Annotated in this window: 714 protein-coding genes, 11 tRNA genes, 1 other RNA gene and 21 pseudogenes (2 of these 747 cut by a window edge); 341 read left to right on the top strand and 406 right to left on the bottom strand. The window is 71.6% G+C overall.

Annotated elements, in window-relative coordinates; genetic code table 11:
- The 4 genes from lipB to N7925_RS27310 all read left to right on the top strand — a co-directional run.
- Nucleotides 1-547: the 3' portion of a lipoyl(octanoyl) transferase LipB gene (lipB, locus tag N7925_RS27325; RefSeq protein ID WP_274345468.1), read on the top strand. 287 nt of this gene lie to the left of the window's left edge; only the last 547 of its 834 coding nucleotides appear in the window; its start codon lies beyond the left edge, outside the window; it ends in the stop codon at nt 545-547.
- Between the two features lie 235 nt (nt 548-782).
- The gene (lipA, locus tag N7925_RS27320; RefSeq protein ID WP_274345467.1) at nt 783-1763 is read left to right on the top strand and encodes a lipoyl synthase; all 981 of its coding nucleotides are present in this window, start codon (nt 783-785) and stop codon (nt 1761-1763) included.
- A gap of 272 nt (nt 1764-2035) precedes the next feature.
- Complete coding sequence (locus N7925_RS27315) at nt 2036-2236, top strand: SCO2195 family GlnR-regulated protein (protein WP_003969591.1); 201 nt, start codon at nt 2036-2038, stop codon at nt 2234-2236.
- A gap of 30 nt (nt 2237-2266) precedes the next feature.
- Nucleotides 2267-2974, top strand: coding sequence for a DUF4191 domain-containing protein (locus N7925_RS27310; RefSeq protein ID WP_274345466.1), 708 nt, complete (start codon nt 2267-2269; stop codon nt 2972-2974).
- Between the two features lie 153 nt (nt 2975-3127).
- On the opposite strand, the gene N7925_RS27305 is transcribed toward N7925_RS27310, so the two are convergent.
- Entirely contained in the window at nt 3128-3535 is a 408-nt protein-coding gene (locus N7925_RS27305; protein ID WP_265604024.1) for an RDD family protein, read from the bottom strand.
- 281 nt (nt 3536-3816) lie between these two features.
- Here N7925_RS27305 and glnA (N7925_RS27300) point away from each other — a divergent pair, with 281 nt between their 5' ends.
- Both glnA (N7925_RS27300) and N7925_RS27295 read left to right on the top strand, forming a co-directional pair.
- Nucleotides 3817-5226 carry a type I glutamate--ammonia ligase gene (gene glnA, locus N7925_RS27300; protein WP_069757482.1) on the top strand — a complete coding sequence of 470 codons (1410 nt, stop codon included), beginning with the start codon at nt 3817-3819 and terminating at the stop codon, nt 5224-5226.
- A 139-nt stretch (nt 5227-5365) separates the two neighbouring features.
- Nucleotides 5366-5833 carry a GNAT family N-acetyltransferase gene (locus tag N7925_RS27295; protein WP_274345465.1) on the top strand — a complete coding sequence of 156 codons (468 nt, stop codon included), beginning with the start codon at nt 5366-5368 and terminating at the stop codon, nt 5831-5833.
- 177 nt (nt 5834-6010) lie between these two features.
- On the opposite strand, the gene N7925_RS27290 is transcribed toward N7925_RS27295, so the two are convergent.
- From N7925_RS27290 to N7925_RS27275, 4 genes are all read right to left on the bottom strand, one after another.
- The gene (locus tag N7925_RS27290; RefSeq protein ID WP_274345464.1) at nt 6011-6577 is read right to left on the bottom strand and encodes a GNAT family N-acetyltransferase; all 567 of its coding nucleotides are present in this window, start codon (nt 6575-6577) and stop codon (nt 6011-6013) included.
- A gap of 66 nt (nt 6578-6643) precedes the next feature.
- Entirely contained in the window at nt 6644-7177 is a 534-nt protein-coding gene (gene cpt / locus N7925_RS27285; RefSeq protein ID WP_274345463.1) for a chloramphenicol phosphotransferase CPT, read from the bottom strand.
- 60 nt (nt 7178-7237) lie between these two features.
- Nucleotides 7238-8068 carry a M55 family metallopeptidase gene (locus N7925_RS27280; RefSeq protein ID WP_274345462.1) on the bottom strand — a complete coding sequence of 277 codons (831 nt, stop codon included), beginning with the start codon at nt 8066-8068 and terminating at the stop codon, nt 7238-7240.
- Between the two features lie 113 nt (nt 8069-8181).
- Nucleotides 8182-8487 (bottom strand): hypothetical protein, encoded by a 306-nt coding sequence (locus N7925_RS27275; RefSeq protein ID WP_265602060.1) that lies wholly within the window; start codon nt 8485-8487, stop codon nt 8182-8184.
- A gap of 121 nt (nt 8488-8608) precedes the next feature.
- Between N7925_RS27275 and N7925_RS27270 the strand changes: the two genes are divergently transcribed.
- On the top strand, nt 8609-8968 hold the full coding sequence (locus N7925_RS27270; RefSeq protein ID WP_265602059.1) for an arsenate reductase family protein: 360 nt from the start codon (nt 8609-8611) through the stop codon (nt 8966-8968).
- 56 nt (nt 8969-9024) lie between these two features.
- On the opposite strand, the gene N7925_RS27265 is transcribed toward N7925_RS27270, so the two are convergent.
- On the bottom strand, nt 9025-9543 hold the full coding sequence (locus N7925_RS27265) for a carboxymuconolactone decarboxylase family protein (protein WP_274345461.1): 519 nt from the start codon (nt 9541-9543) through the stop codon (nt 9025-9027).
- A 47-nt stretch (nt 9544-9590) separates the two neighbouring features.
- On the opposite strand from N7925_RS27265, the gene pdxR reads away from it, so the two are divergent.
- On the top strand, nt 9591-11009 hold the full coding sequence (gene pdxR / locus N7925_RS27260) for a MocR-like pyridoxine biosynthesis transcription factor PdxR (RefSeq protein WP_265602057.1): 1419 nt from the start codon (nt 9591-9593) through the stop codon (nt 11007-11009).
- An 82-nt stretch (nt 11010-11091) separates the two neighbouring features.
- Here pdxR and N7925_RS27255 read toward each other — a convergent pair whose 3' ends face one another.
- Nucleotides 11092-12012 (bottom strand): Gfo/Idh/MocA family protein, encoded by a 921-nt coding sequence (locus N7925_RS27255; RefSeq protein WP_265602056.1) that lies wholly within the window; start codon nt 12010-12012, stop codon nt 11092-11094.
- 266 nt (nt 12013-12278) lie between these two features.
- On the opposite strand from N7925_RS27255, the gene glnII reads away from it, so the two are divergent.
- Entirely contained in the window at nt 12279-13313 is a 1035-nt protein-coding gene (gene glnII, locus N7925_RS27250) for a glutamine synthetase (RefSeq protein WP_274345460.1), read from the top strand.
- Nucleotides 13314-13699: 386 nt separating this feature from the next.
- Nucleotides 13700-14362: a winged helix-turn-helix domain-containing protein gene (locus N7925_RS27245; RefSeq protein WP_274345459.1), complete on the top strand. Its 663-nt coding sequence runs from the start codon at nt 13700-13702 to the stop codon at nt 14360-14362.
- Nucleotides 14363-14441: 79 nt separating this feature from the next.
- Here the strand turns inward: N7925_RS27245 and N7925_RS27240 are convergent, their stop codons facing one another.
- Nucleotides 14442-16589, bottom strand: coding sequence for an MMPL family transporter (locus N7925_RS27240; protein WP_274345458.1), 2148 nt, complete (start codon nt 16587-16589; stop codon nt 14442-14444).
- Between the two features lie 281 nt (nt 16590-16870).
- Between N7925_RS27240 and N7925_RS27235 the strand changes: the two genes are divergently transcribed.
- The 3 genes and pseudogenes from N7925_RS27235 to N7925_RS27225 all read left to right on the top strand — a co-directional run.
- On the top strand, nt 16871-18139 hold the full coding sequence (locus tag N7925_RS27235) for a sensor histidine kinase (protein WP_274345457.1): 1269 nt from the start codon (nt 16871-16873) through the stop codon (nt 18137-18139).
- A complete protein-coding gene (locus tag N7925_RS27230; protein ID WP_265602051.1) occupies nt 18124-18771 on the top strand; it encodes a LuxR C-terminal-related transcriptional regulator in 648 nt (215 codons plus the stop codon). Before N7925_RS27235 ends, N7925_RS27230 begins: the two co-directional genes overlap by 16 nt.
- A gap of 88 nt (nt 18772-18859) precedes the next feature.
- Nucleotides 18860-19270 (top strand): annotated as a pseudogene (locus tag N7925_RS27225) (carboxymuconolactone decarboxylase family protein); the annotation flags it as partial.
- Nucleotides 19271-19304: 34 nt separating this feature from the next.
- Here N7925_RS27225 and N7925_RS27220 read toward each other — a convergent pair.
- Nucleotides 19305-20057 carry a class I SAM-dependent methyltransferase gene (locus N7925_RS27220; protein ID WP_274345456.1) on the bottom strand — a complete coding sequence of 251 codons (753 nt, stop codon included), beginning with the start codon at nt 20055-20057 and terminating at the stop codon, nt 19305-19307.
- A gap of 89 nt (nt 20058-20146) precedes the next feature.
- Here N7925_RS27220 and N7925_RS27215 point away from each other — a divergent pair, with 89 nt between their 5' ends.
- The 4 genes and pseudogenes from N7925_RS27215 (at nt 20147) to N7925_RS27200 (ending at nt 23425) form a co-directional block, all read left to right on the top strand.
- On the top strand, nt 20147-21052 hold the full coding sequence (locus N7925_RS27215) for a metal-dependent hydrolase (RefSeq protein ID WP_274345455.1): 906 nt from the start codon (nt 20147-20149) through the stop codon (nt 21050-21052).
- 3 nt (nt 21053-21055) lie between these two features.
- Entirely contained in the window at nt 21056-22138 is a 1083-nt protein-coding gene (locus tag N7925_RS27210) for a PDR/VanB family oxidoreductase (protein WP_274345454.1), read from the top strand.
- Between the two features lie 298 nt (nt 22139-22436).
- Nucleotides 22437-22640, top strand: a pseudogene (locus N7925_RS27205) (helix-turn-helix domain-containing protein); the annotation flags it as partial.
- 41 nt (nt 22641-22681) lie between these two features.
- Entirely contained in the window at nt 22682-23425 is a 744-nt protein-coding gene (locus N7925_RS27200; protein ID WP_274345453.1) for a TetR/AcrR family transcriptional regulator, read from the top strand.
- A 15-nt stretch (nt 23426-23440) separates the two neighbouring features.
- On the opposite strand, the gene N7925_RS27195 is transcribed toward N7925_RS27200, so the two are convergent.
- The 9 genes from N7925_RS27195 to N7925_RS27155 form a co-directional block, all read right to left on the bottom strand.
- Nucleotides 23441-24145 (bottom strand): DUF2470 domain-containing protein, encoded by a 705-nt coding sequence (locus tag N7925_RS27195; protein WP_274345452.1) that lies wholly within the window; start codon nt 24143-24145, stop codon nt 23441-23443.
- A gap of 126 nt (nt 24146-24271) precedes the next feature.
- Nucleotides 24272-26500 carry an ATP-binding protein gene (locus N7925_RS27190; RefSeq protein WP_274345451.1) on the bottom strand — a complete coding sequence of 743 codons (2229 nt, stop codon included), beginning with the start codon at nt 26498-26500 and terminating at the stop codon, nt 24272-24274.
- Nucleotides 26501-26680: 180 nt separating this feature from the next.
- Complete coding sequence (gene pulA / locus N7925_RS27185; protein WP_274345450.1) at nt 26681-31999, bottom strand: pullulanase-type alpha-1,6-glucosidase; 5319 nt, start codon at nt 31997-31999, stop codon at nt 26681-26683.
- 136 nt (nt 32000-32135) lie between these two features.
- Nucleotides 32136-33866 (bottom strand): carbohydrate-binding module family 20 domain-containing protein, encoded by a 1731-nt coding sequence (locus tag N7925_RS27180; RefSeq protein ID WP_274345449.1) that lies wholly within the window; start codon nt 33864-33866, stop codon nt 32136-32138.
- A gap of 545 nt (nt 33867-34411) precedes the next feature.
- Nucleotides 34412-35470 (bottom strand): LacI family DNA-binding transcriptional regulator, encoded by a 1059-nt coding sequence (locus N7925_RS27175; RefSeq protein WP_265602040.1) that lies wholly within the window; start codon nt 35468-35470, stop codon nt 34412-34414.
- On the bottom strand, nt 35455-37131 hold the full coding sequence (locus tag N7925_RS27170) for a glycoside hydrolase family 13 protein (protein ID WP_265602039.1): 1677 nt from the start codon (nt 37129-37131) through the stop codon (nt 35455-35457). Before N7925_RS27170 ends, N7925_RS27175 begins: the two co-directional genes overlap by 16 nt.
- Before the next feature lie 115 nt (nt 37132-37246).
- The gene (locus N7925_RS27165; RefSeq protein WP_265602038.1) at nt 37247-38125 is read right to left on the bottom strand and encodes a sugar ABC transporter permease; all 879 of its coding nucleotides are present in this window, start codon (nt 38123-38125) and stop codon (nt 37247-37249) included.
- On the bottom strand, nt 38122-39141 hold the full coding sequence (locus N7925_RS27160; RefSeq protein ID WP_265602037.1) for a carbohydrate ABC transporter permease: 1020 nt from the start codon (nt 39139-39141) through the stop codon (nt 38122-38124). The genes N7925_RS27165 and N7925_RS27160 overlap by 4 nt, the downstream gene beginning before the upstream one ends.
- Nucleotides 39142-39160: 19 nt before the next feature.
- On the bottom strand, nt 39161-40432 hold the full coding sequence (locus N7925_RS27155; protein WP_274345448.1) for an extracellular solute-binding protein: 1272 nt from the start codon (nt 40430-40432) through the stop codon (nt 39161-39163).
- A 346-nt stretch (nt 40433-40778) separates the two neighbouring features.
- Here N7925_RS27155 and N7925_RS27150 point away from each other — a divergent pair, with 346 nt between their 5' ends.
- Nucleotides 40779-41822 (top strand): LacI family DNA-binding transcriptional regulator, encoded by a 1044-nt coding sequence (locus tag N7925_RS27150; protein ID WP_215105362.1) that lies wholly within the window; start codon nt 40779-40781, stop codon nt 41820-41822.
- Between the two features lie 76 nt (nt 41823-41898).
- Nucleotides 41899-42879 carry a phosphatase PAP2 family protein gene (locus N7925_RS27145; RefSeq protein ID WP_274345447.1) on the top strand — a complete coding sequence of 327 codons (981 nt, stop codon included), beginning with the start codon at nt 41899-41901 and terminating at the stop codon, nt 42877-42879.
- Nucleotides 42880-43125: 246 nt separating this feature from the next.
- On the opposite strand, the gene N7925_RS27140 is transcribed toward N7925_RS27145, so the two are convergent.
- The 3 genes from N7925_RS27140 to N7925_RS27130 form a co-directional block, all read right to left on the bottom strand.
- On the bottom strand, nt 43126-46122 hold the full coding sequence (locus N7925_RS27140) for a bifunctional [glutamine synthetase] adenylyltransferase/[glutamine synthetase]-adenylyl-L-tyrosine phosphorylase (protein ID WP_274345446.1): 2997 nt from the start codon (nt 46120-46122) through the stop codon (nt 43126-43128).
- 86 nt (nt 46123-46208) lie between these two features.
- The gene (locus N7925_RS27135) at nt 46209-47066 is read right to left on the bottom strand and encodes a putative protein N(5)-glutamine methyltransferase (protein WP_265602033.1); all 858 of its coding nucleotides are present in this window, start codon (nt 47064-47066) and stop codon (nt 46209-46211) included.
- Between the two features lie 268 nt (nt 47067-47334).
- Nucleotides 47335-48834, bottom strand: coding sequence for an MFS transporter (locus tag N7925_RS27130; RefSeq protein ID WP_265604023.1), 1500 nt, complete (start codon nt 48832-48834; stop codon nt 47335-47337).
- A 216-nt stretch (nt 48835-49050) separates the two neighbouring features.
- Between N7925_RS27130 and N7925_RS27125 the strand changes: the two genes are divergently transcribed.
- Entirely contained in the window at nt 49051-49662 is a 612-nt protein-coding gene (locus N7925_RS27125; protein WP_274345445.1) for an acyl-CoA-like ligand-binding transcription factor, read from the top strand.
- A 30-nt stretch (nt 49663-49692) separates the two neighbouring features.
- On the opposite strand, the gene N7925_RS27120 is transcribed toward N7925_RS27125, so the two are convergent.
- Nucleotides 49693-50970, bottom strand: coding sequence for a helix-turn-helix domain-containing protein (locus tag N7925_RS27120; protein ID WP_274345444.1), 1278 nt, complete (start codon nt 50968-50970; stop codon nt 49693-49695).
- A 227-nt stretch (nt 50971-51197) separates the two neighbouring features.
- On the opposite strand from N7925_RS27120, the gene N7925_RS27115 reads away from it, so the two are divergent.
- Nucleotides 51198-51719 carry an ATP-binding protein gene (locus tag N7925_RS27115; protein WP_274345443.1) on the top strand — a complete coding sequence of 174 codons (522 nt, stop codon included), beginning with the start codon at nt 51198-51200 and terminating at the stop codon, nt 51717-51719.
- 79 nt (nt 51720-51798) lie between these two features.
- A complete protein-coding gene (locus N7925_RS27110; RefSeq protein ID WP_274345442.1) occupies nt 51799-51933 on the top strand; it encodes an albusnodin family lasso peptide in 135 nt (44 codons plus the stop codon).
- Between the two features lie 212 nt (nt 51934-52145).
- Here N7925_RS27110 and N7925_RS27105 read toward each other — a convergent pair whose 3' ends face one another.
- Nucleotides 52146-52925, bottom strand: coding sequence for a GntR family transcriptional regulator (locus N7925_RS27105; RefSeq protein ID WP_274345441.1), 780 nt, complete (start codon nt 52923-52925; stop codon nt 52146-52148).
- 160 nt (nt 52926-53085) lie between these two features.
- Here N7925_RS27105 and N7925_RS27100 point away from each other — a divergent pair, with 160 nt between their 5' ends.
- On the top strand, nt 53086-53424 hold the full coding sequence (locus N7925_RS27100) for a hypothetical protein (RefSeq protein ID WP_331618208.1): 339 nt from the start codon (nt 53086-53088) through the stop codon (nt 53422-53424).
- Between the two features lie 215 nt (nt 53425-53639).
- Nucleotides 53640-53936: a hypothetical protein gene (locus N7925_RS27095; protein ID WP_274345439.1), complete on the top strand. Its 297-nt coding sequence runs from the start codon at nt 53640-53642 to the stop codon at nt 53934-53936.
- Nucleotides 53937-54093: 157 nt separating this feature from the next.
- Here N7925_RS27095 and N7925_RS27090 read toward each other — a convergent pair whose 3' ends face one another.
- Both N7925_RS27090 and glnA (N7925_RS27085) read right to left on the bottom strand, forming a co-directional pair.
- Nucleotides 54094-54390, bottom strand: a complete 297-nt coding sequence (locus N7925_RS27090) for a hypothetical protein (protein ID WP_274345438.1) — start codon at nt 54388-54390, stop codon at nt 54094-54096.
- 336 nt (nt 54391-54726) lie between these two features.
- Nucleotides 54727-56088 carry a type I glutamate--ammonia ligase gene (gene glnA / locus N7925_RS27085; protein WP_003969536.1) on the bottom strand — a complete coding sequence of 454 codons (1362 nt, stop codon included), beginning with the start codon at nt 56086-56088 and terminating at the stop codon, nt 54727-54729.
- Between the two features lie 324 nt (nt 56089-56412).
- On the opposite strand from glnA (N7925_RS27085), the gene N7925_RS27080 reads away from it, so the two are divergent.
- The 6 genes from N7925_RS27080 (at nt 56413) to N7925_RS27055 (ending at nt 62851) form a co-directional block, all read left to right on the top strand.
- Entirely contained in the window at nt 56413-57105 is a 693-nt protein-coding gene (locus N7925_RS27080) for a DUF3105 domain-containing protein (RefSeq protein WP_274345437.1), read from the top strand.
- The gene (locus N7925_RS27075) at nt 57102-57848 is read left to right on the top strand and encodes a DUF305 domain-containing protein (protein ID WP_274345436.1); all 747 of its coding nucleotides are present in this window, start codon (nt 57102-57104) and stop codon (nt 57846-57848) included. The genes N7925_RS27080 and N7925_RS27075 overlap by 4 nt, the downstream gene beginning before the upstream one ends.
- A 391-nt stretch (nt 57849-58239) precedes the next feature.
- Nucleotides 58240-58665, top strand: a complete 426-nt coding sequence (locus tag N7925_RS27070) for a CBS domain-containing protein (protein ID WP_050357946.1) — start codon at nt 58240-58242, stop codon at nt 58663-58665.
- A 121-nt stretch (nt 58666-58786) separates the two neighbouring features.
- Entirely contained in the window at nt 58787-59272 is a 486-nt protein-coding gene (locus N7925_RS27065; RefSeq protein WP_274345435.1) for a hypothetical protein, read from the top strand.
- Nucleotides 59273-59352: 80 nt separating this feature from the next.
- On the top strand, nt 59353-60975 hold the full coding sequence (locus N7925_RS27060; protein WP_274345434.1) for a multicopper oxidase family protein: 1623 nt from the start codon (nt 59353-59355) through the stop codon (nt 60973-60975).
- Nucleotides 60976-61096: 121 nt separating this feature from the next.
- On the top strand, nt 61097-62851 hold the full coding sequence (locus N7925_RS27055; protein WP_274345433.1) for an NAD+ synthase: 1755 nt from the start codon (nt 61097-61099) through the stop codon (nt 62849-62851).
- Nucleotides 62852-63034: 183 nt separating this feature from the next.
- Here the strand turns inward: N7925_RS27055 and N7925_RS27050 are convergent, their stop codons facing one another.
- Complete coding sequence (locus tag N7925_RS27050) at nt 63035-64120, bottom strand: 3-oxoacyl-ACP synthase III family protein (RefSeq protein ID WP_331618166.1); 1086 nt, start codon at nt 64118-64120, stop codon at nt 63035-63037.
- A 590-nt stretch (nt 64121-64710) separates the two neighbouring features.
- Between N7925_RS27050 and N7925_RS27045 the strand changes: the two genes are divergently transcribed.
- Nucleotides 64711-66033 carry an acyltransferase domain-containing protein gene (locus N7925_RS27045; protein WP_274345432.1) on the top strand — a complete coding sequence of 441 codons (1323 nt, stop codon included), beginning with the start codon at nt 64711-64713 and terminating at the stop codon, nt 66031-66033.
- Between the two features lie 251 nt (nt 66034-66284).
- Here N7925_RS27045 and msrA read toward each other — a convergent pair whose 3' ends face one another.
- Together msrA and N7925_RS27035 are read right to left on the bottom strand one after the other, a co-directional pair.
- Nucleotides 66285-66815 carry a peptide-methionine (S)-S-oxide reductase MsrA gene (msrA, locus tag N7925_RS27040; protein WP_265602018.1) on the bottom strand — a complete coding sequence of 177 codons (531 nt, stop codon included), beginning with the start codon at nt 66813-66815 and terminating at the stop codon, nt 66285-66287.
- Nucleotides 66816-66965: 150 nt separating this feature from the next.
- Nucleotides 66966-67730: an SDR family oxidoreductase gene (locus N7925_RS27035; protein WP_274345431.1), complete on the bottom strand. Its 765-nt coding sequence runs from the start codon at nt 67728-67730 to the stop codon at nt 66966-66968.
- A gap of 158 nt (nt 67731-67888) precedes the next feature.
- Between N7925_RS27035 and N7925_RS27030 the strand changes: the two genes are divergently transcribed.
- The 4 genes and pseudogenes from N7925_RS27030 to N7925_RS27015 form a co-directional block, all read left to right on the top strand.
- Nucleotides 67889-68497 (top strand): TetR/AcrR family transcriptional regulator, encoded by a 609-nt coding sequence (locus N7925_RS27030; RefSeq protein WP_274345430.1) that lies wholly within the window; start codon nt 67889-67891, stop codon nt 68495-68497.
- Nucleotides 68498-69513: 1016 nt separating this feature from the next.
- Nucleotides 69514-70278 (top strand): thioesterase II family protein, encoded by a 765-nt coding sequence (locus N7925_RS27025; protein ID WP_265602015.1) that lies wholly within the window; start codon nt 69514-69516, stop codon nt 70276-70278.
- 603 nt (nt 70279-70881) lie between these two features.
- Nucleotides 70882-72072 carry a PucR family transcriptional regulator gene (locus N7925_RS27020; RefSeq protein WP_274345429.1) on the top strand — a complete coding sequence of 397 codons (1191 nt, stop codon included), beginning with the start codon at nt 70882-70884 and terminating at the stop codon, nt 72070-72072.
- A 23-nt stretch (nt 72073-72095) separates the two neighbouring features.
- Nucleotides 72096-78491: pseudogene (locus tag N7925_RS27015) on the top strand (type I polyketide synthase); the annotation flags it as partial.
- Between the two features lie 405 nt (nt 78492-78896).
- Here N7925_RS27015 and N7925_RS27010 read toward each other — a convergent pair.
- The 15 genes from N7925_RS27010 to N7925_RS26940 form a co-directional block, all read right to left on the bottom strand.
- Nucleotides 78897-84371: an SDR family NAD(P)-dependent oxidoreductase gene (locus N7925_RS27010; protein WP_443032248.1), complete on the bottom strand. Its 5475-nt coding sequence runs from the start codon at nt 84369-84371 to the stop codon at nt 78897-78899.
- Complete coding sequence (locus N7925_RS27005) at nt 84358-92676, bottom strand: type I polyketide synthase (protein WP_274345426.1); 8319 nt, start codon at nt 92674-92676, stop codon at nt 84358-84360. The genes N7925_RS27010 and N7925_RS27005 overlap by 14 nt, the downstream gene beginning before the upstream one ends.
- Before the next feature lie 225 nt (nt 92677-92901).
- Entirely contained in the window at nt 92902-94104 is a 1203-nt protein-coding gene (locus N7925_RS27000; protein ID WP_265602010.1) for an acyl-CoA dehydrogenase family protein, read from the bottom strand.
- 245 nt (nt 94105-94349) lie between these two features.
- On the bottom strand, nt 94350-95855 hold the full coding sequence (locus N7925_RS26995) for an MFS transporter (protein ID WP_265602009.1): 1506 nt from the start codon (nt 95853-95855) through the stop codon (nt 94350-94352).
- 70 nt (nt 95856-95925) lie between these two features.
- Entirely contained in the window at nt 95926-98787 is a 2862-nt protein-coding gene (locus N7925_RS26990; protein WP_274345425.1) for an aminotransferase class III-fold pyridoxal phosphate-dependent enzyme, read from the bottom strand.
- 19 nt (nt 98788-98806) lie between these two features.
- Entirely contained in the window at nt 98807-109183 is a 10377-nt protein-coding gene (locus tag N7925_RS26985; RefSeq protein WP_274345424.1) for a type I polyketide synthase, read from the bottom strand.
- A 34-nt stretch (nt 109184-109217) separates the two neighbouring features.
- A complete protein-coding gene (locus N7925_RS26980; protein ID WP_274345423.1) occupies nt 109218-115523 on the bottom strand; it encodes a type I polyketide synthase in 6306 nt (2101 codons plus the stop codon).
- A 130-nt stretch (nt 115524-115653) separates the two neighbouring features.
- Complete coding sequence (locus N7925_RS26975) at nt 115654-117558, bottom strand: BTAD domain-containing putative transcriptional regulator (RefSeq protein WP_265602006.1); 1905 nt, start codon at nt 117556-117558, stop codon at nt 115654-115656.
- A gap of 58 nt (nt 117559-117616) precedes the next feature.
- Nucleotides 117617-118708: an HAD-IIIC family phosphatase gene (locus N7925_RS26970; RefSeq protein WP_274345422.1), complete on the bottom strand. Its 1092-nt coding sequence runs from the start codon at nt 118706-118708 to the stop codon at nt 117617-117619.
- 25 nt (nt 118709-118733) lie between these two features.
- Nucleotides 118734-119843, bottom strand: coding sequence for an acyl-CoA dehydrogenase family protein (locus tag N7925_RS26965; RefSeq protein ID WP_443032247.1), 1110 nt, complete (start codon nt 119841-119843; stop codon nt 118734-118736).
- On the bottom strand, nt 119827-120102 hold the full coding sequence (locus N7925_RS26960) for an acyl carrier protein (RefSeq protein ID WP_265602003.1): 276 nt from the start codon (nt 120100-120102) through the stop codon (nt 119827-119829). Before N7925_RS26960 ends, N7925_RS26965 begins: the two co-directional genes overlap by 17 nt.
- Nucleotides 120099-120788, bottom strand: coding sequence for an O-methyltransferase (locus N7925_RS26955; protein WP_265602002.1), 690 nt, complete (start codon nt 120786-120788; stop codon nt 120099-120101). Before N7925_RS26955 ends, N7925_RS26960 begins: the two co-directional genes overlap by 4 nt.
- Complete coding sequence (locus N7925_RS26950; protein WP_274345420.1) at nt 120788-121648, bottom strand: 3-hydroxyacyl-CoA dehydrogenase family protein; 861 nt, start codon at nt 121646-121648, stop codon at nt 120788-120790. Before N7925_RS26950 ends, N7925_RS26955 begins: the two co-directional genes overlap by 1 nt.
- Before the next feature lie 682 nt (nt 121649-122330).
- Nucleotides 122331-123323: a helix-turn-helix transcriptional regulator gene (locus N7925_RS26945; RefSeq protein WP_274345419.1), complete on the bottom strand. Its 993-nt coding sequence runs from the start codon at nt 123321-123323 to the stop codon at nt 122331-122333.
- Between the two features lie 181 nt (nt 123324-123504).
- A complete protein-coding gene (locus tag N7925_RS26940) occupies nt 123505-124083 on the bottom strand; it encodes a flavin reductase family protein (RefSeq protein ID WP_274345418.1) in 579 nt (192 codons plus the stop codon).
- 723 nt (nt 124084-124806) lie between these two features.
- Here N7925_RS26940 and ccrA point away from each other — a divergent pair.
- Both ccrA and N7925_RS26930 read left to right on the top strand, forming a co-directional pair.
- Nucleotides 124807-126189 (top strand): crotonyl-CoA carboxylase/reductase, encoded by a 1383-nt coding sequence (gene ccrA, locus N7925_RS26935; RefSeq protein ID WP_265601998.1) that lies wholly within the window; start codon nt 124807-124809, stop codon nt 126187-126189.
- 132 nt (nt 126190-126321) lie between these two features.
- A complete protein-coding gene (locus N7925_RS26930) occupies nt 126322-127998 on the top strand; it encodes a 3-hydroxyacyl-CoA dehydrogenase family protein (RefSeq protein ID WP_274345417.1) in 1677 nt (558 codons plus the stop codon).
- A 122-nt stretch (nt 127999-128120) separates the two neighbouring features.
- On the opposite strand, the gene N7925_RS26925 is transcribed toward N7925_RS26930, so the two are convergent.
- Together N7925_RS26925 and N7925_RS26920 are read right to left on the bottom strand one after the other, a co-directional pair.
- Entirely contained in the window at nt 128121-129392 is a 1272-nt protein-coding gene (locus N7925_RS26925; RefSeq protein ID WP_274345416.1) for an MFS transporter, read from the bottom strand.
- 163 nt (nt 129393-129555) lie between these two features.
- Nucleotides 129556-130581: an endonuclease/exonuclease/phosphatase family protein gene (locus tag N7925_RS26920; protein WP_274345415.1), complete on the bottom strand. Its 1026-nt coding sequence runs from the start codon at nt 130579-130581 to the stop codon at nt 129556-129558.
- Nucleotides 130582-130966: 385 nt separating this feature from the next.
- On the opposite strand from N7925_RS26920, the gene panB reads away from it, so the two are divergent.
- The 3 genes from panB (at nt 130967) to N7925_RS26905 (ending at nt 133951) form a co-directional block, all read left to right on the top strand.
- The gene (gene panB, locus N7925_RS26915; RefSeq protein WP_274345414.1) at nt 130967-131887 is read left to right on the top strand and encodes a 3-methyl-2-oxobutanoate hydroxymethyltransferase; all 921 of its coding nucleotides are present in this window, start codon (nt 130967-130969) and stop codon (nt 131885-131887) included.
- A 193-nt stretch (nt 131888-132080) separates the two neighbouring features.
- Nucleotides 132081-133094 (top strand): ATP-binding cassette domain-containing protein, encoded by a 1014-nt coding sequence (locus tag N7925_RS26910; RefSeq protein ID WP_265601993.1) that lies wholly within the window; start codon nt 132081-132083, stop codon nt 133092-133094.
- Nucleotides 133091-133951, top strand: coding sequence for an ABC transporter permease (locus tag N7925_RS26905; protein ID WP_265601992.1), 861 nt, complete (start codon nt 133091-133093; stop codon nt 133949-133951). Before N7925_RS26910 ends, N7925_RS26905 begins: the two co-directional genes overlap by 4 nt.
- A gap of 93 nt (nt 133952-134044) precedes the next feature.
- On the opposite strand, the gene N7925_RS26900 is transcribed toward N7925_RS26905, so the two are convergent.
- Nucleotides 134045-137446, bottom strand: coding sequence for an AfsR/SARP family transcriptional regulator (locus tag N7925_RS26900; protein ID WP_265601991.1), 3402 nt, complete (start codon nt 137444-137446; stop codon nt 134045-134047).
- Nucleotides 137447-137620: 174 nt separating this feature from the next.
- Between N7925_RS26900 and N7925_RS26895 the strand changes: the two genes are divergently transcribed.
- Complete coding sequence (locus N7925_RS26895) at nt 137621-138427, top strand: site-2 protease family protein (RefSeq protein WP_274345413.1); 807 nt, start codon at nt 137621-137623, stop codon at nt 138425-138427.
- Between the two features lie 101 nt (nt 138428-138528).
- On the opposite strand, the gene N7925_RS26890 is transcribed toward N7925_RS26895, so the two are convergent.
- Both N7925_RS26890 and npdG read right to left on the bottom strand, forming a co-directional pair.
- Complete coding sequence (locus N7925_RS26890; RefSeq protein WP_265601989.1) at nt 138529-138711, bottom strand: hypothetical protein; 183 nt, start codon at nt 138709-138711, stop codon at nt 138529-138531.
- 88 nt (nt 138712-138799) lie between these two features.
- Entirely contained in the window at nt 138800-139510 is a 711-nt protein-coding gene (gene npdG, locus N7925_RS26885) for an NADPH-dependent F420 reductase (protein ID WP_265601988.1), read from the bottom strand.
- 121 nt (nt 139511-139631) lie between these two features.
- On the opposite strand from npdG, the gene N7925_RS26880 reads away from it, so the two are divergent.
- The gene (locus tag N7925_RS26880) at nt 139632-140945 is read left to right on the top strand and encodes an MFS transporter (protein WP_274345412.1); all 1314 of its coding nucleotides are present in this window, start codon (nt 139632-139634) and stop codon (nt 140943-140945) included.
- A gap of 204 nt (nt 140946-141149) precedes the next feature.
- On the opposite strand, the gene N7925_RS26875 is transcribed toward N7925_RS26880, so the two are convergent.
- A complete protein-coding gene (locus tag N7925_RS26875; RefSeq protein WP_265601986.1) occupies nt 141150-141407 on the bottom strand; it encodes a hypothetical protein in 258 nt (85 codons plus the stop codon).
- Nucleotides 141408-141465: 58 nt separating this feature from the next.
- Between N7925_RS26875 and map the strand changes: the two genes are divergently transcribed.
- Nucleotides 141466-142323 carry a type I methionyl aminopeptidase gene (gene map / locus N7925_RS26870; RefSeq protein ID WP_274345411.1) on the top strand — a complete coding sequence of 286 codons (858 nt, stop codon included), beginning with the start codon at nt 141466-141468 and terminating at the stop codon, nt 142321-142323.
- 208 nt (nt 142324-142531) lie between these two features.
- Nucleotides 142532-143197, top strand: coding sequence for a biliverdin-producing heme oxygenase (locus N7925_RS26865; RefSeq protein ID WP_274345410.1), 666 nt, complete (start codon nt 142532-142534; stop codon nt 143195-143197).
- Nucleotides 143198-143328: 131 nt separating this feature from the next.
- Here N7925_RS26865 and N7925_RS26860 read toward each other — a convergent pair whose 3' ends face one another.
- From N7925_RS26860 to N7925_RS26850, 3 genes are all read right to left on the bottom strand, one after another.
- The gene (locus N7925_RS26860; RefSeq protein WP_265601983.1) at nt 143329-144000 is read right to left on the bottom strand and encodes a PhzF family phenazine biosynthesis protein; all 672 of its coding nucleotides are present in this window, start codon (nt 143998-144000) and stop codon (nt 143329-143331) included.
- 123 nt (nt 144001-144123) lie between these two features.
- The gene (locus tag N7925_RS26855; RefSeq protein WP_274345409.1) at nt 144124-145740 is read right to left on the bottom strand and encodes an HtaA domain-containing protein; all 1617 of its coding nucleotides are present in this window, start codon (nt 145738-145740) and stop codon (nt 144124-144126) included.
- Nucleotides 145741-145830: 90 nt separating this feature from the next.
- Nucleotides 145831-147303: an HtaA domain-containing protein gene (locus N7925_RS26850; protein ID WP_274345408.1), complete on the bottom strand. Its 1473-nt coding sequence runs from the start codon at nt 147301-147303 to the stop codon at nt 145831-145833.
- 133 nt (nt 147304-147436) lie between these two features.
- On the opposite strand from N7925_RS26850, the gene N7925_RS26845 reads away from it, so the two are divergent.
- The 4 genes from N7925_RS26845 to N7925_RS26830 all read left to right on the top strand — a co-directional run bounded on the left by N7925_RS26845 (nt 147437) and on the right by N7925_RS26830 (nt 151696).
- Nucleotides 147437-148543 carry a heme/hemin ABC transporter substrate-binding protein gene (locus N7925_RS26845; protein ID WP_274345407.1) on the top strand — a complete coding sequence of 369 codons (1107 nt, stop codon included), beginning with the start codon at nt 147437-147439 and terminating at the stop codon, nt 148541-148543.
- Entirely contained in the window at nt 148540-149652 is a 1113-nt protein-coding gene (locus tag N7925_RS26840) for a FecCD family ABC transporter permease (protein WP_274345406.1), read from the top strand. The genes N7925_RS26845 and N7925_RS26840 overlap by 4 nt, the downstream gene beginning before the upstream one ends.
- On the top strand, nt 149649-150488 hold the full coding sequence (locus N7925_RS26835) for a heme ABC transporter ATP-binding protein (RefSeq protein WP_265601978.1): 840 nt from the start codon (nt 149649-149651) through the stop codon (nt 150486-150488). Before N7925_RS26840 ends, N7925_RS26835 begins: the two co-directional genes overlap by 4 nt.
- Before the next feature lie 185 nt (nt 150489-150673).
- Entirely contained in the window at nt 150674-151696 is a 1023-nt protein-coding gene (locus tag N7925_RS26830; protein ID WP_274345405.1) for a hypothetical protein, read from the top strand.
- Nucleotides 151697-151801: 105 nt separating this feature from the next.
- On the opposite strand, the gene N7925_RS26825 is transcribed toward N7925_RS26830, so the two are convergent.
- A complete protein-coding gene (locus N7925_RS26825; RefSeq protein WP_265601976.1) occupies nt 151802-152548 on the bottom strand; it encodes a bifunctional DNA primase/polymerase in 747 nt (248 codons plus the stop codon).
- A gap of 196 nt (nt 152549-152744) precedes the next feature.
- Complete coding sequence (locus N7925_RS26820) at nt 152745-153374, bottom strand: TetR/AcrR family transcriptional regulator (RefSeq protein ID WP_265601975.1); 630 nt, start codon at nt 153372-153374, stop codon at nt 152745-152747.
- 162 nt (nt 153375-153536) lie between these two features.
- Here N7925_RS26820 and ddaH point away from each other — a divergent pair, with 162 nt between their 5' ends.
- Nucleotides 153537-154466: a dimethylargininase gene (ddaH, locus tag N7925_RS26815; RefSeq protein WP_416223010.1), complete on the top strand. Its 930-nt coding sequence runs from the start codon at nt 153537-153539 to the stop codon at nt 154464-154466.
- Here ddaH and N7925_RS26810 read toward each other — a convergent pair.
- Entirely contained in the window at nt 154463-155455 is a 993-nt protein-coding gene (locus tag N7925_RS26810) for a small ribosomal subunit Rsm22 family protein (RefSeq protein WP_274345404.1), read from the bottom strand. The genes ddaH and N7925_RS26810 overlap by 4 nt on opposite strands.
- Nucleotides 155456-155684: 229 nt before the next feature.
- On the opposite strand from N7925_RS26810, the gene N7925_RS26805 reads away from it, so the two are divergent.
- Complete coding sequence (locus tag N7925_RS26805; RefSeq protein ID WP_265601972.1) at nt 155685-157007, top strand: hypothetical protein; 1323 nt, start codon at nt 155685-155687, stop codon at nt 157005-157007.
- A 40-nt stretch (nt 157008-157047) separates the two neighbouring features.
- Here the strand turns inward: N7925_RS26805 and N7925_RS26800 are convergent, their stop codons facing one another.
- The gene (locus tag N7925_RS26800) at nt 157048-158433 is read right to left on the bottom strand and encodes a multidrug effflux MFS transporter (RefSeq protein ID WP_265601971.1); all 1386 of its coding nucleotides are present in this window, start codon (nt 158431-158433) and stop codon (nt 157048-157050) included.
- A gap of 89 nt (nt 158434-158522) precedes the next feature.
- Between N7925_RS26800 and N7925_RS26795 the strand changes: the two genes are divergently transcribed.
- A complete protein-coding gene (locus tag N7925_RS26795) occupies nt 158523-159518 on the top strand; it encodes a Gfo/Idh/MocA family protein (RefSeq protein ID WP_265601970.1) in 996 nt (331 codons plus the stop codon).
- Between the two features lie 25 nt (nt 159519-159543).
- Here N7925_RS26795 and N7925_RS26790 read toward each other — a convergent pair whose 3' ends face one another.
- On the bottom strand, nt 159544-161211 hold the full coding sequence (locus N7925_RS26790) for an alkaline phosphatase D family protein (RefSeq protein WP_274345403.1): 1668 nt from the start codon (nt 161209-161211) through the stop codon (nt 159544-159546).
- A gap of 144 nt (nt 161212-161355) precedes the next feature.
- Between N7925_RS26790 and N7925_RS26785 the strand changes: the two genes are divergently transcribed.
- The 3 genes from N7925_RS26785 (at nt 161356) to N7925_RS26775 (ending at nt 163736) form a co-directional block, all read left to right on the top strand.
- Nucleotides 161356-162120, top strand: a complete 765-nt coding sequence (locus N7925_RS26785) for an SDR family oxidoreductase (RefSeq protein ID WP_274345402.1) — start codon at nt 161356-161358, stop codon at nt 162118-162120.
- 144 nt (nt 162121-162264) lie between these two features.
- Nucleotides 162265-162744 (top strand): lamin tail domain-containing protein, encoded by a 480-nt coding sequence (locus N7925_RS26780; protein ID WP_265601967.1) that lies wholly within the window; start codon nt 162265-162267, stop codon nt 162742-162744.
- Nucleotides 162745-162881: 137 nt separating this feature from the next.
- Nucleotides 162882-163736, top strand: a complete 855-nt coding sequence (locus tag N7925_RS26775; protein WP_265601966.1) for a PhzF family phenazine biosynthesis protein — start codon at nt 162882-162884, stop codon at nt 163734-163736.
- A gap of 109 nt (nt 163737-163845) precedes the next feature.
- Here the strand turns inward: N7925_RS26775 and N7925_RS26770 are convergent, their stop codons facing one another.
- On the bottom strand, nt 163846-164868 hold the full coding sequence (locus N7925_RS26770) for a hypothetical protein (RefSeq protein ID WP_274345401.1): 1023 nt from the start codon (nt 164866-164868) through the stop codon (nt 163846-163848).
- An 86-nt stretch (nt 164869-164954) separates the two neighbouring features.
- A complete protein-coding gene (locus N7925_RS26765) occupies nt 164955-165554 on the bottom strand; it encodes a TetR/AcrR family transcriptional regulator (RefSeq protein ID WP_274345400.1) in 600 nt (199 codons plus the stop codon).
- Nucleotides 165555-165862: 308 nt separating this feature from the next.
- On the opposite strand from N7925_RS26765, the gene N7925_RS26760 reads away from it, so the two are divergent.
- From N7925_RS26760 to N7925_RS26750, 3 genes are all read left to right on the top strand, one after another.
- Entirely contained in the window at nt 165863-167254 is a 1392-nt protein-coding gene (locus N7925_RS26760) for an MFS transporter (protein WP_322784803.1), read from the top strand.
- Nucleotides 167255-167367: 113 nt separating this feature from the next.
- Nucleotides 167368-167955: a GNAT family N-acetyltransferase gene (locus N7925_RS26755; protein ID WP_274345399.1), complete on the top strand. Its 588-nt coding sequence runs from the start codon at nt 167368-167370 to the stop codon at nt 167953-167955.
- Nucleotides 167956-168030: 75 nt separating this feature from the next.
- Nucleotides 168031-168933, top strand: coding sequence for a glycosyltransferase family 2 protein (locus N7925_RS26750; protein ID WP_018958206.1), 903 nt, complete (start codon nt 168031-168033; stop codon nt 168931-168933).
- A 33-nt stretch (nt 168934-168966) separates the two neighbouring features.
- On the opposite strand, the gene N7925_RS26745 is transcribed toward N7925_RS26750, so the two are convergent.
- From N7925_RS26745 to N7925_RS26735, 3 genes are all read right to left on the bottom strand, one after another.
- Entirely contained in the window at nt 168967-169497 is a 531-nt protein-coding gene (locus N7925_RS26745; RefSeq protein ID WP_274345398.1) for a GNAT family N-acetyltransferase, read from the bottom strand.
- 176 nt (nt 169498-169673) lie between these two features.
- Nucleotides 169674-170083, bottom strand: an RNA gene (rnpB, locus tag N7925_RS26740) — RNase P RNA component class A.
- Between the two features lie 58 nt (nt 170084-170141).
- Nucleotides 170142-170711, bottom strand: a complete 570-nt coding sequence (locus tag N7925_RS26735) for a Uma2 family endonuclease (protein WP_265604020.1) — start codon at nt 170709-170711, stop codon at nt 170142-170144.
- Nucleotides 170712-170891: 180 nt separating this feature from the next.
- Between N7925_RS26735 and N7925_RS26730 the strand changes: the two genes are divergently transcribed.
- The 4 genes from N7925_RS26730 (at nt 170892) to eda (ending at nt 174424) form a co-directional block, all read left to right on the top strand.
- The gene (locus N7925_RS26730; RefSeq protein WP_265601961.1) at nt 170892-171638 is read left to right on the top strand and encodes a MerR family transcriptional regulator; all 747 of its coding nucleotides are present in this window, start codon (nt 170892-170894) and stop codon (nt 171636-171638) included.
- 20 nt (nt 171639-171658) lie between these two features.
- The gene (locus tag N7925_RS26725; protein ID WP_274346564.1) at nt 171659-172567 is read left to right on the top strand and encodes a hypothetical protein; all 909 of its coding nucleotides are present in this window, start codon (nt 171659-171661) and stop codon (nt 172565-172567) included.
- A 253-nt stretch (nt 172568-172820) separates the two neighbouring features.
- Entirely contained in the window at nt 172821-173621 is an 801-nt protein-coding gene (gene yaaA / locus N7925_RS26720; protein ID WP_274345397.1) for a peroxide stress protein YaaA, read from the top strand.
- Between the two features lie 152 nt (nt 173622-173773).
- Nucleotides 173774-174424, top strand: a complete 651-nt coding sequence (gene eda, locus N7925_RS26715; protein ID WP_265601959.1) for a bifunctional 4-hydroxy-2-oxoglutarate aldolase/2-dehydro-3-deoxy-phosphogluconate aldolase — start codon at nt 173774-173776, stop codon at nt 174422-174424.
- An 85-nt stretch (nt 174425-174509) separates the two neighbouring features.
- On the opposite strand, the gene N7925_RS26710 is transcribed toward eda, so the two are convergent.
- The 5 genes from N7925_RS26710 to N7925_RS26690 all read right to left on the bottom strand — a co-directional run bounded on the left by N7925_RS26710 (nt 174510) and on the right by N7925_RS26690 (nt 179496).
- The gene (locus N7925_RS26710) at nt 174510-175295 is read right to left on the bottom strand and encodes a sulfite exporter TauE/SafE family protein (protein WP_274345396.1); all 786 of its coding nucleotides are present in this window, start codon (nt 175293-175295) and stop codon (nt 174510-174512) included.
- 13 nt (nt 175296-175308) lie between these two features.
- The gene (locus N7925_RS26705; protein WP_274345395.1) at nt 175309-176727 is read right to left on the bottom strand and encodes a bifunctional RNase H/acid phosphatase; all 1419 of its coding nucleotides are present in this window, start codon (nt 176725-176727) and stop codon (nt 175309-175311) included.
- Nucleotides 176727-177470 (bottom strand): zinc ribbon domain-containing protein, encoded by a 744-nt coding sequence (locus N7925_RS26700; protein ID WP_265604018.1) that lies wholly within the window; start codon nt 177468-177470, stop codon nt 176727-176729. Before N7925_RS26700 ends, N7925_RS26705 begins: the two co-directional genes overlap by 1 nt.
- A complete protein-coding gene (locus N7925_RS26695) occupies nt 177467-178303 on the bottom strand; it encodes a Nif3-like dinuclear metal center hexameric protein (RefSeq protein ID WP_265601956.1) in 837 nt (278 codons plus the stop codon). The genes N7925_RS26700 and N7925_RS26695 overlap by 4 nt, the downstream gene beginning before the upstream one ends.
- A gap of 155 nt (nt 178304-178458) precedes the next feature.
- A complete protein-coding gene (locus tag N7925_RS26690; RefSeq protein ID WP_265601955.1) occupies nt 178459-179496 on the bottom strand; it encodes an ABC transporter substrate-binding protein in 1038 nt (345 codons plus the stop codon).
- 214 nt (nt 179497-179710) lie between these two features.
- Here N7925_RS26690 and N7925_RS26685 point away from each other — a divergent pair, with 214 nt between their 5' ends.
- A complete protein-coding gene (locus N7925_RS26685; protein ID WP_274345394.1) occupies nt 179711-181102 on the top strand; it encodes a hypothetical protein in 1392 nt (463 codons plus the stop codon).
- Between the two features lie 391 nt (nt 181103-181493).
- Here the strand turns inward: N7925_RS26685 and N7925_RS26680 are convergent, their stop codons facing one another.
- The 4 genes from N7925_RS26680 to N7925_RS26665 all read right to left on the bottom strand — a co-directional run bounded on the left by N7925_RS26680 (nt 181494) and on the right by N7925_RS26665 (nt 186235).
- Nucleotides 181494-182441 (bottom strand): 3-oxoacyl-ACP reductase, encoded by a 948-nt coding sequence (locus N7925_RS26680; RefSeq protein ID WP_265601953.1) that lies wholly within the window; start codon nt 182439-182441, stop codon nt 181494-181496.
- A gap of 34 nt (nt 182442-182475) precedes the next feature.
- Nucleotides 182476-183552, bottom strand: coding sequence for a Zn-dependent alcohol dehydrogenase (locus N7925_RS26675; RefSeq protein WP_274345393.1), 1077 nt, complete (start codon nt 183550-183552; stop codon nt 182476-182478).
- A gap of 100 nt (nt 183553-183652) precedes the next feature.
- The gene (locus N7925_RS26670; RefSeq protein ID WP_274345392.1) at nt 183653-184507 is read right to left on the bottom strand and encodes a MaoC/PaaZ C-terminal domain-containing protein; all 855 of its coding nucleotides are present in this window, start codon (nt 184505-184507) and stop codon (nt 183653-183655) included.
- Between the two features lie 252 nt (nt 184508-184759).
- Entirely contained in the window at nt 184760-186235 is a 1476-nt protein-coding gene (locus N7925_RS26665) for an MFS transporter (RefSeq protein WP_274345391.1), read from the bottom strand.
- A 140-nt stretch (nt 186236-186375) separates the two neighbouring features.
- On the opposite strand from N7925_RS26665, the gene N7925_RS26660 reads away from it, so the two are divergent.
- On the top strand, nt 186376-188139 hold the full coding sequence (locus tag N7925_RS26660) for a BCCT family transporter (RefSeq protein ID WP_274345390.1): 1764 nt from the start codon (nt 186376-186378) through the stop codon (nt 188137-188139).
- Nucleotides 188140-188273: 134 nt separating this feature from the next.
- Here N7925_RS26660 and N7925_RS26655 read toward each other — a convergent pair whose 3' ends face one another.
- Both N7925_RS26655 and N7925_RS26650 read right to left on the bottom strand, forming a co-directional pair.
- Entirely contained in the window at nt 188274-189467 is a 1194-nt protein-coding gene (locus tag N7925_RS26655; RefSeq protein ID WP_331618138.1) for a lipid-transfer protein, read from the bottom strand.
- An 81-nt stretch (nt 189468-189548) separates the two neighbouring features.
- Nucleotides 189549-191918, bottom strand: coding sequence for an acyl-CoA dehydrogenase (locus tag N7925_RS26650; RefSeq protein ID WP_274345389.1), 2370 nt, complete (start codon nt 191916-191918; stop codon nt 189549-189551).
- A 195-nt stretch (nt 191919-192113) separates the two neighbouring features.
- Between N7925_RS26650 and N7925_RS26645 the strand changes: the two genes are divergently transcribed.
- Nucleotides 192114-193697: an MFS transporter gene (locus N7925_RS26645; RefSeq protein WP_274345388.1), complete on the top strand. Its 1584-nt coding sequence runs from the start codon at nt 192114-192116 to the stop codon at nt 193695-193697.
- Here N7925_RS26645 and pepE read toward each other — a convergent pair.
- Both pepE and N7925_RS26635 read right to left on the bottom strand, forming a co-directional pair.
- A complete protein-coding gene (pepE, locus tag N7925_RS26640; RefSeq protein WP_274345387.1) occupies nt 193622-194350 on the bottom strand; it encodes a dipeptidase PepE in 729 nt (242 codons plus the stop codon). The two genes, N7925_RS26645 and pepE, sit on opposite strands and share 76 nt — an antisense overlap.
- A gap of 44 nt (nt 194351-194394) precedes the next feature.
- Nucleotides 194395-195222: an IclR family transcriptional regulator gene (locus N7925_RS26635; RefSeq protein WP_003969470.1), complete on the bottom strand. Its 828-nt coding sequence runs from the start codon at nt 195220-195222 to the stop codon at nt 194395-194397.
- A 148-nt stretch (nt 195223-195370) separates the two neighbouring features.
- Here N7925_RS26635 and N7925_RS26630 point away from each other — a divergent pair, with 148 nt between their 5' ends.
- From N7925_RS26630 to N7925_RS26600, 7 genes are all read left to right on the top strand, one after another.
- Nucleotides 195371-196324 carry a DUF1177 domain-containing protein gene (locus N7925_RS26630; RefSeq protein WP_274345386.1) on the top strand — a complete coding sequence of 318 codons (954 nt, stop codon included), beginning with the start codon at nt 195371-195373 and terminating at the stop codon, nt 196322-196324.
- A complete protein-coding gene (locus N7925_RS26625; protein WP_265601944.1) occupies nt 196324-197718 on the top strand; it encodes a cytosine permease in 1395 nt (464 codons plus the stop codon). The genes N7925_RS26630 and N7925_RS26625 overlap by 1 nt, the downstream gene beginning before the upstream one ends.
- The gene (locus N7925_RS26620; RefSeq protein ID WP_274345385.1) at nt 197715-199022 is read left to right on the top strand and encodes a M20/M25/M40 family metallo-hydrolase; all 1308 of its coding nucleotides are present in this window, start codon (nt 197715-197717) and stop codon (nt 199020-199022) included. The genes N7925_RS26625 and N7925_RS26620 overlap by 4 nt, the downstream gene beginning before the upstream one ends.
- 247 nt (nt 199023-199269) lie before the next feature.
- Complete coding sequence (locus tag N7925_RS26615; protein ID WP_274346563.1) at nt 199270-199857, top strand: class I SAM-dependent methyltransferase; 588 nt, start codon at nt 199270-199272, stop codon at nt 199855-199857.
- Between the two features lie 89 nt (nt 199858-199946).
- Nucleotides 199947-200867 carry an N-acetylmuramoyl-L-alanine amidase gene (locus N7925_RS26610; RefSeq protein WP_274345384.1) on the top strand — a complete coding sequence of 307 codons (921 nt, stop codon included), beginning with the start codon at nt 199947-199949 and terminating at the stop codon, nt 200865-200867.
- Between the two features lie 167 nt (nt 200868-201034).
- The gene (locus N7925_RS26605; RefSeq protein WP_274345383.1) at nt 201035-201904 is read left to right on the top strand and encodes a DUF5336 domain-containing protein; all 870 of its coding nucleotides are present in this window, start codon (nt 201035-201037) and stop codon (nt 201902-201904) included.
- Nucleotides 201905-202016: 112 nt separating this feature from the next.
- Complete coding sequence (locus N7925_RS26600) at nt 202017-203027, top strand: LLM class F420-dependent oxidoreductase (protein WP_274345382.1); 1011 nt, start codon at nt 202017-202019, stop codon at nt 203025-203027.
- A 36-nt stretch (nt 203028-203063) separates the two neighbouring features.
- On the opposite strand, the gene N7925_RS26595 is transcribed toward N7925_RS26600, so the two are convergent.
- Nucleotides 203064-203843, bottom strand: coding sequence for a maleylpyruvate isomerase family mycothiol-dependent enzyme (locus N7925_RS26595; RefSeq protein ID WP_274345381.1), 780 nt, complete (start codon nt 203841-203843; stop codon nt 203064-203066).
- A gap of 225 nt (nt 203844-204068) precedes the next feature.
- Between N7925_RS26595 and N7925_RS26590 the strand changes: the two genes are divergently transcribed.
- Nucleotides 204069-204362, top strand: coding sequence for a hypothetical protein (locus N7925_RS26590; RefSeq protein ID WP_265601938.1), 294 nt, complete (start codon nt 204069-204071; stop codon nt 204360-204362).
- 23 nt (nt 204363-204385) lie between these two features.
- Here N7925_RS26590 and N7925_RS26585 read toward each other — a convergent pair whose 3' ends face one another.
- The 3 genes from N7925_RS26585 to N7925_RS26575 form a co-directional block, all read right to left on the bottom strand.
- Nucleotides 204386-205459 carry a prenyltransferase gene (locus tag N7925_RS26585; protein ID WP_265601937.1) on the bottom strand — a complete coding sequence of 358 codons (1074 nt, stop codon included), beginning with the start codon at nt 205457-205459 and terminating at the stop codon, nt 204386-204388.
- The gene (locus tag N7925_RS26580) at nt 205456-206187 is read right to left on the bottom strand and encodes a class I SAM-dependent methyltransferase (RefSeq protein ID WP_274345380.1); all 732 of its coding nucleotides are present in this window, start codon (nt 206185-206187) and stop codon (nt 205456-205458) included. Before N7925_RS26580 ends, N7925_RS26585 begins: the two co-directional genes overlap by 4 nt.
- 70 nt (nt 206188-206257) lie before the next feature.
- Nucleotides 206258-207571: a glycosyltransferase family 4 protein gene (locus N7925_RS26575; protein ID WP_265601935.1), complete on the bottom strand. Its 1314-nt coding sequence runs from the start codon at nt 207569-207571 to the stop codon at nt 206258-206260.
- Nucleotides 207572-207837: 266 nt separating this feature from the next.
- Between N7925_RS26575 and N7925_RS26570 the strand changes: the two genes are divergently transcribed.
- Complete coding sequence (locus tag N7925_RS26570; RefSeq protein ID WP_265604015.1) at nt 207838-208449, top strand: TetR family transcriptional regulator; 612 nt, start codon at nt 207838-207840, stop codon at nt 208447-208449.
- Here the strand turns inward: N7925_RS26570 and N7925_RS26565 are convergent.
- The 3 genes from N7925_RS26565 to N7925_RS26555 all read right to left on the bottom strand — a co-directional run bounded on the left by N7925_RS26565 (nt 208415) and on the right by N7925_RS26555 (nt 210449).
- The gene (locus N7925_RS26565) at nt 208415-209164 is read right to left on the bottom strand and encodes a 4'-phosphopantetheinyl transferase family protein (protein WP_443032246.1); all 750 of its coding nucleotides are present in this window, start codon (nt 209162-209164) and stop codon (nt 208415-208417) included. The genes N7925_RS26570 and N7925_RS26565 overlap by 35 nt on opposite strands.
- A gap of 10 nt (nt 209165-209174) precedes the next feature.
- Nucleotides 209175-209426: an acyl carrier protein gene (locus N7925_RS26560; RefSeq protein WP_265601934.1), complete on the bottom strand. Its 252-nt coding sequence runs from the start codon at nt 209424-209426 to the stop codon at nt 209175-209177.
- Between the two features lie 165 nt (nt 209427-209591).
- Complete coding sequence (locus N7925_RS26555; protein ID WP_265601933.1) at nt 209592-210449, bottom strand: hypothetical protein; 858 nt, start codon at nt 210447-210449, stop codon at nt 209592-209594.
- Nucleotides 210450-210877: 428 nt separating this feature from the next.
- On the opposite strand from N7925_RS26555, the gene N7925_RS26550 reads away from it, so the two are divergent.
- The 4 genes from N7925_RS26550 to N7925_RS26535 are packed head-to-tail and all read left to right on the top strand — an operon-like array spanning nt 210878 to nt 216333.
- Nucleotides 210878-211966, top strand: coding sequence for a phytanoyl-CoA dioxygenase family protein (locus N7925_RS26550; protein WP_274345379.1), 1089 nt, complete (start codon nt 210878-210880; stop codon nt 211964-211966).
- Nucleotides 211948-213258: a DUF6271 family protein gene (locus N7925_RS26545; RefSeq protein ID WP_274345378.1), complete on the top strand. Its 1311-nt coding sequence runs from the start codon at nt 211948-211950 to the stop codon at nt 213256-213258. Before N7925_RS26550 ends, N7925_RS26545 begins: the two co-directional genes overlap by 19 nt.
- A 20-nt stretch (nt 213259-213278) precedes the next feature.
- A complete protein-coding gene (locus N7925_RS26540) occupies nt 213279-215066 on the top strand; it encodes a condensation domain-containing protein (RefSeq protein ID WP_443032245.1) in 1788 nt (595 codons plus the stop codon).
- Complete coding sequence (locus N7925_RS26535; RefSeq protein ID WP_265601929.1) at nt 215056-216333, top strand: MFS transporter; 1278 nt, start codon at nt 215056-215058, stop codon at nt 216331-216333. The genes N7925_RS26540 and N7925_RS26535 overlap by 11 nt, the downstream gene beginning before the upstream one ends.
- A gap of 290 nt (nt 216334-216623) precedes the next feature.
- On the opposite strand, the gene N7925_RS26530 is transcribed toward N7925_RS26535, so the two are convergent.
- Nucleotides 216624-216815: a hypothetical protein gene (locus tag N7925_RS26530; RefSeq protein WP_265601928.1), complete on the bottom strand. Its 192-nt coding sequence runs from the start codon at nt 216813-216815 to the stop codon at nt 216624-216626.
- Nucleotides 216816-217012: 197 nt separating this feature from the next.
- Nucleotides 217013-217534, bottom strand: a complete 522-nt coding sequence (locus N7925_RS26525) for a hypothetical protein (protein ID WP_274345376.1) — start codon at nt 217532-217534, stop codon at nt 217013-217015.
- A gap of 726 nt (nt 217535-218260) precedes the next feature.
- Here N7925_RS26525 and N7925_RS26520 point away from each other — a divergent pair.
- A complete protein-coding gene (locus tag N7925_RS26520; RefSeq protein ID WP_274345375.1) occupies nt 218261-221773 on the top strand; it encodes an ALF repeat-containing protein in 3513 nt (1170 codons plus the stop codon).
- Nucleotides 221774-221881: 108 nt separating this feature from the next.
- Nucleotides 221882-222412 carry a hypothetical protein gene (locus N7925_RS26515; RefSeq protein ID WP_265601925.1) on the top strand — a complete coding sequence of 177 codons (531 nt, stop codon included), beginning with the start codon at nt 221882-221884 and terminating at the stop codon, nt 222410-222412.
- A gap of 68 nt (nt 222413-222480) precedes the next feature.
- Here N7925_RS26515 and N7925_RS26510 read toward each other — a convergent pair whose 3' ends face one another.
- Together N7925_RS26510 and N7925_RS26505 are read right to left on the bottom strand one after the other, a co-directional pair.
- Nucleotides 222481-222714, bottom strand: coding sequence for a ferredoxin (locus N7925_RS26510; protein ID WP_265601924.1), 234 nt, complete (start codon nt 222712-222714; stop codon nt 222481-222483).
- A complete protein-coding gene (locus tag N7925_RS26505) occupies nt 222714-224183 on the bottom strand; it encodes an aldehyde dehydrogenase (protein WP_274345374.1) in 1470 nt (489 codons plus the stop codon). The genes N7925_RS26510 and N7925_RS26505 overlap by 1 nt, the downstream gene beginning before the upstream one ends.
- A 172-nt stretch (nt 224184-224355) precedes the next feature.
- On the opposite strand from N7925_RS26505, the gene N7925_RS26500 reads away from it, so the two are divergent.
- The 6 genes from N7925_RS26500 to N7925_RS26475 all read left to right on the top strand — a co-directional run bounded on the left by N7925_RS26500 (nt 224356) and on the right by N7925_RS26475 (nt 231660).
- Nucleotides 224356-225393, top strand: coding sequence for an MBL fold metallo-hydrolase (locus N7925_RS26500; protein WP_274345373.1), 1038 nt, complete (start codon nt 224356-224358; stop codon nt 225391-225393).
- Nucleotides 225394-225763: 370 nt separating this feature from the next.
- Nucleotides 225764-227014 (top strand): prenyltransferase/squalene oxidase repeat-containing protein, encoded by a 1251-nt coding sequence (locus N7925_RS26495; RefSeq protein ID WP_274345372.1) that lies wholly within the window; start codon nt 225764-225766, stop codon nt 227012-227014.
- A gap of 95 nt (nt 227015-227109) precedes the next feature.
- Nucleotides 227110-227823, top strand: a complete 714-nt coding sequence (locus N7925_RS26490; protein ID WP_274346561.1) for an SCO2322 family protein — start codon at nt 227110-227112, stop codon at nt 227821-227823.
- Nucleotides 227820-229019 (top strand): energy-coupling factor transporter transmembrane component T, encoded by a 1200-nt coding sequence (locus tag N7925_RS26485; protein ID WP_274345371.1) that lies wholly within the window; start codon nt 227820-227822, stop codon nt 229017-229019. The genes N7925_RS26490 and N7925_RS26485 overlap by 4 nt, the downstream gene beginning before the upstream one ends.
- Entirely contained in the window at nt 229016-230749 is a 1734-nt protein-coding gene (locus tag N7925_RS26480; RefSeq protein WP_265601919.1) for an ABC transporter ATP-binding protein, read from the top strand. The genes N7925_RS26485 and N7925_RS26480 overlap by 4 nt, the downstream gene beginning before the upstream one ends.
- The gene (locus tag N7925_RS26475) at nt 230746-231660 is read left to right on the top strand and encodes an ECF transporter S component (protein WP_274345370.1); all 915 of its coding nucleotides are present in this window, start codon (nt 230746-230748) and stop codon (nt 231658-231660) included. The genes N7925_RS26480 and N7925_RS26475 overlap by 4 nt, the downstream gene beginning before the upstream one ends.
- A gap of 15 nt (nt 231661-231675) precedes the next feature.
- On the opposite strand, the gene N7925_RS26470 is transcribed toward N7925_RS26475, so the two are convergent.
- Complete coding sequence (locus N7925_RS26470; protein WP_265601917.1) at nt 231676-232854, bottom strand: steroid 3-ketoacyl-CoA thiolase; 1179 nt, start codon at nt 232852-232854, stop codon at nt 231676-231678.
- Nucleotides 232855-233158: 304 nt separating this feature from the next.
- Here N7925_RS26470 and N7925_RS26465 point away from each other — a divergent pair, with 304 nt between their 5' ends.
- Nucleotides 233159-234418: a cytochrome P450 gene (locus N7925_RS26465; protein ID WP_265601916.1), complete on the top strand. Its 1260-nt coding sequence runs from the start codon at nt 233159-233161 to the stop codon at nt 234416-234418.
- 166 nt (nt 234419-234584) lie between these two features.
- Here the strand turns inward: N7925_RS26465 and N7925_RS26460 are convergent, their stop codons facing one another.
- Together N7925_RS26460 and N7925_RS26455 are read right to left on the bottom strand one after the other, a co-directional pair.
- Entirely contained in the window at nt 234585-236759 is a 2175-nt protein-coding gene (locus N7925_RS26460; protein WP_274345369.1) for a bifunctional glycosyltransferase 87/phosphatase PAP2 family protein, read from the bottom strand.
- A 149-nt stretch (nt 236760-236908) separates the two neighbouring features.
- Nucleotides 236909-238093 carry a serpin family protein gene (locus N7925_RS26455; protein ID WP_274345368.1) on the bottom strand — a complete coding sequence of 395 codons (1185 nt, stop codon included), beginning with the start codon at nt 238091-238093 and terminating at the stop codon, nt 236909-236911.
- Nucleotides 238094-238154: 61 nt separating this feature from the next.
- Here N7925_RS26455 and N7925_RS26450 point away from each other — a divergent pair, with 61 nt between their 5' ends.
- A complete protein-coding gene (locus tag N7925_RS26450) occupies nt 238155-238643 on the top strand; it encodes a GNAT family N-acetyltransferase (protein ID WP_265601913.1) in 489 nt (162 codons plus the stop codon).
- A 139-nt stretch (nt 238644-238782) separates the two neighbouring features.
- On the opposite strand, the gene N7925_RS26445 is transcribed toward N7925_RS26450, so the two are convergent.
- Nucleotides 238783-240930 (bottom strand): MDR family MFS transporter, encoded by a 2148-nt coding sequence (locus N7925_RS26445; RefSeq protein ID WP_274346560.1) that lies wholly within the window; start codon nt 240928-240930, stop codon nt 238783-238785.
- Between the two features lie 270 nt (nt 240931-241200).
- Between N7925_RS26445 and N7925_RS26440 the strand changes: the two genes are divergently transcribed.
- Nucleotides 241201-242388, top strand: a complete 1188-nt coding sequence (locus N7925_RS26440) for a peptidoglycan-binding domain-containing protein (protein WP_274346559.1) — start codon at nt 241201-241203, stop codon at nt 242386-242388.
- A 255-nt stretch (nt 242389-242643) separates the two neighbouring features.
- Nucleotides 242644-243306, top strand: a complete 663-nt coding sequence (locus N7925_RS26435; protein WP_265601912.1) for an HAD-IA family hydrolase — start codon at nt 242644-242646, stop codon at nt 243304-243306.
- 140 nt (nt 243307-243446) lie between these two features.
- Here N7925_RS26435 and N7925_RS26430 read toward each other — a convergent pair whose 3' ends face one another.
- Nucleotides 243447-244181, bottom strand: a complete 735-nt coding sequence (locus tag N7925_RS26430) for an ABC transporter permease (protein ID WP_265601911.1) — start codon at nt 244179-244181, stop codon at nt 243447-243449.
- 279 nt (nt 244182-244460) lie between these two features.
- Between N7925_RS26430 and N7925_RS26425 the strand changes: the two genes are divergently transcribed.
- From N7925_RS26425 to N7925_RS26415, 3 genes are all read left to right on the top strand, one after another.
- Nucleotides 244461-245105: an HNH endonuclease family protein gene (locus tag N7925_RS26425; RefSeq protein WP_274345367.1), complete on the top strand. Its 645-nt coding sequence runs from the start codon at nt 244461-244463 to the stop codon at nt 245103-245105.
- Nucleotides 245106-245262: 157 nt separating this feature from the next.
- Nucleotides 245263-246990, top strand: coding sequence for an alkaline phosphatase D family protein (locus N7925_RS26420; RefSeq protein ID WP_274345366.1), 1728 nt, complete (start codon nt 245263-245265; stop codon nt 246988-246990).
- A gap of 116 nt (nt 246991-247106) precedes the next feature.
- Nucleotides 247107-247556, top strand: coding sequence for a DoxX family protein (locus N7925_RS26415; protein ID WP_274345365.1), 450 nt, complete (start codon nt 247107-247109; stop codon nt 247554-247556).
- 232 nt (nt 247557-247788) lie between these two features.
- Here the strand turns inward: N7925_RS26415 and N7925_RS26410 are convergent, their stop codons facing one another.
- Complete coding sequence (locus N7925_RS26410; RefSeq protein ID WP_274345364.1) at nt 247789-248559, bottom strand: superoxide dismutase family protein; 771 nt, start codon at nt 248557-248559, stop codon at nt 247789-247791.
- A gap of 197 nt (nt 248560-248756) precedes the next feature.
- On the opposite strand from N7925_RS26410, the gene N7925_RS26405 reads away from it, so the two are divergent.
- A complete protein-coding gene (locus N7925_RS26405) occupies nt 248757-249662 on the top strand; it encodes a DedA family protein (RefSeq protein WP_274345363.1) in 906 nt (301 codons plus the stop codon).
- A 43-nt stretch (nt 249663-249705) separates the two neighbouring features.
- Here the strand turns inward: N7925_RS26405 and N7925_RS26400 are convergent, their stop codons facing one another.
- The 4 genes from N7925_RS26400 to N7925_RS26385 form a co-directional block, all read right to left on the bottom strand.
- Nucleotides 249706-249927 (bottom strand): DUF2277 domain-containing protein, encoded by a 222-nt coding sequence (locus N7925_RS26400; RefSeq protein WP_265601905.1) that lies wholly within the window; start codon nt 249925-249927, stop codon nt 249706-249708.
- Nucleotides 249928-250020: 93 nt separating this feature from the next.
- The gene (locus N7925_RS26395; protein ID WP_265601904.1) at nt 250021-250485 is read right to left on the bottom strand and encodes a DUF7144 family membrane protein; all 465 of its coding nucleotides are present in this window, start codon (nt 250483-250485) and stop codon (nt 250021-250023) included.
- A gap of 133 nt (nt 250486-250618) precedes the next feature.
- On the bottom strand, nt 250619-250963 hold the full coding sequence (locus N7925_RS26390) for a hypothetical protein (RefSeq protein WP_274345362.1): 345 nt from the start codon (nt 250961-250963) through the stop codon (nt 250619-250621).
- A gap of 107 nt (nt 250964-251070) precedes the next feature.
- The gene (locus N7925_RS26385; protein ID WP_228923307.1) at nt 251071-251289 is read right to left on the bottom strand and encodes a hypothetical protein; all 219 of its coding nucleotides are present in this window, start codon (nt 251287-251289) and stop codon (nt 251071-251073) included.
- Between the two features lie 152 nt (nt 251290-251441).
- Between N7925_RS26385 and N7925_RS26380 the strand changes: the two genes are divergently transcribed.
- Nucleotides 251442-252065 carry a histidine phosphatase family protein gene (locus tag N7925_RS26380; RefSeq protein WP_274345361.1) on the top strand — a complete coding sequence of 208 codons (624 nt, stop codon included), beginning with the start codon at nt 251442-251444 and terminating at the stop codon, nt 252063-252065.
- Between the two features lie 54 nt (nt 252066-252119).
- Here the strand turns inward: N7925_RS26380 and N7925_RS26375 are convergent, their stop codons facing one another.
- Genes N7925_RS26375 through N7925_RS26365 form a run of 3 tightly spaced genes read right to left on the bottom strand, consistent with a single transcriptional unit; the run spans nt 252120 to nt 253788 of the window.
- Complete coding sequence (locus N7925_RS26375; protein ID WP_274345360.1) at nt 252120-252821, bottom strand: inositol monophosphatase family protein; 702 nt, start codon at nt 252819-252821, stop codon at nt 252120-252122.
- Between the two features lie 30 nt (nt 252822-252851).
- Nucleotides 252852-253064, bottom strand: coding sequence for a hypothetical protein (locus N7925_RS26370; RefSeq protein WP_274345359.1), 213 nt, complete (start codon nt 253062-253064; stop codon nt 252852-252854).
- Nucleotides 253065-253119: 55 nt separating this feature from the next.
- Nucleotides 253120-253788 carry a GNAT family N-acetyltransferase gene (locus N7925_RS26365; protein ID WP_274345358.1) on the bottom strand — a complete coding sequence of 223 codons (669 nt, stop codon included), beginning with the start codon at nt 253786-253788 and terminating at the stop codon, nt 253120-253122.
- Between the two features lie 351 nt (nt 253789-254139).
- Between N7925_RS26365 and N7925_RS26360 the strand changes: the two genes are divergently transcribed.
- Entirely contained in the window at nt 254140-254607 is a 468-nt protein-coding gene (locus N7925_RS26360; protein ID WP_265601900.1) for a nuclear transport factor 2 family protein, read from the top strand.
- A 48-nt stretch (nt 254608-254655) separates the two neighbouring features.
- Nucleotides 254656-254943, top strand: a complete 288-nt coding sequence (locus tag N7925_RS26355) for a hypothetical protein (protein ID WP_274345357.1) — start codon at nt 254656-254658, stop codon at nt 254941-254943.
- A gap of 441 nt (nt 254944-255384) precedes the next feature.
- Here N7925_RS26355 and N7925_RS26350 read toward each other — a convergent pair whose 3' ends face one another.
- The 3 genes from N7925_RS26350 to N7925_RS26340 form a co-directional block, all read right to left on the bottom strand.
- On the bottom strand, nt 255385-256239 hold the full coding sequence (locus N7925_RS26350) for an HNH endonuclease (RefSeq protein WP_443032244.1): 855 nt from the start codon (nt 256237-256239) through the stop codon (nt 255385-255387).
- Nucleotides 256240-256272: 33 nt separating this feature from the next.
- Entirely contained in the window at nt 256273-256692 is a 420-nt protein-coding gene (locus N7925_RS26345) for a hypothetical protein (protein WP_274345356.1), read from the bottom strand.
- A 283-nt stretch (nt 256693-256975) separates the two neighbouring features.
- A tRNA-Val gene (locus N7925_RS26340) sits at nt 256976-257047 on the bottom strand.
- A 329-nt stretch (nt 257048-257376) separates the two neighbouring features.
- Here N7925_RS26340 and N7925_RS26335 point away from each other — a divergent pair.
- From N7925_RS26335 to N7925_RS26325, 3 genes are all read left to right on the top strand, one after another.
- On the top strand, nt 257377-258177 hold the full coding sequence (locus N7925_RS26335) for a DUF4097 family beta strand repeat-containing protein (RefSeq protein ID WP_265601896.1): 801 nt from the start codon (nt 257377-257379) through the stop codon (nt 258175-258177).
- 71 nt (nt 258178-258248) lie between these two features.
- Nucleotides 258249-259694, top strand: a complete 1446-nt coding sequence (locus N7925_RS26330) for a hypothetical protein (RefSeq protein ID WP_416222934.1) — start codon at nt 258249-258251, stop codon at nt 259692-259694.
- A 53-nt stretch (nt 259695-259747) separates the two neighbouring features.
- The gene (locus N7925_RS26325) at nt 259748-259960 is read left to right on the top strand and encodes an FmdB family zinc ribbon protein (RefSeq protein ID WP_274345355.1); all 213 of its coding nucleotides are present in this window, start codon (nt 259748-259750) and stop codon (nt 259958-259960) included.
- A gap of 42 nt (nt 259961-260002) precedes the next feature.
- On the opposite strand, the gene N7925_RS26320 is transcribed toward N7925_RS26325, so the two are convergent.
- The 4 genes from N7925_RS26320 to N7925_RS26305 are packed head-to-tail and all read right to left on the bottom strand — an operon-like array spanning nt 260003 to nt 265389.
- Nucleotides 260003-260662, bottom strand: a complete 660-nt coding sequence (locus N7925_RS26320; RefSeq protein WP_265601893.1) for an O-methyltransferase — start codon at nt 260660-260662, stop codon at nt 260003-260005.
- Nucleotides 260663-260703: 41 nt separating this feature from the next.
- Nucleotides 260704-261597, bottom strand: coding sequence for an HAD family hydrolase (locus N7925_RS26315; RefSeq protein WP_274345354.1), 894 nt, complete (start codon nt 261595-261597; stop codon nt 260704-260706).
- Complete coding sequence (locus N7925_RS26310) at nt 261594-264140, bottom strand: phosphoribosyltransferase (RefSeq protein ID WP_274345353.1); 2547 nt, start codon at nt 264138-264140, stop codon at nt 261594-261596. The genes N7925_RS26315 and N7925_RS26310 overlap by 4 nt, the downstream gene beginning before the upstream one ends.
- 10 nt (nt 264141-264150) lie before the next feature.
- On the bottom strand, nt 264151-265389 hold the full coding sequence (locus N7925_RS26305) for an HpcH/HpaI aldolase/citrate lyase family protein (RefSeq protein ID WP_265601891.1): 1239 nt from the start codon (nt 265387-265389) through the stop codon (nt 264151-264153).
- A gap of 221 nt (nt 265390-265610) precedes the next feature.
- Here N7925_RS26305 and N7925_RS26300 point away from each other — a divergent pair, with 221 nt between their 5' ends.
- Nucleotides 265611-266498: a TerD family protein gene (locus N7925_RS26300; RefSeq protein ID WP_274345352.1), complete on the top strand. Its 888-nt coding sequence runs from the start codon at nt 265611-265613 to the stop codon at nt 266496-266498.
- Between the two features lie 126 nt (nt 266499-266624).
- Here the strand turns inward: N7925_RS26300 and N7925_RS26295 are convergent, their stop codons facing one another.
- From N7925_RS26295 to N7925_RS26270, 6 genes are all read right to left on the bottom strand, one after another.
- A complete protein-coding gene (locus N7925_RS26295) occupies nt 266625-267359 on the bottom strand; it encodes a TerD family protein (protein ID WP_265601889.1) in 735 nt (244 codons plus the stop codon).
- A 129-nt stretch (nt 267360-267488) separates the two neighbouring features.
- The gene (locus N7925_RS26290) at nt 267489-268640 is read right to left on the bottom strand and encodes a DUF475 domain-containing protein (RefSeq protein WP_274345351.1); all 1152 of its coding nucleotides are present in this window, start codon (nt 268638-268640) and stop codon (nt 267489-267491) included.
- A 133-nt stretch (nt 268641-268773) separates the two neighbouring features.
- A complete protein-coding gene (locus N7925_RS26285; protein ID WP_265601888.1) occupies nt 268774-269349 on the bottom strand; it encodes a TerD family protein in 576 nt (191 codons plus the stop codon).
- 188 nt (nt 269350-269537) lie between these two features.
- Nucleotides 269538-270113: a TerD family protein gene (locus tag N7925_RS26280; protein WP_265601887.1), complete on the bottom strand. Its 576-nt coding sequence runs from the start codon at nt 270111-270113 to the stop codon at nt 269538-269540.
- 138 nt (nt 270114-270251) lie between these two features.
- Nucleotides 270252-270710, bottom strand: a complete 459-nt coding sequence (locus N7925_RS26275) for a peroxiredoxin (RefSeq protein WP_003969401.1) — start codon at nt 270708-270710, stop codon at nt 270252-270254.
- 220 nt (nt 270711-270930) lie between these two features.
- Complete coding sequence (locus N7925_RS26270) at nt 270931-271368, bottom strand: DUF3052 domain-containing protein (RefSeq protein ID WP_030585952.1); 438 nt, start codon at nt 271366-271368, stop codon at nt 270931-270933.
- 495 nt (nt 271369-271863) lie between these two features.
- Between N7925_RS26270 and aceE the strand changes: the two genes are divergently transcribed.
- On the top strand, nt 271864-274596 hold the full coding sequence (aceE, locus tag N7925_RS26265) for a pyruvate dehydrogenase (acetyl-transferring), homodimeric type (protein ID WP_265601886.1): 2733 nt from the start codon (nt 271864-271866) through the stop codon (nt 274594-274596).
- Between the two features lie 73 nt (nt 274597-274669).
- Here the strand turns inward: aceE and N7925_RS26260 are convergent, their stop codons facing one another.
- Together N7925_RS26260 and N7925_RS26255 are read right to left on the bottom strand one after the other, a co-directional pair.
- Complete coding sequence (locus tag N7925_RS26260; protein ID WP_265601885.1) at nt 274670-275062, bottom strand: peptidase inhibitor family I36 protein; 393 nt, start codon at nt 275060-275062, stop codon at nt 274670-274672.
- A gap of 195 nt (nt 275063-275257) precedes the next feature.
- Entirely contained in the window at nt 275258-276754 is a 1497-nt protein-coding gene (locus N7925_RS26255) for an MFS transporter (RefSeq protein ID WP_416223008.1), read from the bottom strand.
- Nucleotides 276755-277004: 250 nt separating this feature from the next.
- On the opposite strand from N7925_RS26255, the gene N7925_RS26250 reads away from it, so the two are divergent.
- The 7 genes from N7925_RS26250 to N7925_RS26220 all read left to right on the top strand — a co-directional run bounded on the left by N7925_RS26250 (nt 277005) and on the right by N7925_RS26220 (nt 284872).
- On the top strand, nt 277005-277658 hold the full coding sequence (locus N7925_RS26250; protein ID WP_265601883.1) for a TetR family transcriptional regulator: 654 nt from the start codon (nt 277005-277007) through the stop codon (nt 277656-277658).
- 207 nt (nt 277659-277865) lie between these two features.
- Nucleotides 277866-279074 carry an alpha/beta hydrolase gene (locus N7925_RS26245; RefSeq protein WP_274345350.1) on the top strand — a complete coding sequence of 403 codons (1209 nt, stop codon included), beginning with the start codon at nt 277866-277868 and terminating at the stop codon, nt 279072-279074.
- An 86-nt stretch (nt 279075-279160) separates the two neighbouring features.
- A complete protein-coding gene (locus N7925_RS26240) occupies nt 279161-280126 on the top strand; it encodes a DUF4429 domain-containing protein (protein WP_274345349.1) in 966 nt (321 codons plus the stop codon).
- 181 nt (nt 280127-280307) lie between these two features.
- On the top strand, nt 280308-281645 hold the full coding sequence (locus N7925_RS26235) for a sensor histidine kinase (RefSeq protein WP_274345348.1): 1338 nt from the start codon (nt 280308-280310) through the stop codon (nt 281643-281645).
- Complete coding sequence (locus N7925_RS26230; protein ID WP_274345347.1) at nt 281642-282331, top strand: response regulator; 690 nt, start codon at nt 281642-281644, stop codon at nt 282329-282331. The genes N7925_RS26235 and N7925_RS26230 overlap by 4 nt, the downstream gene beginning before the upstream one ends.
- Before the next feature lie 148 nt (nt 282332-282479).
- Entirely contained in the window at nt 282480-283646 is a 1167-nt protein-coding gene (locus tag N7925_RS26225; RefSeq protein WP_274345346.1) for an alpha/beta hydrolase, read from the top strand.
- Nucleotides 283643-284872, top strand: coding sequence for an acyltransferase family protein (locus N7925_RS26220; RefSeq protein WP_274345345.1), 1230 nt, complete (start codon nt 283643-283645; stop codon nt 284870-284872). Before N7925_RS26225 ends, N7925_RS26220 begins: the two co-directional genes overlap by 4 nt.
- A gap of 71 nt (nt 284873-284943) precedes the next feature.
- Here N7925_RS26220 and N7925_RS26215 read toward each other — a convergent pair whose 3' ends face one another.
- Nucleotides 284944-285969, bottom strand: coding sequence for an aldo/keto reductase (locus N7925_RS26215; RefSeq protein WP_274345344.1), 1026 nt, complete (start codon nt 285967-285969; stop codon nt 284944-284946).
- Nucleotides 285969-286469 carry a MerR family transcriptional regulator gene (locus N7925_RS26210; protein ID WP_274345343.1) on the bottom strand — a complete coding sequence of 167 codons (501 nt, stop codon included), beginning with the start codon at nt 286467-286469 and terminating at the stop codon, nt 285969-285971. Before N7925_RS26210 ends, N7925_RS26215 begins: the two co-directional genes overlap by 1 nt.
- 212 nt (nt 286470-286681) lie before the next feature.
- Here N7925_RS26210 and N7925_RS26205 point away from each other — a divergent pair, with 212 nt between their 5' ends.
- The 6 genes from N7925_RS26205 to N7925_RS26180 all read left to right on the top strand — a co-directional run bounded on the left by N7925_RS26205 (nt 286682) and on the right by N7925_RS26180 (nt 292930).
- A complete protein-coding gene (locus N7925_RS26205) occupies nt 286682-286975 on the top strand; it encodes a small hydrophilic protein (RefSeq protein WP_265601874.1) in 294 nt (97 codons plus the stop codon).
- Nucleotides 286965-288389, top strand: coding sequence for a sensor histidine kinase (locus N7925_RS26200; protein WP_274345342.1), 1425 nt, complete (start codon nt 286965-286967; stop codon nt 288387-288389). Before N7925_RS26205 ends, N7925_RS26200 begins: the two co-directional genes overlap by 11 nt.
- Nucleotides 288386-289045, top strand: a complete 660-nt coding sequence (locus N7925_RS26195; RefSeq protein WP_265601872.1) for a response regulator transcription factor — start codon at nt 288386-288388, stop codon at nt 289043-289045. Before N7925_RS26200 ends, N7925_RS26195 begins: the two co-directional genes overlap by 4 nt.
- 256 nt (nt 289046-289301) lie before the next feature.
- Complete coding sequence (locus tag N7925_RS26190; protein ID WP_274345341.1) at nt 289302-290735, top strand: SLC13 family permease; 1434 nt, start codon at nt 289302-289304, stop codon at nt 290733-290735.
- Entirely contained in the window at nt 290732-291961 is a 1230-nt protein-coding gene (locus N7925_RS26185; protein WP_274345340.1) for a glycerate kinase family protein, read from the top strand. Before N7925_RS26190 ends, N7925_RS26185 begins: the two co-directional genes overlap by 4 nt.
- A gap of 156 nt (nt 291962-292117) precedes the next feature.
- Nucleotides 292118-292930 (top strand): serine hydrolase domain-containing protein, encoded by an 813-nt coding sequence (locus N7925_RS26180; protein WP_274345339.1) that lies wholly within the window; start codon nt 292118-292120, stop codon nt 292928-292930.
- 119 nt (nt 292931-293049) lie between these two features.
- Here N7925_RS26180 and N7925_RS26175 read toward each other — a convergent pair whose 3' ends face one another.
- The 14 genes from N7925_RS26175 to eccD form a co-directional block, all read right to left on the bottom strand.
- Nucleotides 293050-294342, bottom strand: coding sequence for an RICIN domain-containing protein (locus tag N7925_RS26175; RefSeq protein ID WP_274345338.1), 1293 nt, complete (start codon nt 294340-294342; stop codon nt 293050-293052).
- A 162-nt stretch (nt 294343-294504) separates the two neighbouring features.
- On the bottom strand, nt 294505-298365 hold the full coding sequence (locus N7925_RS26170) for a hypothetical protein (RefSeq protein WP_274345337.1): 3861 nt from the start codon (nt 298363-298365) through the stop codon (nt 294505-294507).
- Nucleotides 298362-299288, bottom strand: coding sequence for a type VII secretion system-associated protein (locus tag N7925_RS26165; protein ID WP_274345336.1), 927 nt, complete (start codon nt 299286-299288; stop codon nt 298362-298364). Before N7925_RS26165 ends, N7925_RS26170 begins: the two co-directional genes overlap by 4 nt.
- A gap of 306 nt (nt 299289-299594) precedes the next feature.
- Nucleotides 299595-300392: a type VII secretion system-associated protein gene (locus N7925_RS26160; RefSeq protein WP_274345335.1), complete on the bottom strand. Its 798-nt coding sequence runs from the start codon at nt 300390-300392 to the stop codon at nt 299595-299597.
- Between the two features lie 45 nt (nt 300393-300437).
- Nucleotides 300438-301199, bottom strand: a complete 762-nt coding sequence (locus N7925_RS26155) for a type VII secretion system-associated protein (protein ID WP_274345334.1) — start codon at nt 301197-301199, stop codon at nt 300438-300440.
- A gap of 16 nt (nt 301200-301215) precedes the next feature.
- On the bottom strand, nt 301216-337095 hold the full coding sequence (locus N7925_RS26150) for a lonely Cys domain-containing protein (RefSeq protein WP_274345333.1): 35880 nt from the start codon (nt 337093-337095) through the stop codon (nt 301216-301218).
- Complete coding sequence (locus N7925_RS26145) at nt 337096-337461, bottom strand: hypothetical protein (RefSeq protein WP_265601862.1); 366 nt, start codon at nt 337459-337461, stop codon at nt 337096-337098.
- Nucleotides 337462-337493: 32 nt separating this feature from the next.
- Nucleotides 337494-337928, bottom strand: coding sequence for a YbaB/EbfC family nucleoid-associated protein (locus N7925_RS26140; RefSeq protein ID WP_265601861.1), 435 nt, complete (start codon nt 337926-337928; stop codon nt 337494-337496).
- Between the two features lie 144 nt (nt 337929-338072).
- The gene (locus N7925_RS26135) at nt 338073-341738 is read right to left on the bottom strand and encodes an AAWKG family protein (protein ID WP_274345332.1); all 3666 of its coding nucleotides are present in this window, start codon (nt 341736-341738) and stop codon (nt 338073-338075) included.
- Between the two features lie 109 nt (nt 341739-341847).
- On the bottom strand, nt 341848-342351 hold the full coding sequence (locus N7925_RS26130; protein ID WP_265601859.1) for a type VII secretion system-associated protein: 504 nt from the start codon (nt 342349-342351) through the stop codon (nt 341848-341850).
- A 179-nt stretch (nt 342352-342530) separates the two neighbouring features.
- Nucleotides 342531-342860 (bottom strand): WXG100 family type VII secretion target, encoded by a 330-nt coding sequence (locus N7925_RS26125; RefSeq protein ID WP_265601858.1) that lies wholly within the window; start codon nt 342858-342860, stop codon nt 342531-342533.
- Nucleotides 342861-342947: 87 nt separating this feature from the next.
- Nucleotides 342948-343304, bottom strand: a complete 357-nt coding sequence (locus N7925_RS26120) for a hypothetical protein (protein WP_265601857.1) — start codon at nt 343302-343304, stop codon at nt 342948-342950.
- Between the two features lie 417 nt (nt 343305-343721).
- A complete protein-coding gene (eccB, locus tag N7925_RS26115; RefSeq protein ID WP_265601856.1) occupies nt 343722-345170 on the bottom strand; it encodes a type VII secretion protein EccB in 1449 nt (482 codons plus the stop codon).
- Between the two features lie 21 nt (nt 345171-345191).
- Nucleotides 345192-346592, bottom strand: coding sequence for a type VII secretion integral membrane protein EccD (gene eccD, locus N7925_RS26110; protein WP_265601855.1), 1401 nt, complete (start codon nt 346590-346592; stop codon nt 345192-345194).
- 559 nt (nt 346593-347151) lie between these two features.
- Between eccD and eccCa the strand changes: the two genes are divergently transcribed.
- Nucleotides 347152-351117 carry a type VII secretion protein EccCa gene (gene eccCa, locus N7925_RS26105; protein ID WP_265604009.1) on the top strand — a complete coding sequence of 1322 codons (3966 nt, stop codon included), beginning with the start codon at nt 347152-347154 and terminating at the stop codon, nt 351115-351117.
- A gap of 208 nt (nt 351118-351325) precedes the next feature.
- On the opposite strand, the gene N7925_RS26100 is transcribed toward eccCa, so the two are convergent.
- Nucleotides 351326-352513 carry a S8 family serine peptidase gene (locus N7925_RS26100; RefSeq protein WP_274345331.1) on the bottom strand — a complete coding sequence of 396 codons (1188 nt, stop codon included), beginning with the start codon at nt 352511-352513 and terminating at the stop codon, nt 351326-351328.
- Between the two features lie 225 nt (nt 352514-352738).
- Between N7925_RS26100 and N7925_RS26095 the strand changes: the two genes are divergently transcribed.
- Nucleotides 352739-356047, top strand: a complete 3309-nt coding sequence (locus N7925_RS26095) for a right-handed parallel beta-helix repeat-containing protein (protein WP_274345330.1) — start codon at nt 352739-352741, stop codon at nt 356045-356047.
- A gap of 44 nt (nt 356048-356091) precedes the next feature.
- Here the strand turns inward: N7925_RS26095 and N7925_RS26090 are convergent, their stop codons facing one another.
- The gene (locus tag N7925_RS26090) at nt 356092-356592 is read right to left on the bottom strand and encodes an ATP-binding protein (RefSeq protein WP_274345329.1); all 501 of its coding nucleotides are present in this window, start codon (nt 356590-356592) and stop codon (nt 356092-356094) included.
- A gap of 82 nt (nt 356593-356674) precedes the next feature.
- On the opposite strand from N7925_RS26090, the gene N7925_RS26085 reads away from it, so the two are divergent.
- From N7925_RS26085 to N7925_RS26070, 4 genes are all read left to right on the top strand, one after another.
- A complete protein-coding gene (locus N7925_RS26085; protein WP_274345328.1) occupies nt 356675-357499 on the top strand; it encodes a helix-turn-helix domain-containing protein in 825 nt (274 codons plus the stop codon).
- The gene (locus N7925_RS26080) at nt 357483-357752 is read left to right on the top strand and encodes a DUF397 domain-containing protein (protein ID WP_274345327.1); all 270 of its coding nucleotides are present in this window, start codon (nt 357483-357485) and stop codon (nt 357750-357752) included. The genes N7925_RS26085 and N7925_RS26080 overlap by 17 nt, the downstream gene beginning before the upstream one ends.
- A 121-nt stretch (nt 357753-357873) precedes the next feature.
- On the top strand, nt 357874-358152 hold the full coding sequence (locus tag N7925_RS26075; RefSeq protein ID WP_274345326.1) for a hypothetical protein: 279 nt from the start codon (nt 357874-357876) through the stop codon (nt 358150-358152).
- 147 nt (nt 358153-358299) lie between these two features.
- Complete coding sequence (locus N7925_RS26070; RefSeq protein ID WP_274345325.1) at nt 358300-359733, top strand: MFS transporter; 1434 nt, start codon at nt 358300-358302, stop codon at nt 359731-359733.
- Nucleotides 359734-359886: 153 nt separating this feature from the next.
- On the opposite strand, the gene N7925_RS26065 is transcribed toward N7925_RS26070, so the two are convergent.
- On the bottom strand, nt 359887-360282 hold the full coding sequence (locus tag N7925_RS26065) for a cupin domain-containing protein (protein WP_265601848.1): 396 nt from the start codon (nt 360280-360282) through the stop codon (nt 359887-359889).
- A gap of 246 nt (nt 360283-360528) precedes the next feature.
- Between N7925_RS26065 and N7925_RS26060 the strand changes: the two genes are divergently transcribed.
- The 3 genes and pseudogenes from N7925_RS26060 to N7925_RS26050 all read left to right on the top strand — a co-directional run bounded on the left by N7925_RS26060 (nt 360529) and on the right by N7925_RS26050 (nt 362142).
- Nucleotides 360529-361032, top strand: a complete 504-nt coding sequence (locus N7925_RS26060; RefSeq protein ID WP_274345324.1) for a GNAT family N-acetyltransferase — start codon at nt 360529-360531, stop codon at nt 361030-361032.
- Between the two features lie 86 nt (nt 361033-361118).
- Nucleotides 361119-361310: pseudogene (locus N7925_RS26055) on the top strand (hypothetical protein); the annotation flags it as partial.
- 115 nt (nt 361311-361425) lie between these two features.
- Nucleotides 361426-362142, top strand: a complete 717-nt coding sequence (locus tag N7925_RS26050; RefSeq protein WP_274345323.1) for a DinB family protein — start codon at nt 361426-361428, stop codon at nt 362140-362142.
- A 4-nt stretch (nt 362143-362146) separates the two neighbouring features.
- Here the strand turns inward: N7925_RS26050 and N7925_RS26045 are convergent, their stop codons facing one another.
- Nucleotides 362147-362803 (bottom strand): pirin family protein, encoded by a 657-nt coding sequence (locus N7925_RS26045; RefSeq protein ID WP_274345322.1) that lies wholly within the window; start codon nt 362801-362803, stop codon nt 362147-362149.
- A gap of 151 nt (nt 362804-362954) precedes the next feature.
- Here N7925_RS26045 and N7925_RS26040 point away from each other — a divergent pair, with 151 nt between their 5' ends.
- The 5 genes from N7925_RS26040 (at nt 362955) to fabF (ending at nt 367850) form a co-directional block, all read left to right on the top strand.
- Nucleotides 362955-364154, top strand: coding sequence for a PucR family transcriptional regulator (locus N7925_RS26040; RefSeq protein ID WP_265601844.1), 1200 nt, complete (start codon nt 362955-362957; stop codon nt 364152-364154).
- 89 nt (nt 364155-364243) lie between these two features.
- Entirely contained in the window at nt 364244-365158 is a 915-nt protein-coding gene (locus N7925_RS26035) for an ACP S-malonyltransferase (RefSeq protein ID WP_265601843.1), read from the top strand.
- 9 nt (nt 365159-365167) lie between these two features.
- Nucleotides 365168-366199, top strand: a complete 1032-nt coding sequence (locus N7925_RS26030) for a ketoacyl-ACP synthase III (RefSeq protein WP_265601842.1) — start codon at nt 365168-365170, stop codon at nt 366197-366199.
- 63 nt (nt 366200-366262) lie between these two features.
- A complete protein-coding gene (locus N7925_RS26025) occupies nt 366263-366511 on the top strand; it encodes an acyl carrier protein (RefSeq protein WP_018958341.1) in 249 nt (82 codons plus the stop codon).
- 76 nt (nt 366512-366587) lie between these two features.
- Entirely contained in the window at nt 366588-367850 is a 1263-nt protein-coding gene (gene fabF / locus N7925_RS26020) for a beta-ketoacyl-ACP synthase II (protein ID WP_265601841.1), read from the top strand.
- A 166-nt stretch (nt 367851-368016) separates the two neighbouring features.
- Here fabF and N7925_RS26015 read toward each other — a convergent pair whose 3' ends face one another.
- On the bottom strand, nt 368017-368511 hold the full coding sequence (locus tag N7925_RS26015; protein WP_026290580.1) for a DUF3145 domain-containing protein: 495 nt from the start codon (nt 368509-368511) through the stop codon (nt 368017-368019).
- 400 nt (nt 368512-368911) lie between these two features.
- Here N7925_RS26015 and N7925_RS26010 point away from each other — a divergent pair, with 400 nt between their 5' ends.
- Both N7925_RS26010 and N7925_RS26005 read left to right on the top strand, forming a co-directional pair.
- Nucleotides 368912-369814, top strand: a complete 903-nt coding sequence (locus tag N7925_RS26010; protein WP_274345321.1) for an SGNH/GDSL hydrolase family protein — start codon at nt 368912-368914, stop codon at nt 369812-369814.
- 11 nt (nt 369815-369825) lie between these two features.
- On the top strand, nt 369826-370842 hold the full coding sequence (locus N7925_RS26005) for an aldose epimerase family protein (RefSeq protein ID WP_265601839.1): 1017 nt from the start codon (nt 369826-369828) through the stop codon (nt 370840-370842).
- A 52-nt stretch (nt 370843-370894) separates the two neighbouring features.
- Here the strand turns inward: N7925_RS26005 and N7925_RS26000 are convergent, their stop codons facing one another.
- The 4 genes from N7925_RS26000 to N7925_RS25985 all read right to left on the bottom strand — a co-directional run bounded on the left by N7925_RS26000 (nt 370895) and on the right by N7925_RS25985 (nt 374087).
- Complete coding sequence (locus tag N7925_RS26000; RefSeq protein ID WP_274345320.1) at nt 370895-371503, bottom strand: LysE family translocator; 609 nt, start codon at nt 371501-371503, stop codon at nt 370895-370897.
- Nucleotides 371500-372315: an EI24 domain-containing protein gene (locus N7925_RS25995; RefSeq protein ID WP_265601837.1), complete on the bottom strand. Its 816-nt coding sequence runs from the start codon at nt 372313-372315 to the stop codon at nt 371500-371502. Before N7925_RS25995 ends, N7925_RS26000 begins: the two co-directional genes overlap by 4 nt.
- 153 nt (nt 372316-372468) lie before the next feature.
- Nucleotides 372469-372897: an organic hydroperoxide resistance protein gene (locus N7925_RS25990; RefSeq protein ID WP_069754619.1), complete on the bottom strand. Its 429-nt coding sequence runs from the start codon at nt 372895-372897 to the stop codon at nt 372469-372471.
- 170 nt (nt 372898-373067) lie between these two features.
- On the bottom strand, nt 373068-374087 hold the full coding sequence (locus tag N7925_RS25985) for an NADP-dependent oxidoreductase (RefSeq protein ID WP_274345319.1): 1020 nt from the start codon (nt 374085-374087) through the stop codon (nt 373068-373070).
- 132 nt (nt 374088-374219) lie between these two features.
- On the opposite strand from N7925_RS25985, the gene N7925_RS25980 reads away from it, so the two are divergent.
- On the top strand, nt 374220-374651 hold the full coding sequence (locus tag N7925_RS25980) for a MarR family winged helix-turn-helix transcriptional regulator (RefSeq protein ID WP_274345318.1): 432 nt from the start codon (nt 374220-374222) through the stop codon (nt 374649-374651).
- A 19-nt stretch (nt 374652-374670) separates the two neighbouring features.
- On the opposite strand, the gene N7925_RS25975 is transcribed toward N7925_RS25980, so the two are convergent.
- A complete protein-coding gene (locus N7925_RS25975; RefSeq protein WP_274345317.1) occupies nt 374671-375507 on the bottom strand; it encodes an SCO2400 family protein in 837 nt (278 codons plus the stop codon).
- Between the two features lie 124 nt (nt 375508-375631).
- On the opposite strand from N7925_RS25975, the gene N7925_RS25970 reads away from it, so the two are divergent.
- The 3 genes from N7925_RS25970 (at nt 375632) to N7925_RS25960 (ending at nt 379024) form a co-directional block, all read left to right on the top strand.
- Nucleotides 375632-376201, top strand: coding sequence for a hypothetical protein (locus tag N7925_RS25970; protein WP_265601833.1), 570 nt, complete (start codon nt 375632-375634; stop codon nt 376199-376201).
- A gap of 137 nt (nt 376202-376338) precedes the next feature.
- Nucleotides 376339-377376 (top strand): rod shape-determining protein, encoded by a 1038-nt coding sequence (locus tag N7925_RS25965; RefSeq protein ID WP_265601832.1) that lies wholly within the window; start codon nt 376339-376341, stop codon nt 377374-377376.
- A 49-nt stretch (nt 377377-377425) separates the two neighbouring features.
- Entirely contained in the window at nt 377426-379024 is a 1599-nt protein-coding gene (locus N7925_RS25960) for a GAF domain-containing sensor histidine kinase (RefSeq protein WP_274345316.1), read from the top strand.
- A gap of 22 nt (nt 379025-379046) precedes the next feature.
- Here the strand turns inward: N7925_RS25960 and N7925_RS25955 are convergent, their stop codons facing one another.
- Nucleotides 379047-379478, bottom strand: a complete 432-nt coding sequence (locus N7925_RS25955) for an Lrp/AsnC family transcriptional regulator (RefSeq protein ID WP_030078115.1) — start codon at nt 379476-379478, stop codon at nt 379047-379049.
- 147 nt (nt 379479-379625) lie between these two features.
- On the opposite strand from N7925_RS25955, the gene N7925_RS25950 reads away from it, so the two are divergent.
- The 3 genes from N7925_RS25950 (at nt 379626) to N7925_RS25940 (ending at nt 383943) form a co-directional block, all read left to right on the top strand.
- On the top strand, nt 379626-380849 hold the full coding sequence (locus tag N7925_RS25950; RefSeq protein ID WP_274345315.1) for a nitrate/nitrite transporter: 1224 nt from the start codon (nt 379626-379628) through the stop codon (nt 380847-380849).
- A 174-nt stretch (nt 380850-381023) separates the two neighbouring features.
- Complete coding sequence (locus N7925_RS25945; protein ID WP_274345314.1) at nt 381024-382604, top strand: acyl-CoA synthetase; 1581 nt, start codon at nt 381024-381026, stop codon at nt 382602-382604.
- Entirely contained in the window at nt 382594-383943 is a 1350-nt protein-coding gene (locus N7925_RS25940) for a carboxyl transferase domain-containing protein (RefSeq protein ID WP_274345313.1), read from the top strand. Before N7925_RS25945 ends, N7925_RS25940 begins: the two co-directional genes overlap by 11 nt.
- A 126-nt stretch (nt 383944-384069) precedes the next feature.
- On the opposite strand, the gene N7925_RS25935 is transcribed toward N7925_RS25940, so the two are convergent.
- On the bottom strand, nt 384070-385335 hold the full coding sequence (locus N7925_RS25935; protein WP_274345312.1) for an MFS transporter: 1266 nt from the start codon (nt 385333-385335) through the stop codon (nt 384070-384072).
- A 114-nt stretch (nt 385336-385449) separates the two neighbouring features.
- On the bottom strand, nt 385450-386685 hold the full coding sequence (locus tag N7925_RS25930; RefSeq protein ID WP_265601826.1) for an RNA-guided endonuclease InsQ/TnpB family protein: 1236 nt from the start codon (nt 386683-386685) through the stop codon (nt 385450-385452).
- Nucleotides 386686-387087: 402 nt separating this feature from the next.
- Here N7925_RS25930 and N7925_RS25925 point away from each other — a divergent pair, with 402 nt between their 5' ends.
- From N7925_RS25925 to N7925_RS25900, 6 genes and pseudogenes are all read left to right on the top strand, one after another.
- Nucleotides 387088-387240: a hypothetical protein gene (locus N7925_RS25925; protein WP_265601825.1), complete on the top strand. Its 153-nt coding sequence runs from the start codon at nt 387088-387090 to the stop codon at nt 387238-387240.
- Entirely contained in the window at nt 387191-387781 is a 591-nt protein-coding gene (locus N7925_RS25920; protein WP_322784842.1) for a GNAT family N-acetyltransferase, read from the top strand. The genes N7925_RS25925 and N7925_RS25920 overlap by 50 nt, the downstream gene beginning before the upstream one ends.
- A 175-nt stretch (nt 387782-387956) precedes the next feature.
- Nucleotides 387957-388453, top strand: a pseudogene (locus N7925_RS25915) (hypothetical protein).
- Between the two features lie 37 nt (nt 388454-388490).
- Nucleotides 388491-390793: pseudogene (locus N7925_RS25910) on the top strand (hypothetical protein).
- Between the two features lie 62 nt (nt 390794-390855).
- Nucleotides 390856-391416: a hypothetical protein gene (locus N7925_RS25905; protein WP_265601824.1), complete on the top strand. Its 561-nt coding sequence runs from the start codon at nt 390856-390858 to the stop codon at nt 391414-391416.
- A 190-nt stretch (nt 391417-391606) separates the two neighbouring features.
- Nucleotides 391607-392167: a hypothetical protein gene (locus N7925_RS25900; RefSeq protein WP_274345311.1), complete on the top strand. Its 561-nt coding sequence runs from the start codon at nt 391607-391609 to the stop codon at nt 392165-392167.
- A 51-nt stretch (nt 392168-392218) separates the two neighbouring features.
- On the opposite strand, the gene N7925_RS25895 is transcribed toward N7925_RS25900, so the two are convergent.
- Nucleotides 392219-392839 carry a TetR/AcrR family transcriptional regulator gene (locus N7925_RS25895; RefSeq protein ID WP_265601822.1) on the bottom strand — a complete coding sequence of 207 codons (621 nt, stop codon included), beginning with the start codon at nt 392837-392839 and terminating at the stop codon, nt 392219-392221.
- A 100-nt stretch (nt 392840-392939) separates the two neighbouring features.
- Between N7925_RS25895 and N7925_RS25890 the strand changes: the two genes are divergently transcribed.
- Nucleotides 392940-393680 (top strand): SDR family NAD(P)-dependent oxidoreductase, encoded by a 741-nt coding sequence (locus N7925_RS25890; protein WP_265601821.1) that lies wholly within the window; start codon nt 392940-392942, stop codon nt 393678-393680.
- A gap of 191 nt (nt 393681-393871) precedes the next feature.
- Nucleotides 393872-394915 (top strand): LacI family DNA-binding transcriptional regulator, encoded by a 1044-nt coding sequence (locus N7925_RS25885; RefSeq protein WP_274345310.1) that lies wholly within the window; start codon nt 393872-393874, stop codon nt 394913-394915.
- Here N7925_RS25885 and N7925_RS25880 read toward each other — a convergent pair.
- The 3 genes from N7925_RS25880 to N7925_RS25870 are packed head-to-tail and all read right to left on the bottom strand — an operon-like array spanning nt 394899 to nt 398550.
- Nucleotides 394899-395609: a sulfite exporter TauE/SafE family protein gene (locus N7925_RS25880; protein WP_265601819.1), complete on the bottom strand. Its 711-nt coding sequence runs from the start codon at nt 395607-395609 to the stop codon at nt 394899-394901. The two genes, N7925_RS25885 and N7925_RS25880, sit on opposite strands and share 17 nt — an antisense overlap.
- Nucleotides 395606-397084: an amidohydrolase family protein gene (locus tag N7925_RS25875; RefSeq protein WP_274345309.1), complete on the bottom strand. Its 1479-nt coding sequence runs from the start codon at nt 397082-397084 to the stop codon at nt 395606-395608. The genes N7925_RS25880 and N7925_RS25875 overlap by 4 nt, the downstream gene beginning before the upstream one ends.
- Nucleotides 397081-398550: a uracil-xanthine permease family protein gene (locus N7925_RS25870; protein ID WP_274345308.1), complete on the bottom strand. Its 1470-nt coding sequence runs from the start codon at nt 398548-398550 to the stop codon at nt 397081-397083. Before N7925_RS25870 ends, N7925_RS25875 begins: the two co-directional genes overlap by 4 nt.
- Before the next feature lie 750 nt (nt 398551-399300).
- On the opposite strand from N7925_RS25870, the gene N7925_RS25865 reads away from it, so the two are divergent.
- From N7925_RS25865 to xdhC, 3 genes are read left to right on the top strand one after another with little or no spacing between them, the layout of a single operon-like run.
- The gene (locus tag N7925_RS25865) at nt 399301-400764 is read left to right on the top strand and encodes a xanthine dehydrogenase small subunit (RefSeq protein ID WP_274345307.1); all 1464 of its coding nucleotides are present in this window, start codon (nt 399301-399303) and stop codon (nt 400762-400764) included.
- Complete coding sequence (xdhB, locus tag N7925_RS25860) at nt 400761-403178, top strand: xanthine dehydrogenase molybdopterin binding subunit (RefSeq protein ID WP_274345306.1); 2418 nt, start codon at nt 400761-400763, stop codon at nt 403176-403178. Before N7925_RS25865 ends, xdhB begins: the two co-directional genes overlap by 4 nt.
- A gap of 1 nt (nt 403179) precedes the next feature.
- A complete protein-coding gene (gene xdhC / locus N7925_RS25855; protein ID WP_265601815.1) occupies nt 403180-404061 on the top strand; it encodes a xanthine dehydrogenase accessory protein XdhC in 882 nt (293 codons plus the stop codon).
- A gap of 14 nt (nt 404062-404075) precedes the next feature.
- Here xdhC and N7925_RS25850 read toward each other — a convergent pair whose 3' ends face one another.
- The 3 genes from N7925_RS25850 to N7925_RS25840 are packed head-to-tail and all read right to left on the bottom strand — an operon-like array spanning nt 404076 to nt 405440.
- Nucleotides 404076-404231, bottom strand: a complete 156-nt coding sequence (locus tag N7925_RS25850) for an MFS transporter (RefSeq protein ID WP_274345305.1) — start codon at nt 404229-404231, stop codon at nt 404076-404078.
- Nucleotides 404228-404596 carry an MFS transporter gene (locus tag N7925_RS25845; RefSeq protein WP_274345304.1) on the bottom strand — a complete coding sequence of 123 codons (369 nt, stop codon included), beginning with the start codon at nt 404594-404596 and terminating at the stop codon, nt 404228-404230. Before N7925_RS25845 ends, N7925_RS25850 begins: the two co-directional genes overlap by 4 nt.
- A complete protein-coding gene (locus N7925_RS25840; protein WP_274345303.1) occupies nt 404589-405440 on the bottom strand; it encodes a phytanoyl-CoA dioxygenase family protein in 852 nt (283 codons plus the stop codon). The genes N7925_RS25845 and N7925_RS25840 overlap by 8 nt, the downstream gene beginning before the upstream one ends.
- Before the next feature lie 115 nt (nt 405441-405555).
- On the opposite strand from N7925_RS25840, the gene N7925_RS25835 reads away from it, so the two are divergent.
- Complete coding sequence (locus tag N7925_RS25835) at nt 405556-406614, top strand: LacI family DNA-binding transcriptional regulator (RefSeq protein ID WP_274345302.1); 1059 nt, start codon at nt 405556-405558, stop codon at nt 406612-406614.
- A 328-nt stretch (nt 406615-406942) separates the two neighbouring features.
- On the opposite strand, the gene N7925_RS25830 is transcribed toward N7925_RS25835, so the two are convergent.
- Nucleotides 406943-407917 carry a helix-turn-helix transcriptional regulator gene (locus tag N7925_RS25830; protein ID WP_274345301.1) on the bottom strand — a complete coding sequence of 325 codons (975 nt, stop codon included), beginning with the start codon at nt 407915-407917 and terminating at the stop codon, nt 406943-406945.
- A 136-nt stretch (nt 407918-408053) separates the two neighbouring features.
- Between N7925_RS25830 and N7925_RS25825 the strand changes: the two genes are divergently transcribed.
- Nucleotides 408054-408449 (top strand): RidA family protein, encoded by a 396-nt coding sequence (locus N7925_RS25825; protein WP_265601810.1) that lies wholly within the window; start codon nt 408054-408056, stop codon nt 408447-408449.
- A gap of 301 nt (nt 408450-408750) precedes the next feature.
- On the opposite strand, the pseudogene N7925_RS25820 reads toward N7925_RS25825, so the two are convergent.
- Nucleotides 408751-409029: pseudogene (locus N7925_RS25820) on the bottom strand (CNNM domain-containing protein); the annotation flags it as partial.
- 64 nt (nt 409030-409093) lie between these two features.
- Nucleotides 409094-409312, bottom strand: coding sequence for a hypothetical protein (locus N7925_RS25810; RefSeq protein ID WP_265601809.1), 219 nt, complete (start codon nt 409310-409312; stop codon nt 409094-409096).
- Nucleotides 409313-409522: 210 nt separating this feature from the next.
- Between N7925_RS25810 and N7925_RS25805 the strand changes: the two genes are divergently transcribed.
- Together N7925_RS25805 and N7925_RS25800 are read left to right on the top strand one after the other, a co-directional pair.
- Entirely contained in the window at nt 409523-409744 is a 222-nt protein-coding gene (locus tag N7925_RS25805; RefSeq protein ID WP_274345300.1) for a hypothetical protein, read from the top strand.
- Between the two features lie 84 nt (nt 409745-409828).
- Nucleotides 409829-410839: a sporulation protein gene (locus N7925_RS25800; protein ID WP_274345299.1), complete on the top strand. Its 1011-nt coding sequence runs from the start codon at nt 409829-409831 to the stop codon at nt 410837-410839.
- Nucleotides 410840-411029: 190 nt separating this feature from the next.
- On the opposite strand, the gene N7925_RS25795 is transcribed toward N7925_RS25800, so the two are convergent.
- Nucleotides 411030-411431 carry a BlaI/MecI/CopY family transcriptional regulator gene (locus tag N7925_RS25795; protein ID WP_274345298.1) on the bottom strand — a complete coding sequence of 134 codons (402 nt, stop codon included), beginning with the start codon at nt 411429-411431 and terminating at the stop codon, nt 411030-411032.
- 242 nt (nt 411432-411673) lie between these two features.
- Between N7925_RS25795 and N7925_RS25790 the strand changes: the two genes are divergently transcribed.
- Both N7925_RS25790 and N7925_RS25785 read left to right on the top strand, forming a co-directional pair.
- On the top strand, nt 411674-412249 hold the full coding sequence (locus tag N7925_RS25790) for a TerD family protein (RefSeq protein ID WP_215175468.1): 576 nt from the start codon (nt 411674-411676) through the stop codon (nt 412247-412249).
- Nucleotides 412250-412325: 76 nt separating this feature from the next.
- Entirely contained in the window at nt 412326-412571 is a 246-nt protein-coding gene (locus tag N7925_RS25785) for a twin-arginine translocase TatA/TatE family subunit (protein ID WP_274345297.1), read from the top strand.
- 353 nt (nt 412572-412924) lie between these two features.
- On the opposite strand, the gene N7925_RS25780 is transcribed toward N7925_RS25785, so the two are convergent.
- The gene (locus N7925_RS25780; protein ID WP_274345296.1) at nt 412925-413452 is read right to left on the bottom strand and encodes an SRPBCC family protein; all 528 of its coding nucleotides are present in this window, start codon (nt 413450-413452) and stop codon (nt 412925-412927) included.
- Nucleotides 413453-413589: 137 nt separating this feature from the next.
- Between N7925_RS25780 and N7925_RS25775 the strand changes: the two genes are divergently transcribed.
- From N7925_RS25775 to N7925_RS25760, 3 genes are all read left to right on the top strand, one after another.
- Complete coding sequence (locus N7925_RS25775) at nt 413590-414495, top strand: helix-turn-helix domain-containing protein (RefSeq protein ID WP_274345295.1); 906 nt, start codon at nt 413590-413592, stop codon at nt 414493-414495.
- Nucleotides 414496-414587: 92 nt separating this feature from the next.
- On the top strand, nt 414588-415634 hold the full coding sequence (locus N7925_RS25770; protein WP_274345294.1) for a hypothetical protein: 1047 nt from the start codon (nt 414588-414590) through the stop codon (nt 415632-415634).
- Nucleotides 415635-416186: 552 nt separating this feature from the next.
- Entirely contained in the window at nt 416187-416432 is a 246-nt protein-coding gene (locus tag N7925_RS25760; RefSeq protein WP_265601802.1) for a hypothetical protein, read from the top strand.
- A 609-nt stretch (nt 416433-417041) separates the two neighbouring features.
- Here the strand turns inward: N7925_RS25760 and N7925_RS25750 are convergent.
- Nucleotides 417042-417527 (bottom strand): LIC_13387 family protein, encoded by a 486-nt coding sequence (locus tag N7925_RS25750; RefSeq protein ID WP_274345293.1) that lies wholly within the window; start codon nt 417525-417527, stop codon nt 417042-417044.
- Complete coding sequence (locus N7925_RS25745) at nt 417524-418738, bottom strand: FAD-dependent monooxygenase (RefSeq protein ID WP_274345292.1); 1215 nt, start codon at nt 418736-418738, stop codon at nt 417524-417526. The genes N7925_RS25750 and N7925_RS25745 overlap by 4 nt, the downstream gene beginning before the upstream one ends.
- A gap of 87 nt (nt 418739-418825) precedes the next feature.
- Between N7925_RS25745 and N7925_RS25740 the strand changes: the two genes are divergently transcribed.
- Complete coding sequence (locus N7925_RS25740; RefSeq protein ID WP_265601799.1) at nt 418826-419410, top strand: TetR/AcrR family transcriptional regulator; 585 nt, start codon at nt 418826-418828, stop codon at nt 419408-419410.
- Between the two features lie 1029 nt (nt 419411-420439).
- On the opposite strand, the gene gap is transcribed toward N7925_RS25740, so the two are convergent.
- The gene (gap, locus tag N7925_RS25730) at nt 420440-421444 is read right to left on the bottom strand and encodes a type I glyceraldehyde-3-phosphate dehydrogenase (RefSeq protein ID WP_265601798.1); all 1005 of its coding nucleotides are present in this window, start codon (nt 421442-421444) and stop codon (nt 420440-420442) included.
- 139 nt (nt 421445-421583) lie between these two features.
- Here gap and N7925_RS25725 point away from each other — a divergent pair, with 139 nt between their 5' ends.
- Nucleotides 421584-422063 (top strand): MarR family winged helix-turn-helix transcriptional regulator, encoded by a 480-nt coding sequence (locus N7925_RS25725; RefSeq protein WP_265601797.1) that lies wholly within the window; start codon nt 421584-421586, stop codon nt 422061-422063.
- Between the two features lie 1423 nt (nt 422064-423486).
- Here the strand turns inward: N7925_RS25725 and N7925_RS25720 are convergent.
- Together N7925_RS25720 and N7925_RS25715 are read right to left on the bottom strand one after the other, a co-directional pair.
- Nucleotides 423487-424431 (bottom strand): hypothetical protein, encoded by a 945-nt coding sequence (locus tag N7925_RS25720; protein ID WP_274345291.1) that lies wholly within the window; start codon nt 424429-424431, stop codon nt 423487-423489.
- Nucleotides 424416-428234, bottom strand: a complete 3819-nt coding sequence (locus N7925_RS25715) for a polymorphic toxin-type HINT domain-containing protein (RefSeq protein ID WP_274345290.1) — start codon at nt 428232-428234, stop codon at nt 424416-424418. Before N7925_RS25715 ends, N7925_RS25720 begins: the two co-directional genes overlap by 16 nt.
- Between N7925_RS25715 and N7925_RS25710 the strand changes: the two genes are divergently transcribed.
- Nucleotides 428218-428676, top strand: coding sequence for an FG-GAP repeat domain-containing protein (locus N7925_RS25710; protein WP_265601793.1), 459 nt, complete (start codon nt 428218-428220; stop codon nt 428674-428676). The two genes, N7925_RS25715 and N7925_RS25710, sit on opposite strands and share 17 nt — an antisense overlap.
- 509 nt (nt 428677-429185) lie before the next feature.
- On the opposite strand, the gene N7925_RS25705 is transcribed toward N7925_RS25710, so the two are convergent.
- Nucleotides 429186-429383, bottom strand: a complete 198-nt coding sequence (locus tag N7925_RS25705; protein WP_274345289.1) for a hypothetical protein — start codon at nt 429381-429383, stop codon at nt 429186-429188.
- Between the two features lie 327 nt (nt 429384-429710).
- On the opposite strand from N7925_RS25705, the pseudogene N7925_RS25700 reads away from it, so the two are divergent.
- Nucleotides 429711-429998, top strand: a pseudogene (locus tag N7925_RS25700) (tyrosine-type recombinase/integrase); the annotation flags it as partial.
- Between the two features lie 95 nt (nt 429999-430093).
- On the opposite strand, the gene N7925_RS25695 reads toward N7925_RS25700, so the two are convergent.
- The 7 genes from N7925_RS25695 to N7925_RS25670 form a co-directional block, all read right to left on the bottom strand.
- Nucleotides 430094-430606: a hypothetical protein gene (locus tag N7925_RS25695; protein ID WP_265601791.1), complete on the bottom strand. Its 513-nt coding sequence runs from the start codon at nt 430604-430606 to the stop codon at nt 430094-430096.
- Nucleotides 430607-430820: 214 nt separating this feature from the next.
- The gene (locus tag N7925_RS36235; RefSeq protein ID WP_416222933.1) at nt 430821-431057 is read right to left on the bottom strand and encodes a hypothetical protein; all 237 of its coding nucleotides are present in this window, start codon (nt 431055-431057) and stop codon (nt 430821-430823) included.
- 348 nt (nt 431058-431405) lie between these two features.
- Nucleotides 431406-432332 carry a carbohydrate ABC transporter permease gene (locus N7925_RS25690; RefSeq protein ID WP_265601790.1) on the bottom strand — a complete coding sequence of 309 codons (927 nt, stop codon included), beginning with the start codon at nt 432330-432332 and terminating at the stop codon, nt 431406-431408.
- Between the two features lie 2 nt (nt 432333-432334).
- Nucleotides 432335-433228 carry a carbohydrate ABC transporter permease gene (locus tag N7925_RS25685; RefSeq protein WP_265601789.1) on the bottom strand — a complete coding sequence of 298 codons (894 nt, stop codon included), beginning with the start codon at nt 433226-433228 and terminating at the stop codon, nt 432335-432337.
- Nucleotides 433229-433317: 89 nt separating this feature from the next.
- Complete coding sequence (locus N7925_RS25680; protein ID WP_274345288.1) at nt 433318-434640, bottom strand: ABC transporter substrate-binding protein; 1323 nt, start codon at nt 434638-434640, stop codon at nt 433318-433320.
- Nucleotides 434641-434712: 72 nt separating this feature from the next.
- Complete coding sequence (locus N7925_RS25675; protein ID WP_274345287.1) at nt 434713-436446, bottom strand: alpha-glucosidase; 1734 nt, start codon at nt 436444-436446, stop codon at nt 434713-434715.
- 83 nt (nt 436447-436529) lie between these two features.
- Nucleotides 436530-437711 carry an ROK family transcriptional regulator gene (locus N7925_RS25670; RefSeq protein ID WP_274345286.1) on the bottom strand — a complete coding sequence of 394 codons (1182 nt, stop codon included), beginning with the start codon at nt 437709-437711 and terminating at the stop codon, nt 436530-436532.
- A 744-nt stretch (nt 437712-438455) separates the two neighbouring features.
- Here N7925_RS25670 and N7925_RS25665 point away from each other — a divergent pair.
- The 6 genes and pseudogenes from N7925_RS25665 to N7925_RS25640 form a co-directional block, all read left to right on the top strand.
- A complete protein-coding gene (locus N7925_RS25665; protein ID WP_265601785.1) occupies nt 438456-440837 on the top strand; it encodes a family 49 glycosyl hydrolase in 2382 nt (793 codons plus the stop codon).
- A 90-nt stretch (nt 440838-440927) separates the two neighbouring features.
- A complete protein-coding gene (locus tag N7925_RS25660) occupies nt 440928-441371 on the top strand; it encodes a DoxX family protein (protein ID WP_265604006.1) in 444 nt (147 codons plus the stop codon).
- Between the two features lie 81 nt (nt 441372-441452).
- A complete protein-coding gene (locus N7925_RS25655; protein ID WP_265601784.1) occupies nt 441453-442106 on the top strand; it encodes a lytic polysaccharide monooxygenase auxiliary activity family 9 protein in 654 nt (217 codons plus the stop codon).
- 149 nt (nt 442107-442255) lie between these two features.
- The gene (locus tag N7925_RS25650; RefSeq protein WP_274345285.1) at nt 442256-442780 is read left to right on the top strand and encodes a DoxX family protein; all 525 of its coding nucleotides are present in this window, start codon (nt 442256-442258) and stop codon (nt 442778-442780) included.
- Nucleotides 442781-442828: 48 nt separating this feature from the next.
- Nucleotides 442829-444145 carry an ABC transporter ATP-binding protein gene (locus N7925_RS25645; protein WP_265601782.1) on the top strand — a complete coding sequence of 439 codons (1317 nt, stop codon included), beginning with the start codon at nt 442829-442831 and terminating at the stop codon, nt 444143-444145.
- A gap of 640 nt (nt 444146-444785) precedes the next feature.
- Nucleotides 444786-445511, top strand: a pseudogene (locus N7925_RS25640) (IS5 family transposase); the annotation flags it as partial.
- Nucleotides 445512-445780: 269 nt separating this feature from the next.
- On the opposite strand, the gene N7925_RS25635 reads toward N7925_RS25640, so the two are convergent.
- From N7925_RS25635 to N7925_RS25615, 5 genes are all read right to left on the bottom strand, one after another.
- Complete coding sequence (locus N7925_RS25635) at nt 445781-447262, bottom strand: carboxylesterase/lipase family protein (RefSeq protein WP_265601781.1); 1482 nt, start codon at nt 447260-447262, stop codon at nt 445781-445783.
- Between the two features lie 172 nt (nt 447263-447434).
- Complete coding sequence (locus N7925_RS25630; protein WP_265601780.1) at nt 447435-447953, bottom strand: SRPBCC family protein; 519 nt, start codon at nt 447951-447953, stop codon at nt 447435-447437.
- A 32-nt stretch (nt 447954-447985) separates the two neighbouring features.
- Nucleotides 447986-448933 (bottom strand): MBL fold metallo-hydrolase, encoded by a 948-nt coding sequence (locus N7925_RS25625; protein WP_416222932.1) that lies wholly within the window; start codon nt 448931-448933, stop codon nt 447986-447988.
- Nucleotides 448819-449691, bottom strand: a complete 873-nt coding sequence (locus tag N7925_RS25620; protein WP_265601778.1) for an MFS transporter — start codon at nt 449689-449691, stop codon at nt 448819-448821. Before N7925_RS25620 ends, N7925_RS25625 begins: the two co-directional genes overlap by 115 nt.
- Nucleotides 449685-450113, bottom strand: coding sequence for an MFS transporter (locus N7925_RS25615; RefSeq protein ID WP_331618207.1), 429 nt, complete (start codon nt 450111-450113; stop codon nt 449685-449687). Before N7925_RS25615 ends, N7925_RS25620 begins: the two co-directional genes overlap by 7 nt.
- Nucleotides 450114-450241: 128 nt before the next feature.
- Between N7925_RS25615 and N7925_RS25610 the strand changes: the two are divergent.
- Together N7925_RS25610 and N7925_RS25605 are read left to right on the top strand one after the other, a co-directional pair.
- A pseudogene (locus tag N7925_RS25610) lies at nt 450242-450715 on the top strand (LysR substrate-binding domain-containing protein); the annotation flags it as partial.
- A gap of 156 nt (nt 450716-450871) precedes the next feature.
- Nucleotides 450872-453685 (top strand): ATP-binding protein, encoded by a 2814-nt coding sequence (locus N7925_RS25605; protein ID WP_274345284.1) that lies wholly within the window; start codon nt 450872-450874, stop codon nt 453683-453685.
- A gap of 248 nt (nt 453686-453933) precedes the next feature.
- On the opposite strand, the pseudogene N7925_RS36230 reads toward N7925_RS25605, so the two are convergent.
- Nucleotides 453934-454206 (bottom strand): annotated as a pseudogene (locus N7925_RS36230) (IS630 family transposase); the annotation flags it as partial.
- Nucleotides 454207-454224: 18 nt separating this feature from the next.
- The gene (locus N7925_RS25595; protein ID WP_265601776.1) at nt 454225-454659 is read right to left on the bottom strand and encodes an Rrf2 family transcriptional regulator; all 435 of its coding nucleotides are present in this window, start codon (nt 454657-454659) and stop codon (nt 454225-454227) included.
- 132 nt (nt 454660-454791) lie between these two features.
- Here N7925_RS25595 and N7925_RS25590 point away from each other — a divergent pair, with 132 nt between their 5' ends.
- The 4 genes from N7925_RS25590 to N7925_RS25575 all read left to right on the top strand — a co-directional run bounded on the left by N7925_RS25590 (nt 454792) and on the right by N7925_RS25575 (nt 459002).
- Entirely contained in the window at nt 454792-455541 is a 750-nt protein-coding gene (locus tag N7925_RS25590; RefSeq protein WP_265601775.1) for an SDR family NAD(P)-dependent oxidoreductase, read from the top strand.
- Between the two features lie 1026 nt (nt 455542-456567).
- The gene (locus N7925_RS25585; protein WP_274345283.1) at nt 456568-457002 is read left to right on the top strand and encodes a hypothetical protein; all 435 of its coding nucleotides are present in this window, start codon (nt 456568-456570) and stop codon (nt 457000-457002) included.
- A gap of 48 nt (nt 457003-457050) precedes the next feature.
- Entirely contained in the window at nt 457051-458490 is a 1440-nt protein-coding gene (locus N7925_RS25580; protein WP_274345282.1) for a hypothetical protein, read from the top strand.
- The gene (locus tag N7925_RS25575) at nt 458487-459002 is read left to right on the top strand and encodes a hypothetical protein (protein WP_274345281.1); all 516 of its coding nucleotides are present in this window, start codon (nt 458487-458489) and stop codon (nt 459000-459002) included. Before N7925_RS25580 ends, N7925_RS25575 begins: the two co-directional genes overlap by 4 nt.
- Before the next feature lie 1120 nt (nt 459003-460122).
- Here N7925_RS25575 and N7925_RS25570 read toward each other — a convergent pair.
- The 7 genes from N7925_RS25570 to N7925_RS25540 form a co-directional block, all read right to left on the bottom strand.
- Nucleotides 460123-460779, bottom strand: a complete 657-nt coding sequence (locus N7925_RS25570) for a transposase (protein WP_274345280.1) — start codon at nt 460777-460779, stop codon at nt 460123-460125.
- Between the two features lie 304 nt (nt 460780-461083).
- Nucleotides 461084-461359: a hypothetical protein gene (locus N7925_RS25565; protein WP_274345279.1), complete on the bottom strand. Its 276-nt coding sequence runs from the start codon at nt 461357-461359 to the stop codon at nt 461084-461086.
- On the bottom strand, nt 461359-468291 hold the full coding sequence (locus N7925_RS25560) for a polymorphic toxin-type HINT domain-containing protein (protein WP_274345278.1): 6933 nt from the start codon (nt 468289-468291) through the stop codon (nt 461359-461361). The genes N7925_RS25565 and N7925_RS25560 overlap by 1 nt, the downstream gene beginning before the upstream one ends.
- A gap of 135 nt (nt 468292-468426) precedes the next feature.
- The gene (locus tag N7925_RS25555; RefSeq protein WP_331618024.1) at nt 468427-472191 is read right to left on the bottom strand and encodes a LamG domain-containing protein; all 3765 of its coding nucleotides are present in this window, start codon (nt 472189-472191) and stop codon (nt 468427-468429) included.
- 1167 nt (nt 472192-473358) lie between these two features.
- Nucleotides 473359-473435, bottom strand: a tRNA-Ile gene (locus tag N7925_RS25550).
- Between the two features lie 234 nt (nt 473436-473669).
- Nucleotides 473670-473742: transfer RNA gene (locus N7925_RS25545), tRNA-Asn, on the bottom strand.
- 5 nt (nt 473743-473747) lie between these two features.
- A tRNA-Asn gene (locus N7925_RS25540) sits at nt 473748-473820 on the bottom strand.
- A 181-nt stretch (nt 473821-474001) separates the two neighbouring features.
- Here N7925_RS25540 and N7925_RS25535 point away from each other — a divergent pair.
- The 4 genes from N7925_RS25535 (at nt 474002) to N7925_RS25520 (ending at nt 479719) form a co-directional block, all read left to right on the top strand.
- Nucleotides 474002-474307, top strand: coding sequence for a YtxH domain-containing protein (locus tag N7925_RS25535; RefSeq protein WP_018961645.1), 306 nt, complete (start codon nt 474002-474004; stop codon nt 474305-474307).
- Between the two features lie 66 nt (nt 474308-474373).
- Complete coding sequence (locus tag N7925_RS25530) at nt 474374-475825, top strand: FGGY family carbohydrate kinase (protein ID WP_274345277.1); 1452 nt, start codon at nt 474374-474376, stop codon at nt 475823-475825.
- A gap of 232 nt (nt 475826-476057) precedes the next feature.
- A complete protein-coding gene (locus tag N7925_RS25525; RefSeq protein ID WP_274345276.1) occupies nt 476058-477791 on the top strand; it encodes an ABC transporter ATP-binding protein in 1734 nt (577 codons plus the stop codon).
- Nucleotides 477791-479719: an ABC transporter ATP-binding protein gene (locus N7925_RS25520; protein WP_265601767.1), complete on the top strand. Its 1929-nt coding sequence runs from the start codon at nt 477791-477793 to the stop codon at nt 479717-479719. The genes N7925_RS25525 and N7925_RS25520 overlap by 1 nt, the downstream gene beginning before the upstream one ends.
- Nucleotides 479720-479735: 16 nt before the next feature.
- Here N7925_RS25520 and N7925_RS25515 read toward each other — a convergent pair whose 3' ends face one another.
- The 5 genes from N7925_RS25515 to N7925_RS25495 all read right to left on the bottom strand — a co-directional run bounded on the left by N7925_RS25515 (nt 479736) and on the right by N7925_RS25495 (nt 486807).
- On the bottom strand, nt 479736-480827 hold the full coding sequence (locus N7925_RS25515) for an RNA polymerase sigma factor (protein WP_331618020.1): 1092 nt from the start codon (nt 480825-480827) through the stop codon (nt 479736-479738).
- Nucleotides 480828-481046: 219 nt separating this feature from the next.
- A complete protein-coding gene (dnaG, locus tag N7925_RS25510; RefSeq protein ID WP_274345274.1) occupies nt 481047-482969 on the bottom strand; it encodes a DNA primase in 1923 nt (640 codons plus the stop codon).
- A gap of 94 nt (nt 482970-483063) precedes the next feature.
- Nucleotides 483064-484323, bottom strand: a complete 1260-nt coding sequence (locus tag N7925_RS25505) for an NAD(P)/FAD-dependent oxidoreductase (protein WP_265601765.1) — start codon at nt 484321-484323, stop codon at nt 483064-483066.
- A gap of 136 nt (nt 484324-484459) precedes the next feature.
- Nucleotides 484460-485812, bottom strand: coding sequence for a deoxyguanosinetriphosphate triphosphohydrolase (locus tag N7925_RS25500; protein ID WP_274345273.1), 1353 nt, complete (start codon nt 485810-485812; stop codon nt 484460-484462).
- A gap of 53 nt (nt 485813-485865) precedes the next feature.
- The gene (locus N7925_RS25495) at nt 485866-486807 is read right to left on the bottom strand and encodes a sirohydrochlorin chelatase (protein ID WP_274345272.1); all 942 of its coding nucleotides are present in this window, start codon (nt 486805-486807) and stop codon (nt 485866-485868) included.
- A gap of 503 nt (nt 486808-487310) precedes the next feature.
- On the opposite strand from N7925_RS25495, the gene N7925_RS25490 reads away from it, so the two are divergent.
- Nucleotides 487311-488030: a SanA/YdcF family protein gene (locus N7925_RS25490; RefSeq protein ID WP_274346555.1), complete on the top strand. Its 720-nt coding sequence runs from the start codon at nt 487311-487313 to the stop codon at nt 488028-488030.
- A gap of 160 nt (nt 488031-488190) precedes the next feature.
- Here the strand turns inward: N7925_RS25490 and N7925_RS25485 are convergent, their stop codons facing one another.
- The 3 genes from N7925_RS25485 to N7925_RS25475 all read right to left on the bottom strand — a co-directional run bounded on the left by N7925_RS25485 (nt 488191) and on the right by N7925_RS25475 (nt 489832).
- The gene (locus tag N7925_RS25485) at nt 488191-488718 is read right to left on the bottom strand and encodes a gamma-glutamylcyclotransferase family protein (RefSeq protein WP_274345271.1); all 528 of its coding nucleotides are present in this window, start codon (nt 488716-488718) and stop codon (nt 488191-488193) included.
- 8 nt (nt 488719-488726) lie between these two features.
- Nucleotides 488727-489068, bottom strand: coding sequence for a divalent-cation tolerance protein CutA (cutA, locus tag N7925_RS25480; protein ID WP_265601761.1), 342 nt, complete (start codon nt 489066-489068; stop codon nt 488727-488729).
- Between the two features lie 71 nt (nt 489069-489139).
- The gene (locus N7925_RS25475) at nt 489140-489832 is read right to left on the bottom strand and encodes an NADPH-dependent FMN reductase (protein ID WP_274345270.1); all 693 of its coding nucleotides are present in this window, start codon (nt 489830-489832) and stop codon (nt 489140-489142) included.
- Between the two features lie 96 nt (nt 489833-489928).
- On the opposite strand from N7925_RS25475, the gene N7925_RS25470 reads away from it, so the two are divergent.
- The 4 genes from N7925_RS25470 to N7925_RS25455 all read left to right on the top strand — a co-directional run bounded on the left by N7925_RS25470 (nt 489929) and on the right by N7925_RS25455 (nt 493020).
- The gene (locus N7925_RS25470; protein WP_274345269.1) at nt 489929-490741 is read left to right on the top strand and encodes an aminotransferase class IV family protein; all 813 of its coding nucleotides are present in this window, start codon (nt 489929-489931) and stop codon (nt 490739-490741) included.
- 123 nt (nt 490742-490864) lie between these two features.
- Entirely contained in the window at nt 490865-491326 is a 462-nt protein-coding gene (locus N7925_RS25465) for a DUF5990 family protein (protein WP_274345268.1), read from the top strand.
- 433 nt (nt 491327-491759) lie between these two features.
- Nucleotides 491760-492305, top strand: a complete 546-nt coding sequence (locus tag N7925_RS25460) for a hypothetical protein (RefSeq protein ID WP_265601757.1) — start codon at nt 491760-491762, stop codon at nt 492303-492305.
- Between the two features lie 82 nt (nt 492306-492387).
- Nucleotides 492388-493020: a class F sortase gene (locus N7925_RS25455; RefSeq protein WP_265601756.1), complete on the top strand. Its 633-nt coding sequence runs from the start codon at nt 492388-492390 to the stop codon at nt 493018-493020.
- Nucleotides 493021-493039: 19 nt separating this feature from the next.
- On the opposite strand, the gene N7925_RS25450 is transcribed toward N7925_RS25455, so the two are convergent.
- Nucleotides 493040-493831, bottom strand: coding sequence for a TSUP family transporter (locus N7925_RS25450; protein WP_274345267.1), 792 nt, complete (start codon nt 493829-493831; stop codon nt 493040-493042).
- Between the two features lie 174 nt (nt 493832-494005).
- Here N7925_RS25450 and nirB point away from each other — a divergent pair, with 174 nt between their 5' ends.
- From nirB to N7925_RS25435, 3 genes are all read left to right on the top strand, one after another.
- Nucleotides 494006-496618, top strand: coding sequence for a nitrite reductase large subunit NirB (gene nirB, locus N7925_RS25445; RefSeq protein WP_274345266.1), 2613 nt, complete (start codon nt 494006-494008; stop codon nt 496616-496618).
- Nucleotides 496618-496977: a nitrite reductase small subunit NirD gene (nirD, locus tag N7925_RS25440; protein ID WP_265601754.1), complete on the top strand. Its 360-nt coding sequence runs from the start codon at nt 496618-496620 to the stop codon at nt 496975-496977. Before nirB ends, nirD begins: the two co-directional genes overlap by 1 nt.
- A 187-nt stretch (nt 496978-497164) precedes the next feature.
- Nucleotides 497165-498331 carry an alkaline phosphatase PhoX gene (locus N7925_RS25435; RefSeq protein ID WP_274345265.1) on the top strand — a complete coding sequence of 389 codons (1167 nt, stop codon included), beginning with the start codon at nt 497165-497167 and terminating at the stop codon, nt 498329-498331.
- Between the two features lie 57 nt (nt 498332-498388).
- Here the strand turns inward: N7925_RS25435 and N7925_RS25430 are convergent, their stop codons facing one another.
- The 7 genes from N7925_RS25430 to N7925_RS25400 all read right to left on the bottom strand — a co-directional run bounded on the left by N7925_RS25430 (nt 498389) and on the right by N7925_RS25400 (nt 508674).
- Nucleotides 498389-498802: a VOC family protein gene (locus tag N7925_RS25430; protein WP_265601752.1), complete on the bottom strand. Its 414-nt coding sequence runs from the start codon at nt 498800-498802 to the stop codon at nt 498389-498391.
- 159 nt (nt 498803-498961) lie between these two features.
- Nucleotides 498962-500005 (bottom strand): ArsR/SmtB family transcription factor, encoded by a 1044-nt coding sequence (locus tag N7925_RS25425; protein ID WP_265601751.1) that lies wholly within the window; start codon nt 500003-500005, stop codon nt 498962-498964.
- 680 nt (nt 500006-500685) lie between these two features.
- Nucleotides 500686-503397: a pyruvate, phosphate dikinase gene (gene ppdK / locus N7925_RS25420; RefSeq protein WP_265601750.1), complete on the bottom strand. Its 2712-nt coding sequence runs from the start codon at nt 503395-503397 to the stop codon at nt 500686-500688.
- Between the two features lie 711 nt (nt 503398-504108).
- Nucleotides 504109-505257 carry a tRNA dihydrouridine synthase DusB gene (gene dusB / locus N7925_RS25415; protein ID WP_274345264.1) on the bottom strand — a complete coding sequence of 383 codons (1149 nt, stop codon included), beginning with the start codon at nt 505255-505257 and terminating at the stop codon, nt 504109-504111.
- Nucleotides 505258-505379: 122 nt separating this feature from the next.
- A complete protein-coding gene (locus N7925_RS25410; RefSeq protein ID WP_265601748.1) occupies nt 505380-505652 on the bottom strand; it encodes a hypothetical protein in 273 nt (90 codons plus the stop codon).
- 154 nt (nt 505653-505806) lie between these two features.
- Complete coding sequence (locus N7925_RS25405) at nt 505807-507063, bottom strand: arginine deiminase (RefSeq protein ID WP_265601747.1); 1257 nt, start codon at nt 507061-507063, stop codon at nt 505807-505809.
- Between the two features lie 165 nt (nt 507064-507228).
- On the bottom strand, nt 507229-508674 hold the full coding sequence (locus N7925_RS25400; protein WP_274345263.1) for a basic amino acid/polyamine antiporter: 1446 nt from the start codon (nt 508672-508674) through the stop codon (nt 507229-507231).
- Nucleotides 508675-508938: 264 nt separating this feature from the next.
- Between N7925_RS25400 and N7925_RS25395 the strand changes: the two genes are divergently transcribed.
- Nucleotides 508939-510144: a PP2C family protein-serine/threonine phosphatase gene (locus N7925_RS25395; protein WP_274345262.1), complete on the top strand. Its 1206-nt coding sequence runs from the start codon at nt 508939-508941 to the stop codon at nt 510142-510144.
- 51 nt (nt 510145-510195) lie between these two features.
- On the opposite strand, the gene N7925_RS25390 is transcribed toward N7925_RS25395, so the two are convergent.
- Nucleotides 510196-510774, bottom strand: a complete 579-nt coding sequence (locus tag N7925_RS25390) for a TetR/AcrR family transcriptional regulator (protein WP_274345261.1) — start codon at nt 510772-510774, stop codon at nt 510196-510198.
- Nucleotides 510775-510861: 87 nt separating this feature from the next.
- On the opposite strand from N7925_RS25390, the gene N7925_RS25385 reads away from it, so the two are divergent.
- Together N7925_RS25385 and N7925_RS25380 are read left to right on the top strand one after the other, a co-directional pair.
- The gene (locus N7925_RS25385) at nt 510862-511755 is read left to right on the top strand and encodes an NADP-dependent oxidoreductase (RefSeq protein WP_265604000.1); all 894 of its coding nucleotides are present in this window, start codon (nt 510862-510864) and stop codon (nt 511753-511755) included.
- A gap of 79 nt (nt 511756-511834) precedes the next feature.
- Complete coding sequence (locus N7925_RS25380; protein ID WP_274345260.1) at nt 511835-512572, top strand: class I SAM-dependent methyltransferase; 738 nt, start codon at nt 511835-511837, stop codon at nt 512570-512572.
- 77 nt (nt 512573-512649) lie between these two features.
- On the opposite strand, the gene N7925_RS25375 is transcribed toward N7925_RS25380, so the two are convergent.
- The 3 genes from N7925_RS25375 to N7925_RS25365 form a co-directional block, all read right to left on the bottom strand.
- Entirely contained in the window at nt 512650-513645 is a 996-nt protein-coding gene (locus N7925_RS25375; protein ID WP_265601742.1) for a glutaminase, read from the bottom strand.
- Between the two features lie 120 nt (nt 513646-513765).
- Nucleotides 513766-514419, bottom strand: a complete 654-nt coding sequence (locus N7925_RS25370) for an HAD family hydrolase (RefSeq protein ID WP_265601741.1) — start codon at nt 514417-514419, stop codon at nt 513766-513768.
- An 89-nt stretch (nt 514420-514508) separates the two neighbouring features.
- Complete coding sequence (locus tag N7925_RS25365; protein WP_274345259.1) at nt 514509-514952, bottom strand: nuclear transport factor 2 family protein; 444 nt, start codon at nt 514950-514952, stop codon at nt 514509-514511.
- A 129-nt stretch (nt 514953-515081) separates the two neighbouring features.
- Here N7925_RS25365 and N7925_RS25360 point away from each other — a divergent pair, with 129 nt between their 5' ends.
- Both N7925_RS25360 and N7925_RS25355 read left to right on the top strand, forming a co-directional pair.
- On the top strand, nt 515082-515216 hold the full coding sequence (locus tag N7925_RS25360; RefSeq protein WP_274345258.1) for a hypothetical protein: 135 nt from the start codon (nt 515082-515084) through the stop codon (nt 515214-515216).
- 144 nt (nt 515217-515360) lie between these two features.
- Nucleotides 515361-516248 carry a S1 family peptidase gene (locus N7925_RS25355; protein ID WP_274345257.1) on the top strand — a complete coding sequence of 296 codons (888 nt, stop codon included), beginning with the start codon at nt 515361-515363 and terminating at the stop codon, nt 516246-516248.
- Nucleotides 516249-516309: 61 nt separating this feature from the next.
- Here N7925_RS25355 and N7925_RS25350 read toward each other — a convergent pair whose 3' ends face one another.
- The 3 genes from N7925_RS25350 to N7925_RS25340 all read right to left on the bottom strand — a co-directional run bounded on the left by N7925_RS25350 (nt 516310) and on the right by N7925_RS25340 (nt 517696).
- Entirely contained in the window at nt 516310-516900 is a 591-nt protein-coding gene (locus N7925_RS25350) for a hypothetical protein (RefSeq protein ID WP_265601737.1), read from the bottom strand.
- A gap of 36 nt (nt 516901-516936) precedes the next feature.
- Entirely contained in the window at nt 516937-517197 is a 261-nt protein-coding gene (locus tag N7925_RS25345) for a hypothetical protein (RefSeq protein ID WP_265601736.1), read from the bottom strand.
- 142 nt (nt 517198-517339) lie between these two features.
- Entirely contained in the window at nt 517340-517696 is a 357-nt protein-coding gene (locus N7925_RS25340; protein WP_265603999.1) for a DoxX family protein, read from the bottom strand.
- 106 nt (nt 517697-517802) lie between these two features.
- Here N7925_RS25340 and N7925_RS25335 point away from each other — a divergent pair, with 106 nt between their 5' ends.
- Nucleotides 517803-518669 carry a sigma-70 family RNA polymerase sigma factor gene (locus tag N7925_RS25335; RefSeq protein ID WP_274345256.1) on the top strand — a complete coding sequence of 289 codons (867 nt, stop codon included), beginning with the start codon at nt 517803-517805 and terminating at the stop codon, nt 518667-518669.
- 141 nt (nt 518670-518810) lie between these two features.
- On the opposite strand, the gene N7925_RS25330 is transcribed toward N7925_RS25335, so the two are convergent.
- Together N7925_RS25330 and N7925_RS25325 are read right to left on the bottom strand one after the other, a co-directional pair.
- On the bottom strand, nt 518811-519392 hold the full coding sequence (locus tag N7925_RS25330) for an HD domain-containing protein (protein ID WP_274345255.1): 582 nt from the start codon (nt 519390-519392) through the stop codon (nt 518811-518813).
- Between the two features lie 20 nt (nt 519393-519412).
- Nucleotides 519413-520516: an XRE family transcriptional regulator gene (locus tag N7925_RS25325; protein WP_274345254.1), complete on the bottom strand. Its 1104-nt coding sequence runs from the start codon at nt 520514-520516 to the stop codon at nt 519413-519415.
- Nucleotides 520517-520631: 115 nt separating this feature from the next.
- On the opposite strand from N7925_RS25325, the gene tgmA (N7925_RS25320) reads away from it, so the two are divergent.
- From tgmA (N7925_RS25320) to tgmC (N7925_RS25310), 3 genes are read left to right on the top strand one after another with little or no spacing between them, the layout of a single operon-like run.
- A complete protein-coding gene (gene tgmA, locus N7925_RS25320) occupies nt 520632-520886 on the top strand; it encodes a putative ATP-grasp-modified RiPP (RefSeq protein ID WP_265601732.1) in 255 nt (84 codons plus the stop codon).
- 3 nt (nt 520887-520889) lie between these two features.
- The gene (gene tgmB, locus N7925_RS25315; RefSeq protein ID WP_274345253.1) at nt 520890-521849 is read left to right on the top strand and encodes an ATP-grasp ribosomal peptide maturase; all 960 of its coding nucleotides are present in this window, start codon (nt 520890-520892) and stop codon (nt 521847-521849) included.
- Complete coding sequence (gene tgmC / locus N7925_RS25310; protein ID WP_265601730.1) at nt 521846-523015, top strand: ATP-grasp peptide maturase system methyltransferase; 1170 nt, start codon at nt 521846-521848, stop codon at nt 523013-523015. Before tgmB (N7925_RS25315) ends, tgmC (N7925_RS25310) begins: the two co-directional genes overlap by 4 nt.
- Nucleotides 523016-523083: 68 nt before the next feature.
- On the opposite strand, the gene N7925_RS25305 is transcribed toward tgmC (N7925_RS25310), so the two are convergent.
- From N7925_RS25305 to N7925_RS25290, 4 genes and pseudogenes are all read right to left on the bottom strand, one after another.
- Nucleotides 523084-523293: a DUF397 domain-containing protein gene (locus N7925_RS25305; protein ID WP_274345252.1), complete on the bottom strand. Its 210-nt coding sequence runs from the start codon at nt 523291-523293 to the stop codon at nt 523084-523086.
- Between the two features lie 73 nt (nt 523294-523366).
- A pseudogene (locus N7925_RS25300) lies at nt 523367-523767 on the bottom strand (UTRA domain-containing protein); the annotation flags it as partial.
- A 119-nt stretch (nt 523768-523886) separates the two neighbouring features.
- Nucleotides 523887-524096: a DUF397 domain-containing protein gene (locus tag N7925_RS25295; RefSeq protein WP_274345250.1), complete on the bottom strand. Its 210-nt coding sequence runs from the start codon at nt 524094-524096 to the stop codon at nt 523887-523889.
- A complete protein-coding gene (locus N7925_RS25290; RefSeq protein ID WP_274346554.1) occupies nt 524093-524932 on the bottom strand; it encodes a helix-turn-helix domain-containing protein in 840 nt (279 codons plus the stop codon). The genes N7925_RS25295 and N7925_RS25290 overlap by 4 nt, the downstream gene beginning before the upstream one ends.
- A gap of 93 nt (nt 524933-525025) precedes the next feature.
- On the opposite strand from N7925_RS25290, the gene N7925_RS25285 reads away from it, so the two are divergent.
- The 5 genes from N7925_RS25285 to N7925_RS25265 are packed head-to-tail and all read left to right on the top strand — an operon-like array spanning nt 525026 to nt 526733.
- Nucleotides 525026-525298, top strand: a complete 273-nt coding sequence (locus N7925_RS25285) for a hypothetical protein (RefSeq protein WP_274345249.1) — start codon at nt 525026-525028, stop codon at nt 525296-525298.
- Nucleotides 525295-525543 (top strand): hypothetical protein, encoded by a 249-nt coding sequence (locus tag N7925_RS25280; RefSeq protein ID WP_265601726.1) that lies wholly within the window; start codon nt 525295-525297, stop codon nt 525541-525543. The genes N7925_RS25285 and N7925_RS25280 overlap by 4 nt, the downstream gene beginning before the upstream one ends.
- Nucleotides 525540-525920: a hypothetical protein gene (locus N7925_RS25275; protein WP_274345248.1), complete on the top strand. Its 381-nt coding sequence runs from the start codon at nt 525540-525542 to the stop codon at nt 525918-525920. Before N7925_RS25280 ends, N7925_RS25275 begins: the two co-directional genes overlap by 4 nt.
- Before the next feature lie 29 nt (nt 525921-525949).
- Nucleotides 525950-526348 carry a hypothetical protein gene (locus N7925_RS25270; RefSeq protein ID WP_274345247.1) on the top strand — a complete coding sequence of 133 codons (399 nt, stop codon included), beginning with the start codon at nt 525950-525952 and terminating at the stop codon, nt 526346-526348.
- A 10-nt stretch (nt 526349-526358) separates the two neighbouring features.
- Complete coding sequence (locus N7925_RS25265; protein WP_274345246.1) at nt 526359-526733, top strand: hypothetical protein; 375 nt, start codon at nt 526359-526361, stop codon at nt 526731-526733.
- Between the two features lie 123 nt (nt 526734-526856).
- Here the strand turns inward: N7925_RS25265 and N7925_RS25260 are convergent, their stop codons facing one another.
- From N7925_RS25260 to N7925_RS25245, 4 genes are all read right to left on the bottom strand, one after another.
- The gene (locus tag N7925_RS25260) at nt 526857-527738 is read right to left on the bottom strand and encodes an NAD(P)-dependent oxidoreductase (RefSeq protein WP_274345245.1); all 882 of its coding nucleotides are present in this window, start codon (nt 527736-527738) and stop codon (nt 526857-526859) included.
- Between the two features lie 255 nt (nt 527739-527993).
- Nucleotides 527994-528212: a DUF6243 family protein gene (locus tag N7925_RS25255; protein WP_274345244.1), complete on the bottom strand. Its 219-nt coding sequence runs from the start codon at nt 528210-528212 to the stop codon at nt 527994-527996.
- Nucleotides 528213-528437: 225 nt separating this feature from the next.
- Nucleotides 528438-528641 carry a hypothetical protein gene (locus tag N7925_RS25250; RefSeq protein WP_265601721.1) on the bottom strand — a complete coding sequence of 68 codons (204 nt, stop codon included), beginning with the start codon at nt 528639-528641 and terminating at the stop codon, nt 528438-528440.
- Nucleotides 528642-528741: 100 nt separating this feature from the next.
- Nucleotides 528742-530124, bottom strand: coding sequence for a glycine--tRNA ligase (locus N7925_RS25245; RefSeq protein WP_265601720.1), 1383 nt, complete (start codon nt 530122-530124; stop codon nt 528742-528744).
- 188 nt (nt 530125-530312) lie between these two features.
- On the opposite strand from N7925_RS25245, the gene N7925_RS25240 reads away from it, so the two are divergent.
- The 4 genes from N7925_RS25240 to N7925_RS25225 all read left to right on the top strand — a co-directional run bounded on the left by N7925_RS25240 (nt 530313) and on the right by N7925_RS25225 (nt 533693).
- Nucleotides 530313-531350, top strand: coding sequence for a metal ABC transporter substrate-binding protein (locus tag N7925_RS25240; protein ID WP_274345243.1), 1038 nt, complete (start codon nt 530313-530315; stop codon nt 531348-531350).
- A gap of 101 nt (nt 531351-531451) precedes the next feature.
- Nucleotides 531452-532255, top strand: a complete 804-nt coding sequence (locus tag N7925_RS25235; protein WP_265601718.1) for a metal ABC transporter ATP-binding protein — start codon at nt 531452-531454, stop codon at nt 532253-532255.
- Entirely contained in the window at nt 532255-533154 is a 900-nt protein-coding gene (locus tag N7925_RS25230) for a metal ABC transporter permease (protein ID WP_265601717.1), read from the top strand. The genes N7925_RS25235 and N7925_RS25230 overlap by 1 nt, the downstream gene beginning before the upstream one ends.
- A gap of 104 nt (nt 533155-533258) precedes the next feature.
- Nucleotides 533259-533693, top strand: a complete 435-nt coding sequence (locus N7925_RS25225) for a Fur family transcriptional regulator (RefSeq protein ID WP_003969280.1) — start codon at nt 533259-533261, stop codon at nt 533691-533693.
- A 92-nt stretch (nt 533694-533785) separates the two neighbouring features.
- On the opposite strand, the gene N7925_RS25220 is transcribed toward N7925_RS25225, so the two are convergent.
- From N7925_RS25220 to leuA, 4 genes are all read right to left on the bottom strand, one after another.
- Nucleotides 533786-534640: an isoprenyl transferase gene (locus tag N7925_RS25220; protein ID WP_265601716.1), complete on the bottom strand. Its 855-nt coding sequence runs from the start codon at nt 534638-534640 to the stop codon at nt 533786-533788.
- A 223-nt stretch (nt 534641-534863) separates the two neighbouring features.
- Nucleotides 534864-535610, bottom strand: a complete 747-nt coding sequence (gene recO, locus N7925_RS25215) for a DNA repair protein RecO (protein WP_265601715.1) — start codon at nt 535608-535610, stop codon at nt 534864-534866.
- 67 nt (nt 535611-535677) lie between these two features.
- Entirely contained in the window at nt 535678-536382 is a 705-nt protein-coding gene (locus N7925_RS25210) for a TerB family tellurite resistance protein (RefSeq protein ID WP_265601714.1), read from the bottom strand.
- Between the two features lie 224 nt (nt 536383-536606).
- The gene (leuA, locus tag N7925_RS25205; protein WP_274345242.1) at nt 536607-538412 is read right to left on the bottom strand and encodes a 2-isopropylmalate synthase; all 1806 of its coding nucleotides are present in this window, start codon (nt 538410-538412) and stop codon (nt 536607-536609) included.
- Nucleotides 538413-538701: 289 nt separating this feature from the next.
- On the opposite strand from leuA, the gene N7925_RS25200 reads away from it, so the two are divergent.
- Both N7925_RS25200 and N7925_RS25195 read left to right on the top strand, forming a co-directional pair.
- Nucleotides 538702-539778, top strand: a complete 1077-nt coding sequence (locus tag N7925_RS25200; protein WP_265601712.1) for a M4 family metallopeptidase — start codon at nt 538702-538704, stop codon at nt 539776-539778.
- A gap of 59 nt (nt 539779-539837) precedes the next feature.
- Nucleotides 539838-540104, top strand: coding sequence for a protealysin inhibitor emfourin (locus N7925_RS25195; protein ID WP_274345241.1), 267 nt, complete (start codon nt 539838-539840; stop codon nt 540102-540104).
- 79 nt (nt 540105-540183) lie between these two features.
- Here N7925_RS25195 and era read toward each other — a convergent pair whose 3' ends face one another.
- The 9 genes from era to N7925_RS25150 form a co-directional block, all read right to left on the bottom strand.
- The gene (gene era, locus N7925_RS25190; protein WP_265601710.1) at nt 540184-541158 is read right to left on the bottom strand and encodes a GTPase Era; all 975 of its coding nucleotides are present in this window, start codon (nt 541156-541158) and stop codon (nt 540184-540186) included.
- A gap of 83 nt (nt 541159-541241) precedes the next feature.
- Nucleotides 541242-542186 (bottom strand): WxL protein peptidoglycan domain-containing protein, encoded by a 945-nt coding sequence (locus N7925_RS25185; RefSeq protein ID WP_274345240.1) that lies wholly within the window; start codon nt 542184-542186, stop codon nt 541242-541244.
- A 100-nt stretch (nt 542187-542286) separates the two neighbouring features.
- Nucleotides 542287-543621 (bottom strand): beta-xylosidase, encoded by a 1335-nt coding sequence (locus N7925_RS25180; RefSeq protein WP_274345239.1) that lies wholly within the window; start codon nt 543619-543621, stop codon nt 542287-542289.
- 242 nt (nt 543622-543863) lie between these two features.
- Nucleotides 543864-544217: a cytidine deaminase gene (locus N7925_RS25175; protein ID WP_265601707.1), complete on the bottom strand. Its 354-nt coding sequence runs from the start codon at nt 544215-544217 to the stop codon at nt 543864-543866.
- 109 nt (nt 544218-544326) lie between these two features.
- The gene (locus tag N7925_RS25170) at nt 544327-544680 is read right to left on the bottom strand and encodes an MmcQ/YjbR family DNA-binding protein (protein ID WP_274345238.1); all 354 of its coding nucleotides are present in this window, start codon (nt 544678-544680) and stop codon (nt 544327-544329) included.
- Nucleotides 544677-545975 carry a hemolysin family protein gene (locus N7925_RS25165; protein WP_265601705.1) on the bottom strand — a complete coding sequence of 433 codons (1299 nt, stop codon included), beginning with the start codon at nt 545973-545975 and terminating at the stop codon, nt 544677-544679. The genes N7925_RS25170 and N7925_RS25165 overlap by 4 nt, the downstream gene beginning before the upstream one ends.
- On the bottom strand, nt 545972-546469 hold the full coding sequence (gene ybeY, locus N7925_RS25160) for an rRNA maturation RNase YbeY (RefSeq protein WP_265601704.1): 498 nt from the start codon (nt 546467-546469) through the stop codon (nt 545972-545974). The genes N7925_RS25165 and ybeY overlap by 4 nt, the downstream gene beginning before the upstream one ends.
- Before the next feature lie 12 nt (nt 546470-546481).
- The gene (locus tag N7925_RS25155) at nt 546482-547546 is read right to left on the bottom strand and encodes a PhoH family protein (protein ID WP_274345237.1); all 1065 of its coding nucleotides are present in this window, start codon (nt 547544-547546) and stop codon (nt 546482-546484) included.
- A 142-nt stretch (nt 547547-547688) separates the two neighbouring features.
- Complete coding sequence (locus tag N7925_RS25150) at nt 547689-548831, bottom strand: carbohydrate kinase family protein (RefSeq protein ID WP_274345236.1); 1143 nt, start codon at nt 548829-548831, stop codon at nt 547689-547691.
- A 410-nt stretch (nt 548832-549241) separates the two neighbouring features.
- On the opposite strand from N7925_RS25150, the gene N7925_RS25145 reads away from it, so the two are divergent.
- Complete coding sequence (locus tag N7925_RS25145; protein WP_274345235.1) at nt 549242-550603, top strand: MFS transporter; 1362 nt, start codon at nt 549242-549244, stop codon at nt 550601-550603.
- On the opposite strand, the gene N7925_RS25140 is transcribed toward N7925_RS25145, so the two are convergent.
- The 7 genes from N7925_RS25140 to hrcA form a co-directional block, all read right to left on the bottom strand.
- Nucleotides 550567-551559 (bottom strand): adenosine deaminase, encoded by a 993-nt coding sequence (locus N7925_RS25140; protein WP_274345234.1) that lies wholly within the window; start codon nt 551557-551559, stop codon nt 550567-550569. The genes N7925_RS25145 and N7925_RS25140 overlap by 37 nt on opposite strands.
- A 57-nt stretch (nt 551560-551616) precedes the next feature.
- Nucleotides 551617-552531 carry a ribonuclease Z gene (locus N7925_RS25135; RefSeq protein ID WP_274345233.1) on the bottom strand — a complete coding sequence of 305 codons (915 nt, stop codon included), beginning with the start codon at nt 552529-552531 and terminating at the stop codon, nt 551617-551619.
- 14 nt (nt 552532-552545) lie between these two features.
- Nucleotides 552546-552905 carry a histidine triad nucleotide-binding protein gene (locus N7925_RS25130; protein ID WP_265601699.1) on the bottom strand — a complete coding sequence of 120 codons (360 nt, stop codon included), beginning with the start codon at nt 552903-552905 and terminating at the stop codon, nt 552546-552548.
- Between the two features lie 91 nt (nt 552906-552996).
- Nucleotides 552997-553743, bottom strand: coding sequence for a 16S rRNA (uracil(1498)-N(3))-methyltransferase (locus tag N7925_RS25125; protein WP_274345232.1), 747 nt, complete (start codon nt 553741-553743; stop codon nt 552997-552999).
- Nucleotides 553740-554813 (bottom strand): nitronate monooxygenase, encoded by a 1074-nt coding sequence (locus N7925_RS25120; RefSeq protein ID WP_274345231.1) that lies wholly within the window; start codon nt 554811-554813, stop codon nt 553740-553742. The genes N7925_RS25125 and N7925_RS25120 overlap by 4 nt, the downstream gene beginning before the upstream one ends.
- Before the next feature lie 133 nt (nt 554814-554946).
- Nucleotides 554947-556086 carry a molecular chaperone DnaJ gene (gene dnaJ, locus N7925_RS25115; protein WP_069754761.1) on the bottom strand — a complete coding sequence of 380 codons (1140 nt, stop codon included), beginning with the start codon at nt 556084-556086 and terminating at the stop codon, nt 554947-554949.
- A complete protein-coding gene (hrcA, locus tag N7925_RS25110; RefSeq protein WP_018961217.1) occupies nt 556087-557103 on the bottom strand; it encodes a heat-inducible transcriptional repressor HrcA in 1017 nt (338 codons plus the stop codon).
- A 164-nt stretch (nt 557104-557267) separates the two neighbouring features.
- Here hrcA and N7925_RS25105 point away from each other — a divergent pair, with 164 nt between their 5' ends.
- From N7925_RS25105 to N7925_RS25095, 3 genes are all read left to right on the top strand, one after another.
- On the top strand, nt 557268-558011 hold the full coding sequence (locus N7925_RS25105; RefSeq protein ID WP_265601696.1) for an MBL fold metallo-hydrolase: 744 nt from the start codon (nt 557268-557270) through the stop codon (nt 558009-558011).
- 127 nt (nt 558012-558138) lie between these two features.
- A complete protein-coding gene (locus N7925_RS25100) occupies nt 558139-558957 on the top strand; it encodes a DUF3097 domain-containing protein (RefSeq protein ID WP_274345230.1) in 819 nt (272 codons plus the stop codon).
- A 160-nt stretch (nt 558958-559117) separates the two neighbouring features.
- Nucleotides 559118-561994, top strand: a complete 2877-nt coding sequence (locus tag N7925_RS25095) for an ABC transporter substrate-binding protein (protein ID WP_274345229.1) — start codon at nt 559118-559120, stop codon at nt 561992-561994.
- A 15-nt stretch (nt 561995-562009) separates the two neighbouring features.
- Here N7925_RS25095 and hemW read toward each other — a convergent pair whose 3' ends face one another.
- The 3 genes from hemW to N7925_RS25080 all read right to left on the bottom strand — a co-directional run bounded on the left by hemW (nt 562010) and on the right by N7925_RS25080 (nt 566060).
- Nucleotides 562010-563251: a radical SAM family heme chaperone HemW gene (gene hemW, locus N7925_RS25090; RefSeq protein ID WP_018961221.1), complete on the bottom strand. Its 1242-nt coding sequence runs from the start codon at nt 563249-563251 to the stop codon at nt 562010-562012.
- 95 nt (nt 563252-563346) lie between these two features.
- The gene (locus N7925_RS25085; RefSeq protein WP_274345228.1) at nt 563347-565401 is read right to left on the bottom strand and encodes an ATP-binding SpoIIE family protein phosphatase; all 2055 of its coding nucleotides are present in this window, start codon (nt 565399-565401) and stop codon (nt 563347-563349) included.
- Between the two features lie 176 nt (nt 565402-565577).
- On the bottom strand, nt 565578-566060 hold the full coding sequence (locus N7925_RS25080) for a DedA family protein (protein WP_265601691.1): 483 nt from the start codon (nt 566058-566060) through the stop codon (nt 565578-565580).
- Nucleotides 566061-566406: 346 nt separating this feature from the next.
- On the opposite strand from N7925_RS25080, the gene N7925_RS25075 reads away from it, so the two are divergent.
- Nucleotides 566407-567603 (top strand): MFS transporter, encoded by a 1197-nt coding sequence (locus tag N7925_RS25075; RefSeq protein WP_274345227.1) that lies wholly within the window; start codon nt 566407-566409, stop codon nt 567601-567603.
- 277 nt (nt 567604-567880) lie between these two features.
- On the opposite strand, the gene N7925_RS25070 is transcribed toward N7925_RS25075, so the two are convergent.
- The gene (locus N7925_RS25070; protein ID WP_274345226.1) at nt 567881-569770 is read right to left on the bottom strand and encodes an AMP-dependent synthetase/ligase; all 1890 of its coding nucleotides are present in this window, start codon (nt 569768-569770) and stop codon (nt 567881-567883) included.
- Nucleotides 569771-570032: 262 nt separating this feature from the next.
- Nucleotides 570033-571907 carry a translation elongation factor 4 gene (gene lepA, locus N7925_RS25065; protein WP_265601688.1) on the bottom strand — a complete coding sequence of 625 codons (1875 nt, stop codon included), beginning with the start codon at nt 571905-571907 and terminating at the stop codon, nt 570033-570035.
- Nucleotides 571908-572123: 216 nt separating this feature from the next.
- On the opposite strand from lepA, the gene rpsT reads away from it, so the two are divergent.
- Nucleotides 572124-572390: a 30S ribosomal protein S20 gene (gene rpsT, locus N7925_RS25060; protein WP_097866786.1), complete on the top strand. Its 267-nt coding sequence runs from the start codon at nt 572124-572126 to the stop codon at nt 572388-572390.
- Between the two features lie 447 nt (nt 572391-572837).
- Here rpsT and holA read toward each other — a convergent pair whose 3' ends face one another.
- Nucleotides 572838-573824, bottom strand: a complete 987-nt coding sequence (holA, locus tag N7925_RS25055) for a DNA polymerase III subunit delta (RefSeq protein ID WP_265601687.1) — start codon at nt 573822-573824, stop codon at nt 572838-572840.
- 134 nt (nt 573825-573958) lie between these two features.
- Between holA and N7925_RS25050 the strand changes: the two genes are divergently transcribed.
- Nucleotides 573959-574204: a hypothetical protein gene (locus N7925_RS25050; RefSeq protein WP_032791316.1), complete on the top strand. Its 246-nt coding sequence runs from the start codon at nt 573959-573961 to the stop codon at nt 574202-574204.
- A 63-nt stretch (nt 574205-574267) separates the two neighbouring features.
- Here the strand turns inward: N7925_RS25050 and N7925_RS25045 are convergent, their stop codons facing one another.
- Nucleotides 574268-575149, bottom strand: a complete 882-nt coding sequence (locus tag N7925_RS25045; RefSeq protein WP_265603998.1) for a YceI family protein — start codon at nt 575147-575149, stop codon at nt 574268-574270.
- A gap of 308 nt (nt 575150-575457) precedes the next feature.
- Nucleotides 575458-576336, bottom strand: coding sequence for an arylamine N-acetyltransferase family protein (locus N7925_RS25040; protein ID WP_274345225.1), 879 nt, complete (start codon nt 576334-576336; stop codon nt 575458-575460).
- 133 nt (nt 576337-576469) lie between these two features.
- On the opposite strand from N7925_RS25040, the gene N7925_RS25035 reads away from it, so the two are divergent.
- Nucleotides 576470-576928 (top strand): pyridoxamine 5'-phosphate oxidase family protein, encoded by a 459-nt coding sequence (locus N7925_RS25035; protein WP_274345224.1) that lies wholly within the window; start codon nt 576470-576472, stop codon nt 576926-576928.
- Between the two features lie 11 nt (nt 576929-576939).
- On the opposite strand, the gene N7925_RS25030 is transcribed toward N7925_RS25035, so the two are convergent.
- The 15 genes from N7925_RS25030 to N7925_RS24960 all read right to left on the bottom strand — a co-directional run bounded on the left by N7925_RS25030 (nt 576940) and on the right by N7925_RS24960 (nt 591515).
- A complete protein-coding gene (locus N7925_RS25030) occupies nt 576940-579525 on the bottom strand; it encodes a ComEC/Rec2 family competence protein (protein ID WP_443032243.1) in 2586 nt (861 codons plus the stop codon).
- Nucleotides 579522-580211: a helix-hairpin-helix domain-containing protein gene (locus N7925_RS36225; RefSeq protein ID WP_443032356.1), complete on the bottom strand. Its 690-nt coding sequence runs from the start codon at nt 580209-580211 to the stop codon at nt 579522-579524. Before N7925_RS36225 ends, N7925_RS25030 begins: the two co-directional genes overlap by 4 nt.
- 775 nt (nt 580212-580986) lie before the next feature.
- Entirely contained in the window at nt 580987-581832 is an 846-nt protein-coding gene (locus tag N7925_RS25020) for a DegV family protein (protein ID WP_265601683.1), read from the bottom strand.
- A 122-nt stretch (nt 581833-581954) separates the two neighbouring features.
- A complete protein-coding gene (locus tag N7925_RS25015) occupies nt 581955-582740 on the bottom strand; it encodes a hypothetical protein (protein WP_274345223.1) in 786 nt (261 codons plus the stop codon).
- Between the two features lie 147 nt (nt 582741-582887).
- A complete protein-coding gene (gene leuS / locus N7925_RS25010) occupies nt 582888-585761 on the bottom strand; it encodes a leucine--tRNA ligase (RefSeq protein WP_274345222.1) in 2874 nt (957 codons plus the stop codon).
- A 621-nt stretch (nt 585762-586382) separates the two neighbouring features.
- Nucleotides 586383-586455: transfer RNA gene (locus tag N7925_RS25005), tRNA-Ala, on the bottom strand.
- Between the two features lie 132 nt (nt 586456-586587).
- On the bottom strand, nt 586588-586821 hold the full coding sequence (locus N7925_RS25000; RefSeq protein ID WP_003969224.1) for a hypothetical protein: 234 nt from the start codon (nt 586819-586821) through the stop codon (nt 586588-586590).
- Between the two features lie 3 nt (nt 586822-586824).
- Complete coding sequence (locus tag N7925_RS24995; RefSeq protein WP_265601680.1) at nt 586825-587013, bottom strand: hypothetical protein; 189 nt, start codon at nt 587011-587013, stop codon at nt 586825-586827.
- A gap of 132 nt (nt 587014-587145) precedes the next feature.
- Nucleotides 587146-587218, bottom strand: a tRNA-Ala gene (locus N7925_RS24990).
- A gap of 139 nt (nt 587219-587357) precedes the next feature.
- Nucleotides 587358-588011 carry a histidine phosphatase family protein gene (locus tag N7925_RS24985; RefSeq protein ID WP_265603996.1) on the bottom strand — a complete coding sequence of 218 codons (654 nt, stop codon included), beginning with the start codon at nt 588009-588011 and terminating at the stop codon, nt 587358-587360.
- Nucleotides 588008-588439, bottom strand: a complete 432-nt coding sequence (rsfS, locus tag N7925_RS24980; protein WP_018961239.1) for a ribosome silencing factor — start codon at nt 588437-588439, stop codon at nt 588008-588010. The genes N7925_RS24985 and rsfS overlap by 4 nt, the downstream gene beginning before the upstream one ends.
- A 184-nt stretch (nt 588440-588623) precedes the next feature.
- On the bottom strand, nt 588624-590441 hold the full coding sequence (locus N7925_RS24975; RefSeq protein WP_274345221.1) for an LCP family protein: 1818 nt from the start codon (nt 590439-590441) through the stop codon (nt 588624-588626).
- A 19-nt stretch (nt 590442-590460) separates the two neighbouring features.
- A complete protein-coding gene (gene nadD / locus N7925_RS24970; protein WP_026291102.1) occupies nt 590461-591078 on the bottom strand; it encodes a nicotinate-nucleotide adenylyltransferase in 618 nt (205 codons plus the stop codon).
- A gap of 38 nt (nt 591079-591116) precedes the next feature.
- Nucleotides 591117-591278 carry a hypothetical protein gene (locus N7925_RS24965; protein ID WP_265601678.1) on the bottom strand — a complete coding sequence of 54 codons (162 nt, stop codon included), beginning with the start codon at nt 591276-591278 and terminating at the stop codon, nt 591117-591119.
- 84 nt (nt 591279-591362) lie between these two features.
- A complete protein-coding gene (locus N7925_RS24960; protein ID WP_003969217.1) occupies nt 591363-591515 on the bottom strand; it encodes a hypothetical protein in 153 nt (50 codons plus the stop codon).
- 111 nt (nt 591516-591626) lie between these two features.
- Between N7925_RS24960 and N7925_RS24955 the strand changes: the two genes are divergently transcribed.
- The gene (locus tag N7925_RS24955; RefSeq protein WP_265601677.1) at nt 591627-592775 is read left to right on the top strand and encodes a M48 family metallopeptidase; all 1149 of its coding nucleotides are present in this window, start codon (nt 591627-591629) and stop codon (nt 592773-592775) included.
- On the opposite strand, the gene N7925_RS24950 is transcribed toward N7925_RS24955, so the two are convergent.
- The 12 genes from N7925_RS24950 to rplU form a co-directional block, all read right to left on the bottom strand.
- Nucleotides 592690-593835: an SCO2583 family membrane protein gene (locus tag N7925_RS24950; protein WP_274345220.1), complete on the bottom strand. Its 1146-nt coding sequence runs from the start codon at nt 593833-593835 to the stop codon at nt 592690-592692. The genes N7925_RS24955 and N7925_RS24950 overlap by 86 nt on opposite strands.
- 207 nt (nt 593836-594042) lie before the next feature.
- Nucleotides 594043-594630 carry an SCO2584 family spore wall biosynthesis protein gene (locus N7925_RS24945; RefSeq protein WP_274345219.1) on the bottom strand — a complete coding sequence of 196 codons (588 nt, stop codon included), beginning with the start codon at nt 594628-594630 and terminating at the stop codon, nt 594043-594045.
- A 152-nt stretch (nt 594631-594782) separates the two neighbouring features.
- Nucleotides 594783-596066 carry a glutamate-5-semialdehyde dehydrogenase gene (locus N7925_RS24940; RefSeq protein WP_274345218.1) on the bottom strand — a complete coding sequence of 428 codons (1284 nt, stop codon included), beginning with the start codon at nt 596064-596066 and terminating at the stop codon, nt 594783-594785.
- Between the two features lie 112 nt (nt 596067-596178).
- A complete protein-coding gene (locus tag N7925_RS24935) occupies nt 596179-596670 on the bottom strand; it encodes a hypothetical protein (protein WP_265601673.1) in 492 nt (163 codons plus the stop codon).
- 128 nt (nt 596671-596798) lie between these two features.
- A complete protein-coding gene (proB, locus tag N7925_RS24930; protein ID WP_265601672.1) occupies nt 596799-597953 on the bottom strand; it encodes a glutamate 5-kinase in 1155 nt (384 codons plus the stop codon).
- Between the two features lie 173 nt (nt 597954-598126).
- Nucleotides 598127-600895 (bottom strand): CDP-glycerol glycerophosphotransferase family protein, encoded by a 2769-nt coding sequence (locus tag N7925_RS24925; protein WP_274345217.1) that lies wholly within the window; start codon nt 600893-600895, stop codon nt 598127-598129.
- A gap of 184 nt (nt 600896-601079) precedes the next feature.
- Nucleotides 601080-602318 carry a glycosyltransferase family 2 protein gene (locus N7925_RS24920; RefSeq protein WP_274345216.1) on the bottom strand — a complete coding sequence of 413 codons (1239 nt, stop codon included), beginning with the start codon at nt 602316-602318 and terminating at the stop codon, nt 601080-601082.
- 213 nt (nt 602319-602531) lie between these two features.
- Nucleotides 602532-604637: a hypothetical protein gene (locus N7925_RS24915; protein ID WP_274345215.1), complete on the bottom strand. Its 2106-nt coding sequence runs from the start codon at nt 604635-604637 to the stop codon at nt 602532-602534.
- Between the two features lie 225 nt (nt 604638-604862).
- Entirely contained in the window at nt 604863-606362 is a 1500-nt protein-coding gene (locus tag N7925_RS24910) for a bifunctional cytidylyltransferase/SDR family oxidoreductase (RefSeq protein WP_265601668.1), read from the bottom strand.
- Nucleotides 606363-606696: 334 nt separating this feature from the next.
- Entirely contained in the window at nt 606697-608133 is a 1437-nt protein-coding gene (obgE, locus tag N7925_RS24905; protein WP_265601667.1) for a GTPase ObgE, read from the bottom strand.
- A gap of 145 nt (nt 608134-608278) precedes the next feature.
- Nucleotides 608279-608536: a 50S ribosomal protein L27 gene (gene rpmA, locus N7925_RS24900; RefSeq protein WP_026291105.1), complete on the bottom strand. Its 258-nt coding sequence runs from the start codon at nt 608534-608536 to the stop codon at nt 608279-608281.
- A 14-nt stretch (nt 608537-608550) separates the two neighbouring features.
- Nucleotides 608551-608871, bottom strand: a complete 321-nt coding sequence (rplU, locus tag N7925_RS24895) for a 50S ribosomal protein L21 (RefSeq protein ID WP_097869286.1) — start codon at nt 608869-608871, stop codon at nt 608551-608553.
- Nucleotides 608872-609108: 237 nt separating this feature from the next.
- Here rplU and N7925_RS36220 point away from each other — a divergent pair.
- The 8 genes and pseudogenes from N7925_RS36220 to N7925_RS24855 all read left to right on the top strand — a co-directional run.
- A pseudogene (locus N7925_RS36220) lies at nt 609109-609796 on the top strand (transposase); the annotation flags it as partial.
- Between the two features lie 141 nt (nt 609797-609937).
- Entirely contained in the window at nt 609938-613321 is a 3384-nt protein-coding gene (locus tag N7925_RS24885; protein ID WP_274345214.1) for an ALF repeat-containing protein, read from the top strand.
- A 156-nt stretch (nt 613322-613477) separates the two neighbouring features.
- Complete coding sequence (locus N7925_RS24880) at nt 613478-613786, top strand: hypothetical protein (protein WP_274345213.1); 309 nt, start codon at nt 613478-613480, stop codon at nt 613784-613786.
- A 159-nt stretch (nt 613787-613945) separates the two neighbouring features.
- Complete coding sequence (locus N7925_RS24875; RefSeq protein WP_265601664.1) at nt 613946-614449, top strand: hypothetical protein; 504 nt, start codon at nt 613946-613948, stop codon at nt 614447-614449.
- Between the two features lie 193 nt (nt 614450-614642).
- Nucleotides 614643-616469 carry an FG-GAP-like repeat-containing protein gene (locus N7925_RS24870; RefSeq protein ID WP_274345212.1) on the top strand — a complete coding sequence of 609 codons (1827 nt, stop codon included), beginning with the start codon at nt 614643-614645 and terminating at the stop codon, nt 616467-616469.
- A gap of 111 nt (nt 616470-616580) precedes the next feature.
- Complete coding sequence (locus N7925_RS24865) at nt 616581-617177, top strand: acyltransferase (RefSeq protein ID WP_274345211.1); 597 nt, start codon at nt 616581-616583, stop codon at nt 617175-617177.
- A gap of 194 nt (nt 617178-617371) precedes the next feature.
- Nucleotides 617372-618706: a glycosyltransferase gene (locus N7925_RS24860; protein ID WP_265601661.1), complete on the top strand. Its 1335-nt coding sequence runs from the start codon at nt 617372-617374 to the stop codon at nt 618704-618706.
- Nucleotides 618703-620952, top strand: a complete 2250-nt coding sequence (locus tag N7925_RS24855; protein WP_265601660.1) for a glycosyltransferase family 4 protein — start codon at nt 618703-618705, stop codon at nt 620950-620952. The genes N7925_RS24860 and N7925_RS24855 overlap by 4 nt, the downstream gene beginning before the upstream one ends.
- A gap of 87 nt (nt 620953-621039) precedes the next feature.
- Here N7925_RS24855 and N7925_RS24850 read toward each other — a convergent pair whose 3' ends face one another.
- From N7925_RS24850 to N7925_RS24765, 18 genes are all read right to left on the bottom strand, one after another.
- Nucleotides 621040-622326: a nucleotide sugar dehydrogenase gene (locus N7925_RS24850; RefSeq protein WP_265601659.1), complete on the bottom strand. Its 1287-nt coding sequence runs from the start codon at nt 622324-622326 to the stop codon at nt 621040-621042.
- Nucleotides 622327-622330: 4 nt separating this feature from the next.
- Nucleotides 622331-623944: a glycosyltransferase family 2 protein gene (locus N7925_RS24845; protein WP_265601658.1), complete on the bottom strand. Its 1614-nt coding sequence runs from the start codon at nt 623942-623944 to the stop codon at nt 622331-622333.
- Nucleotides 623941-624960: a Gfo/Idh/MocA family protein gene (locus tag N7925_RS24840; protein ID WP_265601657.1), complete on the bottom strand. Its 1020-nt coding sequence runs from the start codon at nt 624958-624960 to the stop codon at nt 623941-623943. Before N7925_RS24840 ends, N7925_RS24845 begins: the two co-directional genes overlap by 4 nt.
- A complete protein-coding gene (locus N7925_RS24835) occupies nt 624957-626075 on the bottom strand; it encodes a DegT/DnrJ/EryC1/StrS family aminotransferase (RefSeq protein ID WP_274345210.1) in 1119 nt (372 codons plus the stop codon). The genes N7925_RS24840 and N7925_RS24835 overlap by 4 nt, the downstream gene beginning before the upstream one ends.
- A 335-nt stretch (nt 626076-626410) precedes the next feature.
- Nucleotides 626411-630730: an Rne/Rng family ribonuclease gene (locus N7925_RS24830; protein ID WP_274345209.1), complete on the bottom strand. Its 4320-nt coding sequence runs from the start codon at nt 630728-630730 to the stop codon at nt 626411-626413.
- 228 nt (nt 630731-630958) lie between these two features.
- Entirely contained in the window at nt 630959-631741 is a 783-nt protein-coding gene (locus N7925_RS24825) for a TIGR03936 family radical SAM-associated protein (RefSeq protein ID WP_274345208.1), read from the bottom strand.
- A gap of 122 nt (nt 631742-631863) precedes the next feature.
- Nucleotides 631864-633033 carry a hypothetical protein gene (locus N7925_RS24820; RefSeq protein ID WP_265601653.1) on the bottom strand — a complete coding sequence of 390 codons (1170 nt, stop codon included), beginning with the start codon at nt 633031-633033 and terminating at the stop codon, nt 631864-631866.
- Nucleotides 633034-633101: 68 nt separating this feature from the next.
- A complete protein-coding gene (locus tag N7925_RS24815) occupies nt 633102-635030 on the bottom strand; it encodes a TIGR03960 family B12-binding radical SAM protein (RefSeq protein ID WP_032790980.1) in 1929 nt (642 codons plus the stop codon).
- A 51-nt stretch (nt 635031-635081) separates the two neighbouring features.
- Entirely contained in the window at nt 635082-636608 is a 1527-nt protein-coding gene (locus N7925_RS24810) for a CYTH and CHAD domain-containing protein (protein ID WP_274345207.1), read from the bottom strand.
- Nucleotides 636609-636638: 30 nt separating this feature from the next.
- Nucleotides 636639-637832 (bottom strand): rod shape-determining protein RodA, encoded by a 1194-nt coding sequence (gene rodA, locus N7925_RS24805; RefSeq protein ID WP_265601652.1) that lies wholly within the window; start codon nt 637830-637832, stop codon nt 636639-636641.
- The gene (gene mrdA / locus N7925_RS24800) at nt 637832-640054 is read right to left on the bottom strand and encodes a penicillin-binding protein 2 (RefSeq protein ID WP_274345206.1); all 2223 of its coding nucleotides are present in this window, start codon (nt 640052-640054) and stop codon (nt 637832-637834) included. The genes rodA and mrdA overlap by 1 nt, the downstream gene beginning before the upstream one ends.
- A gap of 58 nt (nt 640055-640112) precedes the next feature.
- Nucleotides 640113-640778, bottom strand: a complete 666-nt coding sequence (gene mreD / locus N7925_RS24795; protein ID WP_265601650.1) for a rod shape-determining protein MreD — start codon at nt 640776-640778, stop codon at nt 640113-640115.
- An 11-nt stretch (nt 640779-640789) separates the two neighbouring features.
- On the bottom strand, nt 640790-641836 hold the full coding sequence (gene mreC, locus N7925_RS24790) for a rod shape-determining protein MreC (protein ID WP_265601649.1): 1047 nt from the start codon (nt 641834-641836) through the stop codon (nt 640790-640792).
- Nucleotides 641837-642034: 198 nt separating this feature from the next.
- On the bottom strand, nt 642035-643054 hold the full coding sequence (locus N7925_RS24785) for a rod shape-determining protein (protein ID WP_018959187.1): 1020 nt from the start codon (nt 643052-643054) through the stop codon (nt 642035-642037).
- A gap of 288 nt (nt 643055-643342) precedes the next feature.
- Complete coding sequence (gene ndk, locus N7925_RS24780) at nt 643343-643756, bottom strand: nucleoside-diphosphate kinase (protein ID WP_018959188.1); 414 nt, start codon at nt 643754-643756, stop codon at nt 643343-643345.
- 282 nt (nt 643757-644038) lie between these two features.
- Complete coding sequence (locus N7925_RS24775) at nt 644039-644392, bottom strand: DUF4233 domain-containing protein (protein WP_265601648.1); 354 nt, start codon at nt 644390-644392, stop codon at nt 644039-644041.
- 8 nt (nt 644393-644400) lie between these two features.
- Nucleotides 644401-645933 carry a bifunctional tetrahydrofolate synthase/dihydrofolate synthase gene (folC, locus tag N7925_RS24770; protein ID WP_265601647.1) on the bottom strand — a complete coding sequence of 511 codons (1533 nt, stop codon included), beginning with the start codon at nt 645931-645933 and terminating at the stop codon, nt 644401-644403.
- 136 nt (nt 645934-646069) lie between these two features.
- Nucleotides 646070-648691 (bottom strand): valine--tRNA ligase, encoded by a 2622-nt coding sequence (locus tag N7925_RS24765; RefSeq protein WP_274345205.1) that lies wholly within the window; start codon nt 648689-648691, stop codon nt 646070-646072.
- A 138-nt stretch (nt 648692-648829) separates the two neighbouring features.
- On the opposite strand from N7925_RS24765, the gene N7925_RS24760 reads away from it, so the two are divergent.
- Nucleotides 648830-649858, top strand: coding sequence for a hypothetical protein (locus N7925_RS24760; protein WP_265601645.1), 1029 nt, complete (start codon nt 648830-648832; stop codon nt 649856-649858).
- 84 nt (nt 649859-649942) lie between these two features.
- Here N7925_RS24760 and clpX read toward each other — a convergent pair whose 3' ends face one another.
- The 5 genes from clpX to N7925_RS24735 form a co-directional block, all read right to left on the bottom strand.
- Nucleotides 649943-651238, bottom strand: a complete 1296-nt coding sequence (gene clpX, locus N7925_RS24755) for an ATP-dependent Clp protease ATP-binding subunit ClpX (RefSeq protein WP_018959193.1) — start codon at nt 651236-651238, stop codon at nt 649943-649945.
- A gap of 156 nt (nt 651239-651394) precedes the next feature.
- The gene (locus tag N7925_RS24750; RefSeq protein ID WP_274345204.1) at nt 651395-652078 is read right to left on the bottom strand and encodes an ATP-dependent Clp protease proteolytic subunit; all 684 of its coding nucleotides are present in this window, start codon (nt 652076-652078) and stop codon (nt 651395-651397) included.
- 82 nt (nt 652079-652160) lie between these two features.
- On the bottom strand, nt 652161-652766 hold the full coding sequence (locus tag N7925_RS24745; RefSeq protein WP_169808568.1) for an ATP-dependent Clp protease proteolytic subunit: 606 nt from the start codon (nt 652764-652766) through the stop codon (nt 652161-652163).
- A gap of 311 nt (nt 652767-653077) precedes the next feature.
- The gene (tig, locus tag N7925_RS24740; RefSeq protein ID WP_274345203.1) at nt 653078-654490 is read right to left on the bottom strand and encodes a trigger factor; all 1413 of its coding nucleotides are present in this window, start codon (nt 654488-654490) and stop codon (nt 653078-653080) included.
- A 150-nt stretch (nt 654491-654640) separates the two neighbouring features.
- Nucleotides 654641-654717, bottom strand: a tRNA-Pro gene (locus tag N7925_RS24735).
- A 177-nt stretch (nt 654718-654894) separates the two neighbouring features.
- Here N7925_RS24735 and N7925_RS24730 point away from each other — a divergent pair.
- Nucleotides 654895-654968, top strand: a tRNA-Gly gene (locus tag N7925_RS24730).
- A 100-nt stretch (nt 654969-655068) separates the two neighbouring features.
- On the opposite strand, the gene N7925_RS24725 is transcribed toward N7925_RS24730, so the two are convergent.
- Nucleotides 655069-655263, bottom strand: coding sequence for a hypothetical protein (locus N7925_RS24725; protein WP_265601643.1), 195 nt, complete (start codon nt 655261-655263; stop codon nt 655069-655071).
- A gap of 500 nt (nt 655264-655763) precedes the next feature.
- On the opposite strand from N7925_RS24725, the gene N7925_RS24720 reads away from it, so the two are divergent.
- The gene (locus N7925_RS24720; protein WP_274345202.1) at nt 655764-656939 is read left to right on the top strand and encodes an acyltransferase family protein; all 1176 of its coding nucleotides are present in this window, start codon (nt 655764-655766) and stop codon (nt 656937-656939) included.
- Nucleotides 656940-657029: 90 nt separating this feature from the next.
- On the opposite strand, the gene N7925_RS24715 is transcribed toward N7925_RS24720, so the two are convergent.
- A complete protein-coding gene (locus N7925_RS24715; RefSeq protein WP_265601641.1) occupies nt 657030-657530 on the bottom strand; it encodes an HD domain-containing protein in 501 nt (166 codons plus the stop codon).
- A 285-nt stretch (nt 657531-657815) separates the two neighbouring features.
- Between N7925_RS24715 and N7925_RS24710 the strand changes: the two genes are divergently transcribed.
- Complete coding sequence (locus tag N7925_RS24710) at nt 657816-659000, top strand: cation:proton antiporter (protein WP_274345201.1); 1185 nt, start codon at nt 657816-657818, stop codon at nt 658998-659000.
- 89 nt (nt 659001-659089) lie between these two features.
- On the opposite strand, the gene N7925_RS24705 is transcribed toward N7925_RS24710, so the two are convergent.
- The 3 genes from N7925_RS24705 to N7925_RS24695 all read right to left on the bottom strand — a co-directional run bounded on the left by N7925_RS24705 (nt 659090) and on the right by N7925_RS24695 (nt 661811).
- Complete coding sequence (locus N7925_RS24705) at nt 659090-660235, bottom strand: PP2C family protein-serine/threonine phosphatase (protein WP_274345200.1); 1146 nt, start codon at nt 660233-660235, stop codon at nt 659090-659092.
- 132 nt (nt 660236-660367) lie between these two features.
- Nucleotides 660368-661192, bottom strand: a complete 825-nt coding sequence (locus tag N7925_RS24700; protein ID WP_265601638.1) for an Fpg/Nei family DNA glycosylase — start codon at nt 661190-661192, stop codon at nt 660368-660370.
- A gap of 130 nt (nt 661193-661322) precedes the next feature.
- Nucleotides 661323-661811: a ribose-5-phosphate isomerase gene (locus N7925_RS24695; RefSeq protein ID WP_265601637.1), complete on the bottom strand. Its 489-nt coding sequence runs from the start codon at nt 661809-661811 to the stop codon at nt 661323-661325.
- A 225-nt stretch (nt 661812-662036) separates the two neighbouring features.
- Between N7925_RS24695 and N7925_RS24690 the strand changes: the two genes are divergently transcribed.
- Together N7925_RS24690 and N7925_RS24685 are read left to right on the top strand one after the other, a co-directional pair.
- Nucleotides 662037-663470 carry an amino acid permease gene (locus N7925_RS24690; RefSeq protein WP_265601636.1) on the top strand — a complete coding sequence of 478 codons (1434 nt, stop codon included), beginning with the start codon at nt 662037-662039 and terminating at the stop codon, nt 663468-663470.
- Nucleotides 663471-663590: 120 nt separating this feature from the next.
- Nucleotides 663591-664883, top strand: coding sequence for an FAD-binding oxidoreductase (locus N7925_RS24685; protein ID WP_274345199.1), 1293 nt, complete (start codon nt 663591-663593; stop codon nt 664881-664883).
- A 7-nt stretch (nt 664884-664890) separates the two neighbouring features.
- On the opposite strand, the gene N7925_RS24680 is transcribed toward N7925_RS24685, so the two are convergent.
- Entirely contained in the window at nt 664891-665484 is a 594-nt protein-coding gene (locus N7925_RS24680; protein ID WP_007448903.1) for a biotin transporter BioY, read from the bottom strand.
- Between the two features lie 403 nt (nt 665485-665887).
- Between N7925_RS24680 and N7925_RS24675 the strand changes: the two genes are divergently transcribed.
- The 4 genes and pseudogenes from N7925_RS24675 to N7925_RS24660 form a co-directional block, all read left to right on the top strand.
- Nucleotides 665888-667327: an amino acid permease gene (locus N7925_RS24675; RefSeq protein ID WP_265601634.1), complete on the top strand. Its 1440-nt coding sequence runs from the start codon at nt 665888-665890 to the stop codon at nt 667325-667327.
- 120 nt (nt 667328-667447) lie between these two features.
- A complete protein-coding gene (locus N7925_RS24670; RefSeq protein WP_274345198.1) occupies nt 667448-668932 on the top strand; it encodes an amino acid permease in 1485 nt (494 codons plus the stop codon).
- A 282-nt stretch (nt 668933-669214) separates the two neighbouring features.
- A complete protein-coding gene (locus N7925_RS24665; RefSeq protein WP_274345197.1) occupies nt 669215-670282 on the top strand; it encodes a glycerophosphodiester phosphodiesterase family protein in 1068 nt (355 codons plus the stop codon).
- A gap of 172 nt (nt 670283-670454) precedes the next feature.
- A pseudogene (locus N7925_RS24660) lies at nt 670455-670615 on the top strand (epoxide hydrolase); the annotation flags it as partial.
- Between the two features lie 29 nt (nt 670616-670644).
- Here the strand turns inward: N7925_RS24660 and N7925_RS24655 are convergent.
- Both N7925_RS24655 and tkt read right to left on the bottom strand, forming a co-directional pair.
- Entirely contained in the window at nt 670645-671316 is a 672-nt protein-coding gene (locus N7925_RS24655) for a Dps family protein (protein ID WP_274345196.1), read from the bottom strand.
- Between the two features lie 100 nt (nt 671317-671416).
- Entirely contained in the window at nt 671417-673636 is a 2220-nt protein-coding gene (tkt, locus tag N7925_RS24650; RefSeq protein WP_274345195.1) for a transketolase, read from the bottom strand.
- Between the two features lie 312 nt (nt 673637-673948).
- On the opposite strand from tkt, the gene N7925_RS24645 reads away from it, so the two are divergent.
- From N7925_RS24645 to N7925_RS24640, 3 genes and pseudogenes are all read left to right on the top strand, one after another.
- The gene (locus N7925_RS24645) at nt 673949-674590 is read left to right on the top strand and encodes a superoxide dismutase (RefSeq protein ID WP_265601629.1); all 642 of its coding nucleotides are present in this window, start codon (nt 673949-673951) and stop codon (nt 674588-674590) included.
- Between the two features lie 146 nt (nt 674591-674736).
- A pseudogene (locus N7925_RS36215) lies at nt 674737-674914 on the top strand (DUF2071 domain-containing protein); the annotation flags it as partial.
- A gap of 179 nt (nt 674915-675093) precedes the next feature.
- On the top strand, nt 675094-675753 hold the full coding sequence (locus tag N7925_RS24640; protein WP_274345194.1) for a CatB-related O-acetyltransferase: 660 nt from the start codon (nt 675094-675096) through the stop codon (nt 675751-675753).
- A 68-nt stretch (nt 675754-675821) separates the two neighbouring features.
- Here N7925_RS24640 and N7925_RS24635 read toward each other — a convergent pair whose 3' ends face one another.
- The 5 genes from N7925_RS24635 to N7925_RS36210 are packed head-to-tail and all read right to left on the bottom strand — an operon-like array spanning nt 675822 to nt 679521.
- Nucleotides 675822-676775, bottom strand: coding sequence for an SUKH-3 domain-containing protein (locus N7925_RS24635; protein WP_274345193.1), 954 nt, complete (start codon nt 676773-676775; stop codon nt 675822-675824).
- The gene (locus N7925_RS24630; protein ID WP_274345192.1) at nt 676772-677161 is read right to left on the bottom strand and encodes a YwqJ-related putative deaminase; all 390 of its coding nucleotides are present in this window, start codon (nt 677159-677161) and stop codon (nt 676772-676774) included. Before N7925_RS24630 ends, N7925_RS24635 begins: the two co-directional genes overlap by 4 nt.
- Nucleotides 677154-677627: an SUKH-3 domain-containing protein gene (locus N7925_RS24625; protein WP_274345191.1), complete on the bottom strand. Its 474-nt coding sequence runs from the start codon at nt 677625-677627 to the stop codon at nt 677154-677156. The genes N7925_RS24630 and N7925_RS24625 overlap by 8 nt, the downstream gene beginning before the upstream one ends.
- Nucleotides 677628-677640: 13 nt before the next feature.
- On the bottom strand, nt 677641-679332 hold the full coding sequence (locus N7925_RS24620; RefSeq protein ID WP_274345190.1) for a YwqJ-related putative deaminase: 1692 nt from the start codon (nt 679330-679332) through the stop codon (nt 677641-677643).
- A 51-nt stretch (nt 679333-679383) separates the two neighbouring features.
- Nucleotides 679384-679521 (bottom strand): hypothetical protein, encoded by a 138-nt coding sequence (locus N7925_RS36210; RefSeq protein ID WP_443032364.1) that lies wholly within the window; start codon nt 679519-679521, stop codon nt 679384-679386.
- A 72-nt stretch (nt 679522-679593) separates the two neighbouring features.
- On the opposite strand from N7925_RS36210, the pseudogene N7925_RS36205 reads away from it, so the two are divergent.
- Nucleotides 679594-679716 (top strand): annotated as a pseudogene (locus N7925_RS36205) (antibiotic acetyltransferase); the annotation flags it as partial.
- A 524-nt stretch (nt 679717-680240) separates the two neighbouring features.
- On the opposite strand, the gene N7925_RS24610 reads toward N7925_RS36205, so the two are convergent.
- From N7925_RS24610 to N7925_RS24600, 3 genes are all read right to left on the bottom strand, one after another.
- Entirely contained in the window at nt 680241-680552 is a 312-nt protein-coding gene (locus N7925_RS24610) for a hypothetical protein (protein ID WP_274346551.1), read from the bottom strand.
- A gap of 111 nt (nt 680553-680663) precedes the next feature.
- A complete protein-coding gene (locus tag N7925_RS24605) occupies nt 680664-680873 on the bottom strand; it encodes a DUF397 domain-containing protein (protein WP_274345189.1) in 210 nt (69 codons plus the stop codon).
- Nucleotides 680870-681712 (bottom strand): helix-turn-helix domain-containing protein, encoded by an 843-nt coding sequence (locus N7925_RS24600; RefSeq protein WP_274345188.1) that lies wholly within the window; start codon nt 681710-681712, stop codon nt 680870-680872. The genes N7925_RS24605 and N7925_RS24600 overlap by 4 nt, the downstream gene beginning before the upstream one ends.
- A 246-nt stretch (nt 681713-681958) precedes the next feature.
- On the opposite strand from N7925_RS24600, the gene N7925_RS24595 reads away from it, so the two are divergent.
- From N7925_RS24595 to N7925_RS24570, 6 genes are all read left to right on the top strand, one after another.
- Nucleotides 681959-682360, top strand: a complete 402-nt coding sequence (locus tag N7925_RS24595; RefSeq protein ID WP_274345187.1) for an ATP-binding protein — start codon at nt 681959-681961, stop codon at nt 682358-682360.
- A 268-nt stretch (nt 682361-682628) separates the two neighbouring features.
- Nucleotides 682629-682907 carry a putative ATP-grasp-modified RiPP gene (gene tgmA / locus N7925_RS24590; protein ID WP_274345186.1) on the top strand — a complete coding sequence of 93 codons (279 nt, stop codon included), beginning with the start codon at nt 682629-682631 and terminating at the stop codon, nt 682905-682907.
- The gene (gene tgmB / locus N7925_RS24585) at nt 682907-683872 is read left to right on the top strand and encodes an ATP-grasp ribosomal peptide maturase (RefSeq protein ID WP_274345185.1); all 966 of its coding nucleotides are present in this window, start codon (nt 682907-682909) and stop codon (nt 683870-683872) included. Before tgmA (N7925_RS24590) ends, tgmB (N7925_RS24585) begins: the two co-directional genes overlap by 1 nt.
- The gene (gene tgmC, locus N7925_RS24580) at nt 683869-685017 is read left to right on the top strand and encodes an ATP-grasp peptide maturase system methyltransferase (protein WP_274345184.1); all 1149 of its coding nucleotides are present in this window, start codon (nt 683869-683871) and stop codon (nt 685015-685017) included. The genes tgmB (N7925_RS24585) and tgmC (N7925_RS24580) overlap by 4 nt, the downstream gene beginning before the upstream one ends.
- 92 nt (nt 685018-685109) lie before the next feature.
- On the top strand, nt 685110-685562 hold the full coding sequence (locus N7925_RS24575; RefSeq protein ID WP_274345183.1) for a hypothetical protein: 453 nt from the start codon (nt 685110-685112) through the stop codon (nt 685560-685562).
- A 100-nt stretch (nt 685563-685662) separates the two neighbouring features.
- Nucleotides 685663-686442, top strand: coding sequence for an SDR family NAD(P)-dependent oxidoreductase (locus N7925_RS24570; RefSeq protein WP_274345182.1), 780 nt, complete (start codon nt 685663-685665; stop codon nt 686440-686442).
- Here the strand turns inward: N7925_RS24570 and N7925_RS24565 are convergent.
- Nucleotides 686415-686849: a MerR family transcriptional regulator gene (locus N7925_RS24565; RefSeq protein WP_274345181.1), complete on the bottom strand. Its 435-nt coding sequence runs from the start codon at nt 686847-686849 to the stop codon at nt 686415-686417. The two genes, N7925_RS24570 and N7925_RS24565, sit on opposite strands and share 28 nt — an antisense overlap.
- A 59-nt stretch (nt 686850-686908) precedes the next feature.
- On the opposite strand from N7925_RS24565, the gene N7925_RS24560 reads away from it, so the two are divergent.
- Complete coding sequence (locus N7925_RS24560) at nt 686909-687823, top strand: NAD(P)-dependent oxidoreductase (RefSeq protein WP_274345180.1); 915 nt, start codon at nt 686909-686911, stop codon at nt 687821-687823.
- Nucleotides 687824-687896: 73 nt separating this feature from the next.
- Here N7925_RS24560 and N7925_RS24555 read toward each other — a convergent pair whose 3' ends face one another.
- The 3 genes from N7925_RS24555 to N7925_RS24545 all read right to left on the bottom strand — a co-directional run bounded on the left by N7925_RS24555 (nt 687897) and on the right by N7925_RS24545 (nt 689541).
- The gene (locus tag N7925_RS24555) at nt 687897-688244 is read right to left on the bottom strand and encodes a VOC family protein (RefSeq protein WP_265601615.1); all 348 of its coding nucleotides are present in this window, start codon (nt 688242-688244) and stop codon (nt 687897-687899) included.
- 91 nt (nt 688245-688335) lie between these two features.
- The gene (locus N7925_RS24550) at nt 688336-688788 is read right to left on the bottom strand and encodes a GNAT family N-acetyltransferase (protein ID WP_018959226.1); all 453 of its coding nucleotides are present in this window, start codon (nt 688786-688788) and stop codon (nt 688336-688338) included.
- A gap of 102 nt (nt 688789-688890) precedes the next feature.
- Nucleotides 688891-689541 carry a mycothiol-dependent nitroreductase Rv2466c family protein gene (locus N7925_RS24545; protein ID WP_265601613.1) on the bottom strand — a complete coding sequence of 217 codons (651 nt, stop codon included), beginning with the start codon at nt 689539-689541 and terminating at the stop codon, nt 688891-688893.
- 146 nt (nt 689542-689687) lie between these two features.
- Here N7925_RS24545 and pepN (N7925_RS24540) point away from each other — a divergent pair, with 146 nt between their 5' ends.
- The 4 genes from pepN (N7925_RS24540) (at nt 689688) to N7925_RS24525 (ending at nt 698733) form a co-directional block, all read left to right on the top strand.
- A complete protein-coding gene (pepN, locus tag N7925_RS24540) occupies nt 689688-692291 on the top strand; it encodes an aminopeptidase N (protein ID WP_274345179.1) in 2604 nt (867 codons plus the stop codon).
- A 211-nt stretch (nt 692292-692502) separates the two neighbouring features.
- Nucleotides 692503-693576, top strand: coding sequence for a hypothetical protein (locus tag N7925_RS24535; RefSeq protein ID WP_274345178.1), 1074 nt, complete (start codon nt 692503-692505; stop codon nt 693574-693576).
- 515 nt (nt 693577-694091) lie between these two features.
- On the top strand, nt 694092-697400 hold the full coding sequence (locus N7925_RS24530; protein WP_265601610.1) for a S8 family serine peptidase: 3309 nt from the start codon (nt 694092-694094) through the stop codon (nt 697398-697400).
- A 304-nt stretch (nt 697401-697704) separates the two neighbouring features.
- Complete coding sequence (locus N7925_RS24525; protein WP_265601609.1) at nt 697705-698733, top strand: aspartate-semialdehyde dehydrogenase; 1029 nt, start codon at nt 697705-697707, stop codon at nt 698731-698733.
- Between the two features lie 72 nt (nt 698734-698805).
- Here the strand turns inward: N7925_RS24525 and N7925_RS24520 are convergent, their stop codons facing one another.
- Nucleotides 698806-699153: a type II toxin-antitoxin system PemK/MazF family toxin gene (locus N7925_RS24520; RefSeq protein ID WP_265601608.1), complete on the bottom strand. Its 348-nt coding sequence runs from the start codon at nt 699151-699153 to the stop codon at nt 698806-698808.
- Entirely contained in the window at nt 699140-699370 is a 231-nt protein-coding gene (locus N7925_RS24515) for a ribbon-helix-helix domain-containing protein (protein WP_228182779.1), read from the bottom strand. Before N7925_RS24515 ends, N7925_RS24520 begins: the two co-directional genes overlap by 14 nt.
- A 103-nt stretch (nt 699371-699473) precedes the next feature.
- Here N7925_RS24515 and pepN (N7925_RS24510) point away from each other — a divergent pair, with 103 nt between their 5' ends.
- Complete coding sequence (gene pepN, locus N7925_RS24510; RefSeq protein ID WP_265601607.1) at nt 699474-702050, top strand: aminopeptidase N; 2577 nt, start codon at nt 699474-699476, stop codon at nt 702048-702050.
- A gap of 150 nt (nt 702051-702200) precedes the next feature.
- Here pepN (N7925_RS24510) and alc read toward each other — a convergent pair whose 3' ends face one another.
- The 5 genes from alc to N7925_RS24485 form a co-directional block, all read right to left on the bottom strand.
- Nucleotides 702201-703355, bottom strand: coding sequence for an allantoicase (alc, locus tag N7925_RS24505; RefSeq protein ID WP_274345177.1), 1155 nt, complete (start codon nt 703353-703355; stop codon nt 702201-702203).
- Nucleotides 703356-703420: 65 nt separating this feature from the next.
- Nucleotides 703421-704329 (bottom strand): LysR family transcriptional regulator, encoded by a 909-nt coding sequence (locus N7925_RS24500; RefSeq protein ID WP_274345176.1) that lies wholly within the window; start codon nt 704327-704329, stop codon nt 703421-703423.
- A 190-nt stretch (nt 704330-704519) separates the two neighbouring features.
- Complete coding sequence (locus N7925_RS24495) at nt 704520-704732, bottom strand: hypothetical protein (RefSeq protein ID WP_018959242.1); 213 nt, start codon at nt 704730-704732, stop codon at nt 704520-704522.
- 5 nt (nt 704733-704737) lie between these two features.
- Complete coding sequence (gene malQ / locus N7925_RS24490) at nt 704738-707098, bottom strand: 4-alpha-glucanotransferase (protein WP_274345175.1); 2361 nt, start codon at nt 707096-707098, stop codon at nt 704738-704740.
- Nucleotides 707099-707410 carry a hypothetical protein gene (locus N7925_RS24485; RefSeq protein WP_265601603.1) on the bottom strand — a complete coding sequence of 104 codons (312 nt, stop codon included), beginning with the start codon at nt 707408-707410 and terminating at the stop codon, nt 707099-707101.
- A 355-nt stretch (nt 707411-707765) separates the two neighbouring features.
- Here N7925_RS24485 and N7925_RS24480 point away from each other — a divergent pair, with 355 nt between their 5' ends.
- Nucleotides 707766-710756, top strand: a complete 2991-nt coding sequence (locus tag N7925_RS24480) for a beta-N-acetylglucosaminidase domain-containing protein (RefSeq protein ID WP_274345174.1) — start codon at nt 707766-707768, stop codon at nt 710754-710756.
- 98 nt (nt 710757-710854) lie between these two features.
- On the opposite strand, the gene N7925_RS24475 is transcribed toward N7925_RS24480, so the two are convergent.
- Nucleotides 710855-711391, bottom strand: coding sequence for an HNH endonuclease (locus N7925_RS24475; protein ID WP_003969129.1), 537 nt, complete (start codon nt 711389-711391; stop codon nt 710855-710857).
- A gap of 313 nt (nt 711392-711704) precedes the next feature.
- On the opposite strand from N7925_RS24475, the gene N7925_RS24470 reads away from it, so the two are divergent.
- The 14 genes from N7925_RS24470 to N7925_RS24405 all read left to right on the top strand — a co-directional run bounded on the left by N7925_RS24470 (nt 711705) and on the right by N7925_RS24405 (nt 731480).
- Nucleotides 711705-712772: a mechanosensitive ion channel family protein gene (locus tag N7925_RS24470; RefSeq protein ID WP_274345173.1), complete on the top strand. Its 1068-nt coding sequence runs from the start codon at nt 711705-711707 to the stop codon at nt 712770-712772.
- 237 nt (nt 712773-713009) lie between these two features.
- On the top strand, nt 713010-714233 hold the full coding sequence (locus tag N7925_RS24465; RefSeq protein ID WP_265601600.1) for an ROK family transcriptional regulator: 1224 nt from the start codon (nt 713010-713012) through the stop codon (nt 714231-714233).
- A 66-nt stretch (nt 714234-714299) separates the two neighbouring features.
- The gene (locus tag N7925_RS24460; protein ID WP_274345172.1) at nt 714300-715631 is read left to right on the top strand and encodes an ABC transporter substrate-binding protein; all 1332 of its coding nucleotides are present in this window, start codon (nt 714300-714302) and stop codon (nt 715629-715631) included.
- Nucleotides 715632-715638: 7 nt separating this feature from the next.
- Nucleotides 715639-716580 carry a carbohydrate ABC transporter permease gene (locus N7925_RS24455; protein ID WP_274345171.1) on the top strand — a complete coding sequence of 314 codons (942 nt, stop codon included), beginning with the start codon at nt 715639-715641 and terminating at the stop codon, nt 716578-716580.
- 3 nt (nt 716581-716583) lie between these two features.
- Nucleotides 716584-717495, top strand: a complete 912-nt coding sequence (locus N7925_RS24450) for a carbohydrate ABC transporter permease (protein ID WP_274345170.1) — start codon at nt 716584-716586, stop codon at nt 717493-717495.
- Between the two features lie 2 nt (nt 717496-717497).
- Nucleotides 717498-718763 (top strand): 6-phospho-beta-glucosidase, encoded by a 1266-nt coding sequence (locus N7925_RS24445; RefSeq protein ID WP_274345169.1) that lies wholly within the window; start codon nt 717498-717500, stop codon nt 718761-718763.
- On the top strand, nt 718754-719737 hold the full coding sequence (locus N7925_RS24440) for an N-acetylglucosamine kinase (protein WP_274345168.1): 984 nt from the start codon (nt 718754-718756) through the stop codon (nt 719735-719737). Before N7925_RS24445 ends, N7925_RS24440 begins: the two co-directional genes overlap by 10 nt.
- Before the next feature lie 403 nt (nt 719738-720140).
- Complete coding sequence (locus tag N7925_RS24435) at nt 720141-721529, top strand: hypothetical protein (RefSeq protein ID WP_274345167.1); 1389 nt, start codon at nt 720141-720143, stop codon at nt 721527-721529.
- A gap of 11 nt (nt 721530-721540) precedes the next feature.
- Entirely contained in the window at nt 721541-722578 is a 1038-nt protein-coding gene (locus tag N7925_RS24430; RefSeq protein WP_265601593.1) for a glutamate ABC transporter substrate-binding protein, read from the top strand.
- A 118-nt stretch (nt 722579-722696) separates the two neighbouring features.
- Nucleotides 722697-724067 (top strand): hypothetical protein, encoded by a 1371-nt coding sequence (locus N7925_RS24425; RefSeq protein ID WP_274345166.1) that lies wholly within the window; start codon nt 722697-722699, stop codon nt 724065-724067.
- Nucleotides 724064-726907: a serine/threonine-protein kinase gene (locus N7925_RS24420; RefSeq protein WP_274345165.1), complete on the top strand. Its 2844-nt coding sequence runs from the start codon at nt 724064-724066 to the stop codon at nt 726905-726907. Before N7925_RS24425 ends, N7925_RS24420 begins: the two co-directional genes overlap by 4 nt.
- A gap of 2 nt (nt 726908-726909) precedes the next feature.
- Nucleotides 726910-728340, top strand: a complete 1431-nt coding sequence (locus N7925_RS24415) for a PP2C family protein-serine/threonine phosphatase (RefSeq protein WP_274345164.1) — start codon at nt 726910-726912, stop codon at nt 728338-728340.
- A 90-nt stretch (nt 728341-728430) separates the two neighbouring features.
- Complete coding sequence (locus tag N7925_RS24410) at nt 728431-729792, top strand: vWA domain-containing protein (RefSeq protein ID WP_274345163.1); 1362 nt, start codon at nt 728431-728433, stop codon at nt 729790-729792.
- 131 nt (nt 729793-729923) lie between these two features.
- The gene (locus N7925_RS24405) at nt 729924-731480 is read left to right on the top strand and encodes an FHA domain-containing protein (RefSeq protein ID WP_274345162.1); all 1557 of its coding nucleotides are present in this window, start codon (nt 729924-729926) and stop codon (nt 731478-731480) included.
- A gap of 15 nt (nt 731481-731495) precedes the next feature.
- Here the strand turns inward: N7925_RS24405 and N7925_RS24400 are convergent, their stop codons facing one another.
- Nucleotides 731496-732491: a methyltransferase domain-containing protein gene (locus N7925_RS24400; protein WP_274345161.1), complete on the bottom strand. Its 996-nt coding sequence runs from the start codon at nt 732489-732491 to the stop codon at nt 731496-731498.
- A gap of 109 nt (nt 732492-732600) precedes the next feature.
- Between N7925_RS24400 and N7925_RS24395 the strand changes: the two genes are divergently transcribed.
- The 4 genes from N7925_RS24395 (at nt 732601) to N7925_RS24380 (ending at nt 740386) form a co-directional block, all read left to right on the top strand.
- Nucleotides 732601-733005, top strand: a complete 405-nt coding sequence (locus N7925_RS24395; RefSeq protein ID WP_274345160.1) for a globin — start codon at nt 732601-732603, stop codon at nt 733003-733005.
- A 226-nt stretch (nt 733006-733231) separates the two neighbouring features.
- Nucleotides 733232-736522, top strand: a complete 3291-nt coding sequence (locus N7925_RS24390) for an ABC transporter permease (RefSeq protein WP_274345159.1) — start codon at nt 733232-733234, stop codon at nt 736520-736522.
- Nucleotide 736523: 1 nt separating this feature from the next.
- A complete protein-coding gene (locus tag N7925_RS24385; RefSeq protein WP_274345158.1) occupies nt 736524-739385 on the top strand; it encodes an ABC transporter permease in 2862 nt (953 codons plus the stop codon).
- A complete protein-coding gene (locus N7925_RS24380) occupies nt 739382-740386 on the top strand; it encodes an ABC transporter ATP-binding protein (protein WP_274345157.1) in 1005 nt (334 codons plus the stop codon). Before N7925_RS24385 ends, N7925_RS24380 begins: the two co-directional genes overlap by 4 nt.
- A gap of 102 nt (nt 740387-740488) precedes the next feature.
- Here the strand turns inward: N7925_RS24380 and N7925_RS24375 are convergent, their stop codons facing one another.
- The 7 genes from N7925_RS24375 to N7925_RS24345 all read right to left on the bottom strand — a co-directional run bounded on the left by N7925_RS24375 (nt 740489) and on the right by N7925_RS24345 (nt 749267).
- The gene (locus tag N7925_RS24375) at nt 740489-741205 is read right to left on the bottom strand and encodes a hypothetical protein (protein WP_274345156.1); all 717 of its coding nucleotides are present in this window, start codon (nt 741203-741205) and stop codon (nt 740489-740491) included.
- Nucleotides 741202-741624: an acyl-CoA thioesterase gene (locus tag N7925_RS24370; RefSeq protein WP_265601583.1), complete on the bottom strand. Its 423-nt coding sequence runs from the start codon at nt 741622-741624 to the stop codon at nt 741202-741204. The genes N7925_RS24375 and N7925_RS24370 overlap by 4 nt, the downstream gene beginning before the upstream one ends.
- A gap of 5 nt (nt 741625-741629) precedes the next feature.
- Nucleotides 741630-743294, bottom strand: a complete 1665-nt coding sequence (gene ettA / locus N7925_RS24365; RefSeq protein ID WP_265601582.1) for an energy-dependent translational throttle protein EttA — start codon at nt 743292-743294, stop codon at nt 741630-741632.
- Nucleotides 743295-743419: 125 nt separating this feature from the next.
- Nucleotides 743420-744907: a Cys-Gln thioester bond-forming surface protein gene (locus N7925_RS24360; RefSeq protein WP_274345155.1), complete on the bottom strand. Its 1488-nt coding sequence runs from the start codon at nt 744905-744907 to the stop codon at nt 743420-743422.
- Nucleotides 744908-745106: 199 nt separating this feature from the next.
- Nucleotides 745107-745568, bottom strand: a complete 462-nt coding sequence (locus tag N7925_RS24355) for a single-stranded DNA-binding protein (protein WP_265601580.1) — start codon at nt 745566-745568, stop codon at nt 745107-745109.
- A 154-nt stretch (nt 745569-745722) separates the two neighbouring features.
- Complete coding sequence (locus N7925_RS24350; RefSeq protein WP_274345154.1) at nt 745723-747627, bottom strand: YfjP family GTPase; 1905 nt, start codon at nt 747625-747627, stop codon at nt 745723-745725.
- Nucleotides 747624-749267, bottom strand: a complete 1644-nt coding sequence (locus N7925_RS24345; protein WP_274345153.1) for an ATP-binding protein — start codon at nt 749265-749267, stop codon at nt 747624-747626. Before N7925_RS24345 ends, N7925_RS24350 begins: the two co-directional genes overlap by 4 nt.
- A gap of 306 nt (nt 749268-749573) precedes the next feature.
- Between N7925_RS24345 and N7925_RS24340 the strand changes: the two genes are divergently transcribed.
- A tRNA-Arg gene (locus N7925_RS24340) sits at nt 749574-749646 on the top strand.
- 220 nt (nt 749647-749866) lie between these two features.
- Here N7925_RS24340 and N7925_RS24335 read toward each other — a convergent pair.
- The 4 genes from N7925_RS24335 to N7925_RS24320 all read right to left on the bottom strand — a co-directional run bounded on the left by N7925_RS24335 (nt 749867) and on the right by N7925_RS24320 (nt 753709).
- Entirely contained in the window at nt 749867-750655 is a 789-nt protein-coding gene (locus N7925_RS24335) for an ABC transporter permease subunit (protein WP_274345152.1), read from the bottom strand.
- Complete coding sequence (locus N7925_RS24330) at nt 750652-751596, bottom strand: ABC transporter ATP-binding protein (RefSeq protein ID WP_274345151.1); 945 nt, start codon at nt 751594-751596, stop codon at nt 750652-750654. The genes N7925_RS24335 and N7925_RS24330 overlap by 4 nt, the downstream gene beginning before the upstream one ends.
- A 162-nt stretch (nt 751597-751758) precedes the next feature.
- A complete protein-coding gene (locus N7925_RS24325; protein ID WP_274345150.1) occupies nt 751759-752463 on the bottom strand; it encodes a response regulator in 705 nt (234 codons plus the stop codon).
- Between the two features lie 70 nt (nt 752464-752533).
- On the bottom strand, nt 752534-753709 hold the full coding sequence (locus N7925_RS24320) for a sensor histidine kinase (protein WP_274345149.1): 1176 nt from the start codon (nt 753707-753709) through the stop codon (nt 752534-752536).
- A 409-nt stretch (nt 753710-754118) separates the two neighbouring features.
- On the opposite strand from N7925_RS24320, the gene N7925_RS24315 reads away from it, so the two are divergent.
- On the top strand, nt 754119-754994 hold the full coding sequence (locus N7925_RS24315; protein ID WP_265601564.1) for a peptidoglycan-binding protein: 876 nt from the start codon (nt 754119-754121) through the stop codon (nt 754992-754994).
- Nucleotides 754995-755148: 154 nt separating this feature from the next.
- Nucleotides 755149-755724: a GNAT family N-acetyltransferase gene (locus tag N7925_RS24310; RefSeq protein WP_265601563.1), complete on the top strand. Its 576-nt coding sequence runs from the start codon at nt 755149-755151 to the stop codon at nt 755722-755724.
- Nucleotides 755725-755939: 215 nt separating this feature from the next.
- Here the strand turns inward: N7925_RS24310 and N7925_RS24305 are convergent, their stop codons facing one another.
- The 3 genes from N7925_RS24305 to N7925_RS24295 form a co-directional block, all read right to left on the bottom strand.
- Entirely contained in the window at nt 755940-757631 is a 1692-nt protein-coding gene (locus N7925_RS24305) for a YfbK domain-containing protein (RefSeq protein ID WP_443032241.1), read from the bottom strand.
- A gap of 147 nt (nt 757632-757778) precedes the next feature.
- On the bottom strand, nt 757779-758693 hold the full coding sequence (locus N7925_RS24300) for an ABC transporter permease (RefSeq protein ID WP_215102488.1): 915 nt from the start codon (nt 758691-758693) through the stop codon (nt 757779-757781).
- Nucleotides 758690-761344, bottom strand: a complete 2655-nt coding sequence (locus tag N7925_RS24295) for an alpha/beta fold hydrolase (protein ID WP_274345148.1) — start codon at nt 761342-761344, stop codon at nt 758690-758692. The genes N7925_RS24300 and N7925_RS24295 overlap by 4 nt, the downstream gene beginning before the upstream one ends.
- 143 nt (nt 761345-761487) lie before the next feature.
- Here N7925_RS24295 and N7925_RS24290 point away from each other — a divergent pair, with 143 nt between their 5' ends.
- Complete coding sequence (locus tag N7925_RS24290) at nt 761488-761913, top strand: GNAT family N-acetyltransferase (RefSeq protein WP_265601560.1); 426 nt, start codon at nt 761488-761490, stop codon at nt 761911-761913.
- Between the two features lie 101 nt (nt 761914-762014).
- Nucleotides 762015-762701: pseudogene (locus N7925_RS36200) on the top strand (phosphatase PAP2 family protein); the annotation flags it as partial.
- Here N7925_RS36200 and N7925_RS24275 read toward each other — a convergent pair.
- From N7925_RS24275 to N7925_RS24265, 3 genes are all read right to left on the bottom strand, one after another.
- Nucleotides 762693-763376: a response regulator gene (locus N7925_RS24275; RefSeq protein ID WP_274346549.1), complete on the bottom strand. Its 684-nt coding sequence runs from the start codon at nt 763374-763376 to the stop codon at nt 762693-762695. The pseudogene N7925_RS36200 and the gene N7925_RS24275 sit on opposite strands and share 9 nt — an antisense overlap.
- A gap of 208 nt (nt 763377-763584) precedes the next feature.
- Nucleotides 763585-765189, bottom strand: a complete 1605-nt coding sequence (locus N7925_RS24270; RefSeq protein WP_274345147.1) for a sensor histidine kinase — start codon at nt 765187-765189, stop codon at nt 763585-763587.
- Nucleotides 765190-765235: 46 nt separating this feature from the next.
- Nucleotides 765236-765856: a DUF4291 domain-containing protein gene (locus N7925_RS24265; protein WP_274345146.1), complete on the bottom strand. Its 621-nt coding sequence runs from the start codon at nt 765854-765856 to the stop codon at nt 765236-765238.
- A gap of 247 nt (nt 765857-766103) precedes the next feature.
- Between N7925_RS24265 and N7925_RS24260 the strand changes: the two genes are divergently transcribed.
- Nucleotides 766104-767048: a DUF4258 domain-containing protein gene (locus tag N7925_RS24260; protein ID WP_274345145.1), complete on the top strand. Its 945-nt coding sequence runs from the start codon at nt 766104-766106 to the stop codon at nt 767046-767048.
- 35 nt (nt 767049-767083) lie between these two features.
- On the top strand, nt 767084-767311 hold the full coding sequence (locus tag N7925_RS24255; protein WP_265601556.1) for a DUF2283 domain-containing protein: 228 nt from the start codon (nt 767084-767086) through the stop codon (nt 767309-767311).
- A 126-nt stretch (nt 767312-767437) separates the two neighbouring features.
- On the opposite strand, the gene N7925_RS24250 is transcribed toward N7925_RS24255, so the two are convergent.
- The 7 genes from N7925_RS24250 to iolC all read right to left on the bottom strand — a co-directional run bounded on the left by N7925_RS24250 (nt 767438) and on the right by iolC (nt 776098).
- Nucleotides 767438-768733: a sensor histidine kinase gene (locus tag N7925_RS24250; RefSeq protein WP_274345144.1), complete on the bottom strand. Its 1296-nt coding sequence runs from the start codon at nt 768731-768733 to the stop codon at nt 767438-767440.
- Nucleotides 768730-769389, bottom strand: coding sequence for a response regulator (locus tag N7925_RS24245; RefSeq protein ID WP_274345143.1), 660 nt, complete (start codon nt 769387-769389; stop codon nt 768730-768732). Before N7925_RS24245 ends, N7925_RS24250 begins: the two co-directional genes overlap by 4 nt.
- 112 nt (nt 769390-769501) lie before the next feature.
- Complete coding sequence (locus N7925_RS24240; RefSeq protein WP_265601553.1) at nt 769502-771004, bottom strand: CoA-acylating methylmalonate-semialdehyde dehydrogenase; 1503 nt, start codon at nt 771002-771004, stop codon at nt 769502-769504.
- Between the two features lie 75 nt (nt 771005-771079).
- Nucleotides 771080-773095: a 3D-(3,5/4)-trihydroxycyclohexane-1,2-dione acylhydrolase (decyclizing) gene (gene iolD / locus N7925_RS24235; protein ID WP_274345142.1), complete on the bottom strand. Its 2016-nt coding sequence runs from the start codon at nt 773093-773095 to the stop codon at nt 771080-771082.
- Entirely contained in the window at nt 773092-774003 is a 912-nt protein-coding gene (gene iolB / locus N7925_RS24230; protein WP_274345141.1) for a 5-deoxy-glucuronate isomerase, read from the bottom strand. Before iolB ends, iolD begins: the two co-directional genes overlap by 4 nt.
- Entirely contained in the window at nt 774000-774911 is a 912-nt protein-coding gene (locus N7925_RS24225; RefSeq protein ID WP_274345140.1) for a Cgl0159 family (beta/alpha)8-fold protein, read from the bottom strand. The genes iolB and N7925_RS24225 overlap by 4 nt, the downstream gene beginning before the upstream one ends.
- Nucleotides 774908-776098, bottom strand: a complete 1191-nt coding sequence (gene iolC / locus N7925_RS24220) for a 5-dehydro-2-deoxygluconokinase (RefSeq protein ID WP_274345139.1) — start codon at nt 776096-776098, stop codon at nt 774908-774910. The genes N7925_RS24225 and iolC overlap by 4 nt, the downstream gene beginning before the upstream one ends.
- 133 nt (nt 776099-776231) lie before the next feature.
- On the opposite strand from iolC, the gene N7925_RS24215 reads away from it, so the two are divergent.
- The gene (locus tag N7925_RS24215; protein ID WP_274345138.1) at nt 776232-777158 is read left to right on the top strand and encodes a sugar phosphate isomerase/epimerase family protein; all 927 of its coding nucleotides are present in this window, start codon (nt 776232-776234) and stop codon (nt 777156-777158) included.
- 70 nt (nt 777159-777228) lie between these two features.
- Here N7925_RS24215 and N7925_RS24210 read toward each other — a convergent pair whose 3' ends face one another.
- Nucleotides 777229-777753 (bottom strand): DinB family protein, encoded by a 525-nt coding sequence (locus N7925_RS24210; protein ID WP_274345137.1) that lies wholly within the window; start codon nt 777751-777753, stop codon nt 777229-777231.
- Between the two features lie 257 nt (nt 777754-778010).
- Here N7925_RS24210 and N7925_RS24205 point away from each other — a divergent pair, with 257 nt between their 5' ends.
- Nucleotides 778011-778202: a helix-turn-helix transcriptional regulator gene (locus tag N7925_RS24205; protein ID WP_215111240.1), complete on the top strand. Its 192-nt coding sequence runs from the start codon at nt 778011-778013 to the stop codon at nt 778200-778202.
- A gap of 67 nt (nt 778203-778269) precedes the next feature.
- On the opposite strand, the gene N7925_RS24200 is transcribed toward N7925_RS24205, so the two are convergent.
- Nucleotides 778270-779022, bottom strand: a complete 753-nt coding sequence (locus N7925_RS24200) for a class I SAM-dependent methyltransferase (RefSeq protein ID WP_274345136.1) — start codon at nt 779020-779022, stop codon at nt 778270-778272.
- Nucleotides 779023-779078: 56 nt separating this feature from the next.
- A complete protein-coding gene (locus N7925_RS24195) occupies nt 779079-781412 on the bottom strand; it encodes an MMPL family transporter (protein WP_274345135.1) in 2334 nt (777 codons plus the stop codon).
- Nucleotides 781413-781570: 158 nt separating this feature from the next.
- On the opposite strand from N7925_RS24195, the gene N7925_RS24190 reads away from it, so the two are divergent.
- From N7925_RS24190 to N7925_RS24180, 3 genes and pseudogenes are all read left to right on the top strand, one after another.
- On the top strand, nt 781571-782293 hold the full coding sequence (locus tag N7925_RS24190) for a TetR/AcrR family transcriptional regulator (RefSeq protein WP_274345134.1): 723 nt from the start codon (nt 781571-781573) through the stop codon (nt 782291-782293).
- 171 nt (nt 782294-782464) lie between these two features.
- Entirely contained in the window at nt 782465-782782 is a 318-nt protein-coding gene (locus N7925_RS24185) for a heavy-metal-associated domain-containing protein (RefSeq protein ID WP_265601543.1), read from the top strand.
- A gap of 142 nt (nt 782783-782924) precedes the next feature.
- A pseudogene (locus N7925_RS24180) lies at nt 782925-783193 on the top strand (heavy metal translocating P-type ATPase); the annotation flags it as partial.
- Nucleotides 783194-783785: 592 nt separating this feature from the next.
- On the opposite strand, the gene N7925_RS24175 reads toward N7925_RS24180, so the two are convergent.
- From N7925_RS24175 to N7925_RS24165, 3 genes are all read right to left on the bottom strand, one after another.
- Entirely contained in the window at nt 783786-785084 is a 1299-nt protein-coding gene (locus N7925_RS24175) for a citrate synthase (protein WP_265601542.1), read from the bottom strand.
- A gap of 214 nt (nt 785085-785298) precedes the next feature.
- A complete protein-coding gene (gene recD2 / locus N7925_RS24170) occupies nt 785299-787524 on the bottom strand; it encodes an SF1B family DNA helicase RecD2 (RefSeq protein WP_274345133.1) in 2226 nt (741 codons plus the stop codon).
- 53 nt (nt 787525-787577) lie between these two features.
- The gene (locus tag N7925_RS24165) at nt 787578-788186 is read right to left on the bottom strand and encodes a MarR family winged helix-turn-helix transcriptional regulator (RefSeq protein ID WP_443032240.1); all 609 of its coding nucleotides are present in this window, start codon (nt 788184-788186) and stop codon (nt 787578-787580) included.
- A 158-nt stretch (nt 788187-788344) separates the two neighbouring features.
- On the opposite strand from N7925_RS24165, the gene N7925_RS24160 reads away from it, so the two are divergent.
- Both N7925_RS24160 and N7925_RS24155 read left to right on the top strand, forming a co-directional pair.
- Complete coding sequence (locus N7925_RS24160) at nt 788345-789988, top strand: MFS transporter (protein WP_274345132.1); 1644 nt, start codon at nt 788345-788347, stop codon at nt 789986-789988.
- A gap of 45 nt (nt 789989-790033) precedes the next feature.
- Nucleotides 790034-790324, top strand: a pseudogene (locus N7925_RS24155) (DUF6584 family protein); the annotation flags it as partial.
- Nucleotides 790325-790328: 4 nt separating this feature from the next.
- Here N7925_RS24155 and N7925_RS24150 read toward each other — a convergent pair.
- Nucleotides 790329-790892, bottom strand: coding sequence for a CGNR zinc finger domain-containing protein (locus tag N7925_RS24150; RefSeq protein ID WP_265601539.1), 564 nt, complete (start codon nt 790890-790892; stop codon nt 790329-790331).
- 149 nt (nt 790893-791041) lie between these two features.
- Between N7925_RS24150 and N7925_RS24145 the strand changes: the two genes are divergently transcribed.
- Nucleotides 791042-792214, top strand: a complete 1173-nt coding sequence (locus N7925_RS24145; RefSeq protein ID WP_274345131.1) for an epoxide hydrolase family protein — start codon at nt 791042-791044, stop codon at nt 792212-792214.
- Nucleotides 792215-792226: 12 nt separating this feature from the next.
- On the opposite strand, the gene N7925_RS24140 is transcribed toward N7925_RS24145, so the two are convergent.
- Entirely contained in the window at nt 792227-792598 is a 372-nt protein-coding gene (locus N7925_RS24140) for a hypothetical protein (protein ID WP_274345130.1), read from the bottom strand.
- The gene (locus N7925_RS24135) at nt 792595-792912 is read right to left on the bottom strand and encodes a hypothetical protein (protein WP_274345129.1); all 318 of its coding nucleotides are present in this window, start codon (nt 792910-792912) and stop codon (nt 792595-792597) included. Before N7925_RS24135 ends, N7925_RS24140 begins: the two co-directional genes overlap by 4 nt.
- 143 nt (nt 792913-793055) lie before the next feature.
- On the opposite strand from N7925_RS24135, the gene N7925_RS24130 reads away from it, so the two are divergent.
- Nucleotides 793056-793895 carry a helix-turn-helix domain-containing protein gene (locus tag N7925_RS24130; protein WP_274345128.1) on the top strand — a complete coding sequence of 280 codons (840 nt, stop codon included), beginning with the start codon at nt 793056-793058 and terminating at the stop codon, nt 793893-793895.
- On the top strand, nt 793867-794091 hold the full coding sequence (locus tag N7925_RS24125) for a DUF397 domain-containing protein (protein ID WP_274345127.1): 225 nt from the start codon (nt 793867-793869) through the stop codon (nt 794089-794091). Before N7925_RS24130 ends, N7925_RS24125 begins: the two co-directional genes overlap by 29 nt.
- A gap of 57 nt (nt 794092-794148) precedes the next feature.
- Here N7925_RS24125 and N7925_RS24120 read toward each other — a convergent pair whose 3' ends face one another.
- The 4 genes from N7925_RS24120 to N7925_RS24105 all read right to left on the bottom strand — a co-directional run bounded on the left by N7925_RS24120 (nt 794149) and on the right by N7925_RS24105 (nt 798109).
- Entirely contained in the window at nt 794149-794907 is a 759-nt protein-coding gene (locus tag N7925_RS24120; protein ID WP_274345126.1) for an HNH endonuclease, read from the bottom strand.
- Nucleotides 794904-796307: an AAA family ATPase gene (locus N7925_RS24115; protein ID WP_265601532.1), complete on the bottom strand. Its 1404-nt coding sequence runs from the start codon at nt 796305-796307 to the stop codon at nt 794904-794906. The genes N7925_RS24120 and N7925_RS24115 overlap by 4 nt, the downstream gene beginning before the upstream one ends.
- A 155-nt stretch (nt 796308-796462) precedes the next feature.
- The gene (locus N7925_RS24110; RefSeq protein WP_274345125.1) at nt 796463-797110 is read right to left on the bottom strand and encodes a peptidoglycan recognition protein family protein; all 648 of its coding nucleotides are present in this window, start codon (nt 797108-797110) and stop codon (nt 796463-796465) included.
- Between the two features lie 117 nt (nt 797111-797227).
- Complete coding sequence (locus N7925_RS24105; RefSeq protein ID WP_265601530.1) at nt 797228-798109, bottom strand: lysozyme; 882 nt, start codon at nt 798107-798109, stop codon at nt 797228-797230.
- A 302-nt stretch (nt 798110-798411) separates the two neighbouring features.
- Between N7925_RS24105 and N7925_RS36195 the strand changes: the two are divergent.
- Nucleotides 798412-798549: pseudogene (locus N7925_RS36195) on the top strand (VOC family protein); the annotation flags it as partial.
- 217 nt (nt 798550-798766) lie between these two features.
- On the opposite strand, the gene N7925_RS24100 reads toward N7925_RS36195, so the two are convergent.
- From N7925_RS24100 to N7925_RS24085, 4 genes are all read right to left on the bottom strand, one after another.
- Nucleotides 798767-799321, bottom strand: a complete 555-nt coding sequence (locus tag N7925_RS24100; RefSeq protein ID WP_274346548.1) for a DinB family protein — start codon at nt 799319-799321, stop codon at nt 798767-798769.
- 249 nt (nt 799322-799570) lie between these two features.
- Nucleotides 799571-800407: a sugar phosphate isomerase/epimerase family protein gene (locus tag N7925_RS24095; protein WP_265601528.1), complete on the bottom strand. Its 837-nt coding sequence runs from the start codon at nt 800405-800407 to the stop codon at nt 799571-799573.
- Nucleotides 800404-801555 carry a dihydrodipicolinate synthase family protein gene (locus tag N7925_RS24090; RefSeq protein WP_274345124.1) on the bottom strand — a complete coding sequence of 384 codons (1152 nt, stop codon included), beginning with the start codon at nt 801553-801555 and terminating at the stop codon, nt 800404-800406. The genes N7925_RS24095 and N7925_RS24090 overlap by 4 nt, the downstream gene beginning before the upstream one ends.
- 40 nt (nt 801556-801595) lie before the next feature.
- A complete protein-coding gene (locus N7925_RS24085) occupies nt 801596-802747 on the bottom strand; it encodes a Gfo/Idh/MocA family protein (protein ID WP_274345123.1) in 1152 nt (383 codons plus the stop codon).
- A 109-nt stretch (nt 802748-802856) separates the two neighbouring features.
- Here N7925_RS24085 and N7925_RS24080 point away from each other — a divergent pair, with 109 nt between their 5' ends.
- Nucleotides 802857-803957 carry a LacI family DNA-binding transcriptional regulator gene (locus tag N7925_RS24080; RefSeq protein WP_265601525.1) on the top strand — a complete coding sequence of 367 codons (1101 nt, stop codon included), beginning with the start codon at nt 802857-802859 and terminating at the stop codon, nt 803955-803957.
- 122 nt (nt 803958-804079) lie between these two features.
- On the opposite strand, the gene N7925_RS24075 is transcribed toward N7925_RS24080, so the two are convergent.
- Both N7925_RS24075 and N7925_RS24070 read right to left on the bottom strand, forming a co-directional pair.
- On the bottom strand, nt 804080-804424 hold the full coding sequence (locus tag N7925_RS24075; protein ID WP_274345122.1) for a hypothetical protein: 345 nt from the start codon (nt 804422-804424) through the stop codon (nt 804080-804082).
- Complete coding sequence (locus tag N7925_RS24070) at nt 804421-804855, bottom strand: DUF6232 family protein (protein ID WP_274346547.1); 435 nt, start codon at nt 804853-804855, stop codon at nt 804421-804423. The genes N7925_RS24075 and N7925_RS24070 overlap by 4 nt, the downstream gene beginning before the upstream one ends.
- 371 nt (nt 804856-805226) lie before the next feature.
- On the opposite strand from N7925_RS24070, the gene N7925_RS24065 reads away from it, so the two are divergent.
- From N7925_RS24065 to N7925_RS24050, 4 genes are all read left to right on the top strand, one after another.
- A complete protein-coding gene (locus N7925_RS24065; protein WP_443032355.1) occupies nt 805227-808520 on the top strand; it encodes a type 2 lanthipeptide synthetase LanM family protein in 3294 nt (1097 codons plus the stop codon).
- A 94-nt stretch (nt 808521-808614) separates the two neighbouring features.
- The gene (locus N7925_RS24060; RefSeq protein WP_003969056.1) at nt 808615-808812 is read left to right on the top strand and encodes a hypothetical protein; all 198 of its coding nucleotides are present in this window, start codon (nt 808615-808617) and stop codon (nt 808810-808812) included.
- Between the two features lie 79 nt (nt 808813-808891).
- Nucleotides 808892-811813 (top strand): helix-turn-helix transcriptional regulator, encoded by a 2922-nt coding sequence (locus N7925_RS24055; RefSeq protein WP_274345120.1) that lies wholly within the window; start codon nt 808892-808894, stop codon nt 811811-811813.
- Nucleotides 811814-812068: 255 nt separating this feature from the next.
- Nucleotides 812069-814048, top strand: coding sequence for an AfsR/SARP family transcriptional regulator (locus N7925_RS24050; protein WP_274345119.1), 1980 nt, complete (start codon nt 812069-812071; stop codon nt 814046-814048).
- Here the strand turns inward: N7925_RS24050 and lanKC are convergent.
- From lanKC to N7925_RS24030, 4 genes are all read right to left on the bottom strand, one after another.
- Complete coding sequence (lanKC, locus tag N7925_RS24045; protein WP_265601521.1) at nt 814035-816632, bottom strand: class III lanthionine synthetase LanKC; 2598 nt, start codon at nt 816630-816632, stop codon at nt 814035-814037. The genes N7925_RS24050 and lanKC overlap by 14 nt on opposite strands.
- Before the next feature lie 11 nt (nt 816633-816643).
- A complete protein-coding gene (locus tag N7925_RS24040; protein WP_274345118.1) occupies nt 816644-818029 on the bottom strand; it encodes an MFS transporter in 1386 nt (461 codons plus the stop codon).
- A gap of 339 nt (nt 818030-818368) precedes the next feature.
- Complete coding sequence (locus N7925_RS24035) at nt 818369-818518, bottom strand: hypothetical protein (RefSeq protein WP_265601519.1); 150 nt, start codon at nt 818516-818518, stop codon at nt 818369-818371.
- Between the two features lie 93 nt (nt 818519-818611).
- Nucleotides 818612-818773 carry a hypothetical protein gene (locus N7925_RS24030; RefSeq protein WP_265601518.1) on the bottom strand — a complete coding sequence of 54 codons (162 nt, stop codon included), beginning with the start codon at nt 818771-818773 and terminating at the stop codon, nt 818612-818614.
- A gap of 320 nt (nt 818774-819093) precedes the next feature.
- Between N7925_RS24030 and N7925_RS24025 the strand changes: the two genes are divergently transcribed.
- The 8 genes from N7925_RS24025 (at nt 819094) to N7925_RS23990 (ending at nt 829367) form a co-directional block, all read left to right on the top strand.
- Complete coding sequence (locus tag N7925_RS24025; protein ID WP_274345117.1) at nt 819094-820218, top strand: radical SAM protein; 1125 nt, start codon at nt 819094-819096, stop codon at nt 820216-820218.
- The gene (locus N7925_RS24020; RefSeq protein WP_274345116.1) at nt 820215-820970 is read left to right on the top strand and encodes an iron-containing redox enzyme family protein; all 756 of its coding nucleotides are present in this window, start codon (nt 820215-820217) and stop codon (nt 820968-820970) included. The genes N7925_RS24025 and N7925_RS24020 overlap by 4 nt, the downstream gene beginning before the upstream one ends.
- Nucleotides 820967-821185, top strand: a complete 219-nt coding sequence (locus N7925_RS24015; RefSeq protein ID WP_003969047.1) for an aroma-sacti cluster domain-containing protein — start codon at nt 820967-820969, stop codon at nt 821183-821185. Before N7925_RS24020 ends, N7925_RS24015 begins: the two co-directional genes overlap by 4 nt.
- A 215-nt stretch (nt 821186-821400) precedes the next feature.
- Nucleotides 821401-824784 carry an adenylate/guanylate cyclase domain-containing protein gene (locus tag N7925_RS24010; protein ID WP_274345115.1) on the top strand — a complete coding sequence of 1128 codons (3384 nt, stop codon included), beginning with the start codon at nt 821401-821403 and terminating at the stop codon, nt 824782-824784.
- A gap of 201 nt (nt 824785-824985) precedes the next feature.
- Nucleotides 824986-825789, top strand: a complete 804-nt coding sequence (locus N7925_RS24005) for a S8 family peptidase (RefSeq protein WP_265601514.1) — start codon at nt 824986-824988, stop codon at nt 825787-825789.
- Nucleotides 825773-826414 (top strand): GAF domain-containing protein, encoded by a 642-nt coding sequence (locus N7925_RS24000; protein ID WP_274345114.1) that lies wholly within the window; start codon nt 825773-825775, stop codon nt 826412-826414. The genes N7925_RS24005 and N7925_RS24000 overlap by 17 nt, the downstream gene beginning before the upstream one ends.
- Before the next feature lie 93 nt (nt 826415-826507).
- Nucleotides 826508-827299, top strand: a complete 792-nt coding sequence (locus N7925_RS23995; RefSeq protein WP_265601512.1) for a sugar phosphate isomerase/epimerase family protein — start codon at nt 826508-826510, stop codon at nt 827297-827299.
- 235 nt (nt 827300-827534) lie between these two features.
- Nucleotides 827535-829367, top strand: a complete 1833-nt coding sequence (locus tag N7925_RS23990) for a glycoside hydrolase family 3 protein (RefSeq protein WP_274345113.1) — start codon at nt 827535-827537, stop codon at nt 829365-829367.
- A 149-nt stretch (nt 829368-829516) separates the two neighbouring features.
- Here the strand turns inward: N7925_RS23990 and N7925_RS23985 are convergent, their stop codons facing one another.
- From N7925_RS23985 to N7925_RS23975, 3 genes are all read right to left on the bottom strand, one after another.
- Nucleotides 829517-831001 carry a S28 family serine protease gene (locus N7925_RS23985; protein WP_274345112.1) on the bottom strand — a complete coding sequence of 495 codons (1485 nt, stop codon included), beginning with the start codon at nt 830999-831001 and terminating at the stop codon, nt 829517-829519.
- Between the two features lie 152 nt (nt 831002-831153).
- Entirely contained in the window at nt 831154-831612 is a 459-nt protein-coding gene (locus tag N7925_RS23980; protein WP_443032239.1) for a hypothetical protein, read from the bottom strand.
- A 127-nt stretch (nt 831613-831739) separates the two neighbouring features.
- Entirely contained in the window at nt 831740-835471 is a 3732-nt protein-coding gene (locus N7925_RS23975) for an ABC transporter ATP-binding protein (RefSeq protein WP_265601508.1), read from the bottom strand.
- Nucleotides 835472-835758: 287 nt separating this feature from the next.
- Here N7925_RS23975 and N7925_RS23970 point away from each other — a divergent pair, with 287 nt between their 5' ends.
- Nucleotides 835759-836124 (top strand): hypothetical protein, encoded by a 366-nt coding sequence (locus tag N7925_RS23970; RefSeq protein WP_274345110.1) that lies wholly within the window; start codon nt 835759-835761, stop codon nt 836122-836124.
- Between the two features lie 161 nt (nt 836125-836285).
- Here the strand turns inward: N7925_RS23970 and N7925_RS23965 are convergent, their stop codons facing one another.
- Together N7925_RS23965 and speB are read right to left on the bottom strand one after the other, a co-directional pair.
- Entirely contained in the window at nt 836286-837977 is a 1692-nt protein-coding gene (locus N7925_RS23965) for a thiamine pyrophosphate-binding protein (RefSeq protein ID WP_265601506.1), read from the bottom strand.
- Nucleotides 837974-838957 carry an agmatinase gene (speB, locus tag N7925_RS23960; protein WP_265601505.1) on the bottom strand — a complete coding sequence of 328 codons (984 nt, stop codon included), beginning with the start codon at nt 838955-838957 and terminating at the stop codon, nt 837974-837976. The genes N7925_RS23965 and speB overlap by 4 nt, the downstream gene beginning before the upstream one ends.
- A 137-nt stretch (nt 838958-839094) precedes the next feature.
- Between speB and N7925_RS23955 the strand changes: the two genes are divergently transcribed.
- The 3 genes from N7925_RS23955 (at nt 839095) to N7925_RS23945 (ending at nt 842908) form a co-directional block, all read left to right on the top strand.
- Nucleotides 839095-840684, top strand: a complete 1590-nt coding sequence (locus N7925_RS23955; RefSeq protein ID WP_274345109.1) for a PucR family transcriptional regulator — start codon at nt 839095-839097, stop codon at nt 840682-840684.
- A gap of 130 nt (nt 840685-840814) precedes the next feature.
- On the top strand, nt 840815-841690 hold the full coding sequence (locus N7925_RS23950; RefSeq protein ID WP_274345108.1) for a GNAT family N-acetyltransferase: 876 nt from the start codon (nt 840815-840817) through the stop codon (nt 841688-841690).
- A gap of 345 nt (nt 841691-842035) precedes the next feature.
- Nucleotides 842036-842908: a class I SAM-dependent methyltransferase gene (locus tag N7925_RS23945; RefSeq protein ID WP_274345107.1), complete on the top strand. Its 873-nt coding sequence runs from the start codon at nt 842036-842038 to the stop codon at nt 842906-842908.
- A 51-nt stretch (nt 842909-842959) separates the two neighbouring features.
- Here N7925_RS23945 and N7925_RS23940 read toward each other — a convergent pair whose 3' ends face one another.
- Entirely contained in the window at nt 842960-843646 is a 687-nt protein-coding gene (locus tag N7925_RS23940; RefSeq protein WP_274345106.1) for a GOLPH3/VPS74 family protein, read from the bottom strand.
- Nucleotides 843647-843888: 242 nt separating this feature from the next.
- Between N7925_RS23940 and N7925_RS23935 the strand changes: the two genes are divergently transcribed.
- Together N7925_RS23935 and N7925_RS23930 are read left to right on the top strand one after the other, a co-directional pair.
- Complete coding sequence (locus N7925_RS23935) at nt 843889-844167, top strand: DUF1905 domain-containing protein (RefSeq protein WP_265603989.1); 279 nt, start codon at nt 843889-843891, stop codon at nt 844165-844167.
- Nucleotides 844168-844296: 129 nt separating this feature from the next.
- The gene (locus N7925_RS23930) at nt 844297-845214 is read left to right on the top strand and encodes an alpha/beta hydrolase (protein WP_265601500.1); all 918 of its coding nucleotides are present in this window, start codon (nt 844297-844299) and stop codon (nt 845212-845214) included.
- On the opposite strand, the gene N7925_RS23925 is transcribed toward N7925_RS23930, so the two are convergent.
- The 3 genes from N7925_RS23925 to N7925_RS23915 form a co-directional block, all read right to left on the bottom strand.
- Nucleotides 845201-845791, bottom strand: coding sequence for a GNAT family N-acetyltransferase (locus N7925_RS23925; RefSeq protein ID WP_265601499.1), 591 nt, complete (start codon nt 845789-845791; stop codon nt 845201-845203). The two genes, N7925_RS23930 and N7925_RS23925, sit on opposite strands and share 14 nt — an antisense overlap.
- Before the next feature lie 94 nt (nt 845792-845885).
- Nucleotides 845886-846452 (bottom strand): YciI family protein, encoded by a 567-nt coding sequence (locus tag N7925_RS23920; RefSeq protein WP_265601498.1) that lies wholly within the window; start codon nt 846450-846452, stop codon nt 845886-845888.
- Nucleotides 846453-846503: 51 nt separating this feature from the next.
- Nucleotides 846504-846848: a hypothetical protein gene (locus tag N7925_RS23915; RefSeq protein ID WP_274345105.1), complete on the bottom strand. Its 345-nt coding sequence runs from the start codon at nt 846846-846848 to the stop codon at nt 846504-846506.
- 133 nt (nt 846849-846981) lie between these two features.
- Between N7925_RS23915 and N7925_RS23910 the strand changes: the two genes are divergently transcribed.
- Both N7925_RS23910 and N7925_RS23905 read left to right on the top strand, forming a co-directional pair.
- Entirely contained in the window at nt 846982-847842 is an 861-nt protein-coding gene (locus N7925_RS23910) for a helix-turn-helix domain-containing protein (protein WP_274345104.1), read from the top strand.
- Nucleotides 847775-847996: a DUF397 domain-containing protein gene (locus tag N7925_RS23905; RefSeq protein WP_274345103.1), complete on the top strand. Its 222-nt coding sequence runs from the start codon at nt 847775-847777 to the stop codon at nt 847994-847996. Before N7925_RS23910 ends, N7925_RS23905 begins: the two co-directional genes overlap by 68 nt.
- 30 nt (nt 847997-848026) lie before the next feature.
- Here the strand turns inward: N7925_RS23905 and N7925_RS23900 are convergent, their stop codons facing one another.
- The 4 genes from N7925_RS23900 to N7925_RS23885 form a co-directional block, all read right to left on the bottom strand.
- Nucleotides 848027-850423 (bottom strand): excinuclease ABC subunit UvrA, encoded by a 2397-nt coding sequence (locus tag N7925_RS23900; RefSeq protein WP_265601494.1) that lies wholly within the window; start codon nt 850421-850423, stop codon nt 848027-848029.
- A gap of 271 nt (nt 850424-850694) precedes the next feature.
- Nucleotides 850695-851108, bottom strand: a complete 414-nt coding sequence (locus N7925_RS23895) for a VOC family protein (RefSeq protein ID WP_026290780.1) — start codon at nt 851106-851108, stop codon at nt 850695-850697.
- Between the two features lie 10 nt (nt 851109-851118).
- On the bottom strand, nt 851119-851538 hold the full coding sequence (locus tag N7925_RS23890; protein ID WP_097867123.1) for a helix-turn-helix transcriptional regulator: 420 nt from the start codon (nt 851536-851538) through the stop codon (nt 851119-851121).
- A gap of 82 nt (nt 851539-851620) precedes the next feature.
- On the bottom strand, nt 851621-851962 hold the full coding sequence (locus tag N7925_RS23885; protein ID WP_265601493.1) for a DUF5713 family protein: 342 nt from the start codon (nt 851960-851962) through the stop codon (nt 851621-851623).
- A 235-nt stretch (nt 851963-852197) separates the two neighbouring features.
- On the opposite strand from N7925_RS23885, the gene N7925_RS23880 reads away from it, so the two are divergent.
- The 3 genes from N7925_RS23880 to N7925_RS23870 all read left to right on the top strand — a co-directional run bounded on the left by N7925_RS23880 (nt 852198) and on the right by N7925_RS23870 (nt 855334).
- Complete coding sequence (locus N7925_RS23880; RefSeq protein ID WP_274345102.1) at nt 852198-853355, top strand: acyl-CoA dehydrogenase family protein; 1158 nt, start codon at nt 852198-852200, stop codon at nt 853353-853355.
- Nucleotides 853356-853374: 19 nt separating this feature from the next.
- Nucleotides 853375-854256, top strand: a complete 882-nt coding sequence (locus tag N7925_RS23875) for an acyl-CoA thioesterase (protein WP_265601492.1) — start codon at nt 853375-853377, stop codon at nt 854254-854256.
- Between the two features lie 103 nt (nt 854257-854359).
- A complete protein-coding gene (locus N7925_RS23870) occupies nt 854360-855334 on the top strand; it encodes a cation diffusion facilitator family transporter (RefSeq protein ID WP_265601491.1) in 975 nt (324 codons plus the stop codon).
- Between the two features lie 232 nt (nt 855335-855566).
- On the opposite strand, the gene N7925_RS23865 is transcribed toward N7925_RS23870, so the two are convergent.
- From N7925_RS23865 to N7925_RS23855, 3 genes are all read right to left on the bottom strand, one after another.
- Nucleotides 855567-856106, bottom strand: coding sequence for a DUF6461 domain-containing protein (locus N7925_RS23865; protein ID WP_265603988.1), 540 nt, complete (start codon nt 856104-856106; stop codon nt 855567-855569).
- Nucleotides 856107-856316: 210 nt separating this feature from the next.
- Nucleotides 856317-856751, bottom strand: a complete 435-nt coding sequence (locus N7925_RS23860) for a YdeI/OmpD-associated family protein (RefSeq protein WP_265601490.1) — start codon at nt 856749-856751, stop codon at nt 856317-856319.
- Nucleotides 856752-856834: 83 nt separating this feature from the next.
- Nucleotides 856835-857683 (bottom strand): phosphatase, encoded by an 849-nt coding sequence (locus tag N7925_RS23855; RefSeq protein ID WP_265601489.1) that lies wholly within the window; start codon nt 857681-857683, stop codon nt 856835-856837.
- A 369-nt stretch (nt 857684-858052) separates the two neighbouring features.
- Here N7925_RS23855 and N7925_RS23850 point away from each other — a divergent pair, with 369 nt between their 5' ends.
- Nucleotides 858053-859786, top strand: coding sequence for a glycosyltransferase family 2 protein (locus tag N7925_RS23850; RefSeq protein WP_274345101.1), 1734 nt, complete (start codon nt 858053-858055; stop codon nt 859784-859786).
- Nucleotides 859787-859809: 23 nt separating this feature from the next.
- Nucleotides 859810-862893, top strand: a complete 3084-nt coding sequence (locus tag N7925_RS23845) for an acyltransferase family protein (RefSeq protein ID WP_274346546.1) — start codon at nt 859810-859812, stop codon at nt 862891-862893.
- Nucleotides 862894-862943: 50 nt separating this feature from the next.
- On the opposite strand, the gene N7925_RS23840 is transcribed toward N7925_RS23845, so the two are convergent.
- Both N7925_RS23840 and N7925_RS23835 read right to left on the bottom strand, forming a co-directional pair.
- Nucleotides 862944-863609 (bottom strand): GOLPH3/VPS74 family protein, encoded by a 666-nt coding sequence (locus tag N7925_RS23840; RefSeq protein ID WP_265601487.1) that lies wholly within the window; start codon nt 863607-863609, stop codon nt 862944-862946.
- Between the two features lie 83 nt (nt 863610-863692).
- On the bottom strand, nt 863693-864310 hold the full coding sequence (locus N7925_RS23835) for an SACE_7040 family transcriptional regulator (protein ID WP_265601486.1): 618 nt from the start codon (nt 864308-864310) through the stop codon (nt 863693-863695).
- Nucleotides 864311-864458: 148 nt separating this feature from the next.
- On the opposite strand from N7925_RS23835, the gene N7925_RS23830 reads away from it, so the two are divergent.
- From N7925_RS23830 to N7925_RS23810, 5 genes are all read left to right on the top strand, one after another.
- Complete coding sequence (locus tag N7925_RS23830) at nt 864459-866081, top strand: carboxyl transferase domain-containing protein (protein ID WP_265601485.1); 1623 nt, start codon at nt 864459-864461, stop codon at nt 866079-866081.
- 7 nt (nt 866082-866088) lie between these two features.
- Nucleotides 866089-868050, top strand: a complete 1962-nt coding sequence (locus N7925_RS23825) for an acetyl-CoA carboxylase biotin carboxylase subunit (protein ID WP_265601484.1) — start codon at nt 866089-866091, stop codon at nt 868048-868050.
- 20 nt (nt 868051-868070) lie between these two features.
- Nucleotides 868071-869021 carry a hydroxymethylglutaryl-CoA lyase gene (locus N7925_RS23820; RefSeq protein ID WP_274346545.1) on the top strand — a complete coding sequence of 317 codons (951 nt, stop codon included), beginning with the start codon at nt 868071-868073 and terminating at the stop codon, nt 869019-869021.
- A 7-nt stretch (nt 869022-869028) separates the two neighbouring features.
- Nucleotides 869029-870195, top strand: a complete 1167-nt coding sequence (locus tag N7925_RS23815; RefSeq protein WP_274345100.1) for an acyl-CoA dehydrogenase family protein — start codon at nt 869029-869031, stop codon at nt 870193-870195.
- Nucleotides 870196-870440: 245 nt separating this feature from the next.
- A complete protein-coding gene (locus N7925_RS23810; RefSeq protein WP_274345099.1) occupies nt 870441-871118 on the top strand; it encodes a YdcF family protein in 678 nt (225 codons plus the stop codon).
- On the opposite strand, the gene N7925_RS23805 is transcribed toward N7925_RS23810, so the two are convergent.
- The 3 genes from N7925_RS23805 to N7925_RS23795 are packed head-to-tail and all read right to left on the bottom strand — an operon-like array spanning nt 871108 to nt 872582.
- Nucleotides 871108-871539, bottom strand: coding sequence for an alpha/beta hydrolase (locus N7925_RS23805; RefSeq protein WP_443032238.1), 432 nt, complete (start codon nt 871537-871539; stop codon nt 871108-871110). The two genes, N7925_RS23810 and N7925_RS23805, sit on opposite strands and share 11 nt — an antisense overlap.
- 3 nt (nt 871540-871542) lie before the next feature.
- Nucleotides 871543-872085 carry a DUF1707 SHOCT-like domain-containing protein gene (locus tag N7925_RS23800; RefSeq protein WP_265601477.1) on the bottom strand — a complete coding sequence of 181 codons (543 nt, stop codon included), beginning with the start codon at nt 872083-872085 and terminating at the stop codon, nt 871543-871545.
- Nucleotides 872086-872138: 53 nt separating this feature from the next.
- Entirely contained in the window at nt 872139-872582 is a 444-nt protein-coding gene (locus N7925_RS23795) for a winged helix-turn-helix transcriptional regulator (protein WP_265601476.1), read from the bottom strand.
- Nucleotides 872583-872813: 231 nt separating this feature from the next.
- Here N7925_RS23795 and N7925_RS23790 point away from each other — a divergent pair, with 231 nt between their 5' ends.
- The 9 genes from N7925_RS23790 (at nt 872814) to glmS (ending at nt 884205) form a co-directional block, all read left to right on the top strand.
- Entirely contained in the window at nt 872814-874286 is a 1473-nt protein-coding gene (locus N7925_RS23790; protein WP_274345098.1) for an MFS transporter, read from the top strand.
- Nucleotides 874287-874925: 639 nt separating this feature from the next.
- Nucleotides 874926-875558, top strand: a complete 633-nt coding sequence (locus N7925_RS23785; RefSeq protein WP_274345097.1) for a hypothetical protein — start codon at nt 874926-874928, stop codon at nt 875556-875558.
- 310 nt (nt 875559-875868) lie between these two features.
- Nucleotides 875869-877317, top strand: coding sequence for a pyridoxal phosphate-dependent decarboxylase family protein (locus N7925_RS23780; RefSeq protein WP_274345096.1), 1449 nt, complete (start codon nt 875869-875871; stop codon nt 877315-877317).
- Nucleotides 877301-878578: a lysine N(6)-hydroxylase/L-ornithine N(5)-oxygenase family protein gene (locus N7925_RS23775; RefSeq protein ID WP_274345095.1), complete on the top strand. Its 1278-nt coding sequence runs from the start codon at nt 877301-877303 to the stop codon at nt 878576-878578. The genes N7925_RS23780 and N7925_RS23775 overlap by 17 nt, the downstream gene beginning before the upstream one ends.
- Complete coding sequence (locus N7925_RS23770; RefSeq protein WP_265601471.1) at nt 878575-879159, top strand: GNAT family N-acetyltransferase; 585 nt, start codon at nt 878575-878577, stop codon at nt 879157-879159. The genes N7925_RS23775 and N7925_RS23770 overlap by 4 nt, the downstream gene beginning before the upstream one ends.
- Nucleotides 879156-880934 (top strand): IucA/IucC family protein, encoded by a 1779-nt coding sequence (locus N7925_RS23765; protein WP_274345094.1) that lies wholly within the window; start codon nt 879156-879158, stop codon nt 880932-880934. Before N7925_RS23770 ends, N7925_RS23765 begins: the two co-directional genes overlap by 4 nt.
- Before the next feature lie 111 nt (nt 880935-881045).
- Nucleotides 881046-881933 carry a DUF4429 domain-containing protein gene (locus N7925_RS23760; protein ID WP_265601469.1) on the top strand — a complete coding sequence of 296 codons (888 nt, stop codon included), beginning with the start codon at nt 881046-881048 and terminating at the stop codon, nt 881931-881933.
- Between the two features lie 86 nt (nt 881934-882019).
- Entirely contained in the window at nt 882020-882295 is a 276-nt protein-coding gene (locus N7925_RS23755; protein ID WP_003968990.1) for a hypothetical protein, read from the top strand.
- A gap of 80 nt (nt 882296-882375) precedes the next feature.
- Nucleotides 882376-884205 (top strand): glutamine--fructose-6-phosphate transaminase (isomerizing), encoded by a 1830-nt coding sequence (gene glmS / locus N7925_RS23750; RefSeq protein ID WP_265601468.1) that lies wholly within the window; start codon nt 882376-882378, stop codon nt 884203-884205.
- Nucleotides 884206-884340: 135 nt separating this feature from the next.
- On the opposite strand, the gene N7925_RS23745 is transcribed toward glmS, so the two are convergent.
- Nucleotides 884341-884862, bottom strand: a complete 522-nt coding sequence (locus N7925_RS23745; protein WP_026290787.1) for a universal stress protein — start codon at nt 884860-884862, stop codon at nt 884341-884343.
- Between the two features lie 1027 nt (nt 884863-885889).
- On the opposite strand from N7925_RS23745, the gene N7925_RS23740 reads away from it, so the two are divergent.
- The 3 genes from N7925_RS23740 to N7925_RS23730 all read left to right on the top strand — a co-directional run bounded on the left by N7925_RS23740 (nt 885890) and on the right by N7925_RS23730 (nt 887916).
- Complete coding sequence (locus N7925_RS23740; protein WP_265601466.1) at nt 885890-887107, top strand: helix-turn-helix domain-containing protein; 1218 nt, start codon at nt 885890-885892, stop codon at nt 887105-887107.
- 10 nt (nt 887108-887117) lie between these two features.
- Nucleotides 887118-887723 (top strand): oligoribonuclease, encoded by a 606-nt coding sequence (orn, locus tag N7925_RS23735; RefSeq protein ID WP_265601465.1) that lies wholly within the window; start codon nt 887118-887120, stop codon nt 887721-887723.
- 120 nt (nt 887724-887843) lie between these two features.
- Nucleotides 887844-887916: transfer RNA gene (locus tag N7925_RS23730), tRNA-His, on the top strand.
- Nucleotides 887917-887997: 81 nt separating this feature from the next.
- Here the strand turns inward: N7925_RS23730 and N7925_RS23725 are convergent.
- The 7 genes and pseudogenes from N7925_RS23725 to N7925_RS23695 form a co-directional block, all read right to left on the bottom strand.
- Nucleotides 887998-888589: pseudogene (locus N7925_RS23725) on the bottom strand (lytic polysaccharide monooxygenase auxiliary activity family 9 protein).
- Nucleotides 888590-888763: 174 nt separating this feature from the next.
- Nucleotides 888764-890869 (bottom strand): TerD family protein, encoded by a 2106-nt coding sequence (locus tag N7925_RS23720; protein ID WP_274346544.1) that lies wholly within the window; start codon nt 890867-890869, stop codon nt 888764-888766.
- A gap of 159 nt (nt 890870-891028) precedes the next feature.
- A complete protein-coding gene (locus N7925_RS23715) occupies nt 891029-892066 on the bottom strand; it encodes a LacI family DNA-binding transcriptional regulator (RefSeq protein WP_265601463.1) in 1038 nt (345 codons plus the stop codon).
- Nucleotides 892067-892234: 168 nt separating this feature from the next.
- Nucleotides 892235-893704, bottom strand: a complete 1470-nt coding sequence (locus tag N7925_RS23710; RefSeq protein ID WP_274345093.1) for a GH1 family beta-glucosidase — start codon at nt 893702-893704, stop codon at nt 892235-892237.
- 84 nt (nt 893705-893788) lie between these two features.
- Nucleotides 893789-894709 carry a carbohydrate ABC transporter permease gene (locus N7925_RS23705; RefSeq protein ID WP_265601461.1) on the bottom strand — a complete coding sequence of 307 codons (921 nt, stop codon included), beginning with the start codon at nt 894707-894709 and terminating at the stop codon, nt 893789-893791.
- 14 nt (nt 894710-894723) lie between these two features.
- The gene (locus tag N7925_RS23700; protein WP_265601460.1) at nt 894724-895722 is read right to left on the bottom strand and encodes a carbohydrate ABC transporter permease; all 999 of its coding nucleotides are present in this window, start codon (nt 895720-895722) and stop codon (nt 894724-894726) included.
- A gap of 198 nt (nt 895723-895920) precedes the next feature.
- A complete protein-coding gene (locus N7925_RS23695; protein ID WP_265601459.1) occupies nt 895921-897243 on the bottom strand; it encodes an ABC transporter substrate-binding protein in 1323 nt (440 codons plus the stop codon).
- A 307-nt stretch (nt 897244-897550) separates the two neighbouring features.
- Between N7925_RS23695 and aspT (N7925_RS23690) the strand changes: the two genes are divergently transcribed.
- From aspT (N7925_RS23690) to N7925_RS23680, 3 genes are read left to right on the top strand one after another with little or no spacing between them, the layout of a single operon-like run.
- Complete coding sequence (gene aspT, locus N7925_RS23690; protein ID WP_274345092.1) at nt 897551-899227, top strand: aspartate-alanine antiporter; 1677 nt, start codon at nt 897551-897553, stop codon at nt 899225-899227.
- A 1-nt stretch (nt 899228) separates the two neighbouring features.
- Nucleotides 899229-900932: an aspartate-alanine antiporter gene (aspT, locus tag N7925_RS23685; protein WP_274345090.1), complete on the top strand. Its 1704-nt coding sequence runs from the start codon at nt 899229-899231 to the stop codon at nt 900930-900932.
- A 20-nt stretch (nt 900933-900952) separates the two neighbouring features.
- Nucleotides 900953-902605, top strand: coding sequence for a bifunctional aspartate transaminase/aspartate 4-decarboxylase (locus N7925_RS23680; RefSeq protein WP_274345089.1), 1653 nt, complete (start codon nt 900953-900955; stop codon nt 902603-902605).
- A gap of 276 nt (nt 902606-902881) precedes the next feature.
- Here N7925_RS23680 and N7925_RS23675 read toward each other — a convergent pair whose 3' ends face one another.
- On the bottom strand, nt 902882-904315 hold the full coding sequence (locus tag N7925_RS23675) for a sensor histidine kinase (RefSeq protein WP_265601455.1): 1434 nt from the start codon (nt 904313-904315) through the stop codon (nt 902882-902884).
- Nucleotides 904312-905073, bottom strand: coding sequence for a response regulator transcription factor (locus N7925_RS23670; RefSeq protein ID WP_265601454.1), 762 nt, complete (start codon nt 905071-905073; stop codon nt 904312-904314). Before N7925_RS23670 ends, N7925_RS23675 begins: the two co-directional genes overlap by 4 nt.
- A gap of 142 nt (nt 905074-905215) precedes the next feature.
- Between N7925_RS23670 and N7925_RS23665 the strand changes: the two genes are divergently transcribed.
- Nucleotides 905216-905776 carry a hypothetical protein gene (locus N7925_RS23665; RefSeq protein WP_274345088.1) on the top strand — a complete coding sequence of 187 codons (561 nt, stop codon included), beginning with the start codon at nt 905216-905218 and terminating at the stop codon, nt 905774-905776.
- Nucleotides 905777-905797: 21 nt separating this feature from the next.
- Here the strand turns inward: N7925_RS23665 and N7925_RS23660 are convergent, their stop codons facing one another.
- The gene (locus N7925_RS23660) at nt 905798-906781 is read right to left on the bottom strand and encodes a spermidine synthase (protein WP_274345087.1); all 984 of its coding nucleotides are present in this window, start codon (nt 906779-906781) and stop codon (nt 905798-905800) included.
- Between the two features lie 76 nt (nt 906782-906857).
- Complete coding sequence (locus tag N7925_RS23655) at nt 906858-907226, bottom strand: hypothetical protein (protein WP_274346543.1); 369 nt, start codon at nt 907224-907226, stop codon at nt 906858-906860.
- A 293-nt stretch (nt 907227-907519) separates the two neighbouring features.
- On the opposite strand from N7925_RS23655, the gene N7925_RS23650 reads away from it, so the two are divergent.
- A complete protein-coding gene (locus tag N7925_RS23650; RefSeq protein ID WP_274345086.1) occupies nt 907520-909001 on the top strand; it encodes a tetratricopeptide repeat protein in 1482 nt (493 codons plus the stop codon).
- A 402-nt stretch (nt 909002-909403) separates the two neighbouring features.
- Here N7925_RS23650 and N7925_RS23645 read toward each other — a convergent pair whose 3' ends face one another.
- Entirely contained in the window at nt 909404-910000 is a 597-nt protein-coding gene (locus N7925_RS23645) for a histidine phosphatase family protein (protein ID WP_274345085.1), read from the bottom strand.
- A 245-nt stretch (nt 910001-910245) separates the two neighbouring features.
- Between N7925_RS23645 and N7925_RS23640 the strand changes: the two genes are divergently transcribed.
- From N7925_RS23640 to N7925_RS23610, 7 genes are all read left to right on the top strand, one after another.
- A complete protein-coding gene (locus N7925_RS23640) occupies nt 910246-911259 on the top strand; it encodes a phosphatase PAP2 family protein (protein WP_274345084.1) in 1014 nt (337 codons plus the stop codon).
- A gap of 106 nt (nt 911260-911365) precedes the next feature.
- Nucleotides 911366-912400 (top strand): hypothetical protein, encoded by a 1035-nt coding sequence (locus N7925_RS23635; protein ID WP_274346542.1) that lies wholly within the window; start codon nt 911366-911368, stop codon nt 912398-912400.
- Nucleotides 912391-914010: a hypothetical protein gene (locus N7925_RS23630; protein ID WP_274345083.1), complete on the top strand. Its 1620-nt coding sequence runs from the start codon at nt 912391-912393 to the stop codon at nt 914008-914010. Before N7925_RS23635 ends, N7925_RS23630 begins: the two co-directional genes overlap by 10 nt.
- Nucleotides 914007-915341, top strand: coding sequence for an AAA domain-containing protein (locus tag N7925_RS23625; protein ID WP_265601449.1), 1335 nt, complete (start codon nt 914007-914009; stop codon nt 915339-915341). Before N7925_RS23630 ends, N7925_RS23625 begins: the two co-directional genes overlap by 4 nt.
- Before the next feature lie 145 nt (nt 915342-915486).
- Entirely contained in the window at nt 915487-915828 is a 342-nt protein-coding gene (locus N7925_RS23620; protein WP_097867676.1) for a hypothetical protein, read from the top strand.
- Between the two features lie 240 nt (nt 915829-916068).
- Nucleotides 916069-916764 carry a bifunctional DNA primase/polymerase gene (locus tag N7925_RS23615; RefSeq protein WP_274345082.1) on the top strand — a complete coding sequence of 232 codons (696 nt, stop codon included), beginning with the start codon at nt 916069-916071 and terminating at the stop codon, nt 916762-916764.
- Nucleotides 916755-916828, top strand: a tRNA-Lys gene (locus N7925_RS23610). The genes N7925_RS23615 and N7925_RS23610 overlap by 10 nt, the downstream gene beginning before the upstream one ends.
- A 42-nt stretch (nt 916829-916870) precedes the next feature.
- Here N7925_RS23610 and N7925_RS23605 read toward each other — a convergent pair.
- Nucleotides 916871-918160 (bottom strand): M6 family metalloprotease domain-containing protein, encoded by a 1290-nt coding sequence (locus N7925_RS23605; RefSeq protein ID WP_274346541.1) that lies wholly within the window; start codon nt 918158-918160, stop codon nt 916871-916873.
- A 386-nt stretch (nt 918161-918546) separates the two neighbouring features.
- Between N7925_RS23605 and N7925_RS23600 the strand changes: the two genes are divergently transcribed.
- Nucleotides 918547-920628 carry an EAL domain-containing protein gene (locus N7925_RS23600; RefSeq protein ID WP_443032237.1) on the top strand — a complete coding sequence of 694 codons (2082 nt, stop codon included), beginning with the start codon at nt 918547-918549 and terminating at the stop codon, nt 920626-920628.
- A 94-nt stretch (nt 920629-920722) separates the two neighbouring features.
- Here the strand turns inward: N7925_RS23600 and N7925_RS23595 are convergent, their stop codons facing one another.
- Together N7925_RS23595 and N7925_RS23590 are read right to left on the bottom strand one after the other, a co-directional pair.
- Entirely contained in the window at nt 920723-921889 is a 1167-nt protein-coding gene (locus tag N7925_RS23595; protein ID WP_265601446.1) for an LLM class flavin-dependent oxidoreductase, read from the bottom strand.
- Nucleotides 921890-922108: 219 nt separating this feature from the next.
- Nucleotides 922109-922746 carry the 3' portion of a maleate cis-trans isomerase family protein gene (locus tag N7925_RS23590; protein WP_274345080.1) on the bottom strand. Its footprint extends 127 nt past the window's final position, so only the last 638 of its 765 coding nucleotides appear in the window; its start codon lies beyond the right edge, outside the window — the gene reads right to left on this strand; its stop codon occupies nt 922109-922111.

Raw genomic sequence — 922746 nt, 5'->3', positions numbered from 1 at the left:
GGTCGACGTCGTCGCGCACATCCGCCGGCTGGAGGACGCGCTGATCCGCACGGCCGCCGACTTCGGCGTGGAGACCTCCCGGGTCGAGGGCCGCAGCGGCGTCTGGGTGCTCGGCGACCCGGTCGCCCGGCGCCAGGCGCTGGGCGGCCTCTCGCTGGACTTCGACCCGAGGCTCCAGGACGAGGAGTTCGACCCGCGGCTGAACGGCCCCGAGTACGCCCCGTCCAACGCCGGCCAGCGCCGCGAGGACCGCAAGCTGGCCGCGATCGGGATCCGGGTCGCCAAGGGCGTCACGATGCACGGCTTCGCCCTCAACGTGAACCCGGACAACACCTGGTTCGACCGGATCGTGCCGTGCGGCATCCGCGACGCGGGTGTCACGTCCCTCTCCAACGAGCTGGGCCGGGAGGTCACCATCGAGGAGGTGCTGCCGGTCGCGGAGAAGCACCTGCGGGACGTCCTGGAGAACGCGGAACTCGCGCCGCGCGTGATCGAGCGGCCGGAGACCACGGCCACGACCACGGCTCCGACTCCGGCCCCCGCCTAGGCGTGCACAGGCCGTATCGGCCCTACCGGCCCTACCGGCCAGTAGCCCCGACCGTCGCCACCGGCCGGGGAATAGGCCCCGTCGGCCGCAGGTTGGGCAGGCGTAAGGCCGTTTGATGTACGGGCGTACCCTGGTGTTCGCCAAAGAATCCCAAGCGATTCCCTCGCGCATCGCTCGCGCATCCCACGCGAACCCGACGCGAATCCAATGCAGCAGAGAGCAAAGGGGAGCCGGAGTGTCCGCTGTCGCACCCGACGGGCGCAAGATGCTGCGCCTGGAGGTCCGGAACAGCCAGACCCCCATCGAGCGCAAGCCCGAGTGGATCAAAACGCGGGCGAAGATGGGCCCCGAGTACAAGCAGCTGCAGCAGCTGGTGAAGGGCGAAGGGCTGCACACGGTCTGCCAGGAGGCGGGCTGCCCCAACATCTTCGAGTGCTGGGAGGACCGCGAGGCCACCTTCCTCATCGGCGGCGACCAGTGCACCCGGCGCTGCGACTTCTGCCAGATCGACACGGGCAAGCCCCAGGCGCTGGACCGTGACGAGCCCCGCCGCGTCGGCGAGTCGGTCGTCAAGATGGACCTGAACTACGCCACCATCACCGGCGTCGCCCGCGACGACCTGGAGGACGGCGGTGCCTGGCTGTACGCCGAGACCGTCCGCCAGATCCACACGCTCACCGCGGAGCGGGAGGCGGGCGCGACCAAGGTCGAGCTGCTGATCCCCGACTTCAACGCCGAGCCCGAGCAGCTCGCCGAGGTCTTCTCCTCGCGCCCCGAGGTGCTCGCGCACAACGTGGAGACGGTGCCGCGGATCTTCAAGCGGATCCGCCCCGGCTTCCGTTACGAGCGCTCCCTGGAGGTCATCACCCGGGCCCGCGAGGCCGGTCTGATCACCAAGTCGAACCTGATCCTCGGCATGGGCGAGACCCGCGAGGAAGTCAGCGAGGCGCTCCAGGACCTGCACGACGCAGGTTGCGAGCTCATCACGATTACGCAGTACCTGCGCCCCTCGGTACGGCACCACCCGGTCGAGCGCTGGGTGAAGCCGCACGAGTTCGTCGAGCTGAAGGACGAGGCCGACGCGATCGGCTACTCCGGCGTGATGTCGGGCCCGCTGGTGCGGTCCTCGTACCGCGCGGGACGTCTCTTCCAGCAGGCGATGGAGGCGCGCGGCGTAGCCGCCGCCGGGAGCGCTCAGGCCGCACAGGCCGTGTGAATCCGCTCACGAGCGCACCCCGCGCAGTAACCGCACCGTCGAAGCGGTCCGGACGCTCCCCGCAGGTCGGGGACGCGTACGGACCGCTTCGGCGTGCGCGGCACCGGAATCAAGGCTTCATTGGTGTTTGACCGCCCGGTCATGCGCTGGTAACACCAAGCAGTGACCCTGAGTACACGTGCGGCGGCGACTCCAGCAGCCGCCGCCGACACCCGCTTCCCACACTCATCCGCGCCCCCGATGGCGCATCCGTTCCGAGGGGGAACACCACGATGCAGGCCGCACCGGTCCGCGCCCACGCCCTTCCGTCCGTCACCACCGCCCTGCGCGCCGTCGAGTCGCTGCTGCTGAGCAGCGGCCAGCGCACCGCCCGCCGCAACGCCTGGACGGCCGTCCTGGAGGACCGCCGCCGCGCCAAGGACCGGGTGGAGGCCCAGCACGTGCTGGAAGCCGTGGCCGACCACCGTTCCTAGGTCGCTCCCACGCCACGTAAACTTCAGAACATGGCGAGGAAGGCAAAAACTGAAGGCGCGGACAGCGCCGAGAACGCAGGGCGGCTCAAGCAGATCGCCCTGACCTACAAGATGACCAGGCGGACCGACAGCAAGATCGGTCTTGTCGTCGCGGGTGTCGGAATCGTCACGTTCGGTGTCCTCCTCGGCATCGGCTTCGCGATCGGACACCCGGTCTATCTGGGCATCCTGGGCTTCGTCCTGGCCATCCTCGCGATGGCGATCATCTTCGGCCGGCGCGCCGAGCGGGCGGCCTTCGGACAGATGGAGGGCCAGCCCGGAGCGGCGGCCGCCGTCCTGGACCGGGTCGGGCGCGGCTGGACCACCACGCCCGCGGTGGCGATGAACCGCAGCCAGGACGTCGTCCACCGGGCGGTCGGCAAGGCCGGCATCGTCCTGGTGGCCGAGGGCAACCCGAACCGGGTGAAGAGCCTGCTGGCGGCCGAGAAGAAGAAGATGGCCCGCATCGTGGTGGACGTGCCGGTGCACGACATCATCGTCGGCAACGGCGAGGGCCAGGTGCCGCTGAAGAAGGTCCGCACCAAGATGCTGAAGCTCCCCCGCGTCCTGACCGGCCCGCAGGTGACCTCCACCAACGACCGGCTGCGCGCCATGGGCGACCTGATGAGCAACATGCCGCTGCCGAAGGGCCCGATGCCCAAGGGCATGCGGATGCCGCGCGGCGGGAAGATGCGCTGACCACGGCGACAGACGTGAAACGGGGCGGCCCCGGACCGGTGAACGGTCCCGGGGCCGCCCCGTTTCTCACGTCCGTACCGGGGGCGTCATATCCGGTTCTCAGGCTCGTACTGGGGATGTCCCATCCGGCCCCTCATGCCTGTACCGGGGATGTCACATCCGGACCTGCACGGCACGCGACAGCCGGTCGTGCAGTCCGCGCCCGTCGCGGTCCCAGACCAGCGCGGGGATGACGAGCAGGAGCAGGACGGTCCGCACGACGACCCGCACGAACCCGAGCCGTCCACCGTCGTCGGCGACCACCCGGACGCCCAGGAGTCGCTTCCCGGGCGTGCAGCCGATGGTGCCGAGGGTCAGCAGGCTCATCACGAGGAAGACCCCGAGCGCCCAGTTCCCCGCCGCCTGCTGGTCACCGCGAGCGAGCAGCCCGTATGCGATCACCATGCAGAGCGACCAGTCGATGAAGAGGGCCCCGAAGCGCCGTCCGAGCGGAGCGACCGAGCCGGGCCCCTCCTCGGGCAGCCCCAGTCCCTTGCCCCGGTAGCCGAAGTCGGCGCCCATCTCCTCGGCGGCCGCGCGGGGCCCCGAGAGCCACGATCCGATTGCTTGCCTGTTGTCCACCCGTCCACGGTACTGCGCCCGCGTTTACCTCCGGCCGGGCGGGGCATCGGAAACAGTCGCGGAGATGCCGCCCGCCACCGCCCCGGTTAACTTGGGCGAAACAAATGGGTCACGCTTGAGAAATCACGCCTGCCTATGGTCGGGTCCAGCGTGTGCCACCGCACTGGCCGCACCACGAGGTTCAACCCCGTCCCTCCCGGGCCGGGAGTAGGAGGAGTTGGATGTTCCAGAACGCCGACGAAGTGCAGAAGTACGTAGCGGACAACGACGTCAAGTTCATCGATGTCCGGTTCTGCGACCTGCCCGGGGTGATGCAGCACTTCACGATCCCGGCAGCGACCTTCGACCCGGCCGAGGAACTGGCCTTCGACGGTTCGTCGATCCGCGGCTTCCAGGCCATCCACGAGTCGGACATGGCGCTGCGCGCGGACCTGTCGACGGCTCGGGTGGACCCCTTCCGCCGTGACAAGACCGTCAACATCAACTTCTTCATCCACGACCCGATCACGGGCGAGCAGTACAGCCGTGACCCGCGCAACATCGCCAAGAAGGCCGAGGCCTACCTCGCCTCGACCGGCTTCGCGGACACCGCGTACTTCGGCCCGGAGGCCGAGTTCTACGTCTTCGACAACGTCCGCTTCCAGACGTCGGCGAACGAGAGCTTCTACCACATCGACTCCGAGGCCGGCGCCTGGAACACCGGGTCGGAGGAGAACAACCGCGGCTACAAGGTCCGTTACAAGGGCGGCTACTTCCCGACCCCGCCGGTCGACCACTTCGCCGACCTGCGTGCCGAGATCTCCCTGGAGCTGGACAAGAACGGCCTCCAGGTCGAGCGCCAGCACCACGAGGTCGGCACGGCCGGCCAGGCCGAGATCAACTACAAGTTCAACACGCTGCTCGCCGCGGCCGACGACCTGATGCTCTTCAAGTACATCGTGAAGAACGTCGCCTGGCGCAACGGCAAGACCGCGACCTTCATGCCGAAGCCGATCTTCGGCGACAACGGCTCGGGCATGCACGTGCACCAGTCGCTGTGGCAGGGCGGCGTCCCGCTCTTCTACGACGAGCAGGGTTACGCCGGCCTCTCCGACATGGCCCGCTACTACATCGGCGGCATCCTGAAGCACGCCCCGTCGCTGCTGGCCTTCACCAACCCGACGGTGAACTCCTACCACCGCCTGGTCCCCGGCTTCGAGGCCCCGGTCAACATGGTGTACTCGCAGCGCAACCGCTCCGCCGCGATGCGCATCCCGATCACCGGCTCGAACCCGAAGGCCAAGCGCGTCGAGTTCCGCGCCCCGGACCCGTCCTCGAACCCGTACCTCGCGTTCTCGGCCCTGCTGATGGCGGGCCTGGACGGCGTGAAGAACAAGATCGAGCCGGCCGAGCCGATCGACAAGGACCTCTACGAGCTGGCTCCCGAGGAGCACGCCAACGTCCAGCAGGTCCCGACGTCCCTCCCGGCCGTGCTCGACGCCCTGGAGGCGGACAACGAGTACCTCCAGGCGGGCGGCGTCTTCACGTCGGACCTGATCGAGACGTGGATCGACTACAAGCGCACCCACGAGATCGCCCCGATCCAGCTGCGGCCGCACCCGCACGAGTTCGAGCTGTACTTCGACATCTAGGAACACCACGGGCCGGACTCACCCGCGCCCGAGACGCCGAGGGCCGCTGCCTCCTTCCGGGGGTGGCGGCCCTCGCTCGTCCCGCAGAGTTCCTCGGAAAGTCTTTGACTGGAGGCAGCGCTTGGGCAAGGGTGGCGCGATGTCCGAGCCTGTCGCCCTCCGTGCCATCACCGACCTCAACCGGCCTGCCGTGCTGAACCTGCGGGTGGCTGCCGGGCAGGAGGGCTTCGTCGACGGTGTGGCCCGCTCGTTGCGCGATGCCGCCGAGCACCCGGAACTCGCGCCCTGGCCGCGCGCAGTCTACGCCGGCGAGCAGCCGGTCGGGTTCGTGCTCCTCGCTGACGGCGTGGCGAACGGCAATCCGGACATTCCCTGGCCGTTCTACCTGTGGCGCATGCTGATCGACGGCCGGTTCCAGGGCCTTGGATACGGGCGGGCGGCGTTGGACTCGGTGACCGCGTACGTGCGGTCCCGACCGGACGCGCGGGAGCTGGTGACCAGCGTCGTGCCGGGCGAGGGTTCCCCGTTGGGCTTCTACCTGCGGTGCGGCTTCGTCGAGACCGGGGAGATGTACGACCACGAGCGGGTGCTACGCCTGGCCCTTTGAGGGGGTGCTACGCCTGCCCTTTGAGGGGGTGCTACGCCTGCCCTTTGAGGGGGTGCTACGCCTGGCCCCATCGGTCGGTGCACTGAAGGCATCGTCGGGTGCAGGCAGGCGCCGTGTCCGTCACTCCGCGCGTCTCGGCTGATTCCAGGCCTCGATCGACCGGAAGCCGACTCGGCTTCACCGCAGCGAAGGCCGCGCCCGTCCCGCCCAGTACTCGTCCGCCGTGATGCCCAGCAGGACCACGTCGTGGTACGCGCCGGCGAAGAACTCGTGCTGGCGCAGGCGGCCCTCCTCCACGAAGCCGAGTCTGCGGTAGAGGGCCAGGGAGGCGTCGTTGAAGGCGTAGACCTCCACCTCGCACTTGTGGCTGCGCTGTTCGGCGAACATGTAGGTGAGGACCAGTTCGGAGGCCTCGGCGGCGTAACCCTGGCGGCGGTGTTCCCGGGTCACCTCGATGCCCGTACGGAACCGGCCTGCCCGGGCGTCCGTCTCGCCGACCGAGACCGCGCCGACGAAGGCGTGCTCGAAGCGGGTCTCGATGGCCAGTTGGTAGGCGGCCGGGTCCGGCGTGCGGCCGGCGCGCTCGGTGGCCCAGGCGCGGAAGCTCTCGTCCGAGCGGGGTGGCTCGACCACGTCGGCGTTGCGGGCGTCCACCGTGTGCAGGGCCAGGGCCCGGAAGCCCTCCCAGTCCTGCGGTTCGATGCCCCGCAGGCGTATCCTCTCGCCGGTCCACAGGTCGGTCATCGCTCTCCACTGTTTCGGCGGCCCGTGCGGGGGCCGGGTTTGGGGTGATGGGGTGGTGCGGTGCGGTTACGTGAGGTGGGCGGCGATGGTTCTCGCGCAGGTCAGGGACTCCGTGTGGGTCGTGTCGACCTCCAGGTCGTACGCCACGCCCCGGTGGACCGTCTCCGCCTGTGCTGCCGCCATGCCCCTCGGGCGGTCGCCCCGGGCGATCTCGCGGGCCTCCGCGGCCGTGCCCTCGCAACGGACGCCCACCCAGAGGACGTCCAGGTCCGTCAGCGCCTTCCGCCATGATTCCTGGGAGGCCGGGCCGCCGAGGAACACGTCGTCGACGATGACCCGGGCGCCCGCCCGTACCATCGCGGCGACGCCCTCGCGCCAGGCCGCCTCCAGCCTGCGGAACTCCGGGCCGACCGTCACGCCGCCGTCCTCGGCGAACTCGATACCCGCGTTCGAGGCGCGCAGGGACGCGGGCAGCGCATCGACGAAAGCGTCGATCGCGGCGACCGGCCACGGGTCCGGCAGCTCCGCCTGGAGGCAGCGGACGATGCCCGACTTGCCGGAGCTGGAGCCGCCGTTCAGCACGATCACCTGGGTTGCCACCCGGTCACAGTAGAGGCAACCGGTGCGGTGTTCGACGCCTTTTCGGGCGACGCCGGCCGGTCAGCCGGGCTTGATCGTGGCCAGTTGCGCGAGGAGCAGGATCAGCCGGTACGCCGTCGCGAAATCGGGGGACGTAAAGGTGACCGTACGGGCGCCCCCGGCGCGTGAGACGCCGGGTACGAGGGTCGCCAGGTCGATGGTGTGCGGGGTCGCGAGGTCGACCTCCACGTCCAGCGGGGCGGGGGCGAGCGTCAGGGGCTCGATGGACGCGCGGCGGGTCACCGCGTCCGCCGCCGCCCGGCGCAGCCGGTCCCGGGCCTCCTCCGGATGCAGCGTCACGGCGGACGCCATGCCCAGGGCCTCCTTGACCGCGACGGTGACCGTCCCGGCAACCAGGTCGGTCATCTCGGCGCAGGCCGCGTCGTCGCCGCTGAGCAGGACGACCGGTACGCCGAGGTGGCCGGCCATGGCGGCGTTGAGGCCGATCTCGCCCAGGGAGCGGCCGGCCACCCGTACGTCGAGGATCTCGCCGTTCATGGTGTGCGCCAGCACGCCCGGCCCCTCGCCCGCGCGGACGTGGTAGCCGACGAACAGCGCCGCGTCGGTCTCCTCGTCGAGCCCGGCGAGCATGTGCAGCGCGCGCGGCTTGCCCCGGACCAGGCGGGCCCGGCGGTCGAGCTGTTCCGGCAGGAGATTACGGAAGGTGCCGTGCGCGTCGGCGACCAGCACCTCGGCCGTGGGGTCGGCGTCCAGGACGCCCGCGACGACCGCGTTCGCGTCGGCCGTCATCAGCTCCCGGCCGCGCTGGTAGTCGTAGCGCTCGGGGTTCGTCTCGCTGGGATGGACGATTCCCGAGACGCCTTCCATGTCGACCGAGATGAGTAGCTTCATGGGTTCGGGAGCCTACCGGGCCGGGTGGTGGGGGCGGGCCGGTGCCCCCGGCCGGACGAGCGGGCCGGGGGCACCGGGCGATCGGCAGTGCGGTGCGGTGCGGTGCGGTGCGGTCAGCGGCCGTAGCGGATCAGGGCGCGGACCATGCGGCAGGTGGTGTCGGACGGCGGGTGGATGCCGAGACGCTCGGCGGTGATCCGTATCCGGTGGTTGCCTGCGCTGGAGGGCTGGTAGACCCCGCTGTCGAGCAGGGCGATGGCCAGGCGCATGGCCTTGAGGCGGCGGTTGTGGGAGACGTACCACTCGCGGGGGCGGCCCGCGGGCAGTCGCTTCTTCGTCGGCGGGGTGGGAAGCGGCGGGTGGAAGGGCATCGGGAGCTGTCGGTCGAGCGGCTCGGCGGTGACTGTGGCAACAGCCATTCGGCATCCTCCTGGCAGCGTGGTGGAACCCTCACGAACTCCCTCCATTTTACTGCCCCCCACTGACAATCGCCCCTGGCCAGAGCCGCTTTCGAGCAGTCCCTCGCGTAACCTCGGCCCCATGGAGATCTGGATCAATCCGGCCTGTTCGAAGTGTCGCGGCGCGCTCACCCTGCTCGACGCGGAAGGGGCCGAATACACCGTCCGCCGCTACCTGGAGGACGTGCCCTCGCCCGAGGAGATCCGGGCCGTGCTGGACCGGCTCGGGCTGGAGCCGTGGGACATCACGCGGACGCAGGAGGCGGCGGCGAAGGAGCTGGGGCTGAAGGACTGGCCGCGGGAGGCCGGTTCGCGGGAGCGGTGGATCGTCGCGCTGTCGGAGCACCCGAAGCTGATCCAGCGGCCGATCATCACCGCCGAGGACGGTACGGCCGTGGTGGCGCGGAGCGAGGAAGCGGTGCGGGACGCGTTGGGGCGGTAGCGGTCCCCGGCTCCGATCCGAGCCCGGCCGCCCGGGTCGGCCCCCGGCGGGATCCCTCAGCGTTCGTCCGTGCCCGCGCGCTTGGCGGTGGACAGGGCGATGCGGTTCCAGGTGTTGATCGTGAGGATCAGGGCCAGCAGGTGGGCCAGTTCCTCCTCGTCGAAGTGGGCCGCCGCCCGGTCGTAGACCTCGTCCGGGACGCCGGCGTCCCCGATCCGGGTGACCGCGTCCGTCAGGGCCAGGGCGGCCTGTTCCCGCTCGGTGAAGAAGTGGTCCGCCTCGTGCCACACCGCGACCATGTGCAGGCGCTCCTCGCTCTCGCCCGCCTTCCGCGCGTCCGTGGTGTGCATGTGCAGGCAGTACGCGCAGCGGTTCAGGTGCGAGGCGCGGATCTGGACCAGTTCGACCAGCGTCGGGTCCAGGCCCGCACGGGCCGCCGCGTCCAGGCCGATCACGGCCCGGAAGACCTTCGGGGCGCTCTTCGCGAAGTCGAGCCTGCCTGGGGAGCTGTTGCTCCGGACGGTGGTGGCCGGGGTGGTGGTGCGGTCGTTCGTCTTGATCTCCGTCGTCGTCATGGGTACGAATCTAGAGCGACGGGCGACTGGGTGTGGGGTGCATTTCTATGGTGGATTCATGGGTCAATTCCGCGGAGATCCTGGGCAGCGATCTGCCGCTGGAACTCTCCGGCACGGGCAACCGCCGCGCCCTGCTGATGGCGGCGCTGCGCGAGGCCGTGCGCAGCGGACGGCTCGCCCCCGGCACCCGGCTGCCGCCCTACCGTTCCCTCGCCGCCGATCTCGGCCTGGCCCGCAACACCGTGGCCGACGCGTACGCCGAGCTGGTCGCGGAGGGGTGGCTGGCCGCCCGGCAGGGCTCGGGGACGCGGGTCGCCGAGCGGGCCGTCCCGGTCACCCCCGTTCACCGGCCGCGCACCCCCGAGCGCGCCGCCCGCCCGGTCCACGACCTGGTCCAGGGGCAGCCCGACCCCTCGGTCTTCCCGCGCACCGCCTGGCTGGCCTCGGCGCGGCGTGCGCTCGCCGCCGCCCCCGACGACGCGTTCGGGCCCGGCGATCCGCACGGGCGGCCCGAGTTGCGGCGGGCCCTGGCCGGCTATCTGGCCCGGGTGCGCGGGGTGCGGGCCGCGCCGGAGCGGATCGTGCTGTGCTCGGGGGCCGCGCACGGGCTGCGGCTGCTGGCGGAGGTGGTGGGCGGTCCGTGGGCGGCGGAGGAGTACGGCCTGCCCTTCCACCGTTCGCTGCTCGCCTCCCACGGGGTCGGTACCCGGCCGCTCGGCGTGGACGCGGACGGCGCCCGGGTCGACGGGCTCACCCGCCACGACCGTGCCGTACTCCTCACGCCCGCCCACCAGTTCCCCACCGGCGGACCGCTGCACCCCGCGCGGCGGGCGGCCGTCGTCGACTGGGCCCGGGCCACCGGCGGGCTCGTCGTGGAGGACGACTACGACGGGGAGTTCCGCTACGACCGGCAGCCCGTGGGTGCTGTCCAAGGGCTCGATCCCGAGCATGTGGTGCTGGTCGGGTCGGTGAGCAAGAGTCTGTCCCCCACCCTCCGGATCGGGTGGATGGTGCTGCCCCAGCGGCTCGTCGGCCCCGTCGTCGCGGCGAAGGGCGAGCGGGAGCAGTTCTCCAGCGCCACCGAGCAGCTGACGCTCGCGGACTTCGTCGAGTCGGGGGCGTACGACCGGCAGGTCCGCCGGATGCGGCAGCGCCACCGCCGCCGCCGGGACCAACTGGTGGCGGCCCTGGAGCGGCGGGCCCCGCACGTCCGGGTCACCGGGATCGCCGCCGGCCTGCACGCGCTGCTGGAGCTGCCGCCCGGCACCGAGCGTTCGGCGGTCCGGGCCGCGGCCTGGCAGGGGCTGGCGGTCGAGGGCCTCGCCGACTACGCGCATCCGGGCGCGGGGCGGGCGGAGCGGGCGGAGGGCTCCCGGGACGGGCTCGTCGTGGGGTACGCGACACCTGCCGAATCCGCCTACCCGGAGGCGTTGGAGGCCCTGTGCCGGGCCCTGCCGCCGGGGTGAGCCGGAGGCAGGGCGCCGCGGGGGAGGGCGCGGGGGGCGCGGGGCTCGCGCACGCCCGCCCACGCCCCCTCGCTCCCGCCGGTCAGCCCGCCTGCGCCTGGGTCTCCGCCGCCACGAGCAGCTCCGTGAGGTGGAGGCCGAAGCGCGCGTCGCAGGCGTGCGGCACCCCCGTGCGTACCGCTTCGGCCAGGGCGTCCACCGCGCCCCGGAACGCGGTCTCCGCGCCGTCCCAGCCGGGGACCGACACGGTGCCCCGCTCGCCCCGGAACTCGATCTCGACGCCCGCCGCGCCGGGCGGGGCGCTGAGCCCGAGGGTCACCGTGCTGGACGCGCCGGAGGTGTGGCGCAGGATCAGGTGTGTGGTGTCGGCAGGGCCCCGGGCGGCGGTCAGGTGCTCCACGTCGCCGAGGACCGGGATCAGTACGGAGAGCGCGTGCGGGCCGACGTCCCACAGGCCGCCCTTCTCGCGCCGCCACGGGGAGTCCGCGTACGCGCTGGTCGAACCCGCCGCGTAGAGCGATCCCAGCCACTGGGCGCGAGCCGTGAACCAGCCGTCGACCGCGGCCTGTTCGGCGATCCACGCGGAGGTCTCGGGCGCGAACCGGAGCGTGCAGAAGACGACCGAGGCCACCCCCGCCTTCTCCGCCGCCCCGGCCACGGCACGGGCCCCCTCCACCGTCGTGGCCACCGGCTTGTCCATCAGGAGGTGGCAGCCCGCCTCGGCGGCGCGGACCGCGAGCGGGGCCTGCACGTCCGGCGGCAGCGCGAAGGCCACCGCGTCGCTCGCCTCGAGAAGCGCGTCGATGCCCGCCTCGCCGGTGTACGCGCGGGTCCCGTGAGCGGCGGCGAGGGCCTCCGCCGCCTCGGCCCTGCGGCCCCACACCCCGCTCAGTTCGACGCCGGGATGAGCGGCCAGCGCGGGGGCCTGGGTGTTGCGCGCCCAGGGGCCGGTGCCGAGGAGGCCGATCCGGAGAGGGGGCGTGGTGGCGGCAGGTGAGTCCATGGGACCAGTCTGCCGGGTGCGCCGGCCGGCCGTGCGGGGACCGGCCCCGCTGCGGGCGGCCGGGTTCTCGGCCCTGCGCAAGGACGGTGTCCGAGCGTCCTCCGTTCACCGCCGGGTCATGGGTGACGGGCCTGGACGCGGGCCCCCGTAACGCAGGAAGCCTCGGTAACACGGGGTTCACATCCGGGCAACGGACGGGAAATCGCGTCTTGCCAAGCTGCGGCGCATAGACCGCTGCACCGCTGCACCCGCGAAGGATGGCGTCCGTGACGTTCAAGGCTGAGTACATCTGGATAGACGGCACCGAGCCGACCGCCAAGCTTCGTTCCAAGACGAAGATCATGGACGGCGCGCCGTCGGGGGACGTGGCGGATCTGCCCATCTGGGGATTTGACGGCTCCAGCACCAACCAGGCCGAGGGCCACGCGTCCGACCGGGTGCTGAAGCCCGTCTTCACCTGTCCTGACCCGATCCGCGGCGGCGCGGACATCCTCGTCCTGTGCGAGGTCTTCAATATCGACATGACGCCGCACGAGTCCAACACCCGCGCCGCGCTGCGTCCGGTCGCCGAGCTGTTCGCGGGGCAGTCCCCGATCTTCGGAATCGAGCAGGAGTACACCTTCTTCGACGGCCACCGGCCGCTCGGCTTCCCCGAGGGCGGTTTCCCGGCCGCGCAGGGCGGCTACTACTGCGGTGTCGGCGCGGACGAGATCTTCGGCCGTGACATCGTGGAGAAGCACCTCGACAACTGCCTGGCGGCGGGGCTCGGCATCTCCGGCATCAACGCCGAGGTCATGCCCGGCCAGTGGGAGTTCCAGGTGGGCCCGCTCTCCCCGCTGGAGGTCTCCGACCAGCTGTGGGTGGCCCGTTGGCTGCTCTACCGCACCGCCGAGGACTTCCAGGTCTCCGCCACCCTGGACCCGAAGCCGGTCAAGGGCGACTGGAACGGCGCGGGCGCGCACACCAACTTCTCCACCGGGGCGATGCGCGAGGGCTATGACGCGATCATCACCGCGTGCGAGTCGCTGGGTGAGGGCTCCAAGCCGATGGACCACGTGAAGAACTACGGCGCGGGCATCGACGACCGGCTCACCGGCCTGCACGAGACCGCCCCGTGGAACGAGTACAGCTACGGCGTCTCCGACGGCGGCGCCTCGGTCCGCATCCCGTGGCAGGTCGAGCAGGACCGGAAGGGCTACATCGAGGACCGCCGCCCCAACGCCAACGTCGACCCGTACGTCGTCACACGGCTGATCGTCGACACCTGCTGCACCGCGCTGGAGAAGGCCGGCCAGGTCTGATCCCGACGCCGGTCGCGCAAGGAGGGGTCCGCCGGTTCGCCGGCGGGCCCCTCCCCCGTGTTCGGTGACGGGCCCCTCCCCCGTGTTCGGTGGCGCCCGGGCGTGAGGAACGTTACGCAAAGGGCCCGTATCGACGGGTGGGAGGAGTCTGATGCGCGGCCGCGATGTCTGCTTCAATGGAGCACATGGCCAGCTACCAGAACATCGCGTCGGGTCGCAGCGACCTCGAACCGTTCTGGCCTTCCCGTCAGCACCATGATTTCGACCGGGTGTGTTGCCGCGCGTGGAACGCGCAGGCCCACTAAAGCCGCTCACCCCGGCCTTCGGTCCGCGCGCACGACGCAAGTCCGTCCCTGACGACTCCTCGCGCGAAAGAGCTGACCCCCATGGCGAACACCCGTACCTTCTCCGCCGCGTCCGCCGCCACCGCGGCGTCCCCGGCGCCCGCTGCGGCCCGTCCCACCGCCCGCTCCCTCCCCGCCCACCCGAACCGGCACCGGCTGCGCGCGGTCGACCGTGACGAGGTCGCCGGGCCGCCGGCCGACGTGGCGGACTTCCTCCCGCCCGGGGCCACCTGGCTGCCCGCCCCGCAGCACACCCTGCCCACCCTTCCCGGTCAGCCGCCGATGATCGGTTACCTGGTGCTCGTGCCGGCCGATCAGCAGCCGGCGCTCCCGGGGGCCGTAGCGGCCTCCCGCCTCCGGCCGGGCGGCTCGCCCCTCCCCCAGCAGCCGGAGCCCGACCGGACGGCCGGCGAGGGGGTCCATGGCGGTCCGGTCCGGATCGACACCACCCGGCGTACGGCTTCGGTCGACGGCGTCGCCCTCGACCTCACGTACCTGGAGTTCGAGCTGCTGTCGCATCTGGTGGCGCACCCACACCGGGTGCACACCCGCGACCAGTTGGTGACGACGGTGTGGGGTTACGGGCATGTCGGCGACGGGCGCACCGTGGACGTCCACGTCGCGCGGCTGCGCCGCAAGCTCGGTGCCCAGTACCGCCGTTCGATCCAGACGGTCCGGCGGGTCGGGTACAAGTACACGCCCTGACCCGCTCGGTCCACCCGGAACGTCCGGCGGCCCCGCACCACGGTTCCTCCTCACCGCGGTCCGGGGCCGTCCGGACGTCTCAGAGCTGTCGGCCCGCCGGGGCGGGGGTGCTCACCGGGCCGGCCGGCTCGTCGTATCCCTCAGGGTTCTCCTCCTCCAGGCTCGGCAGGCGCGAGAGGAGGCGCGGCGTACGCCAGTTGCGCTCGCCCAGGAGCAGCATCACGGAGGGCAGCAGCACCATCCGTACGACGGTGGCGTCCAGCAGCACCGCGACGGCGAGGCCGACGCCCATCTGCTGCATGTCCTGCATGGACAGGGTGCCGAACACCGCGAACACCGCGACCATGATGGCCGCCGCTCCGGTGACCGCCCCGGCCGTGCGCCGGATGCCGGTCTCGATCGCGGCCCGGTTGTCCAGGCCGCCGCCGCGCGCCTCCCGGATGCGGGAGACGACGAACACGTGGTAGTCCATCGACAGGCCGAACAGGACGACGAGGACGAACAGCGGCATCCACGCCTCGATCGCGCCGACCCCCTCCGAGCCGATGAGCGACGCGCCCCAGCCGTGCTGGAAGACGGCGGTCATCACGCCGTAGGTGGCGGCCACCGAGAGCAGGTTGAGGGCGATGGACGTCACGGCGATGACGTAGCTGCGGAAGCAGAGCAGCATCAGCAGGAAGGTGACCGCCGTGATGAAGGCGAAGACCGGGACGATGCCGCGTCGGAGTTGATCGTTGAAGTCGACCGATCCGGCGGTCTCCCCGGTGACGTGGGCCTTGGCCCCGGTGCCGTCGAACGCGGCGGGCAGGCGCTGTTCGCGCAGTTCGGTGAGGTCGGCCGTGCCGCCCGGGAGGGGGATCTCGATCTCGGCGACGTTCTCGGCGCGGTGGACGGTGACGTCCTTGAAACCATCGAGGGCCTTGGTGACGTCCGGGGCGCTGATGTCGGGCGCGGTGACGACGACGAGGGCGGGGGCGGGGCCGCCGGGGAAGCTCTCGGTGATGCGGCTGTGGGCGATGGAGAGCTGCGAGTCGGAGCCGAACTGCTTCTCCAGGCCGAGGGATTCGGTCTTCATGCCGAGGGCGGGGGCGGCGAGCGCGAGGAGCAGGACGACGGCGGCGACGGCGAAGGCGCGGGGCCGGGCGAGTACGGGGCCCAGCACCCGGCCGACGATCCGCCCGCTGCCCGCCTGGCCGTGCTTGGCGCGGCGGTTGAGCAGCGGGACGCGGCCGGCGTCGATCCGGTCGCCGAGCCAGGAGAGCAGGGCGGGCAGGACGGTGACCGAGCCGAGCATGGCGATGAAGACGACGATGATCGTGGCGAGCGCGAACCCCTTGAAGAGCATGAGCCCGGAGAGGAACATGCCGCCCATCGCGACCATCACGGTGAGGCCGGAGACGAGCACCGCCCGGCCGCTGGTGGCCGCCGCGATGCGCAGGGCGGTCTCGGCGTCCCGTCCGGCGGCGCGTTCGTCGCGTTCGCGGCGCAGGTAGAAGAGGCAGTAGTCGACGCCGACGGCGAAGCCCATCAGGAACATCACCGAGTACGTGGTCTGGAACAGGTGCAGCTGGTGGCTGGCGATCGACAGGAGGCCGAAGGCTGCCATGCACGCGGTGAGGGCGAGCCCGACCGGGAGCAGGGCGGCGACGACCGCGCCGAAGGCGACGAGGAGGATGCCGAGGGCTAGCGGTACGGCGGTGAACTCGGCCTTCTTGAAGTCCTCGGCCAACAGGTCGCCGAGCCACTTGCCCGCGCTGGCCTCGCCGAACTGGTGGATCCCGGTGTCCGGGTGCTCCTCGCCCACGGCGGCGACCGCGTCCAGGACGGGTTGGACCCGGTCGGAGGAGGTGGCTGCCTCGCCCTTCATCTCGAAGGCGATCAGGGCCTCCTTGCCGTCCTCGGAGGCGACGGGCGGGGCGATGTTCTGCGCTTCTCCGGTCTGCCGTACGGCGTCGGCGAGGGCTTCGGCGGCCGGCTTCCAGTCGCCCGCGGCGGGGGCGGAGACCATGACGAGTTCACCCGCGGGCTTGTCGAGTCCGGCGTCGAGGAGGATCTGCTCGGCGCGGGCGGACTCGCCCGCGCCGTTCTCCGCGTTGGTCATCTCGACCATGCCGGTGGCCCCGCCGATGCCCGCGGCGAGCACGACGAAGATCAGCCAGCCGAATACGGCCGTCTTGCGATGGTGGGTGCTCCACACGCCGATGCGTGCGGCGAGATTGCGCCTCATGCGGCTTCTCCCCCGGAGGTAAGCGTCAGGTAGGTGATCGGGACGCTTCGAATCTAGGAATCGGACGCGGTCCGCCCCAGCCGTCGAAGCCCCCGGTCGCGGAGGCGTAGGAGGCGGATGCGGGGGTGGTGCCAGGTACACCCCCTCCGGGTGGCGGACCGGCTGACGCGGCGGTGCGGGGCCGGGTGAGACTGGCACCCGGACCGGGGACCGCCCGGCTCCGACGGGGAGTCGGACCCGGGAGAAGCCGTCCTGGTTCCGGTGAGGGGAGAGGGATCGCGATGAAGGTGTTCTCGGGGCGGCTACGGTCGTCGACGCTGGCGGCGGGGCGGGGGCTGTTCCTGTCGGTGGTCGGTCCGGTGGGGTCCATCACCCTGTTCGTGCTCGCGGTGCTCTCGATCGCCTTCATCCTGCTGGGCATCGGCGTGTTCACCACCCCGGTGGTGCTGGAGGCGGTCCGCAAGCACGCCAACCAGCGGCGGCTGTGGGCGGCGACCTGGTCGTACGTGCGGATTCCGGTCCCGTACCGGCCGTTCCCGAAGGAGCTGGGGCCGGGCGTCACCGGTCAGGTGGAGCGCACCACGCTGCTGCTGAAGGACCCGGCGACCTGGCGGGACCTGCTGTGGCTGCTGGTGGACATGACGGCCGGCACGGTGCTGGCCGTGGTGGCCGCCGGGCTGATGCTCTACCCGATCGAATCGGTGGTCCTGGCGGCGGGACTGTGGCGGGTGTTCCAGGACGAGCCGTACATGTACATGTTCGTGCCGGTGAGCAGCCAGCTGACCGGTCTGGCCGCCATGGCGCTGGGCATCGTGCTCTTCCACTTCGGCCTGCGTGGCACCGAGCCGGTGCTCCGGGCGCACTTCCTGCTCGCCCGTACGCTGCTGGGGCCGAGCCGGGACGAGAAGCTGGAGCAGCGCGTCCAGCGGCTGACCGTGACCCGGCACGAGGCCGTGGACACCGCCGCGTCCGAGCTGCGCCGCATCGAGCGGGACCTGCACGACGGGGCGCAGGCCCGGCTGGTCGCGATGGGGATGAACCTGGGCACGATCGAGGCGCTGATCGAGAAGGATCCGGCGCAGGCGAAGAAGATGCTGGCGATGGCCCGGGAGTCGTCCGCGGAGGCCCTGACCGAACTGCGGGACCTGGTCCGGGGCATCCACCCGCCGGTCCTCGCGGAGCGGGGTCTCGGCGACGCGGTCCGGGCGCTGGCCCTGCGGCTGCCGGTCGTCTCCGAGGTGACGGTGGAGCTGCCGGGGCGGGCAGAGGCCCCGGTGGAGTCGGCGGCGTACTTCGCGGTCAGCGAGGCCCTGACGAACACGGTGAAGCACGCGGAGGCGGAGCGGATCTATGTGGACCTGCACCATGCGGAGGGGATGCTCCGGATCTCCGTGACGGACGACGGCAGGGGCGGTGCGGTCGTCGGATCGGGCTCGGGGCTGAGCGGAATCGAACGGCGACTGGGTACATTCGACGGCGTCCTGGCCGTCAGCAGTCCCGCGGGCGGTCCCACCATGGTGACCATGGAGATTCCTTGCGAGTTGTCCTAGCCGAAGATCTCTTCCTGCTGCGTGACGGCCTGGTGCGCATGCTGGAGGCGTACGACTTCGAGATCGCCGCGGCTGTGGAGACCGGGCCGGAACTGACCAAGGCCCTGGCCGAGTTGGAGCCGGACGTCGCCGTCGTCGACGTCCGGCTCCCGCCGTCCCACACGGACGAGGGCCTTCAGTGCGCCCTGGCCGCCCGCCGGGCGCGGCCGGGGCTTCCGGTGCTGGTGCTCTCGCAGCACGTGGAGCAGTTGTACGCACGGGAGTTGCTGGCGGACGGCAACGGCGGCATCGGCTATCTGCTGAAGGACCGGGTCTTCGACGCGGACCAGTTCATCGACGCGGTACGGCGGGTGGCGGCGGGTGGCACGGCGATGGACCCGCAGGTCATCTCCCAGCTCCTGTCGCGCCGTTCGCAGGACAGGCCGATGGGCGGCCTCACCCCGCGCGAGCGGGAGGTGATGGAGCTGGTGGCCCAGGGCCGCTCCAACGCCGCCATCGCCTCGCAGTTGGTGATCACGGAGCGGGCGGTGGCCAAGCACACGTCGAACATCTTCAGCAAGCTCGACCTGCCCCCGTCGGACGACGACAACCGCCGGGTGCTGGCGGTGCTGGCCTATCTGGACCACGGCTGATCCGTCGTACGCGGCCGGAGTGCGGGGGGGGATCAGCCTAGGGTGCGCCGGCCGTCGGCGGGGTCCGGGGCGCGCTCCACGTAACCGCGGCTTCCTGAAGATCAGCGCGATCTTCGAGGCCTGCACCCTGGGCCCGCTCTCCCGCGAGGTCCTGATCATGGCGATGGCCACCCGCAACGGCTGTCACCTCTGCGTCGCGATGCACACCGCGAAGCTGACCTCCCTGGACGCCGATCCGGCGCTCGTCACCGCCCTGCGCGACCGCGACGGGACCCCGCTTCCGGACGAACGCCTGGAAGCCGTGCGGCGGTTCACCCTGGGGGTGCTCGATTCGGCGGGTGCGGTGGACGACGCGACCCCGCGGGACTTCCTGGCGCACGGCTACACCGAGCAGAACGCCCTCGAAGTGGTCCTGGGAATCGGCGCGTACACCCTGTCGACCCTGGCCAACCGGCTCACCGGAGCCCCCGTGGACGCCCCCTTGGCCGCCTTCGCCTGAGAGTCGGCGGCCCATCCCGCACCCGGAAACGGCCTCAGGGGTGAGCTACGGCAAGACTCACGACGTAGGCATCCTCGACCTCGCCGTCCGGGAACAGTGCGGTGAGCAGGGCCCGTTCGCGGTCGAAGAAGCTGCGGACCTCGACCGGGTCGCCGATCAGGAAGTCGGAGTGGGTGGCCAGGCAGGCGACATGGGCGTCGATCGGCACGCGCCTGCTCCACGCCACCTGCCGGGTGCGAAAGTCGAGCCCGTCGGGCAGCGCGGCCCGGAAGCGGGCCTCGTGGGACGGGACGGCGGGGACCTCCACCCCGAAGAAGACCCGCATCCGGTTCTCCTGGTCGACGAGCCATTCCACGGCGGGGTCGCAGTCGTTCCACCAGAGCGCCAGCGCCCCGCCCGGGCGCAGCACCCGGCGGGCCTCGGGTATCGAGCGTGCCGGGTCGGTCCAGTGCCAGGCCTGGGCGTACGTGATCAGGTCCATGGAGCCGGTACGCAACGGCAGGTTGTTCCCGTCGCCCCGGACCAGCGGCACGTCGGGAAGCCCCCGGCGGAACTGCTCGGCCATTCCGTCACCCGGCTCCACCGCCGTGACCCGGGCCCCGCGCTCGTACAGCCGCGCCGTACCGAGTCCCGTCCCCGCTCCGACGTCCGCGACGCGGGCTCCGGCGAGCGGCAGTCCGGCCAGCTCCTCGACGGCGTCGAACAGGGCGGGCGGGTAGGAGGGGCGGTGCGCGTCGTAGGCGGCGGCGATGGCGTCGAAGGACCGGGCCTGCACAGGTTTCGTCATACGTCCATCATCGCGCGGGGCTTCGAGAACGGCACGGAACTCTCCGCACGCCTCTGGCCCCACCCCATACCCGTCAGTACATTGACACCATGTCTAACACGCAGCCAGCGGCGGTCGCGTCGGAGCGGACGCCCCTCAAGGCCCGCAAGGTGTCCTTCGCCTGGGAGAAGACCCCCCTGCACTGGGTGCCGGGCGATCCGTTCACCACGCACACCATCAACGTGCTCCACCTGCTGCTCCCGGCCGGGGAGCGCTGGTTCATCCACGTCTACCGGCAGATACTCCCGTACATACACGACGACCGACTGCGCGAGGACGTCATCGGGTTCATCGGCCAGGAGGCCGTGCACGCGCAGGCCCACGACGATGTGCTGCCGCACCTGAGGGAGTTGGGCCTCGACCCGACCCCGTACACCGCGCAGGTCGACTGGTTCTTCGAGAAGCTGCTCGGGGACCGGACACTGCCGCCGGGGCGGGCCTCGAAGTGGTGGCTGATGGAGCGGGTGGCGACGATCGCGGCGATCGAGCACTACACCGCGTTCCTCGGCGACTGGATCCTCAACGCCGACGCCCTGGACCGCCGGGGCGCGGATCCGACCATGCTCGATCTGCTGCGCTGGCACGGTGCGGAGGAGGTCGAGCACCGGTCGGTGGCCTTCGACGTCTTCATGCACGTGGACGGCGGTTACCGGCGGCGGGTGCGCACCTGGGCGACGGCGTTCTCCGCGCTGGTGTTCCTCTGGCAGCGCGGCACCCGCTTCTTCATGGAGAACGACCCCACGCTGCTGGGCGGCAAGGCCTCGTTCAAGGCGTTCCACGCGAGCGGGAAGCAGGGCACGCTGCCCAGCACAAGCGCGATCCTGCGATCCGTGCCGAGCTATCTCAGCCGGTCCTACCACCCCTCCCAGGAGGGCAGTACGGCCCAGGCCGTGGACTACCTCACCCACTCCCCCGCCGCGCTCGCCGCCGAGACCGCCACGATGGGAAGGTCCTGAACCATGGCCCTGCCCCGTCTGCGTACCGTCGTGCTCGTCTCCGGTGCCGCCCTGCTCACCCGGCGCGCCCTGAAACGCCGCATCGCCCGGTCCCCGCTGTGGCCGCTGCCCGCCCTGCCCGAGCCGATATCGGGCCACTCGAAGCGGCGCGCGACCTCGGCCCGCCGGCTGCTGATCACCGGTCGGAGCGAGGTGGCCGACGGTGTCGTGCAGCTCCGGCTGGAGGGAACCGGTCTGCCGCGCTGGGAGCCGGGGGCCCATCTGGACCTGGTGCTGCCGTCCGGTCTGGTGCGGCAGTACTCGCTCTGCGGCGACCCGGAGGACACCGGTGCGTACACGGTGGCGACCCGGTTGGTGGAGGACGGCCGGGGCGGTTCGCGGGAGGTGCACGAGCAGCTCCGGGAGGGCCTGGAGATCGAGGTGCGCGGGCCGCGCAACCGCTTCCCGCTGACCGGGGCCAGGGCTTACGTCTTCGTCGTCGGCGGCATCGGGATCACCCCGGTGTGGCCGATGCTGCGGTCGCTGGCCGCGTCGGGGGCCGACTGGCGGCTGCTGTACGGGGGCCGGTCGCGGGGGGCGATGCCGTTCCTGGAGGAGATCGAGAAGCTCGGCGCGGACGGGAGCCGGGTCACGGTCGTCGCCCAGGACGAGGCGGGCCACCCGGACGTCGCGGCGGCGCTGAGCGGTCTCGCCCCGGGCACGGCGGTCTACTGCTGCGGGCCCGGGCCGCTGATGGATGCCGTGGCCGCCGCGCTCCCGGAGGGGCTCCCGCTGCATCTGGAGCGGTTCTCGGCCGCGCCGGGGGACACGGCGGGCCCCGGTTCCGGGGCGTTCGAGGTGGAGTTGCGGCGCAGCGGGCGCACGGTGCCGGTCGCGGCCGGGCAGTCGGTGCTGGCCGCTGTCCGCACAGCGGCGCCCCATGTCGCGTACTCCTGCGAGCAGGGGTTCTGCGGGACCTGCCAACAGCGGGTCCTGGAGGGCGAGATCGATCACCGGGACGATCTGCTGACCGACGACGAGCGGGGCGATTCGATGCTGATCTGCGTCTCGCGCTGCCGGGGCGAACGCCTCGTCCTGGACCTCTGAACAGCTACGGCGAAGTCACGTACTGATCGCTGTCCGGGCGATCCTTTTCCGACTGATCGCTCTCCGGCTGATCGCTCTCCTGCACCGCCGGCGCCCCTCGCACGAAGGCCCGAGGTCAACGTCTGCTTGCCGCTACAGCGACGGTGCCACCCAGGGAGGCGAGTGCCACACACAACGGCGAGTACAGGACGGTGTTCCACTGCTGGAATTCGCTCGCGGCCCCGGAGTTCATGAAGTATCCGCCCACTCCACGGGCGAACAGCACAGCCGTCAGGCCGTACATGCCCGTCAACCGACCATGGCGGTGGCTCGCACCCCGCGTCACAAGTGGATCGACGAAGGGTTGCGTGCGCTCGCGGCGGGTGGCCCGGATGCCGTCCAGATCGAGACGCTGGCGAAGGCTCTCGGCGTGTCCAAGGGCGGCTTCTACGGATACTTCGCCGGCCGGCGCGCCCTGCTGGAGGAGATGCTCGACCGCTGGGAGCGCGAGATCACCGACGACGGGAGAGGGAGGGGCGTGCGCACCCCGGATAGGCTGTCCGTATGACGACCGGGGTGCGGCGCAGGATGGGCGTCGACGAGCGCAGACAGCAACTCATCGGCGTCGCGCTGGACTTGTTCAGCCGCCGCTCGCCCGAGGACGTGTCGATCGACGAGATCGCCGCGGCCGCGGGCATCTCCCGTCCGCTGGTGTACCACTACTTCCCCGGCAAGCAGAGCCTGTACGAGGCGGCGCTGCGGCGGGCCGCGGACGAGTTGGCGGCCCGCTTCCTGGAACCCCCGGAGGGGCCCCTGGGCGCGCGGCTGCTCCGGGTGATGGGGCGGTTCTTCGACTTCGTCGACGAGCACGGCCCCGGCTTCTCGGCGCTGATGCGGGGTGGGCCGGCGGTCGGTTCCTCGACGGCGAACGCCATGATCGACGGGGTGCGGCAGGCCGCGTACGAGCAGATCATCACGCACCTCGGAGTGACCGAACCACCGGCCCGGCTGGAGCTGGTGGTCCGCTCCTGGGTCTCGCTCGCCGAGTCGACGGCGCTGATCTGGCTGGACGGGCGGCGCATCCCGCGCGCCGAGCTGGAGACGCAGCTGGTGCACGACTTCGCGGCGCTCGCGGCGGTCAGCGCGGCGTACGACCAGGAGATGGCGGGCATCGTGCTGCGGGTACTGTCCCAGGAGCCGGCGGACGGCCCGTTCGGTGACCTGCTCGCCCGGCTCTCCGCGCTCTCCACGCTCGCCCCGGACGTGCCCGCCGGGCCCGTCGTGCCCGCGCAGCGCCTGCCGCGCTGATTCCCGGGACAGCCCTCAGGCCGGCAGGCCGTTGCGGTGGGAGACGCGGCGGGCGGCGGCCAGCAGGGCGTGGATCTGCGGGCCCGCCTGGTCGATCTCGGTGACCGGGCGCGGGAACGGCAGCCGCACGTCCTCGTGGATGCTGGGGTATTCGAGCCGCAGGGTCACCCCGAAGCGGTCCATCGCCAGCGGCACGGCCCGTGTCATGCCGCGCTCCGGGCGGGGGTGGACGAGGCGCAGGAGCAGCGGGACGAGTTCGGCGTGGTCGTCCACGAGATGGGTGAGCATGCCCGCCTCGCAGGCGGCGATCGGGTCGGTCTCCACCTCTTCGAGCTCCTCCAGGGTGATGAAGGTGCGTCCCTCGGCGTCCTCCAGGACGGCCTGCCCGAACTCCATGCAGGTGCTCTGCTCGGTGTCGGTGGCGTACGGGGCGGCGAGCAGTCCGGTGACCGTGACGCGGGCGCGCAGCCGGTCGCGTACGGGGGTGGCGGCGATGTCCGTGAACTCCAGGCGGGCCGGCACGCGTTCGGCGCTCGGCGCGTGGCCGCCGTCGTTCGGGGCGTGCAGGTGGATGTGGCCCATCGCGCCCGTGCCGTCGAGGCGGCGGATTTCGGTGTGCAGTCCGTCGCTGACCACCGTCATGGAGTGGGCGACGGTCAGGATCGACCGGACGCGCTCGGCGCGGGTCGGCTGCGTGGCGCGGGGGCGGGAAAGGCGCATCCGAGTTCTCCAGGAGGGGTCAGCGGAACCCAAGCGGCTACTTAGGTATGCCTAACCTTACCCAGATGGTCCGGGTGTGGGTAGCCCGGGGCTCCATCCGTGTACCGGTCCCCACGTGCGCCCGGGTCAGAGCTGTAGCTCGGTGCGGAGCGCGGCGGCGAGACCGACCTCCGCGTTGTCCGACTGGCCGCGCTCGAAGGCGCGCTGGTAGGCCTCGTCGCCGACGGCTGCCCGCGCCTGGAGCTCGCACCTCTCGCGGACCGGCCCCAGCTCGGGCGTGCCGCGCTGGGGATGACCGACCATGCGCCAGTACGCGTGTCCGGTGCCGTAGACCCGGGCGGCCTGCGCGCCCGCGCCCTGGGCGGCGATGGCGGCGGCCAGGAGGTCCAGCCCCAGCGCGATGCCGAAGCTGTCGCGGAGCCGGTGCTTGCCCGCGAGCATCGACCGGGCGTGCGCGGCGGAGGCGGCCGGGCGGTCCTGGAGCAGGGCGATCAGGGCGAGTTGGTAGTCCGCGTAGGAGCGGGTCCAGTGTTCGCCGCCGCGTTCGCAGGCCCGGCGCAGTGCGGTGGCCGCCGCCTCGGACTCGGTGAGCCGGCCGAGCGCGGTGAGCGCGAAGACGGTGATGAGGTGGCACCGCAGCCGGTGGGCCGAGTCCACTGGCACGCCCTCGGTCATCCGCAGGACCCGCCCGGCCGCTTCCAGCGCCGCCTCGGGCTCCCCGGTCATCAGCTGGGTGAGGCCCGAGAGGTAGGCCGCGCCGAGCATGCCCTCGTCGTCCCGGTCGTACAGCGCGCCGGCCGTGCAGAGCGCGCCGTGCTTCTCGGCGGTCGCGAAGTCGCCCTGGAGCAGGGCCGCGACGCCGAGGACCCATTGCAGCCTGGTCCGCGGGGGTCCGTCGACGGGGCCCGCGTCCAGGGCGCGCCGGGCGTAGCTCCGGGCCTCGGAGAGGTGGCCGCAGCAGGCCCAGAAGAAGCCGACCCGGCCCGCCATCTCCTGGGCCCCGCCGACGTCGTGGACGAGCAGGTGCTCCAGGGCGGCGCACAGGTCGAGGTGGGTGTCGGACACCTTGTGGTACCAGGACACCTGGTCCGGGCCGGTCCAGCCGTCGTGGGCGCGGCGGGCGAGGCCGAGGAAGCTTCTCGCGTGCCGGTCGGCGGCGGCGCGGGCCTCGCCCAGCTCGGTGAGCCACATCCGGCCGTACTCGCGGAGGGTGTCGAGCATCCGGTAGCGGTCGCCGTCGCGCTGGACGACACACTGGGCGACGAGGCCCTGGAGCGCCCGGCCCACCTCGTCCGGGGTGAGCGGGCCGCCCGCGCAGACCTCGCGGGCGACCTCCTCGTCGAAGTCGGTGCGCAGCGGGGTGAGACGGGCCCACAGGAGGCGCTCCAGCGGGGTGCACAGCTCGTGTGACCAGCCGATGGCGGTGCGCAGGGTGCGGTGGCGGCGGGGCCACACCGTCGCGTCGGCGAGGAGGTCGAGGCGGGCCGTGTCCGGGCTGTCGCCGGCCCCGTCCGCCCCGATCCCGTCCGGTGCGCCGGGGCCGGGCGCTCCGAGACCGGGCGCTCCGAGACCGGAGGCTCCGGAACCGGGGGCTCGGAAGCCGGGGGCGAGGGCGAGGCCGCCGCCCCGGCCGGACCCGCCGAAGCCGGTGCTCCGGGCGTCGAAGCGGCTGCCGATCCGGTGGGCGAGCTGGGCCACGCTGTGCCGACCGATGCCCGCGGCGGCCAGCTCGATGGCGAGCGGAATGCCTTCGAGACGGCGGCAGATCTCGGTGGCCGCCGCCTCGTCGCCCGGGTCGTCCAGGCCGGCCCCGGGGTCGGTGGCGCGCAGCCGGTCGGCGAAGAGCTGGAGGGCGTCGGGCGCGCCGTCGACCGGGAGCGGCGGCACCTCGACGACGTACTCGCCCCGGGTGCCGAGCGGCTGCCTGCTGGTGACCAGGACGGTCAGGCCCGACGAGGTGGTCAGGATCTCGGCCAGCAGATGGGAGCAGGCGGCTCGGAGGTGTTCGGCGGAGTCGAGGACCAGCAGGAGGTACTTGTCGCCGAGCCATTCGCAGATCGCCTCGACGGGCATCCGCAGGGTGTGGTCGGCGAGTCCGACCGCGTCCGAGACGGTGGGGAGCAGCAGCCTGTCGTCGGGGAGCGGGGAGAGGTCGGCCCACCAGGCGCCGTCCGGGTAGCGGTCGGCGGCGGCGCGGGCGGCCCGGAGCGCGAGCCGGGTCTTGCCGACGCCGCCGGGGCCGATCAGGGTGGTCATCCGCCGGGTGGTCAACGCGGTTCCCAGCCGGGCCAGTTCGGCCCGCCTCCCGACGAAGCTGCTCGTCTCGTCGGGAAGGTATCCCACGTTGGTCATCATCACCGTCCGGGCGCTGGGGCAGGGTGCGCCGGCGAGCCGACCGCCCCGGGTGGGGCTCCTGCCGCGCACACCGGGCCGGTCCCGCCTCCCCGAGAGGGAGAGCGGGACCGGCCCGGTGAACCAGGACGGCTGCGGCGGCTCCCTTGCCGACGTCTGCCGTCACCGTAGTGCTGTCGGAGGTCAGCGCAGCGTGAAGACGGCCGCCGTGCGTCCCGGGACGGTGAAAGTGGCCGATTTCCCGTCGTACCTGGCTCGTTTGACCGTAGGATCCGCCCCCTTGGCCTGGACGGGGTGCAGCGCGTACGTCTTCCCCGCCGGGGCGGCGAGCCGCTGGTCGGCGGTGGTCGGCGCGGCGTTGAGGACGACGACCAGTTCACCGAGGCGCATGGTGATCACGCCCGGGGTCTCGGCCGTGCCGGAGAGCGGGAAGGACAGGGCGGACTGCACCTGGCCGGCGGTGCGCAGGGAGAACTCCTTCTCGGTGGAGCGGATGGTGAGCAGGTCGCGGTAGGCGGCCGAGGCCCCGTCGATCTGCGCGCAGTTCGGCGCGATGGTGCCGGTGGCGGCCAGGAGCGGCTTCGCGTACGCCCACTTGTCCTGGTTGTCGGCGGCGGGCGGCAGACCCCGGCCGAAGCCGTTGCCGTCGCGGCAGTCCCAGTGCAGGGCGTTGAACCAGTCGCCGCTGTCGTAGGAGTTGCGGTCCAGGGACTTGGAGCGCAGCAGGTCGGTGCCGGCCTGGGAGAGCGAGGGCCCCTGGGAGAGGACGGAGGCGGCCATGGCCACCACCTGGGCCCTGGCCCGTTCGGCTGCCGTGGAGGAGGCCGGGAGCTTGAAGGCGAGGGTGTCGAAGAGGGTCTCGTTGTCGTGGGCGTCGGAGTAGGCGAGGGCGTCGCCGGGTGCGGCCGCGTATCCGGCGGGCGCCCCGTTGTAGTCGACCTCGGAGCCCTTGACCGTGCGGCCGGAGGTGTCGGTGAAGGTGTAGTCGGCGAGATTGCCGGTGAGACCGACCTTGATCAGGTCCTGGTAGTGCAGCAGCCGGGCCCTCTGCTCGGCGCGGGTGCCGTTGGCCGGGGAGGAGTTGGGGTCGGTGTAGAGGCCGGTGGCGAAGCCCTGGACGCCGGGGTCCTCGTCGAAGGGGCCGCCGCCGCGCACGGCGTCGCGGGCCCGGTCGGAGAAGGTGGCGATGCCGGTGCCGGCCATGTTCTTCTGGGTGGCCTGGACGAAGCGGGCGTCGTCCGCGATCTCGCCGAAGTTCCAGCCCTCGCCGTACAGGATGATCTTCTTGCCGTCGACGCCGTCCTTCGCGAGGGTCAGCTCGTCCAGCGCCGCGCGGACGGCGAGGATGTTGTCCTTGGGGTGGTGGCCCATCAGGTCGAAGCGGAAGCCGTCGACCTTGTACTCCTTGGCCCAGGTGACGATCGAGTCGACGACGAGCTTGCCCATCATGGTGTTCTCGGGGGCGGTGTTGGCGCAGCAGGTGGAGGTGGCGACGCTGCCGTCCTCCAGGAGCCGCTGGTAGTAGCCGGGCACGACCTTGTCGAGGACCGACTTGTCGTCCTGCCCCGAGGCGACGGTGTGGTTGTAGACGACGTCCATGACGGTGCGCAGTCCGGCCTGGTTGAGGCCCTGCACCATCTGCCGGAACTCGACCGTGCGCCGGGTGCCGTCCGGGTCGGAGGCGTAGGAGCCCTCGGGGACGGTGTAGTGCAGCGGGTCGTACCCCCAGTTGAAGCCGTCCTTGGCGGCGGCCTCGGCGACGCAGGCCTGCTGCTCCTCGGAGTCGGGGGCGTAGACGTGGAGATCGCAGGCGGGCCTGTGCTGGTCCTTCTTCTTCTCCGGGATCGTGCCGATGTCGAAGACGGGCAGCAGGTGCACGTAGCTGGTGCCGGAGTCGGCGAGCTTCCTTAGGTGCTTCATGCCCCGGGAGCGGGTGTCGGTGAAGGCGAGGTACTCACCGGGGTGCCGCGCCGTGCGGTCCGTGACGGAGAAGTCGCGGACGTGCAGTTCCTGGATCTGGGCGTCCCGCAGCGGGGTCGCGGCGGGCTTCCTCAGACCGGACCAGCCGCGCGGGGCGAGCTTCGGGTCGGTGAGGTCGACGACGAGGCTGCGGGCGGAGTCGGCGGTGAGGGCGGTGGAGTAGGGGTCGGTGACCTTGTTGGTGACCATCTTCTGGACGGTGGGGGCCCAGACGGTCACGGCGTACCGGTAGGGCTTGCCCCGCCAGCTCTTCTTCCCGGTGACCGACCAGACGCCGGTGCGGTCGTCGCGCTTCATCGGGTGGGTACGCCCGTCGAGTTCGAGCGAGACGGTCCGGGCGGTGGGGGCCCATACGGAGAGTGTGGGCGTCGACTGGCGGAAGACCGGGCCGAGTTCGGCGGAGGCCGCCTTCTTCCCGTACAGGTCGTCCAGGATGCCGGCGGTCTGTACGCCGGTGGCGGCGAGCAGGGCCCCGTTGGCGGCGCGCTGGGTGGCGACGATCTGGCCGCGCAGGGATTCCCGGACCCGGTCCCGGTCGCGGGCGTCCACGGTGAACGCCGGGTAGTCCTCGAGGTGCGGGTACTTCGCCTTCTGCGCGTCACTCAGCGCGGACCGGGTGAGCCGCAACCACCGGCCCTCGTCGGAGAGCGCCCCGTCGACGACGGAGATGCCGCCCTCGGGCGCGTACACGAGCTGCTGGCTGGTGGCGTCGGTGGCCTTCACCTTCCAGACGACGGTGTCCTTGTCGATCCACTGCGCCTCGGCCTTCGACAGGTCGGGGGCCGCGCCGCCGCCGGTCTGCGGGAGGAGGTAGCCGGGCTTGGAGCCGAGCATCCAGACCTCGTGGCCGTAGGTGGCGAGGTCCAGGGACTGGTCGGTGGGCAGGTCCTTCTCGTCGCCCTTGTGCAGGATGTAGCTGAGGGTGGTGGCCCCGTCCACGAGCGGCACCTCGAAGGTGACCCCGTAGGCGTCCTTCTTCACCGGCATCAGCGGCTTGGACCAGTCGGTGGGCTCCTTGGCCCCGGCCCAGGTGTGCAGCCCCCAGCCGTCGTAGTTCCCGTCCGGGCGGTGGTAGTTGAGGACCGCCTTGCCGGTGTCCTGCGGCGGGGCCTCGGGGGCTTCGACCGCCTGTCCGTCCTTGCCCTGCTCGATCCAGACCTGACCGGACACGCCGAGGTCGAGAGTCCGCTGCGGGCCGTCGGCCGTGCCGTTCTTCTCGACGGTGTACGGGACGGAGTCGGCGCCCTCCTCCAGGTCGATCCAGGCGAACGCGCCGTAGGCGTCCCGCCCGACGAACTCGGCGGTCTTGCCGCCGGACTTCAGCTGCCAGCCCTCGTAGTCGCCGTCGGGGCGCTGGTAGTGGACGACCGCCCGGTCGCGCTCGACGGCGACGGGCTTCGGCTTCGGCGGGGTCTGACCGGCGGTGGTCGCGGCGAGGGCACTGGAGGTGCGGCCCGTGCGGTCGACGACGACGGCCTTGTAGCGCAGCGGCGTTCCCGCCTTCACGGTCCCGTCGAGGTACTGGGTGACCTGGTACGGGGCGTGGTCGGCCGAACCGAGCGTCTTCCACTTCCCGTTGCCCACCTGGGCGGCGAAGACGACCCGGTTGAGCTGTCCGCCGTCCACGTCGGCGGTGATCCCGACGGTGCCGGTGGCGCCGGCGGCCGGGGCCTTCAGCGCGATCGTGGGCTCGGCGGCGGGAGCGCCCACGGCCCGGTCCGCCTTCAGCACGATGCTGGAGAGGGCGGGCACGGTGACGGTGACCTTCTTGTCCTCGCCGCTGCGGACGACACCGGAACCGCCGTACAGCGTGCGGAAGTTCATGCCGGCCGTCTCGGTGGCGAGCCGGACCTCCCGCGGGCTCGTGCCGTTGTTGTAGGCGACGAGGTATTCGTGGGGCCGCTCGGTGTCGATGCGCGAGGTGGCGTACACCGAGCCTTCCGCGAACCGCTCGATCTGGGTGCCGTCGCGCAGTGCCGGGTGGGCCTTGGTGAGCCCCGAGAGGGCGGCGATGGAGCGGTAGACCGGGTGCTCCGTGTCGTACGCGTCCGAGGCGTGCGTGCGGTCGGTGCCGAGCTGGTCGTCGTCGAGGTAGTCGGCGGTCTTCGAGGCGAAGAGCGTCTGGCGGGAGTCCTTGTCGCCGCCGGCTCCGGTGAAGCCCTGCTCGTCGCCGTAGTAGATCACCGGGTTGCCGCGGCCGAGGAACATCAGCTCGTTGGCGAGCCGGGCCCGCTTCAGCAGCTCGGCGTCGTCGGCCTTCGGGTTGTCCTGCTTCAGGAAGGTCCCGATGCGGCCCATGTCGTGGTTGCCGAGGAAGGTGACCTGCTCGTAGGCGTTGGCCTTGTCCGTGGTGTAGCGGTAGTCGTTCCCGTACACGGAGGCGAGCCGGTCGGCGGGCGCGCCCTGGGAGGCGAACTGCCGGGCGGCGTCCTGGAACGGGAAGTCCAGCGTGGAGTCGAGGCGGCCCCGCGTGACGTACGGCGAGGTCACCTCGGTGTCGGCGGAGTAGATCTCGCCGAACATGAAGAAGTCGTCCCGGCCGCGCTTCGCGGCGTACGCGTCCAGCGCGGTGGCCCACTGGGTCCAGAAGTCCAGGTCGACGTGTTTGACCGTGTCGATGCGGAAGCCGTCGATGTCGAAGTCGCGGACCCACTTCTCGTAGATCTTCTCCATGCCCTTCACGACCTCGGGACGCTCGGTCCACAGGTCGTCGAGCCCGGAGAAGTCGCCGTACTCGTTGGACTCGCCGGCCCACGTCGAGTCGCCCCGGTTGTGGTACATGGTCGGGTCGTTGAGCCAGGAGGGGACCTTCTCGCCGGTGCCGGGCGTCTTCACCGGGGTGTACGGGAAGGAGTCCTCGTCGACCTCTTCGACGCCGTCGCGGTCGTCGAAGGGGCGGCCGTCCTCGTCGAGGTAGGGGAAGGCGCCCTTGGGCTGGTAGCCGTAGGCCTTCTCCGCGTAGTCGACGGTGTCGGCGGTGTGGTTGGTGATGACGTCGAAGAAGACCTTCATGCCCTTGGCGTGGGCCTTGTCGATCAGCCGCTCCAGGTCGGCGTTGGTGCCGAAGTGAGGGTCGACCTGGGTGAAGTCGGTGATCCAGTAGCCGTGGTAGCCGGCCGAGGCGTCCTTGCCGGTGCCCTGAACGGGCCGGTTCTTGAAGATCGGCGCCATCCAGATGGCGGTGGTGCCGAGCTCCTTGATGTAGTCGAGCTTCCGGGTGAGGCCCTTGAGGTCGCCGCCCTGGTAGAACCCCTTGTCGGTGGGGTCGTAGCCGTGCTCCAGCCGCGATCCGGTCAGCCCGCCCCGGTCGTTGGAGGCGTCGCCGTTGGCGAACCGGTCGGGCAGCACGAAGTAGAACTGCTCGCGCGTGAGGTCGTGCCGGTCCGCCTCACGGGCGAGTTTCGCGTCCGAGGGCGGTGCCGGCGGCCGGGGCGACGCGGCGGCGGTGGCCGCCGGGGCGACGGGCAGCAGCGCCGCGCACAGGGCGGCCACCGCCCATCGTCCGAGGATGGTTCGGGACACGGAGGGTGCTCCTCAGGGCTTGATCGGTAGGTCGAACGGGGGGCCGGGCGATGGGCCGAGCGATGGGTCGAGCGATGGGTCGCTCAAGGGGAAGCGGGCCGGTGGCGGTACCACCGGCCCGCTGGGGGTTCGGATGTCAGCCGCGCCAGACGTCGGCGGTCAGCGTGACCTTCCCGGAGGCCGGGACGGTGGCGGTGCGGTTGGCACCGCTCTCCCAGGTGACGTTGCCGCCCGCGTCCTTGCGGACGTACTTGTAGGCGAACGTGGTCCCGGCGGGCAGGTTCACGTCCAGCTTCCACACGGGGTACGCCGCCGGGTCGAGCTTCGGCGCGCTCGCCGGGTTCCAGTTGCCGAGGGCGGTCTGGTCGCCGGTGACGTGGATGTTCTGGCCGGGCTGGGTGGTGGCGTTGACGCCGAAGGAGGCGCCGGAGGTGCCGTTGCCGGGGTCCGGGTCGGGGTTCGTGCCGCCTCCTCCGCAGGTACGGGCGCCGGTGTGCAGGGCGACGGCGGTGCCGGCCGGGACGGTGGCGGTGAACTGGCCGGAGCCGTTGACCTGGACGCCCTTGCCGGACTGGACGTCGCAGTAGTCGCCGGCGGGCAGCGAGGTCTGGAAGGTCCGGGTCAGTGCGGAGCCCTCGTGGTTGAGGGCGACGTACGCCTTGTTCCCGCGGCCGAAGGCGATCTGGTCGCCGCCGTTGTCCCACCAGTTGGTGACTCCCTGGCCGCGCGCGGTGTTGCGGAAGCCGACCATGGAGGAGATCTCGCGCCAGGCGTGCTGGCACTTCCAGCCGTCGCTGTAACAGGAGTTCACCTGGCCGCCGTTGGGCGGTCCGGCGTCATGGCTGCTGAACTCGTAGCCGGAGTGGACGTCCGGGGAGCCATAGGGGTAGGCCAGCATGAAGACGCTGGCCAGGGTGTAGGCGGAGCCGTTCTTGTAGTTGAGGGTGTCGCCGCCGCGCTCGGTGTCGTGGTTGTCGACGAAGACGGCGGACTTGCCGGACTCCATGAAGCCCCAGCCCTCGCCGAAGTTCTTCAGGTGGGCGAGGTTCTCGTTGAGGAACACCTGCTTGAGGCTCCGCCCGTACCGGAACTCCTGGACGTCTCCGCTGCCCAGGTACTCGGAGGGCGAGACGGCCTCACCGGCCCCGAAGATCGCCTCGTGCTTCCAGTAGGCGTTCGGGTTGGTGAGCCGGGACTTGATGTTGGCGAGGTCCCCGGCGGGCATGTGCTTGGCGGCGTCGATCCGGAAGCCGTCGACGCCGAGCGAGAGCAGGTCGTTGAGGTAGCCGGCGATCCTGCCGCGTACGTACTCCTCGCCGGTGTCCAGGTCGGCGAGGCCGACCAGCTCGCAGTTCTGGACGTTGCCCCGGTCGTTGTAGTTGTTGATCTGGGCCCGGCAGTCGTCCATGTCGGCGCCGGAGTAGATGCCCGGGTAGTCGTACTTGGAGTACGCGGAGCCTCCGGTGCCGGTGCCGTTGCCCGCCGACATGTGGTTGATGACCGAGTCGGCGATGACCTTGACCCCGGCCGAGTGACACGTGTTCACCATGGCGGAGAAGGCGGCCCGGTCGCCGAGCCGGCCGGCGATCCTGTAGCTGACGGGCTGGTAGGACGTCCACCACTGGCCGCCCTGGATGTGCTCCTGCGGCGGCGAGACCTGGACGTAGCCGTAGCCCGCCGGACCGAGGGTGTCCGTGCAGGCCTTGGCTATGGAGGCGAACTTCCACTCGAACATCACGGCGGTGACGTCCTTGTCGCCCGGGGCGGCGGCCTGTGCGGTGCCAGCGGCGCCGAATCCGGTGGGGACGACGAGGGCGGCGGCGCCGGCCACCAGGGCGAGCGCGACAGACAGGGATCTGCGTGCCATGTCTTTCCTCCTGCGGGTGGGGGAAGCGGGGATGACGGTGCAGCCTCAGTCGACAACGCGCCGTGCCCTCAAGGCTCCTGAAGGTTCTTGCTGCAAGAATGCAAACCTTGCCGCGGAGCAGACCGTACGAGCCCTCCCGTCACCGGTCAACCCTTTGGACATCCCCCGCTCACATCCGCGAAACAGCGGAGTTTCCTTCCCGACTTCGTCGCGATTTCTCGCTGCAAGGTCTTTCGCAAGATATTGCGGGCCTGTTACGTTTCATCCCGACTCCGGCCCGGTCGGCCGGGGGATCCGGCACCGCTGCACGTCGTCGGACCCCACGCGCCCGGCCGACCGGGCCGGTCACGGCAAGAGAGGCACCCGGAGTCGCTACAACTCCCCGCCGGCCCTACCTGGGCCGACTCCTGGTGCCTCTCCTGTGCGTGCCCGTTCCCGTACCGCGCCCGTTCCCGTACGTGCCCGTTCCCGTACCGTGCCCGTTCCCGTACGTGCCCGTTCCCGTACCGCGCCCGCTGCCGTACGTGCCCGCTGCCGCTTCGCGGTCAGCCGTTGCGTACCGCCGCCGTCGAGCCCCGTACGACCAGCTCCGGCTGGAAGACGTACTCGGTGCGCTGCACCGGGCTGCCCCCGATCTCCTCCAGCAGCGCGCCCACGGCGGCCGCCGCCATCGCCTGCACGGGCTGGCGCACCGTGGTCAGCGGCGGGTCGGTGAACGCGATGAGCTGCGAGTCGTCGAAGCCGACGACCGAGACGTCACGGGGCACCTCCAGGCCCCTCCCCCGGGCGGCGCGCACCACGCCGAGGGCCATCAGGTCACTGCCGCAGACGATGCCCGTGCAGCCCGCGTCCAGCAGGGCGCCGGCCGCCACCTGGCCGCCCTCCACGCTGAACAGCGTGGAGCAGACGAGCAGTTCGGCCTCGGACCGGTCCATGCCGAGCACCGAGACGGCCGCCTCCACGAACCCGTCGCGCTTGCGGCGGGAGGGGACGTAGCGCTGCGGGCCGATGGCCAGGCCGATCCGGCGGTGGCCGAGGTCGGCGAGGTGCCCCAGGGCCATCCGTACGGCGGCGTTGTCGTCCGGCGAGACGAACGGGGCGCTGATGCGCTCGTTGTAGCCGTTGATCAGGACGAACGGCACGCCGCGCTCGGTGAGCGCGGCGTACCGGCCCGGGTCGGCGGAGGTGTCCGCGTGCAGCCCGGAGAGGAAGACGATGCCGCCGACGCCGCGCTCCACGAGCTGCTCGACGAGTTCGTCCTCCGTCGCACCGCCCGGCAGCTGGGTACAGAGCACGGGGGTGTAGCCGTGCCCGGCCAGCACCTGTTCGACGGACTGCGCGAACGCCGGGAAGATCGGGTTGGTGAGTTCGGGCGTCACCAGGCCGATCAGTCCGGCGCTGCGCTGCCGCAGCCGTACGGGCCGCTCGTAGCCCAGGATGTCGAGCGCCGCGAGCACCCGCTGACGCGTGGAGTCCGCGACGCCCTGCTTCCCGTTCAGGACCCGGCTGACCGTCGCCTCGCTGACCGCCGCCTGTCCGGCGATGTCGGAGAGGCGGGGCGCCGCCGTGGTCCTGGGCGCGGGCAGTGTCACACCGTCCACCACACCGTGGTGTCGGCGGGCAGCTCGGCCTCGGCGCCGTCCACGGTGACCGGGGAGCTGGCGAGCAGCACCCGGCCGCGGGCGGCGATACGGACGGGGGCGCCGGTGGTGTTGACGGTGCAGACGAAGCCCGGGCGGGAGAAGACGAGGACGCCTTCGGGGCCGTCCAGCCACTCGACGTCCGTGCCCGCGCCGAGACCCGGGTGCTCCCGGCGGGCGGCGATGGCGGCGCGGTACAGCTCCAGGGTGGAGCCCTCCACGCCGGTCTGCGCCTCGACGGACAGCTCGCCCCAGCCGGCGGGCTGCGGGAGCCAGCTGCCACCGTCGCCGAAGCCGTACGAACCGCCCTCGCGGGTCCACGGGATCGGGACGCGGCAGCCGTCGCGGAAGCCGTCCTGGCCGTCGGCGCGGAAGAACGAGGGGTCCTGGCGGGCCTCGTCGGGCAGGTCGGTGACGTCGGGCAGGCCGAGCTCCTCGCCCTGGTAGACGTAGGCGGAGCCGGGCAGGGCGAGCATCAGCAGGGAGGCGGCGCGGGCCCGGCGCAGGCCCAGCTCGCGGTCGCCGGGGGTGCGGATCTGGGTGCCGAGGCCCGCCGGGTTGGCGAAGCGGGTGGCGTGCCGGGTGACGTCGTGGTTGGAGAGCACCCAGGTGGCGGGTGCGCCGACCGGGCGCATCGCGGCGAGCGAGGTGTCGATGACCTCGCGCAGTTCGGCGGCGTCCCAGGCGGTGGCCAGGTACTGGAAGTTGAACGCCTGGTGCATCTCGTCGGGGCGCACGTAGTTGGCGGTGCGCTCGACGGTCGGGGTCCAGGCCTCGGCGACGGCGATCCTCTCGCCCGGGTACTCGTCGAGGATGGTGCGCCAGCTGCGGTAGATCGCGTGCACGCCGTCCTGGTCGAAGAACGGCATGATGTCGTTGCCGAGCAGCCTGAGTTGGTCGTGGGAGCCGAGGTCGGGCAGCCCCTCGGCCTTGACGAGGCCATGGGCGACGTCGACGCGGAAGCCGTCGACGCCCATGTCGAGCCAGAAGCGCAGGATGGAGCGGAACTCGTCGGCGACGGCCGGGTGCTCCCAGTTGAAGTCCGGCTGCTCGGGGGCGAAGAGGTGGAGGTACCAGTCACCGGGGGTGCCGTCCGGGTTCGCCGTACGGGTCCAGGCGGGTCCGCCGAAGATGGACTCCCAGTCGTTGGGCGGGAGTTCGCCGTCGGAGCCCTTTCCGGGGCGGAAGTGGTAGCGCTCGCGCAGGGCGGAGCCGGGGCCCTCGGCCAGGGCGCGCTTGAACCACTCGTGCTGGTCGGAGGAGTGGTTGGGGACCAGGTCGACGATGATGCGCAGCCCCAGGCCGTGGGCCTCGCGGATCAGCGCGTCGGCGTCCAGCAGGTTGCCGAACATCGGGTCGATGGCCCGGTAGTCGGCGACGTCGTAGCCCGCGTCGGCCTGCGGGGAGGCGTAGAAGGGGCTGAGCCAGACCGCGTCGACGCCCAGGTCCTTCAGGTGGGGCAGGCGGGCGGTGACGCCGGCGAGGTCGCCCATGCCGTCGCCGTTGCCGTCGGCGAAGCTCCGCGGATAGACCTGGTAGATCACCGCGTCCTGCCACCAGCCGGTGCGGTGGCCCGGGGCGTCGTCGGACGTGCCGGTGGAGGGGGCAGCGAGGTGCTGGGTCATGTCGTCCCTGGGGTGTCTGGGTGGGGAGCGGCGCCGGGGACCGGGTCCGGGTTTCCGGCGCCGCCGTGACGGGTGCGGTGGTGCGTACGGGTGCTGGTGCGGGTGGCCAGGGGGGTCAGCCCTTGACGGCTCCGGCGGACATGCCGGTGACCAGGTGCTTCTGGGCGAAGAGGAACACCAGGGCGGCCGGGATGGCGATGAGCACGGAGGCCGCGGTCATGGGGCCCCACTGGGCTCCGTACTGGTTGACGAACTTCTGGAGTCCGCCGGCCAGCGTGAGGTTCTCGTCGCCGACCAGGAAGGCGGAGGCGTACGCCACTTCGCCCCAGGCGGTGATGAAGGAGTAAAACGCGGTGACCGCGAGGCCCGGCTTGGCCAGCGGCAGGATGAGCCGGAAGAAGGTGCCGAACGGGGTGAGGCCGTCGACCTCGCCCGACTCGTCGATCTCGCGCGGGATGGTGTCGAAGAACCCCTTCATCATCCAGGCGCAGAACGGCACCGAGATGGTGAGGTAGGTGATGACGAGTCCCATGGGCTGGTTGAGCAGCCCGAGGCTCGACATGATGTTGTAGATCGGCACGATGAGGACGGCGACCGGGAACATCTGGGTGATCAGCAGCGTCCACATCAGCCCGCGCTTGCCGGGGAAGCGGAAGCGGCTCACGGCGTATCCGGTGGTGGCGGCGACGAAGACGCCGATCACGGTGGAGAGCGCGGAGATGATCACGGAGTTGGCGAACCAGTTGAGGAACTCCGTGTCGCGGATCAGGTTCGTGTAGTTGACGAACGTCGTCTCGCGGAAGAAGTCCGTGGTGGTCGCGAACTTGGCGGGCTTGAGCGAGGTCAGCAGGACCCACAGCACCGGGAAGACCGCGATCACCGAGGCGATGATCAGGGTGAGGTGCAGGGCGACGGAGGCGAGCGGGGAGCGCTCGCCGCGCAGCCGGACCTTGGGGGCGCCGTGCCGGGCGGGGGTGTCGGTCGCGGTGGTCACCAGTTGTCTCCCTGGGAGCGCAGGACTCGCCGGTAGACGACGGCGAAGAGCATCAGGAGTACGAGGATCAGCACGCCCCAGGTGGAGGACTGCGCGTAGTCGCGCGGGCTGATCTCGAAGGAGAACTTGTACGCCTGGGTCACGAGGATCTGGGTGGCCTCACCGGGTCCGCCGCGGGTCAGCAGGAAGATCACCGGGAACATGTTGAAGGTCCAGATGGTGGAGAGCAGGACCACCGTGGTGGAGACCGGGCGCAGTCCGGGCAGCGTGATGTGGCGGAAGCGCTGCCAGGCGGTGGCGCCGTCCATCTCGGCCGCCTCGTACTGCTCGGAGGGGATGGACTGGAGTCCGCCGAGGAGGGCGACCATCATGAACGGGATGCCGAGCCAGACGTTGACGGCGATGACCGCGAACTTGGCCCAGGTCGGGTCGTTCAGCCACGGCACGGCGTCGATGCCGGCGCCGCCGAGGACCTTGTTGAGCAGGCCGCGCTCCTCGTTGTAGAGGAAGCGCCAGGCGAAGACGGAGACGAAGCCGGGGATGGCCCAGGGCAGGATGAGGGCCATGCGGTAGGCGGAGCGTCCGGCGATGCGGCGGTTGAGGATGTTCGCCAGGGCCATGCCGAGGACGAACGTGACGCTCACGCAGGAGACGGTCCACACCAGCGTCCAGCCGAGCGTGCCGAGGAACTGCGAGCCGGTCAGCGCGTCGATGTAGTTGTCCGCGCCGACGAACTCGTAGGTGGCGGGGATCTCGTTGACGCCGATGGAGCGGGCGACGTTGCGCTCGTCCGCGTCGGTCATCGAGAGGTAGACGCCGCGGACCAGCGGATAGCCGATGATCACGCCGATCACGACGACGACCGGGGCGACCATGGCCCAGGCGTACCAGTGGACCGACAGCGCCCGCCTCAGACGGCCGGGGGTCGGTGGTGGGGTGCCAGTACCGCGGCTCCGGCCGCGGGCGGTGTTCTCGCCCGCGGCCTTCACCACCGACTGGCTGGTGTGGACAGCCATCAGTCGGCCAACCTTCCTGTTACTTCCAGCCCTCGAGGAGCTTGCGGTAGGAGTCGCCGGTGGCCTTGGCGGCCTTCTCCGGCGTGGTCTGGCCGGTGAGGACCTTGGTGTACTCGATGCGCAGCGGCTCGAAGAGGCTGCCGCCCTCGGGGATCCAGGGGCGCTCGACGGCGGTCTCGACGACCGGCTTGAAGAAGCCGACGATCTCGCTGTCCACGGCCTCCTGCTTGGCGTACGCGGAGGTGCGGGTGGGCAGCAGGTTCAGCTCGCCTGCGGCGGTGGCCTGGCTGTCCACGGAGGTCATGTACTCGACGAAGGCGTAGGAGGCGTCGAGGTTCTTGGAGCCGGCGTAGACGGCCAGGTTGTGGCCGCCCTGCGGGGCGCCCTGGGCGGCGGATCCGGCCGGGACCGGGGCGACGCCCAGGTTGTCCTTGTCCGTGAACTCACTGCCGGTCAGGGTGTCAGCGACGGCCCAGGGGCCGTTGATCATCATCGCGACGTCGCCGTTCTTGAACGACTGCATCATGTTCTCCCAGCCGTCCGAGGCATCCGTCTTCGCGGTGCCGTCGTCGACCAGGGCCTTGACCGCCTCGAACGCCTTGACGCCCTCGGGCTTGTCGATGGTGACGCTCTTGGAGGAGGCGTCGACCATGTCGCCGCCCTCGCCGTAGAGGAAGGAGAGGAAGTAGTACGGGTCGTCGCCGCGGAGGTAGAGGCCGGTCTTGCCGGTCTTGTCCTTGATCTTCTCGGCCACGGTCTTGAGGTCGTCCAGGTTGGCGGGCGCCTCGACGCCGGCCTCCTTGAACAGCTTCTTGTTGTAGAAGACGCCCATGGAGTCGATGACCTGCGGGACGGCGTACGTCTTGTCCTCGTACTTGGTGGACGCGACGGCCTGCTTGAGGAAGTCGTCCTGGTTCTTCAGGGCGGGGGTACCGTCCAGCGGGGCCAGGTAGCCGAGGTTGGCGAAGTCCGGCGTCCAGGCGACCTCGGAGCGGATCACGTCGGGGGCGCCGTCGCCGGCCTGGGCGGCGTTCTTGAACTTGTTCTGCGCCTCGCCGAAGGGCACGTTGACGTACTTGACGTCGACCTTCGGGTGCTTCTTCTCGAAGCCCTCGGCCAGCTTCTTGAAGACCTTGTCCTCGCTGCCGACGCTGGAGGTGTCCCACCAGGTCACCGTGCCGGAGAGCTCGCCCGAGCTCTTGCCGCCGCCGGACTTCTCGTCGCTGCCACAGGCGGTCGCCGCGAGCGCCAGGGCCGCGACCAGGGCGGTGGCCGTTATGCCACGTCGCATCTGAACTCCTTCAACTGCCGTACCGCTCCGTCGCGGCGCCGGGTCGACGTGAACGTAACAAGGATGAAAGACGACCGAAAGACCTTGCGGAAGATTTCTGCAAGGCTTGGTGATCGTTACATTCGCGTGTCCTCAAGGTTGCCGTCAAGCCCCTTGACGAGAGCCACTCATCCCTGGCAGGGGCAGGTGGGACACGGCATATCCGCAGTGCGACGATCCGACCGCAGCCCGCGATCCGGGGCCGCAAGTCCTTGCAAGGCGTTGCCGGAGAACCCTCCGCCACCCTCCTCCGCACCACCTCGCGCACGGTGGGCAATCCGACACGGGCCCGGTACAGTCCCATCCCATGACCGCACGGCTTGCCGATATCGCAACTCAGGCGGGGGTCAGCGAAGCAACGGTCAGCCGGGTCCTGAACGGCAAGCCCGGAGTCGCGGCGACCACCCGCGAATCCGTCCTCGCGGCGCTCGACGTGCTGGGGTACGAACGCCCGGTGCGGCTGCGCAGGCGCAGCGCGGGACTGGTCGGCCTGATCACCCCGGAGCTGGAGAACCCGATCTTCCCGGCGCTGGCGCAGGTCATCGGCCAGGCGCTGACCCGGCAGGGCTACACCCCGGTGCTCGCGACCCAGACCCCCGGCGGCTCCACCGAGGACGAACTCACCGAAATGCTGGTGGACCGGGGCGTTTCCGGCATCATCTTCGTCTCCGGGCTGCACGCGGACACCTCCGCCGATATGCAGCGCTACGAGCAACTGCGCGGCCAGGGAGTCCCGTTCGTCCTGGTGAACGGCTTCTCCGCCAAGGTGCAGGCGCCGTTCATCTCCCCGGACGACCGGGCGGCGATGCGCCTCGCGGTGACGCATCTGGTGGCGCTCGGCCACACCCGTATCGGCCTGGCGGTCGGTCCCAAGCGCTTCGTGCCGGTGCTCCGCAAGATCGAGGGCTTCCACGCGACGATGCGGGAGCAGCTCGGCCTCGCACCGGACGAGGTGGAGGAGTTGATCCAGCACTCCCTGTACACGCTGGAGGGCGGCCAGGCCGCCGCCTCCGCCCTGATGGAGCGCGGCTGCACGGCGGTCGTGTGCGCGAGCGACATGATGGCGCTCGGGGCGATCCGGGCGGCCCGCCGGCTTTCCAAGGATGTGCCGCGCGATCTCTCGGTCGTGGGCTATGACGACTCGCCGCTCATAGCGTTCACGGACCCGCCGCTGACGACGATCCGGCAGCCGGTGACGGCGATGGGCCAGGCCGCCGTCCGCACGCTCCTGGAGGAGATCGGCGGAACCCCCGCACCGCACAGCGAGTTCGTCTTCATGCCCGAGCTGGTGGTTCGCGGCTCGACGGCCTCGGGCCCCGCAGGCGGCTCAGGGTCGCCCTCTCGTCCTTGAGAAGCAGAATGTGCGACCGGAACCCGACCGGAGGATGATCGGGGGCAGGGGAATCACTATGGAAGACTCTCTGCCTATGGGTGAAACACAGGTGACCACGCACGAAGGCCGGTCGACGGCCGATCCTTCACCCATCGCGGCCCAAGCGGTCCCCGAAGCCGCCACCGCGTCCATCACTCCCCCGGCTTCCGGGAAGACCGGCCGACTGCTCGCCCGGCTCCACTCCCTGCGGATGCCCCGCCGCCCCCGGCTCTGGTTCGAGATCCTGCTCATCGCGGTCAGTTACTGGCTGTATTCGCTCGTGCGCAATGCCGTTCCGGAGCAGAAGGCCCAGGCGCTGCGCAACGCGGACTGGATCTGGGCGGCGGAGAAGTCGCTGGGTCTCGCCTTCGAGGAAACGGTCAATCACGCGGTCAATTCCGTGACATGGCTGATCGTGTCGATGAACTACTACTACGCGACACTGCACTTCATCGTGACCATCGGCGTCCTCGTCTGGCTGTTCCGCCGCCACCCGGGCCGTTACGCGGCGACGCGGCTGGTCCTCTTCGCGACGACGGGCGTGGCCCTGCTCGGCTACTACCTCTACCCGCTGGCGCCACCCCGTCTGATGAACGGCGCGAACTTCATCGACACCGTGCTCCTGCACGAGACGTGGGGCTCGATGGCCTCGGGCAACTTCAAGAACATGTCGAACCAGTACGCGGCGATGCCGTCGATGCACATCGGCTGGTCGCTCTGGTGCGGCCTGACGATCTTCGCCCTGGCCTCGGCGCCCTGGGCCCGCATCCTGGGCCTGCTCTACCCGACGCTCACCCTGGTCGTCATCGTGGCCACCGCCAACCACTTCTGGCTGGACGCGGTGGGCGGCATGGCCTGCCTCGCGTTCGGCTACGCGGTCTCCCGCGTCTGGTACGGCTCACTGCCGCACCGCCTGCCGAAGTGGGTGCCGGCCGGCAAGAGCCGCCTGACCGGCCTGCGGACCAGACTCCCCCGCCCGGCATCGGAGCCGGACCCGGAGCCCGCACCGCAGACGGCGGGCTCGCGTAGCGCGTAGCGCGTAGCGCCGGACCAGACCATTTCCAGCCCGTCCGGCGCTTGAGGACGTCCTTTCCAGCCGTCCGGCGCTTGAGGACATCTTTCCCAGCCCCTCCGGCGTTTGAGGAGCGGGGTCCGGGGCGGAGCCCCGCATCCAGCCCGTCCGGCGCTTGAGGACGTCTTCTCCAGCCCCTCCGGCGCTTGAGGAGCGGGGCCCGGGGCGGAGCCCCGAGAGGCCCCGGGGCCGAGCCCCGGGAGCACGCCCTCAGGACGCCGCCCCGTAGAACCGCTCCTCCACCACCGCCCGCGCCCGCCGCGTAATCCGCCGGTAGTCGTCCAACATGTCCCCGACATGCCCCGGCTCGTACCCCAGGTACCGCCCGACCGCCGCCACCTCCCGCGGGTCGGACGGAAACGTGTCGCCCGGCCGCCCCCGCACCAGCATCACCGCGTTGCGGACCCGCGTCGCCAGGACCCACGCCTCGTCCAGCGTCTGCGCGTCATCCGCCGGAATCAGCCGCGCCGCACACGCGGCGGCCAGCGCCTCACGCGTACGCGTCGTACGCAGCCCCGGCTCCGCCCACCCGTGCTGCAGCTGCATCAGCTGCACGGTCCACTCGACGTCGCTCAGCCCGCCCCGCCCCAGCTTCATGTGGAGCGTGGGGTCCGCGCCGCGCGGCATCCGTTCGGACTCCATCCGCGCCTTGAGCCTGCGGATCTCCCGTACGGCGTCCTCGCCGAGCCCTTCCACCGGATACCGCAGCGGATCGACCAGCTCGATGAAGTCGCGCCCCAGCTCCTCGTCGCCCGCCACCGGCTCGGCCCGCAGCAGCGCCTGACTCTCCCAGGCCAGCGACCAGCGCCGGTAGTAGGCCTCGTACGACTTCAGCGTGCGGACCAGCGGCCCGCTCTTGCCCTCCGGGCGCAGGTCGGCGTCGATCAGCAGTGGCGGATCGGCGGTCGGCAGCTGAAGCAGCCGACGCATCTCTCCGATGACCGTGTTGGCGGCCCGGGCCGCCTCCTCGTCGCTCACGCCCTCGCGCGGCCGGTGGACGAAGAGGACGTCGGCGTCGGAGCCGTAACTCAGCTCGTGCCCGCCGAAGCGGCCCATGCCGATGACGGCGAACCGGGTCGGCAGGGTGTCGCCCCACTGCGCGCGGACGGCGGCCCGCAGCGCACCCGCGACGGTGACGGCGTTGAGGTCGCTGACGGCCGAGCCGACGCGGTCGACGAGGGCCCCGTGATCCTGCTCGGCGGGGTTGTCCTCGGTGCCGTACGAGCCGATGAGATCGGCGGCCGTCGTACGGAACAGCTCGCGGCGGCGCACCCCCCGCACCACCGCGACGGCCGACTCCGCGTCCCCGGCACGCCCCACCGCGGCCAGCACCTCCTGCTCCAGGTGGGCCCGGGTGCGGGGCGTGAGCCCCTCCGGGTCGCCGAGGATCGCCACCGCCTCCGGGGCCCGCATCAGCAGGTCCGGGGCGAGGCGGCCCGCGGAGAGGACCCGGGCGAGGTTCTCCGCTGCGGCGCCCTCGTCACGCAGGAGCCGCAGATACCACGGGGTCTTGCCGAGCGCGTCGGACACCTTGCGGAAGCCGAGGAGCCCGGCGTCCGGGTCGGCGGAGTCCGCGAACCAGCCGAGCAGCACCGGCAGCAGGGTGCGCTGGATGGCGGCCTTGCGGGAGACCCCGGAGGAGAGGGCCTCCAGGTGCCGCAGGGCGGCCGCCGGGTCGGCGTACCCGAGGGCCTCCAGGCGGATCGCGGCGGCCTTCGCGCTGAGCCGGGACTCGGCGGGGGCCAGCTGGGCGACGGCGTCCAGCAGCGGCCGGTAGAAGATCTTCTCGTGCAGCCGCCGTACGACGGAGGCGTGCCGCTTCCACGCCTTGTTCAGCTCGGTCACCGGGTCGGTGCGCATCCCGAGCGACCGGCCGAGCCGCCGCAGGTCCGCCTCGTCCTCGGGGACGAGGTGGGTGCGGCGCAGCCGGTAGAGCTGGATGCGGTGCTCCATGGAGCGCAGGAAGCGGTACGCCTCGTCGAGCTGGGCGGCGTCCGCGCGCCCCACGTACCCGCCCTCGGCGAGCGCCCGCAGCGCCTCGAGGGTGGAGCCGCTGTGCAGGGAGGCGTCGCTGCGCCCGTGCACCAGCTGGAGGAGCTGCACCGCGAACTCGACGTCGCGCAGTCCGCCGGGGCCGAGCTTCAGCTCCCGCTCGATCCGGTCGGCGGGGATGTTGTCGACGACACGGCGGCGCATCTTCTGCACGTCGGGCACGAAGTTCTCCCGGTCGGCGGCCCCCCAGACGAGCGGCGACACCGCCTCGACGTACTCCGCGCCCAGCCCGGGGTCGCCGGCCACCGCGCGGGCCTTCAGCAGGGCCTGGAACTCCCAGGTCTTGGCCCAGCGCTGGTAGTAGGCGAGGTGGGAGCTGAGGGTGCGCACGAGCGGCCCGTTGCGGCCCTCGGGACGGAGGTTGGCGTCGACCTCCCAGATGGTGCCCTCGGCGGTGGTCTCGGAGCAGATCCTCATCATGTGGGCGGCCAGCCGGGTGGCGGCCTGCATGGCTTCGGTCTCGTCCGCCCCGTCGCGCGCCTCCCCGACGAAGATCACGTCGACGTCGGAGACGTAGTTCAGCTCGCGCCCGCCGCACTTGCCCATCGCGACGACGGCGAGCCGGCACCGGGCCGCGTCCTCGGGTGCGGCCGTCCGGGCGATGGCGAGAGCGGCGCGCAGGGTGGCGGTGGCGAGGTCGGCCAGTTCGGCGGCGGTCTGCGCCAGGTCGGTGGTCCCGCACACGTCCCGGGCGGCGAGGGTGAGCAGACACCGGCGGTAGGCGACCCGCAGGGAGTCCGGGTCGACGGCGTCCGCGAGCCCTCGCTCGAACTCGGCGACCCCGGGGTTCAGGTCGACCGCCTCGTACGTGACGAGCGCCTGCCAGTCGCGGGGGTGCCGGGCCAGGTGGTCGCCGAGCGCCTCCGAGGCGCCGAGGACCCCGAGGAGCCGGTCGCGCAGGGGCTTGGCGGTGACGAGGGTGCCGAGCAGCACCTGCCGCTCGCTCTCCGTCTCGGCCTCGGCGATCCGGACCAGGCCGCGCAGGGCCAGATCCGGGTCGGCGGTGGCCCCGAGCGCCTCCAGGAGGACGGGATCGGACCGTACGGAGGCCAGCGCGTCCAGGTTGAGGAGCTGGTCCGCGGCGGACGGGTCGGTGAATCCGTGCCGCAGCAGCCTGGTGAACGTACTGCTTCTGCGCCCCGGCGCCGTCGTCATTCCGTGCTCTCCCGCCAGCCGAACCGAACCGTGTCCCCGTACGTCGCCCCGGCGCGGCTCCGTCGCCACCCCGGGGCCCTCCGAGCCTAGTCCTGTGCCGGCGGATTCGGGGCGGTGACCGGGTCCCCCCACGGAGAAAACCCCAGGTGTTCCGCTGCTCCGGCGGGGGCCGTCCCGACGAGGACGGTGGCGTACAACTCCTCGGAGACCAGGACCCGGGGACTCAGCCCGGCGGCGCGCAGGACCTCGACCGCCGTGTCCCGCTGCCGCTCGCTCGCCTCCACGAGCAGGCTGCCGCCGGGTGCGAGCCACCGGGGCGCTTCGGCGGCGACCCGGCGCATGACGTCGAGCCCGTCGCCGCCCCCGTCCAGGGCGACGCGGGGTTCATGGATGCGGGCCTCGGCGGGCAGCAGCTCGACGTCGCCGGTGGGGACGTACGGCACGTTGGCGAGCAGCACGTCGACCCGGCCGCGCAAGGTGGCGGGCAGCGGGGCGAACAGGTCGCCCTCGTAGACGTGCCCCAGGTCGCCGACGTTGCGCCGGGCGCAGCGCACGGCGACGGGTTCGACGTCGCAGGCGTGCAGTTCGGCCGCGTCCGAAGCGGAGGCGAGGGCGACGCCGAGCGCACCGGAGCCGCAGCAGAGGTCGACGACGACGGCCCGGCGGGGCGCGAGGGCGGCGGCCTGCGCGACCAGGAACTCCGTACGGCGGCGGGGCACGAAGACGCCCGCGTCCACGGCGAAGCGGCGGCCGTGGAAATCGGCCCAGCCCAGGACGTGTTCGAGCGGCAGCCCGGCGGCGCGGCGCTCGACGAGGGAGGACAGCTCATCGACGGACGCGGCGGCCTCGTGGAGGAGACTGGCCTCGTCCTCGGCGAAGACACAGCCGGCGCGGCGAAGGGCCAGGACGGTGGAGGAGAGGGAACTCAATGGGTGAACCGGCATACGAGCGAAGCCTTTCGGGAAAACCGATGGGCGCTCCGCGATCGACTTATGCCGTCCGGTCGACTGCTGCCGGTCGTACGACGCGATCGCGCGGGGTGAGCACCCAGCCTGATCCAGCGGTAATGGGTCTCACCTCCTCGGTCGATCTCGTCGATCCCCGTGGCGTACGGGGGTGGTAACACTACAACAGCCCGCTCCGGCGCCCGTACGGGGCGCGAGAACGGGCTGTTGGCCCGGATCCGGGGTCGCTGTCCTACAGATCGACGCCCTACAGATCGACGCTGTCCCGCAGCTTGGTGGGCGTCAGGAACAGGGAGGCGATCACACCGATCACGGCGATGCCGGCCGAGATGAGGAAGATGTGGCCGGTGGCCTCCCCGTACGCGGCCCGGACGACGTCCTGGACCTGCGGCGGCATGGCGGCGACGTTGAGGGTGGAGCCGCTGGAGCCGGACGCGGCCGGGTCGACGCCGAGCTTCGTCAGCCCGTCGGTGATCCTGGTGGCGACCTGGTGGGCGAGGACCGCGCCGAGCACCGAGACGCCCATGGTGCCGCCGAGGGAGCGGAAGAAGGTGATCGCCCCGCTGGCCGCGCCGATCTCGCTGAGCGGGACGGTGTTCTGGAGGACGAGCACCAGGTTCTGCATCGACATGCCGACCCCGACGCCCACGCCCAGCATCCCCAGCGACACCAGGACGAGCGAGGTCCGGTGGTCGATGAAGGACAGCCCGAGGAAGCCGAGGGCGAGGACGATCACGCCCGCGACGATGAACGGCTTGACCTTGCCGGTCTTCGACACGAGGCGTCCGGCGACGGTCGAGGAGACGAGTACGCCGGCCATCAGCGGGATGGTGAGCAGCCCGGCCTCGGTGGGTGAGTAGCCCCGGCCGATCTGGAAGTACTGGCCGAGGAAGACCGCGCCGCCGAACATGGCCATGCCGACGGCGAGGCTGGCGACGATGGCGAGGGCGGGGTCCCGGCGGCGGACGACGTGCACCGGGACGACGGGCTCCTTGACCCGGGTCTCGACGAGAACGGCCGCACCGAGGATGAGCACGCTTCCGCCGACCATGAGGCCGCTCTGCCAGGAGATCCAGTCGAAGTCGGTGCCGACGAAGGTGACCCAGAGGAGCAGGAGGCTGACCCCGGCGGCGATCAGCGACGCGCCGAGGTAGTCGACCTTGGTGTCGGGCCTGCGGACCTCGGCGAGGTGCAGGGTACGGGCGAGGATCACGGAGGCGACCAGCGTGAAGGGCACGGCGATGAAGAAGCACCAGCGCCAGCCGAGCCAGGAGGCGTCGGTGATGAACCCGCCGAGCAGCGGCCCGCCGACGGTGGCGACGGCCATGACACCGCCGAGGTAACCGTTGTAGCGGCCGCGCTCCTTCGGGCTGATCATCGCGGCGATGATCACCTGGACGAGCACCTGGAGCGCGCCCATGCCGAGCCCCTGTACGGCGCGGAAGGCGATCAACTGCTCGGTGGACTGAGCGAATCCGCAGGCGACGGAGGAGACGACGAAGAGCCCGATGGCTATCTGGAGCAGCAGCTTCTTGGCGAACAGGTCGGCGAGCTTGCCCCAGATCGGGGTGGACGCCGTGGAGGCGAGCAGGGTCGCGGTGACGACCCAGGTGTACTGCGACTGCGTGCCGTCGAGGGACCCGATGATCTGCGGGAGCGCGACCGAGACCACGGTGCTGCTGATCATCGCCACGAACAGCACGATGAGCAGTCCGCTCAGGGCCCGCAGGACGTGCCGGTGGTCCATGGGTGCGGCGGCGGGGGCCCCGGCCGGGGCGGTGGCGGTGTCTGCTGCGCTCACGCGCAACCTCCGGAAAAGTTCGTACGAGAGGCCCGTACGGGGCGTCTGCGCCGGACGGCTGCGCGGGAAGCCCGTACGGGAGGGAGAAGACTTCACCATACATGCACACTGGGCAATTTTGCTCACTGCGCAACAATTACGCACCCGGGGGATAATGCCCCCATGGACAGCAGCACTGCAGGACCGGGGCCGGGACCGGGACTCCGGGAACGCAAGAAGGAAGCCACCCGGCAGGCCGTGCACGAGGCGACCCTGCGCCTGACGGTGGAGCACGGCTTCGACCAGGTGACGGTCGAGGCGGTGGCGGACGCGGCCGGCATCTCCCGCAGGACGTTCTCCAACTACTTCACCAACAAGGAGGACGCCCTCCTCTACGGCGAGGAGCAGCAGATCAGGGCCCTGGTCCGTACGGTGAGGGGCCGCCCCGCCGACGAACCCGCCTGGCCGGCCCTGCGCGCGGCGGTGGCCCAGTTCGCGGAACGCGTGGCACCCCCGGAGCGCGAGTGGGCGGTGCGCACACGGCTGGCGATGCGTCACCCCTCGCTGCTGGCCCGCCAGTTGGCCAACCACGCCACCCTGGAACGCGACCTGGCCGAAGCGGTGGCCGCCCGCCCCGGCCCGGCTTCGGCCCCGGTCCGCCCGATCGTCCTGGCGGCGGGCTTCCTCTCCTCGCTGCGGATCGCGATGCGCATGTGGATCGAGGAGGACCTGGCGCGGGAGCCGGCGGCGGTGATCGACGAGATTCTGGACGAGATGGGGCGGGGGTTCGCGTGAGGGCGGGGTTTTGGCCTTCTCCGTGACGCGTCAGCGGCTGGCCAGTGCCTCGCGCAACGTGTCCCCCGTACGTCCGGGAAGTGACTGGCACAACGACTCGACCCGGGAGCGCACCAAGCCGCCCCGGTAGGCAGAGGGAAGCTGACGCCAGACATCGAGGGCGAGGTCGGCCGCGGTGGCCGGATCGCCGTCCGCCCGGACACAGACCGCGCGATCGACGGCGACCAGCGCGCGGGTCATGACGGACGGAGCCTTGGTGAGCGCGAGTGCGGACTCCTGCTCGGCATACGCCTCGCGGGTCCGCCCCATGAGCGTGAACGCCTGGGAAAGGTGCACGTGGTGCTTCTGCGGCGGGTAGCCGAACCAGGTATCGGCCTCCTGCGCCGAATCGAGTCGCGCCGCGGTGGCGCGGGCGTCACCGACCGCTCGCAGCGCTCCCTCCCGGTCTCCGACGGAGGCGAGTGACCTCGCGGTCACGGCCGCAGCCAAGGCAGCGGCAGCACTCGGAGACCGGCCGGCTTCGGCTCGCGCTCGCATGGCCATCGCAGCGGCGGCATTCGGGGCTCCGTAGTTCAGCGGCACCATCGCGTGCCGACTGAGCACCCAGGCGAGCATGTGGCGATCGCCGGATTCGCGAGCGGCCTGCTCGGCCGTGGCGAACCAGCCGACCGCGTCCCGCTGCTCGCCTCGATCATGCTGGATGACAGCCACCAAGCCGGTGATGCCAGCGGCCGTGCGCGCCAGGTCTTTGCGCACCGCAGCCGGGTGAGGGCGGCCGAGAAGCTCCCGCAGCAGGTCGAGATCGACTTTCATCTGCTCCAGCACCTCATGGGGCGGACGCCCCCGATATCCACCGCGATGACGTTCGAATGCCCCGTTCAGATAGGCGAGATCGCTACCGTCCGAGGCGAACAGGCCCGCATTGATCCCCTGCCGCGCCTCCGAGATGTCCGGCACTCCCGCCATTCCCGTAACCGCCGCTGCCACGCCGAGGAACTTCCGTCGGTCCACTCCCGAGCCCTCCTCCCTCTTTTCTTGATCAATCAGCCGATGGAGCCTTCGATGGCGTCGGCTGACCACAACGGCACGAACGATTTCCTCCGTGGACCTGCCGTAGCACTCGGCCAACAGCGCGTGCCACATCGGTGTGGGCAGACGTCGTTCGGTCTCCCAGCGCTTCAGGTTCTCCGGGTCGAACCATTTCCCGCCCTGAGCAGCCTGTAACACCGACGCTTGTTCCTCACGCGTCAGACCAGCCGCTTCGCGGCTTCCCCTCAGCAGCGCCCCGATGCCATCCGGTGCCATCATGCCCGTCCCTCAAGCTTCTGGAAATTCGACGTCGAATTCTGGCCCCCCAAAGCGGCCCCCCGGCAGAAATTTGCACCACCGGATGGCCCACGACCGGCAGCCCGTAACGGAGTTGAGTAAACACCAGCAGGCGACGTACTGGCCGGATGGAACAAGCCTTTCCCGATGGCGGACATCCCATTCGAGTCCAGGTCGTATGTTCAGACGAAGGGTTATCCGTGAGGCATGTGAGCAGCCAAAGCTTCTTCTTGGTCCGCGCCCGCGCCTCGGCGGCGATCAGCCGTCGGCGGCTGGTCGAACTCGTCAGCACGTGGCGCCTGCCCGAGGACGAGGACAGCCACATGGCGATGACCACCGTGGTCTCGGAACTGGTCACCAATGCCGTCTCCCACGGGACCGGCGACATGCTCAGCGTGACCGTGCGCGCGGATCTCGGCAAGAGCAGGCTCTTGCTCGAAGTCCACGACAGCTCCCCAGTCCTGCCCCGGCTCCGCTGCCCGAGTCCTGACTCCGAAAGCGGCCGAGGCATGGTGCTGGTCGAGCATCTGTCGATCGCCTGCGGAGCCGAGAACACCGTACGGGGCAAGCGGGTCTGGGCAGAGCTGAGCTTGCCCCGGGAGCAGACGGGCCGACGGTGGGCCCTCGACCGTCTCGGCCCGCCGCACGCCATCGTCCAGCGGTTCCGCAACGCCTTCCGACCCCTCTTCCGTACGAGGTCCGGACAACCGGCAGCCGTCAGCGGTGGTTGACGGGCCGCCTGCACCGGGTCCGACCCGGTCTGTCCGACCCGGCACCAAGTCACCCGTCCCTTAACCAGAAGGAGAGAACATGGACCCGCTTCAGACCACGGAGCACACCGACGAGATGGACCTGCTCCCCGTCGAGATCGGTGAAGCGACCGTGCTCACCGAGGGCCAGGGCGGCGGCCAGAGCGAGGACAAGCGCCGCGCCTACAACAGCTAATTCCTGCTCTGTGGGTGCGGGCCCCGGCGTCCGCACCCACAGAAGCGTCCTCGACTGAGGCGGGCTACTGGCTCGGCGGGGTCTGCGATGAACTCCTGATGGACGCGCTGGCCTCGGAGTTCACCGGGCCGTCGGTCATCACGGCCTGAACCGCAGAGAGCGAGGGCCTGAGGAGGCGGGCGCGGCGGGACACGGCCCCCTCGGCACCCGCCTCAGGAGTCCGGCTGGTCGGAGTCCGGCTGGTCGACGCGGATCTCGTAGGCGATCTCCCAGCGGATGTCCGGCACGATGATGTCGGCCGTCTCCACGGGGCGCCCCTCGCGGTCGAAGTACGTGCGCTCCACCTCGATGACCAGGTCACCGATGGTGATCCCGAGCAGATTCGCCTGTTCCCGCGTGGCGCGGGCCGGGCGGGGAAGCTCGATGCCGGTGGCGATGTTCACGCCGATCGACCGCATCCGCTCCACAACGCCGATCTTGCCGTGCGGACCCATCTCGGGGAGCAGGATCGGGGTGCCGTCGGTGATGGCCATCGGCTCCCAGCTCTTGGCGAGTTGTACGGGCAGGCCGTCGGCGAGGAACTCGTAGTCGGTCACGACGCAGAGGTCGCCGGGATCGATCGCCAGCCGTTCGGCGATGTCCTCCGGCGCGGGAACGCGTGCCGTGCTGGTGCACTCCCAGTCGGCCTCGTGGTCGAGCTCGCTCATGTCCGAGACGAAGGGGCTGTTGCCGCGCTGCTCACGGTGGCGCGAGCGGACCATGCGCCGGCGCTCTCGGGCCCGGCGGACGTAGGTGCCGGAGCCGGCGCGACCTTCGAGGATGCCCTCGATGATCAGGCGCTCCATGGCCCGCTGCGCCACGGACTGACCGACGCCGTACTCCTCCGCGAACCGGGCCCGGGACGGCAGCTTGTCCCCCACTGCCCATTCACCGGCCCGGATACGAGCCCGCAGAGCATCCGCCACCTGCAAGTACGGCGTATCACGTGGCATTTGAGCAGCTCCGTGTGTTCGGCGTCGATAGGGGCGTCGCTGTTGACAAAGCTAACCCATCAGGTTGAAGCTGAATATTCAGCATTACATGGAGTGACATTCGGTTCATCAGGGGAGAAGTGTGCGCTCTGCACAAGCGCGGGTCGCGGCGCTGACCGGCATGCTCGCCGCCGCCACGGGCACCGAACCGCGCGTCACCACCGGTCTGGACACCTTCCGCGTCGAGGCCGATCTCCCCTCCGAGTTGAGCGCGACCGCGCACTCGGCCGTCCTGGCCGCCCTGGCCACGGCGGACCGCTACGGCCACACGCTCAACCGCACCGCCGAATACGTGTGGGCCGAGATCAGCAGAGAGGCGAACGTGACCACGACCGAATCCCCGGACACGGCGTACCGTGCCCTGCTCGGCCACACCATGACCTGCGCCGCGTGCCGGACCGGCACGATCTGCCCCGACGCGACGAAGCTCGTCCGCGTCTGGCGGGAGACCCGCCGATGAGGCGCGGTTCAGCGCGCCGGCACGCACGGCCGCGGCCACGGCGGACCGACGGCGCACGGCCGGGCGAACCCCCTGATCCGGCCCGGCCCCGGCCGTCCACTCCTCGGCGGAACAACGGCCGGGCCGGGTCGGTTGCCAGCACCCCCTCACCAGAGACGGAGGCACCTGATGCGCAGGACCCACCAGGCGTTACCGGCACCACCCGGGAGGCCAGGATGATCGCCCTCTCCATGACGGACGTCCTCGACTGCGAGGCGTGCTGGAACGCCCCGGTCACCGCCGCCCGCCATACCCCCACCGGCCGCGACCTGCTCTGCGAAGAGTGCGCGGAGGGCGACTACCCGCGACGCGTCGACCTCTTCCCGCCGTTCGGCATCTACGGCCTGACGCCCCGAAAGGTCCTGAACGACGGCAAACACGGCAGCGGCCCCCCGAAGACCCCGCCGAACCCGGGCCCTCCCCTCCCGAACCCGCCACCGGCGCCATCACCGCGGGGTACGCCGCCGGTTTAGCCCTTCCGGCCACGCCTGGCCCGCGCCCGCCCCGGATGGCGAAGATCCGGCCCGCCACCTTCCACCGCAGGCTCGACCGCGCCCCGGACCGGTCGATCCTGTGGTGGGTCGCCAAAGGGTTCGGACGCGAAATGCCATCCCTGAGCATTTCCGAGGGTCAGGCCACAGTGCGGCGACGGGCGCGGAGGAGCGCAAGGCCCTTCACGGCATAGACGGCGATCATGAGGACGAAGCCGGCGAGAAGGAGCCAGACCCAGGAGGCCGCCACTGCGAGACTCAGCACCAGGCCGGTCATGAACATCAAGGTACTGACGGCGTCCAGCAGTTCGAGACGTGCCATGGAGCGCACGGCGCGATCGGATTCGCGCAACCGGCGAACAATCCGGACAAGAGCGGCCGCCTGCAAGACGGCAAAGCCGAGAACGGCCCAGAGGAACCAGTCGGGTATGTCCACGCCACGGACTGTATCGCCCGCTCGCGACCTCGGGACCAGAATCCGGGCAGATGGGCAGGCAGAGGGCGGGCCGCCCGGCATCAGGAGAACACGTCGAGGCCGAAGGCCCGCGCCCCGAGCCCGCATCCAGCGGCCCGATCCCGCATCTGTCGGCCCGATCGCGGTGCCGGGCGAGGAATCCCGCCTGGCACCGCCACTACAGCACCGGCAGCAGGCGCCAGCTCCGGGCCTGACGGCCCCTGGACCGACCAGAGTTGCTCATGACTGCGGGCGGGTCCCCTCGGTTCAACCGAGGCGACCCGCCCGCAGTACGTTCCCTGCACTGCTGACCTGCGGTTACAGCACCGGCAGCAGGTTCTTCAGCTCGAAGGCCGTGACCTCGCTGCGGTACTCCTCCCACTCCTGCTTCTTGTTGCGGAGGAAGAAGTCGAAGACGTGCTCGCCCAGCGTCTCGGCGACCAGTTCGCTCTTCTCCATCAGCGAGATCGCCTCGCCCAGGTTCTGCGGGAGCGGCTCGATGCCCATCGCCCGGCGTTCGGCGTCGGAGAGGGCCCAGACATCGTCGTCGGCGCCGGCCGGGAGTTCGTAGCCTTCCTCGATGCCCTTGAGGCCCGCGGCGAGCAGGACCGCGTAGGTGAGGTACGGGTTGGCGCCGGAGTCGATGGAGCGGACCTCGACGCGGGCCGAGCCGGTCTTGCCGGGCTTGTACATCGGGACGCGGATGAGGGCGGAGCGGTTGTTGTGGCCCCAGCAGATGTACGAAGGGGCCTCGCCGCCCGCGCCGGCCGCGCGGGAGGAGCCGCCCCAGATGCGCTTGTAGGAGTTGACCCACTGGTTGGTGACGGCCGAGATCTCCGCCGCGTGCGTCAGCAGGCCCGCGATGAAGGAGCGGCCCACCTTGGAAAGCTGGTACTCCGCGCCCGACTCGTAGAAGGCGTTGCGGTCGCCCTCGAAGAGGGAGAGGTGGGTGTGCATGCCCGAACCCGGGTACTCGGAAAACGGCTTCGGCATGAACGTGGCCTGCACGCCCTGCTCCAGCGCCACCTGCTTCATCACCAGACGGAACGTCATGATGTTGTCCGCCGTGGAGAGCGCGTCCGCGTACCGCAGGTCGATCTCCTGCTGGCCGGGGGCGCCCTCGTGGTGGCTGAACTCGACCGAGATGCCCATCGATTCGAGCATGGTGATCGCCTGGCGGCGGAAGTCCATGCCGACGTTCTGCGGCGTGTGGTCGAAGTAGCCCGAGCTGTCCGCCGGGGTCGGGCGGGTGCCGTCGACCGGCTTGTTCTTCAGCAGGAAGAACTCGATCTCGGGGTGCGTGTAGAAGGTGAAGCCGAGGTCGGACGTCTTGGCGAGGATGCGCTTGAGGACGTAGCGCGGGTCCGCGAAGGACGGGGAGCCGTCCGGCATCAGGATGTCGCAGAACATCCGCGCGGTGCCGGGGGCCTCCGCGCGCCACGGCAGGATCTGGAAGGTGCCCGGGTCCGGCTTGGCGATCATGTCCGATTCGTACACTCGGGCGAAACCCTCGATCGCCGAGCCGTCGAAGCCGATGCCCTCGTCGAACGCCTGCTCCAGCTCGGCCGGAGCCACGGCGACGGACTTGAGGAACCCGAGGACGTCGGTGAACCACAGCCGCACGAAGCGGATGTCGCGCTCCTCAAGGGTCCTGAGGACGAATTCCTGCTGCTTGTCCATTGCCACATCCTTGCAGTTCAGACGGTCCGTGCTCCACCGCCCGGGGTAGGGGGACACTTCAGTATCGCGACCCGGGATTTCCCCCAGATTACGCACACGGTGTGAGAGAGAGCACTCGGCCACCCACTACGATCGGCGACCGTGGCGCACGGGGGCGGCAGCCGAGCAGTGGCCGGCTTTCCGCCTGGCTTCCCTCCCGGTTCTCCGTCCGGTTCTCCGTCCGGTTCTCCGTCCGGTTCTCCGTCCGGTTTTCCGCCCGTCCGCGCGCATCGGTTCACGGACCGTCCCCCTCCTCCCGGCCCCTTCGCAGAAGGACTCGACGACATGAGCTTCGACACCCGGTCCCCCCAGCCCCAAGCCCCCGACCCGCGCGCCCGCGCCACCCGCAACCGGGCCATCGCCATAGGGCTGAGCGCTGCCGTCGTGGCCGGTCTCGTCGCCTTCGGCTCGTACCTGCTGCTGGAGAACTCCGAGGCGAACGAGAAGTCCGACGACGCCTCGGCGGCCCAGGACCGCAAGCACCCCGGCGGTCACGGCGACTCCCACGGCAACGCCACGGGCGCGGCCATCGAGGGGCTGAAGTCCTGGGACGCGGCGAAGCTCGGCCGCGAGCACGTCGCGGGCTCGGTGGACTATCCGATGAAGCCTCCGGTCGGCGGCGACCACAACCAGTCCTGGATGAACTGCGACGGCGACGTATACGAAAAGGCCCTCCCGGACGTCAACGCCGTGCACTCCCTGGAGCACGGCGCGGTCTGGGTCACCTACAACGGCAAGGCCGCCGACGCCGATGTCGCCGCGCTGGCCGAGCGCGTCAAGAAGACCCCGTTCACGCTGATGAGCCCGTACGCCGGTCAGGAGGGCGCGATCATGCTCAGCGCCTGGGGCAAGCAGGTCGCCGTCGACTCCGCCGGGGACAAGCGGGTGGACCAGTTCCTCGCCCAGTACGTCCAGGGCGCGCAGACCCCCGAGCCCGGCGCACCCTGCACCGGCGGGCTGGCCACGGTGCCGCAGTGACGGCCGAGGAGTGGACAGTCGAGGACAACGCCGTCGCGGAGCGGCGGAAGACCCGGCGCGTCCGCCGGGCGGCCGGTGCCGCCGTGGCCCTCGCCCTGCTCTTCGCGGGGGCGGCCACCGTCGCCTCCGCGCGGGGCGACGGGGACGGCTCGGGAGCGGGGGGCGCGTCTGTTCGCGTTCCGAAGGCCTCGTCCGCCGACGCCGGGTTCGCCCGGGACATGGCCGTCCACCATCAGCAGGCCGTCGAGATGTCGTTCGTCGTCCGCGACCGCACGGACGACGAGGACGTACGCCGTCTCGCCTACGACATCGCCAACACCCAGGCCAACCAGCGCGGCATGCTGCTGGGCTGGCTCGACCTGTGGGAGCTGCCGAAGGTCGCCCCGGGCGGGGAGCAGCCCATGGCGTGGATGGCCGGTACGGGTGGGCACGAGCACGGCGGGCACGGCTCGGGCGTTGCCGGGGCGGGTTCCGGTGCGGACGGGGTGCTCATGCCCGGCATGGCGAGCCGCTCCGAGCTGGCGCGGCTCGGCCGTCTCGACGGTGAGGAGGCCGAGGTGTTCTTCCTCCAGCTGATGACGGACCACCACAAGGGCGGCGTCGACATGGCCGAGGCCTGTGCGTCCCTGTGCGCGGTCCCGGCCGAGCAGCGGCTCGCCCGGGGCATGGTCGAGGGCCAGCAGTCCGAGCTGGGGCTGATGCGGGACATGCTGGCCGATCGGGGTGCCTCGCCTCGGTCCTGAGTCGGGGTCGGGGGGCTGGGGGCCTGCGGCCTGGGGGTCGGGCCTGGGGGGGGGCCTGGAGCTCCGGGGGGGCTGAGGCTGCGAGGACCTGAGCCCGGGGCCCTGAGATGCGCCTCGGCCCGAAGCCCAGAGCCCGAAGCCCGGAGCCCGGAGCCCTGGAGCCCGGAGCCCTGGAGCTGAGCCCGGAGCCCTGGAGCCCGTCGTCCGGGCCTCGGCCCGGACGGTCCTGAGCCCGGGGCAGCGGCCCGTACGACGGGTGCGTCAGCTTTCGTCCTCGCGCCGGCGCACCCGAACGGGTGATGTGCGGTCGCGCGGCCCCGGCGGGCCGGTGACGATGGGTTGCGCTCGGGGCCGTACGGCAGTGCCATCGGCACGCAGGAGGAAATCCCCCATGACGACCGCCAAAGACATCATGCACAGCGGGGCCCGCTGGATCCCGGCCCACGAGACGCTCGACCGTGCGGCGCAGCTGATGCGCGAGCACAACGTGGGCGCGCTTCCGGTGTCCGCCAACGGTGACTCCGACCGGATGGTCGGCATCATCACCGACCGCGACATCGTCGTCGGCTGTGTGGCCAAGGGCCACGACCCGGCGAAGGTCACGGCGGGCGATCTCGCGCAGGGCACGCCCCGCTGGATCGAGGCGGAGGCCGATGTGAACGCGGTCCTGGAGGAGATGCAGACCCATCGCATCCGCCGGCTGCCCGTCGTCGAGAACAAGAAGCTCGTCGGCATGATCAGCGAGGCCGACCTCGCTCAGCACCTCACCGAGGAGCAGATCGCGGGCTGGGCGGAGAAGGTCTACTCCCGCAGCTGAGCGCCCGTACGAAGGTGGCCCGGCGCCCACCCCGCTCCGGCGGGGTGAGGGAATGGTGAGGGAAAGGTGCCGGGCCGCCCCCGCCCCGGACCGCATACCCGCCAGGGGTAGGGTGGCCCGCATGGCGGGCAGGACGCGGAGCAGGAGCGTGACGTACGGGCAGCTGATGCTGTTCGCCGCTCTGCTGTTCGGCATCGTCACCATGCATACGGTCGGGCATCCGGCGGAGCACGGCGGTTCGTCGACGCCGCCTGCCGCCATGGCCGAGCACCTGGCCCAGGCCCCGGGCCAGGATCGGGCCGCAGGTCTCGACCCGGCTCCGGGCGTCGCCGAGGTCCAACAGCCCCAGCAGCCCCAGCAGTCCCGGCAGTCGCCGCACGACTCTCCTGGCTCCGGCGCGCCCATGAGCGGCATGGATCCGCTCTCCGTCTGCCTCGCCGTCCTTGGCGCCTGGGGCCTCGCTCTCCTCGGTTCCTGGCTGCTCGGGCTGCGCGCCGACGGGCGACCTCTCGGTACGCCGGTGGGTGCGGGGCTGCTGCGGGCCCTGCGGCCGATTCCGCCGCCCCGGATATCGGTGCTCGACAGCGTCTCGGTGCTGCGTATTTAGGAGTGGGCGTCTCACCTCCGCTCTCTCTCTCCAGCAGTAGCAGCCCTCCAGTTCTTCAGTTCTTCAGAGGTGTATTCGGCATGCCCACGCAACCCACTCGACGCGCCGTGCTCGGCGCCGCTCTCGCCGTCGCCGGTACGGGAGCCCTCGCCGCCTGTTCCGACGGGGGCGGAGGCGATCACGGCGGAGGCCACTCCCCCGGCGGAGCGCAGGACTCCGGTACGTACGTCTCGCCCGGCGGCAAGGAAGTCGAGGCGGCGGAGGCGGCGCGCGGCTCCGGCCCCGTGCGCGAGGTCTCCCTCACCGCCACCCGGGCCCGGCTCGACCTCGGCGGCGGGCGGACCGTCGCCTCCTGGGCGTACGGGGACCGGCTTCCCGGGCGCGAGGTGCGGGTGACGGCCGGCGACACGCTCGCCCTGACCCTCGCCAACCATCTGCCGGAGCCCACCTCCCTGCACTGGCACGGCCTCGCCCTGCGCAACGACATGGACGGGGTCCCCGGGCTGACCCAGCGGGACATCGCGCCGGGGGCCGACTTCGCCTACCGGTTCGCCGTCCCGCACCCGGGGACGTACTGGTTCCACCCGCACTCCGGCGTCCAGCAGGACCGGGGGCTGTACGCGCCGCTGATCGTCGAGGACCCGAAGGAGCCGTTGGCGTACGACAGGGAGTGGGTCGTCGTCCTCGACGACTGGGTCGACGGGGTGGACGGGTCCACTCCGGACGCCGTCCTCAAGGAGCTGTCCGGGGGCATGGGCGGCGGGATGGACCACGGCGCGCACACCATGTCGGGCGAGAAGGACGAGGGGGACAAGGGGGACGGGAAGGACACGGCGGACGGGAGCGGTGACGGGCCCTCGCGGATGATGATGGGGGCCACCAGCGAACTGCTCGGCGGGGACGCCGGTGATGTGGCCTACCCGCACTACCTGGTCAACGGGCGGGTGCCGCAGGACCCGTCCTCCTTCTCCGCGCGGCCCGGCGACCGCATCCGGCTGCGGATCATCAACGCCGGTGGCGACACCGCCTTCCGGGTCGCGCTCGGCGGGCACCGGATGACCGTGACGCACACCGACGGGTTCCCGGTCCGGCACACCACGGGTGACGCGCTGCTGCTGGGGATGGGCGAGCGGTACGACGTCCTCGTCACCGCCGGCGACGGGGTCTTCCCGCTGACCGCGCTGGCCGAGGGGAAGAAGGCCGGGAAGAGGGAGGCGTCGGCGCTGGCCGTGCTGCGGACCGGGAGCGGGGCGGCGCCCGCCGCCTCCGTACGGCCCAAGGAGCTGGACGGGAAGCTGGTGGAGGCGGGGCGGCTGGCTCCGGACCCGTCGGTCGCGCTGCCCTCCCGCGCGCCGGACCGGACGATCCGGATCCGGCTCACCGGCGGGATGGCGAAGTACGACTGGGCCTTCGACGGTCAGCCGTACAGCGCGAAGCAGCGGCGGCCGGTGGAGGCGGGCGAGCGGGTGCGGGTCGTCTTCGACAACGGGACGGCCATGTGGCACCCCCTCCATCTGCACGGGCACACCTTCGCGCTCGGCGGGAACGCCGCCGGGGCCCGCAAGGACACCGCGATCGTGCTGCCGCACCGGTCGCTGACCGTGGAGTTCGACGCCGACAACCCCGGGCTGTGGATGGTCCACTGCCACAACGTCTACCACGCGGAGGCGGGGATGATGACGGTCATCGGGTATCGCGGCTGACCCTGCGATCCTCGGCGGGTCGGAGCTGATAGCCGCTTCGACCTGCGGTTTCGGTGGGCCGGAGCAGATTTTGCCCGGCCCGCCGGGACATCGCGTCAGAAAGACGATTACACTGGGCTCCGTGCCTCAACTACGCCTCGCACTGAATCAGATCGACTCCACCGTCGGCGACCTCGCCGGCAACGCTGAGGCGATCGTCCACTGGACCCGGCACGCCGCCGAGCAGGGCGCTCACCTGGTGGCGTTCCCCGAGATGGTGCTGACCGGATACCCCGTCGAGGACCTGGCCCTGCGGTCGTCCTTCGTCGAGGCCTCGCGTCAGGCGCTCCGCGCGCTGGCCGCCCGGCTCGACGCGGAGGGCTTCGGTGAACTGCCGGTCGTCGTCGGCTACCTGGACCGCTCCGAGCACGCCGCGGCGCGCTACGGGCAGCCCGCCGGCTCCCCGCGCAACGCCGCCGCCGTGCTGCACCGCGGCGGCATCGCCCTCAACTTCGCCAAGCACCACCTGCCGAACTACGGGGTGTTCGACGAATTCCGGTACTTCGTGCCGGGCGACTCGATGCCCGTCGTCCGGATCCACGGCATCGACGTGGCCCTCGCCATCTGCGAGGACCTGTGGCAGGACGGCGGGCGCGTTCCGGCCGCCCGGTCCGCCGGGGCCGGGCTGCTGCTGTCGATCAACGCCTCGCCGTACGAGCGGGACAAGGACGACACCCGGCTGGAGCTGGTCCGCAAGCGGGCCCGGGAGGCCGGCTGCACGACGGCCTACCTGGCGATGATCGGCGGCCAGGACGAGCTGGTCTTCGACGGCGACTCGATCGTCGTCGACAAGGAGGGCGAGGTCGTCGCCCGCGCCCCGCAGTTCTCCGAGGGCAGCGTCATCCTCGATCTGGAGCTGCCCGCCGCCGAGGCCGTGGCGCCCTCCGGTGTGGTGGACGACGGGCTGCGCATCGACCATGTAGTGCTGTCCGACCGGCCCGTGGACGCGTACGAGCCGGAGCTGGCGGGCGGGTACGCGGAGCGGCTCGGCGACGAGGAGGAGATCTACTCCGCGCTGGTCGTCGGGCTGCGCGCGTACGCCGCGAAGAACGGTTTCAGCAGCGTGCTGATCGGGCTCTCCGGTGGCATCGACTCGGCGATCTGCGCGGCCATCGCCTGCGACGCGCTCGGCGCACAGCATGTGTACGGCGTCTCGATGCCGTCGAAGTACTCCTCGGACCACTCCAAGGGCGACGCGGCCGAGCTGGCGCGGCGGACCGGGCTGAACTTCCGTACGGTGCCGATCGAGCCGATGTTCGACGCGTACATGGGGTCGCTCCAGCTCACCGGCCTCGCCGAGGAGAACCTCCAGGCGCGGCTGCGCGGCACGATGCTGATGGCCCTGTCCAACCAGGAGGGGCAGATCGTGCTGGCGCCGGGCAACAAGTCCGAGCTGGCGGTGGGCTACTCCACGCTGTACGGGGACGCGGTCGGCGCGTACGGGCCGATCAAGGACGTCTACAAGTCGTCGGTCTTCCGGCTGGCGAAGTGGCGGAACCGGGCCGCCGAGGAGCGGGGGCAGACCCCGCCGATCCCGGAGGCCTCGATCACCAAGCCGCCGAGCGCGGAGCTGCGGCCGGGGCAGGTCGACACGGACTCGCTGCCGGACTACGACGTCCTGGACGCGATCCTGGAGATGTACGTCGACCGGGACCAGGGTCTGGACGCCATCGTGGCGGCCGGGTTCGACGCGGAGTTGGTGGCGAAGACGCTGCGGATGGTGGACGCGGCCGAGTACAAGCGGCGGCAGTATCCGCCGGGGACGAAGATCTCGCCCAAGGGGTTCGGGAAGGACCGGCGGCTGCCGATCACGAACCGGTGGCGCGAGTCGTCGTAGCCGGGTGGGTGGGCGGTTACCGGGGGCGTCCGGTGGCCGCCATTGTCCTCGGGCGCCGGACCGGCTGGAGGCCGCCGAGGCGTTTCTCCGACCTCTGCTCGGTGACGGGGCCCGACCGGTCCGGCAGCCCGTTCCCCCCGTCGGGCTGCCGGACCACCTGGGCTCAACCGTCGCGCTCACCGGTCACCACCGCAGGAGCATCAGTCCTGTGCTCATTCCTCCTCCGAAGCCGGCCAGCAGGACAAGGTCACCGGGGGCGATCTCCTGGCGTGCGGCGGCCAGTGTCACAGGGAGGGACGCCGCGCCGGTGTTGCCGTACTGCTCCAGCGTGCGGTGGACGACGGCCTGTGACAGATCCAGCTCCGGCAGCAGTTCGTCGATCATCCGGCCGTTCGCCTGGTGCGGGACGAAGTGCCGTACCTCTGCCGGGTCGACCTCGGCGTTCGCCAGAAGACTGTGCACCGCGCCCGGCAGCCTGTCCCTGACGAAGGTGCGCACTCCGTAGCCGTTCATCGTGAAGTAGTGCAGTCCATCCTGCAGCGACTCCTTGGACGCGGGGATGCGGCTGCCGCCCGCAGGCACCTTGATCAGGTCGTGGTGATCGCCGTAACTGGCCAGGTGGGTGGCGATGACTCCGCGCCCCTCCGGCACGGGGCCGACGACCACCGCTCCGGCGCCGTCACCGAACAGCGAGACGGTGCGCCGGTCGGCCGGATCGATGATCCGGGAGTAGATGTCCACGCCCACGACCAACGCGAACCCCCCGGGCGGCACCATGCGACTGGCCGCCTCCGCCGCGTAGACGAAGCCGCTGCACACGGCGTTCAGGTCGAAGGCCGCGGCATGACGGGCTCCGATCCCGTCCTGGAGCAGGCAGGCTGTCGGCGGCTGGGGCGAGTCGGGGGTGGAGGTGGCCACAACGATCAGAGAGAGCTGGTCGGCGCTCAGACCGGCGTCGCGCAGCGCTTCGTGTGCGGCCTGTTCCGCCAGATCGGACGCGGCCTGGTCCGGATGGGCGTACCGCCGGGCGCGAATGCCGGTCTTGGTCTCGATCCACTCACCGGTCACACCGGCCCAGGCGCCCGCCTCGTCGCTGCCGACGACGCGTTCGGGCAGATACGCACCGCAGCCCAGAATTCCGTTGGCCGTCTTCCCGCCTCCCGCATTCCGGTGGAACGGTGCCGTCGGCGTCGCACTCCGGGCCGTCCCGTCCGTATCCGGAGGATGGCTGCCGATCCCGTCGGAAGCAGCCTCGTCGTGGCTGCTCACCGCCCAGGATGCGAGGGCGCACCCACACGGGCAGTCATCTCGGTGATTCATCTCGTCTCCTTACGGCCTGCGGCAAACCGATGCGGCCGTTCTCCTTTACCGGGACTGCGAATCGGCGGCGGGCGGATCGCATTCCGCCGGCATCGGCTCCTCCGCAGCGCCGGTGCCGATGATCTCCATGCGAGAACTGCCGAGTACGAAAAGTTCGGGGAGCTCACGGGTGTTCGCCGAATGGGACGTTCAGCGAGAAAGGTGATCTGACACTTGACCACAGAAGGACGCCTTGAACTGCGATGACGCGAGATTCTCGGGGCACGGGGGCACAGGACCCACTGGAACATTGAGGTAGGCGATGGATGAGAACTCAGGATCGATAATTGTCGCGACCTAGTGGACCTGGACGACGAGCAGTCTCTCTGCCGAAAACCGAGACGACTGGAGACGGACTGTTCCACATCGTTCGACCACAGCTGGTAACTGTCCGGTAATCGTGCTCTGCGGGGTGGATTACCGAACGATGGGCGAAGGCGGCGCGAGCCCGGGATATCTTGCGATCGCAGTCGACTCATTGGCAGTGATGAGGAGTTCTCGTGACCAATTCGGCCATACAAGACGTTCCCGTCGGCGCCGAACCCGGCACGGTGCCGTGGGTGCTGTCCGGGCGGAGTGAGGCGGGCCTGCACGCCCAGGCCTCCCGCCTGCTGGCCCGGCTCGATTCCGACTCGGCGCGGAACGTCCTGGACGACGTGGCCGAGGTGGGCCGATCACTGGTGGCGGTCGGCGCGGCGAACGAGTACCGGGCCGTGGTGCTGGGGCGCGACCGTACGGAGCTGCTCGCCGGGCTGCGTGCGCTCGCCGAGGGACAGAGCGCGGCGAACGTGGTCAGCGGGCGGGCGCCGAAGCAGGTGCGAGGGGACATCCGGCCGGTGTTCGTCTTCCCCGGCCAGGGCACCCAGTGGGTCGGCATGGCGGTGGAGCTGCTGGACACGTCAGCCGTGTTCGCCGAGTCGATCCGTGACTGCGAACGGGCGTTGTCGCCGCACGTGAGCTGGTCCCTGGAGGACGTGTTGCGGGGCGTCCCCGGGTGCCCGCCGCTGGACCGCGTGGACGTGGTGCAGCCGGTGCTGTTCTCGATGATGCTGTCGCTGGCCCGGCTGTGGCGTTCCTTCGGTGTCGAGCCGGCGGCCGCGGTCGGCCATTCGCAGGGCGAGATCGTGGCCGCGCACGTCGCCGGCGCGCTGTCGCTGGAGGACGCGGCCCGGATCGTCGCGCTGCGCAGCCAGGCCTTGATGAAGATCTGCGGCCGCGGCGAGATGCTCACCGTGCTCGCGCCGGGCGAGCAGGTGCGCGCGATGCTGGCCGACTGGGACGGAGCCCTGTCGGTTGCCGCGGTGAACGGACCGGCCACCATCACGGTGTCGGGCGACACGGCCGCGATGACCGAGTTCGGTGCAGCGCTGTCCGCGGCCCGGATGATGCGCTGGCGGCTGCCCGGCGTGGACTTCGCCGCGCACTCGGCGCACGTCGAGGATCTGCGGGACACCCTGCTCGACCTGGCGGCCGAAGCCACGCCGGTGCGCAGCACCGTGCCGTTCTACTCGACGGTGACCGGACAGCGCATACAGACCGATGAACTGGACGCCGAGTACTGGTACCGGAACCTGCGCCAGACGGTCAGGTTCGCCGACGCCGTCCGTGCACTGGCCGAGGACGGTCACACGCTCTTCGTGGAGTGCAGCGCGCAGCCGGTACTCACCGTCGGCATGCAGGACATCGTCGACGAACTCGGCCGCTCGGCCGTGCTGATGGCGACCCTTCGCAATGAGGACGGCGGAATGGGCCGGTTCTTCGCCGCGCTGGCGGAATCATATGTGCAGGGAGTCGCGGTGGACTGGACGGCCGCCTTCGAGTGATTTCCCTCTGTCCGCGGCGGCGCCACGGACATTCGAGACCGAGCAGGCCCTGGCCGACGCGCCGGCCAGGGCCTGCTCTTTTCGGTCATTCTCTTTTCGGTCGTTCCGCTGCCCCGGCCCTTGCGACCTATCCCGCGCACAAGCGTCGGATCCACCGCCGCCACGAACCTGGAGCAGTGCGTTTCATCGCTGCCCCGGACATCGCAGCGACTCTCGTCCGTCAGGGTCGGCCGACCGGACAAGCAGGCTTGTCAGTTGACCTCCAGCCCCAGAGTGCGGAGCTTCGGCTGGATGACCGACCGGCAGTAGGGCTCGTAGCGGTGCTTGTTGTAGAAGTCCTGCTGATCGGCGTCCGCCACGATGAACTGCCCGGACGGCCGTACATCGGTCACGATGTCGCCGTCGAGCTTCTGCCGCACCAGATCCATGATCTTCTCCGCGGCCGCCCGCTGGTGCTCGTCGGAGTAGAAGATCGTCGAGTGGTAGATGGAGCCGCGATCCGCGCCGCTCTGGTTCGGCGTAGTCGGATCGTGACTCTGGAAGAACAGGACGAGTATCTCTTCGATGGACACCTCGTCCGGCTGGAACGTCACCTGTACGGCCTCGACGAATTTCTGCGGGTTGTGCCCGGAGCGCTGGTAGGCCGCATAGTCGGGCGGGGGGCCGTCGTCTCCTGCGTAGCCCGCGACACTTGACGTGATTCCGGGCGTTCGGCGCGCTACGGCATCAAAGGACCAGAAACAGCCGGGACCGAGCGTAAGAATCTGTTCGTTACTACTCATGGGCTCTTGATCCACCATTCAGAGTTGTCCCCGAATTCTTCAGATAAACCTTTGGAGCGATCGTACCAGCATTCAACTTCTTTGGTTTGCCGGAGGCGAATCACATTTCTCCTGCCACGAATGGGCATATTCTTTGCAGGCAGTACGCGATCAGGTGCGCGGACCGAGGAACAGGCCGCCGCTCGCGTTGATGACCTGACCGGTGATCCAGCGCGCGGCGTCGGAGGCGAGGAACGCGACGACCTCGGCGATGTCGTCGGGACCGCCCAGCCGGTCGAGCGCGGTCGCCGCCGTGACGCTTTCGATCAGACCCGGCTCTTCGAAGACGGCCCCGTTGGTCGCCGTCCTGGTGACGCCGGGAGCGACCGCGTTCACCGTGATCCCCCGGGCCCCGAGTTCGTTCGCCAGCGTCATACTCATGGTTTCGACCGCCCCCTTGGTCATGGCGAAGGACGTCTGGCCGGCATTGGCCACCCGGGCCGCCACGGACGACATCGTGACGATGCGGCCACCGTCGCGCAGCAGGGGCAGTGCGCGCTGGATGATGAAGTACGGGGCGCGCACATTCACCGCGAAGAGGTGGTCGAACTCCGTGCGCGTGGTGACTCCGAGCGGTCCCGCGGGGGCGGCTGCCGCGTTGTTCACGAGGATGTCGAGAGGCCGCCCGGAGAGACCCGATTCGACCCCGTTGAAGAGCGTCTCGACGTCGTCGTCCTCGCCCAGCGGCGCGCGGACGCTCCACGCGGTTCCGCCGGCCCGTTCGATCTCCTCGACCGTCGCGGTCGCACCGTCCTCGTCTCTGCCGAAGTGCACGATGACAGCCGCGCCTTCCACCGCCAGCCGGACCGCGATCGCCCGCCCGATGCCCCGCGATGCTCCGGTCACCAGGGCCGTCCTGTCCGCCAGACCGCTCACGACAATCCTCTCAGTCCGCTCACCACGAGATTGTTGATAGCAACTACCAAATTGGTAGTAACTATCAACAAGGTAGTGTTTACCACATGACTGACAGACACTCAACCTTGCGCGCTCAACGCCGAGTCGAGACGCAGCGTGCGATCCAAGCGCACGCTGTGCGGCTGTTCACCGAGCGCGGATACGACGCCACGACCGTGAACGATGTCGCCGACGTCGCGGGCGTGTCGCCGATGACCGTCTACCGGCACTTCCCGACCAAGGAACACCTTGTGGTCATCGACCAGCACGGCAGGCTCGTCGCCGAGCGAATCGCCGCGTCGTCCGCCGAGGAGTCCCAGGTCAGCCGTATCGGCGGTGCGCTCATCGACTGGGCCGAGGCGATGACGGGCGGCGGTCGCGGCCGCGAAGGGACGGCGGAGAAGCAGTTCCTCCTCGCCCTCCTCCGGCTCATGATCGCGACGCCGGCCCTGCGGGCGAAGCACCTGGACAACCACTACGCCCTGCAGAAAGCGATCGCCGACGCCCTCACGGACGAGGACACCGATCCCGACACGCTGTTCCACACCCATGTGGTGGCCAGCGCCTGTCTTGCCGCCATGCACACGGCGCTGGTGCGCTGGACGGAGGAGGACGGCCGGCCCGAACTGCCCGGCCTGATCGCCCAGGCGCTCGCCGCCGCCTTCGGCGACGACAGCGTGAGGGGAACGGCGAAGGCGCCCCGGTCCGACCGGCCCGGCCAGGACCCTCACCGCGTGAAGAGGTAGTCGGCCCTGCCGTTCTCGCGAGGCTCGTCGCCCTACCGGTCCACCGCACGGCGAAACGCACGGCGGATCCCACGGCGACGGACGGGAGCGCACGGACCTGTCGGTGCGGGTCGAGATCAACTGGCCTCCCCTCAGCGGTCGGTCACGTGCGCCTCGCCTGGTTCAACGACTGACGCACGATCTCGACGGCACCTCTTTCGGCCCAATCGGGACTGCCCCCACGTGCGGGCGGGGCGCGGTTCCCGCCACGCGCACGGTCCGAGGACCGCGTCGGGTGGCCGGATCGCCATCGTGGGCGGACCGCTCCCGTGACGGGCGGGCCGTCTTCGCCGTCCGGTCGAGTGGAATGATCGTGACGTTCACCTTCTCCGCGCGGACGGACCGGCAGATCATGCCCGGCGAGCGCTTGCTTTCGTGAAAGGCAGAGGTTTTTCTCAGAACCTCAAATGTTGCCGCCCACTCTCCGGTGAGCGGCCGCGGCCGCTCCCATCCCCGCGCCGAGCGATCTTGGTCACCGTCCGGTCCGACGGCCCGGGGAACTCGGTCGCGTCCCGATCGCACATGCCCGAGCACCGATTCGCGAACTTGTTACCCACCTGTCGTCAATTATTCTGCGGAGAGCTGCGTGAATCTTTCCCATCCGAGGCCATTCACTCGCACATGGAGGCGCTCCGCCACGTACCATGTTGTCCCGGGATAACTCCGGAAGGCACAGACCCGTCGTATCCCGCGAGGTGACGGCGTCCGAGAACAGGCCGCCGATGGTCCCATTCCTGTGCCGCCCCATGGCGAGTCGGTGCTGTCGAGCCGATGAGAGTCGAGCGGCTTTGAACTCAGTGGGGGCGAGGTCCTCGTCGTCGAGGTACTCGTCGGGGGAGAGAAAACCACCATCGGCAAAACCCCTCCGTGCGCCGTGGAGCCACTCCTGATTCTTCGCACAAGGAGATAAGGAATCGCCTCGGCCCCGCCGTCACTTTTTCTGGATTCTGCTTCACATACTCCGAGAGGCACCCTTCATGAGCACTCTGCCCGGTGAGTCCCCCTGGCTGCGGAATTTCCGCCCCGCCCCCGACGCCCCCGTACGCCTTGTCTGCCTGCCCCACGCGGGCGGCTCGGCCACTTTCTACGTCCCGGTCGCCCAGGCGCTGTCACCCGGCGCCGACGTGCTGGCCGTGCAGTACCCGGGCCGCCAGGACCGACGGCGCGAACCGCTGATACCCGACGTCGGCCTGCTCGCCGACCGGATCGCGGAAGCGCTCGCTCCGTACAACGACAGGCCCCTCGCGCTCTTCGGGCACAGCATGGGCGCGCTCATCGGGTTCGAAGTGGCGCGCCGCCTGGAGGCGGCCGGGACAGTCCCGGCCCACCTGTTCGTCTCCGGACGGATGGCCCCGCCGGTCAGCACCGCGGACCGCTGGCACCTCGCCGCCGACAAAGACCTCGTGAACGAGGTCAAGTCGCTGGGCGGCACGGACACCTCGTTCCTCGACGACCCCGAGCTGCTCGGCATGGTCCTCCCGGCCATCCGCAGCGACTACCAGGCCGTCGAAACGTACGCGCACGAGCCCGGGCCCGCGCTCAACTGCCAGGTGACCGCCTTCACCGGGGACAACGACCCCAAGGCGGACGTGGACCGTGTGCTGCTCTGGGGACAGCACACCACCAAGAGCTTCACGGCCAGGGTGTTCCCCGGCGGCCACTTCTACCTGATCCAGCACATCGACGCCCTGCTCCGTACGATGTCGACCCAGCTCTCCCTCAGCCCCGCCACTGCGCCGTAGGGCCCGGGAGATCGCGCACCGGTCGGGCGGAGTCGGTTCGGAGCGGGAAGCCGGGGGCGGGGCGACGCACACCGCCCCGCCCCCGGCAGACGCCGTGCCCCACCCCCGCCGCTTCCCGCGTGGCAGGTTGGTGCACCATCCCGCACGTGCCGAACGGCCCCTCCCCACGCGCGGTGCGAGACGCCCCTTTCCCTGATGGTTCTCAGCATTTTTCCGGTGTCGATCCCGCCCACCGGGCGAACCGCACGCGCATGGTTCCGCGTCGGCGCACCGCGTTGCGAACGAATACCACCCACCGGTAATTCTGCCCACAGGGCACAGTTACCAGAAAATTACCGGCCGCGAGAGAACCCATGCCAAACTCATGCCATCGCGTTCGCTTTCCGGTACGGAGGCTACTCGTTGACAAGCTATCCGATAGTTGGAGTCACCGTTCCCGCACCATCCCAGATCAATTCAACGTATTCGCTTCTGCATTACCTGCACCCAGCTGACGCATCCGTACTTCAATCCCCGACCACGGCCCCGAAACTCGTCGAGGAAGTAATTCTCCGAGCCGGTGCGGGTACCGCCGGTTGGGCGATCGAAAGAAGTCACCTGTTAATGGCAGAGCTGGCCGGGGAGCCGTTCGCCCGCTTCGACCAGAATTCCTACAGTGAAACACGACTGGTCGAGGCCATAGCGCTCGGAATCGCCCTGCGACTCGGCGGCGTAAAAGAGATAACCGAACTGCTTTCCGCTGAAATCACGAATGCCATCCGTGAACGCATAGCGGTAAACACGAAGGTCGATCTCCTGCTCCGCTATGTTCGAGCAGTGCATGCGAGTTTCACCCGGGAGCTTTTCGAATTCCGAAACGCGATCATTCCCGCCGCCGACCAGCTCGCCATGATGCGGACCATCTCGGCCGACCTCTTCGAAGGCATGGAGATCCTCTCCGCCGCCGTGGCCGAAAAATTCAGCGCCGAACGCAGCCGCTGGTTCGCCGGCTCCGTGGGCGAGCGCTTCGAGCTGGTGTCCGAGATTCTCAAGGACAAACCGGTCGACACCCGGCAGGCGCTGAACCAGCTGCGGTACGACCTGACGCTCCACCACGTCGCGCTGGTCCTGTGGCAGGACGAGATCACCCCGGACAGCAGCCGCGAACTGGAGACCACGGCGCTGCGCCTGCTGGACCAGGTCGGCTGCTCCTCGATGCTGCTGCTGCCCGCGGGCCCGGGGCGCCTGTGGGCCTGGGGCGGCCGCGCCACCGACCGCGCGGCCGAACTGCGGCGCTCGGGCGTACCGGTGGACGTGCCCGCGCACATCCATGTCGCGTCCGGGCTGCCCGGTGACGGGGTGGTCGGCTTCCAGCGCTCCCACGAGCAGGCGATCACCGCGGAGCGGGTCAGCCGCTCGACCGAGCGCGGAACGTCCACGCTGTACGACTACGGCGATCTGGAACTCGTGATACTGCTCGGCGACGACACCGAGGCCACCGCGGACTTCGTCCGCCGCGAGCTCGGTGCGCTCGCCGAGGACAACAAATCCATGGCCGCCCTGCGGGAAACCGTGCGGTGCCTGCTGGACAACGAACGGGCCGTCGCCGTCACCGCCAAGCATCTGCACATCGCGAAGAACACCGTCGTGTACCGGGTGAAGAAGGCGGAGCAACTGCTCGGGCGTTCCTTGCGCGAGGACCGCCTGCGCCTGCATCTCGCCCTGTACCTGGCGGAGCGGCTCGGCTCATCGGTACTGACCACACATGGTCCCGGGACGGGACTGGAGCACTCGAATCGGGCGGTGTCAAAGTGAGTGGCAAGCAGAACAAGGACGAGAAGCTCCTCGACTACCTCAAGTGGGTCACCGCGGATCTGCACAAGGCCCGGAACCGGGTCGAGGAACTTGAGTCGAGCCGGTCCGAACCCATCGCCATCGTGGGCATGAGCTGCCGCTACCCCGGTGACGTGTCGACGCCCGACGAGCTGTGGCAGGTGGCCGCCGACGGCGTCGACGCGATCACCGGCTTCCCCCTCGACCGTGACTGGGACATCGAGAACCTGTACGACCCGGACCCTGACGCGGCCGGCAAGTTCTACGCGCGTGAAGGCGGGTTCCTCAGCGACATCAAGGGCTTCGACGCGGGGTTCTTCGGGATCTCGCCGCGCGAGGCACTGGCGATGGACCCGCAGCAGCGGCTGCTGCTGGAGACCTCGTGGGAGGCCATCGAAGACGCGCGGATCGACCCGCGCTCGCTGCGCGGCAGCGACACCGGCGTGTATGTCGGCGTGATGTACACCGGCTACGCCTCCACCGTCAGTGCCACGGCGACGGGCATCGAGGGCTACGCGATGACCGGCATGCTGACCAGCGTCGCGTCGGGCCGCATCTCCTACGCTCTCGGCCTGGAGGGCCCGACTGTCAGCATGGACACGGCGTGCTCGGCGTCGCTGGTGTCGATCCACCACGCCGTGAACGCGCTGCGCAACGACGAGTGCTCGCTGGCGCTGGCCGGCGGGGCGATGGCCATCCCCGTACCGGACTGCTTCGTGGAGTTCTCGCGGCTGCGCGGGTTGGCTGTGGACGGTCGGTGCAAGGCGTTCGCGGCGGCGGCTGACGGGACCGGTTTCTCCGAGGGTGTGGGGATGCTGGTGCTGGCGCGGTTGTCGGTGGCGCGGGAGCGCGGGCTGCCGGTGCTGGGTCTGGTCCGGGGCAGTGCGGTGAACTCCGACGGTGCGTCCAACGGGCTGACCGCGCCCAGCGGTCCTTCCCAGCAGCGGGTCATCCGCTCGGCGCTGGCCAACGCCGGTCTGTCCCCCGCCGAGGTGGATGTGGTGGAGGCGCACGGCACGGGCACCGCGTTGGGCGACCCGATCGAGGCGCAGGCACTTCTGGCGACGTACGGCCGGTCCCGGCCGGACGGTCACCCGCTGCTGCTGGGTTCGCTGAAGTCGAACATCGGACACACCCAGGCGGCTGCCGGTGTGGGCGGTGTGATCAAGATGGTCATGGCGATGCGGCACGGTGTGGTGCCCAGGACGCTGCATGTGGATGAGCCGTCGCCCGCGGTGGACTGGTCGGCGGGAGCGGTCGAACTGGTCACCGAGGAACAGCCCTGGCCGGAGACCGGCCGGCCCCGCCGCTCCGCGGTCTCCTCCTTCGGCGTCAGCGGAACCAACGCACACATCGTCCTGGAGCAGGCACCGGCGACCGCGCCGGCCGAGTCCGCCGGGACGGATGCCGCATCCGAGTCCGGTGCTTCCGTGTCGCTTCCGGTGGTGCCGGTGGTGGTGTCGGGGCGTTCGGCGGGGGCGTTGCGGGAGGCTGCGGGTCGTCTGGCGGGTGTGGTGTCGGCTGGTGGTGTGGGTGTGCTGGATGTGGGGTTGTCGGCTGCGGTGTCGCGGTCGGTGTTCGAGCATCGTGGTGTGGTGCTGGCTTCGGGGTGTGAGGAGCTGGTGGCGGGGTTGCGGGTGTTGGCGGACGGTGGGTCTGCCGGTGGTGTGGTGTCGGGTGTGGCGGGTGAGGGCCGTGTGGGTGTGCTGTTCACCGGTCAGGGTGCGCAGTGGGCGGGGATGGGCCGGGAGCTGTATGAGGGGTTCCCGGTGTTCGCGGAGGCGTTCGACGAGGTGTGTGCGGGGTTCGACGGGCTGGTGCCGGGTTCGTTGCGGGAGGTGGTGTTCTCCGGTGCGGGGCTGGATGAGACGGGGTGGACGCAGCCGGCGTTGTTCGCGGTGGAGGTGGCGTTGTTTCGTCTGGTGCGGTCGTGGGGGGTGGGGGCGGACTGTGTGACGGGTCATTCGGTCGGTGAGCTGGCGGCGGCGTATGTGGCGGGTGTGTGGTCGCTGGGGGATGCGTGCCGGGTGGTGGCGGCGCGGGGCCGGCTGATGCAGGCGTTGCCCGCGGGTGGGGCGATGGTGGCGGTCCGGGCCGGGGAGGCGGAGGTCGCCGAGTTGCTGGTGGGGCTGGAGGACAGGGTCGGTCTGGCGGCGGTCAACGGTCCGTCGTCGGTGGTGGTCTCGGGTGCGGAGTCGGCGGTCGGGGGTGTGGTCGGGGTGCTGGCCGGGCGGGGGGTGAAGACGAACCGGCTGTCGGTGTCCCATGCGTTTCACTCGCCGCTGATGGATCCGGTGCTGGAGGAGTTCGCCGCGGTGCTGGAGGCGGTGGAGTTCCGTGAGCCGTCGGTGGAGATGGCGGCGGATGTGGCGGATGTGTGTTCGGTGCGGTATTGGGTTGATCATGTGCGGGAGCCGGTGCGGTTCGCGGATCAGCTGGTGCGGTTGCGGGAGCGGGGGGTGACCACGTTCCTGGAGGTCGGTCCGGACGGTGTGCTGAGCGCGATGGGTCCGCATGTGGTGGCGGACGGGGTGTTCGTGGCGGTGCAGCGGCGGGAGCAGCCGCAGGTGGTGACCGCGTTGACGGCGTTGGCGCGGGTCCACGCGGCCGGTCACGGGGTGGACTGGGCGCGGGTGTTCACCGGGACCGGGGCCACACTGGTCGACCTGCCGACCTACCCCTTCCAACACCAGCCCTACTGGCTGGACGGCACCTCCCCCGGCGGACGCAGCACCACCGGGCTCAACCTGTCGGCAGCAGGCCATCCGCTGCTCTCGCATGCGATGGAACTCGCCGGGGGCGACGGCGCGGTCTTCACCGGCCGGCTGTCCCTGCACACCCACCCCTGGCTCGCCGACCACCGCATCGACGAGGTCGCGACGCTGCCCTCCTCGGCCCTGGCCGACCTGGCGGTCCGGGCCGGCGACGAGGCCGGCCGCTCCGGCATCGCCGGTCTGACGGTCCACCGTCCGCTGACCGTTCCGGACCGGGGCGGAATCCAGATACAGGTGACCGTGGGCGCGGTCGACGAGGACGACGGCTACCGGCGGATCACCATCGGTTCACGGCCCGACCGGGACGACCCGGCCCTACCGTGGGACGTCCACGCCACCGGCCTGCTCACCGAGTCGGCCCCGGCGCCCGAGGTCTCCCTGGCCGACTGGCCGCCGGCCGGCGCCGAACCCGTGGAGACGGACGGCTTCTACGACCGGCTCGCGGAGAGCGGCCACGCCCACGGCCCGGTGTTCCGCGGGCTGCGGGCGCTCTGGCAGCGGGACGAGGCGTTGTTCGCCGAGGTCCGGCTCCCCGAGGACACGGACCCGGACACCTTCGGCATCCATCCCGCCCTGCTCGACGCCGCGCTGCAGCCGCTGCTCACCGCCGGGTACGACAGCGGCCTGTCCTGGCACGGCTTCAACCTGTACGCCTCCGGCCCGCGCGCGCTCCGGGTCGCCATCCGGCCCCAGGGCCCGGACACGTTCCGGGTGTGGCTGGCCGACGACACCGGCGAACCCGTCGCCGAGGTCCGCTCACTGCGGCGGAGCCCGGTGGCCCCCGCCCCGCAGCCCGGCACCACGACGGACGACTCGCTGTTCCACGTGGCCTGGCCGCCGGTGGTCCTCCCCGATCCGCGGGACATCGCCCACGAGGGCTGGACCGCACTCGGCACCGACATGCCGGCCGGCATCGCGCGCCGGGTCGAGAGCGTCATCGACGCAGCCGGCGCCGTCCTCGTCGCCGTGCTCGACACGGAGGCCGGAGGCGACAGCGATCCCGTGGACACGGCGCACCGCACCACCGCACGGGCGCTCGAACTCGTGCAGGAGAGCCTGGCGTCCGGAACCACCCGGCTCGTGCTGGTGACGCGCAACGCCGTCGCCACCCACGACAGCGAGGACGTCGAGGTCGGCTCGGCCCCGGTGTGGGGCCTGGTCAGGTCCGCCCAGGTCGAGAACCCCGGCCGTATCTCGCTGATCGACGTGGACGGCAGCCCGGCGAGCGCCGAGCAGCTGCCCGCCGCGATCGCGTCCGGCCACGACCAGGTCGCGCTGCGCGCCGGACGAGCGAGCACCCCCAGGCTGGCCCGGGTCCGCCCGGTGGAGGTGGTGCGGCCGGAGGTGGCGGCCGAGGGCACGGTCCTGGTCACCGGCGGAACCGGCGCGCTGGGCTCCCTGTTCGCCCGGCACCTGGTCACCGACTACGGCGTACGCCACCTGCTGCTCACCAGCCGACGCGGCGACAACGCCCCCGGCGCCACCGAACTCGCGGCCGAACTCACCGCCCTGGGCGCCACCGTCCGCATCACCGCCTGCGACGCCGCCGACCGCACCGCCCTCGCCGCCCTCCTCGACACCGTCCCCCCAGAACACCCCCTCACCGGCATCGTCCACACCGCCGGCATCATCGACGACGGCATCATCACCGCCCTCACCCCCGACCGCCTCACCACCGTCCTCCGCCCCAAGGCCGACGCCGCCTGGCACCTCCACGACCTCACCCGCAACCACCCCCTCACCCTCTTCATCCTGTTCTCCTCCGTCGCCGGAGTCGTGGGGTCCCCGGGGCAGGCCAACTACTCGGCGGCCAACCACTTCCTCGACGCGCTCGCACAGCACCGCCGGGCGAACGGCCTTCCCGCCGACTCCCTCGCCTGGGCGGCCTGGGGACAGGAGAGGGGCATGGCGTCCCGGCTGTCCGAAGTGGACCGGAGCCGGGCGACGCAGGCGGGCCTGCGACCGATCGCACCGCACGAGGGCTGCGCGCTGTTCGACGCGGCGATCAGCGCCGCGCACGCGACGACGGTGCCCATGCACCTCGACACCGCCCTGATCGGGCGCCAGCCCGGCCCGCCCCTGCCCGTACTGCGGGGTCTGGTGCGGACGCCGGCCCGGCGTGTGGTCGCCGCGACGGCCGAGGACACCGGACTGCTCGCGGAGCGCCTCGCCCTCCTCGACGACGCCGGCCAGGAGGAACTTCTCCTCGACCTGGTGCGCACCGCGGTGGCGGCGATCCTCGGCCACAGCGGCACCGACCGGATCACCCCCACCTCCGTCTTCACCGAGCTGGGTTTCGACTCGCTGACGGCGGTCGAACTGCGCAACCTGCTGGAGGGCAGGACGGGGCTGCGCCTGCCGCCGACCCTGCTGTTCGACCACACCAGCCCGGCGGCGCTGATCGCCCACCTCCGCGCGGAGCTCTCCAGCCGGACCGAGTCCCCGACGCGGTCCACCGTGGACTTCCCGGCCGAGGTGCGGCTGGCGGACGACGTGGTCCCGGCCGCGGACGTCACCACCGTGGTCGCCGACCCGAGGCAGGTGTTCCTGTCCGGGGCGACCGGGTTCGTGGGCGCCTTCCTGCTCCGGGACCTCATGCGCTCGACCGATGCCACGGTGCACTGCCTGGTCCGGGGCTCGGACGAGTCGACCGCGCTCGACCGGCTGCGGTCCAACCTGACCTGGTACGGCATCTGGGACGAGATCGACACCGACCGCCTGTCGGTCGTCGCCGGCGATCTCGCCGAACCGCGCTTCGGCCTCGGCGCCGAGCGGTTCGACCGGCTCGCCCGTGACGTCGACGCCGTGTACCACGCGGGTGCGACGGTCAACTGGCTGCACCCCTACCAGTCGCTCAAGGCAGCCAACGTGACCGGTACCGAGGAGGCGCTCCGGCTCGCCGCACTGCATCGGACGGTTCCCCTGCACTACGTGTCGAGCACCGGCGTCTTCGCCAGGCCCGCGCCCGGTGGCGGCGGGCTGGCCCCGGAGGACCCCACCGGCCCGCCGGAGGAGCTGACCAACGGCTACCGGCAGAGCAAGTGGGTCGCCGAGAAGATCATCGGGCTGGCCCAGGAGCGCGGTCTGCCGGTTTCCATCTACCGCGCCGACGTCATCTCCGGAGCGCAGACCAACGGCGCCTGCCAGGCCCGTGACTTCGTCTGGCTGAGCCTGAAGGGCAGTCTGCAGGCCCGTACGGTACCGACCGGCGCGAACGCGCTCTTCCCGATGGTGCCGGTGGACTATGTCAGCGCGGCCGTCCTGGAGCTGTCCCGGACGACGAACGGCCGGACCTTCCATCTCTTCAATCCCGTACCGGTCAGCTTCGCCGAGATGGTGTCGCGACTGCGCGAGTCGGGTTACGTCCTGGACGAGGTGACCTGGGACGAGTTCGTCACCACGGTCCGCAACGATCGGGACAACGCGCTCTTCCCGACGATCGACATCTTCCGGAGCTACATGACCGCGGGCGAGGCTCTCTACATGGAGATGGACGTCAGCGCGACCGATGCCGCCCTGGCCGGAACGGACATCGTCTGCCCGAAGATCGACGCCGATCTCTTCGGGACGTACACGGAGTTCTTCGCCGGCGTCGGCTACTTCCCGCCGCCGCGGAAGCTCGGTTAGCACCGGTCCGGCAGCGGCCGGAGACCCGGAAAGCCGCCGGTCGCGGGGATCAGTACGATCCCCGCGACCGGCGGCTCTTCCGTGTGGGGTGCCCCGGCACGGTCGGGACGGGGCGCGACGGATGCTTTGCCGGGCGGAGGAAGGGCAGTGGTCGTCCACGCACCGTGAGGAGCGCGGACCGGCCCGCTGAGACCGGCGCGCGGCGACCGGTCTTCCTCGGGGGTCCGCCGCGCCCCGCAGGGCGTGCAGGCCGGACGGCACCGCCCGCGCCGGCGGACGCGCCCCGAGGACTGCCCGGCACTCCCCCCGGTTCACCGGGGCCGTAACGCCACTGGTCCGCCGGGGCGGTGAACGCCCCGACGGACCAGGTGTGGCAGTCGGGCCACGAGGCCCGGCGGATACGGCTCAGCTGCCGTCCAGGAACTGGAAGAGATCCTCGTCCGACGCGTCGCTGACGTCGAACCGCGCCTCGGAGGGGCCGTCGGCCTCCCGGAACGCGCGCAGTTTCGTCAGCAGGCCCTCGATACGGTCGACGATCTTGTCCCCGTCGGGCCCGGTCGCCGAGGACCTGGTCAGCGCCGACTCCACCCGGTCCAGCTCGGTCAGCACCGAGCCCGTCGGGGCGAAGGCACCGGCCGACAGCTCGCGAACCAGCTCGCGGGTGACGGCCGCCGCGTTCGGGTGGTCGAAGACCAGCGTCTGAGCGAGCCTGAGGCCGGTAGCGGCGGTGAGCCGGTTCCGGAACTCCACGGCGGACACCGAATCGACACCGAGGTCGGAGAACGCACGGTCGGCATCGAGCGTCCGGCCCGCCGCGTACTGGAGCACTTCGGCCATCTGGGTGCAGACCAGAACGAGGAGGGCCTCGTACCGGTCCGTCTCCGACAGCCCGGCCAGCCGGTCGGCCAGGGAGCCCGTGGCGGCCCTCGGCCGCGGAGCGCGCGGTGTGACGCTTCGGCCCGCGAGCCGCCGCAGGATCGACGGGACGTCGCTCTGGGCACGTATCGCGGCCAGGTCCAGTACCACCGGAACCAGCACCGGCTCGTCGAGGCCGAGCGCGGCGTCCAGCATCGAGACACCCTGTTGCGACGTGGACAGGGTCACGCCGAAGCGGCTGAGCCTGGCGACGTCCACCTCGCTCAGGTGCTTGGTCATCGTGCTGCGCTCGTCCCACATGCCCCACGCCAGGGACTGCCCGGGCAGCCCCTGGGCCTGCCGGTGCTGCGCGAGCGCGTCCAGGTAGGCGTTGCCGGCCGCGTAGTTCGCCTGACCGGCCGGCCCGATCAGCCCGGACATGGAGGAGAACAGTACGAACGCCGACAGGTCGAGGTCACGGGTCAGTTCGTGCAGGTTCCACGCGGCGACCGCCTTGGGCCGGAGCACCGCGTCGAGCCGCTCCGCGGTCAGATCGGTCAGCAGTCCGTCGTCGAGGACACCGGCCGCGTGCACGATCCCGGTGAGCGGGGCTCCGGCCGGGACGGCGGCGAGCACCTCGGAGAGCGCGCCGCGGTCCGTCGTGTCGCAGGCGGCCAGGACGACGTCGGCGCCCATCCCCGTCAGCTCGGCCGCCAGTGCCGCGGCCTGCGGGGAACCGGCGCCCGAACGGCTGACCAGGACCAGCCGTCGTACCCCGTGCGCGGCCACCAGGTGCCGTGACACGACGGCCCCGAGCGTGCCGGTGCCGCCGGTGACGAGCACGGTGCCGTCCCCGAACGCCGCCGGGGGCGCGGCACCGGTGCCGGCCTCGGCCCGGGCCAGCCTGGGTACCAGCACCCGGCCCGACCGGAGAGCCAGCTGCGGCTCCTCGGCGATCAGGGCCGCCACCGCGTCCCAGGACACCGGCTCGGCGTCCACGTCCAGCAGTCCGAACCGGCCCGGGTGCTCGGTCTGCGCCGTCCGTACCAGCCCCCACACGCCTGCCTGGTCGAGGCCGCCGACCGGGTCGTCCGGCCCGGTGCCGACCGCTCCCTCGGTCACCAGGACGAGTGTCCCCGGGTCGAACCGCTCGTCGGCGAGCCACTGCTGCAGGGCGGTGAGCACCGAGCCGGTGACCTGCCCGGTGTCCGGCCCAGCGGGGCAGCGCAGGAACACCACTCCCGGAGCGGCGGGTACGTCCGCCAGTGCGTCCACGAGCGCCCAGCGGACGGGCGCCGCCGGTCCGGCGGGCACCGTCTGCCACGCCACCCGGAACATCGAGTCCGCGGTCGTCTCGGTCCCCGCCGCCGGCATCTGCCGGAACCGCAGGCCGTCGACGGACGCCACCGGCACACCGGCCACGTCGGTGAGCTCGATCGACACCGCGTCCGTGCCGGAGGGCGCCATCCGCAGCCGCAGCGCGGACGCCCCGACCGCCGACAGGGTCACACCCGACCAGGAGAACGGCAGGACGGCGCCGTCCATCCCGTCGAGGACCGGCCCGTACCAGACGGAGTGCAGCGCCGCGTCCAGCAGCGCCGGGTGCAGGCCGAACCCGTCCGCCCCGGCAGCGGCGTCCGTCGGCAGGGCCGCCTCGGCGAACAGCTCGTCGCCGCGCCGCCACACCCTCGTCAGGCCCTGGAACGCCGGGCCGTAGTCGTAACCGCGCGCGGCGAGGTCACCGTAGACGTCACCGAGTTCGACCTCCTCGGCCCCTTCCGGGGGCCACACCGCGGCGGCGAGGACGGCCGGCCGGGCCCAGGCGCTCAGCGAGCCCTCGGCGTGCCGCACCCACTCGCCGTCGTCCGGCTGCGCGTGCACGGACACCTCGCGGTGTCCCGACTCGTCGGCGTCCCCGACCACCACCTGGATCCGCGCCGTGTCCCGCTCCCCCAGGACCAGCGGGGTATGGACGGTCAGCTCGTCCAGCAGGTCGCAGCCGACCTCGCGGCCGGCGCGCAGCGCCATCTCGACGAACACCGTGCCCGGCACGAACACCCGGCCGAACACCGCGTGGTCGGCCAGCCACGGCTGGTCCTCCAGCGACAGCCGGCCGGTCAGCACGGTCCCGCCGGACTCGGGCAGCGTGAGCACCGCGCCGAGCAGCGGGTGGTCCCCGGCGGTCAGTCCGGCGCCCCGCAGATCCCCCGCGGGTGCGACCGTCTCCATCCAGTACCGGTCCCGCTGGAAAGCGTAGGTCGGCAGGTCCACGGTGGCGGCGCCCGTTCCGGCGAACACCTGGTGCCAGTCCACCTCCACCCCGTGCACGTGCGCCGAGGCCAGTGCGGTCAGCGCGGTGGCCGATTCCGGGCGGTCGGCCCGCAGCAGCGGCACCGCGACGGGTGCGGGACCCTGGTCCCGCACCGGCTCGCGCTCCTCGAAGCACCCCTCGGTCATCGTGGCGATCGCGGCGTCCGGGCCGATGCCGATGAAACGGGTCACCCCGTCCTCCCGGAGGCGGCGCACGGTGGCGGCGAACAGCACCGGCTCGCGCACCTGGCGCACCCAGTACTCCGCCGAGCGCACCGTCTCCGCCGCCAGCGGTTCGCCGGTGACCGTGGAGATGAGCGGCAGCAGCGGCTCGTGGAACTCCACGTCGCCGAGCACCGCGCGGTACGGCGCCAGCATCGGGTCCATGAGGGGCGAGTGGAACGCGTGGCTCACGCGGAGCCGCTTGGTCCGCCGGCCGAGGGCCGCGAAGTGCTCGGCGATCCGCACGACGGCGTCCTCGTCGCCCGACACGACCACCGACTCCGGCCCGTTCACCGAGGCGATGCCGGCAACGTCATCCGTCAGCACCGCCACGACCTCGGCCTCGGTCGCCCGGATCGACACCATCGCGCCGTCCTCGGGCAGTGCTTCCATCAGCCTGCCGCGCGCGGCCACCACGCGGCACGCGTCCTCCAGCGTCCACAGTCCGGCGACGAACGCCGCCGACAGCTCACCGAGCGAGTGGCCGGCCAGCGTCTCGGGCAGCACGCCCCAGGAGCCGAGCAGGCGGGTCAGCGCGACCTCGACGGCGAACAGCGCGGGCTGCGCCCACCCGGTCCGGTCCAGCAGCTCCTCCGCGTCGGTGTCCGCACCGGGCTCGGCGAACAGCACGTCGCGCAGCGGGCGGTCCAGCAGGCCGTCGAATCCGGCGCACACCTCGTCCAGCGCCGCCGCGAAGACCGGGAACTCCGCGTACAGCTCGCGGCCCATGCCGAGGCGCTGGGTGCCCTGTCCGGCGAACACGAAGGCGGTGCGGCCGGGGTGTGCGACACCGCGCACCACGCCGTTGTCCGTACCCCCCTCGGCGATCGCCCGCAGACCCGCGATCAGCCCGTCCCGGTCCCCCGCCACCACGGCGGCCCGTTGCTCGAACGCCACCCGGGCGGTGGCCAGCGAGAAGCCGGCGTCGAGCGGCTCCAGCGCTACCGCGGAGTCCGCGGGCTCCCGGGAGTCGAGTCCGGCCAGCAGCCGAGCGGCCTGGCCGGCCAGCGCGTCGGGGGTCTTGCCGGACAGCACCCACGGCACGAGCGGCAGGGACACCCCCGCGTCCGGTTCCGCGGCTCCGGACCCGGCGGCTCCGGACTCCGGCGCCTGCTCCAGGATCAGGTGCGCGTTGGTGCCGCTGATCCCGAAGGACGACACAGCGGCCCGTCGCGGACCGCCCGTCACCGGCCACTCGCGCCGCTCGGTCAGCAGACCGACCGTCCCGTCCGTCCAGTCGACGTGCGACGACGGGGCGTCCACGTGCAGGGTCCGGGGCAGCACGCCGTGCCGGAGCGCCTGCACCATCTTGATCACACCGCCGACGCCGGCGGCGGCCTGGGTGTGCCCGATGTTCGACTTCAGCGAGCCCAGCCACACGGGGCGGGCAGGGTCGCGGCCGAGGCCGTAGGTGTCCAGGACCGCCTGCGCCTCGATGGGATCGCCGAGGCTGGTGCCGGTGCCGTGGGCCTCCACCGCGTCCACGTCCGACGGGGACAGGCCGGCGTCCTCGAGCGCCTGGCGGATCACCCGCTGCTGGGACGGCCCGTTCGGCGCGGTGAACCCGTTCGACGCGCCGTCCTGGTTGACCGCGCTGCCGCGCACCACGGCGAGCACCGGGTGTCCGAGCCGCACGGCGTCCGAGAGCCGCTCCACGAGGACCATACCGACGCCCTCGGCCAGGCCGGTGCCGTCGGCCGTGTCCGCGAAGGACTTGCAGCGCCCGTCCGGGGCCAGTCCGCGCTGGCGGCTGAACGCGACGAGCATGCCCGGTGTGGACATGATCGTGGCGCCGCCGGCCAGCGCCATCGTGCACTCCCCGCGGCGCAGTGCCTGGACGGCGAGGTGCAGGGCCACCAGCGACGACGAGCACGCGGTGTCGACGGTGACCGCGGGTCCCTCGAAGCCGAAGGTGTAGGCGATCCGGCCGGAGCTGGCGCTGTTCGTGACGCCGGTGAGCAGGTGCGCCTCCGCACCGCCGACCGCCTCGTGCAGCCGGGGCCCGTAGTCCGTGGCCATGGCTCCCGCGAAGACGCCGACCCGGGCGCCGCGCAGCGAGGCGGGATGGACCTCGGCCCGCTCCATCGCCTCCCACGAGGTCTCCAGCAGCAGCCGCTGCTGCGGGTCCATCGCCACCGCCTCGCGCGGTGAGATCTCGAAGAACTCGGGGTCGAACTCGGTGGCTCCGCTGAGGAATCCACCGTGCCGGGTGTAGGTGCGGCCGGTCACGTCGGGGTCCTGGTCGTACAGCGACTCCATGTCCCAGCCCCGGTCACCGGGGGACTCGGTGATCGCGTCGCCGCCGGTCTCCAGCAGCCGCCACAGGTCCTCGGGCGAGCTGACGTCACCGGGATACCGGCACGCCATGCCGATGACGGCGATCGGTTCCTGACTGCCCTCCTCCGCCTCCCGCAACTGCTGCTTGGTCTGCTGGAGTTCGGCCGTGACCCGCTTGAGGTACTCGACCAGCTTCTCTTCGTTACTCATGAGCACTCCGTTCAGAACTGCCGAGTTCGCCGTCGATGAGATCGAAGAGCTCGTCGAGTTCCAGCCCGTCCAGCTCCCGGGCGGGCGGCGTGGGGGTCGTGGACGCGGCGGTCTGCGCGGGCGGCTCCGCGGGGCCGAGCGCCGCACCGAGGTGGCCGGCGAGCGCCGACGGCGTCGGGTAGTCGAACACCAGCGTGGCGCGCAGCCGCAGCCCGGTCGCCGCTCCCAGCCGGTTGCGCAGTTCCACCGCCGTCAGCGAGTCGAACCCGAGCTCCTTGAAGCTCCGGTCGGCGGTGACCGTGCCCGGTGTGCCGTGTGCCAGCACGGTGGCGGTGTGCTCCCGCACGAGGCCGAGCAGGGTCTCCTCGCGCTCCTCGTCGGTCATCCGGGCGAGGCTGTCGCCGAGGGACGCGGCGCCGCCCGGATCGACGGCCGCGACCTCCGCCCGCCTGACCCTGTCCCGGACCACCCCGCGCAGCAGCGCCGGCACCGGACCCTGTGCCCGCACGGCGGCCGGGTCGATCCTGGCCGGTACGAGCAGAGCCGCTCCGGAGGAGAGCGCGGCGTCGAAGAGCGCCAGGCCCTCCGCCGACGACATCGGGGCCAGGCCGGCCCGGCTCATCCGGCCCAGGTCGTTGTCGGACATCTGGCCGGTCATTCCGCTGGCCTCCGCCCACAGCCCCCAGGCCAGCGAGACGGTCGGCCGGCCGCTGGCCGCGCGGTACTGGGCCAGGGTGTCCATGAACACGTTGGCCGCGGCGTAGTTCGACTGTCCCGGCAGTCCGAAGATGCCGGCGACCGAGGAGAACAGGACGAACAGCGACAGGTCGAGACCGGCGGTCAGCTGGTGCAGGTTCAGCGCGGCGTCGACCTTCGGCCGCAGCACACGCTCCACCTGCTCCGGTCGCATCGCCTCGATCACGGTGTCGTCCAGCGTTCCAGCAGCGTGCACCACACCGGTCAGCGGCCGGTCGGCCGGGATCGACGCCAGTAGCGCGGCCAGCGCGTCCTTGTCGGCGGTGTCGCAGGCGGCCACGGTGACCGTCGCGCCCAGCCCGGTCAGCTCGGCGGTGAGTTCGGCCGCGCCGGGGGCGTCGGGACCGCGCCTGCTGGTCAGCAGCAGATGGGCCGCCCCGTACGTGGTCACCAGGTGGCGGGCGAACAGCTTGCCGAGGGTGCCGGTGGCGCCGGTGAGCAGCACGGTGCCCGTCGCCAGGTCGGGCCGCACCGCGGGCCTGGGGGTGACCCGGGCGAGCCGGGGCACCACCGGCCGTCCCTTGCGGATCGCGAGCTGCGGCTCTCCCGTGGCCAGGGCGACCGGCAGCGCCGCGGCGGACTCCTGGTGACCGTCCAGGTCGACGATCACGAACCGGTCCGGGTGCTCCCGCTGGGCCGACCGCGCCATGCCCCACGCCGTGGCGCCGGCCACGCCGAGCAGGTCCGCCTCGACCGATTCCATGACCGGTTCCACGGCCATCGCGTTCCGGGTGAGCAGCACCAGTTTCGACGTGGCGAACCGCTCGTCGGCGAGCCACTCCTGGATCAGCCGCAGGGTGCGGCCGGCCACGTCGTGGGCACCGCCCGCACCTGGCTCACCGGTCAGCGTGGCGAACACCACCTCGGGCACCGTGCCCGTATCGGCCAGGGCGGCGAGGTGGGCGTGGGAGGGCAGCCCGAGTCCGAAGTCGTCGGCGCCGGTGAGCGCCCACGACCGCGGACCGCCGGTGAGCTCCGGTACGCCCGCCTCGAGCCAGTCCACCCGGAACAGGCCGTCCGCGGGCCCGGCTGCCGCTTCCCCGGCGGGGATCGGCAGCAGCGCCAGCGACTCGACCGACGCCACGGGCGCCCCGGTGCCGTCGGCGAGGCGCAGCGAGACCGTGTCCGCGCCGTCCGGCGTGATCCACACCCGCAGCGTGGCGGCGCCGGTGGCCCGCAGGGACACTCCTTGCCAGGAGAACGGCAGGCGGCACTCCTTGCCGTCGGCGACGACCGGGTGCAGCGCGGCGTCCAGCAGCGCCGGGTGCAGCCCGTACCGGGTGGCGTCCGCCTCGATCTCCGGCGGCAGCGCGACCTCGGCGAAGATCTCCGAGCCCCTCCGCCACCAGGCACGCAGGCCCTGGAACGCCGGGCCGTAGTGGTAGCCGAGTTCGGTCCAGCGACCGTACCCGCCGTCCCATTCGACCGCCTCGGCGCCGGGCGGCGGCCAGGCGGTCAGGTCGAACTCCTCGCCCCGGCCGGAGGCGAGAGCCCCGCTCGCGTGCCGGGTCCAGCCGCCGGAGCCGTCCGCGGGGCGTGCGTGGACGGCCAGGTCGCAGCGGCCGGACCGGTCCGGCCCGCCGACCGTGACCCGTACGTCGACCCCGGCGTGCGGCGGCAGGATCAGCGGGACCTCACACGTCAGCTCGGCCACCTGGTCGCAGCCCACCTCGTCGCCCGCGCGGATCGCCAGCTCGACGAAGGCCGTGCCGGGCAGCAGGGCCGTGTCGCCGAGGCGGTGGTCGGCCAGCCAGGGCTGGGCCTGCCGGGACAGCCGTCCGGTGAGGACGAGACCGCCGGAGTCCGGCAGTTCCACCACCGCGCCGAGCAGGGGGTGATCCGCCGCGGCCAGGCCCGCCGCCTCGACGTTGCCTGACCCCCCATCCGGGGCCAGCGGAATCCAGTAACTCTGCCGCCGGAACGCGGACGTGGGTACGTCGGTCTGCCGCGCGCCGGGGAAGACGGTCCGCCAGTCGGGGCTCGCCCCGCGGGCGTACGCCTCGGCCAGCGAGGTCATGAACCGGTCGAGGCCACCGTCGTCGCGGCGCAGGGAACCGACGGCGACCGCGTCCTCCCGGGTGTCCTCGACCGCCGCCGTCAGCACGGGATGCGGGGTCATCTCGACGAACATCGTGTGCCCGCGCTCGGCCAACACGTCGACCGTCTCGGCGAAGCGGACCCGTTCACGCAGATTGCTGTACCAGTACTCGCCGTTCAGGCCGGTGGTGTCCAGCACGTCGGCAGTCACCGTCGAGTAGAACGGGATCCTCGACGGACGGGGCGTCAGTCCGGCCATGACGGTGAGCAGTTCGTCCTTGATCGGCTCCACGTGCGCCGAGTGCGACGCGTAGTCCGCCAGGAGCCGCTTGGCCCGGATCCCGTCGGCCTCGCACGCGGCGACCAGCTCGACCAGCGCGTCGATGTCACCGGCCACGACGACGGACGTCGGAGCGTTCACCACGGCCACCGAGAGGCGTCCCTCCCAGCGGCGCAGGATCTCGGTGACCTCGTCCTCGGGCAGCGCGAGCGAGACCAGGCCACCGGAGCCGGACAGCGCCCGGACCGTCTTGCTGCGCAGCGCGACGACCTTCGCCGCGTCGGCGAGGTCGAGCGCGCCGGCCACGCAGGCGGCGGCGACCTCGCCCTGCGAATTGCCGACCACCGCGGTGGGCTCCAGGCCGTAGGAGCGCCACAGTGCGGCCAGCGACACCATGATCGCGAACAGCACGGACGGCAGCACGTCCACCTTCTCCAGCGCGTCCACGTCCCGCAGCACCTCGAACAGGTTCCAGTCGAAGTGCGGGTCGAGCGCGTCCGCGCACGCCTGCATTGTCTCGGCGAACACGTTTGACTCGTCCAGGAGTTGCAGGGCCATGCCGGGCCACTGCGAACCCTGGCCGGGAAAGACGAAGACCACCCCGCCGGCGTCCCGCGCGGTCCCGCGCACCACGCCCGGGCTCTCGGTGCCGGCGGCGAGTGCGGTCAGTCCGCGGCGCAGCGCGGGCAGATCGGACCCGACGACGGCGGCGCGGTGCGGCAGGCCGGTGCGGGCGACGGCCAGGGAGAGGCCCGCGTCCGCCCGGTCCAGCCCGGGATCGGCGTCGACGAAGGACAGCAGGGCGGCGGCCTGCGCGGCCACGGCGTCCTCACTGCTCGCGGAGAACACCCACGGCAGCACGGGGTCGGTGGCCTCTTCCGCGGCCACCGGTTCGGCCGCCGGCACGGGTGCCGGCTCCGGCGGGGCCTCCTCGAGGATCACGTGTGCGTTCGTGCCGCTGATGCCGAAGGAGGACACCCCGGCCCGGCGGGCACGGCCGCTTTCCGGCCACGCCCGCGCCTCGGTCGCCAGCTCCACCCCGCCGGCGCTCCAGTCGACGTGCGGGGTCGGCTCCACGACGTGCAGGGTCTTCGGCACCGTCTCGTGCCGCAGCGCCTGGACCATCTTGATCACGCCGGCAACTCCGGCGGCGGCCTGGGCGTGGCCGATGTTGGACTTCAGCGATCCCAGCAGTAGCGCGCGCTCCGGCTCCCGGCCGCGTCCGTACGTGGCGGCCAGTGCTTCCGCCTCGATCGGGTCGCCGAGCATCGTCCCGGTGCCATGCGCCTCGACGACGTCCACGTCGGCGGTGGTCAGTCCGGCGCCGTCGAGCGCCTGGCGGATCACGCGTTCCTGGGCCACTCCGTTCGGTGCGGTGAGGCCGTTGGACGCGCCGTCCTGGTTGACGGCGCTGCCCCGTACCACGGCCAGTACCCGGTGACCGTTGCGCCGCGCGTCCGACAGCCGCTCCAGCACCACGGTTCCCGCGCCCTCGGCCCATCCGGTGCCGTCGGCGGAGGAGGAGAACGCCTTGCAGCGGGCGTCCACGGACAGGGCGTGCTGCCGGCTCAGCTCCACGAACATCCCGGGTCCCGACATCACCGCGACGCCGCCGGCCAGGGCCAGCGAGCACTCTCCGTCGCGCAGGGACCGCGCGGCGAGGTGCAGCGCCACCAGCGAGGAGGAGCACGCGGTGTCCACGGTGATGGCGGGGCCGTGGAGCCCGAGCGTGTAGGCGATACGGCCGGACATGACGCTGATCGAACCGCCGGTCAGCCGGTAGCCGTCGGTCTCGGTGTCCGCGACGTGCAGCCGGGGACCGTAGTCCTGCTCCATCGCGCCGACGAAGACACCTACGGACGCGCCCCGCTGGCCGGCGGGATCTATGCTGGCGCGCTCCAGGGCCTCCCAGGACGTCTCCAGGAGCAGCCGCTGCTGCGGGTCCATGGCGAGGGCTTCTCTCGGCGAGATGCCGAAGAACCCCGGGTCGAACTGGTCAGCGTCGTACAGGAAGCCGCCCTGCCGGGTGTACGAGGTGCCGCTGCGCCCGGATTCGGTGTCGGGGTCGTAGAGGCGCTCGGTGTCCCAGCCACGGTTGGTCGGGAAGTCCGAGATCGCGTCCGTCTCATTCATGACGAGCTGCCACAGGTCGTCCGGGGAGGCGACGCCGCCGGGGAGCCGGCAGGCCATCCCGACGATCGCGATCGGCTCGTCGGCCGCGAGGACCTGGCGAGCCGGCGCCGCGGCGGGAGCGGTGGGCTCCTCGACGCCCGAGGCCAGCGTGCGCAGGTGGTCGGCGAGTTCGGTGGGCGTCGGGTGGCCGAACAGCACGCCCGTCGGCAGGGTGAGACCGGTCGCGGCCCCCAGCCGGTCCCGGAGTTCCACCGAGGACAGGGAGTCGATCCCGAGTTCCTTGAACGTGGTGCCGGGATCCACCGCTTCGGCACCCGCGTGGCCGAGCACCACGGCGAGGGCCGACCGCACCACCGTCAGCATCCCGGGCCCGGCGGGCAGTGGGGGCGGGGTGGCCGCCGTTGCCGGGGCCTCCGTCTCCAGGACCTCGGCGACGGCGGGGTCCTCCGCGGGCGAGGCGGTCCACACGGTGCTCCCCGCGAGCCAGTGACGCTCGCGCTGGAAGGCGTACGTGGGCAGCTTCACCGTGCGGGCGCCGCGCAGGGCGAACACCCGGGACCAGTCCACTTCGACCCCCCGCACGTGCAGTTCGGCGAGCGAGGTGAGGAACCGTTCCGGCCCGCCCGCGCTGTTGCGCAGCGAGCCGGTGACCACGGCGGAGTCCAGCCCGGCCTGCTCCACGCTGTCGCGCAGGGCCGGCAGGAGCACGGGGTGCGGGCTGCACTCGACGAACACCGAGTGGCCGTCGCGCACCAGCGCCGCGGTCGCCTGCTCGAACTGCACGGTCTGCCGCAGATTGCGGAACCAGTACGCGGCGTCCAGCCCGGCGGTGTCGATCGGGGCGCCGGTCACCGTGGAGTAGAAGGGCACCGACGAGGACTGCGGCCGGATGCCGTCCAGCACGGTGGCCAGCCGCTCCCGGATCTGTTCCACCTGGGACGAATGAGAGGCGTAGTCGACCGCGATCCGGCGGGTCTCGATGCCGTCCTCGGCCCATCGCGCGGCTATCTCGTCCAGTGCCTCGGGGGTGCCGGACAGCACCACCGACGACGGGCCGTTCGCCGCGGCGACAGACACCGAGCCGTCCCACTCGGCGAGCCGCTCACGCAGCTCGTCGGCCGACCGCAGCACCGACATCATGCCGCCGCCCCCGGACAGCGCCGTCAGGGCCTGGCTGCGCAGGGTCACCACACGCGCGGCGTCCTCCAGCGTGAGGGCGCCCGCCACGCAGGCCGCGGCGATCTCGCCCTGACTGTGTCCGACGACAGCTGCCGGCTCCACCCCGCAGGAGCGCCACAGGGCGGCCAGGGACACCATCACCGCGAACAGCGCGGGCTGCACCACGTCCACGCGCTTGAGCGCTTCGGCGTCCCCCAGCACCTCGCTGAGCGACCAGTCGACGTAGGGCGCGAAGGCCTCTTCGCAGGCCCGGATCGACTCGGCGAACTCCGGTACGGAGTTCATCAGTTCGACGGCCATGCCCGGCCACTGCGCACCCTGGCCGGGGAAGGCGAACACCACCTTCCCGGGGGCGGCCTCCTGTCCCTCGACCACGCCGGCGACGGCCGCGCCGCCGGCGAACTCGGCGAGGCGCCGACGCAGTTCGGCCCGGTCGGCGCCGACCACGACCGCACGGTGCCGGAAGGCCGTCCTGGTGGTGGCGAGGGACAGCGCGATGTCCGCGTCGGACTCTTCCCGTTCCTCCGTGAAGGACAGCAGCCGGGCGGCCTGGGCGCGCAGCGCCGCCGCGGAGCGTCCGGCGATCGGCCACGCCAGCGCGCCGGTCTCCGGTCGCCGGTCCGCCTCGGGGGCGGCGGACGAGGCCGGCGCGGCAGCAGCCGCCGGGGGCTCGCCGACCACCAGGTGGCAGTTGGTGCCGCCCATGCCGAACGAGCTCACTCCGGCCACCAGCGGGCGGTCCGGTTCCGGCCACGGCGTCAGCTCGGTCTGCACCCGCAGCCCGAGTTCGTCCAGGGGGATGTCCTGGGGCGGCGCGACGAAGTTCAGGCTCGGCGGAAGCGCCCGGTTGCGGATGCTCAGCACCACCTTGAGCAGCCCGGCGATGCCGCCGGCACCCTCGAGGTGGCCGATGTTGGTCTTGACCGAGCCCACCGCCAGTGGCGAGCCGGAGTTCCGGGCGCGCCCGAGCGCGGCACCGAGCGCGGCGGCCTCGATGGGGTCGCCCACCTTCGTGCCGCTGCCGTGCAGCTCCACGTACTGCACGCTGCGCATCGCGACGCCGGCCCGCCGGTACGCCTGCCGGACGACCTCTTCCTGGGCGGAGCGGCTCGGCACGGTGAGGCCGGCGTGATCGCCCTCGCCCGCGCCGTCGTTGTTCATGGCGCCACCGCTCAGGACGCAGTAGATGTCGTCCCCGTCGGCCAGCGCGGCGTCCAGTGGCTTGAGCACGACGACGCCGCCGCCCTCGCCGCGCACGAAGCCGTTGGCCCGCTCGTCGAAGGTGAAGCACCGGCCGTCCGGGGACAGTCCGCCGAACCGCGCCGCGCCGAGCGTCGTCTCGCTCAGGATGTTCAGGTTCACGCCCCCGGCGACGGCCACGCCGCACTCGCCGCGGCGCAGGCTCTCGCACGCCAGATGGACGGCCACCAGCGAGGAGGACTGGGCGGTGTCCACGGTCATGCTCGGCCCGCGCAGGCCGAGGTGGTGGGAGACCCGGTTGGCGATGATCCCGCGGCGGGTGCCGGTCATCGTGTGCCGGCTGACCCCTTCCGGACCCAGCCGGTCCTGGAGCGCCGCGTAGTCGTCCCACATGACACCGACGAACACCCCGGTGTCGCTGCCGCCCAGTGCGGCGGGGACGACGCGCGCGTCCTCCAGCGCCTCCCAGGCCAGCTCCAGTGCCAGGCGCTGCTGCGGGTCCATCGCGGCGGCCTCGCGCGGTGAGATACCGAAGAACGCCGCGTCGAAACGGTCGACCTGCTCGATGAAGCCACCGAAGCGGTTCGGGAGTTCCGCACCGGGCCACCGGTCGTCCGGGGCCTCCCGTACGGCGTTGGTCCCGCCCTTCAGCAACCGCCAGAACTCGTGGCCGTCGCCGGCCTCGGGGAAACGACAAGCCAACCCGACCACAGCGATCTGTCTCATATTCACAGTGAACCGTGGGTGCCGACGGGTCGGCTTGTTTCTCGGGCCCAGAATTCGGCGGGGAATCTGGTCACCGGCGACAGTCAGGACCGGTTCCCGAAATCGAGAACAAAAGGGCGCGCCGATATTACCCGGCGGCGTTTTGCTTTCTTGCCGCCGAGCACTACCGACGCGTCGAGAAACGGCGGGCGGAATTTCCCGGAGAGTTCCGCCCATTGCCGGATCTCAGTACAGCAGGGTCACCGACGGGTGAATGTCCAGAACCGCACGGCTGTAGTCCTCAAGAATGGCCGGGCCGTTGAGCGAGGTGTGCCGGCTCATCACCGCGATGTCACGCCACAGGCGCTGCAGCGGGTTGGACAGGGAGAAGCCGCTGGCCCCGACCGCGTCGATGAGCTTCTCCACGCCGGCCCGCGCCTTCTCCTGGGCGGACCTCTCGTGCATGCGAGCGTTCGCGCGCACGATCCAGGGCAGCGGGGTCGTCTCCGGAATCCCGTCGAGGGTGGCGCCGACCTCACGCAGGTGCAGGGCGGCGGTCTCGATGAGGTGGACGCCCTCGGCGAAGGCCATCTGCACCGACGGCGCGTCGACGGCCGCCTCGTAGATGGTGTAGTTGATGCCCCGCCTCTTGTCGAGCAGCTCGCGCGCGGCCTCGACCGCGCCCTGGGCGGCGCCGACGATCGCGGCCAGGGACTGCGCACTGCCCTGGGTGAGCTGGCTGTCGCGCTCCTCCTCGCCCTTCAGGTCGGTGAAGCTGAACACCAGGCCCCGGCGCTCGGGGACGAAGACGTCCTCCGCCACACAGGTGTGGGTGCCGGAGCCGGCCAGGCCCGCCGCGTGCCAGGTCCGCTCGATCTTCAGGTCGCTCAGCGGCACCGCGACGCCCACGAGGTCCGTGGTGGGCTCGTCACCGTCGTGGATGACCACGCCGGGGATGCACGCCCAGTCCGCGATCTCACAGCCCGAGCTCCACGGGAACGTTCCGCTAATGCGGAAGCCGCCCTCGACACGCCGGGCCTTGGTCGTGGTCAGGCTGGCCGTGGAGAGCACGAACGCGTCGGGGTTGCCCTCGAAGATGTCGTCGATCGCCGTCTCCGGCAGGCCGTCCAGGGCGAACCGGGTGGACGCGGTCTCGATCGCCAGGTTCCAGCCGGCGGACCCGCAGGCTTTGCCCACCTCGGTGACGATCGCTATCAGGTCCGGCAGCGACAAGTCGTAGCCGCCGTACCGGGTCGGTGTCGAGAGACGGAAGAACTTCGCATCCCGCAGCGCGACCACGACCTCTTCGGCGAGCCTGCGGTCCTGCTCGGTCTTCACCGCATGCTCGCGGATCAGGGGTGCCAGTTCACGGGCACGTGCCACAAGCTCCGCCGGGTCGACCGCCGGACCGGCCGTCTCCGCTGCCCGCTCATTGGTCACTGCTGTCACGGAACGCTCCTTCGGATTGTGGGTCGTCGGGCCGACCTCACTGCCGAGGAGGGCTCACCGCACCGTGTTTCACGGGCCAGTCAATCGCCTCGGGCACAGGTGCTCCCAGCGCTGCGGACACAGAAACCGGCCGCCACGCTGGTACTTGGGACCAAGTACCGCGCGACGGCCGGTTTCCGGTGCGACACCGCCGGGCGGGCCTGCGAGCAGGGGCCGCGCCGAACGGGTTGAACAGGCCTGACGGGTCAGACGACGGGCAGCGGGGCCCCGTCCTCCGCATCGCTCTGAGCCTTCACATGACGGTCGAACAGCATGCCGCAGACGATCGCTCCGGCCATGAAGACCACCGCGCCCCAGAAGAACGCCGTGGTGTAGCTCTCCACCGCGGACTCCGCCACCAGGGCCGCCGACGGCGTCTTGCCTTCGAGGAAGGAGGTAGCCGCGGTGATGGCCAGGGTGCTGAGAAGCGCGGTACCGATGGAACCGCCCACCTGCTGGACGGTGTTGACCAGCGCCGACGCCGCTCCGGCGTCCTGCGGCTCGACTCCGACCGTCGCGACCGCGGAGCCCAGGGACACCACGAGGCCGAAGCCGATACCGGCGATGAAGGAGGGAGCCATGATGCCGCTGAGGTACGAGCTGTCCACGGTGAGACGGCTGAGCCAGAACGACCCCACCGCCGCCAGCACGAGGCCGGCCGGGATCAGGATGCGGGAGCCGAGCTTCGGCTCCAGCGCCGGCGGGATCGTGGTCGCGCCGATACCGATACCCACGATCATCGGCAGGAAGCCCAGGCCGCTCTTGATCGCCGAGAACTCCAGGATGAGCTGGAGGTAGTACGTGAGGAACAGGAACTGCACGAACAGGCCGACGCCCAGCAGGAACATCGCCAGGTAGGCGGAGCCCCGGTTGCGGTTCAGCACGATCCGTATGGGCAGCAGCGGCGTCCGCGTACGGAGCTCCAGCAGTACGAACGAGGTCAGCAGGATCACGCTCGCGACGAGGAGACCCCACACGTCGATCCCGCCCCACTCGCCGTCATCGGCGTTGGAAAGGCCGTAGGCGAGGCAGAACAGACCGATCGAGGCGGTCAGTGTGCCGGGCAGGTCCAGCTTCTTCGGACGGTCGCCGGCCTGGCGGTTCTGCATCGTCAGCATCGCGCCGACGAAGACGAGTGCCGTGAAGAGCACGTTGATGTACAGGCACCAGCGCCAGTCCAGCCAGTCGGTCAGCGCACCGCCGAGGATCAGGCCGAGAGCGAGACCGCCACTGCCCAGCGCACCGTAGACACCGAACGCCTTGATCCGTTCCTGCGGGTCCTTGAACGCGGTCAGCAGGAAGGACAGAGCCGCCGGAGCGACGAGCGCGGCGAAGCCGCCCTGGAGTGCGCGGGCCGTGATCAGCATGGCGAAGCTGGTGGCCGCGCCGCCCAGGACCGACGTGAGACCGAAGCCGATGATCGAGACCATCAGAGACCGCTTGGCGCCGAGGATGTCGACCAGTCTGCCGCCGAGCAGCAGAAGACTGCCGAACGCCAGCGCGTAGGCCGTGACGACCCACTGCCGGTCACCGTCACCGAACCCGAGATCGGCCTGGGCCGACGGCAGCGCGATATTGACGACCGTCGTGTCGAGGAAGATCGTTAACTGGGCGATCCCGATCACTGCCAGGATCTTCCAGCGGTTGACGTAGTGGAAGTCGGAAGTGTCCTCCGCCGCCACCTTCGACTCGGATTCTGCTGACTCTGACATACCGCTTGCCTCTCTGCTGATCAGGCCGGGCCATCGGCCGACGGCCCGGCACACGTGTGTTCCTCGTACCTCAGGGGGAAATCGTCACAAATCCGTGATGCTTCGCGAGGTCGACAACGGCTTCCACTCGCTCGCGAGTAAGAGGACCACCGGCCTTCGGAACACCAGAATCAGACATTGCGAGTGCGACTGTCTCAGCCATCCCCGCCAGCAATTCACCCGCAGCCAGCGAAGGGCTGAACCCACGCGGCAGAATACCGCCATTACTCATTGAAAGTATACCGCCCCTAACATAGTGAAGATCACCGCGAGACGCTGCCGCAGAATCCTCGGCGCCGCCGGCGAAGAAGGACAAATCGCCAACTACGGCGCCATCGGCGAGATACTTTTCATCGAGAACGGGAACCGGACTCGAATGCGCGGAGAACACCACCTGTGCGTTTCGCAGCGACAGCAGATCGTCGGAGGCGAAAACGTACGGATTGGTGTCGTAGGCGTCGCCGAGATAGGCCGCGATCGCCTCGCCGCTCGGCTCGTCGCCGGAGCGTCCCTCGGCCAGCCAGCCGGCGATGAGCGACTCGGACGACAGCGCCGCCGCGACGCCGGTCAGTTCTCCGCCGGCCGCGATCCGCGCCCAGGCCTCCTGGTAGATCCGGTGCTCCGTGGCCCGGAGCCGGTCCGCCGAACCGTCCCGGCCGCTGCCGACCAGCACGATCCTGGCGGCCCGCTCGGCACTCAGCGCGCCCAGAGCCGACCCGATGCGTCCGCCACCGCCGACGACCGCGACCGTCAGCCCCTCGAACCCGCCGAAGTGCTCGGTCGCCGCGTGCTCGACGGCGGCCAGGGCCGAACCCACCGCCAGCGCGCTGCCCGCGGTCAGCGAGACGCCGGGGACCCGCAGGCCGCTGCCGTGGTCGCTCACCGCACCGAGACCGAAGCCGAGGCCGACGACGCCGTTGCCGTCCGCCTTCGCCGCCCGCACCCGGCGGTCGAGGTCCAGGCCGATCAGGAAGGTCTGGCCCGCGGCCCGGTACTCCCGCAGCTGCTGCTGGGTCACCAGCAGCGGGTAGACGGTGAGATCCACCGACGTGCCCTGCGGCGAGTCGAACCTGACCGGCGCGAACGCCGGGAGGTCGTTGAGCAGTACGGACCGCCGGGCGTAGCCGACCAGGCGGTCGTCGTCCAGGTCGGCGAGCGACGGGTCGATCTCCCGCAGCATGTCCGGGGTCAGCGGGTAGCTGACGAGCGCCGCCTTCCGGTCGGCGGCCGCGGCCGCGTCGGCGGCGTCGGCCGCCTCCGGGCGGAAGTTCCTGATCTCCGCGCGGGGCAGGTCCTCCTCCGCGGCGCCGGTCAGCGGGTGGACCAGGGGCAGCGCGTCCTGGTTGCGCAGGATCTCGCAGACGCTGGTGAGGCCGGCCCGCAGCTGCTCGATCTCCTCGTCGCTGATGTAGATCGACGGTTCGATCCGCAGCATGGTCGGCACGCTCGCGGTCGGACCGGTGCGGATGTGGTGGACCAGCTGGAGGTAACTGCCCAGCTGGAAGACGAGCAGGCCCGCCCGCGCCTTCTCCCGGATGATCGGGGAGGCGGCGTCGGACTGGTCGGCGAAGTCCAGCCCGATGAGCAGCCCCTTGCCGCGCACGTCGGCCACCACGTCGGGGTAGGTCTCGGCCAGCTCACGCAGCATGCCGATGATGCGTGCGCCGCGCTCGGCGGCCCGGTCGTAGGCCGCGCCGTTCTCGGCTTCGAGCAGTTCGAGGGTCCGCAGGGCGATGGCCGTCGAGAAGCCGTCCTTGGCGAAGGTCGAGCTGTGCACCAGCTCGAACTCGGGACGGTAGCGCGACTGGCGGATCAGCAGGGCGGAGGTCTTGCCGATGCCGCCACCGAGCGACTTGCCCAGCAGGTAGTAGTCGCCGAACAGCCCGATGTCGGCGCTCGCGAAGAACTTCCCGGTCCGGCCCATCCCGGTCTGGATCTCGTCGACCACGATCGGGCACGCGACCTCGTCGCAGATCTCCCTGATCCGGGCGACGAACACGGGGTCCAGCTCGTGGATCCCGCCCTCGCCCTGGATCGGCTCGACGATCAGCCCGGCGACGACCGGGAAGTCGCGCTCGACGAGCGTGACCCTGCCGTCCACGACCTCGACGTCGAGCACGGTGGTGCGCTGCTCCGCGACGAGGTTCTCGAACACCGTCGCGTCGTCCGGCGACACGAACTTCACCGCCATGCCGAGCGACGTGAACGCCGCCCGGAACACGGGGTTGTAGGTGAACTGGGTGCTGCCGATCAGCTTGCCGTGGAAGGCACGCTCCAGCGCGAAGAACACCGGCGCGGTGCCGGCCCGCGCGATGTTGTGCGCGGCCACCGCACCGAGCAGCGCGCCGAACTCCTCGACAGAAGTCGGCGCCGCGGTGTCACCGGGCAGCGCGGACGTGTCGTCCGGCAGCGCGGCGGACCCGTCGAGCACCGCGTTCAGCGCGACATCGGCGTTCCACTCGATCTGCTCGAACAGGCTCTTCATCCGCAGCGCACGGTCGAACTCGCAGTGCTTGACCGCCGCTTCGACGGCCTCCGCCCCGCTGTTGGCGAAGGTGACCGAGTAGGGCTCGGCACCGGGGAACTCCCGGCCGAGTATCCCGTTGAGCACCGCGCCGACCTGGTCGGCGACCGGGTGCGCGGAGTGCTGGGAGTGGACCGGCCAGCGCGCGTCCAGCAACTCCTTCGCGTACGCCACGATCTCGGGGTGGTTGTGCCCGAGCATCAGGGACCCCCAGCCCCCGACCAGGTCGAGGACAGGCACCTCGGCACCGGTGTCGTCCAGGTAGTAGAGGGAGTTCTTCTCCGCCCGGACGTAGTCCACGTCCAGCCCGAACGTGCCGAGCACTCCGGTCAGCAGGGCTTCGGCATAGCGGGTGGGCTCTTTCACCATGTCTCCTTGATATCTGCGGTCAGTGGTTCGGGTGGGCGGAGGAGCGGCCCAGCTCCCTGTCGATGAAGTCGAAGACCTCGTTCTCGGTCGCGGTCTCGATCACGGCGGTCAGGTCGGTCTCACCGGTGGCCGCATCGGGCCGTGCGGGGGTCCTGGCCTTGTTCCAGCGGGTGAGGATGGTATTCAGCCGGGCGGCGATCTCCCGGTGCCCGACGCCTTCGTCGGCCGGCTCGTCGGCCGGGACGGCCATCAGCAGCGCCTCCAGCTTGTCCAGTTCGGACAGTGCGGAGCGGCGGCTGACGCCGTCGGTGACGTCGAGCCGCTCCATCAGGTGGTCGACCAGCACGTCGGGCGAGGCGTAGTCGAAGACAAGCGTGGTCGGCAGGGAGAGGCCCGTTTCCTCACCCAGCCGGTTGCGGAACTGGACGGCGGACAGCGAGTCGAATCCGGAGTCCCGGAAGGAGACCTCCCACTTGAGGTTCTCCGGCGTCGCGTGGCCCAGTATCGCGGCCGCCTCGGCGCGTACCAGGTCACGCAGGTACGTCTCCGCCTCGGTCCTGGTCATCGTCGCGAACCGGTCGACCGGCAGGTCGGCGCTGGCCTTGCGGCGTTCGGCACGCGGCACCAGTCCGCGCAGCACCGCCGCCACCGGCACGGAGCCGCGGCGCAGGGCGGGCAGGTCGAGCGGTGCCGGAGCGACGACGGCGTGCCCGCCTGCGAGCGCGGCGTCGAACAGCTCGGTCGCCTCGTCCTCGACGATCAGCCGCAGGCCGGACTGTCCGCCTTCGACCATCCGGCCCCAGGCGAGCGACACCGCGGGCAGTCCCGCGGCCCGGCGACGCGTGGCCAGGGCGTCCAGATACGCGTTCGCCGAGGCGAAGTTGGCCTGTCCCGGGGAGCCGAGCATGCCGACGACCGACGAGAACAGCACGAACAGCTCGGGCCGGGCCTCGGCGGTCAGCTCGTGCAGATGCCACGCGCCGTCCACCTTGGGCCGCAGCACCTTCGCGACCCGTTCGGTGGTGAGCCCCGTGAACACGCCGTCGTCCAGGACGTTCTCGGTGTGCACGACGCCGGTCAGCGGATGAGCGGCGGGGATGCCCGCGAGCATCGCGCGGACCGCGCCCCTGTCGGCCAGGTCGCAGGTGACCACCGTGACCGTCGCGCCGAGCGCGGTCAGCTCGTCCCGCAGCGGCCCGGCGGACGAGTCCGCCCCGTGCGGTTCTGCGAGCATCACGTGTTCCACGCCGTACGCGGTGACGAGGTGCCGGGCGAACAGCGCGCCCAGCTGCCCGTCGGCGCCGGTGACGAGGACGGTGCCGCCCGCCGCCGGTACGGGCGCCGCCGCGGCAGGTACCGCCGACGGCACGAGCTGCGGCGCGAGCATGCGCCCTTCCCGGACTGCGAGTTGGGGCTCGCCGGTCTGCGCGGCCAGGAACAGCAGCTCGGCCGAGGCCGGGTCGTCGTCCAGGTCGACCAGCACGATCCGGTCGGGGTTCTCCGCCTGGGCGGACCGCAGCAGACCCCATACGGCGGCGCCGGCCGGGTCGCGGATGTCGTCGGTCTCGTCGACGGCCATCGCTCCCCCGGTCACCACGACCAGGCGGTTGTCCGGGAGGTCTTCCTGAGCGAGCCAGGACTGTGCGACGCCGAGCGCCTCCTCGACGGCCCGGTGCACGGCGGCAGCCTGGTCGCCGGTGGGGTCGGGCTCCGACGGCCGAAACAGCAGGACGTCCCACGGCGTGTAGGAAGCCGCTGCCTCCTTGACGTCGCCGAACCGCAGCGGCGCGACGGCCGCGAGAGCGCCGTCGCCCTCGCCGAGCAGAGCGAGCAGGCTCTCCGGCTCGTCGCTGTCCGCCGACTCGACAGGCGCCCAGCCGAGTTCGAACAGCGAAGCCGTGGCCGATGGGGCGGACACCGCGCCGCCCCTGGGCGTCAGGTGTACGGGGGCCAGGCCCACCGACCCGGTCAGCACCGGCAGCCCGGCCTCGTCGGTCACGTCGAGGCGGAAGGTGTCCCGTCCGGCGGGGGTGAGGTGCACGCGCAGGACGGTCGCCCCGTCGGCGTGCAGGGTGATGGCCTCCCAGCTGAGCGGCTGCGGGACCGAACCGTCCCGTGCCGTGTCGGAGCGGCCGGTGAACAGCGGCTGCACGGCGGCCTCCAGCAGGGCCGGGTGGATCCCGAACCTGCCGAGGTCGGCGACTGCCGCGTCGGGGAGGCGGACTTCGGCGAACAGTTCCTCCCCTCGGCGGAACACCGACTCCAGGCCCTGGAACACCGGCCCGTAACCGTGGCCCGCGTCCGCGAGGTCCTCGTACGCCCAGTCCACCGCCGAGGCTCCGGTCGGGGGCCAGGTGGCCGGCTCGGTCTCCGGCGGGACGGCGGCGGGGGCCAGCACGCCGGTGGCGTGCACGGTCCACATCCCGTGCAAGGCGTCCTCGCCCAGGCCCTCGGCGGGCCGGCTGTAGATCCCGACCGACCGCCGCCCGGTGTCGTCGGCCGCGCCGGTCACGACCTGCACCTGCAGGGCCGCCCGGTCGGGCAGGACGAGCGGCTCGGTGATCGTGAGTTCGTCCAGCACCGGGCAGGCGGTCGCGTCGCCGGCCCGGATCGCCAGCTCCACCAGGGCGGACCCGGGCAGCACCGGCACACCGGAGACGACGTGGTCCGCCAGCCAGGGGTGCGTGGTGAGCGACAGGCGGCTGGTGAACACCAGCTCGTCCCGGCTCGCCACCGCGACGGCCGCGCCGAGCAGCGCGTGCCCGGAGCCGGGGTCGGGGACGGAGTCGCCGTCGCCGGTCGACGCGGCGAGCCAGTACCGGTCGCGCTGGAAGGGATAGGTGGGCAGCTCGGTCCGGCCGGCGCCGGTCCCGGCGAACACGGCAGTCCAGTCGACGGCCGCGCCGGCGACGAACAGGCCGCCCACACCGTCGAGGACCGCGCGGACGCCCGGCTGGTCGTCGCGTCGCAGGAGCACCGACCCTTCGCGTACGCGCCCGGGGCCCGACTCGGCGAACCGGGTCACACGCTGTTCGTGCATCCACCGCTCGGCGTCGGCGATCCCCTCCGACCCGGGCAGCCCCAGCGGGTCGCCGGCGGTGACCGGCCGGCCGGTGCGCAGCGACAGCACCGGTATCCGCGGTTCGGTGAACGTCACGTCGGGCCCGTCCTCGGCCATCAGCCGTGCCGCGTCGGCCGGCGAGAGCGCCCCGGCGGCGTACGCGGCGGCGATCTCACCGGCCCCGGTTCCGGCGACACAGCCGAACGTGACACCCCAGGACCCGACCAGGCGGAACAGCGCCACCTCGGCGGCGAGGAGGACCAACCCGTCCTTCTGTCCGCCGAGTTCGGCCAGTACCTCGTCGAAGGCCTTCGCGTACACCGGCGCGGTCGCGTACAGCTCCGGGTCCGGTCCCTCCATGGAGCGGCCGGTGAACAGGTACGCGGTCCGGCCGTCCCGGGCCGCGGGCGCCTCGTCCTCGGCGATCGCCCGCAGCCCGGCCAGGGTCTGTGCGGCATCGCCGGTGACGAGCACCGCGCGGTGATCGAACACCGACCGGGTCGCGAGGGAGAACCCGATGTCGAGCGGGTCCGGGGCGGCGTCGGAGTCCACCAGGGACGACAACCGCGTGGCCTGCGCGCGCAGCGCCTGCGGCGTCTTGGCCGACAGCACCCACGGCACCGCCGGCAGGGACGCCCCACTGTCCGCAGGGGAGGCGGCGGGCTCGTCGGGGGCCTGCTCCAGGATGACGTGCGCGTTGGTGCCGCTCATGCCGAACGCGGACACCGCGGCCCGGCGCGGCCGGTTCAGCTCGGGCCACGGGCGGGTCTCGGTCAGCAGCCGCATCGCACCCGAGGACCAGTCGACCGCGGACGTCGGCTCCTCCGCGTGCAGGGTCTTCGGCATCAGGCCGTGCCGGATGGCCATGACCGCCTTGATCAGCCCGCCCGCGCCGGCGGCGTGCTGGGTGTGTCCGATGTTCGACTTCACCGACCCCAGCCAGACCGGGCGGTCCACCGGCCGGTCCCTGCCGTAGGTCGCCATCAGGGCCTCGGCCTCGATCGGGTCGCCGAGCCGGGTGCCGGTCCCGTGCGCCTCCACGAGGTCCACCTCGGTCGGCGCCAGGTCGGCGTTGGCCAGCGCCTGCCGGATGACCCGCTGCTGGGAGGGGCCGTTGGGCGCGGTCAGGCCGTTGGACGCACCGTCGGAGTTCACCGCACTGCCCTTGAGCACGGCGAGCACCGGGTGCCCGTTCCGTCGGGCGTCGGACAGCCGTTCCAGGATGAACAGGCCGACGCCCTCCGACCAGCCGGTACCGTCCGCGGACTCGGCGAACGCCTTGGACCGTCCATCGGGTGCGAGCGTCCGCTGGCGGGAGAACTCGACGAACCCAATGGGCTGTGCCATCACCGTCGCACCGCCGGCGAGTGCGAGGGAGCACTCACCGCTGCGCACCGCGTTCGCGGCGAGGTGCATCGAGACCAGGACCGACGAGCACGCCGTGTCGATGGACATCGTCGGGCCTTCCAGCCCGAGGACGTAGGAGACCCGGCCGGAACCGAAGGACGGGGTCGAGCCGCTGAGCAGATAGCCCTCCGTGCCGCCCTCGGCCGTGCCGGCGCCCGCGCCGTAGCTCTGGTCGGTCAGTCCGGTGTAGACGCCCGTGTTGCTCCCCCGCAGCGAGAGCGGGTCGATGCCGCTGCTCTCCAGCGCTTCCCACGAGGTCTCCAGCAGCAGCCGCTGCTGGGGGTCGAGTGCCTGCGCCTCGCGCGGGGAGATCCCGAAGAAGCCGGCGTCGAAGTCGGCGACGTCGTGGACGAATCCGCCTTCGCGCGGGTAGAACGTGCCCGGCTTGTCGGGGTCCGGGTCCCAGAGCTGCTCGATGTCCCAGCCGCGGTCGTCGGGCATGTCCGATATCGCGTCCACGCCGTCCGCGATCAGCTTCCACAGCCCCTCGGGCGTGTTGGCCCCGCCGGGGAAGCGGCAGGCCATCCCGACGATCGCGATGGGGTCGTTGGCGCCCCCGGGGCCCGGGACGGACGCGGCCACGGCCGCGGCCCGATCCGGCAGTTCACCGCTCAGTTCGGACAGCAGGTACTCGGCGAGCGCCGAGACCGTCGGATAGTCGAACACCAGGCCGGGCGACAGCTGGAGGCCGGTGGACGCGATCAGCTGGTTGCGCAGCTCGACCCCGGTCAGCGAGTCGAAGCCCAGCTCGCGCAGGGGCACGGTCTCGCTGATCCGCTCGCCCGCACCGAACCCGAGCACCGTGGCCACGGCGGTGCGTACCAGGTCGGCGACGTGCTCACGCCGCTCGGGCTGCGCCAGTGCGGCCAGCCGGGCGGCCAGCGCCTGCTGGTCACCTGCGCCCTGCCCCACCACCCGGCGGGCCGAACGTCCGGCCAGGCTGCGCAGCATCGAGGGAACCCGGCCCGAACCGGACCGCAGCGCCCGCAGGTCCAGGTCGGCCGGCAGCGCCACCGGGTCGCTGGACGCCACCGCCCGGTCGAAGAGCGCCGTACCGCTCTCCGCGGAGAGCGGCCGGAGGCCCGACTGCCGCTGCTTCTCGGACGTGGCGGTACTGGCCCCTGCCTGCATGCCGCCCTCGGCGGCCCACAGACCCCAGCCGAGCGAGAAGGCGGGAAGCCCGTTCGCCCGGCGGTGCTGTGCGAGCGCGTCGAGGAAGTGGTTGGCCGCCGAGTAGTTGGCCTGACCCGCGTTGCCCAGCGTGCCGGCGAGCGAGGAGAACAGGACGAAGAGGGTGAGGGGTTGGTCGCGGGTGAGGTCGTGGAGGTGCCAGGCGGCGTCGGCCTTGGGGCGGAGGACGGTTGTGAGGCGGTCGGGGGTGAGGGCGGTGATGATGCCGTCGTCGATGATGCCGGCGGTGTGGACGATGCCGGTGAGGGGGTGTTCTGGGGGGACGGTGTCGAGGAGGGCGGCGAGGGCGGTGCGGTCGGCGGCGTCGCAGGCGGTGATGCGGACGGTGGCGCCCAGGGCGGTGAGTTCGGCCGCGAGTTCGGTGGCGCCGGGGGCGTTGTCGCCGCGTCGGCTGGTGAGCAGCAGGTGGCGTACGCCGTAGTCGGTGACCAGGTGCCGGGCGAACAGGGAGCCCAGCGCGCCGGTTCCGCCGGTGACCAGGACCGTGCCCTCGGCCGCCACCTCCGGCCGCACCACCTCCACCGGGAAGCGCGGTGCCAGGCGGGGCACGGTCACCGCACCCGCGCGTATCGCGACCTGGTCGTGGCCGGCCGCCAGCACGGCGGGCAGGACCAGGAGCGAGGCCGGGTCGTCGTCGACGTCCGCCAGCACGATCCGGTCGGGGTGCTCCGCCTGCGCCGACCGCAGCAGGCCCCACACCGCGGCGCCCGCCAGGTCAGGATCGGCGTCGTTCTCCCCGGTGACCACCGCGCCGCGGGTCACCGCGACGAGGCGACTCGACAGGAACCGGTCGTCGGCCAGCCACTCGCGCAGCAGTTCCAGTACCTGGGCCGTCGTGTCGTGCACCGACTCGACGGGATCGGCGCCGGGCTGTCCGGCACAGGCCACGACCAGTACATCGGCCCCGACCGCGTCCGGCAGCGTCGCCTGGCGGTCGAGCGCCAGTACATCGCCGGCCGGCCAGTCGGGAGAGCCGATCAGGGCCCAGCGTCCTGCGGGCTCGGTCGGCGCCACCTCGGCCGGGTTCCAGTCCACGCCGAAGAGCGAGCCCGTCGTCGCCTCCCGCGCGGCGGACCGGTCGGCCGACACCGGGCGGGCTTCCACCGACCGGACCTCGCCCACGGGCCGGCCCGCCTCGTCGGCGAACTGGACCAGGCAGGATGTGCCGCCCTCGGTCTCGTTGTCGATGAGGACCCGGACCCGCAGTGCGGTCGCACCGGTGGCGTAGAGGCTGATGCCGCTCCACACGAACGGCAGCAGCAGGGTGAAGTCGTCGCCCGCGTCCGTGATCGCGGCGACGACCCGGGGGTGGATGGCCGCGTCGAACAGGGCGGGATGGATCCCGAATCCCGTGACGTCCGTACGGTCCGGAAGCGCCACTTCGGCGAAGAACTCGGCGCCGTCGGCGGCGTCTCGGCGCCAGAGTGTCCGCAGCCCGCGGAAGACCGGGCCGTAGACGTAGCCGCCCTCCGCGAGCCGGTCGTAGAAGCCGTCCGTCTCCACGGGTTCGGCGCCGGCGGGCGGCCACGCACTCAGTTCGAAGCCCGGCGCCGGGGACGAGGAGGCCAGCGTGCCGGTGGCGTGGCAGACCCACTCGTCCTCGTTCTCCCGGCAGGAGTGGATCGCGAACGGCCGGTCTCCGTTCTCCTGCGGTTCCTTCACGACGACCTGGACGCGCACCCCGCCGGTCGCGGCAAGGACCAGCGGCGCGGCGACGACCATCTCGGCCACGCCGGCGCAGCCGGTCTCGTCGCCGGCCCAGAGCGCCATGTCGAGCAGCGCGGTGCCGGGCACCAGGGCCCGGCCGCCCAGCTCGTGTTCGGTGATCCAGGCGTGTGTCCGTGCCGAGAGGCGGCCGGTGAACACGACCTCGTCGGCGCCGGCGACCCGTACGACGGCGTCCAGCATGGGGTGGCTCGCGGCCGTCTGGCCCGCCGAGACGACACCGCCGGAGGAGTTCTCCAGCATCCAGTAGGGCTGGTGTTGGAAGGGGTAGGTCGGCAGGTCGACCAGTGTGGCCCCGGTCCCGGTGAACACCCGCGCCCAGTCCACCCCGTGACCGGCCGCGTGGACCCGCGCCAACGCCGTCAACGCGGTCACCACCTGCGGCTGCTCCCGCCGCTGCACCGCCACGAACACCCCGTCCGCCACCACATGCGGACCCATCGCGCTCAGCACACCGTCCGGACCGACCTCCAGGAACGTGGTCACCCCCCGCTCCCGCAACCGCACCAGCTGATCCGCGAACCGCACCGGCTCCCGCACATGATCAACCCAATACCCCACCGAACACACATCCGCCACATCCGCCGCCATCTCCACCGACGGCTCACAGAACTCCACCCCCTCCAGCACCGCGGCGAACTCCTCCAGCACCGGATCCATCAACGGCGAATGAAACGCATGGGACACCGACAGCCGGTTCGTCTTCACTCCCCGCCCGGCCAGCACCCCGACCACACCCCCGACCGCCGACTCCGCACCCGAGACCACCACCGACGACGGACCATTGACCGCCGCCAGACCGACCCTGTCCTCCAGCCCCACCAGCAACTCGGCGACCTCCGCCTCCCCGGCCCGGACCGCCACCATCGCCCCACCCGCGGGCAACGCCTGCATCAGCCGGCCCCGCGCCGCCACCACCCGGCATGCATCCGCCAGCGACCACACACCCGCCACATAGGCCGCCGCCAGCTCACCGACCGAATGACCCGTCACACAGTCCGCCCCCACCCCCCACGACCGCACCAGACGAAACAACGCCACCTCCACCGCGAACAACGCCGGCTGCGTCCACCCCGTCTCATCCAGCCCCGCACCGGAGAACACCACCTCCCGCAACGAACCCGGCACCAGCCCGTCGAACCCCGCACACACCTCGTCGAACGCCTCCGCGAACACCGGGAACCCCTCGTACAGCTCCCGGCCCATCCCCGCCCACTGCGCACCCTGACCGGTGAACAGCACACCCACACGGCCCTCACCCGCCACACCCGACACCACACCACCGGCAGACCCACCGTCCGCCAACACCCGCAACCCCGCCACCAGCTCCTCACACCCCGAAGCCAGCACCACACCACGATGCTCGAACACCGACCGCGACACCGCAGCCGACAACCCCACATCCAGCACACCCACACCACCGCCCGACACCACACCCGCCAGACGACCCGCAGCCTCCCGCAACGCCCCCGCCGAACGCCCCGACACCACCACCGGCACCACCGGAAGCGACACGGAGGAAGCGGGTGCCGACGCGGACACCGACTCGGGTGCCGACGCGGACGCCGACTCGGGCGTCGCCTCGGACGGCGACTCGGGCGTCGCCTCGGACGGCGGCGCGGTCGCCGGTGCCTGCTCCAGGACGACGTGCGCGTTCGTCCCACTGATACCGAAGGAGGAGACCGCGGAGCGGCGGGGCCGGCCGGTCTCCGGCCAGGGCTGTTCCTCGGTGACCAGTTCGACCGCTCCCGCCGACCAGTCCACCGCGGGCGACGGCTCATCCACATGCAGCGTCCTGGGCACCACACCGTGCCGCATCGCCATGACCATCTTGATCACACCGCCCACACCGGCCGCCGCCTGGGTGTGCCCGATGTTCGACTTCAGCGAACCCAGCAGCAGCGGCTGACCGTCCGGCCGGGACCGGCCGTACGTCGCCAGAAGTGCCTGCGCCTCGATCGGGTCACCCAACGCGGTGCCCGTGCCGTGCGCCTCCACCACATCCACCTCGGCGGGCGACAGACCGGCGTTGGCCAGCGCCGAGCGGATGACCCGCTGCTGGGAAGGACCGCTGGGCGCGGTCAGCCCGTTGGACGCACCGTCGGAGTTCACCGCACTGCCCCGCACCAGACCCAGCACCGGCAGCCCGCGCTCCCGCGCCACCGACAACCGCGCCAGCACCAGCATCCCCACACCCTCGGAGAAACCGGTCCCGTCAGCCGCCGCCGCGAACGCCTTGCACCGACCGTCCACAGCCAACCCGCGCTGCCGGGAGAATCCCACGAACACACTGGGCCCGGACATCACGGTGACGCCGCCCGCCAGGACGATCTCGCACTCGCCGCCCCGCAGGGCCTGCTCCGCCAGATGGATCGACACCAGTGACGACGAGCAGGCCGTGTCCAGCGTCATCGTCGGCCCCAGCAGGCCCAGGGAGTAGGAGATCCGGCCCGACGCGACACTGGTGGTGCCACCGGTGAGGACGAAGCCCTCCAACTCCTCGGGGGCCGCCCCCGCCCGGGGCATGTACTCCTGCGGGACCACGCCGACGAACACACCGGTGTCGGTGCCCCTGAGCGACGCCGGGTCGATGCGGGCGTTCTCCAGGGCCTCCCACGAGGTCTCCAGCAGCAGCCGCTGCTGCGGGTCCATCGCCAGTGCCTCGCGCGGCGAGATCCCGAAGAACCCCGCGTCGAAGTCGGCCGCGTCGGAAAGGAACCCGCCCCGCGTGAGGTACGTGGTGCCCGGTGCGTCGGGATCGGGGTCGTACAGCCGGTCGAGGTCCCACCCCCGGTCGGTCGGGAAGTCCGTGAGGGCGTCCCGACCGTCGCGGACCAGCTCCCACAGTTCCTCGGGGGTGCCGGCGCCGCCCGGGAAGCGGCTTGCCATACCAACGATCGCGATCGGCTCGTGTGCGGCTGCGTCAGCGTCGCGCAGTTCCCGCTGGGCACGCCGCAGGTCCGTCGTGACCCGCCGCAGGTACTCTCGAAGCTTCTGCTCGTTGGTGGACATTCCGGGCGGCCTTCTTTCGTTCGGACGAGCAGGGTCAGGCGGTGTCGAGTTCGCTGTCGATGAAGTCGAAGAGTTCGTCGTCGGAGGCCGCGGCGAGGTCCCGCTCCTCTCCCCCGTCGACGGGCGCCGCCAGTCGACGGAGAACCTCCTGCAGCCGCTTGGTGAGTTCGCCCCGCTCGCTCTCGTCGAGCTGTGCGACGGTCAGCCGGTCGAGTTCCGCCACGACCGACCGCACGGTCGTCTCCTCGGTCGGTACGAGCAGTTCGTCGAGGAACCCGGCGAGCTCGGCCGATGTCGGATGGTCGAACACGACGGTGGGCGGCAGCCGCAGCCCAGTGGCGTTGCCCAGCCGGTTGCGCAGTTCCACCGCGGTCAGTGAGTCGAACCCGAGTTCCTTGAAGGTGCCGTCCCCGTCGATCGCATCCGCCGTGCCGTGCCCGAGCACGACCGCCGCCGACTCCCGTACCAGTCGCAGCAGTTCGGCGCGCCGCTGCGCCGGGGCCAGTCCGAGGAACCGGTCCGTCCGTGCCGCCTCGGCCGCCGACTCCGCCACCCGTCGCCGGGCCGGCGCCGCCGGCTCCAGGGCGGACAGCACGTCGGGCACCGGGTGGCCGCTCAGCCGCAGGCGGGCCACGTCGAGCGGCACCGCGACCGCCAGCGAGCGGTGGAATCGGAGTGCGGCGTCGAACAGGGCCAGCCCCTGCTCGTCACTGATGGCGCCCAGGCCCATCCGGGACACCCGGTCCCGGCCCGCGTCGCCCAGATGGCTCGTCATCGCGCTGACCTGCTCCCACAGGCCCCAAGCGATCGACGTGCCGGGCAGTCCCCTGCCGCGCCGGTGTTCCGCGAGACCGTCGAGGTAGGCGTTGGCAGCGGCGTACCCGCCTTGGCCCGCGTTGCCCAGCACGCCGGCGGCCGAGGAGAACAGCACGAACAGGGAGAGGTCGTGCTCCTGGGTCAGCTCGTGCAGGTCCCATGCCGACCGCGCCTTCGTCCGCAGGACGGTGTCGAGGTCGTCCCGGGTCAGGGCTTCCAGTACGCCGTCGGAGAGCGCTCCGGCCGCATGGATCACTCCGGTCAGCCGGTGGGCCGAACTCACCACGTCCGTGAGGGACTTGCGGTCGGTGACGTCACACGCCACGACCGAGACGTCGGCACCCGCCGCCCGCAGCTCTGCGGCCAGTTCGTCCGCGCCCTCGGCCGCCGGGCCGCGCCGGCTCGTCAACAGCAGTCGGCGTACGCCGTGTTCGGCGACCAGGTGCCGGGCGACGACTCCGCCGAGCACCCCGGTACCGCCGGTGATCAGCACCGTACCGTCGGGGTCGAGGGGTGTGGGCAGCGTCATGACGATCTTGCCCACGTGCCGTGCCTGGCTGAGGTAGCGGAACGCCTCCGGTGCCCGGTGCACGGCGTACGTGGTCAAGGGCATCGGCCGGAGCGCGCCCGCGTCGAACAGGACCCGGATCTCCTCCAGCATCTCCCCGAGGCGGTCGAAGCCCGCTTCCATCACGTCGAACGCCCGGTAGCTCACACCGGGGAACCGCTCGGCGATCTCCTCGGCGTCGCGGATGTCGGTCTTGCCCATCTCCACGAACCGGCCGCCGCGCGGCAGCAGGGCCAGCGACTCTTCCACGTGCTCGTTCGCCAGTGAGTTGAGCACCACGTCCACGCCGCGACCGCCGGTGGCGGCGGCGAAGTGATCGGCGTAACCCAGGCTGCGGGAGTCGGCGAGGTGATCGTCGTCGAAGCCCCAGGCGCGCAGTGCGTCACGCTTGCCGGAGCTGGCGGTTCCGAACACCTCGACGCCCCAGTGCCGGGCGAGCTGCAGTGCGGCGAAGCCCATACCGCCGGTCGCGGCGTGCAGGAGCAGCGATTCTCCCGACCGGAGCCCGGCCAGATCGGCGAGGCCGTAGTACGCCGTCAGGTACACCACCGGAACACCGGCGGCCTGTGCGAAGGACAGCCGCTTGGGCATCGGGACAACGAGCCTGCGGTCGGAGACGGTGACCGAACCCAGGCCGCCGGTGAACAGGCCCATCACCCGGTCGCCGGGAACCAGCCCGGTGACGCCGGGACCCACCTCGCGCACGATGCCCGCGCCCTCGCCCAGCGACGACCACTCGTCGGGCGCCACCATGCCGAGTTCCAGCAGGACGGCCTTGAAGTTCAGGCCGCCCGCGCGGACCTCGATCCGTACCTCGCCCGTCTCCAGGGGACGCAGGGCCTCGGGGCAGGGGCTGAGCGACATGCCGTCGAGTTCGCCGCGGTAGGTGAGGGAGAGCTGCCACGGCTGGTCCCGCGGCTCCACCAGCGCCGGCGACGCGGCCGCGCGGACGAGTCGCGGCACCGCGGCGAGTCCTCCGTGCAGGACCAGTTCCGGATGACCGGCGGCCATCGCGGCGGGCAGGGCGCTCAGCGTGAACGGATGGCCGTCGGCGTCGATGTGCCGCAGCCGGCCCGGGTTCTCGGTACGCGCGGTGCGCAGCAGACCGGTGACGGCACGGTGGGTGAGGTCGTCGGCGCGGGTGAGTACGGTGAGCGGGACCGTGTCGAGGTGTTCCTCGGCGAGCCAGTCCCGCACCACGTCGAGTGTCCGGGCGACGACCTCTTCGAGGTCTCCGGTGGGGCACGTCCACAGGGCGCCGGTCGCCGGCGACGACGGGGCCGGGCGGTCGCCGCCGTCGGCCGCCAGCGTCACCCACTCCTGTTCCGCGGGCGCGTCGGGCAGCTCCACGGGCACCAGGTCCAGGCCGAACAGAGCCGAGACGTCCGTGCGCGTCCGTCCAAGTGCCGCCGTGTCCACCGGCCGCAGCACGAGCCCCCCGACGGAGGCGACGGGCTGTCCGGACTCGTCGGTCACGAGTACGGCGACCGCCCCGGACTCGGCCGGGGAGAGACGCACCCGGACCGTCCTGGCACCGGTGGCGTACAGGTGTACGTCGGTCCAGCTGAACGGTATGCGGACGCTGTCCGCCTCGGCCAGGCCCGCCGCGTGCAGCGACGCGTCGAGCAGCGCGGGGTGCAGGCCGAAGCCGGTGACCTCCTGCTCCTCCGGCAGCTTGACCGACGCGTAGAGCACGTCGCCGTCCTGCCAGGCGGCACGCAGGCCCTGGAAGGCAGGCCCGTAGAGGTAACCGCGGTCGGCGAGGGCCTCGTAGAACCCGTCCACCGGCACGGCGACCGCGCCCGGCGGGGGCCAGGAGGCCAGTTCGTCGGGTGTCCCGGGCTCTTCGGCGGTCAGGAGGCCGTCGGCGTTCCGGGTCCAGTCGTCCTTCCCGCTCGCAGCCGTGTACACGCTCACCGGCCGTCCGTCACCGGTGTCCGAGCCGATCACCACCTGGAGGTCCAGGTCGGCGTCGAGGACGACCGGCGCGTGCAGGGTCAGCTCGGCCAGGTGCCCGCATCCGACCTGGTCCCCGGCGTGCAGGGCCAGCTCCACCATCGCGGTACCGGGCAGGAGCACCGAGTCGCCGACCCCGTGATCGGCCAGCCACGGCCGGGCGGTGCGGGAAAGCCGTCCGGTGAGGACGAGTGTGTCCGCGTCCGCCGTGCGCAGGGCCGCGCCCAGCAGCGGGTGGTCGGCGGGCCGCAGCCCCAGCGCGGCGGTGTCCCCGGCCCCGGCGGTCTCCAGCAGCCAGTAACGGGCGCGCTGGAACGGGTACGTCGGCAGCCCCGCCCGGGTGGACGGAAGGTGCCAGTCGATGTCGACGCCGTGCACGTACGCCTTGGCCAGTGCGGTGCGCAGACGCGTCGGACCGCCGTCGTCCCGGCGCAGCGAGTCCAGGACGACCACGTCGGAGACCTCTGCCTCCTCGGCCGTCGCGCCGATGGCCGCCGTCAGCCCGGGGTGCGCGCTGACCTCGACGAACACCCGGTGCCCCTGTTCCAGGAGCCGGCTGGTACCCGCGGCGAAGTTGACGGTGTGGCGCAGGTTGCGGACCCAGTACTCGGCGTCCAGTTCCGGGCCGGCCAGTATCTCGTTGGTGACCGTCGAGTGGAACGGGATCCGGGTGGAGCGGGGTGTGACGCCGGACAGGGACTCGATGATCTCGTCCCGCAGGGCCTCGACGTGTGCCGAGTGCGAGGCGTAGTCCACGGGGATGAGCCGCGCGCGTACGCCGTCGGCCTCGCAGACCTCGACGAGGTCCGCCAGTTCGGCGGGGGTGCCGGACACGATCGTGCTGCCGGGCCCGTTGACCGCGGCGATCTCCACCTTGCCCTCGTACCGCTCGATGCGCAGCGCCGTCTCGGCGGCGGAGAGCTGGACGGACCCCATACCGCCGGTGCCGGCCAGACGTGTGATGGCCTTGCTCCGCAGGGCGACGACGGCGGCGGAGTCTTCGAGGGAGAGCGCGCCGGCCACGTACGCCGCGGCGATCTCGCCCTGGGAGTGGCCGATCACGGCGTCGGGGGCCACGCCGTAGTGCTCCCACAGCGCGGCCAGGGAGATCATGACGGCCCACAGGGCGGGCTGCACGATGTCCACCCGGTCGAGCGGCCCGGCGAGTTCGTCGAGGAGGTTCCAGTCGACATGGGGGGCGAGGGCGGCGGCGCAGCTGTCGAACTGGGCGCGGAAGACGTCGGATTCGCGGCGCAGGTCGAGCGCCATGCCCGACCACTGCGATCCCTGGCCCGGAAAGACGAACACCTTCTTGCCGTGCGGGCGCGCGGTGCCGAGCAGTACGTCCGGGAACGGCCGCCCGTCGGCGAGCGCCTGGAGTCCCGGCAGCGGGTCGTCGCCGGTGACGGCCGCGCGGTGCGGCAGCTGCGGCGCGCTGGTGGCGAGGGCGCCCGCCACGGGTGCGTCGGGGTGGGCGGTGATGTGGGCGTGCACCTGCCGGGCCCTGGCCGCGAGCGCCGTCGCCGACGAGGCGGACAGCAGCAGTGGCACCGCGGTGTGCGCGGGGGCCTCCGGGGCCGGGTCGGCCTCCGGTACGGGCTCGGGTTCGGGTGCCTGCTCGATGATCAGGTGGGCGTTGGTGCCGCTGATCCCGAAAGCCGAGACCGCGGCCCGGCGCGGTCGGCCCGTCTCGGGCCAGGCCCGTGCTTCGGTGAGCAGTTCGACCGGGCCGGACGCCCAGTCCACGGCGGGTGTCGGCTCCTCCACGTGCAGCGTCTTCGGCAGCAGACCGTGCCGGAGCGCCTGCACCATCTTGATCACGCCGCCGACACCGGCGGCGGCCTGGGAGTGCCCGATGTTGGACTTCAGCGACCCCAGCCAGAGCGGCTGGTCGGCGGGTCGTTCCCGGCCGTAGGTCGCGAGGAGCGCCTGCGCCTCGATGGGGTCGCCGAGACTGGTTCCCGTACCGTGGGCCTCCACCGCGTCCACCTCGGACGGGGCGAGGCCGGCGTTGGCCAGTGCGCGGCGGATGACTCGCTGCTGGGACGGCCCGTTGGGCGCGGTCAGACCGTTGGAGGCACCGTCGGAGTTGACCGCGCTGCCCCGGATCACGGCGAGGACGGGGTGGCCGAGCCGTACGGCGTCCGAGAGCCGCTCCAGCACCAGCATTCCCGCGCCCTCGGACCACCCTGTGCCGTCCGCTGCCGCCGAGAACGCCTTGCAGCGGCCGTCCTCGGCCAGTCCGCGCTGGCGTGAGAAATCCACGAACGTGTCGAGGCTGGGCATGACCGCGGCACCGCCGGCCAGCGCGAGGGAGCACTCCCCCGCGCGCAGGGTTCGGCTCGCCAGGTCCATGGTGACCAGCGAGGACGAGCAGGCGGTGTCGACCGTCAGCGTCGGCCCCTCCAGGCCCAGCAGATAGGAGATCCGGCCGGAGGCGACACTGGCCGCGCTGCCGGTACCGCCGAACCCGTCACCGCCCTGCCCGGACTCCTCGGCTCCGAGCCCGTAGTGCTGGCCGCTGTGGCCCATCAGCCCGACGAACACGCCGACGTCGCTGCCCCGCAGGGACTGCGGGTCCATGCCGGTCCGTTCCAGGGCCTCCCACGAGGTCTCCAGCAGCAGGCGCTGCTGGGGGTCCATCGCCAGGGCCTCCCGCGGGGAGATCCCGAAGAAGTCGGCGTCGAACTCGGCCGCGTCGTGGAGGAATCCGCCGCCCCGGGCGTAGAAGCTGCCCGGCACGCCGGGGTTCGGGTCGTACCGCCCTTCGATGTCCCATCCGCGGTCGGTGGGGAAGTCCCCGACCGCGTCCCGGCCGTCGGCCACCAGCTCCCACAGCCCGTCGGGCGAGACGACTCCGCCCGGGAAGCGGCAAGCCATGCCGACGATCGCGATCGGCTCGACGGCGGCCCGCTGCATCTCGTGCAGACGGTCACGGGTCTCCTGCAACTCCCCGACAGCCTGCTTGAGGTAGTTGCGCAGCCTGGCCTCGTTCTCCATCGTGTTGTCACTCCTCCAGCCGAGTACTCAGCCTCGCCAGTTAACCGTGCAGGGGTGGTGGTCAGCCGGGTTCGAGAACCTCAGATCCGGCAGCAAAACTGGCTCCCCGGACCAACGGACGAAGCCGTGGTCAGCCGACGGGCCGGCAGAGCTTGCGCACTTCGTACTCCGCCGGTTCGCCGACGGGCGGGGCGGCCGGCACCGGCTCGAGGGTCATCCTGGTGACGTGGTGCTGGCCGGCGCCCCAGCGCGGTCGCCTGCGGAACAGTTCCGGCCGCGCCGCGACGACCACCAGCACCGGCATCGGCCGCGGTGGGTCGAGGAGATCCTCGATGGTCTCCAGTACAACGTTGTCGGCGAGGTGCAGGTCGTCGACGAACACCACGAGGGGGCGTTGGTCGGCGGGCAGCGCCGTGTCCGGTCCGGTGATCAGCCCCGTGGCGCCCAGCCGCATGATCGCCGCGTTCTCCACCCGCCGTTCGAACTGCTTGAGCAGCGGTGTCTTGCCGATGCCCGGTGCCCCGAGCACCATGACCAGATGCGGCCGGGAGCGGCGGCGGACACGTTCCAGCAGGCTCCTCAGTATGTCGAGTTCGGGTTCTCGGTCCGGGAGCGCGGGCGGGGCCGCTGCCTCACCGCACCGCCCTTGGACGGTCCAGCGTGGCTGCGGGCCGCCCTCCCAGTCGTAGCGGATCGTCGCAGCCGTCAATCTCCTGGTCCGGTCGCAGACCACGATCTCCGTGGGCTCGGCGAACTGCAGCAGGGACTCGCATGCGACGAGGAGGGAGCCGTTGACGGGCAGCGACGCCAGGGGGCTCTGGTCGGGGCGGGCGGGGATGTCTCCCGTCGACACGGCGACCCGCAGTTCGGGCCGCTCGCCCTCCGGCGTATCGAAGCAGATCCGCTGCCGCAGTGCCATGGTGGCGCGGACCGCCCGCCCGGCGGCCCGGTCGGTGCGGTCCTCCTGCGGGGACGTGGGCTTGAACAGGGCGAGCGTGACCGAGCCGGTCGCCCCGGCGACGACGCCGCCGAACCGCTCCACCACTTCGCGCGCGGTCTTGGCGGTGCGTTCCATGGCTTCGCCGAGGTCGGCGCCACGGCTCCCGGCCCCGAAGTCCGTGCGGATCAGAACGGCGCTGACGCTGCCTCCGGCACGTTCGTGCACCGGTGGGGCGGACGGGGCCGACGAGAGGACGAAGCGGTCGCGCTGTTCGTGTCCGCGGCCGGACCCGGAGATCCCCGCCGGCCCCCGCGCGGGCCCGGCGGGGGCCGCCAGGGACGGGTCGTGCACCAGGACCGCGTGCTGCAGCAGCCGAAGCTCCCGGCTGGGCTCCAGACCGACCTGGTCGCCCAGCCGCTGCCGCACCTTACGGTAGGCGGCGAGGGCGTCGGCCTGCCGGCCGCTGCGGTACAGCGCGAGCATCAGCTGGCTGCACGCCCGCTCCCGCAGCGGCTCGGCCTCGACCATCGTCTCCAGGTCGCCGAGGACGGCCTGGTGGCGGCCGTTGGCCAGCTCGGCCTCGTAGTAGTCCTCCATGACGTCCAGCCGGGCGTTCTGCAGCGCCGTCAGCTCGGTCCAGGCATGACCGGCCTCCACCAGATCGGCCAGCGCCTGCCCACGCCACAGGGAGAGTGCCCTGCGCAGGATGACCGCCGCCGTGTCGGGCCGACCCGCCGCCAGCTCCGCGCGGCCGGCCTGCGCCTCGGTGCGGAACCGGAACATGTCGACCTGCGCCGGGTCCACCTGGAGCTGGTACCCATGCGGGCACGTCAGCAGGGTCGGCGGACGATTGTCCACCCGGGTGTGCTCGGCGAACACGACCCGGAGCCCCCGGACGGCGTTCTGCAGGATCTTCCGCGCCGTCGGAGGAGCCCCCTCGCCGTCCCACAGTCCTTGCAGAAGTCTGCTGGTCGCCACCTCGCGGTTGGCGTTGAGCAGCAGCAGACCCAGTGTGGCCCGGCGCCGGTCGCCGCCCAGAGGCATCGCTACCTGATTGACCATCAGCTTCAACGAGCCGAGCACCAAGAACTCCAAGACAACCCCCCGTTGGATGGTTCGTGTTCCGCGCGTCAGGCCTGTGGCCGGTCGCCGCCTACAGCCATTCCGACTCTGCCCCGCCGACGAGCGGCTCAGGAGCGAAGACGCGCATGGTGACCGGCGGAGCCTGCCGGACGGCCTCGAGGTGCAGGCACTCGGTCCCCTCGGGCAGTGAGAACGAGGACAGACAGGCACACTCCGCCGTGGTGAACCCCGCGAACCGGTAGGCCACTTCCATCATCCGGTTGCGCTCGGTGCGCCTGAAGTCGGCGACGAGGTGCACACCGGCCCGCGCGGCGGCGTCGGTGAGCCACCGCAGCAGCACCGCGCCCGCGCCGAACGAGACGACACGGCACGAGGTCGCCAGCAGCTTGATGCGCCAGGCCTGTTCGGTCTTCTCGATCAGCATGACCCCGACCGCCCCGTGCGGTCCGAATCGGTCGGTCAGCGAAACCACCAGCACCTCGTGCTGCTCGTCGGACAGCAGCGAGCGCAGCGCGGCGTCGGAGTAGTGCACGCCCGTCGCGTTCATCTGGCTGGTCCGCAGGGTCAGTTCCTCGACCCTGGTGATCTCCTCGTCCCTGGCCTTCCCGATCCGCATCACCAGGTCGAGCGAGCGCAGGAAGTCCTCGTCGGCACCCTCGTGCTTCTCCCGCTCCAGTTCCCGCTCGAAGCCGGCCCGGTACATCTCGCGGCGTCGGCGGGCGTCGACCGTGACCACCGGCGGGCTGAACTCGGGTAGGCCGAGGAGCGCGCCGGCGTCCTCGGCCGAGTAGGTCCGGACGTCGGGAAGGTGGTATTCGACTTCGGCACGCTCGGTGGGCAGGTCGTCGATGAACGCGATCGTCTTGAGCGAGAAGTTCAGACGCTCGGCGATCCTGCGCACGGAGTCGGACTTGGGGCCCCAGCCGATGTGCGGCAGGACGAAGTACTCGGCCAGGCCCAGCTCTTCGAGCCGGCCCCACGCCTCGTCGTGGTCGTTGCGGCTGGAGACGGCCTGGAGCACGCCCCGCGCGTCGAGTTCGGTCACGACCTTGCGGATCGCGTCGTCGACCTCCACATGGCCGTCTTCGAGGAGCGTGCCTCTCCACAGGGTGTTGTCGAGGTCCCAGACGAGGCACTTCACGATCGGTAGGGATTCTGACATGCCAACTCCATTCCGTGAGAAACGGTCAGGCCACCGTCGAGGCCGCGTGCTCGGCGAGGATCAGCTGGCAGATCTCGTTGCTGCCCTCGATGATTTCCATCAACTTCGCGTCGCGGTAGGCCCGTTCGACCACGTGCCCGCCCGCCGCGCCCGCGGAGGCGAGCACCTGCACCGCCGACGCCGCGCCGCGGGCGGCGTTCCCGGCCGCGACATGCTTGGCGAGGACCGACGCGGGCACCTGCTCCGGCGAGTTGTTCTCCCAGCTGCGGCTCGCCTGCTCGCAGGCGAACGTCGCTGTCCGTTCCGCCGCGTAGAGCTCGGCGAGGTGCCTGGCGACCAGCTGGTGCCGCAGCAGGGGCTGACCGAACTGCTCCCGCTCGGCGGCATGCCGGGCGACCGCCGCGACACAGGCGCGGAGGATGCCGACGCAGCCCCAGGCCACCGAGAGACGGCCGTAGGTCAGAGCGATGGTGGTCAGCATGACGACCGGCTGACCGGCCACCGCGAGCAGGCTCTCCGCGGGCAGCCGTACGTCGTCGAGGACCACGGCGGCGTGCCCGGCCGCGCGGCAGCCGAGCGGGTCCGCCACCTTCGTCACCCGGACACCGGGAGCCGACGCGGGCACGACGACCGCGGCGCCGCCACCCTCGTACCGGCCGAACACGATGATCCAGTCGGCGTAGGCGGCGACCGTGATCCAGGTCTTGGTGCCGTTGACGACGATCTCGTCGCCCTCCCGCCGGATCTCCGTGCTCATCGCGGCGAGATCACTGCCGGCACCGGGCTCGCTGAACGCCACCGCGGCCAGGTCACCACGGGTGAGCCGGCCGATGTACTCCACTCGCTGGCCCTTGTCGCCGAACCGCTGGATCGTCCACGCGGCCATCCCCTGGGAGGTCATCACGCTGCGCAGCGAACTGCACAACGCGCCGGTGTGGGCAGTCAGTTCGGCGTTGTCGGTCCCGGACAGGCCGAGACCGCCGAACTCCGGTTTCGCCTCGGCGCACAACACGCCCCTGGATCCCAATTCCCTGAGGACATCGACCGGGATCTCGCCCGCCACGTCCCACTCGCTCGCGGCATCGGCGACCGTATCGGTCACCAGCGCGGTCAGGACGTCAAGCACTCTCGACACCACTGCGCAGCCGTGTCACCAGGGTGCTCATGGTCCGCACCGTACGGAAGTTGTCCATGGCGAGGTCCGGGCCCTCCACGGTGACGCCGAACGTGCTCTCCACGAACACGACCAGTTCCATCGCGAAGAGCGAGGAGACCGCGCCCGAGGCGAACAGGTCCACCTCCGGCTCCCAGGTCATCTTGGTCTTCGACTCAAGAAACTCCCCGATGCGCTGCTCGATGGCGGCCACCGGAAGGTCGATTGCCGAGTCGGTCATGAGAGGTCCCCTTCTTGGTCCACTGTGTTCTTGCGCAGCAACGTGATGCCGTCCGCCATGACAAGGAGGGACAGTTCCACCCTGTCGTCGTCGAGAAGCGAGGCGTTGAGTTCGCGGATGGCCCGGGTGTCGGGATCGTCCGCGTCCGGGTCGACGACCCGGCCGAAGTAGAGCGTGTTGTCGAGCACGATCAGGCCGCCGGGGCGCAGGTGGGTGAGCGCCTCTTCGTAGTAACGCGCGTAGCTCTGTTTGTCGGCGTCGATGAAGACCAGGTCGAAGGTCTCCGGTCCGTGCTCGGAGATCAGGGTCCCCATGGTCTCCGAGCCGTCCCCGAGCCGCAGTTCGATCCGGTCGGAGACGCCGGCGCGCTCCCAGTACCGCCGCGCCACCTTGGTCCAGCGCTCACTGATGTCGCAGGTGATGATCCGCCCGCCGGGCGGCAGCGCACGCGCCATGCACAGCGTGCTGTAGCCGGTGAACGTGCCGACCTCCAGCACCCGGGACGCGCCGGTCAACCGGACCAGCATGGCGAGCAGTTGCCCTTCCTCGGGCATGGTCACCATGGCGTTCAGCGCCGGCATGAACGCCGTCTCGGCGACCAGGTCGCGGAGAATCTCGTCGTCCCGCAGGGACACCGACCGCACGTAGTCGAGCAGGCTCTCGTCGACTTCCACCTGGCCGGCCATCAGTGGGCTCCGTACTCGTAGAAACCGCGGCCGGTCTTGCGGCCGTGGTTGCCTTCGGCGACCTTGCGCAGCAGCAGTTCGCTCGGGCGGCAGCTCTCGTCCCCGGTGCGCTCGTGCAGGACCAGGAGGGAGTCGACGAGGTTGTCGATCCCGATCAGGTCGGCGGTCCGCAGCGGACCCGTCGGGTGTCCGAGGCAGCCTTCCATCAGGGCGTCGACGTCCTCGACGGTGGCCCGGCCCTCCTCGACGACGTTGGCCGCGTCGTTGATCATCCGGTGCAGTACGCGGCTGGTGACGAAGCCCGGTCCGTCGCCGACCACGACCCCCTTCCTGTCCAGGGTGGACAGGAGCTCGCGGACGGAGGACATCGCCGCATCGCCGGTGCGCGGACCGCGGATCACCTCGAGGGTGCCGATGAGGTACGGCGGATTCATGAAGTGGACGCCGACCAGGTCCTCGGGGGATGGGACCTGGTCGGCGAGTTCGCCGACGGGGATGGACGAGGTGTTGGTGACACGCAGCGTTCCGGGCGCGACCGCGGCGGCGATCTCCCCGTGCACCTTGGCCTTGAGGTCGGCGACCTCGGTGATCGCCTCGATCACCCAGGTCGCGTCCGCCGCGGCCACGGACGATCCGGCGAGCTGCAACTCACCGATCGGTCCGCCCCGTGGTAGCGCTCCCATCATGTGAGCGAGTCTGAGCTCGCTCCGCACGCGCTGCGGTGCCGTGTCCAGGCGCGCCTGGTCCACATCCACCAGCGTGACCGGCACTCCTCGCCCGACGGCGAGGGTCGCGATGCCGATGCCCATGACTCCTGCGCCGAACACCGCGAGTCGCGGCGCACCCTTGTTGTCCGTCATCGGCCGACCACACCCGGCCGTCCCTGAACAGGGGAGGGCTGTATCGGCCCCCGACTGATGTCACGAACGACAGACCCGCTCATAACTACCTCAGCTTTACGTTCGGAAAGATTTCGGATGGAGATTGTCCGGCAGTGCAGAGTCGCGCCCGACGTGAATGCGACCACAGAATCAAATCCACTATCACGCCGACATGAATGCAGCCGTCACAGCAGCGACCACAAACTGTGTACACCGGGATTTTTTTCGAGAGGCTCGGCTCCGAGGAGCCTAATCCGCAATTGTTTCGAACAGGTGTCCTTCTGTGCAACACGCCCCGTCGCCGTGGTCGCGGAATGCACTGCCCCGGTTAACCGAATGACCGGGACTGACTCATGTCGATACGCCCCCCAATAGCGTCCGGCAAATGTCGAACCACTGGATCTCCACTAACAGTCCAATGGCTAAAAGCATGCGCCAGAAACACGCCAGGATCCAGCCTGCAAGCGCTCCACAAGCTGCACTTCCACTTGATGAAGCACGCTCGACGCGTTCCATGGGGCAGCATGGGGGCAGGGGAAGCCGCTCCACCCACCGCGAACACGGGCGAACACAGGGGAGCGGCGGGTGGCCGGGGTGACCACCCGCCGAAAAGCCGGCTCCGGCGACGGGGCACGACGACGGAGCGGGCGGAAGCAGGCCGCTACAGGTCCTCGTCGAGGTTGGCTTCCTTGACCAGATAGCCGAACTGGAACCGGCTCGTCGCGCCGAACATCCGCATGACCTCACCTATGTGTTTGCGGCAGGTGCGCACCGATACCCCGAGACGCCGGGCGATGGCCTCGTCCTTGACACCGGAGATGAGCATCCTGACGATCTCCTGCTTCATGTCACGGCCGACGACCTCCGCTTCGGGCCGGCGGTTGTCGACCTCCTTGGCCGTCGCCCAGACATGCTCGAAACAGGAGAAGAAGAAGTTGACGAGCGAACTTTCGTGGACGACCACGGCACCGCCCTCCTCGTCGTCCAGGAGGACGTAAGCCGTGGTCCGGTCGAAGATGAAGAGGCTGCCGATGAGCGCTCCCGCGGTCCGCACCTCCGCGCCGGATTCGGTGAGCTTCGCCGCATGCCCACGGAACGTCGACTCGAACCGGACGGTGTGCTGGTACAGGACACGCAGATACACGCCGGGGTCGAGCGTCGTGAGCCCCGGATCCTGCCCCTCGCCGAACCCTTCGGTCGACCATGCGCTCCCCGGTTTCATACAGAGGACTTCCCGGGAGCTGTTGGCTGCCGCTTCGGAGAGAAGCAGTGCTGCGCTCTCTCGGGATTTCACGATGTCGAATGAATTCGAACTCCGGCTGCCGAACTTGCTCGACTGGAACAGCACGGATATGCGCGCAAGGTCGCTCTGAAGCCGACCCATGGCCGTCTTCCCCTCGAGCAGATCCAGTTCACTTCTGGTCAGGAGGCGGGACGAGGCGGGACCTGGATCAACCGGAACGTAACGGACGTCGTTCCGGTCGCGAGACCTCTCCACAAGCCGGAGGTCCACGAGCTCGGCGACGATCTCCTCGGTCTCGTCCAGGCTGTCGAAGCCCAGCCCTTTCGCGACTTCCTCGACAGAGAAGCCGTCCCTACCCAAACTCCACTCATAAACTTCAAGAACTCCGACACTCGGCCTGGAAAAGAACAAAGCCGCCCCCCAGTAAACTTTGAATTCTTTCCGCTCACTTGCCGCGAATGATACCCGAGCGAAATTCAACGTTTACATACAAATGCCGGAAACGAACCCTAATGGGCATCGGGCGCCGGTTGCGGGAGCCCGCCGGCCGGGCAGGGAGGGCCGGCGGCGACACCTACGTGCGCAAAGCTCCTCAGAGAACCGTCCCCGGTGAGCCCGACGGAGTGCGTACACCGCCGCCGGTCACGGGCCGGGGCGCCGCGCCGGTCGCCGCCAGCGGCTCCGAGGCCTCGGAGAGCGAACCGAATCTGCCGCGATGGAACACCAGCGGCGCGGGCTCGTCCTCATTCACCCGCAGTCCGGTCACCCTGGCGATGATGACGACGTGATCGCCGGCGTCCTGCTCGGACTCGATCGCACACGACACCCAGGCGATCGACTCGGTGAGTTCCGGTCCCGCCTCGGACTCGGTCCACGGGACGCCGGCGAACCGGTCGATGCCCTTGACCGAGAACTGTCGGCACAGCTGAGCCTGGCTGCTGGCCAGAATATTGGCGCAAAACCTACCACTCCGCTGAAGATCAATCAGCGTCGATGACGTGTTTCCGACGCAGAGCAGGACCAGCGGGGGGTCCAGCGACACCGACATGAAGGAATTGCACGCCATGCCGGCAGGCTGCCCGTAGGACCCCACGGTGGTGATCACCGTTACCCCGGTCGGGAGCTGTCCAAGAGTGCGCCGGAAATCCATCGCACCGAACGGGGAACCCATAACCGACTCCTCAAGTTAGCCACTCTTCAGAGCGTAAGGAGTATTCCTGGGGGGAACGTAGGGACGAGCCACCAAGACCTCCGGCGAGATTTGGCATGCTGGCGCAGTTCTTCACCTGCCGCATGGTCGCGCCCCCTGCCCGCGGCATGCCCGACAGGGAATGAGAGCAGAAACGCCGGAAACCAGAAGCATTGGACATCCCGTGGGCATCCGCGGGTAGTAAGGTGCCACGCCGTACCGTCGTCGCGACGGTGCACACCGACAGGATTGCGTGGACGGAGGGTTTCAGGAGTCGACTCGGGATGAACCGTTGGCCCTCCAGTTTTTCCCTGATCACTCTCCGCAAACGACGTATACATACATCCGCGAGAACCGTGCTTGTTCACGGTCGCTATCCGCTGCTAGCCTAGCCCGGCGTGTAGCAAGAACACCCGTGTGCCGCTTCTTCGTAACGCGGCTTTTCTCTTCCTCTCCGACCGGCGTGTCCGGCGGGCGTCCCCTTTTTTTGCGAGTTCCCTTACAAACAGGATCGCGGCGGCGGAACTGCTCGCCTCGACAAGCGACGCGTCATCAACGCCTACCACTCCGTACGGTGACGACACCGGCGCACCGCGCGCTTCCGGGCCGCACCGCATCGCCGAGTAAAAGACGCCTGGGCATGCGACATGTCCCCGCAGTCGTCACCCGTCCCCAGCCTGGCCGAAGCTCGAAGAAAGGTCCGCGATGCAGCACATCCTTGAGGTGGTCGAGTCTCCCGACGCCGTCACTGAAGACTTCGCCGCACTGGAAATTCCCGAGTCCCACAAGGCCGCCGTACTGTTCCGTGACGAGCGCGACATATTCGACGGCATACCGCTGCGGGAACGTGATACGACGAAGTCCGTCCACCTCGCGGACGTGCCCACTCCGGAGCCCGAGGTCGGCGAGGTGCTGATCGCGGTCATGGCGAGTGCCATCAACTACAACACCGTGTGGAGCGCACTCGGAACACCTGTGTCCACCTTCGCGCTGCTGGAACGGTACGCACGGACCGGCGGCTCGGCCGCACGGCACGACCGGGACTACCACGCCATCGGATCCGATGTCGCCGGTGTCGTACTGCGCACCGGCCCCGGCGTACGGCGGTGGCGGCCCGGCGACCGGGTCGTGGCGCACTGCCTGTCGGTGGACCTGGAGGGTTCGGACGGCCACAACGACACGATGCTCGATCCCGAGCAGCGGATCTGGGGCTACGAGACCAACTTCGGCGGCCTTGCCGAGATCTCGCTCGTCAGGGCAAATCAACTGATGCCGAAGCCGGAGCACCTGACCTGGGAAGAGGCGGCCAGCTCGGGACTGGTCAACTCGACCGCCTACCGTCAGCTGGTCTCCCGCAACGGAGCAGGCATGAAGCAGGGCGACAACGTCCTCATCTGGGGAGCGAGCGGCGGCCTGGGTTCCTATGCGACGCAGTTGGCCCTGGCGGGGGGCGCCAACCCGGTCTGTGTGGTGTCCAGTGCGCGGAAGGCCGAGCTGTGCCGGGCCATGGGCGCCACCGCGGTCATCGACCGCAACGCGGAGGGCTTCCAGTTCTGGAAGGACGAGCGGACACAGAACCCCAAGGAGTGGAAGCGGTTCGGCGCGCGCATCCGCGAACTCACCGGCGGTGAGGATGTCGACGTGGTGTTCGAGCATCCCGGCCGCGAGACCTTCGGCGCCAGCGTCTACGTCACGCGCAAGGGTGGCACCATCGTGACCTGCGCGTCCACCTCCGGATATCTGCACGAGTACGACAACCGGTACCTGTGGATGTCCCTCAAGCGCATCGTCGGTTCGCACTTCGCCAACTACCGCGAGGCGTGGGAGGCCAACCGCCTCATCACCAAGGGCAGGATCCACCCGACCCTGTCCAGGACGTACCACCTCGCCGACACCGGCCGGGCGGCGTGGGACGTCCACCACAACGTGCACCAGGGCAAGATCGGTGTCCTCGCCCTCGCCCCCGAAGAAGGCACGGGCGTCCGCAATCACACGTTGCGAGCCGAGCACCTCGACGCCATCAACCGCTTCCGCGCAGCCCCCGGAACGTACGGCGGTGCGACCGGGACGGCGCCCGAGGGGCGCTGACCCCGCCCGGCGGCGTTGCGGTCGCGGGCTTGTCGCGGCAGGAGGCGTCGACGTCGTTTCCGTGCGTGACCGCCGCCTGCCCAGCAATCGATTCCTGAACGTGAGGGGACTCAGAGCGTGGTACAGCAACGCATGGTGGTCGGCATAGTCGGCCTCGGCTCATTGGGGCACGGTCTGCTGCGCGCCCTCGACGCGGGCGGTACGCGGGTGATCGGTGTCGACAGCGATCCGGCCGTCGTCGAAAGAGCGCGCACGCGGGCGGGCACAGCGGAGGTGAGCGACCGGTTCGAGCGCCTCGGCGCGGCCGACGTGGTCATCGAAGCCGTGTCTGAGCGTGCCGACGTCAAAAGGGACGTACTGCGCCGACTGGGTGAGGTCTGTCCGCGTGCCACCGTGCTGGTGACGACGACGGCCTCACTGTCGGTCCCCGCACTCGCCATCGCGTCCGGGCGGCCGGCCCACCTCGTGGGACTGCGCTTCGCCCTGCCCCTGTCCCCGCGGGCGGGAGCCGGACTCGTTCGCACCACGCTGACCGCGCCCGAGACGGTTTCGGCAGCCGAGGATCTGCTGTCGCTCCTCGGACTCGCAGTGGCTCCCCCGGGTGTCGACGCGCCCGTCGCACGGACGTTGCTCCTCCCCTATCTCCGTCGAGCCGTCGCCCTGCACGAAGAGGGCTACGCGTCGGCCGAGGACATCGACACCGCGATGCGGCTCGGGTGCGGTCTGCCCGCCGGCCCTCTCGAAATGGTGGATGCCGTCGGCGTCGACACGGTGTACAGAGAGCTCGACGACCTGCACCGGCGTACCGGCCTCGACCACTACCGCCCGCCTCTGTCGCTGGAGCGGATGATCGCGGGCGACCGGCTGGGACGCAAGAGCGGGCAGGGCTACCACGCCTACGACGAGGCCGGTCGGCGCGTCGTGCCCGATCCGCGAGGCCGTCCCTCGGGTCAGGTCCCGGCCGTCGGGCACGTGGGCATCGTGGGTACCGGCACCATGGCGCGTGGCATCGCGCACGCGCTGGCACTCGCCGGTGTGGAGAGCACCCTGACGGGACGTACCGCCGAACGCGCCGAATCCGCGCGTGAGGCCATCGGTTCGTCTCTTGAGCGAGCTGTCAAGCGCGGCCGGCTCGACCCCGAGGCAGCTCGCTCGGCGCTCGCCCGTGTCCGGACCGACCACGACCTCACCGCCCTCGCCGACTGCGACCTCGTCATCGAAGCGGTGGCCGAGGACATCTCCGTCAAGCGCTCGGTCTTCGAGCAGCTCGACAAGGTGTGCCGCCCCGGAGCGGTGCTGGCGACCAGCACGTCCAGTCTTTCCGTCGCCGAGTGCGCAGCCGCCACGGACCGGCCCGAAGACGTCATCGGCATGCACTTCTTCAACCCGGCTCAGGTGATGCGCCTGGTCGAGGTCGTGCGCACCGAGGCGACGAACGACGCGGCCCACGCCACCGCGCACGCCCTCTGCGAGCGCCTCGGCAAGACCGCCGTCGACTGCACCGACCGGACCGGGTTCATCGTCAACTTCCTCCTGTTCCCCTATCTGAACCACGCCGTTCGCACCCTGGAACTCAGCGGGTCCCTCGGCGTGGAAGAGCTCGACACCGCCGTCGAGTCGCTGCTGGGGTTCCCGCTGGGTCCGTTCGCGCTGCTGGACACGGTGGGGCTCGACGTGTCACTCGCGATACTCCAGCGGCTGCACGAGACCTTCAGGACCGAGGACTTCGACGCGGCCCGCTCGCTGTACGACCTGGTGGACATGGGGCATCTGGGACGCAAGACGGGGACGGGCTTCCGAAGGCCGTAAGGCGACCGAGCAGCGGACAGCACACTCGAGCGAACTGCGGTTCCTTCTGCGCAGCACTCGCTCCGGCATCCCAGCAGCAGTCTCTCCGCAGGTCAGCGAGGTAACGATTCCGGGTTCCGTCCTCAGGCGCCGGGCGGGCCTGACCGGGTGCCGGAGGCGCTTGAGCGGGAGGGCGTGTCGGGCCGGCTTGATGTCGGGTGCTCGCGGGGTGTGGTGCGGGGGCCTCCTGCCACCACGCGGGATTTCGGCGACGGGTCCCGGTCCAGGTAGCCCGCTGTCGCCGCGACGGCCAGGCCGATCACTGCCAGCACCGCGCCTACCAGGGCCGGGGACGTCCAGCCCCAGCCCGCCGCGATGGCCACGCCGCCCAGCCAGGCGCCGCCCGCGTTGGCCAGGTTGAACGCGGAGTGGTTGGAGGCGGAGGCCAGCGTCGGGGCGTCCTTCGCCTTGTTCATCACCAGCATCTGGAGCGGGGTCGTCGTCATGAAGCCGACTCCGCCCAGCAGCACCACCATCACCAGGGCCGCCCACGGGACGTGCACGGTGAACGGGAACACCACCAGGATCACCGCGAGCGCGCCGAGCGATCCGTACAGGGTCGGGCGCAGCGCCCGGTCCGTGAGGGGGCCCGCGGCCAGGGCGCCCAGGGTCATCCCGATGCCGAAGAGGGCCAGGACCAGGGTGACCGAGGATGTGCCGAAGCCCATCGCCTCCGTGGTCATGGCCGAGAGGTACGAGTACACCGCGAAGACCCCGGCGAAGCCGAAGACGGCGGTGAGCAGGCCGAGGATCACCTGACGGTTGCCGAGGGCGCGCAGTTCGCGGCGGACGTCCTGGTGCGCCTCGACGGGGATGTGGGGGACCAGGCGCGTGAGGGCCGCCATCGCGGCGAGGCCGATCGCCGCGACCACGAGGAAGGTGGCCCGCCAGCCGAGGTGCTGGCCGAGGAGGGTCGCCGCCGGGACGCCGACGATGTTGGCGACGGTCAGGCCGAGGAACATCGTCGCGACGGCCCGCGCCTGGCGGCCCTCGGGGACCAGCCGGGCGGCGACGACCGCGCCGACGCCGAAGAACGCGCCGTGCGGGAGGCCGGCGAGGAAGCGGCCCGCGATCAGCCAGCCGAAGTCCGGGGCGAGCGCGGAGGCCAGGTTGCCGACGGTGAACAGCGCCATCAGGAGCAGGAGCATCCGCTTGCGCGGGACCCGCGAGCCGAGGCCGGTGAGCAGGGGCGCACCGAGGACGACGCCGATCGCGTACGCCGACACGAGGTATCCGGCGGTGGGCACGGAGGTGCCGAGGTCGTCCGCCACGTTGGGCAGCAGCCCCATCATGACGAACTCCGTCGTACCTATGCCGAAGGCGCTCACGGCCAGGGCGAGGAGAGCCAGGGGCATGGGGAGGGGACCTTTCGCGATCACTCGGGCAGGGGCAGAACGAAGAGCCGTCGCCTCGGTGTGGATGCCGGGCGACGGCTGGGTCTTCTTTATGTATGCGGCTAGAACAAATTGTCGCAGACGTTTTGTGCCGTGCGGTGAACGGACGGTTGCGTGGCCGTGATCACAGCTCCACGCGGGCCGCGATCGGGAGGTGGTCGCTGTCGGTCGCCGCGAGGGTCCAGGAGGCCAACGGCTCGACGCCCTTGACCATGATCTGGTCGATCCGGGCCATCGGGAACGAGGCGGGCCAGCTGAATCCGAAGCCGTCGCCCGCCGCCCCCTGGGTGGAGCGCATCTGCGCGGTGACCGCGTTCAGCGAGCGGTCGTTCATCGTGCCGTTCAGGTCGCCGAGCAGGACGACGCGCTCCACCCGTTCGTCCGCGATGGCCTCACCGAGCGCGTCGGCGCTGTTGTCGCGCTGGTTGGCGGTGAACCCGGCGTGCAGCTTCACGCGGACGGACGGCAGGTGGGCCACGTACACCGCGACCTCGCCCTGGGGGGTCCTGACCGTCGAGCGCATCGCCCGGGTCCAGCCCATCTTGATGTCGACGGGCTTGGTGTCGGCCAGCGGGTACTTGCTCCACAGGCCCACGGTGCCCTGGACGGAGTGGTAGGGGTAGCGGTCGGCCAGCGACTTCTCGTACGTGGAGACCTGCCTGCCCGGGAGTTCCTGGAGGGCCACGACGTCCGCCCCGGACCCGGCGACCTGCTGGGCGGTGCCGTCGGGGTCGGGGTTGCCCGCGTTGACGTTGTGGGTGGCGACGGTGAGGTCGCCGCCGCCGCCGGACTTGTCGGTGAGCAGGCCCCCGAAGACGTTGAGCCAGACCACGGCGGGCAGCAGCAGCGCGATCACGGCGGTCGCCGAGCGCCGCAGCAGGCCCAGGATCAGCAGCACCGGGATGAAGAGCGCGACCCACGGCAGGAACGTCTCGACGAGGCTGCCGAGGTTGCCGAGCCGGTTGGGGATCTGCGCGTGGACGACCATCAGCAGGGTCAGCAGCACCGAGCAGAGGGCCAGCACGATCCCGCGCCGCCAGACGCCCCGGTCGGACCTGAGCCGGTCCCACAGGCCCCGGAAGCGGGACCCGCCGGCCTCCGGCCGCTCCGCGCTGCCGTGGTCCGTGTCCGCTCCGTACGCCTGCACCATCGCGCTGTCCTCACTGCCTTGCCCTGCACATCGCCGCGCCCTCGACCCTAGGCGATGAGCGGCGTCTTTCCGGCCGTCGGCCCACAGACCCGCCCGACACCCCACGACCGTACGGAGTGCCCGTACGGAAAGCAGGACGACGGAGGCGGGGCGCCGGGTTCCGGTACGGGGCCGGCCGGGCGGCTGCTGTGACAGAACGGTCACACGCGTACAGGGGCGAGCCCTCCCGATACGAAGCCGTCTCGTGTTGTCGAACGTTTCCCGGTCCGCCACTGTTCGGACACACGTGCGGGCCCACTTCCCGAGTGGTGGGGCGGGATGCCACCATGGAAGGGATCCGGGGACGCCGTCAGGGCGCCTCGAGATGACGAAGGAGCCACCGGCCATGTCGCTTCAGGCTGCACAGAATCCGTCTTCCCCGACGGACACCTCCGCTTCCCCCACGGGCACCTCCTCCCCCGCAGGTGCGTCCGCCGACAGCAGCAAGGCGCTGTACGGAGGGAAGTCCACCCGCCGCATCACCGTCCACGACATCGCCGCCGCCACGGAGCGCGGCGAGAAGTGGCCGATGCTCACCGCCTACGACGCGATGACCGCGTCCGTCTTCGACGAGGCCGGCATCCCGGTCATGCTCGTCGGGGACTCCATGGGCAACTGCCACCTCGGCTACGAGACCACCGTGCCCGTCACGATGGACGAGATCGCCATGCTGTCCGCCGCCGTCGTCCGGGGCACCAAGCGCGCCCTCGTCGTCGCCGACCTGCCCTTCGGCTCGTACCAGGAGGGTCCCGTCCAGGCGCTCCGCAACGCCACCCGGCTGGTCAAGGAGTCGGGCGTCGGCGCGGTCAAGCTGGAGGGCGGCGAGCGGTCCCACGGGCAGATCCGGCTGCTGGTCGAGGCCGGCATCCCGGTCATGGGCCACATCGGCCTGACCCCGCAGTCCGTCAACGCGATGGGCTACCGGGTCCAGGGGCGCGGCGAGGAGGCCGCCCAGCAGCTGCTGCGCGACGCCAAGGCCGTACAGGACGCGGGCGCGTTCGCCGTCGTGCTGGAGCTGGTCCCCGCCGAGCTGGCCGCCGAGGTCACCCGTACGCTCCACATCCCGACCGTCGGCATCGGCGCCGGTTCCGCGACCGACGCCCAGGTCCTCGTCTACACGGACATGGTCGGGCTGACCGGCGGCAAGGTGCCGCGCTTCACCAAGCAGTACGCGAACCTGCGCCAGGTGCTCGGCGACGCCGCGAAGGAGTTCGCGGACGAGGTCGTCGGCTCCACGTTCCCGGCGCCGGAACACACCTTCCACTGATGCCCCCGCACTGACCCACGGGTCTTCCGACGCGCTTTCCTCGGCAGACCAGCGCCCACCAGCCATTTCCCGCACCACCGACAGCCCGCCGACATCCCCCATCGGCGGGCTGTCGCCCGTCCGGCGCCCGGTTTCCGGGCCGCGTCGGCGGCCTGTCGGCGAGCTGTCGGTGGGCGCTGGTCTGCTGGTGGACATGGAACGAATCGACAAGAACCCCAGCAGCGGCCGGAACGCCGTCGAGGTGCGGGGGCTGGTCAAGCACTACGGCGCGACCAAAGCACTGGACGGCGTGGACCTCGACGTCCGCGAAGGCACCGTCCTCGGTGTGCTCGGCCCCAACGGCGCCGGCAAGACCACCCTCGTACGCTGCCTGTCCACCCTGATCACCCCCGACTCCGGCCACGCGGTCGTCGCGGGCTTCGACGTGGTGAGGCAGCCCCGGCAGCTCCGCCGCACCATCGGCCTCACCGGGCAGTACGCCTCGGTCGACGAGAAGCTCTCCGGCTGGGAGAACCTCTACATGATCGGGCGGCTGCTCGATCTGCCCCGCAAGAAGGCGCGGGCCCGCGCCGACGAGCTGCTGGAGCGGTTCTCGCTCACCGAGGCCGCCAAGCGGGCCTGCATGGAGTACTCCGGCGGGATGCGCCGCCGGCTCGACCTGGCCGCCTCCATGATCGGCAGCCCCGCCGTGCTCTACCTGGACGAGCCGACGACGGGGCTCGACCCCCGGACCCGTAACGAGGTCTGGGACGAGGTGCAGCGGATGGTCGCCGAGGGCGCGACCGTGCTGCTGACCACCCAGTACATGGAGGAGGCGGAGCAGCTCGCCAAGGAGCTGACCGTGATCGACCGCGGGAAGATCATCGCCCGGGGCGGGGTCGACGAGCTGAAGGCGAAGGTCGGCGGACGCACCCTCCAGATCCGGCCCTCGGACCCGGCTGAGCTGGCCGCGATGGCGCAGGCGATCCGGGAGGCCGGGCTCGACGGCGTCGCCGGCGCGCAGGCGGTGCCGGACGAGGGCCTGCTGTACGTGCCGATCCTCAGCGACGAGCAGCTGACCGCCGTCATCGGGCTGCTGGGCGTCCGGGGCTTCTCCCTCGCCCATGTCGCAACCGCCCTGCCCAGCCTCGACGAGGTGTTCCTCGCGATCACCGGCGACAAGGCCACGCCCCTCTCCGACCAGGCTCCCCAGGAGGTCGCCGCATGAGCACCACGACACTGACCCCCACTCCCGCCGGGACCGCGGGAGCCGCGCCGTCGAAGCCGGCGGTGGCCGACGAGGGCCGGATCGGTCTGCGGGCCAATCTGCGGCACATCGGGGCTCTGGCGCGGCGCAATCTGCTCCAGATCAAGAAGGATCCCGAGTCGATGTTCGACGTCCTTCTGATGCCGATCATCTTCACGCTGCTGTTCGTGTACGTCTTCGGCGGCTCGGTCGGCGGCAGCCTCGGCGGGAACCGGCAGGACTACCTGAACTATCTGGTTCCCGGGCTGATGGCGATGATGGGCATGAACATCGCCATGGCCGTCGGCACCGGGGTCAACGACGACTTCCGCAAGGGCGTCATGGACCGGTTCCGGACGATGCCGATAGCCCGCTCCTCGGTGCTGATCGCCAAGATCGTGGTCGAGCTGGGCCGGATGATGGTCGCCATCACCATCCTGCTCGCGATGGGCTTCGCCCTCGGCATGTCCCTGGGCACGTCCGTGCTCGGACTCCTGGCGGCGGTCGCGCTGTCGGCGGTGTTCGGCGCCGCCATCATGTGGATCTTCATCGTGCTCGGGCTGGCCATGAAGACGGCCCAGGCGGTCCAGGGGATGGGAATACTGGTGCTGATGCCCCTGCAGTTCGGGTCCTCCATCTTCGCGCCGCCCACGACCATGCCGGGCTGGCTCCAGGCGTTCACCGACTACAACCCGCTGTCCAATCTGGCGGACGCGGCGCGGGGCCTGATGATGGGCGGCCCGGTCGCGAACTCCGTCTGGGTGACGCTCGCCTGGGCGGCGGGCATCACACTGGTGATGGCTCCGCTGGCGGTGTCCAAGTTCCGCAAGAAGGCCTGAGCAAGAAGGCTTGCGCAAAGAGGCCCGGGCCATGTGCCCGGGCCAGAAGGCCCGAGCAGCGGGCCCGAGCAAGTGGGCCTGGGCGCAGAAGCGTTACGCCGGAGGGCTGCGCCGGTACGTCTCCGCCAGGGCGGTGGCCTCGTCGAGAGTGAGGCCGCCGCCCTCCGCGTACGCCGCCGCGAATGCCGCGTCGTCGTCGAGCCGGTCCCGGGCGGCCTGCTCGGCGAGGACCAGGCTGCGGTGCTCCATCACGCTCGGCACGTGCCCCTTCGGGAGGAGCGTCGCCTGGAACGCCAGCAGCCGGGCGGCGTCCTGAGCCGCCCTGGCGTCGCCGAACCCGGCGAGGGCGTGGGCGATGGCCGTCAGATGGGCCGACGGCATCTGCGGGGCCACCATCATCGACAGCGGCTCCAGCGCACTCTCCAGCGCGATCAGCGCGTTGTCGAGGGCGGAGGCGTGGGCGCCGTCGAGGTTGTCCAGCCAGGCCAGCACGCCGTAGACGAATCCGCCGAAGATGGCGACATCGCGGGATCGGAAGTCCTCGCGGACCAGCTCTGCCTCCCGGCGCGCCTCGTCGACCCGCCCCTGGAGCCCGAGGACGAACCCCAGGTGCATACGGGCCATCGGCGTCGCCTCGTGGCCCACCTCCCGCCCGTTCTCGGTGACGTCGCGCAGGATGGTCTCGGCCTCCGGGAGCCGGTCGAGCTCGATGAGGGCGCCGGCGTACCGGGCCCACAACAGTGCCGCCTGGCTCTGGGCGCCGATCTTCCGCGCGTACTCCACGGCGGCCCGGTAGTCGTCCAGGGCCGCCAGGAAGTCCCCGGCGCGCTCGTTGGCCTCCCCCCGCGCGGAGAGAGCCTCGGCAGCGCCCCAGTCGTCGCCCAGCCGGGTGTAGATCTCCAGGCTCTCGTCGGCGTCGGCACGCGCGTCCGCCACCCGCTCGGGACTGTTGGACAGGAGGTTGGCGCGGGTGTGGAGCGCGGAGCCCAGCTCCCACTCGCCGCCGTGGACCCGGGAGGCCCGGACCGTCTCGTCGAGCACCGCGAACAAGCGGTCCATGTCGCCGGTGAGCATGACCGCGAACAGCCAGAACGTTCCGGGCATGCGGCAGGTCTGGGGCATGCCGGGCCGGTAGGTGTCCGCGATGATTTGCAGGCGCGCCTTGCCTTCGGGAGTCGACCATTGGCTGATCGCGTTGTCCACACCGGCCAGTTGGATCAGCGCCACCCCGCGCCGCGCCTCCGCGAGCTGTTCGTCGTCCATCGGTGGCGGCCGGTCGGTGGGCCCTTCCATGAGCACCGGAGCCAGGACACCGGGCGGGGCGAAGGGGTCGGGGCCGAGCGAGGCGGCGAGCTCGCTCCACTGGCGGGCGTCCGAGCGCAGGTCCCGCAGCATCCAGTACCAGGCCAGCGACAGCACGATGCACAGCGCCTCGTGCTCGTCCCGGGCGGCGACGGCGTGGCGGAGCGCGGTGCGGATGTTCTCGTACTCACGCCGGAAGACCGCGATGGCCTCCCGCTGTCCGAAGCCGCGCATCCGCGGTCCGGTGATCCGGGCCAGCTCCCGGTAGTGGACCAGGTGGCGCCGCTCGACGGCGTCCCGTTCGGCGGCCTCCTCCAGGCGCTCCGCGGCGTATTCGCCGACCGTCTCCAGCAGCCGGTAGCGCATCTCCTCGTCGTCGCCGGGCACGGCGACGACGAGGGACTTGTCGACCAGCGACCCGAGCAGGGCGGCGACGTCCAGGGAGTCGACGGCGACGCCGTCGGCCGATGCGGGCAGGGCGCAGACCTCCTCCGCGGCGGCGAGGGAGCAGCCTCCGGCGAAGACGGAGAGCCGGCGCAGCACGGCGCGTTCGGCGACGTCCAGCAGGTCCCAGGACCAGTCGACGACGGCGCGCAGGGTCTGCTGGCGGGGCAGCACGGTCCGGCTGCCGTTGGTGAGGAGGCGGAAGCGGTCGTCGAGCCGGTCGGCGATCTGGCGCGGGGTGAGCATCCGGAGCCGGGCGGCGGCCAGCTCGATGGCGAGCGGCAGCCCGTCCAGGCGACGGCAGATCTCGGCGCAGGCGGCAGCGGTCGCCCCGTCCGCGTCGGTGCGGAAGCCGGGGCGGGCCGCCGCCCCGCGCTCGGCGAGCAGACGCAGCGCCATCGGGTCCGGCAGCGGGTCGACGGGGCGGACGAACTCGCCCGGCACGCCGAGGGGTTCGCGGCTGGTGGCGAGGACGGTGAGCTGCGGGCAGTGGGTCAGCAGCCGTTCGGCGAGGGCGGCCGCCGCCTCGACGACGTGCTCGCAGTTGTCCAGGAGGAGCAGCATCCGGCGTGGGGCGCAGTGCTCGGTGAGGCGTACGAGGGGGTCGGCTCCGGTGCGGTCGGTGGCCCGCAGTTCCTCGGCCCCCGCCCCGCGCAGCACGGTCTCACGGGCGCCGAGGGCGGACAGGACGGCTTCCGGCACGCTGTCCGGGTCGTCGACCGGGGCCAGCTCGGCGAGCCAGACGCCGTCGGGCCAGCTCTCGGCGGCGGCCTCCGCGGTCTCCTGGGACAGCCGGGTCTTGCCCGCGCCGCCGGGGCCGAGCAGGGTGACGAGCCGGCTCCGGGCGAGGTCGTCGCGGAGCGCGGCGATGTCGCTGTCGCGGCCGACGAAGCTGGTGAGCCGGGCCCGGAGGTTCCCGGGCGGAGCCGGGGCGGGGGCCGGGGCCGCCGGGGAGAGGGCCGCGCCCACGGCGGGCGGAGTGCCCCGGGTGGGGCGGGGCGCGGGCCCCGGCGGGGGCGGCGCGGCCGGTTCCTGGTGGAGCAGTTCGGTGTGCAGGGCCCGCAGCCCCGGGCCCGGGGCGGTGCCGAGGCGGTCGTCGAGCAGGGTGCGGACCTCTTCGTACGCGGCCAGTGCCTCGGCGGGGCGCCCGGCGTCCCGCAGGGCCGTGATGCGCAGGACCTGGAGCGGTTCGTCGAGCGGGTGGGCGTCGCAGAGCACGGCCAGCTCCGGCAGTGCCTCGCCCGCTCTCCCCAGGGCGAGGAGGGCCCCGAGTCCGGCGCGTCGCGCGTCGAGCCTGCGGGCCTCCCAGCGGGACGCCTCCGCCGCGCGGTCGGGCAGATCGGCGAGGGCGGGCCCGTGCCACAGGGCGAGGGCCTCCCCGAGCAGGGCGAGGGCGCTCGACGCGTCGCCGTCCTCCAGGGCCCGGCTCCCCTCCCCCGCCAGGCGTTCGAAGCGGTGCAGGTCCACGGCGTCCGGCGGGGCGGCGAGCCGGTAGCCGCCCTCCACGGACTCGACGGCGCTCCGGCCCAGCGCCCGCCGCGCCCTCCCGACCAGGGCCTGGAGGGCGCCGGTCGCGTCGGCGGGCGGGTCGCCGTCCCACACCTCGTCGACGAGGACCCCGGCGGGGACGGTCCGGCCGGGGCGCAGGGCGAGCACGGTGAGCAGGGCGCGCAGCCGCGCGCCGCCGAGGGGGACGGCCGTGCCGTCGTCGCGGAGTGCCCGGGTGGTGCCGAGGATGCAGTAGCGCACGGGCCCATTGTCCGTGACGGAGAGGGGCGCGGCGTTGACCGGGTGGAACTCCACAAGCGGTCTCCGGCGTTCCAGCTCTGTCGGACCGTACGATCCCCCTTCCCGCGTACCACGGCCGGGCCCCCACGCCGTACAGTCCCTCCCCCGCCCCCTCACTCCAGGAGCCGAACGCCGATGACCACCGCAGCCACCCGCGGCGACCGGAGAATCAGCCCGGTCTTCCTCGGTATCGCCGCCGTCACCGCGGTCGCGGGCTGGGCGGTGTGGACGGGTTTCGCGGACGCCACCGGCTTCGCGGTGTTCCTGTTCGTCACCGGGGCCTGGATCGTCTCGCTCTGTCTGCACGAGTACGCGCACGCCCGGACCGCGCTGCACAGCGGGGACCTCTCGGTCGGGTCCAAGGGTTATCTGACGCTCAACCCGCTGAAGTACACGCACGCGCTGCTCAGCATCGTGCTGCCGGTGCTCTTCGTGATCATGGGCGGGATCGGGCTGCCCGGCGGCGCGGTGTACATCGAGCGCGGCCGGATCCACGGCCGCTGGAAGCACAGTCTGATCTCGGCGGCGGGCCCACTGACGAACGTGGCGTTCGCGGTGGTGTGCACGGCCCCGTTCTGGCTGGACGCGCTCGACGGGGTGCCGCTCGCCTTCCGCTACGCGCTGGCGTTCCTGGCGATGCTCCAGGTGACGGCGGCGATCCTGAACTCCCTGCCGATCCCGGGCCTTGACGGGTACGGGGTGATCGAGCCCTGGCTCTCGTACCGGATCCGCCGCCGGGTGGAGCCGATCGCGCCGTTCGGGCTGATCGCGGTGTTCGCGATCCTGTGGATCCCCGAGGTGAACATCGCGTTCTTCGACGCGATCCACGCGCTGCTGCGGGGACTGGGCGTCGAGGAGTTCCAGCGGTACTGCGGTTACGACCTGTACCGCTTCTGGCGGGGCCTCTTCGACGAGCAGGACCCGGGCTGCGCGGTGGGCTGACCGCGCGGCGCCCTCGTTCGGGCCTGTTCGTTCAGCCCGCTTCGTTGAGGCCGTCTCGTTGAGGCCGTCTCGTTGAGGCCGTCTCGTTGAGGCCGTCTCGTTCAGCTCGCGTCGGCGGCGACGGCCAGCCGGTGCCTGCGGATGTAGAACCAGGTCATGTTCGACGAGAGCCCCGCGACGAGCACCCAGACGATACCGAGCAGGCTGCCCTGCGCGAAGGAGACCGCGGCCGCCACGACGGCGAGGACGCAGACGACGAGGGCGTAGAGAGCGATGCGGGGCATGGGGGTCGACTCCTGTCGGGAACGGGTCGCGGTCCCGTCCAGTGTCCCCCATGCCCCGTTGTGCCCTGACCGGGCCCGGCGGGGCGGGTCAGACGTCGGTGGTGCGCAGTCCGGCGTGGGCCTTGTAGCGGCGGTTGACCGAGATCAGGTTGGCGACCAGCGACTCGACCTGGTGGGCATTGCGGAGCCGGCCCGCGAAGATGCCGCGCATCCCGGGGATCCGGCCGGCCAGCGCCTGCACGAGGTCCGTGTCGGCCCGGGCCTCGCCCAGGACCAGCACGTCGGTGTCGATCTCCTCGATGGACTCGTCCTGGAGCAGCACGGCCGAGAGATGGTGGAAGGCCGCGGTGACCCGGGAGTCCGGCAGCAGGGCGGCGGCCTGTTCGGCGGCGCTTCCCTCCTCCGGCTTGAGGGCGTAGGCGCCCTTCTTGTCGAAGCCGAGCGGGTTGACGCAGTCGATGACGAGCTTGCCTGCGAGCTCCTCGCGCAGGGACTGAAGCGTCTTCGCGTGGCCGTCCCACGGCACCGCGACGATCACGATGTCGCTGCGCCGGGCGCACTCCGCGTTGTCCGCGCCCTCGATACCGAAGCCCAGCTCGGCCGCGGCCTGCTCGGCGCGGGCGGCGTCCCGGGAGCCGAGGGTGACCCGCTGTCCGGCGCGGGCCAGCCGGTAGGCGAGGCCGCGCCCCTGCGGGCCGGTCCCGCCGAGCACGCCCACGCTCAGGCCGGAGACGTCGGGAAGGTCCCAGGGGTCCTTGGCAGGGGGCTTGGGCGCGCTGCCGCTGTCCTGTGTAGTCATGAGCCCGACCCTACTGCCAGGTAGCCGACCCCGGGAGGCCGTCACTACGGGCCCCGGTCCGGCGGGCGTGACGGAATACCGGCTTGCCCGAAACGCCCGGCAGTGCGGATCATGGCCCTTCGTGACCTCAGCGCCTCCCTCGCCCACCCCCTCCTCCTCGCCGCCGTCGGCCCGGCTCCGCGCCCTGCTGCCGGACCTCTCGCCGTGGCGCTCGTCGGCGGACTTCCGGCTGCTGTGGGTCCAGGGCCTGATCACGTACTTCGGCAGCTTCATGGCGCTCATCGCGCTGCCGCTCCAGATCAAGGACCTCACGGGTTCCCCGCTCGCGGTCGGGGCGATGGGCGCGGTGGAGCTGGTGCCGCTGGTGGTCTTCGGGCTGTACGGCGGGGCGCTCGCGGACTCGGTGGACCGCCGCCGGGTCATCCTGCTCACCGAGGCGGGGCTCGGGGTGCTCGCCGCGATTCTGCTGGTGAACGCCCTGCTCCCGGAGCCGCTGCTGTGGCCGCTGTACGTGGTGGCGGGCGGGGTGTCCGCCCTCGCCGGGCTCCAGCGGCCCGCGCTGGACTCCCTGATGGCCCGGATCGTGCCGCACGCACAGCAGACGGCGGCGGCCGCGCTGAACTCGCTGCGCTGGCAGATCGGGGCCATCGCGGGCCCGGCGCTGGCCGGTCTGGTGGTGGCGTACGCCGGTCACGGCACGGCGTACGGGGTCACCGTGTGCACGTTCGCCGCCTCCGTCGTGCTCTGTCTGCGGCTCTCCCCGGCACCGCCGGCGCAGGACGCGCAGAAGCCGTCGCTGCGCGGGATCGTCGAGGGGGCGCGGTACGCCTGGAGCCGGCCGGTGCTGCTGGGGACGTATGCGATCGACATGGCCGCGATGTTCTTCGCCTTCCCGAACACGATCTTCCCGTTCCTCGCGGACGATCTGGACGCCGAGTGGTCGCTGGGCCTGATGTACGCGGCGGGCTCGGTCGGCTCGCTGGCGCTGGGGCTGACCAGCGGCTGGACGAGCCGGGTGCGCAGACACGGGCTGTTCGTGGTGTTCGGTGCGACGGCGTGGGGGCTGGCCATCGCCGCGGCGGGCTGGTTCTCCAGCGTGTGGGTGGTGCTGCTCTGCCTGGCCGTCGCGGGGGCGGGCGACATGCTGAGCGGGCTGGGGCGGGCGACCATCTGGAACCAGACGATCCCGGAGGAGCTGCGGGGCCGGCTGGCGGGCATCGAGGTGCTCTCGTACAGCGTCGGCCCGCAGCTGGGCCAGGTGCGGGCCGGGGCGATGGCGGGCTGGACCGGGACCCGGTCGGCGATCTGGACGGGCGGGGTGGCGTGCGTGGCGTCGGTGGTGCTGTTGACCGCCGCACTGCCGAAGTTGGTGCGGTACGACTCGGAGACGGATGAGGACGCGGTGCGGAGGAGGGGGGCCCGGGGGGAGGCGTGACCCGGGCCCGGCCGGGTGGCCGGGCTTCCGGGGCTCCGCCCCGTACCCCGCTCCTCAAGCGCCGGAGGGGCTGGAAGAGACGTCCTCAATCGCCGGACGGGCTTGGTGGGGACCCGGACGGGCCCGTGGAAAAGACGTCCTCAATCGCCGGACGGGCTTGTTGGGGACCCGGACGGGCTTGGGATACCCCCGGGCCGGCTTGGGTCACCCCCCGGACGGGCCTGGGTTGTCCCCCGGCGGGCTTGGATTGCCCTTGTTCTCGTCGTGCCATTTGGGGTCGGTGTCCCACTCCAGGTTCCGGTCGCGGGCCGTGTCCATCGCGTGTTGTGCCGCCTCGCGGGAGGTGTAGGGGCCGAAGCGGTTCTGCGCCGGGCACTCCGGGCCCTCCTCGACCTTCTTGTGCTCCAGGCAGTAGTACCATTCGCCCGGTTTGCCTACCGTGCGCTTCTTGAACAGGGCCATCGACGGCTCCTTTCCTTATCGCCATGGTGCCCCGGGGCCGCTGGTTAGACTCGCTGGCATGTCTGGCCAGTCGCTTCTCGTACCAGGGGAGATCACTCCCGTCCGCACCGTCCCCGGAAACATCCGGCGTCCCGAGTACGTGGGGAAGCCGGCCCCGACGCCGTACACCGGCCCGGAGGTCCAGGACTCCGACACCGTGGAGCGGATGCGCGTCGCGGGCCGTATCGCCGCGCAGGCGATGGAGGAGGCCGCCAAGCACATCGCCCCGGGGGTGACCACGGACGAGCTCGACCGGGTCGCCCACGACTTCATGGTCGATCACGGCGCGTACCCCTCGACGCTCGGCTACCGCGGCTTCCCCAAATCGCTGTGCACCTCGCTCAACGAGGTCATCTGCCACGGCATCCCCGACTCCACCGTGCTGCGCGACGGCGACATCGTGAACCTGGACGTCACCGCGTACATCAACGGCGTGCACGGCGACAACAACGCCACCTACCTCTGCGGCGACGTCGACGAGGAGTCGCGGCTGCTGGTCGAGCGCACCCGGGAGTCGCTGAACCGTGCCATCAAGGCGGTCAGGCCCGGGCGCCAGATCAATGTGATCGGCCGGGTCATCGAGTCGTACGCGAAGCGGTTCGGCTACGGGGTCGTCCGCGACTTCACCGGGCACGGGATCAACTCCTCGTTCCACTCCGGCCTGATCATCCCGCACTACGACAGCCCGCACGCCACCACGGTGATGCAGCCGGGCATGACGTTCACCATCGAGCCGATGCTGACGCTGGGCACCCACGCGTACGACCTGTGGGAGGACGGCTGGACCGTGGTGACGAAGGACCGGAAGCGGACGGCCCAGTTCGAGCACACGCTGGTGGTCACGGAGACCGGGGCGGAGATCCTCACCCTCCCGTAGATCACCCCGAAAATCACAGGACGGGACCCTGCTCTGCCTCTGCGTACAGCCTTTTACCGACAGACAGTCGGGAACCAGTTGACTTAGGTAAACCTAAGTAGGAGGATCGGGCCTATCGGCACGTGCCGCCGCACCGTCGCGGCGGCCGCTGCCGATATATCCGTCTCTTTCTGGACTTCCCGTCCCCCTCGGTCCCCGGAGGCCCGCCTTGGACGCAACCGCCACCGTCACTCCCTTCTCGACGCTCATCCGCACCGCGTCGCACGAGCAGCACACCGAGGCCGAGACCTCGACCTTCATGAGTGACCTGCTCGGCGGGCGGCTGGGAATCGACGCCTACACCCGCTACACCGAGCAGCTGTGGTTCGTGTACCGGGCGCTGGAGGAAGGCGCGGAGGCCCTGCGCGAGGACCCGGTGGCCGGCCCCTTCATACAGCCGGAGCTGATGCGCTCCACCGAGCTGGAGCGCGACCTGGCGCACCTGCGTGGGGCCGGCTGGCGCGAGGGTGTCGAGCCGTTGCCCGCCACCGCCGCGTACGCGGCCCGGATCGCGGAGTGCGCGCGCACCTGGCCCGCCGGTTACATCGCCCATCACTACACCCGCTACCTCGGCGACCTCTCGGGCGGTCAGATCATCCGCGACAAGGCGGAGAAGACCTGGGGCTTCGAGCGCAAGGGCGACGGCGTGCGCTTCTACGTCTTCGAGGAGATCACCAACCCGGCCGCGTTCAAGCGGGGTTACCGGGAGCTGCTGGACGCGGTGAACGCGGACGACCTGGAGAAGCAGCGCATAGTCGAGGAGTGCAAGCGGGCCTTCGCGCTGAACACCGCGGTCTTCCGCGAACTGGGCGAGGACTTCCCGCTCGGCGCGTGACCGGGCGCGGGCGCGTGCGCCCGTGAGCGTGCGGCTCCACCGGCTTCCGGTGGAGCCGCACGCGTGACCGGGGCGAGGACGACCCCGCAGCTGGGCGAGGACGACCCGGCAGCGTGACGGCCCGTCCCGGGTCAGCCCCGGACGGCCATCAGGACGCGGCCCCCGACCTCCACCGTGCCGTCCGGCGCTGGTGCGGTGAGGATCTGGGAGCCGCGTCCTTGGGTGATGTTCAGGGCCCGGCCGAGCCGCGCGCTGAGCAGCAGGGCCGCCGCGCCCGTCGCCTCGTCCTCGACGATCGCCTGACCGCGCCTCGGGAAGGCCCGTGCGCGCACCCGCCCGGCCGCCTCGTCCTCCCAGGCCCAGGCGTAGAGCCACCCCTCGCCGGGCGGCGGGCCCGGCAGCGCCTCGATCTCGGCGGCGCTCCCGTACTGCTGGAGCGTGCGCGGCGGGACCCACTCCGGGCGGGCGGTGATCCAGGTGAACTCCCCGTCCTGGCGCGCGAACACGTCCCCGACCGCCAACTCCAGGACCTCCAGGTCCAGCAGCCACGCGGTGCCCACCAGCGGGTGCCCGGCGAACGGCAGCCGGAGCCCCGGGGCGTGGATGTCCACCCGCCCGCGCTCCGGGTCGTCGACGAACACGGTCTCGCTGAAGCCCAGCCGCCGGGCGAGGAGTTGCCGGGAGGCCTCGTCGGGGTGGTCGCGTCCGTCGCGTACGACGCCGAGGGCGTTGCCGTACCGGCCGTCGGGTCCGCAGAACACCCGCAGGACGTCGATGCCCCGGGGTACGTCGTAGTCGCTCACGTGGGCATTCAAGCACTGCCGGGCGACGGGGCGGGAACCGGCGGGATACGGCGGCGGGGCCGTACCGGGAAGCGGCGAGGCTACCGGTACGGCCCCGGGGCCGTTCGCAGGGTGCGGGGTGGATCAGGCGGTGACGTCACGACGACGGCGCGCCGCGATCACGACGCCCGCGCCGGCCGCCACGACGACGCCCGAGGCCGCGATCAGGGCGCCGGTCGGGACGTCGGAGCCGGTGGCGGCCAGGGCGCCCGAGCCACCGGCCGTGGACCCGGTGGAGCCTGTGGAGCCGCCGCCGACCGTGCCACCGCCGCCGGTGGTGGCACCGCCGGTCGTGGAGCCGCCGGTGGAGCCCGAACCGCCGGTGGAGCCGGAGCCGGTGGAGCCGCCCGGAAGCTGGGCGTCCTTGTCGATGGAGACCGCGACGTTCAGGGCGTCGAGCTGCTCGCCCTTGTCGTAGAAGCCGCCGAAGGCCTTGGCGCCGTCCGTGGTGAGCGTCGCCGGAATCTTCTCGAGGTTCACGATTCCGCCCTGGGCGGCGAGCGCGCCGGCGGGCACCTCCAGGTCGGCCAGGGACAGGCCGGTGAACTTGCTGACCTTGCCGGTCTTCTGGTCCTTGGAGGAGACGTCGGCGACGAGCGTGCCGGAGGTGCCCTCGATGTCGACCTTCAGGTTGCCGAGGGACAGGTCGAGGACGTACTCGCCCTTGGTCTCGTGGCCGAGGAACCGCACCTTGCCCTGGAACGCGGCGTTCAGCGTGTTCTTGTCGGCGTCCAGGTGGCCGGTGGCCTTGCTGAAGCGGTAGCCGGCGGTGACGGTGGTCGCGCCGCCGCTCGTCTCGACCTTGCCGTGCGCGATCGGGCCGACGACGTAGGAGCGGAACTTCTCCTTGACGCCCCAGTTCAGGGTGCCGTCGACGACCGGGCCGCTGACGGGCGCGGCGGGCTCGGAGGCGGTCGGGGTCGGGGCGGTGCTCGGCTCGCCGGTGGGCTTGCCGGTGACCGGCGGGGTGGCCGGAGGCGTGACCGGAGGCGTGACCGGGGGCGTGACCGGGGGCGTCGCGGGCGGGGTCGCGGGGGGCGTGGTCGGGGGCTTGGCCGCCTGCTTGACGGAGAGCGTCGCCGGGTCGAGTTCGGCACCCTTCTCGTAGAAGCCGGCGAAGGCCTCGGAGCCGTCGGCGGTCAGCTTGGCGGGGATGTCGGAGAAGACCATCGCGCCGCCCGCGCCGCCGCCCCGCTTGGCCTTGGTCATGTCCAGGTCGGCGATCGGGGCGTCGTTCTTGGTGACGACGGTGCCGTCCATCTTCTTGCTGGTGAAGTCGGCGGTGATGGTGCCGGTCTCCCGGCCGGAGGCGACCTTGACGTCGCTGAGCTGCACGTCGAGGAGACCGTGGTGGCCCTCGAACCGGACGCCGCCCTTGAACGCGGTGTCGGATGCGTGCGTCGAGGTGTCGTACGAGCCCTTGCCGTCGGTGAAGGTGAACACCCCGTTGTCCGCTGCCTGCTCGGCACCGCCCGTGACGGTGATCTCGCCCTGGGAGATGGGGCCCGCTATGTACGTGCGGAAGGACTCCTTGATGCCCCACTCCAGCGTGCCGTCCACCAGTTCCAGCTTCGGGGCCGCGGCGGGCGCGGCCCCGGTGGAGCCGTCGGCGGCGAGGGCGGGAAGGGCGAAGGTCGCGCCCAGGACGGCGGCCGTGGCGACGGCCGCGGCGAGCGTTGTGGGACGGCGGGTTGCTGCCATGTCGGTGGGTCTCCTAGCGGAACAGGGGGAGGGGGAAGAGAGGCGTGGGGGGAGGGAGTGACGACCCATAAGGCGCTCATGGGTGCCGGGTCAGGAGGTCTTGGGCGCGTCGGAGCCCGTGGTGGCGTCGGCGTCGGGGCCCTGCGCGGCCCCCCGGCGGCGCAGGCCGAAGAAGGCCCCGGCCGCGACGAGCACCAGCACACCGCCGCCGATTCCCGCCCAGGTGCCGGCGCCCGGGCCGGAGTCGGAGGCGGCGGCCGCCGGTGCGGCGGAGGGCTCCTCGGCAGCCTTCTTCGTGGGCTCGGCGTCCGCTGTCGGCTCACTGCCGAGGTCCGGCAGCGCGGGCAGCTCGGCCTTCGCGTCGACGGCCACGGCGAGCGAGACCGGGTCCATCGCGGTGCCCGCGCTGTACAGGGAGCCGAACGCCTTGGCGCCGTCGGCGGTGAGGGTGGCGGGAGCCTCGGTGAGGGCGGCGAGGCCGTCCTGCGGCGCGAAGTCCTCGGCGGCGAAGGTGATGAGCGGGACGTCCTCGGTGGTCGTGCCCGCGCTGGTGACGTCGGCCGACAGGGTCCCCTCGCCCTGGGCGACGGCGACGGTGACGCCGGCGAACTCCAGGTCGAGGTCGTGGGCGCCGGTGAAGCGGATGCTGCCGCCGAACTCCGCGTCGAGCGTCTGCTTCTTCGCGTCGTACGTCCCCTTGCCCTGCGGGAAGCGGAACAGCGCCCCGCCGTTCTGGGCGCCGTCGGCGAGCGTCCACTCGCCCTGGCCGATGGAGCCGGTGACGTACTCGCGGAAGGTGCGGCGTACGCCCCAGTCGACGGCGGCGTCCTCGAAGCGGCCCGCGTCCTCCTTGTCCTTCTTCTCCGCCTTCTCCTTCTCCTTCCCCTTCTCGTCCTCGTCCTTCTTCTCCGGGGCGGACTGCTTCGGCTGGGCGGCCGCGCCCTTGGTGTCGACGGAGAGGCTGATCGGGTCGAGGGGGGTGCCCGCGGTGTAGTAGCCGGCGAAGGCCAAGGCGCCCTCGGCGGTCAGCGTGGTGGGGACGTCGGTGAGGGCGACGGGTGTGGAACCGCCCTTCATGTCGATGCCGCCGAGGCCGAGCTTGGCCAGCGGCACCTGGGAGCGGTTGGCGACCTTGCCGGTCCCCCGCTCCTTGCTGACCATGTCCGCGTGGAGCATGCCGCTGCCGCCGCTGATCCGGATGGTGGGGCGGCTGATCGTGAGGTCCAGCTCGTTGCCGCCGTCGGGCTTCTTGTGGCCGGTGAAGTGCACGCCGCCCGAGAAGCCGGAGTTGAGCGCTCCGGTGTCCGGGTCGTAGGAGCCGGTCGCCGAGTGGAAGCGGAACTGACTGCCGCCGACCGTGGCCGCGCCGCCGGTCAGGCTCCAACTGCCGCTCGCGATGGGGCCGGTGACATAGCTCTGGAAGGAGGACTTGATGCCCCAGTCGAGTCGGCCGCCCTGCACCGTACGGCCGGCCGCTTGCGCGGTGGCGGCGGGGAGCAGGGCCCCCAGCAGTACCGCGAGGAGCGCGACGGCGAGCGCGCGGGTGGATCTGGACGACGGCATGGGGCCCTCCGAGGACTGGATACTCAGGTAAGGCTAACCTAAGCTATGCCCAGCCGGGGCCGGAACCCCCTCCGGTCACGCCGTTACCGGCGAACGCCCGACCGCACGCCGCAGAACGACAGGACGGTGCCCCGTGCACATCTCGCAGGCCTTCGCCACGAGGAGCCCCCGGGGCTCCGAGGGCCCGGACGCCGGACGGGACTTTCCCCGTCGCCCGGCCCGGGGCAGGGCGGCCGCCGCCCTCACCGCCGCTGTCACCCTCGCCCTGGTCCTGACCGGCTGCGGCGGAGACGTAGGCGGAGGCGACGACTCCGCGTCGAAGTCAGCCGGGAGCACCGCCGACGCCGACCGGGTCGAGCCGCTCGCCGCCCCGCCCGCGCCGAAGCTTCCGGTGACGGTCGGCTCGGCGGACGGCACGAAGGTCACGATCGGCTCCACCGACCGGATCGTGCCGCTGACCGGGTCGCTGAGCGAGATCGTCTTCACCCTCGGTTTCGGGAAGCAGGTGGTCGCCCGGGACATCACCGCCACCTTCGAACAGGCCGAGAAGCTCCCGGTGGTGACCCGCGCCCACGACGTGTCGGCGGAGAGCGTGCTCTCGCTGAAGCCAACGATCGTCCTGGCCGACACCACCACCGGACCGGCCGAGGCGATCGACCAGATCCGCGACGCCGGCATCCCGCTCCTCGTCGTCGAGCCCGCCAAGGAGCTCGCCGACGTCGGCCGCCGCATCGATACCGTCGCCGAGGCCCTCGGCGTACCGTCCGCCGGAACGGAGCTCAAGGAGCGGACCCGATCCCGGATCGCCGCCGTCCAGAAGTCCATCCCGGACCCCACGGACGGCAAGAAGCCCCGGGTCGCCTTCCTCTACCTGCGCGGCTCGGCCTCCGTCTATCTGCTGGGCGGCGCGGAGTCCGGGGCCGGTTCGCTGCTGGAGGCGGCAGGCGCGGTCGACGCCGGCCAGGAGTCGGGCCTGGACAAGGACTTCACCCCCATCACCAGCGAGGCGCTCGCCAAGGCCGCGCCGGACGCGATCCTCCTGATGACCAAGGGGTTCGAGTCGGTCGGCGGCATGGACGGTCTGGTGAAGATCCCCGGCATCGCGGAGACCCCGGCCGGGATGGACCGCCGGATCGTCACCGTCGACGACGGGGTGCTGCTCAACTACGGGCCGCGCACCGACCGGGTGCTCGCCGCGATCGTCGAGCAGCTGTACGCGAAGGGCGGCACGGGCCGGTGACCACCGCGTACGAGGAACGCACCGGGGCCGGTCCGCAGGCCCCGGGGGAGGGAGCGGACGGCGGCGCCGCCCCCAAGTCCCCCCGGAGCAGGGCGTATCTGCTCACCGCCGTGCTCTCCCTCGCCCTGCTCGCCGGCTGTCTGCTGTCCGCGGCGATCGGCGCGTACTCCATCCCGCTCGGCGACGTCCTGTCCTCCGTGCAGCACCGGATCGGTCTCGGGGGCCAGGAGTTGGACCGGGTCGGCGAGAGCGTCCTGTGGAACGTGCGGCTCCCCCGGGTCGTCCTCGCCCTGCTCGTCGGCGCGTCCCTCGGCTGCGCGGGCGCGCTGATGCAGGGCGTGTTCGGCAACCCGCTCGCCGAGCCCGGCGTGATCGGCATCTCGGCGGGCGCGGCCGTGGGCGCCGTCGCCTCGATCGCGCTCGGCCTGAGCTTCTTCGGCAACTGGACCATCACCGTCTGCGCGTTCATCGCCGGTCTGGTCACGGTGGCGCTCGTCTACACGCTCTCGCGGTCCGGCGGCCGGACCGAAGTGGTGACGCTGATCCTCACCGGTATCGCCGTCAACGCGTTCGCGGGCGCGCTGATCGGCCTGTTCATCTTCTTCGCGGACAACGCACAGATCACCCAGATCACCTTCTGGCAGCTCGGTTCGCTCTCCCAGGCCACCTGGCCCAAGGTGCTCGCCGTGCTGCCGTGCGCGCTGGCCGGGCTCCTCATCGCCCCCTTCCACTCCCGCAAGCTGGACCTGCTGGCCCTCGGCGAGCGGCCCGCCCGGCATCTGGGCGTGGACGTGGAGCGGTTGCGGATCGTCCTGGTGCTGGTGGTGGCGCTGCTGACGGCCGCCGCGGTCGCCGTCGCCGGGATCATCTCCTTCGTCGGGCTGCTCGTCCCGCATCTGCTGCGGATGGCCAACGGCCCCGGCCACCGCTTCCTCGTCCCGGGCAGCGCGCTCGGCGGCGCCCTGGTCCTGGTGGCGGGCGACCTCGCGGCCCGTACGGTGGCGGCCCCCGCCGAGCTGCCGCTCGGGGTGCTGACCGCACTCTTCGGCAGCCCGTTCTTCTTCTGGCTGCTGCGCAGGACCCGTCGTAAGCAGGGTGGTTGGGCATGAGGACGCTGAGAGACCTGTTCGCGGTACGCCCCCGGGAGCTGCCCTCGCCCGTGGCCCCCGGCTCCCCCGCCGTCGAGGCGGTCGGTCTTACGGTCCGCCTCGGGCAGCGGCAGGTGCTGGACTCCGTCGGTCTGACCGCGCACGCGGGCGAGGTGGTCGCCCTGGTCGGGCCGAACGGCGCGGGCAAGTCGACGCTGCTGGCGGCGCTGGCCGCCGATCTGCCCGCCGGCAGCGGCGAGGTGCGGATCGACGGGCGTCCGGCCACCGCGTGGTCCGCGCCCGAACTGGCGCTGCGCCGCTCGGTGCTGCCGCAGTCCGCCGCGCTGTCCTTCCCGTTCCCGGTGGAGGACGTCGTACGGATGGGGCGGGCGCCCTGGGCCGGTACGGATCGGGAGGACGAGGACGACGCGGCGGTGGCCGCGGCGATGGCGGCCACCGAGGTGACCCGGTTCGCGGGCCGCCCGTTCTCGGCGCTGTCGGGCGGCGAGAAGGCCCGGGTGGCGCTGGCCCGGGTGCTGGCGCAGCGGGCCCCGCTGATGCTGCTCGACGAGCCGACCGCCGCCCTGGACCTGCGCCACCAGGAGCTGGTGCTGCGGATCTGCCGGGAGAGGGCCGCCGCCGGGGACGCGGTGGTGGTCGTGCTGCACGACCTCGGCCTCGCCGCGGCGTACGCGGACCGGGCCGCCGTCCTGCACGAGGGGCGGATCGCGGAACTGGGCCCGCCGGACGAGGTGTTCAGCGGTGAGCTGCTCGGTGAGGTCTACCGGCAGCCGGTGGAGGTCTTCCCCCACCCCCGTACGGGCAGGCCGCTGATCGTGCCGGTGCGCGGGGTCTGACGCGGCCTGTGCCGCCAGGGCCTGTCGTCAAACTGCCGTCGTCGCCCGGCAGACGGCAGTTTGACGACAGGCCCTGGGCCACGGTGTGGGCGCTGTATCCGGTCCCCGGCCGCACGCCGTCCGCCGCCCCGGTAGGGTTTCGACGGTCAGTGCGGGCGACGGATCAGAAGGCGCAGAAGCAACGGATGACGAGACACCCTGGGCTGGGCCGGCTGACGGCGGGGCTCGCGACGGCGACGGTGCTGTGCGTGACGGCGAGCGGCTGTGTGACGGTGCACGGGGAGCTGGAAGTGCTGCCCGGGGCGAAGAAGCCGGAGGCCGCGCAGGCGCTCAAGGACTTCACCGACGCCTACAACGCGGCGGACAAGGCGTTCGATCCGGCGCTGGACGCGGACCGGGTGACGGGTTCGCTCGGTGCGATCAACCAGGCCGGGCTGAAGGCGCGGCAGACGTACAACCCCGAGGGCAACAAGGCGCACAAGCCGCTGGTGCTGGACGACGCGATGTACGTCGTCCCCAAGAAGGCGGGCTGGCCGCGCTGGTTCCTCGCGGACACCGACTCCAACCGGGACCAGGACGGCGGGAAGCTGGACACCCGCTGGCTGGTGGTGTTCGTGCGGTCGGGCCCCGACGCGCTGTGGAAGGCGTCGTACCTCGCGGTGGTCCCGTCGTCCCAGGTACCGGAGTTCACCCTGGACGAGGACGGGTTCGCCACCCCGGTGAAGCCCGATGACGACGGCCTGGCCGTGGCGCCCGCGGAGCTGAGCGCCTCGTACACCGGCTATCTGCAGAGCGGCACCCCGGATGTGTTCACGCCGTCCACGGCGACCTCGGGCTGGCGCGAGACGCGCCGCACCACACGGCGGGCGGGGTTCTCGTACCAGTACGTCGACCAGCCGCTGACGCGTGCGGCGTTCGCGCCGCTCGGGCTGCGCACCGAGGACGGCGGGGCGCTGGTCTTCTTCAGCAGCAAGCACTTCGAGCGGCAGACCGCGGCGAAGGGGCTGCGACCCGAGGTCAACGCGGATGTGAAGGCGCTGCTCACCGGCGAGGTGAACAGCAGTCTCACGAAGGAGCGGGTCTCCAGCCAGCTGGTGCACGTCCCGCCGCGCGAGGGGGCGGCCGGCTCCGAGTCCGGCTCCGGCTCCGGCGGCAAGGTGCGGATGCTGAACCGGCTGCCGGGTCTGGTCGCGGCGAAGGGCGAGTAGCAGGGCAGCGGCTCGGGCCGCCGCGCCGCCGGGCGGCCCCACGGCATCCGACGGCGCCCGGCCCTGCGGCCGGGCGGTCGCACACCGGACCGGTGGGCCGACGGCTCAGCGGCTCAAGGGCCAGGCGATCGAGTCGTGGTCCAGCTCGCTCTGCTCGGCACTGCCCGCGTACCGCGCGCAGGCGTCGGTGAGCGTCTCCAGCAGGGTCAGCGGATCGGGCAGCTCGTGCTCGGGGCCCCGCACCCAGCGGACGTCCAGCTCACCGGGGAGCCGGGCGGGCGGCAGCAGGACGTAGCTGCCCCGGCAGTGCCAGCGCAGGCCCGGGTGGGCGTCCATGGTCTCGGGGTGGCAGTCCAGCTCGCAGGGCCACCACTCGTCCTCGTCCTCGGGGGTGCCGCGGGTGGCGGTGAAGAAGAGCATCCGGTCCTCGCCGGACTGGGCGACCGGGCCGACGTCGATGCCGGCGTCGAGAAGGCGCTCCAGGGCGCTGCGGCCCGCGGTGAGCGGCACGTCCAGCACGTCGTGGACCATGCCCGTCGCGGTGATGAAGTTGGCCAGCGGCTGGCTGCCGGCCCAGCGCTCGATCTGGGCGCGGTCGGTGGTCGACTGCGTCTGCCAGGCGAAGGAGATGGGATGCCGGGCAGGGGTGGGGCAGCCGATGCGTTCGCACGAACATCGGTATCCGAGGGGGTGGGCGGCGGGGGCGATGGGCATGCCCGCGTCGGCGACCGCCAGGAGCAGCGCGACCCTGGCCGACTCGTCTGCCTCGGCCCCCGGTGCTTTGGGACGTCGCCGCAGCCACTGGGAGATCCTGCTCTCTGTGCCGCGGAAACGGCCGGAATCGGCGCCCATCTATCCCCTCACCTCAGCAGTTCACCTCAGCGTTGCCTCTCCATCGTCGCACCATCCTGCGGTTCGGGTGGCCAGAGTTCACCAGCGGGGCCGGGTACCACCGCACCGAGTGAGCACCATCACGCCCGATGTCACCCCATACCGGACGTCTCCCCCCTTGCCGGTGGATCTTGGGGCCCCCGCCGGGCCCTCGGGATCAGGGTCGCGGGGTGAGCCCGCCGAGGGTGTAGTCGACGATCGCGTCGGCGTAGGTGTGGGTGAGCGGCAGGGTCCGCAGCAGCCAGCGGTGCATCAGCGGGCCGACGAGCAGTTCCAGGGCGATCCGGGGGTCGGCGTCGGCGCGCAGGTCCCCGGCCTCCTGGGCGGCCCGCAGGCGTGTGACATACAGCTCGAGCTGCGGTTCGAGCAGCTTGGTGACGAATTCGGCGCCCACTTTCGCGTCGACGATGCCCTCGGCGGTCAGCGCGCGGGTGGGGACCGCCAGTGCCGGGTCGTTCAGCTCGTCGACGGTGGCCCGCAGGACGAGCTTGAGGTCGGCGGTCAGATCGCCGGTGTCGGGGATGCCCTGCGCGGCGTCGCCGGACTGCGGTCCGGCCTCCTCCGCGGCCCGGCCCGCCAGGTCGAGGAAGGCTTCCATCAGCACGGCCGCCTTGGACGGCCACCAGCGGTAGATGGTCTGCTTGCCGACCCCGGCGCGGGCGGCGATACCCTCGATCGTCGTGCGCCGGTACCCCACCTCTCCGACGAGGGCGAGGGCGGCGTCGTGGATCGCGCGGCGGGAACGGTCGCTGCGGCGGCTGGAGTCGGGGGCCTTGGTGGGTGCCATCCCCCCAATCTAACGCCGAACGAGCCGATACGTATCGTCTTGTAGTGGCTACGGGTCGTGGGCCGGGCGGCGGCCGTCCGGCCGACGGGGGCATGCGGGCGGCGCGGGGCATCCGGGCGGTGGCCGCGCCCGGGCGGTCCGGTGAACCACCCGATCGATCGACTGCGAAATCCGGCGCGCACGGCGCACCATGGGCTCACGCACAGACCGTGCGCTTCCCACCGTTCCGCGGCCCCGGCCGCCGTTCGCGAGGAGCCAGAGTTGAACCGTGACGCCACCCCTCGTCGCTACCTGATGTGCGCCCCGGCGCACTTCCGGGTCACCTACTCCATCAACCCGTGGATGGACCCGTCCAAACCCGTCGACCTGCCGCTGGCCCGGACCCAGTGGGAGGACCTGCGCGACCGCTACCGCGCCCTCGGCCACACCGTCGAGCTGCTCGCCCCCCGTCCCGACCTGCCCGACATGGTCTTCGCCGCCAACGGCGCCACGGTGATCGGCGGCCGGGTGCTCGGCGCGCTGTTCGCGTACCGGGAGCGGTACGAGGAGGCCGGAGCCCACCGGGAGTGGTTCCGGGAACACGGCTTCACCGAGGTCCATGAGCCGGAGCACGTCAACGAGGGCGAGGGGGACTTCGCCGTCACCGCCTCGTACCTGCTGGCCGGGCGCGGCTTCCGGTCCAGTCCGCTCTCGCACGCCGAGGCCCAGGAGTTCTTCGGACTGCCGGTCATCGGGCTCGATCTGGTGGATCCGCGCTATTACCACCTGGACACCGCGCTGTGCGTGCTGGACGCGGCGGCCGACGAGATCATGTACTACCCGGACGCCTTCTCGTCCGGCAGCCGGGCGGTGCTGCGCCGGCTGTTCCCGGACGCGCTGCTCGCCCGGGAGGCGGACGCGGCGGCGTTCGGCCTCAACTCGGTCAGCGACGGGCGCCACGTCCTGCTGCCGCAGGGGGCGACCGGGCTCCTGGACCCGCTGCGGGACCGGGGCTTCGAGCCGGTCCCGATGGACCTGGGCGAGCTGCTCAAGGGCGGCGGCAGCGTGAAGTGCTGCACCCAGGAGCTGCGGGAGTCTGACGACAGGGCCTAGTCAGCAGCGGGCGGCCAGGGATCGCCCCAGGCTACGTCCCTGGCCGCCCGGTACAGCTCGCCGTGGCGCTTGGTGACCGTGGAGCGGGCCAGGCCGTCGTCGCGGGTGCACAGCTCCAGCAGTACCTGGCCCTTGCGGATCTGTGGCCTGCGGGTGACCCGGGCGGGCGCCGGGGCGGTGGGGAAGCGGGTGGCGACCACGTAACTGAACTTCTCGTCCTCGTGGCTCAGCGAGCCGCCCTTGACCTGTCGGTGCAGCGAGGAGCGGCTGACCCGGGCCGAGAAGTGGCACCAGTCGGCCCCAGGGGTGATCGGGCAGGCGTCGCTGTGCGGGCAGGGGGCCGCGACGCCCATCCCGGCGGCGATCAGCCGGTCGCGGGCCTCGATGATCCGGGCGTAGCCGTCGGGGGTGCCCGGCTCCACGATCACCACCGCCTGCCCGGCCGCCGCCACCGCGTCGACCAGCTCGGTCCTGGCCCCGGCGGTCAGCTCCTTGAGCACATAGCTGACGGTCACCAGGTCCACCGGGTCCAGCTCCAGCGCCGCTCCGATCCGCGCCTTCTCCCAGCGCGCGTCGCGGAGCCCCGGGACCCCGGACGCCTCGGCGAGTTCGCGGCCGAGTGCGAGGGCCGGTTCGGCCCAGTCCAGGACGGTCGTGGCCGGGCCCTCCCAGACCCCGGCCACCGCCCAGCTCGCCGCGCCCGTGCCGCCCCCGACGTCGGTGTGGGTGGCGGGCGTCCAGTCGGGGGCGGCCCCGGCCAGGGCGTCGAGGGCGGACCGTACGGCTTCGTAGGTGGCGGGCATCCGGTACGCGGCGTACGCGGCGACGTCCGAGCGGTCCCGCAGGATCGGGGCGTCCGTCGGGGTCTCCCCCCGGTAGCTCGTGATCAGCCGGTCGACGGCCTGCGCGGCCTGCTTGGGCGGCAGTCCGTCGAGCAGCCCGGCCAGCGCCGCGCGCAGGGACTGTGCGGTGGGGAGGGTGACGTTCACCGCCGAATTGTAGGGCGGAGGGGGCCCGGCGGACGCATTCCGCTTCGCCCGGGCCCAGGGGGGTACGGAGAGACGTGCGCGGGCGGCACGGGACCTCGACGGGTCCCCACCAGGACTTCACGTAACCGGTACGGAACGGGAATCCGGCGAACTCCACTCCGCCGGGGGCCTGTTGCTACGCTGGCCCGCGCGTGGACGGCACCGGTCAAGATGGTCCAGCAGGGGAGCCATGAGGCAGAAGATCGTGCGGCTGACGCTCGTCGGCGGGGTGGTCTTTCTCGCCCTGCTCCTGCTGCTGGCCACCTGTGGCGGCAGCCCCGACGAGGACGACCGGAAGAACGGCGCGGCCACCGGGACGGCGAAACCGGTGCTGCCGAGCGCCGGGCCGGTGACCCGGCTGACCGTTCCGCCGCAGTACGCGACGGACCGGGGCTGGGAGATCATCGGCTCCTCCCCCGACGTGGCCGTCTCCCACGCGACGGGCCTGCTGGCCTATCTGGAGCGGACGAAGGACAACCGCTACCGGCTGCGTACCGTCGACACGGCCACCGGCGAGCTGGGCTGGCGCGGCAAGGCCTGGCGGCAGCCGGACCCGCTGCACTATCCGAGGCTCGCCACGGTCGCCAAGGGCGACCGGCAGTTCTTCGTGACCTGGTCCTACGGGAAGGTCGGCGACGGGCTGTCGCCGTCGAGCACCTTCCTCGCGCTCGATCTGTACGACGTGACGAACGGGAACCGGCAGCGCGTCGAGGTGCCGTGGTCCGGCGCCCCGGCTGTCAACACGACCGGGCCGTCCATCGTGATCAGCGACGCGAAGGCGAACAGCACCCTGGTGGACCCGGTCACGGGTGAGGTGTCCGAGCTGGGCGCGGACCAGCTGAAATATCCCCGGGGCTGCCCGGCCTGCAAGCAGCTCACCGAGGTGCACGGGCAGACCGCCGAGGGCCTGCTGCTGGGCGGAGTACGGGAGTTCTGGGTGCGCGGCGGCTGGTTCAGCCGGAACGTCGCGCCCAAGGGCGCCGACAGGGGCAGCGGTGTGGTGACGTCGACGACCCCGGACCAGGTGCTGGCGAAGTGGGCGCCGGCGAAGAAGACCAAGCGGGCGGCGACCCACGAGCTGTGGGCGGTGCACGACGCGGCGACCGGTGAGGTCCTCACCTCGGTGGAGTGCCACAAGCCCGCCATAAAGCCGGGGCTCTTCCCGCAGGCGGTCCTCTCCCCCTCGGGCGACTACCTGATCGCCGGGAACCTGGCCTTCGATCTGGAGGCGAAGCAGGGCCGCTGCTTCGAGGACGAGGGCGGCGCCGCCCATCTGACGCTGGCCACGGTGACGGACGACGGCATCGCGTACGGGGCCGAGAACGCGCGCGACGCCTCGGAGGCGCTGTCCGGCGGCGGGCTCCCGGTCGCGATGGACTTCGCTACCTGGAGCACCGAGCGGCTGTCGCGCAACGCGCGGCTGCCGGGGACGGAGACGACCGGGGTCGGGGTGTTCCGCTGGACCGACCGGCAGGACCGCACGCATCTGATCGGCTACCCGCGCACCGGGTGAGTCCGCGGCGGGCGCCGGGCCCGCGGCGGGGTGCGGTGGCTCAGAGGCCGCCGGCCTCGCGGCCCGCTCGCTGCCAGGGGCGGCACAGGAGCAGGAAGCACGCCACCGCCGCCACCGCGCACACCACCTGGACCACGGCCATCGGGACGGCCGTGTCCTCGCCGGCGATGCCGACCAGCGGGGAGGCGACCGCGCCGATGAGGAACGAGGACGTGCCGAGCAGCGCGGAGGCGGAGCCCGCCGCGTGCTTGGTGCGCATCAGCGCCTGGGCGTTGGTGTTCGGCATCGCGAGACCCATCGCCGACATCAGCACGAAGAGCCCGGCCGCGACCGGTACGAGGCCGACCTCGCCGAAGACGCCGGCCGTCATGAGCAGCAGCGCGACGGCGGCCAGCACGATCACCGCGAGGCCGAAGCCGAGCACCTTGTCGAGGCTGACCCGGCCGACGAGCAGCTTGCCGTTGATCTGTCCGACGGCGATCAGGCCGATCGAGTTGATCCCGAAGAGCAGGCTGAAGGTCTGGGGCGAGGCCCCGTAGATCTCCTGCACGACGAACGGGGAGGCGGCGATGTACGCGAACAGGACGGCGAAGGCGAGCCCGCCCGCGACCATGTAGCCGGTGAAGACCCGGTCGGCGAGGAGCCCGCGCATGGTGCGCAGGGCGTCGGCGACCCCGCCGGTGTGGCGGTCGGCGGGCGGCAGCGTCTCGTGCAGCCATTTCCAGACGACCAGGGTGAGCACGATGCCGACGGCGGTCAGCACGACGAAGATGCCCCGCCAGTCGGTGATCCGCAGGACCTGCCCGCCGATCACGGGGGCGATGACCGGGGCGACGCCGGAAATCAGCATCAGGGTGGAGAAGAACCGGGCCATCTCCACGCCGTCGTAGAGGTCGCGCACCACGGCCCGGGCGATGACGATGCCGGCCGCGCCCGCCAGCCCCTGGAGGAGGCGGAAGCCGATGAGGAGTTCGGCGGTGGGGGCCAGGGCGCAGATCGCGGTGGCGAGGACGTAGACGACCATGCCGAGGAGCAGCGGTTTCCGGCGGCCCCAGCGGTCGCTCATGGGGCCGACGACGAGCTGGCCGAGCGCCATTCCGGCCAGGCACGCGGTCAGGGTGAGCTGGATGGTGGCGGCGGGGGCGCTGAGGGAGTCGGTGACGGCGGGGAGCGCGGGGAGGTACATGTCCATGGACAGCGGCGGCAGCGCGGTGAGTCCGCCGAGGACCATGGTGACCAGGAGGCCGGTGCGCCGGGCGGTCTTCGCCGCCGGGCCGGGAAGGCCGGCCGGGGCGGTGACCTGCGGGGCGGCGGGGTCGACGGAGAGAGCCCCCGCGTCGCCGTGCGGGATCTGCCGGTCGTCGGCCCCGGCCCCGGTGGTGGGTATGTGTGCTCGCTGGGCCCGGCTGCCGCCGCTGTCCGGCATTCTCTTCTCCACATCGTTGAATACGCATCTATGCTCTCAGCTCGACCGGAGTGGTCGATACCTTTTTCGGGCGGGCTGGGGTGGCGGGCATGGGTGGGACGGTGCGTTGGGGTGTTCTGGCGACGGGCGGCATAGCCGCGAGGTTCACGGCGGACGTACAGGGGCTCCCCGACGCCGAGGTGGTGGCGGTGGCCTCGCGCACGGAGGCCTCGGCGCGGGAGTTCGCCGAGCGGCACGGGATCGGGCGGGCCTACGGCAGCTGGGCGGAGCTGGTCGCCGACGACGAGGTGGACGTGGTGTACGTGGCCACCCCGCACTCGGCGCACCACGCGGCGGCCGGGCTGGCGCTGCGGGCCGGGAAGCACGTGCTGTGCGAGAAGGCGTTCACGCTCAACAGCCGGGAGGCGAAGGAGCTGGTGGCGTTGGCCCGGGACCGCGGCCTCTTCCTCATGGAGGCCATGTGGACCTATCTCAACCCGGTGGTCCGCCGCCTCACCGAGCTGGTCCGGGACGGGGCGATCGGCGAGATCCGTACCGTACAGGCGGATTTCGGCTTCGCGGGCGACGTCGCTCCCGGGCACCGGCTGCGCGATCCGGAGCTGGGCGGCGGGGCGCTGCTGGACCTCGGCGTCTATCCGGTCTCCTTCGCCCACCTGCTGCTGGGCGAGCCGGACCGGGTCCGGGCCGACGCGCTGCTGTCCCCGGAGGGCGTCGACCTGAACACGGGGATGCTGCTCGGCTGGGACTCCGGTGCGACCGCGCTGCTGTCCTGCTCGATCGTCGGCCACCATCCGACGGCGGCCACCGTCATCGGCACGGCCGGGCGGATCGACCTCCCGCGCGACTTCTTCCACCCGGACCACTTCGTCCTGCGGCGGGCGGGCGCGGAGCCGGAGACGATCACCTCGGGTCCGGGGCCCCAGGGGCTCTCGGGCATGCAGTACGAGGCAGTCGAGGTGGCGCGGGCGGTGCGGGCGGGCGAGACCGAGTCCCCGCTCGTCCCGCTGGAGGGTTCGCTGGCGGTGATGCGGACGCTCGACGCGGTACGGGACCGTATCGGCGTCCGCTACCCGGCGGACCGCTGAGCCCGGCTCTGCGGGCGTGCGGCCGTTACGCGGGGGTGAGCCCCGGGTTCCCGGCCTCGGTGACGAAGGAGGCCGCTGTGGTGAGGGGCGCGCCGGGGGTCGTGACCGCCGCCACCGTACGGAAGTCGGCGCGGGCCTCCTTCGTTCCGAGGGTGACGAGCGCGTAGCCGCGCCGCCCGTTGTAGTGCTTGAGGTGCGGGTTGGCGCGGGTCTGGTTCTCCCAGTTGGCGGGCCGGTCCGCGCCGTTCTTGCCGCTGCTGATGGACGTGGTGACGATCTCCGTGCCGACGGTCCGCGAGGCGGGGTCGTCGAAGTCCTTCTTCAGGTCGAAGGCGTAGGAGACGTGGACGTCGCCGGTGAGGACCATGAGGTTCTCCACCCCGGCGGCCTCGGCCCCGGCCAGCACCCGCTGCCGGGATGCGGGGTAGCCGTCCCAGGAGTCCATGGAGAGCTTGAAGGCGTCGGTGGGCACATCGCGCCGCTGGGCGAAGGTGACCTGCTGCGGGACGACGTTCCAGGTGGCGTTCGAGGCCCGCCAGCCGTCGGTCAGCCAGCGTTCCTGGGCGGCCCCGGTCATGGTGCGCGCGGGGTCCTCCGACTCGGGTCCCGGGGTGCGCCAGCCGTCGCCGTACGCCTGGTCGCTGCGGTACTGGCGGGTGTCGAGGATGTCGAACTGGGCGAGCCGCCCGAACTTCAGGCGGCGGTAGAGCCGCATGTCGGGTCCGGTGGGGCGCTGCGGGGTGCGCAGCGGCTGGTTCTCCCAGTACGCGCGGTACGCGGCGGCCCGGCGCAGCAGGAACTCCTCGGGCGGGACGTCGTTCTCGGGGGTGCCGCCCGCGTAGTTGTTCTCGGTCTCGTGGTCGTCCCAGGTGACGACGAAGGGGTGGGCGGCGTGGGCGGCGCGCAGGTCCGGGTCGGACTTGTAGAGGGCGTAGCGCAGCCGGTAGTCCTCCAGGGTGACCGTCTCGCGGTTGTAGTGCGCGGGGAGTCTGCGGTCGGTGTAGTCGCGGGCTCCGCCGGTGGCGGTGACGGCGTACTCGTAGAGGTAGTCGCCGAGGTGGAAGACGACGTCGACGTCCTCGGCGGCGAGGTGGCGGTAGGCGGTGAAGTAGCCGTCGTGGTACGCCTGGCAGGAGACGGCGGCCAGGGCCAGGGAGCTGTTGCGGGCTCCGGGGGCCGGGGCGGTGCGGGTGCGGCCGACCGGGCTGGTCCAGCTGCCGGTGCGGAAGCGGTAGTAGTAGACCCGTCCGGAGTCGAGGCCCTGGACCTCGGCGCGGACGCTGTGGGCGAACTCGGGGTGGGCGGTGGCCGAGCCGCGCCGCTCGACACGGCGGAAGCGCTCGTCGCGGGCCACCTCCCAGCGCACCTCGACCCGGCCGCGCGGCAGTCCGCCGCCCGGCTCGTAGGGGCGGGGCGCGAGCCGGGTCCAGATGAGGACGGACGCGGGCTGCGGGTCGCCGGAGGCGACGCCGAGGGTGAACGGGTCCTCGGCGATCCGGCGGGCGTCGAGTTCGGCGGCGCTCGCCGTGCCGGCGGCGGGCAGGTTCACGGCGAAGGCGAGCGCGGCGGCGGCGCCGGTGACGGTCAGGAAGCGTCTGCGTCCCACGCCCGGTTCGAGCAGCCGTGCGGCGGCGCGGAGTTCGTTCGTCCGTGTGCTCTGATCGGGCGTCATGATGGTCTGTGCGGCTGTCATATGCCCCTCCTCAGCCCGGATGCTGTCGGGATTCATGGCAGCCGCACGCGACGACGCACCGTTGTCGCGTGCACAACATCCGCATGGCGGGTCGATGAGCACCGCGTGCCCCGGGCACCGAGCCGTCCCGTACGCTGCCGGGCCATGAACACTGAGCAGACCGGCCGGAAAGTCGCCGTCGTCACGGGTGCGGGATCAGGGATCGGGCGGGCCGTCGCGCTCGCCCTCGCGAGCGCGGGCTGGTCGCTCGCGCTCGCCGGCCGGCGGGCCGAGCCGCTGGCGGAGACCGCGGCCGCCGCCGGGGACACCGAGGCGCTGTGCGTCACCACGGACGTGACCGACGCCGACGAGGTCGGCGCGCTCTTCACCGCCGTGCGGGAGCGGTTCGGCCGGCTGGACCTCCTGTTCAACAACGCGGGCACGTTCGGCCCCGGCGGCGTACCGCTGGAGGACCTGGCCGTCGAGGACTGGCGGGCGGTCGTCGAGGTGAACCTGACGGGCGCGTTCCTGTGCGCGCAGGCGGCGTACCGGCTGATGAGGGAGCAGGACCCGCAGGGCGGCCGGATCATCAACAACGGCTCGGTCTCCGCCCACGCGCCGCGCCCGCACTCGATCGCGTACACCGCGACCAAGCACGCGATGACGGGGCTGACGAAGTCGCTGTCGCTGGACGGCCGGGCCTACCGGATCGCCTGCGGGCAGATCGACATCGGCAACGCGGCGACGGAGATGACCGAGCGGATGTCGACCGGGATCCTCCAGGCCAACGGCGCGCTGGCGGCGGAGCCGGTGATGGCGGCGTCCGACGTGGCGCGGACGGTGGTGCACATGGCGGAGCTGCCGCTGGAGGCGAACGTCCAGTTCGCCACGGTCATGGCCACGAACATGCCGTACATCGGGCGCGGTTGAGACCACAGGTGGTCAGGTCTGCTCGAACTAGCCATTAAGTGGCTTAATTTGCGGACTTCTCCGCACTGGACCGAGCAAGCGCGTGCTGTCCGTATGATCGCATCTCGTTACGCCTTCACCAGAACAACACAGAAGGAACACCGAATGCGCATACGTACCGCTGCGCCGATCGCCCTGGCCGCCGCCACCGCACTGGCCGGCTCGCTCCTCGCCACGGCGGGACCGGCCTCGGCCGCCGCCCACCAGGGCGGGCTGCACTTCGGGACCGTGCAGTACGACGGCCCCGGCAAGGACAACCGGACCACGAAGTCGCTGAACGCCGAGTGGGTGAACATCCACAACAACGGCAAGAAGAAGGTCCAGCTCAAGGGCTACAAGGTGAAGGACAACACCGGCTACACCTACACCTTCGGCAGCTACACGATCGGTGCGGGCAAGACGGTCAAGCTCCGCACCGGCAAGGGCAAGAACGTCTCGGGCACCGTGCACTGGAACCGGGGCTCGTACGTCTGGAACAACACCGGTGACAAGGCGCGGCTGATCAAGCCGAACGGGAAGCTCCAGGACTCCTGCTCCTGGAAGAAGTCCACCAAGGCGAACAAGGGCGTCAAGAACTGCCACTGACACGCCCCGGGAGGGCCGGTCGCGGAACGGGGGGTCGCGACCGGCCCTCCCGCACGCCATACCGCCATACCGCTGCACCGCTGCGCCGCCGCTCCGGGCGGGGAATGCCGGGAGCGGCGGTGCGGTTGCACCTCTGCATGACACCTGATCGTGCGCCCGACGTCCTGCGCTACACCGCCTTCTCCGCCGACCCCGCCGGCGGGAATCCCGCCGGCGTCGTCCTGGACGCCTCCGGGATGGACGAGGAGGCGATGCTCGCCGTCGCGGCGGAGCTGGGCTACAGCGAGTCGGCGTTCCTGACGGAGCGGACCGGCGAAGGCGCGTACACGATCCGCTACTTCAGCCCGAAGGCCGAGGTGCCCTTCTGCGGTCACGCCACGGTCGCCACGGCGCTCGCCCTGGCCGAACGGGACGGGCCGGGCGAGCTGGAGTTCGCCACAGCCGCGGGTCCGGTGCCGGTGACCGTCGTACGGGAGGGCGGCGAACTCCGCGCCACTCTCACCAGCGTGGCCCCACGCGTCGAGGAGGCCGCGGCGGCCGACCTGACGGAGGCGCTGGCGGCCCTGGGCTGGGCGGCCGCCGACCTCGACCCGGCCGTGCCGCCCCGGATCGCCTACGCGGGGGCGCGGCACCTGGTGCTGGCCGCCGCCACCCGGGAACGGCTGGCCGACCTGGACTACGACTTCACGCGCCTCGAAGCGCTGATGCACCGGCTCGACCTGACCACGCTGCAACTGGTGTGGCGCGAGGGGCCCACGACCTTCCACGTCCGGGACCCGTTCCCGGTGGGCGGGGTCGTCGAGGATCCGGCGACGGGCGCGGCGGCGGCGGCCTTCGGCGCGTACGCACGGGAGCTGGGGCTCGTACCGGACGCGGCCGTGCTGACCCTGCACCAGGGGGCGGACATGGGCCGGCCCGGCACCCTCACCGTCGAACTGCGCGCGGGAGACGCCAGGGTCCGGGTCAGCGGAACGGGCACCCGGATCGGCTGACCCGCCCTTCCGGGGACGGCGAACCGGCGGCTCCCGGATCGGCTGACCCGCCTTCCCGGACACGGCGAACAGGCGGCGGTTCAGCCGGTGGCCTCCTTCAGGCGGCGGTTCAGCCGGTGGCCTCCTTGGCGGGCAAGACGTGGGCGTACCAGCGCTCCGTCTCCTCCGGGTCCAGCGCGCGCTCCAGCAGGGCGTCGCCGCGCATGCCGGGGAAGAAGCGGCCCGCGGGCCAGGTCCGCCGATAGGACGGCTCGTCCAGGACCAGCAGCCGGACGCCGTCGACGACGGGGATGTCGGCGGGGGCGCCCTCGTTCCAGATGAGTTCGCCGTCCGGGGCCACGAGGTCGAAGGAGCCCACCGTGTCCACCTGGCCGGGGGTCTCCCGGCAGACGGCCGCCTCCTGCGCCGAGGGCGCGTGACCCTCCACATGGCCGCCGCCTATGAGCGCGTCGGCGAGCAGGGTGTGCAGCTGGAAGTTGTCCCCGATGCCGGAGAGCCGCAGGAGGTAGCCGGTGCCGCTCGACCGGTGGAGGGCGACGAGCGGTTCGTCGTCCAGCACCAGGAGCGCGTGGGCGAGGGACTTGAACTCCGTGCCGGAGACCCGTTCCACCGCACCGAGCAGCCGCAGCGCCTCGCCCCGGAAGCCTGCCGCCCGCCGCACACCGGGGTGGTTCAGCAGCGCGACGGCGGCCATCTCCCACTGGGGAAGGGTCCACCAGCCGGCGGCCGCGTCGGCGCCGGCCCGCTCCACCGGCTCCGGGCCCGGCTCGCCACCGTCCGGAACGGGGAACGCGCCGCCCCCGGTCCCGGTCCACGCTTCGCAGAACACCAGAGCCTGCTCCAGCGCCCATCGCAGCCCGGCCAGCACTCCCGGCGCGCAGCGCTCGGCGTCCGCGCCGCGCTCGACGCAGGCCCCCACGAGCATGGCGACGACGGCACGGGGGCCGGGCGGCACCTGCTCCAGCACGGCGGCGAGCCGCGGCCCGCCGTCCAGCAGCTCCGACTCCCTGGCCTGCCCGAAGGTCTCCTGCAGCCGGACGAACGCCTTACCGGAGCGCTTGGCGTCCTCGGCGGTCACCGCCGCCTCGAAGTCGGCGACGACTCCCCCGAACCCGGCCTTACCGAATATCATTCCAGCACTTTAACGACGTGCCGTCGGGCACCACGAAGCCGGTCGCCGCCCAGGGCTTCCCACGCCCCTCGTCGCACGAATCCCCCTCATCGCACGAAGCCCCCTTCCCGTACGAAGACCCCTTCGCGCGCGGCGGCGACCGCGGCGGCGGCGGCCCGGTCGGCGGCCGCCTCGTCCAGCGGGGCGCCACTGGCCAGCAGCCGGTAGTACAGGGGCGCCGACACCGCGGCGATCACCTCGCCCGGGTCCGTGCCGGCGGGCAGTTCGCCGCGATCGACCGCCACCTCGACACAGCCGGACCACTCCCCGATCCGGACCGCGTAGAAGCGGTGCAGGGCCTCGGCGGTCCGCGGATCGCAGGTGGCGGCGGCGATGACGGCCGCGAAGAGAGCGCCCTGCCGGGAATCGGTCAGCGCCCGGACCACGAGGCGGGCGTTGACCCGGAGGTCCTCGGCCAGTGACCCGGTGTCCGCGCGCGGCAGCGACTGCTCCGCCATGTCCGAGAGCAGATCGGCCACCAGACCGGCGGGCGCGGACCAGCGCCGGTAGACGGTCGTCTTGCCGACCCCGGCCCGCCGGGCGACGTCGGCCAGGTCGAGCCCGTCGAAGCCGTGCTCGACCAGCGCGTCCCCGGCGGCGCGCAGCACCGCCTCCCGCACCCGGGCGGTGCGGCCGCCGGGACGCACGGTGCCCGGCTCCCCACCGTCGGCGTCGACACCGCCAGAGCCTCCGGGACTCGCGGAGCCTCCGGAGCTTTCAACGCCTTCAACGCCTGCAACACCTGCAACGCCTTCAACGCCTTCAGAAGTCATAACGGGTCTCCAGTTCCATTAATAGCGCTCCCCCTGCTACGGTGACTCGCACCTTAACGGAACCATAGAACCGTTAAGAAATCCGCCGCACAGGAAGGCGCCCTGCCATGTCCCGTACCGCACCCGCACCCTCGCCCGCACCCACTGGGCCGACGACCGCCCCCCGCGCCGCCGGCCCACGCATGACGAGACGCCAGAAGCTCGTACTGGCCCTGCTGCTCGGCTCCCAGTTCATGATCGCGGTGGACTTCTCGATCCTGAACGTGGCGCTGCCCGTCGTCGGGGAGGGGCTCGGATTCTCCCTCGCCCACCTCCAGTGGATCGCCACGTCCTTCGCGCTCGCCGCCGCCGGATTCACCCTGCTCTTCGGACGCGTCGCCGACCTCGTCGGCCGCAAGAACCTGTTCATCGGCGGCATGGTCGTCCTCGGGCTCTCCTCCGCGCTCGGCGGCCTCGCCACCTCGCCCGAGGTCCTCCTCGCCGCCCGCGTGCTCCAGGGCCTGGCCACCGCGGCCGTCACCCCCGCCGGGCTCGCGCTGCTGACCACCGCGTTCAAGGAGGGGCCGCTGCGCGAACGGGCGCTGGGGCTCAACGGCGCCCTGATGTCTGCCGGATTCACCGCCGGAGCGATCCTCGGCGGCCTCCTGACGGACCTGCTCTCCTGGCGCTGGGCCTTCTTCATCAACGTACCGGTCGCTGCCCTGGTCGTGATCCTGGCCCCGTCCGTGATCACCGACTCCCGGCCGGAGCGACGGCCCCGGCTGGACGTGCCCGGCGCGGTCACCGTCACCGGCGGGCTGCTGCTGCTCGTCCTCGGGCTCACCCAGGCCGGCGAGACCGGCTGGACCACCCCCACCACGCTGGCCTCCCTGGTCGCCGGCGTCGCCCTCCTGATCGCGTTCGTCCGCATCGAGCAGCGCGCCACCGCACCGCTCGTCCCGATGCACATCCTGAAGCGGCGGAGCGTCGTCTGGGGCAACGCCGCCGGGCTGATCGCCTTCGTCACCGAGACCTCGCTGGTGTTCCTGCTCACCCTGTACCTCCAGGAGGTCCTCGGCTACTCCGCGCTGGCCACCGGCCTCGCGTTCGGCGTGCTGGGCGTCGGCACGGTCGTCGGCGGGATGCTCGGCGGACGGGCGGTGGGCCGGTTCGGCAACCGGCGCGCCATCGTGCTGGGCGGGGTCGTCCAGGCCGTCGCCACGCTCTCCCTCGTCGCGCTCGGCACGTCCGGCTCCTGGATCTGGCTGCTGCTGGCCGCCACCTTTGTCGGCGGTGTGGGCAACATGCTGATGATCGTCGGCTTCATGGTCACGGCCACCTCCGGCCTGCCCGACGAGGAGCAGGGGCGGGCCACCGGACTGGCGACGATGACCCAGCAGGTCGGCATCACCCTCGGCATCCCGGTGATGAGCGCGATCGTCACCGCCCGGACGGGGGCCGCGACGGGGCCGGACGCCGTCCTGTCCGGCGTCTCCACCGCCATCCTCGTGAACTCCGCACTGGTCCTGGCCGGCGCCCTGCTCGCCGGGTACTTCCTGACCGAGAGGAACCGGAAGGCAGCGGCGGAGGGGTGAGCGGAGCGGGACCGCCCTCAGGAACCGTCCCGTTCCGTCCCCGGGAACCGGCCCCGGCCTGCGGGGTTCCTCCCCCGGGGGCGGAACGGGATCGACAGCGGGAGGATACGGACATGCCCGAGCCCGAGCCGTTGACCGTTCCGAGCATGTCCGCGGGACCGGACTTCGTCCTGCGCCCCTGGGAGATGAGCGACCTCCCGCTGGTCCGGGAGGCCTCGCTCGACCCGTACATCCCGCTCATCACCACGATCCCGTCCCGCTACTCGGACGCGGCCGCCGAGGCGTTCGTCCGCAGGCAGTGGGAGCGCGCGGCCACCGGCGCCGGATACCCGTTCGCCATCGTCCGCTCCCGTGACCGGCGCCCGGTCGGCGCGATCGGGCTCTGGCTCCGCGACCTGCCCGAGGGCCGCGCCTCGCTCGGCTACTGGCTCACCAGCCCCGCCCGCGGCCAGGGCGTCGCCCGCGCCGCTCTGCGTACGGTGACGGGGTGGGCCGTGCGCGACCTCGGCGTCCAGCGCCTCCAGCTCTTCATCGAGCCGTGGAACACCGCCTCCGCCCGGATCGCCGAGGACGTCGGTTTCCGGCGGGAGGGGCTGCTGCGCGGCTGGCAGCAGGTGGGCGACCGGCGGCGGGACATGACCGTGTACGCCCTGCTGAACACCGACGGGCCCGTGGATGGCCGGGCGGTAACCGCACCCTGAACACCGAGGCGTTACGATCGCGGGCACCGCGGCCGACCAGCAGCCGCACGGCAGTCGAGCCCAGGAGTACCGAACTTGTCCGCACCACGCATCGGCGTATCCATCGTGACCATGGGGGACCGCCCGCAGGCGGTCGAGGCGCTGCTGGCGTCGGTCGCCATGCAGGACGTCCGGCCGACCCGGCTCGTGATCATCGGCAACGGGACGGCGCTCCCGGACTTCACCGCGTTCCCCGGCCTGGAGGACCTCGACGGCGGGGTGACCACCATCGAGCTGCCGGAGAACCTCGGCTGCCCGGGCGGCCGGAACGCCGGTCTGCGCAGGCTCGCCGAGATCGGCGACGTGGACGTGGTGATCGAGCTGGACGACGACGGGCTGCTGGTCGAGAAGGACGTCTTCCGCCGGGTGCGGGACCTCTTCGCGGCCGACGACCGGCTCGGCATCGTCGGCTTCCGGATCGCCGACGAGCACGGCGAGACCCAGCGGCGCCACGTACCCCGGCTCCGGGCGGGCGACCCCATGCGCGGCGGCCCGGTCACGGCCTTCCTCGGCGGCGGCCACGCGTTCTCCATGAAGATGCTGGAACAGACCGGGCCGTGGCCCGCCGAGTTCTTCTTCACCCACGAGGAGACCGACCTCGCCTGGCGCGCGCTCGACGCGGGCTGGAAGGTGTTGTACGAGCCCGAACTGCTGCTCCAGCACCCCAAGACGTCCCCGGCCCGGCACGCGGTCTACTACCGGATGACGGCCCGCAACCGCGTCTGGCTGGCCCGCCGCAACCTGCCCCTCCCCCTGGTCCCCGCCTACCTCGGCACCTGGACCCTGCTCACCCTCGCCCGCACCCGCGACCCGAAGGGCCTGCGCGCCTGGGCGGGCGGCTTCGCCGAGGGCGTCCGGACCCCGTGCGGCGAGCGGCGCCCGATGCGCTGGTCCACGGTGTGGCAGATGACCCGGCTGGGCCGGCCGCCGGTCATCTGACCCGCCGCCGCGGTCCCGGCGGGCCTCAGGGGCTCAGCCGTCCTCGGAGGCCCAGCCGTCCTCGGAGGCCCAGCGGTAGAGCACGTCCGGCTCGTTCTCCTCGTTGCGGGCACCGTCGTCGAATGCGACGGCGGTGAACCCGTGCCGCTCGTAGAAGGCGCGGGCGGCGGCGTTGCGCTGGAACACGTACAGCTTCAGGGCCCCCTCCGCCGCGCCGCGCACCTCCGCCAGCAGCCGGCTCCCGATCCCCCGCCGCAGCGCGTCGGGCCGCAGATAGAGATGATCGAGCTCGTCGTCCCCGGCGAGCACGGCGAACCCGAGCAGTTCCCCGCCCTCCGCCGTCTCCTCGGCCACCCACACCGCGGTGCTGGTGGGCAGCACGACATGGGTGATCCACGCGAGGGTGTCCTCGTCGCTGTGGACCCGGGGCAGATACGGCATGGCGGCGGCCCGGGAGGCCAGGAAGACCCGGGTGACGGCCTCCGCGTCGTCCGGCGTGGCCGGGCGCAGCCGTACGCCCTGATGGCCCGGCCGCCCGGCTCCGGTGTTTTCCGTGACGCTCATCGCCCTGTCTCCCCGCTTCCGTCGGCTCGGCGCCCGCCGGTTCCGGCCGGCGCCCGGTCAGCGGTGATCAGACCACGCCGACAGCCTTCCGCGCAGGTGGAATAACGCGCGGCGGAACAACGCGCCGCCGACGTGAACGTGCTGGGGCGCGCGGCGGCCGGGGACGGGTGAGACGGCAGACGAGTCGGGCTGTACGCCGGGTTCTGTCGCCCGGTCGCCTCGCGGCGGCCGGGGAGACGGCCATCCATCTAGGGCCGGCATTGCTGCCGGCCTCGTGCGGTCTACCCGTGAACTCGGGCGAGCAGCCCTCGAACGTTCACGCAGAGCCACCCCATCTCTGGGGCGCCCCCTCTTGACCTTGCTCCGGGTGGGGTTTACCTAGCCGCCTGAGTCACCTCAGGCGCTGGTGGTCTCTTACACCACCGTTTCACCCTTACCCGGGACCGAGGTCCCGGGCGGTCTGTTTTCTGTGGCACTGTCCCGCGGGTCACCCCGGGTGGCCGTTAGCCACCACCCTGCCCTGTGGAGCCCGGACGTTCCTCGGGAGAACCCCGAAGGATCCTCACGCGGCCGTCCGCCCGGCTCGTCTGCCGTGATCGCCATCCTACCGGGCCCTGGGGACCGGCAGTCCTGGCGGTGGTCCCTCAGCCGAAGTCCCCGGTCTCCAGATCGAAGGCGAAGGGCTCGGGCAGCGGCAGCGGTTTCCCGTACGGGATCGTGAGGAGCTGGCGGTAGTCGTCGTTCTCCGGATCGCTGAACAGCGTCACTGAACTGTCGTCCCGGTCGATGAGCAGGTAGAGCGGGATGCCGCTGCGCGCATAGCAGCGGCGCTTGGCCTCGCGGTCGGCCCGCGGCTTGGTGGAGGTCACTTCGACCACCAGAGCGACACCCTCGGGGGCCATCCAGGATTCGGCGCCGCGGAAGAGGCGGAGCTCCAGAGGGGCGAAGGTGCCGTCGGGGATGGCGTGGTTCTTGGGGCAGCCACCACCGCTGCGAAGTTTCAGGCCCTTGTTTCCGGAGAACTGCATGCGCGTTCGGGCGCGCCTTGCCACTTGGTCGACGATCAGGCCGATGTAGTCCTCGTGGTCCCCGTCCGGCGGCGGCGTCACGACAATCTCCCCCTCGATCAGTTCCGCCCGGAAGCCTTCCGGCGTGTCCAGGGCCAGGAAGCCCTCCAGAAGGACTTCTGCCTGCGTGAGCGGCTCGTGCGCCATGGCAGTCATGTCACGCTCCTTCCTCGGTCGCTCGCCAGACTGGGGCATCGGGGGGACCAGCCGTCCATGAGATCGGAGTTCTTCCCCCGATCGTGGCACAGGCCGACACGGCGTGGACGGAAGCGCGGGAAGGAAAACGGTGCTTGACCTTGTCGCGGCGTCAACGTTTCTACTGGCCGCATGCGTATCGGAGAGATCGCCGCGCTCGTGGGAGTCACTTCCCGGGCCGTCCGGCACTACCACCACATCGGCCTCCTGCCCGAGCCTGCCCGGCAGGCCAACGGCTACCGGGCGTACACCGTCCGCGATGCCGTGCTGCTGGCCAGGATCAGGCGGCTGACGGAGATCGGGCTCTCCCTGGACGAGGTGCGGGACGTCCTCGCCGACGACGCGGGGCGGGAGCTGGCCGAGGTGCTCGGGGAGCTGGACGCCGATCTGGCGCGGCAGGAGCGGGAGATCCACGAGCGGCGGCAGGTGCTGGCCGCGCTCCTGGAGGCGCCGCTCACCTCGGACGGGCCGCTCTCCCCCGCCCTCGCCGCGCTGTTGGAGCACGCGCCCGCCACCACGTCCCCGGCCGCGGCGAAGGACCGCGAGCATCTGTCGTTGCTGGACGCGGCGGGCGACGGCGCGGGGGCCGAGCTGTACGCCGCGCTGCGTCCGCTGGCCGAGGACCCGGGCGTTCTCGCGCTGTACGAGCGGCTCGACGAGCTGGCCGGGGCCGGGGTGGACGACCCGCGCATCGCGCCGCTGGCGGCCGAGCTGGTCGCCGCCGTACCGGACGAGGTCCTGGCGGTGATCCCCGACGGCGAACCGTCGACGACGGGGATGGGGCGGGTGCTGCTCGACGACTACCCACCCGCCCAGCGCGCGGTGGTGCGCCGGGTGATGGAGGCGCTGGCCGAGCGGGTGCGGGGGAGGAACACGTGAGTACCGGACGGGCGGTGGGTATGCGGGTGGCGCGGGTCGCGATGTGGGCGGTGCTGCCCGGGGAGGTCGCGCTGGCTGTCTGTCCGGTGGCCGGAGTCCGGATACCGGGTGCCGTTCTGCTGGTGGCCGAGGTGCTGGTGGTGGGTGTCCTCGCGCTGGAGGCGTACGTGATGTGGCCGCTGTACACGGCGCGGCGGCGGGCCGGGGACACCCGGCGGGAGGCCGGACTGTCCGCGGTGCGGGCCGTGGTGCCGGTGGCCGTGCGGCGGCTGGTGGTGCACGAACTCCGGGCGTTGCACAGTCTCGGGCTGTGGGTCCTGCGCCGCCGCCACCGGATTCCGGCGGGGGCCCAACCGTTCTCGTACACCGGACCGCAGACCGGGATCATGTGGACGTTCGTCTTCGTCTCCGTCGTGGAGACCGTGGTGCTGGCCCTGGTGATCCCCTGGCCGCTCGTCCACGCGATCCTGCTCGTGGTGGACGTGTACGGGATCGTCATCATCGTCGCCCTTCAGGCGGCCTGCGTGACCCGGCCGCATCTCGTGGAGGCCGACGGTGCGCTGCGGCTGCGCTACGGCGCCCTGTTCGACCTGCGGGCGCCCGCCGCCGTGATCGCCTCCGCCCGGGTGGAGCGGCGCTTCCCGGACGGGAGTCTGGTCCGGGTGGACGCGGACGGGACGCTCGATCTGGCGGTGGGGAGCCAGACGACGGTGACGGTGGAGCTGACGGAGCCGGTGGCGTTCGTGCGGCCGCTCGGCCGGCGCGGGAGCGCCCGGACGCTCCGCTTCCACGCCGACGACCCACGGGCGGCGGTGGCGGCGCTCACGAAGGGCGCAAAGGACACGAAGGACACGAAGGACCGGGCAGTGTCCTGCCCGCTCACGCCGGAGCGAACAGCACCGTCCTCGAATCCGGACCCGCCTGGGTGAGCCGGACCCGCAGCCGCTCCCCCGACGGGAGCCGCGAGGCAGCGTTCGGAGGCGTACCGGTCGACGAGGCGGCGCAGCGGTGCGGTGCAGTGCGTGTAGAGATCGGCGACCGCCGCGTGCACGGCGGGGTCAAAGGGCGCGGCCGTCGCCGTACGAGGACCGCCGCCCCGTCCCCGTACCCTTGCCGAGGACCCGGAGAGCCCGCACGCCGACCGGGTCCGCGCTTGCGCCGTACGTACGAAGGAGAACCGCCGTGCTCGTGCTGTTGCCGCCCTCCGAAGGAAAGGCCGCCTCGGGGCGCGGGGCTTCGCTGAAGCCGGAGTCGCTGTCGCTGCCGGGGCTCGCCCCGGCCCGTGCGGCGGCGCTGGACGAGCTGGTCGAGCTGTGCCAGGCGGACGAGGAGAAGGCCCGTGAGGTGCTGGGGCTGAGCGTGGGGCTGCGGGGCGAGGTCGGCAAGAACACCGAGCTGCGCACCGCCGGGACCCGCCCGGCCGGGGAGCTGTACACCGGCGTGCTGTACGACGCCCTCGATCTGGCCTCGCTGGAGGCGGACGCGCGGCGGCGGGCGGCGAAGTCGCTGCTGGTCTTCTCGGGACTGTGGGGCGCGGTCCGGATCGGCGACCGGATTCCGCCGTACCGCTGCTCGATGGGGGTCAAGCTGCCCGGTCTCGGCGCGCTCGGGGCGTACTGGCGTACCCCGATGGAGACCGTGCTGCCCGAGGCCGCCGGGAACGGGCTCGTCCTGGACCTGCGGTCCTCGGCGTACGCGGCGGCGTGGAAGCCGGTGGGTGAGGTGGCGTCGCGTACGGCGAGCGTGCGGGTGCTGCACTCGCAGCTGGCGGACGGGGTGGAGAAGCGGTCCGTCGTGAGCCACTTCAACAAGGCGACCAAGGGCCGGCTGGTGCGCGATCTGCTGGTGGCGGGTGCGCGGCCGAAGGGCCCGGCTCAGTTGGCGGAGGTGTTGCGGGACCTCGGGTACGTGGTGGAGGCCGAGGCCCCCGCACGGGCCGGGCGGCCGTGGTCGCTGGACGTGGTGGTGACGGACATCCACTGAGACATCCACTGACCGGCACAGGGAGGCCCATTGCGCACGGTTCAACGCCGGCACTCTCCGGGATGCCGCCGAACCGCGACACCCGCCTCATCTCGTTGCGCTCTGCGCAACGCTCGTTGCAGATATTGCCTTGGGCGCGGCAGGATGGCCCCATGACCTCCTCTGCCGCGCCCTCCGCCCCGTCCGACGCCTCCGTGCTGGATCTCGCACCCGTCGTGCCCGTCGTCGTCCTGCACGACGTGGCCGACGCGGTGCCGTTGGCGCGGGCGCTGGTGGCGGGCGGGCTCCCGGCGATCGAGGTGACGCTGCGGACGCCCGCCGCGCTGGAGTCGATCCGGGCCATGGCCGCCGAGGTGCCGGGCGCGGTGGTCGGGGCGGGCACGGTGATCTCGCCGGAGCATGTACGGGACACCGTCGACGCCGGGGCCCGATTCCTGGTCAGCCCGGGGTGGACGGACGCGCTGCTGGAGGCGATGAAGGCGTCCGGGGTGCCGTTCCTGCCCGGCGTCTCGACCACCTCCGAGGTAGTGGCCCTACTGGAGCGCGGGGTGCGGGAGATGAAGTTCTTCCCGGCCGAGGCGGCGGGCGGCACGGCCTACCTCAAGGCCCTGTCCGGGCCGCTCCCCCAGGCCCGGTTCTGCCCGACCGGCGGCATCTCGCTCGCCTCCGCGCCGTCGTACCTCGCGCTGCCCAACGTCGGCTGCGTGGGCGGCAGCTGGATGGTGCCGGGCGACGCGGTAGCGGCGAAGGACTGGGACCGGGTGGCCCGCCTGGCGGCCGAGGCGGCGACGCTCGGCGCGTGATACCGCAGAGCTGAGGAAGTCCCTCGGGGCGGGAGCTGCACGGCGTGACACCTCTCAGCGCAGAAGCTGCACGGCGTGAGACCCCTCAGCGCAGGAACTGCACGGCGTAGAGCCCGCCGACGCCGAGGGCCAGCATCCCCAGCAGCAGCCGCAGGGCCGTCTCCGGGAGGCGGGGCTGGAGGCGGGCGCCGAGGTACCCCCCGCACAGTCCGCCGAGTCCGCAGGCCAGGCCGAGGGACCAGTACGGCGCGATGTCGCCGGTGGTGGTCAGGGACAGCAGCGCGTACGTCCCCGCGCCGACGGCCGAGGTCACGAAGGTGGCGGCGAGCGCGGCCGGGGCGACCTTCGCCACCGGCATGCCGCGCCCCACGAGGATCGGGCCGAGGAGCGATCCGCCGCCGATCCCGTAGATCCCTCCGGCCACGCCGACCGCCATGGCCAGCCGGGTGACGGCGCGGGCCGAGGGCTCCCGGTCGGGGGCCGTGCGGGAGGCGCGGCGCAGGGTCCGCAGGCAGAGCCAGCCGCCCAGCGGCAGCAGCAGGACGGCGATGAGCAGCCGGAACACCGACGGGCCCGGCACGGCGACCACCCGGATCACCGCGCCGACGACCACGCCGGGAACGGTGCCCAGGACGAGCAGCCGGGTCAGCGGCCCCCGCAGGGTGCCGGCCCTGTGGTGCCGCAGCAGGGCCCCGGGGCCCGCCACCACGTTGTAGAGCAGGTTGGTTGGGGTGACCGCGGGGCTGGGCACCCCGAGCACGCTGATCTGGACCGGCAGCAGGAACACCGCGCCGGAGACGCCGACCGGCGCGGTGGCCACGGAGATCAGCAGTCCGGCGGCGAACCCGAGCAGCCCCGTCGGCCAGTCCATGCGCGGCCCGCTGTCAGCGCAGGTGGGACGTGTCGTTGAGCAGGCGTACGGAGGCGTTGCCGTCCCCGTAGTAGGCGACCGTGGAGATCGAGGCCGCCGACAACTCCATCCTGAACAGCGCCTCGGGCGGGGCTCCCAGGGCGAGCCGGACGAGCGTCTTGATGGGGGTCACATGGGTGACGAGCAGGACCGTGCGGCCCGCGTACCGGGCGACGATCCGGTCCCGGGCGGCCGCGACGCGCCCGGCGACCTCCGCGAAGCTCTCGCCGCCGCCGGTCGGGGCGGTGTCCGGGGAGGCGAGCCAGGCGGTGAGGTCGTCCCCGTACCGCTCCCGTACCTCCCCGAAGGTCAGGCCCTCCCACGCGCCGAAGTCCGTCTCGCGGAGGCCCTCGTCGATCCGGACGTCGAGGCCGAGGCGGTCGGCGACGGCCGCGGCGGTCTCGCGGCAGCGGCGCAGCGGGGAGCTGACGATCTCCTGGACGGTGCCCAGGGCGGCGAAGTGCTCGGCGGCCCGGGCGGCCTGGTCACGGCCGGTGGCGGAGAGCTCGGGGTCGGTGCCACCGCTGCCGGAGAACCGCTTCTCGGGCGTGAGGGCGGTCTCGCCGTGCCGGAGCAGGACGAGCGTGGCGGGCGCGCCCAGGTCGGCGGCCGGTCCCCAGCCGGTCTGCGGTGCCACCGCGGCGGCCGGCTTCTTCTTCTGCTGCTGCTGCTGCTGCGAGGCTCCGGCCGCCTCCGGTGCCGTTCCGGCCGGCTGACCGGGGGCCGGCGCTTCGGCCGGCACGGCGGGGACCGTGGTGTCCGGTACTCCGGGCTCCGGCACCGGGAAGAGGGTGTCGGCCGCCGGGGCGGCCGCGCCGCGCGCGGCCGCGAGGGCCGCACGGGCCCTGGCCGCGCCCGCGACCTGGTCGCCGGGCGGGCCCTGGGCGGGCGGCGGGGTGCTCACGGTGCCGCGCGCCGGGGCGTCGAGGGCGGCCGTCGAGGCGGACGCCTCCCACTGCCTGCCGTCGCGGCCCGCGTCCATCGCTTCGTTGGCGAGCCGGTCCGCGTGCTTGTTCTGCGCGCGCGGGATCCACTCGTACGTCACCGAGGACGGCGGCAGGACCGCGGCGGCGCGGGCCGCCAGCGGCTTCATGTCGGGGTGCTTGATCTTCCAGCGCCCCGACATCTGCTCCACGACCAGCTTGGAGTCCATCCGGACGTGGACCCGCAGCGCGTCCCCCGCGTCCGGGAACAGCCCCTTCGCGGCCGTCAGACCGGCGATCAGGCCCCGGTACTCGGCGACGTTGTTCGTCGCGACGCCGATGTACTCGGCGGTCTCGGCGAGGGGTTCGCCGGTGGCCGGGTCGATGACGACCGCGCCGTAACCGGCGGGCCCCGGGTTGCCCCGGGAGCCGCCGTCGGCCTCGACCACCACCTGGCGGGCGGCGCTCATTACAGGCCCGACTCCGAGGTGCGGACCAGGATCCGGTGGCAGTTCTCGCAGCGCAGAACGGTGTCGGGGGACGCGGCGCGCACGTCGCCGACCTCGGCCATGTTCAGCTCGAGACGGCAGCCCTCGCAGCGGCGCTGGTAGAGCCGGGCGGCGCCGACCCCGCCCTGCTGGGCGCGGAGCTTGTCGTACAGCTTCAGCAGGTCGGCGGGGATGACCTCGGCGACGACCTGGCGGTCCTTGGTCACCGTTGCGGCCTCGGCGTCCAGCTCGGCGGTCGCGGCGTCGCGGCGGGCGGTGGCGTCGTCGACCTTGGCCTGCACGGCGGAGACCCGCTCGGTCAGCTCGGCGACCCGCTCCTGGGCGCCCTCACGGCGCTCCATGATCTCCAGGACGACGTCCTCCAGGTCTCCCTGGCGCTTGGCGAGCGAGACGATCTCGCGCTGGAGGCTCTCCAGGTCCCTGGGCGAGGAGACCGCGCCGGAGTCCAGGCGCTGCTGGTCGCGGACGGCACGCTGGCGCACCTGGTCGACGTCCTGCTCGGCCTTGGTCTGCTCGCGGGTGGTGTCGCTCTCCTCGGTGGTGGAGGCGACCAGGAGGTCACGCAGCTGGGCGAGGTCGCTGCTGAGCTGCTCGATCTCGGCGTGCTCCGGCAGCGAGGTGCGCTTGTGGGAGAGCTGGGCGAGACGGAGGTCGAGGGCCTGGACGTCGAGAAGTCGGATCTGGTCGGCGGGCGCGGCGTTCAGTTGGGGGCTCCAGAGGAATGGTGGGTGGTCCAGGGGTCGGTGACCTGCTTCGAGACATGGACCCGCAGGTCCCATCCGTGGCGGTCGGAAAGCGCGTCGAGCTGGGCGGCCGCCTGCTCGCACCAGGGCCACTCGGTGGCCCAGTGCGCGGCGTCGACGAGGCCGAGCGGCGAGTGCTGCACGGCCTCGGAGGCCGGGTGGTGGCGCAGGTCGGCGGTGAGGAAGGCGTCGACGCCCGCGGCGCGCACGGCGTCGAAGAGGCTGTCGCCGGAGCCTCCGCTGACGGCGACGGTGCGCACGCGCGCCTCCGGGTCGCCGGCCAGCCGGATGCCCTGCGCGGTGGCGGGGAGCCGGGCTGCGGCCCGGGCGGCGAAGGCGGCCAGGGTCTCGGGGTGATCCAGTTCGCAGATCCGGCCCAGTCCGCGCCGGCCCTCCGGATCGGTGGGGTCGGGGACGAGGGGCCCGGTGATCCGCAGGTCCAGAGCGCCGGCCAGGGCGTCGGAGACGCCGGGGTCGGCGGTGTCGGCGTTGGTGTGCGCGACGTGGAGCGCGATGCCGTGCTTGATGAGGGTGTGGACGACCCGGCCCTTGAAGGTGTCGGCGGCGACCGTCGTCGTCCCGCGCAGATAGAGCGGGTGGTGGGTGACGATCAGCTGGGCGCCGAGCTCCAGGGCCTCGTCGGCGATCTCGCGAACCGGGTCGACGGCGAACAGCACCCGGTCGATCTCCGCGTCCGGGTCGCCGCAGACCGTCCCGACCGCGTCCCATCCCTCGGCCCGCTCGGGGGGCCAGAGGGCGTCGAGGGCGGCGATGACTTCAGACAGACGGGGCACGGGGGAAAGGCTACCTGTCCGGGGTGGTCCGTCGCCCCTGGCCGCCGGACCTGTACGCCAGGACCGGCGGCCGGACACGAATCGTTACTTCACCGGGTCGGCGCGGGCACGTGCCGCGTCGGCTCGAGGCGCGTACCGCGTCGGCTCGGGGCCGGCTACTTCACCAGGTCCGCGCGGAGGTCGTCGAGGACCAGGCCGGCCGAGGTGACGCCGAGGCCCAGGTACCAGGTCTCGTCGGAGACGTCCTTGGCCCGGCCCTCCTTGACGGCCTTCAGGTTCTTCCACAGCGGGTTGGAGCGGGCGGTGTCGCGCTGGGTGGCCTTCGGGTCGCCGTAGACGCCGGTGAAGATCCAGTCGGCGTCCGCCTCGTCGATCCTCTCCGGGCTGATCTCGGCGGCGAGGTCGTTGATCTGCTGGTTCTTCGGACGCGGCAGACCGACGTCTTCGAGGATCGTGCCGATGAACGAGGCCTTGGCGTAGAGGCGGAGACGGTCGGGCAGGTAGCGGACCATCGAGACGGTCGGCTTGTCGGGGCCGATGTCCTCGCCGAGCTTCTTCGCCTTCTCCTCGTACGCGGCGAGCGCCGACTCGGCCTGCTCCGTGCGGTCCAGGGCCTGGGCGTTGAGGAGGTAGTTCTCCTTCCAGGTGAAGCCCGGGCGGATGGAGAACACCGTGGGGGCGATCTTCGACAGCTCGTCGTACTTGTCCGCGGCGCGGAGCTGGCTGCCGAGGATCAGGTCGGGCCGGAGGCCCGCGATGGCTTCGAGGTTGAGGCTGTTGATCGTGCCGACGCTCTTCGGCTCGCCCGCGCCCTTCTCCAGGTAGGAGGGGATGGCCGCGTCGCCCTCGCTGGGGGCGTAGCCGACCGGCTTCAGGCCCAGGGACACGACGTTGTCGAACTCGCCGACGTCCAGCACGACCACGCGCCGGGGCGCGGTCTTGATCTCGGTCTTTCCCATCGCGTGGGTGACCGTACGGGGGAACTCGCCGGCCTCGGCGTCGGTGCCGTACGCCGCGGTCTTCTTCGCCGCGTCCGCGAAGTCCTTGCCACCGGTGGCGACGGCGGCCTTCTTGCCGCCGCCCGCGTCGGTCTTCGCCGCGTCCCCGCCGTCACCGCCCCCGCAGGCCGACAGGGAGAGGGCGGCCGCCACAGCCAGGGCGACTGCGGCGGTACCGCGGGGTCGAAGGGACATCGCTTGCTCCAGATGGTCCGCGTACGTGCGTGGGCACGGGTTCTTGGTTGGTTAGGGCCGCCTAACCATAGACGCGGCCATCTTCACCAGCACACTCACCCCCGCCACCTCAGGAGAATCCGGGCATCACCACCCTTATGTGTGAAGTGAGGTGGCTGGTGTTGTTCGGCTGGAAGTGCGAAAACTAGTTTTCGTAGCCGGAGGTGACGAGTCCATGACTGCCTGTGCCATCGAGGGCGGATCCGCCGGGGCCGCCGCGACGGCGGAACCCGAAGCGGAACCCGGAACGGAACCCGACCCGAAAGAGTCCGGAGCGGGATCGGGCCTGAAGAAGTACGGAGCGGAACCGGGACCGGAGGGGCCCGGCGGCCCCGTGAGGTCCGCCGCGGCGGACGCTCCCGGCCTGCCCGGATTCCGCGCCGACGAGGCCGGTTCGGAAGCGTTGTCCGCCGCGGGCGGCAAGGCGATGCCGACCGGCGACGCGCCGCTTCCCGGCGGCTTCACGCTCACCGCGGACGGGGCCTACGCCGCCCGTCTCACCGCGGCTCCCGGCCCGCCGGGCGAGCGCGCCTGGTATCCGGAGCGGTGGACGCTGGACGGGCCGGAGCCGTACGCGGTGCCCCTCCCCCTCGATCAGCCCGAGGAGCCGGACGCCGAGGTGGCGCCGCTCGCCGACGGACGGGTGCTGATCCGGCGGCAGGTGGCGGACCGGCAGCAGTTCTCCCTGCTCTACCCGACGGGACCCGGGACCGGCGAACTCCTGCTGGGGGCGGTCGAGTCCGCGGAGATGACCCTGTTGCCGCCGTCGCCGGACGGGCGGTGCGTCTACGCCCTGTCGGCCGGCGACCACCACTCGTCGCTCTGGCTGGTGGCGGGCGGAGCGTTCGGGCCCGAGGAGGTCGCGCGGATTCCCGGGCGCTGTTCGGGCGGGGCCTGGCTGGACCGGGTGGGCCGGCTGCTGGCGCTGGACCGGCGGGCGCCGGGCGGCGGACCGGTCAAGGCGGTCGCCGTCGACCTCGGGCGGGGGGCCGAGGTGACGCCGCTGCTCCAGATCGCGCCGGGCAGCGACGACCGGCTGCTGCTCGCGGACGCCGACAGCGGGCTGCTGCTGATCCGCTCGGACGCCCCGGGACACGACCGGCTCGGCTGGGGGGTGCTGGGGAGCTGTCTGCCGGTCAGGTTCCCGGAGTGCCTGCGCCTCGCGGACGCGGCGGTGACGCCGTTCGCGGTGCAGCCGGGCCAGATGCTGATGCCGGAGAGCTGCGCGGTGGCGCTGCGGATCGACGGGGCCGCGGGCAGCTGGCTGGGGGTCTGGCGTCCGGCGGGACGCCGGCTGCACCAGTTCGCCGCCCCGCTGGGCTGGGCGCCGGGGGCCGGGTACTGGAGCCGGGACGGGGTGCTGCGTCTCCCTTACGCGAACGGGGCGACGTCCTGCGGCGTGGCGATGCTGAACGCGCCCAGGGACGTGGAACCCTTCTCCGAGACCGGCCGTCCGGGTGACGCGGAGGGCGGAACGCAACCGTCCGCCGCCGTCCCCGCTCCTGCTGTGTGTAAGCCCGTTCCGTTGGGGCAGGCGCCTCTGCACCGAGCCGCTCGATCTGATTAAGATCGGGCTCCTGGGCTACGCGGCCGTATCGGGCGGGTACCGACGGTGACCACGTCGGATGGCGGCGGCGGGGCTTGCGACACACGTAGGCGCGACACAGGTAAGCGATCACAACGGGGTGACTTCCCACATGTCCGAAGCACGGATCGACACGAACCAGCAGCGCCCGACGGGGGCGGACGAGGGGGCCGGGACCGGGGGTTCCGGGAAGCACCGAGGGGGTGCGTCGGCGGAGAACACGTCGGCGCAGCCGCACGGTCGCCACCGTCGGCCCGCCGACGAGGGGTCCAGGGCGGCCTGAGAGCCACTCGGCAGACGTACTTCAGCACGATGGGAGGGCCCGGACCGGCGCACAGCCGGTCCGGGCCCTCCCGTCTGCGACTCTCCCTCGCTACCGCCGCTTCAGTCCGAGGACTTCGGCGGCGGCGAAGGTCTCGTTCGGGGGCCGGTCCGCGTAGTACGGGGTGAGCAGACCGTCCAGCTCCGCGAAGGTGAAGGTCTCCTTCACCGCGTCGAACCGGGCGGCCACCCGGGGTCGTTCGACGACGGCGACCATCCCTCCGTGCACGACGAGCAGTTGCCCGTTGACCCCGGCCGCCGCCGGTGAGGCGAGATAGCCGACGAGCGGGGACACGTGCTCGGGTGCCAGGGGGTCGAGGGCGCCGTCCGCCGGTTCCTGGAAGCCCGCGAACACGTCCTCGGTCATCCGGGTACGGGCGCGCGGGCAGATGGCGTTGGCGGTGACGCCGTACTTGGCGAGGGCGAGCGCGGTGGAGGTGGTGAGGCCGACGATGCCGCCCTTGGCTGCCGCGTAGTTGGGCTGGCCGGCCGAGCCCGCGAGGAACGCCTCCGAGGAGGTGTTGACGATCCGCCCGTAGACCGGCCCGCCGGTCTCCTTGGAGCGGGCGCGCCAGTGGGCGGCGGCGAAGTGCGTGGTGTTGAAGTGACCCTTGAGGTGGACGCGGATCACCGAGTCCCATTCCTCCTCGGTCATCGAGAAGATCATCCGGTCGCGCAGGATGCCCGCGTTGTTGACCAGGATGTCGAGCCTGCCGTAGGTGGTGGTCGCCACGTCGACCAGTGCGCCGGCCTGTTCGTGGTCGGAGACGTCGCCGAGGTGGGCGACGGCCCGTCCGCCGGCCGCGCGGATCTCGGCGGCGACCTCCTCGGCGGGGGCGGCGGACGCCGCACCGGAGCCGTCGCGCCCGGGCTGCCCGTAGTCGTTGACGACGACGGCCGCGCCGAGGCGGGCCAGTTCGAGGGCTTCGGCCCGGCCGAGGCCGCGGCCCGCGCCGGTGACGATCGCGGACAGTCCGTCCAGCGGAAGGGGAAGTGACATGGGATTCCTCAACGTCGTTGGCCGGCCGCCGGGTTCAGAGTTCGATGCAGGTACGCAGCGACTCGCCCGTGCGCATCTGGTCCAGGGCGTCGTTGACCCCGTCCAGCCGGACCCGGTGGGTGATCATGGACTCCAGATCGATGCGGCCCGCCCGCCAGAGCGCGATGGCCCGGTCGAAGGAGCGCAGGACGTCCCCGCCGCCGTACATGGAGGGCAGGATGCGCTTCTCGTCGAAGAACAGCTCGAACATGTTGACCTGGAAGTTGTCGTCCATGGCCCCGGCCCCGACGACGCACAGGGTGCCGCCGCGGCGGGTGTTCTCGTAGGCGGTGCGGGCGGTGGCGGACTTGCCGACGACCTCGAAGACGTAGTCGAAGCCCTCGCCGCCGGTGATCCGCTGCTTGGCGTCGGCCAGCCCGTCGGGGGCGACGGCCTCCGTCGCGCCGAAGCGGAGGGCGGCCTCGCGGCGGGAGGCGACCGGGTCGACGGCGATGATCTGGGCCGCGCCCTGGACGCGCGCGCCCTGGATCGTGGAGATGCCGACGCCGCCGCAGCCGATCACCGCGACCGACGAACCTGCCTCCACCTTCGCCGTGTTGATCGCCGCGCCGAGTCCGGTGGTGACTCCGCAGCCGATCAGGGCGGCGATCTCGAACGGCACGTCGTCGGGGATCGGCACCGCGGAGCCCGCGCCGACGACGACCTCCTCGGTGAAGGTGCCGGTGCCCGCGAAGCCGAAGACGTCGCCGCCGGGGCGCCTGAAGTTCGGGGTGCTCGCGTTCATGAAACCGGCGAGGCACAGCTGGGTCTGGCCGCGTTTGCAGGACGGGCACTCCCCGCAGGCGGGCAGCCAGCAGACGAGGACCCGGTCGCCGGCGCTCAGCCCGGTCACCCCGTCGCCTACGTCGATGACCTCGCCCGCGCCCTCGTGGCCGGGGATGAAGGGGGCCGGCTGCGGGAGGACGCCGCTCATCGCGGAGACGTCCGAGTGACAGAGGCCGGTGGCGCGGATGCGGAGCTTGACCTTTCCCGGGCCAAAGCCCACCGCCTCGACGTCGTCGAGGACTTCGAGCTTCTCCTGGCCCGTCTCGTGCAGTACGGCTGCGCGCATGGGTACGGCTCCCCTCACATCGTCATCTACATCAGGGTTCTGCTGTGCTCAGGCGTGTTGCTGAGGCGTATCGCTCAGGCGTGTTGTTCAGGCGTGTTGCTCAGGCGTGTTCGACGACCGTGTCGGCGAGGACCGGCGCGTCGTCCCGTTCGGCGGCGGCGACCGTCACCTGGACGCGGCCGTCCCCGGTCCACATCCGGATCCGGAGGGTCTCGCCGGGGAAGACCACGCCGGTGAAACGGGTGCGGTAGGCGGTGATCCGGGAGACGTCACCGTCCAGCAGGGTGTCGGCGACGGCCTTCAGCGTCATGCCGTACGTGCACAGCCCGTGCAGGATCGGCCGGTCGAAGCCGGCCAGCTTCGCGAAGGCCGGGTCGGCGTGGAGCGGGTTCCAGTCCCCCGAGAGGCGGTAGAGCAGCGCCTGGTCCTCGCGGACGGCCCGCTCCACCGTGCGGTCGGGGGTCCGCTCCGGCGGGGCGAGGCGGTCGGAGGGGCCGCGTTCGCCGCCGAAGCCGCCCTCGCCCCGTACGAAGATCTGGGCGTCGTTGGTCCACAGCGGACCGTCGCCGTCGCTCGCCTCGGTACGCAGCACGATGACGGCGGCCTTGCCCTTGTCGTACACCGCCGCGACCTTCGAGGTCTGCACGGCGTTGCCGGTCACCGGGATCGGACGGTGGACGCGCAACGCCTGTCCGCCGTGCAGGACCGCGGCGAGGTCCACGTCGATCCCCTGCGCCCCCATACCGCCGAAGGCGGCCGTGCCCGCGCCCGCGACGGTGGCGAAGCTCGGCAGCACCTGGAGCCGGGACTCCAGGGTGTAGCGCAGCTCGTCGGGGTCGGTGGCGGGGCTGCCCGCGCCGAGACCGAGGTGGTAGAGCTGGACGTCCTTGTGGTCCCAGCCGATCTCGGCTCGGCGGGGTTCGGCGGCGAGTGCCGCCCGGGCATCAATGGGCATGACGGAGCAGCTCCTTGATGGTCCTGGGTGATCCTGGTGGTCCTGGGCAATGCTTGGTGGCGCGAAGACCTCGGCGCGGCCGTCCGCACCGCCGGCCGCACCGAGGTCGTGCGGTGACCGGCAGAGCACGCCGTTCTAGAACGCGTTCTAGCCGGTGGCCCATGTATAACGCAGGCCACGGCAGTTGGGAAGACTGCTGACACCGCGTCAGGTCGGTGAGATGGCGCCGGATCGATGTCGTGGCGCCCGGTGTCACCCCGCGCGCGGGGCCTCGACCGGAAAGTCCCCCGGCGGGCGGGGCCTGCGATGGTTCGGCAGCCAGATCAGCATCACGATCACCCCGGCCAGCAGGACCCCGGTCGCGGTGCGGAAGGCCAGCGCGTATCCGGCGGTGACCTCGGCCGCCTCGCCGGAACCCCCGGTGCGCGCGGCGGCGACCGTGGAGAGCACCGAGAGGCCCAGCGCGCCGCCCATGGTGCGGGAGGTGTTGACCAGGCCGGAGACGAGTCCGGCGTCCTCCGGCTCCGCGCCGGAGATGGCGAGGGTGGCGAGCGGGGTGGAGGCGAGGCCGGCTCCGGCCATCATCAGGACGCCGGGCAGACAGATCGCGGTGAGGTAGGAGCCCTCCACGCCCATCGTGGACTGCCAGCCGAAGCCCGCGGCGGTGATGAGGACCCCGGCCACGGCGAGGCTCTTCGCCCCGGCGCGCGCCATGAGCCGGGGGGCCAGCTTGGAGCCGATGATGACGGCGGCCGAGGTCGGCATCAGCGCGAGACCGGCCTGCAACGGCGTGTAACCCAGGACGTTCTGGGCGTACACGGTCATGAAGTACCACATGGAGAAGGTGGCCGATCCCATGAGCAGCATCGACACGTTGGCCGAGGACACCGCCCGTACGGAGAACACGCGCAGCGGGATCAGCGGCACCGCGGTCCGCACCTCGACCAGCACGAAGGCGGCCAGCAGCCCGACCCCGGAGAGCAGCGGCACGAGGGAGGCGGCGGCCGTCCAGCCCTCGACCTCGGTCTGGACGATGCCGTACGCGACGGCGGCGAGGCCCGCGGTGACGAGGACCGCGCCCAGGAAGTCGATGCGGCGGCGGTCGCCCGCGCGGCCCTCGGTGATCCGCAGGGCGGCGGCGATCAGGACGAGTCCGCCGATGGGCACGTTGACCAGGAGGACCCAGCGCCAGGAGAGGGCGTCGGTGAGGACCCCGCCGATGAGCCCGCCGGCCGCGCCGCCGCCGGCGCCGACCGCCATCCACGTACCGATCGCCTTCGTCCGGGCCGGCCCTTCGGGCACCGCCGCGGTGAGGATGGTGAGAGTGGCGGGGGCCAGGACGGCGGCCCCGAGGCCCTGTGCGGCCCGGGCGGCGAGCAGCTGCCAGCCCTCCTGGGCGAGGCCGCCCGCGAGCGAGGCGGCGGTGAAGACGCCGAGCCCGACGAGGAACATCAGCTTGCGCCCGTAGATGTCGGCGGCCCGCCCGCCCAGGAGCATGAACCCGGCGAACGCGATCGAGTAGGCGTTGACGACCCACTGGAGGCCCCCCGGGCTCAGCCCGAGGTCGGCCCGCATGGAGGGCAGGGCCACGTTGACCACGGAGACGTCGAGGACGACGAGGAACTGGCCGGTGCAGGCGGCGAGCACGACGGCCCAGGTCCTGGGTGGTATTCGGGAGGTGGTCGACGGGGCGGCGGCGGGCGCGGAGACGTCAGGCATGAACGTCATGGTCGCAGGCGGCAGATGGCCCGTACATCAGGTATCGGCAGCCGTCCCCCGGACCGCCGACCGCCGGACACCGATCGTCGGCGCGGGCACATCCCCCATATCCCCCGTATCACCGCATACAGCCCTCATAGTGGTGGGTTATGAGTACGGAGAACGCTGACGTGTCCCCCGGCCGGTCACCCTCCGGCCCCGCGGATTCCGGTGCGGGTCCCGGGACGGACTCCTCGCCGGACCGGGTGGTGGTGACGATCGGGGTGCTGGGCGTCGTCGGGATCGTCCTGTGGGCGGCCCTCGGCAAGGACACCTTCCAGAGCGCGTCGGACGCTGCCCTCCCCTGGGTGCTCGACAACTTCGCATGGCTCTTCGTCATCGCCGCCGACGTCTTCCTGGTGCTGTGCCTCATCATCGCCTTCAGCCGCTTCGGCCGGATCCGGCTCAGCCGGGACGACTCCCCGCCGGAGTTCTCGAACTTCCCGTGGATCGCGATGATGTTCAGCGCCGGCATGGGCATCGGGCTGATCTTCTACGGCGTCGGGGAGCCCGTCGCGCACTATCTGAGCCCGCCGCCCTCCAGCGGGGCCGAGCCGCAGACGACGGGCGCCGCGAGCGCGGCCATGGAGTACTCCTTCTTCCACTGGACCCTCACTCCGTGGGCCATCTACGGGATCGTGGGCCTGGCGCTGGGCTACGCGAGCTTCCGCAAGGGCCGGGGCAACCGGTTGAGCGCCGTGTTCGTGCCCCTCATCGGCGAACGCAGGGCGAACGGCGTCCTCGGCAAGCTCCTGGATCTGCTCGCCGTCTTCGCGACGGTCTTCGGCACGGCGACGAGCCTGGGACTCGGCGCTCTGCAGATCGCCATCGGGCTCGATCTGACGGCGGGCCTCGAGCAGAGCAAGGGCGTCGAGCTGGTGGTCATCGCCGTGCTCGGCGCGGCTTTCGTGGTCTCCGCCTTCACCGGTCTGCACGGCGGGGTGAAATGGCTCAGCTCGATCAACCTCGTCATCGCCGCGGCCCTCATGGTCTTCGTCTTCGTCGCGGGTCCGACCGTCTACCTCCTGGATGTGCTGCCGTCCTCGGTCGGCGGCTATCTGAACCACCTCCTCCCCATGGCCTCGCGCACCGGTGCCTTCGGCGGTCAGAGCTGGCTGGGCACCTGGACGATCTTCTACTGGGCCTGGTGGCTGTCCTGGGCGCCCTTCGTCGGTACCTTCATCGCGCGCATCTCCAAGGGCCGCACGATCCGCGAGTTCCTCCTCGCCGTGCTGCTCGTACCGAGCGGGGCGACCGCCCTGTGGTTCGTGGTGCTCGGCGGGACCGGTATCCGCCTCGCCGAGACAGGCGTCGTCGACATGGCCGAGAGGGCGAAGGAGGGGACGGAGGCGACCCTGTTCGCGATGCTCGACGCCCTGCCGGTCAGCACGGTGACGGCTTGGGCCGCGATGATCCTGATCATGATGTACTTCGTCACCAGCGCGGACTCCGCCTCCCTGGTCATGGGTTCGCTGACCAGCAAGGGAGCCCTGCACCCGCGACGCTGGCTCGTCGTCACCTGGGGCCTCCTCATGGCGGCGGTCGCGGCGGCCCTGTTGGTCGCCGGCGGCCTGGAGTCCCTCCAGAGCGCGACGATCCTGGTGGCCCTGCCCTTCGTCGTGGTGATGCTCTTCCTGTGCTGGTCCCTGCTGCGGGAGCTGCGCACCGATCCGGCCGGCGGGCCCAAGCGCAGCGAGGGCCTGCACGGTATGCGCGACGCGGTGCGGGTCATGGTCGGTGAGGAGCTGAGCAACCAGCCGCCCGCCCGCCACCGCCATCTGCGTCGCGCGGCCTCGGCCCGCAGGGCGACGACCGAGGACGACCGGGACGGTGAGGGGGGCGAGACGGGCGGAGCCTCCGGGCGGGAGAGCTGACGCGCGGACGGGTGAGCCGACGCACGGACGCGAGAGCCAACGCGCGGACGCGCGAACCGACGCGCGGACGCGAGAGCCGACGCTCACCGTGGCGCGGCGCCGGGGGATCGATGCCCCCGCACCGGGGCCCGGTTTTAACCGCGCCGCAGCAGCGTGACCACCGCCGCTCCGCCGAGGCCGATGTTGTGGGCGAGGGCGGTCCGCGCTCCTGGCACCTGGCGGGCGCCGGCCTCGCCGCGCAGTTGCCAGGTCAGCTCGGCGGCCTGGGCGATGCCGGTGGCGCCCAGCGGGTGGCCCTTGGAGATCAGCCCGCCGGACGGGTTCACCACCCACCGCCCGCCGTAGGTGGTCGCCCCGGACTCGACGAGCTTGCCGGACTCCCCCTCGCCGCACAGGCCCAGCGCCTCGTAGGTGAGGAGTTCGTTGACGGAGAAGCAGTCGTGCAGCTCGATGACGTCGAGATCGTCCGGGCCGAGGCCGGAGGCCGTGTAGACCTGCTGGGCGGCGGCCCGGGACATCGGGGCTCCGACCGCGTCGATGCAGCTGCCGGAGGCGAAGGAGGCCTCGGTGTCGGTGGCCATGGCCTGGGCCGCGATCTCCACCGCCCGCTCCCCGAGACCGTGCCGTTCGACGAACCGCTCGGAGACGACGACGGCCGCCGCCGCCCCGTCGGAGGTGGGCGAGCACTGGAGTCTGGTGAGGGGGCGGTGGACGGTGCGGGCGGCGAGGATCTCCTCGACCATGTACGGGTCCTGGAACTGGGCGTACGGGTTGTTCACCGAGTGCCGGTGGTTCTTGGCCCCGACCGCCGCGAGCTGCGCGGGCGTCGTCCCGTACCGCTCCATGTGCTCGCGGGCCGCGTTGCCGAAGATCTGGGCGGTGGGCGGGGACGTCTCGAAGCCGTGGGCGGCGGCCATGATCGCGTAGTGCCGGGCGACCGGCGAGGTCGCGAAGTCGCCGCCGCCGTCCGCGCCGCTGCCCAGCGAGCCGCGGGCCATCTTCTCGAAGCCGACGGCGAGGACGCAGTCGCTGCCGCCGCCCTCGACGAACTGCCGGGCCAGCATCAGGGCGGTGGAGCCGGTGGCGCAGTTGTTGTTGACGTTGTAGACGGGGACACCGGTCAGCCCCAGTTCGTAGACGGCCCGCTGTCCGGCGGTGGAGGCCTGGAAGCAGTAGCCGACGGGGACCTGTTCGACCTGGTCGTAGCGGACGCCCGCGTCGTCGAGGGCGGCGGTGCCCGCCTCGCGGACCATGTCCCAGTACTGCCAGTCGCGGGTCTCGGGCTTCTCGAACCTCGTCATGCCGACGCCGACGATGTAGGCCTTCATGGTGCGACTCCTTCTTGTCCGGTGCGGTCGGTCCCGGGGGCCCCGTTGTGTGCGGTCGGTCCCGGGGGACGTCGTGTGCGGTCAGTCCCGGGGGAGGCCGAGGATCCGTTCGGCGACGACGTTGAGCTGGATCTGGGTGGTGCCGCCCGCGATGGTCAGGCAGCGGGACATCAGGAAGCCGTGGAGGGCCCGCTCGCCCGCCGCCGGTTCGTCCACCGCCCCGTCCGGGCCGAGGAGTTCGAGGGTGAGTTCGGCGACCTTCTGCTGGTGGAGGGTCTGGACGAGTTTGCGGACCGAGGCCCCGGCGCCCGGTTCGCGGCCGGAGACCTGCTGGAGCGTGGTGCGCAGTCGGACGCAGGCGAGCGCGTGGGCCTCGGCGGCGAGCGCGCCGATCCGGGTGCGGGTGGCCCCGTCCAGCCCGGCCGAACTCGCGATCAGGGATTCGAGTCCGCTGTCGAAGGTCATCTGATCGGCCATGTGGACGCGTTCGTTGCCCAGGGTGTCGCGGGCGACCCGCCAGCCGCCGCCGACCTCGCCGACGACGGCGTCGGCGGGCAGCAGGACGTCGTCGAAGTACACCTCGTTGAAGAGTGCCTCGCCGGTGATCTCCTTGAGCGGGCGGATGTCGATGCCTTCGGCGTTCTTCATGTCGATGAGGAAGTAGGTGAGGCCGCGGTGCTTGGGGGCGTCCGGGTCGGTGCGGGCCAGCAGGATGCCGTGGTCGGCGGTGCGGGCGGCGCTCGTCCAGACCTTCTGCCCGGTGATCCGCCACCCCTCGTCGGTCCGCACCGCGCGGGTGCGCAGCGCGGCGAGGTCGGATCCGGCTTCGGGTTCCGAGAAGAGCTGGCACCACTGGAGGTCGCCGCGCAGGGTGGCCGGCAGATAGCGCTTGCGCTGTTCCTCGGTTCCGTACGCGATGAGGGACGGCACCACCCAGGTGGCGATGGACAGGTCGCTGAGGCGGATGCCCTGTTCCCTCGACTCCTGCTGGATCGCCAGTTGCTGTACGGGGCCGGCGTCCAGTCCGTACGGGGCGGGGAGGTGCGGGGCGGCGTAGCCGGTGGCGGCGAGGGCGCGGCGGGCTTCGGCCGGTGCCAGGCCCCGGGCGGCGGCGAGGTGGGGGCGGGCCTCGACGCGGTTGCCGGCGGCCTCGGCGGGCAGTTCCAGGGCGAGTTCGCGGCGGGCTCCGGCCTCGGCGAGGCGGGCGGCGCGCAGCCGGTGCGGGTCGGCGGCGCCGAGGAGCTGACGGGCGAGGACGGCCCGGCGCAGCTGGAGGTGGGCGTCGTGCTCCCAGGTGAAGCCGATGCCGCCGAGGATCTGGATGGTGTCCTTGGCGCAGGTGTACGCGGCCTCGGGCGCGGTGGCGGCGGCGAGCGCGGCGGTGAGCCGCCGCGCCCCGGGCCCCGTGCCGTCGCATCGGGTGGGTGCGCCGCCGCCGGAACCCGCAGCCCCGGCCTGGCCGGTCGCTGACCGGGCGGCCTCGTCGGCGGCACCGGCACATTCGTCGGCGGCGCGGGCGGCCTCGTCGGCGGCGCGGGCGCATTCGTCGGCGGCGCGGGCCGCGTCCCAGGTGAGGGCGCGGGCCTGTTCGAGGCGGACGAGCATGTCGGCGCAGAGGTGCTTGACCGCCTGGAACGCCCCGATGGGTCGCCCGAACTGCTCGCGTACGGTGGCGTGTCCGACGGCGGTGTCCAGGCTCCGGGCGGCACTCCCGCAGGCGTCGGCGGCGAGGAGGACGGCGGCCAGGTCGCGGACGAGCGCGGAGTCCAGGGGCAGTACGTGGTGGGCCGGTACGGGGACGGCGTCGGCGCGCACCTCGGCGGTGGGCCGGGTCGGGTCGACGCTGCGGTGCGGGCGCACGGCGATCCCCTCGGCCCCGGCGTCGACGAGGAACCAGCGCTCGCCGTCGGGCGTGGCGGCGGGCAGCAGGAGCAGGTCGGCCGCCTCGGCGGTCAGGACGGGCGGGGCGGTGCCGTCGAGCCGGTGGCCGCCCTCGGCGGGGATGGCGGTGAGGGTGCCGGGCGCGAGGGCGAGGGCCGCGGTGCGGTCCCCCGCGGCGAGCTCCCGCAGGGGTCCGCCCAGCTCCTCGGCCCCGGCGGCCACCGCGTGGCGCAGCACGGTGGAGGTGAGCACGGTCGCGAGGTAGGGGCCGGGCAGCGAGGCGTACGCGGCCTCCTCCAGGACGACGGCGAGGTCGAGGAGGCCCCCGCCGCCACCTCCGTACGCCTCGGGCAGATGGATGCCGGTGAGCCCCTGCGCGGCGAGCCCCGCCCAGTGGGCCGGGCGTACGCCGGGGGCGGCCGGGCTCCCCGCTTCAAGGATTCTGCGCACCTCGCCGGGTGGTGCGGCACGGGCCAGCCATCCCCGCACGGAGTGGGCCAGCGCGCGGTGCTCGTCGGTGATCCCGATGCCGGTGCCGATGCGTGTGCCTGTGCCTGTGCCGATGCCCATGCGAGTCCTCGCCGGTCGGGGGCCGTTGGGACGGCGCAAGAGTAGAACACGTTTCAATCTGACGGAAGGTCAGGAGACCGGTGGATCCGGGCCGGAATAGGGCACGGCCGGGAAGTGTTCACCATGCACACACTTGGGGGGAGCCCGGGTGGTCGACGCTGCCCGGAGGCCCCACGTATGCGACGGACGAAACCGATGCGGACCAAACAGATACGGCGCACCGGGGAGCTGTCCGAGCCGCGCGGAGCGCGCTCCGGGCCCATCGTGCCCGTCCTCGCCTTCGCCGGCATCACCGTCGCGGTCATGCAGACCCTGCTCGTCCCGGTCATCAAGGACCTGCCGGTCCTCCTGGACACCGACCCGGCCAACGCCACCTGGGTGATGACCGCCACCCTGCTCGCGGGCGCCGTATCGACCCCGATCACGGGGCGGCTCGGCGACCTCTACGGCAAGCGGCGGATGCTGCTCGCCTCCCTCGCCGTCATGGTCGTCGGCTCGCTGATCTGCGCCTCCACCGGCGATCTGATCGTGATGATCACCGGTCGCGCGCTCCAGGGCTTCGCCATGGGCGCCATCCCGCTCGGCATCGGCATCATGCGCGACGAGCTGCCGCGCGAGAGGCTCGGCTCGGCGATGGCCCTGATGAGCTCCTCGATCGGGGTGGGCGGCGGGCTCGCGCTGCCCGCCGCCGCCCTGGTCGCCCAGTACGCCGACTGGCACGCGCTGTTCCTCGGCTCGGCCGGGCTCGGACTACTCGCGATGGCGCTCACGTACGCGCTCGTCCCCGAGCCGCCCCTGCGCGCGCCCGGTACCTTCGACGTGATCGGCGCCCTCGGGCTCTCGCTCGGCCTGGTCCTGCTCCTCCTGCCGGTCACCAAGGGCAGCGACTGGGGCTGGACCTCGGCCCCGACCCTCGGGCTGCTCGCCGCGTCCGTCGCCACGCTGGTGCTGTGGGGCCTGTTCGAACTCCGCACCCCGGCGCCGCTCGTCGATCTGCGCACCACCGCCCGCCGCGAGGTCCTCCTCACCAACCTCGCCTCGATCATGGTCGGGGTCGCCTTCTACGCGGTCTCCCTGGTCCTGCCGCAACTGCTCCAGCTGCCCACGTCCACCGGGTACGGCCTCGGCCAGTCCATGGTGGTCGCCGGGCTCTGCGTGGCCCCGCTCGGCGTGACGATGATGTTCGTCGCCCCGCTCTACGCCCGGATCTCGGCCCGCCGCGGCCCCAAGGCCACGCTGATGCTCGGCATGCTGGTCATCGCGGTCGGTTACGGGGCCGGCCTCGGGCTGCTCTCCGCCGCCTGGCAGACCGTGCTGATCGCGGTGGTGCTCGGCGCCGGCATCGGCCTCGCGTACTCCTCGCTGCCCGCTTTGATCATCGGGGCCGTCGACCCGTCGGAGACCGGCGCGGCCAACGGCCTCAACACCCTGATGCGGTCCATCGGCACCTCGGTGTCGAGCGCCGTCATCGGCATGGTGCTGGCCAACACCTCCGTGACGATGGGCTCGGTCCAGGTGCCGTCCATGGAGGGCTTCCGGATCTCGTTCCTGATCGCCACGGGGGCGGTGCTGATCGGCCTGGTCCTGGCGGCTTTCCTGCCCTCGCAGCGGCCCTCCGCCCACCCGGTGCTCCTGGCGAGCAGCGCGGACGACGCGCGGGACGCGCAGACCGCGCGAGCCGCCCGGTCCGGGGCCGGGCGTGGTCAGCGCACCGGAGTATCGAACCGCGGCACCGTCGTGAGCAGCCGGGACACCTCCGACCCCGGCAGGAGCTCCTGAGGCTCGGCCGCGCGGGAGAACAGCCGGGCGGGGCGGGCGCCCTGGACGTGGGCCCGCTCCCCGTCGACGCGGAGCCAGGAGCCCTCGCGCAGCCCGAGCACGGGTACGTCGTTCTCCTCCAGGAACTCGGTGAGCCGCTCCTCACGGGTCTCGCCCTTGTGGGTGCTGGCCGGGTCCGGGTCCAGATAGTGCGGGTTGATCTGGAAGGGGACCAGGCCCAGCGTCTCGAAGGAGGGCGGCTGCACGATGGGCATGTCGTTGGACGTGCGCAGGGTCGGGGCGGCCATGTTGGTCCCGGCGCTCGCACCCATGTAGGGCAGCCCGCCCCGTACCGCGTCGCGCACGGCCTCGCGCAGACCGGTGCGGTAGAGGGCGGCGAGCAGCCGGAAGGAGTTGCCGCCGCCGATGAACACGGCTTCGGAGGCGGTGAGTTCGGCGACCGGGTCGGGGTTCTCGTGGACGCCCCGCACAGTGATGCCGGACGGCTCCAGGGCCTCGCGGACCCGGGTGGTGTACGCGGTGTGATCGGCGAGCGCGTACGGGACGAAGGCGAGTCGCGCGTTCGCGGGGAGGAACGCGGTGACGGTGTCCAGGGCGTGTTCCAGGTAACCGCAGCCGTACTGGGTGGAGTTGGAGAGCAGCAGCAGATTCACGGGGTTCCTCGGGTACGTGGGGTACATCGGGCACATCGGATCGGTCAGGTGGTGCGGGGCCGCCGGGCGCGGGGCTTCGGCCGTTGCGGCGGGTGGGTGAGGCGCTGCTCCAGCAGCTGGGCCGCGTGGCGCAGCGCGTCGAGCCGGTCCTCGGGCGCCCCCCGGAACCGGTCCTCCCCGCCGCCGAGGCTGAGACTTCCGTACGGCTCGCGCCCCAGGAACACCGGTACGGCGACGGTGGCGATCCCGGTGTCGTACTCGCCGACCGTCCAGGCGTAGCCCTGGGCCCGGATCTTGATGAACTCCCGTTCCAGCAGGTCCGGTTCGGTGACGGTGCGGTCCGTGAAGCGGGCCATGGGGCGGCCCCGGAAGAGCCGGTGGCGCTGTTCGTCGGGCAGATAGGCGTAGTACGACTTGCTGGTCGCCCCCGCGTGCGCCGGGTAGAGCTCGCCGACCAGCGGGTAGTAGCGCAGCGGTCCGGTCTCGCCCTCCTCGGCGGCCACGCAGCGCATGTGGAAGCTGTCCGGAAGGCAGAACAGGACCGTGTCGCCGGTCGTCCGGCGCAGCTCCTCCAGGACCGGGCCTGCCAGCAGCTCCAGCGAGCCCGAGCGCTCCCAGAGCCGGCCGAGCCGCAGCACGGCGGGGCCGATGCGGTAGCGGCGGGTGGCCGGGTCGGAGACCAGGAAGCCCCGGCCCGCCAGGGTGGCGAGCAGCCGCTGGGCGGCGGAGGTGTCCCAGCCGAACTCCTCGGCGACCTCGGTGACGCCCCAGTCGGGCCGGGTGCGCTCGAAGGCGAGCAGCACCAGGAGCGCCCGGTCGACGGTCTGCAGCGCCCCGGCGGGCGTACGCCGGTCGAGATCGAATTCGGCCATCGTCATCTCACCATTCAGACCAGAATTGCATATAGCGGGAAACAGTTGCGCTCAACGCTATCCGATCCCGAATGTTGCCTCAGCACCCCGCCCCGCGCTCTCCCCCGTCGAGCGCCGGGCGGGTGTCAGGATCAGGAGAAAAGCCCCCATGTTGAAGTACGTACTGGACATCGTCGAGCTGCTGGACGATCCCCAGGTCACTGGCAAGTCGGTCGTCGGGTACCTCGACGCCGCAGCGGGGGCCGAGGGATCGTCCGCTCAGGTCACCACCGTCATGGGCGACCAGGGCTCGACGGACTTCGTGCTCGTCCGCATCCCCGGTTCCCGCGGCCGGACGGCGGGCGGCAGCGCCCGCACCCTCGGTGTGGTGGGCCGGCTCGGCGGTATCGGCGCCCGGCCCGAGGTGACCGGTCTGGTCTCCGACGCCGACGGCGCGGCCGCGGCCATCACCGCGGCCGCCAAGCTGCTCGACATGCGCCGTCGCGGCGATGTGCTGCCCGGCGACGTGATCGTCGCCACGCACATCTGCCCGAACGCGCCGACCGAGCCGCACGACCCGGTGCCGTTCATGGGCTCGCCCGTGGACATCGCCACGATGAACCGGCACGAGGTGACCGCCGACATGGAGGCCGTGCTCTCCATCGACACCACCAAGGGCAACCGGATCATCAACCACAAGGGCCTGGCCCTGTCGCCCACCGTCAAGGAGGGCTGGGTGCTCCGGGTCAGCGAGCAGCTCGGCGAGCTGCTGGCCGTGGTGACCGGTGAGCCGTTGGTCACTTACCCGGTGACCACCCAGGACATCACGCCGTACGGTAACGGTGCACACCACATCAATTCGATCCTCCAGCCCGCCACCGCGACCGCCGCTCCGGTCGTCGGTCTCGCGGTCACCTCGGCCGCCGCGGTACCGGGCTGCCAGACGGGCGCGAGTCACGAGAGCGACATCGCGTCCGCCGCCCGCTACGCCGTGGAGGTCGCCAAGGGCTTCGGCGCCGGGCAGCTGGACTTCCACGACGCGGTGGAGTTCGACAACCTCGTCCACCGCTACGGGTCGCTGGCTCACCTCCAGACCCTCGGCCGCACCACCCAGGAGTCCTGATGGCATCCGCCGACCGGGCCGACGCCACGGCCCCCGAAGCCAAGAGCATCGGCAGCGACGACTACTCCCTCTCGCGGGTCCCGCGCGACAAGCGCTTCGGCTTCTGGTCCATGCTCCTGCAGTGGCTGGCCCAGTCCGGCTCGATCTCCCAGTTCACACTGGGCGCCACCATCGGCGTCGGCATGACCTTCGGCGACGCCTTCCTCGCCTTCACGCTCGGCGCGGTGATCCTGGAGATCGTGATCTTCGCGATCGGTCTGGCCGGCATGCGCGAGGGCCTGGCGACCCCGATGCTCACCCGCTGGACGGGCTTCGGCCGCAACGGTTCGGCACTGGTCAGCTTCGTCATCGCGGTCAGCCTGGTCGGCTGGTTCGGCGTCCAGAACACGATCTTCGGCAACAGCGTCTCGGCGCTCGTCGGCGGACCGTCCTGGATGTGGTGCGTGATCGCGGGCATCGCCATCACGGGCCTGGTGATCTTCGGCTTCACATACATGGCCCTCTTCGCCAAGATCGTCACCCCGCTGTTCTTCGGCATGGTCGCCTGGTCGATCATCACGACCCTCAACGACCACTCGATCAGTGAGCTGATCAGCTCGCCGCCGCCCGGCGAGGCGATCCCGCTGGCCGTCGCCGCCACCGCCATCGCGGGCGGTTACATGACCGGCGCCATCGTCTCCCCGGAGATGACCCGCTACAACAAGAAGGGCTCGCACGTCTTCGTGCAGAGCGCCTCCTCGATGATCCTCTCCGAGTACATCGTCGGCATGGTCGGTGTGCTGCTCGGCCACCTGGTGAAGTCGAGCGACGTCTCCCACATCGTGCTCTCCACCTCGGGCGCCTTCGGTGTGATGGTGGTCCTGATGTCCACCGCGAAGATCAACGACTGGAACCTGTACGGATCCTCGCTCGGCGTCGTCAACTTCTTCCAGGTCGTCTTCCGCAAGCGGCTGCACCGCGGCGTGGTCACCGTCGTCCTCGGCATCGCCGGCACGCTCCTGTCCGCGGTCGGCATCATGACCCACTTCACGGAGTTCCTCTCCCTGCTGGGCGTGATGATCCCGCCGATCGGCGGCATCATCGTCGCCGAGTACTGGGTCGTGAAGCGGATGCGCAAGCCGCTGGACGACACCCGTGAGGCGCAGACCCTGCCGCTGACCTCGCCCACCTGGGTACCGATGTCCCTGGTCATCTGGGTCGTGGCGTTCTGTGTCGGCAAGTTCTACGACGGCGGCATACCGGCCCTCAACTCGCTGGCCACCGCCTTCCTGCTGTACTGCGCCCTCGGCCTGCTGGGCTGGGTCAAGCCGTACGGCACCTCCACCCTGGACGACGAGGACAGCGGCACCCCCGCCCCCGCCGCCCGCGCGACCACTCCGGCAGGAGCAGCATGAGCCTCACCCCCGCCTCCGAGCAGGCCCAGACCGAGGTCGTGGACCTCTGCGCCGAACTGATCCGGTTCGACACCTCCAACCCGACCAGCGACGAGCGCGCCGCCGCCGACTGGGTGGTGGACCGCCTCGCCGAGGTGGGCATCGTCTCCGAGCTGGTCGAGTCGGCCCCGGGCCGGGCCAGCGCCATCGCCAGGATCCCCGGGAGCGACCCCACCCGGGGAGCCCTGCTGGTCCACGGCCACCTGGACGTCGTCCCCGCCGACGCCTCCGAGTGGCAGGTCCCGCCGTTCTCGGGCGAGATCCGCGACGGCTACCTCTGGGGCCGGGGCGCGATCGACATGAAGGACACGGTGGCGGTCATGCTCGCCACCGCCCGGCACTTCGCCCGCACCGGCACGAAGCCGGCCCGCGACGTGGTGCTCGCCTTCCTCGCCGACGAGGAGGCCGGCGGCAGGTTCGGCGCCCACTGGCTCGTCGAACACCGGCCCGACCTCTTCTCGGGGGTCACCGAGGCGATCGGCGAGGGTGGCGGCTTCTCCTTCGCCCTCGACGACACGCGCCGGCTGTACCCGATCGAGAACGCCCAGCGCGGCATGGCCTGGATGGAGCTCACCGCCAACGGCCGGGCCGGCCACGGCTCGTCGCCCAACGACGAGAACGCGGTCACCGACCTCGCCGAGTCCCTCACCCGGATCGGCCGCGAGACCTTCCCGGTCCGGCTGATCGAACCGGTCCGCGCCCTGCTGGAGGAGGCCGCCCGCCTCTACGGCGTGGAGTTCGACGAGAACGACATCGAGGCGAGCCTGGCCAGGCTGGGCCCGGTCGCGGACTTCATGCAGGTGGTGCTCCGCAACTCGGCGAACCCCACCATGTTCACCGCCGGCTACCAGACCAACGTCATCCCCGGAAAGGCCACCGCCCGCGTCGACGGCCGGTTCCTCCCCGGTCACGAGCAGGAACTGATCGACACGATCGACCGGCTCCTGCTCCCCTCCGTCAGCCGCGAGTGGGTCAACCACGACATCGCGATGGAGACGACGTTCGACGGCCCCCTGGTCGACGCGATGTGCGACGCCGTCCGCGCCGAGGACCCGGACGGCCACCCCGTCCCGTACTGCAACCCGGGTGGCACCGACGCCAAGGCCTTCACCCACCTGGGCATCCGCTGCTTCGGCTTCAAGGGCCTGAAGCTCCCGCACGACCTGGACTACGGCCGCCTCTTCCACGGCGTGGACGAGCGCGTCCCGCTGGAGGGCCTGCGCTTCGGCGTCCGCGTCATGACCCGACTCTGGCAGAGCTGCTGACCTCACGGGCCATCGCTTCGCCGGGGCCCGCCCCGACCCGGGCTCACCCCCCGTACGCCCCCGCCGATCCCTTCGGCGGGGGCGTACGGCACGATGGGGCGCCGTTCCGCACTCACCCCGCCCCACCTGGAGGAACCCCGTGACCGCCGAGTCCGCCGCCGCTTCCGCCGCCGCGTCCGCCGGACCCGCCGGACCGGCCGGGCCCACGCCGGAGATCCTCGCCGCGTTCGAGGCCGCCAAGGGCTTCATGCCGGTCCACGAGGGTCTCGCCCTGTACGCCGCCGCCATCGAGGCCGGCGCGCTCGGGCTGCCGCTGCTGGAGGTGGGCACGTACTGCGGGCGGTCCGCCATCCTGCTCGCGGACGCGGCACGCACCGCCGGGGTGAGCGCGCTCACCGTCGACCACCACCGGGGCAGCGAGGAGCAGCAGCCCGGCTGGGAGTACCACGACCCGAGCGTGGTGGACCCGGAGGTCGGCCTGATGGACACCCTGCCGACGTTCCGCCGCACCCTGCGCCGGGCCGGCCTGGAGGACCACGTGGTGGCGCTCGTCGGGCGCTCCCCGCAGGTCGCCGCCGTGTGGGCCGGGCCGCTCGGGCTCGTCTTCATCGACGGCGGGCACACCGACGAACACGCGAACGCCGACTACCAGGGCTGGGCCCCGCATGTCGTCGAGGGCGGGCTGCTGGTGATCCACGACGTGTTCCCCGACCCGGCCGACGGCGGGCAGGCCCCCTACCGGATCTACCTCCGGGCGCTGGCCTCCGGAACGTTCACCGAGGTGTCGGTGACGGACTCGCTGCGCGTGCTGCGCCGCACGGGCGCCGGGATCTGAGCCGTACGGGAGCGGTATCCGGGTCACACAGGGGGTCGCACAGGCCGCGGTCCGAGCCCTCCGGACAGGCGGGTGGGTAGCATCGCCGCGTGCCGTACGACGACAGCCCTCCCCCCACCCGCCGCGCCCGGCCCCTCTCCGTGGCCGCCGCGCTGGCCGCCGTATGCCTGACCGCCGCCGGATGCGGCGGCGGCCCGGAAGCCGACGGGACCGGTGCGGCCCCACCACGGCCCGGTGCGGACGCCGCCTCCCCGACGGCTCCCGCACCGGCCGGGAAGCAGCCGGAGCCGTCCGGAACCGCTTCCCCCTCCGCCGCTGCGAAGCCGCTGCCGAAGGGTCCGCTGACCGGCCGGACCGTGGTGATCGACCCGGGGCACAATCCGCGCAACCGGGACCACACCCGGGAGATCAACGAGAAGGTCGACATCGGCACCGGCCGCAAGGAGTGCGACACGACCGGTACGTCCACCGATGACGGCTACGCGGAGGCCCGGTTCACCCTGGACGTGTCCCACCGGCTGCGCGCGCTGCTGGAGGCCGAGGGCGCCCGGGTCCGGCTGACCCACGACGGGGACCGGCCGTTCGGGCCGTGCATCGACGAACGGGCCCGGATCGGGAACGAGGCGAAGGCCGACGCGGTCGTCTCGGTGCACGCCGACGGGTCGGCCGTGGGCAACCGGGGCTTCCACGTGATCCTGCCCGCCGAGGTGACGGGCGGCGGGGCCGACACCTCGAAGATCGTGGAGAGTTCGGCCGATCTCGGCGCGAGGATCGCCGGACACTTCGTCCGTACGACCGGAAGCGAGCCTTCCCATTACATCGGCGGAAAGACCGGTCTGGACACGCGTAATGATCTCGGCGGACTGAATCTGTCGACCGTGCCCAAGGTGTTCGTGGAATGCGGCAATATGCGTGACCCGAAGGACGCGGCCCTGCTCACCAGCGGGAGTTGGCGGCAGAAGGCGGCCCAGGGCATGGCCGACGGCATTAGCAGCTACCTGAAGGGGTAGTTCTGCGGTGATATTGGGGGGATAACCGCTCATGATCCGGGCACGGGCACAACCCGCCCGGGCAGACGATAGATTCATCCGTACGATGGGGAGCCGCTCCCGAGCTTCGAGCCGCACCGGCGGCAGCGACGACCGCCCCGACGAGACGACCGACTAAGGACCTTCACGTGAATATCCGATCCCTCACTCGAGGCGACGGCGTGGTGATCGGAGCAGCGGTCGTGCTGTTCATCGCCTCTTTCCTCGACTTCTCCAGCTACGAATGCCCGCAGGGCGTCGACTGCTCCCGGTTCGACAGCCCGAACGCCTGGGACTCGCTCGGACTCCTGATGAGCGTCTTCCTCGCCGGAGTCATCGGCGCGGCGCTGCTGATCGTCAGCCGTATGATGCCGGGCCGCAAGGTCGTCGGCCTCGACCTCGGCCAGTTCGGTGCGGCGCTCACCGTCTTCGCGCTGTGGACCGCCTTCTGGACGATCCTCGACGTCAACAGCGCCGGCGCGGGCCTGATCCTCGGCCTGCTGGCCGCCATCGTGCTCGTCGCGGGTGCCGTCGCCGGTCCGATGATCCCCGCGCTCAAGGCCCCGCTCGTCAGCCCGTCCTCCCCCGCGCCGGGCGTAGGGGCCGGACAGACCCCGTACGGCGCGGGCCCCGGCCAGGGCTACGGCTTCCCGGCCGGCCAGCAGCAGCAGCAGCCGTACGGTGCCCAGCCGAGCCAGGGTTACGGCTACCCCGGCGCTCCGCAGCAGGGCCAGCCCGCCCAGGCCGACCCGGCGCAGGCACAGCAGGCGCAGCAGGCGCAGGCCCAGCAGCCCTCGCAGGGCGGCGCGGCCCCGGCGGGCGACTTCACCCCGTTCTGGTTCGCCGTTCCGGTGGCCCGCCCGCTGTACGGCGAGGACGGCTCGCCGAACCCGATCGCCGAGCTGGCGCCGGGCACCTGGTACCTCGCGGTGGAGCAGCGCGACCAGAGCCTCATCGCCCAGACGCAGGACGGCCGTCGTGGTGTCCTCCAGGACACCACGGGCATCCAGCGCGGCTGATCCCGTACGCGCACCGCGGCCCCTCGCCCTTCCGGGCGGGGGGCCGTTGTCGTACAGTCCAAGCCGGTCACCCATGCCTGACGCTTCGTCATTTACGGCTGGAGGGAACGGAATGCGGCTCGGACTCGCGCTCGGATACTGGGGCCGCGGCCCGGACCCCGGCCAACTCGCCCTGGTCCAGGAGGCAGAGCAGCTCGGCTACGACTCGGTGTGGACGGCGGAGGCCTGGGGGTCGGACGCCTTCACGCCGCTGACCTGGATCGCCGCCCACACCTCCCGGATCCGGCTGGGCACCGGCATCGTCCAGATGGCGGCCCGCACCCCGACCGCGACGGCCATGCACGCGCTGACCCTGGACCACCTCTCCGGCGGCCGGATGCTGCTCGGCCTCGGCCTGTCCGGGCCGCAGGTGGTGGAGGGGTGGTACGGGCGGCCGTTCCCCAGCAGCCCGCTGACCGCGACCCGCGAGTACGTCGAGGTGATCCGGCAGGTGCTGGCACGGCAGGCTCCGGTCCAACTGGCGGGCCGCTTCCACTCCCACCCGTACACCGGCCCGGACGCCACCGGGCTCGGCAAGCCGCTGAAGCCGATCACGCATCCGCTGCGGGCCTCGCTCCCCGTCCTGCTGGGCGCGGAGGGCCCGAAGAACATCGCGCAGACGGTGGAGATCGCGGACGGCTGGCTGCCGCTGTACTGGTCGCCGCTGCGAGCGGACGTCTACGGGGCCTCGCTCGCCGGACTCCGGGACGACTTCATGATCGCGCCGATGGCCCGCGCGCACGTCTGCGACGACGTGGCGGAGGGGCTGCGGCCGGTGAAGGCGATGCTCGGCTTCTACATCGGCGGGATGGGGCACGCGGCCCGCAACTTCCACGCCGACCTGATGGCCCGCATGGGGTTCGAGGAGGAGGCCCGGCGGATCCAGGAGCTGTTCCTCCAGGGCCGCGAGGAGGAGGCGGTGCGGGCGGTGCCCGACGCGTTCGCCGACGAGATCTCCCTGATCGGGCCGCGCGCCCGCATCGCGGAGCGGCTGGAGCTGTGGCGTACGGGCCCGGTGACGGATCTGCTGGTCACCGCCCCGGACCCGCACACGCTGCGGGTCCTGGCGGAGCTGAACTCCTGAGGGACAGCCCTCAAGGCGTGTCCGGGCTTCCGCCGCTCAGCCGAACGACGACCGGTCCAGCCAGAAGTCCAGCAGCGCGGTGTCGCCGAGCACCTCGACCCGCGGGTTCGTCGGCTCCAGTCGGCGGTTGAAGACCAGCATCAGGTCGGTGAGCGGTCCGCGCAGCGCGACCGTGGCCCTGTCGTGCGCGTGCCGCCAGGTGAAGCGGTCGTCGCCGAACTCGATCAGCCACTCGGCGCCGGGCACGTCGGTGGCGTGCAGGTGCAACGAGCGTCCGCCTCCGACCAGTTCGGCCGCCTCCGGGTCGCCGCCCTCCTGCGAGAAGGAGACGATGCGCAGCCATTCCTCGATGGTGTCGGCGGCCACGTCGGCGTCCACCGTGTACGGGGCACGGGCGGCGAGCGCCGCGTCCGCCCGGTGCACCACGGTCTCGTGCGTCATGCGCCGCGCCCAGAAGGCCGTACGCCGCTCCCATGCCCAGGTCCACACCTCGGTGTCCGGTCCCGCCTCCCGCAGCGCGGCGACGGCGGCCGCGGCTCCCTCGGCGAGCCAGGCGTCCAGCGCGGCCGGGTCGTCGCCGTCCGGGCCTTCCATGCCGGGCACCTTGTCCTCGGGGATGTCCTCGGCGGCGCGGGTGCGGACGATCTCGCCGACCCAGCGGTGCGCGCCGCCGACGTGCACGGCCAGCTCCCGCAGGGTCCAGTCGGGACAGGTGGGGACGGTCGCGGCGAGGTCGGCGCCGGTCAGCACCGCACGCAGGGCGTCGGTCTGGGCCAGGACCTCGTCGCAGTAGCGGTCGTGGGAGAGAGGGGTCATGCCGCGCACCCTAACCGGCGGGGTCCGGGGTGATCACCCGGATTCCCTCCTCTGCTCCCGAGGGCGAGGCCGAACCCGTGCACCACGCCAGGCCGAACCGTCCGGACATTTCACAGCGAGTGACGGATGCCGGCACTCCCGCTCGGCCTCGCCCGCGCCCCCCAGGCCGCCACCCGGTGCCGGCCGTACGGGTTTCACCCTGCGTAAAGCGGCAACCAGAGTTCCATGTCTCCCAGAACCCGTTCAGGAAGCAGTTCAGCGGCTCGTGTCATAGCCGTCGTGGCCGACATCCTGGCCTTCATCATCATCCTCTGGATCCTGATGTACCTGCTGGACGCCAACCGCGGCAACGATTTCGTGCAGTGGGTGCACGACGCGGCCCGCTGGCTGGCGGGCTGGTCGCACGACCTGTTCACGTTCGACAAGGCGTGGGCGAACGTCGTCACCGGATACGGCCTGGCTGCCGTGGTCTACCTCTTCATCGGACACGCGGTGGCGGGCCGGCTCCGCCGCGGCTGAACAGGGCCCGCCCCAGGGCGCGTTCAGCGGCAGCAGTCCGGCTCCAGGCCGACCGGCAGCCGCTCGCCCCCGAAGACCGCGGTGGTCGCCTCGTCCCCCCCGAGGGCGGCCACCGCGAGCAGCAGGGAGCCCGCCGTCCAGGTGGTGAGCTCCTCGGGCCAGAAGGCCCGGTTGCCCTCGAAGACGTATCCCGTCCAGTACAGCCCGCCCTCGGTGCGCAGGTGCTGGACGGACTGGAGGACCTCCAGCGCCCGGTCCGACTCCCCCGTCATCCAGAGGGCCAGGGCGAGTTCGCAGCTCTCGCCGCCGGTCACCCAGGGGTTGGGCAGCACGCAGCGCACCCCGAGGCCGGGGACGACGAAGCGGTCCCAGCCCTCCTGGATGCGGGCGGTGGCCTCGGCCCCGGTGACCGCGCCGCCGAGGACCGGGTAGTACCAGTCCATCGAGTAGCGCCTCTTGTCGAGGAAGCGCTCGGGGTGGCTGCGGATCGCGTGGGCCAGCGCACCGGTCGCCAACTCCCAGTCGGGCTGCGGCTCCTCGCGGCGCTCGGCGAGGGCCAGCGCGCAGCGCAGCGCCTGGTGGATCGAGGACGAGCCGGTCAGCAGCGCGTCGCTGACGGGCGTTCCGTCGGGCTCCCGCTTCCAGCCGATCTGCCCGCCGGGCTGCTGGAGCCCGAGGACGAATTCGACGGCCGCGAAGACCGTGGGCCACATCCGGTCGACGAACGCGTCGTCGCCGGTGGCGAGGTAGTGGTGCCAGACGCCGACGGCCACGTACGCGCAGAAGTTGCTCTCCAGGCCCCGGTCGGTCGGCTGCTGCGGATCGCCGTCGTGGTAGGCGGCGTACCAGGAGCCGTCGGCGTTCTGGTTGCGGGCGAGCCAGTCGTAGGCGCGCGCGGCGGCCTCGTGCTCGCCGGCCGCGTCGAGCGCCATCGCGGTCTCGGTGTGGTCCCACGGGTCGAGGTGGTGCCCGCGGAACCACGGCAGCGCCCCGTCCTCCCGCTGTACGGCGACGAGCGCGGCGACGGTCTCGGTCGCCTGATCCGCCGTCAGCACGCCGGGCAGGACAAGGTGTTCGGTCTGTTCGGGAGTGCTCACGCCTCGGCCTTCGGCAGGTGCGGCTTGGTGGCGTAGGCGACGAAGCTCTTGCCGACGACCGGGTTGAGGAGCTGCTCGGCGACCCGGGTGGCGAGCGGCTTCTTCATGATGTCCCAGACCAGCAGCTTGTGGTAGGCCCGCACCGGCAGCGCACGGTCGTTGTCCACGCCGAAGGCGCACTTGAGCCACCAGTACGGCGCGTGCAGGGCGTGGGCGTGGTGGGTGCCGTACGGCTTGAGTCCGGCCTCGCGGATCCGGGCGAGGAGCTGGTCGGCCTTGTAGATGCGGATGTGGCCGCCCTCGACCTCGTGGTAGGCGTCGGAGAGGGTCCAGCAGACCTTCTCGGGGCCGTAGCGCGGGACGGTGATCGCTATCCGGCCGCCCGGCCTGAGCACCCGGACCATCTCGGCGAGCACGCCCTTGTCGTCCGGGATGTGCTCCATGACCTCGGAGATGATCACGACGTCGAAGGAGTCGTCGGGGAAGGGCAGGTTGAGGGCGTCGCCCTCCATCGCGGTGGCCGTGGCGCCCTCGGGGGCCTCTCCGGCCTCCTTCATGGCCGCGAACCACTTGGCGACCTCGCGGATCTCCTCGCCGTTCCGGTCGAGCGCGACGACCTGCGCGCCGCGCCGGTAGCACTCGAAGGCATGCCGGCCGGCACCGCAGCCCAGATCGAGCACTCGGTCGCCGGCGGCGAGCGGGAAGCGGGTGAAGTCGACGGTCAGCACGGGGGCCTGCCTTCGAGGTCGGAGGTACGGGTTGCGACGATCGGGTCCGAGGTCGCCCGGGGGCACGCGGTCACCTGCGGATTCCGCGGGCGATGATCGCCTGACGGTACAGCTCGGCCGTTCCGGCCGCCGCCCGGGCCCAGGTGAAGTTGGCCAGCACCCGCTCGCGGCCGGCCGCGCCGAGCCGGGCGCGCAGCTCCGGGCCGGCCAGCAGCCGGGCCAGTGCCCCGGCCAGCGCGTCCGCGTCGCCGGGCGCCACGGCCAGGCAGGTCTCCCCGTCGCGGCCGGAGACCTCGGGGATCGCGCCGCCGGTGGTCGCGACCAGCGGGGTGCCGGTGGCCATGGCCTCGGCGGCGGGCAGCGAGAACCCCTCGTACAGCGAGGGCACGCAGGAGACCTGGGCGCCGCGCACGAGGTCGACCAGCTCGGCGTCGCTGATGCCCTTGACGAACTGGACGGCGTCCGCGAGTCCGTGCCGCTCGATCGCGCGGGCGACCGGGCCGTTCTCGGCGCGCTTGCCGACGACGACGAGGTGGGCGGCGGGGTTCTCGGTGCGGAGCTTGGCGAGCGCGTCGACGAGGTGGACGAGGCCCTTGAGCGGGACGTCGGCGCTGGAGGTGGTGACGATGCGGCCGGGCACCTCGGGAACCGAGGGGTCGGGGGACCACAGGTCGGTGTCGGCCCCGATGTGGACGACGCTGATCCGGTCCTCGCGTACGCCGAGGTCCTCGACGATCTCGTCGCGGGAGGAGCCGGAGACGGTGAGGACGGTGTCCAGCTTGCGGGCGACCCGCTTCTGCATCCGGGTGAAGGCGTACCAGCGGCGTACGGAGGCGCGTCGGCGGCGGCTCGTCGCGGCCGCCAGGTCGAGCCTGCGGTCCACGGTGATGGGGTGGTGGATCGTCGTCACGAGCGGGGCCCCGAGGTCGCCGAGGAGCCCGTAGCCGAGGGTCTGGTTGTCGTGGACGACGTCGAACTCGCCACGCCGGGCCAGCAGATGGCGTCGGGCGCGGAGGCTGAAGGTGAGCGGCTCGGGGAAGCCGCCGGTCCACATGGTGGCGACTTCGGCCAGGTCGATCCAGTCGCGGTACTCGCCGGGCTTCGGGGTGCGGAAGGGGTCGGGCTGGCGGTAGAGGTCGAGGCTGGGCAGCTCGGTGAGCGGAACGCCCTCGTCGAGCACCGGGTAGGGCTGCGCGCCGATCACCTCGACGCTGTGGCCCAGGCGGGCGAGCTCCCGGCCGAGGTGGCGGACGTACACGCCCTGGCCGCCGCAGAACGGATTGCCCTTGTAGGTGAGGAGTGCGATGCGCAACGGCCGGTCGCCGGTCCCGGTGGAGCTGCCTTCGCCCGTGCGGGGGCCTGTCTCTATGGCCTCAGCGGTCACACTCGGCCCCCTTCTGACTGCGTGTTCGCCGGAGCGTAACCGGTCGCGCTAATCTAGAACAAGTTTCAGACTTGATAGAACAAGTCGCATACTTGATCGTTCGACGTGCATCGAATCTACCGGCAGGTAGCGTCGGCGCGAGAGCCGGATCAGGTGATTCGCGCCACGACGGACGCCCTGGCATGCTGTGCGCGCCCGGCCGGACCGCTTCGTCCGTCCGGGGGCGGGATCAAGCCATGGATCACGGATCGTGGATCGGGGACAGCATGACCGCGGACGCCAGACCGGCAGCGCCTCCGCTGACCGAGCGCCAGGAGGCCCGTCGCCGCCGCATCCTGCACGCCAGCGCCCAGCTGGCCGGCCGGGGCGGGTTCGAGGCGGTGCAGATGCGGGAGGTGGCCGAGGCCGCCGGGGTCGCCCTGGGCACCCTCTACCGTTACTTCCCGTCCAAGATCCATCTGCTGGTAGCGACCATGCAGGACCAGCTCCAGCACCTGCACACCACGCTCCGCAAACGTCCGCCGGCCGGCGACGACGCCGCCCAGCGGGTGGCCGAGACGCTGATGCGCGCCTTCCGCGCCCTACAGCGCGAACCGCACCTCGCGGACGCCATGGTCCGCGCCCTCACCTTCGCGGACCGCAGCGTGAGCCCCGAGGTGGACACCGTCTCCCGGCTCACCACGGCGATCATCCTGGACGCGATGGGTCTGGAGCACCCGACCCCGGAGCAGCTCTCCGCGGTCCGGGTCATCGAGCACACCTGGCACTCGGCGCTGATCACCTGGCTGTCGGGCCGGGCCTCGATCGCCCAGGTGAAGATCGACATCGAGACGGTCTGCCGCCTCATCGACCTGACGGCGGAGCCGGGCCGGAGCTGAGGAGCGGCCCGTCGGCAGGGCGGGCCGCCGACGCGCCGACGCCCGCGAGTGCCACCACGGCCGCGCGGCGGTGGTCCGTCCACTCGGTCAGCCGCGCGTCGTCCCGACCGGCCTCGATCCCAGGCTCGAACCCTGCCTCGATCCCAGCCTCGCACTCTGCCTCGAACCCGGCCTTGAACAGCGCTTCCCGCCGGACCCACAACCGCAGCAGCGCCGGGCCGGGGTCCGGCTCGGCACAGGCGGCGTCCACCGCGTCCGCCGACAGCAGCCGCCGCAGTACGGGCAGGGGCCCGGGCCGGCGCGTCAGGGGTTCCGCGTCGATACCGACCGGGCCGGGTCCGACCGCCGCCGCGGCGAGGCCGTCGGCGTGGCTGAAGCTCGCCCCCAGGCCGGGGTGGTCCGGGAGATACGGCCGGCCGTGCCCGTCCCGCCCGCACCCGGGGCAGCGCTGGGCCGGCTCCACCGCGTCCGGCGGCAGCCCGGTGGCCCGGGAGGCGCACAGCCGCAGCAGCAGGCGGGCCGCCACCACGTCGTCGCGGCGGCCCGGCACCCGGATGCCCGCGAGCCGCCGCCGCTCCCACGGGGCGAGCAGGCGCTCGTCGAGCTCCGGGTGCGCCAGCACCTCCGCGGTGGTGGCCACCAGAGCGAAGGTGCTCGCGGCCACCGGCGGCGCGGTGGCCGCGCCCTGTTGGCGGGACGGCGGGAGAGGGGTCACCGGCCCGGGCTCACCCGGTCGGCGCCTCCGCCAGGTCGCCGGCGGTGAGGAAGCGCTCCTTGACGCGGGCGAGGGTGCGGAAGTCGTCGATGGTGACCTCCTGCAGATCGATGCCGCTGCCCGATATCTCCTCCAGGAGGTCGATGAACTCCAGGAAGTCCATCGAGTCGATGAGGCGGGCCTCGATGAGGTCCTCCTCGACGCCGATCGGGCCGTCGAGTCCGGGGTTCTTCTCGTTGAGCCACGCTACGACACGTTCCATGGGAGAAATCGCTCCTCTTTGCTTCTGTTCGGGGGGCGGCGCTTCTGTCCGGGGGGCGGCGCTTCTGTCCGGGGGGCGGCGCTTCTGTCCGGGGGGCGGCGCTTCTGTCCGGGGGGCGGCGCTTCTGTTCGGGTGGCGGCCGGTCGGCCAGGGCGGAGGACCGGTTCAGGAACCGGCGGCGCGGAGCCGCTCCAGGGCCCGCTCGGCGGTGCCGTGCGCGAGGATCATCGCGTGCACCCAGCGCTCCATGCCGAAGGCGACGCAGGAGCTGTACGCGGGACCGTGCGAGCCGGCCCGGATACCCAGCCGCTCGCCGAAGAAGTTGCGGTGCCGGTTGACGGAGGCGATGGCCGTGCCGTCGGGGGCGCTGTACTCGTACTTCACCGGGTCCAGTGCCATCAGGCGGGCCCGCGAACCCCCGTTGTCGTAGAACGGGTCGTCGGCCGCCGCCCTGGTCAGGGTCAGGCCGAGCCGTCCGGCCACCTCCTGTACGAACTCTCCGCCGCGTTCCTGGTGTTCGGTGGCCCCGTCCTTGGTTCCGAGGTAGATCACCTCACGCATGTGGAACCCCCACAGGCGGCGCAGGCCGTCGTAGTGGGTCTCGTTGCGGAAGCAGCGGCCGACCGCCGAGAGCCGCAGCCCGTCCTCGCCGACGTCCTCGCCCTCCAGGGAGAGCAGCAGCCCGTAGCAGGTCGCGGACGGCAGCACATGGCCGGTCGGGTGCAACGGCAGGTCCTGGGGCGCACCGCCGGAGGCCAGACCGTCGAGCGCCTCCGGCCCGAACCGCCCCGCCGAAACGCCGAGATGGGGAAAGTTGCGGAAGAAGTCGAGCCGCGCGAGCCCCTCGACGGACAGCAGGGGCGGCCCCACCACCTCGGGGGCGGCGAGCCGCGCGGCGAGGCCGGTCAGCAGATCGTCCAGGCCCCGCAGCAGTGCGGTGCGGACCGGGTCCAGCGTGATCAGCCCGGCACCGGGACTCCTCAGCGTGATACCCGGCAGGGCCGTGATGCTGGATGTGTTCATGAAACCGCGTCTTTCTCGGTGTGGGCCGGCAATCGGGACACCCCTCGGGCGTACGGACCACATCGCCGTGGCGTCGGCGGTCCCGAACAGGTCCGTGACCGACCGGAGTACGGGCAGAAGTACGGGTGACAACCCGTCACGAACTCGACCGCGCCCTTGGACATTAGGCCTGTCGCTCACCTGTTGTCTAGACCAAAAATACCGAACGGCAGGTATCGATTCCGTGGCCGCCGGGTACGGGACGGCATCTCATATCCCCATATGTGGCTGCCACTTGACAGCCCGGGCGGTCTGGACCAATCCTGCTGACCGACGTGGTCACGGCTCCTCCCGCCACGGCACTGCCATCCGTCCCGCCGTCCGCGGCGACCCCGCTCCCCCGGGGTCGCCGCACGGCCGGCCGAGGAGAAGGACCTGCCATCAACCTCATGACGACACCCGCCCCTCGCCGTCGGCCCCGCCTGCACCGAGCGGCGTCGGACATCCCGTACTTCAGCGCGGACGGCGAGGCCTACCTCGCGCAGACCGCCCTGCGGGAGCTCGACAAGTCACGCCCGCTGCGCGTGCTCTCCGAGGAGGATTTCGCCCACTGGCAGACGTACGGCTACGTCATCGTCCGGGAAGCGATCCCCGCCCCGGTGGCACGTCAACTGCTGGACTTCACGTGGGAGTTCCAGGGCCTGGACCCGGGACGGCCGGAGAGCTGGTACGAGGACCGGCCGCTGCGCTCCGAGCTGGACCAGCAGCTGCACATCTACGGCTTCGTGGAGGCCTATCACCACCAACTCCTCTGGGACAACCGGCAGTCGCAGCGGGTCTACGACGCCTTCGTCGACGTATGGGACTGCGAGGAGCTGTGGGTCACCCTGGACCGGCTCAACCTCAATCCGCCCAATCGGGGCAACCGTGACCGCGCCCTGATCGAGCCGACGGACCGGGGCTTCGACATCGAGCTCCACTGGGACATCGACACCACGCTCGCCGTCCCGCCGCAGCGAGTGCAGGGCATCATCGCGCTCAACGACACCCGGCCGGAGACCGGCGGCTTCCAGTGCTGCCCGGAGCTGTTCCGGCAGTTCGACACCTGGAAGACCGCCCAGCCCGGGGACCGGGACCCGCTGCGCCCCACCATCGACCGGGACGAACTCCCCGTCGTACGCCCGGATCTCCGCCCCGGCGACCTGCTCATCTGGAACGGACTGCTGGCTCACGGAGTGGCGCGCAACCTCTCCGAGAACGGGGTGCGGGCCGTGCAGTACCTGTCGATGATGCCCGCGCTGGAGGAGCACGAGCGACTGCGCAAGTCCCGTGTGGAGTCCTGGCGCCACCTGCGCACCCCGCGCTGGAACCGGACCCTGGTCGGCGACCCGGTGCTGCCCGAGTCCCAGCGCTACCCCACGGCCGAGCTGAACCCGCTGGGCAGTCGGCTGCTGGGGCTCGCCTCGTGGCAGGACCCCGTCGAGGAAGCCGCACCCGCCGCGCAGAGCGGGGAGCCTTCGTGCGCCGCGTCTGTCTGACCCTGCCCACCCACCGGGCCTGCGCCGCCACCATCGCGGCGGTCGGCGAGGAAGCGGCGTACGGGGCAGGGCGGTTCGGCGTCGAGGTGCACCTCCTGGTCCTGGACTCCTCCCCCGCGCCGGTGCTCGCCGAGCACCGGCGGGCGGTGGCCGCGCTGCCCCCGTCCCCCGGTGTGACCGTCCACCACCTCGACGAGGACGAGCAGCGGGACTTCCTGCGAGCGGTGATCGGGCGGTCCGGCGGAGACCGGCCGGACCGGCTGCTGGAACTGATGCTGCCGTCCCACGTCTCCTACGGCGCCTGCACCAACCGGGCGTTCCTCATCGCCCAGGCCCTCGGCTGCACGTCCGTCCACCGCCGGGACTCCGACAGCCGCTACCAGCAGCTCGACGGCGAAACGGTCTTCCCGCTCCACCAGGAGCTCACCTACCTGGGCCGACGTGCCGACGACGTACGCGAGTCGGCGACCCGCAGCAAGCTGCCGCCGGGGACCGGGAGCCGACGGGTGACGATGGCCGGCGGCTCCTTCGTGGGAGAGATGTCGGTGGACGTCGCGGAGATCCGCGACCTCGACCCGGACACGTACCGCGAACTGATCGGCCTGTCGATCCCCGAGGGATACCCGGAGATCTGGCGCGGACATCTGATCGACGAGTCCTTCCGGGGCGCCGGGGACACCGCGTTCGACGGCGACCGCACCACGCTCGCCCCCGTCAGCCCGATGCGCGTGGACATGTGCAACATCGCACTCGACCACGAGGTCTACCGCCGTGTCCCGCTCCCGCCCGCCACCGACACCATCGGCAGCGACTACTTCCTGATCCACCTCCTCCACGACGCCGGAATGCCCGGCGTCCAGCACAACCGGCACATCGTCAACTTCCATACCGCTGAACGCCGTACGGACGACGGCTTCCTCGCGTACCAGCTGCGCTTCGTGAAGTTCCTGCTGTCCAAGGCGTATCTCAACGCCGTGTACGCGAGGACGGCGGCGGCGGGTGACGCGCTGCTCGACGCCGAGGGCCACATCCGGACCCGTGAGGTCGCCGGGTTCGTCCGGGACAGCACCGGCCTGGACCGGGCGTCCGGCACCCACCGCCTCGACGTCCTCGACGCCGCCTACCGGCGGCTCGGCGACCGCTACAGGACGGTCGCCGACGTCCTCGTCGAACGCCGCTCCCGGCTCCTGGACGAGGCCCGCGACGACATGGCCGACTTCGCGCTCCTGATGGACCACTGGGAGGCGTTGACCCGTGCGAGCGCGGACGTGGGCCTGGCCGTGACCCGATGACCCCCGCCCGCAAGGACGCCATGCACCCGAACCCCCCGCACACCACCACGACCACGGTCACCGTCGCCTACGCGGGCGGTGAGGAGCGCCGGGGGCCCCTCACGATGGGCCAGGCCAACATGATCCGCTGCATCCTGCGGGACGACCCCACCCACATCAACATCCACGATGTGTGGCCCGTCCCCGAGGGCACCACCGTGGAGGCCGTCACCGACGCCCTGCGCGCCTTGGCCGGGCGCCACGAAGGGCTGCGCACCACGTTTCCGCACGCCCCCGGGTCGGCGCCGGTCGAGCAGGTCGTGGCGGCCGGGGGCACGTTCACGGTGACGGTCCTGGACCACGCGGCGTTCCCCGAGGAGCCCGCGCGGTATGCCGAGTCGGTGGCCCGGGCGGCCCGGGCCGGGCGCTTCGCCCTGGAGCGGGAGTTCCCGCTGCGGATCACCCTGCTCACCGTGGCCGGAGCGCCGGTCCACGTCGCGCTGGCGTTCAGCCACGCGGTGACGGACGGCAGCGCGATGGCCATCCTGCGCGAGGAGTTCGCCGAGCTGCTGGCGGGCAAGGAGCTGCCGGGGCTCACGTCCCTGCCCCCGGTCGACCTGGCCGCCGTGGAGGCGTCCCCGGCCGGGCTGCGGAAGTCGGAGGCTTCCCTGCGGTACTGGGAGCGGATCATCCGCACCGGGCCGCAGGAGATGTTCGCGGAGCCGCGCGGCAGGAGGCCGGGGACCGACGAGGAGGCCCGGCAGCTGACGCTCCGCTCCCGCCGGGGCGGCCGGGCGCTCGCCGGGGCGGCCCGCCGCACCGGGCACCCCGAGGCCACCGTGCTGATGGCCGCCTGGTGCGCCCTGGTGGCCCACCGGGCGGGCCAGGACAGCTGTGTCACCGCCGTCCCGAGCGCCAACCGGTTCCACCCCCGGGTCGCCCGTTCGGTGACCACCACATCCCAGGACGCGCTGCTCCACCTGGATGTCCGGGTGCCCGGCTTCGACGCCCTGGTCGCCCGGACCTGGGGGGCGGTGCTCAACGCCTACCGGCACAGCCAGTTCGACTCCGTACGGCTGTGGGAGATGATCGACCGGGTCACCGCCGAGCGCGGCAGCCACTTCGGCCGGGACGTGGTGTTCAACGATGTGAGCGCCCTGCCCGCCCCGCTCCTGGGCACCGACACGCAGGACCGCGACGACGCCGAGCAGGAGCTGACCTGGGGGCCGCCCCAGACGCTGCCGACCCGGCTGCTCGCCTTCACGTACCGGACAGCGCCCCAGCTGCACATCTCCCTGTGGGCCGCCCCCACGCTCTTCACCCCCGAGGAGGCGGAGGGGTTCCTCTCCGGGCTGGTCCTGTTCCTGGAGGCGGCCGCCGCCGGGGACGTGCCGATGGAGGCACTGTCCGAGGTGACGGGAGTCCGTCCCGCCGAACGCGGGCCCACGTGGCTCAGCGTGGACGGCTGCTGGGTCTCCCCCGCCGCCGTGCGCGAGACCCTCGGCCGGGCGGCGGGCGGACTGCCGGTGCGGGTGGCCGAGGAGCTCGGACCGGGCGGGACGGCGGACGGCACCGCGGAGGGGGTGGCCGGCGCGGAACCGCACCTCACGGCGTACATCGCCCGCGGTGACAGCTCGTTGACGCCCGAGGAGGCCCACCGGGCGCTGACCGCCCTCATCCCGGCCGCCGGTTCGGGGGTCCTGGCACCCCACCGCTACGTACTCGTCGAGAACCCACCCGTCGAGCCGGACCGGAGCGACGCCTGGCGTCGACTGGAGATCATCGAGGAAGGGACCGGCAGAAGCCGGCAGGTACGACATGAGCGTTGACGACACGACCCTCCCGAAGCAGCCGGACACGCTGCCCAGCCCCTGGCGGTCGACCCGGTTCCGGCTGTTCTTCACGGCCCGCAGCGCGTCGCTGCTGGCCGACGGCATGCTCATGGTCTCCCTCACCACGGCCGTGCTGGGAGCGGGCCACGGGGCGAGCGGCGTCGGCTACGCGCTGGCCGCGTGGATGACCCCGATCGTCCTGCTGGTGCTGTTCGGCGGGGTGCTGGCCGACCGGTTCACCCCGCAGCTGATGATGATCTGCGCCGACCTAGTGCGGATGCTGGCCATGATCACGCTGGCGGCGCTGCTCTTCTCCTCCGACCGCGTCCCGCTGTGGCAGATCATGGCGCTGCTGGCGCTCAGCGGCGCCGCGACCGCGATGTTCCAGCCCGGTATGGCGAGCATGGTCCCCCGGGTCGCGGAGGACATCCAGAAGGCCAACGCGCTGCTGCGCATATCCGAGGCCCTGAGCACGCTGCTCGGCCCCGGTCTGGCGGGCATCCTCGTCGCGTACTGGCAGGTGTCGGGCTCGTACCTGGTGATCGCGGCGGCGTACGCGCTCAGCGCGGCGGTCCTGCTGCCCCTGCGGAAGCTGCACACGGTCCGCGACGAGGGCGACGCCCCGATGTGGCGCAGGCTCGCGACGGGCTGGCAGGAGTTCCGGTCCCGCCAGTGGCTGTGGGGCGTCATCGCGGTCTGGTCCGTCTACGGCCTGTTCGTGTTCGGCCCCGCGCTGCCGCTCGGCGCGGCACTGATGATCGAGCAGCACGGGGCCAGCGGATACGGCTGGATCGCCTCGGCGGACGGCGCCGGGACGATCATCGGCGGCCTGATCGGCATGCGGGTCCGCCCGAAACGCCCGCTGGTGGCCGGCGCGCTGGCCATGCTCTGCTTCGCCCTCAATCCCCTGGCCCCGGCGCTCGAATGGTCCTTCGCGGCCACGGCGATCGCCCATGTGATCGCGGGTTACGGCTTCGCGTTCTGGGGCGTGATGTGGGCGACCAGCGTCCAGTCGCACATCCCGCTGACGGTCCTGAGCCGCGTCTCCGCGTACGACGTCGCCGGCTCCATCATGGTCATCCCGCTCGGCCGCGCGCTGGCGGGCCCGGCGGCGGACGCGTTCGGCGCGAACGAGGTGCTGATCTTCTCGTCGGTCGTGTCGTTCGTCCTGCTGGCCGTCATGCTCAGCGTCCCGGCGATCCGGGCACTGCGGCGGGCGCCGGAGGTCGTGCTGCGGAAGGCGGAGGCCGAACCGGCGGTCTGACGGCGACATCCCGCGCGATGACCGGGGCGCCTGGTCACCGCGCGGGATGTGCTGTCAGTCGTAGGTGCTCACTAGTTCGGTGGTGCCGAAGGACCGGGGCTCCGGGGTTGGAGGTCCAGCCCGCGCTGCCGCCGTTGAAGATGCCGTCCTCCTTCGCGGCCTCCCACGGGGTGACAGTCCGCGGCGTTGCGGACGACGAGGTTGCCGTCCGCACCGAGTACGGCGGTGGCGCTGGGGGTCGCCGGTGGTCTTCGTGGATCACAGGCCCCTGCCCGCGTTGGAGGAGACGGTCAGGTTGCCGTCCGTCCGCATGTGACCTCAGCCGATTCGGGCACGAACAGGTCGTCGTCCGCGATCCGCTGACCGCCCTTCAGCCGGGTGCTGAGCACCGCGTTGTCGACGCGTGTGACGACGGCGCCGGTACGGCCGACGTCTCCCTTGCAGACGGCACCAAGGGCTGTCCCGTCCTCCCTGGCGGGCATGCCACGACAGCTACGGCGCCTTGCCGCTACGCCGGAAAGCCCGCATACATCCAGTATGCGGACATTCCCCGCCCGGTGACGCAACCGCATCCGACGCCGGGCGCACTGACCCACCGGGGATGACGGGACAGCCCTTGGCCGACGCCCACGCAGAGGATTCCGGCCAGTTCCGGCGACCAAAGGGCGAAACCGCGGTGTCAGCCGGTGACGCGCAGTTCCAACAGGACGGCCGGAGGCTGGCCGAGGCCTTCACCCACGCCCCTGAGGACGTTCGCCGGCACATCCACGGTCTCGCTCTTGTCCTCGGCCGTGAGCTCGACACGGACCGGCCGCGACTGGGTACGGATACCGAAGACGTCCGGTACCTCCAATGTGAGGTATCCGTTCGCCGAGGTGGCCTCGAAGCAGACCTCGTCATCCCGGCCGACACCACGGGCCATGACCTTGATCTCGTTGTCGCCACCGTCGCAGGGTGCGAGGACAATATGCCCGTCACCGCGCTTGAGGGTGATACCCCATTCATCGAAGACCTTGTCCGCGCCGGGGTAGGCGAAGTCCTCCACGGCCGAGGGAAGAACATCGGCCGCGACGACCTGGGCACCGGGCGTCGCAGAGTCTTCCTCAGCGGCGTTGGCAACGGCGACGGTCGAGACCCCCAGAATCGTCGCCGTCACGCCGATCGAGCCGACAGTAATCCACTTACGCAAGTGATTAGTCAATTGAAAATTCTTCCTCGCAGGAGAGATCCATGAATGTGACCGCGCCTCATGGCAGACAAAGGTGCGCAACGAAATCTACAACACGAAAGATGCAATGAAGTTGTGAAGATTGTCACACGATGCACACGGAGGGCCACTACACAGAAGATCGCGATCGCTAACCATGGAAGCCGCTGTCCTGCATTTACGACTCTTCACGACGCATTCATGGCATCGCCACAGCAAATCCAAGGGGCCTCCGGTGGCACGACATCGGCGACACGCAGGAGCAAATACAAGGCAAAAGACCTGAAAAATCATCACATAGAAAACAGAACACCCAAAGCATCTTTGTTCATCATTTCTGACCCATAACTCGAACACCGAATGTGGCGGAGTGGTTCGAGCTGACGCCCCATTGGTTGCAACATGCACACTATGGACGAATAGGGTACATTGCGAGATTCTCCTTATCGTGAAGATTTAGCAACCGCAGTCAAGTACGCTCACGGAGCCGAAGTTCGGTAACTGGCAAAACTGGGAGCCAGGGTAGAAATGGTTGCTGATCGCTTGAGATATAAATGGAGAACAGGTGCTGGACTATCCAGCGCGGCAAAAATTCCGACTGGGGCGAATCGCTCGGCACGGGCTGTGTCTCTGGCTCTTCTCATCGCCCTCCTCGTCGGACTGATCGGTTCCGCTCCGGTCTCGGCGACGGAGGCGCCCGCCCCCCTCGACAATGAGGGCTTGAGCAGCGAGCACATACCGGCTACGGACCGCGGCAAGGTCCTGACGTTGTGGAAGGCAGGCGGCCCCGGGGTCAAGGCGGCAGCCGAGGCCGCCCTGCTGGGGACTGACGCGGACGTCCGACGGTTCCTCGACCACGAGAACGCCGTCTCTCAGCTGAGCGATGACCGCGTGGCCACGGTGCAGGTCTTCTCAGCGGGCGGCCGGGCCGTGCGCGAGGCGGCGCAGACAGCCCTGGACGGCACCCCGGCAGAGCTCGACGCCTTCCTCAAGGACGGATGGCAGGCTCCGCTGATACAGGATCAGCGCGTCAACGCCGTGCAGATCCTGAGCGCAGGCGGGCCCGGCCTGCAGCAGGCGGGCCAGGCCGCTCTGGACGGCACGCCCGAGGACGTTCAGCGCTTCATCGTCGAAGGTCAGTTCGCCGCCCGGGACACCGACAACCGCGTCCTCGCCGTGCAGATCCTGAGCACGGGCGGACCGGCGACCAGGGAAGCGGCTCAGGCCGCGCTGGACGGCAGTACTCAGGACGTGGCGGACTTCCTGGAAGTCGGCCAGCACATCGCGCGGTCCCGCGACCAGGAGCAGGCCACCGTCGAGGAACTTGCCGCGCTGGTCCAGGAGGCCGGGCGCCAGGCCAAGGCGGAGAGCGTCGCAGCCAAGGAAGCCTCCGATCAGGCCCTCGCAGCGACCGAACTCGCCAAGGACGCAGCGGAGAAGGCCGCTCTGGAGACCGCCCTGGCAAAGGACGACGCGATCAAGGCGTCGAACGCCGCAGGGCGAGCCGCCGATGCGGCCAGAGGTGCGGCAAAGGCGGCTCAACAAGCCATCAACGCCTCCCGGGCGGCCAACACCTCGGCCCGCATCGCCGCGAACGCCGCGGCCCAGGCCTCGTCGGCCGCCGCCGGAGCGGCCCAGGCCGCCTCCAACGCGCGCAACGCAGCCGCAGCGGCGGCGACCGACGCGACCAAGGCAGCCGACGCGCGCAAGGCAGCCGAAGGCGCACGCGCCGCGGCGAAGGGCGCGGAGACCGCGGGCCTGGCGGCCGACCACGCCGCCAACGCCGCCGACGAAGCGGGCAAGGCGGCTTCGGCCGCCGCGAGCGCGGGCACGAACGCGGACAACGCCGCCACCGCGGCCGCGGCCGCGAGCGGTCACGCCAACGTGTCCAGCGCACAGGCCCAGCGGGCCAGGGATGCGGCTGCGGCCGCCCAGCGGCAGGCGGCCGAGGCCACCCGTGCCGCGAACAAGGCGGTGGACCTGGCCGGCAAGGCCGCCAAGGCCGCCCGCGAGGCACGGGACGCCGCGAACTCCGCGGCCACCCATGCCAGGAACGCGGCCACAGCCGCCGACGAAGCCGCCGATCACGCAGGCGACGCCGCCAAGGCTGCAGCCGAATCGACCAAGCACGCCGGCGAGGCGAAGAAGGCTGCCGACAGCGCAACCGCCGCCGTCACGAAGGCGAGCGCCACGTACGCCCTGGCCCGGGAGCTCGAAGCCGAGGAGCTCGCCGACCGTAAGCACATCGCGATCGAGGAGGCGAAAGCCGCCAAGATCGCGGACAGCGAGCGGTACGCCGCCGGGCAGAAGGCCTCGGCGGATGCCAAGGCCGCCGACGCGGAGGCGCTCCGTCTCGCGTCCCTGGTGGACACCCCCGGGACCGATCAGGCGCAAGCGGCGAAGGCCGCCCGCAAGGTCGGCCTTCATGTCATGAAGACCAGGGGCCCTTGGAGCGTCACGACCGCCGAGATGGCTCTGGCCGGCACGGACGACCAGGTGATCGAGTACATCCGCAAGGGCTGGCAGAAAGCCGCGGAGCAGGACGAGTACGCCCGTACGAACAATCTCGTGTGGGAGTCCGAGTACGCGGCCGTGCGCACCGCCGCCGAGGCGGCGCTCCTCCAAGGCCCCGAGCAGATCAAGGCGTTCCTCGAGACCGGCCAGCACGAGGCGGCCAAGAGCGACTACCGCATCGAGGTGGTCAAGCTGATGAACGGGGCCGGGCCGGGGGTGACCAAGGCAGGCCAAGCCGCCCTCGACTCCGGTTCGACCGACAAACTGAGTGAATTCATCACGACCGGGTTCCACAACAACCGGCGCAGCGACGAGCGTGTTCGTGCCATGCAGCTGTTCAGCACCGGAACCCCGGAGCTGAAGACTGCGGCCGAGGTGGCGCTGGCCGGATCGCCCGAGATCCTGCATGAGTTCATCGAGGTCGGGCAGTACCGGGCCAAGCGTAAGGACCAGCTCACGGCGACCCACGTGTCGCGGGTACAGGGCTTGATCGCCGGCTCGGCGCGCATCGCCGCGAAGGCGCAGCAGGACGCCGCTCTCGCCGCAAAGGTGGCTGCGGAGGCGCGCAAGGCCGCGGCCGATGCGGCCGAGTACGCCAGGCAGGCCCAAGCCTCGGCGGACAAGGCCACGGACTACGCCAAGCAGGCCGACGCCCACGCGGACAACGCGGAGAAGTCCGCCGCGGACGCGGCAGCCTCCGCGAGGACCGCGCGCAACGCCGAGGCCAGTGCGCACAACGCCGCCCGGGAAGCGAACAGCTCAGCCGCTCGCGCGGAGAACTCCGCCGCCGCAGCGCAGAACTCCGCGAGCGAGGCCTGGGCATCAGCGGACGCGGCCCGCGCGTCCGCGACCGAGGCGGGCAAGGACTCCGCAGCCGCCCAGAAGGCGATGGACGAAGCTCTGGACATCGCCTTCTGGAAGATGCAGGAAGAGATCCGGCAACTCCTCAACGACGAGGTCGCCAAGCAGGAGGAGTGGGACCTCTTGGCGGAGGATCAGGCTTTCGAGGACCACATGAAGAAGCTGGAGGAGATCGACTGGGGCAAGGTCCTCTCCGAAGGTGGCCACCTTGGCCTGGACATCCTCGGCCTGATTCCAGGTCTCGGTGAGCCCGCAGACCTCGTCAACTGCCTGTGGTATTTCGGTGAGGGTAAGAAGATGGACGCAGGTCTTTCCTGCGCCGCCATCGTTCCTGTGGCCGGCTGGCTGGCCACGGCTGGAAAGGGCGGAAAATGGGTCACCAAGGCCGACGGCTTCTTCAAGAAGCTGTTCTCCAAAAACCCGGTGTTCGCCGTATGCGCCGCGCCGAAGTCCTTCGCCCGCGCGGCAGCATTCCCGTGCCCTGTTGAATTCGAAAACCTCGGGAACGATGTGTTCCGCTCTCCGTCCGGCCTGATCTATATGCGTGAAAACTCCGGCACGCACCGTATCGATCACGTCATGAACCACACCAGGCCCGGCCCCCCCGACAAGCCGTTGCACGGCATCTTTGTGCAGAAGGACCAGCGCAAGCTCCTGAGGCTCGTGGACGATGCCTGGCGGAAGAGGGGCGCAGCAAAGAAGGTGGGCAAGAACAACGTCTACGCGGTGGAGTACGGCGGTGCGATCGGCGAAGGCGGAGAGCGTTTCGTGTGTATCGTGACTCGGGGCAAGAACAAAATGCAGAGGGTCATGAGCGCATATCCCTCCATGGATGCCACGTGCCCCAAGGGCAAGTGAGCAGGCAATAGGAAGAGCGCGAAACCGGCCGTGTTCACGGGGCGAGAGGCAACGTCTCCTCTCCCCCGTGAACACGAGCTCGCTGTCAAGAAATAGGGAGAACATCTCATGCTGCCCGCCGAAGTTCTTCGCTCGCTCCTGGAGAACGCCGACGACCCGCTCCACCTTGAGCGTCCCGCAGATTTCGACCTGCAGAAATCTGCCCGCCGATTCGCCGCCCTTACCGGTGCAATGGAAGATCGGTTCGGTCCCGCCTGCGACAGTGGCCTCTATCAGGACGCCAGTATCTACGGTGAGGTGGAGATCTCGGAGGAAATTACCGGGACAGGCCGGCCCCTGTGGGTCCAGATGAGCAACTTCGGCGGCTTCGTCACTGCGGGGACGGGGCCCTGGACGGAGCCCGGTCCGACCGAAGGCATGACGGATCAGTTCGTTGAGTGGCTCGATGCCACGTGCGTGGCCGCGGACTGTGTATTCGTCCCGCTGGACCTCCTGCTGGAGCCGTACGACGGGCCGTCTCTTCTGGAGGAGGCCTACGCCGACGAGGTTCTGTCAGCCTTGGCGACGGACGAGGACGGGGACGACGGGGAGCAGACGCTGCCCGTCGTATGGGTCGATCGGTACTTCAACTTGGTGTAGGAACGTTTCGACGCCGCCGGGAAGGGGCATCGGGCGGCATCGCGCCCCCCACGCCGCTCTCCTCGCCCTCACTCCTCCGGCGGAAAGACCACCTCCCCCGACCCCGCCAGCGTCAGCGTGATCGCCTCCACCGGGCAGCCCTCCGCCGCCGCGAGGAGTTGTTCGTTCGCGTCGCAGTCCCCGTCCGTCGGGTGGGACTGGCGGGCGGAGTCCAGGTGGAAGCCGTCCGGAGCATGGTTGACGCACATGCCGGAGCCGATGCAGACCGAGCGGTCGACCTCCACGTGCCAGCGGTCGCCCATCACGCCTCCCGGTAGCCGGCGGGCAGGTGGATCATCTTGTGCTCGAAGAACTCGCCGTAGCCCTCGGGGCCGAACTCGCGGCCCAGGCCGGAGTTCTTGTAGCCGCCGAAGGGGCCGAGCATGTCGAGGCTGAAGGTGTTCACGCTGTACGTGCCCGTGCGGACCCGGCGCGCCACCTCGATGCCGCGTTCCGTGTCGGCTGTCCAGACGCTGCCGCTGAGGCCGTACGGGGAGTCGTCGGCGATGCGGACGGCCTCGGCCTCGTCCTCGTAGGGGATCAGGCAGATCACCGGGCCGAAGATCTCCTCGCGGGCGATGCGCATGGAGTTGTCCACCGAGCCGAAGAGGGTGGGTTCGACGTACCAGCCTCGCTCCTGGGACGGAGGGCGGTTGCCGCCGGTGAGGATCTTGGCGCCCTCCTCCTGGCCCAACCGGATGTAGTCCAGGGAGCGTTGTTGTTGGCGGCGCGCTACCAGCGGGCCCAGTTCGGTCGTGGGGTCGAGGGGGTCGCCCACGCGCAGGGCTCCGGCCGCTGCCGCGAAGGCTTCCGCTATCTCGTCGTAGCGGGAGTTCGGGGCCAGGATGCGCGTCTGGGCCACGCACGCCTGGCCGTTGATCATCCAGGCGAAGGGGACGATGCCCGCCACCGCCGCCTCCAGGTCGGCGTCGGGGAGGACGATCGCCGCCGATTTGCCGCCCAGCTCCAGGGTGACGCGGGTCAGGTTGCGGGAGGCCACCTCCATCACGCGGCGGCCGGCCGCCACCGAGCCGGTGAAGGAGACCTTGTCCACGTCCCGGTGGCCCACCAGGTATTCGCTGACCTCCCGGCCGGCCGGGAGGATGGAGAGGACCCCGGGCGGCAGACCCGCCTCCGCCGCTATCTCCGCCAGGAGGTAGGCGTCCAGAGGGGTTTCCGGTGAGACCTTCAGGACCGCCGTGCAGCCCGCCAGCAAGGCCGGGGCCAGCTTGGCGGCGGCCGTGAACTGCGGGACGTTCCACGGGACGACCGCGGCGACCACGCCGACCGGTTCGCGGCGGACCAGGAGGGGGCCGAGGACGCCGTCGCGTCGTTCTTCGTACGGGAAGTCGCGCGCCACTGTGATCGCCGAGTCCCAGACCATCATCGCGGCCAGCGCCTGCACCATGACGCTTGAGCTGTACGGGGTGCCGTTCTGGGCGCTGATCAGCCGTGCGAACTCCTCGTGCCGTACGGCGAAGGCGTCCTTGATCCGAGTGATCACCGCGATCCGCTCGTCCAGGCCCATCCTCGGCCAGGGGCCCTCGTCGAAGGCGCGGCGGGCGGCGGCGACCGCCCGGTCCACATCGCCCTCGGAGGCGTGCGGCACGCGGCCGATGACCTGTTCGGTGTGCGGGGAGATCACCTCGATGACCTCGGTGCCGAGCGGATCGGTGAACTCCCCGCCGATGAACAGTTGTCCGTGTTCCACAAGCTCCGTAAGTTCCGTCATGGCTGTTGCCTCCCGCGCACCCTAAACTGACTGTTCGTCAGAACTGATACCAGTTCTCGTTCGAGGAGTCCACGGCGCGGACCGTACGCAGGGGGCGGATAGTTGGCAGACCTGGGCTGCCACTGGAACGAGTTCTCGTTACAGTGGTAGCCGATACGGAGATGGGGAGCCCATGACGCAGGTGACCGACCACGGCGGAGGCGTCCACAGCATCAAGGTCCCCATCCCCGACAACCCGCTGGGCCACACCCTGGTCCACCTCGTCGACACCGACCGGGGGCCGGTCCTCATCGACACCGGCTGGGACGACCCGGCCTCCTGGGAGACCCTGGTCGCCGGGCTGACCGCCCTCGGCACCGCCGTCGCCGACATCCACGGCGTCGTCATCACCCACCACCATCCCGACCACCACGGTCTCTCCGGCCAGGTCCGCGAGGCGTCCGGGGCCTGGATCGCGATGCACGAGGCCGACACCGCGATCGTCCGGCGCACCCGGGAATCCGAGCCCGGCACCTGGCTCGACTACCTCACCCGCAAGCTCGCCGCCGTCGGCGCGCCGGAGGAGCACCTCGCCCCGTTGCGTGCCGCCCGCAGCGGAGGGCGGCTGCGGACCCTGCCGGGTCTGCGCGCCGCCCTGCCCGACCGGGAGATCGTGCCCGGCGAGCTGCTCGACCTCGCCGGGCGGCGGCTGCGGGCCGTCTGGACCCCCGGACACACCCCGGGGCACGTCTGTCTCCATCTGGAGGAGCGGCATCCGGCGGACCTGGCGGGGCACGGGCGGCTGTTCTCCGGGGACCATCTGCTGCCCGGGATCAGTCCGCACATCGGGCTGTACGAGGACCCCGACGACACGACGGTCACCGATCCCCTCGGCGACTACCTCGCCTCGCTGGAGCGGATCGGCCGCCTCGGGGTCGCCGAGGTGCTGCCCGCGCACCAGTACGCGTTCACCGACGCGGAGGGGCGGGTGCGGGAGCTGCTGGCCCACCACGAGGAGCGGCTGACCGGGCTTCTCGTGCTGCTCGCCACGCCTCTCACCCCGTGGCAGCTCGCGGAGCGGATGGAGTGGAACCGGCCCTGGGAGCAGATCCCGCACGGCTCGCGGTCCATCGCCGTCTCCGAGGCCGAGTCCCATCTGCGGCGGCTCGTGAAGCTCGGCCGCGCGGAGGCCGTGCCGGGCGGGCCCCCGGCGACGTACATCGCCGTCTGACATCGCCGTCTGACATCGCCGTCTGGTCACCTCCGTGGCGCACGCCCCGGCGACGTACGCCGCCGTCTGATCACCGCCGTGGCGCACGCCCCCGGTCGTGCCCCCGGCCACGCCCCCGTCCGCCGGCTGCGGACCGGTAGAGTGGGCAGGTCGTCATCATGCCCGTACAGGGGGAAGCCGGTACGCATCCGGCGCAGTGCCCCAGCCGTGACCCGTCCGCCCGACGGCAGCCGGACCGCCCGCCGCGGAGCGTGACCGGCTCGGGCCACCGGAACCCCGGTGGCCGGCACCGTCGAGGCATACGGGGCCGGAGCCCGGGGACCTCGTGTGCCCGGGGAGTCCGGCCCTCGCAGGAGAGGCCCAGCCAGCCATGACCGTACGCCGCAGCGCAGCCGCGCTCGCGACCACCGCCGTGCTCCTGGGCGCGGCCGCACCTGTAGCGGTCGCCGCGCCGAGTCCTTCCCCGTCGGCGGAGCTGCCGGCCGGGCTCTACGGCACCACGGACCCCACGTACGACGGGGTGTGGCGGCAGTCGCTGGCCTTCCTCGCGCAGAAGATCGAGTACGTCACGCCGTCCACCGCCGCCGTCGACTGGCTGGTGGGCCAGCAGTGCGACAGCGGGGCGTTCACCTCGTACCGCGACGCCTCCAAGCCCTGTGACGCCTCCACGGTGATGGACACCAATGCCACCGCCGTCGCCGTGCAGGCCCTCGTCGAGATCAACCAGCGCCGCGACGACGCCAACAACGGGGCCGACTGGCTGAAGTCCGTACAGAACGAGGACGGCGGCTGGGGCTACAACCCCGGCAGCCCGAGCGACGCGAACTCCACGTCCATCGTCATCGGCGCGCTCGCCCGGACCGGTGTCCCGGTCAACGAGCTCACCACCGCCGACGGCAGCACCCCGTACACCGCGCTCCAGTCGCTGGCCATCCCCTGCGGGGACGAGGACGGCGGCGCGTTCGCGTATCAGCCGGGCAAGAAGGGCGAGCTGGCCGCCAACCTGGACGCCACTGCGGCCTCGGTGCTCGGCCTGATGGGCAAGGGCATCGCCTCCGGCACGTCCAACGCGGTCAAGGACCCCTCCTGCACGAAGGGCGACGACCTCAGCCCGGAACAGACCGCCCAGAACGGCTCCTCCTTCCTCGCGGACACCCTGAAGAAGTCGCCGTACCTGGAGCAGCCCCCGATGCCGGGCGCCGAGAACACCGAGCCGCAGCCCGACTACGGCAACACCGCGGACGCGGTCGTCGCGCTCGCCGCCTCCGGGCACACGGACAAGGCCGAGGCCTCCGTCGCCTGGCTGCAGAAGAACGCCACCGGCTGGGCGAAGCAGGGCGGCCCGGCCGCCACCGCACAGCTGATCCTCGCGGCGCACGCCACCGGCGCGGACGCCCGCAGCTTCGGCGGCGTCGACCTCGTCAAGCAGCTCAACACGATGGGCCCCGCCCCGGCCGCCACCGCCCTCCCCTCGCCCACGCCGACCGGCCCGCAGCCCTCCAGCGGAACCGACAGCGACGACAGCGGGCTGAGCCTGGGGTGGCTGATCGGCATCGGTCTCGTCGCGGGGGCGGGCATCGGCTTCGTGTTGAGCATGCGCCGGAAGAAGCAGCAGCCGTGAGCCGTACGACGGTCCCGGCGCGACCGCGGAACCCCGCTGCCGCACGGCTTCGGAACCCCGCTGCCGCACAGCTTCGGAACCCAGCCGCCGTACGGCTGCGGAATCCTGCCGTCGCCCGGCTGCGGAATCCTCTCGTCGTCCTGCTGGCCGCCCTGGTCGCCGCCTCGGCCGTCCTCCTCGGCGCCGGCAGCGCCGAGGCCTCCGGTTACCGCTACTGGTCCTTCTGGGAGGGCAACGGCAAGAACTGGGAGTACGCCACCCAGGGGCCGTCGCTGCTTCGCCCGGACGACGGTGCCGTCCAGGGCTTCCGGTTCGCCGTGAGCGAGGATGCGGGCGATGCCGCACAGCCGCGCCGCGCCCCCGACTTCGGGGCGATCTGCGCGGACACCCCGGCGAAGGACGGGCAGAAGCGGGTGGCGCTGGTGATCGACCCCGGTACGGCGGCGGACGCCCCTGACGGGGAGAGGCCGCCCGCCCCGCGCACGGCGTGCGCGCAGGTCGCACCGGACGCCAGCAGCGCGGAGGCGCTCGCCGCGGTGGCGAAGCCGCTGCGGTACGACAGCAGCGCCATGCTCTGCGCGATCTCGGGCTACCCGAAGTCGGGCTGCGGCGAGCAGGTGTCCGGCGAAGACGGCAGCGCGAAGCCGCCCTCGCCCGTGGAGACGGGCGACGCGTCGCAGCCTGCCGACGACTCCGGCGACGGGTCCTCCGAGGGCGCCGGCGGTCCGTCCGTCGGGCTCCTCGTCGGCATCGGCGCCGTCCTGCTGCTGGGCGTCGCCGCCGTGGTCCAGGCCCGCCGCCGCCGGTGACCGCCTCCCCCGCCCCGGCTCCGGCCCGGCTGCTGCGCCGCGCCCTGCGCGCCCCCGAGGCGGACCGCGGCAACGCGCTGCCCGCCGGGGCGTGGTGGCTGTGGGCGCTGGGTCTGGCCACCGCCGCGTCCCGGACGACGAACCCCCTGCTGCTCGGGCTGCTGGTCGGAGTGGCGGGGTACGTGGTGGCGGCGCGGCGGACGGATGCGCCGTGGGCGCGTTCGTACGGCGCGTTCATCAGGCTCGGGCTGTTCGTCGTGGCGCTGCGGCTGGTGTTCTCCGTTTTCCTCGGGTCGTCGATCCCCGGCTCTCACACGGTGTTCGTCCTCCCCGAACTGCCGCTGCCCGACTGGGCGCAGGGCGTGCGGATCGGTGGCCGGGTCACCGCCGAACAGCTGGTCTTCTCGCTGTACGAGGGGATGAAGCTGGCCGCGCTGCTGATCTGCGTCGGCGCGGCGAACGCGCTGGCCAACCCGGCGCGGCTGCTGAAGTCGCTGCCGGGTGCGCTGTACGAGGCGGGGGTCGCCGTCGTGGTCGCGATGACGTTCGCGCCGAACATGGTGGCCGACGTGGTCCGGCTGCGCACCGCGCGCCGGCTGCGGGGGCGGCCGACCGGAGGTGTGCGGGCCGTGGCGCAGATCGGGCTGCCGGTGCTGGAGGGGGCGCTGGAGCGGTCGGTGGCGGTGGCCGCGTCGATGGACGCGCGTGGGTACGGGCGTACGGCGCAGGTCCCGGCCGCCGTCCGGCACACGACGAACGTCCTCACCCTGGGCGGGCTGCTCGGGGTGTGCGCCGGCACGTACGGGCTGCTGGCCGCGCAGGGGGCGGTGTACGGGCTCCCGTTGCTGCTGGCCGGGCTGGTCACGGCGATGGCCGGGCTGCGGCTCGGCGGGCGGCGCTCGGTGCGCACCCGGTACCGGCCGGACCGGTGGGGCGTTCGGGCGTGGCTGGTGGCGTGCTCGGGTGCGGCGGTCGCGGCGGCGATGATCTGGGCGGGCGCGGTGGATCCGGACGCGATGCGCCCCGGCGTCGTACCGCTGACCGCGCCGGTGCTGCCGCTGTGGCCCGCCGCGGCGGTGCTGGTCGGGCTGCTGCCCGCGCTGGTCGCCCCCGTGCCGCCGTCCGCGTACGGGACCGGGAAGCCGCCCGCGCGCGGGACCGGGAAACAGGCTCGTATCGGCAAGGAGCAGGCGTGATCAGGTTCGAGCGGGTCTCCGTGCGCTACGAGGGCACGGAGCACCCCACGCTGTCCGACGTCGATCTCACGGTCCCCGAGGGCGAACTCGTCCTGCTCGTCGGCCCCTCCGGTGTCGGCAAGTCGACTCTGCTGGGTACGGTCTCCGGGCTCGTCCCGCACTTCACGGGCGGGCTGCTGTCGGGCCGGGTCACGGTGGGCGGCCGCGACACCCGTACGCACAAGCCCCGCGAACTGGCCGATCTGGTCGGCACGGTGGGCCAGGACCCGCTCGCGCACTTCGTCACGGACACCGTCGAGGACGAGCTGGCGTACGGCATGGAGTCGCTGGGTCTCGCCCCCGACGTGATGCGCCGCCGGGTCGAGGAGACGCTCGATCTGCTGGGCCTGGCCGAGCTGCGCGACCGGCCGATCGCGACCCTGTCGGGCGGCCAGCAGCAGCGGGTGGCGATCGGTTCGGTGCTCACCCCGCACCCGAGGGTGCTGGTGCTGGACGAGCCGACCTCCGCGCTGGACCCGGCGGCGGCCGAGGAGGTCCTCGCGGTGCTCCAGCGGCTGGTGCACGACCTGGGCACGACCGTGCTGATGGCCGAGCACCGGCTGGAGCGCGTGGTGCAGTACGCGGACCGGGTCGTCCTGCTGCCCGCCCCGGGCGCCGCCCCCGTGATGGGGCCGCCCGCCGAGATCATGAAGGTGTCGCCGGTACGGCCGCCGGTGGCCGAGCTGGGACTGCTCGCGGGCTGGGACCCGCTGCCGCTGTCGGTACGGGACGCCCGGCGCGGGGCGGGCGGGCTGCGGGAGCGGCTCGCGGAGGCGTCGCCGCCCGTGCCCCCGGAGGCGCCGGGGATGCCGGAGGCGCCGTCCGGCCGGTCCGTCGCGCCCCCGCCCGTGGCACACGCCCCCCGGCCCGGCAGGTTCGCCCGGCTCCTCGGGCGTGGGGCCGACGCCCCGGCCGCCGCCCCGGTCGCCGATCCGGTCACCCGGGTCGACGGGCTCGGGGTGCGGCGGGGCCGGGTCGAGGCGCTGCGACGGGTGACGCTTACCGTGGCCCCGGGTGAGACGGTGGCCCTGATGGGCCGCAACGGGGCCGGCAAGTCCACGCTGCTCGGCGCGCTCGTCGGCATGATCGAGCCCACCTCGGGCACCGTGCGCGTCGGCGGCCTGGCCCCGGCCCGGACGGACCCCCGGGCGATGGTGCGCCGGGTCGGCCTCGTACCGCAGGAACCGCGCGATCTGCTGTACGCGGACACGGTGGCCGCCGAGTGCGCCGCCGCCGACCGGGACGCGGGCGCGGCGGAGGGTTCCTGCCGGGCGCTGGTGTCGGAGCTGCTGCCGGGCGTCGCGGACGACACCCACCCCAGGGACCTCTCCGAGGGCCAGCGGCTCGCCCTGGCCCTGGCGCTGGTGTTGACGGGCCGGCCGCCGCTGTTGCTGCTGGACGAGCCGACGCGTGGTCTGGACTACGCGGCGAAGGCCCGGCTCGTCGGGGTGCTGCGCGGTCTGGCGGCCGAGGGGCATGCGATCGTCCTGGCGACGCACGACGTGGAGCTGGCGGCCGAGCTGGCGCACCGGGTGGTGATCCTCGCCGAAGGGGAGGTCGTCGCGGACGGCCCGACCGGACAGGTGGTGGTCTCCTCGCCCGCGTTCGCCCCGCAGACGGCGAAGATCCTGGCCCCGCAGGAGTGGCTGACCGTGTCCCAGGTGCGCGGCGCGCTGGAGGCGGGCGTATGAGCGAGAAGGAGGCCGGCGTTCGGGAGCGGGCGGCCCGGCCGGTGCGGCTCGGGCCGAAGTCGGTCGCCGTGCTGCTGCTGACCGGGGCCGTCGGTGTCGTCGCCTTCGGGTGGCCGCTGCTGGCGGACGCCGGGTCCGGGCTCGCGCACGCGAAGGACGCGCCCTGGCTGTTCGCGGCGCTGCTGCCGCTGCTCGTCGCGGTGGTGGTGGCGACGATCTCCGAGTCCGGCATGGACGCGAAGGCCGTCGCGATGCTCGGGGTGCTGGCGGCGGTCGGGGCGGCGCTGCGCCCGCTCGGCGCCGGGACGGCGGGCCTGGAGCCGATGTTCTTCCTGATGGTGCTGAGCGGGCGGGTGCTGGGCCCCGGATTCGGCTTCGTGCTCGGTTCGGTGACCATGTTCGCCTCGGCGCTGCTGACGGGTGGGGTCGGGCCGTGGATGCCGTTCCAGATGCTGTCGATGGGCTGGTTCACCATGGGCGCGGGGCTGCTGCCGGGAGCGGACCGGCTGCGCGGGCGGGCCGAGCTGGCGATGCTGGCGGTGTACGGCTGCGTGGCGGCGTTCGCGTACGGCGCGGTGATGAACCTCCAGGGCTGGCCGCTCCTCACCGGTCTCGGTTCGGGAATCTCGTTCGACGGGAACGATCCGCTCCACGAGAACCTGGTGCGGTTCCTCGCCTACTGCGCCGCGACCTCGCTGGGCTGGGACCTGGGGCGGGCGGTGCTGACGGTGGTCCTGACCCTCACGCTCGGCCCGACGCTGCTGAAGGCGCTGCGCCGGGCCACCCGCCGCGCCGCCTTCGACGCGCGCGCCGTGTTCGGTGAGCCGGAGGAGCCCGAGAGGCAGCCCGGGAAGCAGTCCGAGGAGCAGGCCGGGAAGCAGGCCGATGGGGCTTCTCCGGGCTCACCGTGAAGTGCCGTTACGGGGTCACAGCCGCTGAATGATCGTGCCCGTCGCCAGGGCCCCTCCCGCGCACATCGTGATGAGCGCGAACTCCTTGTCGCGGCGTTCCAGCTCGTGCAGGGCCGTGGTGATCAGCCGGGCTCCCGTCGCTCCGACCGGGTGGCCCAGCGCGATCGCGCCGCCGTTGACGTTGACCTTCTCCAGGCCGTCGAGGTCCGCCTCGAACTCCTGCGCCCAGCTCAGCACCACCGACGCGAACGCCTCGTTGATCTCGACGAGGTCGATGTCCCGCAGCGTCATGCCCGCCTTGCCGAGCACCGCCCGGGTCGCGTCGATCGGGCCGTCCAGATGGAAGTGCGGGTCGGAACCGACGAGGGCCTGGGCCACGATCCGGGCCCGGGGCTTGAGCTTCAGGGCCCGCGCCATGCGCTTGGAGGACCACATGATCGCGCAGGCCCCGTCCGATATCTGCGAGGAGTTCCCGGCGGTGTGGATCGCGCTCGGCATGACGGCCTTGAGCCCGGCGAGCGCCTCCATCGAGGTGTCGCGCAGCCCCTCGTCCCGGTCGACGAGCCGCCACATGCCCTGGCCGGCCGCCTGCTCCTCCTCGGTGGTCGGGACCTGGACGGCGTACGTCTCGCGCTTGAAGCGCTCCTCCGCCCAGGCGGCGGCCGCCCGCTGCTGGGAGAGCAGCCCGAGCGCGTCGACCCGCTCCCGGGTCAGGCCGCGCTTGCGGGCGATGCGTTCGGCCGCCTCGAACTGGTTGGGCAGGTCGACGTTCCACTCGTCGGGCCAGGGCTTTCCCGGGCCGTGCTTGGAGCCGCTGCCCAGCGGCACCCGGGACATCGCCTCGACGCCGCAGCTGATGCCCACGTCGATGACCCCGGCGGCCACCATGTTGGCGACCATGTGGGAGGCCTGCTGCGAGGAGCCGCACTGGCAGTCGACGGTGGTGGCGGCGGTCTCGTACGGCAGGCCCACGGTCAGCCAGGCGGTGCGGGCCGGGTTCATGGACTGCTCGCCGGCGTGGGTGACGGTGCCGCCGACGATCTGTTCGACGCAGTCGGCCTGGATGCCGGTGCGGCCGAGAAGTTCACGGTAGGTCTCGCCCAGCAGATAGGCGGGGTGCAGATTGGCGAGTGCGCCTCCGCGCCTGCCGATGGGCGTGCGTACGGCTTCGACGATGACGGGTTCCGCGGCCATGAGCTCGTCCTCTCCTCGCGCTTCCGCAGGGGGCGTCCCGGCGCCCACGGAAGGAACTAGTACGCGTTCTAGTTCTGCTAGCAGTCTCGTGACGGCAACCCGGCTGCGCAAGGGGCGTGCACACACCGCGCGCACGCCCCTCCGGCGGTACGGCGGCCCGTACTGACGCCCGGGGCAACGGATCCGGCCACGACTCTTGCCACTTGTAGAACTCGTTACTACCTTGCGGGCAACTTCTGATGGAGCGTCAGACAGTCGTGGCCGTCGGACGGTTCGCCGACTGTTCCGGAGTGGAGAGGTGCCCATGCGCTGCCCCCATCTGCCCGACGGGTTCGACTTCACCGATCCCGACCTCCTGCAAGCCCGCGTGCCCCACCCGGAGTTCGCCCTGATGCGGGAGACCGCGCCGGTCTGGTGGTGCACCCAGCCCCGCAACATCTCCGGGTTCGGCGACGAGGGCTACTGGGCCGTCACCCGTCACGCGGACGTCAAGTACGTCTCCACGCACCCCGAGTTGTTCTCCTCGAACACCAACACCGCCGTCATCCGCTTCAACGAGACGATCAGCCGCGACCAGATCGACGTCCAGAAGCTGATCATGTTGAACATGGATCCCCCGGAGCACACCCGGGTCCGCCAGATCGTCCAGCGCGGCTTCACCCCGCGCGCGGTGCGCTCCCTGGAGACGGCCCTGCGCTCCAGGGCCCGCTCCATCGTCGAGACCGCTCTGGCGTCCGCCGACGCCGACGCCGGCGGCTCCTTCGACTTCGTGACCAACATCGCGGTGGAGCTCCCGCTCCAGGCCATCGCCGAGCTCATCGGCGTACCGCAGGAGGACCGTTCGAAGATCTTCGACTGGTCCAACAAGATGGCCGCGTACGACGATCCGGAGTACGCGATCACCGAGGAGGTCGGCGCCGAGGCGGCGATGGAGATCGTGGCGTACTCGATGAACCTGGCGGCGGCCCGCAAGGAGTGCCCGGCCCAGGACATCGTGAGCCAACTCGTCGCGGCGGAGGGCCAGGGGAACCTGTCATCGGACGAGTTCGGGTTCTTCGTGATCCTGCTCGCGGTGGCCGGGAACGAGACGACCCGCAACGCGATCAGTCACGGCATGCACGCCTTCCTCACCCACCCCGAACAGTGGGAGCTCTACAAGCGGGAGCGCCCGAAGACCACGGCCGAGGAGATCGTGCGCTGGGCGACCCCGGTCGTCTCCTTCCAGCGGACCGCCACCGAGGACCTGGAGCTGGGCGGTCAGCGGATCAGGAAGGGGGAGCGGGTGGGGCTGTTCTACTCCTCGGCCAACAACGACCCCGAGGTGTTCGACGGACCGGAGGCCTTCGACATCACCCGCGACCCCAACCCGCACCTCGGGTTCGGGGGCGGCGGCCCGCACTTCTGCCTGGGCAAGTCGCTGGCCGTGATGGAGATCGACCTGATCTTCAACGCCATCGCCGACGTGCTGCCGGACCTGCGACTCCTGGAGGACCCGCGGCGGTTGCGTTCGGCCTGGCTCAACGGGATCAAGCAGCTCCAGGTGACGACGGTCGCGGCCACCTGACACCGGCCGTCCGGGGCCGTCCGGGGCCGTCGGGGGCCGTCGGGGGCCGTCCGGGTGGCGGGACGTACGCGGCGATCCGTGCCGAAGGGGTGCCGGGACGGTTTCCGCCGTCCCGGCACCCCTTCGGTCTGCTGCTGTTTCGGCCTACTGCTGCTTCGGCATGCTGCTACTTGCCGCCGACTTTTTCGGCGGGTTCATGCTCCGGTACGGGGGCGGATTCTGCCGTCTCCATGACCTCGGCCGATTCCGTCGCTTCGGCCGATCCGGTGGCTTCGGTGGCCTTGGCTGCTTCGGAGGCTTCGGCCGCCGGTGGCTCCGCCGGTTCCGTCGCCGTCCCGGTCAACCGCTCGTGCCCGGTCACGAGCTTCCGCGGCCCCGACAGCAGATATGTCAGCCCGAAGCCCATCGCCACGACGAGTGCGCCGCCGGCCGCGTCGAGCACCCAGTGGTTGGCGGTGGCCACGATCGCGGCGATCGTGAACAGCGGGTGCAGCAGGCCGAGCGCCTTCATCCAGAGCCTCGGGGCCAGCATCACGATGACCACACCGCACCACAGCGACCAGCCGAAGTGCAGCGACGGCATCGCCGCGTACTGGTTGGTGACGGTGGTCAGCGTCCCGTAGTCGGGCTTCGCGAAGTCCTGCACCCCGTGGACGGTGTCGATGAAGCCGAGGCCGGGCATGAGCCGGGGCGGGGCCAGGGGATAGAGCCAGAAGCCGACGAGCGCGAGCAGCGTGGCGAAGCCGATGGACGAACGGACCCAGCGGTAGTCGGCGGGGCGGCGCGCGTACAGCACACCGAGGATCGTCAGCGGGACGATGAAGTGGAAGGTGGAGTAGTAGTAGTCGAAGAACTCACGCAGCCAGGTGATCTGCACGACCGTGTGGTTGACCCAGTGCTCGATGTCGATGTGCAGCCACTGCTCGATGGCGTGGATCTGCCGGCCGTGTTCCTCGGCGAGCGGGCGGCCCGCCCTGGCGGCGAGGCGGACCTGGGCGTAGGCGTCGTAGACGACCCGGATGAGCAGGAGTTCCAGCAGCAGGTTGGGGCGGGTGAGGACCCGGCGCCAGAACGGCAGGAGCGGCACGCGTCTCCAGCGCGCGGCGACCGGTTTCGCGTAGTCGGTGGGGACCGGGTGCTGCCAGTACGGCGAGGTGCGGGGCACGAACGGGGCGAGGCAGGCCGCGCCGAGCGCCACGAGGAGCAGCACGTTGTCACGCACCGGGAAGAGCGCCTCGATGTTCGGCAGCAGCATCGTGCCCGGCAGGGTGACGACCAGCAGCACCACGGACGGCCAGACCAGCCGGTCGGAGGCCCGCTTGCCGACCTTGCCGACGACCGCGAGAAGCACCCAGAGCAGCTGGTGCTGCCAGGCGGTCGGCGAGACGGCGACCACGACGCAGCCGGTCACGGCCACCGCGAGGAGCAGCTGCCCGTCCTGCGCGTACCGCACCGCGCGCCGCAGTCCGACGACCACGACGGCGGCGGCGAGCACCAGGAACAGGGCGATCTCCACGGGGCCTTCGAGGCCGAGCCTGAGCAGCGCCCCGTGCAGGGACTGGTTGGCGAGGCTGTCCGGCCGCTCCCCCAGTCCGGCGCCCGCGGGATGGTGCACCCAGTACGTCCACGAGTCCTTCGGCGCCGCCGCCCAGGCCGCGGCCGTGGCGAGGGCGAAGGTCGCGCCCGCGCTCAGCGACGCCTGCCGTCTGCCGGTCAGCCAGAGCAGGACGGCGAAGAGCAGCAGCACCGGCTGGAAGGCGGCGGCGAGACCGACGAGGACGCCCGCCGCCCGGTGCTCCCGGACGACGAAGCAGGCCAGGAGCACCAGGAGGACGGGCAGGATGCTGGTCTGGCCCAGGTGCAGGGTGTTGCGGACCGGCAGCGACAGCATGAGCAGGCTGATCGCGACGGGGGCCGCGAGCAGGGCCGTCCGGCGGCCCACCGGCGAGGGCAGGGCCCGGGCCGCGACGACGCCGAGGGCGACGACGAGCAGCAGGGACCCGAACGTCCACGCCACGCCCAGGGCCTCCTGGGCCGACGCGGTGAGAGGTTTCAGGACCAGCCCGGCGAAGGGCGTGCCGGTGAACCGGCCGCTGTCGTACAGCGAGCCCGTCACGTGCAGGACGCCGTTCTCCCCGGTCCAGGTCTCCAGATCGAGGAGCCGCTCCCCCGATGGCTGCCGGAGCACCACCGCCACCTGCCGTACCGCCAGCACGGCCACGACCAGCCAGAGCAGGGCCCGGATCAGCCCGGCCCTCCCCCCTCCCGTGTCCGTCGCCGCGTCACCGCGCACACTGTGATCCGCATTCACCACGCTGCGCCGACCCTCCCACCGTTCCATGCATCTCCCCTTCGAGTGGGGGCATGCCGGATGAAGCCTCGCATTGCCCTACGAGGTAGACACAATCAACCCCCTCTTTGCCTGACTGTCATCCTGCTTCGGTCCGGAAGAAGTCGTCCGTGGGGATGACGGGAGACTGCTGACAGGTCTCAGGCGTCCGGGTCGGCGGGGGCCTGGGCCTGCCAGGCGGTGAACAGCGGGGTGTCCTTAAACCCGGCCAGCACGACGACGCCGAAGGGGCGGTCGAAGGCGATGTGGTGCACCCGCTGCGGCCCGGGGGCGGCGCCCGGCCGCATCGCGACCACCGCCACGGCTGCGGCCTCCACCCCCTCCTCGGCGATCTTCAGCACGGCTTCCTGGACCACGGCGGAGATCGCGAGGGGTTCCGGCGAAAGGCCGGAGAAGTCGGCGGCGTCGGAGGTGGCCAGCCGTACGCCGAGGGCGGGCAGGTGATCGGTGACGGGGACCCGGGTCCGCAGGGCGAGGCGCGGCAGCCCGATGGTCACCCGGTCGGCGTCCAGCGGGGCTCCCACGCCCCGGGCCGCCCAGCCCACGGGCAGTACCCGGCCGGCCCCGGCCCCCGGCTCCCCCAGGACGAGGCGGACCCGCGCCCCGGGGCCGCCGCCCGGTTCCCTTTCGCAACGCAGCTCGACGACGTGCGTACCGTCGACCGTCCAGGCGTCGGCCGACGGCACGTCCTTGATCATGGTCGGCACCGGGCCGACCGTCCCCGCCGCGTCGGTGAACAGCAGGTTCCGGGTCCGCCGTCCCTCGAACGGCTCCTCCCAGCGGGCCTTCAGCGCCAGGACGTTGACCAGCGCGAGCAGGGTCGCGTCGGTGATCTCCAGCGGCAGCCGCTCGATCAGCCCTCCGGTGGCCTCGCGGACCCAGGCGTCGACGGCCGCCGGGTCCATCGGGTCGAAGCGGACGTCCGGCAGCGCCTCCTGGTACGCGGGAAGGACGGGCACCCGGCTCCAGACCCGGGTGGCCGCGCCCAGCGCCCCGGTCCGGGCCAGCTCGCGGGCGACCGCCGTGACGGCCGGCGCGGCCTCCCGGTCCGCGGTGCCGAGGAGGGCCCGCAGCTCGGCCGCGGTCGCGCCGCGCGCACCGGCGGCCACGGCGGCCAGGGCGAGCCAGAGCCCGGCGGGCGAGCACACGAAGCCGGTGCCCGTCCCCGTACCGCCGGGGCCCTCTCCGGCTGCCATGCCGTCCCGTATCCAGCGCTCGGCGAGGCTCTGGACGGCTCCGGTCGTGGTCGCGGCGTCGGTCGTGCTCGCGGCTCCGGTCGTGCTCGCGGCGTCGATCGCGGCGTCGGTCGCGGACACATCAGTCATTACTGCCCCCTACAGGTAAATCGCGTCGTCGTTCGGCCGTGCGGCAGCAAGAATGTTCCACATGACCTGGACCGTGGCCGCCGAACGATTCGACTCCCCCGACGCGAGCACCCTGCGCCGTGACTACTACGACGAGGTCGCGAGCCGTTACTGGCAGCGGCCCGCCACCGCCGGGGAGATCGACGACGGGCTCGACGGCGACGGAGCCGACCTGCTCGTACCGCCGACCGGGCAGTTCGTCGTCGGCCGGTACAGGAGCGAAGCGGCGAGCTGCGCCGGGCTGGTGCTGACGGAGTCCGCGGGTCCGGGCACGGCGGAGCTGACGCGGGTGTACGTGCGCCCGGCGTTCCGGGGCACGGGCGGTGGCGGGCTGCTGCTGGCCGCGGTGGAGGAGGCGGCGAGGGCGTACGGCGTACGGCTGCTGCGGCTGGACACCCGCAATGACCTGGTCGAGGCGCGCGGGCTGTACACGAAGCACGGATATCGCGAAGTGCCGGCGTTCCACCGGCGCAATCAGTACGCGGAGCACTGGTTCGCCAAGGAGCTGTGACGGCGGCGTCCGGCCTGTCGGGCGACGCCCCGGCTGCCGGGCGGCGGCACCCCGGCCCGGGTTCCGGGTGCTCAGGCGGGCGGGGGACGGTGGCCGTGATCGCCACGGTCATCGGGTCGGCCGGTCATGGCCCTCACGGTCATCGGGTCGGCCGATCGTGGCCCTCATGGTCATCGGGCCGCCGGTCGTGGCCCTCGCGCTCGTCGAAGCGCCGTTCGTGGGCCTCGCGCTCGTCCTGGCGCAGGTGGGCCTCGTGGTCGCGGGGCGGCTGCGGGGTGTGGGGGCGCTCCCTGGTCGAGCCGCTGACCTCGGCGGTCAGTTCGCTGACGAGTCTGACCAGGTCGGTGGGGCGCTCGGGGCCCCACCAGTCGCCGAGGAGTTCGGCGAGGGAGTCCTCGCGGGCCTGCGAGAGCCGGACGACGGCCTCGGCCCCGGTGTCGGTGAGGATCATCTGCAGACCCTCCCGGCGGGCCAGTCCGCGTTCCTCGACCTGCCGGGCCGCATCGGTGATCACGTGCAGGGGTACGGGTGCCGTCTCGGCGAGCCGGGCGGGTTCGACAGTGCCGTGCCGCTTGATCCGCAGGAGCAGCCAGCTGGCGGCGGGCAGCAGGTCGTACCCCGCCCGCGCGGTGATCTTCTCGTAGATCTCACGGCGGCCCTCCCGGGTCGCGAGCACCGACAGGGCGCGGGCGCACTCGTCGTACGAGGAGCGCTCGACGGGGTTGGAGGCGAGTGTCTGACTGGTGTCGGGGGCGGTAACCGAGCCCCGGAGCTTGTCCTCACGGAGGAACCAGGCGAGGACGAAGGCCAGGAGGACCACCGGGACGGCGTACAGGAAGACGTCCGTGATGGAGGTGGAGTACGCGCCGAGGACGGAGGGCCGCAGGTCGGCCGGGAGCTGCCCGATGGCCCGGGGGTCGGCGGCCAGCCGCCCCGCGTCGACACCGGGCGGCAGCGACTGCCCCGCAAGCGCGCCCGTGAGCTGCCCGGTCAGCCGGTTGGCGAAGATGGTCCCGAAGATGGCCACGCCGAACGCGGAGCCGATGGACCGGAAGAACGTCACGCCGGAGGTGGCGACACCGAGGTCCTGGTAGGAGACGGAGTTCTGGGCGACCAGGACGAGGACCTGCATCACCAGGCCGAGACCGGCGCCGAAGACGAAGAAGAAGGCGCTCATCAGCCAGGTGGAGCTGTTCTCGTCGAGCTGGTGGAGCAGCAGCAGCCCGACGGCGGTGATGGCGGTTCCCAGGACCGGGAAGACCTTCCAGCGGCCGGTGCGGCTGACGATCTGGCCGGAGCCGGTCGAGGTGATCAGCAGGCCGAACACCATCGGCAGCATGTGCACGCCGGACATCGTCGGGGTGATGTCGTGCACCACCTGGAGGAAGGTCGGCAGGTAGGTCATCGCGCCGAACATGGCGAAGCCGATGACGAAGCTGATCACGGCGACGAGGGCGAAGGTCCTGATCCGGAAGAGCTGTAGCGGCAGTACGGGTTCGGCCGCGCGCCGCTCGACGGCGATGAAGGCCACGAGCAGCACGACGGCGAGCACCGCGAGCCCGATGATCTGCGGGGAGCTCCAGGCCCAGGTCGTACCGCCGAGGGAGGCGACGAGTACCAGGGCGGTGGCGACGGCCGCGATGAGGAAGGTGCCGAGGTAGTCGATGGTGTGCTTCTCGCGGCGGACCGGGATGTGCAGGACGGCCGCGATGACGACCAGCGCGACGACGCCGATCGGCAGGTTGATGTAGAAGACCCAGCGCCAGCTGAGGTGTTCGGTGAAGAAGCCGCCGAGGAGGGGCCCGAGGACGCTCGTGACGCCGAAGACCGCGCCGAAGAGCCCTTGGTACTTGCCGCGTTCGCGCGGTGTGACGAGGTCGCCGACGATCGCCATCGACAGCACCATGAGCCCGCCGCCGCCGAGTCCCTGGAGGGCCCGGAAACCGATCAGCTGGGGCATGTTCTGGGCGACCCCGCAGAGGGCGGAGCCGATCAGGAAGATCACGATCGCGGTCTGGAAGAGCTTCTTGCGGCCGTACTGGTCGCCGAGCTTGCCCCACAGCGGGGTCGCTGCGGTGGCCGCCAACAGGTAGGCGGTCACCACCCAGGACAGGTGGTCGAGGCCGCCGAGCTCACTGACGATCGTCGGGAGCGCCGTGGAGACGATGGTCTGATCGAGTGCCGCGAGCAGCATGCCGAGGAGCAGCGCTCCGATCGCCACCAGGACGCTCCGGTGGGACTGTCCCTCACCGGGCGCCGGGGGTGACGGGCTCAGCTGCTGGGCCATGGGCGTCTCCTCGATCCGCTGCATCCACTGCATCCACTGATCAACTGACTCATGGATCCACTGATCCGCTGATCCACTACACCCCCATCCTGGACGTTTCACCCCGTTATGGCCTGCCGGGGGCGGGCCGAGCCCCAGCAGGCCGTTGGGCTTCCCCGGAGCGGGCTGCATAATCGCAGGCAGCTCAAGGGGAGGGGACCCACCATGACCGGACACGCATGCCCGGAGTGCGGGAGACAGACGGCCGGGCAGCCCGGCATGGAGCATCGGGTGCCGTGCCGGTGCGGCGCCGGCGTGCCATCGCAGCAGCTCACGGAGGACGAACAGCGCGCCGCCCGCACGGCGGAGATCGCCGCGGCCGAGGACTTCGACCCGCTGCGCATCCGGCCGTACGTGACGCTGTCGGACCACTCCGGGACGGGCGGCGGCGAGGCCGGGGGACCTCGTTCCGGGCCCGGCGCACGGGAGGGCACGGCCACCGGTACGTGGGACGGCGCGCGGCCCTCCGGGATGCGGGACGACGCGGCTTCCCGTACGCAGGAGGGCACGGCCCCCGGGACCGGTGCGCCGGCACCCGACGCCGACCGGACCGCGACGGAGACCGCAGGGGCCGCGATCGGTCCGGGGGCGGCGGCGACCACCATGCCGCTGTTCCTGGGGGGCGACGGCCCGAACGGCGGCATGGGCGCGGGCACCGGCGCGGGCGTGGGCCGTGGCGCCGTGCCGGACGACAGGGGCGCCGTGCCGGACGGCAGCCGGAGGCGCACCCCGGGCGCGACTCCTGTCTTCGCTCCCGACCCCGTGCGACCGCGCCGCAGGCGCCCCCTCGGGGCGCTCGCCGTGGGGGCGGCCGTGGCCGCGGTGGTCGGCACGGCGGCCTTCGCCGGCGGGCTGTTCGGCGTCGACGACAGCGGGGACGAGGCGCTGCCGGAGGCCACCACGAGCGTCCCGGACACCGAGGCCGACGAACCGGCCGCTTCGGTGGCCCCGTCCCCCACGGCGTCGGCCACGCCGCCCCGTACGCAGTCCCCCTCGGCCGCCCCGTCCGCACCACCGTCCGCGTCCGCCTCGCCGACGGAGAGCCGGGAGCCCGAGCCGACCGCCACCACGTCCGCGCCCGCGTCACCGACGGCGAGCGCGTCGCCCACCCCGGACGGCGGCGCTCCGCCGGCCGCACCGCCCGCCGATCCGCCCCCGGGACTGGCCGGCTCCTCCCTGCGCCCGGGCGACCGGGGCCCGGAAGTCGCCGAGTTGCAGACCCGGCTCCGGACCGTCGGGGAATGGCTCTACTCGGGGCCGGTCGACGGGAGCTCCTACAGCGACCAGGTGGCGTACTCCGTGGCGATCTACCAGTCGTACAAGGCGATCCAGGGCGATCCGACGGGCGTGTACGGGCCGAACACGCGGCGCGCGCTGGAGGCGGAGACGAACGGACGCGGACGCCACCGAGCCCACTGAACGCACCGAGCCCACCGAGCCCCTCGCGGCCGCCCGCCGCGCCGGGAGATTGGCGTTCCGGCCCCGGTTTTTGTATCGTGATGGAACAAAGTAGCTCCCGCCCGCACTCCCTGACCGGCGGGCGGGGGTTGCCTTGGTTGCCGCACGCGGTACCGCACACCTGGTACCGCGCACCCTTCGCAGCCCGTGTACGTCACGCCCCGCGGCACGCGCACCCGGGCCGTTCGCACACCTCCCCGCGTTCTGGAGCAGCCGATGCCTCCCACCGTCCTCACCGCACGAGCCCTCCTCCTGGACATGGACGGCACCCTCGTGAACTCCGACGCGGTGGTGGAGCGCTGCTGGCGGCGCTGGGCGATCGAGCACGGGCTGGACCCCGAGGCCGCGCTCAAGGTGGTCCACGGCCGTCAGGGGTACGCCACGATGGCCGTCCTGCTCCCGGACCGCCCGGTGGAGGAGAACTACGCGGACAACCGGGTGATGCTGGCCGAGGAGACCGCCGACGTCGAGGGCGTCGTACCGATCGGCGGGGCGCCCGCGTTCATGGCCGCGATCGCCGAGCTGCCGCACGCGCTGGTGACCTCCGCCGACACTCCGCTGGCGACGGCCCGGATGGGTGCCGCCGCGCTGCCGATGCCCGCAGTCCGCGTCACCGCCGAGCAGGTCGGGGCCAGTAAGCCGGACCCCGAGGGCTTCCTCAAGGGCGCGGCGGAGCTGGGCTTCGACGCGGCGGACTGCATCGTGTTCGAGGACTCCGAGGCGGGCATCGCGGCCGGCCGGGCGGCGGGCATGCGCGTCGTGGGCGTCGGCCCGCGCGCCGCGGCCCTCGCGCCGGACGCCCATGTCGAGGATCTGACGCGGGTGCGCGTGGAGGCGGCCGAGGACGGCTCGATCCGTCTGCACATCGACGAGGCCTGAGCCACACCCCTGGCCCGGCCCCTCACTCCGAAGCGGAGCGCATCTCGAAGTGGGCCCACTCCGAAGCGGGGCGCATCTCGAAGCGGGGCCCACCCCGAAGCCGGGTGCATCTCATAGCAGGGCCCACCCCGAAGCGGGGCTCACCCCCGATGCAACAGCCCGCGCGCGACCAGTTCCAGGACCGCCGCGACGGCGACCACCTGGACCGCCATCAGCGCCACCAGGACGAACAGCTGCACGGCGCCCGCCTCCACGGGTGAGGCGCCGCCCAGCAGCATGCCCACGAACGCCCCCGGCAAGGTGACGAGCCCGACCGTCCGGGTCTGGTCGAGCCCGGGCAGCAACGCGTCCGACGCCGCGGGCCGCACGATCTCCAGCCTGGCGTCCCGGTCGAGCAGCCCGAGGGCCATGCCGGCCTCCACCTCCCCGCGCCGGCCGGCGAGTTCGTCCAGCGCGCGCCGCCCGCCGAGCACGGTCGCGGTGAGCGCCCCGCCGATGAGGATGCCCGCCACCGGGATGAGCGCCAGGCCCCGGACCGGCACGAGCCCCGTCAGCAGCAGCGCCCCCACCACGGGCAGCACGCCCGCCCCGATCGGCACGGCCGCCCAGCGCCAGGTGCGGTTACCGGTGATCCGGCGCCCCGCGGTCCACACGGCCACGGCGAACATCAACGCCACGAACCCGAGAAGCGGCGCCAAGGAGCGGACCACCCAGCCGATGAGCAGGGATACGGCGGCGAGTTGGACGGCCGCCCGCACCCCGGCGACGAGGATCTCTCGCGACCGGCCCAGCGAGGCCCACGCGGCGACGGCGGCGGCGAGGAGCAGCAGGACGGCGAGCACGACACCGAGGGTGGGGGAGACCGGAAGCAGCACCCGGCAACGATAGGGCCGCTCCCGGGACCGCCCGGGGGGCGCGCCCGGGACCGCGCGCGCCCCCGACGCCCCGGCGGATGCCCAACACCACCCGGACAAACCGCCCGTGGCGGGTCCGCGCGCTCCCGCGATCCGTCACTCCCCTTGCACACCCCTTGATGTGACGTGCACATGTCGCCACTCTGTTACCTGACGCCCACCCCACGGAAACCTGGCGTCGCCATGATGGCCGGGCCTCCTCACGCCCGCCCAAGCACCCCCCACACCAAGGGAGTTCGCATGTACGGTGTCTACGCGCGTCGCCTTTCCGTCGTCGCCGCAACCGCCGCGCTCGCCGCCACGTCCGCCCTGTTCACCGCCCCGAGCGCGCAGGCCGCCATGCCCACCCCGGTCAGCGCGGCGACCGCACGCACCTACCTCGGCCAGCTCAACGTCGGCGCGGAGGGCTCGTCCAGCGGCTACAGCCGCGACAAGTTCCCGCACTGGATCACCCAGTCGGGAGCCTGCAACACCCGCGAGGTCGTCCTCAAGCGCGACGGCACGAACGTCCAGCAGGACGCCTCCTGCGCCGCGGTCAGCGGCAGTTGGTACTCGACCTACGACGGCGCCACCTGGAGCGCCGCCTCCGACGTGGACATCGACCACATGATCCCGCTCGCCGAGGCCTGGCGCTCCGGCGCGAGCAGCTGGACCACCGCCCAGCGCCAGTCGTTCGCCAACGACCTGACGCGCCCGCAGCTCATCGCGGTCACCGACAACGTGAACCAGTCCAAGGGCGACAAGGACCCGGCCGAATGGATGCCGCCGACCTCCTCGTACAAGTGCACCTACGTCCGCGCCTGGGTCCACGTCAAGAAGCACTACAACCTGACCGTGGACTCCGCCGAGAAGAGCGCCCTGCAGTCCGCCCTGAACGGCTGCTGACCACCGCGCACGGCCACTGACTCCCCGCCCCGCCGCGCACGTCCGCCGACTCCCCGAGCCACCGCACAGCCGCCGGCCCACCGGAAGCCGTGCGTCCTCCTCCTGCGTTCTGTACGTTACGGACCCCATCTGTGACGGCGTCGCGAGGAGATATCACATGGCCGGGCTGCGCCTGGGACCACTGCTGCGGTACGTCGACTGGGAGTCGGGGACCACCGCGACCGTCTGGGTCGAGGCGAGCCGCCCGTGCACCGTGGAGGTCCGGTGCGCGGACGGCGCCTCGGGGGCGTCGCCCACCTTCTCGGTGGCCGGGCACCACTACGCCCTGGTCGTCGTGGAGGGGCTGACCCCCGGTTCCACCACGGCGTACGAGGTGCTGATCGGGTCCCGGCGCGTCTGGCCGCCCGCCGACGCGGGCCTCCCGCCGAGTACCATCACCACGCCGTCCGCGGCGGCTCCGGACGTCGCCGGGGCGGAGCCGGACGGGGTGCGGATCTCGTTCGGCTCGTGCCGGTGGGCGGCCGCTCCCGGCGGCGGGCACGACCCCGTGGGGCCGGACGCCCTGGTGACCCTGGCCGCCCGCCTCGCCGCGGATCCGGCGGCCGAGCGGCCCGACGTCCTGCTGCTCCTCGGCGACCAGGTGTACGCGGACGAGACCTCCGGGGCGACCCGGCGCAGACTCGCCGCCCGCCGGGACCTGGGCGAGCCGCCGGGCGCGGAGATCGCGGACTACGAGGAGTACACCTACCTCTACGACGAGTCGTGGCGCGATCCGGAGGTCCGCTGGCTGCTCTCCACGGTCCCCAGCTGCATGATCTTCGACGACCACGACGTCATCGACGACTGGAACACCAGCGCCGCCTGGCAGCGGGACATGCGCACCACACCCTGGTGGCACGAACGGATCGTCAGCGGGCTGATGTCGTACTGGGTCCACCAGCACCTGGGCAATCTCTCCCCCGTCGAACTGGCCGCCGACCCCGTGTACGCGGCGGTCAGAGCTTCGCCCGACGGCACCGAGACGCTGCGCCGCTTCGCCGCCGAGACCGACGCGGATCCCGCCCGTACTCGGTGGAGCTACCGGCGTGTTTTCGGCCGAGTACGGCTGGTGATGGTCGACACGCGCGCCGCCCGCGTCCTGGCCGAGGAGCAGCGGTCGATGCTCGACGCCGAGGAGGCCGACTGGCTGCGGGACGCGGTCCTGGACGACCCCTCTTCATACGATCACCTCCTCGTCGGCAGCTCCCTGCCGTGGCTGCTGCCCCCGCTCGTCCATGACGCGGAGCGCTGGAACGCAACCCTGTGCGCGGGCGTACGCGGGCCACGCTGGGCACGCTTCGGCGAGAAGCTGCGCCGCGCTTCCGACCTGGAACATTGGGCCGCCTTCCCGGAATCCTTCGACCGGTTCACGGAGCTGCTGCGGGAAGCGGGGAGCGGCCCGGACGCCCCGGCGACGGTATGCGTCCTCTCGGGCGATGTGCACCATGCCTACATCGCCGAGCCACGATGGCCGAAGTCCGATCCCGGACCCGGCTCCCACCCCGGGACCCATTCCGGTCCTGACTCCGGGAACGCCCCGGTTGCCCGTGTCCTTCAGCTGACCTGCTCACCCGTGCACAACTCGATCCCCCGGTCGATCCGAACGGCTTTCCGTTTCGGCTGGAGCCGGGCGGGCCGGCGGATCGGCCGACTGCTGTCCCGCCACGGCCGTACGGGAGCGTCGCCGGTGCTCTGGGACAAGGCGGGTGGCCCCTGGTTCGGTAACCAACTCATGACGCTCACGTTGCATGGCCGGAAGTCTGCGCTGACATTGGTCCAGGCCAAGGCGAGCAAGCAGGGACCCCAGCTCGAAGCGGTTTTTGAGCGTTCACTTACGCCTGAGTAGGGGGCGGTTTTCGGCCACTCGACAGAATGTTGAAGTTGCAAGTATTGATGAGGCCTCCCTAACCTGTGGCGCCGATCGGTTCACGTCCCCACCACGACCGAAGGAGCCCGCCCCCCATGCTCATCCGCTTGAACCAGGCCCAGCCCTACGTCCTCAGCCTCTTCCGCTTCGTCGTCGGCCTGCTCTTCGCCTTCCACGGCGCCGCCACGCTCTTCGGCGTGCTCGGAGGCGCTCAGGCGGAGACCGGCGCCTGGCCCGGCTGGTACGCCGCTCTGATCCAACTGGTCTGCGGGTGCCTGGTCGCCCTGGGCCTGGGTACCCGCGCTGCCGCCTTCCTCGCCTCGGGGTCGATGGCCTACGCGTACTTCAAGGTGCACCAGCCCGAGGCGTTCCTGCCGCTCCAGAACGGCGGCGAGGCCTCGGCGATGTTCTGCTGGGCGTTCCTGCTGCTGGTCTTCACCGGCCCGGGAACCGTCGCTCTGGACCGCTTCTTCGGTTCGCGGAACACGGCGGCCGACGCCGAGGGCACGTCCCGGCGCGACAAGACCCCGGCCGTCCCGGTCTGACCTGGCACCTCGGGTCCGACCTGGCACCTCGGGTCCGATCGGGCCGTCTCGGTCCGACCGTGCCGTCTCGGTCCGACTCTGTTGTCAAGGTCCGACCCCGCCGTCCCGGCGTTGCCCCGCAGCCTCCTCGCACGGAGCGGCGGGGACGTAGGGCGGTGCCCCGGCCCTCCGGTGACACGGAGGAGCGGGACACCGCCGTACGCCGTCGTCCGCCCGAGGGTACGGAGCCCCGTCACTCCCGCCCGTGGGGCCCGAACGGCACCGTGAAGCAGGCCGCCCGCTCCCCCGCACCGCCCTGCCGGTCATGGATGATCACCGACCGCGCCCCGTCCTCGCGGAAGCCCCAGCCGTGCAGGGCCTCCGCCCGCCCGTCGCCCTCCTCGTCCGTCCGGAAGTCCAGCCACACCTCGTTGACCGGATCCGCCGTCGCCGCCGGGCGGTGCTGGTAGTGAGGCCCGGCAGCGGCGGGATCGGCGCCGCAGGGCGAGGTGTGCACATGCATCCCGTACGCACGGCCGGGCACGAGCCCCCGCAGCCGCGCCCCGACCCGGGTGCCGGACGGATCCGCGAACTGTGTGACCTCGATCCGCGCGCCCGCCGGCACCAGCCGGGTGTCGTACGTCAGTGCGTCGGACGGGAGGAAGGAACCGGGCGGGGAGAAGACCCCCGCGGCCCGCATCCACGAACGGCCGCCCACGGCGACGACGTCATCCGTGCGGCTCGGGTCTCCCCCGCCGCCCGGCTCCCGCGCCGAGGCGTCCGCCACGGGGGCCCCGTGCGCGCCGTGGCCGCCGGAGGCGTCCGCCGCGCCGCCGCCCGTTCCGTGGGCGACGCCGACGCCGCAGGCCAGCGCCAGCAGGGCTGCCGTGCCCGCCAGCACGCCGGCGCCCCGGGAGACCCCCCGGCCCCGCGACATCGCCCCGCTCTCACGTTCCGCCGTCTCCCGCCGCCCCAAAATCGGGTGCGCCGGACCGCGTCCCGTCCGTACCATCCATGCCGTCATGCGCTGCTCCTCGCTCGTGCCGGTCGTTCTCCCCGCCTAACGGGCACAAGCCCTCCAGGTGTACGTGACCTGCACAACATCAACCACTCCGGGCGGCGTCCGGATGGCCCTCACGCGTACGCTGTACAGCTGAACCTGCCGCCCATGCCGCTCCCCTGCGACGTCGCGGCGTTGACACGAACGGGGAGTAGTAGACGGTGCTCGAGAGTGTGGCCGCGCTGACCAGCAGCCCATGGATCTACGCGGTGGTCGCCCTCTCCGTTCTCCTGGACGTCTTTCTGCCCCTGCTGCCCAGTGGCGTTCTCGTCATCACGGCCGCCACGGCGGCGGCAGCGGGCTCCACCACCGTCAGCGGCGCCGGCGAAGGCACCGACGGGCAGGTTCCCTCACTCGTCGTACTGATCCTGTGCGCGGCCACCGCCTCGGTGCTCGGCGACCTCGTCGCGTACCGGCTCGCCTGGCGCGGGGGCGACCGGCTGGACCGGGCCATCGCCCGCTCCCGGCGGCTCACCTCCGCGCAGGAGCGTCTCGGCGCGGCGCTGAGCCGGGGCGGCGGCGCACTGGTGGTCATCGCCCGGTTCGCACCCGCGGGCCGCTCCGTGGTCTCCCTCGGCGCGGGCGCCGCCCACCGCAGGAAGCGGGACTTCCTTCCCTGGTCCGCGCTGGCGGGTCTGGCGTGGGCGGGTTACAGCGTGGGCCTCGGCTACTTCGGCGGCCGGTGGCTGGGCTCGACGTGGTTCGGCACGGCAGTCTCCGTACTGGCTCTGTTCGTGGCGGGCGCGCTGGCCGCGTTCCTGGTGAAACGTCCGGCGACGCGCACGGTGACGCTGAGGGCGGCCGAAGCCAAGGCCGAGGCAGCGGCGACGACGGCTGCGGCTGCCGAGACGGCGCCGACGGCCACGGAGACACAGGCATCCGGAGCCGGGCCCACCCCGCGGTCCACATCCGCATCCGCATCGGGATCCGTGGCCGTGGCACCGACGACATCCCCGCTCGTGTCCGTGCCGTCGCCCACCCCCGCCCCCGGTGCCGCCCGCCCGGGCGGGCCGACCGCCCTCGGCGGTCCGGGACCGGTCTCGGCGCCCGCACCGGCCGCCCCCTGACCGGCGGGGCGCACCGGAGCGGACGGCTTACGGGCGGCGCGCCTCAGCCCCGGGCCGCGCCCCGTATCTCCAGGCCGTCGAGCAGCTTCGTCGTGGCTGCGGTGATCTCGTCGACGGCCCGGTCGAAGACCTCCCGGTTGTGCGCGGCGGGCGCGCGGAATCCGGAGACCTTGCGTACGTACTGAAGGGCGGCGGCCCGCATGTCCTCCTCGGTGGCCTCTTCGGGGAGGGCGGGCGGGCGAAGCGTCTTGATGCTGCGGCACATGACTCCAGTGTGTACCGCCCCACTGACAACGGACACCCGCGACCGCCGCCCGCCCCGCCGCCAGGCCGGTTCGCCTGCCCGACCGTTCCTCGCTCAGCTGCTCCGCACCAGGTCGCTCGGGTTCGACCGGTCGGTGCACAGGGCCCAGATGACGAAGACGTCGATCGCGATGGTGACGATGGCCCAGACCGGGGTGTACGGGAGCCACATGAAGTTGGCGATGAGGTTCAGGGAGGCGAGAACGACACCCGCGCCGCGGGCCCAGGTCGCGCCTTTGAGGATGCCCCAGCCCACGAGGATGAGGATCACGCCGAGGATCAGGTGGATCCAGCCCCACGAGGTCACGCTGAACTTGAAGACGTAGTCGTTGATGCTCGTATACACATCGTTCGAGGCGATTCCCGCGATGCCCTTCAGGACGCCGAGGATGCCGTCCACAAAGAGCAGGACACCGGCGAACACGGTTCCCCCGGCCGCCCACGGACTGCCGGCGTTGCCGCCCGGACGGGGATCGGCGGGGCGCGAGGCGCCGGGTGCGGGGGTGCTGGGCTGTGACATGAGGACTCCTTAGCCGGAACAGGCGCCGGGCGCCTGCTGTCCCGACCTGCCCTGGTGGTGCGAGCAGATCAGCTCCGACGCTCCTCCCGGCCACGGCACAGGGCCACCCGGACGCGCCCGTTCGGGTGAGGTGTCACGGCGCGCCGACCGAGACGACGCGCCCCTGGGCGTCGACGGTGAGCGCCACCCGCTCGACGCGGTTGACCAGGGCGACGCCCGCCCACACGATCCCCCACGCCAGGCACGAGAAGATGGTGAGGAAGGCGTGCAGCACGTGGTTCACCGGCTGCCCGCGCACCAGTACCACCTGGCTCTCCGAACGCGCCTCGACGCGCCAGCCGCTCGCGATGCGCCGGCTCACGACCCAGTCCAGGATCAGTGCGCGCTGCGCCGGGTCCGGGGGCTCGGCCCCAGCCACGTAATAGCCGGGCGGCGGTTCGATCGAGGCGCTGTCCCGTACCGTTCGACGACGCTTCACGGGATCACTCCCAGGTGTCGAGGCATGGGATCACTCCCAGGTGTCGAGGCATGGGGTCGAGGCATGGGTGTTGGCACGGGATCACTCCCGGGTGTCGAGACACGGGGTCATTCCCAGGTGTCGAGGTCGCCGCCGCGCCACTCGATCAGCCCCGGCCGGTCCAGCTCGACGATCTTGTCGGGCCCCGGGGCGAACCCCGCGGCCCTCAGCAACGCGGCCACCTCGCCCCGCCCGTGCGCCAGGCCCACGATCTGCCCGTGCACGGTGACCCGCCGCCCTCCGGTCGCGGAGGGCGGATAGACGATCACGGGCGGGTGCTCGGCCATGCCTCCACGGTCCCCCGAGCACCGCCTCCGCGCATCCCGGGAGGCGTGCCCCCCGGTCCCTTCCCCCGCTGACCTCGGCGGAACCGCCCGAGCGCGGTCCGTCGTCTCCGCAGGCGTTCGTATGATCATGAACCGCGACGGAGGAACCGCCCATGACGGCAACGGCTGCCCGCTACCTGTACCTCACCCGGCACGGTCAGGCCTCCGCCGATGAGAGCACGCTGACCGACGACGGCCGCCGTCAGGCCGCCCTGCTCGGGGAGCGGCTCCGCGAGGCCCCGATCACGGCGATCCACCACGGCCCGCTCCCGCGCGCCGAGCAGACGGCGCGGCTGGTCGGCGAGCGGCTGGCGGGAGTTCCTCTGCTGCGGTCCGAACCGGCCGGCGACTACCTCCCGTACCTGCCGCGACGGGAAGAGCTGCCGGCGGAGTCGGCCGACGCGACGCTCGCCCGGCTGGCCGGGTTCCCGGCGGCTGAGCGCGAGCAGGGGCCCGGGCTGGCCCGGCAGGCTCTCGCGCGGTTCACGGGAACGGTCGAGGGTGACGAGCCCCGCCACGAGCTCCTCGTGACCCACAACTTCCTGGTCGGCTGGCTCGTCCGGGCCGCCCTGGACGCCCCGGAGTGGCGCTGGCTGGGCATCAACCACGCCAACGCCGCGCTGACCGTCATCCGCTACGCGCCCGGCCGTCCCCCGGCCCTCCTCCTGTTCAACGACACCGGCCACCTGCCCGCCGAACTCCGCTGGACCGGCTTCCCGCCCGAGCTGCACGTCTGACGGGGACGCTGCGCGGCGGGCGCACCCCCGGCTCGGCCCAGGCGGTGCGGTGGCTCAGGCATCCCGCCCGCGGCCGCGGATCAACGCCATCAGCAGCCTGTGCGTTCCGGCGTCCGCGGCCACGACGAGGCCACGGCCCCCCGGCCCGACGGGAGCACCGTCGACCCCGGTGACGACGCAGCCGGCGGCCCGGCACAGGGCGATCCCGGCGGCGAAGTGCACGCTCCCGCTCAGGTCGCCGCCGTCGGTGACGTAGGCGGCCCTCCGACCGGCCGCGACCCAGGCCAGGGCGAGCGTCGTGGAGACGACGCGGGGGCGGAAGCGTTCGACGAACCCTGGGTGGGCGAGCAGGTCGACGGCCCGGAAGCCGGGCGCGCCGGGGAAGGGCGGATCGAGGTTCACGTCCACCAGCCGGGTGTCCGCCGTCGGCGCCAACCGCTCCTCGCCGACCGGCCGTCGACCCGCACCAGGGCCGGAGCCCTGGCCGCCCGCAGCACGCCGGACCGGGATGGCGGCCTGCCCGTCCCCGCACACGTACGCGTTGCCGTCCCCGTCCGCACGGTCGCCGCCGTCCGCTTCCCCGTGGGCACCGTAACGGACCCATGCGGTCTCGCCGTCGGTCAGGAAGACCTCGCCGCTGAACGGATCGGCCACCGCGGCCGGGCCGGCGCGCAGCGCCACGTTGACGGCGACCAGTTGGGATCCGGTGGCGTAGTTGAGCGTCCCGCACAAGGGGTCCACCAACCACTCGCGCACCGCGTCGACCGCGCCTCGTCGGCCGCCCTCCTAGCCGTGCACCGCGTCGCCGGGCCGGGCGGTACGGATGATGTCGAGGATCGCCTCCTCGGCCGCCACATCGACGTCGGTGGCGAAGTCTCCGGTGCCCTTGTCGATACGGGAGTGCCGCCGCCCGTACCGGGCACGCACGACCTCCGCCCCGGCCAGGGCCGCGACCGCCGCCACCTCGGTGTCCGTCGGGCTCGCGGGTGAGTCGATCATGTCGGGCAGCGTAGCGGGAGGCCGCGGCCGCCGTACGGGGAATGCGGCACAGCCCTCACGCTCCCCCGGCGTCCTGCCCCCGACCGCGGCCGAACAGCAACGCCTCCGAGCCGACCGGGCGGAATCCGGCGGCCTGGAACGCCCGGATGCTGCGCGCGTTGCCCGCGGCCTGCTGCGACCAGAGCGGTTCGCCCGGGGGTACGAGGTGCCGTGCGGCCGTGGCGAGGGCGCGGCCGAGGCCCCGGTGCCGGGCGTCCTCGTCCAGTTCGACGGCGACCTCCCACCGCCCCGCCACCCCGCGCCCGAGCACCAGCACTCCGCCGTCGACCTCCCACATCCGCACCCCGTCCCGGCGCCGACGGGCACTCATCACCCGCGGGTGTACGGGATCGGTGACCTCCCGCAGGTCCAGCGCGGGTTCACCGGGCAGCGAGGCCGCCACGGTCAGGAGGTCGATCGTGTCGGTGACCCGCCCGGTGCGCTCCAGGAAGGCCGTCAGGAAGCGGGGGTGCATCGTGGCGGCCAGCGCATCGCATTCCAGGGCGGCCAGCGTCGCGTGGACCCACTCGGGGTCCTCATCGGTGAACACGACGGAGTGCGCGGTGAAGGCGATCACCCCCGTGTCGCGGCCACTCGGCGCGGCGACCACGACCGTCCTCCCGTCGGTCTCCGGAAACCGCCCGTGCGCCGCCCCGTCCAGGATCTCGGTCAGCGTCCGCCCCATGAACTGCTCCCTCGTACAACGTCGTTCGTTCGAACCGTCGTATCGCCACAGCCTGCGTCACCGCAGGTCACCACCTTGGGGCCGCGCAGGGCCGCACGGGGCCGCACGGACGACGAAACGTTCATCCGCGGCTCCTCGCGGCGCACCGGCCCAGGGTAGGCCGGTCCGTCGAACGGCAGACGTCCAGCTGCCCCCGTACACGCGCCCAAGGAGGAGTCCCGACGCTGCCGCCCCCTCATCGCTTCCGGCATTACCTTCGGCGTAATCGACCGCGTCCGCCCGCCTGGGCAGGATCGGACCCATCGACGGGACGCCCTGACAGGCCCCGGCCCCCGCAGCGAGGAGACCCCCATGTCCGTCACGTCCCCCACTCCCACGGCAAGCCCGGCCGGCCCGGCGCCCTCCTCCGCCGATACGACCCGGGCCGTGGTCCAGGAGTTCCTCGCCGCCCGGCTGGCCGGAGACACCGCCCGGCTCACGGCGCTCTTCGCCGACGAGGTCGACTGGCTGCTCGCCGAGAACCCGACCGTGCCGTGGATCCGCCCCCGGTACACGGCCGCCGAATGCGCTTCCCAGTTCACGGAGTTGATGGAACACACCGTCCCCGAGGACGCACGCGCCTCCGTCGACGCCTTCCTCGTCGACGGCACGGACGCCGTCCTGACGGGGCACCTGTCGGGGACCGTGCGGGCGACGGGCAGATCCTTCGAGGGACCGTTCGCGCTGCGCCTCACCGTGGAGAACGGCCGGATCACCAGGCACCACCTCTACGAGAACAGCCTGTCGATCGCGGAGGCGGTGAGTGACCGCGCCCGGTGACGGGACATACGATGGTTCACCGTTCGACACGCATGAGGTTGGAGAGCCGTGGATCTGGCGGAGTCCCTCGACCGTGCCGTGGCCGCCCTGAAGGCTCCGCTGAAGCGCATTGACCGTGAGCAGGGCTGGACTGACGACCTGCGGCGGGAGATCCAGGCAGAGATCTCGATCAACCGCTCGGCACTGCGGCGTCACGGGCACGGGACAGTCCGGTATCTGCGACCCCGACTCGATGAGTGGCTGGCGCGCGAGGCCGTACGGCCGGGACGCCTCCGCGATGTGGTCATGGAAGTACAGAGGCTCATCACCGAGGCGCGCGATACCGCTGGTCAATGATGACGATCTTGAGAACCGTCGTCGCGGCGATGCCCCCGCGACCGGGAAGAAGTAGATGCCGACGTTCCCCGCCCATGGGTGGTGGTACGGCCCTTCGCGCTGGTGAGCACGGACGGTCTCGAACCGTCGGCATCTGCTTTGTAAGTTCGGCCGGAGGTGGTTGAGCACCCTGGCGGACTCGGCCGCGGCGGCCGTCCAGGGTTCTCCGGGGCTGCCGTTGCGCGCCGACGCTGCTGTCAGTTCACGGGCTCGGCACCTGCTCGTCGGCTGCCCTGCGCGGTCGTGTCAATGCTGTCGCGGCGCGCCTGTCGTCAGCGTGATTCTGCTCTATCGAGGCTCGCAGCTCCCCAGGGGTCGGCCATGGCGCACGCCGGTGAATCATGCGGTGACAGTTGGCGCAGGAGGGCGAGATCGCTGAGCTTGGTCCTGCCTTCGCCGGCTTCATGGAGAGGAACGACGTGGTGGCACTCGATGTAGCCTCTCCACGGTCGCCGTAGACCCGTTCAAAGTCGAATCCACACGCCTCGCACTCAAGTTGACGCCCCTGGCGCTGCAAGTATCGATCTTCTTCTTGCGCAGACCTTTGTTCCGCTCGCGACTGCGGTGGCGGCGCAGCAGCAACCGGCCTTCGGGGGCGCTGAACTCGTCTTCCTCCTCCGCCTCCAGGGACAGGTCCTGAAACGCACCCGCGGTAAGGCCGAGCCGGATCCGCTGGGCCACCTCCGCCATCTCGGCCGGCCTGGCAAGGAAATCGTTCATGACTTGGGCATCCAGCATGTTGCCGTTCGTGGGTTTCCCTCGGTAGTCCGGGTGCTGGCACGTGATGTCAACCGTTTTGCGGGCCACGCCGTTGGGATTCCGGAATAGCTCATTGCGTAGTTCTTCAGGATGGATCGGCATGGTCTGTAGAAGTGCAGACAGCTCGACCACACGTGGGTCGTCGAACTCCAGCCGCTTCCACCCGTTAGCCATCGCCAGGTCACAGGCCAGAATGATCTCGTCACGAGTCCAGTCGGGACTGCGAGACGAGCGGATGACGAACCCGAGTCTGGCGAGCCACCTGGCCGCGTGCGACCTTCCCCCGCTCAACTCTTCCGGCCTGAGCACTCGGCCCTGATCAAACTTGTGGGCCACGCCTGCGATGGCCTTGGAGTCGTATGTCTGCTTCTCCTGCACGAGGAGGTACCCGGTCGCCGGCTTGTATCCGTACTTGGATAAAAATCCTTCGCGGCCCAAGTCGTCGTACTCGGCTACGGCCTTGAGGACACCATCCCGGCTGATCGCACCTTTACGCATGGCGGAATCGTACGTGCGGCCAGAGGGGGTGCTTCAGATACGGATGCTCAGCCGCAGGTTGAGCAGATGGCGTAGACGAGCAGAGGCACCGCGAAGGGTTCCGAGCTTCCTCACCTCATCCACCTCAAGCTCCAGCCGGTCCGCGAGAGCCAGCACGGCGGCGTAGGGCCGCTCGCCCTCATCGAGCTTCGCTGCAACGGCTTCGAGAACAGCGCGAAGAACGACAGGGTTCGCACCGGGATGGCCCGCGAGCAGGCGAAGAAGCTTGTTGTCGTTCCAGGCGCTGTCGCGGGCCGCGCTCAGTTCCTGGAGGGCTTCGGGCGGCGTGTGGGGATTGGTGGCCAGGGCATGCCAAACAAAAGGGTACGGGCATGTCGCGAGACGCTGCAGGGCCAAACTGTCTCTCTCGGCACGTGCCCGTGCGAGGTAGTCGGCAGGCGTGGGCACGAGCATGGCCTCTCAGGATGATCGAAGCCGCCATCCTGCCACTGGACCTTCGTCGCAGCGCCACAGGTGTTCGGACGGCGCGTATCAGACGCGTGTGGGGAGTCACGCCTGACCCGTCCGTGCCCTGCAATCCATGTGCCGAGGCCACGGAGTCCATCCCTCGGACGGGTGACGAATTCGACGTCTCCGGTGGGGATGTGGCATCCACGTGGCATCGATCATGGAAACGGCCCCCCGGTCCGTGTGGACCGAGGGGCCGATACAGGCTCTCACCTGCTGATTACCGCTGTGGGCGCGGACGGTTTCGAACCGCCGACATCTGCTTTGTAAGAGCAGCGCTCTACCCCTGAGCTACGCACCCGTGGATGAGGCAACAGCGTACATGGACCGGCGCCCCTGCTCATAAACCGGTCGGGACGGGACCGGGCCGCCTCCACCGGGGCCGGTGCCACGGTCGGTGCCGGGGCCGGGCCCACGGTCGGTGCCAGGTCCGGGCCCACGGTCGGTGCCAGGTCCGGGGCCGGGTCCCGGGCCGGTGGCGGTGCGGAGGCCGGTGCGGGGGATAACCCCACCAAGAGACGGTAGCCGTCCGGATCCCGTCGGGGGGCGTCGGTGCATACGGTTTGAGTGCACCGGCAGCGACGCCCGGTGCGGCACCGTCCGGCAGCACGCACTGGGGGAACGATCACCGTGGACAACTTCAAGAGCGCAGCGACCCGCACGCTCCGTGGAGCGCCGGGGCGGGCCCTCGCTCTGGGGAGTGGGGTCACCTTGCTGGTCCTGGCTCTCACCGGGTGCGGGAGCACGGACGTCGACGGCGCTCCCGTGGAGCGCAAGACGTTCGCGCTGGAGGGGAAGACGTTGACCATCGACTCCGAGAACGCGACCGTGGACCTCGTGCCCGCCGACGTGGAGCAGGTCGAGGTGGAGCGGCAGGTCGACGGGTGGGTGGTGCTGGGCAGCGGGCCCGATCCCGTCTGGAGCATGGAGGGCGACACCCTCACGCTCCGCGTGAAGTGTGACGCGCTGATCAACAACTGCGAGGCCCGGCACCGGGTGAAGGTGCCGCGCGGGGTCGCGGTGACGGCCTCGTCGGACAACGGGACGATCAGCGCCACCGGCTTCGACCGCGCGCTGGACCTCTCGTCGGACAACGGGGAGATCAACGTCCGGGACGCGAGCGGGGCGCTGAAGCTGAAGAGCGACAACGGGGAGGTGCGGGCGGACCGGATATCTGCCTCCTCCGTGGTCGCCCGCGCCGACAACGGGGAGATCCGGTTGGGCTTCAGCTCCGTTCCCGACCTCGTGGACACCGTGAGCGACAACGGGGGCATCACCATCGACCTGCCGGCGGGCGGCCAGAGGTACGCGGTGAACGCTTCCGCCGACAACGGGGACGTCTCGATCGGGGTGCCGCGCGGCGACGACAGCGCCCATGTGGTGAAGGCGCGCAGCGACAACGGCCAAGTCACCGTGCGAAGCGCGAACTAACCGACCCGTGTGTTCGTCCTTACCAGGTGGGAGAATGTACCGGGCAGGGCGAATCGGCACGGGAGAGGGATGTGACGGCGACACACGCGCGGCCGGAGGCAGGAGCGGGTGGGAGTTCCGCCGTCCACAGTGGTCAGGGCCTGCCGGGGCAGCACGCCCCCGGGAGGTCGCGGAGGCCGCGCGCGCGGAGCCGTTCCGGCGGCCGGGACGTCCTGGCGCTGATGCTCCTGCCCGTGCCCCTCGTGCTCGCCGCGCTGCCCGCCGCCTTCGCCGGTGGCGGTACGCGCCGGTGGTTCGGCGGGCGCGGGGAGAACGAGCGGGCCGAGGCGCAGGCCGCGAAGGACGCCGCCGCCGAGGCGTTCTACGAGCTGGACAGCGCCCAGCGTGATCTCAGGATCTCCATCGAGACGATCAACGCCGTGGACAGCTCCTCCCGCGGCCGCCAGGCATCCGAGGACTTCGCCGCGCTGGGCCGGCGCATCGACGAGGTCAGTCACACCTACATCACCGCCGTCGACAGTCATGACCTGGACCGGGACGATCTGGAGCCCGCCGTCGCCTCTCGGGCCCGCACCGAGCTGTCCCGGGCCAAGGACGACCTCGTGCGGGTCAAGGGCGAGCTGGATCGTTTCACCCAGGGGCTCGGGCCCCTGCTGGGCAGCGCGGAGACGCAGCTCGCCCGGCTCGCCCCCGCTGTCGAGCGGGCCCGGCAGGCGCTCCTGGGAGCGAGCAACGCCCTCGACGGGGCCCGGGCCGCGGGACTACGGGCCGATGAGCTGGCCGCCCGGCTCGCCGCGCTCGCCCCGGAGCTGACCAAGCTGAACCAGGGCGCGGGAGCGCACGGCGTCGCGGAGACCCTCCAGCGGGCCGACGCGGTGCTGCGCGATGCCGAGGCCGTGCGCATCGAGGCGGAGCGGCTGCCCGAGCGGGCGGCCGAGATCGACCGCAGGCTCGTCTCGCTGCGGACCCGCGCCCAGGCCCTGACGACACGGGCGGGCTCGGTGGAGCCGGTGCTCAGCGAGTTGCGGCGGCGTTTCTCGGCCGCCTGCTGGCAGGACCTCCAGCCCGTTCCGGAGCAGGCCGCCGTCAACGTCCGGCAGGCCGAGGACAAGCTCGCGGAGGCGGCGAAGGCGCGCGACGAGCAGCGCTGGGCGGACGCCACGTCCCGGCTGTCCACGGTCCGCGCCCTCCTCAACGCCACGGACGAGGCGGTCTCCGCCGCCGGGGACCGGTTGCGGCAGCTGAACGCCGTGGCGAAGGACCCGCAGCAGGAGATCGAGCGGACCCGGTTCGCGGTGCGGGACGCCCAGCGCCTCGCCATGGCCGGCCGGCACACGCCCGACCCGCGGCACGCGCGGCCCCTGGACGACTCCGTGGCCCGGCTGGAACGCGCCATCGCCGGTCTGGAGGGGCGCCACCCCGACTACTGGCACTTCCTGACCGAGACCGAGGCCGTGCGGCAGACCGCCGCCCGGGTGGTCTCCGATATCCGCGAGGAACGCGGCACCGGCGCCTGAGGCGACCGCCGGGGGACGTAGCCCCCCGGCCACGATGGCTCTAGCCTGAGCCCATGCCTCGCTATGAATTCCGCTGCCGCACCTGCGGAGACACCTTCGAAGTCAGCCGTCCCATGGCTCGGTCCTCGGACCCCGCCTCCTGCCCCGCAGGCCACGACGACACCGTCAAGCTGCTCTCCACCGTGGCGGTGGGCGGTGCAGCCGGCTCCGCTCCCGCGCCGTCCGGCGGCGGTGGGGGCTGCTGCGGGGGCGGGTGCTGCGGCTGAACCCGGCCGGACGCCCCCGGGGCCCCCGCGACGGCCGGGGGCCTACTTCTTGCGGGACAGCGTCAGGCCGTCCGAGACGGTCAGCAGGACGCTGTCCATCCGGTCGTCGGCGCTCACGTGGTCGTTGAACTCCTTGATCGCCGCCGTCGGACCGGTCGCCCCCGGGTCCGTGACCCCACCGTGGAAGAGCACGTTGTCCGTGGCGATGACCCCGCCGGGCCGCATCCGGTCCACCAGCTCCTCCCAGTACGCGATGTAGCCGCCCTTGTCCGCGTCCAGGTAGGCGAAGTCGATGTGCGGCTCGGCGGGCATCGCGCGCAGGGTGTCCAGGGCCGGGGCGATGCGCAGGTCGATCCGGTCCGCGACGCCCGCCTTCGCCCAGGCCTCACGGGCGTACGCCGTCCACTCCTCCGAGATGTCGCAGGCGATCAGCGTGCCGTCGGCGGGCAGCGCCTGGGCCATCGCCAGGGCGCTGAAGCCGGTGAACGTGCCGACCTCCACCACGTGCCGGGCGCCGACCAGCCGGACGAGGAAGGCGAGCAGGGGTGCCTGTTCCTCGGCCGACTGCATGCCCGCGTGGTCGGGGAACCGTGCGTACGTGGTGTCGACCAGTTCTCGCTGGACCGGGTCCAGCGGCGGGTTGTGGGCCAGCATGTACGTGTACAGCTCGTCGGTGATCGTGGTGTCGTTGCCCTTGGTCATGCCCCCACCCTCGCGCAACGCGCGCCCGCCCGCAGGGGAACTCAGGCAGCCGCGGCCGCCAGGAACCGGCGCAGGATCTCCTCGCCCGCCGCCCCTCCCCGCTCCTCCAGGGCGACCACGTGCGGGGCCCGCCAGCCCTCGTCGGCCAGTTCGCCGTGGCCGGGGCGCCAGCCGAGGTCGGCGGCGAGCAGCAGGTCCGCGTCGAGGAGGGAGTCACCGGCGGCGAGCGTGCGCGTGGCGCCGGTGCGGCGGGCGACCTCGTGCATGGCGGCGCTCTTGGTGAGCGGTGCCGGAACCGCGTAGATCTTGCGGCCCTGGAGGGAGACCGTCCAGCCGAGCGGCCCGGCCCAGGCGGCCAGTTCCTTCACCCATTCCTCGGGCAGCAGGGAGCGTTCGACGACGAGGTAGGCGAAGAGGTTCTCGGCGACCCGTTCCTTGAGGAGCCAGGCCGGGTCTGCGGTGGTGGCGAGGTGGGCGCGGATCTCGGTGAGCGGGGCGCACTCCTCCGCGATACGGGCCTCCACCCGCTGCCGCCAGTCGAGGTCGGAGACGCCGTCGACCAGGATGTGGCCGCCGTTGGCGCAGATCGCGTACCGGGGGGCGGGGCCGGGGAGGTGGATGCGCCCGTACTGCTCGCGGGTGCGGGTGGTCGTCGGGACGAAGACGGTGGAGGTCGCCACCTCGGTGAGGAGGGCGGCGGCCGTCTCGGTCAGGTACGAGAGGGGCTTGTGGCCGTAGACCTCCACGCACAGCAACCGGGGGGCCTCCGCGTCCGGCATCGACAGGTCGAGCGAGGCCGCCGAGTAGATCAGCGTGCGGTCGAGGTCGCTCGCCACCAGGGTGACCGGTGAAGCAGCCGCCGGGGTGGCCGGTGAAGCCGCCACCAGGGTGGCCGGTGAAGCCGCCGCCGGGGTGGCCGGTGAAGTCGCGCTCATGCGCCCTGCACCGCCTTGCCGTCCGCGCCCGTCGCGCCGCGCGTGAACCGGGGGTGGATCAGACCGACACAGCTGTACGGGAGGTCGTCGACCTCCTCGACCGGGACGCCGCGCTGTTCGGCGAGGAGCCGGATGTGCTCCAGGTCCGCGCCGGCGCCGCGCTTCGCGAGGATCTTCCAGGGGACCCGGCGGAGCAGGACCCGGGTGGTCTCGCCGACGCCCGGCTTGACCAGGTTGACGTCGTGGATGCCGTACTCCTCGCTGATCCGCTCGACGGCCGCCCAGCCCTCCCAGGTCGGGGCGCGGTCGGCGGCGAGGAGCTCCTTGACCTCGGCCTCGACCTGGCCCGCCACCTCGTCGAAGCGGGCGGCGATCGTGTCGAGGAAGAGTCCCGAGACGTCGGAGTCCGCCAGCTCCCGGTAGAACTTCCCGCCGTGGAAGTCGTCGGGGCCGACCAGGTCGGCGCGGAGCACCGTACGGGAAATGAGGCCCGATACCGTGGAGTTGAGGCAGGCCGAGGGGATGAGGAAGTCCTCACGGGTGCCGTACGTCCGCACGCAGCCGCCCGGGTCGGCGAGCACCGAGATCTCCGGGTCGAAGCCGGCGGGTCCGCCCGCGGTCTCGAACTCGGTGATGGCCGCGGCCAGTTCGCGGGTGATCGCGCCCTTCCCGGTCCAGCCGTCGACGAACACCACGTCGGCCGGGTCGTGATGGGCGGCCAGCCAGCGCAGGGCGGTGGCGTCGATGCCGCGGCCCCGGACGATGGAGATGGCGTAGTGCGGCAGGTCCAGGCCGTGCCGGTGCTGGGCCCAGCGGCGCATCAGCACGCCGACCGGGGTTCCGGCGCGGGCGAGCGAGACGAGCACGGGGCGGGGGCCTCGTTCGGCGAGGACCGTCTCGGTGACGGTGCCGACCGCGCGGGCGATGCGCGCGGCGGAGGTCTCCAGGGCGGCGGTGAACAGGGCCTGGTAGGCGGCGCTCGGCTGGTACTCGACGGGCAGCGACTCCGCGTAGTGCGCGCCGCCGCTCTGGATGGCCTCCTCGCGCTCCTCGGTGGGTGCTTCCAGCTCGGTGTCCGAGAGGTCCTGGAGCAGCCAGCCGACGTCCTCGGGCGCGTAGCTGGAGAAGTCGGGGCCTCGGAGGGGCTCGGGCAGCACGGCGGGCTCCTGCCGGTGGAGAACGGGGGCGGGGGTGTACGAGGGGACGACCGCGAGGAGTACGTGGCCGGTGTGCTCGGCGAGCCGGGCCAACAGCCCGTCGGGGGCGTGCAGTTCGGGGGTGTCGGCGATGGAGTCGACGACGGCGACCACGGCGTCGAAGCCGGCGCCCGCCACGTTGTACGCGTACCGGTCGGCGGGGCCGTCCGCCGGGTCGTCGTGGGCCGGGAAGACGAGGCGGGTGCGTATCGCGTAGCCGGGGTCGTCGACGGCCAGGACGGGTGAGCGGGTGGTGGTGGAGTAGCGGACCTCGGCCTCCGTTCCCAGCGCCGCTTCCAGGGCGGTGCCGAGGCGCAGCGGGGCGTACATCAGCTCCTCGAAGCCGAGCACCAGGACCCGGCGGGGGCGGGGGCCGGTGCGGTCGTCCAGTGCGGCCGCGATCCGGTCCGCCATGCCCGGGAGCGCCGCTTCCAGCGCCGCCCGGTGGGCGGGGGTGAAGCCGTGCCGTCCTCCGTCGGGCACAGCGGTAGGCCAGTCGAGGTCGACGCGGGTGACGGGGGCGGTGTCCGCATGCTCGGCGGCCCCCTCGGGGCCCTCCGCCCGCCCGGCCGTCGCGGCCCGGTCCGCCTGTTCCGCTTCCTGGGCCGCGACCAGGGCCTGGCCGCGTTCCAGAACGCCGTCCGGCAGGGCCACCGTGCCGGCGCTGCGCGTCACCAGGTCGACGCGGGCGCCGATCTCGGCGGCGAAGGCGGTCAGCCGGTCGCGGTCGCCGGCCGAGCGCATGTCGACCAGGGCGACGATGACGTACCGCTCGCGCGGGTGCAGAGCGTGCAGCGCGCGGATGGTGTTCAGGACCGTGTTGCCCGTGGAGAACTCGTCGTCGACCAGCACCAGCACGGAGGCGTCGGCCCCCCTCCCGCCGCTCGCCAGCAAGTCGCGGTCCTCCGGCAGCAGCAGGTGCGAGGTGGCGTGCGAGTGGGCCTCCTCGAAGCCGCCCGCCTGCTCCACGCCCGCCACCGGTCGGCGGGTGGAGTGCAGGTACGGGGCGTCCCGCAGGCCGTCCGCGACGGCGTGGCCGAGGCCGGTGGCCGTCTCCGCGTACCCGAGGACCACCGCGCGGCGGGCCTCATCGGCGCCGAGGAGCGCCCGCACCCGTTCACCCAGCTCGAACCCGGCACCGTGGACGACCGAGGGCCGCTGGGGCACGTGCTTGCCCAGCACGTTGGACACCAGCAGATGCGCCCGCTTGGGGTTGCGGCGCAGGGCCAGGCCCAGCAGTTCCCGGAGCTCTCCGTCGCCTTCGAGGGCGACTCCCAGTCGCTCCGCCACCCAGTTGCCCGACCACACCACGTCCACGGTCTCTTCTCTCGTCGCGCGCTCGCTCATCGACGCGCGCTCAGTTCGTCAGGCCGGCGGCCAGCAGGTCCACGAAGCCGACGTCTTCCTTCGCCACCCCGAAGACCTCGGCCCGCTGGAGGGTGCGCTCGGCCCAGGCCCGGTGGGGCTTCACTTCGTTCATCTTGTTCGTGTACGCCGAGCGCAGCACCCCGCCGCCCTCGCGCTCCGGGCTCAGGATGTCCTGGGCGTCGGTGTACTCCTCGTGGCTGACCACGGACAGTGCGTGGACCGGCGCCACGTGCGAGGGGTGGATGCAGGTCTTGCCGAGCAGGCCGTTGGCACGGTCGAGCTCGATCTCCCGGAGCAGTCCGTCGAGGTCGTGCTCGATGAGGGCCGTGCGCAGTTCCTCGGCCCGGCCCTCCAGGAAGGGGCTGCGGCGCAGCTGGGGCTTGAACATGCGCTCCTGGCGGCGGAAGTACTCCCAGACCGGTCCGGTGATCGTGAAGCCGGTGCCGTCGGCCCGGCCGAGCACGTTGACCACGTCGGCGATCACGGAGGCGACGATATGGACGTCGTAGGCCGTCATGTCGGGCGCGCGGCGCAGTCCGTAGGCCGAGCAGAAGTCGGTGACGCCGAGCCGCAGCGCGAGCACCCGGTCCCGGTGCTTCTCGACGCTGCGGGCGATGCCCTGGAGGATTTCGCCGCGCGTCTCCAGATGGAGCAACTCGGGGGATTCGAGGACCGGCATCGCGAAGAGCCGTCGTCCGCACTCCGACTCGGCCTCGTCGAGCGCCTCCAGGAACTGCCGGCCCCGCTCTTCGGTGAATTTGGGAAGTACGAAACCGGACAACATCCGGACCGAGTCGCCGAGGCGCCGCACCAGGTCGGTGATCTGAGCCGGTTCCCGTACCCGGATGAAGAGCAGCGGTACGTCGGCGGCCACGGCGTCCGTGGCCTCGCGCGGGTCCCGCGGGGCGGTCGCCGAAGCCGTGGACTCGGTGCCTGCTGCCGCGTCGCGGGCGGCCAGCTCGGCGAACTGCCTGATCAGATTGGCTTCGGCGCCGGTGACCTCGGCATCGTCGATGGAGTCCTCCAGGCACAGCACCATGGAGACGACGCCGCGCGCGGCCTGCTTGAGCACGTCGTCGGCGAGCGACAGCCGGGTCGCCGGGGAGTAGAGCGTGGCTCCCAGGGCGACGGAGAGCATCCGTGCCGGGGAGTCCGCGGTGAACGTGCAGGGCTCCCTGAAGAACAGACCCTCGCGGGCAGTGGGCGATATATGCCCGAAGTGACGCATGATTTTCCCCCGAACTGCCTGACCGACCGAACAATGCATGGCCGGTAATAGTACGTACGGACGGGTGTCAACAGTTCCCCATGTACATGAATTTCCGGTTACCCGCCCCTTGTCCGGCCCCCTGTCGCGGTATCTTCACGCCTTGCCCACACCGCCTCCGGGCACGGTCGTGCCGCCCCCCGCGTTGTCCGCACGGGCCCCCAGCAGGCAGGATGACCGTCATGACGCACACGATGCTGAAGGGCTCGAACGTCCCCGTCGATGCCGCGGCCGTCCGGGCCGTGCTGCGCTGGACCCCGGGCGCCGGGGTTCCCGACGTGGACGCCTCCGCCCTGCTCCTCGGTGCGTCCGGCCGGGTGCGGTCGGATGAGGACTTCGTCTTCTACAACCAGCCCCGGCACCCCTCCGGCCTGGTCCGGCGGCTGCCGAAGCGCAGTGTCCCGGAAGGGCTGACGGACACGGTCGAGGCGGACCTCGGGGCGCTCGACGCGTCGGTGGACCAGGTGGTCATCGCGGCCTCCTCCGATGGGGCCGCCTTCGAGCAGGTCCTGGACCTGCGGATACTCCTTTTCGACGCCGCGTTCGCCGAGGGCGAGCCACTGGCGGTGTTCGATGTCCGGCCGGAGACCGGGGAAGAGACGGCGATCATCTGCGGCGAGCTCTACCGCCGCGGCGAAGGGTGGAAGTTCCGCGCGGTCGGCCAGGGGTATCCCACCGGCCTGATCGGCCTGGCCACCGCCTTCGGCATCTCGGTGGACGAATCGGAGGCCGTGAACGGGGCGCAGGCGGTGAACGGGGCGCAGGACCCGGTCGCTCCGGTGGGCGCGGGGCCCCTCCCGGCCGCCGTGCCCCCGCCGCCGTCCGTGCCGCCCGGGCCCGGGCCGGACTCCCAGGCCACGGTCCAGCACCAGCAGCCCTCCTACGGCTACCCGCCGCCGGTCGCGCACCCCGCTGCCGGCGCCGTGGCCCACCAGCCGGCGTACGGCTATCCACAGCACGCCCCCGAGCCGCCCGCGTACGGCTATCCGCAGCCCGCGGCAGCCGCCGCGCACGCGCCCGACCCCCATTTCGTACTGCCTCCACAAGGTCCGCAGTTCGTCCGGTCCTGAGCCGCCCCGATCCGATTCCCGCGCACGTCCTGCTTCCCGTGCACGTCCTGTTTCCCGCGTACGTCCCGATTCCCGCGCACGTCCTGCTTCCCGTGCACGTCCTTGGGCCCTCACGGCTGCCCGGGCTCAGGTCCGGGTCTTGTAGCCGCGCCCCCATTGCATGCCGTAGCCGTACAGCCGGTCCAGCTCCGACTGGAAGCCGTACACGAACTTCACCTCGCGCCGCACGATCAGCTCGTCCTTGATGTTCTCCACGGTGAACACCGCACAGGAGCGGGCCTGCGGTGCGCGCTCGTCCAGCTCGATCTCGATGCGCGGGCCGTTGCCCGGGTAGAGCGTGACCTTGGCGTGCGTGCGGTCGAACGCGGGCGTCCGGTCGTAGATGTAGACGAAGAACAGCAGCCGCTTGATCTGGTCACGCTGGTCGAGGTTGACGTAGACCGTCTCCCCCGAGGGTGCGCCGAACCGGTCGTCGCCGCTGAGCCGGACGTAGGGCGGCCCGTTGAGGTCGCCGATCAGGCTGCCCAGCGGCTGCACGACGCCCTTGGTGCCGTCCATCAGCTCGTACATGCAGCCGAGGTCCAGGTCGACGTTGACGACGCCCTGGGTGTGCGCCTGGACCACCTCGGGCTTGAACAGTTCGAGGGGGTGCCGCAGCATGCCGCTCCGGCGCGACCGGCCCTCGATGTCCGAGGTCCGCATCCGCCAGGACAGGTTGACCCGGAGGTTGCCCGACAGGGCCCCCTGCTTGTTGAGCGAGATCGTGGCGTTCCGTTTGGTCAGCACGATCGCGCTCGACGTCGAGTTGCCCGAGTCGAACTGCGCCGCGCGCCCCGGCCACAGGCCGTCGAAGAATCCCATACCAACCCCCACCTGTTCGCGCGCCCCGGACATCGCTGCGGGGCGGCCACCGGGCCGGGTCCGGGAGATCCCGGAGAGCCGTCGCCGTGTGGGCCGCCCCGCAGAGAGCGTTCCTCAATCCTTACCGGGTCACACCCCCGAGGACACTTCGGACTTGCTTCCCGAGCCGCCGCCCCCATCGGATTTCGCGGCGAGGGCGCGGTTGCGCCTGACCGAGGACCAGAAGGAGAGGGCGATCAGGATCACGCCGACCGAGCCGGTGATGAACTCGTTGATCTGGTGCTGGATGGTGATCAGCAGGATGATCGAGAGCGCGCCGATCGCGTAGTGCGCGCCGTGCTCCAGGTAGACGTAGTCGTCGAGCGTTCCCTCGCGCACCAGGTAGACGGTGAGTGAACGGACGTACATGGCGCCGATGCCGAGGCCGAGGGCCATCAGCACGATCTCGTTGGTGATGGCGAAGGCGCCGATGACGCCGTCGAAGGAGAACGAGGCGTCCAGGACTTCCAGGTAGAGGAAGAGGAAGAACGCGGCCTTTCCGGCGAGGGCGACCCCGGTGACGGGCTTGCCCTTCTTCTTGGCCTCTTCCTCGGCCTCGTGCTCGCGCTCCTCCTCCTCTTCCAGCTTGCCCTCGAAGAATCCGGAGAGCCCGCCGACGACGAGGTAGGTGATCAGACCGGCGATGCCGGAGAGCATGACCGTGGCCGCCTTGTCGGCGTGTCCGCCGCCGTGCTGGTGGGCCTGGGTCGCGAACGTCGTGGCGGTGATGAGCAGGATGATCAGCGCGACGCAGACCGACAGCATGTCAACCTTGCCGAGCTTGGCGAGCGGGCGCTCGATCCAGCGCAGCCAGTGGATGTCACGGTCCTCGTCGAAGATGAAGTCGAGGAAGATCATCAACAGGAACATGCCACCGAAGGCGGCGATCGACGGATGGGCGTCCGTGACCAGTTCCTTGTACCTGTCCGGGTCGTTGAAGGACAGGTCGATGGCCTCGATCGGCCCGAGCTGGGCGCTCACGGCCACGATCACGACGGGGAACACCAGCCGCATTCCGAAGACGGCGATGAGGATGCCGATGGTGAGGAAGATCTTCTGCCAGAAGGCGTTCATCTTCTTCAGGATTCCGGCGTTGATCACCGCGTTGTCGAAGGACAGCGAAATCTCCAGGACGGACAGGATCGCGACGATGCCGAACGCCTGCCACCCCCCGTAGAAGATCGCTGCGACCAGGCCGAGCGCGGTGACCGCGAACGACCAGCCGAAGGTTTTTAGAACCACTGGCTACCTCATCGTGTTGGTGAAGGGGCTCCCCCGGTGCGTCGGGGCTCCCCCGGCGCCTGGGGCCTTTCGTTTGGAGCGTGTCGGGCACGCGATGCCCGACACGCTCCAAACGAAAGGCCCGGGCGCGGCGTTATGAAACGTTGACGCCGAAGTCTAGAGCGATGCCGCGCAGGCCGGACGCGTACCCCTGGCCGACGGCACGGAACTTCCACTCGCCGTTGTACCGGTAGAGCTCGCCGAAGATCATCGCGGTCTCCGTCGAGGCGTCCTCGCTGAGGTCGTAGCGGGCCAGTTCCTGGCCGTCGGCCTGGTTGACCACACGGATGAAAGCGTTGCTGACCTGGCCGAACGCCTGGCCCCGGTTGTCCGCGTCATGGATCGAGACCGGGAAGATGATCTTGTCGCAGTGGGCGGGAACCTGGTCGAGACGGACGATGACGGACTCGTCGTCGCCGTCGCCCTCCCCGGTGAGGTTGTCACCGGTGTGCTCGACGGAGCCGTCGGGGCTCGTGAGGTTGTTGTAGAAGATGAAGAACTCGTCGCCGAGCACGCGGCCCGACTGGCACAGCAGTGCGCTGGCGTCGAGGTCGAATGCGGCTCCTGTGGTGGAGCGCGCGTCCCAGCCGAGCCCGACCAGCACCTGGGTGAGGTTGGGTGCGACCTTGGAGAGGGAGACGTTGCCTCCCTTGGCGAGCGTGACGCCCATGTGTGTCCTCCCCGAGTCGTGTAAGACGCTGCCGGGCGCTTTCGACGCCCGGGGCCGGGCGTCGAAAGCGCCCGGTCAGGGAGTGTCCGGCGCATCGGGCCGGCCACCCCCTGGTCCTGTCGTCGGACTCCCGCCCGCCCTCCGGGCGACGACGGGAGTCCGACGACAGGACCTGGGGCCCAGCGACGTCAGACGTTGACGCCGAAGTCCTGGGCGATGCCGCGCAGGCCGGAGGCGTATCCCTGGCCGATGGCGCGGAACTTCCACTCCGCGCCGTTGCGGTAGAGCTCGCCGAAGACCATGGCGGTCTCCGTCGAGGCGTCCTCGCTCAGGTCGTAGCGGGCGAGCTCGGTGTTGTCGGCCTGGTTGACCACGCGGATGTACGCGTTGCGGACCTGGCCGAAGCTCTGCTGGCGGCTCTCGGCCTCGTAGATCGAGACCGGGAAGACGATCTTGTCCACGTCGGCCGGCACACCGGCCAGGTTCACCTTGACGACCTCGTCGTCGCCCTCGCCCTCACCGGTGAGGTTGTCACCGGTGTGCTCGACGGAGCCGTCGGGGCTCTTCAGGTTGTTGAAGAAGACGAAATTGCCGTCGGCGGCGACCTTGCCCTCGGCGTTCGCCAGCAGCGCGCTGGCGTCGAGGTCGAAGTCACCACCGGTGGTGGTGCGGGCGTCCCAGCCCAGACCGACGATGACCGCGGTCAGGTTGGGCGCGGCCTTGGTCAGCGAGACGTTGCCGCCCTTGCTGAGGCTGACTCCCACGAGTCCTCCAGTAGTTTTCTCAGGGGCCGGCGGACGCCGTCTTCCCCGTCGTTCATTGGCATCGGATCAACGAGTGGATCCTAGTGACCGGTTCCCGGCCAAAACAGGCTTTTGACCGGGCGTCGCCAGGAGATCGTCTCAGAGCGCTTCGAGCGCCTTGACGTAGTCGTTCAGGTCACGGGCGTCCGGAAGGCCGTTCACGACGCTCCAGCGGACGACGCCCGCCTTGTCGATGACGAAGGTGCCGCGCACCGCGCAGCCCTTGTCCTCGTCGAAGACGCCGTACGCCCGCGAGGTCTCCCCGTGCGGCCAGAAGTCGGACAGCAGCGGGTACTCCAGGCCCTCCTGCTCGGCGAAGACGCGCAGGGTGTGGATGGAGTCGTTGGAGACGGCGAGGAGCTGGGTGCCCTCGTTCTCGAAGCGGGGCAGCTCGTCGCGGAGGGCGCACAGCTCGCCGGTGCAGACGCCGGTGAAGGCGAACGGGTAGAACACCAGCACCACGTTCTTCTCACCGCGGAACTCCGACAGCCGCACGGTCCGGCCGTGGTTGTCCTTGAGCTGGAAGTCCGGGGCCTGACTGCCGACCTCGATCGTCATGGAACACGTATCCCTTCGCCGCTTCTCCGCATCCCGGGCCGGGTCCGTCCGGGTGACACCCACCCTACGCAGGCGCCCCGGGCCGGCCCCAAGGGGCCGTGGACCGCTCTCGGAGGGGTCGTGGACCGGTCCGGGAGGGGTCGTGGGGGCCGCGGGGCGTACGAAGGCCCCCACAGGCGCGGCGTGCGCCCGTGGGGGCCCCGAAGGATGCGAACGTGGTTCAGCGCTTGGCCTTGGCCCCCTTGGGGGTGACCAGACGGCTGCCCGTCCAGTCCTTGCCCGCGCTGATGCTCTTGGTCTGGGCGAGACCGGCTGTCTGGGCAGCCTCATTGATGTCGCTCGGTTCGACGTATCCGTCACGGCCGGTCTTCGGCGTCATCAGCCAGACCGTACCGCCGTCCTCGATCAGACCAATGGCATCCACCAGCGCGTCCGTAAGGTCGCCGTCCTCGTCGCGGAACCAGAGCAGGACGACGTCCGCGACGTCGTCGTACTCCTCGTCGACGAGTTCCTGGCCGGTAGTGGCCTCAATGCCCTCACGGAGCTCCAGCTCGACGTCTTCGTCGTAGCCGATCTCCTGGACCACTTGTCCGGGCTCGAACCCCAGGCGTGCTGCCGGGTTGGTCCGCTCCTCCGCGTGGTCCGCGGTCGCGCTCACGGGTTGCCTCCTGATCATGTCTTCGGAAAATGCTGCAGCCACGCGCGTGCGCGGGGCGTTGGCCGTAGTCCACACGGGCTCGGCGAATCGCGCAAGTACCCAGCGTGCGAGACCGCCTATACGGTGACGTTCCCTGCCACGTCGCCGCAAGTCCCGGCATGTCTCTCCGGCGGCTCCCCGCGGTCTCCCCGGGTCACTCCATCCGTTTACGTCCTTCCTCAGCTTATGCGGTTTCGATCCGCCAATCGGATGCGAACAGCCTTTGGGAACACTTGGACGGCTTGGGCGTAAGGTTGCGGTTTGCCCGTACCCAGCCGCGTACTGCCCATACGCGTGCCCCGTGGACGCGTTTCGGCACCTTGGGGTTACCCCACGGTAGAGATGACGTTCGGGCCCTCGCGGTAGCACGATGGAGGCGGCGCACCCAGAGTTGTCCCGGGGGCGTGTTCGCCGTAGCAGGCCCCGTAGAGCACCACCGAACAGCGAAGGAACAGTGTGGCTTCCGGATCCGATCGCAACCCGATCATCATTGGCGGCCTTCCGAGCCAGGTCCCGGATTTTGATCCCGAGGAGACCCGGGAATGGCTCGACTCCCTCGACGCCGCCGTCGACGAGCGCGGCCGAGAGCGGGCCCGCTATCTGATGCTCCGGCTCATCGAGCGCGCGCGGGAGAAGCGCGTCGCGGTGCCGGAGATGCGCAGCACGGACTATGTGAACACGATCGCCACGAAGGACGAGCCGTTCTTCCCCGGCGACGAGGAGATCGAACGCAAGGTCCTCAACGCGACGCGCTGGAACGCCGCGGTGATGGTCTCGCGGGCCCAGCGTCCCGGGATCGGCGTCGGCGGCCACATCGCCACCTTCGCTTCCTCCGCCTCGCTGTACGACGTGGGCTTCAACCACTTCTTCCGGGGCAAGGACCAGGGCGACGGCGGCGACCAGATCTTCTTCCAGGGACACGCGTCCCCGGGGATCTACGCCCGGGCGTTCCTGCTGGACCGGCTGAGCGAGGCGCAGCTCGACGGGTTCCGCCAGGAGAAGTCGAAGGCCCCGAACGGGCTGTCCAGCTATCCGCACCCGCGGCTGATGCCGGACTTCTGGGAGTTCCCGACCGTCTCGATGGGCCTCGGTCCGCTCGGCGCGATCTACCAGGCGCGGATGAACCGCTACATGGAGGCGCGCGGCATCGCCGACACCTCCAAGTCGCACGTGTGGGCCTATCTGGGCGACGGCGAGATGGACGAGCCGGAGTCCCTGGGCCAGCTGTCCATCGCGGCCCGTGAGAATCTGGACAACCTGACCTTCGTGGTCAACTGCAACCTCCAGCGCCTCGACGGCCCGGTGCGCGGCAACGGGAAGATCATCCAGGAGCTGGAGTCGCAGTTCCGGGGCGCCGGCTGGAACGTCATCAAGCTGGTCTGGGACCGTTCCTGGGACCCGCTGCTGGCGCAGGACCGCACCGGCATCCTGGTCAACAGGCTGAACACCACGCCGGACGGTCAGTTCCAGACGTACGCCACCGAGACCGGCGAGTACATCCGCGAGCACTTCTTCGGCGACGACCCGCGGCTGCGGGACATGGTCAAGGACATGACCGACCAGCAGATCCTGCACCTGGGCCGCGGCGGTCACGACCACCGCAAGGTCTACGCGGCCTACGCGGCGGCCAAGGCGCACAAGGGCCAGCCGACGGTGATCCTGGCGCAGACGGTCAAGGGCTGGACGCTGGGGCCGAACTTCGAGGGCCGCAACGCGACCCACCAGATGAAGAAGCTCACGGTCGAGGACCTCAAGCGCTTCCGCGACCGGCTGCACATCCCGATCACGGACAAGCAGCTGGACGAGGGCTACCCGCCCTACTACCACCCGGGTCGCGACTCGGAGGAGATCCAGTACATGCACGACCGCCGCCAGGGTCTGGGCGGTTACGTCCCGACCCGTGTGGTGCGTGCGAAGCCGCTTCCGCAGCCCGAGGAAAAGACGTACGCGGCTGCGAAGAAGGGTTCGGGTACGCAGTCGATCGCCACCACCATGGCGTTCGTCCGCGTCCTGAAGGATCTCATGCGGGACAAGGAGATCGGCAAGCGTTTCGTGCTGATCGCCCCTGATGAGTACCGCACCTTCGGCATGGACGCGTTCTTCCCGAGTGCGAAGATTTACAACCCGCTCGGCCAGCAGTACGAGGCGGTCGACCGCGATCTGCTGCTCGCGTACAAGGAGTCCCCGACGGGTCAGATGCTGCACGACGGCATCTCCGAGGCGGGCTGCACGGCCTCGCTGATCGCGGCCGGCTCCGCGTACGCCACGCACGGCGAGCCGCTGATCCCGGTGTACGTCTTCTACTCGATGTTCGGGTTCCAGCGCACCGGCGACCAGTTCTGGCAGATGGCCGACCAGCTCGCGCGCGGCTTCGTGCTCGGCGCGACCGCCGGCCGCACCACGCTGACCGGTGAGGGCCTCCAGCACGCGGACGGCCACTCGCAGCTGCTCGCCTCGACGAACCCGGGCTGTGTCGCGTACGACCCGGCGTACGGGTTCGAGATCGCGCACATCATGAAGGACGGGCTGCGCCGGATGTACGGCGAGGCGAACGAGGACGTCTTCTACTACCTCACCGTCTACAACGAGCCGATCCAGCACCCGGCCGAGCCCGAGGATGTGGACGTCGAGGGCATCCTCAAGGGCATCCACCGCTTCAGCACCGGCGAGAAGGGCGAGATCCCGGCCCAGATCATGGCGTCCGGTGTGGCCGTCCCCTGGGCCCTGGAGGCGCAGAAGATCCTCGCGGACGAGTGGAACGTCAAGGCGGACGTCTGGTCGGCGACCTCCTGGAACGAGCTGCGCCGCGAGGCGGTGGACGTCGAGCGCTACAACCTCCTGCACCCGGAGGAGGAGCAGCGCGTCCCGTACGTCACGAAGAAGCTCGAAGCGGCCCAGGGCCCGTTCGTGGCGGTCTCGGACTGGATGCGTTCGGTTCCGGACCAGATCGCGCGCTGGGTGCCGGGCGCCTACCAGTCGCTGGGCGCGGACGGCTTCGGCTTCGCGGACACCCGGGGTGCGGCCCGCCGGTTCTTCCACATCGACGCGCAGTCGATCGTGCTGGCGGTCCTCACCGAGCTGGCCAAGGAGGGCAAGGTCGACCGGTCGGCCCTGAAGACGGCGGTGGACCGCTACGAGCTCCTGGACGTGGCCGCGGCCGATCCGGGCGCGGCGGGCGGCGACGCGTAGCGGCGGTCGCGGTACGGAAGGTCCTCAGGGGCGGTGGCGCGGGAGCGTGGCCGCCCCTGAGGCGTGCCGGGGCTCAGTTCTCCCAGATCTTGAAGGCTCGTACCTGGTACGGGGACCGGGGCGTCCAGGTGCCGCCGCCGGGGTACGTCTCGAACTCCCCCGTCTCCGCGCACTCGGCGGACTGGTAGGTGGTGACGGGCCGCCCGGTGCGGTTGGCGAGGGACTGGGCGTCGCCGCCCTTCGGCAGCGGGACGCAGCTCTCGATGTCCACGCCGGAGAGCTCGAAGGTGTGGCGGGCCCCGGTGAAGTCGGGCTTCTTCCAGAGGCAGAGCCTGCCCGCCTCGCAGGCCCCGAGGGAGACGCCCGGGGACCGCTCGGGGGCCGCCGCCGCCCGGTCGTGGGCCAGGGCCTGGGGAACGAGTGCGGTGACGGCCAGGGCGGCCGCCGCGAGGACGGTCGTACGCATGATGGATCAACCCCCGTGGTTGGTCGGTGTTCGCTTCCGCCGCTCACTCTGTGTCACCGGGCCTGGTGTGCGGAAGGGCGGCCGGGAGGCGTCACCCTGATAGGCGAGAGCCCCGCCGAAAGGATTCGGCGGGGCTCCGGCCTGCGCTGTGTTGACGATCTGCGCCGCTTCGGGCGTCGGATGCCGCTTCGGGCGTCAGATGTGGCCGACTCCGGCCCCCGCCTCGGCGTTCTCGCCGCGCTTGGTGAGGGTGGCGACGAAGACGGCGACCACGGCGACGATGCCCGCGACCGTGAAGGCCAGGCCCATGCCGGACATGAACGTGTCGTGGATGACCCCGCCGATGGTGTCGATGACGTCCGGCGTCATGTTGGGATCCTTGGCGAGTGCCTCGGCCGGCACTATGCCGAACTCGGCGGCCTCCTCCAGTTTCGGGTCGGGCGCGCCGGGCAGGCCCGCGCCCGCCCAGTTGTCCGCGAACTCGGAGCTGACCTTGGAGGACATGACCGCTCCGAGGACGGCGGTGCCGAGCGCGCCGCCGACCTGCATGGCGGCCTGCTGGAGACCGCCGGCCACGCCGGACAGCTCCATGGGCGCGTTGCCGACGATGACCTCGGTCGCGCCGACCATGACCGGGGCGAGCCCGCAGCCGAGCAGGGCGAACCAGAGGGACATCGCGAAGGTGCCGGTGGAGTCGGTGAGCGTGGTCATGCCGAACATCGCGGTGGCCGTGCAGACCATGCCGCCGACCAGGGGGACGCGGGGACCGAACTTGGTGATCAGCAGGCCGGCGACCGGCGAGGCGACGATCATCATGGCGGTCAGCGGCAGCAGGCGCAGACCGCTGTCGACCGGGCTGAGGCCGTGGACGCCCTGGAGGAAGAACGTCACGAAGAAGAGGCCGCCCAAGAAGGCGAAGGCCATCAGCATCATGAGGACGACACCGGCCGTCAACGGGACGGAACGGAACATCCCCAGCGGAACGAGCGGTTCCTTGACCTTGGTCTCCCAGACGCCGAAGGCGGCGAAGAGCAGGATCGCGAGGCCGAGCCACGCCCAGGTGCGGCCGTCGCCCCAGCCCCAGGACTCACCGGCCTTGATGATGCCCCAGATGAGGGAGAACATCGCGCCGGAGAGCAGCACGATGCCCAGGACGTCGAAGGAGCGCGGTGCGTTGGCGGCGCGGTGGTCCTTGAGGATCACCAGGCCGAAGATGAGCGCGATGATGCCGACCGGCACGTTGATGAAGAAGACCGACTGCCAGCTGACGTGCTCGACGAGCAGACCGCCGACGATCGGGCCGCCCGCGGTGGACGCGCCGATGACCATGCCCCAGATGCCGATCGCCATGTTCAGCTTCTCGGCGGGGAAGGTGGCGCGCAGCAGGCCGAGTGCGGCCGGCATCAGCAGGGCGCCGAAGAGGCCTTGGAGGACACGGAAGAGGACGACCAGGACGATCTCCTGGGAGAAACCGATCGCGGCGGAGGAGATCGCGAATCCCGCGATACCGATCAGGAAGGTCTGACGGTGGCCGAAGCGGTCGCCCAGCTTGCCCGCGGTGATCAGGGCGACGGCGAGCGCCAGGAGATAGCCGTTGGTGATCCACTGGACGTCGGCGAGCGAGGCGCCGAGGTCCTTCTGGATCGCGGGGTTCGCGATGGCGACGATGGTGCCGTCGAGGGCGACCATCATCACGCCGAGGGCGACGGCGAAGAGGGTCAGCCAGGGGTGGCCGCGAAGCCCCTTGACCGGGGCGGGTTCTGCGTTGTCTTCCGGCTCCCGCGGCGCCTTCTCGACGGTGGTCTGACTAGTCATACGGCGAGACTAGTGACAGCTACTGACAGTTGACAAACCAATTCACAAGACAGTAACTGTCACGTAGCTCACACGTAGCGCACAGGTATGCTGAGCTGGACAAACACGGGAAAAGAGGAACCGGTACGTGACCGACGGGCAGACAGTCGAGCCCCGAGCCGGACTGCGTGAACGCAAGAAGCAGCGCACTCGGGACGCCCTGGTACGCGCCTCCCTCGAACTGTTCACCACCCAGGGGTACGAACGCACCACCGTCGACGAGATCGTCGACGCCGTGGAGGTCTCCCAGCGCACCTTCTTCCGCTACTTCGCGAGCAAGGAGGACGCCACCTTCGCCGTGCAGGAGATGGTCGAGTCCCGCTTCATCGAGGAGCTGCGCCGCCGCCCCGCGGGCGAAGCCCCCTTCGAGGCCATGCGCCGGGCGGTGCTGTGCGCGTGGAACAGCATCGGCGAGGCGATCGAGGAGGTCGTCACCGTCGATCTCCATATGCGGACCTACCAGATGATCGAGTCGACCCCCTCCCTGCTCGCCGCCCACATGCGGCGCGGGGTCGCCCTGGAGAACCAGATCGCCCTGCTGATCGCGGAACGCGAGGGGCTCGATGTGGAACGGGACCCCCGGCCGCGGGTGGCCGTCGCCGCGTTCTCCGGGGTGATGCGGGTGACCGGTCAGCTGTGGGGGCGGGGGCTCGACCCGAGCGTGGAGGCGCTGCGCGACTTGACCGAGGAGTATCTCGACCAGCTCGCCCCGGCCCTCGCCCGGGACTGGCGTCGGACGTAGGGCGACTGCGGTTCGGGCGTCACACGTAGCGCGACTCCGGTCGGATGTCACACGTAGCGCGACTCCGGTTCGCGTGCCGGAAGGAGCGCGGCCACGAAGCGGTGGTGGTGACCCTGTGTGAGAAATCCGTGATGAATCCTTCGCGGACGGGTGATGTACCTCACCCGCATCACGGGGGTCGGGACGCGTCTCCTAGGGTGTGGCGCAGTGACTTCCTTCGACACCTCACCCACGTTGACCGCATGGCGTGCTCTGCTCGCCGTGGCGGTGGTGTTCGTGATGCTGGCGACGACGGGCTGGAGCGCCGTCCGCGATCAGCACTCCGGCGGGGAGCGCGAGCTCGCGCTCGCCTCCTGGGCGAAGGACCGGATAGCCGGCCGCTCACTGCCGGACGCCGACGCTCCCGCCTACCGGCTGGCCCACTTCTTCGCCACCCTCACCTCGGGACAGCAGATCGCCCTCGCGGGCAAGTACCCGTCGGTGGTGGGGAATCTGAACGGCGCTCCGGTCACCCTGCGCTACCACGCCAACCGGACGGCCCTCAGACAGGCCGTGACCGTGGAGAGAACGCGGGCGCACGACGAGAAGCTCTCGCCGGACGGGCGCGGTGAGGCGCAGGCGCGTCTCGGCCGGTTCCGCTCGATGCTCGCGGGCCAACGCCAGATCCTGGCCTTCGATCCCTCCGGGAGGGGCCGTGCGGCCGAGGTGTTCGGGAATCTCGACCGGGCCGCCCGGGTCTCCGTCGTCGTCCCGGGCGTCGACACCCATCTGCTGTCCCTGGAGCGCGGCACTCGCGCGTACCGGGCCCCCGTCGGGATGGCCAAGTCCCTGTACAAGGCGGAGCGCTCGGCCGCCCCGGGCACCCGTACGGCCGTCATCGCGTGGGCCGATTACACCGCCCCGGCCGGCCTCGGCATGGACGCGGCGCTGGGCGGGCTCGCGGCGAACGGCGCGATCCGGCTGAACGCGATGGTCGGCGCGCTGCCCGGCACCTCGAAGGTCTCGCTGTTCTGCCACAGCTACGGCTCCGTGGTGTGCGGGGTGGCCGCGCACCGGGCCCACGACCGGGTGGCCGACATCGCGGTGGCGGGCAGCCCCGGCATGCGGGCCGCCACCGCCGGTCAACTGGAGACCGGCGCCCGGATCTGGGCGACGCGGGACGGGGACGACTGGATCGGGGACGTACCCCATCTGGAGTTCGGCGGGATCGGTCACGGGGCCGACCCGGTCGACCCGGCCTTCGGCGCGCGCATCGTCTCGGCGGCCGGCGTCGCCGGGCACAGCGGCTACTTCGAACCGGGCACCGAGAGCCTGGACAACTTCGCCGCGATCGGCGTCGGAGCGTACGGATCGGTCAGCTGCGCGCGTGCCGACAGCGCGTGCCACAGCGGTATTTCCGGTGAGCGGGACGGCTGACGCGCGTAGAGGTCGGTGTCGGGCGGATTAATCGCGACTTGCTCCGAGGGGGGACGTGGGCGACTGTGCCGCATACGATGAGGCACATGGGTGATGTGCTGGCCGGAATTCATGCCACCTGGGAGTTCGACACCGACTCCGTGCTCATCCGCTTCGAACGGGGCATCCGCACACCGAAGCTCTTCCAGAGCCTGCGGGAACGCCGCATCCCGTATGCGGCCTTGTCGTCGGTGACGCTGACCCCCGGCAAGCGGGGCACGGTGGTTCTGCGTGCCGTGCCGAGGGCGGGTGCCGATCCTCTGGTGGAGGCTGCCTCCGGGCAGCTCAAGGAGGGGTATGACCCCTATCGCCTGGTACTTCCGGCGGAGCGGGAGGTGCTCGCCGAGTACTACGCGGACGAGCTGCGGGCCCTGCTGGACCCGGCGTCCGGCGAGAGCGCCGACCGGTTCCTGGTGGCGGCCCCCGAGGCCCCGATGCACTTCAAGGCGTATGACGGCCGGGCCAGCTTCGACGGCGAGCGCATCTCCTTCCGGTGGTCCTGGACCGGGGCCTCCAGCGCCAAGTGGAAGGCCGGCGACCAGAGCTTCCGGGTGAGCGAACTGGCCGGAATCGTGTGGCGCTCGCCCGAGGCGCTGGACGGCTATCTGCGTCTGGTGCCCCGCGCGGCGGCCCCGGTCGACCACCGCGCCGGCGGCAGTCTGGGCGTTGTACACGGTCCCGGCGGCTGCGGGGGCCCGGACGGCGGGGCGCCCGCGGGCGTGCCCGCCGGGCCTCCGGTCGCCACCGCGGACCAGGATCCGGCGGCCGTGCTCTTCGGCCTGGGCTACGGGCCGGTGCACGAGTCGCTGCCCTTCGCCGCCGCCGTCCTGGAATCCGTACGCCGGACCCAGCCCGCGCCCGCCGCCTCCGCCCCGGTCCTGGTGAACGCCGGGCGGCGCGATCCGGCGGACATCGCCGAGCGGATACATCACCTCGGCGAGCTGCACCAGGCCGGACTGGTGACGGACGCCGAGTACAGCGCGAAGAAGGCCCAGCTGCTCGCGGAGCTGTGACCCCGCGCCCCGGCCCGCGCCGGGAGGAGTCCCACTCCCCCGGGCCCGCGCCGGGCAGGGAACCCGCGCCCCGGGCCCCCGCCGGGAGGGACCCCGTACCGGGGTATGAGGCGGACCTGCCGAGGATCGCGACCGCGGTATGACGCCCCGCGCCCCCGGGCCTGCCTAGGCTGACCGGGCCATGTCCACTTCCCCCGCCGGGCCTCCGCCGCCCGCCGACGGCCTGCTGAGCGCCGCCCGCCGCAATCTGCGCGAGCTCGCCCACGGGCTGTCCCACGCGTCCCATCCGTCCACCCCGCTGCTGGCAAAAGCCCCGAAGCGGTGGCAGCGGCTGCTGCCGTACGTCGTGGTGCTCGCCCTGACCGCGACCTTCATCCCGGTCACCATCAACGTCCTGACCTCGCAGTACGGCGTGCCGGGCGCACTGGCCGGGGCGCTCGCGGTGGCCCAGTCCGCCCCTCTGCTGATGCTGGCCCACCGGCCTCTCCAGGCGTGGTGGATCATCTTCCCCGCCGACATCGTGGGCGCCCTGGTGCTGCTGGCCAACCCCGACGAGCGGCATGACGTCTGGCCGTGGATCCCCCCGGTGCTGGTCGCGTACCTCTTCCTGCTGCTGGCCCTCGGTCTGCGTGAGACACGGCGGACCTCGGTCGGCGTCTGGCTGGCGACGGGCGCGGCCGGTCTCGTGCTGCACCTGATCGCACCGGCGGACCGCAACACCGGCAGCGCCCTGCTGCTGCCGATCCTCGGCGCGGTGGTCCTCGTGATCGGCGGTGCCGTACGGGAGCGGAGCGAGGCGACGCGGCGGCTGGCCGAGCAGGAGACGATCAGCGAGGCGGAACGGGCGCAGCGCACGCTGCTGGAGGAACGGACGCGGATCGCCCGTGAGCTGCACGACGTGGTCGCGCACCACATGTCGGTGATCACCGTGCAGGCCGACTCCGCGCCGTACCGGATCTCCGGGCTCTCGGAGCCGGCGCGGGAGGAGTTCGCCTCGATCGCGGCAGCCGCGCGGGAGTCCCTCGGCGAGATGCGGCGGCTGCTGTCGGTGCTGCGCAGCGACGGCACCGAGGGCGACCGGGCGCCGCAGCCGGGCCTGGACCGGTTGCAGCAGCTGGTGGAGGCGACCGTACGGGCCGGGCTGCCGGCGGAGCTTTCGCTCGCCGCCGAGCTGGGCGAGGTGCCGCCGGCGGTGGATCTGTCGGCGTACCGGATCGTGCAGGAGGCGCTGGCCAATGTGGTGCGGCACGCGCCCGGGGCGCGCACCCAGGTATCGGTCCGGGTGGCCGACGGCCATCTGAACGTGCTGGTCGTCAACGGCCCCGCGCCGAAGCCCGCGGCGCCGCTGGAGAGCGCGGGGACCGGGCACGGGCTGGTGGGGATGAGGGAGCGCGTACGGTTGACCGGCGGCACGCTGGACACCGGGCCGCTGCCCGACGGCGGGTTCCGGGTGGCCGCCCGGATGCCGCTGCCTCCGGCCGTGTCGCCGTCCGTCCCACCCCCTTCGGAGGACTTGTGACCATCCGCGTGATCATCGTCGACGACCAGGCCATGGTGCGGGCCGGCTTCGCGGCGCTGCTGGCGGCGCAGAGCGACATCGACGTGGTGGGCGAGGCGGCGGACGGCCGCCGGGGCGTCGACGTCAGCCGCAACCAGCACCCCGACGTCGTCCTGATGGACGTCCGGATGCCGGAGATGGACGGACTGGCCGCCGCGCGCGAGCTGTTGAACCCGCCGGTGGGGGTGGTGCACCGGCCGAAGGTCCTGATGCTGACCACGTTCGACGTGGACGACTACGTGTACGAGGCGCTGCGCGTCGGCGCGTCCGGGTTCCTGCTGAAGGACGCCCCGCCCGCCGATCTCATCGCGGCGGTACGGGTGGTGGCGGCCGGGGACGCGCTGCTCGCGCCCTCGGTGACCCGGCGGCTGATCGCGGACTTCGCGGCGCAGCGGCCCTCCGGGGCGACGCGCGGGGGGCAGGCGCTCCGGCTCAACGGGCTGACCCCGCGCGAGAGCGAGGTGCTGGAGCTGATCGCCCGGGGGCTGTCGAACCAGGAGATCGCGGGGCGGCTGGTGCTGGCCGAGCAGACCGTCAAGACGCACATCGGGCGGGTACTGGCCAAGCTGGACCTGCGGGACCGGGCCCAGGCGGTGATCTTCGCGTACGAGTCGGGGCTGGTGACTCCGGGGGACGCGGGGGTGTAGAAGCCCGCGAGGCCCCCGTCTTCCGGCCCACCCCCTACCCCGGTATCACCCCGCGGTTGGCCCCCCGGTGTGACGCCCCCTCACCCGTCCTCTTCCTACCTTCCTCCCGGTCGCACCGGTCGGTGCGGATCCGGAGAGGGAGGGCACGATGCGTCGATACGCGAGGACCGTGGTCGCGTTCGCACTGGCCACCAGTGTGGTGGCGGGGACCGCGGGCTGGGTTTCGGGAGATGCGCAGCAGGCGCTGACCGGGCCACCGCCGGGCAGTGCGCAGTGGCGGGCGGACCGGGTGTCGGGGGCGGGGCTGCCCGATCCGGAGCGGACCACGCCTGCCGAAGTCGCCTCGTTCTTCGCGGGGTTGAGCGCCGACGAGCGGCAACTCCTCCTCGGGCGCCATCCGTCCGTCGTCGGGAATCTCGACGGGGCGCCCCTCGAACTGCGCTTCCGCGCCAACTCCCTCGCGCTGGCCGCCGAGGACGACCCCCGCTACCGCTCGCTCGCCGCCCCCGGCCGCCAGATCCTCGCGTTCGACCCGCGCGGACGCGGCCAGGTCGCCGAGGTCTTCGGGGACCTGCGCACGGCGCGCCGGGTCTCGGTGGTGGTGCCGGGGTCCGACAACGACGCCGGGACCTTCGACCGGAAGGCCGCCAGCCACGGGGCCCCGGCCGGCATGGCCAGGACCCTGCACACCGCGGCCGGTCCGGGGACCGCCGTCATCGCCTGGGTCGGGTACACCACCCCGGTGGGCGTCGGCCTCGACGCGGCCACCGGCGGCCTCGCGGAGGCCGGGGCCGGGCGGCTGACCCGGTTCACGGAGGGCCTGACGGCGGACGGGCTGCCCGCGCCGGCGGTGTTCTGCCACAGCTACGGCTCGGTGGTCTGCGGCCTGGCCGCGCACCGCCTCCCCGCCACCGATCTGGTGGTGCTCGGCTCCCCCGGTATGCGCGCCGACGACGTGGGCGGGCTGCGGACGAGCGCCCGGGTCTGGGCGGCGAAGGACCCGACCGACTGGATCGACGACGTGCCGAACGTGCGCTTCGCGGGCCTCGGTCACGGGACGGATCCGGCCGATCCGGCGTTCGGCGCCCGCCGGGTGCCGGCGGACGAGGCCCGGGGGCATGCCGGTTACTTCGAGCCCGGGACGGATTCGCTGCGGACCTTCGCCGCCATCGCGCGCGGCGACGCGGCGGAAGCGGCCCCGGACGCGGCGGGACCGGACCCGGCGGAAGCCGCCCTGGCCCTGGAAGCCGCCCCGATGCCGGATGCCGCCCCGGCCCTGGAAGCCGCCCCGGTGCTGGAAGGAGTGGCCCGGTGAACGCCCTGCTGGAGAACGGCCGCCGGCTCGCGGTCCGTGTCGACGCGTCCACCCCCGCCCACCGCGACCGGGCGATCGACGGCCTGCGGGCGCTGGCGCTGCTCGCCGTGCCGCTCGGTCACTGGATGCTCGGCGGGTTCCGGCTGGACGCCGACGGCCTGCACAACGCGAGCCCGCTCTCGACGTTCGCCGGTCTCGCACCCGCGAGCTGGGTGCTCCAGATGCTGGGCATCTTCTTCCTCGTCGGGGGGTACGCCTCGGTGCTCTCCTTCCGCCGCCGGACCTCGACGACGGCCGCCTGGCTGGGCGGCCGGCTGGCCCGCCTCGGCCGGCCGGTGCTCGGGGTGACCGCCGTGTGGGCGGTGCTGCTGGCGATGCTGTCCGCGCTGGGCGTGCCCGGCGACACCCTGCGTACGGGGTCGACGCTGGTGATCCAGCCGCTCTGGTTCGTCGGGGTGTACACCGTGGTCACGGCGCTCACCCCGGTCTGCGTCACGCTGGCGCGGAAGCTCGGCGGGTGGGCGGCGCTGCCGCTGCTCGCGTCGGTCGCGGTGGTGGATTTCCTGCGCTACGGGCCGTTCGCGGAGGCGATGCCGTCCTGGCTGAGCATGCTCAACATCCTGCCCGGCTGGCTCTTCGCGTATCAGCTGGGCGTGTCCTGGGGCGAGGGCCGGATCGGGAAGCGCGGGGCCCGGCTGCTGCTGATCGGCGGCGGGGCGCTGTTCGCCGCGCTGCTGCTCGCCTTCCACTACCCGGCGTCGATGGTCGGGGTGCCTGGCGAGGCCCGGACGAACTCGCATCCGCCGTCGTTGCTGGTGGTGGCGCTGGCGGCGGCGCAGAGCGGGGCGGCGATCCTGCTGCGCGACCGGCTGGGGCGGCTGTTGCGCAAGCCGCTGCTCTGGGCGCCGGTCGTGGTGGTCAACCTGTCCGCGATGACGATCCTGTGCTGGCACCAGACCGCGATGCTGGCCGCCGCCGTACCGGCGTCGCTCGCCGGGGCGGGGACAGCGGTGGCGGGGCTGACGACCGCGCCGGACACGGTGGGCTGGATCCTGGCCCGGATCGCCTGGCTGCCGGTGTTCGCGGGGCTGCTGGTGCTGATCGCCCGGTACGCGCGCCGCTTCGAGGCCCCGTGGCAGGCGGGCACCCGCGCCGCGAACGCCCGCCGCGCGCTGGCGGGGCTGCTCGCGGCGGGGTTCGCGGTGTTCGCGCTGGGGCTGGCGTGAGGCATGGCCCGGGGCGCGGCCGGGGCGTCATGAATTTCATGAACCAAGCGATCGCCGCGTACGGCTGCGGGCTACTCCCGGGCCTCGGACGTCAGGCTCATGTCCGGGTACCGGTCCCCCGCCACCCGGCCCGCGATCGGCTCCAGCAGGGCCAGCTCCTCGGCCGTCAGCGTCAGCCCGGTCGCCGCCACGTTCTCCAGCAGGCGGCTCCGCTTACGGGTGCCGGGGATCGGGACCACGGTCAGTCCGTGCACCCGGGCCCGCTGGTGTACCCAGGCGAGGGCCACCTGGGCGGCGGTCGCCCCGTGCGCGGCGGCGATTTCGTGGACGGGCGCCAGGAGGGCCGCGTTGGTGCGGGCGTTGTCGCCGGTGAAGCGCGGCTGCTGCTTACGGAAGTCGCCCTCGCCCAGGTCCTTGCCCGCGTCGGCGAAGGCCCCGGTGAGGAAGCCCCGGCCGAGCGGCGCGTACGGCACGAGGGTGACGCCCAGGTCCACCGCCGCACCGAGCGCGCTCTTCTCCACGTCCCGGCTGAAGAGCGACCATTCCGACTGGAGGGCGGCGATCGGGTGCACCGCGTGCGCCTCGCGCAGCTCGGGACCCGTCACCTCGCTCAGCCCGATCTGCTTGATCTTGCCCTGCTGGATCAGCTCCGCCATCGCGCCGACCGATTCGGCGAACGGGACGGCCGGGTCGTGGCGGTGCATGTAGTAGAGGTCGATGACGTCGGTGTTCAGTCGGCGCAGGCTCGCTTCGACAGCGGTGCGGAGGTATGCGGGGTCGTTGCGCACGCCCCGGTACCCGGGGCTGTCGGAGCGCACCAGCGCGAACTTGGTGGCGAGGGTGATCTCGTCCCGGTGGGCCCCGACGAACGGCGCGAGGAACTCCTCGTTGGCCCCGCGCCCGTAGGTGTCGGCGGTGTCGAAGAGCGTGACGCCGGCGTCCAGGGCCGCGTCCAGGGTGTCCCGGGCGGAGAGCTCGTCGGTGTCGCCGTAGAACTCGCTCATGCCCATGCAGCCGAGGCCCTGGACGCCGACCCGCGGTCCGCCGTCGCCGCCCAGCTCGACGGTGGCGATCGTGTTCCTGTCGTTGTCGGTCATCAGGCGCTGTGCCTTTCCGGCGCCCTGCGGGCGCCCGCATAGAACTCGATCTTGTGGTCGAGGACGGCGAGGGTGTCGTGGAGCTCCGCGATCCGCGTGATCACATCACGGCGGGTCGCCTCCAGCAGTTCCTGCCGTGCATCGAAGGTGGACGCGCCCTCGCGCAGCAGTTCCGCGTACCGCACCATGTCGGCGACGGGCATCCCGGTCAGCCGCAGCTTGCCGACGAACGCCAGCCAGTCGAGGTCACGGTTGCTGAAGCGGCGCTGGCCGGTGTGCGAGCGGTCGACGTGGGGCATGAGCCCGATGCGCTCGTACCAGCGCAGCGTGTGCGCGGTGAGTCCGGTGAAGGCGACGACCTCGCTGATCGTGTAGCTGTCCTTCCCCGCGGGGCGCGGGTGCGGCTTCGGGGCGGCCGCACAGGTGTCCACCGCCGGTGAGGGCGGCGGATGTGCGATGGTCGTGGGAGTGCTCCGGGAGGTTCCGTCGATCACCGTCATGCCCTCCACGCTAAATCCTTGGAGTGCACTCGAAGCAAGGGGAACGTCGCGAAGCGAGCGGGGACGGCGTCGCGAAGCGAGCGGGAACGGCGGGTATCCCGGGTCTCTCCCGGACCGGGCGCTCCCACAGATGGACGGGAAGCGCATCGAAGATGAAGGATTGTTCATCTTCGCTTCATGTTCGTACCGCCCGGGACAGTCAGGGTGAATACATGGCTTTCTCACCTCGTCTGGCGGCCCTGGCAGCCGTCGTCGCCGTGCCCCTCGGCATAGCGGCCACCAGCTATGCCATGACCGACACCTCGGAAGCGCCGAAGGTGCCTCCCACCGTCCAACTGGAGGAGAGTCCGCGCGGCACACCGCCGCCGAGCGGTGTCACGTCGCCGACCGGCGCCCCGACGCCGAGCGGATCCTCCACTCCGTCCCGTACACCGGACAGCTCCGTCGTTCCGGGCCCCTCCGCGGCCGACGACGACGATGACGACGACTTCGGTGATGACGGTTAGCTTTCCGAGGATTTCCGCCCGGGTACGGATCCTGCTGTGGTTGCTGGTCGTGATGGCGGTCGCGCTGGGCGCGGTCGCCGTCACCGTGCGTTCGATCCTCCAGCGGGACGTGGACCACCGCATCAGTCAGCTGCTCACCCAGGAGACCGGCGAGTTCGCGAACTTCGTGCCGCAGGGGGTGGACCCGGACACCGGCGGCCGGTTCGACACCGCGGAGAAGCTGCTCCGCGTCTATCTGCAACGGCAGTACGCGGACCCCGACGAGGAGCTGCTGGGCCTGTCCGGCCCGCCCGGCGACCGCCCCCTCGTCATCCGGCAGCGCCGCGAACTGCCCCCGGACACCGCCCTGTGGCGGGACCGCGCCGCGATCGACCGGATCCACGCCTCCAAGGACTCCTTCGGGACCCTGGAGCGCCCGCAGGGCGAGGTGCGCTGGGCCAAGGTCGTCATCGGTCCGTCCGCGGGCAAGCAGCCGGGGGCGTTCGTCGTCGCCTTCCATCCGGAGCGCGAACGGGCCGTCGCGGACAAGACGTTCTGGACGCTGCTCGCTCTGTCCGGTGTGGCGCTGCTGATGACGACCGGGATCGGCTGGGCCGTCGCCGGTCGCATCCTCGCGCCCGTCCGGATCGTCCGGCAGACGGCGGCGGAGCTGACCGAGCAGGACCTCACCCGGCGCATCCCCGTGGAGGGCCGGGACGACATCGCGGCCCTCGCCGAGACGTTCAACGCGATGCTCGACCGTCTTGAGCGGGCGTTCGCCGCGCAGCGGGTCTTCGTCGACGACGCCGGGCACGAGCTGCGCACCCCCATCACCATCGTCCGGGGCCACCTGGAGCTGATGGGCGACGACCCGGCGGACCGGGAGGAGACGGTGCGGCTGGTCACGGACGAGCTGGACCGGATGAGCCGCATCGTCGAGGACCTGCTCCTGCTCGCGGGGGCCGAGCGCCCCGACTTCGTGCGCCCCGAACCCGTCCAGCTCGCGGAGCTGACCGCCGACGTGTACGTGAAGGTGCGGACCCTGGGCGACCGGGCGTGGCAGCTCGACAACGTCGCGGACCTCGAAGTGCGCCTGGACGAGCAGCGGATGACCCAGGCGATGGTGCAGCTCGCGCAGAACGCCGTCCAGCACACCGTGCCCGGCCAGCGCATCCGGATCGGCTCGCGGGCCGAGGAGAACCGCGTCGAGCTGTACGTCGCCGACCACGGGCCCGGGATTCCGCCGGAGGACGCCGAGGTGATCTTCGAGCGGTTCCGCCGGGGGACGTCCCGGCGCGGGACCCGCACGAGCGGCGCGGGGCTCGGCCTCGCCATCGTCAAGGCCATCGCGGAGGGCCACCACGGCCGCGTCGAACTACGCCGGACCGAAGGCGGCGGAGCCACCTTCGTACTCACGCTGGAGACCGCCTCATGAACCGCATCCTGATCGCCGAGGACGAGGAGCGCATCGCCTCGTTCGTCCAGAAGGGGCTGCGCGCCAACGGCTTCACCACGGTCGTCGCCGAGGACGGGGACCTGGCGCTGAGCCACGCGCTGTCCGGCGGGTTCGACCTGATGGTGCTCGACATCGGCCTGCCCGGCCGGGACGGCTTCACCGTGCTGCGGGAGATGCGCGAGGCCCGTGTCACGCTGCCGGTCATCGTGCTCACCGCCCGCGACTCCGTGCGGGACACGGTGGCCGGGCTGGAGGGCGGGGCCGACGATTGGATGACGAAGCCGTTCCGCTTCGAGGAGCTGCTCGCCCGGGTGCGGCTGCGGCAGCGCACCGCCGCCCGCGCGCCCGAGGTCACCATGTTGCGCAGCGGCAGCCTCGCCCTGGACCTGCGGACCCGCCGGGCCCGCGCGGGCGAGCGGACGGTGGATCTGACGGCGCGCGAGTTCGTGCTGCTGGAGATGTTCCTGCGCCATCCCGGTCAGGTGCTGTCCCGCGAGCAGATCCTGTCCCATGTGTGGGGGTACGACTTCGACCCCGGCTCCAACATCGTGGACGTCTATGTGCGCGCGCTGCGCCGGAAGCTGGGCGCGGAGCGGCTGGAGACGATCCGGGGCATGGGCTACCGCCTGCCCTGAGCCCCGGACCTGACCCCGGCCCTCACCCCCGGCCCCGGCCGGAGCCCCGTCCCGCGCGCCCGGGACGGGGTCTTCGCGTTCCCGGGGCGGGGTCTTCGCGTTCCCGGGGCGGGGTTCTTCGCGTTTCCCGGGGCGGGGTTCTTCGCTGTCCCGGGCCGCATCGGGCTGCGAGGTGCGGGGCGCTCGGCACCCTTGATGAAAAGGCCTTCACCGGACACTCATCAGGCGCTCACCCCGCCTTCAGAGGCTGTACAGCGTGCCTCTACCACTCCGGCAGACCGTCGGCCTCTGTGCCGTCCTCGGACTCTGCGCTCTCCTCGCCGTCCCCGGCGCCGCCCCCGGCCTCAGCGTCGACGGGCGGCTCTCCCTCGCCGTCTTCGCCCTGGCGACCGCCGCCTGGATCGCCACGCCGGTGGACGACGCCTACGTCGCGCTCGGCGCGGGCCTGGCGCTGACGGTCACGGGGGTGATCAGCAGTGAGGCCCTCTTCGCCACCCTGGGCGACGAGACGGTGTGGCTGCTGATCTGCGCCTTCGTCCTGGCGGCGGCCGTGACCCGGACCGGTCTGGCGGGCCGGGCCGCCGTCTTCCTGGTCGGCGGGGCCAGGACCGTGCGCCAGTTGGTGCACCTGACCACGGCCGGACTGGTCGTCACGGCGTTCGCCGTGCCGGCCACGTCGGGGCGCGCGGCGCTCGCGCTCCCGGTGTTCCTGGCGCTGGCCGCCGCCCTGCGCGAGCGCGGCCGACTGGTGGTGATGCTGGCGCTGCTCTTCCCCACGGTCATCCTGCTGTCGGCCGTCGCGACCCTGATCGGCGCGGGCGCGCACCTGATCACCGTCGGGGTGCTGTGGGAGCAGACCGGGGAGCAGCTGAGCTTCGTGCAGTGGCTCGTCCTCGGGCTGCCGCTGGCCGTCGTCTCCTCCCATCTCGCCGCCGAACTGGTGCTGTTGACGACGACCCGGCGGTCCGACCGCAAGGGCCCGGTCATCATCACGGCGGCGCAGATCCAGGAGCACTCCGAGACGGCCGTCGAGGGACCGTTCAGCCCGGAGGAGTCCCGGTGCCTGCTCCTGCTGGCGACGGTCGTCCTGCTGTGGTGCAGCGAGCCCCTGCACGGGGTGTCGCCCGCCGTGGTCGCGCTCATCGGCGCACTGGTGGCGACCTCTCCGGCGCTGGGGACCGTGCGCTTCAAGGACGGTCTGCGGACGGTGCCCTGGCCGCTGCTGCTGTTCATGGCCGCCACCATGGCGATGGGCCTCGCCCTCTCCGACTCGGGGGCGGCCGCGTGGCTGGTGGGCTGGATACCCCTGGGGGCGTCCACGCCCCCGTGGGTGTTCCTGACCGGCGTGGTCGTCGTCAGCACGGCCGCCCACCTGGCGCTCCAGTCGCGCTCCGCCCGGTCCTCCGTGCTGGTCCCGCTGGTGATCGCGGCGGCGATCGGGGCCGGGGTCAACCCCGTCACGGCGGCGCTGGCCTCCACGGCCGCCGCCGGCTTCTGCCACACGCTGCCCTCCTCGGCCAAGCCGGTCGCGCTCTTCGCGGACGTGCCCGGCACCCCGACCTACACCCCGCGCGACCTGCTGCGGCTGTCCGCGTTCCTCGCCCCGCTCACCGCGGCCCTCGTCCTCGTTTTCGCCCTCGCCGTCTGGCCGTTGCTCGGCGTGCCCGTCCTTCTGGAGACCCAGCCATGACCCGCCCGACCCACCGCACCCACCGCACCCACCGCACCCGCATCGCCATCGCCCCGAGCGGCTTCAAGGAGTCCCTGTCGGCCGCCCGGGTGGCCGAGGCCATCGCCATCGGCGTACGGCGCGTGATTCCCGACGCCGACCTCGACCTCATCCCGCTGGTGGACGGCGGCGAGGGCACGGCGGAGGCGCTGGCCCTGGCGGGCGGCGGCCGGCTGGTCCCGGTCACCGCGACGGGCCCGGTGGGCGAGCCGGTCGCCTCGCACTTCGCGCTCCTGGGCGGGCCGGGGCCGCTGACCGCCGTCGTGGAGATGGCCGCCGTCGCGGGCCTCGCCCTGGTGCCGCCGGGCCTGCGCCACCCGGGCGCGACCACCACGTACGGCGTCGGCGAGCTGATCCGGGCGGCCCTCGACGCGGGGGCCCGGCGCATCCTCGTCGGCTGCGGCGACTCCGGTACGTCGGACGGGGGCGCGGGGGCCCTCCAGGCGCTCGGGGCCCGGCTGACGGACCGGCACGGCCGTGAACTGCGCCGGGGCGGCGGGGCGTTGCACGAGCTGGAGCGCATCGACCCGTCCGGCCTCGACCCCCGGCTGGCCGACGCCGAACTGCTCGTGGCCTGCAACCCGTACAACGTGCTGTGCGGGAAGCGCGGGGTGGCCCGGGTCTTCGGGCCGCAGAAGGGGGCGACCCCGGCGGAGGTGGAGCTGCTCTCGGCCGGCCTGGAGCGGCTGGCCGACGTCCTCGCCCGGGACCTGGCCCCGGCCTTCGCGCCGACGACCGGTGTCCCGATCGATCTGCGTACGGCTCCCGGCACGGGTGCGTCCGGCGGCCTCGGGGCCGGGCTCGCGGCCGTGGGCGCGCGCCTGCTCCCCCGCTACGACGTCCTGCTCGACGGTCTCGACCTCGACGCGCGCCTCGCCCGCGCCGACTTCGTGATCACGGCGGAGGGGGCGCTCGACCACCAGACCGTACGGGGGAAGATCCCGGCGGAGGTCGCCCGGCGGGCGCACGCCGTCGGGGTGCCGGTCCTGGTGCTGGCCGGGACGATCGGGCCGGGCGCGCAGGACGTGCGGGCGGTGGGCGTGGACGCGTACAGCTCGATCCTGCCCGCGCCGATGACGTTGGTGGAGGCGATCGGCAGGAGCGGCGAGTTCCTGGCCGACGCCACGGAGCGCGCGATGCGGATCATGGCGCTCGGCACCCGGCTCGCCCCGCTGGCCGCCGCCTGACGGGCGCGCATCCGTCCCGGGCTCACGCGCATCCGTCCGGGCCCAGCGGGGCCCGGGACCCGGCGGTACGCGCGGCGGCCCATCGGGGGCCGTCGCTGTCCCGGGTCTCCCGGGGCCGGGGACGGGGTGCAGGGCGCGGCCGTTAGGCTCGGGGCCATGGAGAGCCTGCGCATCATCGACACCTGGCCGGTCACGACGGCGGCCGCCGCCGTCGTACGGTCGGACGGCACGGTCCTCGGCACGCACGGGCCGGCCGACCACCGCTTCCCCCTCGCCTCGGTCACCAAGCCGCTCGCGGCCTACGCGGCACTGGTGGCGTACGAGGAGGGGGCGGTCGAGCTGGACGAGGCGGCCGGGCCCGAGGGGTCCACGGTGCGCCACCTCCTCGCCCACACCAGCGGCCTCGCCTTCGACGAGCACCGGGTGACGGCCCCGCCCGGCAACCGCCGCCTGTACTCCAACGCGGGCTTCGAGGTGCTGGGCGACCACATCGCCAAGGCGTCCGGCATCCCGTTCGCGGAGTACCTGCGCCAGGCGGTCCTGGAGCCGCTGTCCATGACGTCCACGACCCTCGACGGCTCCCCCGCCCGCGACGGCGTCTCCACCCTGGCCGACCTGGTCCGCTTCGCCGCCGAGGTGCAGGCCCCCCGCCTCCTCGACCCGCGTACGGTCCTGGAGGCCCAGAGCGTCGTCCACCCGGGCCTCAAGGGCGTGCTGCCGGGCTACGGCCACCAGAGCCCGAACGACTGGGGCCTCGGTTTCGAGATCCGCGACACCAAGTCCCCGCACTGGACGGGCGATTCGTCCTCCCCGGCGACCTTCGGGCACTTCGGCCAGTCGGGCACGTTCCTGTGGATCGACCCGGTGGCGGGCGCGGCCTGCGTCGCGCTGACGGACCGGGCCTTCGGGCCGTGGGCGGCGGAGGCGTGGACGCCGTTCACGGACGCGGTTCTGGCCGAGCTGGCCTGAACCGGCCGCTGCGTCGGCGGTGCGCCATCTCCTTCCGGACGAAGGAGCGACGCCCCCGTTCCCGTGGTGCGTAAGGCTGCACCGTGGGAACGGGGGCGTCGCTCCGCCGGGGCGGATCCTCAGACGATCCAGCGATCGCCGAAGCCGCAGTTGGCGATTTCGAGCGCGGTGTCGTCTCCCGCGCTCGCGCCGCCGGTCGGCCGCAGGCACAGGTCGTTGCTGACCGCGTTACGGATCCAGTTGGTCCCGTCCCCGCGAGGGTCGAGCCACCAGAGCTGGTTGTCGCCGGTCGCGTTGCAGTGGAACTGGGCGACCTTTGTTCCCGCTGGCCTCGCCTCGTAGTAGCCCAGGTCCAGGCACAGCCCGCCCTTGCTGTTGCGGATCAGGAAGAGGGGCGCGTTCTGGGGCCCGCCGTCCTGGTCCACGATGTCGAGGTTCCACAGCTGGTTGTCGGCGGTCGAGGCCGTGCAGGGGTCCTGGTTGATACGGCTGTTGACCTCGCCCTTGCCCCAGCCCGGGACGTCCACGCACTGGCCGGTCGCCGCGTTCTTGATCACGGTGTTCTGGACCCCGGAGCGTCCGTTTGCCCACTGGCGGAGCTGTTCGGCCGGAGTCAGCTTCTTGGCCTTGGGCTTGGGCTCGGGCTTCTTCTCGGTCTTGGACTTCTCCGGGGAGGGGGTCGGCGAAGGCGTGACCGGCTGCTGGTGGATCACGGGGCCGACCGGCTTCTTCTCCTTCTTCTCCTTCTTCTCCTCCTTCTTGCTCGGCGTGGCGGAGGGGGCCGGCGACTGGCTGGTGTAGGTCTCCGGAACCGGAGGGCGTTCGCTGTCCAGCACCGTGCCGGCCGCGTTCTCGGTCCGGGTGCGCTCGGGCTCGCGGTCGTCCTGCCCTGCCAGGAGGAAGGGCACCGCGATCAGGAGCGCGCCGACGATGCCGGCCGCCGCGAGCATTGGCTTCTTGGGCCGGCTGCCGGGCGGTTCGTCGCCTTCCTGCGAGCTCGCGCCACCGCCGCCACCGGTTCCGGTGGCGGTCGCCGCGGTGCCCGAAGTCGGACCGTCGGTACTGACGGTCGCCAGCTCTGCGGTGGGAACGGACGACGTCGTGGAAGCGGTGCCGGACACTGCCGCGGCCGGGGCGGCGGCGGGTTCGGCGGCGCTCTCCGGTTCGTCCCGCGGCGCGTTGGTGCGCCCCTCGTTCACCTCGCCGGTGTTCGCGGCGTCCGGACCCGTGGAGGCGTTCGTGGTCGCGTCGGCGTTCGTGTTCGCGGGGGTCCCGGCCACCGGGTTCTCCGCTCGGGCGGCGGCCTTCGGAGCAGCTCCGGCGGCGGACGCGGCCGTTCCGCCGGGCCGCTCGCCGCCGCCCGGCGCCAGCGCGCTGCCGGGGTCCCCGGGCGCTCCGGGCGCTCCGGGCATGGTCACCGCTCGGCGGACCGATACCGATGAGCCGCCGGGGTTCCGGCCGTTCCCCGTGCCACCCTCGCCGGTGGACATGCCCGACCGCGTGGATATGCGGGGGGTTGGATCATGCTCTCGTGCCACGTAAGGTCCTCGCTCCTGTCAGGGTTCGTTGTCGCGTCACGGTCCGGCCCCCACAGCGCCCGCGCAGCGCTCCGGCCAGTGGCCGGTGCCCTTGGGCGCCTCGGGTCCGGACGCGACGGCCTCCAGCCGGGCGAGCACGGCCCGATCCCCCTCGGGATCGGGCGTGACCGCCTCGGCAGGTCCGGTCAGTTCACGTAGATGGATCTGTACGCCGGGCTGCACGCGGCGGACGGCCAGCACCCGGAAGAGCGTCCCGGGGGCGAACACGACCTCCTCCGGTCCGCGCTGCTCGGAGAACTGCCGCACGCGGCGGCCGGCCACCGACCAGATGACGTAGCTGTCACCCGGCGGCGGCTGGGCTCCGGCGTCCAGTCGCACGGAGCTCACCAGAGCCGCGTCACGCAGCAGCGTCCCGGGACGCGGCGGGTGAAGATGGCCCGCGCCCGCGGACACGGTGGTGCCGCGCAGCACCGCGCCCCGGTGGGACGGCATCCGGTTCAGCGCCGAGGCCACGCAGGCACCGTACGGCAGCAGGTCCAGCTCGCGGTCGCGCAGGCTCCAGGTCAACGCGCCGTGACTGAAAGGTCCTTCGGGAAGGTGCAGGTACATCCGCAGCGCGATGAGATCGGCGCGGGCCGCCTCCTGTTCCTTTCCGCGCAGCGCGGGCATCCGGGCGAGCGCCCGTGCGACCGCCGCGCCGTGCCGGTCCCACATCTCGCCCGCGAGCGCGCGGAAGGCGGCCCGCTCGGCCTCGGAGCTGCGGTGACCGGGGGCCAGCAGGATCGGGGGAAGCGGAGCCTGGACGACCTCCGCGCCCTCATCCCCGTTCCCCTCTCCGTCCTCGGCCTCGGCCTCGGCCTCGGCCTCGGCCTCGGTCACGTGGCCGGTGTCGGCCGTGTCGGGGGCCTCGGGATCGGGAACGCCTCGGGAATCCGGTGCGTCCGGTACGGGGGGTACGTCCGGAAGCCGGGGGGCACCGGGATCCGACGAGGCGGTCGAGGTGACCGGCGCCGTCGCCGGCGCGGGGTCGGAGGATTCGGCCACTACCCGGTGCGCCGGTCCCGGCGGGGCGAGCGCGGGCTCCGGAGCGCGTACGTCCGTGCCGGCGGGGCGGGGAGCGGCCGGGGTGACCCCGGTGGGGTCCGGTCCGGTGGACGGTGACGAGGTGGGGGCGGCTGCCGGATCGTCCGGGGCTTCGGACGGTTCCGGGCCTTCGGCCTCCGCCGAGGTCTTCTCCTCGCCTGCTCCCTCGGGGCCGGGCGCGGGGAGCGACGCACCGCTCGTTCTCGGCTCCTCCGCTCCCTCGGCGGGCGCGGATCCGGCGTCCGCAACGAGGCCCCGGTCGCTGCCGGTGCCCTCGGGCACCGCAGGCGCCGGGTCCTTCCGCTCAGCACCGGACCGGCCCTGCACGCCTTCCGGTTCGGAGCCGACGGCCGCCAACGTGCCTTCGGGCGTGGCGGCGTTCCCGGTCGTCGCGTCGGTGGCGTCAGCAGCCTCGGCGCGTTCGTCCGGACCGGAGGTCCCGGCTGCTCCCCCGTTGCCGTCGCTTCCGGTCCCGGCCGCCGCTCCCGCGCGGCCGGCTCCTTCGGGGCCGGCTCCTTCGGGGCCGGGGGCCCGTACAGGGTCTTCGTCCCGACCGGCGACGGGGGCATCCGGCTCCCGCGCTTCCAGGGCCGGGGCCGGGGGCGTCGGAGCGGCATGAGTGCCACGGGCCGGTCCTGCGGTCGTTCCCGACGCGTGGGCCCGTCCGGCGAACCCCGTCGGAACGCGGTCGTCCGACCAGTCGAACGTGTCCGCCCGTCGCTCACGCTCCCCGCGTGCCGCACTCCTGCCGGACGCGACGGATACGCCCGGCGTGCCCGAGGTGCTAGGCGTGCCCGAGGTGCTAGGCGTGCCCGAGGTGCTAGGCGTGCCCGAGGTGCTAGGCGTGCCCGAGGTGCTAGGCGTGCCCGAGGTGCTAGGCGTCGCGGACGCACCGGACGCATCGGCCGTACCCGACATAACGGGCGTACGGGGCGTGGAGGGCGTACCAGGTATCGAGCGCGCACCGGAGGCTCCGGGTCTGCCCGGCGTACCCGACGGCGTAGAGGCGGTCGGCGTACCGGATGCGCCCGCCCCCGTCGCGGCGCTCGACTGCGCCCCCCTGCCCGTCTCCGCACCGGCGGCCATCGCCTCCCTGAGCTGCCGTGCACGGTCCGTGCGCGCCGCTCTGCCCCCGATCTTCGCCGGCGGGGCCGGGGTGGATCCGGAGGTCCGTCCCGGCTGGTGCGGCACCGCGGGCTGTCCGGACTGGGTCCGCGGGCCTTGATCGCCGCGCTCCGCCGGTCCGGACGACGCCGGGCGCTCGGTGCCCCGGACGTGAGGCGCCGGTGACAACGATGCCAGTCCGGCTGCGGCTCCGGACGGGGCGACGGCCCCTGCGGGACGGCCCGGGGCCGTCTGCCTGGCCCGGACCGGGGCCGGGGCGGCGTGGCGCAGGGTACGCAGTCCGTACTGGCCCGCCAGCCGCCGCAGTTCGCGTCCGCCGTCGCGGGCCACACCGTGCACGTGCAGGATCGTACGACCGCGCAGGTCCGGCGCCAGGGACTCCAGCACGTTCGACAGAACCGGCCACAGCGAGGCGTCGAGGAGTTCACCCGGCATGCCCAGCTCGACCACCGGACCACTCGGGTCCACCCGGCGGGCGGTGGGCGACAGCGCCGGACCGCCGCGCGGCCCCACCCACATGCCGGCCCGGGTCACCGTGAGCTGCCAGTCATCGGTCAGCCCGACCACGCCCTCCTCCGGACGCGCCGGCCCCGGCAGCGGAGGGCTCCAGCGCAGCAGCCGGGGCGGCCGGGCGCGGCCCTCCGCGTCCGGCGGGGCGCACCGGACCGCGTCCACGAACGGGATCCACGCCGGGGCGCCGTCCGGCGTCGCCAGGACCGACCGCACGGAGTAGGCGCCCAGCAGCCCGGCGGCCGCGACGAGCGGCAGCCCGGTCATGACCTCCACCTCGATGTCCAGCCGGTCGGAGACCGACTGGGCCAGCGGCAGCAGATCGCGCCGCCCGCCGGGCACGAGCCGCACGTCGACCTGGACGTCGTCCGGCAGGGCTTCGAGTACATCGGCGACCTCCTCGGCGGAGATGTCCTCGCCGAAGGGCACGCCGACCACCACGGTCAGGCGCCGGGGGTCGACCGGTATGGCGTGATAGAGGTCGCCGGGCCGGGCCGGCGCGGCCCCGGACGGACGGACCAGCACTCCGGCGGGTATCTGCTCGACGACGCAGCCGCCCGCCAGGGCCGGCGGAAGGCCGTTCAGCGCGGACTGCCAGGACGGCTGCGGGCTGCGCGGGCCCAGTGGTTCCGGCCGTTTCCCCGGCGCGAACCGCCACCAGACGCCCGCCGGAGACCGCAGTCCGGCGCCTTCGTCGGACGGGATGAAGAGAGAGCCGCCCGGCACGACGAGCGGTGGCCCGTCCGGCGCCTCGACCTCCATCCGCCAGGCGTCGGCGATGCGGCGCGCGGTGGCGGGCCGGCCCTCGGCGTCATGCCCCGCGCCGGGCATGACCAGCCGTACGCTGTCGACCCCCGACCCGCCCAGCGTGTCGAGCAGTTCGCTCAGCTTCGGCCAGAAGGCGGCGGAGCCCGCTCCCACGGCGCCCGCGATGACGGTCACGGTGTCCTCGTCCGCGCGCATGGTGCGGGCCAGGTCGGCGACGTCGGCCGGGGTGAGGGTGTCGTCGGAGAAGGTCCGCAGCAGCAGCATGCCGTCGTGGTCCTCGACCAGGAACCCCTCCTCGGCTCCGCCGTCCGGTTCGGTGGAGGTGGTCGGAGCGGCAGCAGCCCGGTCGCGCGCGGCACCGGTGGACGGTCCGGCGCCGCGTCGGCGTGCGAAGACTCCCCTGCCCTTCATGCCCGAGCCTCCGTTCCGGCCGAGGACGCGGCCGATTCCGTCCGGCCGGGCACGTCGGTGGCGAGCCGGTCGGCTCCGGGCACGTCGGCGGCGACCCGGTCGGCACCGGTCACCTGGACCGCTCGGATGCGCGGCGCGCCTGGCCCCTCCGGGCCGTCCGTGCCCACCGGCCGGGCCTCGCCGCGCTCCTGGGCGGCGATCTCCTCGGCCAACGCCTCGGTCTCCATGATCATGCCGGCCGGTCCGGTCGGATTGACGTAGAGGGAGTGCCCCTCGGACAGACCCGCGACCACGTCGGCGACCGGGGTCAGCCGGGCGGCGAACGATCCGAGGGCGCGGAGGTGGGCCGGGCTGGTGAAGACGGGGACCACGGGGTCGCCCTGGGCCGACCGGAGGACGGTCGGCCCACCGTCGGGGCCGGTGAGCACCGCGACCTTCGACGCGGCCAGGGTACGCAGGACCTCGATGGCCGGCCCGTAGCCGGTCACGGCGCGCTGAACGGCGGAGTCCACCGGGTCGGTGGCCCTGGGCCAGCCGAGCGCCGCCGGGGAGGGGCGGTAGTCCTCGTTGTCCTCCCACGCCACGATCGTCCCCGCGGCGTCGGTACGCCACCGACCGGGAACCGCCCAGTCCGGCGGCGCGCCCTGCCCCGACCACTCGGCGTCGGGGACGCTCAGCCATCGGTCGGGCAGCCCCCGGGCCGCCTCGACCACCTCCGGGGGCGGCCCGGGCGGCGGACCGGCCGTGGCCACCGGACCGCCCGGGGCGAGGGCCGGTTCGGCCGGCCCGCCGTCGGTCGCGCCCGCGGCGGCCGCCGCGGGTGTCGGCACCGGTATCGCCGGGTCGCCCTCGACCGCGGGGAGGGGCTCGGGTCCCGGCGCGGAAGGTATCTCCGGGACGGAACTGTCGACGTACTCACTCACCGGCGGGGCTCCAAGAGCAGAAGACACGAGCCATTGTTGCGAACTCACCCTCATGCGTTGACAGTCCGACGGTGCGGACTGCTGGACCGGATCCCTCGGCCGTGGAGCAGAGGGCCGGCGTGCGGGCGGCAAGCAGAATCACCGGCCACGCGAAGATTCCGCTCACGGATGAACCGTACCTGCACAAAGCGGAGTCGGAGGAGTCGGATCCGTACCGTCCTGCCCTCGCCGCCGCCCGGTCCTGCCCTCCCTGCCGCCCTGCCCTGCCCTGCCACCGCCCGACGCGGTCGACCGATGCCCACGGGCTCAGCCCTCTCCCCGGAAGAACTCGGGCCGCTCCTCGGCGGATCCGGGGGCCCAGGGGGCGGTCCCGGAGCCGTCGGCCGCCTCCAGGCGGGCGAACTCCTCCAGTTCGGCCTGCGCCGCCAGCAGGGCGCTCGGCGTGACGAGTTGGCCCACCGGAGCGGACGAGCTGAGGACCAGCACTTCCTTCCCCTCGGGCAGCCGGTGCAGGAGGTCGGGAACCAGCATCGTCTCGTGCGGCGGCAGTCTGTTCTGGTCCAGTTCCGGGGAGTAGGGAAAGACGGGAACGGCCTGGGTGCCGTCCTGCGCGTCGGTGACCGCCAGACCGCCTTCCTCGTCGAGGCACACGGCGACTTCGGCGTCGGCGACCATCAGGGCGAACAGGTCCTCCGAGGCGTACCCGGTGGCGACCAACTGCACGGCGGCGTCCACCGGGCTGACCGGCGGGGCCCAGCCGCGCGCGTCGGGCGAGGGGCGGTATTCGTCGTTCTCCTCCCACTCGACGATGTCGCCGTCGGCGTCGCTGCGCCAGCGCCCCAGGATCGCCCAGGGGGGCGTGGGCTCGTCCTCGTCTCCGGTCCAGTGTCGGTCGATCACGGAGAGCCAGTGGTCGGGGGCCGCCTTCGCCGCCTCGACGTAGTCCTCGGGCGGCTCCCGGAACCCCGGTTGCCCCCGCAGCACGGCGGGCGGACCGCCCTGGACGCCGGAAGGGCGCGGCACCGGGGCGGCGGGCCCGTCGACCGTCTCCGCATCGGCGGGGTGGTCGGGCTCGCGGTCCGGTGCTCCGGAAGGGCTCGTCATCGGGGCGACTCCATCGGTTCGCTACGTGCGATGTTCGGGGGGCGGTCAGCTCTCGGAGCGGAGGGAGGGGTCGTGGACGGTCTCTTCGGCGGGGTCCGTGCGAGGGGCGGTGGCCGAGGGCTCCGGTCCGTCCGCCTCGGTGGCCGACGACTCCGGTCCGCCGGTGTTGGCCGCCGTCGAGGAGCGCGGCGGTTCTTCCGGCGTCACTCCGGCGGACTCGACGACCGCCCGGCGCAGGGCATCGGTCTCGACGGTCATACCGACCGGCCCGGAGGGGTTGACGTAGAGCAGGTGGCCGTCCGGCAGTCGTTCCATCACCTCGGTGACCGGGGCGAGTTCGTAGCCGAAGCGGCCGACCGCGTGCAGATGGGTGGGAGAGGTGAAGACCGGTACGACCGCGGTCCCGTCGGGCGAGAGGGCCGACAGCGGTACGCCGCCAGGCCCGAGCAGGACGGCGACCTCCGCCGTGGCCAGCGCCCTGGGGACCGCCTCCCCCGGACCGTAACCGGTGGCGGAGAGCTGGACCGCCTCGTCCACCGGATCGGTGGGGGCGGGCCAGCCGAGCGCCTGGGGCGAGGGCTGGTAGGCCTCGTTGGGCTGCCACTCCTCGATGTCTCCGTCCAGACCGGACCGCCACCGGCCCACCACCGCCCATTCCGGCGGATCACCCTCGCCCGCCCAGGCCGGGTCGACCATGCCGAGCCAGTGATCGGGAGCGAGCCGGGCGGCCTCCCTGATCTCCTCGGGGACCGGCGGCGCGGCGTCGTCGCCGGTCGCGGTCGGTCCTGCGGCAGTGCTGTCGTTCATGGATTCCTCGCTGCGATCAGGCACGGACGTCGTTCAGTATGCGGCGGATCCGGTCGGCCAGGCTGCCGGAGGGTGCCTGGTTCCGGTCCCGGAACCAGGCGTCCACCAGTAGCTCCAGCCGCTCGGGCGTCATCGAGGCGAAGCCTGACGCGGTGCCGGGCGCGAGCGCCGACAAGAGGCGCAGGGCGTCCTCCAGGACGATGTGGTGCTCCTGGGCCCACGCGGCCACCGCGGGGTCGGGGGGATCAGCCGGCCCGGACAACTCCTCGTCCCCGAAGGGATGCAGGGCGTGTTCGTCGGGGAACAGTCCGTCTACGGCCACGTGCTGCCTCAGTTCCGCCTCCGTCAAGGGCGCGATCCTCCAGTAACGGCCCCAGTTGTCGATGTAGTCGAGGTCGGCCGACTCCGGGGCGCCGGCGCGCCGCAGCCGGTCGAGGACCAGTTGGCTGCCCCGCATGATCTCGTCCATGCCGTGGTGCTCCGCCTGCAGCATCTCCGCCATGAGGGCGAGCCGGACCAGGCCGAGGTCGATGTCCAGGCCCCATTTCCGGCGCATCTCCACTGCCTGCGAAAGCAGTCGGTGGGCCGAACCGGAGGTGGCGGCCCGGACGAGGGCGCCCCTTTCCTCCCCTTCCGCCTGCGGGGCGCTGTCCATGGCGATGTCGTACCGGTGCATACCCGGGATCCACGGAATGCCGTCGTCCGGCATCAGAGCACGCTCGGCCTCGCTCAGGGGCGGCGAGAGGTCCTCGGCGCGTGTCCGCGTGCGCAGCTCACGCCCGGCCCGGTCCATCCGGTCCTGTTCCTCGGGGGTTCTGTCCGGGCGTCCCGACAGCTCCCGGTGGGCGGTGATCGTCTGTGACGGAGGCCGGGCGGACCGGTACTCCGCGGTGATCACGTCAGGGTTGGGGGCAGGGCTGCCGAGCAGTTCGGAGATGACTCCGCCCTGGCCGTCCGGGGCCTGCGAGCCGATCCAGAGCATGCCCATGCGCTCGCGCGCGTTGCCCGACTCCACGACGGCGAGGAGCTGGTCCCAGCCGGTGCCGACCGCGCCGTCGACGGAGGGGTCGTTCGAACCCAGCTCCTTCCAACGGCCCGCCGCGACAGCCCGGTCCCACAGCTCGCGGGTCATCACCGCGAGCTGGGCGTTGGCCGCTTCGTGGCCGCCGAGGTACCGGCCGAGGCGCTGTTCGAAACGCACGGCCTCGGTCATGTAGCGGACGCGGGCCATGACCCACGCCGGCGCCGGCCGGTCCGCGGCCCGTCGCAGCACGGACGCCGGAGCGAAGGACAGGGCGTCCACCAACCGGCTCAGCCGCGCCTCCTCATCGGTGGCGGTGTCCCCGGGTCCGTCCGGAAGCCCGGCCAGTGGGCGGTCCCCGTCGAGGACCAGGAGGGCGAGCGGTACGCCGTCGGTGCGCTCACCGTGGAACGTCACCTCGTCGTCGGGGCCCGCCACGGCCACCGTCACACCGAGGTGGCGTGCCGTCGCCGCTACGAGGGGGCCCACCGGCAGCGCGGTGTCGCCCGGTCCGTAGGAGGGGTCGGCGAGCAGCACCCGCAGGCGCTGCACCGGGCTCAGCGGCACCCGCGAGGCGGGGAGGCGGTCACCGAGAAGCATGGCCTCCGTACGCAGGGAGATACCGAGGGACGCGCCCGCCTTGTCGAGGAGGTCCAGCGGAAGGTCCCGGCCGCCGTCCAGCGGCGCGGGTTCCGCTTCGGCCACGTCGTCGTCGGTGACGGCGGCGGCCAGCCAGGCGCGGAGATCCTCCGCCGTGTCGACGCCCGCTTCCCGGAGTTGGTCGTCGGCCATGTGGCGGACGGCGAACAGCAAGGCGTCCACGGTCCGGTCGCCGTCGCCCGGAGACTCGTGCAGGGCGAAGACGGTGCCGTCGAGTTCGGCGGCGTACGGTCCCGTACGCCGGTAGCCGTCGCGGGGCACGGTCGCGTCGCCCTGCGGCGATTCCGACGCGTCGAGCTCTTCGGGGGCGGCGTCCCGCACCCGGCCCTGGACGTTGAACTGTCCGGGTGCGGGGTAGCGGTACGCGGTGCGTCCGGCCGCGGGCGTACCCGGCGTCGGGACGCGGGGGCCCGTCCAGCCCGCCGGATAGGCCGTGACCCACTCCGTGGGCTGCCCGTCGGCGTCCTCCAGCAGGTGCGGCAGCCCGTCTGACACCGCCACCCGGCCGGTGGGGAGGTGGACCGGCAGTCCCGCCCCGTTCGCGATGCGTATCGCCCGCGCCCGGGCCTCCGCCCGGTTCCGGGGCACGCCGCCGGGGCCGCAGGCGAGCACCGTCACACTGCCGGAGCCGCTTGTGCGGGCCGACCGCAGCAGCCGCCCGGCGTAGGAACCGTCGTCCGTCCGCCGGCCGCCGTTCTCGGTGACGAGCGCGAGCCCGTCGCCGCCGCCGTGCGACGCGAAGAAGAACGTCCCCCCTGTCGTCCCACCGCCGGGCAGCGCCCGGTGGGTGGGGGCGGGCCTGCCGTCGCCGTCGCGTTCCCACGACACGAAGCCCGTGGCGACGGCCAGTCGGCCGTACTCCTCCTGACGTTCCGCCCAGTCCGCGTCGTCGAACGACGCCACGCCGATCGTGCCGCCGTCCTGCCCGAGTACCGTCCGCAGCACCGGTGCGCGGTGGGACGACGCCTCCTCGGCGCCGGCCCGGGGCGCGATGCCGAACAGGTCGTCGGGCGTCCCGGGCCGGGTGCGCGGGCCGACCGTGCCGGGTGTCGTGCCGCGCGTGGTCGCCTCGGTGACGTGGACACTCTCGTACGGCTGCGTACGCGAGTCGCCGGGGACGATCGTCCGGGTGGTGACGTCGAAGGAGGCGCCCGGCGGGTACAGGACCTCGGTCTCCAACGGCAGCACCACGAACGGGCTGACCTCCCGCGCGGTCGAGTCCGACACGTGGACCAGTCCGTGGTGCGTGTCGCCGGGGGCTCCCTTGCTCCGGTGCATGAAGCCGAGCGCTTCGTCCCGCGCCAGCGCCGTGCTGCGGAAGAAGGGCACGGTGATGCGGTTCTGCCCGTACACCGGCCCGTCGGACGGTCGCGTGCCAAGCGCCCCGGGCATCCCGCGGTCGCCCCACCAGACGTCTCCGTGCAGCGGGGGCAGGATCTCCAGCGCCTCGACCACCATGTCGACGTGCGACGGAAGCTCGCCGAACACCGCGTCGGCCATCGCGTCCAGACGGCGCCTCAGGGCGGCCACCTCGGCGGTCTCCGCCCGGAGGTCGTCCACGTCCCACATTGCGTCGAACAGCGCGGCGAAACCCTTCTGCCGCCGCAGCGTCATCGGGAGGAGGTCGGCGGCTCCGACCTCCGCCATCCTGCTGGTCATCGTCCAGGCGTTGAGACGTACGAGGCGACGCCCCATGCCCGCGCCGAACCGCTCGCCGTTGAGGAACGCCTTCATCAGGCGGTAGTCGGCGCCGCTGTACAGGTGGATCGCCGTCAGGTGGGCGGGCGACAGCCGCCGCAGCGCGTCCCGGCCCGCGTCGCCGTAGCGGTCGAGCCAGGCGAGAAGCGCCCGGTTCCGGGCGGTGTCCGGGCGTGGGGTTCCGGCGAGCGCGGCGTCGACCAGGTGCGCGAGGTCGTCGGGGAGGTTCAGCCCACTGCGCGTGATGTCCCGGCCGAACGTCATCCGCTCGGCGTACAGCGCGAGGTGCGGCGGGACCGGCTTCCCTGCGGGCGGTGCCGTCCGTCCTTCCCGGTCCGGGCTGCCCGTCGTGAGCGAGCCGGCCGCCCAGGTGTGGAGTCCGGCGCCGTCGCGCAGCGCGAGGTCGCGCTCCGCGGCGGTTCCCCGGCCGACCCGGTGAGAGGCGCGCAGGATCTCGTGGAGCGACTGGAGGTCGGCCGGGATCGCCCAGGCGATGAGCGCGTCGCGCAGGACCAGGAGGCTGTCCGGTGTCGCACCGAGCGCGGCGTAGGTGTGCAGAAGCCGCAGTGCGGGGCCGTCCTCGCCGCCCACGCGGCGCATGCCACGGCTGTCGTGCACCTCGCGGTAGGAGTTGCCCGGCGTGTAGCGCCCCCGCCGGCCGGGCGGGCGGGCCAGAGCCTCGGCCGTCTCGCGGGGCAGGCCGTGGCCCGCGTGGGCCGCGTAGGTGAACGCGGTCATGAGCGCGGCGAGGGTGAGCGGCCCGGGCGGGGCGGTCAGCAGCCGCTCCAGCGCCGCGGCCGGGTCGCCCGGGGGTGCCTCCGGGGCGAAGAAGGCGCGCAGGGCAGCCTGCTCGCCGTGGCGCGCGGTGAGTTCGCCGGCCATGCGGGACACTGCGTCGCGCGCTGCCTCGGTGAGCCCTGCGGCGCGACCCGTGTGCGTGGCGAACGCGAGCTCGAAGGCCGTGCTGCGACGCTGCCACTCCCGGTCGCGGTACAGGGCGGCGAAGCGGGCCGTGCCGGGCGACCCGGCGGGACGCCAGGACCGTACGGCCCAGGCCGGGCCGGTGGCGGCTGCGGGCGCCGGTCCGGGGGCTACGGGCGCCGCCTCGGCGGGGTCGGGCCCCTGGGTGCGGTCCTGGCCCGCCGTGGACACCGGGGTGGCGTTGATGCGGACGGCGGACGGATAGGCGATGCCCTGCCGGCCGCTCTCCCCGTCGGGTTCCCGGGCACGGCGGGGCGGGCCGGCCGTGAAGTGGAACGTACCGGTTCCGGAATCGTGCCGGGCCGAGTGCTCCGGCCAGGCGGAGGGGCCGGCCTCGACCGCCCCGCCGGGCGTCCCCGTCACGGCCCCCTGGACCGGCCGCGGCTTCCAGATGGTCCTGGTCCACTGCCCCAGCTTCTTCTCCCGCAGGGCGGTGATGCGCAGCGGGTCGAACGGGTCGTCCTCGATCAGGTCCAGCGGTCCGGAGTAGCCGAAGGCGCTGCGGCCGGTGCGGTCGGTGAACGGCTGGGTCCGCCGCGCGTTGCCGTCCGTGAAGCCGCCCATCGGGAAGACGACGGGGACGTCGACGCCCGCGTCGGTCACCAGCGGCGCCAGGTCGAGCAGCGCCCACAGCTCCTCGTCGGGGACGGACAGCGGGGCGTGTCCGGGCAGGTGGATGACGATGCCGCCGTCGTCCGGCCGGGTCCCGGCCCAGATCACCAGGGACGCTCCGGACGGCTCCGTGGACCTCCACCGGGCCGGGTGGGGAAGGGTGAGGACGTCGTTGCCGGCCTTGACCCGCGCGTACCACTGGTCGCTCTCCACGCCGTTCGGGGCCGGGCGTCCGCTCCAGTTGTAGCCGACAGGCTCCGTCCCGTCGGTGAGGATCTGCCGGAAGGCACCGAGTTCGCGGAGGTGGTGGGCGGCGAGCTGGTGCGGGTCGGTGATGTCGATCCGGCGGGCGTGGGCCCGTACCGCCAGAAACGTCAGGTCCGCCGTCATCGCTTCGCTCCACACCTCCGTGTCCGCGAGGTGGAGGGCGCGGCGGCCCAGGCTCTCCTGCTGCGCCGGGTCCAGGCGGAACAGGACCAGGTCGACGCCGGCCAGCATCGCCCAGAAGGCGCGGGTGATGTCCTTGGGCCGCAGCGTGACGGGTTCGGGGAGGTCCACCGCGTCGCGGACGAGGTCCGCGCCCTGGCTGCCGGAGAGTTCGTCGACGGTGTACGTCAGGGGGGTGTCCGGCAGCATCCCGGAGAGCGTGCTGTCCGGCTGCCGGCCGATCAGCTGCCGGGCGGCGTCCAGGACGTCCCGGTAGGCGTCGCGGCCCGGGGTGTCACCGCCGACGCGCCGGGCGAGGAACGTCCACAGCTCCATCCGGAACGGGGTCAACCGCCGCACGCCGGGGTCGTTGGCGCGCAGAGTCTCCAGCGCGGCGATGCCCTTCAGCGCCCGCTCGTACCGGCCGCCCGGCACCCAGCGGTCGTCCTCCACGTCGTGGTCGAAGACCAGGCGCAGCGCGCGGACCAGCCGCAGCACGGTCGCCCGGACCTCCGGCGGCACGGTGTCCGGGTCACCGTGCAGGTCCGCGATGACGGCCAGGCGGTCCAGTTCGGCGTCGGTCGGCTCGGGGCGGACGCGCACCACGCGGCCGACCACGCCGCCGGGAGTGTCCTCCAGGACGTAGGAGTCGTCGTCCAGCGCCGCGACCAGGGTCGGCCCCTCGACCTCCCGCCGGCCGACGTTGGCCGTGTGCTGGATGAGGGAGAGCTCGTCCAGCGGGTCCTCCACCGGCCTTACCGGGCGGCCCTCCTGCTGCGGGTCGCGGTGGTTGCCCGCCGATGCCGCGTAGCAGACCTGGAGGCCGATGCGGTGGCCGGGCGGCAGCTCGCGGACCTCGCGCAGTCCGCCGATGTAGCGTCCGCCGTCGGGCGCGGCCAGCAGCACCGTCGAGCCGTCGCGCAGGACGATGGCCAGCGCGCCGGGGAAGCCGTGCCCGTAGTACGTGTAGACCGCGCGGTCCGGGGTGAACGGCTCGGTGCTGACGAGTTGGTCGCCCATGGTGGTGGCCGCGTAGTGGATCCGCTGCCGCCGGTGGAAGAGCCCCCGCAGCAGCCTCTCGCGCTGGTCCAGGTCGTCGCCGACCGACACTCTGCCGTGCCGCACGCGGCGGTCGAAGACCAGGGGCAGGGTGGCCACGTCGCTGTCGCGGAAGGTCCTGCCCTCGATCGAGGTCCACTGCCGGTCCTCGAAGGGCGCCGGCACCGCGGGCGGGTCGAAGGGCACCCAGTCGCCGTGCCAGCCGGCGGGGTCGTGGACGGTCATCGTCGGGATGCGGGCCTGGAGGGCGGAGTCGTGGCGGAGCCGCCCGTCGCCGCTGGGGGCCCACACCCGTCGGCCGAGCCGGCCGGCGACCGCGCGCACCGGTTCCAGGTACTGCGCGCCGGCGTACGGGATCGCCAGGACCACCGGCACGTGGGGCGGCAGGGCGGCCAGTTCCGGATCGGCGGCCAGCTTCTCCGCGAACGCCTCCGGGGTCAGGCCCTGGGCGTCCAGGGCACGGTCGCCGACCAGGTAGGCCTCGCTTCCCCAGGGTGCGGGCTCATCCGGTTCCCCGGTGGCCTGCCCGTCCACGGCCTCCCGCACCCGGTCGGTCCGAACCCGGTCGGTCCAAGCACCCGTCAGATCGCGTCCGAGCACCGTCCCCGCGTCGTCCCACAGCACGGTGGCCGGGTCCTGGAAGGGGTCCGTGTGCAGCGCGGCCGGGGACGGCGGCCCGAAGAAAGCCGGCTGGTCCTGGCCGGTGGCGGTGGCGGCGGTGAACTGGCGGGTGGCGGCGGTCCATCGGCCCGGGGCGTTGGTCGCCGGGTCCGGCAGGACGACGATGTCGAGCGGGGCCCCGGGGCTCGAGGCGCTGAGCGCCATCGGGGCGCTGTAGCCGTAGGCGGGGCGCCCGGTGCGCTGCGAGAAACGCTGGACCAGCTCGGGGCTCAGCGCCCCCGGCCCGGTGGTGAGGAACAGCACCGGACTGCCGAGGGGGACCGTTCGAAGCTCGGGCGCCAGGCCCAGCAGGGCCAGGAACTCGTTCTCCGGTACGCGGACGGGGGCGCGGCCGGGCAGATGGAGGACGGGCGTACCGGATGCGTCGACCTCGATGACGTTGAGCAGGGGCATGGGCTTGTCCGGGCCGGTCCACTCGGGCGCGAGCCGGTGGGAGGTGGTCCCGTCGGGCCGGTGCAAGGTGCCCCAGTCGATCCCGGCGGGGGCGGTGGCCCCGGACCAGTTGACGCCCTGGACGTTGGGTCCCTGCCGGAGCAGGGACGCCGGGCCGAAGGCGGCGCTCTCCGCCAGGTGGAACGCGGCGAGCAGGTCGTGGTCGGTGGCGTCCATGCCCTGGGCGATCGCCTTGGCCGACACCGCCCACACGGCTTGCTGCTGGTTCCGGCCCCAGGCGGCGGCGGGGTCGAGATGGAGGACCTTACGGCCCATGGATGCGCGGGCGGCGGGGTTCATCGGGCGGAAGAGCTGGGCGGCCCGGGCCGTGGCCCACAGGGTGGACGCGACGTGGCGCGGGGTGAAGGGAGCCTGGGGTGGCAGCGACTGGACGTGGCGGATCGCCTGCTCGCCCGCGTCCGCCAGTTGCGTCAGAGTGATCTGGAGCGTAGGCGACGGCACGGCGTCGGTGAGGCGGGCGTCGGGGTCGGCCGTGATGCGGGCGGCCGCGTGGTCGAGAAGGGCCTGGTATCCGGCAAGGTCCGGTTCCCGGCCGGTGTGCTCGCGGACGAAGAAGTCGAGCAGGTCGCTGCGGAACGGGGTGAAGGTGTTGAGGGCGGGGTCGTTGGCGCGGAGGCGTTCCAGCGCGCCGATGCTGCGCAGTGCGCGCTCGTAGCGCCCACCGGGGGTGGCGCGGTCGTCCTCGATGGCGTCGCCGAACACCGCCCGCAGGGCGCGCACCAGCCGGAGCGTCGCGTCCCGGGTCGCGGGCGGCACATCGCCCGTGGTCCGGTGCAGTTCGGCGACGCGCGCCAGCCGGTCCAGCTCGTCGTCCTGCGGTTCGGGGCGGCGCAGCACGCGGCGGCCGTGTCCGCCGTCGGCCGCGCCCATGATGAAGCGCCGGGTGTCGTCCATCCCGGTCATCCGGGTGGAGCCGTCGGTGTCGCGGCGGGTCAGGTTGGCGACGAGCTGGTCGAGCGGGGCGTCGCCCAGCGGGTCGTCGACGTGCGGGACCGGGGCGAACGACGGCTGCGGCCGGGTGGGGTCGCCGTCCGAGGAGCTCCAGCAGACCTCCAGGTGCATGCGGTGGCCCGGTGGCAGCTCGCGGACCTCGCGCAGGCCCGCGATGTACGCGGCCGCGTCGTGCTTGCCCAGCCAGACGGTCCGGCCGCCGCGGATCGGGAGCTGCATCCGGCCGGGTTCGCCGTGGCCGGCGTAGGTGTAGACGGCCGCGTCCATGGAGACCGGTTCGGAGGCCGTCTCCTGGGCGCGGGTGCCGGCGGGTGTCCAGTGGACGAGCCGTCGCATCCTGCGCAGGGCGCGGAAGTTGCGTTCGCGCCGCCGCAGCGCGTCCTGCCGGTGGACGGCGATCCGGCCGAACCGCTGGTGGTTCTCGTCGGCCAGCGGGCGCGTGACGACGTCGCTGTCGCGGAACACGGTGCCGTCCAGCGCCGTCCACGTCCGGTCCTCGTGCGGTCCGGTCGTCGGCGACGGGTCGATGGACACCCATGCCCCGACCGGCGCCTCGGGGTCGGGGTCCATCGTCACCAGGACGTGCGCGTCCCCGGTGCCGTCGGGGGCGATCCGGCCCACGCCGCTCGGCCCCCACACGGTGCGGCCCAGTCGGTCGGCCACCACCCGGAGCGTCTCCTGGTAGCGGTCCCCGGTGTACGGCACGGCGAGGACGACGGGCACGTCCTTCGGCAGTTTCGCCAGCTCCGGGTCGGCGGCGAGCGCGTCGGCGACCGCCTCCGGGCCCAGGACCCGGCCGTCCTTCGCCCGCACCCGGCCGTCCTCGCCGTCGGCGGTGACGACGTACGCGGTGTCCGGCCAGGGAGCGGAGCCGGTCGCGACGACCTTCGGAGCGGTGCCCGGCCGGTTCTCGATGGTCCGCAGCCTCCCCGGGAGGACACGGCTGACGTTCTTCGCGGTCCAGTTGCGGCCCTGCGCCGCGCCGGACGGTCCGGTCACCAGGGTGTCCGGTGCGAGCAGCGGATCGTTCGGCCCGGTGAACGCGCCGGTCGCCGGTGGCGGCGCGGCGGTGGTCGGCGCGGCGGCGGGCGCGGTATCGACGGGGGCGAAGAAGTCCGGGCCGGCGATGGCCGTCTCCCAGGCGCGCACACTGTGGTGCTGCGGGGTGATCGCCATCCCCGACAGCTCCAGGTCGACCCCGACCGATCCGGCGGCGGAGAGCAGCAAGAACTGCAGCGCCACCGGCAGCGGCGGTTCGGCCTGCCCGTTCGTGGTGAAGTACGCGCTGATCGCCGTGCGCAGGTCGCTCCAGCTGAGCGGGGTGCGGACGCCGTTGGCCGCGCGGGTCTGCTCCAGGGCCCGGAAGCCTCGCAGCAGCGCCTCGAACGCGGTCGCGTCGTTCTCCAGCAGGGGGCCGTAGACCAGCCGGACCGCCCGGACCCACCGGCGTACGTCGGGCGCCCGGCCCCGGTCGCCGGTGATCCGCTCGGCCCACCGGCCGAGTTCGGCGGTCGACGGCTCGGGGCGGAACCCGGCCCACCAGTCGCCCTCGGCCAGCTGCCAGCGCGGCCCGGCCAGCTGGTCGGCGGGCACGAGGAACGCCTCCGCTCCGCTGCCGGGGGCCCAGACCCAGCGGTCCAGGCCGTTGGCCAGTTGCTGGCCGGCCACCGGCATCTCCAGCGGGTCGACGGGCGGCGGGCCGGCCAGATCGGCCCCCGTCACCACGACCGGCCGTTCCGGGGCGAGCGCGGTGAGGTCCCCGTCCACGGCGTGGAGGAAGTCGACGACCCGGGCGTAGGCGAACGCCGCCTCGGTGCCGTCGGCCAGTGCGAGGAGCGCGCCTCCGGGGCCGCCGCGCAGCCCGAGCAGGTAGGCGTCCTCGAACGGCATGGCCTGGAGCGGGCTTTCGAGCGGCACCGGGCCCGGCCGCAGGTAGGTGAAGCCGGCCACCTGGGGCAACTGGCCGTAGTGCTGCCGCAGTCCGTCCTGCCAGGCGGCCAGCGGCAGGGAGGACGTGCCCACCGGGATGTCCTGTGCGTCGCGGTGCCGGATCACCATCACGCGGTCCAGGAGGACGCGGGCGCCGTCCATCGCGACCACTTCCGCGTACCACCGCATGACCGGCGGGGTCCGCTCCGGATCGGCGAGGACGGCCAGAGCACCGCGTGCCGCGTCGAAGAAGCCCCGGGCCTTCGCCTGCCCGCCCGGGGGGATGTTCGGCAGCAGCGCGTACGCCTCGGTCAGCGCGGCCCGCAGGGCCTGGTACGCGGGGTGGCCGTCGTGCAGGGGCCGGCCCAGCGCGTACTCGCCCAGCGCCAGGGAGATGTTCCGGCTGTCCCACTCGGTCAGCGGCCTGCGGGTTGCGCCGCCCACCTGGGGGATGCCGGCTCGCGCCGCCACCATCAGGAAGCCCGCGACACCCTGCACCACGGGGTTGTCCACGATCCGCCGGACGGACTCGCGCAGCACGTCCTCGGGGAGCGGCGCCCGGGACCGCAGGGCGCGCTCGTAGGCGGCGCGGCTGAGGGCGGACAGTTCGGTGACGGCGCGCTGGATCTCCTCGGGCGTCATGAACTGGCCGGTGTAGCCGAAGTGCCGCAGCTCCGCGAGGACCAGCGGGACGGCGAGCCGGCCGTCGTCGGTGTCCAGGACCGGGTAGTCGCCGTCGTCCATGCCGACGGCGTAGCGCTGGCTGACGGGCTCACCCTGGGACGTGCGGCCGGTGAGGACGGCGGTCCAGTGCTCGCGGGGCGTCGGCACCTCCGTGCCGGCGGTGTCGAAGAAGGCGGGGTCGGCGGGCAGGTGCGGCGTCAGCCGCTGCCGGAAGAAGCCCAGCAGTCGTCCCAGTTGCTCGGCGGCGTCGGCGGAGAGCTGGTCATGGTGCTCGTTCAGGAACGCCCGGGTGCGGGGGCGCAGCGCCCGCAGGATCCGGTCCAGGGCGTGGCGCGAGGCGGCGGGCAGGAGGTTCTTGATCAGCTCCGGGTCGGCGCCCGGCGGGCGGGCGTTGTCGAAGACGTCGCCGATCGGCGCGGCCACGACGTTCTGGAAGCCCAGCCATCCGTAGCCCCACACCTCGTCGACCTCGGGGATCGCCGCGAGGAACGGTGCGATGTGGCTCTCCACGGCGGGCGTGCCGAGGACGTGGTTCGCGTACGTCGCGGTGAGCGACTGGCCGAAGGTGCGGGCGCCGGAGATCGCGGCCTCGAACTTCGGGACGGTCAGCCGCTGGTGGGCGATGTCCTGGAGCTCCCGGAGGCCGACGGTGGGGTAGCCGAGGGTGAGCTGCCCGTAGGCCGTCCAGTCGAAGCCCTCGGGGGCGGGGTTGACCTTGGTCGTCAGGCCCGTCTCGGTGAACGTCCAGCCGCCGAGCGGGCCCAGCATCTCGGTGAGCGGGACGGCGACCTGGCGCTGGTCCGGCAGCCTTCCGGCGGCACGCGCCCGCTGGAGCTGGGCCATGCCCTCTTCCTGGGACTGCCGGCGCTCCCCGGGGAGGACGGCCATGGGGTCGAGGACGAACTCGCCGATGGCGAAGTTCCTGCGGACCGGGCGCGGCTGCCCCGGTGGCACCTGCGGCTCGTTGACGTGGAGAAGGCCGTCGGCCGTCATCCAGAAGCCGCGGCTGTCGGTGACGAGCGTGATGCCGGGGCCGTGGGCCAGGACGAGCGTCGAGGTGAGGCGGCCGGGCAGGTCGAGGAAGAGGTCGCGACGCTCCTCGACCTCCAGTCCGATGGCGCCGTAGCCCGGTTCGACCGGCGCGTCCAGCTCGGCGTGGACCGTGGAGGAGGACGGGGCGAACTCGGGGAGCGCGTGCTCCAGGGCCTGTCCACCGGTGCCGACGACCACGGCACGGGCGTCGGACGCCGCGACCGCGGGCGGGAGCGAGGACACCTGCCGGCCGTGGCCGGCCGAGAGGTCCACCCACACCACACCGCCGCGGCCGCCCAGGTGGTAGGCCGCCCAGGCGTGCCCGGGGGCCGTTCCCTGGCGGTGCGCCAGGACGAGGGCGACGGCTCCCGGGCCCTGGGCGGTGACCGCTCCGGCCACCGCGTCCCACGAGCGGACCCGGCGCCACCCGGGGCCCATCACCAGGGACGACTCCGTCGCGGGTACGCCGACCGCCGTGTCGTCCACCGTCCGCGCCGGGCGCACGCCCTGCGGGAACAGTTCGGCGCGCAGCGCCCCCAGCAGCGCCAGGCACCGTTCGGCCGTCAGGCCGTGCACCGGTTCCCGGCCCGTCACCCGGCGTACCAGCACGGTCAGTCCGGCGCGGTCGAGCGGCGGCCGCACGGTGACCTCGGCCCCGGTCAGGCTGCGCGGCACGGTGAGTGCGGCCGTGGACGGGGGCGCGGTGGACAGTTCCGTGTCCGGTACGGGGGTGAGTCTCGCGGTCGGCTTCGGGGAGGAGAACAGGGCGTCGCCGTACGGGGCGGGCACGAGGACGCTGGAGTTCAGGCCCTTCAGCCACGCCTTGCGCCAGACGCCCTGCTGTCCGCTCGCGGTCTCGGGCCGTCCGATCAGCCTCAGCGGGGCGGCCGTGGCACCGGGCGGCGGGGTGGTGGGGGCCACTGTCAACGCGCCGCTGTACGCCCAGCCGTTGCGGGCGGTGCGGTTGGAGAACGCCTCGGAGAGTGCGGCGGGGCGTCCTGCGCCGCTGCCCGCGCCGGAGAGCACGAACAGGACGGGCACCCCGAGCGCGATGGTGCGCAGCGGCGGGGCCAGGTCGAGGAGGGCCAGGAACTCGCGGTCGGCGACCCGGAGGGGTCGCGTACCGGGCAGGTGGAGGACCACGAAGCCGTCGGCGTCGGTGTCGGTCCACGCCACCATGACGTCCCCGGGTTCGCCTGCGGCGGTCCACGGCGCGCGGAAGTGCTGGAGCGAGGTGCCGTCGCCCTCGGTGTCCTGCCGGCCGACGGCCCTCAGGTCGATGCCACCGGGCGCCGGGTTGCCGCTCCAGTTGAAGCCCTGGAAGCCTTCCCCGGCCCGGAGGTGGTGGGCGGGACCGAACGCGCCCTTGGAGGCGAGGTGGAAGGCGGCCAGCGCGAAGAAGTCCGCCGGGTCGACTCCGGCCGCGATGGCCTGGGCCGTCAGCATGTACAGGTGCTGCTTCCGCGCCGGGGCCCACTCCTCGTCGGGGAACACATGCAGGACCCGGCGGCCCAGCTTCTCCGTGAACGCGTCGTCCCGGCCGGCCATCTGCTGGGCGGCGCCCGCCATCGCCCAGAAGGCCTGCGTCACGGCGCGCTTGGTGACCGGTACGTTCTCGGGCTGTCGCAGCACGTTCCGTACGAGCGGAGCGCCGAACTGGGTGACCTGCCGTGTCGCGTGCTGGATCGCCGGGTCGCCGATGGCTTCGCCGAGAGCGGCCTCCGGCTTCTGCGCCAGCAGGCCGACGGCCAGGTCCAGGACCTTCCGGTAGTCGTCGGGGCCCGGGGTCTTTCCCCCCACCCGCTGGGCGATGAAGGTCCACAGCTCCATGCGGAAGGGGGTGAACCGGTTCAGCGCCTCGTCGTTGGCGCGCAGGGTCTCGATGGCGCCGATGCCCCGGAGAAGCCGCGCGTGCAGGGCCTCGTCCTGCTCGGCCTCGGGGCCGAAGACGATGCGCAGGGCCCGCACCAGCCGGAGGGTGGTCGCGCGCACCTCCGGCGACGCCTCCCCGTCCTCGGTGTGCAGGGCCCCGGTGCGGGCCATCTCGTCCAGCTCGTGCGGCAGTGGCTCGGGGACGACCCACCTGCGGCGTCCGGCGACGCCGCCGGGGGCGTCGTGCAGGATGTGGGCGTCGGTGTGGAAGCCGCTGCTCATCAGCGACCCCTCGGTGCGGCGGCGGCTCACGTTCGCCGTGTGCTGGGCGAGCGAGACCTCTTCCAGCGGGTCCTGGACGGCGGGCGCGGGGCGGTTGTCCAGCTGCGGCAGGGCCGGGTTCCCCGCCGAATCGCTCCACCAGACCTCCAGCTTCATCCGGTGGCCCTCGGGCAGCTCGGTGACCTCGGGCAGTCCGCCGATGTACTGGCCGCCGTCCGCCGAGCCCAGCCACACCGTCCGGCCGTCGCGCAGGGCGAGTTGCAGGCCGCCGGGCAGCCCGTGGGCGACGTACACGTATGACGCCGGGTCGGGGGTGCGGGGCTCCTCGCTGATCAGCGCGGTCCGGCTGCCGGACGCCATCAGGTGGACCAGCTTCCTGGCGCGCTGGTAGGACCGCATCAGGTCCTCGCGGCCCCGGGCGTCATCGCCGTGCGACATCCGGCCGAACCGTTCGTTCCGGTCGGAGACCAGGGGCCGGGTGAGGACGTCGCCGTCGCGGAAGACGGTGCCGTCGAGCGCCGTCCAGACGCGGTCCGGGAGCGGGGCGGCCGCCTTCGTGGGCCGGAACGGCACCCAGGAGCCGAGCGGCTCGTCCGGGCCGTGGTCGATGAGCGCCGGGACGTGCTCGCGCTTCTTGTTGCGCACCAGGCGGCCGTCGCCGCTGGGGGCCCACACGGGGCGCTCCAGCAGGTTGGCGACCGCCCGCAGGTAGGCCAGGTACCGCTCGTCGGCCAGGTGCGGGACGACCAGGACGACGGGGACGTCCTGGGGCAGCTTCGCCAGCTCGGGGTCGGCCGCGAGTTCGGCCGCGAGCTTCTCCGCGTCCAGCGTGCGCCCGTCGGGGAACCGCACCCCGTCCGTGCCGCTCTCGCCCCACACGACGTACGCCGAGTCGCCCCACGGTGCGGCCTGGTCCGCGCCGGCCTTCTCCTTGGGCGGGGTGCCCTGCTCCTCCTCGTACACCCGGACGCGTCCGATGCGCAGCCGGCGCACCTTCTCCTGCGTCAGGTTGCGGCCGCGCGGGGCGCCCGAGGCGTTGGTCATCAGCGTCGCGGGCGACAGGAGCGAGCCGGACGGGGGCTGCACCCGGTCGCCGACGCTCAGGGAGCCGATGTCCGGCAGTGCGCCGGCCTTCCGGTCCGACGGGCTGAAGACGATCAGGTCGCCCGTGCCGGAGGCGGCCGCGGGGGCGTCGGTCTGCCGGGCGGCGCGGGTCCAGGTGCCCGGGGCCTTGGTGGCCGGGTCGGTCAGCGCGAGGATGCCGAGCGCGGTGGCGGGGTCGCCGGAGGAGAGCATCATCGGCGCGCTGTACCGGTACGCGGGGCGTCCGGTGCGCTCGGAGAACCGCCGCACCAGCTGGGCGTTCAGAGTTCCCGGGCCGGTGGTCAGGAACAGGACGGGGTGCTTCAGGGGGAGGGCCCGCAGGCCGGGGTCCCTCCCCAGCAGGGCGAGGAACTCGTTCTCGGAGACGGGGAGGGGCGGGCGGCCCGGCAGGTGCAGCACGATCCGTCCGGCCCCGTCGACCTCCACGACGTTCAGCACCGGCATCGGCTTGTGCGGGCCGGTCCAGGCGGGCTGCACCGAGCCGATGGCGCTGCCCTTGGGCCCGAACGTCATCTGCCGCACGCTGCCCCAGTCGACCCCGGCGGGCATGGCGGTGCCGGACCAGTTGATCCCCTGGTCGTTCGCTCCCTGCCGGAGCACCGCGGGCGGGGCGAACGCGCCGCTCTCCGCGAGGTGGTAGGCGGCCATGACGTCCTGGTCGCCGGCGTCCACGCCCTCGGCGATCGCCTTGGTGAGCAGCGCCCACAGCGGCTCCTGCCGCGACCGGTCCCAGGCGGTGGCGGCGTCGAGGTGAAGGATCCTGCGGCCCATGGCCTCCCGGGCGGTCGGCGTCATCGGGCGCAGCAGCCGGGCGGCACGGGTCGTGGCCCACAGCGTCGAGGCGACCAGCCGGGGGGTGAACGGCGCCGGGGCCGGCAGCGACTGCACGTGGCGGACCATCTGCTCGCCCTTGTCCGCCAGTTGCCTGAGGGCGATCTCCAGCGACGGCGCGGGCACCGCGTCGGTGAGCCTGGCGTTCTCGTCGGCGTCGATGCGTTCCGTGGCGAAGTCGAGCAGCTCCACGTAACCCCGCTTGTCGGGGGCCCGGCCGGTGTGCTCCTGGACGAAGAAGTCCAGCATGTCCAGCCGGAACGGGGTGAGGTGGGAGATCGTCCCGTCGTTGGCCCGCATCCGCTCCAGCGCGACGACGCCCTTCATGACGCGCTCGAACCGGCCGTCCGGCCCGCCCCGGTGGTCCTCGAACGTGGTGCCGAAGACCGTGCGCACCGCCCGGACCAGCCGCAGCATCGTCTGCCGCGTCTCCGGGGAGACCGTGTCCGCACCGCGGTGCAGTCCGAAGTCCCGGGCCAGGGCGTCCAGCGCGGGTCCCAGCGGCTCGGGGCGGCGCAGGACCCTGCCGCCCCGCTGACCGGTCGCCGAGGCCAGGGCGATGCGGTGGGTGTCGTTGAAGCCGGTCTGGCGGAGGGAGCCGTCCGTCTCCCGGCGGGTGACGTTGGCCACCAGTTGGTCGAGCGGCACGTCGTCGAGGGGGTCGTCCACGTGGGGCGTCTCACCCAGGGAGGGGTACTGGCGGTGCGGGTCGCCGTCCGAGGAGCTCCAGCACACCTCCAGGTGCATGCGGTGGCCCGGCGGCAGCTTGCGCACCTCGGGCAGGCCCGCGATGTACGCCGCCGCTTCCTCCTTCTTCAGCCACACCGTCCGGCCGCCGCGCAGCGGAAGGTGCATCCGGCCCGGTGCGCCGTGCCCGGCGTAGACGTGAACGGCGGCGTCCGTCGTGACCGGCTCCGAGCCGACCGGCGCGTTCTCGGTGCCCGCGTCGGTGCCCTCGGGCAGCCGGTGGGAGAGCTCGCGCAGTTGGCGGAACCGGCGGAGCCGCTGCGCCCGCCGCCGCAGCCCGTCCTTCTGCTCGACGGCCAGCCGCCCGAAGTGCCGGTGGTCCTCGTCGGTCAGCGGCACGGTGAGGACGTCGCTGTCGCGGAACACGGTCCCGTCCAGCGCCGTCCACGTGCGGTCGAGGTAGGCCCCGATCGCGGTCGAGGGCTCGACCGACACCCAGTCACCGACCGGCGCGTCGGCGTCGCGGTCCAGCAGCGCGAGAACGTGGTCGCCCGATCCGTCGGGGACGGCACGGCCCGTCCCGCTCGGCCCCCAGGCGGTGCGGTCCAGCCGGTCGGCCACGGCTTGCAGCGTCTGCTGGTAGCGGTCCCCGGTGTACGGGACGGCGAGGACGACGGGCACGTCCTTGGGGAGCTTCGCCAGCTCCGGGTCGGCGGCCAGCGCGTCGGCGACCGCCTCCGGGCCCAGCTCCCGGCCGTCCGGCAGCAGTACGCGGCCGTTCTCGCCGTCGGCGATCACCACGTACGCGGTGTCCGGCCACGGCGCCCGGCCGGTCGAGACGACCTTGGCCGCGCTGTCCGGCCGCTTCTCGATGGTCCGCAGCGTTCCCGGGAGGACGCGGTCGACTTCCGCCCGGGTCCAGTTACGGCCCTGGGTGGTGCCGGACGGCCCCTTGATCCTGGTCTTCGGGTCGAGCACGGGGTCGCCGGGGCCGGCGAAGGCGTCCGACGCCGCGGCGGGGACGGATGAGGGCGCGGGTGCGATCGGTGTGACCGGCTGGGCGGCGGGCGCCGGGGCGAAGAGGGACATCTCCTCGTCCTGGTCGGTGACATCCTCGACGACGCCCGAGGCGGGTGCGTTCCAGGCGCGCACGCTGTGGTGGAGCGGAGTGATCGCCGCCCCCGCGAGCTCCAGGTCGACCCCGGCCGATCCGGCGGCGGAGAGCAGCAGGAACTGCAGCGCCACCGGCAAAGGCGGTTCGGCCTGCCCGTTCGCGGTGAAGTACGCGCTGATCGCGGTACGGAGGCCGCTCCAGGTGAGCGGTGTCGTGAAGCCGTTGGCCGCGCGGGTGTGCTCCAGCGCCCGGAAGCCGTGGAGCAGTGTGGCGAGGGCGCTGTCCTGATCGTCGACGGTGGGGCCGTAGACCAGCCGGATCGCCCGGACCCACCGCAGGACGTCCGGCGCCCGGCCGCGGTCGCCGGTGATCCGCTCGGCCCACCGGGCCAGTTCGGGGGTGGTGGGCTCGGGGCGGAACCCGGCCCACCAGTCGCTCTCGGCCAGCTGCCAGCGCGGTCCGGTCGGTCCGTCGCCCGGGGCGAGGACGGGTTCGATGCCGCTGCCGGTGGTCCAGATCCAGTGGCCCAGGCCGTTGGCCAGGATCTGGCCGGCCACCGGCGTCTCCAGCGGGTCCGCGGAGGGCGGGCCCGCCAGATCGGCCCCCGCCACCACGACGGGGCGGCCGGGGACGAGCGCTGTCAGATGTCCGTCGAACGCGAACAGGAAGTCCACGATCCGCGCGTAGTCGACGACGGCGTCGGTGCCGTCGGACAGGGCCAGCGCGGCGGTCTCGGGTCCGCCGCGCAGTCCGACCAGGTAGGCGTCGTGGAACGGCAGGTTCTGGACCGGGCTCTCCAGGGTCACCGGGCCGGGGCGCACGTAGGTGAAGCCGACCACCTCGCGCAGCAGCCCGTACGTCTGCCGGCGGGCGTCCTGCCAGTCCTGGTCGGGGCGGGAGGAGGTGCCCAGCGGGGTGCCGTCGGCGGCGCGGTGCCTGACCGCGAGGACCCGGTCCAGGAGGACGCGGGAGCCGTCGGCCGCGATCAGTTCGGACGCCCACACCATCGGCGGCGGGGTCCGCTCCGGGTCTGCCAGGACTTCCAGGGCGCCCCGCGCGGCGGTGACCATGGCCTGGAGCCGGGGCCGGTGCCCCGGGGGGAGCGTCTCGACGGCGTCGGCCGCCTCCTGGACCGCCGTGCGCAGGGCCCGGTGCAGGGGGTGGTCGGCGGGCAGCGGGGTGCCGAGCGCGTACTCGCCCAGGGCACGGGAGATCTGCTGGCTCTCACCCACCGACATCAGGCGGCGGGTGGGGCCCGACGGCTGGGGCAGGCCGGCCATGAGGACCATCTGGACGAAGTGGGCGAGGCCCCGCACGGCCTCGTTGTCCAGGATGCGGTTCAGGGACTCGGTCAGGACGTCGTCGGGCAGCGGTGCCCGCTGCGCGAGGGCCCGGCGGTAGGCCTCGCGGCTCAGCTCCGCCAGCTCGGCCACGGCCCGCCGGATCTCCTCCGGCGTCATCAACTGCTCACCTGCGTAAGCGAAGTGACGCAGTTCCGTGAGGACCAGCGGGATGTCGAGGCGGCCGTCGTCGGTGTCCAGGGCCGGATACCGGTGGTCGTCCATGTCGACCGTCTGCTTCTGCGTGACGACCTCGCCCTCGGAGGTGCGCCCGGTCAGCACGGAGGTCGTGTGCTCGCGCGCGGAGGGGACGTCGCCGATCGTGGCGTCGAAGTAGCCCGGGAAGAGGGGCTTGTCCGGGGTGATGGTCCGGCGGTAGAGCTCCAGCAGCCGTCCGAGCGTGGCGGCGAGGCCCGCGCTGATGCCGTCGTGGTGCAGGTCCAGGAAGTTCCTGGCCCGGGGGCGCAGCGCCCGCAGGACCCGGTCGAGGGCCGGGCGCGACGCCACCGCCAGGCCGTTCTTCACCATGAACGCGGCGGGACCCTGGTTGAGGATGACACCGGTCGGCCGGGCGACGGTGTGGGCGTAGGCGAACCGGAGGTAGCCCCACAGGTCGTCGACGTCGGGGACCGGTGCGAGGAAGGGGACGACCACGTCGGGCACGTCGGTCCGCCCGGTGACGGCGCGGACGAACTCCGCGGTGGCCTTCATCGCGAACTCCCGGCCCGATGCCTCCACGGCCCCGATCGCGCCCTTCGGCAGCCGGTCCACCGCCCGGTCCTGGAGCAGGCTCAGCCCCAGGGCGGGGAAGCCGGTGGTGGGCTGCACGTAGGCGCGGTTCGTCCGGACCGGGGTCTGGCCGACCAGGGCCCTGCCGCCCAGGTCGGTGACCGTCCAACCGTCCTCGGCCGGCAGGAGGTCGGCGAGGGCCACCTGGGGGGCGGCGCCCGGCTCGTCGCGGCCGTCCAGGGCCCGCTCCACCCGCGCGAGCCGCTCCAGCGTCTCCTCGGCGGACTGCCGCCGCTCTCCCGGGAGCACCGCCATCGGCTCGACGACGATCTCGCCGATGAGGTAGCCGAACTGCTGGGGCTTCGGGTCGCCCGGCGCCACGGGCGGAAAGGTCAGGTGCAGGCGGCCGTCGGCCGTCCGCGTGACGCTCCCGTGGTCCGTGACGATCGTGAAGCCGGGGGCGGTGGCCAGGGTCTGCTTGGCCGGGACGTCGCCGAGGCCGCTGATCACGAAGACCAGCCGCCGTTCGATCTCCAGGCCGATGGCTCCGTAGGCGCGGGCGGTCGCCGCGTCCAGCAGGGCGTGCGGGGTGGACGACGACGCGGCGAAGGCGGGCAGGGCGCTCTCGACGGCCCGGCCCGCCGGGCCGACGACCATGGCCCGCGCCTCGGACGCCGCGACCGGGGGCGGCGCGGAGGAAAGCTGCCGGCCGTCCCGGGCCGAGAGGTCCACCCACATCACACCGTCGAATCCGCCCAGGTGGTAGGCGGCCCACGCGTGGCCCAACGCATCGCCCTGACGGCGTGCCAGGACGAACGCCGCCGCGCCCGGCCCCTGGTCGGCGACGGACCGGGCCACCGCCTCCCAGGAGCCCACGGGGCTCCAGCCCGGCCCCGTGACCAGGGCGGAGGCCGGTGTCGCGGTGCCGAGCGCGGCGTCGTCGACCGTGCCGGCCGGGCGCACGCCACCCGGATACAGGGCGTCGCGGAGCGCGCCCAGCAACACCAGGCACCGCCGCACGGTGAGGCCTCCCCGGCGCGGTGCGGGGCCCGCGATCCGCCGGGCCGTCGCCGTCAGCCGGGGGCGGCTGAGCGGGGCGGAGCGCGGTGGGGCGGGCGGCGCGGGGACAGGCGCGTGGGGTTGTGGTTCGTACGCCCCGTCGTTCTCGTCCCACAGGGCGCGGAAGGCCGCCCAGGTGTCCTCCTGGGCCCGGGGGTTGGCGCCCCAGGGGTGTACGGCCTTCGGATCGGGTCCGTAGAGCTCGCGGAGCAGTGGCAGCAGCTTCGGCTCGTTGCGCCGGACCCACTTCGCTCCGTTGTTGCGGGGGTGGCCGGTGTAGGGGTCGGTGCCGGTGTTCGTGCCGAGGTAGGCGTTGGTGAGCTGGGCGAAGTACTCGAACTCGTTCCGGGCCGAGTAGTTGCGGTGGATGCCGGAGCTGTCGTACGGCGGCCCGTCGGGCCAGGCGCCGAAGCCGCCCGCCAGCACCTTGTCGTGGTACGCCTCGGTGATGAGCCGGCGCTGTCCGTCGGTGAGGCCGTGGCGGTGGAGGGCGTGCGCGAACTCGTGGGTCGCGGCGGAGTAGCCGTCGGCGTACAGCCCCGAGCCGGGTACGGCGGTGGTGTCGCCCAGGAGGTTCTCCTCGCCGACGGCGACCAGCCCGCCGGCCTCCACTCCGCGCAGGATGTCGAAGGGGCGCGCGTTCTCGTCCGTCTCGCCCCGCAGGGTGCTGAACGGGTCGAGGGCGGTCGTCGCGGCGTCCTTGGGGACCACGATCAGCCGCGCGCCCTCGTTCAGCATGCGTTCGGCCACGGCGGGCGAGCGCAGCATCCGGGCCACCTGTGCCCGCGCCTCGATGCCGGAGGAGACGGGGAGGTCCACGCCGGGCGGCACGTCGACCATCAGGAGGGCGGCGGTACGGGCGAACTCCTCGGCGGCCAAGGCCCGGCGCAGCCCGGCACTGAGCGCCCGGTCGGCGGCCAGGGCCTCCCGGTCGGCGGACGACAGCGACAGCAGCCGGGAGGTGCGCTCGTCCTCGGTCATCGCGGCCAGCCGCGCGGCCAGTTCGGTGCGTTCGGCCACGGGCAGGTCGGGGCGCGGTACGGGCGTCGGCGTCGCGGCGGGCGTCGGGGCCGTGGCTGTGGCTGTGGTCTCCGGCGGCGGGGCGGGCAGGGGCTGTCCGCGCAGCCGCCCGGCCCGGGTCGGGCGGGCGGGCGCCGAGGAGACGGTGCTGCGCAGGGACGGGCCGTCGCCGAGCCCCTCGGCGCGGCGGCCGGTCTCCAGCGCGTCGGTGAGGGCGGGGAGGTCGTCCCACGCCTGGGTGTGGCGGCGCGACTGCTCGCTCAACTCGTCGCGCACTGCGACCAGTTCGGTCTCGATGCCGTCGGCCTGGTCCCGGATCGCGTCGCGGGCCCCGGTCGCCCGCCGCAGCCCGGCCTCCGCCTGCCGCAGGACACGAGCGGCCTCGGCCACGCCCGCCTGGGCGCGCCGGAGGTTCCCGGCGAGCGTGGTCTCCCGGGCGAGGGCCCGCTCCAGTCCGGTCCGCAGTTCCCGCGCCGTCTCGCGGGCGGTCTCCGCCGTGTCGAGGTCCTCCTCGCGCCGCTGGTGCAAGGCCCGGCCCTGATCCCGGAGCGCATCGGCCTGTTCGGCCGCCGCTTCCAGGGCGTCCTGCCCGTCCGGGGACGCCGGATCGGCGCCCGGGGCGGCGGCGACCAGCTCTTCGAGCCGGGCCACCTCGGCACGTGCCCGCTGCCACCGGGCGTGGAGCCGGCGCTCCTCGTCGGCGGTGTGGTCGTAGCGGGTTCGTGCCTCGCGGGCCTCGGTGTCGAACCGGGTGATCTCCGCCCGCCCCTCGGTGATCCGGCCCCGCAGCGTGGTGAGTTCCGTCGTCACGGTCGCGGCGGTGCGGCGGGCGGCCGTGTGGGCGCGGTCGGCGTCCCGGTGAGCGGTGGTGGCGGTGTCCAGCGTTCGGTCGGCGGCGTCCAGCGCGGTGAGCGCTCCGGGCTGCCGCCGGGTCAGCCGCCCCTCGCGGTACCGGGCCGCCGCCTCGGCCCGTACGGCGCCGAGGTGGACGCCGATGGTGTCCGCCACGTTCTGCCATGCCTCGTCGGTGGCCGCGGTGGTGTCGGTGAGCGAGCCGTCGGCGGCGAAGGGCCAGTTCCGGAGCCCCTGGCCGGTGCGGATGACCAGCTCGACCGGCTTCCCGGTCCGGGCAGCCGTCAGGGAGCCGACGAACAGGGCGCGGGCCAGTCGGGTGCCGTCCGGGTCGGAGCCGAGCGCGAGCCACAGCTCCGCCGACGCGTCCTGCTCGTCGAGGGCGTCCGCCAGCACGTCCGGCAGGTCGGTGACCGGGTGCTGGGCCCAGTCGCGCAGGTCGTCCGCGTCCTGGTCGGCGAGGATCGCGGGCAGGTCGTAGATCCGCGGGCCCGGTCGCGCCGGGGTGACGCCGAAGCCGAGGACGTCGCGTTCCCAGAGCCGGGTGGTGGAGCTGCCGGTGACGTACCGGACGCCGTCGGGGCCGTTGACCTCGATGACGGTGTCGACCAGGGTCTCGTAGGTGCGGGGGATGCGCCGGTCCGCCGGATCGCTGGTCGCCCCGGTCCGCAGCCGGCTGAAGGAGAAGGCGGAGGCGTTGCCCCCCGACGAGAGGGCGTGGGGCTGCTGCGCCGCCAGGGGGAAGGTCACCCCGAGCACCTGGCGGCTGCCGTTGGCCAGGCTGTAGGAGCCCTGCTGGTTGAGGACGAAGGAACCGGCGGCGGACGAGGCCACCGCCGCCGTGCGGTTCTGCCGGCGGACCCGGTCGATGGCGACGTCGCCCGCCTCCGTGACCGGTCGCGGGTTGTGCAGGGATATGCGCAGGGACGGTGCGGTGCCGGGGCTCTCGACCGGCCAACTGCCGGGCATCACGCCGGTCAGGCCCGCCGCCGTGCGGGAGGGGTCGAGGCTGATCTCGCCGGCCTGGATCAGCTCGCCGAGCCGCGCGGCGACGGCCTCCGCCGAGGCGTTCGCGGGCAGGCCCCACGCGGCGGCCATGCGCGGGTCGACGTCGTGCAGCGCCTGCATCAGCTGCGGGGCGGCGTTGTAGTCGTACACCGGCGTCGGGCCGGTGGTCTCCAGCCGGACCCCCCGTGGGAAGGGGGTGGTCCCCTGGGCCGCGGCGTCGGCCGCCGTGAGCAGCAGCGGGTCGCCGCCGAGCAGCGCGGGCCGGCGGGGCCCCTCGTGCTGCTTGGGCTGGTCGGCCTCGGAGGCGACGAACCGCAGGGCCGTCGCCGCCGGTACGGAGACCCGGCTGACCGGGCGGCCGCGCAGCAGGCGCCCGATCCAGCCGGTGACCCGCTGCGCCACGTCCCCGTCCAGGCCGGACAGGTTGAGCAGGCCGGCCTGGAAGAGGGCACCGGGAATGTTGGCCGGCCACTGCCACACGACCTGGGAGCGGACGGAGGCGGTGTAGCGGTAGTCGACGGCGAAGTCGGCGACGCTGCCCGACCGCGTCCAGAAGCGGTCCTCCGTCGCCACTTCGGAGCGGGCCGTACGGGCGCGGGTCTCGGCCACCGCCAGGGACGGCCCCGCGCGGTCCGTCCACCCGGTCGCGCCGGGGCGCGGGTAGCGGGAGACCGGGTTGACCGTGCCCTGGCGGGCGGTGGTGGTCCCCGAAGTGGTCACCCTGGACTGCGGGGTGTGGGTGTCGACGTGTTCCAGGCCGGTGCCCGCGGGCGCCCTGCGCCCTCGCAGGCCGCGCAGGGCGGGCGTCTGGAGCATCGGTTCGGCGGTCAGGGTCACTTCGACCAGGCGCGCCCCGCCGAAGGCGACGTGGAGGAAGTGGAAGCGCACCTGCCCGCCGGGGCCCCGTCCGGGCAGGGCGCGCAGCGCGGCGGGCTCGGTGACCCGGGCGACCTCGGTCGCCACGCCCGACAGGTAGGAGGCGTGGGCGGGGCGGACGACGCCCGGCGCCTCGTTCTCCACCAGGGCGGTCAGCTCCTGGCGCATCCGGTCGCGGCGCTCGTGGCGGTTGGTCGTGTCGTCGAGCTGGGTGACCGACAGGACGGTCGCCTTGCCCAACTGGCGGGTCCGGGCGTACCGGTCGGGCAGCGGAACGTCGAGCGGGTTCAGCGTCGGGGCGGGTATGCCGGGCATGCCCTGGAACCAGGCCGCCAGTTGGGCCACGGCCTGGGCGGGGGCCAGGTAGGTGACGGCGCGCGGCACATCGATGGCGACCGTGACCGGGGCAAAGGCTCCCAGGCCGACGGTGTTCCCCGCGATGTTGCGCACCCCCCGGCGGACGGTCAGCAGCAGCGTCAGGTCGTTGCCGATCCACAGCGTGTCGCCGCTGTGCTCCGTGGCGTGGGTGATCTTCGTGCCGGACCCCACGGTGGCGGTGCCGTCGGTGCGGCGGGACTGGGAGTAGCGACCGCCCGGGTTGGCCTGGTGGATCAGCAGCTCGGGCGGGGTCGGGGCCGCCTGCAACGCCGTGAACTGGAGGTTCCCCTGGTGGGTGACGCCGACGCCGCGCTGCCGGCCGGCGGTGTCGCCGCTCAGGACGTCCTGCTCCGAGTAGAGCGATTCGGAGCCCAGGTTGCGGGGGTTGGAGAGGTAGCCGGTGACCTCCAGCATCATCACCTGGTCGGCCGCCATGCCGGGCAGCGTCAGCCCTTCCACCACGTAGACGCCGCCCAGGATCTGCGGGGCCCTGGAGATGAGCTGGCCGGGCCTGATCGCGTCCTGGCGGGTCTCGGCCGCCAGGGTGCCACGATCGTTCAGGGAGGCGCCCGCCACGGCGACGGAAGTCCACTTGTAGGTCGCCGCCGCACCGTCCGTGGACGTCTTGGCCGCCCAGACCACCGGTGCGGCGGCCCAGTTGACAGCCGAGCCGGCCCGGTTGACGGCGCCGGACAGGCTCGCCGGGAGCGCCTCCTTCACCGCGGAGCCCCGCCGGGCGGTCTCCGTGGCCAGCCCGGACAGCGTCGCGGAGGCGCGCTGGACGGCGCGCCCGACACGGCCCCGGCCCGGACTGCCCGGGTAGGTGCCCGCGACAATCTGCCGCAGGGCCGTCATCAGCGCGGTGGTGCCCCGGAAGGTGTCGACGATGGCGCCTTCCGGGAGCCTGGTCAGGCCGGGCAGCGGACGGCCGCGGTCGTCGACGAGGGCGAGGCGCCGCTGGTCGTCCGTCGGCCCGCCGTCGGTGACGGGCTGCCGGATCACCTGTGCCGGGCGGGGCGCGGGGGCCGGGGCGGGTGCGGGGACGCGGGTGCGGTAGTGCGGCACCAGCAGTCGGACGCTCCCCGCAACGGTGTGTGCGGCGGGGGCCTGGAGCTGCATCTCCAGGTCGTCCGCCGCCTCGGGCTCCGCCTCGGCCCGCACCGGGTTCCCGTCGGCGTCGGTTTCGGCGAACCGGACGAGCGGGTCCTCGTCGGTGCCCTCGTACAGGTCGAGGCCGAGCCTGGCGGGCACCTCGAACAGTTCGCTGCCGTTCCGGGTGGTCATCGTGAACTGGTCGTAGCCGACCTGGCGGGCGGTGGAGGAGGCGTCCGTGAGCTGTCGGGTGCCGAGGTAGTCCGGGGCCGTGTTCAGCCCCCAGGAGCCGCGGGCGACGGGGGCGTTGAGACCGCCGCCGCCTCCGAGGGCGCCGCTCAGCGCCGTGCCCCGCTGGCGGGCGCCGCCGGACTCGTACGAGCTGGAGCCGACGTGCAGCACGTCGGGCAGCCGGCGGGTGTGGACGGCGGGGCGCGAGGTGTCCCGCGCGGCGGAGAAGACCAGCTGCACCCGGCGGGTGCCCGAGACCGCGTTCGGCCGCTCGAACCAGACCGACTGCCCGCCGTCCACGGCGTCGGGCGCCGACGAGGCGAGACCGAAGGTCGATCGCATCTGCCGCAGCCGTCGCAGGTTCTCCAACTGAGCCACGACGAGCGGCTCGTCCAGCCGGAACGCCGCAGCCCTGTTCCGGGGCCGGACGGGCGGCAGGAACCCCTCCCCGCGCAGCCATGCCTCGGCGGCGGTGAACAGCGGGTCCGCTCCGTCCACCTTCAGCGGCGTCTCCGTGTACCCGATGCTCTCCAGCTTCTCCAGGTGCTCGGGGAGGTCGCGCCGTTCCTCGGGGGTCGGGCGGTGGCCCGCCATCGTGGCGCGCTGGGCGATGCGCAGCCGCAGGCCGTCCGGCCACGGCCCGAAGGTGGAGCTGACCCGGCCGCCGCCGGCCCGGTGCAGCGTCGCGGTGTAGGCGACCCGGCCGCTGGTCAGCAGGTGGCTGCTCTTGGTGCGGAGCCCGTGCATGAGCGTGGCGCTGCTGACGTTGCTGAGCTGGTCGGTCAGCTGCCAGTTGACGGCGGCCTTGCCCATGAGGTTGCCGCCGAAGGACGAGGCGGCAGCGGGGTGGCCGGGGGTGTGGTCGGTGGTGAACGCCGGTCCGCCGGCCGCCTCGACGCCCATACCGCTGGTCAGCTTGGCCGACTTGTCCACGCTGGAGGCGTGCGAGAACCAGGTCTCCAGCGTGGACTTGCCGTCGGCGCTCTTGCGCATCGGCCGTCCCGGTTCGATCACCGCGGTCAGTTCCAGGACGCCGACCGCGTTGCCGTCGTCGTCCAGGAGGGTCGGCGAGAACACCCCGCCGTCGCGCTGGAGGTGCGGGGTGCCCTGGAGCATCCGCTGCGAGAGGAAGTCCTCCAGCGCCCGTTCCGAGTCCTCGTCGAGGTCCCGCAGCACCGCGAACGTGTCGTCCTGGAGCAGTTCGGTCAGCAGGCGGCGCGGTTCGGCGACGCTGTCGCCGCCCCACAGCGGCAGGTCGTCGACGTCGCCTGGCTCCGGCAGCGCGGTGGTGTCGTCGCCGTCGAAGGCGAGGTGCTCGTGGAACCAGATCGTGAGGGCGCCGTGCGACTGCTCGGGCTGCCAGTTGTCGGTCTCGCCCTCGCGGGGGGTGTCGAGCTGGATCTGCCACCGCCCGTCGACGTCCATCGGGTGCGCGGGCTCCTCGGCCTGCTGCTTGCTCGTGACCAGGAAGGTCTCGCCGACGGTGACGGACTGGGTGAGCTGGTTGTGCGTCGCGGACACGTTGACGGTGCTGTCCCACCAGCGGAGCGCCCCGGCGCGGTCGTCCGGGAAGATCCCGCTCCACGGCACCGAGCCGGTGCGGATGTTGCCCGCGCCCTCCACGTGCGAGGAGGACTGCCCGCCGCCCGCCCTGGCCTCGACCCCCATGTCCGGGAGGGTCGGCGGGCGCAGGCCGGTGTCGCCGCCGTACTTCGTGGACCGTACGGGGTCGGCGTAGGAGAGGCGTACGTCCACCGTCCGGTTGCGGCCGCCGTGCCGGAGCGCGATCCGGTGTCCCTGGCGGCTGCGCAGGTACGGGCGGTTCAGCTCGATCTCCTCGGCGCTCAGCACGTCCTGGAGCTGGATCAGCAGCCGCTGTCCGTCCGCGTCCTCCGGGTCGGCGCCGAGGGCCTCGACGATGCTCCGGTGCAGTCCGTCCAGGACGGTGGCGGGGGTCGGCTCGTGGAGGACGAGGCCGACGTGCCCGTCGTGGCGCCGGCCGTGGTCGCGTACGTACGGCGAGAGCGCGGCGGGCGCGACGGCGGTGGACGGGGTCGCCACCGCCGTGGAGGACTCGGTCCCGGGCGCCCGCCCGGTGAACGTGTGGAGGGAGCCCTGCTGGGCGGAGACGCCGGGCAGGGCGGCGGGCCGCCGGGTCTGCCAGTGGTCCGGCCGCGTGGTCGTCCCCTCCGTCAGGACGATCACGTTCCGACCGCTCGACGGGTGCGGGACGGGGGCGCTGGGCAGCTCGGACAACAGCGTCGTCCGGGCCGTTCCCGCACGCCCGCCGATGTGCTGCGCGAGCCCGCCGGGGTTGGCGTGGGCGCCGACCACGAGCAGCGGGGCGCGCAGGGCGATCTGCTGGTGGACCCGGTCGTGGCGGAGCAGGGCGGCGATCTCGCTGCCCGGCACCCAGCGGCTGGAGCCGTCGGGCCAGGGCATGGAGACATGGCCGTTCGTGCTGTCCGCGTGGACCACGTACGCCTTCGCGGCCGATCCCGGCGGGGCGTCGGGCCACGGTGCCGGGTACGGGGTGGCGCCGTCCAGGCCGCCGTCGGGCGAGACGAGGTACCCGTCGGTCGCGATGTCCCCGATGACGGGCCGGCGGGTCCAGTCGCGGCCGGTAGGCACGCCGTCGGCCGTCAGCCGGGTGCTGTCGTCGAGGGCGCCGTGCCGTACGAGGTCCCAGGCGGCGAGGTCCGCCGGGTCGGCGGGGTCGAACCCGGAGACGGTCGCGCCGGCCATCAGCCACAGCAGCCGGTCGCCCGCCTCGTCCGCCGTCAGGTCGGCGGAGGCGGGAAGGTGCAGCGCCTTCTTCGCCAGGGCCACGGGGTCGGTCACCGACCGCAGGTACTCGGCGGCCCTGACCGCACCCCACACCAGCCGGCTCTGGTCCGGACGCGACACCGCGGCCGCGTCCGGCAGCCGCAGCACGTCGGCGGCGAGCGCGGCCAGATCCCGCCCGGCCAGGCGCTTCAGCGCCCAGTCCAGCGACGGCAGGGGCGTGTACTGGTGCAGCGTCAGCCGCCCGGCGGCGGCCTCCTCCTTCTTCCCGGCGGCGTCGAGCAGGACCCGCCGGACGTCGTCCCGGGACGGCGGGTCGTTGCTGGTGCGCCGGTGGCGCGCGTGCGTGACCAGGTGCAGGTGGTGGAGGGTGAACGGCCCCATGACGCGCAGATGCGGATCGGCCCGGCGCATGTTCTCCAGGGCCCCGATGCCACTCAGCAGCGCCCCGAACTGCCCGTCCGATGCCACGTCGGCGCCGAACGACCGCCGCAGGGCCTTCACCAGCCTCAGCGTGGTGTCGAGGACGTCGGCGGGGACCGGCCCGTTCCCGGTGTGCAGCCCCGCCGTCCGGGCCAGGGGGGCCAGGTCGGCCGGGCCCGGTTCGGGAAGCAGCAGGCGGCGCGCGCCCTGCTCGCCCGAGGGGCTCGCCAGCGCACCGGCCTTCGGGGTCGCCGCGCGCATCAGCACATGGACGCGGTCCACCGCCATGACCCCGGCGCCGCTGCCGTTGGCCACGCCCTGCGCGTACGAGGTGGCGCCGAGGACGTCGAACACGTACGGGGGCTCCCCCGCGTCCGACAGATAGGGCAGGTCCTCGGCCGTGGCGTCGGCCCAGCACGACCCGAGGTCGATGACGGCGTTCGGGCCGAGCTTCCTCATGCTCGGCCGGCGGCGGATGAACCGGCCGCTCTCCACTCCGTCCACCTGGACCGGTGGGCGGCCGTCGGCCACCTCCATCACCCCGCGCAGCGGCATGCCGTGCTGCGCGAAGTGGTAGACCGGCCGCCCGTTCTCCAGGAGCGCGGCCGGTTCGCCGATCGCCCCCTCCGACACCGGGTCGAACTGGACGAACTCGGTGATCTCCGCCAGGGCTTCGAGCATGGGCTCGTTCGTGACCAGGTCCGGGTCGGACATGGTGACGCGGCCGAAGGACCGGCCGCCGTCGCCGATGGTCCGCGTCTTGATGGCGGCGTCGGGGAGGATCGTGCCGTCCAGTGTGGTCACGAAGCCTGTCCCGGCCACTCCGTCGGGACCGAGGTCGTCGGCGTCGCTGCTGAACCACCCGCCCAGGGGGCGGCCTTCGGACCGCCGGTTCTCGACGACGATCCGCTCGACGCCGGTGGTGGGGTCGGTGACCAGACCGACCTGACCGCTGTGCGCCCAGACGCCGTCGCGGCCCGTCCGGAACGCCAGGGTGCGGGGCAGGACCAGGCCCTGGTCGCCGCCGTGGGCGAGCACCAGGACGACGGGTGTGCCCGCCGGAAGTCCGGCGATCCCGGGGTCATGGGCCACCAGCTCCACGAACTCCTGCCAGGGAACGCGGATGTGCCCCTGTCCCCGGGGGAGCACGACGTGGTCGTGTCCACCGTCGGCCACCACCACGTACGCGCCGGTGCCGGCGTCCCACAGCGGTTCGAGCGGCCCCTGGAACTGGTTCTCGCGGCGCTGCCACACCTGGGTGGTGTCCACCGGCCCCAGGGACCGCCCGGTGAGGTTCAGCCCCTGGTAGGACCCGTTCGCCGCCGTGATGTGGCGCCCGTGGTCCAGCGCCCCACCGGCCGCCAGGTGGTAGGCGCCGAGCGCGTCGACGCTCGACGACCACCCGGCGGCCATCGCGTCCCCCACCGTGACGAGGAGCTGGGCCCTCTGCTCGGCCGAGACCTCGGCGTCGGCGGGCAAATGCAGCACGCGCCGGGTCAGGGCGTCGATGTCCGGGGCGCTGCCGGGCTCCTCCCGCAGCGTCAGCCGCTCCAGTTCGGCGGCGGCGGACGCCTGCGCCGACGCGGGCGCACCGCCCGGCAGCCGTGTGGGGAGGCCCAGTTCACGCCGTACACGGGCGGCCGTCTCCGTACCCGACACCGCGTCCGCACCGTGCGCGGCGAGGTGCTGGGCGACCTGCCGCACGGCGTCGAGGTAGTCCCCGCGCGCGTGGCGGGAGTCGGCGAGCACGGGGTGCAGCTCCAACGGCAGCACCAGCGACGTCGCCCGCCGCCACGCCTCGGCCGGGTCGGTGCCGGCCGGCACGCCGGCGGCCCGCAACGTGTCGAGCGCGAAGTCCTCGTAGGCGGCGTGCCAGGTACGGCGGGAGGCGCGGGCCGCGATGCCGTCGAGCGCCTCGGACCAGGGGCCGGGCCGGTTCATCAGCAGGCGCACCCGCTGGACCGGGTCGGTGATCCCGCTGTCCTCGAAGCGCACGGAGCCGTCGAGGGCGGCCTGGAGCGCGGGGCTCCGGTCCGACGTGACACCGGCGGCGGCCAGCTCGTCCGCGGTGATGAGGTCGCCGGGCGCCGGGCCCGGCGGATCGGCGGGCAGGTCCTCGGCGGTGACCAGGGCGGCCGTGAGCCGCCGTTCGACGTCCGTACGGTGCACGCGCGGCACGATCGACGCGACCGCGGCGTCGTGGGCGGCGTCCGCCCCGAGGTCGCGCAGCCGGTCCAGGGCCGCGTCGAGCCGCCGCTGCGCCCGGTCCACGTCCTGCCACGCGTCGTACAGCCGCGCCGTGTCGTCGGAGCCGCCCCGGCCGCCGGTCACCCGCTCGTCGAGCGTGCCGACGGTGCGGACGGCCCGGTCGAAGGCGGCCACGGCGTCGCCGTGCTCCCGGCGGGCCGCGTCGACGGCCTCGTCGACCGCCGCGGTGCCGGGGAAGTCCAGTGGGACCGGGTCGTCGGCGGGCGCGGTCTCCTGGTCCGTGCTCCGGCCCTTGCCCTTGCCCGCTCCCGCAGTGGGCCCCGGGCCGTCGCCCCGGCCCTCGGTGGTGAGGGGGACGGCGGCGGGCGGGGCATCCTCGGCGCCCTGCCCGATGGCTTCCTGTCCGGTGACCGGCCGGGCGTCGGCGGCCGTGGCAGGGGCGGACGCGGGCGCGGTGGTCTCCGACGGTGTGCTGCTCCCCGTCGGCGCGGAGGACGTGGTGCGGAAGGGGACGGCCGCCGCGACCGAGGGCTCGGGCTCCGCGGCGCCGGGTGCGGGCGTCCGCAGGGCCTGCGCCGGGTCGTCGATGCCGCTCGCGGGCCGGGTGCCCCGCGCGGTGAGCGGGTGGTCGACGACGGCGGCGCTCGTGACGACGGATTCGACCGCCTCCAGGAAATGCCGCGGAACGGCGGGACCGGGCGTCAGCGCGTCCGCGTCGCCCTGCCGCACCAGGCGGCGCAGCAGCGCCTCGGCCGCCGGGCCCCGGTCCGGTACGCCCGCGTAGCCCAGCAGGTACTGGAGTACCGCGGCGTCGTCGCGGGTCCGCCGCTCCGCCGCTTCGTCCGGCGAGGCGGCCGCGTCGGTGCTGTTGAGCCGCCAGTTGAGGTGGTCCGACCCCTCCGGCCGCGCGGTGCGGCTCAGCTCGACGGCCTCGGGGTGGTCGGGCGCGGCCGTGAGCGTGAGGTCGATGTGGAGCTGGTCACCCGATGCCGGGAGCAGGAGGCCGTGGTTCAGGTGGGTGTCCAGGAGCGTGCGCATCCGCTCCTGGAAGGTGTCGAGTGCGGCCTGGGGGAACCCCTCCCCCGCACGGACCGGCAGGTGGAGCGAGACGTTGCTCAGCCAACGGCCGTCGTCGGCCTGGATCCGCTGGACCCAGGCCCGTACGGGGGTCTCCGGGCCGTCGAGGGGCGTCGGGTCGGACGGGATGGGGCCGGGGTCGGACGGCGGGTCGGTGCGTACGGCGGCGGCGGGCGCGTCGGTCCGCCCCGCCCGCCACTGCTCGGGCCGCACGGGATCGGCCACCGGCACGGCGGGCTCGGGCGCCGGGCCGGCGGGGAGGTCCGTCCCGGTCTCGGCTCCGAGCTCACGGGGGACGTCGCCCGTGCGGTCGTCGGTGGCACCGTCGACCGGCAGGTCCGAGGAGGTGCGTACGGGCTCCGGCGCGGCCGGGGCGCTCTCGGGCCCGGTCGTGCTCCGTCCGGCTCCGGGCACGTGAGCGGTGCCGTCCGTGCCGGTGCCACGGAGCTGCGGGGCGGCCGGGCTCTCCATGCCGCCGGCCGGGTCCTGCCGGCCCTCCGGATCCGCCAGGTCCGTGTCCTGCTCGCCCTCGCCCGGCAGGTCGCCTGCGTCGCCAGGCTCGGCCGGGCCGTTCTGGGACGGTTGCTGGGAGGCGTTGCCCGTAACGGAGGTGCCCTGCTGTGTGCCCTGGTTTCCGGCTGCGGGCGCCGGGGTGTTTCCGGCTGCGGGCGCCGGGGTGTTCGGTCCCGCCGAGGTGGCGACGGGGGCGGGAGGGGCCAGGGCGTCGGCGTCCGCGTCGGCCGGGTTCGGGACGCCGTCGGTCTGCTGGTGCGCGGTGTCGTCGAGTCCCGGCTGTCCGCCGGTGCTCCGGCCGCCCATGCCGCGTCCGGGGGTCTCCTGCCCGGTCTCGTCCTGCCGTTGGTCCCGTGCGCCGTCCGCGTCCGCCGAGACGTCGTCGGGAAGGTTCGCGCTGTCCGTGCCGCTCGAACCGCCGATCGTGCTCGCGCCCGGCGCGGTGGACGAACCCTTCGGCCCGCTGAGGTTGTCGGGGAGGTCGTTCGTCGCCTCCGACGCGTCCGGAGACGTACCGGGCAGGAGGCCGGGTGTCAGGTCCGGCGTGAGGTCGGGTGTCAGCTCCGGCGTGGTGTCCGGGGTCAGGTCGTACGAGGTGAGGTCGGTGGTCGCCCCGGGCCCGGAGGTGCGCCCCGGCGTCGGCGGGGCCGTCAGCGGCGCGGTGTCGAGCAGGGACGAGGACGGCAGCGTGGCGGGCGTGGACGACGAGGTGGGCGGCAGCGACGAGGTGGGCGGCAGCAGCTGGGGCAGAGGCGACCCGCTCGTACCGGTGACGCCGTTCGAGCCGGTGAGGCCGTTGGACCCGGTGACGCCGTCAGGACCGACCACACTGTTCGGACCGACGACGCTGCCGGGGCCGAAGACGCTGTTCGGGCCGGTGACACCGTTCGTACCGCCGGTGTCGCGGGGGGTGAAGTCGGTGGGGCGGGTCAGCGCGTCGGGTCCCGCCTTCGGCAGGGGGTTCACGCCGGCCGGGGGCGACACGGCCGGCGGCGGCGTGTACGCGGGAGGCGGCAGGACGCCGATCCCGCTGCCCGGCCCGTTCGGCAGGTCGGCCGAGACCGTGTTGGGGAAGGGGGTCGCGGGGCCGGGGGTGAACGGGTTGGTCTTCACCACCGAGGGGCCCTTGACGTCCGGGCCGCTCGCCGGGCCGCCGGGCTTCTCCGTCCCCGACGGTCCTCCGTCGCCGCCGCCCAGGATGCTGTCGGGGCCCGGCAGGTCGTTGATGTCGGTGAACCGGTCGTTGTTGAAGTAGTTGTCGTAGAGGGAGAAGGCGCCCGCGCCGATGGCCAGCCCCGCACCCGCGTCGAACACGGTGCTGGTGCCGGAGCCGACGAACGTCTCCCACTTGAACTCCCACTTGTCGTAGAAGGCCCCGTTGATGATGACTTCGGCGGTGCTCTCGGCGGTGGCTCCGACGACGAAGACGGTGACCACGGTGGGAGGACCGTTCACCAGTCCCCTGAACAGCAGACTGTTCGGGTCGATCTTGAACTTGTTGAAGATGTCCCCGAGGAGGTCCTTGAAGTAGTTCTCGATGGGCTTCAGGAACTTGTCGAAGATCTCCATGAAGCCGGCGGTGAGCGCGCCGAAGGCGCCGGCGACGGCGACGTCCTTCCAGTCCACTCCCCCGGGCTTTCGGCCTCCCGGGTTCAGCGCGATCTGCGCCAGCCGGACGGTCAGCGTCTGGATGGCCTCCTGGATGGCCATGCCCAGGGTCGGCGCGATGTGCGACATCCGCAGCAGGCGGTCGATGATGATGAGGATCGCGAGCTTGCTCCGGGCCCGCGCCAGGAACATCTGCGAGACCGACGCGCCGCCGGTGAACGCGATCAGGGCCGCCAGGATCGCCAGTTCGGCGATCAGCATGATGATCTCGGCGATGATCTCCCACTTGGACGCCTGGATCTTCTGCGAGTAGTCCACCTGGCCGTTGGCCAGTTCGTCGAGCTGGAGCAGCAACGCCTGGACGGGGTCGGTGCCGTTGGCGGCGTCGGTGAGCATCCGCACACTGTCGATGTACGGACGCGCCACCTCCGGCGGCAGCGCCGCCTCCACCATCTGGATCGTCTCGCGCGAGGCCGCGCGGAGATCGATCAGGCCCTTCTGGAGGGCCAGGTAGAGCTCACGACTTTCCCACGCCAGATTCTCCCTGGCCTGCAGGGGCATCTCGCCCAGCAGGATCCAGAGCATCGTCCGGACGTCCGGCGGAAAGTCGATCTCCTCCACTTAGTGCCGGCCGCCCTCGGAGGAGTCGCCCGGCCCGTCCAGGCTGGACATCTGCCGGTCGATCTCGTCTCGCGCGTAGGTCGAAACCCCTTCGATGTGCTGGCCGTTGGCCCAGACCGCCTGGCCCAGTGCCGTGAACGCGCTGCCGACGGCCCTGATCAGGTCCAGGCACGCCTGGTTGTTGGCGTCGTACTTGGGCAGCACTTCGAGGGCGAAGTCGTCGCTGTAGCCGGCCCAGCCACGGTAGCTCTGGATGTCGGAGATGAAGTTGTCACCGATCTTGGCCGCCTGCGCGGGCAGTTGCTCCATCATGTCGCTGGCCCGGCGCAGTTCGCCGGGGTTCGCGGTGAACTTTCCTACCGCCATGGGTGCCTCCCTCTCGTCCGGTGGTCCGTACGTCAGTCCTCGTGGATCTCGTCGTGCAGGCGGGCCGACGAACGCCTCCCGCCGCCGTGCGGGTCCTCCAGGGACGAGCCGAAGGCCCGGTCCCAGTCGATGTCGATGCCTCTGATGCCCGTGGCCCGGCCTGTGGTCCGGGTCAGCGGCTCGAAGACGTCCATCACCTTGCGGGCCATCTCCGACCGGCCCTCCTGCACCGCCTCCATGATCGAGGCGGCGAGCTGAGGGCCCGTCATGGACCGGTGCCGGTTGTCCGGGAACTTCAGCCCCGTCAGCTCGCCCTGCGGGCCGACCGTCACCTCCACGGCGCGGTCCCGTGACCGGGCCGTCGCCGAGGACTGGCCGAGTTCGCCCTCGGCGCGTGCCACGGCCTCCTGCACAGCCGAGAGTTCGGCCATGGCCTCGGCCAGCTTGTTCTCCATCGAGTCGCTCAACAGTCGCCCTTCCACCTGCGCGTATATCATTCTGTCGTACGCGTGTACGTGTTTCGAACTCCCCCTCGCCCGTGCGGTGTCCGGGGCGGACGGAACCGGCTCCCACCGTCTCCGCGCGGGTCCCGGCCGTGACCGGCGGGCTCCCTAGCGTCCGATCACCGCCGGTGCGCCGCCTTCGTCGGTGCCCCAGACGTCCTCGTCCTCCGGCACCCAGGAGTCGCGGGTGCGTTCACCGCTCTGGGTCGCGGTCTGGCCCGGCGCGCCGCCCCCTCCCGGGGCGCCGCCGGCCATCGGCGGGAGGAAGGGGGAACTGCCGGCGGTCGGGCCGCCGGTGGCCACCCGCACCTCGTCGTCGGCGTACCGCCCGCCCGAGCCGGGTGCGGCGGCGCCGGGCCGCGCACGACGGTTCCTGGAGACCGATCCGTCGATGACGTTGCGGACACGTTCACCGGAGTCCGACTGGCCTCCGCCGCCACCCATGCCACCGCCCATGCCACCGCCCATGCCACCGCCCATTCCGCCGCCCATCGGGGCACCGCCCATCGGTGCGCCGCTGCCCCCGCCTTCGCCCCCGCCGTAGCTGCTGGGGCCGGGGAACGGCCCGCTGTTCAGGAGCGGGCGGTTGTGGATCGGGGTGCTCGACCCGTCGGAGGCCCCGGTGCCCGCCAGGGGCGACTCGTAGGGCTGGTCGTCGAACAGCTCCTCCTCGTAGGAGATCGGGTCGTACGAGGGGGGCGTGTGGCCGGAGAGGCCGTCGCCGAAGGAACCGGGGCTATTGAGGGAGCCGTTGTTGAGCTGGCCGGATTCGAAGCGGGACGGGCCGGACTCGTCCAGGTAGCCGGAGACGGTCGAGCCGTCGGGCCGGGTGAGGGTGGTGGTTCCGGTGTCCGGGTTGATCGTCTGGGTGGAGCCGTCCGGGAACTCCGTGACCACGTTGCCGCCGGGGTCCAGGTGCGTGACGCTGCCGCCGGGGTTGGACAGGAGGTCCCCGGTGTTGAGCGGACCGGAGATGACGGAGCCGTCGGGCCGGGTGATGGTCGAGGAGTGGGTGTCCGGGTCGATCGTGACCTTGGAGCCGTCGGGGTATTCGGTGGTCACGCGGCCGTCCGTGTCGAGCCGCGACTCACCGCCGCCGGGGAGTTCGAGCGGGCCGTCGTTGACGGGGCCGCTGATGGTGGTGGACGACAGGTCGGGGATGTCGCCGTTGCCGAAGAGGTCCCGCCGGGAGCTGTCGAGCTTGGACTCCGCCTCAGCCTGCCTGCGCTCCTGCTCCTGCCGGACTTCTTCCTGCTTGGCCTCGGCTTCCTTCTGCCTGGCCTCCTGCTCGGACCGGACCTCGTCCTGCTTGGCCTCGGCCTCCCTCTGCCTGGCCTCCTGCTCGGACCGGACCTCGTCCTGCTTGGCTTCCTGCTCCTCGCGGAGCCGGTCCTGCTTGGCTTCCTGCTCCTCGCGGATGCGGTCCTGCTTCTGCTCGGCCTCGGCCTGCTTCTGCTCCGCCTCCTTCCGCATGGCCTCCTGCTCGGCCTTGGCCTCGGCCTCCTTCGCCTCCTGCTCGGCCTCCTGCTCCGCCTGCTTCTGCTCCGCCTTCGCCTCGGCCTCGGCCTGCTTCTGCTCCTGCTCGGCCTGCTGCTGCTCCTGGCGCTCTTCCTGCTCGGTGCGGATGCGGTCCTGCTTCTGCTCGGCCTCGGCCTGCTTCTGCTCCGCCTCCTTCTCCTTGGCCTCCTGCTCGGCCTTGGCCTCGGCCTCCTTCGCCTCCTGTTTGGCCTCCTGTTCCGCCTGCTTCTGCTCGGCCTCCTTCTCCTTGGCCTCCTGCTCGGCCTTGGCCTCGGCCTCCTTGGCCTCCTGCTCGGCCCTGGCCTGGGCCTCCTTGGCCTCCTGCTCCTTCTTCGCCTCCTCCTGCTGGGTCTTCGCCTGGTTCATCTGCATCATCTGCATGTTCTCCGCACGAGCCTGGGCCTCGGCCTGCTTGGCCTCCTGCTCCTTGCGGACCTGTTCCTGCTTGGCCTCCTGCTCGGCCCGGAGCTGTTCCTGCTTGGCCTCCTGCTCGGCCTGCTTCTGCTCCGCCTCCTTCTCCTTGGCCTCCTGCTCGGCCTTGGCCTCGGCCTCCTTCGCCTCCGCCTTGGCCTCCTGCTCCGCCGCCTTGGCTTCGGCCTCCTTCTCCTTGGCCTCCTGCTTCGCCTCCTGCTCGGCCTCCTTGGCGGCTGCCTTGGCCTCGGCCTCCTTCTCCTTGGCCTCGGCCTCCGCCTTGGCCTCCTTCTCCTTGCGCTCGGCTTCCGCCTTGGCCTCGGCCTCCTTGCGCTCCGCCTCAGCCTTGGCCTCGGCCTCCTTGCGCTCCGCCTCCTCCTTCTCCTTCTTCCGCTCCGCCTCCGCCTTGGCGGCCTGGTCCTTCTGCCACTGGATGAACTCTTCCTGCTTCCGCGCGGCTTCCTCGGCGGCGGCCTTGGCCGCGGCGGCGTCGGCCGCCGCCTTCTCCTCGGCGAGTTCGGCCTTCTCCTCCTTGTAGTCGGACTCCAGCGTGCCGCTGGTCCCCCGCGACTTCACCGTTCCCAGCTCGAACTGGCTGTTGCTCCAGCTGTCGCGCACCTTCGTCATGGCCGCGACCGCCGCCTTGTCGAGGTTGTCCTCAACGGTCTGCTTCCACATGAGGAGGGCCTTGTTGCCGACCTCCACCCAGGTGCTGAGCTCCTTGAGCTCACCGAAGTCCTCGGCGGCGACGGTCAGCGCCATGTCGCCCGTGCCCGTGATCTCCTCGATCGCCGCCTGGTTGCTGAAGTGATCTTCCGAGATGTAGTTCGTCGTGGTGGTGTAACCGCCGCCGTACGACCCGTGGGTCTCGATCTCGTACGTGATCTTCGTGATGTTGTTGTCCCAGACGTACTCCATGATCGCGGAGAGCAGGGTGTGCAGCACCACGAGCGGGTTGCCGTACTGCCACTGCCACTTCGCCCAGACGCTGTGGAGATCCGAGACCGCTTCCCGGAAGTCCTTCCTCGCCTGCCGGATCTCGTCGCCCTGCTTGGACCCGACGGTGCCGCCCCCGCCGGGCTTCATGTCGTCGGCGTAGTCCGTGTACTGCTCGTTGATCTTGTTGATGAGGTCCCAGAAGACGCCGGCGGCCTTGCCCCGCCACGCCTTGTCCTTCTCCGTGCCGAGCCGGCTCTGCCACTCCTCCACGATCTTCTGCTGGGACGAGAAGAACGCGGCGACCCGGTCGAAGGCCCCGGCCACCGTGTCGAAGTTGTCGAGGGTCACGGAATCGGGGTCGTCCACGGGAAGGGTGTTCCAGCTGAACCCGTAGGTGCCCTGCGACGGGTTGTTGAGCAGCTCCTCCAGCGCGAGCCCGGTGCCGTAGGCGTAGCGCGAGGTGAAGGTGGTGTCCCAGGTCGGCTTGCCGTCCATCCCCAGGTGACCGTCCATGGAGCTGGAGAACTGCCCGCCCTCCTGGTACCCCTGGCTCGGTATCCGGCCGTCCCCCTTGCTGCCGAGCAGGGTGATGCGCGCCTTGTACATCGACACGTCGGAGCCCGCGCCACCCTTGGAGTGGTAGAAGGGGATGACGAAGTCGGTGTTCTTGATGTCGGAACCGGCGTTCTCGTAGAGCCAGTTCATGTCCTCGGTGTCGACGTAGTCGACGTAGCCCACGTCGGAGATCTCCACCTTCATCAGGGGGATGCCCTCGTTGCCGACGAGCGTGTCGAACAGGGTGTTACGGTCCGGCGCCTTGTAGCCCGTGAAGAAGCCGACGGCCTCGGCCCACTGGTCGTTGGAACCGCCGAGATCGTCGGGGACCTTGCTGGAGTCGAGCGCCATGCCGGGATGCCTTTACGTCAGGGGAGACAGGAGGACGGGCGGGGGTACGGTCCGCCGGTCCGCGGCCGTGTGGAGGGGTGCCGGCCGGGCCGGCCGACGGCGACGAAGGTCAGTCCTCGTCCTCGTCGTTGTTCGCGCCGCCACCGGCGGATTCGGAGAGCACCTCGTCCACGCCCTCGAAGAAGTCGATCATGTCCTTGCCGTCGATCTTCTCCAGGTTGCCGTCCTGGGTCTTGAAGAGCTCCTCGATGGTGTCCTCCAGGTCCTCCTCGATCTGCTCGAAGAGTTCGACCTGGAGCTTGAGGATGTCGTCGAGCTGGTCGATCAGCCCGTTCAGGCTTTTGACCAGGTAGCCGCCGTTGGTGCGGCCCTTGTCGTCGCCCGCCATCGTCCCGATCGCGAGCGGCTTCGCCTGCCCGTCGTGGAATCCGGCCGCGGTCGCGGACCCGTCCTCACCGCCCTGCAGCGTGGGGATCCCGGGCACGGTCTTCCCATCGGTCGTCGTGCCGTCCTCCCGCATCTTCTTGACCTCGGCGAGGAACGGGACGAGGTCGTTGTCGAGGAAGCTCTGCAACCACGCCTTGTTGAGATTCAGTGCGGGTGCTTCCGCCATGTCGCACGTCTCCAGTCTTCCGGGATGTCCATGGGCTCACGGGGCCGGTGCGCCGTCCGCCTGCGGCCCGTTGGGGCCGCGGCGGACGGTGCGCCACCCCGACTTCGGCGGGCGGCCGGGCGCGCGAGGTACACACGCGCCCGGCCGCCCGGGAGGGACCAGGGGCGTGCCGCCCCGGGTCAGCCGCCGATGCGCACGCTCTCCCAGAGCGACTTCAGGGAGTTCTCGCTGTACTTGTAGCTGCCCGAGACGTCGGTCAGCAGCGCCGAGTGCTCGGCGAGGATGCGCTTCATCTCCTCGACCGCGTTGTTCCAGGAGGCCTGCTTCTCGGCGTACACCGCCTTGTCCTCACCTTCCCAGCTGCGCTGGAGCTCCTGGAGTTCGGCTTCCAGGTTGGTGAGGATGCTGTCGATCGCCTTGGTCTGCTGGACCATGTCGTCGGCGGCGTTCTCCATGTGGCCGTAGTCGACGTAGATCTGGCCGTCGGTGAAGTCAAGCGGGGGGGTCATGGTCTTCCTCGTCTCGCGGCAGGTGCGTCAGGGACAGTGGTGCGGGGCCCGGTCGCCCGTCGGGGCTCCCGGTTACCGGAGGAGAGGTCAGCGGCCCGCGGTGGAGCCGGCGAGCGCGTTGAAGATCTCCTCGGAGCGGTTGAACGCCTGCTGGATCGAGTCGTTCGAGTTGTTCTGCTGGATGCCCTGCGCGCGCATGGTCTCCTCCAGCGTCGTGATCATGTCGCGGAGGTTGCCGGAGATGATCTCCGCCTGCTGGTCCCACCGGTCGAGCAGCTTCTGGAACGCGCCACCGTCGCTACCGGCGTAACCGGAGGCGAGGTTGTGCTTCATGTTCTCCACGTCCTGGCGGCTGCTCTGCACGCCGGTGAAAGCCATCTCCAGTGCGGTGACACCGTTCTGGGTGGCTGACGCCAGTGACTGCTGTGCGCCCGTACCTGCCATGTTGCTGCGCCTCCTGATGTGTCGCGCCGCCGGGTTCCGGTTCCCGCGTGACGCGGTGCCTGGCCGGACGCCGCCGGAAGACCGGCATCCGAATGGTCTGGATGAACGGAGCCTAAGGAAGGGGACGTTGAGGATTCAATGCCCTGCGTCATCTCCTCGGCCCCGGCCCCGCTTTTGGGGTGATTCGTGAAGGAGATTTGATCTGAATCTGAGGTAGGCCCCTTGCGGAATCATCTTCCGAAGGGATCCGGTAATTCCCCGTGCCCGAACGGGCAATGCCCGTTCGGGCACGGGGAATTACCGGATCCCTTCGGGGAGGAGGACGGCGGGTCCCCGCCTCCCGTTGTCACGACACACGCGTTTATCAGCCGCGCCACAAGAAATTCACCTCCTCCGGTACGAGCCCTCGCCGGGTGCTCATGTCCGCGTACAGCGGGGTGTCGTGTTCGTGTTCCGCCCCGCGGCCGCGGCCTCCTTGGTGAGGTCCGGCCCGGTCGGCAGCATGGCCAGCAGCGGCGCGGGCAGGCCTCGTGCCTGGCCCTCGCTGTAGCCGAGGGCGGCGAGTCCGTCGGCCGTGCCGACCCGGTACTTCATCCCGGTGTCCGTCACCAGGTAGACCGTGGTGCCGACCGTGCTCCCGCTCGCTCCGAGCGCGCGCACCAGGGATCCGCCGCCCGGCCGCACGCTGATCGTGCCGACCGGCATGCAGGCCGGGGTGAGTCCCTCGGGCGGCGCCTGTGCGGCGGGGCCCAGGGTGCCCGTCCCGGTCAGCGCCACGCTGATGCGCGGTCCGCGCTCGCTCGGCTGGACCCGGATGCATACGGTGCGGTCCTCGCCGAGGGCGACCGCCACCGGAGGCTCCGAGGGCAAATCCGCCTCCTCCGCGCCGGTTTCCGCACCAGGGGCCAGCCGGCCGCTCAGCGCATCCGCACCCAGCGTCACGACGTTCGCCGCGCCTCCCCCGTACACCTTCTCGCGGGTCTCCGGGTCGCCGAGCACCAGCGCGGCCCCGGTAGCCGTGAGCGGCGTCAGGCCCTGCTGGCGCAGCAGGTAGTAGCGGTCGGCGGAGCCCGGCACGGTGACCCGGAAGACCTGGCCGATCCGGGACTCCTCACCGCCCAGCGAGGGGCCCTTCCTGCCCTTGCCGAGTACGTTCGGCGGTCGCAGATCGGGCCCCGAGGGCAGAGCGTTCAGGAAGGCGGCGGAGACGGGCAGCTGGGGTGTGGAGCCGTAGCCGAGGGCCTCGCGGGCGCGGGTGTCATCGTCGAGCAGCAGCTTGCTGCCGCGCCAGACCAGGTAATCGGCCTTGTCCGGCCCCTTGACCAGCATGGTCTGGTCGGTGGGCAGCCCGGTGGCGTCCGCCGGGAGGCCCACCGCGACGGTGGTGCCGGTCCTTCCGGTCCCGCTGCCCGAACAGACCTGCCAAGGGCCCGTGTCGAGGTCCGCGCTCCCCGGCAGGGCGTCCGGGGCGCCGCTGATGCCGATGGGCGCCCCGTGCGGCGTACCTCTCAGGGACTTGGAACCGACCGTCACCGCTTTCATGTCGGCGCCCGCGAGGAGCCGCGCCGACGCGTAGTTGCGCACCGGGCGCAGCCGCCCCTCGATGTAGAGGTAGCGGGACCCCGTGTCCTTGTTCACGACGAGGGTCCCGGCGGCCCTCCAGGAGTCCTTGGTTCCGGGCTTGAGGAGACCCAGGACGAAGGAGCCGGCCGACAGCAGGACGGCGATGACGATGCCGATCACCACGCCCCGGTTGGTCCGCCCCTGCGGGCTCTCCGGGGCGTCGGGGTCGGCGCGGAGCATGCCGGAGGTCAGCCGGCCCATGACGAACATGTGAGCCTGGACCTGGTCGCGTTTGGACTGCACGGCAGTGGGTCTCCCTTCCGGTCAGCCGTTGATGGACCGCAGGGCGCCGTACACGCCGAGCACCCACAGGGCGAGCGGGAGCACGGCGATCGCCAGGGCCGAGTGGAGCAGTTCGCCCGCGCGGCCCCAGTACGGAACGAGCCGGCGCCCGGGTACGGTCCAGGCGGCGATGGCGACCGCGGCGGCCGCCGCGAGCAAGCCCGCGGCCGTGACCAGGCGGCTCCCCGGGGCCGCGGCGGGGGCGGCGACCAGCACCAGCAGGAGCAGCCCGAGCACCCCTGGGACCACCAGGGACATGCGCTGCCAGATGTTGCCGAGGCCACGGGCGTGCAGGACGAGCAGCAGGCACAACGCCACCGTCATGATGATCTCGGCCAGTTCGCGCTCCCATGCCAGGACGACCACGCACGCGACGCCGACCAGGCCCACCGCTCCGTAGAGCGACGTCATCCAGCCGTCGGCGAGAACGGCGCGGGCCGAGACAGCGGAGGCGGCGTGTGGCTCGATGCCCTCCTGCAACTGCTGCGCGTTGGTCGGCAGGGGAGGCATCCGCATCCCGGACATCCGGAAGGCCAGCGAGGGGACGAACGCCCCCAGGACCACCGCAAGCACGGCGAGGATCCCGGCGGCGTGCACCGGCGCCAGGTCCGTCGTGAGGAGCAGGACGGCGGCGGTCGCGGCGAACAGCGAGACGACGGCGACACTCAGGAAGAGCGCGGCGAACGCGGCCACGACGGCGAGCGCGAGCACCGCCCCGCCGGCCATCGCCGCACTGGCCGCGAGCAGTCGCGCCCCCAGCGTCTCGTAGGCGTGCGGCCCGCTGAGCTCCCCGCCGGGCAGCAGCCAGCCGGCGAGCGCCAGATAGGGCCCGACCATGAAGCCGAGCGCGGCTCCGGCACCGGCGTCCCCGACCGCCCGGCTCGCCGCGCCGGCGCCTGCGAGCAGGAGGAGGCCGGCCGCCGTCCCGAAGACGGACCGGGACAGCGAGGATCCGCCGGGCCAGGCGATCACCAGGAAACCGCCGATGAGCACCGCGACAACGATGCCAAGCAGCACCCAGCGGCTCACCTTGGGGGTCCAGCCGAAGGGGTGGTCGCGCATCGTGGTGGCGATGCCGTCGACCAGATCGTCGAGGTGCACCTCGGGAAGGGCCTCGTCGCGTGGCCGGAGGTAGAGAGTGTCGCCGTCGCGCAGACCGTAGGAGTCGAGGGTGAGTTCCTCGTCCAGCGGTTCGCCGCCGAGCCGCTGGAGCACCCAGCCGCCGTGGTCGATACCGGCTTCTTCGAGGTTGTCGCCCGCGTAGCCGAGCACGGCGGGCAGCAGGTCCGCCACGGGGACGTCGGCGGGCACGGCGAGATCGATGCTCTTGGCAGGAGCTCGTACCGTCAGACGGCACAGCTCGGCCACCTGAGTGTCAGTCATCGAGATGGCTCACGCTTCTCCGGTTACGGCTGAGAACGGGCGGGGGAACAGGGGCCGGCGGACCGGTGAACACTCCTGCTTCGGTGGGGGCTCCAAACCAATTGACAGCGACGGTTGTTGACGGCCGGTACGGCGATCGTAATATCAGCGGCCTAGTCTGGGCCACGTGGCCCGCACCACGGAATACGAAACGGCCTTCCGTGTCGGGTGAATTGCGGCGTGACGGGCCGTGCGGCACGAAGGGCGGTTCGGCATGCGCGGTTTCGGCGGGGAAGGCGGTTCCACATGCGCTGTCCCGGACGGGAAAACGTCCGCGCGGACCATGACCCGAAGCCGTGATGTAGCGGAACTGTGACACAGCGGCTCGGCGCCCACTCCCGTCCGGCGCGGGTGCCCCGGGCGGACTTCCGACCCCGGCGGAGACGCGGCGTAGGGTGCGTGCACGGCGAAGGCCCGTCCGCGTCCCGGCCCGGACGACGGCGGCGCGCGGCGCGCCCCGCGAAGCCGTTCGGCCCGCTCTCCCCCCCCTCATGTCCCTGAAGGAGACGGTTCCTTGAGCGTGATCCTGTTCCGCCGCCCGGCCCGACGCCGGGGCCCGGAGATGCCCGACGGGGAGCTGAATCTCCAGGAGCCGCCGATCCTCCCCGAGACGGTGCCCGACACCTCCGCCGTCTGGACGTACCTGCCCATGGCACTGATGTCGGTGTCGATGATGTTCATGTTCATGCGCCCCGGTATGACCCGGGGCTCCGGCGGGTTCATCTACATCGCCCTGGGCCTGATGGTCCTCGGCGCCGCCGCGATGTTCATCGGCCAGTTCATGCGCCGGGCCGCGGAGCGCAAGCAGAAGCTCAAGGGCGAGCGCCGGGACTATCTGCGCTACCTCACCCAGATCCGGCGCAAGGTGCGCGGCGCGGTCGTGGACCAGCAGCTGGCCCTGGCGTGGCGGCACCCCGAGCCCGCCGCCCTGTGGTCGATGACCGGCACCACCCGGCTGTGGGAGCGGCGTCCCCGGGACGAGGACTTCGCCGAGATCCGGATGGCCGTCGGCGAGCAGAAGCTGGGCCTGAAGCTGACGTCGAGCTCGACGAACCCCGTGGAGGACCTGGAGCCGCTCAGCGCGCACGCGTTGCGCAGCTTCGTCCGCGCCTACTCGACGGTGCCGGAACAGCCCATCGCGATCTACCTGCGCGCCTGGGCCCGGGTGCTGTTCCAGGGCGACGAGGAGCGGATACGCTCGCTGGCGCGGGCGCTGCTCGCCCAGTTGGCCACCTTCCACTCGCCGGACGACGTCTGGATCGCCTTCTGCGTCTCCGACGAGCGGCGCGCACACTGGGAGTGGACGAAGTGGCTCCCCCACAGCCTCCACCCGCACGACACCGACGGCGCGGGCCCGACCCGGATGACCGTCTCCGCCTGGGGCGAGCTGGAGAACCTCCTCGGCGCCGAGTTCATGGAGCGGCCGCAGTTCGACCCGGACGCCGTGCCCGGACGCGAGGAGCCGTTCACCGTGATCGTCGTGGACGGCGGGGTCATCCCGGCGGGCCACCGCCTGGACGGTCCCGGTTTCCGCAACACGGTCGTCCTGGACCTCAGCGGGGCGCTCTCCTGGCGGCCCGGCCGTATCACCCTGCGCTTCGAGGTCGACGGGGACGAACTCGGCCTGGTGCGCACCGACCGCGAGCGCAAGGAGCAGCTCACCCGGCTCGGCCGGCCCGACAGCTTCGGACTGACCGGCGCGGTGTCGCTCGCCCGGAGGCTCGCCCCGTACCGCATGGGCCTGGGCTCGGCTTCGGACTCGTCCGAGCCGCTCTCCTCCAACGTGGAACTGACCACGCTGCTGGGCATTCCCGACCTGCACCGCCACCACCCGAACACGCTGTGGCAGCAGCACACCGGCCCCAACCGGCTCAAGGTGCCGATCGCGGTCGGCGCGGACGGCGAGCCGGTCGAGCTGGACATCAAGGAGTCGGCGCAGGGCGGCACCGGACCGCACGGAATGCTCATCGGCGCCACCGGTTCCGGCAAGAGCGAGCTCCTGCGGACCCTGGTCCTCTCGCTCGCCCTGACGAACTCCTCGGAGACGCTCAACTTCGTCCTGGTCGACTTCAAGGGCGGCGCCACCTTCCTGGGTCTCGAGGACCTCCCGCACACCTCCGCCGTCATCACCAACCTGGCGGGCGAGGCGGCACTGGTCGGCCGCATGCAGGACGCCCTGCACGGCGAGCTGATGCGGCGGCAGGAGCTGCTGCGCTCGGCGGGCAACTACACCTCCGCGCTCGACTACGAGAAGGCCCGTGCGTCGGGCGTCCCGCTGGAGCCGTTGCCCAGCCTGTTCGTCGTCGTCGACGAGTTCAGCGAACTGCTGGCGGCCCACCGCGAGTTCATGGAGCTGTTCGTGATGATCGGCCGCCTCGGCCGGTCCCTCGGCGTGCACCTGCTGCTCGCCTCGCAGCGCCTGGACGAGGGCCGCATGCACCAGCTGGAGAGCCACCTCTCCTACCGGATCGGTCTGCGGACGTTCTCCGCGATGGAGAGCCGCGGCGTGCTCGGCGTGCCCGACGCCTACCAGCTGCCGTCGGCCCCCGGCAGCGGCTTCCTCAAGTCGGGTGTGGAGGCGCTGACCCGGTTCCGCGCCGCCTACGTCTCCGGCCCCTACCAGCAGCGCCGCGGCAGCGCCAACCAGGCGCGGGTGGCGAGCCAGACCGTGCCGTGGACGAGCAGTTACGTCGTACCGCGCCAGCTCCCCGACACACCGGAGCCCGAGCCGGAGCAGCAGGAGGAGACCGGCGAGACCCTGCTCTCGGTCGCCGTGGACCGGCTGCTGACCGCCGGCCCGCCGGCCCACCAGGTGTGGCTGCCGCCGCTGGACCTCCCCGCCACGCTCGACCAGGTGCTGCCGCCGCTCACCCCGCACCCCGAGTACGGGCTGACGACCGATGCGGCGCACCGCGGGCGGCTCACCATCCCCCTCGGCATCATCGACCGCCCCTTCGACCAGCTCCGCGACCTGCTGACCGTCGACCTCTCGGGCGCGGGCGGGCACATCGCCATCGCGGGCGGCCCGCAGAGCGGCAAGAGCACGATGGTCCGGACGATCATCACCGCGCTGGCGCTCACCCACACCCCCCGCGAGGTCCAGTTCTACTGCCTCGACTTCGGCGGCGGCGGGCTCGCCGGGCTGGCCGGACTGCCGCACGTCAGCGGGGTCGCGGCGCGACTGGACGCCGAGCGGGTGGGCCGTACGATATCCGAGGTCACGACCCTGCTGGCGGAGCGCGAGCGGTTCTTCCTGGACAACGGCATCGACTCGATGGCGACCTTCCGCCGCCGGATGGCCGCCGGGGAGTTCCCCGAGCACCACCACGGCGACGTGTTCCTGGTGATCGACGGCTGGTCGACGGTGCGCCAGGACTTCGACCGGCACATCCAGACGTTCGGCGCGATCGCCGCGCGCGGTCTGAACTACGGCATCCACCTGATCGTCACCACCGCCCGCTGGGTGGAGGTGACCTCCGCGATCCGGGACCAGGCCGCGACCCACCTGGAGCTGCGGATGGGTGACCCGATGGACTCCGAGATCGACAACCGGCGCGCCGCGACCGTGCCCCGGCTCCCCGGGCGCGGCCTGACCCGGGACGCCAAGCTGCACTACCTCACGGCGCTGCCGCGCATCGACGGCGTCGAGTCCGTCGACGATCTCTCCGACGGGGTGTCCGGCCTGGTGGCGGCGGTCCGCGAGAGCTGGCAGGGCCCGCCCGCGCCGCAGGTGCGGATGCTGCCGACCCGACTCAAGCTGTCCGAACTCCCGGCCCCCAAGGGCGATTTCAAGATGCCCATCGGCCTGGAGGAGGAGCGCCTGTCGACCGTGTGGCACGACTTCTCCGAGACTCCCCACATGATCGTGGTCGGGGACACGGAGAGTGGCAAGACCAACATGCTGCGGATGACGGCCAAGGCCATCATGGACCGGTACACCCCGGCCGAGGCGCGGATCATGGTCGTGGACTACCGCCGTGCCCTGGTGGAGGCCATCCCGGACGCCTACCGGCTCGGCCACGCGGTGGCGATGGACGCCCTCAAGGAGCTGATCGGCGGGGCGGCGCGGGCGGTCGCGGCGCGCGTACCGGGTCCGGAGATCGCCCCGGCCCGGATGCGCACCTGCGACTGGTGGGACGGGCCGCGGCTGTTCATCCTCGTGGACGACTACGACATGCTCGGCACCAGTGCGATGAACGCGCCGTTCGACCCGCTGCTGAACCACCTCGCGCTCGGCTACGAGGTCGGTCTGCACCTGGTCGTCGCCCGCTCCGCCGCCGGTGCCGGCCGCGGCCTGGGCGAGCCCATGCTGCGGCGCATGCAGGAGGTCAACACCCCGACGCTGCTGCTGTCGTGCCCGCCCTCGGAGGGCTTCATCCTGGGCAGCGTCAAGGGCCGCAACCTGCCACCGGGGCGGGGTACGCGGGTGACGCGCCGCAAACAGATCCAGGTGCAGACGGCCGTGCTGGAGGACGAGGAGTCCTGAGCGGCGGGCCCGGTCTCCCCCGCCCGTGAGCGGGACGGGGAGGCCGGACCCGCTCACGGCCGGGGACGCGCGGGTGAACCCCGCCGTAGGGACACCCCGGCCCGGGGGCGTACCGGACGGCAAGCGGCGGCCCGGCTCAGCGAAGCCCCGTCGAAGGCCCGGGAGCTCCGAAGCCTCCCCCGCCCGGCCCGCAGCGCCCTACGCCCCCTCAGCGCCCCGCAGGACGCCAGTTGCGGGCCCGGCCGCGCGGGATCACCGCCGCGCCCGCCGCGACCAGCAGCACCACGCCGCCGCCCACACCCGCCACGATCAGCGCACGGGTACGGGGCTCCGCCGCGGGCGGCTGCGGGACCTCGGCCCGCTCCGGCCGGGGCGCCACCCCCTTCTCGTCCGTGAGGACGACCGTCAGGGCGGCGTACGGGTCGAGTCGCGGCGGGCTCGCCGGGTAGGCCGCCTCGGTCAGGCGGCGCGCCGTCCCGGCGGCCGAGAGCTCCGGGTGGCGCGCCCGTACCTGCGCCGCCGCTCCCGCGACGTGCGCGGCGGCGAACGAGGCCCCGTAGCCGATGAAGTGGCCCGAACCCTCGGGGCCGATGCTCACCACCGCGTCGCCGGGCGCCGCCAGGTCCGCCCCGCCCACCACGGGCGCGTTGGCGGGGCGCTGCCCGTCCGGACCGTAGTCCGTCACACCGATCGCCCCCGGGGCGGCGGCGGGCCAGTACCAGGGCGCGGGCTTCGCGTCCCTCGGCAGGGCGTCCGGGGCGAGGGGGGCCACGACCAGCGCGTCCTTGTCGCTCGCGTAGGCGACGGCCTTCGTCAACTCGGCCTTGCCGTCGGCCAGGGCAGCGGCGACGTAGATGACGGTGGCGCCCTCGTCGGCCGCCTCGCGGATGCCGGCGGCGACCCGGCCCACCGTGGCCCCGCCGCGCTCGTCCGCGCCCCGTACGGCCAGGATGCGGGCCTCGGGGGCCAGTCCGGCCGGCCCTGCGGCGGAGCCCGGGGCCGCCGCGATCAGGCCTGCGGCGAACGTGCCGTGCCCGACGCAGTCCTTGCCCGCGTCCCCGATCGCGGTCACCCGGCCGGAGAGAGCCGGGGCCGACTCCCCGACCCCCGTGTCCACGACCGCGACCGTCTGTCCCGCGCCCTGGGAGAGCGGCCGTGCGCGGGCCGCCCCGAGCGCGCCCATGGTCCAGGGCTCGGACCGGGCCTTCACCCCCGAGGCCTCGACGCAGGTGTCGTCCTCCGCCAGGACGGAACGTACGACGGGGAGTCCCACGGAATCGGCCGCCGCGGGCACGGCGACCGCGGGGACCAGCGCGGCCGGGATCACGGTGAGCGACAGGGCGGCGGCGACGGCCGTGGCCCGGGGGCGGCGGGAGCGAACTCGGGCAGGGGGCATGGCGCGCATGATAGGCCGAACGGATGACGGCGCGACGTGCGGGACACGGCGCCCCGCTCATCGGATCCGGCCCGAACTGTCCTGTCCCACCTGGAACATCGCGGCACCGGTCCCGTAGCCTTCGTCGCGTGCGCACAGCTGCACGTTCCCGACGCGACCCGGTTTCTTTCCGGCCCCCGGCGGGAGAGGCAGGCGGCAGCGGCACCACAAGGAGGAGGATCGGGCGTGTCACGGCAAGTGCTCAGGGTCGGGTCGGGCCAACCGGACAGCTTCCGGACGATCGGCGAAGCCCTGGACAAGGCACGCACGGGTGCGGTGATCCGGGTGCACCCCGGCCGCTACCCGGAGAACCTCACGGTCCGGACGCGGGTCACCATCGTCGCCGACGGGGAGCCGGGCAGCGTCGAGATCTGCCCGCGCCGTGGCACCGCCGTCATCCTGGTGGCCGACGCCGTCATGCTCACCGACCTCACCCTGCGCGGCGGGAGCGAGGACCTGCCGGTGGTCGACGCCCCGCGCGGCCAGGTCGCCATGGACGGCTGTACGGTCGTCGGCTCCGGCTGGACGGCCGTGCTGGCCCGGGAGTCGGGCTCGGTCGCCATGCGCGACTGCCAGGTCAGCAACCCCAAGGGCGCCGGGGTCGTGGACTCCGCCCCCACGGGCAGCGTCATAGCCGGCTGCCGCATATCGAACCTCGGCACCTCCGGCGTCGTCATCGGCGCGGAGGCCCGGACGACGGTGCGGGACTGCCGCATCCTCGACGCGCGCGCCAACGGCGTGCTGACCTCGGACGAGGCCCAGGGCCTGGTGGAGGACTGCGACATCTCCGGGACGGACAAGCCGTCCATAGCGCTGGAGGGCCGCAGCGGTACCCGGGTCCTGCGCACCACGGTGCACGACACCTCCGTCGGCGTCTACATCACCAGCTCCGCCCGCCCGTCCCTGGAGAACGTCTCCGTCAGCGACACCTCGGGCCCCGGCATCATGCTGGCCGTGAACGCCGACCCCGAGTTCCTCGACTGCCGTACCTCCCGCACCAAGGGCAGCGGCCTGGTGGTCAGCGAACGCTCCCGGGGCACCTTCCAGCGCTGCGAGTTCGACACGGCGGCCGCCCCGGCGATACGGGTGATCGACTCCAGCTCGCCCACGCTGATCGGCTGCGCGGTCCGCGACTGCGCGGACGCGAACGGCGCCGTCCTGCTGGAGGAGGACTCGACCGCCGAGTTCGACGAACTGCTGGTCAGCGACGCGGCCGGGGTCGCCGTCCGTATCCGCACCGGAGCCGACCCGCTGCTGCGCCGCGTACGGATCACCTCTCCGGGTGGCAACGGTGTCGAGGTGGCCGAGGACGGGCGCGGCCGGCTGGAGCACTGCGAGATCGACCGCGCGGGCGGTTCGGCGGTACGGATCGCCTCGGGCGGCAACCCCGACATCCGCGACACGGTCATGAGAGCGGCCGGGGACACCACCCTCTCCGTCGGCACGGAGGGGCGGGGCACCATCCGGGACTGCGCCGTCGAGTTCGCCGCGGCGGGCGGCATCACGGTGGACAACGGCGGTGAACTCACCGTCCTGCGCGTCCACATCACCGACTCCGGCGCCCACGGCGTCCTGCTCGCCAACGGCTCCCGCGCCACCCTCACTTCCTCGCAGGTCATCGGCAGCGTCGGCGACGGCATCAGGATCGACAGCGCCGATCCCGTCACCGTCGCCGACTGCACCGTCCGCGACAACCGCGGTGCGGGCCTACGGCAGACCCGGGTCAACGAACGCCTCACGATCGAGGGCCTCAACAGCGCCGGCAACGCGGTCCCGGACGCCTGGGGCGACACGCTGCCTCCGGATGTCGCCGGCGGCGGCCCCGACTCCGCGCAGAAGGAGCCCGAGGGGCCGCTGGAGGAGCTGGAATCCCTCGTCGGCCTCGCCGAGGTCAAGAGCCAGGTGCGCAGTCTGGTCAACCTGAATCAGCTGAACCAGCGCCGCGTCCAGCTCGGCATGCCGGTCGCCCAGGTCAGCCGCCACCTCGTCTTCTCCGGACCGCCCGGCACCGGCAAGACCACCGTGGCCCGGCTGTACGGCGGCATCCTGGCCGATCTCGGCGTCCTCAGGTCGGGGCACCTCGTGGAGGTCTCCCGCGCCGACCTGGTCGCGCAGGTGATCGGCGGTACGGCCATCAAGACCACCGAGGCGTTCAACGAGGCGCTGGGCGGGGTGCTGTTCATCGACGAGGCGTACACCCTGCTCTCCGACAGCAAGGGCTCCGGCGCCGACTTCGGCCGGGAGGCGGTCGACACGCTGCTGAAGTTGATGGAGGACCACCGCGACGACGTCGCCGTGATCGCCGCCGGGTACACCGGCGAGATGGCGAGCTTCCTCTCCTCCAACCCGGGCCTGTCCTCCCGGTTCACCCGCACCATCGACTTCGCCAACTACTCGGTGGACGAGCTGGTGACCATCACGGAGAACATGTGCCTGGGCCACCGCTACGAGCTCGACCCCCGGACCCGCGAGGCGCTCGCCGGGCACTACGAGCGCATGCCGCGCGACGCCACGTTCGGCAACGGCCGTGCGGCCCGCCGGGTGTTCGAGGAGATGGTGGACCGCCAGGCGTCCCGGTTCGCCTCCATGAAGAATCCCGCCGAGAGCGACCTGGCCCTCCTGCTCCCCGAGGACGTGGCGCCCGACGCGGGCACACCGGCGGACGATGGCCCCGGCTCCGAGGAACTCCTCGCCCAGCTGCACTCCATGATCGGCCTCACAGCGGTCAAGAACGAGGTGACCGCACTGGTCAACCTCCTCACCGCGACCAAGCAGCGCAAGGCCGCCGGGCTGCCCACCCCGAAGATCAGCAACCACCTCATCTTCTCCGGGCCTCCCGGTACGGGCAAGACCACCATCGCGCGGCTGTACGCGGACCTGCTGCGCTCCCTCGGGGTGCTGCCCAAGGGCCAGCTGGTCGAGGTGGCGCGGGCCGATCTGGTCGGCCGGTACGTGGGCCACACCGCACAGTTGACCAAGGACGCCTTCGAACGCGCCATAGGCGGTGTGCTGTTCGTCGACGAGGCCTACACGCTCACGCCGGAGGGCGCGACCTCCGACTTCGGCCGGGAGGCGGTCGACACACTGCTGAAGCTGATGGAGGACCACCGCGACGAGGTCGTGGTCATCGCCGCCGGCTACACCCGCGAGATGCGCCGCTTCCTCGACTCCAACCCGGGCCTGGCCTCGCGGTTCTCGCGCACCGTGGAGTTCGAGAGCTACTCCACGGACGACCTGTTGCACATCCTCTCCCAGCAAGCCACCGGCTACGGGTACGACTGCTCCCCGGAGACGGTCGCCGCGCTGTACGCCTACGTGGACTCCCTGCCGCGCGACCACTCCTTCGGCAACGCACGGGCGGCCCGCCAGATCCTGGAGGCGATGATGACGCGCCAGGCGGGCCGCCTCGGCGCGATGTCCACACCGAGCCTGGACGATCTGCGTCTGCTGCTCCCGGACGACCTGCCACCGGAGGTGGCGGCGGTGCGGCACTGACCGGCCCGCCCGCGGTCTCGCTCGCAGAGGCCGGGGCCCGGCCCCTACCGTCCTCCGGACGCCGTGGGACCGCCCGGCGCGCGACCCGGCCGAGCTGACCTGAACCGGCTGCCGCCCTTCTCCGGCGGCGTCAGGCACTCGAACCAGACGGTCTTCCCGCTGCCGTCCCACCGCTTGATGATGCCCCACTCGTCGGTGACGGCATCGACCAGGACGAGCCCCCGCCCCCCGTCGTCCAGCGGATCGCCGGTGATGGCGAGGGGCACGGCGGGGCTGCTGTCGGACACCTCGACGCGGACGCCCTCGCCGCGCGGCAGCCGGAAGATGAAGGTCTGGCCGCGCCGGTCGGGCACGTGCTGCACGACGTTGGCGATCAGCTCGGTGAGCGCCAGTTCGGCGGCGTCGGCGAGGAAGGGCAGCTCCCAGGCCTGGAGGTAGAGCCGCAGGACGCGGCGCAGATGCCGGGCGGAGTGCGCGCCGAGGGTGAAGTCGGCGCGGTAGACGGGCTCCCCGGGATTCCTCCGGGGGACAAGTACGTGATTCATGTCACCAGGCTGCGACGTGATGGCTACGCTCGGCTACGTACCGAAACGAACGCCGCGAGGCGTTGCACCCGGAGGTCCATCCGTGGCCAACATCCAGACGCTCGATCCCGACGCCTCCCCGCTCGCCTACTACGGCGGGGAGTTGCGCCGCCAACGCGAGGCCCAGGGCCTGACCCAGCCGCAGTTGGGCACCATCATCTTCTGCACGGGTTCCCTGGTCGGCCAGATCGAGACGACGAAGAAGATCCCCACCCGTGACTTCTCCGAGCGCGTGGACGCGGCGCTGGGGACGGACGGAACGTTCTCGCGGCTGGTGGGGTTGGTGCTGCGGAGCCAGTTGCCGACGTGGTTCCAGCCGTACGCGGACATGGAGGCGAAGGCCGCGTACATCTCGACGTACCAGGCGCAGGTGGTCTACGGGCTGTTGCAGACGGAGGAGTACGCGCGGGCCGTCCTGGCCACCGGCATGCCCGACGACCTGGAAGGACTGCTCGCCGCCCGGATGGAGCGCCAGCGGATCCTGGAGCGGGAGAGGCCGCCGCTGGCCTGGGCGATCCTGGACGAGGCGGTGCTGTACCGGCCGATCGGCGGGCACGAGGTGATGCGGGCCCAACTACAGAAGCTGTTGGATTACGCGGCACACCGCTGGATGCGGATCCAGGTGCTGCCGTTCGAGGCCGGTGAACACGCGAGCCTGGCGGGTTCGTTCAACCAGCTGCGCTTCGACGACGACCCGGAGATCGTCTACACCGAGGACGTCATCTCCGGCCATATGACGGCCAGCCCTGAAACGGTCCGGGAGGCCTCGCTCCGATACGCTCACCTCCAGGCCACCGCACTCTCCGTCGAGGAATCGGTGGCGCGGATCAGCCGCGTGATGGAGGAGCGTTATGGAGACCGGCCCTGACCTGAAGAGCACGGAATGGCGTAAGTCCAGCTACAGCGGAAACACCGGCGGCGACTGCATCGAATGCACCGTGACCGGCGGCGCGGCCTGGCGGACCTCCTCGTACAGCGGCACCACCGGCGGCGAGTGCGTCGAGGTCGCCGACGGTTCCTCCTGCGGGTCCGTCCCCGTCCGCGACAGCAAGAACCCGACGGGCCCCGCCATCGTCCTCGGGGCCCACGCCTGGCAGGCGTTCGTGGACGGGCTGCGCTGACACCACCGTCACGGGGAGCAGGGCGGTACGGGCAACTGGCCCCCGTACCGCCCTGCTCGGCGTCGCGCCGACACGTTGTTGCAGGGTGCGGTGATCAATGGACGGGAACCAAGTAACCGAGATGAACGCGCGGGACGAAGACGACAGGACCGAGACTGCCTGCCGGATCTGCGGGCATGACGACGGCGAGTCCGTGTTCGACGCGTACGGCGTCCCGCGGTACGTCATCTGCCCGTGCTGCTACAACGAGTCCGGCATCGGGGACGACACCGTGTCGCAGGTCCGTGAACTGCGTGGCTACTGGGTCGGCACCGGAGCCTCTTGGCATGATCCGAAGCTGCGGCCGTCCGACTGGGATCTGCTGCGGCAGTTGGCGAACATCCCGCCGCAGTGGCGCTGATCCGGACAGCCGCCCGCTGCCTGCCTCACGTCGTGAGCCGCCGCCAAAAAGAGATTGCCCGGTGGTCGGCCCCTGACATAGCTTCTCGCTGGCTCCGGGTGGTCCAGACCAAGCCTCGGGGTGTCGAGCCACGTCAACGGGACATCCATGACTGCGGAACAGGCCCTCCGCCCCCCACCGAGCGACTCGGGCGACACTCTGCCGGGCATCTTCTCCCGACCGTACGCGGCGGCCACGCTGACCTTCGCCACGGTGATGTTCCTGACCGGCTTCGCCGCGCTGGCCGTGGTGCCGACGCTGCCGACCGCCGCCGAGGATCTGGACGGGGTGTCGCTGTTCCCCCTGGTGGCGGGCAGCTTTGTGGCTGCCAGTCTGCTCGGCGGCGTGCTGGGCGGGCACTGGGCGGACCGCTCCGGCGCCCGGCGTCCGCTGGCCCTGGGCATGATCCTCTCCGTGGTGACGCTGCTGATGTCGGCGTCCAGCGGCTCGATCTGGCAGTTGGTGATCGGCCGCTTCGTCGACGGTCTGGCGGCCGGGATGGTGGCGGTGTCCGTGACGACCGCCATCGGCCAGTCGTATCCGGAGTATCTGCGGCCCAGGATGCTCGCGATGATGAGCGCGAGCTGGATCATCCCGTCCCTGGTCGGGCCGCCGGTCGCCGGAGTGGTCGCCGAGGTGTGGTCGTGGCGGACGGTCTTCTACGGCCTGGCCGTGCTGACGGCGCTGCCCGCGATCGCCCTGGTGGCGGTGCTCCGCAAGGCCCCCGAAGGCGATGGCAGCCAGGCCCCGCCCGTCGAGGAACGCGCCTCCCGGCCACCGCTGGTGGTCGCGGGGATGCTCAGCCTGGGCGCGGCGCTCGGCCAGTACGGCGTCTCGGGGTGGGACGCGCGCCACCTGCTGTTCGTCGTCGCCGGCGTCGTACTCCTGGTGGTCTTCGCGCCCCGCCTGCTGCCGCAGGGCACCTGGCGCAGCGCCCGGGGCCTGCCCACCGCCGTTCTGCTGCGCGGGCTGACGTCCGGTACGTACTTCACCGTCGAGGCGCTGGTGCCGCTGATGCTGATCACCGAGCGGCGGGTGGCGGCGGTGACGGTCGGCGTGGCGTTCACCGCCTCGGCCGTTCTGTGGGCGGTCGCGTCCTGGGCGCAGGGGAAGCTCCTCCAGGACGTCGCCCGGCATCGGCTCGTCACGGTCGGCGCCCTGATCATGGCGGCGTCCGTCGTCTTCGCCGTGGTGGGCAGCTTCTCCGGTGTCTCCCCGCTGTTCGCGATGGCGGCCATGCCGCTGGCGGCGGTCGGGATGGGGATGCTCGACCCGTGCGTCACGGTGCTGTCGCTCTCGCACAGCGCACCGGACCGGCTGGGCCACACCACCAGCGCGATGCAGACCAACATGAACCTCGGGCAGGTCGTCGTCCTGGCGTTCGCCACCGCCGTCCTCAACGCCGGGCTGGCTGCCGGAACCAGCCGACTCGGGGGCTATGCCATCACCTTCTCGCTCCTGCTCGTACCGACCCTGCTGGTCGCCGTCCTGGCCGTCCGCGCACGGAAGGAGGTCCTCGGGCCCCACTCCGCCACGGACTGAACCGTCCGGCCGGCCGCCCGGTGTCCTTCACGGACGGACGGACGGACGGCCAGACAGATCGCCGACTTCTCACACTCGGCGCAGCCCTCCCTGGCAGAGCTCAACGAGCTCGGTGCCGAAACGCCATGAACGCCACCTCGACAAGCGCGTCCGTCAGGACGGGCCTGCGTCGGTGAGCTGGTAGAGCTCCGGCACGGAGACTTTGATCGGTTCCTGGGTGGTGCGGGCAATCACGACGACCACGGGCTCGTCCGGATCGGGGTGCTCCTCGCGGTGGGGGACGAACGGCGGGACGAGGAGGAAGTCGCCCGGTGCGGCGGAGATCCTGACCTCCTCGTCACCGTCGTGGAAGACGAAGACGGGGTGGCCACTGACCACGTAGATGCCTGCCTCCGACGCGCCGTGGTGGTGGTTGTCCGTCGCGCTCAACGGCGCGTTCTCCACTCGCCCCATCCAGAGGTTCACCGACCCGACCGTGCCGCCGCTGAGGGCCGTGTTCCCGTCCAGTTCCCCGGCGCGGACGTGGTGGACGCGGTTGTTCAAAGCCATGATGCTGTCTCCCTGCCTACTGTCGAAGCCGTTTGACTGGGCGTCAAATTAGGTTCTGCGCGCAGAGAAGTGCAACGAAGTTTGCTGTGTCGGCAAATCATCCGCCAGGTGTCCTGGACAGTGGCCCCGCCCAGGAGCGTGGCAGCCCGAACCACGGCCGCCGCATGACGACCGGCAACAGCGAGGACGTCCCTCGAGGCCGCTCCGGCCCGGGTGACCGGCGGGACCGAGTGGCAGAGTGGGCCCATGTCTGCCTACGCGACCATGCCCTGCCACCTGGAGACCGAGCGGCTGATTCTGCGGCCGTGGGCCGAAGCGGACGCCGCCGAGTTCAGCGATCTCCTCGCCGAACGCGGCAAGGGGAAGCCCCCCGTCGAGCGCATCCGGACGTCCATAGGGGAGCTGCTCGCCGCGACGGAGACCACGGGGATCGCCCTGCTGCCCATGCAGCGCCGCGAGGAGGGCGACTTCATCGGGTACTGCGGGCTGATCATCGGCCGCTCCACCCTGGAGGAGCCCGAGATCGCGTACGAGCTGTGCCGGCGCGCCCACGGGCACGGCTACGCCACCGAGGCGGCCGGCGCGGTGCTCGAAGCCGCCGCGGCGACCGGGCGGAAACGGCTCTGGTCGACCGTCGCCACAGGGAACACCGCGTCGCTCCGCGTCCTGGAGAAGCTCGCGTTCGTGCGGGACCGCGTCTCCGTGGAGGAGAACGGCGAGGTGGTGTGGCTCACCCGCACGTTGCCGTGAGACGGAACGGCCCCAGCGCGCGCTTGGACTGCTGCCGGAGTTCGACGTCGTATTCCTGTGATCGCATGGCGGATGAATCCAGCAAGGGCGATTACTGCGAGGACGAACGCGACTGGCCCGAGGCGTTGCTCGTCCTGGGGCTGTCGCCTCCCGTGTCGCTCGTGGGGACCGCGCTGTTCACGACCGGCCAGGTGAGCCGGCGGATGTGCGGGCACTCCCAGGCGATGCGCGCGCTGGACCGCATCGCGGACGAGCGGGAGAAGCGGGCCGAGGCCTGACCCTGTTCCCGACCGGCCGCGGCCGCTCGGGAATTGGGTCGCGCCCCAGGAGGTGAGCCGTTAGCTTCCCCCCGTGCGCCGTGGATCGCCCGGCGCGACGACGAGGGAGCCACGTATGAGCGGCCAGGATCATCCGCGGACCGACCGGCTGAGCATCCTGATCGAGCAGTTCGATCAGGCGCGGGAGATGGCTCAGGTCAGGTTGAAGGGCCTCGGGGACGAGGAGTACCTGTGGGAGCCGGCCCCCGGCAGCTGGTCGATCCGACGCCGGGAGGACGCGGTGACGCCCCGGGCGTACGGGCCCGGCGCGTGGGTCATCGAGAAGGGGGCGCCGGAGATCCCGGCGAGCGAGTACGCGGAGGTCGCGCGGCAAGCGGCGGACGGGATGTCCGTGGCGAAGATCGCCGAGGACTGGAGCGTGAGCGTCGAGCGGGTCGAGGAGGTCCTGGCGTTCACCGGTGAGCCGGAGCCCGACGTCGTGCCGATCACCACCATCGCGTGGCGGCTGGCGCATCTGCACTCCTGCTTCGCGGGACAGTGGGAGTGGACCTTCGGCGAACGGCGGCAGGACCCGCATCTCCTGGTCGACTTCACGCCCTCCGCCTCCTTGGCGCTGGACAGGTTCTGGGAGACGATCGACCGCCACCGCGCGAGCCTCGGCAACGTCACCGAGGAGCAGCTCGACTCGGTCGGCTTCTCCCGGTATCCGTACGGCTCCGACCCCGACGACGCGTACATCTCCGTCGTGGCCGGGGCCAACCTGGAATTCATCCACCACATGGCCGAGATCGCCCTGCTCCGCGACCTCTGGCGGGCCCGCCGACCCGCTTGACGCCTCAACCCGCCAGCTCCCACACCAGCAGCTCCGCCCCCGCCACCGCGACCGCCTCCAGGCCCTCCGCGCCGGTGATCCGGGCGGCGTCGCCGGGGCCCAGCTCCTCGTCGCCCAAGGCGACCCGCCCGCGCACCATGTGGACGTAGGCGCGCACCGCGTCGGGGACCGCCACGCGCTCACCCAAGGCCAGGCGGCGGGTGTGGAGCATCGCGCCCGCGCCGGGCAGGGCGTACGGGGTGGAGTCGGCGATGCCGGGGACGACCGTGTACGAGGGCTCGCCGCCCGGCTCCAGGGGGGCCAGCCACATCTGGAGGAAGGTCAACGGGTCGGTGCCGTCGTTGCGTTCGACGTGGCGGACCCCGGAGGCGGCGCTCAGGTGGGCCACGTCCCCGGCGCGGACGACGGTGGAGTGGCCGGCCGAGTCTCGGTGGGTCAGCTCGCCCTCGACGACCCAGGTGACGATCTCCGTATGGCTGTGCGGGTGCTCCTCGAAGCCCGCGCCCGGGGCGAGGTGCTCCTCGTTGCAGGCCAGGATCGGGCCGAAGCGGAGGTTGTCGGGGTCGTAGTGGGGACCGAAGGAGAGGGCGTGCCGGGTGACGATCCCGGCGGCCTCGTCCCCGCCCCGGTAGCGGTCATCGGACCGGTGCACGGAAATCACCCGGCCACGGTAGCCCGGTCGCGCCCGCCACAGGGCCGCCGCAGGACCGCCGGAGCGGAATGGTTGCGTCAGGTGTTCGTCTACCCGCCGGTACGGGGCACCGTCGCCCCGGCCCACCGATCCTCCGGCCCGATAAGGCAGTCTTGTCCTCGTGCCCCGACCCGATCCTGAGCTGCCCCCCGCCCACGACGCCCACCTGCACGCCGCGACCCTGAAACGGCTGGAGCAGTCCTCCGGCCGGCTGGCCGCGAACGCGATTGCCCGCATGGACGAATCGCTGCCGTGGTACCGGGCGATGCCTCCGGAGAACCGGTCCTGGATCGGTCTGGTCGCCCAGGCCGGCATCGCCGCGTTCACCGAGTGGTTCCGGCATCCCGAGACCCCGCAGGCCATCTCGACCGATGTGTTCGGCACCGCGCCGCGCGAACTGACCCGGGCCATCACCCTGCGGCAGACCGTGGAGATGGTGCGCACCACGATCGAGGTCATGGAGACCGCGATCGAGGAGGTGGCCGCCCCGGGCGACGAGTCGCTGCTGCGGGAGGCGCTCCTCGTCTACGCGCGCGAGATCGCCTTCGCCACCGCCCAGGTCTACGCCCAGGCCGCCGAGGCCCGGGGCGCCTGGGACGCCCGGCTGGAATCCCTCGTGGTGAACGCGGTGCTCTCCGGCGAGGCCGACGAGGGGGCCGTCTCCCGGGCCGCCGCGCTCGGCTGGAACTCGCCCGAGCACGTGTGCGTGATCCTCGGCACCGCGCCCGACGGGGACAGCGAGCTGACCGTGGAGGCGATCCGGCGCGCCGCCCGGCACGCCAAGCTCCAGGTCCTCACCGGCGTCCTGGGCAACCGTCTCGTCGTCATCGCCGGCGGCAGCGACAACCCGCTCCAGGTCGCGAAGGGCCTGATCGGCCCGTACGCCGCCGGGCCGGTCGTCGCGGGTCCTGTGGTGCCGGACCTGCTGGCGGCGACCCGGTCCGCGCAGGCAGCGGCGGCCGGGCTGAAGGCCTGCCTGGCGTGGCAGGACGCACCCCGGCCGGTCCTGGCGGACGATCTCCTCCCGGAGCGGGCGATGGCCGGAGACCCGGCCGCGCGGGACCAGTTGGTGGAGGAGATCTACAGACCGCTGGAAGAGGCCGGTTCGGCGCTGCTGGAAACGCTGAGCGTCTATCTGGAACAGGCGAGCAGTCTCGAAGGCGCCGCCCGGATGCTTTTCGTGCACCCCAACACCGTGCGCTACCGGCTGCGACGTGTGACCGACGTCACCGGATGGTCCCCTTCCGATGTGCGCTCCGCGTTCACGCTGAGGATCGCCCTGATCCTGGGACGCTTGGCCGCAGCGGATCCTCAGTCCTAGACTTTTGTCGGACTTCAACAATTCCCCCGACGGTTCTTCGTCCCTGTCCCCACGGGCGTGCGGGGCCGTTCACAAGAGAGAGTGTGAGGGTGCTCGTACTCGTCGCTCCCGGCCAAGGCGCTCAGACGCCCGGCTTCCTGACCCCCTGGCTCGACCTCCCCGGTGCCGCCGACCGCATCGCTGCCTGGTCCGACGCCATCGGGCTCGACCTTGCCCACTACGGCACGCGCGCCGACGCGGACGAGATCCGCGACACCGCCGTGGCCCAGCCGCTCCTGGTCGCCGCCGGACTGCTCTCGGCAGCCGCCCTGGACGCCTCGCCGTCCGTCGTCGCGGGCCACAGCGTCGGTGAGATCACCGCCGCCGCGCTCGCGGGCGTCATCGACGACGAGGCCGCGCTGCGCTTCGTCCGCACCCGGGGGCTCGGCATGGCCGAGGCCGCCGCGGCCACCGAGACCGGCATGGCGGCCCTCCTCGGCGGCGACCCCGACGTGACGGTCCCGCACCTGGAGAAGCTCGGCCTGACCGCGGCCAACGTCAACGGCGGCGGCCAGATCGTCGCCGCGGGCACCGCCGCCCAGATCGCGGCCCTGGAGGCCGACAAGCCCGAGGGCGTGCGCCGGGTCGTCGCGCTGAAGGTGGCCGGCGCGTTCCACACGCACCACATGGCCCCGGCCGTGGAGAAGCTGCGCGCGGCGGTCGGCGACCTCACGGTCTCCGACCCGGCCGTGCGCTACGTTTCCAACGCCGACGGCCACACCGTGGCCACCGGCACCGAGGTCATCGCCCGGCTGGTCGGGCAGGTCGCCAACCCGGTCCGCTGGGACCGGTGCATGGAGACCTTCCAGTCGCTGGGCGTCACCGCACTCGTCGAGCTGTGCCCCGGCGGCACGCTGACCGGGCTCGCCAAGCGCGCGCTGCCCGGTGTGAAGACGCTCGCGCTCAAGACCCCCGACGACCTCGACACGGCCCGCGCGCTCATTTCCGAGCACGCAGGCGCCTAAGGAGCGAGCATGTCGAAGATCAAGCCCAGCAAGGGCGCCCCGTACGCACGGATCCTCGGGGTCGGCGGCTACCGTCCGACCAGGGTCGTGCCGAACGAGGTGATCCTCGAGACGATCGACTCGTCCGACGAGTGGATCCGCTCCCGCTCCGGCATCGTCACCCGCCACTGGGCCTCCGACGAGGAGACCGTGGCCGCGATGTCGATCGAGGCGTCCGGCAAGGCCATCGCCGACGCGGGCATCGATCCCGAGCAGATCGGCGCGGTCGTCGTCTCGACCGTCTCGCACTTCAAGCAGACCCCTGCGGTCGCCACCGAGATCGCCCACAAGATCGGCGCGGGCAAGCCCGCCGCCTTCGACATCTCGGCCGGCTGCGCGGGCTTCGGTTACGGCCTCACCCTCGCCAAGGGCATGATCGTCGAGGGCTCCGCGGAGTACGTCCTCGTGATCGGCGTGGAGCGGCTCAGCGATCTGACCGACCTGGAGGACCGCGCGACGGCCTTCCTGTTCGGTGACGGCGCGGGCGCGGTCGTCGTCGGCCCCTCCCAGGAACCGGCCATCGGCCCGACCGTGTGGGGCTCCGAGGGCGACAAGTCCGAGACCATCAAGCAGACCGTGGCCTGGAACGACCTGCACATCGGTGACGTCTCCAAGCTGCCGCTCGACTCGAAGGGCGAGATCAAGTTCCCGGCCATCACACAGGAGGGCCAGGCGGTCTTCCGCTGGGCCGTCTTCGAGATGGCGAAGGTCGCCCAGCAGGCCCTGGACGCGGCCGGCATCGCCCCGGAGGACCTGGACGTCTTCATTCCGCACCAGGCCAACATGCGGATCATCGACTCGATGGTGAAGACCCTGAAGCTGCCGGAGCACGTCACGGTCGCCCGTGACATCGAGTCCACCGGCAACACGTCCGCCGCCTCGATTCCGCTCGCGATGGAGCGGCTCCTGGCGACCGGTCAGGCGAAGAGCGGCGACACCGCGCTCGTCATCGGCTTCGGGGCGGGTCTCGTCTACGCCGCGACGGTCGTTACCCTCCCCTAGGCACACCGGACCTTCTGGTCCGTATGCACGAACCCCGAAGAAACCCACCGAAGGAGCGCCAAGATGGCCGCCACGCAGGAAGAGATCGTCAAGGGTCTCGCCGAGATCGTCAACGAGATCGCCGGTATCCCGGTCGAGGACGTCCAGCTGGACAAGTCCTTCACCGACGACCTGGACGTCGACTCGCTGTCCATGGTCGAGGTCGTCGTCGCCGCCGAGGAGCGCTTCGACGTCAAGATCCCCGACGAGGACGTCAAGGACCTCAAGACGGTCGGCGACGCCGCCGGCTACATCCTGAAGCACCAGGGCTGATCCCAGCCCGGCTGTGTCGCCACCCGGCGGTGGCGCCGCTGATTCACGACCCTCTACACGTGGAGAAGATTTTCCAGTGAACTCGACCAATCGCACCGTGGTCGTCACCGGTATCGGCGCAACCACTCCGCTGGGTGGCGACTCCGCATCGACCTGGGAAGGTCTGATGGCCGGCCGGTCCGGCGTCAAGCCTCTCGAAGGCGAGCGCTTCGCCGAACTGCCCGTCCGGATCGCCGCCCTCGCGGCCGTCGACCCGGCCGACGTACTCCCCCGCCCGCTGGCCCGCAAGCTGGACCGCTCGGCGCAGTTCGCGCTGATCGCGGCCCGCGAGGCCTGGGCGGACGCGGGCTTCACCGCCAAGGCGGGCGAGGACGAGAGCATCGCCCCCGAGCGCCTGGGCTCGGTCATCGCCTCCGGCATCGGCGGCGTGACCACCCTGCTCGACCAGTACGACGTGCTGAAGGAGAAGGGCGTACGCCGTGTCTCCCCGCACACCGTTCCCATGCTCATGCCCAACGGCCCCGCGGCCAACGTCGGCCTGGAGGTCAACGCCCAGGCCGGTGTACACACGCCCGTCTCCGCCTGCGCCTCGGGCGCGGAGGCGATCGGGTACGCCGTCGAGATGATCCGTACGGGCCGTGCCGACGTGGTCGTCGCCGGTGGCACCGAGGCGGCGATCCACCCGCTGCCGATCGCCGCGTTCGCCAACATGATGGCGATGTCCAAGAACAACGACGAGCCCGAGACGGCCTCGCGCCCGTACGACACCGGCCGGGACGGCTTCGTCCTCGGCGAGGGTGCGGGCGTCGTCGTCCTGGAGTCCGCCGAGCACGCCGCCGAGCGGGGCGCGCGGGTCTACTGCGAGGTGCTGGGCCAGGGTCTGTCGGCCGACGCCCACCACATCGCGCAGCCCGAGCCCACCGGGCGGGGCATCGCCGCCGCGATGCAGAACCTGCTGGACTCCAGCGACCTCAAGCCGTCCGAGGTGGTCCACCTCAACGCGCACGCCACGTCGACGCCGCAGGGCGACCTCGCCGAGATCAAGGCGCTGCGCAAGGTGCTGGGCGACGACCTCGACCATGTCGCGATCTCCGCGACGAAGTCGATGACGGGTCACCTGCTGGGTGGTGCGGGCGGCATCGAGACGGTGGCGACGGTTCTGGCGCTGCACCACCGCATCGCTCCGCCGACCATCAACATCGACGAGCTCGACGAGGCGATCGACGCGGACATCGTGCGCGGTGAGCCGCGAGTGCTGCCCGAGGGGCCGATCGCGGCGATCAACAACTCGTTCGGATTCGGTGGGCACAACGTGGTGCTGGCGTTCCGGTCCGTCTGAGCCTGCCTTTACGGCTGAAGCCCGCTTCCCGTTCGTCCGGGAGGCGGGCTTCGTCGTTCTTTCGGGGCTCCGCCCCGGACCCCGCTCCTCAATCGCCGGAGGGGATTTCGCGCCGGTCACCGCAAGGTCAGGAGCACCGGAGGGGCTTGATTTCGCGCCCCGGCGGCTAGACGACCTGGTGGAGCCAGCGGACCGGGGCTCCCTCGCCCGCGTGCCGGAAGGACTCCAGCTCGTCGTCCCACGGCTTGCCGAGCAGGGCGGCGATCTCGGTCTCCAGGTCACTCTCGCCCCGCACCGATCGGGCCAGCGCGGCCCGCAGCCGGTCCTCGGGGATCAGGATGTCGCCGTGCATGCCGGTGACGGCGTGGAAGATGCCCAGGCCGGGGGTGGAGCTGTAGCGCTCGCCCTCGGCGGTGGGGCACGGCTCGGCGGTCACCTCGAAGCGCAGCAGGTCCCAGCCGCGCAGGGCGGAGGCGAGCTGCGAGGCGGTGCCGGCGCGGCCCTTCCAGGAAAATTCGGACCGCCAGGTGCCGGGCGAGGCCGGCTGTCTGATCCAGTCCAGCTGGACCCGCACACCGAGGACGCCCGCCACTGCCCACTCGACATGTGGGCAGAGCGCGCGCGGTGCGGAGTGAACGTACAGGACTCCACGTGTCGTCACCGGAACCTCCCGTGTGGGACGAGGTACGCCTTCCCCAGCGGCCTCGCGCCCATACCGCCTCTTTCCGGCCGGTTCCCGAGGTTGTCATCAGTAAACAGCATCGGGAGTTAATCTCCTGAAAAGGGACAGTATGTGACGTGACGCAATGTACCGGAGCCGCCCGTGTGTGCGCGGGCGGGCGGGACGCCACTGGTTCGACGGGGAAAAGCTACCGTGCGCCGGGGCCGTCCGTGTGACGTACCGTCGGTCTCGGGCCCTGATTCGCCGGCTTTCACCCAGCAGGGCGCGCAGAGCCCCGACCTGGGGATCCCGTGCTTGCCGGGGGGTATTTCCAGAGGCATAGGCCACTGCTTGACCGGAGGGGATCCGAGTGATGCCGGAGCGTGCGACACGCCCACGAATGCGTACCACTGCCGCCGCGCTGACGGCGCTCTCGTGCGTCGGCGTCGCCGCGTTGGCCGGGTGCAGCTCCGACGGAGCGGGGGGCGGCGTGTCGCGGAACGCGCCGGCGGCCACGCGCGGCGCCTCGCCGTCCCCCTCCCCCACCCCTGACTGGAACCCTCGTCCCGGGTCGGTCGCGGCGGTCGGGGACTCGATCACCCGGGGCTTCGACGCGTGCTCGGTGCTGGCCGACTGTCCCGAGGTGTCGTGGGCGACCGGGTCGGACGACGCGGTGCGCAGTCTCGCGGTCCGGCTGCTCGGCCCGTCCGGGGCGGCGGACCGCAGCTGGAACCACGCGGTGTCGGGGTCCCGGATGGTGCAGCTGCCCGAGCAGATGGCGCTGGCGGCGAAGGAGCGGCCGGAGCTGGTGACGGTGATGACGGGCGCGAACGACGCGTGCCGGGACTCGGTGCGGCTGATGACGCCGGTCGCGGACTTCCGGGCGTCGTTCGAGGCGTCGATGCGCCAGTTGCGGGCCGGGGCCCCGAAGGCGCAGGTGTACGTCTCCAGCGTGCCGGACCTGAAGCGGCTCTGGTCGACGGGGCGGGTGAACGAGCTGGGCAAGAAGATCTGGCAGCTCGGGATCTGTCAGTCGATGCTGGCCGACGCGGACGATCTGGGCCCGGCGGCCGTGGCCCGGCGGGACGCGGTGCGGGAGCGGGTGGTCGCGTACAACGGGGTGCTGCGGGACGTGTGCGCGAAGGACCGGTACTGCCGGTACGACGGCGGGGCGGTGTTCGACTTCCGCTTCACCGGGACGCAGCTGAGCAAGTGGGACTGGTTCCACCCGAGCCGCGACGGCCAGGCCCGGCTGGCGGAGATCGCCTACCGCAACATCACCGCCCCGGAGCCGCCCGCGTAGGGTCGGTGACCATGACCACCAGCACGGGCACGGAGACGTACACGGAAGACTTCGGCGCTCTCGCGGACGGGTCGCCGGTCCGCCGGTGGACGCTGGAGCGGGACGGGGTCCGGGTGCGGGTCCTGACCTACGGCGCGATCGTGCAGTCGGTCCGGGCGCCGGGCCGGGACGGCTCGCGGGCCCCGGTGGCGCTCGGGCTGCCGGACGTCGCGGGCTACGAGGAGTTCCCGGCCCCCTACTTCGGCGCGGTGGTCGGGCGGTACGCGAACCGGATCGGGGGCGCTTCGTTCGTCCTGGACGGGCGCACGCACCGCCTGACACCCAACGAGGGCGGGACCCATCTGCACGGCGGGGCCAGGGGCTTCGACAAGCGGGTGTGGGACGCGGTGGCGGTCCCGGACGGGGTGCGGCTGTCCCTGGTCTCGGCGGACGGCGACGAGGGGTATCCGGGGCGGCTCGACTTCTCGGTGACGTACACCCTGGGGCCGGGCGGGGCGCTGCGGCTCGCCTACCGGGCGGTGACCGATGCGCCGACCGTGCTGAACCCGACCAGCCATCTGTACTGGAACCTGGCGGGCGCCGGCAGCGGGAGCGCGCTCGGGCAGCAGCTGCGGATCGCGGCGGAACACGTGACCCGGGTGGACGCGGCGTCGGTGCCGACGGGTGAGCTGCTGCCGGTGGCCGGGACCCGGTTCGACTTCCGGGGGATGCGGGCGGTGGGCGCGGGCTACGACCAGAACTTCGTGCTGGAAGAGCTGAAGGAGGAGGCCGAGGCGGAGGACAGGGTCGCCGCCGAGCTGTACGACGCGGTGTCCGGGCGGGTGTTGACGGTGCGGACGACCGAGCCGGGGCTCCAGCTGTACACGGCCGACCACTTCGACGGGCGGCCGTTCGGGCCGTGTGCCGGGATCGCGCTGGAGACCCAGCATTTCCCGGACTCGCCGAACCGGCCGGAGTTCCCTTCCACGGTGCTCCGGCCGGGCGAGGAGTTCGTCTCGCGCACCGAGTACGCGTTCTCGGTGCGCTGAGGCCTCGTCCCCTCCTTCTTCGGCGCTCCGCCCAGCCTTCTCCTGCGCTCGCTCAGCGGGCCAGGCCCAGGGTGACGCCGAGGCCGACCAGGACCGAGCCGATCGAGCGGTTGAGGGCCTTCTGGCGGCGCAGCATCGCACCGCGCAGCCGGGAGTGCGAGAAGAAGAGCGCGACGAGGGCGAACCAGCCGAGGTGGGCGGCCGACATGAACAGGCCGTAACCCGCCTGCTGCCACAGGGCGGTGTCGGGCCCGACGACCTGGGTGAAGGTCGCGACGACGAACAGGGTCGTCTTCGGGTTGAGGGCGTTGGTCAGGAAGCCGCTGCGCAGCGCCCCGAACGGGGAGAGCCCCGGCCGGTCCGTCAGGTCGACGTCGAGGTCGGCGCGGGCCAGGAAGGTGCGCACCCCGATGTAGATCAGATAGGCGGCGCCCGCCAGCTTGACCGCCGTGAACAGGACGGTCGAGGAGGCGATGAGCAGCCCGACCCCGAGCATCGTGTACGTGACGTGGACCAGGACGCCCGCCGCGACGCCGGTGGCCGCGAGGACGCCGGTGGTACGCCCGTACAGATAGCTGTTGCGCACGACCATGGCGAAGTCGGCCCCCGGCGAGATGACCGCGAGGACGGTGATGGCGGCGACCGCCAGCAGTTCGGTCACGCGGACCACGCCCGGGGGGCCGGTGCGTCACCGCTGCCGGCGGTGCCGGGCCCGGGGCCCGGGTCCGACGCCGCCTCCGGGTCCACCAGGTCGCGGGCGAGGAGGGTGGCCCCGGCGACGGCTCCCGGCATCAGGAACACCGCGACGACCGGGACGAGGAAGGCCAGGGTCAGCGGGACGCCGAAGCCGAGCACCAGCATCCGGCGGCCGCGCAGCAGGACGAGGCGGTCCTTGAGGACCATGCCCCGGCGCTGGAGGGCGACGGCGGTCAGCTCCTCGGCCAGGAAGTAGCCGGAGACGCAGAACCCGATCGCGGGGACCACGGTCTGCCCGATGACGGGGATGAAACCGCAGGCGAAGAGGGCGATCCCGTACAGGGCGACGCGCAGCAGGACGCGCACGGAGTCGCGGGCGGAGATCCACAGTTCCCGCCAGAGCGGCAGTCCGGACTCGGGGACGTCACCGCCCTCGCTGCGGTCGACCTCCTCGGAGAGCGACTCGTAGAAGGGCTGGCCGACCAGGAGGGTGACGGCGGTGAAGGTGATGACCGCGAGGAACAGGCCGAAGACGAAGACAAAAGCGGTCAGCCCGGTGCGCAGGAGTCCCTGCCAGGGCGAGGACCAGTCGTCGGCGAACGGGGTCGCCCAGCCGACGAGGTCGTCGGCTCCGTAGCCGAGTCCGATCAGGGCCCCGGCATAGATGACGAGGGTGACGAGTCCGGGCAGCAGCCCGAATCCGAACCATCGTCCGTGTTGGGCAACCCAGCGTTGCCCCTTCATCAAGTAGCCGAAACCCGCCCCGAGATCGCTCATGGGCGTCAGCGTACTGGCGGGGGAAAGCGGTGAGGACCGCACCCCGGGGCGGGGTGCGGTCCTCGTACGGCGCTGTGGCCGGCGGCGCTGTGGCCGGCGGCGCTGTGGCCGGCGGCGCTGTCGTCAGCGACTCCGTGGTCAGCGGCGCTGTGGTCAGGCGACCGAGAGCGCGACGTTGATGTTGCCGCGCGTGGCGTTCGAGTACGGGCAGACCTGGTGGGCCTTCTCGATGAGCGCCTGCGCGGTGGCGGCGTCGACGTTCGGGATGGAGGCGCTGATCGCGACCTCCAGGCCGAAGCCGCCGGCCTCCGTCTTGCCGATCGAGACCGAGGCGGTCACGGTCGAGCCGGAGATGTCGGCCTTCTCCTGGCGGGCGACGACGCCCAGCGCGCCCTGGAAGCAGGCGCTGTAGCCGGCCGCGAAGAGCTGCTCGGGGTTGGTGCCCGCGCCGCTGCCGCCCATGGCCTTCGGCGGGTTGACGACGACGTCGAGCTGACCGTCGTCGGAGGAGACCCGTCCGTCGCGGCCGTTCTCGGCGGTGGCGACGGCGGTGTAGGCGACGTCGATCTTCTGGATGGTCATGGTGTGAGGATTCCTCCTGTTGGTGCGCCGCGACTCGCGCCCACGGATCGCGACGGCCTGCGGACGAGCCTAACGCGTGACCGCGACCGGCAGGGAGCGGGCCCGGACCGGGGGGCAGGTCGGACCGAGGGGCGGGTCGGACCGAGGGGCGGGTCGGACCGAGGGGCGGGTCAGACCAGGGAGACGATCATCTTTCCGGTGTTCTCACCGCGCAGCAGCCCGACGAACGCGTCGTAACCCTTCTCGATGCCCTCGACCGTCGTCTCCCGGTACTTCAGTTCGCCCGAGGCCAGCCAGCCGGCGACCTCCCGGACGAACTCCGGCTGGAGGTCGGCGTGGTCGCCGACGAGCATGCCCGTCAGGCGCAGCCGCTTGCCGATGATCAGCGCCATGTTGTTCGGGCCGGGGGTCGGCTCGGTCGCGTTGTACTGGGCGATCATTCCGCAGATGGTGGCGCGGCCGTGCACGTTGAACGAGGAGATCGCGGCTTCGAGGTGCTCGCCGCCGACGTTGTCGAAGTAGACGTCGATGCCGTCGGGGGCGGCTTCCCTGAGCTGGTCGCGGACGGGCCCGTTCTTGTAGTTGAACGCGGCGTCGAAGCCGTACTCCTCGGTGAGGAGCTTGACCTTCTCGTCGGAGCCGGCGGAGCCGATGACCCGGGAGGCGCCCTTGAGCTTCGCCATCTGGCCGACCTGGCTGCCGACGGCGCCGGCCGCGCCGGAGACGAAGACCGCGTCGCCCTCCTTGAAGGAGGCCACGTCGAACAGGCCCGCGTAGGCGGTCAGTCCGGTCATGCCGAGCACACCGAGGTAGGCGGAGAGCGGGGCGAGGTCGGGGTCGACCTTGACCGCGTGGATCGCGGGCACGTCGGCGATCTCACGCCAGCCGAGGCCGTGCAGGACGTGGTCGCCGACGGCGAAGCCCTCGGCGTTCGAGGCGATGACCTCGCCGACCGCGCCGCCGTCCATCGGGTGGTCGAGCTTGAAGGGCGGGGTGTAGGACTTCACGTCGTTCATCCGGCCGCGCATGTACGGGTCGACCGAGAAGTACTTGTTGCGGACGAGGACGCGGCCCTCGGCCGGAGCGGCGACCTCGGCCTCGCGCAGCGCGAAGTCCTCGGCCTCGGGCCAGCCGTGCGGGCGGGCGACGAGGTGCCATTCACGGCTGGACGTGGGAAGTGCTGCAGACATGGGCTCGGGTTCTCCTCAATGTCATACGAGGGGGTGTGCTTCCGCCCCCGATGGCGCGGAAAGCTTCATGACATGAAACAACCATGCTCCTGAATATTTCATGATGTCAAGTAAATCGGTACGCTGAGGCCCATGGCCACTCGCACAGACCCCCTGACCCTCGAGGTCGTCGAGCTCATCGGCGCCGTCGTGGCCCGCTACCACGAGGAGTACGACCGGGCCGCCGCCGAGCACTCCCTCACCGGGGCGCAGGCACGGGTGCTCGGGCTGCTCTCGCTGGAGCCCCTGCCGATGCGGAAGATCGCCCTCAGGCTGAAGTGCGAGCCGTCCAACGTCACCGGGATCATCGACCGGCTGGAGACCCGGGAGCTGGTCGAGCGCAGGCCCGATCCGGCCGACCGGCGGATCAAGCTGGCCGCCGCGACGGAGAAGGGCCGGCGCACGGCCCGTGAGCTGCGGGACGCGCTGGACTTCGCCCGGGAGCCGCTGGCGGGCCTCTCCGACGCCGAGCGCACGGCCCTGCGGGACCTGCTGCGCCGGATGCTGGGGGAGGGCGCTCCGTAGGCGTCGCGTCGCGTCGCGCCTACGAGCACCACCACAGGAAGCGGGTGCAGGTCGGGGACGGCGTCGGGGCGGGTGTCGGTTCCGCCGGGGGCGGCGGCGGTGCGGGCGTGGTCGTCGGCTCCCTCGGATCGTCCGGTTCCGGCGGATCGTCCGGTTCCGGTGGATCGACGGGCGGGCTCTCGGGCGCGTCGGACGGGTCCGCGTCGTCGGGGTCCCGGGAGGCGGTGGGCCCGTCGGTGGCGGATGCCTCGGGGCTCGGCGCCCGTGAGGGGCTCCCACGGCGCGTGCCGGCCGGTGAGGCGTCCGCCGCGGGGCCCTTGGTCGCCCCGGCCCGGGAGCCGACCGGGCCGGGTTCGCGGGGCTCGTCGGCGGACGGCTCCTCGGGCGCGGCGCCCGACGGGCCGGACGGCGACTCACGTACGTAGTCGGCGGCGGTGTCGTCCCGCCCGGGCTCCCCGGCCAGTTCCGCGAGGCTCAGGGCGCCCGCCGCGAGGAGCAGCCCGAGGGCTCCGAGCAGGAGGGTCCGGCCGCGCCGACGATGACCGCCGCGGGCCCGCCGCCGCGACGCGGGGCGTGCGTCGGGCCGGGCGTCGGCACCGCGCCGGGCATCACGTCGGGCGTCCAGCCGTGCATCGCGTCGGGTGCCACTGCGGGCGGCGCGTCGGGGGCTTCCCGGGTCGGCGGGCGCGCCCGTCCCGTCCGGCGGCGCGGCTCCGCCCGGCGCGCCACGCACGTCCGGGGCAGCCCCGTCCGGCGCGGGCACGGCGTAGGGGCCCAGTGCCTCGGCGGGCGTACCGCACCCGGCGCAGGCCAGGGCTCCGTTGAGATGCCGTCGGCACGGGTGGCAGTAATCCATGGCGCCCGCAGGTTAGGCGTGCGCGGAAGAACCAGGGAAGCCGCACAGGTGAGGATCTTGTGAGGAAGCCCTGATTCCGGTGACGGCCGGTCCGATACGCCTGAGGCGCGGGAGGATGGGCGGCATGACCGCTCCCGCCCCCTTCGGCCCCCTCCAGTTCCAGCTCGTCCTGCTGCGCCGGATGGCCGACCACCAGCCCGATCTGGTCGAGGAGGCCCGGCACGAACTGAGCGCCTCCCTCGCCGACATGCGGGAGGCCAACCGCCGCTGGCAGGCCATGGTCCGGGCGCCCCGGGGGCGGGGGTCACTGCGGCGCTACCGCTCGGTGCTCGGCGAACCGGAGGCGATCCTGCCGCGCCGGGTCGGGGAGCTGGAGTGCGAGGCGCTGCTGTGGCCGGTGCCGCTCTGGCCCGACCTGCGGTTCGAGGTGATGGCCGGGCCCGGCGGCGCCGTGTGGAACGAGTGGCTGGTGCGGGCGCCGGGCGCGGCCGGACCGGAGCTGACCTCACCGGACGCGCTGCTCCCGTGGTCGTGCACCGTGGACGAGGCGGCCCGCGCCTTTCCCCCGGCCCGGCCGATGGAGGGCAGCGCCCCGACCCGGTGGTCGCTGGCCGTCACCGACCCGGCCACCGGCGGGCAGCGGGTCGCGGAGTTCACCTGGGGCCTCTTCCAGCGGCTGCTTCCGGCCCGCTGAGCTGAGGAGCCGTCAGCTCCTTCTCCCCTTCCGGCTCATCCCAACGCGCGCGACGGGCCGGACAGCGCCAAAGTTGCAAAGAGAGATACCGGCTGCCGCCGGTGCCCCCCTCCATCCGCGCGCTCGGGAGAATCGCCGTGACCGTCAGCCTTGAGCAGTTGCAGCGTTGCCACGTCGCCGTCGATCTCGGGGCCGCGAGGACCCGGGTGTACGTCAAGGGGCTCGGGCTCGTCGTCGACGAACCGAGCGTCGCCGCCGTCAACACCCGTACCGGCTCTCTCATCGCCGTCGGTGCGCTCGCCGAGCAGATGACCGGCCGCACCCCGGACTACATCCGGGTGGCCCGCCCGGTCTCCGGCGGCACCGTCGTCGACATCGAGATGGCCCAGCGGATGCTGCGCCATCTGCTGGGCGACAAGCTCCGCCGCCAACTGCGCCGCAAGCCCCGGCTGCGCGCCGCCGCCTGCACCCCGCACGAGGCCGACCCGCTGGCCCAGCGCGCCACGGTGGAGACCCTGGTCGGGCTCGGCGCCCGCCGGGTCGAGCTGGTGGACACCCTGATCGCGGCGGCCGTGGGCTGCGGGCTGCCGGTCGAGCAGCCGACCGCCACCATGATCATGGTGTGCGGGGCCGCCACCACCCAGATCGCGGTGCTCTCGCTCGGCTCGATCGTGACCGCCGTCCGGTTCCCGGTGGGCGGCAACGCGATCGACGAGGCGATCATCCAGCATCTGCGCCAGCACCATGAGCTGGTGCTCCCGAGCCAGTCCGTGCGCCCGCTCCAGCTGGCGCTGCACGGCAACGGCCTCCAGCTGACCGGCCCCGCCCTCACCGAGATCCACGGCCGCGACGTGGCGACCGGTCTGGCCCGCTCGGTGCAGGTCGACACCGCCGCCGTACGGCAGGCCATCCACACGCCGCTGACCGCGGTGCTCGACGGGGTGGGCAAGGTGCTCCGCGACTGCCCGCCGGACCTGGTGGCCGACCTCGCGGACCGGGGGATCATGATGGTGGGCGGCAGCGCGCTGCTCCCGGGCCTCGACCAGATGCTGCGCGACGCGACCGGGATGCCGGTGCACATCGCGGAGCGTCCCGACGTCTGCTCGGTGCTCGGTCTGGGCGCGATGCTGGACGGCAAGATCCAGCCGATGGTCCTCAACCCGCTGGCGGGGTGAGCGCGTCGGCACGGACCGGGCGGTGGGACGGCCGACGCGGACGGCGCGGATGAAGGGGCCCGTGGAGCCGGGCCCGGCCGCCGCCGGGCGGCTGCCGATGCTCCTGGAGGCGGTCCTCGACGTCGGCAGCGACCTGGAGCTGGGCTCCACCCTCCAGCAGATCGTGGACACCTCCACCGCCCTCACCGGGGCCCGCCACGGTGCGCTCGGCGTGCTGGACCCGGACCGCGACCGGGTCGAGGAGCTGTACACCGCCGGGATAACGGAGGCGGAGCGGCAGCACCTCGACCTCTTCCCGGACGACGCGTCCGCGGGCCCGGCCGCCCTGGTCGAGGAGGGCCGTCAGGACCACCGTCCGCCGCCCGGCCGTCCCCCGGCGCGCGGCTTCCTGCGGGCGCCGATCCTGGTCCGCACCGAGGTCTTCGGACATCTCTGCCTCGCCGGGAAGCCGTCCGGGCCGTTCAGCGACACGGACCGTGCCCTGCTGCGGGTCCTCGCCGCCCAGGCGGGCATCGCGATCGGCAACGCCCGGCTGTACGGGACGGCCCGGCAGCGCGAGCGCTGGATCGCGGGAGCGGCGGCCGTCACCACGGCCCTGTTGACCGGTACCGACGCGGCCGACGCGCTGATGACGGTGGCCGAGCAGGCCCGGGTGCTGGCGGGCGCGTCGGCCGGGGTGATCCTCCAGCCGACGGAGCAGGGCGGGATGGAGATCGTCACCGCGTCCACACTGGACGACCCGGCGGGCATCGTCGGCACGGTGATCGAGCCCGGCTCCGCCGTGCTGGTGCAGCTGCTCGGCGGCGAACCGGTCTTCATCGAGGACTCGGCCACCGATCCCCGGATGACCACCGGCGTACGCTCCCGCTTCGGGCCGAGCATGATGCTGCCGCTGCAGAGCGGCGGGCGGCTCATCGGCACGCTCGCCCTCCCCCGGCGGCGCGGCGAGCGGCCCTACACGGAGATGGACCGGCTGCTGGCGACCCAGTTCGCCTCGCAGGCGGCGCTGGCCCTGGTGCTGGCGGACGCGCAGGCCGACCGGGAGCAGCTCGCGGTGTACGAGGACCGTGACCGGATCGCCCGTGACCTGCACGATCTGGTGGTCCAGCGGCTCTTCGCCACCGAGATGATGCTGGAGTCGACCCGCCGCCGGGCCGCGTCGGAGGAGACCGGCAGCGTCGGGGAGGCCGGGGCCGGCGGCGGGAAGGCGGAGGCGGGCGGCGGGGAGGCCGAGGCCGGTGAGCTGCTGGGGCGGGCCGTGGACGAGCTGGACTCCACCATCCAGGAGGTCCGCACCGCGATCTTCGCGCTCCAGCAGCCGCCGGCCAGGGCCCCGAGCACCTTCCGGGGCCGGGTGCTGCGGGAGACCGGGGGCGCGGCGGCCCTGCTGGGATTCCCGCCGTCGGTGCGGTTCGCCGGGGCGGTGGACACGCTGGTGGGCGAGGAGACGGGGCGGGAGTTGCTGGCCGTCCTGCGCGGGGCGCTGGCCGCCGCGCACCGCAGGCCCGGGCTGTCGGCCATCGAGGTGGAGGTGGACGCGGCGGTCCGGCTGCCGGACGGGCGGACCGGGGTGCGGCTGGTGGTCGCGGACGACGGGCGCGGCGAGGCCGGCCGTCCGACGACGGTGACCTGGCAGGCCCCGGTCTGACTGACCCGGGCGTTCCGGCGGCTCAGTGCTTCGGGGCCGCCCGCAGGGCGATCCGGGTGTTGGAGTGGGCGATGCCCGCCTCGCGTTTCAGCCGGCGCAGCAGGGTGTCCAGCGCCCCGGGGTCGGCGGCGGTGGCCCGTACGAGGTAGTCGTGGCCGCCCGTCACATGGACCACCTCCGTGATTCCGGGCAGCATCAGCACCGAGCGTTCGAACTCCTCGTTCGTCGTGTCGAGGCGCAACGTCACATCGATGAAGACGACCAGGCCCGAACGGGTGTCGGCGGCCGGGTCGACGATGACGGTGAAGCCCCGGATGACCCCGTCGCGGCGCATCCGGCGGACGCGGTCGCCCGCCGCGTTGGCGCTGAGCCCCACGCGTACGCCCAGATCCCGGTACGAGATCCGGGCGTCCTCCTGGAGAATGCCGAGGATTTCCCTGTCCAGCCGATCCATACCGCGATTGTCCCAGTTCATGGCAGTATCGGCTGAGGGAGGCCGCCGGAAGCCCCTGAGCCCCGGGGAGCCCCCGGGCCGCCCACTGTCCCCCGGTCGGCGCAGCCCGGCGGGCCGTGCGGTGCCCCGCGCCCTTGACTGGCTGGTGTGGACACCTCCGTCAAGCAGTCCCCCGAGCCGCCCGCCCCGGCGTCAGCCGCACCGCCCGCGGCGGCGTACCGCAATCTCGTCCTGGCGACGGTCGGCTTCGCGCTGACCTTCTGGGCATGGAACCTGATCGCGCCGATGTCCGGGGAGTACAAGGACCGGCTGGGGCTCAGCTCGTTCCAGCAGTCCTTCCTGGTGGCCGTGCCGGTGCTCGTGGGGTCGCTGGGCCGGATCCCGGTGGGGGCGCTGACCGACAAGTACGGCGCGAAGCTGATGTTCCCGCTCGTGTCGGCGCTGACGATCGTGCCGGTGCTGCTGCTGATCCCGGCGAAGAACTCCTACGGGGCGATGCTCGCGGTCGGCTTCCTGCTGGGGCTCGGCGGGACGACGTTCGCGATCGGCGTTCCGCTGGTCAACTCGTGGTTCCCGCCCGCCAAACGGGGCTTCGCCCTGGGAGTGTTCGGGATGGGCATGGGCGGGGTGGCCCTGTCGGGCTACTTCACCCCGCGCATCGCGAAGCACGGCGACGACCTGCCGTTCCTCGTGGTCGCGGGGGCGCTGGTGGTGTACGCGCTGGTGGCGGCCGTCCTCGTCAGTGACCACCCCGGCCGGAAGGTCCCCACGGACACGCTGGCGCACCGACTCGGCGAGGCCGGGAAGCTGCGGGTGACCTGGGAGCTGTCGGCGCTGTACGCGATCGGCTTCGGCGGCATCGTGGCGTTCGGGGTGTATCTGCCGACGTATCTGAAGACCTGGTACGAGATGTCGCCGACCGAGGCGGGCACCAAGGCGGCCGGGTTCGCCCTGGTCACGGTGGTCTTCCGGCCGATCGGCGGCTGGCTCTCGGACCGGGCGCACCCGGCACTGGTGACCTCGGTGGCCCTGCTGCTGGCCGCGCTGATGGCGGTCGTGCAGGCCTTCGAGCCGCCGCTCGACCCGGTCGGCACGATCGCGCTGCTGGCCATGGCGGCCGGGCTCGGCACCGCGAGCGGCAGTGTGTTCGCCCTGGTCTCGCAGGTGACGCCGCAACCGAAGGTGGGCAGTGTGACGGGCATCGTCGGAGCGATGGGCGGGCTGGGCGGCTTCGTGCCGCCGCTGCTCATGGGCGCGATCTACAGCGCCAAGGACAGTTACGCGATCGGCTTCATGCTGCTGTCCGATCTGGCGCTGGCGGGGTGTGTGTACGCGTACGGGCGGATGCGGACCGTCCAGCGCGAGGAGTGAGGCCTCCGGTACGGAAGAACGGCCGCGTTCCCGCCGGAACGCGGCCGTGGGAGGGTCCGCCGTTCCGGCGGTGATCCCCGCGTCGTACACGCCGAGGGGGCGTCCGGAAACCGACCCGGGGTGACGCTGCCCTCATCGGCACCCGGGTCCGGGCGAGGGCCTAGGCTGCCCGGCGTGACCCTTCTTCTTCCCGCGCTCCAGTCCCCCACCGGCCCGGCGGCCTCCCGGGAGGCCGTCCGCTTCGGTGACCTGTCCCTGAGCTACGGCCGGCTGGCCGGAGCCGCCGACGCGCTCGCCGCCCGCATCGCGGACGCGGGACGGGTCGCCGTCTGGGCCACCTCGACGCCGGAGACGGTGATCGCGGTGGTGGCGGCACTGCGGGCCGGAGTCCCGGCCGTCCCGCTCAACCCCCGTACGGGAGAACGCGAGTTGGCGCACATCCTGGCCGACAGCGCGCCCACGGCCGTACTCGCGGGACCGGACGACGCGCTGCCGCCCGCGCTGGAGAAGCTGCGGCGCGTGACCGTGGACGCGCGGGCGGCGAGCGCTCTCGCGGAGGACACGGCGGACGGGGCCCTTCCTGCCGAGGAGGACCCCGCGTCCCCTGCGCTGATCGTCTACACCTCCGGCACCACCGGCCCGCCCAAGGGCGCCGTCCTGCCCCGGCGGGCCGTCGCCGCGTCGCTGGACGCGCTGGAGGACGCCTGGGGGTGGACCGGCGACGACGTCCTGGTCCACGCGCTGCCGCTGTTCCATGTGCACGGGCTGATCCTGGGCGTCCTCGGCCCGCTGCGGCGCGGTGGATCGGTCCGCCACCTGGGGAGGTTCTCACCCGAGGGCGTGGCTCGTGAGCTGGCCTCCGGCGGCACCATGCTGTTCGGGGTGCCGACGATGTACCACCGGCTGGCGGAGGTGCTGGACGGCCCGGCGGGCGGGCACGGCTCCCCGGAGGGCGGGAGCGGTCACGGCTCCTCGGCGGACGGTCACGGCTCGCCCGCGGCCGGACACGGATTCCCGGCGGACGGCGGTGGACGGGACGCGCTGGCCGGGGCGCTGGCCGGGGCCCGGCTGCTGGTCTCCGGCTCGGCGGCGCTGCCCGTGCACGACCACGAACGCATCGCGGCGGCGACCGGGCGGCGGGTGATCGAGCGGTACGGGATGACGGAGACCCTGATGAACACGGGGATCCGGGCGGACGGCGCCCCGCGCCCCGGCACGGTGGGCCCGCCGCTCGCCGGGGTGGAGCTGCGCCTGGCGGAGGAGGACGGCACGGTGCTCGGCGAGCCCGGGGCGATCGGCGAGATCCAGGTCCGGGGCCCGAACCTGTTCACCGGCTACCTCAACCGGCCCGACGCCACCGCCGCCGCACACACGGCGGACGGCTGGTTCCGTACGGGGGACGTCGGCACGGTCGACGAGGACGGGTACGTCACGATCGTCGGGCGCAAGGCCACCGACCTCATCAAGAGCGGCGGCTACAAGATCGGCGCGGGCGAGATCGAGAACGTGCTGCTCGCGCACCCTGGGGTCCGGGAAGCCGCCGTGACCGGCGAGGAGGACCCGGACCTGGGCGAGCGGGTCGTGGCCTGGGTGGTCGCGGCCGACCCCGGCTCCCCGCCCGCCGCCGAAGAGTTGGCGGACCATGTGGCGGCCCAGCTGGCCCCGCACAAGCGCCCGCGCACCGTGCACTACCTGGACGCCCTGCCCCGCAACGACCTGGGCAAGATCATGAAGAGGTCGCTCCGTGCCGGCTGACTCCCCCGCCCGGGCGACGGCCCGGGAGACGATCGCGCTGCTCACCGGCGCGGCGGGCTTCACCGAGCACCGCCCGCCGCCGCACCCCCTGCCGCCGGACGGCCCGCTCGGCTGGGCGGGGTACGACGCGGCGCGGGAGCGGGCCGCGGCCCGGACCGGCGAGGAAGAGTCCGTGGTGTACGGCACCGGGGTCGTCGGCGACCGCGCGTGCGTGCTGCTCGCCTTCGAATTCGGTTTCCTGGGCGGCTCGTTGGGCCGGTCGACGGGTGACCGGCTGGCGGCCGCGTACGAGCTGGCCCTGACCCGGCGGCTGCCCCTGCTCGCGCTCGTCGCCACCGGCGGCAGCCGGATGCAGGAGGGCATGGTCGCGCTCACCCAGCTCCAGCGGGTGGCCGCCGCCTCCACCCGGCTGCGCGCGGCCGGGCTCCCGCAGATCGCGGTGGTCCGCGACCCGACGACCGGCGGCGGCTGGGCCACGGTGGGGGCGGGCGCCGATGTGGTGCTGGCGCTGCCGGGCGCGCAGGTCGGCTTCGCCGGGTCCCGGGTACGGCCGGCGGACGCGAATCCTTACGCGTACAGCGCCGAGGGGCAGTTCGCAGCGGGACAGGTGGACGCGGTCGTCCCGCCCGGCGAGCTGGCCCGGGCGCTGACGCACTGGCTGCGCGCGCTCGGCCCGCACGGCACGCTCCCCGCCGCCGCGCTGCCCCGCGCACTGTCGGCGGCCCGCCTTCCGGGGACCGGACGGGAGGCGGTGGCGGCGGCCCGCGACCCTCGGCGTCCTCGCGCGGAGGCGTATCTGGCCGACTACTTCGGCGTCCGGCTCCCCCTCCACGGGGACCGCTGCGGCGGTACGGACCCGGGGCTGCTGTGCGGCTTCGGGCTGCGCGCGGACGGGCTGCCCGTCGCGTACGTCGCCCAGTGCGGGACACCGACCCGCCCGGCCGGATACCGCGCGGCGGCCCGGACCATCCGGCTGGCGGACCGGCTCGGCGTCCCCGTCCTCACCCTCATCGACACCCCGGGCGCCGCCAACGACGCCGAGGCGGAGCGGGCGGGCGCGGGCGCGGCCATCGCGGACGCCTTCGCGGCCGTCGCGGCGGCCCGGGTGCCGGTGACGACGCTGGTGATCGGCGAGGGCGGCTCGGGCGGGGCGCTGGCCCTCGCGGCGCCGGACAACACCCATGTCACGGCGGACAGTTACTTCTCCGTCATCGCCCCGGAACTGGCCGCCGCCATCCTCAAGCGGCCGCCGTCGGAGACCGGCGCCACCGCGGACCAGCTGCGGCTGCGCCCGCAGGACCTGCTGGAGCTCGGGTTCGCCCGCTCGATCGTGAGCTGAGCGGGGTGGCGCGCCGCCCGGACCTCCGGGCCGGGGCTGGGCAGGGGCTCTGGCTGGGGCCTGGGCTTGGGCTGGGCAGGGGCTGAGCCGGGGCTCTGGCTGGGGCTGAGCCGGGCCGGGGCTGGGCTACGGCTGCGGGTCGTGGGCGTCGTAGCGGGCGAAGGCGCGCCACTTCAGCGCGAGCAGGGCCACGCCGGTCACGCAGAGGACGCCGCCGCCGGTGACGGCGACGGCCGGGGTGGCGAGGTCGGCCACCGAGCCCGCCAGGAAGTCCCCGAGGCGGGGGCCGCCCGCCACGACGACGATGAAGACGCCCTGGAGCCGGCCGCGCATCTCGTCGGGCACGGCCGCCTGGAGCATCGTGTTGCGGAAAACCATGGAGATGGTGTCCGCGCATCCGGCGAGCGCCAGGAACAGCAGCCCCAGCCAGAGGTTGCGGGTGAGCCCGAAGACGGCGATGGCGACGCCCCAGGAGCCGACGGCCAGCAGGATCGCGAGCCCGTGCCGCCGGATCCGGCCGAGCCAGCCGGAGAACACACCGCCGAGCAGCGCGCCGAGAGCCGGGGCGGCGACGAGCATGCCGGTGGTCCGGGCGTCACCCCCGTACCAGAGGACGGCGACGACCGGGAAGAGGGCGCGGGGGTGGGCGAGGACCATCGCGCACAGGTCGGTGAAGAAGGTCATCCGCAGATTCGGCCGGGTCCCGAGGAAACGCAGCCCGTCCAGGACGGAGGCCCGCTTGCCCGTGCCGCCGTCCTGCCGCTCGGGCAGCATCGAGGGCAGCCGCCACATCGCGTACAGGGAGGCGGTGAAACAGACGGCATCCACGGTGTACGCGGAACGGTAGCCCCACCAGCCGACGATCAGGCCTCCCAGCATCGGCCCGACGAGCATTCCCGTCGTGCTGGTGATGGAGTTCAGCGCGTTGGCGGCGGGCAGCTGGTCGGCCGGGAGCAGCCGGGCGATCATCGAGGCGCGGGCCGGTGCGTTGAGGGCGAAGCAGACGGCCTGCAGGGCGACGACCGCGTACAGCAGCCCGACCCGTTCGATGCCGACGACCGTCGCCGCCACCAGGACGACGGACAGGAGAAACGACCCGGCGGCGCTGAACAGGCCGAGCTTGCGCCGGTCGACGGTGTCCGCGACGGCCCCGCCGTAGAGCCCGAACACGACCAGCGGCACGAGTGAGCAGAACCCGATGAGCCCCACGGAGAACGCGGACCCGGTGATGTCGTAGACCTGGAGCGCGACCGCCAGCGACGTCATGCCCTGGCCGATCCAGGAGATGGTGTTCCCGAACCAGAGCCGCCGGTAGTCGGGCGAGAGCCGCAGCGGGGTGAGGTCGGCGAATATGGGGGCGCGGCGCCCGGGCGGTTCGGTCGTTTCGGTCACAGGCGATGTTGACATGCTCCTCGGGCTGAAGCCTGAGGATTCTGGCCTTCCCTTGCCGGGTGCTGTGCCACTTCGCGGCACGGTGGTGGGTGGGGGATTCCGTGGCTTCCTGTTTCAACGCGTCGTGCCGGGACCTGGGTCCCTGGTCTTACCGTCGCTCCGCAGGCGTTTTGGGTCTCCGTGATGTCCCTCGGCGACCTTGAGTGTGTACAGCCGTCTGCCCTCTTGGCGGGTGTTGTCGGCGGCGTTGGTGTCTCTGTCGTGCACGGTCCCGCACCCTTGGCAGGTCCAGGTGCGGACGCTCAGGGGTTTGGGGCCGTCGATACGGTGACAGGCGGGGTTCGAGCAGCGCTGGGAGGAGGGGAACATCCGCCCGACCCGTTGGAAGACCCGCCCGTACCGGGCTGCTTTGTATTCGAGCATGTTCAGGAAGCTGGACCAGGCCGCGTCGTGGATCGACTTGGCGAGCCTGCCGCGGGCCATGCCCTTCACGTGGAGCGTCTCGACATGGACCGCTTGGTGTTCGCGGACCAGCCGGGAGGACAGCTCGTGGTGGAAGTGGTGGCGGGCGTCGGCGACCTTGGCATGCTGACGGGCCAACGCCCGCCGTGATTTCTCCTTGTTCTTCGATCCCTTCGTCTTACGGGCATGCTCCCGCTGGAGTTTCTTGAGTTTCTTCTCCGCGCGGCGCAGGAACCGCGGTGAGGCGATCTTCTCGCCGCTGTCCAGGACTGCGAAGTGCGTGAGGCCCATGTCCAGACCCACCTCGCGCCCGGCCGCGTCCTCCACAGGCCAGCGCTGCGCGTCGGTGTCCGGGTCGGTGTCGACGACGAAGGAGGCGAAGTACCGTCCGGCAGCGTCCTTGATCACGGTGACCGTGGACGGGGCGGTAGGCAGCGTGCGGGACCAGCGCACCCGGATCTGGCCGATCTTCGGCAGGATCAGCCGGCCCGTCTCGGTGATCTTCCAGCGGGCGTTCGCGGTGAAGCGCACCGCCTGCCTTTTGTCCTTGCGGGATTTGAAGGTGGGCGCACCGACCGGTGGCCCCTTGCGCTTGCCGCTGCGGGAGTCGAAGAAGGCACGGTAGGAGGACTCGAGATCCCGCAAGGACTGCTGCAGCACCACCGAGGACACCTCACCCAGCCACGTTCGCCCCTCACGCTTCTTGCCCTGGGTGAGCACGGTCTTGGACAGGTCCCCGGCACCGATCCACGGCTCCTTGGCCGTGTACGCGGCACGGCGCAGCGCGAGCGCGTCGTTGAACACCACCCGCGCGCAGCCGAACGTCCGCGCCAGCATCATCTGCTGGAACGGGGTCGGTTCGAGCCGGAAGGCGTACCGCAACTGCATGACACCGAACTCTAAACACGTGCACCCCGACCGAAGAGAAATTCCCGCCCGATCATCCGATCCAGTGAACTCGCGTAACCTTCTGCGCTTTCCGGCTCCGCACGATTCCGGGGCACCCCGCACCCCGAATGGCGAGATCGGTTTCACCTCCCGACTGAAGCCGGGAGCACTGCCGATGAAACCGGTAGCCGCGCCCGCCACGGAACCACCCGCCTGCCCCGGGCCCCCGCCATCGCCTCGCGGTACGGCCGGAACCTCACGGGGAAAAGCGCCGCACGAACGGCTTTCCGCCCCTCTATCCACCTGATTCAGCCGCATTCTTGACGGGGCCCTTCTTCTTGATCAACTCTGGTCGGCACGGAGGCCGAGGGAGCGCGCACACGTTCAGGAGAGAGGAGATATGTGATCGCCGACCGACTGGATCTGCCCACGCCCTGGGCCGCCCGTCCGCTCAGCGGCACCGCCGAGGAAGGCCGCCTGCTGTCCCGCTGGATGGGCCAGGAGTATCTGGCGGAGACCTGGCACCAGGCCTGGCCCCCGGGAGCGCTGGAGTGACGAGCTGCGCCGGCTGCACGAGAGCCGGGAGGGCGGGCCGTTCCTGATCACGTACGAGGGCAGGCGGTTCGCCTATATCGAGGTCTACCGGCCGCTGCACTCCAACATCGCCGCCTTCCAGCCCTGGAGCCGGCACGACCTGGGCTTTCACCTGGCGATCGTCGACCGGGCGCTGATCGGGCACGGGCTGGGCACGGCGTTCGTGTCGGACCTGGTGCGGACGGCTGTTCCGGTGCTCGCCCGAGGCGGAACGCGTCGCCGCCGAGCGCGACGTGCGCAATCTGGCCTGCCGCAGGGTGATGGAGCGGGCCTGGATGTCCTGGGTGAGAACGGTGCGGTTGCCCCACAAGGCGGCCACCCTCCACGTCTGCCTCCGGTCGCGGGTGCGGCCCGCGCCCGAGCGGCCGGGCGTCGCGGCACCTCTCGGCGGGCGGCCGGAGGCACGGCACCCGGCCGCCTGAAGTCCATCGGGCCGCTCTGCGGGGCCCGCCGGGGCGTACCGGCGGGCCCCGCAGAGCGCGAAAGCAGACCAACCACTTGATCCCGGGACATCGGGCGGCGCCGGTCCCGAAGTCTCCACTAGATGGTCACAACCACTGTCCGAGGATCGAGCTCCGCCCCGCTTGGACACCTGGTCGAGTTGCTAGCTTGGCCTGAAGCAAAGGCGCTCATCAACCGCGACGAAAAGCAGCGGACGCACGGGGGAAGGGTTTTCCATGGCATGGGACGAGTGGGAACAGCTGAAGGCGGACGCCGCCCATCGGCAGTCCACCGGGATGCAGCTGAACCAGCTCGACCCCGGCGGCGGCGGCTCGGCGGCCCTGCCCGGGCAGACCGGTGACCTCAAGGTGACCAACGGCGATCTGGTGAAGATCGGCAGCCAGGCACACGGCCTCTACGACGAGCTGCGGGGCAAGGCCCGGGTAGCCGTTCCCAGCAGCGACAAAGCGGCTCCGGCGACCTGAGCGGCCAGGGCTTCGCTTTGGGCGGCGGGCTCAAGCACGTATCGAAGCGGTGGGACGAGCAGCTGAAGTCGCTCATGGACGCCTGCGCCCATATCGCCAACCACATGCAAGTCACCAAGAAGGTGCACGCCGGCGACGACCACTACATCCAGCGGCAGATGAGCAGCATCGACGCCCTGGACGCCGGGTTCGACGAGCGGGTCGGCGAGCCGGGGAAGAAGAACCCGGCGTACGAGCCGAAGAAGTAGCAGCGCGACCAAGACGTAGAGGGAGAATCGACCACTCATGGATCTCGACGCGCTGCGCTTCGGCAATTTCGCGACGCTCGACGAAGCCGTCTCCGACTGGGGCCTGCTCGTACGCAACCTCGCCCAACTGAAGAAGCAGGCCGAGGACGGGTTGCGCAAGGCCGCCAACTCGGCCGACTGGGCCGGCCTGAACGCCCAGGTCACCAAGGAGTTCGTCGGCAAGACCGCCGGTGAGTTCGCCGACGCCCACACCCAGGCCAACACCATCAGCAAGATCCTCACCGACACCCGCGACGAGTTGCGGCAGCACAAGAAGGACGTCGAGGAGGCCATCAGCCGCGGAGCCCGGAAGAATCTGACCGTCGTCGACAACGGCGGCGGTGGTTTCACCGTCACGATGAACATCCACCCGGACCGAGCGGCGAAGGGCACCTCCGTCGCGGAGCACGACCAGAGCGATGTCACCGCGCTGCGCGACGAAGTGCAGGGGATTCTCAAGAAGGCCACGGAGAGCGACACCTCGGCGAGCAAGGTACTGACCGCGATTGCCAATCAGTCCACGATGGGCTTCTCGGACGCCTCCTACAAGGACCGTGACTCCGCGGTCGAGGCCGTCCAGGCGGCCGAGAGCCTCGCCAAGATCGCGGTGAAGAACCCTGAGGACCTCACACCCGCCGACTTCGACAAGATCAACGGCGGTCTGGACAAGTACAAGAACGACCCGCTGTTCGCCGAGCGGTTCGCCACGCAGCTCGGGCCCCAGAAGACCCTCGAGTTCTGGCAGGGCATCAACGACCCGGCCGTGAACCCGCATGTGGGCCGCGAACGGCTCGACAAGCTCGACGACCTCCAGCGCAATCTCGGCCTCACGCTCGCCACCGCCACCCAGAGCGACTCCGCCGACATGGCGAGCTGGAAGGGCAACATGATCAAGCTGGGCGAACAGCCCATCGGCCGGGACGGCGGCGGCCCCATGGGCTTCCAGGTCATGAGCAACCTGATGCGGACCGGCGACTACGACGACCGGTTCCTCACGAGCTACGGCACCAAGCTCATGGAGACGGAACGCAAGCTCACCGGCAACGGTGAGCACGAGAACATGGCGTGGCAGCACCGGGGCCCGGACGCGTGGCTCAACCGGATCGGCGAGGACAGCGGCAACGACCCGCTGACCGGCTACCTCAAGGGGCTGTCCAACAGCCCGGACGCGGCGACCGACTTCTTCAACGAGGAGTATGTCTCCAAGGAGGACTCTCCCTTCGAGCGCGATACTGACGACAACGGCAAGAACGGGAAGATCCCGCTCTCCAACTTCCAGTACCTCTTCGAGGAGCGGGAGTGGCCGCAGGAGGCCAACTCCTCAAGGGCGACGACGACAACACCGGCCGCAACACCCTCGCCCTCGCCCTGGAGGCCGCCACGACCGGGCACCCGGCGGGCGAGCTGCCGACGGTGGACACTCCGGCCCACAACGAGGGGCAGACCAAGCTCTTCGAGTCGCTCGTGGCCTCCGTCGCGGACGACAACGAACGGCTCACCAAACACAACTACATGGGCGACAGCATCGGGCAGATCACCTCGGAGTACCTGCCGGACATCAACCGGGCCATGACGAACGACTCGGACGGGGAAACAGACAAGCTGTTCCCCGTGGCCGGCAGCTCTGCCACGCTCAACCACCGCGAAGTGAACGCCCTGTTGCTGACCGTGGGACAGAACGCCGAGGGGTACGCGGCCGTGGAGGTGGCCAACAAGGTGTACATGGCGAACCTCATGGACTACCACATGAACCCGGATCTGCCAGCGGACAAGGTCTACTCGAAGGACACCGAGTTTGCCGTTCTGGAGGTCGCCAACGGTTCGGGCGAGGTGTCCGGGACGCTGGCCATGGGCCGCCAGGAAGCGGTCGCCGGCGAAGCCGAGGAAAAGGACAAGAAATACGAGCAGTCCGTGGCGCAGTGGAAGAACGCCATCTCGGGGGGCATCGGTACGGGTATCGGCGTGGGTACGTCGTTCGTCGCCAGCCCGGTCGGCGGCGCGGTGGCCGGCGGCTTGGCGGAGACGGCGAGCAGCATGGTCCTGGAATCCTTCTTCAAGGACGCCGAGGGGAAGGCCAAGGACGACGCCGGTCCTGTCATGGGCGAGCGGTGGGAGAGCGGCGTCGACAAGAACTCGGAGTACACCGAGAAGGCCGTGGAGGCAGCGGCGAAGGCGCACGGCCGCGACGACCTGATGGACAACAGCATCGACGAGAAGGCGCGAGCGTCCACTCAGGACGGGTTCCGGGCCGCAGGTACGAACACCGAGCAGCTGAATCCCCACTTGAAGACGGACATCTGACCGCATGCCCAGGGACGGCGCCTGCGCGTCTTCCCCGCCCCCACATCGAAAGGCCTGTCACGTTGTCTGTCAGTGGAACTATTCGGCGTCGCCGGTTCATCGGCAGGGCCGTCTCTCTGTCGGCCGCCGTCGCCCTCGCTGCCACCCTGTCGGCGTGCTCCAGCGACGACCCGCCCAAGAAGGCGTACACCGTGCCCACCTCTCTGTGCGGGATCACCGTGGACCCCGCACTGGTGAAGGCCGTACTGCCCGGCGGCGAGTCCCTCACCATGGCCACAACGAAGCCGAACGGCGGAACGGTCCGCTGCAACCTGTCCGTGGACGGCAAGGAGGCTCTCAGCCTCGCCCAGACCTGGTGGACTCAGGGGCAGACCACGGCAACGGTCTCGCAGGGATACTCCAACACGGACGACGGGACCATGTCGGAAGACGAACGCTTCGTCTACACCGGGAAAGCCGGCGTAGGCAAGACCGTCCCTTCTTGCAAGGTATCGGAGCAGCCGGAGCAGGACCTCTACATAGCGGTTGAGACCCGCGACTCGGGCATCGACGACCCGGCCGCCATCGAGAAACTGCTCCTCGCCTACACCAAGGCGGTCGAAGGGACAGCCGCCTGCGGGTGACCCCGCCCGGCGCACAAGGGGGGCGTCCGGCCCTGATGCGGCTGGGCGCCCCTCAGCGCTGTCCGGCCGGCTGTCGCACCGGGGAGCCGCCGAGCAGATGAACTCCCATGTGAAGACGGACATCTGACCGCATGCCCGGAGGCGTCGCCCGCCGTGTCTTCCCCGCCCCCACATCGAAAGGCTTCTCGCGTTGTCTGTCCGTGAATCTCTCCGGCGCCACAGGTTCATCGGCACGGCCGTCTCCCTGTCGGCCGCCGTCGCCCTCGCCTCCACCCTGGCCGGATGCTCCGGCGACGAACCGCCCAAGAAGGCGTACACCGTGCCCCCATCCCTGTGCGGGATCACCGTGGACCCGGCACTGGTGAAGGCCGCACTGCCCGGCGGCGACTCCCTCACCACGGCCACCACGAAGCCGAACGGCGGAACGGTCCGCTGCAACCTGTCCGTGGACGGCAAGGAGGCCCTGAGCCTCGCCCAGGCCTGGTGGGGGGACAGGGACAGCGCGGCAGGGGTCGCACAGGCATACGCCAACACGGACGACGGAAAGTTGTCGGACGACCTCCGCTTCGTCCACACCGGGAAAGCCGGCGTCGGTCAGACCATTTCCTCCTGCAAGGTGTCGGAGCACCCGGAGCAGGACCTCTACACGGTGGTCGAGACCCGCGACACCGGCGTCGACGACCCGGACGCCATCGAGAAACTGCTCGTCGCCTACACCAAGGCGGTCGAAGGGTCAGCCGCCTGCGGGTGACCCCTCCCCGCGCACAAGGGGGCGTCCGGCCCTGATGCGGCCGGGCGCCCCTCAGCGCTGTCCGGCCGGCTGTCGCACCAGCGAGTCCCACAGGGCCACGGCGTGGTCCACGGTGGAGCGGAGCCGTTCCGGGGGCACGCCGTCCCGGGCCTCTATCGACAGCCCGTGCAGGATGGTCGCGTAGAAGGCGGCGATCGCGCGGACGTCCGCCCCCGGCTCCAACTCCCCCTCCTCCACGGCCCGCCCCAGCCGCTTCTCCAGCTCCGCGACCGAGGCCCGCCGCCACTGGGCCAGGTGCTCGGCGACTTCCTTGTTCTGGTGCGAGCAGTTCGTGGCCGCCAGCACGATCATGCAGCCGCTCGGCGTCTCCGGGTCGGTGAAGGTGTCGATGTTGCCGCGCAGCATGGCCTCCACCGCGGCCCGCGCCGTCGGCGCCTCGCGCAGCGCGCGGTTGGTCGCCGAACCCGCGGTGCGGTCGTAGAGCGCGACGGCCTCGCGGAACAACTGCTCCTTCGAGCCGAAGGTGTTGTACAGGCTGGCCGAGTTGATGCCCATGACGGCGGTCAGGTCCGTGAGCTTCGTGCCCTCGTAACCGAGCTCCCAGAACGTCTCCATCGCGCGCCGCAGCGCCGCGGCCCGGTCGAACGCGCGCGGTCGGCCTCGTTCGGCCATGTCTGCCTCCTCGGGGATGGGTTGACCCTTGGCCATCGTGCCTGTTTAGTATTTCTGGATCGTTCGACCTAGAAATCAACCTTAGCGTGAATGGAGCGGGATGCCTCAGCTTGCGGGCAAGGTGGCACTGGTGACCGGGGGAAGCCGAGGCATCGGTGCCGCGACCGCCCTCCGACTGGCGGAGGAGGGTGCGGACGTCGCCCTGACGTATGTGAGCGCGGCCGACAAGGCCCGGGAGGTCGTCAAGGCGATCGAGGCGCTCGGACGCAAGGGCCTGGCCATCCGGGCCGACAGCGCTGACCCGGCGGCCGTCGTCCGGTCCGTCGAGCAGACGGCGGCGGAGCTCGGCCGGCTCGACATCCTGGTGAACAACGCCGGCGTCTTCCCCTACGGCCCGATCGAGGGCGTGACGCTGGAGGAGATCGACCGCACGCTGGCCGTCCACGTGCGCGCCGTCTTCGTTGCCACCCAGGCGGCCATCCCCCACCTGGGACACGGCGGCCGCGTCATCAGCATCGGCAGCTGCTGGTCCAACCGCGTGCCGGTCCCCGACGTGACGCTGTACGCCATGAGCAAGTCGGCGCTGATCGGCTTCACCAAGGGCCTGGCCCACGACGTGGCGTCCAAGGGGATCACCGCGAACATCGTGGACCCCGGGCCCACCGTCACCGACATGAACCCGGACGGCACGGACGAGGCCGAGGAGGAGCGGCTGAGGACCGCGGCGAAGGTGCTGGGCGAGGGGGCCGACACGGCGAAGGCCGTGGCCTTCCTCGCCGGCCCGGACGCCCAGTGGATCACCGGCACCTCACTGGCGGTCGACGGAGGCTACACCGCCTGAGCCCGCCAGGGCCGCCGGACGGCGACGAGGAGCAGGAGTCGGTGCCGGTGGCGGTGGCGGTGGCAGTGGCGGTGGCGGTGGCGGAACCGTCCGGGTCGGCCCGTCGGCCGTTCCGCTGCCGGACGCCGTTCCAGAAGGCCGGTGGGCGAAGATGGGGTGCCCCGTCCTCAGCCCGCAAGGAGTGCCCGTCGATGCCAACCTCCGGTCCCGGCTCGCGGCCACCGACGATCGCCGATGTCGCGCGGCTCGCCGAGGTGTCGCGTACGACGGTCTCCCACGCCCTCAACGGGATCGGCAAGGTCGATCCGCGGACCAGGGAACGCATCAAGCGGGTCGCCGCCGAGCTCGGCTACCGGCCCAACCTCCGGGCCCAGCGGCTGCGCCGGGGGGAGGCGAAGGCCATCGCGCTCGCCTCCTCGATGCCGTTCGCGGTGGCCGGTGGGCCGTCGCGGCTCGGGTTCTACATGGAGATCGCCGCCGCCGCCGCGGAGAGCGCGTTGCTGCACGGCTACGCCCTGGTGCTCGTACCGCCGGTGCAGTCGGGGTCCGCCCTGTACTCCGTCGACATCGACGGCGCCATCGTCGTCGAGCCCGACGTGAACGACGCCGCTGCCGCGCAGCTGCGGGAGCGGGGCCTGCCCTATGTGGCGCTCGGCCGGCCGGTGTCGCCGGACGACCCGTCGCCGTACGTCGATCTGCGAGGCGGCCTGGTCGCCGAGTTGCTGTTCGCGCATCTGCGCGAGCAGGGTGCCCGGCGGCCCGCGCTGATCGTCGGCTCCGGATCACGCCACTCGTCGGTCGACGCGCTCGCCGCGTACGAGCGGGTCGCCGAGCGGTACGGCTGGGAGCCCGTCGTCGCGAGCGCCCCGGAGGCCGGCGGCGAGCAGGCCGGGTACGAGAGCTGTGCCGCCCTGCTGGCCGAGCACCCCGCCACCGACGCGGTCTGCGCACTGGTGGACGCGTTCGCGGTGGGCGCGGTGCGGGCGATCCGGGACAGCGGACGGACCGTGCCGGGCGACGTCATGGTCGTCACCCGCTACGACGGACTGCGTGCGCGCACCTGCGAGCCGCCGCTGACCGCCGTGGACCTTCATCTGGACCGTGCGGCAGCAGCCGCGGTGGAGTTGCTGCTCGGCCGGCTGCGCGGCGATGGCGCCGCCGCCGCGGTGGCGACGGCGCCCGAGCCGCGGGTCGTTCCGCGTGCCTCGTCGCTCCGGGTCACAGCCCGAGCATGAGGACCAGACCGGAGACCAGGGCGAAGACGAGTACGCACAGCCTCATGCGGCGCGCGTCCAGCCGGTGGTGCACCAGCCGGCTCAGCCACGCGCCCACGGCGATCACCGGCAGCAGCGCCGCCGCGAGACCCAGATGCCCGGGCTCGCCCTCCCCGGTCGCGAACAGCAGGCCCAGCGAGGCCACTTCCCCGACGAGGAAGCAGGCGGCGACGGTCGAGCGCAGTTCCGCGGGCGGCCGGTGCTGGTAGACGAGCGCGAGCGGTGGCCCGCCGACGCCGGTCGCGGTCTCCGTGAGTCCGGTCACCACGCCCGCCCCGAGGTAGGCGACCCGACCGGGGGTGAAGGCGGGGGCGGCCAGGCTGACCACCGCGGCCAGCACGGTGGCGATGCCGACGAACAGGCCGATGCTGCGGTCCGGGATCAGCCAGAGCAGCGCGAGCCCGGCGGGCGTGGCGGCCAGCCGGGCCCCGGTGATCCAGCCCGCGCCGCGCAGGTCGATCGAGGCGCGTTCGCGCCAGGCGACGTACAGGTTGAGCGGGATCATGGCCGCCAGGACGAACACCGGGAGCAGGCCGGGGTCGAGCATCCCGGCCACGGGCGCGACGATCAGGGCGAAGCCGAGACCGCTGCTGCCCTGGACGAACGCGGCGACGGCCACCGTGACGGCGAGGACCGCGAGTGCTTCCGTACTCACCGTGCGGTGCTCCCCTGCTGTGCCGCCGTGGCTGGGGTGCTCCCCTGCCGTGCCGCCGTGGCTGCGGTGCTCTGCTGCCGTGCCGCCGTGGACGTGGGGTGAACCCGCGTGATGGGCGCCTTCTCGACTGCGGTGCGGGCCAGTTGGGCCGCGTGCCGTACGAAGGCGGGGCCGTCCCAGCCGGTGGGCAGGCCGCGCCACAGGCGTAGGTCACCGGCGACGAACACGGCGGTGATCTGGTCGCGGTTGCCTCGGCGTACCAGCTCCCACGGCACGTCCCGGGAGAGCGCGAGCTCGGGGGTGGTGAGGTCGACGAGGAGGAAGTCGGCGGCCAGTCCCTCGGCGACCGTACCGGTGCGGGCACCGAGGCCGACCGCGTCGGCGCCCCCCGCGGTGGCGTGTTCGAGCCAGGTCCAGCCGGCGCCGCACGACGAGTCCCCGGAGGCCAGTCCGTAGGCGATCCGCTGGGCGAACTCGGCAGCTTCCGCGAGCCGGAACCCGTCGCCGCGGGTGCCGTCGGTGCCGAGTCCGAAGCGGATGCCGCGCTCGGCCATCGCGGTTGCGGGGGCGACGGCGTTGCCCTTCCAGGCGCTGGCCACCGGGTTGTAGCTGACGGCGGTCCCGGTGTCGGCGAGCAGGGTCAGTTCGCGGGGGGTGAGCAGGGTGGCGTGGGCGGCGAGCAGTTGAGGGCCGAGCGCACCGATCCTGTGCAGGTGTTCGAGCGGGCGCAGCCCGTGCCGTACGAGAGAGCGTTCGACACCGGCCAGATGCTCGTTGACGTGGATCTGCACGACCGCGCCGGCCTCCGCCGCGAGACGTGCGGTGCGGTGGAGGGTCGTCGAGGTGGCCGCCTCGGGGATCGAGACGGCGAGGGAGGCGTGGATCAGCGGATCGCCGTCGTACCGGGCGAGGTGCTTCTCGGCGTTTTCGAGGACGGCGGCGGTGGTCGCGGCGTCCTCGGCGGCGGTCGCGGCCTCGCCGGTGACGTCGTTGCACACGAGGCCGAGTACGCAGCGGATTCCGGCGTCACGAGCGGCCGACGCGACGATGTCGACGTCCACATCGGCACGCGTACCGGCGTCGGTGACGGTGGTGAAGCCGCCGCGCAGGGCCTCCAACGCCGCCAGTTTGGCCGCGGCATAGGCCGATTCCTCGTCCAGCGCCCCCTCCAGCGGGACCCAGACCCTGCGGAAGATCTCCGACGGCTCACCGAAGGCGAGCGCGGAGCCGAAGCTCTGGGTCAGATGGTGGTGGGCGTCGACGAAGCCGGGCATCAGGAGATGGCCGGGGAGCGTGACGGCGTCGAGGTGCGGGTGCGTACGCGCCAGTTCCCCGGCGGGACCGACGGCACGGAAGGAGCCGTCGGCGACGACGACCGCGTGGCCGGCGACGGGACCTTCCGGCAGCAGCACGGCATCGGGTACGAGGAGGAGCGGGCCGGCGGAGTCGAGGTGGTCGCGGGTGAGCTGGGTCATCGGTCGCTTTCCGTGCGTGAGGTGGTCAGCCGGGCGGCAACGCGCGGCCTGACGTGGTGGAACAGGATGTTGAGTACGGCGGCGACGAACGCGCCGACGGCGACGCCGCTTTCGAGGAGGATGCGGACGTTCGGCGGGAAGCCGGCGTACACGCCGGGGATGAGGATCGGCAGCAGACCCAGCGCCAGGGCGACGGCGCAGATGAACGTGGAGGTGTGCTGGTCGAGGTCGGAGCGGCCGAGCATCTGCACGCCGAGCACGGTGATCACCGCGAAGACGACCATCGCCGTGCCGCCGACCACGGCGGACGGGACGACACTGATCGCGCGGGTCACCGGCGCGAGGAACCCGATGACGATGAGGACCACACCGGCGGCGGCGGTCACGTAGCGGCTGCGGACGCCGGTGACCCGGACGATCCCGATGTTCTCGCCGCTGGTCACCATCAGCGGCAGCCCGAAGAACCCGCCGAAGAGCGAGGTCAGCGCGTCACCGCGGACGGTCTTGGGGACGTCGGTGCGGGTGTCGATCTCCTTGCCGACGGCCTCGGCGTTGATCACCGTCTGGCCGGTGGCCTCCGCCATGGAGGCCAGGCTGTAGAGCATCAGCGGCAGCGCGGCGATCAGGCTGAACTGGGGCGAGCCGAACGGCATCAGCTCCGGCACGCTGACCAGCCCGCCATCGGCTGCGCCACCGAGGTCGATGCGGCCGAGGAACCCGGCCAGCACCGTGCCGGCGACCAGTCCGAGCATGACCGCGAGTTGCCGCAGGATGCCGGTGAACAGCAGGTAGAAGACAACGGTGAATCCGATCGTCGCCATGCCGAGCGCGAGGTTCGTCGTGTTCGCGAATCCGGGCTCGCCGGGCCGGCCGGTGACGAGGACCGCGCCGACCTTCACCAGGTTGACCCCGACGATGACGATCATGGTGCCGATGACCAGGGCCGGGAAGAACCTGAGCAGCCGCGAGAAGACCGGCAGGACGACGAAGTAGAAGGCCGCGGTGAGAATGACCGCGCCGGTGGCGGTGCGCAGACCGTGCTGCTCGGCGATGGCGATGAACAGGATGAGGGGCGCGCCGCCGGGCAGCATCACGAACGGCAGCCGGGGGCCGAACTTCCACGGCCCCAGCGACTGGATCAGCGACCCGACGCCGGAGAGCACGAACGCCGCGGAGAGCAGGTTGATGGTCAGGCCGGCGTCGAGGCGGAGGGTGGCGCTCATCAGGAAGATGGCCGAGATGGGGGTGGCGGCCATGACGAGGACGTGCTGAATCCCGAAGAGGATGATCCGCCCCAGGGGGCGCGACTCGTCGACGGGGTGCACGGCGGGGCGCGACCCGTCTGCCGAGTGAGGGGCGTCGGCGGGATGCGGGGCGTCGGGGGGATGCGGGGCGTCGTGCGTGACCGGCTCCGGCGTCGGTGGTTGTTGTTCCGCTCCGGGTGCGGGCTGGCGATGACTGGACACGTTGGAGCTCCATTCGGGCGCGAAGAACGCTCGGACATCAGCCGCGATCCAGCCCCGAACGGAGGGCCAAATCGATTTGGCCAAATCGATTTGGCCGTCAGTATGGGGAGCCTTCGCGACCATCGTCAAGAGCCGCGACGACGGCCGGCCGGACGAGCGGGTCCACCGGGCACGGGCATTCCGCCGGGCGAGGTCATTCCGCCGGGCACGGTGATGAGGACGAGGAACACCACGTGACCGGGATCCAGAGTTCAGGGTCAGAGACGCCTGATGCTCGATCCTGGGGGCGCTCACGCGAGGTGCTGCGCCGGGGCGGGCCTCTTGACCTCCCTGACGGCAGCAACTACTTTGCCGTGAACGCCGACCCACGGCCCACGGCTCTCAGCCCACGGCCCACGGCCCACGGTTCTCGGCCCCCGGCCCTCGGCCCTCGGTTCTCGAAAGGAGGCGACCAGCTGATGTTCACCTACTCCGACCTCGGTCGCCTCGCCGAGTGCACCGCCTGGGTTCCGGGGCGCATCGCGCACGGCTGCTGAGCGCGCCCCCCTTCCCCTGTGCCCTTCCGTGGCACCTTGCGGCTGTCCCGCCTCGCCGCTTTCCCCTCTTCTCCGTCACTTCTTTCGCGGCGCCTCGCTGTAATGCGCCGTTTCGCGCCCGCTCCTCTCCCGTGGCGCGACTGATCCAAGAGAGCTGTCCGACATTGACGAAGTTGATGAACCGACCCGCCGCGCAACGGAACGAAGGCCTGTCATGACGGCGCCACGCATCACGGTCAACGGGACCGAAGCACCGATCTCACCGGCCGCGCCCCACACCACGGTGCTGGACTTTCTGCGCGAACGTGGCCTCACCGGCACCAAGGAGGGCTGCGCCGAGGGCGAGTGCGGCGCCTGCGCGATCCTGGTCGCCCGTCCCGGAACGAACGAGCCCACCGACTGGGTGGCGGTCAACGCCTGCCTGCTCCCGGCCGCGGCACTCGACGGACAGGAAGTGGTCACCTCCGAGGGGCTCGCCACCGTCGGCGCGGCCGGCCCGCCGGGCACGCTGCACCCGGTGCAGGAGGAGATGGCGGTCCGTGGCGGCTCCCAATGCGGCTACTGCACACCGGGGTTCGTGTGCAGCATGGCCGCCGAGTACTACCGGCCCGACCGCTGCGCCCACGTGGACCCGGCCGAGGGAACCGACCCCGAGCACGGTCCGAACGGCTTCGATCTGCACGCGCTGAGCGGAAACCTGTGCCGCTGCACCGGATACCGTCCGATCCGCGATGCCGCGTTCGCCGTCGGCGCGCCCACCGACGAGGACCCCCTGGCACAGCGTCGTGCGCAGTCGCCGCCCCCGCCCGTCGCCACCGAGTACGTCCGGGACGGCAGCGCGTTCCTGCGGAGGGACACCCTGGGCGAGACCCTGCGGCTACTGCGCGAGCGGCCGGACGCGGTGGTGGTCGCCGGCTCCACCGACTGGGGCGTCGAGGTGAACATCCGCGCCCGCAGGGCTGGTTGCGTGATCGCCGTCGACCGGCTGCCCGAACTGCGGGAGCTGCGCGTCGGGCCCGACGCCATCGAGATCGGTGCGGCGCTGACGCTCACCGAGATCGAACGCCGCCTCGACGGCCAAGTCCCGCTGCTGGCGCAGCTGTTCCCCCAGTTCGCGTCGCGGCTCATCCGCAACGGCGCGACGCTGGGCGGCAATCTGGGGACCGGCTCCCCCATCGGGGACAGCCCGCCGGTGCTGCTCGCACTGGAGGCGTCGGTGGTGCTCGCCGACGCCGACGGAGAACGACAGGTTCCCCTCGCGGAGTACTTCACCGGCTACCGGCAGAGCGTGCGCCGTCCCGGCGAGCTGATCCGCGCCGTACGCGTCCCGCTGCCGCTTTCTCCGGTCGCGGCCTTCCACAAGATCGCCAAGCGGCGCTTCGACGACATCTCCAGCGTGGCGGTCGCCTTCGCGCTCGACGTCGAGGACGGGATCGTCCGCAAGGCCCGCATCGGTCTGGGCGGAGTCGCCGCCACCCCGATCCGCGCCCTGACCACCGAGCAGTCCCTGGAGGGCAGGCCGTGGACGGCGGAGACCGTCGAGGCCGCGGCGCGGGTGCTGCGGGCGGAGGGCACGCCGATGAGCGACCAGCGCGCCAGCGCCGCCTACCGCTCCGCGATGCTGGGCCAGAGCCTGCTGAAGCTGTACGCGCAGACCACCGAGGCGGTTTCCTCATGAGCCAGCTGTCCCAGCGCCCCGAGAGGCCGGTCGTCGGCGTGTCGATGCCGCACGAGAGTGCCGCCCAGCACGTCACCGGCTCCGCGCTCTACACCGACGACCTGGTCCATCGCACCAAGGACGTACTGCACGCCTACCCGGTCCAGGTCATGAAGGCCCACGGCAGGATCAGCCGGCTGGACACCGGTCCCGCGCTCGCCGTGCCCGGTGTGGTCCGCGTGCTGACCGCCGCCGACGTCCCCGGCGTCAACGACGCGGGCATGAAGCACGACGAACCGCTGTTCCCCGACACGGTGATGTTCCACGGTCACGCGGTCGCCTGGGTGCTCGGCGAGACGCTGGAGGCGGCCCGGCTCGGGGCGGCGGCCGTCGAGGTCGACCTCGACGAACAGCCCTCCCTGATCGCGCTGCGGGAGGCGATCGCGGCCGGCAGCTTCCACGGCGCCCGGCCCGTGATGCTCACCGGCGACGTCGACGCCGGCTTCGCCGACTCCGCGCACGTGTTCTCGGGCGAGTTCCACTTCTCCGACCAGGAACACTTCTATCTGGAGACGCACGCGGCGCTGGCCCTGGTCGACGAGAGCGGGCAGCTGTTCATCCAGAGCAGCACCCAACACCCCTCCGAGACCCAGGAGATCGTCGCGCACGTGCTCGGCCTGCACAGTCACGAGGTGACCGTGCAGTGCCTGCGGATGGGCGGCGGCTTCGGCGGCAAGGAGATGCAGCCGCACGGCTTCGCGGCCGTCGCCGCTCTCGGCGCCCGGCTGACCGGCCGGCCGGTCCGGGTCCGGCTCGACCGCACCCAGGACCTGACGATGTCCGGCAAGCGCCACGGGTTCCACGCGGAGTGGAGGATCGGCTTCGACGCCGAAGGCCGTATCCAGGCCCTGGACGCCACCCTGACCGCGGACGGCGGCTGGAGCCTGGACTTGTCCGAGCCGGTGGTCGCCCGTGCGCTGTGCCACATCGACAACACCTACTGGATCCCCAACGCCCGGGTCGCGGGCCGTATCGCCAGGACCAACAAGGTCTCCAACACCGCCTTCCGCGGCTTCGGCGGACCCCAGGGCATGCTGGTGATCGAGGACATCATGGGCAGGTGCGCGCCGCTGCTCGGCCTGGACCCGATGGAGCTGCGGGAGCGCAACTTCTACCGGCCGGGGCAGGGGCAGACGACGCCGTACGGGCAGCCGGTCACGCACGCCGAACGTATCTCCACCGTCTGGCAGCAGGTACGCGCCGACGGCCGTCTCGCCGACCGGCGGCGGGAGATCGCGGCGTACAACGCCGCGCACCCGAACACCAAGCGGGGACTCGCGATCACCGGGGTCAAGTTCGGCATCTCGTTCAACCTCACCGCCTTCAACCAGGGCGGTGCACTGGTCCTGGTCTACAAGGACGGCTCGGTCCTCATCAACCACGGTGGCACCGAGATGGGTCAGGGCCTGCACACGAAGATGCTCCAGGTGGCCGCGACGACGCTGGGCATCCCGCTGCACAAGGTGCGCCTCGCCCCGACGCGGACCGACAAGGTGCCCAACACCTCCGCCACCGCGGCCAGCGCGGGGGCGGACCTCAACGGCGCGGCGGTGAAGAACGCCTGCGAGCAGATCCGCGACCGGCTGCTCCAGGTGGCCGGTGGCCGACTGGGGACGAACGCCTCCGACGTGCGCATCGTCGAGGGCGTCGCGCGTGCCCTCGGCAGCGGGGCGGAGCTGGCCTGGGACGACCTGGTGCGTACCGCGTACCTCCAGCGCGTGCAGCTGTCGGCGTCGGGCTTCTACCGGACCGAGGGGCTGCACTGGGATGCGAAGGCGTTCCGGGGCTCACCGTTCAAGTACTTCTCCTACGGTGCCGCCGCGGCCGAGGTGGAGGTGGACGGGTTCACCGGCGCGTACCGCGTCCGGCGGGTGGACATCGTGCACGACGTCGGCGACAGCCTCTCCCCGATGATCGACATCGGCCAGGTCGAGGGCGGTTTCGTGCAGGGCGCGGGCTGGCTGACGCTGGAGGACCTGCGCTGGGACACCGGTGACGGGCCGGGCCGCGGTCGGCTGCTGACCCAGGCGGCGAGTACGTACAAGCTGCCCAGCTTCTCGGAGATGCCGGAGGAGTTCCACGTACGGCTGCTGGAGAACGCTACCGAGGAGGGCGCGGTCTACGGGTCCAAGGCCGTGGGTGAGCCTCCGCTGATGCTGGCGTTCTCGGTACGGGAGGCCCTGCGGCAGGCCGCTGCGGCGTTCGGGCCCGCCGGAGTGAGCGTGGAACTCGCCTCGCCCGCCACACCGGAGGCGGTGTACTGGGCGATCGAGGCGAGCCGTCGGGCCGCCCCCTCCCCGACCGGTCACCACGGCGACGGGTCCACCACCGGGGCCGGGACGCCGACCGGGGCGGCAGCGCTGAGCGGTGCCTGACATGACCTGGTTCGCCGCGGTCGCCCGGTTGCGAGCACGCCGGGAGGCCGGCGTGCTGGTGACCGTCGCGACCGTGCGCGGCCACACCCCTAGGAACGCCGGAGCCAAACTCGTCGTGGGGCGGAGCGAGACCTGGGGCTCGATCGGTGGCGGCAACGTCGAGGCGGTCACGATCGACCGGGCCCGGGAGATGATCGCCGCGTCCGCGGCCGAACCGGAGCTGCTGGACTTCGCCCTGAACGACAAGGTGACCAACCGGCACGGCGTCCAGTGCTGCGGCGGCACGGTCTCGGTGCTGCTCGAACCGCTCCCGGTGGTACGGGCGGTGGCGATCTTCGGCGTCGGACACGTCGGGATGGAACTGGCGCGCGTCCTGGCACGGCAGGACCTCGACCTCCATCTGATCGACAGCCGTTCGGACATCCTCGCCGAGGAGCGGCTCGCCGTCCTCGCGGACGCGGTGGCGGGGGTGCGGGTCCACCACGCTCCGCTACTGCCCGAAGAGGTCCTCGAGGAATTGCCGCGCGGCACGCACGTCCTGATCATGACCCATGATCACGCCGAGGACGCCGCTCTGTGCGACGCCGCCCTGCGGACACCCCGGCTCGGCTCGATCGGGCTGATCGGGTCGGCGGCCAAGTGGGCGCGGTTCCGCAGACGCCTCCTCGCGGAGGGAGGTCACGACGAGGCTTCCATCGACCGGATCAAGACCCCGATCGGGCTGGCCGACATCACCGGCAAGGACCCCGCGACCATCGCCGTGAGCGTCGCGGCCGATCTGCTGCGCACCTTCGAGGCCGAGGGGAACGAGGCGCGGGACCACCACCGTGACGAGCCGATGGGCGCCGACACCGACGAGAACGCCCACGCTGGGCCCGACTGAGGAGAGTGGACCGCTCACGGCAGACCGGCGCCCTCCCACAGGGTGACCGCGGCCAGACTGGTGGCCGGGCCCCGTATCGCGAGCGGCAGCACCTCCGGCCCGATGAGCCAGACCACGGCCTGCATGCCGATGCCATTGCAGAGGATGTAGCCGAACAGAGCGATGATCACTGTCCACCGCTGGGCGCCGCAGCGGCGGCCGCCGCCGCCCCCAGGGCGAAGACCACGGCGACCGCGATGACGACCTTGCGCCGCCCGTGCCGCACGGCCAGCCGGCCCGATACGAGTGCCCCGGCCATGGCTCCGAGCAGGATGACGCTGACGACGATCTCCTGCTCGCGAGAGGTCAGGCCGCCCAGATCCTCCCGCAGGTGCAGCAGTGCGCCGGAGATGATGCCTGTGTCGTAGCCGAACAGCAGTCCGCCCAGGGCGGAGACGGCCGGGACCGCGTAGACCGCGGCAGGAACGCGCGCGGTGGGCGAGGCTTCGTCGACAGGCGCACGGGGGCGTTCCCGCCGCGCTTTCAGCTCAGGCATCACCCATGACCAGACCCTCGATGGTGTGCTTCTGGGTGATGGGCAGCAGCTCGTCGACGACCGGGCAGTGCAGATGGCGCCGGACACGTTCGGGCAGCGCCTCCCAGAAGGCGCGGGTCACGGCGGTGTCATGCCGATCGCCGTTGGCGGCCTCGGGACCGTCCACTCCCAGGACCAGGACGGGCCGGGACTTCGCGGAGTCGTTCCTCGTTCCGCGGTGGATGGTGAGGGCGCTGCGCGCCGAGATGTCGCCGCGCTGCGGGAACTTGCGCACGGCGCGTTCTTCGTAGCGCGGGTAGTGGGACCGGGGCGGGAACATGCCGTGTCCAAACTCGGGGCTGTCGTCCCACTGGGTGCCCGGCGCGATCTCGAAGGGCCCCATGTCCTCCTCCGTGTCGACGGCGGTGACGTTGAAGGCCAGGGAGGTGAGCCGCCGCTCCGTACGGGTCTCCTCGGGGAGGGGGAAGTCCCGGTGCCAGGGCTGGTTGACGGCGCCTGCGAGCGGTACGTCGAAGCCGAGCTCCACGATGCGGTAGTCGGCGCCGAGCACCGCCTCGCAGACCGAACGCACCCAGGGATGGTCGACGAGCTCGACGAAGCCGCGCAGCTGCTCGGGGTGGATCTCCACGTAGTAGCGGTGCGGGCCGCGTCCGACGGCGCCGCCGGGCCGTGCCAGCGCTTCCTGGAAGGCGGCCTCGATGTCCTCGCGCAGGCGGTCGGCCCACTCCGCGGTGAACGCGCCCCTGCGGGCCGTGATGCCGAGCGAGTACAGGGCCTCCACCTCGGTGCTCACGTTCACGTCGAGATCGGCCGGGGAGATTCCGGGGTGCGGGTGCGGGCTCATGCGTGCCTCCTTGCAGCAGACTGTGCGAGCCATGTTGCAGCGATGAATTCAACGTTGCAATAGCTGGGAACGAGAAACTTGGTCCCTGCTCGCGGCGGCATGTCAGGATGGCGTGGTGAGCAGCAGCCTGAAAGACGTAGCCGCCCGCGCCGGGGTCTCGGCACGGACCGTGTCGAACGTGGTCAGCGGCTCCGCGCGGGTCGCGGCGGAAACCCGCCGACGGGTCCAGGAAGCGATTGACGAGCTGGGATACCGGCCCAACCTCGCCGCGCGCAGCCTGCGGGCCGGTCGCACCGGCATCATCGGGCTGGCCATCCCGGAGCTGCACTCCCCCTATTTCGCTGAGCTCGCGGGCCTGATCGTGGAGGAGGCAGGGAAACGTTCATGGACAGTGATCATCGATCAGACACGGGGCGACGCCGAGGCGGAACGCCGGTTGCTGACCGGCAGCGGCGGACGCGTGATGGACGGGCTGATCATCAGTCCGTGGGCGCTGACCGCTCAGGAACTGGCGTCGGCCGCAAGGGCGCTACCGATCGTGCTGCTCGGCGAGCGCAGCCCCCAGGGCTTCGCCGACCGCGTGGCCGTGGACAACGTGAGCGCCGCGGATGAGGCCACCACTCACCTGCTGACGCTGGGGCGCCGCCGCATCGCGGCCATCGGCCTCCAGCCACATCTGCACAACGGAACGTCCGACCTGCGCGCCGAGGGCTACCGCAGGGCGCTGCGGCGGGCCGGCATCAGCCCCCGGCCGGAGTGGGAACGCACCGTGGACACTCTGCACCGCGAGGACGGTGCCCTTGCTCTGGCGGAGCTGCTCGACGGAGGTGGCGAGATCCCGGACGCGGTGTTCGCCTTCAGTGACGAACTCGCCCTGGGAGTCATGCATATGGCGCACCAGAGGGGAGTACGACTTCCGGAGGAACTCGCGGTGGTCGGGTTCGACGACATCGAGGACGGCGAGTACGGCCACCCGACGTTGACCACGGTCTCCCCCGACAAACGGCAGATCGCTCAGCTCGCGCTGCAGTGCCTCGCGGACCGCGTCTACAGTCCGGACAACGACGTCCCTCCGTCGGACCTCACGGCCCCGCACCGCCTGGTGGTACGTGCCAGCACGACCCAGCGGCCCGGATCCTCCGGCCTGCGACATGGAGTCGGCCCCGCCGCGTAGAGCGCCCATGCCCACCCCTCGGGGCGGAACAGACCACTCCGGGCTTGGATCCCGTTCCTGTCCGGCATCCTGTGGCGATGACTCGGCTTCCCGCCCACGTGCGGCGGCGGTGGGTGTGGCTGAGCATCCTGGTGCTGTCCGCCAGCGACCTCGGCGCTCGGCCGGCTGCTCCTGCACTCCGGCCCGTACAAGGACTACGAACAACTGGTCGCCTGGATCGGGCTGTTCGCTTCCATGGCCGCCCTGTTCGTTTCCATGGCCGCCCTGTTGGTGTCCCTGGCGCAGTTCCCTGTCAGGCAGCTGCCGGCCGGGCCTGTCGGCGAAGCTCTCAGATCGGCGCGCCGTAGCGGGAGGCGACCGCCTCCGCGCGCTCGTGCAAGGACGTGCGCAGCCACTGCGGAGCCAGGACCTCCGCGTGTGTCGCGTACTGCCACAGCGCCCATTCGGCGTGCCGGGCATCCTGGAAGACGACGTTCAGCCGAAGCCAGCCATCCGCGTCGGCCTCCTCGGCGCGGACGGCCAAGGCGCTACCGACCACTTGCTCCCGGCGCGCGGGGTCCACCCGCAGCAGCACGGCGGCCGTGTCACCGCCGGTGCGAAACCGCGCGTTGCGTTCACGCCAGGTCTGATCGAGGTCCACGGTGTCCGGTCGCTGCGCGGGTTCCTCGAGCTCGACGGCGGCCAGGACCCGGGACAGGCGGTAGGTGCGGTCCTCGGTGCCCCGCTTGGCCAGCAGGTACCCCTGCTGTCTCACGGTGACCAGTCCGATGGGGTCCACCGTGCGCCACTTCGGCGGCCGGTCCAGGGCCGCGTAGTGGATGCGCAGTCTGTGTCCGGTGAGCACCGCGCGCCGGACCTCGGCGATGATGGAGTCGGGGATCTCCTCGGGGGCCGCGCGCCGCGAGAGGAGATCGATCTCCGGGTCGATGAGCAGGCGCTGTGCCGCTCCGGCGGCGGTCTCCCGTAGTCCCTTGGGCAGTGCGTCGACCACTTTGAGCATGGCCGACGCGAGCGCCGATCCGAGGCCGAAGGACTGTGCGCCGCGCCGTGATCCGGCGATCAGAAGGGCTAGTGCCTCGTCGTGGTTCAGGCCGGTGAGCGCTGTCCGAAAATCCGGCAGCAGGGCGAAGCCGCCGTGTCGGCCGCGTTCCGCGTAGACCGGCACCCCCGCCGCGGACAGCGCCTCGATGTCGCGCAGCACCGTCCGGGTGGAGACCTCGAGTTCATGCGCGAGCGTGTCGGCGGTCATCCGGCCTCGTTGGCGCAGGAGGAGGACCAAGGAAACCAAGCGGTCGGCTCGCATGGGGAAACCATACGAAATACATGACCAGGGGTGTCATGTATTCCTGGAATGGTCCCTCACACGACGTCAGCGCCCGCCGGTTGTCGAGGCGATGGGCGCTCTCAGTGTCAGTGAAGCGGATGGAGCAAACACGCCAATGGAACGCAACGCGGTCAACCCGGTGTCGTGGTCGGTCGACATGGGCTTCAACCAGGGCGAGGTCGTCTCCGGGCAGTCGCGAACCCTGTACATCTCGGGCCAGACGGCGATGAGCAAGGAGGGGAAGCCCGAGCACGACGGTGACATGGCGGCACAGCTCGCGCTGAGCATCGACAACGTCGAGGCGGTACTCGCCGAGGCGGGCATGACCCTCGCGAACCTCGTCCGGTTGAACGTCTACACGACCGATGTCGACCTTCTCTTCCAGCACTACGGTGAGCTGGCGGGCCGTCTGGGCGCCGCCCGCGTCGCGCCGACCACCACCATGCTCGGGGTGACCCGCCTGGCCATCCCCGGTCAGCTGGTCGAGCTCGAGGGCACCGCCGTCGCGTGAGGTGAACCCGCCTCCTCCGCTGCTCGTGCCCGCCGGACGGGCAGGGGCAGCGGGAGGGCGGCGAAACATCCGCGGCCGAGCGGGGTGCCTTTCACTCCCGCTGTCGCGCCGACGTCCCGTAGCCGCGGGGCGCGGTCACCCGCCCTTCGCAGGAAGCACCCGTTTGCACCGGCCTCACTTCCTTCCTCGGGGAGGCGGGTGGTCTCCGTCATCAAGGGTGAGGGTGCAGGACACTGAAGGCTGATGAGGCCGGTCAGTCGGCCCTCTGAGTCGCGTAGGACGGCGAGAGTGGCCCGCCGAAGCCGCCGTGCTCGTTGCGGACGACCGCGAACTCCTGCTCGCGCGGTGGCTTGTTGGCTGGTGCGTCGAAGAGGTGCACCACCGGGCCGACGACCTTGCGGTACGCGAGGGTGGAGGCGGACAGCGACTTGGCGAGCCGCTCGGGGACGGCCAGGGCCAGGTTCTTCGGGGCCGGCTCGCCCAGCACCATCTGCACGACGGTGGCCATGACGAAGGCGAGCGCCACGGAGACTGCGGAGACCGCCCCGTCGGAGAGGCCGGTGCCGGTCAGCGCGGGCCGCGGCCCGGAGACTTCGTCCGTGACCCCTGGAACGTGTTCGACCTGCTCGCCGTGGCTCTGGCCTTCATGCCGTTCGCCCGTGAGAACCCCACCGTGCCGCGGCGGCATGGGCGGCTGCCCGCAGAAGTAGCTCCACGGTGAAGGCGGCGAGGAAGAAGTGCTCCGCGGCCTCGAGAGCACCGTGCCACTGATGTACGACACCGCTGTACGTCTCGATCCCGAGCAGGACGGCGTTGGCCGCGATGAGACAGAACACGGCGCTGGAGAAGGCACTGGAGTCCACGATGCGGCGACATCGGTGGGTAAGCCCGCGCCGCGGATGCGCAACCGTCCGTTCGGACATGGCGTTTCGTGCCCTCGCAGACCTGTTTCGGACATTTCGCGGGAGCCGCAGCGGTATGCGGGCGGCGGGAGTGAGTGCGCCCTATGCTTCTACAGGCGTGTAGATTTTGCGAGCCGGACCCGCCAATCATCCATTTCCGAGGAGGACTTCATGGCGTCGATCGACCTGGACAAGGTGTTGGACAAGGCATGGGCGGACAAGAGCCTGCAGGAGATTCTCGCTGCTCCCGTGGGCGCCCTGAAGGGCGTCTCGGACCGTGACGGCGAGCTGCTGCAGGAGGCGTTCGGCGTCAAGACCGTGGCCGACCTCGCCGAGCTGAAGTACGTCCGCTGGGCGCAGGCCCTGGCGGCACTGGACGCGGCCGCCAAGTAGGCAGACCGGCGGGCTGCCGCACCTCGGGGGTGCGGCAGCCCTCTCCCCCGACCTCCACGTACATCTGAAGGAGAGAACGCCACGATGGTGTTCAAGAAGCTGCTCGGGTCGCTCGGCGTAGGCGGCCCCACCGTGGACACCGTCCTGGAGGGCGGCGCGGTCCAGCCCGGCGGGACGCTGCACGGACAGCTCCATCTCGTCGGCGGGAATGCCGACTTCGACATCGAGCAGATCACCCTGGAACTCGTCGCCCGCGTCGAGGCGGAGCACGAGGACGGCGAAACCGAAGGGACGGTGCCCTTCGAGCGCTTCACTGTCGGAGGCGGCTTCCGGCTCGCCGAGGGCGAGCGTCGGACCATCCCGTTCGCGGTGACGGTGCCGTGGGAGACCCCGGTCACCGAACTTCACGGCCAGCCGCTCGGCGTCGTGCTGGGCCTGCGAACCGAACTGGCGGTGGCGGGCGGCAAGGACAAGGGCGATCTGGACCCGCTGACCGTCCGGCCGCTGCCTGCACAGGAGGCAGTCCTGGAAGCATTCGGGCAGCTCGGCTTCGGCTTCAAGTCGGCAGACCTGGAGTACGGACACATCGGCGGAACCGGCCAGCAACTGCCCTTCTACCAAGAGGTCGAGCTCACACCGGCACCCCAGTACGCGCACGCCATGCGGGAGATCGAGGTGACCTTCCTGGCCAGCCCCGGTGGCATGGAGGTAGTCCTGGAGGCCGACAAGCCGGGCGGCCTCTTCTCCTCCGGCCACGACGCCGTCAACCGCTTCACCGTCAGCCACCAGGGCATCGAGCAGCGCGACTGGACCGCCGAGGTGGACGGCTGGGTACGCCAACTGGCGGCCGGACACGGGGCTCATGGGACCCACACCCCACACGATTACGGGCACGGGCACGGGCACGGGCACGGGCACGGCGAGCATCACCACGGCGACCATCACCACCGCTCCGGACCCGGCATGGGCACCGTGGTCGCCGCCGGCGCGGCAGGGCTGGCCGTCGGCGTGGTCGGCGGCATGGTGGCCGCCGAAGTCGTGGACGAGGTGGGCGACTTCTTCGAAGGGGATGACGAAGAGGGCGAAGAGGGCTGAATCGCCGACAAGCCCGCTACCAACTTCAACACGACTGCAGAAGAGTGCGGGTATCCGGACCGGCTCCCCTTTCCGGCCGGGTAACTGCGCCGTACCGACCACGACCAGGAGCCCGAGGCACAGCGTGCTGCATGATCGGCAGTGCGGTCAGCGGCAGGATCAGGGGCGGGAAGACGAAGACACCCGTCGGTCAACGCTCCGGATCATCAGCTTCGTTGAGGAGGGAGCGCAGGAGCTGCTCGTCGTCCGAGGACAGGGACGACACGAAACTGGAGAGCACCGCATCGCGGTCTTTCTGGTTGTCGAGCAGCTTGCGCATGCGCATGGCCACCAGACCGGCCCCGTCCGCCACCGGCGTCCACTCGAAGGACCGGCCGGCCCTGGTGCGGCTCACCGCCTTCTTCGCGTACAGCCTGGTCAGGATCGTCATGACCGTGGTGTACGCCAGATCGCCGCCGAGCCGTTTCTGCACCCACCCGGCAGCCACCGGGCACGGTGCCGAGCCGAGGACCGACAGCACCTGCATCTCAAGTTCACCCTGCCGCCTGCGACCGCGTCCATCCGGGTTCGTCTTCTCCGTGCCGTCAATCATGGCGCGGCCTCCTGTCCGTTCCGCCGCCCCGAACCGGTACGAGCGTCGAGGAGGCATCGTACTGGCCACTCCACGCCGGCCCCTTCCGCGATCAGAACGCCTGTGTGGCCGGAAGGCGCCCACCGGCGCGCCCGGTTCACCCACCTATCGGCCTCTACATTGCTGTAGATTTCCGCTGGTGTCATACGAGGTCCGGAGCGGTGTTCCCGTTACCGGGCGCAGGTCTTGAGAAGGGAAGCGACATGGGTGTGAGCCTCGCCAAGGGCGGCAATGTCTCGCTGAGCAAGGAGGCGCCGGGGCTGTCCGCCGTGCTGGTGGGCCTGGGCTGGGACGTCCGTACGACGACCGGTGCCGACTACGACCTCGACGCGAGCGCGCTGATGGTCGACGAGGCCGGGAAAGTCACGTCCGACCAGCACTTCATCTTCTTCAACAACCTGACCAGTCCGGACGGCTCGGTCGAGCACACCGGCGACAACCTCACCGGCGAGGGCGAGGGAGACGACGAGGTGATCAAGGTGAACCTGGCCACCGTCCCCGCCGACGTATCGAAGATCGTCTTTCCGGTCTCCATCCACGACGCCGAAGCACGCGGCCACAGCTTCGGCCAGGTCCGCAACGCCTTCATCCGCGTGGTCAACCAGGCCGGTGGCGCCGAGCTCGCCCGCTACGACCTGAGCGAGGACGCCGCCACCGAGACCGCCATGGTCTTCGGCGAGCTCTACCGCAACGGCGCCGAGTGGAAGTTCCGCGCGGTCGGCCAGGGCTACGCCAGTGGACTGGCAGGCATCGCCACCGATTTCGGCGTCAACCTCTGACATCCGCCGCGCGGGGTGCGGCCCCTCCTCGCACCCCGCGCCCGGCCCACCCCACCTCATCAAGAGAGCGGACCCGATGTTCGGAATCAGCGAACTCGCGATACTCCTGATCGTCGCCATCGTCCTCATCGGTGCCAAAAAGCTCCCCGAGCTGGCCCGCAACGCCGGCAAAGCGGCACGCATCCTCAAGAGTGAGAACAAGGCCATGAAGGCAGAAGGCGCTGCCGAACAACAACAGGCCCCTCACGTCATCCAGGTACGGCCCGGTGACAGGACCGCCGAACGGCCCGCCAACGGAACGGACGGCCCGGCGCGGACTTGACTCAGCAGCGCGCCCCGTCAGCCGCCTCCTGCAAGCGTCCCATCGAGGAGGAGTTTGCACCGTCGGTCACCCTCACGGGTGACGATGAGCATCGTGGCCCATGGGGAACCAACAGGGCACCTGTGCCGTGGGTTGAGGCGTACCAAGAAGTCCTCCACCTCCCCCAGCATGACAAGTCAACGTCACGCGGAAGAAGGGCGGGATCCGGATCGGGAACATGCGAGTGTCCTCCGCGCGCGAACGGGAGGCAATGCTCGCCCGGTTCACCGGCCGTCACCGCCATGCCGACGGGACTGCCACGCGGGACGAGCGCCCCGGCCCTGGTCGTGCTTCACCTGGGCCGGGTCCGGCCGTTACTGAGTGGGGCGGCCCGCGATCCACTCCGCCAGGGAGAGCAGGGTGGCCTCCGCGCTGTTCGCCATGTGGTCCCGCAGGGCGAGGAGGTCTTCGGGTGTGTCGCCCAGCACCGGGTCGGTCCGCAGCAGTCGCCAGGTCTGCTGCACGATGGTGCCGGCGCCCTGCTCGTAGAGGTGCCAGTCCCAGCGGACGATGCCTTGCTCGGCTCCGCCGACGACGAAGGCGAACGCGGAACCCGGATCTGCCTGGACCACTTCGGAGTGGGTGACCCATTCGCTTCCGTCTCGGCGATTGCGTCCGCTGAACCGTGCGCCGACCCATGGGCCCTCTCCCGGCTCGTAGCTCACGGCGCTGGCGCTCGGGCTCCACGTCCCGATCAGAGACACGTCACTGATCAGGTGATATACGGAGTCCGGCGTCAGGTCGACCCAGTGCCGCCTGTTGAAGGTGAAGGGTGCCAGATCAAGGCCGGCCAGCGGATTGCGTGGGGCGGGGTAGGTGTTCTCGGACGTGGTGGTGCTCACCGGGGTCTCCCAGAGGTGAAGGCAACAGAGGGGTTGCGGCTCATCCTGGAGGCCGGAGCGGGAAGCAGCCAGACCCTGTGGATCCGTACCCCCGCAGGGTGAGGCGCGGTTCGGCGGCGCCGCACATACTCCATCTCATGAACAAGCACGGGCAGCTCGCCGACTTCCTCCAGGCACGCCGAGGCCTTCTGCGTCCCGAGGATGTCGGGTTGCAGACCTACGGCGAGCGGCGCCGCGTACCGGGGCTGCGAAGGGAGGAGTTGTCGATGCTGGCGGGCATCAGCGCGCCGTACTACACCCGGCTCGAGCAGGGCCAGTCGCGCAACGCATCGCGGGAGGTGCTCGATGCCATCGCGACCGCTCTGCGTCTGGACGAGTCCGAGCGGGCCCATCTGCACGAGCTTGCCCGTGAACCGAAGCGGGGCAGAGCCGCACCACGCCCCCGCCCCGAGCGCGTCACCCCGGCCACCAGCGCGTTGCTGGCAGCTCTCGAAGGCACCCCCGCCATCGTCATGGGCCGCCGTAGCGACGTTCTGGCCTGGAACACGCAGGGTCACGCGTTGTTCGCCGGTCATCTCGACCGGGGCAGCCCCGATGAACCCGGTCGACGGCCGAACATGGCCAAGCTGGTGTTCCTCGATGCTCACACCCGCGACCTCTACACCGACTGGCCTGCCAAGGCCAAGGCCGTGGTCGGCAACCTGCGCATCACGGCCGGCCGGTACCCGCACGATCCTCTGCTGGCCGGGCTCGTCGGCGAACTGATCATGCGCAGCCCGGAGTTCGCCACCATGTGGGCCGATCATCGGATCCTGGCCTGCGATGTCGCCGACTACGAGATGCACCACCCCACGGTCGGAACCCTGACCGTCACCCAGCAGACCCTCCAGAGTCCGCAAGGAAGCCGACCGGCCGTGGTGATCGCCACCGCCGCCCCCGGGTCCCCCTCCGCGACATCCTTGAAGCTGCTCGCCCACGGCGCCGCGGCTCAGGAAGCGGTTTCCCCGCGCAAGGGCGCTGACGCGGTGACCCCCGCCTCCTGAACCTCCCTCGATCACCTCTCTCGACCACCATCACCACGGCATCGCCGTATCGCGGCTTCAGCCTGCCCGAAACCAGCGAAGTGAAGGAATCCATGTCCCACCGCATCACCCGCCGAAGCAGCAGGATCATCACTGCGGTCGCCCTGATGGCCGCCACCGCCTCCACCGCGCTCCTGTCCGCCCAGGCGGCACCAGCGACACTGGCGACACCAGCGACGACCCATGCCGCACCGCCTGCCCACAGCACCGCAGCTGCTCCGGGGTTCCTGAGCGACGTTCGGATCGCCGGCCACTTCGACCTGGTGGCGGGCCAGACGCCGGAGAACATCGCCCTGCTGCCCGACGGCACGGCCTACGTCACCTTCGCCGCCGGCCGCCAGGTCGCCGAGATAACCCCTCGGGGCGTCACCCGCATCCTGGCGACCCTGCCCGAGCCCGCCGACTGCGGAGTCAAGACCCCCGTCCTCGGCTTCCCTCTGACCACCGGCATCGTCCACGCCGACGGTGCCACGTACGTGCTGTACGCGACCGGTACCGCCGACCTGACGGGCCTGTGGCGGCTGGCCCCGGGCAAGGCCCCCAAACGTATCGCCGCGCTGCCCGCGAATGGCCTGCCCAACGGTCTGGCGCTGGACCGGCACTCCAAGCGGCTCTACATCACCGACTCGGTGCTCGGCACCGTGTGGACGGTCCCCCTGTCCGGAGGCCGGCCCACCACCTGGTCGACCGCATCCGAGCTCGCCTCGACCGGCTACCTCGGAGCCAACGGCGCGAAGGTGCACAGCGGCGCACTGTGGGTGACCAACCTCGACAAGGGCACACTCCTGCGCATCCCGATCCGCCACGGAAGCCGGGCGGGAGCACCGCAGGTGAAGGCAACCGGCCTGGCCGGCATCGACGACTTCGCCTTCACCGGCCGGGGCAACGAGGTGCTCGCCGCCCTCATCGGCCCCAACCAGGTCGTGAGCATTCAGCCCGACGGCACCAGCACCACCGTCCTGGACGCCGGCGACGGACTCCAGAACCCCACCTCCGTCGCCCTGCGCGGCAAGGAGGTGTACGTCCTCAGCGCCGCCTACCTCACGCGGAAGGACCCCAACCTCCTGCGCGCCCGCCTGCACGGCCGCACCCACCGCTGACCCACGCTCGGCACCCGACCGGCCCGGCACGAGACGACTCACCGGCAGAGGAGCACCGTCATGAGCGACCCCTCGGCGACGTCGAGATAACAAGGGTCGAGGAACTGCACGGTCCGGTCGGTATGACCCCGGACGTCTTCTTCCCCGCATCACCGAAGCACGAGTGGGACAGGCACCGTTCCGTCGTGGTCCCGGACTTCCTCGACGAGGAGACCGACAGCTGCAGGGTCGCGGTGCAGACTTGGGTGCTGCGCAGCGAGGGCAAGACCATCCTGATGCTGGGAGCCGTACACCGGCGAGCGCCGAGCCACCCTGCGCATCGACACGGAGTGGAACCAGATCGACGACCCCCGCAGCCAGGAACGACAAGCCTGGGAGTGAACCCCCTACCCGCCCGCACACTTCTTTCCAGGGGCCGGGCCATGAATGCGCGCCGCCGGCACCGTGATGACCTGCGACGGGTGCTGCCTGGGGCGGCCGGTACGGGGCCGCGAAGGCTGAGCGGTCGGCTCGGTGGCTCCGGGGCGGCCGGGAGAGGAGCACACTGAACGTATGGCCCTACCCAGAACGCATCATTGCTCGGTCTGTTCAGACGGTGCCGCATCCGACTCGGTCCTCCACGAGGACCTTGTTGTCGGGGCGCCGCTCTCGATGGAGGAGCTCACCGACGCGCAGCGTCTCGATCGGTTCGCGCTCAAGTACGCCCACGACGGTTGCCAGGTCAGAGAAGTCCGCCGGGTCCCGCACGACAACCTCAGCGGTTACGCCTGGTCCGTCACCTTCGCCGAGGGTTCTTGATCACTCGATCGCCGAACAGCCGCGAGCACTGAACAGCCGCGATCACCGCGCACCGCGATCACCGCTCACCGCGATCACCGCTCACCGCGATCACCGCTCACGGCGATCACCGCTCACGGCGATCACCGAACAGTCCGGGGAAGATGCCCGGACTGTTCGTCGGCCGGGACTCCGCGTCACGGACCGGGCTGCACGGACCGGGCTGCTTTCCGGGGCAGGCAACAGCCATGTCCGCGGTCGCCGTCGAGTCCGGCATGACCCGCCGGAGGCTGTCTTTCGCTCTGGCCGGCACCCGACGAAGTCAGTGATCACAGATGCGGAGCGGGACCGCATCGAGCCGCTGATGCCAGCCAGTCCGATGCGCGGGCGGCGGTGGGCCGATCACCGCCGCACACTCCGAGCCACCGTGTGGCAGCACCGCACAGCTCACGTTGGCGGGTTCTCCCCGACGGGTTCGGCTCGTTCCGGGCCGTGCACAAACCGCTGATCCCTGTGCCGTCGACGGCACAGCGAAGCAAACCCTCACCGCCGGCCCCGCAGCAGCCGATGCCCTCGAGTTCGAGACGGGCATGATCCGCATCGGTGTGCGGACGGGCGTGGTGACCTGCGTCATGCAGCCTCTGCCGCGTGAGCGGAGACAGTGGTCGCCCTGCGCAACGACAGGCCGAAAGCGCAGCTGGTGACGGTGAGCACGACGATCGGCGGAGGGGGCAGCAGGAGTACGGATACCACCAGGACTGCCAGGGAGACCGCGAGGGCGCACCACCCGAAGGCGGTACGGCGCTGGACGAGGGCGGGGGCGTGACGGACGGCGGCGAGAATCAGCAGGCCGCAGGTGATGCTGAAGAACGCCATGGCGATGCTCATGCCGTTGAAGACGTCGAGGACGGTGCGTTCCAGACCCAGCAGGGCGAACGTGGACTCCCGCATGACCGTGTCGACTGCACGCCGCTCCGATGTCTGGGTGGCCGTCGCCGCGGCGGCGGAGAGGGCGAGATGGCCGATGCCCAGGAGGACGAAGCCGTAGGCGCCGGCCTTGAAGGGCCGGACGGAGTCCGTCCGAGCGAGGGTGCGGGATGTGACCGCGCTGTTCATGGTTGCTCCTTGGCGTGGGCATCGAGGTTGCCGGAGGTGGGGGCGAGGCCGGAAGGGGGCTGCCAGCCGAGGACCGTGTCCAGGGCCCTCAACGCGACCACCCGCGGCGTGGCGCGTAGGGCGAGGTTGCGGATGGACGCGGCAAGGGGGTGGGAGAGTCCGGCGAGTTGGCCCATGCGTCGGGAGCGGCGGCTGATGAGGGTGGTTCGCCGGTGTCTGGCCTTGCTGTAGGCGGCGAGCGCGGCTGGTACGTCGGCGTCGCGTGCGAGGAGGTGCGCCACGACGACCGCGTCCTCGATGGACTGGCAGCCGCCCTGACCCATATTGGGCGTCATCGCGTGGGCGGCGTCACCGAGCAGGGCCACCCGGCCGGCGTGGAACCGGGGCAGGGGCGAGCCGAGTTCGTAGAAGTCGTGGTGGAGTATGCCGACCGGGTCAGGGTTCCGCCGGTTCAGCCGGTCCAGCAGCGCGGGTATCGGATCGTGCCACGCGCCGAAGCGTCGGGTCAGTTCCGCGTGGTGGTCGGTCGGCTGCGCGCCGGGGCCGGTGACGGTGGTGGCGTAGACGTAGGTCCTGCCGTCGACGAGGGGAACGACGCCGAACCGCTCGCCTCGGCCCCAGGTTTCGGTCGCCTGCTGGGGAGGCAGGCCGGCACCGGGCAACACAGCTCGCCATCCGGCCTCACCGGCGTGACACAGCCCGGGATGCCGGGGGAAGAGCTGGCCGCGGAGGACACTGCGCATGCCATCGGCCGCCACTACGACGTCGGCACGCAGGTCGCCCGCCGACGTACGTACGACCACGGCGCCCCCGGCGTCAGCCACACCGGTCACCGATACGCCGGGGCGTACGACGTTGGGCGGCAGTGCGGCGGCGAGGGCGTCGATGAGGAAGCCGCGGTGCACGGCGCGCGCGGAGAGCCCGTAGCGGGTGGACATGGCACCGCTGTCGGATCGGCTCAGCCACGTGCCGTCGGGGGTACGCAGCCCGACCGGACCGGGCAGGGCGTCACCCGCCCACAGCTCGGGACCCAGGCCGATCGAGTCCAGGGCGCGCAGTGCGTTGGGGGCGAGCACGATGCCGGCGCCGATACCCGTGAGGGCGGGAGCCCGTTCACACACGGTCACGCGCCATCCGCGGCGGCTCAGGGCCACCGCCGCGGTCAGGCCCCCGATGCCGCCTCCGGCCACGACGGCGTGACGAACACCCATATCGACTGCCTCCCCCACCCATCCACACGCCGCCTCTACAGCCGTAGAGGCGCATGCTGCGCACTCTACACCTGTAGAGTGCGAGGTGTGCCCCTCCCTGATCGCCGAGACCTGATCGCCGACGCCGCCATCAGCACGGTGGCCGCCGCCGGGCTGCGCGGCTTGACCCATCGCGCGGTCGACGCCGCCGCGGGGCTGCCGGCCGGCAGCACGTCGTACTACTTCCGCACACGCAGCGCTCTGATCAGTGCCTGCTACCTCCGCCTGGCCGAGCTGTCGGTCGCCGACGTGGGCCGGTGGGAAGCGGAGCATGGGCCCCCGCACCCGGACTCCGCCGCAGAGGCGCTCGCCGCGCTGCTGCACCACTGGCTAACGGTGGAACGAGACCGCCAGCTCGCCCGATTCGAACTCAGCCTGGAGGCGACCCGCCGCCCGGAGCTGCGTGCCGACTTGCAGACCGCAGGCCTCGCCGCACGGTCCAAGGCCGCCGACGTGCTGGCGGCGCTCGGCGCTCCCGATCCGGCGTCGGCGGCGGACCTGCTCGTCGCCTGGACCGACGGCCTGTTGTACGACCGGCTCGCCGGTGCGACGGCCGCGACCCGCCCGGTGCCCGACGTGAACGAGCTGACCCCGGTCGTCCGGCGGATGCTTGCCGCCGTGCTCTCCACCTGAACGACGCCCGCCCCCCCCCTGCGCGCCGCAGGGTCTGACCCGCCACCGGCACTTGTCCGGATGCCTCGATGCCCGCCTCGCGAAGTCGTCCCGGCAAGCACCGTGTATTGCGTCATGACAGGAGTTCGGCCGGTGTTGCGGTGAGAGGCGCGCCGAGGGTGGGGGTCGGTGCGTCGGCGAGGCACGATGGTCAGTGCGCGGACGTGGTCGGGGGTCTGCCAGTGTTGATGAGCAGGACTCCGTCGAAGCCGGTCCTGAGCCGGCCGCGCCTCTGACGGGCGAGGAAGGCCGCCAAGCAGGACTGCCGTCATGACCAACGCACGGCGCGGCCGGGGAGGGCGGTACAGGTGTCCACCAGCAGCCGCCGGATCTGCGACGCCGGTTCGCGGGCCGCGGGCGGAGACAGGGCTCGCACATTCTCCAACCCCCAGATCTCCGCCGGTCGTGGCACGGTGCAACGTTTCTGCTCCAAGGGTGGATTCATCGCACCCCACCGAATGCGGGCGGGATCTCGCCCGCCAATGGTGTCCGGGGGACGCGACCGGTGACCCGGCCGGCCGGCCGGGCATGGAGGCACCCATCGCAGCTCTGAGGCGATGAAATGGTTGGGCACGGTCTCCTTACCCACGTACACCGGGCGCCCCGTGCAGGCCCAGCGGCCGCTCGACGCTGCCGATGACGCGCCGTACGTCCGCACAGGAGCCGCGCGATCGCGGCAGGACGACGTTTCTCCCGCGGTGCGGAAGTCCTGGTTCGGGCCTATGGAGAAGCCATCCTGGTGCAGCGACGTCAGGAAGCTCGGCTCCACGGAGCCGGCAGCGGACGGGTAGTAGCGGATCGTCGTCGACTTGAAGGCGAAGACGGGCTCGCCGAGGACCTTCTCCCAGACCTTGAGGGTCGAGGTGGCACGCCGACGGCGTCGGTGGCATCGCCGTGCACTGCGCGCCGGTTCGCGGGCGCGCCGAAGCGGCGTCCGCCGGTTCGGCGGACGACCGCCACGTGATGTACGGGCGCCGGGTCGGCGAGCGGCTACAGGGACGACCCGACGAGCAGGGCGAGGTCGATGAGGCGGTTCGAATAGCCCCACTCGTTGTCGTACCAGCCGACGACCTTGACCTGCGGGCCGGACACCCGGGTCAGCCCGGCGTCGAAGACACAGGAGGCCGGGTCGCCCACGATGTCGGTGCTGACCAGGGGCGCGTCCACGGAGGACAGCAGGCCCTTGTACGGTCCCGAGGCCGCAGCCGCGTACGCCGCCTTCACCTCGTCCACGGTGGTGCTGCGGCGGGTGGTGACCGTGAGGTCGGTGACCGAGCCGGTGGGGACGGGCACCCGCAGCGCGAAGGCATCCATGCGGCCGTCGAGTTCAGGCAGGACGAGACCGATGGCCTTTGCGGCACCGCTGGAGGTGGGCACGATGTTCAGGGCCGCGGCGCGAGCCCGGCGCAGGTCTCCGTGCGGGGCGTCCTGGAGGTTCTGGTCCTGCGTGTAGGCGTGGACCGTGGTCATCATGCCGTAGTCGATGCCGACGGCGTCATGCAGCACCTTGGCCAGCACGGCAAGACAGTTGGTGGTGCAGGAGGCGTTGGAGATGATGGTGTGGCGCTCGGGGTCGTAGTCACCGTCGTTGACACCCATCACCACCGTGATGTCCTCACCGCTGGCCGGAGCGGCGATGATGACCTTCTTCGCTCCGCCTTCGACGTGTGCGCGCGCCTTCGCGGCGTTGGTGAAGATGCCGGTGGACTCGATCACGATGTCCACTCCCAGGTCACCCCAGGGCAGGGCGCCGGGGTCGCGCTCGGCGAGGACCTTGAGCGTCCGGTCACCCACACGGATCGCACCCGGCTCGGCGGTGACCTCCTCGGGAAAGCGCCCCAGGATCGAGTCATAAGCGAGTAGGTGGGCCATCGTGGGTACGTCGCCCAAGTCGTTGACGGCGACGATCTCCAGTTCAGAAGTCCGCGAGGCCGCCGCACGGAAGACGTTGCGGCCGATGCGCCCGAAGCCGTTGATGCCGATTCGCACAGTCATGGGAGTGTTCCTCACCTAGCGTTCCGCAACTCCGCTGACGCGCCGTTGCGCCGAGGTGCACAGGCGAGCCGTGCGCTCAGACGAGGCGCCGACCCGCGATCAATCAGGAGCTTATATAAGTCTGCGATACATTTCCAGGGTGACTGTTCCTCAGCGTGCCGCCAGCAAATCCGACGTGATGGTCAGCGACCTCACCAGGGCGATCGAGAACTTCAACCGCTACTACATCCGGCTTCCGGTGGTGCACCAGCTGTCGTTCACGACGCTGTCCGTGCTGGACACCCTGAATCTCAGTGGTCCGAAGCGACTGACCGAACTCGTGAGAACCGAGCAGATCAGCCAGCCGGGGCTCACCCAACTGGTCACGCGGCTCGAGCGCGACGGTCTCGTGGAACGCCGCCCCGACCCGGCGGACGGGCGCGCCGTCCTCGTGCACATCACTGACAACGGCCGAATGGTCGGCCAGGCCCGGCACGAGGACCGGGGCCGTCACCTGATGCCGCTGATCGCCCAGCTGACGCCTGCTGAACGGCAGACGCTCGCTGGGGCTCTGCCCGTCCTGAACCGCCTGGCGGAGCTCGGGGCGGAAGCCGGACGGCAGGGCCCACCCCTTCCGTGAACATGCCGGAATCGGCCGGCCGCGGCGGCTTTCCAGCGCGCTCGGCCGCCGATCGGACGCCCCGCGCCGAAAGCGTCTCGGGAGCTGCCGAACGAGGTCCGGGCACGACGTGTCCGATGAGGACGGGGACACCGTCTACGACGTGAGTCTGCGCTACGTGGCTCGCGCGGTGCGGCGCGTGCGGCCGCTGTTCCTGGAACAGGGCACCGGCGGGAACATCGTCAGCATCGGCTCGGTCACCGGATTCACGGCCGCTCCGAAGCGGCGCTCCGAAGGCCGACCCGGCCCTCTCCTCGCCGGAGTACGCGCTGGCCAGCCGCGAGGTCGAGCCCGGCACGCTGATCCATCACGCGGCCACGGCTGCCAGTACACGTCTGTAAAGCTCACAACACGCCTGGTCAGAGCGGGAGTCGAGGAGGCCACGTGGGGTTGAAACGTGGAACACCTCTGCCAACGGCACGGGAGCCCTGTCCGTTGCGGGCCCCGCCTGCCCACCAGCTCCGTCACCTGATCGGTGGCCATCCTGAAAGGCTCACTGGCCGGTTTTCACGCGCACCGGCCCGTCTTCGCGCTCCGGTCGGTGGTTCCGGCTGATCCCCGCGAGGCAGCCCCCACAGCGGCACGTGTCAAGGGACGAGTGGGCGGCGCGATGCCGACCGTGTCCGGAGCGGTACACAACGGCATCCGCAAGCCGATTCGCGAGCGGGATGTACAGGAGACCGACCTCGCGTCACCACGCCCCACCCGGCTCGGCGACACACACTGACGTCCCTGACGCCCCGGCCGCCGTCGACCGCATCGCCTCCAAGCCATCGACACGGATCACACTCTCGATCCGGCCCGTCCTCGCTCAGCATGACGCTCAGCACCGGCACAGCCTCCGCACCCGCCATGCGCACCGTGGTGCACCAGGGAAGACGCGGCCCCTCGACCACCACCTCGCCCGCGTCGCCGGGCCCTGTGGTGTAGGAAATCTCGCTCGCGCCCACTCCGGTGACCACATACTCCACCTCGAAAGACCCAGCCGCAGCGTCCACGGCCGGCAGGCTGAACGCCTCAGCCCCGCTCACCGCACCCCGCAGAACTTCTGGGTCCTTCCATCGATCGCTCACCACTTGCTTCCTTCCGGAGGGGATTGGTCAAACCTGCCCGTGCGCTTCGGACGCGGTAAGCGTCAGGCACACCCACGTCTATGTCACCACCGGCCAGCGGCCGACACCCGTGACCACTCGTCCCTGCCGACAAGCCGGTCAGAGAGTCCGCCAGGCGGCGGCCGACATGACTGCGGGCTCACACAATGATGTTCGACCCACTCCGGCGGAGACCGGCTGCAGGCCCAGCACGAAGTCGCCCTGCGCGTCCGACGCATACCCCGACTTCGATCCCGGGCCGCACGTGAGTTGAGCCACTGGGCGAATTGGCCTCAATCACCCGGCACTACCGCCTGGATGAAGGTTGAATCGTCATCCGGCCAAAGGAAGAATCCGAAATCATCGCCCGGGGGGACCTCTGCCTCGGTTGGCAGATCGGCGCCCTCCTTGCATACCAGAATTTCAGGAGAGACTCCGCCGGTCGACCGCGAGAAGATCACAACCGGCAATCCTTCGGCCATGACGGCCGACTCAATTGCAGGCAAGAGATTCCCTCGGGAGGCCCATTGAACATTTGCGTCAAGATATGCCGTAATCAGGGAGTGCGGTCGAACGGATCTGGCGATTATCGAGAGGTTCTCGTCCAACATTGGATGCCATCGATAGCCGCAGGACCCTTCCGCCCAGCGCTCAAGGATCGCAGTTGTGCCTCGCGACACCCTGACGCTCTGCGCGACCTCCTCCCAGAATTCTCCATCTGCCGGACGGGAGACCGCTGTTGTTGCATCGCTTTCTTCTTCGCCGCAAGGCACAGAAACCACATGCAACCCTTGGCGTTTCACCTCCCCCAGAGAGTCCACCGCATCCGGTTGGATCTCTATCGAGAGGTAAAAGTCAGTCTCGACCGCCACCCGCAAGGTATCTCCACTTGCCAAAGTGCAAGAGATCAAGCCGTGTCGGAGCATCCACCTGAGCAACCTCAGGGCAGTGTGCCGATCAACAGAGCAGCCGTCATAAACGATGCCAAGCCAGGTCGGCGGGGGCTCGTTGAGAACTAGGTTCCTCAACTCGAATCTGTCCGCCTGTATCGCGTCGGCCAAGGATGCCACGGCTGAGATGTAGGAATCCTCTACCCGCTGATACTCGGCAGCCGTCAGCACTTCGCCATTGAAGGACTCGCCGACATCTTCGAAGGAAGTCCAGTCGGCAATCAATCCACTACGCCTGGGCTCGTCGTATTTGGAGACGAGAAAACAAAGAGTCATGGGCGAAGCCATTTCATTCTGCCGAACTTGTCCAGATCGTACGAACCGCTCCGGAGCGTGCTCCTGGTTGTCTTGAGCGACTCGGCTGAAGGCCCGGCCTTGAAAAGGCCACCACCGTGTCCAGTCATATCTTGAGTTGCATACCTCTCCGACGCCGGCGCCTTCTTGTTCACCCAGATCTTCGCCGCCCCTCGACCTGCCGACTTTTCCTTGGTCTCCTTGTAGCCGAGGTACTCAAGAACCTGGTTGGACTGAGCCTTGGTGAGAATCGGCCCTTCACAGTTGCTGTTGTGAACGAGTGCCGATGCTTCGCCCGCCAGCACATAGTACGTGTGGGTATCCGCAATGGTCAGGTTGTGAACAGCGGCGTTCTGTGTCCATGTCTGGACTGCGGTGATCTGCAGCCAGCTTCCCGCTGAACTCTGGAGCCGCTGGCCGGGTTCCAACTCACTGGCGTCGACCCATTCACCGAGGGACGGGATCCAGAAGGGGTGCCCGTCGGTGGCGACGACCGTGCCGGTAGCAGTGTCGGCGCCGGTCCCGTCGTTGGTCGGCTGGAGCTGAAGCAGCCCGGTGTCTACGGGAACCCCGCCGCCATCCCGGCCACTTGCCCGGACAGCATCACCGAAGTTCCCGGGGGATGCGTCCCCGGTCCGGACCGTGACCTTGACCAGGTTCTTCGCCCCCTCGCCGAGGATGGTGGAGACCACCGGCTGCGCGGTCGTCTCACCAGTCTTCGGGTCGGTGGCCAGGACCTTGTCGCCGAGCTTGACGTTCTCGATCGGCTTACGGGTTCCGTCCGCCATCACCACGAGGGTGCCGGGCACGAAGCTGTTGGTCGTACGGCAGCCGATCTGCTCGGTGGCGGCGTCCTCGGCCTGCCCCCTGGCCTCGCTCTTGATCTCCTCACGGGCCTTGCTGCCGACCGACTGCTTCGGGCTGGCCTTCTTCTGCTGAGCCGGCTTCGCCTTCTGCGACGGCTTCGGCCTCGGCTTCGGCTGCGACTTCGGCTGCGGCCTGGGCTTGGGCTTGGCCTTGCGTGCGGCGGCGCGGGCCGCCTGGGCCCTTTTCGCCGCGGCGCGCTGGGCTCGCTGCTTGGCGCGGGCGGCCGCCTGGCGGGCTGCCGCGCGCTTCGCCGCGGCGCGCTGGGCGGCCCGCTTTGCGGCGGCGCGCTTCGCCGCGGCGGCCTTGCGGGCGGCTTCGCGCTTGGCCTTGGCGGCGGCCTTCTTCCGGGCCGCGGCGATGGCGCGCTTGCGTGCTTCGGCCAGGAGCCTCTTGCGGAGGGCCTCGGCCGCCTTGCGGGCGGCCATCTGGGCGGCCCGGCGGGCGGCGGCGCGGATGGCCGCCTGGATCGCGATACGGGCCGCGATACCGATCAGGATGGGGAAGAAGAGGCCTTCTGGGTCGGAGAAGGTGGCGGGGGCGTTGTTGGAGTAGGCGTAGGGGTTGATGGTGGCGGGCTGCTCGTAGTCGACCAGGGGGTCGACGGACAGGAAGCGGCCGGTGGCGGGGTCGTAGGGGCGGGCGCCGAGCTGGGTGAGACCGGTGTCCTGGTCGCGGGTGCCGCCGACGAATCCGCGGTACCCGGGCCAGGTGGACGGGGCCGCGCCGCGGTCCTCGCCGAACGGGGTGAGCAGGCGCCGGGTGACCGGCATACCGACCTCGGTCATGTCGACGGAGGTCTGGGTGGAGCCGTGGTGGTCGGCGAGGAGGACCTCGCGTCCGCCGTCGGAGGAACGCACGGTGGTGGCGCCGTCGGGGTGCGCGTAGGAGCGCTGCACCGATTCGGTTCCGTCCGCCTTGACGGTCAGTTCGGTCTCGCCGAGGTAGAGGGTGGTGGCTCCGTCCGCGCCGGTACGCAGAAGGCGCTCACCGGAGGCGTCGTAGAAGTAGGAGGTCTTCTTCTCGCCTCCGCCTTCCCTGGGTTCGGTGACCGATTCGAGGTTGCCCTCGACGTCCCAGGCCAGGGACTGGGTGGTGCCGCCGTTCTGTCGGGTGGTGGTGTTGCCGGCCTTGTCGTAGCCGAAGGTGGACCTGGTGGCGCCGTCGGCGCCGGTGGAGGTGATCTCCCTCAGCCGGTTCGGGCCGCCCGCGTCACCGCCGTAGCTGTAGGTCCGGGTGATGTCCTTGGCCGCGTTCCCGGCGGGGTCGTGCTCGACCAGCTTGGTGCGGTTGCCGGACGCGTCGAACTCGTAGGACTGCCAGTACGCCTCGGGCCCGCCTACCGTCTCCTTGCTCGGGCCGTCCGCGGCGCACTTCTCCTTCGCCGTCCAGGCGGAGGTCATGCGGCGCAGTTGGTCGTAGGCGAAGCACTGGGTGTCGGTGCCGGTCTGCCCGTCGGGCATCCCCGGACCGGGGGTGCGGGAGATACCGGTGACGTTGCCTGCCTCGTCGTACGAGTAGGCGGTGTCGTCGATCCGGCCGGGCTGGACGGAACGGTCGTGGACGACGCGGTCGGTCCTGCGGGTGAAGTCGTTGTAGAAGTAGGTGGAGGACAGCTTCTTGCCGGCGGGCCCGGCCTCGGAGCGGAGGATCTCCCCGTACTTGGAGTACGTGACGTCGGTGACGTAGTTGGCGGCGCCGGAGATGGAGATGGGCAGGTCGTCACCGTTGTACCGGAAGACCAGGCGCTCCTTGGCCATCGGCCCGACCTTGGGCAGCTCGACCCAGGACAGGTTGCCGGTGGAGGTGTAGGCGTAGGTGTAGGTGTACTCGCCCGCGGCCTTTCCGGCCGTGCCGGGGATGGTGGTTCTAGTGGTGCGCGGGCGGTAGTTGGCGTCGTACGCCGTCACCTCGTCGCGGTAGGCGTTGCCGTCCTTGTCGTAGCGTATGGAGGCGACGGGCAGGCCCTTGCCGAGGCTGTCGTAGGTCCACTCGACCCGCTTGGGGCCGCTGGCGGAGTCTTCGCGCAGGCTGGTGGGGCGGCCGGCCTTGTCGAAGGTGGTCACCAGCTTGTTGCCGCGGGCGTCGACGACGACGGTGAGGTTGTCGCCCCGGTCGTACTCGAAGCGCGTGGTGCCGCCGTCGGGATCGGTTGCCGAGGTCTGCCGGCCCCGGGCGTCGTAGGTGAAGGTGTGCTCACCGCCGCCGGGCTCGGTGACCTTGGTCAGTTGGTCCTGGTCGTCGTAGCCGTAAGTGGTGTCGTGCCAGGCGGACCGGTCGGCCTTGGTGTACTCGCGCAGCTTGGTGTCGCGGCCGTCCGTGTCCTGGTAGGTGGTGGTCACCGTCTCCCCCTCGGGCGGGGTGACGGTGACGGCGTCGCCGTCCTTGACGGTGGTGCTGCGGAGCTTCTCGGCGCCGTAGTGGTAGGTGACCTCGGCGGTCTCCTCACCGAGGCCGTCGAAGACGACGCGGGTCTGCGAGGGCACCACGTTGTCGCCGACGGTCAGCAGACTGGGGGCGACGTTCTGGTCGTTGAAGTAACCGTCGTTGCTCTTGTACGTACGGCCCACGCTGTCGTAGAAGGTGTCGCTCACGATGCGGCCCTCGCCGCCGACCGCGGCATCCTGCGTCTGGCGGGTGCGCAGCAGCCCGTCGAGGATCTCGTAGCTCGTGGCGTACGAACCGTCGTCCTTCAGGGTCCTGTTGGTGACGATCGTCGGGCCGTCGCGCCGGATGGTGTAGTCGTACTCGGCGGACGCGGACTGGGTGGCCTGGTTCCGGTCGATGTCCCAGACCTTCAGCAGGCGCCCGAGCGGGTCGTAGCGCATGTCGACGCGCTTGCCGTTGGCGTCGATCTCCGCGGTGGGCAGGCCCCGGTGGTCGAATTCGGTGGTCTCGGTGTGGCCGAGCGGGTCGGTGTCGACCGGCGACACCCTGTGGTATCTGCCCGGCTACACCGGGGGCCACCTCGACTACGGCTACCCCATCGCCGACACCGGCTGGAAGAACATGACCCTGGTCTCCCCCGGCGACCTGGACGGCGACGGCCACCCCGACCTGATCGCCCGCGACACCGTCAGCGGTCAGGTCTGGCTCCACCGGGGCAAGCCCGGCCCGGACGGCGGAACAGACCCGTCCTCCCTCGCCGACCCGGCTACCCGCACCGCCTACGCGACCGGCCTGCCCGCCGCCACCCACCCGCTGATGACCGCGACCGGAGACGCCAACGGGGATGGCGTCACCGACCTGTGGTCCACCCACCTGGTCACGGGCAGCGGCAACCTGATGTTCCACCCCGGCCGAGCAACCGGCGCGGCACAGCCGCCGCTCCTCGTCGGACCCGGCGGCTGGCACACCATCAGGTCCATCGCCTGACCCTGCCCCGATGACTCCCAGGGCGGTGCGGCCCGAACACGAAGGAACGGCCCGCGCCGCCCCGGGAGACGGCCGGCCGACGGCAGTGGTCCGGTCGAAATAGCCCCTCAGGCGGCAGGCTTACGCCCGCAGGCCGCCATGAAGAACTTGGTGATCACGACAATGCTGGGGCGCGAGCTCAAGATCGGCAAGCGTGTAGCGGAGCGTGGCAGCCCCTCGACGGCCGTGGGACCGCGACACGATGCTCTCCCCGGCCCTGACCTCACCGAAGCAGCGGTCGTTCGGCGGAGGCCGAGCACCCCTCTGCATCTCGCCGCTTACGGTGCCGAGCTCGCATCTCGGCCGTGGGCGGCCTCCTCGCAGCCAGCACATCGACAGCCCCACGTCCCCGAGCACCGACACATCAGGGCTCAGGGCGTCAGACGCCAGGCCCGGGCCGGATCGTGTCCGCCCCGGGCTGACAGGCCCCGGGCATACGGCCCGGGAACCTGTCGAGGCGTCCGAAGTGGCTACGGGTTCTTCTTGATCTCGTAGCCGTACGGCTTGTCGACGTTCGTGCTGAAGAAGAGCACCTGGGGCGGACCGTCCCCGGCGACCATGAGGGTGGCCACCTCCTCGTCCGTCGGGAACGAGCCGCCGGCCTCGATCATCAGTTGCAGGCTGTCCTCGGCGACGTCGTCCTGCCTCCAGGTTCCCGCACCCGACACTCTGATCGCACCGTTCCGCGGCTCGCTCCAGGTGAATGCGATGGAAGCGGCGGGAATCCCCTTCATACTGAACCGGCCATCCGCGTGGAACTCGACCCGGCCACCGCCGCTCCCGGTCCAGACTCCCGGCAGCCCGTCGGTGTCCACGGCCGTAGTGCCGCCAGTGGAACACCCGCTCAGGGTCACCGCCAGCCCCAGGGCCAGGGACACGGCGGCGCATCGCCCTCTTCCCACCGACATTCTCCCCGTCCCCCTACTTGCAGATGATCTCTTGCCAGCGGATCTCGACCCGGTAGCCGGCGAAGAATCCTCCCGTGTGTTTGGGACCTCCGCAAGAGCGGCCTACGCCGCATCCGCTGTCACGACATCCGGCACTCGACCGCCACCCTGCTCCTGGAACTGGGCGTCGAACTCGTCGTCATCAAGGAACTCCTGGGCCACGCCCACACCGGCGTCACCGCCACCGTCTACGCCCACGTCCGACTCCGCCTCCGCCTCCGCCTCCGGCGCAAAGCCATCGACCTCCTCGGCCGCGCCCTCCTCAACCCGGCCGAGCTTGTCGGCCAACGAGGCGACGGCGACGACCCACCGCTCTGCGCGGCCCCTGTCCGCTGACGTTGCGTCAATCACTGCCGTCAGTCCACGCAGAAGCCCCGCCAGGTACCACCTGGCGGGGCTTCAGGTTTGCTATGGGGATCTCCTGAGATCCCTCATGAGATCGAAGCTGCTCGCGCGGTGAAATCCCGGGCCAGAGAGACCGACCAAATATCACCCCGCCGCAAGCTGTCTCCAGAGTCAGCCTCCAGGACGTGCACGATCACTCCCGACTCCATCACCGAAAATCTGGAGTAAAGATGGCGACCGCGATCACTGATCTGTGCGACTTGGAGGCCTTCGGCAGTAACGTTCACCTGGAGGTCGCTGAACCGAACCCTCGACTCCAGTTCCCCGTATTCCTCAATGAGGGAACTCGGCACGATATCGGAGATATCTGCGGCCAGCCTGTGAACTTGCAAGCTCACCTCGAAGCACTGCCAATTCTCGCCCTTCTTGAAGAACGAGAGCTCTACTAGCCCGTAGTCGCGACGCATTCGCCCCTTGCGCACGTCGTCTACGTAATCGGAGCCGAGCTTCGCTTCCCAAGCGTCAGGTTGCGCGTCCAGCCCGAGCCCTTGGACGGCCCCAGACCTGAGGACCTCGACCAAGAATTGAAAGGCACTCATCCGAGTTTCCCCAAGTTCTTGATAAGGAAATGCATCTCTGCGGCACGGTTGGATTGCATCCCGAATTCCCCGGCATTCATACTGGTGCGCACAGATGTAGCCTTGGCGATGATGTCAGCCCTCAGGGCAGGGTTCGAGTGAATCTCGTCCAAAACTTTTTGAACTTCCTTCGGGCTCGCCGTTCCGCTTCTCAGTCGCATTGCTTCGGCCCCAATTACACCCTTGTCGAGTCCTGATAGGCAACTGAAGCGCGGATGCAGTTGCTGTTGTGAACCAGAACCGGAGTCTTGCCCGCCGGCACATAGTACGTGTGCACCCCGGCGACCGTGAGGTCGAAGGTACGGCCGGACGTACGGTAATGCCGGACACTATCGACGGTCGCGACCGTTCCGTCAGCAGTGACCGGCACATCCGCTGGCAGGCATCCAATCGCGGCTCCCCCGCAGTGCATACCGCAGACTTCGTCCCGCCCCTCCCCTTGCCCGGTGTAGTCACACTCCGTATCGACCGGGCAGATCGCAGGTCGGGGCCATGAATGAGCGAGAAATAACGCGTGCGCAGGAAACGGTCTGGGATCGGCAGTGGCGCTGCTGGCCTCTCGGCCGCTGACCTTGGGCAGAACGCGCCGGTCGGTGCTGGTGATCAACGCGGTTGAACCGCGCAACGCCCCGGCAGCCCATGTGGGTGCCGAGGCGGTCCAGCGCGTACAGGACCGACCACTTGAACGAGGATGACCCCGGATCCGGCGGCGGGGCAGTGCGTGCCGGATCCGGGGTGGCTGTGGGGTGTTGCGGGTGGGTTACTTGACGGCTCCGGCGGTCATGCCGCGGGTGAGGGAGCGCTGGAAGATGAGGAAGAAGATGACCATGGGGACGATGCCAAGGAGGGCTGCGGCGCTCATGGCGGTGGGGTCGCTGGTGTATTGGCCCTGCATGACGGACAGGCCGAGGGGGACGGTCTGGTTGTCGTTGGAGATGAGCAGAACGAGGGGGTAGAGGAACTCGTTCCAGCTCCAGACGAAGAAGAAGACGCACATCACCGAGAGGGTGGGCCAGCTCATGGGCAGGACGATGCGCCACAGGATGGTCCAGCGGCCGGCTCCGTCCATGGAGGCGGCTTCGATCAGTTCACGCGGGAAGCCGGCGAAGACGGAGGAGAGCAGGTAGGTGCCGAAGGCGCTGTAGGTGATGCCGACGAGGATGGTGTAGCCGAGTTTCCCGTCGTAGAGGCCCATCTCCTTGAAGAGGTAGTAGATGGGGTAGACGAGGCCCTCTTGTGGCAGGACGTTGACGCCGAGGAAGAAGATGAGGAAGGGGGTGCGCCAGCGGACGCGGCCGATGCCGATGGCGTAGGCGTTGAAGAGGGCGAGCAGGACGGCAATGAGGACGACGCCGAGGCTGATCTGGATGCTGTTGAAGAGTTTCTGGGTGAAGCCGACGCGTTCCCAGACTTCGGCGATGATGCTCCAGTTCCACTGAGCGGGCAGGGAGAGCGACCCGTTGGTGCGGAAGTCCGCGCTCGTCTTGAACGAGTTGAGCAGGATGACGATGAAGGGCGCGAGGAACGCGAGGACGAACACGGCGACGGCGGCCAGGACGGCGTAGGAGCCGGGGGTGCGGCGGTTGCCCGTGGCTTTGGACTTACCCGCTTTGGACTTACCCGCTTTGGCCTTGACCGCCTTGCGCCGGTGGCCGGGGGGTGCCGTGGAAGTGGTGTGCGTGGTCATGGTCATCCGTCCTCGCGGGCCTGGCGGGTGAGCATCGTTCCGGCGATGATCAGCACGAGCAGGGTGATGGTGCTGGAGATCGCGGAGCCGTATCCGACGTCGGCACGCTCGAAGAAGTTCTGGTAGGCGAAGTACGCGGGGACGAGGGTCGAGTTACCGGGGCCGCCGCCGGTGAGGACGAAGATCTGGGCGAAGACCTTCAGGCCGGCGATGGTGGTGGTGACGAGTACGACGTAGACCTCGGGCCGCAGGATGGGCACGGTGATACGGGTGAAGCGCTGCCACCAGGTGGCTCCGTCGAGGGAGGCGGCTTCGTAGAGTTCGGGGTCGATGCGCTGGAGTCCGGAGAGGAACAGGACGAGGGGGTAGCCGAGCTGCATCCAGACGAGGACGGCGAGGACCATCCACAGGGCGAGGTCGGGGTCTCCGAGCCAGTTCTGGGCCAGGGAGTTCAGGCCGATCGTTTCGAGGACGCTGTTGACGGCGCCTTCGGGGGCGAGGATCCAGCCCCACATCAGGCCGGTGACGGCGACGGGGATGACCTGGGGGAGGTAGAGGCCGGAGCGGAAGAGGCTGACGAAGCCGTCTCCGTGCTTCTTGCCGATGTAGTCGAAAAGCAGCGCGGCGAGAAAGAGCCCGAGCAGGGTGGGGACGACGGCGATGCCGACGATGACGAAGGCGATGTTGCGGAACGAGGCCCAGAAGTCGGCGTCGCTGAACAGGCGGGTGTAGTTGTCGAAGCCGATCCAGGTGGGCTCTCCGACGCCCTGCCACTGGGTGAGGCTGTAGGAGAAGGTCATCACCAGCGGGACGACGAGGAAGAGCAGGCTCAGCAGCAGGCCGGGGGCGAGGAAGACGGCGTACCCCGTGGGCCGCGGGTGACGTGTGGTTTTCACTGTTGCTCCAAGAGGGGCGGGACGGCGGCCCGGAGCGGGCGGGCCGCCGTCCCCGGGAAGAAGGGCTGACGCGTTCGGGCGGGTCAGCCTCAGCGCCGCGAGGCGGTGTACTTCTCGTAGGGGGCCTGGAGCTCGTCGAGCACGGCGTGGGGCTTGCCGCCGTTCATGAGGTTCTGGGTGGCGCCCATCCAGGTGTCGTAGTAGCCGGGTGCCGGCCAGTCCGGGTAGAAGGCGAGCCCCTTGCCGTCCTGGTAGGTGTTGAACGCGGTGATGAGCTCGCGGGACTTCGGGTTCTCGATGGAGTCCGGCTTCACGGCGAGCGGGACGTTGCCCTCTTCGCCGAGGATCTTCTGGATCCTGTCCGACATGGTGATGTCGATGAAGTCCTCGGCGAGTTCCTTGTTCTTCGCCTTGGTGGGCACGACCCAGTGGTTGCCGCCGGAGCCGAGGGTCTTCTTGCTGCCGGGGTAGGCGGCGGTGGACCAGGAGAAGTCGGTGATGTCGGTGGTCAGGCCGCCGAACCACCAGTTGCCGCCGACCATGATCGGACGCTTCTGCGAGACGAACTGCTCGGTCATGTCGCTGCCCTTGAGGCCGACGTCCTTCTTCTCGAAGTAGCCCTTGTCGAGCCAGTCCTTGTAGGTCTCGACCGCGTAGGTCCACTCCGGGCCGTGGAAGTCGACCTTGCCCTTGTAGAGCTGGTAATTGTCGACCCAGGCGTCATTCGCCTCGGCCAGGGCCAGGAGGTAGAGCCAGTGGCCGGCGGGGTGGTCGTTGCCGGCGTTGGCGAGCGGGGTTATCCCCGCGGCCTTGAAGTCGGCCAGGGCCGCCTCGAAGCTCTGGAGGTCGGTGGGCTTGGTGATGTTGTGCTTCTTGAAGAGGTCGTCGTTGTAGTACGCCAGGACGAACTCGCCGTAGTTGGGGACTCCGTACCACTTGTCGCCGCCCATTTCGCCGTTGGCGTCGTAGCGGGCGGTGACGGAGGCGCTCTCGCTGATCTTTCTGTCCCAGCCGCGTTCCTTCGCGGCGGCGGTCAGATCGGTGAGCAGCCCCTGCTTGGCGAGCAGGCCGGTGGTGGCGTTGCCCTTGTTGTACTCCATGACGTCGGGAGCCTTGTCGGAGTTGAGGATCATGCCCGCGTTCTGCTGGATCTGCTCGAACGTCTTGCGCTCGAAGACGACCTTCACGTCGGGGTGGGTCTTCTTGAACTCGGCGATGGCCGCGTCCCAGGCGTTGCTGAGGGCGCCGTCCTCCTGCTCGTAGTGCCACAGGCGCAGGGTTTTGCCGTCTCCCTCGGCAGCGTCGGAGCCGCCACCGCATGCGGCGAGGGGGGCGACGAGCGCCAGGGCTGACATCGCGAGCAGGGCTCGTCGTGTGGTGTGGCGTGTGGCACGGAAGCGCATGGTCGTCATGAGGATTCCTTGGGTGTGCGCGGATCAGGGCGTGCGGGAGGAGACGGTGCTGGACAGGCCGTGGGGGTGTGGTCAGGCGTTGCGGCGGTGGACGCGGGCTTCCCAGGGCTGCAGGGTGTGCGGGGCGCTGAGCTGGGTGGTGGCGGGAACGTTGGCGATGAGCGTCTCGCTGTGTTCCCAGCCGTCGGGCAGGTCGACGGTGAGGTCGTCCGGTCCGAAGTTCGCGAGGACGAGCAGTTCGGTGCCGGAGGCCGCGTCATGGCGGGTGAAGGCGTAGAGCTGTTCGTGGTCGGGGTGCAGCATGTGGAAGTCGCCGTGGGTGAGGGCGGGCTCGGTGTGCCGCAGGGCGATCAGGCGGCGGTAGTAGTGGAAGACGGAGTCGGGGTCGGCGAGCTGCGCCTTGGCGTTGGTATGGGTGTGGTCGGGGTTCACCGCGATCCACGGGGTGCCGGCCGTGAAGCCGGCGTGCTGGGAGGTGTCCCACTGCATGGGGGTGCGGGCGTTGTCCCGGCTGCGGTGGCGCAGCCCTGCCAGGACCTGTTCCTCGTCGACACCGTGGGCGGTCTGCTCGCCGTGGTAGTTGAGGGACTCGATGTCGCGGAAGTCATCGATGGAGGTGAAACGGGTGTTGGCCATGGCGAGCTCTTCGCCCTGGTACACGTAAGGGGTGCCGCGGTGCAGGTGGAGCACGGTGGCGAGGAGCTTCGCGGAGCGATCGCGGTAGACGGGGCTGTCGTCGCCGAAGCGGGAGACGGCGCGGGGCTGGTCGTGGTTGTTCCAGTACAGGCTGTTCCAGCCGGTCTCGCCGAGGCCGGTCTGCCAGCGGCCGAGGCTGGCCTTGAGGTCGGTCAGCCTGAGCGGGCGGACGTCGAACTTGCCGCCAGGGCCCTGGTCGAGGCCGACGTGCTCGAACTGGAAGACCATGTCGATTTCCCGGCGGGCGGGGTCGGTGAAGAGCTTGGCGTCCTCGACGGTGACCCCGGGCATCTCGCCGACGGTGAGAAGTCGGCGCGGGTGGCCTTCGAAGACCTCGCGGTGCATTTCCGCCAGGTACTCGTGGATGCGGGGGCCGCAGATGTAATGGGGGCTGCCGTCCCCGTGCAGGGCGCCCTCGTGGACGATGCCGTCGGGAAGGCCGGGAGTCTTGGAGATGAGGTTGATGACGTCCATGCGGAAGCCGTCGACGCCCCGCTCCAGCCACCAGCGCATCATGGTGTAGACCGCCTGGCGAAGGTCGGGGTTCTCCCAGTTGAGGTCGGGCTGTTTGCGGGAGAACAAGTGCAGGTAGTACTCGCCGCTCTTCTCGTCGTAGGTCCAGGTGGAACCGGAGAAGAAGGAGCCCCAGTTGTTGGGTTCCGCGCCCGGGGTGCCCGGCTCCTTGCCGTCGCGGGCGGGGCGCCAGATGTACCAGTCGCGCTTGCTGCCCTGGGGGCCTTCGTCGCGGGAGGCGGTGAACCAGGGGTGTTCGTCGGAGGTGTGGTTGACGACCAGGTCCATGACGAGCTTCATGCCGCGCTCGTGGACGGCGTTCAGGAGCCGGTCGAAGTCGGCGAGGGTTCCGAAGAGCGGGTCGATTTCCTGGTAGTCGCTGATGTCGTACCCGTTGTCGTCGTGCGGGGAGGGGTAGACGGGGGACAGCCACAGGACGTCGACGCCGAGCTGGGCAAGGTAGTCGAGCCGTTCGATGATGCCTTGCAGGTCGCCGATGCCGTCCGCGTTCGAGTCGGCGAAGCTGCGGGGGTAGATCTGGTAGACCACCGCTTCGCTCCACCAGGCGTCGGCGGGACTGGCTTCGATTTCGGGCACGTCAAACCTCATCGTGATCGCATGATTACTTTTGGTTACTTCATCGGGGATGGCGGGTTGCCGTCGCACCCGGGGGCTGCGGGTCAGGAGATGGCCGCGCCCACGGTGTCGCGGATGACGAGGCAGGCGGCGCCCCGGGCCCAGAGGTCGTGGCGGGCGGGGTCGACGTGGATGTCGCAGTCGGTGGCCGCAGTGGAGAACGCCTGGGCTTCCATCGCCGCGTTCATGTGCGGGCCGAACAGGTCGTAGGCGACCGCACCTTCGCCGGCGATGATGATTTTCTGCAGGTTGAGCAGGTTGCACATGCCGGCCATGCCTTTGCCGAGGGCTGTGCCGGCTTCGGCGAATGCGGAGCGGGCGACGGTGCGGGCCGCTCCGGCTTCGCCTCGCGCGAGGTCGACGGCGTCGGTGATCGTGTCGCAGGGGAATCCGCCGTCTGCGAGGTGGCGCAGGATGGCGCGGTCGCCCGCCAGAGCCTCCAGGCAGCCGCGCCGGCCGCAGCTGCACATGGGACCGGCGGGGTCCAGGGGCAGGTGGCCGAGTTCGCCGGCGAGTCCGGTGGCGCCGGAGAAGAGGGCGCCGTCCAGGAGCAGGCCGCAGCCGATGCCGGGGCCGACGGTGACCACGGCGAAGGAGTCGATGTCGCGGCCTTCGCCGAACCAGCGTTCGGCGACGACCAGGGTGTTGACGTCGTTGTTGACGACCACCGACAGCCCGGTCGCTTCCCGCAGGGGGGTGGCCACGTCGACCTTGTTCCAGTCGAGCAGGGCCGAGTAGCGGCAGATTCCGGCTGCCGAGTCGACGTGGCCGCTGACGCCGACGCCTAGGCCGAGCACCCTGTCCGCCGCTTCGGGCGCCTGTGCGAGAAGCCTGCCGGTCAGGGAGGCGGCGGCGGACAGGGCGGTATGGGGGGTGCAGTCGGCGAGGGGTTCCTCGTCCCGGGCCAGGACGTTGGCCGCCATGTCGGTCACGACTCCGGAGACCTGCCCGGGGCCGATCTTCATGCCGACCACCACGTGCTTGTCGGGGTTGACGTGCAGCATCTTCTGCGGCCGCCCCCGCCCCTGCGGGACGGCGTCGCTCTCGCGCAGGTAGTCGTGCTCGAGCAGCGGCGGCAGCATGCGGGTGACAGAGGAGGGCACCAGGCCCAGGCGCTGGGCGAGCTGGGTACGCGAGATGGGTCCTGCGGTGAGCACGGTCGCGAAGATCTCCGCCCGGGTCTGCTCACTGACAAGCTCCGAGAATCGGATCTTGGACGGGCTCATCACGCGGTGCCTCCAGGTAGTGGTCTGTCAGGGCGGTTGCATCAGGTTCAGCGCCATCGAACCCGATAGGGGCGGCGCGGGCTTCCCGTACGGGTGGGGGCGGTGCTGCCAAGCGTTGCAGAGATCGTCATCGCACCTCCTGCGGCTGTGACGCCGACGACCCGTGTACGTCTTCGGCGACTGCGTATGACGGGAGTGTGTCCCTCTGCCTTTAAGTGCGTCAAGAAAGAAAACATCACGTTACACAACCGTGATGGCCCATCCCGGGCGTCCATTAATGGCAGTGTTGTACCTTTTGGGCTTCTTGTTATGTCCGTGCCGGGTCTCTTGGACGGGAAATCCTGTTCATTTCATTGACACGGCGAAGAAATGGCGGGAAGTTAACCGGCAACCGGGGCGGCGTCGGGGGCAGTTGGGCCACAGGCCGCTGCCACACCTGCACTCCCTCACCCCTCGGGACGGGCAGAACCGGTTCGTTGCGCTCGCAGGACCGGTGTCCTGTGCTCCTGGCCCTGCGAATGATCCCCCGTGGACTCCGTCAGCCGGCTCCCCCGTAGAGAGACGAACCGCCGACCAGGACGGGTGCCACACGCACTCCGTACCCGGCCGAGCCCGGGAAACGGGCGACCACACACACCGATGACTCCGCCGCACAGCTGCCCCAGCTGCCCCAGCGGTGTCCGTGCCCGCCCCCGGCGGGCGCCTTGGGGCCCTGCCCCGATTCATCAAGGAGAGGACATCATCATGCCCGCAGGAAGACTGCGAAGGCTCAACCCGCTGGCGGCCATCGCCGCCGGCCTGGCCCTGGCGCTCGCCGGAGCCGTCGTACCCGCCAGCACCCCGGCCTCGGCCGCCCCCGCTCCGGCAGGACAGCTCGTGCCCGCGTCCGCCCTGCTCGCGCCGCCGGCAGCGGGAGCGGCGGGCGACACCGCCGACAACGAGCAGTTGCAGACCTGGTGGCACGACAACCACGAGTTCAACACCAGCAGCCCGGTGGGCGGCGACAAGGTGCGGCGGTCCTCCTTCTACGACGTGAAGGTCGCCACGGCCGCGGCGCCGACCACGAAGTACGACTCGTTCGCCTACATGAGCATCCCCCGCAGCGGCAAGGGGAAGATCGGCTACACCAAGGAGGACGGCGCGGAGTTCTCCGCCTCGGCGAACCTCACCATGAGCTGGTCCTCCTTCCAGTACACGGCCGACACGTGGGTCGACGTGTCGCTGCGCACCGACCAGAGCATCTCCTCGGCCGACCAGGTCAAGATCAAGCCGAGCAGCCTGAACTTCGACAAGGAGCTCGTCAACAGCAAGACCATCCGGATCAAGGTGCCCTACAGCAACAAGGGCTACCGGTTCTCGGTCGAGTTCGACCCGCAGCTCTACACGGCCTACAACGACATGTCCGGCCCGGCCAACGACGCCGGCAAGCTGACCACCAGCGGCGGCGGCAACAACCGGGCCATCCACACCGAACCGCGCAACTCAATGATGATCTTCGCCGAGCCGACGCCGACCGGCGCGGAGAAGGACCGGCTGATCCCCACCGCCGCGTCGGGAAGCATCCACTACCCCGAGCCCGGCCAGGTCACCAACCTGAACAACATCGACAAGGAGATCATCTACTTCCGGCCCGGCACCTACACCATGGGCTCGAAGTACCACGCCGTGCTCCCGCCCAACGTCAAGTGGGTCTACCTCGCCCCCGGCGCCTACGTGAAGGGAGCCTTCCGCTTCTTCCACGACAATCAGAGCCTGTACAAGGTCACCGGGTACGGGGTGCTCTCCGGTGAGCAGTACGTCTACGAGGCGGACACCAAGAACAACTACGACCACCTCAACGGGGCGTCGAACTGCCACGACTCCTGCGTGAAGATGCTCCAGTTCCAGTCCGCTGACGCCCAGCAGTACCTCGACCTGCAGGGCGTGACCATCAACGAACCGCCCTACCACTCGTTCGTCGTCTACGGCAACGAGCAGACCTTCCAGATGCGTGTCGACAACTACAAGCAGGTCGGCTCCTGGTACTGGCAGACCGACGGCATCGAGCTCTACCGCGGCAGCACCATGAAGAACACGTTCTTCAACGCCAACGACGACGTCCTGAAGATGTACCACAGCGACGTCACCATCGATAACACCGTCATCTGGAAGAACGAGAACGGCCCCGTCATCCAGTGGGGCTGGACCCCCCGCAACATCGACAACGTCCGGGTGACCAACACCCACGTCATCCACAACCGGATGTACTGGAAGGACGTCAAGTACAACACCTGCATCCTCAACTCCTCCTCCCACTGGGAGGACATGGGGTCCACTACCAAGGGCGATCCCGCCACCCGGGTCAAGAACATGACCTTCGAGAACATCACCGTCGAGGGCCAGACCAACTGCGCGATCCGCGTGTTCGCCCTCTCCAGCACCGAGAACATCCACGTCAAGAACCTGAAGATCGACAGCTGGAACGGCCTCGACCCGAGCAGCCAGGTCAGCCTGCTCAAGCGCCACTCCAACGCCACCGGCCAGAAGGTCGCCCTGGGGAACGAGACGACCCAGAGCAAGGGCCTCAAGCTCGAGAACTACACCGTCGGCGGCACCGTCATCAACAAGTCCGGCACCAACTGGGGCGCGGAACAGCCCGGCCGCATCGGCTTCGACGCCGAGAACTGGGACAACTGGAACGCCTGGGGCCCCGGCGGCGGCAATCCCGACCCGGGTCCCGACCCTGACCCGGGCACGGGCACGGGTTCCGGTCAGATCGTCAACGGCGGCAACGCCAAGTGCATCGACCGCGCCGGAGCCGGCACGGCCAACGGCACCGCGATCCAGCAGTGGTCCTGCGCGAACACCGCATCGATGACGTGGACGCTGGACGGCCAGCAGCTCAAGTCCGGAGGCAAGTGCCTGGACGTCGACGGCGGCGCCACCGCCAACGGCACCAAGGCGCACCTGTGGGACTGCGGCGGCTGGGACAGCCAGAAGTGGGCCTTCCAGGCCAACGGCACGCTGAAGAACCTCAAGTCCGGCCGCTGCCTGGACGTCGAGGGCCAGAGCACGGCCAACGGAGCCCGCCTCCACCTGTGGGACTGCAGCACCTGGGCCAGCCAGAAGTTCAACCTCACCGCCTAGCCACACCGGTCGCCGGTGGCCGCCATCGCGGCGGCCACCGGCGGCCAGGCCCGGCACCTCCTCCCCTCCCCCGCCACCCCGCAGAAAGGCATGCCGCACATGCCATCAGCCAGGTCTGAACAGGCCGTCCTGAGCCTCTTCCGCATCGTGACCGGTCTGCTCTTCGCCTGCCACGGAGCGGCCACCCTCTTCGGCGTCCTGGGCGGCCCGCACGGACAGGCACCCAGCGCCGGGCAGTGGCCCAGCTGGTGGGCTGCCGTAATCCAGCTGGCCGGCGGAGCACTCGTGCTGATCGGGCTCGGCACCCGCCCGGCAGCTCTGCTGTGCTCCGGGTCCATGGCCTACGCCTACTTCGTCCACCACCAGGGCGACGGACTGTTCCCGCTGCAGAACGGCGGGGAGAGCGCCGCGCTGTTCTGCTGGGCCTTCCTGCTCATCGCCGCCCTCGGCCCCGGCCAGTGGTCCCTGACCGCTCTGCTGAACCGGCCCGCGCGCCGACGAGAGGAGGTGAGCACCCACCCGAGCAACGCCTGAACGCACCACAGGCTGTCATGTGCACGTAAATCACTGGTCGGAAACGGCCTGTGATCTCCACACACACGGAGGAAGAGCACCATGCACCGCATACCCGCAACGCTGTCGCGCGTCGTCGCGCTGAGCTCCGCCGTACTGGCCACCGCCCTCCTCGGCGTCATCCAGGCGCCGGCGGCCTCCGCACACGGCACCGTCATCACCCCCGAGACCCGCAACTACGGCTGCCTGCAGCGCTGGGGCTACACCGAGCCCAACGAGTCCCAGGACCCCATGTGCTACCGGACCTACCACGAGAACGCGAACGCCATCGGCGCGTGGAAGGCCGTCTACGCCAACAACACCGGCGACAACTACAAGCAGGTCATCGCCAACGGCGAGATCTGCAGCGCCGGCGGCCAGGGCGAGACGAACTACCGGCCCCTCGACCGCCCGGGCCCGTGGAAGATGACCGACATCGGCTCCGACTTCACCGTCGACATCTACGACGAGGCCCGACACGGCGCGGACTGGCTCGAGGTCTACGTCACCAAGCAGGGCTTCAACCCGGAGTACCAGCTGATCGGGTGGGACGACCTCGAACTGGTGAAGAAGACCGGCAGGTACCCCTACCAGCCGCACTACGTCACGGACGTCAGCACCACCGGCTACAGCGGACGCCACGTCGTGGTGACCGTCTGGAAGGCATCGCACATGGACCAGAAGTACTTCCTGTGCAGCGACGTCAACTTCAGCTGACAGCCGGCTGACCGGGGCCCCGTGGAAGGCACTGCCTCCCACGGGGCCCTCCCCCTTCCGAACCCCACAGGGCCCGGGTCGGCGAACAACCGCCCTCGTCAGGTGCCCAGCAGTCTGTACCCGTGATCGTCTCCAGCGGAGGATCGACGATGACCAGCACTTCCCCCCGCCGCCACCCCGCCGAAATCCCTGGCCCCACCGACCGGGCACCCGCCCCGCAGCCGAGCCCGCAGCAGTCCCTGCGAAGCCGTCTCGCACCCCGCGCACACCGCTACACGCGGATCAGCCCCACCGTTCTGCGCGTCTGCATCGGCCTGATCTTCTGTTGGTTCGGCGTTCTGAAGTTCTTCCCCGGAGCGAGCACGGCCGAGGGCTTCGCCATCGGGGCCATGACCGAGATGACCCTGGGGCTCATGCCCGCCCCGGTCTGCCTGCTCCTGCTCGCGGTCCTGGAGACGGGCATCGGACTCGCGCTCCTGACCGGCTTCCTGCTCCGCTGGGCCCTGGCAGTGTTCTTCCTTCACATGGCCGGGGTCTTCCTCTCCCTGCTCGTACTGCCGGACGCCGCCTGGCACGCCGCGGCTGTTCCCACCCTCGAAGGCCAGTACGTCATCAAGAACATCGTCCTGGTCGCCGCCTGCCTCCACATCGCCGCCGACGAACTCACCCCCTGACCGGCCCGACTTACTTCCCGCCAAGCGCGACTCGTACCAGGAGCACCCGTGGGCAGCACCATCACCCTTCACGACCTCGCCAAGACCTACCCCAACGGGCAGAGGGCCGTGCGCCAGGTCTCCCTGTCCGTCGAGGACGGCGAGTTCCTCGTCCTTCTCGGCCCCTCCGGATGCGGCAAGTCCACCCTGCTGCGCATGATCGCCGGCCTGGAAACGATCAGCGGGGGCCAGCTGCACCTCGACGGAGAGATCGCCAACGACCTCCAGCCCAGCGAACGCGACATCGCGATGATCTTCCAGAGCTTCGCGCTCTACCCCAATATGACCACCGCGCAGAACATCGGATTTCCCCTCGCGGTCCAGAAGCAGGACCACAACCAGGTGAGTGCCCGCGTGCAGTCCGTCGCCCAGATGCTGGGCATCGACCACCTCCTGGACCAGATCCCCGGCCGGCTCTCCGGCGGAGAGCGCCAGCGCGTCGCCATGGGCCGCGCCATGGTCCGCCGCCCCTCGGTCTTCCTGATGGACGAGCCGCTCTCCAGCCTCGATACCCGACTGCGCACCCGCCTGCGCACCGAAATGCTCGCGGTCACCCGCAGCACCGGGGCCACGACCATCTACGTCACCCACGACCAGGCCGAAGCCATGGCACTCGGCGACCGGGTGGCAGTCATGCGCGACGGGATCCTCCAGCAGATCGACACCCCCCGCAACCTCTACGCGCTGCCCGCCAACGCCTTCGTCGCCGCCTTCGTCGGCACCCCGAGGATCAACCTGCTGCGCGGCACCGTGTACGCCCCCGCCGACGGCGTCATGGCACTCAACTTCGGGGCCCAGAAAATCACCCTGTCGTACCCCCTCACCCATGACCACCAGATGCTCCGCGTCGCCCAGGGACAGCCGCTCCTCATCGGCCTGCGTCCCGAAGCCATCCGCATAGCCGACAAGACACACGCCACCACCTTCGAACGAGCCGTGACGGGAGTTGTCGAGCACACCGAGTTCCAAGGTCACGAAGCGCTGCTCCATCTCTCACTCGGCGGACAACGGGCCGACGTACCGGCCCCGCTCCCCGACCACGCCCCACACAATCCGGTCCGCGGAAGCGCCGCCGACCTCCTGCGGCTCCTCCGCCGCCGCACCGGACTCTTCGACCGCCGCCCCGCAGTATCCGGCGACATCCAGCCTCCGCCGCAGTCCCCTGCTCGCAAAGGCATCGGAGAACTCGTCATACGCGCTGAACCGGGTGCCAGCCATCGAAGGGGTCAGCACATCCCCCTTCTCATCGACGTACGGAACCTGCTGATCTTCGATGAACGAGGCGGACGCGTCAGCCCCGACCCGACTCAGGTACCCGAGCTATGACCACGCGTGAGCACGTCCCGAAGTCATCTCGACACCTACGGCTACCGTGACCACACCCGCAAGCGCGTCCACCCCGCTGACCGGACGCCCAGTCAACTCCAGAACCGTCGGTGCTACGAGGTAGGGGGAGTGCGGCGATTCCCTCATCGGCCGTGGGACCACGCCACGACTCTCCCTCCGGGAAGCGCCACAAAAGGCCAGGTCAGACGCATCTAAGGTGCGCCAGAACGCTGCGACAGCGGGTCAGTACCGCACGGAAAACCGCCGCAAAATCCGCGTTTCCCCAGGTCAGAAACGATTCTGCCTGGGGATTGTGGTGGGGCGGGTGGGACTCGGACCCAAACGAGTGACGCCTCGCACCTGCGATGATGCCGAGATGGCGGACATAGCCACCCGTTTCCATCCGGCTGCGTCCCGCTCGATCCCGCTGGGATGGGGATCGGTTAGGCGTTCGCCACACCACTTCGTCCCCGCCGCGCGGACTCTCCGAACCCTCCCGTGAGGCTGAGGAAACTCCTGCCCTCCGTATCTCCAAAAAGAGAGCCTGCGCAGACAGGCGGGCGCGGCACCCGGGCAGTGAGGCGAGCACAGGTCTCCGTGATCATGGAGTTACGACGCTCTGTGATCACTGGGGAGACTTGTGCCCGTTCTTCCAGCGTGGCTGACCGACCCGTTGTGGGACCAATTCACGGCGCTGCTGCCCGAGCCTCCCCAGGTTGATCCTGCCCACCCGCTGGGCTGCCATCGGGCCCGCATCGGCGATCGGGTCGTGTTCGACAACCTGCTGCAACTGCTGCGGTTCGGCTGCTTCTACCAGGCGATCGCCGACACCATCTGCTCGGCGACTAGCATCCGCGACCGCCGGGACGAGTGGATCTCCCTCGGCGTCTTCATGCGGCTCAGGCAGCTTGTTCTGGAGTCCTGCGACCGGATCGTCGGGCTGGAGCTTGACCGGATCGCCGTCGACGGCTCGATCACCAAGGCCCCCGGCGGCGGCGAGATCGCTGGACGCTCACCGGTCGGCCTCGGTAAGCAAGGACTCAAACGCTCGGGCATGACGGATGGTTACGGAATCCCGCTCGGCAGGGTCCTCGCCGGAGCGAACCGCCAAGACTCCCCGCTGTTCGCCGCGACTGTGGACCTACTGGAGAATCTAGGACCGGTGCCCGACGACATCACCGTGCACCTGGGTGCCGGCTACGACTCGGACAAGACCCGCATCGAACTGACTGCCCGCAAGCCGCACGGCCGCATCGCGCACAAGGGCGAAAGGGCGCCGATCCAAGCCAGCGAGCGGTGGCACGTCGAGCGCACGCACGCCTGGCAGAACACCTTCCACCGAATTGCCCCCTGCTACGAGCGCCGTGATCCGCACACACCTCAACGACCGACCTGCTCCAGGTCCTGGGGTGCCCCTTCGACCACCAGGCCATGCCCAGGACCGCGCTGTTCCGGCGGTCGGCAGCCACGGTCACCGGCATCCTCACCGCACCCCCGAGCCGTGCCTGCTCAACCCGGAGCGGGTCACCGAATTCCTTACTGCGGCGCTGGTCGGGGTCGTCCGTCATGGGATGAGGCGGGCGAGGCCGTGATGTCGGTGCTGTCCGTCAGGCCCTGACGGTTCGCCCCTCGGGGCTACTCTCTGCCCTGCTCGGGCCACCGCTCCCGGACGACCTCCCAGTCCTCGGCGATGCGCATGAGCCGTCCGTGCCCGCTCTCGTACGCAGTCCAGCCAGGGTCTCCGGTCGCGGCGAAGGCGATCCAGGCCGCGTGCGTGCGGGCGGCGAGTCCGGCCGACGGCGTCCCGGCACCGAGCAGGGCGTCGGGGCCGAGCAGACCGGGCTGGTCGGTCACATCGAAGACGAACGGCACCTCGACGGCGTGCGCCGCGCCCAGTTGACCTCCCAGAGCGGGAGAACGCCAGGCGAACTCGTAGCGGAAGGTGCCGGAGCCCGGTTGTGCGGCATGCGCGTCGGCGAGGTCGCGGCTGCCGGCGACGAACAGGGCCTCGGCCATAAGGGCGGAGCGCACCTCGCCCGCCGTGGCTCCGGGACGGCCACGGCGTAGGGACTCGACGTACCGCGCGGGGTCGGGTCGGAACAGGGCGGCCGTGGCCTCCGCGTCTGCCGTCGTCGACGTGGCGAGCGTACCGAACGGGGCCAGGTAGAGGTTGCCCTCCTCGGCGTTCGTGCCGATCATCAGGTCCACGTTCGCGCCCCGCCCTTCGGCGACGGCGTCGGCGGGCTGCCGATCGAGCACGACGCTGAACGGGCTGAGCCCGATGAGTGGATCGCTGTCGGTCGCCGTGCGCAGATCGATTCCCGACAGTGCGGACAGGACCTCGACGAGACGCTCGTCGGGGACCTGTGCGAACGCCTGGGCGTGCGGTGGCACGCCCAGCGCCTCGGCCGCGACGGCCGTCACCCGCGCCGCCTGCTCGGGAGTGAAGGCTCCGCGTCCGCTGCCGCTCTGGACGATCGCGCGCGTCATGAGTCCCTCCGCCACGGGATCGGCCAGGATCGCACCGGTGATGGTGGCACCGGCCGACTGACCGAACAGCGTGACGTTCCCGGGGTCCCCGCCGAAGGCCTCGATGTTCTCCCAAACCCAGCGCAGGGCTTCGAGCACGTCGAGCAGACCCCGGTTGCGGGGGGCTCCGGGCAGGTCGAGGAAGCCGGGGATGCCGAGCCGATAGTTCACGGTGACCAGCACGACGCCGTCCCGGGCGAAGCGGCTGCCGTCGTAGAGCAACGACCGGTTCGAACCGGCGACGAAGCCGCCGCCGTGCACGAACACCATGACCGGCGCCCCGGGCCGCGTGGCCCGGGGCGTCCAGATGTTGACGGTGAGGTAGTCCGAGCCCCGGACCCATCCGGGCCCGAAGTAGGCCGCCATATCCAGGGTGCCGAGGCGGCGCGGTCCCTGCGGCGCAGTCGGCCCCGATTCCGTGGCCTCCATGACCCCCTCCCACGGGTCGTGCGGTCGCGGGGACGCGAAACGGCCCGCGCCGACGGGAGGCGCGGCGTAGGGAACACCGAGGAATACGGCGTGGTCGTCGGTCCGGTTGCCGCGGACCGCGCCCTGCGCGGTCCGGACGACGAGGTCGCGGTCGATCAACGAGCTTTCCTTGTCAGTCGGTCAGTCGGTGGGGCGGTGTGGCGGGGTGGCGGTCCGGGGAGGCGAGGGTTTCTTCCGGCGGGGCCCGCCGGGTCGGCCGGCGTGCCCCGCCCGAGGGAGCGGCACATGCCGGCCGGGCAGCCTCGGACCGCCGGGTGCGCGGCGGTGCGGTTCAGACCGCCGGGTTGTCAGCGATCCAGCCGGCCAGCGCCACGAGGGTGTCCTCCATGCCCTTGGCGGTGGCGTCCCGCAGGGCGTCGAGGTCCGCGTAGGTGGAGCCGAGGACGGGGTCCGCCTCAAGCAGTTGCCATGTCTGGGCGAGCAGGGTCCCCGACCTGTCGGGGGTGAAGGTCCAGCGCCAGCGGACGATGGGCACGGGCACCGAACCGAGGACGGTGTACGTGAACTCGGCCCCGCGCTCGGCCTTCCGCACCTGCGAACGGCTGTCCCACTCGTTGTCCCCGCGCTGGTTACGGCCCCGGAACCAGGCTCCCGCCCATGCTCCGGCGTCCTCCTCGTACTGGGCGCGGATCGCGTTGGGACTCCACAGAGAGATGTTCGAAACGGCACTCAGCAGGTCGTAGGCCCGCTCCGGGTCGGTCGCGACCCAGGCTCGCCGGGTGATGCCGTAGCCGGACACGTCGAGGATCTTGGTCGTGTTCTCGGGGTTGTCGGGCGACGTGGTGGACATGCGGGTAACTCCTTGCGGGATGGGCGGTCGGATCAGGTGCGGGAGAACGGCGCCCAGTCGGTCAGCTCGAAGCCGGACCCCTGGCGGCGCAGTTCGAAGGCACCGTGGCCGGGGAGGTGGGCCGGGAGCACGAGGGCGTTGGTGTCTGCGGCGTGCGCGAACATGCGCGCACGGCTGGCGCGGGCGCCGTCCTCGTCCTCTTCGAAGCAGCTGTTGATGTGCGGCTCGTGCACCTGGATCGCGCCGTGCAGCAGGTCGCCGGCGAAGATCGCGCGGTCGCCCGCGGACTCCAGGTGGATGATCGAGGCGCCGGGGGTGTGGCCGGGGGCCAGTTCCAGGCGGAGGTTGGAGTCGATGGTGTACGACTCGTCCCAGGTCTTCACCAGGCCGGCCTCGATGACCGGGTCGATGCTGTCCTCGTAGACGTTCTGGTTGCCCCGCCCGAACACCGTGTTGTGGAGGTTCTCGGGCCTCCAGTACTCGAAGTCACGCTTCGGCATGAGGTAGGTCGCGTTGGGGAAGGTGGGGACCCAGTCGCGGCCTTCGAGGCGTGTGTTCCACCCGACGTGGTCGTCGTGCAGGTGGGTGTTGATGACGACGTCGACGTCTTCGGGCCGCACCCCGACAGCGGCGAGGTTCGCCAGGTAGTCGGTGTTCAGGTAGGACCAGATCGGCTGCAGGGGGCGGTACTTGTCGTTGCCCGCACCGGTGTCGATCAGGATGATCTTGCCCTCGCTGCGCAGCACCCAGGACTGGGTGGCGGCACGGGTGAGGTCGGTGTCCGGCTCCCAGTGGTGCGGCGCCAGCAGCGCGGTGTGGCGCTGCCACTCCTCGGGCCTGCTGTTGGGGAAGAAGACATCCGTCGTCATCGGAGTGGTGTCGGAGTACTCCATGACGCGGTGGATCCGAACGTCACCGAGTTCGATGGTGCTGACCGTCGGCGTCCCGGTCTCGGATGCTGTGGAGGTAAGGGGAGACATGGTTCTCCTTCGAAGGTTTCGGACGTTTTCCAGGTTGTGCCCAGGGGGTGCTGCGGGGGTATCGGACACTTGACTGCACTTGTCCGGGGCCGAGGCCGTCCGCAGTGCGGACGGGCGGTCAGCGTGGGGTGCGGGTGCGGAGTGAGCAGCAGGGTGAGGACCAGCACACCGGCCAGCACGGCACTGAAGACGAGCACCGCGACGGTGGTCGTGGTGGCGAGCATCAGCAGGCCCAAGCCCAGGACGGGGACGGACATCCCGGCATAGCCGCCGAGGAAGAGCCCGGCCAGGGCCTCGCCGCGGCAGTCCGGTTCGGTCATGGCGATGACCGAACCGATGGCTGCCTTGTAGGCCGTTCCGGCCCCCGCTCCGGCCAGCACTCCGCCGGTCAGCAGGGCCCACAGGGACACGACGGTCAGGCCCACCGTCACGACGACCAGTCCGGAGCCCAGGAGCGCGATGCCGAGGAGCGCCTGCCGCTGGAGTGACAGGCGGGCGACAAGAAGCTGGAAGCCGGCGGCGGAGGCCAGGACCAGGAAGGTCCCAGCGCCGGAGACCGCGAGCGAACCGATGCCGAGCCGGGTGGACAGGAACCCGGGCGCGAGCGAGATGAAGAGGCCGAACATGGCGGACGCGGTGAAGGCGTGCGTGGCGGCTGCCGCGTAACGCACCCGTACGGTCATCGGCACCGCCAACCTCATGGGCCGGTGCTTCCAGGTGATGTCGTGGGCGACGGTCTCCGGGACCGTCGTCACCACCAGGCCGGCCGTGACCAGGAGGAACGCGAAGACGAGGGGGACCGGAGCGGATCAGGGGCGCACTGGGCCAGCAGGCCGGTCACCAGCGGGTCGAGGCCGAACCCGCCCAGGTTGGCGGCGGTGGACACGACCTCGGCCCGTCCGGAGCCCTGCCGCGGCCGGGTGGTCGCATGCAGTTCGGTGAGGTACACGGTGGCGGTGGCGGTGGCGGTGGCGGTCAGCATGCCGATGCCCAGACCGGACACGAAGCGCGCAAGCAGCAGCAGCCCGGGGACGGTGGACCAGGTCATGAAGACCAGCAGGGCCAGCGGGTTGAGCAGCACCGCCGCGGTGAGGACGCGCCGTCGCCCCAGCCCGTCCGATATGTGTCCCGCGGTCAGCAGGCTGACGGCGACTCCGGCGGCGTAGGCCGCGAAGATCAGGGTGAAGGACGCGAAGCCGTCCCGCTACTGGTAGAGCACGTACAGCGGCGCGGGGGCACTGCCCGTGGCCATGGTGACGGCGAATACGGCGCCGATGAGCCAGAAGCCGAGACCGCGAGGTACGCGACGGAACCCTTGACCTGGCGCTGGTGTCCTCAGCCCGGCCTTCGGTTCCCGGTGTCCACCTGACGCACCTGTACGCCGAGCCCTTCGTGCTCATCCATTCCGAGCGGCATCCGCTGGCCGCCCGGCCTGCGGTGGAACTGACCGACACGGTGACCGAGGCGTTCATCGACTTCCCGCAGGGCTGGGGCAACCGGGGAGCCATCGACGCGCTGTTCGCGGAACACGGGCTGGACCGCCGGGTACGGACAGAGGTGGTCGCCTTCGACATGGCCCTCGAACTCGTCCGGAGCGATCTGGGCATCGCCTTCGTGCCGCGGTCCACCGTGACCGACGCCACGGGCATCCGGGTGCGCGCGGTGGGCGACGCCGACGTGCGATGGCCGGTCCAGCTGGCCCGGTCGACCGCGCGGTCCCTGTCCGCCGCCGGGCGCGTGGTGAGCCAGGCCGTGCTGAGCCATGTCCACGACGGGCCGTAGAAGGCCGGGGGTGCCGACCGAGGGCGGTATCCGTCATGTGACTGCACCCGGGCAGCTGTCCGGGATGTCCCGAGAACGCCCTGGTAGCGTCGATGCGTGGGATGCGGTGACCGGAGGCGCCCGGCCCTGGAAGATCCCGCCACGTCTGGAGAACCGGTGGACGAGTACACGGCGACAACCGCCGCCGGCCGCAGTGTCACCGCCGTGATCCGGCAGGCAGAGCTGGACCGGCTCCTCGCAGCGGTGACGGCGCCGCGCACGGCCGACGGCGTGACGAGGCCGAAGGACACCTTGCTGACCCTGGCGGGAGAGCCGGGAGCGGGCAAGACCACCCTGGTGGAGGCGGTCGTGGCACGCTTCGCCGCGGACGGCGGCCGGGTACTCAGGGCCGACAGCAGCACGTCCGAGACCGACCTGGCGTTCTCGGGGCTGCACCAGCTGCTGTGGCCGGTCCGCGGACGGATCGACGCCCTGCCCCCCAGGCAGCGTGGAGCACTGCACGCCGCTTTCGGAGCGGCGGAGCGGAGCGAGGCGCCGGACCCGATGCTCATCGGGACAGCGGCCCTGACCATGCTGTCGGACCTCGCCACCAAGCGCCCGCTGCTGCTGGCCGTGGACGACGCCCAGTGGACCGACCGCGCCTCGCTGGACGCCCTCTCCTTCGTCGCCCGGCGCCTGGCCGACGAACCGGTGACACTGCTGTTCGTCACCCGGGACAGCGCGCCGCGTGGGCTCGCCGCGCAGGAACCGACCCTCACCCTGGGGCCCCTCGACCGCGGCGCGGCGGAACGGCTGCTGGACCGTCAGCCGCAGGTGCCGACCGGGCTCACCCGGGCACGCATTCTCGACCAGGCGGAGGGCAACCCCCTTGCTCTGGTGGAACTGGCGCGGGCCGTCGGCGACAGCGACGACGCGACCCGTGGGACCGACGGCCCGCTTCCGGTCACCGACCGACTGGAGCGGATCTACGCCGACCGCTTGGCCGCACTGCCCACCGAGACGCGCCGCGCGGTGGTGCGCCTGGCCACCGCGGACACCGAGGACCCGTCGCACACCGTGCTGTCCTGGCTTCCCGACATCGGCGACCCGGTGTGGGCGCCCGCCGAGGAGGCCGGACTCGTCCGGCGCGGCGGGGGACGGCTGCGCTGCGGCCACCCGCTCTCCCGCCTCGCGATCTACCACGCGGCCCCCGCCGAGGAGCGGCGGGCAGCGCACCTGGAGCTGGCCGGGCTGTTCGGCGACCAGGACCCGGACCGGCACGCCTGGCACCTCGCCGCCGCCACCTCCGGGCTGAGCGCGGTGGTCTCGGCCCAACTGGAAGGCAGCGCCGACCGGGCACGTCACCGGAGTGGCTACGCGGCCGCCGCGCACATGCTGGAACGGGCCGCGGACCTGCACCCCGACCGGCGCGAGAGCACCCGGTTGCTGGCCGCCGCGACCAGCACGGCGGTCCTGACCGGCCGGCTCGACTCCGTCGAACGGCTGGCCGCACGCACCCGAGCCGGCACCGACGATCCGACGGCCGCGGCCCTCGCCGCCCTCCAGGTCGGCCGGCTCATGGCGCTGACCACCTCGCACAGCGCCGCCTTCGGACAGCTGATGCGTCCGGCCGCCGCCCTGATCGGCACCGATCCCAGGGCGGCGTCGGAGGCCCTGGCCGCCGCCTCCGTGGTCCGCTTCTACTCCAGTGACGCGGACCAACTGCACGAGATCGAACGCCTCCTGCCCCTGGTTCAGCCGCACCCCGGCCACCGCCTCGGCGAGCGGAAGACGCTCCTCGCGGCCTGGACCGGGATCGTCGCGCATCCGGACGCCGCCGATGCGAGCCTCGCCTTGCGATTGCCGGCCCTGGTCGCGGCGGCGCGGGAGGAACCGGAGACGCTGACCCTGCTCGCCGTCGCGGCCTGGCTGCTGGACGAGACGGAACTGGCCGCGCAGACCTTCGACGCAGCCCTCGCCTCGTGGACCTCGCGGGGGCCGCTACCGGACGGCCTCGGTGGAGTCGCCGCCTTCGCCTACCTGGAACAGGGCCGCTGGGCCCGCGCGCAGACGGCTTGCGCCGAACTCGCGGCCGTCGCGTCCTCGGTCGGCCTCGACCATGCCGCGGCCTGCGCCGCTGCGACCGAGGCGCTGTTGCGCGCGCTGCGCGGCGACGTCGTCGGGGCCCGCACCCAGGCGCGGTACGCCCTCTCGCTCGTCGACCCGCAGGAGAGCCGTTCCGTCCTCGCTCTTGCCCACCGCGCACTGGGCGCCGCCGCCACCGCGGAAGGCGATCACGAGACCGCGTACCAGCATTATCGTGTGCTCTTCGACGGCCGGGGCAACCCCGCGCACTACCACCTCGCCTACCCGGCGCTGCCCGAGCTGGCGGTCGCCGCGGCCCGGGGCGGCCATCACGAGGAGGCCACCGGGATCGTGGACGGAGTCGAGAGGTCCCTGGCGGACGCGGGCGCGCTCGCGCCGCGCAGGACCGCGCTGGTCCGGCTGAGCCGGGCGGCACTCGCCCCCGCGGGCGAGGCCGAGCACCACTTCACGGCGGCGCTGGGGACCCCGGCGCTCGCCCGGCGGCCCTTCGAACGTGCCCAGGCGCTGCTGGCGTACGGAGAGTGGCTGCGCCGCCGCCGTCGTATCGCCGATGCCCGTCCGCCGCTGGCCGAGGCCGAGGCCGTCTTCCAGCGGCTCGCCGCGCAGCCCTGGGTGGCACGGGCCCAGTCCGAACTCAGGGCCGCCGGAGCCCAGAGCGGCACCACGGAACCGGACGCCTTCGCCGACCTCACCCCGCAGCAGCAGCAGATCGTGCGGCTGGCGGCGCTCGGCCTGACCAACCGTGAGGTGGCCGAGAAGCTGTATCTGTCCCCGCGTACCGTCAGTTCGCACCTTTATCGGGCGTTTCCCAAGCTGGGCATCACCGTGCGCTCTCAACTGAGGCACGTGGTCGACGCCATGGCCGCCGACGGAGGTACGGGCTGAGACGCCCGCGCGCCGGTGAGGGGCTCCTGGATCGCTGGCATCGACCTGGACTCCGGCCTCGGGGTCACGGGCCCGCCCCCAGCCACCGCTCCGGCGAACTGGTCGGCGGCGGTGCAGGCGGCGTCCAGCTGGATGAGGAGGGCGAGCATCTGCTTGCCGAGTGCGTCTTCGATCAGGGGCGGCTGGTCGGGCGTACTCGGCGCGGAAGACTTCGCGGAGGCGCTCGGCCTCGGGAAAGCGATCTCGACCACCGGCTTGACGTGCCCGTAGAGGCGGTCCCGGGTCAGGTCCAGTGCGGCGAACAGGTGCCGTACTCCGCCGTAGCGGTTGTAGGTCGCCCGGCGCCGGCGGGGCTCCCGGTCGGGGCCCCTGTGCTTGCCGCCGGGTTCGGCCCACTGCCGCCCGGGGTGGGGCATCAGGTCGAGAGGCTCGAACTCGTCCATGCAGAAGACGACCTCGCGCTCGCCGGCCTCGGGTACGACTCCGCCGTCGGCGATCGCGCAGAGGTGCTCCACGTGGGCCTACTTGGGCAAGTCCTACTAGCGACGTGCCGCGAGTACGTCCCGGAGTACGTTCGCGAGCGTGACGCGGGCCAGCTCATGTCTCAGGGTCTCCTCGACGCCCTCGTAGATGCCCTGCATCACCGGCTGGATGCCGTAACCCACCACGCATCCCTGGTCCGGGGTAGTGCGGTGCATCGCGAACAGGGGGCCGGGTTCCACGGCCTCGTACACGTCGAGCAGGGTCATCGACTCCAGCTCGCGTGCCAGTGACCAGCCCGCGCCCACACCCCGCCGGGACTCCACGAGCCCGGCCCTGCGCAGCTCGCCGAGCAGCCGTCTGATCACCACTGGGTTGGTGTTCGCGCTGGTCGCGATCTGCTCGGAGGTGGCGACCTCATGGCCCTGGCGCTGGTAGAGGCCGATCCAGGCCAGCGCGTGGGCGGCAATGGTCAGCCTGCTGTTGGCGCTCATGGACTCATCCTCTCAGCCGCAACGATTCATGTTACGACGGCGCTCGCCGTCGTAACAGTGAAGGTTGCAACAGCGTGTCGTAACAGTTAGCGTTACGACTGCTGAGAAGGGTCTATCAACGAGGTGAGAAGAATGAGCAAGCCACTCATGGGCAAGGTCGCCCTGGTCACCGGGGGGTCGCGCGGACTGGGAGCCGCGACCGTACGGCTGCTGGCCGATCAGGGCGCCGACGTCGCCTTCACCTACGTCAGCTCCGAGAATCAGGCGCAGGCCGTCGTCGACGAGGTGCACGGCAAGGGAGCCAAGGCCGTCGCCTTCCAGTCCGACCAGGCGGCCACGAGCCGAGCGCCGGTGCTGATCGACGACGTGGTCGCGCACTTCGGCGGCCTGGACATCCTCGTCAACAACGCGGCGATCTCCGTGGCCGGCGCGGTGGACGACCCGGACGCCGACACCGCCGCACTGGACCGGATGCACGCCACCAACTACCTCGGCGTGATCGCTGTCATCCGGGCCGCCTCCCGAGTGCTGCGCACAGGCGGCCGCATCATCACGGTGAGTTCCGGACTGGGCTCCAGGGTCGGAGCCCCCGGCGTTGCCGACTACTCGGCGACCAAGTCGGGAATCGAGAGGTACACCATGGGTGTCGCACGCGACCTCGGGCCCCGGAACATTACGGCCAACGTCGTGGAGGCCGGACTGATGGAGGGCGGCATGCAACCGCCGGACCCCGAGACCCTCAAGGTCCTGGTCAGCTCGCTGTCCCTGCAACGCATGGGGCGCCCCGACGAAATCGCCGCGGCGATTGCCTTCCTGGCGAGCCCCGCAGCGTCGTACGTCACGGGCGCGGTGCTGGACGCCCACGGCGGCTACAACGCCTGAACCCGAACCCCTGCCGCGCACCCCGAAGGACATCGCGCCTTCGGGGCGCGCACCGCCGACGACCCGCGACAAGGCGTACGACTCCACGACGTCTTCGTCTCGTTGGCTTGCGGCCTCGGGCGCAAGCGCAAGATCGACACACGTTGAGAGGAACACAACGCCCCCAACAGCCGTGGGACCGTTCCATGACGCCCCCACGAAGGCGTCGCCACAAAACCCCAGGTCAAAGCCGTTCAAAACTCGTCTTCGACGCGCGAGGACCTGCGTTCGCCACACCCCCGTGAGGCGCACGCCACACGCGAATCGCCACCCGTAAGCCACGTACCCCCAGGCCAGAACGATTCTGCCTGGGGACGCTCGGTGGGGCGGGTGGGACTCGACCTCATAAGGGTGACGGCTCTCACCTGCAGCTTTACTAAAGCGACCGATTTATACCCCCGCTTCGCTCCAGTTGCGTCCTACTCGATCCCGCTCGATCGGAAGTGGTGCAGCGTTCGCTGCACCACCTTTCCGACGCCTCTTGAGGTTCAGAGCTCCGCATTCCCCCATGCCCGACCCCGCCGAAGCAGCAGTCGTGCAACAGCATGACGCCGCCGGAGAGTGGGATAGCACGGCGGTAAGCCTCGGCAGCGACAGTCACGCTCTGCCACGAGCGGGTCGACCGAGGTGCCGGGCCCGGGAGCGGGATACCAGGCCCTCGCGTAGTTCCGCGCTCCTTGGAGGGTCGTCCCGGGCCTTGTGCCGTCGTCTCTGTCCGCCCCACCTGCTCGCTCGTCCGTCGCCGAGCGCCTTGGCATAGGGACGTCCTGTGTCACCAATTGCCGCATCTAGAGGTGACCTCACCTCCAGCGCGGCAACCATTGGTCACCTGCTGGCCATCAACCGCCTGCGCAGCCCTCCCGATCGGGCCGTGCAGGACAGCCACACGTCAGACACTCGGCAGCGAGCTTTTGGCCAGGCACCAGCTGTCGCCTGAGCCATAGCATTCCGTATGTTCCTCGGTAACGATCACGCTGATGGGGGGCCATGGCCTGGGACGAGTGGAAGCAGATCAAGAACGATGTGGCCGCCCAGCGCACGGACTCCATGCGACTGAACCAACTCGCCCCGGCGGCAGGAGGCGGCAGCACCCCGAATCTCGCCTCAAGCCCGCAAAAGAAGCAGGCGGCGGCGAAGGCCATCAACGAGGATCTGGAACCCGACGTCGAGAGGGACGGCAAGCACGCCACCGAGAGCGTGACAGCCGTGGTCAAGGAGTTCGGTGCCAGGGACGGACACGGCTGGGACACTTCGGGTGCGTTGAGGAAAGCGCACAGGACATGGGAACAGCAGGTCAAGGCGCTGCTGGGTCGACTGTCGTGGGAGAAGCACGCCCTGAGCAAAACGGGCATCGACCTCCAGAACGACGACATCGGCATCGGCTCACAACTGGCTCCGCCGTCCCCGATCGACAACTACTGACCAGCCGACCGACCGCCCGGGGGATGCGTGCCGACCTATCACGAAGTGATGAGCAGCGACCTGTCCAAACTCGCCGACGCCGCTGACAAGTGGGGAGAGATGGCGGGCAAGTTCAAGACGATCGAGAAGCAATACGAACGCGATGTCTATGGCATCTCACTCGGACGGTCGTGGGTCGGCCAGAGCGCCGATGCCGCGAACTACAGGTTCGCCGTGACGCTCAAGGAGCTGCAAGGGGCTCAGAAGGAGGCCAAGGCGATTGCGTCCATCCTCCGCGATGCACACACCCAGCTGGCCGCCCTCCGTGGCAGGGAGAACACCGTGTGCACCGACGCCATCAAGGACGGCATGCGCATCTCCGAGAAGGGCGTCGTTTCGTTCGATACCGAACAGCTCAGCCAGAGTGCACGCAGTGCGTACGTGCATGACCCCGGCTACCAGGAAAGCGTGCGCGCTCAGGTGACCCGGTGGGCCGATCTCCTCCACCGCGCGGTCCAGGCGGTCACTGACGCCGACGACGGCATCAGGCTCGCCCTCGCGGCCGCCGTGGTCGACTCCGACATCATGGACGGGACCATGAACGGCTTCAACAGAAGCCCTGCAAAGAGCCCCTATCCCTCCCTGGAGGAGGCTGGCAAGGCCGCCAACATGCCGAAGGGGAGGACCGCCGTGGCGGAGTGGTGGCGTGATCTCGATCCGGTGACGCGCGGCATCCTGCTGCGAGAGCGCGGCGACGACCTTCGAGAAGCAGGGATCATGGCCCCGCTGTACAAGTGGAGGCCGGCCGACGCGGGCTCGGGACCATTCGACACGGAGGCTCCCACCGCTCACGACCTCTGGGTCCTGACGCAAGCTCAAGCCATCGCCACAGGCGGCGATGTCACAGGAGAGGTCGCGGCATCCCGCAACATGCAGCACTATCTCAGTGGCACCGGCGAGCCGCTCGACCTCGATGTCAACCGCATCCTGCACGACGATTCCAGATTCCGGACCGACGTGGGCACGCTTCACATCGCCGAGAACCAGGAAGCATGGCGTCAGAAGGCCCTTGATGAGTTCGAGAAGGCCGGCGGCGACAGGACGGTCGTCGTTCCCGTGGAGAGCCAGGCGATCGGGCGGACTTTCGGTGAGGACGAATGGTTCCACGCGGTCGGGTCGCACCAGCAGAACGTGTCGGGCATGGTCACCGTCAGTCCGGGCGACGGCGGCAAGCCACAGGTCTCGCTCGACTATCAAGTCAATGTGTGGGACCGGTACAACTGGGACTCCGGGAAAACGACGACGTTCCCCGGTGGTGTCACCATTCCCGACGACGATATGGGGCGACTGCACAAGGTGGGCTTCGCCCAGGAATTCGACATGCGCGGTAGCAGCAGCACCTACACCCAGGATCTGAACAGTGGCTCAGCCCCCGGGGTGGCACCGGCGGACCCCGGGCGCGAAGGATCCCGCGGGGACGTCTCGCGCGGCGACGAGGAGAACCGGTGAACGACCGATCTGCCCTGAGGCCACGGCTGCTCGCGGTCCTCGGGGCCGCCCTGCTGCTCACCTCCTGCTCTAATGCCGACGGGGGTGATCACCGGACGACGGACGGGCGCGCCTCGCGCTGGGAAAAGGCCCTGGGCGCCCCGGAGGCGTCGGCGTTCATGCAGCTGGAGGTGCCCAAGAGCGCGTCGGAGGTGAAGGGCGCCGTGCAGATCAACCCTCGGGAGGACATCTACCTGCTCTCCTTCGTCACCGACGAGAAGACCGCAGTACGAGTGGCGGAGGACCTGCGTCTCGAGGAGCCCCTGCGCGTCAGGAACGAGAACCTCCCGTCCCCCACGGAGCTCTTCGGCCATCTCGGCCTCGCCGAGCCTCAGAGCAAGAAGGGCGTCCGTTGGGCCGGAGTCTGCCCGCCTTGCGTGGGGGACAGCCGCCGGACCGAGGTTCAGTGGATCGAGATCCACATCCTCGAACTGGATGCCGGCACAACCCGGGTGTACTTGCAGGCGTTCTGACCGACCGGGAGACGCCTGCGCCGCCTCGGGGCCCGGGACCTGGCGGCCGGCTCGCGTGGGCCTTCGTGTCTTCGCCAGCGTGGACGAGCATTCCTGCTGCTGGGCACTGTCACTTCCCAGCAGTACGCGGTCACGCCAGCGGCTTCGAGCTCATCGACCTGGCGCGTGGGCAGGTCACCGCCCACGCGCACTGGCACCGGCATGAGGGCAGCGTCTGTTGCCCGTCGGGCAAGGCCCCGTCACCGTCTGGCGGGTAGGCGACGACGGCACCCTTGAGGCGGGGACCCCACGCGTCACTGCCCGAAACCCGCGCCCGGAGGGCACCGCGCCACTACGCGCCCGGGACGTTGGGCCCGCCGGCACCCAGCCGCCTTGCTGGACAAAGAACGCCGGTCCGGCCCGTCCCAACTCATCCCAGTGCCTGACGCCCTCAGCCACATGCTGACCACAAGCGTACAGCGGCGCTGTTCGGACTCCAGCGACTGCCGGAGAACGTGCCGCGATGAGCGGTCTCGAATCGACCCGCAGCCGTGGGATCGCTCGTAACCCTCCCACCGGCGCGGGACCACAAAAGCCCAGGTCACCGTCGCACAAGGCCAGTCCCAGATGGCTCAAGAGCCCCGTTCGCTGCACCTCCGTGCCGCGTCCGCTGCACGGAAAACGCCCGAGAAGAACGCGTTTCCCCAGGTCAGAACGATTCTGCCTGGAGACGCTGGGTGGGGCGGGTGGGACTCGAACCCATAAGAGTGACGCCTCTCACCTGCGACGATGCCAAATCACCGACATAGCCACCCGTTTCCATCCCGCTGCGTCCCCCTCGATCCGGCTGGAACGGGGGACCGTGCAGCGTTCGCTGCACCAGCCCTTCTTCACTTCAACGCGACCACAGCCCTCGATGCGTAGGGCGGAGCCACATTCGAGGGGACTACGGATCACCCCGGGCTACGGCGAGCTTCGTGAGTCCCCTGACCCCCTTACCAACCCAGGGCGCGGCTACGTTGCGTAGCGGACGGCACGACGGCGAACACATCAGGTCGTGATGTCACCAGGGGTGCGACGTTCGGAAGAATGCCGCGCAGGTGCGGGCCACCAGTGCGTCGCGGGCGATGCCCTCCTTGCATCAGCGCACCGCCGGTGTGTTCCGCCCGGCCGGGCGGAGCAACATCGCCGAGGGCCCACCCATCACGGGCGGGACATAAGTGTGTTGCGGCAAAGGGAGTCCCTGCTCGGTGAGCAGGGACTCCTCGATGGCGTAGCGGACGTGTCGGGCTTCGAAGTAGCCCGTAATGACGTGTGGTTGGCGTTTTCGGCGGTGGAAGGATCTGCGGGTCTCGGCGGCGGGTTCGGTCCGATTCCTGGCCCGGCGGGTCTGGGGCAGGCTGCGTCTGAGGTCGGCGTTGACGAGCTCGTCCGGGTCCATCTCGGGTGAGTGCGAAGGCAGGAGGTGCAGCTCGATCTTGTCCTTGTGGTCGGCGAGCCAGGCCCGGACGGTCTTCGAGCGGTGAGCCGAGTGAACCTTCCGGTCGAAGTGTTCGACGATGCGGGCGAGGAAGCGGCACAGGACCGTCGCGTCGAACGACTCGGTGAAGACGATAAAGTGCATGCGGCCCTTGGTGCTGATCGCGGACATCGCGTTCACGGAGAACCGGTTGCCTGTGCGGCGAACCATCGGAGTCCTCCCCTTGACGCCCCAGGTGCGGCCAGTGACCCGGTCGGAGCGGATCCCTACCTGGTCGGCGAACAGGATTTGGACGGCCAGCGGGCTCGTCTTCGTCACGCCGACGGACGGCCGATCGACTCGGCCAACACGACCCGCCGCTTCGATCGACTCCTCGACCGGTCCGGCCTCCGCCGCATCCGCTTCACGACCGACTCCGCCTGCAGCGCCGAGCCGTCGACACCCTGGGCGACAGCCTCAGCGGGCCGACGACGACAACGACGACCCGCTTACCGCAGCCGTCGTCCGCCGACGTTGCCCTCAGCGTCACCGTCAAAGCGCACATGCCCACGACAACAAAAATCTCCGTTGCCGTGAGCATGTGCGGATAGTAATTCTCGACAGAAGCCCTACCGAACCACGGTCACTGGAGCAGTGATCGCATCCTCTCGGCGATTTCTGCGGCTGCTGCTCTAACTTGCTCGTCACTCAACGTACCCGCAGGCGCATCAGAAGCGCCCGCATAGTGATCGTTGGCCACATAGAACAATTCGGTGGCGACCTCATACTGCTCGTGCGACGGAAATGGGCCCGGGTAGTTCTTGTACAGCGGAAGGCAGACTACCGAGAACTCGGCCGCCGAGATCCTTCCTTCTGCCACTGCTGACGCGAGCGCCAAGAACGGTTCCAGCTTGGCCATCACAACTTCCCTTGTTCCATGAGGTACCGGAACTGGTCCGATGTCGGATCCGATCTCCAGGCACCCAGCATCTGACCGGATTCAAGGTCGACCGATACGTGACGTCCTGTATTTGGGTCCACGTAGTGCCGCGCCGCGGCTCCCCGATAAGTACCTGCGATCTGAAGGTTTCCTGGATTCCCAACGAAGCTCTGCAAGGTATTCACGAAAGCCTGCTTGGTTGCCTTGCTTTCCTTTCCGGTGATCCCGAAGTCTTCAGCATGCTTGAAATGGTGAGGAACCTTGTTCGAATCGATCCAGATCGATCCACAGCCGGGGCCGCTATTGTGAACGAGTACCGGCGTCTCGCCCGCCAGCACATAGTACGTATGCAACCCGGCGACCGTGAGGTCGAAGGTGCGGCCGGTCGTACGGTAGTGCCGGACATTCTCGACGGTCGCGACCGTTCCGTCAGCAGTGAGCAGCCGAGTGCCGGACTCGAGATCGGCGGCGTTCACCCATGCCTGGGCGTCCGGGTTCCAGAAGGGGTGGTGGTCGGTGGCGGTGATGCCGGCTTCGCCGTCGGGGGTGGTGACCGTGAGGCGGGTGTAGTGCTTGTCGTCATCCTTGGTGATGGTGGCGACCACTTCGCGGGTCTGTGTCCGGCCGGTCACGGGATCGGTGGCGAGGACTTGGTCGCCGACCTCCACCTGTTCGATGGGTTTGCTCGTGCCGTCGGCCATCGCGACCTCGGTGCCCGCCACGAAGCTGTGCCGGACGGGGCACGTCGCCAGCTTGGCGGCGCCGGCCTGCTTGCCCGCCTTGAGCAGCTTGGCTGCCTTGCCGATCTTGGTCCAGGGGATGATCCCCACCGCGGTCCACAGACAGCCGCTCACACTGCCATGGGCACAGTCGATGGCGTCCTGGATCCCGAACAGGTCGATACCGGGCCGCACCCAGCCGAGGGCGTGGGCGGCGGCGCAGACCTCGGAGCCGGAGTCCGACTGGCACTGCCCCTCGGACCAGCGCATCACCTGGGCCTGGTAGTCGTCCCACAGGTCCTGGTAGCCGGAGCGGTAGTTCATCTCCTTCGGCGTGGGGATGCGCACGCCGGCCAGGAATATGGGTTCGGGTTCGGCCACCGGCTTGGAGGTGGGCTTCGGGCCCCGGCCCGCCGAGGACTTGGCGCTGGGCGGGGACCAGGCTGTCTCGCGTACTTCGTAGGCGACGCTGCCGTCCTGGTCGTAGCAGTTGTAGTGCGTGCAGCCGGGGCCACTTCCCTGTCCCCAGACGCTGTCGGGATTGTTGTAGCTGCAGCCGTCGCAGTACAGGCCGGTGGGGTCGGAGCCGGCTACGGGTGAGTGGTTGGCATAGGCGTAGCCATTGATCTGCTGAGGACTGGCCGGGTCCATGATCGGGTCGACGCTGATGAATCGGCCGGTCGACGGGTCGTATTCGCGCGCTCCCAGGTGGGTCAGGCCAGTGCTGGTGTCGGTGGTGCCACCGACGAATCCCTTGGTTCCCGGCCAGTGGGCGGGTGTCTGGCCGCGTGGACTGCCGAAGGGAGTGGTGCCGCGTCGGCTGATGGACATGTCCACCGAGTCGACGGCCAGTTGTCCGGTGCCGTGGTGGTCTCCGAGTGTGAACGAGATGCTGCCGTCGTCGCTCTGGACCGCTTGGTTTCCGCCGCCGAGGTCGATGTAGCGCGTGGCCTTCGGTGTGGCGGTCCCCTTCGCCAAGGTGATCTCGGTGGAGCCGAGGTAGAGCGTGGTCTCGGTGGGGGTGCGGCCGATCAGGCGCTGCCCCTCGGTGTCGTAGAGGTATTCGGTGACTTCGTCGGCGGAGCCTTCGACAGGCTTGGTGACCTTGGCGAGATGACCTTCCGCGTCCCATTCGAGGGTCTGCTGGTCCCCTTGGAGGGTGCGGGTCCGGGTGTTGCCGGTCTCGTCGTAGGTGTAGGAGTCACGTGAGGTACCGTTCGGGCCGGTCGCCGTGACCGAGGCCAGGGTGTGCGGCTGTGCGGTGCCCGGGTCGGGGTAGTCGTAGGTGCGGTAGGTGTCCTTGGAGGCGTCACCCGCGATGTCGTGCCGGGTCTCGGTGAGGCGGTTGCCGGCCTTGTCGTAGGTGTAGGAGTTCCAGTACGGGGCCGGACCGCCGACCGAGCTGCCCGAAGGTGATTCCGCGCAGGTGGTCGTGGCTTGTGTCCACTCGGTGGTGAGCCTCTGGAGGTGGTCGTAGGTGAAGCACTGGGCGTCGGTGCCGGTGCGGTTGACGTCCGCGACGCCGAGGATGTTGCCGGCCTCGTCGTAGGTGTACGTGGCGAACTTGTCGACGCCGGGCTGGTCCTCGCGGTCGACCCTGCTGGTCTCCAACCGCTGGGTACCCCACTGGTAGGTGTTGTCGACCTGAGTGATCTTCCCGGCCGCACCGTTGGTCAGCTGTGTCTGCAGGGGCTTCCCGGTGTAGCTGTACCCGGTGACGGCCTTCAGGCCCTGGCTGCCGGTGATCTGGACCGGGCGCAGCGTGTCGTCGTAGCCGTAGGTGACACCCCCGCCGGACAGTCCCCCGGCCGCGGGGAAGCCCGTACCGGAGACGGTTCCGTCGGTGTTGTAGCCGGTGTTGAACTGGTAGCTGCCCTGCAGGGCGCCCTCGGCGGCGGGAACGGTGATGCTGGTGCGTGTGGCACGGTAGAGCTGGTCGTAGTCCAGCACCTTGGTGGTGTAGGCGGCGGAACCGCTGTAGCGGGTGGTGGCGGCGAGGAAGCCCTTGGCGCCGGAGACGGTGTCGTAGGTCCAGTCGGCCAGCAGGGTGCCGGTGGCCGAGCTCTCACGCACTTCGGTGCGGCGGCCCAGGTTGTCGTAGCCGTAGAAGAGCTTGTTCTTGGTCTTCCTCGTGTTGGTGGACGAGGTGCGCTGGCCGCGGTCGTCGTAGGTGCTGGTGGTGGTGCCGCTGTCCGGGTCCTTGCTGGAGACGTTCTGTCCCCGCTGGTCGTACGTGTGGGTCCAGGTGTTGCCGGCCGGGTCCGTGACCTTGGCCAGCTGCCCTGCGGGGGTGTACTCGTAGCGGGTGGATTCGTAGGAGGCGTCGGCGTTGCGCGAGTGGTGCTGCCGCATCTCCGTCGTCATCCCGCGGGCGTCTGTCAGGGTGGTCGTGGCGGCGCCGCCCACCGGCGGGATCACGGTCGTCCGGTCGCCTCCGTAGAGGGTGCGGGTGGTGCCGAGGCGTTGCCCTCCGTCGCCGTTGCCCGCGATCTGGGTGGCTTCGGTGAGGCGGCCCAAGCCGTCGTAGGTGTTCCAGCCCTGAGTTTCGACGCTCATGGCGTCGTCCAGTTCGAACAGCCCGGTCTGCGGCGCTCCGGTGGTGTAGTAGGGAGCGAACGTCTTGGTGGCCAGGCCCCGGTCGTCGTAGAAAGTGTCCGTGATCAGGCGTCCGCCATCGGGGCCGGGCAGTTGTGCCTGGCGGGGACGGAGGAATCCGTCGTAGAGGGTGTAGGCGGTGAGCTGAACGGAGTTCTTGCCCAAGGTCTTGGAGGCTACGGCGACCGGTTGGCTCTCCGCAACCGTGTAGGTGTACTCGTGGTTCGGCGTGTGGTTGCTTGCCTTGGAACGGTTGGGCAGCCAGACCTTCAGGGAGCGCCCGAGGGCGTCGTAGGTCAGGTCCGTGCGCAGGTTGTTGGTGTCCAGTTTCGTGACGGGCAGGCCGCGCAACGGGTCGAGCGTTGTCCTGGTGGTCTGCGCGGAGGCGGCGTCGGTGGTTCTGGCCGGCGGTGTGGTGACCGTGACCTGTGTGGCCCGGCCGGTCGCGGGCGTGTAGGCCGTGGTCGTCGTGCGGCCGTCGGCGCGTGCAGTCTTCGACACCTGTGCGCCGGCCGCGTCGAAGACGAGCGTTGCGGTGAGATCGGTCGCTTTCAGGGGCCGGCCGTAGCCGTCGTGGGTGGTGGTGTTCTCCAGGTACGTGGCGCGGCTGCCGGTGTGTTCCTTGAGCGTGGCGGTGTGGGTGGCGTCGCCCTTGCTCGGGGCCGCCCCGTGCGCGCCGTTGTCGTAGGCGGTGCGTGTGTCGGCGATGACCGCCTTGCTGCGGTCGACGTCGGTCGCGGTGCAGGCGGCGGCCACGGTCTCGACACGGGCGGGCAGGGACAGGATGTTTTCGGTCGTGTTGGTGGCGTACGTGGTGCGGGTGCACTGGTCGTCGTTGGGGAGGGAGGTGTCGGCGAGGTCGTTCACCTGGGCGACACGGCCCGCGACGGTGTCGTACGTGGTGAAGGTGCTGGTCTCGCGCCAGCGGTCACCCGTTCCCTTGTCGAGAGAGGTGAGAACGCGGGTGTTCGACGCGCCGGTGAAGTTGGCCGTGATCGCGCCCCAGGAGCGGGTCCGCTTGGCCGTCTCGTGGTGCCACGGCCTGCTGACGGTCTTTTTCAGGACCTTGCCACCCGGGGCGGAGTACACGGCGGACTTGTACTCGAAGCCTCCTGCGGCTTCGTGGTCGGTGATCGGCTCGCCCTCCCCTGCCCCCAGGGAGACGGACACGTCCTTCGTGCCACCCGAAGGGGCTTTCCGGTCGCCGTGCATGCCGCGCAGGAAGTAGTGCTCCTCCTGGGATTTCATGGCGCCGACGCCGCCGGTCTGGACACGGACGTGACCGTAGCCCCGCCACTGGGACCAGGTTTTGAACTTCTCCTTGGTCAGTCCGTCGTCGTCGTCGAAGTGCCAGGCGGCGTCGCCGAGGTAGGTGTAGCGGGTGATCTGGTCCGGTGCGGTGCCGGTACGGTCGGTGAGGGTGACGGCATCGACGACGTACTTGTTGAACCACTGCCGGGTCGGGTCATCGGTGGTGCTGCCGCCGATGTACTGGGGGAAGCAGCGGGTGGTGTTGGTCTGCGGGGTGGGCAGCGCGTCCCAGTCGCAGGCGGGAGCGGAGTAGTCGACGCTGATCTGTCCGCCGTACTCGTCGGAGATGTCGGAGAGGCGTTCCTTGATGAAGGGGGCCTTGCCGTCTCCGGTCCGGTCCAGCCGGTTGGCCGCCTGGGCGTAGCCGAATGTCGTCTTCGGCAGGGTGACGGCCGGGGTCGCGGTGTGGCCGGTGTGCTGGATCGAGGCCAGGAGCAGTTGGTAGTCGACGTCTGCCATGCCCCAGCGGTGGCCGAGTTTCCAGGAGTCGATGTCGGCGTAGGTGCCGTCGCTCCTGAGTACCTGGGTGGTGATCGAGGCCAGGCGCTTGCGGGTCCAGAAGGTGGGTGACAGCCGGCCCTGGTCGCAGGTGGTTCCCGAGGCGCAGTGCATGTCGTACGGGGTGTCGTACCAGTGGAAGGACGTGTCGCCGATGGTGTCCGCGGCGCAGGTCACGCCTGTTACGGGCAGGCAGCGTTCGGCGTTGGTGAAGTCGACCTTCGCCAAGGCCTTGTCCGCGTAGAGGTCGGCCGACTCGAGGCCGTATTCGATGCGGTCGAGGGAGCCGCCGCGTGTGTAGGGGGTGTCATCGGCGTCCTCGAGGTTGCGGCCGTAGGAGTTTCCTTCTTTGTCGTAGTAGTACGCGACGGCGTTGCCGCGGAGGTCCACGGCGTAGTCGAGATTCCACCGCCAGGCCTGCTGGCACCATGAGTCGGCGAATGCCGTGGCGTGGCACTTGTCGCCGCTGTCGTCGCCGTAGACCGGAGCGGTCCAGGTGGAGTCGGTGCTCTCCTTGCCCGTGGCCCAGCCGGGCAGCCTGTGGTAGCCGAAGTAGTAGCGGGTGCCCTCCGGGGTGGTCAGCTCCCAGTACTCGCCGTCGTTGTCCCCGTTGCCGCGGGCCTTATCGGTCAGTCTCTTGATCTTCGTGCCGTCGTCGCTCTGGAGCCTGAACGTGTCGGTCCCCGTCGGGACCAGCTCCCCCGCCTTACCGTTGAAGGAGATGAAGGCGTTGTCGTAGCCCCAGCACAGGTCGCCGGGAGTATGTCCGTCGGCGTTCTTGATGTCGTCGTCCGCGCACGGCTTGTAGCGGCGTTCGATGGAGCCGGGCCACAGGTCGAATCCGTCGCCCACCCAGCTGGACTGGTTGTTCGTCGTGCCGGTGCGGCCGTCGATACTGCCGGAGGAGTAGCTCATCCCGAGGATGGGACGCATACCGCCGGGAACGTCCGGTACGGGAATGTCGTAGGACCAGGTGAAGTCACCGGTGTTCACGTTGGTGTGCCAGGCCGCGGACGGCGAGAGCGGGGTGGCGGTGTAGTCGCCGGCCTCGCTGGACACACCCGCTGCGGCGGCCAGCACGGTCACGGCGCCTGTCTCCAAGGCCAGATCGGTGGCGGTGAGCTGGTGCTTCTCTGGGTCGTTGGTGGCTGTGACGGGCCGGCCGGCGCGGCAGTTCGGCTCGGCCGGGGTCGTCAGGGAGCAGGCGGGCAGCTCGACCAGCCGCATACGTGAGGCGTAGGCGCCGCCGTAAGCCTGAGCAAACGAGGCGTAGTCGACCCGGACCCCGGTGTTGACCGTGTCGGCCTGCTTTTCACCAGAAGGAGCCGCAGGCGTGAGGGTGAACAGCAGACCCTCGACGCCCGCCTTCGACGCCTGTTCCCGGCCGAGCACACGCACGGCGGCCGATTCTGCGGCTGGCCGCACGTTCTTCTGCCGGGCCGCGGTCGGCGACGGCGCGGTGAGGGCGATGGGCAGGTCCCCGGCCTGGCGGGCAGCCTGCCCCCTGCCCGGAGCCATCACGGTTGCCGTGCCGGGCCGTGCCCAGGCGGCTCTGGGCTTGCTCCTCGGAGAGGTGGGCGCGCCGTCGTCGATACGGGGATCGGTCTTGGCGGTGTGTCCGGTCAGTGGCTTCTCGGAGGTCGGCAGCCCGGGCAGCCCCGTGCCGTCATCAGCGTTCGCCGGGGCGGTGATGCCCTGGAGGAGTGTGCCGACCAGGACGGCCGACACACTCAGGGCCACCCGTCGGCGAAGCACGATCCATCTGCGAGATCCGGCTCTGCCGTTCATTCGTCGTCGTCCCTCACTGGATCCGGCCACGGGCACGGCTGCCCGGTGACACACGTGGGTGATGTGGTCGTGCGTGGTGCGTGGAGACCGATGCGACGGGCCACCGTTCGCGGGGGTACGGCGGCCCGGCCCGGGTCAGCCCTCGGCCGGTACGCGGGTGGGCAGACCGGGCCAGCCCTGCGCCAGCATGCTGATCTGCGTCTCGTCCAGTGCTCCCTGGAAGGCCCAGATGTCGTCGATGCCGCCCGGCCAGTACTCACCGGCGGTGGCACCGTCCAGGACGCGGCCGACTTGCAGGGACTTCGTCGCCGGGAAGGCCGCAGTGTTGGCCGACCACGACACCCGGTCCGTACAGGACGGGTCGTCCGGAGTACCGTCCTCGTCGGTGTCCGGGCAGGTCACCTGCTCCAGCTGGCCGTTGACGTAAAGGCGTGCCTGATCGGCGAAGCCGTCGTACACGAGCGCCAGGTGATTCCAGTCGGTGGCGCTGTAGAAGGACTGGTTCTCCACCCTGACCGGGGCTGCGGTGGCGGAGTCCGCGCCAGCCATTTCGATCTGCCAGCGCCCTATGCCCAGTGCGTCGGGAACGTAGCGAACGGCGAAGGCACTTGTGGCAGCGCCTACGGCGCTGATCACGGTGGCAGGCCCGTCGGGGACGGCCGCTGCCTGGGCCCAGGCGGTGACGGTGTAGCTGGCACCGGTGTCCAGTGGGACACCGGTGGTGGCCGCGTAGTCGTCGACGCCGTCCAGGACGAGCCCGCCGTCATCGACCCAGCCGGACCCGATCGCGGCATTGCCGTTCAGCGTCAGTGGGTACGCGCCGGCGGCCGCGTTCGGGGAGGTGGCCGGCGCGGCGGGGTTGCTCTCCAGCAGCCAGCGGCTCTTGACCAGCGGACGCTGCTTGAACAGCTGCCGCACCTCGTCGTCGGAGATGGTGCGGTCGTACAGCTGTATGTCGTCGAGGTTGCCCTGAAAGAAGTTGCTGAATCCGCTGTTGTAGCCGGAGGCTCCCAAGGTGACGGATCCGGAGGCGAGCCAGGGCGTGGTGAAGGGCTGGGTGGCTTTGAGGCAGCCGTTGACGTAGAGGCGGATCTGCTGGGCGTCGATGTCGTAGACACCCACCGCGTGGGCCCATTCGCCCGGGGCGGCCAGGGGGCAGTTCTGGTCATTGGTCGCTGTCTCCACCGCGCGTACGAGAGGGGCGTCGGCGGTGTCGGCGGTGGCCCGCTGGAAGACCCACCCCGTGGTGGAGTGGTACAGCTCGAAGCCCCGGTTGGCGGTGCCGTTCTGATGGGCCACCACCATGGCCCGGTTGGGTTTGTTCTTCGGCACCCGGGCCCAGGCGGAGACCGCGAAGCTCTGATAGGTGTCCATCACGGGACGTCCGGTGACGGCGTGGTCGTCGGTACCGTCCAGTTCCAGACCGGTACCCGCCACCCCTTCCGCCCCGCTCTTGGCGCCGCCCTTCAGCGTGGCATCCGCCTGCTGGGCGCGCCCCGTCACCGCCGTCGCCGCACTGTCCTCGTCCAGCGGCCATGCGAGCTTGGCCGGGCGGTTGGTGTCCACCGGCTGCTTCGCGTGCAGCCGTGCCACCTGAGCGTCGACCAACTGATAGTCGAACAGCTGCAGCTCGTCCAGATCGCCGCCGAAGAAGTTCTCCGTCGTACCGTAGTGCGAGGCCGCCCCCAGGATCGTCCTGCCTCGCGCGTCCCACGGCCCCGTGAAGGGAGCCGTACCAACGAGCTTCCCGTCGACGTACAGCTTCAGCTGCTGGCCCGGGTTGTCGAACACCCCCACCAAATGGGTCCAGACCCCGAGTCGGCCACTCGCGCACAGGGTGTCACCCGCCGTGCACGCGGGCTGTACCGCGCGCACCGTCGTGGTACCCGCCGCGTCCGCGGTGTGCCGCAGGAACGCCCAGCCGCCCAGCGCCGAGGAGTGGTATATCTCGAACCCACTGGTGTTGTGGCCCGCCTGGGAGACCGCCACCGTGGCGGCGTCCGGCTTGTCGGCGGGAAGCCTCGCCCACAGCGACACCGAGAAGCTCTTCCCGGTGTTCAGCACCGGTGAGAGCGTCGCGGCGTGGTCGTCCACGCCATCCAGGTGGAGGCCGGTACCGGTCACACCGTCCGACCCCGGCTGTGCACCGCCGTTCAAGTGCGCCGGCCAGGTGCCGCCCTGGCCCTTGGCCGCCGCTGCCCCGACGGGTTCGTCGAGGTCCCAGCTCAGCCGGTCGGGCTGGCCGGCCCTCACCCGGAACTGGTAAGTGCGGATCTCGCTGCCGTTGCCCGCCGTGTCGAAGGCCTGCGCGGTGACGAAGTTGACGCCGGGCCTGGTCGGCATGAACTTCATGGTCTTCGCGCCGCCGCCCGAGGTCGTCAGTGTGTGCTTGCTGCTCGGATCGCCATTGACACCGAACCAGTACTTCGACACGTCCGTGGAGGAGGAGTCGACCGTGAAGGTGCCGTACCGGCCGACGCCGTCGAGCCACGGGTCCTGCGGATCCTCGGGGTCGGAGGGTGGGTAGTGGCCGGAGGTGATGGAGGGGCCTGCCGGTACGGAGGTGTCGTAGACCATGTTGCAGGCGGTCGCGGAGCCTGCCCACGACCAGGGCGACCACTGTGCCCCGTCGTTCGAGCGGGCCGACCAGCCGATCGTCCTGTTCTTCGGGATACTGCTGGGCAGCGACAGGGAGAAGTCGGAGCCCGACGTCTTGTAGGTGGAGACGGCCGAGGTCCAGCGGCTGACGAAGCCCTTGCCGTCTCCGGAATCCCATGAGGCTTCGAACTGCACCCGTACCCGGTCCTTGTCCGGGTCGGTCACGTCGTTGGCCCGCAGCGTCGGCAGGATCCGCACGCGCTTGGCCGCGCCCGGCTTGCCACACGCGCCACCCGGATTCTGCGTCAGCTGCGTCACCTTGATCTGCGCGGGCGGACCGTTGTACTGCACCCGCAGGAACGCGTCATCCGAGAACCGCTTCCACGTATACGGATCCGACTCACTCGTGGCCCGCATACCGAAGGTCAGAGTCGACCACTTGCCCGCCGCCGCCTGCGCGACCACGCCCTTCACGTTGAACTCGGCGTCAGCAGCCGCACAGCCATCGGCGCCGTAGGCGAAACTCCGGTTCTCGATGTGGTCCACCCAGAACCCGGAGGTGTTCTGCGAGTTCCAGGTGGTCGAGGAGTTGATCCCCTTCGTCCGCCACAACTGGACCTCCCGCTTGTCGCAGGAAGCGGCATGCGTCTCACGCACCACGAACTCCGCCGACAGGATCGACTTCCCCGCGAACCGGGACGTAGGAATCTGGTAGAAGAGCCGCTTGGTGTCGTAGGGCTTGCAGAACACCCACCCGCAGTACCCGAGCCCCGCGTCGGAATCCCCGTTGAACTTCCACTGGGGCGAACCGGCCCAGTACTTCGACGCCATCGTCCACGCCGACGCCTTGGGTGAATACCACTGCGGATCGATGAACACCGGGTACACCGTGTCCTCGCCCACCAGGACGTCTCTGTCCGGTGTAAGGATCAGCTCGCCGCCCCCGGACGGCACGTCCACGCCGACCGGTGCAAGCTGCCCCGACTCTCCGGCACCGGGCTCCTCAGATCCCCCGGTTCCGGCCTGTGGCACGGAACGCGCCGAAGCGCCCGAGGACGAGGCATCTGTGGTCTCCCCCGGGCTGGAGTCCCACATGACGGGAGTGGGCGCTTCGAACACCACGCCACCCGCTCCCCGGTCGACCGCCTCGATCCCGCCCTCGGATGTCTCTCTCACCTCCATGCCGCTTGTGGCGAGCCGCAGCCGCAGCTCAGCGAGACGGGGGCTGTTGGCGGCTTCGGCAGACTTGACGACCAGCAGCTGGGTGAAACCGTCCGGCGTGGCCGTGAGCCGCAGGTCCACACCGGGGAGTATGTCGCCGTACGTCGCAGTGTCATCAGCGAGAGTTGGCGCCGGCACAGCACCGGGCCAGGACAGCTCAAGTGCCCGGCCCGCACGTGCGAGACGGACCAGCGGCCCCTCGCCTCCCCCCGAGAACGAAAGCTCGGTCGCGGACGCCCTGGGAGCCACCGTGCCACCAGAGGCGACCAGCGACGTGTCGACCGCCTTCCACGTCCCGTCCTTGCGTGTCCACACCGGCCGCAGATGCTCCCGCGCCTCCAGCAGACCTTCAGGTGTAGCGAAGACTTCGCTGGACTCACCGCGCAGCGACATCACTTCCACGCGCTCGCCCGTCCGCTTCGCCTCGTTCAGGGCATCCGTCTCGGACGACCCTTCCGGGACACCCGCAGTAGCCTGCTGCGCGGCCGGCTGAGCACCGTCGCTGGCACGGGCCGAGGCCGTGGGCGCTCCCGAGCCACCGGACAGACCGGCGGCCACAGCACAGACCACACTCACCGCCGCAGCTCTACCGACCGTTCTGCGCACACGGGCACAACACAACATCCCCCAGCCCCTCCCCAACCCCCGCCATGCCCTCACATATTGCGAGAGCGATGTGACGGTAGGTACGGGAGAGCCGTAAGTCCACCCGCGTAAATCAGGACATCTCCCCAGGCTTCACACGCACCACGAAGAGAACCGAGTGATGTCGGGCACACCCGTCGACCACAGGGGGGCGGTGGGTTCATTCCCGCCGAACTCACGGAACACCCCGCGTGAACGGAGAGAGCCGGTCACCTGCCCGGCCGGTCCGGAGAGGTGTCCGTGAGCGTGCGCGAGTCCCATGTGCGAAAGTGCAGATTTTGGAGCGGGGTGAAGGCTTCGAGGGGCAGGGCGGATACTGCGACAACACCCGTCGGAGCCTCGAGCCGGCAGTCGAGAGGCCACGCACGAAGCGGCCGATGTCGCATCGATGCGGGCCGGGCTGGGTGGGGGAGCGGCCCTTCCTCAACGGCCGTGGGATCGTTCACCACGCGCCCCACGAAGGAATGACCAAAACGCCAGGTCACAGCCCTACGAAAGCTCACAGGCAATCAGAACGCTGCACGTTCGCTGCACCGTTGCGGAGCCCGCAGGTCCCCAGAAAACGCGTTTCCCCAGGTCAGAAACGATTCTGCCTGGGGATCCTGGTGGGGCGGGTGGGACTCGAACCCACGGCCGACGGATTATGAGTCCGCTGCTCTAACCGGCTGAGCTACCGCCCCGTCTCGGCGTGGCGCGTACAAGTGTGCGCACCGTCTGCCGCAGCATAGCCGGTCATACGATCTCTCGCTTCGGATGGCCGACTTCACCTGATCTTGAGGACGGCGCTGCGTGCTGCCCGGTTGCAGGCGAGGTCAAGAAGACCCGAAAGAGGCGCTCCGGGGCCCCTCGGGGGCTCCGGGAAGGCATCGGCCGGGCACGCGAAAGAGGACCCCGAGGGGCCCTCTTCCGTTCCGCTCCCCCGACTGGACTCGAACCAGTAACCCTCCGGTTAACAGCCGAATGCTCTGCCAATTGAGCTACAGGGGATCGCGCTCCCCCGACTGGACTCGAACCAGTAACCTGCCGGTTAACAGCCGGCTGCTCTGCCAATTGAGCTACAGGGGATTGCTGCGTCGCTGCGAAATCGTACCTGCCTGGCGGCTGCCGGGCGGCGCGCGTTCGCTGCGACACATACATTAGCGCAAGCAGGGGGGTGCTCCGCCAATCGGTATCGCCCGGGGTGATCTCGGGTGTCGCGGGTAGGCGGGCTGCACACGTCGCACGAAGCGTAGGAAGGGTGGCAGCCATGCGGTACCGGCTCACGTTCATCGCCGGAGTGGCCCTCGGTTACGTGCTCGGCACGCGAGCCGGGCGCGAGCGTTACGAGCAGTTGAAGAAGTCGGCCCGGCAGTTCACGGAGAACCCCGCCGTGCGCAACGCCGCCGAGAGCGCCGCGCACAGCGGGCGGGACTTCGCGGGCAAGGCATACCACTCGGTCAGCGACAAGGTCGGGGACAAGGTGCCCGCCTCCGTCGCGGAGCGGGTCCGGTCGCTGCGGGACCGCAGCGGTCAGAACGGCTTCGAGGACGACTGGGGGACCACCAACACCTAGGGTCCGGGGTCTCGTCGCGTACGGCGGCGGTTACGGGAAAGACGCGAGGTGCGGCAGAATCTCCCCATGGGCATAGTCGCGGGGTTGGACAGTTCTTCCGCCTTCACTCACATCGTCGTCTGTGACACGGACTCGGGCGCCGTGCTCCGGGAGGGGTACGCCGCCCATCCGGTCGAGGCCAAGGCCACCGAGGTGGATCCGCAGGCCTGGCTGCTCTCGCTCGGCGAGGCGGCCTCCGGTGGGCTGCTCGAAGGCGTGCAGGCCATCGGGGTCTCCGCGCAGCAGCACGGGCTCGTGCCGCTGGACCAGCAGGGCAACCTCGTGCGTCCCGCGCTGCTCGGCAACGACCGGCGGGCGCAGGTCGCCGCGGCCGACCTCGTCGACGCGCTGGGCGGGCGGGAGGCCTGGGCGGAAGCCGTCGGGGCCGTACCGGGGGCCGCGCAGCCGGTGGCGAAGCTGCGCTGGCTGGCGCGGACCGAGCCGGAGAACGCCCAGCGGGTGGCCGCCGTGCTCCAGCCGCACGACTGGCTCGTGTGGCAGCTGCTGGGCCGGCCCGCCCGGCGGACCACGGACCGGGGCGCGGCCTCGGGCACCGGCTACTGGTCGGCCGGGTCCGCCGCCTACCGGCCCGATCTGGTCGAGCTGGCCCTCGGCCACCCAGCCGGGCTGCCCGAGGTGCTCGGCCCCGCCGACTCCGCCGGGATGACCCCGGAAGGGCTGCTGATCTCCGCGGGCACCGGCGAGACCATGGCCGCGGCCTTCGGGCTCGGGGTCGCGGTGGGCGACGCGGTGGTGTCGCTGGGGGCCTCCGGGTCCGTGATGGCGGTGCACCACGAGGCGCTCGCCGACCCGAACGGGATGATCACCTCGTTCGCCGACGCCACCGGGATGCACCTGCCGGTGGTGCACCTCTCCAATGCCGTGCGCGCGCTGCGCGGGACCGCCGAGATGCTGGGCGTGGAGGGGCTGGAGGAGCTGTCCGCGCTGGCGCTGAAGTCGACGCCGGGCGCCTCCGGGCTGGTGCTGCTGCCGTATCTGGAGGGCGAGCGCACCCCGCAGCTCCCGCACACCGCGGGCACCCTGAGCGGGCTGCGGCGCGAGTCGATGAAGCCGGAGCATCTGGCGCGGGCCGCGTTCGAGGGGATGCTGTGCTCGCTGGCCGACGCCCTCGACGTACTGCGGGGGCGGGGGGTGGAGGTGCGGCGCGTCTTCCTGCTCGGCGCCGCCGCCGAGCTGCCCGCCGTGCAGGCCCTGGCTCCGGCGGTGTTCGGCACCCAGGTCGTGGTGCCGCAGCCCGCCCAGTACGCGGCGATCGGCGCCGCCCGGCAGGCGGCGTGGGCGCTCGGGGTCTCGCAGGGCTCCCTCGATCCGCGCACTCCCCCGGCCTGGCAGGGCGCCGCGGCCCAGGTGCTGGAGCCCGGTGACGAGTTGGCGGTCGGCGGCGCGGTGCGTCAGCAGTACGCGGCCACCCGGGACCAGATCCACCCCGGGGCCTTCGGCGGCGCGCACCCGGCGTAGGCAGGCCCGGGACCCGTACGCGTCGCACCCGGTGGGCAACGCCGGTGCAGGCCCGTTCGGTGCGCGCCCGCACCCGGCGCGCGCCCGGAGCGAGTCCGTGACCCCGGTGCGCCGAGGGTCTCTCCGCGCGCTCCAGGTTTGACCTGGGCTTGGTGAAAAGGGTTCGCGATCGGAGTACGGCGTACGCGAAACTGGGGCGGCCTCTGCCGTCCGCCGACTCCGAGAGACCCGCGTGCTCATAAAACTCCTGCGGGCCCATCTGGGCCCGTACAAGAAACCCATCGTGCTGCTGGTCTTCCTCCAGCTGCTCCAGACCTGCGCCACGCTCTATCTGCCCAGTCTGAACGCCGACATCATCGACAACGGTGTCGTCACGGGCGACACCGGCTACATCCTGGAGTTCGGCGGTCTGATGATCGCCGTCAGTGTCGTTCAGGTGCTGTGCAACGTGGGGGCCGTGTACTACGGGGCCCGGACCGCCTCCGCGCTCGGGCGCGACGTGCGCGCCGCCGTCTTCGACCGGGTGCAGTCCTTCTCGGCCCGTGAGCTCGGGCGCTTCGGGGCGCCCTCGCTGATCACCCGGACCACCAACGACGTCCAGCAGATCCAGATGCTGGTGCTGATGACGTTCACCCTGATGGTGTCGGCCCCCATCATGTGCGTCGGCGGCATCATCATGGCGCTCGGGCAGGACGTGCCGCTCTCCGCGGTGCTGCTCGCGGTCGTGCCGGTGCTCGGCGTCTCGGTCGGCCTCATCGTGAAGAGGATGCGGCCGCTGTTCCGCACCATGCAGGAACGGCTGGACGGGGTGAACCGGGTGCTGCGCGAGCAGATCACCGGCAACCGGGTCATCCGCGCCTTCGTCCGGGACGGGTACGAGGAGAAGCGGTTCCGGGGCGCCAACACGGAGCTGACCGATGTGTCGGTGGCGACCGGGCAGCTGGGGGCGCTGATGTTCCCGACCGTGATGACGGTGGTCAACCTGTCGTCGGTCGCGGTGGTGTGGTTCGGCGCGCACCGCATCGACAGCGGCGGGATGCAGATCGGCGCGCTGACCGCGTTCCTCGCCTATCTGATGCAGATCGTGATGGCCGTGATGATGGCCACGTTCATGTTCATGATGGTGCCGCGCGCCGAGGTGTGCGCCGAGCGCGTCGAGGAGATCCTCGGGACCGAGTCGAGTGTGGTGCCGCCCGTCGCTCCGGTGACCGAGCTGCGGCGGCACGGGCATCTGGAGGTGCGGGGCGCCGAGTTCCGCTATCCGGGCGCGGAGGAGCCGGTGCTGCGGGCCGTGGAGCTGGTGGCCCGGCCCGGGGAGACGACCGCGGTCATCGGGTCGACGGGCAGCGGGAAGTCCACGCTGCTCGGGCTCGTACCCCGGCTGTTCGATGTGACGGACGGCGAGGTGCTGGTCGACGGCGAGGACGTGCGGACGCTGGATCCGGTGCTGCTGGCGAAGACGGTGTCCCTGGTGCCGCAGAAGCCGTACCTCTTCTCGGGGACGGTCGCGACGAACCTGCGGTACGGGAATCCGGACGCCACCGACGAGGAGCTGTGGCACGCGCTGGAGGTGGCGCAGGCCAGGGAGTTCGTCGAGGCGCTGGAGCACGGTCTCGACGCGCCGATCGCGCAGGGCGGCACCAACGTGTCCGGCGGTCAGCGGCAGCGGCTCGCCATCGCCCGGACGCTGGTGCAGCGCCCGGAGATCTATCTGTTCGACGACTCGTTCTCCGCGCTGGACTACGCGACCGACGCCGCGCTACGGGCGGCGCTGGGGCGGGAGACGGCCGGGGCGACCGTGGTGATCGTGGCGCAGCGGGTGTCCACCATCCGTGACGCGGACCGGATCCTGGTGCTGGACGAGGGCCGGGTCGTGGGGAACGGCACCCATCACGAGCTGATGGACGGCAATGAAACATACCGGGAGATCGTGCTCTCCCAGCTGACGGAAGCGGAGGCCGCGTAATGGCCGGTCCGGGCGGACGGATGATGGCCGGGGGTGCGCCCACCGACCGGTCGATGGACTTCAAGGGGTCGAGCAAGCGGCTGCTGAGGCGGTTCGGCCGGGAGAAGGCCTCGCTGTGGCTGATGCTGGCCGCCGTGACGGTGAGCGTCGCGCTCTCGGTGGCCGGGCCGAAGATCCTCGGCAGGGCGACCGACCTGATCTTCGGCGGTGTCGTCGGGCGCGGGATGCCCGAGGGCACGACGAAGGCGCAGGCGATCGAGGCACTGCGTGAGGACGGCCGCGGTTCCATGGCCGACATGCTCTCGGGGGTGGACTTCACCCCGGGCGAGGGCATCGACTTCGGCGCGGTGGGGAACGTCCTGCTGGTGGCGCTGGTGATCTACGTCGGCGCCGGGCTCCTGATGCTGGTGGCGACGCGGGTGTCGATCCGGATCATCAACCGGATCGTGTTCCAGCTGCGGGAGGACCTCCAGACGAAGCTGGCGCGGCTGCCGCTGTCGTACTTCGACCGGGCCAAGCGCGGTGAGGTGCTGAGCCGGGCGACGAACGACATCGACAACATCTCGCAGACGCTCCAGCAGACGATGGGGCAGCTCATCAACTCCCTGCTGACGATCGTCGGCGTGCTGGCCATGATGTTCTGGATCTCGCCGCTGCTGGCCCTGGTCGCGCTGGTGACGGTCCCGTTGTCGGTCGTCGTGGCGACACAGGTCGGCAAGCGGTCGCAGCCGCAGTTCGTGCAGCAGTGGCGGGTGACGGGGACGCTCAACGCCCACATCGAGGAGATGTACACCGGGCACACCCTGGTGAAGGTCTTCGGCCGGCAGGAGGAGTCCGCGCGGGACTTCGCCGAGCAGAACGAGGCGCTGTACGAGGCGGGGTTCAAGGCGCAGTTCGCCAGCGGGCTCATGCAGCCGCTGATGTTCTTCATCTCGAACATCAACTACGTGCTGGTCGCGGTGGTCGGCGGGCTCCGGGTCGCCTCGGGCACGCTGTCGATCGGTGACGTGCAGGCGTTCATCCAGTACTCGCGGCAGTTCTCGATGCCGCTGACGCAGGTCGCCTCGATGGCCAACCTGGTGCAGTCCGGTATCGCTTCGGCGGAGCGGGTCTTCGAGCTGCTGGACGCCGAGGAGCAGGACGCGGATCCGGAGCACGGCGCGCGCCCGGAGCGTCTGGAGGGCCGGGTCTCCCTGGAGAAGGTGGCCTTCCGCTATGACCCGGAGAAGCCGCTGATCGAGGATCTGTCGCTGAGCGTGGAGCCGGGGCAGACGGTCGCGATCGTCGGTCCGACCGGGGCCGGCAAGACGACACTGGTCAACCTGCTGATGCGGTTCTACGAGGTGACCGGCGGGCGGATCGCGCTCGACGGGGTCGATGTGGCGAAGATGTCCCGGGACGATCTGCGGTCCTCCATCGGCATGGTGCTCCAGGACACCTGGCTGTTCGGCGGGACGATCGCGGAGAACATCGCGTACGGCGCTTCGCGCGAGGTCACCCGGGAGGAGATCGAGGAGGCGGCCCGGGCGGCGCACGCGGACCGGTTCATCCGGACGCTGCCCGACGGGTACGACTCGGTGATCGACGACGACGGCTCCGGGGTCAGCGCGGGCGAGAAGCAGCTGATCACCATCGCGCGGGCGTTCCTGTCCGACCCGGTGATCCTGGTCCTCGACGAGGCGACCAGCTCGGTGGACACCCGGACCGAGGTGCTGATCCAGAAGGCGATGGCGCGCCTGGCCCACGGGCGTACGTCGTTCGTGATCGCGCACCGGCTCTCCACGATCCGGGACGCGGACGTGATCCTGGTGATGGAGAACGGGTCGATCGTCGAACAGGGCACGCACGACGAACTGTTGGCGGCCGGGGGCGCCTACGCCCGGCTGTACGCGGCCCAGTTCGCGGAGGCGCTGGCCGAGGTGGACTAGAGAAGGTCCCGGTGGATCAGTCGAGGTAGCCGCGGAGTTGGTCGGCGAAGGCGTGGTCCCGCAGCCTGCTGAGGGTCTTGGACTCGATCTGGCGGATACGTTCGCGCGTCACGCCGAAGATCCGGCCGATCTCCTCCAGGGTGCGGGGCCGCCCGTCCTCCAGGCCGTACCGCAGCTGGACGACCTTGCGTTCGCGCTCGCCGAGGGTGGAGAGCACCGCCTCCAGGTGTTCGCGCAGCAGGAGGAAGGCGGCGGACTCGACGGGTGAGGCGGCGTCGCCGTCCTCGATGAGGTCGCCGAAGGAGACGTCGTCCTCCTCGCCGACGGGGGCGTGCAGGGAGACGGGCTCCTGGGCCAGGCGGAGGACTTCGGTGACCCGCTCGGGCGTCAGGTCGAGCTCGCCGGCGACGTCCTCGGCGCTGGGCTCGACGCCGCGTTCCTGGAGCATCCGGCGCTGGACCCGCACCACGCGGTTGATCAGCTCCACGACATGGACGGGGACGCGGATGGTGCGGGCCTGGTCGGCCAGTGCGCGGGACATGGCCTGCCGGATCCACCAGGTCGCGTACGTGGAGAACTTGAAGCCCCGGGCGTAGTCGAACTTCTCCACGGCCCGGATCAGTCCGAGGTTCCCCTCCTGGACCAGGTCGAGCATGGTCAGGCCGCGGCCGACGTAGCGCTTGGCGACGGAGACGACGAGGCGCAGGTTGGCCTCGATGAGGCGGCGTTTGGCCGTGCGGCCCATCACGACCAGCCGGTCGAGGTCCCCGGCGAGACGGGAGTCGAGGTCCGGGGTGCCCGCGAGGCGCTCCTCGGCGAAGAGCCCGGCCTCGACGCGGCGGGCGAGTTCGACCTCCTCGGCCGCGGTGAGCAGCTGGATGCGGCCGATCTCGCGCAGATACTGCCGGAACAGGTCGGAGGTGGGGCCGCCGGAGTCCGCCCGGTGCCGCGGCTCCGGGAGGTCGGGGAGGTGCGTCGCTTCCACCATGACCGCCTCGGGTGCGTATCCGGGCGGGCCGGCTGTGGTCTCCGGGTGGTGCAGGGACCTGTTCTGCGCCGGGATGGCCGCCATGGTCTCGGTCGTGGTCGTCACGGTCCGGGTCTGCACGGGGGCGACCTCCAGGTGATCGCTGCCGGATGACGGGGGGTGGAGGTCCGTCCGGCCCCGAGATGCGCTCCTGCGGGCCGGCGTGCTCCGATGACTCAGACATTCCCCAGTGTGGGGTACGACACACGGCTGTCACGAGGGGCGTGCGGGGACTTTCTGGTTCCGGTCCGTCACCGGCCGATTACCCGCGTCGGCCCGGGGGTGGGCCCCGGCAGCCGCTCAGAGCGCGGCGGCGCCGTGGGCGCGCAGGGACTGGGCGTACTGCTGGAGCACCCAGACCTCGCTCTGTGCGGCGGCCAGGTCCTGGGGGGCGACGTTGCTGCCGAGGCGGGCGAGGCTGCCCTGGACGTCGTGGATGCGGCGGTCCACGGCGCGCAGCCGGACCTGGACGAGCTGCATGCCCGCGTAGGTCTCGTCGATGTTCTTGCCGCGGAACACCTCGACGGCCAGCTCGGTGACGAGGCTGCGGACGGTGTTGTCGGGGGCGGCGTCCATGACGGCGACCAGATACTCGCGGTTGTCGGCGAGGCCCTGCTCGGCGCCGCCCGCCTCCTCGATGCAGCGGCGCACGGCTGCGTAGGGCGGGGCGGTGAACTCGTCCAGGCCGTACGCGTCGAAGGCCGGGGAGACCAGGGCGGGTTTCTGGAGGGCGAGCTTGAGCAGTTCGCGTTCGGTGCGGTGGGCGGGGCTGCGGAGGTTGAGCGCGGGGCCGGAGAAGCCGGGGGCGGGGGCGTGCTGCTGCGGGGCTCCGCCTCGCGGGCCCTGGGGGCCGCCGCGCCGGCCGCCTCGCTCCCCGTGGTCGCCGCCCTTGTCGCGGGCCCAGCGGGCGAGCTGGGCGACGCGGTGGACGACGAACTCCTGGTCGAGGATGCCGACGAACCCGGCGAGCTGGACGGCGACCTCGCGCTGCACGCTGCTCGTCTTGATCTTGGCGACGACGGCGGCGGCCTCGTCGAGGGCGGCGGCGCGGCCGGCCGGGGTCTCCAGGTCGTACCGGCCGACGATCTGGCGCAGGGCGAACTCGAAGAGCGGGGTGCGCGGCTGCACCAGGTCGCGTACGGAGTCGTCGCCCTTGGCGAGCCGCAGGTCGCAGGGGTCCATGCCGTCCGGGGCGATGGCGATGTACGTCTCGGCGGCGAACTTCTGGTCGTCCTCGAAGGCGCGCAGGGCGGCCTTCTGCCCTGCCGAGTCGCCGTCGAAGGTGAAGATGACGCGGGCGCTGCCGTTGTCCATGAGGAGGCGGCGCAGGATCTTGATGTGGTCGTTGCCGAAGGCGGTGCCGCAGGTGGCGATGGCGGTGGTGACCCCGGCGAGGTGGCAGGCCATGACGTCGGTGTAGCCCTCGACGACGACGGCGCGGCTGGCCTTGGCGATGTCCTTCTTGGCCAGGTCGATGCCGTACAGCACCTGGGACTTCTTGTAGATCGGGGTCTCGGGGGTGTTGAGGTACTTCGGGCCGTTGTCGTCGTCGCGCAGCTTGCGGGCGCCGAAGCCGACGATCTCCCCGGCGGTGTCGCTGATGGGCCACATCAGCCGGCCGCGGAAGCGGTCGATGGGGCCGCGGCGGCCGTCCTGGGAGAGGCCGGAGGTGATCAGTTCCTTGTCGCTGAAGCCCTTGCCGCGCAGATAGCGGGTGAGGTGGTCCCAGCCGGCCGGGCTGTAGCCGACGCGGAAGTGGGCGGCGGCGTCCTGGTCGAAGCCGCGCTCGGCGAGGAACTTGCGGCCGATCTCGGCCTCGGGGCTCTCCAGGGCGCGGACGTAGAACTCGGCGGCGGCCTGGTGGGCCTCGATCAGCCGGATGCGTTCGCCGCGCTGGTGGGAGGGGTTGTAGCCGCCCTCCTCGTAGCGCAGGGTGATGCCCGCCTTGGCGGCGAGGCGCTCGACCGTCTCCGAGAAGGAGAGGTGGTCGATCTTCATCACGAAGGCGATCGTGTCGCCGCCCTCCTGGCAGCCGAAGCAGTGGAACAGGCCCTTGCCGGGGCTGACCTGGAAGGAGGGGGACTTCTCGTCGTGGAAGGGGCAGAGGCCTTTGAGGTTCCCGCCGCCCGCGTTGCGCAGCTGGAGGTATTCGGACACGACGGAGTCGATCGGGACCGCGTCCCGTACCGCCTTCACGTCGTCGTCGTTGATCCTGCCAGCCACGGGTGAAGTCTACGGGTGGACGCCGACAGTCGGACGCGCGGCAAAGAGCCTCCGCGGGGTGCGGGCCGTACTGCCCGCACCCCGGCGGGGATCGTCAGAGCAGGGACTCCAGCGGGACCGACGGGTTTCCGAGGGCTTCCGGGTCGTGCTGCTGACGGGCCCGGATCAGCTCCTGGATCGTTTCGGTGACATCCCACACGTTGACGTTCATCCCGGCCAGGACGCGGCGGTCCTTCAGCCAGAACGCGATGAACTCCCGCTTCCCGGCGTCGCCCCGGATGATCACCTCGTCGTAGGAGCCGGGCGGGGCCCAGCCGGAGTATTCGAGGCCCAGGTCGTACTGGTCGGAGAAGAAGTACGGGACGCGGTCGTAACTCACGTCCTGGCCGAGCATGGCGCGGGCGGCGGCCGGTCCGCCGTTCAGGGCGTTCGCCCAGTGCTCGACGCGCAGCCGGGCGCCGAGCAGCGGGTGGGCGGCGGCGGCGACGTCCCCGGCGGCGTAGATGTGCGGGTCGGAGGTGCGCAGCGAGGCGTCCACGGCGATGCCGCCGCCGTGGGCGCGGTCGGCCATCTCCAGTCCCGCGGCCTCGGCGAGGGCGGAGCGCGGGGCGGCGCCGATCGCGGCGAGCACGTCGTGGGCGGGGTGCTCCTCGCCGTCGTCGGTGCGGGCGGCGAAGACCATGCCGTCCTGGCCGGTGATCTCGGTGAGGCGGGCCCCGAAGTGGAAGCGGACGCCGTGCGCGCGGTGCAGCTCGGTGAAGATCTGGCCCAGCTCGGGGCCGATGACCTGGTGCAGCGGGGTGGGCTCGGCCTCGACGACGGTGACCTCGGCCCCGTAGCCGCGGGCGGCGGCGGCGACCTCCAGGCCGATCCAGCCGGCCCCGGCGATGACCAGGTGGCCGTTGTCGCGGCCGAGGGCGGCGAGCACGTTGCGCAGCCGGTCGGCGTGGGCGAGGCGGCGCAGGTGGTGGACGCCGGCCAGGTCGGTGCCGGGGACGTCCAGGCGGCGCGGTTCGGAGCCGGTGGCCAGCAGCAGCTTGTCGTAGTGGATGACGGTGTTGTCGCCGAGCTGGACGGTCTTCGCGTACCGGTCGAGCACGGTGACCGGCTGGCCGAGGTGCAGTTCGATGTCGGCGCCCGCGTACCAGGCGCGTTCGTGGGTGAAGACGCTGTCGCGTTCGGCCTTGCCGTCCAGGTAGCCCTTGGAGAGCGGCGGTCGTTCGTAGGGGTGGTCGCGCTCGTCGCCGATGAGGATCACCCGGCCGGTGAACCCTTCGGCGCGCAGCGTTTCGGCCGCCTTCGCCCCTGCGAGTCCTGCTCCGACGATGACGAACGTCTGGTGTGCGTCGACCACTTGATGCCTCCTCAGTGCTGTGCTGCGCGGCGCCCCCAGCTGCGAGCGTCCCGCACGCAGCGTGATGGCGAAAGAGGGTGTGCCCCGGACAGGTCACACCCCGTGGTCAGATGTCCGGCCCCTTCCAGTCTGCCGGTCACCCACGACGGGCGGTGAGCGCGGCGTGCAGGGATCGTGCGGAGGCGTCGGTGAGGGCGGCGATCTGGTCGACGAGGACCCGCTTGCGGGCGTGGTCGTCGGGCGCCTGGTCGAACAGGGCGCGGAAGTGCGGTTCCAGGGCTTCGGGGGCCCGGGCGGTGAGGGCAGCGGCCAGCTCGGCGATCACGACGCGCTGGTCGGCGCGGATGGCCTCCTGTTCGGCGCGCTGCATGACGTAACGGTCGGCGACCGCCTTGAGCACCGCGCACTCGTGGCGCACCGCACGCGGGACGACCAGCTCGGCGCCGTACCGGCCGAGGCGGCCGGGGCCGTACACCGCGCGGGTGGCGGTCTCGGCCTCCGTGCAGAAGCGGCCGATGAGTTGGCTGGTGGCGTCCTTGAGGCGGGCCTGGGCCACGGCGGAGCCGTCGTAGCCGTGCGGCCACCAGTCCTGGTCGATCAGCCGGTCCAGGGCATCGGACAGCTCCTGCGGGTCGGTGCCGACGGGGACGTAGCGGCCGATGGCGACCGCCCAGATCTCCTGCCGCTCCGGCTCGGCGTAGAGGCAATTGGGGTCGATGTGGCCGGCGTGCAGCCCGTCCTCGAAGTCGTGGACGCTGTACGCCACGTCGTCGGACCAGTCCATGACCTGGGCCTCGAAGCAGGTGCGGTCCTCGGGGGCGCCCTCACGGGCCCACGCGAAGACCGGGACGTCGTCGGCGTACACCCCGAACTTGGCGGAGTGCGGGTCGGTGGGGTGCGCGCCGCGCGGCCAGGGGTACTTGGTGGCGGCGTCCAGGGCGGCCCGGGTGAGGTTGAGGCCGACGCTGACCAGGTCGCCGGTGCGCGGGTCGCGGACGAAGCGCTTGGGTTCCAGGCGGGTCAGCAGGCGCAGGGACTGGGCGTTGCCCTCGAAGCCGCCGCAGTCGGAGGCGAAGTCGTCGATCGCCTGTTCGCCGTTGTGGCCGAACGGCGGGTGGCCCAGGTCGTGGGCGAGGCAGGCCGTCTCCACCAGGTCGGGGTCGCAGCCGAGGACCGCGCCCAGCTCGCGGCCGACCTGGGCGCACTCCAGGGAGTGGGTGAGCCGGGTGCGGGGGCTGGCGTCCCAGACGAGGGAGCGGGTGCCGGGCGTCACGACCTGGGTCTTCCCGGCGAGCCGGCGCAGAGCGGCGGAGTGCAGGACCCGGGCGCGGTCGCGCTGGAAGGCGGTGCGGCCGGGGCGCTTGTCCTCCTCGGTGTCGAAGCGCTCGGTGTCGGAGGAGCCGTAGGGGCTGCTCGCCCCTCGTCCGCTCGGTGCGCTCTGTGTGCCGTGTGCCCGGTCTGCCCCGTGTGCGCCCTGTGTGCCGTCCATGGTTCCGACAGTAGCGACCGGGACGGACAACGTGGCGTGAGCGGGCCCGGGTGTCAGGCGGAAGCGAGCAGGCTCACCGCGTCGGCCGGGGCGAGGGCGGCATCCGAGGCGGACCGTGCCTGGTCGTAGCGGTGCAGTACGAGGCGGGCCAGCGCCGGGTGGGCGCCGAGCGGGGCGGCCGCCCGGTGCGGTACGGCGTCGGCGCAGGCGCTCGCGAAGCGGCCGGGGGCGGTGAAGTAGGAGGCGACGAAGGTTCGGTGGCGGCCCCGGGCGGCCAGGGCGCGCAGGGCGGCCGGGACGGTGGGGGTGGCGGCGGAGGCGTACGCCGGGACGACGGGCACGCCGAGGCGCATCGCGAGCGCGCGGGCGGTGTGCCGGGTGTCCCGGGCGGAGTCGGGATCGCGGGATCCCGCGGCGGCGAGGACCACGGCGGCGTGGCGGCCGCCCTCGTCGGCGGGGTCCCAGCCGGCCTCGACGAGCCGCCCGTACAGCGCCTCGACGAGCAGGGGGTGGGGGCCCAGGGGCGCGGCGATCCGGGTGCGTACGGCCGGGGCGGCGGCCGCCCCGGCGGGCAGGTCGTGCTTGACGTGGTGGCCGCGCCCCAGAAGCAGCGGTACGAGGACGGCGTCGGCGTTGCGCAGGCCGTCCAGGGTGTCCCGGAGCAGGGGCCGGTTCAGCTCGATGTGGCCGAGCCGGACGTCGAGGCCGGGGCGCAGGTCGCGCACCCGGTCCAGGAGGGCCAGCACGGTGCGCAGGGCCTCCGGGTCGCGGCTGCCGTGCGCCACGGCGACCAGGGACGGGGCGGAGGCTCCGCGCCGCTCCTCCGCGGGGCGGTCGGGCTGCCGGGTGCGGTGCGTGGGGCTGCGGGTTCCGTTCCGGGGGACGGGGCTGAGCTGGGCGCCGAGCCGGTCGGTGACGCGTGCGGGGAGGTGGTGGGCGGTGCCGTCGGTCATCGGGGGCGACCGGTGGGGCTGTTCGGGGAGCTGCTCCGTCATGGACCGATGGTGCCGGGCGGAGGTTGCCGGGTCGTTGCGCGAGGGTCACAGGCGTTTTCCGCCACCTCACGGCGGGGGTGGGGGCGGTGTGCGTACGCCGGCGCGGCCCTCTCCCCCGCCGGTGTCGGGCGCCACAAACCGGGGCGGCCGGCGAACCTTTGCGGCATCCCGGTCGTCAGGTGAGGTGGGGGCAGGTGGCGCGGACGGCGCGAGGGGCAGAGGAACGACAGGGGGTTCTGGTGCGCGGAAAGAAGAACGGCGGGAGCGGGGCGGCGGGCGAGAGACGGACGGGGCGCGGGCGGTGGCCGCAGGGGCTCCGGCTGTCGGCGCGGCCCGCCCGGCGGTTGTCGGCGCGGCCCGCCGGGCGGCTGGTGCCGGAGGGGTTCGCCTCGCGGCTGCGGAAGCGGTTCGCTCTGCGGGGGCCGAAGGGGTTCGCTGTGCGGGTGCCGGAGCGGTTGGCTCTGCGGGGGCCGAAGGGGTTCGCTCTGCGGGTGCCGGAGCGGTTGGCTCTGCGGGGGCCGAAGGGGTTCGCTCTGCGGGTGCCGGAGCGGTTCGCTCTGCGGCTGCCCCGCACCCGGCGGGTGCAACGGCGGCTGGTGCAGGGGCTGGTGGCCGCCTGTGTGCTGGCCCTGGTGCCCGCGACCTGGATGCGGCTGGAGGCCGGCGACCGGGTGGGCACGACGGCCGAGGCTCCGGCGCGGGAGGTCGCCGTGGTGTTCGGCGCCGGGCTCTGGAAGGGCCGCCCGACCCCGTACCTCGCGCACCGGCTGGACGCGGCGGCCGAGCTGTACCGCACGGGGAAGGTGAAGGTCGTCCTGGTCACCGGGGACAACAGCCGCGTGGAGTACGACGAGCCGGACGCGATGCGTACGTATCTCACCGGGCGCGGGGTGCCGGACGAGCGGATCGTGAGCGACTACGCCGGGTTCGATTCCTGGGACTCCTGCGTCCGGGCCAAGAAGATCTTCGGGGTCGACCGGGCGGTGCTGGTGAGCCAGGACTTCCACATCCACCGGGCGGTCACCCTGTGCCGGTCGGCCGGGATCGACGCGTACGGCGTCGGGGTCGACGAGCCACGGGACGCCACCTGGTACTACGGCGGCGCCCGGGAGCTGGCGGCCTCGGGCAAGGCCGCGCTGGACGCCCTGCTCCGGCCCGACCCGCGTTTCCTGGGGCCGGAGGAGCAGGGCGTGGCGGAAGCGCTGGCCGCGGGGGCGCGCTGAACGGGCCCGCCCGAAGCAGGGAACCCTCGCTCGGGACGAACCCGGCACCACCACTCCCCGCCGCAGAAGAGGTCGCCGCTCCCCACCGCCAGGGTTCCGTCCTCAATCGCCGGACGGGCTTGGACGGAGCCCGCCGGCCGCGCCCCCCAGGGCGTGACACCTAGGAGCCGCCCCCCGCGCGTCCGGTGGTCCACCGTCCCTCGGGGATGAGGACGCCGCCGGTCCGCAGCGAGCGGGTGACGGCGGTCGCGGCTAGGTAGACCCAGGCCTGCACGGATCCCCCGGACGCCCCGGGCTCCCCGAGCTCCCCGAGCTCCCCGAGCTCCCCGAGCTCCCCGGCCTCCGCCGCCCGCGCCGGCAGCTCGACCTCGCGGACGACGCGTTCGTACAGGTTGCGCGGGTGGCCGGGGCCGAGGAACTCCTCCAGGTGGTCCAGCAGCCCGAGCAGTTCCCCGTACACCCCGGGCGCGGCGACGAGCAGGGTGCCGTGGACGCGGCCGTGGCCCTCGATCGCGTACGGGTAGCCGGGGCCTTCGTAGAGGAGGGCCCGGGGCAGCACGGCCGGCCGCTCCCCCGCCGTACGGCCCCGGAGGAACAGGTCGTGGTTGGGTTCGCCCGGCAGCAGCGTCCCGTATACGAAGAAGGGCAGTTCGGCGGCGACGGGGCCGCCGGGGGCGGTCGTGGTCATGGCCGCCGTCACAGGGCTGCCGGGGGCGCCGTCTCCGCCGTCACCCAGCCGAGGTAGCCGGCACTGCCCCGGATCACCGGCAGGGCGATGATCTCCGGCGTCTCGTAGTCGTGCTCCCGCTGGAGGTGTTCCTCCAGTTCGTCGTAGCGTTCCGCCGTCGTCTTGAAGAGCACCTGCCACTCCTCGGTCGTCTCGATGGCGTTCTGCCACCGGTAGACGGAGGTGACGGGGGCGGAGATCTGCGCGCAGGCCGCCAGCCTGGCCTCCACCGCCGACCGGGCCAGGGCGTCGGCCTTGTCCTCGCTGTCGGTCGTGGTCAGTACGGTCAGCCATGCCGGCGGCGCTGTCATCGTCGGTCTCCTCGGAGTACGGCGGGCTCTTTGCCCGTGGGCCTTCGATGCGATTGTCGGCCCACAGCGGGTCAGGCGCCGTACGGACGGAGATTCCGGGCGTCGCGCAGGGCGGTACCCCACCACACCAGCTGGTCCAGCAGGGTCTTGGCCGCCGCGTCGGCGGGCTCCGGGTCCAGATGGCGTCCTCGGTCGTCGAAGAGGGCGCCGGCGTTGTGGAAGGACACGGTGTCGCGGACGGTGACGGTGTGCAGTTCGGCGAAGACCTGCCGGAGCTGTTCGACGGCCCGCAGCCCGCCGGAGATGCCGCCGTAGCTGACGAAGGCGACGGGTTTGGCCTGCCATTCCGCACTGTGCCAGTCGATGAGCGTTTTCAGCGGTGCGGGGAACGAGTGGTTGTACTCGGGGGTGAGGACGACGAAGGCGTCGGCCGCCGCGAGCCGGGCGGAGACCGCGCCGAGCCGCGCCGCCTCCTCGGGCCCGGGGCGGAAGGTGATCGCGGTGGGGAGGTCGGCCTCGGCGACGTCGACCAGGTCGGTCTCGATGCCGGGGTGGCTCGCGGCGCGGGCCAGGAACCAGTCGGCGACGACGGGTCCGAAGCGGCCGTCGCGGTTGCTGCCGAGGATGACGGCCACCTTGAGGGGGGCGGGCACGGCGGCGGCGGGCCCGGTGGGCGACGTGGATGACGTGGATGACGTGGGTGAGGTGGATGACGTGGATGACGTGGGTGAGGTGGATGACGTGGATACGGCTGCGATGTCCATGGCGTCGAGCTTTCTCCCTCAACCATGGTTGAGGTCAAGCGCGCCCGTCCGGAGCCTGGCCGATCCGGGTCCGGACGGCCCGCCTACGGTGGCCGCATGACGACGCACCGGCCGGACACGCCTCTGCCCCACATCGAGTTCGACGGCCGCCCGGCCGCCGAGGAGGACCTGCGGATCCCCGCGCTGTACGGCTACGGCCACTTCACCGCCATGCAGGTGCGGAACGGCAGGGTGCGGGGCCTCGGACTGCATCTCGCCCGGCTGGACGCCGCGAACCGGGAGCTGTTCGACCTGCCGGTGGACGGCGACCGGGTGCGGGAGCTGATCCGGCACGCCCTGGACGGGGCGGGGCTGCGGGACGCCTCGGTGCGGGTGAACGGCTATCTGCCGCCCGGCGCGACGCACACGACCCTGATGGTGACGGTCCGGGAGCCCGCCGCACGGCCGGGCGGGGCCCGGAGCCTGATGTCGGTGCCGTACGCGCGCACGGCCCCGCACATCAAGCGGCCGGGCGAGTTCGGGCAGACGTACTACGGGATCCTGGCGGGGCGGGCGGGGTTCGACGAAGCGCTGCTGACCACGCCGGGTGGAGTGGTGACCGAGGGGGCGATCACCAACATCGGCTTCTGGGACGGGAGTGCGGTGGTGTGGCCCGACGCCCCGGCCCTCACAGGCATCACGATGACTCTGCTGGAGCAGGGACTCGAGCGGGCCGGACGGCCGTCGGCGCGCCGCCCGGTGACGCTGGAGGGCCCGGGCGGAGTGGGCCGCTATCCGGCCGCCTTCGTCTGCAACTCGCAGGGCATCGCACCGGTGCGGCGGATCGACGACACCGCGTTCGCGGTCGACGAGGAGCTGATGAGGGAGTTGGGCGCGGTGTACGACGGCACTCCGGAGGACGTCGTGTGAGACACCCGCGCGGGAGGACGGGGCGACGCGCCGCGCGAGAGGTCGAGAAGGCTCCCGCGCGGGAGGGCGTCCCCGCGCGGGAGGGCGGGGTCGCCCGCCCCGGCCGTGCCGGACCATGGGTGCATGCAGATCCATATCGAGGCATCGCCCCTCCCCGGCCGCGACTGCGGACCGGACAGCGACTTCCCCGGGTACGCGAACATCCACGTCGGCGTCCAGCGCAAGGACCGGCCGGACGAATTGCTCGACCCGCACCCCGGGGACGCCCCCTCCGCCTCGTGGGTGCTCGACTGCACGGCCACCGCGACGGCGGACGGGATCGAGGTGTCGGGGCCGTACGTCCAGAACCGGCTGGGCGGGCGGTTCGTCTATCTGTCGTGGGGCACGGTGGACGACGCCGGGGTCTTCACCATGTTCCGGCGCGCCAAGCTGATGTTCGACGACATCGACCCGGACGTCCTCGAAGCCGCCGCGCGCTCCGGGCACCTCACCGGGCGGCTCGGACTGACCGACGCCAAGGGGCAGCCGCTGTGCGCCCGGGTGCGCCCGCCCCAGATCGTCTGGAGCGCCACGGGCGGGGCCTGAGGGGTCGGAAGCGGCCCGGGCACCGGGAGCGGCCAGTACCGGGCACCGGGCCGGAAGCGGGAGCGCCCGGATGCGGATCCGACACCGCCCCCTCCGGTCCAAGGGGGGGATGGACCGGAGGGGGCGGGTGCCGTGGGGGCGGGGGATCCGTCCCGTGGGGGGTGTCATGCGTGTGCCCGGGGCCGACCAGGCCATACATGTGAGCTACGTCACATTCACCTGCGCGCCTCACCCGATCGGCACCCGGACCGGCAGCACGGACCGAACGGCCCAGCCGCACCGCCGCGACCTGCGGTGATCCACTCCGGCAAGGGTGCCGCGCCGGTCCGTACGGGTGAAAGCTGACCTCGCGTCAGAAGGCGTGGCGGGCCCGGCGCCCGTTGGCTCGGGGACAGGACACACCCGCTCGCGCCGTCTGCCCGGAGGATCCCCCATGCGCAGTCCTGCCCGCCTTGTGACCGGCACCGTCGGTGCCGCGTTCACCGTCATCGCGTTCGGTCTCACCGCCGCCGCTCCGTCCGCGTACGCGGGCGACTTCGGCCGTCTGGAGATCACCCCGTCGACCGCGGCACCCGGTGCCACCGTCACCGTGAACACCACCGCCTGCGGGAAGAAGGGCTCGGGCATCGGCGATGCGAACTCCCTGGACGCCGGGGACTTCGAGATGCGCCCCGGCACCCACAAGGAGGTCGTGGTCGGCAAGTTCACCGTGCCGCACGACACCCGGCCGGGCACCTACGAGATCATCGTCTCCTGCGACAACGGCAAGGACGCGGTCGGTGATCTGGAAGTGATCGGCGGCGGCAAGCACGAGAAGCCCATCCACGACCGCCCGTCCGGCCATGTGCGGACCGGGGTCGGCGGCAGCGTCGAACCGAACTCCACGCAGGTCGCCCTCGGCGTCGGCGTGATCGGCCTGGCCGCCGTCGGCGGACTGTGGCTGCTGCGCCGCCGCACCGAGGGCGCCGAAGGAAGCTGAACCGCCGCTTCCCCCCTGACCGGACGGGGCGCGTCCCCGAGCGCGCCCCGTCCGCCCCGGACCACCGACCGAGGACGACGCCGTGTCACCGAGCGCGCAGAAGGCCAAGGGCTGGCTGGTGGGCATCGCCGTGCTGTGCGGCATCTGGCTCGTCCAGAACGGCCCCGGCGGCCAGCTGATCCCGCCTCAGCCCTCCAGCGCCCAGGCCTTCGCCGCCGGGCCCCAGCTCCAGCCCGGCTCCCCGGTCGCCGAACCGATGAACCCCTCCGAGCCGGTCCGCATCCGCATCCCGAGCATCGAGGTGGACGCGCCGATGACGCGGCTGGGGCTGGCCGCCGACGGCAGCCTCGACGTACCGCCGGACGAGGACCGCAACCTCGCGGGCTGGTACGAGGGCGGCGTCCCGCCCGGCGCGCGGGGCACCGCGATCGTCGCGGGGCACGTGGACAACGCGGACGGCCCGTCCGTCTTCTACGCCCTGGGGGCCCTGACCAAGGGGACCGGGGTCGAGGTGGTCCGCAAGGACGGGCGCACGGCCGTCTTCTCGATCGACGCCATCGAGGTCTACGACAACGACGACTTCCCCGACCAGCGCGTCTACGGCGACTCGCCGCACGCGTCGCTCCGGCTGATCACCTGCGGCGGCGGCTTCTCGAAGGAGACCGGCTACCAGGGCAATGTGGTGGCGTACGCGCACCTCACCGAGGTGCGCTGAGTACGAGGTCCTGCGGCCGTCACGCGTTCCACTGGTCGAAGCCCAACTTGGCGACCAGCGAGAACACCACGGTCAGCAGCACCACGCGGACGAAGCCGCTGCCCCGGCTCAGCGCCATCCGGGCCCCGATCATCCCGCCCGCCAGGTTGAAGACCGCCATCACGGCCGCGAGCTGCCACAGCACGGTGCCCTGGTACGCGAACATCGCCAGCGCCCCCGCGTTGGTGCACACGTTGACGATCTTCGCGGTGGCCGACGCGGTCACCAGGTCCAGGTGGAGCACGGCGCTCAGGGCCAGCACCAGGAAGGTGCCGGTGCCCGGCCCGAACAGCCCGTCGTAGAAGCCGATACCGCCGCCGACCAGCACGATCGCCGTGACGACCCGGGCCCGGGCGACCGGCCGGTCGGTGCCGTCGCCCGCCGCCGCAGTGCCGAAGGAAGGGCGCAGCAGCACGAAGGCCGCGACCCCCAGCAGCACGACCATGATCACCGGGCGGAGCACCTCGCTGCTGATCCCGGCGGCGAAGAACGCCCCGGTCATCGACCCGGCGAGCGCCATCAGCCCGACCCGCACCGCCAGCCCCACCCTTACCGGGGCTTTGCGCAGGAAGGTGACAGCCGCGCCCGAGGTGCCCACGATCGCGACGGCCTTGTTGGTGCCGAGCACCTGGGCCGCCGGGACGTTGGGCAGGCCGAGCAGCAGCGCGGGCAGGAGCAGCAGTCCGCCGCCGCCCACCACCGCGTCGATCCACCCCGCGGCGGCCGCGGCGAGGCAGAGGAGCACCAGTGTGGTCAGGGTTATGTCAGGCACGACCCGACATTAGACGCCTGTCGTCCCCTCCCTCCTCCCGGTCCCCCTACCCCTCACAGGGCCCCGGCGCCGTCGCTGAGCGCAAGGTTCCGCCCGGGAAACAGGCGGGATGCGGCCGGGTAACACCTCCCGCCCACGCTCGGGGCATGAGGACAACCGACGGAGGCCACTGAGATGCCGGAGCCCACCACCCCGCACGCCCTGGCGCACAGCACCCCGAACGCCCAGGCGCACACCACCGTTCCGACGATCGTGGTCGTCGGGCACGGCATGGTCGGCCAGCGGTTCCTGGAGGCCCTCGCCGACCGCGGGCTGACCCCGGCGGCCGGCGCCGCCCGGGTCGTCGTGCTCTGCGAGGAGCCCCGCCCCGCCTACGACCGGGTGCGGCTCACCTCGTACTTCGACGGGCGGAGCCCCGAGGACCTCTCCCTGGTGGAGGCGGACTTCATGGACCGGCACGGCATCGAGCTGTACGTCGGCGACCCGGCGACGGGCGTCGACCGGGCGGGGCGGACGGTGACCGCGCGGTCCGGGGCGGTGTTCCCGTACGACACGCTGGTGCTGGCGACGGGCTCGTACCCCTTCGTGCCGCCGGTGCCGGGGAAGGACGCCCGGGGCTGCTTCGTGTACCGGACGATCGAGGACCTGCTCGCGATCGAGGAGTACGCGAAGGGCGCGGCCACCGGTGCGGTGGTCGGCGGCGGGCTGCTCGGTCTGGAGGCGGCCGGGGCGCTGAAGGGGCTCGGGCTGTCCACCCATGTGGTGGAGTTCGCGCCTCGGCTGATGCCGGTCCAGGTGGACGAGGGCGGGGGCGCGGCGCTCCTGCGCACGATTCTGGACATGGGCCTCGCGGTGCACACGGGGGTGGGTACGCAGGAGGTGCTGGCGGGCGCGGACGGCGCGGTGACCGGAATGGCCCTCTCCGACGGCTCCTCGCTCGACGTCGATCTGGTGGTCTTCTCGGCGGGCGTGCGGCCCCGGGACCAGTTGGCCCGGGAGTGCGGTCTGGCCGTCGGGGAACGCGGCGGGATCGTCGTGGACGAGGAGTGCCGGACGTCGGACCCGGCGGTGTTCGCGATCGGCGAGTGCGCGCTGGCCGCCGACGGCCGGGTGTACGGGCTGGTGGCGCCGGGCTACGAGATGGCGCAGGCGGCGGCCGAGGTGATCGCGGGCGGCCGGTCCGCGTTCACGGGGGCGGACCTGTCGACGAAGCTGAAGCTGCTCGGCGTGGACGTGGCCTCGTTCGGCGACGCGCACGGGGCGGCCGACGGTGCGCTCGACGTCGTGTACTCCGACGCCCGGTCGGGGGTCTACAAGAAGCTGGTGATCGGGCGGGACGGGACGCTGCTGGGCGGGGTGCTGGTCGGGGACGCGGACCAGTACGGCACGCTGCGGCCGATGACGGGCACGGTGCTGCCGGTCGCCCCGGAGCAGCTGGTGCTGCCGGCCGGGGCGGGCGGCCCGGTGGCGCTCGGCCCCTCCGCACTGCCGGACGAGGCGGTGATCTGCTCCTGCCACAACGTGACCAAGGGCGCGATCTGCGGGCACACCACGCTGCCCGAGGTGAAGAAGTGCACCAAGGCCGGTACGGGATGCGGCAGTTGTCTCAAGGTGATCGGGCAGCTGATGCCGCCTCCGGCGGACGCGGGGCTGTGCGGCTGCTTCCCGTACAGCCGCAGCGAGCTGTACGAGATCGTCCGCACCCTGGAGGTCACCTCCTTCGCCTCCCTGCTCGACTCGCACGGCCGCGAGGAGGCGCGGGGCGGGGACGGCTGCGAGGTCTGCAAGCCGACCGTCGGCTCGGTCATCGCCTCGCTCGCGCCGACCGTGGGCGCGAGCGGCTATGTGCTGGACGGCGAGCAGGCGGCGCTCCAGGACACCAACGACCACTTTCTGGCCAACCTCCAGCGCAACGGGTCGTATTCGATCGTGCCGCGCATCCCCGGCGGTGAGATCACCCCGGAGAAGCTCATCGTCATCGGCGAGGTGGCCCGCGACTTCGGCCTCTACACGAAGATCACCGGCGGCCAGCGCATCGACCTCTTCGGCGCCCGGGTCGACCAGCTGCCGCTGATCTGGACCCGCCTGGTGGACGCGGGCTTCGAGTCCGGGCACGCGTACGGGAAGTCGCTGCGCACGGTGAAGTCCTGTGTCGGGCAGACCTGGTGCCGCTACGGCGTGCAGGACTCCGTGAGGATGGCGATCGACCTGGAGCTGCGCTACCGGGGCCTGCGCTCCCCGCACAAGCTGAAGTCGGCGGTCTCCGGGTGTGCCCGCGAGTGCGCGGAGGCCCGGGGCAAGGACTTCGGGATCATCGCCACCGCCCAGGGGTGGAATCTCTACGTCGGCGGCAACGGCGGGGCCACCCCGCGCCACGCGGACCTGCTGGCCCAGGACCTCTCCGACGCCGAACTGGTGCGGCTGATCGACCGGTTCCTCATGTTCTACATCCGTACCGCCGACCGCCTGGAGCGCACCTCGGCCTGGCTGGAGCGGATCGACGGCGGCCTGGAGCACGTCCGGGACGTGGTCGTCCACGACTCGCTGGGGCTCTGCGAGGAGCTGGAGCGGATGATGGCCGACCATGTCGCCGGCTACCGCGACGAGTGGGCCGAGACCATCAACGACCCGGAGCGGCTGCGGCGTTTCGTCACCTTCGTCAACGCCCCCGACGCCCCCGACCCCTCGGTGAGGTTCGTTCCGGAGCGGGACCAGATCAAGCCGGATCTGGAGCTGCTCGCGGGGCCCGTGCTCGCCGTCCGCACCCTCGAAGGGACCGCCTCCTGATGACCACCGCGACGATCACGACAGCGCAGGACACCGGCTGCGTCCGGCTCGCCCACGGGAAGGACTGGCTGACGGTCTGCGACCGGGCCCTGCTGATCCCCGGGCGGGGAGTGGCGGTGCTGCTGCCGGACGGGGACCAGGCGGCCGTCTTCATGGACCGGGCCGGCCGGGTGTACGCGATCGGCAACCGGGACCCGTTCACCGGGGCGTACGTCCTCTCGCGCGGCCTGCTCGGCTCGGCGGGCGGGCGGCCGTTCGTGGCCTCGCCGCTGCTGAAGCAGCGCTTCGACCTGGCGACGGGCGCGTGCCTGGACGACGACGTGGCGGCGGTGCCGGTCTTCCCCGTACGGGCGGACTGACCGCCCGGCCTCGGGGGCGGCCAGGTCGCGGGAGTGACCGACCGGCTGCGGGACGCGGCCTGTGCAACTCCTCCGTCGCCCGTTCACCCGCGCTTGACGCTCCGTCAACGCACGTCTCCTACAGTCCTGACGCGCGACCCGCCGGTCCGTCCGGGGCGGCGGGCCCACTCTCATGCGTGGAGTGATCGTGGAACGTCGGACCTTCTTGCGCACCGCGGTGATCGGCAGCTCGGCGGCCGCCTTCGGCGGCACGCTGTGGCGGGGCGCCGCCTTCGCCGACCCGGCCCAGCCGGCCCCCGGCCCGTACGGCGCGCTCCAGGCCGCCAACGGCAACGGCATCCAACTGCCCAGCGGCTTCACCAGCCGCATCGTCGCCCGCTCCGGGCAGACCGTGCCCGGCACCTCCTACCGCTGGCACAGCGCGCCCGACGGCGGGGCGACGTACGCCGACGGCTCGGGCTGGATCTACGTCTCCAACGCCGAGGTGTCCCCGAGCAGCGGGGGCGGGGCGAGCGCGGTGAGGTTCGACTCCTCGGGGACGGTGACGTCCGCGTACCGCATCCTGGGCAGTACGAACAACAACTGCGCGGGCGGCGCCACCCCGTGGAAGACCTGGCTGTCCTGCGAGGAGGTCACTCGCGGGTATGTGTACGAGACCGACCCCTGGGGCGTCAACGCGGCGGTGCGGCGTCCGGCGATGGGCCGCTTCAAGCACGAGGCCGCCGCCGCCGACCCCGACCACGGGTACGTCTACCTCACCGAGGACGAGAGCGACGGCCGCTTCTACCGCTTCCGGCCCACCATCTGGGGGAACCTGTCGAGCGGCACGCTCCAGGTGCTGGTCGCGGGCACGGCAACCTCGGGGCCGGTGACGTGGGCGAACGTGCCGGATCCGGCCGGCTCCTCCACCCAGACCCGGCACCAGGTGTCCGGGGCGAAGGTGTTCAACGGCGGTGAGGGCTGCTTCTACGCGGCGGGCACCTGCTGGTTCACCACCAAGGGCGACAACCGGGTGTGGGCGTACGACGCGAACACCTCGTCGATCTCGCTCGCCTACGACGACTCACTGGTGTCGGGCGGCTCGGCCCCGCTGACCGGCGTGGACAACGTCATGCGGTCCGGGTCCGGGGACCTCTACGTCGCGGAGGACGGCGGGAACATGGAGATCTGCCTGATCACGCCGGACGACACGGTGGCCCCGTTCCTGCGGATCACCGGCCAGTCCGGCTCGGAGATCACCGGGCCCGCGTTCTCGCCGGACGGCAGCCGGCTCTACTTCTCCTCGCAGCGCGGGACGAGCGGTAGCTCCTCCGGGGGCATCACCTACGAGGTGAAGGGGCCCTTCCGCAGCTGACGCGGAAGCCCCGCGTGCGCCGGCGCCCGTCCGCCGGCCCGGCGCACGTCCCGCGGCTCAGCCCTGGCCCCCGGCGGCGGCGGCCGGGTCCATCCAGATGACCTCCCAGATGTGGTGGTCGGGGTCCTGGAAGGAGCGGCCGTACATGAAGCCGAGGTCCTGCGTCTCGCCCGCCGGGGAGCCGCCGGAGGCCAGGGCGACGTCCGCCAGCCGGTCGACCTCCTCGCGGCTGTCGCAGCTCAGGGCCAGGATGACCTCGGTGGTCTTCGAGGCGTCGGCGACATCCTTCTTGGTGAAGTCCTTGAAGCGCGGTTCGGTCATCAGCATGGCGAAAATGGTGTCGCTGATGACCAGACAGGCCGTCTTGTCGTCGCTGAACGCCGGGTTGAAGCCGTAGCCGAGCTTCTCGAAGAAGCCCTTGGTGGTCTCCAGGTCCTTCACCGGCAGGTTCACGAAGATCATCTGAGCCATGGTCGTTTCCTCTTCCTCTGTCCCGTGGCGCCCGCGGTGGTCCGTCCGGCGCCTTCGATGGTTGGACGGCGGGGCCGCGCAGAACTCATCGGCGTACGGCAGAAGATTTGCACGGCCCACTGACAACGCCCCCCGACAACGGCCCCGGACAGCGGCCGCCTAGGGCAGGGCGAGCGGGGCGCCGCCGCGCAGGAGGGAGCCGCCGAGCGGGGTCAGCGTGTGCAGGACCGAGCTGCCGTGGCGCAGCGTCAGGACCAGACCCGCCTCGCGCAGCACGGAGGCGTGCTGGCTCGCGGAGGCCAGCGACACTCCGGCCCGGCGGGCGAGCTCGCTGGTGGTGCAGCCGTTGCCGATGGAGGAGAGGACGGCCGAGCGGGTGTGGCCGACGAGCCGGCCGAGCCAGGGTCCCGGCTCGGCGAAGACCGGGGCTCCGGGGTTGGCCACCGGGTAGACGAGCACCGGCGGGAGCGACGGGTCGCGGTAGACCACGGGGGCGCCCCGGCAGAAGAAGGACGGCTGGAGCAGCAGCCCGCGACCGTCCAGGTGCAGGTCGCGGTCGAACGGGTAGTCCGCCTCCAGCACGGGCGGACGCCACCGGATCATCGGCGGCAGCGCGGCCAGGAGCCCGTCCGCCCCGCCGTCCAGCAGGGCCCGGCCGCGGACGGCCCGGTCCGCCTCGACGCTGGCCCGGATGTGCGGCCAGTAGGGCTCCACGGCCGCGTGGTGGTAGCTGCGGAGCGCCCCGATGAGCCGGGCGAGCGGCTCGGCACGGCCCTCCATGAGCGCGGCGGGCAGCGCCGCGCTCGCTCTGCCCGCTCCGGGGTCCTGTTGACGCGGGCCGGCGGACAGGCCGGCCCGCTGCCGTATCCGCCCGGCGGCCAGCAGCTCCAGCTCCGCGTGGACGCGGTCGGCGGGAGTGTCGCGCAGCGCCTCCATTCCGACGTCGAGCCCGAAAGGCTCGGCGCCCTCCTGGGAGGGCGTCAGGAAATCGGGGAAATAGCCGCGGGGCGGGACGACCGCCGCCAGCAGCTGTGCTTCACCATTCAACCGCGCCCGGGATTCCGAACGCCATTTTCCGAACACCGTCGAAGCACGCCGGTCCCTGATCCGGTGAAAACTGAGAATGGTTTCCCACAGCGCGTCCGGCCTCGTGGCCATCCGCACCCGCGAAAGGTCCAGCCTGGACACATGGATACGCAGCACTACTCCCCCACCTGTTGCATCCGCAATTGCCCCCACCAAAGGGTATGCGGACCGTCACAGGAGGTCACCACGGGGTTTCGGCCAGAAGTGAAAGGTCTCGCCCCGTTCCGCTCCAGCCGAAAAGCTGTACGGCGTCGGGTACGCATCCGGTGCCCACCGGATGAGCACGTGAAGGCCGTGGGGGGCTTTGTGTGTTCGGCGGCGGTGGGCGACGGTGCGGCTCCGTACCCGACGGGGGTAAGCCGGGTGCGGTCCATGGGTGGGGATCCATGGACCGCACCCCGGTCCCCCGGCCCGTCACCCGAATTTCTTTGCGCATTAAACGAAGCAATGTGCTCTGCGCCACATTCTTCGCGCGGCATTCGGTGCGCGCTTCTGACGACTTCCCCGTATCGCCGGTCATTTCCGCACACGCCACTTCCGTACCGCCGGACCCTTCCGGTCAGCCGGTCACTCCCCGTCAGCCGGTCACTTCCGGTCCGCCGGCCCCCTCCCGTCGGCGCACGGCGAAGCGGCGGCACCCCCGCACAGGGTGCCGCCGCTTCTGGGCGGGGCCTTCGAGGCCGTGGTCGGTGGGCAGGGCTGTTCGTGCAGCCCTGCCCATGAGGTCGGAGGCTGTTCGTGCAGCCCCGACCGGTGGGTCCGGGCCGTCCCTGCGGCCCCGACCCGGTGAGTCCGGATCAGCGGCTGTCACTGCCCCGGGACTCGGCTGCGGCCCGGCCGGCCTCTAGGCGGGCGACCGGGATCCGGAACGGCGAGCAGGACACGTAGTCCAGGCCCACCTCGTGGAAGAAGTGCACGGACTCGGGGTCGCCGCCGTGCTCGCCGCAGACGCCGAGCTTGAGGTCCGGGCGGGTGGCCCGGCCGGCCTCGACGGCGCTGCGGACCAGCGCGCCGACGCCGTCCTTGTCGATCGTCTCGAACGGGGAGACCCCGAAGATGCCCTTCTCCAGGTACGCGGTGAAGAACGAGGCCTCCACGTCGTCGCGGGAGAAGCCCCACACCGTCTGGGTCAGGTCGTTCGTGCCGAAGGAGAAGAACTGCGCGGCCTCGGCGATCTGGCCCGCCGTCAGCGCGGCGCGCGGCAGTTCGATCATGGTGCCGATGGTCAGCTTGAGGTCGGTGCCGGTGGCCGCCTGGACCTCGGCGATGACCCGGTCGGCCTCCTCGCGGACGATCTCCAGCTCCTGGACCGTGCCGACGAGCGGGATCATGATCTCGGGGCGCGGGTCGCCCTTGGCGTTCTTGCGCTGGGCGGCGGCCTCGGCGATGGCCCGCACCTGCATCGCGAACAGACCGGGGATGACCAGGCCCAGGCGCACCCCGCGCAGCCCCAGCATCGGGTTCTGCTCGTGCAGCTTGTGCACCGCCTGGAGCAGGCGCAGGTCGTTCTCATTGGCGTCCTTGCGGGACTCGGCGAGCGCGACGCGGACCGACAGCTCGGTGATGTCGGGAAGGAACTCGTGCAGCGGCGGGTCGAGGAGGCGGACGGTGACGGGCAGCCCGTCCATCGACTCGAACAGCTCGATGAAGTCGGCCTTCTGGAGCGGGAGAAGAGCCGCCAGCGCACTCTCGCGCTCGTCGTCGGTATCCGCGAGGATCAGCTTCTCGACCATCTCGCGGCGCTCGCCGAGGAACATGTGCTCGGTGCGGCACAGGCCGATGCCCTGGGCGCCGAAGCGGCGGGCCCGCAGGGCGTCCTCGGCGTTGTCGGCGTTGGCCCGCACGCGCAGCCGGCGTACCCGGTCCGCGTACGCCATGATCCGGTGCACGGCGGCGACCAGTTCGTCGGCGTCGTCGGCCCCGGCGTGCATCCGGCCCTCGAAGTACTCGACGACCGGGGACGGCACGACGGGTACCTCGCCCAGGTAGACCTTGCCGGTGGAGCCGTCGATGGAGACGAGGTCGCCCTCCTCGATGACCCGGCCGCCGACCGTCATCCGGCGTCGCTTGGTGTCGACCTCCAGGTCCTCGGCGCCGCAGACACAGGTCTTGCCCATGCCGCGCGCCACGACCGCCGCGTGCGAGGTCTTGCCGCCGCGCGAGGTCAGGATGCCCTCGGCGGCGATCATGCCTTCGAGGTCGTCGGGGTTGGTCTCGCGGCGGATCAGGATGACCTTCTCGCCGGAGCGGGACCACTTGATCGCGGTGTACGAGTCGAAGACGGCCTTGCCGACCGCGGCGCCCGGGGACGCGGCGATGCCCCGGCCGAGCAGCTCGGTCTTCGCCTCGTCGTCGAAGCGCGGGAACATCAGCTGGGCGAGCTGGGCGCCGTTGACCCGCTGGAGGGCCTCGGCCTCGTCGATCAGGCCCTGGTCCACGAGCTGGGTGGCGATCCGGAAGGCGGCGCCGGCGGTGCGCTTGCCGACCCGGGTCTGGAGCATCCAGAGCTGGCCGCGCTCGATGGTGAACTCGATGTCGCAGAGATCCTTGTAGTGGTTCTCCAGGGTCTCCATGATCTGCATGAGCTGGTCGTACGACTTCTTGTCGATCGACTCCAGGTCGGCGAGCGGCACCGTGTTGCGGATGCCGGCGACGACGTCCTCGCCCTGCGCGTTCTGGAGGTAGTCGCCGTAGACGCCCTGGTGGCCGCTGGCCGGGTCACGGGTGAAGGCGACGCCGGTACCGGAGTCGGGGCCCAGGTTGCCGAAGACCATCGAGCAGACGTTGACGGCCGTGCCGAGGTCGCCCGGGATGCGCTCCTGCCGGCGGTAGAGCTTGGCCCGGTCGGTGTTCCACGAGTCGAAGACCGCGTTTATGGCCAGGTCCATCTGCTCCCGGGCGTCCTGCGGGAACGCGCGCCCGGCCTCGGACTCGACGATCTTCTTGAACTGCTTGACGAGCTTCTTGAGGTCGGCCGCGGCGAGGTCGGTGTCGACCGTGACCTTCTTCGCGTCCTTCGCCGCCTCCAGCGCCTCCTCGAAGAGGTCGCCGTCGACCCCGAGGACGGTCTTGCCGAACATCTGGATGAGCCGGCGGTAGGAGTCCCAGGCGAAGCGCTCGTCGCCGGACTGGGTGGCGAGACCGGCCACGGAGTCGTCGGAGAGGCCGATGTTCAGGACCGTGTCCATCATGCCCGGCATGGAGAACTTGGCGCCGGAGCGGACGGAGACCAGCAGCGGGTCGTCGGCCTGGCCGAGCCGCTTGTCCATGCGCTCCTCCAGCGCGTTGAGGTGCGCACTCACCTCGTCGCGCAGCGCGGTCGGCGCGTCTCCGCTGTCCAGGTAGACCTTGCAGGCCTCGGTGGTGATCGTGAAGCCCGGAGGGACGGGCAACCCGAGGTTGGTCATCTCGGCGAGGTTCGCACCCTTGCCGCCCAGAAGGTCCTTCAGATCCTTGTTGCCCTCGGTGAAGTCGTAGACGAACTTCTGGGGATCTTTGTTTTCCGACACGGGTCTCGACTCCTCGAGGACGCGGTGGCTGCCCTGACGGCGAGGAACATACCCAGATCGAAGGTGGATGGGTACGTCCACTTGGTCGTCATACGGCCGCAACCACCCGTCCGCCCGCAGATCGAAAGGTTCGCCCGACCGAAGCACCTGACGCTCCGCCTTCACCTCCTGAATGCGACATGGCCGAAACTTGACCGTAGCCGCTCTCCTGAGCGGGTGACTCACCAGATGAGTTCACCTTTCGAATCCACCAGGGTGGCACTGAGTGCCACGTCTTCCAGAAGTGCACCCATGCTGAAATCGCTCATCTGAGCGCAACCCTGATCAAGGGTGGCGCGAATCACGCCCGTTTCGGACCCCCGATTTCAGGATCCGGACGCCTCGGGCAGTCCCTGGGGACCTCGGAGGGCGTCCCCTTCCAGGCTACGGGCGAAGGTCGGCACCCGCGCGGGAACCGTCGGCGGCGGGGGCCTCACCGGCACGGAACGGCCCCGAGCCCACGCCGTGCGGTACGGGACATGGCGGTACGCGACATGGCGGCATGGCGGCATGGCGGCATGGCGGCATGGCGGCATGGCGGCATGGCGGCATGGCGGCATGGCGGCATGGCGGCATGGCGGCATGGCGGCAAGCGCGAGAGGCTCCGCCGCTTACGGAACGCGAAAGGCCTCCCCCGTACGGAACGAGGGAGGCCGCCTTCTCCGTACGGGATCAGCCGCCGGAGGTGTCCAGCTCCGCGTCGGCGCTGATGCCCGCGCAGTCGTACGGGTCCTTCAGCCAGCCGTCCGGCAGGACGACCCGGTTGTTGCCCGAGGTGCGGCCGCGCGGCCCGTCGGCGCCGTCCGGCCAGGGCTGGTCGAGGTCCAGCTCGTGCAGCTGGCTGCTCAGCTCCTCCAGCGAGGAGGTGACCGCCAGCTTCCTGCGCATCTCGGATCCGACCGCGAAGCCCTTGAGATACCAGGCCACGTGCTTACGGAAGTCGATCACGCCCCGGGTCTCGTCGCCGATCCACTCCCCCAGCAGCGTCGCGTGGCGCACCATGGCATCCGCGACCTCGCGCAGGGCGGGCGCGTGCCGTTCCGGACGCCCCTCCATGGCGTTCACCAGGTCGGCGAAGAGCCAGGGCCGGCCGAGGCAGCCGCGTCCGACGACGACGCCGTCGCAGCCGGTCTCCCGCATCATGCGCAGGGCGTCGTCGGCGCACCAGATGTCCCCGTTGCCGAGGACGGGGATCTCCGGGATGTGCTCCTTGAGCCGGGCGATGGCGTCCCAGTCGGCGGTGCCGCCGTAGTGCTGGGCGGTGGTGCGCCCGTGCAGGGCGACGGCGGTGACGCCCTCCTCGACGGCGATGCGGCCGGCGTCGAGGAAGGTGAGGTGGTCGTCGTCGATGCCCTTGCGCATCTTGATGGTGACGGGCAGGTCCCCGGCGCCCGACACGGCTTCCCTGAGGATGGCCCGCAGCAGAGGCCGCTTGTACGGGAGCGCGGAGCCGCCGCCCTTGCGGGTGACCTTGGGGACCGGGCAGCCGAAGTTCAGGTCGATGTGGTCGGCCAGATCCTCGTCGACGATCATCCGGACCGCCTTGCCGACGGTGACCGGGTCCACTCCGTACAGCTGGATCGAGCGCGGGGTCTCGGTCGCGTCGAAGTGGATGAGCTGCATGGTCTTCTCGTTGCGCTCGACCAGCGCCCGCGTGGTGATCATCTCGCTGACGAACAGCCCCTTGCCGCCGGAGAACTCCCGGCACAGGGTCCGGAACGGGGCGTTGGTGATGCCGGCCATCGGGGCCAGTACGACCGGCGGCCGCACGGTGTGCGGGCCGATGCGGAGCTGCGGGAGGGCGGGGGCGAGCGTGGTCATGGCTCCATTGTCGCGTACGCCGAGGAGGTGACCGCCTCGGCGGGGTGAGTCCGTCGGGCGCCGGGCACACCAGGAGCCCGAGGCGGGGCCCGCCTCGGGCTCGTCGGTAGCGTCCGGCTCACTCACATACTGGCGAATATGAGGCCGAGGACCATTCCGCCGACCAGGCCGACGGCACTGACCACGATGGCGACCGTGGCCAGCCGCTCGTGCCGGACGACCTTGGCGATGATGGCCATGATCAGTCCGCCCAGGGCGAAGACGATCGGCAGGAAGATCAGCCCGATCACGCCCAGGATTATCGCGATGATGCTGAAGACGTTGCCTTCGGCACCGCCACGCGGCGCACCGTGATGCCCCTGCCCGGTCGGCTGGTTGCTGTACTGCGTAGCCATCTGTCGCTCCTTCGGGACGGTCGCGCCGGAATCCGGTCTCGAAGCGGACCGGCATGCCGTTCGAGTGCCCCGAAGTCCCTTGCGTACACGGCTCTTTGCCTTACGGGGCCCGGAGCCGGGAGGCGGTGTGGCCGACGTGCGGCAGGTCCGGCGGTCAGAACGTCACCGCGTCGCGGATCAGCGGGCAGGTCATGCAGTGCCCGCCGCCCCGGCCCCGGCCCAGCTCCGCCCCGACGATGGTGATGACCTCCACCCCGGCCCGGCGCAGCAGCGCGTTGGTCTGGGTGTTGCGGTCGTAGGTGAAGACCACGCCGGGCTCCAGCGCCACCGCGTTGTTGCCGCTGTCCCACTGCTGGCGCTCCGAGGCGTAGACGTCGCCGCCCGTCTCGATCACCCTCAGCTGGGGGAGGCCGAGGGCGCGGGCCACGACCTCGGTGAACGGGGTGCTGCCCTCGTCGGTGATCTCGATCCCGGGAGCCAGGTCGGACGGCCGCAGCGAGAACGCGTGGACGCCGTCCATGATGCGCGGGTACAGCGTGACGATGTCCCGGTCCGCGAAGGTGAACACCGTGTCGAGGTGCATCGCCGAGCGCAGCTTCGGCATCCCGGCGACGATCACGTGCTCGGCCGCCCCCTGTTCGAACAGGGCCGCCGCGACCTGTGTGATGGCTTGGCGGGAGGTCCGTTCGCTCATGCCCATGAGGACGACGCCGTTGCCGACGGGCATGATGTCCCCGCCCTCGAACGTGGCCTGGCCCCACTCCTTCTCGGGGTCGCCCCACCAGACGGTGGAGCCCCGGAAGTCGGGGTGGAAGGTGTAGATCGTCTTCATGAGCAGGGTCTCGTCGCGCCGGGCGGACCAGTAGAGCGGGTTCAGCGTCACTCCGCCGTAGAGCCAGCAGGTGGTGTCACGGGTGTACAGGGTGTTGGGCAGCGGCGGCATCAGGTACTCCCGCGCCCCGGCCCCCTCGCGGGCGAGCGCCACGTACCCCGAGCGGAACGCGTCGGGGAGGTCGGCGGTGGCGAGCCCGCCGATCAGGTACTCCGCGAGCTGCCGCGGGGTCAGGGTCTCCAGGAAGGCGCGGGTGTCGTCGATCAGGCCGAGGCCCACCTCGTTGGCGGTGATCTTCCGGTCCAGGAGCCACGCCCGGGCCTCGGGCAGAGCCACGGTGGCGGCGAGCAGCTCGTGCAGTTCGACGACCTCCACGCCGCGCCCGGTGAGCTGGGCGACGAAGTCGGCGTGGTCGCGCTGGGCGTTCTCCACCCACATCACGTCGTCGAAGAGCAGGTCGCCGGAGTTGGTCGGGGTCAGCCGCCGGTGGGCCAGACCGGGGGCGCAGACCAGGACCTTGCGCAGACGTCCCACTTCGGAGTGGACGCCGAGGGCGGATGCGGGGGTGGTGCTGTTCACGGTGGGCCTTTCGCTCGGTGACGGCAGACTCGGTGACGGCAGAGGGGACGGGCGGGGGCGCGTGGAGCGAGGCTGTGCGCAAGTCGCGTAGAGCGAGGACGGGCGGGGGGCGCTCGGAGCGAGGACGGGCGGAGGTCGCGTAGAGCGAGGACGGGCGGAGGTCGCTCAGAGCTCGATCCATCCCCTGGCCAGCGCCACGACCCCCGCCACGGCGCCGGCGACCGAGACGGCGCAGATGACGGCCTCGCCCGGGGAGAAGAGCCTGCGCCCCTGTTCCTTGCGGGACTTGACGAAGAGGAAGGTGGCCGGGGCGTAGAGGATGAAGGAGACGAGGACGAACTTCAGCCCCGCCGCGTACAGCAGGAACGCGGTGTAGAGCGTGGCCACCACGGCGATCACCAGCTCGCGCCGGGTACTGCGCCCCTCCACGTCGGACCGGCCGGGCCGCCAGGCGATCCGTACCGCGAAGGCGGCGGCCAGGAGGAAGGGGATCAGGCTGAGCGCGCTGGTCAGGTCGAGGGCGAAGTTGAAGGCGTCGTCGGAGAACAGCGTCACGACCAGGACGACCTGGCTCAGGCACGTGGTCATGAGCAGCGCGGCCTCGGGCACGTCCGCCCCGGTCGACCGCCCCAGGAAGCGGGGCATGTCCTTGTCCTTCGCGGCGACGAACAGGACTTCGGCGGCCATCAGCGTCCAGGCGAGGTAGGCGCCGAGCACGGAGACGATGAGGCCCACGCTGACGAAGACCTTGCCCCAGGTGCCGACCGCCGACTCCAGCACCTCGGCCATCGAGGGCTGCCGCAGCTCGGCGATCTCGGCCATCGGCAGCAGTCCGTAACTGACGATCGTGACGGAGGCGAAGACGGAGAAGACGCTGAGGAATCCGAGGACGGTGGCCCGCCCCACGTCCTCGCGACGCTTGGCGTGGCGCGAGTAGACGCTGGCGCCTTCGACGCCGAGGAAGACGAAGACCGTCGCGAGCATCGTGCCGCGGACCTGGTTGAAGAGGGAGCCCGCGTAGTCGGCGCCGCCGAAGTTGTCCGCGAAGACCGAGGCGTCGAAGTAGAACAGCGCCAGGATCACGAAGAAGAGGATGGGCACGATCTTGGCCACGGTGACGATCCGGTTGATCGCCGCGGCTTCCTTGACGCCCCGGCGGATCAGCAGGAAGAACCCCCAGAGGCCGACCGAGGAGATCACCACCGCCGTCACGGTGTCGCCGTCGCCCAGCACGGGCGCCACCGCGCCGACCGTCGACATGATGAGCACCCAGTAGGTGACGTTGCCGACGCAGGCGCTGGCCCAGTAGCCGAAGGCGGAGAAGAAGCCGAGGTACTCGCCGAAGCCCGCTTTCGCGTACGCGTAGACCCCGGCGTCCAGGTCGGGCCGGCGGACGGCGAGCGTCTGGAAGACGAAGGCGAGCATCAGCATGCCGGTCCCGGCGACGGCCCAGGCGATCAGCGCTCCCGCGACACCGGTCTCCTGCGCGAAGCGTCGGGGCAGCGAGAACACCCCGGCGCCCACCATCGAGCCGACGACCATCGCGGTGAGCGTGAGGAGCGTCAGCTTCACCGCCGGGCGCTCCGCGGCCTGAGGTTCGGCGTGCGTCATGACGTTCCCCTGTCGATGCGGTCATCGGCCAACCAGGGAAAGCTAACAACTTTTTGGGGCAAAACACCCCATATCCTCACCGGCGGGGTGGTGCGCCGAGCCCTGCTCGCGAAGCTGAACACCACAGGTGGACCCGGCTCGTTCCGGGGTACTTCCGAGGGGACGCCCCGGTCGCAATCTCTCGCCGCCACCTCAGGTTTCCTCGATCGGTGCCATGAGAGAGGCGTCAGCGGGCAGAAGCAGTCTCAACTTGGGGAGGCTGTGATGACGTGTGACCGGATGGGACTGGCCGAAGTGCTGGCGGCGGCGGAGAGCGCGGCCCCGGTGGACTCGATCGATGTCGTGGCGCGCGATCTGCGCACGCGGTTCGGTGCGCGGTACGTGTCGTTCCTCTTCGTCGACGTGGTCGGCAGCCGTCTGCTGCGGGTCAACGACACGGTCGGCGTCTCCCAGGAGCACCGGACCGAGAGACGGGCCGAGGGGGTCCCCCTGGCCGGCAGCGGCATCTACGACAAGGTTCTGCGGGCCCAGAAGACGGTGCTGGCGGAGGAGGGCGGGCTGGGGCAGCGCGTGCTCGCGCCGGTCACCAACCGCGGTGACACCATCGGTGTGCTGGAGCTGTACCTCGACGTCGTGACCGAGAGCGTGCTGGAGCAGGTCGAGGAGGCCGCGCACGCGCTGGCGTACATCATCGTCACCGACCGCCGGTTCACCGACCTCTACCACTGGGGAAACCGCACCACGACGGTCAGCCTGGCGGCGGAGATCCAGCGGCAGCTCCTCCCGTCGGCCCCCTCCTGCGAGGCGTCCGAGTTCGCCCTGGCCGGAGCCCTGGTCCCGGCCTCCGACATCGCCGGGGACACCTACGACTACTGCCTCGACCACGACACCCTGCATCTGTCCGTCACCGACGCCATGGGCCACGACGTCGACGCCTCCCTCACCGCCACCCTGGTCGTGAACGCCTCCCGCGGCGCCCGCCGCGCCGGAGCGGACCTCACCGAACAGGCCCGCCACATGCATCAGGCCCTCCTCGACCACGGGCGCCACACCTACGCCACGGGCCAGTTGCTCCGCATCGCCCTGGACGGAAGCGGTGCGCAGTTGGTCAACGCCGGCCACCCCGGACCGCTCCGGCTTCGCGACGGCGTGGTCGAGGAAGTGGGCATGGTCGTCAACATGCCGTTCGGGTTCACCCCTCAGGGCACCTATGAGGTACAGGACATCGACCTGCGCCCCGGCGACCGTCTTGTGCTGTTCACCGACGGAATGCAAGAACGCGAAGCGGAGACGGTCGACCTGCCCGGCCTCCTGCTGCGGACCGCGGCCGAGCATCCGCGCGAGGTCGTCCGCACCTTGGTCGCCGCGGTGGCCGATGCCTATGGCGGCCGGCCGCCGAAGGACGACGCCACCGCCCTGTGCCTCGACTGGCACGGCCCTCGCGGCGGGATCCGCCGGTCGGCCGCCTGAGCACGAACGCTCCTCAGACGAGGTGGGAGACCCCCCAGGCCGCCTCCCTCCTCAGGCGAGGCGGGAGACCCCCCAGGCCGCCTCGATCATCCGGAAGATCTCGTCCACCGCGGCCTGCGGATCGGCCGCCTCACGAGCCAGCGCGTAGGCGTCGATCGCGAACCTCGCGATGGTCCGGCAGGCCGTCGACGTCTCCGGTACGCCGAGGTCGGCGGCGATCGCGGCGGCCAGCGACTCCGCGTGGCGCAGCCGCATCGACTCCTCGTACTCCCGCAGGGACGGCGACGACTCGATCATGTTCCGGACCGGGGCGGCCCCGGGCGCCGCGCAGTGGCGCACCAGGGTGTGGATCTCGCGGCGCAGCACGGGAATCAGGGGCTCGTCCGCCGCCCGCTCGGCCACCGCCCGGACGAGGCCCTGCTCGAACCCCTGATCCTGCTCGAAGACCAGCGCTTCCTTCGAGGCGAAGTGGGAGAAGAGCGTGGTCACGGCTACGTCCGCCTCGGCCGCCACCTCGCGGATGCCCACGGCGTCGTACCCGCGTTCCAGGAAGAGCCGGAGAGCGGTCTCGGCGATCTTCTGGCGCGTCGCGGCCTTCTTCCGCTCGCGGCGTCCGCTGGGCTCGTTCATGCGCCGACACTAGCAAATACAAAAGTGACACCGGTACGGAAAGCTAACGGTTAGTGTTATGTTCGGCGCATGGAGAACCTGAAGAGCATGAAGAAGGTGAGCTTCGCCGCGTTCGGCGGCCCCGACGTACTGCGGCTCATCGATGCCGCAAGGCCCCACGCGGGCCCCGGCCGGATACGCATCCGGGTACGGGCCGCCGGGGTGAACCCCGTCGACTGGCGCATCCGCGAAGGCCAGGTCCTGGGAGCCCATCCGGTCGAACTGCCGTCAGGGGTGGGCCTCGACGCCGCCGGAGTGGTGGACGAGGTGGGCGAGGGCGTCGAAGGAGTGGCGGTCGGCGACCACGTGTTCGGCGAGGGTTCCGACACGTACGCCGAGTTCGCCGTGCTGTCGGCCTGGGCCCGGATGCCGGAGGACCTGACCTTCGAGGAGGCGGCGGGCTATCCGTCCGTGGTGGAGACCGCGCTGCGCGTCATCCGGGAGGTCGGAGTCCGCCCTGGCCAAACACTGCTGGTCAACGGCGCGTCCGGCGGGGTCGGATCGGCGGTGCTGCAGATCGCCCGCGACCGGGGCGTCACGGTCATCGGCACGGCGGGCGCCGCCAACCAGGAGTACCTGCGCGGCCTGGGCGCGCTCGCCACGACGTACGGCGAGGGCTGGGTCGAGCGGGTGCGGCTGCTCGGCCGCGTCGATGCCGCGCTCGACCTGGCGGGCTCGGGCGTGCTCGGCGAACTGGTCGAACTGACCGGTGACCCGGGGAAGGTGGTCACCATCGCGGACCTGGGCGCAGCGGAGTTCGGCGTCCGGTTCTCCGGCGTGGCGGGGAGCGTGCCGGACGCGCTGGCCGAGGCGGCCGCGCTGATCTCACGCGGCCGGCTGCACATCCCCGTGGAGAAGTCCTATCCGCTCGCCGAGGCCGCCGCCGCGCACATCGACAGCCGGGCGGGGCATACGCGGGGCCGCCGCGTGGTGATCATCTGACCGGGAGGCAAGTCGCGGCCCGTAGGGTACGCCGGGCAGGGCACAGTGGCAGCCACCGGCGCGGTGACAGGGGACGGACGTGCTCGATTACGACGACGAGGCCCGGCACTACGACGCGTCCCGGGGCGGTGAAGCGAGAGCCCGGGCAGCGGCGGGCGCGGTGGAACGGCTCCTGCCGCAAGGGCCCTGCACCGTCCTGGACATCGCGTGCGGCACGGGCATCGTGACGCAGCGGCTGCGGCGTCCGGGACGGACGGTGGTGGGCGTCGACCGTTCGCCCGGGATGCTGGGCCTCGCCGCGCGGCGGGTGCCGGGAGGAATCGTGCGGGGCGACGGCACACGGCTGCCCTTCGCGCCGGACGCGGTGGACGCCGTCGTGATCATCTGGCTGCTGCACCTGCTGCCGGACCCCGTGCCGGTCCTGACGGAGGCGGCCCGGGTGCTGCGGCCCGGCGGGGTGCTGATCACCACCGTCGACAAGAACGACGCGTACTTCGCCGAGGACAGCGACATCGCCGAGGCCACGGCGGACCTGCGCCGCCAGTACGCGCCCCAGGTGCCCGACCGATCGGCCCGGTTGGTCGGTTGGGCGGCGGAACAGGGTCTGGGGGCGGTCGGACGGACGCGGTTCCCCGGCACGGGACAGGGCCGCAGCCCTCGCGGGTGGCGCGAGGTGATCGAGGCGGGCCGCATCTCCTGGTGCACTCACGCGCCCCGGGAGCAGGTGGCCGATGCGTGCCGGCGGCTCGCCGCGCTGCCGGACCAGGACGCGCCCCGCCCGGACCCGCTGTACCGCCTCATCGCCCTGAAGTCGTGAGGCTGCGGAGGCAGTTGGGAGCCACAGTGGTCGATACCCCGCCCCGCTCGCCTCAGAGACGGACAGCCACGCTCGCGTCAGAAGACGGACAGCCCGGTCAGCGTGGTGAAGCGGGCGAGGGCCGAGACGCCCGCCACCGAGTTGCCGCGCCGGTCGAGCCCCGGGCTCCATACGCACAGGGTGCACACTCCGGGCACGATGGCGATGATCCCCCCGCCGACGCCGCTCTTGCCCGGCAGCCCCACCCGGTAGGCGAACTCCCCGGCCGCGTCGTACGTCCCGCAGGTAAGCATGACCGCGTTGACCTGCTTCGCCTGGCTGCGGGTGAGCAGCGCGGAACCGTCGGCCCGAATGCCGTGCCGGGCCAGGAATCCCGCGGAGAGGGCCAGGTCCGCGCAGGACGCCTCGATCGAGCACTGGCGGAAGTAGGCGGCGAGCAGTTCGGGGACCGGGAGCGTGATGTTGCCGTAGGAGGCCATGAAGTGGGCCAGCGCGGCGTTGCGATCGCCGAAGGCCGCCTCGGAGGCGGCGACCTCCGGTACGAAGTCGATGGCGGCATTGCCGCTCTCCGAGCGCAGCAGCTCCCGCACCTGGCCGGCGGCGTCCCCGGTCAGCGCCTGGAGCCGGTCGGTCACCACCAGGGCCCCGGCGTTGATGAACGGGTTGCGGGGGATGCCGTTCTCGTACTCCAGCTGCACCAGGGAGTTGAACGGGTTGCCCGAAGGCTCCCGGCCGACTCCCCGCCATATCTGCTCGCCGTCCAGGGAGAGCGCCAGGGCCAGGGCGAACACCTTGGATATGGACTGCGTCGAGAACGGCTGCTGCCAGTCGCCGACGCCGTAGACGGTTCCGTCCGGCTCCGCGACCGCCATGCCGAAGCGCCGGGGGTCGGCGCCGGCGAGCATCGGGATGTAGTCGGCGGGGGTGCCGTGGTCGACGAGTGCGGCCATCTCCTCGGCGATGCGGCTGATGACGGAGCTGAAGCGGTGCGCGTCGCCGCGCGGAGCGGCGCTGCTCGCGTCGGCGCGCAGAGCTGTGCTGCTCGTCCGAGGAGCGGCGGAGGGGTGGGACACGGCGATTCCTGACGGAGAACGGGGAGAGGAGCGAGGAGGCCCGGTGGGCGGAGCAGAGGTGGGGGGGGGCTCCCCCTAGGGTCTCTCACCCGGCCGGCCGGGAATCGCCTCAGGTGGTGGTCACTGATCCGCGAGGAGGCCGGGCAGCCTGCGCATGTCGTCGAAGACGACGGTGCCGGGCCCTTCGAGGCGGTCCACGGGAGTCATTCCCCCGTCGTAGGCGAATGCGCGCATGCCTGCGGCCCGGGCTGCTTGGAGACCGTACTGGCTGTCCTCGACCACGGCGCACGCCTCGGGCGCGACCCCCATCTGTCGCGCGGCGTGGAGGAACAGGTCCGGGGCCGGTTTGCCGTGCTCGACCTCGGTGGCGCTGAAGATGCGGCCTTCGAAGCGCGGGTAGAGACCGGTGATCCCCAGGGTGAAACGCATCTTGTCGTGGCTCCCGCTGGATGCCACGCAGGTGGGCAGGTGCGTGAGCGCGTCGAGAGCGTCGACGATGCCCTCGACGGGGGCGAGTTCAGCGGCGAGCGCATCGTGGTAGAGGGGCTTGAACTCTTCCTCCCAGTCGGCCGGCAGGCTGCGCCCGAGGTGCTCCTCCATCTGCCGCGTCATCGACTGGCTGGAGCGGCCCATGAAACGGTCGATGATCTCGGCTTCGGTGAGTTCCCATCCCAGCTTGGCCAGGACGAGTGCGTCCACGCGCACCGCGATGCGTTCGCTGTCGACCAGCACGCCGTCGCAGTCGAATATGACGAGTTCAATCGGTTGGATCATGCCCGCAGGATAGACGGGCCGTCCCCGTCACGCGGCAGCTCAGCAGGCCGCCGTGTGAGCGGCGGCGTCCCCACGGTGGCCCGGGTTCTTCACTGGTGCTCCGCTGCGAAGGCATGGGCGACGGCCAGGCTGTCCTCGTAGACATGGTGCCGGGTGACGAGGCCGTCCGCGACGGTGAGGTGCAGAGCGAACCGCGCCCGGTAGGCACGCCCCGTGGGCCGGGCGGTCTGACGGATCACGCCCAGCACGACCGCGTCGCTTCCGTCGACAAGGATGCGCTCGATCTCGGTCGCCACCTGCTCCGGCACGTGGTGCTCGGCAAGCTCGCGGTAGTGGGCGGCCGCGTCGGCCCGGGTGGACCGGTGGCGGATCCACGGCGTGGCGGTACGGCCGTGCTCGGCCTCCGGCCAGGAGAGCTTCCAATCGCCCTGCTCGGCATACATCTCGGCGATGCGCTCGGGGTTGCCCTCGCCGATTCTGCGCAGCAACTCCTCGATCACCGCGCGCGTGCTCGCAGACGTGGCTGTAGACATGACGACCTCTCCGTCCGGTCCGCGTCCTGCGACGCGGAGAGATCGCCAACCCTGCCAGCACGGGCACGCCAAGACGATTACCTCGGAAGTAAGACGAGCGGATCATCCAGATCCACTTGTTTGCGCGGCTTGAGGACGGCGACGGCTTCGCAGGAAGCCCGCCGGGTCACCGTTCCGCTGCACACCAACCTCGGCGGGCACACCGGCGCCCCGGAGTTCGAGCTGGACACCGGGCCCCGGTTCTTCGCCCGGCACGTGCCGTAGAGGGCTCCGTCCAACAGGCTCGTGTGGACGGGCGGCTCCGGCAGTCCGGGCGCCACACCGGACGTCGATGACCCACGTTGTCCGGGGGGTCTCCCCACCCCGCGCGGACCAGCGGGCCCGACCTCAGGCAGGCCCGCTGGCCGGATGGATCAGCTGCTCTTGATCGCGGAGGCTGAGCATGTCGAACATGCTCAGCCGATCGGAGAACCAGTGTTCCGCTTGAAGTCCTCACGCCGTACGGTGGCGCGCGCCGCCACGGTCCTCCTGGCCGGAGCGGCGTGCGCCGCCACGATGACCGGCAGCGCCGGAGCCATCGTCAACGGCAAGGATTCCACCCAGCGCTACCCGTCCATGGTGTCGATCCCCGTGACGGGTGCGGACGACCCGACGTTCAAGGGGGTCTGCGGGGGATCGTTGATCGACTCCCGATGGGTGCTCACGGCCGCCCACTGTGTGGACCCGAGGCTGGTCACCCTGGACGGCACGGTCAGGGTCGGCAGCGAGTGGAAGGACTCCGGCGGCACGGTCCGGTCCGTCGCGAAGACGGTGTCCCACCCGGGCTACCGGAGCGGTGAGAACACCGGCCCCAACCGCGACGACATCGCCCTGATCCGTCTGAACCGCCCGGTCGCGGAAAAACCAGTCCGCATCGCCGACCGTCCGGGGCGGCCCGGCACCCCGACCCGGATCCTCGGCTTCGGCAGGACCGACGACGCACCCGACGCCCCGTGGGTCTTCCCCGACCGGCTCCAGGAACTCGACACCCGCCGGGGCGCGATGACCGACTGTGCACCAGGCTACGCGGACAGCACCCGCCTGTGCACCGTCAGCCGGATACCTAACGCCATGGCGTGCAACGGCGACTCGGGCGGCCCCCAGCTCCAGCGGGACCGGAAGGGGCGCTGGGAGCTCATCGGCGTCACCTCCGGCCCCGGGGCGCCGGACGTGCGGTGCAGCGATGGACCGGGGCTCTACACCAGCGCACCCGCCTACGCGGGCTGGATCCGTGAGGCGATAGACCGCCACGGCTGATTCAGGACTCCACTCCGACCATCGCGTCGGCCGTGCACTTCTGCCCGATACCGGTACTGCGTCACACGGACGGCGGCGTGGCCGACGGGGGCCGGGTGCCCAGAGCCCGCTCCGCGGCCTTCATCCGCCGACGGCGACCGCGCATGGCCAGCGGGTTGACGAGGAGCAGGCCCGCCATCACGAGGTTGTAGGAGGCACGTCCGTAGCTGCCGTCGACGACGAGGAACACCCCGCTCACGAACCACAGCAGCGCGCCCGCTCCCACGAGCCACCACACCCACCGGCGTGAGGAGGAACCCAGCGCACGCCGCATGCGTGCGGCGATGTCGACCGCGGCCGCGCGCTCGGTGGGGTCGTCCGGCGCCTCGCCGCGCCGGATCAGGCGGCCTACCCGCAGGTAGCGGCCCGCGCTCATCCCGAACTTCGCCGCCCGGCGCCGGTTCCACCACCAGGTCGCGGCGAACGCACCCGCGCCCAGCAGGACGAAGGCGGCGGCGAGGAACAGCCCCTGCGGAAGATCCCTCTCGCCCTCACCAAGGACCGCCCCCGTCAGGAAGCCTCCCACCGCCGCCGCCGACAGGACGGTTAGGACGGGCCCCGCCACGCTCCAGCGGCCCGTACCGTCGTGTGCTTCTCCGGCAGAAGCGGTCATGCCCCCACCTCTCCGCCGCGATGGGAGGTCATGGCTTCAGACCTGCTGGGGGTGGCCGCCGTCGCCCTCGACGACGAGCCGGTCCGTGCCGGGCTCGTCCGCTCCCTCGACCACCGTCACATCGATCGCGCCGTCGCCGGTGGTGTCGAACTGGTAGAGGTCCGCTCTCCCGTCACCGGTGGTGTCCGTCATCCATACATCGGGTTTGCCGTCGCCGTTGGTGTCGGCGCTGAGGAGGACGTGGTGCTCGTCCCCCTGGGTCGGGGCCTCTTCTTCGGTGTGCGCGTGGGTGTCCATGGCGGCCGGTTGCCCCCGGGGCGCCGCTCGAAACCGGCGTGGAGCCCGCGCGACTGTCGCACGGGCCCCGGTCCAGCCGGCCAGGCGTGGACGACGGCGAGTTCTCGGCCCTCGCCGGTGTGAAGGTCCGCGCAGGCGGCGATCACCGCCCGCCGCCTGCGAAGAAGCCGGTACTGGCGACGGCGAGCAGCAGGTAGATCCCCGGGAAGGCGATGTTGTGGAAGACGCGGACGCGGACGTGGGCCAGGACCGCGCCGACGAAGAACACGGTCAGGCCGATCGCCGCCGCCAGGCCCAGCCAGGGGACCCCGAACAGGCCGATGAGGAGGCCGGCGGCGCCCGCGAGCTTGAGCGTCGCCAGATACGGCACCGCAGTCGGCGGGAGCCGGACCTCCGCGGAGTTCGCCAGGACGAAGGGCGCCCGCGCGAAGTCCGCGACCGCGATCAGCACGTTCACGACGACGCACCCCACCGTGGCGACGAACAGTACGGAACTCATGTGATCACCAGCTGTAGGCTCATGGCGTTCTCATCTCTCGGGAGGCGGACAGGAAGGTTCTCCAACCACCCGTCCTGACGTCCGTCGGCCCCCGAAGGTGACACCCATGCCGATCACGGTCGAAGAGTTCGAGACCGCGCGCCCGCGTCTCCTGTCCGTCGCCCACCGCATGCTGGGCTCGGCCCAGGACGCCCAGGACGCCGTCCAGACCGCCTGGGTGCGGGCCGCCACCGCCCGGTCGTCACCGCCGGTCGAGAACCCGTCGGCCTGGCTCACGACCGTCACCGCCCGGGTCTGCCTGGACGAGCTGCGCGCCCGCCGCCGCCGCGCCGAAGCGCCGTTGCTCGCGGAAGCCGTCCCGGCGGTGGACCTGGCCGCGGACGAGGCGGTCCTCCGTGCCGAGGACGTATCCCGGGCGCTGATGGTCCTGCTGGACCGGCTGACCCCGCCCCAACGGGTCGCGTACGTCCTGCACGACCTGTTCTCCACCCCGTTCGACCGGATCGCGGAGGTGCTGGGCGCGACCGTGCCCAGCGCCAAGCAGCACGCCAGCCGCGCACGCCGACGCCTCGCCCCGGCCCGGCAGGGCGTGGAGGAGCCCGGCCGGGCGGATCAGCGGATCGTGGACGCCTTCATGGCGGCGGCCCGGACCGGGGACACGCGCGGCATGATCCACCTGCTCGCGCCCGACAGCGTCCGCGACGCCGAGGCGGCGCTCCTGCCGCACGGCGGCGCCACCACCGTGACCGGTGCCGCCGACATCGCCGCCGAGACCGCGCGGTTCCGCGGCCGCATCCGGGCGGCCTGCCGCCTCACCGTCAACGGCCGGCCGATGTACGTCATCGCCCCGGGCGGGCACCCCTTCGCCACCATCGAGATCAGCACGGCGGGCGGGCAGGTCACCCGCGTCACGCTGCGGCCGGCACAGGCGGACGACCGGTTCGACGCCCTGGAGCCGCTGAAGGCCCTCTGAACAGGGTGTCCTGCCCGATCGGTCGCGGTCCGCCCCGGCCGGACGGGAGCCACCGTGCCCGAGCGCGGCGACGCGTACGGCATGGGAACCGCGGACCCGCATTGATGCCTCGGCCCACAGGACGAGGCCGAGGAACCGGTCTCAACGGAGGTACGTCTGCTGCCACTCGATCGACGTCATGGTGAGCGCGGCCTCGGCGAGGGCCTGGGCAGAAGGCGTTTTGAGCTTGGCGATGCTGCTGTCGATCCAGGGCTGGACGTTGGAGCAGCCCTGTTCGCGGTACTCGACGGCTTGGAGGAGGCATTCGAGCTTGTCGGCGTCGTGCGCGCAGACGACTTCGGGGGAGTCGCCGTTCTCGTACTCCTCCACGATCCGCTGGGCACCGGCCTTGACCGCCGGATGTACGGCCGATACTTGGTCGGCGGTGACTTTCTCGTTCCCGGCGGCTTCGAGGTAGCGGCGGCCGATGTGCGGGATGTCGCCGACGCGAGTTTCCTGGGTGTCGTGCCACAGGCCGAGGAGAGCAGCCTTCGCCGGATCGGCGCCCTCCATCATGGCGAGTACGGAGCCGATCAGCGCGACTCTGAAGCTGTGCTCCGCGATGGTCTCGGGGTCCTTCACCCCTGCGATCCACCACCCGGACCGCTTGGCGCGCTTGAGCATCCCCATTTCCAGCAGGAAGCCTGTAGTGCCCTTTGCCTGCTCCTGCTCTGTGTCCGCCATGAAGTGCGACCTCCGATATGTCATGTGCGGTTCTCGCGTAGAACGTAATGCACCGCGCTGAGTTCCCGCCTCGCTCTCAGAGAGATCCCCTCGTGGTCAAGGAGCTGGGCGGTCTGTGTGGCCAGACCATCCGCGAGAACCGGGTCTGCCAGGGGCAGCCACCGGTTGGTGGACAGCAGAGCCCATAGCGAGTGGACGTAGAGGTCCATGTACGCCGGAGCCTGTTGGAGGCCGACGGCGAGTCCGCGAAGGAGCCGCACGGGCTCCCAGTTGGCTGGATCGTGCCGCATGAAGCCGTCATCCGGCTGCGCCTCCCGGATCGAACCGAACCAGTAGACCCAGTAGTTGAGGTTCGCGATCTCAGCAGAGTCGTCGCCCGCCAAACCTCTGTCAATGAAGTCCAGCAGAGGCCGATGGTCGCCAAGTCTCCTCAGTGCGGCGACAGTTGATCGAGCGGCGGCCCAGTGCGGAGTCCAACCTCGCACAGAGATCAGGTCACGGTTGCGGTGCAGAGCATGCACCATCCACGATGTCGCCTCGGGGCCTTGGTCGTAGGAGCAGAGGTAGAGGCACTGGCGGTGGAGCAGCAGCCCGTCCTCTCCGGCGCGCAACGCGGATTCGGCGGTCTCACGAAGGTGCGCGAAGAACACGCTTCGGTCGGGCGCCGACAGGAGCGGGGCCTTGGCCACGGGGCCGCGACGTCTCGTAGCCGCTCTACGGGCCAGAGCGGGCGGAACGGTGCCGTTGAGAGCCCAGGCGATCATGTGGGCCGTGTCGCGGGTGTGCACCCAGGCCGCGAGTGGGTGACGGGAGTTGACCTCTGGATAAATCGTGGACGTGATGACGCGGTCTGCACACATCGCCGGGTCGAGAAGGTGAAGGACATCGGGGTCGGCGCCCAACGCAAGTAATCGGCGCCGAATGTCGAGCAGGACACCGGCCTTGACATGGGCAAGCGGTCGTCGTCCGGTCTCCCATCCCTGCCAGGTGGCAAGATCAACCGCCATCGCGTCAGCCATACCGGCCTGCGTGCGGATGCTTGTACTCTCCCGGGCCACGCGGAGTACGAACCCGGCGACCACGCCCGCGGTCGCGCGTCCGCGAGTGACTTCCTTCGCGTTCATGCCGCACCCCCGATGTCGTCGGTCGCCCAAACCCGTACCTCCGGTCAGTCCTACTCCATCGACGGTGACCGTAGCTTCTGATTCGACAACAACCACCCCCGTCAAGGAGGCCGGTATGGCTACCGCAATTGAGCACCGCGTGCGTCCCTGGGGAGCCGGTCGGCTTGCCCCATACCCGACCGTCACATATCGCCCCCACACGTCCGTCGCGCTCGACCCCGACACCCAGCTCGGCATCTTCGCCGACCGCGTCGGCACGGTGGTCGAGATGGGCAAGCACGGCACCGCCAAGGGCACCGAGACAAGCACGATCACGAACTCGGACTCCGCCCCCGACCAGGGGCACGACCAGGACTCCGAGCAGGACTGAGCGATGACCGACAACAGGCCGGTGCTGGTGGCCACCGAGGCGGACGATCTGACCGCCGACATGGTGATCAGCGAGCTGAATCGGCGCAACGTGCCGGTCGCCAGGTTCAACCCCGCCGACATCGGGGTGGCCCTGACGGTCTCCGCTCGGTTCGGGAGCTGCCCGGTCCCTGTGGCCGGGCAGCTCCGCACCCCGTCGCGGACCGTGGAGCTGGCTGAGGTCCGGTCGGTGTACTGGCGCCGCCCGGTGTGGCCGGCCTTCGGCCATCTCGGTGCGGACGACGCACGGTTCGCGGCGGCCCACACCCGCTACGGGCTCGGCGGGGCCTTGTACGCCCTCGACGGACCACTGTGGGTCAACCATCCCCTGCGCAACGCCGCCGCCGACTACAAGCCGGCCCAACTCGCGGTTGCTCAGCGCCTCGGGTTGACGGTGCCGCCGACGCTGGTCACGAACGACCCGGACGAGGCGCGGTCCTTCGTCGACAGCCACGATCAGGCGATTTTCAAGACGCTCCGGTGGACGCCCTACCAGCGAGGTGGTGTTCCCCTCACCGGGTGGGCCGACCCGGTCGTGGCGACAGAGATCGACGAGCGCGTGGCTGTGGCCCCGCATCTGTTCCAGGCCGTGGTGAACAAGGCGGCCGATCTTCGCGTGCTGGTCGTCGGCCGACAGGTGTTCGCCGTACGGATCGAGTCCGGGATGCTGGACTGGCGCAAGGATTACTCGGCCTTGTCCTACCGAGTGGTGGACCTGCCCGACCGCGTGGAGAAGGCGCTCCTGTCATACCTGGACCACTTCGAGCTGGCCTCGGGAAGTTTCGACTTCGCCGTCGACAAGACCGGTGGCCTCTGGTGGCTGGAGCTGAACCCGAACGGACAGTGGGGGTGGCTGGAGGAGTCCACCGGCCTCCCGATGTCCACCGCATTCGCTGAACTGCTGACGCAAGGAGTCGCCCCATGACCGACACCGCCCAGGAGCGGCGTGCCCTCGCCGAACGCCTGACGCAGGCGGGCGTCCTCATCAGCTCCCCGTGGCGGGCGGCGGTGGAGGCCGTTCCCCGCGAGCTGTTCCTGAACCCCGGTGTGTTCCTGCCCGCGGAGGGGGGTCGGTGGCAACCGGTGACCGCTGCCGGGAGCGACCCGGCCGCGTGGGCACGGATCGCCTACCGCGACGAGTCCCTGGCCACCCAGCTCGACGGACACCTCACCGCCGACCAGGTCAGCAGCCCTGTGACCGGCTCCCCGACTTCCTCGTCCACCACCCCGGTCACCGTTGTGGACATGCTGGAGAGGCTGGAGGTGGAGGACGGTCATCAGGTCCTGGAGATCGGCACGGGAACCGGCTACTCCGCCGCCCTGATGTGCTTCCGCCTCGGGGAGGACGCCGTCACCACGGTCGAAGTGGACCCCGGCGTCTCGGCCCGGGCGGACGACGCCCTGGAAACGGCCGGATACTCGACCTGGACGGTCACGGGTGACGGGCTCCTCGGCCACCCTCGCCGCGCCCCGTACGACCGCGTCATCGCCACCTGCGCGGTGCGCCGCATCCCCTACGCCTGGATCAGGCAGACCAGACCGGGCGGCATCGTCCTCACCACGGTCGGCGGCTCCTGGCACTACGGCACCGGCCTCGCGAAGGTCACCGTCGCGGAGGACGGCACCGCCGAGGGCGCGATCATCGGCCGCAGCTCGTTCATGCAAGCCCGGTCCCAGGCGGAGGCACCCGTCGATGGTGACCTGTCGGCCCGCACCGCCTATGCTGACAGTCAGCGCGAGACCAAGGTGTCGCCGCTCCTGCTGGAGGACTGGATGCCCGCGTTCCTGGCTCAACTCGCGGCTCCAGGGGCGCGCTTCACCCGCGCGACATCGTCGGAGGGCAACCGGCTGCTGTACCTCTTCGACCCGGAACGCGAGTCCTTCGCCTCGTTCACGGAGAACGACGGCACCTGGACGGTCCGCCAGGGCGGCCCCACCGCCCTGTGGGACACGATCGAGCAGGCCCTCACCGCCTGGCAGGACGCGGACCGCCCCGACATCACCGAGGTACGGCTCCGCGTCACGAAGGAGGCCCACGTCTACTGGATCGACGGCCACCCCACGCTCCGCTGGCGGCACGACCTCGCCTGACCGGGCCGCGCTGTCAGGATGCCCCACCGTGCGCGGCGCGGTGGGGCATCCGGTTGCTCGGTTCGTTGTCAGACGGTGTCGAACGTCCCGCCCCGCACGCCCGCGACGAACGCCGCGAAAGCGGTGCCGGGAACGGCGACCACGGGGCCGTCCACGACCTTGGAGTCACGGACCGGGACGATGCCGCGCGTGGCGGCGAGGTTGGCGGCGACCTCGATGCAGTCGCCGCCGTTCGAGCTGTACGAGGACGTGAACCAGCACGGGGATTCGGGCTTCACAGATGTCCCTTCGCCGCGGGAAGCACCACGATGCACGATGCGGCCGGGCAGGCACCAGGGCGCCTCGGGGCGGTCACGCGTCGAAGTCGTACTCCAGGACGTAGCCGGCGGCATCGAGCACCATCTCGTTGACCTCCACGACACGCCCGCCCTCCGCGAAGGCGGTCCGGCAGATGAGCATGACGGGCGTCCCGGCCGGAAGCCTGAGCTTCGCGGCCTCCTCGGGCAGCGGTTTGCGTGAGCGGATCTCCTCCCGGAAGTGGACTGGGCCATGGCCCAGTTCCGCGAGCCGAGCGTAGATCCCACCGGGCCCCGACCGAGCACGCGCGCCACGTTCTCCGAGGCGGCACCCTCCCGCACCTCCAGGTGATCCACCACCAGGTCTCTGCCTGCGAGCTCCGCTTGCCAGACCGAGCGACCGGTCCCCCACTGCGCGTGTGCCAGACGCTGAATCCCTCGACGCAGGAGCGGTCGGGGTGCGGGCTCGCGCCCGCTGAAGTCGATGGTGGCCATCCCAGGGTGCTCCTCTCTCCGAACAGCAGGATGCCCCACCGTGCGCGGCGCGGTGGGGCATCCGGTTGCTCGGTTCGTTGTCAGACGGTGTCGAACGTCCCGCCCCGCACGCCGGCGACGAACGCCGCGAAGGCGGTGCCGGGGACGGCGACCACGGGGCCGTCCACGACCTTGGAGTCACGGACGGGGACGATGCCGCGCGTGGCGGCGAGGTTGGCGGCGACCTCGATGCAGTTGCCGCCGTTCGCGCTGTACGAGGACTTGAACCAACGAGGGGATTCGGTCGTCACGGAGTGCCCTTTCGCAACTGGCTGATCTTGGCCATAGACGCCACCTTCGACAGCGCCTCGCTCTGGAACTGATGGTAGGCCGTGAGCATGGGCACCACGAACGAAGTTTCGCGCTCGACGCGTCCCTGCGTCTGTGATTCGGCGTACGCAACGATGGACCGATCCGCCATGGTCAGCAGATTGACCGGTAGGTAGAACGCCCTACGTGCGCCCAGACTGAACGGCGACACCTGGATGATCCAATTGTGCAGCGTGGCCATCACCTCCAGCCGTTGGAGCTGAGCGTCCATGACCTCCGGGCCGCCGACAGCTTGGTGCAGACAGCTCTCGTCCATCACAACGAACACCATGGGCGGCCGTGACCGCACCAAGGCAGCCTGCCGCTCCGCCAGGAACGCGACACGCTCGTTGGCCTGTTCCACGGTGATGGACCCGCGCTCCACATCTCCGTAGGCGACAGCTCTCGCGTACTCCGGTGTTTGCAACAACCCCGGAATGAGACCGACGTCGAACAGCCTGATCTCCACCGCCCGGCCCTCGTACCCCACGTACTCCGGGAAGCCCTCCAGCAGGTTGCCGTGCTTCATCTCCTGCCACTGGCGCTCGAACGCCTCGCTCGATCCGATGAGATCAAATAATCGGTCCGCTTTCCTCGCGAAAGGCAGAGTCGCCGGTTTGCGGCCAGTTTCGATCGCCGAGATGTGCCTGCCCGAGCAGCCGAGCAGTTCGGCCACCTGATCCTGAATCCAGCCACGCTCCTCGCGCATCCTGCGCAGACGAGCACCGAAGGCCGCTTGCAGGCTCGCCTCGGGGTTCAGTTCCTTGATGTTTACCAACGTGCCCTCCCAGATCCCCACGTTGAAGACGTTCCGACCCTAGGACACTCTGAATCGCCCCGGTAGCCGAACGGCTACGGAGAGGAGCGATCGATGTACGGTGAGAACGTACGCCCGAATACGCCCACACCCTCCAACGCCTCCACCCCCACCCCCGCCCTCGGAACCCTCCTGGTCGACACCAGCCGCGCCGACCGCGTGGGGGAGTTCCGAGGGGTCGCCGGCCCCTACTGGTCGCTGCGGCCGGTAGGGGGCGGCGCGGAGTGGGAGGTCGAGCCCCGCCATGTGCGGCCGGCCATCCTGATGGAGCAGCTCCGCGCCCGTACCGCGCGCCTCAATGCCCGTAGCCGGGGCGAGGTCCTGTGAGCCCGCGTCCCCTTGCCCGGTTACGTGCCCGGCTCGCCCAACGCCGTCACCGGTACGCCCCGCCGCTCGCCGAGCTCGTACGCATCGAGTCGGACCCCGCCTACCGGGCCCTGTTCTGCGCCGAGTTGGACGCGGCCATCCAGGATCGCTTCGGGAGCCGCGCCGCCGTCCTGGCCGAGGTCGAGGCAGCGGCCGACCGGCTGCGGGAGCTGATCCGGCACGGCGCGCCCGGGCGGTCCGCATGACGCGGTCAGCGGTTTACGCGGCCGAGGTAACCCTCTCCGACGGGCAGCGGTTCGCCTCGCTCGGCAGAGTCGCCGTACGGAACCGGCGGCTCGCACTCCTCTGGCTCCGGCGGCAGGCGCTGCGCCTGGCCAACGGCCATGGGCTCGCCCTCGCTCCCGAATCCGTACGGCTGCCGACCGGCGACGTGAGACCGGTCCGCTTCCACGGCTCCGACGCACCCGAGGAGTTGCGTCGTTGGGCCACCGGCAGTGCGCATCAGGACCACGCCATAGGGGCCCTGGAGGCCGGGTTCCCCGCGCTGTTCACCGTGCTCGACCCCGCCGTCGGGCTGAGCCTGACGCTCGCCGGGTGGCGTGGCCGCCCGGCCGACCGGTAGTCCCGCCGCCCGAAACGGAGTTGAACGCCGTGCTCCAGTGCACCGCCGTCACCCTTCTCCCTCCCGAAGCCGTACTGCGGCTCCTCACCCCCGGGGCGGACGAGCCGGGCGTTCCGGAGCCGTACGTCCTGTGCGAACTCGGCGAGCACGACGGCCCGCACACCGAACACGCCGCCTTCCTCCGGCCGGGCAGAACGCCCGACTCACCGGCCCAGTGGTTCTTCTGGACCGGCGGCGGGCCCGAGCGCGTCCACCGGACGGACCGCGCGCCCTGGTGCCCCGCCCGCCTCCGCCGGCTCGACACGGACGCCGTGCGGCAGTGCTCCTTCTTCGACCACCACACCGCGCCCCACTCCTGGGACGTCGACGATCCGCTCGGCGACCTGATCGCGGAGCGGCTCGTACCAGGCGACTCCCCCGAAAGGTGACCCGTACCCAATGAACCAGTGCACCGCCGTCGCGTTACTGCCGCCCCCGGAGCACGTGGTCGCCCTGTCGGTCCCCGGGCACCGCCCGGAAGCCGGACACGTACTCTGCGAGCTGGGTGAGGACCACGACCACGACCACGCGGCGATGCTGTGGGACGAGGACGGACGGCCGGGAAGCGCCGTCTGGGTCCGGTGGAACGCGGAGCACGCACGCCTGGCTCCGCTCCTGTGGTGTTGCGCCCTCCGCCCCCAGGACGTGGACGAGGCGTGCGGGCTGTTCGTCGGCCACCCGGCCGGCCACGGCTGGGAGGTCGCGGACCCCACCGACGAGGCCATCGCAGGGGACCTCGCGAAACGGCACCCTCATCTGTTCTCCCGGTCATGAGGACGTCGATGCCAGGAAGGGCGCTCGCCCGCCGCGAGGGCACCAGAGAACGGTGCCGGAGCTGCTGTCCGGGGCCGGCGTGACCCTGCGGCCGGGCCGAGGACGCTCGTTGGGCCGGGGCGGTTACGCCTCGGCCTTCGTCATCAGCTGCACCAGAGAGGAGAAGCTGTCCGCGGCGTGGTCGGCGTCCATGCCGCGCCGGAAGAGGGCGGCGACCGCGGCCGGAAGGGCGGTGTCGACGCCCGCGTCGGCATTGGTGTGCAGGACGTGCTCGACGCTGGCCATGCCCATGGCCAGGCGGTCCACGTCGCCCATGTGCCGGCCGGCGTCGATGCGTTCGGAGTAGAAGGAGAAAAATCCCGGCAGTGAGTTCGCGGTCTCCACGGCGTGCGGCAGGATGTCCGCCGAAGTCAGGCCGTTGGCGTTGGCGAGGGCGATGGCCTGCCAGTAGCTCAGCATGGACGTCCAGAACATGACCATGCCGATCTGGTACATGAGTGCGGCAAGTCCGGGGTCCTCTCCCCGGTGATCGGTCCGCCCCGTGATGACTTCGAGCGCGGGCCTGTGCTGGTCGAAGACCTGACGCGGGCCGCTGTAGAAGGTCGAGGACTCGGCCTGCCCGATCCCGGAGGGCGGCACGGTCACGCCGCCGGTCAACTGGACAGCGCCCCGCTCGGATGCCCAACGGGCCGCGGTCCGGGCCCTTTCCGGTGTGTCCGAGCTGAGGTTCACCAGGGTCCGTCCGGCCAGTGCGGCCGAGGCGGGCTCGAGCGTGGCGTACATGGCGTCGTAGTCCGTGAGGCTGAGGATCACCAGCTCGTTGGAGGCGAGGGCCTCCTTCACGTTCGGCGCGAGCACCGCCCCACGGGCGACCAGGGCGTCCGCGCGCGACGCGGTGCGGTTCCAGACGGTGACGCCGTATCCGCGGTCGAGAAAGGCGGCGACCATGGCCTGCCCCATGGGGCCGAGGCCGATGACGGTGACCGACTGCTTGGTGCTGCTCATGATGAGATCTCCACCCCTCGCTAAAACGAGCGCTCTATTTAGCGCGCAGCGAGAAGGTAGCACGTTCTAAAACGAACGCTCTACTCAATAGATCGCCACGGTGGGACTGCGCGCAGATCAGCGGATCAGCGGCTGCGCGGGTCCTCCCTCCCGCTTCGCACGCTCTTCGGTACGCGCGTAGGCCCGGATCACGGATGATCCGGGCCTACGGTCGTACGGGACGTGCTCAGCCGGCGCTCAGGTAGCGCTCGGCCATCAGCTCTGCGCGGAAGTGTCCTGCTCGCCGGGCTCGGCGGCGGCGGTGGCCGCCTGGGCCTCGGCGCGCTCGCGCATCTTGCGCACCAGCTCCTGCTTCTTGTCCTCGGCGGCCTTGCGGTCGGCGCCTCGCGCGGAACCCGCGCCCTGCTGTTCGGCGCGGGACAGCTTCTTGCGCTGTCCGCCGACGCCGAGGAGGTTGTTGCGGCTCTTGGCCACGGCGTTCTCCCATTCGTGAAGGTGAGGTCGGAGTAATCGGACGATCGAGATCGATCCGGTGGGCGACGGGTGCTGCGACCCGTCGCGCTCTCACTCGTAGATCTGGAAGAACGAAGACATGCGGAAACCGTACCTCGCCCCGGAAGCGCCCCGCACCAGGTTTTCCGGCCGCCCGGGGCCGCACCCCGACCCCACCCGACCGGACCCGAACGAGAGGCCCAGGTCTCAGGCCGTCGGGTCGACCGTCGCCTGATGCGCCTCGGCCAGGTGCTCCTCGGCCTTCAGCCAGGGCAGGAACTGCGCCGGGCGTTGCCACGCGCAGGTGGAGCACGTCAGCTGGCGCGTCACGCTCGACTTCCTTACCTGCACGACGTGTTCACGTCCGTGCTGGTCCCATCTGCTGACCTTGCTGGTGGTGCTGGACGTCATCGCGTACCTCCCGGAACGGCGGCGGGGGCTCCGGTGGACCGTACGACGAAACCCCCGGTCCCGTACCCGGAACCGAGGGTCTCACGCACATGTGCGGGTGTCAGCAGCCGATCAGACGGGCGCCGAGGTACGCCTGGATCTGGTCCAGGGAGACGCGCTCCTGCTTCATGGTGTCGCGCTCGCGCACGGTCACCGCGTTGTCGTCGAGGGTGTCGAAGTCGACGGTGACGCAGAACGGGGTGCCGATCTCGTCCTGACGGCGGTAGCGGCGGCCGATGGCGCCGGCGTCGTCGAACTCGATGTTCCAGTTCTTGCGCAGGTCGGCCGCCAGGCCCTTGGCCTTCGGCGAGAGCTGCGGGTTGCGGGAGAGCGGCAGGACCGCGACCTTGACCGGGGCCAGGCGGTGGTCGAGGCGCATGACGGTGCGCTTCTCCATGACGCCCTTGGCGTTGGGGGCCTCGTCCTCGACATAGGCGTCCAGGAGGAACGCCAGCATCGCGCGGCCGACACCGGCCGCGGGCTCGATGACGTACGGCGTCCAGCGCTCGTTGGCCTCCTGGTCGTAGAACTGGAGGTCGGTGCCCGACGCCTCGGAGTGCGCCTTGAGGTCGTAGTCGGTGCGGTTGGCCACGCCCTCCAGCTCGCCCCACTCGCTGCCGCCGAAGCGGAAGCGGTACTCGATGTCGGCGGTGCGCTTGGAGTAGTGGGAGAGCTTCTCCTTCGGGTGCTCGAACCAGCGCATGTTCTCCTCGCGCATGCCGAGGTCCGTGTACCAGTTCCAGCGCTGGTCCATCCAGTACTGCTGCCACTCCTCGTCCTCGCCCGGCTTGACGAAGAACTCCATCTCCATCTGCTCGAACTCACGGGTCCGGAAGATGAAGTTGCCCGGAGTGATCTCGTTCCGGAAGGACTTGCCCATCTGCGCGATGCCGAACGGCGGCTTCTTGCGCGAGGTCTGGAGCACCTGGCCGAAGTTGGTGAAGATGCCCTGGGCGGTCTCGGGGCGCAGGTAGGCGACCGAGCCGGAGTCCTGGGTCGGGCCGAGGTGGGTGGAGAGCAGACCCGAGAACTGCTTGGGCTCGGTGAAGGTGCCCTTGTTGCCGCAGTTGGGGCAGTTGAGGTCGGCGAGGCCGTTGACCGGCGGCTTGCCGTGCTTCTCCTCGTACGCCTCCTCCAGGTGGTCGGCGCGGTAGCGCTTGTGACAGGAGGTGCACTCGGTGAGCGGGTCCGAGAAGGTGGCGACGTGGCCCGAGGCGACCCAGACGTCCGGGGCCAGGATGACCGACGAGTCGATACCGACCACGTCCTCGCGCGCGGTGACCATGTAGCGCCACCACTGGCGCTTCAGGTTCTCCTTCATCTCGACGCCCAGCGGTCCGTAGTCCCAGGCGGCCTTCTGGCCACCGTAGATCTCACTGCAGGGGTAGACGAAGCCACGGCGCTTGCTCAGGCTGACGATGGTGTCGATCTTGTCGGCGGCCACGGTGCTCTCTTCATTACGACGGTGACGAACGGCGAATGCTTCAGATTACCGGCGGGCGCACCCCTGGGATCAAATCGGTGGGACGTGAAGGATGTTCCCGGTGATCTTCGCGGTGCTCCTATGTGACCTTCCGGGCATCTCATCAGCCTTGTTGACAATCGTTTCCACTTTAGTTGAAAATGACTGTCATGAACGTACGCCGCCTCATACCCACCACCGCCGTCGCCGGAGCAGTCGCCCTCGGCCTGACCGCTCTCTCGGCCTGCTCCACCTCCGACGCAGCGGACGGGGGCAACGGCGACAAGCTGAAGGTGACGGCGTCGTTCTACCCGATGCAGTTCCTGGCCGAGAAGATCGGCGGCGAGCACGTCGCGGTCACCAGCCTCACCAAGCCGGGCGTCGAGCCGCACGACCTGGAGCTCACCCCCCGCCAGATCGGCTCCATCAGCGAGTCCGACTACGTGCTGTACCTCAAGGGCATCCAGCCGGCCGTGGACGACGCGATCAAGCAGTCCGGTGTGAAGAACACCGTCGACGCCGCGACCCTCACCACCCTGGAGAACCACGGCTCCGAGGTCAGCGGCCACGACCACGGCCACGAAGGCGAACACGAGGGCGAAGAAGGGCACGGCCACGAGGAAGAGGCCCCCGAGGAGCATGCTGAGCACTCCGAGGGCGACGGCCACAACCACGGCGAGGAGGGCGGCGCCGACCCGCACATCTGGCTGGACCCGGTGAAGTACGCCGAGGTCGCCAAGGGCGTCGGCAAGTCGCTGGAGAAGGCCGACCCCGACCACGCCGCCGACTACAAGAAGAACACCGACGCCCTCGTCGCCGAGCTGGGCGAGCTGAACACGGCGTACGAGACCGGGCTGAAGAACACCTCCACCAAGACGTTCATCACCACCCACTCCGCCTTCGGCTACCTCGCCGAGCGCTACGGGCTCACCCAGCAGGGCATCGCGGGCATCGACCCCGAGGCCGAGCCGAGCCCCGCCCGGATCCAGGAGATCCACACCATCGCGGAGAAGGACAAGGCCACCACGGTCTTCTTCGAGACGCTCGCCAGCGACAGGACCGCCAAGACCCTCGCGAAGGACACCGGCCTCAAGACCGGCGTCCTGGATCCGCTGGAGGGAATCACGGACAAGTCCCAGGGCGCTGACTACATCGAGGTCATGGAGTCCAACCTCGCCGCGCTGCAGAAGGCACTCGGCGCGAAGTGACCCGCATCACCCGGTCAACCCGCACCACCCCGTGAACCCGCACCACCCCGTGAACCCGCACCACCCCGCGGACCCGCACCACCCCCGGATCGGAGGCGCTCATGCCGGAGCGTGAGAGCACCACCCACGAGCCCGTGGCCACCGCCCACGAGCCCGTCATCGCCCTGCGCGGCGCCTCGGCCACCCTCGGCGCACGCCCCGTGCTGCGCGGGGTGGACCTGACCGTGCACCGCGGCGAGGTCGTCGCGCTGCTGGGCGCCAACGGTTCCGGCAAGTCCACCGCCGTACGGTCCGTCATCGGGCAGGTCCCGCTGACCGGCGGCACCGTCGAGCTGTTCGGCACCGAGCTGCGCCGTTTCCGCCGGTGGGGCCGGATCGGCTACGTCCCGCAGCGCACCACGGCCGCGGGCGGCGTGCCCGCCACGATCCGCGAGGTCGTCGCCTCCGGCCGGCTGTCCCGTACGGGGCTTCGGTGGCCCGGGAAGGCCGACCGGGCGGCCGTGGACCGGGCCATCGCGCTGGTGGGCCTCGCCGACCGCGCCAAGGACTCCGTGAGCGCGCTGTCCGGGGGCCAGCACCAGCGGGTCCTGATCGCCCGCGCCCTGGCCGCCGAGCCGGAGCTGCTGATCATGGACGAGCCGATGGCCGGGGTCGACCTGGCCAGCCAGGAGATCCTCGCCTCGACCCTGCGCAAGCAGGTGGCGCTGGGCACCTCCGTGCTGCTCGTGCTGCACGAGCTGGGCCCGCTGGAGCCCCTGATCGACCGGGCCGTCGTCCTGCGCGACGGCTGCGTGACCCACGACGGGCCGCCGCCCGAGGCGCTCGGCCAGCACGCGCTGCCCGGCCACGACCACGTACACCCCCACGCGGCCGCCGAGCCCGTCCGGACGGGACTGCTGACCTGATGATGCTGGAATTCCTGAATCCTCCCTTCATGCAGCGGGCGCTTCTCGCGGCCGTCCTGGTCGGCATCACCGCGCCCGCCATCGGCATCTACCTGGTGCAGCGCCGACAGGCCCTGATGGGCGACGGCATCGGGCACATCGCGATGACCGGCGTCGGCCTCGGCTTCCTGCTCTCCACCAGCCCGGTCTGGATGGCCACCGCCGTAGCGGTGGCCGGCGCGGTCGTGATGGAGCTGATCCGCTGGTACGGACACACGCGCGGCGACCTCGCCCTGGCGATGCTGTTCTACGGCGGCATGGCGGGCGGCGTCATGCTGATCAACCTGTCCGACACGGGTTCCAACGCCAACCTGACCTCGTACCTCTTCGGCTCACTGGCCACGGTCTCCGAGTCGGACGTCATCGCGATCTGCGTACTGGCCGCCTTCGTGGTGCTGGTCACGGTGGGGCTGCGGCGGCAGCTGTTCGCCGTCAGCCAGGACGAGGAGTTCGCCCGGGTGTCCGGGCTGCCGGTGCGGGTGCTGAACCTGCTGATCGCGGTGACCGCCGCCGTGACCGTGACCGTCGCGATGCGGGTCGTCGGCCTGCTGCTGGTCAGCGCGCTGATGGTGGTGCCCGTGGCGGCGGCGCAGCAGATCACCAAGTCCTTCAAGGTCACGTTCGTGCTGGCCGTGGTGATCGGCACGACCGTGACCCTCACCGGCACCGTGACCTCGTACTACCAGGACGTTCCGCCGGGCGCGACGATCGTGCTGCTGGCCATCGCGGTGTTCGTGGCGCTGACCGCGCTCGCCGCTCCGCTCGCGAGACGCCGGGCCCGGGCGAGCGAGGCGAAGGGGGCCGAGTGCACCCTTGAGGTACCGGGGGCCCGCCGGGACAGGGACGACGTACGGGTGTGACCGCGGCGCGGGTGACCGAGTCGCACCGTACGTGTTCGCCGGCGGCGCCCGGCCGGGCTGGCACAATGGCCCGACACATGTACGGGCGACACGAGGAGGCAGCTGTGGCCACGGCGCCGATCAGTGGCACGAACGCAGCGCCGGTACGCGGCCGGTCCACCCGGCAGCGGGCGGCGGTGGCGGCGGCGCTCGACGAGGTCGACGAGTTCCGCAGCGCCCAGGAGCTGCACGACGTCCTCAAGCACCGCGGCGACTCCGTGGGCCTGACGACGGTCTACCGGACCTTGCAGTCCCTCGCCGACGCGGGTGAGGTCGACGTCCTGCGCACCGCCGAGGGCGAGTCCGTCTACCGGCGGTGCTCGACCGGTGACCACCACCACCATCTGGTCTGCCGGCTCTGCGGCAAGGCGGTGGAAGTCGAGGGCCCGGCCGTCGAGCAGTGGGCCGAGATGATCGCCGCCCAGCACGGCTATGTGAACGTCGCGCACACCGTCGAGGTGTTCGGCACGTGCGCGGAGTGCGCCGCGAGCAAGGCGTAACGAGCGCAACACGGACGAGAAGAAGCGGGCCCGGAGCGTTGTACACGTCCCGGGCCCGCTTCTTTCACGTCACTTTCCGCGTCGCTTTCACGTCACTTCTTGGCGGCCTCAGCGGCTTCAGCGGCCTTGGCGGCCTTCGCCGCCTCCACCGCCTCCGCCCCGCCGAAGCGGCGGTCGCGCTGGGCGTACTCCAGACAGGCCCGCCACAGGTCCCGACGGTCGAAATCCGGCCAGAGAACGTCCTGGAAGACCATCTCCGCGTACGCGCTCTGCCAGATCAGGTAGTTCGAGGTCCGCTGCTCGCCGCTGGGGCGCACGAAGAGGTCCACGTCCGGCATGTCCGGGTAGTACGTGTACTTCGCGAACGTCTTCTCGTTGACCTTGGACGGGTCGAGCCTCCCGGCCGCCACGTCCTGGGCGATGCGCTGCGCGGCGTCCGCGATCTCGGCGCGGCCGCCGTAGTTGACGCAGAAGTACAGCGTCATCCTGTCGTTGTCCTTGGTCTGCTCCTGGGCGACCTGGAGCTCCTGGACGACGGACTTCCACAGCTTGGGCATACGGCCCACCCAGCGGATGCGGATGCCGAGCTCGTCCATCTCGTCGCGGCGGCGGCGGATCACGTCGCGGTTGAAGTTCATCAGGAACTTCACCTCGTCCGGCGAGCGCTTCCAGTTCTCCGTGGAGAAGGCGTAGAGCGAGAGGTTCTTCACGCCCATCTCGATACAGCCCTTGAGAACGTCCATGACGACGCCCTCACCGACCTTGTGGCCCTCGGTGCGCGGCAGGCCCCGCTCCTTGGCCCAGCGGCCGTTGCCGTCCATCACGACGGCAACGTGCTGGGGCACCAGCTCGCCGGGGATCTTCGGAGGCGTCGCGCCCGTGGGGTGCGGCTCGGGGGTCTTGTACGTGCGCCGGTTACGGCCGCCGAGGATCCCGCGTACTGCCATGAGCTTCTCAGTCTCCCTGTGTCACTTGGACCCACCGGCAATTGGGGGGCGGCGTCACGGGGCTGGGCACGCACATCTGCCGCGTTGTCGTCAATCACCATGGCTCCGCCATGCCTCAATCCTCCGCCTTGCAGCTGCACGCACCCAGCCCCGCTCCTTCTCCCACCCCCCAATTGCCGGTGGGTCCTATCCACGCACCGCGTCGTCTGCCCGACGCACCGCGTCACTTCTCCACGTACCGCAGTGAGCGCAGTCCGCGCTCCAGATGCCAGTGCAGATAGGCGGACACCAGCCCGCTCCCCTCCCTGACATGACGTGCCTCGCACGCGTCCGCCGTCGCCCAGTCGCCGCTGAGCAGCGCGCTCAGCAGGGCCAGGGCCTGTGCCGAGGGTACGACGCTGCCGGGCACCCGGCAGTCACCGCATATGACGCCCCCCGCCGCGACGGAGAAGAACCGGTTCGGTCCGGGCATTCCGCACTTGGCGCAGTCCTCGAAGCTGGGTGCGTACCCGTTGACCGCGAGCGAGCGCAGCAGGAACGCGTCCAGGATCAGGTGGGGGGCGTGCTCGCCCCGGGCGAGGGTGCGCAGGCCGCCGACGAGCAGCAGATACTGCTGGACGGCCGGTTCGCCCTCGTGGTCGGTGAACCGCTCGGCGGTCTCCAGCATCGCGGTGCCCGCCGTGTAGCGGGCGTAGTCGGCGACGATCCCGCCGCCGTAGGGGGCGATCGTCTCGCTCTGGGTGCAGAGCGGCAGCCCGCGGCCGACCAGCTCGCTGCCGCGGGCGAAGAACTGCACGTCGACGTGGGAGAAGGGCTCCAGGCGGGCGCCGAACTTGGATTTGGTGCGGCGCACCCCGCGGGCGACGGCCCGCACCCGGCCGTGGCCGCGGGTCAGGATCGTGATGATCCGGTCGGCCTCGCCCAGTTTCTGCGTACGCAGCACGACGCCGTCGTCCCGGAACAAGCTCATGGGTCCATTGTCGCCCACCCGGGGTCCGGACCGTGGCGGGCCGGCGGCAGAGGGAGGCCGGGAGGCTCTACGAGGGCGTACGGGCGGCTGCCGCCAGCAGGCGGGCGGTGTCGTCGGCGGGGAGCTGGAGGGCGCTGCCGACCGTGGTCAGGACCTGGCGCTCGGCGGTGCGGTAGGGCCCGTCGGCGAGCGCGATCCTGGCGCCCTGGAGGAGGACGGACTCGCGGCCGGCGGTGGCCAGGTGCGGGGCGAGCGGGGCCAGCACCTCGTGCAGCTCGATGGCGAGGGTCGGGCCGCAGGCCTCGGCGGCCGGATCGGAACCGGAGCCCCGTCCGGTGTCGGCGGCCAGCACCTCGGCGACGGTGAACAGCTGCTCCTGGGTGCAGTCGTCGAGCCCGGCGTCGCGCACGGTGGCGACGGCGGCGTCCAGGACCGTGCGGGAGGTGGCGCCCCCGGCGGCGAGGACGGCCAGGGTGACGGTGTGGACGGCCTCGCGGAGCATCGCCGAGAACCGGGTCGTGGTGGGGTGGTCCAGGGCCTCGGGGGCGTAGTGGGTGAGGCAGGCGGCGCACTCGACGACGGGCTCGGTCTCGCCCCTGCCGACCAGCGGGACGCCGAGGACGGTGAGGCGGCGGCGGCCGGTGAGCCGGCGGTAGTTGCGGTCTCCGCCGCAGCCGGGGCAGAAGAAGGCGCCGTCGCCGACGGCGTCCCAGATGGTGCGAACGCCGCAGAGGACCGGCCTCAGAGCGCGTTGTCCTTTGGCTGACCGCACGTCGCACACCTCCGTAACGCTCCGGCAACATTGCCGTGTGTTGGACGTGATGTTAGCCACACGTGCGATGCGGCGTCAGCCTCTGGGACGTCACAACCCCCGGATATGGCCGAACCCCGACCACCCGGGGCGGGTGGTCGGGGTCCGTCATTGCCGTCGTACGGGGTCGAATCGGACGTCCGTACGGGGAGGGGTACGCGAAGGCCCGGGAGGGGCCGGACGGGTCAGCGGGCCGCGCGGTTGACGGCGGAGACGACCGCCTTGAGCGAGGCGCGGGTGGTGTTGGCGTCGATGCCGATGCCCCACAGGACCTTGCCGTCGATCGCGCACTCGATGTACGAGGCGGCCTGGGCGCTGGCGCCCTCGCTCATCGTGTGCTCGGTGTAGTCCAGCAGCCGGGCGTCGATGCCGATGGCCTGCAGCGCCTCGAAGAACGCGGAGATCGGGCCGTTGCCCGTGCCGCTCAGCACGGTGTCCGTGCCGTCGACGGTGGCCTCGACGGTCAGGGTGTCCCGGCCGTCGGTGTCGGTGGTGGTCTGGCCGGAGCGCAGCTGGACGCGGCCCCATCGAGCCACAGCGTTCTCCGCGTTGGGCAGGTACTCGTCCTGGAAGGTGGTCCAGATCTGGCCCGGGGTGACCTCGCCGCCCTCGGCGTCGGTCTTGGCCTGAATGATCCGGGAGAACTCGATCTGCATCCGGCGCGGCAGGTCCAGCTTGTGGTCGTTCTTCAGGACGTAGGCGATACCGCCCTTGCCGGACTGCGAGTTGACCCGGATGACGGCCTCGTAGGAGCGGCCGACGTCCTTCGGGTCGATCGGCAGGTACGGCACGGCCCACTCGATGTCGTCGACCGTCTTCCCCTGGACGGCGGCGTCCCGCTCCAGGGCGTCGAAGCCCTTCTTGATGGCGTCCTGGTGGGAGCCGGAGAAGGCGGTGTAGACCAGGTCGCCCGCGTAGGGGTGGCGCGGGTGGATCTCCATCTGGTTGCAGTACTCGCTGGTGCGGCGGATCTCGTCGATCTGCGAGAAGTCGATCTGCGGGTCGACGCCCTGGGAGAAGAGGTTCATGCCCAGGGTGACCAGGTCGACGTTGCCGGTGCGCTCGCCCTGGCCGAACAGGCAGCCCTCGATGCGGTCGGCGCCGGCCATGATGGCCAGCTCGGCGGCGGCGACGGCGGTGCCCCGGTCGTTGTGCGGGTGGACCGACAGGCAGACGAACTCGCGGCGGGTCAGGTTGCGGGACATCCACTCGAAGCGGTCCGCGTGGGTGGAGGGCGTCGAACGCTCCACGGTGGCGGGCAGGTTGAGGATGATCTCGCGGCCCTCCTCCGGCTGCCAGACGTCGCAGACGGCCTCGCAGACCTCCAGGGCGAAGTCCAGCTCGGTGTCGGTGAAGATCTCCGGGCTGTACTGGTAGCCGAAGGTCGTCTCCGGGCCCAGGATCTTCTCGGCGTACTCCATGACCAGCCGGGTGCCGTCCACCGCGATCTGCTTGACCTCGTCGCGCGAGCCGCGGAAGACGACGCGGCGGAAGGTGGGGGCGGTGGCGTTGTACAGGTGGACGGTGGCCCGGCGGGCGCCGACCAGCGACTCCACGGTGCGCTCGATCAGCTCCTCGCGGGCCTGCGTCAGGACGGAGATCGTCACGTCCTCGGGGATCGCGCCCTCTTCGATGATGGAGCGGACGAAGTTGAAGTCGGTCTCGCCGGAGGACGGGAAGCCGACCTCGATCTCCTTGTAGCCCATCGCGACCAGCAGGTCGAACATCTCGCGCTTGCGCGCCGGGGACATCGGGTCGATCAGCGCCTGGTTGCCGTCGCGCAGGTCCGTGGAGAGCCAGCGGGGCGCGACGGTGATCCGGTTGTCGGGCCAGGTGCGGTCGGCGATGTCCACGGCCTCGTAGCCGCGGTACTTGTGGACCGGCATCCCGGACGGCTTCTGGAGCTGCGTCGCGTTGGTGATCGGGGTGGGGCGTCCGACGGAATCACGGGCGGGATTCACGGGGTTACCGGCAGGGTTCACGGTGGTCATGGCGTAGGGCTCCTCGGTCCAGCGGGGGTCGGCCGACTGTGTCGCTGCAGCACCAGACTCCGCGGGGAGGGGGTCGGCCTACGACTACAGGCCCTCGCCGCGGCAGCTAAGGAGAAGCAGCCCGAAACGCATGATGCGACGAGCGTAACCGAGTGTGGCCCGTGGTGTCGGTCCGTATCAGTATGCGGGACCGGGCATCGATGACGGGTAAACGGTGACTCATCACTCCATTTCGTCAATCATCGTCGCAACCGGTGACAGAGCCGTGACGGAGTGCCACAGTCGTTTTATGCACCTTCGAACCGACGGCGATCTCCACCCCGTCTTCTGCACCATCGTTCCGCCCCACGTCCTCGACCACCTGTCCCGGTCCGCCGACGCCCGGCTCGCCGATCCGGCCCGCCGCACCCTGGCCGCCGACGGCCTCCGCCGCGACCGCCGCCGGACGACGGCCCTCGCCGCCGTCCCGAGCACCCCCGGCGCGGGCGCGGTCCCCACCAAGCCCCACCGCACCCTGTACGACTGCCGGAACGGCACCACCCTGCCCGGCCGCCAGGTCCGCGACGAGGGCGACAAACCCACCTCCGACGCCAGCGTCAACCGCGCGTACGCCGGCCTCGGCGCCACCTTCGAGCTGCTGCTCTCGGCGTACGGGCGCAGCTCGATCGACGGCAAGGGACTGCCGCTGATCGGCTCCGTGCACTACGGCGAGGAGTACAACAACGCGTTCTTCGACGGCGAGCAGATGGTCTTCGGCGACGGCGACGGCGAGATCTTCCTCGACTTCACCGTCGCGGTCGACGTGATCGCCCACGAGCTGGCCCACGGCCTGACGCAGCACACCGCCAACCTGCGCTACGAGGGCCAGTCCGGCGCGCTCAACGAGTCGGTGTCCGACGTCTTCGGCTCGCTGGTGAAGCAGTACTCGCTGGGCCAGAGCGCGGAGCAGGCCGACTGGCTGATCGGGGCCGGACTGCTGGCGCCCCGGGTCAGCGGGGACGCGCTGCGCTCGATGAAGGCCCCGGGCACGGCGTACGACGACGACGTCCTCGGCAAGGACCCGCAGCCGGGCTCCATGGCGGACTACATCGAGACGGAGGAGGACAACGGCGGGGTCCACCTCAACTCCGGTATCCCCAACCGCGCGTTCCACCTCCTGGCCACCGCGCTGGGCGGCAACTCCTGGGAGCGTGCCGGGCAGATCTGGTTCGACGTGCTGACCGGCGGCGAGCTGACGGCGAACGCGGACTTCGCGGAGTTCGCCCGGCTGACGGTCGCGGCGGCGGGCGCCCGCTTCGGCGCGGCGGACGAGCGGGAGGCGGTCCTGAAGGCCTGGTCGGAGGTGGGTGTTCCGACCAAGGCGTGACCCGGCCCGCCGAGGAGGCGGGGTTGAACGCCCGCGCGGCCCCCGATAGACAGGACCCCATGCGTATTCAGGTCAGCCGGACCGGCGGCTTCGCCGGCATCGCCCGCCGCCATGGGGTCGACACCGAGGGCCGGGCGGACGCCGCGGAGTGGCACGCGCTCGCCGAGGAGGCGCTCGACTCCGCGCGGGACTCCCCGACGACGGGAGTACCGGACGGCTTCCGGTACGAGATCACCGTCGGGGACCGCACCGTGTACTGCGCTGACCCCGATCTGACCGGGGCCCAGCGCACGCTGATCTCACGCGTCCTCAAGGAGGGCGCGTGAGATCGGCACCTTCCCGCGGAGGACGCGTGAGACCGGCTCCCTCTGTCGGACGCCGCTGGAACCCGACTGTCGGACGCGGCTAGAACCCCAGCTTCCGCAGCTGCTTGGGATCGCGCTGCCAGTCCTTGGCGACCTTCACGTGCAGGTCCAGGAAGACCGGCGTGCCGAGGAGGGCCTCGATGTGCTTGCGGGACTTGGTGCCGACGTCCTTCAGCCGCTGGCCCTTCGGGCCGATGATGATGCCCTTCTGGCTGGGGCGCTCGATGTAGACGTTGGCGTGGATGTCCAGCAGCGGCTTGTCCGCCGGGCGGTCCGTGCGCGGCAACATTTCCTCGACGACGACCGCGATGGAGTGGGGCAGCTCGTCGCGTACGCCCTCCAGCGCCGCCTCGCGGATCAGCTCCGCGACCATGACCATCTCCGGCTCGTCGGTGAGGTCGCCCTCGGGATAGAGCGGCGGGCTCACGGGGAGCAGTGGGGCGATGAGATCGGCGAGCAGGCTGACCTGCAGGTCCTTGACCGCCGACACCGGGATGATCTCGGCCCACTCGAAGCCGAGCTCGTCGGCCAGCGCGGAGACGGCGATGAGCTGTTCGGCCAGCGCCTTCGACTCGACCAGGTCGGTCTTGGTGATGATGGCGATCTTGGGGGTCTTCTTGATCCCCGCGAGCTCCTTGATGATGTATTTGTCGCCGGGGCCGAGCTTCTGGTCGGCGGGCAGGCAGAAGCCGATGACGTCGACCTCGGCCCAGGTGGTCCGCACGACGTCGTTGAGCCGCTCGCCCAGGAGGGTGCGCGGCTTGTGGAGGCCGGGGGTGTCGACCAGGATCAGCTGCGCGTCGTCACGGTGCACGATGCCGCGCACCGTGTGCCGCGTGGTCTGGGGGCGGTTCGAGGTGATCGCCACCTTCTGACCGACGAGAGCGTTCGTGAGGGTGGACTTGCCCGCGTTGGGGCGGCCCACGAAGCAGGCGAAGCCGGCCCGGTGGGGGGAGGTGGTCTCCGCTTGCGCGGCAGCGGATTCTTGGTTCGGTCGAGCGCTCATGGCGACCATTCTCCCCGATCCCGGCGGCGCCGGAGCACAGTGGGCCGCGCGAGACCGGTCACGGCCGCCTCAGTCCGTACGGGTACGGCGTCTCAGTCCGTACGGGTACGGCGTCGGCGGGCCCGTGCCCACAGGGTCCCTCCGGCGGCGACGAGCACGGCCAGCACTCCGGCGAGGAGCCACGGCACGGCCAGGAACGTGACGGCCGCCGACTCCCGGGTCCCCTTCGCGGTGGCGGTGAGTTCGACCTCGGCCCGGTCCAGCTGCGGCGCCCCGTCCCAGGTCTCGGTCAGCCGGACCTGCTGGCGGGGCAGCAGCTCCGCGGGCAGCTCCGTCAGGCCGCGCCGCAGCAGGGTCCGGCCGAAGAGCCCCTCGGCGCGCAGGACGACGGCGGGGGCGAGGGTGACGTTCCCCCGGTTGTGCAGGGTGTACGAGACGACGGCGCGGCTCGTGCCGGTGCCCGGGACCAGGGGGCGGTCCTGCTCGATCCGGATGTCCTCGACGGAGAGCGCGGGAACGGTGGGCCCGTTCACCCGCAGGTGGATCCGGGCGCCGACGGCTCTGCGGACCCCGACGGCCAGGGCGCCGCGGCGGGTGGCCTCGACCCGTTCGTCCAGGGCGATCAGGGCGCCGGGATGGTCGCCCGGCTCGGCGTTTTCGGGGACGGTGATGGTCAGGGGCACGGTGACCGAGGCCTTGGGCCCCACGGTGACGGTCTCCCGGTCGGTGCGGGCCCAGGCGCCGACGGAGCGCTGCTTCTCGCTCCGGTCGCGGACCGCGAAGCCGCCGTCGCGCGGGGTGTTGTAGGCGTCGGCCGCGTACAGCCGCAGGGTCAGCGGCTTCGCGGTCTTGTTGGTGACGGTGACCCGGTCGGTGAGCGTGCTGCCGGGGGCGGCGAAGAGGTAGAGGGAGGGGCGCTCGCCGGACGGGCCGGAGGCCGGCCGGACGGACCAGCTGCCGTTGTCCGCCGGGTGGGCGGCGGGCGTGCCGAGGAGGAGCAGGGCAGCCGTCAGGAGGAGCACGGAGAGCTTGCGCACGGTACGGGACCCCCAGGTCGCGTCCGGGTGGAGTGGGCCGGCCGGGTGCGCGCCCGGCCCACGGTGGTGAGGCCGAGGGCCTCGGGTGCGGGCCGGTGCCTCAGGTGAGCGTGAGGGTCAGCACTCCCGCGTAGGAACCGGCCCCGGTGAAGGCCGGCACGTCCAGGGAGAGCCCCGCGTCGACGGTGAACTCCCCTCCGGTGGCCGCCCCGTCGGGTGTTGACGCCAGGGTGGCCCCGGCGCTGCCGACCGATCCGGCGCTGCCCGCCGCGCAGGTGCTCGGGCTGCCGGGCTTCGTGGCGCAGGACGGGGTCCAGTCGAGGGCGTCGGCGCTGATCCGCGCCCCGCCCGGGCCCTTGAAGTCGGTGACCTTTCCGGTGAGGGACCAGCCCGCGGGACCGCCGCGGAAGTCCTCGACGGTCACCGTGCGCAGGTCGCCGGTGGAGGCGCCGCCCCGGCCGAAGTCGACCCCGGACAGCTGGACGCTGTCGCCGGCCTGGGTCATGGACAGGGTGCCCGCCCGGACGGTCGTGGTGAGCTGCTGGCTGCCGTCCGGGATCTCGCCGCCCCCGATGACGGTGTACGCCAGCGGTCCGGCGCCCTTCGCCGCGTCCCAGGCGCCGCCCTCGTAGGCGACGATGCCGGTGGTGGCCGGGTCGCTGACGGCGAGCCGGGCGGTGAAGGCCCCGGATCCGTCGGCGGTGGCCGTGGTGGTGTCCCCGGTCTGCGCGCCGCCGTCGCGGCCCGCCACGGTGATGCCCGCGCCCGGGGTGAACTTCGTGCCGGTGACGGTGACCTCGTCGCCCGCCGCCCCGGAGGCGGCCGAGAGCTGGACGGTACGTTCGTTGACCTGGCCGCCGCCGGTGGCGACGACGGTCTCCGACACGGGGGCGGGCGGGGCCGTCACCGTGCAGGGAGTGTCCAGCTCCATGATGTAGCTGGTGTGGATGTTGTAGTCGCCGGGCGACAGGGTGATCGCGCCGGGCGCGGTGACGGTGAACGTGCCCGTCATGGAGAACGACGGGAAGGCGCCCTTACCGGGGACCGGGGGGTTCTTCTTCGGCCCCGCGACGGTGACGTCGCCGCTCTGCGCGCCATCGAGGGTGACCTCCCCGGTCGGCGTCATGATGTCGGCGGGCAGGGCCAGGTCGACCGGGTTGCTCGCGGCGGGCACGACCACGGTGTAGGTCACGGCGACGGTGTCCCCGACCTGCGGGGTCGCGTTGTCGACGGTGATCTGCGCGGTCGTGGTGCCGTCGATGGGCGGGATGCCCGCGATGGGCGGCGGGATGCAGTGGGTGGGGAAGTCCACCGCGACGGAGGCCGTCGCGGCGGCCTGCGCGGGACCCCCGAGCAGTCCTCCCCCGGTGACGACGAGTGCGGTGATGCCCAGGGCGGCGGCCCAGCGGCGCCGCGGTTCGGTGGATCTTCGCATGGTCGGTCGCATGAATTCGGTGCCCTCCTGCGGAAAGCGGTACGGCGGCTCTTCCGTACCGGCAGGGGGCCATTGATGACCCGGGCGAAAAAGAAGTCAATGCAGACGAAACGCGGTGACTGATGGGCCATCAGATGCTGTCAAGATCGGCCTGCCGAGAACACTCCGCTCGGGCAGGCCGGCCCGTCCCGAGGCCTGGGCGCCCCGCCGTCACTCGGTCGCTCGTCCCGCCGTACGGCCGCTCAGCCCGCCGTGAGGCGGACCCGCAGCGTGCCGTCCGGGCCCGCGAGCAGCACCGGGGTGTCCGGTCCGCCGAGGTCCCGCACCGCGGCCCGGTCGTCGTCGGAGGGCGTCTCGGCGGCGGAGACGACCGCGGCCGCCTCCAGCGAGGTGGCGCCGCTGGCCACCGCCATGGCGACGGCGGTCTGCAGGGCGCTGAGCTTCAGCGAGTCCAGCGCCACCGTGCCCGCGACATACGTACGTCCCGTCTCGTCGCGTACGGCCGCGCCCTCGGGCACCCCGTTGCGGGCACGGGCGCTGCGCGCCAGGGTGACGATCTTGCGGTCCTCGGCGTCGAGCTCCGTGGTGTCGGTCATGGCACGAGCATACGAAGCGGGCGGGGGCCCTCACAGGTCGCCCCGGTCACCGGGAGCGTCCGGCTGTCCCGGACCGGTCGCCCCGGCGCCGTACGCGTACGCGCGTCCCCTACGGGCGGTCCAGCCGCAGCCGCTCCGCCTTCCGGAGTTTGGCGACCACCAGGTCGTAGGAGTCCTCGACCAGCTCGCGCAGCAGCCGGTCCGGGACGCCGGAGACGGTGACCGTGTTCCAGTGGCGCTTGCTCATGTGCCAGCCGGGCACGATCGCGGGGTGCGTCTCGCGCAGCCGGATCGCCTCGTCGGGATCGCACTTGAGGTTGACGGTGAGGGGCCGCCCGTCCAGCGCGGTGAGCGCGAACATCTTGCCGAGGACCTTGAACACGGAGATCTCCGGACCGAACGGGAACTCCTCCACGCTCGCGTTGAACTCCAGGCAGAAGGCCCGCAGCCGCTCCGGCGTCATTCCGCTTCCTTCTCCTCGGTCTCCTGGTGCTCCGGCTCCACGAGCACGGTGACGATCTTGTTCCGGCGGCCCGCGGGGGATTCCGCGGTGAGCCGGAGCCTGCGGCCGTCGGGCAGCTCGACGGCCGCGGACGCGCCGGCGATCGGGACCCGGCCGAGCGCCTTGGCGAGCAGGCCGCCGACGGTCTCCACGTCCTCGTCGTCGTACTCGTCGAGGCCGAAGAGGTCGCCGAGGTCCCCGATGTCGAGCCGGGCGGTGACCCGGTAGCAGCCGTTCCCCAGCTCCTGGACGGGCGGCAGCTCCCGGTCGTACTCGTCGGTGATCTCCCCGACGATCTCCTCCAGGATGTCCTCGATGGTGACGATGCCCGCGGTGCCGCCGTACTCGTCGATGACGACCGCGACGTGGCTGCGGTCCCGCTGCATCTCGCGCAGCAGGTCCCCGGCGTTCTTGGTGTCGGGGACGAAGGCGGCGGGGCGCATCGCGGTGGAGACGGGGTCGGCCTCGGACTCGCGGTTGATGTGCGTCTTGCGGACCAGGTCCTTGAGGTAGACGATCCCGACGATGTCGTCCTCGTTCTCGCCGGTGACCGGGATCCGGGAGAAGCCGGAGCGCAGGGCGAGCGTGAGGGCCTGCCGGATCGTCTTGTAGCGCTCGATGGAGACGAGGTCGGTGCGCGGCACCATGACCTCGCGGACCAGGGTGTCGCCCAGCTCGAAGACCGAGTGCACCATGCGGCGCTCGTCGTCCTCGATGAGCGACTCCGCCTCGGCGAGGTCGACCATGGCGCGCAGCTCGGCCTCGCTGGCGAACGGGCCCTTGCGGAACCCCTTGCCGGGGGTCAGCGCGTTGCCGACGAGGATCAGCAGCTGCGGGATCGGCCCCATGATCCTGGCCAGCGGCACCAGGACGTACGCGGATGCCGTGGCCGTGTTCAGCGGGTGCTGACGGCCGATGGTGCGCGGGGAGACGCCGATGGCGACGTAGCTGACGAGCACCATCACGCCCATCGCGACGGCCAGCGCCTCCCAGGTCTCGGGCAGCTCCTGGAGGCAGGCGTAGGTGACGAGGACCCCGGCCGACATCTCACAGGCGACCCGCACCAGCAGGGCGACGTTGAGATAGCGGGTCGGGTCGGCCGCGATCTGCGCCAGCTTCGCGCTGCCGCGCCGGCCGGACCGGACCGCCTCGTCCGCCCGGAAGCTGGAGGTGCGGGCGATACCGGCCTCCGCGCAGGCGGCCAGCCAGCCGACGACGACCAGCAGCACGGCACCGATGATCAGGGGCGCGCTCACGAGACGGTGGGGGCGGGGGACGCACCGGTGAGCCCGTGCTCCCCGCGCCAGCCGTCCACGATGGCGGCCTGGAGACCGAACATCTCGGCCTTCTCGTCCGGCTCCTCGTGGTCGTACCCCAGCAGGTGCAGCACTCCGTGGACGGTCAGGAGCTGGAGCTCCTCGTCCATGGAGTGCTGCGTCGGGGCCTCTTCGCCCTGCTTCTTCGCGACCTCCGGGCAGAGCACGATGTCACCGAGGAGCCCCTGCGGGGGCTCCTCGTCGTCCTTGGCCGGCGGACGCAGCTCGTCCATCGGGAAGGACATGACATCGGTCGGACCGGCGAGGTCCATCCACTGGATGTGCAGCTGCTCCATGGCGTCGGTGTCCACCACGATCACCGAGAGCTCGGACAGCGGGTGGATCCGCATCCGGGCCAGTGCGTAGCGGGCGATGTCGAGGATCGCCTGCTCGTCGACCTCGGTTCCGGACTCGTTGTTGACGTCGATCGACATGGTGCGCTGCGACTACTTCCCTTTACGGCGGTCGCGTCGGCCGTCTTCGCGGCCTTCCGCCTGACCGTCCTGCTGACCGTTTCGGCTGTCGTACTTCTCGTACGCGTCGACGATACGGCCGACGAGCTTGTGCCGGACGACATCCTGGGAGGTGAGCCGGGAGAAGTGCACGTCGTCCAGGCCCTCCAGGATGTCCTGGACCTGCCGCAGCCCGCTCTTGGTGCCGCTCGGCAGGTCGACCTGGGTGACGTCACCGGTGATGACGATCTTGGAGTCGAAGCCGAGGCGGGTGAGGAACATCTTCATCTGCTCGGCGCTGGTGTTCTGCGCCTCGTCGAGGATGATGAACGCGTCATTAAGAGTTCTACCCCGCATATAAGCCAGCGGCGCGACCTCGATCGTGCCCGCCGCCATCAGCCGCGGGATCGAGTCGGGGTCGAGCATGTCGTGCAGGGCGTCGTAGAGCGGGCGCAGATACGGGTCGATCTTGTCGAACAGGGTGCCCGGCAGGAAGCCGAGCCGCTCCCCCGCCTCGACCGCGGGCCGGGTCAGGATAATCCGGCTGACCTGCTTCGACTGGAGGGCCTGGACGGCCTTGGCCATGGCGAGGTAGGTCTTGCCCGTGCCGGCGGGGCCGATGCCGAACACGATCGTGTGCTCGTCGATCGCGTCCACGTACCGCTTCTGGTTGAGCGTCTTGGGGCGGATGGTGCGGCCGCGGTTGGAGAGGATGTTCTGCGTGAGCACCTCGGCGGGCGTCTCGCCCTGGGGGTCCCCCTGCCCGCTGCCGGCCGCCCTGAGCATGGCGATCGACCGTTCCACTGCGTCCTCCGTCATCGGCGCTCCGGTGCGGAGCACGAGCATCATCTCGTCGAACAGGCGTTGGATGAGAGCGACGTCGGCGGCCTCGCCCGTGGCACTGATCTCGTTGCCCCGGACATGGATGTCGGCCGCCGGGAAGGCCTCTTCGATCACGCGCAACAGCGAGTCACCCGATCCCAGGAGCATCACCATGGGGTGTGCGGCCGGGATCCTGATCTGGGCACGCGCCTGCGGCTGTGTGGGTGTCTGAGTCATGGGCCGGCCCTCGGGCCTGCGCATACCTCCCGTTGCAGGGTTCTCGCTGCTCGACAACCTCTGGACCACCAAGCCTACGACCTGGCGGTGACAACGCGGAGTGCTTTTACCGCCCGTGTGTGCGACCCGGGTCGGCGGCCGCTCACTGGCGGAAGCCGATCGTGGGCACCGCGCGCCGCAGCGGCCAGGCGCGGGCCGTGGTGGGCAGGAGGTCGTCCAGGAAGGCGTAGCGCTCCAGGGCGGCGGGCTCCTGGCCGGCGCAGGTGCGGATCAGCTGCCACCAGGCGGCGATCTCGGCCCAGCCGGGGGCGGAGAGCGAACCGCCGAACTCCTGGACCGAGAGGGCGGCGGTGAGCCCGGCGAAGGCGAGCCGGTCGGCAAGCGGCCAGTCGGCGAGGGTGCCGGTCACGAAGCCGGCGACGAAGACGTCCCCGGCGCCGGTGGGGTCGAGCGCCTCCACCTCGATGGCGGGGACGGCCGCGGCGGCGCCGGTGCGGCCGTCCACCGCGTACGCGCCCTCGGAGCCCAGGGTGACCACGGCGAGCGGGACGCGTTCGGCGAGCGCGTGGGCGGCGGCGCGCGGGCAGTCGGTGCGGGTGTAGCGCATCGCCTCCTCGGCGTTGGGCAGGAACGCCTCGCAGTGCGCCAGGTCGGGCAGGGCGTCCAGGTCCCAGCGGCCGGTCTCGTCCCAGCCGACGTCGGCGAAGATCAGCGCGCCGTTGCGGGCGGCGGTGGCCACCCAGGGCTCGCCCCGGCCCGGCGTGAGCGAGGCGATGGCGGCCCGGGCACGCGGCGGGCAGTGCGGGAAGGCCGGGGCGGGAGCGGCCTGGACGGGTGTTCCAGCGGGAACGCCGGCCCCGGAGGACGTTCCGGTCGGAGGGGGTGCCTCGTGGCCGTGCGAGATCATCGTGCGCTCGCCCTCGTACGCCATCGAGACGGTGACCGGGGAGTGCCAGCCGGGGACGGTGTGCGACATCGACAGGTCGATCCCCTCGCCCTGTTCGAGGGCGTCCCAGCAGTACTCCCCGTAGTGGTCGTCACCGAAGGCGGCGGCGAGGGAGGTGTGCAGGCCGAGGCGGGCGAGGGCGGTGGCCATGTTGGCGACGCCGCCGGGGCTGGAGCCCATCCCCCGCGCCCAGGACTCGGTGCCGCGCACGGGGGCGCTGTCCAGGCCGGTGAAGATGATGTCGAGGAAGACCGGGCCCGTCAGGAAGACGTCGCAGGCGGGGTCCCGGGGGGCGCGCAGCGCCCGCAGCGGGTCGATGCCCGGAGTGTCTGTGCTCACCGTGCGCTCCCGGTGTCGTGCGGCGGATCTCGGCCGGATCCGGACCGTGTGAGGTGCGCCCAGTCTGCCCGATACGCCCGGGCGAACGCAGTGTCCACGCCCATGTGTTCGCAGCACGCCTGACCTGCATAAACATGCGCTAATACCCGGGGTTGGCCTCCATAAACACATAAGTGGCTCAGATCACAGCGGGGCGACTTCCGGGGAGCTGGAAGCGCTTGATACAAATTGCCCCGCGAGCACCTTCGGGGACCTTCCCCGACGAGAGCCGCATATCTCAGCATTCCGCTGTAAACCCCTGCCATACCCGCGTGCCGTCGCCTGCCTCGCATGCGCCGCTCGCTCCGCTGTGCCCCGCTCCACCCCTCCCCCTCCCCCCTGCCTGCTCAGGCATGTCTTCAGGAACGCCCATGTCCTCGCGCCCTGGTGCCGCGTGGCCCCTGGTGGCCGTGTTCACCGCCGGTTACCTCGCCTCCTACCTGCTCCCCACCATCGTCGGCCGGCTCAGCGCCCAGCTGGGGCTGAGCCCCGCCCAGGCCGGCCTGGTCGGCAGCGCCCTGCTCCTCAGCTCGGCCGGTGCCGGCTTCTCCCTGGCGGGCCGGGTCGAGCGGTACGGGGCACGCACCCCGGCCCGCCTCGGACTGGTGCTGGCCGCCGTCGGTTACGGGGGCGCCGCGCTCGCCACGTCCGTGCCGCTGGTGGTGCTCGGCGTGGTCGTCGGCGGCTTCGGCTCCGGCACGGCGACGGCGGTCGCCGCCGCCGGGATCGCCGCCCGGCGCGACCCGCACCGGACGTCCTCGCTCGGGCTGCTCACCGTGTCCGCCACCGCGGGCGTCCTCTACCTGACCATCCCCCACCTGGGCGGCGGCCACCGGCTTCCGTTCGCCGCGATCGCCCTGGTCGCCCTGCTCGTCTGGCCCGCGACCGCCCGGCTCGGCGGTACGACGACGGCGGAGGAGTCGGCCTCCCCGGTCACCGGCCGGCTCCCGCACCGCCGCTCCGGGCTCGTCCTGGCGGGCGGCATGCTCGTCTGGTCGATGGCGCAGAACGCGCTGTGGGGTGTGAGCAGCCGTATCGGCGTGGTCCAGGTGGGGCTGTCCGAGGTCACCGTCGGCGCGGTGTTCGCCGCGGCGCTCGGCGCGGGGCTGCTCGGTGTGACGGGCGCGGGGATCCTCGGCGCGCGGCTCGGCCGGGCGGTGCCGATCGGGCTGGGGACCCTGGTCATCGCGGCGAGCATCGTGCTCAGCTCATCGGCCCGGGATCTCGGATCGTTCGCGACCGGCGAGATCGTGTGGAACACCTTCTATCCGGTGGTCCTCTCCTACCTCATCGGTCTTGCCGCTTCCCTGGACATACGCGGTCGCTGGGCGGTGCTGGCGGGCTCCGCCTCCTCCGTGGGCGTGGCCTGCGGTCCGCTGCTGGGCAGTGTGCTCTCCGAGGAGGCCGGCTATCCGGCGATGGGGCTGATCCTGGGGGCGGCGACCCTGCTGGTCGCCGCCCCGGTGACCGCCGTGGCGCTGCACACCGGCGGCCGTCCGCTGGTGCCCGGTTCGGTGCGTCGTCGCGGTGGCGCCCCGGCCGCCCTGCTCGCCGCCACCACCGGAAGCCTGTCCGGCGCGGTGCCGAAGCTCGGCTCACCCGAGCAGGCGGTCACGGAGCTGCGGGTGCCGGGCCTGCGGCGGAGGCGGCTGGTGCGCAGCGCGATCCGGACGGCCGGTCCGGACGGCGGTTCCGGTCAGTCGAACGCGTACGCCTCGACCTCGGACAGGTAGCGCGCCCTGCGCTCCTCGTCGTGGTCGAGGAAGGCCGCCTCGAAGGAGTTGCGGGCCAGGGTGCGCAGCTGCTCCGGTTCCAGGGCGAGCGCGTCGCGGACGGCGTCGAAGTTGTCCCCGGCGTACCCGCCGAAGTAGGCGGGGTCGTCGGAGTTCACCGTGCAGTGGAGTCCGGCGGCCAGCATCGCCGGCAGGGGGTGGTCCGCGAGCTTGTCGACCGTGCGCAGCCTCACGTTGGACAGCGGGCAGAGCGTGAGCGGCACCCGGTCGGCGACCAGCCGCTCCACCAGCTCCGGGTCCTCCATGCAGCGCAGCCCGTGGTCGACGCGCTCGACGCCCAGGACGTCCAGGGCCTCCCTGATGTACTCCGGCGGGCCCTCCTCGCCCGCGTGGGCCACCTTGCGCAGGCCGAGGGCGGCGGCCGCCTCGTAGACCTCGCGGAACTTGGCGGGCGGGTGGCCGACCTCGGCGGAGTCCAGGCCGATCGCGCTGATCCGGTGCAGATACGGCTTCGCCGCGTCCAGGGTGCCGAGGGCCGATTCGGCGGACAGGTCGCGCAGGAAGCACATGATCAGCTGGGTGGAGACGCCGTGGGTCTCCTCGCTGCGCTCCAGCGCCCGGCCGATCCCCTCGATGACGGTGCCGATCGGGACGCCCCGGGCGGTGTGGGCCTGCGGGTCGAAGAAGATCTCGGCGTGCCGGACGCCCTGGGCGGCGGCGCGGGCGAGGTAGGCGTCGACGAGTTCGGCGAAGTCGTCCTCGGTGCGCAGGACGGCCATCAGCGCGTAGTACAGGTCGAGGAAGGACTGGAGGTCCTCGAACTCGTAGGCGGCGCGCAGTTCGTCGGTGGTGGCGTAGGGCAGGGCCACCTCGTTGCGCTCCGCGAGGGCGAAGGCCAGCTCGGGTTCGAGGGTTCCTTCGATGTGGAGGTGGAGTTCTGCCTTGGGGAGGTGCACGGTGTCTCGCAAACAGGGGTGGGGGTGGATCAGAAGGGGATCTGGGGCGGTGGCGGATCAGGGGTGGTGGCGGGTGGGGACCGGGACCCTGGTCAGGTCCTGGGCGACGGTGAGTTCGCCGTCGAACCCGGCGGCGCGGGCCTGGGTCTCGAAGAGCCGCGGGTCGCCGTAGCGCTGGGAGAAGTGGGTGAGCACGAGGTGACGGACGCCCGATTCCTTCGCCACCCGGGCGGCCTGTCCGGCGGTCAGGTGCCCGTGGTCGACGGCCAGCTTCTCGTCCTCGTGGAGGAAGGTCGACTCGATGACGAGCAGGTCGCAGCCCTCGGCGAGCGCGTACACCCCGTCGCAGAGCCGGGTGTCCATGACGAACGCGAACCGCTGTCCGCGCCGTTCCTCGGAGACCTGCTCCAGCGTGACGCCGCCGAGGACGCCGTCGCGCTGGAGGCGGCCCACGTCCGGTCCGGCGATGGAGTGTTCCTTCAGCAGGGCGGGCAGCATGCGCCGGGTGTCGGGCTCGGTGAGGCGGTAACCGTACGACTCGACGGGGTGCGAGAGCCTCGCGCTGTCCAGGGTGTACGCGGGGGTGGTGGCGAGGACCCCGCCGGCCCCGGCGACCGGGGCCTGGTTCAGCTCGACGGTCTCGCGGTAGGCGGTGGCGTACCGCAGCCGGTCGAAGAAGTGCTGCCCGCTCGCCGGGTAGTGCGCGGTCACCGGGTGCGGCACCTGGTCGAGGTTGATCCGCTGGATCACCCCGGCGAGCCCGAGGGAGTGGTCGCCGTGGAAGTGGGTGACGCAGATCCGGTCGATGTCGTGCGCGGCGACCCCGGCCCGCAGCATCTGGCGCTGGGTTCCCTCGCCGGGGTCGAAGAGGATGCCCTCGCCGTCCCAGCGCAGCAGATAGCCGTTGTGGTTGCGGTGCCGGGTCGGGACCTGGCTGGCGGTGCCGAGCACCACCAGCTCGCGTACGGACATGGTCGGTGACTCCGCTATCCGGGGGGCCACTGGAGGCCGCGGCCGCCCAGGACGTGCGCGTGGGCGTGGAAGACGGTCTGGCCGGCGCCGGAGCCCGTGTTGAGGATGATCCGGTAGCCGCTGCCGTCGACCTTCTCCTCGGCGGCGACCTCCCCGGCCTCGCGCAGGACGTCCGCGGCGATGAGCGGTTCGGCGGCGGCGAGGGAGGCGGCGTCGGGGTAGTGGGCCTTCGGGATGACCAGGACGTGGGTCGGGGCCTGCGGGTTGATGTCGCGGAAGGCGACGGTGGTCTCGCTCTCGCGGACGATGGTCGCCGGGATGTCTCCCGAGACGATCTTGCAGAACAGGCAGTCGGACTGCGGCTCTCCCGCCATGGCGCCGGGCCTCCTCGTTCGCTGGTGAGTCGGTACAGGTGATCGGGTGATCAGTACAGGGGCATGCTATCCCCGGCCCCCGGGCCCTGTTTCAGCCCCAGCGCCCCGTACGCCCCAGGAGCAGCGCGGTCGCGGCGGTCCCGGCGGTGGAGGTGCGCAGCACGCTGCGGCCGAGCCGGTAGGGGCGGGCGCCCGCCTCGGCGAAGGCGGTCAGCTCCTGCGGGGAGACGCCGCCTTCCGGTCCGACGACGAGCACGATGCTGCCGGCCGCGGGGAGTTCGGCGGTGGCGAGGGGGGTGCTGTCGTGGTCGCGGTCCTCGTGGAGGACCCCGGCGAAGTCGGCGGCGGCGAGCTGGGCGGCGACCTGCTTGGTCGTCATGGCGTCGGCCACCTCGGGGAAGCGCACCCGGCGGGACTGCTTGCCCGCTTCCCGTGCCGTGCTGCGCCACTTCGTCAGGGCCTTGGCTCCCCGGTCGCCCTTCCACTGGGTGATGCAGCGGGCCGCCTGCCAGGGCACGATCGCGTCGACGCCGGTCTCGGTCATCGTCTCGACCGCCAGCTCGCCCCGGTCGCCCTTGGGGAGCGCCTGGACGACGGTGATGCGCGGGGCGGGTGCGGGCTCCTCGTGGAGGGTGTCGAGGCCGGTGACCGTGAGCCGGTCCTTGCCCTCGGCGGCGCGCACGACGCCCTCCGCCCAGTGGCCGAGCCCGTCGGTGAGGACGACGTCCTCGCCGGGCTGGAGCCGCTTCACGGAGACGGCGTGCCGTCCCTCGGGTCCCTCCAGGACGAACTCCGGCCCGGTGGGCATCCGTTCGACGACGAAGACCGGTGCGGTCACCGGGGGCTCCTCATGCTCAGGGCCGACCGGGCGGCCTCCAGTTCGGCGGCGAGCAGCTCGATCAGCTCGCCCGCGGGCAGTTCCCGGGTCATCCGGTGGCCCTGTCCGGCCCACAGGGCCATGCCCTGGGCGTCCCCGGCCTTGGCGGCGGCCAGGCGCAGCCCGCTGGTGACGTAGTGGACCTGGGGGTAGGCGGCGGGGGCGTAGGGGCCGTGTTCGCGGACGAAGCGGTTGACCAGGCCGCGGGCGGGCCGGCCGGAGAAGGCGCGGGTCAGCTCGGTGCGGACGAACAGCGGGTTGGTCAGGGCCTGCTTGTGCAGCAGGTGCGCCCCGGATTCGGGGCAGGCCAGGAAGGCGGTGCCGAGCTGGGCGGCGTCCGCGCCCGCCGCGAGGACGGCGGCGATCTGCGCGCCGCGCATCAGGCCGCCGGTGGCGACGATCGGGATCTGCACGGTCTCGCGGACCTGGGTGATGAGGGAGAGCAGCCCGGTGCCGGTCTGGTCGAGCTGGGGGTCGTCGCGGTGGGTGGACTGGTGACCGCCCGCCTCGACGCCCTGGACGCAGATGGTGTCGGCGCCCGCCCACTGGGCGCTCTGGGCCTCCTCGGCGGAGGTGACCGTGACGACGGTGTGCGTCCCGGCCCTGGCGAAGGCGTCCAGGGTGTCGCGGGTGGGGCAGCCGAAGGTGAAGGAGACCACCGGAACGGGGTCCTCCAGCAGGATGGCGACCTTCGCCTCGTAGCCGTCGTCGCCGCTGCTGTCCGGGTCGCCGAGCGGGGTCTCGTACCAGGCGGCCTCACCGGCGAGCTGGTGGCGGTAGACCTCGACGGCGCTGGGGTCGGCGAGCGCGGGCTGCGGCATGAAGAGGTTGACGCCGAACGGCCCGCCCGTGAGCCGGCGCAGCTGTTTGATCTCGTTGTACATCCCGTCCGCCGTTTTGTACCCGGCGGCCAGGAATCCGAGCCCGCCGGCTTCGGCGACGGCCCCGGCGAGCTGCGGTCCGGACGCGCCGCCCGCCATAGGGGCCTGCACGATCGGATACCGGCAGAGATCGGTCAACTCGGAGGACATGACCGCATCGTGCCACGTCGTGTGCAACAGGGCCGAATCAGCCAGCCGACGCTGTGACCGGTTCCACCGCTACACGCCGCACCGCCCGCCGGTTCGGAACCGGCGGGCGGTGCGGTGAAAGGCGGAAAGCGGTTCAGCGGCCGTTGAACGCGTCCTTCAGCCGGGAGAAGAGCCCTTGCTGACCTGGCTGAAACTGGCCGAGGGGCCGCTCCTCGCCGCGCAGCTTGGACAGCTCCCGCAGCAGCCGCTCCTGTTCCGCGTCGAGCTTGGACGGGGTCATCACCTCGACGTGCACGATCAGGTCGCCCCGGCCGCCGCCGCGCAGGTGCGTGATGCCGCGCCCGTGCAGGGGCACGGACTGGCCGGACTGGGTGCCGGGCCTGATGTCGATGTCCTCCAGGCCGTCCAGGGTCTCCAGCGGACACTTGGTGCCGAGGGCCGCGGCCGTCATGGGGACGGTGACCGTGCAGTGCAGATCGTCGCCGCGCCGCTGGAACACGGCGTGCGGCAGCTCGTGGATCTCCACGTACAGATCGCCGGGCGGGCCGCCGCCGGGGCCGACCTCGCCCTCGCCGGCCAGCTGGATACGGGTGCCGTTGTCGACGCCCGCGGGGATCTTCACGGTCAGGGTGCGCCGCGAGCGGATGCGGCCGTCGCCGGCGCACTCCGGGCACGGGGTGGGCACGACCGTGCCGAAACCCTGGCACTGCGGGCAGGGCCGCGAGGTCATGACCTGGCCCAGGAAGGACCGGGTGACCTGCGAGACCTCGCCGCGGCCGCGACACATGTCACAGGTCTGGGCGGACGTGCCGGGGGCCGCGCCCTCGCCGCTGCAGGTGTTGCAGACGACGGCCGTGTCGACCTGGATGTCCTTGGTGGTGCCGAAGGCCGCCTCGTTGAGGTCGATCTCCAGCCGGATCATGGCGTCCTGGCCCCGCCGGGTCCGCGAACGGGGCCCGCGCTGTGCGGCGTTGCCGAAGAACGCGTCCATGATGTCGGAGAAGTTGCCGAAGCCGCCGGCTCCGAAACCGCCCGCGCCACCGCCGCCGCCACTGGCGGAGAGGGGGTCGCCGCCGAGGTCGTAGACCTGCTTCTTCTGCGGGTCCGAGAGCACCTCGTAAGCGGCGTTGATCTCCTTGAACCGCTCCTGGGTCTTCGGGTCCGGGTTGACATCCGGGTGCAGCTCGCGGGCGAGCCGACGGAATGCCTTCTTGATCTCGTCCTGAGATGCGTCGCGGCGCACGCCGAGTACGGCGTAGTAGTCCGTGGCCACTTACGACTCCGCCAGGATCTGTCCGACGTAACGTGCCACTGCGCGTACCGCTCCCATCGTTCCGGGGTAGTCCATGCGGGTCGGTCCGACCACGCCGAGTTTGGCGACTGCCTCGTCGCCCGAACCGTAGCCGACCGCGACGACGGACGTGGAGTTGAGCCCCTCGTGGGCGTTCTCGTGCCCGATCCGTACGGTCATGCCGGAGTCCGTGGCCTCACCGAGCAGCTTCAGCAGGACGACCTGTTCCTCCAGTGCTTCCAGCACCGGCCGGATCATCACCGGGAAGTCGTGTCCGAAGCGGGTGAGGTTGGAGGTGCCGCCGATCATCAGCCGCTCCTCCGTCTCCTCGACCAGTGTTTCGAGGAGGGTGGAAAGGACCGTGGAAACCGTTCCCCGGTCCTCGCTGTCGAAGGATTCCGGCAGCTCCTGCACCAGCTGCGGGACATCCGCGAAGCGGCGTCCGACGACCCGGCTGTTGAGCCGGGCCCGCAGATCCGCGAGCGATGCCTCGCCGAACGGCGCAGGGCAGTCGATCATACGCTGTTCGACCCGGCCGGTGTCCGTGATCAGGACGAGCATGAGCCGGGCGGGGGCGAGCGCCAGCAGTTCCACGTGCCGCACCGTCGAGCGGGTCAGCGAGGGGTACTGCACGACGGCGACCTGCCGGGTGAGCTGCGCGAGCAGCCGCACCGTCCGGCCGACCACGTCGTCGAGGTCGACCGCGCCGTCGAGGAAGTTCTGGATGGCCCGGCGCTCGGGCGAGGAGAGCGGCTTGACGCCCGCGAGCTTGTCGACGAAGAGGCGGTACCCCTTGTCGGTCGGGATGCGTCCCGCGCTCGTGTGCGGCTGGGCGATGAAGCCCTCGTCCTCCAGCACCGCCATGTCGTTGCGGACGGTGGCCGGGGAGACCCCCAGCCGGTGCCGCTCGGTCAGCGCCTTGGAGCCGACGGGCTCCTCGGTGCCGACATAGTCCTGGACGATGGCGCGCAGCACTTCGAGTCTGCGTTCGCTGAGCATCGCGCACACCTCCAGCTGTGTCTCTCGGTGTCTGACTGGCACTCGGTGCGTTCGAGTGCCAGCAATCCCCGCGGTCAGTGTACGGGGGTGAGGTGGGGCGGGGGCAAGGGCGACCGGCCATACCCCCACGAGACCGCGCAGGTCGTTGCCGCTAGCGTCGTGGTATGGACGTCGCTTGGGAAGACTTCGGTTGGGAGCGGTTGGGCAACGGTATCGGCAGACGGCGCCTCCCTGGCTGGGATGCCACCGCCGCGCTGGTCGCCGGGGAGACCGGCGTGTTGCTGTACGACACCGGCGCCACGCTGCGCGAGGGCGTCGAGCTGCGGCGGCAGGCCGAGGCGCTGCTCGGGCGGAGGGTGACACATATCGCACTGAGCCATCCGCACTTCGACCATGTGCTGGGCACCGCGGCGTTCGCCGGGGCCCAGGTGTACGGGGCGGTGGGCGTCGCTGCGCTGCTGCGCGGCGGGGCGGAGAGCCTGGGCGCCTCGGCGGTGCGCCACGGGGTGCCGGAGGGCGAGGCGGCCCGGTCGGTGGACACGCTGGTGGTCCCGCACCACGAGGTGTGCGGCGACTGGACGCTGGACCTGGGCGGCGGCCGTCAGGTGCTGCTGGCGAACGTGGGCCCCGGGCACAGCGGCCATGACCTCGCGGCGCTGGTGCCGGGCACGGGCGGTGAGCCTCCGGTGGTGTTCTGCGGTGATCTGGTCGAGGAGTCGGGCGAGCCGCAGGCGGGCCGGGACGCGATCACCTCGCGCTGGCCGGCCGCGCTGGAGAGGCTGCTGGCGCTGGGCGGCGAGGGCGCGCTGTACGTGCCGGGGCACGGGGCGGTGGTGGACGCGGCGTTCGTGCGGGCGCAGCGGGCGTCGCTGGCGGAGCGCTTCGAGGTGGATCTCGACGAGGGGTGAACCCCGGTGAGGACCCTGGAGCACATAGGAACGTTCCGGGGTGCTCCAGAGGCGTCACCGGGGCGCCCCGGCTGCCTCGGCCGGGTCTTCGACGTCCGTCGGCGGCTCGGGCGAATATCGTCGTGCCATGCGCAGCTACCAGCCGGACCTGACCCCGCCGTGGAAGCGGTCCGCCCCCGTGCCCGAGGTGCCCGCCGAGCCCGATCTGGTCGTGGAGGAGGTCTCCACCGGCTTCTGCGGGGCGGTGATCCGCTGCGAGAAGACGGCCCAGGGGCCGACGGTGACCCTGGAGGACCGCTTCGGCAAGCACCGGGTGTTCCCGATGGAGCCGCGCGGCTTCCTGCTGGAGGGCAAGGTCGTCACGCTGGTGCGCCCGGGCCCCGGCGGCCCGGCGCGTCCCACCCGTACGGCCTCCGGTTCGGTGGCGGTGCCCGGGGCTCGGGCCCGGGTGGCGCGGGCCGGGCGGATCTATGTGGAGGGCCGGCACGACGCGGAGCTGGTGGAGCGGGTGTGGGGTGACGACCTGCGCATCGAGGGCGTGGTCGTGGAGTACCTGGAGGGGGTGGACGACCTGCCGGCGATCGTCGGGGAGTTCGCGCCGGGGCCGGACGCCCGGCTGGGGGTGCTGGTGGACCATCTGGTGCCCGGCTCCAAGGAGTCCCGGATCGCCGAGCGGGTGACCGGGGACCATGTGCTGGTGGTGGGGCACCCGTACATCGACGTGTGGGAGGCGGTGAAGCCGTCCTCGGTCGGGATCGACGCGTGGCCGGTGGTGCCGAGGGGGCAGGACTGGAAGACGGGCGTGTGCCGGGCGCTGGGGTGGCCGGAGAACACGGGGGCGGCCTGGCAGCACATCCTGTCCAAGGTCCGCAGCTACAAGGACCTTGAGCCCCAACTGCTGGGCAGAGTAGAGGAATTGATCGACTTCGTCACCCTTCCGGACTGATGTCCGGGGGCTGGATCCGGTCTGTTGCGGGACTGTCGAAGAGGATCTCGTACCGATCCCTGTGAATCCCTGCGTCCCACACGCACCATCGGATAGTGAAGGGGAAGAACGAGCAGGCGGTTCACGGGCCGAAGGGCTCACGGGGGAAGGGCGGGGACCGATGGCGCGCGAGGTCTGGCGGGACAGTGCGGACAACGAGGCGGCCTCGGCCGTCTTCCACCTGATACAGCAGCTGATCGACCGGTACCGGGTCAACCGGCCGGTGATGCCGCTCGTGGTGGTCCAGGCGGCGGACGCCGGGGCCGGGCCGGAGATCGACGCGCGGGTGGAGCAGCTCGTGCATCAGGTGCACCGGGCCAACGAGCTGCGCCGGGTGCCGGTGCGGCTGCTGGACGGCGAGGGGGCGAACCCGTACGAGGCGGCGCTCGCCATGGTGCGCACGCTCTCCGAGAAGCCGTGGGAGACCCGCGAGAACACCCAGTACAAGACCTTCGCCTTTCCCCGCTCCCGGCTGCTCGGGGCGATCGAGCAGGCCACCGCGACGGTGGTCGCGCAGTCCGACGGGAACACCTCCGAGGTGCGCGAGGAACGGATCCTGGAGCAGCTGAGCCGGCTGCGCTGGCGGTCCGGCCGGCCGCGCGGGGCCACCCGGTGGGCGTCGCTGCGGCAGTCGGTGCGGCCCGAGACGTTCGTCGGCGCGCTCTTCATCGCCCTGCTCAGCGTGTTGCTCGGGGAGATCGACTGGCTGTTGACGGCCCTGGTGGCGGCCGTCGCGCTGATCGGGCTCGCCGTGGTGGGCCTGGCGAGCCGGGCCGCGCCGCCGCTGCTGTGGCTGCGCCGGGCCAGCCGGTGGTTCGCCACCACCTCGTCCCTGGCCGCTTCCAGCACCGGCTATCCGTCGGACGGCTGGTCGTGGCTGTCGCCGAGCGGTTCGTGGCGGGTGATCCGGGCGCGGGCGGCGGCGGTCGCGGAGCGGGTGGCGGACGCGGGGGCGGGCGACGAGTACGCGCGCCAGTTCCATCTGGAGCTGCGCGTGCAGGCGCTGCTGGAGGATCTGCGGCACAACTACCGCCCGCACTCCCTGGACTGGCGGCGCAGCAAGCGCACGGTCCCGCCGGTGGTGTTCCTGCCCCGGGCGACCCAGGACAACGGCGGCATCCTGCTGATCAACGCGATCAACAGCGTACGGTCGCGGCGCAGCGAGGTGGATCCGCTGCTGCTGCTCGCCTCGCTCCAGGCCCCCGAGATCATGCGGCACACGCCACCGCTGCCCCCGGAGCGGCCGGGTCCCGGCGCGCCGTCCGGTTCGTCCGGGGCGCGGGCCCGCTACGAGCGCTGGGTCGACGATCTGAGTCTGGGGCAGTCGCCGGGGGCGGCGGCGACCCTGGCGTGGGTGCTGCTGCTGCCGCTGTCCACCGAGAAGCTGACCCACGAGCACGCGCACGCGCAGCTCGTCACCCACCGGGTGCGGCGGACCTGGGCGTGGTGGGTGATGTCGCGGGCGAGCGTCGCCGTGCTCGTCGTGGGAAGTCTGCTGGGGGCGTTCCTGTGGGCCGGGCACTGGCGCGACACGTACTGCCACGGGCCGCTGACCGACCGCAACACGGACGCGATCTGGGCCGGGAAGGGGGACGACCGGGAGTGCGTGGGGGTGGCGACCGCCCCCGAGGTGTTCTTCGCGCGGGGCAACGACCTGGAGCTGAACGGGGCCGGAAAGGGCATCACCTTCGAGCGGATCGAGCAGGCGATCCGGGAGGAGAACGACGACATCGAGCCGGGCGACGCGTACGTGACGGTCGTGTACGCCGGTCCGCTCACCGCCACGGGCAAGGACCGGGAGGAGACCCGCAAGGGCCTGGAGGAGCTGACCGGCGTCTATCTCCAGCAGCGGGCGGTGAACAAGACCGTGCGCCGGTCGGTGAAGCTGCGGGTGCTGACCGCGAACGGCGGCGAGGACATGCTGCGGCAGCTCACCGCCGTGCGGAAGATCATCGACGTGGCCCGGCGGGATCCGACGGTGGTCGGGGTGGTCGGTCTCGGCCGCAACACCGACGAGAGCGACAACGCGGTGAAGCTGCTGCGCGAGGCCGGGCTGCCGGTGGTGAACACGACGAACTCCAGCAGCGACCTGCCCCGGGACTTCCCCAACTACTTCGGCCTCGCGGCGACGGACGAGGAGCAGACGCACGCGCTGGGGCTGGTCGCCCGGCAGATCGCGAAGGACCTCGACCGCCCGCACGCGCTCGTGCTGTCGCGCGAGGACCGCAACGGGGACCTGGACCGGTACACCGCCGAGCAGCGGGACGCGGGCCGGCAGATGCTGCTCGACGCGGGCTTCGATCTGGGCAAGGACGTGCCGTACGACCTGCCGGGCGGGGCGAGCCTGAACGCCCCGCTGACGACCATCTGCCGGGCCGAGCGGGTCCCCGACGCGCTGTACTTCGCGGGGCGGGTCGAGGACGTACCGACGCTGATGCGGGGCCTGTCGGAGACCACCGGGTGCTCCGACCGGCGGATGACCGTGTTCACAGGGGACGATCTGACGAAGGGGACGTTCGACGACAGCACGTCGATCGCGGCCAACGTCACGCTCTACCACAGCTCGCTCGCCCCGCTGGACCGGGGAAAGAACCTCGGTTTCTACGGGGACGCGTACCGCACGCTGCGGGCGCTGCACCCCGAGGCGGAGATCACCGCGCTGGCGTCGGGGCGTCCGGCGTACGAGGACGGCCTGTTCGCCAGCGGGCAGACCGTCATCTCCTACAGCGCGACGGCCGCCCTGTACGACGCGGCGGCCCGCGGCGACCAGCGCCGGAGCGCAGCGGAAACCTGGGCGACGCTGCACACGGTGGACCTCAACAACATGCCGACGGGGACGATCTCGTTCAGCCGGGCGAGGTCCTCGGTCTCCGACAACGTGCACGGCCTCAACATCGTCAAGGTGGTCCGCCCCGGGCCGAGCGCCGAGCGGACCCTGGTCTGCGGCAAGCCGGCCGGGGTCGCGCCCCCGCTGACGGTCAAGGACTGCCGGCCGTGAGGCGGCCCGGCCGGATCAGTCGACGAGGTCGCGGACGACGGCGTCGGCCAGGAGCCGCCCGCGCAGGGTGAGGACCGCGCGGCCCTTCCCGTACGGCTCCGGGTCCAGCAGCCCGTCGGTCAGGGCGCGGCGGGAGGCGGCGAGGCCGTCGGGCTTCAGGAGGGAGAGCGGGCAGCCCTCGCGCAGCCGGAGCTCCAGCAGGATGCGCTCGACCCGGCGGTCCTCCTGGCCGAGGATCTCGCGGCCCGCGCCGGGTGAGCGGCCCTCGGAGAGCGCCTGGGCGTACGCGCCGGGGTGCTTCACGTTCCACCAGCGGACTCCGCCGACGTGGCTGTGGGCGCCGGGGCCCGCGCCCCACCAGTCGGCGCCGCGCCAGTACAGCTCGTTGTGCAGGCAGCGGCCGGCCTCGGTGGTGGCCCAGTTGGAGACCTCGTACCAGTCGAAGCCGGCGGCGGCGAAGGCCTCGTCCGCGATGAGGTAGCGGTCGGCGTGCGCGTCGTCGTCGGTCATCGGGATCTCGCCGCGCCGGATGCGGCGGGCGAGCTGGGTGCCCTCCTCGACGATCAGGGCGTACGCGGAGACGTGGTCGGGGCCCGCGCCGATCGCGGCGTCCAGGGTGGCCCGCCAGTCGTCGTCGGACTCGCCGGGAGTGCCGTAGATCAGGTCGAGGTTGACGTGGTCGAAGCCCGCCGCCCGGGCCTCGGCGACACAGGCCTCGGGGCGGCCGGGGGTGTGCGTGCGGTCCAGGATCTTCAGGACGTGCTGCTTGGCGCTCTGCATGCCGAAGGAGACCCGGTTGAAGCCGCCCTCGCGGAGCGCGGCGAGGTAGGCCGGGTCGACGGACTCCGGATTGGCCTCGGTGGTGATCTCCGCGTCGTCCGCGAGCCCGAACTCCTCCCTGATCGCCGCCAGCATGCGCACGAGGTCGGCGGCCGGCAGCAGGGTGGGCGTGCCGCCGCCGACGAAGACCGTGCGCACGGGGCGCGGGTCGTCGCCGAGGACCTTGCGGGCCTGGCGGACCTCTTCGATCAGGTGGGCGGCGTAGTTGTCGCGGGAGGCCAGCGCCCCGCCGGAGCCGCGCAGCTCGGTGGCGGTGTAGGTGTTGAAGTCGCAGTAGCCGCAGCGGGTGGCGCAGTAGGGGACGTGCAGGTAGAAGCCGAGCGGGCGGTCGGCTGCGCCTTCCAGGGCGTGGCGGGGCAGCGCCCCGTCGTCGGGCACGGGCTCACCATCGGGCAGTACGGAAGGCATACCGACCATTGTCGCTCGCCGCGGGAGTTCCCCGGACCGGGTGGCTTCCCGCGGCTCACTGCGGGGATTTCCCGGACCGGGTGGCTTCCCGCCCGCCGGCCCGTTCAATCCGCGTGCAGCACCAGCAGGGCCACGTCGTCGTCGGGCGGCTGCTCGGCGAACTCGTGGACGGCCCGCCGGATGCGCTCGGCCGTCGCCTCGGCGGGCAGCCCGGCGCACCCGGCCAGCACCCGGGCCAGCCCGTCCCCGTCGTCGAACATCAGCGGCCCCGACCGGCGCTCGGTCACCCCGTCCGTGACGCAGAGCAGGGTGTCCCCGGGCGCGAGGTCGAAGCCCTGGCTTTCGTACGCCACGTCCTCGACGACCCCGAGCAGCACCTGGGGCTCGGCGGCCGGGCGTACGGAGCCGTCGGGGCGCAGCAGCAGCGGCAGGGGGTGCCCGGCGCTGGCCACCGTGCAGCGGACCCCGCCGTCGGGGAGCGGCACGACCTCCCCGTACAGCAGGGAGAGGAACCGGGACTGGGTGCCGTCGTGGAGCTGCTGGCCCCCGGCTGCGGCGACCATCAGGGCGGCGGCCTCGGCGGCCTCCATGGCGTCGTCGAGGAGCAGCCGGTTCAGCCGGTCCAGGACCTCCCCGACGCCGAAGCCCTCCCGGGAGAGCAGCCGCAGCCAGGGGCGGGCGAGGCCGGTGACGACGGCGGCCTCGGGGCCGCTGCCCTGGACGTCGCCGAGGACGAAGCACCAGCGGTCGCCGGGGCACGCGAAAATGTCGTAGAAGTCACCGCCGACCACCCCGTCGTCGCTGGGTTCGTAGACGAGGGCGTTGGTGACGCCGGGGATCTCGGCGACCTTGCTGGGGAGCAGGCCGCGCTGGAGGATCCGGCTGATGGTGGCCTGGCGGGTGTAGGCGCGGGCCGCGCCGACGGCGAGACCGAGGCGGCGGACGAAGTCCTCGATCAGCGAGGCGACGGCCTCCGGCACCTGGGCGACGCCCTCGCGGCCGACGAGGACGGTGCCGAGCGCCCGGCCGCCCGCGGTGATGCGGAAGGCGAGCGCGGCGCCGTCCCGGCCGCCGGGGTGCGGGGGCGTCGCGGCAGCGGCAGCGGCCTGCCGGTCCTCGCGGCCTTCCTCCCGGCCCTCGCGGCCTTCCTCCCGGCCCTCTCCGTCCTTCTCGCGGCCCTCCTTGCGGTCCTCCTCGGCAGGGTGGGCGGGCCAGGGCACGGGGACGGGGACGGGACCGGAGCCGACGGCGGCCGGGAGGCGGAGGGGCTCCCGCTCCAGGACGGCGCGCAGGGGCTCGGTGCCGGTCTCGTCGCTGTGCCAGACCCGGGCGAGCCGGGGTTCGGCGGCCGGTCCCCCGCCCTCGGTCTCCAGCCAGATCGCGCACCAGTCCGCCAGCCGGGGCACCAGGAGCTGGCCCGCTATGGCGGCCACCAGGTCCTCGTCGAGCTGCCCGGCGAGCAGGTCGGAGGCCTCGGCGAGGAAGGCCGGGGCGCCCCGGCTGTCCCAGACCGCGTCGTCGCGCTCGGTGCGCCTGGCCGCGGGGGCGAGGATCTCGGCGGCGCGCAGGCCGCGTCTGAGGGCCTCCCCGTCGGGCGGGGCGGGCGGGGCGCTCCAGTCGTCGACGGGGAGGCGGGCCCAGACGGTCTTGAGGCCGGTGCGGTAGGTGATGCCCCAGGAGTCGGCGAGGGTGGCGACGAGCTGGAGGCCACGGCCGTACTCGGCGGGATCGGGCAGCCCTCCGGGACTCACCCCGGCCGGTCCGGGGCCCGCGCCGGGCTCGTCGCCGCTCACCGGGCGGGCCGGGTGGTGGTCGGTGACCTCCAGGACGAGGGCGGCGGATGGCTCCTCACCGCCCTCCTCCTCCAGCCTGAGCACCAGGTCGACGGTGGTCCCGGCGTGCACCACGGCGTTGGTGACCAGCTCGTTGGTGACGGTCACGGCGTCGTCGGCCAGCCGGTCACTGAAGCCCACGGCCGCGGGCACCCCGATCCCGGTCCACTCCGCGAGCGCGGCCCGCACGAACCGGCGGGCGGCGGACGGGGCGAGCGGTATGCCGGGCAGGCTGGTGCGGCTGGCCAGCCGCGGGCCGTGCGCGAGCCCGGCACGGGTGGTGCCGGGACGCTGCATGGTTTCCCGCTGCAAGGGAATGGGCGCCATGGTGCGGCTCCTACGGTCCGACGACACCGACAGAGTGACAGACCGGCCGCATCCATAAGCACCGAGTTACCGAAGTGGGCAGAAAATCGAGCAGATTCGAACGCAACGCTTCGGAAACGCGCGACCCCGAGGGCCGGAGCCGGATCGAAGGCGTGGAAGACCCCCGTCGGCCGGATTCACGACGCGTCGGCAGCGGCGTCGACGGAGGACGGAGCCGCCCTCCTCCTGCGGTACACCACCACCCCGCACACCGCGAGCAGGAGCACCGCCACGGCGGACACCCCGAAGGCGGTCCGCTCGGCGAAGAGCCTTCCGAGGACCTCCAGCACGCCGAGCCCCGCGGTCGCGTAGATCAGCGCCCAGGCCGCTCCGCCCACGAACAGCGCGGGGAGGTAGCGCGGCAACGGCATACGCATACTGCCCGCGAGGAAGTTGACGGCGGTCTGGAACCCGACCGTCAGGAAGGAGACGGCCACCACCGGTGCGCCCCACCGCTGGATGGCGCCCTCGGCGCGCCGGAACTTCGCCGAAGAGGTCAGCCCCGCGAACCTGCCGCGCCGCGCGCCGGCTCCCGCGAGCCACCCGACGGCGAACGTCCCTCCGGCGCGGAGGAGGACGATGACGTAGAGGGCCCCGGCCGCGAGCGCGATCCTGTCCACAGTGCCCCACCTCGCACGCAGGCCCGAAGCCCACGTTCTCCGTCGTCCGTGTGAGCGGTCCCTTCGCGGGGCGCACAACGCGCGCGAGTCCGGTCGGCGACTCTCACCTGCGCCCCGCCCGTGTCCGTTCGGTCCGCCGGGTCTTCATCTGCGGCACCGGAACCGGCCCGCGCACCCGGGCCCGCACACCCCGGGCTCCACCAAGGGAAGGCCAGCCTAACCGAACGCATCCCCGGTGGGCGCGGGACGGTGCCCTCCGTCCGCCGGGTGAAATACTTACCGCTCGGTCGGGATTTATCACCAGCAGGAGTGTACGTTCGTACGCTCCGGGGTTAGGGTCCTCCGCATGACCGTCGACATCGAGGCACGTCCTCTCCGCGCCGGGCGGCACGCGCGGGCCGCCGTAGCCGTCCTGTTCTTCACCAACGGGGCCGTGTTCGCCAACCTGCTGCCGAGGTATCCGCAGATCAAGGACGATCTGGCGATCAGCAACGGCGCCTACGGACTGGCGGTCGCCGCGTTCCCCGCGGGCGCCATCGCGGCCGGCCTCGCGGCAGGGGTGCTCATCCGCCGCGCGGGCTCGGCGCGGGTCGCGGTCGTCGGCACCCTGCTGACGGCGATGGGGATCCTGGCCGCCGGCCTCGCCCCTTCGCCCGCGCTGTTCGCGGGCGCCTTGTTCCTGGCCGGAGCCATGGACGCGCTGACGGATGTCGCGCAGAACGCGCACGGTCTACGGGTGCAGCGGCTCTACGGACGCTCCATCCTGAACTCGTTCCACGCGATCTGGTCCATCGGCGCCGTCACCGGAGGGCTGATGGCCGCCGGAGCGATGGCGCTGGGCCTGTCGCTCGGCGTGCACCTCACGGTCTCGGCGATCGTCCTCGTTCTCGCCGCCGTGACCGCATGGCGCTTCTGCCTGCCCGGCCCGGACAACGAGCCCGAGGAGGACGGTCCGGAACGGCGGAGCGCCGAGGGAGCGGCCGGATTCTCGCGCGTCGGATACGCGCTGGCGGCACTCGTACTGATCGCCACGGCCGGCACGCTCGTCGAGGACGCGGGAAACTCCTGGGCCGCCCTCTACCTTTCGGACTCCCTGCACACCTCCGCGGCGCTCGCCGCCTGGGGCTTCATCGCCCTGGTGGGCGCCCAGTTCATCGGGCGCATCATCGGCGACCGCCTCGTCGACCGTTTCGGTCAGCGAGCCGTGGCCCGGACCGGCGGCCTGATCACCACGGTCGGCATGGGACTCGCCCTGGCGGTGCCGACCCTGCCCGGAACCATCCTGGGCTTCGCCCTGGCCGGATTCGGGGTGGCGACGCTGGTGCCGGCGGCGATGCACGAAGCCGACGCCCTGCCCGGCCTCAAACCCGGATCGGGTCTGACGATCGTCTCCTGGCTCATGCGCCTGGGCTTCCTGCTGTCCCCTCCGGTCGTCGGTTACGTCGCCGACGCGACCAGCCTGCGCACCGGCCTGCTGGTGATCCCCTGCGCGGGACTGCTCGTGGTGGTGCTCGCCAAGGTCCTGCGAGGTCGGCGCGAGTGAAGTCGGCTCGGACCCGCCGGCTCGGGGCGGGCCCGCGAGAGATCGGCGCGTGCAGGAGGCACGGCTGAAGTCGACCACTGCGGCGAACGACCGGCGCGGCGCGCACATCGACGTCCGCGACGCGACGCTCCCGCCCGCCCGCCCGGTCGGTCGGGCCGCCCGGGAACAGGCGAACGGGGCGGCCGGACACCCTGGTGTCCCGCCGCCCCGTCGGTGCCCGCCCGGGGCCGAGCCCCCGGACGGCCGCGATGAGAGGCCCGCGCCCAGGCCCTGTGGCTCAGGCCTCGCGCGAGCCCGCGTACATCTCGTCGATGAGCCCTCGGTACTCCCGCTCGACGACCGGGCGCTTCAGCTTGAGGCTGGGGGTCAGCTCGCCGTGCTCGACGTCCAGGTCGCGCGGCAGGAGGCGGAACTTCTTGATGGTCTGCCAGCGCTGGAGGCCCTCGTTGAGGCGCTTGACGTACCCGTCGATCAGCTCGACGGTCTGCGGGGCGGCGACGACCTCCGCGTACGACTTGCCCTCCATGCCGTTCTCGGCGGCCCAGCCGAGGAGGGTGGGGCCGTCGAGCGCGATGAGCGCGGTGCAGAAGTTACGGTCCGCGCCGTGCACCAGGATGTTGGAGACGAACGGGCAGACCGCCTTGAACTGGCCTTCGACCTCCGCCGGGGCGACGTACTTTCCGCCGGACGTCTTGATCAGGTCCTTCTTGCGGTCGGTGATGCGCAGGTAGCCGTCGACCGACAGCTCGCCGATGTCCCCGGTGTGGATCCAGCCGTCCGACTCCAGAACCTCTTCGGTCTTGTCGGGCAGGTTGTGGTAGCCCTGCATGACGCCGGGGCCGCGCAGCAGGATCTCGCCGTCGTCGGCGATGCGCACCTCGGTGCCGGGGAGCGGCTTGCCGACGGTGCCGGTGCGGTAGGCCTCGCCAGGGTTGACGAAGGAGGCGGCGCTGGTCTCGGTGAGGCCGTAGCCCTCCAGGATGTGGACGCCGGCGCCCGCGAAGAAGTAGCCGATGTCCGGAGCGAGGGCGGCGGAGCCGGAGATACAGGCGCGCAGCCGGCCGCCGAAGGCCTCACGGATCTTGGAGAAGACGAGGGCGTCGGCGACCTTGTGCTTGGCGCCGAGCGCGAAGGGGACGGAGGCCTTGCCGGTGCGGCGGAAGTTGTCCTGGGAGACCTTGGCGTACTCGCGGGCGACCCCGGCCGCCCACTGGAAGATCTTGTACTTGGCGCCACCGCCCGCGCGGGCCTTGGAGGCGACCCCGTTGTAGACCTTCTCAAAGATCCGGGGCACGGCGGCCATGTAGGTCGGCTGGACGATCGGCAGGTTCTCGATGATCTTGTCGATGCGGCCGTCGATCGCGGTGACGTGGCCGACCTCGATCTGCCCGGAGGTGAGGACCTTGCCGAAGACGTGGGCGAGCGGCAGCCAGAGGTACTGCACGTCCTCGGCCGTGATCAGCCCGGTCGCCACGGTGGCCTTGGCCATGTACGACCAGTTGTCGTGCGGCAGCCGTACGCCCTTGGGGCGGCCGGTGGTGCCCGAGGTGTAGATGAGGGTGGCGAGCTGGTCGGCGGTGATCGCGGCGACCCGCTCGGTGACCGCGTCCGGGGTCTTGGCGAGGAGCTCGGCGCCCTGGGCCTCCAGCTCGGCGAGGGTGATGATCCAGCCCTCGGGGTCGCCATCGGCGTGCTCGACGCCGGCCGCGTCGATGACCACGACATGCGCGAGGTTCGGCAGGTCCGCGCGGGTCTCCCGGGCCTTGGCCAGTTGCTCGGCGTCCTCCGCGATGAGGATCCGGCTCTCGGAGTCGGCCAGGATGAAGGCGGACTCCTCGGCGTTCGTGGACGGGTAGATGGTGGTCGTCGCGGCGCCCGCGCACATCACCCCGAGGTCGATGAGGATCCACTCCACCCGGGTGGCCGAGGAGAGGGCGACCCGCTCCTCCGGCCGCACGCCGAGGGCGATCAGCCCGGCGGCGATCGCGTAGACGCGCTCGGAGGCCTGGCCCCAGCTCAGCGACTTCCAGTCGTCGGGACCCGTGCCCGAGGCCGACGGCACCGGATAGCGGTACGCCTCCCCGTCCGGGGTCGCCGCCACGCGGTCGATGAAGAGGGCCGCCACGGAGGGCGGCCGGTTATCGATCAAGGTCTGTGTGTCGCTCACGACGTCCTCCGGGCCTGCGGCATTGCTACGACCGGCTTCTTTGATACGGCGACTGGCTGCTGTGGTCCTACTGCCTACCGCCTGCTGCTCTCGTGCTGCTGCGCAACCTGCTCGTTCGGGCTTGTTTAACTGACCAGTAACCATCGAGTCGTGATCAGAGTAGAGCGCGCGTGTCCGCCACGTAAGAGGCAACGGACCGCAGCTTTCATAACGAAAGGGCCCCCACGCCGGTACCGCGGCATGGGGGCCCCTGGAGAGCGGACTACTTCTTGCCCTTGCTCTCACCCGCGGACTCGTCGGTCGACAGGACGGAGATGAAGGCGTCCTGCGGCACCTCCACGTTGCCGACCATCTTCATCCGCTTCTTGCCCTCCTTCTGCTTCTCCAGCAGCTTCCGCTTACGGGAGATGTCACCGCCGTAGCACTTGGCGAGGACGTCCTTGCGGATCGCGCGGACGGTCTCGCGGGCGATGACCCGGGCGCCGATGGCCGCCTGGATCGGCACCTCGAAGTTCTGCCGGGGGATGAGCTTCTGCAGCTTGGCGACGAGCCGCACGCCGTACGCGTACGCCTTGTCCTTGTGGGTGACCGCGGAGAACGCGTCCACCTTGTCGCCGTGCAGCAGGATGTCGACCTTGACGAGCTGCGCCGACTGCTCGCCGGTGGGCTCGTAGTCGAGGGAGGCGTACCCCCGGGTCTTGGACTTCAGCTGGTCGAAGAAGTCGAAGACGATCTCCGCGAGCGGCAGGGTGTAGCGGATCTCGACCCGGTCCTCGGAGAGGTAGTCCATGCCGAGCAGGGTGCCGCGCCGGTTCTGGCACAGCTCCATGATCGCGCCGATGAACTCGCTCGGGGCCAGCACCGTGGCGCGGACCACCGGCTCGTGCACCTTGTCGATCTTGCCCTCGGGGAACTCGCTCGGGTTGGTGACGACGTGCTCGGTGCCGTCCTCCATCTCGACGCGGTAGACCACGTTGGGGGCGGTGGCGATCAGATCGAGGCCGAACTCGCGCTCCAGCCGCTCACGGACCACGTCCAGGTGGAGCAGGCCGAGGAAGCCGACGCGGAAGCCGAAGCCGAGCGCGGCGGAGGTCTCCGGCTCGTAGACCAGGGCGGCGTCGTTGAGCTGGAGCTTGTCCAGCGCCTCGCGCAGGTCCGGGTAGTCCGAGCCGTCCAGGGGATACAGCCCGGAGAACACCATCGGCTTGGGCTCCTTGTAGCCGCCCAGCGCCTCGGTCGCCCCGTTGTGCAGCGAGGTGATGGTGTCACCCACCTTGGACTGCCGGACGTCCTTCACCCCGGTGATGATGTAGCCGACCTCGCCCACGCCGATGCCGTCGGCCGGGGTCATCTCGGGGGACGACACCCCGATCTCCAGCAGCTCGTGGGTGGCGCCGGTCGACATCATGCGGATGCGCTCGCGCTTGTTGAGCTGCCCGTCGATGACACGGACATAGGTGACGACACCGCGGTACGCGTCGTAGACCGAGTCGAAGATCATCGCGCGGGCGGGGGCGTCCGCGACGCCGACCGGGGCCGGCACGTCCCGCACGACCCGGTCGAGCAGCGCGTCCACGCCGACGCCGGTCTTCGCGGAGACCTTGAGCACGTCCTCGGGCTGGCAGCCGATGAGGTTGGCCAGCTCCTCGGAGAACTTCTCCGGCTGCGCGGCGGGGAGGTCGATCTTGTTGAGCACCGGGACGATGGTGAGGTCGTTCTCCATCGCGAGATAGAGATTGGCCAGCGTCTGGGCCTCGATGCCCTGCGCGGCGTCGACCAGCAGGACCGTGCCCTCGCAGGCCGCGAGCGAACGGGAGACCTCGTAGGTGAAGTCCACGTGGCCCGGGGTGTCGATCATGTTGAGGATATGGGTGGTGCCCGTGTCCTCACCCGTGTTGGGGGCCCAGGGCAGCCGGACCGCCTGGGACTTGATGGTGATGCCGCGCTCGCGCTCGATGTCCATCCGGTCGAGGTACTGAGCACGCATCTGCCGCTGGTCGACCACTCCGGTCAGCTGAAGCATCCGGTCGGCGAGGGTCGACTTGCCGTGGTCGATGTGCGCGATGATGCAGAAATTGCGGATCAGCGCCGGGTCGGTACGGCTCGGCTCGGGCACGTTGGAAGGAGTCGCGGGCACGCAGGGTCCTGATTCTTGAGACGCCGAACGCCGTGTCTCGGGTCGATGTCGGGTCGGTCGGATCGATACGTAGGCTCCATCGTCCCACGCCTGCGGGACAGCGACCGGTTTGGGCCGGTCGGAGGGTGACTGCTACCGTGGGCAGCTGTGCCTCGTGGCTCTCACGAGCGGCGCGGCTCACCTGGAAGATCCAACGAACCTGAAAAGGCTCTATTCGTGGCGAACATCAAGTCCCAGATCAAGCGGAACAAGACCAACGAGAAGGCGCGCCTGCGCAACAAGGCCGTCAAGTCGTCGCTCAAGACCGCGATCCGCAAGGCCCGCGAGGCCGCCGTTGCCGGTGACGTCGAGAAGGCCACCACGGCCGTCCGCGACGCTTCCCGTCAGCTCGACAAGGCTGTCTCGAAGGGTGTCATCCACAAGAACGCCGCCGCCAACAAGAAGTCGGCGCTGGCGTCCAAGGTTGCCTCCCTGCAGGCCTGAGCTTCTTCCCGAAGCTCACTGATGTGACCGCCGGAACGGACCAGACGGGCCCTCTCTCCCGCCCCTGACCGGCACCCCGCGCCGCACACCGAACCTGCGTTCGCCACGCGGGTGCGGCGCACCCAGAGTGTGACCCGGAAGCCCCGGCCCCCGATCTCCCCAGACCGAGGACCGGGGCTTCCGCACGTGCGGGCCCACCCGGCCCACCCGGCGCGCCGGGGCACGTCCAGCCCGTCCGGCGTTTGAGGACGGAACCGGCGATCGCACGAGAGCGTGCACCATCCCAACACGATGCCGAGGCAATCCCAGCCCGTCCGGCGCTCAAGGACGGAACCGGCGGTCGCACGAGAGCGTGCACCATCCCAGCCCGTCCGGTGTGTGAGGGCGGAACCGGTCACCACAGGGCCCCGCGTCCGGCGGCGAACCGCCCACCACGCCCCGAGAGGCCTACCGTCCCGTCCGCGCGGCCCTCGCGACCACGACGACGGCCTTCTCCAGGGCGTACTCGGGATCGTCCCCCCCGCCCTTCACCCCCGCGTCCGCCGCCGCCACCGCCCGCAGGGCCACCGCGACCCCGTCCGGCGTCCATCCCCGCATCTGCTGCCGCACCCGGTCGATCTTCCACGGCGGCATACCCAGCTCCCGGGCCAGATCGGCCGGCCGGCCCCCCCGGGCCGAGGACAGCTTCCCGATCGCCCTCACCCCCTGCGCCAACGCACTGGTGATCAGGACGGGCGGGACCCCGGTCGACAACGACCACCGCAGTGCCTCCAGCGCCTCCGCCGCGCGCCCCTCGACCGCCCGGTCGGCGACGGTGAACGACGAGGCTTCCGCCCGGCCGGTGTAATAGCGCCCGACGACCGCCTCGTCGATCGTGCCCTCGACGTCCGCGATCAGCTGGGACACCGCACTCGCCAGCTCCCGCAGGTCGCTGCCGATGGAGTCGACCAGCGCCTGGCAGGCCTCCGGCGTCGCGGACCGCCCGTGCGCCCGGAACTCCGACCGTACGAAGGAGAGCCGCTCGGCGGGCTTGGTGGTCTTCGGGCAGGCGACCTCCCGCGCCCCGGCCTTGCGCGCCGCGTCCAGCAGCCCCTTGCCCTTGGCGCCGCCCGCGTGCAGCAGGACGAGCGTGATCTCCTCGACCGGCGCGCCGAGATACGCCTTGACGTCCTTGATCGTGTCGGCCGAGAGGTCCTGCGCGTTGCGCACGACCACGACCTTGCGCTCGGCGAAGAGCGAGGGGCTGGTGAGCTCGGCGAGCGTGCCGGGCTGCAACTGGTCCGACGCCAGATCACGTACGTCCGTGTCGGCGTCGGCAGCACGGGCGGCCGCCACCACCTGCTGCACCGCACGGTCCAGGAGGAGGTCCTCCTGGCCCACGGCGAGGGTGAGGGGCGCGAGCGGATCGTCGGTGGAATTCTTCCTGGTGGCCATCGCGATCCAGCATCCCACGCCCCACTGACAGCCGGACGGCCCCAGGCCCCCTGCCGGGGCGCGGGGCCGGGGCGCGGGGCCGGGGCGCGGGGCCGGGGCGCGGGGCCGGGGCTCCCGTACCGGAGAATGACCGGGTGAGCGATGTGAGACATGTACTGGTGCTGCCCGACCGCGATGCCGCGGAGGAGGTGGCCGGGGAGCTGGCGGACCGCTTCGGGGTCGCCGAGGAGCCTCAGCTCGTACGGGACGCGCTGGCCGGCGAGGACGACGCCGAGGACGCCCAGTGGCTGGTGGTCGTGGAGGACGCGGCCGGGCGCCTGGACCCGGCCGCGCTCGACGCGTTCGCGGAGGAGTACGAAGGCTGGCTGGAGAAGCCGTGACGCCGGCCGGCACAGCCTTGAGAACGATCCGGGCGGCTCAGCCCCCGGAACGAACCGGTCGGCTCAGCCCTTGGGCACGATCTGGATGTCGAGGTCAATGACGATGCTCGGCCCCACCACGGCGATCCCGCGCGCCACCATGGTCTGCCAGGTGAGGGTGAAGTCCTCGCGGTGCAGTTCGGTGGTGGCCCGGCAGGCGGCGCGTGTCTCGCCCTCCAGGCCGCTGCCGATCCCGAGGTACTGGGTGTCCAGCGTCACGGTACGGCTGACGCCGTGCAGGGTCAGCGCCCCGGTGACACCCCACCGGCTGCCGCCCCGGTGGACGAAGCGCTCGCTGTAGAACTCCAGCGTCGGATAACGGCCGACGTCGAGGAAGTCGCCGGAGCGCAGGTGGTCGTCGCGCATCTGCACATTGGTGTCGATCGAGGCCGCGTCGATGATCACGTGCATGGCGGAGTCCTCCATGCGGTCGGCGATCCGGACCGCCCCGGCGAAGGTGTTGAACCTGCCGTGGATGCGCGCCAGCCCGATGTGCCGGGCGGTGAACCCGATCTGCGAGTGGTTCGGCTCGATGTCCCAGTCGCCGGGGTCGGGCAGCTGCGGCGGCTGCGCCACCTGGAGGGTCACATCGCCCAGAGTGGCGTGCGCGCCCTCGGCCACGGTCACCGCTCCGTGGAACGGGGTGAAGCCCTCAGCCGTGATCGCCAGCCGGTAGTCGCCCGCCGGGACCGTGGCGAGAACACTGCCGAAGGGGTCCGTCTCGCCGCCGATCACCTTGCGGCCCGCGCTGTCGGTCACGACGAACTCGGCCTGCTGAACCGGTTCGTTGACCGGATCCAGCACCCGGCAGTTGAGCACGCCCGCGGTACGGGGCACCTTGAATCCGGCGAAGGCCCCACCGCGCCCACCCGCCTGGCCTCTGTTTCCCAGCCAACGGCCGAACATCTCTACGTACCCCCAGGGGCGCTGCACGCTTCGGGCCCCTGACACGTAGACGTCTTCGTCGAATCAGTGGCCCGCCGACGAGCATGCATTCGATCACTATTGCGGCGTTCGAGGCAAACGGAGAACCTCGGAGGGTCTTGTACGGAGCTGCTACAGGGTGTAATGAGGTGTGCGGACGTATGGCGAGGTGCGATGAGCTGCGACGAGCTGTACGCAGGTGTTACCGGAGGTCCGAATAGCGAGGTCCGCTTGTCTGGATCAGTCGCTCGTAGCGTTCGTCCTGGGCATTCGTCTGTGACGTTCGCGTGTCACCGGGGGCCGGCGTCGGGTCCCGGCGCCGCGACCGCCTCCCGGAGCTGGGGAACCCGGGAGAGCCGCACCCCGAAATGGTCCCGGTAGGCGGCGAGCACCTCCTCGTCCGTGGCCAGTTCCGTACGGTGCTGATCCCCGCCGACCGTGGTGACCAAAGTCCGTCCGCTCAGCGTCACCCGCCCGGTCTCCGTGTACCGGGAGCACACCAGGGACCGGGTGAAGTGCGAGTCCGGCGAGGTGCGGTGGTACCAGGCCCCGCCCCGGAACTCCGGCAGCGTCCGTGGCCTCAGGTCGAGCCGGAACTGCCGTGAGCCTCCGCGCAGCAGATCCAGGTCCCCCTGCGGCGCCCGACGGAGCCGGAACACGCCCCGGGGATCCTCCTGATCCGCCCGATCGTCGAGCGCCAGCGGCCACAGCGCGTTGTCGCCGAACCCGACATCCGCCAGCCAGGGCCCCGAACCGTCCTCGGTCTCCACCCGCAGCGCCATGTGGTCGTACGGAATGCCCAGGCGGCCGCCGTCTCCGAAGACCCGGGCCTGGAGCAGGCTCACCCGGAAGCCGAGGGCACGCAGCAACGCCCCGAACGCGCCGTTCAGTTCGTAGCAGAAACCGCCGCGACCGCCGGTCACCTTGTCCATGAGCGCCCGTTCGTCCAGCACGATGTCCTCGCCCAGATGGACCGAGAGGTTCTCGAAGGGCACGGCAAGCAGATGCCGGTGTTGCAGGTCGCGCAGCGCTTCGATGCCTGCCCGCGCCGGACGGCCCGCGCCGATCCGGGTGAGATAGGCGTCGACGGCGGCGGGGGTGATGCCGTCGACGCCGTTGCCGGGTCCCGGGACGGAGGCGCCGGACGTCGTGGGTGTCTGCGAGGTCATGGGCCCAGTCTGCGCCCGCTCCCGCCCCGAGGACCACCGGTCCCACTCCAGGTCCCACGACGGGTCCTAGGACTCCTGACCGAGGCCCCTTGCCCGAAGCGTGGCACAGTGATCGCGGTCTAGCCTGACGGGCATGACCGGACCCGATCCCGCGCGCAGCCGGGAGCAGCGCAAGCAGGACACCCTGAACCGTCTGCGACAGGACGAGGACGCGTGGGTGGCGACAGCCTCCGCGGCCGGCGTTCCCACGCTGGTCCCGCTGTCGTTCCTCTGGGACGACGACACCGGCACCCTGGTCATGGCCACCCGGCGGACCAATCCCACCGCCGTCAACGTGACTCCCGCCGGCCCGATCCGCATCACCCTCGGCCACACCCGCGACGTGGTACTGATCGAGGGCGGGGCGAGGATCCTGGAGGGGGCCGACCTTCCCTCCGCGACACGGGGCGCCTTCGCCGCGAAGCTCCGATGGGACCCGCGCACCCCCGTCTGGGTGTTTCTGCACATCACCCCGGACTCCGTGCGCGCCTGGCGCGAGGTGAACGAACTCGCCGACCGCGACCTGATGCTCGCCGGAACGTGGCTGGTCTGACCCGAGCGCCGTCATGACCGGCCCACCGCCCGCAGCTTCTTCCCGGTGCCCGCCACCGCGATCGCGCCGTCGATGTCGGTGCGCAGGACCCGGGCCCCGGCCGCCCTGAGGGCGCCCACCGTGCGGGCCGAGGGGTGTCCGTACGGGTTGTCCGCGCCGCAGGAGATGAGCGCCAGCCTCGGCCGTACGCCGTGGAGCAGCCCGGTGTCCTGGAACGCCGAGCCGTGGTGGGCCACCTTGAGGACGTCCACCGGACCCGAGGCCTCCCGGCCGCGCAGCAACTCCCGCTGGGCCGGAGGTTCGAGGTCCCCGAGGAGCAGCAGCGTCAGCCCGCCGGCCGCCCGTACGCGCAGCGTGACGCTGGAGTCGTTCGGCTCCCGCACCAGCGACCCCGCTCCCCCCGGCCCTTGGCGCGGCCAGAGGACCCGCCAGTCGACCGGGCCCGCCCGGCGGTGCTCACCCGCAACGGCCCGCATCGTCGGGACCCGCGCCGCAGCCGCTGTCCGCCGTACGAACGCGGCCTGTTCCGGCGGCTCTTCGAGGCTCGTCGTCTGGATCGCGGCCACCGCCCTGCCCCGGAGCACGCCCGGCAGCCCCCGCACATGGTCGGCGTGGAAGTGAGTGAGGACCACGAGGGGGACGCGGGTCACCGCGAGGTCGCGCAGACACCGGTCGACCGCACGGGGGTCGGGTCCGGCGTCGACGACCACTCCTGTGCCCTCCCCCGCCATGAGCACCATCGCGTCGCCCTGCCCCACGTCGCAGAGCGCGAACGCCCAGTCGGGCGGCGGCCATCCGGTCACGATCCGGGTCAGCGGAACCGGCCTCAGCACCGCCAGCACGAGGAGCAGCCCCGTGGCCGCGCAGATCCACGGGTGGCGGGCCAGCCGCGGCGCCAGGAGCACGGCCGCCACCGTGAGACCGGCCAGCAGCGCCGCGCCGGACCACCCTCCGGGCCACTGGGCCTCAGCCCCGGGAAGGTCCGCCCCCGTGCGGGCGACCGTGGCGATCCACCCGACCGGCCAGGCGGCGATCCCGGCCAGCAGTTCGGCCGCCGGCGGGGCGACCGGGGCGACGGCGAGGGCCGCGAACCCGAGCACCGTCGCCGGTGCCACCGCGAACTCCGCCAGCAGGTTGCACGGGACCGCCACCAGGCTGACCCGTGAGGCCAGGACCACCACCACGGGTGCGCACACGGCCTGCGCGGCGGCCGCCGCGGCCAGTACCTCGGCCAGCCTGCCCGGCACCCGCCGCGCCCGCAGGGCGACGCTCCACCGTGGCGCGAGGGTCAGCAGCGCACCGGTGGCGAGCACCGACAGCAGGAAGCCGTAGCTCCGGGCGAGCCAGGGATCGTAGAGGACCAGGAGGACGACAGCCGCCGCCAGGGCGGGAATCAGGGATCTCCGGCGCCCCGTTCCGATCGCGAGGAGCGTGATGAGACCGCAGGCTGCCGCACGGAGCACGCTCGGTTCCGGACGGCACACGACGATGAAGGCGAGGGTCAGCCCACCGCCGATCAACGCGGTCCCTCGCAGGGAGAGCCCCAACGCAGGTGCCAGGCCGCGGCGTTCCGCGCTCAGCGCCGACCCGGGCGGCCCGACGAGGAGGAAGAGCAGAATCGACAGATTTGCCCCGGAAACGCTCAAGAGGTGCGTCAGATCAGTCGCCTTGAAGGCGTCGTGGAGTTCGGGAGGGACCCTGGAGGTGTCACCGACCACCAGCCCCGGCAACAGCGCACGGGCGTCCGCGTCCAGATCGTCCGTCGCCTCCCGCAACCCGGCACGCAGTCCCCCGGCCGTGCGCTGGGTCCACGTCGGCGGACCGGTGATCCGAGGCGCCCCCTCGTCGTCCACCCGGAGGACCGCCGCCAGGCGTTCGCCCTCGTGGGCGGGGGGCGAGAGCCTGCCGCCGAGCCGGAGCCGGGTGGACGGCAGCAGCTTCTGCCAGTCCGCCCGGTGGTCGCCCGCCGCGACCATGAGCAGCACCGGTGTCCGGACCCGGGCGCCCGAGCCGTCCGGCGTCCGTACCTCCATGACCTCGGCGTCGATCAGGAGAAGGGGCGGGGTGCTGTGGTTGCCCCGGACCACCGGGCGGGTCGTCCGGGGATCCGAGGTCACCCGTACGTCGGCGTCGATCCGCGCGTACTCCTCTGCCAGCCCGGGGACGGGACCGCGCCGCACATCGGCCCCGTGCAGTCCTGCCACGGCCGCACCCGCCGCCGCGCACAGCAGGACGGCTCCCCCGGCGGCGACGGCCCGGGACCGTCCGGCGGGCCTCCCCTCCCGCGAGGTGCGCGAGGCCACCACCAGCAGAACGACCGCCGGCACCAGACAGGCGGCGGCCACGGCGGCCGCCCACTTCCCCGGCAGCCCCAGCGTCGACGCCGCAGCCGCCCAGACCGCCAGGGCGGGCGGAACCAGCCGCAGGTCCGCGGGCCCGTCCGCTCGCGCCCCTGCCCCACACGGCGCACCCGAATCGCCCGAATCCCCCGACGCACCCGACGCACTCGGCGTTCCCGGAACACGCGGTGCACACGCCGAGCTGCCCGCGGCATCGCCCGCTCCCCGGACGTAGTCCTGGGCCTCCCGGCTGCTCATGGCCGGACGAGCGGCTGGAGTTCGGCGAAGCGGCGGTCGCCGATGCCCTTGACCTGCCGGAGCTCGTCGACGGACCGGAATCCGTTGTTCTCCGTGCGGTAGTCGATCATGTGCTGGGCCAGCACGGGGCCGACCCCTGGCAGCGTTTCCAGCTGCTCCGCCGTCGCCGTGTTCAGACTCAGCGGTGCCGAGGGGCCGGGCCCGCCCGGCGTGCCGCCCGGCCTGTCGGCCCCGGCGTGCCCGCCACCGACCGTCCCGGGGGCCGGCGGCCCGGGCGGTAGGCCCACGACGACCTGCTCACCGTCCAGCAGGACCCGCGCCCGATTGAGCCCCGTCACATCCGTGCCCGCGCGCACACCACCCGCCGCGTCGAGCGCGTCCGCCACCCGCGAGCCCGCCGGGAGCCGGCGGACCCCCGGCCGACGCACCTTGCCGCTTACATCGACGACGATCTGCCCGCTTCCGCTGCCACCCGCGTCCGGCGGCGCCCCTCCGGCCGGACGGGGGACCTGGCGGGGGCCCCCGGACCGTAACGGGTCCGGTGGCAGCGCGGGCGCCGCCGCCTCGTCCGCGACCGGTTCCGGCGCGCGCACGGTCTGGGGGCGTACGGACCAGAAGTGGAACGCCGCGACACCCACCGCGGCAAGCAGGACCATCCCGAGCACCAGCGGCGTGCGCGGCGCCATCCCGCACCGGAGCCGCACCCACAACGGCAGCCGCTCACGGACGGCCGACACGAGACGGCCCGCCCTGGACGTACCCCCAGACATCGCCCCCGGGGCCTCGGACACGGGTACGAGCACGGGCTCCACCTCACGTACCGATACGGGCGCGGGCTCCGCCTCACATACCGATACGGGCGCGGGCTCCGCCTCACGTACCGATACGGGCGCGGGCTCCGCCTCACGTACCGATACGGGCGCGGGCTCCGCCTCATGTACCGGTACGTGAGGCGGCTCCGGCTCACGTACCCGTGCGGGCGCTGTACCGCGCCCCGGCCCGGCGACATCTGCCATCAGCGCGTCCGCCCGACGACGCGCGGCCGCCGCGGCGCCAGCGGAACGCCCCCGCGCGGACAGCCGCCCACCGTGGCGCGCACCGGAACGCGTGCCGGGGCCCACGCCCGCCCGGCCGCTCGGGCGCGTGCCCGAACCGCGCCGCACCCGTGCGGGCGTCCTCGCCGACAACAAATCGGGCGACGAAGACGAGGGCGAAGACGAGGGCGAAGACGAAGGTGTGGGTGGGAACGTGGACGATGCGGGGGATGACAGGGCAGAGGCGGAAAGAGCATCGGGAGCCGACGCCCGAGAAGATCGAAGGGCCATGCCTCACGACGTTAGGCACATCCGCCCGAACCCGCTGAGCAGCGCCGATTCCTGTGGAGAGACCGGCGGTTGTGGACAACTCGACCACTCCACGGGGTGAAATCCCGCTCACCGCGGGGAGATCAGCGGGAGCAGATCACCGCAGGGAGATCACCGCGCCGAGCAGCCCCGGCCCCGTGTGCGCCCCGATCACCGCGCCGACCTCGCTGACGTGGAGGTCGACCAGGCCGGGAACGCGCTCGCGCAGCCGCTCGGCCAGGCGCTCCGCACGCTCCGGGGCGGCGAGGTGGTGGACGGCGATGTCCACCGGGGCCGCCCCCGCCCGCTCGGCGACGATCTCCTCCAGGCGGGCAATGGCCTTGGACGCCGTCCGCACCTTCTCCAGCATCTCGATCCGTCCCGCGTCGAGTTCCAGGATCGGTTTCACCGCCAGCGCGGATCCCAGCAGGGCCTGCGCCGTACCGATGCGTCCGCCCCGGCGCAGATAGTCGAGCGTGTCGACATAGAAATACGCCGAGGTGCCGGCGGCCCGCTTCTCCGCGGCCGACACCGCCTCGTCCAGGCCGCCGCCCGCCTCGGCGGTCTCCGCAGCCGCCAGAGCGCAGAAGCCCAGGGCCATGGCGACCATGCCGGTGTCCACCACACGTACGGGAACGGGGGCGTCCGCCGCCGCGAGCAGCGCGGCGTCGTACGTGCCGGAGAACTCCGAGGACAGGTGCAGCGACACCACCGCGTCCGCGCCGCCCTCGGCCGCCGTTCGGTAGGCCGCGGCGAAGACCTCGGGGCTGGGGCGGGACGTGGTCACGGAGTGGCGTTTCTGCAGAGCCTGGGCGAGCGAGCGTGCCGAGATCTCCGTGCCCTCCTCCAGCGCCCGGTCGCCCAGGACGACGGTCAGCGGCACTGCGGTGATGCCGTGCCGTTCCATCGTCGGGCGCGGCAGGTAGGCCGTGGAATCGGTGACGATAGCGACATGGCGGGACATGAGCCGGAGGTTACCTGGCATGGTGGGAGTGCGGCAGCCCGGCCCCGGCCCTCTGATCATTCATGGCCGCTTGGGAGCGTATCCGGCCGGGTCGGGGATGCGCCGGAGCCGTCGCGCGTGCGTCAGTTCGTCGTTTCCGGCCGGGTGGACTTCTGCCAGGGGTAGGTGGTGCGCAGCCGCGGGTCCGGGGCGGTGATCGCCTGCGGGCTCTCCTCGCGGGCCGGTCCGGACCACGCCTGGTCGGCCGTGCTGCTGTTCCCGGCCGAGAAGTCCGCCGAGGCGGCCGGCTCGGGCCAGTCCGTCCCGGGGCCCTGGCCCGGTGTCGAGGCGGGTGCCGCCGCGCCCGATGCCTGCGACGGCTCCTCGACGGTCCAGTGCCGCAGCGCGCCGGCCTCGATGTCGATCTGCGCGTTCAGCGCGTCCAGGTCGTCGTCGGCGAACTGCCGCGCCCTGTCCCGCGCCGCCCAGCGCAGCGACTCCGCCGAGTGCGTGATCCGCTGCGTGCGCTCCCTCAGCTTGGGCAGCAGGCCCGAGACCGTCGCCCGGTCCGGCTCGCGCTCCAGCCGCTTCAGCTCGTCGTCCAGTTCGAGACCATGCTCGCTCAGCCTGCGGAACAGTGCCACGGACTCCGCCAGGGACGCGTCCTCGGCGGCGCCTGCGTGCAGCGCGTCCTGTGTGGCGCGCATCGAGGTGCGCAGGGCGAGCCGGAGCTGCGCCAGCTCGCCGGCGACGCCCGTCTGCCCGAAGCTCTTGGCCCGGAGGGTGGTGTCCTCCACGGTGCGCCGAGCCTGCGTGATCGTGCGGTCCACGCCTCGTTTGGCCGCACCGACGGCCTTCACTGTCGCGTAGACGCCCAGCGCGACGAACGCGACCAAGAGCAACGCCAGGATCGTGATCGCGGCTTCCATGAATGCCCCTCGATATCTCGATGCGGCCGCCGATACCGGTCGCCCCCTCCACCGTAAACGGAACGGGCAGGCCGAGGGTTCCTTCGGAACCCCCAACCTGCCCGTAGGGGATGGCCCTCACCACGCCCTCACCACGCACAGGGACCGTCACGCGGGGACGATGTTCACCAGCTTCGGCGCGCGCACGATCACCTTGCGGATCCCGGCCCCGCCCAGCGCCGCGACGACCGCCTCGTCGGCCAGGGCCAGCGCCTCCAGCTCCTCGTCCGTGATGGCGGGCGAGATCTCCAGGCGGGCCCTGACCTTGCCCTTGATCTGGACGACGCAGGTGACGGTCTCGTCCACGACGTACGCCGGGTCCGCCACCGGGAAGTCCTGGTGCACGACCGACTCGGTGTGGCCCAGCCGCCGCCACAGCTCCTCCGCGATGTGCGGGGCCAGTGGGGCGATCAGCAGGACCAGCCGCTCGGCGACGGAGCGAGACAGCGGGCCGCCGGCCTTCGTCAGGTGGTTGTTCAGCTCGGTGACCTTGGCGATGGCGGTGTTGAACCGCATCCCCGCCATGTCCTGGCCGACCCCGTCGATGGCCTTGTGCAGGGCACGCAGCGTGTCCTCGCCGGGCTCCCTGTCGACGACGGTGATCTCACCGGTCTCCTCGTCGACCACATTGCGCCACAGACGCTGCAGCAGCCGGTACTGGCCGATCACGGCCCGGGTGTCCCAGGGGCGCGACACATCCAGGGGGCCCATCGCCATCTCGTACAGGCGCAGCGTGTCCGCGCCGTACTCCGCGCAGATCTCGTCCGGCGTGACCGCGTTCTTCAGGGACTTGCCCATCTTGCCCAGGACGCGGCTGACCTTCTCGCCCTCGTGGTAGAACGCGCCGTCGCGCTCCTCCACCTCGGCGGCGGGAACGGCGATGCCCCGGCTGTCGCGGTAGACGAAGGCCTGGATCATGCCCTGGTTGTACAGCTTGTGGAACGGCTCGGCGGAGGAGATGTGGCCCAGGTCGTGCAGCACCTTGGACCAGAAGCGCGCGTACAGCAGGTGCAGAACGGCGTGCTCGGCGCCGCCGACGTACAGGTCGACACCGCCGGTGGGCTGCCCCTCGCGCGGGCCCATCCAGTACTGCTCGATCGCCGGATCGACCAGCTGACGGTCGTTGTTCGGGTCCAGGTAGCGCAGCTCGTACCAGCAGGAACCGGCCCAGTTGGGCATGGTGTTGGTCTCGCGGCGGTACTTCCGGGGGCCGGCGCCGTCGCCCAGGTCCAGCGTGACGTTGACCCAGTCGGCGTTGCGCGACAGCGGGGTCTCGGGCTGGGCGGTCGCGTCCTCCGGGTCGAAGGTGCGCGGGGAGTAGTCCTCGACCTCGGGCAGTTCCAGCGGCAGCATCGACTCGGGCAGCGGGTGGGCGATGCCGTCCTCGTCGTACACGATCGGGAACGGCTCGCCCCAGTAGCGCTGCCGGCTGAACAGCCAGTCGCGCAGCCGGAAGTTGACGGTGCCCTCTCCGACGCCGTGTTCCTTCAGCCAGTCGGTGATCCTCGCCTTGGCCTCGACGACGCCCAGGCCGTCCAGCGAGATTTCCTCGTTGGCGGAGTTGACCAGCTTCGCGTCGTACGAGGCGAAGGCGTCGTCCCACGTGGAGGGGTCGGTTCCGCGGTCGTCGGAGGGCTGGACGACGCAGCGCATCGGCAGCTCGAAGGCGCGCGCGAAGGCGAAGTCGCGCGCGTCGTGCGCCGGTACGGCCATGATCGCGCCGGTGCCGTAGCCCATCAGGACGTAGTCGGCGATGAAGACGGGGACCTTCTCGCCGCTGACCGGGTTGGTCGCGTACGCGCCGGTGAAGACGCCGGTCTTGTCCTTGGCCTCGGCCTGCCGCTCGACGTCGGACTTGGCGGCGGCCTGCTTGCGGTACGCGGTGACGGCCTCGGCCGGGCTCGCGTGGCCGCCGGTCCACACCGGGTGGGTGCCCTCGGGCCAGGCGGCCGGGATGATCCGCTCGACCATGTCGTGCTCGGGCGCCAGCACCATGTACGTCGCGCCGAACAGGGTGTCCTGGCGGGTGGTGAAGACGGTGATGCCGCCGGCGGTGTCCACCGGGAACTCGACCCGCGCGCCCTCGGAGCGGCCGATCCAGTTGCGCTGCTGCAGCTTGATGGCCTCGGGCCAGTCCAGCCCGTCCAGGTCGTTCAGCAGCCGGTCCGCGTAGGAGGTGATGCGCATGTTCCACTGGCGCAGCTTGGCCTTGAAGACGGGGAAGTTGCCGCGCTCGGAGCGGCCGTCGGCGGTGACCTCCTCGTTGGCCAGGACGGTGCCCAGCCCGGGCGACCAGTTCACCGGGGCGTCGGAGGCGTACGCCAGGCGGTACTCGCTCAGCAGGTCGGCGCGCTCGGTGGCGCTCAGCGCGCTCCACTCACGGCCGTCGGGGGTCGCGCGCGTACCGGTCTCGAACTGCTCGACCAGCTCGGCGATGGGGCGGGCCCGGTCGGCCTCGGAGTCGTACCAGGAGTTGAAGATCTGCAGGAAGATCCACTGCGTCCACTTGTAGTACTCGGCCTCGATCGTCGCGAAGGAGCGGCGGTTGTCGTGGCCCAGACCCAGCCGGCGCAGCTGGGCCTTCATGTTCTCCATGTTGGCCTCGGTGGAGACCCGGGGGTGGGTGCCCGTCTGGACGGCGTACTGCTCGGCGGGCAGGCCGAAGGCGTCGAAGCCCAGGGTGTGCAGCACGTTGTGGCCGGTCATCCGCTGGTGGCGGGCGTAGACATCGGTGGCGATGTAGCCCAGCGGGTGTCCGACGTGCAGCCCCGCACCCGAGGGGTACGGGAACATGTCCATGATGAACTTCTTCGGCTTGGCGGCCAGCTCCGGGTCGCCCGCCAGGTCACCGGTGGGGTTCGGCGCCTCGTACGTCCCCTCGGCGTCCCAGAAGTCCTGCCAGCGTGCCTCGATGTCAGCGGCCATCGCCGCCGTGTAGCGGTGCGGCGCGGCCGTCTCGGCTGCGGAATTCGTCTCGCTCATGATCCTCAAAGCTCCATCGATCGTCATCTGCCGGGGAAACGAAAAATCCCCTCGCACAGGAGGGGACGCCGCGCTGACTCCGACCAGGCGTTCTCACCGGTCGGGACTGTTCAGCGCGGCTCGCTAAGCAGAAGGCGTACGGCACGCATGGCGTCAGGGTACCGCAAGGGCCTGGAAGGGAGCGGGGAGCCGGGCGGCCGCCCGGCGGAGGGAACGCCCGGGGAGCGGGGTCACTCCGCGTACCGCCCCCTTTCGGGGCAACCGAGCAAAGCCCGTACTGGTTGGTAGGGGGCGTCCTGGCGTGCGGCAACGGGACCGCATTGCCGAAAGGCCGGACACCTGCCCGCTCGGCGAGCCCCTCCGGATAGCCGACTGGCCGGCCGCCGAGACCGCCGGGCAGTGCGGTCCGTGCAAGCCGGGGCTTCCCGCCGACCTCGCCGCACACCGCCGGCCGAGCAGCGACCCGCCCTGCCTGCCACGGGCCGACGAGCGCTGGGCAGTGGACGCGGCTGATCTCAGGCCGAAGCCGATCCGGACAGACGTAAATCCGGACAGGCGTGATCCGAACAGAAGAAGCGGGCCACCCGATCCGGGTGACCCGCTTCTTCACTGCCGATCTTGTGGAGCTAAGGAGAATTGAACTCCTGACCTCCTGCATGCCATGCAGGCGCTCTACCAACTGAGCTATAGCCCCTTGCTGCGTGCCGCCCGGTTTCCCTTGGCGACATCGAGAACATTACACGGTCCCCCCGGTGCTTCACCAAATCGTTTCCGGTCCGCACCGATACGCCCGATTCATCCCGAACAGTGGATCGTCAGCCGCAGGTCAGGCGGTCGCGAAGGAGTAGAAGCGCTTGAGGGTGCAGTGCTCCTCCAGGAGCCGCCCGTAGATCGGCTCCCCTTCCAGCTCCCGGTAGGTCTCGATGGGGTCGCCTTTTATGATCAGCGCCCGCGCGCATTCCTCGCACCAGTACTGGTACTCCGCGTTGACCGGGTCCATGTCCCTGACGATGGGCGTACCGCTGCCGCACCAGTCGCACTTACGCCTGTGTGCACCCATCAGTCAGCTCCAGCTGTGGCCGCAGGCCGTGCACACGTAGGAGACCCCTCCGTTGTCACCCAGAACCTGGGCCACGTGGGACGAACCGCAGGACGGACAGCCGAGGCGGGATCGATCTTCGAGCGGTACGGGGTCGGGGGGCAGGGCGGCGACAAGAGGCTGGTCGGGGACGTGTTCGCGACTCGCAGGCATCGCGCTCCCTCCCGATCGGTACGTCGCCCCCTCCGGCGTTCCGATTCTGCCATGGCCCCGCAAGGGGGTCAGCCCGCGCGGTGCTCCCTATACAGAAGATCCCGCCCCCTGGTGGGGACGGGATCCTGATTGTGGAGCTAAGGAGAATTGAACTCCTGACCTCCTGCATGCCATGCAGGCGCTCTACCAACTGAGCTATAGCCCCGCTGTTCGCTGTTGTTTCCCTGCGTTTCCGCGCTGCGAACAAGAAGAACTTTAGCCTGCGACCGGCCGGAAAGTGAAATCCGGCCCGGGCCGCCCGAGGACGGCCCGCGAACGGCCTCTCCACTGCCTCCGGACGGCGTCTAGTCGTCGTCGCCGAGGACCGGCTCGGGGAGCGTTCCGGCGTTGTGTTCCAGCAGACGCCAGCCGCGCGCACCCTCGCCGAGGACGGACCAGCAGCAGTTGGACAGTCCGCCGAGCCCTTCCCAGTGATGCGACTCCAGGCCCAGCAGCCGGCCGATCGTCGTCCTGATCGTGCCGCCGTGGCTGACCACGACGAGCGTGCCGTTCTCCGGAAGCTTCTCGGCGTGCTCCAGAACGACCGGAGCCGCCCGGTCGGCGACCTCGGTCTCCAGCTCGCCGCCGCCGCGGCGCACGGGCTCTCCGCGCTTCCACGCCGCGTACTGATCACCGAAGCGCTCGACGATCTCCTGGTGGGTCAGCCCCTGCCAGGCACCGGCGTACGTCTCACGGAGTGCGGCGTCGTGGGCGACGGAGAGGCCGCTGACGGCGGAGAGCTCGGCAGCCGTGGCCGCCGCCCGTCGCAGGTCGGAGGCGACGATGGCGTCCGGCTTCAGCGAAGCGAGCAGCCGGGCGGCGCGGCGGGCCTGCCCGACGCCGGCCTCGGTGAGCTCGATGTCCGTGGAGCCCTGGAAACGGCGCTCCAGGTTCCACGCCGTCTGGCCGTGCCGCCAGAGGACGATCCTGCGGCCCGTGCCGCTGCTGCTGCCGTTCAGCTCTGGTCACCTTCCGTGCCGCCGTTGAGCTGTGCGTGCTCCTCGGCCTTGCCACGGGTCTTGACCGCGTCCTCGGGGAGGGCGATCTCCGGGCAGTCCTTCCACAGGCGCTCCAGCGCGTAGAAGACGCGCTCCTCGCTGTGCTGGACGTGGATGACGATGTCGACGTAGTCGAGGAGAATCCAGCGGGCGTCGCGGTCGCCCTCGCGGCGCACCGGCTTGACGCCGAGCTCCTTCTGGAGCTGCTCCTCGATCTCGTCGACGATCGACTTGACCTGGCGGTCGTTGGGGGCCGAGGCGAGCAGGAAGGCGTCGGTGATCGACAGCACATCGCTGACGTCGTAGGCGATGATGTCGTGCGCGAGCCGGTCGGCGGCCGCCTGAGCGGCGGCGTTGATGAGCTCGATGGAGCGGTCCGTGGCGGTCACATGCAGGCTTTCGTCGGCGGTCGGATGCAACCTCTAGGGTCTCACGGACCGCCGACAGAGCCTTACTGCGTTTCCCGGTCGGGGTTCACTGTGTTTCTCGGTCAGGGTTCACTGCGTATCCCGGGCGGGGTCCGGAGGCGGATACCGGCCGGCGCCGGAGCGCCGACCGGTGGTCCCGGGCGGGCTACGGGACCTCGTAGTCCTGTCCGAGGACCGCGGACACGTCGGCGTTGGCGGCCGGCTCGCCCTTCTTCACGTCACCCGCGGCGAGGCCCAGGGTCTTGGCCACCTCGACGGCCTTCTCCTTGTCCTCGGCGGACCGGTAGAGCACGACGGACGACTTCTCGGCCCCTGCCTTGCCGCTGTCAACGAAGGCGTAACCGCCGTTGACCAGCTGGACCCGGGCGGCTGCCGCGGCCTTCTCGTTCCCGGTGGCGTTGCGGACGGCGACCCGGAGCGGAGCTCCCGCCTCGGGGGCCTTCACCGTGCCGCCGAGGATGTCCTTGACGACGTCGCGGGTGTCCGCCTCGGTGAGCGTGCCGTCCTCCTGGACCGGCAGGAGGGCCGTCTTGTAGTCGCCGACCTTGGCACGCGAGGCCAGCTTGGCGAGCGAGGCCCCGAGGTCCTTCTCGGGCAGCGACGGGTCCAGCACCTGGAGCAGCGTCTCGATGGTGACGGTCGCGGCCTTGGGATCCTCGGAGATCTTGCGCAGCGTGGCCCGCATGACCTCGCCGAACCGCGTCAGCTGCTTGGCCTCGGGCTCCCCCGGCGCACGGTACGTGGCGTACGCGACGGCCATCGCGCCGCTGAGCGTCTGGCCCTCGCCCTTGTTCACCAGGGGCGATTCACCCTTCTTCGCGCCCGGCACATCGGTGTCGGTGTCGACCTCGATGTTGCCGACCAGCTCGACGAGGTTCTCCAGGTACGGGGTGTCCAGCCGCCAGGTGCCGGTGATCCGGGTGCCCAGGAGGGTGTCGATCGCCTCCCGGGTGCCGGTCCTGCCGTCGTCCTCGACGGACTTGCCGAGTGTGGTGGTGGTTCCGTCGTCGGAGGCGACGGCGAGGGAGTTCGGCAGCAGGACGGTGGTGCCCTGCTTGGTGGTGGCGTTGTCGACGAGCAGCGCCGTCGAGGTGCCGCCCTTCTTCGTGTCGTGCAGGTGCACCACCATCATGTCGCGCTGCTGCGCGCCTGCGGCCACGGCCTTCTTCTCGTCCGATCCGGACAGGCCCGGGATCATGTCGGCGGACCAGAGATAGCCGGCCCCGCCGACGACGACGAGAACGGCGACGACTATCAGGGCGACCATCCGGTTGCGGCCCTTGCGCCGTGCCTCCTCGCGCCGCTCGCTGCGGCTCTCGGTGAACTTCAGCCAGTCGATGACGTCTTCGGAGTCCTCGTCGGGCTCCTCGATGAACGAGAACTGCTCGGTGCGGTAGTCGGGGACGGGCTTGCGCTGCCCCGGGAGCGCGGGCTCCGCGTCCGGCTCCGCCGCGTCTTCCGCCGACCGCTGTGACTGCTGTGTCTGCTGCGGATGCTGAGTGGGAGGCTGCTGCGGGGCCTGTTCCGGCGCGGGGGCCGCGCCCTGCTGCGGGATGCTCCAGTGCTGGCCGGTGTCGACGGCGGCGGGCTGCTGCCCGGTGGCGTACCCGTAGTCGGTGTAGGAGCCGTAGCCGTACCCCTGGTCCGGGCCCTGGCCCTGCTGCGTCCGGGGCGGCTGAGGCGCCTGGCCCGGATGCGGAGCGACGTAGGGGTCGTAACCCCGGGGCTGCTGCTGGGGGTTGCCGTACGCGTCGTAGCCGTAGCCGGTGTCCTCGGTCCGGTGCCCTTGACCCGGCTGTGCTGCGTAGGGGTCGTGCCCCTGGCCCTGCTGGTCGTACTGGCCGCCCGGCTGGTCGTACTGCTGCTGCCCCTGCTGCTGGTAGACCGGCTGCCCGTACGCGTCGTAGCCGATGATCTGCGGCTCTTGGTAGTACGGGTCGTACGGGTTCTGGCGGTCGTTCACCGGTGCCCCTCTCCGTGGCTCATTCGCCGCGGTACAGCTGGCGCTTGTCGATGTAGCGGACCACGCCGTCCGGCACCAGGTACCAGACCGGCTCCCCCTGCGCGACCCTCTCACGGCAGTCCGTGGACGAGATCGCCAGCGCGGGCACCTCCACGAGGGAGACACCGCCCTCGGGCAGCCCGTCGTCCGTGAGCACGTGACCCGGGCGGGTCACACCGATGAAGTGGGAGAGCGAGAACAACTCCTCCGCGTCGCGCCAGGTGAGGATCTGGGACAACGCGTCGGCGCCGGTGATGAAGAAGAGGTCCGCGTCGCCGTGGACCTCGCGCAGATCCCGCAGCGTATCGATGGTGTACGTCGGTCCGCCACGGTCGATGTCACTCCGGCTGACGGAGAACTGCGGGTTGGACGCGGTGGCGATGACCGTCATCAGATAGCGGTCCTCGGCCGGGGAGACCTTCTTGTGGCTCTTCTGCCACGGCTGCCCGGTCGGGACGAAGACGACCTCGTCGAGATGGAACTGGGCGGCCACTTCACTGGCCGCCACCAGGTGTCCATGGTGGATCGGGTCGAATGTCCCGCCCATCACGCCGATGCGGCGTTTGCCGGGGCCGGTAGGCACTTCCTGCTCTCCCATGCGTGCAGAGCCTACTGGCACCGCTGTACGCCCCTGACTCAGCGGTCGCGGTTGAAGCGGGTGGTGACCCACAGCAGGAACATCAGCGCGATGAACGCCCCGGCGCCGACGAAGTAGGGGTTGAGGCTTTCGTGGTTGCCGCCCTCGCCGCCTTCGGAGGCGAGAGTGACCAGCTGGTGTGCGGTGCTCGTGAGGCTCATCTTCGGCAGGACCTATCGATCGTGAATCGGAAGGAAGACGTCGGTCACATCGTATGCGGGACCCCCGGGCACGCTCACGGCGACTCAGTCGTTGTTGTCGTCGTTGCGGTATCCGCGCAGCAGGAACCACGCGAGCAGCACCGCTCCGAGGATCGAGACGAGCAACACGATCCGGAGGGTGTCACCCGGCCCCTGCTCCTCGGACGCGGCGGCGAGCAGTACGGCGGTGTGCGGCATTTCGGGCGCTCCTCAAAGTTATCCACAGCCCCCCGCACACCGTAGCGCCAGCGCATACGCTGGGTTTTGTCCGGGGGACGAGCAACGTCTCGTACGAACAGGGGGCCATCCATGACCGACAGCAGTCACGAGAACGTGCCGAGCAGGCAGCGCCGGCGATTCCCCGGGATCTCCTCCCGGGCCTACGAGCACCCCGCCGACCGCTCGGCCCTGGTGGCCCTGCGCAAGCTGACCGGGTTCGACACCGTGTTCAAGGCGCTCAGCGGGCTGCTCCCGGAGCGCAGCCTGCGGCTGCTCTTCCTCTCCGACTCCGTCCGGGTGAGCGACGCGCAGTTCGCCCACCTCAACGACATGCTGCGGGACGCGTGTTACATCCTGGACCTGGAGAAGGTCCCGCCGATGTACGTGAAGCAGGACCCGCAGCCCAACGCCATGTGCATCGGACTGGACGAGCCGATCATCGTGGTCACCACCGGCCTGGTCGAGCTGCTCGACGAGGAGGAGATGCGGGCGGTGGTGGGCCACGAGGTGGGCCACGCGCTCTCCGGTCACTCGGTGTACCGGACGATACTGCTCTTCCTGACCAACCTCGCCGTGAAGGTCGCCTGGATCCCGCTCGGCAATGTGGCGATCATGGCGATAGTGACGGCGCTGCGCGAGTGGTTCCGCAAGTCGGAGCTGTCCGCGGACCGGGCCGGGCTGCTGGTCGGCCAGGACATCACGGCCTCCATGCGCGGTCTGATGAAGATCGCGGGCGGCAATCACCTCCACGAGATGAACGTGGACGCCTTCCTCGCCCAGGCCGACGAGTACGAGAAGGGCGGCGACCTCCGGGACTCCGTCCTCAAGATCCTCAATGTGCTGCCCCGCACGCACCCGTTCACCACCGTGCGGGCCGCCGAGCTGAAGAAGTGGTCGGAGACCCGCGACTTCCAGCGGATCATGGACGGCCACTACCCGCGGCGCGACGGGGACAAGGACACCTCGGTGACCGACTCGTTCCGGGAGTCCGCCTCGCACTACGCGGACACGGTGCGCACCAGCAAGGACCCGCTGATGAAGCTCGTGGGCGACATCGCCGGCGGCGCGGGGGACCTGGGCGGCAAGCTGCGTGACCGGTTCACCGGGACCGGGGGCGCCAAGGGCGGGGCGCAGGGCTCGTCGGACGGTTCCGCTACGGACGGGGACGGGACGGCCGGTCGGCCCCAGGACCCTGAGGAGGGGAGCCCGGGGACGTCGTCGGGGCCGTCGGGGAGCTGACGGCCTCCAGGGTCCCGCACAGCGCCGCCGCGGGCCGGCCCGTGGCGTACGGGTCGGTGGCGGCGGGCCCGCGGGCGTCCGCCCGTTCCCCGGCGAGGAGCGGGCGGAGCATCCCGGTCGCGTCGGCCGAGCAGGACTGCGGTCCGGCCTGGACATGGGCGGTGAGCACCTCCAGGCGGTGCAGTCGCAGGTCTTCCCGGTCGAAGCGGAAGTGCAGCTCGCGCCGCACGGTGAACAGGGAGGCGTCGTCGTCCCGGTGGGGCCCGTCCGCCGGGCGCAGGGCGTAGGTGAACGTGTGGTCCGAGACGACGCCGAGGAGGCCGGGGGCCTCCTCCTCGTAGCTGAGGGCCCCCTCGACCCGGATCTGCGGGTCCGCGAGCTCCACCTGCTCCGGGTCGAAGCGCACCAGCCAGCCGGTGGCGGCGCGGCTCCCGTCGTCCGCCGGGCTGCTCAGGCTCTGTTCGAACTGGGCGCGCTGGTCCGGGTCGAGGAGGTGCTCGACGGGCCGGCGTACGGAGCCGGTGAGGACGTCGGGGTTCAGGGACGACTCCACGAGGTAGTCCTTGACCGTGGCGAGAGCGGCGGTGATCTGGCTGTCGGAGAAGTTCTGCGTGCGCTCCACGGTGGGGAAGTTGATGCCGTCGGCGCCCGTGCGGAATCCGGAGACCGGCTCGGCCCGGTACAGCCGCTCGGGTGATCCGCCCGGTACGGCGCCCCGGGGGGCCAGAGGGACGACGGTGGTCCGCAGGGGTTCGGCCCGCCGGGTGGCCGGCTGGGGGTACGGGCTCCGGAATCCGATGTAGACGGCCACCGTGAAGGCCAGGGCGATGAGGACGACCAGGGCTATGGCGGCGCGGGAGCCGCCGCCGCTGCGGACGACCTGCGTGTCGGGCAGTGCCCGGACGGCGCGGGCGTGCTCGCCCATCCGCTCCTGCGCCGAGTACTCCTGCATCCGCGCAGCCCGGACGAACGATTCGTCGAAGACGAGCGAGCGGTACTCGTCCTCGCCGCCCGCGGGGTTCTCGGGTGCACCGTCCGGTGGTTCTGAGCGGCCTGTCATGACTTCTCTCCCCATCTCCACACCGGTCGGTTCGGTGCGCAACGGTCTGCTTCGGCCGAGTGGCCTCCGCAGCGAGAAGCCCCCCTGGGAGCGAGGGGTCACATCTTGAGGGTAGGTCGATTGCGGCCCCCGTAAACGCGGAGACGGCCGGGAACTGCGGACGCGCCTGGGGAGGCCGTCGGCGATCGGGTGACGGCGGGGGTGGGTTCAGGGCACCCGTGGCTCGGCGGAGACCGTGGGGCGGGAGTAGTCCGCGGAGGCCGACGGGGCGGCCCCGGGCTTGTCCACGCCGCTGGTGACGGGCGGCGGCACCTGGTCCTGCCGGTTGTTCGAACCGCCCCGGTAGACCGCGGTGAAGGCGAGGGAGACCATGCCGACGCCCATCACCAGGGCGAGCAGCCAGGCGACCGGGCGGTGCCAGCGGGCGGAGTTGCGGTAGGGGCGCAGGGAGCCGCCGTGGCGGCCGTAGGGCCCCGGGGTGCCGTCGTCGTCCCCGGTGCCGTGGTCGGGGTCGTAGTCGAGGTCCTGGGGGTCGTGGTATCCCCGGGGTCCGCCGTAGGGGTCGTACGCGTCGTCGTCCGCGCGGCGGCTCCGACGGGCGCGGGCGGCGTCGGCCTCGGCACGGGCCTCGGCGGCGGCGAGCAGGCGCTCCACGGCGGTGGGCTCATGGACGGGCGCCGACCGGACGAAGTCCTCGTCGAACACCACGGAGGCGAAGTCCTCGTCCGCGCCCCCGCGGTCGTCGTCGGGCTCCCAGCCGTCAGGAAACGGCTTGCCCCCCACGTCGTCCGGCACGGTTTCAGGGTAGCTGGGCCGGGACCTTTTGGGCAGGGACCCCATGAACTCCCCGGACCGGCACGGGGAACGCGTGGTCGGCCCCTCGCGGCGGATGGGCCGACCGGAGGGGCCGAGGAGGGGTCTGGACCGGACCTAGGGCGAGGCACGCCCTAGCGGATGTGCCCGTCGCCCGTGACGATGTATTTCGTCGAGGTCAGCTCGGGCAGGCCCATCGGGCCGCGGGCGTGCAGCTTCTGCGTGGAGATGCCGATCTCGGCGCCGAAGCCGAACTGCCCGCCGTCCGTGAAGCGGGTGGAGGCGTTCACGGCGACCGTCGTCGAATCGACCAATTGGGTGAACCGGCGGGCGGCGGCCTGCGAGGTGGTGACGATCGCCTCGGTGTGGCCGGAGGACCAGAGCCGAATGTGGGCGACCGCCGCGTCGAGGGAGTCGACGACCGCCGCCGCGATGTCGTAGGAGAGGTATTCGGTCTCCCAGTCCTCGGTCGTCGCCCGGACCACCGTGGCCTTGGATCCCTCGGCGCGGGCGAGGACGTGTTCGTCGCCGCGGACGGTGACCCCGGCCTCGGCCAGCGCGTCCAGGGCGAGCGGCAGGAAGGCGTCCGCCACGTCCTTGTGGACGAGGAGGGTCTCGGCCGCGTTGCAGACGCTGGGGCGCTGGGCCTTGGAGTTGATCAGGATGTCGACCGCCATGGCCAGGTCCGTCTGCGCGTCGACGTAGACGTGGCAGTTGCCGGTGCCCGTCTCGATGACGGGCACGGTGGACTCCTCGACGACCGTGCGGATCAGGGAGGCGCCGCCGCGCGGGATGAGGACGTCGACGAGACCGCGGGCCCGCATCAGTTCGCGCACCGAGTCACGGCTCTCGCCCGGGACGAGCTGCACCGCGTCGGCCGGCAGGCCGGAGCCGCCGACCGCGTCGCGCAGGACCCGGACGAGGGCGGTGTTGGAGGCGTAGGCCGAGGAGGAGCCGCGCAGCAGGACCGCGTTGCCGGACTTCAGGCAGAGGGCGGCCGCGTCGACGGTGACGTTGGGCCGGGCCTCGTAGATGATGCCGACCACGCCGAGCGGGACCCGCACCTGCCGGAGGTCGATGCCGTTGGGCAGGGTCGAGCCGCGCACCACCTCACCGACCGGGTCGGGGAGGGCCGCGACGTCCCGTACGTCGGCGGCGATGGCGCGGATCCGTTCCGGCGTGAGGGTGAGGCGGTCGATGATGCCTTCGCCCGTCCCGGCCTCGCGGGCGCGCTCGACGTCCTCCGCGTTGGCCTCGACGATCTCGCTCGTGCGCACTTCGAGGGCGTCGGCGATGGCCAGCAGCGCGTCGTCCTTGGCCGCACGCGGAAGTGGCGCGATGTCGGCGGCGGCGGCACGGGCCCGGTAGGCGGTCTGCGCGACCGGGGAGAGGTTGTCGTAGGGCGAGAGCGTGGTCATGCCCGCAGAGTAATGCGCACTCTGCGGGCATCCGTCACGTATCCCGTGATGCGAGACGCCCGACCCGGGGCGCGGACGCCACCGGATCGCCCCTGGGCCCTGGCGACCCAGGTCAGTAGGGGTGCACGCCCACGGGGGCCGCGGGCGGCGGTCCGTAGCCCTCGGCGATCCGCAGGTGGTAGGTCTCGCGGTCGATGACTTCCAGGCCGACGATCTCCCAGGGCGGGAGCTGGGCGCTGGAGCGGTGCTCGCCCCACAGCCGCAGCGCGACCGCGGCCGCGTCGTGCAGGTCGCGGGCCTCTTCCCAGTAGCGGATCTCCGCGTGGTCGCTCGCGTAGCGGCTGGTCAGCAGGAAGGGGTGATCGTGCGCGAGCTGTTCCAGGCCGCGTCTGACCTCCCCCAGCGGAGTCTCGGCGCCCGACACGCTGAGCGTGATGTGCCAGAGCTTGGACTGCGGGGACTCCTCCTTCGCCGTCGTGACCGGCTCCCGTTCGACGGTGTCCGCCGGGAGCGGATTCTGGTCAAAATCCGCCCCCGCTCCGACGCTCGTCAGGGCGCGGTTGGCCGTGCCTCGGGGCGGCGCCCCCGGGCGCGCTCGTCTCACCGGCGGCCTCCTGTGATGTGTTGCTGTGCGGTTCCCCTGTTTCCCCACTACAAAGTGGACCAGTCCACAGCCTGGCGTGGGGTGGTTTTGCGGAAGGTCCCCGCTGGATGGCGGGACTTTCAGCCGTTTCAGGGGGTGAGGCGCGGCGCGAGGAGGACCAGATCGTCCCTGTGTACGACTTCGCGTTCGTAGGCGGGCCCCAGTTCGCGGGCGAGGTCCCGGGTGGAGCGGCCGAGCAGCTGGGGGATCTCCTTCGCGTCGAAGTTGACGAGTCCGCGGGCGACCGGGGTGCCGTGCGGGTCGCGCAGTTCGACCGGGTCGCCGGCGCTGAACTCGCCCTCGACGGCGGAGATCCCGGCGGGCAGCAGGGAGGTGCGCCGCTCCACCACGGCCCGTACGGCGCCGTCGTCGAGGGTGAGCGCGCCCTGCGGGGTGGAGGCGTGGGCCAGCCACAGGAGCCGGTCGGCGGAGCGGCGTCCGGTGGGGTGGAAGTACGTGCCGGTGTCGCGGCCCGCGAGCGCGTCGGCGACGCGGCTGGCGGAGGTGAGGACGACGGGGATGCCGGCGGCGGTGGCGATGCGGGCGGCCTCGACCTTGGTGACCATGCCGCCGGTTCCGACGCCCGCCTTCCCGGCGCTGCCGATGGTGACGCCGGTCAGGTCGTCGGGGCCGGTGACCTCGGCGATCCGGGAGGCGCCGGGAGTGCCGGGCGGTCCGTCGTAGAGGCCGTCCACGTCGGAGAGCAGGACGAGCAGGTCGGCGTGGACGAGGTGGGCGACGAGGGCGGCGAGCCGGTCGTTGTCGCCGAAGCGGATCTCGTCGGTGGCGACGGTGTCGTTCTCGTTGACGACGGGGACGGCGCCCATCTCCAGGAGCTTGTCCAGGGTGCTGTAGGCGTTGCGGTAGTGGCCCCGGCGGCTGGTGTCGTCGGCGGTGAGGAGCACTTGGCCGACGCGGACGCCGTAGCGCGCGAACGAGGCGGTGTAGCGCGCCACGAGGAGGCCTTGGCCGACGCTGGCGGCGGCCTGCTGGCGGGCCAGGTCCTTGGGCCTGCGGACGAGGCCGAGCGGGGCGAGTCCGGCGGCGATGGCTCCGCTGGAGACGAGGACGACCTCGCGTTCGCCGCCGTCCCTGACCTTGGCCAGGACGTCGACGAGGGCGTCGACGCGGTCGGCGTCGAGGCCGCCGGACGCGGTGGTGAGCGAGGAGGAGCCGACCTTGACGACGACCCTCCGGGCGCCGGTCACTGCCGGCTCGCGGCCCGACGGCCTCTGCTCTGCCACGTGCTTCCTCGCTCTGGATCGCCCCGGTGTCCGATGCGGGGCCCGCTGTGCCGCCCCCGGCTCAGCACAGTACGCGAGCGGCCGCCCCCGCCGCCTGCCCGTTCCGCTCGGTGGACGCCGAAGGACGGCGGGTGACGGGGCGCGGGCGGGTGGCGGGGGCGGCCGCGGTGGGCTCAGCTCTGCTGCTCGTCCTTGACGGCGAGCATCCGGTCCACGACCCGGGCGGCGGCGCGGCCGTCGGAGGGCTCGCAGAAGTCGACCCGGAACTGGGCGTACTTCTCCTTGTACTCCTCGCTCACCTCGTCGATGTTCCGGATCGCGGAGACCAGGTCCTCGGAGGTCTTGATCAGCGGGCCGGGGGCGCGGGAGGTGAAGTCGAAGTAGAAGCCGCGCAGGGTGTCGCGGTAGTGCTCCAGGTCGTACGTGAAGAAGAGCATCGGCCGCCCGGAGTGCGCGAAGTCGAACAGCACCGAGGAGTAGTCCGTGATCAGCACGTCGGCGATCAGGTAGAGGTCGGCGATGTCCGGGTAGTACGTGACGTCGTGGACGAAGCCCTGTCCGGCGCCGGGGATGGAGTCGAGGACCTTGTGGTGCTTGCGGTAGAGCAGCACGTGGTCGTCGCCGAGCTCGCGCTTCGCGGCCTCGACGTCGATCTGGTTGTCCAGCTTGAAGCGGCGGCCGCCGTAGCGCTGGTCGTCGCGCCAGGTGGGCGCGTACAGGACGACCTTCTTGCCGGCGGGGATGCCGAGCTTCTCCCGTACGGCCGCGGCGCGCTTGACGCGGTCGGGGGCGTGGAAGACGTCGTTGCGCGGGTAGCCCGCTTCCAGGACCTCGCACTGGAGGCGGAAGGAGTTGGTCATGATCGGGGTGGTGAAGGCGTTGGGCGTGATGAACAGGCTGTACTGGCGCGAGCGCTGCGGGAGGCTCGCGATGTAGGCCAGGTTCGCCTTCGGGGTGCCGAGCAGGTCGGCGCCGATGCGCTTGAGCGGGGTGCCGTGCCAGGTCTGGACGACGACCTGGCCCTCGCGGCGGACGAACCACTCGCGGATGCCTCCGTTGGTGACGACGTACCGGCTGCGGGCCAGTGCCTCGTACCACTCCTTGCTGCCCCACTCGACGCCGCGGACGCCGGGCGGCAGGACGACCTGCTGGTCGTGGACCATCGCGATGTGCTCGACCTCGGTGCCGCGGCGCTTGAGCTCCTCGTAGACCGCGCGGGGCGAGTCGGAGAACTGCTTGCCGCCGAAGCTGTTGTAGAGCACGGCCTCGCGCAGCGGCAGCTCGCGCTGCTCGGGGGTATAGACGTCGCGCATCAGCCGCTGGCGGTAGGCGCCGCGCAGCTCCGGGTCGAGGACCGGCCCGGACTCCACGAAGATCCGGTCGAAGTCGAGCCGCTCGACGGTGTACGTGCGGTGTTCGCCGCGGTGGGCCAGCGGCAGCGTGTTCACCAGGTCGGGGCGGATCGTGACGGGGAGGTCGTGGGTGTGGTCCCACTCGGTGCGCAGGCGCAGGCGCGGCATCCAGCGGCCGGCGCGCAGCGGCACGGTGCCCTCGTAGGTGGGCATGGTGTCCGGGCGCAGGCGGGCGGTGAAGCGGCCGTCGGCGAACTCGACGGGCAGCGGGCGGTCCTCGTTGCGGCCGGTGTGGCGCAGGACCATCTTCATCTGCTCGGCGGGGCCGGTGTAGGCGCCGGAGAGGACCAGCTCGCCGTCGGCGCTCCACTCGACGCTGTCGACGAGGGGCTGGACCGTGCGGACCTGGGGGGTGAAGTTCCCGGCGCCGTCGGTGAGGATCGCGAACTCGCGTCCCTCGGGCAGCGGGTGGACTCCGGTGACGGACTGCGCACCGTTGGTGGCGCGGCGGGTGGTGCCGTCGGCGAAGACGATCTGCGCGCCGTACTTGACGGACTTGCCGGGGCGTACGTCGTCGACGGGGAGGTCCGCGAAGTCGAGGCGGGCGGTGTGGCGGAGCCAGCCGTCGGCACCGGTGTCGCCCTGCTGGAGCGGGAGGTCGGTGGCGAAGCCGCTCGGCTCGTGGTCGATGCGCAGCGCGGTGGGGTATTTGCCCGCAGGGGTGGTGACGCGGGAGCGCAGGGTGACGGTGAGGGTCTCGCCGTCGGCTTCCTGGGCGATGATCTCGGCGGGGACGACGTCCACGGAGAGCTTGAGCCGGTTGCGGTCGAAGCCGGCGACGAGGCGCACGCCGTCGTCCAGGAACCGGGTGTAGCTGTGGCCGGACGCGCCCGCGTTGTTCTTGGTGATGCTGCCCACGGACATGCCGCCGGGGCGCGGGATGCCGATGCCCAGGCGCCAGGTGCCGGGCTGCCACTGGCCGCGTACGCGCAGGCGGGACGGGTCGATGCCGAGCTCGAAGCCGGACCAGTCGTAGGTGTGCAGGGCGCCCTTGGCCTCGGCGGTGGCGAGCGGCTCCAGGACGGTGCGCATCCGCAGCGGGAGAGTGGAGCGGCTGCCCTGGCGGCGGAGCACGGCGACGCGCAGTGAGCGCTTGCCGGTGGCCGAGGGGACGTTGGGGATGTAGGCGTAGCCCTTGACGAGGAGCTTGCCGTCCTCCCAACCGAGGTCGAGGAGCTTGCCGCGTACGGGAAGTTCGCTGCGGTTGAAGTTGCGCACCGAGGAGGGGAGCGAGGAGCTCTCGACGCCGGGCAGCTCGATGCGGGCGCGCCGCAGGCCGCGGACGGAGAAGGCTCCCGGGTTCTCGCGCTCGTAGTGCAGCAGGTCCACCAGCTCGTCACCGCGTCCGCTGGCCGCCAGGTGCCACTTGACCCGGGCCATCGGGGAGAACTGCCGTACGACCTTCGGGGCCGCACGGGCCAGGAAGTCCTTGGCCGCTCGGTGGAATTCGGGGCGCTCCTCGACCGGAGTCTCCGGGAAGTACTTCATGAGCCGGCTGAGCTCGTCGGGGATCGCTTCGAGGGACGCCACGGGTGGAGGGCCTTTCCGGGGGGGACGTGCAGATGATGAACCCCAGGAGGACGGGGCGTTAATGAGACGTCTCCAACCGTCTCATGGTTGCCCCACAGTATGACGTGACACCTCTCACAGGACGAACCGCCCCGGTCGTCACCGGGGCGGGAGAGGGGTCCCGCGCTCCCCCGGCCCCGTCCGGTCAGACGCGGTGGGCGCGGGGGGCGCGCACGGCGCCGAGCAGTGCCCGGCGGGCCTTGCGGACCACGCGCCGGGCGAGGGAGAGGCGGGGCTTGTCCCGCGGTGCCTCGATCCGCCGTCCGCCGACCCATTCCGTGATGGTCACCTCATAGGCCCGGTCGGGGAGCACGGAGCTCTCCCCGAAGTGCGGGTAGGCGAGGTGGAGACGGGGCGGGTTCCCCCGGCGGACGGGTTCGGGCTCCTCCTTGGCGCGCAGGAAGGCGACGATGTCCAGGAGCAGGTCGAGCCGGCCCTCGGCGAGACACATCAGCCGCAGCCGTTCGTTCACCTTGAGGTTGCGGCCGAGCTCCGGGGTCCAGTACGTCTTCATCAGCGGGGCGGCGAGCGCCATCTTCCGCTCGCGGACCTCGGGCTTCTGCTTCAGCAGTCCGGGGCCGAACTGGGGCAGCAGCGTGATGACGAAGGGCCGCACCATCAGGACGTCGCGCCGGGGGCCCGGGGGCACGTGCTGGGCGATGAGCCCCATGAGGGCGCGGGCCGAGTCGAAGCGGCGTTCGTAGCCGCCCTTCTTCGTCATCTGGTTGCGGTCCTCACGGCCCACCAGGTAGTAGCAGGTGTAGTCGGCGACGACGGAGATCCCGTTGCCGCGGATGTACGCCTCCATCGTGAACAGGGCGTCCTCACCCGTCTTCAGCTTCTCGTCGAAGGTCATTCCGAGGCGTACGAGGAGGTCGCGCCGGAACAGTTTCTGCGCGCTCAACGTGAATTTGACGTTGGAGGAATACAGGTCGGCTCGCTCGACGGTCTCTTTCCACATCGATTTCGCGGCACCGCGATTGACGCCGACGATCTTCCCGAGCACCACGTCCGTTCCCGCCCGGTCTCCCATGGCGACCATGCGCTCCAGGGCTTCCTCGCCGAAATAGTCGTCCGCGTCGAGAAAGAAGACGTACCGGCCGCGGGCGAGAGCGAGGCCCCGATTGCGCGGGCCGCTGGGTCCGCCGGAATTCGCCTGCCGGACGACTCTCATGGGAATCGCGGTCCTGGCGGCGAACTCCTCCAGCCAGGCGCCGGTGCCGTCGGTGGAGCCGTCGTCGATCGCGACGATCTCCATGCGGTCCGCGCCGATGGTCTGCGCCTCGACGGACTCCAGGCACCGGACCAGGTAGGGCATCGCGTCATAAGCTCCGATGATCACACTGACATCGGGCTCGTCGTTCTTCCTGGGCATGTCGGCCATGTGCACCTGTCGATTTGATCACGAAAGAAGGCAGATCGCCCGCCTCTGCACCCTTTGCGCATCCGCCTGCCGGACGACCCGTACATCCCTCCCCGCAGGAGAGACGTACGGGCCGCGGTCGAAGTTGCCTGCTTTTCAGCCATGTCGATCAGCTGTGCGGCGCCCGGCTGTCTGCGCACCCGGCTGTACGTCGCCCACTCGGCCGTACCGTGCTCAGCGCACGGACGAGGACCCCTCCGCGAGGGCCGCCCGGGCCTCCACCGCCTCGGCCTCCGGTGCGTCCGGGTCCGCCGTGGCGTCGGCCTCGGCCACCGCCTGCGGATCGTCGGCCCCGACGCCGCTGGAGACGGCCTCCTCGTCCGGCACCGCCACGGACTGGTCGCCGAGCCGCTGGGCGACGCCCACGTTGCGGGCCTCGGCCTTGGCGGCCAGCGCCCGTACGGCGGAGTTGAACTGCTCCATGGAGGTCGGCTCGTCCGGCCCCAGGAGGTAGCTCTTCAGCTCGCGACGGGCGTCCGCCAGCGTGTCCGCCGCCGGGTCGGCCACCGCGGCCAGCAGCGCATCGAGCTCCTCGGCGCCGTTGGACAGGATGACCGCGGCGCGCACCGCGGTGTTCTGCCGCTTGAACTCTGCGGCTCCGAGCGCTGCGGAGTCGGTGACCGCGTACGGCTTGCCACTCGCGATGAAGTCGGAGACCACACTGGAGATGTCCGAAACCATGGCGTCGGACTCGTTGAAGCAGTCGTAGAGCTTGGGCTGCGCGCCGGTCACCGTACGGTGCTCCCACCAGCCGAAGGAGCGCCAGTACGCGTCGTTCCACTCGGCCCGCAAGCGGGCGGCCTCCGCCTCGCGGGCGGGGTCGGCGAGCGAGATCCGCGACTCCTCCGCTTCGTCGCCGCCCGAGCGGCCGACAGCCGCGAGCTGCGCGAGCCGCGCCTCGATCCGGGTCAGCTCGGCCTTGGCCGCGCTCTGCCCGGCGGCGGCCGACGACCCGTCCTTCGCCCAGCGGGGCTCGGCGGCACGCTCGGCCGCGGCCTTCTCCAGCATCGCCCGGATCCGGGCGTTGACGGCCTTGGCCTTGCCGCTGCGGATACCGGTGAAGGGGTGCGGTTTGTAGATGATCCGGACCGGGTCGGCGGCGTTCAGCAGCCGGCGCACGATGTTCTCGCCCGCCAGCAGCAGGGAGGTGTTGCCCGGATTGTCGTCCCAGCCCTCCCAGGTGGGCGCGTACAGCACGGTCGGGATCGGGTTCTTGACGGCGCCCGTCCAGCTCCTGATGGGCTCCAGCTGCGGGCGGCCGACCTCGACGATGTCCTGGTCGAGGACGCCGACGTCGGCCAGCGCGTAGCGGTCGCGGCCGGCCCGGCCCGCGGTCCAGACCTCGTCGTAGACCTTGGAGTACGGGTTGACGCTGGCGAGCTTGTCGCTGTCGCCGTGCCCGATGAAGACGTGCTTCATCGTCGGGACCCGCAGGATGTGGATGTTCTTGCCGACGTTGGCGGGATACAGGCAGACCCGGACGGTCGAGAGGTCCAGGTTCATCAGGTGGGTGCCCGCCGGGATGCAGAGGACCGGGACGGAGGTCTCGGCCAGCTGCGGGACGAGGCCGCGCTCCCGCATGATGATCAGCGGCCGGCCCTCGACCCGGGCCATGGTCTCCAGCCACATGTTGCCCTGGTAGGCGGACTCGTTGGAGCCGGAGAAGTAGAGCACCACGGTCGGCTGGTAGTCGCGCAGCCAGCTGTCGACGGCCTTGAGCACGGCGGGGGCCGGAGGCGCCAGCCTGCCGCGCCGCATGTACGGGAACAGCAGCGCGAGGTAGAGCAGGGCCAGCAGCAGCGTCAGGCCGATGCCCGCGTAACCGATGACGTTCTCACCGGTACCGGCGGCGATCAGGATGCCCGCCACGGCCGGGATGTCGAGGTGCAGCATCTTCTCCGCGGAGCGCCGCAGCAGCGCGCCGGGCGGGGCGTCGGGGATGCGGACCGCGTGCAGGTCCACGTTGCGGGTGACGACCGGCATGGTGCGGCGGAGCCGGATCAGGGTCGTCAGGGCGCCGTGCGGCGCCTGGAGCCCGTAGAAGAGCAGGAAACAGGCCACCGCCGAGTAGAACAGCGGCGACTCGGCGAGACCCAGCCGGGCCAGCAGCAGGATGACCATGAGCTGCCGCAGGAGGAAGCGGATCGACAGCCCGGCGCGCACCTTGCCCAGGCGGTTGACCAGATAGCTCCCCTTCTGGTGCAGATACCAGTCGGTGGCGTACGTGACAGCGGTGGCCGCCGCGAAGAACCAGATGTGGGGAATGAGCGCGGCAAGCATGACGCAGGGGTATCCCAGCCCCATCAACAACGCTGCCGCCAGTTCCGACCTGCTGCCCACACGGGCCAGGCGAATGGCTGTCGAGATCACGAAGAACCTGCTCCAGGGGGTGCCGGTTGATTCACGTATTGGCGGAAATGTGAAGATGCGGCTTCACGCATTCGGGCCTCTGCCATCGCACAAAGCGACAACAGAGGCCCGGAAAAGCACATTTGTCAAGAATTATTACACATCTGCTTGACGGTCCAGCACGGAGGCCAGAGCCTGCTCGAAACCGGAGGACCCGGCGGCTCCCGCCGTCGGGTCCTGCTGCCGTACGTCGATGACGTGACCGGTCATGGCGGAGAGCAGGACGTCCAGCGAGGTGCGGGCCACGGCCTCCGAGGAGAGCAGCGAGCCCTCGGGCTCCTGGCCGAACGCCTTGGTGCGCATCGGGGTCGCGGTGCGCTCCGGGTTCACGCAGTTGACCCGGATGCCCTCCCCCGCCCACTCGTCGGCGAGCGCCTGGGTGAGGTTGACCATGGCGGCCTTGGTGGAGGAGTAGAGGCTGTACTCGGCGCGGCCCCGGGTGTAGCTGCTGGAGGTGTAGAGCAGCAACTGGCCCTGGGTCTCCGCCAGGTACTTGTACGAGGCGCGGGCGATCTGGACGGGCGCCAGGTAGTTGACGTTCAGGGCTTCCTGAATCGTCGTGTTGTCCGTCTCGGCCAGCTTGCCGATCCGCAGCACGCCCGCGGTGTTGATGACGTAGTCGACCCGCCCGGTCTCGGCGTACGCCTTGGAGAGCGCGTCGTCCACGTGCTCCGGGTTCTCCACGTGCGTACCGGTGGTGGAGCGGCCCAGCGCGTAGACCTTCGCGCCGTAGCTCTCCGCAAGGGAGGCGATGTCGGCGCCGATGCCGTACGAACCGCCGAAGACCACGAGGGTCTTGTCCGTGAGGAGCTCCCGGTAGGCGGCCTCGTCGGCCTGGCGGGGGGCGGCGGTGGAGGCCAGCTGGAAGAGCTTGTCGGTGATGAAGACGTCGACCGGCTGGGTCACCTTCATGTTGTACTCGTCGCCCGCGACCACATAGATCGGCACGTCGGGGAGGTACTTGAGGACCACCGAACAGTCGTCGGTCGCCTGGAAGTTGGGGTCGCCCGCCGCGACCTCGTACGCCCGGCGGATCGTGGAGAGCTTGAAGGCCTGCGGCGTCTGGCCGCGGCGCAGCCGGGAGCGGTCGGGCACCTCGGTGATGAACTCACCGTCCCCACCGTGCGTGCGGGTCACGATGATCGTGTCCGCCGACGGGATGGCGACGTCGACGGCCTGGTAGCGGTCCAGCGCGTCGACGCAGTCCGTGATCACACGCTGTGACAGCAGGGGGCGTACCGCGTCATGGAAGAGGACGTTGCGGTCCTCGCCCTCGGCGAGGCCCTCGCCGAGGACCGCGATGGCACGCTCGGTGGTCTCGTTGCGGGTGTTGCCGCCCTCGATGATCCGGGTGACCTTGGTCAGTCCGGCCTTCGCGACGATCTTCTCGACGTCGGGCACGAAACCGGGCGCCATCAGCACGATGACGTCGTCGATGCCCTCGGCGTTCTCGAAGATGGTCAGCGTGTGCTCGATGACGGCCTTGCCGGCGATCTTCAGCAGCTGCTTGGGGATCGACAGGCCCACGCGCTGGCCGGTCCCACCGGCGAGCACGACCGCTGTGGTCCGGGGCTTGGCTTCATGCGGCACAGACACAGACGACCTACCTTGCTATGACGGGGGAACAGTGTGATGGTCGCACTCTCCGTGACCGTCTCGCAAGGTGGACGTCGTCCGCCGATCGTCCTGCGGATACCCGCAGTTCACCCTCTGGCCAGGGAGGTTGGGCGCTTCGGGGCGATCGCACGGGGTGACCGACCCCACAGATGTGTTGCTCAATCCGCACATCCGCGGCACGTGCACCCGGCGTGACCGGCGAAAACCACCGGCGCCCGGCCCGAGGCTACCGGACGGCCCGCCTCCGGGGAGACGGGCCGTCGGCCATGTCCGGGAGTGCTCCCCCGGGAGACCCCTCTTGGGAAGGGGTCCTTTAGAAGGGGTCGAACTCGTCGTATTCCTTCTCCGCGTCGTCCCGCTCGGAGTCACGGTCCCGGCGACGCTGCGCGGCGGGGCGCGGCTCCTCCAGGCGGTGGTCCTCGCCGCGGCGGCCGAGCATCTCGGCACCCGCGGTCACGGTCGGCTCCCAGTCGAAGACGACCGCGTTCTCCTCGGGGCCGATCGCGACACCGTCGCCGGCCCGGGCGCCCGCCTTCATCAGGGCGGCCTCGACGCCGAGCCGGTTGAGCCGGTCGGCGAGGTAGCCGACGGCCTCGTCGTTGTTGAAGTCGGTCTGGCCCACCCAGCGCTCGGGCTTCTCGCCGCGCACCCGGTAGATGCCCTCGTCGTCCAGGGCGACGGTGAAGCCCGCGTCGTCGACGGCCTTGGGACGGATGACGATGCGGGTCGCCTCCTCCTTCGGCTTGGTGGCGCGCGCCTCGGCGATGATCCCGGCGAGCGCGAAGGAGAGCTCCTTGAGGCCCTTGTGCGCGATCGCGGAGACCTCGAAGACGCGGTAGCCGCGGGCCTCCAGGTCGGGGCGGATCATGTCGGCGAGGTCCTGGCCGTCCGGGATGTCGACCTTGTTGAGGGCGACGATGCGGGGCCGGTTCTCCAGGCCGCCGTAGAGCCGCAGCTCCTCCTCGATCATGTCGAGGTCGGAGACGGGGTCGCGGTCGGACTCCAGGGTCGCGGTGTCCAGGACGTGCACGAGCACCGAGCAGCGCTCGACGTGCCGCAGAAACTCCAGGCCGAGGCCCTTGCCCTGGCTGGCGCCGGGGATGAGCCCGGGGACGTCCGCGATGGTGTAGACGGTCGAGCCGGCGGTGACGACGCCGAGGTTCGGCACGAGGGTGGTGAACGGGTAGTCCGCGATCTTCGGCTTGGCCGCGGAGAGCACCGAGATCAGCGAGGACTTGCCCGCGCTCGGGTAGCCCACGAGGGCCACGTCGGCGACGGTCTTGAGCTCCAGGACGATATCCCGGCTCTCCCCCGGCTCGCCGAACAGCGCGAAGCCCGGGGCCTTGCGGCGGGCCGAGGCCAGCGCCGCGTTGCCGAGGCCGCCGCGGCCGCCCTGACCGGCCACGAAGGTAGTGCCCTGGCCGACGAGGTCGGCGAGCACGTTCCCGGCCTTGTCGAGGACCACGGTGCCGTCGGGGACGGGCAGGACCATGTCCTGGCCGTCCTTGCCGGAGCGGTTGTCGCCGGCGCCGGGCTGGCCGCTGGTGGCCTTGCGGTGGGGGCTGTGGTGGTAGTCCAGCAGCGTGGTCACGGACTGCTCGACGACGAGGATCACATCGCCGCCGCGTCCGCCGTTGCCCCCGTCGGGGCCTCCCAGCGGCTTGAACTTCTCACGGTGGACGGAGGCGCAGCCGTGGCCTCCGTTACCCGCGGCGGCATACAGCTCGACGCGGTCCACGAAGGTGGTCATGGTTGGTGCCTCCAGGTACAGCAGGAAAATACGGGATTGTCTCTGTCGTAACACGCCGAGGGCGGACCCGCTTCCCCGTTCGCCGGGAAAGCTGAGATCCGCCCTCGGAAGGTGCTGCGTGTCGTTCTGCGCGCGCTGAGAGAAATCAGACGGCGAGCGGAACGATGTTCACGACCTTGCGGCCACGGTGCGTACCGAACTCCACCGCACCGGCGGCCAGTGCGAACAGCGTGTCGTCGCCGCCACGGCCGACGCCCGTGCCCGGGTGGAAGTGGGTGCCGCGCTGGCGGACCAGGATCTCACCGGCGTTGACGGCCTGACCGCCGAAGCGCTTCACGCCGAGCCGCTGAGCATTGGAATCGCGCCCGTTCCGAGTGGAAGATGCGCCCTTCTTGTGTGCCATGTGTTCTCAGTCCCTTACTTCGCAGCCGCGGGGATACCGGTGACCTTGATCGCCGTGTACTGCTGGCGGTGACCCTGGCGACGGCGGTAGCCGGTCTTGTTCTTGTAGCGAAGGATGTCGATCTTCGCGCCCTTGTGGTGGTCCACGATCTCGGCCGTGACCTTGATGCCGTCCAGCACCCACGGGTCGCTGGTGACCGCGTCACCGTCGACAACGAGCAGGGTCGAGAGCTCGACCGTGTCGCCAACCTTGGCAGTGGGAATCTTGTCAACTTCAACGATGTCGCCGACAGCAACCTTGTGCTGGCGACCACCGCTGCGCACGATGGCGTACACGCGGATCTCTCTCTCGCTCGGAACGGATCCCCTGATGCCAGCCGCTCGCACGGGCCGGGGCCCGGGACGATCCGGAAGGATGAGCGGCCTCTCCTGGCGGACGGCGCGAACACCGACCGTTACCGGGAGGGATGTGCTCAGGGGTAGGCGCGTTAAGGAAACACACCGAGGGTCAAGATTACGGGGCGGCGGTGTGGGGGTCAAACCGGGAAGTTCGCTGCGGAGCCCCTCGGTCAGGCATGCGGCCGTGCCTCGGCGGCGGTGAACCGGCGGTTGCTTCTGCCCGGGAGCTGGGACCCCGCCTCACCGAAGGCCGATCCGGCGAAGGCGGCCCGCCGCGATCAGTGCGCCGCCCCTGCCTAGGTCGGCCGAGCCGAGAAGTGGCAGCTGACCCTCGACATGATCGATGAGACGCGGTCCTGGGTATCGAGGCGCCCCACGGGGCCACGGCCGGCACCGGGCTTCCCCACACGTCGGCAGCCGGCGGAGTGGCCCGCCGACCAGGACGAGCCCGTGCAGTTCCGGCTTCCGGCTCTCCCACCTGCCCGCGAACACCCCGCTGCCCGTCCTCGTACGCACCGCGAACACCCCGCCGCCCGTCCTCGTACGCACCGCGAAGCTTCGCCGGCGCATCGAGAGCGACCACCGCGAGATGGAAGAGGCCCTGGGCCCGGCCCACTTCGAAGGCCGAACCCGGCGGGGCCGGCATCACCACAACACCCTCGTCCCGGTCGCCCACGCCTTCTGCACCCCGCAGCGGCTGACCCGACCCGCGTTTCGGAAGCCCCGGATACGACCGCGGCGGCACGACAACACCACACCATCTCCCCTCCCTTCTGTCGCGACCTACCCGTCGAGCGGCGTTCACGCCGAAAGCCACCGCAATCGAGACCTCATTTGTGAAGGAAACGCTCGCAGAACGTGAACACTTGTGCGGAACATGTAACATCCAGCGAAGTCAAACGACACGGCGCGTTTCCCTTCGCACCGTCAATCAGCAGGCCGCCACAGTCAGAGGCATGGGCACGTGAGGCCACATGCCCTTTTTTGGGGGAGGACGAACGTCTTGTCGCTTTCGTTGTGGAGCAGACGCCGAATACTCGCCACCGCCGCCGGGGCGGCGGCTCTTCCCGCGCTGCCTTCCATCCTCACTCTGACGGCATTCCCTGCCCAGGCCGCACCAGTCTCCGGCGATCCGGAGAACGGGCTGCCCAACACCGATCAGGGAAAGGCCGTTTGGGCCTACAAGACCGGCGGGCAAGCCGTTCGTGAGGCCGCAGCCGCAGCTCTCGTCGGCACGCCGGCCGCTCTCACCGCCTTTCTGGCCACCGGGCTTCCTGCCGCACGTGCGGAGGACAATCGTTTCGCCGTCTTCTCGGCCCTCTCCCATGCGGGCAAGACCGTTCGCGAGTCGGCATCCGCAGCGCTGTCAGCCGGCGACGCAGCGGTCGCCACCTTCCTCAATGAGGGCTTCAAACGACCCGTCGAGGAAGACCTGAGGGTGGCCGTGTTCTCCGCCCTGGAGCACGGCGGCGTCACGATGAGGCAAGAAGCCACCAAAGCCTTGGAGTTGAACACCGAGGATGCCTTCAGGACGTTCCTGGCAACTACCCAGCACACCGCACGGGAGACAGACGACCAGGTAGCCGTCTTCGCCCTCGTCAACGACGCGTCTCCGGAGGTCAAGAAGTACGCGCACCGCGCTTTGGAGGACGGCAGTCCCGAAGCGATCCGCCAGTTCCTCTCCTCCGGTCAGCACATCGCCCGCGCCCGGGACGAAGAGACCGCGACCATCGAGCAGTTGGTCGCGATCGTGGAGCGTGAGGGCAAGCGGGCGCAGCAGACGACGGATAGGGCGGTCGCGGCGTCCGACCGCGCGAAAGAAGCTGCCGAGAAGGCGAAGTCTGCCGCGCTGAAGGCAGCAGAAGAGGCGAGGGCGGCCCAGCAGGACGTACGCAGGTCGGCCGACGCGGCAAACAACGCCGCGAATGCCGCTCACGGAGCCGCCGCTGCCGCCAACACGGCTATATCCGCGTCCCGTACGGCTCAGGCTGCCTCCAGCCGCGCCGCACAGGCCGCTCAAGCCGCTGCCGCTGCCGCCGCCTCCGCCGGCCACGCCGCCTCCCGCGCCTACCACGCCGCGATATCCGCCTCCAAGGACGCCACCAAGGCATCCGCCGCGCGCAGTGCTGCCGAGGGCGCCAGGAACGCCGCAGCCCGCGCCCGGACCGCCGCCAAGGCCGCCGACCAGGCCGCGATCGCCTCCAGCCAGGCATCGGCCGCCGGGGCGGCCGCTGCGGGCGCGGCCCGTAACGCCGCCGCAGCCGCCAGCGCCTCGGCCGATGCCGCAGCATCTGCGGGCGCCGCACAGGCCCAGGCCGCCAGGGCCCGACAGGCTGCCGCCGAGGCCGACGCCGCTGCGGCACGGGCGACCAGGGCCGCAGGCACCGCACAGACCTTGGCCAACCGCGCCGCGAACGCCGCCCGTGTGGCACGTGATGCCGCCAACAGCGCTGCGTCGCACGCGGACAAGGCAGCAGCTGCCGCCGAGGACGCTGCGGACAACGCGGGCAAGGCGATCGAATACGCCAAGCGGTCCACAGAGTTCGCGAAGGCCGCGGTAGAGGCTGCGACCACGGCCTCCAACGCCGTCAAGGAGGCCCAGGCTGTTGAGCAGGCCGCCCGCACGGCAGAGTCGGCACAGATCGCCGAGGACACCGAACTCGGCGTCTTCGAGGCCCGGTTGAGGTCGCAGGCGGAGACCGAGGACATCGTACGGGCCAATCGGGAACGTACGGAGGTGGACAAGACCTCCTCGGAGACGAAGGACCTCATCTCCGCAGCCGAATCGGCACTCCGGCTGGGGGACACCGCGAGCGCGGTCGCCACCGGCCGAAAGGCGGCTGTGCGGCTGCTGGATGCCTCCGGCACCTGGACCCGCGGAGCCGCCGAGTTCGCTCTCGCCGGCTCCGACCACGATGTGACCAACTGGATCGACACCGACCGGCTCCTGGCTCAGCAACAGGACGACCGCGAGACCGTCCTGACAGTCGCCGGCTCAGCTACGGCCGACGTGGCCGAGGCCGCCCACTCAGCGCTGGCCAAGGACGCATCGAACGCCGCAAGCGATTTCCTCGATCACGGAGTGATCGAGGCGGCAGTCACCGACTACCGCATGGCTGCGTTCAAAATCCTCAGCGCAAGCCCCGGAAGGACCGTCAAGGAGAAGGCCGAGGCGGCACTGGCCAAGGGGACCGCCTCGGCCTTGCACAAGTTCTTCAGCGTCGAGTTGCCGGAGGCGACCAAGGAGGACGATCGGGTCGAGATATTCGGCCTCCTGGAATCCGGCGGCCCCTACATGCGGTCGGCCGCGCAGATTGTCCTGGAAGGTTCCGCCCAGATGCGGCGCGCCTTCGTCACCCACGGCAAGTGGAACGTCGCCCGCCTGGACCAGGACCGGGCCACTCACATCTCCGCGATCCGCGCAACCCTCGCGCGCGCTGCGAGCGTCGCGGCGAAGGCGCTGGAGGACGCCGCACGGGCGTCCAAAGCGGCAGCTGAGGCCCGCAAGGCAGCACAGGAAGCTTCCGAGTGGGCGGCGAAGGCGGAGACCTACGCCAAGGACGCCGCGAGCGCGGCCTCCGAGGCCAAGAGCAACGCGGATGCGGCGGACAAATCAGCAGCGTCCGCGGCCCAGTCGGCCAAGAACGCCCAGTCCGCCGCAACGACAGCGCGAGGCGCGGCACGGATGGCGAACTACTCGATGCGCCAGGCGTCCGGATCCGCGATCCAAGCGGTCACGTCCGCGTCACAGGCCCAGGCATCCGCTGCCAGCGCTCAAGCCGCGGCGATCAAGGCCGGCCAGGACGCGAGGGCCGCTTCCGCCGCCGCCAGCCAGGCTCGCCAGATCGCTGTCGTGAAGCGGAAGGCCGAGGCCGAGGCCGCAGCGAAAGCGGCGGTCGAAAGGGCGAAGCAGAACAAGCAAACCGGCGCCAACCCGGTGGACAGCCCCGAGAACGACAACACCGGGGACACCACGGGCTGGGGGCTCTGGCCCGAGGACATCAAAGATGCCAAGGACTGGGCAGACGCGGTCTCCCACTGGAGTGCGGTGTCCGGAGGGATCGCCGTCGTCCTCGGCGCGCTCTCTCTGATCGGATACGTACCTGCCGCCTTGCCCGCTACCGTGGCAGGACTGGTTTCGATTGGCCTTCAGGGTGTGAGTGCCATCCTCACCGGGTTCGGGTGGGGCTGGGACAGTAAGGAGTTCAAGAAGGCAGTCGGCTTGTTCTTGGTCGGCGGAATACTCGTCGGAAAAGGCAAGCTGCTCAGCAAGTTCGGCATTGGTGACGACCTTGAGCGGGTGGCCGTGACTGTGGGTGAGAAAGTGCACGGCGTCGTCAGCGACACGGCAACCACAGTGATCGGATTTATCGACTGGCTGCATTAACGGGCGTCACCCACCGGAGGGGGCGACCCGAGCCCTCGGTAGCCCCCTCCGAAAGCGCTGAGCGGTGCCGCTGAACCTAGGATCCTTATGCTGACATCATCGTTCTCTCTCACTCATTGGTGGGTAGCTGCAGCCGCATCTGGAATTGCCCTCGCCGTGGCCGCCCAGTCCATGGCCATCACGGCACGGGCCAAGGTCCTTTCTTTGCTGCTTCCCCTCGTCGGCGCCGCCTCCGTCTTCTTGAGCACGACGAGCAATGAGGGCGAGGAAGCGACCCCACTGATGCTGTATGTGGCGATCACCCTCAGTCTGACCCTCGCACGAGTGATCTTCGCCAAAAACATCCGACGTCAGCTGGATCTGAAGCGTTCCGGAAAGCCGATGGAGGAGATGACAGGGCCACAGGCCGCTGTCTTCCTGCTCACCCTTGCGGCAATCATCGCCGCCATGGCCGCATTCCTCTGAACAGAACCTTCCCGCGGACGATCGACCCACGTGGAATCTCAAAGTTTATTCCCGATCTCGCTCCACCCCCACCCTGCCTTCTGTTCCAGGAAACAGCTCGGACAGATAAACAAAAACAGAAAAACAAAAACATTCACAACAAACAGGAAGGTTATCACCATGAAGCGCCTGAACCGCATGATGACTGCCACTGTCGCAGCTGTGGCCTGCATTACCGCAGCCGCGACAGTAGCGTTCGCCGGCGAAGCCGAGAGTAATCCCGCGACCCGCCTGGCCAACGAAGCCCCGTCATCCCTCGTAGAGGATTTCAACTACCCGCAGGCAGACAAGATCAAGGAAGAGCGCGGCATCGTCCTCAAGCGCGGCGACGGTCACATCGTTCTCGCGGAATGCGGTTCCAGCAGTGACCTCATGGTGGTGTATTCGCGCACCACCGGTCAGACGTGCTTCCGCACCACGGGGGATGTCGGATACCTCAGCGTGGAAATTCCTGCCGTGTACGGAATAAAGGGAAGCACTTCACATGAGACCGACATCACTCTGACGGCCGAAAATAGTGAGCAGAAAGTCGCCCTGGCCAAGGCTGAGTGGAAGGGCGTCGGCCAGTCCACAGATCCGCAGGGCCGCGACCACACGCTCATCGAGCTTTCCACCTCCGCATAGTCCTCTACGCGCGGACGCCGCCTGATCATCTCTCCAACCGTTCACCGCAACTGCCCGCCCATCGCAGGCCAGTCTGCCGCGGTGGCCCTGCGGCGGTGGCGTTCCCACGTTCTCGCAACCTCTCTGCGCGCACCTGAGCTGCGATGCACAGTCCACATGAGGAGCCCTTGTGTCTTTGAGATCTTCCCGCCGTGTGCGGAGTACAGCTCTGCTCGCGGTGGTCGCCGCGACCGGTGCACTGACCGTTACGTCCCCCGCGCAGGCCGTGGTCGGTGACGCGGTCACCGGCGGCTCGTACGCCTTCACCGCGAAGCTCGACATCGGTGAGGGCGACGCGAAGCGTGCCTGCACCGGTTCGCTGGTCGACGCCCAGTGGATCCTGACCGCGAGCAGCTGCTTCGCGGCGGCCGGGCAGCCGGCCTTCCCGCTTCCCGCCGGCGCCCCCGCGCAGAAGACCACGGCGACGATCGGACGCACGGACCTGACCGGTACGGGCGGCAAGGTCGTCGAGGTGACCGAGCTGGTCTCGCGCACCGACCGTGATCTGGTGATGGCCAAGCTGGCCCAGCCGGTCACGGACATCGCGCCGGTGCTTCTCGCGGACACCGCCCCGGTGGCGGGCGAAAGTCTGCGGGCTCTGGGTTACGGCCGTACCGCGTCGTCCTGGGTCCCCGACCGGCTGCACGCCGGCTCGTTCGCCGTGAGTGCGACCGGTGCGACGACAGTGGCCGTCACCCGTGACGGCGGCGCGATCTGCAAGGGCGACGCCGGCGGTCCCGCTCTGCGCGAGCAGGACGGCAAGGTCCTGCTCGCCGCCGTCCACAGCACCTCCTGGCAGGCCGGCTGTTTCGGCTCCGATGAGACCCGCCCCGGTGCGGTGGAGACCCGCACCGACGACCTCACCGACTGGGTCACCCAGGTCCGCGGACTGCCCCAGGGGTCCCAGGTCGCCTCCGGTGACTTCAACGGCGACGGTCGCGAGGACATCGCCGCGTTCTACGACAACGGCACCTCCACGGAGGGTGCGAACAGGTCCTCGCTCTTCGCCTTCTACAGCAACGGCACCGGCTTCGACGAGCCCAAGAGGGTCTGGAGCACCCCGGGCGGCTTCACCTGGAGCAAGAGCCAGCTGACTTCCGGTGACTTCACCGGCGACGGCAAGGACGACCTCGCGGTCCTCTACGACTCCGGCGCCTCCGACACCGGCGCCGTCACCTCGCTGTACACCTTCGCCAGCACCGGCACCGGCTTCAGCTCGCCCAAGAAGACCTGGACCACCCCCGGCGGCTTCACCTGGAGCAAGAGCAAGGTCACCTCGGGCGACTACAACGGGGACGGCAAGGACGATGTCGCCGTCTTCTACGACGGCGGCACCTCCGACACCGGCCAGGTGTCCTCCCTCTACACCTTCAACAGCACCGGGACCGGCTTCGCCAACCCGCGCAAGACCTGGACCACCCCCGGCGGCTTCACCTGGTCGGCCGGCCAGGTGACCTCCGGCGACTACGACATGGACGGCAAGGACGACATCGCCGTTCTCTACAACGGCGGCAAGTCGGCCGACGGCCAGTTCGCCTCGTCGCTCTACACCTTCACCAGCACCGGGACCGACTTCAACAACCCGCGCAAGACCTGGACCAGCAGCGGCTCCTTCAACTGGAACGCCACCAAGCTGACCTCGGGCGACTACAGCGGAGACGGCCGGGACGACGTCGCCGTCCTCTACAACCGCGGGACCACGCAGGAAGGCGTGCACCAGTCCGCGCTCTTCACCTTCGCGAGCACCGGCACGGCCTTCGCCGCGCCCCGCGAGGTGTGGACCAGCACCGGATCCTTCTCCTGGGCCGCGAGCCAGCCGGTCTCCGGCGACTTCAACAAGGACGGCAAGGCCGACGTCGGTGTCCTTTACCACGCCGGGACCTCCGTCGACGGCCGGCGCATCGACGCCCTGTTCACGTTCACCAGCACCGGCACCGACCTCAAGGCACCGGTCAAGCACTGGACCGGCAGCGTCGTCTGACGACGCGCTCCCCGCGTGCCGGACTGCGCCCTGCCCACCGCCCCGCACGCGGGGCGGTGGGCAGGGCACCCTTATGCTTTCCGGGCGCATCAGCTCTCCGAAAGGCATGCCGTGAACTACAAGGTCCAGCCCACCGCCCAGGTCGACGAGACCGCCGAGATCGGGGCCGGTTCCAGCGTCTGGGAGCTGGCGCAGATTCGCGAGGGAGCCAGGCTCGGTGAGGGCTGTGTCGTCGGCCGCGGCGCCTACGTCGGCACCGGTGTGCGCATCGGTAACAACGTGAAGCTGCAGAACTACGCCCTCGTGTACGAGCCGGCCGAGCTCGGCGACGGCGTCTTCGTCGGCCCCGCTGTCGTCCTCACCAATGACCACAACCCCCGCTCGGTCGACCCGGACGGCAAGCAGAAGCGCGGCGGCGACTGGGAGGCCGTCGGCGTGAAGGTCGCCGAAGGCGCGTCACTCGGCGCCCGCTCGGTCTGCGTCGCGCCGGTCCGTGTCGGCCGGTGGGCGATGGTCGCGGCCGGAGCCGTGGTCACCAAGAACGTCCCGGACTTCGCCCTGGTCGTCGGTGTGCCGGCCCGGCAGATCGGCTGGGTCGGCCGCAGCGGGGTCCGTCTGGTCGCCCGTGAGGACGAGCCGGAGCTGTGGGAGTGCCCGCAGAGCGGGGCGCTGTACGAGGAGAAGGACGGGGTGCTCGCGGAGCGCTGACGTTCGTTCCCTCCGCAGGATCCCGGCCGGTCCCGTCGTTCGGCTGTTTCGTCACATGCCCTGTGCGCCTTCGCAACAATCCGCAAACAATTTGGCCACCAGCCTCGTGTGGCCCATGTCAGCACGATAGGAGGGAACATGGCTCGGGTAGGCTCACACTCGCCGTAACTTGCGAGGAAGGGTTTCCGATCACCATGCCGCCTGGACCACCTGGACGCCGACCGCGCGTTCTCTACCTCGCATATTATTTCCCACCCAGCCGTGCGAGCGGCGTATTTCGGGCCAGGGCGACGGCAAACCATTTCGCCGAAGCCGGTTGGGACGTAACTGTCTACACCGCTCCGCGTGAATTCTTTGAGACCTATCTCGATAATGCCTGCGACCACTCCCTCGAGGAGACCGTGGACTCCCGCGTTCATGTCGTCAGGCCCCCCATGTCGTACTACGCATGGGAGAAGGACGTCCGGCAGTTCGGCAAGTTGCGCAGGAACTTCCCGACCGCGGCCGCGAGTCTCTACAAGATGTTCCAGAGCAAGGTATTCCCCGAGCACTATCTGACATGGATTCCCGGAGTCCTTTCCAGCGCCGTCAAGGCACACTTCAAGGAAAAGTTCGACCTCGTCATAGCGACAGGCAACCCGTTTGCCTCATTCGCGGCAGCACAGACGTTGGGCCGCCTGCTTCGCATCCCCTACGCGGTGGACTACCGCGATTCGTGGACCTTCAACCAGTTCACCGAAGAGCTGAAGTTCCCGGAGGGCAGCAAGGCATTCGAGTGGGAGTCCAAAGTCCTGCGCGACGCCTCCGAGATCGTTTTCGTGAATGACGGGATGCGGCAGTGGCACATCGATCGCTACCCGGACGCCGCCGACCGCATGACCGTGGTTCCGAACGGCTGGGAGCCCGAACTGCTCGGTGCGGCTGAATACGTCCCGCCGAATGAGAAACGCCCGTTGCGCTTCGGATACCTGGGCACAGTCACCTCTTACCTGCCCCTCGAAGAGCTATTCGACGGCTGGCGCCTCGCCCGCAGCCACCCGCTGCTTCAGGACGCCGAGCTCAACATTCACGGCCATCTCGGATTCTTCCCCTCCGACGTGGCTCCCCTGATGGAGCGGCTTCCGCTGTCGGAGGATATCGGCGTGCATTACCGTGGCGCCTTCGACAAGACCGAAGTCAAGTCTCTGTATGCGCAGACCGACGCGTTGGTGTTCTGCGTTCCCGGTGCGCGCTACGTAACCTCCGGCAAGGTCTTCGAGTACATGGCGTCGGGCAAGCCGATCGTCTCCGCCCATCGCCCCGACATCGCGGCCGCCGAGGTCCTCGACGGCTACCCGCTCTGGTTCCACGGCGACGAGTTGAGCGCCGAGGACGTCGCTCGGTCGTTCATCGAGGCGGCTGAGGCGGCACGCGGAGGCGACCGGACCCAGCACGCACTCGCGGTCAAGCACGCTCACTCGTACACCCGCACGGCCACGCTCGGGCCGTGGGAAGAACGCATGCGCACGCTGGTGGAGGGAACCCGATGAGCACAAGTACCCACGTTCTCTACCTCGCGCTCGGCGAGTACCGGGTACGTGCCACACGGGTGCACGTCGAGAGGCTGGCGGCCGAAGGACGCGACGTCGTTCTGGTCGTCGCCGATCGCGAGGAATGGGACGACCTGCCCACGCTCCCCGGTGTCCAGGTCATCCGAGTGGCGCAGAACAAGAAGGGCTCCGTCCAGCGCAACGCGCGCAACCTCGTCGTCGCTCGAAAGGGGCCGCTGCGCAATGCCGACCTGCTCGTCGCGGGTGACGCGCAGTCCTTTCCGACGGCATGGGCCGCCCTGCGTCGGCGTCCGGGGCTCGAATTCCGCCTCGAGCCGTACGCAGAGACCAGCAGGACCACCGAACCGGCGGATCTGGCCGTCATCACGCCGTGGTACCCGTCGCCGAACAACCCCTTCGCCGGGTCGTTCGTGCAGGCGGCGACCGAGGCCGTCGCAGGAAACTACGGTCGTGTCTCGATCCTGCACACCGAGGACTGGGCGGGCAGCGCGGACCCGATGCTCGAGGACGCCATCAAGGTCACAGCGGACCGCTTCCTGGATCGTCGTGACCTGGTTCCGGTGCTCGAAACTCCGGAAGGCTCTCTCACCCGGGTCCCCGTTCCCCTGACCACCCGTCGCCGCTACGCGAGTTGGGTCGGCGCTCAGACCTCGGCACTGCGCAGGACACTGCCCACCGGCCGTATCGAATCACCCGTCATCCACGCCCACACCGCGATCTACGGCGGAGTGATGGCGATGCGCCTTGCCCAGCCGGACGCACGCATCGTGGTGACCGAGCATTCCACCTTCCTGGCCAAGATCTTCAAGCAGCCGGCCGGACGCAAGCTCTACAACCAGGTGCTGAACCGCGCGGACGAGTTCCTCTGCGTCGGTAGTTACCTGCGCGACCAGATCGTGCAGGAATTCCCCCACCACGCCGACAAGATCCGCGTCGTGCCGAACGTCATCAACTTCGAGCAGTTCACGCCCGAGGCCAAGCCTTCCGAGAAGCTGCTGAAGTGGCTTTACCTCGGCCGGCTGATTCCGCACAAGGGCGTGAAGACGCTACTCGAAGCCTTCGCGGAGGTCGCCGCGAGTGAGCCGGAAGCCACGTTGACCATGGTCGGCTCCGGCAACCTCCAGGAAGAACTGATCGCCCGGGGCCAGGAGCTCGGCCTGGGGGGCCGGTTTCGGATTCTGCCGCCGGTGCGCCCCGAGGAGGTCAACGGGCTCATGCACCAGTACGACCTCCTGGTGCATCCCAGCCACTTCGAGACCTTCGGCATGACCATCGTCGAGGCCAACGCGGCCGGCTTGCCCGTCCTGGTGACACGCAGCCACGGTCCCGAAGAGACACTGGCGGGCATCGAGGACCTCGCGGGCGCGCTCATGGACGTGGACGAGGATCCCAGGACTCTTGTCACCGCGTACTGGGGCCTGCGGGAGCGCTTCTCGCAGCTCGACCTGGCGAAGGCGCGCGCGGTCCTGTTCGCGAAGTACAGCCGTGAAGTCGTCGGCGACCAGTTGATGCAGCTGTACGAAGGCCGGGCGCCGGCCGTCGAACCCGTCGTCGAGGAGCACGTCCAGCCCGCGGAGCCGCCGGCGGCTCTCACGGAGGCCGTTGTGGCGGAAGCCAGGACGGACATCGTCCAGGCAGATGCTGCGCCCGGCCGGGTCGTCCTGCTCGCTTTCACCCCCGGCCGGCCGCGTCGTGTCGCCGACTTCGCCAACTTCCTGGCAGACAGAGGGGTAGAGGTCGACCTGGTGACCGCGCGAGGGGGCATCTGGGACCGTGCCGGGCTCGACAGCCGCGTCAAGCTGCTGAACGTGGAGTCCGCCGAACGTCGGCTGGTGATCCCCCGGGGGGAACGATTCGTCGTCTACCGGGTACCGCGTGCCGTCTTGAAGCGCGCCGACCGGCTGGCAAGGAAGCGCCGGGACAGGGCGACCCCGGAGATCGCGGTGAAGTTCGTCAGGCGTAAGCACGACAAGATCGCCGACAGCTTCCACAAGAAGATGTTCCAGCCCGGCTACAAGCTGATGCGCCCCCGCCTTTTCGCCAAGATCGCCCAGCGTGACGCGGTGCCGCAGCTACAGCTCGACGTGACCGGCCACGTATTCGTCTGCGACACCAACGCGACGGTGACCGGGTGGCAGATAGCCCAGGCCCATCCTCATCTCCAGGTCACCAGCAGCATGTCCCGCAGCCCGTTCGAGCACCTTCCGGTCCTCGACGGCTCCTGACGACCCGGCGCCGGGCCCCTTCCGGAACGGAGTGGGGCCCGGCGTTTCCGCCGGGCCCCACTCATAGCTCGTCGGTTGGGGCTGAGCTCACCCGCCGATGACGACGCGGCGTACGCCCGCCCAGTTCGCCGGGTCCGTGGTGCGGCGCCCGTCGACCAGGACGCGAACGTCCGGGAGGTCGGCGGCGGCCAGCTCGCGGTACTCGGCGTGGTCGGCCTGGAGGATCGCGGCGGTGACGGCCTGGTGGCTGTCGTGCGGAACGAGGCCGAGGGCGGTCAGCTCCTCGGGGGTGTACATCGGGTCCGAGACGAAGGGCACGGCGCCCCGCGCCTTCAGGGCCTCGACGACGCCGAAGACGCCGGAGAACGCGGTCTCCTTGACGCCGCCGCGGTAGGCCGCGCCGAGCACCAGGACCCCGACGCCGTCCAGGTCGCCGTAGGCGGCGGCCAGCAGGTCGACGGCGTACGCGGGCATCGCGGCGTTGGCCTCGCGGGCCGAGCGCACGACGGTCGCCTCCGGGTCGTTCCACAGGTACATCCGCGGGTAGATCGGGATGCAGTGGCCGCCGACGGCGATGCCGGGCTGGTGGATGTGGCTGTAGGGCTGGCTGTTGCAGGCCTCGATGACCTTCTTGACGTCGATGCCGTTCTGGCCGGCGAAGCGGGCGAACTGGTTGGCCAGGCCGATGTTGACGTCGCGGTAGGTGGTCTCGGCGAGCTTCGCCAGCTCGGAGGCCTCCGCCGTGCCGAGGTCCCAGACGCCGTTGGGGCGGGGCAGGTCCTCGCGCTCGTCGAAGTCGAGGACGGCCTCGTAGAAGGCGACGCCGCGCTCGGCGGACGCCTCGTCGATGCCGCCGACGAGCTTGGGGTAGCGGCGCAGGTCGGCGAAGACCCGGCCGGTGAGCACCCGCTCCGGGGAGAAGACCAGGTGGAAGTCCTCGCCGGGGGTCAGACCCGAGCCCTCGGCCAGCATCGGCGCCCAGCGGGTACGGGTGGTGCCGACCGGCAGCGTGGTCTCGTAGCTGACCAGGGTGCCGGGCTTCAGGCCGGCGGCGATGGCCTTGGTGGCGGAGTCCATCCAGCCGAAATCGGGGGTGCCCTCGGCGTCCACGAAGAGCGGGACGACGACCACGACGGCGTCGGAAGCGGCGACCGCTGCCGTGGTGTCCGTCGTGGCGGAGAGCAGCCCGGCGCCGACCGTCTCCTTGAGCAGGCGGTCGAGGTCGTGCTCACCGGGGAACGGCTCGGTGGCCGCGTTGACGAGTTCGACGACCTTCTCGTTGACGTCCGCGCCGATGACCTTGTGGCCCTTGGCGGCGAACTGCACGGCGAGCGGAAGCCCGATCTTGCCGAGCGCGACTACACAGATATTCATCGGGTTACTTCCTCTTCGACCTGGACAGCGTGCGGCGCAGCCGTGCGCCCACGCTGGGCTTCGGTTCCCGAAGGGGCGCCGTCGTGATCACGAGCCGGCCCTTGGCGTTGGTGTTCGCCGCCACGCGGTGGGGGTCGTGGGTCCCCCAGCGGCGGGCCAGCGGCATCGGCTGCCCTTCGGTGCGGACCGGGATCTCGTACGGGGTACCCGCCACGTCCACGTAGAGGCGGGCCCCCCTCTTGGTGCGGGTGAGCGCCAGCGGGATCCGGGCGGTCAGCAGGGTGCCGCCGTCCTTCGCCGCTTCGGCGGTGAGCGTGCCGTCGCGCTCCGGGCGCGGGGCGTCCGCGGGCAGCTTGCGCGCGCCGGACTTGTCCGCGCTCTGCGGCATGGCGCCCTGGGCGAGGGCGACGACGGCCGAGGAGGTGTCGCCGGTGATACCGGCGCGCAGCCGCAGGACGCAGGCGAAGTCCGTGCCCTCCTGCTCCCAGTCGGCCGACTCCAGCCGTGTGCCGGCGGAGAGGCGGCCGGCCACCGACTCGCCGAGCACCTCGTAGTACCGCTCGTCGAGGCCGACGGCCGCGTCGCGGAATCCGGGGTAGGAGGCGAAGGCCCGGTCGCCCTCCAGCAGGAAGGGCGGTGCTCCGTGCTCGGTCTCATCCGCGATGGCGCGGGTGAGCTCGTCGACGGCGCCGCTCCGGGCGAGGCCGAAGCGCACCCGGCGCTTGACCCCGGTGCCGTCGCGCAGACCGTCGGTGAAGTGGGCCTCCACCAGGGCGCCGACGCCTTCGCACACCTGACGGCGGGTGTCGGCGTCGAGCGTGGGGAAGTCCTTCTGCAGGAGCTTGGTCAGCTCCCAGTCGAAATGCCGCTTGAACACGGCGTCACGCCGCGCGCCGGCGGGGATCAGGGCGGCCGTGTGCTCCATGATCCGCTGGACACACCGGAGCCGGGCCAGGTGGTTCGCCCGGTAGGTGATGTTGCTCGCGTCACCGCGCTTGACCGCGTAGTAACAGGTGTAGTCGGAGATCACGGAGATCTTCCGGGCCCGGACGCACGCCTCGATGGTGAACGGCTGGTCGCTGCCGACCGGCATGTCCTCGGGGAAGCGGAGCCCGTGCTTCTCGACCAGTTCCCGGCGGAAGAGCTTGGTGTTGGCCAGGGTGAAGGGCAGCGCGGAGTCGTCGAGGGTGACGTCGCGGTTGCCCGTGTACAGCTTCTGGTGGACGTAACGCCCGTTCGTGCCGACCATCTTGCCGACGACCACGTCGGACCCGTTGGCGTCGGCGCAGGCGACCATCCGCTCCAGCGCCTCTTCGCCGAGGTGGTCGTCCGAGCCGATGAAGTACACGAAGCGACCGGTCGCCAGGTCGAGGGCGCGGTTGCTCGGAGCGGCAGGTCCGCCCGAGTTCGGCTGGTGGACGACGGTGAAGACGTCCGGGTACCGCTGCGCGAAGCGGTCGAGCTCCTTGCCGCTGTCGTCGGTCGAACCGTCGTCGACCGCCACGACCTGGAGCCGCTCGTGCCCGATGCTCTGGCCCACCAGCGAGTCGAGGCACTCGGTGAGGTAGGGCATCGTGTTGTAGACGGCCACGACCACCGTGACATCGGGTGTGGTCACCTTCTGGGCTCCTGCTCCTGGTCCGCCGGGAGCAGCACCGTGGTGCCGCTGGTGGCGGATTCCAGCACGGAGGCGGCCACCTCTACCGTACGGAGCCCCTGGCGCAGGGTGCAGATGTCGGCCGGCTTGCCCTGTACGGCGTCGCGGAACAGCTCGTGCTCGACGAGCAGCGGCTCGCGCTTGGGGATGGCGTACCGGATCATGTCGCCCTCGGAGACCCCGCGGAAGGCGCGCAGCGCCTCCCACTCGGTGGTGACCGCGGCGTTGGAGTGGAAGGTGAGGTCGGCGGTGAGGGTGTCGGCGATGAAGCAGCCGCGCTCACCGGTGACCGAGGTGAAGCGTTCCTTGAGCGGGCTCAGCCAGTTGACCAGGTGGTTGACCATCGTGCCGTCGGACAGCTGGCCCACGGCCGAGACCATGTCCTCGTGCGGGCGGCCGGACTTGGAGACGGTGTGGGCGGCGATCGAGGCGTACGTCCGGCCCGTGACCCAGCCCGTCAGGTCGATGTCGTGGGTGGCCAGGTCCTTGACCACGCCGACGTCGGCGATCCGGTGCGGGAACGGGCCCTGGCGGCGCGTGACCACCTGGTAGACGTCGCCCAGCTCGCCGGCCTCCAGGCGGGCGCGGAGCGAGAGGAGCGCCGGGTTGCAGCGCTCGATGTGGCCGACGCCGGCCACCAGGCCGCGCGACTCGAACGCGTCGACGAGGCGGCGGGCGCCCTCGACGGTGTCGGCGAGCGGCTTCTCGATCAGGGCGCTGACACCGGCGTCGGCGAGCTGGAGGCCGACCTCCTCGTGCAGCGCGGTCGGGCAGGCCACGACGGCGTAGTCGATGCCGAGGGCGATGAGCTCCTCGACGGTGGCGAGGACGGGGGCGCCCTGGGCCCAGCCGTTCTTGTCGCCCATCGGGTCGACGACGCCGACCAGCTCGACACCCTCCAGGCTCGCGAGGACGCGGGCGTGGTGGCGGCCCATGGAGCCGAGGCCGATGAGTCCGGCCTTCAGTACGGTGCTCACAGGTTCTCTCCCAGGGAGTTCACCGCTGCGACGATCCGCTCCAGGTCGCCCTCGGCGAGCGAGGGGTGGACGGGCAGCGAGACGACCTCGGCGGCGGCCCGCTCGGTCTCGGGCAGGTCCCAGGTGCGGCCGGCCTTCTGGTCCGGCTCCCAGTAGGGCTTGAGCCGGTGGATCGGCGTCGGGTAGTAGACCGCGTTGCCGATGCCCGCCTCGGTGAGCTTCGCCATCGCGGCGTCCCGGTCACCGCTGATCCGCACGGTGTACTGGTGGTAGATGTGCCGGGCGCCCTCGGCGACCGGTGGCAGGGTGACGCTCGGGGCGGTGATGTTGGCGTCGAAGTAGGCGGCGTTGGCACGGCGCTGCTCGGTCCAGCCCTCGACCTTGGCGAGCTGTACGCGTCCGACGGCGGCGTTGACGTCCGTCATCCGCATGTTGGCGCCGACGATCTCGTTGGCGTACCGCTGCTCCATGCCCTGGTTGCGCAGCAGACGCAGGGTGCGGGCCAGTTCGGCGTCGGCCGTCGTGACCATGCCGCCCTCGAGGGAGTGCATGTTCTTGGTCGGGTAGAAGCTGAAGGTGCCGCCAGCGCCGAACGCGCCGACGGGGGTGCCGTTCAGCGCCGCGGCGTGGGCCTGGCAGGCGTCCTCGACGACGGCGAGCTTGTGCTTGTCGGCGATGGGCATGAGCTTGTCCATCGCGGCGGGGTGGCCGTAGAGGTGCACCGGCATGATCGCGGCGGTGCGGGGGGTGATCGCGGCTTCGACCGCCGCCGGGTCGAGGCCGAAGCTGCCCGGCTCGATGTCGGCGAACACCACGTCGGCGCCGACGAGGCGGACCGCGTTCGCGGAGGCGGCGAAGGAGAAGGAAGGAACGATCACCTCGTCGCCGGGGCCGATGCCCAGGGCCAGCAGCAGCAGGTGGAGGGCTGAGGTCCCCGAGTTGACGGCGACGCAGTGCCGGTCGTCGACCAGGCGGGAGAAGCCCTCCTCGAAGGCCGCGACCTCCGGTCCCTGCACGACGCGACCGCTGCGCAGCACGCGTACCGCGGCCTCGATCTCGTCTTCCCCGATGACCGGGCGGGCAGCAGGAATCGGCTGCTCGTTGATGCTCGTCATGAACGTCCTCCTTGAACACCGCAAGAGCTCGTTACCAGGCAGAGCTCCGAGGTGCGGGACGTCTTACCGAGGTCGCGCGTAACCCCACCGGCGCGATGCCGACGCCCTGCCGGGGAATCCGGCCCGAACGGTATCTTCGCCGGGCCTTGTCACCAACCGTAGTTCCCGTCTAGAACGCTCACACGTATGGCAACCGTCGTCACATTATCAGGGATTTCTTGGCCCATTTCGGGCTCGTTAACCGGGCCCTGCATCAGTTCTGAAACAAAGCAGGTGTCCCGCCCCGATGCACTCGGAGCGGGACACCTTGAGATGAACAACCGGTTACGGCTTCATCAGCCGGCCGACGACCCGTCCTCCGCGGAAGGCGTGGACGCCGTTACGGACGGCGACGACTGCTCAGCGGCGACGGTCTTCTTCGTCGTCTTCTTCGCGGCCGTCTTGGCCGTGGTCTTCTTGGCGGCGGTCTTCTTCGCGACGGTCTTCTTGGCGGCCGCCTTCTTCGCCGGCGCCTTCTTGGCCGCGGCCTTGCGGGCCGTCTTCTTCGCCGGGGCCGGTTCCGTGGATTCGGATTCGGATTCGGAATCCGTCGTTCCGGATTCCGCCGCCTCCTCCGCTCCCGCTGCTCCCTCGGCGCCCCGGCCATCGGATTCCGGGGCCTTCGCCTCGGGCGCCGAAGCGACCACGAGGACCTCCGCGTCATCCGACCCGGTGGGCGAGCCCGCCGGTGCGGTGACCTTGCGGGTCGCCCGGCGCCGGGCGCGCGGCGGTGCGGCCACGGGGGCCTCGGCCTCGGGGGCCTTCTCCGCCGGAGCCTCCGGAGCCTCGGGGGCCGGCGTCTCGACGGCGGGCGCCTCGACGACCGGGTCCTCGACCGCGACCGGGTCCGTGGTGGGCTCGGCCGGCCGGACCGGCTCCGCGGCCTCGGCCTGCTTCGGCGAACCCGCCGGGGCGGTCGCCTTACGGGTGGCCCGACGGCGCGGGCGCCCCTGGGGCGCGGCCTCGACCGGAGCCTCGGGGACCTCGGCGGTCTCCGGGGCCTCCACAGCGGCGGCCTCGGCGGGCGGGGTCTCGGCGGGCGTGTCGAGAACCGGCTCGGGCCGGGCCTCGGCGACGGGAGCCTCGACAGCCGGGGCGGGCGCCTCGGCCCTCGGGGCGCCGGCCGGGGCCGACGCCTTGCGGGAGGCCCGACGGCGGCCACGGCCGCGCGTGGCGGCGGCCTCGGCTTCGGCGGGGCTGCTGTAGAACTCCTCGTCGGCGGCCTGTTCCAGGTCCGCCAGGGACACCGGGGCGGCGACCTCCGCGGCCAGCTCGGCCTCGGACTCGGTCTCGGCGGGTTCGGCGGCGTGCTCGTCGTGGCCGTGCTCGTGGTCGTGACCGTGCTCATGGTCCTGGCCCGCGCCGCCGCGACCGCGCTTCTTGGACTTCTTGCCGCCACCACCGCCGCCGACGGACGTCGGCTGCTCCATGTGGACGATGACGCCGCGCCCGTTGCAGTGGACACAGGTCTCGGAGAAGGACTCCAGCAGACCCTGGCCCACCCGCTTGCGGGTCATCTGGACCAGGCCCAGCGAGGTGACCTCGGCGACCTGGTGCTTGGTGCGGTCGCGGCCCAGGCACTCCAGGAGCCGCCGCAGCACCAGGTCCCGGTTGGACTCCAGCACCATGTCGATGAAGTCGACGACGACGATGCCGCCGAGGTCGCGCAGCCGCAGCTGACGCACGATCTCCTCGGCCGCCTCCAGGTTGTTCCTGGTGACGGTCTCCTCCAGGTTGCCGCCCTGGCCGGTGAACTTGCCGGTGTTGACGTCGACGACGATCATCGCCTCGGTCTTGTCGATCACCAGCGAACCGCCGCTGGGCAGGTAGACCTTGCGGTCCAGCGCCTTCATCAGCTGCTCGTCGATGCGGTACGTCGCGAAGACGTCGACCTCGGAGGTCCAGCGGGAAAGCCGCTCGGTGAGGTCGGGCGCGACGTGCGAGACGTAACCGTGGATGGTCTCCCATGCCTCGTCGCCGCTGACGATGACCTTGGAGAAGTCCTCGTTGAAGATGTCGCGGACGACCCGGACGGTCATGTCCGGCTCGCCGTAGAGCAGCGTCGGCGCGTTCGAGCCGCTGGTGCCCTTCGCCTTCCGCTGGATGTCCTCCCACTGCCCCTGGAGCCGCTCGACGTCACGGCGCAGCTCGTCCTCGCTCGCGCCCTCGGCGGCGGTGCGCACGATGACGCCCGCGTCCTCGGGGACGATCTTCTTGAGGATGGTCTTGAGGCGGGAGCGCTCGGTGTCGGGCAGCTTGCGGCTGATCCCGGTCATCGAGCCCTCGGGCACGTAGACGAGGTAGCGGCCGGGCAGCGAGACCTGGCTGGTCAGACGCGCGCCCTTGTGGCCGATCGGGTCCTTGGTCACCTGGACCAGGACCGACTGGCCGGACTTGAGCGCGGTCTCGATGCGGCGCGGCCCGTGGGCCATGCCGAGCGCCTCGAAGTTGACCTCACCGGCGTACAGGACGGCGTTGCGGCCCTTGCCGATGTCGACGAAGGCGGCCTCCATGGACGGCAGCACGTTCTGGACCTTGCCCAGGTAGACGTTGCCGACGTAGCTGGTGGCCTGCTCCTTGTTGACGTAGTGCTCGACGAGCACGTTGTCCTCGAGGACGCCGATCTGGGTGCGCTCGCCGCTCTGGCGGACGACCATCACGCGCTCGACGGCCTCGCGGCGGGCGAGGAACTCCGCCTCGGTGATGATCGGGACCCGGCGGCGGCCCTGCTCGCGGCCCTCGCGACGGCGCTGCTTCTTGGCCTCCATACGGGTCGAGCCCTTGATGGACTGGACCTCGTCGAAACCGGTGCCCGGCTCGCGCTCCTCCTTCTTGCGGGGCTCGCGGACCTTGACGACCGTACGCTCCGGGTCGTCGGTGGTGCCGTGGTCGGCCTCGGCCGCGGCGTCACCGCTGCGGCGACGGCGACGGCGGCGACGGCGGCTGCTGCTCGAACCGGAGGCCGAGGAGTCGTCGTCGTCCTCGTCCTGCTCGTCGGCGGCGTCCGGGACCTGGCTCCGGCCCCGGCCCTGCTCGTCCTCGGAGCGGGGCTCCTCACCGCGGGACGGCGCGGGCACGTCGTCAGTGTGCTGCTCGTCGTCCGTGTCGTTGGCCTCGCCACGGCGGCGGCGACGGCCGCCACGGCGGCGACGGCGCGAGGGGCGGTCGCCGTACTCATCGGTGTCCTCGCCCTCGTGCTCGTCCGCCTCGGCCTCGGGGGCCTCCTCGTCGGCGGGCTGCTCGACGGGCGCCGCCACGGGAGCGGCCGGCTCGGCGGCCTGCTCGGTCACGTCGGCCTCGCCACGGCGACGACGACGGCGGCGCGAGCCGCCCTGCGGCGCGGCCTCGGCGGGCGGGGCGCTCTGCTCGACCTCGGCGGTCTGCTGCTCCTCGACCTCGTCGGCCTCGTCGGGCGCCGAGGGGGAACCGGCCGCGGCAGCGGCGGCGGCCGCCGTCTCGGGGGTCTGGAACATCGGCTCGGCGAAGACCGGGGCCTGGAAGACGGCGACGGCGGGGCGCGTCGCGCGCCGGCCCTTGCGGGTCGGCTCCTCGGGCTTGGTGGTGAACTCGGGGCGGCCGGCGGCGGCGGTGGCCCGGCGGCGCTGGCGTCCGCGCGGGGCGGCCTCCTCGACCTCCTCCACCTCGGCGGCGAGCTCCTCGGCGACGGCGGCGGGCAGGCTCTCGCCGGCCTCGACGGGCTCCGCGGGGGTCGCGACGTGCTCGGCGGCCGGCTGCGGCGTACCGGCGGGCGCGGACGCCTTGCGGGACGCGCGGCGGCGGGAGCGCGGGGCCGGGGTCTCCTCCACGGCCTCCGCCTCGGCCGCGGGGGCCTCGGCGGCGACGGGGGCCGGCTCGGTCACCGTCTCGGCGACGGGCGCGGCGGCTCCCGGCGTACCGGCGGGGGCCGAGGCACGACGGCGGGCACGGCCGCGAGGGGCCTCGGCGGGCTCCGGCTCGACGACGGCAGCGGCGGGCTCGGCGGCGACGGCCGGCTCGACCACGACGGCGGCCTCGGCCGCTGCCGGGGCGCCCGCGGGGGCGGTGGCCTTGCGGGAGGCGCGACGACGGCGGGGCGCCGGGGGCTCCTCGACGACCTCGACGACGGCCTCGGTCTCTTCCTCGGGCTCGGCCTCCTCGGCGAGCTCCACCGGGGTCTCGACGACCGGGGCCACGGTCTCGGCGGCCTCCGGCGCACCGGCCGGGGCGGTCGCCTTGCGGACCGCGCGGCGGCGGGCGCGCGGCGCGGGTGCGGCGGACTCCTCCTCGGCGGCGACGGGCGCGGGGGCCTCGGCGACCGGGGCGGGCTCGGTGTTCTCCACGTTCTCCACCGGCTCCGGGGCTCCGGCGGGCGCGGTGGCCTTCCGCACGGCGCGACGGCGCGCACGGGCGGGCGGGGCGGTCTCGGCGACCGTTTCCCCGGGCGTGTCGTCCGCGGCGGGGGCGGCGGACCCGTCGGCCGGTATGGCCGGCGTGACGTCCTCGGCGGGGGCCACGGTCGCACCGGGCGGGCCCGCCGGGCGGGAAGCGGCGCGGCGCCTGCGGCGCGGCGGCAGCTTGTCCCCGGGGGTGTTCTCTTCGTTGTTCCCGGTCGTGCCGGGTTCGTTCGGCTGAGGCATGCGGGCGGTTCTCCCGTCGTGCTCCCGGGCGCCGCGTCTGATTCCGGTCCGGCACGGTCCGCAGTGGTGCGATACCGCCGTCCGGGGCGCGGGCGCCGCACGGGAACTGATGTCTGGCTCGCCGGTTCCGTATGCGGTGTGCCTACGGCCTGGCGAAAGTCTTATGGGTCAGTGCGCGGCCCGACCCAGGTGGCTCCCGAGTCGGAGGGCTGCGCTACAACGACCGCCTTACGCGGAACCCGCGCCTTCCGGCGCCGTCGCGACGGCTGCCCCGGCGACCGCGGAATGCGCGGTCGGGGCGGCCTCGCGGTCAGGCGCGAGAGGGTCGGTCACCGTGCCGGACTCCTCGTCGAAGAGCCCCTGCGCCAGCCTGGTCACCGCAGCGGGGACCGGCGGCGCCAGGTCGGCCACAGCTCGGAGACCGGACAGGACGTCGTCGGGTCGCACGGCAGGTGTCACGTGCCGAACAACCAGGCGCAGTATCGCACAGGGCCGCTCGACCGGCCTATCGGCCGGAGCGTCGACGACCCGCAGGTCGGCGACGGCGGCGCGGGCGTCGAACGTCCGGATGCCGTTCTTCGCCTTGCGCTGGACCTCCACGGCCTCGGCGTCGTTGAACGCGGCCACGGCGGTGCGGACGTCCTCGGGATCGACGCCGTCCAGGCGCATCTCCCAGACGGACGCGGTGAGCCGGTCGGCCAGACCCGAGGTGCGGGCCTCCACCGCGTCGATGATGTCGAGGCCGTCCGGCATCGACGCGTCGAGCAGTCCGCGCAGGACCTCGGGGTCCCGCGCCTCGGTGAGGGCGATCTCCAGGAACTCCGCCTCACTGCCCGTGCCGGTGGGTGCGGCATTGGCGTAGGAGACCTTGGGGTGGGGCGTGAAACCCGCCGAGTACGCCATCGGCACCTCGGAGCGGCGCAGTGCCCGCTCGAAGGCCCGCTGGAAGTCTCGGTGGCTGGTGAACCGGAGGCGGCCGCGCTTGGTGTAGCGCAGGCGGATGCGCTGCACTGCCGGTGCGGGCGGCGGGCCTTCGGGCTGTCGCTTGCCCAGTGGTTCTTCTCCTCGGTGCGGGGCGGGCGCGGTGGCGCGCCGCCCACAAGATTCGGGTGACCCCCGGGTGCCGCTCCGGCTCACCCCCGCTTGACGAGTTTCTCGCCGAGCAGAGGGGTCTCGGACGCCTGCGCCGCGCTGGGGACAGTCGTTGTACTACCCAGAGTACGCGCAGGGATCCCCACCGGTTCCCGGGACCGTGCGCCGTCCGTGGAGCCGACCAGCGTCCGCCACGCGTCGCGGCGCGCCTGGCGCACGGTTTCCCGGGCGGACGCGAGGGCCGCGCGGGCGGTCCGGCCCGCCTCGGCGGCGGCGCGCCGGGCAGGGGCCCACACGGAGTCCCGCAGGAAATGGCCGACCGGCGTGCACAGGGTGCGGTACGTCCAGGAGACCGGCGCGCCGATCACGTACCAGGCGATCGTGGCGAGGGCCCGGCCGACGGCCCGGGAGAGGTACCCGGCGATCCGCCAGGCGACCTCGAACGCGGCGGCGATCTCCCGGCCGACCGGTACGAGCACGCGACGGTACGTCCAGGAGACGGGGGCGACGAGCAGCGTCATGACCAGCCAGGCGAGGGAGATGCCGAGCCCACGTCCGGTGGCCGCGATCCCCCGCCAGGCCTGGCCCAGCACCCAGGCGGTGCCGAGGCCGAGGGGGGTGAGGACGGCCTCGTACAACCACACCACCGGGACGATCAGGCCGTAGCGGACCACGGGGACGACCACGTACCGCCACAGAGCGGCGACCGGCAGGACGAGCAGGGTGGCGAACAGCCAGGCGAGGCCGGTGCCCAGGCCGCGTGCAGCCGGGGCCAGCAGGGCGGTGCCGATCCAGCGCAGCCCGTGGCCCAGCGGGGTGAGGACGGCCCGGTACAGCCATGCCGCCGGCGCGGCGACCCCGTAGCGGGCGACGGGGACGATCACGTACCGCCACAGTCCGATCCAGGGCCAGAGGAGGAGGGCGACGGCCAGCCAGGAGGCCGCCTTGCCGAGCGGTGTGAGGACCCAGGTGTACAGCCAGGTCAGCGGGGTCAGTACGAGGGTGTCGAGGAGCCACGCCAGAGCCCGGCCGAGCGGGCGCAGCAGGGCGCGATCAGCGGCGTGCCAGAGCGCGGTGAGCGCGTCCCAGACCAAGCGCACGGGCAGGACGAGCACCACGACCACGATCCGCACCGGGATCCTGATCAGCGTGGTCAGCATGGATTCGCCTGGCTCGTACCCCTGTGGGGCTTGGTGCTTGCCGTAGTCCATGCCGTCAAGGACGCGTCAGGCCCGGTCCGGGGTTGCCGGGCCGGGCCTGCGGTTCGTTCGGGGGCGCGCTACTTGTTCACGACACTGAGCGGCAGGAGTTTCTTGCCGGTCGGGCCGATCTGGATGTCCAGATCGAGCTGCGGGCAGACGCCGCAGTCGAAACAGGGGGTCCAGCGGCAGTCCTCGACCTCGGTCTCGTCGAGCGCGTCCTGCCAGTCCTCCCAGAGCCAGTCCTTGTCCAGGCCGGAGTCGAGGTGGTCCCAGGGCAGGACCTCCTCGTAGGTGCGCTCACGGGTGGTGTACCAGTCGACGTCGACCCCGAACTCGGGCAGCGTCTTCCCGGCACAGTTCATCCAGAGGTCGTAGCTGAAGTGCTCGCGCCAGCCGTCGAAGCGGCCGCCGGACTCGTAGACCGCGCGGATGACGGAGCCGACGCGGCGGTCGCCGCGCGAGAGGAGTCCCTCGACGATGCCGGGCTTGCCGTCGTGGTAGCGGAAGCCGATGGAGCGGCCGTACTTCTTGTCGCCGCGGATCTTGTCGCGGAGCTTCTTCAGCCGGGCGTCGGTGTCCTCGGCGCTGAGCTGCGGGGCCCACTGGAAGGGGGTGTGCGGCTTGGGTACGAAGCCGCCGATGGAGACCGTGGCGCGGATGTCGTTCTGGCCGGAGACCTCGCGGCCCTTGGCGATGACGTTGACCGCCATGTCGCCGATCTGGAGGACGTCCTCGTCGGTCTCGGTGGGCAGGCCGCACATGAAGTACAGCTTCACCTGGCGCCAGCCGTTGCCGTAGGCCGTGGCGACCGTCCGGATCAGGTCCTCCTCCGAGACCATCTTGTTGATGACCTTGCGCATGCGCTCGGAGCCGCCCTCGGGGGCGAAGGTGAGGCCGGAGCGGCGGCCGTTGCGGGTCAGCTCGTTGGCCAGGTCGACGTTGAACGCGTCGACGCGGGTCGAGGGCAGTGAGAGGCCGACCTTGTCCTCGGTGTAGCGGTCGGCGAGGCCCTTGGCGATGTCGCCGATCTCGCTGTGGTCGGCGGAGGAGAGCGAGAGCAGGCCGACCTCCTCGAAGCCGGTCGCCTTGAGGCCCTTCTCGACCATCTCGCCGATGCCGGTGATGCTTCGCTCCCGCACGGGGCGCGTGATCATGCCGGCCTGGCAGAAACGGCAGCCGCGGGTGCAGCCGCGGAAGATCTCCACGGACATCCGCTCGTGCACGGTCTCCGCGAGCGGGACGAGCGGCTGCTTGGGGTAGGGCCACTCGTCGAGGTCCATCACCGTGTGCTTGGAGACCCGCCACGGCACGCCGGACCGGTTGGGCACGACGCGGCCGATGCGGCCGTCGGGGAGGTACTCCACGTCGTAGAAGCGCGGGACGTAGACCCCGCCGGTCTTCGACAGCCGGAAGAGCACCTCGTCGCGGCCGCCGGGGCGGCCCTCGGCCTTCCAGGCGCGGATGATCTCGGTGATCTCCAGGACGGCCTGCTCGCCGTCGCCGACGACCGCGCAGTCGATGAAGTCCGCGATCGGCTCGGGGTTGAACGCGGCGTGGCCGCCCGCGAGGACGATCGGGTGATCGACGGTGCGGTCCTTGGACTCCAGCGGGATGCCCGCGAGGTCCAGGGCGGTGAGCATGTTGGTGTAGCCCAGCTCGGTGGAGAAGCTCAGCCCGAAGACGTCGAACGCGCCGACGGGGCGGTGGCTGTCCACGGTGAACTGCGGCACGTTGTGCTCACGCATCAGCGCTTCGAGGTCGGGCCAGACGCTGTACGTGCGCTCGGCGAGGACCCCTTCGCGCTCGTTGAGCACCTCGTAGAGGATCATGACGCCTTGGTTGGGGAGTCCGACCTCGTAGGCGTCGGGGTACATGAGGGTCCAGCGGACGTCGCAGCTGTCCCACTCCTTGACGGTGGAGTTCAGCTCACCGCCGACGTACTGGATGGGCTTCTGCACATGCGGGAGCAGAGCTTCGAGCTGTGGGAAGACCGATGCGGCAGACATCTCGCGAACCTTCGTAGCCGGCAGGGGTGACCATCCAGCGTACCCCGGCGCTCAGTGCTTCAGATCCGCGAGCGGTCCGGGAGCGCTGGTACGGGCCCAGACCTCGGGCAGTTCGCGCTCCCGGGCCTCGGCCGCGGCCTCCTCCTGCCCGTACAGGAGCCCCCAGGTGAACGCGGTCTCCCCCGCCGCGTGCGCCTGGATGGCGAGCAGGCGCAGGGCCTCGCGGGCGACGACGCTGTCCTGGTGGTCGCCGAGGACGGTCTGTACGGCCTTCACGCGTTTGGCGAAGCGCTTGGCGGGCTTGCCGAGGGCGGGGCGGGCCGCCTCGCCCGCGTACCGGGCGCGTTTGGCGGCCTTGCGGGCCTCGTGCATCGCGGTGTCCCGCTCGGGGCCCGGCGGCTGCTCCAGAGCTCGGTCCATACGGTGCGCGAGCTTCTTGTAGTCCTTGAGCACCGCCTTGGGCAGGGCCTTGTCGGGCGCGCGGCCGGCGGCGGGGCGCAGGGGCGGGTCGGCGCTCAGCGCGTCGAGGGCGTCCAGGAGGTCCAGATACCGCTTCCCGTCCAGTACCTCGATGATCCTGCGGCGCGAGCCGGTGCGGCGGGCGGCCGACCAGGCGCGGAGGCGGCCGCGCACGGGGCCGAGCGTCAGGGTGACGGGCAGGGCCTCCACGCGGGTGCCGAGGCGTTCGTCCAGGACCTCCTGGTCGCGGTCGAGGCCCAGTTCGGCGGCGAGCCACTTGAGCTCCGCGCCCAGGGGGTCGGTGACCTCGCGGTCGAGGAGGGCCCGGTGGGTCTTGAAGGTGCTGCGCAGCCTGCGGGTGGCGACGCGCATCTTGTGCACGGAGTCGGGCAGATCGCGGCGGACGGCGGGGTCGAGGCGGACGATCGCGGAGATCTGCTTCCGTACGTAGGCGAGGACGTGGTCGCCCGCGGTGTGCGGCGCGTCCTTCTCCCGCCCTTCCCCGTCCCGTGCGGGGGCCGTCTCCGCCAGCGCCCGGGCGAGCTTCGAGGGGGACTCCGCGGGGCGCACCCCCGCCTTGCGCAGCAGCTTCTCGACGGCGTCCAGGATCGCGGGATCGCCGTCGTCGGCCAGCTCGACCTCGATCTCGGTCCAGGCGGCGGTGGCGCCGCTCCCCTCCCCCGCGAGGCGTTCCGCGAGCACCTTGTCGACGCTGACCTCGGCGAGGAGGGTCCCGTCGGCGGCCAGCAGGTGGTGGACGTCCCGGGAGGAGAGCAGCCGGACGACGGGGGTGATCTCCGCGTGGCGGGCCCGGGAGCGGAGCAGCGCCGCCAGCGAGGGCGGCACGGCGTCGGAGAGCGGCTCGTGGATCTCGTCCCGGACGCCGACGGCGACGGGGAACTTCGCGTGCCAGCCCTCGTCCGCCCCGCCGGTCCTGCGGCGCAGGGTGAGGGAGTCGGCGGCCAAGCGGAGGTCGTGGGTGTCGTAGTAGACGGCGTCGAGCTCGGTCACGCCGCGTTGGACCGTCCGGTCGACCCCGGCCGCCCGGGTCAGGTCGGGCAGCCGGGTGTCGTCGGTGGCTTCGTATTTCCGCTCGATCTCGCGCTTGGTGTCCGCCATGTAGGGACACCTACCCGGCGTGCCCCGGGTTCAGGCGGACATCGGCCGTTGCACCCGGATGGACTGCAACAGCCCGATCGCCACCCAGACGGCGAACATCGAGGATCCGCCGTAGGAGACGAAGGGCAGCGGCAGTCCGGCGACCGGCATGATGCCGAGCGTCATGCCGATGTTCTCGAAGGACTGGAAGGCGAACCAGGCGATGATCCCGGCGGCGACGACCGTGCCGTACAGCTCGGTGGTCTCGCGGGCGATCCGGCAGGCGCGCCACAGGACGACGCCCAGGAGCACGATGATCAGCCCCGCGCCGAGGAAGCCCAGCTCCTCGCCGGCGACGGTGAAGACGAAGTCGGTCTGCTGCTCGGGCACGAACTGACCGGTGGTCTGGGTGCCTTCGAAGAGGCCGGTGCCGGTGAGTCCGCCGGAGCCGATCGCGATGCGGGCCTGGTTGGTGTTGTAGCCGACGCCCGCCGGGTCGAGCGCGGGGTTGGCGAAGGCGGCGAACCGGGCGATCTGGTAGTCGTCGAGCAGACCGAGCTGCCAGATGGCGACAGCCCCGCCCACACCCGCGCCGAGGAGGCCGAAGACCCAGCGGTTGGAGGCGCCGGAGGCCAGCAGGACGCCGAGGACGATGACGGCCATGACCATCACCGAACCGAGGTCCGGCATCAGCATGACGACGGCCATGGGGATGGCGGCGAGGCCCAGCGCCTTGGCGACGGTCCGGTGGTCGGGGTGGGCCTGGTCGCCCGCGTCGACGCGGGCCGCCAGCAGCATCGCCATCACGAGGATGATGGTGATCTTCGTGAACTCGGAGGGCTGGATCGAGAAGCCGGCGGGGAGCTTGATCCACGCGTGGGCGCCGTTGACCGTGGTGCCGAGCGGGGTGAGGACCGCCAGGACCAGCAGCACCGAGATGCCGTAGAGGACCGGGACGGCCCCGCGCAGCGTGCGGTGGCCGAGCCAGATCGTGCCGATCATCAGGGCGAGGCCGATGCCGGTGTTGAGGGCGTGCCTCAGGAGGAAGAAGTACGGGTCGCCCTGGGTGAGGTGGTCGCGGTTGCGGGTCGCGGACCACACGAGCAGCGCACCGAGGAACGAGAGCGCCAGCGCGGCCCCGAGCAGCGGCCAGTCCAGCCGCCGTGCGAGGGAGTCGCGAGCGGTCAGCTTGGCCCAGGAGCCCTGGTCGGGGCCGTAGCCGGAGACGGAGAATCCACCTGCCATCAGGGCTGCCTCCCGTTCGACGCCGGCGATCCGGTGAGTCCGGGCTGGCCTCCGGGCGGCAGGGGCAGCTGGGGTTCCTGTCCGCCCGGCTGCTCCCCGGGCACGGCCGGAGTGGGGTCGTAGGGCTTGACCTTGGGGGCGTAGATCGAGCCGTCGGGCTGGATCTTCGGCAGCGCCTTCTGGGGCTTCGGCAGCAGGGCCTTCTTCTTGTCCTGGTTGCCCTCGGCGTCGAGGCCGTAGAGCGCGTTGTAGATATTGCGGACGGCGGGTCCGGCGGAGCCGGAGCCGGTGCCGCCCTGGGAGATCGTCATGACGATCGTGTAGTCGTCGGTGTAGGTCGCGAACCATCCGGTGGTCTGCTTGCCGTACACCTGGGCGGTGCCGGTCTTGGCGCGCATCGGGATCTTGTCCTGCGGCCAGCCGCCGAACCGCCAGGCGGCGGTGCCGCCGGGCTCGACCACCGAGCGGAGCCCCTTGTCGAGGTCCTTGATGGTCTGGGCGTTGACCGGCAGCTTGCCGCTGGCCTTGGGCTTGATCTCCTGGACGGTCTTGCCGTCGGGGCTGATCACGGCCTTGCCGACGGTGGGCTCGTGGAGGGTCCCGCCGTTGCTGATGGCGGCGTAGGCGGTGGCCATCTGGATGGGCGTGACGAGCACGTCACCCTGGCCGATCGAGTAGTTGATGCTGTCGTAGGCCTTGAGCTGGTTGCCTTCGAGGCAGCTCTCGTACGCGATCTGCTGGACGTAGGTGCCGCCCTTCTTGCCCTCCTTGCACCAGGCGTCCTTGTTGGCCTCCCAGAAGTCCTGCTTCCACTGGCGGTCCGGGATGCGGCCCTTGACCTCGTTGGGCAGGTCGATGCCGGTCTCGGAGCCGAGCCCGAAGTCACGGGCGGTGCGGTAGAACCAGTCGTTGGCGTCCTTCTTCGGCTTTATGCCGCCGTCACGCGCCCACTCCTCGTGGCCGAGACGGTAGAAGACGGTGTTGCAGGAGTACTTGAGCGCGTCGCCGAGGGTGATGGGCCCATGGCCCTGGGACTCGAAGTTCGCGAAGGTCTGGCTGCCCAGGCTGTAGGAGCTGCTGCACTGGTAGAGGTCGTCGAAGTCGTGACCGGCGCGCACGGCCGCGCTCGCCGACACCACCTTGAAGATCGAGCCGGCGGGGGCCTGGCCCTGGATGCCCCGGTTGAGCAGCGGGTAGTTGGACTTCTTGCTCGTGAGCTTGGCGTACTGCTTGCCGGAGATACCGCCGACCCAGGCGTTGGGGTCGTAGTCGGGCTGGGAGGCCATCGACACGACGCGGCCGGTCTTCGACTCCATGACGACGACGGCGCCGGAGTCGGCCTCGTACTTCCGGCCGGTGATCTTGTCGGTCTCCTGGCGGGCGGTCTTCATCGCCTGGGCCAGCTCGTACTCGGCCACCGCCTGCACGCGTGCGTCGAGGCTGGTGACGAGGGTGGAGCCGGAGACCGCCGGGTCGTTCTCGGCCTCGCCCATGACGCGGCCGAGGTTGTCGACCTCGTAGCGGGTGACGCCCGCCTTGCCGCGCAGCTCCTGGTCGTACGTGCGCTCCAGGCCGGAGCGGCCGACCTGGTCGGAGCGCAGGTAGGGCGAGGGGCCGTCCTGCGCCTTCTGGATCTCCTCGTCGGTGACCGGCGAGAGATAGCCGAGGACCTGCGCGGTCCTCGCCTTGCCGGGTGCGGCGTAGCGGCGTACGGCGGTGGGTTCGGCGGTGATGCCGGGGAAGTCCTCGGCGCGCTCGCGGATCTGGAGGGCCTGCTGGGTGGTGGCCTCGTCGGTGACCGGGATCGGCTGGTACGGCGATCCGTTCCAGCAGGGCTGGGGGGTCTTGGAGTCGCAGAGGCGGACCTTGTCCCGGACCTCCTCGGCGTTCATGTCCAGGACGTCGGCGAGGCGGGTGAGGACCCCGACGCCGTCGTCCTTCATCTTCAGCAGCTCGGTGCGGCTAGCGGAGACGACGAGGCGGGTCTCGTTGTCGGCGAGCGGCACGCCGCGGGCGTCGAGGATCGAGCCGCGCACGGCGGGCTGGACGACCTGCTGCACACCGTTGCCCGCGGCTTCGGCGGTGTACTCGTCGCCGTTGCGGATCTGGAGGTACCACAGGCGCCCGCCGAGGGTGAGCAGCAGCGAGAAGACGAGGACCTGGATGACGATGAGCCGGATCTGGACCCGCTGGGTCCGCCCGGTCTCGGGAATGTTGCTCACGCGGTGCCCCCGATGGTGGTCCTGCTGGGGGTACGGGGGTCGTCCCCCGGGAACGGCCTCACAGTCGCTTGACCCCCTTGATCCTGCCCGCGCGGGCGGCGCGGTTGCGGGCGGCCTTGACGCGCAGGCCGCCACGCTGGTTGCCGATCCGCAGACCGGTGCCCGAGGCGAGCCAGCCGGCGGCGACGTCGTTGCCGCCGGACGAGGCCTCGGCGAGCGGATCGTTCTCGGTGCGTCTGGCCAGCGCCATGATGAGCGGCACGACGAAGGGCGCCAGCAGCAGGTCGTAGATCGCGGCCGTGAACAGCAGGCTGCCCAGGCCCACATGGCGGGCGGCGGTGTCGCCGACGAGCGCGCCGACGCCCGCGTACAGCAGGGTCGAGCCGATCGCGGCGGCCACGACCACGGCCATCGGGGCGAAGGCCGACTTCAGCTGCCCGTTCTCCGGCCGGGCCAGGCCCGCGAGGTAGCCGATGACGCAGAGCACCAGGGCGTAGCGTCCGACGGCGTGGTCGGCGGGCGGGGCGAGGTCCGCGAGGAGACCCGCGCCGAAGCCGATGAGGGAGCCGCTGACCGGCCCGTACACGAAGGCGAGGCCGAGGACGGTGAGGAGCAGCAGGTCGGGGACGGCCCCGGGGAGCTGGAGGCGGGCGAGGACGGAGACCTGGACGACGAGGGCGACGACGACCAGGACGATCGAGAGCAGAGTCCGGTTGATGCGCATGGGGATCAGCTCTACTCCTGGTCGTTGGCCGCGTTGTCGGGTTGGGCGTTGCCCTGCTGGTCGCCTGCCGCGTCACCGGCGTCGCCGCCGGGCTGCTCGTTGACGTTGCCGACGACCTTGCCGGATCCGTCCACCAGGTCCCCGTTGGGCTGGACCGTGACGGTGACCGTGGGGGTCGGCTTCGGCTTCTTCTTGGCCGGCTGCTTGGGCAGGACCATGTCGCGCGGGTCCTCGCGGGGGGCCTGGACGACGACGCCGACGATGTCGAGCTTGGTGAACCCGACGTACGGCTTCACGTAGACGGTCCGGGTCAGCGCGCCGCCGGAGGGGTCGACGCGGACGACCTCGCCGACCGGGACGCCGGGCACGAAGGGCTTGTCCTTGCTGGAGCCGAAGGTGACCAGCCGGTCGCCGGCCTTCACCTTGGCCTTGCCGTTGAGGAACTGCACCGCCAGCGGGCGCGAGCCCTGGCCGGTGGCGAAGCCGAGCTCGTCGGTCTTCTCCATCCGGGTGCCGACGGTGAAGTCGGGGTCGTTGGCGAGCAGGACCGTCGCGGTGTTGGGGCCGACGGTGGTGACCCGGCCGACCAGCCCCTCCCCGTTGAGGACGGTCATGTCGCGGCGGATGCCGTCGTTGGCCCCGGCGTCGATGGTGACCGTCCAGGAGAAGCCCTGGGCCGCTCCTATGGCGATGACCTCGGCGCCCTTGATGCCGTACTGTCCGGCGCCCGCGTTCTTCAGCATGGCGTCGAGCTGGCGGACCCGGCTGTTGGTGCGGTCGTCGCTGCCGAGCTTGGCCTTCAGCGCGGCGTTCTCCTGCTCCAGGGTGGAGATGCGGTCGTGCCGGTTGCCGGAGTCCCGTACCGCGCCTATGGCGTTGCCCACCGGGTCGACCGCTGCTGCCACGCCGTTCTCGACCGGTCCGAAGACGGTGGCCGCGGCCTGCCTCGCGCCGTCGACCGGTGACTCCTCGCCGCCTCGGATATCCACCGTGATCAGGGCGAATGCGATGGCGATCAGCAGCACCAGGAGCAGCCGGCTCTCTCGTGTGTCCCTCACGTGCGGCGGCCGTGCCTTCCTCGTCGGAATGTTCGTGCCTGTGTGTACGTCGCTGTACGCGCGTCCGCCGCGTCGATGTGTCTCCGCGTCGGAACAGGTACAGCAACGATTCATATCAACGATCCGGCGGGCGGAGCGTCAGCGTCCGCTCGCCGGATCGGGTGGTGTCCCCGCGGGGACACCACCCGAAGTGGGGCGCTAGCGGCGGGGCTGGGCGTCCAGCACCTGCTGGAGCGCCTCGAACTCCTCGACGCACTTGCCGGAGCCGAGCGCCACCGAGTCCAGCGGGTCCTCGGCGATGTGGATCGGCATGCCCGTCTCGTGGCGCAGCCGCTCGTCCAGTCCGCGCAGCAGCGCGCCGCCGCCGGTGAGGACGATGCCGCGGTCCATGATGTCGCCGGACAGCTCGGGCGGGCACTTGTCGAGCGTCGTCTTCACGGCGTCGACGATCGCGTTGACCGGTTCCTCGATGGCCTTGCGGACCTCGGCGGCCGAGATGACGACCGTCTTGGGCAGCCCGGACACCAGGTCGCGGCCGCGGATCTCGGTGTGCTCGTCCTTCTCCAGGTCGAACGCCGAACCGATGGTGATCTTGATCTGTTCCGCGGACCTCTCACCGAGGAGGAGCGAGTACTCCTTCTTGATGTGCTGGATGATCGCGTTGTCCAGCTCGTCACCGGCGGTCCGGATCGACTGCGCGGTGACGATGCCGCCGAGCGAGATCACGGCGACCTCGGTGGTGCCGCCGCCGATGTCGACGACCATGTTCCCGGTGGCCTCGTGGACCGGCAGGCCGGAGCCGATGGCGGCGGCCATGGGCTCCTCGATGATGTGCACCTGGCGCGCGCCGGCCTGCGTGGACGCCTCGATGACGGCGCGGCGCTCGACCCCGGTGATACCGGAGGGCACACAGACGACGACACGGGGGCGGGCCAGGTAGCGACGCTTGTGGATCTTGAGGATGAAGTAGCGGAGCATCCGCTCGGTGATCTCGAAGTCGGCGATCACGCCGTCCTTCAGAGGCCGCACGGCAACGATGTTGCCCGGTGTGCGCCCGATCATCTTCTTGGCCTCGGAGCCGACCGCCAGAATTCCGCCGGTGTTGGTGTTGATGGCCACGACGGACGGCTCGTTCAGAACGATGCCGCGCCCCCTGACGTACACCAGCGTGTTGGCAGTCCCGAGGTCGATAGCCATGTCACGGCCGATGAACGACATTGAGTTCCCCTTGTTCCCCATGAGGATGCGTCGGGCCTTCCCAGGTAGCGAAGATGGCTGGTTCTGGTAGGCGAGGTTGGCGCTGCGGGCGTGGAAGCTTCCATCGTAGTGCCGTATGCACGGACACAGCGCGAGGGTCCTTCGCCATCGTGAGCGGAACGGGTGCCCGTTCTACCCATGGTGACGTTACGTCGGAGGGATGCGTTCCCGCGATCCCAAACCCTATGCCGAGGGGCGACCGAATTACTTCGGTCGCCCCAGGCATACAGCGCTGTTTGGCCGATCGGGTCAGGAAAGTCCCGGAAAGAAAAGCTTCAGTTCTCGCTCCGCGGACTCCTCGGAGTCCGAGGCGTGGATGAGGTTCTCGCGGGTGATCGTGCCGAAGTCACCACGGATGGACCCGGGCGCGGCGGCGATCGGGTCGGTGGGGCCGGCCAGGGTGCGGACACCCTCGATGACCCGCTCACCTTCGGCCACCAGGGCGACGACGGGGCCGGACCGCATGAACTCCATGAGCGGCTCGTAGAACGGGCGGCCCTTGTGCTCGCCGTAGTGCTGCTCCAGCGTCTCGTGGTCCAGGGTGCGCAGCTCCAGCGCGGTGATCCGCCAGTCCGCCTTGCGCTCGATGCGGCCGACGATCTCGCCGATCAGGCCACGGCGGACCGCGTCGGGCTTGAGCAGGACGAGAGTGCGCTGAGTCATGTACGGCTCCTTGCAAGGCCAGGCATACGGGTGCGGTGAGGGCGAGATTACAGGGGTTCGGGGGCGGGTCTGCGCCCGGGTTCACCCAGGGTCACCTTCGGGCCCCGGATTCTCGGGGCCCGAAGGGGCCGGCCGCGCGTGTCGGTGGGCCCGGCACGATCCGGAGATCCGGAGATCCGGAGATCCGGAGATCCGGAGATCCGGAGATCCGGAGATCCGGAGATCCGGAGATCCGGAGATCCGGATGAGGAGGCCCGGCCTGGGGCCTCGCGCCTCAAGGCCTCAGGCCGTGGCCTCTTCGGCTTCCTGCCGGGCGGCCCAGTCGGCCTTGGCCTCGTCGATCTTGCGCCCGTAGTGGATCGAGGCCCACCACAGACCGCCGAAGGCCAGGCCCAGGATGAACATCGTCGGGACCACGAACCCGCTCAGGACCAGGGCGACCTGGAGCGCCCAGCCCAGCTGGACACCGCCGGGCCGGGTGATCATCCCGCACAGCAGCACGGAGAGGACCATGCCGATGCCGCACACCGTCCAGACCACGGCCATGGAGGTGTCGTCCAGCTTCATCGCGACGAGACCGGCGAAGCCGATCACGAAGAACTCACCGATCAGCGTCGAGGCGCAGAGCGTCCGCATCCTTCTTCTCAGCCCCTTCCCAGCAGCAGCCGGGCTTCGCCGACCGTGATCACGGATCCGGTCACCAGCACCCCGGCGCCCGCGTACTCGTCCTCTTCCTCGGCCAGCGTGATCGCCGCCTCCAGCGCGTCGTCGAGCCGCGGCTCGACCTGGACCCGGTCGTCGCCGAAGACCTCGACGGCGATCGCGGCCAGTTCGTCCGCGTCCATCGCGCGGGCGGTGGAGTTCTGCGTGACGACGATCTCGGCGAAGATCGGCTCGAAGGCCTCCAGGAGCCCGCGGGCGTCCTTGTCACCGCTCGTGCCGACCACGCCGATCAGCCGGGAGAAGCTGAACGCCTCGGAGACGCCGTCCGCCGCCGCCTTGGCCCCCGCCGGGTTGTGCGCGGCGTCCAGCACGACGGTCGGGCTGGAGCGCACGACCTCCAGGCGGCCGGGCGAGAGCACCGAGGCGAACGCCTTGCGGATCGCGTCGATGTCGAGGGAGCGGGCCTGCTCGGCGCCGATACCGAAGAACGCCTCGACGGCGGCGAGCGCGACCGCCGCGTTGTGCGCCTGGTGGGCCCCGTACAGCGGAAGGAAGATGTCCGTGTACTCGGTGGCCGCACCGCCCAGCCCGCGCAGCGTCAGCAGCTGCCCGCCGACCGCGATCTCGCGGGAGACGACGCCGAACTCCATGCCCTCGCGGGCCACGGTGGCGTCGACCTCGACGGCCTTCTTGAGCATCACCTGCGCGGCGTCCACCGGCTGCTGCGCCAGGATGACCGTGGCGCCCTGCTTGATGACCCCGGACTTCTCGCCGGCGATCTCGGCCGGCGTGGTGCCGAGCCGGTCGGTGTGGTCCAGCGAGATGGGGGTGACAACGGCGACCGTGGAGTCGATGACGTTCGTCGCGTCCCAGGTGCCGCCCATGCCGACCTCGACGACCGCCACGTCGACGGGCGCGTCGGCGAAGGCCGCGTACGCCATGCCGGTGAGGACCTCGAAGAAGGAGAGCCGGTAGGGCTGCTGGGCGTCGACCATCTCGACGTACGGCTTGACGTCCTCGTACGTCTCGATGAAGCGCTCGGGTGTGATCGGGGACCCGTCGAGGCTGATCCGCTCGGTGATCGACTGGACGTGCGGGGAGGTGTAGCGGCCGGTGCGCAGCTCGAAGGCGTTGAGCAGGGCCTCGATCATGCGGGCCGTGCTGGTCTTGCCGTTGGTGCCGGTGATGTGGATGGAGGGATAGGCGCGCTGCGGCTCGCCGAGGACGTCCATCAGCGCGGCGATGCGCGTGACGGACGGCTCCAGCTTGGTCTCGCCCCAGCGTCCGGCGAGCTCCTGCTCCACCGCGCGCAGCGCCTTGTCGGTCTCGGGGTCGACCGGGCGGGCCGGGACCGCTTCGCCCTGGGGCTGGCCCGAGTGGGCGCGCAGGGTGCGGCTCCCGGCCTCGATCACCGCCAGGTCGGGGTCGCGCTGGGTCGCCTCGTCGACGATCTCCTCGAAGGTGTCGTCGGGATCGGGCGCGTCGTGCCGGTCTGAAGGGCGGGGCTTACTCACGCGCCCAGTCTACGGATGGGCGCCGACATCGCGCGCAGCGCCCGGCGGAGCGGGGACGGGCGGGGCCCGGAGGGCGTACGGCGAAGCCCCCGCGCCCCGGTCGGTCGGGGTGGGCGGGGGCTTCGGCTTCAGGACATCAGCTCTGCGGGAGGGCCGCCAGCTGGGCGCCGATCCGCTCGATGTCGGTCTCGGCCTTGGAGAGCCGGCCGCGGATCTTGTCGACCACGTTGTCCGGGGCCTTGGCCAGGAAGGCCTCGTTGCCGAGCTTGCCCTCCGCCTGCGCCTTCTCCTTGCGCGCGGCCTCCAGGTCCTTCGTGAGGCGCTTGCGCTCGGCCGGCACGTCGATGGTCCCGGACAGGTCCAGGGCGACGGTGGCCCCGGCGACCGGGAGCGACGCGGTGGCCTGGAAGCCGTCCCCGGCGGGCTGGAGCCGCAGGAGCTGGCGGATGGCCGCCTCGTGCGGGGCGAGCTCCGTGCCGGTCAGGGTCAGCTCGGCCGGGACCTTCTGGCCCGGCTGGAGGCCCTGGTCGTTGCGGAAGCGGCGGACCTCGGTGACGACCTGCTGGACCAGCTCGATCTCCTTCTCGGCCGCGTCGTCGCGGAAGCCGGAGTCACCCGGCCACTCGGCGATGACGATCGACTCGCGCCCGGTGAGCGCGGTCCACAGCGCCTCCGTGACGAACGGGACGATCGGGTGCAGCAGCCGCAGCATCACGTCCAGGACCTCGCCGAGGACCCGGCCCGAGACCTCGGCCGGGCGGCCGCCCGCGAAGAACGTGGTCTTGGACAGCTCGACGTACCAGTCGAAGACCTCGTCCCACGCGAAGTGGCGCAGCGACTCGCTGATCTTGGCGAACTGGAAGTCGTCGTAGAACGCGTCGACGTCGGCGACCGTCTTGTTCAGACGGGACAGGATCCAGCGGTCGGTGACGGACATCTCCTCGACCGGGGGCAGGTCGCCCTCGATCGTGGCGCCGTTCATCAGGGCGAAGCGGGTGGCGTTCCAGATCTTGTTGGAGAACTTCGCCGAGCCCTGGACCCACTCCTCGCCGATGGGCACGTCGGTGCCGGGGTTGGCGCCGCGCGCGAGGGTGAAGCGCAGGGCGTCGGAGCCGTACTTGTCCATCCAGTCCAGCGGGTTGACCACGTTGCCGAAGGACTTCGACATCTTCTTGCCGTGCTCGTCGCGGACCATGCCGTGCAGGACGATGGTGGAGAACGGCGGGACGCCGTCGTTGACGTACAGGCCGAACATCATCATCCGGGCGACCCAGAAGAAGAGGATGTCGTAGCCGGTGACCAGGACGGAGTTCGGATAGAACTTCGCGAGGCTGTCGGTCCGTTCGGGCCAGCCGAGGGTGGAGAACGGCCACAGGCCGGAGGAGAACCAGGTGTCCAGGACATCGCTGTCCTGGGTCCAGCCCTCGCCGGTGGGCGCCGCCTCGTCGGGTCCGACGCAGACGACCTCGCCGTTCGGGCCGTACCAGACGGGGATGCGGTGGCCCCACCAGAGCTGGCGCGAGATCGTCCAGTCGTGGAGGTTGTCGACCCAGTCGAAGTAGCGCTTCTCCATCTCCTGCGGGTGGATCTTGACGCTGCCGTCGCGGACCGCGTCGCCCGCGGCCTTGGCGAGCGGGGCGACCTTGACCCACCACTGGAGGGAGAGGCGCGGCTCGATGGTGGTCTTGCAGCGCGAGCAGTGCCCGACGGAGTGGACGTAGGGCCGCTTCTCGGCGACGATCCGGCCCTCGGCGCGCAGGGCGGCAACGATGGCGGAGCGGGCCTCCAGCCGGTCCAGGCCCTGGAAGGGGCCGGGGACCGTGATGACGGCGCGCTCGTCCAGGACCGTGAGGAACGGCAGGTCGTGGCGCTTGCCGATCTCGAAGTCGTTCGGGTCGTGGGCGGGCGTCACCTTGACCGCGCCGGTGCCGAACTCCGGGTCGACGTGGTGGTCGGCGACGACGGGGATGGTCCGGTCGGTCAGCGGCAGGCTGATCTGCTTGCCGACCAGGTGCTGGTAGCGCTCGTCGTCGGGGTGGACGGCGACGGCGGTGTCACCGAGCATCGTCTCGGCGCGGGTGGTGGCGACGACGATGGTCTCGTCCCCGTCCCCGTACGTCATGGAGACGAGCTCGCCGTCGTCCTCCTGGTACTCGACCTCGATGTCGGAGATCGCGGTGAGACAGCGGGGGCACCAGTTGATGATGCGCTCGGCGCGGTAGATGAGCCCGTCGTCGTACATCTGCTTGAAGACGGTCTGGACGGCCTTGGACAGGCCCTCGTCCATGGTGAAGCGCTCACGGGACCAGGCGACGCCCTCGCCGAGACGGCGCATCTGGCCGGAGATCTGGCCGCCGGACTCGTTCTTCCACTGCCAGACGCGCTCGACGAAGGCCTCACGGCCCAGGTCGTGACGGGACTTGCCCTCCTTGCCGAGCTCGCGCTCGACGACGTTCTGGGTGGCGATGCCGGCGTGGTCCATGCCCGGCTGGTACAGCGCCTCGTAGCCCTGCATCCGCTTCCGGCGGACGAGGGCGTCGATCAGGGTGTGCTCGAAGGCGTGGCCCAGGTGGAGGGATCCGGTGACGTTCGGCGGCGGGATGACGATGCTGTACGGCGGCTTGTCGCTGTGCTCGTCGGCTTCGAAGTACCCGCGCTCCACCCAGCGCTCGTACAACTTCCCCTCTACATCGGCCGGCGCGTACTGGGTCGGCAGTTCGGGGTTGCTGGCGCTTGGCTGCTGAGTGTTCTCGGTCACGGGAGACAGTTTAGGGCCGTCACAGGTCTGCACTGAAACGGATTGGTTCAGTAACGGTGTCCGACCCGATCCCCCATGTCAGGACGGCTTCCGTCAGGATGTTCGCAACGCATAAGGAATTCACGAGGGGACACCGCAATGAGCTACAACCAGCCGGGCCCGTACGGTGGGCAGCCGCCGCAGGGCCAGCCCGGGCCGTACGGACAGCAGCCGGGCCCCTACGGGGCCCCGCCGCCCCAGGGCCCCCCGCAGGGCCAGCCCGGCTACGGCTACCCGCAGCAGGCCCCTCAGGGCGTCCCCCCGCAGCAGCCGAACCCGTACGGGCAGCCGCAGCAGCCGCAGCAGGGTTACGGCTACCCGCAGGCCCAGCAGCCGGGCCCTTACGGCCAGCAGCCGCCGGCGCCTCCGTACGGCGGGCAGCCGGGGTACGACGGGCAGCAGCCGCAGCAGCCGAAGAAGAAGACCGGCCTGATCGTGGGCGTGGCCGTGGTGGCCCTGGCGGTCATCGCGGGCGGGGTGTACTTCCTGACCTCGGGCGGCGGCAGCGGTGACGTGGCGGACTCCACGAAGGGGTACAAGTTGACGCCCCCGGCGTCCGTGGAGGATTACACGAAGAATCCCTCCAAGCCCGCGGCATCCGGCCCGGCCACCGGTCAGGACAAGGCCGAGGCCGAGGCCATGGGCGTCAAGGACGCCAATAAGGCGGGGGCCCAGTACCAGAGCGGCAACAAGGACAACCCGCTGGCGCAGAAGGTGCTCATCTTCGAGGGCGTCTGGGGCGAGATCTCGGACCCGGCGAAGACGCTCGACGGCGCGTTCGCCAAGGCCGAGAAGAACATGACGAAGGACGCCGGCGCCGGCGGCACTACCAGCGGCGGCAACAAGGCCTCCTGGGTGGGCAGCCCCAAGGAGTTCAAGCCGGACGGCTTCGACGGTGCGCTGATGAAGTGCCAGGAACTCAAGGTGGACACCAGCCAGGGCAGCTCCGCCGCCACGAAGGGGCCGAAGGAGTTCGCCATGCCGGTCTGCATCTGGGCCGACTACAGCACGGTCGGCATCGTGGCCGGTGTCGATGTCGCCTCGGCGCTGACGGAGAAGTCCGTGCCGCTGGAGGACATGGCCGCGCTCGCCGCCAAGCTCTACGACACCTCCCGCACCAAGGTCTGAATCTGATCCGACCACTCAACACCGAAGGGGCGCCCGCCGGTTCATCCGGTGGGCGCCCCTTCGACGTGGCCAGGTCTTCTGCGGCTAGGCGGACTTCTCGTGCCGCCCGCCGTCGTTCTTGCCGATCGTGCGCGGCTCGCGCGGGACCAGCGTCGGGTTGACGTTGTTGCGGACGACGTCGGGGGTGATGACGACGCGGGCGACGTCCTTGCGGGACGGGACCTCGTACATCACGGACTGGAGGACTTCCTCCATGATCGCGCGCAGACCGCGTGCGCCGGTCTGGCGCAGGATCGCCTGGTCGGCGATGGCCTCCAGCGCCTCGCGCTCGAACTCCAGCTCCACACCGTCGAGTTCGAAGAGGCGCTCGTACTGCTTGACCAGGGCGTTGCGCGGCTCGATGAGAATCTGGAGCAGGGCCTCGCGGTCCAGGTTGTGGACCGAGGTCAGCACGGGGAGACGGCCGATGAACTCGGGGATCATCCCGAACTTCACCAGGTCCTCCGGCATGACCTCCTGGAACTGGTCGCTCGCCTGGATCTCCAGCTTGGAGCGGATCGTGGCGCCGAAGCCGATGCCCTTGGCGCCGGCCCGGGACTCGATGATCTTCTCCAGACCGGAGAACGCGCCGCCCACGATGAACAGCACGTTCGTCGTGTCGATCTGGATGAACTCCTGGTGCGGGTGCTTCCGTCCGCCCTGCGGCGGTACGGAGGCGGTGGTGCCCTCCAGGATCTTCAGCAGCGCCTGCTGTACGCCTTCGCCGGAGACATCGCGGGTGATCGACGGGTTCTCGCTCTTGCGGGCGACCTTGTCGATCTCGTCGATGTAGATGATCCCGGTCTCGGCCTTCTTGACGTCGTAGTCGGCCGCCTGGATCAGCTTGAGCAGGATGTTCTCGACGTCCTCGCCGACATAGCCGGCCTCCGTCAGCGCCGTCGCGTCCGCGATGGCGAACGGGACGTTGAGCATGCGGGCCAGCGTCTGCGCGAGCAGCGTCTTACCGGAACCCGTGGGGCCCAGCAGGAGGATGTTCGACTTGGCCAGCTCGATCGCGTCCTCGCGATTGCCGCCGCCGTTCTCCCCGGCCTGGACCCGCTTGTAGTGGTTGTACACCGCGACCGAGAGGGCCTTCTTCGCGGGCTCCTGCCCGACGACGTACCCCTCCAGGAACTCGTAGATCTCGCGAGGCTTGGGAAGCTCTTCCCAGCGCACCTCGCTCGTCTCCGCGAGCTCCTCCTCGATGATCTCGTTGCAGAGATCGATGCACTCGTCGCAGATGTACACACCGGGTCCCGCGATGAGCTTCTTCACCTGCTTCTGGCTCTTTCCGCAGAACGAGCACTTGAGCAGGTCGCCGCCATCACCGATGCGTGCCACGAGGTGCTTCCCCTTCGCCTGGGAGACGCCTGGTTCAGCGACTCCTGGTGCCTCTGTCCGACGGTACCTTGCCTGGGCCCCCGTTCGGGCCCCCCTTGGCACGGTTCACACGGCCGTGGCCGTGCAAACGGAATGCGCCAAGGGGAAAGACCGACGTCAGAGCGATGCGCCCGCGGTGGTCTTGCGGGTGCTAACGATCTGGTCGACCAGACCGTACGCCAGGGCGTCCTCGGCCGTGAGGATCTTGTCGCGCTCGATGTCCTCGCTGATCTTCTCCAGCGGGGTCGTCGAGTGCCGGGCCAGCATCTGCTCCAGCTGCGTGCGCATGCGAAGGATCTCGTTGGCCGCGATCTCCAGGTCGGAGAGCTGCTCGCGGCCGGTCTGCGAGGACGGCTGGTGGATGAGCACCCGGGCGTGCGGGAGCGCCATGCGCTTGCCCGGGGTGCCCGCGGCGAGCAGGACGGCGGCGGCGGAGGCCGCCTGGCCCATGCAGACCGTCTGGATGTCCGGCTTCACGAACTGCATCGTGTCGTAGATCGCGGTGAGCGCGGTGAACGAGCCGCCGGGGCTGTTGATGTAGATCGAGATGTCGCGGTCGGGGTCCATCGACTCCAGGCACAGCAGCTGCGCCATGACGTCGTTGGCCGAGGCGTCGTCGATCTGGACGCCCAGGAAGATCACGCGCTCCTCGAAGAGCTTCGCGTACGGGTCGTACTCGCGCACGCCCTGCGAGGTGCGCTCCACGAAGCGCGGGACGACGTAGCGGTTGTCCACCTGCGGGCCGGTGTAGAGGCCGTTCGCGGATGCGCCGGTGTAGTTGTTCATGTGGGTCTTCACCATCCTGGTGGCGTTCTGTGGGCTGGAGGTCTCGGCGTGCGAGAGGCGTGCGGGAGGTGGTGCGGCCGGTCCGGTGGGAACCGGATCAGGCACCGGTGCCGCCGCCGCCCGGGATGCCCGACGCGACCGTGATGATCTCGTCGATGAGGCCGTAGTCCTTGGCCTCCTCCGCCGTGTACCAGCGGTCGCGGTCGCCGTCGCGGATGATCGTCTCGACGGTCTGGCCGGAGTGACGGGCGGTGATCTCCGCCATGCGCGTCTTGGTGCGGAGCAGGTACTGGGCCTGGATCTTGATGTCCGAGGCCGTTCCGCCGATACCGGCCGAACCCTGGTGCATGAGGATGTCGGTGTTCGGGAGCGCGAAGCGCTTGCCCGCGGCGCCGCCGGTGAGCAGGAACTGGCCCATGGAGGCGGCCATGCCCATGCCGATGGTGACGACGTCGTTCGGGATGTACTGCATGGTGTCGTAGACCGCCATGCCGGCCGTCACCGAGCCACCGGGGCTGTTGATGTAGAGGTAGATGTCCTTGTCGGGCTCTGCGGCAAGGAGGAGGAGCTGTGCGGTGATCTTGTTGGCGATGTCATCGTCGACCTGCTGACCGAGGAAGATGATGCGCTCGCCGAGCAGTCGGCTGTAGACCTGGTCACCGAGGCCTCCACCGAGGGACGGCTCTCCGGCGGCGTAGGGCATCAGATTCGTCACGTATCCACCTGCTCGTCTCTGACGGCTCCGGCCGTCTCAGCGTCTTCGTACCGGGCGGGTGAAGTCACTGCCCCACCCTTCCTCTTCATGGACCCTAACGCGCAGGTGGGACAACGCCATCCCGCTTCCGCAACTGTTCGCTGGGAGCGCAAGGTCCGCAGTGGGCACAAGGGTTCCGGGGCTCGCACAGCGATACGACGCTCCACACGGCGATACGGCGACGGGCCCCGGACGCGTGGAGCGTCCGGGGCCCGTCGTGCCGGTCGGCGCGAAGGCCGCCCTGGGGATCGGGACGAGGCTCAGGCCTCGTTCTTCTCCTCGGCCTTGTCCTCCGCCTTCTCCTCGGTGGCGGCCTCGGCGGGCGCCTCCGTGGTCTCGGCGGTGGCCTCGGCGGCCTCTTCCTCGTCCTCCAGGTCGACGACCTCACCGTTGGTGTCGACGACCTTGGCGGCCTCGACGACGACGGCGAGCGCCTTGCCGCGGGCGACCTCGCCGACGAGCATCGGCACCTGGCCGCCCTCGACGACGGCCTGGGCGAACTGGTCGGGGCTCATGCCGGAGGAGGCAGCGCGCCGCATGAGGTGCTCGGTGAGCTCCTCCTGGTTGACGTTCAGCTTCTCCTTGTTGACGAGCTCGTCAAGGATGAACTGGGTCTTGATGCCCTTGATGGCCTGCTCGGAGGTCTCGTTCTCGAACTCCTCCAGCGTCTTGCCCTGGATCTCGAGGTACTTCTCGAGGTCGAGACCCATCTGGCCGAGCTGGTGGTGCTCCAGGTTGTGCTTGCGGGTCTGGACCTCGTCCGCGAGCAGCTTCTCCGGGATCGGGACCTCGGCGAGCTTCAGCAGCTCCTCCAGGACGCGCTCCTGGGCCTGGGTGGCCTGGTCGTACTGCTTGGTGGTCTCCAGGCGCTTGCGGCTGTCGGCCTTCAGCTCCTCCAGCGTGTCGAACTCGCTGGCCATCTGGGCGAAGTCGTCGTCGAGCTCGGGGAGCTCACGGGCGGCGACGGCGGTGACCTTGACGGTGACCTCCGCGGCCTTGCCCTCGGCGGAGCCGCCCTTCAGCTCGGAGGTGAAGGTGGCCTCGCCACCGGCCTCCAGGCCGGTCACGGCCTCGTCGATGCCTTCGAGGAGCTCGCCGGAACCGATGGTGTACGAGACACCGTCGGCCACGCCGTCCTCCAGGACCTCGCCGTCGACCTTGGCCTCCAGGTCGATCGTGACGACGTCGCCGTCGGCCGCGGCCCGCTCGACCGGGTTGGTGGCGGCGAAGCGCTCGCGGAGCTGCTCCACGGCCTTCTCGACCTCTTCCTCGGTGACCTCGAGGGCGTCGACGGTGACCTCGATGCCGGAGTAGTCCGGGATCTCGATCTCGGGGCGTACGTCAACCTCGGCGGTGAAGGCCAGCAGTTCGCCGTCCTTCAGCTCGGTGATGTCGACCTCGGGCTGGCCGAGGACGTTCAGCTCACCCTCGTTGACCGCCTCGGTGTAGAACTTCGGGAGGGCGTCGTTGACGGCCTCCTCCAGCACCGCACCGCGGCCGAACCGCTGGTCGATGACCCGGGCGGGGATCTTGCCCTTGCGGAAGCCCTTCACCGTGACCTGCTGGTTGATCTTCTTGTACGCCGCGTCGAGGCTGTCCTTGAGCTCCTCGAAGGGCACCTCAATGCTGAGCCGAACCCGGGTCGGGTTCAGGGTCTCCACGGCGCTCTTCACGGTTCGGTCTCCTTGGTGGCTGACTTCTTGGGGTTCTGCTGGGCCGCCGATTGGCGGCTTCGCGGACCGAGCCCGGTACATCAGACACACGGGCACGCATTTTGCATAGTAACGGCAAGGGGGATGACTCCCACAATGCGATCTTGCTGGTGGTCGGGGTGGCCGGATTCGAACCGACGACCTTCCGCTCCCAAAGCGGACGCGCTACCAAGCTGCGCCACACCCCGTCGGTGCGACACGTAGGGTACATGCACCGGAGCCGTCGTTCCGCCGCTTTACGGAGCGGCGCCGGGTGGGCCGGTCCGGAACCGGACGGTGGCCGGCGCAACGGGTGTGCGGACACCGCCGCCGACCCGCTACGATGCTCTTCGTGCCGCGGTCCACGGACCTGCGGTGCGACGCTTGCGGGCGTAGCTCAATGGTAGAGCCCTAGTCTTCCAAACTAGCTACGCGGGTTCGATTCCCGTCGCCCGCTCCACGCAGTCGAGGGCCGGGCCGGAGGATCATCCTCCGGCCCGGCCCTCGTGCGTCGCGGTGCTTCAGCGGCCCGGTCCGGGGCCCAGCAGCCGCTCCCGGCCTCAGAAGCTGATCTGGTTGATGGTGTCGGCTATCGAGTTCATGAACCTGTTGATCGACGGCGCCATGCCGGTCGATGCCAGGAAGAAGCCGAAGAGCACGGCGACGATCCCGGGACCGGGCTTGATGGAGCCTCCACGGATCATTACCACCAGGATGACCGCGAACAACAGCACCATAGACAGTGAAATAGCCACGCCTGATCACACCCTCGGTCGGTCCGCCTTGCCGGCCCGGAAGCGTGCACCACCGCGCGCCCCGTCGCCCCCATCGTGCCACCAACTCCCCCGTGGTCGCTGCCGGGTGACGGAACGGACTGACGGGATCCCGCCATCCTTCACGGGTCGGGGTCACCCCTGCGGCAGACGCGGTACGGCGCCCGTCCCGCGCCGCGCCGGGGAAGCGCGCGGGAGCCGCGGGGTCCTCGCGCTGCCTGTGCGCGGGCTGTGAAATTCCCGCGGCCGAATATCCACCACGGCGATCGTTTCCACATCCCCACACTTCATTCACAGCCAATTGACCGCGTGGATGCGACGTAATCCACTCCCACCAACACCCGGCCGATATGCCCTGTTTAAGCGGGATCAATGATGTCATAGCGGGCAGTGTTCGACGGTTTCACATTCGAATAGAGGGGAACACGCGATATCTCCCCGCAGTTTTACGCGAGGCAATCGACCGGTCTAAGGTGCCTTAGATGTTCCAAGCTCCGAGCGTATTTCATAGGGCCCCGCTCCCCCCGGCGACCCCGGAGTCGGAGCCCAGACACGAGCAGACGCTCACTGCCACCGCACCCCGGCCCGCCCCCCGGCCCGCCCCCGGGTCCAGCGCTCAGGACGCCGCTCCGGCGCCCGCGGCGGCGAGGAAGCGCGATCCCTACTTCGACAATGTGAAGTATCTGGCCATCGTTCTCGTCGCTGTGGCGCACGCCTGGGAACCCGTGATGGACGGCAGCCGCGCCACCCGTGCGCTGTACATGATCGTGTACACGTTCCACATGCCGGCCTTCATCCTCATCTCCGGCTACTTCTCCCGCTCGTTCGACATGACGCCGTCCAGGGTGCGGCGGCTGATCACCTCGGTCGCGGTGCCGTACGTGCTGTTCGAGACGGCCTATTCGCTCTTCAAGCGGTACGCGGACGATTCGCCCGACATGGCGATCAGTCTGATCGACCCTTTCTTCCTGACCTGGTTTTTGATCGCCCTGTTCGTGTGGCGGGTGACCACGCCGATCTGGCGCACGGTGCGCCATCCGCTGCCGGTGGCGCTCGCCATCGCCGTGCTCGCCTCGGTCTCCCCCGAGATCGGCGACGACCTCGACCTCCAGCGGGTGCTGCAGTTCCTGCCGTTCTTCGTGCTCGGCCTGCTGATGAAGCCCGAGCACTTCCAGCTGGTCAGGCGGCGCGAGGTGCGGCTGCTCTCGCTGCCGCTGTTCGCCGGCGCGCTGCTCTTCGCGTACGGGATCGCCCCGCGCGTGGAGCTCGGCTGGTTCTACCGCGCCAACAGCGCGCAGGAGATGGACGCGCCGTGGTGGTCCGGCGCGGTGATGACGCTCGCGATGTTCGGCTGCGCCCTGGCGCTGACGGTCGGCTTCCTGGCCTGGGTGCCCGGCAGGGCCCGGTGGTTCACGGCGCTCGGCGCCGGAACGATCTGCGGCTACCTGCTGCACGGCTTCCTGATCAAGGGGGCCGAGTACGCGGGCCTGTTCGACCGCTACACCTGGCTCTCCGATCCGGTCGGGCTGGTCGTCGTCTCGCTCACCGCGGCGGCGGCCGTGACGCTCATGTGCACCCCATGGGTGGGACGCGCCCTGAAGTGGGCCACCGAGCCGGACCTGAAGTGGGCGTTCCGGAAGGACCCCGCGGGGCGCTGAGCCCCCTGGCGGACCGGCCGTCCACGGAGCGGCCGCCGCCGCCCCCTCGCCGTTTCCCCTGATCCACCCGCCGGCCCGGCCGCGGGTGGATCAGTGCGTCTCCGGGTTGGCCGGATTCTTTCGGTCGGGGGGTGATTCGTCGCCGGCCAGCCGCAACAGCTCGCGTACCTGCGCATACTTCGCCGTCAGCCGGGTACGCGTCGCCGCGTCCAGGACCGCGAGGCGCTCGGGATCCGCGTTGTGGGCGAGGTCCGCCTCCTTGACGAGCAGCGCGCCCGGAGTGGCCAGGATCCGCGCGGCGTACGAGGACAGCTCCTCGCCCGGCCGCTTGGTCACCGCCAGGACCATGTCCTTCACCTCCTGCGGCAGGGCGGCGGCGGCCAGCCACTGAGCCGACAGCGCGGCGTCCTCGATCGCGTCGTGCAGCCAGGCCGCGGCGATCTGCCCGTCGTCGCCGCCGCGCACCCGTACTCCTTCGGCCACCGCCGCCAGGTGTTCCACGTAGGGACGGCCCGCCTTGTCGGTCTGCCGCGCATGGGCCTCGCGGGCGATGGCCTCCACCTCGGCGACGCTCAGATCGTGTCCGGTCATGGGCCGACCCTACGGCCGCGTACGGCATGACGGGCCCGGCCGCATCCGGGCCGTATCCGGAGCCGAAGCCGAACGCGCTTGACCCGTCGGGTTGTTGAGGTCACCGGCCCGGCGCTCCCCATAGCGGAAGAGAAGCGACAGAAGCTGACAATCCCAAAGATCCATAGTTGCAGGGTCAATCGTTCGGTAAACTAATTACTGATGGATTCTTAATGCCCCCTTGACCAGCTCTTGACCCGACCCCGAAGGATCAGGCTCATCGGACACGCAGACACCCTCCTCGCCATGGGCGGCGCCTTCCTGGCCGCTGCCGTCCTCGCCCGTCTCGGCGGCCGCATCGGGCTGCCGACGATTCCCTTGTTCATCCTGGCCGGGATCCTCCTGGGCCCGCACACCCCCGGCTACACGCTTCTGAAGAATCCGCACGACCTGGAGATGCTCTCCGCGCTGGGACTCGTCCTCCTGCTCTTCTACTTGGGGCTCGAGTTCCACATGGACGACCTCAAGACGGGCGGCCGGAAGATGGCCATCGCCGGCGGGACGTACCTCCTGCTGAACGTCGGCGCCGGTCTCGCCTTCGGCTTCGCGCTGGGCTGGGGCACGGCGGAGGCGCTGGTCCTCGCCGGTGTCCTCGGCATCTCCTCGTCCGCGATCGTCACCAAGATCCTGGTGGACCTCGGGCGCATCGGGAATCCGGAGACCCGGCCGATCCTCGGCATCATCGTCGTCGAGGACATCTTCCTCGCCCTGTACCTCGCCGCGCTCCAGCCGATCCTGTCCGGTGCGGACAGCCTCTCGGCCGCGCTGATCGACGGCGGCAAGGCCTTCGGCTTCCTGTTGCTGCTCGCCCTGGCGGCCCGGTTCGGCACGAAGCTCATCGGCAAGCTCATGAACACCAAGGACGACGAGCTGCTCGTCATCTCCTTCCTCGGCGTGGCCGTCTTCGTCGCCGGTGTCTCGGAGATGTTCGGCGTCGCCGACGCGATCGGTGCGTTCATGGTGGGCCTGATGCTCGGCTCCACCTCGTCCGCCGAACGAATCCTGAAGCTGGTCCACCCGCTCCGCGACGCGTTCGGCGCGATCTTCTTCTTCGCCTTCGGCCTCTCCATCGACCCGGGCGACCTTCCGAGCGTGCTGTGGCCGGTGCTGGCCGCCGTGGTGCTGACGCTCGCCATGAACATCGCGGCCGGGCTCGCGGCGGCGAAGGTGTACTCCTTCGGCGCACAGGCCACGTCCAACATCGCCACCACCCTGGTCGCCCGCGGTGAGTTCGCGCTCATCCTGGCCACGATGGCGGCGGCCGCCGGACTGGACGAGCGGCTCTCGCCGTTCATCGCCGGCTACGTCCTCCTGCTCGCCGTCCTCGCGCCGCTGGCCGCCGGACGCTCCCACTGGCTGACCCGCATCCTGCCGGGCGGCCGCAAGAAGGACGACGACCAGGACCAGAAACAGGTACCGGTGTCGGTCTGAGCGGTGGCGAACGGCCCAGAGGCGCCCCGATACCCGGTCTCCGGGTGACGGGCGCCTCTCCGCCGTTCGCCGTCCTGGCCGAAGGCCGCTCAGGCCCGGCGGGAGAGCAGCAGCAGGGCCCGGTCGTCGTTGACGTCCTTGGCGCAGGCCTCGATCAGATGCCAGGCCGCACCCTCGAAGCCGGTGGAGACATAGCGGTCGGCCTCGCCCGTCAGCCGGTCGATGCCCTCGGACATGTCCCGGTCGGAGGCCTCCACCAGACCGTCGGTGAAGAGCATCAGGACGTCGCCCGGCGCGAGCGATCCCTTCACCGCGTCGAACTCGGCCCCGTCGTAGACGCCGAGCAGGGGTCCCTCCCCGGACTTCTCCTCCCACCGGCCCGTGCCCGCGTGGAGTTGGAGGGCGGGCGGATGCCCTGCGGAGAAGATCTCGTAGTCGCCCGATTCCAGGTCCAGCACCAGATGGATCGAGGTGGCGAACCCCTCGTCCCAGTCCTGGCGCAGCAGATAACCGTTGGCGGCGGGCAGGAAGGCGTGCGGGGGCAGCGAGCCGAGCAGCCCGCCGAAGGCGCCGGACAGCAGCAGGGCCCGGGAGCCCGCGTCCATGCCCTTGCCGGAGACGTCGGTGAGGACGGCCTCCAAGGTGCGGCCCCCGTGGGTGCGGGCCGCGACGACGAAGTCCCCGGAGAACGACTGGCCGCCGGCCGGGCGCAGGGCCATCTCGCGGTGCCAGCCCTGGGGCAGCCGGGGCAGAGCGCTCTGGACCCGGATGCGTTCGCGCAGGTCGAAGAGCATCGTGCCGCCGCGCCGCCAGGGCACGCCGACCCGGGCCCGGAACTGGGCCAGGATCAGCCCGAAGAAGCCGCAGGCCGCGACGGTGAGCACCGTGCCGGGAGTGACCCGGGCGGGGCCGTCCAGGTACGGGCCGAGGGTGAGCGCCTCGACGATCAGTGCGCCGGCGGCCGTCGCGTAGAGGCCCAGCAGGCTGGCGGGGCGCAGCAGGAGGCCGCCCGCCACGATGGGCAGGGCGAGGGCGGCGGGGTCGATCCAGACCGGGCTCGCGATGGTGGCGAGGGTGATGGCCGGGATCGTCAGCAGCAGACCGGCCAGGGCGATCCAGTCGGAACCGTCGCCGCGGAAGTAGTCGACCCCGGATTTGCGCAGGCCGATGCGGGCCCGGTGCAGGTTCCTGCGCCACCGGGCCCCAAAATCGTCTACTCCTCCGCTACGGGCCACTGCCGGGACCTTATCGACCCGGACGCCTCCGGTGCAGGGGGACCCCGGTGACAATGTGCTCGAAATGGGGTCGTCCGCGCGGCGGGAGCTGATTTCGCATGGCATATGACATGGATACGCGGGGTCGGGGCGTCAGTCGCCGGAAGGTCCCGGGGGCTGGCACCGGGGGCACCAGAAGAGGTTGCGGGAGACCAGGTCCGCGGTGCGGATCTCCGTACGGCAGATGTGGCAGGGCAGGTTCGCGCGGCGGTAGACGTAGACCTCGCCGCCGTGGTCGTCCTTGCGGGGCGGGCGGCCCATGGCCTCGGGGAGGTGCTCGGGGCGGACGGTGTCGATCCGGTTGTTCCGCACGCCTTCGCGCATCAGCTCCCCCAGGTCCGCCCAGATCGTGTCCCACTCGGCGCGGGTGAGGTCCCTGCCCGTGCGGTACGGGTCGATGCCGTGGCGGAAGAGGACCTCGGCGCGGTACACGTTGCCGACGCCCGCGATGACCTTCTGGTCCATCAGCAGGGCGGCGACGGTGGTCCGGCTGCGGGAGATCCGCTGCCAGGCGCGCTCGCCGTCCTCGTCGCCGCGCAGCGGGTCCGGGCCCAGGCGCTCGTGTATCGCGCGCTTCTCGGGCTCGGTGATCAGGGCGCAGGTGGTGGGGCCGCGCAGATCCGCGTGGTGGCCGGCGTTGACCAGCCGGAGGCGGACCGTGTCGGTGGGCGGCGGGGGCGGGGCGGCGCCGAAGCCGAGCTTGCCGAAGAGGCCGAGGTGGATGTGGACCCAGCCGGTGTCGCCGAAGCCGAGGAAGAGGTGCTTGCCGTGGGCGTCGGTGGCGGTGAGGGTCCGCCCGTCGAGCAGGGCCGCGCTGTCGGAGAACTTGCCCTGCGGGCTGCTCACCCGTACCGGCGCGCCCGCGAACCGTTCCGCGTGGTCGTCGGCGAGGCGGCGGATGGTGTGTCCCTCGGGCACGGCGGGGCTCCTGCTGGAAGGGCGGGCGGCGGTAGGGGTGCGCCGGGCGGCTGTACGGCTGTGCCGGGCGGCGGCATGGCCGTGCCGCCGGGCCCGGGACCCGGCGGCACGGGAGAGGGTGGTGGGCGGGTCAGCCCTGCTGCGGGTGGTGGGCGGGGATCGGGGGGAGCTCGCCGGTGTTCTCGTACGCCGCGAGCATCTCGATGCGGCGCGTGTGGCGCTCCTCGTTCGAGTACGGCGTGGTGAGGAAGATCTCGACGAACTTCGTGGACTCCTCGACCGTGTGCATCCGGCCACCGATGGCGACGACGTTGGCGTCGTTGTGCTCACGGCCGAGGGCGGCGGTCTGCTCGCTCCAGGCCAGCGCGGCGCGGACGCCCTTGACCTTGTTGGCGGCGATCTGCTCGCCGTTGCCGGAGCCGCCGATCACGATGCCGAGGCTGTCCGGGTCGGCGGCCGTCTTCTCGGCGGCGCGCAGGCAGAACGGCGGGTAGTCGTCCTGGGCGTCGTAGATGTGGGGGCCGCAGTCGACGGCCTCGTGGCCGTGGGCGCCGAGCCACTCGACGAGGTGGTTCTTGAGTTCGTAGCCGGCATGGTCGGATCCGAGGTACACGCGCATGGTGCGAAGTGTGGCACGAACTTCGCGGGGTAGCGGTCAGCGGGGTCGGGGCCTCCCGCCGCGTTCGCCGTGGTCAACACCGTTCGGGCAACGATCAGGCAAACGATCCGAAAGAGGGGGTTCCGCTTCCGCCTCTTTCCGGGCTTGAATGCGTGGTCCTGTCTTCGCACCACCCCACGGCGGAGCAGGGCGCACCCTCACGCACCAACCGTAAGGATTCCCCCCATGACGTCGCAGACGACGCTGGCGAAGCCGGGCCAGGAGCCCGGTGAGCCGGACCGGCCGGACTCGTCGGGCGGGCTTCAGGCAGGTCTGAAGAACCGCCACCTCTCGATGATCGCGATCGGCGGTGTGATCGGCGCCGGGCTCTTCGTGGGTTCCAGCGCGGGTATCGCGGCCGCGGGCCCGGCGATTCTGCTGTCGTACGCGATGGTCGGCCTGATGGTCGTCCTCGTGATGCGGATGCTCGGCGAGATGGCCGCCGCCCGGCCGAGCTCCGGTTCCTTCTCCGCCTACGCCGACCAGGCGCTCGGCCGTTGGGCCGGCTTCTCCATCGGCTGGCTCTACTGGTTCTTCTGGGTCGTGGTGCTCGCCGTCGAGGCCACGGCGGGCGCGAAGATCCTGGAGAGCTGGATCCCGGGGGTCCCCCAGTGGGCCTGGGCACTGATCGTGATGGTCGTGCTGACCGCCACCAACCTGGTCTCGGTGGGCAGTTACGGCGAGTTCGAGTTCTGGTTCGCCGGGATCAAGGTCGTGGCGATCGGCGCGTTCGTGGTCATCGGCTTCCTCGCGGTCTTCGGCTTCCTGCCCGGGTCGGACCACGCGGGATCGGGTCTGGCGCATCTGACGGACAGCGGCGGGTTCTTCCCCGAGGGGCCCGGCGCGATCCTGACCGGTGTGCTGATGGTCGTCTTCTCGTTCATGGGCAGTGAGATCGTGACGCTGGCCGCCGGTGAGTCGTCGGACCCGCAGCGGGCCGTCTCCAAGGCCACCAACAGCGTGATCTGGCGTATCGCCGTCTTCTACCTCGGCTCGATCTTCGTGGTGCTGACGCTGCTGCCGTGGAACGACCCGTCGATCGTCGAGAAGGGCAGCTATGTCGCCGCCCTCGACGTGATCGGGATCCCGCACGCCGGGCAGGTCATGGACTTCATCGTGCTGACGGCCGTGCTGTCCTGCCTCAACTCCGGCCTCTACACCGCCTCCCGGATGGCGTTCTCGCTCGGCGAGCGGGGCGACGCGCCGAAGGCCTTCGCCAAGGTCAACAAGCGCGGTGTGCCGCAGGCGGCGATCCTGTCCTCGGTCGTCTTCGGCTTCGTGGCGGTGTTCTTCAACTACCAGTGGCCCGACACGGTGTTCCAGTTCCTGCTGAACTCCTCCGGCGCGGTCGCGCTCTTCGTGTGGCTGGTCATCTGCTTCACCCAGCTGCGGATGCGCGGGATCATCCTGCGCGAGACCCCCGGCAAGCTGGTCGTACGGATGTGGCTCTTCCCGTACCTCACCTGGGCGACGATCGCGATGATCTCCTTCGTCCTGGTCTACATGCTGACCGACGACGCCGCCCGCGAGCAGGTCGTGCTGTCGTTGCTGGTCGCGGCCGTGGTGGTGGGCGTCTCGCTGTTCCGGGAGATGCGCGCTCGCAAGGCCGTGGCCAAGTGATCCGCCGGTGATCCGCGGCTGACCCGCACCCGTTCGACCGATACCTGACAGAGGTTGTCACGTATCCCGGGGAGGCTCTTCCTCGCACCGCCGAAACGCGAGCGAAGGAGAGCCTCCCCCATGTCGTACCAGCCCAGTGGATCCGCACCCGCCACCTTCCAGACCGGCTTCCCGATCCGGCCCGGCCGACTGGTCGAGGCCGCCACGCCCGACGACGTACGGGAGGCCGTGGCGTACGCCGCCGCGCGCGGGCTCCCCGTCGCCGCGCACGCCACCGGCCACGGGCTGCCCGGGGCGGTCGAGGGCGGCGTCCTCGTCGTCACCCGCGCCCTGGACTCCGTCGCCGTCGACCCGGTCCGCCGCACCGCCCTGATCGGTGCGGGCGCGACCTGGGGCGCGGTGACCGCGGCGACGACTCCGCACGGACTGGCCCCGCTGAACGGCTCGTCGCCCTCGGTGGGCGCGGTCTCGTACACACTGGGCGGCGGGCTGGGCATCCTGGCCCGGGAGTTCGGGTACGCCGCCGACCATGTGCGGGCGCTGGAGGTGGTGACCGCCGACGGGGTTTCGCGCCGGGTCACGCCGGAGCGCGAGCCGGAGCTGTTCTGGGGGCTGCGCGGCGGCGGGCACCGGCTGGGGGTGGTGACCGCCCTGGAGATCGGCCTGGTGGCGGTGGAGCGGCTGTACGGGGGCTCGATCGCGTATGCCGGGGAGCGGGCGGCCGAGGTGGCGGGCCGCTATACGGAGTGGACCCGGACCGTGCCGGAGTCGCTCACTTCCTCGCTGGCCGCGCTCGTCTATCCGGACCTGCCGCAGCTGCCCGAGGAGTTGCGCGGGCGGTACGTCGTCTCGGTGCGGGTCGCCTTCACGGGGGACGCGGCCGAGGGCGAGCGGCTGGTGGCCCCGCTGCGGGGCATCGGTCCGGTGCTCGCGGACTCGTTGCGGGAGATGCCGTACGCCGAGAGTCCCACCATCCACAGCGACCCGCCGTTCCCGCACGCGTACTACGGGGAGGGGCTGGTGCTCCGGGAGCTGGACGCGGGGCGGGCGGCCCGGGTGCTGGAGCTGACCGGGCCCGGGGCCCCGATGATGACGGTGGTGCAGCTCAACCATCTCGGCGGGGCGTTGGCCGGGCGGCCGGAGGCGGCGAACGCGGTGCCGTACCGGGACGCGGGCTTCCTGCTGCGGCTGCTGTCGCCGCTGGACGGGACGGACGTGGCGGCGGTGCGCTCGCTGTACGGGGAGGTGTCCGGGGTGCTGGGGCCGCTCGTTCAGGGGCGGTCGCTGAACTTCTCCTTCGGTGGCGGGGACCGTACCGCCGGTCTCCATGAGCCGGAAACGGCGAAGAGGCTCGCCGGTCTGGTCTCCCAGTTCGATCCGGCGGGCCTCTTCGGGGGGCCTTACGAGGGCTGAGCAGGGGTCAGCCGCGGCGGCCCAGCAGCTTCCAGGTGGTCGGCAGGAGGCCCATGGCCAGTGCCGCCTTGAGGGCGTCGCCGATCAGGAAGGGGACGAGGCCGGCGGCGACGGCGGCGCTCAGCGACATCCCGGTGGACAGCGCGAGGTAGGGCACGCCGATGGCGTAGATGATCGCGGAGCCGAGGACCATCGTGCCCGCGGTGCGCAGTACGGAGCGGTCGCCGCCGCGCCGGGCGAGGGCGCCGACGACGGTGGCGGCCAGGAGCATGCCGAAGACGTAGCCCAGGGACGGCATCGACCAGCCCGAGGAGGCCTCGGCGAACCACGGCATGCCGGCCATGCCGACGAGCGCGTACAGCGCGAGGGAGAGGAAGCCTCGGCGGGCGCCCAGCGCGGTGCCGATGAGGAGCGCGGCGAAGGTCTGGCCGGTGACCGGCACCGGGGAGCCGGGGACCGGGACGGCGATCTGGGCCGCGATGCCGGTCAGGGCGGCGCCGCCGAGGACGAGGGCCGCGTCCACGGCGTAGCGGTGCCGGGCTGCGGGCAGCAGGTCGGCGAGGACCGCTCCGGAGCGGACGGGGGCGGCAGCAGTGCTCATCGGGACTCCGCGGGTGAGGGCAGTGGGCCGGGACGGCCCCCGCCGGGCAGGGTGGGGTCGGGCTCCCGCCGACGTTAGCCCACGGGTTAACGCTCGATCACCATCAGCCGCCCACAAAGCGGCGGTTGATGCCTTGGTGGGATTCGCACAAAGGCCGGGCGGTAATCGCTCGCCCGCGTGACGCTCGTCACGGAGGTGAGGGGGGCCTCGGCGCATTTTGGCGGGGAGGGCGGCGATCGGCGAGACTGTAGCTTCCCCATAAACGACGAGACTGTAGCTTCCCCGTACACGACGAGACTCCAGCTCCCCCCTGGACGATCAGCTCGCTCTGGTCGGCCCCCGGACGACTCGCCACACCGCTACGACTCGCTGCGACCCGCTGATCCGAGAGTGACCCTCCCCCATGCACGAGGCCCCTCCCCCCACCCCGGCTTCCACGCCTGCGTCCACCGCCGTCCCGGCCGAGCCGCTGTCGCACGGACTCAAGCAGCGCCATCTGACGATGCTGGGGCTCGGAGGGGTGATCGGGGCGGGGCTCTTCGTGGGCTCCGGCGCGGGGATCGCGGTGGCGGGGCCCGCCATCGTCGTCTCGTATCTGATCGCGGGGGCCCTCGCGATGCTGGTGATGCGGATGCTGGGCGAGATGTCCGCCGCGATGCCCGCCTCCGGTTCGTTCTCCGTGCACGCCGAGCGGGCGCTCGGGCGGTGGGCCGGGTTCAGCGTCGGCTGGCTGTACTGGTTCCTGCTGGTGGTGGTCCTCGCCGTGGAGGCGACGGCGGCCGCGCAGATCGCCCATGGCTGGGTGCCGGGCGTCGAACCGTGGGCGTGGGTGCTGCTGTTCATGGTGGTGTTCACCGCGGCGAATCTGACGGCGGTGAAGAACTTCGGCGAGTTCGAGTTCTGGTTCGCCTCCTTGAAGGTCGGCGCGATCGTCGTCTTCCTGGTGCTCGGGCTGCTGGCCGTCCTCGGATGGCTCCCGGACACCGATCCGGTCGGGATGGCCAACCTGACCGGCCAGGGCGGCTTCCTGCCGAACGGCTGGAGCGGGGTCGTCTCCGGTGTGCTGACCGTGGTCTTCGCCTTCGGCGGTCTCGAGGTCGTCACCATCGCCGCCGCCGAGACGGACGACCCCGCGCGCGCGGTGGGGCGTGCGGTGCGCAGCGCGGTGGTGCGCATCCTCTTCTTCTACGTCGGCTCGATGCTGGTGATCGTGACCGTGCTGCCGTGGACCGCGCAGCAGGCGGGGCTGAGCCCGTATGTGAAGGTGCTGGACGCGATCGGGGTCCCGTCGGCCGGGCAGATCATGAACATCGTGGTGTTCGTGGCGCTGCTCTCGGCGCTCAACGCCAATCTGTACGGCTCCTCCCGCATGGTCTTCTCGCTGGCGGAGCGCGGGGAGGCCCCGCGCGGGCTGCTGAAGGTCTCGGGCGCCCCCGGGGCGGGCGGGGTTCCCCGGCGGGCGGTGCTGGCCTCGGTGGCCTTCGGCTTCGTCTCCGTCCTGCTCAACCTGGTGTGGCCGGACACGGTGTTCCTCTACATGCTCAACTCGGTCGGCGCGGTGCTGCTGTTCGTGTGGGCGCTGATCGCCGCCTCCCAGCTGCGGCTGCGCGCCCGGCTGGAGCTGGAGGCCCCCGAGGCGCTCTCGCTGCGGATGTGGTGCTTCCCGTATCTGACCTGGGTGACGCTGGCCGGGCTGTTCGGGGTGCTGGTGCTGATGCTGACCGACGAGGCGGCGCGCCCGCAGGTGCTGTGGTCGGCCGGGGCGACGGCCTTGGTGCTGCTGGTGGCGGTGGGACGGCAGCGGCGGGAGCAGCACGGGAAACCTGCCGTTACCGACCGGTAGGCGGGTGTGTACCTTGTGTGAGCCTGGTGACCGTATAGCGGACGCCTGTTCCCTGTGAACGGTGCGGATGCTCAGACTGTGGGTTCGCCCCCTGTCTCAGCTACCGAACAGAGCCCGTCCATGGATCGGACCTCCGCGTCTCCCCCCACCGCTGACTCCGCGGCCCCCGCCGGCCCCTCGGCGGACTCCGCGCTCACCCACGGACTCAAACAGCGCCACCTCTCGATGATCGCCCTCGGCGGGGTGATCGGCGCCGGGCTGTTCGTCGGCTCGGGCGCCGGGATCGCCGCGGCGGGCCCCTCGATCGTCGTGGCGTACGCCATTTCCGGACTGCTCGTCATGATGGTGATGCGCATGCTCGGCGAGATGTCGGCCGCCAATCCGGCGTCCGGTTCCTTCTCCGTGCACGCCGAGCGGGCGATCGGCCCGTGGGCCGGGTTCACCGCGGGCTGGTCCTTCTGGTTCCTGCTCTGTGTCGCCGTGGGCCTGGAGGGCATCGGGGCCGCGCAGATCGTCAGCGGCTGGCTGCCGGGGACGCCGGAGTGGGCGTGGGTCGCCCTGTTCATGGTGATCTTCCTCGGGACGAACCTGGCCGCCGTGAAGAACTTCGGCGAGTTCGAGTTCTGGTTCGCCGCTCTCAAGGTCATCGCGATCACGCTGTTCCTGGTGCTCGGCCTGCTGGCGATCCTGGGCTTGCTGCCCGACACGGACGCCCCCGGCCTGTCCAACCTCACGGGGGACGGCGGCTTCCTCCCCCAGGGCATGGACGGGTTCATCATCGGACTCCTCGCCTCCGTCTTCGCGTACGGCGGTCTGGAGACCGTCACCATCGCGGCGGCCGAGTCCGAGAACCCGGTGCAGGGCGTCGCGAAGGCGGTCCGTACGGCGATGTGGCGCATCGCGGTGTTCTACATCGGCTCGATGGCGGTCATCGTCACGCTGGTCCCCTGGGACGACCCGAAGGTCGCCGAGGTCGGCCCGTTCTACGCGATGCTCGACCACCTCGGCATCGGGTCGGCCGCGCAGATCATGAACGTGGTCATCCTCATCGCCCTGCTCTCCGCGATGAACGCCAACATCTACGGGGCGTCCCGCATGGCCCGGTCGCTGGTCGCCCGCGGCCAGGGCCCGGCCGTGCTCGGGAAGATCTCCTCCGGGGTGCCGCGCAACGCCGTGCTGTTCTCCTCGGTCTTCGGCTTCGCGTGCGTGCTGCTCAGCTACTGGCGGCCCGACGACGTCTTCCCGTGGCTGCTGAACATGATCGGCGCGGTGATCCTGGTGGTGTGGATCTTCATCGCGGCCTCCCAGCTGATCCTGCGCGGCCGCACCGAGCGGGAGGCGCCCGAGAAGCTCGTCGTGCGGATGTGGTTCTTCCCCGTCGGCACGATCGTCGCCCTGGCGGCCATGGTGGGCATCTTCCTGCTGATGCTGCGCCAGCCGGACACCCGGGACCAGCTGCTGGCCACGGGAGCGCTGACCGTGGTGCTGATCGGCATCGGCCTCGTACGTCAGCGGCGACGGGGCGGCGACGGCGGGAGCAGCGCCGACGGGAGCAGCGCCGACGGCGGCGACGGCACGGCCGCGATCCCGGCGCAGCGGAAGTAGCTCCCGCTGCCGGCCGCCTCGCGGTACCGGCTCCCGGGCGGCTCGCGGGGCCGGGTTCCCGGGCGGCTCGCGGCAGCAGGTTCCCGAGCGCCCTCTACGAACGCCGGGCTCCTCCTCGTACGATCGGGGCGGAGCCCGGCGTTTCGGCGTCCGGCGTTCCGGTGTGTGGTTCCGGCGCCGCGCGCACCCGTGGCCAACAGGACATCGCAGAGCCGGGTACCGTACGCCGGGCCGTCATCCGCCCTCGCTTCCGTGGTGGCTCCACCCACCCGAGGAGCCGTCATGTCCGTTGCCCCCAGGCGTCGTTCGATCCTCCTGGCCACCGCCGCCGTCACCGCCGCGGCCACCGCCCCGGCCGTCGCCGCCCCCGCCGGCCGGGGCCCCCACCGCCCGTCGGGCCCCCTGGTCATCGGGCATCGCGGGGCGGCGGGCTGGCGGCCCGAGCACACCGCCGACGCGTACACCTATGCCGTACGGGCCGGGGCCGACTGGATCGAGCCGGATCTCGTGCCGACGAAGGACCACGTCCTGGTCGTGCGGCACGAGAACGAGATCGGCGGGACGACGGACGTCGCGCGCCGCCCCGAGTTCGCGGACCGCCGCACCACGAAGACCGTCGACGGCAAGGCGGTGACCGGCTGGTTCACCGAGGACTTCCTCCTGCGCGAGCTGCGGGCGCTGCGCACGGTGGAACGGCTTCCGCTGGTCCGCGACCGCAACACGGTCTTCGACGGGCGGGGCTCGGTGATGACCTTCCAGGAGGTGGTCGACCTGGCCCGGCGGCTGTCCCGGGAGTCGGGCCGGCGGATCGCGGTGTTCCCGGAGACGAAGCACCCGACGTACTTCCGCTCGATCGGGCTGCCGCTGGAGGAGGAGCTGATCCGGGTGATCCGCCGGAACCGGCTGACCGCCCGGGACTGCGTCGTCCAGTCCTTCGATCCCGCGAGCCTGCGCCGGGTGGCCGCGGCCCGCCTCGGCCTCCCGCTGTGGCAGGCGCTGGGCACGAGCGGCGGCCCGTACGGGCACGGGGCCACCTACCGGGACATGATGACCCCGGCCGGGCTCCGCGAGATCGCCTCGTACGCGCAGTGGATCGGCCCGGACAAGTCCTCGCTCGTCCCGCCGAGCACCCTGCTGGCGGACGCACACGCGGCGGGCCTGAAGGTCGGCGCGTACACCTTCCGGGCGGAGAACCAGTACCTCCCGGCCGCGTACCGCCGGGGCAGTGCGCCCACCGCCTTCGGCGACGCGTTCGCCGAGTACGCCTTCCACTACGGGCAGGGCGTGGACGCGGTGGTGACGGACTTCCCGGACCTGGCGGCGCAGGCCAGGGACGACCTGCGGGCGTGACTCCCGCCGGGCGGGGCGGCGGATGTGGAAACGTTCCTGGCAACAGCGCTTCCTCCTGCCCGGAAGGGACCACGCCATGGCCGTCCCGCACGTCTTCCCCCTGGAGCCCACCCCGACCCGTGTGTCCGACCAGAGATCCTGCACATCATCCTTGAGGGCAACCTCGCCGCCCGCCGACGAGCGCGTCCGGGCGTTCGAGAACGGCCCGCAGGCGGAGTGGTTCAACCACGTCAACGTCAACGCCCATGACCACGGCGGGCACTTCATCCCCTGAGCAACCCCGACGCGTGGGTGAGCGACCTGCGCCGCACCTTCCGCGGCCGCAGGCCCTGAACGCTTCCGTCCAGGGCCGCCGGGCCTCCTCAGCGGGTGGTGCGCCTGCTCGCCGTGTTCTTCTTGGCCGCCTTCTTGGCGGTCTTCTTCGCCGGGGCGGGCAGCGCCGTCTTCTTGGCGGGGGTGCGCTTGGCGGCAGCCTGCTTCGGGGACGCGGCCTCGGCCGCCTCCTCCTCGGTGTCGGCGCCGGCGTTCGACAGGGCGCCGGAGCCGGACTCCAGGTGGGCCCGGACGAACCACTGGAACTGCTCCAGGCCACGCAGGTGCTCGATGAGCAGATCCTCGGTGACGGGGTCGATCTCGCCGGCCTTCTCGACCGCCTCACGATGGCTTTCGATGACGCCCGTGTAGACGAGGTCCAGGGCGCCGAGATGGGCGATGGCGTCGGCACGCCCGACGCTGTAGTCGTCCCAGGTGCGCTCCCTGACCAGGGCGCCGGGGGTGCCGTTCGGTTCGCCGCCGAGGGCGGAGATGCGCTCGGCGGCGGCGTCGGCCATGTCCCGTACGGCGGTGGTCTGCGGGTCGAGCATCTCGTGGACGGCGATGAAGTGCGGCCCGACGACGTTCCAGTGGATGTGCTTGAGCGTGAGCGCGAGGTCGTTGAGCGCGTGCAGGCGCAGCGTCAGGAGGTCGATGACCTGCCGGCCCTCGTCGACGCCGAGGCCGGGAACGGTGTAGCGGGGGGTGCGTGCGGGGGACATGGGGCTCCTCTGCGGGGTGAACAACGGTGATGGTGATGGTGATGGTGTCGGTGGGTCGGGGGTGGTGGGTCGTGGGTGGTGGCGGGGGGCGTGGGGTCGCCTAGCCGACGTCTCCGGTGCCGCCCTCGGTCGGGGCCGCGCCGGGGCGCTCCCCGCCGGGCCGCACGGGTCCGGCCGCCGCGCGGATGCTCTCCCGTGCGGCGTCGGCGACCGCGCGGGGTGTGATGCCGAACTCCTCGTACAGCCGCTCGTAGGCGGCGGACGCGCCGAAGTGCTCCAGGCTCACCATGCGGCCCGCGTCCCCCACCACATCCCGCCAGCCCTGGGCGACGGCGGCCTCAACGCTGACCCGGGCCCGGACCTCGGGCGGCAGGACGGCGTCCTGGTAGGCGTACGGCTGCTCGGCGAACCACTCGCGGCAGGGCAGGGAGACCACACGCGCGTCGTGTCCCTCGGCGGCCAGCACGTCGCGCGCCTCCAGGGCGATGTGGACCTCGGATCCGGTCGCGACGAGGATGACGTCGGGCGTCCCGCCCCGGCTGTCGGCGAGTACGTAGCCGCCCCGGGCGGCCCCCTCGGCGGGGGCGTACGCGTCGTCCCCCCGCTCCAGGACGGGCAGCGGCTGCCGGGTCAGGGCGAGACCGGCGGGCCGGTCGTGGTGCTCCAGGACGGTGCGCCAGCACACGGCCGTCTCGTTCGCGTCGGCGGGCCGTACGACGTCGAGGCCGGGGATCGCGCGGAGGGCGGCGAGCTGCTCGACGGGCTGGTGGGTGGGGCCGTCCTCGCCCAGGCCGATGGAGTCATGGGTCCAGACGTAGGTGACCGGGAGCTTCATCAGGGCGGCGAGCCGGACGGCCGGGCGCATGTAGTCGCTGAAGATCAGGAACGTACCGCCGTAGGGGCGGGTGAGGCTCTGGAGCGCGACGCCGTTGAGGATCGCGCCCATGGCGTGCTCGCGGATGCCGAAGTGGAGCGTGCGGCCGTAGGGGTTGCCGGGGAACTCGCCGGTCTGCTTGGACTCCGGCACGAAGGACGGCTCGCCCTCCATGGTGGTGTTGTTGCTCCCCGCGAGGTCGGCCGAGCCACCCCACAGCTCGGGCAGCACGGGGGCCAGCGCGGTGAGCACATCGCCGGACGCCTTGCGGGTGGCGATGCCCTTGGGGTCGGCGTCGAACACGGGAAGGCTGTCGGTCCAGCCCTCGGGGAACTTCTGCTCCCGCAGCCGGTCGAGGAGTTCGGCGCGTTCGGGGTGGGTGGAGCGCCACTCCTGATAGCCGGGCTCCCAGGCGCGGTGGGCATCGGCCCCGCGCTCGACGACCGCGCGGGCGTGTTCCAGTACGTCGTCCTCGACGGCGAAATCGGCGTTCGGGTCGAAGCCGAGCAGCTTCTTGGTGGCGGCGACCTCCTCGTCGCCGAGGGCGGAGCCGTGGGCCTTGCCGGTGTTCTGCTTGGTGGGTGCGGGCCAGCCGATGATCGTGCGCAGGAGGATCAGGGAGGGCCGGCCGCGCTCGCTCTTGGCGGCTTCGACGGCGGCGAGCAGGGCGTCGACGTCCTCGACGTAGTCGCCGGTCCGGGTGAAGTCGACCGTGTGGACGTCCCAGCCGTACGCGGCGTAGCGGGCGGTGACGTCCTCGCTGAAGGAGATGTCGGTGTCGTCCTCGATGGAGATGTGGTTGGAGTCGTAGAAGACGATGAGATTCCCGAGCTCCTGGTGCCCCGCCAGTGAACTGGCCTCGGACGTCACGCCCTCCATCAGGTCGCCGTCGGAGGCGACGACGTACACGTGGTGGTCGAAGGGGCTCGTGCCGGCCGGGGCGTCGGGGTCGAGGAGGCCGCGCTCGCGGCGGGCCGCCATGGCCATGCCGACGGCCGAGGCCAGTCCCTGCCCGAGCGGTCCGGTGGTGATCTCGACGCCCCGGGTGTGCCGGTACTCCGGGTGGCCGGGCGTGGCGGAACCCCAGGTGCGCAGCGCCTCCAGGTCCGTCAGCTCCATGCCGTAGCCGCTCAGGTACAGCTGGATGTAGAGGGTGAGGCTGGAGTGGCCGCAGGACAGCACGAAGCGGTCCCGGCCGAGCCACTGGTCGTCGGCCGGGTCGTGCCGCATCACCTGCTGGAACAGCAGGTACGCCAGCGGCGCCAGGCTCATCGCGGTGCCCGGGTGGCCGTGGCCCGCCTTCTGCACGGCGTCGGCGGCCAGCACCCGCACGGTGTCGACGGCGCGGACGTCGAGCGGCCCCCAGCCTGCCGCGTCCGCGAGGGGCGGGGCCAGTCGCGGGTCGCGACCGTCGTTCGGGCCGTTGGGCGTTTCGGCGGGTGCCATCAAGTCCTCCTGATCAGTGGAGCGGGCGGGCAGCGGGGCGCGCCAGCGGTCCCGGCCCCGGGCCGCCCGGCTGATGGGCCGGGTCCCCCGTAACGACGGGACCAAACGCGCGACAGTGTGCGCAGCGCGGAATAAGGAGCAAATCACCTTTGCCGCGCAAAAAGGAGGAAGAGGGAGGGAGTGGACGGCCAGCGCCGTAAGTCCTAGGCCGAAGGGCTGATCACTTCGGAGCACTCCTGCTGTTAGCCTGCTCTTGCATATAACTTGCAATAACAACTGGACGGCATTCCCAGCAGTCGGAGGGCTCGCACCATGGCCACGTACACGCTCCCGGAACTCCCGTACGACTACGCGGCGCTCGAACCGGTCATCAACCCGCAGATCGTCGAGCTGCACCACGACAAGCACCACGCCGCGTACGTCAAGGGCGCGAACGACACCCTGGAGCAGCTGGAGGAGGCCCGCGACAAGGAGGCCTGGGGCGCGATCAACGGCCTTCAGAAGAGCCTCGCGTTTCACCTCTCCGGCCACATCCTGCACTCGATCTACTGGCACAACATGACCGGCGACGGCGGCGGCGAGCCCCTCGCGGCGGACGGCGTGGGCGACCTCGCCGACGCGATCACCGAGTCCTTCGGCTCCTACGCGGGCTTCAAGTCCCAGCTGACGAAGGCCGCGGCGACCACCCAGGGTTCCGGCTGGGGCGTGCTCGCGTACGAGCCCGTGAGCGGCAGGCTGATCGTCGAGCAGGTCTACGACCACCAGGGCAACGTCGGCCAGGGCTCGGTCCCGGTCCTCGTGTTCGACGCCTGGGAGCACGCCTTCTACCTGCAGTACAAGAATCAGAAGGTGGACTTCATCGAGGCGATGTGGCGGGTCGTCAACTGGCAGGACGTGGCGAAGCGTTACGCCGCCGCCAAGGAGCGTGCGGACGTGCTGTTGCTCGCCCCCTGACCGGAGACCGGCGCAGCGCGCCACCACGGACGTCCTGCCTCGTGATCGTCTTCTCCACCTTCACCACGGCAGGCGGATGAACGGGGAGCCCCCGCGAGGACATGACTCGCGGGGGCTCTCCCATGGCGGCGGCCCTGCTGCCCGCGGACGCGACCGTGGAGACCGCCGACGAACTTCGGGCAGCGGGCTGTTCACGGACCTGGAGGAGGCGTCGGAGTTCTTCCGCCTCGGCAGCCGGGGCCTTCCCCCAACACCGGCGGGGACCACTTGGACGTCCTCGAACTGTCCACGGAAGCCTGGCAGGTGACGGCGGGCCGGTCCCGTTGCGGGTGGGGTGCGGGGCGGGGGCGGTAGCCGCGTAGAGGCGGCCGCGCACGGGGGCCGAGCAGGGGCGCCGGGCGGTCCCGGCGGGCGGGAAAATGCTCGCACCCCGCCGGGCCCGGATGCCACGATGATCTACGCCCGTCCGCCCGTACCTCCTCTCCCTCCCCGGAAGCGACCTCATGACTTCTGCCCCCGCGCCCGTCCCGGCCGACCCCACCGTCCTGCACCCGATGCCCGGCCAGCCGCGCGTGGTGCAGCTGAAGCCCTTGGTCACCTCACCGCTGATCGAGGCCGGGGAGTACTCGTACTACGACGACCCCGAGCACGCCACGGAGTTCGAGACCCGCAACGTGCTCTACCACTACGGGCCGGAGCGCCTGGTGATCGGGAAGTTCTGCGCGTTCGGCACCGGGGTGCGGTTCATCATGAACGGCTCCAACCACCGCATGGACGGGCCGTCCACGTTCCCGTTCCCGACGCTCGGCGGCTCCTGGGCCGACCACTTCGACCTGCTGACGGGTCTGCCCAACCGGGGTGACACGGTGATCGGCAACGACGTCTGGATCGGCTACGAGGCCGTGATCATGCCGGGGGTCCGCATCGGGCACGGCGCGATCATCAGCTCGCGCTCCGTGGTGGTCTCCGACGTCCCCGACTACGGCATCGTCGGCGGCAACCCGGCCCGCCTGATCCGCACCCGGTACGCGGAGGCGGACGTCGCGCGCCTGCTGGCGGTGGCCTGGTGGGACTGGCCGGCGGACCACCTGACGCGCCACATCCGTACGGTGATGTCGGGCACGGTGGCGGAGCTGGAGGCGGCGGCGCCGCAGGCCGGGTAAGGGCGGAGCGGGTGGGCTCAAGTCCCCGGCCCTCGGCAACCGGTCAGCGCGCGCAGGTGCCCGGCTCGCTACCGCTCGATGTCCGCCCGCCGGGTGTACCGCGCCAGATCCTCGGCACAGAGGCGAACGGCTGCGCCGGCTCCGCCCACCGAAGCCCCCATGCCTGCCGACAGCGAGAGCTCTATCACCGCTGGCGTCGCAGCGTAGTGGCCCGTCCGCACAGAGCAGACGACAGAAGACAGCGGGGCGGTGGCGAGCGGCGGCACGCCAACGCTCACCTTCAGTTCACTCCCCAGCTCGGTGGCCCTTTCGGACTCGATCAGCGCTAGTGCCGCGGCCACCAGAGGTGCTGCGGCGTCCTCCAGCAACCCCCCGGGCAACGGAATGGCGCGATCCAGGGTCTCCACACCGATCCCCCGCAACGCCGTTACGGTCAAGCGTAGTTCGCAGGCGCTGTACACCTGTCGGTGGTGAAGGACGTACACGGCCACCAGCGCGGTCCGGACAGCATCGAGAAGTGGCGTCCCTCCGGGCGTTGACGGTGCCGTCCATACCCACCGACGAGCGGCGATCCGGTGTGGAGCGTCTCCTTCTGCCAGCGCCGTAAGCCCCTCTTGCACTGTCCTTCCGAGCAGCCAACGACCGCCGTGGTCGATCGAGAAGAGGCGGCCCTGCTCATCGACCGCAAGCAGCGCGTCCGTGTCCGTGCGGCCGAACGGAAACAACCGGGTACCCAGGGCCTCGCCAAGCAACGCAAACGGCCGCAAGACGCTTCGCGCCTCCGTGGGATCAACAACGCATCCGGTGGCCGCCACAGCACGTCCCGGCCCCGTCGGGGATATGCGCAGTCCGTAAAACGCGCGCAAGGCCTGTTCGGCTGCAGGGAACAGCATCCAAGTAGCTCCATCGGCCACAGGCTCGACGAGCGCGATCGTCTTGAGAACGGCTGACATCGCATCATCCCTGACGTCACGGCCGTCATGCCATCCTGCGGCCGCCAGCACGTCATGGTTCGGTGTCATGCGTCCACGACGGTGACGCGGAGGCGGTCGAGCAGCGCCGAGCACGAGCGGCACACCGGAGCCGGAGTACCGTGCTCGGGGTCGCCGTGGCCCCGGATCTTCTTCGCGACCAGGGCGGCACCTGCGAGATGGACCGCACCCTCGTCGAGGGTGCTTGTTCCACCATCGGCGCGTTGGCGATCCAGACTCCACAACTGGTCCGAGATCAACGCGGACTCGGCGCAGTAGCCGATAAAGGCTTCGCGTTCCGCTACAGGAAGCGCATCGAAGAATTCGCGCACAGCCGGGTGCAGATCAGGCTGCTCGTCTCCGCCGAGGCTGGTATGGCTCGAAATTTTCCCGCGAACGAGCAGCGACGCGGCGACGCCCGGAATCAAGTCAGACAAAGTAATCCTCCGCATCATCCATTTCGCTGGACATAAGACTCATCAAGGCTTCGTGCTTTTCGCTTCCCAGATAGTAGGAACCAGTGTGATGAGAGAAGAAGAATCGACCGGCTTCATCCATGAGAATGGTGGATCCGTCATAAGTGTCATAACCGACCGGGAATAGCTTGACGCCGAGTTCTCCGGCCAGTTCAGCGACCTCCTCGGCGTCACCCTTGAACACAAGGTGCGGAGTGAAGATTGCGAAGTTCTCCGGAGCGGTGTCGATGACCGCCCGGAGGGAGACATGCTCCCGAATGAAGGCGAGTGCCGCCGCAGAGGGTTCGATGTCCACCCCGTAGGCACGGTAACGGCTGGTCACAGTCGCGACAGCCTCCTCCGCCTCCCGTGCGGCATCCCGTCCTGGGTACCACCCGGCTTCTGTCAGCCACGCGTCCACTTCTTCGGCCGTGGAAAGTATTGGCATCTTCACTCTCGTTCTAGGTGTGCGCAGTGACGCCGATCAGCGGCAGGATCCTGGAGCAGGATCGGCATGGCTCTTTGTAGTCACCGTGGTTTTTGAATCCCGTGGGCGAGTCCTGCTCTCCGATCTGAAGAGAGTAGACACGCGCGCCTTCCATGACTCTTCGAATGTCTTCTGCCGTACTTACCGCGGCCTTGTCTCTTTCTTCTATACCATGGAGCCGGTCGGAGACAAGCGCGATCTCGGCGCACTTACCATGCCCCGCACCGGGGTTCTCATTATCCGCTCGAATCTCCCTCTCCACTCGGTCGACCACGCTTTGGAGCGCGGGATGGGTCTCCAGGAGCGTCTGTCCGTGCCGTTTGGTCGAGCTGGAGTGACTCGTCAGGGTTCCCTCGTGCAACAGCCCTCCCGCACAGGATTTCACCAGGCGGTCCTTGCCAGGCGGATTATGCCCCGCCTCCCGGTCGCGGGCGTCGTCCGCCAGGCGGCGGGTCTCGCGGACCAGGGCGGCCCGTTGCTGCTCCTCGCTGAGGTGACTGACGTCGAGCGCGTCGCGCCGATGATGTTTCATCTTGCCGGCGCTTCTGCCGTGCCAGCCTGGCTGTGGGCTGATCGGCTTTCCGTTGGGTTCGCCCCCGGGCGTGCCGCCTCCTCCACCGTTGCGACCGCCTCCCCCACCTCCCCCAGGCCCGGCACCGGCGTCCTGGCCGGAACCGGACTGGATCTTCTTGATCCCATCGCGAACGTCCTGGTCGGATTCCTTGTGGATCTTCGAGCTCTTGGAAATGGAGTTGGGCAGCGTATTCCCGACATGGTCGCCAAGGTCTTTGAGCGCCTTGCCGAGCCTGTCGGTCACGCCGTCGATGGTGGTGTCGAGGACTGCCGTCAGAGAGTCCTTGCCCTTGGCCCGGCCATGGTGACCCTTGGCCTTCGTGAGCTTGCCACCGGTCTTTTCGCGCATGGATACCTGGACGCCGGCCAGGCGCATGCCCGTATTGGCGTGCGCGTCGTGATCGATGACCGGACCGGCTCCTGCGTGGGGGCCAGGACCGGTTGCCCCCGCTGCAGAGTTGAGCTGGAGTCCCACATCGCCCGCACGTACTGCCTGGTCGATATTGACCCCGTTTCGCACACCGGCCACGTTCAGCGCGGTCTGGATGGCCAGGTCCGCAACGACGTCCTCGATCGCGGCGACCGCGGGCTCCGTAAGGATGGCCACGATCTCCGCCACGGCAGCCTCTGCCATCTCCTTGAGGATCCTCTTGAACGCGATACGGGTGGCCGCGATCTTCGCCCCCGCCAGAAGGGTTGACAGGCCAGCTGTCACCGGAGCGAAGGCGAGCGTGATGCCCACGGTGGCGCAGAGGTCGGCCAGCTCTCCAACAGCGGCGATCTTCCGGGCCACGATCAGGTCCGCGACCCTGTCAAGAGCACCCGCAATGAGCCGGGCAGCTTTCGCCAGGTCCTTGTGCTTGCTCTGTACCTTCGACCAGTGCGTATCAAGAGCGGTCAGTGATTCGCTCTGTCCGCTGAGGAGCAGTTGCTGGATATGCCGGTGCGCGGCACCTCCGTCGTCCTCCGCGTCTTCCGCGAACTGCCTCAAAGCATCCGCCATGTCGCGGTAGGCATCTTCGTCGACGTTGGGCCAACCGACGCCGACCACGTCGAGCATGGTGTCGACGCCGTCAGGAATGGTGTAGCCCACAGTCAGCAACCCCCGTTGTGCGCAAGCCTGATTCCCTGCAGCCTTACCAACTCATCCTGCCACGCCGTCAGTCAGCGGTTCGAGCCGCGACCCGTAGAAACCGGCCAGCCGCGTGTGGTCCAGCCGAAGCCCCTGGTTGACCTCGGAGTTGGTGAAGGCCGGCGACCAGTAGCAGCACGAAATGGCCATGCACGCCACGGAGGGCGAGACCTGCAACGTGCTCTGCCACTACGGCCCGGAGCCTGGTCATCGGCCAGTTCCGCGGACGTCGCGCGCCTGCTGGCGGTGGCCTGGTGGGACTGGCCGGCGGACCACCTGACGCGCCACATCCGTACGGTGATGTCGGGCACGGTGGCGGAGCTGGAGGCGGCGATGCCGGGGGCGTCTCGGTCGCACCAGGCCGAGCGTGAGGTACGAGGCGGCCTCGGCGACCGCGCCGAGCAGCAGGAGGTAAGCGAGGGCGAGCAATGGGCAATTGCCCGGGAACCCGGCGAGGGACTCCTCGCGCTCCGTCACCCCGACCGGCACCCCGAGCACGAGCGCGACGCGCCACACCCCGGAGGGGACCGTCGACCACGCCGTGAAATGGGCGGCGCGGACCGCCCAGCGCGGGGGCGGCGGGACCGGGGCCCGCGCCGGTGGCGGCACGTGGGTTTCCGGCGGGGTGGGATCCGTCGTCGTCATACCCCGAATCTCGCGCGCCGCACAGCCCGACACGTCCTGCCGCGTGATGATCCGCCTCCGCCGCGCGGGGGAACGCGGCGAGGCTCGCGACCCGCGACGACACGGCACCGCGAACGCCCAGTGCCGAGAGCGCGGGTTCGCCGGGTTGTTCGGGCCGGCGGTCGACGTCACCGGGCCTCCTGCCGCCACGACCGCCGGCCCGGCGAACGTCTCCTGCCAGGGGACTACTCGTCGCGCATGACTTCGATCTCGGCGGCCAGCGCGGCCGCGTCGCGTGCACGCGTGTAGTACTTCCTCGCATACTCGTCGCTGATCGCCGGAAGAACTTTCTCGAACACCCCCACCAGCCTGATCAAGCCTCCTCGGGCCGGTTCGGGGAGCGGGCCTACGAGAACGCGGGAGACGTAGCCGGCGGTGTCCGCGTCGAGCATCACCATGTCCTGGTCCTCGACATCCAAGCCGCGGAACCCCGGGGGAAACGGCATGGCCCTGCACTCGGCCACAATCTGCGAGAGCGCGTCGAGCTTCTTCTGCATCACGCGGATACTCTGCCAGGCTCTGGGGGTGAGGTGCCCTTCGTGCCGCCGCACCGGACGTCACGGCACGTCCGAGCGCGCTGGCCCGACCCCCGTCTCCGGGCTGAGCCGTCAGCCGCCGAACGTGCCGGCCTTCACACCGTCGATGAACGCGGCCCAGTGGCCGGGGCCGTAGAACTGGAGCCCGGCGGCCGGATCCTTGCTGTCACGGACGGCCCGGCCGCCGTCGGCGGTGTGGGCGACCTCGACGCACTCGGTTCCCTGCCCCCCGGAGGAATACGAAGACCTCTCGAAGGAAGTCACTATGTCCAGGCTGCTCACGGTTCCTCGTTCCCTGCGGCGACACTGCTCGCGATCTTCTCGATGAAAGCCATGCTCTCAGTCCGCGTGAGGGCTGCCGACCTGAGCGTGTCAAAGGCGTGTACGTAGCTGGCCATGACATCGCGCTCTTCGAGGATGATGCAGTTGGCGACCGCATCAACAACGATCACTTCGGGGGAGGTCTCCTGGGCGTACGAAAGCCCGACGAACGCGGGCGACACTCGCGCAGCAGCCCACTCGGTGTGCGGCAGCACCTGAATGGTCATGTTGGGCTGCTTGGCCATCTTGTTGAGGTGGGCGAGCTGAGCCCGGTGAACAGCGGGGGAAGGCATCGGGCCGGTGATCGCCGGCTCCCAGATCACGGCAGCGAACCGTGCGCCCGTCTCCTCGAAGACACGGCGCCTCTCCTGCCTGACCTTGACGACCATGTCGGCCGCTTCCTCACTGATCACGTCCGGGCTGGCATCGGTCAACGCCCGCGTGTACTCGGGAGTCTGGAGGAGGCCCGGGATGAGAACCGGCTGCCAGGTCCGGATATATGTGGCGTCGGACTCCAGGGAAAGAAAGTCGCCCAGAATCTCCCGCACGGGTTGCCCGGCATCGAAGTCCATCCACCATCCACGCTTGTTACTGTCCCGCGCCAGCTTCTCCAGCAGCTGACGCTCGACAACATCCGCCACCTCGTACAGATCAAGCAGCACTCGCACATCGCCGACGCGTGCGCTGACCGTGCCCGATTCGATGCGGCTGATCTTTGCCGTGGAACATGCCACCGCATCGGCAGCGTGCTCCTGGTCCAGACACGCGTTCAGCCGCAGCCGCTTGAGTGCCGCACCCAACCTCCGACTGCGCACTGTGGGCTTCCCACCTGCGGGCATGGATCCCCCTCTCCCTTCCGGTCAGTCTGCCTGGCAACTGTTCGCTCTCGCTAGCGAGTTGCCTCGGACGAGTGAATGCAAGTTTGCACTACAGATTCACTTGCTTCACGTCTCACTCGACCTCTAGCGTGGATTACGTCACACCGAGTGCTGATTCCAGCACGTCAGGTGATCTTGGTTCCGCCTGCCCACGACCTTGGGGGACGTATGTCCGGGCGCACAGACAGCAAGAGGTTCCGGGTCCGCAGGGACTCCGTCTCCGCCGCTCGGCGGCACGTCAGAACAGTCCTGGTCGGGTGGAAACTCGGCGGGCTCATCGACGACGCGACGCTGATCACCAGCGAGTTGGCCACCAACGTCCTCGCCCATGCCAAAGGCACCGGCGACTACTTCGAGTTGGGTTTACGGCGTCGGAACGGCGTACTGATCCTGGAGGTCGCCGACTCCTACCAGTGGCTGATGCCGGAACTCCGCAAGCCCAGCGACGACGAGACGTCCGGCCGGGGCCTGCTCATCGTCGACGCGCTCGCCGAGCGGTGGGGCGTACGGCCGCGCAACCCCGGAAAGACCGTCTGGGTCCACCTGCCCGTCCGGACCCGGCTCCCGTGAAGTCCCCCTGCGCCGCCCACCTGCGTCACCTCCGCCCTCGCCCTTCGCCGAGCGCGTACGCATCGAGGCCGACCCCGCCTACCGGGACCGGTACTTCCCCGGGCTGGGCGCGGCGATCGCGCAGCGAGGCCACTGGCGCTCGGCCGAGGTGGACGCGCTGGTCCGGCGGCTGAGGTCGCCGCCGTAGGAGCCGCGCGGCAGACGTCAGCAGGAGAGCAACCGGCCAGCACCAGCACCAGCACCAGCACCAGCACGGAGGTACACGAAGATGAGCACGATGACGCACACGCCCGCACCGTGGGGCACGAGCCGAATGGGACCGTACGAGGACACCATCGCCGTCCCGCAGTTCGCCCCCGTACTCGACACCGATACGCAGATCGCCCTGGTCGTCTACGAGAACGGCCGCGCGGTCGAGATGGGCGGCCACGGCACCAGCACCAGCGGGCTGACGCCGACCCACACCACCCCGGGCGACGGCGCGGCACCGGGTGGAGCGACCGACTCCGACAGCACCGAGTCCTACGACCAGGACCAGTCCGCTTGATGGACGACCGACGCGGGTCGGTGCTGGTTCTGACCAATCTCCACGACGTGACCACGGACTTCGTGCTGCGCGTCCTCGCCGCGCGGCGCGTGCCCGTGGTTCGCCTCGACCCCGGCACCGACCTGCTCGCAGGGGCCTCGCTGTCCGCCACGTACAGCGCGGGCGTTCAGCGGGGTTTCCTGCGGACCCCGACTCGGGACCTCGATCTCACCCGGGTGCGGTCCGTCTGGGTCCGCAGGCCGTCGCCGTACGACGGCCCTTCGGGGCTGGACGAGCGCGACCGCCGGTTCGCGGCCGAGCAGTCCTTCTGGGGAACCGGAGGCATCCTCGCGTCCCTCCCGGGCGCGCACTACGTCAACCACCCGTGGAACAACCGTGCGGCCGAGTACAAGCCCGCCCAGCTCGCGGCGGCACAGCAGTGCGGATTCCTGGTCCCCGACACGCTGATCACCCATGTCGTACGGGATGCTCGGGAGTTCACCGCGCAGCACAGAGGCGGAGTTGTCTACAAGCCTGTGTGGAACACGCCCTACCGCGTGGCCGGCCAACCTCACAGCGTCTGGGTCCGCGAAGTGCGTGAGCAGGAGATCACCGACGCCGTGGCCGTCTGTCCCCACCTCTTCCAGGCCCGGGTGGACAAGGCGTTCGACGTGCGTATCACCGGCGTCGGGCCGTGGCTGTCCGGGGTGAGGATCGACAGTCCCGATCTGGACTGGCGGCGCCGGCAGGACCTCATGCGGTGCGGACCCGTGGACGTACCCGAAGCGGTGGGAAAGTCCGTTCACGCCTACCTCGCCCACTTCCGTCTGGTTTACGGGGCGTTCGACTTCGCCGTAGCCCGCGACGGGACCTGGTACTTCCTCGAATGCAACCCCAACGGGCAGTGGGCCTGGCAGCCGCCCGAAACCACCCAAGGCATCGCCCACGCGCTTGCCGATCAGCTGGAGAAAGGCTCCGACACATGAGTAGCTCCGCTCGCCTGCGTACCGTCCTCGCGGACGCGCTCACCGAGGACGGGGCGCTCACCGACCCCGCATGGCACGATGCCGCCCAGGCAGTTCCTCGGGAGCTGTTCCTCAGCTCCTACTTCGTGCGGGTCCCCGACAGCGCCCCTACCAGCTACCGGCCCGTTCACCAGGGTGAGGACGGGTGGCTGGAAGGGATCTACACCGACCGGACACTCATCACCCAGCTCGACGGCCGTGTCCGGCCCGGCGATGTGACGGACGACAGCGTCACGGGCGATCCGACGTCGTCGTCGACCCTGCCGTCGCTCGTGCTGCGTATGTGGCAGCAGCTCGACGTCGATGCGGGACAACGAGTGTTGGAGGTCGGCACGGGGACCGGCTACTCGACCGCCCTCGGCGCGCACCGCCTCGGCGACGACCGGCTCACCAGCATCGAGTACGACCCCGTGGTCGGCCGGGCCGCCGCCTCCGCCCTCGCGTCAGCCGGGTACGCGCCGCGCCTGGTCGTCGGGGACGGTCTGCGGGGCGACCCGTACGCGGGCCCGAGCACGTACGACCGCCTGATCGCCACATGCTCGGTCCGGTACGTCCCCCTGGCCTGGCTGCACCAGGTGAAGCCGGGCGGGAAGATCCTGGTCACCCTTTCCGGCTGGGGCTACGCGTCCGGACTGACACTCCTCACCGTGACCGGGCCCGGGAGCGCGACGGGACGGCTTCTGCCCGGGTTCACCAGCTTCATGATCGCGCGTCCGCACGACCGGCCGCCGCGCCCGGCCCTGCCCCTGCTGCCCGGCGAGGAGCGGCCGAGCCTGATCGACCCGGCGATGATCGGGACGTGGACGGGCAGTTGGGTGGCCCAGCTCGCCGCTCCGGCTGCGGAACGTATGGGGGCGGGGGCGGAGCAGATCCTCTGGGACGTCTCCACCGGATCGCAGGCGCGGACGGGACTCGGGCCCGATGGCGGGTGGACGGTCGTACAGCGCGGTCCCGTACGCCTGTGGGACCGGGTCGAGACCGCGATCCGGCTCTGGCAGGCAGCGGGAGAGCCGCACCAGGAGGGCTTCGGCATCACGGTCTCGGCTGCTGGGCAGCGGGTGTGGATCGGCTCCGAGGACGGTACGGGGTGGGACCTGCCGATGTGAACCGTGCCCCGCCCCCCGCACTTCCCGGAGGCCACGGGCGGAGCTTCGTACCGCCCGTGGCCTCCGGGAGGAGAACGGAAGAGACCTGCCCCGTGCTGCAATGCACCGCCGTCACCGTCGTACCGTTCGTCGAGGCGCTCCTCGCGCTCGCCACCATGGAAGGCGGTCCCGAGCACCCGCCCGACGTCCTCGCCCAGGACGACTTCCTCCTCTGCGAACTGGGCGAGCACGACGAGGCCGCCGAGCACGCCGCCCACATCTGGACCGCCGATGTCCCCGACGTCGAACGGGACTTGTGGCTCCTGTGGGCCGGCACCGGCGCCCACCGCGTCTACCGGTTCGCCACTCTGCCCCTGTGCCCCGCCCTCCTCCGCGACCTGGTGACTCGCGCCGTCACCTCGTGCGCGTACCTCGACCACCACCCCGGCCCGCACTCCTGGACCGTGACCGACCCGCTCGGTGACCTCATCACCCAGCACATCCACGGTGAGGTCCAGCGGCTCGCGGGCGATGAGGACAACTCCGGCGGCAACGAGGGCCCTTGACGTTTCGACGCATCCAGCACCACGCTCCACCGACGCCCCCTAGGCTGAATCGTTCCCGGGTCCGACCAGGAGCCCGGTCTTCGCGAGCGGAGAGGCGATCATGGGGGAGCTGGACGGCCGGACCGCACTGGTGACAGGCGCTTCGCGAGGCATCGGGCGTGCGGTCGCCCTGCGGCTCGCCGCCGAGGGGGCGCTGGTCGCGGTCCACTACGGCGGCAACGAAGCGGCAGCCGCCGCGACCGTGGGGCGGATCGTCGAGGCCGGTGGCAGGGCCTTCACGGTGCGGGCCCTGTTCGGCGGGAGCGGGGCGGTGGACCGGCTGTTCGAGGGGCTCGGGGCCGGGCTCAAGGAGCACCGCGCGGACGGCCTGGACATTCTCGTCAACAACGCGGGCATTCACTCGGCCACGTCGATCGGGCAGCTCACCGAGGAGGAGTTCACGCGGGTGCTGGCGATCAACGTGAGCACGCCGGTCTTCGTCGTCCAGCGCGCGCTGCCGCTGCTGCGGGACGGTGGGCGGATCGTCAACATGGGCTCGGCGGCCACCCGGATCGCGAATCCCCAGCAGATCGGCTACACCGTCAGCAAGGCGGCGCTGGCGGCCCTCGGACCGTCGCTCGCCAACGAACTGGGACAGCGGGGGATCACCGTGAACACGGTCGAACCCGGAGTGGTGCTGACCGACATGATCGGCGCCTACGCCGACGTTCCCGAAGCGGTGGCCGCACTGGAGTCGATCACCGCGCTCGGGCGCATGGGCCTGCCGGAGGACGTCGCCGACGTGGTGGGGTTCCTGGCGGGGCCGCGGGGGCGCTGGATAACCGGCCAGACCATCGACGTCTCCGGGGGCACCTACCTCGGACCGCCGACGGCCGGGTGATCACCGCTCTGAACACGCCCGACCGCCACGCACGCCTCCTCGTCGGTCACACCCCCCTCGGCCGTCAGCTCGATCAGCGCGTCCAGCCGGTTGCGGGCGGCCAGGAGGGCGGCGGCTGCCTCGTCGATGCGGGCGCGTTCGCGGTGCAGGTCGGGGAGCATGCCGGAGCAGGCCGGCTCCAGGATGCGGTCCTCGTCGACCATGCAGGGCAGCAGCTCGGCGATGACTGCGGTGTTCAGGCCGGCGGCCAGCAGCATGCGGATGCCCCGTACGGTCACGACGTCCGCTTCCTCGTACTCGCGGTAGCCGCTCGGGCGACGGGCCGGGCTCAGGAGGCCCTGTTCCTCGTAGTAGCGCAGCAGACGCTGGCTGACGCCCGTCCGTCGAGCGAACTCCCCCATGCGCATATGACGACCACCACATTCGGTTGACTCTCACACCGGTGTGAGACAGCAGCCTATTGCGCATGACACATCAGTCTTCAACACGCCCGCAGGACAATCCCGTTACCGTCATCGGCCTCGGTCCCATGGGGCTCGCCCTCGCCGGAGCCCTTCTGAAGAACGGCCATCCCACCACCGTCTGGAACCGCACCCCGGAGAAGGCCAAGGATCTCGTCGCCCGGGGCGCGCGGCTCGCGGGGTCCGTGGCCGACGCCGTTGCCGCCGGCCCTCTCACCGTCGTCTGCCTCAAGGACTACGCGACGCTGTACGAGGTGCTCGATCCCGCCGGGGGCGCGTCGGCGGGCCGGACCTTGGTCAACCTCAACTCCGGTACGCCGAACGAGGCGCACGCGGCGGCCTCGTGGGCGGCCGAGCGAGGCGTCACCTACCTGGACGGTGCGGTCATGGTGCCGCCGCCCCTCGTCGGGGACCCCGGATCCGTCTTCCTCTTCAGCGGTCCGCGCGAGGTCTTCGACGCCCACCGGGCCACGCTGGCGAGCCTGGGCGACCCCCGGTACCTCGGCTCCGATCCCGGGCTCGCGGTGCTCCACAACGCGGCGCTGCTCGGCCTGATGTACGCGACGATGAACGGCTTCCTGCACGCCACCGCGCTCGTCGGCTCGGCGGGCGTACGGGCCGAGGAGTTCGCCGATCTGGCGGTGAACTGGTTCCTGCCCACGGTGGTGGACGCGACCCTCGTCGAGCAGGCGCCGGATCTGGACGCGGGCCACTACCCGGGCGAGCTGGGCACCATGCACATGAACCTGAACGCGCTGGAGCACATCGCCCTCACCTGCGAGGAGCAGGGCGTGCACGCGGGGCAGCCGCGACTGATGCGGGAGATCGCGGCACAGGCCATCGAGGACGGCCACGGCGAGTCGAACTACCTGGCCGTTTTCGAGGTGTTCAAGAAGGCGGCGGAGCCGGGCGCGCGGTAGCGGCGGTGGGACCCGGCGGGTCCCACGAACCCCGCCGGGCTGTCCCGCTGTTCCCGGCGGGACAGCCCTTGGGTCAGTGGCTTCCGGCGTCGGCGAGGCAGAACTCGTTGCCCTCCGGATCCCTGAGGACCGTCCAGGACATTCCCTGCATCGACTGCTCGCCGACGACGGTCGCGCCCAGCTTCGCCAGGCGCTCCACGTCGGCCGGGCGGTCGGGCGAGGAGAAGTCGACGTGGACCCTGTTCTTGGCGGCCTTGGGCTCGGGGACCCGCTGGAAGCCGAGGACCAGCGGGGTCGCCGCGAGGACGACGAACGCGTCGTAGTCCTGCGTGTCCTCGACGCCCAGCGCCTCGGCCCACCAGGCGGCCAGGGCCTGGGGGTCGGCACAGTCGATCGTGATCATTTCCGGTGAGATGCGCATGCCTCTCACCGTACGGCGCACCACTGACAACGGGCCGGAAGTCGGCCTTCGGCCCGTTGGCGGCCCGTTGTCGGCCCTTTGTCGGCCCGCCTCAGGCCGGCGCGATCTCCAGCAGCGGGAGTTCGCGGCCCGGGATGGAGCCGGACGGGGTGACGCCGATCCGGACCGCGCCCATGGCCCGGTAGAAGCGCTCCGCGTTCGGGTCGGCGTCGATGGTGAGGCGGGTGAAGCCGAGGCGGCGGGCCTCGTCCATGGTGTGGGCGAACAGCCGTCGCCCGACCCCCCTGCCGATGGTGTCCGGCTCGACGAACATCATGCCGAGCGCGCCCCTCGGCGGCTCTCCGTCCAGGGTGGTGAAGCCCAGGATCCGGCCGTCCTCCTCGGCCACCGCCGTCCGCCGGGCCGCCACGTCCGCAGGACGGACGGTCAACTCCTCGCGGCAGGCGGCCAGGAACTCCGCGTCGTACCCCCAGTGGCCCTTCGACCGGAGGGCCAGTTCGGTCAGTGCGGCGGCTTCGGCCGCCTCGCCCGCGCGTATCCGCATGGGGGCATCGTCCCCCGTGCGGATACACACGGCCACGGATTTGCGCGGATACGCGCGGCCATGGACCTGCGCGGATACGCGCGGCCACGGACTCGGCCGACGTCAGTCGAAGATCGGGCCCTGTGTCCGGGTTCGCTTGATCTCGTAGAAGCCCGGGATGGAGGCGACCAGCAGCGTGCCGTCCCAGAGCTTCGCCGCCTCCTCGCCCTTGGGGGCGGGGGTGACGACCGGGCCGAAGAAGGCGATCTGCTCGCCGTCCGCGCCGGGGACGGCGATGACCGGGGTGCCGACCTCCTGGCCGACCTTGTCGATGCCCTCCTTGTGGGAGGCGCGCAGCTCGGTGTCGTACCGGTCGGAGTCGGCGTAGTCCGCGAGGTCGGCGGGGAGGCCGACGTCCTTCAGCGCGGCGGCCACCGCCTCGCGGGTGGGGCCCTCGTCGTTGTTGTGGAAGCGGGTGCCGAGCGCGGTGTAGAGGGGGCCGACGACCGCGTCGCCGTGGAGCTGCCGGGCGGCGACGACGACCCGGACCGGGCCCCAGGCCTTGTTCTCCAGGAGGTCGCGGTACTCCTCCGGCAGCTCGTCCAGCTTGTCCTCGTTCAGGACGGCCAGGCTCATCACGTGCCAGCGGACCTCGACGTCGCGGACCTTCTCCACTTCCAGCATCCAGCGCGAGGTCATCCACGCCCAGGGGCAGAGCGGATCGAACCAGAAGTCGACCGGGGTCTTGCCGTTGGCCGGGGTGTTCTCGGACATGTCTCTCCTCAGAAAGGCGTGTTGCACCTGCGGGCGAGAACGCCTCCGGACCGGCGGCCATTCCCTGCATGCCGCCCGGCGGAGACGCGTGCAAGGATCAATGGGTTCGAACACGACACATTGACGCGCGTCACGAAGGAGTGCCCGTGCCCGGTGAAAACCTGTCCCGCGACGAGGCCCAGAAGAGGGCCGAGCTGCTGACCGTCGACGGATACGAGGTCGAACTCGACCTGCGGTCCGCCGTCGGCGAGCCCGAGGGGGCCGACGGGGGCGACGGGGACGGCGGTCCGCGGACGTTCCGGTCGCTCACCACGATCCGGTTCCGCTCCGCCCGTGCGGGCGCCTCGACCTTCGCCGACCTGGTGGCCCCGGGGGTGGACGCGGTGACGCTGAACGGGACGGCCCTCGACCCGGCCGTCGTGTTCGACGGGACCCGGGTGGCCCTCGACGGGCTCGTCGAGGGCGAGAACGTCCTCGTGGTCGACGCCCGCTGCGCGTACAGCCGGACCGGCGAGGGCATGCACCGCTTCGTCGACCCGGAGGACGGCGAGGTCTACCTCTACACGCAGTACGAGCCGGCCGACGCCCGCCGCGTCTTCGCCAACTTCGAACAGCCCGACCTCAAGGCCCCCTACCGCTTCCGGGTGACCGCCCCCGAAGGCTGGCGGGTCTGGTCCAACGGGGCCGAGGAGTCGCGGAAGGACGGGGTGTGGACCTTCGCCGAGACGAAGCCGATCTCCACGTACATCACGGCAGTCGTCGCCGGCCCGTACCACTACGTCAGCGATCACTACAGCCGTACGTTCGACGACGGCACCACACTGGAGATCCCGCTCGGCGCGATGTGCCGCAAGGGGCTCGCGAAGCACTTCGACGCGGACGACGTCTTCCTGATCACCAAGCAGGGCCTGGACTTCTTCCACGACCACTTCGACTACCCGTACCCCTTCGGGAAGTACGACCAGGCGTTCGTGCCCGAGTACAACCTCGGCGCCATGGAGAACCCGGGCATGGTCACCTTCCGCGAGGAGTACATCTACCGCGGCAAGGTCACCTCGGCCGCCTATGAGCGGCGTGCCAACGTCATCCTGCACGAGATGGCGCACATGTGGTTCGGCGACCTGGTCACCATGGAGTGGTGGGACGACCTGTGGCTGAAGGAGTCCTTCGCGGACTTCATGGGCTCCTTCTCGATGGTCGAGGCGACCCGCTTCACCAACGGCTGGATCACCTTCGCCAACAACCGCAAGGCATGGGCCTACCGCGCCGACCAGCTGCCCTCCACCCACCCCATCACGGCGGACATCCGTGACCTGGAGGACGCCAAGCTGAACTTCGACGGGATCACGTACGCCAAGGGCGCCTCCGTGCTCAAGCAGCTGGTGGCGTACGTGGGGCGCGACGCGTTCCTCGAAGGCGCCCGGCGCTACTTCAAGAGCCACGCCTACGGCAACACGCGCCTGGGCGACCTGCTGTCGGTGCTGGCCGAGACGTCCGGGCGCGACATGACGGCCTGGTCGCGCTCGTGGCTCCAGACGGCGGGCGTCAACGTGCTCACCCCCGTGCCGACGTACGACGCGGACGGGAAGCTGGCCGAGCTGGCCGTCGTCCAGGAGGCCACCGCCGCGTACCCGGAGCTGCGCCCGCACCGCGTCGCGGTCGGCCTGTACCGGCGTACGCCCGAGGGCGAGCTGACGCGTTACGCGCGCGCCGAGGTGGACGTGGCCGGTGAGCGGAGCGTGGTGGAGGCCCTGGCCGGCTCCGAGCGGCCCGACCTGATCCTGGTCAACGACGACGACCTCACGTACTGCAAGGTGCGGTTCGACGAGGGGTCGCTGGCCACGCTGCGCGACCACCTGGGCGAGATCACGGACCCGCTGGCCCGTGCCCTGTGCTGGTCGGCCCTGTGGAACCTGACCCGGGACGCGGCTCTGCCGGCCCGCGACTTCGTCGCGCTGGTGCTGGCGTTCGCCGGGCGGGAGAGCGACATCGGCGTCCTCCAGATGCTGCACGCCTGGGCGCAGTCCGCGCTGGTCAACTACGCGGCCCCCGACTGGCGCGAGGAGGGTGGCCGGGCGCTGGCCGACGGCGCGCTGCACGAGCTGCGGACCGCCGAGCCGGGCAGCCAGCACCAGCTGACCTGGGCCCGCTTCTTCGCGGCGGTCGCCTCGTCCGAGGAGGACTTCCTGCTGCTGGGCGGGCTGCTGGAGGGCACGGCCCGGATCGAGGGTCTCGACGTCGACCAGGAGCTGCGCTGGTCCTTCCTCTCCCCGCTGGCCTCGCACGGCGTGGCGAACGAGACGGCGATCGACGCCGAGCTGGCCCGCGACGACACGGCCTCCGGCAAGCGCCACCACGTACGGTGCCTGGCCTCGCGCCCCTCGGAGGCGGTCAAGGCGCAGGCGTGGGCGGCGGTCGTGGAGTCGGACAAGCTGTCCAACGCGCTGGTCGAGGCGACGATCACCGGCTTCGGGCAGCCCTCCCAGCGGGAGCTGCTCGCCCCGTACGCGCACCGCTACTTCGAGGTGATCGAGCGGATCTGGGCGGAGCGGTCCATCCAGATCGGCATGCACGTGGTGCGGGGGATGTTCCCCGGCCTCCAGGACAGCCCCGCGACCCTCGCGGCGACCGACGCCTGGCTGGGCGAGCACGAGGACGCCGCCCCGGCGCTGCGGCGACTGGTGCTGGAGGCCCGGGACGATCTCGCGCGGGCGCTGCGCGGCCAGGAGTGCGACCGGGCCGCCGCCTGAGCAGGGACGGGATGAGGGGCGCTCGGGCGGGGCGTGCGTGCGGCGTGAAAGCGGCGCTCGTACACCCGGCCGAGACGCCCCTCCCCGATTCCCGGCGCGACGGCCCTTTTCGGTTGTCGAACGTCCGTACTTTAGGACGGCGTTGTCCGGGATTGTCGACGGGCGTGTAACAGGGGTTAGGGCAGCCTCCACGGGCGGGAAACCCCGGGACATGACCCAGAACGCCCCGCTCTCCCCCCGTCTCCCCGGCCACCCCGGCCTCCCCCTTCACCTCGAGGACGTCACGCACCGTGTCCTGTCCGCCGCCCAGTTGCGGGCGCGGGGAGTGTCCGCCGCGCAGACGTCCGCCCAGTGTCTGCCCGGTGGGCCCTGGCAGCACCTGCTGCCGGGGGTCTATCTGCTGCACCCGGACCCGCCCACCGGCCGGGAGCGGCTGCGCGGGGCGCTGCTCTACGCGGGGCGTCCGCCGGCCTCCGCGCGGCGCGCTCCGGGGGGCCCCGCGGACGCGGGGTACGGCGAGTCGATGCTCACCGGGGTGGCCGCGCTTGCGCTGTACGGCTTCGCCGCGGCCGGGGACGTGGAGGCGCTGCACCGGATCGACGTGCTGGTCCCGCGCACCAGGCGGCTGCGGTCCACCCGGTTCGTGGAGGTGTTGCGGACCGCCTCGATGCCGAACCCGGTGCGGGTGGGCGAGGTGCCCGTCGCACCCGTGGAGCGGGCCCTGGCGGACGCCGTCGCGGACACGGCCGACGCGGCCGTCGTCCGGCGGCTGCTGACCGAGGCGGTGCGCGACGGGCACTGCGAACCGGCCGCAGTGGTACGGGAGTTGAGCGAGGCGAAGCTGCTGGGGCGGCCCGCCGTGGTGGGCGCGGTCGATGCGCTGCTGGCCGAGGGGCGGGCCGTGGCGGAGGCGCGGCTGTACGCGATGGTGCGCGAGTACGGGCTGCCGGAGCCGCTGTGGAACGTGGAGCTGCGGCTGCCGGGCGGGCCCCTGCTCGGCGGGGTCGACGCCTACTGGCCCGACCAGGCCGTGGCGGTGGAGCTGGACGCCCGGGCGCCCCGGTACGGCGCGCATGGCCGGGGGGACCGGACGGAGGCGGACCCGCAGTGGTCCGCGTACGCCGCGAAGCGGGAGCATCTGGAGCGGCTCGGGGTCACGGTCGTCCACCTCACGCCGAGGAAGCTGCGCGAGGCGGCGGACCAGCAGGCGACGGTGGTGCGGACGGCGCTGATGGCGGCCGCGGACCGGGAGCCGGCGGCGTACGTGATGGTGCTGCCGCGCTGAGAGGGGCGGCGGCCCGGGGAGGCCACCGGCGCCAGGGAGGCCACCGGGCCCGGGATGCCACCGGGCCTGCGGAAGCCACCGGCCCCGCGGAAGCCACCGAGCCTGCGGAAGCCACCGGCTCCGCGGAAGCCACCGGGCCTGCGGAACCCACCGGCTCCGCGGAAGCCACCGGCCCCGGGGAGACCACTGACCCCCGGGACGCCGGCCCCCGGGAGACCACCGGCCCCGGGGAGACCACGGACCCCCGGGAGACCACCGGCCCCCGGGAGACCGACCCGCTCCGACTCGGCCACGGACGCGTCTGGTCCGGACCACAACCGCCGCCACCCGCGTCGCCGGGCGCCACGGACGCACCGTTTGGCCTCATTCATCCCTCGTGGCATATCGCGCCCCGTGGCGGATCTATGCCATGTCCCTGACTCACCTCCGTCAACTCTCCACAAACCCCTGTCATTTACGACAGGCTGAGCGGTCATCCGGTACCGAATTCCGGACTCTCTCTTTCAATTACAGGGATGCTGATGACCAAGGAATCCCCCAGCTCCATACCCGGGGCCAGACGCGCGGCACGTATCGCGGCCGCTGCCGGACTGGCGGCCGCACTCGCCGCCTCCGGCGCCGCACCGGCGTTCGCCGCCGAGGACCCGGCACCGGCACCCGTCAAACCGGCCGCCACGAGCGACCGGGGCGACAAGCTCGGCAAGGCCGACGCCGACGTCCTGGCGAAGGCCGAGGCCAAGGGCGAGAAGCGCGTCACCATGATGGTCGCCACCACCCCGGGGGCGACCGAGCAGGTCAGCAAGCAGCTGGACGCCGTCGAGGGCTCCGTGGTCGGCCAGACCTACGACAAGCTCGGCTACGTCCGGGCGACGGTCCCGACCGGCCGCGCCGAGTCCACCATCAAGGCGGCCTCCAAGCTCTCCTCCGTCCTCGGCATCGATCTCAAGCAGGAGATCAAGCTGGACGACCCGACGCCCAAGGGCGACCGGGCCGCCGGAGCGAAGCAGCCGAAGGTCACGGGCGGTTACGCGGCGCCGGGCAAGAAGACCCCGGCGACGAACCCGTACAACCCGTCGTTCGAGACGGGCGCGGTCGACTTCGTCGAGAAGCACCCGACGGCCGACGGCCGCGGGATCACCATCGGCGTCCTGGACTCCGGCGTCGACCTCGGTCACCCGGCCCTGAAGAAGACCACCACCGGCGAGCGCAAGATCGTCGACTGGGTGACCGCGACCGACCCGGTGAGCGACGGCGACGGCACCTGGCTGAAGATGTCGCAGTCGGTGGCCGGCCCGACGTTCACGTCCGGCGGGAAGACCTATGCGGCGCCGGCGGGCAGCTACAAGTTCGCCACGTTCGCCGAGGCGGCCACCACCGGCGGCGAGATGGCGGGCGACCTCAACCGCGACGGTGACACCACCGACGTCTGGGGCGTGCTGTACGACCCGGTCACCGGCACCACCCGGGTCGACCTGAACAACAACGCGGACTTCTCCGACGACAAGGTCCTCAAGCCGTACAAGGAGAAGTTCCAGGTCTCCTACTTCGGTGAGGACGACCCGCGCACCCAGGTCGTCGAGCGCATCCCGTTCGTCGTCGAGACCCGTAAGAACGTCGTCCTCGACTCCTCGGGCGCGAAGGCGGACTTCGTCAACATCGGCGTCATCGAGGGCTCGCACGGCACCCACGTCGCGGGCATCACCGCGGCCAACGGGCTCTTCGGCGGCGAGATGAACGGCGCCGCCCCCGGCGCCAAGATCGTCTCCTCGCGTGCCTGCACCTGGTCCGGCGGCTGCACCAACATCGCGCTGACCGAGGGCATGATCGACCTCGTCGTCAACCGCGGCGTCGACATCGTCAACATGTCGATCGGCGGTCTGCCGCCGCTGAACGACGGCAACAACGCGCGCGCCGAGCTGTACAAGCGGCTCGTCGACATCTACGGCGTCCAGCTGGTCATCTCGGCCGGCAACAGCGGCCCGGGGCTCAACACCATCGGTGACCCGTCGCTCGCCGACCACGTGATCTCGGTCGGCGCGTCGATCTCCAAGGAGACGTGGGCGGCCAACTACGGCTCCAACGTCACCAAGAAGTACGACATGCTGCCCTTCTCCTCGCGCGGTCCGCGTGAGGACGGCGGCTTCGCGCCGATCATCTCGGCGCCGGGTGCGTCCATCAACACCACCCAGACCTGGGCGCCGGGCGGTCCGGTCAAGGAGGCGGGTTACGACCTGCCCGCCGGCTACTCCATGCTCCAGGGCACCTCGATGGCCTCCCCGCAGGCGGCCGGCGCCGCCGCGCTGCTGCTGTCGGCCGCGAAGCAGAAGAACATCGAGCTTCCCCCGGCCGACCTGCGCTCCGCGCTGACCAGCACCGCGGGCCACATCAAGGACGTGCCCGCGCACGTCCAGGGCTCCGGTCTGATCAACATCGTCAAGGCGTGGAAGCAGATCGCCAAGCAGGGCAAGCCCGCCCACGAGTTCTCGGTGAAGGCCCCGGTCGACACCGCGATCGACTTCGCGCTCAAGGACCCGGGCTTCGGCACCGGCCTCTACGACCGCGAGGGCGGCCTGAAGACCGGCGAGACCAAGGTCTACGACGTCGTCGTCACCCGTACCACGGGCCCGGACCGCAACGTCCAGCACAAGCTGTCCTGGAAGAACAACGACGGCACCTTCGAGCTCAGCAGCCCCCAGTACGTCTCGCTGCCGCTCGACACGCCGGTCAAGCTCAAGGTCAAGGCGAAGGCGAAGTCCGCCGGCGTCCACAGCGCCATCCTGCGGGTCGACGACAAGAAGACCTCCGGCGTGGACCACCAGATCATGACCACGGTCGTCGTCGCCCACGAGCTGCAGCAGCCCGGTTACGCCTACAAGGCGTCCGGCTCGGTCCAGCGCAACGGCACCACGTCGTACTTCGTCAACGTGCCGGAGGGCGCGAAGACCCTTGAGGTCGCCCTCAGCGCCCTGCGCTCGGGCAGCCAGACCCGGTTCGTCTCCCTGCACCCGTACGGGACGCCGGTCGACCCGACCTCCACGATCAACTGCTACCCGAACTACGAGAACCCGGCCAACACCTGCCGCCCGGACGCGCGTGCCTACAAGGACCCGCAGCCCGGCGTGTGGGAGATCGAGGTCGAGGCGCGTCGTACGTCGCCGCTGCTGGACAACCCGTACAAGCTGGACGTCTCGCTGCTCGGCGCGACCTTCGACCCGGCGGTGCGGACCATCGCCGAGGCGAAGATCGGCGCTCCCGCCGCGGTGGACTGGACGGTCACCAACGGCGCCGCCGCCCTCCAGGGAAAGCTTCAGGGCGGCTCGTTGGGCTCGGCCAAGGTGGAGAAGCCGTCGATCTCGACGGGCCAGACCCGTGAGACCACGGTCACCATCGGCGCGGGTGTCGAGAAGCTCGACATCGCCATCGGGGGCACCTCGGACGCCAACGCGGACATCGACCTGCTCGTCTTCCGGGGCGCCACGCAGGTCGGCAGCTCGACCTCCGCCGGATCCGAGGAGTCGGTCAGCCTGGTCAAGCCCGCCGCGGGCACGTACACGGTCGTCGTCGACGGCTACGCGGTCCCGTCCGGGACCACCACGTACGACTACCGCGACGTCTTCTACGCGGCCTCGCTCGGCACGATCAAGGTCGACTCCACCAAGGCCGTGAACCTGGCCAACGGTGCGTCGGCCCAGGTCGGCGCCGAGGTCGTGGTCGCCGGAGCGGCTCCCGAGGGCCGTCAGTTCTTCGGCGAGGTCCAGCTGGTCAACACGCGCGGCACCGCCGCGGGCACCGGCAGCGTCGTGATCGAGAAGGTCACGCCGTAACAAGTCCCATCGGGCCGTAACGGATCCCACCGTACGGATCCCATCGGCACGCAGGCGGGGCGGGCGCTCTCACGGGCACCCGCCCCGCTGTGCGTGTTCCTCGTCACGCCCCCCGACCGCCGCCGCAGATGTTTCCCCCCGCACGCGCGAGCCTCGCAGAATCTGCGGTCCTCGCGCGAAGAGTCCGCAGGTCGGACAATGGATTGGACAAGGCGGGCCAGGACATACGCATCATGGAGCGGCAAACGGGCCGCACAACCGCACGGGCGGGCAGCCGCCGGACGTGCAGAACAGAGGAGTCCTCGTGAAGGTCGGAATCGTCGGCGCCACCGGTCAGGTCGGCACAGTCATGCTCAGGATCCTGGCCGAGCGGGACTTCCCGGTCGACGAGCTGCGGCTGTTCGCCTCGGCCCGCTCCGCCGGCTCCACGATCGACTTCAAGGGCTCCGGCGTCACCGTCGAGGACGCCTCCGCGGCCGACTACACGGGCCTGGACATCGTGCTGTTCTCCGCCGGCGGCGCGACCTCGAAGGCGCTGGCCGAGAAGGTCGCCGCCCAGGGCGCCGTGGTGATCGACAACTCCTCCGCCTGGCGCAAGGACCCCGAGGTCCCGCTCGTCGTCTCCGAGGTCAACCCGCACGCGGCCCGGGTCCGCCCGAAGGGGATCATCGCCAACCCGAACTGCACGACGATGGCCGCGATGCCCGTGCTGCGCCCGCTGCACGACGAGGCCGGTCTCGAAGCGCTGACCGTCGCCACCTACCAGGCCGTGTCCGGCTCCGGCGTCGCCGGCGTCGCCGAGCTGCACGGCCAGGCGGCCAAGGTCGTCGCCGAGGCCGAGAAGCTGGCCCACGACGGCGAGGCCGTGGACTTCCCCGAGCCGGCCGTCTACAAGCGCCCGATCGCCTTCAACGTGCTGCCGCTGGCGGGCTCCATCGTGGACGACGGTTCGTTCGAGACGGACGAGGAGCAGAAGCTCCGCAACGAGTCCCGCAAGATCCTGGAGATCCCGGAGCTGAAGGTGTCCGGCACCTGCGTCCGGGTCCCGGTCTTCTCCGGCCACTCACTCCAGATCAACGCCCGCTTCGCCCGTCCGATCGGCGTCGAGCGCGCCTACGAGCTGCTGAAGGACGCCGAGGGCGTCGAGCTCTCGGAGATCCCGACCCCGCTCCAGGCGGCCGGCAAGGACGCCTCCTTCGTGGGCCGCATCCGGGTCGACGAGACGGTCGAACACGGTCTCGCGCTGTTCGTCTCCAACGACAACCTCCGCAAGGGCGCGGCGCTGAACGCCGTGCAGATCGCGGAGCTGGTGGCGGCCGAGCTGAAGGGCTGACCCGCGGCGTCACGCGTACGGGGAAGGGGCGGTCACCGGTGTCCGGTGACCGCCCCTTCGCATGCGTAGAGGTCAGAGCGCGAGATGGCGGCGGAGGGCCGCGTCGATCTCGGCCATGCGCTGGCGGGGGACCCGGCCGATCTGCCGCACGAACCGCTCCTGAGCCATCGCCCGTACCTGCTCGCACTGCACCTTGGAGTCCTTCGCCAGGCCGGAATCGCCCGCTTGGAGAAGCACCTGGAAGGGGTAGAGGCGAGAGACGTTCGACGTCAGCGGCACCACGGTGACCACGCCGCGTCCCGCCCGGTCCACCGCGGCGTTCGCACCATCATTGGAGACGATGATCGAGGGACGCGCCTTGTTGGCCTCGCTGTCCCGCACCGGCTCGTAGTCGACCAGATAGATGTCACCGCGCCTCATCGACGATCCCGTCCCCCGAGAACTTGTCCCAGAACGCGGCGTCCTCGCTCTCATCCCATTCGGCGAAAGCCGCCACGTAGTCGGCCTCAAGATTCGAGGCTCGCAACAGCTCGATGGCGGCGTGTATGACGGCGGACCGGGAATCCGCTTCGGTCTTCGTCGCGTACTCGTCGACGAAGGCGACATCCTCCTGCGGCAGACTCACACTGATCTTCATACCACTGATGCTACCGGAGTAGGAAGGGGAGCGCTACCCATCGTCGGGCAGGGCCGGACATGGAAGGATGATCCGAAACGTCACTATCGAAGGAGATGGCCGCGTGCCTGGCACGAATCTGACCCGCGAAGAGGCGCAGGAGCGGGCGCGCCTGCTGACCGTGGACGCGTACGAGATCGATCTCGACCTCTCCGGAGCGCAGGAGGGCGGCACCTACCGGTCCGTGACCACCGTGCGCTTCGACTGCGCGGAGGCGGGTGCGGAGTCGTTCATCGATCTGGTCGCCCCGGCCGTTCACGACGTGGTGCTGAACGGCAAGGACCTGGACGTGGCCGCCGTGTTCCGCGACGCGCGGATCGCCCTGCCGCATCTGCGTGAGGGCGCCAACGAGCTGAAGGTCGTCGCCGACTGCTCGTACACCAACACCGGTGAGGGCCTGCACCGGTTCGTCGACCCGGTCGACGAGCAGGCCTATCTGTACACGCAGTTCGAGGTCCCGGACGCGCGCCGCGTCTTCGCCTCGTTCGAGCAGCCCGACCTGAAGGCGACCTTCGCGTTCACCGTGAAGGCCCCGTCCGGCTGGACGGTCATCTCGAACTCCCCGACGCCGGAGCCTGCGGGCGACGTCTGGACCTTCGAGCCGACGCCGCGCATCTCCACGTACATCACGGCCCTCATCGTGGGCCCGTACCACGCGGTGCACAGCAGCTACGAGAAGGACGGCCAGTCCGTCCCGCTCGGCATCTACTGCCGCCCCTCGCTGGCGGAGTACCTGGACGCGGAGGACATCTTCGCCGTCACCCGGCAGGGCTTCGAGTGGTTCCAGGAGAAGTTCGACTACGCGTACCCATTCGCCAAGTACGACCAGCTCTTCGTCCCGGAGTTCAACGCGGGTGCGATGGAGAACGCGGGTGCGGTCACCATCCGCGACCAGTACGTCTTCCGCTCCAAGGTGACGGACGCGGCGTACGAGGTGCGGGCCGAGACCATCCTGCACGAGCTGGCCCACATGTGGTTCGGCGACCTCGTGACGATGGAGTGGTGGAACGACCTCTGGCTGAACGAGTCGTTCGCCACCTACACCTCGATCGCCTGCCAGGCGGACGCGGCGGGCTCGAAGTGGCCGCACTCCTGGACCACGTTCGCCAACTCCATGAAGACGTGGGCGTACCGGCAGGACCAACTGCCGTCCACGCACCCGATCATGGCGGACATCCAGGACCTGGACGACGTCCTCGTCAACTTCGACGGGATCACGTACGCCAAGGGCGCGTCCGTGCTCAAGCAGCTCGTGGCGTACGTCGGCAAGGACGCGTTCTTCCAGGGCGTCCAGGCGTACTTCAAGGCGCACGCCTTCGGCAACACCCGCCTCTCCGACCTGCTGGGCGCCCTGGAGAAGACCTCCGGCCGCGACCTGAAGACCTGGTCGAAGGCGTGGCTGGAGACGGCGGGCATCAACATCCTGCGCCCGGAGATCGAGACCGACGCCGACGGTCGTGTCACCTCGTTCACCGTGCTCCAGGAGGCCCCCGCGCTGCCCGCCGGCGCGAAGGGCGAGCCGACGCTGCGCCCGCACCGCATCGCCATCGGCGCCTACGACCTCGACGCGGACGGCAAGCTCGTGCGCACCGACCGGATCGAGCTGGACGTCGACGGCGAGCGGACCGACGTGCCCGCCCTGGTGGGCAAGGCCCGTCCGGCGGTCGTCCTGCTCAACGACGACGACCTCTCGTACGCGAAGGTCCGCCTCGACGCCGAGTCGCTGCGGGTCGTCACCGAGCACCTGGGCGACTTCGCCGAGTCGCTGCCGCGCGCCCTGAGCTGGGCCTCGGCCTGGGACATGACGCGCGACGGCGAGCTGGCCACCCGCGACTACCTCGCCCTGGTGCTCTCCGGCATCGGCAAGGAGTCGGACATCGGGGTCGTGCAGTCGCTGCACCGCCAGGCGAAGCTGGCACTCGACCTGTACGCGGCGCCGGAGGCCCGTGAGGGCGCGCTCAACCAGTGGACGGAGGCGACGCTGGCGCACCTGCACGCGGCGGAGCCGGGCAGCGACCACCAGCTGGCCTGGGCCCGTGCCTTCGCGGCGACGGCCCGCAACCCGCAGCAGCTGGACCTGCTCCAGTCGCTGCTGGACGGCACCGAGTCGATCGAGGGCCTGACCGTCGACACCGAGCTGCGGTGGGCGTTCGTGCAGCGGCTGGCGGCGGCCGGGCTGCTGGACGAGGAGGAGATCGCCGCCGAGTACGAGCGGGACAGGACGGCGGCGGGCGAGCGCCACGCGGCCTCCGCGCGGGCGGCCCAGCCCTCGGAGGAGGCCAAGGCCGAGGCGTGGGCCTCGGTCGTGGAGTCCGGCAAGCTGCCCAACTCGCTCCAGGAAGCGGTCATCAGCGGCTTCGTCCAGGCGGACCAGCGCGAGCTGCTGGCCCCGTACACGGAGAAGTACTTCGCTTCGGTGAAGGACGTCTCGGAGTCGCGCAGCCACGAGATGGCCCAGCAGATCATCGTGGGCCTCTACCCGGCCCTCCAGGTATCGCAGGAGACGCTGGACGCCACGGACGCCTGGCTGGCCTCGGCCGAGCCGAGCGCGGCCCTGCGCCGGCTGATGTCGGAGTCGCGGTCCGGTGTGGAGCGCGCTCTGAAGGCACGGGCGGCGGACGCGGCGGCGGCCACCGCCTGACCTTTCGCGCAGGCCTTCGAAAGGCGCCCCCTCCGCCGCGGCGGAGGGGGCGCCGTCTTGGAATACGTGGAAACCGCCCGGCGAGCGGGCGCGGGAGCGCAACCGTCCGCCGGGCGGGAACTCGGGGGTGCCGGCCCGAGGGTTACGGGGTCACGCGCCCGACTCCTCGTAACGGCGGGTCAGCTCGGCCGCGCCGGACTCCGTGAGCGTGCCGTGCAGACGCATCCGGGCCACGCCGCCGTCGGGGAAGGCGTCGAGGCGGACGTGGGTGACGACGGCCTGGGCGCGCAGCACGAAGCGGTGGAGGGTGTCGGGCTGGAGGCGGGTGCGCGGGACGATCTCGAACCACTCGCCGGTGTCGCCGTTGCGGCCCTGGAGGGCGATCCAGCCGGCGGAGTTGCCCTTGAGGTAGGCGGTGTCGATCTCGATCGCGCGGACCGCGCCCTGGGCGGGGAGGCGGAAGCGGACCCAGTCGTTGGTGTCGCGGACCCGGCGGCGGCGGTTCTCCCAGCCGTCGTCCATCTTGCGGGAGGTGCCCGGCAGGATGATCTGGGTGGGCGAGGAGTAGAAGCGGTCGGAGGCGTCCTCGTACGTACCGCCGTTGAGCACCGAGATCAGGTCGATGGTGCCGAGTGCGGCGAGCCAGGCCGGGTCCGGGACGACCTCGCCGTGCACGCGGAGGCGGGCGATGCCGCCGTCGGGGTGCTGGCAGAGGCGCAGGTGGGTGTAGCGGCGGCCGCCGGTGATCTCGAAGGCGTTGGCCGCGTGGCCGCGTACGGGGGTGGGCGGGAGGATCTCCTCCCACTTCACGTCGTCGGCGAGCAGTTGCTCGGGGCTCGGGGCGCCCTCGACGGAGGTGGCCTGCACGGATACGCGCTGCGGGTAGTTGCCGCGGAAGTGGGCGGTGTCGACGATCAGGCCGCGGACGATGCCGGGCGCGCCGAGGCGGACGATGGCCCAGTCGTGGTCCTCGGGGGCCGGGAAGGGGGTCTCGGCGCCCGCTCCCCTGCGGCGGCGGGTCTCCCAGCCGTCCATGATCTTGCCCTTGTGCCCGAAGTGCTCGGGGTCGAAGACGGCGCGCTCACGGATCAGGAGGTTCTCGCGCTCGGCGAAGAACTCGTCGTTGGCGGCGATCACGCCCGCGCCGAGGCGGCGGTCGGCGAGGTCGACCAGCTCGGTGAAGGGGAGGTCTCCGGCTTCGCGGTAGTCGGCGTACGGGTCGCCGCCGCCGTAGGGCGCGGCGTCATTGGCGTGGGGGTCGGTGTCGGGGTCCTGGAATGTGGTCTCGCTCGCGTCGAAGGTCATGGCTCCTACTTTCGCGCCACCGGACCCGTCAGGTCCATCGAAAGTTTTCGCAGGTATCTTTCAGCTCAGCTGAATGATGAGGCGACGCTGGTGAGCGCCGCGAGGACCCGGCCCACCGCCGGTCCGCTCTCTGCCCCGTGCCGGACCGCCGCCACCACGTGGCGGCGCGGCCGGTCCGCCTCCAGCACCCGCATCACCACGCCCTCGCGACGCTCCCGGGCGGCCATGCGGGGGACCAGTGCGACGCCCATGCCCGCCTCGACCAGGGCGAGGATCGCGGTCCACCCGGCGGCGCTGTGGGCCTGCTCGGGGACGAAGCCCGCCGCCTCGCAGGCGGCGGTGGTGATCTCGGACCAGGGCCCCGAGCCGCCGAAGATCCAGCGGTCGGCGGCCAGGTCCGCGAGGCGCAGGGCGGGGGCGCCGGCCAGTGGGTGGTCGGCGGGGAGCGCCACGTCCAGGGGGTCGGCGAGCAGCGGGAAGAGGCTGAAGCGGGGGTCGCGGGCGGTGGGCGCGTGGGCGGCCAGCGACAGGGCCAGGTCCACCTCGCCCGCGGTGAGCAGCTCGTAGGCCTGGGCGGCCTCGGCCTCCCGTACCCGTACGTCGGGCCCCGGGCGGTCCTCGGCGCGCAGGAGCCGGACGGCGGGGACGACGAGGGCGGGCACGGCGGTGGAGAACGCGGCCACCCTGACCTCGCCCGCCTCGCCGCGCAGATAACCGGTCAGTTCGGCCTCGGCCCGCTCCAGCTGGGCGAAGACCGCCTCCGCGTGGCGCAGGACGAGGTGGGCGGCGTCGGTGAGGCGGACGCGGCGGCCCTGGGCCTCCAGGAGGTCCACGCCGAGCTGCTTGGCCAGGTTGGTGAGCTGCTGGGAGACGGCGGAGGGGGTCATCCGGAGCGCCTCGGCGGTCGCCGTCACCGTGCCCCGGTCGCGCAGGGTGCGCAGGATGCGGAGCTTCTTGACGTCCCACTCGGTCATGGGCGCAACCTACCGGCCCGGCGCGGGCCGTGTTCCCCGCCCCCGGGCCGTGCGCACGTCGGCGTCCGGGCCGTGCACATGGCGGCGTCCGGGCCGTGCACATGGCGGCGTCCGGGGTCGGACGCACGAATGCGCCGCGCGGTGGTGCCCACCGGCGGCGCATCCTTCGTGCAGGGCGTACGTGTGCGGGTCAGACCTGCTTCTTGGACTTGTCCAGGACCATGACCAGGCCCGTGATCACCACGAACAGGGCGATGGGCGCGACGACGTAGAGACCGATGGTCTCGACCGCGCTCAGGCGCGGAGCCGGGTCGTCGCCGTCGTCGGGCGTGAGCGCGAGCGCCGGGCTCGACATGAGCAGCATCATCAGCGTCGTCCCGGCCGCAACGACGCCGGCGCGCATAGCGTTCATCTTTTCCACGGTGCCAACGTAGCGAACGGCTGGGGACCGCGCTCGCCCGGGGGTGCCGTACGAGGCTTTCGGGGCCGCAGGACGTCCATCAGCGCGTGCAGCCGGGGCGAGGCGGTGATCTCCTCCAGGGTGACCGGGTGCCCCTCGGTGTCGGCGATCGGGAGGCGCCAGTTGGGGTACTGGTCCCAGGTGCCGGGGAGATTCTGCGGGCGGCGGTCGCCGACGGTGTCGGGGAGCCAGACGCCGGTCATCCTGGCGGGGGTGCGCAGCAGGAAGCGGTGGACGGCCCGGACGGCGGCCTCCTCGTCGCCGTCGCCCTCGGGGAGTATCCGCAGCCGGGCGAGGAGGGCCAGCCACTCGGCGGTGTCGGTGGCGTCCTCGGTCAGCTCCTCCTCCAGGGAGCGGGCGAGCAGGCCGAGGCGGTGGCGCAGCGTCACATGGTCGCCGGTCAGCCGGGCGGCGGTGGAGGGCAGGTCGTGGGTGGTGGCGGTGGCCAGGCAGTCCCGGCGCCACTTCTCCGGGGCGAGCGGCCGTCCGTCGCCGTCCCAGTCGCGTTCGAACCAGAGCACCGAGGTGCCGAGCACGCCGCGCCGGGCGAGCGCCTCGCGGACGCCGGGCTCGACGGTGCCGAGGTCCTCGCCGACGACGACGGCCCCGGCCCGGTGGGCCTCCAGGACGAGGACGGCGAGCATCGCCTCGGCGTCCTGGGCGACGTACGTACCGTCGGTGGGCGGGCCGCCCTCGGGCACCCACCAGAGCCGGAACAGGCCCATGACGTGGTCGATGCGCAGGGCCCCGGCGTCGGCCAGCAGTCCGCGCAGCAGGCCCCGGTAGGCGGCATAACCGGTGGCGGCGAGGACGTCGGGGCGCCAGGGCGGCAGGCCCCAGTCCTGGCCGCGCGCGTTGAAGGCGTCGGGGGGCGCGCCGACGGACATGCCGTGGGCGAATGCCTCCTGCTGGGCCCAGGTGTCGGCGCCGGCCGGGTGCACGCCGACGGCGAGGTCGTGGACGATCCCGACGCTCATCCCGGCGTCCTCGGCGGCCCGCTGGGCGTCGGCGAGCTGGGTGGCGGTCAGCCAGGCGAGGCGGCAGTGGAAGTCGACCCGGTCCAGCAGTTCGGCCCGGGCGCGGGCGGTTCCCGGGGAGCGGGGGTCGCGCAGGGCCTCGGGCCAGGCGTGCCAGTCGGGGCCGTGCACCTCGGCGAGCGCGCACCACAGGGCGTGGTCCTCCAGCGCCTGGCCCTGCTCGGCCAGGAAGTCGCAGTAGGCGGCGCGGCGGCCGGGGGTGAGCGGCACCTCGACGACCAGCTCCAGGGCCTGGCGCTTCAGCTCCCAGACGGCGTCCCGGTCGATCAGCGCGCCCTTGTTCAGCACGGCCTCGCTGAGGGCGGCGGCGTCCTGCCGGAGGTCGTCCAGGGCGGCCCGGTCGCGGACGTGGCCGTATTCGGGGATCGACTCGACGCGCAGGTGCACCGGGTCGGGGAAGCGGCGTGAGGAGGGGCGGTACGGGGACGGGTCGGTGGGGTGCCCGGGGACGGCCGCGTGCAACGGGTTGACCTGGACGAACCCGGAGCCGAGGGTCCGCCCGGACCAGGCGGCGAGGTCGGCCAGGTCGCCGAGGTCGCCCATGCCCCAGGAGCGGGCGGAGAGCAGGGAGTAGAGCTGGACCAGGAAGCCGTGGGAGCGCTCGGGCGGCTGCGGGACGCGGGCCGGGGCGACGACGAGGGTGGCGGTGGCGCGGCGGTGGTCCGGCGTCACGACGTGGACGCGGTGGACGCCGGGGGGCGGCGGGATCCACCAGGCGGGGACGGCGGCCGGAGCGCCGGGCTCCTCCCCGGCGCGCTGCGGGTGCGGCGCGGACGCGGTGGCGGTGGCGGTGGCGGTACCCGCAGGAGCGGACGCGGGCGGGGCGGAGTCCGCGTCCCCCGGCGGCGTCACGGGTAGGGCGGTGGCGCCGGGGGTGACGGGCGGCGCGGTGGCGCCCTCCGGCGGCGTCATGGACGAGGCCGGGGCCGCCGCACGGGCCCGCATGCTCAGCGGGGCGGGCGGGCGGCCCGAGGGGTGTCCCTGGGTCTCGGCCGGTTCCGGCTCGACCGTGACGGTCGAGCCGGGGGGCAGCCCGGCGAGGGCGGGCGGCAGGGGCTCGCCGGCCCAGACCACCACGGTCGGCGGCAGCAGGCGCGAGCGGGACTCCGCGGCGACGAGGCACTTCCGTACGTCCGCCGGAGTGCCGGCGTCGACGCCCAGCGCGGCGAGCACGGCGATGACCGTGTCGTCGGGGACGGACACCGTGACATCCGGCGACGGGGAGTAGGAGGTGGCGACACCGTGCAGTGCGGCGAGCCGGGACAAGCCCATTCAGACTCCTGGGAACTCCATGCCCCCTGCGGTGCCGGGTGCGGTCGGCTCGCTGGTCAGTGGGGCGACGGCGGCAAGCGGAGGCTCGCTCGTGAGAGGGGTGGCATCGGCGAGCGGCGGCTCGCTGGTCAGCGGGGCGGAATCGGCGAACGAGGATTCACCGAGCAGGAGGGAGACATCGGCGAGCGGCGGCCCACTGATCAGGTGGGCGACCTCGGCAAGGGGGAGTTCGCTGGTCAGCGGCGCGGATTCGGGCTGCGGGGGTACCTGTTTGGAGAGGGCGGAGAGCAGAAGCTGCGCGGCAGCGGGCATGGTGGCCTCCTGGCCATGGAGAACAGGACACAGCAGGCCTACCCAGGCCTCGCCGTGGCAGACGTGGACGTGATGCAGGCGTTATGACAACGAGCCCAACGTGCTCTAGGTCACACTCGGTTCCCCCGGACGGCAGGTATGGGCTGTTTTCAGCCAATCCCGGCCGCCACACCAGCCCCAGAGGGCTCGAAGGCGTCGCTATTCCCGGCAAATACGGCAGAACGGCCATGCGCATTGACACCCTCGCGCGCGGGTGGTGGGCTCGGAGCCCGCCGGGGCCACCGCCCGCGGTCCGAGGGATCGGCACGGCGGCGGTCCATCGCCGGCAGTTGGTCGTTACGAAGGGGAGCGCGACGTGCGGATCGGGCGCAGAAGGCAGGCAACGGCCGTGGCCGCCGCCGTGATCGGCGGACTCCTCGGATCCGTCTCCGTCGCCCCGGCCGCGACGGCCGCTCCCGCCGACCCCGGCAGGCCCGCTGCCGGCTCGGCCGACCGCGCCGACAGCGCGCGGACCCCGCCCGTCTGGCCCCGGCCGCAGAGCATGAAGACCACCGGGCCCGCCGTCCCGCTGGGCTCCGAGGCCACGCTCGTCGCCGCGCCGGACGCCGATCGTCACGCCGTCGAACAGGCACGCACCCTGCTGCGCGGGGCGGGCGTCCGGACCCTGCACGAGAGCCTGCCGGGCGGCGGGCCGGTGGTCCGCGTCGGCGGCAGCGGAGCCGCCGACGCACTGCGGGCGCTGCGCGCCCCCGACCGGGCCGATCTGCCGTCGGGCGGCTACCGGATCGCGGTCGGCCAGGTCTCCGGACGCGCCACCGTCGCGCTGGACGGGCTCGGCGCGGACGGCCTCTTCCACGCCGTCCAGACCCTGCGCCAGCTGATCGCCGACGGCTCGGTGGCCGGCGTGACGGTACGGGACTGGCCGGGAACCGCCGTACGCGGCATGGCCGAGGGGTTCTACGGAGAGCCGTGGACGCGCGAGGAGCGGCTCGCCCAGATCTCCTTCATGGGCCGCACCAAGCAGAACCGCTATCTCTACGCGGCGGGCGACGACCCCTACCGGCTGGCGCGCTGGCGCGAGCCGTACCCGGCCGAGAAGCGGGCCGAGTTCCGGGCGATCGCCGAGCGGGCGCGCGCCGAGCACGTCACGCTCGGCTGGGCGGTCTCCCCCGGCCAGGCGATGTGCATGGCCTCGGACCAGGACGCCCGGGCGCTGACGAAGAAGATCGACGCCATGTGGGCGTTGGGCATCCGGGTCTTCCAGCTCCAGTTCCAGGACGTCAGCTACAGCGAGTGGCACTGCGACCTGGACGCGGAGACCTTCGGCAGCGGTCCGAAGGCGGCGGCCCGCGCGCAGGCCCGGGTCGCGGGCGCCCTCGCCCGGCATCTGGAGGAACGGCACCCGGACGCGGCCCCCCTGTCGGTGCTGCCGACGGAGTTCTACCAGGACGGGGCCACCGACTACCGCACCGCGCTGGCGGCCGAGCTGGACGACCGGGTGCAGGTGGCCTGGACCGGTGTCGGGGTGGTGCCGAAGAAGATCACCGGCGCTGAACTGGCCGGAGCCCGCGCCGCGTTCCGCCACCCGCTGGTGACGATGGACAACTACCCGGTCAACGACTACGCCCAGGACCGCATCTTCCTCGGCCCCTACACCGGCCGGGACCCGGCGGTGGCGAGCGGTTCGGCGGCGCTGCTGGCCAACGCGATGGAGCAGGCGTCCGCCTCGCGGATCCCGCTGTTCACCGCCGCCGACTTCGCCTGGAACCCGAAGGGCTACCGCCCGGACGAGTCGTGGCGGGCTGCCGTCGAGGATCTGGCGGGCGGGGACGCGGGCGCCCGGGAGGCGCTGCTGGCGCTGGCCGGGAACAGCGCGGGCTCGGTGCTCGGCGCGGAGGAGTCCGCCTACCTCCAGCCCCTGTTCGACGCGTTCTGGAACACCCGCGCGGACGCCCCCCGCCGGGACCGGGCGGCGGCCGAGCTGCGCGCGGCCTTCTCCGTGATGCGCGGGGCCCCCGATCGGCTGAAGACCCCCGCCGACGGCCGGCTGACCGAAGAGGTGCGCCCCTGGACGGAGCAGCTGGCCCGCTACGGCCGGGCCGGTGAGCTCGCGGTGGACCTGCTCCAGGCCCAGGCCGCCGGGGACGGCGCCGCCGCCTGGCGCGTCCAACTGGCCCTGGAGCCGCTGCGCGAGGAGATCGAGGCGAGCCGGGCCACGGTCGGCGAGGGCGTGCTGGACCCGTTCCTGGACAAGGCGGCGAAGGTGGCCGCCGGATGGAACGGCACCGACCGCGCCTCGGGACGGGTCACGAAGGACGCGCACAGCTATACGGTCCGGCTGGCCGGACCCCGCCCGGTGGAGGCCGTCACGGCGCTCGCCGAGCCCGGATCCGCCCTCACCGACGCGGTCGTGGAGGCCCACGTGCCCGGTGAGGGGTGGCGGGCGCTGGGGAAGCTCTCGCCGAGCGGCTGGACCCAGACCGCCGCGAAGGGGCTGCGCGCGGACGCCGTACGGGTCACCGTGCCGGAGGCCGCGCGGACCGCCCCGCCCTCGTACCTCAGCCCCACCCTGCCCCGCTCCCCCGCCGTCGTGGCGGGCTCCCCGCAGGTGCGCGCCCTGGTGCCGTGGTTCGGCGACGAGCCCGCCGCCACGCTCGACCTGAAGCGCGGCGAGACGGACGCCGAGATCGGCGGCGAGCCCCAGCGGGTCAAGGCCCGGCTGGCCGGGCGGCGTCCGGTCGAGGTGAAGGGCAAGCTCACCGCGGAGGCCCCCGAGGGCATCGAGGTGCGGGTCCCGAAGCAGACGACCGTGCCGCGCGGATCGCGCACCGACGTGCCCGTGGACATCACGGTCCCGGCGGACACCCCGGCCGGCGAGTACGAGGTCCCGCTGACCTTCGGCGGCCAGGAGTCCACGCTGACCGTGCGGGCCTTCCCGCGTACGGGCGGCCCGGATCTGGCGCGTACGGCGAAGGCCTCGTCGTCCGGCGACGAAACCCCGGACTTCCCCGCGTCGGCGGCCTCCGACGGCGATCCGGAGACCCGGTGGTCCTCGCCGGTGGAGGACGGGGCCTGGTGGGGGGCCGAGCTGCCGGAGCCGGTGCGGCTGGGCCAGGTGGTGCTGAACTGGCAGGACGCGTACGCCTCCCGCTACCGGATACAGGTCTCCGCCGACGGCCGCGTCTGGCGCACCGCCGCGACGGTGACGGAGGGCCGGGGCGGGCGCGAGTCGGTCCGGATGGACGCGAAGGGCACCCGGTTCATCCGGGTGCAGGGTGAGGGCCGGGCGACGGAGTACGGCTACTCGCTCTGGTCGGTGGAGGCGTACGCGGTCGTGGACGACTGACCGCGTACGTACAGACTGACCGCGTACGTACGGACTGACCCCCTACGGACAGGTTGACTCTCCGTACGTACGGGGGGGGAACGGCGAAGACCCGAATCTCAGGCGGACACGCCGTCGATCCGGGCCATCACGTCGTCCGCGCCGAACGGTTGCAAGTACGGCAGCCAGCGCGGGTCGCGGTGTCCGGTCCCGATGATCCGCCAGGCCAGGCCGGTCGGCGGGGCGGGCTGGTGGCGCAGCCGCCAGCCGAGCTCGGGCAGATGGCGGTCGGCCTTGACGTGGTTGCAGCGGCGGCAGGCCGCCACCACGTTGTCCCAGGCGTGCTGTCCGCCGCGGCTGCGCGGGATGACGTGGTCGACGCTGGTCGCGGCGGCCCCGCAGTACATGCAGCGCCCGCCGTCCCGGGCGAACAGCGCCCGTCGCGTCAGGGGGACGGGGCCCCGGTAGGGGACGCGGACGAAGCGCTTGAGCCGGACCACACTGGGTGCGGGCACGGCACGGGTGGCACTGTGCAGGAAGGAGCCGGACTCTTCAAGGCAGATGGCCTTGTTCTCCAGGACGAGGACGAGCGCGCGGCGGAGCGGTACGACGCCGAGCGGCTCGTACGACGCGTTGAGAACCAGGACGTGCGGCACGGTGGATGCCTCCTTGTACGCCGGCGGCGCGTGGCTCGCGCCGGGACGATCCGATCTCAGTCTCTCCTCATGCCTGGTCAAAGCGCCACCACGTACGAGTAACGGGCCGAGAGGATTTTTCTCACTCCGGGCTCCACGCGGCGTTCGGCGGTGCCGAACAGGTGTTTCACCTGGGCGGCCGTCCGCACTGTGCGATCGGCCACAGCGGAGGTGTTCCCGGTGAGACCTCTCTCTCTTCCCACGACGGCAACGATCCACTCCCCCGGCTTCGTTAGTGTTACGACCAGCCGTCGTCCCCCTGGAGGTCCCTGTCGTGTCGCTGTCCGTCCTCTTGGCCGCAGCCCCGTCTCCCGAGCCGGGTGGCTCGCTGGGCGAAGCCGCCGAACAGGCCGGGAACGCCGCGGGCTGGGTCGAGGAGAACTGGTCCACCTGGCTGAGCACCGGGTTGCGCATCCTGCTGATCGTGGCGGTCGCGATCACGCTGCGTTATCTGATCCGGCGCGCCCTGACCAATCTGATCGAGCGGATGAACCGCGGCGCCCAGGCGGTGGAGGGCACGGCGCTGGGCGGGCTGCTGGTGAACGCCGAGCGCAGACGCCAGCGGTCGGAGGCGATCGGCTCGGTGCTGCGTTCGGTGGCCTCGTTCGTGATCATGGGCACGGCCGCCCTGATGGTCCTGGGCGCCTTCAAGATCAACCTGGCGCCGCTCCTCGCCTCCGCCGGTGTCGCGGGCGTGGCTCTGGGCTTCGGCGCCCGCAACCTGGTCACGGACTTCCTCTCCGGCGTCTTCATGATCCTCGAGGACCAGTACGGGGTCGGGGACGCCGTCGACGCGGGCGTGGCCTCCGGCGAGGTCATCGAGGTGGGGCTGCGCGTCACCAAGCTGCGCGGCGACAACGGCGAGATCTGGTACGTCCGCAACGGCGAGGTGAAGCGGATAGGCAACCTCAGCCAGGGCTGGTCCACGGCCGGGGTCGACGTCACGGTGCGTCCGACGGAGAAGCTGGAGCACGTCCGCCAGGCGATCGCCACGGCCGCCGAGACGATGACGAAGGAAGAACCCTGGTCGGAGCGGCTGTGGGGCCCGGTGGAGGTGCTCGGCCTGGACGAGGTCCTGCTGGACTCCATGACCGTCCGCGTCACCGCCAAGACGATGCCGGGCAAGGCGCTCGGAGTGGAGCGCGAGCTGCGCTGGCGCATCAAGCAGGCGCTGGACGAGGCGGGCATCCGGATGGTCGGCACGGTGCCGCTCCAGCCGGAGGGCGCGTCCACGGCGGACCCGACGGCCGCGATGGCGGCCCCCTCCGCGTACGCCTCGGCCGTCTCCCCGCAGTCGCTGGCGGCGACGCCGATACCGCCGGCGACGAACCTGAGCAAGTAGCCGCCGAACCTGGACGAGCAACCCCTGCCGCGACGCCCCCGGCCGCCTCCTGGACCCCAGGGTGGCGGCCGGGGGCGTCGCCGTGCCGGGTAACACTTTGATTGCCGGACGGGGGTCACCCATTGACGCCCCGGTGACCTGCGGCCTACCGTCCTCCCAACCGAATAGGAAACTTTCCTAACAGAGTTTCTCCGGATCCGCTCCGGAGGTCCCCGAACAGAGGGCGGTGCATCCACGATGGCGGGAACCACTCCCGGCGCACCCGGCACCCCGGGCACACCACGGGTGCTGCGGGCCATGAACGACCGGGCCGCCCTCGATCTGCTGCTGGAGCACGGGCCGCTCTCCCGGACCCGGATCGGGAAGCTGACCGGCCTCTCCAAGCCCACCGCGTCCCAGCTCCTGGCCCGGCTGGAGGCGGCCGGACTCGTCGTCGCCACCGGGACCAGCGAGGGGCGCCCCGGGCCCAACGCGCAGCTCTACACGGTGAACGCGCGGGCGGCCCATGTGGCCGGGCTCGACGTGAACGGCCGGCGTATCGTCGCCGCCGTCGCGGACGTGACCGGACAGACCGTCGGGGAGTTCGAGCTGGCGACCCCGGGCCGGCGCGCCGACAGCGTGGTGCGCCAGGTCGCCGACGCGCTGGACGGGGCGGTGAAGGACGCCGGGCTCACCCGCGCCGACGTCCACCGGGTCGTCATCGGCACCCCGGGCGCCTTCGACCCCGGCACCGGACGGCTGCGGTACGCCTCGCACCTGCCCGGCTGGCACTCCCCCACCCTGCTGGACGAGCTGGCCGCGTTCCTGCCGATGCCGGTGGAGTACGAGAACGACGTCAACCTGGTCGCCGTCGCCGAGCAGCGCCTGGGCGCGGCCCGCGGCCACGAGGACTTCGTCCTGCTGTGGAACGAGGAGGGCCTCGGCGCCGCCCTCGTCATCAACGGCCGGCTGCACCGCGGCTTCACCGGCGGCGCGGGCGAGGTCGGCTTCCTGCCGGTGCCGGGCACCCCGCTCGTGCGCCAGGTCGTCAAGGCCAACAGCGGCGGCTTCCAGGAGCTGGCGGGCGCCCAGGCGGTGCCCCGGCTCGCGAAGGCGCTGGGCGTCGACACCCCGCAGCAGCCGTACGCGAAGGTCGCCGCGGATCTGCTGGCGCGGGCGGCCGACGCGTACGAGCGGGACGAGGCGCTCACCGAGCTGTTGCGCCAGTACGCCCAGCGGCTCGCCACCGGCCTCGCCTCCGTCACCGCCGTCCTGGACCCCGGGCTGATCGTGCTCTCCGGCCGAGCGGTCGCGGCGGGCGGCGAGATCCTGCGCTCCCTGATCCAGTCCGAGCTGGCCGAGCTCGCCGCCTCCCGGCCTCGGCTGGTGGTCGGCGAGATCGACCGCACCCCCGTCCTGCGCGGCGCCCTGGAGAGGGCGCTCGCCGACACCCGCGACGAAGTGTTCGACACCTCGCGCTGAACCACGCCCGTCCCCCGTTCCCCGTCCCCCGTCGTCTGCCTCTTCCCCGTCCCTGGGAGTTTTGTCATGCGCACAAGCCGTCTCACCACCACCGCCGTCGCCGTCGCCGCGATATCGGTGCTCGCCACCGCGTGTACGGGCCAGTCCGAGGCCGGGGCCTCCGACGACCCGGACGCGAAGACCACGATCAACTTCTGGCACGGCTGGAGCGCGCCCGCCGAGGTGAAGGCGGTCAAGGACAACATCGACCGGTTCGAGAAGGCCCACCCGAACATCACGGTGAAGGTCTCCGGCAACATCAACGACGACAAGCTCAACCAGGCGCTGCGCGCGGGCGGTTCGGACGGGCCCGACGTGGTCTCCTCCTTCACCACCGCCAACGTCGGCAAGTTCTGCTCGTCCGGCGCGTTCGCGGACCTGAAGCCGTTCATCGAGAAGTCGAAGCTCGACCTGGAGAAGACCTTCCCGAAGGTCCTCCTGGACTACACCCAGTTCGAGGGCAAGCGCTGCGCCCTGCCGCTGCTCACCGACGCCTACGGCCTCTACTACAACAAGGACGCCTTCGAGAAGGCCGGCATCACCGCGCCGCCGAAGACCATGTCGGAGCTGGCGAGCGTCGCGAAGAAGCTGACCGTCGAAAAGGGTGACAGCTACGAGCAGCTCGGTTTCATGCCGACCTTCCACGGTTACGAGACCGTCGCCAGCCACTACATGTCCTCGTGGGACCACACGTACTTCGACGAGAACGGCAAGTCCAACATCGCCAAGGACCCGGCGTTCGCGGAGATGTTCACGTACCAGAAGAAGCTCGTCGAGGAGCTCGGCGGTTACGACAAGCTGGAGAAGTACCGCGGCACCTTCGGCGACGAGTGGGGCGCCAAGCACCCGTTCCACACCGGGCAGGTCGCCATGCAGCTGGACGGCGAGTGGCGGCTCGGGATGGCCGAGAGCGCCAAGGCCGGCTTCGAGATCGGCGTCGCGCCGATGCCCGTCGCCGACGACGAGGCCGACAGCTACGGCAAGGGCTTCCTCTCCGGCACCATCGTGGGCATCGCGCCGACCAGCAAGAAGCAGAACGCCGCGTGGGAGCTGGTGAAGTACATGACCAGCGACACCGAGGCGGTCGTCGCCTTCGCCAACGGCATCCGCAACGTGCCGTCCACCCTCGATGCCCTGAAGTCGCCCGACCTGAAGTTCGACCCGCGGTTCAAGACCTTCCTGGACATCGCCCAGCACCCCGAGTCCAGCACCTCGGACGGGGCCGTCAACGGGTCGACGTACCAGCTGACGCTCCAGGACTTCGGCTACCAGTACGAGAAGGGCGCGGTGAAGGACCTGAAGGCCGGTCTGGAGAAGACCGCGCAGCAGATCGACACCGACATCGCCAAGGCCAAGTAGCCCGACGATGACGACGCACACACTCCGCTCCAAGCGTCGCAGGTCGGCGCTGCGCACGGCGGCCTTCATGTCGCCGTGGCTGATCGGGTTCTCGGTCTTCTTCGCGTATCCGATGATCTCGACCGTCTACTTCTCCTTCACCCAGTACGACGGCTTCGGGGCGCCGGTCTTCAACGGGCTGACCAACTGGACCTACGTCTTCAGCGACTATCCGATGTTCTGGCCGTCGCTGCGCAACACCCTGTGGCTGGTCCTCGTCATGGTCACCTGCCGGGTCGTCTTCGGCCTCGGCATCGGGATGCTGATCACGAAGATCAAGACGGGGACCGGGGTCTTCCGGACCCTGTTCTACCTGCCGTACCTGGCCCCTCCGGTCGCCGCGACGCTCGCCTTCGTCTTTCTGCTCAACCCCGGCACCGGGCCCGTCAACGCGATCCTCGGGGACCTGGGGCTGCCGACGCCGGGCTGGTTCAACGACGCCACCTGGTCCAAGCCGGCGCTCACCATGCTCGCGGTGTGGGGCATCGGGGACCTGATGGTCATCTTCATGGCCTCGCTGCTGGACGTCCCGACCGAGCAGTACGAGGCGGCCGAGCTGGACGGCGCGTCCGCCTGGCAGAAGTTCCGCTTCGTGACCCTGCCGAACATCTCGCCGATCGTGCTGTTCGCCGTGGTGACGGGCGTCATCCAGGCGATGCAGTACTACACGCAGCCGCTCGTCGCCGGAAAGGTCGCGTCCGGTGTCATCGGCGGCTCCGGGCAGTCCTTCGAACCCGGCTATCCCGACAAGTCGACACTGACGCTCCCGCAGCTCGTCTACAACCTGGGCTTCCAGCGCTTCGACTACGGCGCCGCCTGTGTCGTCGCCCTCGTCCTGTTCGCCCTGGCCATGGCCTTCACCGCGCTGCTGATGCGGGGCCGCAACAACCTGATCCAGGCCGGTGACTGAGCCATGACCCACCTCCTCGACGCCGTCGACAAGACCGCCACCGCCCCGCCGAAGAACTCTCCACCGACCCCCGCCGCGCGCACCGCCCGCCGCAAGGCGCTGCTGCACTGGATCGCCGTGCACTCGCTCGGGATCGCCGCCGCGCTCTTCTTCGTGCTGCCGTTCGTCTTCGTGGTGCTGACCTCGCTGATGAGCGACCAGCAGGCGCTGACCCGCGACCTCACCCCGAACACCTGGGAGTGGGACAACTACGAGCGGGTCTTCAACACCCCGGGCTTTCTGACCTGGTGGCGCAACACCCTGCTGTACGCGGGCGTCGGCACCGTCCTCACCGTCGTCTCGTCCGTCCCGGTGGCGTACGCGCTGGCGAAGTTCCGCTTCCGGGGCCGCAGGCTGTCGCTGATGCTCGTCATCTCGATGATGATGCTGCCGCCGCAGGTCATCATCATCCCGATGTACCTGTTCTGGGCGAAGCAGATGGACCTGTCCGGCACGTTGTGGCCGCTGATCATCCCGATGGCCTTCGGCGACGCGTTCTCCATCTTCCTGCTGCGGCAGTTCCTGCTGACCATCCCGAACGAGTACCTGGACGCCGCCAAGGTCGACGGCTGCGGTGAGTTCCGCACGCTGATGAAGGTCGTCCTGCCGATGGCCAAGCCCGGCATCGCGGCCATCGCCCTCTTCCAGTTCTTCGCCGCCTGGAACGACTACTTCGGACCACAGATCTACGCCTCCGAGAACCCGGCCGCCTGGACGCTCAGTTACGGCCTCGAATCCTTCAAGGGCGCACACCACACCGACTGGAACCTGACCATGGCCGCGACCGTTCTGGTCATGGCCCCCGTGATCGCCGTCTTCTTCTTTGCCCAGAAGGCATTCGTCGAGGGCGTCACACTGACCGGAGTAAAGGGCTGATGATGAAGCTCGCAGTAGTGGGTGGCGGGTCCACCTACACCCCTGAACTGATCGACGGATTCGCCCGGCTGCGGGACACGCTGCCGATCGAGGAGCTGGTGCTCGTCGATCCGGCGGCCGACCGCCTGGAGCTGGTGGGAGGTCTCGCCCGGCGGATCTTCGCCAAGCAGGACCACGCCGGGAAAATCACGACCACCACCGACATCGACGCGGGCGTCGCCGACGCCGACGCGGTCCTGCTCCAGCTGCGCGTCGGCGGACAGGCCGCGCGCAACCAGGACGAGACCTGGCCGCTGGAGTGCGGCTGCGTCGGCCAGGAGACCACCGGCGCCGGCGGCCTCGCCAAGGCCCTGCGCACCGTGCCGGTCGTCCTGGACATCGCCGAGCGGGTCCGCCGCGCCAACCCGGACGCCTGGATCATCGACTTCACCAACCCCGTCGGCATCGTCACCCGCGCCCTGCTCCAGGCCGGGCACAAGGCCGTCGGCCTGTGCAACGTGGCGATCGGCTTCCAGCGGAAGTTCGCCCGGCTGCTGGACGTGACCCCCTCCGAGGTGCACCTCGACCACGTCGGGCTCAACCACCTGACCTGGGAGCTGGGGGTGCGCCTCGGCGGCCCGGACGGCGAGAACGTCCTGCCGAAGCTGCTCGCCGAGCACGGCGACGCCATCGCCGACGACCTCCACATGCCCCGACAGATCGTCGACCGGCTCGGCGTCGTCCCCTCCTACTACCTGCGCTACTTCTACTCCCACGACGAGGTGGTCAGGGAGCTCGGCACCAAGCCGTCCCGGGCCGCCGAGGTCGCGGCGATGGAGAAGGAACTCCTCGCGATGTACGGCGACCCGACGCTGGACGAGAAGCCCGAGCTGCTCGCCAAGCGCGGCGGCGCGTTCTACTCGGAGGCGGCCGTGGACCTGGCGGCCTCCCTGCTGGGCAACGGCGGCTCCCCGGTCCAGGTGGTCAACACGTACAACAACGGGACGCTGCCGTTCCTCCCGGACGACGCGGTGATCGAGGTCCAGGCCCGGGTCGGACACGACGGCGCGACACCGCTGGCCGTCTCCGCGCTGGACCCGCTGTACGCCGGACTGATCGCCAACGTGACGGCGTACGAGGACCTCGCCCTGGAAGCCGCGCTGCGCGGCGGCCGGGACCGGGTCTTCAAGGCGCTCCTCGCCCACCCGCTGGTCGGCCAGTACGCGTACGCCGAGGGGCTCACCGACCGGCTGATCGCGCACAACCGGGAGCACCTTTCGTGGGCGTGAACGTGTCGGTCGTCGCCATCGACGCGGGCAACAGCAAGACCGACGTGGCACTGATCGGCGAGGACGGCACCGTGCTGTCCACGGCACGCGGCGGCGGCTTCCAGCCGCCCGTGGTCGGGGTGGAGGCGGCGATCGACGTGCTGGCCGCCGCGCTGGAGCGGGCCGTCGCGGAGCTGCCGGACGCCGGTGGCCCGTTCGGCGCGTCCGCCCATGTCTCCGCGTGCCTGGCCAACGCCGATCTGCCGGTCGAGGAGGCCGAGTTGGCCGCGGCCCTTCAGGCCCGCGGCTGGGGCTCCTCGGTGGAGGTGCGCAACGACACCTTCGCGATCCTGCGCGCCGGGGTGGACGAGCCCCGGGGCGTCGCGGTGGTGTGCGGGGCCGGGATCAACTGCGTGGGCATGACCCCGGACGGGCGGACCGCCCGCTTCCCCGCGATCGGACGGCTGTCCGGTGACTGGGGCGGCGGTTCGGGGCTCGCGGAGGAGGCGCTGTGGTTCGCCGCGCGCGCCGAGGACGGGCGCGGCGAACCGTCCGAGCTGGCCCGTGCGCTGCCCGCCCACTTCGGGCTCGACTCGATGTACGCGCTCATCGAGGCGCTGCACCGGGGCGGGATCCCGTCGGCGCGGCGGCACGAGCTGACACCGGTGCTGTTCGCGACCGCCGCGGGCGGGGACCCGGTGGCCCTCGCGCTGGTGGAGCGGCTGGCCGAGGAGGTGGTGGCAATGGCCTCGGTGGCGCTGGGGCGGCTCGGTCTGCTGGCGGAGGAGGTTCCGGTGCTGCTGGGCGGCAGTGTGCTGGCCGCGCGCCACCCGCAGCTGAACGACCGGATCACCGCACTCCTCGCGGCGCGCGCCCCGAAGGCCGAGGTGCGCGTCGTGTCCGAGCCGCCGGTGCTGGGCGCGGCGCTGCTGGGCCTGGACCGTACGGGCGCGGCGCCGGAGGTCCACCGGAGGCTGCGCGCGCAGTACGTCTGAGGCCGGAGCACGTCGTACGTCACGGGGGCGTCCCCTCGCGCGGTTCGCGTGGGGGGACGTTCCTCGTACGGGTGAACGCCGGGCACGCGCGGGGTGCGAGGGAACCGATCGGGCTCCTGAAACGTGTACCTGATGGGGAGTCCGTTCGCTTATGGGGATGTATCAGGGCACGTTGTACCGCTTGCCTTGATCGGCCGCGTCTGCCCTGATCGAATGCGGGGACTGATGGGGGGACCGATATCGGGACTGATGTCGGGACCAATGTAGGGGACCGATCGGGGGCCGATGTGGGAATCAGCCGTTCCCGGTGTGGATGTCCGTCCCCGCGGCCATACTTCTGGCCGGGCGCGCGTCCCTGGGCCGGGGGCGGGGGCCCGCCGTCAGTGACCGAGGGGGAGGCCGAGTGACACATCCGCCGAGCGGCGGCACGCAGACGCTGCGCACGCCGGACCCGGTGTCCGCGCACGCCGACGTGGACGCACAGCGCCGCACCACGTGGGCCGGGCAGGCGGGGCGTCTGCGCGCCGTGGCGACGACCGAGCCCGGCCGGCTCCAGATCATCGGGGCCGTCCTGGCCCTGCTGGTCGTGGCGTTCGGCGCGGTGACCACCCTGGAGATCTCGTCGCGGGCGTCGTCGGCCGACGACGTGGTCAGCCGCAGTCAGCCGCTCAGCGCCGACGCGGCGGACATCTACCGTTTCCTGGCGGACGCGGACACGACGGCGGCCAGTGGGTTCCTCGCGGGTGCGCAGGAGCCCGAGGCCGTGCACGAGCAGTATCGGAAGGACATCGAGGAGGCGGCCCGGCTGTTGGTGAAGGCGTCGGGGAACACCGGCTCCGACAGCGCGTCCAGCCGTGAGATAGCCACCCTCAACAAGCTGCTCCCGGTCTACACGGGCCTGATCGAGCGCGCCCGCGCCAACAACCGCCAGGGCCTGCCGCTGGGCGGCGCCTACCTCCGGTACGCGAACCAGAAGATGACCGGCGAGATGCTGCCGGCCGCCGAGCGGCTGTACGCGGCGGAGACGGGCCGGCTGGAGACGGACTCCGCCGACGCCCGGCGGTGGCCGCTCCTGTCGCTCGGCGCCGGGATCCTGGTGCTCGGCGCGCTGGGGTGGATGCAGCGGCGCACCTACCGCCGGACGAACCGGGTGCTGAACCACGGGCTGCTGGCGGCTACGGCCGCCGCCTCGGTGGTGGTGCTCTGGCTGGCCGTGGGGCACGCGGTGGCCCGTACGGAGCTGCGGTCGGCGATGGTGCACGGCCAGGCGTCCCTGGATGTGCTCAACGACGCGCGGATCAACTCCCTGAAGGCGCGCGCCAACGAGAACCTCACCCTGGTGGCGCGCGGTGCGGTGCTGACCCCCGACGGCTCCGGCGACCAGTACGAGGCGGACTACGGCACGGGGATGAAGGCAGTGAAGGACCGGTTGGAGAAGGCCGACCGGCTCGCGGACGACGAGAGCGGGAACGCGCCGGTCCTCGACGCGACCAAGGGCGTGGCCGAGTGGGGGGCCCGCCACCGCGAGGCGCGTGCTACGGACGACCGCGGCGACTACGACGGCGCCCTGGAGCAGATCATCGGGACCGAAAGCTCCACCGGGCAGTCCTTCCAGCGGGTGGACGCCGCGCTGGAGAAAGCGCTCGCGCATGAGCAGGACGAGTTCACCGCGGCGGCGGAGGACGGGCGGGGCGCCCTGCGGGGCCTGCCGATCGGCGCCGCGGCGCTGGCGGTCCTGGGGGCCGCCGCCGTGATCGTCGGGGTCAACCGCAGGCTCTCGGAGTACCGGTGAGAGGGGCAGCGATGAGCAGGTCGAAGGAGCGTTCCGCACGCGGCGGCCTGCGCGGCTGGGGCGGCGTGGCGGGGATGGCGGCGGCGTGCGCGGTGACCGCGGCGGTCACCCTGTTGCCGCTGGCCCACCACAGCGGCGGGGCGGCCGGAGCGGACGTCCCGGGCGGCGGAGCGGTGACGGCCGACCAGGCACGGGCCGAGGAGTGCACGGAGCCGGAGGCGAGTCTGCCCGCGTCGAGCGCCGACGGACCCGGCATCGAGAAGATCAAGGAGCGCGGCAAGCTGATCGCGGGCGTCGACCAGAACAGCTTCCGCTGGGGCTACCGCAATCCGGAGGCCCGGGAGCTGGAAGGGTTCGACATCGATCTGGTGCGGGCCATCGCCAAGGACGTCCTGGGCGACCCGGACGCGGTGATCTTCCGCGCGATCCCCACCAACCAGCGCATCGCCGCCCTGGAGAACGACCGGGTCGACGTCGTCGTGCGGACGATGACGATCAACTGCAAGCGGCTGGAGCAGGTCTCCTTCTCCACCGCCTACTTCCAGGCCGGGCAGCAGGTGCTCGCCCCGAAGGGGTCGACGATCACCGGCTACGACGCGTCGCTGAAGGGCAAGCGGGTCTGCTCGGCCGAGGGCTCCACGGCGTACGAGGCGCTGGAGAAGCAGTCGTTCGGGGCGCTCTACAAGGACGACTTCGACGGCACCGGGCGCGACCGTGACCTGCTGACCGTGCCCAACCAGCTGGACTGCCTGGTGCGGCTCCAGCTCGGCGAGGTCGACGCGATCGTCACGGACAACGCCCTGGCGGCCGGTCAGGCGGCGCAGGACCCGGCGGTGGAGCTCAAGGGGAAGGCCCCGTTCACCACGGAGTACTACGGCGTCGCGACGAAGAAGGGCGCCGACGACCTGGTGGCCCGGGTGAACAAGGTCCTCGTCGACTACCGGGCCGGCGGCGACAACAGCCCCTGGATGACGTCGTACCGCAAGTGGCTGGCGGGCGGACTGCCCGGCATAGCGGGTCCGCCCGCCCCCAAGTACCGGGGCGACTGACCCGGAGCGCACCCACGCGCACGGACCGGGGCGAGCGGTCCGAGACAGGGCCGGCAGACCGAGACAGACCGATCCCGCCGGGCCCACCGGCCCGGCGGGGAGAGCGGAGAGGTGATCGATGGGCGTCGCGGGATCCTTCCCCAGCTTCGCGGGGAGGCCCCCCGGCCCGGTCATGGACCGGGAGGAGGCGGACCGTGCGCTGGCCCGGCTCGGTGCGGAGCACGAGGCCATCGAGACCTCGCTCCTCGCGCTCCAGGACCATGCCGGCCGCCGGCTCCTGGAGGGTGCCGAGCTGACCGGCGTCACCCGGGAGCGCTGGGCCGTGACCGAGCAGTCGATCACCCTGCTGTGGGGCTACTTCGACGCGTACGCCGGCGCCCTGTCCGAGGCCCGGGAGATCCGTGCGCGGCGGCGCCACCCGAACCGGGACGACCTCACCGCGCTGACCGAACTGCTGCGTGGCGAGGCCGTCACCGTCGCCAACCCGGGGGCCGTGCCGCCGCCAACGGTCGCGGGGCCGGCCAGGCTCTCCGAGCGGTTCTCCCTCCAGGAGCTGGTCGCCCGGATGAACGAGCTGTACGCCCGGTCCCTGGACATGGTCGTCTCCTCCGACTCCGTGTGGTCGGCGCTGCCCGCCCGGATCGATCTGCTCGCCGCCGAGCTGCACCGCACGCGTTCGCTGGCGCACTCCGTGGGGGTGCGGCCCGGTGAGCATCCGGCCGGGGACGACCTGGCGGAGATCACCGGGGAGCTGGCCACGCTGCGGGTGCAGGTGATCTCCGACCCGCTGGCGTTCTGGCTGCCGGGGCCCGGCAGCGCCGCGCCGGGCGGCGGCCGCCCCGATACCTCGCGCTACGACCGGGCGGCCCGCGCCCTGGAGGACGTACGGCGGGAGATCGAGGCGGTGCTCGCGGTCCGGCAGGACGCCGAGGCGCGGCTGGTGCGGCTGCGGGACGTGCTCTCGCGGGCCGACCGCACCCTGACGGAGGCACGGGCGGCACGCGGCGAGGTGCTGGCCAAGATCGCCGCCTCCGAGGTGCCCGCGGTCAGCGGCCCGCCGACCGCCCTCCAGGAGCGGCTGGCGGCGGCTGCGGACCACCGCAGGTACGCCCAGTGGCACCGGCTGTCGCCGTTGCTGGAGTCGCTGGAGCAGGAGGCCGAGGACGAACTGCTGCGCGCCCGGGCGTCGCTGACCTCGGTGACGGCCCCGCTGGCGGTCCGCGCGGAGCTGCGCGGCAGGCTCGACGCGTACAGGGCGAAGGTGGCCCGGCTCGGCCTGGCGGAGGATCCGGTGCTGATCGAGCGGTACGACGCGGCGCGCCGCATGCTGTGGAGCGCGCCGTGCGATCTGCGGGTCGCCGAGCAGGCCGTCCTGCGCTACCAGCACGCGGTCGCCGAGATGCTGACGCCGCGCCGGCCCGACGGACCGCAGGACCGACGGTCGACGGGCACCGGCACCGGCACCGGCGAAGAGGGGGAGACACGATGAGTACGCAGTGCCAGCGCCCCGCGTGCGAGGGGAACTACGAGGACATGGGCGGCGGTGAGCTGTACTGCGACACCTGCGGTCTGGCTCCGGTCGTCTCGCCGACAGGCATGGTCTCCTCGCCGCCGACCGGAATCGCCGGGGGTGGCCGGGCGAGCAGCCGGGACAGCTCGTCGGCGCGCTCCGGCTCCCGCGCCTCCGGACGTGCCTCGTCCCGTTCGTCGACCTCGCGCCGCTCGGTCTCCGGCCGGCTGTCGCGCTCGCTGTCCGGGGCGTCCACCTCCCGTTCGGTCTCGGTGCGTTCCTCCGGCTCGACGTCGGCGGCCTCGGCCCGGGGGCGGCTCGGCGTCGGTCTGGTGGAGGTCCCGGACGTGCCCCGGCCCGATCCGCGCACGGCGGTGATGGAGAACCCGGAGGTGCCCGAGCGCAAGCGGTTCTGCTCCCGTTCGGACTGCGGGGCGCCGGTGGGCCGTTCGCGTGGTGAGCGGCCGGGCCGCACCGAGGGGTTCTGCACCAAGTGCGGCCACCCGTACTCCTTCGTGCCGAAGCTGAGCGGCGGCGACATCGTGCACGGCCAGTACGAGGTCGTGGGCTGTCTGGCGCACGGCGGGCTCGGCTGGGTCTATCTGGCGGTGGACCGGGCCGTCTCGGACCGCTGGGTGGTCCTCAAGGGCCTGTTGGACACCGGCGACCAGGACGCGATGGCCGCCGCGATCTCCGAGCGCCGCTTCCTCGCCGAGATCGAGCACTCCAACATCGTCCGGATCTACAACTTCGTCGAGCACCTGGACCAGCGGACCGGCTCGCTCGACGGCTACATCGTGATGGAGTACGTCGGCGGCAAGGCGCTCAAGGAGATCGCCAACGAGCGCCGTACCCCGGCCGGGAAGCGCGACCCGCTGCCGGTCGAGCATGCCTGCGCGTACGGGATCGAGGCGCTGGAGGCGCTCGGCCATCTGCACAGCCGCAACCTCCTCTACTGCGACTTCAAGGTCGACAACGCGATCCAGACCGAGGACCAGCTCAAGCTGATCGACATGGGCGCGGTGCGCCGGATGGACGACGAGGAGTCGGCCATCTACGGGACGGTCGGCTACCAGGCCCCCGAGGTCGCGGAAGTGGGCCCGTCGGTCGCCTCCGACCTCTACACGGTGGCCCGGACGCTGGCGGTCCTCACCTTCGACTTCCAGGGGTACACGAACGTCTTCGCGGACTCGCTGCCGGACCCGGACAACATCGAGGTGTTCCGCACCTACGAGTCGTTCTACCGGCTGCTGGTGCGCGCCACCGACCCGGACCCGGCCCGCCGGTTCGCCTCCGCCGCGGAGATGGCCGAGCAGCTGACGGGGGTGCTGCGGGAGGTCGTGGCGCTCCAGACGGGCCGGCCGCGTCCCGCGCTGTCGACGCTGTTCGGCGCGGAACTGCGCGTGATCGACACCGAGCTGTTCGCCCGGCAGACGGACGACGTCTCGCGGCTGGGCGGCCGGGAGACCGGCTCCGGGCGTGGCGGGCTCCGGGGCCGCCGCAAGGGCCGCGGCAGCCCGCCGTCCGGCGTTCCGGCGCAGGGCGGCACGTGGCAGGCGCACGGTGGCGCGGCTCCGGTCGCGCCGGGGGCCGTGGCGTCCGCGGTGGCCGGGGCGCTGCCGGTGGGCACGCAGCCGCCCGGTCCTGCGGGAGCCCACCCGCCGGGTCCGGCGGGGGCCTCTGCGCTGGCGGCGCCGCCGACCCATGTCCGGGGCTCGGCGCAGGGCGGCGCCCCGCTCGCGTACGCTCCCCCGGCACAGGCTCCGGTCCCGGCGCCCCGGGCGGCCGAGCCGGCCCCGGGCACGTCCGGGCCGTACGTCGCGACCGGACCGTACGGCCCCTTCGGGGCGACCTCCGGGGGCGTTCTGCTCGCCCTGTTCGACACGCGGGCCACGTCGTTGGCGCTGCCGGTCCCCCGGGTCGACGCGATGGACGCGAACGCCGGTTTCCTCGCCGGTCTCATGGCCTCCGCCCCGGCGGAGCTGATCACAGCTCTGCGCACGGTGCCGGCCCCCTCGCTGGAGACCCGGCTGCGGGAGCTGCGGGCCCGGCTGGAGATGCGGGAGCTCGACTCGGCCGCCCGTGCGCTGACCACCCTGGAGGGTGAACACCCGGACGACTGGCGGGTCGTCTGGTATCGGGGCGTCACCTCGCTGGTGACCGGTGACCACGAGACGGCGGCGCTCTCCTTCGACGCGGTCTACGACGCGTTCCCCGGGGAGATGGCGCCCAAGCTGGCGCTCGGGATCTGTGCGGAGGTGCTGGGCCAGCTGGACAACGCCGCCGAGTACTACCGCCTGGTGTGGGCGACCGACCCGGGGTTCGTCAGCGCCGCGTTCGGCCTGGCCCGGGTGCAGATCGCCGCCGGTGAGCGGGGAGGGGCGGTGAGCACCCTGGAATCGGTGCCGGAGGCCTCGATCCACTACACGGCGGCCCGGGTCGCCGCGGTCCGGGCGCGGCTGCGCGAGCGCTCGCACGGGGAGCCGCTGCTGGCCGACCTGACGGCCGCCGGTGTCCAGGTGGCGGCGCTGGCCGCCTTCGGTCTGGACCCGGTGCGTCACGAGCAGTTGTCGACCGAGGTGCTGGGCAAGGCGCTCGACTGGGTACTCTCCGGTAGTCCCGGTGTCCCGGGGCCGGGCGGACCGGCCGCCGGTTCGTCCGGGGCAGGCAAGCTGCTCGGCGCCGAACTGAACGAGCGGGGGCTGCGGTTCGGGCTGGAACGCTCGTACCGGATGCTCGCCCGGCTCGCGCAGCGGGGCGACGAGAGGATCGAACTGGTGGAGCGGGCCAACCGTTTCCGCCCCCGGACGTGGGTGTGAAGATGTCACAGAGCCACCAACAGCCCGCCCTGCCGAAGTGCCCGGGCTGCGAGGAACCGCCGGCTGCGGGCGATCTGTTCTGCGGGGTGTGCGGCTACGACCTCTCGGCCGTTCCGGCACGCCCCGACGACCGGCCCACGATGGCCATCACCGTGCCTCCGGCCGCTCCGGCGGCCGGTGCGGTGCGGTGGCCCGCCGCCGAGGAGGCCGACAGCTCGGACGTGCCCGCGCCCGTGGTCCGTCCGGCGGACGTGCCCGGGACGGACTCGGGCGGCAGGCCCCTGACGGGGCCGGACACGCCGGACGCGGTGCCCGGGCGGGGCGCGGCGTCACCGCCCGAGCCGGTGCGGGCGGGTGGGCCGGAGGCCGCGGCCGTCCAGGTGCGCCACGACGACCGGGCGGGCCCGGGCGGTGCGGAGGCCTCCGGTGACTTCGCGCTGGCCGCGCCCGATCCCCGGGCGGCGGAGCACGCCGCCGCGCCTGCCGCTCCTGCTCCCGGGGCGCAGGTCTGTGTGGCCTGCCGCTCCGGCCGGGTGGACGCCGACGGCTACTGCGAGAACTGCGGGCATGCCCAGCCCCGTGAGCGCGACCACATGGAGCAGGAGCTCGACGCGGTGGCCGCCGTCAGCGACCGGGGCCTGCGCCACCACCGCAACGAGGACTCCTTCGCGGTGTCCTCCACCGCGCTGCCGGACGGCTCGCCCGCCGTCGTCGCGATCGTCTGCGACGGCGTCTCCTCGGCGAGCCGTCCCGACGAGGCCTCGGCTGCCGCCGCGAGCGCCGCCAACGAGGCGCTGCTGGAGTCCCTGCCGCGCGGTACGCATCCGCAGACGGCGATGCACGAGGCGATCGTCGCCGCGTCCGAGGCGGTCAACGCCCTGGCGCAGGAACCGGCCGGGGCGAGGGAGCACGACACACACCGCCACCAGAACGCCCCGGCCTGCACCCTGGTCGGCGCGATCATGGCGGGCGGTCTGCTGATCGTCGGCTGGGTCGGCGACAGCCGGGTCTACTGGGTGCCGGAGGACCGGACCCGGCCGACCGCCCGGCTCACCGAGGACGACTCCTGGGCCGCGCAGATGGTGGCGGCCGGCCTGATGAACGAGGCGGAGGCGTACGCGGACGAGCGTGCCCACGCCATCACCGGCTGGCTCGGCGCCGACGCGTACGAACTGGAGCCGCACACCGCCGCGTTCAAGCCGGACCGGCCGGGCCTGGTGGTCGTGTGCACGGACGGCCTGTGGAACTACGCGGAATCCGCCGAGGAGATGGCCGCCGCCGTCCCGGCCGACGCCCAGCGACAGCCGCTGCACGCGGCCCAGGCGCTCGTCGGCCACGCTCTCGACGGCGGGGGCCACGACAACGTAACAGTGGCGCTTCTGCCGTTCGCCGTACGGCCGCAAGGGGCAGGATCGGCCTGCGACACCGTTTGAGCCGGTTTTCCGTCCTTGCCCCGACCCCGTGTCAGCCGCCCGCGTCCCCTCTTCACCTGATCCCCTGTGGAGCCTCAAGGAGCCGACCAGATGGCCAACTTCTCCAAGTCGAACGTGCCGCAGTTCTCCGTCGAGGTGTATCAGAACGCGTACCTGCCCGAGGGCGGTCGTGAGGTCAACGCGATCGTCACGGTGACCTCGACCGGCGGCGGCACCACCGGCGGCATACCGCTGGCGGGTTCGGCGCCGGCGCCCGCGCACGGGCCGGGGCGGGGCCCCGAGGCGGCCGTGGTGCTGATGGTCGACTGCTCGGGCTCGATGGACTACCCGCCGACGAAGATGCGCAACGCGCGCGACGCGACGGCGGCGGCCATCGACGCCCTGCGCGAGGGCACCCGGTTCGCGGTGGTCGCCGGAACGCATGTGGCCAAGGACGTCTATCCGGGCAACGGGCGGCTCGCGGTCGCCGACCAGCAGACGAAGGCCCAGGCCAAAGAGGCTCTGCGGAAGCTGAGCGCGGGCGGGGGCACCGCGATCGGCACCTGGCTGCGGCTGGCCGACCGGCTGCTGGGCGCGGCCGAGGTGGGCATCCGGCACGGCATCCTGCTGACCGACGGCCGCAACGAGCACGAGGCTCCCGAGGACCTGCGGGCGGCCCTGGACTCCTGCGCCGGCCGGTTCACCTGCGACGCCCGCGGGGTGGGCACCGACTGGGAGGTGAAGGAGGTCACCGCCATCGCCGCCGCCCTCCTCGGTACCGCCGACATCGTCGCCGACCCGGCGGGCCTGGCCGAGGACTTCACGCGGATGATGGAGAACGCCATGGGCAAGGAGGTCGCGGACGTCGCGCTGCGGCTCTGGACGCCGGTCGGGGTGGAGATCCGGTTCGTGAAGCAGGTCGCGCCCACGGTCGCGGATCTGACCGGGCGGCGGACCGAGGCAGGTCCCCGGGCCGGGGACTACCCGACCGGTTCCTGGGGCGACGAGTCCCGCGACTACCACGTGTGCGTCCTGGTGCCGGAGGCGGGGATCGGCCAGGAGATGCTGGCCGCCAGGGTCTCGCTGATCCTGCCCGATCCCTCGGGCGCGGGCGCTCCGCAGACGCTGTCACAGGGGCTCGTACGGGCCGTCTGGACGGACGACATGGTCGCCTCGACCTCGATCAATCCGCAGGTCGCGCACTACACGGGTCAGGCGGAACTGGCACAAGTCATCCAGCAGGGCCTGGACGCACGCAAGTCGGGCGACTTCGACGGCGCGACGGCGAAACTGGGCCGGGCGGTGCAGCTGGCGTCGGCGTCCGGGAACCAGGACACTGCGAAACTGCTTTCGAAGGTGGTCGACGTCGTCGATGCCGCGACAGGTACTGTGCGACTGAAGGCGAAGGTTGCGGAAGCGGACGAGATGACCCTCGAAACGCGCTCCACCAAGACCGTTCGCGTCAAGAAGTAGCACGGCACGGTCATCGGACGACCGCCGGGCCGTGAGCACAGAGCAACCATACGTATGCGTTGGGCGAGGACGCCCGCGATCGACAGCATGACGGCCTCCGGGGCCGGAAGAGGAGAGGGGGAAGCGCCGACATGCCGACCTGCCCGAACGGACACCAGTCGGGTTCCGAGGACTGGTGCGAGGTCTGCGGACACCGCATGGCAAGCGGCGGTGCGCCCGCGGGCGCGGTGCCCCCGCCGCCTCCTCCGCCGCCCGCGCCCGGTTACGGCTACCCGCAGCAGGGTTCCGGCGGCGGCCGGCCCACCATGCAGGCGGAGCTGTGCCCGCAGTGCCGCACGCCGCGTGAGGCGATGGCGCCGTACTGCGAGGAGTGCCGCTGGAACTTCCTCACCAACACGGCGACCTCCTACACCCCGCTGGCCCCGCAGCACGGCACGCCCGGCGGGCCTCCCGGCCTCAACCTGCCGCCCGGATTCCAGGCGCAGGGGCCCGGCTCCGGCGGTCCCGGCGGCCGGCCCGGCTCCGGCGGTCCCGGCGGCCGGCCCGGCCCCGGCGGACCCGGCGCTCCCGGTGGTCAGGGCGGTCCGCCCGGCGCTCCCCAGCCGCGCGACCCGTTCGACTACCAGGGCTCGCGCCCCTCGCAGATGAACCGTCCCGCCGAGCCGCTCGCCCCCGAGCAGAACGGTCCGCACGGGAACGGCGGTCCGCACGGCAACGACGGTCCGCACGGCAACGACGGCCAGGGCGGTTCTGTGCCGCAGGCGTTCCAGCAGGGGCCCCCGCCGCCGTTCTCGTTCCAGCAGGGCCCCCCGCCGCAGCAGCAGTCCGGACCCTCGCCGTTCGAACCGCAGCAGTCGTCTCCCTCGACGCACTCACCGTTCGAGCCCCAGCAGTCGGCCCCCTCGCCGCACTCGCCGTTCGAGCCCCAGCAGTCGGCCCCCTCGCCGCACTCACCGTTCGAGCCCCAGCAGTCGGCCCCCTCACCGTTCGAGCCCCAGCAGGCCTCGCCCTTCGCGCCGTCGCAACAGCAGCAGCAGTCGGCGCCGCCCGGGCCGCCGCAATCGTCGGGGCACACCGGCGGCGGGGACGACTGGATGCTGCCGCCGCCCTCCCAGGCACAGCAGGCACAGCAGGCACAGCAGCAGCAGGCGTTCCAGCAGCCCGGCCCCCACCAGGGCCAGGACCACGGCCAGGGCCAGGGCCAGGGCTATGACCAGGGCCAGGGCTATGACCAGGGTCAGCAGCACGGCGGGGTGCCCGGTCAGGGCCGGCCCCAGCAGTCCGCCTCCTGGACCGCCGTGATCGCCCCCGACCGCGCGTACTTCCTCGCGATGATGCAGCGCAGCGGCCCTGAGGCGACCGGGCTGAACCTGCCCGCGTACTCCCCGGAGCAGCGCCTTCCGCTCACCGGGAGCCAGATCACCATCGGGCGTCGCCGGCACAGCACCGGCGAGTCCCCCGACGTCGACCTGTCGGTGCCCCCGGAGGACCCGGGCGTCTCGCACCAGCACGCGGTGCTGGTGCAGCAGCCCGACGGCAGCTGGGCGGTCGTGGACCAGAACTCCACCAACGGCACCACGCTGAACGGCGCCGAGGACCCGATCCAGCCCTACGTCCCCGTACCGCTCCAGGACGGCGACCAGGTGCACGTCGGGGCGTGGACGACGATCACGGTGCGCCGGGACTGAGGCGGCACGCGCCGCTCACCCGGCGCCGAGCGGCCAGGTGTACGGGCCCTGCGGGTCGTCGAGCCAGGCCCACTGCCGGCCCTGGCCGACCGTGACGCCGTACCTCTCCCGCCCCGGGCGCTCCTCGCGCTCCCAGAGGGAGAGCGCCTCGTGCGGATCGAGGGTTCCCGCGGTCAGGGTCAGGAGGAACCGGAACAGGTCGTCCCCGGCGACCCGGCGCGGCAGTCCGCCCAGGTGCGGCAGCACGCCCGGACCCGGGAGCGCCCCGCGCAGCGGCACGAAGTACGCCGGGGTGTGCAGGAAGCGCCCCTCGGCGCGCGGCCCGTGCTCCGTCGCGCGGACCTGGAGCAGGACCAGGCCGGTGGCGAGCGGCGCGAGGATGCGCGCGCCCGGACGGCACTGCTCCGGCCAGCTCCCCGGTACGGACGGCAGGGTGCACGTCGCGATGATCCGGTCGTACGGGGCGCGCTGCGGGCAGCCCCGGGCCCCGTCGCCGGTGACCACCGTCGGGTGGTACCCGGCCGCGGCGAGGTGGCGCCGGGCCGTCTCCGTGATCTCCGGGTCGAGGTCGACGCTGGTCACCGCGGAGTCGCCGAGCCGGTGGGCGAGCAGCGCCGCGTTGTAGCCGGGGCCGGTGCCGATCTCCAGGACCGTGTGCCCGTCCCGTAGGCCGAGGGCGTCGAGCATCAGGGCCATCAGGGACGGCTGGCTGGAGGACGAGACGAGTTCGCCGTCCTTGAGGCGGGTGGCCAGCGCCCCGTCGGCGTACACCCCGCGCAGCCAGCGGGAGCGCCGTTCGGGTTCGGGGTCCTCGCCCCACAGGCGCTCGAAGCCCCGGATTCCGTGCACGTAGTAGAACGGCACGAACAGATGCCGGGGCACCTCGGCGAAGGCCGTGCGCCAGGCGGGGTCGGTGAGCTCGCCCCGCGCGGCGATCTCCCGCACGAGGGCCTCACGCGCCGCGTCGGCCTCGGCGTCGGACGGGGAGGAGCCTTGCCGGTGTGCACCCATGTCTCCACTGTCCTGCGCCGGGGCCGTGCGGGCGAGCGGCCGAACGGGCCTTTCGGCCCTTGGTCCTAGGACCCCCGTGCCCGGTCGGCGCGTCTGCGACCATGGACGGGTGACTGAGATTCCGCGCGACACGCTTCAGGAGCAGACCTTCTACGAGCAGGTCGGCGGCGAGGCGACCTTCCGGCGCCTGGTCCATCGCTTCTACGAGGGCGTGGCGGGTGACGAGCTGCTGCGGCCGATGTATCCGGAGGAGGATCTGGGGCCGGCCGAGGAGCGGTTCGCGCTGTTCCTGATGCAGTACTGGGGCGGCCCGCGCACCTACAGCGACCACCGGGGTCACCCGCGGCTGCGCATGCGGCACGCGCCGTTCCGGGTGGACCGGGCGGCGCACGACGCCTGGCTCGCCCATATGCGGGTCGCGCTGGACGAGCTGGGGCTCGCGCCCGAGCACGAGCGGCAGCTGTGGGACTACCTGACCTACGCAGCCGCCTCGATGGTCAACGCCGCCGACTGATCAGCGCCGACAGCAGCGACAGCAGCGACAGCAGCAGCGTCGGCTGATCATCTGTGCACGATCCGTGACCGGGCAACTCCGGAATTCGACACTCCATCTCCGCATAACGATCACGATCGCATCAAGGTGTACCTGCAAGCGGTTACCAGAACCCTGTTGCCTCTGAAAGCATCTCCGGTACGTCGGGGGGCGTGCGCACGCGGTGTTTCCGGGGCTGGGGGATCAGGTGACGGGTTTCGTCCTTCTGCGGGTGAGGGCTCATCGCCTCCTGCTGTCCGCGGCCGTCCTGGCCGTCCTGCTGACCACCTCCGTCCTGGCCGCGCTCACCGCGTTCTCCAATTCCGTGGGCGACGCGGCCCTGCGCCACTCGCTCACCCACGGGTCGGCCGCCTCCGCCGCCCTCGTCGTCTCCGCGTCCGTGGACCACGAACAGCGCGCGGCGGCCGACGACGCCGTCCGCAAGGCCTCCCGCGCCGCCTTCGCCGGGCTGCCCGTGACCGTGGGAAAGCTGGAGAGTTCGGGGTCGTACGCGCTGCCGCGGAGCCTCCAGGACCCGGCCGCCCGGCGGGGCAAGGAACCGGACCTCACCCACTTCGCCGCCCTCGACCCGAGCCGGGTGCGGATCACCGGGGGCAAGGCGCCCGCGGCCCCCGACGGCGCGGGTCCCGTCCAGGTCGCGCTGCCCGTCGTCGCCGCCGAGGCGCTGAAGCTGAAGCCGGGCGCCCGGCTCACCATCACCGACCGGCTGCGCGACAAGAAGCAGCGGGTCCTGGTCACCGGCGTCTACGAGGCCGCCGACCAGTCCGACCCGTACTGGCAGCTGGATCCGCTCGGCGGGCGCGGGGTGCGCGAGCTCGCCTTCACGACGTACGGCCCCCTGCTCACCGATCCCTCGGTCCTCGCCTCCGGTGCGCTCACCGAGGGCGAGACGTCCTGGCTGGCGTCCGCCGACTTCGCCGAGCTGACCACCGGCTCCATGGAAGGGCTGCGCGAGGCGTCGGCCGGCGCCCCGAAGGCCCTGACGGCCGCACCGGTGTTCGCTTCCGGGGTCAACGCCCGGACATCGCTGCCCACCGTGCTCGACCAGCTCGACCGGGCGCTGCTGGTCTCCCGCTCCACGCTGATGATCGTCGCGGTGCAACTGGTGCTGCTCGCCGCGTACGCCCTGCTGCTCGTGGCCCGGCTGCTGAACAGCGAGCGGGACGGGGAGCGCGAACTGCTGCGGGCCCGGGGCGGCTCGCGGGGCCGGATCACTTCGTTCGCCGCGATCGAGGCGCTGTTGCTGGCCGTGCCCGCCGCGGTGGTCGCCCCCCTGCTCGCGGGCCCGCTGACCGGGCTGCTGGCCGAGCGCAGCGCCCTGGCCCGGATCGGGCTGAAGGTTCAGGAGACCTCGACCGGCACCGTGTGGCTGGTCTCCGCGGCCGTCGCGCTGGCCTGCGCCCTGGCCGTGGTGGCTCCGTCCCTGACGGCCGGAGCGGGTGGGCGCAGGACCCGGGCCGCGTCGCTGCCCGGGCCGGTGCGGGCGGGCGCGGACCTCGGGCTGCTCCTGATCGCGGCGGTGGCGTACTGGCAGTTGGACCGGCAGTCCGGCAGCGGGGCGCTCAGCGGCGACCAGGCGGGCAACCTCGGGATCGACCCCCTGCTGGTCACCGCCCCCGCGCTGGCACTGCTCGCCGGTACCGTCCTCACGCTGCGCCTGCTGCCGCCCGCGGCGAAGCTCGCCGAACGGCGCGCGGCCAGGGGCCGGGGGCTGCCCGCGGCCCTGGCGGGCTGGCAGTTCAGCCGGCGGCCGTTGCGCGGGGCGGGGCCGGTGCTGCTGCTGGTCCTGTCGGTCGCGATGGGCATGCTGGCGATCGGGCAGAGCGCCTCCTGGAACCGCTCGCAGTCCGACCAGGCGGACTTCGGCTCCGGCGCCTCGGTCCGGATCATGGGCGGGCACGGGAGCGGTCCGGCGACGGCCGGCTCGTACAGCGCCCTGGAGGGGGTGCGGCAGGCGGCCCCCGCCTACCGGGCGGACGTGGAGGTCTCCGGCGGGCGCACCGCGGAGGTCATCGCCCTGGACACCGCGCACGCGGACGAGCGGATGCTGATGCGCTCCGACCTCGCCGACGGAAGCCCGCGGGAGCTGTTCGAGGCGATCGCCCCGGAGCGGGCCCCACGCCCCGGGCTCGTACTCCCCGAGGACAGCACCCGGTTGAAGCTGGACCTGCGGATCACCACGGTGTCGAAGCCCGCCGGGGACAGCCTGTACCCGGACCCGGATCCGCCGGTGGTCACCGTGCTCCTGGAGGACCGCTACGGCCTCCCCTACCGCGCCCTGGCCGGTCCCGTGCCGGTGGACGGCCGGCCGGTCCCGGTCTCCTTCCCGGTGTCGGCGGCGGGCGGTCTGGCCGTGATCGGCATCGAGGTGGACGCCGCCGCGCCGTCCGACTACGCGCGCGAGCACCGGGTCTCGGTGAGCGACGTGCGGGTGGTCGCCGGGTCGGGCGCCGAACGCCCGGTGCCGGCCCCGGAGTCACTGCGCTGGGACGCGGCCATGACGCTCACCGAGTACGGCGAGGGCCGGCCGGGCAAGCCGCCGGTGCGCAACGGCGCGTCGGGCCTGCCGGACTTCACGTACGACACCGGTGTGGACAACGAGGACAACTGGGAGCCGACCAGCGGCACCCTGCGGGTCACCGCCGCCCGGCCGAAGGCCGCCGCGGTCAAGGCGGTCGCGACGGACGCCTATCTGAAGAGCACCAACGCGAAACTGGGCGACGAGATCGACGTCACCCTGGCCGGGAACACCGTCCGGGTGACCCTGGCGGAGGCGGTGCGCCGGCTGCCGACCACCGGGGCCGACGGAGCGTCCGGCGCCCCGGACCCGGTGGCGAGCGGCGGCGCGCTGCTGCTGGACCTCAAGGCCGTCACCGAGGTCCTGGCCCACCGGCCGACCGCCACGATCGAGGCGACCGAATGGTGGCTGAGCGCGGCCCCGGGCGATGCCGCGCAGGTGGCGGCCGCCCTGCGCGCCCTGCCGGACACCGATCCGGCCCAGGTGCTGGTCCGGGCGGAGGCCGCCCAGCGGCTGGTGGACGATCCGCTGGGGGCGGGGCCGCAGTCGGCGCTGCCGGCCGTGGCGGTGGTCGCCGCCGCGCTGGCGGCGGTCGGCTTCGCGGTCAGCGCCTCCGGGTCCCGGCGCGAACGCTCCGCCGAGCTGGGCGTGTTGCGGGCGCTCGGCGCGCCGCGCCGCCAGCTGGCCCGCATGATCGCCGCCGAGCAGGGCGTACTGATCGCGCTCGCCCTGCTCATCGGGGTCGGCATCGGCACGGTACTGACCCGGGCCGTCGTTCCGCTCATCGTGCTGACCGGACAGGCCGACCGGCCCGTTCCGGCGGTGCTGGTCGAGCTGCCCGCCGGTCAGGTCGCCGCGCTGCTGGCCGGGGTCGCCGCGCTGCCGCTCGTGATCGTCGCGTCGATGGCGCTCCGCCGCGGGGACCCGGCGGTCACACTGCGCCACCAGGGGGACCACTGACATGGGTCACAACAACCGGGCGGCCACCGCCCCGTGGACCCGTACCCGGCTGCGTACCGCGCCCGGTGCGGCGGCGGCACTCGCGGTGCTGGTGCTGGTGACGGCGTTCCTCGCCGCGGCGTTCCCGCGGGCCGTGGACGCGTACGAGACGGAGGGGCTGCGCCACGACATCCGGACGGCGGACGCGGGCCGCAGCGTTCTGGAGGTCTCCCGCCCGCAGCCCGGTCTTGAACTGCCGCAGGCGCAGCGGGACGCCGAGGCTCGGAGCCCCGAGCTGACGCGGGTCGGGGCCGGGCTCCTGAAGACGCTGCCCGCACCCCTGCGCGCCGACACGTCGTCGGTCGCGTACGGGGTGCGCACCACGGAGCCGGCCCTCGCGGACGAGCCCTGGCTGCCGAGGCCCGACGCGGTTCCGCCGAAGCTCTCCTACGTGGCGCAGACGGGACTGAAGGACCACGCCACCCTGGCCTCGGGCGCCTGGCCCACGACGCCGCGGGAGGTCACATCGGACTCCCGTGAGGTGCAGGGCGCGGTCACCGAGGAGACGGCGGCCGAGCTGAAGGTGAAGGTCGGCGCGACGGTCGAGCTGCTCACCGCGGCCCAGGAACCCATCACCGTGACGATCACCGGCATCGTGGCCCCGCGCGATCCGCGCGGCAGCTACTGGTCCGCCGATCCGCTGCTGCGCACCCCGTCCCTGGTCCCGGACCCCGAGGCCCCCTTCCCGGTCTTCTACTGGACCGGCACGGTCCTGCTGGCCGAGGACGCCGGTCCCGCGCTCCTGAGCACGGCCACCGAGCCGGCCCTCTTCTGGCGGATCCCGCCCGACCCGGCCGGGCTGACCGGCCGCGACGGCGCCCGGCTGACGGAGGTCATCGCCTCGCTGGAGAGCGGCCCCGGGCTCCTGAAGGTGCGGGAGACCGCCGGGGAGACCGCGGCGTTCGCCACCGGACTCGGCCACATCGTGGAGGCCAACGCGCGGATGCGCGACGCGATCAGTCCCGTGATCGCGGTCGCCGCCCTCGGCATCGGCTCCGTGGCCGCCGTCGTCCTGCTGATGACGGGGTCCCTGATCGCCGCCCGCCGACGCAGCGAGCTGGCGCTGATGCGCTCACGCGGCGGCTCGCTGCGCGGCATCGGCGGCCGGCTGCTCGCGGAGACCGCGGTGACCGTGCTGCCCGCGAGCGCGCTCGGGCTGCTGCTCGCGGTGCTGGCCGTGGGCGAGGGCCGGTGGTGGCCGGGAGCGCCGGCGGCCGCCGGCGTCGGCCTCCTGGTGTGCGTCGCCCTGCCGCTGCGGACGACGCTCCAGCACATCCGGCCCACGCTGCACGGGGCCCGCGAGGACATGGTGAGCGCCCGCCCCTCGCGTCGGCGGACCGTGGCCGAACTGACCCTGCTCGTGCTGGCGGTCGGCGCGGTGACGGCGCTGCGCCGTCGCGGTACGTCGTCCGATGACGGCACCGACCTGCTGGTCAGCGCCGCGCCGGTGCTCGTCGCGCTGATCGCGGCGCTGGTGCTGGTGCGCCTCTACCCGCTGCCCCTGCGGCTCGCGACGCGCATGATGGCCCGGCTGCGCGGGGCGATCGGCTTCCTCTCGCTGGCCCGCGCCGGCCGTTCCTCGGCCGGCGGGGCGCTGCCGCTGCTGGCCCTGCTGCTGGCGCTGGCCACGGCGGCGTTCGGCGGCTCGGTGATCGCCGGCGTCGGGGACGCGCGCGACGACGCGGCGCTGGCGTCCGTCGGCGCCGACGCCAGGGTCAGCGGCGTGAGCGAGCGGACGACGCTGCCCGACGAGCTGGTCCGCACGGTGCGCGACCTGGACGGCGTACGGGGCACGGCACCGCTGCGGATCGAGCACAGCGTGGCCCTGCCGGAGGCCGCGGCAGGTGACGGCGGAGCCGACGGAAACAGTGCCGGTACGGGTACGGGTACGGGTACGGGTACGAGCAGCGTCGAGGACGTGGGGGCGGCGGCCGTGGTGGGCGTCGACCCCGCCCGGTACGCCGACGTGGCCCGCGCGACCGGGCTGCCGGCCTTCCCGGCCGCCCGGCTGAAGGCCACCGGCCCCTCGGCCCCCCTGCCCGAGGGCACGGAGTCCGGTCCGGACCGCGTCCTGCCGGCCATCGCCTCCCCGTCGGTGGCGGCCCGCCTGGGCAAGGAGCCGCAGGCGCTCGACACGCTGTCCGGGAACTTCAAGGTCCAGGTCGTGGGAACGGTCCCGCGCGTCGCCTCGCTCTCCACGACGAACTTCCTGATCGTGAACTCCGCCGCCCTGGAACAGCAGGCGCCCACCACGCTGCTCCTCACCGGCGCACCGGATCCCCGGAAGCTGCACGCGGCGGTCGAAGGAAGCGGCGAGGAGTACGCCGCACACCTGCGGTCCGAGGAGCGCGCGCGGTATGTGAACACCCCGATGCAGGCGGGGGCCGAGCGCATCTACCTCGCGGCCGTCGCGGCGGGCGCCGGATACGCGCTGCTGGCCGTCCTGCTGTCGTTGCTCCAGACCGCGCCGGAGCGCAAGACGCTGCTGGCGCGGCTGCGCACGATGGGGCTCACCACCGGGCAGGGCAGGCGGCTGCTGGCCTTCGAGGCTACGCCGCAGGCCCTGCTGGCGGCGGGCGGCGGACTGTTCACCGGCTGGGCGACCATCGCCCTGCTCTCCCCCGGCGTCGATCTGGTGCCGCTGGCGCTCGCGGGCGTCGCCGGATCGGACACGGGCCCCGTCCCCCTGCGCACCGACCTCTGGTCGCTGGGGCTGCCGGCCGCCGGGGTCGTGGCGCTCGCCGCCGCGGTCGCGGGCGTTCAGGCGTGGTGGGCGAGCCGCCGCGGATCGATCACCGAACTCAGGGCAGGAGACTCCCGATGACCTCGTCCACCGAGACGGAAAGCACGGCCCGCGCGGCCGAAACGACGCTGGCGGAGCTGGAGCAGCGGGCCGCGGCCCGCCGGGACCGCCCTTCCTACGGGCACGACGCGCTGATCGCCTGCGACCGCGTGGTGCGGATCTTCACCACGGACGGGGTGGAGGTGCAGGCTCTCCAGGGCCTCGATCTCCTGGTCACCGAGGGCGAGTTGATGGCTCTGGTGGGGGCGTCGGGCAGCGGCAAGTCGACGCTGATGAACATTCTGGCGGGTCTGGACGTGCCGACGGCGGGGTCGGCGAAGGTCGCGGGCTGCGACCTGCTGTCGATGGGCCCGAAGGAACGGCTTCGCTACCGCCGGGACGTGGTCGGGTTCGTCTGGCAGCAGACCGCCCGCAATCTGCTCCCGTATCTCACCGCGATCCAGAACATCACCCTGCCCATGCAGTTGCGCGGTGGCGGCAGCAAGCGCGAACGGGCTTCCCGCGCCGAGTCGTTGCTCACGATGCTCGACATCGCGGACTGCCGCGACCGGCGTCCCCAGCAGCTGTCCGGCGGGCAGCAGCAGCGGGTGGCCATCGCGGTGGCGCTGGCCAACTCCCCTTCCGTGCTGCTCGCGGACGAGCCGACCGGGGAGCTGGACTCGGCCACCGGGGAGCAGGTCTTCGCCGCTTTCCGGCGCGCCAACGAGGAGTTGGGCACCTCGATCGTGATCGTCACCCATGACCAGGCGGTCGCGGACGAGGTGCGGCGTACGGTCGCCATCCGCGACGGCCGTACCTCGTCCGAGGTGCTGCGCCGTACGGAGGTGGACGCGGCGACGGGCCAGGAGTCGCAGGTGGCCCGGGAGTACGCGATGCTCGACCGGGCGGGGCGGCTCCAGCTGCCCGCGGACTACACCCGGACGCTGGGCATGGAGCACCGGGTGCTGCTGGAGCTGGAGCAGGACCACATCGGCGTCTGGCCGGACGCGCACGGGGCGGCCCCGGAAGAGCCGGGCAAGTAGGACCGGGCCGGCACAAGCAGGGCCGGCCCTCATGGCGGTGGCACGGGGTGCTGCACCCGTCCGCGTCGATCAGCGGGCGTCCGGCGGCACGGGGCCTCCGGGTCAGCGGGGGCCGACGGTGAAGGGCAGGGCGCCGAGCTCGCCGCTCGTCGCGCGGCGCAGGGCGATCGAGCCGTAGGGGGTCCGCAGCCGGAGCCAGCTGCCCGCGGACAGCAGCGACACCGGGAACCGCGGGTCGGCCCGGAGGAAGCCGAGGGACTGGGCCGCGTGGACGGCCCGGAGCGGAAGGTCCGTGGCCCCGACCGGCCGGGACCAGATCTCGCGGCCGATGCCGTCCCGCTCGGCACGGGTGCGCCGCTCCTCGGGCAGGGCCTCGTCCCGGGTGCGGAACTCGGTGACGGCTGCCTCCAGGGCGGCGCGCAGGGCGTCCGGCCCGGGCAGTCCCGGCTGCTCCCGCCAGGGCCCCCGGGGCGGCAGGACACCGGTCCACGGCGGCCCGGTGACAGGGGCGGGCAGCGCACCGGCGCCCGGCTCCGAGGGATCCGTGGGGTCGCCGGGGACGGGCACGTCGAGGGTTTCCAGCAGCTCCCCGGCCGACACCGTGACGTCGAGCGTCTCGGGGCGGGCCAGGCGGGCGGCGCGGATGGCGAGGACCTCGAAGGAGGGCGGACGGCCGAACACGGCCAGTGCGTCGCCGCCGCCCGCCTGCAACCGGACCGCGGCGGCCCGGTCGTAGTGGAGCAGCCGGCCGAGGAAGGCGGCGAGATCCGCCGCCTCCCTCGCGTCGGCGAACCGCAGCGACTGCACGGGCACGGTCATGCCGCAGCGGGCTCCTCTGCCAGGTACTGCTGGAGGAAGAGCTTCTCCTCGGCGGAGATCCGCCGGGGCCGCTCCGCCGCCAGGTCGTACGGCACGACGACGGTCGAGGCGCGTACGTACACCTGGTCGGCGTCCTTGATCTCATAGGCGATCGTCAGGGACGCGGCGCCGATCTTCGTGACCCACGACTCGACGGTCACCGGCTCGTGCCGGTGGACCAGCGGCCGTACGTAGTCGATCTCGTGACGGGCCACGACGGACCCGCCCGCGAACGACGGCGAGCCGTCCCCGGGCGCCAGCCGGAACATGAAGTCGATGCGCGCCTCCTCCAGGTAGCGGAGGAAGACCACGTTGTTGACGTGGCCGAAGGCGTCCATGTCCGACCAGCGCAGGGGGCAGCTGTAGAGGTGACGAGCCAAGACGATCAGCCTCGCGTGAGCTTCTTGTACGTGGCACGGTGCGGGCGGGCCGCGTCCGCGCCGAGCCGCTCGACCTTGTTCTTCTCGTACGACTCGAAGTTGCCCTCGAACCAGTACCACTTGGAGTCACCCTCGTAGGCGAGGATGTGCGTGGCGACGCGGTCCAGGAACCAGCGGTCGTGGGAGATGACCACAGCGGCGCCCGGGAACTCCAGGAGGGCGTTCTCCAGCGAGGAGAGCGTCTCGACGTCGAGGTCGTTGGTGGGCTCGTCGAGGAGCAGCAGGTTGCCGCCCTCCTTGAGCGTCAGCGCCAGGTTGAGGCGGTTGCGCTCACCACCGGACAGGACGCCGGCCGGCTTCTGCTGGTCCGGGCCCTTGAAGCCGAACGCGGAGACGTAGGCGCGCGAGGGCATCTCGACCTGGCCGACGTTGATGTAGTCCAGCTCGTCCGAGACGACGGCCCAGAGGGTCTTCTTGGGGTCGATGTTGGCGCGGGACTGGTCGACGTAGGAGATCTTGACCGTGTCGCCGACCTTGATGGCGCCGCTGTCCGGCGTCTCCAGGCCCTGGATCATCTTGAACAGCGTGGTCTTGCCCGCGCCGTTCGGACCGATGACGCCGACGATGCCGTTACGGGGCAGCGTGAACGACAGGTCGTCGATGAGGACCTTGTCGCCGAAGGCCTTCGAGAGGTTCTCGACCTCGACGACGATGGAACCGAGCCGCGGGCCCGGCGGAATCTGGATCTCCTCGAAGTCCAGCTTCCGCATCTTGTCCGCCTCGGCCGCCATCTCCTCGTACCGGGCGAGACGGGCCTTGGACTTCGTCTGGCGGCCCTTGGCGTTGGAGCGGACCCACTCCAGCTCCTCCTTGAGCCGCTTCTGGCGCTTCTCGTCCTTGCGGCCCTCGACCTTGAGACGGGTGGCCTTGCGCTCCAGGTACGTGGAGTAGTTGCCCTCGTAGGGGATCGCGCGGCCGCGGTCGAGCTCCAGGATCCACTCGGCGACGTTGTTCAGGAAGTACCGGTCGTGGGTGACGGCGACGACCGCACCCGGGTACTTCGAGAGGTGCTGCTCCAGCCAGTTCACCGACTCGGCGTCGAGGTGGTTGGTGGGCTCGTCGAGGAGGAGCAGGTCCGGGGCCTCGATGAGCAGCTTGCAGAGCGCCACGCGGCGCTTCTCGCCACCGGAGAGGGTGGTGACCGGCCAGTCGCCGGGCGGGCAGCCCAGGGCGTCCATGGCCTGCTCCAGCTGCGCGTCCAGGTCCCAGGCGTTGGCGTGGTCCAGATCCTCCTGGAGCTTGCCCATCTCGTCCATGAGCGCGTCGGAGTAGTCGGTCGCCATCAGCTCGGCGACCTCGTTGAAGCGCTTGAGCTTGCCCATGATCTCGGCGGCGCCGTCCTGGACGTTCTCCAGGACGGTCTTGCTCTCGTCGAGCTTCGGCTCCTGCATGAGGATGCCGACGCTGAAGCCGGGCGAGATGAAGGCGTCACCGTTGGACGGCTGCTCCAGGCCCGCCATGATCTTCAGCACCGTGGACTTACCGGCGCCGTTGGGCCCCACGACACCGATCTTCGCGCCGGGCAGGAAGTTCAGGTTGACGTCATCGAGAATCACCTTGTCGCCGTGCGCTTTGCGCGTCTTGCGCATGGTGTAGATGTACTCAGCCAAGAGAAACCGTCCGGCAGCAATAGAGGTGTGGGCAGATACACCCCATCTTGCCTGACAGCCCTCCCCGGACGGAAACCCGTCCGGGGATCGACACGGGAACGACGTCACTTCCCGCGTGCGGATGGTCACTCACCGTTGGGGTGCGGCGCCTTCCGGCGGAGGAGGAAGACCGCGCCGCCGCCCACGACGAGCAGTCCGATGGCGACGGCGGCGAGCATCGGGGTGGCGCTGGAGCCGCCGGTCTCGGCGAGGTCGCCCGCCAACCCCGATGTGGTGGATCCGGTCGTGGCCGGGACGGACTGCTGGGCGCTCCGTGTGCCGATGTCGTTGCCGGCGTCGCCCGCGCCCTCGCGGTCCAGGACGCTGCCGCTGGTGGCGCAGTCCAGCATTCCGGTGAAGGTCCTGGCGAACCCGCCGGGCCCGGTGATGGTGAAGTCGTACGCCTGGTCCTCGGCGACGGGGACCGTCACCGTGCGGGTGGCCCCGGCGGCGATGGTGTGCTCGGTTCCGGCCAGCTCGAAGGTGAAGGGCTCGTCGCCCCGGTTGGCGGCCGTGATGTCCACGCCGCCCGCGGCGCAGTTCTTCCGTGCGGTCAGTGCGGGGGCGGCGCCCTTCTCGGCCCAGGTGGCGCCGGCCCGCGCGGAGACCGTGGACTCGCTGGAGCCGGCCAGGATCTGGGTCTGGGTGCGGCCGGTCCCGACGAGGGCCCGGCCGACCGGCACGGAGGTGGTGGCCTGGACGGTCAGGGAGGCGGTGCCGTCGGCGGTGTCCTTCGGCACGGCGAAGTAGAGCCGGTCCCCGTCCGCCGCGGCGGTGACGGGGGCGCCCTTCTCGTCCGTGACCGCGATGCCGCTGACCGCCGCGTCCACCGGGGGCGACACCGAGACCTGGTCCGCGGCGGTGCGGACGGTCACGGGGCCGAGCCGCTCACCGGCCCGGCCGGAAACGGCGGCCGGCTCCAGGGTCAGCGAGGCCCGGGGCTCCTTCGTCTTGCGCGCGCTGCGGTGCAGCCAGTCGGCGAGCTTCTCCGCCTGCTTGTCCGACGCCGTGACGTCGGCGTTGTCCGAGTAGCGCCAGATGGCGACCTGGGTCCCGGCGGCGGCGGTGCGCTCGGTCAGCGGGCCGGTGCCGGCCGCGTCGGCGAGCGCGGCCAGGTCGTCGACCTGGGGGTAGGAGTGCTGGAGGATCCAGCGGATCTTCCCCGCGTTCCGGTTGGTGCTCAGCGAGGTCTCGGCCCAGGGCGTCTCCAGGTACCTCGCCTGGTCCTGGGTGGGGTTGTGGAGGTCGATGCAGTAGGTCTTGAGCTTTCCGCCGCCGTCCACGGTCATCTCGAACAGTCCGGCGGGCAGCTCCTGGCTCCGGTCGGGCGCGCCGTCCTTCCCCGCGACGCGAAGCACGGCACTGTCGAAGGTCTTCAGCCCGTCGAGCACCGCGGCCGCGCCGCCGTGATGCCGGCCCGGGTCGTCGGCCGCCGCCGGTCCGGCGCCGACGAGTGCGGCAGCCGCGACGAGACCGGAGAGCAGCAGCGCGGCGACCGGGCGGCGGGTGCCGCGGCCGGGGGGAGCCCCTGTCGTGCCGGACGGCGCGGCGGACGCTGAAGACGCAGAAAACACAGAATTCCCCTCCGGGCGAGGCCCTCGCACATGGTGCGCGTGTGGGGAATGCCTCGCCAGCAGACCCAAGTGACCCGTGAGCTTTGGGAATCCTAAAGAACGGGGCAAGGGCAATCCCCCGTACTGCCCTTGCACAACCATTCCGAATCGGAATCGTTATCGCGCGACGGCCGGTCGCGCTTGTCGACGATCAGCCCTTTCAGGACATGGCGGCCATTGCGTCGGCGTGTTCCCGCTGTTTCGGCGACTCGTGCGCATCGCCGTCCGTGACACTTTCCGGACGCTCCGTCAGAACCGGCTCCGCTCTGGCCGCCCGGCGGAAGGCGGCCGTTCCCCGGCTCAGGTCGTGGCCGACGGCGATGGCCTCGACGTCGACGAACGTCCGTCGCTGACCGGCCTGTTCCTCCTCGCGGACCTTCAACCGGCCGTGCACGACGAGAGGTTCGCCGACCGAAACGGAACCGGCCAGATTCGCGGCGAGCGTCCGCCAGGACCAGACGGTGTAGAAGCTGGTGCGGCCGTCGGCCCAGAGCTGTTTCTCACGGTCCCAGCGCCGCGGAGTCACGGCGAAGCGGAATCGCGCCATTCCGCCGGTGGCCGTCTCGCGGAACTCCACCGCCGTCGCGGCGTTACCCACCAGTGTCACCAAGGTCTCGTTCATTTCCCGCCCCCGCTTTCCCTGTCATACCGGATCGCACCGCTCGTACCGCAGCGCACCGCTCGTGCCGCACCGCACCGCTCGTACCTCTCCGGGCGGCGGTGGGGTGCGGTCTCCATGGTGGACGCCGGGCGGGAATCGCGTCGGGGCCTGGGGACTACCGGCCGGTTGTGGAGAACTCCGTCACCGTCACGTACCGCTCGCGCACTTCCCGGTAGCGCACCAGTTCGGCGGCGACCGGATCCAGGACCCTGGCCCGGCCACATCCGGCGGCCGCGTCGCGCAGCCGCCGCTCGGCGTCCTGCCCGTACCGCCTGGCCGGTCCCCGGATGGCCGCCGCGCAGGACCATTCCACGAGCGGGCCGCCGACGACTCCGGCCAGCATGATGAGCGCGGGTGTGACGAGCCCCGGCTCCAGGACGCCGATGATCTGGCCGACCAGCCACAGGCCGCCGAAGATCTGGAGGAGCGTCATCGACACCTGGGCCAGCACCGCGGCGGGCCACCACTTCGGCCGGGGCGGCTTGGCCGGACGGCCGCCGAGCGGGGCTCCGGGAGAGGTTCCGGCGATGGCGCCCTGTCCCGTCTCCGTTCTGCCGCCCCGCTTGGACGCGCCGGGGGCCCCGGCCTTGACCGCCAGTTCGTCCAGCGCCTCGGACAGCCCCTTCGCCCCGTTGAACGCGGCCTCGCGCACCGCCTGCGCCCAGGGCCCCGGCAGCCCGTAGGCGGCGTCGTCCGCGACGATCCGCACCGCCTGCTCGACCCGCTGCCGGGCCGTCAGCTCCTCTTCGGGCGGGGTCAGCGCCTGGCCCATCCGGTCCAGGCTGCCGGGCAGGCCCCGGTTCTCGTACCAGCGCCAGAGCCGCAGCCACGGCGTCCCACAGGCCCGCCCGGCGTTCCTGCGCCACTCCCGCTCGGCGGCCTGTCCCGCGGCCGCCGCGCCGACGGCCTCGGCCAGCCGGTCGGTGAACTCGTCGCGGGCCCGCTCGCCGAGCCCGGGGCGGCCCTCGGCGACGTAGACCGGGCGCAGCCGCGCCGCCGCCGCGTCGACGTCGGCCCAGAGGCGGCGGGTGGCGGCCGTGCGATCCTGGACGAAGCGGCCGACCATCTCGCGGAGTTCGGGTACCCCGTCGCCGGTGAGCGCGGACAGGGACATGACGGTGGCGCCGGGTTCGCCGTGCTCGCCGAGCGCGATGCCGTCCTCGTCGAGGAGGCGGCGCAGGTCGTCGAGGACGAGGTCGGCCGCCTCGCCGGGGAGCCGGTCGGTCTGGTTGAGGACGACGAAGGTGACTTCGGCGTGTCCGGCGAGCGGGCGCAGATAGCGCTCGTGGAGGGCGGCGTCGGCGTACTTCTCCGGGTCGACGACCCAGATCACCGCGTCGACCAGGGCCAGCACCCGGTCCACCTGGTCGCGGTGTTCGGTGGCCGCCGAGTCGTGGTCGGGCAGGTCGACCAGGACCAGTCCCTGGAGCGCCTCGTCGAGGGCGGCGGGCCCGGGGTGGGGCCTGCGCCGCAGCCGGCCGGGGACGGCGAGGCGGTCCAGCAGGCCGGCGGCCCCGTCGGTCCAGCTGCACGCGATGGGCTGGGAGGTGGTGGGCCGGCGCAGCCCGGTGTCGGAGATCGGGGCCCCGGCGAGCGCGTTGAACAGGGTCGACTTCCCGCTGCCGGTGGCCCCCGCGACGGCGATGACCGTGTGCCGCGAGGAGAGCCGCTGCCGGGCGGCGGCCTCGTCCAGCACGCGTCCCGCCTCGGCGAGGGTGTCCCGGTCGAGCCGGGCGCGGGACAGCCCGACGAGCTCGCGCAGGGCGTCGAGCCGGGGCGGCAGCGGCCCGCCGGAGGGGACGTACGCCTCGACCTGCGGCTCCACGTCGTCGTCGGCGGCGGCGGGTGCCCGGGGGGCGGCTTCCCCGGCCTCAGGGGCCTCGGCCGCCGCCGCCCGCCGGGCGATGAGCCCGTCGTCCCAGCGCCCGTCCCCGACCCTGCCCGGCACCTCCCCGTCCGGCTTCCCGCCGCCACCGTCACTGCCGCTGTTGCCGTTGTCCTGGTCCGTGACGGCGGTCATCGCTGCCACCTCTCCTTCTGCAGTACGGAAAGCGCGGCGATCAGTTCGGCCTGGGGTTCGGGGGCGACGTCGAGCGCGTCGAGGGGGGCGAGGCGGCGGTCGCGTTCGCCGCCGAGCACCTGGTCGAGGTAGGTCGTCAGCAGCTCACCGCCCTTGTCGCGGAGGCGCAGCGCGCCCTGGGCGCCGATGCGTTCGGCGAGTTGCTCCCCCGCCGCACGGGCGCGCCGCCCGCCGAGGAGGGCGGCCGCGAGCAGTGCGGCGACGGTCTCGGGGGCGGGCGCCACGTTGCGTTCGAGCTGGCGCACCTCCTCCTCGGCCAGTTCCTCCAGGACCCGCCGCCACCGGCGTACGGCGACGGAGATCCGGCCTTCGACGTCCTCGGCGGGCCCCCAGCCGCCCGCCTCGCGTCCGGCGCCCTCGAACCGGAAAAGGCCCCCGGCGGGCTCGCGGCGCCACTGGGTGCGGATCTGTTCGTCGGCGGCGGAGACCGAGCACTGGAGCAGGGCCACCAGGCTGTCGACGAGGGATTCGAGGAGTTCCTCGGGCGAGCTGTAGAGCGGGTAGCCGCGCCACCGGGTCCGCGCGTCCCCGGAGAGCACGGCACCGCTCTGGAGGCGACGCCGGATCCGGGCGGCCTCTTTGCCGTACGCGTCCTGGACCACCCCGTTCAGCCGTACGGAGGCGGCGTACTGGGCGGCGACGGCGGAGGCCAGTGCGGGCATCCGCACGTTGAGCGACTGGATGACGCCGGACGCGGTGCGCGCCACCGCCTGCTGCCGGGCGGCGGGGTCCTGGGCCCGGTGGGCGAGCCAGGCGCGCAGCGGGGCGACGGCGGTGGTGGGGAGCAGTCCGCTGCCGCCGCCGGCGGACTCGGGCAGCTCCGGGATGGTGAACCGGGGTACGTCCCCGAGCCCGGCCCGGGTCAGCAGCGCCGCGTACTGCCGGGACACCTCGGCGATCACCTGGTGGGGCACCCGGTCGAGGACGGTGACGAGGGCCGCGTCGTACTCCTTCGCGGTACGCAGCAGGTGCCAGGGCACGGCGTCGGCGTAGCGCGAGGCGGTGGTGACCATCACCCAGACGTCGGCGGCGCAGATGAGTTCGGCGGCGAGGACCCGATTGCGTACGACGAGCGAGTCGATGTCGGGGGCGTCCAGGAGGGCGAGCCCACGGGGCAGGCTCACGGCGGTCTCCACCCGCAGCGCGGTCTCCCCGTCCTCGCCCCGGGCCGCGAGGTCGTCCAGCCCGTCCGGGTCGGGCGTCTGACCCGGCGGCAGCCAGATCCGGGTCAGCTGGGGCAGCACCCGCACCCCGGCGAACCAGTGGTGGTCGTCCGGGTGACAGACCAGCACCGGGATCCGTGTGGTGGGCCGCAGCACCCCGGCCTCGCTGAGCCGGCATCCCACCAGCGAGTTGACCAGGGTGGACTTCCCGGCCCCGGTGGAGCCGCCGATCACGGCGAGCAGGGGCGCCTCGGGGTCCTTGAGGCGTGGCAGGAGGTAGTCGTCGAGCTGGGCGAGGAGTTCGACCCTGGTCTGCCGGGCCCGTTCGGCCCCCGGCAGGGGCAGTGGAAGACGCACGGCGGCGACACGGTCGCGCAGGGCGGAAAGTGCGTCGATGAGCTGAGGCCGTACGTCCATGGTCACCACATGCGAAGAATGCCCAATTTTAGATCCTTTTTGAAGCGTATAGCCCTCTCTGCGCGGCGGTTCCACCCTCAGGACAGAGTCAGGACAGAGGGGACGAGTGGGGCGGGGGCATAACGAGTGCACAACACCCGGCGCGAGGGGAGCGAAAACCGATGCAGGAATCGCACCTACCTGCGATTATCGGTTCGCTTCACCGAACCTCCACATCATGCCACGCAGGTGAAGCAACCGGGTCGAGGGGATCGGAGCCCTATCCTTGTCCCGGCACGGCCAAGGAACCGCCGATCAGGACTCCCGGCCCCCGTAGCTCAGTGGATAGAGCAGGCGCCTTCTAAGCGCTTGGCCGCAGGTTCGAGTCCTGCCGGGGGCGCAACACCGTCGGGGAGCGGGAGCAGGGCCTGTGGGTCCTGCCCTCCTCGCCGCATCGGGTCGGGGAACTCGGCGGTCCCGCACGTTCTTCGGGGAGGATCTCGCCCGGACGCCCCGAGGGAGTGCGCGCGCCAAGTGCCGTGGATCGGCGAACGCACCCGCAATCGGCTACGGGCGAGCCCCCGGGGTTCGTCGACTCGCCCCGGGGCTTCGACGCTGTCTCACGCGTCCCGCCGCCGAAGCAGCACCAGGGCGGCCAGGGCTACGACGGTCGTGCTGACCGCGACCAGGAGCAGGGAGGGCCAGGGGCCCAGGCTGCCCACCGTGTCGGCGGCGGCGTCCGAGGTCTGGGTGAGCTTTTCCAGGGCGGCCGTCGGGGAGAGTCCGGCGACCCAGCGTTCGGCGTCGCCGAAGAGGGGGCCGAACAGGGACGGCAGGAGCAGCAGGCCGATCACTGTGGTGACCGCACCGGCGGAGTGGCGTACGAGGGTGCCGACGGCGAGACCGAGGACGGCGGCCACCGCGAAGGACGCGGCGATGCCGAACAGGGCGGGCAGCGGCTCGCCCTGGGCGTACCGGCCCTCCGGCAGCATGGCGCCCCCGACGAGGTAGCCGGCTGTGCAGGAGGCCAGGGCGAGGGGGTACATCACGCCCACCACCAGTGTCGCCTTGGCGGCGAGGACCGTGCCCCGGCGGGGGCAGGCGGCGAACGTCGTGCGGATGGTGCCGCTGCTGTACTCCCCCGAGGCGACGAGCGCCCCGACGACCGCGGCCAGCATCTGGGCGACGACGGAGAGCGTGAGGCTGCCGCCGAGGACGGTGTCGTCGGGTTGCAGGCTGCCGCTGGCGGCGATGAACACCGCGCCGATGACGGGCAGTACGGCGGTGGCCGCGGTCGTCCACACCGTGGAGCGCACGCTGCGGAACTTGATCCATTCGTAGGCGAGGGCCTCCCGGAAGCCGGTCCGTTTCGTGCGGGTGGCGGGAAGGGTGAGCGTGGTCGTGGTCATCGGACTGTCTCCTTCCGGGGCGTCGACGAGCTCCGGTCCTCGGCCCGGTACTCCACCGAGGACCGCGACAGCGTCGTGTAGACCTCCTCCAAGGAGGAGCGGGCCGGCGTGAGTTCGTGGACGGCGACCCCGTGGTCCCGGGCCAGGTCGCCGATGGCCGGGGCGTCGGGGCCGTCGACCCGCCAGCCGCCCCTGGCGTCCAGCCGTACGTGGGCTCCGGCCGCTTCCAGCAGGGTGCGCAGCCGTTCCGGTTCGGGGGACCTGACGAGGGTGTGCGCGCGGGAGTTGGTCTCGATGAAGTCGCGCGTGGTCGTGTCCGCGATGAGCCGGCCCTGTCCGATCACGATGAGGTGGTCGGCCGTCAGTTCCATCTCGCTCATGAGGTGGCTGGAGAGGAAGACCGTACGGCCCTCCGCCGCCAGGGACTTCATGAGTTCGCGGATCCAGCGGATGCCCTCGGTGTCGAGGCCGTTGACCGGCTCGTCGAGGATCAGCACCTCCGGGTCCCCGATCAGTGCCGCCGCGATGCCCAGCCGCTGGCCCATGCCGAGCGAGAAGCCCTTGGTGCGCCTGCGGGCCGTCTCCGCCGGGAGGCCGACCAGGTCCAGCACCTCCTCGACGCGGCGGCGCGGAATGCCGTTGCTCGCGGCGAGTCCGGCCAGGTGGTGGTAGGCGGACCGGCCGCCGTGGACACCCTTGGCGTCGAGCAGGGAGCCGACCGCCCGCAGCGGTACGGGCAGGTCCGTGTAGGCCTTGCCGCCCACGGTGACGCGCCCCGCGCTCGCGGAGTCGAGGCCCAGGATCAGGCGCATGGTGGTCGATTTCCCGGCGCCGTTCGGGCCGAGGAAGCCGGTCACCCGGCCCGGCCGGACCGTGAAGGACAGCCGGTCGACGGCGGTTCGCCCGCCGTAGCGTTTGGTGAGTTCCGTCGCTTCGATCATGCGGCCGACGCTACGAGCGGGGGGCCGATGGCGAATCCTCCGGTGGGAGTCGCCGCCTGCTCCCCCGGGAGTACGGGCGCCATCCAAGGGCTGTCCCGGGGCGCCATGCACGCGCTCTCGCCGCAGGGCCGCCCTTAGGCGACGACGGGATGACGGGAGGGCCTAGCGTTCTCCCGCCCTGACCAGGCCCGTTTCGTAGGCGAGGACCACCAGCTGGGCCCGGTGGCGGGCGCCGAGCTTCGTCATGGTCCGGCTGACATGGGTCTTCGCGGTCAGCGGGCTCATGATCAGCGCCTTGCCGATCTCCTCGTTGGACAGCCCGGCGGCGACGAGCGCCATCACCTCACGCTCCCGGCCGGTGAGCACGGCGAGCCGTTCGGCGCCCGCCGCCTCGGGGGCCTTCAGCCGGGCGAACTCCTCGATCACCTGGCGGGTGACGGCGGGGGCGAGCAGGCTCCTGCCCGCCGCGACCGTGCGGATCGCGGCGCGCAGGTCGTCCGGCTCGATGTCCTTCAGCAGAAAGCCCGCCGCGCCGTGCCGGAGGGCTTCAAAGACGTACGCGTCGACCTGGTACGTGGTGAGCATGACGACGCGGACCCGGTCGAGGGAGCGGTCCTCGGCGATCCGGCGGGTGGCCTCCAGGCCGTCGACGCCGGGCATCCGGATGTCCATCAGCACGACGTCCGGGCGGGTCGTCCGGACCGCCTCGACGGCCCGGGACCCGTCGGCGGCCTCCGCGACCACGACCAGGTCGTCGGTGAGGTCGAGCAGGGCGCGGAACCCGGCCCGTACGACGGTCTGGTCGTCGGCGAGGACCACGCGGACGATCCCCGGCGGCCCCGCCGCGCTCTCCACCCGCTCGCTCACGCGGCCGCCCCCCACGTTCCGTACGGCGCCACGCCCCTGACGCCGTTCCCGGTTCCGTACGGCGCCACGTTCATGAAACCGTTCCCTCCGTCGGCAGTTCGGCGCGGACGCGCCATCCGCCACCCGGCACCGGACCGTAACCGACGTCGCCGCCCACCGCGACCGCCCGCTCCCGCATGCCGATCAGGCCGAAGCCCCGGTCGGCGGGCGGGGCGGCGGGCGGCGGCTTCGGGGGGCCGTCGTCCACGACCTCGACGGTCAGCCGGGTGGCGTCGCGGGTCACCGACACCGCGGCGTGGAGCGCCGCGGAGTGCTTCACCACGTTGGTCAGCGCCTCCTGCACGATCCGATACGCCGTGGCCTCGACGACCGCGGGCAGGGCGGCGCCTCCCGTCTCCCGCCGCAGGCTGACCCGCAACCCGCCCGCCTCGGCCCCCGCGACCAGTTCGTCCAGCTGGCCGAGGCGGGGCGCCGGCGTCGTGGACTCCGTCGCGCGCAGGACGGACAGCGTGGCGCGCAGTTCCCGGACGGCTTCCTTGCCGGAGGCGCGGACCTGGGTCATCGCCTGCCGCGACACCTCCGGCGCGGCGTCCAGCGCGTCGAGGGCGACCCCGGCCTGCACGGTCATCGCGCTCACCGTGTGCGCGAGGATGTCGTGGATCTCCCGGGCGACCCGCGCCCGCTCCTGGCGGACCCGGCGGGCGGCCTCCCGCTCGCGGTCCTCCTCGGCCCTCGCGGCGCGCGCCGCGTACTCCGCCAGCAGTTCCCGGCGGGTGCGCACCACCTCACCCAGGAGGAGGGGGACGAGCGGCCAGACCATCTCCAGGACGGGCAGTCCCTGCGGGTTGACCACGTCCCGGCCGATCTTCAGCGCCACCGCGCCCGAGACCGTCGCGGCGATCACCCCGGTCCACAGGGTGCGCCGGCGGTCGCCCAGCACCGCGACCGTGTAGAGCGCCACGATCACCGGAAGGTTCAGCAGTTCGCCGATGTGCCCGTACAGCGCCCACCCGGCACAGGCCGCCCCGGTCACACAGACCACCGGAACGGGCCAACGGCGGCGGCAGGCGAGCGCCGCCAGCGAGACCACGAGGAGGGTCCAGGTCAGCGCGTCGGCCTGCCGGTAGCCGGGCTCGTTGACGGCCGCGTCGGCGGTGGTCAGCACCCCCACCACCGCCACCACCAGCAGATCCGCGACGATCGGCGGCAGAGCCCGCGCCCGGGTGGCCAGGTGGTCGAAGGTCATCACCCCCTCACGGTAGGAGGCGGGAGGCCGGGCCGCATACGACAGCGGGAGTACACCGGTGCGAGGCCGGCGGCGAGCGCCTCGGCACCGTGGCGGGCGTCTCGACACCGGTGCGAGGCCGGCGGCGAGCGCCTCGACGCCGTGCGCATCGAGCAGGAGTTCGGGCATACCCGGGCGTGCGTTCGGGCACGGCGCAACCTTCCGTCCAGCGGGACGTTCAGCAGGGCATGGAAACGGGCAAATCGATCAGGTAGGCCCGAAGGCGGAATACCGCCGCAGGGCACTCCCAACCATCCCATCCCCCCGGTGCGCGTGCGCGGCTTCGTGCTGCCGTCCGCCCGCCGGTCCCGCCGACCCCACACCGAAGCACCCGCGTGAACTACGCGTCATCAGGGAAAGGGGCGCCGCGATGGCGACTCCGCTGTCTGCATCCAGGCTGCTCAAAGCCCTCCGCGACGAAGGCCTCCACGTCGTCGAACACCGGAGCTGGCGTACCAACAACCGGAACCACAAGGGCCCCTGGGGCCCGACGCACGGCGTGATGATCCATCACACCGTCACCTCGGGCACCGCATCCTCGGTCGAACTCTGCTACAACGGCCACTCCGCCCTGCCCGGCCCGCTCTGCCACGGGGTCATCGCCAAGGACGGGTCAGTCCACCTCGTGGGGAACGGCCGGGCCAATCACGCCGGGCTCGGCGACGACGACGTCCTGCGCGCCGTCGTCGCGGAGAAGGCGCTGCCCCCGGACAACGAGGCCAACACCGACGGAAACCGGCATTTCTACGGCTTCGAATGCGTCAACCTCGGTGACGGCAAGGATCCCTGGCCGGCGGCCCAGCTGCTGGCGATCGAGCGGGCCGCCGCCGCCGTCTGCCGGGCGCACGGCTGGTCGCAGCGGTCGGTGATCGGGCACCTGGAGTGGCAGCCGGGCAAGGTCGATCCGCGCGGGTTCACCATGAACGCGATGCGCGCGCGGATCGCCAAGCGGCTGGGCGGTTCCCCGGACGGGCCCTCCGATCCGCCGCCCAAGCCGACGTACGAGCCCTTCCCGGGGGCCGCGTTCTTCAAGGTCGGCCGCAACAGCGCGGTCGTCACGGCGATGGGCAAGCGTCTGGTGTCCGAGGGGTGCGGCCGGTACACGGTGGGCCCCGGACCGGCCTGGTCGGAGGCCGACCGGAAGTCGTACGCCGCCTGGCAGCGCAAGCTGGGCTACACGGGCGGCGACGCGGACGGCATTCCCGGCAAGAGCAGTTGGGACCGGCTCAAGGTGCCCAACGTGTGACCGCGGCGCGTCCGGCTCCTCCCCTTCGCCGCCGGAGGTGCGGGAGCCGGACCGTGCGGATGATCACGGCAGTTCACTAGGGTTTCCTCACCGCGCCGGTGGCGCTGCAGGTGATCCGCCGATGGACGGCCGACGAGATCCGAGGGACGGTGCGATGACGGCGACGGCCGAGGTGCGTACGGTGGCGGCCGGGGAGCTGAACCAGTACGCCGACGGGATCCGCGACGTGTACGCGCGGGCGTTCGCGGCCCCGCCCTGGAACGAGGATCCGGCGCAGGCCGGCAGCTACGCGGAGCGGCTCGCACGGGACGCGCTCCGGCCCGGTTTCACGGCGGCGGTGGCGACGGCCGGGGGGACGGTAGCGGGTTTCGCCACGGCCTGGATCACCCCGGAGGTCTTTCCGGCCGACCGCAGCTACGGGCAGGTCGCCGAGGCCCTCGGGCCCGGGCGGGCGCGGGAGTGGCTCTGCGGTGCGCTGGAGGTGAACGAGCTGGCGGTGGCGCCGGAGGCGCACGGTGGGGGGCTCGGCACGGCGCTGCTGCACGCGGTGACGGGGCCCGCCCCGGACGGCCGTTGCTGGCTGCTGACCTCCGTGCGGGCCGGGGCGGCGCTGCGCCTGTACGAGCGGGCCGGCTGGCAGCGGGTCGACGCGCCCGTGCCCGGCGCGGCCGCGCTCGTGGTGCTGCTCGGCCCCCGCCATCCGCAGCGGGCGGCGGCGGGAGACCGGTAACCCCCGCGTACGGGAGGCCCCGGCCCTACAGCGCGACGGCCAGCAGGACGCACGCCACCCTGTCTTCCGCCCCGGTGGCCGCCCCGGTGGCCCCGTCCGAGCGGGCCGAGCTGGACACACGTCCCGCTCGGCCCGCTCGGCCTCCTCCCGCCGCTCGACCCCTCCGCGCTCCGGCCGCTCCGTGCCCGGCCCCTCCGTGCCCCGGCCCCTCCGCCTCAGCCGATCTCGCCCTCGTCCGGTTCCGGCTCGTCGTCCGTTCCGGATCCCCGCTCGATCCGGTCGGCCTGCCCGATGGCCTTGGCCAGCTTCGTGACGGAGCTGTCCTCGGTCGTTTCCGCCAGCCGGGCTGCCCGCGAGGCGAGCTCACCGAGTCCGGGTGCGCCGGGCAGGTCGCCGCCCCGCAGGTGATCGGCGAAGTAGGCGGCCACCGCCGCTACTTGGAGCCGGGCATCCCCGCCGCCCCACAGGGAGCCGTCGATCGCCCCGGTCGTCGCGGTTCCGGTCTCCTCCTGGGCCTCGCGGGTCTTGGGATCGAGCCAGCGCACGGTGGCCTTGGCCACGGTGCCGGACGCGCCCTCGCGCAGCCGTACGGCGTACAGAGCGGTCACCGTGTGGCCGGGGCCCACCTCGCCGCCGTCGACGCTGTCGTCGCGGAAGTCCTCGTCGGCGACCTTGCGGTTCTCGTAGCCGATCAGCCGGAACTGCTTCACGGTCTTCCGGTCGAACGCCACCTGGGCCTTGGCGTCGCGGGCCCGGATCTCCAGGTGGGCGGGCAGCTGGTCGACGAAGACCTTGCGGGCCTGCGTCTCGTCACCGACGTACGTGGTGTTCCCGTCGCCCTTGTTGGTGAGCCGTTCCATGAACGCGTCGCCGTAGTCGCTGCCGACACCGACGCCGAAGAGGGTGATGCCGTACTCCCGGCGGGTGGAGTCGATCTTCTCCAGGATCCCGTCGGCCTCCGTGTCGCCGGTGTTGGCCAGTGCGTCGGAGAGGAGCACGACCCGGTTGGTGGCGCCCTTGCGGTGGCCCTCGACCGACTCCTCGTAGCCGAGGGTGATGCCCGCCTCGACGTTGGTGGACTGGTCCGGCCGCATCTCCTCCACCACGTCCTTGATCCGGTTCCGGTTGCCCTTCAGGCGGGTCATCGGCAGCCGGGTCTCGGCCTCGTCACTGAAGGTGACCAGGGAGATGGAGTCGTCGTCGCGCAGTTCGTCGGTGAGGACGGTCAGCGACTTCCTGACCAGGTCCAGGCGGCCGGTCTCGGCCATGGACCCCGAGATGTCGACGACGAACGTGAGGGCCGCGGGCGGCCGTTCGGCGGCCGACGGGGCGGCCTCGGTGGCCAGGCCGACGCGGAGCAGCGACCAGTCGGAGGCTCCGGTTCCGCCGCCCCCGCCCTTCCCGGAGCCGATGCGCGCCCCGTCGACGTGCACCGAGAAGCCGGGGCCCTTCGGCCGTTCGTACCCCTGGCGGAAGCTGTTGACGAACTCCTCGGGGCGCACCTCATCGGGAGAAGGCAGCCTGCCGTCGCCGAGGGTGCGGCGCGCGTAGCCGTAGCTGGCGGTGTCCACGTCCAGGGCGAAGGTGGAGCGGTAGTCGGGCGGCGGGACATCCAGCCTGGCCACGTCCCCGGACTCGCCCGTCGGTGCGGCCGACCGGCCCTTCTCGGGCGCCGCCCCGTCGGGCGCGGGCTGGCCGCCGCCGGTCGATCCCTGGCCGTTGCGCGTGTCCGAACTCAGTTCGCGCGTGCCGTCCGAGGCGCTGTCGCCGCTGCCGCACGCGGTGAGGGCCATGGCGCCCGCCAGAAGGAGCGCCAGGGCCCCCGCCCGGCCCCCCGCCCGGACACCCACCCTGCCTGCCGTCCTGCCTTCCGCCCGCTTCTCGTGTCGCCGGCTTACCCGCTGCATCCGTAACCCCCATGTCGTCACGATGTCCTCGACATCTGTGAATGTGACGTACGGGGTCGCCGACCGGAGTCGACGAAAGCGTTGCGGAACCATCTCGATGCGGCAACAGCGGACAGGAAGCGGCCGGAAACCGGCGGAACATCAGGTTCAGGACACGATGTCCTTACGACTGAACCCGCGGAAGGCCAGCGCGAACAGGATCAGGGCATAGGTCACCGATACGGCCGTGCCCTTGATCATGCCGCCCCACTCCAACTGCGGCTGGAGGGCGTCGGCCCAGGCGAACTGCCAGTGCGCGGGCAGGAAGTCGCGCCAGGAGCCGAGTGCGGTGACCGCGTCGAGCACATTGCCGACGATGGTGAGGCCCACCGCGCCGCCGACCGCGCCGAGCGGGGCGTCCGTCTTCGTGGACAGCCAGAACGCCAGCCCGGCGGTGACCAGTTGGGAGACGAAGATGAACGCCACGACGATCGCGAGGCGGGGCACCGTGTCCCCGGCGGACAGCGCTCCCCCGGTGGGCAGTTTCAGCGGCCCCCATCCGTAGGCCGCCGTGCCCGCCACCAGGGCGACGAGCGGCAGCAGCACCATCGCGGCCAGGCTGAAGCCGAGGGCGACGACGAGCTTGGACCAGAGCAGCCGGACGCGCGGCACGGGCGCGGCGAGCAGATAGCGCAGCGAGGACCAGCTCGCCTCGGAGGCGACGGTGTCCCCGCAGAACAGGGCCACCGGCACCACCAGCAGGAATCCGGCCGAGACGAACAGCGAGGTGGCGGCGAAGTTCGCGGCGGACTCGGTCGCCACGTCCATCAGGTTGATCCGGCCGCCGCCTCCGCCCCCGCCTCCTCCGCCGTCCTCGCCGTCCGGCGTGCCGCCGATCGCGAAGGCGATGATGAGGATGAAGGGGAGGGCGGCGAGGATTCCGCCCATCAGCAGGGTGCGCCGTCTGCGCAACTGGCGCATGGCCTCGACGCGGAGGGGAAGGGTGCGCCCGGCGCGGTAGCCGGGGGCCTCCGGGTGTTCGGTCTCCACCCGGGCCTCGGGGGGCTGTACGGGGGCGCTCATGCTGCTCCTCCGGAGATGAGGGTGAGGAAGGCGTCCTCCAGGCGGCGGTGCGGTCCGACGCCGGTGACCGGGACGTCCAGCCGGACGAGATCGGAGACGAGCCGGGAGGTGGTGGCCCCGTCGAGGCGGACGAGGAGTCCGCGCCCGTCGTCGGTGCGGACGGCGGAGCCGATGCCGGGCAGGGCGGCGACCTTCTCCGCCAGCGGCTCGGACACCTCCTCGGCCGTGGTCACCAGGATCATGTCGCCGGACCCGGTGATCTCGGCGACCGGTCCGGCCTGGACGAGCCGGCCCCGGTCCATGACGACCAGGTGCGTGCAGGACTGTTCGACCTCGGAGAGGAGGTGGCTGGAGACGATGACGGTCCGGCCGCCGGCCGCGTAGCGGATCATCACGTCCCGCATCTCGCGGATCTGCGGCGGGTCGAGCCCGTTGGTCGGCTCGTCGAGGATCAGCAGGTCCGGCATGCCGAGCATGGCCTGGGCGATGGCGAGCCGCTGCCGCATGCCCTGGGAGTACGTCCGTACGGCACGGGCGAGCGCGTCGCCGAGCCCCGCGATCTCCAGGGCCTCCTCGATGTAGGCGTCCTCGGCGGGCCGGCCGGTGGCCTGCCAGTAGAGGTCGAGGTTGGCGCGCCCGGAGAGGTGGGGCAGGAACCCGGCCCCCTCGACGAACGCCCCGACTCGGGAGAGCACCGGCGCGCCCGGCCGGATGGCCTGCCCGAAGACACGGATCTCGCCCTCGTCGGGGCCGATGAGCCCCATCAGCATGCGCAGGGTGGTCGTCTTGCCCGCGCCGTTGGGCCCGAGCAGGCCGAGGACCTGGCCCTTGTCGACGCGGAAGGACAGCTCGCGCACGGCGTACCGGTCGACGGACTTGGCGTACTTCTTGGAAAGCCCGGTGATCTGGAGCGGTACGTCGGTCAGCGCGGGGTCCGGCGCGGGCGTCGCGGTCCGGCGGCGGGCGGTGAGCAGCAGACCGGCCGCGATGACGAGGGCGGCGGCCGGGAGTCCCCAGGTCCACCACGGGAGGGTGGCCGCCGCGGTCTTCACGGCGGGCGCGGTGGGGACGGTCAGCGGTCCGTCGGCGGTGACGGTGTACGCGGCGGGCTCGGCCGGGGACGCGTAGCCGAGGTCGGTCGCGGAGAACACCAGCCGCAGCCGGTGTCCGGCGTCGAACTCGTGGTCCACGGCGGGCAGCGCCAGCTCGACCGGCTTGCCCTGCTGGTCGGGGGTGATCCGGTAGGGGGCGACGAGCTGGTGGGGCAGCACCTGCTGCCTGCCGTCCGGCGACACGTCGTACACCTTGCCGAAGAGCACCGCGTCCCGGCCGTCGCTCGCCTTCACGTTCACCTGCACGGTGGGCGTGCCGGTGACGCGTACGGAGGTGTCCAGCGGGGCGGACTCGAAGCGGGCGAACTGTCCGGGGAAGTCGAGCGAGAGTCCGACGCCGAGGGAGGAGAGCTGGGCGAGTCCGCCGCCGATGCCGGGGACGGCGGAGATGGCGGGCGGTGCGGCGCCGGCCGGGTTGCGGAAGGTCTTCGTCCCGCCGCCGAGCGCGATGTCCCGGCCGCCACTGCGCAGCCCCGGGTAGGTGTCGCCGCTCGCGCCGCGCAGGAGGGCGGCGCCGTCGGTGGAGTCGACGCCTCCGGTGCGGGTGACGCGGAAGGCGGGCCCGGTGTCGGTGCCGGTGTCTTCCTTGAGATAGCGGTCGAACCAGGAGCCGACGCGCCCTTCGACGCGTCCGGTCTCGTTGTCGCCGCCGTCGTGCCCGCCCGAGATCCAGTCGACGGAGACGGGTGCGCCGTTGGCGCTGATGGCCTTCTGCATGGCGTCGGCCTGGCCGAGCGGGAAGAGGGAGTCGGACTGCCCCTGGAGGAGGAGCGAGGGGACCTTGATCCGGTCGGCGACGGCGGACGGCGAACGCTCGGTGAGCAGGTCGATCGCCTCGGCGTCGGGCTTGCCGCTGACGGCGACCCGCTCGTACATCTCGCAGAGCCGCTTCTCGAACTTCTCGCAGCCGCCGCCGGTGGTGATGAAGATCCCGGCCCAGAGCTTCTTGAAGACCCCGTCGGGGAAGAGGGCGTCGGCGAGGTTCCAGTAGGTGATCACGGGCGCGATGGCGTCGACCCGTGCGTCGTGCCCGGCGGCGAGCAGGGAGACGGCCCCGCCGTAGGAGGCGCCGGTGAGACCGACCCGGGGGTCGCCCTTCTTGTCGAGCTCCACCTCGGGACGGGTCGCCAGCCAGTCGATGAGCCGCGAGACGTCCCTGACCTCGTGGTCCGGGTCGTTGAGGGAGATCTCCCCGCCGGATTTGCCGAAGCCGCGCGCCGACCAGGTCAGCACGGCGTACCCGTCGGCGGCCAGCTTCTCGGCCTGGGCCCGTACGTCGTTCTTGCTGCCGCCGAAGCCGTGTCCGATGAGCACGGCGGGCCGCTTGCCGGAGCCTTCGGCGTGGAAGTACGAGGTGTCGATCGGCACCCCGTCCATGCGCAGCGTCCGGTCCTCGCGCTGCACGGCGGGCGTGCCGTCGTCGGCGACGGCGGTCCAGGTGCCGCCGCCCACGAGGACGGCGAGCGCGGCGCCGACCGCGGCCCACCGGCCGGGTGTGCGGGGCAGCAGGCGCCGCCATCGGGCAGTAGAGGTCTCCATCCCCCGACCCTAAGCGGAGGAGGCGAGCCGGTTGCGTGCCGCCGGGGGGAGGCGGGCGGCCTCCCTGAGAGGTACGGTGCGCCCCCGCCGTACTCCGGACGCGGTACAGAATGCCTTCAGACCCCTTGCCTCGGGAGGCCATTGTGGACATTCGCCGCGCTACGACCGTCAGGGAACTCCTGGCCGCCGGCCACCTCTACGACGCGCCGCCCCGCGAGGAATGGGCCGCCCGCTTCCTCGCGGCGGACGGCCATGTGCTGCTGATCGCGTACGTGGACGGCGCCCCGGCCGGCTTCGTGACGGGCATCGAGATGCTGCACCCGGACAAGGGCACGGAGATGTGTCTGTACGAACTCGCCGTCGACGAACCGTTCCGACGCCGGGGCCTCGGCAGGGCCCTGACGCTGGCGCTCGTGGACATCGCCCGGGAGCGGGGGTGCTACGACCTGTGGGTCGGCGTGGAGGGCGGCAACGAGGCGGCGCTCGCGACGTACCGGTCGGCGGGGGCGGGGGACGACGGCGGGTTCACCATGCTGACGTGGGAGTTCGGGGACGGTGCCTCGGAGTAGGCAGAAGGGACGCTCCCCGGCGTCAACCCTGACCTTCGTCGGGGGCCGCTCCTGCCGTTCGGCCCCCGCGCCGGGACGTCGTGGCTTCGTACGTTCGCCGCATGGCAAAGCACACACATCACCACCATTGGCCCGTCCGGCTGTTCGGATCGGCCGCTCTGCTGGCTTCGGCGGCGGCCGTGATCGGGACGCTGTCGCCCGGGGGCCTGGGTCGGCCCGGGCCGACCGAGGTCACGGAGGGAGCTTCCGTCTCCCTCTACCGGTCGCTGACGGGAGCGGTCGGGGACGGTCCGGGGTGGCTGGGGCACCTGCTGGAGCTGTCCTCCGAGGCCACGCTGATCGTTCTCGGCCTGCTGCTGCTCGCGGTCTGCTGGACGGCGGTACGCCGCAGGGACACGGTCGCGGTGGCGGGGGCCGTGCTCGTCGGCGCCGGGACCGTCGTGGCGTACGCCGTCAGCGAGGCGCTGAAGCTGATCGTCGACGAGGAGCGTCCGTGCCGGGCGGTGGACGGCGCCCGGGCGGTCGCCGCGTGCCCCGAGCCGGGCGACTGGTCGTTCCCGAGCAACCACGCCACCCTGGCCGCCGCCCTCGCGGTCGGGCTGGCGGTGCGGCGGCCCCGCCTCGCGGCCGTGACGCTGCCGTTGGCCGTGGCGGCGGCACTGCTGCGGGTCCTGGTGGGGGTCCACTACCCGCACGACGTGATCGCCGGCGTCCTGCTCGGCGGGGCGGTCGTCGCCTCGGTGCTTCTCGTGCTGGGCCGCCCGGCCGAGTTGCTCGTCTCAGCGCTGCTCCGGCGGTGGTGGTGGGGGCAGGATCCCGGCCTCGTGGGCGACGACGGCGGCCGCGGCCCGGTTGTCGACGCCGAGGCGGGCCAGGACGGAGCTGACGTGCGCCTTGACCGTGCCCTCGACCAGGTGCAGCCGCCGGGCGATCTGCCCGTTGGACAGCCCGCCGCCGAGGTGCGACAGCACTTCGCGCTCCCTGGGCGTCAGCCCGGCGACCCGCTCCCGGGCCGCGTCCCGCCGGCCGGCCAGGGCCCCGGCCCCGGTGGACGCGAGGTGCGCCACCACGCGGGCGGCGACCTTCGGTGACAGATAGGCGGCGCCTTCGGCCACGGCCCGCACCCCGGCGACGAGTTCCTCGGGCTCGCCGGACTTGATCAGGAACCCGGCGGCCCCACAGCCCAGCGCCCGCAGGATGTAGTCGTCCTCGCCGAACGTGGTCAGCATGACGACGCCGGTGGCGGGCAGGGTGCGACGGATCTCGGCCGCGGCGGCGATGCCGTTGGTGCCCGGCATCCGTACGTCGAGGACGGCCACGTGCGGGCGGTGCGCCCGGGCCAGCTCCACCGCCTCGCGCCCGTCGGCCGCCTCGGCGACGACCTCGATGCCCGGGTCGGTGGCGAGGACGGCGCGGACGCCGGCACGGATCATGGGCTCGTCGTCGGCGACCAGGACCCTGATCGTCCCGCCCGGGGTCGCGTTCGCTCGGGCCGTGTCCGCCGGGTTCGTATCCGCCGCCCGGGCCGTGTCCGCCGCCGGTGTCGCGTCCGCTGCCCGGGCCCGGTGCGCGGGGGCCGCGTCCACCGGCGGTGTCGCGTCCGCCGCCCGGGCCGGGTGCGCGGGGGCCGTGTGTGCCGCCCGGGTCGCGTCCGGCCGGCTCATCGGGCGCTCACGGTGTCAGCGCGTCGCGGGAGACCAGCCTGCCGTCCCGGAAGCAGAGCCGGTACGCGTCTCCGGACCGGTCGTCGAAGCGGTCGGCCGTCATCGCGTAGAACTCGCACGTCACCCCTCGTTCCTCCGGCCCGGCGCCCGCCGGCCGCTCCGGCCGCTCCACCGACTGCCGGTCCGGCAGCACCTTCCGTATGTCGGCCCGATCCTGCCCCACCCGCAGCCGGGCGTAGTCGCGCGGGTCGAGGACGGACCGGGACGCGGCCACCGTCTCCCACATCCCGACCCCGGCGAGCAGCACCGCGCCCGCTGCCAGCGGCACCGCCAGCGCGGTGAGCAGGGTGCGGCGGACCCGCCGCCGCGCCCGCCGGTATCCGGCCGGCCCGGGGCCCACCCCGTCGGCGGCGGGCCGGGGCGCCGGCTGGGCGGGGGCGTGGTGGGGCAGCCGGGCGTCGACGGTGAAGCCGCCGTCCCGGGGGCCGTGGTCGAGGGTGCCGCCGACGAGCCGGACGCGCTCGTCCAGCCCGATGAGGCCGCGCCCCCCGTGCCCGACGAGCACCCCGCTCCCGTGCCCGGCACGTCCACGTTCCCCATGCCCGGCGAGCCCTCCGCTCCCGTGCCCGGCGAGCCCCCCGCCCCCGTACCCGGCGCGTCCACGTTCCGCGTGCCCGGCGCGTCCTCGGCCCCCGTACCCGGCCGACAGTTCGCCCGGGGTCCCGGGCGGTGTCGCCGGATCTCCGTCGCGGACCACCACCCGGGTCTCGGTCGCCGTGTGCGAGAGTTCGACGCTCACGGACCGGCCCGGCGCGTGCTTGGCCGCGTTGGTCAGGCCTTCCTGCACGACCCGGTGCGCGGCGCGTTCGACGGCGGGAGGAAGGCCCGCCGCCGCCTCTCCGGCCACCGTCAGTTCGACGTCGAGCCCGGAGGCGGCCGCGGCGCCGACGAGCCGGGCGATGTCGGCGTCGCGCGGCCCCTCCGGCGGGCCCTCGCTCTCCTCGCGGAGGACGCCGATCACTTCGCCGAGCCGCTCCACCGCCGCGCCGGCCCTGCCCCGGATGTCCTGGGCGGCCTGCCGGTGCCGCTCGTCCAGGCCGGGCGCCAGCTTCAGGGCCCCGGCCGACAGGGCGATCAGGCTGAGGTCGTGGCCCAGCACGTCGTGCATGTCCCGGGCGATCCGGGCCCGCTCCAGCAGCCTCGCCTGCTCGGCGACCAACCGCTTCTCCCGCTCCAGCTGTTCGGCCCTCTCCCAGCCGGCCCGGACCAGCTCCCGGTACTGCCGTGAGAACCGTCCCACGAACCAGGGCACCAGCACGGCGAGGACGACCACCGCCACGAACTGCGTCCCGAGAGCGAGCAGGGACGGCGCCACCACCACCGCCACCGCCCCGGCCACGAGCATCCCGGCCAGGACCACGACGACGGTTCTGCCTCGCCCGGGACCCCGCCCCGCGACGAACGCGGCGATCGCGGTCGGCAGGCCCCACCACCAGCCGACCAGGCTCAGCGCGCCGAAGGCCGCCGCGGCGGGGACCAGCAGACCTCCTGGATCCGCCCACCTGGGGCCGGGGCCACGAGCGATGCTGGTCCTGGGGAAGAAGCTGTTCACGAGGGAGAGGCTACGGAGACCGGGAGCCTTCCGGCACTGCCGAAAGTCACATCTCCGGCACCGGGGAAGCGCCCCGGACCGGCCGGGGCGCGGCGAGGTCGAGCGGTGTCTCCACGGGCAGCAGGGCCGCGGCCCGCTCGCGCTCCCCCGCCCGGACCGCCGCGTGCACCTCGCGCGCGAGCGGGGTGACGTCGCGGACGGACACGGTCCACTCGTCCGCGTACCGCCGGGCGGCCTCACCGCTCAGCCCGAGCTGGAGGGAGCGGTACGGGAGCGGGTTCAGGTCGAGGTCGCGCTCGGGGTCCCACTGGACCCGGGCGGGGGCGGTGCGCAGGCTCCGCTTCCAGGACGCGGCGTCGGGGTGCACATGGCGTACGTAGTGGGAGAGTTCGGCGTGCGCGAGGGCCCATTCCAGGCCGCCCCGGTCGATCTCGACGGCGAGGACGACCTCCTGCCCCTCCTTCGTGCCCCAGCCGCAGCGGTACATCATCCACAGGAAGCTGGGCTTGATCCAGGTCATCCGGTCCCGCTTCCAGGCCTCGGGGAACCGCCCCTCGCGTGCGGCGGGCAGCCCGATGGCGGGGCGGTACGCCTGGTAGACGGTGACGGTGGTGGCTGTCTGGCGGGCGCGGATCTCGTAACGGGGCGGGAGGAGCGGGGCGTTCATACGTCACAGGATGCGGGAGGCGCCCACGCCCGGGCACCCCGTTTTCCCTCGGCCCGGCCCCGGGGACCGGGCCCCCGGGAAGCCGGTCCCCGGGAAGCCGGTCCCCGGGAAGCCGGCCTGTCGCCCCGCCGATCGGCGGGGGCCCGGGCCTCCGGCCGGCGGATACCCCCGGCTCCGTTCCGCTGCGAGGCTGCTCGGCGTTGACGTTCCCCAGGGGCCTGCCCTCTGGCCTGCAGCAAGGACCCACATGTCTCGCACCACCGATCGTTCCCTCCTCCGTCACCGCGGCGCGGCCCGGATACTCGTGGCCGCCTGCACCGCCGGCGCCGTACTGCTCACCGCGTCGGGCGCCCGGGCCGACAGCGTGTCCACCGCGCGGGTCGTGCAGGCCGCCGAAGCGGTGGAGCGTGTCACGGGGACCGCCGACCTCGTCCCCGGGACCGCCCTCGCGGGTGGCGCCACCCGCTCCGAGGTGCCCACCGACGCGCACCCCGCGCGGATCACCGCACCCGCCACCGCCGACGGGGCGGTGGAGTCCGCCTACGGCGAGGACACCGTCCGGTTCGGCCTGCCCGGCGGCGCTCACTCCGCCGCCGTGCGCAGCACCGGCGGGACGATCGTGTACGCCGACGCCGAGGAGGGATTCGACCTCGCGGTGCAGCCGAACCGGGACGGGGTGCGGGCCCTGGTCACGCTGCGGGACGCACAGGCGCCGACCGAGTACAGGTTCCCGCTCGACCTGCCCGCCGACGCGGTGACCGAGCATCTGGAGGACGGCAGCATCCTGGTCAGCCAGGGGGACACCTATCTCGGCGCCTTCGACGTGCCCTGGGCGAAGGACGCGAACGGCGAGGACGTGCCCACCGAGTACCGCGTCGAGGGCGGCGCGCTCGTCCAGACCGTGCGTCCCGGGCCGAACACCGCGTACCCCGTGGTCGCCGACCCCGCGTGGTTCATCCCGCTCGCCATCGTCGCCGGGCGGCTCCTGCTCTCCACCGGCGTCAAGAGCATCTCCAAGCACGCCGCCCAGCGGATGGCCCAGCGGGGCATCAGCCAGGAAATGGTCGCGCGTACCGTGAAGAACGGCAAGAAGACCAAGGGCAAGTCGGCCGGTACCTGGAAGTACGTCAGCGGAAAGATCTGGGTCGTGGTCAACAAGGCCGGCAACGTCGTGTCCGTCGGCCGCAACTGACCCCCACTCCCGTGGAGCGGAACGGAAGGGAACCCATGTACATCGAGTACGACCGCGAGAACGACCTCGCGTACGTCTCCCTGGTCGAGCACATCGCGGACGGAGCCGCCGTCCGGCAGGTCACCGTCGAGACCCCCGGCGGGGGCGCGGACCTGAACCTCGACTTCGACGAGGCGGGGCGGCTGCTCGGCATCGAGGTCGTCGGAGCCCACGCCGGGTTGCCGGAGGAGCTTCTCCGTCCGGCCCCGCGCACCGACCGGTAAGAACGGCAGGGCGGAAACCGGTCGGACGGGGAAAACCGGCCGGACCGGGAAACCGGCCGGACCGGGAAACCGGCCGGACCGGGAAACCGGCCGGACCGGGAAAGACCGTCAGGTCGTAAGAGAACGTCAGGTCGGAAGAGACGGTCGGGCCGGGAACTCGGCTCGGACGAGGAAGCCGCCGCCGGGCAGCCGCGCCGCGGTGAACGAGCCGCCCAGCAGGTGTGCCCGTTCCCGCAGGCCTACGAGACCGTTGCCGCCGGCGGGCAGCCCCGGCGGGGCGGCTGTCCCGCCGGGGGCGGTGTTGCGCACCTCCACGCGCAGTCGCCCGGCGACGAGCCCCACCCGCACCTCGCCCCTGGCGCCGGGGGCGTGTTTGCGTACGTTGGTGAGCGCTTCCTGCACCGTCCGGTACGCGGCACGTTCCACGGCTTCGGGAAGCGGGCCCGCCAGGTCCCCCAGGCACAGCTCGACGGGCAGGGCGCTCTCCTCCACCAGCGTGCCCAGGTCGGCGATGCGGGGCTGCGGGGCGGGGTCCCGGGTGTTCCCGCCGTCCGCGCGCAACACCCCGACCAGGTGCTGGAGCTCGGTGAGCGTTTCCACCGACAGGTCGCGGATCACCCCCGCCGCTTTCCGTACCGCGGGAGCATCGGGCTCCGCGACCTGGATCACCCCCGCCTGCAGGCTGATGAGGCTGACCTTGTGGGCGACGACGTCATGCATCTCCCGGGCCAGCCTGGCCCGTTCGGTGGCCAGGGTGTGGCGCGCCAGCAGCCGGTGCTCACGCTCCCTGCTCTCCGTGATCTCGCGCAGCCTCTCCCGCCGCTGCCGGGCCGACCGGCCCAGCACGAAGGCGCCGACGCCGAGCGCGCAGGAGTCGAGCGTGCCCAGCACGGTGTCGTGGTCGAGTCGGAGCAGAGTGATGTCCCCGATCGGGACGGGGAGGAACTGTGCCAGCGCGACCAGCACCGCACCGACGGCCCCGGGAATCGGGCTGCGGCGGTGGGTCGCCAGGAAGTACAGGGCGATCAGCGGGGCGAACGCCAGATGGCCGAGGTAGAACCCGGGGAGGCCCGCCGCGAGCGCCAGTTCGGGCTGCCGCCGCCGCAGGACGAGCGCCCCGGCGGCGGCGAGAGCGCCCCACAGCACCGGGCCCGCCTGGGCGGCGTTGACGACCAGCCCGTCCAGGGCGGCCACGCCCACCGGAAGGCCGGCCGACCTGAGCCGCCGCAGGTTCCGCGCTCCGGATCCGGAGGCCCGGGGCGGTCGCTGCGGCGTCGGCCGCTGCTGTTGCCGCTGCTGCTGCGGCGGCGGCGGCGCTTGGTGCTGTGGTTGCTGCTCCAGCCGTTGCTGCTGCGGACGCTGCTCCGGCAGTTGCCGCTGTGGGGCGCTCTGCCGTACCCCTGCCGGTACGTCGGCGCTCATCGCTCCCGTACCGGCGGGTCGGCCAACCCGGCACGGTCGGCGACGACGGCGGCCTGGACCCGGTTGACGCCGCCCAGCTTCGCGAGCACCGAGCTGACGTGGTCCTTCACCGTGCCGTGGGCCAGGTACAGCCGCCCGGCGATGTCGCGGTTGGAGAGGCCCCGGCGCACCAGGGCGAGCACATGACGTTCCCGCTCGGTCAGGCCCGCCACCCGGCGCGCCGCGTCACGCGTGGTGGCGGAGGCCCGGTAGCCGTCGACGACCGGGGCCATCGCCCCGGGGGCGAGGACGCGGCTGCCGCCCGCCAGCACCCTCACGGCGTGCTTCAGTTGCTCGGGGGACGAGTTCTTCATCAGGAAGCCGGCCGCTCCGGCTGTCAGGGCGGCTTCCACGTACTCCCCCGCGTCGAACGTCGTCAGCATCGCGATCGCGGGGGCCGGCGACAGGGCGGCGATCTGCCCCAGCACGGTCAGTCCGTCCACGTCGGGCATGCGGATGTCCAGGAGCAGCACGTCCGGCCGGTGGCGCGCGACCGTCGCCGCCGCCTCCGCCCCGCCGCAGTCCGCCACCACCCCGATGTCCCCCGCCGAGCCGAGGATCGCCCGCAAACCCGAACGAACCAACAGCTCGTCATCCACGACGACGACCCGAATCACCTGTGTTTCCCCCTTGCCCCGCACTCCACGAGCCCACAAAGGGTATGACAAACACAAAACCGCCCGCCCGTAGCACCATCGCTACGAGCGGGCGGAACCCGGGCCGGGGTGGTCAGTGGTTGCGCGGGAAGCCGAGGTCGACGCCGGCGGGGGCGTCGGCCGGGTCGGGCCAGCGGGTGGTGACGACCTTGCCGCGCGTGTAGAAGTGCACGCCGTCGTTGCCGTAGATGTGGTGGTCGCCGAAGAGCGAGTCCTTCCAGCCGCCGAAGGAGTGGTAGCCGACGGGGACCGGGATCGGGACGTTCACGCCGACCATGCCGGCCTCGACCTCCAGCTGGAAGCGGCGGGCCGCCCCGCCGTCGCGGGTGAAGATCGCGGTGCCGTTGCCGAACGGCGAGGCGTTCATGAGGGCGACGCCGTCCTCATAGGTGTCCACGCGGAGCACGCACAGCACCGGGCCGAAGATCTCGTCCCTGTACGCGTCGGAGTCGGTGGAGACCCTGTCCAGGAGGGAGAGGCCGATCCAGTGGCCGTCCTCGAAGCCCTCGACCGTGTGACCGGTGCCGTCCAGGACGACCTCCGCGCCCTGGGCGGCGGCGCCCGTGACGTAGGAGGCGACCTTGTCGCGGTGGGCGGCGGTGATCAGGGGGCCCATCTCGGAGGCGGGGTCGTTGCCGGGGCCGATCGTGATCTTCTCGGCGCGCTCACGGATCTTCGCGACCAGTTCGTCGCCGATCGCACCGACCGCGACGACGGCGGAGATCGCCATGCAGCGCTCGCCGGCGGAGCCGTACGCCGCCGAGACCGCCGCGTCGGCGGCCGCGTCCAGGTCGGCGTCCGGGAGGACGAGCATGTGGTTCTTCGCGCCGCCCAGCGCCTGGACGCGCTTGCCGTTGGCGGAGGCGGTGGCGTGGATGTGGCGGGCGATGGGGGTGGAGCCGACGAAGGAGACGGCGGCCACGTCGGGGTGGTTCAGCAGGCCGTCGACGGCGATCTTGTCGCCGTGCAGGACGTTGAGGACGCCGTCCGGGAGGCCGGCCTCCGAGGCCAGCTCGGCCAGCAGGTTGGCGGCCGAGGGGTCCTTCTCGCTGGGCTTCAGCACGAACGTGTTGCCGCAGGCGATGGCCAGCGGGAACATCCACATCGGCACCATGGCCGGGAAGTTGAACGGCGTGATGCCCGCGACGACGCCCAGCGACTGGCGGATCGAGGAGACGTCGACCCGGTTGGACACCTGGGTGGACAGCTCGCCCTTGAGCTGGGTGGTGATCCCGCACGCCAGCTCGACGATCTCCAGACCGCGGGCGACCTCGCCCAGCGCGTCCGAGTGCACCTTGCCGTGCTCGGCGGTGATCAGCGCGGCGATGTCGTCGCGATGGGCGTCGAGCAGCGCGCGGTAGCGGAAGAGGACGGTGGTGCGCTGGGCGAGCGAGGAGGTGCCCCACGTCGCGTACGCGGCCTTCGCCGCCGCCACGGCCGCGTCGACCTCCTCCACGGAGGCGAGCGCGACCTGTGTGGTGACGGCGCCGGTGGCGGGGTCCGTGACGGGACCGTACTGGCCCGACGTGCCCTCCACTGTCTTGCCGCCGATCCAGTGGTTGACGGTCTTCGTCATGACGTACTCCTTCAGGCTTCTGGCCGCTCAGGCAGGTGCGAGTGGGTGCGAGCGGGTTCAGGCAGGCGGCAGGCTTCACAGATGGCGGCGTCGGGCGGCGGCCTGCCGGTCGTACTCCTCCCGGGCCTTGACCGCCGCCGGCCGGCTCGCGGTCTCGGCTACCGGAACATCCCACCACGCCTGTGCCGGAGGGGGGCCCGACACTGTGTCGGGCGTTTCGGTCTCGACGTAGACACAAGTGGGGCCCTCCACGTCACGGGCCTCGGAGAGTGCCGCGCGCAGGTCATCGACGGTGGTGGCGCGCAGGACGCGCATGCCGAGGGAGGCCGCGTTGGCGGCCAGGTCGACGGGGAGCGGCGGGCCGGTGAAGCCGCCGTCGGCGTCCCGGCGGCGGTAGGCCGTGCCGAAGCGCTCGGCGCCGACCGACTCCGAGAGGCCGCCGATGGAGGCGTATCCGTGGTTCTGGAGGATCAACAGCTTCAGCGGCAGGTTCTCCTGGACGGCGGTGACGATCTCGGTGGGGTTCATCAGGTACGTGCCGTCGCCGACGAGCGCCCAGACCGGGCGGCGCCGCGTACGGACTCCGTCGGCGAGCAGGACGCCGATGGCCGCCGGGATCTCGTAGCCCATGCAGGAGTAGCCGTACTCGACGTGGTACTGGTCGCGGGAGCGGGTGCGCCAGAGCTTGTGCAGATCGCCGGGGAGGGAGCCCGCGGCGTTGATCAGGATGTCGTCCTCGGTGACCAGGGCGTCCAGCAGGCCGAGGACCTGGGCCTGGGTGGGGCGCGCGGTGCGGTCGGGGGTGGCGAAGGATGCCTCGACCCGTGCCTCCCACGCTTCCTTCGCGCCGGTGTACTCCGTCTCGTACGCCGGGTCGACCCGGTAGCCGCGTCCGGCGAGCGCCGCAGTGAGCGCCTCAAGGCCCGCGCGGGCGTCGGCGACCAGCGGGAGGGCGGCCAGCTTGTGGGCGTCGAAGCCGGTGATGTTGAGGTGGAGGAAGCGGACGGCCGGGTCGGCGAAGAGCGTGCCGGAGGCGGTGGTGAAGTCGGAGAAGCGGGTGCCGATGCCGATCACCAGGTCGGCGGTGCGGGCCAGTTCGTCGGCGGTGGCGGTGCCGGTGTGGCCGATGCCGCCGACGTCGGCCGGGTGGTCGTGACGGAGCGCGCCCTTGCCCGCCTGGGTGGAGGCGACCGGGATGCGGGTCGCGGCGGTGAACGCGGCGAGCGTCTCCTCGGCGGCGCTGTGCCGGACCCCGCCGCCGACGACGATCAGGGGGCGGCGGGCGGAGCGTACCGCCCGTACGGCGGTTTCCAGTTCGTGCGCGTCGGGGGCGGGCCTGCGGACGTGCCAGTCGCGCTCGGCGAAGAACTCCCGCGGCCAGTCGTACGCCTCCGCCTGCACGTCCTGCGGCAGCGCGAGCGTGACGGCCCCGGTCTCGGCGGGGTCGGCGAGGACGCGCATCGCCTGCAACGCGGCCGGGATCAGCGCCTCGGGCCGGGTGATCCGGTCGAAGTAGCGCGAGACGGGGCGCAGACAGTCGTTGACCGAGACATCGCCCGCGTAGGCCACTTCCAGCTGCTGGAGTACGGGGTCGGCGGGGCGGGTCGCGAAGGTGTCGCCGGGCAGGAGGAGGACGGGCAGGCGGTTGATCGTCGCGAGGGCGGCCCCGGTGACGAGGTTGGTGGCCCCCGGGCCGATGGACGTGGTCACCGCGTGCGCGGAGAGCCGCCCCGACTGACGGGCGTACCCGACGGCCGCGTGCACCATGGCCTGTTCGTTGCGGCCCTGGAGGTAGGGCATGCGGTGCGCGGCCCCGTTCCCGCCGCTGCCGTTCCCGCCGCTGCCATTCCCGTCGCCGCCGCCGCCCGCCTCGACGAGTGCCTGGCCGATTCCCGCGACGTTCCCGTGCCCGAAGATGCCCCAGGTGGCGCTGATGAGCCGCTGCCGGCGGCCGTCGCGCTCGGTGTACTGCCGGGCCAGGAAGGCGACCAGGGCCTGAGCGGTGGTCAGCCGACGGGTCGGACCGTGGGGGTCCGCGGGACGGGTCGGGGTCGCGGGACGGGTCGGGGTCGCGGGACTCGTCGGGCTCAAGGCGTTACCTCCGGGCCGGGCGACGGATGCGCCGTGTACAGCGGGAGTCTGGCGTCGATCGGCTCGCCCCGCCAGGTGTCGCGGATCCACCGGTGGTCGGGGTGGTCGCGGATCAGCCAGGCGCGCTCCTCCCCCGGCCCGGCCATCACGTTCAGGTAGTACAGCGTCCGGCCGGGCGGGGCGATGGACGGGCCGTGCCAGCCGTCGGGGATGAGGACGGCGTCACCGCCGCGCACTTCGGCGAGGACGTCCGTACCGCCGGCGCGCGACGGGGAGACCCGGTGGTAGCCGGTCCCGCCGTCCGCGACCTCGAAGTAGTAGATCTCCTCCAGCTCGCACTCCTCGCCCGGCACGTGCTCGTCGTGTTTGTGGGGCGGGTACGAGGACCAGTTGCCGCCGGGGGTGAGCACCTCGACGGCGATCAGCCGGTCGCAGTCGAAGGTGTCGGCGGCGGCGAAGTTGTTCACCTGGCGCGAGCAGGTCCCGGAGCCGCGCAGCTCGACGGGTACCTCCGGCGCGGGGCCGTAGCGAGCGGGGAGTCGTCGCTCGCACTTCGCTCCTGCCAGGGCGAAGCGGCCACCTGCGCCGGAGGCGATCTGTGCGTGGGAGTCGCGCGGTACGTAGGCGAAGTCGGAGACCCCGCTGAACACGCTCTCCCGGCCCAGCAGTTCAAAGGTCTCGCCTGCCGTACGCACCGTACATGCACCGGCCAACGGCAGGACGATCCATTCACTACCGCCGGTGTCGAGCGTGTGAACACCGCCCGGTTCCAGCTCCAGCACCCGCAGGGCCGAACGGTCCCAGCCGGCCCGCTCGGGGTCGATGTCGACGGCGTACGCCCCGCGCGCGACGCTGCCGGCCGGCAGGTGGTACCGGTGGTCCCGCTCAGGGGGGTGATGCTTCGTCATGGCCTGTCCCTACCCGTGCCGAGCAGCGATACGGCGGTGTCGACGGCACACGTCACGTCCCCGTCGGCCGGGTAGAGCAACGAGCGGCCCACGACCAGCCCCCGCACGGTGGGCAGCCGCAGCGCGTCGCGCCATTTTCCGTACGCGGCGTCCTGGTCCTCGCCGACCTCGCCGCCCAGCAGGACGGCGGGCAGGGTGGAGGCCTCCATCGCCCGGGCCATGGCGTCGGGGTCGTCGGTGACGGGGACCTTCAGCCAGGTGTACGCGGACGTCCCGCCGAGGCCCGACGCGATGGCGACGGAGGTCGCCACGGCCGCGGCGCCGAGATCGTTGCGGAGGCGGCCGTCGACGCGGCGGCAGAGGAACGGCTCGACGAAGACGGGCAGCCGGTGCGCCGCCATCGCGTCGATGGTCCGGGCGGCGGTGTGCAGGGTGTCCAACGAACCGGGGTCGTCGTGATCGATGCGCAGCAGCAGCTTCCCCGCGTCGAACCCGTGGCGGACCAGGTCGTCGGGGCGGTGGCCGGTGAACCGGTCGTCGAGCTCGAACGCGGCGCCGGCCAGCCCGCCGCGGTTCATCGAGCCCATCACGACCTTGTCCTCCAGGGCTCCCAGCAGGAGGAGGTCGTCCAGGACGTCGGCCGAGGCCAGCACACCGTCGACCCCGGGGCGGGAGAGGGCGAGACAGAGCCGCTCCAGCAGCTCGAAGCGGTTGGCCATGGCGAGGGGCCGGTCCCCCACCGCGAGCGCGCCGCGCGCGGGATGGTCCGCCGCGATGATCATCAGCCGGTCGCCGGGGTGCCGGATCAGGCGCCGCCGTTTCCGTCGCGCGGCGGCCTCGGCGACGGCCTCGGGACGCTCGGCGCGCAGCCGCACGACCTCGGCGAGGGAGGGCCCGAGAGGCGTCATGAGCCCGCTCCGGTCGGGGCGTCGGAGGCCGGGTCGTCGGGGGCCGGGGCATCTCCGGCCGGGTCGTCGGGGGCCGGGGCATCGGAGGCCGCCGGGGCACCCTGGGTACTCGGAGCGCCCTGGTTACTCGGAGCACCGCCCTGGGCACCCGGGGCGCTGGGGGCCGCCGGAGCACCCGGTGTACCCGGAGCGCCGGGGGCCGCCGGAGCGCCCGGGTCGGCCGTCACGGCTCCGGCCGCGAGGGCCCCCTCGACCTCGTCCGGAGACGGCATAGCCGACGAGCAGGCGAGCCGGGAGGCGACGATGGCGCCGGCCGCGTTCGCGTACCGCACGACGCGGTCGAGGGGCCACCCGGCGAGCAACCCGTGGCAGAGCGCGCCCCCGAACGCGTCCCCCGCGCCGAGTCCGTTGACCACGTCCACCGGCAGGGGCGGGCAGTCGGCGGTGGTGCCGTCGCGGTGGACGGCGAGCACGCCCTTCGGACCCTGTTTGACGACGGCGAGCTCCACCCCGGCCGCGAGCAGGGCCCGGGCCGCGGCGTACGGTTCGCGTTCGCCGGTCGCGATGCGGCACTCGTCGACGTTGCCGACGGCGACCGTGGCGTGGGCCAGCGCCTCGCGGTACCGCGCGGGAGCCTCGGCGCTGTCGTCGCCGCCGTCCCAGAACATGGGCCGCCAGTCGAGGTCGAAGACGGTCGCCGTACGCGGCGCACCGCGGGCGCGGAGTGCGGCCAGTGTGGCGGAGCGGCTGGGCTCGGCGCTGAGTCCGGTGCCCGTCATCCAGAAGATCCGGGCGTCGCGCACGGCGTCCAGGTCGAGGTCCGGCGCGTGGATCTCCAGATCGGGGGCCTTGGGCTGCCGGTAGAAGTAGAGCGGGAAGTCGTCCGGCGGGAAGAGCTCGCAGAAGGTGACCGGGGTCGGATACTCCGCCACGGCCGTCGCCCAGCGGGCGTCCACCCCGAACCGTTCCAGTTCCTGGTGGAGATAGGCGCCGAAGGCGTCCTGCCCGGTCCGGGTGATCACGGCCGTCCGCCGGCCCAGCCGGGCCGCCGCCACCGCGACGTTCGTCGGGGAGCCGCCGAGGAACTTGCCGAACGTCTCGACCCGGGCGAGCGGTACCCCGACCTCCAGCGGGTAGAGGTCCACCCCGATCCGCCCCATGGTGATCACGTCGTACGGCTCAGGCATGCCCATCCCTTCGACCCACCGGTGGCCGGCTGGTCCCAGGTCTAGTCCCCTCCCGGGAACCCTGTCAATATTTTGTCCGGACATTCGGACGAACCCTTGACACTCTTCGGCGCGGGCCCTGAGGCTGGGCGTTATGACCCCCTCCGTCCGCCCCTCGGCCCGCATCCGCATCGGCTCGGCCCCCGACTCCTGGGGTGTGTGGTTCCCCGACGACCCGCGTCAGGTGCCGTGGCAGCGCTTCCTCGACGAGGTGGCCGAGGCCGGGTACGCGTGGATCGAACTCGGCCCGTACGGCTATCTGCCCACCGACCCGGCGCGGCTGGCCGACGAGACCCGCGAGCGGGGGCTCACGGTCTCCGCCGGGACCGTCTTCACCGGATTGCACCACGGCCCGGACGTCTGGGACCGGACGTGGGCACATGTCGCGGACATCGCCGGACTGACCCGGGCCATGGGCGCCGAGCACCTGGTCGTCATCCCCTCCTTCTGGCGCGACGACAAGACGGGCGAGGTGCTGGAGGACCGGGAGCTCACGCCCGCGCAGTGGCGTGAGCTGACCGCGCAGACGGAGCGGCTGGGCCGCGAGGTCCGGGAGCGTTTCGGGCTGCGGATCGTCGTCCACCCGCACGCCGACACCCACATCGACACCGAGGAGAACGTCAACCGCTTCCTGGACGCCACCGATCCGGATCTCGTCTCGCTCTGCCTGGACACCGGGCACTACGCCTACTGCGGCGGCGACAGCGTCAAGCTCATCGAGACGTACGGGGAACGCATCGGCTACCTCCACCTCAAGCAGGTCGATCCGGAGATCCTGGCGACGGTGGTGGCGGACGAGGTGCCGTTCGGCCCGGCGGTGGCCAGGGGCGTGATGTGCGAGCCGCCCGGCGGGGTCCCCGCGCTGGAGCCGGTCCTGGAAGCGGCCCGGGCCCTGGACGTCGACCTGTTCGCGATCGTGGAGCAGGACATGTATCCGTGCCCGCCGGACAAGCCGTTCCCCATCGCCCGCCGCACCCGGGAGTTCCTCCGCTCCTGCGGAAGGCCCGGCGCCCCGGCCTGAGCCCGCGGGTGGGCCGAGCTCCGGCCCTCGGGCGGGCCCGCACCGCCCCGGCTGTGCCGGCCGCCCCGGGTCAGACTCCCGTGCTTCCGTCGACGCGTTCGCGGATCAGGTCGGCGTGGCCGCAGTGGCGCGCGTACTCGCCGATCATGTGGGTGTAGATCCACCGCAGGGTGACCTGCGCGCCCATGAACGGGCTGGTGTCGTCGAGCGCCCGGGCCGCGCAGTTCTGCCGGGACCGTGCCACCTCGGCCTCCCACTGGGCGAGCGCCCGCTCGTGGGTGGAGTCCTCGGCGAGCTCCCAGCCGCCGTCACGGCCCTCGGCTCCGTCCCCGCCGCCGGCCGGAGGGGCGAAGAGCGGCGGGGCGTCCTCCTGCGCGAGCACGCGGCGGAACCAGTTGCGCTCGACCTCCGCCAGGTGCTGGAGCAGTCCGAGCAGCGTGATCGGCGAGGGCGTCGCGGACGCCTCGCGCAGCCCCTTCTCGGGCAGGTCCCCGCACTTCTGCGCAAGGGTGGCGCGGTAGAAGTCGAGCCAGCTCTCCAGGGAGGTGCGTTCGTCGGCGACCAGCGGGGGCATCGGGCGTTCGGAAGTGCTCATGGCCTCCATCGTGGCAGCCAGGTCTGACAACGACCGCGCCCCGCACCACCGGACACCACCGGACCCCGTTCGTCCCTTCTGTTCCAGCAGTAACCGTTTCGGCACACATATCTCGGTTACGCGTGGTTTCTGTCACAGTCGGTCGACAGCCCCACGCCGCCTGCCGCCCGGGGTCGTTCAACCCAGCACGGGCTGAGTGATCGTCAGCCTGTGCTGCGGAGCGCAGCAGAGCAGAGAAGCGCTGAGAGGTGTCACTGATGACCGACGAGACGCTCTGGTCCTACAAGGACATTGCCGCGCACATCCAGGTCCAGCCGGACACCGTCCGCTCCTATCGCAAGCACGGGCTCCTGCCCCCGCCCGACCAGGTGAAGAACGGGAAGCCGTACTGGTACGGAGACACCGTCCGCGCGTGGGTCGCCTCCCGCCCCCGAAACCGGGGCCGCTGACACCCCCTGCCCGCGCAGCGACCCCGCTCGCCCGCCCCGGGCCCGCCCCCTACCCGACCCGGGCCCGTCAGCCCCGGGCGGGCGCCCGGAAGAGGGCCGTCCAGAGGAACGGCTCTCCGAAGAGCGGGGATGCGGGAGCCTCGTCGTTCATCCGGCGCAGCTCGATCTCGCTCAGGCCGGAGAAGACGTGGCGCAGCGCCTCGGGTGAGTAGGCGAGCCCGCCCTGGAGGCCGCCCGTGCGGTAGAGCTCGGCGTCCGGCAGCTCCGAGCCCATCCCGCCCTCCCCGGCGGCGAAACAGGTGAGCGCGAAGTGGCCGCCGGGCGCGAGGCAACGCTCCAGGAGGGCGAGATAGCTGATACGCCGATGGGGCGGCAGGTGGTGGAAGCAGCCGGAGTCGTGGATCAGGTCGTAGGGCCCGGCCAGGGCGGCCCCCGCCGCCGTCAGCGCGAACGCGTCACCGCGGTGGAACCGGACGCCGTGGGCCCCCGCGCCTTCCGCCCGCTCGCGGGCCCAGGCGATCGCTTCCGGGGAGAGGTCGACCGCGTCGACGTCGAAGCCGAGCGAGGCCAGGTGCAGCGCGTTGCGGCCGGGCCCGCAGCCGAGGTCGAGCGCACGGCCCGGGGCGATCAGCCCCTGGCGGACATACCCGTCCAGGCTCTCGTCGGGCTTGTCCACGAAGAACGGCACCGCCTTGGAACGGTCCGCGTAGAAGTCGTCCCACCAGGGCTCCCCGTTGGCTGTCCACCGGTCCGCCGCAGGGGCGAACAGCCCGTCCATCAGCGCCAGTACATCGTCCGTCGTGGTCACGTTCCGGTCCATCCGGGCCCCCTTTTCCGATGGGGTAATTTTAGCCAGTCGGAGCATGAAATCCCAGGTCAGCGACCCTTTGCCGATGCCGCTGGCAGGCCCCTGGCGTCTTCTGTGGCGGGCGGAGAGGCCGGCCCCCCTGCCTCCCCCCGTTCGGTGCCCCGCGGGCCCTCCGGGGCCCGCTCCGGGGGTGTTCCCGGCCTCTCCGAGGGCCCTTTCCGAAGGACTTCCCCGTCCCCTTCGCTGAGGCCGAACCTGCGGTGGAAGGCACGCAGGGGCGCGGGGGCCCACCAGGTGGAGCTGCCCATCAGCTTCATCACCGCGGGGACCAGCAGGCCCCGCACCACCATGGCGTCCATCAGGACGGCGAGGGCGATGCCGAGTCCCAGCATCTTGGTGTTGGTGACCCGTGAGGTGCCGATGGCCACCATGACGACCGCGAGGATCACTGCGGCCGCGGTGATCAGTCCGCCGGTGTGCCGGAGTCCGAAGGTGACGGAGTGCTCGTGGTCGCCGGTGCGGTCGTACTCCTCCTTGATCCGGGATATCAGGAAGACCCCGTAGTCCATGGAGAGTCCGAAGGCGACGCAGAACATCAGGACGGGCAGCGTCGTCTCGATGTCGCCCGTGCTGGTGAAGGCGAGCAGCCCGGAGAGATTCCCGTCCTGGAAGACCCAGACCACCGCTCCGAACATCGCGGTCAGGCTGAGGGCGTTGAGCACGACCGCCTGGAGCGGGATGAGCACACTGCCGGTGAGCAGGAAGACCAGGAACAGGGTGACCACCACGATGATCCCCACCGCCCAGGGCAGCCGGTCGGCTATGGCGTCCTTGGAGTCGACGAGGACCGCCGCTGTGCCCGTCACCGAGGTGTCGAGGGAGGAGGCGGAGGGCACGGCCCTCAGGTCCCGTACGAGCTGTTGGGTCTTCTCGCCGACGGCTTCTCCCTCGGGCAGCACGCTGTAGTAGGCCACGGAGTCCCCGGTGACCGGGCCGTCGACCCGCAGGACTCCGGGAAGCTGCTCGATCCGGTCCTTCAGCTCCGCGTACGCGGCGGGGGAGCCCTGCCCCTCGGCCAGCACCTCCAGGCCGCCGCCGGGGCTGCCGGGGAACCCTTCGCGGATGTGTTCCTGGACGACCCGGGACTCCGCCGAGGCCGGCAGCTGACGGTCGTCCGCCGTGCCGAACTTGACGCCCAGGAAGGGCAGTCCGAGCAGCAGGAGCCCGACGGTGGTGACGACGGCGAAGACGGGCGCCCTGCGCATCACCAGCACGGCCAGCCGCGCCCAGCCCCGGCCGGGCGACGCACCGGCGTCGGCGGTCTCCTTCTTCCGGCGGCGGAACAGGCGGCGCAGGTCCAGCGAGTTGACCCGGTGGCCGAGCAGCACGAGCGCGGCGGGCAGCAGGATCAGTGCGGCAGCAGCGGCCAGGAGGACCACGGCGATCCCGGCGTAGGCGAAGGACCGCAGGAAGTACTGCGGGAAGACGAGCATGGCCGACAGGGACACCGCCACGGTCAGCGCCGAGAACAGCACCGTACGCCCGGCGGTCCGCAGCGTCGTGCCCACCGCGGTCCGGGGGTCCGCCCCGCCGGCCAGCTCCTCGCGGAAGCGGCGGACGATGAACAGGGCGTAGTCGATGGCGAGTCCGAGCCCGAGCGCCGTAGTGAGGTTCATGGCGAAGACCGAGACGTCGGTGAACTCCGTCAGCCCTCGCAGCACGGCGTTGGTGCCGAGGATGGCGACGATGCCGACACCGAGCGGCAGCATCGCGGCGACGGCGCTGCCGAAGACCATCACCAGCAGGACGAGCGTCACCGGCAGGGCGATCAGCTCGGCCCGCAGCAGGTCCTCCTGGATGATCGTCTGCATCTCGTGCTGCACCGCGACGGGCCCGCCGAAGGAGACCTCCACCGGTCCCCGCTCCCCCGCGAAGGCGGGGGCTATCCGGTCGAGGGTCTCGCCGGCGGTCTTCTCGTCGCCCCCGATCCGGGCGGCGATGACCGCCTCGTGACCGTCCTCGGAGCGCAGGGCGGGGGACGCGGTCTCCCAGTAGGACCCGACGCCCGAGATCCCCGGCTCGGTCTTCAGCCGCTCGACCAGACGGGCGGCTTCGGCGGCCACCGCCGGGTCGTCGACGGTCGCGGAGCCGCTGTCCACCAGCAGGAGCAGGTTGGGCTGGGAAGCGGGGAACTCCCTCGCCAGCACCTCGGTCGCGTAGGTCGACTCGGCGTCGGGGGCCTGCCAGCCGCCGCTGCCCATCCGGTCCGCCACCCCGCTCCCCGCGAAGACGGCGAGTGCGGTGATCACCAGCGCGGCCAGCAGCGCGAGCCGCGGCCGGGCGGTGACGAGCCGGGTCCAGCCGCCGATCGACGGCGGCGCGGAACGGTTGACTTCGGACATGGTGCGGTGTCCCCTTCACCGAGACCCGGGCAGCACAAGGCAGCATGGGTCGGTCGTTGCCACTTACCCTGGCAAACACGAGTAGTCGCTCGCGTTTCACTAGAATGCGAGCGAGTACTCGCGTTTGTCAACCGCATCACGAGAGCCGGGGATTGACCGTGTCGGAGGCCAAAGCCACCAAGGGCGCCGCAGCGGACGGAGCGGACGGCGGATCCACCGCCGGCGCGGACGGCGGAGCGCCGGGATCCGCCCGCCCGCGTCGCCGCCAGGCCCGCGGCGAGGCCCGTATCGCCCAACTGCTCCAGGCCGCCGCCAGCGTCTTCTGCACCAGCGGCTACACCGCGTCGAGCACCAACGCCATCGCCCGCGAGGCAGGGGTGTCGCCGGGCACGCTCTACCAGTTCTTCCCGAACAAGGAGGCCATCGCCGTCGAGCTGGGCGACCAGCTGCTCAACCGCTGGCGGGACACCTACGGCGCCGCCTTCGCCCAGAGCCATATCGAGCTGCCGCTCGACCGCATGCTGGACGCCATCCTCGACCCGCTGATCGCCTTCAACTGCGAGAACCCGGCCTTCTCCGTCCTGATGCACGGCTCGGAGATCCCCGGCCGGATCACCGAGGAGCACGACACGCTGCACGCCACGATGCTGACGCGGGTCGAATCGGTGCTCGCCGGCTACCTCCCGTACGTACCGGCCGGCGAGGTCCACCGCATCGCCGACATGACCCTCATGCTCTTCAAGGCCGGGCTGGACCTGATCATGGCCCACGAGGGCGAGGAGCGCGCGGCCTACACCCAGGAGCTGAAGACGATCATGTTCCGCTATCTGGACCCCCTGGTCGGCGACGATGCGCGAGACCGGGCCCAGCACGCGCCGTAGACACCCCGCGCGCACCCTGCACGGCCACGGGCCCGACGCGCGCCGCCGCGCCGGATCGCCTTCATACCCCCTAGGGGTATAGTGTTAGGTACGACGGAACGCCGGGAGTCCTCCGCGACGCCCCCGCGCCCCGCCAAGCCGCCGTAACGTGTTCGCGAAGAGGAGAACGTCATGACCGCCGAGACCGAGACCCCCCAGTCCACCGGTTCCTGCTGCACGCCCACCGGTTCCTGCCACGACGGCGCGGCCGACGTCCAGATCGAGCAGACCGACGCGGTCACCACCGTGTACCAGGTCAAGGGCATGACCTGCGGCCACTGCGAGGGCTCCATCGCGGAGGAGATCTCCGGGATCGCGGGCGTGACCTCGGTCGCGGCCGTCGCCGCCACCGGCCTGGTCACCGTCACGTCCAAGGCCCCGCTGACCGAGGACGCCGTCCGCGCCGCCGTCGACGAGGCCGGGTACGAGCTCCTCGGCCCGGCCGCCTGAAGGCCGGCCGGAGCAGCCGCCACCCCGTCCGCCGTCGGGCCGCACCTCGCCAGTCGCTACTGGTGGGGTACGGCCCGATCCGCGTTCCCCAGAAGCTCGGCCTCCCGCACATCACGATGCTGGTCACCGACGAGGTCCGCCGGCGGCGGGCACGGGGACGGATGCGGCGATCGAGGCGAGCGACCTCAGCCGGTTCGTGGAGATCTCAAGGTGACGGCTGACGCGATCCGCCTCTCCAGGCGTACGCTGGCCACTACCAGGGGCGACTTCCCCCGGGCCTCCGGGTGCGACGTCACGGCCTTGCCCCTGGCCGCAATTGGCCTGCTCAACCCTGTGATCGCGGGAGCCGTCATGGCGTTTTCGTCCGTGTTCGTCGTCACGCACAGCCTACGGTTGCGCGCCTTCACGTAACTTCCACAAAGAGATTTAGATCACACCGGTTTCAGGGTAACCATCCGGTGGGTTCGCGAGTCTTAGAGTGCGAGCCAAGGATGTCTTGGGGGACATCCGATGGAGTGTCTTGGGGGACGCTCCTGTGGCAAGCGGTGGCCGGGGCACGTGCACCGGGGAGCTTTGAGCGGCCCTCCCGTGCGTACGGACCCCGGCGGACCGCGGCACAAAAGAACAACGGGAGCTTCGGCTCCCTGCAGACGCCCGGCCGGATCCCGTGGGGGGAATCCGCTCCGGGATATGGGAAACGCCCCGACCGTCGACCCGTGGGGGGATCGGCGGCGGGGCGTTTCTCGCCTTCCAGCCCGCTCGCGCCCCGCATGAGCCGCCCAAGCCCCGTATGCGCCCCGCATGAGCCGACCCGAGTCCCGTACACGGCCCGCACATGAGCCCGCTCGCCGCCTGTACACGCCACACGCCCGTAGGCGGCCCGTGCACACGCCCCGCACAACGCCGAATCGCCCCGGACACCGCGCTCTGTGCGAAGCGCGGTACGCGGGGCGAAGGCAGTCGGCCGAAGAGGCCGGGCACTACAGGGGTGATGCGGTCCGGGTCAGCGGCCCTCGACCGGGACGAAGTCGCGCAGGACCTCGCCGGTGTAGATCTGACGCGGGCGGCCGATGCGGGAACCCGGCTCCTTGATCATCTCGTGCCACTGGGCGATCCAGCCGGGAAGCCGGCCGAGCGCGAAGAGCACGGTGAACATCTCGGTCGGGAAGCCCATGGCCCGGTAGATCAGACCGGTGTAGAAGTCCACGTTGGGGTAGAGGTTGCGCGAGACGAAGTAGTCGTCGGAGAGCGCGTGCTCCTCCAGCTTGAGCGCGATGTCGAGCAGCTCGTCGGACTTGCCGAGCGCGGACAGCACGTCGTGCGCGGCAGCCTTGATGATCTTGGCGCGCGGGTCGAAGGACTTGTACACCCGGTGGCCGAAGCCCATCAGGCGGACGCCGTCCTCCTTGTTCTTCACCTTGCGGATGAAGGAGTCGACGTCGCCGCCGTTGGCCTGGATGCCTTCCAGCATCTCCAGCACCGACTGGTTGGCGCCACCGTGCAGGGGGCCCCACAGCGCCGAGATGCCGGCGGAGATCGAGGCGAACATGTTCGCCTGCGAGGAGCCGACCAGACGCACGGTGGAGGTCGAACAGTTCTGCTCGTGGTCCGCGTGCAGGATGAGCAGCTTGTCCAGCGCCGAGACGACGACCGGGTCCAGCTCGTACTCCTGGGCGGGGACCGAGAAGGTCATGCGCAGGAAGTTCTCGACGTACCCGAGATCGTTGCGCGGGTAGACGAAGGGGTGCCCGATCGACTTCTTGTAGGCGTACGCCGCGATCGTCGGAAGCTTCGCCAGGAGGCGGATCGTCGAGAGGTGACGCTGCTGCTCGTCGAACGGGTTGTGGCTGTCCTGGTAGAACGTGGACAGCGCGCTGACGACCGAGGACAGCATGGCCATCGGGTGGGCGTCGCGCGGGAAGCCGTCGAAGAACCGCTTGACGTCCTCGTGCAGCAGCGTGTGCTGGGTGATCTCGTTCTTGAAGGTCGCCAGCTCGTCGACCCTCGGCAGATCGCCGTTGATCAGCGTGTACGCGACCTCGAGGAACGACGAGCGCTCGGCGAGCTGCTCGATCGGGTATCCGCGGTAGCGCAGAATGCCCTGCTCACCGTCGAGGTACGTGACGGCGGATTTATAGGCGGCGGTGTTGCCGTATCCGCTGTCCAGCGTCACCAGGCCGGTATTGGCCCGGAGCTTCCCGATGTCGAAGCCCTTGTCGCCGACGGTGCTGTTGATCACCGGGTAGGTGTACTCGTCATCGCCGTACCGCAGTACTACAGCGTTGTTGGTGTGCTCGCTCACGTCATCCCTCACCGACGTAGTGCCTCTTCTTCGAGGTGCCCTGACTGTCTTCCACCCTCCCCCATTCGGCTCAGGAGAGTGCACTCGGGGTCGTCCATTGGACTCATGGGCGGCACTGAGTGCCGCCAACTTACTCATCCTGCCCCCTTGACTGCGGTTCCGGAAGACCTCCGTGATGTTTCCCACCGATTTGATCGATCATTTTCGCCACGGCTTACGCGAAGTCTTCTCCGGAGCCGCCCCGGAGCCGGAAATCCAGTGCCGTACAGCGTCTGCCTGCGGAAACCGTCCGGACCGCCTGGCCGATCGCCTTACGGGACCCGACCAGGACCACCAGCTTCTTGGCCCGCGTCACGGCCGTGTAGAGCAGGTTGCGCTGGAGCATCATCCAGGCACTGGTGGTGACGGGGATGACGACGGCCGGATACTCGCTGCCCTGGGAGCGGTGGATGGTCATGGCGTACGCGTGGGCCAGCTCGTCCAGCTCGTCGAAGTCGTACCCGATCTCCTCGTCCTCGTCGGTGTAGACGGTGAGCTTCTGTTCGTCCAGGTCAAGGCCGGTGACGACGCCGACCGTGCCGTTGAAGACGCCGTTCTCGCCCTTGTCGTAGTTGTTTCGGATCTGGGTGACCTTGTCGCCGACCCGGAAGACCCGGCCGCCGAAGCGCTTCTCGGGAAGGTCGGGGCGGGCCGGGGTGATGGCCTGCTGGAGCAGCCCGTTCAGATTCCCCGCACCCGCCGGGCCCCGGTGCATCGGGGCGAGAACCTGCACGTCACGGCGGGGATCGAGGCCGAATTTGGCCGGAATGCGGCGGGCCGCCACATCGACGGCGAGCTTGCCCGCGTCCTCCGTCTCGTCCTCCACGAAGAGGAAGAAGTCGCTCAGCCCCTCCGTGAGCGGCGGCTGCCCGGCGTTGATCCGGTGGGCGTTGGTCACGACGCCGGACTGCTGGGCCTGGCGGAAGATCCGGGTGAGCCGGACGGCGGGGACCGGGCCGCCCTCCGCGAGCAGATCGCCCAGCACCTCCCCCGCGCCGACCGAGGGCAGCTGGTCGACGTCACCCACGAGGAGGAGGTGGGCACCGGGTGCCACCGCCTTCACGAGCTTGTTGGCGAGCAGCAGGTCGAGCATCGACGCCTCGTCCACGACGACCAGATCCGCGTCCAGCGGGCGGTCCCGGTCGTAGGCCGCGTCCCCGCCCGGCTTCAGCTCCAGGAGCCGGTGCACGGTGGACGCCTCGGCCCCGGTCAGCTCGGCGAGCCGCTTGGCGGCGCGCCCGGTGGGGGCGGCGAGCACCACCTTGGCCTTCTTGGCCCGGGCCAGCTCGACGATGGACCGTACGGTGAACGACTTCCCGCAGCCGGGGCCGCCGGTCAGGACGGCCACCTTCCGGCTGAGCGCGAGCCGTACGGCCTGTTCCTGCTCGGGCGCGAGGATGGCCCCCGTACGGGTGGCGAGCCAGGCCAGGGCCTTGTCCCAGTCCACGTCCCTGAAGGCCGGCATGCGGTCCTCGCCGGTCTTCAGCAGGCGGCGGACCTGCCCGGCGAGGGACAGCTCGGCCCGGTGGAAGGGGACGAGGTAGACAGCGGTGACCGGTTCGCCGCCCTCGGGGGACGGCACCTTCTCCCGGACGACGCCCTCCGGATCGGCGGCCAGCTCGGCCAGGCACTCGATGACCAGCCCGGTGTCGACCTGGAGCAGCTTGACGCCGTCCGCGATGAGCCGCTCCTCGGGGAGGTAGCAGTGCCCCTGGTCGGAGGACTGGGACAGGGCGTACTGGAGGCCGGCCTTGACCCGCTCGGGGCTGTCGTGCGGAATACCGACGGCCTGGGCGATCCGGTCGGCGGTGAGGAAGCCGATGCCCCAGACGTCGGCGGCCAGCCGGTAGGGCTGGTTCTTCACGACGGAGATCGAGGCGTCCTCGTACTTCTTGTAGATGCGGACGGCGATGGAGGTGGAGACCTCGACGCTCTGGAGGAAGACCATGACCTCCTTGATCGCCTTCTGCTCCTCCCAGGCGGTCGCGATCATCTTCGTTCGTTTGGGGCCGAGGCCGGGGACCTCGACGAGGCGCTTCGGCTCCTGCTCGATGATGTCGAGGGTGTCGACGCCGAAGTGGGTGGTGATCCGGTCGGCCATCACCGGCCCGATCCCCTTGATCAGTCCGGAGCCGAGATAGCGGCGGATGCCCTGGATGGTGGCGGGCAGCACGGTGGTGTAGTTCTCCACGGTGAACTGCTTGCCGTACTGGGAGTGCGAGCCCCAACGGCCCTCCATCCGCAGCGATTCACCGACCTGCGCGCCGAGCAGCGCGCCGACGACGGTGAGGAGGTCGCCGGCTCCGCGTCCGGTGTCGACGCGGGCGACCGTGTACCCGTTCTCCTCGTTGGCGTAGGTGATCCGCTCCAGGACACCTTCGAGGACGGCCATGTTGGACATGGCCCGACGCTACCGGGTGGCACTGACAGTGCGGTGCGCGGACGGGGCTTCCGTCAGGGGGTGGGGGGTGTCGGCCCGCCGCCCTCGTACTCGTGCGCCAACAGGGCGTCCATGGTGGTGCGCAGCGTGCCGAGGAACTCCTCGAAGTGCTGGATCTCCCGCGGTGAGTAGGCTGCCATCGCCTCGGCCATCCGCTCGGAGTACGGGCCGAAGAACGCGATGGCCCTCGGCCGGATGTCGGGACTGCTGCGCAGGGTCACCACGCGGCGGTCGGCGCTCTCGCGGGTGCGGACGATGTGCCCCGCCTGTTCGAGCCGTTTGAGGAGGATGGCGGTCGCGCCGGAGGAGAGCGAGACCCGCTCGCTGAGCCGGGCGGGCGACAGGGGTGTGCCCTGGTCCTCCGCGTAGAGGATCTCCACGAGGGCGGCGGCGTCGGTGGAGTGCAGCCCGAGCCACGTCGCGAAGCGGCGTGTGAACTCGGTGTAGTTGGCCCCGAAGGCGCGCAGGCCGTCCATGACGCGGTCGACGCGCACGGCCTCGCGGTCGGCCGGCGGAGCTTCACGGTCGACCCGCACGGCTTCGCGGCCGTCCGTGCCGTTCCCGTCCGCCGTGCCGTTTCCGTCCACCGTGACGTTCCCGTCGGCTCCGTGCCCGTTCGGCATTGGCGCTGCCCCGCTCTCTTCCGGTTCCGGTGCCCGTGCCGCCGCTGCCCCTCCGGCCGCGTCTCCCACCGTCTGCTTTGACAACTTACCCCGCCACATTTACCTTTGCCGCAAAGCTACCTACCTTTGCGGCAAAGTAACCTTGGAGTCGAAGCACTGTGCCCGAATCAGCGGAACCCCCAGAAGGCCCAGAAGCCCCGCCCACAGCACGTCAGTGGCTCGGCCTCGTCGCGGTGGCGCTCGGCGTGGCCCTGATCGTGGTCGATCTGACGATCGTCAACGTGATCCTCGCGCCGATCATCAAGGACCTCTCCATCGGATCGTCGGAAGCCCAGTGGATCCAGGAGTCGTACGCGATCACGTTCGCGGCGCTCCTGCTGGTCACCGGACGCCTGAGCGACCTGTACGGCGCACGCCGGATCTTCCTGCTGGGCCTCGCCGTCTTCGGCGTGACGAGCCTGCTGGCCGCGCTGGCCCCCGGCGGCGGTCTGCTGATCCTCGCCCGGTTCGTCCAGGGCGTCGGCGGAGCGATGATGCTGCCCACCTCGCTCGCCCTGCTGAACGCCACGTTCACCGGACGGGCGCGCGCCCAGGCGTTCGCCGTGTGGGGCTCGACCATCGGAGCGGCGGCGGCCGTGGGCCCGCTGCTGGGCGGTTGGCTCGCCGACATCTCCTGGCGGTGGGCCTTCGGCATCAACATCCCGCTGGTCGCCCTCATCGTGGCGGGGGTGCTCCGGTACCTGGACGCCTCGCCCCGCACCCCGGGCCGTATCGACGGCGTCGGCGCGGTGCTGTCGGCGGCGGGCCTGGGGCTTCTCGCGTTCGTCCTGATCGAGGGGCGCACGTACGGCTGGCTGCTGACGACGGAGCCGCTGGAGATCGGGGGCTTCTCCTGGTCCGGCGGGCTCTCGCCCGTGTTCGTCGCCCTGCTCCTGTCCGTTCTGGCCCTGGGAGTGTTCTGGCGCAGACAGACCGCGCTGAGCCGGGCGGGCGACGAGCCGCTGATGGACGTGGGGCTGTTCTCCATCCGCTCGTTCCGCAACGGCAACTTCGTGACCCTGATGGTCGGTCTCGGCGAGTTCGGCATCATCGCGGTGCTGCCGCTCTGGCTCCAGTTCGCCCTCGGCTACAGCGCGTTCGAGGCGGGCCTCGCCCTCGTCGCCCTGGCCGTCGGCAGCTTCGCCGCCTCCGGGGCGAGTTTCCCGATGGCGGCGACCGTGTCCGCGCTCGCACAGGTCCGGATCGGCCTGGTCCTGGAGGCCGCCGGGCTGACGATGCTCGCCCTGATCGCCTCCACGGACAGTTCCTGGTGGCTCATCGCCCTCGCGCTGTTCGTGTACGGGATCGGCGTCGGCTTCGCCACGGCGCAGGTCACCAACATCGTCCTCGTGGACGTACCGGAACGGAGCGGAGGCCAGGCGTCGGGCATCCAGAGCGCGGCTCGCGAGCTGGGGTCGGCGCTCGGCATCGCCCTCCTGACCACGCTGTTCTTCAGCACCCTGGCCTCCGGTATGACCGACCGGCTCACCCGGGACGGGGTCGCGGCGGACGAGGCGGACCGGCTCGGGAGCGTGGTGACGGACAGCGCCGGATCGGTGATCGACGCCCTCGCCTCGGAGCCTCGTACGGCAGCGGCGGCCCAGGCGGCCCGCGAGGCGATGGCGGTCGGCGTGCAGGTCTGCGGGTACGTCTGCGCGGGGCTGCTGCTCCTGGCGCTGGCGGCGACGCTGTTCATGTCGCCGAAGGCGAAGGGCCCTTCGAACCCGAAGGCACCGCACGAACCGGTGCGGCGACCGGTGTGAACAACTCGGTCGCCGGCGCCGCTCGCCCGGCCCCAGGATGACCCCATGCCCCTGAACGTCACCCTGGCCCGCGTGGACGCGGACCTCGCCGCCGGCCGGATACCGGTGGCGAGGCAGCGTCTGCGCGGACTGGTCTCCTCCTACCCGCACGCACCGGCTCCCCGTCGTCGCCTGGCCGCCGTCTACCGCCTGTACGGCGACGCCGCCGAAGCCGGACGCTGGATGTACCTGGAGGAGGACCGCACCCCCGAGGAGACGATCGCTTTCGAGAAGCGGTACGCCGATCCCGTACGCCGGATGCAGGCCGTTGCCTGGCGCGATCCGCAAGGGAGGTCGGCTCTCAACTGGGGTTCTCGCGCCGGCCGGCGTTGAAGCGCGCCTTCTTCTGGCGATTCCCGCAGGTGTTCATGTCGCACCATTTACGCGTACGGCTCTGGCTGGTGTCGAAGAAGGCGGCCCGGCAGGTCGGGGAAGCGCACAGGGCCAGCTTTCCGTCCCGTTCGCCCGAGATGATGTCGACCGCGTCGGCGGCGACCACGCTGAGGGCGTCCTCCACGGAGGAGGAGTCGAGCTGCCATCGCCGCTCTCCGCCAGGTGTCAGGACCGCCGCAGCCCGCCCCGCGATGCTGCGGTCGCCGATGACCTGGACCGCGGCGGCGGGAAGGGGCTCGTGCAGCGCGGCGGCCGTCGCGGCGGCGTGGATCGACTCCCTCAGCTCCCGGGCGAGGTCGAGCTGGGCGGGGGTGCAGGAGTCCACGACGAGGCCGTACACCGCCAGCCAGTCGACGAGCCGTTGCGGAACGGGGATGCGCTCCACGGCGTCGCCGAAACGCTCCGACAAGGTCCCGGTGAAGCTCGTCGCGAGCACGTTGCCGAGGCGGAAGTCAGGAAAGCCAGCACACATGGAACCACCTTAGCCGGTTGCGACATCTCGCGAGGAGCTGTTAGAACCGTCTTAGCCGGTTCACGATGAGTCGGCGCCGGTTCGGTGGTGGATCAGCACGAGTTCGCGATGGATCGGCGCCGGCCTCCCACGATGACCAGGAGGCCCCCATGCCCCGCCCGCACAGCGACGTCCACGCCTACGAGACCCACGCGACCGACGCCGACCTCGACGATCTGCGGGCAAGACTGGCCGCGGCTCGACTACCGGAGGCCGAGACCGTGCAGGACGCCCCGCCCGGCCCTCGCCGATGGGACCAGGGCGTTCCGCTCGCCGACCTGATCGACGTCGTGGCGTACTGGCGCACCGGGTACGACTGGCGGTCGTTCGAGGAGCGCCTCAACCGCATGGGCCAGTTCCGTACGGTCATCGACGGCCTGGGTATCCACTTCCTGCACCGCCGGTCCACGCGCCCGGACGCCACCCCGCTGCTCCTGACGCACGGCTGGCCGGGCAGCGTCGCCGAATTCCTGCACGTCATGGACGAGTTGGCAGATCCGGAGGACGTGGAAGCGCCGGCGTTCCATGTCGTGGCCCCGTCGCTGCCGGGCTTCGGTTTCAGCGGCAAGCCGACCACCACCGGGTGGGGCACGGAGGAGATCGCTGCCGCGTGGGTGGAGCTGATGGGGAGGCTCGACTACCACACCTTCCTGGCCCATGGCGGCGACTGGGGCGGCAACATCACCACGGTTCTGGGCGGCAGGTTCCCCGATCACGTGCTCGGCGTCCACTCCACGTTCGCGGAGGCCCCGCCAGGCCTGACCACGGACGGCCTGACGGAGACCGAGCGCAGGTGGACCGAGGAGACCCACCATTTCTGGCGCCACCGCGCGGCCTACGCCAAGCAGCAGGCGACCCGGCCGCAGACCACCGGCTACGCGCTCGTCGACTCACCGGTCGGGCTGCTCGCCTGGATCCTGGACAAGTTCGCCGAGTGGTCGGACACCGAGGACAGCCCGTTCGAGACCATCTCCCGGGACCGCATCCTCGACAACGTCACCCTGTACTGGCTCACGCGGACGGGTGCGTCGGCGGCCCGCATCTACTACGAGAGCCACAACTCGCTGGACCCCGAACTCCGGGTCGATGTCCCGGCGGCGATCACCATGTACCCCCGCGACATCGACAAGACACCGCGCCCGTGGGCCCAGGAGCGGTACCGGAACATCGTGCGGTGGCGGTCACCCGAGGCCGGAGGACATTTCCCGTCGCTGGAGATGCCCGCATTCTTCGTCGCCGATCTGCGGGAGGGCCTTGCGGCGGTGCTGGCCGCGCGCCGGTGAGCGGGTCGCCGCTCACCGAGGGTCTTCGGTCCGCGCACCTCCCTCCGCAGCCGTTTCGAGCCGGTCCGGCAGGAGCGCGTCGAGCCGTGAGCCGCGGCTCTCCGCGATGCGCACGATCTGTCGCAGGGACTCCGTCAGCCGGTCGGCGAGGAACCGGACCTGCTGACCGGTAACGGTCTCCTCGCCGGTCAGTAGATCGGCGGCGTGCCCGAGGAGTTCGTCCGCCATGTCCAGTTGGATGCTCTCGACGTCGTCGGCCATCCGCGAGACATGGCCGGTGCCGTCCCCGACGACGTAACAGGGCTTTCCGCCCGTGCCCGTCCACGGCAGCAGCCGCATCGCGGGGGCTTCGGCACGGTCGGCGTGTTCGCTGCTCAGCCTCATGCCACGACCCCGCCCACCCGGCCGAGATGAACGTCGCGGGCTGCGATCAGCAGCGCCCCGCTCCGCTTGCGCCGCCGCCTCGCCCCGGCCGCCCGCTCCTCGGCCGCACGCCGCTCGTGCGCCACGAAGTAGGGGCGCACGAGCGGACTGTCCTCGCCGCGCGGAGGACGCTCGCTGGTGCGGTAGACGGTGGGCCCGCCGACGTAGGCGCACGAGTAGGGGTAGAGGTACGGCTCCACGGAGTGCGGTTTGCGTGGTGCGGGGATCAGGAAGCTCAGCGCCGGCTCCAGGAGCCGGGCGAGGGAGGGCTTCATGGGGCCTGCTTTCTCAGGATGCGTCGAAGTGCGGGGCCGCTTCTTTCTGTAGCGAACCCATCACAGAGTGAGGTCAAAGGTCGCTACGCTTCCAGGGGGCCGGGCATGACAGCACACCGGTCAGGTCGAGGAGTTGCGTGCGGATGAAAGCAAACGGCAGGCCGCGTACGGCACGGGAGAAGTACGGCGAGGAGCTGAAGCTGCGGCGCATCGCGGCGGGGCTGACGCAGGAGGCACTGGCCGAACAGGTCGTCTGCTCGCCCACGCTCATCAGCCACTTCGAGGCGGGGCGGCGGCTGCCGAACCCGGACGATGCGCGGCGGATCGACCGGGCGCTGAACACGGACGGGTTCTTCGCTCGGTGGTTGGAGGATCTGGACCCGGCGTTCGCGCACTACTTCGGTGTGGTCGCCGAGCTGGAGCGGGAGGCCAGCGCGATCCGCCAGTACGGCGGTTCGCTCATCCCTGGGCTGCTTCAGACGAAGGCGTACTCGCGGGCCGTGTTCGAGGCATACCGCCCGAACTACTGCGCGGAGGAACTTGACGAACTGGTTGTCAGCCGTGCCAAGCGAGGCTTGCTGCTCGACAGCCCGTCAGCTCCGGAGGCGTGGGTCCTACTCGACGAGGGCGCGCTCCGGCGTCGTGTCGGCGGACCGCAGGTGATGGCGGAGCAACTCCACAAGGTGGCGGACATGGGCGACTCCGGTCGCGTACGCCTGCATGTGCTGCCTCTCTCTTCCGGAGCGCACGCGCTCCTAGAGGGCATGGTCTATCTGTTGTACTTCGCGGACGCGGCCCCAATGGCCTATATCGAGGGCCTTCAGAACGGGTGCCTGTTGGATGATCCGGCGCTGGTTGCCGCCTGTCACACCTCCTACACTCTCGCCCTGAGTGACGCGGCTCCACGGCACGAGTCGGTGGCGCTGGTCAGAAGCATCGCGGAGGAGCACGAACATGCACATCACCGAGCCCAGCATCGCTGACAGCGCGAGCCTGACCGGATGGCGCAAGTCCAGCTACAGCGGCGGGGCCAACGGCGAGTGCCTTGAGGTCGCGGACGGCCACACCACCGTCCCCGTCCGCGACAGCAAAGCCCCCGCAGGCCCGGCCATCGCCTTCTCCGCAGACGGCTGGTCGTCGTTCGTCACCGCGATCAAGAACGCCGACTTCTCCGCCTGATCGCCCCTCTCCTGGAGCGGCCCCGCCGGCACACGCGGCCGGGGCCGCCGAACGGAGTCAGGCGCGGGAAAGGAACGCCGCGCGCAGGTCCCGGTCCCGGAGCAGCCCGAGGGTCTCCTCCTCGCCAACGAACAGTAACGCGGCAGCGTGGTGGTAGGCCTGATGGAACATCCCTGCCAGGACATCCGCGAGCGGACGGTTCCACGCCAACCGGACGATCTCCGCCGCCTTGTCATGCTGGCCCCGGTCCGTGGCGATCCGCCACAGCTCGACCGACTGCTTGGCGGTTCCGTACGCCGTTCTGCGGCCGTCGACGAGGACGCCTCGGGAGTTGAGTCCGAACACGGCTATGCACGCGTCGCCCTGGGGCGTCAGTCCTTTGTACGTACACACCGGCAGGACCAGCCGCAGGTGCTCCAGTGGGTCCTGGAGCGTGGGGTCAATAAGTAGCGGGCTACCGTCAGCTTCGGATCGAGGGAAGCTGTTCCGCTTCTGGTTGCTGTTGCAGTACGCGCAGGCCAACAAGTGGTTGAGCCACTCGAAGGTGCGGAGCGGAGCAAGGCTCTTCGGCTCGAAGTGGTCGATGTCCGTGCCCTGGCTGTCACCGCAGTACATGCAGCGCTGGTGGCCGGGAGCCATATCGGCGAGGGTGACCATGAGACCGTCACGCACCCGTCGACGGACCGTGGTGTGGGTCCATAGGTCGGCGGCTGTCTCCTTGCGGTCGGCTTCGCTCGCCTGCTCGACCAGTTCGGTGTAGACCTTGAGATAAGTCGCCGTGTCCGAGGGGAGTTGGGCCCGCTCCAGTCGGATCACCCCGCCTCGCCGGCCTCTCCGTCCCTGATCTCCTGAACAATGCGCCGGAGTTGGGCCGAGGTTTCCTCGACCCTTGCGGCCGGGGAACTGGTGAGCAGATCCTTGAGCCGCATGTAGCGCTCAAACGTCTCGTACGACGTGTCCCCCTCGTACACCCTGGATTCAAGCGCCATGAATTCGGCACGGACGTGCTCGGCCTGCTCCGAGTACGGAGTGTCGAGCCCGAAGAGTTCCGAGAGAACCGCGTCGTCACCGCTGCCGTAGACGACCCGCTCGTACAGGTCTTCCGATACGACCTCGGGCAAGGCGTCTTCCCCGACACCCGGCAGCCGGATCAGGCCGCCGGGGTCGGCAGCCTGGCAGATGTACGGGCTGTGGGTCGTCACGATGAACTGGATGTTGGGGAAATGCGTGGTCAGCCAGGGTCCGATGCGGCGCTGCCAGGAGACGTGCAGGTGAGCGTCTATCTCATCGATGATCACGACGCCCGGAGCGTTGTTGATGACGGTCTCGTTCTCCACGTCCTCCGAGGTGAGATCTCCGAAGGCGTCCTGGATCTGTTTGAGGATGTCCACCACCAGTGCGGCCACCGTGCGGAATCCGTCGCTCATCTCGCTGAGGGGGAACCAGTGGCCGTCCCGTCTGACCCACAGCCCGTCGGAGTCGACGTCACCGATCTCGTACCCGTCCGGAAGCAGACCGTCCTTCAGGATAGCCAGCGCGGCGGCCTTCAGAGCAACAGCGCCGGGCCGACCCTCCAGCGCTCGCAAATGCTGGTCGATCAACCAGGTCACCCCCTCGGCAAGCGAGGCGTCCTCGTGAAAGAGGCTCGCCTGCCGGGCGACCGGGCCGGAAGCCATCATGAGGCGCTGGACGTTTCCCGAACCGCCTGCCATCCGACGGAACGGCCCGTAGCCGGCGCAGAACCACCCCACCGGATTATCGGCCCAGGGGCCTCGTTGGGCCGTGCTGCTCTGTGCGTCGGTGTAGCGGATCTCCTCCAGCGACGGCTGGCTCCCTCGCCTGAAGAAGGCCCTGGGGCCCGAAGCATCGCCCCGTTGTGCCCGCCAGGTCAGACCGGCCACGAAACCCGCGCGCGGAGGCCGCCCGGTGGTGAACCGGTCGTAGTCCGTATCTCTCGTGATCGATACCTGCGCTCGTCCCACGGACGTGCCCCGTGCTAGCCAGTTGTCGAAGTCGGGCATCAGGCTGCGAGCCGCACCGGGCCCGCTCAGGGCCAGGGCCAGCGCCCGAAGCAGCGTCGTCTTTCCCGAGCCGTTCCGTCCCGCGAGGACCGTCCAGCCGGCGTGCGAACCGTCCGGGCGGGTCAGGGTCAGGTCGACGACGCGCGGACCGTGGAACGACTTGATGTTCTCGACGCGCACGCGGGAGACGTACATGGATGGCGGTTCCGTCCGGTGTGGGAGGTACGGGGCTGGCTGTTCCGGTTCCGCGTCGGCAGCCACTCGTCCATGCTGTTCCCACCCCGTCGTCGCCGCCGCGCGGATCGCTCAGGCGTCGAGTCTACGAGAAGTGATGCGGCACGCCCCGCCGCTCAGCCCATGCTCGCCGCGACCTCGCTGCGAAGCTGCGGCAGCTTGTCGTGGAGTACGCCCGGGCAGAGGGTGTCGCCGAAGTCCTTGTGCCCGTAGATGCGGCTCGGCGCGATGCCGTACTGGTCGCAGGTGTACGCGCAGAGCGCCACCAGGACCTCCCACTGGGCCCGGGGCGGCTGTGCGCCGTCGTGGTACGCGCCTTCGTTGGCGATGCCGATGCCCGCTCCGTTCTGGCCGGAGGTGTGCGCTCCCAGGACGAAGTCCCTGCCGCCTCGCAGCGTGCTGAGGCTCTGGTGGCGGCCCTCGGTGATCCAGCCGCCCCGGCTGACGAGGAAGTGGTAGCCGGTGTCGGTCCAGCCGTTCTTGTCCATGTGGAGGTCCTGGACCCAGTGGGCGTGTTCGTGGGCCTGGGCGCGGGAGACGTCGGAGGTGTTGGCGCTGACCGTGTGGTGGACGACGATCATGGTCGGCCGCTTTCCCACCAGCTCGACCGGGCTGCGCGGCGGGCGGGCATTCCACCGGGACGTGCCGTCGATGTCCGGTTCGACGGCGTCGAGGGCGTGGGCCGCGCCCGGGATGGCGGCTGCCGCCAGGCCTCCGGCACCGGCGAGCAGGACGTGGCGGCGGGACGGCTGCGGAAGGTTCACGGCGGCCTCCTGGTATGTGCGGGCAGTAGGAGAGACAACGGCGGTGACTGCGGCGGGTGGCGGCGGTACGGCCGGGTGAGCCGCTGCGCTCACCCGGCCGTCGCAGGGTCGGGGCCGCTAGGCCGTGTTGTTGGCGAGGGCCTGGAGCCGGGTCATGGAGCCGTTGAACTTGTTGCGGTCCACGTCGCCGGATATCCCGGCGACCCGGCCGGTGGCCGTGTACTGCCAGATCGTCCAGGTGGGGAAGCCGCTGGGGATGTTCGGGCTGGTGGTTCCCCAATGGGCCACCCAGAGGGGCGACTTGGCGGCCATGCCGGTCCAGTTGCCGGTGCAGGTGTTCCACCAGCTGGCCGTCGTGTAGATGACGACGTCACGGGTGGTGCGCGCCTTGTACGTGGTGTAGAAGTCGTTGATCCACGTGCGCATCTGGGTCGTGGAGAGGCCGTAGCACATGGCGCCGTACGGGTTGTGCTCGATGTCCAGCACCCCGGGGAGGGTCTTGCCGTCCTTGGACCACCCTCCGCCGTTGCCCGCGAAGTAACCCGCCTGTGTCGCCCCGTTGGAGACGTCGGGGCGGGCGAAGTGGTAGGCGCCCCGGATCAGGCCGGCGTTGTAGGAACCGGTGTAGTTCGCGCTGAAGCGGCTGTCCTTGAAGGACGTGCCCTCGGTGGCCTTCATGTAGGCGAAGTCGATGCCCGCGGCCTTCACCGAGCCCCAGTTGATCGCCCCCTGCCAGTGGGAGACGTCGATGCCCTGGACGCCGCTGGTGTCCATCGGCGTCACGCCGCCCGCCGACGAGGACGCCGGGCCCTGCTCGATGCGGGTCCCCGCCCCCATCCACGCCTGTCCGGACCGGACCGGCTCATCGGGTGCGGGCGGCGCGGCGGTGGCCGTGCCCGTAGCGGTCAGGATCAGCGCCGCGGCGCTGCCGAGAGCTCCTGCGAGCAGAGCCCCTCTGGATCTCTTGAGTCGGCGGGACGGAGAACGGTACGCGGGCATAGCCACCTCCGGGCACGTTGACGGGGAGAGATCCATGGCATCCGACTGCCATCCGATTACCGGACGCCATGGACATGACATGAGTAACGCACGGGCGGAGAGGGGCGTAAAGAGGCCGTTCGGTCTAGACCTGTGTCGCCACGGCCCACCTGCGAAAACGTCGCCGGAGCGGCGAGAATTTTCACTCCTGAAGGTCCCCGACGCCCGATCCCGCCCCGCAGGCACATCAGGGCACATAGGTGCGGCGACCGAACGCCGACCATCTCTTGCCGCCAGTATTCAAATTTGACTACGCTGCTCGCATGACCGAGACGACCATCCCGATGCTGCCCTGCCGTACCTCGCTGATCGAGACCACCGTCGACTTCTGCACCGCCCTGGGCTTCGAGACGACGTACCTCCAGAAGAGCCCGTGCGCGCCTTCTCGTTCTGCGCGGGGACATCGCGCAGGACACGGGGGACGCGGAGCGGGCGGCGGGGGTGCTCGAAGAGGCTGCGGGGATCCACCTCGGGGCCGAGGAACGGGAGGCCGCCGCCGACGCCCTGTCCAGGCTCGCCGAACTGCGGAGCTGACGCCCCGGTCCGGCCGGGCGGGGGGGCAGCTCGTCAGTTCGTGCGGCGCGCCGCACGCCGGGGCCGCCCGTGCCGCGCTCCGGCCTACCTCGGCGGGTCCTCGCCCGTCAGGCCGTCGACCGACTCGCGGATGAGGTCGGCGTGGCCGACGTGGCGGGCGTACTCCTCGATGAGGTCCAGGAGGATGCGGCGGAGGTTCGAGCGTTCGCCGCCGCGCGTGACGTGGGCGCCGAGCTGGTCCAGGCCACCGCCCGCGCTCAGCGCCGCGTCGACGACGGCCCGGGAGCGGGCCGCCGACTCCCGCCAGAGCGCGCGCAGTTGCTCGGGGGTGTCCTGGGCGGCGGAGCGGTAGGCCCAGTCGGGGTCGCTGTCCCGGTCCACCGCGTCCCAGGGGGCGCCGGCCGGAGCGCCGAGCCACAGGCGGGCGAAGTGGCTGTCCTCCACGTGGGCCAGGTGCTTGAGCAGGCCGCCCAGCGTGACGGCGGACGCGCCGAGCGTGGTGTTCAGTCCGGCGGCGTCCAGGCCGGAGCACTTCCAGGCGAGCGTGGCCCGCTGGCGCTCCAGGGCGCCGAGGACGGCTGCCGCCTCGGTGCCGGCGAGGGGCGGCTCGGGCCAGGCTTCCGCCGCGCTCTCCGTCATGGCTTCCGCCCCGCTCTCCACCATGACTTCCGCTGTCTTCTCCGGCATGGCAGAACGGTAACGCGGAGCCGGATAAGCGAAATGGGGCCCGGCCTCGCGGCCGGACCCCCCTCGCTTTCCCCTCCCGTCGGGCCTTCCCGTTCCCCCCGGACCCCTCCCCGGAAGTCCCGACGCCATGTGTGACACGGGAGGGTACGCAAAGGTTGCAGCCCTTTGCGATCTCTTTACCCGAGGCTTGGCGCACGGCTCTCAGCAGGCGTGTTGCACATAGCGCTCCGCAACTTCCGCCAGGGCCTCGGCCCCGCCGCGGGCCCACAGCGCCTCGTTGAAGATCTCCACCTCGATCGGGCCGTCGTAGCCGGCGGCCTCCACCTGGCGGCGGAACGCGCGGAAGTCCACGCTGCCGTCCCCCAGTTGGCCCCGGCCCAGCAGGACGCCCGCCGGGAGCGGGGTGATCCAGTCGGCCAACTGGAAGGAGTGGATGCGGCCGCCCGCACCCGCGCGGGCGATCTCGGCCGGGGCCCGGTCGTCCCACCAGAGGTGGTACGTGTCGACGACCACGCCGACCTGCTCGGCCGGGAAGCGTTCCGCGATGTCCAGAGCCTGGCCGAGCGTGGAGACGACGCAGCGGTCGGAGGCGTACATCGGGTGCAGCGGCTCGATCGCCAGGCGTACGCCGCGCGCCGCCGCGTACGGGGCCAGTTCCGCCAGCGCGTCGGCGACCCGCTCCCGGGCCCCGTGCAGATCGCGGCTGCCGGGCGGGAGGCCGCCGGAGACCAGGACCAGGGTGTCGGTGGACAGGGCCGCCGCCTCGTCGATCGCCGCCCGGTTGTCGTCCAGGGCGCGTGCGCGTGTCCCCGGGTCGAGGGCGGTGAAGAAGCCGCCTCGGCAGAGGCTGGTGACGGTGAGCCCGGCATCGGCCATGAGCCTGGCCGTGCGCTCGGCGCCGTACGCCTGCACGGGGGCCCGCCACAGGCCCACCATGCCGATGCCCGCCTTGACGCAGCCCTCGGCCAGCTCGGGCAGCGACCACTGCTTGAGGGTCTCCTGGTTGAGCGAGAGGCGGGAGAGGTGGTCGTCGCTCATCGTGCGCCTCCGTGGACCGCGAGCAGGGAGCGCATCCGGTGTTCGGCCACCTCCGGGTCGGGGAACAGGCCCAGGCCGTCTGCCAGTTCGTACGCCTTCGCCAGGTGCGGGAGCGAGCGCGCCGACTGGAGTCCGCCCACCATCGTGAAGTGGTCCTGGTGGCCGGAGAGCCAGGCCAGGAACACCACGCCCGTCTTGTAGAAGCGGGTCGGCGGCCGGAAGAGGTGGCGGGAGAGCTCGACCGTGGGGTCCAGGAGGGCCCGGAAGCCGTCCACGTCTCCCGTGTCCAGCACCCGCACCGCGTGCGCCGCCAGGGGGCCCAGCGGGTCGAAGATGCCCAACAGGGCGTGGCTGAAGCCGCGTTCGTCGCCCGCGATGAGTTCCGGGTAGTTGAAGTCGTCGCCCGTGTAGCAGCGCACCCCGCCCGGGAGGCGGCGGCGTACGTCGATCTCGCGCGCCGCGTCCAGGAGGGAGATCTTGATCCCGTCGACCTTGTCGGGGTGTTCGGCGATGACCTTGAGGAAGGTGTCCGTGGCCTCGTCGAGGTCGGCGCTGCCCCAGTAGCCCTCCAGGGCCGGGTCGAACATCGGACCCAGCCAGTGCAGGATCACCGGCTCCGACGCCTGGCGCAGGAGGTGGGCGTAGGTGGCGAGGTAGTCCTCCGGGCCCCGTGCGGCGCGGGCCAGCGCGCGGGAGGCCATGAGGATCGGCTGGACGCCGTTTCCCTCGGCCAGGGCCAGTTGCTCCTCGTACGCCGCCCGGACCTCGGCCAGGGTGGGCGTAGGACCGTCGTCGGGCAGCTGGTCGGTGCCGACGCCGCAGGCGATCGCGCCGCCCGCCGCCTTCGCCTCGGCGGCCGAGCGGCGGATCAGTTCGGCGGCGCCCGCCCAGTCCAGGCCCATGCCGCGCTGCGCGGTGTCCATGGCCTCCGCGACGCCCAGGCCGTGGGCCCACAGGTGGCGGCGGAAGGCGAGTGTGGACTCCCAGTCGACGGCGGCCGGGTCGTCCGGGCTGATGTCCGCGTACGGGTCCGCGACCACGTGCGCCGCCGAGAAGACCGTACGGGAGGTGGGGGCCGGCGCTCCCGGCGCGAGGTCGAGCGGTGTGGCGCGGGGCGTGTAGGGGCCCTGCGGGAGGTGGATCGTCATGTCAGCGGCCTCCGGCGGCGCCGCGAGGCGGTCGCGCGGGTCACAGGGTCAGCTCCGGGATGTCGAAGCGGCGGCCCTCTGCGGACGACTTCAGCCCCAGCTCGGCCAGTTGGACGCCCCGGGCGCCGGCCAGCAGGTCCCAGGCGTACGGCTCGTCCAGGACCACGTGGCGCAGGAACAGCTCCCACTGCGCCTTGAAGCCGTTGTCGAACTCCTGGTTGTCGGGGATCTCCTGCCACTGGTCGCGGAACGCCTCGGTGACCGGGAGGTCCGGGTTCCAGACCGGCTTGGGTGTCGACGAGCGGTGCTGGACACGGCAGTTGCGCAGCCCGGCGACGGCGGAGCCGTGGGTGCCGTCGACCTGGAACTCGACCAGCTCGTCGCGGTTGACCCGTACCGTCCAGGAGGAGTTGATCTGCGCGACGGCCCCGCCCGCCAGCTGGAAGATGCCGTACGCGGCGTCGTCGGCGGTCGCCTCGTACGGCTTGCCCTGCTCGTCCCAGCGCTGCGGAACGTGCGTCTGCACATGGGCCGTTACGGAGGTGACCGGGCCGAACAGCTCGTGGAGCACGTACTCCCAGTGCGGGAACATGTCGACGACGATGCCGCCACCGTCCTCGGCGCGGTAGTTCCACGAGGGACGCTGGGCCTCCTGCCAGTCTCCCTCGAAGACCCAGTAGCCGAACTCCCCGCGCACGGAGAGGATCTCGCCGAAGAAGCCGCCGTCGATCAGGCGCTTCAGCTTCAGCAGGCCCGGCAGGAAGATCTTGTCCTGCACGACGCCGTGCTTGATGCCCGCGTCCCGGGCGAGCCGGGCCAGGTCGAGGGCCCCCTCGACGTCCGTGGCGGTCGGCTTCTCGGTGTAGACGTGCTTGCCCGCCGCGATCGCCTTCTTGATCGCCTCCACCCGGGCCGAGGTGACCTGGGCGTCGAAGTAGATGTCGATCGTGTCGTCCGCGAGGACCGCGTCCAGGTCGGTCGACCACTCGGTCAGACCGTGGCGCTCGGCGAGTTCCTCCAGGGCGTGGGCGCGGCGGCCGACGAGCACGGGCTCGGGCCACAGCACCTCGCCGTCGCCGAGATCCAGGCCTCCCTGCTCACGGATCGCGAGGATCGAGCGCACCAGGTGCTGCCGGTATCCCATCCGTCCCGTGACGCCGTTCATGGCGATGCGCACTGTCCTGCGTGTCACGAAGGTCCCTCCATACAGCCGTAGCAAGCGCTTTCTATGCGAGATGACGCTAGCCTGCCGACAGCGGCCGGACAAGAGGGGGCCGCACGTGATCTCACGGAGGACAGCGATGACAGTCACCCTGGCGGATGTGGCGGCCCGCGCCCGGGTGTCCCCGGCCACCGTCTCGCGTGTGCTGAACGGCAACTACCCGGTGGCGGCGTCGACCCGGGAGCGGGTCCTGCGCGCGGTGGACGACCTGGACTACGTGCTCAACGGGCCCGCGAGCTCGCTCGCCGCGGCCACATCGGACCTGGTCGGCATCCTGGTCAACGACATCGCCGACCCGTTCTTCGGGATCATGGCGGGCGCGGCTCAGACGCAGATCGGCGGCCCCGGGGACGGTTCCGGACGGGCGGGCGGCGAGAAGCTGGCCGTCATCTGCAACACCGGCGGCTCCCCGGAGCGCGAGCTCACCTACCTCACCCTCCTCCAGCGCCAGCGCGCCGCCGCCGTCGTCCTCACCGGCGGCGCGGTCGAGAACCCGGCCCACCAGGCGGCGATGTCCGCGAAGCTGGCGAAGCTCGCGGACGCGGGCACCCGGATCGTCTTCTGCGGGCGGCCCCCGCTGCCCGAGGGGGACGCCCTCGTCGCCGCGCTCGCGTTCGACAACCGGGGCGGCGGACGCCGGCTCGCGGAGCACCTCATCTCGCTCGGCCACCGCAGGATCGGTTACGTCGCCGGGCCCCCGGAGCGCACCACCACCCGGCACCGGCTGGAGGGCCATCGCGAGGCGCTGCGCACCGCCGGGCTGGACACCGCCGGGGCCGGGGCTGACGGGGACCGGAGCTCCGACGATCAGGAACTGCTCACCGTGCACGGCCCCTACGACCGGCGCTCCGGTTACGAGGCCACCCTCGAACTCCTGCGCAGGGCACCGGATGTGACCGCGATCGTGGCCGCCAACGACACCGTGGCGCTGGGCGCGTGCGCGGCCGTCCGGGACCAGGGGATGCGGATCCCCCAGGACATCTCGGTCGCGGGCTTCGACGACCTGCCGTTCTCGGTGGACGCGGTGCCGGCCCTCACGACGGTGCGGCTGCCGCTCTTCGAGGCGGGCGCCCGGGCCGGCCGGCTCGCGATGGGCAAGGAGGACCCGCCGCCCGGGGGGATCGCGACCATCGCGGCCGAGCTGATGATCCGGGGGTCCACGGCGGCGCCTCGGGGGTGAGCCGGCGGCCCGGCGGGGCCGCGGCCCCCGGGGCCGGGGCTCTGCGGGGCCGGGGGGCCTGCGGGGCCGGGGGGCCTGCGGGGCCGGGGGGCCTGCGGGGCCGGGGACCTGCGGGGCGGCCCTTAGCCCAGCAGGCCGAGCAGCCGTCCGAGCGCGTCCGCGACCGGCTGGGCCACGGGCCCCAGGCTGTTCGCGATCTGGCTGAGCCGCGCCAGGGTGAGGCCGCGCTCGGTCATGGCCTCGCGGTCCAGGGCGAGCACGGGCAGGGTCTCCTCGACCGTGCGGGCCTGCTCCGGGGTGAGGTGGGCAGTGAGAGTGCGGAGCTGGGACTTCAGTTCTTCCACGGCCGCGCGGAGTTCCGAGTCCTGGACGGCGCCGACATAGCCGTAGTTGACGCCGATGTTCTGGCCGCCGTTCTGGTTGAAGACGGGGCCGTTGTAGGTCGAGTGGTGCGTCGGTTCGGTCATAGCCTGATCCCCGTGTTCTGACCACCGTTCTGGTTGAACACGGGGCCGTTGTAGTTGTTCAACTGGTGCACGTGTGCGGTGAACTCGGCTTCCGGATGGTCGATCGCGTGCACTATCTGCCCGGCGATCCCCCGCAGTTCGTCCACGCTCGGCAGAGTCACGAGCACCAAGGAGCCGCCGGCCGTCTCCACGACCAGGACCGGCTTCTCCGGTGCGATGAGCGCCTTGACGAAATAGACGACCATGATGATCAGCAGGACGAGAACCGGCGCCCAGTCGGTCACCGAATAGACGAAGGCGACCAGCCCCAGCCCCAGCAGGAAACGGAGGACGTTCCGCTCCGGCTTGATCTTGATGGCCTCGACCCGGGTGAGATTGTGCAGCGGCAGGGCCGCCGCTCCGATCCAGAGCATCCGGCGCTTGACCGATATCTCCAGGACGCCTCCCGGGCGCGGCAGCGGAGGTAGCGGTGGTGGCTGCGGCTGCGGCTGCGAGGGAGGCCCGGCCGGAGGACCCGGCGGTGGTGAGGACGGGGGTGAGGACGGGGGTGAGGATGGGGGTCCGGACGGTGGCGTTGGTGGCGACGGCTGCCCGCTGTTCCCTGTGGTGTTCATGCGCTCCCCCGTGCACTCGTCACTCACCCCGCATGCGCGGGAGGCCTATTAAGCATCAGCCCGGCCCTGAGCGGCAGGCGAGAAACCGCCAATCCCGGTGGCACGGCGGCGCGTTACCGGCTTCTGCGGGCCGAAGGGCGAAAGATGGGGGCGACTCCCCCATGCGCCCCACCCGCTCCCCCGCCACGATGGATCCGGGCGGCCCGACCGGGGCCGGCCCGGGACCGGGGAGGTGCGGAGCTGTGGCGGAGAAGGATCTGATCGACAGAGGCACGAGCCGTCGCCCCGCCCCTGCCGCATCCGTCGAGCCGGTCCCTGCCGTTTCCGTGGCGTCTGCTTCCGCCGCTTCCGTCGCGTTCAGGGACACGGCAGGGGCGCCGTGGTGGCTTCCCGGTGTCGTCGGCGGCAGCCCCGCCGGCGAACCCGGCTGGGCGGTCTTCGCCCGGGAGGCCGTCGCCTCGGCGCCGCGTGACGTGGTGGTCCCCGACCGGGCATACCCCGGGCTCAGCGGCTTCGGGCCGGTCGTCGCACCGTTCGTCGAGGCGGCGGCACGGCGGCTCCGGGACGCGCTCGCGAAGGACGGCCCGGCGGTCGGGGGCCCGGCGGTCGGCGGCCCGGTCAACGGCTCGGGGAACGGCCTCGCGGCCGGCCCGGCGGCGGACAGCCCGGCGGCAGACGGCTCCTCGAACCTCCTGGCGGACTTCCGGCGGCAGCTGACGCGCCGGCTGTCCCGGATCGCGGCGCGCACCCTCGTCACGGAACTGCACGAGGCCCGGCGGCTGGGCCGACTGAGCGGCGAGGGGTCCGAGGAACGCTTCCGGGACTTCGTACGGCGGACCGCCCGCCGCGACGGTCTCGCCCTGCTCGTCACCGGCTACCCGGTGCTGGCCCGCCTCCTCGCGACGGCCTGCCTGAACGCGGGGGACGCGTTCGCGGAGATGGCCGCGCGGCTCGCCGCCGACCGGCACCTGCTGACCCCCTCGGGGGTGCTCGGCGACCGGGCCGGTTCCCCGGAGGGCGTACGCGGCGGGAGCGCGGGCACCGGGGCGCTCACCGGTGTCGAGGCCGGGGCGGGCGACAGCCACCGCGGCGGCCGGTCGGTGATGCTGCTGCGGTTCGCCGACGGCACCCGGCTGGTCTACAAACCGCGTCCGCTCGCGGCGCACCGGCACTTCAACGCCCTGGCCGAGTGGTTCGGTTCGCTGCCCGGAGCCCCGGAGCTGCGGGTGCTGCGGGTCCTGGACCGGGGGGAGTACGGCTGGGCCGAGTTCGTCGAGGAGCGGCCCTGCGCCTCGGCGGCGGAGACCCGGCAGTTCTACCGGCGTCAGGGTGCGCTGCTGGCGCTGCTGCACACGCTGGACGGTACGGATCTGCACCACGAGAACCTGATCGCCTGCGGCCCGCACCCGGTGCTGGTCGATGTGGAGACGCTGTTCCACCCGCCGCTGGGGCCCGCCCGGTCCGCCGACCCGGCCGCCCGGGCGCTGCACGACTCGGTCCACCGGGTAGGCCTGCTGCCCCAGTTGCTCGTCGGGGACACCACCGCGCTCGACATGTCCGCGATCGGCGGGGGCCGGGCCGCGTCGTCGCCGATCGAGACCGCCGACTGGGCGGACGCCGGTACCGACCGCATGCGGCTGGTGCGGCGGGCGGGCCGGTTCACCGAGTCCGCCAACCGGCCCCGGCTGGGCGGAGTGGCGGCCGACCCCTCCGCGTACACCGAGGCCCTGTGCGGCGGCTTCCGCGCCGGATACACCGCGGTCAGCGAGCACCGGGACGAACTCCTCGGCGCCGACGGCCTGTTGCGGCTCTTCGCGCGGGACGAGGTGCGTGTCGTACCCCGGCCGACCTGGACGTACACGACGCTGCTGGACGAGTCGACCCACCCCGACCTGATGCGGGACGCCACCGAACGCCACCAGGTCCTCTCGCTGCTGCGCACCCCGCTCCTGGGCAGGCCCGCGCTGCCCGGCGTGGAGGACGAGGAGGTCGCGGAGCTGTGGCGCGGTGACGTGCCGGTGTTCGGCACCCGGCCGGGAGGCACGGAGCTGTGGAGCGGCACCGGCCGTACGGTCCCGGGGCAGCCCGGCGGCGGCCCCGTCGGCCCCACCGGGCTGGCTCGCGTCGAGGCGAAGGTGCGTGCGATGGACACCGTGGACCGCCAGGACCAGGAACGGATCATCCGGGCCGCCATGGTGAGCACCTCGCCCGAGCCGCCGCACCGGGCGGCGCCGGGCGGCCGGTCGCGGAGCGCGGCGACCGCACCGGAACCCGAGCAACTGCTATCCGCCGCACGGTCGGTGGGCGACCAGCTCGTCTCCCTCGCCTACCGGCACGAGCGCCGCACCAACTGGATCGGGCTCGAACTGCTCGGTGAGCGCTACTGGCGGCTCACCCCGATGGCGGCGGACCTCGCGGGCGGTTACACGGGGCCCGCGCTCTTCCTGGCGCAACTGGCCGCGCTCACCGGCGCCTCCCGGTACGCGGAGGCGGCCCATGAGGCGCTCGCCCCGGTCCCGGGGCTGCTGGACGCGTTGCACGGGCGGGCCGACGAACTCGGCTCCCTGGGCTCCGGCGCCTTCGCGGGCCTCGGCGGCATCGCCTATGCGTTGACCGAGGTGGGCACGCTGCTGGGCGACCGGGAGGTGCTGGACCAGGCCGGTCCCGCCGTCCGGCTGAGCTGCGCGGCGAGCGCGGCCGAGGACGGGTACGGGGTGCGCGGCGGGGCGGCGGGCGGGCTCGTCTCGCTGCTCGCGGTGCACCGCGTCACCGGCCGCCCCGAGGCTTGGCGTGGCGCCGAGCGCTGCGCCGAGCGGATCGCCGCCGCCCCGCTCCCTGACGCCGGGGGCTTCGCCGACGGGGCGGCGGGGATCGGCTGGGCGCTGCTGCGCTTCGCCGGGGCCGGGGGCGACGCCCGCCACCGGGACGCCGGACTGGAGGCCCTGCGGCGGGCGACGGCCGGAGCGAACCGCGTGACCAGCGCCGGAGCGCCGCACGGAGCGACCGCCGGGCCGGTTCACGGAACGGCGTCCGAAACGGCGTCCAAGGCGGCTGCCGGAGTGGCCGGCGGAGTGGCTGCCGGGCCGGCCTGGTGCGACGGGGTGGCCGGCATCGCACTGGCGATCGCGGACAGCCCCGACGCGCTGGCGGACCCGGAGCTGTCCGGCTGGCTCGCGGCGCGCTCCGGCGAGCTGGCGGGCATCAGGCCGCTCGCCGATGACAGCCTGTGCCACGGGGAGTCGGGGCTGCTCGAACTCCTCGGCCACGGCGCGCTCCCCGCAGCGCGGCCCGCGTGGATGCGCCGGGCCGGGACGCTGCTGGCCTCGGCGGACCGGGCGGGCCCGCAGTGCGGGACGCCCGGCCTCGTACCGCACCCGGGGCTGCTCACCGGGCTCTCGGGGATCGGGCACGGGCTGCTGCGGGCCGGGTTCCCCGACCGGATCGGGTCCGCGCTGCTCCTACGCCCCTCCCGCGCCCCCTGACCGAACCACGGATTCCGACGACGGCGACCACCAGCACCAGCACCAGCACCACCACCACCACCACCACCACCACCACCCAGAGGATGAGGCAGAGATGAAGCAGTTCGGCGAATCGGCCCTGCAGGCGTCCGGCGAGATCGCGCACGAGGGCACGCCCGAGCACCCGGCGGGGCAGATCTCCCTGGGTTCCACCGGAGGTCTCGGTGCGCGCGGCAGACTTCTCAGCGCATCGGAGGGCGAGAGCGGCTACAGCCACGACCTGCCGTGGACCACCATGACAGCCCCGTGGTGAGCGATTCCGGCCAACTCAACGCTAAATAAGCAGGATTGGCCCGCTGTCGTAGGGGTTGGGGCTCCAGTAGCCTGCGGCCATGCGAGCCACTTCGCCGGTCATCGTCGGGCGGGACGAGGAGATCGGACTGCTGAGCAGCGCCCTGGACGCCGTACGACGGCGTTCGGGGCGCGCGCTGTTCCTCCTCGGGGAAGCCGGTATCGGCAAGTCCCGACTGGTGGGCGAGTGCGCCTACCGGGCGTACGGGCTCGGCATGCCCGTGCTGCGCGGCCGGGCCACCTCGACCGGGCTCGTCGTGCCCTTCCGTCCGCTCGCGGAGGCGCTGGCGTCCCGGTTCCGGGCCGCGGGCACCCCGGCCGATCCGGAGCTGGCGCCCTACCACCCGGCGCTGGCCCGACTGGTTCCGGAGTGGCGCAAGGACGGGTCCCCCGGCTATCCGGAGACGGTCGTGGAGCTGGCCGAGGCCCTGCTGCGGCTGCTGTCCGTGCTGGGCCGGGAGGCGGGCTGCGCGATCCTGCTGGAGGATCTGCACGACTGCGACACGGAGACCGTCGCGGTCGTCGAGTACGTCATCGACAACCTGGCCGATCTGCCCATCCTGTTCCTGGGCACCCTGCGTCCGGAGCCGGGCGCCGCCCTGGACCTCGTCCGCTCCGTCGAGCGCCGGCACGCCGCGACCGTACGGGAGCTGGGTCCGCTCCACGAGGACCGGGTGCGGGCACTGACGGGCGCGTGCCTGGAGGCGCGGCCGGAGGAGATACCCGAGTCGGTGCACCGCCGGCTGGCCGAACGCGCCGCGGGCAACCCGTACTTGCTGGAAGTCCTGCTGGCGGACCTGCTGGACACCGGCCGGCTCCGGCGGACGGACGACGGGTGGGAGGCGGTGGAGCAGCCGGGTGGTTCGGTCCCCTCGGACATCGTCCGCAGCTGGGCCCGCAGGCTGGAGCGGCTGGACGAGCCGGTGCGGGACCTCTTACTGGCGTCGGCCACCCTGGGCAGCCAGTTCTCGGTGACCGTGCTCCAGACCGTCACCGGTTTCGAGGACCGGGCCCTGTTCACACATCTGCGCTCCGCGGTGGAGGCCGGTGTGATCGCCCCGGACGGCGCGGCCCCCGACCGCTACACCTTCCGGCACTCGCTGACCGCCGAGGCCCTGATCTCCTCGCTGGCACCGGCCGAGCGCGCCTCGTTGGCCCGCCGCGCCGCCGGGGCCATCGAGCACGCGGGGCAGCCGCTGGACGAGGACGGCCGGCAGCTCGTGGCCTCGCTGCAACTGGCCGCGGGCAACCGGGCCGGGGCGGCCCGCCAGTTCGCGGAGGCGGGAAGACGGATGCTCGCTTCGGGGGCGCACGGCTCCGCCGTGGTGCTGCTGGAGCGGGCGCACCCGCTGGCCGCCGAGAGCGACCGGGCCGCCGTCGCCGAGTCGTTGGCGGTCGCCCGTGCCGAGGGCGGCGATCTGGACGGCGCACTGGCGCTGGCGGACGCGCTGCCGCCGGTTCCGGCGCGTTCCGAGGCCGCCGCCCGGCGCGGCCTGATCCACATCGAGCTCGCCTGGGCGGCGGTCATGGCGGAGCGCACCGCCGACGCGGCGCTCCAGGTCGAGGCGGCCCGGGTCCTGCTGGGCCCGTCGCCGCCGCCGGGCCGCCGGGCCGCCCTCGTGGTGGTCGACGGGTATCTGGCGCTCCTCCCCGGGCATGGGCGCAGGCCCCGGGACCCGGCGGATTCCGAGCGGGCCGTACGGGAGGCCGCGGAGACCGCCGAGGCCGAGGGGCTGCCCGTGGTGGCCTGTCAGGCCTGGCAGTTGCTGGCGCTGCTGCGGCGCGAGGAGGGCTTCGACGCTGCGGACGCGGCCTTGGAGCGGATGCTGTCGATCTCCACCGAACACGCGCTGCCGGTCTGGCGGGTGGAGGCGCTGGTGCGGCTCGGGGCGAACGCCTTCATGCGGACCGGGGACGCGGCCCGGCTGCTCTCCGCGCGGGCGGCGGCCACCGAGCTGGGGGCGCTGCTGCTGACCCGTACGGTCGACGGGCTGCTCGCGATGAACGCGGTGATGTGCGCCCGGTGGGAGGAGGCGCAGGAGACCATCGACCGCTCGGCGGAGGCCAGCGCCCGGGTCGGTGACCGGTCCGCCCACCGTTATCTGCTGCTGGCCGGGGCGACGATGGCCGCGCACCGGGGGCGGCGGCGGGAGATGGACCGGGCGCTGGCCGCGTTCCGGCGGGCCGGGGGCGAGCAGTCGCTGCTGGTGCCGCTGCGGTCGGGGCTGTGCCGGGCGTTCGGGGCGCTCCTGGAGGAGGACCGGGAGCGGGCGGCGGCGGGGCTCGACGAGGCGCTGGCCTGGGAGGCGGACCACCCGAGCTACTACTACCTGAGCGGGCGGTACGGGCTGCGCCCGCTGCTGCGGGTGCTGGCGGGCGACGCGGACCGGGCGGAGCTGGCGGAGGCGCGGGCGGCTCCCGGGGGGTGTCTCGCCTGGAACCGGCAGTTCCTGGAGCTGGCGGACGCGGTGCTGCTGGGCCGGGAGGGGGATCCGGCCGGGGCCGCCCGGCTGATGGCATCGTTCGATGCGCGGTCCGCGCCCTTCCCGGTCGCCCGCCACCTGGGCCTGCGGCTGGTCGCGGACGCGGCCCGCGCGGACGGGTGGGGCGAGCCGGTGGCGTGGCTGCGGTCGGCCGAGGAGTACTTCTACGGGGCCGGGGTGCAGCCGGTCGCCTCCGCGTGCCGGGCGGCGCTGCGGCAGGCCGGGGCCAGCGTGGGCCAGCACCGGGGCGGCTGGGACCGGATCCCGTCGCCGCTGCGGGCCGGCGGGGTGACCCCGCGCGAGTACGAGGTGTTCGTGCTGCTGCCCGAGCGCCCCGGGAACCAGCAGATCGCCCGGCGGCTGTCCATCTCGCCCCGCACGGTGGAGAAGCACATGGCCAGTCTGCTGAGCAAGACGGGGCGCGCGGACCGGGCCGCGCTGTGCGAGTTCGCCGCCGAGTGCGCCGCCGAACCGGCCTGAGGCGGGGCCCGCCCGGACCGGCAACCAGCGGCTTGAGGCGGGGCCCGCCCGAACCGGCCCCACCGGCCTGAGCCGGGCCCGCTCCGGGGGACGTGGGGGCCGGGGCGGGCAACATGGGGGCGCCGGGCGGTTTCGGTCGGGTGGCCGGGCGGAAAATGCGTGCGGGGCCCCGATGTGCGGGGGCCGGAGCGGCCGCAGGATCGGGACGTACGTACGGCCCAGTCCGCCGCCCGTCCCCGTTCCGGAGGCCCGCTGATGACCCGACCTCCCGCCCGTACCGGTTCCGCAGGTGCGGTGTACGTCTCCCTGCTCGGCCCGCTCACGGCCCGGCTGGACCGCCGTGAGCTGCCGCTCGGCCCGCGAAAGCAGCGCCTGGTCCTCGCCACGCTGCTGGCCCGCCCCAACACCCCCGTACCGGTGGGCGTGCTGACCGACGCGGTGTGGCCGGACGATCCGCCCCGTACCGCCCGCAAGAACCTCCAGGTCTACGTCAGTGCCGCCCGCGCCCTCCTGGGGCCCGCCGGGGAGGAGGGCCGGGACCGGGTGGTGCACGGCTGCGGGGGCTACCTGCTGCGCATCGCCGAGGGCGAGCTGGACACCCTGCGGTTCGGGGCGCTGGCCCGTGCGGGGCGGGCGGCGGCCGGGCGGGGCGATCTGCCCGGCGCGGCCCGGCTGCTGCGCGAGGCACTGGACCTGTGGGAGGGGCCGCCGCTGAACGATCTGCGGGACTCCGCCGGGGTCGCCGAGGAGGCCGACCGGCTGGAGGCCCGCTGCCTGACGGTGTTCGAGGACTGGGCGGAGACCGAGATCGAGCTGGGCCGGGCCGCCGTCGCGGTGGACGGGCTGCGGGATCTGGTGGAGCGCCACCCGCTGCGGGAGCGGCTCCGGGCCGCCTGGATGACCTCCCTGCACCAGTCGGGCCGGCAGGCCGAGGCGCTGGCGGTGTACGACGACTACCGGCAGCTGATGTCGCGGGAGCTGGGGCTGGAGCCGAGCCCGGCGATGGCGGCGCAGTACCGCTCGATGCTCGGCCGGGGGCGCGAGGCCCGGCGGCCCGCCGCCGCCCGGGAGGCGGGGAGCGCGGGGGCGCTGCCCGCCTGTACGGGGGCCTTCACCGGTCGCCGCGACGAACTGCGGGACCTGCTCGACGTGCTGGGCGGCGGCGAGGAGCGTGTGGTGGTCGTCTCGGGCCCGGCCGGGGCGGGGAAGTCGGCGCTCGCGGCCCGGGCGGCCCATCTGCTCGCCGACCGCTTCCCCGACGGCCGCGTCCATGTCCGGGTGCGCCGGGAGGACGGTACGGCGCGGAGCCGGGCGGAGGTCCTGGCGGAGCTGGGGCGGCTGTGCGGGGTGGCGGGCGCCGCCCCCGCGGAGCCGGAGGGCGGGCCGGATGGCGGGCCGACGGGCGTCCGCGTGACAGCCGCCCTTGCGGACGCCTGGCAGGGGTGGCTGGCCCGGCACCGGGCGCTGGTCGTCCTGGACGACGTGCCGGACGAAGCGGCCGTACGGGGGCTGCTGCCCCGGTCGGGGGAGTGTTCCGTACTGGTCACCGCCCGGGGGCAGTTGGCGGGGCTCGCCCCGGTGCACCGGATCGCGTTGCCCGCGCCGGCGGACGGGGAGGCGCTGGAGCTGCTGGGGAAGCTGATCGGGGCCGGGCGGCTGCGGACCGACCCGGGGGCGGCGTTGCGGATCGTCCGGGCCTGCGGGGCGCTCCCGCTCGCGGTGGAGGTGAGCGGGATGCGTCTCGCGGTGCTGCGGCATCTGCCGCTGGCGGAGTACGCGGCCCGGCTGGAGGACCCGTCGGCCGCACTGGACGAACTGGTCGCCGGGGACGTCTCCGTACGGGGTCGGATCGCGTCCGGCTGGCGGGATCTCGCGGACGGCGACCGGTGGGTGCTGGGGAGGCTGGCGGGGCTCTCCGAGGACGGGGGGTTCACCCTGGACCGGGCCACGGCGGCGCTGGGCTGCGGGGAGCGGGCGGCGATCCGGGCCGTCGAGTCGCTGATCGGCGCCGGTGCGGTGACCTCGCCCGCCGGGGAGGTCACCGCGCACGCCGCGCTGTACGAGGTGCCGAGGCTGCTCGGCCTGTACGCCCGCGAGCGGGAGGCTCCCGCGCACAGCGGCGCACCCGCCGTCACCGTCGTACCGGACCTGACGCCGGATCTCGCCCCGCATCCCATCGGCTTACCCGCCCGCACGGTCACGGTGGTGACGGCCGGTCCGCTCAGCCCAGGGTGAGCAGCTTCAGCAGGTCGTGCGGCCGGTCGTCGGCGGGGCTCCCGTGGGAGGGCCCGTCGGCTTCCGCCCCGGCCAGGAAGTGCAGGGCCAGCAGCAGCCCGGCCGCCCCGGTGGCCAGGTCGGCGGAGCAGCGGCGCAGCCCCGCCCCGGGCACCAGCAGCCGGTCCCCGTCGGCGACCAGGTGCCAGGACAGGTTGCGTACGGAGGCGAGGACCCCGGGCCCGGCCGGGCCCCGCTCCAACTGGCGCGCGGTGGCGACCAGTCCGGCCCGCCCCGTGAACAGCCCCGGTTCACGGACGAACTCGTTGGTGCAACCCTTGTGCACGCCGGGCAGCAGGGCGGCGAGCGTGGGCGCCTCATGCCGGGCCAGGTAGGCGCGGGCGACCAGGGCGAAGCCGCCGCTGCCCTGGTCGAGGTAGAGCAGGTGGCGGCGGCCGTCCTTGACCTGGACGGTGCCGTCGGGCATCGCGGCGCAGTGACCGGAGTCCCGGTACAGGGCGGTGCGGGCGGCGCGCGGCAGCCACTTCTCGCCAGTGAGCGCGTGGAGTTCGAGGTGCAGCAGGGCGACGCCGCTCAGGCCGCGCAGCAGCCCCGCGGAGGGCGGGGCGGACAGGCCGCCGGGTGACGCCGTTTCGCCCCGGACCAGGCAGTCGAGGTCCCAGGCGGTGCGCAGGGCCGCGTCCACCAGCTCCGGGTCCGGGGCGGACGTGCCGGCCGTCGCCAGCCGCAGGGCGGCCAGGGCCGTGCCCGCGCGGCCGGTCAGGAGATCGGCGGAGGTGGAGGGGCGCGCGGCGGCGGTGGCGCGGACGAACAGCTCCCGCGCCTCGTCCGGGCGGCCGAGGAGCGCCAGCACCGCCGCGGTGCCCGGCAGTCCGTCGAACAGGCCGCCGGGTGACGCGGGGTCGCGCCGGTGGGCGGCCGCCACGAGCCAGTCGGTCCAGGCGTCCGGGACGGGGGCCCCGATGCGGTGGAGGGCGTAGAGGACGCCGGCGGCCCCGTGCGCCAGATCGCTTCCGCCGGTGGCGAAGGCCTTCGGGTCGCCGGGGAAGAGCCGGTCGCGGCGCTCGGGCGTCGCGCCCGCGTGGAGTCCGGCGAGCAGTCGGGTCCGCAGGCCGGCCCAGTCGGGGGCGGGGCCGTCGAGAAGGGCCGCGATCTCCCCCTCCCGGCCGTCCTCCACGGTCCGCAGGGCGGCGGGGCGGCGGGGGCCCGCGTCGGCCGCCAGTCCGTACCTGCGCCGCGCCCAGCGTTCCAGGGTCAGGGCCTTGGCCCGGTCGTGCCCGGCCATCTCCATGAGCGGCATGAGCATGGAAAGCCAGGTCGCCCAGAGCGCGTAGGCGTCGGCCTCGGCGCCGGGGGTCCCGGCGGGCGCCTGGAGGCCCGGCGCGCCCGCCGTCGGGGTGTCCGGGTCGTCGAGATCGGTGGCGTACTCGAAGTCGATGAGGGCGACGCGGCCGTCGGGGCGGACGATGATGTTGTTGGGGTGCAGGTCGCCGAAGCGCAGGCCGCGCCCGTGCACGGCCGCGAGCGCCCGTGTGAGCTGTTCGGTCACGGAGTCCACCCACGTGGTGTACGGGGCGAGTTCGGCGGCGGTGCCCCCGCGGACGAGGGCGAAGCGGGCGACGATCTCCTCCAGGAGGGTGGTCCCCTCGATGTGCTCCTCGATCAGGAAGTGGTGCTCCCACACGGTCGTCACCCCGTGCACCCTCGGTACGCAGTCCAGTCCGGCGAGCGCGGTCAGGGCCCGGTGTTCGCGGTGCAGCCGTGTCACCGCGTCGTCGCCGGCCCCGTCGAGTCCGCAGTGCGGCCGGGCCTCGCGGAGCACCACCTGCCGGCCGGTCTCCCGGTGCCGGGCCAGGTAGATCCCGCCCGCGTTGGAGAACTGGAGGGCCGAGGTGACGGTGTAGGGGAAGGCGGCGTCCCCGGCGGCCGCGCGGGCCGCCAGGTGCGGGCGCAGCGCCTCGGGGACGGTGACCCACGGCGGCACCCGGAACACCACCCCGCGTTCGTCGGGCACCAGTTCGCCCGAGGGGTGGCGCAGCGCGGGGACGCGTTCGCCGTCTCCGTCCTGGCACCAGCGGGCGGTGAACGCCCCGTACCGGACGTGCACCGGGGTGTCGCCGATCCGGAGGTCGCTGAGGATGTAGGGGCCCCGCCGTCCGGCGAGGACGCGGGTCAGCTCGTCCAGGACCCGCAGGAAGAGGGTCTCGTCCGGCGGATAGAGCGTGAGGAACTTCCCCGCGCCGGAGCGGGACATGTACTTGCCGGACATCAGCAGGAGCGCCTGCTCGCTGCGGAGGAACTTGAACGGCACCCGGTGGGAGAGGCAGACGCCGGTGGTGTCGCGGAGGGTCGCCTCCGCCTCCTCCGGGACGGTGGAGACATGGATCTTCCATCCCTGCGCGGCCGGTTCGCCGTGTTCGGGCAGCATCGAGGTCCACAGCCCGCCCGGGGTCCGGCGCCAGCCCTCGGGGGGCGGGGCGGAGTCCAGCGGGAAGCGGGTCTCCTCGTCCCGCAGCCGGGCCGGGGTGTCGTAGTACGTACGGTCGGCGAGGCAGTAGAGCTGGGTCTGCTGCGGTCCGGGCACGGCGTTTCTCCTCAGAGTGCGCCGGGACGACCGGCGGGGTCGGGGGTGGGTCGGGCCGGGGCTGGGTCCTCCACGGCGGTCCCCTGGTGGGTCCGGGCGGCTCCAGCCGGTTCGGGAGCGGGTTCCCCGGGCGTCCGCGTACCGGCGGGAGCCGGGACCGCACCGGCGGGATCGGGGACCGCACCGGCGGGATCGGGGACCGCACCGGCCCGTACGGAGGGGGCGAACGTCACCACGGCCGCCGAGACGGCCAGCACGCACCCGGTCACCCCGAAGGCCGCGCGGCTGCCCAGAGCGGTCAGCAGGGCGCCGCCCGCGAGGGGCCCGAACGGCTGGACGACGGAGGACAGGAAGCTCGCCGCGCTCTGCACCCGGCCGAGCCGGTCCTCCGGGGTGACGACCAGCAGGGTCGAGAGGAAGCCGATGCTGGCGATCGTCGACAGGCACATGCAGAGCGCGCACAACAGGCCGGCCAGCAGCGGGCTGCTGAGCCAGGCCAGCGCGGCGGCCGTCCCGACGCAGCTCCAGCAGGTGATGACGATGAGCGTCCGGACGTGGCGGTCGGGTGCGAGCCGGGGCGCGAGCAGCGCGCCGACGAGGGCGCCCGCCGAGACGCAGGTGATGACGAAGCCGCCGCCGAGGCCGGAGCGCCCGCCCTCGGAGAAGACGGCGAGCGCGGTGAAGGTGAGGGCGCCGAACGCGAAGTTCATGCCCAGGCCGAAGACGAGCAGCACCGTGCGCAGGTAGGGCAGTTGCCACAGGAAGGTGAGGCCGGCGGTGAGTTCCCGGCGGCTGAACACCGAACCGGCCTTGGTCCTGGCCTCCGAGCGGGTCCGCACGAGGGCCACGCAGACCGTCGAGAGCAACAGCCCGAGGAACTGGGCGGTGAAGGGCAGGGCTTGGTGCACGCCGAACAACGCACCGCCGACGAGCGGGCCGACCAGTCGGACGGTGGAGGTACGCGCCTGGAGGCGTGCGGTCGCCGTGCCCATCTGGTCCGGCGGCACGACCGCGCGCATCAGGCCGAAGGCGGCGGGGGCGTAGACGCTGTTCAGCACGGCCCCGGCGGTCGCGACCAGCAGGACGAGCGGCATCGGGGCGCTCCCGTTCCACACGGCGATGGTCAGGGCGGTGACCGCGGCCAGGCTCCCCACGTCGCACAGCCGCATCAGGCGGCGGCGTTCGACCCGGTCGGCCATGACCCCGCCCGGCAGCATCGTGATCAGCACGGCGCCGACGGACACCGTCCCCACGAGACCGGCCTGCACGGCGGAGCCGGTCTCCTTGAGGATGAGCAGGGGCAGCGCGAGGGCGCCCATCTGGCTGCCCAGAACGGCGAAGAAGCCGCTCATCCAGAGCAGCCGGAAATCCCTGTTGGAGCGGAGCGACGTGGCCATCGGAGGGCTCCCGGAGATCGTCGGGCAGGGCGGTGGTCGGGCAGGCGGTGTGAGAGACGGGCCTCCGCTGTGCGGACGCGGGTCATGTGGCGGGGCGGGGCGGAGTACGGCGGGGCGGCCGGAACACGGCAGGACGGCCGGAGTCGCGGCGGGGCGGCCGGAGTCGCGGCGGGGCGGCCGGAGTCGCGGCGGGGCGGCCGGAGTCGCGGCGGGGCGGCCGGAGTCGCGGCGGGGCGGCTCCCGTGTTCACGGAGCCGCCCCGTACCGCCTCCCCGTCGTCCGGGCGCCGCGGCGGCGAGGCGTCGGCCTCGTCCCGCCGCGGCGCACGGCCCGGTGGGATCAGCGCTGCGCTTCGACGACGCTCAGCAGGCTGATGCAGTTGCCGTCGGTCTGGTCGCCGCCCTGGGCGGCGGTCTCCTGGAGGTCCAGCACGGAGTGCGCCTCGACCTCGGGGGTCTCGTCGGCGGTGGGCTCGGTGTTCTCGGACATGGCGGTCTCCATCCACTCGTCACTGCGATGACAGGAATCAGCGGGACGACCGGAGCCCCCGGGGATCTCTCCTGGGCGTCCGGCCTGCGGGGATCAGTTCTCGACGACGCTCAGCACGCTGATGCAGTTGCCGGGGGGCGCGATGATGTCGCGGTCGGCGTTGACGGCCGTCTCCTGGAGGTCCAGCACGGAGTGCGCCTCGACCTCGGGGGCCTCGTTGGTGTCGTCGGCGGCGGGCTTGGTGTTCTCGGACATGGCGGTCTCCATCCACTCGTCACTGCGGGTCCGGGTCCGTGGGGCGCGCCCCTCGGTGTCCGGTGCGGCCGGCCGGTGCCTGCCGTTGCCGAGAAAGTTAGGAAGCCGGGCCTGGCGATCGCTTCGGCGGTGGTATGGCGTCGGTATCGGGCCAGTTCGGAGGGAGGAAAGCACCGCTTTTCGGCCCCGTCGGTGGGCCGGGAACCCGCCCCCACCTGGTCCCATACCGCCGCCGAAGCCCCGCCGGACCGTCCGCGAACCGGTGGCGCGCAGCCTGGGTACGCGCCCGACGCGCCCCGGCCCCGAAGGAGGCGGCCCGCATGGAACTCGCCGAACTCGTCGCACGGCGGCCCTACCCGGCCGCCGGTCTGCTCCTCGGCCTCACCCGGCGCTGCCCCCTGCGCTGCGCGCACTGCTCGACCGGGTCGGACCTCTTCACCCGGGAAGAACCGGACGGCGGTCAACTGGAGCGCTTCGTCGGCTCGTTCACAGAGGAGAACCGGCCCGACGTCGTCATGCTCACCGGTGGGGAGCCCCTGCTGCTGCCCGCGCTCGCCGAACGGCTGAGCGCGCTGGCGCACCGCGCCGGATCCCGTACCGCACTGCTCAGCGGCATGTTCTTCGCCCGGGGCGGGAGCCTGCGAGGCCGAAGAGGTGCTGCGATTCCCCCCGCCATCCTGCGCGCGATCCGCTCCGTCGACCATTTCTCGGCCTCCCTCGACGTCCACCACGAGCGCGAGGTCCCGCGCGCCGACGTGTTCCGCGCCCTGCACCGGATCCAGGACGAGGGCGTGGCCGTGAGCTTCCACCTCACCGGGACCGGCGCGTCCGACCCGTATCTCGCCGACATCACCCGGGCGGTGGAGAAGGAGTTCGGCGGCCGGGTCCCCAGCCTGGTCAACGAGGTGCGGCCGTTCGGCCGGGCGGCCTCCTGGGCGAGGCCCGCCCGCACCGGCCCCGACCCGGCGGCGGCGTCGCCGTGCTCGATGGCCGCCTGGCCGGTGGTCGCCTTCGACGGCCGGGTGCTGGCCTGCTGCAACCAGGACACCGTCGACCGGCGGCCCGTCCCGGCCCATCTGGACCTCGGGCACATCGGCGTCGACGACTGGGCGACCGTACGCGGCCGGACGCTGGAGTCCCCGGTGCTGCGCATGCTCCGCACGGTCGGGCCCGCGCATCTGGCCGCCCGGTACGGCTCCGGCCCCCCGGCGGGCTCCTACTGCGACGGCTGCCGGGCGCTGGGCGACGACGAGGCGGCGGCGGTCGGGGCCCTCGCCGTGGCGGGCGGGGCGGCCGGGGCGCTGCTGGACCTGACGGCCGCGGTGCGCGGCTCCCGGGAGGGTGCGCAGGGTGTCGTGCGCCGCCACGGCTGCGCGGCGTACGCGCCGCTGGTCGCCGCGGGCGGGTCGCCGCCGCCCCGGACCGACGCGCCGGACGCCCGATGAGCGCGGTGGCCGGCGGTACGCGGCTCGGGTGCGTGGGGGCCTCCGCACGTCTGCGGGTCAAACTCCTCCTACTGGAGCCGGAGTTCCGGAACGCGACGCACCATATGTGGCGTCCCGAGGGGCTGTTGCCGCGCTACCGGACGTATCTGTGCGCCATGCACGCCGTCATCCGCGCCTCCGTTCCGCTGATGGAGCTGGCCCTCGACCGCGCCCGCGTCCGGGCCGCGTCCGGCGATCCGCTGGGGGCACCGCTCGCCGCGTACCTGGAGGAGCACATCCGGGAGGAGGAGGGCCATGACGCCTGGCTGCTGGAGGACCTCCGGGCGGCGGGCGGCGACCCCGGGGACGCGCTCGGTCCGCTGCCCTCTCCCCTGGTCGCCTCGCTCGTCGGATCCCAGTACTACTGGATCGAGCACCACCACCCGGTCGCCCTGCTCGGCTACATCGCCGTGCTGGAGGGCTACGCGCCGGCCCCCGGCCTCACCGGCCGCATCGCCCGGCTGACCGGGCTGCCCGCCGCCGCGCTGCGGACCGTACGGGAGCACGCGGTGCTCGACACGGAGCACCTGGACGAGCTGTACGCGCTGCTGGACCGGCTGCCGCTCGGCCGGGGGGCCGAAGCGGCCGTGGCGGTCAGCGCGCTGCACTCCCTCGACGCGCTCACCCGGCTGTTCGTCCGGCTCGGGCGCTCCGCACCGGCGCCGTCGCTGCGGGGGGCCGGACTCGTCCCACCGATGGGAGTCACACCATGACCGGACCACCCGAGAACGGCGAACGGCCCGTGCTGCCCGCCGCGTTGTACGAGGCGGGGTTCCCCGTGGATCTGCTCACCGAGGAGCAGCGCGAGGTGCTGTGCGGGCTGACGCCGGAGGAACTGGCGCTGCTGCTGGACGTCAAGGGCCGGCTGGACGCCGTGGGACCGGAGGTCCAGGCGCACGGCGAGATCGCCGGCGGCGCCCTGTTCTGACCGGAGACCGATCAGCGGTACGGGCCCGGCTCCGGCGACCGGCACCGGGCCCGTACCCGCCCGGAGGTCACGACGTCACGACGTCACGACGTCACGGCCTCACGAGGCCCCGGCACCGCCGCCCGCCCCGTACGCCCGATCGCACGCGCCTTGTGCGCACGACCACCTGCCGCCCTACCGCCTACCGCACGGCCCCCGGGAGAGAAGGACCCGCCATGAACTGCTCCTCGTGCCAGCAGGATCTGCCGCCGACGGCACGGTTCTGTTCGTCCTGCGGGACGCCGTGCGCGACCACCGGGGCCGGACCGGCCTCCGCCGCACCGCCCGGTGACGAACGCAAGCCGGTGACCGTGCTGTTCTGCGATCTCGTCGGGTCCACCGCACTGTCCGGGGTGCTCGACCCGGAGACGCTGCGCACGGTGACCCTGCGGTACTTCGAGGCGATGAGCGCGGAGATCGTGGCGCGGGGCGGCACGCCGGAGAAGTTCATCGGGGACGCGGTGATGGCGGTGTTCGGCGTACCGGTGGTCCGTGACGACGACGCCCGCCGGGCGCTGGCGGCGGCGCTCGGGATGCGCCGGGCGCTGGCCCGGCTGAACGAGGAGCTGGCCGCCACCCTGGGCATCGAGCTGATCACCCGGATCGGCGTCAACACCGGTCAGGTGGTGGCGGGTTCGGACACGACCGCCCGGCAGGCCCTGGTCTCCGGGGAGACCGTCAACATCGCCGCCCGGCTGGAGCAGAACGCGGGCCCCGGCGAGATCCTGATCGGGCCGGAGACCCTGCTCGCCGCCGGCCCGACGGTGAGCGCCGAGCCCACCGGGCCGCTGCGGCTGAAGGGCAAGCGGGACAGCGTGGAGGCCTACCGGCTGCTGGCCCTGGGCGCGGACGACCCCGAGCTGCTGCGCCGCTTCGACGTCCCCTTCGTCGGCCGCGACGCCGAGCGGCAGGCGCTGGACGCCGCCCTGGAACGGGCCGCGCACGGTGGTCGGTCCGGACCGCTGCGGGTCACCGGGGAGGCGGGCATCGGCAAGACCCGGCTGGTACGGGAGTGGCTGGCGCGGCGGTCGGCGTCCGGCGCGCTCGCGTACGGCGCGGGGCGGTGCCGCAGTTACGGGGACCACGGCACCCTCGCCCCGCTGGCCGACGCGGTGCGTTCGCTGGTGGCGGCCGGGCCCGCGCCCACAACTGAGCCCGCGCCTGATCCCCTGTCCGAGCAGGTTCCTGAGACCGGCCCTGCGCCCGTCCCTGCGCCCGTCCCTGCGCCCGCGTCCCGTCCTGCGGTCGGCGCGAAGGACGCGGCCGGCGGACTGGCGGTCGACGACGCGATGGCGCTGCTGTCCGAGGGCCTGCTGCGCGACGGCACGCCGAACGCGCCCTTCGAGGACATGTGCGCGGCGCTGACGGCGGTTCTGGAGCGGGCCGCCCGAGCCCGCCCGGTCGTCCTGGTGCTGGACGACTGGCACGCGGCGGCCCCGCTGCTGGTCCGCACGGTGAACCGGTTGACGGACGGCTCGGGGTGCGCGGGAGTGCTGGTGCTCTGCGCCGGGCGGCCCGACGGACCGGACGGACCGGACGGACCGGACGAGTCGGAGGCTTCGGACGACGCTGTGGGTTCGGACGGGCCGGGCGAGGGGGACGCGCTTTCCGGTGCGGGGCGGCTCCAGCTCACCGGCCTGCCGCCCGCGGAGGCGGCGCGGCTCGCGGCCGGTCTCGCCGGTTCGGACGCCGGGACGGCCCCGGTGGACGACCGGCTCCTGGCGCGGGCCGGGGGCAATCCGCTCTACCTGGAGCAGCTGTTGGTCGGCGACCGGGCGGACCCGGCGGTCGCCGCCCGCCCGGGGGAACCGGCCGCCGAGGAGGATCTGCCGCCCACGCTCCAGGCCCTGCTGGGCGCGCGCATCGGGGCCCTGGCCCGGGCGGAGCGCGGGGTGGTGGACCTGGCGGCGGTGATCGGCCGGGAGTTCACCGCGCCGGAGCTGGTCCGGCTGGAGCTGTCCGTACGGGCCGGCGAGGGCCACGACGCCGGGCAGCTCGCCGGGGCGACCGGCGCGGCAGGGGTGGCCCCGGAGCACCGGCGGCGCGTCGAGGAGGCGTTGGCGGTGCTGGGCCGGCGCCGCCTGGTGGAGTCGGGGGCCACGAGGGCCCGGGAGCCGGCGTCGTACCGGTTCAGCAGCGGACTGGTGCACGAGGTGGCGTACGCCTCGCTGTCCAAGCGGGCCAAGGCGGAACGCCATGCCTGGGCGGCGGAGCTGCCCAGCGTGCTGCGGAGCGGCGACGGCGCGGTCGGCGGCCACCTGGAGCGCGCCTACCGCTACCGCGCGGAGCTGGGCCTGCTGGACGATCCGGCCCGGCGGCTGCGCGAGCGGGCCGCCGCCGCGCTGGGCCGGGCCGGGGCGCAGGCCGCCGCCCGGTCCGACCTGCACTGGGCGCACGGCCTGCTGGAGCGGGCGGTGGACCTGTGCCCCGGGGATCCGGCGGCGACACGGCGGCTCGGTGAGGTACGGGTGGCGCTGGGCCGCACCGGGGAGGGGGCCGAACTGCTGCGCCTCGTACGGGACTCGGCGTCCGATCCGGTGGAGGCCGCGCATGCCCGCCTCGCGCTCGCGGTGCTGGATCCGGGCGGTCCGGGCCCCGGCCCCGCCGCCGTGGCCCGGGCCGTGCTGCCGGTGTTCGAGGCGGCCGGGGACTCGGCGGGCCGGGCGCGGGCCCATCTGCGACTCGCCCAGCAGTTCCAGCGGTCCGGGCGGCACGAGGAGGCGGAGCGGGACCAGGCGCGGGCCCTGGAGCACGCGGTGCTGGCCAGTGCGGAGCCGGAGCGGGCCGGGGCGCTCGGCGCGATCGGCGTCTCCCTGTGGCGGGGGCCGGTTCCGGTGCCCGCCGCGGTGGTCCGCTGCCGGTCGCTGCTCTCCGCGCACGGGGCGGGCCGGCCCACGGTCCGGGTCACCCTCAACTGCCCGCTGGCGGTGCTGTACGCGCTCCAGGAGCGGCCGGACGAGGCGTACCGCTGCCTGGCCGAGGCGGAACGGCTGGCCGGGAAGCTGGGGTTCGCCGAGGCGGAGGTCTTCCTCCCGGTGTTCCGGGCGACGGTGGAGGGACTGCTCGGCAACGGCACGGAGGCCCTGGACCTGCTGGGCCGGGCGGACGCGGCGGCCCGGCATACGGGGGCGGCCGGGATGCGGACGGCGGTGGCGCTGGACGCGGCCCGTCTGGAGCTGGACGCGGGCCGGGAAACCCCGGCGGCCGCCCGGCTGGCGGGCGTCGGCGACACGTCGGGGCTGAGCCGTGCGGACGCGGTGGACCTGGCGGGGCTGCGGGCCCGGCTGACGGTGCGGGACCGCCCGGAGGAGGCGGCGGAACACGCGGACCGGGCGGTCAGGGCCTCGCTGCTCACGGACTCCCCGCTGGTGCAGGCGACGGCCGAGCTGGACCGGGCGCACACGCTCGCCGCCCTGGGCAGGTGGCCGGAGGCCGGGGCCTCGGCCCGGTCGGCCGGGGCGCACTTCACGGGCAAGGGGCATCTGCCGGGGGTGCGCCGGGTCTCCGGCTTCCTCGCGCACCCGCCCCGGCACCTGGCCACGACGAGGGAGAGGAGCTGACCGATGGCGACCACGGAACCGGAACGGCCACGGACGGAACCGGAACAGCCGAGGGCGGAACGGCCACGGACGGAACCGGAACGGCCGAGGGCGGGGGCGGGAACGGGGGCGGGACAGCCGCGGACGGTCCCGGGAGCGCGCGGGGCCCCGGGGCAGGGGCTGACCTGGAGTCTGCGCGGCCGTGGCCCGGAGGACGTACCGGTGCTGGCGGACCCCGGGCCACCGCTCGGCCGCCCCGCCGGGCCCGCCACCGGGCGCGGCGTACGCGTGTGCGTGGTGGATTCGGGCGTGGAGCGGGACCATCCGCTGGTAGGCCCGCTCGCCGGTTCCTGGGTGGTCGTCAAGGACGGGGAGACCGGGAGGATCACGGTCGAGCCGACGACCACCGGGGACACCTGCGGGCACGGCACCGCGTGCGCGGGCATCGTCCGCCGGACCGCCCCGGAGTGCGAGATCCACAGCGTGCGGGTGCTCGGGGAGCGGTTCTCCGGCACCGGCGACGTCCTGATGGCCGGGCTGCGCTGGGCGGTGGAGCAGGGCTTCGACGTGGTCAACCTCAGCCTGTCGACGACCCGCGCACAGTTCGCGCAGGAGCTGCACAGCCTGGCCGACAGCGCCTACTTCGCCCGTACGGTGATCGTCGCCTCGGCCCACAACACCCCGGTGGAGAGCTTCCCCTGGCGGTTCGCTTCGGTGATCTCGGTGGGCAGCCACCAGGAGGACGACCCCGAACTGCACCTGTACAACCCGGAGCCCCCGGTGGAGTTCTTCGGTCCCGGCCAGAACGTGACCGTGCCGTGGCTGGGCGGCCGGACGATCCGCACCACGGGGAACAGCTTCGCCACGCCGTACGTCGCCGGGCTCTGCGCCCGCGTCCTGTCCGCGCATCCGCGGATGACGGCCTTCCAGCTCAAGAACGCCCTCTATCTGTCCGCGGCCAATGTGCGCCACACGCCGCGTCCTTCCTCTGCGGCAGGAGATATCCGTGATGACTCCGAGAACTGATCCCGTTCCCTCCCTCTCCCCCTCCCCCACCGCCGCCCAGGTCGCCGACGCCAGGACCGCCGACGCGCCGCGCCGCGAGTTGCTCCAGTCGGTGGTCGACGTGGCCCGCGCCATCTTCGGGGCCGAGGCCAGCTCGGTCTTCCTGCTCGACGAGGAGGCGGACGAGCTGGTCTTCCAGGCCGTGTCCGGGCAGGGCGAGGAGTTCCTCGTGGGCCGCCGCTTCCCGGCCGGCCGCGGGATCGCCGGATGGGTGGCGACCTCCGGCGAGCCGATGGTGGTGGACGACCTGAGCACGGATGCGTCCTTCGACCGCTCGCTGGCCGAGTCGACCGCGTACGTGCCGAACGCCCTGATGGCGGCCCCGCTCATCAGCGACTCCCGGATCCTCGGCGTGCTGGAGGTGCTGGACCCCTCCCCGCAGGCCAGGACGGGCGTCCGGGAGCTGGATCTGCTCGCGATGTTCGCCCGGCAGGCCGCCGCGGCGCTGCGGGTGGTCACCCCGGAGCGGGTGCGGGAGGCCGAGCAGCGCGCGGTGGCGGGCACGGGCGCGCTGGAGGGTGCGCGGCGCGAGGACGCGCTGAAGCTGCTGGGTAGCCTGGAGCGACTGCTGCGGGGCGTCGGCTGAGGAGGCCGGCGGCCGCACCCGTCGTCCGGATGGGAGTAGCCACCGGCCCGGCGGGCAGGAGCGGGGCGTCGGCACAAGGGAAGGACACGCACCATGAAGCTCGCTTTCTCCACCCTCGGGGTGCCGGGAACGCCGGTCTCCGAGGTCGTCCGGCTCGCCGCCGGCAACGGCTACCGGGGGGTGGAGCTGCGCGTCCACCCCGAGGAGCCGGTGCACCTGGGGCTCTCGTCGCTGGAACGGGCCGACGTGGTCGAGGCGTTCAAGGCCGGCGGGGTGGAGATCCTGGCCCTCGCCGGGTATGTGAAGGCGGCTGCCGAGGGGGACGACGAACCGGTCCTGGCGGAGCTGTCCGAGCTGGTGAAGCTCGCCCGGGACCTGGGCGCGTCCTACGTCCGGGTCTTTCCGGGCGGCGGCGACCAGGAGCAGGCGGAGGCCGACGCGACGGCCGCCCGGCGGCTCGGTGCGGCGGCGCCGGCCGCCGCCGACATGGGGGTGAGCATCCTGCTGGAGACCCATGACTCGCACCGGGCGGGCCTCGACGCCGCCCGGGTCGTCGCCGCGGTCGGGCACCCCCGGGTCGGCGCGATCTGGGACGTGCTGCACACCTGGCTCGCCGGCGAGGAGCCGGCCGCGAGTCAGGCGGTGCTCGCTCCGCACCTGGGCTACGTCCAGGTGAAGGACGTCGCGTCGGCGGACGACCTCACCCCGGTGGCGCTGGGCTCGGGGGTGGTTCCGCTGGCGGACTGCCTGGACGGGCTCGATCCGGACACGTGGGTGTGCTGGGAGTACGAGAAGCGCTGGCATCCGGGGGCGGCGGAGCTGCCGGGGCTGCTGGGCGCGGGGCGCGAGCACCTGCTGCGGCTCGGAGCGCCGAAGCAGCGGTAGCGGCGCAGCGGTAGCGGCGGGACGGTACGAGGGCGCGGGGGCCGGTGCGGGGCGGCGTACCCCGCGCTTTCGCGTGCGTACGGGGTGGCGTGTCCGTGCGCTTCCGGTCCGCTCGTTCGCGTCCCTCCGTTCGCGTGCGGGGCGTGGCGCGGGCGGCCCGCCCTCTTGACCGGAAGTTATTTTCCCTATAAGCGTACTCACTTGAAAGTTTCTTTCACCCCGGGAAGGAGCTCACGTGCCCCACCGCACCTCAAGACGCACCCTCCTCACCGCCACCGCCGCCGCCACGGCGGCGGCCACCGGCGCCCTCGCCGCCACCCCCTCCGCCGCGTCCGCGCCCACCACGAACACCTCCACCGACCGCCGGCTGCGACGGATCATCGCCGGGATGAGCCTGGAGGAGAAGGTCGGCCAGCTCTTCGTGATGCGGGTCTACGGGCACTCCGCCACCGACCCCGACCAGGCCGACATCGACGCGAACCTCAAGGAGATCGGGGTCCGTACGGCCGCCGAGTTGATCTCCACGTACCACGTCGGCGGCATCATCTACTTCACCTGGGCGCACAACACCCGCGACCCCCTCCAGATCGCCGACCTCTCCAACGGCCTCCAGCGCGCCGCGCTCGCCGGGCGCTCCCGGCTGCCGCTGCTCGTCTCCACCGACCAGGAACACGGCATCGTCTGCCGGGTCGGCGAACCCGCCACACTGCTGCCGGGCGCGATGGCGCTCGGTGCGGGCGGCTCGCGCTCCGACACCCGCCGGGCGGCCTGGATCGCGGGCACCGAACTGGCCGCGCTCGGCGTCAACCAGAACTACGCGCCGGATGCCGACGTCAACGTCAACCCGGCCAACCCGGTCATCGGCGTACGGTCCTTCGGCTCCGACCCCGACGCGGTGGCCGCCCTGGTCGCGGAGCAGGTGAAGGGCTACCAGGGCGCGGGCGTCGCGTCGACCGCCAAGCACTTCCCCGGTCACGGCGACACCAGCACCGACAGCCACACCGGGCTGCCCGTCATCAACCACACCCGCGCGCAGTGGGAGGAGCTGGACGCCCCGCCGTTCCGCGCCGCGATCCGGGCCCGTATCGACTCGATCATGACCGCGCACATCGTGGTCCCCGCACTCGACCCGTCCGAGGACCCGGCCACGCTCTCCCGGCCGATCCTCACCGGCATCCTCCGCGAGGAGCTGGGTTACGACGGGGTGGTGGTCACCGACTCACTCGGCATGGAGGGGGTGCGCACGAAGTACGGCGACGACCGCGTCCCGGTCCTCGCGCTGCTGGCGGGCGTGGACCAGCTGCTGAACCCGCCGAACCTCTCCGTCGCCTGGAACGCCGTGCTGGAGGCGGTGCGGGGCGGCGAGATCAGCGAGGCGAGAGTCGATGAATCGATCCTGCGGATCCTGCGGCTGAAGAGCCGACTGGGCCTGTTCCGCGACCCGTTCGTCAGCCGGCGGGGCGTCGAGCGCACGGTCGGCAGCCGCGCCCACCGGGCCGCCGCCGACCGGATCGCCGAGCGCACGACGACCCTGCTCGCCGACCCGGGCGGCCTGCTGCCGCTCTCCCGCCGCAGCCACCGCGACCTCCTGGTGGTAGGAGCCGATCCGGCCTCCCCCTCCGGAACGACGGGCCCGCCGACCAGTACGCTGGCCCACGCCTTCGGTGAACTGGGCTTCACAGCAGAGGCGTTGTCCACCGGCACGGCTCCGAACCAGGCGAAAATCGCCGAAGCGGTCGCCGCCGCCGAGGGCAGGGACGCGGTGGTCGTGGCGACGTACAACGTCACGGCGACCAGCTCGCAGCGCACCCTGGTCAGGGCCCTGGTGGCGACCGGCGTCCCCGTGGTCACCGTCGCCGTCCGCAACCCGTACGACGTCGCCCACCTCACCGGGACCGGAGTCGCCGCGAGCCTCGCCGCGTACTCCTGGACCGACGTCGAACTGCGCGCCGCCGCCCGGGTGATCGCGGGCCACGCCGCTCCGGAGGGCACCCTCCCGGTCCCGGTGCAGCGCGCGGACGACCCGGCGCAGGTGCTGTATCCGGTGGGCCACGGGCTGTCGTACTAGCCCAGGCGACCGGACGGCACCGCGCCCCGTACGCCTGGCGTGGCCCGCGCCGGGTGTACGGGGCTGCGCCCGCCGGTCACCGGGAGAGTGACCGAAGGACGCAGCCCCACGGGAATGCTGCGAGGAGAACCGCGTGCCGCGTGCGGCCCCTACGGGCGCAGGGTGGCCTCGTCGCGCTCGATCTCGCCGTTGCGCTTGTCGAGCTTCTTGTCGAACTTCGCCAGCGGCTTCGCCTTCGACGGGTCCGCCTCGACGGCTGCCGGGGCGACGCCCGCCCAGCGCAGGATCGCGGCGGTGGCCTTCGCCTTCTCGTCGGCGACGAGACCGGAGACCTTCGCGCCGTGGTTGCCGCCGGGGACGGTGTAGACGTAGCTGTCCTTCGCACCGCGTCCGAGACGGAACGGCTCCGCGCTCCACGGGTCGTTCTCGCCGTTGACGTACATCATCTGCCGGGCGTTGCGCTTGACCCAGCGGTCGATGTCCCGCATCGCGCCCCGTTCGAACTTCATCGGGATGGAGCGGGGCACGAAGTTGCGCGGGGGCTGGTAGCCGTAGCGGCTCAGATTGCCGAGCCAGGGCTGCTTGATGTCCGGCGAACCGAGCTGGGTGCCCGCCTGGTAGTAGTACGGGGTGTACGTCTGCAGGCCCTGGTCGACGTAGGCGGAGAAGCCGGAGATGGCGTCGACGGAGTTCCAGATGTCCTCGTCGGTGGCCTCCTCGGCGTCGGCCGGGATGTCCACGCAGTCGGCGACCAGGCTGTACTGCCAGAACGCCCACCCATAGTCCAGGACCGTGGCCTCGTAGGCGCGGTCGAGGGAGCCGACGGTGTTGAAGGTCCAGCCGTTGGCGGCGGCCAGCTCCTTGTACTTCTTCTGGAGCGGGGCCCGGCGGATCAGCGCCTCGCGCTGCACACCGGCCAGCTTGTCGCGGCACTCCTGGGTGCCGACGTTTTCGAAGAACCGGTCGTACGCCGAGTCCTCGTCGTTCACGACGTCGTTGGGCGCGACGTAGGCGACGACGCCGTCCATGTCCTTCGGGTAGAAGCGCTCGAAGTACGTGGCGGTCATGCCGCCCTTGGACCCGCCGGTGGCCAGCCACTTCTTGTCGTAGATCTTCTTCAGCGCCGTGAACACCCGGTGCTGGTCGCTGGCGGCCTGCCAGATGTCCAGCTTTGACCAGTCGGCGGGGGCCGGCCGGGACGGGGTGAAGTAGCGGTACTCCATCGAGACCTGGTTGCCGTCGATGATCTGCGTCGGCTCGCTGCGGCTGGGGTTCGTGGAGACGTTGTAGCCGCTGGTGAAGAAGACCGTCGGGCGGCTCACGTCCTTGTGCAGCAGCGTCAGGCGCTGCTGGAACGTGCCCTTGGACGGACGCCGGTGGTCGACCGGCTGGGTGTAGTTGAGGACGAAGTAGCGGTAGCCCGCGTAAGGCTTCTCCTCGATCAGACTCATGCCCGGGATGGCCAGGATGCGGTCCTTGATGTCCTCGTTGCTCGCTTCGCTGCCGGCGACAGTCTCGCTGCTCCGCTTCGCGGCCGGTTCCGCGGCGGTGGCCGCACCGGCCGAGGCCCCCGTGGCTCCGACCGTGCCTATGAGCACGGCGAGCGAGAGAACCCCTGTGAGTGACTTGCGCATGCACGCTCCCCTTGATTCACAACAGTCGCCGTGAACTTATCGGGGCAACACACGCCACGCCAGACCTGGTTGTCCGTGTCAGCGGAGAAGTCGGCGGAGAAGGGGAGGAGACGGGGAAGAAGGGGAAGAAGGTGGAGGAGTGGGTGGAAAGGTCAGCAGAGAATCCATCCGGTGGAGGCGGACTTCCTGCCGATCGCGCCGGTGGCCCGTACGCAGCGGTTGAGCGCGTTGACCGTGACCGGGCCGGCCATCTTCGTGTACGAACCCTTGTCGGTGACGGCGCGGCCGCCGCGCGCCTGGAGCGTGACGCTCATCGTCCGCCGCTTGCCGGGCTTCTTGGCGACGGTCACCGCGCACGCCTGCGCGCGGCTCTTGTAGACGCGCAGCTCTCCCGTGGAGAACTCGACGGTCTTCGCGGGGCGGCCGGAGCAGCCGGAGGCGGCCCGGGCGACGCCGGGGGCGCCGAGAAGGGGCACGAGTCCGGCGAGCAGGAGCAGGACGAGGAGGCGGACCAGCAAAGGCCGTCCCGCCGGCCCCGTCGATCCCGCCGCTCTCGGCGATCCTGTCGGTCCTGACCGTCCCGCCGGTCCCGGCGATCCTGTCGGTCTCATGGGTCTCACCGGCTCCGCAGCGCTATCGAACACCTTCGCCCCCACCTGACGTCTGTACGCACCCGTGCGTCTCTGGCTACGACGCAGCAGACGGGCGGGAGGTTGCACGCGGGGCCGCCGCCGCCCCTCAGACGCCCGCCGGCTCGTCCTCCCCTATGCCCTCGCCGATGAAGGTGCGCCACAGCCGGGCGTACCGCCCGCCCCGGGCGAGCAGTTCGTCGTGCGTGCCGTCCTCGACGACGCGCCCGTGGTCCATGACCACGACCCGGTCGGCGCGGGCGGCGGTGGTCAGCCGGTGGGCCACCACCAGCGTGGTGCGGCGGCCGGCGAGGCGGTCGGTGGCCTGGTTGACCAGGGCCTCGGTGGCGAGGTCCAGGGCGGCGGTGGCCTCGTCCAGGAGCAGGATGTCCGGGTCGACGAGTTCGGCGCGGGCCAGCGCGATGAGCTGGCGCTGCCCGGCGGAGAGGTTGCGGCCGCGCTCGGCGACCTCGTGGAGATAGCCGTCCTCCAGCGTGGCGATCATCTCGTGCGCGCCGACCGCGCGGGCGGCGGCCTCCACCTGGGCGTCGGTGGCGTCGGGCAGCCCGTAGGCGATGGCGTCGCGGACCGTGCCGGCGAAGAGGTACGCCTCCTGCGGGACGACGCCGAGGCGGTGCCGGTAGGCGGTCATGTCGAGGGTGCGCAGATCGGCTCCGTCGGCGGTGACCCGGCCGCCCGTGGGGTCGTAGTACCGGGCGACGAGCTTCACGAGGGTCGACTTCCCGGCCCCCGTCTCCCCGACGAACGCCACCGTCTGGCCCGCCGGGATGCGCAGGTCGACACCGGACAGGGCCTCCTCGTCGGAGCCGTACGCGAAGGAGACGTCCTCGAACGCGATCTCGCCGCGCAGCGAGAGCACGTCGAGCGGCTCGTCCGGGTCGGCGGTCGAGGTGGGCTCGCGCAGCAGCTCCTGGATGCGGCCGAGGGAGACGGTCGCCTGCTGGTAGCCGTCGAAGACCTGGGAGAGCTGCTGGACGGGGGCGAAGAACAGTTCGATGTAGAGGAGGTAGGCGACCAGGGCGCCGACGGTCAGCGTGCCGTTGTCGACCCGGCCCGCTCCGACGATGATCACAGCGGCGGCGGCGACGGAGGCCAGCAGCTGGACGAACGGGAAGTAGACGGAGATCAGCCACTGGCCGCGTACCCGGGCCTGGCGGTAGTGGTCGCTGTGCTCGGCGAAGCGGACGGCCCCGTCGTGCTCGCGGCCGAAGGCCTGGACGATCCGGAGGCCGGAGACGGACTCCTGGAGGTCGGCGTTGACGGCGCTGATGCGGGTCCGGGCCAGCTCGTACGCCTTGACGCTGCTGCGCCGGAAGAAGACCGTACCGATGATCAGCACGGGCAGGGTGGCGAAGACGACCAGGGCCAGCTGGACGTCCAGGACGAGCAGTGCGGCCATGATGCCGAAGAAGGTGACGACGGAGACGAACGCGGTGACGAGCCCGGTCTGGAGGAACGTGGCGAGCGCGTCCACGTCCGTCGTCATCCGGGTCATGATCCGGCCGGTCAGCTCCCGCTCGTAGTAGTCGAGGCCGAGCCGCTGGAGCTGGGCGAAGATCTTCAGGCGGAGCGCGTAGAGGATCCGCTCGCCGGTCCGGCCGGTCATCCGGATCTCGCCGGTCTGCGCGACCCATTGGACGAGCACGACGACCAGCGCGATCGCGGAGGCGGCCCACACCGCACCGGTGGAGAGCTGGGAGACGCCCTCGTCGATGCCGTGCCGGATCAGGACCGGCAGCAGCAGGCCCATGCCGGCATCGACGGCGACGAGCCCGAGGCTGATCAGGAGGGCCGCGCCGAAGCCGCGCAGCAGCCGGCGCAGCCCGTAGGAGTCCTCCGCACGCACGGCGGCGGCCTCGTCCACCTCGGGGGTGCCGGTGGCGGGCGGCAGGGCCTCGACCTGGGCGAGCAGCTCGGGCGTCGCGGGCATGCCGGCGACGGTGGTGTCCCGCTCCTCCTCCTCGCGGATCCAGAGCGCGGGGGTGATGCCGCGCTCCGCGTCGAACTCGGCGTCCAGCTCCTCCTGGAGCGCGCGGTCGTCCTCGGGGCCGGCCTCCGGGCGCGGCGGCCGGTGGCCGGGCGAGGTGCCGCCCAGCTCGTCGGGGTCGGTGAGGAGGCGGCGGTAGAGCGCGGAGGTGCGCTCCAGCTCCTCGTGGGTGCCGATCGCGGCGAGCTTCCCGCCGTCCAGGACGGCGATGCGGTCGGCGAGCTGGAGGGTGGAGCGGCGGTGGGCGATGAGGAGCGTCGTACGGCCCGCCATCACCTGCTTGAGGGCCTCGTGGATCTCGTGCTCCACGCGGGCGTCGACGGCGGAGGTCGCGTCGTCGAGGAGGAGGAGCCGGGGGTCGGTGAGGATGGCGCGGGCGAGGGCGACGCGCTGGCGCTGGCCGCCGGAGAGGGTGAGCCCGTGTTCGCCGACGGTGGTGTCGTAGCCCTTCGGCAGGTCGGCGATGAACCGGTCGGCCTGGGCGGCGCGGGCGGCCTGTTCGATCTGCTCCTGGGTGGCGTCGGGGAGTCCGTAGGCGATGTTGGCGCGGATGGTGTCGGAGAACAGGAAGCTGTCCTCGGGGACGAGCCCGATGGCGGAGCGCAGGGACGCCTGGGTCAGCTCGCGGACGTCATGGCCGCCGATGAGGACGGCCCCGTGGGAGACGTCGTAGAAGCGGGGCAGCAGGAGCGAGACGGTGGACTTGCCGCTGCCGGACGCGCCGACGACGGCGACGGTCTCGCCGGGTTCGACGGTGAGCGAGAACCCGTCGAGGACGGGCCGCTCGTCGTCGTAGCCGAAGCGGACGTCGTCGAACTCGATGCCGGCCGGGGCGTCGGCGGGCAGCTTCTTCGTACCGTCCTGCATCGAGGGCTCGGTGTCGATGAGCTCCAGGACGCGCTCCACACCGGCCCGGGCCTGCTGGCCGACGGTGAGGACCATGGCGAGCATCCGGACCGGGCCGACGAGCTGGGCGAGGTAGGTGGAGAAGGCGACGAACGTGCCGAGAGTGATCTCGCCCCGGGTGGCCAGCCAGCCGCCGAGGGCGAGCATGGCGACCTGGCCGAGCGCGGGCACCGCCTGGAGGGCGGGGGTGTAGCGGGAGTTCAGCCGGATGGTGCGCAGCCGCCCGGCGAACAGCCGGCGCCCGACCTCGCGGAGCTTCCCGGTCTCCTGGTCCTCCTGCCCGAACCCCTTGACGACCCGGACCCCCGACACGGCCCCGTCGACGACTCCGGCGACGGCGGCGGCCTGGCTCTGGGCGTACCAGGTGGCGGGGAAGAGACGGGTGCGGGAGCGGCGGGCGATGAACCAGAGGGCGGGGGCGACGGCGAGGGCGACGAGGGTCAGGGGCAGCGAGAGCCACGCCATGATCACCAGGGAGATGACGAAGAGCAGCACGTTCCCGATGGTCATCGGGAGCATGAACAGCAGCCCCTGGATCAGCTGGAGGTCGCTGGTGGCCCGGCCGACGACCTGCCCGGTGGACAGCTCGTCCTGCCGTTTGCCGTCGAGCCGGGTGATCGTCGTGTACATGTCCGTACGCAGGTCGTGCTGGACGTCCAGGGCGAGCCGGCCGCCGTAGTACCTGCGGATGTAGGTGGCTATGTAGACGAGGACGGCCGCGCCGATGAGCAGTCCGGTCCAGACGGCGAGGGAGCGGGTGTGGTCGGTGACCACGTCGTCGATGATCACCTTGGTGATGAGCGGAACGAGGGCCAGGACGGCCATTCCGGCGAGCGACGAGCCGAGAGCGAGCACAACGTTGCGCCGGTACCGCCACGCGTACCCGGTCAGCCGCCGGCCCCACCCCTGTTGCTCTGCGCCCGTCACGCGTTGCCTCCCGTTTCGGCCTTCTCGTCGGCCTGTCCGCTGATCCAGCTGATCCAGCTGATCCGGTTGTTCCACCTGGTCTACCGGAAGGCACCAACGCCCAGGGCTGCGGATTTCATCCCGCCGCAATAAAGGGGGCGGCGAACGGGGCCGATGGTCGCGGGTGTGCGGTACCGGGGTCCCGGGACCGGTTCGGGGCCCGGGCCGGGCGGGTAGTCATCCGCAGCGGCATGGGCGGCCTCCCCGTCGGAAGGCCGTCGGAAGGGCCGCCGAAGGGGGCAGGAACCATGGCGAACGACCGGCTCACCGAGGCCTACCGCTGCGGACAGCTCTACGCGGCGCTCGCCGCGCTGGAGCGCCTCGGCGAGGGCACGCACCCCTCCCTGGGGAAGCCCGGGACGCGGCGGCAGGTGTCCACCGAACCGCGCAAGCACCTCACCGTGCACCTGTGGCAGGCGGGCCGCTATCTGGCCGCCGCCGCCAACCGGGGCGAGGGGCCCGCCGCAGCGGTGGTGTTCCGGCAGCTGCCGGACCTTCTGCCACTGCGCCGGGAGCTGCCCGGGGAGATCCGGGACCCGGCGGAGCGGGCCCGGTTCCAGGAGGGTGCCCAGGCCCAGGAGGGCGCGATCGAGAAGGCGCTCGCGGAGCTGTGAGCGGGTCGGTCCCCGGCCGGGGTCACCCCCGGCCGGGGACCAATCCGGCCGGGGCCGGCCCGCCGCGCTCCGTACGCGTACGGCCTGCGCGTACGGCTACACGTACCGCCTACGCATGCGGCCTACGCATGCGGCCTACGCATGCGGCCTGCCCGTACGGCCTACAGGTGCGTCGGCTCGAACATCCGCAGCAGGGCCGGGAGCACGACGACGGACGGGCCCGGGGCCGCCAGCGCCCTGCCGAGGTCGGCGGCGAGGGACTCCGGTGTCGTCACGACGGCCGGTACGCCGAAGGACTCGGCGAGCGCGACGAAGTCCGGGCGGGACAGCTCGGTCGCCGTGGCCGTGCCCTCGCCGAAGGCGTCCGTCATGTACTCGCGCAGGATGCCGTAGCCGCCGTCGTCGACGATCAGCCAGGTCAGCGGCAGGTCGTACTGGCGGGCGGTGGCCAGCTCCGCGATGGAGTACATCGCGCCACCGTCGCCGGAGACCGCGAGCACCGGCTTCGTCGGGTCGGCGACGGCCGCGCCGACGGCCGCCGGGAAGCCGTAGCCGAGGCCGCCCGCGCCCTGGGCGGAGTGCATGGTGTTGGGGCGGCGGGCATCGAACGCGGACCAGGCCCAGTACGCCAGGATCGTCATGTCCCAGAAGCTGGGCGCGGTGTCGGGCAGCGCCTCGCGGACGGCGGCGAGGACCTGCTGCTCCAGGGTCAGTTCCTGGGCGTCGATCCGGACCCGTACCTTCTCCAGCACCGTGGCCACGCGCTCGGCCGCACCACCCGCGTCCTCGCGGGGCTCGACGGCCTCCAGGAGGTCGGACAGGGCCTCCCGGGCATCGGAGTGGATGCCGAGCGCGGGGTGGTTGGACTCCAGCTTCCCGGCGTCGGCCTCGATCTGGATCACCCGGCCGCGCGGGCGGAAGGTGTGGTAGTTCGAGGAGAGTTCACCGAGCCCCGAGCCGACGACGAGGAGGACGTCCGCGTCCTCCAGGAAGTCGGTCGTGTGCCGGTCCTCCAGCCAGGAACGGAGCGAGAGCGGGTGCTCCCAGGGGAACGCGCCCTTGCCGCCGAAGGTGGTGACGACGGGCGCGTCGATCTTCTCGGCGAGCGCGAGGAGCTTGCCGGAGGCGTCGGAGCGGACGACTCCGCCGCCCGCGACGATCACCGGGCGGTCGGCGTTCGACAGCAGGTGGGCCGCGGCGACCGTCAGCTCGGGGCGCGGGTAGAGCTCGCGCGGAGTGGCGTCCATGGCGCTGACGACCGGGAGCGTCGTCCCGGCGAGCAGCACGTCCTGCGGGATCTCCACCCAGACCGGCCCGTGCGGGGCGGTCAGCGCGGACTCCCAGGCGGCGGCGATCGCGGAGGGGATCTGCGAGGCGGACCGCACGGTGTGCACGGACTTCACGATGTCGCGGACGGAGGCCTGCTGGTCGCGCAGCTCGTGGAGATAGCCGTGCCGCCCGCCGCCGAGCCCCGCCGTGGGGATCTGGCTGGAGATCGCGAGGACGGGCGCGGAGGCGGCGGCCGCCTCCTGGAGCGCGGCGAGCGAGGTCAGCGCCCCGGGCCCGGTGGACAGGAACAGCGGCGCGACCTCGCCGGTGATCCGGCCGTAGGCGTCGGCGGCGAAGCCCGCGTTGTTCTCGACGCGGAGTCCGACGTAACGGAGGGAGGAGCGGCGCAGCGCGTCGAACATGCCGAGCGCGTGCTGGCCGGGCAGCCCGAAGACGGTGGTCGCGCCGAGCCCCTGGAGGGACTCGACGACGAGGTCGCCGCCATTGCGGCCGGCCGGCGGGTTCAGGACGGCGGCGGCCTGGGCGGCGGTGAGCTGCGGCCGGTCGTCGTGGTCGTGGCTCACTTGGACGCGGCCCCCTTCGCCTTCTCCGCGGCGATCTGGCGGGACATGATCGTCGTCAGTTCGTACGCGGCGTGCGAGGCGGCCACGGAGGTGATCTCGGCGTGGTCGTACGCCGGGGCGACCTCGACCAGGTCGGCGGAGACCAGGTGGCAGGAGGAGAGGCCGCGCAGGATCTCCAGCAGCTCGCGGGAGGTGAGGCCGCCGGCCTCGGGGGTGCCGGTGCCGGGGGCGTGCGCCGGGTCCAGGACGTCGATGTCGATGGAGATGTACAGCGGCCGGTCGCCGATGCGCTGCCGCAGCTGGTCGGCGATCTCGTCGACGCCGCGCCGCATGACGTCGGCGGAGGTGACGATCCCGAAGCCCATCTTCTCGTCGTCGGTCAGGTCCTGCTTGCCGTACAGCGGGCCGCGGGTGCCGACGTGGGAGAGGGCGGAGGTGTCGAGGATGCCCTCCTCGACGGCCCGGCGGAACGGGGTGCCGTGGGTGTACTCGGCGCCGAAGTAGGTGTCCCAGGTGTCCAGGTGCGCGTCGAAGTGGAGCAGGGCGACGGGCCCGTGCTTCTTGGCGACGGAGCGCAGGAGGGGCAGGGCGATGGTGTGGTCGCCGCCGAGGGTCATCAGGCGTGCGCCGGTGCCCAGGAGGTCGTCGGCCGCGCTCTCGATGGTCTCGACGGCCTCGTTGATGTTGAACGGGTTCGCCGCTATGTCCCCGGCGTCGGCGACCTGCGCCAGGGCGAACGGGGAGGCGTCCTGCGCCGGGTTGTACGGGCGCAGCAGCCGGGAGGCCTCACGGATGGCGTTGCCGCCGAAGCGGGCGCCGGGCCGGTAGGAGACCCCGGTGTCGAAGGGGACGCCGACCACGGCGACGTCGGTCCGGCCGACCTCGTCGAGCCGGGGCAGCCGGGCGAACGTCGCGGGCCCGGCGTACCGCGGGACGCGGGAGGAGTCGATGGGGCCGCGCGGCGATTCGGTGCTGCTCATAGGGGTGTGCCTTTCCTTCGGGTTTGTACGGTGTCGAGTGTGCGGGCCCACCAGCCCGTCCGGCCCACCCCAGGAAGACGGTAGACGGCCGAATGCCAACTCTGAAGTGTACGTTTCCTCCATTCGCGACGCACTGAATGGAGGAATCGTCCATGCCGAGCTCTTCCGCGGGCGCCCCGCAGACGACTCGCCCGCCCGGCCCGCCGACCCCGCCCATCCCGCTGGCGGAGCTCCTGGCGCGCGAGGAGCTGGGCCTGCGCCGGATCGCGGGCCCGGCCGACGCCGATCTGCTCTGGGTCCACACCTCGGAGATGGCCGACCCGTTTCCCTATCTGCTCGGCGGCGAACTGCTGCTGAGCGCGGGCGTGCTGCTGACGGACCCGGACCACTACGTCGGCCGGCTGGTGGAGGCGGGGGCGGCGGCGCTGGGTTTCGGGGTGCGGCCGGTGCACGAGGCGGTGCCCCGGGCCCTGATCGACGCGTGCGACCGGGAGGGCCTGCCGCTGCTGGAGGTCCCGCCGGAGACCCCGTTCACCGCGATCGCGCGGGCGGTATGGCGGCTGATGGCCGAGGCGCGCCACCGCGAGCTGCGCCGGGTGACCCGCGCCCAGCAGGCGCTGGCGGCGGCTGCGGCCCGCCCCGACCCCGTACCGGCGGTCCTCCACCAGCTCGCGACGCGGCTCGGCGGCCGGGCGGTCCTGCTGACGGCGCGGGGCGAGGAGGTCCACGCGGCGGGCCGCCGCCCGGACCCGGAGGCGGCGGGGGCCCTGACCCGGCTGGCCCGGGTGGTCGCCCGCGAACGCCCCGGCTCCCCCGCCTCGGCCACCGACACCCACGGCGGCACCCACCTGTCCGCGTACGTGCTGGGCGGCGGCGAGGGGCTGGTCCTGGCACTGGCGACCCGGCGACGGGAGTCCGGCGACCACACGGTGGCGGGCATCGCGGTGGTCCTCCTCTCCCTTCTGGCCGCCCCCCACCAGGGCGCGGACGCGGCGGGCCGTTCGGCGGCCCTGGTCCGCCTGCTCCTGGGGGCCTCCCCGGCCGAGGTGGCGCCGCTCCTCGGTGCCACCGGCCCCTGGACGGTGATCCACGCCCTGCGCACGGACGGCGCCCCGGCGGACGCCCTGACGGCCGAGGCCCTGGGCGCGTCGCTGGGCACGGCCCTGGTCGACGCGGGACGCGGGGCGGGCGAGGCGGTCCGGCTCCTGCTGGGCCCGGGCGGCGGCGGGGCAGGCTCGGCGGAGGGCGGGGCGGACTCGGCCGAGGGCGGGGAGCCGCTGACCGACGATCCTGCGGGGACGGACCCCCCGCCCCGTTCCGCCCGGCTCACCCCGAGGCCCGGCTGGACGCTCGGCGCGTCCGCGCCCACCCCCGTCACCGCTCTCGCCGCCGCCGACGCCCTGGCCGCCCGCGCCCTGGCCCACGCGCGGGCGACCCGCGCCCCGTTGAGGGTGGACGCCCCCACGAGGGGCCTCGCCGCGCTGGTCCCGCCCGAACAGGCGGCCGCCCACGCCCGCGCCCTCCTCGCCCCGCTCACCGCGCCGCTGGCCGACACCCTGCGCTGCTGGCTCTCCCTCCACGGCAGTTGGGACCGTTCGGCGGTGGCCCTGGGCGTCCACCGCAACACCGTCCGCCAACGCATCGGGCGGTGCGGGGAGTTGCTGGGCGCGGACCTGGACGACATGGACGTACGGACGGAGTTGTGGTTCGCGCTGAGGCAGACATGACGACCGGCCCGGGCACACCGCACCCACGGACCCACCGGACCCACCGGGCACCCCGGGCACCCCGGGCACCCCGGGCACCCCGGGCACAAAAGCCTTCGCGCCTCCGTGGCGCGCTGACTAGTCTCCGCGCATGGCCTCACTCGCGCGGCGCCGCCTGTCCCCTGCCGACACCGGCCCGGCGCTGCGCGCCCTGCGCGCGTGGACACCGCCCGACGCCCCGTCCGGGAGCCTGCACCCCGGGGACGTGGGCTGGCTCCAGCGACTGGACGACGCGACCGTCTACCTCTGGACCGACAAGCGGGCCGACGCACGGGCCGACGCACGGACCTCCTCACAGGCCGAGGCCCGGTCCAGCAGCGACGCGGCGAAGTCGGCCCCCGTCGCGGTCGGTTTCCTCGACGGCCCCGTGCTGCGCGTGACCGCCGCGCCCGAAGCCGACTTCGGAGCGCTCGCGGCGGACGCGGAGGACCTGCTCGTACCCGGCAACGACGCGACCGACGGCCTGCCCGTGCCCGGCTGGGAGCCGGACACGGAGGAGCCCTGGCTGGTCTTCTCCTGGTCCCCGGGGCCGGTGTCGAGCCGCGCGGTACAGGTCACCGGGTCCGACGCCGACGACCGGGCGCTGGTGCACCGGTCCGCCTTCGAGGGATCCACGTTCTCCGTAGACCACTGGCGCAAAATGAAGGAGTCCCCCGCGGGCCACCTCGCCGTGGAGACGCTCGTCCGCACGCCCGCCGGAGACCCCGCCGCCGCCGCGACCGGCTGGTTCGGGGGTACGGGCCGATGCGGCCTGCTCGAACCGGTCGGCACCCATCCGGACCACCGAGGTCACGGCTACGGGCGCGACGCCGTACGGGGCGCGTGCACGGCACTCGTCGACCGGGGCGCGAGCGCGGTGGCCGTCCTGACGCCGGCCGGCAACGAGGCGGCGGCAGCGCTCTACCGGTCGGCCGGATTCACCCTCGTACGCGAGAACCACGACTGGACGCGCCCCGGCCGGGTGTGAACACCGCTCCTCGGCCGGACGGGCGACGACGCCTCGCGCCCGAACCAGGGAGCCGGGCAGCTCCGTGAACAACCTGCCACATGCCCAGGAGCGATCCTTCCAACGCTTGAGCCCTTCAGAACGCGAACAATTTCCCGGTCGCCGCGGGAGGCCGAGAAGTCTTCATCGTTGTTCATCCCCCGATGTGCGCACATGCTCACGTGTTGAGGGAGACCGTCCGTAGCGTGAATGGTTGCGTACTCCAGGGCCCGATCCCTTTGCGTAGGAGGGTGGCTCCGCTGCCATCTTCTTGCGTTATTGGCAAGGTGACATGCATCTAACGCAAGAACCCGTACGCTCGATTTCATGGCTCACGAACACCAGCACCAGCACCAGCACGGTCATGCGGCTCACTCCCACGACCCCGCCGCGACGCCGAACGGTCTCCCCGAGATCCTCGACCTCGACGCCGCCCTCTTCGCGCCCCACCTGACCGCACTCACCGGCCGTATCGCCTGCCTCGCCGGTGACGACGTCCGGAGCATCGTCGACCTCGGCTCGGGCACCGGGACCGGCACGTTCGCCCTGCTGGAGCGGTTCCCGACCGCCCGGGTGACCGCTGTCGACAGCTCCCCCGCCATGCTGGAGAGGCTCGCCTCGGCGGCCCGGGACCGGGGGCTCGGCGACCGCGTGCACACGGTGGAGGCCGACGCCGGTACGGGACTGCCCGGGGTCGTCGACGCCGACCTCGTCTGGGCGTCGGCGTCCCTGCACCACCTGGACGACCCCGCCACCGCCCTGGTCGGCATCCGCGCCGCGCTGCGTCCTGGCGGGCTGCTGGCCGTCGCGGAGGTGGACGGGATGCCGACCTTCCTGCCCGAGGGCGGGGAGCCGGGCGCGCTGGAACGCCGCTGCCGGGAGGCCCTCGACGGCCTGCATGCCGAGCAGTTGCCGCACCGGGGCGCCGACTGGGGCTCGCTGCTGGTGGCCGCCGGCTTCTCCGTCGAGCAGGAACGCGCCGAACCGTGGGAGCTGCGCGCCCCGCTGCCCGAGGGGGCGGGGCGGTACGCCTACCTCGTCTTCGAGCGCATCCGCGACAACCTGGTCGGACGCATCTCGCCGGAGGACCTGGCCGCACTCGACCGGCTCATCGACGGCGGGCCCGAGGACGTACGCCACCGGGACGACCTCGTCGTACGGTCGACCCGTGAGACGTGGATGGCCCGTCGCCCCGCCTGAGACGGGACCAGGACCAACCTGTTCCTGCCCCTGCCCCTGCCGACGGCCGCTCTAGCTGGTGACTGCGACGATCGTGCCCGTGGAGACCGCCGCCACCGTCCGCATCACCGCGGCGTTCACCGCTTCCGCGCCCCAACTGGTCCGCTCCAGTTCCTTCGCCCGCTTGTAGACCTTGCCGGACCACGGGATGGAGCGGTGCAGGGTCGGCAGGGTGCCGCTCGCGGAGAGCAGTCCGACCAGGGCCGCCGTACGGGCGTCGGGTTCCGCGCCGTCGATCAGGACGGCCCGGACCCTCTCCACCAGGGCTTTCTTGTACCCGGTGTCCGCGACCGTCGTCGACGTCGTGCGGAACAGGCCCAGCGTCTTCCTGGTCTCCCGGCGCAGCACGCCCCGCTCGACGAGCCGGTCGAGGACCGTCTCCCGTGTGACCACCCCCGTACCGATCTCGATCAGCAGCGTCTGGACGCCGCGCACGCGCTCCCCGACCTTCGCGTGGGCGGCCCGGAGCAGCGGATCGGACGACGCGGGACCGGCCACGGCGTGGACCTTCACGCCGTTCAGCCCCTTGTCGTCCTCGTCGGCCCTGATCCGGCCGCCGAGGCCCAGCTCGACGAGGACCGCGCCGCCCAGCGCGTAGTACAGCGTGCCCGCCCCCGCGATGGCCCCGGACCTGTCGTCCATCATCAGCAGCGTCAGGTCTTCAACGATGAGCATCTCGTTCTCGTTCCGCATGGTCATGTCCCACCGTCGGGGTCGGATACTCCGCTCTCCCCCCGAGCGTGCCCTGCGGAGGACGGGCGGGGCGGTGTGGGCTGTCACCTCTGTTCATGACAGATGTCATGAACAGCGGTCGTACAGGGTCCAGCGGTCGTCGTGGCCGCGATGAGTTTCCCGGACCGCCTCGGTCCTACTGGTGGGCGGCAACAGCCTCCTTCTCGTCGAGAGCTCCTGGACAGGCGGTATCCACGATGAACAGCACGATGAACAAGCTGAACAAGCAGTTCACCGCGACCCTGCGGAAGAGTCCGGAGAAGGGCGGCTGGACCTACGTCGTGTGGCCCGAGTCGGCCGAGTTCTTCGGCACCCGCGGCCTGGTGAAGGTCAGGGGCACCATCGACGGGCATCCGTTCCGCAGTTCGTTCATGGCCCTGGGCGACGGCACGCACAAGCTGCCGGTGAAGTCCGAGGTACGCAAGGCGATCGGCAAGGAGGAAGGGGACAGCGTGACCGTCCTCCTGGAGGAGCGGGCGGACGCTTGACCTCCGGATCGGTCGCCCTGCCGTGACAGCGGCGATCACCGCGGCGGTGACGAACCGCGCCCCACGATCCGCCGCTACATTGGCTGCCGGCAGGCTGGGTCAGCCAGGACGACGGATGAGGAGCGACGCGTGCGATTCGCGCTGGAAGCACTGCTGGTCGACGTGCCGGCCGAGCAGGTTGCCGAGGCTCGCGCCTTCTACCGGTCGAGGGTGGCAGGCCGCGGGCCCGGCTCGTACGAGGAGCTGAAGGAGGCCCGCGCGAAGAAGCCCGCTCCTCGTGCCGCCGTGCCGCCTGCCGTCGAAGAGACGGTCGAAGCCGCCGGCGTACGGGTCCCGGTCCGGATCTTCCTCCCCGCCGGCGGCCCGCCCCGGGCGGTCTACCTGGGCATCCACGGCGGCGGCTTCTACATGGGCTCCGCGGCGCAGGGCGACGAACGCCACCGCGAGCTCGCGGACGCCCTGGGCATCGCGGTCGTCGGCGTCGACTACCGGCTCGCGCCCGAGCACCCCTGGCCGGCCGCGCCCGACGACTGCGCGGCGGTTGCGCTCTGGCTCGTCGAAGAGGCCGAGGCCCGTTTCGGGACCTCCCGGCTCGCGATCGGCGGAAGCTCGGCCGGGGCCACCCTCGCCCTGGCGACCCTGCTCCGGCTGCGCGACCGGGGCCTCGCCGACCGGTTCGCAGGGGCCGCGCTCCGCTTCGGCACCTACGACCTGAGCGCACAGACCCCCGGCGGCCGTCGCATCGCGGACGAGTACTTCATCCAGGCCTACGTCGGCCAGGTCGCCGACCGCACCCTTCCCGACATCTCGCCCCTCTACGCCGACCTGAGCGGGCTTCCCCCGGCCCTGCTGGTCGTGGGAAGCGAGGACGTCCTACTGGAGGACAACCTGACGCTGGCGGGCCGGCTGTCGGCGGCCGGCAACGACGTGGAACTGCGCGTCTACCCCGAGTCGCCCCACGGCTTCACCGGCCACCCCACCACCTTGGCCGCAACGGCGTTCAGCGGCATCCACTCCTGGCTGCGCGACACGATCAGTCGCCCCTGACCCGGGCGTGCAGATGCATGTCGTGCCGGCCGTCGTCATGCACGGCCGCGTCGCGCTTGGTGCCCTCCAGGCGGTAGCCGGCCTTCGTGGCGACCCTGCACGAGGCGTGGTTGCGCGTCGAGTGGTCCAACTCCAGCCGGTGGAAGCCGATGTCGTCCAGCGCCCACGCGCTGACCGCCGCGAGCGCGCGGGAGGCGACCCCCGCGCCGCGTGCGGCCGGGAGCGCCCAGTACGCGACGTTCGCGACACCGTCGTCGAAGTCCAGGCCGCGCAACGCCATCCGGCCGAGCACCTCGCCGCTGTCACGGGCAACGGCCCAGTGGCAGCCCTTCTCCCGCTCCCAGTCCTGCCGGTATCCCTCGAACCACTCCCGGACCTGGGCCTCGGTCGAGGGCCGGTGCGTGTGCCAGCGGCGGGTCTCCTCGTCCCGGTAGGCGGAGAGGAACGCCGCCGCGTCGCTCCGTTCCCAGGGGCGCAGCAGCAGGCCACCGCCGGCCGTTGCCGGGACCACGGGTTGCGGAGCTGCGGCGAGGCAGCCGGAGATCATCGCGGGCGGTGTCGACAGGACGCGGGTCATGACCCCATCGTCACCCGCGCCCCCTCACTGCCGCAGCCGGACCAGCCCGGGCCCGGTCTTCACGACGACTGATCCAGGGGTTCACCCCGGCCCCTCAGGAGCGTCCGCCGCGCTGCCAGCGCTGCGCACCGAGGGGTGTGGGTCCACCGGCGAGCTGATCCGCGAACGGCTGGACCAGGCTCTGCGCCTCGTCCGGGAACGCTTGCACGGCCGCGACCACTCCCGTCGTGCGGGCTCCCTCGTCGTCGACCAGAACAGCCACGAAGCTCAGTCGCCCGTCCGGCTCCGCGCCCAGCAGCCGCTGCTCGACCGGGCCCGGGGCTCGGTCCTGCGCAGGCCACCGGGCGGTGATCAGCGTGTACGGGGCATCCGCCGCCGGTTCGCGGCGCAGCAGCACCACCGTTGCGACCGCCGTGAACGCCCGGTAGAGACCGGCCTTCCAGAACGGCTCCTCGGTCGCGAACCGCTCGGCGGCGGCACGGTCGGCGAGGTCGACGACGTGGACGCTCCCCGTGTGCTCCTCACCGTCGTCGGACAGGGTGGGTCCGCGGAGTATCAGCCGACTGTCGAAGCGGTCCATGTAGGACCAGTGCTCCTCGGACAGCTCCATCAACTGGTCGGCGACATCCGGCTGGTCCTCAGCATGAACGTAGAACGGCATGCCGCCACGGTATCGGAGCGCCCGGAGCGTGACCGGACGACCGCCCACGCCTCACGGCCGCAGCCGGACCAGCCCCGGGCCCGACGGGTGACCGGGCCCGAAGGCGTCGGGAATCCCCAGCCTCAGGCCCCGGCTCCGGGCGACCCGGTGGACGTCCCGCAGGGAGTGCGCCAGGGCGGCGGCGACATGGCGGAGCTGGACGGCCGTGGACCCGTCGTCCGCGACCATGTCGTCGGCGTGGTCCAGGAGTTCGTACGCCATGCCGAGCTGCAAGGCCTCGACCTTGTCGGCCTCACGCGAGACCTTGCCGCCGCCGTCGCCGACTACGTAGCAGGGCCTGCCGTCCGTTCCGGCCCAAGGAAGCAGGCGTGCGGCGTTATGGGGCTGTTCGTTCATGAGGGCGTCAACTCCGTGCACGGTGGGGGTGAATTCTTCGCTGCGTAGCGATCCACTCACAGCGTGCGAGCAGCGAGGCTAGGCTCGCCAGAGGGTTTGTGGTGACACCGCGTTCGTCGCACGGGAGTTGGCTGTGAGTAATACCTATGGCGAATGGTTAAAGGCCCAGCGAGAGGCGGCCGGGCTGACACAGCAGCAGCTCGCGGACCTGGCGTTGATGACGCGGTCGCATATCTCGCACATCGAGGCGGGGCGTCGCATGCCGAGCGAGGAGGACGCCCGGCGGTTGGACAAGGCGCTGGGGACGGGCAATGTGCTCACGAGCTTCCGGCCGGGAGCGGAGGATGACGGAGTCCTCGCGGACTACTTCGGCGCGGCGCGACACCTCGAACAGCAGGCGACAATGATCCGCGAGTTCGCCCTGTCTTTCCTTCCGGGCATCCTCCAGACCGAGGCGTACGCACGCGCCGTCCTCGGCATGGCGTTCCCACCGTTGAGCCCGACGGAGTGTGACAAGGCCGTCGTCGCACGGCTGAATCGCGCAAAGGTCTTCCAAAGTGCCAAGCCACCTGTGGTCTGGGCGATATTGGACGAAGCATCGCTCCGGCGCCCGATCGGTGGACCGAAGGTCATGGCGGAGCAGTTGGACCACATCGTCGAGCTCACCGAAGCAAAGCTCATCCGCACGCACGTGCTTCCCATGTCGATCGGGTTCCACTCGTTACTGGAAAGCATGCTGACGTTGATGTGGTTCGATGACCAGCCGCCAGTGGCCTACAGCGAGGGAGTGCGGGTAGGGAAGTTGCACGACTCGCCAGCCGTAGTCGAGGCACTTCAGAGCCGTTACGCTCTTTCCCTGAGCGACTCCCTGTCACGAGACGACTCTTTGGCAGTGGTGAAGGCAACAGCGAGGGGCTACAGAGAACATGGCCAGGCGGAGCATCCCGACCAACGTCTCGCCCACCCGCTGGCGCAAGTCCTCCTACAGCGGTAGCGAGTCGGGCAGCTGCCTGGAAGTCCAGGACCACCACCCCACCGCCGTCCCCGTCCGCGACTCCAAGGTCCCCGGCGGGCCCGCCCTGCTCGTCCCCGCCGCCGGGTGGACCTCCTTCGTGGACGCGGTCAAGCGCGGGACCCTCTCCGCCTGACCGAAGGACAGGCGGAAAGGTCCCTGCGCCTCACGCCCCCACGTACTCCGCCAGGTGCTCGCCTGTCAGCGTGGAGCGGTCGGCCACCAGGTCGGCCGGGGTGCCCTCGAAAACGATCTGGCCGCCGTCGTGGCCGGCGCCGGGGCCGAGGTCGATGATCCAGTCGGCGTGGGCCATCACCGCCTGGTGGTGCTCGATGACGATCACCGACTTTCCGGAGTCGACCAGCCGGTCCAGCAGGCCGAGGAGCTGTTCCACGTCCGCGAGGTGCAGGCCGGTGGTCGGTTCGTCCAGTACGAGGACCTGGCGGTCGCCGCCCTTGTCGGCCATGTGCGTGGCCAGCTTCAGGCGTTGGCGTTCGCCGCCGGACAGGGTGGTGAGCGGCTGGCCGAGGCTCAGGTAGCCCAGGCCGACGTCCACGAGACGGTCGAGGATCTTGTGTGCGGCCGGGAGGGCCGCCTCGCCGGAGCCGAAGAACTCCTCGGCCTGGGCGACCGACATCGCGAGGACCTCGCTGATGTCGCGGCCGCCCAGGTGGTAGTCGAGCACCGAGGCCTGGAACCGCTTGCCCTCGCAGTCCTCGCAGGGGCTGGAGACGCTCGCCATCATGCCGAGGTCGGTGAAGATGACGCCCGCGCCGTTGCAGGTGGGGCAGGCACCCTCGGAGTTGGCGCTGAACAGGGCCGGCTTCACGCCGTTGGCCTTGGCGAAGGCCTTGCGGATCGGCTCCAGGAGGCCCGTGTACGTCGCCGGGTTGCTGCGGCGGGAGCCCTTGATGGGGCTCTGGTCGACCGAGATGACGTTCTCGCCCGCCGGGATCGAGCCGTGGACGAGCGAGCTCTTTCCGGAGCCGGCGACGCCGGTGATGACGGTGAGGACTCCGAGCGGGATGTCGACGTCGACGTCGTGGAGGTTGTGCGAGGTCGCGCCCCGGATCTCCAGCGCGCCGGTGGACTTGCGCACCTCGTCCTTGAGGACGGCACGGTCGTCCAGGTGGCGGCCGGTGACGGTGTCGGAGGCGCGGAGTCCTTCCAGGGTGCCTTCGAAGCAGACGGTGCCGCCCGCCGTGCCGGCCCCGGGGCCGAGGTCGACCACGTGGTCGGCGATGGCGATGGCCTCGGGCTTGTGCTCCACGACCAGGACGGTGTTGCCCTTGTCGCGCAGGCGCAGCAGGAGGTCGTTCATGCGCTGGATGTCGTGCGGGTGCAGGCCGATGGTGGGCTCGTCGAAGACGTAGGTGACGTCGGTGAGCGAGGAGCCGAGGTGGCGGATCATCTTGACGCGCTGCGCCTCGCCGCCGGACAGGGTGCCCGACGGGCGGTCCAGGGCGAGGTAGCCGAGGCCGATCTCCACGAAGGAGTCCAGGGTCTGCTGGAGGGCTTCGAGGAGCGGGGCGACCGAGGGTTCGTCCAGACCGCGGACCCATTCCGCGAGGTCGCGGATCTCCATCGCGCAGGCGTCGGCGATCGAGACCTTGTCGATCTTCGAGGAGCGGGCGCCCTCGGTGAGCCGGGTCCCCTCGCACTCGGGGCAGGTGGTGAAAGTGACCGCCCGGTCGACGAACTCCCGGATGTGGGGCTGCATCGACTCGCGGTCCTTGGAGAGGAACGACTTCTGGATCTTGGGGATCAGCCCTTCGAAGGTGAGGTTCGCGCCCTCGACCTTCACCTTGGTCGGCTCCCGGTAGAGGAAGTCCTGCATCTCCTTCTTGGTGAACTTGGCGATCGGCTTGTCCGGGTCCAGGAAGCCCGACTCCGCGTACGTCCGCACCGTCCACCAGCTGTCCGACTTCCAACCGGGGATGGTGAACGCGCCCTCGGCGATCGACTTGGAGTCGTCGTAGAGCTGGGTGAGGTCGATGTCGGAGACCGAGCCGCGGCCCTCGCAGCGGTTGCACATACCGCCCGTGCGGCTGAAGGTCGCCTTGACCGCCTTCTTGTTGCCCCGCTCGACGGTGATCGCGCCGCTCGCCGTCACCGAGGGGACGTTGAAGGCGAACGCGCCGGGCGGGCCGATGTGCGGCTTGCCCAGCCGGCTGAAGAGGATACGCAGCATGGCGTTGGCGTCGGTGGCGGTGCCGACCGTGGAGCGGGGGTCGCTGCCCATGCGCTGCTGGTCGACGATGATCGCGGTCGTCAGCCCGTCGAGGACATCGACGTCGGGTCGCGCCTGCGTGGGCATGAAGCCCTGGACGAAGGCGGGGTAGGTCTCGTTGATCAGCCGCTGGGACTCCGCGGCGATCGTGGCGAAGACCAGCGAGCTCTTGCCCGAGCCGGAGACTCCGGTGAACACCGTCAGCCGGCGCTTCGGAAGCTCGATGCTGACGTCCTTCAGGTTGTTCTCCCGCGCACCGTGCACACGGATCAGGTCGTGGCTGTCGGCGGCGTGCGGCGCGGGCGGCTGCTGGGTCTTCGTTCGCGGAGCCATGCTCGTCGTCTCTCCATTACTGGTGCGCGGGACCTGCTGGTGCGTGGACCCGCTGGTGCGTGGGACCCGCTGGTGCGTGGAGCCGTTGGGTGCGGGGGCCTTGCTGGTGCGGCTCGTGGCGGGTCGGGTGGTGCGGCTCGTGGCAAGTGGTGCGGCTGGTACGGGCGGCCCGCTGGTGCGCGGAGCCTACTGATCGTGCGTGAGGGCCGGGGCCTGTTCCGGCCCCGGCCCCTCACGGGCTGGTGTCACGGGCTGGTGTCACGGGCTGGTGCTACTTCTTGGCCTGGGTAATGCGGAGCATGTTGCCGGAGGGGTCGCGGAAGGCGCAGTCGCGGACGCCGTACGGCTGGTCGATCGGCTCCTGGAGCACTTCGCCGCCCGCCGCGCGGACCTTCTCGAACGCCGCGTCGACGTCCTCGGAGGAGAGGATGACGCCGCGCAGCATGCCCTTGGCGAGCAGCTCGGCCATGGTCCGGCGGTCGGCTTCCGGGGCGTTCGGGTCCGCGAGCGGGGGTTCGAGGACGATCTCCACGTCCGGCTGTGCGGGGGACCCTACGGTCACCCAGCGCATGCCTTCGAATCCGACGTCGTTGCGCACCTCCATGCCCAGGGCGTCGCGGTAGAAGGCGAGGGCCTTGTCGTGGTCGTCGACGGCGATGAAGCACTGCGAGAGGTTGATGTTCATGCGTTTCACGCTACGGGCGGGGCTTGCGATCCGCTTCTCCATTCCTGACCGGTCGTGTGAGCATCTTGGCGACGCACGCCGGGATGGTCTCGCCCGCGTCGTGGGGGCGGGCCCGGTAGGCGCTCGGGCTCTCCCCGACCAGCTCCGTGAAGCGGGAGCTGAACGAGCCCAGCGACGTACAGCCGACGGCGAAGCAGACGTCCGTGACCGACAGGTCGCCCCGGCGCAGCAGTGCTTTGGCCCGCTCGATGCGGCGGGTCATGAGATAGCTGTACGGGGTCTCGCCGAAGGCGGCCCGGAAGCTGCGGGAGAAGTGGCCGGGCGACATCAGGGCGGCACGGGCCAGCGAGGGCACGTCGAGCGGTTCGGCGTACTCGCGGTCCATGCGGTCGCGGGCCCGACGCAACCGGGCCAGGTCCTCCAGCCTCACAGCCTCACCCCTCACCCCTCCCAACCCCTTCACCCTCCCACGGCCGACGGTGCCCGGCCCCTCCCGCGGAAGCGGGGCCCGGTCACCACTCGCGCTCGGCGATCAGCTTCTCCGGGTCCGCGTCCGTGAAGCCGTACGCCGTCGCGATGGTCCAGAAGGCCTCACCTATCTCCTCGCGGGCGACCGTCTCGATCTCGCTCCCCGCCGCCTCGAACTCCGCCTCCAGGTCGTTGAAGGCCCGGGTCGGCGCGGCGGTCAGGGCGTACAGGGCGGCGAGGTCCGCGGGCTTCTCGGCCTCGATCCGCTCGCACAGGGCTCGCAGGACCGCCGTGCCCTTGTCCAGGACGTGGTCGGGGAAGTAGTCGTCCTCGTACAGCAGGGCCAGGAACCTGTACTGCGCCAGCTGCTCGTTCGTGATGGTCACGGTGGTCTCCCCCATGCGTTCCGTACGTTCCATCGCCGTCGTTCCGATACTCCCCCACACCACTGACAATGGGGCCGCACGCGGGTGGCGGGGGTCCGGTGCGCAGCCGGCTTCCGCGTGCCGAGCATCACCCTGGACAGCGACCACAACCGGCGGGTAACTTCGAGGGAAGTCTGAGCAAGCGCTTAGCCGAGAACGACGCGATCGAATCGACTGCCGACCTAGGAGGCATCCCGTGCGCCGTACGGTATTCAACGAGGACCACGAGGCGTTCCGGGAGACCATCCGCGCCTTCATCGCGGCCGAGGTCGTGCCGGTCTACGACGAGTGGTTCGCCGCGGGCCAGGCGCCGCGCGACTTCTACCTCAAGCTGGGCGAGCTGGGCGTCTTCGGCATCGAGGTCGACGAGGAGTACGGCGGCGCGGGCATCGACTCGCACAAGTACGAGGCCGTCATCTACGAGGAGACCGCCCGTGCGGGCGTCTCCTTCGGCGGCTCCGGCGTGCACACGCTGCTCGGCCTCCCGTACATCAAGATGCTGGCCACCGGCGACCAGAAGAAGCGCTGGCTGCCGAAGTTCGCGAGCGGCGAGGAGATGTGGGCCCTCGCGATGACGGAGCCGGGCACCGGCTCCGACGTCGCGGGCATGAAGACCACCGCCAAGCTCTCCGAGGACGGCACGCACTACGTCCTCAACGGGTCCAAGACCTTCATCACCGGCGGTGTCCACGCCGACCGCGTGATCGTCTGCGCCCGCACCGCCGCCCCCCGCGAGGACGACCGCCGCTTCGGCATCTCCCTCTTCGCCGTCGACACGAAGTCCGAGGGCTACTCGGTCGGCCGCAAGCTCGACAAGCTGGGCCTGCGCGTCTCGGACACCGCCGAGCTGGCGTTCGTCGACGTCAAGGTCCCGGTCGAGGACCTCATGGGCGAGGAGAACAAGGGCTTCGGCTACCTCGGCACCAACCTGGCCTCCGAGCGCTGGGGCATCGCCTTCGGCGCGTACGCCCAGGCAGCGGCCGCCGTCCGGTTCGCCAAGGAGTACGTGCAGGACCGCACGGTCTTCGGCAAGACGGTCGCCTCGTTCCAGAACACCAAGTTCGAGCTGGCCGCCTGCCAGGCCGAGGTGGACGCGGCCCAGGCCGTCGCCGACCGCGCGCTGGAGGCCCTGGACGCCGGAGAGCTGACGGCGGCCGAGGCCGCCTCCGCGAAGCTGTTCTGCACCGAGGTCGCCCACCGCGTCATCGACCGCTGCCTCCAGCTGCACGGCGGCTACGGCTTCATGAACGAGTACCCGATCGCGCGCCTGTACGCGGACAACCGGGTCAACCGCATCTACGGTGGCACCAGCGAGGTCATGAAGTCGATCATCGCCAAGTCCATGGGCCTGTAGAGGGGTTACCTTCCCGTCCATGAACGAGAGTCCCGATCCCCTGCTCGATCTGCTCCACCTGCTCGACCTGGAGCGGATCGAGCGGGACATCTTCCGGGGCGTGAGCCGCAGCGCGGTCGTGCCCCGGGTGTTCGGCGGCCAGGTCGCGGCCCAGGCGCTCGTCGCCGCGGGCCGCACCGTCCCCGCCGACAGGGCCGCCCACTCCCTGCACGCGTACTTCCTGCGGGCGGGCGACCCCGGCGCGCCCATCGTCTACAGCGTCGACCGCATCCGCGACGGGAAGTCCTTCACCACCCGCCGCGTCGTCGCCGTCCAGCACGGGCAGCCGATCTTCCACCTCTCCGCGTCCTTCCAGGCGTACGAGGAGGGCATGGACCACCAGGCGCCGATGCCCGCCGCCCCTGACCCGGAGACCCTGCCGACGGCCGCCGAGATGCTGCCCCGGTACGCCGACCGCTTCAGCGATCCGGAGGTCGTGGACCGGCTGATCGAGGCGCGGGCCGCGGTGGACCTGCGGTACGTGGACGCGCCGCCGTTCGGCACGGTGGGCGAGGCGCGCGAACCCCGGTCCCAGGTGTGGTTCCGCACGAACGGCAAGCTCGCGGACGACCCGCTGCTCCACGTCTGCCTGGCGACCTACGTCTCCGACATGACGCTGCTCGACTCGGTGCTCCTCGCCCACGGGCGGGGCGGCTGGGCGGTCGGGGACGTGGTCGGCGCGAGCCTGGACCACGCGATGTGGTTCCACCGGCCGTTCCGGGCGGACGAGTGGCTGCTGTACGACCAGGAGTCGCCCTCCGCCTCCGGCGGTCGCGGACTGGGCCAGGCCCGCATCTACACCGCCGACGGACGCCTCGCGATCACCGTCATCCAGGAAGGCGTCGTCCGCGTTCCCCGGTGATGACGCGCCCCGTCCCCGGGGAAGGCCCCGGAAAAGCCCCGGGGATGTCGCGTCCCCGGGGATGAGCGCCATCTGAAGCGCCATTTCGGACATACTCCCCACCATGAGCGACGCGAAAGCGGACAGTGGGACCGATGGTGGGGAGTCCACGTTCACGGTGATCGTGGCGGCCGTCGCCAACCTCGGCATCGCCGTGGCGAAGGCCGTCGCCGGGCTGATCAGCGGCTCCAGCGCGATGCTCTCCGAGGCGGCCCACTCGGTCGCCGACACCGTCACCGAGGTCATGCTCCTCGCCGCGCTCAAGCGGAGCGGGAAGCCGGCCGACGAGGACCATCCGCTCGGCCACGGCCCCGAGCGCTACATCTGGGCGATGCTCGCCTCCATCGCCACCTTCGTCGGCGGGGCCGTCTTCTCCCTCTACGACGGCATCCACACCCTCGTCGAGGGCGAGGAGCTGGGCGACCCCCTCGTCTCCTACCTCGTCCTCGGCGTCGCCTTCCTCCTGGAGGGCTACTCGCTGCGCACCGGGGTCAAGCAGGTGCGGCGCGAGGCGTCACGGCTGCGGGTGCCGGACGCGTACTACCTGCGCCACACCCCGGACACGGCGGTGAAGGCCGTCGTGATGGAGGACTCGGCGGCCTTGATCGGGCTGCTGCTGGCGGCGGGCGGACTGCTCGGCGGGCAGCTCTCGGGCTCGGGGGTCTGGGACGGGATCGCCTCCTGCCTGATCGGCCTGCTGCTCGTGTACGTGGCCTGGGTGCTCGGCCGCACCAACGCGCAGCTGCTCATCGGGCGGCCGCTGCCCCCGGCGATGCGGTCCGGGGTGCGCGAGGAGCTGCTGTCGGTGCCGCACATCGTGGACGTACTGGAGCTGACCACGCTCATCCAGGGGCCGTCCGAGATCCTGATCGCCGCGAAGATCGACTTCCGGGACATGGCCACCGCCACGGAGGTCGAGTGGGCCTGCGAGGAGGCGGAAGCCCAGTTGCGCGAGCGGTTCCCGTCGGTGCGGCGGGTCTATCTGGACCCGACGCCGGGGCGGGCGCAGCGGCTGCGGCAGCAGCACCCCGGCCCCTGAGGCTTGCGGCATCGGCCCCGCGGTGCGAAGGGCTTCGTGCTCCTGCACGCCGCTGGGAGATGGAACACACTCGGCTGCATCCTGTGAGCCCGCCGCAACGTCCGCGACGACGAACGTCTCCCCCAGCGCTGGGAAGCACACCTGACCTGGTCACTCGTCACAGTGATGACCCGGCGCCTGACCCGAGGCAGCATACGACCGAACTGCTCCAGGAAGCCAGACGGCCGCAGCCCTACGGAGGAGTGAGCTGGGCGCTGAGAACTGGCTCGGTGAGCAAGTCATTCGCAGCCAGCCCGACACCCACCTCCTCCGCGAGCCGAAGGTACAGTTCGCGTGGAGTCAAGGGGCCGTAGTCTCCGGTATCCGGGTCCGCACCGTGCTTCCGCAACTCGGAGTCAAAACGCGAGGGCGCACCCCCTACCAGATCCCTCAGCTCCGTCGTCGCGTACCAGCTGAACGCGCTGAGCAACTGACCGTCTTCTGCGTACATGAACTCCGCCGGGCCCTCGCCCCAAGCCAGAAAAACGCCGGCCGATCCCGTTGAGATGTCGCTGAACAGCTGCGGGTCGTCGAAACAGCGCCAGCTGGAATGCTCCCAGACCCACGCCCAGTTACCCCACTGGCCGGCACTCACGACGTAGCCGTCCGTCTCGAAAAGAAGGCTTTCGAACTCGTCGTGGAAGTCCTCCTGATCCCGGACGGCCACGGTCGCCGCATCGGCACCCATCCGTTCCAGGAGCTGCCAGGCCGTGATGCCCTTCACGAACGTCATGCTCACGAACGGAAGATCCTTTCCGACCATCCAGCCCAAACCAGTCACCAGCATCCCCCGCACTCTGAGTTTGTACGACAAGCGACGCTTTCACAGAGCTCGCGGTTCGTACACTCTTATCCTCACGATCAGCGCCGCCACGGTCCGGGGACTCTTCGGGTTCTCGAACAAGCACTTCACGGCGCCAGCTCCGCCACCGGCCCCAGATCCCTACGCCGTCAGCTCCGCCACCGTCTTCGCGATCCGCCGCTCCCGCGTCTCCCGCGCCTTCGCTCCCTCGACCGACGTGACGTACGCCTTCTGCCGGCTGGGCGAGAGCGCGGCGAACGCTGCCGCCGCCCCGGGGGCCGCGGCCAGCGCCGCCGCCAGGTCCTCGGGCGGCTCCACCGTGCGGGACGCGGTGTCGAGGGTCAGCTCCACCTCGATGGCGTCCCCGCCGCCGATGCCGGTCTCCGCGCGCTTGTCGGCGCTGAACGGGATCAGGTATCGCCCGCCCATCGGGGCGATCGTCGAGCGGTACCCGTACCCGTTCACCCTGACGTTCACCGAGGCGCGCTTTCCTGCGCCGAGGGCCTCGACCACGGCCTCCGGCACCTCGATGCCCGTGTTGTTCCCGGTCCGGAACATCGTCGTGCTGAACTTCATGGCCTGCCCCTTACGTTACGTCCGCGTCGTGTCAGTGAAGACGCCCGCCGGGCCCGAAACTCATCGCCGGCCCTCGTCGCCCCCTACGCGGCGGGCTCCTCCGCGGGTTCCACGGGCTCCGCGGACTCCACCGGCTCCTCCCCCCGCTCCTCCTCCAGCAACCCCGCCGCGTGCAGCAGGTAGTCCGTCATCGGGTCGTAGAAACGCGGGTCGGTGACGTGGTCGTCCAGCGGGACCGTGACCTGGAGGGTGCCCTCCGCCTCGCCGAGGAACAGGGCCGGGTCGTTGCAGTCCGCGTAGCCGATCGCGTCCAGCCCGCGCTGTCCCGCACACCCCGCCCAGCCGTGGTCGGCGACGACCAGGTCGGGCAGCGGGCGGCCCAGGTGGGCCATGGCGTCCAGGATGGCGGCCATCGGGGCCGGGGAGTGGGTGTGCCACAGGGTCGCCCCGCGTTCCAGCATCGCGACGTCGGCGAACTGGAAGACCATGCCCTCGTCCGCCATCAGCCCGGACGGGATGCGGACGATCTCGCAGCCGGCGCGGCGCAGCGCGTCCGCCGTCTGCCGGTGCACGTCCAGCATGCCGCCGGGGTGCCCGGTGGCGAACAGGACCCGCTCGCGGCCGTCCGCGGCCTTGCGCAGCCGGGCCGCCATCCGCTCCAGGGCGTCGACCGTCAGCTCCGGGTCGATGGTGTCCTGGCCCTGCCGGTGCGCCGGGTCGTCGTTGACGCCGCAGCGCTCCGCCATCACGGCGAGCACGTCCTGCTCGTCGGTCCAGCGGTCGCCCAGCTCCAGGCCCAGCCAGTAGTGGCGGTCGCCGTTGGCGAGCTTGCGGTAGTGGGAGAGGTTGTTGTCGCGTGGCGTGGCGACGTCCCCCGCGATACGCGTACGGACGAGGTGGTCGACGAGGGCGGCGCGGCTGGGTATCGGCATGGACCCATTGTGCCGTCCGGTGTGCGGGGCGTGCCCGGTGTCTTGCCCGACGGACGGGTGTGCCGGGTGTTCCGTCCGGCGGAGGGTCCGCTTCCGGCCGGACTCGCGGGCCGACAGCCGGTCACGCGTCCGGCCCGCACGTCCGGCCCGGCAAGTCTTCGGGGACTGTTCACCCCGGCGTGACCTGCTTCTTCCCCCGGCGGGCGGGCGTCGGGCTCGAATGGAACCACCCAGAGGTCTGGACCAATCGAGTCGCGCCAAACCGGTGTCCGATTCTCTCCGTCGGGGCGCTCTCGGGTAAGTGGTCTATACCTTTGACATTAGGGTGGGCCACCTGAAACGGGCACATAGACAGCCGTGGGGGGCTTTATGACCGTGCATCACCTTCCGCAACCTCCGTCCGACGACGAGCTCTACTGGTACTTCGGGCCGCAACGGCGGTGGGTGCTGGTGAGCAGTTCGCTGGCCTTCGTCTTCACTGCGGCGACCATGTTCACCTTCGCGTTACGGACCCCCGCGCTGTGGGCCTTCCTCGCGATCCTCGGGCTGAACGTCGTGGCCCTGCTGCTGTCCTCCGTGAACAGCCTCCGTCAGCGCCGGCTCACCCGGGCCTCGCACGAGGTGCTCGTCCGCGCCTGGCGGCCCGCCGGACTGCCGGGCGTGGACCTCTACCTGCCGACCTGCGGCGAGCCGCTGCCCGTGCTCGCCAACGCCTACCGCGCGGTCGCCGCCCTCGACTGGCCCGACGCGCTCACCGTCTGGGTGCTGGACGACGCCGACCGGCCGGAGGTGGCGGCCCTGGCGGCCGAGCACGGCTACCGGTACGTCGTACGCCCCGACCGGGGCCACCTGAAGAAGGCGGGGAACCTCAACCACGCGCTCACGCTGTCCGGGGCCGAGTACATCGCGATCCTCGACGCGGACTTCGCGCCCCGGCCGGACTTCCTGCGCCATCTGGTCCCGTACCTCGCGGACCCGGCCGTCGGCATCGTGCAGAGCCCGCAGTGCTTCGACACCGACGCGGGCATGGACTGGATCCAACGCGCCGCCGGGGCCGCGCAGGAGTGGTTCTTCCGCTGGATCCAGCCCTCGCGGGACGCGAGCGACGCGGCGATCTGCTGCGGCAGCAACGCCGTCTACCGGCGCGCCGCGATCGACCTGGCGGGCGGCTTCGCCCGGCTCGACCACAGCGAGGACCTGTACACCGGACTCGCCCTGCACGAGCGGGGGTTCCGCACCCAGTACGTCCCGGTCCTGGTCGCCAAGGGCACCTCGCCCGACACCGTCACCTCGTTCGTCAACCAGCAGTACCGGTGGGCGATGGGCAACCTGCACCTCCTCGGCACCCCGGTGCTCGAGCGGATGGGCGCGCCGTGGCGGATGCGGCTCTGCTTCTACGAGGGCGTCGTCGGCTACCTGACCACGGCCGTGAACACCTTCGCCGCCCCGCTGCCGCCGCTGGTGATGATGTTCTGGTACCCGGACCACATCCGCCCCTGGCATGTCCTGCCGCTGCTCGCCCCGCTGTGGCTGTGGCATGTGCTGCTGCCCCGGATCAGCCGGACCCGGTGGCGGGTCGAGGTCATCCGCGCCAACGTCCTCACCAGCGTGGCCGCCGCCACCGCGTTCTGGCACACCCTGCGGGGCCGCAGCGCCGCCTGGGTGCCCACGGGGGTCCGGAGCAAGGGGAGTTCGGGCTCGATGGCCCGCCGGGTCGTGGGCGTCTCGCTGGTCTGGCTGGTCCTGTCCAACGGGGCCGCCGCCGGGGGCCTCGCGCTGGTGGTGGCCCGCAACGGCTGGGAGCCCGCCTGGGGCCTCGGCCTCTACCTCCTGGTCCAGCTCCAGATCAACGTGCCCCTGATCCGGGATCTGCTGGCCGAACTACGGCCGGACGGCCGAACACCCGCCGAGGCCGTCGACGTCCAGTCACCCGCCGGCCACCGTTCGCGGACCGGGCCCCGGACCCGGATGCGGCCGCCCCGGCCCCGGGCGGGTGTGCTGCCCCGCCGCTGGCCCGAGGTCCTCGCCGCCTCCGCCGTCCTCCTGCTCACCGGCCTGCTCGCCTCCGGGTGGGTCGACCCGATGCTCCCGTGGCTGAGTTGAGCCGCACCGAAAGGCGCCACCCGATGCCGTTCCTCCTCGCCCACGGCCCCCGCCGGAAACGGTCCGCTCCCCCGCCCCCGTCTGCCACACTCCCGCTCCCGGGCAGCCCGGTGGGCACGGGCAGCTCGGGCGGCTCGGTGGGCACGGGCAGCTCGGGCAGCTCGGGCAGCGAGTCCGGGCCCAGTCCGCACCGGTCCACGTTCCGCCCCGACATCGAGGGGCTGCGCGCGGTCGCCGTCCTCGCGGTCCTCGCCTTCCACGCCCAGATACCGGGAACGGCGGGCGGCTTCGTCGGGGTGGACGTCTTCTTCGTCATCTCCGGCTATCTGATCACCGGGCTCCTGGTCAGGGAGGCGATCGCCACCGGCCGGATCCGGCTCGGCGACTTCTTCTCCCGCCGGGCCCGCCGACTGCTGCCGTCCGCCGCCGTCGTCCTCGCCGCGGTCGCGGTGGCCGGGGCGTGGCTGACCGTACCGCTGCTCCGCGCCGACCTGGAAAAGGACGTCCTCGCGGCGGCTCTGTCCGTCGCCAACTGGCGGTTCGTCTCGCAGCAGACCGACTACCTGGCCGCCGGGCACGACCAGAGTCCGCTGCTGCACTTCTGGTCGCTCGCCGTCGAGGAGCAGTTCTACCTGTTCTGGGCCCCGCTGCTGGCGGTGATCGTGTTCGTCGCCGCCCGTGCGGTCCGCCGGGGCCGGGCCGTGCGCGCGGTCGTGGCGCTCACCACCGCCGCCGTGGCGCTCGCCTCGTTCGCGCTGTCCCTGCACTGGACGCGGGACTCCGTCTCGCTCGCGTACCTCGGAACCCCCTCGCGGGTCTGGCAGTTCGCCGTCGGGGCCCTGCTGGCGCTGCTGCCCTGGCATCTGCTGCGCGGGCCGCGCCCGCTGCGGCTGGTCTGCGGGTGGGCGGGGGCCGCGGCGATCGTCTGGTGCGTCGTGTCGTACGACGCGTCGACCCCGTACCCCGGCTACGCGGCGCTCGTCCCCACCCTGGGCACGGCCGCCGTGATCCTCGCCGCGATCCCGGGCCGGGGCGAGCGCGAAGCCCAAGGAGCCCACGGGGTGGGGCGGTTGCTCAGCGGCCGGGCTGCTCGGGCGGTCGGGCGGCTCTCCTACAACCTCTACCTGTGGCACTGGCCGGTGCTCGTCCTCGCCGAGGCGCGCCTCGGGGCGCTCGGCTGGCCCGCGAAGACGGCGCTGACGCTGGCCGCCGCGCTGCCCGCCCTCGCCACGATGCGCTGGGTCGAGCAGCCGCTGCGCCGCAGCCGTACGGTCTCCGAACTCCCGCGCCGAGGACTGGCGGTGGGGATCTCCGCCATCGTCCTGCCGGTCGTGCTCGCGCTGGTCGTCGGCACCACCACCCTGCACCTGATGGGCCCGGCCACCCCTGTCGACGCCAAGGGCCTCCCGCCGGGTGCGGCCGCCGGCCCCTCGCTGCTCGCCCGGGCCGACGGCTCCGCGCTCGCGGACGGCCCGCTGGTGCCGGGGCCGGCCCAGGCGCGCAAGGACTTCCCGCCGGACGGGGCCTGCCAGGTCGCGCCCGCGGTGACCCGCAGCCCGGAGTGCCTGTTCGGGGCGGTGGACAGCCCCGATCGCGTCGTCCTGCTCGGCGACTCCCACGCCGGGCAGTGGTTCTCCCCGCTGCTCGCGCTGGCCTCCCAGCGCGGCTGGGCGCTCCAGGAGCTGGTGAAGCAGGGTTGCCCACTTCCGGAACTGGCGGTGCGGAACCCCCAGTTGGGGCGCGAGTACCGGGAGTGCGACACCTGGCGGGCCGACGCCCTGGACCGCCTGCGTACGGGGCCGAAGCCCCGGCTCATCGTGATCGCCTCGCTCAACCGGTACACGGCCGACCGTGAACTCCTCTCCGCCGCCTGGGAGAAGACGTTGAAGCCGCTGCGGGCGACCGGCGCACCGATCGTGTACATCGAGGACACCCCCGTACCGGGGACGGACATTCCCGCGTGCGTGTCCGGCGCTCCGGACTCCACCGCCGCCTGCGCGTTCAGCCGGGCCGAGGCGGTCCCGGCGGACGAGCTGGCGCGCCGGATCACGGCGGGTGCGGTGCCGGGCGTGCGGTCCGTCGGCGTGAACCAGGTGCTGTGCCCGGGGAACGGCCCGACCTGTCCGGCGGTACGGGACCGGATCCTGCTCTACCGGGACGACGCCCATCTGACGAACGTGGCGGCCATCGTGCTGGCCCCCCGGCTGGAGCGGCTGCTGACGGAGTCGGGCGCACTGCCCCCGGCCGGCGCCCCCGCTCCCGCGCCTTCCGCCGCGCCCGGGGCGGACGGCTGGACCGAGCTGCTGCGGGACGACTTCGACGGGCCCGCGAACAGCCGCCCCTCCCCCGCGCACTGGAGTTACGACCTCGGCACCTGCTACCCCGGCTGCCCGGCGCCGCGGTGGGGCACCGGCGAGATCGAGACCATGACCGACTCGACCGGCAACGTACGCCTGGACGGGAAGGGCGCCCTGGAGATCGTGCCCACCAGGGAGGGCGAGCAGTGGAGTTCGGGCCGGATCACGACCGTGCGGTCCGACTTCGCGCCGCCGCCCGGCGGGGTGCTGCGGATCGAGGCGTCGATCGCGCTGCCGGACGTGACGGGGCCGAAGGCGGCGGGCTACTGGCCGGCGTTCTGGACCCTGGGAGCGGACCTGCGCGACGGGTACACCGGCTGGCCCGGGGTCGGCGAGCTGGACGTGATGGAGTCGGTCAACGGCCGGGACGCCTTCTTCGGCTCGATGCACTGCGGGGTCCTGGAGGGCGGCCCGTGCGAGGAGCCCGTGGGGCTGACGTCGGGGCCGCAGGCGTGCGCGGACTGCCGTGGGGCGTTCCGCACGTACGCCGTCGAGGTCGACCTCACCCCCGGGGCGGAGGAGGTGCGCTGGTATCTGGACGACCGGGTGTACCACCGGGTGCGGGCCGACGCGATGGACGCCGGGACCTGGAAGCGGGCCGTGGACCACGGGGTGTTCCTGATCCTGAACGTGGCGGTCGGCGGCAAGCTGCCGGAGGCCGACGGGGCGACGGTGGGCCCCGCGACCGAGCCGGGTCACCCGATGCGGGTCGACCGGGTCAGGGTCTCGGTGAAGGGCCGGGCCGGCTGACCGGGGGGCCTCCCCTCGCCCCGGCCCGTCAGGGGCTGGGGCTGGGGGCCCTACGTCACCACGGAAAGCACCGTCACGACGGTCACCACGGAGATCGCCGCCTGGAGGTTCCGGATCGCCTCGCCCACGCTCACGCCCGCCCAGTGCCCTTCGGCGATGTGGGCCATGCGCGGGGTGACCTGCTTCTTCGGCAGGCCGGGGAAGGCCTGGGGGTGCATGCCCGTGGCGTGCAGCAGGGCGACGAGGGAGCTGGTGCGGGCGTCCGGCTCGGCTCCGTGCAGCACCACCTCGGCCAGCCGGGCGCGCAGCTCCCGCTCGACGGTTCCGTCGGCCTCCGGGTAGCGGCGCACGGGGAAGACGCCGAGCGCCCGGTGCTTCTCCTCGGTCACCAGGCCGCGGACGCAGAGGCTCTCCACGACGTCCTGCGAGCCCTTGGCATGGTCCCGGGTCAGCCAGTCGGTGACCTTGCGGCTGCTGGACGTCCCGTGGACCCAGCGCGCCAGCCGGTCGAGCCGTCCGTCCAGGAGCGGGTCGCCCGTGGGGGACGGGTCGAAGACCTCGACGCGGCCGCCCTTCACCGTGACGCGGCCCGCCATGACCAGTTCCAGGAGCATCCCGGCCGCCACGCCCCAGCGGGCCGCGGTCTCCCCCTTCGCCGCGCCGGTGGTGTCGTCCAGCGACAGCAGCATGATCTCTTCGCCCAGTGAGACGGCCATGGTGCGACTCCCCGCATCGTTAGGTGTCGACCGGACAGACGCGCGCGCCCGGTCCGAGGTTGCTCAGGAGGCGAAACCGCTGCTCAGGAGGGTTCCGCGGCGGCGAAGGCGCCCCGGGCCAGCCGGTGCAGCAGGGCGGCGGTCACGGCGCGGCCGGGCAGGGCCTCCGGGCGGGCCAGGTGCGGGGTGGAGTTCAGCAGGCCGAAGACGGCGTGCACGGTGACGCGGGCCCGGTTCTCGGCCAGCGACGGGTAGAGGGCGCGGACGACGCCGACCCAGACCTCGACGTACTCGCGCTGGAGCCGGCGCACCCGCTTGCGGTCCGTGTCGCGCAGCCGGTCCAGCTCGCGGTCGTGGAGGGTGATCAGGGGGCGGTCGTCGAGGGCGAAGTCGATGTGGCCCTCGATGAGCGCGTCCAGGAGGGCCTCCGGGGAGCCGCCGCCCCGGGCCGCGTCCTCCGACACCCGCATGCGGCCGCCCTCCAGCAGCCGTTCGCTGATGCCCACCAGGAGCTCGGCGAGCATCGCGTCCTTGCCGGGGAAGTGGCGGTAGAGGCCGGGACCGCTGATCCCGACGGCGGCGCCTATCTCGTCGACGCCGACGCCGTGGAAGCCGCGCTCGGCGAAGAGGCGGGCGGCCTCCCGGAGGATCTGCTCGCGGCGGGTGGGGGCCGCGACGCGGGCGGCGGCATGGGTGCTCATGAGGATTCATTCTAGACAGGGTCGTTAGCGCTCGTTAACCTGAGGGAAACGCGTTAACGATCACTAACAGCAGTACCAGCACCACCAGCAGTTTCAGCAGAGACAGCAGCGGTTGACTATCGCGGTACGGGCAAGGGGGCTCGACACGATGCAGCAGGCACCGGTCCTGGCGAGCGCGGCCGATCCCGCCTCGGAGGCCTGGCAGGCCAACGAGGCGGCTCATCGCGCGCTCTCCGACGAGCTGGCGGAACGCCTCGCCACGGCACGGCTGGGCGGGGGTGAGAAGGCGCGGGCCCGCCACGAGGCGCGCGGCAAGCTGCTCCCCCGGGACCGGGTGGACACCCTCCTCGACCCGGGCTCGCCGTTCCTGGAGCTGGCCCCGCTGGCCGCCGACGGGCTGTACGGGGGCGCCGCCCCGGCCGCCGGGGTGATCGCCGGGATCGGGCGGGTCAGCGGCCGGGAGTGCGTGATCGTCGCCAATGACGCGACCGTCAAGGGCGGCACGTACTACCCGATGACCGTGAAGAAGCACCTGCGCGCCCAGGAAGTGGCGCTGGAGAATCGCCTCCCCTGCCTCTATCTGGTCGACTCGGGCGGCGCGTTCCTGCCGATGCAGGACGAGGTCTTCCCCGACCGGGACCACTTCGGGCGGATCTTCTTCAACCAGGCCCGGATGTCGGGGGCCGGCATTCCGCAGATCGCGGCGGTGCTGGGCTCCTGCACGGCGGGCGGGGCGTACGTCCCGGCGATGAGCGACGAGGCCGTCATCGTCCGCAACCAGGGCACGATCTTCCTCGGCGGCCCGCCGCTGGTGAAGGCCGCCACCGGCGAGGTCGTCACGGCGGAGGAGCTGGGCGGCGGCGAGGTCCACTCCCGTACGTCGGGGGTCACCGACCACCTCGCGGAGGACGACGCGCACGCCCTGCGGATCGTCCGCAACATCGTCGCGACCCTCCCGGACCGCGCCCCGCTCCCCTGGTCGGTCGAGCCGGCCGAGGAGCCGAAGGTGGACCCGGCCGGGCTGTACGGAGCGGTCCCGGTGGACTCCCGGACGCCGTACGACGTACGCGAAGTGATCGCGCGCGTGGTGGACGGCTCGCGCTTCCAGGAGTTCAAGGCGGAGTACGGGCAGACGCTGATCACCGGCTTCGCCCGGATCCATGGCCACCCGGTCGGGATCGTCGCGAACAACGGGATCCTGTTCTCCGAGTCGGCCCAGAAGGGCGCGCACTTCATCGAGCTGTGCGACCAGCGGGGGATCCCGCTCGTCTTCCTCCAGAACATCTCCGGCTTCATGGTCGGCCGGGACTACGAGGCGGGCGGCATCGCCAAGCACGGCGCGAAGATGGTCACGGCCGTGGCCTGCACCCGCGTGCCGAAGCTGACGGTCGTGGTCGGCGGTTCGTACGGCGCGGGCAATTATTCGATGTGCGGCCGGGCCTACAGCCCCCGCTTCCTGTGGATGTGGCCGAACGCCAAGATCTCGGTGATGGGCGGCGAGCAGGCCGCTTCCGTGCTGGCGACCGTCAAGCGCGACCAGCTCGGCGACGACTGGAGCGCCGAGGACGAGGAGACGTTCAAGGCCCCGATCCGCGCCCAGTACGAGACCCAGGGCAACGCCTACTACGCGACCGCCCGGCTCTGGGACGACGGCGTGATCGACCCCGTGGACACCCGGCAGGTCCTGGGCCTCGCGCTCACGGCCTGCGCCAATGCCCCGCTGCCCCAGAAGGACCCGGCCGGGCCCGGCTTCGGCGTCTTCCGGATGTGAGGAACAGATGACGATGTTCGACACCGTTCTGGTCGCCAACCGCGGCGAGATCGCGGTCCGGGTGATCCGGACCCTGCGGGAGCAGGGCGTGCGCTCGGTCGCGGTCTTCAGCGACGCGGACGCGGACGCCCGGCATGTACGGGAGGCGGACACGGCGGTCCGGATCGGCCCGCCGCCCGCGTCCGAGAGCTATCTGAACGTGCCCGCACTGCTGGAGGCGGCCCGCCGCACCGGCGCGCAGGCCGTGCACCCCGGGTACGGGTTCCTGGCGGAGAACGCCGGCTTCGCCCAGGCGTGCGCGGACGCGGGGCTGGTCTTCATCGGCCCGCCCGCCTCCGCGATCTCGCTCATGGGCGACAAGATCCGGGCCAAGGAGACGGTCGCGGCGGCCGGGGTCCCGGTCGTGCCCGGCTCCTCCGGAAGTGGCCTGACCGACGCCCAACTGGAGGAAGCGGCACGGGAGATCGGCGTGCCGGTCCTCCTGAAGCCCTCCGCGGGCGGCGGCGGCAAGGGCATGCGCCTGGTCCGCGACGCGGCGGTGCTGGCGGAGGAGATCGCGGCGGCCCGCCGCGAGGCACGGGCCTCCTTCGGCGACGACACCCTCCTGGTGGAGCGGTGGATCGACCGGCCGCGCCACATCGAGATCCAGGTGCTGGCCGACACCCACGGCAACGTGATCCACCTCGGCGAGCGCGAGTGCTCGCTCCAGCGCCGCCACCAGAAGATCATCGAGGAGGCCCCTTCGGTCTTCCTCGACGAGGAGACCCGGGCGGCCATGGGCGAGGCGGCCGTACAGGCGGCGCGCTCCTGCGGGTACGCGGGCGCCGGCACGGTGGAGTTCATCGTCCCGGGCGCCGACCCGGCCTCGTACTACTTCATGGAGATGAACACCCGCCTCCAGGTCGAGCACCCGGTCACCGAGCTGGTCACCGGCCTGGACCTGGTGGAGTGGCAGCTGCGGGTGGCGTCCGGCGAGCGACTGCCGTACGCGCAGGAGGACATCACCCTGACCGGCTGGGCGATCGAGGCCCGCGTCTGCGCCGAGGACCCGGCCCGGGGCTTCCTGCCCTCCGGCGGTACGGTGCTGGCACTGCGCGAGCCGCAGGGCGGCGGGGTGCGGACGGACTCGGGGCTCAGCGAGGGCGTGCCGGTGGGCAGCCTGTACGACCCGATGCTGTCGAAGGTCATCGCGTACGGCCCCGACCGCGCGAGCGCGCTGCGCAAACTGCGGGCGGCCCTCGCGGACACCGTCATCCTCGGCGTCCCGACCAACGCGGGCTTCCTGCGCCGCCTGCTGGCCCACCCGGACGTGGTCTCCGGCGACCTGGACACCGGTCTTGTGGAGCGCGAGGCGGAGGGCCTGGTGCCGGACGGGGTGCCGGACGAGGTGTACGCGGCGGCGGCAGCGGTCCGCCGGGAGGCGCTGGAGCCCCGGGCGGACGCGGGCGGCTGGACGGACCCGTTCTCGGTGCCGAACGGGTGGCGCACGGGGGGCGTACGGGCACCGCTGCTCTTCCCGCTGCGGGTGGCGGGCGCGGACCCGGTGACGTACGGCGCTCCGGCCTCCGCGACGGTCACGCCCGACCGGGTCACGGTCGAACTCGACGGCGCGGTGGGCCACTTCCACCGCTTCGGGGACTGGCTGGGCCGGGACGGCGACACCTGGCACGTCCAGGACCACGACCCGGTGGAGGCGTCCCTGAGCGGGGCGGGCCGGGGCGGGGCGGACACCCTGGCGGCCCCGATGCCGGGCACGGTCACGGTGGTGAAGGTCGCCGTCGGGGACGAGGTGGAGGCGGGGCAGAGCCTGCTCGTGGTGGAGGCGATGAAGATGGAGCACGTGATCTCCGCCCCGCACGCGGGAACCGTCACCGAGCTGGACGTCACGGCGGGTGCGACGGTCGCGATGGACCAGATCCTGGCGGTGGTGGTCCCCGTCGCGGCCGCTTCGGCTCAGGAGGGCTCATGACCACCACGCGCACGCTCCCGATGCAGGTCCCGGCCCCCGGGCTGCCGGCCCGGGTCCGTATCCACGAAGTGGGCGCACGGGACGGCCTCCAGAACGAGAAGGGAGTCGTTCCGACGGAGGTGAAGGCGGAGTTCATCCGCCGCCTGGCGGTGGCCGGCCTGACCACGATCGAGGCGACGAGCTTCGTGCACCCCAAGTGGGTGCCGCAACTGGCCGACGCGGAAGCCCTGTTCCCCCTCCTCGGGGACATCGCGGACGTGGGCGACGTCTCCCTCCCGGTCCTCGTGCCGAACGAACCCGGACTGGACCGGGCGCTGGCGCTCGGGGTCCGGTCGATCGCGGTGTTCGGCTCGGCGACGGAGACGTTCGCCGCACGCAACCTGAACCGGACCGTGGACGAGTCGCTGGCCATGTTCGAGCCGGTGGTGGCCCGCGCCAAGGCGGAGAAGGCGCGGGTGCGCGGCTATCTGTCGATGTGCTTCGGCGACCCGTGGGAAGGCGCGGTGCCCGTGGCACAGGTGGTCCGGGTCGCGAAGGCGCTGATGGACCTGGGCTGTGACGAGCTGTCGCTGGGCGACACGATCGGAGTGGCGACACCGGGCCACGTGACGGCCCTGCTGACAGCGCTGAACGAGGCGTCCGTCCCCACCCGGTCCATCGGCGTCCACTTCCACGACACGTACGGCCAGGCACTGTCCAACACCCTGGCGGCACTCCAGCACGGGGTGAGCACGGTCGACGCCTCGGCGGGCGGCCTGGGCGGCTGTCCGTACGCGAAGAGCGCCACGGGCAATCTCGCCACCGAGGACCTCGTATGGATGCTCAACGGCCTCGGCGTCGAAACAGGCGTCGACCTCGATGAGTTGACCGCCACCAGCGTCTGGCTCGCCGGACACCTGGGCCGACCGAGCCCATCCCGCACGGTCCGCGCCCTGACCCCTCCCTCTTCTTCCCCCTCCCACAAGGAGTGAGCCACCCATGTCCCTGGACCACCGGCTGACCGCCGAGCACGAGGAACTGCGCCGCACGGTCGAGGCGTTCGCACACGACGTGGTCGCGCCGAAGATCGGCGACTTCTACGAGCGCCATGAGTTCCCGTACGAGATCGTGCGCGAGATGGGCCGCATGGGCCTGTTCGGGCTGCCGTTCCCGGAGGAGTACGGCGGCATGGGCGGCGACTACCTGGCGCTCGGGATCGCCCTGGAGGAGCTGGCCCGGGTCGACTCCTCGGTGGCGATCACCCTGGAGGCCGGGGTCTCGCTGGGCGCGATGCCGCTGCACCTGTTCGGCACGGAGGAGCAGAAGCGGCAGTGGCTGCCGAAGCTCTGCGCGGGCGAGGCGCTGGGCGCGTTCGGCCTGACCGAGCCGGACGGCGGCTCGGACGCGGGCGGCACGCGGACGACGGCGGTCCTGGACGAGGCGACGAACGAGTGGGTGATCAACGGCTCGAAGTGCTTCATCACCAACTCCGGTACGGACATCACCGAGTTGGTCACGGTGACGGCGGTGACCGGCCGCAAGGAGGACGGCCGCCCCCGCATCTCCGCGATCATCGTCCCTGCCGGCACCCCCGGCTTCACGGTGGCGGCCCCCTACTCCAAGGTCGGCTGGAACGCCTCGGACACCCGGGAGCTGTCCTTCGCCGACGTCCGCGTCCCGGCGGCGAACCTCCTGGGCGAGGAGGGCCGGGGCTACGCGCAGTTCCTGCGGATCCTCGACGAGGGCCGGGTCGCGATCTCGGCGCTGGCCACGGGCCTGGCGCAGGGCTGCGTGGACGAGTCGGTGAAGTACGCGGCCGAGCGCCACGCGTTCGGCAGGCCGATCGGCGCGAACCAGGCGATCCAGTTCAAGATCGCCGACATGGAGATGCGCGCCCACATGGCCCGGGTGGGCTGGCGCGACGCGGCCTCGCGGCTGGTGGCAGGCGAACCGTTCAAGAAGGAGGCGGCGATCGCGAAGCTGTACTCCTCGACGGTCGCGGTGGACAACGCCCGGGAGGCGACGCAGATCCACGGCGGCTACGGCTTCATGAACGAGTACCCGGTGGCGCGGATGTGGCGCGACTCGAAGATCCTGGAGATCGGCGAGGGGACGAGCGAGGTGCAGCGGATGCTGATCGCACGGGAGTTGGGGCTGCCGGGCTGAGCTGCCGCCTCCCGATAATCCGAGACTGTCGCCCCGGCCGCCGTGGATGGGTTCACGGCGGCCGGTCAAGCCCGATATGCCCCATGGTCTATGTCACGGGGTGCCATTCAGCGACAACGCAGGGAACATGGCAGCCGACTACGGGCTCAGCCACCAGCGACGCAGCATCGAGGGCATCAGGAGCAGGCACGCCACCAGCGGTGGGGCGAAGAGCCCCGGGCGCCACTGATCGAGGAGAGACACCGGTGACGGGACCGACGGACATCCAGCAGGCCGTGAGCGACGAACAGTGGGCGGACGCCCGGCTGATCTGGGACTACCACCAGATGCGTCACGAACTTCGTCCGGCGGACGTGGCGATCGGACTCGGCAGTCACGATCTCGGCGTGGCGACCACGAGCGCCGGGCTCTACCGGGCCGGGCTCTTCCCCGTCCTTGTCTTCACCGGCGGCAACAGCCCCACTACGGCGGCACGCTTCCCCCGCGGTGAAGCGGTCCACTACAAGGAGCACGCCCTCGCCCTTGGCGTACCGGTTGAGGCGATCCTGCTGGAGCCTTGCGCCGGCAACACCGGCCACAACATCACGTACTCCCGACAGGTGCTCACTGAGGCCGGGATTTCCCCGGCCTCGGTACTGCTGGTCTCCAAGCCGTACATGGAGCGCCGTTCGTACGCCACCGCCCGCAAGCTCTGGCCCGAGGTCGATGTGCGCTGTGCCTCCGAACCCTTGGAGCTGGACGACTACGTCAAGAGCATCGGTGACGAGAAGCTCGTCCTGGACATGCTCGTCGGCGACCTCCAACGGGTGATCGAGTATCCCAAGCTTGGATTCGCCGTCGAGCAGGATGTCCCGGAGGATGTGCATGCCGCCTACGAAACCCTCCTGACCGCAGGCTTCACCAGTCGCCTCGTCACACCCTGACAGGCCGGCAGCGGGCAGACTCTGTGCCATCCACCGTCCCAACTTCTCTCCCCCCGTCTCTCCACGCTGGCCAAGCTGTACGCGGCGGACTGTTGGGTCGTGCTCGACAACATGCACATCGCCCGCCACGACTACCAGCACCGGGGGACCCGAGACAGCGACCTCTGGCGGTTTCCGACCACACGGCTGTGATCGCGGAAGCCTCCACCCGATGGAACTTGTCCTGCTTGATCCACAGGTAGCCGTCGGAGTCCGGGGCGAGGTTCTCGAACGCCGCGGGGGGCTTCTCCTGGCTGATCTGTCCGGGGCTCTCGCCGGCGTCCGGGGCGAAGGCGGCGATGTAGACGAGACCGGTGACGTTGGGCAGGTCGCCGGCCTCTGTGATGACCGCTCCGCCGTAGGAGTGGCCGACCAGGACCACGCCTCAGCGCCAGGCGTGGCGGATCTTCAGCCGTCCGTATCCCAGCGCCCCCGAGAAGCGGATGCGCGGCGCTCCGGCGCGGGTCGGCTGCCGGGGCCTGTAGCGCAGGTCCTTCCAGCCGGTCGTCAGGCCCTCGACCTCGACGATCGCGTCGCGCGGCACCGTGATGCTCGCGTTGCCGGTGCCGAGGCTCAGCTCGATGTCGACGACCGGGTATTCGATGACCGCCCGGGACAGGTCCAGCCGCACCCGCCCGAAGGCGGACTCGACCTTGAGAACGCGGGGGACCTGCCATGCGCCCCGCCGCTTGATCCGTCCGCCGGCGGCGGCGATCGTCGCCGTGGTGCCCGGGTCCTCCGCCGGGAGCAGGTCGACGGCCGACGCGAGCTCGCCCTGCGTCGTGGCGGCCAGCACCCGGCCGAGGCGCTCGTCCATCTCCTCGTGCGAGATGTGCTCATCGGCGTACGCCTCCCGCACACGCCGCACGGCGCTCTCGCGGTCGTCTTCGCCCACGCGCGAAGCGGCGTTTCCCTGGGGTGAGTTCACCGCTTCACTTTAGTGCGGCCCCGGCGCGGTGGACACGGCGATGACCCACGGTCTCAGGAGGCCGACACCTCGGCTTCCTTGCGGGCGTCGTAGTCGGCGCGCGCCTTCGCGATCTCCTGCTGGTGGCTCTCGGTCCAGTCGACCAGGGACCTGATCGTCGTGTGCAGCGTCGCGCCCAGCTCCGTCAACGCGTACTCCACGCGGGGCGGAACGACGGGGTAGACCGTGCGTCGCACCAGGCCGTCGCGTTCGAGCTGGCGCAGGGTCACCGTCAGCATGCGCTGGCTGATGCCCTCGATCAGCCGGCGCAGCTCGGAGAAGCGCAGCGTACGGCGTTCCAGGTGGGCGATGGCGAGGAGCGACCACTTGTCCGCGACGCGGTCGAGGATCTGCCGCACCTCGCATCCCTCGCGGACGTCCCACTGGCTGATGTCGTAGTCCTGACCGACGCCGGTATCCGCGCAGTTACTCGGTGACTTCGAAGTGCCTTCTTCCATACCTCCCCACGGTGCCGCAAGCTTCGAGTGGTTACAAGAGGGAACCGACCGGCAATTCGGTAACTAGCCGCGCAGCGCGGTCGCTTGGGCCCTCCTCACGCTGACCACGATCCGCCCGACCGCCGTTGCGGTGCCTCGTCGTGCCCATTGATCCGCACCCAAGGAGAAGCCCCCGTGTCCTCATCACCATCCCTTTCGGAACCGCCCCCGACGAGTGCGAGCAGGGACCGCATGACCGGCCGCGCCTGGGCCGTGCTGCTCGTCCTGTGCGGCGCGATCTTCCTGGAGGGCATCGATGTGGCCATGCTCAACGTGGCCCTGCCCGCGATCCGCGAGGACCTTGACCTGTCCACCGGCACGCTCCAGTGGGTGATGAGCGCGTATGTCCTCGGCTACGGCGGCTTCATGCTGCTGGGCGGACGGGCGGCCGATCTGTTCGGCCGCCGCCGGATGTTCGCCCTCTGGCTCGTGGTGTTCCTGCTCTTCTCCGGGCTGGGCGGGCTGGCCACCGAGGGCTGGATGCTGGTCGTCGCCCGCTTCGTGACCGGGATCGCCGCCGCCTTCATGACACCGGCCGGACTGTCGATCATCACCACCGGTTTCCCGGAGGGGCCGCAGCGCGACAAGGCCCTGCTGGTCTACGCGGGCACCGCCGCCGGGGGCTTCTCGATCGGCCTGGTCGTCGGCGGGCTGCTCTCCGCCATCGACTGGCGCTGGGTGTTCTTCGCCCCGGTCGTCCTCTCGTTCGGCATCCTTCTCGCCGCGCTGGCGCTCCTCCCCGCCTCGCCCCGCCCGGACCGCGCCGGGCAGGGCGTCGACCTGGCCGGGGCGGTGGCCGTCACCGCCGGGATCCTGCTGCTCGTCTTCGGCGTCGAGCGGGCCACGCACGTCCCGGCCGCCTGGACCGTCGGCACGATCGGCGCGGCCCTGCTCCTCTTCCTCGCGTTCGTCCTCATCGAGCGCGCCTCGTCGTCACCGCTGGTGCGCCTGGGCCTCTTCCGCAGCGGGGCGCTGGTCCGCGCCAATGTGTCGGGGCTGCTGTTCGCCGCGGGGTTCTTCGGCTTCCAGTTCATCGCCGTGCTCTACCTCCAGGAGCTGCGCGGCTGGTCGTCCCTCCAGACCAGCTTCGCGCTGATCGTGATCGGCGTGGACGCGGTCCTCTCGCCGCTCCTCACTCCGAGGCTGGTGGCCCGGTTCGGCAACGCCCGGGTCATCCTCGGCGGGCTGCTCCTCGCGTCGCTGTCGTACGCCCTGTTCCTGCCGATCGCCGCGGACTGGACGTACGCGGCGATGTTCCCGGGCCTGCTGCTCCTGGGTGTGGCCTTCTCCCTGGTCTACGGGCCCCTCACCATCGTGGCCACCGCCGGCATCGCCGAGGAGGAGCAGGGGGTGGCCGGCGCGCTGCTCTATACGTCCTTCCAGTTCGGGGCCGCGCTGGGGCTGTCCGCGGTGGCGGCCGTCAACATCGGCGCCACGGACGGGACGTCACCTGCCGCCCTCCTCGACGGGTACCGCGCCGCCCTGGTCGTCCCGCTGGCCGCCGCCCTGACCGCCGCCGCCGTCAGCGCGTTCGGTCTCCGCGCCCGGCGGGCGGCGGCGACGGGTGGGCCCTCGTCCGACGACGACGGCCGGGGCGGCGCGGCCCCGCCGGGCGGGAACGACGCCGCGAGCGGCGTCGAGCGGCCCGCCGCCATCGGAGCCTGAACGCGGCGGGGAGAGGACGGGGGCGGCCGGGCGGACCCGGCCGCCCCCGCCGCGCCGTGCGCCGCCCCTCGTATCGCGGTCGACCGAGCCCGCCCGAGGACGCCGGGCCACCCATGATCGGCCCGGTGATCACCCACCGCACCCGCCCCGCCTCCGGGCACCGTGGGATCGGGCCGTCGAGGTCGGCGTGGCTGTGACGGTGACACGCAGCAATATGCGTAACTCTGAGTCATGGGTCGCGAGAAGCGCGTGCCCCGCGAAGTGTTCTCCACTGGAGGCGAAAGAGTGTCACGTCAGCGTCTGAGGCTGGGAGTAGTGGCCCTTGCCGCACTGGTTCTGTCAGGCCCCGCGGTTGCCCCGTCCGCGGCGGTAACCTCCTGGCCGGTCACAGCGAGTGTCCACGCGCAGGCCGTCCTGGCGGGCCCGTCGGCCGACGAGGACCCGGGCTTTCTCAAAAGGCGTCAGAAAGCTCAAACCGCGGGGCTCATCGACGCAGACGGCCGAGTCCCGGGAAGTCAGAGCGAGGGAGGCCGCGCATGGCCACACGATGACACGGGATACCGCATCCAGCCCCGGGACCTGGAGTTCCTCGGGCTGACGCAGCAGCAGGTCAGGTGGTGGCGCCACTACCAGGCGCCGTTGGGTACGACTCCCCACCAGTTCAAGCGCATGTCGGCTTCCCTGTTCAGGGTCCTGTGCTCCGCCTGCGAGCGCCCCCAGGAGTACGACGTACGGCTCCAGGGATCATGGGCCTTTTTCTTCTCGGGCCGCCACAAGGACTTCCCGGCCGAACGGGACCTGGCGGGGCAGCCGGTGGCACGGGAGAGGTTCCAGGAGTGGATGGGCTCCACACCCCCCGCCGAGCGCCCGGCGCGCCGGCCGTTCGACGCGTTGCACAAACTGGGGATGCTCGACGGGAACGGGAAGCCGCTCGGACCCAGCGACGGGGACTTCCACATCGCGTCCGACGTCATGGTGGCCGAGGCCCGGGCGAAGTGGGATGAGCTGAAGAGCGCGGGGAAGCTCAGCGATGCGGACATCCGCACGGGGTTCATTCATCAGAAGTACAGCTTCGTCAACCGGACGGCGGTTCGGGAGGCCTTCCCGGAGCTCGAGAAGTGGGCGACCGTGTGGGAGGAGCGGCTGGGCCGGCCCATCGCGCCGTCGCTGTTTCCCAGCTCCGGGCCTCCCAACAAGTCCCAGGAGGGGAGCGGAGTCTCCACTCACTTCCGGCACTCCGACTGGGTGGTGACCAACCCACCGAAGCACTGACCGACCCGGCTCCGTCCCGGCCGGCCGGGACCCGGCCCACGCCCCGGACCTGAACGCCGCACACGCTCCTCGGCCGCCGCCGCTCCCGCTCCGCCGGGGGTGGCGGCGGCCGTTTGCGCGGGGTTGGCTGCGGGCGTCGCCTCGGGGCCCTCGAAGGGGGAATGAAGGGGGCGAGGGGAGGTGAGGGGGGTGAGGGGAGCGGTCACTCTCGGGTTAGGTTAGGCTCCCCTTACTTCGGTATCGCGCCCTCGTCCCCCCTTCCTGCCCGGAGGGCCGCGATGAAGTTCCCCTCACCCGGGAGGACCCCTCCATGCGTTCGCACCTGCTCAACAACACGACCGCGGAGCACTATCGGCACACCGTCTCCGCAGGAGTGGAACGGGTCGCCGCCACGCTCGCCGCCACCGAGCGCCCCTTCAGCGGGGTCAGTGTTGATGAGCTCTCCCCCGTCGTCGACGCGATCGACCTCGACCGGCCGCTGGGCGACGCCGCCGCCGCCCTCGACGAGCTCGGTGAGGTCTACCTCCGCGACGCCGTCTACTTCCACCACCCCCGCTATCTGGGCCACCTCAACTGTCCGGTCGTCATACCCGCCCTGCTCGGCGAGGCCGTGCTCTCCGCGATCAACTCCTCCCTGGACACCTGGGACCAGAGCGCGGGCGGCACCCTCATCGAGCGCCGGCTGATCGACTGGACCACCGAGCGGATCGGGCTCGGACCGGCCGCCGACGGCATCTTCACCAGCGGCGGTACGCAGTCCAACCTCCAGGCCCTGCTGCTGGCGCGGGAGGAGGCGAAGATCCGTCCGGAGCACTTCACCCGGCTGCGCATCCTCACCTCCGAGTGCAGCCACTTCAGCGTGCAGAAGTCCGCGAGGCTCCTCGGCCTCGGACCGGACGCCGTCGTCTCCGTCCCCGTCGACCGCGACAAGCGGATGCGGACCGTGGCCCTCGCCCGCGCCCTGGAGCGCTGTGTCGCCGAGGGTGCCGTCCCGATGGCCGTCGTCGCGACCGCCGGCACCACGGACTTCGGCTCCATCGACCCGCTGCCCGAGATCGCCGCGCTCTGCGAGCAGTTCGCCGTCTGGATGCACGTGGACGCCGCGTACGGCTGCGGGCTGCTCGCCTCCCGTGCGCGGGGCGGGCTGCTCGAAGGCATCGAGCGCGCCGACTCGGTCACCGTGGATTACCACAAGTCCTTTTTCCAGCCGGTGAGTTCATCGGCGGTGTTGGTGCGCGACCGGGCGACCCTGCGGCACGCGACGTACCACGCGGAGTATCTGAACCCGCGCCGGATGGCCGAGGAGCGGATACCCAACCAGGTCGACAAGTCCCTCCAGACGACCCGCCGGTTCGACGCGCTCAAGCTGTGGATGACGTTGCGCGTCATGGGCGCGGACGGCATCGGGGAACTGTTCGACGAGGTCTGCGACCTGGCCGCCGAGGGGTGGCGAATGCTCGCCGCCGATCCGCGCTTCGACGTGGTCGTCGAGCCGCGGCTCTCCACGCTCGTCTTCCGCTACATCCCGGCCGGTGTCACCGCCCCCGAGGAGGTCGACCGCGCCAACCTCCATGCCCGCAAGGCGCTGTTCGCCTCCGGGGAGGCCGTCGTCGCGGGCACCAAGGTGGGCGAGCGCCAGTACCTGAAGTTCACCCTGCTCAACCCCGAGACGACCGTGCACGACATCGCCGCGGTCCTCGATCTGATCTCCGGCCACGCCGAGAAGTACCTGGGAGACTCCCTTGACCGCGCTTCCTGAACCCCACGACTTCATCGGGATCGGGCTCGGCCCGTTCAACCTCGGCCTGGCCTGCCTGACCGAGCCGATCGACGAGCTGAACGGCGTCTTCCTGGAGTCCAAGCCGGACTTCGAGTGGCACGCCGGGATGTTCCTCGAAGGGGCCCATCTCCAGACGCCGTTCATGTCGGACCTGGTCACGATGGCCGACCCGACCTCGCCGTACTCCTTCCTGAACTACCTCAAGGAGCGCGGCCGGCTCTACTCCTTCTACATCCGGGAGAACTTCTACCCGCTGCGGACCGAGTACAACGACTACTGCCGCTGGGCCGCCGCGAAGCTGAGCAGCATCCGGTTCGGCGAGACCGTCGAGACGGTGACGTACGACGAAGGCCCCGGGCTCTACACCGTGCGCACCGCCTCCGGCGAGCTGTTCCGCTCCCGGCACCTGGTCCTCGGCACCGGTACGCCGCCACACATCCCGGAGGCCTGTCAGGGGCTCGGCGGGGACTTCCTGCACAACTCCCGCTATCTGGCGGGTAAAGCCGACCTCCAGAAGAAGAAGTCGATCACCCTGGTCGGCAGCGGGCAGAGCGCGGCGGAGATCTACTACGACCTGCTCTCCGAGATCGACACGTACGGCTACCGGCTCAACTGGGTCACCCGCTCCCCGCGGTTCTTCCCGCTGGAGTACACCAAGCTGACGCTGGAGATGACCTCCCCGGAGTACATCGACTACTTCCACGCGCTGCCCGAGGAGACCCGCTACCGGCTGGAGACCAGTCAGAAGGGGCTGTTCAAGGGCATCGACGGGGAGCTGATCGACGCGATCTTCGACCTGCTCTACCAGAAGAACATCGCCGGACCCGCGCCCACCAGACTGCTGACCAACTCGGCACTCGTCAGCGCGCGTTACGACGCGGAGGGCGGCGCGTACAGCCTGGGGCTGCGCCAGGAGGAGCAGGGCAAGGAGTACGGGCTCACCACCGAGGGCCTGATCCTCGCCACCGGTTACCGGTACGAAGCGCCCGCCTTCCTCGCGCCCGTCACCGGGCGGCTGCGCCACGACAGCCGGGGCCGCTTCGACGTGGCCCGCAACTACAGCATCGACACCACCGGGCGCGGGGTCTTCCTCCAGAACGCCTCGGTGCACACCCACTCGATCACCTCGCCCGACCTCGGCATGGGCGCCTACCGCAACGCGTACATCATCGGCGAGCTGCTCGGCCGCGAGGTCTACCCGGTCGAGAAGTCCATCGCCTTCCAGGAGTTCGCCGTATGAGCCGCCCCGACGGACGCCGCCCCGACCAACCCCGCCCCCACGGACTCGGCGCCTTCGCCGTCCGCCCGCTGGACCCCGCCGCCGACGCGGGACTGGTGCACGGCTGGGTGACCCACCCCAAGGCCGCGTTCTGGCTGATGGGCGACGCCGGACTCGCGGACGTGGAACGCGAGTACCGGTCCATCGCCGCCCACCCGCACCACGACGCGTTCATCGGGCTGCACGACGGCGCGCCCGCCTTCCTGATCGAGCGCTACGACCCCACCGAGGTCGAGCTGAAGGGGCTGTACGAGGCGGAGCCCGGCGACATCGGGATGCACTTTCTGGTCGCCCCCACCGACACCCCGGTACACGGCTTCACCCGGGCCGTGATCACCGCCGTGATGGATTTCCTGTTCGCCGACCCTTCGGTGCGCCGGGTCGTCGTCGAGCCCGACGTCACCAACAGCGCCGTGCAGGCCCTCAACAAGGCCGTCGGCTTCGAGGTGCTCCGCGAGATCGCCAAACCGGAGAAAGACGCCCTGCTCAGCGCCTGCACCCGTGCGCAGTTCGAAGCAGCAACCGGAGGTAACGACCGATGACGACCGCCCTCACCGACAGCGTCGCCCACCTCTCTCCGGAGCGCTGGGCCACCGCAAACCGACTGCTGGTACGCAAAGCGCTGGCGGAATTCAGCCATGAACGGCTGCTGGCCCCCACACCGCTCGGCGACGGCCGCTACACCGTCCGTAGCGACGACGCCTCCACCGAGTACCGTTTCTCCGCGCGCCTCTTCGCCCTGGACCACTGGCAGATCGACGCCGGGACCATCACCCGGCACCGGCATGGCTCCGAACTCCCCCTGGATACACTGGAGTTCATCATAGAGCTGCGGAACACCCTCGGGATCTCCGCAGAGGTGCTGCCGGTCTACCTGGAGGAGGTCTCCTCCACTCTGGCCGGAACCGCCTACAAACTCACCAAGGAACCGGTGTCCTCCGGCCAGCTCGTCGCCGCCGGCTTCCAGGCCATCGAGACCGGGATGACCGAGGGCCACCCGTGCTTCGTCGCCAACAACGGGCGACTCGGCTTCGGCGTGGACGAGTACCGGGCGTACGCCCCCGAGGCGGCCTCGGAGATCCGGCTCGTCTGGCTGGCCGCCCACCGGGACCGCGCCACCTTCACCGCGAGTGCCGGCCTCGACCACGACGCGCTGGTCAAGGACGAGCTGAGCGAGGCGACCCGGGAGCGGTTCGACGGCACACTGCGCGGGCTGGGCCTCGACCCGGGCGACTACTTCCTGCTGCCCGTCCATCCCTGGCAGTGGTGGAACAAGCTCGCGGTCAGCTTCGCCGGAGAGCTGGCGGCGCGGCATCTGGTGGTGCTCGGCGAGGGTGAGGACAGGTATCTCGCCCAGCAGTCGATCCGCACGTTCTTCAACACCGACCACCCGGAGAAGCACTACGTCAAGACGGCGCTGTCGGTCCTGAACATGGGCTTCATGCGCGGTCTGTCCGCCGCGTACATGGAGGCCACTCCCGCGATCAACGACTGGCTGGCCGGTCTGATCGAGCGCGACGACCTGCTGCGCGGCGTCGGGTTCTCGATCATCCGGGAGCGGGCCGCGATCGGCTACCACCACCGGTCCTACGAGGCGGCCACCGTCAAGGGCTCCCCGTACCGGAAGATGCTGGCCGCCCTGTGGCGCGAGAGTCCCGTGCCGGGCCTCCGGTCCGGCGAGCGGGTCGCGACGATGGCCTCGCTGCTCCACACCGACCACGAGGGCGGTTCGGTGGCCGGGGCGCTGATCGCCGAGTCGGGCCTGGACCCGCGGGTGTGGCTGCGGCGCTACCTGGACGCCTATCTGGTGCCGGTGCTGCACAGCTTCTACGCCTACGACCTCGTCTACATGCCGCACGGCGAGAACGTGATCCTGGTCGTGGAGGACGGTGTCGTCACCCGCACGATCTTCAAGGACATCGCCGAGGAGATCGCGGTGATGGACCCGGACGCGGTGCTGCCGCCGCAGGTCGAGCGAGTCCGGGTCGAGGTTCCCGAGGAGATGAAGGCGCTGTCGGTCCTCACCGACGTCTTCGACTGCTTCTTCCGCTTCCTGGGCGCGGGCCTGGACACCGAGGGCGTCCTGGACGAGGACACCTTCTGGCGGACGGTCGCCGCCTGTGTGCGCGACTACCAGGGATCGGTGCCGTACCTCGCGGAGAAGTTCCGGAGTTACGACCTGTTCGCGGCGGACTTCGCACTCTCCTGCCTCAACCGCCTCCAGCTGCGCGACAACCAGCAGATGGTCGACCTCAACGACCCCGCCGGGGGGCTCCAGTTGGTGGGTCGCCTGAAGAACCCGATCGCCGGGTTCTGAGCCCGGCCGCCGGGCCGCGGCGGCCACCCGACCGGTGAGCGCCCGGGGACGGTCCCCCGGGCGCTCACCTTCTCCGGCCCGGCCCGGAGGCGGGCTGGCAGAATCACGGGCATGGCAGAAATCATCCAGCGGGACGGAACGTGGACGTTCGACGGGGACACCGTGCGCATCGTGCCGGGGGGAAAGGCGCACCCGGTCCGGCAGGAGCTGGGTGAGATAGCCGTGCCCGTGCAAGCGGTGGCGGGCGTCTCGTTCGAACCGGACCGCAAGGGCGGACGGCTGCGGCTGCGGCTGCGCGGCGGGGCCTGCCCGGTGCTGCGGGCCGCCGACGGCCGGCTCAAGGACGGCGCCGACCCCTACGTACTGACCGTGGAGAAGGACCGCACGGGGGTCGCGGAGTACTTCGTCGACGAGCTCCGCAACGCCCTGCTGATCGAGCAGGTGCCGGACGGCCCCGTGGACCGCTTCCTGCTGCCGGGCCCCGCGCTGCCCGTCTCCGGCGGGGGCGGCGACGGGACGGCGTCCTTCGACGGCGAGAGCGTCCGGCTGACCTGGAACTGGAAGGCCGAGGAGTCCAAGACCGCCGGGGGTCCGACCACCTTCCCGCTGTCGCGGATCGCGGGCGTGCGGTGGATGCCGTCGATCGGCCTGGAAAACGGCTATCTGCGCTTCGAGCCGGTCGAGGGGCCCGTCTCGGCCCCGCCGAAGTACGACACGTACGCCCTGGACCTGTGGGGGATCTCCAAGAAGGAGCACACGGCGGTCCTGGTCGCCGCGGCGGTGCTGATGCGGCTGCCCGGGGCCCGTGCGGCGGCGGCCGCCCCGGAGGCAGCCCCGGCCCTGGCCCGGGCGGCCGAGCCGGCCCCCGCCGCCCCGCCCGCCGGCGACCACGACGCGTTGCTGCGACGGCTGCGGGAGCTGGGCGAGCTGCACCGGGCCGGAGTGCTCACCGACGAGGAGTTCAGCGCCGCGAAGCAGGCCGTTCTGCGCAGCATGTAACGCGATCGGACCGTCTTTCCCGCCCCTCCTGCCCGATACCGGGCAGATTTCTTGCATAAGCGCGCCCCGGCAAGCAATATCGACGAGTGCTTGAACGCCGCTCGTCTCACGACGACCTCATCGATCACCTCGTACGCTCCACCGCGCTCCAGCGCGGTGAGGCGGCCCGGGTGATCCTCGACGTGCTGGCGTACTTCGACGAGAGCACCGACGACTTCGTCCGGCGCCGCCACCGCGAACTGCAGTCCGGCGGCCTGGTCAACACGGAGATCTTCGAGCGGATCGCGGCCGAGCTGCCGCACCGCGCCGTGGCGCCGCCGGAGCTCTCGCTCCGCCAGCTGCGCCGCATCGTCTACGGCTGACCGGCCTCGGCCGGCAACCGGGCGCCCGTGCGGGGCGCCGAACGGGAATGCGTGTACGTCGATGGAGGGGCAGAGAACACATGTGCGGGATCGTCGGATACATCGGTAGGCGTGACGTCGCTCCGCTGCTGCTGGAAGGCCTGCAGCGGCTGGAGTACCGGGGGTACGACTCCGCGGGCATCGTCATCACCGGCAAGGCCGCGGCGGGCAAGCCGGGCGCGCTGAAGATGGTCAAGGCCAAGGGCCGGGTCCGCGAGCTGGAGGCCAAGGTCCCCAAGCGCTTCGCCGGCACCACCGGCATCGCCCACACCCGCTGGGCCACCCACGGCGCGCCGAGCGACGAGAACGCCCACCCGCACATGGACGCGGAGAACAAGGTCGCCGTCGTCCACAACGGGATCATCGACAACGCCTCCGAGCTGCGCGCCAAGCTCACCGCCGACGGCATCGTCTTCCTCTCCGAGACCGACACCGAGGTGCTGGTCCACCTGATCGCCCGCGCCCAGGCCGAGACCCTGGAGGAGAAGGTCCGCGAGGCGCTGCGCCACGTCGAGGGCACCTACGGCATCGCCGTGCTGCACGCCGACTTCACCGACCGCATCGTGGTCGCCCGCAACGGCTCCCCGGTCGTCCTCGGCATCGGCGAGAAGGAGATGTTCGTCGCCTCCGACGTCGCCGCCCTGGTCGCCCACACCCGCCAGGTCGTCACGCTGGACGACGGTGAGATGGCCACCCTGAAGGCCGACGACTTCCGTACGTACACCACGGAGGGCTCGACCACGACGGCCACGCCGACCACCGTGGAGTGGGAGGCCGAGTCGTACGACATGGGCGGCCACGACACGTACATGCACAAGGAGATCTCGGAGCAGGCCGACGCCGTGGACCGCGTCCTGCGCGGCCGGATCGACGACCGGTTCTCCACCGTGCACCTGGGCGGGCTCAACCTGGACGCCCGCGAGGCGCGCGGGGTGCGCCGGATCAAGATCCTCGGCTGCGGCACCTCCTACCACGCGGGTCAGATCGGCGCCCAGCTGATCGAGGAGCTCGCCCGCATCCCCGCCGACGCCGAGCCGGCCTCCGAGTTCCGCTACCGCAACCCGGTCGTGGACCCCGACACCCTGTACGTCGCGGTCTCCCAGTCGGGCGAGACGTACGACGTGCTGGCCGCCGTCCAGGAGCTGAAGCGCAAGGGCGCCCGGGTCCTCGGCGTGGTCAACGTGGTCGGCTCCGCCATCGCCCGTGAGGCCGACGGCGGTACGTACGTCCACGCCGGCCCGGAGGTCTGCGTGGTCTCCACCAAGTGCTTCACCAACACCGTGGTCGCCTTCGCGCTGCTCGCCCTGCACCTGGGCCGGATCCGCGACCTGTCGGTCGCGGACGGCAAGCGGATCATCGACGGGCTGCGCAGGCTGCCGGAGCAGATCAGCGAGATCCTGGCCAACGAGGACGAGATCAAGCGGCTCGCGGCGGAGTACGCGGGCGCCAAGTCGATGATGTTCATCGGCCGGGTGCGCGGCTACCCGGTGGCCCGCGAGGCCTCCCTGAAGCTGAAGGAGGTCTCGTACATCCACGCCGAGGCCTACCCGGCCTCCGAGCTGAAGCACGGCCCGCTCGCGCTGATCGAGCCCGCGATGCCGACCGTGGCGATCGTGCCGGACGACGACCTGCTGGAGAAGAACCGCGCCGCGATGGAGGAGATCAAGGCCCGCAGCGGCCGCATCCTCGCCGTGGCCCACCAGGTGCAGGAGAAGGCCGACCACACCATCGTCGTGCCGAAGAACGAGAACGAGCTGGACCCGATCCTCATGGGCATCCCGCTCCAGCTGTTCGCGTACCACACGGCCCTCGCGATGGGCCGCGACATCGACAAGCCGCGCAACCTGGCGAAGTCCGTGACAGTCGAGTAGACGGCCGTGCACAGACTTTGGGCCCCGTACCGTCGCGAAGACGGTACGGGGCCCAACGCGTGCCGTTACAGGGCCTTCTGGCGGGCCCTCAGGAAGCGCGGGGCGGCCTTCGGGGAGTCTCGGGGCCCCTCAAGGTCAGGGAATGACGATGACGGGGCGTTGCGCCCGGCGGGCGAGGCGGCCGGCCACCGACCCGAAGATCCGGCCGACGATGCCGTGCGTGGAGCCCACGACGATGGCGTCGGCGGCGTACTCCCGGCCGACCTCCTCCAGTTCGTGGCAGATGTCGCCCCCGCGCTCGACGAGCACCCAGGGCACCTCGGAGAGGTAGTCCGCGCAGGCCAGCTCCAGGCCGAGGACCTCGGTGCGGTGATCGGGGACATCGACGAAGACGGGGGGCTCGCAGCCCGCCCAGACCGTGGTCGGCAACCGGTTGGCGACGTGGACGATGATCAGGCCGGAGCCCGATCGGCCGGCCATGCCGATGGCATAGGCGAGGGCCCGCTCGCTCGACGTGGAGCCGTCGAAACCGACCACGACTCCGTGCCGGAAGGCGGGATCGCACGCATGGCGTGCTTCTTCGACCGTCCGCGGCTCCGACCCTGGGTCGGCTACCGGCTTGCGGTCTTTGGGTTCAGGGATTTCGTGACCGGCCATCGGTGTCTCGGCGAAGAGAGTCCTCGTGAGGAGGGAACGGTTTCGAGAGGTGCATCAGCTGGTGGTGAAGCTCTGTCCGGGAATCATCTTCCCAACCCCATACCCCCAAGGGTACGGCGTCACTCCTGCACCGCCCAGACCCCCGCAAAAGCGTGCGCGACGCTGGAGGGAGCATGCCCGAGCCCGTCCGCGATGGCAATGCCGGTTGTGTCGTACACGGGCCTCGGAGGGGGCGAACACCGTCGGCCGTCCTGTTTTTCGCGACGACCGGAGGTCACCCGGCGGATCCGGCGGCGAGGCCCTCACCCGGTCCCTGTTGGCCACACCGCCACCGGGCCGTCACCCCGGGACATGACGCCCTGGCGAGCCCTACGCGATCGCCGTTCGAGCCGAACCCGGCGACGACGCCCCGACCGGGGGCCGGCCGGGCCCGCCGGACCGCCCCCGGCCGACGCCCGACACCCGCGGTTCTCGTGCCCCACGGCCCATCGGTCGGTAATCCGGCTCTGCGGAACCTCGGTCCCGTCCCCGCCGCATCGGCCGGTCCGGCCCCTCCGCGGCGGTCCGAACACGCCATGGTTCACGGCGGCGAGGGAGCGCACCGGCGCGGTCGTCAGGCGGCGGTTGTGCGCCCGGCGTGACCGGATACAGCACACGCAACCGATAGTTTCAAGCCAACTTCACCTGGGTGTCGAACCCTTCTCGGGATGGCCGGACACCCCACCGCCCACCAGGCAGGAACGGACCGCGCGGTACGCTTTCACCCGACGCGGACGGGCCACGTTGTCGAAGCGCACTTCCCTGGGCGCTTCGCGAGTGAAACGCTTCGTGATCGAACGCTTCACGCCACGTTTCCTTATCGACATTGAGGTGGTGGGGGAAGGTGTCACGGCGGGACCACGCGACGCAGTAGATTCGATCTTGGAAATCGGAGACTGGGGACACGTGCGACACCGAGGGGAAACGTGCAGGAGCGACAGGCCCGTAAGGACCAGGGAGACGCGAACACCGAGGGGGGCTTAGCGTCATGAGCCAGGACTCCGCCGCCGCGACGGAGGCCGCACGCAAGCTGACCGGGCGGCGACGCCGGGAAGTCGTTGCCGTGCTGCTGTTCAGCGGCGGCCCTATCTTCGAGAGCTCCATCCCGCTCTCCGTTTTCGGAATCGACCGGCAGGACGCGGGAGTTCCCCGCTACCGCCTGCTGGTCTGCGGCGGCGAGGAAGGACCGCTGCGCACCACCGGTGGGCTCGAACTCACCGCGCCGTACGGCCTGGAGGCGATCAGCAGAGCCGGCACCGTGGTGGTGCCCGCCTGGCGGTCGATCACCTCGCCGCCGCCCGCCGAGGCACTGGACGCGCTGCGGCGCGCCCACGAGGAGGGCGCCCGCATCGTCGGTCTGTGCACGGGAGCCTTCGTGCTCGCGGCCGCCGGCCTGCTGGACGGCCGGCCGGCCACCACGCACTGGATGTACGCGCCGACGCTGGCCAAGCGCTATCCGTCGGTGCACGTCGATCCGCGCGAGCTGTTCGTGGACGACGGGGATGTGCTCACTTCCGCCGGCACGGCCGCCGGGATCGATCTCTGCCTCCATATAGTCCGCACCGACCACGGCACGGAAGCCGCGGGGGCACTCGCCCGCCGGCTCGTCGTGCCGCCGCGGCGCAGTGGCGGGCAGGAGCGCTACCTGGACAGGTCTTTACCGGAGGAGATCGGCTCCGACCCGCTCGCCGAGGTCGTGGCCTGGGCCCTGGAGCATCTGCACGAGCAGTTCGACGTGGAGACGCTCGCCGCACGCGCCTACATGAGCAGACGGACCTTCGACCGCAGGTTCCGTTCGCTCACCGGCAGCGCACCGCTGCAGTGGCTGATCACCCAGCGGGTGCTCCAGGCCCAGCGGCTGCTGGAGACCTCCGACTACTCGGTCGACGAGGTCGCCGGCCGCTGCGGCTTCCGCTCCCCGGTCGCGCTGCGCGGGCACTTCCGCCGCCAGCTCGGCTCCTCCCCCGCCGCGTACCGGGCCGCCTACCGGGCCCGTCGTCCGCAGGGGGTGGCGGAGAGCGCCGCGACGGTGGTCGAGACGATGGTGCCCAGCCAGGGGCCACCGTCCGGACGCCGGGGCTCGTCCCTGTCCTCCGCGGCCGTCGCCGTGGCGGCGTCGGTGGGGTCCGGGGAGCTGTCCCTGCCGGGCCCTGACGCGTACGTTCCCGGACGCCCGGCCCTGCCGGGGCAGCGGAGCGCCCCGTAGGGTGGGGCGCATGAACGACCGCATGGTGTGGATCGACTGCGAGATGACCGGGCTCTCGTTGACGGACGACGCACTCATCGAGGTGGCCGCCCTGGTCACCGACTCGGAGCTGAACGTGCTCGGCGAAGGGGTGGACATCGTGATCCGCCCGCCGGACGCGGCCCTGGAGACCATGCCCGAGGTGGTGCGGCAGATGCACACCGCCTCGGGCCTCCTCGACGAGCTGGCCGGGGGTACCACCCTGGCGGACGCCGAGGAGCAGGTCCTGGCCTACGTCCGTGAGCAGGTGAAGGAGCCCGGCAAGGCCCCGCTCTGCGGAAACTCGGTCGGTACCGACCGGGGGTTCCTGGCGCGGGACATGCGCAAGCTGGAGGGCTACCTCCACTACCGGATCGTGGACGTGTCCTCGGTCAAGGAGCTGGCCCGGCGCTGGTATCCCCGGGCGTACTTCAACAGCCCGGCCAAGAACGGCAACCACCGGGCGCTGGCGGACATCCGTGACTCCATCACGGAGCTCCGCTACTACCGGGAGGCGGTCTTCGTGCCGCAGCCCGGCCCGGACTCCGAGCGCGCCAAGGAGATTGCGGCGCGCTGGTCGGCTCCGGCCGCACCGTAGGAAGCCGCTGGTCACGGGCGCGAAAGCGCCCGTGGACCGGCCCCGGGAAACGGGGGCGCGAGCACCCTCCCGGACCCTGTACACTTTTTCTCGGCCGGTCGGAAACGACCGGGCGACATGGTGGGTATAGCTCAGCTGGCAGAGCACCTGGTTGTGGTCCAGGATGTCGCGGGTTCAAGTCCCGTTACTCACCCTGAGGGAAGGGCCCCGGTCTTCGGACCGGGGCCCTTCTTCATGGGGTGCGGGGCGGTGTGCCGCCCGGTCGCCGGCCTGCTCAGAAGGTGACGTCGGAGCAGGCGTAGAAGGCGTTGCCGGTGTCCGCGATGGTCCAGACGCCGAGGATCAGGTGCTTGCCCGACTTCTGCGGCAGGTTGCCCGCGTGCGTGACCGTCGCCCCGGGCTGCCGCCCGCCGAACGGCACGGTGAGGAACGGCTGCGGGTCCAGGTCGGCCCGGGTCAGGGGCTTCGACGGGTCGTAGCCGTCCTTGGTGACGTAGTACCGGAAGTCGGTCGTGGCGTGCCGGGCGGTGATCCGCCAGCGGAAGGTGTGGCTCGCCCCGGCGCTCACGTCGGACGCGGGCCAGGCTCCGCCGCGCGGGTCGTCCAGCTCGGCGAACCGCTGGTTGCCCCCGGCGCAGATCAGACCGTCGCGGGGACCGCGCGCCGGGAAGCCCTTGGGGCCCTCGACGCTCGGCGGCTCCCACTGGATCTGCCCGCAGCCGCGGACGGTGCCGTTGCCGCAGAGCTGCTGCCGGCTGACCGGCGAGTCGGTGTACCCGTGGCCCTGCGCGCTGCCGGAGGTGGCCAGCAGGGAGACCCCGGCGATGGCCGAGTCCGAGGAGTAAGGAGGTGATCTTTCTGCGCATGTGGTGCTCCTGGGGTGAGGGGTGGAGCTTGCGGACAGATGGACCGGGCGCGGCGGCTCACCGCGTCCTGGTCTAGACCAAGACGGAGGCTAGTCCTGTCTTTTGGTCATGTCCATACCACTGAAAGGCCCCGGTTCGAGGACCGGGGCCGACCTGCTCGTTCCGGGCCCGACGTCAGGGCGCCGACGCCTCCAGGTGGGCGACGACCTGGGCATGGAAGCGGTCCACCGCCTCGTCGACGCTGCGGATGAAGCCGGTCTCGGCACTGCCTCGGCCGTTGCCCATGCCCTTGAACAACGAGAGCCGGAAGCCGGTGATCTGCGCCCCGTCCCTCGGAAGGATGTCGGCGGGCTCCGGGCGCAGGCGCTCCAGGGTGCCCCGGGGGCCGGCGCCCTCGCCGTCGACGAGCGTCTCGATGTGCAGATCGGCGGGGGCCTCGGAGAGTCGCCGGACCAGCCGCTTGGCCCGGCTGAGGGGATAGCCCGGCTCAGCGGCGGGGACCTCGATGGACGTACGGAGCTTGCCGGTGCGCAGGTCTGCGCTGATGGCCAGGACGCCCGGTGTGCCCTCGATGCGGATCTCGGCGCCGAGCCTCCCCTCCTCGCAGAGGTGGTCGGCCAGCTCGCTGCGGCGGGCGCTCGGATCGGAGCCGCGCCGCGCGCGCTGGACCGGCAGGACCTTCTGCCCCAGCTCACCGCCCAGCCGCAGACAGACCTGCCGCACCAGCCGCTCCCAGTTCTCGATGACCTCCAGGGCCCGGGCATCGCCCCGGCACAGGGTCTCGTCGTCGATGCCCCGGCGCACCGGGACCCAGGCCGCGCCCATGTTCTGGAAACCGTGGCAGCCGGAGTTCTCGTGCTGGAGGTACTGGAGGAGTTCCTGGAGCAGCCAGGCGTGCGCCGCGTTGCCGACCCCCTCGTGGCGGATCAGCATCTGCGCCTGGTGCACGACTTCGGCCCAGGACAGGTGCCAGAGCGCCACCTTGTGCTTGCGCCGTCGGTCGATCCGCACGTCGACGAGCGGGCTGCCTTCGAGCGCGACGTCGTTGGACAGGGTGATCACCGCCTCGTACCCGCGCCGGGCGGCGATGTCCATGTACGCCTGCACCTGGTCGGGCTTGAGCGCGTTCCCGTTGGTCTTGGTCTCGACGAGTGCGGTCCACAGCTTGCCCGCCCGTTCCACCCGGACCACACCGTCCGGGCGGCGCGGCGATTCCCCGTGCGGCAGGGTCACCTCGGTGAACGTCTCCATCCGGCCGGCCGGTGCGCCGAACCCGGCGGTGAGCCGGCGGCCGAACTCCGGCACCTGGGCCATCACCGACAGCACGACGGAGGTGGCGCGCGTCTCGCGCTCGCGGTCGCTCTTGAGCGCCGACACCGGGAACAGCCGGGCGGTACGCCAGGTGTCGTTGTCGGCGAGCGACTTCTTGGCCGTACGAGGAAGCGTGACCTTCTTCTTCGCCGTACGGGGGCGGCGGGCGGGCTTCGGCCCGGGTGCGGGGTCGGCGGGCTCCGGCTCGGCAGCCGCTCGTGGTGCGGCGGGGGCCGCAGGCGCCACCGGGTCGGCCGGATCGCCCGGGCCGGCTCCCCGGGCCTGGGCGGGAACCCGCGCGGGCGTCTCGGGTGCGTCCTGGCCGGGCCCCTTCTGCTCGGGCCCTTCCCGCTCGGGCCCTTCCCGCTCCGGCCCCTCCTGCTCGGGCCCTTCCCGCGCCGGCCCCTCCCGCTCCGGCTCTTCCTGCTCCGCGTCGTCGTCGATGTCGACGCCGTAGTCGGTGGCCAGCCCGGCGAGACCCGATGCGTACCCCTGGCCGACGGCGCGGAACTTCCACTCCCCCGAACGCCGGTACAGCTCGCCGAAGATCACCGCGCTGACCTCGTCGGCCCCCTCCACGGCGAACCGGACCAGGCCGTCGCCCGCGCTGTCCGCGAGGGTGAGGCGGAGGTCCTCCAGCTCGCCGAAACGGGAGCCGGCGTAACGGCTGGCGGCGACGACGACCTTCTCGATCTCCTGCGGGACGGCGTCGAGGTCGAAACTGATGCGGTCCTCGCTGCCGTCGGCCGTGGGCGTCTTGCCGAGCAGTTGCACACTCCCGTCGCCGGCCACGGGGTTGTTGTAGAAGCAGAAGTCGACGTCGCTGCGGACCTTGCCGTCACCGTCCAGCAGAAGTACGGAGACGTCGGCGTCGCCTTCGCCCGTGGCGCTGCTCCACCCCAGGCTCACCATCACCGAGCCGACGTCCTCGCTCAGCGTCGCCAGACCGACGTTGGCGCCCTTGACCATCTCGTGCACGAGGCCCCCCAGATGCACAGCCGCCCGGAACGCACCCCGACAGCCCACCGTGTGACGTGTGTGGTGCGTCACACAATCGCCGTACTCCGCGAACATTAGCCGTCGGAGCGAGGGCGCGTGAAGAACTGGTGAAATGACGAGTCGGGACGGTCACGACGAGTCGCGGACCACCAGCTCCGTGGGCAGTACCACCGAAGGACGCTCGCCGCCCGGGGTCCGGCCCGCGATCTCGTCCAGGAGGAGCTGCGTCATGCGGCGGCCCATCTCCTCGATGGGCTGGCGAACGCTGGTGAGGGCCGGGTGCATGTGGCGGGCGACCACCGAGTCGTCGAAGCCGATCAGCGCCACGTCCTCGGGAATGCGGCGGTCCGCCTCCCGCAGGACCTGGCGGGCGCCGGCGGCCATCACGTCGGAGGCGACGAACACCGCGTCGAGACCGGGGCGGCGGGCCAGGAGGTCGCGCATGGCCCGCGCGCCGCCCTCCTCGGTGAAGTCGGCGGGGGCGATGAGGCGCTCGTCGGGGGCCAGGCCGGCGGCGGAGACCGCCGCGCGGTAGCCGTCCAGGCGGCGCTGGGCGCCGTAGACCTCCAGGCGGCCGGTGATCGTGGCCACCTGGCGGCAGCCCCGGGAGACCAGGTGCTCGACGGCGGCCCGCGCGCCCCCGAAGTTGTCCGAGTCGACCGAGGGCAGCGTCTCGGCCGCGTGCCGGGCGCCGCTGATCACGCAGGGCATGCCCAGCTGCTCCAGGAGCTCCGGCAGCGGGTCGTCGGCGTGCACGGCGACCAGGAGTACCCCGTCGACGCGGTGGGCGGTGAGGTACTGGGCGAGCCGGCGGCGCTCGCGGTCGTTGCCGACGAGGGTGAGGAGCAGCTGCATCTCGGTGTCGGCCAGAGCCGCGCCGACGCCGCGCACTATCGCGGAGAAGTACGGCTCGGCGAAGAAGCGGGTCTCCGGCTCGGGCACCACCAGCGCGATGGCGTCGGTGCGGTTGCCCGCCAGGGCCCGGGCGGCCCGGTTGGGGACGTACCCCAGGTCGGCCACGGCCGCCTCGACCGCCTGCCGGGTCGCGTCGCTGACCCGGGGCGAGCCGTTGATGACCCGTGAGGCGGTGCCCCGGCCGACCCCGGCCCGTGCCGCCACCTCTTCGAGCGTGGGCCGTCCGCCGCTCCGTACTCGCGCTGCCGCCATGGCCGCCTCCCCGTTCCCGGTCAATTTCTCACAGCCGTACAGTCAATCCAAGTCCTGGACCGATCACCCCGACGAGCGTACGGACAGTGTATTGGGAGCGCTCCCAAGCGTGGGACGAAAAGGCGGTGGGCCCGGTCGGGATCGACCGGGCCCACCGCTCTCACCAGGTCAGGCGTCCGGGCCGGCGACCGGGGGCAGCGCGTGGCGGGCGATCACGTCGCCGTACCAGTGGGCGCTGGACTTCGGCGTACGGCGCTGGGTCTCGTAGTCGATGTAGACCGCGCCGAAGCGCTTCGCATAGCCGTAGCCCCACTCGAAGTTGTCCATCAGGGACCAGAGGAAGTAGCCCCGCACGTCGGCCCCGTCGGCCGCCGCCCGGCGTACCGCCTCCAGGTGGCCCCGCAGATACGCGATCCGCTCCGGGTCGTGGACCCGCCCGTCCTCGTCCGGGGCGTCGTCGAAGGCCGCGCCGTTCTCGGTGACCATCAGCGGCAGGTCCGGGTGCTCGCGCGAGACGTCCATGAGGAGGTCGTACAGGCCCTCGGGCTTGACCGACCAGTTCATCGCGGTGACCGGCCGGCCCTCGGCGAGGTGGAAGGCGACGTGCTCCGAGCCGGGCCACGGGGAGTGCTCGCTGCTGCCGTGACCGTCGTTGCGGGTGTCCCCGGCGCCGGAGGGCGACGCGCTCACGATGGTGGGCGTGTAGTAGTTGACGCCGAGCACGTCGATCGGGGCGGCGATGGCGGCGAGGTCGCCCTCCCGGACCAACTCGGTCCAGTTCACGATGCGTTCGGTGTCGGCCAGCAGGTCCTGGGGGTACGCGCCCTTCAGCATCGGGCCGGTGAAGACGCGGTTGCCCACCGCGTCGATCCGGCGGGCCGCGTCCGCGTCCGCCTCGCTGCCGGTCAGCGGGCGCACCTGGTGGAGGTTGAGGGTGACCGAGGTCTGCGCGGCAGCGGGGAGGTTGGCGCGCAGCGCCTCGGTCGCCCGGCCGTGGGCGAGGTTGAGATGGTGGGCGGCCCGCAGCGCGGCGGCCGGTTCGGTGCGGCCGGGGGCGTGGACCCCGGAGCCGTAACCGAGGAAGGCCGAGCACCAGGGCTCGTTCAGCGTGGTCCACATGTCCACGCGGTCGCCCAGGGCGCGGGCCATGATGGCCGCGTAGTCGGCGAACCGTTCGGCCGTCGCGCGCTCGGGCCAGCCGCCCGCGTCCTCCAACTCCTGGGGCAGGTCCCAGTGGTAGAGCGTGGCGACGGGCTTGATGCCGGCGAGAAGCAGCTCGTCGACGAGCGACCGGTAGAAGTCGAGACCCCGTTCCACGGCGGGCCCCCGGCCGGTGGGCTGGACCCGGGACCAGGAGACGGAGAAGCGGTACGCCTGGAGCCCGAGGCGCTTCATCAGGGCGACGTCGTCGCGGTAGCGGTGGAAGTGGTCGGCCGCCACGTCCCCGGTGTCCCCGCCGAGGGTCCGGCCGGGCGTGTGGCTGAAGGTGTCCCAGATGGAGGGCGTGCGGCCCAGCGCGGCGGCCGCGCCCTCCACCTGGTACGCGGCGGTGGCCGCGCCCCAGAGGAAACCGGTCGGGAAGGGGGCCGTGGCGGCGGGGGCCTGCTGCGGGACCGTGTCAGGTCGGACGGCTGTCATGTGGGAGCGCTCCCTGAGAAGGTGAGGGGGTGAGGAAGGGGGTCGGAAAGGGGACGGCGGGAGGCCGACGGGAGGGGAGGGGGGTCAGCCCTTCACCGCGCCGGACATGATCCCGCCGACGATCTTCTTGCCGAAGACCACGAAGACCACCAGCAGCGGCAGCGTGCTGATCAGTGCGCCCGCCATCACGATGGACTGGTCGGGGGTGTACGAGGCGCTGAGCTGGCCGAGGGCCACCTGAAGGGTCGGGTTCTGCTGGTTGAGGGCGAGGTAGGGCCAGAAGAAGTCGTTCCACGCCTGGACGAAGGTGAGCATCCCGAGCACCATCATCGCGGGGCGGGCCACCGGCAGCACCACGCTCACCACGATGCGGAGGTTGTTCGCGCCGTCGATCTTGGCCGCCTCGATCAGCTCGTACGGCAGCGCCTCGATCAGGTACTGGCGCATGAAGAACACGCCGAACGCGCTCACCAGCGTCGGGAAGATCACCGATTCGAGCTGCCCGCCCCAGCCGATGCCGGACATCATCATGAACAGCGGGACGACGCTGAGCTGCGGCGGGATGGTGAGGGTGGCGATGACCGCGGTCATCAGCCAGCCGCGGCCCCGGAAGCGCATCTTGGCGAACGCGTAGCCGGCGAGCGTGCAGAAGAAGAGTGTGGCGAGGGTGATCGAGGACGAGACGATGATGCTGTTGAGGATCGCCTTGCCCAGGTTGGCCTGTTCCCAGGCGGTCTGGACGTTCTCCAGCAGCTTGCCGCCCGGGAGGAACGGCGGGGTGGAGGCGAGGACCTCGTCCTGGGTGCGGGAGGCCGCGACCAGGGTCCAGTAGAGCGGCAGCAGCGAGCCGAAGCCGACGACGGCGAGCGCGATGTAGGCGAACGGGCCGCCCTTCATGTGCTGTCCTGCGCCCATCCGGAAGCGGCTCGGGCGCCGCGGGGCACTGCCCTTCGGGGCCGGCGCGAGCTTCACGGGGGCGGTGTGCGTGGGGCTGGTCATGGTCATGGAGGCGCTCCCGGTCAGACCGCGGACTTGCGGACGAATCGGCCGATGAACCAGTTGGCCGCGGCGATGATCAGCAGGAGGGCGAGCATCGCCCAGGCGACGGCGGCGGCCGGACCGAGATGTCCGAGGTTCCAGCCGTAGTTGTAGAGGTAGATGCTGAGCGTCTCGTACTGGTTCTCGTTGCCGCCGGTGGCGCCCAGCGCGCCGCCCTCCAGCAGCAGCGGCTCGCCGAAGAGCTGCATGGAGCCGATGGTGGAGATGACGATGGTGAACAGGATCGTCGGCCGCAGCGAGGGGATGGTGACCTTGCGGAACTGCTGCCAGCGCGAGGCGCCGTCCAACGACGCCGCTTCGTAGAGGTCGTTGGGGACGGCCTGCATCGCGGCGAGGTAGATCAGCGCGTTGTAGCCGGTCCAGCGCCAGATCACGATGATGGAGATGGCGAGCTTCGATGTCCAGTGCCCGTTGGCCCAGTTGACCGGGTCGAAGCCGACGAGGCCGAGCGTCCAGTTCAGCAGTCCGCCGTCGGCCCGGAACACCAGGGCGAAGACGAGGGCGGCCGAGGCGACCGAGGTCGCGTACGGGGTGAGGATGACCGTGCGCCAGAACGTGCTGGCCCGCAGCTTGTAGTTGAGGAGGTGGGCCAGGCCGAGGGCGACCAGGAGCTGCGGGACGGTGGAGATGACGCCGATCAGGAACGTGTTGCTGACCGAGGTCCAGAACTCGGGGTCGTGCAGGATCTTGTCGAAGTTCTCCCAGCCCACCCACTCCATCGAGTCCAGGCCGGTCATCTCCACCCGGTGCAGGGCGATCCAGCCGGTGTAGAGGAGGGGGAAGAGCCCGAAGGCCCCGAAGACGAGGAAGAACGGGGCGATGTACGCGTACGGGGACGCCTTGTCGTCGAACCGCCACAGCCGGCTGCGCCACAACTGCCGCCGCTCACTGGGCGGTTCTTTCTTCGGTTCACGGGGCGGGGGCGCGTACGCATCCCGGGTGGGGGTCGAGGTTGCCACGGGCGGGGAGTCCTTCCCTGGGTGCGCCGACGGACGGCCGGGGCGGCTGGACGGGCGGGGCGGCTGGACGGGCGGGGCGGCTGGACGGGCGGGGCGGCTGGACGGGCGGGGCGGCTGGAGGGGCGGGCGGGCGGCGGGGCGGGCGGTGTCGCCCGCCCGCCCCGGCGCGGGACCGGCACGGGCCGGTCCGGTGTCAGGTCAGCCGATGGCCTTGTCGATCGTCCGCACGGCCGCGTCCCAGGCGTCGTCGGGGCTGGTGCCGCGCTGCTCCATGTTGTTGATCTGGGTGGAGATGGAGTCCTTGATCACGCCGTCCTTCGGGCCGAGGACCGCCTCGGGGATGGACTTCGCGCCGTCGGCGTAGATCTGGCCGATGGGGGCGTTGTTGAAGTACGGCAGGGTCGCGTTCTTCACGTCGGGCAGCTCGTAGGCGCCCTTGTTGGAGGGGAAGACGCCGATCGCCTTGAAGACGGCGGCCTGCTGCTCAGGGGCGGTCAGCCACTTGACGAGCTTGGTGGCCTCGGCGACGTTCTTCCCGGACTTCGGGACGGCGAGGAAGGAGCCGCCCCAGTTGGCGGAGGCGTCACCGGGGGCGCCGGTGATGTCCCACTTGCCCTTGTTGGCGTCACCGGCGTAGGTGGAGATCTGGCCGGCCATCCAGGCGGGACAGACGACGGTGGCGACGGTGCTCTTGCGCAGGGCCGCCTGCCACTGGTCCTCGAACTGGGCCAGGCCCTGCGTCAGCTTCTTGGACGCGGCCTCGGCGGCGAGCTTCCAGCCCTTCTCGACGCTGGCGCTCTTCTCGTAGATCGGCTTGCCGCTCGCGTCGTAGTACTGCTCGGGGCTGGAGCTGACCACGGCGTTGAACATGGCGCTGGCGGAGTCCATGAAGTACGTGCCCTCGGGGGCCTTCTTCTTGTACTGCTCACCCAGCGCGAGGAAGTCCTCCCAGCCGCCCTCGGTCAGCTTCGCGACCTCGGCGCGGTCGGTGGGCAGTCCGGCCTTCTCGAACAGCTCGCGGTTGTAGCAGAGGGACATGGGGCCGATGTCGGTGCCCGCGCCGATGACCGCGCCGTTGGGGGCGGTGGCCTGCTTGGCCTTCCACGACACCCACTCGTCCACGGCGATCGTCTTGGAGAGGTCGGCGAAGGAGTCCGCCTTGGTGTCGACGATCTCCTTGATCCGGCCGACCTCGATGCCCTGGACGTCGGCGAGGCCGCTGCCGGAGTTCAGCTGCTGGAGGAGCTTGGGGTAGTAGTTCTTCTCCTCGGCGGTGGTGTCCTCCTTGACCGTGATCTTCGGGTTCAGCTCGTGGTACTTCTCGAAGAGCCCGGCCTCCTTGTAACCGAACTGCCCGTAGTCGGCGAGGGTCAGGGTGATGTTCCCGTCCGCGTCGGCTCCCTTGTCCGAGTCGGACGAGCCGCCGCATCCGGTGAGGAGGAGGGCGGTGACCGTGAGGCCCGTGGTGGCCACGAAGGCGGTTCTCCTGCGTCGGCCGGCAACGCTGCGGGTGATGCGCATTCCACTGCTCCTTGTTCCGGGAAGGGGAAGCGCGCGAGACCTTCCCCCAGAGTGGGAGCGCTCCCATGCGCCGTTGCCGGAAGGTTGCTGCCTCAAGGGGGTGGGTGTCAAGAGTTGAAGACGATTCCGTTGCCGAGGGATGTCCGGAGCGTCACGGAGGGGGCGTTGGGCCGCCCTCCCGTCGGAAGGTGAACGAGGGCAGGTCGGGCCGGGCGAGCTGCCGGTCCACCCCACCCCTGTTAATTTCTCCCTTATGTACCTTTCGATCATCCTGGTCGCCGACACCAGCCCCGGTGAGTGAGGCGGGATGGGCGTTCTGCGTGACCATCCCGAACTGGCCCTCTTCTTCTGCCTCGCGGCCGGTTACCTCGTCGGCAAGCTCCGCGTCGGCCCGATCACGCTCGGCGGCATCTGCGGCACCCTGATCGTGTCGCTGCTGCTCGGCACCCGGAACATCAGCGTCGACGACGACGTCAAGACGGTCTTCTTCGCGCTGTTCATCTTCTCGCTCGGCTACCTGGCCGGGCCGCAGTTCTTCGCCAACCTCAACCGCAAGAGCCTGCGCTTCTTCACGCTCTGTCTGATCGAGCTGGTCTGCGTCCTGGGCATCGCCTACGGGCTCGCCAAGGCCTTCGACCTGGACGTGGGCACGGCATCCGGAATCCTCGCGGGAGCGGCCACCGAGTCCGCCGTCGTGGGGACGGCGACCGAGGCCATCGGCAAGCTGGAGGACCTGACCTCCGCGCAGATCAGCGAGTACCAGGGGCACGTCGCCACCGCGTACACGGTCTGCTACCTGTTCGGCCTGATCACCATCGTGCTCTACACCAGCCAGATCATGCCGATGCTGCTGCGCATCAACCTGGCGGACGCCTCGCGCGAGCTGTGGGAGAAGATGCGCGGCGGCCAGGGCGGGCTGGAGTCCGACGAGCGCGACGCGCTGCCCGGCCTGGTCGGCCGCACCTATCTGGTGACGCTGGCGGACGGGCGGACCGTCGGCGGTCTGGAGAGCGCCCTGGGCGGCCGGATCACCGTCGAGGGCGTCAAGCGCGGCAGCAGAGTGCTGACGCCCTCCCCCGGCCTGGAGCTGACCCTCAGCGACCTGATCCAGGTGGTCGGGGAGCGGACGGCCATCATCGAGGCGGGCCGGGAGATCGGCCCGGAGACCCCGGCCGTACCGGGGCTCGACGCCCCCCTGGCCACCAGCCAGGTCGCAGTCACCGACAAGGAGACGATCGGCGCCACGATCGACCGGCTGGAGAAGCGCCATCCGGAGTTCCGCAAGGACGGCGTCTACGTCACCGACGTACTGCGCAACGACCAGCACCTGCCCGCCAGCGGGGAGACGGTCCTCGCCCGGGGCGACGTGCTCACCCTGGTCGGCGCCCGGTCCGGGCTGAACAGGCTCGTCGCGAAGCTCGGCGCGGTGGTGAAGAACGACGCCACCGACTTCATCTACCTCGGCTTCGGCATCGTGGCGGGCTCCCTGCTCGGCCAGGTCGTCGTGAAGCTCGGGGACATCCCGATGTCGCTCGGCACCGGCGGCGGCTGTCTGATCTCCGGCCTGGTCTTCGGCTGGTTCCGCTCCCGCAGCCAGACCTTCGGCGCGTTCCCGCCGCAGGCCGCGACCACGCTCAAGGACATGGGCCTGGCCGTCTTCATCGCCTGTACGGGGCTGGCGGCGGGGCCCCACGCCTGGCCGCTGCTGAAGGAGTACGGGGCGCTGCTGCCGTTCGCGGGCATCGCCATGGTGCTGGTCCCGGCGACGATCTCCCTGATCGTCGGGCGCAAGCTGCTGAAGATCGAGAAGCCGCTGCTGATCGGCGCGATCGCCGGACAGCAGTGCTCGACCCCGGCGATCACCTCCATCACCCAGGTGGCCCAGAGCTCCGTACCGCTTCTCGGCTACACGATCACGTACACGCTCTCCAACTTCCTGCTGCCGCTGACCGGGCCCATCCTCGTCGGCGTACTGGGGGCGTGACGTGATCGACTTCCTGAACCGGAACATCTTCCAGCCCCACCCCGAGCTGCTCGTCTTCCTCGTCGTCGCGTTCGGCTTCCTGCTCGGGAAGGTCCGCTACCGGACGATCGCGCTGGGCGCGGTGACGGGCTGTCTGGTGGCCGGGCTGCTGCTCGGGGCCCAGTTCGGGGTCCAGATCGACGACACGGTGAAGAACCTGTTCTTCATCATGTTCCTGTTCGCCCTGGGCTACCGGGTCGGCCCACAGTTCTTCCGGGGGCTGAAGAAGGACGGGCTGCCGCAGGTCGTCAACGCGGTGGTCGTCTGTGTGACCGGGCTGCTGGTGTCGTGGCTCTTCGCGCACCTGCTCGGTTACGGTCCCGGGCTCGGCGCCGGCCTGATGAGCGGAGCGCTGACCCAGTCGGCCGCGATCGGGGTCGCCCAGGACGCGATCGGCACCCTGCCCGGCCTCTCCCCCGCCGAGGTGAAGACCCAGGAGAACCTGGTCGCCGTCGGGTACGCGGTGACGTATCCGCTGGGCACCATCCTGTGCGCGATGCTCCTGGCCAACGTCCTGCCGCGGCTCTACCGCCGTGACCTGGCGAAGGAGAGCGCGGAACTGGCGGCGGAGCTGGACGCGCCGGACGAGAGCCCCGACGAGGGCGAGGGCTACTACGAGGTGGTGCTGCGCGCGTACAGCGTTCAGCGGCCCGATCTGGTGGGCCGCTCGGTGGCGGACTTCGAGGAGCAGCAGAAGGCGCTGGGCCGCCGGGTCTACCTCACCGGGATCCGCCGCGACGGCACGGTCCTGGAGCACGACCAGTCCCGCACGCTGCGCCTCGGCGACACCGTCGCGGTCAGCGCGATCCGGGGCGACCTGGTGGAGTTCGACGCGGTGACGCACATCGGGCCCGAGGCCGACGACGTGACGCTGCTGGGCTACCGCACCGAGACGCTGCACGTCGTCGTCTCGGAGAAGGCGCAGCTGGGCAGGACCGTGGAGGAGGTGCGGCGGGAGCCGTTCATGGTCGGCGTGTACATCGACAAGCTGTACCGGGCGGGGGCGGTCTTCCCCTACCGGCTGTCCACGAAGCTGGAGCGCGGCGACACGCTCGTCCTCACCGGCCCGGAACGCCTGGTCGGACCGGCGGGGAAGGCGCTGGGCAAGCCCGTCCCGACGAGCTTCGCGACGGACATGGTCTGGGTCGGCCTCGGCATCTTCCTCGGCGGCTGCATCGGTATCCCGGCGCTGACGGCGGGCGGGGTGCCGATCTCCCTGTCGACCTCGGGCGGCGGGCTGATCATGGGGCTCGTCTTCGGCTGGATCCGCGGCAAGTACCCGACGTACGGGAACGTGCCGCCCGGCGCGCAGTGGTTCATGGACACGCTCGGGCTCTGCCTGTTCGTGGCCGTCGTCGGCATCAACGCAGGGCCCGGTTTCACCAGCGGTCTTTCCACGGCCGGCTGGGGGCTGCTGCTCCTGGGCGCGGTCGCCACCGTCGTACCGCTGCTCGCCGGGTTCCTGGTCGGGCACTACGCGCAGAAGATCCGCTTCCCGATCCTGATGGGCGTCCTGGCGGGCGGCCAGACCACCACGGCGGCGATCGGCGCCGTCAACGAGACCTCGAAGTCCCAGATCCCCACCCTCGGCTACACCATCCCGTACGCCGTCGGCAACGTCCTGCTGACGGTGTGGGGCGCCGTGATCGTCCTGCTCAACCACTGACCCGCTACGGAGTGGACACCATGCCCAAGACCAGCATCAGCCGGGAAGAGATCCGGTCGTTCGCCCAGCTCTCCCCGTTCGAGCTGAAGGACAAGTTCATCCAGATCGCGACGGCCGCGCAGAGCGATCAGCCGGGCCAGAAGGGGAAGTCGACCCGGACGATGCTGAACGCGGGCCGCGGCAACCCGAACTGGGTGGCCACGGGGCCCCGCGAGGCGTACCACGCGCTCGGCTACTTCGCGATCTCGGAGTCCCGGCGGGTGTGGACGGCCGACAACCTGGGCGGCATGCCGGAGGAGTCGGGGTGCGCCGCGCGCTTCGAGCACTTCGTCCGTACGCACCCGGAGCTGCCGGGCATCGAGCTGCTGAAGGCGAGCGTGGACCTGGCGGTGAAGCGGTTCGGCTTCGACCGGGACGCGTTCGTGCACGAGCTGGCGGACTCCTCGATCGGCGACAACTACCCCGTCCCGGACCGGATCCTGCACCACACCGAGCAGATCGTGCGCGGCTACATCGCGGACGAGATGTTCGACCACCGGCCGCCGGAGGGGCAGACGTTGAGCCTGTTCGCGACCGAGGGCGGCACGGCGGCGATGTGCTACGTCTTCGACTCGCTGATGAAGAACGGGATCCTGGAGAAGGGCGACCGGATCGCCCTGATGGTGCCGGTGTTCACCCCGTACCTGGAGATCCCGGAGCTGGACACGTACGACTTCGACGTGGTGCGGGTGGAGGCGAGCCTGTTCACGGAGACGGGGGTGCGGCAGTGGCGCTACCCGGAGGAGGAGATTGCCAAGCTGGCGGACCCGTCGGTGAAGCTGGTCTGCTGCGTGAACCCGAGCAACCCGCCCTCCCTCGCGCTCTCCACCCGGGTCTCCGAGCAGATCGTCTCCGTCGTCGGCGAGCGGAACCCGAACCTGATCATCGTGACCGACGACGTGTACGGGACCTTCGTGGAGGGCTTCCGCTCGCTCGCGGCCGACCTGCCGCGCAACACGCTCCTCGTCTACTCCTACTCCAAGCACTACGGGGCGACCGGGTGGCGGCTCGGAGTGATCGCGCTGCACGATGACAACGTGATCGACGCGATGCTGGCGGAACAGGACCGGGAGCAGAAGGACCGGCTCGACAAGCGTTACGGCACCCTGTCGTTGGAGCCGGAGAAGATCCGGTTCATCGACCGGCTGGTGGCGGACTCCCGGCAGGTGGCGCTGAACCACACGGCGGGTCTGTCGCTGCCGCAGCAGATGATGATGGCGCTGTTCTCGCTGTTCGACATGTTGGACGAGGGCCAGGCCTACAAGCACCGGATCCGGGCGATCGTCCGGCAGCGGCTCGAACTTCTCCTGGAAGGCGCGCACATGAAGGTCTCGGAGGACCCGAAGAGGGCGGCGTACTACATCGAGCTGGATCTGCTGGCCGAGGCGGAGCGCGTGCACGGGAAGCCGTTCGCCGACTTCCTGGAGAAGAACTACGAGCCGGTCGACCCGCTGTTCCGGCTGGCCGAGCAGACCTCGGTGGTGCTGCTCAACGGCGGCGGCTTCGACGGCCCGGAGTGGTCGGTGCGGGTGTCGCTGGCCAACCTGGACGATCTGGACTACCTGAAGATCGGCCACCATCTGCGGGCGATCTTCGACGCGTACGCGCAGGAGTGGCGGGCTCAGGCCGGGTGAGGTGCACGCCCCGGCCGGAGGTGGGGTGGGGTCCGGCCGGGACGCGCGGTGGGGGGCATAGGTGCGGTTCGGGGCCCGAGGGGAACGTACGGGCTACTGGCCGCCGGTTTCCCCACCGCCACCGGGGCGACCGGTGGCGGCGGGGCCGGCGTGGGGGTCTGTACCGCCGACGAGGAGGTACGACGAGCACGCTAGCGGCAACGGACCGGACAAAGAGGGTGTTGCGGACCGCGGTCGGTGTTCTTAGGGCGGGCTTAAGGAACCCATCGGAGCGGGTTAATGCTGGGGCCCGGGGACGGTCGTGGTCCGGGGTTCCCTGCGCCGCTGCCAGCCGGTCCGGCGGCCGACCCGTCGGCCGTGTCCGCGCCGGCCGCGCTCGGGGCGGCTCCCGTACAGGCCGATCCAGATCCGGACCTCGGTGCCGCCGAGGACGGACCGGCCGATGCGCAGGTCGCCGCCGGTGGACTCGGCGACCCGGCGCACGATGTCGAGGCCGAGGCCGGTGGAGCCGACGGACCCGCTCGCTCCGTCACGCCCGCTGGCCCCCCGGGCGAGGGCGGCCTCCGGGTCGGGGATCCCGGGGCCGGCGTCGGAGACGAGCACGATGACCGCGTCGCCGCTGTGGTGGACGTCGACGGAGAAGGCGGTGCCCTCCGGGGTGTGGCGGAAGACGTTGCCGAGCAACGCATCGAGGGCGGCTGCCAGTTCGGGGCGGGCCACGGGGATGCGCACCGTACGGTCGACTCCCGCGAGGCGCACCTCACGGCCCTCGTCCTCCGCCAGCGCCGACCAGAAGCCCATGCGTTCACGGATCACCTCGGAGGCGTCGCAGCCCGCCCCCGTCTGCCCGCCCGGGGACTGCGGGCGCTGCTCGCGGGCGGTCCGGATGATCGTGTCGACCTCGTGCTCCAACTGCTGGACCGCCGCCCGGGTCTGTTCGGCCGCCGGACCCTCGCCGAGCGACGCGGCGTTCAGCCGGAGCACGGTGAGCGGGGTGCGCAGCCGGTGCGAGAGGTCGGCGGCCAGCTCGCGCTCGTTGGCCAGGAGCTGGACGACCTGGTCGGCCATGGAGTTGAACGCGATGGCGGCGGACCGCAGTTCGGTGGGGCCGTCCTCGGGGACCCGGGTGCCGAGCCGCCCCTCCCCCAGGTCCTGGGCGGCGCCCGCGAGGCGCTGGGCGGGCTCCACCATCCGTACGCCGAGCCGGTCGGCGACCGCGACCGAGCCGACGATCAGCGCGACACCGACGCCCGCCAGCGTCAGCCACGCGGTGGCGACCCCGTGGGAGACCTCGCCCTCGGGGACGAACACCTCGACGACGGCGATGTCCCCGGTGCCCAGCGCGGTCGGCTGAAGGAGGGCGAAGCCGCCGGGGACCTCGGTGATGGAGGCGCGCCCGGCCTTGCGCACGGTCGCCACGTCCTTGGGGGTGGCGCGCCGGGTGCCGATGTCCAGGGGCCCTCCCTCGGCGGGGACATGGACGGCGAGGCGTCCCCGGTCGCCCGGTTCGGTGGACAGGACGGCCCGGGTCAGCTCCTCGCGGTCGGTGGTGATGGAGAGCGTCGGGGCGATCATCGCGGCCTGGCGTTCGGCGTCGGAGAACGCCCGGTCGCTGGCCAGCTCCCGGATGACGAGTCCGAGCGGCACGGCGAAGGCGATGACGACCATGGCGGTGACCGCGAGGCAGACCTTGACCAGGGCCCATCTCATGCGGGCGGCTCCGTGAGCGGCGTACCGACCGGAGTGCCGGCCGGGGCGTCGGCCCTGGCATCCGCCGGTCCATCGGCCGGCGGCTGGAGCTTCACGCCGACGCCGCGCAGCGTGTGCAGATAGCGCGGCCGGGCGGCGGTCTCGCCGAGCTTGCGGCGCAGCCAGGACAGATGGACGTCGATGGTCTGGTCGTCACCGTAGGACTGCTGCCAGACCTCGGCCAGCAGCTCCTTGCGGGCGACGACCACACCGGGCCGGCCGGCCAGGAAGGTGAGCAGGTCGAATTCGCGTCGGGTGAGGTCGAGTTCGGCCCCGTCCAGCTCTGCGGTGCGGCGCAGCGGGTCGATGGAGAGCCCGCCGACGCGGAGGACCCTGGGCGGCGCCTCACCGCCGGCCGCGCGCGAGCGGCGCAGCACGGCGGCCATCCGGGCGGAGAGGTGCTCGACGGAGAACGGTTTCGTCAGGTAGTCGTCGGCGCCGTCGTTGAGCAGCCGGACGATCTCGCTCTCGTCGTCCCGGGCGGTGGCGATGATCACGGGCACATCGGTGATGGACCGCAGCATCTTCAGCGCCTCGGCGCCGTCCAGGTCGGGCAGCCCGAGGTCGAGGATGACCACGTCGAAGCGGAAGTGCGCGACCTCGCGCAGCGCTTCGAGCGCGGTGCCCACGCTCCGTACCGTGTGGGAGGCCTCACTGAGGTGCCGGATGAGGGCGGAACGTACGAACTGGTCGTCCTCGACCACGAGCACACTTGCCATGGGCGGCACCGTACGCCATGCCGGCGGGCCCGGTCCCGGCCCCGCCGGAAACCTCCGCAAAGGCCGGAGAAGGCCGGTTGTGCACGACCTCCGGGGGCCTTCGGGGGCGAGCTGGGCGGGCCGGGTGGTGCAGGATGTGCCGATGCAACGAGGACTCGTACACGCGCTGGCGTGGACGCTCGCCACCGGCGCGGCGGTCACGCTCTCCTGGTGGGGCGTGCACACGGTCATGACGGGGACGGCCTACGACCCGCCCCGGGCCGTGCCGGTCTCGGTGGGTTCGGGGCCTCCCCAGCGCATCGGGCAGAGCACCGGGCAGCCGCTCGTCTCCTCGACGCACCGGACCTCCCCCTCCCCCTCTCCCTCCGCCTCGTCGCGCACCGGCGGGGCGAGCCCCTCGCCGTCGGCCCCGCGCCCCTCCCGTACGCCGTCGGCCACCCCGGCCAAGCCGCCCGCGCCTGCGACCTCGGGCGAGGTGAAGAGCTACCGCACCGGCGGCGGCCGGGTGGTGTTCGAGCTCGGCACGCGCTCGGCGAAGCTCGTCTCGGCGACGCCGGAGCCGGGCTGGTCGATGCAGGTGTGGACGAACGACGCCTGGATCCGGGTGGACTTCAGCGACGGGGGCGGGGAGAACGGGAAGACGTACTCGGTGTTCTGCACCTGGAACGGGACTCCGCCGACGGTGCAGGTCGTCGAACCGTGATCAGGTCCCGGCCGGGGGCCGTCACGGGTTCTCGAAGACGGACGGCGGCGGTGCGGGCGACGGTTTGGCCGCCGCGTCGGTGACGACGGCCGCGCCGCCGGTGAAGTCGGTGAGCGCGCGGCCGTGTTCGACGCGGCCCGGGTGCGGGTCGCCCGCCACCCGCCGGGTGAACTCCGCGACCGGGAGCGCCACGGCCGAGGCGAGCAGGACCGCGTTGCCGAAGCGGCGGCCCCGCCACACCACCGGGTCGGCGGCCAGCGCCAGTTCGGGGAAGACGGCGGCGGCGGTGGCGACCTGACCGCGCAGGTGGGCGAGCGGAGGGCCGTCGGCGAGGTTGGCGGCGTACCGCCCTTCGGGCTTCAGGACCCGGCGCACCTCGGCGAGGAATTCGGCGGAGGTCAGGTGGGCGGGGGTACGGGCGCCGCTGAACACGTCCGCGATGATCAGGTCGGCCCAGCCGTCCGGAAACCTGCCGAGCCCCTCGCGGGCGTCGGCGGCCCGGACCCGGACCCGGGCCTGGGAGTCGAGCGGGAGGCGGTCGCGGACGAGCTGGACGAGGGGCGCGTCGAGCTCGACGATCTGCTGGGTGGAGCGGGGGCGGGTCGCGGCGGTGTACCGGGCGAGAGTGAAGGCGCCGCCGCCCAGATGCAGGACGTGCAGCGGCTGGAGCGGGGGTGCGGCGAGGTCGATGACGTGGCCCAGGCGGCGCTGGTAGGCGAACGAGAGGTGCCCGGGATCGTCGAGGTCCACGTGGGACTGCGGGGCGCCGTCGATCAGGAGCGTCCAGGCGCCCGGGCGTTCCCGGTCGGGTATGAGCTCGGCGAGTCCGCCGCCGACCTGCTGGGAGACCGGCTCCCGCTCGGCCCGGCCGGCTCCCCGGCCGCCGCCCTGGCGCCCCTTCGCGCCGTCGGCTCCGCCCTTGCCCGCGGCCTTGTTCCCGCCGGCTCCCTTGCTCTTGCCCGCGGCCTTGTCCTTGCCCTGGGCCGGCGCTCCTCGACGTGCCACGTTCGCTGGTCCTTGCTGGTGGGGGCCCGGGTCACCGGCCGCGCGGAGGTGTTCCGCCCGTCCGTCCATTATGGGCTCAGCAGCAGTTGTCGGCCGCCTCGATCAGCCGGGCGGCCTGGTCGAGGGCGGCGCGGAGCACGGCCGGATCGGTGACCGGGGCGTCCTCGGCGGGCGGGAGCAGCCAGCCGGAGCCGGAGCCGGGCGGCTCGGCGGGGATGCGCAGCCCGCGGCCGTCGGTCCGCGTACAGGCGCTGCCCGGTACGTCCCAGGCGTCGGCGGTGCCCGGCGGTACGAGGAAGCCGAGGGTGTCGCAGGCGCCGTCGTGCAGGACCGGGCCCACGGGCTCCTGGTCCCGTCCGCGGCGGAGGATGTCGACGGCCTCCAGCCCCTGCCGGGCGGGGACCGTGACGAGGTCCAAGGACTGATCCCCCTGCGCCGGGGCCATCGGTTTCGTCGCGGTCGTCCGTGAGCCGGTCTCCCTGCCGAGATGCAACAAGGGAACCCCTCCTCTCATCCCGAACGGAGCCACGCTCCGTCTCCACATGGACCAACGCCCCTGGGGCGTCAAGGGCTACGGGCCCACACCGCCGCAAAGGGTGGCAGTTCATGGCAGATCGGGGGCGGTATGCCCCTTTCGCAACGAAACGTTGTGTGTGCGTCCCGTCACAGCAGGTACGTTCTTGCTCCGCCGGGGCTCCGGGATCCACGGGCCCCGGCCGCACCAGAGAGGGGCCGGCCATGGCGGCGACAGCGGCAGTTCCCAACCTCGCCTTCCGTCAGCTGCGCGGACAGCGTTCCGCCGGGGAGTTCGCGGCGGCCGTCCGCCGAGCGGCCCGGGAGATCGGGGAGCAGGTCGCGTGCGACGCCCGTTACATCGGGCGCGTGGAGTCCGGGGAGATCCGCTGCCCCAACTACGCCTACGAACGCGTGTTCCTGCACATGTTCCCGGGGGCCTCCCTGGCCGACCTGGGGTTCTCGGCCCGCGAGAGCGTACGGGGGCGGGGCGCCCGGGTCGTGTCCGAACCGCCGCCCGCGACGGGGGCGGCGGCTTCAGCCCCTCCCCCCTCGTCTTTCCCTTCCGGCCCCGCCCTTCTCCACCGCGCCACCGAAACCGACGACATCCCCGAGGAGAGCGACGTGCTGCGTCGCGTTTTCATGACGAGCGGCACCACCACGATGGCGGCCGCTTCCCTGGGTCTCGGCGGGGCGCCCGCCTCCGCCGCCCGGGTCTCTCTGCCCGCGCAGCGCCGGGTCGGCGAGGCGGAGGTGCACGCCGTCGAGAAGGCCGTACGGCAGATCCGGCTGCTGGACGACCGGCACGGCGCGGACGGGCTCTACCGCCGGGCCGCCCAGCCGCTGCGCGCGGCGTACGAACTGCTGGACGCCGGGACCACCGCACGGCGCGCCACCTCGGACCGGCTGCACGCGGGCGCCGGCGAGCTGGCCATCTCGGTGGGCTGGCTGGCCCACGACTCGGGCCGCTTCGACGACGCCCGCTCGCACTACGCGGAGGCGCTGGCCACGGCGCGGCTGGCCGGGGACGCGGGGCTCGAGGCGCACGCGTTCTGCAACACGTCGTTCCTGGCCCGGGACGCCGGGCGGCCCCGGGAGGCGGTACGGGCGGCGGAGGCCGGCCAGCGGGCCGCCCGCACGCTGGGGTCACCCCGGCTGCTGGCGCTGCTCGCGCTGCGGGAGGCGGGGGGCCGGGCGGGGCTCGGGGACCGGACGGGGTGCGACCGGGCGATCGGGCGGGCCCGGGCGGCGTTCGACCGGGGGACGGCGGCGGGTGATCCGGAGTGGATGAGCTTCTTCCGGGAGGCGGAGCTGGAGCTGCTGGAGGCGCAGTGCTGGTCGGCGCTGGGCGACTGGTCCCGTGCCGCGCGGCACGGGCGGCGGGCGGCGGCGCTCCAGGACGCGCACTTCACCCGGAACCTGGCGCTGTACCGGGCCCAGCTCACGGGTGACCTGGCCCGGGCGGGGCGGGTGGACGAGGCAGCGGCAACGGGGCACCAGGTGCTGGACCTGCTGACCCGGGTCCAGTCCTCGCGGATCCGGGGCATGCTGGCGGGGGCGGCGCGGGTGCTGGAGCCGCGGGCCGGGGCGGGCCCGGTGGCCGCCTTCCTGACCCGCCACCAGGAGTCACCCCCGCCCCCAAAACCCGGCCCGCCGCCCGGCCGGCCCACCCGGTCCGGCGGCCGGCCCAGCCCGTCCGGCGCTTGAGGACGGAACCAGCAAGCACATTCCGGGGTGCGAAACCCAGCCCGTCCGGCGCTTGAGGACGGAGCCAGCAAGCACGTTCCAGGGTGCGAAAACCCAGCCCGTCCGGCGCTTGAGGACGGAACCAGCAAGCACGTTCCAGGGTGCAAAACCCAGCCCGTCCGGCGCTTGAGGACGGAACCAGCAAGCACGTTCCAGGGTGCGAAAACCCAGCCCGTCCGGCGCTTGAGGACGGAACCGATCAGCAGGTTTCAGGGTGCTGATCAGGGCCTCCCGCGCCACGGGGTCCTTGAAGAGCCCGCCCACCGGCCAAAGGGTTCCGTCCTCAAGCGCCGGACGGGCTTGGGTGGGCCCGGGGTTCCGTCCTCAAGCGCCGGACAGGCTTGAGCGGGCCCGGGCGGGGGGTTAGCGGTCCAGGTGGCCCGTGTCGTTCCAGCGTTCCACGGCCGGCAGGCCGTACGCCCAGCCCAGGACCGACAGCGACGTCGGGTCCAGGCGGATGCGGGCGCCGAAGGACAGGTCCTCGCCCAGCCATCGCGCGCCCAGCGCCCGCAGGATGTGGCCGTGGGCGAAGACCAGGACGTCCCGGTCCGCCGAGCGGGCCCAGGCGACGATCTCGTCCGCGCGGGCGGTGACGTCGGCGACGGACTCCCCGTCCGGGACCCCGTCGCGCCAGATCAGCCAGTCGGACCGGTCCGCCCTGATCTCGGCCGGCGTCAGGCCCTCGTACGCCCCGTAGTCCCATTCCATCAGCGCGTCCCACGGCTCGGCCCGCTCCCCGAACCCGGCGAGCCGGCAGGTCTCGGCGGCCCGGACGAGCGGGCTGGTGCGGACCTCGACGCCGGGCAGCCCCGCCCACGGCGCCCGGTGCAGCCGCTCGCCGAGGAGCTTCGCGCCCTCGCGCCCGTCGTCCAGGAGCGGGATGTCCGTCCTGCCGGTGTGGTTGCCCCGGACCGACCACTGGGTCTGGCCGTGCCGGGCGAGCAGGATGCGCGATGCCATGAAGGCTCTCCCTGGAACGTTGGTGCTGTTGGGCCCTTCCATCATCCCGTACCGGCCCGGCAGGCAACCTCCCGGGCCGTGCGGGCGTCCCAACCTGAGCAGCGCCCGGCCGGGAGTTCGGACCAGGGCGGGGACCGCTGTGTACGGGATGTCCGGCAGGGGACCCCCGGGGGAGATGGCGGCACGGCGCCGCCGTACGGTTGAACGTTCGTCGTCGGCCGCATGAACATGGGGAGAGCTACCGGATGCCGCACGCCACCGCGCCGCCCGCGACCGGTCATCGGCCCCGCTGGTGGACGGAGCTGCCACTGATCGCGGTGGTGTACGCGCTGTATTCGGTGGGCCGGCTCCTGGTGCGCGGCGACGTGTCGACGGCAGTCGACCACGGCCTGGCGATCCTGCGGCTGGAACAGGCGCTGTACCTCAACGCCGAGCACCCGCTGAACCGTCTCTTCACCAGCACCCCGTCGCTCGGGATACCCGCCGACTTCGCGTACGCGTCCCTGCACTACCTGGTCACCCCGGCCGTCCTCATATGGATGTTCCGGCGCAGGTCGGCCGCGTACCGCTCGGCCCGGGTCTGGCTGATGAACTCCACGCTGCTGGGGCTGGTCGGCTTCACGCTGATGCCGACCTGTCCGCCCCGGCTGCTGGACGCGGGCCACGGCTTCGTCGACACGATGGCGCAGTACAGCGCGTACGGCTGGTGGGGCGAGGGGGCGAGCGCCCCGCGCGGGCTGAGCGGGATGACCAACCAGTACGCGGCGATGCCCAGCCTGCACGTCGGGTGGTCCGTGTGGTGCGGGATCCTGCTGTGGCGGCACGGCCGCCATCCCCTCGTACGGGCGGCGGGCATCGCCTATCCGCTGATCACCACGGTCATCGTGATGGGCACCGCCAACCACTACTTCCTGGACGCCGTCGCGGGCGCCGCGGTGATGGGCGTCGGAGCCCTGCTGGTCAGGCCCGTCGTACGGATCGCCGACCGGTTCAAGGCGTGGGGCGCGGCCCGGTTCACCGGGCCGGCCGCCGTCCTGTTCGTGGGCCGGAGCGCGGGCGGCCGGGGCACCGTCGCCGGCTCCGTATCCGCGGCCGTGACCCCGCATGTCAGTACCGGATGCAAGACTTCCCCGGGTGAGCGAATCCCCGGCCAGCGGACCACCTCCGCAGATCCCCCCGGCCCGGCAGTCAGCGGCACAACAGCCGGCGACGACGCCGACGCGGCCGCGAGCGACGACGCTCCGGCAGCGGCTCGCTGAGCTGCGCGGCCCGTCCGTCCAACCGCACCCGCTCGACGCGAGAGCCCTGGCCGCCCTCGCCGCCAACCCCGGCTGCAAGCGGCGGGCCCTGCTCGACGGCGCCGGGGTGGACAAGGGCGTGCTGGCCACCGCGCTCGGCTCCCCCGCCCCCTTCGGGCAGTCCCAGTTCGCCTTCATGCGGGGCAACGCGTTCGAGGCGAAGGTCAAGGCCGACGGCGGGGCGGAGCTGCTGCGCCTGCTGTACGAACGGCTCGGCGGCGGGGCCGAGGCCCCGGCCGGGGACGCCGCCACGCCCGATCTGAGCGCCGCCGGTCCCGAGGGCCGTGCCGCGCGCACCGCGCTCGCGCTGCGCGAGGCCACGGCGACGGGCGGCTGGGCGCTGCTGGACCACCCGATGCTGGCCCTGGAGGTGGCGGGCTCCCCCGCCTATCTGGAGCCCGACGCGGTCGTGGTGCACCCCGACGGCCGCTGGACGGTGGTGGAAATCAAGTCGTTCCCGATGATCGACGCGTCGGCCGACCCGTCGAAGGTCGGCGCCGCCGCCCGGCAGGCCGCGGTGTACGTGCTGGCGCTGGAGCGGGTCGCGGCGGTCACCGAGGGCGCGGAGGTCGGGCACCGGGTGCTGCTGGTCTGCCCCAAGGACTTCTCCAATCTGCCGACCGCCTCCGTCGTGGACGTACGCAAGCAGCGCGCCGTGACCCGCCGGCAGCTGACCCGGCTGACGCGCGTCGAGGACATCGCGGCGGGGCTGCCGGAGGGGACGACGTTCGATCCGGCGTGCCCGCCCGAGGAGCTGGACGCCGCCGTGGCGGCGGTGCCCCCGGCCTACGCCCCGGAGTGCCTGGCCGCCTGCGAGCTGGCCTTCCACTGCCGGGCCAAGTCCCGGGCCGAAGGGGCCGTTGAGGCGCTGGGCCGCAGTGTGCGCGGTGAGCTGGGCGGGCTGACCACGGTGGCCGGGGTGCTGGCCGCCGCCGCGGGCAAGGAGGGCGATCCCGCCGATCCGACGGTCGCCGCGCTGCGCCGGGCCGCCGCCCTGCGCGCCGAGGCGCTGGAGAGCGCCTCCGGCGCACGCGCCGGAGCGCTGGACGGTGGCTCCGTTCCGCGTGACGAGGCGCCGGAGGGTGCGGCCGCATGTCGCTGATCACCACCCTGGCCCGGCTGGAGGCCGTCGACACCGGCCGCGCCCAGCCGCTGGCGACCGTACGGCACCGTCACCTCACCGACCGGCCCCTCGTGCTGGTGCCGCTGACCACCGCCGGTGAGGCCGGGGCCCCGCTCGGGGCGCTGGTCGGCACGGACCGGGAGGCGCCCCGGCTGCTGGCCGTCGCCCAGCCCCGCGACCGGGACCTGCGGTTCGCGTTCCTGGCCGAGCTGGCGGAGGCCGTCCTGCCGCACATCGAGGCGTACGCGGACGTCGTCGAGCCCGCCGAGCGCAACGAGGTGGACCCGGCGACCGGCAAGAAGACCAAGGTCGAGGTCGAGCTGTGCACGGACGCCGCGCAGCTGGTCCTGCCGAGCCGGGCGGGCGTCGAGTTCGTCCGGCTGCTGGGCCGGTCCATGCGGTTCCGCCGCACCGCCGAGGACGATCCGGACACCCCGTATCCGGCCCCGGCGCGGGTGCCGCTCCTCGGCCGCTGGCTGACGCACTACGGGGAGCGGGCCCGGGTGCCCGGCTCCTCGCTGCTGCCCGCCGTCACGGATCTGCTGAACCGGCACTGGGCGACCGGGCAGAGCAGTCTGGAGGACCAGCACCTGGGCGCGCTGCTGGCCTGGATCGACCCGCCGGCCGGCTCCTCGGGGGCCGAGGCCGCGCTCCGGGCCGAGCTGGCCAGGGACGGGGACGGCCAGCTGCTGTGCCCGCCCGCGGGTCCGGCCACCGACCCGGACTTCGACAACCGTCTCCTCGCCCCGGCGATCGAGCGGTACGACCGGGCGCGCACGGCGCTCGCGTCCGCCGAGGACGGGCTCGCCGCCGACGCCCGCCTCGGTGAGCTGAGCGGTGCCGAGCGGGAGATCCGCTCGCTGCTGGCCAGGGTCATGCTGCCGACCTGGGACGCGGTCTGGCGGGGTCTCGACCTGCTGCGGGAGCTGCCCGAGGGATCCCGGGCCGAGGACCGCTGGACCCGGGACCGGTGGTCGTTCACCGCGCACCGGGACCGGGTGCGCTCGGGCGAGCCGCCGCAGCCGCGCCGCGACGACGCGGTGACGGCGGCCCAGAAGCTGGCTTCCCGGGAGACCGCCCAGGCCCAGTTGGAGGCGCAGGAGGCGCTGGACGATCCGCTGGTGCTGGCGGGGCGGCGGCTGGCGGGCGAGGCGTTCCTCGCCACGGTGTCCGAGGTGGAGATGGCGTACACCGAGTCCAAGCGGCCCTCCCCGCGCCCGCTGGTCACCGTCCGCACGGACGAGCGTCCGCACCTGGCCGAGCGGACGAAGGTCTACCGCTCGCTGGAGGGCAAGCCGCAGACGGCGGAGTTCGTGCGGTACGCGGACGGGCCCCCGGCCGACGACGGCGAGATCCCGCTGGTGCTGCGGATCCTGGACCGGATGGGCCGGGGCAAGGAGCCCGCGCCCGGTTCGGTGCCGGAGCCCGGCGAGCGGATCGCCTGGACCCTGTTCGAGCACGACCAGCGCGGCGGCCCGAAGCTTCCGGACCCGGAGGAGACGCCGTGGACCCACGGCGGCCCGCCGGGCTCGGACGCCGCCGAGCGCCCGGAGCGACCCGACCCCGTGACCCCGGAGGACCTGCTGTGAGGACCGTCTTCGACCCGGGCGCGGAGGCGGCGCGCGCGACCGGCGCGATCCTCGACGACACCCTGCGCGGCACCGCCCGGGGCATCGTCGTGGACTCGCCCCCCGGCGCCGGGAAGTCGACTCTGGTGGTCCGGGCGGCCCTGGAGCTGGCCGCCGCCGGGCATCCGCTGATGGTGATCGCGCAGACCAACGCCCAGGTCGACGACCTGGTGGTGCGGCTCGCGGAGAAGGACCCGGAGCTGCCGGTGGGCCGGCTCCACAGCAGCGACTCCGACCCGTACGACAAGGTCCTGGACGGGCTCGCCAATGTCACGAAGTCGGCGAAGGCGGCGGATCTGGCCGGGCTCGACGTGGTGATCTCGACGGCCGCCAAGTGGGCGCACGTGAAGAACGTGGAGCCCTGGGGGCACGCGATCGTCGACGAGGCGTACCAGATGCGCTCCGACGCGCTGCTGGCCGTGGCCGGGCTGTTCGAGCGGGCGCTGTTCGTCGGGGACCCGGGCCAGCTGGACCCGTTCTCGATCGTCGGTGCCGACCAGTGGGCGGGACTGAGCTATGACCCGTCCGCGAGCGCGGTGTCCACGCTGCTCGCGCACAATCCGGAGCTGCCGCAGCACCGGCTGCCGGTGTCGTGGCGGCTCCCGGCGTCGGCGGCCCCGCTGGTGTCGGACGCGTTCTACCCGTACACGCCGTTCCGCAGCGGTACGGACCACGGGGACCGGAAGCTCTCCTTCGGGGTGGCGTCGGACGGTTCGGGGCCCGACCGGGTGCTGGACGAGGCGGCGGAGTCCGGGTGGGGGCTGCTGGAGCTGCCCGCCCGGCACACCCCGCGCACCGACCCCGAGGCGGTACGGGCGGTGGCGCTGGTGGTCCGGCGGCTGCTGGACCGGGGCGGGGTCGCGACGAGCGAGCGGGCCGAGGAGCCGGTGCCGGTGACGGCGGACCGGGTGGCGGTCGGCACGGCCCACCGGGACCAGGCGGCGGCGGTGCGGGCGGCCCTCACGGAGCTGGGCGTCACGGGGGTCGCGGTGGACACGGCCAACCGCCTCCAGGGCCGCGAGTTCGACGTCACGGTGGTGCTGCACCCGCTGTCGGGGCGGCCCGACGCGACCGCGTTCCACCTGGAGACGGGCCGCCTGTGCGTGCTGGCCTCGCGGCACCGGCACGCGTGCGTCGTGGTGTGCCGGGAGGGGGTGGCGGACCTGTTGGACGAGCACCCGTCCACGGAGCCGGTCCAGCTGGGCGTCACGGTGAAGTTCCCCGACGGCTGGGAGGCGAACCACGCGGTGCTGGCCCACCTCTCGGAACGCCGGGTCCGGTGGCGACCCTGAGCCAGGGGCGCCGCGTGCCGCCCCGCGTGGGAGGCGCTTCCCCGCGCCCCCGCCGCACGCCCCGGCCCTCTTGCGCGGGGTTGGACAATGGAGGGTGGCCGTCCGGATCTTCCGGTCATCAGGTCGTCCGAGGAAGGAACACCGCATGACACAGTCCGAGCGGAACGAACGGCAGCGGCTGCGCCCCGCGCCGTTGCTTTTCGAGCCGTCTCAGGCCACGGCGGATCCGGAGCACTTCTTCGACCTGGAGTCGGTGGAGGACCCCCGTGAGCTGCTGGCCCGTGCGACCGAGCTGACGCAGGCCTTCCGGGCGGCGACGGACCGGTCGGTGGAGTTCCAGGCGATGGCGGCGGCCCAGCTCGCCGATCCGCGCCGGTTCGACCGGCTGACCGCGGCGGACGTGGCCGAGCGCGCGGAGTGGACCGAGGACTACGCGAAGAAGATGATCGAGTTCGGTCGCTCCCTGCTGGACGCGCCCAGGGCGTGACCCACGTGGCCTACGGGACCCGACCCCGTGACCCGTGGGGCCCACGAGGCCGGTGAAGCCCACGAGGCCGGTGGGGCGGATGAGGCCGGTGGGGCGGATGAGGCAGACGTCGGTACGCCAGGCCGGGGGTCAGGTCCCCTGGCATATTCCGGCGGGCAAGATACCCCTTCCCCTCCCGTCCTGTCCCGGTTTCCGGCAACTCTGGGAATCCTTCCCGTCACTCCCGGTAGACCTGGCTGCATGAGCGCATGGCTGAAAGACGAAACGACCCTGCAAGCCGGTGCCGTCCCGCACCACGGCGTCGACATCTTCGCCCTGCTGCAAGATCAGTCCGGCCCCCAGGCCGCACAGGTCACGGCGGCCGGTGCCGCCTGGCTGGCGGGGGCCGCCCCCTATCCCCGCAGCACGCTCGCCCACTGGGAGGAGCGCCCCGAGGCCCCCGGGGTGCTCCCCTGCGGTTCCGCTTTCGACGTCGTGAACGTGCCGGCGCTGTTCGGGCGGCGGATGCTGGAGCAGCTCTGGGCCGAGGGGCCCGGCTCCGGTCCGGTCGCGACGCACCGGGGCCGGATGCTGCTGTTCGCCGCCCCCGGAACAGCCCAGCGGCTGCCCTCGCTGCTCGCCTGGGAGGAGTGGGGAACCAGCGGTTCCGCAGGCGCCGGAGACTCCGGGAAGCAGCGCGGCACGGTGCCGCCCCTGCTCTGTCACGGCACCGGCGACGCCGTGACCGTACCGCCGCTGATCTGCGCTTCGTCCGAGGGCGGGCCGCGTTGGGTGGTCGCCCCCGACACCCGCAGTCCATGGCTCCCGGGCCCCGAAGTGCTGCTCTGGGCGTGTGTGCGGGTGAGCCGGTCCTCGTCGTCCCCGGGTGCCGCGCATTCGATTTTTCCTCGGACGGATCAGGGTGCTAATGTCTACGACGTCACCAGGCGCCGTTAGCTCAGTTGGTTAGAGCAGCTGACTCTTAATCAGCGGGTCCGGGGTTCGAGTCCCTGACGGCGCACAGACGGAAGAAGCCCCTCGCGGAAGCGGGGGGCTTCTTCGTTCACCCGTGTGCGGCGAGGTCCTCCCCGGGGCTCCCCGCAGGGCTGCTCCGGACGCCCGCGGTGATCCGGACGGTCCAGGAGCCGGACGGAGTGCGGTCGGCGACCTCGACGCGGGTGTCGTCGCCCGGCACGGTGAAGGTCTCCCCGACGGCGAGCGGGGCGTCGGCCAGCGGCGGGTAGACCGAGCGATCCCAGCAGGCCCCGGTGTCCGGGTGGGTGTCGACCACCTCGACGGGCCCGCCGCCGGAGGCCGTCTCACTGCGGACGCGGTAGATCAGGACGCCCTCGGCGCAGGTGTCCCGGTCGTTCCCGGTGGCGCTGCGGGCCTCGATGGCCAGGACACTGCCGGCACCGGTGCGGACGACGGCGAGCCGGGTCCCGATCGACCCGCCGGGGGCCGGGGCGGCGGCGACCGGTTCGAGGGTGAGGTCGGCCGAGCCCCGGACGCAGACGACCTGGCGTCCGCCGAGCCAGCCGAGCTTCCACTTGTGCCAGCCGAACAGGTCCGGGGCGAGGCCGAACTGGCTGCCCATGACGTCCCAGTCGCCGACGTGGGTGTCCCAGTCGCCCTGGCCGTCGGTGGGCCGGTGGTAGAGGTCGGCGAGGTCGAAGACGTGTCCGGTCTCGTGGGCGAGGACGTTGCGGTCGGGCGGGTGCTGTTCGAAGACGGTGACGACGCGCCGGATGTCGCTGTCGTCGGCGCGCAGCGGCCGGTCGAAGTTGACGACCTTGGTGGCGTCGGAGTCGACGCCCGGGGCGTCCGGGTCGGCCACCAGGTAGACGACGTCGTACCGGGAGAAGTCCACGTCCGGGTCGGCGGCGTCGATGGCGTCGCGCAGGTAGGCGGTCCGCCGCTCGGCGTTCCAGTCACGCTCTATGCCGTACCAGGTGGAGTCGCGCGGCATCTGCGTCCAGGTGGCCTGCGGATGGGGGCGCAGGGTGAACAGGCCATAACTGGCGCGCTCGAAGAAGCGGGTCGTGGCGGGGAAGTGGTCGGCGGTGAGCGCCTCGGGGGTGAGCGTGGGCTCGGAGTCCGGGAAGGACAGGAAGATCATGACCGCGTCGAGCCCCCGGTCGGGGCGCGGGTACGCCGTGTTCCAGGTGGTCAGGCCGAGCGAGTGGTGCGCCGCCGTCCGGGGCAGCGCGCAGGGCGTGGCGTCCTCCATGGCGGCCGCGGCGGGGCCCGCGACGAGGGACGTGGCGGCGAGCGCCAGGAGGGAGGTGGCGGCGGCGGCCAGACTGCGCAGTGGCGGCCGTTCCGCTCCCCCGGGTCCGCGACGGCACGGCACATCGACCTCCGGGTGGGGAAACACGGTCCATCCCGTCCACCCTGCGCCGCTTCACCACGCCACGCCCTGTTGTGCTGCCCCACACGGGTCAGCGGCCAGAACCGTCACCCAGACCTTCACGGAACGTCACCATCGACCCTTCAGTCCACCCAATGAAACAGATCCGCACAGAAATGATCAGTATCGGGCAAAGCGGAACGCCTGCTCCCGGCCCCTCGCGGACCCCTGCCATGGCCCGGACCGGACGGTGAGCTGGAACGGCCGACGCGGCACCCTCTATGCTTCACCACGCTTTCCCGCGTGGAACGGGCCCGTTCACGGGACCGCCACCCGGTGGCCAGTCCGACCCCACCAGTTCACGACGACCTTCACAGCGGGAGCGAGCGGTGAGCGGAACCTCCGAAGGGCCGAGTGCCCCGGCAGGCACGGCCTCCGGCGTGCCCCCCGCGCCGGTCACGGAGCGTCATACGACGGCGATGGACCCGACGGTCATGGACCCACCGTCCACGGACCGGCCGATCACGGACCCGCCGAACACGACCCCAACGGGAACGGACCCGTCGGTACCGGATACGTCGGTACCGGGTACGTCGGTACCGGACCCATCGGTGCCGGTACCGGACCCGGCGGTCACGGACCCCGCGCCCGGGGGTCCCGCGCCCGGGGACCCGGGCGCCACGGCCCCGCCCCCCGCCGACGGCGGCCCCGCCGCCTCCGAACTGCGCGACTACCGGGCCGCCTTCAACGCCGCCACACTCCCCATGGGCGTCGTAGACGGCCGCGGCCACGTCGTACGGGCCAACGAGGCGCTCGGCGGGCTCCTGGGCACCGCGGCGGCGGCCCTCGCCGGACGGCAGGCGAGCGAGCTGCTCGACCTCGCGTCCGACGACCGCACCTGGCACGCCTACCGCGAGGTCCTGCTGGGCCGCCGCTCCCGGTTCCGCTGCACCCGCCGCCTCAAGCACCCCGACGGGCGCTCCCTGTGGGCCGAGATCACCGTCGTGCCGATGACCGGAGCGTCGGCGGCGGAGCCCGCCCGGGTCCTGCTGACCATCGCGGACGTCAGCGACCGGCGCGAGCTCCAGGAGCGGCTGCGCCACCTCCAGATGCACGACCCGGTGACCCGGCTGCCCAACCGGACGCTGTTCTTCGAGCGCCTCGCCTCGGCCCTGGAGACCCCGCCGTACCAGGACGACTCCATGCCGCCGCGGCAGCACACCCGGATCGGGCTCTGCTATCTGGACCTGGACGGCTTCAAGGCGATCAACGACACCCTGGGGCACCGGACCGGGGACCGGCTGCTGGCCGCCGTCGCCGCGCGGCTCACCGACTGCGCCGAGAACGACGCCTCGCGCCATCCCGGCGGCAGCCGGCTGGTGGCGCGCCTGGGCGGCGACGAGTTCGCGATCCTGGTCGAGGACTCGGCGGGCACGGAGGAACTCGCCGAGCTGGCCCGCTCGGTCCTCGCCGCGCTCCAGCAGCCGTTCGACCTCGCCGGACAGCGACTTTCGGTCTCCGCGTCGATCGGGGTGGTCGAACGCGCCGCGGCGGGCACCTCTCCCACCGGTCTGATGCAGGCCGCCGACACCACGCTGTACTGGGCGAAGGCGGACGGCAAGGCCCGCTGGACCCTGTTCGACCCCGAGCGCAACGCCCACCGCATGACCCGGCAGTCCCTCTCCTCCACGCTCCGGCCCGCCGTGGAGCGCGGCGAGTTCACGCTGGAGTACCAGCCGCTGGTCGGGATGGCGGACGGGGTGGTGCGCGGCGTCGAGGCGCTGGTGCGCTGGAACCATCCGCAGTTCGGTGTGCTGCCGCCGAATCGGTTCGTCCAGATCGCCGAGGAGGACGGGTCGATCGTCCAGCTCGGCCGGTGGGTGCTGCGCACCGCGTGCCGGCAGGCGCGGCGCTGGCAGCTGGACCATCCGGACGAGCCGCCGCTGTTCATCAGCGTCAACGTCGCCGTACGGCAGGTCTGGGACTCCGACCTGGTCGCCGACGTGGACCGGATCCTGGCCGAGACCGGACTGGCCCCGGGGCTGCTCCAGCTGGAGCTGACCGAGTCGGCGGTGATGGGTTCGGGCGGCCGCCCGCTGCGGGCGCTCCAGGCGCTGAGCGACATGGGCGTACGGATCGCCATCGACGACTTCGGCACCGGCTATTCGAACCTCGCCTACCTCAGCAGGCTGCCCGTCTCCGTGCTGAAGCTGGACGGGGCGTTCGTGAAGGGCTTCCGGTACGAGGACGGTACGCACCCGAGCCCGGCCGACGAGACGATCGTGGAGGCCATGGTGCAGCTGGCCCACCGCCTGGGTCTGACCGTCACCGCGGAGTGCGTGGAGACGGCCGGGCAGGCGGAGCGGCTGCGGCGGATCGGCTGCGACACCGGGCAGGGCTGGCTGTACTCGCGGGCCGTGGCGCCGGAGCAGATCGCCGGGCTGATCGGGTCCCGGCCGCTGGAGGGCTGAGCGTGACCGGGTCCCGGCCACCTGAAAGCTCAGCGTGACCGGCCGGGTCCCGGCCGCTGGAGGGCTGACGCCGCCGGCCGGGACCCCGCACGGCCTACGGAGCGGTCGGCAGGCCGTACGCGTCCGCGATCAGGTCGTAGCTGCGCAGCCGGGCCTCGCCGCCGTGCGCGTTGGCGGTGATCATCAGCTCGTCGGCGCCGGTCCGCTTGGCCAGGTCGTCGAGGCCGCCGCGGACCTCGTCGGCCGTGCCGTGGATCACGTTGGCGAGCCAGCCGTCGACGAACTCCCGCTCCATCGGGGAGAAGTCGTACGCCGCCGCCTCCTCCGGGCTGGGAATCAGCCCAGGTCGGCCGGTGCGCAGCCGGACCATGGACAGGGCGCCGGTCAGCACCTGGCGGCGGGCCTCCCGCTCGTCGTCGGCGGCCAGCGCCGAGACCCCGATCGCGGCGTACGGGGCGTCCAGCACGGCGGAGGGCCGGAAGGACTCGCGGTACAGGTCGAGCGCGGGGATGGTGTTCTGCGCCGAGAAGTGGTGCGCGAAGGAGAACGGCAGCCCCAGCGTGCCGGCCAGCCGCGCGCTGAAGCCGGAGGAGCCCAGCAGCCAGACGGGCGGCCGGTGCGCGGACTGCACACCGCCGGGGGCGGTCGCCTGGACCGGGCCCGGCACGGCATGGATCCGGGCGTAGGGGTGCCCGTCGGGGAAGTCGTCGTCCAGGAACCGGATCAGCTCCATGAGCTGCTGCGGAAAGTCATCAGCGCCCTCGTTGAGCCGGTCGCTGCGGCGCAGGGCCGCCGCCGTCGCGCCGTCCGTGCCGGGAGCCCGGCCCAGGCCCAGGTCGACCCGGCCCGGGGCCATCGCCTCCAGGGTGCCGAACTGCTCGGCGATCACCAGCGGCGCGTGGTTGGGCAGCATCACCCCGCCGGAGCCGAGGCGGATGCGCTCGGTGTGGGCGGCGATGTGCGCCAGGATCACGGCCGGGGAGGACGAGGCGACCCCGGGCATGGAGTGGTGCTCGGCGACCCAGAAGCGGTGGTAGCCGCGGCTCTCGGTGAGCTTCGCGATGTCCACGCTGGTGCGCAGGGCCTGGGTCGCGGTGCGGCCCTGCCCGACGGTGACCAGATCGAGGACGGACAGCGGAACGGCCGCCGTTCCGGCTGCGGCGCCCCGGATCCCGTCGGCGTCGGCCGGGCCGCCGCTCGCGCCTGCGGTCGCGTCACCACTCGTGTCGCTGCGGGTCTCGTCGCCTCGGATCTCGTCCACGTGTCGGCCTCTCCCGGTGCTGCTGTCGTACGGCTGCGTATCGGAGGGGTACAACAGGAGGATGGCTCCGCTTATTCCCGCACATCAGCCGTGCGCCGAGGCCGCTCCGTACCTCGGAGCCTGACAACCCGACGCCGAGGCCGCTCCGTACCTCGGAGCCTGACAACCCGACGCCGAGGCCACTCCCGCACCTCGGAGCCTGACGACCGGGCGTCGAGGCTACTCCCGTACCTCGATGCCCTTCGGCTCCAGCGACCTCAGCACCGGCTCGCGCGTGGCGAACAGGGTGCCGAGCAAGGGCGCCCACGTCCGGCGGTCGGTGAGGCGCAGCCCCTCCCACACCGTGACCTGGTTCGCCGTGAGGACGGGCTTGCCGAGCAGTTCCTCCAGCTCGGGGACGTACGCGGCGGTGTGCAGGGAGGTGTCCGGGATCAGCACCACCTCGGCGTCCGGGTGGTCGGCCTCCCGCGCCAGCCCCTTCACCCGCTCCGGGAGCCAGGACCCGGCCTCGGCCGAGGACGCGGCCCCGCCGGACGCGGCGGCCACCACCTCGACGCCCGCCGAGACCAGGAACTCCGCGAAGAGCCCGGTGACGTCCTCGGGGTAGGGGGCGGCGACGGCGACCCGGCCGGCGCCCAGCTCCCGCAGCGCGTGGACGAAGCCGATCGAGGTGCTGGAGGCGGGCAGGCCGGCGCTCCGGGCGAGGGTGGCGACCTGCTCGTGGGCGCCCTCCCAGCCCTGCCCGAAGCTCCCGCCGCTGGAGGCCCACACCAGCGCCTCGGCCCCGGCGAGGCGCAGTTCCTCGACGCCCTCGGCGATCCGGGCGGGGGCGCCCTGCTCGCGCAGCGCGTCGGCAC

The organism is Streptomyces sp. CA-278952 (assembly GCF_028747205.1).
GTDB lineage: Bacteria > Actinomycetota > Actinomycetes > Streptomycetales > Streptomycetaceae > Streptomyces.
The sequence above is the reverse complement of the archived record's forward strand: the minus strand, read 5'-3'. Positions and strand labels throughout refer to the sequence as shown.

What these genes read in the sequence shown, in the direction of transcription:
- N7925_RS26590 (WP_265601938.1), top strand. Translation starts at nt 204,069, where the DNA reads ATGTCTCCCAGAACCCGTTCAGGAAGCAGTTCAGCGGCTCGTGTCATA.
- N7925_RS26620 (WP_274345385.1), top strand. Translation starts at nt 197,715, where the DNA reads ATGAGCCTCACCCCCGCCTCCGAGCAGGCCCAGACCGAGGTCGTGGAC.
- nirB (WP_274345266.1), top strand. Translation starts at nt 494,006, where the DNA reads ATGCCGGAGCCCACCACCCCGCACGCCCTGGCGCACAGCACCCCGAAC.
- N7925_RS23825 (WP_265601484.1), top strand. Translation starts at nt 866,089, where the DNA reads ATGACGATGTTCGACACCGTTCTGGTCGCCAACCGCGGCGAGATCGCG.
- N7925_RS23860 (WP_265601490.1), bottom strand. Translation starts at nt 856,751, where the DNA reads ATGAAGTTCAGCACGACGATGTTCCGGACCGGGAACAACACGGGCATC.
- N7925_RS23840 (WP_265601487.1), bottom strand. Translation starts at nt 863,609, where the DNA reads ATGGCCGTCTCACTGGGCGAAGAGATCATGCTGCTGTCGCTGGACGAC.
- N7925_RS24460 (WP_274345172.1), top strand. Translation starts at nt 714,300, where the DNA reads ATGCGCACAAGCCGTCTCACCACCACCGCCGTCGCCGTCGCCGCGATA.
- N7925_RS25015 (WP_274345223.1), bottom strand. Translation starts at nt 582,740, where the DNA reads ATGGAAGCCGCGATCACGATCCTGGCGTTGCTCTTGGTCGCGTTCGTC.
- N7925_RS25465 (WP_274345268.1), top strand. Translation starts at nt 490,865, where the DNA reads ATGCAGATCCATATCGAGGCATCGCCCCTCCCCGGCCGCGACTGCGGA.
- N7925_RS25650 (WP_274345285.1), top strand. Translation starts at nt 442,256, where the DNA reads ATGACCAGCACTTCCCCCCGCCGCCACCCCGCCGAAATCCCTGGCCCC.
- N7925_RS26690 (WP_265601955.1), bottom strand. Translation starts at nt 179,496, where the DNA reads ATGTCCCTTCGACCCCGCGGTACCGCCGCAGTCGCCCTGGCTGTGGCG.
- N7925_RS25720 (WP_274345291.1), bottom strand. Translation starts at nt 424,431, where the DNA reads ATGGCTTCGCCCATGACTCTTTGTTTTCTCGTCTCCAAATACGACGAG.
- N7925_RS25655 (WP_265601784.1), top strand. Translation starts at nt 441,453, where the DNA reads ATGCACCGCATACCCGCAACGCTGTCGCGCGTCGTCGCGCTGAGCTCC.
- N7925_RS26985 (WP_274345424.1), bottom strand. Translation starts at nt 109,183, where the DNA reads ATGTCCACCAACGAGCAGAAGCTTCGAGAGTACCTGCGGCGGGTCACG.
- N7925_RS27120 (WP_274345444.1), bottom strand. Translation starts at nt 50,970, where the DNA reads ATGATGGCACCGGATGGCATCGGGGCGCTGCTGAGGGGAAGCCGCGAA.
- N7925_RS26505 (WP_274345374.1), bottom strand. Translation starts at nt 224,183, where the DNA reads ATGACGGAACTTACGGAGCTTGTGGAACACGGACAACTGTTCATCGGC.
- N7925_RS27150 (WP_215105362.1), top strand. Translation starts at nt 40,779, where the DNA reads ATGACCGCACGGCTTGCCGATATCGCAACTCAGGCGGGGGTCAGCGAA.
- N7925_RS27105 (WP_274345441.1), bottom strand. Translation starts at nt 52,925, where the DNA reads ATGCCACGTGATACGCCGTACTTGCAGGTGGCGGATGCTCTGCGGGCT.
- N7925_RS26955 (WP_265602002.1), bottom strand. Translation starts at nt 120,788, where the DNA reads ATGGCCGGCCAGGTGGAAGTCGACGAGAGCCTGCTCGACTACGTGCGG.
- N7925_RS24695 (WP_265601637.1), bottom strand. Translation starts at nt 661,811, where the DNA reads ATGCGCGTGTACCTCGGATCCGACCATGCCGGCTACGAACTCAAGAAC.
- leuS (WP_274345222.1), bottom strand. Translation starts at nt 585,761, where the DNA reads ATGAGCGAGACGAATTCCGCAGCCGAGACGGCCGCGCCGCACCGCTAC.
- N7925_RS27200 (WP_274345453.1), top strand. Translation starts at nt 22,682, where the DNA reads ATGACGACCGGGGTGCGGCGCAGGATGGGCGTCGACGAGCGCAGACAG.
- N7925_RS26360 (WP_265601900.1), top strand. Translation starts at nt 254,140, where the DNA reads ATGTCCGTCACGTCCCCCACTCCCACGGCAAGCCCGGCCGGCCCGGCG.
- N7925_RS24295 (WP_274345148.1), bottom strand. Translation starts at nt 761,344, where the DNA reads ATGGAGACCTCTACTGCCCGATGGCGGCGCCTGCTGCCCCGCACACCC.
- N7925_RS24940 (WP_274345218.1), bottom strand. Translation starts at nt 596,066, where the DNA reads ATGACCACGCTCTCGCCCTACGACAACCTCTCCCCGGTCGCGCAGACC.
- N7925_RS24040 (WP_274345118.1), bottom strand. Translation starts at nt 818,029, where the DNA reads ATGGCCACGTCGCTCCGCTCCAACAGGGATTTCCGGCTGCTCTGGATG.
- N7925_RS26920 (WP_274345415.1), bottom strand. Translation starts at nt 130,581, where the DNA reads ATGGTGCAGGCGTACGGAGCGGACACGGACCACGGCAGCGCGGAGCGG.
- N7925_RS27305 (WP_265604024.1), bottom strand. Translation starts at nt 3,535, where the DNA reads ATGGGCGCCGACTTCGGCTACCGGGGCAAGGGACTGGGGCTGCCCGAG.
- N7925_RS26170 (WP_274345337.1), bottom strand. Translation starts at nt 298,365, where the DNA reads ATGAAGGGCAGGGGAGTCTTCGCACGCCGACGCGGCGCCGGACCGTCC.
- iolC (WP_274345139.1), bottom strand. Translation starts at nt 776,098, where the DNA reads ATGCCTGAGCCGTACGACGTGATCACCATGGGGCGGATCGGGGTGGAC.
- N7925_RS26410 (WP_274345364.1), bottom strand. Translation starts at nt 248,559, where the DNA reads ATGACGGCATGGATGGTACGGACGGGACGCGGTCCGGCGCACCCGATT.
- N7925_RS27315 (WP_003969591.1), top strand. Translation starts at nt 2,036, where the DNA reads ATGCAGGCCGCACCGGTCCGCGCCCACGCCCTTCCGTCCGTCACCACC.
- N7925_RS26005 (WP_265601839.1), top strand. Translation starts at nt 369,826, where the DNA reads ATGACCACCAGCACGGGCACGGAGACGTACACGGAAGACTTCGGCGCT.
- N7925_RS26500 (WP_274345373.1), top strand. Translation starts at nt 224,356, where the DNA reads ATGACGCAGGTGACCGACCACGGCGGAGGCGTCCACAGCATCAAGGTC.
- eda (WP_265601959.1), top strand. Translation starts at nt 173,774, where the DNA reads ATGACCTCCTCTGCCGCGCCCTCCGCCCCGTCCGACGCCTCCGTGCTG.
- N7925_RS23710 (WP_274345093.1), bottom strand. Translation starts at nt 893,704, where the DNA reads ATGACAGCCGTCCGACCTGACACGGTCCCGCAGCAGGCCCCCGCCGCC.
- N7925_RS26940 (WP_274345418.1), bottom strand. Translation starts at nt 124,083, where the DNA reads ATGGGTTCCCCGTTCGGTGCGATGGATTTCCGGCGCACTCTTGGACAG.
- N7925_RS24000 (WP_274345114.1), top strand. Translation starts at nt 825,773, where the DNA reads ATGACTCCGAGAACTGATCCCGTTCCCTCCCTCTCCCCCTCCCCCACC.
- N7925_RS24680 (WP_007448903.1), bottom strand. Translation starts at nt 665,484, where the DNA reads ATGAGCACTGCTGCCGCCCCCGTCCGCTCCGGAGCGGTCCTCGCCGAC.
- N7925_RS24225 (WP_274345140.1), bottom strand. Translation starts at nt 774,911, where the DNA reads ATGACGCCTCTCGGGCCCTCCCTCGCCGAGGTCGTGCGGCTGCGCGCC.
- N7925_RS23905 (WP_274345103.1), top strand. Translation starts at nt 847,775, where the DNA reads ATGGCCAGGCGGAGCATCCCGACCAACGTCTCGCCCACCCGCTGGCGC.
- N7925_RS25400 (WP_274345263.1), bottom strand. Translation starts at nt 508,674, where the DNA reads ATGACGCACGCCGAACCTCAGGCCGCGGAGCGCCCGGCGGTGAAGCTG.
- N7925_RS24205 (WP_215111240.1), top strand. Translation starts at nt 778,011, where the DNA reads ATGACCGACGAGACGCTCTGGTCCTACAAGGACATTGCCGCGCACATC.
- N7925_RS26530 (WP_265601928.1), bottom strand. Translation starts at nt 216,815, where the DNA reads ATGCCCGCCAGGGAGGACGGGACAGCCCTTGGTGCCGTCTGCAAGGGA.
- glnA (WP_069757482.1), top strand. Translation starts at nt 3,817, where the DNA reads ATGTTCCAGAACGCCGACGAAGTGCAGAAGTACGTAGCGGACAACGAC.
- N7925_RS24920 (WP_274345216.1), bottom strand. Translation starts at nt 602,318, where the DNA reads ATGGCCGACATGCCCAGGAAGAACGACGAGCCCGATGTCAGTGTGATC.
- N7925_RS23830 (WP_265601485.1), top strand. Translation starts at nt 864,459, where the DNA reads ATGCAGCAGGCACCGGTCCTGGCGAGCGCGGCCGATCCCGCCTCGGAG.
- N7925_RS27240 (WP_274345458.1), bottom strand. Translation starts at nt 16,589, where the DNA reads ATGAGGCGCAATCTCGCCGCACGCATCGGCGTGTGGAGCACCCACCAT.
- N7925_RS26555 (WP_265601933.1), bottom strand. Translation starts at nt 210,449, where the DNA reads ATGAACACATCCAGCATCACGGCCCTGCCGGGTATCACGCTGAGGAGT.
- N7925_RS24405 (WP_274345162.1), top strand. Translation starts at nt 729,924, where the DNA reads ATGCCGACCTGCCCGAACGGACACCAGTCGGGTTCCGAGGACTGGTGC.
- N7925_RS25660 (WP_265604006.1), top strand. Translation starts at nt 440,928, where the DNA reads ATGCCGCACATGCCATCAGCCAGGTCTGAACAGGCCGTCCTGAGCCTC.
- N7925_RS23940 (WP_274345106.1), bottom strand. Translation starts at nt 843,646, where the DNA reads ATGACCATGCGGAACGAGAACGAGATGCTCATCGTTGAAGACCTGACG.
- N7925_RS25365 (WP_274345259.1), bottom strand. Translation starts at nt 514,952, where the DNA reads ATGTCTACAGCCACGTCTGCGAGCACGCGCGCGGTGATCGAGGAGTTG.
- N7925_RS25625 (WP_416222932.1), bottom strand. Translation starts at nt 448,933, where the DNA reads ATGTCTCCCCTTACCTCCACAGCATCCGAGACCGGGACGCCGACGGTC.
- N7925_RS26995 (WP_265602009.1), bottom strand. Translation starts at nt 95,855, where the DNA reads ATGTCAGAGTCAGCAGAATCCGAGTCGAAGGTGGCGGCGGAGGACACT.
- N7925_RS24835 (WP_274345210.1), bottom strand. Translation starts at nt 626,075, where the DNA reads ATGACGAGCATCAACGAGCAGCCGATTCCTGCTGCCCGCCCGGTCATC.
- N7925_RS24145 (WP_274345131.1), top strand. Translation starts at nt 791,042, where the DNA reads ATGCCCCGCCCGCACAGCGACGTCCACGCCTACGAGACCCACGCGACC.
- N7925_RS26385 (WP_228923307.1), bottom strand. Translation starts at nt 251,289, where the DNA reads ATGGCCGAGCACCCGCCCGTGATCGTCTATCCGCCCTCCGCGACCGGA.
- N7925_RS25955 (WP_030078115.1), bottom strand. Translation starts at nt 379,478, where the DNA reads ATGGATCGGCTGGACAGGGAAATCCTCGGCATTCTCCAGGAGGACGCC.
- N7925_RS24690 (WP_265601636.1), top strand. Translation starts at nt 662,037, where the DNA reads ATGACGTCGCAGACGACGCTGGCGAAGCCGGGCCAGGAGCCCGGTGAG.
- N7925_RS25100 (WP_274345230.1), top strand. Translation starts at nt 558,139, where the DNA reads ATGCGCAGCTACCAGCCGGACCTGACCCCGCCGTGGAAGCGGTCCGCC.
- N7925_RS23745 (WP_026290787.1), bottom strand. Translation starts at nt 884,862, where the DNA reads ATGGCCGGTCACGAAATCCCTGAACCCAAAGACCGCAAGCCGGTAGCC.
- N7925_RS25035 (WP_274345224.1), top strand. Translation starts at nt 576,470, where the DNA reads ATGACCGGACCCGATCCCGCGCGCAGCCGGGAGCAGCGCAAGCAGGAC.
- N7925_RS26435 (WP_265601912.1), top strand. Translation starts at nt 242,644, where the DNA reads ATGCCTCCCACCGTCCTCACCGCACGAGCCCTCCTCCTGGACATGGAC.
- N7925_RS27160 (WP_265602037.1), bottom strand. Translation starts at nt 39,141, where the DNA reads ATGGCTGTCCACACCAGCCAGTCGGTGGTGAAGGCCGCGGGCGAGAAC.
- N7925_RS24455 (WP_274345171.1), top strand. Translation starts at nt 715,639, where the DNA reads ATGACGACGCACACACTCCGCTCCAAGCGTCGCAGGTCGGCGCTGCGC.
- iolB (WP_274345141.1), bottom strand. Translation starts at nt 774,003, where the DNA reads ATGACGAAGCATCACCCCCCTGAGCGGGACCACCGGTACCACCTGCCG.
- N7925_RS24375 (WP_274345156.1), bottom strand. Translation starts at nt 741,205, where the DNA reads ATGACCGTGCCCGTGCAGTCGCTGCGGTTCGCCGACGCGAGGGAGGCG.
- N7925_RS24215 (WP_274345138.1), top strand. Translation starts at nt 776,232, where the DNA reads ATGACCCCCTCCGTCCGCCCCTCGGCCCGCATCCGCATCGGCTCGGCC.
- N7925_RS26460 (WP_274345369.1), bottom strand. Translation starts at nt 236,759, where the DNA reads ATGGAACGGTGGGAGGGTCGGCGCAGCGTGGTGAATGCGGATCACAGT.
- N7925_RS25800 (WP_274345299.1), top strand. Translation starts at nt 409,829, where the DNA reads ATGGTGTTCAAGAAGCTGCTCGGGTCGCTCGGCGTAGGCGGCCCCACC.
- N7925_RS26420 (WP_274345366.1), top strand. Translation starts at nt 245,263, where the DNA reads ATGGCCGGGCTGCGCCTGGGACCACTGCTGCGGTACGTCGACTGGGAG.
- N7925_RS26540 (WP_443032245.1), top strand. Translation starts at nt 213,279, where the DNA reads ATGCACCCGAACCCCCCGCACACCACCACGACCACGGTCACCGTCGCC.
- N7925_RS26295 (WP_265601889.1), bottom strand. Translation starts at nt 267,359, where the DNA reads ATGGGATTCTTCGACGGCCTGTGGCCGGGGCGCGCGGCGCAGTTCGAC.
- N7925_RS26365 (WP_274345358.1), bottom strand. Translation starts at nt 253,788, where the DNA reads ATGGGGCGGACGCTGACCGAGATCCTGGACGGGGCGGCGCACGGGCGG.
- N7925_RS26400 (WP_265601905.1), bottom strand. Translation starts at nt 249,927, where the DNA reads ATGTGCCGCAGCATCAAGACGCTTCGCCCGCCCGCCCTCCCCGAAGAG.
- N7925_RS23995 (WP_265601512.1), top strand. Translation starts at nt 826,508, where the DNA reads ATGAAGCTCGCTTTCTCCACCCTCGGGGTGCCGGGAACGCCGGTCTCC.
- N7925_RS23620 (WP_097867676.1), top strand. Translation starts at nt 915,487, where the DNA reads ATGACACAGTCCGAGCGGAACGAACGGCAGCGGCTGCGCCCCGCGCCG.
- N7925_RS24195 (WP_274345135.1), bottom strand. Translation starts at nt 781,412, where the DNA reads ATGTCCGAAGTCAACCGTTCCGCGCCGCCGTCGATCGGCGGCTGGACC.
- N7925_RS26285 (WP_265601888.1), bottom strand. Translation starts at nt 269,349, where the DNA reads ATGGGCGTCACGCTCGCCAAGGGAGGCAACGTCTCCCTCTCCAAGGTC.
- N7925_RS25330 (WP_274345255.1), bottom strand. Translation starts at nt 519,392, where the DNA reads ATGGCGGACACAGAGCAGGAGCAGGCAAAGGGCACTACAGGCTTCCTG.
- N7925_RS26595 (WP_274345381.1), bottom strand. Translation starts at nt 203,843, where the DNA reads ATGACCCCTCTCTCCCACGACCGCTACTGCGACGAGGTCCTGGCCCAG.
- N7925_RS24530 (WP_265601610.1), top strand. Translation starts at nt 694,092, where the DNA reads ATGCTGATGACCAAGGAATCCCCCAGCTCCATACCCGGGGCCAGACGC.
- N7925_RS24315 (WP_265601564.1), top strand. Translation starts at nt 754,119, where the DNA reads ATGGCGACTCCGCTGTCTGCATCCAGGCTGCTCAAAGCCCTCCGCGAC.
- N7925_RS24685 (WP_274345199.1), top strand. Translation starts at nt 663,591, where the DNA reads ATGTCGTACCAGCCCAGTGGATCCGCACCCGCCACCTTCCAGACCGGC.
- N7925_RS26790 (WP_274345403.1), bottom strand. Translation starts at nt 161,211, where the DNA reads ATGACAGCCGCACAGACCATCATGACGCCCGATCAGAGCACACGGACG.
- N7925_RS26130 (WP_265601859.1), bottom strand. Translation starts at nt 342,351, where the DNA reads ATGGCGGAAGCACCCGCACTGAATCTCAACAAGGCGTGGTTGCAGAGC.
- N7925_RS25235 (WP_265601718.1), top strand. Translation starts at nt 531,452, where the DNA reads ATGCCGGAGCGTGAGAGCACCACCCACGAGCCCGTGGCCACCGCCCAC.
- N7925_RS24500 (WP_274345176.1), bottom strand. Translation starts at nt 704,329, where the DNA reads ATGACCGAGTGGGACGTCAAGAAGCTCCGCATCCTGCGCACCCTGCGC.
- N7925_RS23950 (WP_274345108.1), top strand. Translation starts at nt 840,815, where the DNA reads ATGGCCTCACTCGCGCGGCGCCGCCTGTCCCCTGCCGACACCGGCCCG.
- N7925_RS24625 (WP_274345191.1), bottom strand. Translation starts at nt 677,627, where the DNA reads ATGCCAATACTTTCCACGGCCGAAGAAGTGGACGCGTGGCTGACAGAA.
- N7925_RS25495 (WP_274345272.1), bottom strand. Translation starts at nt 486,807, where the DNA reads ATGACGGAGCAGCTCCCCGAACAGCCCCACCGGTCGCCCCCGATGACC.
- N7925_RS23765 (WP_274345094.1), top strand. Translation starts at nt 879,156, where the DNA reads ATGACGACCGCCCTCACCGACAGCGTCGCCCACCTCTCTCCGGAGCGC.
- N7925_RS26725 (WP_274346564.1), top strand. Translation starts at nt 171,659, where the DNA reads ATGCGGGTGGCGCGGGTCGCGATGTGGGCGGTGCTGCCCGGGGAGGTC.
- pdxR (WP_265602057.1), top strand. Translation starts at nt 9,591, where the DNA reads ATGGTGGATTCATGGGTCAATTCCGCGGAGATCCTGGGCAGCGATCTG.
- N7925_RS24445 (WP_274345169.1), top strand. Translation starts at nt 717,498, where the DNA reads ATGAAGCTCGCAGTAGTGGGTGGCGGGTCCACCTACACCCCTGAACTG.
- N7925_RS27110 (WP_274345442.1), top strand. Translation starts at nt 51,799, where the DNA reads ATGGACCCGCTTCAGACCACGGAGCACACCGACGAGATGGACCTGCTC.
- N7925_RS24860 (WP_265601661.1), top strand. Translation starts at nt 617,372, where the DNA reads ATGCCGCCTGGACCACCTGGACGCCGACCGCGCGTTCTCTACCTCGCA.
- N7925_RS25240 (WP_274345243.1), top strand. Translation starts at nt 530,313, where the DNA reads ATGAACGTACGCCGCCTCATACCCACCACCGCCGTCGCCGGAGCAGTC.
- N7925_RS25275 (WP_274345248.1), top strand. Translation starts at nt 525,540, where the DNA reads ATGACGCGGTCAGCGGTTTACGCGGCCGAGGTAACCCTCTCCGACGGG.
- N7925_RS26645 (WP_274345388.1), top strand. Translation starts at nt 192,114, where the DNA reads ATGCGGACCAAACAGATACGGCGCACCGGGGAGCTGTCCGAGCCGCGC.
- N7925_RS26275 (WP_003969401.1), bottom strand. Translation starts at nt 270,710, where the DNA reads ATGACGATCGAGGTCGGCAGTCAGGCCCCGGACTTCCAGCTCAAGGAC.
- N7925_RS26650 (WP_274345389.1), bottom strand. Translation starts at nt 191,918, where the DNA reads ATGGGCATCGGCACAGGCACAGGCACACGCATCGGCACCGGCATCGGG.
- npdG (WP_265601988.1), bottom strand. Translation starts at nt 139,510, where the DNA reads ATGACTACACAGGACAGCGGCAGCGCGCCCAAGCCCCCTGCCAAGGAC.
- map (WP_274345411.1), top strand. Translation starts at nt 141,466, where the DNA reads ATGTCTGGCCAGTCGCTTCTCGTACCAGGGGAGATCACTCCCGTCCGC.
- N7925_RS26830 (WP_274345405.1), top strand. Translation starts at nt 150,674, where the DNA reads ATGACGAGACACCCTGGGCTGGGCCGGCTGACGGCGGGGCTCGCGACG.
- N7925_RS23865 (WP_265603988.1), bottom strand. Translation starts at nt 856,106, where the DNA reads ATGACGTTCGTGAAGGGCATCACGGCCTGGCAGCTCCTGGAACGGATG.
- N7925_RS26350 (WP_443032244.1), bottom strand. Translation starts at nt 256,239, where the DNA reads ATGCGTAAAGGTGCGATCAGCCGGGATGGTGTCCTCAAGGCCGTAGCC.
- N7925_RS26155 (WP_274345334.1), bottom strand. Translation starts at nt 301,199, where the DNA reads ATGAACGACAGCACTGCCGCAGGACCGACCGCGACCGGCGACGACGCC.
- N7925_RS26160 (WP_274345335.1), bottom strand. Translation starts at nt 300,392, where the DNA reads ATGACGAGCCCTTCCGGAGCACCGGACCGCGAGCCCGACCACCCCGCC.
- N7925_RS26515 (WP_265601925.1), top strand. Translation starts at nt 221,882, where the DNA reads ATGCTGCCCGCCGAAGTTCTTCGCTCGCTCCTGGAGAACGCCGACGAC.
- N7925_RS26755 (WP_274345399.1), top strand. Translation starts at nt 167,368, where the DNA reads ATGCCCGAGCCCGAGCCGTTGACCGTTCCGAGCATGTCCGCGGGACCG.
- N7925_RS24350 (WP_274345154.1), bottom strand. Translation starts at nt 747,627, where the DNA reads ATGACCGCCGTCACGGACCAGGACAACGGCAACAGCGGCAGTGACGGT.
- N7925_RS24745 (WP_169808568.1), bottom strand. Translation starts at nt 652,766, where the DNA reads ATGCCCTACGCCGCCGGAGAGCCGTCCCTCGGTGGAGGCCTCGGTGAC.
- ndk (WP_018959188.1), bottom strand. Translation starts at nt 643,756, where the DNA reads ATGACTCAGCGCACTCTCGTCCTGCTCAAGCCCGACGCGGTCCGCCGT.
- N7925_RS27295 (WP_274345465.1), top strand. Translation starts at nt 5,366, where the DNA reads ATGTCCGAGCCTGTCGCCCTCCGTGCCATCACCGACCTCAACCGGCCT.
- N7925_RS27310 (WP_274345466.1), top strand. Translation starts at nt 2,267, where the DNA reads ATGGCGAGGAAGGCAAAAACTGAAGGCGCGGACAGCGCCGAGAACGCA.
- N7925_RS27070 (WP_050357946.1), top strand. Translation starts at nt 58,240, where the DNA reads ATGACGACCGCCAAAGACATCATGCACAGCGGGGCCCGCTGGATCCCG.
- N7925_RS25345 (WP_265601736.1), bottom strand. Translation starts at nt 517,197, where the DNA reads ATGGACACCCACGCGCACACCGAAGAAGAGGCCCCGACCCAGGGGGAC.
- N7925_RS23870 (WP_265601491.1), top strand. Translation starts at nt 854,360, where the DNA reads ATGAGCGACGCGAAAGCGGACAGTGGGACCGATGGTGGGGAGTCCACG.
- N7925_RS23935 (WP_265603989.1), top strand. Translation starts at nt 843,889, where the DNA reads ATGAACAAGCTGAACAAGCAGTTCACCGCGACCCTGCGGAAGAGTCCG.
- N7925_RS27005 (WP_274345426.1), bottom strand. Translation starts at nt 92,676, where the DNA reads ATGAGACAGATCGCTGTGGTCGGGTTGGCTTGTCGTTTCCCCGAGGCC.
- N7925_RS26050 (WP_274345323.1), top strand. Translation starts at nt 361,426, where the DNA reads ATGAGCGGCCAGGATCATCCGCGGACCGACCGGCTGAGCATCCTGATC.
- N7925_RS27145 (WP_274345447.1), top strand. Translation starts at nt 41,899, where the DNA reads ATGGGTGAAACACAGGTGACCACGCACGAAGGCCGGTCGACGGCCGAT.
- N7925_RS25095 (WP_274345229.1), top strand. Translation starts at nt 559,118, where the DNA reads ATGGCGCGCGAGGTCTGGCGGGACAGTGCGGACAACGAGGCGGCCTCG.
- N7925_RS25995 (WP_265601837.1), bottom strand. Translation starts at nt 372,315, where the DNA reads ATGAGCGATCTCGGGGCGGGTTTCGGCTACTTGATGAAGGGGCAACGC.
- N7925_RS25500 (WP_274345273.1), bottom strand. Translation starts at nt 485,812, where the DNA reads ATGGACGGCACACAGGGCGCACACGGGGCAGACCGGGCACACGGCACA.
- N7925_RS23835 (WP_265601486.1), bottom strand. Translation starts at nt 864,310, where the DNA reads ATGAGCACCCATGCCGCCGCCCGCGTCGCGGCCCCCACCCGCCGCGAG.
- obgE (WP_265601667.1), bottom strand. Translation starts at nt 608,133, where the DNA reads ATGACCACCTTCGTGGACCGCGTCGAGCTGTATGCCGCCGCGGGTAAC.
- N7925_RS24950 (WP_274345220.1), bottom strand. Translation starts at nt 593,835, where the DNA reads ATGACAGGCCGCTCAGAACCACCGGACGGTGCACCCGAGAACCCCGCG.
- N7925_RS27130 (WP_265604023.1), bottom strand. Translation starts at nt 48,834, where the DNA reads ATGGACCACCGGCACGTCCTGCGGGCCCTGAGCGGACTGCTCATCGTG.
- N7925_RS25335 (WP_274345256.1), top strand. Translation starts at nt 517,803, where the DNA reads ATGCCGATCACGGTCGAAGAGTTCGAGACCGCGCGCCCGCGTCTCCTG.
- N7925_RS24485 (WP_265601603.1), bottom strand. Translation starts at nt 707,410, where the DNA reads ATGCCCGCTGCCGCGCAGCTTCTGCTCTCCGCCCTCTCCAAACAGGTA.
- N7925_RS26195 (WP_265601872.1), top strand. Translation starts at nt 288,386, where the DNA reads ATGAACCGCATCCTGATCGCCGAGGACGAGGAGCGCATCGCCTCGTTC.
- dusB (WP_274345264.1), bottom strand. Translation starts at nt 505,257, where the DNA reads ATGACCACGCTCGCCCCCGCCCTCCCGCAGCTCCGCATCGGCCCGCAC.
- N7925_RS26960 (WP_265602003.1), bottom strand. Translation starts at nt 120,102, where the DNA reads ATGACCGACTCGGCAATCGACCTTCCGGTGGCCGCCATCGAGCAGCGC.
- N7925_RS26175 (WP_274345338.1), bottom strand. Translation starts at nt 294,342, where the DNA reads ATGCCCGGAGCGCCCGGAGCGCCCGGGGACCCCGGCAGCGCGCTGGCG.
- N7925_RS26180 (WP_274345339.1), top strand. Translation starts at nt 292,118, where the DNA reads ATGGAGAGCCTGCGCATCATCGACACCTGGCCGGTCACGACGGCGGCC.
- N7925_RS26445 (WP_274346560.1), bottom strand. Translation starts at nt 240,930, where the DNA reads ATGGCCCAGCAGCTGAGCCCGTCACCCCCGGCGCCCGGTGAGGGACAG.
- N7925_RS25350 (WP_265601737.1), bottom strand. Translation starts at nt 516,900, where the DNA reads ATGACCGCTTCTGCCGGAGAAGCACACGACGGTACGGGCCGCTGGAGC.
- N7925_RS27020 (WP_274345429.1), top strand. Translation starts at nt 70,882, where the DNA reads ATGGCAGAGCTGGCCGGGGAGCCGTTCGCCCGCTTCGACCAGAATTCC.
- N7925_RS24310 (WP_265601563.1), top strand. Translation starts at nt 755,149, where the DNA reads ATGACGGCGACGGCCGAGGTGCGTACGGTGGCGGCCGGGGAGCTGAAC.
- N7925_RS27135 (WP_265602033.1), bottom strand. Translation starts at nt 47,066, where the DNA reads ATGCCGGTTCACCCATTGAGTTCCCTCTCCTCCACCGTCCTGGCCCTT.
- N7925_RS27290 (WP_274345464.1), bottom strand. Translation starts at nt 6,577, where the DNA reads ATGACCGACCTGTGGACCGGCGAGAGGATACGCCTGCGGGGCATCGAA.
- N7925_RS26025 (WP_018958341.1), top strand. Translation starts at nt 366,263, where the DNA reads ATGGCCGCCACGCAGGAAGAGATCGTCAAGGGTCTCGCCGAGATCGTC.
- N7925_RS24355 (WP_265601580.1), bottom strand. Translation starts at nt 745,568, where the DNA reads ATGAACGAGACCTTGGTGACACTGGTGGGTAACGCCGCGACGGCGGTG.
- N7925_RS26670 (WP_274345392.1), bottom strand. Translation starts at nt 184,507, where the DNA reads ATGCCCATTGATGCCCGGGCGGCACTCGCCGCCGAACCCCGCCGAGCC.
- N7925_RS25395 (WP_274345262.1), top strand. Translation starts at nt 508,939, where the DNA reads ATGACGTGTGACCGGATGGGACTGGCCGAAGTGCTGGCGGCGGCGGAG.
- N7925_RS26675 (WP_274345393.1), bottom strand. Translation starts at nt 183,552, where the DNA reads ATGCGCGCAGCCGTACTGCACGAGACGGGCCAGGAGAAGCTCGAAGTC.
- N7925_RS26415 (WP_274345365.1), top strand. Translation starts at nt 247,107, where the DNA reads ATGCTCATCCGCTTGAACCAGGCCCAGCCCTACGTCCTCAGCCTCTTC.
- N7925_RS24720 (WP_274345202.1), top strand. Translation starts at nt 655,764, where the DNA reads ATGTTCCAAGCTCCGAGCGTATTTCATAGGGCCCCGCTCCCCCCGGCG.
- N7925_RS24200 (WP_274345136.1), bottom strand. Translation starts at nt 779,022, where the DNA reads ATGGACCGGAACGTGACCACGACGGACGATGTACTGGCGCTGATGGAC.
- N7925_RS26570 (WP_265604015.1), top strand. Translation starts at nt 207,838, where the DNA reads ATGACCGCGGACGCCAGACCGGCAGCGCCTCCGCTGACCGAGCGCCAG.
- N7925_RS24655 (WP_274345196.1), bottom strand. Translation starts at nt 671,316, where the DNA reads ATGTCCCCCGCACGCACCCCCCGCTACACCGTTCCCGGCCTCGGCGTC.
- N7925_RS26890 (WP_265601989.1), bottom strand. Translation starts at nt 138,711, where the DNA reads ATGCCCCGCATCGCTCTCTACGCCCTCGTCGTCTGCGTCCTCGCCGTC.
- recD2 (WP_274345133.1), bottom strand. Translation starts at nt 787,524, where the DNA reads ATGTCCAACATGGCCGTCCTCGAAGGTGTCCTGGAGCGGATCACCTAC.
- N7925_RS24810 (WP_274345207.1), bottom strand. Translation starts at nt 636,608, where the DNA reads ATGGCGGACACCAAGCGCGAGATCGAGCGGAAATACGAAGCCACCGAC.
- N7925_RS24710 (WP_274345201.1), top strand. Translation starts at nt 657,816, where the DNA reads ATGGGCGGCGCCTTCCTGGCCGCTGCCGTCCTCGCCCGTCTCGGCGGC.
- N7925_RS24400 (WP_274345161.1), bottom strand. Translation starts at nt 732,491, where the DNA reads ATGGGTGCACACCGGCAAGGCTCCTCCCCGTCCGACGCCGAGGCCGAC.
- N7925_RS25470 (WP_274345269.1), top strand. Translation starts at nt 489,929, where the DNA reads ATGACGACGCACCGGCCGGACACGCCTCTGCCCCACATCGAGTTCGAC.
- N7925_RS24785 (WP_018959187.1), bottom strand. Translation starts at nt 643,054, where the DNA reads ATGTCGTTCATCGGCCGTGACATGGCTATCGACCTCGGGACTGCCAAC.
- N7925_RS26215 (WP_274345344.1), bottom strand. Translation starts at nt 285,969, where the DNA reads ATGACCGACAACGACAGGAACACGATCGCCACCGTCGAGCTGGGCGGC.
- mreD (WP_265601650.1), bottom strand. Translation starts at nt 640,778, where the DNA reads ATGCGCATCAACCGGACTCTGCTCTCGATCGTCCTGGTCGTCGTCGCC.
- N7925_RS24335 (WP_274345152.1), bottom strand. Translation starts at nt 750,655, where the DNA reads ATGACCACGACCACGCTCACCCTTCCCGCCACCCGCACGAAACGGACC.
- N7925_RS24610 (WP_274346551.1), bottom strand. Translation starts at nt 680,552, where the DNA reads ATGCAGAAGAAGCTCGACGCGCTCTCGCAGATTGTGGCCGAGTGCAGG.
- N7925_RS24830 (WP_274345209.1), bottom strand. Translation starts at nt 630,730, where the DNA reads ATGCCTCAGCCGAACGAACCCGGCACGACCGGGAACAACGAAGAGAAC.
- N7925_RS26780 (WP_265601967.1), top strand. Translation starts at nt 162,265, where the DNA reads ATGCGCATACGTACCGCTGCGCCGATCGCCCTGGCCGCCGCCACCGCA.
- N7925_RS24465 (WP_265601600.1), top strand. Translation starts at nt 713,010, where the DNA reads ATGGCGGGAACCACTCCCGGCGCACCCGGCACCCCGGGCACACCACGG.
- N7925_RS26475 (WP_274345370.1), top strand. Translation starts at nt 230,746, where the DNA reads ATGAGCGAGAAGGAGGCCGGCGTTCGGGAGCGGGCGGCCCGGCCGGTG.
- N7925_RS24035 (WP_265601519.1), bottom strand. Translation starts at nt 818,518, where the DNA reads ATGTCCGAGAACACCGAGCCCACCGCCGACGAGACCCCCGAGGTCGAG.
- N7925_RS25230 (WP_265601717.1), top strand. Translation starts at nt 532,255, where the DNA reads ATGATGCTGGAATTCCTGAATCCTCCCTTCATGCAGCGGGCGCTTCTC.
- N7925_RS24875 (WP_265601664.1), top strand. Translation starts at nt 613,946, where the DNA reads ATGAAGCGCCTGAACCGCATGATGACTGCCACTGTCGCAGCTGTGGCC.
- N7925_RS27060 (WP_274345434.1), top strand. Translation starts at nt 59,353, where the DNA reads ATGCCCACGCAACCCACTCGACGCGCCGTGCTCGGCGCCGCTCTCGCC.
- rodA (WP_265601652.1), bottom strand. Translation starts at nt 637,832, where the DNA reads ATGGCAGGTGGATTCTCCGTCTCCGGCTACGGCCCCGACCAGGGCTCC.
- N7925_RS26495 (WP_274345372.1), top strand. Translation starts at nt 225,764, where the DNA reads ATGACCGTACGCCGCAGCGCAGCCGCGCTCGCGACCACCGCCGTGCTC.
- N7925_RS25580 (WP_274345282.1), top strand. Translation starts at nt 457,051, where the DNA reads ATGAGCAGCGACCTGTCCAAACTCGCCGACGCCGCTGACAAGTGGGGA.
- N7925_RS25890 (WP_265601821.1), top strand. Translation starts at nt 392,940, where the DNA reads ATGCCTCAGCTTGCGGGCAAGGTGGCACTGGTGACCGGGGGAAGCCGA.
- era (WP_265601710.1), bottom strand. Translation starts at nt 541,158, where the DNA reads ATGGTCGCCATGAGCGCTCGACCGAACCAAGAATCCGCTGCCGCGCAA.
- cutA (WP_265601761.1), bottom strand. Translation starts at nt 489,068, where the DNA reads ATGACAGCGCCGCCGGCATGGCTGACCGTACTGACCACGACCGACAGC.
- xdhC (WP_265601815.1), top strand. Translation starts at nt 403,180, where the DNA reads ATGACCTGGTTCGCCGCGGTCGCCCGGTTGCGAGCACGCCGGGAGGCC.
- N7925_RS26100 (WP_274345331.1), bottom strand. Translation starts at nt 352,513, where the DNA reads ATGCCCCCTGCCCGAGTTCGCTCCCGCCGCCCCCGGGCCACGGCCGTC.
- N7925_RS23780 (WP_274345096.1), top strand. Translation starts at nt 875,869, where the DNA reads ATGCGTTCGCACCTGCTCAACAACACGACCGCGGAGCACTATCGGCAC.
- N7925_RS24010 (WP_274345115.1), top strand. Translation starts at nt 821,401, where the DNA reads ATGAACTGCTCCTCGTGCCAGCAGGATCTGCCGCCGACGGCACGGTTC.
- N7925_RS26730 (WP_265601961.1), top strand. Translation starts at nt 170,892, where the DNA reads ATGCGTATCGGAGAGATCGCCGCGCTCGTGGGAGTCACTTCCCGGGCC.
- N7925_RS24420 (WP_274345165.1), top strand. Translation starts at nt 724,064, where the DNA reads ATGAGTACGCAGTGCCAGCGCCCCGCGTGCGAGGGGAACTACGAGGAC.
- N7925_RS26745 (WP_274345398.1), bottom strand. Translation starts at nt 169,497, where the DNA reads ATGAGCGTCACGGAAAACACCGGAGCCGGGCGGCCGGGCCATCAGGGC.
- N7925_RS24560 (WP_274345180.1), top strand. Translation starts at nt 686,909, where the DNA reads ATGACACATCAGTCTTCAACACGCCCGCAGGACAATCCCGTTACCGTC.
- N7925_RS25430 (WP_265601752.1), bottom strand. Translation starts at nt 498,802, where the DNA reads ATGGCTCAGATGATCTTCGTGAACCTGCCGGTGAAGGACCTGGAGACC.
- glnA (WP_003969536.1), bottom strand. Translation starts at nt 56,088, where the DNA reads ATGGACAAGCAGCAGGAATTCGTCCTCAGGACCCTTGAGGAGCGCGAC.
- N7925_RS24090 (WP_274345124.1), bottom strand. Translation starts at nt 801,555, where the DNA reads ATGACGATCCACCTCCCGCAGGGCCCCTACACGCCCCGCGCCACACCG.
- N7925_RS26135 (WP_274345332.1), bottom strand. Translation starts at nt 341,738, where the DNA reads ATGGCGCTCGACTCCAGCAAGGTCCCCGACGATCTCGGCGGTTCCAAC.
- N7925_RS24670 (WP_274345198.1), top strand. Translation starts at nt 667,448, where the DNA reads ATGGATCGGACCTCCGCGTCTCCCCCCACCGCTGACTCCGCGGCCCCC.
- hemW (WP_018961221.1), bottom strand. Translation starts at nt 563,251, where the DNA reads ATGGTCGGTATGCCTTCCGTACTGCCCGATGGTGAGCCCGTGCCCGAC.
- N7925_RS26125 (WP_265601858.1), bottom strand. Translation starts at nt 342,860, where the DNA reads ATGACCCCCCCGCTTGACTTCACCGACGGCCAGATCTACGTCGACTAC.
- N7925_RS24955 (WP_265601677.1), top strand. Translation starts at nt 591,627, where the DNA reads ATGACCGACAGCAGTCACGAGAACGTGCCGAGCAGGCAGCGCCGGCGA.
- N7925_RS26315 (WP_274345354.1), bottom strand. Translation starts at nt 261,597, where the DNA reads ATGAGCGCGACTTCACCGGCCACCCCGGCGGCGGCTTCACCGGCCACC.
- N7925_RS25875 (WP_274345309.1), bottom strand. Translation starts at nt 397,084, where the DNA reads ATGACCCAGCTCACCCGCGACCACCTCGACTCCGCCGGCCCGCTCCTC.
- N7925_RS24635 (WP_274345193.1), bottom strand. Translation starts at nt 676,775, where the DNA reads ATGACACCGAACCATGACGTGCTGGCGGCCGCAGGATGGCATGACGGC.
- N7925_RS23900 (WP_265601494.1), bottom strand. Translation starts at nt 850,423, where the DNA reads ATGGCTCCGCGAACGAAGACCCAGCAGCCGCCCGCGCCGCACGCCGCC.
- N7925_RS25595 (WP_265601776.1), bottom strand. Translation starts at nt 454,659, where the DNA reads ATGAGCGCCAACAGCAGGCTGACCATTGCCGCCCACGCGCTGGCCTGG.
- N7925_RS25985 (WP_274345319.1), bottom strand. Translation starts at nt 374,087, where the DNA reads ATGTCTGCAGCACTTCCCACGTCCAGCCGTGAATGGCACCTCGTCGCC.
- N7925_RS24545 (WP_265601613.1), bottom strand. Translation starts at nt 689,541, where the DNA reads ATGTCCGAGAACACCCCGGCCAACGGCAAGACCCCGGTCGACTTCTGG.
- N7925_RS24065 (WP_443032355.1), top strand. Translation starts at nt 805,227, where the DNA reads ATGGATCCGGGCGGCCCGACCGGGGCCGGCCCGGGACCGGGGAGGTGC.
- N7925_RS25790 (WP_215175468.1), top strand. Translation starts at nt 411,674, where the DNA reads ATGGGTGTGAGCCTCGCCAAGGGCGGCAATGTCTCGCTGAGCAAGGAG.
- N7925_RS25265 (WP_274345246.1), top strand. Translation starts at nt 526,359, where the DNA reads ATGAACCAGTGCACCGCCGTCGCGTTACTGCCGCCCCCGGAGCACGTG.
- N7925_RS25155 (WP_274345237.1), bottom strand. Translation starts at nt 547,546, where the DNA reads ATGACTCAGACACCCACACAGCCGCAGGCGCGTGCCCAGATCAGGATC.
- N7925_RS27235 (WP_274345457.1), top strand. Translation starts at nt 16,871, where the DNA reads ATGAAGGTGTTCTCGGGGCGGCTACGGTCGTCGACGCTGGCGGCGGGG.
- N7925_RS24250 (WP_274345144.1), bottom strand. Translation starts at nt 768,733, where the DNA reads ATGAGCGCCGACGTACCGGCAGGGGTACGGCAGAGCGCCCCACAGCGG.
- N7925_RS25840 (WP_274345303.1), bottom strand. Translation starts at nt 405,440, where the DNA reads ATGAGCCCGCACCCGCACCCCGGAATCTCCCCGGCCGATCTCGACGTG.
- tgmB (WP_274345253.1), top strand. Translation starts at nt 520,890, where the DNA reads ATGACCGACAACAGGCCGGTGCTGGTGGCCACCGAGGCGGACGATCTG.
- N7925_RS24520 (WP_265601608.1), bottom strand. Translation starts at nt 699,153, where the DNA reads ATGAGGCGCGGTGACATCTATCTGGTCGACTACGAGCCGGTGCGGGAC.
- N7925_RS24265 (WP_274345146.1), bottom strand. Translation starts at nt 765,856, where the DNA reads ATGAACGCCCCGCTCCTCCCGCCCCGTTACGAGATCCGCGCCCGCCAG.
- N7925_RS24425 (WP_274345166.1), top strand. Translation starts at nt 722,697, where the DNA reads ATGGGCGTCGCGGGATCCTTCCCCAGCTTCGCGGGGAGGCCCCCCGGC.
- N7925_RS23850 (WP_274345101.1), top strand. Translation starts at nt 858,053, where the DNA reads ATGACCGTGCATCACCTTCCGCAACCTCCGTCCGACGACGAGCTCTAC.
- N7925_RS25805 (WP_274345300.1), top strand. Translation starts at nt 409,523, where the DNA reads ATGGCGTCGATCGACCTGGACAAGGTGTTGGACAAGGCATGGGCGGAC.
- N7925_RS24960 (WP_003969217.1), bottom strand. Translation starts at nt 591,515, where the DNA reads ATGCCGCACACCGCCGTACTGCTCGCCGCCGCGTCCGAGGAGCAGGGG.
- N7925_RS25130 (WP_265601699.1), bottom strand. Translation starts at nt 552,905, where the DNA reads ATGGCGGGAGAGCCGCAGTCCGACTGCCTGTTCTGCAAGATCGTCTCG.
- N7925_RS26820 (WP_265601975.1), bottom strand. Translation starts at nt 153,374, where the DNA reads ATGGCACCCACCAAGGCCCCCGACTCCAGCCGCCGCAGCGACCGTTCC.
- N7925_RS24995 (WP_265601680.1), bottom strand. Translation starts at nt 587,013, where the DNA reads ATGCCTGCGAGTCGCGAACACGTCCCCGACCAGCCTCTTGTCGCCGCC.
- hrcA (WP_018961217.1), bottom strand. Translation starts at nt 557,103, where the DNA reads ATGCTCAGCGAACGCAGACTCGAAGTGCTGCGCGCCATCGTCCAGGAC.
- N7925_RS24150 (WP_265601539.1), bottom strand. Translation starts at nt 790,892, where the DNA reads ATGTGTGCTGGCTTTCCTGACTTCCGCCTCGGCAACGTGCTCGCGACG.
- N7925_RS26660 (WP_274345390.1), top strand. Translation starts at nt 186,376, where the DNA reads ATGAGTACGGAGAACGCTGACGTGTCCCCCGGCCGGTCACCCTCCGGC.
- msrA (WP_265602018.1), bottom strand. Translation starts at nt 66,815, where the DNA reads ATGAGTAGTAACGAACAGATTCTTACGCTCGGTCCCGGCTGTTTCTGG.
- N7925_RS24535 (WP_274345178.1), top strand. Translation starts at nt 692,503, where the DNA reads ATGACCCAGAACGCCCCGCTCTCCCCCCGTCTCCCCGGCCACCCCGGC.
- N7925_RS25970 (WP_265601833.1), top strand. Translation starts at nt 375,632, where the DNA reads ATGACCGCTCCCGCCCCCTTCGGCCCCCTCCAGTTCCAGCTCGTCCTG.
- N7925_RS25180 (WP_274345239.1), bottom strand. Translation starts at nt 543,621, where the DNA reads ATGCGAAGATCCACCGAACCGCGGCGCCGCTGGGCCGCCGCCCTGGGC.
- N7925_RS26225 (WP_274345346.1), top strand. Translation starts at nt 282,480, where the DNA reads ATGCGTCGATACGCGAGGACCGTGGTCGCGTTCGCACTGGCCACCAGT.
- N7925_RS26240 (WP_274345349.1), top strand. Translation starts at nt 279,161, where the DNA reads ATGGGTGATGTGCTGGCCGGAATTCATGCCACCTGGGAGTTCGACACC.
- N7925_RS24415 (WP_274345164.1), top strand. Translation starts at nt 726,910, where the DNA reads ATGTCACAGAGCCACCAACAGCCCGCCCTGCCGAAGTGCCCGGGCTGC.
- gap (WP_265601798.1), bottom strand. Translation starts at nt 421,444, where the DNA reads ATGACTGTGCGAATCGGCATCAACGGCTTCGGGCGCATCGGCCGCAAC.
- N7925_RS25695 (WP_265601791.1), bottom strand. Translation starts at nt 430,606, where the DNA reads ATGAGTGCCTTTCAATTCTTGGTCGAGGTCCTCAGGTCTGGGGCCGTC.
- N7925_RS26345 (WP_274345356.1), bottom strand. Translation starts at nt 256,692, where the DNA reads ATGCTCGTGCCCACGCCTGCCGACTACCTCGCACGGGCACGTGCCGAG.
- N7925_RS24775 (WP_265601648.1), bottom strand. Translation starts at nt 644,392, where the DNA reads ATGCGGACGCTCTGCGCCTCGACGCTGATCGGTGAGTTCTTCGTGATC.
- N7925_RS26310 (WP_274345353.1), bottom strand. Translation starts at nt 264,140, where the DNA reads ATGAGCGAGCGCGCGACGAGAGAAGAGACCGTGGACGTGGTGTGGTCG.
- N7925_RS23955 (WP_274345109.1), top strand. Translation starts at nt 839,095, where the DNA reads ATGGAGGAATCGTCCATGCCGAGCTCTTCCGCGGGCGCCCCGCAGACG.
- N7925_RS25385 (WP_265604000.1), top strand. Translation starts at nt 510,862, where the DNA reads ATGAAGAAGGTGAGCTTCGCCGCGTTCGGCGGCCCCGACGTACTGCGG.
- N7925_RS25795 (WP_274345298.1), bottom strand. Translation starts at nt 411,431, where the DNA reads ATGATTGACGGCACGGAGAAGACGAACCCGGATGGACGCGGTCGCAGG.
- N7925_RS26395 (WP_265601904.1), bottom strand. Translation starts at nt 250,485, where the DNA reads ATGTCACAGCCCAGCACCCCCGCACCCGGCGCCTCGCGCCCCGCCGAT.
- N7925_RS26425 (WP_274345367.1), top strand. Translation starts at nt 244,461, where the DNA reads ATGTACGGTGTCTACGCGCGTCGCCTTTCCGTCGTCGCCGCAACCGCC.
- N7925_RS23915 (WP_274345105.1), bottom strand. Translation starts at nt 846,848, where the DNA reads ATGAACGAACAGCCCCATAACGCCGCACGCCTGCTTCCTTGGGCCGGA.
- N7925_RS24105 (WP_265601530.1), bottom strand. Translation starts at nt 798,109, where the DNA reads ATGCCCGCGTACCGTTCTCCGTCCCGCCGACTCAAGAGATCCAGAGGG.
- N7925_RS26795 (WP_265601970.1), top strand. Translation starts at nt 158,523, where the DNA reads ATGGGTGGGACGGTGCGTTGGGGTGTTCTGGCGACGGGCGGCATAGCC.
- N7925_RS25120 (WP_274345231.1), bottom strand. Translation starts at nt 554,813, where the DNA reads ATGTCCTCCGAGTTGACCGATCTCTGCCGGTATCCGATCGTGCAGGCC.
- N7925_RS23925 (WP_265601499.1), bottom strand. Translation starts at nt 845,791, where the DNA reads ATGACCCGCGTCCTGTCGACACCGCCCGCGATGATCTCCGGCTGCCTC.
- N7925_RS26800 (WP_265601971.1), bottom strand. Translation starts at nt 158,433, where the DNA reads ATGCCGGACAGCGGCGGCAGCCGGGCCCAGCGAGCACACATACCCACC.
- N7925_RS24555 (WP_265601615.1), bottom strand. Translation starts at nt 688,244, where the DNA reads ATGCGCATCTCACCGGAAATGATCACGATCGACTGTGCCGACCCCCAG.
- N7925_RS26300 (WP_274345352.1), top strand. Translation starts at nt 265,611, where the DNA reads ATGACGCACACGATGCTGAAGGGCTCGAACGTCCCCGTCGATGCCGCG.
- N7925_RS25990 (WP_069754619.1), bottom strand. Translation starts at nt 372,897, where the DNA reads ATGACCATCCAGAAGATCGACGTCGCCTACACCGCCGTCGCCACCGCC.
- N7925_RS25845 (WP_274345304.1), bottom strand. Translation starts at nt 404,596, where the DNA reads ATGCCTGAGCTGAAAGCGCGGCGGGAACGCCCCCGTGCGCCTGTCGAC.
- N7925_RS26210 (WP_274345343.1), bottom strand. Translation starts at nt 286,469, where the DNA reads ATGACGGTGATCGACGGAACCTCCCGGAGCACTCCCACGACCATCGCA.
- N7925_RS23815 (WP_274345100.1), top strand. Translation starts at nt 869,029, where the DNA reads ATGTCCCTGGACCACCGGCTGACCGCCGAGCACGAGGAACTGCGCCGC.
- N7925_RS23985 (WP_274345112.1), bottom strand. Translation starts at nt 831,001, where the DNA reads ATGCGCAAGTCACTCACAGGGGTTCTCTCGCTCGCCGTGCTCATAGGC.
- ybeY (WP_265601704.1), bottom strand. Translation starts at nt 546,469, where the DNA reads ATGTCGATCGACGTCAACAACGAGTCCGGAACCGAGGTCGACGAGCAG.
- N7925_RS26705 (WP_274345395.1), bottom strand. Translation starts at nt 176,727, where the DNA reads ATGAGCGCCGCCCGCCAGGTGGTGGTCGAGGCCGACGGCGGCTCCCGG.
- N7925_RS27265 (WP_274345461.1), bottom strand. Translation starts at nt 9,543, where the DNA reads ATGACGACGACGGAGATCAAGACGAACGACCGCACCACCACCCCGGCC.
- N7925_RS26665 (WP_274345391.1), bottom strand. Translation starts at nt 186,235, where the DNA reads ATGACGTTCATGCCTGACGTCTCCGCGCCCGCCGCCGCCCCGTCGACC.
- N7925_RS26735 (WP_265604020.1), bottom strand. Translation starts at nt 170,711, where the DNA reads ATGGCGCACGAGCCGCTCACGCAGGCAGAAGTCCTTCTGGAGGGCTTC.
- N7925_RS25370 (WP_265601741.1), bottom strand. Translation starts at nt 514,419, where the DNA reads ATGATCCAACCGATTGAACTCGTCATATTCGACTGCGACGGCGTGCTG.
- N7925_RS27210 (WP_274345454.1), top strand. Translation starts at nt 21,056, where the DNA reads ATGGCCCTGCCCCGTCTGCGTACCGTCGTGCTCGTCTCCGGTGCCGCC.
- N7925_RS24410 (WP_274345163.1), top strand. Translation starts at nt 728,431, where the DNA reads ATGGCCAACTTCTCCAAGTCGAACGTGCCGCAGTTCTCCGTCGAGGTG.
- N7925_RS26030 (WP_265601842.1), top strand. Translation starts at nt 365,168, where the DNA reads ATGTCGAAGATCAAGCCCAGCAAGGGCGCCCCGTACGCACGGATCCTC.
- N7925_RS27255 (WP_265602056.1), bottom strand. Translation starts at nt 12,012, where the DNA reads ATGGACTCACCTGCCGCCACCACGCCCCCTCTCCGGATCGGCCTCCTC.
- N7925_RS24965 (WP_265601678.1), bottom strand. Translation starts at nt 591,278, where the DNA reads ATGAGCCTCACGAGCACCGCACACCAGCTGGTCACTCTCGCCTCCGAA.
- N7925_RS26680 (WP_265601953.1), bottom strand. Translation starts at nt 182,441, where the DNA reads ATGTCACTTCCCCTTCCGCTGGACGGACTGTCCGCGATCGTCACCGGC.
- N7925_RS25085 (WP_274345228.1), bottom strand. Translation starts at nt 565,401, where the DNA reads ATGGCGCCCATTCCCTTGCAGCGGGAAACCATGCAGCGTCCCGGCACC.
- N7925_RS26625 (WP_265601944.1), top strand. Translation starts at nt 196,324, where the DNA reads ATGGCATCCGCCGACCGGGCCGACGCCACGGCCCCCGAAGCCAAGAGC.
- N7925_RS27275 (WP_265602060.1), bottom strand. Translation starts at nt 8,487, where the DNA reads ATGGCTGTTGCCACAGTCACCGCCGAGCCGCTCGACCGACAGCTCCCG.
- N7925_RS26635 (WP_003969470.1), bottom strand. Translation starts at nt 195,222, where the DNA reads ATGGCCGAATTCGATCTCGACCGGCGTACGCCCGCCGGGGCGCTGCAG.
- N7925_RS27095 (WP_274345439.1), top strand. Translation starts at nt 53,640, where the DNA reads ATGATCGCCCTCTCCATGACGGACGTCCTCGACTGCGAGGCGTGCTGG.
- N7925_RS24820 (WP_265601653.1), bottom strand. Translation starts at nt 633,033, where the DNA reads ATGGACTACGGCAAGCACCAAGCCCCACAGGGGTACGAGCCAGGCGAA.
- N7925_RS25355 (WP_274345257.1), top strand. Translation starts at nt 515,361, where the DNA reads ATGGATCAGCTGCTCTTGATCGCGGAGGCTGAGCATGTCGAACATGCT.
- N7925_RS26775 (WP_265601966.1), top strand. Translation starts at nt 162,882, where the DNA reads ATGACACCTGATCGTGCGCCCGACGTCCTGCGCTACACCGCCTTCTCC.
- N7925_RS24115 (WP_265601532.1), bottom strand. Translation starts at nt 796,307, where the DNA reads ATGTACGTCTCCCGCGTGCGCGTCGAGAACATCAAGTCGTTCCACGGT.
- N7925_RS23630 (WP_274345083.1), top strand. Translation starts at nt 912,391, where the DNA reads ATGTCGCTGATCACCACCCTGGCCCGGCTGGAGGCCGTCGACACCGGC.
- tgmA (WP_265601732.1), top strand. Translation starts at nt 520,632, where the DNA reads ATGGCTACCGCAATTGAGCACCGCGTGCGTCCCTGGGGAGCCGGTCGG.
- N7925_RS23655 (WP_274346543.1), bottom strand. Translation starts at nt 907,226, where the DNA reads ATGGCCCCGGCGCAGGGGGATCAGTCCTTGGACCTCGTCACGGTCCCC.
- N7925_RS25135 (WP_274345233.1), bottom strand. Translation starts at nt 552,531, where the DNA reads ATGTCCGTACGCGAGCTGGTGGTGCTCGGCACCGCCAGCCAGGTCCCG.
- N7925_RS24055 (WP_274345120.1), top strand. Translation starts at nt 808,892, where the DNA reads ATGCGAGCCACTTCGCCGGTCATCGTCGGGCGGGACGAGGAGATCGGA.
- N7925_RS25105 (WP_265601696.1), top strand. Translation starts at nt 557,268, where the DNA reads ATGGACGTCGCTTGGGAAGACTTCGGTTGGGAGCGGTTGGGCAACGGT.
- N7925_RS26970 (WP_274345422.1), bottom strand. Translation starts at nt 118,708, where the DNA reads ATGTCAGAATCCCTACCGATCGTGAAGTGCCTCGTCTGGGACCTCGAC.
- N7925_RS36235 (WP_416222933.1), bottom strand. Translation starts at nt 431,057, where the DNA reads ATGCACTGCGGGGGAGCCGCGATTGGATGCCTGCCAGCGGATGTGCCG.
- N7925_RS26075 (WP_274345326.1), top strand. Translation starts at nt 357,874, where the DNA reads ATGAACGCGCGGGACGAAGACGACAGGACCGAGACTGCCTGCCGGATC.
- N7925_RS26260 (WP_265601885.1), bottom strand. Translation starts at nt 275,062, where the DNA reads ATGCGTACGACCGTCCTCGCGGCGGCCGCCCTGGCCGTCACCGCACTC.
- N7925_RS26850 (WP_274345408.1), bottom strand. Translation starts at nt 147,303, where the DNA reads ATGCCGTCGTCCAGATCCACCCGCGCGCTCGCCGTCGCGCTCCTCGCG.
- tgmC (WP_265601730.1), top strand. Translation starts at nt 521,846, where the DNA reads ATGACCGACACCGCCCAGGAGCGGCGTGCCCTCGCCGAACGCCTGACG.
- N7925_RS26380 (WP_274345361.1), top strand. Translation starts at nt 251,442, where the DNA reads ATGACGGCAACGGCTGCCCGCTACCTGTACCTCACCCGGCACGGTCAG.
- N7925_RS26455 (WP_274345368.1), bottom strand. Translation starts at nt 238,093, where the DNA reads ATGACTGATGTGTCCGCGACCGACGCCGCGATCGACGCCGCGAGCACG.
- tgmC (WP_274345184.1), top strand. Translation starts at nt 683,869, where the DNA reads ATGAGTAGCTCCGCTCGCCTGCGTACCGTCCTCGCGGACGCGCTCACC.
- N7925_RS26065 (WP_265601848.1), bottom strand. Translation starts at nt 360,282, where the DNA reads ATGGCTTTGAACAACCGCGTCCACCACGTCCGCGCCGGGGAACTGGAC.
- N7925_RS24210 (WP_274345137.1), bottom strand. Translation starts at nt 777,753, where the DNA reads ATGAGCACTTCCGAACGCCCGATGCCCCCGCTGGTCGCCGACGAACGC.
- speB (WP_265601505.1), bottom strand. Translation starts at nt 838,957, where the DNA reads ATGAGCAGCACCGAATCGCCGCGCGGCCCCATCGACTCCTCCCGCGTC.
- N7925_RS24025 (WP_274345117.1), top strand. Translation starts at nt 819,094, where the DNA reads ATGGAACTCGCCGAACTCGTCGCACGGCGGCCCTACCCGGCCGCCGGT.
- N7925_RS26855 (WP_274345409.1), bottom strand. Translation starts at nt 145,740, where the DNA reads ATGGCAGCAACCCGCCGTCCCACAACGCTCGCCGCGGCCGTCGCCACG.
- N7925_RS24320 (WP_274345149.1), bottom strand. Translation starts at nt 753,709, where the DNA reads ATGACCTTCGACCACCTGGCCACCCGGGCGCGGGCTCTGCCGCCGATC.
- N7925_RS23675 (WP_265601455.1), bottom strand. Translation starts at nt 904,315, where the DNA reads ATGAGATGGGCCCTGGTCAAGGTCTGCCTCGCGGTCACCGCCATGGTC.
- nadD (WP_026291102.1), bottom strand. Translation starts at nt 591,078, where the DNA reads ATGGGAGAGCAGGAAGTGCCTACCGGCCCCGGCAAACGCCGCATCGGC.
- N7925_RS23820 (WP_274346545.1), top strand. Translation starts at nt 868,071, where the DNA reads ATGCAGGTCCCGGCCCCCGGGCTGCCGGCCCGGGTCCGTATCCACGAA.
- N7925_RS25475 (WP_274345270.1), bottom strand. Translation starts at nt 489,832, where the DNA reads ATGGACATCGCAGCCGTATCCACGTCATCCACCTCACCCACGTCATCC.
- N7925_RS25560 (WP_274345278.1), bottom strand. Translation starts at nt 468,291, where the DNA reads ATGAACGGCAGAGCCGGATCTCGCAGATGGATCGTGCTTCGCCGACGG.
- N7925_RS24135 (WP_274345129.1), bottom strand. Translation starts at nt 792,912, where the DNA reads ATGAAGCCCTCCCTCGCCCGGCTCCTGGAGCCGGCGCTGAGCTTCCTG.
- N7925_RS25770 (WP_274345294.1), top strand. Translation starts at nt 414,588, where the DNA reads ATGTCCCACCGCATCACCCGCCGAAGCAGCAGGATCATCACTGCGGTC.
- N7925_RS25460 (WP_265601757.1), top strand. Translation starts at nt 491,760, where the DNA reads ATGCGCAGTCCTGCCCGCCTTGTGACCGGCACCGTCGGTGCCGCGTTC.
- N7925_RS24100 (WP_274346548.1), bottom strand. Translation starts at nt 799,321, where the DNA reads ATGACGGAGAGCGCGGCGGAAGCCTGGCCCGAGCCGCCCCTCGCCGGC.
- N7925_RS25630 (WP_265601780.1), bottom strand. Translation starts at nt 447,953, where the DNA reads ATGTCCACCACGTCGCCCGACAACCCCGAGAACACGACCAAGATCCTC.
- N7925_RS26930 (WP_274345417.1), top strand. Translation starts at nt 126,322, where the DNA reads ATGGTGGTCGGCATAGTCGGCCTCGGCTCATTGGGGCACGGTCTGCTG.
- N7925_RS26600 (WP_274345382.1), top strand. Translation starts at nt 202,017, where the DNA reads ATGCGGCTCGGACTCGCGCTCGGATACTGGGGCCGCGGCCCGGACCCC.
- N7925_RS24715 (WP_265601641.1), bottom strand. Translation starts at nt 657,530, where the DNA reads ATGACCGGACACGATCTGAGCGTCGCCGAGGTGGAGGCCATCGCCCGC.
- N7925_RS25885 (WP_274345310.1), top strand. Translation starts at nt 393,872, where the DNA reads ATGCCAACCTCCGGTCCCGGCTCGCGGCCACCGACGATCGCCGATGTC.
- N7925_RS26875 (WP_265601986.1), bottom strand. Translation starts at nt 141,407, where the DNA reads ATGGCCCTGTTCAAGAAGCGCACGGTAGGCAAACCGGGCGAATGGTAC.
- N7925_RS26120 (WP_265601857.1), bottom strand. Translation starts at nt 343,304, where the DNA reads ATGGCAGGTACGGGCGCACAGCAGTCACTGGCGTCAGCCACCCAGAAC.
- N7925_RS25980 (WP_274345318.1), top strand. Translation starts at nt 374,220, where the DNA reads ATGGCCACTCGCACAGACCCCCTGACCCTCGAGGTCGTCGAGCTCATC.
- N7925_RS26185 (WP_274345340.1), top strand. Translation starts at nt 290,732, where the DNA reads ATGACCCGCCCGACCCACCGCACCCACCGCACCCACCGCACCCGCATC.
- tkt (WP_274345195.1), bottom strand. Translation starts at nt 673,636, where the DNA reads ATGGCACCCGCCGAAACGCCCAACGGCCCGAACGACGGTCGCGACCCG.
- N7925_RS23920 (WP_265601498.1), bottom strand. Translation starts at nt 846,452, where the DNA reads ATGCCGTTCTACGTTCATGCTGAGGACCAGCCGGATGTCGCCGACCAG.
- N7925_RS25745 (WP_274345292.1), bottom strand. Translation starts at nt 418,738, where the DNA reads ATGGGTGTTCGTCACGCCGTCGTGGCCGGAGGCGGCATCGGGGGCCTG.
- tgmB (WP_274345185.1), top strand. Translation starts at nt 682,907, where the DNA reads ATGGACGACCGACGCGGGTCGGTGCTGGTTCTGACCAATCTCCACGAC.
- N7925_RS24140 (WP_274345130.1), bottom strand. Translation starts at nt 792,598, where the DNA reads ATGAGGCTGAGCAGCGAACACGCCGACCGTGCCGAAGCCCCCGCGATG.
- N7925_RS26805 (WP_265601972.1), top strand. Translation starts at nt 155,685, where the DNA reads ATGAGGCAGAAGATCGTGCGGCTGACGCTCGTCGGCGGGGTGGTCTTT.
- N7925_RS27180 (WP_274345449.1), bottom strand. Translation starts at nt 33,866, where the DNA reads ATGGCACGCAGATCCCTGTCTGTCGCGCTCGCCCTGGTGGCCGGCGCC.
- N7925_RS25170 (WP_274345238.1), bottom strand. Translation starts at nt 544,680, where the DNA reads ATGACGCCGGAGCGGCTGCGGGCCTTCTGCCTGGAGTTCAACGCGAGC.
- N7925_RS25410 (WP_265601748.1), bottom strand. Translation starts at nt 505,652, where the DNA reads ATGGCTACGCAGTACAGCAACCAGCCGACCGGGCAGGGGCATCACGGT.
- N7925_RS23875 (WP_265601492.1), top strand. Translation starts at nt 853,375, where the DNA reads ATGAACGAGAGTCCCGATCCCCTGCTCGATCTGCTCCACCTGCTCGAC.
- N7925_RS24640 (WP_274345194.1), top strand. Translation starts at nt 675,094, where the DNA reads ATGACTTCTGCCCCCGCGCCCGTCCCGGCCGACCCCACCGTCCTGCAC.
- aspT (WP_274345092.1), top strand. Translation starts at nt 897,551, where the DNA reads ATGGGCGTTCTGCGTGACCATCCCGAACTGGCCCTCTTCTTCTGCCTC.
- N7925_RS26560 (WP_265601934.1), bottom strand. Translation starts at nt 209,426, where the DNA reads ATGGAACGTGTCGTAGCGTGGCTCAACGAGAAGAACCCCGGACTCGAC.
- N7925_RS27025 (WP_265602015.1), top strand. Translation starts at nt 69,514, where the DNA reads ATGAGCACTCTGCCCGGTGAGTCCCCCTGGCTGCGGAATTTCCGCCCC.
- panB (WP_274345414.1), top strand. Translation starts at nt 130,967, where the DNA reads ATGTCGCTTCAGGCTGCACAGAATCCGTCTTCCCCGACGGACACCTCC.
- N7925_RS26655 (WP_331618138.1), bottom strand. Translation starts at nt 189,467, where the DNA reads ATGAAGGCCTACATCGTCGGCGTCGGCATGACGAGGTTCGAGAAGCCC.
- N7925_RS23720 (WP_274346544.1), bottom strand. Translation starts at nt 890,869, where the DNA reads ATGGTCAAGGGCGCCAACGTCGGTCTGGCGACGCTGAGCGAGGACGTC.
- N7925_RS24330 (WP_274345151.1), bottom strand. Translation starts at nt 751,596, where the DNA reads ATGATCGAAGCGACGGAACTCACCAAACGCTACGGCGGGCGAACCGCC.
- N7925_RS23740 (WP_265601466.1), top strand. Translation starts at nt 885,890, where the DNA reads ATGAGCCAGGACTCCGCCGCCGCGACGGAGGCCGCACGCAAGCTGACC.
- N7925_RS23845 (WP_274346546.1), top strand. Translation starts at nt 859,810, where the DNA reads ATGCCGTTCCTCCTCGCCCACGGCCCCCGCCGGAAACGGTCCGCTCCC.
- N7925_RS27125 (WP_274345445.1), top strand. Translation starts at nt 49,051, where the DNA reads ATGGACAGCAGCACTGCAGGACCGGGGCCGGGACCGGGACTCCGGGAA.
- N7925_RS25040 (WP_274345225.1), bottom strand. Translation starts at nt 576,336, where the DNA reads ATGACCTCGCAGACACCCACGACGTCCGGCGCCTCCGTCCCGGGACCC.
- leuA (WP_274345242.1), bottom strand. Translation starts at nt 538,412, where the DNA reads ATGACCACCGTGAACCCTGCCGGTAACCCCGTGAATCCCGCCCGTGAT.
- N7925_RS25830 (WP_274345301.1), bottom strand. Translation starts at nt 407,917, where the DNA reads ATGCGAGCCGACCGCTTGGTTTCCTTGGTCCTCCTCCTGCGCCAACGA.
- N7925_RS24665 (WP_274345197.1), top strand. Translation starts at nt 669,215, where the DNA reads ATGTCCGTTGCCCCCAGGCGTCGTTCGATCCTCCTGGCCACCGCCGCC.
- N7925_RS26615 (WP_274346563.1), top strand. Translation starts at nt 199,270, where the DNA reads ATGCCGGTCCACGAGGGTCTCGCCCTGTACGCCGCCGCCATCGAGGCC.
- N7925_RS23795 (WP_265601476.1), bottom strand. Translation starts at nt 872,582, where the DNA reads ATGGAAGAAGGCACTTCGAAGTCACCGAGTAACTGCGCGGATACCGGC.
- N7925_RS25200 (WP_265601712.1), top strand. Translation starts at nt 538,702, where the DNA reads ATGCACCTTCGAACCGACGGCGATCTCCACCCCGTCTTCTGCACCATC.
- N7925_RS24850 (WP_265601659.1), bottom strand. Translation starts at nt 622,326, where the DNA reads ATGAATATCTGTGTAGTCGCGCTCGGCAAGATCGGGCTTCCGCTCGCC.
- N7925_RS24300 (WP_215102488.1), bottom strand. Translation starts at nt 758,693, where the DNA reads ATGAGCGCCCCCGTACAGCCCCCCGAGGCCCGGGTGGAGACCGAACAC.
- eccD (WP_265601855.1), bottom strand. Translation starts at nt 346,592, where the DNA reads ATGACTGACACTCAGGTGGCCGAGCTGTGCCGTCTGACGGTACGAGCT.
- N7925_RS26535 (WP_265601929.1), top strand. Translation starts at nt 215,056, where the DNA reads ATGAGCGTTGACGACACGACCCTCCCGAAGCAGCCGGACACGCTGCCC.
- N7925_RS25520 (WP_265601767.1), top strand. Translation starts at nt 477,791, where the DNA reads ATGGCCGGTCCGGGCGGACGGATGATGGCCGGGGGTGCGCCCACCGAC.
- N7925_RS24385 (WP_274345158.1), top strand. Translation starts at nt 736,524, where the DNA reads ATGGGTCACAACAACCGGGCGGCCACCGCCCCGTGGACCCGTACCCGG.
- N7925_RS24450 (WP_274345170.1), top strand. Translation starts at nt 716,584, where the DNA reads ATGACCCACCTCCTCGACGCCGTCGACAAGACCGCCACCGCCCCGCCG.
- N7925_RS25680 (WP_274345288.1), bottom strand. Translation starts at nt 434,640, where the DNA reads ATGACGACCATGCGCTTCCGTGCCACACGCCACACCACACGACGAGCC.
- N7925_RS24260 (WP_274345145.1), top strand. Translation starts at nt 766,104, where the DNA reads ATGTCTCGCACCACCGATCGTTCCCTCCTCCGTCACCGCGGCGCGGCC.
- rpmA (WP_026291105.1), bottom strand. Translation starts at nt 608,536, where the DNA reads ATGGCACACAAGAAGGGCGCATCTTCCACTCGGAACGGGCGCGATTCC.
- N7925_RS24050 (WP_274345119.1), top strand. Translation starts at nt 812,069, where the DNA reads ATGACCCGACCTCCCGCCCGTACCGGTTCCGCAGGTGCGGTGTACGTC.
- ccrA (WP_265601998.1), top strand. Translation starts at nt 124,807, where the DNA reads ATGCAGCACATCCTTGAGGTGGTCGAGTCTCCCGACGCCGTCACTGAA.
- N7925_RS26370 (WP_274345359.1), bottom strand. Translation starts at nt 253,064, where the DNA reads ATGATCGACTCACCCGCGAGCCCGACGGACACCGAGGTGGCGGCGGTC.
- N7925_RS26910 (WP_265601993.1), top strand. Translation starts at nt 132,081, where the DNA reads ATGGAACGAATCGACAAGAACCCCAGCAGCGGCCGGAACGCCGTCGAG.
- N7925_RS26010 (WP_274345321.1), top strand. Translation starts at nt 368,912, where the DNA reads ATGCGTACCACTGCCGCCGCGCTGACGGCGCTCTCGTGCGTCGGCGTC.
- N7925_RS26630 (WP_274345386.1), top strand. Translation starts at nt 195,371, where the DNA reads ATGTTGAAGTACGTACTGGACATCGTCGAGCTGCTGGACGATCCCCAG.
- N7925_RS24675 (WP_265601634.1), top strand. Translation starts at nt 665,888, where the DNA reads ATGCACGAGGCCCCTCCCCCCACCCCGGCTTCCACGCCTGCGTCCACC.
- N7925_RS25895 (WP_265601822.1), bottom strand. Translation starts at nt 392,839, where the DNA reads ATGGCCGAACGAGGCCGACCGCGCGCGTTCGACCGGGCCGCGGCGCTG.
- N7925_RS26685 (WP_274345394.1), top strand. Translation starts at nt 179,711, where the DNA reads ATGACTGCCTGTGCCATCGAGGGCGGATCCGCCGGGGCCGCCGCGACG.
- N7925_RS26200 (WP_274345342.1), top strand. Translation starts at nt 286,965, where the DNA reads ATGACGGTTAGCTTTCCGAGGATTTCCGCCCGGGTACGGATCCTGCTG.
- N7925_RS24095 (WP_265601528.1), bottom strand. Translation starts at nt 800,407, where the DNA reads ATGAGCGACGACCACCTCTCCCGCCTCTCGCTCAACCAGGAGACCCTC.
- N7925_RS24075 (WP_274345122.1), bottom strand. Translation starts at nt 804,424, where the DNA reads ATGACCGAACCGACGCACCACTCGACCTACAACGGCCCCGTCTTCAAC.
- N7925_RS23650 (WP_274345086.1), top strand. Translation starts at nt 907,520, where the DNA reads ATGGCGGCGACAGCGGCAGTTCCCAACCTCGCCTTCCGTCAGCTGCGC.
- N7925_RS25785 (WP_274345297.1), top strand. Translation starts at nt 412,326, where the DNA reads ATGTTCGGAATCAGCGAACTCGCGATACTCCTGATCGTCGCCATCGTC.
- N7925_RS26470 (WP_265601917.1), bottom strand. Translation starts at nt 232,854, where the DNA reads ATGGCCGCGGAACCCGTCATCGTCGAAGCCGTACGCACGCCCATCGGC.
- N7925_RS25865 (WP_274345307.1), top strand. Translation starts at nt 399,301, where the DNA reads ATGACGGCGCCACGCATCACGGTCAACGGGACCGAAGCACCGATCTCA.
- N7925_RS27170 (WP_265602039.1), bottom strand. Translation starts at nt 37,131, where the DNA reads ATGACCCAGCACCTCGCTGCCCCCTCCACCGGCACGTCCGACGACGCC.
- N7925_RS23640 (WP_274345084.1), top strand. Translation starts at nt 910,246, where the DNA reads ATGCCGCACGCCACCGCGCCGCCCGCGACCGGTCATCGGCCCCGCTGG.
- N7925_RS23895 (WP_026290780.1), bottom strand. Translation starts at nt 851,108, where the DNA reads ATGAACATCAACCTCTCGCAGTGCTTCATCGCCGTCGACGACCACGAC.
- N7925_RS26205 (WP_265601874.1), top strand. Translation starts at nt 286,682, where the DNA reads ATGGCTTTCTCACCTCGTCTGGCGGCCCTGGCAGCCGTCGTCGCCGTG.
- N7925_RS26835 (WP_265601978.1), top strand. Translation starts at nt 149,649, where the DNA reads ATGAGGACGCTGAGAGACCTGTTCGCGGTACGCCCCCGGGAGCTGCCC.
- N7925_RS25665 (WP_265601785.1), top strand. Translation starts at nt 438,456, where the DNA reads ATGCCCGCAGGAAGACTGCGAAGGCTCAACCCGCTGGCGGCCATCGCC.
- N7925_RS23980 (WP_443032239.1), bottom strand. Translation starts at nt 831,612, where the DNA reads ATGAGACCGACAGGATCGCCGGGACCGGCGGGACGGTCAGGACCGACA.
- N7925_RS27190 (WP_274345451.1), bottom strand. Translation starts at nt 26,500, where the DNA reads ATGATGACCAACGTGGGATACCTTCCCGACGAGACGAGCAGCTTCGTC.
- N7925_RS26465 (WP_265601916.1), top strand. Translation starts at nt 233,159, where the DNA reads ATGCGCTGCCCCCATCTGCCCGACGGGTTCGACTTCACCGATCCCGAC.
- N7925_RS25750 (WP_274345293.1), bottom strand. Translation starts at nt 417,527, where the DNA reads ATGAACAGCGCGGTCACATCCCGCACCCTCGCTCGGACGGACTCCGTC.
- malQ (WP_274345175.1), bottom strand. Translation starts at nt 707,098, where the DNA reads ATGGGCTTGTCCCGGCTCGCCGCACTGCACGGTGTCGCCACCTCCTAC.
- N7925_RS27270 (WP_265602059.1), top strand. Translation starts at nt 8,609, where the DNA reads ATGGAGATCTGGATCAATCCGGCCTGTTCGAAGTGTCGCGGCGCGCTC.
- N7925_RS25485 (WP_274345271.1), bottom strand. Translation starts at nt 488,718, where the DNA reads ATGACCACGACCGCCCCCGGCGGCCCCGTCGCCGCCGAACTGCCCTTC.
- N7925_RS23770 (WP_265601471.1), top strand. Translation starts at nt 878,575, where the DNA reads ATGAGCCGCCCCGACGGACGCCGCCCCGACCAACCCCGCCCCCACGGA.
- N7925_RS27140 (WP_274345446.1), bottom strand. Translation starts at nt 46,122, where the DNA reads ATGACGACGGCGCCGGGGCGCAGAAGCAGTACGTTCACCAGGCTGCTG.
- N7925_RS24240 (WP_265601553.1), bottom strand. Translation starts at nt 771,004, where the DNA reads ATGACGAAGACCGTCAACCACTGGATCGGCGGCAAGACAGTGGAGGGC.
- glmS (WP_265601468.1), top strand. Translation starts at nt 882,376, where the DNA reads ATGTGCGGGATCGTCGGATACATCGGTAGGCGTGACGTCGCTCCGCTG.
- N7925_RS25075 (WP_274345227.1), top strand. Translation starts at nt 566,407, where the DNA reads ATGACCGTCGACATCGAGGCACGTCCTCTCCGCGCCGGGCGGCACGCG.
- tgmA (WP_274345186.1), top strand. Translation starts at nt 682,629, where the DNA reads ATGAGCACGATGACGCACACGCCCGCACCGTGGGGCACGAGCCGAATG.
- N7925_RS27195 (WP_274345452.1), bottom strand. Translation starts at nt 24,145, where the DNA reads ATGCGCCTTTCCCGCCCCCGCGCCACGCAGCCGACCCGCGCCGAGCGC.
- N7925_RS24645 (WP_265601629.1), top strand. Translation starts at nt 673,949, where the DNA reads ATGGCCACGTACACGCTCCCGGAACTCCCGTACGACTACGCGGCGCTC.
- N7925_RS24185 (WP_265601543.1), top strand. Translation starts at nt 782,465, where the DNA reads ATGACCGCCGAGACCGAGACCCCCCAGTCCACCGGTTCCTGCTGCACG.
- N7925_RS27215 (WP_274345455.1), top strand. Translation starts at nt 20,147, where the DNA reads ATGTCTAACACGCAGCCAGCGGCGGTCGCGTCGGAGCGGACGCCCCTC.
- N7925_RS23615 (WP_274345082.1), top strand. Translation starts at nt 916,069, where the DNA reads ATGAGCGCATGGCTGAAAGACGAAACGACCCTGCAAGCCGGTGCCGTC.
- N7925_RS25045 (WP_265603998.1), bottom strand. Translation starts at nt 575,149, where the DNA reads ATGTTCGGCCGTTGGCTGGGAAACAGAGGCCAGGCGGGTGGGCGCGGT.
- N7925_RS25020 (WP_265601683.1), bottom strand. Translation starts at nt 581,832, where the DNA reads ATGTCCCGCCATGTCGCTATCGTCACCGATTCCACGGCCTACCTGCCG.
- N7925_RS26925 (WP_274345416.1), bottom strand. Translation starts at nt 129,392, where the DNA reads ATGCCCCTGGCTCTCCTCGCCCTGGCCGTGAGCGCCTTCGGCATAGGT.
- N7925_RS25975 (WP_274345317.1), bottom strand. Translation starts at nt 375,507, where the DNA reads ATGGATTACTGCCACCCGTGCCGACGGCATCTCAACGGAGCCCTGGCC.
- N7925_RS25590 (WP_265601775.1), top strand. Translation starts at nt 454,792, where the DNA reads ATGAGCAAGCCACTCATGGGCAAGGTCGCCCTGGTCACCGGGGGGTCG.
- N7925_RS26710 (WP_274345396.1), bottom strand. Translation starts at nt 175,295, where the DNA reads ATGGACTGGCCGACGGGGCTGCTCGGGTTCGCCGCCGGACTGCTGATC.
- N7925_RS25220 (WP_265601716.1), bottom strand. Translation starts at nt 534,640, where the DNA reads ATGGCAGTACGCGGGATCCTCGGCGGCCGTAACCGGCGCACGTACAAG.
- N7925_RS24595 (WP_274345187.1), top strand. Translation starts at nt 681,959, where the DNA reads ATGTCCGGGCGCACAGACAGCAAGAGGTTCCGGGTCCGCAGGGACTCC.
- N7925_RS24165 (WP_443032240.1), bottom strand. Translation starts at nt 788,186, where the DNA reads ATGCCGAACGGGCACGGAGCCGACGGGAACGTCACGGTGGACGGAAAC.
- N7925_RS27065 (WP_274345435.1), top strand. Translation starts at nt 58,787, where the DNA reads ATGGCGGGCAGGACGCGGAGCAGGAGCGTGACGTACGGGCAGCTGATG.
- N7925_RS24060 (WP_003969056.1), top strand. Translation starts at nt 808,615, where the DNA reads ATGAAGCAGTTCGGCGAATCGGCCCTGCAGGCGTCCGGCGAGATCGCG.
- N7925_RS26550 (WP_274345379.1), top strand. Translation starts at nt 210,878, where the DNA reads ATGACGACACCCGCCCCTCGCCGTCGGCCCCGCCTGCACCGAGCGGCG.
- N7925_RS26905 (WP_265601992.1), top strand. Translation starts at nt 133,091, where the DNA reads ATGAGCACCACGACACTGACCCCCACTCCCGCCGGGACCGCGGGAGCC.
- N7925_RS24760 (WP_265601645.1), top strand. Translation starts at nt 648,830, where the DNA reads ATGAGCTACAACCAGCCGGGCCCGTACGGTGGGCAGCCGCCGCAGGGC.
- N7925_RS27080 (WP_274345437.1), top strand. Translation starts at nt 56,413, where the DNA reads ATGAGCTTCGACACCCGGTCCCCCCAGCCCCAAGCCCCCGACCCGCGC.
- N7925_RS23760 (WP_265601469.1), top strand. Translation starts at nt 881,046, where the DNA reads ATGGCAGAAATCATCCAGCGGGACGGAACGTGGACGTTCGACGGGGAC.
- N7925_RS26060 (WP_274345324.1), top strand. Translation starts at nt 360,529, where the DNA reads ATGTCTGCCTACGCGACCATGCCCTGCCACCTGGAGACCGAGCGGCTG.
- holA (WP_265601687.1), bottom strand. Translation starts at nt 573,824, where the DNA reads ATGGCCACCAGGAAGAATTCCACCGACGATCCGCTCGCGCCCCTCACC.
- N7925_RS23645 (WP_274345085.1), bottom strand. Translation starts at nt 910,000, where the DNA reads ATGGCATCGCGCATCCTGCTCGCCCGGCACGGCCAGACCCAGTGGTCG.
- N7925_RS27155 (WP_274345448.1), bottom strand. Translation starts at nt 40,432, where the DNA reads ATGCGACGTGGCATAACGGCCACCGCCCTGGTCGCGGCCCTGGCGCTC.
- N7925_RS24380 (WP_274345157.1), top strand. Translation starts at nt 739,382, where the DNA reads ATGACCTCGTCCACCGAGACGGAAAGCACGGCCCGCGCGGCCGAAACG.
- N7925_RS26090 (WP_274345329.1), bottom strand. Translation starts at nt 356,592, where the DNA reads ATGAATCACGTACTTGTCCCCCGGAGGAATCCCGGGGAGCCCGTCTAC.
- N7925_RS25340 (WP_265603999.1), bottom strand. Translation starts at nt 517,696, where the DNA reads ATGAGTTCCGTACTGTTCGTCGCCACGGTGGGGTGCGTCGTCGTGAAC.
- N7925_RS26080 (WP_274345327.1), top strand. Translation starts at nt 357,483, where the DNA reads ATGGAGACCGGCCCTGACCTGAAGAGCACGGAATGGCGTAAGTCCAGC.
- N7925_RS24750 (WP_274345204.1), bottom strand. Translation starts at nt 652,078, where the DNA reads ATGGTGAAGACCCACATGAACAACTACACCGGCGCATCCGCGAACGGC.
- N7925_RS23855 (WP_265601489.1), bottom strand. Translation starts at nt 857,683, where the DNA reads ATGCCGATACCCAGCCGCGCCGCCCTCGTCGACCACCTCGTCCGTACG.
- N7925_RS25250 (WP_265601721.1), bottom strand. Translation starts at nt 528,641, where the DNA reads ATGACGTCCAGCACCACCAGCAAGGTCAGCAGATGGGACCAGCACGGA.
- N7925_RS26895 (WP_274345413.1), top strand. Translation starts at nt 137,621, where the DNA reads ATGACCACCGCAGCCACCCGCGGCGACCGGAGAATCAGCCCGGTCTTC.
- N7925_RS25760 (WP_265601802.1), top strand. Translation starts at nt 416,187, where the DNA reads ATGGCCCTACCCAGAACGCATCATTGCTCGGTCTGTTCAGACGGTGCC.
- N7925_RS27100 (WP_331618208.1), top strand. Translation starts at nt 53,086, where the DNA reads ATGCTCGCCGCCGCCACGGGCACCGAACCGCGCGTCACCACCGGTCTG.
- N7925_RS26070 (WP_274345325.1), top strand. Translation starts at nt 358,300, where the DNA reads ATGACTGCGGAACAGGCCCTCCGCCCCCCACCGAGCGACTCGGGCGAC.
- N7925_RS24565 (WP_274345181.1), bottom strand. Translation starts at nt 686,849, where the DNA reads ATGCGCATGGGGGAGTTCGCTCGACGGACGGGCGTCAGCCAGCGTCTG.
- N7925_RS27280 (WP_274345462.1), bottom strand. Translation starts at nt 8,068, where the DNA reads ATGAAGCTACTCATCTCGGTCGACATGGAAGGCGTCTCGGGAATCGTC.
- N7925_RS24305 (WP_443032241.1), bottom strand. Translation starts at nt 757,631, where the DNA reads ATGCAGCGGGTAAGCCGGCGACACGAGAAGCGGGCGGAAGGCAGGACG.
- N7925_RS24550 (WP_018959226.1), bottom strand. Translation starts at nt 688,788, where the DNA reads ATGCGGATACGCGCGGGCGAGGCGGCCGAAGCCGCCGCACTGACCGAA.
- N7925_RS23665 (WP_274345088.1), top strand. Translation starts at nt 905,216, where the DNA reads ATGCAACGAGGACTCGTACACGCGCTGGCGTGGACGCTCGCCACCGGC.
- N7925_RS25390 (WP_274345261.1), bottom strand. Translation starts at nt 510,774, where the DNA reads ATGAACGAGCCCAGCGGACGCCGCGAGCGGAAGAAGGCCGCGACGCGC.
- N7925_RS24015 (WP_003969047.1), top strand. Translation starts at nt 820,967, where the DNA reads ATGACCGGACCACCCGAGAACGGCGAACGGCCCGTGCTGCCCGCCGCG.
- N7925_RS24030 (WP_265601518.1), bottom strand. Translation starts at nt 818,773, where the DNA reads ATGTCCGAGAACACCAAGCCCGCCGCCGACGACACCAACGAGGCCCCC.
- N7925_RS24915 (WP_274345215.1), bottom strand. Translation starts at nt 604,637, where the DNA reads ATGCTTGCCGCGCTCATTCCCCACATCTGGTTCTTCGCGGCGGCCACC.
- N7925_RS25670 (WP_274345286.1), bottom strand. Translation starts at nt 437,711, where the DNA reads ATGAGCCCGTCCAAGATCCGATTCTCGGAGCTTGTCAGTGAGCAGACC.
- N7925_RS27220 (WP_274345456.1), bottom strand. Translation starts at nt 20,057, where the DNA reads ATGACGAAACCTGTGCAGGCCCGGTCCTTCGACGCCATCGCCGCCGCC.
- N7925_RS25285 (WP_274345249.1), top strand. Translation starts at nt 525,026, where the DNA reads ATGTACGGTGAGAACGTACGCCCGAATACGCCCACACCCTCCAACGCC.
- N7925_RS25930 (WP_265601826.1), bottom strand. Translation starts at nt 386,685, where the DNA reads ATGCAGTTGCGGTACGCCTTCCGGCTCGAACCGACCCCGTTCCAGCAG.
- N7925_RS26235 (WP_274345348.1), top strand. Translation starts at nt 280,308, where the DNA reads ATGTCCACTTCCCCCGCCGGGCCTCCGCCGCCCGCCGACGGCCTGCTG.
- N7925_RS24430 (WP_265601593.1), top strand. Translation starts at nt 721,541, where the DNA reads ATGAGCAGGTCGAAGGAGCGTTCCGCACGCGGCGGCCTGCGCGGCTGG.
- N7925_RS36210 (WP_443032364.1), bottom strand. Translation starts at nt 679,521, where the DNA reads ATGGCCATTTCGTGCTGCTACTGGTCGCCGGCCTTCACCAACTCCGAG.
- N7925_RS26510 (WP_265601924.1), bottom strand. Translation starts at nt 222,714, where the DNA reads ATGGGCGACCGCTGGCACGTGGAGGTCGACCGCTCGGTCTGCATCGGC.
- N7925_RS26320 (WP_265601893.1), bottom strand. Translation starts at nt 260,662, where the DNA reads ATGACCAAGGGCAACGACACCACGATCACCGACGAGCTGTACACGTAC.
- N7925_RS26990 (WP_274345425.1), bottom strand. Translation starts at nt 98,787, where the DNA reads ATGGTGAAAGAGCCCACCCGCTATGCCGAAGCCCTGCTGACCGGAGTG.
- N7925_RS23695 (WP_265601459.1), bottom strand. Translation starts at nt 897,243, where the DNA reads ATGCGCATCACCCGCAGCGTTGCCGGCCGACGCAGGAGAACCGCCTTC.
- N7925_RS24345 (WP_274345153.1), bottom strand. Translation starts at nt 749,267, where the DNA reads ATGGACGTACGGCCTCAGCTCATCGACGCACTTTCCGCCCTGCGCGAC.
- N7925_RS26770 (WP_274345401.1), bottom strand. Translation starts at nt 164,868, where the DNA reads ATGATATTCGGTAAGGCCGGGTTCGGGGGAGTCGTCGCCGACTTCGAG.
- N7925_RS24130 (WP_274345128.1), top strand. Translation starts at nt 793,056, where the DNA reads ATGAAAGCAAACGGCAGGCCGCGTACGGCACGGGAGAAGTACGGCGAG.
- N7925_RS27245 (WP_274345459.1), top strand. Translation starts at nt 13,700, where the DNA reads ATGGCGAACACCCGTACCTTCTCCGCCGCGTCCGCCGCCACCGCGGCG.
- N7925_RS25325 (WP_274345254.1), bottom strand. Translation starts at nt 520,516, where the DNA reads ATGAACGCGAAGGAAGTCACTCGCGGACGCGCGACCGCGGGCGTGGTC.
- N7925_RS26325 (WP_274345355.1), top strand. Translation starts at nt 259,748, where the DNA reads ATGCCTCGCTATGAATTCCGCTGCCGCACCTGCGGAGACACCTTCGAA.
- N7925_RS25960 (WP_274345316.1), top strand. Translation starts at nt 377,426, where the DNA reads ATGAAGGGGCCCGTGGAGCCGGGCCCGGCCGCCGCCGGGCGGCTGCCG.
- N7925_RS25030 (WP_443032243.1), bottom strand. Translation starts at nt 579,525, where the DNA reads ATGAGCAGCCGGGAGGCCCAGGACTACGTCCGGGGAGCGGGCGATGCC.
- N7925_RS23970 (WP_274345110.1), top strand. Translation starts at nt 835,759, where the DNA reads ATGGCGAACGACCGGCTCACCGAGGCCTACCGCTGCGGACAGCTCTAC.
- xdhB (WP_274345306.1), top strand. Translation starts at nt 400,761, where the DNA reads ATGAGCCAGCTGTCCCAGCGCCCCGAGAGGCCGGTCGTCGGCGTGTCG.
- orn (WP_265601465.1), top strand. Translation starts at nt 887,118, where the DNA reads ATGAACGACCGCATGGTGTGGATCGACTGCGAGATGACCGGGCTCTCG.
- N7925_RS24255 (WP_265601556.1), top strand. Translation starts at nt 767,084, where the DNA reads ATGTACATCGAGTACGACCGCGAGAACGACCTCGCGTACGTCTCCCTG.
- N7925_RS26305 (WP_265601891.1), bottom strand. Translation starts at nt 265,389, where the DNA reads ATGCGTCACTTCGGGCATATATCGCCCACTGCCCGCGAGGGTCTGTTC.
- N7925_RS25690 (WP_265601790.1), bottom strand. Translation starts at nt 432,332, where the DNA reads ATGACCACGCACACCACTTCCACGGCACCCCCCGGCCACCGGCGCAAG.
- N7925_RS26450 (WP_265601913.1), top strand. Translation starts at nt 238,155, where the DNA reads ATGACCTGGACCGTGGCCGCCGAACGATTCGACTCCCCCGACGCGAGC.
- N7925_RS24080 (WP_265601525.1), top strand. Translation starts at nt 802,857, where the DNA reads ATGACAGTCACCCTGGCGGATGTGGCGGCCCGCGCCCGGGTGTCCCCG.
- N7925_RS23680 (WP_274345089.1), top strand. Translation starts at nt 900,953, where the DNA reads ATGCCCAAGACCAGCATCAGCCGGGAAGAGATCCGGTCGTTCGCCCAG.
- N7925_RS26825 (WP_265601976.1), bottom strand. Translation starts at nt 152,548, where the DNA reads ATGGGCGCCGATTCCGGCCGTTTCCGCGGCACAGAGAGCAGGATCTCC.
- N7925_RS25195 (WP_274345241.1), top strand. Translation starts at nt 539,838, where the DNA reads ATGCGTATTCAGGTCAGCCGGACCGGCGGCTTCGCCGGCATCGCCCGC.
- N7925_RS26255 (WP_416223008.1), bottom strand. Translation starts at nt 276,754, where the DNA reads ATGATGGTCGCCCTCGACGGCACCATCGTCGCCATCGCGAACCCCGCG.
- N7925_RS25825 (WP_265601810.1), top strand. Translation starts at nt 408,054, where the DNA reads ATGGAACGCAACGCGGTCAACCCGGTGTCGTGGTCGGTCGACATGGGC.
- N7925_RS26760 (WP_322784803.1), top strand. Translation starts at nt 165,863, where the DNA reads ATGACGAGACGCCAGAAGCTCGTACTGGCCCTGCTGCTCGGCTCCCAG.
- N7925_RS24515 (WP_228182779.1), bottom strand. Translation starts at nt 699,370, where the DNA reads ATGAAGATCAGTGTGAGTCTGCCGCAGGAGGATGTCGCCTTCGTCGAC.
- N7925_RS24815 (WP_032790980.1), bottom strand. Translation starts at nt 635,030, where the DNA reads ATGTCTGCCGCATCGGTCTTCCCACAGCTCGAAGCTCTGCTCCCGCAT.
- N7925_RS25260 (WP_274345245.1), bottom strand. Translation starts at nt 527,738, where the DNA reads ATGAGCAGCACCAAGCAGTCGGTCACCGTCATCGGCCTCGGCCCCATG.
- N7925_RS26980 (WP_274345423.1), bottom strand. Translation starts at nt 115,523, where the DNA reads ATGGAGAACGAGGCCAGGCTGCGCAACTACCTCAAGCAGGCTGTCGGG.
- N7925_RS23715 (WP_265601463.1), bottom strand. Translation starts at nt 892,066, where the DNA reads ATGGCGGCAGCGCGAGTACGGAGCGGCGGACGGCCCACGCTCGAAGAG.
- recO (WP_265601715.1), bottom strand. Translation starts at nt 535,610, where the DNA reads ATGAGCTTGTTCCGGGACGACGGCGTCGTGCTGCGTACGCAGAAACTG.
- N7925_RS25530 (WP_274345277.1), top strand. Translation starts at nt 474,374, where the DNA reads ATGGGCATAGTCGCGGGGTTGGACAGTTCTTCCGCCTTCACTCACATC.
- N7925_RS25000 (WP_003969224.1), bottom strand. Translation starts at nt 586,821, where the DNA reads ATGGGTGCACACAGGCGTAAGTGCGACTGGTGCGGCAGCGGTACGCCC.
- N7925_RS24495 (WP_018959242.1), bottom strand. Translation starts at nt 704,732, where the DNA reads ATGCGCGCCGGCGTCGTTGCGGCCGGGACGACGCTGATGATGCTGCTC.
- N7925_RS26950 (WP_274345420.1), bottom strand. Translation starts at nt 121,648, where the DNA reads ATGACGGACAACAAGGGTGCGCCGCGACTCGCGGTGTTCGGCGCAGGA.
- N7925_RS24020 (WP_274345116.1), top strand. Translation starts at nt 820,215, where the DNA reads ATGAGCGCGGTGGCCGGCGGTACGCGGCTCGGGTGCGTGGGGGCCTCC.
- N7925_RS25145 (WP_274345235.1), top strand. Translation starts at nt 549,242, where the DNA reads ATGTCCTCGCGCCCTGGTGCCGCGTGGCCCCTGGTGGCCGTGTTCACC.
- N7925_RS25175 (WP_265601707.1), bottom strand. Translation starts at nt 544,217, where the DNA reads ATGACCGACACCACGGAGCTCGACGCCGAGGACCGCAAGATCGTCACC.
- N7925_RS26785 (WP_274345402.1), top strand. Translation starts at nt 161,356, where the DNA reads ATGAACACTGAGCAGACCGGCCGGAAAGTCGCCGTCGTCACGGGTGCG.
- N7925_RS24570 (WP_274345182.1), top strand. Translation starts at nt 685,663, where the DNA reads ATGGGGGAGCTGGACGGCCGGACCGCACTGGTGACAGGCGCTTCGCGA.
- N7925_RS25585 (WP_274345283.1), top strand. Translation starts at nt 456,568, where the DNA reads ATGGCCTGGGACGAGTGGAAGCAGATCAAGAACGATGTGGCCGCCCAG.
- N7925_RS23790 (WP_274345098.1), top strand. Translation starts at nt 872,814, where the DNA reads ATGACCGGCCGCGCCTGGGCCGTGCTGCTCGTCCTGTGCGGCGCGATC.
- N7925_RS23670 (WP_265601454.1), bottom strand. Translation starts at nt 905,073, where the DNA reads ATGGCAAGTGTGCTCGTGGTCGAGGACGACCAGTTCGTACGTTCCGCC.
- N7925_RS26145 (WP_265601862.1), bottom strand. Translation starts at nt 337,461, where the DNA reads ATGGCGGTAGGAAAGTTCACCGCGAACCCCGGCGAACTGCGCCGGGCC.
- N7925_RS25775 (WP_274345295.1), top strand. Translation starts at nt 413,590, where the DNA reads ATGAACAAGCACGGGCAGCTCGCCGACTTCCTCCAGGCACGCCGAGGC.
- N7925_RS25535 (WP_018961645.1), top strand. Translation starts at nt 474,002, where the DNA reads ATGCGGTACCGGCTCACGTTCATCGCCGGAGTGGCCCTCGGTTACGTG.
- alc (WP_274345177.1), bottom strand. Translation starts at nt 703,355, where the DNA reads ATGACCTTCGACGCGAGCGAGACCACATTCCAGGACCCCGACACCGAC.
- N7925_RS24125 (WP_274345127.1), top strand. Translation starts at nt 793,867, where the DNA reads ATGCACATCACCGAGCCCAGCATCGCTGACAGCGCGAGCCTGACCGGA.
- N7925_RS23945 (WP_274345107.1), top strand. Translation starts at nt 842,036, where the DNA reads ATGGCTCACGAACACCAGCACCAGCACCAGCACGGTCATGCGGCTCAC.
- nirD (WP_265601754.1), top strand. Translation starts at nt 496,618, where the DNA reads ATGACCACCGCGACGATCACGACAGCGCAGGACACCGGCTGCGTCCGG.
- N7925_RS23705 (WP_265601461.1), bottom strand. Translation starts at nt 894,709, where the DNA reads ATGACCATGACCAGCCCCACGCACACCGCCCCCGTGAAGCTCGCGCCG.
- N7925_RS24855 (WP_265601660.1), top strand. Translation starts at nt 618,703, where the DNA reads ATGAGCACAAGTACCCACGTTCTCTACCTCGCGCTCGGCGAGTACCGG.
- N7925_RS36225 (WP_443032356.1), bottom strand. Translation starts at nt 580,211, where the DNA reads ATGGCGCCGCGCACGCCGCTGGTGCTCGGGATGGTCCTGCTTGCCGCG.
- N7925_RS25565 (WP_274345279.1), bottom strand. Translation starts at nt 461,359, where the DNA reads ATGGCCAAGCTGGAACCGTTCTTGGCGCTCGCGTCAGCAGTGGCAGAA.